Origin of the sequence: Enterobacter sp. BNK-13, assembly GCF_048685015.1 — a bacterium.
Taxonomy (GTDB): Bacteria; Pseudomonadota; Gammaproteobacteria; order Enterobacterales; family Enterobacteriaceae; genus Enterobacter; species Enterobacter quasiroggenkampii.
In genome coordinates this window covers 745,494-1,649,926 of sequence record NZ_JBLQTP010000001.1, presented here as the reverse complement: position 1 = coordinate 1,649,926, position 904,433 = coordinate 745,494, and the positions used below count along the sequence as shown (strand labels likewise).

The window sequence follows — 904,433 nt, the reverse complement described above, 5'->3', positions numbered from 1 at the left end:
GTCATACGCCACCTCCGAGAGGTAACGCAGAATGCAGAAAATCGCAGGTGCCGATAAGCATCTGTGACAAGGTGAGGAGTTCAGATTGTTGTCGCATTTAAGTCCCCTTAAATGCGAAGAAGTCACCGAAGTTGTTCAGGCTCCGATGACATGATTATGGCGGAGTGATTATGAAAAATCAAAGCACAGTAACTAAAGAGTTTTTGAGGTTTCAAGATCAAGATATTGCTTAAACTGCTCCACAGTCATAGGAAATTTTCTTGAAACATAGATAGTGTTCTCAGCCTCTTTCATCGGGCCTGACTTATTATTATCTTCAGTTAGTATGAAAGTGTTCCCAAATCCTCTTGACCCGATCAGCATGTCAGCTTCATTGCCATAATAAATACCACGCTTTGATGATTTTATTTGGCGGACTGTTTTCTGAAAGTAATCATCTTGATGAACAGATGCGAACCCGCCAACACCAAATCCACCAAACCGCTGTTCATCAGCAGGCACTGACTCATCGTAAAAACCAAAATAGCATAAGGGCTCTTCAAGCGACTGAGTCTCACTTACAAAGAATTCATAAAGAGCTTCCTTCCCTTCCTTGCCCTCTAACTCCTGCAATTCACGAGACACTTCTAATGTTATCTGAAAATTATAATCGCTAAGAAGCTCGTTGCTTAAGGAGATCCCACTCACATGTAAAAAATTCCAAGCATTGGAATCAACAATGATATTAATCACTTTAGAAAAACCTCCTGTTTAGGTCTGATAAGCTGATCAACATGTTAGGACTTATTTTTTATTAGCATCAGCCATTTCCATGTACCGCGGATCAGATGCCCTTGGTAAATCTATCGACTTCTCGCGATAAAACTTCAGGCGCTCAAGGAAGTAATCCCGCAAATGCTCGGGTTGCTCGCGCACCACCACCTCTGCGATAACAGGCATGTTCAGACGCTCTTTGTAGGCCACTCCGGAGGCAGCCAAGTCAACGTTAACCTTGTCGCGCTCTTCTTGGGATTTAGCCGCTATATTATGGTCTGACATCATCTCCCCTTCTTCGTCACCCGCGGGACAGAATATGCAGTTTTTGTTCCTGGATTGGCTACAACATACCCCGGTTGAATATAACGTGAGAAGATGTCCATATTGCCAGGAATTGAACTTTTAGGTATGTCTATTCTTTCTAAATCAATCTTCCAACGCTTAAGCAGTTCCTTTGCTTTTTTTGGCGTAAGCGGGATATTGCGCTCTTTTGCTACGGATAATATCTGCTCAACAGTTGGCAGCGTTGGAGTATTAGACTGTTTCATAGAGCCATCCGATTCGGAAAGGTTCGTGACGCTACTAATTCTCGCGCCAGATTAGTAAGTTGTACAACTCATTCCGCCATTTATCGTGGGGTTACAATTAGTTGTAATCGGTCTGTTAGCGGCATCGATTGCTGCTTGCTGAGCTTGCTGCTGTTGAATGGTCTGGTTTGCTTGATTAAGACCAACCTGCATTGCACCCATATCACGAGCTGCATAGCAAGCGTCCCGATCACCATCATCACACATTGCAGAGACTTGACCGACAGTCTTGAATGCATAACGGCTGTGCCACATTGAGCGGGTGTCACTCGTACAGCCAGCCAACACAGAAACTGCCACGATCACCATTAAAACTTTCATTATTGAATACTCTTTATTGTGAAAAAAATTTTGCTGACAAATTACCCGCCTCCAAGACAACTCATCATGATTCAGCTCATCATTTTTGCATTTTTGCTATTTCAATCACAGTAAATTTCTCCCCCAAACCATCAATACCCTCTTCATAACAGCGCTGTTGCGGCATTCCTAGCAGATCACGTTCGTGTCCGTCCGCTGAATTAATTTCGACTTACCGTGCTTCATGCCCGGTATCGTGTTCGGGGCGAAGCGCATGCCGTAGCTGGTCAGGCTGTAAAGGCGCTGACCGTATTTTCCTTCGCAGCTGATCAGCCCATCGGCCAGCAGCGTACTCACCGTCCCGGATATCTTTTTGGTATCCATGCCGATAAGCCCTGCCAGTTTGGCATTGTTCAGGCCAGGGTTATTGCGCAGGGCGGCCAGTACCTGCTCACGGATTGTTATGGTCATGTCACACCATCCCGTTCGACTTGTTGCGGTTGTACTTCGCCAGCAGCAGCTGGATCGGAGTTGGACCGTGTTCGGCAGCCGGTGCTGCAATCGCCCGGCGTACCGGCGGCACAGGCTTACCCGCGGTGACGCGCTTCTCCCACATGTCCAGCAGATCACCCGCCTCGCTCGCCAGCTCACCATGAGTCAACTGGCGCTCTGTGCTGCGGTGGCGCAGTTCGACGCAGATGTGGTACATAACCGGCTGAGACCAGGGGAATTGCTCGCTGGAGGTGAATTCGAACGAACGGTTACGCCAGTCCCAGTATTCGGCGATCACCTGGTCAACGGTGATACCCAGCGCCCCGCCACTCTGCTTACACCAGGCGACGAACTGGCCCGGCGACGGCAGGAATGGGCGCTCTTGGCGGCGGGCAATGCGCATACCGGCATCGACCTGTGTCATGGTGTGGATCCCGTTCTCCTGAAACGCCAGCAGCCACTGACGGCGGAATTCGTTCAGGTCGTCCTGGGTGCGGAAGTTTGCCATGCTGGCCGGGAACGCGGCGCGCAGCTCGTTAAACAGCTTGTTGAATACCTGAGCCACCTGCTCTACCGGCGCACGCTCCTGGTACTGCTCTGGAAGGTTATGGGCTATGCGGCTCATCTGCTCGCGATCGTGGTTACGCATCTGCTCTGCAAGAGATTTCATCGGATCACCCCATAGGCCCAGTCAGTGTTGTTGAAGTCCAGGTCTGGCTTAGCGGCGCGCTGCTCGCCACCAGCATTGCGCTGCATCGTCAGCTTGTCCCACTGCTTACGCAGGCTTTCCGGGCTCAGGATGTTGGTCTGCCAGAAGTGGTGTTTGCTGGCCCAGTCATACAGCGCGCAGATGTCCTGGTGAGACCGGTTGTCTATCTGGCGCATCAGGCGAACGGTGTTAGACCAGGAGGTCAAGTCCGGGGCTTTGCAGGTTGGGTTAATCAGCTTCACTCTGGTGGAAATCCACTGGGCGGTTTTTAGGTCTTCAGCCGATCCCCACTTCGCACCGGATGGGGTGTAAACCGCAGCTTCTGGATGAGCTGATAAAAATTTCTTCAGACGTGCGTCAGAGGATTCGTCAGAATTCTCGGACGAAGATCTTTTAATACTGTTCTTGTTCTTGTATTGGGTGACTACCGTTTTCGGGAAGGTTATTCCTGATTTCGGGAAGGATTTTCCCGTTTTCGGGAATTTTCTTCCCGTTTCCGGTTTGTCCAAAATCCAGGCAGTAAGGTCAGTATTTACACCGACGATTTTCATCATTCCCTGCTTCTGAGAGAAGATGATTTTGCGTTCTGCGAGAGACTTAAGCGCGTCGGAAACATGGGTATCACTCAGGCCCGTAAGCTCAGCAATGACCGTGTTTGTGACGCGGTCCTGTTTCTTATTCCAGCCGTAGGTAAGCCAGATCACCGCCTCAAAACATTGCCATTCCCGGCCTGACAGTCTCAGGCGAGGCTTAAGCTGTTGGATCTCGTTAGCGACCTTGGTATACCCGTTCGACAGGTCGGCCATACGACCTCCCGGTTGTTCGGTTTTGTTTGGGAAATTGATAATTTCAGCGGTGTTTGACATACTTACTCCTGCAAAGAGTCCAAACGATTTGCACCTGAAAGTCGGTTCTGTTCGCGCAGACCGGCTTTCGCCATTTCTGTAGTTCTCACATAACCCCCAGCATCGATGTAACCATCGTCATCAGCGGTCCTACCTGCTCCGGCATGAGGCGGAACAGCGACGCTATACCCTCGCTTACCTCTTTCAGCTTCTGATGCTCTGGAGCGTCCAGCAGCACGGCCTGCTTAGCTTCGGCACACTCTTTCATCGCAGAGGCGATCAACGACATCGTGTCGTTCTGCGGCGCCAGGCGGTTGCGGTACTCCAGCGGCAATACGGACATGATTGCCGGTGCCAGCTGGCGAATGTTGTTGGCGGCGTATTCCGTATCGCCATCGATCCACCGAAATACTTTTTGCATCTGGCGGTGCGAGTCAGTCGGGATATCCAGACCGGTGCCGCCGGACGCCCTCCACTCTTCCACGATCAGCGCTGCGACAAATTCACGACTGCGACAATCAGCTGCCCAGGCGCGAACAGCTGCGCGGATCCCATCGATGTTTAACGCCGCGGGATTAGGCTCCCGGCGATTCTGGTAAATCATCGCTGTTGGCGAAAATTTGTTACCTTGTTGATACGCAAGTGAATGCATTTGCTATTCCTGATGTTCCTGCTTCTTACTGTGAGGAAATTCGCGGTACTCGACCGCCTTAACCTCGCCAGTAGGAAGCTTGTTGATGAAAATCTGACGGCCGACCCTGATCGCTTTGCTAATTGCCGTTTGGTGGACACCAATGGCATCAGCTGCTTTTACCTGACCAACCTCGTCGACATATTCAGCGAGTGAAATTTTCATTTTTAACGTGACTCCTTACCGTTGATACAAAAACAATACCATAAGTATTAAAACATGCAATACCGGCGGTATTTTTAAATTAATAGCTCAGGTATTACTATCTGAAAATGGAAAAGAAAAAAGACATCACACCGACTCAGGCTGAGGACGCAAAGCGCCTTAAAGCCATCTATGAGGCGAAGAAGAAAGTACTCGGAGTTACCCAGCAGTCGATTGCTGACGAGCTGGATATTACTCAGGGAGCGGTAGGCCATTACCTTAACGGGAGGAATCCCCTTAACCTTCCTGTAGCTTCAGTTTTTGCTCGCCTTCTGAAAGTTAGCGTTGAGGAATTCAGTCCGACTCTGGCAAAAGAGCTTTCAGAAATGGGGCTAAACAGCGTTAATGAGCCATCAGTTCCGTATGTAATTGGATATACACCAGGTAAACGTTACCCGGTTATTAGCAGCGTACAGGCCGGATCATGGTGTGAGGCATTGGAGCCATACTCGATTAAGGATGTTGATCAGTGGCTGGAATCAGATGCTCACATTCAGGGAGATGCATTCTGGTTGCGTGTTGAAGGGGATTCAATGACTGCGCCCGCTGGCTTAAGCATACCAGAAGGCACGTTTGTTCTTTTCGATACCGGACGAGAACCAATCAATGGCAGCCTCGTTATCGCTAAATTGTCTGATTCAAACGAAGCTACATTTAAGAAACTGATCATTGATGGAGGCCAAAAATACCTTAAGGGCCTTAACCCGCAGTGGCCTCTCGTTCCCATCAATGGTAATTGCAGAATTATCGGTGTTGCTATTGAGACGAAACTAAAGCTCGTTTGATAAGTTTGCAAACAGGGGCGTTTGCGCCCTCTATTTGCACTGACCGGCGACCCTGCCCACCATTGCTTTCGTTGAATCCATCCCTCCAAAACCAGATAGCGTTTTGCTCATCAACACTACGCCATCAGGCTGTACAACCCAAGTCTCCATGGCGTGCTTTCCAGGTTCAGTGGTTAGCCCTACGACTACATTTTTACTCATAGCTCGATATACCATCCCTCCACCATCAAGACCGTCATACAGTACTGTCGCATTATTGCCATCAATAACGATTGTGAACGTTCCAGAAAACGCGTCGTCAATCCGAGAATACCCTTCCCTCTCACTGTAGCTTGACCCTTTAAGATCTTTCACAGTCCAGCACGATGCGTTAGCAACCATTGGTAAAGCTAACACCGCAGCTACAAGTAACCTCATTTTCCCTCTCCAATAAAGTTCGAAACCCCATCAATACTAGCCTCTCTGCTCGCTTACAAAAATATTTCTTCCTAGTTTTCATCAACATAATACCGTCACACCAATTATTAATACCGCTAGTATTGATTTATATTAATACCGCTAGTATTGTTTATGCATCGAAACGAAACATCGACAGCTGAGCGAAGTTAGCCAGCGGCGGACAGCAAGTCGCCTGCTTTTTAACAACATGCAAAGTCGGAACAGCACTCGGTAATCCTGTTTAGACCCCAACGCACAAAATGCGGCGTATCACCGGCAGCGAACCGGTCGGTGAGAAGGCTACCCCCTCGCGAGAGCGATAAAGGCGTGGGAACGGGCAACACTGGCGGGATGAGAGGTGCGAAGCGCAATGATTATCAAACAAAAATCAACTAGTGAGGTGGGTTATGTAGCAGTAAAGCGGATAGACCGCGGCAAGTAGTGCCAATTCAGCACCAGGTGCTGACCCGAATAGCCGAAGCATGGCTAGCCAGATCCACGTCAAAGGTGGAGTGCGCGCTGGTTAGGGTTAATAGAAAAAAGACGTGCCGGTAAAGCAGCGCGAACGCCAGACGTGCACCGGTTATTAGCGGCGATGAGCGACAGGTACTCAAGGGCATGAGCGCGGCCACTGCGAGAGTGTGGCGAAATTGAATGAGCCGCCTAACCAGCGGCTTTTTTCATACCTCAGTCGCTTCATCGAGGCGGCTTAGTTATGACAACCGGCGGCCATCCACCGCCCAATGAAACACTGAATAAATGCGTTGAAGTCTTGTATTAACCGTTCCGTTCGCCGCGATAAGGCCAAGAGGATTTATGAGTAAGAATCATGGCGGTCCGGCATTCCCGGTCGCAGGTAGTGAGCACAATTATCCTATCGAGGGCATGACGCTACGCGATTACTTCGCAGCTAAAGCCATGCAGTCCGCGCTCTTGGTATCAAAGCAGAGCCCTGAAAGTTCTTTTGAAACCTTCTCTATGGCAGTTGCAGAAGTTGCCTATGACGTTGCAGACGCAATGCTCCGCGCCCGGGAGGCATCATGAAAGTCACCCACAACGGCAAGCAGTACACCGCCAAAAAGCTCAACGATAACGAGTGGCAGTTGACGTCGGTATCGGCACCGCGCGACAAGCTGACGCTTAACCGCTGGCAGATGCATATCGCTGGCCTCCTGAAACAGGTTGAGGTGAAGGCATGATGCACCACTACGGCACCACCCCGCTCATTCGCCAGTGCGTCACGCCCGGAATGATGGCAATGCATGAAGGCCGCACCTATCGCGTCTCAGCAGTCATTCAGGAGCGCAAATGGGTGTACCTGCACACGGATGCAGAAATCATCCGCCTCAGTGACTGCGTGATTGACGTCCTTCTGGACGGTCACGGCAACCCAATCGTTCACTGAGGACGCTGATATGGAAATCAAAACGCCAGCCAACCCAAGCAAAAAGGCGACGGCCAGGGTAAAGAATCCTCTTCCCGCGCCAACCAGTTGCCACCTGTGCTCTGGTTCAGTGCGGATCGGCACTCATGGTGAAGTCTATGGCCGCGACTACAGTGATTGGCCGTATGTATATCTTTGTGAATGCTGCGGAGCATACGTCGGACTTCATCCTTTCACTGCGATCCCGCTTGGGACTCTGGCAGACAAGCCAACCCGCGACGCGCGCAAGAGCTGCAAGTTGCCATTTGAACGTATCTGGAAGTCGGGCGCCATGACTCGCGCTGAAGCTTACGAATGGCTGGCTGACAAGATGGGTATACCTGTTCACGAATGCCACTTCGGCTGGTTCACCGTAGAGCAGTGCCAGGCTGCAATGCATCACTGTAACGACTGGCTAAACAGCTAACCACCCTATCCAACCGATCGGCCTGGCTTTCTGCGGGCGGGATCTGCACATCCAAATTTCAGGAGAAACCATGAGCGAAGTAACGGATTTAGTCGTCATTGAGAAACAGAACGCAATGGCGGTATTCACCACCAAAGAGCAGCTCGACCCGATTATTGAGGCGATCGAGAAAGAAGCTCGCAGCCTGGTGCCGGACGTGTCGACCCGCAAAGGCCGCGACGCTATCGCATCCATGGCGCACAAGGTTGCCCGTTCCAAAACCTACATCGACAACGCCGGTAAAGATCTGGTTGCCGAGCTTAAAGCCCTGCCTAAGCAGATCGACGAAAGCCGCCGCATTGTGCGTGAGCGCCTGGAAGCGCTGAAAGATGAAGTGCGCCGCCCACTCACAGAATGGGAAGCCGAGCAGGAACGCATCAAGGCTGAAGAAGCCATGAACGCGATGCACGCCGAAGCGCTGGTGATGAACGAAGAGTTCGACCGTCAGCGCGCCGCGCAGATCGAGGCAGACCACGAAATGGCTCTGCTGATGAATGACAAGTTTGACCGTGACCGCGAAGAGCAGCGCCGCCTAGCGGAACAGGCTCAGCGTGAACGTGACGAGCGACTGAAGCAGGAAGCGGCTGAGAAAGCCAAGCGCGAAGCCGAAGAGAGACATAAAGCGGAACTTGATGCTGCAGCGCGTCGCGTAGCTGAAGAGAAAGCACGCGCTGATGCCGCAGAGCGTAAACGCAAAGAAGACGCTGACCGTGCAGAACGTGAGAAGCAGGACGCCATCGCAGAAGAAAAACGGAAAGCACAGGAAGAAGCAGATCGCATCAAGCGTGAAGCTGAAGCGAAAGAGAAAGCCCGTCTTGCCGAAGAGCAGCGCAAAGCTGAAGAAGAAGCGCGCCGAGCCGCAGACAAAGAGCACCGCCGCACCGTCAACCGTCGCGTCATCGCCGACCTGATTAATCAGGGCATCCCAGAAGAATTCGCGCAGAAAGCACTGCTGGCGATCGCTGGCGGCAAAGTGCAGGACGCGCACATCAAATATTGAGGCAACCATGAACGCATACCTCACTTACGACCGCATCGAAGATCGGCGCTGGGTTGAGCAGCAGCTCACCGACGAGAAAGAGAAGTGGATCGACGACCGGGCGAAAGAACTGATTGCCATGTTCCCTGCGAAACCTCTGGAAATGAGCAGCTTGTTCCTGCCCCAGGAAGCCCAGTTTGCGCTTATCGGAGAAAAGGCCGAAGAGGCATACAACGAATACATTTCGGCCTGCGCATATGCCCGCGCCGAAGAAGAATGGCAGCGCCAAGCGCCCTGCCCGTTCTAAGGAGTGATCATGAGCTTAACCCTTGTTGATTTCGTCAAACAACAGGAGCCGCTTTTCATTAAGGCGGCTACTGACGAGCGGATGGTGTGGGCGAAGGAAAGCCAGTTCGCCATCCAGCTATTTCAGAACAATGACTACCTCGCGAAAGTCGCATTCCAGAACCAGACCAGCACGCAGAACGCAATCATCAACGTAGCGGCTATCGGTATTTCGCTAAACCCAGCTCAGAAGCTGGCTTACCTGGTTCCGCGTAAAGGGGCAATTTGCCTCGACATTAGTTACATGGGGCTGATGCATATTGCGCAGCAGTCTGGCGCAATTAAGTGGTGTCAGTCGGCAATTGTTCGCAGAAACGACCAGTTCCGCCGGGAAGGGCTCGATAAGCCGCCGGTCCACGTCTACAACGACTTTGATACTGAAGAGCAGCGCGGGGATATCGTAGGCGCGTATGTAACGGTAAAAACTGACGATGGTGATTACCTCACCCATACGATGCGCATCGATGCCATCTACTCCATCCGTGACCGCTCAGAAGCGTGGAAGAAGTACAAATCCGACAATAGCAAGAAGTGTCCATGGGTCACCGATGAAGAGCAGATGATCCTCAAGACGGTCGTGAAGCAGGCAGCAAAATACTGGCCTCGCCGTGAGCGCCTGGACGCCGCCATAGACCACGTTAACACCGAGGGCGAAGAAGGTATCAACTTTACAGCAGAGCGTCAGCCTGAGCGCGATATAACGCCGCTTAGCGAAGCCACGCAGAAAGAGATAAACGACCTGCTTGTCTCTTTGGATAAGACATGGGATGCCGATCTTCTCCCTCTCTGTTCACGCATTTTCAAACGCCCTATCTCGCAGCCAGCCGACCTGACAGAACTGGAAGGTGTTAAGGCTCTCGGGTTCCTCAGGCAAAAGGCGGCAGCATGACACCAGAAATTATCCTGGCCCGGACCGGTATCGACGTAACTACTATCCAGCAAGGCGACGAGGCATGGCACCGGCTGCGCCTCGGCGTTATCACCGCCTCTGAAGTGCATAACGTCATAGCCAAGCCAAGATCGGGGAAGAAGTGGACAGATATGAAAATGTCCTACTTCCACACGCTGCTCGCCGAGGTATGCACCGGCGTCGCGCCAGAGGTTAACGCCAAGGCGCTGGCCTGGGGCAAGCAGTACGAAGAAGACGCCCGCACCCTCTTCGAGTTCACAACTGACGTGAAAGTCACGGAGTCTCCGATCTTGTTCCGTGACGAGAGCATGCGCACTGCGTGCTCCCCTGACGGCCTTTGCAGTAACGGGTTCGGACTTGAGCTTAAATGCCCTTTCACCTCTCGCGACTTCATGAAATTCCGCCTTGGCGGTTTCGAAGCCATCAAGTCTGCGTACATGGCCCAGGTGCAGTACAGCATGTGGGTGACCGGAAAAGACGCATGGTTCTTTGCCAACTACGACCCGCGCATGAAACGCGAAGGCATTCACCACGTCGTCGTTGAGCGGGATCCACAGTACATGACCAATTTCAACGAAATGGTGCCGGAGTTCATCGAGAAGATGGACGAGGCGCTGGCGGAGATCGGCTTCACGTTCGGGGAGCAGTGGAAATGAAACGCACACCATTTTACCGCAGGCCCGGGCGAACCGGGCAATTCTCTGGCCTCCGTGAGCGCGTTATCTGGATGATTCAGACGCGCGGCCGCCCGGTAACCGGAAGCGAAATTGCCGAGAAGTTTGGCGTAACGCTCATCGAGTTTAACCGGGTCGCCAACGGTATTACCCGCGGGTCCGGACAGATAGCGCAGATCGTAGAGTCGAAAAAGTGGATCAACGAGGACGGCATCTGCGACCGGAATTTTAGCCTGGCCAGCAAGCCAAAGGTCGTAACGCCGCAGGGCAAATCACGGCTATTCACCCGGCGCGCCATAGAACAATCGCAGGAAGGCAGACGGCAGGAATGCATAGCGCGTGCCGCCCGCCGTAGCCGCCTGATTGCTCAGGGCCTCTACATCGACGAAATGGAGTCAGTGCTATGAAAGCGTGGTCACTCGAAGAGCTTGCGCTGCTGTGGCGGCACTCAAACGCTGAAGTCGCGGAGATTACCGGCCGCAGCATTGAAGAGGTCGGAGATAAGAGGCTGCAAACCAATATTGAGCGTAATGGCTGGGATGTTAAGGATCCTGAGCGGGAGGATGCATGAGCAAAGTAGGCGATTATTTCTTTGAGTTCCCGGCGTCGCGCGGCATGCAGGGTGGCACGGCGACTTACATGATCACAGCCCCCGCCCGCGCGCTGACACGCATACTTGCCTCCGACAATCACGGCAGCACGCTTGAGCGCTCGCAACGCGAAATTAACCAGGTGCGAGTGAAGAAGTTTTACCAGTACCTCGTCAATGCATACCAAAATAAAGAGCCCTTCATCATCCCGCCGCTGGTCGGCAACTGCGATGCGGAGATTGAGTTTGAAGAGTTTGGCAATACGAATGTGGGCGTCGCGCGCTTCCCTATGGATGCAGTGATCAAACTGTTCGACGGCCAGCACCGCGCCGCCGGGTTAGCTGAGTTCTGTCGTACTTACGGAGAGCCAATCAGCATCCCGCTGATGCTGACCCATAATCTCCCACTGAAGGCACGCCAGCAGTTCTTCTCCGATATCAATAACAACGTCTCGAAACCTTCCGCTGCGATCAATATGGCCTATGACGGGCGTAATGATGTGGCCCAGGGGATGGTGACGTTCCTGTCTCAGCATGACACCTTCGCAGAGGTGACAGACTTTGAGCACAACGTCGTTCCGGCGAAAAGTAAGCTGTGGGTGAGCTTCAAGGCGCTTAGCGACGCGACGGCCAAGTTTGCCAACGCGGGCAGTAAGCAGCTGGAAATGGGCGACATCGAATCCATCTGGGAGGCCTGGTTGGCCCTGACGCAGATCGAAGCGATTCGCCACGGCACCAGCCAGGCAGACTACAAGCGTGACTACATTCAGTTCCACGCAGTGATGATCAATGCCTTCGGCTACGCCGTTCAGCGGTTGATGGCTGACCACTCAATAGTCGATATCGTCCAGATGATTGAGGTTCTGGCAAGTAATGCGGGCTCCTCCGAGATGGAAGACTTCTTCTTGATTTCCCGATGGGGTGGCGTCTGTGTGAATGCCGAAAAAGACCGTCCAACGATTATTGCCTCCGTTCCGGCTCAGAAATCGGCTGCTGAGCGGCTCGTCAAAGTTATCCTGGCGAAAAGCCTTGAGGAGTAGTTATGACAATGCAGATGCACTCAATGCCATGGCCTGAATCTCAGGCCATCTTTTTGTCAAAAACCTACCTTTACATGAACATGGATGAGCTGTGCAAAAAGTTACAACGCACCAAAGCATCTATCCAGATGAAGGCCAGCAGCATGGGCCTTTACCGCTGCGGGAAATTAACCATTGGCGATCTGCAGCTGATTGAAGCCCTGCTTGATGCTGGTCTTGAGCATGCGGTTATCGCCAGAAAGTTCGAACTCTCCGAGCCTCAGCTAATGAGGGTTCTGGAAACGGGAGCCTTTCATTGCGATATCTGTGCCACGTTCTCCGCGTCCATGCGTTCCTCTTTCTGGAAATTCGACGGAGAGCCGCAAAGGACTTATAGCTGCTGTCCGGCGTGCTGCCGGGCGATGGTTGAAAGCTTTAACGAAGGACACGACGGGCCGTTGCTGGCACGCAGACGGGAGGATGTATGACCTATCAACTTCACGTCGGGCGCTGCGAGGACATCCTGAAAACGTTGCCGGATAACTCAGTTGACTCAATCGTGACGGATCCGCCGTACGGGCTGAGCTTCATGAACCACAAATGGGATTACGACGTCCCGACTGTTGAGCAGTGGCAGGAATGCCTGCGCGTTCTCAAACCTGGCGGGCATCTTCTGGCGTTTGGCGGTTCCCGAACATATCACCGACTTGTCGTTAATGCAGAGGATGCCGGTTTCGAAATCCGAGACCAAATTCTCTGGATTTACGGCAGCGGCTTCCCCAAGTCGCATAACCTCGATGGTGATTTTGATGGCTGGGGAACGGCTCTGAAGCCTGCGCACGAACCGATCGTCATGGCTCGCAAGCCATTCAAAAAAACGGTGTCGGCGAACATGGCTGAGCACGGCACCGGGGCGATCAATATCAATGCCTGCCGCATCCCTACCGACGAGGCGCTAAATGGCGGTGCTGGCAGTCTGCTTTCACACCAGCGCGATGGTACCGAACCTGTTGCCGATTACGAGCAGGCACCAGAGGGTCGCTGGCCGGCAAACATCATTCACGACGGAAGTGATGTTGTCGTGTCAGCGTTCCCGGATGCGAAAGGCCAGCAAGGCGCGCTTACCGGCAATGAGCCCAGCGCGAAAATGGGAGCGGCGAATTGCTACGGGCAAATGGACCGGCGGCACGAATCAACTCCACGCATCGATAGCAGCAAGAGCGCCGCCCGATTCTTCTACTGCGCCAAGGTCAAACCGAAAGAACGAGACGAAGGCCTCGAGAGATTCATTGCGACGTCAGCCAGCGACATGACCGGAGGCCGCAAAGAAGGGAGCGTCGGCATTAACGATCCGCGCGCCGGTGCCGGGCGTACCAGTGGCGCGAAGAACAACCACCCTACCGTTAAGCCGATCGCTCTGATGAGTTATCTCTGCAGGCTGATTACTCCGCCTGGCGGTACCGTGCTTGATCCGTGGATGGGAAGCGGTAGCACAGGCCGGGCAGCCATCGAGGAAGGGTTTAACTTCATCGGCATCGACCTGAACCCGGATTACGTGACCATTGCTTCTGCGCGAATTGCTCACTCCTTCAAAAAAACGACGGAGGCCGCATGACGCCAGAAACTGACAACGCCAGTATCAAGGCGCTAATCGCCAGGTCGCTATCGCGGCCTTTTTTATTGCTGGCGTTCACCTTCAACCGAATTAACCGACTCTTCGAGGAATAACTATGGACGAAATGACACAGGAATTTAAAGATTGGTACGAAAAAGAAACTGGATGGTGTGTAGAAGATGCCCCCTCAGACGATGTAACCGCGCTTATCTGGCTAGCATGGAAAGCCGGAAAAAGGGCTGGTGAAGAATTGAAGGAGTGAATCATGGATATCATCGACACCGCAGCAGAGATTGAAGAGCTTCAGCGTAACGCTGCCCTTTCCGCCCACCGCATCAACCACAACGCCGTATCAGCTGAGTGTTGCGCCGAGTGCGGCGAAGAAATCCCGGAGCCGCGGCGGGCTGCCGTTCCCGGATGCCAGATGTGTGCGGAATGCCAGGAAAGAAAAGAACATGCGCTTAAACATATTCGATGATCAAGTTAAGATGATTACAGTTTAAATGATTTAAGGATATGAAATGACCGCCATGTCTGTTCAAACATCGCTTGATTTAACTGATGTTCTATCAAAATTTGTTGTTCCATTACTTGTAGCTGCGCTAGCCGCATATTTCTCTACCAAGTTTGCTTTGAATAAGTTCTACAAAGAGAAGTGGTGGGAAAAGAGATTGGAAGCGTTCACAGAAATCATCAATATTGCTTATCGGATTAAGATGAGCAATGACTACTTCCTCCGTTGCGAATATGCTCAAATGGAACCTGGTGAGTCTCGGTTCAAACCACATCCGAAAGAGATAGAAGAAAAGTTAAGAACTGAATATTGGCTTGATCTTCAAGAGCTTGAAAGAATAGCTCAGTTAGCTGATTTCACATTAACTACCAAAGTCAAAAGCTTGCTCGACGTCTATGTTAATGCCAGAAAGAAAATGATGGATGATTGGTATGAGGATGCTATTGAAAGCTATGAAGCGTCAGAAAAAGACCTCAAACTCTCTGAAAAACTGCTCAGTGATTTAGTCGCAGAAGCTAAGCGAGAATTAAAAATTAACTAAGCGCCAAATTAAAATCTCTCATCATTAAACCCGCCTCGGCGGGTTTATTTTTTCCTGATTTCGAATAATCAACACGACGCAACAGACGTGGGTATACTCACGCCGGTTGCCAGGAGTCATCTATGGCACAGGTCATTTTCAATGAAGAGTGGGTTGTTGAGGCCAGACTCACCGAAAGAACCGGTCTCACAGAAGGCCAAATCAAAAATTACCGACTGAAGCTGTGGGTTGAAGGGGTTCATTTCAAGCACCTTACAGCCCAGGGGCAAACCGACAATTCCAAAGGATTGCTCTGGTACAACCTACCTAAAATAAACCAGTTAGTGCAGGATATCTGATGAATTTCCCTACCGGCGTTGAGTTACATAACGGAAAGATCCGCATTACTTTTTACTATCGCGGTGTACGTTGTCGTGAGGTACTTCGCGGCTGGCTGGTGAACAACAGCAATATCAAGAAAGCTGGCAATCTGAGGGCAATGATTGTCAGTGAAATTCAGATGGGTACTTTCGATTACGCAACCCGCTTCCCTGAATCAAAGGCATTAAGCAAGTTCGGTACCACAAAGCGGATAAACACTTTCGCTGAATTATGCGAGCTCTTTACAGACTCAAAGGCTCTGGAGGTATCTCATGCCACCATGCTTACGATCCGATCAACGGTAAATACCCTCAGGCGCGTTGTTGGCGACATGACAGTCTTAACTGACATACAGAACGCCGATATACTTTCATATCGTCGCGAGCTGTTGTTTGGTGAGGTGGTGAATCCCGGTTTACCGAATTTTAAGAAGCAGGGCCGATCACCAGCACGCGTAAATACTCTAATGAGCGTACTCAAAGAGATGCTCAGAATAGCCCATCGCAGCCAGTTCATTTCTCATACGCCATACGAAGGTATATCGACTTTAAAGGTATCGAAACGAACTCCTGATCCTCTTACATTTGACGAATACCAGGCATTCATCGCTAACCTGTCTAAACAGCACTCTCTTTTATGGATTGTGGCTATTCATACCGGTCTGAGGCACGGTGAACTCTGCGCTCTCGCATGGGAAGATGTTGACCTGTTAAATGGAGAAATTCATGTCTCACGGAACCTGACCCGGAAAGGCTTATTCGTACCGCCTAAGACGGATGCCGGGATCAGGACAATTACCCTGCTCCAGCCAGCTCTGGATGCACTGAAAATACAGTTCGAAATGACAGGCCATCTGCCGCAGCACGACATCGTCTATCATCATCGTGAGCATGGTAAAACTGAAAAGCAGGTTATCAGGCCAGTATTCGTTCCATCGAGTCGTTCGACAAGAAAGGTCGGTTACTATTCGAAAAATTCTATATCCTATGGATGGAAGAATGGCTTACGTCGTGCGGGCGTTCGTAACCGGCATCCGTACCAGTCCAGACACACCTACGCATGCTGGTCGCTTTCTGCTGGGGCCAACCCTTCCTTTATTGCAACTCAGATGGGGCATGAGGATTCAAGGATGGTTTATGAGGTTTACGCGAAGTGGATCGGTGATATGGACAAGGACCAGGTTGCCATCATAAACAAGAGAATTCTTGCCAACATGCCCCCGTTACGCCCCCAAGGCGATTTGAAGTTGAAGAAAATCCTTTGAATTCAGAATGAAACAACATTAAGTAATAAATTTTCATGAATTATTGATCTGGCAAAACCTCCCCTCTGTTTCATTCAGGATATATAGGTTACTCTTTTAATTACAGACTGTGGTGACAGTAGTAAGGAGACCTGTATGGCCAAGTATCAAAACATGCTGGTAGCAATCGATCCGAATCAGGACGATCAGCCGGCATTACGACGTGCTGTGTATTTACATCAACGGATTGGTGGCAAAATCAAAGCGTTTTTGCCGATCTATGACTTCTCGTATGAGATGACCACCCTTCTGTCGCCTGACGAGCGCACCGCTATGCGTCAGGGCGTCATCAGCCAGCGTACCGCGTGGATCCGCGAACAGGCGAAGTATTACCTGGAAGCGGGTGTGCCCATTGATATTAAAGTGGTCTGGCACAACCGACCTTTCGAAGCCATCATTCAGGAAGTCGTTGCCGGTGGGCACGATCTGCTGCTGAAGATGGCGCACCAGCACGACAAGCTGGAATCCGTGATCTTCACCCCGACCGACTGGCATTTGCTGCGTAAATGCCCTTGCCCGGTCTGGATGGTGAAAGACCAGCCGTGGCCTGAAGGCGGGAAAGCCGTTGTGGCGGTAAACCTCGCCAGTGAAGAGGATTACCACAATTCGCTGAACGAGAAGCTGGTGAAGGAGACTATCCAGCTTGCCGACCAGGTCAATCATACCGAAGTGCATCTGGTTGGCGCCTATCCGGTCACCCCGATTAACATCGCCATTGAACTGCCGGAATTTGACCCGAGCGTGTACAACGACGCGATCCGCGGTCAGCATCTGCTGGCCATGAAAGCGCTGCGCCAGAAATTCAGCATCGATGAGAAAATGACCCACGTGGAAAAAGGGCTGCCTGAAGAGGTGATCCCGGACCTGGCTGAACACCTGCAGGCGGGGATTGTGGTGCTGGGTACCATTGGCCGTACCGGTATTTCTGCCGCCTTCCTCGGCAATACCGCCGAGCAGGTGATCGACCATCTGCGCTGCGACCTGCTGGTTATCAAGCCGGATGAGTACCAGACGCCGGTTGAGCTCGACGATCCGGAAGACGATTGACCCCTAACGCCCGGCGGCGCAAGCTTGCCGGGCCTACAAAACCGTAGGCCGGGTAAGCGTGAGCGCCACCCGGCAATAAAAAAACCGCCGGATTCGGCGGTTTTTTCGTTTCAACGCAACTTACAGCGCTTTCAGAATCGCATCCACGCTGGCTTTGGCATCGCCAAACAGCATGTGGGTGTTCTCTTTGAAGAACAGCGGGTTCTGCACCCCGGCATAGCCGGTATTCATTGAACGTTTAAACACGATCACGTTCTGCGCCTTCCACACTTCCAGAACCGGCATCCCGGCGATTGGGCTACGCGGATCGTCCTGCGCCGCCGGGTTAACGGTGTCGTTAGCGCCAATGACCAGCACGGTGTCGGTGTCGGCGAAATCATCGTTGATCTCGTCCATCTCCAGCACGATGTCGTAAGGCACTTTCGCCTCCGCCAGCAGCACGTTCATGTGGCCTGGCAGACGCCCCGCCACCGGGTGAATACCAAAGCGCACCTTGATACCGCGCGCGCGCAGCTTCTCGGTGATTTCCGCCACCGGATACTGCGCCTGTGCCACCGCCATGCCGTAGCCCGGGGTGATAATGACCGAGTGCGAGTTTTTGAGCATCTCGGCGGTATCTTCCGCGCTGATCTCACGGTGCTCACCCACTTCCTCATCGGAACCGGTAGACGAGCCGTCAGAACCAAAGCCACCGGCAATGACGCTGATGAACGAGCGGTTCATCGCCTTACACATGATGTAAGACAGGATCGCACCCGAAGAACCCACCAGCGCACCGGTAACGATCAGCAGGTCGTTGCTCAGCATAAAGCCCGCCGCCGCCGCCGCCCAACCGGAGTAGGAGTTCAGCATGGAGACCACCACTGGCATATCCGCACCACCGATGGACGCCACCAGATGCCAGCCGAAGGCCAGCGCGATGATGGTCATCACCAGCAACGCCAGCACCTGCAGACCGACGCTTTCGGTACGCACGAAAACCACCAGCAGCACAAACGACACCACCAGCGCCGCCAGGTTCAGCTTATGGCGGTTTGGCAGCATCAGCGGCTTAGAGGAAATCTTCCCGCGCAGCTTGCCGAACGCGACAATGGAGCCGGTGAAGGTGACCGCACCGATGAAGATACCGAGGAACACTTCCGTCAGGTGAATATTCACCAGAATCGGTTCCAGACCCGGCGTGTGGTAAAGGTAGCTGTTGAAGCCCACCAGCACCGCGGCCAGACCCACAAAGCTGTGCAGAATCGCCACCAGCTCCGGCATCTCGGTCATTTCAACGCGTTTCGCCAGGCGAATACCAATCGCACCGCCGATGATCATCGCCACCAGGATCCACGCTACGTTGCCAGTATCCGGCCCGAAGATGGTGGCAATCAGCGCAATCGCCATCCCGGCGATACCAAAGTTATTCCCCTGCTGAGACGTTTCGTGTTTGGAAAGCCCCGCCAGACTGAAAATAAACAGGATTGCAGCAACAATGTATGCGGCTGTCACTAATCCTCCAGACATATGCTACCCCTTAGCCTTTACGAAACATTTTCAGCATGCGCTGAGTCACGGTGAAACCACCGAAAATATTGATACTGGCGATCAGCACCGCGATAAAGCTCAGGAAGCTGATCCAGCCGCCGTGGCCAATCTGCAGTAACGCCCCCACTACGATGATCCCGGAGATGGCGTTGGTTACCGACATCAGCGGCGTATGCAGCGCATGGGAGACGTTCCACACCACGTAGTAGCCTACGACGCAGGAGAGCGCGAAGACGGTAAAGTGGCCGAGGAACTCTTTCGGCGCGACGTCAGCCAGCCAGCCGAACAGAATAATCACCAGCGCCATGATCGCGTATTTGCGCCACGGGGAAGCCGGTTTGGCAGGTTCTTTTGGCTCAGGCGCCGCTTTAGGCGCTGCCTGAGGCTGGGCCGAAACCTGAATCGGCGGCGCAGGCCAGGTAATTTCACCTTCACGCACCACGGTCACACCGCGCACCACCACGTCGTCAAAATCGACGGTGATGTTGCCGTCTTTCTCTTTGCAAAGCAGCTTCAGCAGGTTGACGAGGTTAGTGCCGTACAGCTGAGAAGACTGGGTCGGCAGGCGACCCGGCAGATCGGTATAGCCGATCACCTTCACGCCGTTCGCGGTCGTGGTCACCTGATTCGCTACGGTATATTCGCAGTTGCCGCCGTTTTGCGCAGCCAGGTCGACAATCACGCTGCCCGACTTCATTGAGTCAACCATCTCACGGGTAATCAGCTTCGGCGCCGGTTTACCCGGGATAAGCGCGGTGGTCACAATGATGTCGACATCTTTCGCCTGCGCGGCGAAGAGTTCCATTTCGGCTTTGATAAAGGCTTCGGACATCACCTTCGCGTAACCATCACCGCTGCCCGCTTCTTCCTTGAAGTCCAGCTCAAGGAATTCGGCGCCCATACTCTGGACCTGTTCCTTCACTTCAGGACGGGTATCGAAAGCGCGCACGATAGCGCCCAGGCTGTTTGCCGCACCGATGGCGGCAAGCCCCGCCACGCCCGCGCCAATCACCATCACCTTCGCCGGAGGGACTTTACCCGCCGCGGTGATCTGACCGGTAAAGAAGCGACCAAATTCGTGGGCCGCTTCAACGATGGCGCGGTAGCCCGCAATGTTTGCCATCGAACTTAAGGCGTCCAGCGACTGGGCGCGCGAAATACGCGGCACGGAGTCCATCGCCATGACGGTAACGCCGCGCGCGGCCAGTTTTTCCATCAGCTCAGGATTTTGCGCAGGCCAGATAAAGCTCACCAGCGTGGTGCCCGGATTCAGCAGCGCAATCTCACTCTCTTCCGGTGCGTTGACCTTCAGAATTACCGGCGACTGCCATACGTCGGCACCGTCCACCACTTCCGCGCCAGCCTGGATAAAGGCCTCGTCATCGAAACTCGCCAGTTTGCCTGCGCCGCTTTCAACCGCGACGGTAAAACCCAGCTTAAGCAGTTGCTCCACCGTTTTCGGTGTTGCCGCTACGCGGGTTTCATTGGCTAACCGTTCTTTTGGTACCCCAATACGCATAGTTTTCCCTTCCATCGGTTTTTGATGATGGTTTATCGATAAATGCCCGCGGTTTGTATCATTTTTCGCCATCACACAAGCAATGAGACACAATTCACCCCGGAAAATAAAACAGTAACAAACTGTCTATAACCTACTGAAAATACCGGCCGTGATCTACCGCCAGAAAACACTATTTCTTACTTTATCTGTGAAAAATAAGCGATCGGCGTCACTGACAGTGATATTTACCTTAAATTCATCGCCAGAACCGATAATTCGCGCAAGCGAAGCGGTAAAAACATGATATAGCGCCATAAGAGAACAACTTATTAACATTAAATTAACTTGTAAAAGTCATAAGCTTTATCAGTTTTACTTGTCAAACGCGTGTTTTTTCAACATATCACTAAATGTTATCGAATAAGGTGATTCAGTGAGCACTGGCTGTGAAAAATGGCGCAGACAGCGACGGGTTTTAAATGCCATAATCGGGACCGTCTCAAATTAACAACAATACCAGTACATGGTTTGCGCAAGGCGAAGGATCATTTTTATGAAGCTTAAGAACACACTCCTGGCGTCCGCACTTCTCTCCGCGACCGCCCTGTCTGCGAATGCCGCAACAGAGTTAACGCCGGAGCAAGCGGCAGCGTTAAAACCTTTTGACCATAAGGTCATTGTGGGTCGTTATAATTCTATTGGCGACGCCGTCGCCGCTGCATCAAAGGCCGCTGATAAAAACGGGGCAGCATCGTTTTATGTTGTTGACCAGTCTGATAACGGCAACAGCGGTAACCAGCGCGTGACTATTGCGCTGTATAAAGACAACGCGCCAAAAGCTGACGCACCGAAAAACCGCGTGATCAACGGTGTTGTTGAACTGCCGAAAGATCAGGCAATTGCGCTGGAACCGTACGACACCGTCACCGTTCAGGGCTTCTACCGCAGCCAGCCTGAAGTGAACGATGCCATCACCAAAGCCGCGAAAGAGAAAGGGGCCTACTCGTTCTACATCGTGCGTCAGGTCGATGCTAACCAGGGCGGCAACCAGCGTATTACCGCGTTCATCTATAAAGAAGATGCGAAGAAACGTGTTCTGCAGAGCCCGGATGCGATTCCGGCGAACTCAGAAGCCGGTCGCGCGGCGATAGCGAAAGGCGGCGAAGAAGCGAAGAAAGTGGAAATCCCAGGCGTCGCAACGACGGCTGCGCCAAGCGCTGAAGTGGGCCGTTTCTTTGAAACGCAGTCCACGAAAGGTGGCCGTTATTCGGTTACGCTGCCAGACGGTACCAAAATTGAAGAGCTGAACAACGCCACTGCCGCGCAGATGGTGCCGTTCGACAGCATCAAATTTACCGGCAACTACGGCAACATGACGGAAGTCTCTTACCAGGTCGCGAAGCGTGCGGCGAAGAAAGGGGCGAAGTTCTACCACATCACCCGCCAGTGGCAGGAACGTGGAAACAACGTGACCATCAGCGCCGACCTGTACAAGTAACAAAATCGTTTAAGAAAGGCGGCGCAATGCCGCCTTTTTTGTTACTTTTTTTGAATTTCTGCCACACGTCATTGCATGCTTTCGTTACACTCCGTAAAATCCCGCGCCTTAGTGTGATCCACCATTTTTATGCGCCTGAGCGAAATAATTATTCTGGATTTTGACCTTTCATAACAGGAAGCCAATGGAAAAGAAACTTGGCCTGAGTGCTCTGACTGCACTCGTTTTAAGCTCAATGCTGGGTGCGGGCGTATTCAGTTTGCCGCAAAATATGGCTGCCGTCGCCAGCCCGTCTGCGCTCATCATTGGCTGGGGCATTACGGGAGTCGGAATATTGCTGCTGGCCTTCGCCATGCTGCTGCTGACCCGCATTCGCCCGGACCTGGACGGCGGCATTTTCACCTATGCCCGTGAAGGCTTCGGCGAGCTGATTGGCTTCTGTTCCGCATGGGGATACTGGCTGTGTGCGGTTATCGCCAACGTCTCCTATCTGGTGATTGTCTTCTCGGCGCTCAGTTTCTTTACCGATACGCCTGAATTGCGCCTCTTTGGCGACGGGAATACCTGGCAGTCTATTGTGGGTGCCTCGGTGCTGCTGTGGTTCGTCCACTGGCTGGTGCTGCGTGGCGTACAAACGGCCGCCAGCATTAACCTGGTGGCGACGCTCGCGAAGCTGGTTCCGCTCGGCCTGTTTATCGTTCTGGCCTTCATTGCGTTCCGTCTCGACGTGTTTAAGCTCGATTTCAGCGGCGTTGCGCTGGGCGTCCCCGTCTGGGAGCAGGTGAAAAACACGATGCTGATTACCCTGTGGGTATTCATCGGAGTTGAGGGTGCGGTTGTGGTTTCTGCCCGGGCCCGAAATAAACGCGATGTAGGCCGCGCCACGCTGCTGGCCGTACTGGCTGCGCTCGGGGTCTATCTGCTGGTAACGCTGCTGTCGCTGGGCGTGGTAGCGCGTCCTGAACTGGCTGAAATGCGTAACCCGTCAATGGCGGGCCTGATGGTGAAAATGCTCGGCCCCTGGGGCGACGTGGTGATTGCGGCGGGTCTTATTATCTCCGTCTGCGGAGCCTACCTGAGCTGGACCATCATGGCGGCTGAAGTGCCCTTCCTGGCCTCTACGCACAAAGCGTTCCCACGGCTGTTTGCGCGTCAAAACAAAAACAGCGCGCCGTCTGCCTCACTCTGGCTGACCAACATCAGCGTTCAGATCTGCCTGGTGCTGATCTGGCTCACAGGTTCAGACTATAACACGCTGCTGACCATCGCCTCGGAGATGATTCTGGTACCCTATTTCTTAGTGGGTGCGTATTTGTTAAAAATTGCCACTCGCCCCGCGCATTATGTCGTGGGTGTCGGAGCCTGTATTTACGGCCTGTGGTTGTTGTATGCTTCCGGACCTATGCATCTGCTGCTGTCGGTGGTGCTGTACGCACCGGGCCTGCTGGTGTTTATCTACGCCCGCCGCACGCATCAGCTGGAGAACGCGCTGAAACGCCGCGAAATGGCATTAATTGGACTCTTACTGGTTGCTGCCGTGCCGGCAACCTGGATGTTAGTGGGATAGCATCGCCTTTCCCATTGTTGAACTGTAAAGGAGAATACGATGGGAAATGCACCGCTTCGCCCCATACTGATCACCGGTGGAGGCCGCCGTATCGGCCTCGCTCTCGCCCATCACTTTCTCAACCTTCGCCATCCGGTCATTGTGAGCTACCGTACGGAATACCCGTCGATTGAAGGGTTACGCAAAGCCGGGGCGGTCTGCATTCAGGCTGATTTTTCAACCGATGAAGGCATTCTGGCCTTTGCGGAAAAGGTGAAATCCACCACTGCGGGGCTGCGCGCCGTGATCCATAACGCCAGCGCATGGCAGGCCGAGAAATCCGGTACCTCACTCAGCGAAACGCTTGCCGCCATGTTGCAGATCCATGTTAATACCCCTTATCTGCTGAACCATGCTCTGCAGGATCTGCTTCGCGGCCACGGGCATGCTGCGGGCGACATCATTCACTTCACTGATTATGTGGTGGAGCGCGGCAGCGACAAGCACATCGCCTATGCGGCCAGTAAAGCCGCGCTGGATAACATGACCCGCTCGTTTGCCCGCAAGCTCGCCCCCGAGGTGAAGGTGAACGCCATCGCCCCGGCGATGATTTTATTCAACGAAAACGATGATGCGGAGTATCGCCAGCAGGCGCTGAATAAGTCGCTCATGAAAATTGCCCCGGGCGAGAAAGAGGTCATCGACCTCGTGGATTACCTGCTCACCAGTTGCTACGTCACCGGCAGAACCTTTGCCGTGGACGGCGGCCGACCGCTGCGTTAGTGAAAGCGGCTCCAGAAGAAAATTAACAGCCAGGCGCTGAGCCCCCAGCAGACCACCGCCCCGCTCAGCGCCAGTGGGAGACGCAGAAAACCGGTGAAATACCACAGCGAAAGCAGGTAGAGAAAATACGGGATGATTGACCACATGCCAAACACGATGGTCGTGCGTAACGCTTCCATACCGCGTTCAGACGCCACGATATAGTGGGCAATGAGTGCAAAGGTCGGGAAGAGAGGGATCAGCCCGGCAATATAGTAGTTTTTCGTTTTCGCCAGCATGCCAATCAGCAACACCACCAGCGCGCCCAGCCCGGCTTTGATCACCAGCCCCATCGTTTTCCCTATAATAATCAACTCACAATATCAGCCAGAATAACGGAACCGGCGTTAATTTTGAAAGATTAATGGAAGGTTAAGGTTTCGCGGTGTATGTTGGCTTTTTTCACGAAAACAGACGCTGTATGAATAAGATTGTTTATGTTGAAGACGAACCCGAAGTCGGGCAGCTGATCGCCGCCTATCTGGGTAAACATGATATGGACGTCATTGTTGAACCTCGCGGCGATCGTGCCGAAGAGGTGGTCGTCCGTGAAAACCCGGATCTGGTATTGCTGGATATTATGTTGCCTGGCAAAGACGGCATGACGCTCTGCCGGGACCTGCGCGCCCGTTGGGAGGGCCCTATCGTCCTGCTCACCTCACTGGACAGCGATATGAACCATATTTTGTCGCTGGAGATGGGTGCCAATGATTACATTCTGAAAACCACACCGCCTGCCGTCCTGCTCGCTCGCCTGCGCCTCCATTTACGCCAGCACGCCAGCATCGAACGCGAAGCACCGGCGCCGTCTCTGACGCCGCACAAAGCGATGCGCTTCGGTACGCTGTCTATTGATCCGATTAACCGTCAGGTGCTGCTCTCTGGCGAGCTTATCGCCCTTTCCACCGCAGATTTTGACCTGCTGTGGGAGCTGGCAACGCATGCCGGGCAGATCATGGACCGTGACGCGCTGCTGAAAAACCTGCGTGGCGTAAGCTACGACGGAATGGACCGCAGCGTTGACGTGGCGATTTCGCGTCTGCGCAAAAAACTGCAGGATAACGCCACCGAGCCCTACCGCATTAAAACCGTGCGTAACAAGGGCTATCTGTTTGCCCCACATGCGTGGGAAACCTGATCGCCGGATAAGATAACCTGCGCGAAATGAAGGCATTGCGCGACGATGCCTTCTTTTCGGGCGTTTATTTTTACGTTTGCGCAACAATTAACTTGCTAAGCACGCGAACTATTCCATAATTACCTTCTCGACTCTCCTTTCTTCAGCTCGCCCCGCTCTTGCGATTGTTTTACTCATTTTCGCCGTGAAGCTTTCACGACATCTCTCCCATAAATCTTGAAATGAGGATTTAAGCTTATGAATTATGTATAGCTACGGTCAGGTAGAAGCGATAAAAACCAATCTTGAGTGGATTGTTAATCAGGCAACCCTGAACCACGCCTCCCCCTCACGCACCGATCAAAAAGCGCTCTTTGACCTGCTGGAACTCATCCAGTCTTACGAAATACTGCTGGATCTCATCAGCGAATACGGAACGGATGTGATTGATACGCACATTGCAGAAGGCCTGGCCGTGACGGAAAAATTCATCGCCAAGGTAAAAAACAGCGCGAAAGCCATGTAACACGCTCGACAGACGTGAAAAACTCGAAGGGTTTTCATGTATATTCTGCATATAGTGTTTTTTCGGTGAGATCCAATGAAAAAGCTGTTCGTGCAGTTTTATCTTTTACTGTTTGTCTGCTTCCTGGTAATGACCATGCTGGTCGGCCTGGTCTATAAATTTACCGCCGAACGTGCGGGCAGGCAGTCTCTGGACGACCTGATGAAAAGCTCGCTGTATTTGATGCGCAGCGAGCTGAGAGAGATCCCGCCACACGACTGGGCGAAAACCCTGAAAGAGCTGGATCTCAACCTGTCATTCGATTTACGCATTGAGCCGTTGAAAGATTTCGATCTGGACCCGCCCGCCATGCAGCGTCTGCGCGACGGGGATATCGTCGCGCTGGATGAGAAATACACCTTTATTCAGCGTATTCCGCGCAGCCATTACGTGCTGGCCGTCGGGCCGGTGCCCTATCTCTATTATTTGCATCAGATGCGCCTGCTGGACATGGCGCTGATGGCCTTTATCGCCATTTCGCTGGCGTTTCCGGTTTTTATCTGGATGCGCCCGCACTGGCAGGACATGCTGAAGCTGGAATCCGCCGCGCAGCGTTTTGGTGAGGGACACTTTACCGAGCGCATTCACTTCGACAGCGGTTCCAGCTTTGAACGTCTGGGCGTGGCCTTTAACCAGATGGCCGATAACATCAATGCCCTTATCGCCAGTAAGAAACAGCTCATCGACGGGATTGCGCACGAGCTGCGCACGCCGCTGGTGCGCCTGCGCTATCGTCTGGAGATGAGTGAGAATCTGACGGAAGCAGAGTCTCAGGCGCTTAACCGCGACATTGGCCAGCTTGAGGCGCTGATTGAGGAGCTGCTGACCTACGCGCGCCTCGATCGCCCGCAAAACGAACTGAACCTCAGCACGCCGGATCTGCCCGCGTGGCTGCAAACCCACATTGACGACGTTCAGAGCGTGAACCCGCAGCGTACGCTGTTGACACGCGTTACGCCGGGTGACTACGGCGCACTCGATATGCGCCTGATGGAACGCGTGCTGGACAACCTGATGAACAACGCCATGCGCTACAGCGAAAGTACGCTACAGATTGGGCTGGATTTGCAGGGTAATCAGGCCAGCCTGACGGTAGAGGATGACGGGCCGGGGATTGCGCCGGAGGCGCGCGAAACGGTGTTTGAACCGTTTGTCCGCCTCGATCCCAGCCGCGATCGCGCCACCGGAGGCTGTGGTCTGGGGCTGGCCATTGTCTACTCTATCGCGCAGGCCATGGGCGGCACGGTACATTGCGAGGAGAGCGAGCTCGGCGGCGCGCGCTTCTGCTTTAGCTGGCCGGTGTACCATAACATCGCCCTTCCCGTTCCTGCCTGACCTCAACCGCACGCTGGCCTGACCCGGCGTGCTGTGCTATATGATAAGTATGTTGTAACTAATGAGAGGGGCTTATGGCGACCTACGATCTTATCGAACGGCTTAACAGCACGTTTCGGGAAATAGAACACGAGCTGCTGACCCTGACAGAACGTTTGCAGACCTGCCGCCTGCTGGCCGCGCGCGTCTTTACCCTGCCCGAGGTGGTCAAAGGGGCCGAGCACGATCCGCTGGACACCATCGACGTGAAGCAGCACATCGGCAAGGCCGCACTGGAGCTGGCGATGAAACACTATCGCCATCTTTTTATCCAGCAGCAGTCCGAACAGCGCAGCAGCAAGGCAGCCGTGCGGCTGCCGGGCGTGATCTGCCTGCAAACCGATGCCGCCGCGCGCGAGGCGCTGGAAAGCCAGATTGCCCATATCAACAGCCTGAAAGCGGCATTTGAGAAGATCGTTACCGAGGAGTCGGGCCTGGCCCCTGCCGCCCGGTTTGAATGGGTCCACCGTCAGCTTCCGGGGTTAATTACGCTGAATGCCTATCGTACGCTGACGGTACTGCGCCATCCCGCCACGCTGCGCTTCGGCTGGGCGAATAAGCACATCATTAAAAACTTTACCCGGGATGAGATCCTGGCGCAGCTGGAAAAAAGCCTCAAGGCGCCACGCACCGTCGCGCCGTGGTCGCGTGAGCAGTGGATTGAGCGCCTGGAGCAGGAGTACCACAGCATCGCCTCGCTACCGGCGGATACGCGCCTCAAAATTAAGCGCCCGGTGAAGGTTCAGCCTATCGCCCGCGTCTGGTATTCCGGCCAGCAAAAACAGGTGCAGTATGCCTGTCCAACGCCGCTGATTGCGCTCTATGATGCCGATCAGGGGGCTATCGTGCCGGATATTGGTGAGTTGCTGAATTACGATGCTGAAAATGTCCAGCACCGTTACCGACCCCAGGCGCAGCCGCTACAGCTGATTATTCCGCGGCTGCACCTGTACGTGGCGAGTTGATTATTTCAGACTGCCGACCATCGCCTCGGGGCGTACCCAGGCATCAAACTCCGCCTCCGTCAGATAGCCCAGCGCCAGGGCGGAGGCTTTCAGCGTCAGCCCCTCCTTATGCGCCTTTTTGGCGATCTCGGCGGCTTTGTCGTAGCCAATGTGGGTATTGAGCGCGGTGACCAGCATCAGCGACTCGTTCAGCAGTTGGCTGATGCGCTCGCGGTTTGGCTCGATCCCCACCGCGCAGTGTTCGTTAAAGCTCTCCATGCCGTCTGCCAGCAGACGAATCGATTGCAGAACGTTGTGGATCACCATCGGACGATAGACGTTCAGCTCGAAGTTGCCGGATGCACCGCCCAGGTTAACGGCCACGTCGTTGCCCAGTACCTGACAGCAGAGCATGGTCATGGCTTCGCACTGGGTCGGGTTGACTTTACCCGGCATGATGGAGCTGCCCGGCTCGTTTTCCGGAATGCTGATTTCACCGATGCCGCAGCGCGGGCCCGAGGCCAGCCAGCGCACGTCGTTGGCGATTTTCATCAGCGACGCCGCCAGCCCTTTCAGCGCGCCGTGAGTGTGGACCAGCGCATCGCAGGTCGCCAGCGCTTCGAACTTGTTGGGCGCCGTGACGAACGGCTGTCCGGTAATGGCCGCAAGCTCCTCCGCCACACGCACCGCATACTCCGGATGGGTGTTTAACCCGGTGCCCACCGCCGTGCCGCCGAGCGCCAGCTCCGCCAGGTGCGGCAGGCTGTTCTCAATGTGCTTCAGGTTGTGTTCCAGCATCGCCACCCAGCCAGAAATCTCCTGGCCGAGCGTCAGCGGCGTGGCGTCCTGCAGGTGCGTACGGCCAATTTTGACGATGTCGCGGAAGGCCTGCGCCTTCTCGTTGAGCGTAGATTTCAGGACGTTAAGCTGTGGGATTAGCTGTTCGCGAATCGCAATCACCGCCGCCACGTGCATGGCCGTAGGGAAGACGTCGTTAGAACTCTGGCTCTTGTTGACGTCATCGTTCGGATGAACCTTACGCTCCATGCCGCGCACGCCGCCCAGCAGTTCGCTTGCCCGGTTCGCCAGCACTTCGTTCATGTTCATGTTGCTTTGGGTGCCGGAACCGGTCTGCCAGATGGCGAGAGGGAATTCGTCGGGATGCTTGCCCGCCAGCACTTCGTCGGCGGCATTTATGATGGCGGTGGCCTTGTCTGCCGCCAGCAGGCCTAAATCCTGGTTCACTTTTGCGGCCGCACGTTTGGTGAGGGCCAGCGCCTGAATCAGCGAGACGGGCATTTTTTCAGTCGAGATACGGAAATGCTCCAGCGAACGCTGGGTTTGCGCGCCCCATAGCTTGTCGGCCGGGACGTCGATGGCGCCCATCGAGTCTTTCTCATGGCGTACCGTTGTCATTACTTTCTCCTTGATAACACTGTCGGGATTGCTCACATGCTTAAGGGATAAGTATTGATGACTTCTGAGAAACGTTATGGCGCTTTGTGCGCTCTTTTTGGTGTCGGGTGTCGGGTGGCGGCTGCGCCTTACCCGACCTACGAGAATCCAGGCCGGGTAAGCGTCAGCGCCACCCGGCAATTTACAGAATTACTTCACACACGCCGAACACTGGGAAGACTGGATCTGCTTGAAGAAGTCGTTGCCTTTGTCATCCACGAGGATAAACGCCGGGAAATCTTCCACTTCAATTTTCCAGATCGCTTCCATACCCAGTTCCGGGTATTCCACGCACTCCAGGCTCTTGATGCTGCCCTGCGCCAGAACCGCAGCCGGGCCGCCGATGCTGCCGAGGTAGAAGCCGCCGTGCTTGTGGCAGGCGTCCGTCACCTGCTGGCTACGGTTGCCTTTCGCGAGCATGATCATGCTGCCACCGTTGGCCTGCAACTGGTCGACGTACGAGTCCATACGGCCTGCCGTGGTCGGGCCTAACGAGCCAGAGGCGTAGCCTTCAGGCGTTTTCGCCGGGCCCGCGTAGTAGATCGGGTGATCTTTAATGTACTGCGGCAACCCTTCGCCGTTGTCCAGGCGCTCTTTCAGCTTCGCGTGCGCGATGTCGCGGCCCACGATAATGGTGCCGTTGAGGGAGAGACGGGTCGAAACCGGATACTGAGACAGCTGCGCCAGAATCTCTTTCATCGGACGGTTCAGGTCAACGCGAACCGCTTCCCCCTCGCCCGCTTTACGCAGCGCTTCCGGAATGTATTTACCCGGGTTGTTTTCCAGTTTTTCGATCCACACGCCTTCGCGGTTGATCTTCGCTTTGATGTTGCGATCCGCAGAGCAGGAGACGCCCATCCCGACCGGGCAGGAAGCGCCGTGACGCGGAAGACGGATCACGCGCACGTCGTGAGCGAAGTATTTGCCGCCAAACTGCGCGCCGAGGCCCAGGTTACGCGCTTCTTCCAGCAGCTCCTGCTCAAGCTGCACGTCGCGGAACGCCTGCCCGTGCTCGTTACCTTCGGTAGGCAGGCCGTCGTAGTATTTGGTTGAGGCCAGCTTCACGGTTTTCAGCGTGCTTTCCGCCGAGGTACCGCCAATCACAAACGCGATATGGTACGGCGGGCACGCCGCGGTGCCGAGGGTGCGCATCTTCTCAACCAGGTAGTTCTTCAGCTTGCCCGGGGTAAGCAGCGCTTTGGTTTCCTGATAGAGATAGGTTTTGTTGGCCGAACCGCCGCCTTTGGCGATACAGAGGAATTTGTACTCATCACCGTCGACGCTGTAGAGGTCAATCTGTGCTGGCAGGTTGGTGCCGGTGTTGACCTCATTGTACATGTCCAGCGCGGCGTTTTGCGAATAGCGCAGGTTGTCTTCGGTGTAGGTGTTATAAACGCCGTGCGCCAGCGCGGCTTCATCACCGCCGCCGGTCCAGACGCGCTGGCCTTTTTTACCGACGATGATCGCCGTACCGGTATCCTGACAGGTTGGCAGAATGCCTTTCGCCGCGATATCGGAGTTACGCAGGAACTGCAGGGCAACGTATTTATCGTTTTCGCTGGCTTCCGGGTCACTCAGAATATCGGCAACCTGCTGCTGATGGGCAGGACGGAGCATAAACGAGGCGTCGTGGAAAGCGTGCTGCGCCAGCAGCGTCAGCGCCTGCGGATCCACCTTGAGGATCTCTTGTCCTTCAAACTCAGAGACGGAGACGTGATCGCGGGTTAACAGGTAATACTCGGTCTGATCCTTACTGAGGGGAAAAGGATCCTGATAATGGAAGGGTTTATTCGACATTGTTCTCTCACTTACTGCTTCGGTCTGTTTATTCAGGGCAGATGTTCCGCTGCCCGGCTTAAAAGCGAGTCAGCTTATCCTACACAATTTTTTAACAAAAACTGAGACTAGTACGACTTTTTACATCCACAGGTTACTTCCATGTGGTTTATTGCTTTAATACCCGGAGTTAATTCCATCATTGAATCAGGGCTTGATAATGCAAAAACTCATTAACTCAGTGCAGAACTACGCCTGGGGAAGTAAAACTGCGTTAACGGATCTCTACGGTATCGCGAACCCGAACAACCTGCCGATGGCAGAACTGTGGATGGGGGCGCACCCGAAGAGCAGCTCAAAAATTGAAGACGCCAGCGGTCAGGTACGCAGCCTGCGTGACGTAATAGAGGCCGATAAAGCCGCGCTGCTGGGCGACAAGGTGGCTCAGCGCTTTGGCGAACTGCCGTTCCTGTTTAAAGTGCTGTGCGCAGACCAGCCGCTCTCCATCCAGGTTCACCCGAACAAGCAAGCGTCTGAAATCGGCTTTGCGAAAGAGAACGCGGCAGGTATTCCGTTAGACGCCGCCGAGCGTAACTACAAAGATCCTAACCACAAGCCGGAGCTGGTGTTCGCGCTGACGCCGTTCCTGGCGATGAACGCATTCCGCGAGTTTTCAGAAATTATCTCCCTGCTGCAGCCGGTCGCGGGTGCCCATAACGCTATCGCGCATTTCCTTGAAAACCCGAATGCCGACGCGCTGAGCCAGCTGTTTGCCAGCCTGCTGAATATGCAGGGTGAAGAGAAGTCCCACGCGCTGGCGGTACTGAAAGCCGCCCTGGACAGCCAGCAAGGTGAACCGTGGGAGACCATCCGTCTGATTTCCGAATTCTATCCGGACGACAGCGGCCTGTTCTCCCCTCTGCTGCTGAACGTGGTGAAGCTGAATCCGGGTGAAGCAATGTTCCTGTTCGCTGAAACCCCGCACGCCTACCTTCAGGGCGTGGCGCTGGAGGTGATGGCCAACTCCGATAACGTGCTGCGCGCGGGCCTGACGCCAAAATACATAGACATCCCCGAGCTGGTTGCCAACGTGAAGTTTGTGGCGAAACCTGCCGCAGAGCTGCTGACTCAGCCGGTGAAAAACGGCGCAGAGCTGGATTTCCCGATTCCGGTGGACGATTTTGCCTTCTCCCTGCACGACCTGAGCAGCGCCGAAACGTCTGTGGCTCAGGAGAGTGCGGCGATCCTGTTCTGCGTCGAGGGCGAAGCGACGCTGCGCAAAGGCGAACAGCGTCTGGTGCTTAAGCCCGGTGAGTCAGCATTCGTTGCTGCCAATGAGTCTCCGGTTAGCGTAAGCGGCACCGGTCGTCTGGCGCGCGTTTTCAATAAGCTTTAAGCACTTACTGAATTTTTTAACAACTCTTGCTAAGCTAGTTGCAGGCTTAATATCTCCAGGCGGTTTTTACCGCCTGGTTTCATTTTAGGGATAGTCGCAATGAAAAAATCGGTCGTAGCGGTAGGAGTGATTGTAGCGTTAGGCGTGGTCTGGACGGGTGCCTCCTGGTTTACCGGGAAACAGCTGGAAGGCCGTCTGGCTGAGATGGTGGCGCAGGCTAACGGAGAGATTAAGCGCAGCGCGCCGGAAGCGGGCCTTGAGCTGAGCTACCAGAACTATGAGCGCGGTGTGTTTACCAGCCGTATGCAGGTTGTGGTGAAGCCGGTTGCCGGTACGGAAAACGGCTGGCTGAAACCGGGCCAGAGCGTGGTGCTGGATGAAGTGGTAAGCCACGGTCCATTCCCGCTGGCGCAGCTGAAGTCCTTTAATCTGATCCCGTCGATGGCGTCCGTTCACACGGTCCTGGTGAATAACGACGTCACCAAACCGCTGTTCGATCTGGCAAAAAATACCTCACCTTTCGAGATCGACACCCGCATCAGCTATGCCGGTGACACGAGTTCTGATATTGCCCTGAAAGCGCTGAACTACGAGAAAGAGAATGAGAAAGTCGCTTTTAGCGGCGGTCACTTCAAACTTGACGCGGACCGCGACGGGAACGTGTTCTCCCTGACGGGTGAAGCGGAAAGCGGCCTGGTCAATGCCGTGAACGAATACAATCAAAAAGTTCAGCTCACCTTCAACAACCTGAAAGCCGACGGCAACAGCCGCATGACCGATTTCAAAGAGCGTATCGGCGATCAGAAACTGTCTCTCGATAAAGTTGCCATTGCGGTTGAAGGGAAAGAGATGGCCGTGCTGGAAGGCATGGACGTAAACGGAAAATCCGACGTGTCCAAAGACGGCAAGAGCATCAATACCCAGCTGGATTACACGCTGAAGAGCCTGAAAGTACAGAATCAGGATCTGGGCACCGGCAAACTGTCGCTGAAGATCGGCAATATCGACGGCCAGGCGTGGCACGAATTCAGCCAGAAATACAGCAAAGAGAGCCAGGCGCTGCTTACCGATACCGCACTGCAGCAGAATCCGGAAGTGTACCAGCAGCAGGCGATGGCGGTACTGTTCAACAACCTGCCGATCCTGCTGAAAGGCGAGCCGGTGATCACCGTTGCGCCGCTGAGCTGGAAAAACAGCAAAGGCGAAACCAGCTTCAACCTGTCTCTGTTCCTGAAAGATCCGGCCACTGCAACGGGTGAACCGCAGACGCTGGCGCAGGAAGTGGATCGCAGCGTGAAGTCGCTCGACAGCAAGCTGACCATCCCGATGGATATGGCGACCGAGTTTATGACCCAGATTGCGAAACTGGAAGGCTACGGCGATGAAGATGCCGGCAAGCTGGCGAACCAGCAGGTGAAAGGTCTGGCGGCAATGGGCCAGATGTTCCGCATCACGAAGGTGGACAACAACACGATTTCCACCAGCCTGCAGTACGCCAACGGCCAGGTCACGCTCAACGGCGACAAAATGCCGCTGGAAGACTTCGTAGGCATGTTTGGTATGCCTGCTCTGGGGATGCCGGAACCGGCTGAACCGGCAGCGCCAGCCGAACCGGCGGCACCGCAACAGTAAACGTCAAAACCCCTCGCATGAGGGGTTTTTTATTGCCGGGTGGCGCTGACGCTTACCCGGCCTACGATTCAGAGCCAGCGCAGCGCCGCCGGGCGATATTATTTCACCTTCACTAACCGCGCCGCCACAATCTGGTGCCCGGCCTGCACATCCGCATTGTCGATACGCTGCATGATTCTGTCCGCCAGGGTGTAACCCATCTCCCGCGCAGGGGTGGTGGCCCAGACGATCGGCAGGTCGTCGAGGGCGTTTTCCCCGACGTCGGCGAACGCCCCCAGCGCCACCTGGTGGCCGAAGAAGGTTTCCACCCCGCCCTCGCCGCTCTGGCGCCCGGCGCGGATCAGGCCAAACCAGGCGCCCATGGCGATCACATCGTTATAACAAATGACAGCGCTGATGGTCGGGCTGCTTCGCAGCAGCGCGCCTATCGCTTCCGCCGCCATCTTTTGGCTGGATTCACACTCCACGACCCACTCGCTGTGGAACGGCAGTCCGTATTTAATCAGCGTCGCACAATAGCCGCCGACCCGCTCGGCGCGGGTGAGGGACGAGCTTTTACCGCCCAGCCAGGCAATGCGCTGATGCCCACGACGAATAAGATGCTCGGTCAGCATTTGCGCGGCCTGCATGTTATCCGGGCGCAACGTATCGGCTTCGTCGAGGTAGCTGGCGCGCGAGGCAAACACCAGCGGCACGCCTTTTTCGGCGGCGCGCTCGCACAGTTCACTGCCCACGCCCGATGCTCCGGCGACGATCACCCCGTCCACCCCCTGGTTCAGCAGCATATCGAGCCGGGAAAGCAGCTGCCCGGCCTCGCGCCCGCCGTGCAGCAGAAAGACCATCCGCCCCTGCGCTTCAAGCGCTTCGGTTAAGCCGGCGGTTAACTCCGCATAGAACGGTGACGTCAGGTCACGAACAATCAGGCCAATCACCCCGCTTTGCCCACCACGCAGCGCCGACGCCTGGCGGTTACGCACAAAGCCCAACTGTTCAACCGCCTCGTTCACCCGCTGACCGGTCGCGGGAGAGATGCGCCCTTTTCCGCTCAGTACCAGAGAAACGGTGCTGACGGAAACCCCCGCCGCCAGCGCGACATCGTTGATGGTGACTTTTTTCGCTACAGCCATGTGTTGGCGTGACTCCCTGAAAAATGAGATCGGTAAAACGTTTTATCAATACGTTATCTTTATACTACCAGTCAAAGCCTGAGAATGTGATTTAGCGCGCACTAAACTTTGATAAAACGTTTTATCTTCTCGCAGCATTGAAGCAGACAAACTGATTTTAACAATAAAGGAGTCGTTTTATGACGGCGAAAGCAGCAGCACAAAAAATATCGCTGTGGGAATTTTTCCAGCAACTGGGTAAAACCTTTATGCTGCCCGTGGCACTCCTCTCGTTCTGCGGGATCATGCTGGGTATCGGCAGCTCCCTCAGTAGTAAAGACGTCATCACGCTGATCCCGTTCCTCGGCACCCCCGTGCTGCAGGCGATCTTTATCTGGATGAGTAAAGTCGGCTCCTTCGCGTTTAGTTTCCTGCCCGTGATGTTCTGTATTGCAATCCCGCTGGGCCTGGCCCGCGAGAACAAAGGCGTCGCGGCGTTTGCCGGTTTTGTGGGTTACGCGGTGATGAACCTCGCGGTTAACTTCTGGCTGACCGCGAAAGGCATTCTGCCGACCACCGATGCTGCCGTGCTGAAAGCTAACAACATTCAGAGCGTGATTGGTATCCAGTCTATTGATACAGGGATCCTCGGGGCGGTGATCGCTGGGGTGATTATCTGGATGCTGCACGAACGCTTCCACAATATCCGTCTGCCGGATGCCCTGGCCTTCTTCGGCGGTACCCGCTTTGTACCGATTATCACCCTGGTGGTGATGGGCCTGTTTGGTCTGATCATTCCGCTGATTTGGCCGGTCTTCGCGATGGGCATCAACGGCATTGGCCGCATCATCAACGGCGCGGGAGATTTCGGTCCGATGATCTTCGGTACCGGCGAGCGTCTGCTCCTGCCGTTTGGCCTGCAGCACATCCTGGTGGCCCTGATTCGCTTCACCGAAGCGGGCGGGACGATGGAGGTGTGCGGTCACGACGTGAGCGGTGCGCTGACCATCTTCCAGGCGCAGCTGAGCTGCCCGACTACCCACGGTTTCTCTGAAAGCGCCACCCGCTTCCTGTCTCAGGGTAAAATGCCTGCCTTCCTCGGCGGCCTGCCGGGTGCCGCGCTGGCGATGTACCACTGCGCACGTCCGGAAAACCGTCATAAAATTAAAGGCCTGCTGATTTCCGGCGTGATCGCCTGCGTCGTGGGCGGGACCACCGAGCCTATCGAGTTCCTGTTCCTGTTCGTTGCGCCGGTACTGTATCTGATTCACGCTGTGCTGACCGGTCTGGGCTTTACCGTGATGGCGGTGCTGGGCGTCACCATCGGTAACACCGACGGCAACGTGATTGACTTCGTGGTCTTCGGGATCCTGCACGGCCTCTCCACCAAGTGGTATCTGGTCCCGGTCGTGGCGGCAATCTGGTTCGTGGTGTACTACGGGATCTTCCGCTTCGCCATCACCCGCTTTAACCTGAAAACGCCAGGCCGCGATACCGATACGGCCACCAGCGTGGAACAGGCGGTTGCCGGTACCGTGGGTAAATCCGGCTACAACACCCCTGCCATTCTGGCGGCGCTGGGCGGTGCGGATAACATCACCTCGCTGGATAACTGCATTACCCGCCTGCGTTTGTCGGTGGCGGATATGTCAAAAGTCGATACCAACGCCCTGAAAGCCAACCGGGCCATCGGCGTGGTACAGTTAAATCAGCACAATTTGCAGGTGGTTATCGGCCCGCAGGTACAGTCAGTGAAAGATGAGCTGGCAACCCTGATGCGAACAGTAGAAGCCTGATGCCTCCGCCCCCTCATCATGAGGGGGTTTTACGTTAAGGATTAAAGCATGTTTGATTTCTCCACCGTCGTGGATCGACACGGCACCTGGTGTACGCAGTGGGACTACGTCGCCGACCGTTTTGGCGCGGACGATCTGCTGCCCTTCACCATCTCGGATATGGATTTCGCCACCGCCCCCTGCATAATCGACGCGCTGTATCAGCGCATTCATCACGGCGTGTTTGGCTATAGCCGCTGGAAAAACGACGAGTTTCTCGCCGCCGTCGCGCACTGGTTCCAGCAGCGTTTTAACAGCCGGATTGATACTGAAAGCGTGGTTTATGGTCCGTCAGTCATCTACATGGTCTCTGAACTGATACGCCTCTGGTCAACCCCCGGCGACGGCGTGGTGGTGCACACCCCGGCTTACGATGCGTTTTATAAAGCCATAGAGGGTAACGCGCGTCGTGTTGTGGCGGTTGAGATGGAAAAGCAGGCTGCAGGCTGGCAGGGCAATATGGCGGCCCTCGAAGCGGCGCTGGCGAAACCGGAAAACAAAATTTTGTTGCTGTGCAGCCCGCAGAACCCGACCGGCAAGGTCTGGACGCGGGATGAGCTGACGCACATGGCGGAACTGTGCGCACGCTATGACGTGGCGGTTATCAGCGATGAAATCCATATGGACATGGTGTGGGGAGAACATCGTCACACGCCGTGGAACGCCGTGGCGCGGGGCAAATGGGCGCTTCTGACCTCCGGCTCGAAAAGCTTTAACATTCCGGCGCTGACCGGGGCTTACGGCCTGATCGGCGATGAAGAGAGTCGTAACGGCTATCTCAGCGCGCTAAAAGGACGGGACGGGCTCTCTTCCCCTTCCGTGCTGGCGCTGACGGCGCATATCGCCGCCTACCAGCAGGGGGAGCCGTGGCTGGATGCCCTGCGGAGTTATCTCGAAGGGAATTTGTCGTATATTGCGCAGGAAGTAAACCGCGCTTTTCCGAAACTGAACTGGCAGCCACCGGAAGCGACCTATCTGGCCTGGATCGATCTGCGCCCGCTGAACATTGACGATCGGGCGCTGCAAAAAGTGCTGATCGAGCAGCAAAAAGTCGCCATCATGCCGGGATATACCTACGGGAAAGAGGGAAATGGCTTCGTGCGCTTAAATGCGGGCTGCCCGCGCAGCAAGCTGGAGCAAGGGGTTCAACGCCTCATCGCCGGGATTAACACGCTCCTGTAATTAACTTGCGCAACGGAATATTCCCTTGCGCAAATAGCTTTTTACCCCGTTTTGTTTTTATAATATGGCGCACTTTAACCAGAAAAGAGTGCGACCATGATTGATACACGCCTGCCTTTAACTGATATTCATCGTCACCTTGACGGTAACATTCGTGCCCAAACCATCCTCGATCTTGGCCGCCAGTTCAATTTAACGCTTCCTACTCAGACCCTTGAGTCCTTGATCCCTCACGTACAGGTGACCTCTAATGAACCGGACCTGGTGAGCTTCCTGAGCAAACTCGACTGGGGCGTGAAGATGCTGGCGTCGCTGGATGCCTGCCGCCGCGTGGCGTTTGAGAACATCGAAGATGCCGCCCGCAACGGCCTGCACTACGTCGAGCTGCGCTTCTCACCGGGCTATATGGCGATGACCCACAACCTGCCCATTGCAGGCGTGGTGGAAGCCGTTATTGAAGGCGTCCGCGAAGGGTGTAAAACCTTCGACGTTCAGGCCCGCCTGATCGGCATCATGAGCCGTACGTTCGGTGAAGCCGCCTGCCTGCAGGAGCTGGAGGCGCTGCTGGCCCATCGTGATGCCATCACCGCCGTCGACCTCGCCGGTGACGAGCTGGGCTTCCCGGGTAGCCTGTTCCTCTCCCACTTCAATCGCGCGCGCGATGCCGGCTGGCACATTACCGTACATGCGGGTGAAGCGGCTGGCCCGGAAAGCATCTGGCAAGCCATCCGCGAGCTGGGCGCAGAGCGTATTGGTCACGGCGTGAAGGCGGTCGAAGATCGCGCGCTGATGGATTTCCTGGCGGAGCAGCGTATCGGTATTGAGTCGTGCCTGACGTCTAACATTCAGACCAGCACCGTAGCATCGCTGTCGCAGCACCCGCTGAAAACGTTCCTTGAACACGGCGTGCTGGCCTCTCTGAATACGGACGATCCGGCGGTTCAGGGCGTGGATATCATCCACGAGTACAACATCGCAGCTCCGCAGGCGGGGTTGAGCCGCGAGCAGATCCGTCAGGCGCAGATTAACGGGCTGGAGATCGCCTTCCTGACGCCTGCGGAGAAGCAGGCGCTGCGGGATAAGGTGGCAACAGCGTAAACCCTTTTGCCGGGTGGCGGCTACGCCTTACCCGGCCTACAACAACGTCAAAAACTTATGCCAGACAGAGCGTGGCGCGATGTTTGGCAGATTCGATGCCCAGCTCAATCAGCTCCATAATTTGTATCGCCTGACTGGCCGGAACCGGGTTCTCCCCCGTGCCGTTTAGCGCATCGCGGATAGCGGCATAATACGCCGGATAGTTACCCGGTATCGTCAGCAAGGTCTCTTCGACCAGCTCCTCGCCTTCCACCCGCGTGACGACGCCGTCGCGCATATCATAGCCCCAGTCTTCCTGCGGCAGACGCTCACCGTTTTTCAGCCTGTCTTCCTGCGGGTCGAGACCAAACTTCACGTAGCTCCCGCGCGTGCCGTGAATAATATAGCGGGCAGATTCTGCAGCCGCGACCATCGTACCGTGCAGCACAATCCGCCGCTGCGGGTAACTGAGCACCGCGTGGAAGTAATCGGTTGTCTGCGCCCCGGGTCTGAGCTGGGCCAGATCGACCGTCATGCTCACCGGAAGGCCAAAAAGATTGACGGCCTGATCCAGCAGATGCGGGGCTAAATCATACCAGATGCCGCTGCCAGGGCCGGCCTGCTCGCGCCAGCGGTTTCGTACCTGCGGACGAAAACGGTCAAAGTGGGATTCAAAAAAGAGGATCTCCCCTAACGTGCCTTCACTGAGAAGCCGTTTTACCGTCAGAAAATCGCTGTCCCAGCGGCGGTTATGAAACACCGACAGCAGCCTGCCCAGACTCTTTGCCAGGGCATCCAGCTCGCGCGCCTGTGACAGTGTCACGGTGAAGGGTTTATCGACAACCACATGTTTCCCGGCTTCCAGCGCGGCCTTTGCCAGCGGAAAGTGGGTATCGTTCGGCGTGGGGATGACGATTAAATCAATATTGGGATCGTTGAAAAGATGTTTCGGCTCTGAGACAACCGGCACGGAAGGCCAGTCGGCATGGACTTTTGTAGCGTCGCTGCTGGATACCGCCGCCAGCGCCATGCCCGGCGTCCCGGCTATCAGAGGCGCATGAAACGTTTTGCTCGCGTACCCGTAACCGATAAGCCCAACGCGGATATTATCACTCATAGTGCCATCCTCTGTTATGACGTTCTTATTTCACACTGGCTAGCCTGGCATTACCACGGATTAATAATGTGCCCTATGACGTAAAATAGCAGGTTATACGGATTGTTTTTGTTACATAGTATTAACCTACTGATTTTGTTTAAGGGAACCGTTCCCAAAGCCCTTGCCGTCAGGGAAACGTCGCTGTAACATTTGCGCCCTGTCTTTATGGATAAAGTACAATTACGTATCATGACGTCAATTATTAATCGAATCATTGAATTAGCGGGATGGATTGTCCTTGGGGTTTCGGTCATTTTGCTGGGCGTTGCCAGCCATATCGATAACTACCAGCCGCCGGAGCCTGTCACCGTCGCTCAACCTAAGTAACCGGTTACTGCAATAAAGAGTGACATAATATGTCAGTTACTTATTGCCAGCCCTGGTGAACACGGTTAACCTTCTCTTCCAGGCATCGTCTGATGCCTGAATTTCAGCAAAGAAAACTCCTAATTTCGTCGCGTTACCTGAGTGGGCTGTTTACGTCTTTATTAATCCGTTTATTATTCGAACGAATTACCTTAACTGGTATTACTCACTTTTATATGGAAACTTATTAATATGACAGTTCAGGACTATTTATTAAAATTTCGCAAGATCAATTCGCTTGAGAGCCTGGAAAAACTGTTTGACCATCTGAACTACACCCTGTCGGATAATCAGGACATCATTAATATGTATCGCGCCGCTGACCATCGCCGTGCGGAGCTGGTCTCCGGTGGTCGTTTGTTCAACGTCGGCGAAGTGCCTAAGTCCGTATGGCGTTACGTTTTATAAGAAAGTAGCCATCCGCGCGAAATGTTATATACTCTCCGCCCTGCCAACTGGCTGTACAACATTTCGCGCAGATTATGGGAGAGTTCATGACCGCAACGCCTGGAGAACGCATTGGAGGCTGGTTAATCGCCCCACTGGCATGGCTGCTGGTTGCCTTATTAAGCGCATCACTTGCGCTGCTGCTTTATACCACCGCACTGATTACCCCCCACGCCATCCAGATCCTGATGTCGCAAAGCGTGCTTAATATTGCGTTGTGGTTCGTGTCGTTCGTTTTCGCGATCGGGATGTGGTACTACACGCTGTGGCTGACCATCGCCTTCTTTAAGCGCCGTAAGAATGTGCCTAAGCACTACATTATCTGGCTGCTGGTTTCGGTCCTGCTGGCGGTGAAGGCATTTGCTTTTTCGCCCGTTTCAGACGCGCTGGCCGTTCGTCAGCTGCTTTTCCCGTTGCTGGCCGCGGCGCTGCTGGTGCCCTACTTCAAGCGTTCGACACGGGTGAAAAACACCTTCGTGAACCCGTAATAACCCTACAGATAACCTGTTGTCGCCTGCGTGTGTTTGTCCGATAATAGGCGGCTTTTTTATTTCAGGCTAAATAATGACCGATTACTTACTGCTCTTTGTCGGCACCGTGCTGGTTAACAACTTCGTTCTGGTGAAGTTCCTTGGCCTGTGTCCGTTTATGGGCGTTTCCAAAAAACTGGAAACGGCAATGGGCATGGGGCTGGCGACGACCTTCGTCATGACGCTGGCGTCCATCTGCGCGTGGTGGATTGATACCTGGATCCTCATTCCGCTGGGGTTAACCTATCTCCGTACGCTGGCCTTTATCCTGGTTATCGCGGTGGTGGTGCAATTTACCGAAATGGTGGTGCGCAAAACCAGCCCGGCGCTCTATCGCCTGCTGGGTATCTTCCTGCCGCTGATCACCACCAACTGCGCCGTTCTCGGCGTGGCGCTGCTAAACATCAACCTTGGCCATAACTTTATGCAGTCGGCGCTGTATGGTTTTTCTGCGGCCGTCGGTTTCTCGCTGGTCATGGTGCTGTTTGCCTCTATTCGCGAGCGCCTGGCCGCAGCGGATATCCCTGCGCCCTTTCGTGGTAACGCGATTGCGCTGGTGACCGCCGGTTTAATGTCTCTGGCCTTTATGGGCTTTAGTGGTCTGGTGAAGTTGTAATGAATGCTATCTGGATTGCCATCGCCTCTATCAGCGTCCTGGGGCTGGTGTTTGGCCTTATCCTGGGTTACGCCTCCCGCCGTTTCGCGGTAGAGGACGATCCCGTTGTAGAGAAAATTGATGAGCTTCTGCCACAAAGCCAGTGCGGGCAGTGTGGCTACCCGGGCTGCCGCCCCTATGCCGAAGCGGTAGGGGTTCAGGGTGAGAAAATTAACCGCTGTGCGCCCGGTGGCGAAGCGGTGATGTTGAAAATTGCGGCCCTGCTTAACGTTGATCCGCAGCCTGTTGACGGCGATGCGGATGTGCAGGAGCCAGTCCGCGCGCTGGCCGTGATCGACGAAGCGAACTGCATCGGCTGCACCAAATGTATTCAGGCCTGCCCGGTCGACGCCATTGTTGGCGCAACGCGCGCCATGCACACCGTGGTGGCGGACCTGTGCACCGGCTGTAACCTCTGCGTAGCACCCTGCCCGACGCAATGTATCGAGCTGCGCCCGGTTGAAACGACTACCGAAAGCTGGAAGTGGGATCTTCAAACCATTCCGGTTCGCAATATTCCTGTGGAACAACATGCTAAAGTTATTTTCTGCTTTCAGAAAAGAGAAGATTTGGAACTTTGACGGGGGGATTCACCCACCGGAGATGAAAACCCAGTCTAACGGCACGCCGCTGCGTCAAATTCCGCTGGCGACCCGTTTCGTTATGCCGCTCAAGCAGCACATCGGCGCGGAGGGTGAGCTGTGCGTGAAAGAAGGCGATACCGTCCTTCGCGGTCAGCCGCTGACCTTTGGTCGCGGACGTATGCTGCCGGTGCACGCCCCCACTTCCGGTAAGGTGGTCGCCATCGCACCCCATACGGTGGCCCATCCGTCAGCGCTCTCAGAGCTGAGCGTGATGATTGAAGCCGACGGCGAAGACCGCTGGATCGACCGTGACGGCTGGAGCGACTACCGCTCCCATAGCCGCGAAGCGCTCATCGAGCGCATTCATCAGTTCGGCGTTGCCGGCCTCGGCGGCGCAGGTTTCCCGACCGGCGTCAAACTGCGCGGCGGTGGCGATAATATTCAGACGCTGATTATTAACGCCGCCGAATGCGAACCATACATCACCGCCGACGATCGTCTGATGCAGGACTGCGCCGCCCAGGTGGTGGAAGGCATCCGCATCCTCGCGCACATTCTGCAGCCGCGGGAAGTGCTGATCGGTATCGAAGACAATAAACCGCAGGCTATCTCAATGCTGCGCGCCGTGCTGGCGGGCAGTCACGATATTAGCCTGCGCGTTATCCCGACCAAGTACCCCTCTGGTGGTGCTAAACAGCTGACGCAAATTCTCACCGGTAAGCAGGTTCCGCACGGCGGACGCTCTTCGGATATTGGCGTGCTGATGCAGAACGTCGGGACCGCATACGCCGTGAAACGCGCGGTAATCGACGGCGAGCCGCTGACCGAGCGCGTGGTAACGCTGACCGGGGAAGCAGTCTCTCGTCCGGGCAACGTCTGGGCGCGTCTGGGTACGCCGGTGCGTCACCTGCTGGAGCAGGCTGAGTTTTGTCCGTCAAGCGACCAGATGGTGATCATGGGCGGCCCCTTGATGGGCTTTACCCTGCCGTGGCTTGATGTGCCGGTAGTCAAAATCACCAACTGCCTGCTCGCCCCTTCCCCGACCGAGATGGGTGAAGAGCAGGAAGAAAAAGGCTGTATTCGCTGCAGCGCCTGTGCCGACGCCTGCCCGGCGGATTTGCTTCCGCAGCAGCTGTACTGGTACAGCAAAGGCCAACTGCACGACAAGGCGAAAGCCCATAACCTGGCCGACTGTATCGAATGCGGCGCCTGCGCCTGGGTCTGCCCTAGCAACATTCCTCTGGTGCAGTATTTCCGCCAGGAGAAGGCGGAAATTTATGCCATTTCCATGGAAGAAAAACGCGCAGCAGAAGCCAAAGCGCGCTTTGAAGCACGTCAGGCACGACTGGAACGCGAAAAAATTGCCCGTCAGGAGCGCCATAAGCAGGCCGCCGTTCAGCCTGGCGAGAAAGATCAGGATGCGATTAACGCCGCACTGGCGCGCGTTCGCGAGAAAAAAGCCACTGCGGCGCAGCCCGTGGTGATCCCGGCCGGCGAGAAGCCGGACAACAGCAAAGCGATTGCTGCGCGTGAAGCGCGTAAAGCTCAGGCCCGCGCCCGTCAGGCAGAAAAAGCGCAAACGACCCAGACGGATGCTGAGGTTGATCCACGCAAAGCCGCCGTTGAAGCGGCAATAGCCCGCGCCAAAGCACGCAAAGCTGGTGAGCAGAATGTGGTGGTCGAGCAGGACGCTGTCGACCCTCGCAAAGCGGCCGTTGAGGCGGCGATTGCCCGTGCCAAAGCGCGCAAGGCGGCACAGCTGACGCAAACCGCAGAACCCGAAGCGCCGGTCGACCCGCGTAAAGCCGCCGTCGAAGCGGCGATTGCCCGCGCTAAAGCGCGCAAAGCGGCACAGCAGACGCAAACCGCAGAACCCGAAGCGCCGGTTGACCCGCGTAAAGCCGCCGTCGAAGCGGCGATTGCCCGCGCTAAAGCGCGCAAAGCGGCGCAGCAGGATGAACAACCGCAGGCCGCCAACGATGACCCGCGTAAAGCCGCCGTCGCCGCCGCCATTGCGCGCGTTCAGGCAAAGAAAGCCGCACAGCAAGCAGTTAACGAGGATTAAATGGTTTTCAGAATCGCAAGCTCCCCTTACACCCACAATCAGCGCCAGACATCGCGCATTATGATGCTGGTCTGCCTGGCGGCGCTGCCGGGCATTGCCGTTCAGTGCTGGTTTTTCGGCTGGGGAACCCTGTTCCAGATAATCCTGGGCTGTGCCAGCGCCTTAGCGGCGGAAGCGCTTGTCCTTAAGCTGCGCAAGGCAGCGGTCTCCCGCATTCTTGCCGACAACTCCGCGTTGCTGACCGGCCTGCTGCTGGCTATCAGTATCCCGCCGTTTGCCCCGTGGTGGATGGTGATCCTCGGCACCGTATTTGCGGTGATCATTGCCAAACAGCTGTATGGTGGACTGGGCCATAACCCGTTTAACCCGGCGATGATTGGCTACGTGGTGCTGCTGATCTCCTTCCCGGTACAGATGACCAGTTGGCTGCCACCGCACGAGATTGCGGCCACGGTTCCGGGCTTCATGGATGCTCTGCACGTGATCTTTACCGGCCATACGGCACTCGGTGCCGATATGAACGCGCTGCGTATGGGCGTGGACGGTATCAGCCAGGCAACGCCGCTTGATACCTTTAAAACGTCCCTGCATGCCGGGCACAGCGTAGAGCAGATCATGAAATCGGCGATCTACAGCGGCGTGCTGGCGGGTGCTGGCTGGCAGTGGGTCAACCTGGCGTATCTGCTGGGTGGCCTGTTCCTGCTGCAGCAGAAAGCCATCCGCTGGCATATTCCGGTCAGCTTCCTCGTGACGCTGGCGGTCTGCGCCACGCTGGGCTGGGTATTCTCTCCTGAATCACTGGCCAGCCCGCAGATGCACCTGCTCTCCGGCGCGACCATGTTGGGTGCCTTCTTTATCCTGACGGATCCGGTAACGGCCTCAACGACTAACCGCGGACGCCTGATCTTCGGCGCGCTGGCAGGCCTGCTGGTCTGGCTCATTCGCAGCTTTGGTGGCTACCCGGACGGCGTGGCTTTTGCCGTCCTGCTCGCCAACATTACCGTTCCGCTCATCGACTATTACACGCGTCCACGCGTGTACGGTCATCGCTAAGGGTTTCGCCATGTTAAAAACGATGCAAAAACACGGCGTCACGCTGGCTGTCTTCGCCGCGGTCCTGACAGGGCTGACGGCGCTGGTTAATGCGCTGACCAAAACGACCATCGAAGAGCAGGCCTCGAAGCAGCAAAAGGCGCTGTTCGATCAGGTGATCCCGTCCGACTTCTACGATAACGACCTGCAAAAAAGCTGCTTTGTGGTAGACGCGCCGCAGCTTGGGAAAGGCCTGCACCGCCTCTTTATTGCTCGCAAAGGGGATAAACCGGTCGGCGCAGTGATGGAAGCGACGGCGCCTGACGGCTATTCCGGTGCCATTCAGCTGCTTGTGGGCAGCGATTTCTCCGGCACCATACTGGGCACCCGCGTGACGGAACACCACGAAACGCCGGGTCTTGGCGATAAAATTGAAACCCGTCTGAGCGACTGGATTTTGCACTTTGCCGGTAAAGTGATCCATGGTGAAGATGACACCGCGTTTGCGGTGAAGAAAGATGGCGGCGAGTTTGACCAGTTCACCGGTGCGACCATCACCCCACGTGCGGTGGTGAATGCCGTAAAACGAGCCGGGCTGTATGCTGAAACGCTGCCCGCGCAAATCAACAATCTTCCGGCCTGTGAGGAGTAATCATGAGCCAGGTTAAAGAGGTTATTGTCCAGGGGTTGTGGAAAAACAACTCCGCGCTGGTTCAGCTTCTGGGCATGTGCCCACTGCTGGCGGTGACATCCACCGCCACCAACGCGCTCGGTCTGGGTCTGGCAACCACGCTGGTATTGACCCTGACCAACCTCTCCATCTCTGCCCTGCGCCGCTGGACGCCGTCGGAAATTCGTATTCCGATTTACGTCATGATCATTGCGTCGGTGGTCAGTATTGTTCAGATGCTGATTAACGCCTACGCGTTCGGTCTGTACCAGTCGCTCGGGATCTTCATTCCCCTTATCGTCACCAACTGTATCGTGGTCGGGCGTGCGGAAGCCTTCGCGGTGAAAAACAGTCCGGCCATGTCGGCGCTGGATGGATTTTCCATTGGCATGGGCGCCACGTGCGCCATGTTCGTGCTGGGATCCCTGCGCGAAATCCTCGGCAACGGTACGCTGTTTGACGGCGCAGATGCGCTGCTGGGCGGCTGGGCCAAAGCGCTGCGCATTGAAGTGTTCCACACCGATACGCCATTCCTGCTGGCGATGCTGCCGCCCGGTGCGTTTATTGGCCTTGGCATGATGCTGGCGATAAAATACCTGATTGATGAGAAACGTAAGCGCCGCGCGGCTGAGCGCAGCGTTCTGGAAGGGACACCCGAGAAGGCCTCATGAATAAAGAAAAGCGCATTGCGATCCTGACCCGTCTGCGGGACGAGAACCCGCACCCGACGACGGAGCTGAATTTTACCTCCCCGTTTGAGCTGCTGATCGCGGTGTTGCTCTCTGCACAGGCGACCGACGTGAGCGTCAATAAAGCCACCGCCCTGCTCTATCCGGTCGCCAATACGCCGAAGGCCATGCTGGAGCTGGGCGTGGAAGGCGTGAAGTCGTATATCAAAACCATCGGCCTGTTTAACAGCAAAGCCGAGAACGTCATTAAGACCTGCCGGATCCTGCTGGAACAGCACGGAGGAGAAGTGCCGGAAGACCGTGCTGCGCTGGAAGCTTTACCGGGCGTAGGTCGTAAAACCGCGAACGTGGTGCTCAATACCGCGTTTGGCTGGCCCACTATCGCCGTCGATACGCATATATTTCGCGTGTCTAACCGGACCAACTTTGCGCCGGGGAAAAATGTCGAGCAGGTCGAAGAGAAGCTGCTCAAAGTGGTTCCGGCTGAATTTAAGGTTGATTGCCATCACTGGCTGATTCTGCACGGTCGTTACACGTGTATTGCCCGTAAGCCTCGCTGCGGCTCCTGCATTATTGAAGATCTCTGCGAATACAAAGAAAAAGTATATCCCTGAACCACAAAACCCCACACCAAAAGAAGGGTGATGGTGCACGCTTCTTTTGGCCGTTATTTGTTCGCCTTTCGTCTCCCCCAGGCTGTCACTTGTTCGGTGCTTTAACGCTCAAACAGGTTAATACTTTTTTCATAGCCGAAAATTTCTATACATCTGTGATCGCGATCACCCTGATAACTTCATGTTGTTTTTTTGTTGTCAAAATCGAGCTAAAGCCTTTGTCTGACAAGACACTCTTCTTTTTTTACCGACGATAAGACCAGCTATTTTTCAGAATTTGGGCTATATCACTGCCAGAGACGGCAAATAGCAGGACATATCGCCAAACACCGGTCCTGACGGGTCTCTGCCAGTCGAAAAAACTACCTTTACACATCGTATAAAATTTAACGCTGAATAACATTTGTATGAACCGACGATTATACCACCCCAGATATATGTAACAGATTATTACAAACGTATTGCCAGATGGGGCAGGATAGTGAACATTACCCGCCGTTTCTCCTCCCAATATAACTATAAGGCGTATGGACTACGGCCATCACGCTATGAACACCCCCGTTAATATGGGATGTAAAAAAAGAGGTATATGTGTCTACTGCAAACAATAAACCAACAGATGAAAGCGTGAGTCTTAACGCTTTTAAACAACCAAAAGCGTTCTATCTCATCTTCTCTATCGAGTTATGGGAGCGTTTTGGTTATTACGGCCTGCAAGGGATCATGGCAGTTTACCTGGTGAAACAGCTGGGTATGTCCGAAGCCGATTCCATCACGCTGTTCTCCTCCTTCAGTGCTCTGGTGTACGGTCTGGTCGCGATTGGCGGCTGGCTGGGCGATAAAGTCCTCGGCACTAAACGTGTCATCATGCTGGGCGCCATTGTCCTGGCAATTGGCTATGGTCTGGTTGCATGGTCAGGGCACGATGCCGCTGTCGTGTATATGGGTATGGCGACGATTGCCGTCGGTAACGGTCTGTTTAAAGCGAACCCGTCCTCCCTGCTCTCTACCTGCTACAGCAAAGACGATCCGCGTCTGGACGGTGCATTTACCATGTACTACATGTCCATCAACATCGGTTCGTTCTTCTCAATGCTGGCCACCCCATGGCTTGCAGCAAAATTCGGCTGGAGCGTGGCGTTTGCGCTGAGCTTCGTCGGTATGCTGATCACCGTGGTGAACTTCCTGTTCTGCCGCAGCTGGGTTAAAAACTACGGTTCAAAACCGGACTTCGAGCCTGTGCATATGGGCAAACTGCTGGCGACCATTGTGGGCGTTGTTGCCCTGGCGGCGATCGCCACCTGGCTGCTGCACAACCAGGGCATCGCACGTGCCGTTCTGGGCGTGGTCGCGCTGGGTATCGTGGTCATCTTTGCGAAAGAAGCATTCGCCATGCAGGGTGCAGCCCGCCGTAAGATGATCGTGGCGTTCATTCTGATGCTGGAAGCGATTATCTTCTTCGTACTGTACAGCCAGATGCCAACCTCTCTGAACTTCTTCGCCATTCGTAACGTTGAGCACTCCATCCTGGGTATTGCGTTCGAACCGGAGCAGTATCAGGCGCTGAACCCGTTCTGGATCATGATTGGTAGCCCGATTCTGGCCGCGATCTACAACAAAATGGGCGACCGTCTGCCAATGCCGCACAAGTTCGCTATCGGTATGGTGCTGTGCTCCGGCGCGTTCCTGGTGCTGCCGCTGGGTACCAAATTTGCTACCGACGCCGGTATCGTATCCGTTAACTGGCTGATCCTGAGCTACGCGCTGCAGTCTATCGGCGAACTGATGATCTCCGGTCTGGGTCTGGCGATGGTTGCACAGCTGGTGCCACAGCGTCTGATGGGCTTCATTATGGGTAGCTGGTTCCTGACTACTGCGGGTGCAGCCATTATCGCAGGCAAGATTGCGAACCTGATGGCCGTACCGGAAAACGTCACTGATCCACTGGTTTCTCTGAACGTCTACGGTACCGTGTTCATGCAGATTGGTATCGCGACTGCCGTTATTGCCGCTCTGATGCTGCTGACTGCACCGAAACTGAATCGAATGACTCAGGACGACGACAAGACCGCTAAGGCGACCAAAACCGCTACCGCGTGATATCCGTGAGAAACGACTGACCAGAAGCCGCTAATCTATTAGCGGCTTTTTTTTTATCCGTTTGCGCACTAACATAGCTGAAACCTCAGCGAAAAGGAGTTACCGATGAAACTGTTCTACAAACCGGGCGCGTGCTCTCTTGCTTCCCATATCACCCTGCGCGAGAGCGGCAAAGATTTCACGCTGGATGGCGTTGATCTGATGAAAAAACGTCTGGAAAACGGCGATGATTTTCTTGCCATTAACCCGAAAGGACAAGTTCCGGCGCTCCTGCTGGATGACGGTACTCTGCTGACCGAAGGCGTGGCGATTATGCAGTTCCTGGCCGATAGCGTGCCCGATCGCCAGCTGCTGGCCCCGGTCAGTACCATTTCTCGCTATAAAACGCTGGAGTGGCTGAACTACATTGCCACCGAGCTGCACAAAGGCTTTACCCCCCTGTTCCGCCCGGATACGCCGGAAGAGTTTAAGCCTACCCTGCGCGCCCTGCTGGAGAAAAAGCTGCAGTACGTTAACGAATCGCTGAAAGACGAGCAGTGGATTGGCGGGTCGCGCTTCACGATCGCTGATGCGTACCTGTTCACCGTGCTGCGCTGGGCGCGTGCGGTTAAGCTGAATCTGGAAGGGTTAGACCACATTGCATCGTATATGAAGCGTGTGGCAGAGCGTCCTGCGGTGGCTGCGGCGCTGAAAGCGGAAGGGCTTAGCTAATATCGCCCGGCGGCGCTTCGCTTGCACGGGCCTACGGGTGTTGTAGGCCGGGTAAGCGCAGCGCCACCCGGCATCGTTTAAAGCTGGGTTGCGCTGAAATAGTGCTCCGGCTTCGCGATTCGATCCTGTGCTGCGACCACCTGCAGCTCATATTCCTGCATCTCTTTCGTCGCCGTCATAATTTCGTACACTGCCGCAGTAACATGCTCCAGCGCATCGCGCAGCGTTGCCCCTTGCAGTAATTTCACCAGCAGCAGGCCGCTGGTCACATCCCCCACGCCCACCGGCTGGCGCAGGCCAAAATCCACCAGCGGACGGCTGATGTGCCAGGCATCCTCTTTCGTCACCAGCAGCATCTCAAAGCGATCCTGACTTAGCCCTGCGCGCGCGAGGTGTTTTACCAGCACAACCTCAGGCCCCTGCGCGATCAGCTCGCGAGACGCGCTTACGGCCTCTTCTACGCTGTTAACCGGATGCTCGCAGAGAATTTCCAGTTCAACCAGGTTTGGCGCAATGATATCGCTGGCGGGCAGCGCGTGGCGGACGTGGAACTCCGCTACACCCGGCGCCACGATGCAGCCTTTCTCCGGATGGCCCATGACGGGGTCGCAAAAATATTTTGCCGACGGGTTAGCGGCCTTCACCTGGCGTACGATGCCGAGAATATGCTCCCCCTGCTCTGCGGAACCAAGATAACCGCTCAGTACGGCGTCACAGCGCTTGAGCTGGCCGATATCGGCAATGCCCTGCACCACCTCGGTGAGGTGTGAAGGCGGCATTACGCAGCCGGTCCATTTGCCGTACTGCGTGTGGTTGGAAAACTGAACGGTATTGAGGGGCCAGACGTTGGCGCCGAGGCGGCGCATCGGGAATTCCGCTGCGCTGTTGCCAGCATGTCCAAAAACAACATGGGACTGAATGGCGAGGATGTTCTTCATTTTATGCTTACCCAACCCTTAAAAAAACAAAAGGGGCGTGGTTTCCCACGCCCCTGAAGACTGTGACTTATTTCCAGCAGACAAGGCAGTAGTTTTTCTTACCGCGACGCAGCAGGGTGTAGCGGCCATACAGACGGTCGCCGTCAACAAAGGTGTATTCCGGGTCGGCCTGCTTTTCACCGTTGATGGTGATGGCGTTGGACGCGATGGTTTTACGCGCCTGACCGCGGGAAGGCTGGAGTTCAGAATCCACCAGCGCCTGCATCAGGTCAGCCCCTTTCTCCATCTCAACCATTGGCACGCCGTCCTGCGCCAGCTGTTCGAAGTCCGCTTCGCTCAGATCGCTCAGGGTGCCGTTAAACAGGCTAGCGGTAATGCGTTTTGCCGCGGCCAGACCTTCTTCACCGTGAACCAGTTTGGTCACTTCATCCGCCAGCACGTACTGCGCGCGCGGCGCTTTACCGCTGTTCTTGTCTTCTTCTTCAAGCGCGTTGATGTCTTCAATATCCATAAAGGTGAAGAACTTCAGGAAGCGGTAAACATCGGCGTCCGCCGTGTTGATCCAGAACTGGTAGAATTTGTACGGGCTGGTTTTCTTCGGATCGAGCCATACCGCACCGCCTTCCGTCTTACCGAATTTGGTGCCGTCTGCTTTAGTGATCAGCGGAACGGTCAGACCAAACACCTGATTCTGGTGCAGGCGACGGGTCAGGTCGATACCGGAGGTGATGTTACCCCACTGGTCAGAACCGCCAATCTGCAGGGAAACACCGTGCAGTTTGTTCAGGCAGGCAAAGTCATACCCCTGCAGCAGGTTGTAGGAGAACTCGGTAAAGGAGATACCCTGGTCGTCACGGTTCAGACGCTGCTTCACGGCCTCTTTGTTAATCATCTGGTTAACAGAGAAGTGCTTGCCGATGTCACGCAGGAAGGTCAGCACGTTCATGCTCCCAAACCAGTCGTAGTTGTTCGCGGCAATCGCGGCGTTATCGCCACAGTTGAAGTCGAGGAACGGTGCAACCTGTTTGCGGATCTTATCGACCCACTCCTGCACGGTATCTTCGGTGTTCAGTTTACGCTCAGCGGCTTTGAAGCTTGGGTCACCAATCAGACCGGTCGCACCGCCCACCAGGGCAACAGGCTTATGGCCCGCCATCTGGAAGCGTTTCAGGCATAACAATGGAACAAGATGCCCCAAATGCAAGCTGTCAGCGGTGGGATCGAAGCCGCAATAGAGCGCGATCGGGCCTTGCGCCAGTCGCTCTGCTAACGCTTCCTCGTCCGTCACCTGGGCCACGAGGCCCCGCTCTTGCAATTGTTTAATCAAGTTACTGCTTGCCATCAAATTCTCCATGTATAAACGACTGCACCTTTGCCGGTACACGACTTTTCGCCTGATGCGAAAGGACCATAGAATAAAGCGCAAGCGCGGTGTGCGCTAGCGCTTAAATCAACAAATTTCGGGGATTACGGCGCCAGTCTGTCGATTTTCCAACCGCCATTCTCGCGCTGGTATAAAAAGCGGTCGTGCAGGCGATGTTCGCCCCCCTGCCAGAACTCGATTTGCTCAATCGGGATGCGGAAACCACCCCAGAAGCTCGGCAGCGGGATTTCACCCTGCTGGAACTTCTGCTTCAGCTCGAGGAATTTACTTTCCAGCACCCCGCGGGCGGAAATGCGGCTGGACTGTTTTGATACCCAGGCGCCAATCTGGCTGTCACGCGGGCGGCTGTGGAAATACTTCACCACTTCCAGCGTCGAGAGACGTTCCGCTTTGCCGGTCACCATGACCTGACGTTCCAGCATGTGCCACGGGAACAGCAGGCTGATACGCGGATTGTTTTCCAGATGGTGCGCTTTGCGGCTGCCAAGGTTGGTGTAGAACACCAGTCCTTTCTCGTCATAATGCTTTAGCAATACGATGCGCTGATACGGTTGACCGTTTTCATCCACCGTCGCGACGACCATAGCCGTGGGGTCGGCCAGTTTCGCTTCGCAGGCCTGTTTCAGCCAGCGTTCAAAAAGCACGAGGGGTTCAGCGGGAAGATCCTGGCGACGCAGGCCGCCTTTGGTGTATTCACGGCGCAGATGCGCAATTTGCTGCAGTTCGTCGTTATCTGACATGGCGTTAGCTGACATTGAGAGTGGGTGGCGCTATTGTGCGCCGCCCCTGTAAAAATCTCAACGCTTCGGATTTTCGAGCTGGCAATTGTTCAGCACAATACGGTCACGTTTGTAGACCGTGGCGCTGTCGCCTTTCGACCAGAAGACATAGATACCGTCGGTGTAACGCGCGCCCGAGGCTGAAATGCCCTGCTTCAGCGTCAGCAGTTTATTGTCATAAACAAAACTGGCTTCCTGGCGTGGATTGTTCAGCTTCACGGTCAGCGGTTTTTCGTCGCAGCGATACTCAAGCGTATCGGTCTGCATGCGCTCAAGGAGCTGGTTGTAGACGCTGCATCCTGACAGCAACAAAGGGGCGGCAATAAGAAGAAGTTTTTTCATGGGCGTATTCCGAAGACTTTCCTGGTCCTGGAGGGCATGGCTGCCCCCCTGTTTCGTTCCATTTTAACGACGACGCGCCGCGCTGAATTTCAGTTAACTCTGATTATGACGCGGATTTGCCGGGAAAATCGCCCCAAGGACGCTCGCCTCGCGCGCGCCGGTTACCGACGGTAAATTGCCCGGCAGCCCGGCAATGGTGCGCCAGGCAAGCCAGGCGAAGGCCAGCGCCTCCATATCATCTCCGCTGATGCCGGCCTCATCGGTCGTCGACACTTCGGTGCCCGGCAGCAGCCCGGCAAGACGGGCCATCACCAGCGGGTTACGGCTTCCCCCGCCGCACACCAGCAGGCGCTCACATCCGCCGCTGAGGAGCACCTGTTCAGAAATCGACACGGCCGTGAGCTCGGCAAGCGTCGCCTGAACATCCTGCGGCGCGAGCGCCGGGAATGACGCCAGCTGGCGCTCAAGCCAGCCAAAGTTGAAGTATTCACGCCCCGTGCTTTTCGGTGCCGGTAAGGCAAAATAAGGATCGCTCAGCATGGACTGCAACAGCGGGATAATCACCTTACCCTCGCTCGCCCACTCCGCGTTTTTATCGTACGGTTGACCGCACTGACGCCAGATCCAGGCATCCATTAACATATTGCCCGGGCCGGTATCGTAGCCGCGGACCGGCTGCCCGGGGGTAAGCATCGACAGATTGGCGATCCCACCAATGTTGAGCACCATACGCCGTTCTGAAGGGTGCGCCAGCAGCGCCTGATGAAACGCGGGCACCAGCGGTGCGCCCTGTCCGCCAAGGGCAATATCGCGACGACGGAAATCGCCGACCACCGTGACGCCCGTCTTCGCTACAATCTGGTTGTTATCGCCGATTTGCAGAGTATGCGGGGCCTCTCCGATGGGTTCATGCCAGACCGTTTGTCCGTGACACCCGATGGCGACCACATCATGCGGGCGAAGATGTTCTTTTTGCATCAAAGCCTGCACCGCATCTGCAAACAGCGCCCCGAGGCGGACATCCAGCTGTCCAAGCTGGGAGAGGGTCAACTGCTGCCCCTGACAGATACTGAGAATATCCTCTTTCAGTGAAATGGGGATTGGCCAGGTCAGGCTCGCCTGCTGTGCCACCATGTTTTCATCAATGGCGGCCAGAACGACATCTACCCCATCCAGACTGGTGCCTGACATCACACCAATGTAGCGACCCGATTTCATGCGCTTTCCTTACGTTGCGTGGGCTAAGGATATCCACTCAACCATAAACGGCGCCGCTTTGCCATCCGGCAATAATATTTTTTAACAATGTCATACGGGTAGCGCGGGCGGATCCTGTTTATGTCTCGTTAAGTCAAATTCAAGTACAATTTTCCTATTGTTAGTGCAAAGATATGAACTATGGCTCCTTATGCCATATAATTTAGCCATAACGGATGCCCCCAATCGGGCGTTTTTGGTGAACAGGAGATTCAAATGATTTTACGTGTACTGGGCGTTTCGCTGATTGGTTTAACTCTGGCTGGCTGTGTGAATGACAGTTCACTTTCTGGCGACGTTTACAGCGCTTCTGAAGCGAAACAGGTTCAGAACGTGACTTACGGTACCGTTGTTAACGCACGCCCTGTACAGATTCAGGGTGGTGATGAAAACAACGTGATGGGCGCAATCGGCGGTGCCGTTCTGGGTGGTTTCCTGGGTAATACCGTCGGCGGTGGTACGGGACGCTCTCTGGCGACAGCCGCAGGTGCCGTTGCGGGTGGCGTAGCCGGCCAGGGCGTTCAGGGTGCGATGAACAAAACTCAGGGCGTAGAACTGGAAATTCGTAAAGACGACGGCAGCACGATCATGGTTGTTCAGAAACAGGGCAGCACCCGCTTCTCTGCAGGCCAGCGCGTTGTACTGGCGAGCAACGGAAGCCAGGTGACCGTTTCTCCACGTTAATTAAAAGTGGATGTGGTCTTCGGGCCACATCCATTTACAATATATATCACTTTCACAAATATAATTACAAAATACATTCACACCATCCATTATTAATCACCCCTTATATTGTTTCTGCGCAAAGTATTTATTGCACTAATTGATTAGACTCTTCGCAATCACTTTCTCTTTATTCATTATAATTTGTAAAAATTCTATGCTTGCGAATCGTCGTGCTCTAACGAGCCGTTATATCGCGTTCTGTCTCGGTTGCCTTGTTGTTATCGGGATATTGCACGCGCTGTTTTTAAAACTCGTTGAATGGGTTCCGTCCTTTTCACCGCTTTTATTCCCTACGCTCACCATTTTTCTTCTGGTGTTTCACCTGTTTATTGCCTGTTTTATGGCGATGAAATACGGGTGTGACAAAAGACGACTGTATCTGGTCGCAATCGCCTTTGCCTTTGCCGGGTCCGCATTGCTGATGGTCGGAACGCTGACCAGCTTCCCCGCCTGGCTGGATCTCTATCAGTTCAACGTCGTGAACTACAACGATGCGATGATCTACTATATGTTCCGCCACTTTTTAATGGCGGTGCTGTTCATCGTGGCGGCAATACTCTATCCCATGCGCAAATACCCTCTTTCACGGCTGGCGCATATCTCAATTGTGAGCGGGGCGTCTCTTTTTACCGCCTGTGCAGTGGGACTGGCCTGGATATATTCCAGCCACTCGCCCTTGTTATCGATTGACCTGGTTGATAATGAAACCCGGCAGTTTATGGTCCTCTGGAGCCATTGCATTAATATCTCTTTAATTGTTTTCTGGGTGATAACATTAGTAGCGCTGATGTTTGTCACGCGCGTGCGCAATTTATTCTGGGTAGGTGGAAATTTTCTGTGTGTTTGCTATATCGTCACGCTTTCAATGCTGTTAGCGGGTGGACATGCCGAAGATATCTCCTGGTATCGCGCCCGGTTATTTGAAACTGTCGCCACGCTGCTGATTATTTTTGTTCTGCTTTACGATGTCTTCAGACTGTATCGCGACTCGCACGTAAAATATCAGCAGTCCTATCAGAACTCGATTCGCGATCCGCTCACGCGCCTTTATAACCGCAGCTATTTTTATGAATCGTTAAACCAGGCGCTGGATATCGCCAGACCCAACCGCCCCGTTTCCGTCATTGTCAGCGATCTCGATCGCTTCAAGCGCATTAACGACACCTACGGGCATCTCCAGGGCGATAAAGTCCTGCAGTTTGTCGCCAACCTGCTGATGGATTCCGTGCGCCCGCAGGACATCGCGGCCCGTATCGGCGGCGAGGAGTTTGTGCTGATGCTGGCCAACACGTCGTCAGACTCCGCGTACCAGGTGGCCGAACGCATACGTCTGAAGCTAAGCAGCTTTGATAAAACCAGCAGCGGCGGTCAGTTGCCGGAGCCCATCACCATCAGTATGGGGGTGTTTACGGCAACGTCATCAACGATAACCGCAGAAGCGTGCGTGGAAAGTGCCGACAAGGCGATGTATGAAGCGAAGGAGACGGGTCGTAATCGTGTGGTCGTCTTTAAGTAAAAAAAGGCCTTGCTGGTGCAAGGCCTTCGTGTTTATCAGTCGCGAGACTGCAGCTCATGGATATTTTGCTCAAGGCGAGCAATGAGGCTGATGAGCATTTCCAGCTCCGCCGGTGAAACGCCTGAGAGGATTTCACCGCGCGTTTTGGTGATGACGGCTTCCATTTCGGTGATGATAGGCGCCGCTTTCTCAGTGAGTTTAATCCGCTTAGCACGACGATCGCTGGCGCAGGTTTGTCGGGAGATCAACCCCTTCTCTTCCAGCTGATCAAGCGTGCGCACCAGCGACGGTTGCTCAATGCCTATCGCTTTTGCCAGCTGAATTTGCGACTGATCGGGCGGAAGCTGATGAATGTTGTGCAGCGTGACCCAATGCGTCTGTGTTAATTCCAGAGGTTTCAGGCGATGGTCAATCAGAGCACGCCAGACGCGTACCAACCTTGCCAGATCAGAACCTAATGGCGATTCCAATTTCATCTCCTTATAATTAGCTTGCTAAGTTATTATACTGATTTTAGAATAGTGTGCAGCATTTGTATTGCCAAAACAAATGCAATACTGCATTCATCGAACTTAAAAGTATGACTTACACTGAATTGTGATGCTTCATCATACTAAGACAAGCCAACGCGGCATTCTGTTCACTGCAAAGGATTTCTGCCCGTGACGTTTTTTCATCGCTCAGAGGGGTTACCCCTTCAGGATCTGATCTTCGGTGCGTCAGTCTACTTTCCTCCCCTGTTTAAAGCCGTGCTGGTGGGCTTTATTCTCTGGCTCATCGCGCATCGTCTGCTTCGCGACTGGATGTACTCCGGCGAAATCTGGCATCCCATGCTGATGGATCTTTCCCTGTTTGCCCTCTCCGTATGTCTGGGCCTTGCTGTCTTGATGGTGTGGTGACTATGCCTCTGAAAACGCTGAAGTACTTTTCCACCCTCTTTGTTCTCGCCCTCGCGCTGGTTGCAGGCTGGTGGATGTGGAATTTTTATATGCAGTCCCCCTGGACCCGTGACGGCAAAATTCGCGCTGAACAGGTCAGCATCACCCCGCAGGTGTCGGGAAGCATCACGACGCTGCTCGTTAAGGATAACCAGTACGTTAAAAAGGGTGAGGTACTCTTCCGGATCGACGATACCCCGTACCACATCGCGATTCTGAACGCCGAGGCGCAGCTGGCGAAAGCCCAGTCAGACTTAGCGAAAGCGAATAACGAGGCCAACCGCCGCCGGCATCTATCGCAAAATTACATCTCAGCGGAAGATTTAGACACTGCCAACATCAACGTGAAGGCCATGCAGGCGAACGTCAACGTGGCCGAAGCCACGCTGAAGCAGGCCCAGTGGGAGCTGACCCAAACGGTGATTACCGCGCCGGTTGACGGGTGGGTCACCAACCTTTCCGCTCGCGTGGGGAATTATGCCACCACGGGACAACCCGTTTTTGCCCTCGTCGACAGCCACTCCTTCTACGTGGTGGGCTATTTTGAAGAGACCAAGCTTCGCCATATTCGCGAGGGATCGCCCGCCGCCATTACGCTTTACAGTGGCTCGCAGAAGTTACAGGGTCACGTATCCAGCATTGGCCGCGCCATTTACGATCAAAGCGTCGAAACGGATTCTGGCCTGGTGCCGGACATCAAGCCGAACGTGCCCTGGGTGCGTCTCGCTCAGCGCGTGCCGGTTCGCGTGGAGTTTGACCATTTACCGCAGGACATCATGCTGGTCTCCGGCACCACCTGTACTGTCTCCATCGGAAACCGGTGATGAAGCTGCCGGCACTCTCCTGGCAAAACACGCCGTGGATCAAAGCGACGCGCCCTCAGTGGCGCTACGCGCTGCGTAACGGCATTGCCATGTGTCTGGCGCTGACCGTCGCCTATTACCTGAACCTGGATGAACCCTACTGGGCGATGACCTCTGCCGCGGTGGTGAGTTTTCCTACGGTCGGCGGGGTGATCAGTAAGAGCCTTGGGCGCATCGCCGGCAGCCTGTTGGGGGCCACGGCGGCGTTAATTATTGCCGGCCATACGCTGAACGATCCGTGGATGTTCCTGCTGAGCATGGCGGCGTGGCTGGGGTGCTGTACCTGGGCCTGCGCCCATTTTACCAATAACGTCGCCTACGCTTTCCAGCTGGCGGGCTATACCGCCGCCATTATCGCCTTCCCGGTGGTGAACGTGCTCGACACCACCGAACTGTGGGATATCGCGCAGGCGCGCGTCTGTGAAGTCATTGTCGGGATCCTCAGCGGTGGCTTCATGATGATGATCCTCCCCAGCACCTCCGACGGCACCGCGCTTATCACCGCCCTCAAGACCATGCATACCCGGCTGCTTGAGCACGCGAGCCTGCTGTGGCAACCGGATACCAGCGATGAGATCCGCCTCGCGCATGAAAAGGTGATCGGACAGATCCTGACGATGAATCTGTTGCGTATTCAGGCGTTCTGGAGCCACTATCGCTTTCGGCGTCAGAACACCCTGCTTAATTATTTATTGCACCAGCAGCTGCGTATGACCAGCGCCATCTCCAGCCTGCGCAGAATGCTGCTCAACTGGCCGACGCCGCCGGAAAACACCCGTGCCGTCATCGAAACGCTGCTCGCGGCTCTTGCGCGCCCGGATGCGGACATCTACACCGTTGCGAAGATCATCGCCCCGCTCGCCCCGGTTGATGAGTACGACTATCGCCATCGCGCCTTCTGGCAGCGTCTGAATTACTTTTGCCGACTCTACCTGCGCAGCAGCCGCTGGATTAACGCGGTTGAGAATGCCACGCCGGTCACGGAGTTCAACGTGCCCGGGAGTCCGGCTCTCGCCCGCCATACCGACTACCTGGAAGCGCTGTGGAGCGGTTTTCGCACCTTCTGCGCGCTGATGCTGGTGGGGGCGTGGAGCATCACCACGCAGTGGGAGTCCGGTACGGCGGCCCTGACGCTTGCTGCCATCAGCTGCGTGCTTTACTCCGTCGCGGCCTCGCCGTTCAACTCGCTGACGCTCCTGCTACGCACCCTGGTGCTGCTGTCTTTGTTCAGTTTTGTGGTGAAGTTTGGCCTGATGGTGCAGATAAGCGATCTGTGGCAGTTCCTGCTGTTTCTGTTTCCGCTGTTGACCACCATGCAGCTACTCAAGCTGCAAATGCCAAAACAGGCGGGCCTGTGGGGGCAACTGATTGTCTTTATGGGCTCGTTTATCTCCGTGACCAATCCGCCGGTTTATGATTACGCCGATTTTCTTAATGACAATCTGGCGAAAATCCTTGGCGTGGGGCTGGCGTGGCTGGCTTTCGCGGTGTTGCGCCCCGGCTCCGATGCCCGCAAAAGCCGCAGGCATATCCGGGAGTTACGCCGGGGATTTGTGGACCAGCTCAGCCGTAAACCGCATCTTCGTGAAAACGAGTATGAATCGCTGGTTTATCATCACGTGAGCCAGCTCAATAACAGCCAGGACGCGCTTTCCCGGCGCTGGCTGCTGCGCTGGGGCGTGGTGCTGTTGAACTGTTCGCATGTGGTCTGGCAGCTTCGCGGGTGGGAAACACGTTCCGACCCGCTGTCGCAGGTTCGCGATGTGTGCATCTCTCTGCTTCGCGATGTGATGAGCGAACGCGGTGTCCAGCAGCGACCGCTGGCAACCACGCTGAATGAACTGCAGCGGATCTGCGATACGCTTGCACGACATCATCTCCCCGCCGCCCGTGATTTGGCCTCGATAATCTGGCGGCTGCACTGCTCGCTGTCACAGCTGGAGCAAGCACCACCGCCTGGTACCATTGGGGATCAGATCACGCCGCAGGCATAACGCGCCCCGCCGCCGCCAAGCGGTTTAGGCTGATCGGACATATTGTCGCCGCCGACATGAATCATTAGCGCTTTACCTTTTACCTCATCCAGCTTTTTCAGACGCGGCGCGACAACGGGATCGGTGGCTTTACCGTCGTTATTGACCACCAGCACGGGCAGATCGCCCAGGTGTCCCATTCCATCCGGGCCCTCATGCTTGCCGGTATGCTGGGGATCCAGATGCCCCCCTGCCGCTTCCGCCGCTGACGCTTTACCCTCTTTTAATGCGGGCTGACAGCTTCCTTTGGCGTGAACATGGAAACCATGCTCACCGGGAGGGAGTGCTTTGAGGTTGGGAGCGAACTCCAGCCCTTTGTCGGTTTCCGTGATTTTCACCGTACCGATGGACTGACCCACACCCTGAGAGGTGACGAGATTCATTTCCACTTCGTCGCTGGCTGCCTGCGCCCCTGCGCAAACAACCAGCGCGACCATTGCCAGAGCAAAACGCTTCATATGACCTCCGCTGGTTATTTTTTGCCCCTTAAGTGTATACCAGGGGCAAAGATTTCACCGGAAAGTCACCTTCTGGCGGTTTATGGCACGTCGTAACCCAGCGCGGCTTTGCGGATGCGGAACCACTGCTGGCGGGTCATCTGCAGCTCTTCAGCGGCCAGTGCAGAACGCACGCGTTCTATTTTGCCAGAACCAATAATGGGCAGCGGTTTTGACGGCAGACGCAGGATCCAGGCATAAACCACCTGTTCGATGCTCTCCGCGTTCAGCTCGCGGGCGATAGTGTCCAGCTCGTTGCGCAGCGGCTGGAATTCATCATCATTAAACAGGCGTCCGCCTCCCAGGCAGGACCAGGCCATCGGGCGAATACGCAGCTGTTGCAACTGGTCGAGGGTACCGTCCAGCAGCAGCGGCTGGTGTACCGGGGAGATCTCCACCTGATTGGTGGCCAGGGTAAACGGCAGGCGAGACTGAAGCAGTGCAAACTGCGCCGGGGTAAAGTTGGAAACGCCAAAGTGACGCACTTTGCCGCTCTGATGCAGGTTCAGGAAGGCTTCTGCCACCTCATCGGCATCCATGAGCGGATCCGGACGGTGGATTAACAGCAGGTCGATACGGTCGGTCGACAGATTGACCAGCGACTGCTCAGCGCTCTTGATGATATGCGCGCTGTCGGTGATGTAATGCCCAAGGGCGTGTTCCGGTTTTGCCGTGGTGGCAATCCCGCACTTCGTGACGATCTCCATGCGGTCGCGGAGTGCCGGAACCAGCTTGAGCGCCTCACCGAATGCGGCTTCACACTGATAACCACCGTAAATATCCGCATGGTCGACCGTGGTAACGCCCAGATCGATATGCTCTTCAATAAAGCTCGCCAGCTGGAGGGGGGACATATTCCAGTCCATCAGGCGCCAGTAGCCCATCACAAAACGGGAGAATTCTGGCCCCTGGGGGGCAAGGGTAATTCGCTGAACCATAACATTTTCCTCAAGGACGTGATGTCATGAGTATACGCAATTACCGTGTTAAAAAAGTGAAGGTTGCTGGGGTTCTTCGGTCTCACCGGCTTTGTTTGCGCGTATTTTGCGCAGAAGACGCTGTCGGCAGAGGCGTAGCACCTCCTGCTTTTGCGTGTCGCTAAAGTTTTGCCAGTTAAAACGCTCGTCACGGGTACGCATGCACCCGCGGCAATATCCGCGTTCATCCACCTGACAAATCCCCCGGCACGGGCTCTGGATGGGGAAAAACTCCAGCTGCTCTGCCACACTCACCTCCGGATAACTACTCTCACCTACAGTGAAGACGCTAAACGCGCCACGTGCAAGGCCTATACCACAGATTTGTGGCATTAAGGTTTCACTAATCTTCCCTCTTTATACTCGGCCCATCATGACAATGACAGGTTTACCGATCGATGTGGTTAATCAAAAAGTTACAATGTAACGACATTAAATTTACTCTGGGCTGTGCACTCTTCTTTACGCTAATCAACGGGCTGTTTATCCAGCGCAGCTGGGCCATTATTGCCCCTGCGCACCTGCACGACATCCTCTTTGCCGCGTCCGTACCGCTGGTGCTGTTTTGCGGCTGGGTGATTGTGTTTAGCCTGCTGAATATCCCCTATATCCGCAAGCCGCTGCTGATTGTATTGACGATCGGATGCGCCGCGGCAACCTACTTTATGTACACCTACGGCGCGGTGATCGATCAGAACATGATTGTGAACGTGTTCGAAACCAACTCTCAGGAAGCGACAGCCCTGGTGACGCCGCAGATGATTCTGTGGATTGTTATTGCTGGCCTCGTGCCTTCCGTGGTGCTGGCGCTGACCCGCATTCGTACCGGGAAATGGTGGTATGCCCTGCTGACGCGCGTTGCCGCGATGCTTGGCGCCCTGCTGGTGATTATCCTGATTGCGGCAGTGTTTTATAAAGATTACGCCTCGCTGTTTCGCAACAACAAAAGCATCGTCAAAATGGTGACCCCGGCCAACTATGTCAGCGCGGTGGTGAAGTACAGCAAAATGCGCTGGTTTGCCGGCGATCAAACGCTGGTACGGATTGGCGAAGATGCCCATAAAGGGCCGTTGATTTCAGGTCAACAAAAGAAAACCGTTCTGATACTGGTCGTTGGGGAAGCCTCTCGCGCGGCGAACTACTCCCTGAATGGTTACGATCGTGAAACGAACCCGGAGCTGAAAAAGCAGGATGTCATTAACTTCCCGCAGGCCTCCTCATGCGGCACTGAAACCGCCGTTTCCGTTCCGTGCATGTTCTCGGGCATGACGCGTAGCAAATACGATGCCGACCTGGCGCACCATCAGGAAGGTCTGCTCGATGTGCTGAAGCATGCGGGTATCAACCTGCTGTGGCGCGACAACGACGGCGGCTGTAAAGGCGCCTGCGATCGCGTGCCGCATACCGATATGACGCAGTGGAGTCTGGATCAGTTCTGCAAAGACAAATCCTGTATTGATGATGTGAATTTCTACCGTCTGGACAATGTGCTGGATGGTCTGAAGCAGGACACGGTGCTGGTTATCCACCTGATGGGGAGCCACGGTCCGGCGTACTATCGCCGTTACCCGGACACTTTCCGGAAATTCACCCCAACCTGCGACACCAACGAGATTCAGGATTGCGATCATCAGGCGCTGATGAATACCTATGACAACACCATCCTGTATACCGACAGCATGGTCAGCAAAACCATTGATGCCCTGAATGCACGCCAGGCAAGCATGAATACCGCGCTGATTTATCTCTCGGATCACGGTGAGTCACTGGGTGAAAGCGGCATTTATCTGCACGGGACGCCGTACATGCTGGCGCCGGAGCAGCAAACGCACATTCCGTTTATGTTCTGGCTGTCACCGGACTACGCGAAAAACTTTGGCATCAATGAACAGTGTTTACGCGACCATGCAGCAAAAAATGCGGTCTCCCAGGACAATTTATTCTCAACCGTATTGGGTATGATGGACGTTAAATCAATGGTTTATCAACAGCAGCTGGATATTCTGAACGCATGTCGTCAATAAACTCGCTTGCATTAGACCGAACGGTCTATTAGAGTGCGGCCATGAGCAGAAATACTGAACACGATACCCGCGAACATCTACTGGCAACCGGCGAGCGTCTTTGCATGCATCGCGGGTTTACCGGTATGGGGTTGAGCGAGTTATTAAAAACCGCTGAGGTACCGAAGGGGTCGTTTTATCACTACTTCCGGTCCAAAGAGGCCTTTGGTGTGGCAATGCTGGAGCGTCATTACGCGGGATACCACCAGCGTCTGGCCACCCACTTTGCGTCGGGTGAAGGAAACTATCGGGATCGTGTTCTGAACTACTATCAGGAAACGCTGAACCAGTTCTGTCAGCAGGGCATTATCAGCGGATGCCTGACGGTCAAACTGTCTGCCGAGGTGTGCGATCTTTCCGAAGATATGCGCTCGGCGATGGATAAGGGTGCCCGCGGCGTGATCGCCCTGCTGGCCCAGGCGCTGGAAAAAGGCCGCGACGAAAAAACGCTGGCCTTTTCCGGCGACCCCTTAATGCAGTCTCAGGTGCTCTATTCCCTGTGGTTAGGGGCCAACCTGCAGGCAAAAATTTCGCGCAGTGCCGTGCCGCTGGAAAGCGCGCTGGCACATGTGAAAAACAGCATTACTGCGCCTGGCGTATAACGGGCGCTTTTTATTTACCTTATTACTAGTCGACTGGTCTACTCAGGAGTCTTTATGTCATCTGAAAAACTGTTTACCCCATTGAAAGTGGGTGCCGTCACGGCGCCAAACCGCGTGTTCATGGCTCCGCTGACCCGTCTGCGCAGCATTGAGCCGGGTGACATCCCAACCCCGCTGATGGGCGAATACTATCGTCAACGCGCAAGCTCTGGCCTGATTATCACCGAAGCCACGCAGATCTCTGCGCAGGCGAAGGGTTACGCCGGTGCGCCGGGCCTTCACAGCCCGGAACAGATCGCGGCATGGCAGAAAATCACCGCGGGCGTTCACGCTGAAGAGGGTCGTATTGCGGTCCAGCTGTGGCATACCGGTCGTATCTCACACAGCAGCATCCAGCCTGGCGGTCAGGCACCGGTCTCCGCGTCGGCCCTGAGCGCCAATACCCGTACTTCCCTGCGCGATGAAAACGGCAACGCGATCCGCGTGGATACCTCTATGCCGCGTGCGCTGGAGCTGGACGAAATCCCGGGGATTGTTAACGACTTCCGTCAGGCCGTGGCCAACGCCCGTGAAGCCGGCTTTGACCTGATTGAGCTACACTCCGCGCATGGCTATCTGCTGCACCAGTTCCTGTCACCGTCGTCTAACCACCGCACCGATCAGTACGGCGGCAGCGTCGAAAACCGCGCCCGTCTGGTGCTGGAAGTGGTGGATGCGGTATGCAAGGAGTGGAGCCCGGACCGTATCGGGATCCGCGTCTCCCCAATCGGGTCTTTCCAGAACGTCGACAATGGCCCGAACGAGGAAGCGGACGCGCTTTATCTGATTGAAGAGCTGGCCAAACGCGGTATTGCCTATCTTCACATGTCCGAGCCTGACTGGGCTGGCGGTAAGCCTTACACTGAAGCCTTCCGCCAGAAAGTGCGCGAGCGCTTCCACGGGGTGATCATCGGTGCAGGTGCCTATACGCCTGAGAAAGCCGAAGATCTGATTAATAAAGGGCTGATCGATGCCGTCGCCTTTGGCCGCGACTACATCGCCAACCCGGATCTGGTTGCTCGCCTGCAGAAAAAAGCGGCGCTCAACCCGCAGCGTCCGGAAAGCTTCTACGGCGGCGGTGCGGAAGGCTACACCGACTACCCTTCACTGTAATCTCGCCATTGTTCATTGATAGCGGCGACAGTTCGCCGCTATACTAAAACATCGTTTCTGATCAAAAAGCTTTTTTATTCCATTGGTTAATGAGGAAATTATGCGCCTACTTCACACCATGCTGCGCGTTGGCGACCTGCAACGTTCTATCGATTTCTACACTAACGTCCTGGGCATGAAGCTGCTGCGCACCAGCGAAAACCCGGAATACAAATACTCACTGGCATTCGTGGGTTACGGCCCGGAAACGGATGAAGCGGTGATCGAGCTGACCTACAACTGGGGCGTTGACAGCTATGAGCTGGGCACGGCCTACGGCCATATCGCGCTGGAAGTGGATAACGCGGCCGACGCGTGCGAACGCATTCGCAAAAATGGCGGTAACGTCACGCGCGAAGCGGGCCCGGTAAAAGGCGGCACCACCGTGATTGCGTTTGTGGAAGATCCGGACGGTTACAAAATCGAGCTGATTGAAGCCAAAGACGCCGGTCGCGGTCTGGGCAACTGATCCCTCAGGGCGCAACGTGCGCCCGTAGTTTTACTGCATCACCCCGCAAAATTTGCCATAATGCGCTCTGCTTTTTCCCCATGTAAGAGACCCTGATGTCCGATAACGCTCAATTTAGCGGTCTGTGCGACCGTTTTCGTGGTTTTTATCCCGTTGTCATTGATGTAGAAACAGCCGGATTTAACGCTAAAACCGATGCGCTGCTTGAAATTGCCGCCATCACGCTGAAGATGGATGAACAGGGCTGGCTTACACCGGACACCACGCTGCATTTCCACGTTGAACCTTTCGAAGGGGCAAACTTACAGCCGGAAGCGCTGGCGTTTAACGGTATCGATCCGCATAACCCGCTGCGCGGTGCCGTCAGTGAATATGACGCGCTGCACGCCATTTTTAAAATGGTGCGTAAAGGCATGAAAGAGAGCAACTGCAGCCGCGCCATTATGGTGGCCCATAACGCCACCTTCGATCACAGCTTTACCATGGCTGCCGCGGAGCGCGCGTCGCTCAAACGCAACCCCTTCCACCCTTTTGTCACCTTCGACACCGCCGCGCTGAGCGGCCTGGCGTTGGGACAAACTGTATTATCAAAGGCCTGTATTACGGCTGGCATTCCGTTCGACGGCACGCAGGCGCACTCCGCGCTGTATGACACGGAGCGTACCGCAGAGCTGTTCTGTGAGATCGTCAACCGCTGGAAGCGTCTGGGCGGCTGGCCGCTGCCGATGGGTGATGAGGCCGAGCGCCAATCGTAGATCGGGTAAGCGCAGCGCCACCCGACAAAAAAAAGCGACCACATAGCAGGTCGCTTTTTTATTTCCGCAGAAAATTACTCTGCGTCAGGCTCTTCCGTTTTGTACTTCGCCGCGGTTTCCTTGATCAGCTGCTGCAGTTCACCGCGCTGATACATTTCAATCAGAATATCGCAACCGCCAACCAGTTCACCGTCTACCCACAGCTGTGGGAACGTCGGCCAGTTCGCGTACTTCGGCAGCTCAGCGCGGATGTCCGGGTTCTGCAGGATATCAACGTAAGCAAAACGCTCACCACAGGCAGACAGCGCCTGAACCGCTTGCGCGGAGAAGCCGCAGCTTGGCAGCTTTGGAGAACCTTTCATATACAGCAGAATCGGGTTTTCAGCGATCTGGCGCTGGATTTTTTCAATAGTGGTGCTCATGTCTTGCTTCCTTTAACTTCTGTTACGGCATTCGTCTGACATTGTAGCGGTTCAGACTGGCATCGGAAAATAACATTTTTGTCACGTATAGACATTTTACGCCGAGTCACGAAAAGTTGCATTGCAAATGGTGTTTACCCCTGCGGCGGCCAGGGTTTTGCTTAGGGAATGGGCAAATGTACGACAGAACGATGAATTTTTTTGCACTTGCTAACGAAACAGGATTAGAGATTGAAAAATGGTATTAACTTTCTGGCTTTTTATGGATTAGAATCGACGGGCTTTGTAAATCACACGCGGGTATTATTGATGACCTGCATTTATCAGGGGACTGCCCAGTGGCGCGGATAAATAAAATCTCGATCACGCTCTGTGCTTTACTGTTTACTTCACTCACTTTCACGCCAGTGGCAAACGCCTCTCAGCAGGCGCGGCATTCTGCTGTACAAAAAAACCATCTGGTGAAAGCCACAGAACGTAAGAAAAAAACCACCGCTAAGAACGACAAGAAAAAGACAAATACACAGACTAAAAAAACCGTTTCCAGCAAGACGAAAACCACTTCTTCCCGCACTGCCCACACCGCCAAAAGTAAAGCTTCGCAAACCGCCGCTAACCTCGTGACTGAAAAATGCATCGCGCGTAAAGGCCATAAGGCGAAATGCACGAAGGTCACCAAAATAGCGGAAGTGCATAAAGTGCGTGTCCAGAAAGCGCAAAAAACCGCAATGAACAAGCTGATGGGGCAGATTGGCAAACCTTATCACTGGGGCGGGACTTCGCCGCGTACCGGTTTTGACTGCAGCGGCCTCGTCTATTACGCCTATAAAGATCTGGTCAAGTTCCGCATTCCGCGCACCGCCAACGAAATGTACCACCTGCGCGACGCGTCCCCGGTCAACCGTGGAGAGCTGGAGAACGGCGATCTGGTCTTCTTCCGCACGCAGGGCCGCGGGACAGCTGACCACGTTGGCGTCTATGTCGGCAACGGAAAATTCATCCAGTCACCGCGTAGCGGCCAGGATATTCAGATCACCTCTCTCAGTGAAGACTACTGGGTACGCCATTACGTCGGCGCACGCCGCGTGATGACGCCGAAAACCATTCGCTAACCCCTGCCCTGCCACACCCGTGGCAGGGTAAGTTCCTCTTTTGCATACCCTTTCAATTTGCTATCCTGTCCTTGTTGTCTGTGTGGTTATTGACAACACAAAATACAATAAGGAGAGAAGCAATGTCGTTCGAATTACCTGCACTACCGTATGCAAAAGACGCCCTGGCCCCGCACATTTCTGCGGAAACCCTAGAATATCACTACGGCAAGCATCACCAGACGTACGTCACTAACCTGAACAACCTGATCAAGGGCACCGATTTTGAAGGCAAAACGCTGGAAGAGATCGTGCGCAGTTCTGAGGGTGGCGTATTCAACAACGCCGCTCAGGTGTGGAACCACACCTTCTACTGGCACTGCCTGGCGCCAAACGCCGGTGGCGAACCTGCCGGTGAACTGGCTACCGCCATCAATGCCGCCTTTGGCAGCTTCGCGGATTTCAAAGCGAAGTTCACCGATGCCGCCATCAAGAACTTCGGTTCGGGCTGGACGTGGCTGGTCAAAGAGGCGGATGGCAAACTGGCTATCGTGTCCACCTCTAACGCGGGCACCCCGCTGACCACCAGCGCTAAGCCGCTGATGACCGTGGACGTATGGGAACACGCTTACTACATCGATTACCGTAACGCGCGCCCTAACTACCTGGAGCACTTCTGGGCACTGGTTAACTGGGACTTTGTGGCGAAGAACTTCGCTGCGTAAGAGACACGCAGAAGGGTTCGCCCTTCTGCGTTTTTGGTTTATTCCGCAGCGCAGGCTGCTTCTGGCTGTTTACGACCCGACATCATCACCAGCAGCAGGCCGAGCGCGGCAATAATCGCCCCCATCACCGGCACAAAACTGTACCCCAGCCCCCCTGAAATCACGGCCCCACCGGCCGCCGCACCGAGCGCATTGCCCAGGTTGAAGGCACCAATATTGACCGAGGATGAGAGGCCCGGCGCTTCATGCGCGACGCGCATCACGCGCATCTGCAGCGGTGGCACCACAGCGAACGTTGCAGCCCCCCAGACGACCATCGCCACCGCGGCGCCAAACTCGTTACGCGCCAGCCACGGAATGGCGATCATGATAACAATCAGCAGGGTTAAGAAGCCCTTCAGCGTTCCGCTCACCGAACGGTCGGCAAATTTCCCGCCGAGATAGTTGCCAATCGAGAAGCCCACGCCAATCAGCACCAGCATCGCGGTCACAAAGAGAGGCGTTGCGTGGGTGATGTCATGCAGCACAGGTGAAATATAGGTGTAGAGGGTAAACATCGCCCCTGCCCCCAGCACGGTGGTAAGCAGCGCAGAGAGCACCTGCGGGCGCACCAGCACCGACAGCTCTCTGCGTACGTCAGGGCGTTCACCCGCGCTGCCTTTTGGCAGGGAGAAGAACAACGCCACCATCGCGACTACGCCCAGTCCGGCCGTCCCCAGGAAGGACATCCTCCAGCCAATGACCTCGCCCAGCCAGGTTGCCGCAGGAACGCCGCCGATGTTAGCAATGGTCAGGCCCATAAACATGGTGGCCACGGCGCTGGCCTGCTTATGTTTTGGCACCACGCTTGCCGCCACAACCGACCCCAGCCCAAAGAACGCGCCGTGGTTGAGGCTGGTCAGAATACGCGACAGCATCAGCGTGGTGTAGTCCGGCGAAATGGCCGAAAGCACGTTACCGAGGGTGAAAATCGCCATCAGGAAAATGAGCGCATTGCGGCGCGCGCGGTGCGAAAGGAGAAGCGTCATCAGCGGCGCCCCCACCATCACGCCGATAGCGTAGGCGCTGATTAACATGCCTGCCGCAGGAATCGAGACGTCCACGCCGCGGGCGATGACGGGCAGTAACCCCATCGGGGAGAATTCAGTGGTGCCAATCCCAAAAGCGCCAATCGCCAGGGCCAGCAGGGGAAAATTGATTTTCATGCGTCAACTCCGGATGCCGTGTCATGTGGTGACACAGAACAAAGAAGCGGAAAGCATGACATCAATCACAAAAAATGAGAAGTTAACAAAATGGCAAAAGATTTTTGCCTTAGGAGTAACAATCGGGGTGAGCGGGAGGGAGAAGGCTCTCCCTCCGCGTAAATCAGTGCAGCGCGGCCGTCAGACCCGCCGCGACAATCAGAGCCAGCACAACAACGGTGGTGAACAGCGAAAACTTCAGATCGGAACTCATCAATTTTTCTCCTTTTAATCCCCCCACGAAAAGTGAGCCTGCTCATTTTTGCATAATTTACGTCAAAAATCTTCCTGGATTTAGGCTGATAAACACTTTACCTCTTCCCCTTTTCATCAAGATAGGACAAAATTCCACGCTAAATTTATTAGCGTACCGGCCATTGATCCCCTCCTGACGTCCCGTGTCGTTTTCCCGGCGTGCCGCAATTCAAGATTGCGTGATAAGGGTGAGAGAAGGCAAACGTTTACCTTCAAGTTTTTCAGGAGCTTAGGATATGGTCTGGAGTGACATTTAATGGCAACAATTAAAGACGTAGCAAAACGCGCAAACGTTTCCACTACAACCGTATCACATGTAATTAACAAAACCCGCTTCGTGGCGGAAGAGACGCGCAACGCCGTCTGGGCAGCGATCAAAGAGCTGCACTATTCGCCAAGTGCGGTTGCGCGCAGCCTCAAGGTTAATCACACCAAATCCATTGGATTGCTGGCCACCAGCAGTGAAGCGGCCTATTTTGCCGAGATCATTGAAGCGGTAGAGAAGAACTGCTTCCAGAAAGGCTATACCCTGATTCTGGGCAACGCATGGAACAGCATAGAAAAACAGCGTGCCTACCTGTCGATGATGGCGCAGAAGCGCGTGGATGGCCTGCTGGTGATGTGTTCCGAGTACCCGGAATCCGTGCTGTCGATGCTCGAAGAATATCGCCATATCCCCATGGTGGTCATGGACTGGGGTGAAGCGCGCGCGGACTTCACCGACTCCGTTATCGACAACGCTTTTGAAGGCGGTTACATGGCGGGTCGTTACCTGATCGAACGCGGTCACCGCGAGATTGGCGTGATCCCGGGTCCGCTGGAGCGTAACACCGGCGCGGGCCGTCTGGCCGGTTTTATGAAAGCGATGGAAGAAGCGCTGATTACCGTGCCGGAAAACTGGATCGTGCAGGGCGACTTTGAGCCGGAATCAGGCTACCGCGCAATGCAGCAGATCGTTTCCCAGCCGCACCGCCCGACCGCCGTTTTCTGCGGGGGTGACATCATGGCCATGGGTGCGCTCTGCGCCGCCGATGAGCTGGGTCTGCGCGTACCGCAGGATATTTCCGTGATCGGGTATGACAACGTGCGTAACGCGCGCTTCTTCACCCCGGCGCTGACAACCATTCACCAGCCAAAAGATTCGCTGGGCGAAACGGCCTTCAATATGCTGTTGGACAGAATCGTCAACAAACGCGAAGAGTCGCAGTCCATTGAAGTTCACCCACGCCTGATTGAACGCCGTTCCGTTGCGGATGGTCCGTTCCGCGACTACCGTCGTTAATCCTTTTGACGGGGCCAGCTACGCTGGCTCCCGTAACCATTCCCGGTTTAGCGTTTCGCTGTCTCCCAGATAATCCAGCAGCCAGGCCATGGCGGGCGAGACATCATTTTGTTGCCAGGTCAGGCAGCAGGCCGCGTCCGGGAACGGATTCTCCAGCGTCAGTTCAACCCATTCTCCGGTATCGATGCGCGGACGCGCAAAATGAACGGGCACCATCGCGACGCACAGCCCGGCGCTGAGGCACGTCGCCGACGATTCCCAGTCAGGAGCCACCACCCGCCGCTGGTTGTCCAGAAGCCAGGTGATACGCTTGGGCAATGAGCGGGACGTATCCTCCAGCACCAGCGACGGCCAGTTACGCAGCGTATCGTCGCTCAGCGGCCCGTCCATCGCCGCCAGGGGATGATCGCGTGCCACCACGCATTTCCAGCTCAGCATCCCCATGTCGCGAAAGGCGTAACGTCCCCCGACCGGGATCGCCTGCGTAGCGCCAATCGCCATCTCCGCCCTGCCGTCCGCCAGCGCATCCCACACCCCGTTGAACACCTCCTGCGAGACCCGCAGCTCAACGTCAGAGAAATGACGATAGAAATCCACGATCATCTGCCGGGTGCGTTCCGGCTTCACGATGTTATCCACCGCGATGGCGAGATGTCCCCGCCAGCCGTTGGCGATCTGCTGGCACTGTTCGCGGGTGATCTGCATTTTTTTGATAACAGAACGCCCTTCCTTCAAAAACCACGCGCCTGCGGGCGTTAATTCCACGTCGCGATGCCGCCGTTCAAACAGCGGAACCGCCAGCCATTCCTCAAGCTGACGCACCGTGTAGCTAATGGCCGAAGGGACGCGGTGCAACTCCTGCGCTGCACCGCTAAAGCTGCCGTTACGCGCAACAGCATCGACCACTTCAAGAGAATAATCTGACCACATTTTCTGCCTGCAAAAAATTTGAATGCACCCGCCAAATATTAGCGTTTCACAAGCCGCTTTGCACTCCCTACACTCTGCGCCAACGTACACCTGCCTCATCAGGAGAATAAGAGAATGCAACCCAGGAAAGGATTTTTAGTCTGGCTCGGCGGCTTAAGCGTGCTGGGCTTTTTGGCCACCGACATGTACCTGCCCGCGTTTGCCGCGATGCAGGAAGACCTGCAAACCCCTGCGGCGGCCATCAGCGCCAGCCTGAGCCTGTTCCTTGCCGGTTTTGCTTTCGCGCAGCTCCTGTGGGGACCGCTCTCGGATCGCTTTGGCCGTAAACCGGTATTGCTGCTGGGTCTGGCCATTTTTGCCGTGGGCTGCCTGGGGATGCTGTGGGTGCGCGATGCTACCTGGCTGCTGGTGCTGCGCTTTATTCAGGCCGTGGGCGTCTGTGCTGCGGCGGTGACCTGGCAGGCGCTGGTGACCGACTACTATCCGGCTAACCGCACAAACCGTATTTTCGCCACTATTATGCCGCTGGTGGGTCTTTCCCCTGCCCTGGCTCCGCTGCTGGGCAGCTGGATCCTCGCGCACTTTGACTGGCAGGCCATTTTTGCCACGCTGTTTGCCATCACGCTGGTGCTGATGCTGCCGGCGTTTGCCCTTAAACCCGCGCATAAAAAAGAGGCGCATGTCGACGCGAAGCCGATTACCTTCACCTCCCTGCTGAGCGCCAAGGCGTATCGCGGGAATGTCCTGATTTATGCCGCCTGTTCGGCCAGCTTCTTCGCGTGGCTCACTGGCTCGCCGTTTATTCTGCACGATATGGGCTACAGCCCGGCGGCCATCGGTCTGAGCTATGTTCCGCAGACCATCGCGTTCCTGGTGGGCGGGTACGGCTGCCGCGCGGCGCTGCAAAAATGGGAAGGTCAGCAGATGCTGCCATGGCTGCTGGTGCTCTATGCGCTGAGCGTCATCGGTACCTGGGCCGTCGGGTTTATTCCGGGCGCGGGCCTGGCTGAAATTTTGATTCCCTTCTGCGTGATGGCCGTGGCGAACGGGGCGATTTACCCGATCGTGGTGGCACAGGCGTTACGTCCGTTCCCGCAGGCAACAGGCCGCGCCGCCGCGCTGCAAAATACCCTGCAGCTGGGTCTGTGCTTCCTGGCAAGCCTGGTGGTCTCGGCGCTGATTGCGACGCCGCTGTTAACCACCACCAGCGTGATGCTGGTCACCGTTGCGCTGGCGGTATTGGGTTACCGCATGCAGGCGTCCGCGCAGCGTGAGCAAGATAGCGGTGCGCAGGTGGAAACCTCGCATGCCTGATTGCGCCAGAAATCATGTTACATTTCAGTGATTAGGTTGCTAACAATTTTCTATTGAATCACCAAATTTTGAGGCCTATACTAAATTTGGTTCGATTAAATACGATAAATATTAAGTGTTAACGGGAGCCGGAGTGCTCCCGTTTTACCATGGAAGGCATTTCGGCAAGGGTTATCTCCCTTCCTCTGTTCTACGTCGGATACTAGCCTCGCGGTATTTACCGTGAGATTTCTCACAAACCAAAAAAAGCGTCTACGCTGTTTGAAGGTTCTGATCACATCAGGGTGATGGAGAAGCTATGAGTTCATCGTGTATAGAAGAAGTCAGCGTTCCGGACGACAACTGGTCCCGGATCGTCAGTGAACTGTTAGGTCGAGCAGGCATCACTATCAACGGATCTTCGCCATCCGATCCCCAGGTTAAACATCCCGACTTTTTTAAACGCGTGTTGCGGGAAGGGTCGCTAGGCCTGGGAGAAAGTTATATGGACGGCTGGTGGGAATGTGAACGGCTGGATATCTTTTTTGCCAGTGTGTTGCGTGCCGGTCTGGAAAATCAACTCCCCCGTAATCTGAAAGACACCCTGCGTGTCGCCTCTGCCCGACTGTTTAACTTGCAAAGTAAAAAACGCGCCTGGATCGTCGGCAAAGAGCATTACGATCTCGGCAATGACCTTTTCAGCCGCATGCTGGATCCTTTCATGCAATACTCCTGCGCCTACTGGAAAGATGCGTCGACGCTTGAGGAAGCACAGCAGGCTAAGCTGCGTCTGATCAGTGAAAAGCTGCAGCTACAGCCCGGCATGCGCGTGCTGGATATCGGCTGCGGCTGGGGCGGGCTGGCGTATTTTATGGCGAAGCACTATGGCGTCAGCGTGGTCGGCGTGACGATCTCAGCGGAACAGCAAAAAATGGCGCGAGAGCGCTGCCAGGGTCTCGATGTGGATATCCGGCTGCAGGACTACCGTGACCTGAACGAGCAGTTCGACCGGATCGTTTCCGTCGGCATGTTCGAGCACGTGGGGCCAAAAAACTACGATACCTACTTTGAGGTGGTGGATCGTAATCTGAAACCGGACGGGCTCTTCCTGCTGCACACCATCGGCTCTAAGCGGACCGACAATAACGTTGACCCGTGGATCAATAAATACATCTTTCCGAATGGCTGTTTACCGTCCGTTCGCCAGATCGCCAACGCCAGTGAATCCCATTTCGTGATGGAAGACTGGCATAACTTTGGCGCGGACTACGACACCACCTTAATGGCGTGGCATGAACGTTTCCAGAAAGCCTGGCCCGAGATTGCGGACAACTATTCAGAACGATTCAAACGGATGTTTAGCTATTATCTGAATGCCTGCGCGGGGGCGTTTCGCGCACGGGATATTCAGCTCTGGCAGGTGGTATTCAGCCGGGGGATTGAACACGGACTGCGTGTCGCACGCTAAAAAAATAACCCCGGATAGCCGGGGTTATTTTTTATTCTTCTTCTGCGGTCTTTATTATTGCGGCTTCTTTAGCTGCCAGCACGCGTTCAACCGTATCCACCACCGCCTGGGTTTGCGGATCGATTTCGATATTCACGCGATGCCCCAGTTTTTTGGCGCCCAGCGTAGTGCGCTGCAGCGTTTCAGGAATTAAATGCACGCAAAAACGCGTTGGCGTCACTTCTCCCACGGTCAGGCTAATCCCGTCAATGCCAATAAATCCTTTATAGAGGATGTATTTCATTAATGACGGGTCCTGCATTTTAAACCAGATTTGACGGTTATTTTCCGAGGTCACGATTTTCGCCACTTCGGCAGTGGTCATGATGTGCCCCGACATCAAATGGCCGCCAATCTCATCGCTGAACTTCGCCGCGCGCTCAACGTTGACGGTATCGCCTACCACCAGCTCGCCCAGGTTAGTGATCCGCAGCGTCTCTTTCATTAAATCAAAGCTAATCTGGTTGCCGTTAATTTCGGTCACGGTCAGGCAGCAGCCGTTATGGGCAATCGAGGCGCCGGTTTCGATGCCCTCAAGCATATATTCCGGCAGCTCAACAACATGAGTACGGAAATTAGGTTTTTCATCAATGGACACCACTTTGGCAGTGCCCTGCACAATACCAGTAAACATGCTTACAACTCCTGTTTTTTCCGAACGGTGATGACACCGTTTAATCCCTCCACAATAACAGTTGGAAAAACAGGTTGCCAGCGGAGCGCATTTTCTGGCGATTTTTTCACTAGATAAATAGCTAAAGCCCGCTACAATAGCTGGCACCCCCCTGCATTTTCTTCTTGCTGCCCGTTTCGGCGGCTTTTTTAGTCTCTCAAATAACTACAAAATAAAGGTGTTCACGTGCAGAAGTACATGAATGAAGCGCGCCAGTTATTGGCACTGGCTATACCAGTGATCGTCGCGCAAGTGGCCCAGACCGCAATGGGATTTGTGGATACGGTAATGGCAGGTGGCTACAGCGCCACCGACATGGCAGCCGTGGCTATCGGCACGTCAATCTGGCTTCCGGCCATCCTGTTCGGTCACGGTCTGCTGCTCGCGCTCACGCCTGTTATCGCTCAGCTCAATGGCTCAGGCCGTCGCGAGCGCATCGCCCATCAGGTTCGCCAGGGTTTCTGGCTGGCAGGGTTTGTCTCCGTGCTGATCATGGTGGTGCTCTGGAACGCGGGCCATATCATTCGCGCTATGCATAATATTGACCCGGCGCTGGCGGACAAAGCCGTGGGCTATCTGCGCGCGCTGCTCTGGGGCGCGCCGGGCTACCTCTTTTTCCAGGTGGCGCGTAACCAGTGTGAAGGCCTGGCGAAAACCAAGCCCGGCATGGTGATGGGTTTTATCGGGCTGCTGGTCAACATCCCGGTTAACTATGTCTTTATTTACGGTCATTTCGGGATGCCGGAGCTGGGTGGCGTCGGCTGCGGCGTGGCGACGGCAGCCGTTTACTGGGTCATGTTCTTCTCGATGCTTACCTTCGTCAAGCGCGCCCGCTCAATGCGCGATATTCGTAACGAGAACAAATTCAGCACGCCGGACTGGAGCATCATGACGCGTCTGGTGCAGCTAGGGTTGCCGATTGCCCTTGCGCTGTTCTTTGAGGTGACCCTGTTTGCCGTGGTCGCCCTGCTGGTCTCCCCGCTGGGCATTGTGAACGTCGCCGGGCACCAGATTGCGCTGAACTTCAGCTCCCTGATGTTCGTCCTGCCGATGTCGCTGGCTGCGGCAGTGACGATCCGCGTGGGCTTCCGCCTGGGACAAGGCTCGACGCTCGACGCGCAAACCGCCGCGCGCACCGGACTGGGCGTCGGCGTCTGCATGGCCATTTGCACGGCGCTTTTTACCGTCGCGCTGCGCGAGCAAATTGCCCTGCTCTATAACGACAATCCGGAAGTCGTCGCGCTGGCATCGCACCTGATGCTGCTGGCCGCGATTTACCAGATTTCGGACTCCATTCAGGTGATTGGCAGCGGCGTGCTGCGCGGCTATAAAGACACGCGCTCCATTTTCTTTATCACCTTCATCGCCTACTGGGTGCTGGGTCTGCCGTGTGGGTATATTCTGGCCCTGACCGACCTGGTGGTGGACCGCATGGGACCGGCGGGGTTCTGGATGGGCTTTATCATCGGCCTGACGTCGGCGGCGATTATGATGATGATGCGCATGCGCTTCCTGCAGCGCCAGCCATCCACGATCATTTTGCAACGCGCTGCACGTTAAATACGCAGTAGCCGCCACCCGGCGGCTACTTTCTCTTCACTTTGCGCGGTAATACAGCAATCGCGTGAAATCAGAGAGAAAATTGCATTTTCCCTCTTGCCACCTCGGTGCTGTGCCGCTAATATTCGTCCCCGTTGTCACCGACAACACGTTGCGTTCATAGCTCAGTTGGTTAGAGCACCACCTTGACATGGTGGGGGTCGTTGGTTCGAGTCCAATTGAACGCACCATTCTGCGTCCGTAGCTCAGTTGGTTAGAGCACCACCTTGACATGGTGGGGGTCGGTGGTTCGAGTCCACTCGGACGCACCATTTCAGTCCTGAAATGGTGCAAATTCTCCTCTGATAGCCTGAATTTTCTTAATCCTTTATTTTCATCATTATTCTCCTGCTACGCTTTTCCTATGGAAAAAAACACAGGAAACGTGTCGATGAAGAAGATCGCGATTATCGGCTCCGGCCCCACAGGGATTTACACCTTTTATCACCTGCTTCAAAACAGCACGCCGCTCTCTGTTTCCGTCTTTGAACAGGCCGATGAAGCCGGCGTGGGCATGCCCTATAACGACGACGATAATTCCCGACTGATGCTGGCGAACATTGCGAGCATTGAAATCCCGCCCATTTTTATGACCTACCTCGACTGGCTTAAGGAACAGAGCGACGCCCATCTGGCACGCTTTAAGGTGGATAAAGCCAGCCTGCATGACCGACAGTTCCTGCCCAGGCTTCTGTTGGGAGAGTACTTTCGCGACAGTTTTCGTTCAATCGTAAAAGAGGCGAAAAAGCTGGGGGTCGAGGTTAAGGTCCATGAATCCGCGAAGGTCACCGACATCATCCCTTCGACAACCGGCGTGACGATTTCGGTCAACGACCGCACCTTACCGGATCAATTCGACCTGGCGGTTATTGCCACCGGCCACGTCTGGCCAGAGGAGGATGAAGCCACGCGCACGTTCTTCCCAAGCCCGTGGTCCGGTCTGATGGACGCCCGCATTCCCCCTTGCCGCGTGGGCATTATGGGCACCTCGTTGAGCGGCCTGGACGCGGCTATGGCGGTGGTGATGCAGCACGGTGCGTTTCGTGACGGTAAATTCATCCTCGACAAAAGCAGCGAAGGGTTACACATTACACTGATGTCCCGGACGGGCATTCTGCCGGAAGCCGATTTTTACTGCCCTATTCCTTACGAGCCGCTGTCGGTATTGACCGAATTCGTGGTGGAAAGCGAGATCGCCAAAGGACCGGATGGCCTGCTTGACCGCATTTTTGCCCTGATGGTCAAAGAGCTTCAGCTTGCCGATCCGGCGTGGTGCGAGAAGATGTCTCTGCATACGCTGAATGCGGACACTGTTCGTGAGGCCTGGTTTGAGGATCGTCAACGCCACGGCCCCTTTACCTGGGCGGAAGAGAATCTCAACGAGGTTGAACGCAACAAACGGGAACGCCGTACCGTGGCGTGGCGCTACACCGTGCTGCGGCTGCATGAGGTCGTTCAGGAGATTGTCCCCCATCTCGACGAGCGAGACGCTGAACGCTTCAGGCAGGGGCTGGCTCGGGTATTTATCGACAACTATGCCGCCATTCCTCCGCAGTCTATCCGCAGGCTGCTCGCACTTCGCGAAGCCGGCATCATCAGCGTGGCCGCACTCGGTGACGACTACACGCTCGACGTTGGCAGCGATCGAACGGTAATAACCACACAAGAGACCGTCTATCGTTTCGACGTATTTATTGACGCGCGCGGACAAAAGCCGCTCAAAACGAAAGATCTGCCCTTCCCGACGCTGCGAAAACAGCTGGAAGCGACCGGCGATGAGATACCCGATATCGGCGAGGATTACACCTTAAAAGCGCCTGACACCGTTCGCGGGCGCATCGCCTTCGGTGCGATACCGTGGCTGATGCACGATCGTCCCTTCGTTCAGGGGCTGGTGGAGTGTGCAGAGATTGCAGAGGCGATGGCGAAAGCGGCGGAAAAACCCGCGTCACGCGTGCGGCGGAGATTACCCTATTTTGAATACTGACAGGGCATCCGTGCCCTGCTGTTGCGGGTTACTCGAAGAAGACTTCCGGGTTTTCCGACAGCGAGACGAAGCTTTTCGTCGCTTTATCCAGCGCGAGGATTTCGCCGCTTTCAATGTCGTACACCCAGCCGTGCAGTCGGATGGAGTTATTACGCAGGCCCACCGCGACGGACGGATGGGTCTTGATGTTGCTCAGCTGCGCAAACACGTTTTCCTGCACCATCGCATTGACCTTATCGATCGGCTTATCCCAGCTTTTCTTTTCCACCACCGCTTTCGCCGCATCGGAATAGCGCAGCCAGTGCGATACAGCAGGCATCGGCTCCAGGTTCGCGTTATCGGCAATCGCCTTCATCGCGCCGCAGTTGGAGTGACCGCAAATCACGATATCCGTGACGCCCAGCGCCACGACGGCGTATTCGATGGTAGCGGACACACCGCCAGGCTCCGGTCCGAACGGCGGCACAATGTTGCCAGCATTACGAATGACAAAGAGTTGTCCTGGCTCTTGCTGGGTGACCAGTTCCGGGACCAGACGGCTGTCGGAGCATGAGATGAACAGCGCTTTGGGATTCTGGCTGGACGCTAAACTGCGGAAGAGTTCTTTACGTTGCGGGAAAATCTCTTTTTGAAAGCTGAGAAAACCTTCAATGATATGTTGCATAGCAATGTCTCTTTTATCTGTTTTAGTTTAGGTATGATCGAGATCACACTCGTAAAGTTTACCCATCGTGGTTTACTTCAGACAAGCAATATATTTCTGGCCCGACCGCTGCACAATTTCGTCCGCGTTAGCGAGGATGTTCTGCCCTTCGAACGCGCCGTACAGACGTTCAAACGTTCTGCCTTCCAGATGACTCACGACAGACGCCACGGTGCGGGCAGGCAGCGGAAGATAGTTCGGGTAGCTCCACATAAACGAGACGGCGTCTTTACCCGGCGTGACCTGCAGAATATCGCCCACCAGCAGCACCCCGTCCCCCTCCTGCCAGTGCAGCACCGTTCCCCCGGCAAAATGCCCGCCCAGACGCAGCAGGGTAACAGACGGGAAAATCTCCAGCGCATCGCCTTCCCAGAAATGAATGGCCGGGCTGTCGCGCATTACCCACTCTCTGTCGCTGGCGTGCAGGTACACCGGCGCGTCAAACGCCGCAGCCCACTCCTGCATCGTGGTGTAATAATGCGGGTGTGAAATCGCAATCGCGCTGATGCCGCCAAGGGCGTTAATAAGCGTTTTGGTTGCCGGGTCAATGTTGGCGATGCAGTCCCAAAGGACATTGCCGTGCGGCGTTTGCAGAAGCAGCGCCCGCTGGTTGATAGCAAACGCCGGAACGGTTTTGATAGCGAACAATCGCGGCTCCAGCTGCTGCCATTTGTTGCTGTGCGTCGCGTTGACGGTATCGAGATCGGTCCACGCCTGTCCCGTGATGGGCACATACTGGCGTTCATCCTCACAAATTGGGCATCTATCCGGCTGCGTATCGTAGGCGGTTCCACAGGTTTTACAGAGTGTAATCATGTGCTCTCCTCAGCGATAAAGCACTGAGTATGGCAGGGATTATCCTTATGTGCTGCGAGGTACATTGCTGGCTTTTTTTGCCCTATACTGTGCCAGTATCGAAAACTGAACAGAGCAGGTGCAACATGGAAATTGATCTCGATAACTTAGTGTTTAACGGTCTGGATGAAGCAGAAGAGCGTAATGCAGAACGTCTGGACGACGCAGATAAAAAAGCGCAGGCGATTGTCGCCGACGATGACTGCGGCGACGCCTGCAAGATCTAAGTAAAAAGCACCGGCAAGCCGGTGCTTTTTTTATGACTTTTTCAGCCCGTCAATGGCTGCCTGCGCGCAGGCTTCATCAAAATGACCGCCCGGCGCACCGCCGATACCAATCGCCCCGATCACCTCATCGCCCTCTTTCACCGGCAGGCCACCCGCCAGCAGCAGGAAGCCCGGAATATCACGCATGTTTTGCGCACCCGCGTTGCTCTGCGCCGCTTCCATCACCTTGCCGGACGCATTCTTTGCGCTGAGCGCCGTCCAGGCTTTCATTTCGCTGGCTTCTACCGTATGTGGACCGGCATTGTCCGTGCGCTGTACCGCTTTCACGACGCCCGCGCGGTCAACCACGGTAACGGTCACCTGGTAATTTTTTGCCGTACAGGCCTGAATGGCGGACGTTGCCAGCGCATTAGCCTGCGCCAGCGAGAGATTCTTTTGATTCAGCGTATCGGCCTGCGCCGCCAGACTCAGGCTACCCGCGGCCAATACCGCAACCATCATTATTTTTTTCATCGCACTTCCTCGCGTGTTGAGAGACACCCAGAGGTTACTCAGCCGCACGATGAAACGGTATTCGGTTGATTACGCACTCATCCTGGTAGTTTTACGAATTGCAATTTATCGTATTCCCGGATTGCCTGGACTAAGCTATTGACGCCAAGCCGGGTAAATGCCGATGCGCGGTGCGCCTCTACCGTACGCGGCGAGAGGTTCAACCGGGCAGCCACCTCTTTGTTGCTGAGCCCTTTCATCAACTCACCCAGCACCTCATGCTCACGCGCGGTCAACTGAGCGAAACGCGACGCGATCCGGGTTGTTTCCTGCCAGTCGGCAAAGCGGCGCTGGCTCTCCTCGAAGGCCAGGCCCACGGTTTCGATAAGCTTGTCGGCATCCAGCGGCTTGGTGAAAAACTCAAAGACGCCGTTACGGAATGCCCGACGGCAGGCGTCAACGGTACCGTGGCCGGTCATGATAATCACCGGCAGCAGAGGCCAGGGCCATGTGCCCTCCTCAAGCCAGGTGAGACCGCCTTTACCGGGCATCCGCATATCCAACAGCATACAGCCCACCAGCGCTTTCTCCCGTGCATGAGCAGCGGTAAACGCATCGACGCTTTCATATGTCCTGACCGGCCAGCCCATGCCTGAAAGTAAAAACGTCATCGACTCCCTGATGGATTCATCGTCATCAATCAGCCAGATTGTATTATCCATCCATAGCCTCCTTTCCGTGCGCCAGTTGTAGTCGGATCTGCGCCCCGCCCTGCGGCGCATTACCTAGCGTAATCGATCCATTCATACGCGTCATCAATGATTCCGTCAGGGTCATCCCCAGCCCCATGCCCGCTTCTCTGCCGCTGTAAAACGGCATGAAGGCATGTTGTAACGCCTCCGGGCTAAAGCCCGGGCCGCCGTCAGTCACGGTAATCACAACGCCATGCTCGTTTTTCTGACTTTCAATCTTTACCCAGCCGGCTACCGACGCCTGCTGGGCCTGAATCGCATTGCTGAGCAAATTATGCAGGACCTGCTCAAGCCAGAGACGGTCTGCCAGCACCGTCGTGGCCCCGGGGGCAAACGCATGCGTGACCATGATATGTTCGGCCCTGCGCTCATGCTCAAGTAAATTCACCACCTGCTGCCAGCACTGCGCAAGGTCGGTTTCCCGCAGGGTGACTTTCTCCTGCACCACGTGCTCACGAAAACGCGTCAGCAAGGCGCTAATACGCTGCATTTGCGTCAGCGCAGCCGCCAGCGCCTGCGACACCGCTGGGCCGTTTTCCTGCTGCAGCTGACGCTGCGCTCCCTGGATCCACGTCTGCGCAGCGGTTAACGGCTGGTTAATTTCATGCACAATACCGGCGGTGATCTCCCCCAGGGTATTGAGCCTGGCGTGCTGGTAGTAGAGCGCCCTTTGCTCGGCCTCTTTGCGCGCTTTACGCTGCCAGAGCACCACGCTCGCCAGCGCAATCACTATCCCCCAACCGATAAACAAGATGAGATACATCAACCCGTTAACGGCGAGCCAGTCTGGCCGGGAATCGGCTTCCAGCGTAAAAGGTTGAGTGTGCTGCGGGAAGGTGCGCTGCCAGTGCCAGAAGGCATCAGACGCTGGCTCGTCGCCGTTTGGCATAAAACGGATCCCGAGATGAGTAAAGGGATGGTGCGCATTCAGGATCGGGCCGAGGTCCACCAGCACGCGGATCTGGCGCCAGGGATTGTAAAGCCAGTACCGTATCTCGTGGGCAGGTTCAACCCGTGGCGCATCAAGCGGGCGTCCGGAGGTCTTTTCCAGGGCAAGAAGCTGAGGGAATTTTTTGCGCAGGCTGGCAATATCTTCATCGCCATTCAGAAGTGGCAATACGGACTCATTTTGCGTCAGCACCGCGCTTAATTCAGAGAAGAGTGCCGCAAACTCGCGATCGCGCTCCCAGAACTGGCGGCGAATTTGTTCCGCATAGAGCAGGACACCGCTGATGAGGCAGACTATCGTCCAGATAATAATGCCGCGCTTGAAAAAGGGGTTCTTCATTCCATTAACTGAGCAGACTCAACCATCTGCCGACATTAACAGCTATCCGGCGTCAGAACAAAATTCAGCACACCTCGTTCCAGTACGTTTCGCGCGTGCGGCGCAGTTCAGCGTGGCGTTTTATCATGGAACCACTCCGGGTCAATGTTGGCAACGTCTACGCCATACAGGCTGGCGACAGGCAGTATCGACTCAAGAACACGTTGCGCGCTGTTCTCCGCATTAGCTGGTCGGGCCGCAAAAAACCGCCGTAACGTGCTGATCCATTTTTTCATCGTCTTACCCTCTCTCGCCGTATCTGCCTTCAGTTAAGCACCCCAATCCCGTGCAGGGGAAATACCAAAATCCACTGTCGATGTGCAGGATCTGCAAATAGCACCCTCGCCCTTTTCACTCTTCATTAACACCTTGTTCACTAATGCTTTTTTGCTCATAGCAAAGAACGATTTCTTATTTGGCGATAGCTTTCCCTTATGGGAACGTAACGGGGTAAAACAAAAACAACGGGATGGCGTATGACTATGGCAGCAAAAATGAAAGGGTTTAAAAAACGGACGCTGGCTCTGGGCGTAGTGGCAGCCTGGGGCCTGTTTTCAGCGCAGGCGCAGGCCGATCAGCTGGCGGATATCAAGGCAGCAGGGGTGGTTAAAGTGGCCACGTTTGATGCCAACCCGCCGTTTGGCTCGATTGATGCCAAAACGCATGAGATCGTGGGTTACGACGTGGACTTCGCCAAAGCGCTAGCAAAATCGCTCGGCGTGAAGCTTGAACTGGTTGCCACCAATCCGGCCAACCGCATTCCGCTGCTGCAGTCCGGCAAAGCCGACCTGATCGTGGCGGATATCACTATCACCCCGGAACGCGCACAGGTCATTGATTTCTCGACGCCTTATTTCGTCACTGGCCAGCAGTTCCTGGTTCCGGCGAAATCACCGGACAAGCTCGATGACTATAGCCGGGCGCGCATTGGCGCAGTCAAAGGCACAACAGGCGAGCAGGCGCTGCATCAGCGTTTCCCGCAGTCCCGCGTCCTCTCTTATGACGACATTCCCCTGGCGCTGACCGCACTGCGCAACGGCAACGTACAGGCCATCACTCAGGACAGCACCATTCTGGCCGGTCTGCTGGCGCAGGCGCCGGACAAAGCCAACTTCAAAATCCTGCCCGATCTGCTCAGTAAAGAAGAGATTGGCGTGGGGGTGAAGAAAGGTGAAACGGCACTGCTGAAAGCCGTCAACGACGAGTTGGTGAATCTCGAGAAGACCGGTCAGGCGGCAAAAATCTATGATGTCTGGTTTGGTCCTGGCACCCCTGCTCCACAGCCTCGCGGCTTTAAAATAGAAGCCAGGTAATTATGCTCTCAGGTTTATTTTCACACTCCGCGGCCGGTGCCGCGGATTTTTCACATCTGGAACAGGCCAGCGTCGAGTTTCGTCATGTGGACAAACGCTACGGTGACCATCAGGTTTTGAACGACATCAACCTCACCATCACGCCCGGTGAAGTGGTTGCTATCCTCGGCCCGTCGGGTTCCGGTAAATCCACCCTGATTCGTCTTATCAACCAGCTTGAACCCCTGAGCGGCGGAGAGATCCTGGTCGACAACAAGCCTACCGGAAAGCTCTCCGGTAGCGGGTTGCGCCAGCTGCGAAGCCGCGTGGGGTTTGTATTCCAGCAGTTCAATCTTTATGCCCATCTCACCGCCAGCCAGAACATCACCCTGGCACTGGAGCACGTTCACGGCTGGAAGCCACAGCCAGCCCAGGCGCGCGCGCTGGCCCTGCTGGAGAAAGTGGGGATGCTGGAAAAGGCCCACCATTTCCCGGCAGAGCTATCCGGCGGACAGCAGCAGCGCGTGGCGATAGCCCGCGCCCTCGCCTCTTCACCGCAGATCATTCTGTTCGATGAACCCACCTCCGCGCTGGATCCGGAGATGATTGGTGAAGTGCTGTTCGTGATGAAAGCCCTCGCCCACAGCGGGATCACGATGATCGTGGTGACCCATGAGATGCAGTTTGCCCGGGAAATCGCCGACCGGATTGTCTTTATCGACGGCGGGCAAATTCTGGAAACCGCGCCGCCAGCGCAGTTTTTCAGCCAGCCAGCGCATCCGCGCGCGCAGCGTTTCCTGCAAAAGGTGCTGGATCCGCTGCATCAGGAGCATCTGTAATGCCCGCGCTCGACTGGCAGGGGGTACTGACCGGACAGCCTCTGCAGTGGATACTTTCCGGATTTCTCACCACCTTGTGGGTAACGCTGGCGGGGATCGCACTGGCCAGCCTGCTCGCACTGCTCTTTATGCTCCTGCGCCTGTCCGGTGGACGCGTCGGGAAAGCGATCGTCAGCGGCTGGGTATCGCTGTTTCGCAATACGCCGCTGCTGGTGCAACTGCTGTTCTGGTATTTTGCCGCCTGGAACGGGCTGCCGCAGGCGTTTCGCGACGTGGTCAACGCCGATCACAGCTGGTCCATTCTGCCCGGCGACGTCTGGTGGTTTACGCCCGAATTTTTATGCTCTGCCTGGGGGTTGGGCGTTTTTACCTCGGCGTTTTTAATCGAAGAAGTGGAAGCCGGGTTGCGTTCTGTGCCAGTCGGGCAACGGGAGGCGGCGCTCGCCCAGGGATTCTCAGCATGGCGCGTGTTTCGCTACATCCTGCTGCCGCAGGGGCTGGCTAACGCCTGGCAGCCCGTTGTGGGCCAGTATCTCAACCTGATGAAGCTCTCCTCGCTCGCCAGCGGGATTGGCTTCGCCGAGCTCACCTACCAGGTCAGGCAGATCGAAAGCTTTAACGCACACGCGCTGGAGGCATTTACCCTCGGTACTGCACTCTATCTGCTGACCGGTCTGGTCATGGGAATGGTGCTGGTCCGCCTTGGGCCGCAGGCGAAACGTAAACGCCCGATCGTCGCCACCACAGAGAGTGAAAAACATGATTGCCGGACTTAATGTCATCACCGATAACCTCGATTATCTGCTGTGGGGACGCGCGGCAGCCGGTGAACCGGGAGGCGTGCTGCTTTCGTTAATGATGGCAGCAGGCGCTGCGGTTATCGCTCTGCCCGGAGGGATACTGCTCGCGTGCCTGGCCTGGCGCTTTACCGGGCTCGTGCGAAAAGTCCTCTTTTTATGGGCAGAGCTGATTCGCGGGATCCCGCTCATCTTCGTGATTTTCTGGATGTGGTATCTCCTGCCGCTCATGACCGGGGGCGACCTGCCCGGGGCGCTGACCGTCACGCTGGCGCTGGCCTGGTTTACAGCGGCCACCGTGATGCACTCGGTGCTGGCCGGGCTGAGCGCGCTGCCGACCGGGCAATTCGAAGCCGCGCTGTCACAGGGATTCAGCACGCAGCAAACCCTGTGGCGCGTGCTGCTGCCGCAGGCGCTGAGGAATATTCTGCCGTCGCTGGTGGGGATTTTTATCAGCCTGCTGAAGGATACGTCGCTGGCGTTTATCGTGAACGTCCCGGAGCTGACCACGGTGGCGGGACAGGTCAACAACCGGGTGCAAATCTACCCGGCGGCCATTTTTATCTTTACGGGCGTGGTCTATTACCTGCTCTGCTGCTCGCTCGAGCAGCTTGCGAAACGCTGGCGCCTTACCCGGCCAGCGCTTTAACCACCGTTTCCATTGCCTCAGTTGTCAATGCACTGCGTTTCACGCGCTGGTTCGCCAGCGCGGTACGCAGTACCCCGGCAATGACAATATGCTTTGGCTCCTGCCCTAAATCACGCATCTCAAGCACGACCTTCCCGACCACCCGGCACATCTCCTGATACAGCGCTTCATCTTTGGTCACGTTACCCATCGTCATCACTCCATTGCCTGTTAAACGTTGAGCTTAAATGATTCTCCTGCCGGATACAAAAAAGAAGCCCGGCGAGAAACTCGCCGGGCTTCATCTGTAAAATCAGCTAATTAGTTGTTTACTGGAATGACCGCGCCTTTGTACTTGGTGCGGATCCAGTCCTGAATCTCTTTCGAGTGCAGCACGTTCACCAGCGCGACGATGTCTTTCTTCTTCTCGTCACCGCGATGCACGGTGATGATGTTGGCATACGGGTTGTTTTCACCGCTCTCAACCGCAATCGGGTCGTGAACCGGATCCAGACCGGCGTCAATCGCGTAGTTGGCGTTAATCACCACCGCGTCGCCTTCGTTGTTGTTGTACATCTGCGGCAGCAGAGACGCTTCAACGTTAGGCGTGAACTTCAGCTTTTTCGGGTTCTCGACGATGTCGCTGATGCGCGCGGTCACTTTATCGATGCCCGGCTTCAGCTTGATCACGCCCTCTTTCTCGAAGATGGAAAGAATACGGCCCTCTTCAGAAACCGCGTCACGCATGATGATCTTGCCACCTTCCGGCAGGTCTTTCAGCGACTTGTATTTTTTGGAGTAGATGCCGATTGGCTCAATGTGGATCGCGCCCGCACTGACAAAATCGTAGTCCTTATCGCCCGCATGATCTTTCAGCACGCTGTTCAGGTAAGGAATGTGCTGGAAATAGTTCGCATCGATGTCATGGCCCGCCAGCGCGGTGTTCGGCAGAATGTAGTCCTGGAACGGTTTAATCTCCAGGTCGATACCCTGCTTCGCCAGAATCGGCTTTGCCTGCTCCAGAATTTCCGCATGCGGCGTGTTGGATGCCCCCACGGTCAGGGTGTCGGCCCAGGAGGCGAAGCTCAGGGCGCTCAGGGTTGCAGCGGCGATCAGTGTCAGTGTCTTTTTCATGATGTGGTTCCTGTGTGTATTTATTAGCGTTTATCTAACAGTGAAGTAATGACATCGCCGCAGAACTGGATAATGAAAACGATGATCAGAATGGTCACCGTTGCCACCAGCGTGACGTCACCATGGTTGCGCTGGAATCCTTCCAGATAAGCCAGATTTCCCAAACCACCGGCGCCAATCACCCCCGCCATTGCGCTGTAGCTCACCAGCGCAATCAGCGTTACCGTAATACCCGATACCAGTGCAGGTGATGATTCCGGCAGTAAAACCCGAAACACGAGCGTGCTCAGTCGTGCGCCCATCGAGCGCGTCGCTTCAATCACGCCTTTATCCACTTCACGCAGGGCGATTTCCACCAGGCGTGCGTAGAACGGTGCAGCCCCCACAATCAGGGCCGGCAGCGCCGCGTTGGCGCCAAGAATGGTGCCGACAACGGTCTTGGTGAACGGGATCAGCAGCACAATCAAAATGATGAACGGAATCGAGCGGAACACGTTCACCACAATCGAAATGACGCTATACACCGTGCGGTTGTGGAACAATCCGCCGCGCGCGGTTAAAAACAGCGCCAGACCCAGCACGATGCCTAATACAAAGGTCGCCACGCCGGAAAGCGCGGTCATGTACAGCGTCTCCAGCGTCGCCGCCCAGAGCTGATCCCACTTGAGATGCGGAAAGAGATTCTCAGCCATGTTTAATCACCTCGCCTTCAATATCGCTGTGCTGCAGGTCGGCGAGGATATTGTTCAGTTGTTCATCAGATGCCACGACGTGCACCCAGAGTTGACCAAACACGCCGTGAGCGGTTTGGGTCATTTTTCCGTGCAGGATATTAAACGGCAGGCCGTAGCGCAGCGTCAGTTCGCCCACAATCGGTTTGTGCGTGCTGTGCCCGGTAAAGGTCAGCCTGATGACCGTACCTTCCAGATCGTTTGCCAGTTCGGTATTGAAGGTTTCTTCTTCAGCGTACTGGCTCACCTGACGAACAAACTGCTGCGTAATCGGCTGCTGCGGATGGGTAAAGACGCTCAACACGTCGCCCTCTTCCACCACTTTACCGTTCTCCATCACCGCCACGCGGTCGCAGATTTTGCGCACCACGTGCATCTCGTGCGTGATCAGCACGATGGTCAGCTTGAACCGACGGTTAATATCCAGCAGCAGATCGAGGATCTGATCGGTGGTCTGCGGGTCAAGCGCGGAGGTGGCTTCATCGCAGAGCAGCACATCCGGGCGATTAGCCAGCGCACGCGCAATGCCCACGCGCTGCTTTTGCCCACCGCTCAGCTGTGACGGATAAGCATGCTCGCGACCTTTCAGGCCAACGAGTTCAATAAGCTCGGCCACGCGGGCCTTAATTTCGGCTTTCGGTACGCCAGCAATTTGCATCGAGAACGCAATATTCTCGCTGACCGTGCGCGACCACAGCAGGTTGAAGTGCTGAAACACCATGCTGATCTTCAGACGCGCCTGGCGCAGCGCTTCACCTTTTGCGGCAGAAATGTTCTGCCCGTTGATGGTTACGCTGCCGCTGCTCGGTTTTTCCAGACCATTCAGCAGGCGGATAAGCGTACTTTTACCTGCGCCGCTGTAACCAATGATCCCGTATATTTGTCCCTGTGCTATCGTCAAATTGACATTATCAACGGCTGTGAGTGCCACCTTTCCGTTGTCAAAAACCTTCGAAATATTGCTCAGTACAATCATTCTTATTCGTTATCCGTGCCGCCCGTGGCGGTTTAGCAGTATGGATGTCCAAACGATAGTAAACAGGCGTTATCAGCTTTTAAATGAACAAAAAAGAATGTGTTATAACTTTCGGCAATAAACAGCGGATTTACCGGGTGGGAAGCATTTAGACCAATTTCAGCAATGATTATCTGCCGGATGCATATCTGCTGGCGGACGGGCGCAAAAAACGCTCATTTTTGCAGCATTTTATCCCGATATAGCCATCCTCACATCCAGACAACTTTACGTCTTGCTGTCCTTCCATCCAGAAATGGCATTTATATTCCTTTCTGTTCTAAACGGCAGTGAATGGTTCTTTATTGAGAAAATTTCACCGCCCTATCATCCCGTCATGACATCCAGAAAGGAAAACATCATGACGATTTATCACTCCGTCACCGAACTGATTGGTCGTACCCCGCTGATCCAGCTGCATAAGCTTGATACCGGTCCCTGCTCGCTGTTCCTGAAGCTGGAAAACCAAAATCCGGGCGGGTCGATTAAGGATCGCGTTGCGCTGTCGATGATTAACGAAGCGGAACGTACCGGCCAGCTGCAGCCAGGCGGCACGATTATTGAGGCCACGGCGGGCAATACCGGTCTCGGCCTGGCCCTGATCGCCGCCCAGAAAGGCTACTCGCTGATCCTGGTGGTGCCGGACAAAATGAGCCGCGAGAAGATTTTCCACCTGCGCGCGCTGGGTGCCCAGGTGGTGCTGACCCGCTCCGACGTCAACAAAGGCCATCCTGCCTATTACCAGGATTACGCCCAGCGTCTGGCGAACGAACTGCCTGGCGCGTTTTACATCGACCAGTTCAACAACGAAGCCAACCCGCTGGCGCACCGCACCACCACGGCGCCGGAACTGTATGAGCAGCTTGACGGCAAAATCGACGCCATCGTGGTGGGCGTCGGCTCAGGCGGCACGCTGGGCGGCCTGCAGGCGTGGTTCGCCGAGCAATCTCCGCACACGGAGTTTGTCCTGGCTGACCCGGCTGGATCCGTTCTCGCCGACCAGGTGGAAACCGGACGCTACCACGACGCGGGCTCCTGGCTGGTTGAGGGAATTGGCGAAGACTTTATTCCTCCGCTGGCCCACATTGAAGGGGTGAATCGCGCCTGGCGCATCACCGACCGCGAGGCCTTCACCACCGCGCGCGAGCTGCTGAAAACGGAGGGCATTCTGGCGGGCTCCTCCAGCGGCACGCTGCTGGCGGCCGCGCTGAAGTATTGCCAGGCGCAAACCACGCCGAAGCGGGTGGTGACCTTCGCCTGCGACAGCGGCAATAAATATCTCTCGAAGATGTTCAACGACGACTGGATGCGACAGCAGGGGCTCATCACGCGTCCTCAGGCCGGCGATCTCTCCGACTACATCGCCCTGCGCCACGACGAAGGTGCGACCGTCACCGCCGCCCCGGACGACACGCTCTCCACCGTCCTGGCGCGCATGCGTCTGTATGACATCTCCCAGCTGCCGGTGCTGGAGAACGGCAAGGTGGTGGGCATTATCGACGAGTGGGATCTCCTGCGGCATATCGGCGGCGACGGCGATCGCTTCGCGCTGCCGGTGACGGCAGCCATGACGCGTCAGGTCGAGTTCCTTGATAAACACGCGCCGGAAAGCGCCCTGAACGCCATCTTCGACCGCGGCCTGGTGGCCGTCATTAATGACAACGACCGTTTTCTCGGTCTGATTACGCGCAGCGACGTTCTGACCGCCTGGCGCAACCGTCTACAGCAATAAAGGAATCAATGATGAAAAACCTGGCCACTCTCAGCGTACACAGCGGCGAATTTAACGACCAGCACGGCGCCGTCATGCCGCCGATTTACGCCACCTCGACGTTTGCGCAACCCGCGCCCGGGGAGCATACCGGCTATGAGTACTCCCGCAGCGGCAACCCTACCCGCCATGCGCTGGAAACGGCGATTGCCGAACTGGAAGGCGGCACGCGCGGCTACGCTTTTGCCTCCGGTCTGGCGGCTATCTCCACGGTGCTCGAACTGCTGGATAAAGACAGCCATATTGTCGCCATTGATGACGTTTACGGTGGGACGTACCGCCTGATCGAAAATGTGCGCAAGCGCAGCACCGGGCTGCAGGTCAGTTGGGTTAAACCGGACGACCTGGCCGGGCTCGAGGCCGCCATTCGCCCACAGACGCGTATGGTGTGGGTCGAGACGCCGACCAACCCGCTGCTGAAGCTGGCCGATCTGGCGGCTATCGCGGCCATTGCCCGTCGTCATAACGTCATCAGCGTGGCGGATAACACCTTCGCGTCGCCGGTGATCCACCGTCCGCTGGAGTCCGGTTTCGATATCGTGGTGCACTCTGCCACCAAATACCTTAACGGCCACTCTGACGTGGTGGCCGGGCTGGCGATTGTCGGGGACAACAAGGAACTGGCGGACAAGCTGGGCTATCTGCAAAACGCGGTGGGCGGCGTTCTGGATCCGTTCAGCAGTTTCCTGACGCTGCGCGGTATTCGCACGCTTGCGCTGAGGGTCGAAAAGCACAGCACCAACGCGCTGGCGATTGCGCAATGGCTCGATCAGCATCCTCTGGTCGAAAAGGTATTCTATCCTGGCCTGGAATCACATCCGCAATACCAGCTTGCCCGCACGCAGATGGCGCTCCCCGGTGGCATGATTTCCGTCGTGGTAAAAGGCGATGCGCAACGCGCCACCGAGGTGATTCGCAACCTGAAGTTGTTCACCCTTGCGGAGAGCCTGGGCGGCGTGGAGAGCCTGGTAAGCCAGCCTTACAGCATGACGCACGCCTCGATTCCGCTGGAACAACGGCTGGCAAACGGCATTGTGCCGCAGCTGATCCGCCTGTCGGTGGGAATTGAAGATCCTAAAGACCTGATTGCGGACCTCAGCCAGGCGCTGCAAAAATAAGCAAACGGCGGCAGGTTACTCACCTGCCGCCACAAGTTGTCATCATGGCTTAACGCCTTGATAACAATATTATGTGAAACCGCATTGATTATTTCTGAAACACCGTTTCCATTTTCCTTTTATCTTAAAATCAGCGTATAATGCGCGCCAAATCCCTGGTGAATGGTTTCAGCGCTTGGAATACAAAAAACAACGTACAACTTCTCCTCTTCTTCGTTGGGCTGTCACTCAGGCACACTTTCTTCTGCACGCTCATTTGATGTCTCCTATCCTTAGTGCGTGTCATATACTCTTTTGCAACACAGGTTTGACTCCGCGGCGGTGCGCCCCCGGAGCGAGATTTCCATATCCTTCCCAACTTAAAGACTAAGACTGTCATGAAAAAGACGAAAATTGTTTGTACTATCGGCCCGAAAACCGAATCTGAAGAGATGCTGAGCAAAATGCTGGACGCCGGCATGAACGTGATGCGTCTGAACTTCTCCCACGGTGACTACGCAGAGCACGGCCAGCGCATCCAGAACTTGCGCAACGTGATGAGCAAGACCGGTAAAAAAGCGGCCATCCTGCTGGATACCAAAGGTCCAGAAATCCGTACCATCAAACTGGAAGGCGGTAACGACGTCTCTCTGAAAGCGGGCCAGACCTTCACCTTCACCACCGACAAATCCGTCGTCGGCAACAGCGAAATCGTTGCAGTGACCTACGAAGGCTTCACCAGCGATCTGTCCGTCGGTAACACCGTGCTGGTCGACGATGGCCTGATCGGTATGGAAGTCACCGCTATCGAAGGCAACAAAGTTATCTGTAAAGTGCTGAACAACGGCGACCTGGGCGAAAACAAAGGCGTTAACCTGCCGGGCGTATCCATCGCGCTGCCAGCCCTGGCTGAAAAAGACAAACAGGACCTGATCTTCGGCTGCGAGCAAGGCGTTGACTTCGTCGCGGCCTCCTTCATCCGTAAGCGTTCCGACGTGGTTGAAATCCGTGAGCACCTGAAAGCGCACGGCGGCGAGAAGATCCAGATCATCTCCAAAATCGAAAACCAGGAAGGCCTGAACAACTTCGATGAAATCCTCGAAGCGTCTGACGGCATCATGGTTGCACGTGGCGACCTGGGCGTTGAAATCCCGGTTGAAGAAGTGATCTTCGCGCAGAAGATGATGATCGAGAAGTGTGTGCGCGCGCGTAAAGTGGTTATCACCGCAACGCAGATGCTGGACTCCATGATCAAAAACCCACGCCCAACCCGCGCTGAAGCTGGCGACGTGGCAAACGCCATCCTCGACGGTACTGATGCGGTTATGCTGTCCGGCGAATCCGCGAAAGGTAAATACCCGCTGGAAGCGGTCGGCATCATGGCGACCATCTGTGAACGTACTGACCGCGTGATGACCAGCCGTCTGGACTTCAATAACGACAGCCGCAAGCTGCGTATCACCGAAGCAGTATGCCGCGGTGCAGTAGAAACCGCTGAGAAACTGGAAGCCCCACTGATCGTGGTTGCCACTCAGGGCGGTAAATCTGCGCGCGCCGTGCGTAAATACTTCCCGGATGCGACCATCCTGGCCCTGACCACCAACGAAACCACCGCTCGTCAGTTGGTGCTGAGCAAAGGCGTCGTTGCGCATCTGGTTAAAGAGATCGCCTCTACTGACGATTTCTACATTCAGGGTAAAGCACTGGCTCTGGAAAGCGGTCTGGCACAGAAAGGTGACGTTGTGGTCATGGTTTCTGGCGCGCTGGTACCAAGCGGCACCACCAATACCGCATCTGTTCACGTGCTGTAATAATTCCCGAACGAATTAATTTGGATAAAAAGCGCCCGTCGGGCGCTTTTTTTATTCCTGGCATTAGCCAAAGTCATTCAAAATGCAAATCGGGTTTTTCTATTTAATTGCGAATTATCTAAGATGAATCCGATGATAAATGCCTTTTTTTCCTTAGATTTTTACCCGAAACCGGCTGATTCGATGCTTCTTTGAGCGAACGATCAAAAATAGGTGTATTCCCATCAAAAAAATATTCTCAACCCAAAAAACTTTGTGTAATACTTGTAACGCTACATGGAGATTAACTCAATCTAGAGGGTATTAATAATGAATCGTACTAAACTGGTACTGGGCGCGGTAATCCTGGGTTCTACTCTGCTGGCTGGTTGCTCCAGCAACGCTAAAATCGATCAGCTGTCTTCTGACGTTCAGACTCTGAACGCTAAAGTTGACCAGCTGAGCAACGACGTGAACGCAATCCGTTCCGACGTTCAGGCTGCTAAAGACGACGCAGCTCGCGCTAACCAGCGTCTGGACAACCAGGCTACTAAATACCGTAAGTAATAGTACCTGTTAATAAAATGGCGCACATTGTGCGCCATTTTTTTTGCCTGCGTCAAACGGCTACTGCGTCACCTTCTCCCCTTCATCTTCCGCTACCGCAGCAGATACCCGGCTGTTCTGCACCGACAACACGCTATTGCTGGCTGACGGGCCGCTACCGGCCGACACGATAACCGGGATCCCGGCGCGACGTGACAGCGCTTTATCAATTAGCGCCTTATCGCTTCCCGCCTGGGAAACAAAGGTCGCAAACTCGGCGGAATGGGTAATGGGCGAGACCTGTGGATTTTCCCCTTCTACCTGCGCCAGCGGACGGTGGACCTCAATATAGCGTTTACCATCCGGCTCAACGGAAAACTTCACGGGTTCATTAATAATCTGCACCCGCGTGCCCACCCGCACCTGTTCGAACAGGGCCTTAATGTCCGGGGCGTTCATCCGCATACAGCCAGAGCTGACCCGCAGGCCGACGCTGTCCGGCGCGCTGGTACCGTGGATAAGATATTCCCCATTCCCCACGCCTAAACGCAGCGCGAAGCGTCCCAGGGGGTTATTTGGCCCGGCAGGAACCACCGGAGGCAGTTTAATGCCCTGCTCCAGAGAGCGTGCTCTGATGCCCGGCGTGGGTGTCCAGGTCGGATTAGGGATTTTCTGGCTCACCCGCGTGGTCGTCACCGGCGTTTCCAGCCCCAGCTGACCAATGCCCAGGGGGAAAACCTGAACAATGTTTTGCCCCGGCGGGAAGTAGTAGAGCCGAAGCTCAGCGAGATTTACCACTATTCCCTCGCGGGGCGTATCCGGCAACAGCATTTGCGACGGAATGGTTATCACGGTTCCCGGCGCAGGGTTTACCGGCGCAATGGTATTGTTGGTTTCCAGGATCACCTGCGCCGCCGTATTAAACCGACGGGCAATGGTCTGCAGCTTATTATCCCCTTCCTGTATCGTGTAGGTTTGATTTTGCCCAATCAGACGACTGCCTGCGGGCGGCAACGGATAGTCCATCGCACGGGCCGAATTAAGGGCACCGAGCGAACTGAGGAGTAATAGAGTAATGAGAGACGCGCGCTTCATGCTGAGATTCCTTATTCACTGACAGAACGCCAGAAAGCTGAAAAACCAGCGAGGCGGGAAACCACCTCGCGAAACAGAATGAATGCAGTTCTGTAAGTCTAGCTAAGGATTGCAGCTTTGGCGCGGATGGCGCGAATCATCGCTTCCAGTCCCTGCGAACGGGACGGGGTGAGGTGTTGGGTTAAGGCCATTTTTTCAAACCACGGACGGACATCAAACGCCACAATATCCTGCGCCGACATCTGCTGGTAAAGGCTAAAGACGACGGCAATAAGCCCTTTTACAATGGCGGCATCGCTGTCGCCGCGCAATTCGATCGTGCCGTCATCAGACTGCGCCATCACAATCCACACCTGGCTCTGACAGCCCTGAATAGTGTTCTCTGCGCGGTGCGCCTCTTCACCGAGCGGCGGTAAGCGTTGTCCCAGCTCAATGATATAGAGATACTTCTCTTCCCAGTTTGCGCAACGCGAGAAGTTGCGCAGTAATTTATCTTTGTCCGGCAGCTCTGCCATCTTTCGCCTCTCCGTTAGCCCAGCAGCTGGTGAATGCGCTTAAGCCCTGCCACCAGCCTGTCGACCTCTTCCGTCGTGTTGTACATCACCAGCGATGCGCGGCACATTGCCGGCACCTGGTAAAACGCCATCAGCGGCATGGCGCAGTGGTGCCCTGTACGGACCGCAACGCCGTAGTTATCGAGAAAACTGCCCACGTCATAGGCATGGTGTTTCCCGAGATTAAACGCAATCACCCCTTGCCGATCGGCAGGCCCGTAAAGGGTCAAATCCGGCACGCTGGCAAGTTCCGCCAGCGCGTAGTGCATCAGCAGCTGTTCGTACTCCTGAATGGCGTCCAGGCCGATGGCAGAGACGTAAGAGACCGCCGCCCCCAGCCCGATAATCCCCCCGGTGTTGGGCGTGCCCGCCTCAAAACGCCACGGCGCGCGCGCGTAGGTCGTGCCTTCCGTCAGGCTGACGGTGGCGATCATCGACCCGCCCCCTTCCCACGGCGGCATCGCCTGCAGGATGTCTTCTTTCACATACAGCACGCCGATCCCGGTCGGCCCATAGAGCTTGTGGCCTGAAAAGACGTAGAAATCACAGTCCAGCGCCTGGACGTCAACCGCGTGGTGCATCACCGCCTGGGCACCGTCAATCAGGACCTTTGCGCCCGCCTGATGGGCCTTTTCGACGATCTCTGCCACCGGGTTTTCTGTCCCCAGCACATTGGAGACCTGGGTAACCGCCACCAGCCGCGTACGTTCATCCAGCAAGACGTCAAGCTGCTCAAGCTGAAGCGTCCCGTCCGCATTTAACGGGATCACCCGCAGCTGGGCGCCCACGCGCTCGCAGAGCATCTGCCACGGCACGATATTGGCGTGGTGCTCCATCTGAGTGATGATGATGTTATCGCCTGCGTGAACCTGCGCGTTGCCCCAGCTGTTAGCGACAAGGTTGATCCCTTCGGTGGTCCCGCGAACAAAGACCAGTTCTTCCGGCGAGCGGGCGTTAAGGAAGACGGCAAGCTGCGTGCGCACGTTTTCCATCCGCTGGGTCGCCTCGGCGCTCAGGGTATGAATACCGCGATGCACGGCAGCATAGCCGTGGCGATAGAACTCGGCTTCGGCATCCACCACCTGATTCGGCTTCTGCGCGCTGGCCGCGCTGTCCAGGTAGGCCAGCGGCAGACCGTTTACTTCACGGGTCAGAACCGGGAAATCTGCCCGTACTTTCTCGACGGGAAAACTCATGCTTCGCCTCCAGGCAGGCGCTGACCGATCCGATCCAGCACCTGCAGTTTTAACTGACCATCGTGCAGCGCTTCCGTCAGTTCGGCGGCAAACGCGTAGAGAATCATTTTCTGCGCCGCCTGCTTGTCGATGCCGCGGGAGCGCAGGTAGAACATCTGCTCGTCGTCGATTCGCCCGACCGTCGCACCGTGGCTGCATTTGACGTCATCCGCGTAGATTTCCAGCTGCGGTTTGGTGTCCACCTCCGCCAGTCGCCCTAACAGCAGATTGTTATTGGTCATCTGCCCGTCGGTTTTAATGGCGTGCTGCGCCACGTTAATCAGGCCGTTAAACACCGCGCGCCCTTTATCACTGACGATGGTTTTGTGCAGCTGGCGGCTGTTGCAGTAGCCTTTGTTGTGCTCCAGCCACGTGCGCGTGTCACACACTTCCGATTTAACCGGCATCGCCAGGCTGTTGATGCGCAGCGTGGTGTTTTCCCCGTTAAGCTGCGTGCTGGTGTTGTGGCGCAGCACCGCCCCGCCGAGCAGGAAACTGTGGCTGTACGCGGCGGCATCCTGGCCCAGGACAATGTCGTTATGGGCAAAATGGTGGCTCTGCGCATTCTCAAACGCCAGTTTGATGTGGTGTAGCTGGGCATTGGCCGCCACGTTCATCGTCAGACGCGACCCGGTAAAGTGACGCGTCTCATTGAGGCTGACGTAATGTTCGATGACCGTGGCCTCCGCGCCCTCCGCCAGCTCAAGATGGTGACGATAGTGCGCGGTATTGATTTCATCGCCGTCCAGACCCTGAGTGATATGCATCAGCAGCAGCGGCTTTGACGGACGCTGGTTACGCTTCACGGCGATATGCGTCACGCTGCGGGCCAGGCTCTCGGTCAGGTGCAGGAAAACCTCGGGCTGAACCGGGGCGCTCAGGCGCTGGCGATCGTCGTTTATCTCAATCTCAAAGCCGCTCTCCTGGAGCGTGTCGCTCAGTTCCGGACGGAACTGGCCATCGACAAACACCAGGCGTACGGCATCGACACGCAAGGCCAGCGCGTCGCGCTGCGCTGGGGTGAGATCCGCCAGACGGGTAACAAACTCGGCGTTCAGCAGGCCATCGAGCGGGGTATATTTCCAGTTCTCATGCTTACGCGTCGGCAGGCCAAGACGCAGCATCTGCTGCAGATGCTGCTGCGCCTGCTCGGAGCGCGTGCCCCCCTGGGCTTCAAACAGCCGGTGCCACTGCTGGAGCGCATTACTGCTGTTCGGTAAGCCAGCCATAACCCTGCTCCTCCAGTTGTTTAACCAGCGTAAAATCACCGGATTTCACAATCCGCCCCTGGTAAAGCACGTGGACGTAATCCGGCTTGATGTAGTCCAGAATGCGCTGGTAGTGGGTGACGATAATAAACGAGCGATTGCCGTCGCGCAGGGCGTTGACGCCGTCAGCGACAATCTTCAGGGCGTCGATATCCAGACCGGAATCGGTCTCATCCAGAATGCACAGCTCGGGCTCGAGTACCGCCATCTGCAGAATGTCGTTACGCTTTTTCTCGCCGCCGGAAAAACCGACGTTCACCGAGCGGGTCAGCAGATCTTCCGGCATTTTCAGCACCCTGATTTTCTCTTCCATCAGATCCTGGAAGTCGAAGCGGTCGAGCGCCTCCAGCCCACGGTATTTGCGCACCGCATTCAGCGCCGTCTGCAGGAAGAACTGGTTGCTGACGCCAGGAATTTCGACCGGGTACTGGAAGGCCATAAAAATGCCCTCTCCCGCACGATCTTCCGGCGACATCTCCAGCAGATCTTTGCCGTTAAACTCGACCGAGCCGTGGGTCACCTCATAATCTTCGCGCCCGGCCAGCGTTGCAGAAAGCGTACTTTTCCCGGAACCGTTCGGCCCCATGATGGCGTGGACTTCGCCCGGCTTAACGTCAAAATTGAGGCCACGCAGGATGGCTTTATCTTCTACGCTGACCTGTAAATCTTTAATGCTTAACATGTGCTTTCCTTAACCGACGCTGTGTTCAAGACTAATGGCGAGGAGTTTCTGGGCTTCAACGGCAAATTCCAGCGGCAGTTCAGAGAACACGTCCTTACAGAAGCCGTTGACAATCATCGAGATGGCGTCTTCTTCGCTAATCCCGCGCTGCAGGCAGTAGAAGAGCTGGTCTTCCCCAATCCGTGACGTGGTCGCCTCGTGCTCCAGCTGGGCTGTGTTATTACGGCATTCAACGTACGGGAAGGTATGTGCACCGCAGTCTGCGCCAATCAGCATCGAGTCACACTGGGTAAAGTTTCGCGCATTGGTGGCCGTCGGCATGATTTTCACCAGCCCGCGATAGCTGTTCTGGCTGTGTCCGGCGGAGATACCTTTCGAGATAATGGTCGATTTGGTGTTTTTACCAATGTGGATCATCTTGGTGCCGGTATCGGCCTGCTGATGGCCGCTGGTGAGCGCCACCGAGTAGAACTCGCCGATGGAGTTATCCCCCCGCAGGATGCAGCTCGGGTATTTCCAGGTGATGGCCGAACCGGTTTCGGACTGGGTCCACGACATTTTGCTGTTTTCCCCTTCGCACAGCGCACGCTTGGTTACGAAGTTCAGGATACCGCCAGTATTGCCGTCGCCCGGGAACCAGTTTTGCACCGTCGAGTATTTCACCTCGGCGTCTTTATGGATAATGACCTCCACCACCGCCGCGTGCAGCTGATAGCTGTCGCGGACCGGGGCGGAGCACCCTTCGATGTAGCTGACGTAGCTTCCCTCATCGGCCACCAGAATGGTACGTTCGAACTGGCCGGTTTTTTCGGCATTAATACGGAAATAGGTGGAAAGCTCCATCGGACAGCGCACGCCTTTCGGCACGTAAATAAAGGTACCGTCCGAGGCCACCGCCGCGTTAAGCGCCGCAAAGAAGTTATCGTTTGAAGGCACAACGGTCCCGATGTACTTTTTCACCAGTTCCGGATGATCGTGAATCGCTTCGCCGAAGGAGCAGAAAATGATCCCCTGTTCTGCTAGCTTCTCACGGTAGGTGGTCGCCACCGAGACCGAGTCAAAGATAGCGTCCACCGCCACCTCTTTCCCTTCGCGCACCGGTACGCCCAGCTGGTTAAAGGCTTCTTCCACCTCTTTGCTGAGGAAACTGTTCTCCGCGCCGGTTTGCTGCACCGCGCCGGGCTGCGAGGCGCAGGTTTCATCGCAGCTGCCGCAGGACGGCGCGGAGTAGTAGCTGTAATCCTGGTAGTTCAGCTTGTCATAATGCGCTTTCAGCCAGTGCGGCTCTTCCATCTCCAGCCAGGCGCGGTAGGCACTCAGGCGAAACTCCAGCATCCACTCGGGCTCGTTACGTTTCGCCGAAATCGCCCGCACGACATCCTCGTTGATGCCTTTTGCCAGCTCATCGGTCTGCAGCTGGGTGAAGAACCCCTCTTTATAGTTGAGGTGCCCGCCGCTCCAGGTATTTACTTCACTCGTTGCTTCAGTATTACGAGACATAGTTCCGCCTATACCCCAAAGCTTTCGCCGCAGCCGCATTCATTCTGGGCTTTCGGGTTATGAAATTTGAATAACTGGTTTAAGCCTTCACGGACGTAGTCCACTTCGGTGCCATCGATAAAGGGCATGGCCTGCAGCGCGACGTACAATCTTGCGCCGTCGGTCTCGAACACCAGGTCATCTTTCTCGGGTTCGGTGACGGTATCAAGCACGTAACCGAAACCTGCGCAGCCGGTCTGTTTGACACCTAAACGCACGCCAAGGATCTCGGGCTTTTTCGCCACCAGCTCGTGAATATGTGCCGCCGCCGCTGGCGTGAGCGTTAACCCGCGCCAGGCGAAATCGGCAGGATTAAAGGTTTCTGAATGCAGTTCCATAGGTCCACCTCATCTGATAAGCCATCAGGGCATAACACCATGTTAGTGATAACGATTATCACTTCAACCCTCTGTCAGCAGGGGCATTCGGCTAAACCGCCCTTTTTGCCTACTTTTATTAAGCATAGACCCTGTGACAAGATGCAGGCAGGATGGATTTAATTGTTCAATGCATTGATTAATAATGCATTTCGTCGTGGGGTTTGTGGCGGAGAGGTGAAAAGTAAAATATGCATCGGAAATGCCTATTTTTGAGATAGCCGCTTTGATTATCGTGAACTCAGTCTAACAGATGCGATTTGGCGCACTAAAAGAAGGCCAGGGCTTCAGGTGCCCGGCCAGCAAGCGCTCCTCAGCAGTAGACAACCTGTTGATGCGAGTCTTTTTCTGAAAATCATACACTCACTCTGGATCACATTATTAATCACTGTAGCATTAACCACACTCTTGCAAAGGAAGTAAGGTGGCATATGGCGTTACAGGGAAAGATGATTCTGAATGGCGCAGATTACGCGCCTTTCAATCTGTATGGTGTGGGCGTGTTCATGGCGCATTCCGGGTTGGGAGCCAACAGAAACAATGCCAGTTGCGGACATGTCGCCAATACTGGCCCTATTCCCCCGGGGAAATACTGGATTGTTGATCGCAGGGAGGGTAACTGGTTCTCCCAAAAAAAAGAGGAGATTCACGATGCAGCTAACAGATTTATTGGCCGAAATGCTTTTGGTAAATCTGACTGGTTTGCTTTGTGGCGTGATGACTGGGGTATAGATGATTACGCATGGATAGAAAATGTAAAACGTGGAAATTTCCGACTACATCCCGGCACGGTTTCAAAGGGATGCATAACTATCGCCAACATGTCTGATTTTGCGATGATTCATAACGCGCTAATGAGTACATCGCTTATTCAGGTTCCATGCATGCGGTCACTCATGGCGCGGGGATGGGTGGAGGTAGTAGCGGGTGGCTACATTAAAAATCCTTGCTCGTAGGGCAAGTAAAATTATTTATTTTCTCATTTTATTATTTGCGATAGGCCATATACTACCGGGTCCTGAGTCATATATTAACTATGATTTAGCCCGAACAACAGCAATCACTATCACCGGAAATGAAAATGCTGAATCTATGTATGATGCTTATTCATTCATTGACTGGCTTGCAATGCTAATCATCACTACCTCTTTCTATATTTTAACAATGAAGTTAACCAAAAAACTAAGGAAATAATAAAATGCCTATACCTCCCTATATGTGGCTTAAAGACGATGGCGGTGCAGATATCAAAGGATCTGTTGACGTACAAGATCGTGAAGGAAGCATTGAAATTATCGGCCTGAGCCATGGTATAAATTTGCCCGTTGACAGCGCTAACGGCAAAATCACCGGCACCCGCCAACATTCATCTATGATAATTGAAAAAGAAGTTGATAGCTCTACGCCATATCTTTACAAGGCTGCAGCAACCGGGCAAACGCTGAAAAGCGCAGAAATAAGGTTTTATCACATCAATGATGCAGGCCAGGAGGTCTGCTACTATACCGTTCTTATGGAGAATGTGAAATTAACTGGCGTCCACTGCAGCGTTCCAAATGTTAAGCTGGCGGGAAACGATAAAATGAATCACATAGAAAGCGTCAGCATTCAATATGAAAAAATCACCTGGAGAATTCTTGACGGTAATATTCAATTTTCAGATGCATGGAATGAGCGCCATACTCGCTGAGTATTAATAAGGGGACACAGTCCCCTATTGAACAAGTAGCCAACTGCAAAGCCCCAGAAAAAATTAGATGTTCTTTAAAATTAGCCGGGTAAATCTCATCTGCAGGAATAATGCCTATTCTTGAGATAGATTTTGCATGGAAAGAGACAAAAACAAAAAAAGGCCCTCAAGGCCTCTTACACTCAATGATGGAATGAGACAGCAAAACCCTGCTCACGCCAGTGGTCGAGCTGTTCCTGCTGTCGAGGCGTTGGCGATTTCCCCGTCCAGACGAAGATTTTCTGCCCCGGGAAAAGCTCGGGACGCGGCGAATCAATCGGTTCTGCCAGGACATCAATGTGCCAGCCCTTCTGCGATAAGCGCGCGGCTTCAAGCCACAGATGGGTGCGGTCATCACACTCCCAGCCAATCAGAAGCGCATCTTTACCGGCTTTTTTGCGGGACTCCGCCAGGCTTGCGATCGCGAATTCGATCAGGACCCCGTCAAACAGGCTCGCCATGTGACGCACGGTATTTTGGTCCTGGTTCATCCGCTGACGGACGGGAGAAATAATATTGTCAATCAGGGCGTCTATCGGGTGATCGCGGCGGAACTCACCGACTTTGGCACGCAGCTTTGCCGGGCTGGCATAGCGCAGAACGGTCATCATCTCTTCCTGGAACGAGACCCAGTTACCCTGAGTCAAAACTTCCTTGTTTTCCAGCAAGGCTTTTACTTTCCCGACCGAAACGCCACTCTTCATCAGGCGTTTGATCTCTTCGATACGCAGGATATCTTCATCGTCAAACTGACGATGACCCCCTTCGCTGCGCTGCGGCTTCAACAATCCATAACGGCGCTGCCAGGCACGCAGCGTAACGGGGTTGATACCGCATCGTTCGGCCACTTCGCCGATACTGTAATAGGCCATTAACTCCCTCACGCTCAGAACTTCCATACCTAACTGCACCAACCTTATCAGATTGTACACACCATTTGTATAACTAAGACCGCATTTTGAACGGGTGAATGGCTTACGACGCCATTCACCTGTTAATACATTGTTGTATAAAATTTACCGTTCGTACAGTTACGTCTGTCCGATTGTGTACAGCTTTATCACAATTCGAACTTTTTCTCCGGCCACGCAATGGCTGGAATCCCGCCGTGCCGGGGGCTGGCAAAAAGATGCCCCTGGAACTGGGAAATCCCCGCAGATTCCAGCCACATCCACTCTTCCGCCTTCTCTACTCCAACCGCGCAGAACTGGATTTCAAGCGAGGAACAGCATTTGATGATGGCCTGAATAATGGCCTGTCGGGGGCCACTTTTATGCACGTTCGCGACCAAATCACGATTAATCTTAATTCTGTCAGGCTGGAAGTGGGCCAGTAGCTGCAGCCCGGCAAAACCGGCACCAAAGTGATCGATCGTCACGCTGATACCCGCGCTTTTTAACTGCCTGACCGAATCCGTGAACTCATCAAAGCGGGAAATGGCTTCGCTCTCGGTGAACTCCACCACGATTTGTTCAGGTACAAAACCGTTTGCTTCGATCGCGGTAAGCAGAAAATCCACGGCGTTGGGAATGTTAACCAGCGTCATAGGCAGCAGGTTAAGGGATAACGTCTGGTCCTGTAACCCCAGCGCGCTGGCCATGGAGAGCGCCACCTGCTTGCTTTGCAAATCGGAAGCGTAGACTTCCTCATGCGGAAGGCTGGCGAAATAAGCCCCCGGCGAGTCGCCGGACGGGGTGCGGAGAAGCGCCTCCCAGGAGACAACCTGCTGCATAAATGGATCGACTATCGGCTGGAACGCGAAGCTGCAATCCGCCCCCTTCGCGACCACCTCAGGTTGCGCGGACAAGCGCGTTTCTTCGCGAACGAATTCCCATGAGTCCGCAGGCGGCAGTTCAAAATAGTTCGCTTTTTCCGTGGCCTCGACAAAGGTGCGGAAAAACTGCAGAGGGCGGTCGTTATACGTCAGCTGGTAGCGTGTCGTCCCCTTATTGAGCACCTGCTGCAGTACCTCGTCCCTGTCGAAGTGGCGCAAATCAAAAAGCTCCATACCTACGTTGCCAAAACGCCGGACAGGCCCGTGATCGCGCATTAACTCGACCACGTTATGGTGGCGCGGGTCGTTGCAGATCTGCTCATAGATAGCCGAAACGTGCTCAACCGGCCCTTCCAGCAGTTGAAAAAAATGTGTGCCGTTAAACAGCAAGATCCCCGTGACATTGGATTGCCGATTTTTACGATTTGCAGCAGCGACCATTGCTTCCAGCGCTTTCACTGGAACGTCCTCGCAGATATGACTGCGGTAAATGATGGTTGTGAGCATGCTATTCCTGGGGGTTAGGGTTTTGGCCACGAAAGACGTGGGTAATGTTCATTTATAGCACATTAATTGCCTGACAAATAATTTACATCTCAACCATTTACGGCAGTTAATGAGACCTTTTGACTCGGCTGTACAACTTACCAGCACATACGCTTTTTGTACAATATATCCTGCACTCCACCCCCATCACAACGCCAACCCAACGCAATGAAAAATAAATGATTTATAAGATATATCGTAAAAAATCTAAAAAATTGTACATTTTAGATGTACAGATTTGAAAATTATGTATACCTTAAATGTAACGTTACTGATTACAAAATTTTACAGGAGCGAAACATGCAGCAGAAAGGTTACGTCGCAGATTCCGCAGCAGCAATCGCACAGTACTTCGAAAAGGCCGCGCTTCCTACCCAGCAGGAAACGCTGGGGCAGGTGGTTGTTGAAATTCTCAGCGACGGGCGAAACCTTAATCGCAAATCGCTTTGTACAAAATTGCTGAGTCGCCTCGAAAAGGCCGACGGCCCGGAAGAGGAAGAGCATTACCACATGCTGCTTGGTCTGCTCTTCGAACGGTAAGGATATGAATAGCAGTAACGCAGACCGACTGATAGACCAGCTTATCGGTGAAGCCGTTCTCTCTCTTCTGAAAGAGCGGGGACCGGTGACAACTGAAGGCTTGCTACAGCGTCTGCGGGTCATGAAAGAACATGAAAAGGATCCCCAGCGGCGGGAGACACTTGCGGTGGTGATTGCCGAGATCGGCTCAAACAGCACCGCCTTTACACGTCGCAGAACCGCGCAAGGACGAACGAAAAGAGAGGGATCTCTCAACGATACCCGAGACAATGTTGTGCCGTTATTTGGTAGTGGAAAACCGTCCGATCCCAAAAAAATACATTGACTGCAATTTAACAGCTACGGTGAGAACAAATGAGACAAAATATTCAGCTTCAACCCGAATACCACTCTGCTTTTTTAGACAGTGCGCTGGCGGAGTATTTCCGCCATGCAGGCGATCGTTTTGCTGAAGAGTCCGCTATTTTTTCTACTGCAGTACGCTGTGTTCTGGCCTCCGAAGGGCATCTGTCCAATAAGGCGATCATCCTCTGGCTCATTCAGACGCTGGAAGCCACCAACGACGTGGTTCAGGCGGATGTGATTCGCAAGACGCTGGAAATCGTGGTGGGTTACACGATGGACGATCTCTGAGTTCCTGCTCGCCACGCCCCCTAACGTGTCATCGTCAAAACTGACGATCGGCCTGACGATGACACGCGCCCTCCCCGCATAACGCCCTGTAATCCACGCAAAATCAACCTGGCACGGTTCCTGCTTATTTACTCATACGGGACTGGGTTTCCAGTCAACTTTGCTTCATTTCTTAACAGGTCTGTTATTGATGAAAAAGATCGCCAGCGTCTGCCCGTACTGCGGTGCAGGCTGTAAATTGAACCTTGTCGTTGAAAATAACCGTATCATCCGTGCCGAAGCAGCGGCGGGAGTCACAAACCAGGGCACTTTATGTCTGAAAGGATTTTACGGCTGGGACTTCCTTAACGATACCCGTCTGCTCACCCCTCGCCTCACCCAGCCCATGATCCGCTACCGCAAAGGCGAAGCCTTCGCCCCTGTTACCTGGGAAGAGGCGATCCGCTACACCGCCCACAGGCTCAGCAGTATTAAAGCGCAGCACGGGCCGCGGTCGATCATGACCACCGGCTCCTCGCGCGGAACCGGCAATGAAACCAACTATGTGATGCAAAAGTTTGCCCGCGCGGTGCTGAACACCAACAACGTGGACTGCTGTGCGCGCGTCTGTCATGGCCCGTCCGTCGCCGGTTTACAGGAAACGCTCGGTAACGGCGCGATGAGCAACTCCATTAGCGATATTGAAAACTCAAAATGCCTGCTGGTCTTTGGCTATAACTGCGCGGACTCCCACCCAATCGTCGCCCGCCGCGTGCTGAAAGCGCGTGAAAACGGCGCAAAAATTATCGTCTGCGATCCGCGGCGTATTGAAACGGCGCGTATTGCCGACCAACATCTGCAGCTGAAAAATGGCAGCAACATGGCGCTGGTGAACGCCTTTGGCTATGTGCTGCTGGAAGAGGAGCTGTACGATAAAAGCTACGTGGCGCGCTTTACGGAGGGGCTTGAGGCCTACCGGCAAACGGTAAAAGATTATGCGCCGGAGCAGGTCGAACATCTTACCGGCATCCCCGCCCGTGACGTCCGCCAGGCAATGCGCACCTTCGCGGCGGCCCCTTCCGCCACCGTGATGTGGGGGATGGGCGTGACCCAGTTTGGTCAGGCTGTGGATGTGGTCAAAGGGCTGTCCAGCCTGGCGCTGCTGACCGGGAATCTCGGTCGCCCCGCCGTCGGCGTCGGGCCGGTGCGCGGTCAGAACAACGTCCAGGGTGCCTGCGATATGGGCGTTCTGCCGAATATGTTCCCCGGCTATCAGGATGTGACCGATCCGGCGGTCAGGCAGAAGTTCGCCAACGCCTGGGGAATTGACGTCAATGCGATGGACGATCGCGTCGGGACGCGCATTACCGAAGTGCCGCACCTTGCGCTGGAAGGCAAGGTTAAGGCCTATTACATCATGGGAGAAGATCCGCTTCAGACCGAAGCCGATCTTGGCCTGGTGCGCAGCGGTTTTGAGGCGCTCGATTTTGTCGTGGTTCAGGACATCTTTATGACCAAAACGGCAGAGGTGGCGGACGTTCTGCTCCCGGCCACGTCCTGGGGTGAACACGGCGGCGTCTTTACCTGTGCCGATCGCGGCTTCCAGCGTTTTGGCAAAGCCATCGACGCCAGCGGCAACGTGAAGCGCGACTGGGAGATCATCAGCCTGCTCGCCACCGAGATGGGCTACCCGATGCATTATGACTCCTACCAGCAAATCTGGGACGAGATGCGCGCGCTGTGCCCGCTCTTCTACGGCGTGACGTATGAAAAAATGGGCGAGATGGGCCACGTGCAGTGGCCCTGCCCGACGCTGGATCACCCCGGTACGCCGTACCTGTACAAAGACAATCAGTTCGACACGCCGAGCGGTAAAGGGCAACTCTTTGCCGCACCGTGGCGCGCGCCGGCGGAAACCCCGGATGCGGATTTCCCGCTGGTGCTGTGTACGGTACGCGAGGTGGGACACTACTCCTGCCGCTCCATGACCGGGAACTGCGCCGCGCTGCAAAGCCTGGCCGACGAGCCGGGTCGGGTGCAAATGAACCCTGCCGATGCAGAAAAGCTGGGCATTACTGACGGGCAGCTGGTCTGGGTACGTTCACGTCGCGGGAAAGTGATTACCCGCGCCAGCATCAGCGAGCGTATCAACGCCGGGGCCGTCTATATGACCTATCAGTGGTGGATTGGCGCCTGCAACGAGCTGACCCAGGACAACCTCGATCCCATCTCCAAAACCCCGGAAACGAAGTACTGCGCGGTGCAGCTGGAGGCGATTGAGGACCAGCGCTGGGCGGAGGACTATGCCGCGTCGGCGTATCAGTCCATGAAGTCGCGGCTGATTAACGCGGTGAATATCTAAGGGAAACACCCTGTAGCTTCTGGTCTACCCGGCCCAAGGATAAGTGTTTTTGGCGCCGGGTAAACACTAACGAAACTGCTCTAATGCTTCGCGAAACAAATTGGGGTTACAGCGTTTTTCCAGTAAGCGGTTCAGGAGCTCAAGCAACTCGTGTTCACTGCTCAGGTTGAACTTATGCATAACAGCATACTTATGGGCATAGATCGTCTTTGGCGTGAGCATCATCTCTCTGGCTATGTTTTTGACGGATTCCCCCTTGTAAAGACCGGCCATAATATTGAGTTCGCGCTGTGATAATGTTTTATGCTTACAGCTTTCACAGGCTTTTAAAAAGACAGGGATAGCTGACGCACTGTAGGCCACCCATGCCTGACGGAATACCCTTTTCAACAGATAGAGTGGTGCTGAGCGTGATACAAAATAAGTCTGCTGAATGCAGAACGGTAAAAATGATGATGACGGTTCTTCCGCTTCAGTAATACCAATGATGACGCATTTACGCGCACTTTTTAATTCTGGAAAGCAGGTATGGTGTTCACCCTTACTGAACGCATAAACGATAATTTCCGCCCGGGCAATATCCTCAGGCACATAGCCGTTGAGAAAATGGACATTTTTCGCATATTCATTTTTAAAAAAATCGCCAATAAATGACCTAAGGCTATGGTGATATAAAAAATCTTCTTCTTTAATTAAAACATTTATCATTTATCAGACCGGGACATAATCAATACTGAACCTTTTCTCAGGCCAAAGAAATCCTTGCATTAAATTGCATCCTGTACCCTGAGCCAATGCAAGTAGTTCGTTATCTTCGATGCCCTCTATAAGCACCTGCTCTACCATCAACGAGCAGTAGGCAATCATTGACTTTAATACCCATGGGGAACCTCTGTTTTCCCATAGGCTCATTTTATCTACCTTGACACCGTCAAATAAACAAATGCGTTCACCCAGCAGTGACAAATGCTCATGTTTAATATCATCCAGCCATATCTTTGCACCTGTATTTTTTATTTTTTGATGCATGGAGTAAAAAACCTCCTGTTCTTTTTTTGACAATGAAATAAAATTACAGGGATCTTGTATCTCAATAACAATGCCAGAGTGCAGGCTGGGCAATAGTTCATCAATCAAAACTGAACGGCAGAGTAATTTCGCAGGCACATTAATAAAATAGGCTTCACTATCTACACACAGAGAAGCTATACGCAACTGCCAGCGTAATAAACGAAAGCTAGCATTTAACGACATCTTTTCAAAAAAGGTTTCGCAGTCGATCCCCTGGCGTAAGGCACTTAGCATTTCCCATGCCTTTATCTTTTTTTCCTGTGAAGAATAGATAGGCTGGAACCGAACACCACATATAGCATGCTCAAGCAAGGAATTTATCAGCATGGAAGTCTCAAACTTATTTTTCTTGGAAAAGATATTTCAGCCGTTATTGATAGGTAAAATCAACGTTCATTACCGACAGGAACGTTCCGGCAGTGGAATTTCCTTGCGGCGTAAACATTCTCGCTGACAGCGGAAATGTTGAGCTGCGCGTGCTGCTATCGACATTCACCTGCATTGTGCTGTTTACGCTATATGTTGTCGCATGATCCCTGCTGGCGATACGTAATGCAACATTGTTGCTGGTCCCGCTGTTTTTCCATGCCGTGGGATCTTGCGTATCTGCATTACCGGTAAATTTGGCCGTTACGCTGCTGGTGCCAGCAGGACAGTTTTGCACCAGCAGATCAAAATCAGACCAGACGGCACCGTCACCGGCATTGATGAGATTCTGCTTGGTATCTTCCCCCAGATTGACCACTTTAGAAACGGTGCCCGTGTCAACGACACACGGGCTGGCAATGACCTGGCCGGAAATATTAATATTGGAGTCCGCTCTACCCATTAGCGGTAAGGTTAAAAAAACCAATACGATCGAATAATTTTTTATAAACATAGCACACCTCTGGCACCCGCTTATAAGCGGGCGTTCAGCTTTAATCATAATTAATCAGTTATATTGCATGGTGGCAACAATAACGGAATTAATGGTTCCCGGCATGACGCTACCCGATGCAGAATAAGCTTTTGCCTGCATAGCTAACGAGGCGGTACGATCGCCTTGAACGGTTTGGGTCACAGAACTCCCGTTCCCCAACAGATTGCCATTGCTGGCCTGATACAGCCCCACCGCTACGTTAGTCGCGGTCCCTGTGCTCTTATAATAGTTGGCACCTGCGACAGGGTCCGGCGTTCCGCTGAAGGTTACTTGCACACTACTCGTTCCTACAGGGCATGCTGTTATCGGAAGAGTAAATGCCACGGGGGTAGAGGTTGCTCCCGCACTGGCAAGTGTAGAGGCCTGAATAGTCGAACCTAAATCCACGTTCAGGTTGGCACTTCCTCCATTGATTACGCAAGGAGAAGCAACAATAGTACCCGTAACGTTAATATTTACCGTATCAGCCGCCATGGATGAAAAAGATACCATCGCCGCAATAGCCATAAGTTTAAAATTCATGATTTACCCTCCTATTGATAAGTAATATTTAATGTTGCGGTTGCATTCGCCGTACCTGGACTCACTGCCGTCTTAGTTTGATAATAACGGGCTACGATTGGGAATGACTCCAGCCCACCGCCAGATTGCTTAAGGAAAACGGTATTATTAAGATTGAGAGGTGTGCCACCATATAATATTTGCACCCCCACTCCCTGTGCCACCCCCGGACCACCCTGGCCCGATAAGGCTAAAACGCTGGTATTGGCCACATCAGGGTTTTGCTGTCCACTTAAAGAAATGTTGATATTTGCGCCAGGATTGCAGCTCAATCCGAGATTCTGGGCAACCTGAGCATTGGCTGGCGTTGTACCCACTGTTGAGCCAAAGCTTGTCGCAGGGATATTACCTATCGGAAAACTCAGCGAGCCCGAAGAAAGACTGCAGGCAAGTGTCGTAATGCTTCCGCCAGTAATGTTCCATGTCGCAATGAAAAATTGGTTTGAAATAGATATGTTAGCAATTTGTCCACTGCGAAGTGCACCTGATACAGCTGGAGCGGTAGTCCTGACCAACTCAACTTTATACATATAAGAAGCACTATAGCTGCCAATAGTAAATGACATCGGAAAGTAATGATGGAAACCGCCGCCTGAATCATTTTCTGACACACGAATGCCGTATCCACTTACGCCTATATCATAGAGACTATTCCCAAGGGAACTACCACTCATCGCTTCCTGATAATTATTCGTGGAATCAGTACATGAGAAATTCACATTGTAAATACCCGACTGTGCAGCGACAACCGTTCCCGGCGCCACATCGCGCTGCGCAGTAATTGTACTAAAATTCAAATTAAAGTTTTGCGCAGAGATATTGTTCGTACAGCCTGCAAAGCTTTCTACGGATATTAATGTCAAAAGCAACAGCAAAAAATATTTAAATGCATTCATTTTCTTTCCTATCGACAGACAGTACTGACAACCGCAATGTTATTTTTAACATCGGTAGGTTTTAAAATATATGAGGCTTTACACTGTTTATCACTACCCTCACCCCACTGAGCAATAAGGTCGACATTCTCGCCTAAGCCTGTGAGATAAACCTGTCCATTATCACCGACAATAAAGCCACTGTTTTTAATCCCATTGACGCTGACAATCGCCCCAAATGGAACAGGCTTTCCGTTACCACGCAATAACGTAAATAATGCACGTTGACCGACGTTGGCAGTGTATTCAGCGCGAACAACAGCCCCACGCGTTGGCACAACGGTTCGGGTCGTGAGATCCAGTTCTACATCATCGGACATACTTTCTGGATCGATTACAATATCGTTTTTACGGTAGACGTTGACGTTATTTACCGTTGTATATCCCCGATAGTCCGTTTTCGCGCCCGTTTGGTTTCGCACCGTCAGACCTTTCGCCCCCGGGACTTTTACCAGGACGTTCGTTTCTCCCAGCGGTTGCGATAACGTCACGCCGTCAGCATGCGCGATGACGCCGCCCTGAATACCATAGTTCAGACGCTCATTATTCTGGTCGTAGCTGTATCCGGCCGTCACCTCACCATAGGTACCCTTGTAATCACCGTTCACGTTGCCGCTGTATCCGACATTGTCACTGCCGTACCCCTGTTGAACGTTCCAGTTCAGGGCATTGTTATCCAGCGCGGTCCCGTTGATGCCAACCGTATGGGTCGTTCCGCTATTTTTACTGTTACTGACGCTATAGTTTGCCCACGTCTGCGGCAGGAATTTATCCAGCGGCACGCTAATGTTAAAGGCCACCATCCGGTCTTTGTCATAGCTTGTCGGGTTACCATAGGTGCCTGGCGTGCCGTTTCGCGTGGAGGTATACGTCAGGCCGTAGCTGATGCCGTTCCAGAAATTGTTATACCCCAGACTCCAGGACTCCATTGCTCGCCCGGAATTCCAGTAATCTTCGCGAACGGCGCTCACCATGATCGAACCTAATGAACCCCCCAGAGACTGGTTCATCGTCAGTTCCATACGGTTACGACGTCTGTTTTGCATCACACCGTTATCGCCATAGGAATCAAGCACTTCCTGCATTCCGTAAAAGCCTTTGGTCGAATAGCGGTAGCCTGCAATAGCAAAGTTAGTACCAGTTTCGACAAAGTTTTTACTGTAGCGCGCGCGCCAGGACTGGCCGCTATCGCTCGGCAGATTTTGTGGGGTGGACCATGCCTGAATGACGTCGACAGAAACTGCGCCGAGATCTCCCATGTTCTTACCCATACCGGCAGCGACCGACTGGTAGTGGCTGGACGTTTGACCACCGCCGTAAGCCGTTAAGCCATACGGTAAGCCATAGATGCCCGTAATTTGCGCAAACGGCGTCTTATCTACACTACTGTTGTAGGAACGATATTGCCCACCCGTGACGGCGTACTTGAATCGCCCTTCTCGCTGCAGTACAGGCAGTGACGCAAAGGGAACGGTAAACTGTTGAATGCTGCCGTCGGCCTCTTTTATCGTGACCTGCAGATCGCCAGCTCCCCCTGTCGGATACATATCCGTAATCTCGAAGGCGCCAGGCGCAACGTAGGTCTGATAAATCTCATACCCATTCTGACGGACAATAACCTGCGCATTGGTACGCGCGATACCGCGGACGACGGGTGCGTACCCTTTGAGTGAATCGGGTTGCATATCATCATCGGAGGCCAGCTGCGCACCGCGGAACGGCATGCTGTCGAAAACATCAGCAGGCGCAGTGCTGTCCCCGAGCGTCATCTGTGCTTTTAGCGGTACGATCGCGCGCTGGGCGTAGGTATAAACGCTATCCCATTTGTCCTTGCCATCTTCGTCTCGTGACCAGGTCGTGTAATTGCGCAGACGCCATGGCCCGATGTTGATTCCCGGACGCAAATTAGCGTACTGCGTGTTGCTGGTATCACTGCTCCCGTTGCGCGAGCGGTTATTGGCCCCACTCAGGCTGTAGTTGAGCAGTGCAGCCGTGATTCCGTCATCCCACTGTTCCGGTGGAACGTATCCGCGGGCCTGACGAGAAATTGCCGCCTGAGGGATACTGATAAGCAGACGCTGCGCGCCAAACTGAAATTCAGTGGATCCGGAAGGTATCGCGTGCAGGTTCGCACAACGCTCGTTGTCCACTGCCAGCGCCGGGAACAGCTCGGTTTTTACGCCCCATTCTTTAAGCTGCTCCACGGTCAGACAAGGTTCTAATTTCCCCTCATCATTGGGAGCACCTGAGGTTTTGAATTCGATATCTCGCGTATCAACGAGTTCGTTATCCAGCATCACATCGACGTGATAGGTTCCCGGCGCCTGCGAGCCCGCTTCAAACGCAGCGAGATCGGCTTTACCCCCATTTTGCGGATTATCGAGTTCAACCAGGTCCGGGTTGAAGTAATCACGCGCCATGGCATTCTGCATTGAGCCAGCAAGGGCAAATGCAATTAATAAAGCCAATCGCGCAGGTTTAAAATTATTATATTCCCTTACTATCATCATTCACGTCACCTTGGAAACGACATTCCAAAACCAATTATTTTCTCAAGCTTGCGCTTTGCACGTCACTCACCGCCCCATAATCATTAATGACTTTATAATTAATAGAGGTTGAGTTAGCGCCAGCAGGCAGCGTGAAATTCATTGATTCCCCAGGAAGTACATACGAAACATTTTCAATTTTTTTACCGCCCAGACTGATTTCATTGAAGTTAATGACATAGCTGGTTGGGTTGGTAACCTGAAGTTGGTTTCCATTGCGGCGCCAGGTTAACTGGTGACTCAGCTCCTGCGGCTGCTGAGATTTTAATCCTACCGGACGATAAATCAGCTTAATGCGCGTTTTGATCGCAATTTGCAGCGTATTATCTTTTTTGGGCGCTGACGGTATCGCTTTAATATTTAGCCAGTAAAGACTTTCCTTATCCTGTGGCAAGTTGCCGGTCACTACGACACGCTCAATATTTTGCTGGCCACCATCGAGTCGATACAACGGAGGGGTGATAATAAAAGGAGCTTTCTCAGCGCCACCATTTAATGTTTCAACCCACGACTGAATAAGGTACGGCGTCTTATCCGGGTTGTTAACATCAATGGAAGCTTCTTTTTTATTGCCATCATAGACGACACGCGTTCCGCCAATAATGACACCCGCATTGGCAAAGGACACGCTTGCTGAAATTACTGCGCAGGCAATTAAAGTTTTGCTAAGAAAATTCATTTTACACCTCGATAAAAAAGGGCCGTATACCGGCCCTCATATATGTTTCCGGTCAGGAAGATTACTGGTAGCTAACGGAGAAGTTAGCTACACCGTTTGCTGGACCTACGCCGACAGTTGCAGACGTTGCTTCGTACTGAGCAAAGAAGTCCAGTGTGTTTGGTACAGTTTCAGCCAGGCTGTATACGTGGCTGTTTACGCCCGCCAACGGCAGATCCTGGCTATCAGCCGTCATCAGGTTAATAGCAACACCCGTTGCGCCACCGGTTACAGCCAGCAGGTTGGAGTTTGCTGGGTCTGCAGAACCGTCAAACTTGATGGTTGCGCCAGTTACGGTTGCCGGGCAGTTGGTCAGAACGATTGAGAATTTAGTCGCAGCGGTTTTATCGCCAGCAGCGGTAAATTCAGATTTGCTGTAACGGCCCAGATCAACGGTCTGGTTTACAGAACCGGTGTCAACGGTGCACGCTGCGTCGATGATTTCGCCGGTAAAATTAACGGTACCAGCAGCAGCGAATGCGTTAGACATGGTCAGAGCAGCAGTCGCAGCGAAAGCAGCAGCAATAATATTCTTTTTCATGATTTAATTTCCTTAATAACTTTATAAATTACCGAAATTTAGGCGGCAACATCCAGATGGATTTAGACCATTTATTTTTTGCGCCAGATATCTCATTTCCAACGTGCAGTAAGCAGAACGCAAAGATATTTATTCGATAACTTTGTTTTCATCCTCTCACTTGCTGAGGCGAAATTTACAGAAGTTTAATTTTCCCGACAAATGCTTTTTAGCCCAACCGTAGACTTTAATGTTAACATTTCCTTAACGCAAAAAAATTCTTTTAAACGCCCCTCGCCAGATTATTAAATATTTGTTAATGGCCGGGTCCATTATGAAACCAACCTATTATTTATTTACACTCTTCGCGGTTAGATAATCCCTGACACATCTTTTTGACTGACTCAAAGAGCGTCTGGAGTGATTAATATGAATACTAAAATTTCAACGGGGGAATTTACTGAGGTTACACCTGCACATGCATTCAAGCCCGTGAGTGATATCGATAAAATGATTGAACAAATCGCTCCCTTTGCCACACGTTTTAATGCGAATAAAGGCGAAATCCTGCGCTATCATTCCGGTAAAAAAAGAACCTGCTATATACTTCATCAAGGCGGCGTCACGCTGAATCGTCGAGGCGATGGTATGGTGCTTAACTCTGAACAAGCGACTTTCATTATGGGGATCAGTAATCAGTTCTCTCAGACCGAAAACCTTTACGTCCGAGTGAATGAAAATGCTGTGATGAGTCGCCTTCCACTGGAACGATTCAATCTGCTTATCGAGAGTTTTGGACTGTGGGAAAGCTTATGCAAGTTAGTGATTTACACCGCTTCTCGCGTTTACGAGCATTGCACGTTGATATCGCAGATGTCCTCATATGAGATAATCCGGTTCCAGTTGCTTGAGCTGATGAACGAATCGGAGCGAATTCGCAGCAATATTACCGCAGCGAATTACATCCAAAGCAGAACCTACCTGTCTCGTAGCGGTATAATGCGGATTCTTGCAGATCTTCGGGATGCCGGATGCGTTGAGCTTAAACGCGGAATTTTGATTTCTATCAATCACTTACCGCTGAAATACTGAACAAAATTGGCGCCTCAGGAAGACTCAGCAGGATCCACGCTATACTGAATCCCATGACTACTGGAAGGTTTGACGGACAGGCGCACGTATGCTCGATGAGTTCTCCACAAAATGGGTATGTGATCCTTCATCAGCGACAAAATTGCTGATCGATTATCTTAAACACGGTTCAGATTTGAAAAAAGTGCTGCCACGCCGTCGATTAAATTTTGTGGTTGGCAATGAACGTCTCTGTTATGTATTACTCAAAGGACGCGTCATGATTCACCGCGGCAACGACGATTTAGCGATGGCAACGGTTCAAGGACCCGCGGTGATCGGCCTCAGTAATCTGCATCAGACCCAGATGCGCGGCTATATCAAAACGTTTAATAACTGTGACATCGTTACCCTCAAAACGGATTTTGTTAATGAGACAATTAAGAATCATAACCTTTGGGAGCCCCTGGCATATCATCTGATGGGCCTGGCAGGTAAGCTATTTCACAGTTATGAAGATTTAACGGGACCTTCCGCTTATGACATTGTAAGCGCACAACTTTATGCCCTCTCAAACGAAGAATCCTCATTCAGACTCAACGTTACTGCAGAAAGCTATATCAGAGATAAAACCCACCTCTCCCGTAGTGGCGTGATGCGCATACTGTCGGCATTAAAAGAAGGCGGCTATATCGAAATGCAAAGAGGAGTGTTACTCAATATTGTTAAGTTGCCTGATAGATTTTGATAGAAAGTTGCTTGGTCGTGCATCATTGTTTTCCAGCAATTCGCGAAGCAGGTTCGGCCGGCTCTTTTTCTCCATCAACCTTCTCAGCAATGCGATCATCTCGTAATCGTTTCGCAGATTAAATTTTTGCATCATCATATATTTGTGGGTAAAGACCGTTTTCTCGCTCATATCAAGCGCGTGAGCGGTCTGCATAACCGACAGCCCTCTGTAAAAATTCACCATAATACGAATTTGTTGCCGGGATAAACTTTTATGCTGGCAGTTGAAACAGTTCCTATTAGTCCACGTGTAACCCGGTAGTCGCGTCCTGAACCACGCGATAAACAGTTCGCCACTGATACGATCAATCGATGCACGGCGAGGAAGTAAAATGATGTCCTGAAAGCAGGAGGGCAACGCCGAAACCGACTGCTCATCGTCGACGAACCCTATCACAATCCCTTTTTGCCGGGCCAGTAACTCGGGAAAACAGGTCAGTGTCTCACCCTGACATAATGACAGGATAATAATATCGGCCTGACTGACATTTTCATGGGTTAAGCCAGGTTTAAATGTGATAGTGCGATGAAAGTTATGCTTAAAAAAACTCTCTAAAAAATCCTGCAGCCCTGCCTGAAAAAACAGATCCGTTTCCTGAATCAGAATATTTAACATAGTTCATACCAACATCTTTAATAAACAGGTATCACTGACATTCAGTTGTACTGCATCGTCATCACGACAACGGCACTGATGCTTCCGGGCGTAGTACCGCCTGAAGCGGATTTTACCCAGGCCTGCATAGGCATTGTTGCAGTGCTGTCTGCCGCAATGGTCTTTGTGATGCTGGAGCCCGTCCCTTTAAGCGAGCCGGTTGCGGCGTCACTCATGGCGACGGCAACGCCGGTGGCCGAGCCGCTGTTCATGTAGTAGTCCGCGCCTGCTGCGGGATCAGGGGTTCCTGCGAACGTCACCGTGACGCTACGGGTTCCCAGCGGACAGCTTGTAAAGAGCAGATCGAACGCAACCGGGTCTGACGTGGACCCTGGCGTCACCATATTGGAAGCCTGAATATTGCCGAGGTTGATATCCAGATTCGTATTCCCCCCGTTAAATACGCAGGGCGACGCAACGATATTTCCCGTTACGCCGATATTGACCGCATCGGCGGAAAACGCCTTCCAGCTCAACAGGGCAAGCAGGAGAGTTTTTTTGTGCGATATTTTCATCTTCTCACCGGCTACTGGTAGGTTAAATTAAGCGTGGCCGAGGCGTTTGCCGTTCCCGACTGAACGGTCCCCAGCGTTTGATAATAACGGGCCGTTAATGGGAGTGTTTCGACCCCACCCGCGGACTGTTTTAATAGCAGGCGGCTGTTCATGGCTAGCGGAGTACCGTTATAGAGGAGCTGAACGCCCACCCCTTTTGCCGTTCCGGTATTACCCTGCCCCGTAAGGGCCATCACGCTGGTATTGCTGATATCCGGGTTTTGGATGCCGCTTAACGTGACGTTGATATTGGTCCCGGCGCTGCAGTTTAATCCGAGATTCTGCGTATTTTGCGCCCCTGCCGGCGACGTTCCCACGCCTGCGTTAAAGGAAGAGGCAGGTATATTTCCAATGGCGAAGGTCAACTGTGGCGTATTGATCGTGCACGCCAGGGCATTGATCGTTCCGCTGCTCAACTGCGTTATCAGACCATCGCGATAAATAGCGTCGCTGCCCTGAAGGGTTACCACGCCGATTACGCCGGGGGTGAGCGCCCCTGAGGAAACCGGCCCGGTCACCACCAGTTCAATTTTTCCGCCATACCAGTCGACGTATGAGGTTTGTGCGTTATATGAGAAGGTATTGCTCGGGTTTTCGAAATAATTATTCGATGAAAATCGGATCCCAATCCCGCTGACGTTGGTGTTGTAAACATGATTCCCATAGGTACTGAGCGTGGCGCCGTTATAACGCATGCTAAAACCCAGCATTAATGGATTGCTGCAGCCGGTGAGATAGGATCCCGTGTTTGACGCTGCACCGGAAAATATCACCGTTCCCACAGGCGCATCGCGCTGCACGGTGAGGGTACCTACCGACAGCGTAGACGTCTGCGGTACGATCGTCGTGCACGTCCCGGCGTGGGCATAATTCCAGCCCGCAAAAAAACAGAGTGACAGCAAAAATTCCATCGTTTTCATCTTAATGTTCCTGACGGCAAAGGGCGTTAATGAGGGTGACGCCACCGTAGGTGGCCTGTTTCGGCAGGGTGAAATCCACGCGACACTGCTGGGCGGACTGATTTCCCCATGCCACGATCAGTGTCCCCTGCTCGCTCATGCCGGTTAAATAGACCTGTCCTCGATCGCCAACGATAAAGCCACCGCGACCGTCTTCGGCGAGCGTCACCACCGCCCCAAACGGAACGAAGCGGCCGTTGTCCATCAGGGTCATCAGCACCTTGCGCCCCACTTTGGAAAGGTAATCAGCCCTGACGACCGCCCCTCGCGTCGGCGTGACCGTACGCGTATTGATCTCCAGCTCAACGTCGTCAGGCATATTTTCTGGATCGAGCGTGAGGTCGTTTTTACGGTACACGGAGAGATTGCTGACTACCGTAAAGCCCCGGTAGTCCGTTCGCATGCCGGACTGGTTTCGAATATCCACCCCGTGGGCGCCGGGTGCCTTAATCAGGGCATTGGTTTCCCCCAGCGGCTGGGAAAAGGTGATACCGTCCGCGTGGGCCAGGATCCCCCCCTGCAGGCCGTAGTTCAGGCGCTCGCTGCTCCTGTCGTAGCCATAGCCCGCAGTCACTTCGCCGTAGGTACCTTTGTAGTCACCGTTCATGTTGCCGGTATAGTCGACGCCGTCCGTACCGTAGCCCTGCTGCACGTTCCAGTTCAGGGCATGGTTTTCCAGGGCCACGCCGTTCATACCCAGGTTGTGCGTGGTGCCATTATTCTTGCTGGCGTTCATGCCATAGTTTGCCCACGTCTGCGGGAGGAATTTATCCAACGGCACACTGACGTTAAATGCCAGAAGCTGATCGTGGTCATACGTTTTGCTGCTCCCGCTACCATAAGAGGCTGTGCTAGCGTTTCTGCTGTATGTCCAGGTCACACCATAACTGATGTTATGCCAGTAGTTGTTATACCCGACGCTCCACGACGCCATCGATTTACCCGAATTCCAGTAGTCTTCCCGCGCGGCGCTGAGGGTCAGGGAACCTAAATCCCCGCCCAGCGTCTGGCTCATGGTCAATTCGGCGCGGTTACGCCTCCTGTCCTGCAGCGCGGTACTGTCTCCCCAGGAATCCAGAACTTCCTGCATCCCGTAGTAGCCGCTGGTCGAATAGCGATACCCCGCAATCGAGAAGTTCGTTCCGGTATCGATAAAGTTCTTGCTATACCGCGCGCGCCAGGACTGCCCGCTGGTTTTTGCCGTGTTATCCGGTGTAGACCAGGCCTGGGTGACGTCGGTGGAGAGCGCACCAAAATCCCCCATGTTTGTCCCCCCCCCAACGGCGAACGACCGGTACTTGCCCGATCCCTGCACGCCACCGTATAGCGTCAGGCCATGCGGGAGACCATAAATACCTGTCAGTTGCCCGAAAGGCGTCTTTTCCACGCTGCTGTTGTAGGCGCGATACTGACCGCCCGTGATGGCATACTTCAGGCGCCCTTCGCGCTGCAGCACCGGAAGTGAGGCGTAAGGCAGTGTGAAATGCTGTTCGCTTCCATCCGCCTCTTTGATTGTCACGTCAAGATCCCCGGCACCGCCCGTCGGATACATGTCGGTTATCTCAAACGCCCCCGGGGCGACGTAGCTCTGATAGATCTGATAGCCATTCTGGCGCACCACCACCTGCGCATTCGTGCGCGCAATACCGCGAACCACGGGCGCGTAGCCCTTCAGAGAATCCGGCAGCATGTCATCGTCGGATGCCAACTGACCGCCGCGAAAAGGCATACTGTCAAACACGTCAGCCGGGGAAGAGCTGTCGCCGAGTGTCAACTGCGCCTTCAGGGGAATAACAGCCCGCTGCGCATAGGTGTATACGGTGTCCCATTTATCCTGACCCGACGCCTCCCGGGACCAGGTTGTGTAGTTGCGCAGGCGCCACGGCCCAATGTTGATCCCCGGACGCAGGTTGGCATACTGGCTGTCAGTTCTGGCAGCCTCACCGGTTTTCGCCCAGGTATTGGCCCCGCTCAGGCTGTAATTGAGCATGGCGGCATTGATACCCTCGTCCCACATTTCCGGCGGCACATAGCCACGCGCCGGTATATCGATAGCGGCCTGCGGAATACTGATAACCAGACGCTGCGCGTTGAACTGGAAATCCGTCGAGGACAGCGGAATGGCCATAAGATCGGCACAGGTGCTTTTCGCTGAGGCCAGCTGAGGAAACAGCGCTGTCTTCACGCCCCACTGTTTTAATTGTTCAATGCTCAGGCACGGCTGTAATACGTCATTTCCGTCGGGCGTTTTCGCTGCGTCAAAGGTAATATCCCGGGTCTCGATGAGCCGATCGTCAAGAATAATATCAACATGGTACGTACCCGGTGCCTGAGAGCCTGCTTCAAACGCAGATAAATCGGCTTTCCCCATGCCTGGGTTATCCAGCTCAACCAGTTCAGTATTAAACGTTTCGCTGGCATAAAGCGTGGGAGAAGACCCCGTCATCGCCAGAGCGATGAGTGTCGCCAGGCGTCGTACTTTATGATGTTGTATTTTCATTGCGGATGACCTGAGTAATGCGGGTATTACCGTTTGCCAAAATCACAAACTGGCTTGATGCAACGCGCCGGGGCTTCCATAATCGTTGATAACTTTAAACGTCAGCGTATTTCCGCGGGTTCCATGAGATAACGGAAATCGGGCCGACGCGCCGGGTAATACATACGAAACATCGTCCAGTTTTTTTCCGCCCACGGATATTTCATTAAAATTGATGACATAGGGAGTCGGATTCTTTACCTGAATTTCATTCCCGTTGCGTTGCCATGTTAATTTTCCGGCCTGATCTTCGGGCGTTGACGCGTGAAGACTTGCCGGGCGATAAATCAACTTGATACGCGTTTTAACTGCAATTTGCAGTGAATTAGCCTGTTTCGTTGCAGAAGGAATGGCTTTTATATTGAGCCAAAATAAACTTTCTTGTTCCTGAGGGAGTGACCCGGTCATGACAATGCGTTCGATATTTTTCTGGCCACCATCCAGTCGATAAAGCGGAGGCGTAATGATTAAAGGTGCTTTATCTGTTTTCCCCTCCGGCACGTCAATCCACGACTGAATTAAAAAGGGCACGCTATCGGCATTGTCCACGCTAATGGATGCTTCTTTTTTTGCACCGTCGAAAATAACGCGCGTGCCGCCAATAATGACACCAGCATGGGCCATTGAAAATGTCAGCGGTAACGCTGCCGCGGCCAGGCCGATTGTTGTGATAAAACGCATTGAATACCTCATAAAACAAAGGGGCCGGGTGGCCCCATAATGATTACTGCAAAAGACTTAGTTATAAACCACAGAGAAGTTAGCAACCGAGTTAGCCGGACCCGCGGTCACTGATGCCGCAGTTGAAATATACTGAGCATAGAAATTGAGCGTATTATCAGCGGTGCTGCTCAGCGCATAGGAATAGCTGTTGCTACCATGCAGCGGCAGATCGGCCTTATCGGCCGTCATCAGGTTGATGGCCACGCCCGTTGCTGCTCCCACAACGGAGGAATCAATCGCCAGCAGGTTTGCGTCGGTTAAATCTGGCGTGCCGTCAAAACGCACCTTCGCGGAGGTAACGGTCACCGGGCAATTTTTCAGTACGATATCGAACTGCGTCGCTGCGGTTCTGGAACCCGTTGTCGGAAATTCCGTTTTATAATAATCGCCGAGAACCACGACCTGATTCTGAGATGCCACATCTACATCGCAGGCATTATCCAAAATATTACCGTTAAAATTAACCGTACCTGCCGCCGCGAAAGCCTGAGTCATTGTCAATGCAGAGCCTGCCGTAAAGATGGCAACAATAATTTTCTTTTTCATAAAGCCATTTCCTGTATTACTTTATTTATTACTGATATTCAGGCAAAACAGACGTTCCTCATTCTGCCATTCTTTTTCAGAGGCCATCAGAAACAAAATACAGCTCTCATCGTGTCGAGCGTTTCAGATTTATGTTTCTGTCGACGAGTCAAAATTTATACAACACTTTTCTACGAAACAATCTTTTTTAAGGTCTAGCTGTAGACTGTGGTTTAACAAATAATAAACATTTTGATTGCTTGCTTTATCGCCAGTCTACTTTTAGACCTTCACCGTTTAACGATAAAATTCATAACGTTAAGATTCTCAACACCTCCGGTCTATTATTAGACTTTTGAGTGTTATTCCCTGCTTCGCAGCTTTTTAAGATAATTCTCCATGTCGATTGGAAAACGATCGCATCTGTTGACGTGAGGTATATTATGAACACGCGAATTGCAGCCGTATTAGACAATGAGAAATCGTTGGTGCTGGGATTAAAACCCTTAAGACACATAGAGCGTTTAATTGATAATGTCCTTCCTGGCGCAGAGAAGATCATTCTTTCGAAAAGTGAAGTCGTACAGTATTACCGAAATGACGAACGCCACTGTTTTATGCTGTTACACGGCAGCGTGGCGTTGCACCGCCGCGGTGACGGTATTGTGTTAAATTCGGAATCGGCTCCCTTTATACTGGGTGTCAGCAGTCAGTTTTCATCGGAACATCTTTACGTCAGGGCACTGGAGACATCAGAACTCGCTTGCGTGTCGCTGGATGCGTTTAATAAAGTGGTTGCACAGCACGATCTCTGGGAACACTTTTCTAAATTGCTGATTTATACTGCATCGCGGGTGTACGAGCACTGCGCGCAAATTTCACAGATGTCCGCATACGATATCATCCGCTTTCAGCTGGTTGAATTAATGCAGGAACCTGAGACAATTAGACAAAACATCACCGCAGCGGCCTATATTAAGAGCCGTACCTATCTTTCCCGCAGCGGGATTATGCGAATTCTGGCAGAACTGCGTACGGGGAAATACATCACCATGGAACGTGGCGTGCTGATTGAGATTAACCATTTACCTCGGAAGTACTGAAATCACAATAATATCTGGAGATAGCGCGAGAGAAGAGCGAAACTATAAGCATAAGATTATCTTCCAGGTTTACGGCTATGTCCTATACAGATAAATCGTCTCGCGGCTCCCCTTACGCCCAGGAACTGATCGCGCATCTGGAGCCCTATTGCACCGTGCGTCGAACAGGCCGCGGCGAACGACTTAACCTTGAGGTTGACGGTCAGGGGATCTGTTATTTAATCCTTGAGGGAACGATTGCCATCTACCGCAGCAGCGATAACATGATGCTCTCGACCTCCCGCAGTCCTACCCTGTTTGGTCTGGCTAACCTGACAGACATCTATTTTAATGATTACCTCATCACTGTGAGCCCTTGCCTGATTGGCAGTATCCCTACTGAACAGGTAGCTGACATTATTAAAGAAAAAGGGCTTTGGGGACTGCTCTCTCAACAGCTCATGTTTGTCTATAGCCGTCTTTATAACAACGTGATGCCGCAGGGCGCGCCCACGGCGTATGAGATGATTCGCCAGCAGCTCATAAAACTGATGGATGAAGATGAAAGCTATCGCGGCAGCGTGACGGCGGAAAGGTATATCAGGGAGAAAACCCAGCTCTCCCGCAGCGGCGTGATGCGCATTCTGGCGGATTTAAAAACCGGCGGATTTATCGAAATGGAAGAAGGCAGGCTTATTAAAATCAACAAGCTCCCCGCTAAATACTGAACGTCAGACACCAAAAAGGCCGCTCTTGCGGCCTTTTCAACATTACTCTCTCAATGGACGTGAACGCCCAACCGCCAGGCAAAGTAGATCTCTTCTTTAAGCTCATTCGAAGAGAGCGCCAGCAAATCTGTAAATTCCAGCTCAAGCTGTTTCAGCTTTTTCAGGTACTGCGCCGGGGACAGATTGCTCTTATCGCGACGTAAATATTCAATTGCCAGCTGTGTTGGGGTTATTTCAGTATCCATGATGTCCTCGCTTATGTACAAAACCTGACCAGTATATCACAACCCACTGACTAGTTTTTGACCAAAGGCAAAACATCTTAAAACTTTACACGACCGCCGTCGTCAGCCGCGATGAGCAGCACAGGCGATCCTGCTCGTCGATAATGTCAATCTGCCATACCTGATGGCGGCTACCGGCGTGCAGAGCGCGGCAAACTCCGCGCACGCGCCCGCTGCGTACCGAGCGGATATGGTTAGCATTCACCTCGAGTCCGACCACCTTCTGCTCCCCTTCGGTACAGAGATATCCCGCCACCGAGCCCAGGGTTTCGGCCAGCACGACGGACGCCCCGCCGTGCAATAAACCAAACGGCTGATGTGTGCGACGATCGACGGGCATGGTGGCCTCGATATCATCGTCGCCAATGCGGGTGAACTGGATATCCAGCAGCCCCACCATATTCCCCTCGCCCATGGCGTTCAGCGCCTGCAGCGTCACGGCACGTTTCCAGATCATCCAATTATCTCCAGTAAAGCCTGCAATGGGTGACGTACACCGTTACCTTCTACCCGTTTCACCTGGCTTCGACAGGAGTAGCCCGTCGCCAGACAGCGGTTTCGCGGCAAACGCTGCATCGCCTGATGCCAGGACAGCTCATAGATGCCGAGCGAGTTGGCGTGGTTTTTCACTTCGTGTCCGTACGTGCCGGCCATGCCGCAGCAGCCCACGCTGACGCTCTCCAGCTTCGCGCCGAAGCGGGCAAAGACGGAGGCCCACTGCGCGGGGGCGCCCGGCAGCGCGGTAACTTCCGTGCAGTGTCCGAACAGATACCACGGTTCGCCGCTGACGTCCTGTACAGCTTTGCCTTCCAGGGCCATCGGCAACCACTCGTGCACCAGCATGACGTGGAAATCACCGCGCTTGTCGCCCAGCGTCTGCTTGTATTCATCGCGGTAGCACAGCACCAGCGCCGGGTCGACGCCGACCATCGGTATCGCGAGTTGCGCCACGCGGTTTAAGAAGTCAGCGGTTTTCTGCGCGGTCTTCGCAAAGCGCGTCAGGAAGCCTTTAATGTGCTGCGCCTTACCGTTGGGTGAGAACGGCAGGACCACCGGCTGATACCCCAGCTTTTCGGTCAGGCGGATGAAATCCGCCACGACCTGGGCATCGTAGTAGCTGGTAAACGGATCCTGCACCACCAGCACCACCTTCGCTTTTTGCTCAGGCGTGAGTGTCTCCAGCTGCTCCAGGGTCATGTTCGCCGAGCGATGCCCGACGAGCTGGCGCTGCAGAGACGGCACCGACAGCAGCGGCAGATCGACCATGCCGATATGTTTTTCAGAGAGCTTGCGCACCAGCGGCTGGTTGATAAAGAAGTTGAAGGTCTTCGGCGCGCGCGCCATCAGCGGCGCGTAGCTTTCCACCGTTGCCACCAGATGGTCGCGCACCGGGCGGAGGTAGCGGGTGTGATACAGCTGCAGGAAGCGCGAGCGGAATTCCGGCACGTCGATTTTAATCGGGCATTGGGTTGAACAGGCTTTACAGGCCAGACAGCCGGACATCGCCTCTTTCACCTCATGGGAGAAATCATACTCGCCCTTGTTGGCATGCCAGCTGTTGCGGGTGCGTTCAATCAACGAGCGCAGGCTGGCCCGTTTTTCCGGAAGCTGCTGCTCCAGCCTGAGCGGGTCAACCCCGCGATCGGCCAGCAGACGCAGCCATTCACGCACCAGCGTCGCCCGCCCCTTTGGAGAGTGGATACGGTTGCTGGTGATTTTCATCGACGGACACATCGGGCTTTTCACATCAAAGTTAAAGCACAGGCCGTTGCCGTTACACTCCATCGCGCCGCGCCAGGAAGAGCGCACCGCAATCGGGATCTGTCTGTCATACGTGCCGCGCTTAACGGCATCCACCTGCATCATTGGCGCGTCCACGCCTTCAGGCGGGCAGATTTTGCCCGGGTTGAGGCGGTTATGCGGGTCGAAAGCCGCCTTCACCTTGCGCAGCTCCGCATAGAGCTGTTCGCCGAAGAATGCCGGGCTGTATTCCGCGCGAAATCCTTTCCCGTGCTCTCCCCAGAGCAGACCGCCATATTTGGCGGTTAAGGCCACCACATCGTCGGAGATCTGCTTCATCAGGATCTCCTGCTGCGGGTCGCACATATCCAGCGCCGGACGCACGTGCAGTACCCCGGCATCGACGTGGCCGAACATGCCGTAGCTCAGGCCGTGGCTGTCCAGCAGGGCGCGAAACTCGACGATATAATCCGCCAGATGCTCAGGCGGCACGCAGGTATCTTCGGCAAAGGGAATCGGCTTCGCCGCCCCTTTCGCATTGCCGAGCAGGCCCACGGCTTTTTTACGCATCGCATAGATACGCTCAATCCCGGCCAGATCGTTACAGAGTTGCCAGCCGATCACGCCGCCTTCGCCCTGCGCAATCAGCTCATCCAGCCGCTGGCAGAGCGTGGTGACCTGGCTCTCAATCAGCGCCGCATCGTCACCGGCAAATTCCACGATGTTAAGACCGAGCATCTCTTTATCCGGCACGTCGGTAATGAGATCGCTGACGGAGTGCCAGACAATATCTTCCCGGGCCAGGTTGAGCACTTTGGAGTCAACCGTTTCCACCGACAGCGCTTTCGCTTCCACCATAAACGGCGCATTGCGCAGCGCGGAATCGAAGGAGTCATATTTGACGTTTACCAGCCGACGCACCTTCGGCAAGCGGGTGATATCCAGCCGCGCCTCAGTGATAAACGCCAGCGTCCCTTCAGAGCCGGTGAGCACGCGGGTTAAATCAAACTGGGTCAGGTCGTCGTTAAAGACGTGACGCAGGTCGTACCCGGTCAGGAAGCGGTTCAGTTTGGGGAACTTATCGAGAATAAGCTGGCGGTTGTCGCGGCAGCGCTCCAGCACGGTACGATAGATGCGTCCGCTGGCCGTGTTATCTTTGCCCAGCGTTTCCGCCAGTTCGACCGGCATCGGCTGCGTATCGAGAATATCGCCGCCCAGCAGAACGGCACGCACGCCCAGCACGTGATCGGAGGTTTTGCCGTAGACCAGCGAGCCCTGACCGGAGGCATCCGTGTTGATCATCCCGCCGAGGGTCGCGCGGTTACTGGTGGAAAGCTCCGGGGCAAAAAAGTAACCGTAAGGCTTGAGGTACTGGTTAAGCTGATCTTTGATAACGCCCGCTTCGACCCGCACCCACCCCTCTTCCGGGTTGATCTCAATGATGCGGTTCATATAGCGCGACATATCAACAATGATGCCCTGGTTCAGCGCCTGACCATTGGTCCCGGTGCCGCCGCCGCGCGGCGTAAAGACCAGCGAGGCAAAGCGCTCCTGCGTGGCCAGACGGGCGATAAGCGCGACGTCGGCCGTTGAACGAGGGAAAACGACGGCATCGGGAAGAAGCTGGTAAATACTGTTATCGGTCGCCATCGTCAGCCTGTCGGCATAGTTCGTGGCGGTATCACCTGTAAAACCCTGTTGCTCCAGTGCTTGCAAAAAATTAAGCACCAGCTGAACGACGCCAGGTGCCTGAGAAATCTGTGGGATCATAACTGTCGACCCTAATTAGAGTTGTATATACACGTCATCCTTCGAGCTGCCTCTGCGTTGGCTGCGTCTGCTCACCCCAGTCACTTACTTCAGTAAGCTCCTGGGGATTCTCAGACTTGCCGCCTTGATGCAACTCGAATGATTTTGTGTATAAAATCGTTTGCGTTGTGTCTGGAAAGTTTTATCACATTTTTTTCTTATAATCTCTGCCGAATTACAGGCAAAATCCGCCTGTCAAAAACCGCTGAGATCATCAATGATTAGAGAGACGCGGTTTTCCGTTCCCGCCAGCCACGCTGGCGTTCTTTTAAGGAAAGTTTCATTTATGGTCAATCTTCGCCAGCCCAGGGATGTTGCGCAAATTTTGCTGTCGGTGCTGTTCCTGGCCCTCATGATTATTGCGTGTCTGTGGATTGTTCAACCCTTTATTCTCGGCTTCGCCTGGGCCGCGACCGTTGTCGTTGCCACGTGGCCTCTGCTGCTGCGTTTGCAGAAGCTGCTGTTCGGCCGCCGCGGGTTAGCGGTGCTGGTCATGACGCTCCTGCTGTTCCTGCTGTTTATTATTCCGATTGCCCTGCTGGTGAATAGCCTGGTGGATTCCAGTGGCCCAGTTATTCGCGCTATTAGCAGCGGTGACCTGACGCTGCCGGATCTCGCCTGGCTGAACAGCATTCCGGTGGTGGGCGCCAAGCTCTACAGCGGCTGGCATAGCCTGCTGGAGATGGGCGGCAGCGCGCTGATGGCAAAAGTCCGCCCGTATATAGGCACGACCACGACCTGGTTTGTGGGTCAGGCGGCGCATATCGGCCGGTTTATGATGCACTGTACCCTGATGCTGCTCTTCAGCGCCCTGCTCTACTGGCGCGGCGAGCAGGTGGCTTTAGGCGTTCGTCACTTTGCCACCCGCCTGGCGGGCAAACGGGGTGACGCGGCGGTTTTACTGGCTGCGCAGGCCGTGCGCGCGGTGGCGCTGGGCGTGGTGGTGACCGCGCTGGTGCAGGCGGTGCTGGGCGGTATCGGTCTGGCGATTTCCGGCGTACCGTACGCCACCGTGTTCACCGTGGTCATGCTGATGACCTGTCTTGCGCAACTGGGACCGCTGCTGGTGCTGGTCCCTAGTATTATCTGGCTGTACTGGACGGGTGATACCACGTGGGGAACGGTGCTGCTGGTCTGGAGCTGCGTGGTCGGCACCATGGATAACGTCATTCGTCCGATACTTATCCGCATGGGTGCAGACCTGCCGCTGATCCTGATCCTCTCCGGGGTCATTGGCGGACTGATTGCCTTTGGCATGATAGGCCTGTTTATTGGCCCGGTGCTGCTCGCCGTCACCTGGCGTCTGTTCTCCGCCTGGGTGCATGAAATTCCGCCTCCGGGAACAGACCCGGACGTGATTTTGAGCGAACTGGAAGAGCTGGAAGAGAAGAACACGCATTAAGTTTTTTTGCCGGGTGGCGCTAACGCTTACCCGGCCTACATTCCCCCTCACAATACTTTAACGCTGCTAAAGTATTTATTCGTTGCTCACTGGTCAGACCCGCCTTTTTTGCTCTAAGTCCGCTATTCACCTTAAAAAATCTTTACGTCTCTTTAACTATTGAGACGAATCCGATCGACGCTAAAAGATGACATGCCTACTATTAGGACACGGTTATAGATCAACACCTTGATTTATAAGCATGGAAATCCCCTGAGTGAAACAACGAATTGCTGTGTGTAGTCTTTGCCCATCTCCCACGATGGGCTTTTTTTTATCCTGACTACGCGCGCTTAACCTCACAGGTACTGAGCATCCGCCACTCAGCAGGCAGCACCCGCGTTTCCCCTGTCACATTAACCGTCACCGCCTCGCGAATATCCGCCGACGATGCGCCAACCTGCAGTTCAAACTCGCCCGGCTCAACGATGCGTTTCCCGTCCCGACGGGTAAAGTTGAACATCTCAACCGGTAGCGTAAAGCTGAGCGTGGCGGTTTCGCCCGGCGAGAGCGTGACGCGCTGGAAGGCTTTCAGCTCCTGAAGCGGTCGCACCTGGGTGGCGACCTTATCCCTGACGTAAACCTGCACCACCTCGCTGCCGCTGCGTTCCCCGGCATTGGTGATATCCACGCTCAGCGTCACCTCGCCGTCGACCGGCACGCTGCTTTCAGCTACGCGGGCAGCCCCCCAGCTAAACGTCGTCCAGCCAAGGCCGAAGCCAAACGGATAACGTGAACCGAAGTGGAACGCAAACGGCGTGCCGCCGCTTTTGAGCTTGTGATTGTAGTAATACGGCATTGCCCCGGCGCTTTTCGGCACGCTCACCACCAGACGCCCCTGCGGCTCTGCGCGTCCCGTTAGCACGTCCGCGATCGCCCAGCCCCCTTCCTGCCCGGGCGCCCACGCCACCAGCAGCGCCGCGATCTTATCCTCCAGCCCCTGCAGATTGTACGGGCGCCCGCCAGTCATCACGACAATCACCGGTTTGCCCGTCGCCACCAGCGCCTCCAGCAGCTGTTGCTGCACGCCCGGCAGATTCAGGGAGTCGGTGTCGGAACCTTCCCCCACGGTTCCGCTCTGGAACAGCCCGGCGAGATCGCCCACGCAGGCCACCACCACGTCACTCTCCTGCGCCGCGTTCACGGCCTCGGGGATCAGCGCGGTACTTTGCGAGACCGGCGACTGCTGCATCGGCTTACCGCCGCTGTCGCCCGGGAAGACCGGCGCACCCGCCATCCGTTTCTCGATGATGTGACACCCTTTGGCGTAACGGACCTGCGACGCGCCGAGGTAATGTTCCAGCGCCGCGCGCGGGGTCGTTACCTGCGAGGTCTCTTCCACCATATCGCTGATGATCAGATGTACCGGGAAGCTGTAGCCGCTGAGCAACGCCAGCGGATCGTCTGCCGTCGGCCCCACCACCGCCACGCGGGGCTTACCGCAGAGCGGTAAAATACCGTTGTTTTCCAGCAGTGTGACCGATTTTGTCGCCACCTCCCGCGCGGCCTGGCGGGTCAAATCATTTTGCAGATCGATACCGTTCTCATCCGCGTACGGGTTTTCAAACAGGCCCAGGCGGAATTTTTCGGTCAGCACGCGCGCCACGATCTCATCCACCCTGGTCATAGAAATCAGTCCGCGCTCAACGGCGTCCGCCAGATGGCGCGCACAGTCATCTTTCGGCAGCTCGACGTCCAGCCCGGCGTTAAAGGCCAGCGCGGCGGATTCGGCCGCATCGTGGGACACACCGTGATGCTGGTGCAGCAGGCTGACGCCGCCGTAATCCGCCACAATAATGCCGTCGAAGCCCCACTGTTCGCGCAGGACGGTGGTCAGCAGGAAGCTGTCGCTGTGCCCCGGCTGATTGTCGATATCGTGGTAGGCCGGCATCACCGACCCGGCATTGGCCAGCTTCACCGCCATTTCAAACGGCAGCAGGAAGGTGTCGTTCAGTTCGCTAAAGCCCAGATGTACCGGCGCATGGTTGCGCGCCCCTTCGCTGAACGAGTGGCCCACGTAGTGCTTGAGCGTCGCCAGCAGATCGCGCCTCTCGCCCTGCACCCCTTTCACGTAGGCGGTTGCCATCACCCCCACCAGCCAGGGATCTTCCCCGAAGGTCTCTTCGGTTCGCCCCCAGCGCACGTCGCGGGAAACGTCCAGCACCGGCGCCAGTCCCTGCTGGCAGCCGACGGACCGCGCCTCTTTACCGATCTGCTCTGCCGCGCGCTGTACCAGTTCAGGATCCCAGGTAGAGCCATAGTTCAGCGACGACGGGAACAGGGTGGCGTCTTTGCACAGCAGCCCCACCAGGCACTCTTCATGGAACAGGGCCGGAATGCCGAGGCGCGTCTCTTCCATCATCATGCGCTGCAGGCGGTTAGCGGCGCGCACCCCAGTTTTCGCGTCAACGATATGGGTACCCAGCGGACGGGTGATCTGCCCGACGCCCAGCTTTAGCCGTTCACTCAGCGCTGCCTGCTCGCTCACGCCGGCGAATTCATCGCTGAGATCGCTGCGTTCGCGGTGGTTGCCGTTTTCATCCAGGATCAGCCAGTACGCATGCATCTGGGCGAACTTCTCTTCCGGGATCATACGCGCCAGTAAATCGGCGACGCGCTCGTGCACGGGACGTCCCGCGTCCTTATAGATAGCTGTCATGTTTTACTCCTGTAGTGCGGAAGGGATTGTTTGGCTGAGCTGCCCCGCGTCGGGTCTCACCTCACGCTTGCTGGCCAACTCCCGGGCGATGGAATCCACCAGCCGACTGTTGAGCTTGTAGATAGCAAGCAGCGCGACCATGCAAAGGAACAGCGCGCAAGGGATAAGGGTGAACAGCGCGTTAATCGTAGAGAGTACGTGGGGTGCCTGAGTTGCCTGTCCCGGGGCGTAATCCACCATGCCCAGCACCCAGCCGACCACCGCGCCACCCAGCGCCAGGCCGAATTTGATGGCAAACAGTGCGGTGGAAAAGACCAGCCCGTCCAGGCGGCGGCCACTGCGATGCTCTTCGTAGTCGACCACATCGGAGAACATGGTCCACTGCAGCGGCGTGGTCAGGTTTTGCACAAAGCTAAAGACGATGTTGAGGCCAAAAATCAGCCACACCTGCGAAGGCGGCAGGAAGAAAATCAGCGCGCCGAAAATAACGAAGGAAATAATGGTCCACTGATAGGCGCGCACGCGGTCAAATTTCCCCAGCAGCCGTTCAGATAATAATGCGCCGCTTAAGGAGGCGACCATTCCGGAAACAATAAAGGCAAAAACCAGCTCTGGGCGCAACAGCACGTAGTTCACGTAATACATCGTGGCGGAACCGCGCGTTACCACCGCCGTTAACAGCAAAATATTAAACAGGAAAACAATGCGCCACTGGCTGTTTCCGGCCAGCAGTTTTAAATCGGTGAGCATCGAGCCGGAGGTATCATTGCGCGGCGAATAGCGCTCTCGGGTCATGAGGAAACAGCAGAAAAAGAGCACAATGCCCAGCAACCCCATCAGGCTCATGGCATAGAAATAGCCTTTCTGCACGTTGCCCTGGCCTAACAGTGAGACCAGCGGCAGGGCAATCACCGTCACAATCAACCCGCCGATAAACGACAGGCCAAAGCGCCACGACTGCAGGGAGTGACGCTCGCGCGGATCCAGCGTCAGCGCGCCGGGCATGGCGCAGTAAGGTACGTTAATGGCGGAGTAAATCAGGCTTAAGATCGCGTAGGTCACACAGGCATAAACGATTTTCGCCGTCGGCCCCACGTCCGGTACATAGAAAGTAATGAGGCAGCTTACGCCAAACGGAATGGCGAACCACAGCAGCCAGGGACGGAAACGACCGTGACGCGTCTGGGTGCGATCCACCAGGGCGCCAATGCACGGGTCGACAAACGCATCAACCACGCGCACCACTAAAAACATGGTGCCCATGATTGCGGCGGGTAGCCCAAAAACGTCCGTATAGAAATAAGCGAGAAATAAGGTTGCCGTTTGCCAGACCAGCGCGCTGGCCATATCACCTAAGCCATAACCTATTTTATCTTTGGTACGCAATACAGAGGAGAGTGTCATTGTTATTTGCCTTTTTATCAGGTTAAAACGTATTTCAACCAGTTGCGCATCACTGAAAGGGAAATGCGCAGTAAGGCTCAAGTATTAGCAACGCGTTGCGCGCTAACAATTGTCTAAATTGACAGACAAATTATGATATTTGGTTTTTTACTTTATTTGTGATGGGGAGCAAATAAGAGGAAAAATAAAAAAGGCGAGGAGATATCTCCTCGCCTTTATCCGTTTTTAAGCGGTTACTTGTTCAGTTCCGCCAGGCTCAGCCAGGTTTGCACCACCGTATCCGGGTTCAGGGACAGGCTATCAATCCCCTCTTCCATCAGCCAGGCAGCGAAGTCTTCATGGTCGGATGGACCCTGACCACAAATCCCGACGTATTTGCCCTGCTTCTTCGCCGCGCGGATGGACAGGGAGAGCAACGCCTTCACCGCCTCGTTACGTTCATCGAACAGCTCGGAGACCACGCCGGAGTCGCGGTCCAGACCCAGCGTCAGCTGCGTCATGTCGTTCGAACCGATAGAGAAGCCGTCGAAGTGCTCCAGGAACTGCTCGGCCAGCAGGGCGTTGGACGGAATTTCACACATCATGATGATCTTCAGCCCGTTCTCGCCGCGCTTCAGCCCCTGACGCGCCAGCTCGTCCACAACCGCTTTCGCCTGATCCACGGTACGTACGAACGGAATCATGATCTCCACGTTGGTCAGCCCCATGTCGTTGCGCACGCGCTTCACCGCCTCACACTCCAGCGCGAAGCAGTCGCGGAAGCTGTCGGACACGTAGCGTCCGGCCCCGCGGAAGCCCAGCATCGGGTTCTCTTCTTCCGGCTCGTAGCGCTCGCCGCCGACCAGGTTGGCGTATTCGTTAGACTTAAAGTCAGACAGACGCACAATCACGCGTTTCGGATAGAAAGCGGCACCCAGCGTCGCGATCCCTTCGGTCAGACGGCCAACGTAGAACTCTTTCGGCGAGTCGTAGCCTTTCATCATCTCGCGGATTTCGTTCTGCAGCTTCGGCTCCTGGTCGTCAAACTCCAGCAGCGCACGCGGGTGAACGCCGATCATACGGTTGATGATAAATTCCAGGCGCGCCAGGCCTACGCCTTCGTTCGGCAGGCAGGCGAAGTCGAATGCGCGGTCCGGGTTACCGACGTTCATCATGATCTTCAGCGGCAGGTCCGGCATGGTATCCACGCTGGAGCTCTTCACGCTGAAGTCGAGGATATCGGCATACACGTAGCCGGTATCGCCTTCGGCACAGGAGACGGTCACGTTCTGTCCGTCCTTCATGCGCTCGGTAGCATCACCGCAGCCGACAACCGCAGGAATACCCAGTTCGCGGGCAATGATCGCCGCGTGACAGGTACGGCCACCGCGGTTGGTGACGATAGCCGCCGCTTTCTTCATGATCGGTTCCCAGTCCGGGTCGGTCATGTCGGTCACCAGCACGTCGCCGGGCTCAATACGGTTCATCTCGCTGATGTCGTGGATCACTTTCACCGGACCAGCACCGATGCGGTGACCGATAGCACGGCCTTCCGCCACGATTTTGCCCTGGGCGTGCAGCGTGTAACGCTCCATCACCTGGCCGCGAGAGCGGACGGTTTCCGGGCGCGCCTGCACGATAAACAGCTTGCCGGTGTTCCCGTCTTTCGCCCATTCGATATCCATCGGACGGCCGTAGTGTTTTTCAATCTGCACCGCCTGCTTCGCCAGCTCCTGCACTTCGGCGTCGGTCAGGGAGAAGCGGTCGCGCTGCTCCTGCGGTACGTCTTCAATTTTAACCTGCTTGCCATGCTCCTGGGTCGGGGCATAGATCATGCGGATTTTTTTCGAGCCCATGGTGCGGCGCACCACCGCCGGACGGCCAGCGGCCAGCGTAGGCTTGTGAACGTAGAATTCGTCAGGGTTTACCGCCCCCTGTACAACCATCTCACCCAGACCCCACGCGGAGGTGATAAACACCACCTGGTCGAAGCCGGATTCGGTATCAATGGAGAACATCACGCCGGATGAGCCCACGTCCGAGCGCACCATGCGCTGCACGCCAGCGGAAAGTGCCACGCCGCGATGGTCGTAGCCCTGGTGCACGCGATAGGAGATGGCACGGTCGTTAAACAGGGAAGCAAACACGTGCTTCACGGCCACCAGCACCGCATCGTAACCCTGGACGTTCAGGAAGGTTTCCTGCTGCCCGGCAAACGAAGCGTCCGGCATGTCTTCCGCGGTCGCAGAGGAACGCACGGCAAAGGAGGCCTGAGCATCGTCAGCAGAGAGCTGGTTGTATGCGTCGTGAATGGCTTTTTCCAGTTCCGGCTGGAAAGGTGTGTCGATGATCCACTGGCGGATCTGCGCCCCGGCTTTGGCAAGCTCGGTGACGTCATCAATATCCGTTTTATCCAGCAGGTCGTAAATGCGCTGGTTAACACCGCTCTGGTCTAAAAACAGGTTAAAGGCATCGGCGGTGGTGGCAAACCCGTTCGGTACGGAGACACCCATACCCGACAGGTTTGTAATCATTTCACCCAGGGAGGCATTTTTGCCCCCAACTCTGTCTACATCATTCATGCCGAGTTGGTTATACCAAAGCACCAGCGGTGACGAGCCATTGTTGGACATCGAAACAATCCTTTTGTGATATTTGATCGGAGTAAGTAACACCTGACTACGTATTTATACTGGCATATTTATTTCCGCTAAAAAAACGGTGAATCGTGTAAGCAATTTAAAATTTCAACTTTTCGGATACTTTCCCATCAACGATTAACCCGATGATTCCTCTATATTCAGCCAGAAACCCCAAAAATAAAGTCGCTATTTGAAAAATGAAATCCACTTTTCAGGAAAATCAAAAACAGCGTTTCATTCATAATTAGGATAAGTTCTTTGCTGTGTAAATTACTTTTTTAATTTATGCTTTCAGACAATTACGTCTGATATTCAGGGTGGGTAAAATGGATAGTGCTGTCGATCGTCACGTTTTTTATATTTCTGATGGTACGGCGATCACCGCCGAGGTGCTGGGCCACGCGGTGATGTCGCAGTTTCCCGTATCGATCAACAGCATTACGCTGCCGTTTGTCGAAAATGAGAGCCGCGCCAAAGCGGTGAAGGACCAGATCGACGCCATTTACCAACAGACCGGCGTCCGCCCGCTGGTGTTCTACTCCATCGTGATCCCCGAGATTCGCGCCATCATTCTGCAGAGTGAAGGCTTCTGTCAGGATATCGTGCAGGCGCTGGTGGCTCCGCTGCAAAGTGAGCTGAAGCTCGACCCGACGCCTATCGCCCACCGTACCCACGGGCTGAACCCCGGCAACCTGACCAAGTACGACGCGCGTATCGCCGCCATCGATTACACCCTCGCGCACGACGACGGTATCTCTCTGCGTAATCTCGACCAGGCGCAGGTGATCCTGCTTGGCGTGTCGCGCTGCGGCAAAACGCCGACCAGCCTCTACCTGGCGATGCAGTTCGGCATTCGCGCCGCCAACTACCCGTTTATTGCTGACGATATGGATAACCTGGTGCTGCCCGCCGCCCTTAAGCCGCTGCAGCACAAACTGTTCGGGCTGACCATTAATCCGGAACGCCTTGCTGCCATCCGCGAAGAGCGCCGCGAGAACAGCCGTTACGCCTCCATGCGCCAGTGCCGGATGGAGGTCTCCGAAGTGGAAGCCCTGTACCGCAAAAATCAGATTCCGTGGCTGAACAGCACCAACTACTCTGTGGAAGAAATTGCCACCAAAATTCTCGACATCATGGGACTTAACCGTCGCATGTACTAATATGCTAGTACATTAGCTCAGATTCAGGTATCATCATCGGCAACCACGGGGCGGTGTCGCCCCGAACTTGAAATCAGCAGGGATTGGTTTAAGGTGATGCCCATCACTTCCCGGTAGTCTGCCGATGAAGCAAAAATTTTCTGAGACATTCCATGAATAAAACCGATGAACTCCGCACTGCGCGCATTGACAGCCTGGTTACGCCGGCTGAACTGGCCCAGCGGCATCCTGTTTCCGCTGCCGTTGCGGAACACGTGACGGCCTCCCGCCGCCGCATTGAAAAAATACTGAATGGTGAAGACAAGCGTCTTCTGGTGGTGATTGGTCCCTGCTCCATCCACGATCTGGATGCCGCGATGGATTATGCAAAACGGCTTCAGGGCCTGCGGGATAAGTATCAGCACCGCCTTGAGATTGTGATGCGAACCTACTTTGAAAAACCGCGGACCGTGGTGGGCTGGAAAGGGCTGATTTCCGACCCTGACCTGAACGGCAGCTATCGCGTGAACCACGGCATTGAGCTGGCACGTAAGCTGCTTTTGCAGGTCAACGAGCTGGGCGTGCCGACCGCCACCGAGTTTCTTGATATGGTGACCGGGCAGTTTATCGCCGATCTGATCAGCTGGGGCGCGATTGGCGCACGCACCACCGAAAGCCAAATCCACCGCGAGATGGCCTCCGCCCTCTCCTGTCCGGTCGGCTTTAAAAACGGGACCGATGGCAATACCCGTATTGCGGTTGATGCCATCCGCGCTGCCCGTGCCAGCCACATGTTCCTGTCGCCGGACAAGAGCGGTCATATGACCATCTACCAGACCAGCGGTAACCCGTACGGGCACATCATCATGCGCGGCGGCAAGAAACCCAATTACCATGCACAAGATATTGCGGCGGCCTGTGAAACCCTGGCCGAGTTCGACCTGCCGGAACATCTGGTGGTGGACTTCAGCCACGGCAACTGCCAGAAGCAGCATCGCCGCCAGCTGGACGTCTGCGATGAGATCTGCCAGCAGATCCGCAGCGGTTCAACCGCCGTAGCAGGGATTATGGCGGAGAGCTTTATCAAAGAAGGCACGCAGAAAATCGTTGCTGGCCAGCAGATGGTGTACGGACAGTCGATCACCGACCCGTGCCTGAGCTGGGAAGATAGCGAGCTGCTGCTGGAGAAACTCGCAGCAGCCGTGGACACACGCTTTTAACATCCTGCCGGGTGGCGCTGCGCTTACCCGGCCTACGATTCTTGCCGTTGTAGGCCCGGTAAGGCGAAGCCGCCACCGGGCTTTTCATTGCACAATATTGATCCTCTCGCCCTTTTTTCACAAAAACGCTTGCCGTGAATTTGCAGTTTATTGATAATGATTATCATTGTTACATTGATTGTTATTTATAAACATTATGTCACGTACGGATAACAGCGCGGCAACGCCAGCAAAAACAGACACAGCACCAGCCCCAACCGAGCGTCGGATTGACAGCAAAACCCTGCTCGGCGATGAGGGCCGGGTCATTATCGAGCATGACGGCCAGCGCTATCTGCTGCGCCAGACCCATGCCGGAAAACTGATCCTCACAAAATAAACAACACAAAAAACTACGCCAGCCACCCAGGTAAACCCCAGGCAGCCAGCGCTTTTCAATTCTAATGGAGAGTTGCTATGCCACACCTGCCTTCCGCGTCTTTACGCCCGTCACTTCTGACGCTGGCGATTGTCAGCGCCCTGCCGACCGCGGCGTTTGCTGCCACAGATGACATTACCGTCACCGCCACGGGCAACGCCCGCAGCGCCTTTGAAGCCCCCATGATGGTGAGCGTGATTGACGCCAGCGCGCCGGAGAAGCAAACCGCCAGCTCGGCGGCCGACCTGCTGCGTAACGTCCCCGGACTGACGCTGGACGGCACCGGGCGCACCAACGGGCAGGACGTGAACCTGCGCGGCTATGATCGTCGCGGCGTGCTGGTGCTGGTTGACGGCGTGCGTCAGGGCACCGACACCGGTCACCTGAACAGCACGTTCCTCGATCCGGCGCTGATTAAACGTATCGAAGTGGTTCGCGGCCCGTCGGCCCTGCTGTACGGCAGCGGCGCGCTGGGCGGCGTGATTTCCTATGATACCGCCGATGCGAAAGATCTGCTGGAGCCGGGTAAAAACAGCGGCTACCGCGTGTTTGGGACGGGCGCGACGGGCGATCACAGTCTTGGCATGGGGGCCAGCGCCTATGGCCGCACCGACACCCTGGACGGTCTGGTGGCCTGGTCCAGCCGGGATCGCGGTGATATTCGCCAGAGCGACGGAGCAACCGCCCCTAACGACGAATCCATCAATAACATGCTGGCGAAAGGCAGCTGGAAAATCGACCCGGCCCAGACCCTGAGCGGCTCCCTGCGCTACTACAATAACGACGCTCAGGAACCGAAAAACCCGCAAACCCCCGGAGCGGACAGCAGCAACCCGATGACCGATCGCTCCACCATTCAGCGTGACGCGCAGGTGGGCTATCACATTGCCCCGGAAGGTAACGACTGGCTGAACGCCGACGCGAAGGTCTACTGGTCCGAAGCGCGCATTAATGCCCAGAATATCGACAACAGCGGCGAGTTCCGCAAGCAGACCACCAAAGGCGGCAAGGTGGAAAACCGCACCCGCCTGTTCAGCGACACCTTAGCAGCACACCTTCTGACCTACGGCGGAGAATACTATCGTCAGGAGCAGCATCCGGGCGGGGCAACCACCGGCTTCCCGGAGGCGAAAATCGACTTCAGCTCCGGCTGGCTGCAGGACGAAATCACCCTGCGCGATCTGCCGGTCACCCTGCTGGGCGGCACGCGGTATGACAACTACCGCGGCAGCAGCAATGGCTACGACGATGTCGATGCCGACAAGTGGTCATCCCGCGCCGGGTTAACCGTCAGCCCGACCGACTGGCTGATGCTGTTTGGCTCTTACGCGCAGGCGTTCCGCGCGCCCACCATGGGCGAAATGTACAACGACGCCAAACACTTCTCTATTGGCCGCTTCTATACCAACTACTGGGTGCCGAACCCGAACCTGCGCCCGGAAACCAACGAAACGCAGGAGTTTGGTTTCGGTCTGCGCTTTGACGATCTGCTGCTTGCCAACGATGCGCTGGAGTTTAAAGCCAGCTATTTCGATACCAAAGCCAAAGACTACATCTCCACCACCGTCAATTTCGCGGCGGCAACCACCATGTCGTATAACGTCCCGCACGCCAAAATCTGGGGCTGGGACATGATGGCAAAATACTCTGCCGACCTCTTCAACCTCGACCTGGCCTACAACCGCACGCGCGGGAAAGATACCGATACGGGCGAGTACATCTCCAGCATCAACCCGGATACCGTCACCAGCAAGCTGGACATTCCGGTGGCGCAGAGCGGTTTTTCCGTCGGCTGGATTGGCACCTTTGTCGATCGCTCAACGCATATCAGCAGCAGCTACAGCGAGCAGCCGGGCTATGCGGTCAATGACTTCTATGTCAGCTATAAGGGCCAGGAACGGTTCAAAGGCGTGACCACGACGCTGGTACTCGGCAACGCCTTCGACAAAACGTACTGGTCACCTCAGGGCATTCCGCAGGACGGCCGTAACGGGAAGATTTTCGTCAGTTATCAATGGTAATCCCTTCGCCCCGGCTGACCGGGGCATTGCTTTGAAAGGAAGAGACAATGAATCACTACACACGCTGGCTTGAGCTAAAAGAAGAAAATCCGGGTAAGTACGCGCGCGACCTTGCAGGGCTAATGAACATCAGCGAAGCGGAGCTGACCTTTGCCCGCGTGGGCCACGACGCCTGGCGACTGCACGGTGAAGTCCGCGAGATCCTGGGCGCGCTGGAGGCGGTGGGCGAAACCAAATGTATCTGCCGCAACGACTACGCCGTTCACGAGCAGGTCGGGAACTTCACCAACCAGCACCTGAACGGCCATGCCGGGCTGGTACTGAACCCGCGCGCGCTGGATCTGCGCCTGTTCCTCAATCAGTGGGCAAGCGCGTTTCACATCAGTGAAGCCACCACCCGCGGCGAGCGGCAAAGCATCCAGTTCTTCGACCATCAGGGCGATGCCCTGCTGAAGGTCTACGCCACGGACAACACCGACCTTTCCGCCTGGGGCGACGTGCTGACCCGTTTTATCTTTGCCGATAATCCACCGCTGGCGTTAAAGGCGCCCGACGCGCCTGCTCACGCGGAAAGTCCGCAAGCCGCCCTCGTGGACAAAGAGTGGCGCGCCATGACCGACGTGCACCAGTTCTTCAGCCTGCTCAAACGTCATAACCTCAGCCGCCAGCAGGCGTTTCGCCTGGTGGGGGACGATCTGGCCTGTCGGGTAGAGAACAGCGCGCTGGCGCAGCTGCTGGAGACGGCGCGTCGGGACGGCAATGAAATCATGGTCTTCGTCGGCAACCGCGGCTGCGTGCAAATTTTCACCGGCGTGGTGGAAAAGCTGGCGCCGATGAAAGGCTGGCTGAACATCTTCAACCCAACCTTTACCCTGCACCTGCTTGAAGACGCGATTGCCGAGACGTGGGTCACGCGCAAACCGACCGCGGACGGGCATGTAACCAGCCTGGAGCTGTTTGCCGCCGATGGGACGCAAATCGCCCAGCTGTACGGCCAGCGTACGGAAGGCGAGCCGGAGCAGAGCCAGTGGCGCAGCCAGATTGACGCCTTAACGGCGAAAGGGCTGGCCGCATGAAACGGTGGCTTGCCCTGTTCAGCGCCCTGCCCCTGCTGGCGTTTGCTGCGCCGCAGGAGAAAATCATCACGCTCGGCGGCGACGTCACCGAGATTGTCTACGCCCTCGGCGCGGCTTCTTCCCTCGTGGCCCGCGACAGCACCAGCCAGTGGCCGCAGGCGGCAACCGCACTGCCGGACGTGGGCTATCTGCGCCAGCTCAACGCGGAAGGGATCTTATCCATGCGCCCTACGCTGGTGCTGGCCAGCGCCCAGGCGCAGCCGTCTCTGGCGCTCAAGCAGGTTGAGCAAAGCCACGTCAGGGTCATCGCAATTCCTGCCGGTAACGATCTGAGCGTCATTGACGAAAAGGTACGGATCGTCGCTGAAGCGACGCACCGCGAGGCCGAGGGGGAAGCCTTGCGCAACACGCTGCGTCAGGCGCTGTCGGCACTTCCCGCGTCACCGCTCAATAAGCGGGTGCTGTTTATTCTCAACCACGGCGGGATGACCGCTATGGCTGCCGGACAACAGACCGGCGCGGACGCGGCCATTCGTGCGGCGGGGCTGCAGAACGCGATGCAGGGGTTCACCCGCTATCAGCCGCTGTCTCAGGAAGGCACGATTGCCAGCCGACCCGATCTGGTGGTGATTTCGCAGGACGGCATCAACGCCCTGGGTGGGGAAGCGAATCTGTGGGCGCTGCCCGGCCTGGCGCAAACCCCGGCAGGACGGAACAGGCAGGTGCTGGCGATTGATGACATGGCGCTGCTGGGCTTCAGCGTGCGAACGCCGGAAGCCATCCGGGAGTTGCGTGCCAAAGCGGAGCAACTGCCCTGATGTCCCGGCGAGCCGCCCTGTCATTATGGATGCTGGCCGCGCTGCTGGTCGTCACGACGCTGACGGCCAGCGGTATTGGCGCGCTGCGCCTGCCGGTCAGCCTGCTGTGGAACGGCACCGACGAGGCCCTGCGTCAGATCTGGCTGACGATCCGCTTGCCTCGCGTGCTGCTGGCACTGGCGATCGGCGGTTCGCTGGCGCTGGCGGGCTGCGTGATGCAGGGGCTGTTTCGCAACCCGCTGGCGGATCCGGGCCTGCTCGGCATCAGCAGCGGCGCGGCGCTTGCCGTCGCCCTGTGGGTAGTGCTTCCGCTCTCGCTGCCAGCGCTGGTGATGCTGTATGCCCCGATGCTGGCGGCGTTTCTCGGCGCGCTGGCCGCCACCGTCGTGATTTTCCTGCTCAGCCGACAGCGTGACGCTTCCCTGTCGCGCCTGCTGCTGGTAGGGATTGCCATCAACGCCCTGTGCGGCGCCGCCGTCGGCGTGCTGTCATGGCTCAGCAATGATGCCCAGCTTCGCCAGCTTTCCCTCTGGGGAATGGGCAGCCTCGGCCAGGCGCAGTGGTCGACGCTGCTGGCCGTCGCGTCGCTGATGATCCCCACCCTGCTGGCGATCTGGCGTCTGGCTGGGCCCCTCAACCTGCTGCAGCTGGGCGATGAAGAGGCGCACTATCTCGGCGTGGAGGTTCCCGCCGTGCAGCGGATCCTGCTGTTGTGCAGTGCCCTGCTGGTGGCTGCCGCCGTTGCGGTCAGCGGCGTGATCGGTTTTGTCGGCCTGGTGGTGCCGCACCTGGTGCGCATGTGGCTGGGAGCCGACCACCGGGCCACGCTCCCCGGCTCGGTGCTGGCCGGTGCGCTGCTCCTGCTGGTGGCCGATACGCTGGCGCGTAGCCTGGTCGCCCCAGCGGAAATGCCGGTCGGCTTATTGACCAGCCTTCTCGGCGCGCCGTGGTTCCTGTGGCTTATCTTTCGTCGCGGAGGTGCGCATGGCTGAACGCTATTGTGCAGAAAACCTTGTTTTTCGCGCCGGGCAACGCACGCTGATTCACGACGTGACGCTGACCTTATCTCAGGGCGAGCTGGTGGCGCTGATTGGCCCCAACGGCGCCGGGAAATCGACGCTGTTGCGGCTGCTTACCGGCTACCTTAAACCTGCGGGCGGACGGTGCAGCCTGGCGGGCACACCGCTTGCGGCCTGGCAGCCGGACAAGCTCTCCCGCTACCGGGCGGTGATGCGCCAGAACACGCAGCTCGGATTTGACTGGCCGGTTGAGGCGGTCGTCGGTATGGGCCGAGCGCCCTGGACCCGCACGCCTGAAGCGGCGGTGATCGAGGAGGTCCTGGCCATCACCGGCTGTTTACCGCTGGCGGGCAGGCAGTTTGCCGCGCTCTCCGGCGGCGAGCAGCAGCGCATTCAGCTCGCCCGCGCGCTGGCTCAGCTCTGGTGCGACGGTGCGCCGCGCGGCTGGCTGTTTCTTGATGAACCCACGTCTGCGCTCGATCTCTATCACCAGCAGCATCTCCTGCGCCTGCTGAAATCCCTGACCAGCCGGGGACATCTGCACGTTTGCGCGGTGCTGCACGACCTCAACCTGGCAGCGCTGTGGGCGGATCGCCTCCTGCTCCTGCACAGCGGCAGGATCGTGTCTCAGGGAGAGCCGGAAACCGTTTTGCAGGCCGATGCGCTGGCGCACTGGTACGGCGCACAGGTTCATGTCGGCAGGCACCCGGCTCACGCCGCGCCGCAGGTGTTTCTTGTCCCTTAATCGGGCTGATAAAAATCCTTCAGCGTTTCCAGCAGGGCATGCGCCGCTTTTGAAAGCTGCGTATGCCCTGGATGGATCACTCCGATACACTTTTCAATAGGCGGACTGTCCAGCGGAATACAGACCGCGCCCAGCGACGCCATCTGCGTCTTGCAGAGCGCCGGTACGGCGCTGCCGCCCAGCCCGCTTGCGACCATCCGCCCGACCGTCACCAGCTGATGACTTTCAAGCGCGACGTCCAGCTTTCTGCCGCTTCGCGCCAGCTCCTCTTCCATCATCAGACGCACCGCCGACGGGCGCTGCAGAGTGATGAAATCCAGCGTCAGCAGCGCTTCCCATGTCAGGCGCTTTTTGCTCGCCAGCGGGGAATCTTTCGGCACAATGGCAACAAAGCGGTCGAGACCCAGCGGGGTAAACAGCAGGTTATGCGTGGGCGCGGGCTCAAAGGCGATGCCCATCTCGACCCGCCCTTCCCGCACCATCTCAATCACCTGCTCGTTAATCACGTCATGCACGGTGACGTTGATCCCGGCATGGCGATCGCGAAACGCTTTCAGCACCTCGGGCAGGACATTCGCGGCAAACGACGGCATCGCCGCGACCGAGATTTTACCGCGCTGCAGGGTAAAGCACTGGTGCATCGCCTCTTCGACATTATCCCAGTCGGCAAGCAGCTGCCGCGCCATCGGCAAAAACGTCTCGCCCTCCTGCGTCAGCGCGACCTTGCGCGTGCTCCGCTGCATCAGCGGCCCGCCGAGCGCGTCCTCCAGGGCTTTAATCGTCAGGCTCAGAGCTGGCTGGGAGAGATTCAGCCGTTCGCTGGCGTGGGCGAAATTCAGAGTGTGAGCTACCGCTAAAAACGCGCGTAACTGTTTGACACTCATTCTCATTTTTCATCCTGTTAACTAATTGAAAAAATTTAGTTAACAGGAAATTAATAAAAAAACCAAATGAGTGGGTCACAAATTCAAAATTAACAAATGAGTTGCCGCCCCTAATGATACCGCCACGGTTAAGAGGAGGAATGACGATGGCGGGACTGGATAAGCGCGTCGACAGCTATGCGCAGGCGCTGGATGGGCTGACGGACGGGATGACTTTGCTGGCGGGCGGCTTCGGCCTGTGCGGTATTCCGGAGAACCTGATTGCAGAGGTCAGACGCCGTCAGGTGAAAGATCTGACGGTGGTATCAAACAACTGCGGCGTGGACGGCTTCGGTCTCGGGCTCCTGCTTGAGACGCGGCAGGTTCGTAAGGTAGTGGCTTCTTACGTCGGCGAAAACGCGCTGTTCGAGCAGCAGGTACTGAGCGGTGAACTGGAGATTGAACTCACGCCTCAGGGCACGCTGGCGGAAAAGGTGCGCGCGGGCGGCGCGGGTATTCCGGCATTTTACACGGCCACCGGCTACGGCACGCCCGTGGCTGCGGGCAAAGACGTGCGCCAGTTTGCCGGTAAGCATTACATCCTCGAAGAGGCCATTACGGGGGATTTCGCGCTGATCAAGGGCTGGAAAGCGGACTGGTACGGCAACGTCGTCTACCGGCATACCGCGCAAAACTTTAATCCGCTGATGGCAACGGCGGGCCGGATAACGGTCGTCGAGGTGGAGGAGATTGTTGCGCCGGGTGAGCTGCCCCCGTCGGCCATTCATACCCCGGGCATTTACGTCGACAGGCTGATTGTTGGCCAGTTTGAAAAACGCATTGAACAGCGCACGCTGCGCGCGGAAGGAGTGTGACGATGTTAACCCGTGAACAGATGGCCATGCGCGTCGCCCGCGAGCTGCGCGACGGATATTACGTCAACCTGGGGATCGGCATTCCTACCCTGGTGGCGAACTACATTCCGGAAGGAATGGACGTGATGCTTCAGTCGGAAAACGGGCTGCTGGGGATGGGCGCGTTCCCTGACGAGCAGAGCCTCGACGCCGACATGATCAACGCCGGTAAACAGACCGTGACCGCACGGACGGGCGCGGCCATTTTCGACTCGGCCCAGTCGTTTGCCATGATCCGCGGCGGCCATGTTGACCTGACGGTGCTGGGCGCGTTTGAGGTGGACGTCGAAGGCAATATCGCCTCGTGGATGATCCCCGGAAAGATGGTCAAGGGGATGGGCGGCGCGATGGATCTCGTCGCCGGGGCGCAGAACATTATCGTGGTGATGACCCACGCGTCAAAAAGCGGTGAGTCAAAGCTGCTGTCGCGCTGCACGCTGCCGCTTACGGGCGCGGGCTGCATCCGCCGGGTCTTAACCGACCTCGCGCTGCTCGAGGTCGCGGACGGCGCGTTCATCCTGCGGGAATACGCCCCCGGCGTCAGTATCGACGAAATAGCAGCCAAGACGGCCGGAAAAATGATTGTGGCGGACGACGTTCGCGAGATGCGCTTTAGCTGAGGACTCAGGATGAAAGAGGTCATGATTGTCGGGGCAACGCGGACCCCCATTGGCAGTTTTCGCGGATCGCTCGCGCCCCTCTCTGCGGCTGAACTGGGGGCCGTCGCGGTTCATCGTCTGCTTGAAAACAGCGGTCTTCCTGCTGAGACGATAGATGAGGTGATTTTCGGCCAGGTGCTGACGGCGGGATGCGGACAAAACCCTGCGCGTCAGACGGCCATCGCCGCCGGATTACCCGTCAGCACGCCAGCGACAACGGTCAACCTGGTGTGCGGCGCGGGATTAAAAGCGGTGCAGCTCGCCGCGCAGGCGATCCGCTGCGGCGACGCTGAGGTAGTGATTGCCGGCGGACAAGAGAGCATGAGCAACGCCCCCTATCTGCTGGACGGCGCGCGTTCAGGGCTGCGTTTTGGCCATACGGGCCTGCAGGACTGCATGATCACGGACGGTCTGTGGGACGCGTTCAACGATTACCACATGGGGATCACCGCTGAAAACGTCGCCCGGCAGTACGGCATTTCCCGCGAGCAGCAGGACGCCTTCGCTGCCCGGTCGCAGCAAAAAGCGGCCTCCGCCGCCGAAGCGGGCCGGTTTGATGCCGAGATAGCCCCGGTGACGGTGAGGCAGGGTAAAAAGCTGCCACTTATTGTCAGCCGTGACGAGCAGCCCCGGCCAGGCACCACCGCCGAGCAGCTTGCGCAGCTGCGCCCCGCCTTTTTGCAGGAGGAAGGCACGGTCACGGCGGGAAATGCCTCCACGCTCAACGACGGCGCCGCGGCGGTGCTGCTGATGAGCGGCGAAAAGGCGCGGGAGAGCGGGCTGCCGATTCTGGGGCGCATCGTGAGCTATGCCGTAACGGGCGTTGACCCGTCGGTGATGGGCATCGGGCCGGTCAGCGCCTGCCAGACGGCGCTGGCGCGGGCGGGCTGGACGCTCGATGACGTGGACCTCATCGAAGCCAATGAAGCCTTTGCCGCCCAGGCGCTGGCGGTGGGCCTGCAGCTCGGCTGGGATGAACGCAGGGTGAACGTTAACGGCGGCGCGATCGCCCTCGGTCATCCGATTGGTGCCTCAGGCTGCCGCATCCTCGTGACGCTGCTTTACGAAATGCAGCGCCGTGACGTCAAAAAGGGGCTCGTCACCCTGTGCGTAGGCGGCGGGCAAGGCATTGCCCTCACCGTCGAGCGTTAAACATCTCGTTGGTACCTGAATAATAATGACAGTGAGGAGTCGTGATGAGTGTATTAATTGCCCTGGCGGCGCTGGCGCTGCTGATGCTGGCGGCCTATCGCGGATATAGCGTGATTTTGTTTGCGCCGATTGCGGCGCTCGGTGCGGTACTGCTGACCGATCCGGGCGCCGTTGGCCCGACGTTTACCGGTCTGTTCATGGAAAAAATGGTGGGCTTCGTCAAGCTCTACTTCCCGGTGTTCCTGCTGGGGGCGGTGTTTGGCAAACTGATTGAGCTTTCCGGCTTCTCGCGCTCCATCGTCGCCGCAGCGATTCAAATCCTCGGTCGTCGCCACGCCATCCCGGTGATTGTCCTGGTGTGTGCGCTGTTAACCTACGGCGGCGTGTCGCTGTTCGTGGTGGCGTTTGCGGTTTACCCGTTCGCCGCGGAACTGTTCCGCCAGAGCGGCATCCCTAAACGACTGATCCCGGCCACGGTAGCGCTGGGGGCATTCTCGTTTACCATGGATGCCCTGCCCGGCACGCCGCAGATCCAGAACATCATTCCCACCAGCTTCTTTGGTACCAACGCCTGGGCCGCGCCGTGGCTGGGGCTTATCGGCTCTCTGTTCATTATCGTCTTTGGCCTGCTCTGGCTGGAACGCCAGCGGCGTAAGGCGCTCAGCAACAACGAAGGTTACGGCACGGATCTGAAAAATGAACCGGAGACGCCGGACAACATTAACCTTCCGCATCCGCTGATTGCCATCGCCCCGCTGCTGGTGGTGGGCATACTCAACCTGCTGTTTACCCGCTGGATCCCCGGCTGGTACGGCACGAGCCACGAGCTGACCCTTCCCGGTCTGGCGAAACCGATCGTGACCGAGGTGAGCAAGATCACCGCCATCTGGGCCGTGGAGGCGGCGTTGATCGCCGGTATCGTGCTGGTGCTGATTTTTGGCTTCCGCAACATCCGGGGACGCCTGGCAGAAGGCAGCCGGACGGCGGTGAGCGGTGCCATTCTGGCGGCGATGAATACCGCCTCGGAGTACGGTTTCGGGGCGGTTATCGCCGCCCTGCCCGGTTTTCTGGTGTTATCCCACGCGCTGGCGGCCATTCCGAATCCGCTGCTGAATGAAGCCATCAGCGTGACCGTTCTCGCGGGGATCACCGGCTCGGCGTCCGGCGGGATGAGTATTGCGCTCGCCGCCATGTCCGACACGTTTGTCGCCGCCGCGCACGCCGCCAATATCCCGCTTGAGGTACTGCACCGCGTGGCGTCAATGGCGAGCGGGGGAATGGATACCCTACCCCATAACGGGGCGGTGATTACCCTGCTGGCTATCACTGGCCTGAGCCATCGCCAGGCCTACGGCGGCATTTTTGCTATCACGATTATTAAAAGTCTGGCAGTGCTTTTTGTCATTGCCGTGTTCTATCTGACCGGCATTGTGTAAGGAGAGAAAGATGAATCTGAACGGTAAAACCGCCCTGGTCACCGGCTCGACCAGCGGCATTGGCCTGGGGATCGCCCGCGTGCTGGCGAAGGCCGGGGCGCAGCTGATCCTCAACGGTTTCGGCGACAGTGAATCAGCAATTGTTGAGATTGCGCAACTGGGCAAAAAGCCGGGCTATCACGATGCGGACCTGCGTGACGTCCTGCAAATTGAAGCCCTGATGCGCTACGCCGAATCGCAGTTTGGCGGCGTGGACATTCTCGTCAACAATGCAGGCATACAGCACGTGGCGCCGGTTGACGCGTTTCCGGTGGAGAAATGGAACGACATTATCGCCATTAACCTCTCGTCGGTGTTTCACACCAGCCGGCTGGCACTCCCTGCCATGCGCGAGAAAAACTGGGGGCGCATCATTAATATCGCCTCCGTTCACGCGCTGGTCGCGTCAAAAGAGAAGTCGGCCTATGTGGCAGCCAAGCACGGCGTGGTGGGCTTTACGAAATCGCTGGCGCTGGAAACCGCGCGCACCGGCATTACCGCCAATACGATCTGTCCCGGCTGGGTGCTGACCCCGCTGGTGCAGCAGCAAATTGACAAACGGATCGCTGACGGCGTACCGCCGGAGCACGCTCGCGAACAGCTTCTGGCGGAGAAACAGCCTTCGGGCGAGTTTGTTACCCCGGAGCAGCTGGGTGAACTGGCGCTGTTTTTGTGCAGCGACAGCGCCGTTAACGTTCGCGGCGCCGCGTGGAATATGGACGGCGGCTGGGTCGCGCAGTGATGTTCAGACCGGGTAAAGCGAATCCGCCCCCCGGCCAAAAGACTAGCTTGAGCAGCTGACCTCCAGCCGCTTGCCCCAGTCAGGCGGGCGGCTGACGTAATCATCATCCCGGTCGGCAAACGGCGTGCGCAACGCCACGTGCAGACGGTGTAACTCGTCGTACTCGCCCTGCTCTGCCTGCTCAATCGCCCGCTGCGCCAGCCAGTTGCGCAACACCATCGCCGGGTTCGTGGCGTTCATCTGCGTCTGACGGGTCGCGTCATCCACCTGCTCCTGCTGCAGCCGCACGCGGTAGGATGCAAACCAGTCGTCAAACGCCTGTCTGTCAATAAACTCATCGCGCAGCGGCGAGGCGGTGCTGTGCTGCTCCGTCTGCCCCAGCATCCGGAAGGTGCGCGTGTAATCGCTGCCCTCGCGCGCCATCAGGGCAAACAGGCCATTGAGGATGTCGTTATCGCCCTTCTCCTGCGTGACCAGCCCCAGCTTATTGCGCATCAGCGTGCCATATTCCCGCAGTAAGATCTCCTGATAGCTGTCGAGCGCATCATTCAGGGCATCAACGTCGATAAACGGCGACAGGGTTTGCGCAAGCCGCTGCAGGTTCCACAGGCCCACCGCGGGCTGATTGTCAAAACTGTAGCGCCCCTGATAGTCGGAGTGGTTGCAGATATAGCCTGGCTGATAATCATCCAGGAAACCAAACGGGCCGTAGTCAAAGGTCAACCCGAGAAGCGACATGTTGTCGGTATTCATGACGCCATGGGCAAAGCCTACCGTTTGCCAGCGGGCAATCAGGGTGGCGGTACGGGCCACCACGTCCCGGAACCAGAGAACGTATTTATCCGCCTCGTCCTGCCAGTGCGCCCAGTGGTGACGAATGGCAAAGTCTGCCAGCTGGCGCACCTTTTCCGGCTCGCGACGATAGTAAAAGTGCTCAAAATGGCCGAAGCGCAGATGGCTTTGCGCGATACGCATCAGCATAGCGCCCTTTTCCACGGTTTCGCGCACAACCGGCGTGTCGCTGGTCACGATCGACAGCGCTCGGGTGGTGGGGATACCCAGGGCATGCATCGCTTCGGAGCCCAGGCACTCGCGGATCGTTGAACGCAGAACCGCGCGCCCGTCGCCCATCCGCGAATACGGCGTCAGGCCCGCGCCTTTGAGGTGCCAGTCAACCGTCTCCCCGTTGGGAAGCTGTTGTTCACCGAGCAGGATCCCCCTGCCGTCGCCCAGCTGTCCTGCCCAGACGCCAAACTGATGTCCGCTATAGACCTGAGCCAGGGGTTGCATACCGGCGAGAAGCGTTTCGCCTCCCCAGACGCCAGCGCTCTCTGAACGCTGAAACAGCTCAGGCGGAATGGCCAACTCTTCTGCCAGCCGATCGTTATGCCAGATAAGACGTGAATTTTGTAATGGTGTGGGTTTGAGTGCGGTATAAAATCCCGGCAACTCGTCATGCCAGCGAGCAGTAAAAGACAGGGTCATAAGTCCTCCTGCTTTTAGTGTAGAGGGTTTACCCGGACTTAAACACGGGCGAAAGCAAGGGTTATCGCTGCTGAACCAGCGTAGTGACGTGTTCCGCCGAGACGGCAGGCCAGAGTGTCCCCTGCATGGCGCCAAAATTAAAGGACAGCACGCGCTGTAAGAGGCCGTGGTCATCAATGCCTGAGACAATCACAGACTGGCAGTGTGGCGTGATTTGCCAGAGGATGGCGCGCATAAAGGGCTCAAAAGAGAGTTCCGCCGCACGCTGCTGAATGAAGCCTTTATCGAGAATGACCCGTTTAAATAATCCATCGTAGACCGCCTTGAGCGATGCCGCGCCTGCGCCAAAGTTTGCCAGCACCAACGGAAAATGGATCGCCATTCTCGCCAGCTGAAGATCGTCCTTTCCGTTATTTAAACCTGGATAATTCTCATTAACAGTAAACTCAAGAAACGGATAACGCTCAAGAATTGAAACAGCGTTTCCATTACTTAATAAAAATTCAACTATTGCAGGTGTAATATTGATCCACGCAATTAACTGATGCTGAATAAAAAACAGTTTACAGGTATCAAGCAATTGCAATTTTTCGTTAAACAGCGTTAACTCTTCAGCCGCTGAAAGTCGTGGGATAACAAGCTCAGTGGGGATCCGCACATCGCTGCCGACGCCAGTAAAGTTAACCAGAATTTCTAAACCTTTAAGCTCCCCTGCGCTATTACGGGCAGGCAGAAGCAGCAGTTCAGACTGGTAAGCATTATCTAGCGTAATTATCATTGCACTCGCCCCGCATTAAAGATGAGAGAGGACATCCTGGAGCAATTGCCGACACAATTCCACTGTCTTGATTTTAATAAGATTAATTTCATTAGTTCCGTATTAATTTTCAGATTTATCCCTGAATCTAAAATAATCTTATCCTGGTTGCAGAATAATAGCCAGTTTTAGATAAAACAGACACATGCGGGATTCGCTAATTTTAGATAAATTTAACTTTAATCATCTTATTTGAGAAAAAACGGCATGTTTTATTCGTTTCCATGCCGTCATAAGAGAGGTATACGACGAAGACTATATACGTCGTGCCTGCCAGAAATTTTTACGCCAGTAGACATTATCCAGGGAAGAGCGCATCACGCCGCGGCTGGTTGACGCGTGAATGAACTGGTTGTCAGTGTCATAAATGCCCACATGAAGACCGCTTTCCCCCGATCCGGTTTTGAAGAAAACCAGGTCCCCGGGCAGAAGATCGTCTTTATCAATTTCCGTGCCGATTTCTGCCTGTTTGCGCGTTTCGCGCGGCAGCTGTAAATCAAACTTGTCGCGGAAGGTCATCAGAACGAAGCCGGAGCAGTCCACACCGCCACGGCTCATACCGCCGTAGCGATAAGGCGTGCCGCGCCAGTTGCTCAGCTGATCGTTGAGGCTGGCGATGACGGTGATCGAATCTGAAAGCCGTGGGTTAGGCGGCGGTGCACGATGGCTACTGCATCCCGCAAGAAAAAGTGCGGCCATCAGGAGAAACCAGAATCGCATTTTCAGACGAATCCTCTGCTTTTTTTGTTCTTTTCGTAATTTAGCGTGCAATTGTGCTCACAGGCAAGAAACGCTTACTCCTGCCCGGTCGAAATCAGCATCTTATGGCCCTCGATATCCAGCCTGCGGAACGACATGTTGTATGCGCGGGCAAGATTGGGCGGCGTCAGAACCTGATCCCGCGTACCGCTGGCGATCATCTTCCCCTTCGCCAGCAGCCACACCCGGTGGGCATGTCGCAAGGTGTGGTTGAGGTCATGGCTGCTCATCACCACGGCGATGCCTTTTCGGCTCAGCGCGCTTAGCAGCGTATCCAGGGCCGCCTGCTGCGCCACATCCAGACCGCTCATCGGTTCATCGAGAAGCAGCATCCGACCATGCGGGTTACCAGCCGGGTGGATCTGGACGATGACAGCCGCCAGACGCACCCGCTGCCATTCACCGCCGGATAGCTGGCTGACATGCCGGGAGAGTTTATCTTCCAGCCCCAGCGCCGCGGCCACGTCCGCCAGCAGCGCCGTACGGTGTTTGTCGTGCAAATGCAGCATCAGATACTGCCAGACCGGCATCGCAAAGGGCGGCACCTGCTGCTGCACGAGATAGCTGCGCCGATGCGCCAGTGAGACCGGCGACCAGTCGGCCAGCGTATGCTCCAGCAACGTTATCTGCCCTTCTCCGGCAGTCATGCCCGCCATCCTTGCCAGCAGCGTGCTCTTTCCGGCGCCGTTTGGCCCGACAAGATGCAGGATTTCTCCCGCATTGACGGTGCCGGTTATCGGCTCCAGACGTCCCTTCTCGGCAACGTCCGTGAGCTGCATCAGCAGTGACATTATTTCGCCAGCGCCAGCTTGATAGATTCCATGACGATCGGATCTTCAGGGGTCATATCCGGTGAAAAACGCTGAACGACCTGGCCGTCGCGACCAATCAGGAATTTTTCGAAGTTCCAGAGTATATCGTCCGGGTAAAGCGGCGCGCGGCCTTTGCTGGCCATGCGTTCATAAAAACCGCTGCCTTCCGGCGCAACGGCTTTCGGTGCGGCAGCGATCAGCTTCGCATACAGCGGATGGCGGCCTTCCCCGTTGACATCGATTTTACTGAACAGCGGGAACGTCACGCCGTAAGTGGTGCTGCAGAAAGTTTTGATCTCCTCTTCGCTGCCCGGCTCCTGGCCCAGGAACTGGTTGCAGGGGAAGCCCAGCACGGTGAAACCGTCTTTTTCCCAGGCTTTCTGAATGTTTTCCAGCTGCTCGTACTGCGGCGTCAGGCCGCATTTGGATGCCACGTTGACGATCAGCAACACGTTGCCTTTGTAGCCTTCCAGCGTGGTTTTATCGCCATCAATGGTGGTCACTTCAGTATTCAGGATATCTGACTGCATAGCATTTCCTCAGGTTGTCGATTTAACGTCCAGCTTTTAATAGTAGCCAGATAAAGACCGGCGCGCCCAGCGTGGCGGTCACCACGCCGATGGGCAGCTCTGCAGCCGTCAGGGCAAGCCGGGCGATGATGTCAGCCACCAGCAGCGTGACGGCCCCGGCAACCGCCGAGGCCGGAAGCAAGGTTCGATGGTCCGTGAGGCCGCACAGACGGAGCATGTGCGGGATCACCAGGCCAATAAAGCCAATCGCGCCCGCTAGGGCCACGCTGACGCCGACCAGCCAGCCAATGGCGATCACCAGCGCATTACGCCAGAACCCAATCGGCATGCCCAGCTGGCGGGCTGAGGTTTCACCCAGCGCGAGCATATTCAGCGGCAGCGCCTGCAGGGCAGCCCACACGATGACCGGCACCAGCAGCGCCATCAGCCAGCCCTGCTGCCAGTCGACGCCGCCAAAGCCGCCCATCATCCAGTACATGAGCTGCCGCAGGTCAAAGGAGGTCGAGAAGTAGACCGCCCAGGTCATCAGCGCGCTGCAGATGATCCCCAGCGCCACGCCGGCAAGCAGCAGACGGCTGGTCGATAAATGCCGTCTGGCAAAACGAAGCAGGATGAGCGTTATCAGTAATGCGCCAAGGATCGCGCTCAGGCTAATACGCCATCCGGAGAGTTCGCCTCCGCCCAGCATTACCGCCGCAATCAGCCCCACGCCCGCACCGTTGGACACGCCGAGCAGCCCGGGCTCCGCCAGGGGATTCTCAAACAATGCCTGCATTATGGTGCCGCACAGCGCCAGCGCGGCGCCCACCAGCATCACCGCGACGGTACGCGGCAGACGAATTTGCCAGACGAAGAGCTGTCCGTCAGGCCCCCACCAGCTTTCGGGCCCTATCCATCGGTCACCGGCGCAGAGGCTAACGCCTGCGGCAATAATGAGCAGCAGCGCCAGCAAAAGCAGGCGACGCCGATCGGAACGGTGCTGGTGATGGGCATAATCAAGCATGTGTACGGTTTTAGTAGCGTGAGATGTAATTGATTTTACGGCGGGTTTACCAAAGAGCGCAAAGAAAAAAGGCCGCGTGGGCGGCCTTTTTAGTTAGTTCATATTACTCTGCTTTGGGCGTTGCGTTTTCGACACGGCTTTTTAACTTCTGGCCGGGTCTGAAGGTCACCACGCGGCGGGCTGTAATGGGAATATCTTCCCCCGTCTTCGGGTTGCGGCCCGGACGTTGGTTTTTGTCGCGCAAATCAAAATTGCCAAAACCGGAGAGTTTTACCTGCTCACCATTTTCCAGAGCACGACGGATCTCTTCGAAAAACAGCTCTACCAGCTCTTTGGCATCCCGTTTGCTAAGCCCAAGCTTATCAAACAGATATTCTGACATTTCAGCTTTTGTAAGCGCCATAGGTTCAATCCCTCAATGATGCCTGGAATCGCTCTTTTAATGCCTCTACACATTTGGCGACGGTAGCGGCAATCTCCTCTTCTTCGAGTGTACGGCTGGTATCCTGAAGGATCAGGCTGATAGCCAGGCTCTTAAAGCCCTCTGCTACGCCCTTGCCGCGGTACACGTCAAATAAGTTTACGCCAACTACCTGATTTACGCCAACTTTCTTACATTCGGCCAAAATATCTGCTGCGGGCACATTTTCCGCGACCACAACCGCGATATCACGGCGGTTTGCCGGGAAGCGGGAGACGTCCTGAGCCTGAGGAATCACGCGGTCTGCCACCAGGTTCCATTCCAGCTCGAACACGATGGTACGGCCGTTCAGGTCCAGTTTACGCTCCAGCTCAGGGTGAACAACCCCAATAAAACCAATGCGTTTGCCGTCTAAATAGAGGGCAGCGCTCTGGCCTGGATGCAGGGCCGGGATGGCTTCTGCGCGGAATTCAATTTCAGATAATTTACCGGTCAGATCCAGAATCGCTTCCAGATCGCCCTTCATATCGTAGAAATCAACCGTGCCTTTTGCCAGGTCCCAGTGTTCTTCATAGCGGTTACCGCTGATGGCGCCAGCCAGCATGAGATCCTGACGGATGCCTAAATTTGCCTGATTATCCGGTACAAAGCGCAAACCGCTTTCGAAAATTCGCACGCGGTTTTGCTGGCGATTCTGGTTATAAACGATAGTGCCCAGCAGGCCCGTCCACAGGGACAGACGCATCGCGGACATTTCGCTGGAGATTGGGCTTGGCAGGATCAGCGCTTCCTGACCCGGGTGGATCAGCTGCTGCAGTTTTGGATCAACAAAGCTGTAGGTGATCACTTCCTGGTAGCCTTTGTCGTTCAGCATGGTTTTCACACGCTTCAGGGACAGGTCGGCTTCACGGTGGGTGCCCATCACCAGACCGGCCTGGACAGGCTCGTCAGGGATGTTGTTGTAGCCATAAACACGGGCCACTTCTTCCACCAGATCTTCTTCAATTTCCATGTCGAAACGCCATGACGGCGCAACGGCTTTCCACTCGCCCTGACCTTCGGTCACGTCGCAGCCCAGACGCTTCAGGATATCGGTCACCTGCGCATCGGCAACGTGGTGCCCAATCAGACGATCCAGCTTGCTGCGGCGCAGGGTGATGGTCGCACGCTTCGGCAGCGTCGCTTCGTTGGTGACGTCGATCACCGGGCCCGCTTCGCCGCCGCAGATGTCGATCAGCAGGCGGGTGGCACGTTCCATTGCTTTGTACTGCAGCGCCGGGTCAACGCCACGCTCGTAGCGATGAGACGCATCGGTGTGCAGACCGTGACGGCGTGCGCGACCGGTGATAGAGAGCGGGCTGAAGAACGCGCACTCCAGCAGCACGTTTTGGGTTTCGTCGTTGACGCCCGAATGTTCGCCACCGAAGATACCGCCCATTGCCAGCGCTTTGCTGTGGTCAGCAATCACCAGGGTGTCAGCGTTCAGTTTCGCTTCGCTGCCGTCCAGCAGAACCAGGGTTTCACCCTCTTTCGCCATGCGCACCACAATGCCGCCTTCGATACGATCTTTATCGAACGCGTGCATTGGCTGGCCCAGCTCCAGCAGAACGTAGTTGGTCACGTCAACCACGGCGTCGATAGACCGGATACCGCAGCGGCGCAGCTTCTCTTTCATCCACAGCGGGGTTGGCGCCTTAACGTTGATGCCTTTCACCACGCGACCGAGGTAGCGCGGGCAAGCATCCGCAGCGTCAACCTGAATAGGCAGCACGTCACTGATGGTCGCTTCAACCGGCGCAATGTCCGGCGCGTTCAGTTCGGTCTGGTTCAGCACGGCAACGTCGCGCGCCACGCCGATGATTCCTAAGCAGTCGGCACGGTTTGGCGTGACGCTGATTTCGATGGTGTTGTCATCAAGCTTCAGGTACTCACGGATATCGGTGCCGATTGGCGCATCCAGCGGCAGCTCAATGATGCCGTTGTGATCGTCGGAAATACCCAGCTCGGAGAAGGAACACAGCATGCCTTCAGACGGCTCGCCGCGCAGCTTAGCCGCTTTGATTTTGAAATCGCCCGGCAGTACCGCACCGACTGTCGCCACGGCCACTTTCAGCCCCTGACGGCAGTTTGGCGCACCGCAGACGATATCCAGCAGACGGTCACCGCCTACGTTTACTTTTGTTACGCGCAGTTTGTCCGCGTTAGGATGCTGGCCGCACTCTACCACTTCGCCGACGACCACGCCGTTGAATGCGCCAGAAACCGGCTCAACGCCGTCCACTTCCAGACCAGCCATGGTGATCTGGTTAGAAAGCGCGTCGCTGTCCAGCGTGGTGTTCACCCACTCGCGTAACCACAGTTCACTGAATTTCATTGTTCTGTCCTGCCCTTATTTAAACTGTTTGAGGAAACGCAGATCGTTTTCGAAGAATGCACGTAAGTCGGTCACGCCGTAGCGCAGCATGGTCAGACGCTCCATGCCCATACCAAAGGCAAAGCCGGAGTAAACTTCCGGATCGATACCCACGTTACGCAGTACGTTTGGATGCACCATGCCGCAGCCCAGCACTTCCAGCCATTTGCCGTTTTTGCCCATCACGTCAACTTCCGCAGACGGTTCAGTGAACGGGAAGTAGGACGGACGGAAACGAACCTGCAGATCTTCCTCAAAGAAGTTGTTCAGGAAATCGTGCAGCGTGCCCTTCAGGTTGGTGAAGCTGATGTTTTTATCAACAATCAGGCCTTCCATCTGGTGGAACATTGGGGTGTGGGTCTGATCGTAGTCGTTACGATAGACGCGGCCCGGCGCGATAATACGGATTGGCGGTGCCTGATCCTTCATGGTGCGGATCTGAACGCCGGAGGTCTGGGTACGCAGCAGACGCGTCGCGTCGAACCAGAAAGTGTCGTGGTCAGCGCGTGCCGGATGATGGCCAGGAATGTTCAGGGCATCGAAGTTGTGGTAATCATCTTCGATTTCCGGGCCAGTCGCCACGGTAAAGCCGAGCTCACCGAAGAAACTTTCAATGCGATCGATGGTACGGGTAACCGGGTGCAGACCGCCGTTCTCGATGCGGCGACCCGGCAGAGAGACATCGATCGTCTCTGCGGCCAGACGCGCATTCAGCACCGCGCTTTCCAGCTCGGCTTTGCGTGCGTTCAGCGCCTGCTGTACCTGCTCTTTGGCTTCGTTAATCACCGCCCCCGCTGCCGGGCGCTCTTCTGGCGGCAGCTCACGCAGGGTTGTCATTTGAAGGGTCAAGTGCCCTTTCTTCCCAAGATATTCGACGCGAACATTGTCTAACGCGGCAACATCTGAGGCCTGATTAATGGCGGCTGTTGCACTGGCAACCAGCTCTGCGAGATGTGACATGATTTTCCTCATTATGTCGGTGCAGACACCGATTTGGTGGAGTTATTCTCTCAAATTCAGGCACAAAAAAAGCCTCCATCGGGAGGCTTATCTGGCGCTGTTTTTCGTTTCATCTTTCACGCGCTAGCCTCCTGAAGTCAGGTGCTAAAGTAAAAGAAGAAGCGGAAAATAGCAGCATTCATGCTTGCGTTACCTTGTTGGGTAAAAACCGTTGAGACCTTATTGAAAAGCCTGCACGGGTAAATGTCAATCTTCTTACAGGGTTATATGAAAAGAGGGAGCCAGGCCCCCTCTCTCAACTGGCTTATGCCAGTGCTGCTTTCGCTTTTTCGACCAGAGCGGTGAACGCTACTTTGTCGAATACTGCGATGTCAGCCAGGATCTTACGGTCGATTTCAACAGAGGCTTTTTTCAGGCCGTTGATGAATTTGCTGTAAGAAATACCGTTCTGACGTGCTGCTGCGTTGATACGCGCAATCCACAGTTGACGGAACTGACGCTTACGCTGACGACGGTCACGGTAAGCGTACTGACCTGCTTTGATAACAGCCTGGAAGGCAACGCGGTATACGCGTGAACGCGCACCGTAGTAGCCTTTAGCTTGTTTCAAAATTTTCTTGTGACGTGCACGTGCAATTACACCACGTTTTACGCGAGCCATGTGTGCTCTCCTGTATCTATTCTAAGTTAAAAAAGTTAAACGAAACGACTTATGCGTACGGCAGGCACGCGATGACCAGGCCCAGATCGCCTTTAGAAACCATGGCTTTTGGACGCAGGTGACGTTTACGCTTGGTAGCTTTCTTAGTCAGAATGTGACGCAGGTTAGCGTGCTTGTGCTTAAAACCACCTTTACCGGTTTTTTTGAAGCGCTTAGCAGCACCGCGTACGGTCTTAATTTTTGGCATTTTAATAACTTCCACTTCGCATTGTTAAATAAACGAAACATAGGCGAACAAAACCTATGAAACCCGAAGGCTCCACAGATTTTGCTGCTTGAAGGCCTTACTGTTTCTTCTTAGGAGCGAGCACCATGATCATCTGGCGGCCTTCGATCTTCGTAGGGAAGGATTCGACTACTGCCAGTTCACTCAGATCGTCACGGACGCGGTTAAGCACTTCCATACCAATCTGTTGGTGGGCCATCTCACGACCGCGGAAACGCAGTGTGATCTTGGCCTTATCGCCATCTTCCAGAAAGCGAATCAGGCTGCGGAGTTTTACCTGATAATCGCCATCGTCGGTACCAGGACGGAATTTGATTTCCTTAACCTGGATAACTTTTTGCTTCTTCTTCTGTTCCTTAGAAGACTTACTCTTTTCATAAAGGAACTTGCCGTAGTCCATGATACGACAAACTGGCGGTTCGGCGTTAGGGCTGATTTCAACTAAATCTACTCCAGCTTCTTCAGCCTTTTCGATTGCTTCTCTCAGACTCACAATCCCCAGCTGCTCGCCTTCCAGACCTGTTAAGCGAACTTCCTGGGCGCGAATCTCGCCATTGATACGATTCGGACGTGCCGTTTGAACTCGTTTTCCGCCTTTAATACCTTATTCCTCCAGTTGTTGAAGACTGCGGCTGCGAATCTCTTGTTGCAGCTTCTCAATCACTTCACTTACGTCCAGGCTGCCCAGGTCTTTACCACGGCGGGTGCGAACGGCAACTTTGCCTGCTTCCACCTCTTTATCACCACAGACCAACATATACGGGACACGACGTAAAGTGTGCTCGCGGATTTTAAAGCCAATCTTCTCATTTCTCAAGTCTGCTTTTACGCGAATGCCCGCATTTTGTAGTTTCTGCGTCAATTCTTTAACGTAATCTGCCTGAGAATCGGTAATGTTCATCACCACCACCTGCACCGGCGCAAGCCAGGTTGGGAAGAAGCCGGCGAACTCTTCGGTCAGGATGCCGATGAAGCGCTCCAGAGAACCGAGAATGGCACGGTGAATCATTACCGGTACCTGACGCTCGTTGTCTTCGCCAACATAAGAGGCGCTTAAACGCTGCGGCAGGGAGAAGTCCAGCTGTACAGTACCGCACTGCCATGCGCGATCGAGGCAGTCATACAGGGTAAATTCAATTTTCGGACCGTAGAATGCGCCCTCGCCCAGCTGGTATTCGAACGGAATGCCGTTCTCTTCCAGCGCCACGGCGAGATCCGCTTCTGCGCGATCCCAGGTCTCATCGCTACCGATACGTTTTTCCGGACGCGTTGAGAGTTTGACCACGATCTTCTCGAAGCCAAAGGTGCTGTACATATCGTAGACCATACGGATACAGGCGTTAACTTCGTCACGGACCTGATCTTCAGTACAGAAGATATGCGCATCATCCTGCGTAAAGCCACGCACGCGCATCAGACCGTGCAGCGCACCTGATGGCTCGTTACGGTGGCAGCTACCGAACTCCGCCATACGCAGCGGCAGGTCACGGTAGGATTTCAGACCCTGGTTGAAGATCTGAACGTGTCCCGGGCAGTTCATTGGCTTGATGCAGTATTCACGGTTCTCAGACGAGGTGGTGAACATCGCATCTTTGTAGTTGTCCCAGTGGCCGGTTTTTTCCCACAGCACACGGTCCATCATGAACGGGCCTTTCACTTCCTGATACTGGTACTCTTTCAGCTTGGAGCGTACGAAAGTTTCCAGTTCACGGAAGATGGTCCAGCCGTCGTTATGCCAGAACACCATACCCGGCGCTTCTTCCTGCATGTGGTACAGGTCAAGCTGCTTACCGATTTTACGGTGGTCACGCTTCGCCGCCTCTTCCAGGCGCAGCAGGTAGGCGTTCAGGGCTTTTTTATCGGCCCACGCGGTACCATAGATACGCTGCAACATCTTGTTGTTGCTGTCGCCACGCCAGTAGGCGCCGGCGATCTTCATCAGCTTAAAGTGATGACAGAAGCGCATGTTCGGCACGTGCGGTCCACGGCACATGTCGACGTATTCTTCGTGATGGTACAAGCCAGGCTTGTCATCATGCGAAATGTTTTCGTCAAGAATCGAGACCTTATAGCTCTCGCCACGCTTCACGAAGGTTTCACGCGCTTCGTGCCAGCTGACTTTCTTCTTGATGACGTCATAGTTTGTTTCGGCGAGCTCGTGCATACGTTTTTCGAGCGCGTCGATATCTTCCTGAGTCAGGGTGTGGTCAAGGTCAACGTCGTAGTAGAAACCATTATCGATAACCGGACCGATCGCCATTTTGGTGTTTGGCCACAGCTGTTTGATGGCATGGCCTAACAGGTGCGCGCAGGAGTGACGAATGATCTCCAGACCTTCTTCATCTTTTGCGGTGATGATCGCAAGCGTCGCATCGTTTTCGATAAGATCGGAGGCATCTACCAGCTCACCGTTAACGCGGCCGGCGATAGTCGCTTTCGCGAGACCAGGACCGATGTCCAGGGCAACATCCATTGGGCTAACAGCACGGTCGAAATGGCGTTGGCTGCCATCAGGAAGAGTAATTACAGGCATTTTATATCCTTATTTGCAGTGATGCCCCACACATAAGAGCATATACAAAGAAAATAATCGTGATTTGACAATAGATTACGACACCATCTGACCAACAATCGTCAAATTGGTTCGTCATCATTCACCTGCCGGAAAATCAGACAACGCCGGATATACGGCAAGCCTTGCAATGTTAACACTAACAAAAGGGAGATTGCACCCTCTGCTGGCAGATTGATGTGCTGGCACTTTCGCATGAATTTGCAGGTCGCATGATCCCGGTGCTCGCATTTCAAAGATGCTGGGCTAATCTTGAACAGGTCTTTAAACCCAAAGGTGCATACTATGAACGTATCCAGTAGAACGGTTGTGATTTTAAACATCCTTTCCGCCACCGGTTTATTGTTGATTCTCGCCGAACGATTCCACTGGTTCTGAGCCGAACCCTGCGCTGGCATAACCCAATCGTTCCTGAGTAGGGGCATATTTCGGCCCTGTTTGGTAGACTGTGGGTATCAACGAACAAGGATTAGGTTATGCCAACAAAACGATTTGCCGTAAAACACTGGAAAATGGTGCTGGTGCTGATCGCCATCTGCGGCGCAATGCTGTTACTCCGTTGGGCGGCAATGATTTGGGGTTAGGGGCGAATACAGCTCATCAGAAGGGACGTTACAAGACCAGACAGAATAAACGGGCCGACATGATCATCGGCCCGTCTTCATTACATTCTATAACCCAGTGAAACCGTGGTTCTGCGGTCGGTATGATCCGGTGCAGATTCGGGTGGTGAAGAGTTCCAGGTCACGTTGTAGGCGACTTTCAGACCAAAGTGTTCGTTAATGGCCACGTTCAGCGCCGTCTCAGAGTTCAGCGTCGTATCGTCGGCACCAAATACAGAAACACCCTGGGTAAATTTGGTGTTGTCAGTCATCTGCCAGGCATAGGTGCCGGAAGCGTAACCGAGCGGTTGGGTTTTGGTATCGCCATTGGTGTACTCGTCATAACGCACACCCGGACCGAATTCAAAACGGAGGCTGTGTACCGGACCGTTCAGGAACTGACGACCATAACCCGCGGTGAACACGTCACGCTGGCGATAACCATTGTAACGGTCGGTTAACCAGCTTGCCTGACCAAACAGGTAATCATAGTCGGTCATGTTGTAACGGCTACGTCCGCCTACCGCATATTTCTCGGAAGAACGTTCGTCATTAGCGGACGTATTGCTGGCATTACCCCACAGAGACCAGGCGGTGGTATTACCGTACCAGGTAAGCGTACTGTCCGCCGTCAGAGAAGAGCTTTTCGTGTTACCGGATTGTGCCAGGTACCCAGCGTTCAGGTTACCTTCAAACGGTTTTTTCGCGGTGGAGGGATCGTCCATGACAGTAAAAACGGAATCATCGGCGGTCGCGTTCATAGCCGCAAACACGCCACCCGCCAGCATCAGTGCAGCGGGAACTGTCTTTAAAAGCTTCATTTTATTAAGGAGTCCGTACAACAAAAAAAGAGACCACACGGTCCCGGAATCTTTCTTGAGGATCAATGACAAGGCGTCCAGAGAAAGGTAACAAATTATAAAAAGCCGCAAATAACATAGCAATGTTTTCTTATTTCATTTTTTGAATAAGAACGATCCCAAAAAGCGTTTTATTTTATATATCTCCGGTCTTACTTTTATTCAGTATTGATATTTAAAATCATACTGTTATTTACGTTGCCTTCCTTACAAATGGTGCCAGACTAAAAGGAACCCATGCTAAAAGGAGGTAATGATGGTTTCTATCTACACCCTGACGCTCTCCCCTTCCCTTGATTCCGCCACCCTGACGCCGCAGATTTACCCGGAAGGTAAATTGCGCTGTAGCGCCCCGGTCTTTGAGCCCGGCGGTGGCGGTATCAACGTGGCGCGCGCCATTACCCATCTCGGCGGCAAGGCCACGGCCATTTTTCCCGCAGGCGGTGCCACCGGCGAACACCTGGTCTCTCTGCTGGCAGATGAACAGGTGGCCGTAGAGACCGTCGAGGCGAAAGACTGGACGCGGCAAAACCTGCATGTCCACGTTGAATCCAGCGGCGAGCAGTATCGGTTTGTCATGCCGGGCGCGAAACTCACCGATGACGAGTTTCGTCAGCTTGAAGAGAAAGTGCTGACCATTGAAAGCGGCGCGCTGCTGGTGGTAAGCGGCAGCCTGCCACCCGGCGTCAGCACGGAAAAATTAACCGCGCTTATTCAGGCGGCGCAGCAACGCGGTATCCGCTGCATCGTTGACAGCAGCGGCGAGGCCCTGCAGGCGGCCTTAGTGCCGGGCAATCTTGAACTGGTCAAACCCAACCAGAAAGAGTTAAGCGCGCTGGTCAACCGCGACTTGACGCAGCCTGACGATGTGCGCACCGCCGCGCAGGAGCTGGTGCGCAGCGGCAAAGCGCGGCGCGTGGTGGTTTCCCTTGGTCCGCAGGGGGCACTGGCCGTCGATGAAACGTCGTCCGTTCAGGTTGTTCCACCGCCGATGAAGAGCCAGAGCACGGTTGGCGCGGGTGACAGCATGGTAGGCGCGATGACGCTTAAGCTGGCGCAGGGCGCGTCACTGCTGGAGATGACGCGCTACGGCGTGGCGGCGGGTAGCGCCGCTACCATCAACCAGGGCACGCGTCTCTGTTCGCTGGCCGATACGCAAAAAATTGTCGATTATCTGTCCCGAAATTAACCCCTGTTCCCCTTCATCCTTATGGAGGGGAATGTCATCACCGAGTCGCCAAACGCAAACTATCGACTATGCTAAGAAAACTTCCATGATAACAATGAGGTGAATTATGAGCAGTGGTGACATCACCCGCTACGTCGTAACCGTCAACCTTCATGAAGCATCGCTGACCGAGCTGAATGAGCTCAACAACGCCTTCACCCGGGCTAATTTTCTCCTCACGCTCACGGATGACGAGGGCAATATTCATGATTTAGGCACCCTGGCATTTGGTCTGATCGGTGCCCTTAATAAAGAAGAGGTTCATGCGCTGGCCGCCAGTCTGGTGGAAAGTGTGACCGACAAGCCAGCCGAAATTGACGTCGACACCTGGGAAAACTGGCAGAAAAAAGAACAATAAGTGCCCTGTATGAAATTAAACCGCTCAGGTGTGCGTTAGTTCGTATTTTTTTACCGCAATAATGCGCTAACTTTATGATCTGGCAGACAACATGGGAGAGTCAACATGTGGCAGGCTATCAGTCATCTTTTAAGTGAGCAGCTGGGTGAAGGTGAAATTGAACTGCGTAACGAACTGCCAGGCGGAGAGATCCACGCCGCGTGGCATTTACGCTACGCAGGGCGCGATCTCTTCGTAAAATGCGATGAACGTGAACTGCTTCCGATATTTACCGCCGAAGCCGATCAGCTTGAACTGTTGTCGCGCAGTAAAACGGTGACGGTCCCGCAGGTGCTGGCCGTCGGTAGCGACCGCGATTACAGTTTTCTGGTCATGGAATATCTCCCCGCCCGTCCGCTGGATGCCCATAACGCTTTCATTCTTGGCCAGCAGCTAGCACGCCTCCATCAGTGGAGCGACCAGCCGCAGTTTGGTCTCGATTTTGACAATGACCTCTCCACCACGCCACAGCCCAATGCCTGGCAGCGTCGCTGGTCGACCTTTTTTGCCGAGCAGCGTATTGGCTGGCAGCTTGAGCTTGCCGCCGAGAAAGGGCTGGAATTTGGCAATATAGACGCCATCGTCGAGCACGTGCAGCAGCGTCTGGCCTCCCACCAGCCTCAGGCGTCTCTGCTCCACGGTGATTTGTGGTCCGATAACTGCGCGCTGGGGCCCAACGGCCCCTATATCTTCGACCCGGCCTGCTACTGGGGTGACCGAGAGTGCGACCTTGCCATGCTGCCGCTGCACCCTGAACAACCGCCGCAGATATACGACGGGTATCAGTCGATTTCGCCCCTGCCGCCCGGCTTCCTCGACCGTCAACCGGTGTACCAGCTTTATACGCTGATGAACCGCGCCATACTTTTTGGTGGGGAACACCTGGTTAACGCACAGCGTGCGCTTGAGCGCATACTTGCCGCCTGAGACGCGAACGGGTGGCCTTGCCGCCACCCGTATCGGTTACAGAAAACCGAGCAGTGAGAAGAAGAAGTATCCTGCCACAATGATAATCACGGGAAGGATATAGAGCGGGAAGATCTGCAGGAAAATGGTGTGACGCGGCACAATAATGCGGGATTCAATCTGCTCCCGGCTCATGCCTTCCGGGCCTTTGGCCTGCTCCAGAATGAGCTGGTCCTCAACACCCTCGCGTAAAAAGCGCGTCTGACGGCTCATTCGCGCGCCAGAGGCCTGCAGCGCCAGCGCAACAAAGATCAGGGCGTATATCACCCAAAAGCCGATATTCAGCTGATGGTGAAAATCCGGGGTGGGTGAGTTAAACCAGAAGACATTCAAGAATGGCGTATTAAAACGCATCATTTCAATCATCACATGCGCAAAATCAAGCATAACCGCATTGATACCCGGCTGTTTTTCGCTGTGATCGTACATAAATTTGAGTACAGAAATCAGCGTAGAAATGACGGCAGGAATAAAAATCACCCAGCCAGCAATACGTTTTAAGACCGCAATGCGTCCAGCTTGTTGATACGTCATCAGTTCCTCTTCATAAAGACGCGTTATTTGTGCCTAAGTCTACCTGCTGGTCATCAATTTCGCCCGCTCTTTAAAAGCAATATGCTAAATTGCAGAGTGTGCTTAGCACTTATCGTCTGTCGAACACCCTGGATAAGGAGACGTTGTGATGTCGACACCGCGCCAAATTCTTGCCGCAATTTTTGACATGGATGGATTACTGATCGATTCCGAACCGTTGTGGGATCGCGCTGAACTGGACGTCATGGCCAGCCTGGGCGTGGATATCAGCCGCCGTAATGAACTTCCCGATACGCTGGGCCTGCGCATCGATATGGTGGTTGACCTGTGGTATGCCCAACAGCCGTGGGCTGGACCAGGTCGTGATGAAGTGACCGCGCGCATTATCAGCCGCGCCATTTCGCTGGTAGAAGAGAGCAAGCCGCTGCTGCCCGGCGTACGTGAGGCGGTCGCGCTGTGTAAAGCCCAGGGGCTGAAGGTCGGCCTGGCCTCGGCGTCACCGCTGCATATGCTGGAAAAAGTGCTCATCATGTTTGAACTGCGCGACAGTTTCGACGCGCTTGCCTCCGCTGAGAAATTGCCTTACAGCAAGCCGCACCCGCAGGTCTATCTGGACTGTGCCGCTAAGCTCGGTCTGGATCCCCTCAACTGCGTTGCGCTGGAAGATTCCGTTAACGGCATGGTGGCCTCTAAAGCCGCGCGGATGCGCTCCATTGTGGTGCCTGCGGAAGAAGGCCGCCACGATCCCCGGTTCGCGCTTGCCGATGTGAAGCTACATTCACTGGCAGAACTGACGGCGCGCCATCTGCATGGCGGTTAACGCCCTCCTCCGGTTTGTGACAAACAGTTACACCGTCACCTCTTCCGCCTACTGTATAAAAACCCTATACTGTATGAATTGACAGTTTTGTGGGTTTTATCATGACGGCGGAAGGCCACCTGCTTTTTTCTATCGCGTGCGCAGTATTTGCCAAAAACGCTGAACTCACCCCCGTGCTGGCACAGGGGGACTGGTGGCATATCGTCCCTTCCGCCGTATTGACCTGTCTGCTGCCCGACATCGACCACCCAAAGTCGTTCCTCGGACAGCGCCTGAAGTGGGTATCGAAACCCATCGCCCGCGCGTTCGGCCACCGGGGGTTTACGCACAGCCTGCTGGCCGTGTTTGGCCTGCTGACGCTTTTCTATTTAAAAGTGCCCGAAAGCTGGATCGTCCCCGGTGATGCCATTCAGGGGATGGTGCTGGGATATTTAAGCCATATTCTGGCCGATATGCTGACGCCCGCGGGCGTACCGCTGCTGTGGCCCTGCCGCTGGCGCTTCCGTTTTCCCATCCTCGCACCGCAGAAAGGGAACCAGCTGGAGCGCGTCTTGTGCATGGCGCTGTTTGCTTACGCCGTCTGGATGCCGCAAACGTTGCCCGAAAACAGTGCAGTCCGCTGGTCTTCCCAGATGATTAATTCGCTGCAATTTCAGTTCAATCGCTTTATTCATCACCAGATTGAACAGTAAACCAACAAAATTATCCCATTTGTCATAACCCATTCCATTTGGATATAAGCGCTACATCACACTTCTGCTAACCTTCCGCCAACAGGATCGGTAAAAACCGACCCGATAATAAATCAGGAGAACGGGGATGAATTTTCCACTCATCGCGAACGTCGTTGTGTTCGCTGTATTGCTATTGCTTCTCGCGCAGGCGCGCCACAAACAGTGGAGCCTGGCGAAAAAGGTGCTGGTTGGTCTGGCCATGGGTGTCGTATTTGGTCTGGCATTACAGGCAATTTATGGCTCCGATAATCCAGTTCTGAAAGATTCCATTCAGTGGTTCAACATTGTCGGTAACGGCTATGTCCAGCTGCTGCAGATGATCGTTATGCCACTGGTGTTCGCCTCTATTCTGAGCGCCGTTGCCCGCCTGCATAACGCGACCCAGTTGGGAAAAATCAGTTTCCTGACCATCGGCACGCTGCTGTTCACCACGCTGATTGCCGCGCTGGTGGGTGTGCTGGTCACTAACCTGTTTGGCCTGACTGCAGAAGGTCTGGTTCAGGGTACCGCTGAAACGGCGCGTCTGACCGCGATTCAGACCAACTACGTTGGGAAAGTGGCTGACCTGACCGTGCCGCAGATGGTGCTCTCCTTCATTCCGAAGAACCCGTTTGCTGACCTGACCGGTGCGAGCCCAACCTCGATCATCAGCGTGGTTATTTTCGCCGCGTTCCTGGGCGTAGCGGCGCTGAAGTTGCTGAAAGACGATGCGCCAAAAGGCGAACGCGTGCTGACCGCAATTGACACCCTGCAAAGCTGGGTGATGAAGCTGGTCCGTCTGGTCATGCAGCTCACCCCTTACGGCGTGCTGGCGCTGATGACCAAAGTGGTTGCCGGTTCTAACCTGCAGGACATCATTAAGCTGGGCAGCTTCGTTGTTGCCTCTTATCTGGGCCTGGGCATTATGTTCGTGGTGCACGGCATCCTGCTGGGCGTGAACGGCGTCAGCCCGCTGAAGTACTTCCGTAAGGTCTGGCCGGTGCTGACCTTTGCCTTCACCAGCCGTTCCAGCGCCGCATCTATTCCGCTGAACGTGGAAGCGCAAACCCGTCGTCTGGGCGTGCCTGAATCTATCGCCAGCTTCTCTGCCTCCTTTGGTGCCACCATTGGTCAGAACGGCTGTGCGGGTCTGTACCCGGCGATGCTGGCGGTAATGGTTGCTCCTACAGTCGGCATCAACCCGCTGGATCCGGTCTGGATCGCCACGCTGGTCGGGATTGTCACCGTAAGCTCCGCAGGCGTTGCGGGTGTTGGCGGCGGTGCAACCTTCGCCGCGCTGATTGTGCTGCCTGCGCTGGGTCTGCCCGTGACGCTGGTCGCCCTGCTGATCTCCGTTGAGCCGCTGATCGACATGGGTCGTACCGCACTGAACGTGAGCGGCTCCATGACCGCCGGTACGCTGACCAGCCAGTGGCTGAAGCAGACCGACAAAGCGATTCTGGAAAGTGAAGACGACGCCGAGCTGGCGCACCGCTAAACACGTTAGAAATAAAAAAACCGCCTGATGGCGGTTTTTTTATGGCTGTTATTCTTCAACCTCTTCATCCTGGCGGATTTGCATCGCCCACCGCTGTGCGGACTCCGGCACCGTAAAGGTGGGAGAGCGACGGAAATGCTCGCCGACCAGCACAAAGGCCACGTATTTCCCCCGTAACTGCCACACATCGCGAAAGCCCTCCACTTTCAGGGCATGGTCTGGCGGCGCGGGCTCAACGCGGGGCACATAGCTAATAACCTGGCGGTTTTGTTGACGAAGAGGTTTCATAAGCAACGGATTCACTAAAGCAAATTCTTGAAGCAGGAAAATTCTATGATAGCCGATCCTGCTGCCTTCCGTCGCGCTCCGAGTGGGTGAGATGGCTCCTTTCGCTAATCACGGCATATGAAAACTCTTAGTTCGCGAACCATGTCGCGACATTGTTCTATCCTTAATAGGGTTTTTAGCAATGGATAAAGGAGAAGCGTGCAATGTCGAACAAAGATAAAACACATCAATCACCCATTCATGGCACTGAAGAATCTCAACCGGGTATGGACTCTCTCGCTCCCGCTGACGGCTCTCACCGCCCCTCCCCTGGCCCCTCCGCACCGGGCGAACAGCCTACCGCACCGGGAAGCATGAAATCGCCGGACACGGGAAACGAGAAGCTGAAATCTCTTGAACCACACCGAAAAGGCGGTGAAGGTTTCGCGCTCACGACCAATCAGGGCGTACGCATTGCTGACGATCAAAACTCCCTTCGCGCAGGCGCGCGCGGGCCAACCCTGCTGGAAGACTTTATCCTGCGGGAAAAAATCACCCATTTTGACCACGAGCGGATACCAGAACGCATCGTCCACGCGCGCGGTTCCGCTGCGCACGGCTACTTTCAGCCCTACAAGAGCCTGAAAGCGATCACCAAAGCGGATTTCCTCTCCGACCCGGATAAAATCACCCCGGTGTTTGTGCGTTTCTCCACCGTGCAGGGCGGCGCGGGGTCAGCAGATACCGTCCGGGATATCCGCGGCTTTGCCACCAAGTTTTATACCGAAGAGGGTATTTTCGATCTGGTCGGCAATAACACGCCGGTGTTTTTCATTCAGGATGCGCATAAATTTCCTGACTTTGTCCATGCGGTAAAACCGGAGCCCCACTGGGCCATACCGCAGGGACAAAGTGCGCACGACACCTTCTGGGACTATGTTTCCCTGCAGCCTGAAACCTTACACAACGTGATGTGGGCGATGTCAGACCGCGGCATTCCGCGCAGCTACCGCACCATGGAAGGGTTTGGTATCCATACCTTCCGTCTGATCAATGCTGAGGGGAAAGCCACGTTTGTCCGCTTCCACTGGAAGCCTGTCGCGGGTAAAGCCTCGCTGGTGTGGGACGAGGCGCAGAAGCTGACCGGGCGCGATCCGGACTTCCATCGCCGCGAGCTGTGGGAATCCATTGAAGCGGGCGACTTCCCGGAATACGAGCTTGGCCTGCAGCTCATACCGGAAGAGGACGAATTTAAGTTCGATTTCGACCTTCTGGACCCGACGAAGCTGATCCCGGAAGAGCTGGTGCCGGTGCAGCTGGTGGGTAAAATGGTGCTTAACCGTAACCCGGATAACTTCTTTGCCGAAAACGAGCAGGCCGCGTTCCACCCGGGGCATATCGTGCCGGGGCTGGACTTCACCAACGATCCGCTCCTGCAGGGACGCCTGTTCTCCTATACCGATACGCAGATTAGCCGACTCGGCGGGCCGAACTTCCACGAAATTCCGATTAACCGCCCAACCTGCCCGTATCACAACTTCCAGCGCGACGGGATGCACCGTCAGGATATTGATACCAACCCGGCAAACTATGAGCCGAACTCCATCAACGATAACTGGCCGCGTGAAACGCCTCCCGGACCGAAACGCGGTGGATTCGAATCGTATCAGGAGCGTATCGATGGCAATAAAATTCGCGAGCGCAGCCCCTCGTTCGGTGAGTATTACGCCCACCCTCGCCTGTTCTGGAACAGCCAAACGCCGATTGAGCAACAGCACATCATCGGCGGCTTCAGCTTCGAGCTGAGCAAAGTGGTGCGCACCTACATCCGCGAGCGCGTGGTTGATCAGCTGGCGCATATTGATGTTCAGCTTGCCCAGAGTGTCGCGGACAACCTGGGCATTACGCTGACCGACGAGCAGCGTAACCTTGCTCCGCCGAAAGAGGTTAACGGCGTGAAGAAAGATCCGTCGCTGAGCCTGTATGCGGTGCCGGGCGGCTCGATTAAAGGCCGCGTGGTCGCCATTCTGCTGAACGACAAAACCCGCGCCAGCGACGTGCTGGGGATTATGCAGGCGCTGAAAACCCAGGGCGTGCATGCCAAACTGCTCTATTCCCGCATGGGTGAAGTGACGGCCGACGATGGTTCTGTGCTGCCGGTCGCGGCGACCTTTGCCGGTGCGCCATCACTGACCGTCGATGCGGTGATCGTGCCGTGCGGGGATATTGCCAGCCTGCTGACCAACGGCGACGCCGTCTATTATCTGCTGGAAGCCTATAAGCACCTGAAGCCGATCGCGCTGTCCGGCGACGCGCGACAGTTCAAAGCGCAGCTGAAGGTGGCCGATCAGGGTGAGGACGGGATTGTCGAGGGAGATAACGTTGACGATGCCTTTATGACGAAGCTGTTTGATTTGCTCGCCGCGCACCGTGTCTGGTCGCGAAGCAGCAAGATCGATCAGATTCCGGCGTAAAAAAAGCCGGGTGGCGCTTGCGCTTACCCGGCTTACATGTCGATTGCTTTTGTAGGCCCGGTAAGGCGAAGCAGCCACCGGGCTTTATCTCAAAGATCCCCAAACGTCCCCAACCGATACCCGCGCTCGGCAATGGCGTATTTCAACGACGGCGACGTCAGCACATCCAGCTCCGCCAGACGCGGCCAGCAGTAGGCGCTTTTACGCACGGTGTTATCGACAAAGGCAGGATGTGCCATGACCTCCAGCGACCGTTCACCCCGCGCGGCGGAATCATCCAGCACCTTCAGGAACAGCGCGTCGTCGATCTCGTCGCCGTAAAACGCGCTGCTGAACCCCTCAGTGGTGGTGACAGCACAGTCCGGCAATCCGTACACCTCGCGATCCACGCGCATCGCCACGCCTTTGCGCTGTGCAAACCCGGCAACAAGCGGGAAAATCGCCGGGATCATATGCACGTGGTGATGGCTGTCGATATGCGTCGGCGCCTGACCAAACACATCAACGAAGCGGTTGAACTGACAGTCCAGCTCGCGGGCAATCTCTTCGAGCGGCAGAGCCCCCTGCTCCGCCAGTTCCCAAATCCATTTACCCAGCTGGCCATCGCGCGTCAGGCCCGGCATTGGCGAAAGCGGCATCCCGAGCGTCAGCACAAAATGCATGCCGACGCCCAGCTCCGGCACTTCGCGGCTCAGCTGCGCCGCGTGTTCAACCGCCTCACCATTCACCAGTGCCGTTGTAGAGGTCACAACCCCCCGGCGACAGGCTTCAATAATGCCGTAGTTCTGACCTTTCGAGAGGCCAAAATCATCAGCATTAACGATCAGCAGGTTTTCCATTGTGCGTCCTCTTATTGCTGTTTGAACTTCAGCTTCTCGATCGTGGCGGCAAAGTTCGGCAACCATTTTTCATGCGCCAGGATCATCTCGCTGGCCAGCTGCTCCGCGTCGCGGTCAGAATGCACCAGCGGGCTGAGGTTCAGGGCCAGCAGCACGTCATTGAGCTCACCGCTCAGCGCCGCGTTGCTTGCCGCCACTTCAAAGCCTTTGATGGTGTGGATCAGCCCCATGACCTTGTCATCGAAGTGGGTGATGCGTGGATGCGGTTTAGCCCCCTCGCGTCCCAGGATGCAGGTCATTTCGACGGCCCAGTCAGCCGGAATATTGTCGATATGGCCGTGGTGCGGCACGTTTACATAGTGCTCCGCCTGCTTGTCGTTGTAGATGGCGTTGATCACTTCACACGCCGCATCGGAGTAGTAGGCCCCGCCGCGCTGCTCCAGCTCTTTCGGTTTGACGTTCAGGTTCGGGTCTTTATACAAATCGAACAGTTGCTTCTCAACCTTCTGAACGATCTGCGCACGCGCGCCGCCCTTATAATACTCGCCCATTTCGATGGCCAGCATCTCTTTCTGCTTGAAGTAGTAAAGCAGGTACGAGCAAGGCAGCAGATTCAGCGAGCGGATCAGCCCTTCGCTGAACGGCAGGTCAAAGATGTTTTTCACCGATGCCGCCGTCAGACGACCGGAGGCGACGCCGTCGAGGAGCTCGGCAAAGCGCGATTTTCCGTTCACGATGACATCTTTAATAAATACCATGTGGTTCAGGCCGAACAGATCGATGGAGAGATCGTCGCTGTCGGTCAGCGCCAGCACGTCGCGGATAAACATCTTCATGCCGATCGGAATGTTGCAGACGCCGATAAAACGTTTGAAGCCGGTATGACGATAGACCGCTTCAGTGACCATGCCGGCCGGGTTGGTGAAGTTAATGATCCACGCGTTCGGGCAGATCTCCTGCACATCTTTGACGATGTCGAAAATGACCGGGATAGTACGCAGGCCTTTAAACAGGCCGCCCGCGCCGTTAGTCTCCTGCCCCAGATACCCGTGGCTCAGCGGAATACGCTCGTCCAGCTCACGCGCCTTCAGCTGGCCGACGCGCAGCTGGGTGGTGACGAAATCCGCATCTTTCAGCGCCAGACGACGATCGAGGGTTTTATGCACGGTCAGAGGCACGCCCGCTTTTTCCACCATGCGCTTGCACAGATCGAAAATAATATTCAGCTTCTCCTGACCTTCCTCAACGTCCACCAGCCATAATTCGCTGACCGGTAATTCATGATAACGTTTCAGGAAACCTTCAAGTAATTCCGGGGTATAGCTGCTGCCGCCACCAATGGTTACGACTTTTAATTTCTTCTGCATAATATCTCCCTTAGCGTATCAGGTTAATCGCCTGCAAGGTATAGCGTGCTCTTCCCGCTATTTGGGCAAGCCATTAAAGCAATATTCGTGGCGGGTAATCCGCCGAAAGTTAATTAATTACCGTCAAATTTTTCCGGTAACTGTTCGGTGTGAATGACGTCAATTTCTTAAAGGTTTTAATAAATAGGCTGGGACTGCTGTATCCTGACTCGTAAGCAATATCGGTGACAGAATAGTTGGTAATTTCCAGCTGTTTTTTAGCAAAATTAATGCGGATTTCATTAATAATTTGCACGGGCGTTTTACGATAATAACGCTGCGTCGCACGGGTCAGATATTCCTGGGATTTGCCCGACAGGGAGACCATATTTTCCAGCGCATTTTCGCTGAACTGGCCTTTGTCGTGCATCAGCTCAACGGTGCTGCGTAGCCATTGCGGAATATCATCCGTCACCTGCTGCTCTTCACGATGATGACGCAGCCGGTTCATCACGTAGAAGGTCACCGTTTCAATAAACTCATCAAATTCATTGTCGCGGAAGTTAAGCGAGGCGATCACCGTTTCAATCCAGGTCATGAACTCGTTTTTGACCCGATAGACCTGAGAGGCCACAAAGCAGAACGGCACCAGCGGCAGATAGTGCTTCTCGAAGAAACGTCTGCTGACGCCCACATTCAGAATGCGGGTGGCACCAAATTCGTAAAAGCTCTGGTGATAAGACCCCATCGGCAGGAAGACGAAATCCCCTCGTTCAAGCAGGACGCGCTTACCGTTGATCTCCTGATAGTAGCGACCGGTCAGAACAATCGTGAATTCGTAGTAGTCATGCTGATGCAGACCACTGGCGCTCTCCGTCTTGTTGTAGATAACCACGTGAAAATTTTTGCCATTAAACAGCTGCTGTTCAAGTGCGGTTTTAATTTCCATCGTGCTGACCTCCTGCTACTCAGTCTGACTTACTGCATCTTCTCGTGAAGCTCAATGAGCTCCGCCACCAGCTCACGTGCCAGCATCGAGGTCATCAGGTGATCCTGCGCGTGAACCAGCACCAGGCTGACCTTCATCTTCCCTTCGCCCTGATCGCTTTCAATTAGCTTTGTCTGCACCAGGTGCGCTTCGTTCAGCGCCGTGCGGGACTGTTCCATCATGGTTTTTGCCGCGGCGAAATCCCCCTGCTTGGCCTGCTTCAGTGCGGCATAGGCCAGGCTGCGGGCCTGCCCGGAGTTGATGATAAGCCCCATCACCACTTCTTCCAGATCGTTCTCGGCGGCGGCGTCTGCGACAATACTATCCAAATCTAACATGTTTAAGCTCCTTGTGGCTGGCGCGGGTTTCCCCGCGCCGTCAATCTTAGAATTTCAGTGAGAGGGCAATATCCTCTTCGCTCTCTTCTTCATCAATGATGGTGGCGGCTTTGTTCGCAATCGCCACGAATGGCATGTACAGCAGGGTGGCAATCCCGAGGTTGAATATCGCCAGCAGGAAGGCCGCGACGCTGCCGTTGGTGTTGAAGAAGGCGCCCAGACCCGCCGGCATGGTCCACGGTGCAATGTTGGTAACCGGTGGAATGATGCCCATGTAGTACGCCGTCAGGGTGATAGCGGCCAGCAGCGGCTGAATCAGGATGAACGGAATGAACATGACCGGGTTCATGATGATTGGCAGACCGAACAGGATCGGTTCGTTAATCTGGAAGATGCCTGATGGCAGCGCCAGCTTCGCGACCTGACGGTAATCAGCACGACGAGAGACAATAAAGACCGCGATGATCAGACCCAAGGTCGCCCCGGTACCGCCCAGGAAGATATAGGAGTCAAGCATCGGCTTCGCCCACACATGGAAGGTTTTACCCGCTGCCAGCGCCGCGTCAACGGAGCCGTACTGCTGATAAAGTGCAACGTTTTCCAGTGCCCATGGGGTCATAATTCCGCTGTCCAGCGCAGCCAGTGCCAGTGAACCATGCACGCCAAAGAACCACAGCAGAGAGGTGAAAATCACATACGCCCAACCGACCACGCCACCCATCGACGCCAGCGGCGTAGAGATAGAGTCCATGATGATCTGGTGGAAGTTTGTGCCCCAGTGAGAGAGCGCCCAGGCAATAATCCCCATGATGGAGAGAATAATGAAGCCTGGAATCAACGCGGAAAATGAACGGGATACAGAAGCCGGTACGCTATCCGGCAGGCGAATCACCCAGTTTCGACGGATGATAAAGGTGAACATCTCTGCCACCACCAGGCCGATAACAATACCGGAGATGATGTTAGCCCCACCCAGCCAGTTGGCACCAACGGCATAGGCTTCACCCACGCTGTAAGGCGTGACGGTCATAAAGGCGGCGACGGATAATAACCCGGCGGCCAGCGGATCGACCTTACGCTCTTCCGCCAGCGCCATCCCAATAAAGAAAGGCGCCATCAGCGACATAATTCCCAACGTACCGTTATAGACGTTGCCGCCGATGGCTTTAAAACCATTAAGGGTTTCAATAGTGGAAGCGTCTAACCGAATTCCTAATGAATAAAAGAAGGAACCTTCACCAAAGCTCAGAAAAACGTTGTTAATTAAAACGAACATGGCCCCGGCCAACGTCAACGGCATTAATTTAATAAAGCCGTTTTTGATGGCATTAACGTGAGGCTGCTTTCCTATTTTAACAGCAAAAGGAAGGAGTACCTTTTCAAGTGAAGCGATGACTTTACTCATAGGAAAATACCCTTAAATGCCGTAACGCATGTTACGGCGTATTGTGTGTGAAATAACTCTTTGACGGGAAAAATAAAAATTAATTAGCAGCTTTTTTAATGGCTGCCACAGCAGCTTTAAGAACACCTAAACCATCAATCTTGCCGTACAGCCCCGAGTCGATCACTTCGACCGGTTTATTCGGTAACAGTCGTTGAATTTCGGGCAACATATAAGCAATTTGCGGTCCAAGTAAAACAACATCGGCTGTCTGACCTTTTTCGCCCGCCAGCGTCTCGGGGAACGCTTCGATCACCACAGGGACTTCATATTTTTCAGCCTGCGCACGCATCTTTGAGACCAGAAGCGAGGTTGACATGCCCGCTGAGCAGAACAGGTAGATATGTTTCTTTTCCATCGTGATTTCCCTCTTGTATGACTACCTGCCATCGCGCTATCACTCGACTCGCTGTCCCGGCAGACAGGTAGTTTGCGTACTGTTGTTTATCGTTGGAGTGAGTATACGCAATGGTACAGACAGGGGATAATTCTGGATAGACTAGAATTGTCTCTCATTGACCTGGCTTGTTGACTACCCTCACATTTCGGGCAAATAATTCGCGAAAAGAAATAAGATTTTCTGATGCATAAAAAAACCGGCCCCGGGGCCGGTTTGTTAACATCCTCAGGCAAGCAGGGTGACTACGCCTTAGGTGCCTGCGGATCGGTGTCGTATTCAGCACAGGTCTGATAGCCGGAGTTGATCACATGACCGGTATCATCCAGGGCGACGAAGTAGGTTTCTGCCTTACCATCACGTTGACCCAGGATATAGGTCTGGCAGGTCCCTTTCGCATGAATCATGGTGACTTCAGAAGAAGGTTTACCGGCAATCGCAGCCACCTGCGAACGGGTCATCCCCTTTTTAACGTCTTTTACTACGGGCTGCGTAAACTGATCCTTGGTGCGATCGTAAGCCGTACACCCTGCCAGCATAGTCAGTACCGCCGCTGCGCTAAGAATTCCTGCTACGTTCTTGTTCATATTCCGTCCTCTTGTTTATCAGCGTGTTATCTAAGCATGGGATAAAAAGTACTATTGTTCAACTTTGTACGTTACGCCAGACGAATTTCGGAAAATTCTAATAAAACAACGATAAGCTGCTAAATCGGCGCAAAATAGCGCACTCGAAACTGTGATCCTTGTCGTTTCTCGCCCAAAGGGTTAGTTTTAACAGTTAACACATTCTGTTTATGGAGAGCGTGATGACTCTGCAACAAGAGATTATCCAGGCGCTGGGTGCGAAGCCTGCGGTAGATGCAAATGAAGAGATCCGCCGCAGCGTGGATTTTTTAAAAGCGTATTTAAAGAAGAACTCTTTCCTGAAATCTCTGGTGCTGGGCATCAGCGGCGGCCAGGATTCAACGCTGACTGGCAAGCTCTGCCAGATGGCAATTTCAGAGCTTCGCGAAGAGACGGGCGATGAGACGCTGCAGTTTATCGCTGTGCGCCTTCCTTACGGCGTACAGGCAGACGAGCAGGATTGCCAGGATGCCATCGCCTTCATTCAGCCTGACCGCGTGCTGACCGTGAATATTAAAGGCTCGGTGCTGGCAAGCGAGCAGGCGTTACGCGAAGCGGGCATTGAGCTGAGCGATTTCGTTCGCGGCAATGAAAAGGCACGCGAGCGCATGAAAGCGCAGTACAGCATCGCCGGGATGACCAAAGGCGTCGTGGTCGGCACCGACCATGCGGCCGAAGCGATCACCGGGTTCTTCACCAAATATGGCGACGGCGGCACCGACATTAACCCGATCTTCCGCCTGAACAAGCGTCAGGGCAAGCAGCTGCTTGCCGCGCTGGGCTGCCCTGAGCATCTGTATAAGAAAGCACCGACAGCTGACCTTGAAGACGATCGCCCTTCCCTGCCGGATGAAGCGGCCCTTGGCGTCACCTACGACAACATTGATGATTATCTGGAAGGCAAAAAGCTGGATGAAGGCACTGCGAAGATCATCGAAGGCTGGTATCTGAAAACCGAGCACAAGCGTCGCCCACCGATTACGGTGTTTGACGACTTCTGGAAATAAAGGCAAAACGGTAACCCAGGTTACCGTTTTTTGTGTTTGCGCCCTCTCCCGTGGGAGAGGGTTGGGGTGAGGGCATCAGGCCGCACGTCCTGGCCGGGTAAGGCGTCGCCGCCACCCGGCTCTTTTTTAACCACCACACTCCTGCTACACTGTATACCTGAACAGTATATGGAGCAGTATGTGAGCAGGCGTCAATCCGCCCCGCGTCTTGAGTTTGAAGCGGCGGCTATCTACGAATATCCCGAGCACCTTCGCCCCTGGCTTGAAGCATTGCCTAAACAGCCGGGCGTGTACATCTTTCACGGCGAGAGCGACACCCTGCCGCTCTACATCGGCAAGAGCGTTAACATTCGCAGTCGGGTATTATCCCATCTGCGTACGCCGGACGAGGCCGCCATGCTGCGCCAGTCGCGACGCATTACCTGGTTCCAGACGGCGGGAGAAATGGGCGCGCTGTTGCTGGAGGCGCGGTTGATAAAAGAACAACAGCCGCTTTTCAACAAGCGCCTGCGCCGCAACCGTCAGCTCTGCTCCCTGCAGATCAACGAAGGCAAGCCACAGGTCGTCTACGCGCGCGACGTCGATTTTTCTCATGCCCCGAATCTCTACGGACTGTTCGCCAATAAACGTGCCGCACTTCAGGCGCTGCAGACGCTGGCGGACGAGCTCCAGCTTTGCTACAGCCTTTTGGGCCTGGAGGCGACCACGCGCGGACGCGCCTGTTTTCGATCCGCGCTGAAGCGCTGTGCCGGTGCCTGCTGTGGCAAAGAGAGCGTTGAGGCGCACCACGCACGGCTCCTCTCCGGTCTGGGGGCCATCAGCGTGAAGTGCTGGCCCTGGGAAAGCGCCGTTGCGCTCAAAGAAGTGGGTGACGCGATGACCCAGTACCACATCGTCAATAACTGGCTCTGGCTGGGCGCTGTAGACGATATCAACGACGCGGCAACCCTGCTGCGCACGCCCGCCGGATTTGACCACGATGGCTACAAAATTCTCTGTAAACCTGTGCTGGCCGGTAAGTTTGAGATCATTGAACTCAATGGCCTGGCAGCCACGTGATTTCGCTGAACAATAAGGTACCCTGAGCCTCCAGCAGACGCAGCGTATGGGTACCTTCCTCCCAGCTGGCGCCCTGATCGGCCGTCAGCAATTTATCACCCAGTTGCCACGCCCCGCTTAACACAAACACCACGCCCCCGCGTGTGCCAAAGGTGGTAAAGGTACGGTCAGCCACGCGCACCTTCGCCCGGCAGCAGTCGCGACGGGTCATGATGTTGAAGTCCATCGCCATCCGCCCATCGGACAGCAGCGCTTTCACCGGCAGGTCGCCGGCAAAACTATAGGGCTGATGGTACTTCAGGGTATGGAAGAACGCCTGACCGGCATCCAGCGTCACCTCCCCACCTTCCAGCAAGGTAATCACCCGATCGACGCCGGGGAAAGAGGAGAATTCGCCGTTGCTGGCGATAGTCGCGATACTGGCACGCCAGTGAAAATCACGCGTCGCGGGAGGGAAACAACAAATCTCACGCGTTTCACCCGCACCATTGCGCCACAGGCTGACCGGCATTTTACGGATATCAAAGAACTCCATCACCACTCCTGAATGGCACAACCCGTGCCAGGGCAAGGATATTGCTATCGTTGCTGTCTTGTTTGTTATCGTTAGGTATTCACAGACACAGTATCGGCAGCAGAGCGGGCAGGCCTTAGCGGAACGTTAATAAAAATGCTAACGCCATGACTCTACAAACATTCTCTGATGCGACTACAGGAGCATACCGCGCTGGCGGCGGCAGACAAGAGGGCAGGAAAGAAAAACCGCCGGTCCTGTCCACAGCGTTTTCGCTTTTGTGGACAGGATCCCGGCGGTCTTAAGAGAGTGAACCGATTATTCGGTTGGTGCTGGCATTTTACCTTCCATCGCCGGACGTTCTGTCAGACGCTTCTCAAAATTCGCATTAAATTGTTTTTTCTGTTCCGGGGTCAGAATGTTGTAGATCTTATTCTGGGTTTCCAGGTGAGCCAGCATGCGGGCTTTGTGCTGCTCGGCCATTTTGTCGATCTGCGCTTCGGCTTTCGCCTTGTCGAAGCTGTCGCTGGCGATGATGTCATGCATGGCACGACGCTCTTCCAGCGGCGGACGTTTCATCTGGTCGCGTTCGCTTTTCCGGATATCGCGGATCTGCTGTTTCTGCGCATCCGTCAGGTTGAGATCCTTAAACATCATCATCTCGTTGTGCATACCCGGGCCTTTATGATGCATCATCATTTTGCCTTCAGCAGGCGCGGCAGCGGTTGTGGTCGCAGTATCTGCGGCGAACGCCATGCTGGTAGCGCCCAGAGCCAGGGTAGAAGCAACAAACAGTGCAGTAAACTTACGCATAATTTATTTCCTTTCTTTCAGTTATTCTTCGGCGCTATGCCGTGTTGACGAGATTAACTTTACGGGGTTTATCGTCAATTAGTCAGAGCAACGGTAAAACAATGAAAGTGTAAAAAACAAATTTTCGCCAAATGTGGAGGAAATAAGGATAAAGCGTGGAGAGTTGCAACAAAAAATATTCAATGCGATGATTTTAAAGCGATTTGGAAAAAGTATAACGGAGTGAAGGTGAATAATAAAGCAATTCACCAGGAATATTCTGCAAAACACGTACAGGCGCTTTAATTGCTCAGAAAGGGTATTTTACTTCCCCTCCCGGATGAAGAGAGGGGAAAGGTTCAGGATATTTTTTCCAGCATCAGTCCGGCACGCAGGCCAAACGCCACGGTGGGATTAGGAAATAAAACATACTCGGTGGTTTTCTGCACCTCATAACGCTCCTCGCCATCCTCGGCCAGCAGCGCCCCTTTGCGGAACGGCGTGAAGTTCAGGGTATGCGCGGCCATATGGAGCAGGAAGGCATCGCTGCGGCGCGTGATCTGCTGTACGACCCGGTACCGCTCGACGGGCTGATGCGTAGGCTCGGGAGCCTTTCCTCCCAGCAGCGCCCGCAGGGCGAGATGCGTAGGCGCAAAGCGAGAGAGATCGTTTTGCCCAAACGGCAGCGCTTTCCCCAGCTCCAGCGTACAGGACAACGCACCAAAGTGTTCACAGGTGAAGTGCGTAAAGGTTCCGCCCGGCGACTGGTGAAACACCAGCGCCTCCAGCCCGGCGTCTCCCAGCCAGCTCAAAAAATCTTCCTCCCACGGCTGATTGCGCTGCGGCAACACCCCGAAGCGAACATGGTAGGACGCGCGGATGGCCGTATGCAGATCCAGATGCCAGCGCGCCGGTCCCGCAGCGGCAAAAAACGCGGTCACGACGTTCTCCAGCCACGCTGCCCGCGCCGTTTCGTCACTCTGCGGAAACTGCGACCAGCGGCCGCCGAACATGCGGTTAATGTCGCTCACCAGATACCGTTTGTTTTCCGCCAGCGCAGGCGGATTGCCGAGCACCACCAGCACGCGGCACGTCAGGGCAATCTCATTGCGATACAGCGCGCGCAGCAGCAGATCGACAATCTCAACCGGTGCCGTTTCATTCCCGTGAATGCCCGTTGAAAGCAGCAGCGACAGATCGCTTTTTGCTGTCGGTGTCAGCTCAAGCACCCCGCGCCCCAGCCATCGCCAGCGAAATGAGGGACCGTCCCCCTCTTTCTGTTCCGGCGTTTCATCGGCCAGGGTCAGCGCCAGTAAATTTTCCATATCCACTCCTTTAGCGCTGGAACGGATAAACCGATCCCAGTTGCAGGATTGTCGATAACGCGTCCAGCGCCTCGCGTCCTTCACGCAGAAGCTGCGGGTCAACCAGATCGGCCTGCGTTAGCCGGTCGCGATAGTAGCGATCGACCCAGTCATTCAGGCGCGCAAAGAGCGTATCGTTCATCATGACCGCCGGATTAACCGCCTGCATTTCGTCCTGAGTCAAGACCACGCGCAGACGTAAACAGGCTGGACCACCGCCGTTGGCCATACTTTCACGCAGGTCAAACACGCGCAGTTCGTCAATCGGGTTATCGGCCTTTACCAGCTCGGTCAGGTAGCGCCACACGCCCTGATGATCCCGGGACTCCTGCGGCAGAACCAGCATCATGCTGCCGTCATCGCGGCTCAGCAGCTGGCTATTGAACAGATACGTTTCGACCGCGTCCTGCACGCTTACCGCCGCCGTTGGCACCTGAATGGGCGTAAAGCCGCGTACGCGCTCATGCAGCGTGGCGAGCAGCTTTTCCTGATGGGCGAACGCCTGCTCGTGACAGAACAGCACCTGGCGGTTGGAAACGGCAATCACGTCGTTGTGGAACACGCCCTGGTCGATCACATGCGGGTTCTGCTGGGCGAAAATCACCTGGGAAGGATTGACCTGGTTCAGGCGGGCAACGGCCTGGCTCGCCGCCAGCGTCTGACGTGCAGGATAACGGGTTGGCGCGGCGTGGCCCCCCTCTTCGCGCCCGTAAATAAACAGCTGCAGACCCGGCTCGCCGTAATCGCCCCCCAGGCGGTTATGGTTGGCCGCGCCTTCGTCGCCAAACATCGCCACCTGCGGCAGGGCCTGATGCACCTCGAAATGGGCTGTCTGACTGAAAATGGCGCGCAGCACGCGCTCGGTGGTTTCCGCTTCGGTGGCGCGGTGGAACTTGTTATTCAGGTTAGCCACCGTCAGATGGACTTTGCCATCCAGCGTATCGGCGGACGGCGCGACAGTTGCCGCGTTGGCGACCCACATCGAAGAGGCCGAGCTTGCCGCCGAGAGCAGATGCGGTGTCTGCGTCCCCGCTTTTTCGACCACCTGCTCATCGGTACCGCTAAAGCCGAGCTGACGCAGCACCGCCACGTTCGGACGCTCCTGCGGCGGGATCACCGCCTGCGGGAAACCGGCATCCGCCAGCGCTTTCATCTTCAGCAGCCCCTGCTTCGCCGCCAGCTTCGGGTTGGAAACCTGAAAACGGTGCTTCGTGGAGGCTTCATTACCAAAAGAGAGACCGGCGTAGTGGTGGGTCAGCCCCACCAGCCCGTCAAAGTTGACTTCACGCGCTTTCATGACGATCCCCTCCGGTAAAGTCCAGCCCCGGATTAAGCGTCTCCGGCAGCGTCAGCGCCGGGGTTTCCAGGCTCGCCATCGGCCAGGCACAGTAATCGGCGGCATACCACGCGCTGGCGCGATGGTTGCCCGATGCGCCCACGCCGCCAAACGGCGCGGTGCTTGCGGCCCCGGTCAGCGGTTTATTCCAGTTAACAATCCCGGCGCGCGCTTCCAGCAGCAGTTGTTCAAACTTCTCGCGATGCGGCGAAATCAGACCGCTCGACAGGCCGTAGCGGGTGTTATTGGCCATCGCAATCGCCGCATCAAAATCGTCGTAGCGCCAGACGCACAGCAGCGGGCCAAAGACCTCTTCATCCGGCACGTTGCTCGCGCCGCTCATCTCAACGATGCCCGGCGTCAGCAGCGAGGTACCCGGCTGAGCCTGCTTCGGTTCGAGCAAGGTTTTCGCGCCGCGCGCGACGTGGTCCTGCCAGGCCTTCAGCACGTTCAGCGCGGCCTGTTCGGAAATCAGCCCGCCGATAAACGGCTGCGGATCGGCATCCCACGCGGCTGGCACCAGGCGCGCGCTTACCTCTATCAGACGCTTCAGGAAAGCATCACCCTGCGCGCCTCTTTTTACCAGCAGGCGGCGGGCGCAGGTGCAGCGCTGTCCGGCGGTAATAAAGGCGGACTGAATCGTCAGGTGCACCGCGGCGTCAATATCATCCGGGTCTTCCACAATCAGCGGGTTGTTGCCCCCCATCTCCAGCGCCAGAATTTTTTCCGGCTGCCCCGCCAGCTGGCGGTGCAGCTGATAGCCCGTCCCGGCGCTGCCGGTAAACAGCAGGCCGTCGATATCGCTCAGCGCGCTCAGCGCCTGGCCGGTTTCACGTCCGCCCTGCACCAGGTTCAGCACGCCCGGCGGCAGGCCAGCCTGTTCCCACAGCTTAACCACCGCCTCGCCGGTGAAGGGCGTGAGCTCGCTCGGTTTAAAGATGACGGTATTGCCCGCCAGCAGCGCGGGCACAATGTGGCCATTCGGCAGATGCCCCGGGAAGTTGTACGGCCCAAACACCGCCAGCACGCCGTGCGGACGGTGGCGCAGCGTGGCCGCGCCGTCCGGCATCTCGGTGTGCTGTTCGCCGGTACGGGTGTGGTAAGCCTTCACCGAAATGGCGATTTTGTTGATCATGGCCGTCACTTCGGTTGCCGCTTCCCAGCGCGGTTTACTGGTTTCAGACGCGATGATGCGCGTCAGCTCGGCCTTGTTTGCCTCCAGCAGCCCGGCAAACTTTTCAACAAGCGCCTGGCGCACGGCGAAAGGCTGTTTTGCCCACGCCGGGAACGCGCGGCGAGCGGCATGGCAGGCTTGTTCCACCTGTGCGGCGCTGGCGTCGTTCCCCTTCCAGAGCACCTCTTTTCCTACCGGATTGGTCTTTACGCGCTGTTCGCCTTCGCCCGTGACCCAGTCACCGTTAATCCATAATGTCATGCTGTTTTCTCCTCAGGGCAGAGACGCACCAGGCGAACCTTATCGCCGGCGTTACATTTCAGGGCATCCAGTTCTGCAGCCGTCAGCACCAGACGTTCACATTTCGGGTTGGTCCGCACCAGCATGGCGCGGAAGTTGGCATAATTTTCGTTCGCCACCAGGCACGCCGGCCAGTCGCCAGGCGCGGGCTGGCCTTCAGAAACCTCAACCAGCCGGCTCTTACGGATCGCGCGCACGCGGTCGATATCGCACTCAAGCGTAGGCCCACCGTCAAAGATGTCGACATAGTTGCGGTAGCGGAACCCCTCTTTCTCCAGCACCGCGCGGGCGGGTGCGGTTTGCGGATGCACTTCGCCGATCACCGCCTGCGCTTCCGGGCTGAGGAAATGGGTATAGATAGGATGCTTCGGCATCAGTTCGGCAATAAAGGCTTTCTGGCCGGTGCCGCAGAGATAGTCTGCCCGGCTGAACTCCATCGAGAAGAAGCGCTCGCCCAGGCTCTCCCAGAACGGCGAGTAGCCGGTGTCGTCGATCACTCCGCGCATCTCCGCGACCACTTTTTCGTTAAAGCGATCGCGGAAGGCGGCCATAAACATAAAGCGCGATTTGGAGAGCAGATAGCCGTTGCCCTCTTTGCGCCACGCCGGATCGAGGAACAGCGTGCAAAGCTCGCTGGCGCCCGTGTGGTCATTGCAGAGAAACAGCGTGGGCAGCGCGTTATAGACGTTCAGCTCTTTCGAGGCGTGAACCATGGTACCCACGCGGTAGTTGTACCACGGGTCGTTCAGCCCGACGGCCACTTCAATGGCGCAGATCCCAGCCACAGTTCCCGTGTCGGTGTCTTCCAGCACGAACACATACCCCTGTTCGCTTTTTGGCAACGTCCCCTGCCAGGTTTGCAGGGCGCGCTCAATGCGCGCCGACAGCGTTTTTTCATCGGCAGGAAGCGAGGTCAGCCCGCCTCCCGTCTTACCGGCAAGCTGCATGAGCCCGGCGAGATCGCCGCGCTCAACGGGACGGATGACCATCATGATGACACCCCGGATTTCACTTTTTCACACGCCAGCGCAAAGCGGTCCAGACCGGTTTGCACCTCTTCCTCGCTGACAATCAGCGCAGGAGCAAAACGCACGACATTAGCACCGGCAATCAGCACCATCACGCCTACTTTTGCCGCTTCCTGTGAAATAAGTTTAGCTTTTCCGGCAAACTCAGCGGTGAGCTCGCAGCCGATTAACAGCCCCAGACCACGGATCTCTTTAAACAGGCCAACCTTGCTGTTGATGGCATTCAGGCGCTCAACAAACCAGTCGTGGCGCTGCTTAACGCCCTTCAGCACCTCAGGGGTGTTAATGATGTCGAGTACCTGTCCGGCGACGGCGGTGGCCAGCGGGTTGCCGCCGTAGGTGGTGCCGTGGGTGCCGACGGTCATCACGCTGGCGAATTTATCGGTGGTCAGCGTCGCGCCAATCGGGAAGCCGCCGCCCAGCGCTTTGGCGGTCGACAGCACGTCCGGCGTCACGCCGTAGTGCATATAGGCATACAGCTCGCCGGTACGGCCCACGCCGGTCTGCACTTCGTCGAAAATCAGCACCGCGTTGTGACGATCGCACAGCTCGCGCAGCCCCTGCAGGAACGCTTTTTGCGCCGGAAGCACGCCGCCCTCGCCCTGCATCGGCTCGACGATCACCGCGCAGGTGGTGTCGTTAATCAGCTCGCTGGCGGACTGCAGATCGTTATAAATACCGTGACGAATATCCGGCGGCAGCGGCGCGAAATCCTGCGAGTAGGAGGGCTGCCCGCCTGCGCTGACGGTAAAGAGCGTGCGTCCGTGGAAGGCATTTTTGAACGCCACGATACCGCTCTTGTGGGTTCCAAATTTATCGTGAGCATATTTGCGTGCCAGCTTCAACGCTGCCTCGTTGGCTTCCGCCCCCGAGTTACAGAAAAAGACCTTCTCCGCAAACGTCGCGTCGATCAGTTTTTTGGCCAGGCGCAGCGCGGGCTCGTTGGTGAAGCCGTTGCCGGTATGCCAGAACTTCGCCGCCTGATCGTTCAGCGCCTGACGCAGCGCCGGGTGCGCATGACCCAGCGCGTTCACCGCAATCCCACCTGCAAAGTCGATATACTCTTTACCCTGCTGATCCCACAGGCGCGAGCCTTCCCCACGAACCGGAATAAAAGCCGCCGGAGCGTAAACCGGCATCATCCATTCATCGAAATTTTCACGCGTAATTGACAGAGACATAGCGACCTCATCCGGTAAATAAAAGGTTATTTGAATGTTAAATAATTGAGTGTTTGCACTGTGAATGTAGATTGCAGCCTTCGTGCCAGCCAGCGATAAAAATGCATAAACGGGTTGAGGTAACAGAATATCAATGAGTTACAATATGGAGTTATTCACTATTAGTGCATAAAAAGTGAATATTTTTACGACAAGCGGCGCTTTGCCGCATGAAAATCAGAAAGAGTATGCACAGGCCAAATATAATTCTGGAATTGTGATCGCTCGCGAAATTTATCGACCATTTACGCCCTGTTTGAGGGCGAAGCGCGTCAGAATGGTGCAAATATTGCACCACCGGCATTATCTGTTGCAGTTATTGGTCGAAGCCGGTAACAGTTGACGCAAATTCTGCTACCATCCTTGCACTATTCACCTTGCACTGGCAGCGACTATGAAATTTGTCTCTTTTAATATCAACGGCCTGCGTGCCCGCCCTCATCAGCTTGAAGCTATCGTTGAGCAACATCAGCCAGATGTGATCGGCCTGCAGGAGACAAAGGTTCACGACGACATGTTCCCCCTCGAAGAGGTGGCGAAACTCGGCTACAACGTCTTTTATCATGGCCAGAAAGGTCACTATGGCGTCGCGCTGCTCACCAAAGCGCCGCCGGTTTCCGTGCGTCGCGGCTTCCCGGGCGACGGTGAAGAAGCGCAGCGTCGTATTATCATGGCGGAAGTCCCTTCTGCGATCGGGAATATCACGGTCATCAACGGCTATTTCCCGCAGGGTGAGAGCCGTGACCATGAAACCAAATTCCCGGCGAAAGCGAAGTTTTATCAGGATCTGCAGGACTACCTGACCACCGAACTCAAAAAAGAGAATCCGGTGCTGATCATGGGCGACATGAATATCAGCCCGACGGATCTCGATATCGGCATTGGCGAAGAGAACCGCAAACGCTGGCTACGCACCGGCAAATGCTCCTTCCTGCCGGAAGAGCGTGAGTGGATGGAGCGCCTGCTGGGCTGGGGCCTGGTGGATACCTTCCGCAATGCCAACCCGGAAACGCAGGATCGCTTCTCCTGGTTTGACTATCGCTCTAAAGGCTTTGACGACAACCGCGGCCTGCGTATCGATCTTCTGCTCGCCAGTACACCGCTGGCCGAGCGCTGCATCGAAACCGGGATCGACTACGACATCCGCAGCATGGAAAAACCATCTGACCACGCGCCAGTGTGGGCTAAATTCAAGCTGTAATGACGCGTGAACATTCCAAAAACACTCTTCCTGTGCGCCCTTCTGGGCGCATTTATGTTGACGTTTGTCATGCTTCCCCCGGGCCCCCTCTCCCTGGAAGGGATTAAAACGCACCACCAGGCGTTACTCGCCTATGTCGACCACGCGCCGCTGCGCAGCGCGCTGATCTTCTTTGCGGTCTATGTGGCGGTCTCCGCCCTCTCGATACCCGGCGCGGCGGTCCTGACCCTGCTGGGCGGGGCATTGTTTAGCCTGTGGGAAGGCACCGTGCTGGTCTCCTTTGCCTCCACACTCGGGGCCACGCTGGCGATGCTCGCCAGCCGCTATTTTTTGCGCGACTGGGTGCAACGGCGGTTTGCCCGGCAGATGAGTACGGTGAATACCGGCATGGCACGCGACGGCGCGAACTTTCTTTTTGCCCTGCGCCTGATGCCGCTGTTCCCGTTTTTTCTGGTGAATTTGCTGATGGGGCTAACCCGGATTGGGGTATTTCGCTACTGGTGGGTGAGCCAGGTCGCCATGCTGCCCGCCACGATTATCTTTCTGAACGCCGGGCGCGCGCTGGGAAAAGTGACCTCGCTGCGCGATATTTTGTCGCCGGGCATGGTATTCGCCTTTACACTACTGGGGTTATTACCGCTGGTCACCCGCCGGCTGTTTTCCCGTTTTCTCCCGTCTGCTAAAAAGTGAGGCATTATGCGCCGTGTGCGTTTTTGCACGTTTCTGACCGGTCTGCTGCTGGCAGCCCCCCTATTTGCCGCCGACGGCTGGCAGGCCATTCAGTATCAGGCTAAAGGCCAGACCGTCTGGTTTAACGCCTGGGGCGGCGATCCGGCGGTCAACCGCTATCTGGAGTGGGTCAGCGGTGAGATGCAAACGCACTATGCCATTACCCTTAAAATTGTCCCGCTGGCGGATGCCGCCGACGCGGTAAAACGTATTCAGACCGAAGCCGCCGCGGGGCGTAAGACCAACGGCTCCGTCGACCTGCTGTGGGTTAACGGCGAGAACTTCCGCACGCTGAAAGAGGCAAACCTGCTGCAGACCGGATGGGCGCAGACGTTGCCCAACTGGCGCTATGTCGATACCCGCAAACCGGTTACGGAGGATTTTGCGATTCCCACAGACGGCGCGGAATCGCCGTGGGGAGGCGCGCAGCTGACCTTTATCGCCCGCAAGGCCAGCATGCCGACGCCGCCTGTGGATCCTCAGGCGCTGCTGGCTTACGCGCAGCAGCACCCCGGCAAGATCAGCTATCCTCGCCCGCCAGATTTTACCGGCACGGCATTTCTTGAGCAGCTGCTGCTGACGCTGACCGCTCACCCGGACGCGCTGCAAAAGGCCCCCGATAGCACCTTTGCCGAGGTGACGGCGCCGCTCTGGGATTATCTGGACAAACTCCACCCGCTGCTGTGGCGCGAAGGGAAAGATTTCCCCCCTTCTCCTGCACGGATGGATGCCCTGCTTGCCAGCGGCAGCCTGAACCTGTCCCTGACCTTTAACCCCGCACATGCGCAGCAAAAAGTGGCGAGCGGCGAACTTCCCGCCGACAGCTACAGCTTTGGTTTCCACGGCGGAACGATTGGCAACGTCCATTTTGTGGCGATTCCGGCCAATGCCAGCGCCAGCGCAGGGGCGAAAGTGGTCGCCAATTTCCTGCTTTCACCGCAGGCGCAGATCCGCAAAGCTGACCCGGCCATCTGGGGCGATCCGAGCGTGCTGGATGCCAAAACGCTGCCTGAAGGTGAAGCCAAACAGCTGCTGGCCCACACGCCGCAGGGGCTGCCGAAGGTGCTTGCAGAGCCCCAGTCCGACTGGGTGAATGCGCTGGAGCAGGAATGGCTGCGTCGTTACGGCACCCGCTGAGCGGGCTTGTCTGGCTGGCGATGGCGGTAATTTATCTGCCGCTCCTGCCCGCCGGCGCCATGCTGCTTGCCCCAGCGTTTTCGGTGACAAACTGGCAGCGGCTGCTGAACGATCCGCAGCTGCCTCAGGCAACCATTGCCACGCTGGTCTCAACGCTCATCGCCACGCTGGGGGCGTTGCTGATTGCCCTTCTCCTCGTCAGCCTTGTCTGGCCCGGGAAACGCTGGCGACGTCTCACAACCCGCCTGCCGTGGCTGCTGGCGATCCCCCATGTGGCGTTCGCCACCGGCGCATTACTGCTGTTTGCCGAGGGCGGTCTGTTTTATCAGGTCTGCACCGTCTGTTCCCCACCGTTTGACCGCTACGGCGCCGGGCTGGGGCTGACGCTCGCGGTCAAAGAGAGCGCCTTTGTCCTGTGGGCGATTTACGCCGTGCTGCCGGAAAAACGACTCGCGCAGCAGAAAATCGTCCTGCAGACATTCGGCTACGGCCGTTTTCAGACGCTCAGTTGGCTGATCCTTCCGGCTATCGCCCCTGTCCTCGGGGCAGTAATGCTGGCGGTGCTGGCGTGGTCGCTGTCGGTCGTCGATGTGGCGATCGTTCTCGGGCCGGGCAACCCGCCTACCCTGGCCGTGCTGGCCTGGCAGTGGTTAAGCCAGGGCGACGCGCAGCAGCAGGCAAAAGGGACGCTGCTGTGCCTGCTTCTCCTTCTGCTGCTGGCCGCGCTTGCCGCTCTGGGATACGGACTCTGGAAGGCATGGGTTCGCACGCTTGCGGACTTCAGCGGAACGCGTCCCCGGTCGCAGCTCGCCCTGCCTGAGCGGGCACTGAGCGGGTTCCTGCCCGCGTGCGGCGTGCTGTGCGCCGCGGTGCTGCTGATGCTGACGCAACGGGAAGACGTTGGCCCGGTGGGGACCAGCCTGTCCTTCGGTCTGCTGTCAGCCCTGATCGCCCTGGTCGTCGGCTTACTCTGGCTGGAATGGGGTCCGCAGCGCGGCGCGCTGTGGGTATGGTTACCGCTCGCCCTTCCGGCCCTCCCGCTCGTCACCGGCCAGTATGCGATTGCATTGCACCTGGGCGTCGACGGGCACTACGCCGCCGTGCTCTGGAGCCACCTCCTGTGGGTATTGCCGTGGACGCTGCTGGTGCTGCAACCCGCCTGGCGCAGGATCGATCCCCGTCTGCTCCTCACCGCCAGAACCCTCGGCTGGCGACGGGCCAAAGTCTTCTGCCTGGTGAAATGCCCCCTGCTGGTGCGCCCTGCGCTATTGGCCTTTGCCACCGGCTTTTCCGTCAGCATGGCGCAATACATGCCAACGCTGTGGCTGGGCGCGGGGCGTTTCGCCACGCTGACCACCGAAACCGTCGCGCTCAGCAGCGGGGGCAGCATCCCGATTCTCGCTAACCGGGCGCTGGGATTACTGCTGGTCACGGGCACGGTATTTGGTCTTGCCGCCCTGCTATCCCGGCTCGTGGGCCGCTACCGACAAGGGTTACGTTAATGCTGAAGGTAAAAAATCTCACCATCGAACCGCTTTTCCGCGAGGTCAGTTTTTGCGTGCCCCGCGGGGAGATCGTCACCCTGATGGGGCCGTCCGGCAGCGGAAAGTCGACCCTTTTTGCCTGGATGGTCGGCGCGCTGTCAGACGATTTCCAGGCGCGGGGCGAACTGTGGCTCGACGCGCGTCGCTGCGACGCGCTTCCCGTGGAGTCCCGCGGGCTGGGTATTCTCTTTCAGGACGCGCTGCTGTTCGATCAGTTTAGCGTCGGGCAAAATTTGCTGCTGGCGCTGCCTGAGCGCATCACCGGACGCGCGCGGCGGGAGGCGGTCGCGCAGGCGCTGGATTCCGCCGAGCTGAGCGGCCATTACGCCAGCGATCCAGCCACCCTCTCCGGCGGGGAGCGAGCCCGGGTCAGCCTGCTGCGGGCCCTGCTCGCGGAGCCGCAGGCGCTGCTGCTGGATGAGCCGTTCAGCCGCCTCGATAAAGCGTTACGGGCCTCATTTCGGGCATGGGTGTTTGACGCCGTCCGCGCGCGCAATATTCCGGTGGTGCTGGTCACGCACGATGAGGACGATATTCCACCCGGCGGCGAGCTGATTGAGATTTCTCGCTGGCAATAATGTGCTAACGCAATGTTTTCCGATTCGGGAGAGACGACAATGCCCCCCTCTTTTACTGACGTCAGGTTATACGATGAAACGTGTTTCTCAACTGACCGCGCTGGCCCTGCTCTGCGGCCTCGCTTCTTTTTCCTCGCTGGCGGCTGATATGCCCAACGCCATCACGCTGTCTCAGCTTCAGGCACAGCACGGCACGCCTGTCGACACACGCGCCAGCGCCTTCTATAACGGCTGGCCGCAGACGCTCAGCGGCCCCTCCGGGCATGAACCCGCCGCACTCAACCTTGCTGCCGCCTGGCTTAGCGCCATGAGCGACGAGCAGATTGCGCTGTGGGCCAAACAGCATCAGCTTACCCCTGCGACGGCCATCGCGCTGTACGGCGACGAAAACGATAACCAGGCGGTGAAAGCCCGCCTGGAGAAAGCCGGTTACCGCCACGTTTCGCTGCTCAGCGATGCACTGCAGACCCCAGATCGCCTTCAGCGTCTGCCCCACTTTGAACAGCTGGTTTACCCGCAGTGGATCCACCGGCTCCAGCAGGGTAAACCCGTGACTGCCGCACCGGCGGGCGACTGGAAAGTGATCGAAGCCGCCTGGGGTGCACCGAAGTTTTACCTGCTGAACCACATTCCCGGCGCGGGCTATATCGACACCAACGAGGTGGAAAGCGAACCGCTGTGGAATAAAGTCTCCGACGACAAGCTGAAAGCGATGCTGGCGAAGCACGGGATCCGTCACGACACCACCGTCATCTTGTATGGCCGCGACGTCTACGCCGCCGCGCGCGTGGCGCAGATTATGCTGTATGCGGGCGTGAAGGATGTGCGTATTCTCGACGGCGGCTGGAAGGCGTGGTCAGATGCAGGCCTGCCGGTTGAGCGCGGCACGCCAGGTAAAGTAACGCCAGCCCCCGATTTTGGCGCGCCGATACCCGGTCAGCCGCAGCTGATGGTGGATATGGAACAGGCGCGCGGCATGCTGCACCGTCAGGATGCCTCCCTGGTCAGCATTCGCTCGTGGCCGGAGTTCATCGGCGAAACCAGCGGCTACAGCTACATCAAGCCAAAAGGTGAAATTGCCGGTTCCCGCTGGGGTCACGCGGGCAGCGATGCTACCCACATGGAGGATTTCCATAACCCGGATGGCACCATGCGCAGCGCTGACGACATCGCCGCCCAGTGGAAGCGCTGGAATATTCTGCCGGAACAGCACGTCGCGTTTTACTGCGGCACCGGCTGGCGGGCGTCCGAAACCTTTATGTACGCCCGGGCGATGGGCTGGAAGAATATCGCCGTCTATGACGGCGGCTGGTACGAATGGAGCAGTCACCCGCAGAACCCGGTGACGACCGGTGAGCGCGGACCTGAAAGCGCGCTCTAAGGGTTAAGTGACTTCAGCGTCACGTAGCCGCTCCAGATGCGCGTTGTGGTGGTCAGCCAGCACAGCGCGCCAAATACCCACGCGAAAAGCGTAAAGTGCGCCGGAAAGAGGCAGCACAGCACAAACAGCGCGAGGGTCTCCGTCCCTTCCGTTAACCCGCCGATGTAATAAAACGACTTGTGCGCATAGCCGGGGTTGTCGATGTCGTGCTTCGCGGCCAGCGCCGCAAACGCCAGAAAACTGCTGCCGGTCCCGATAAACGCAAACAGCAGCCAGGCCGCGGCCAGCGCATTCTCAACGGGTGCTGCCAGCGCAAAGCCAAACGGCACCAGGGCGTAGAACAGAAAATCGAGCGCAATATCGAGAAATCCCCCCGCATCGGTCAGCCCTCTGCGGCGCGCCAGCGCCCCATCCAGACCGTCCAGCAGGCGGTTCAGCACGATGACGACCAGCGCCGCCGGATACCAGCCAAGGGCCAGAAACGGCAGCGCCAGCACGCCGATGGCAAACCCGGTCAGGGTTATTCCGTCGGGCGTTATTCCCGGTCGGTCCAGCACGGAGACCAGACGATTCAGAGCAGGTTTTATCCGCGGATGAAGGTGGCGATCAAGCATGAGGCGTCTCGTTAAAGGTGGCGCACAGCCCCTGCGCCGGAATATCCAGCGCGGCGTTAAAGCGGGCAGAGAGATTCTGAAAGGCAATGAGCGCCGTCATCTCGGTGATAGCGTCATCCGTAAAATGGCGCTTCAGCGCCGCTCTGATGGCCTCATCCGCCCGGGGCGGCGTGGCGGTCACCGCCTCGGCGTAGGCCAGCGCCGCGCGCTCCTGCTCCGTGAACAAGGCGGAACCCTGCCAGTCGCTCACGGCCTGCACCTTATCCAGCGCCCCGCAGCGCTCGGCCAGCCGCAGGCTGTTGGCATCAATACAGAAAGCGCAGTGGCAGAGTTGGGACACCCGCGTCATGAGCAGCGAACGAAGCACGGGCGTCAGGCGCGCGCGACGACGCTCCAGAAAACCGACGAACAGCGCCACCAGCCAGAACAGACGCGGCATGCGCCCCCACCAGCGCGTGGGATTCAGCACGGCGCCAAAATGCTTTTTCTGCATCACGGCAATGGGTTTAAGGCTGGCGGGAAGGGATTCGATAGGGGCAACCCAGGCGGTAGTCTCTTTCACCTGATTCTCCTGATAGCTGGACTCTGAGAAAGGGCACGATAATATGTCTTTTTTCGCTATCAATTATTGACGACCATGCTGAAAACACTCGATGTCGTTGCCGCCATCATCGAAAAAGACGACAAAATTTTACTGGCACAGCGCCCTGCCCACGCCGACCAGCCGGGCATGTGGGAATTTGCAGGCGGCAAAGTCGAGGCGGGTGAAACCCAGCCCGAGGCGCTTATCCGCGAGCTGCGTGAAGAGTTAGGTATTGAAGCACGCCCTGCGCAATACGTGGCCAGCCACCAGCGCGAAGTCTCGCAGCGGTTAATCAACCTGCACGCCTGGCACGTTCCTGCGTTTAGCGGCGAGCTCACGGCGCACTACCACAGCGCGCTGGCGTGGTGTACGCCGGAAGAGGCGTTCGGCTACGCCTTAGCTCCCGCGGATATTCCCCTTCTGGAAGCGTTTATTGTTTTACGCGACGCCAGACCAGCGGGTTCGTGCCAATAACGCGCTCGTCGCGCTGGCACTGCAACAGCACGCCCTCCGCTTTCACCACGGCCCCTTCCGAGTAGTTCTGGTTCTGATAGATGCAGCACTGATTACAGGGCTGCACCGTTTGATTCTGGCCGCTGGAGCTAAACACTTCCGGCGGCACATTCACTTCCACGTCCGGGCGAATGCGGTCAGCCTGCGCACCTGCGGTAAAGATCACACATAACGCGGTCAGTAGATAACGGTTCATAGACACATCTTCCTGTTTTTCCCTTGATAATGACTATAACGGTAAACCGGCGCGGAACCTTTAATATATCTCGTCATCGCTTTTGGTTATGACGCAGCTCATTTCATTAATTTCCCTTTCGCCCTGAATTTCTGCTTGCCAGACAAAGCAGTACGGGTGGTATAGTCAAAAAAACAACACAAAACGCATAAGTCATATACAAACATTATTATAAGAGGTTCTTATATCTATGGATCAGACACGCTCTCTGGAAAGTTTCCTTGCCCACGTTCAGCAGCGCGACCCGCACCAAAGCGAGTTCGCCCAGGCCGTGCGCGAAGTGATGACCACCCTGTGGCCCTTCCTTGAACAAAACCCGCGCTATCGCCAGATGTCTTTGCTTGAACGCCTTGTCGAGCCAGAGCGCGTGATCCAGTTCCGCGTGACGTGGGTGGACGATCGCAACCAGGTGCAGGTTAACCGCGCGTGGCGCGTACAGTTTAACTCGGCCATCGGTCCGTTTAAGGGCGGCATGCGTTTCCATCCGTCCGTGAACCTGTCGATTCTGAAATTCCTCGGCTTCGAGCAGACCTTTAAAAACGCGCTGACCACGCTGCCCATGGGCGGCGGGAAAGGCGGCAGCGATTTCGACCCGAAAGGCAAAAGCGAAGGCGAAGTGATGCGTTTCTGCCAGGCGCTGATGACCGAACTCTATCGCCATCTTGGTCCTGACACCGACGTGCCTGCCGGTGATATCGGCGTGGGCGGGCGTGAAGTAGGCTTTATGGCCGGGATGATGAAAAAGCTCTCCAACAATAGCGCCTGCGTCTTTACCGGCAAAGGGTTGTCGTTTGGCGGGAGCCTGATCCGCCCGGAAGCGACCGGGTACGGCCTGGTTTACTTCACCGAAGCCATGCTCAAGCGTCACGGCTTAGGCTTCGAAGGTATGCGCGTCGCGGTGTCCGGCTCCGGTAACGTGGCGCAGTACGCGATTGAGAAAGCGATGCAGTTTGGCGCTCGCGTAGTGACCGCCTCTGATTCCAGCGGAACGGTGGTGGATGAAGCGGGCTTCACGGCAGAGAAGCTGGCGCGCCTGTGTGAAATCAAAGCCAGCCGCGATGGACGCGTGGCGGATTACGCCCGGGAGTTTGGCCTGACCTACCTGGAAGGGAAACAGCCGTGGGGCGTGCCGGTGGATATCGCCCTGCCGTGCGCCACGCAGAACGAGCTGGATGCTGAAGCCGCGCGCACGTTGATTAGCAATGGCGTAAAAGCGGTGGCCGAGGGGGCGAACATGCCGACCACGATCGACGCGACGGACCTGTTCCTGGAGGCGGGTGTGCTGTTTGCACCGGGCAAGGCCGCTAACGCGGGCGGCGTAGCGACCTCCGGCCTCGAGATGGCGCAAAACGCCGCGCGTCTCGGCTGGAAGGCGGAAAAAGTGGACGCACGCCTGCACCATATCATGTTGGATATTCACCATGCGTGCGTGGAGTACGGCGGTGAAGCATCGCAAACCAATTACGTGCGCGGGGCGAATATCGCCGGGTTCGTGAAGGTAGCGGATGCGATGATTGGGCAGGGTGTGATTTAAGCTTTATATCGTGCGGCCGGGTGCCCTCACCCCGGCCCTCTCCCACAGGGAGAGGGAGAAAACCGGGCGTATCAGGCCGCGCTCTTCTTCTTTTTAAACGGTTTCTTCGCACCCGCGCCTGGTGCAACCATCCCTCTGAAGCGCTTCACCGGCGTGCTGCGCGCCTGATCGATCAGCTGGTAAAGCGTCCCCACCAGCGGCTGCATAAAGTCCTGATAGCGGCACTGCTTCTCGCTAATCTGCGTCAGCACCGACTCCCAGTGCGCGGTCATGTCAGGCCTGGCGGCCAGCTCCGGCAGGGAATGAATCAGCGCGCGGCCCGGCTCGGTCGAATGGATATAGCGCCCCTTTTTCTCAAGAAAACCGCGCTTAAAGAGCAGCTCGATGATACCCGCGCGGGTTGCCTCCGTACCCAGACCGTCGGTGGCGCGCAGGATCTTCTTCAGATCTTTATCCTGCACGAACCGGGCGATGCCGGTCATCGCGGACAGCAGCGTCGCATCGGTGAAATGGCGCGGCGGCTGGGTCTGACGTTCCACCACTTCCCCTTTTTCACACAGCAGCTCATCGTCTTTGGCAACAACGGGCAGCGGCGTGCCGTCGTTCTCCTCGTCACGCTCTTTATTCCCCAGCAGCGTGCGCCAGCCTGCTTCAGCAAGGAAACGGGCTTTCGCAATGAATTTCCCTTTCGCGATTTCCAGTTCGATCACGCATTTGCGGAACACCGCGTCCGGACAGAACTGCATCAGGTACTGGCGGGCGATCAGGTTATAGACCTTTGCTTCGTTGTCGGTCAGATTGACGTTGCTGGCGCGCGCCGTCGGGATAATCGCGTGGTGGGCGTCCACCTTTTTGTCGTCCCAGCAGCGGTTATGGGTGTCCGGGTTCACCACCGGCTGCGGCAGCAGATCCGGCGCATGCACGCTAATGGCGTTCATCACAGAATGACGACCGGCAAAATGCTCTTCCGGCAGATAGCGGCTATCCGAACGCGGATAGGTGATCAGCTTGTGGGTTTCGTAGAGCTTCTGGCAGATATCCAGCACATTCTGCGCGCTCAGGCCGAAGCGCTTCGCGGCCTCAATCTGCAGGGCCGACAGCGAGAACGGCAGCGGCGCGGGTTCTGATTCCCGTTTATCGTTATAGCTGGTAACGATAGCCGGCTGTCCGGTAATGCGGTTAACCACATGATCCGCCAGCGGGCGGTGCAGCAAACGCCCCTCTTCATCCTGATACGACTCGCAGGCATCGCTCGGCTGCCAGACGGCGGTGAAGCGCTCGTCTTTAGGCGTGACGATATGCGCTTTCACCTCAAAGAAATCTTTAGCGACGAAGTTCTCAATCTCTTCGTCACGACGCACGACCAGCCCCAGCACCGGCGTCTGCACGCGCCCCACGGAGAGCACGCCCTGATAGCCCGCGTTGCGCCCGAGGATGGTGTAGGCGCGGGTCATGTTGATACCGTACAGCCAGTCGGCGCGGGCACGCGCGAGCGCCGAGACGCACAGCGGAATAAACTCGCTGTTGGCGCGCAGGCGCGAAATGGCTCGCTCCACCGCCTGCGGGTTGAGGTCGTTGATCAGGCAGCGCTGCACCTGCTGGCGCTTTTCCGGCGCCAGCTCCAGATAGTCCAGCACCTCATCGACCAGCAGCTGTCCTTCCCTGTCCGGGTCACCCGCGTGCACGATTTCTTCGGCTTCATGCAGGAAGCGCTTGATCACGTTGAGCTGTTTGGTGACCGACGGTCGGGGCTGCAGGCGCCATTTTTCCGGCACGATGGGCAGATCGTTCAAATTCCAGCGGGCGTAGCGGCTGTCGTAGACATCCGGCTGCGCCTGCTCAAGCAGGTGACCGATACACCAGGTGACAACCTGCCCGTTACCGCATTCGATAAAGCCGTCGCCTTTGCGATGCGGCTTGGGCAGCACATCGGCAATGGCACGGGCCAGGCTCGGCTTTTCGGCAATAAACAACCGCATCGAATTAACGGATCTCAATCATCGGTCGGCCACCGCGCGCGGTCACCAGCTCGCCGATCGCCGTCAGGGTAATGCCAAACTCGGCGGCCGTGGCCTGGACCTCGGATTCGGATTCCGGCGTCACCGCCAGCAGCAGGCCGCCGGAGGTTTGCGGATCGCACAGCAGGTTGCGCCATTCTTCTGGCATTTCGCCCATCAGGTGACCGTAGCTGGCGAAGTTACGCTGGGTACCGCCAGGAACGGCACCCTGAGCAATGTACTCCTCCACGCCCGGCAGCTTCGGCACGTCCTGATACCAGACCTGCGCCTGCACGCCCGCGCCCTGACACACTTCGGAGAGGTGCCCCAGCAGACCAAAACCGGTCACGTCGGTCATCGCCTTCACGCCGTCGATATTGGCGAACGCCGCACCGGCGAGGTTCATCTGGCACATGACTTCGGTTGCCAGCCCTTTGTGCTCCGGTTTCAGCAGGGACTTTTTCTCGGCGGTGGTCAGCACGCCAATGCCCAGCGGCTTGGTGAGGAACAGCTTGCAGCCCGCCTGCGCGGTGCTGTTGCGCTTCACGCGTTCGGTCGGCACCACACCGGTGACGGCCAGGCCGAAGATAGGCTCCGGCGCATCGATAGAGTGACCACCGGCCAGCGCAATTCCTGCCTGCTGGCAGGCGAAACGGCCGCCATCAATCACTTCACGAGCCACTTCCGGCGGGATGGTGTTGATCGGCCAGCCCAGAATGGCGATCGCCATAATCGGCTTACCGCCCATGGCAAAGATATCGCTGATGGCGTTGGTGGCCGCAATGCGCCCGAAATCGAACGGATTGTCGACAATCGGCATAAAGAAGTCGGTGGTACTGATAATGCTGGTGCCGTTACCTAAGTCATAAACTGCAGCATCGTCGCGCGTTTCATTGCCGACAAGCAGGTTCGGGTCGACAAACTTCGCCTGTTCACTGTGCAGGATGGTCTCCAGCACTTTCGGGGAAATTTTACAACCGCAACCGGCTCCGTGGCTGTACTGCGTTAAACGAATGGTTTGCTCGCTCATGGACGTCTCCTGTCATCTCAATCGCGCTATGGTAGCGCTCATTCCATAAAGAGGTAAGTATGACTGTCTGAATTCTGCGACAGATGCTCAGAATCCAGACAGTTTAGCGTGCGCTATCAGAAGCGGCTGACGAAAGGCGTGGTGTCCGGCACGCTGATGGTGCTGGAGGCTTTAAGCTGCGGGGTACCGAGGTAGAGGAAACCGACAATTTTGTCATGCTCACCGCAGCCAAAACCGTCACGGACCGCCGGGCTTTCGGTCAGCGCACCGGTACGCCAGATACCGTTGAAGCCTTGCGCGACGGCGGCCATTTGCATCGCCATCACCGCACAGCCCGCGGACATTTCCTGCTCCCAGACCGGCACCTTATGGCCCGCCTGACATTTTGCCACGACGGCGATGATCATCGGGGCGCGGAACGGGGCATTGCGCGCCTTGTCGATCCCCTTCTCATCCTGCCCTGCGGCCACCGCCCCCTGCTCCAGCAGCTGGCTGAAACGATCGCGTCCTTCGCCTTCAATTACAAAGAAGTGCCACGGCTGCAGTGTGCCATGATCGGGGGCACGCATGCCGGCACGCAGAATGTTCTCCAGCTGCTCGCCTGCCGGGGCAGGTTCGGCCAGACGGGAAGCGCTACGGCGGTTAACAAGCAGTTCGAGTGCGTCCATTGGTTAACTCCTTTCTTGAAATTTACTCACAAAATTAACACGACGGCAGATTTTGTTACAGCCTGGCAGGCGATTCCTGCTGACAAGTGGCGGTTGGGTCATTACGATAACCCAACATTACCGTCCAGTGGCGACGGAAACAGTCATTTTCTGGTTAGGGAGAATACATGCGAACCCTTTGGCGAATTATTGCCGGTTTCTTTAAATGGACGTGGCGACTGCTCAACTTCGTCCGCAACCTGGTGATGAACATTTTCTTCATCCTGCTGGTTCTGGCTTGCGCGGGTATCTGGATGCACATCAGCAACGCGAATCAGGCGCAGCATTCGACTCGCGGGGCCCTGCTACTTGATATCACCGGCGTAATCGTTGATAAACCGTCAGCCAGCAACCGTCTGGGCGTAATCAGCCGTCAGCTGTTTGGCGCCACGTCAGACCGTCTGCAGGAAAATTCCCTGTTCGATATCGTCGATGCCATCCGTCAGGCCAAAGATGACCGCAACATCACCGGCATCGTGCTGGATCTGAAAGATTTTGCCGGCGGCGACCAGCCGTCTATGCAGTACATCGGTAAAGCGCTGCGCGAATTCCGCGACAGCGGCAAGCCGGTCATTGCCGTGGGCGACAGCTACAGCCAGGGACAATATTATCTGGCGAGCTTCGCCAATAAGATCTGGCTCTCCCCACAGGGTACGGTCGATCTGCACGGCTTTGCCACCAACGGCCTGTACTACAAATCGCTGCTCGATAAGCTGAAGGTCACCACCCACGTCTTCCGCGTCGGTACGTACAAATCTGCCGTGGAGCCGTTTATCCGTGACGATATGTCCCCTGCCGCCCGCGAAGCGGACAGCCGCTGGATTGGTGAGCTGTGGCAGAACTATCTGGGCACCGTTGCCGCGAACCGTCAGATTACGCCTGAGCAGGTGTTCCCTGGCGCGCAGGGCGTGCTGGCAGGCCTGCGTAAGGTTGACGGCGATACCGCAAAATATGCGCTCGATAACAAACTGGTTGATGCCCTGGGCACCAGCGCAGAGATTGAAAAATCCCTGAGCAAACAGTTTGGCTGGAGCAAAGAGGACAAAAATTACAGCGCCATCAGCATGTATGATTACTCGACGAAGAAACCGGATGAGAACGGTGACAGCGTCGCGGTGGTCTTTGCTAACGGTGCGATCATGGACGGTCAGGAGACCCCGGGGAACGTGGGTGGCGATACCACCGCGTCACAAATCCGCGATGCGCGCCTGGATCCGAAAGTGAAGGCGATTGTCCTGCGGGTCAACAGCCCTGGCGGTAGCGTCAGCGCCTCCGAAGTCATCCGCGCTGAACTGGCCGCGGCGCGCGCCGCCGGTAAGCCGGTCGTCGTCTCAATGGGCGGAATGGCCGCCTCCGGAGGTTACTGGATCTCCACGCCAGCCAACTACATCGTGGCTAACCCAAGCACGCTGACCGGCTCGATTGGTATCTTCGGAGTGATCAACACCGTAGAGAACAGCCTGGATTCTCTGGGCGTGCATACCGACGGCGTAGCGACTTCTCCGCTGGCGGATGTCTCGGTGACCAAATCCCTGCCGCCGGAAGTCTCTGAGATGATGCAGCTCAGCATTGAGAGCGGCTATAAACGCTTTATCACCCTGGTCGCAGACTCGCGTAAAAAGACGCCTGAGCAGATCGACCAGATTGCACAGGGCCACGTCTGGACCGGTCAGGATGCGAAGAGCAACGGACTGGTGGACAGCCTGGGTGACTTCGATGACGCGGTGAAGAAAGCCGCCGAACTGGCGAAGCTGAAGCAGTGGCATATCGAGTATTACCAGGACGAACCGTCGTTCTTCGATATGGTCATGGACAGCATGTCCGGCTCGGTACGCGCCATGCTGCCGGAGGCGCTGCAGGCTTACCTGCCTGCGCCGGTCGCCACGGCGGCAAAAGCGATGAAGGCGGAAAGCGATAAGCTTGCGGCCTTTAACGATCCACAGAGTCGTTACGCGTTTTGCCTGACCTGCGCGAACGTCCGTTAAAAACCGTCCCCTCTTCCCGCGAAGAGGGGATTTTTTTCTTTTGAAGAACAAGAACTCACTACCATGCAGAAGAAATCGATTTATGTAGCCTACACTGGCGGTACCATCGGTATGCAGCGCTCCGAAAACGGCTACATCCCCGTCTCCGGCCACCTTCAGCGTCAGCTTGCGCTGATGCCCGAATTCCACCGTCCGGAAATGCCTGACTTTACTATCCATGAATACGAGCCGCTGATGGACTCCTCCGACATGACGCCGGAAGACTGGCAGCACATCGCGGATGACATTAAAGCCCATTACGACCAGTACGACGGCTTCGTGATCCTGCACGGTACCGACACCATGGCGTTTACCGCCTCGGCGCTCTCCTTCATGCTGGAGAACCTGAGCAAGCCGGTTATCGTCACCGGGTCGCAAATTCCGCTGGCGGAACTGCGCTCCGACGGGCAGATCAACCTGCTGAACTCCCTGTACGTGGCGGCGAATTACCCGATTAACGAAGTGTCGTTGTTCTTTAACAATCGTCTTTATCGCGGTAACCGCACCACCAAAGCCCACGCCGACGGCTTTGACGCCTTTGCCTCACCTAACCTGCAGCCGCTGCTGGAGGCCGGTATTCATATCCGTCGTCTGGGAACCCCTCCTGCGCCGAACACCGCGGGCGAGCTGATTGTGCATCCGATTACTCCGCAACCGATTGGCGTGGTCACCATCTATCCGGGTATCTCTGCGGACGTGGTGCGTAACTTCCTGCGCCAGCCGGTGAAGGCGCTGATCCTGCGCTCCTACGGCGTGGGCAATGCGCCGCAGAACGGTGAATTCCTGAAAGAGCTTCAGGAAGCCAGCGAGCGTGGAATTGTGGTGGTGAACCTGACCCAGTGTATGTCCGGTAAAGTGAATATGGGCGGCTATGCCACCGGCAACGCGCTGGCGCATGCGGGGGTGATCAGCGGTTTCGATATGACCGTTGAGGCAACGCTGACTAAACTTCACTATTTACTGAGTCAGGATCTGGACATTCAGTCCATTCGCAGCGCGATGATGCAAAACCTGCGCGGCGAACTGACGCCTGACGAATAAGGAGGTCTCATGAAGCAACGCGCCCTGCTCCTGGTCGATTTGCAAAATGATTTCTGCGCGGGCGGTGCGCTGGCCGTCGCCGAAGGTGACAGCACCGTTGACGTGGCCAACGCGCTGATTGACTGGTGCAAAGCCCGCGGTGAAGCGGTTGTCGCAAGCCAGGACTGGCACCCGGCGAATCACGGCAGCTTTGCCAGCCAGCACAACGTCGAGCCGTTCACCCAGGGTGAACTCGACGGGCTGGCGCAAACCTTCTGGCCGGATCACTGCGTACAGCAGACGGAAGGCGCGGCGCTGCATCCGCTCCTGAATCAAAAGGCCATCGATGCGGTGTTCCACAAAGGCGAAAACCCGGCTATCGACAGCTATAGCGCGTTTTTTGATAACGGGCATCGTCAGAAAACCGCTCTCGATGCGTGGTTACGTCACCACGAAATCACCGAGTTGATTGTGCTGGGGCTGGCAACGGACTACTGCGTGAAGTTCACCGTGCTGGATGCGCTTCAGTTAGGCTACACCGTCAGCGTCATCACCGACGGCTGCCGCGGGGTGAACATTCACCCGCAGGACAGCGCCCAGGCGTTTATGGATATGGCTGCGGAAGGCGCGACGCTGTATACGCTCGAAGACTGGCTGGAAACGCAGGCTTAGGCCTTTTAAGCCGGGTGGCGGCTGCGCCTTACCCGGCCTACTTCTTTGGTTTTGTAGGCCGGGTAAGCGTCAGCGCCACCCGGCAAAACTCCCCCTCCGATCCCCATAAAGTGAACTCCCTCGCAACCTCAGCGAAGCGGCAATGCTATTCTCTTTAGGCTGTTTTTTCGCCACGCCTTTTCCGTGGCGTGGTTAATTTTATTAAGTCAAAGAGGAACTTGTATGAAACGTTTGCCCTTGCTGGCAGCATTACCCTTGCTTTGCGCGTCAGTTGCCTCCGCCAGTTCCCTGATGTCCGTGGGCTACTTTAACGGGGGTGGCGATGTCACCGCCGGACCGGGTGGCGATATCAATAAACTGGACGTTCGCCAGATCACCCACCTGAACTACTCGTTTGGTCTGGTCTATAACGACGAAAAAGACGAAACCAACGCCGCGCTGAAAGATCCGGCGAAGCTGCATCAAATCTGGCTATCGCCAAAAGTGGCGTCCGATCTGGCCTTAATCCCCACTCTGCGTAAGCAAAACCCAAATCTTAAGGTCCTGCTCTCCGTCGGCGGCTGGGGCGCGCGTGGCTTCTCTGGCGCAGCGGCAACCCAAGAGAGCCGCGCGGTGTTCATCCGCTCCGCACAGGAGATTGTCGAAAAATATGGTCTGGACGGGATCGATCTCGACTGGGAGTATCCGGTTAACGGCGCCTGGGGGCTGGTGGCAAGCCAGCCAGCTGACCGGGATAACTTTATCGCCCTGCTGAAGGAGATGCGCGACGCGTTCGGGCACAAAAAGCTGGTGACCATTGCGGTAGGCGCGAATGCGGAAAGTCCGAAAAGCTGGGTGGATGTGAAAGCCATTGCGCCCCTGCTCGACTACATCAACCTGATGACCTACGACATGGCGTACGGTACGCAGTATTTTAACGCCAACCTGTATGACTCCAGCACCTGGCCGACGGTGGCCGCCGCGGACAAATACAGCGTCGATTTTGTGGTGAACAACTATCTGGCCGCCGGGCTGAAGCCGCAGCAGATGAATCTCGGGATTGGTTTCTATGGCCGCGTACCGAAACGCGCCGTGGAGCCGGGCATTGACTGGACGAAACCCGATGCGCAAAAAAATCCGGCCACTCAGCCCTACTTCGGGCCGCAGGAAATTGGGTTGTTCAAGTCACTCGGCTATGACCTGACCAAAGATACCTACGTGAAGTACAACGATATTGTCAAAAAGCTGCTGAACGATCCGCAGAAACGCTTTACTGAACACTGGGACGACCAGGCAAAGGTGCCGTGGCTCTCGGTGAAAGGTGCCGATGGCAGCGCGCTGTTTGCGATTTCGTATGAGAACCCGCGATCCGTGGCGATCAAAGCGGACTACATCAAACAGAAAGGGCTCGCCGGAGAGATGTTCTGGGAGTACGGCGCGGATGACGAAAACCAGTTAGCGAAGCAGCTGGCGGCGTCGCTCGGGATCCCACACTAAGGTGTAGTGTGCCGGGTGGCGCTAGCGCTTACCCGGCCTACAGGGAGAGCCTTATTTGAAAGTCGCAATCGGCTTCGGCGTGATACCGAAGTCCTCTTTCAGCTCACGCTTGCTCTTCATCACCATCTGACCACGGGTGTCGATCGTCATGTGCTGCGCGTCGGTGTTATTGCGCGCCTGCCACAGCATCACCAGCTGCAGGCTGTTCTCTTTCTGCTCCGGGGTCAGCGCGACGCCATCGGGCCATTTTCCCAGCTCTACGGCGGTGACCAGACGCTGATAAATTTCCGGCGTCATACCGCTAATCATGTCTTCAATATTCACAATCCCGCCCTTTCGAAGGAATAATTTGCTGAATCGTTTTTTCAACCCTTGATCTGGTCGCCATTCTCATCATCGGTGAAGCTCATTGAGGCTGAATTCACGCAGAAACGCTCGCCCGTTGGCTGAGGGCCATCCGGGAAGACGTGGCCAAGGTGCGCATCGCAGTTGCCACAGCGAATTTCCGTGCGCACCATGCCGTGCGACGAGTCGGTCAGATAGCGGATAGCCTCATCGCTCACCGGCTCGTAAAAGCTCGGCCAGCCGCAGCCCGAATCAAATTTCGTTTGTGAATTAAACAGCGGGGCATCACAGACCAGGCAGTGGTAGACACCGTCCCGCTTGTTGTGCAGTAAACGCCCAGTGAACGGGGGTTCCGTTCCGTGGTTCTGCGTCACGTAAAACTGCATTTCTGTGAGGTTTTTTTTCAAATCGTCAGGGTTACGTTGGTTCGACATATGCTTACATCTCGCTGTAGAAACAGACATCTTTTACCCCGCATTCTAACAAAACATTAACACCCTTGCGTGCACTTTTGATCTAAACTTATGTGTCGCGAAAAGGCGGTCAGGCAATTGTGATCACATTCACATTTTTATCCTGCGAGGACTTTAAAATTCCGGGCGCAGCCCCCATGTGGTTGCAAGCTCAAAGGGAAAGTGAGGCGAGTCAGTCGCACAAACGTTAGTCACAGGATTGATTTGTCGCAATGATTGACACGATTCCGCTTGACGCTGCGTAAGGTTTTTGTAATTTTACAGGCAACCTTTTATTCACTAACAAATAGCTGGTGGAATATATGACTATCAAAGTAGGTATCAACGGTTTTGGCCGTATCGGCCGTATTGTTTTCCGTGCTGCTCAGAAACGTTCTGACATCGAAATCGTTGGTATCAACGATCTCCTGGACGCTGAATACATGGCGTACATGCTGAAGTACGACTCAACTCACGGTCGTTTCGACGGCACCGTTGAAGTGAAAGACGGCCACCTGGTTGTAAATGGCAAAACCATCCGCGTTACTGCTGAGAAAGACCCAGCTAACCTGAAATGGAACGAAATTGGTGTTGACGTTGTTGCTGAAGCAACCGGTATCTTCCTGACCGACGAAACTGCACGTAAACACATCACTGCTGGTGCGAAGAAAGTTGTTCTGACTGGTCCTTCCAAAGACAACACCCCAATGTTCGTTCGTGGTGCAAACTTCGAAACTTACGCTGGCCAGGATATCGTATCTAACGCATCCTGCACCACCAACTGCCTGGCACCGCTGGCTAAAGTTATCAACGACAACTTCGGCATCATCGAAGGTCTGATGACTACCGTTCACGCAACCACCGCTACTCAGAAAACCGTTGATGGCCCGTCTCACAAAGACTGGCGCGGCGGCCGTGGCGCGGCTCAGAACATCATCCCATCCTCTACCGGTGCGGCTAAAGCTGTAGGTAAAGTACTGCCAGAACTGAATGGCAAACTGACTGGTATGGCGTTCCGCGTTCCAACTCCTAACGTATCCGTTGTTGACCTGACCGTTCGTCTGGAAAAAGCTGCTTCTTATGAAGAAATTAAGAAAGCAATCAAAGCTGCTTCCGAAGGCCCAATGAAAGGCGTTCTGGGTTACACCGAAGACGACGTTGTTTCTACCGATTTCAACGGTGAAGTGTGCACTTCCGTGTTTGATGCTAAAGCAGGTATCGCGCTGAACGACAACTTCGTTAAACTGGTATCCTGGTACGACAACGAAACCGGCTACTCTAACAAAGTACTGGACCTGATCGCTCACATCTCCAAATAAGTTGAGATGAGTGTTTGATCCAAAAAGGCGACTTCGGTCGCCTTTTTTATTTATAAGACAGAGGATTGCTTAATGATTAATAAAATTTTTGCACTTCCGGTAGTCGAACAACTTACCCCTGTGCTCTCCCGCCGCCAGATTGACGGTGCTGACGTTATCGTCGTTGACCATCCACGCGTTAAGGCCTCCGTGGCGCTGAACGGCGCCCACCTGCTCTCCTGGAAACCCGAAGGTGAAGCAGAGGGATTGTGGCTGAGCGATGCGACCTCTTTCAAAAAAGGGGCGGCGATTCGCGGCGGCGTACCGATCTGCTGGCCGTGGTTCGGCCCGTCCGCACAGCCGGGTTTGCCTTCTCACGGTTTTGCCCGTAACCAGCAGTGGACCCTGAAAGCGCATAACGAAGACGACAACGGCGCCGTGCTGACCTTTGAACTGCAGGCTAACGATGAAACCCGCGCGCTCTGGCCGCACGATTTCACCCTGTACGCCCGCTTTAAGCTGGGTAAAACCTGTGAAATCGAACTGGAAGCCCATGGCGAGTTTGAAACCACCTCCGCCCTGCACACCTATTTCAACGTGGGTGACATCAGCGCAGTGAAGGTGAGCGGCCTTGGCGATACCTTTATCGACAAAGTCGATAACGCCAAAGAAGGGAAGCTGAGTGACGGCGTTCAGGCGTTTCCTGACCGTACCGACCGCGTCTATCTGCATCCGGAAGCATGCAGCATGATCCACGACGGTGCCCTGAACCGCGGCATCGAGGTGGTACATCACCACCATAGCAACGTGGTGGGCTGGAACCCGGGTCCGGCGCTGTCTGTCAGCATGGCCGACGTGCCTGACGACGGTTATAAAACGTTCGTCTGCGTGGAAACCGCCTGCGTGACCACCCCGCAGAAAGCGAGTGAAGAAAAGCCATCGCGTTTAGGGCAGACGATCCGCATTGTTAAGCGATAATCTCGCTGCACCACACTAAAGCAAACGGGGCGCATGCGCCCCGTTTTAATGCATCAATTGCACACTATGAGTGCACAATCAGAACTTGTAGGTCACACCGACAGAGAAGATGCCTGCCCAGGACTTGTCGACCATCGGGCTATCCTTCACTTCATCGCTCAGACGCTCATAACGGCCAGTACCGTACACGCTCCAGTCGCCGAGGAAGTTATAGCTCGCGGTCAGCTCCAGGTACGGATCCCAGCCGTCATCTGCGCTGTAACTCTTCAGACCGCTACGACGGGACTCGTTTTTAGAGACGCCATAATAGTAGTCGTTGTAGTTCTCGCTGTTGTACTGCACACCAATCCCCGGGGTCAGAGTCAAAGCACCGTTGGTATAGCGGTACAACCACGCCAGGTCCCAGATAAAACCGTTGCTGTTATCCAGCGTATCGCCTGCCAGGGCCGTACGCAGGAAGCCATACTGGGTGTTATGCACATAAGAGAGGCCAGCCATCATTGAGCTTTTACGCTTGTCGAGCTGGCGAAGCGCGTGGCTGTCGCTATCACCCGGCTTGAAGTGCGTCGGATCGTAGTAGGCCATGATGGAGAGCTTATCGGCCGTATCGTTCCACAGATAGTAGCCGCCGCCGAGCCCACGGAACCAGACGTTATCCCCTTCATAGGTGATAACGGGAACAGGGTAAACATCACGGTCATACTGTTTGTACGGGCTGTTAATGACGCCAACACCCGCGCCAACCGTCCACTGACTTTCCGCCTGTGCGGTGCTTACTGCGGTCGCGGCAAGGATGCCTAATGCCAGAAGTTTGAGTTTGGTCACAATCCATTCTTTCCTGTAGTCAAATAATCAGCGGGTGAAGTGTAACCGTCATTCCCGTACATCCCAAAATTTTTTGCCTGCTAATCAGTCCGATTAACCCATTATTTTTAACTTATCAGATGACAACCTGCTTTCATTTACATGAACGCTGAATGAAAAACGTGCTTTTGCTTTATTACCAGAGTGGAAATTTTTGGATGAGTTATTGATATGTCATTGAAAGTAGATTTTATGGGCATGCAAGTTTTGCAAATGCCATCTACGCTTTAATTTAAGAAGAGTTTTCCTGAACACCTGCGGTTCTTAGCGTCTGACCTGGCACACAGGTTGCTGCTCTGGCAGTGAGGTGCGAGAGATTCTCTTCCGGGAGCCTCCACTACTCATACGAACGGCTCTTATCCTGTGCTAAAAAACGAAAGGACGGCATGCCATGAATATATTCGATCACTATCGCCAGCGCTATGAAGCTGCCAAGGACGAAGAGTTCACACTGCAGGAGTTTCTTACCATCTGTCGGCAAGATCGCAGTGCCTATGCCAATGCGGCAGAACGGCTATTAATGGCTATTGGTGAGCCAAACATGGTTGACACTGCCCTGGAACCCCGGCTTTCCCGTCTCTTTTCGAATCGGGTGGTCGCCCGATACCCGGCGTTTGAAGAGTTCTATGGTATGGAAGATGCCATCGAACAGATTGTCTCCTACCTGAAGCATGCCGCTCAGGGTCTGGAAGAGAAGAAACAGATCCTCTATTTACTCGGCCCCGTGGGCGGCGGTAAATCCTCGCTGGCGGAACGCCTGAAGTCGCTGATGCAGCGCGTGCCTATCTATGTGCTGAGCGCCAACGGCGAGCGCAGCCCGGTGAATGACCATCCGCTGTGCTTGTTCAATCCGCAGGAAGATGCGCAGATTCTGGATAAAGAGTACGGCATCCCGCGTCGCTACCTCGGCACCATCATGTCGCCGTGGGCGGCCAAACGCCTGCACGAATTTGGTGGCGACATCACCAAATTCCGCGTGGTGAAAGTCTGGCCGTCGATCCTGGAACAGATCGCCATCGCCAAAACGGAACCCGGTGATGAGAACAACCAGGATATTTCGGCGCTGGTCGGTAAGGTCGACATCCGCAAGCTGGAAAACTTCGCGCAAAACGACCCGGATGCCTACGGTTACTCGGGTGCACTGTGCCGGGCTAACCAGGGGATTATGGAATTCGTCGAGATGTTTAAAGCGCCCATCAAGGTGCTGCATCCGCTGCTGACGGCGACTCAGGAAGGAAACTACAACGGGACGGAAGGTATCTCTGCCCTGCCGTTTAACGGGATCATTCTTGCCCACTCGAACGAATCTGAATGGGTGACTTTCCGTAATAACAAGAACAATGAGGCCTTCCTTGACCGCGTGTACATCGTCAAGGTGCCTTACTGCCTGCGGATCTCCGAAGAGATCAAAATTTACGAGAAACTGCTTAACCACAGTGAGCTGGTGCATGCGCCGTGCGCACCAGGCACCCTGGAAACGCTGTCACGCTTCTCCATCCTTTCGCGCCTGAAAGAGCCGGAAAACTCCAGCATCTACTCGAAAATGCGCGTGTATGACGGTGAGAGCCTGAAGGATACCGATCCGAAAGCGAAATCGTATCAGGAATACCGCGACTACGCCGGGGTCGATGAAGGAATGAACGGTCTGTCCACGCGCTTCGCGTTTAAGATCCTCTCCCGCGTCTTTAACTTCGACCATGCGGAAGTGGCGGCCAACCCGGTTCATCTGTTCTATGTGCTGGAGCAGCAAATTGAACGCGAACAATTCCCGCAGGAGCAGGCTGAACGCTACCTTGAGTTCCTGAAAGGTTACCTGATCCCGAAATACGCCGAGTTCATTGGCAAAGAGATCCAGACGGCCTACCTGGAATCCTATTCAGAGTACGGGCAGAACATTTTCGACCGTTATGTCACCTACGCTGACTTCTGGATTCAGGATCAGGAGTACCGCGACCCGGATACCGGCCAGCTGTTTGACCGTGAATCCCTGAACGCGGAGCTGGAAAAAATCGAGAAGCCTGCCGGGATCAGCAACCCGAAAGACTTCCGTAATGAGATTGTGAACTTCGTCCTGCGCGCCAGAGCGCATAACAACGGACGCAATCCGAACTGGACCAGCTACGAGAAACTGCGCACGGTCATTGAGAAGAAAATGTTCTCCAATACCGAAGAGCTGCTGCCGGTGATCTCGTTTAACGCCAAAACCTCAACCGATGAACAGAAAAAACACGACGATTTTGTCGACCGTATGATGGAAAAAGGCTACACCCGCAAACAGGTCCGCCTGCTCTGCGAATGGTACCTGCGCGTGCGTAAATCGTCTTAAAACAAGTGCCCGGCGGCGGTTAGCGCCTGCCGGGCCTACAAAATGCAAGTTGGCAAATGCAGTACGGGGGGTATATGACCTGGTTTATTGACCGGCGTCTTAACGGCAAAAACAAGAGCACGGTGAACCGCCAGCGCTTCTTGCGTCGTTATAAAGCGCAAATTAAACAGTCTATCTCCGAGGCCATCAACAAACGCTCGGTGACCGACGTCGACAGCGGCGAGTCTGTCTCCATCCCCACCGATGACATCAGCGAACCGATGTTTCATCAGGGGCGAGGCGGCCTGCGCCATCGCGTACACCCAGGTAATGACCACTTCGTTCAGAACGACAGAATTGAGCGCCCTCAGGGCGGCGGCGGTGGTTCAGGAAGCGGTCAGGGACAGGCCAGCCAGGACGGTGAAGGCCAGGACGAATTTGTCTTCCAGATTTCGAAAGATGAATATCTCGACCTGCTGTTCGAAGACCTGGCGCTGCCGAATCTGAAAAAGAATCAGCATCGTCAGCTTAATGAATATAAAACCCACCGCGCGGGTTATACCGCCAACGGCGTGCCCGCCAACATCAGCGTCGTGCGTTCGTTGCAGAATTCGCTGGCGCGACGCACGGCCATGACGGCAGGCAAACGTCGCGAACTGCGCGAGCTGGAGAGTAGCCTGAAGGTGGTGGAAAACACGGAACCGGCGCAACTGCTGGAAGAGGAGCGCCTGCGTAAAGAGATTGCAGAGCTGAGGGCGAAGATCGAACGGGTACCGTTTATCGACACCTTCGACCTGCGCTACAAGAACTACGAAAAACGCCCTGAGCCCTCCAGCCAGGCGGTGATGTTCTGTCTGATGGACGTGTCCGGCTCGATGGATCAGGCCACCAAAGATATGGCGAAGCGTTTTTATATCCTGCTCTATTTGTTCCTGAGCAGAACCTATAAGAACGTGGAGGTGGTCTATATCCGCCACCACACCCAGGCAAAAGAGGTGGATGAACATGAGTTCTTCTACTCGCAGGAGACCGGGGGCACCATCGTCTCGAGCGCGCTGAAGCTGATGGATGAAGTGGTCAAAGAGCGCTACGACCCGGCGCAGTGGAATATTTATGCCGCGCAGGCGTCGGATGGCGATAACTGGGCCGACGACTCGCCGCTGTGTCACGAGATCCTGGCGAAGAAAATTCTGCCGGTCGTGCGTTACTACAGCTATATCGAAATCACCCGTCGCGCGCACCAGACCCTGTGGCGGGAGTATGAGCATCTGCAGGCGATGTTCGATAATTTCGCCATGCAGCATATCCGTGACCAGGATGACATTTATCCGGTGTTCAGGGAGCTGTTCCACAAGCAGTCTGCTACCAGCAACGCATAAACCCACAGCCAGCGAACCCGCTGGCTGTTTTCTTTCGACCCTGTTCATCCCGTGCTAATGTAGAGAGCTGCATACTGGATTATCACCGGGAAAATCGTTATGACTGACGACCTTATTGGAACAGGAACCCACCAGCAGCTCATTACCTTACTTACCGAGCAGGGCGCGCGTTTTCGCGTCATGGAGCATGAGGCGGTCGGGAAATGTGAAGCGGTAAGTGAAATTCGCGGAACCGATCTGCGGCAAGGCGCCAAAGCCCTGGTCTGCAAGGTGAAGGGAAACGGCGTAAAAAAACACGTTCTGGCGATCCTGGCCGCCGACCTGCAGGCTGACCTGAGCCAGCTTGCCAGCCATTTTGGCGGGCTAAAGGCCTCCCTCGCCAGCCCGGCCGAAGTCGATGCTCTGACCGCCTGCGTTTTCGGCGCTATCCCGCCCTTTAGCTTTCATCCTGACCTGGCACTGGTTGCCGACCCGCTGCTGTTCGAGCGCTTTGACGAAATCGCGTTTAACGCCGGCCTGCTGGAAAAATCCGTGATTATGGATACCCAGGATTACCTGCGCATCGCCCGTCCTGAGCTGGTCACCTTCCATAAAGCGTAACTGCGATGGCTGACGCCCTGTCAGCCTTTTCGTTCCAGAAACAGCACGGAGGCAACGAGAATAACGGCAATAGCGAAAAACGATGAGGAGATAATCAGCGTTTCCACAAACATGTGATCGTTCATGATGGCGACCCCTTTTGTGATATCTGCTTTCGTTTTAATCCGTGTAAATGACAAGGTTATGACAACGACAAAATCTTTTTAACCCTGTTCTCTGCCGCGTTTGCGCGTACAGTAAACAGAACAATTTTTCTGGCAAGGATTCCCTATGTTTGACCCTACTCTGCTCATTCTTCTGGCACTCGCCGCGCTCGGCTTTATCAGCCATAATACTACCGTCGCCATCTCGATTCTGGTGCTGATCATTGTGCGCGTGACCCCGTTAAATACCTTTTTCCCGTGGATAGAAAAACAAGGCCTCACCATCGGGATTATCATCTTAACCATTGGGGTGATGGCGCCGATTGCCAGCGGCACCCTTCCCGCCTCAACGCTGCTGCACTCGTTTGTAAACTGGAAATCGCTGGTGGCGATCGCGGTGGGGATTTTTGTGTCGTGGCTGGGCGGTCGCGGCGTCACGCTGATGAGCAGCCAGCCCTCGCTGGTGGCGGGTCTGCTGGTGGGCACCGTGCTGGGCGTGGCGCTCTTTCGCGGCGTGCCGGTCGGCCCGCTGATTGCGGCAGGCCTTGTCTCGCTTTTTATAGGGAAGTCGTAGTCAGGCTGGCCATATAACGCGCCGGCGTCTGGCCCAGTCCCTTCCTGAACATGGTGATAAATGCGGTGGTCGAGTCATATCCCAGTGACTGGGCCACCTGCTGCACCGATTTCCCGCTTATTAAATGCTGTAACGCCACAATCAGCTGCAGCTGGTGACGCCAGCGGCGGAAGCTTAGACCGGTCTCTTTCACCACCAGCCGCGCCAGATTGCGCTCGCTCATGGCGAAGTGGCTCGCCCACTGCGTTAGCGTCTGCCAGGCGGCGGGCTCCTCCGCCATCTTCTCGCTCATCAGTCTGATTTTGGGATGGGGCGACACGGGCAGCTGCAGATGCTCCTGACGCTGGAGCGGCAGCTCGTCAAACAGCACGTCCACCAGGCGCGACGTGGTCGCAAGAGAGAGCTGCTCACGCGATTTTTCCGCCAGCGATAAAATCAGCTCCCGCACCAGAGGGGAGATTTTCAGGGTACAGCAGCGCTCGGGCAGGCTGACGGCCCCCGGCTCAATAAACAAAAAGCAGAGCTGCGCGCCCGGCGTGGCCCTGTTGCTGTGCGGCATCTGACCGGGGATCCAGACGGCATACTGAGGCGGCACCATCAGCATCGCATTTTCCACTTCACAGGTGATTGCGCCGCCGAGAGCCAGAATCAGCTGCCCCTTACGGTGATGATGCCGGGGAATGTACTGTTCCTCCGCCACCACCTGAATGCGAAATGCGACGGCCGCATCGTGCTGGCTATCTGGATCGTAGCCTTCCAGTCCCAGACCAATCATCAGTTTGTCCGATATTAGCGATAAACTGTCATTTTAGCCTGATTTCAACCGCTGAGAAAATCGGTATTGTGTGCGCTCGCTTGAACGTATGAGAACATAATGACTACTGCTATTCGCACCTCAGGAAAACACGGCGCGCTGTTGATTGCAGGCATCCTGATGATTGCCACTACGCTTCGCGTCACCTTTACCGGCGCAGCGCCGCTGCTTGATACCATTCGTCTTGATTATGGCTTAAGCACGGCGCAAACCGGTCTGCTGACCACCCTGCCCCTGCTGGCTTTCGCCCTCGTCTCGCCGCTCGCCGCAGGCGTTGCCCGGCGTATCGGCATGGAGCGCAGCCTGTTTATTGCCCTGCTGCTGATTTGCGCCGGGATTGCCGTTCGCTCGCTGCCCTCCGCCGCTTTGCTTTTCACCGGAACGGCGATCGTCGGCTGCGGTATTGCGCTCGGGAACGTGCTGTTACCCGGATTAATTAAGCGTGATTTTCCAGGCCAGGTGGCGAAGCTCACCGGCGCCTATTCCCTGACGATGGGCGTTTCGGCGGCGTTTGGCTCAGCGATGATCGTTCCCCTTTCACAGGGGAGTGCGGGCTGGCATGGCGCGCTGCTGATGCTGATGGCGTTTCCGCTGGTCGCATTGCTGCTCTGGCTGCCGCAGTGGCGTCAGAAACACGTTGCAACGGTAACGGGCGCAGGCGCGCTGCATAACCGCGCGATCTGGCGCTCGGCCCTCGCCTGGCAGGTCACGCTCTTTTTGGGGATAAACTCGCTGATTTACTACGTCATCATCGGCTGGCTGCCGGCAATACTGCTGAGCCACGGCTACAGCGAAGCGCAGGCTGGCTCGGTGCACGGTCTGTTGCAGCTGGCCACGGCCGTGCCGGGACTTGCCGTTCCGCTGATCCTCCACCGTCTGAAAGACCAGCGGGCGATCGCAGGCGCGGTGGCGCTGATGTGCGCGATAAGCGCGGCGGGATTATGGTTTATGCCGGGCATGGCGGTGATGTGGACGCTGGTGTTTGGCTTTGGCACAGGGGCAACGATGATCCTCGGCCTGACGTTTATCGGTCTGCGCGCCAGCACTGCACACCAGGCGGCGGCGTTGTCCGGCATGGCGCAGTCGATTGGCTATCTGCTCGCCGCCTGCGGCCCTCCGCTAATGGGGAAAATTCACGATAGCGCGGGAGACTGGCGGATCCCGCTCTTGGGCTGCGCGCTGGCCGCCGTGATAATGGCCCTCTGCGGCATCTTAGCCGGGCGAGACCGGGAGATCGCGCCCCGTTAAACAGTGTGGCAGACCCTCGGGTCTGCCTTTTTTACCCGCGCGCCGCGCGCAGCATCGCCTGTACCAGCACGACCGGACGTCCTTCCAGCGCAGCACGCTCGTGCTGGAATAAGGTGATGACGAAGAACGGGTGCGTGACCAGTTCCGCGGCACGGATTTCACCCTGATCGTCCCAGCCCGTCACATGCATATCTCCGTTTTCCAGCGCCTGCGCAAACGCTGGAGACACGCCATAGTTACAGTGATATCCCTCTTCAATTTCCGGCTTGCCGTATGCTTTGGCGATCAGCGTATTCCTGCGCAGTTCAATGGCATCGGTTTTTTCCACCAGCGAGCAGGTCAGCGGCGCAATCACCATGGTGCCTTCGGTATCCGTCTCAGCGTGTGCCGCATCAGCCCAGCCCAGCACGTTACGGGCATATTCAATCAGCGCATGCTGGAACCCGCCGCAGGTGCCCAGGAACGGGATGCTGTTTTCACGGGCGTAGCGCGCGGCGATAAAAGCGGCCTCGGTGTTTTTGTAGGGGCTGGCAGGAACCAGCCAGATGGCATCGTAGCCCACCAGATCTTCAGAGCTTGTCAGCTCCGTCGTGGCCAGCCAGTCGTAATCGGCGGTGAGGTCAAGCACTGCGGCGGCGTCGTCAATGGCCAGCGGGATCGCCTGATGCGCAATAACATTGGGATTGTAATCGCCAACCAGCGCAATGCGCAGCGTCGTTTTAACCGGGAGGTGTTCCATGAAAGGTTCCTTATGCCAGAGTATTATCAGATAACATAAGGAACCTCAGACTACCGATCTTTTGCAATTATCACAATACCTTAAATTGGGAGGGTGAAATCATGATTCAGTGCAAACGGGTCTACGAACAGGCAGGCTCTGACGACGGCTATCGGGTACTGGTGGACAGGCTGTGGCCACGCGGCGTTAAGAAAACGGACCTTGTGTATGACGAATGGTGTAAAGCGCTCGCGCCCTCAACGGAACTACGCAAGGCCTTTCATAGCGAAACGATTGATTTCACCGCCTTCAGCCAGGCCTATCGGGAAGAGCTGGCGCAGCAGGCTGACGAGGGCGCGCGTCTGGCGACGCTGGCGCGCAGGCAGACCGTCACCCTGCTCTTTGCTGCCAAAAACACGGAGCAAAATCACGCCCTGGTCTTAGCCGACTGGCTGCGCCATCTGTGATCAGCCGATCGTCAGTTCATCCAGAATTTGCGGCGCTTCATCCGGGGTGAGCGGCATCAGATGTTCGGCGCGGACAAACGCAAAGCCGTGCTGGTTATCGAAGGCGTAGACATCACCCGTCACCAGCCAAAGCGCGCGATCTGCGGTGGCCGGTAATTGCGTCATCACGCCGTTGACCGGGTTAACGAAACGCAGGCCTGGCTGGCAAAGGCCAAACAGCTCAACAGATTTACCAATATTGCGACGGCCTGACGCCGTGCGGGCACCCACGATCATCGCCATGCTGCCCGGTTTTAGCTGAAACATACTTCTCTCGCGGAAACGAACGCCAGAAACTGGCTAAGATTAATCCTAAAGAGAAGTGTATCGCAGGCGGTATCCGTCTGTCACCTGGTGGGTTGCGGATGATCGCGATGATAGAGCGTCCATTCATCGATCACTTCCCCGCCCGGTAATTTGCACTCGGTGCGAACGCCCTGCGGGCTTTGAACCGGGATCTGTTCCCCACCTTTCTCCAGGCAGTAGACGGAGGCCGGGTTCGCCATACCGATAACGTGCGGCGGTTTCGGCGCATCGGGTGGCGTGGTTTTTGCGGTGCAGGCGGCCAGGGGAAGCGCCAGCGTCAGAAGCAGAAATCTCATCTCATTGATCCTTTTGACGTCATTACACCCTAAGGGTAACGGGTCATCGCCGCGTTCTCCATGATTTCTCCATTTTAACTGCACTTTTCAGCACTATATTGTGGCATGTTCTCGATATGACCAGAGAACATCATTCCGTAATCAAGATGTCTTTGCCCCGGTCTCAACAACGGGGCTTTTTTTCTCGCCTGCTCCCCGCTTCCTGCATATATTAAATTTTCTGTATTCATGTTTTACTATGCCTGAAGCCTAAAAACTCAGCATAACATGCAGATGCAGACGTCTTCTGCCTGGGAGTCATTCTACGTCATGTCGGACCTTATCCTCGCTCGCGTTTCAGAAACCCTTGCCACCGAGCAATCCCTTGAAAGCCTCGTTCGCCAGCTGCTGGAGATGCTGGAAATTGTCACCGACATGGAGTCGACCTACCTGACGAAGGTGGATATCGAGGCGCGGCTGCAGCACATCCTCTACGCCCGCAACAGCAAACAGATGACGATCCCGGAGGGGCTGAGCGTCCCATGGGATGAGACGCTGTGCAAACGCGCGCTGGATAGTGACACGATGTTCAGCAATGACGTGCCTGAACGTTGGCCCGAGTGTGAAGCCGCAAAAGCACTTGGCATTACCACCTACATGAGTATTCCTGTCCATCTTGCCGATGGTTCACTTTACGGAACGCTCTGCGCCACCAGCACGGCCAGAAAGCCGCTGAGCGAGCGCGCTGAACAGGTGCTGAAGCTCTTCGCCGGGCTGATTGCCCAGTCCATTCAGAAAGAGTCGCTGGTGACCCAGCTTCGCGAAGCCAATGCGGCCCTCATCGCGCACTCTTATACGGATGCCCTTACCGGTTTACCCAACCGTCGCGCCATTTTTGAAGATCTGACTACCCTCTTTTCTCTGGCCCGGCACCTGAAGCGTAACGCCATCATCGCGTTTATCGATCTGGATGATTTCAAGCTGATTAACGATCGTTACGGCCACGAGGCTGGCGACCAGTTCCTGATAGAAGTGGGCAAGCGTTTGACCGAAGAGAAACAGCAGGACGATATTATTGGTCGTCTGGGCGGGGATGAATTTCTGGTCGCGTCGCTGAGTCAACCCCACCAGGACGGGGATAACGCGCAGCTTACGCTGCTCAAAACGCGCCTCAGCGCCTGCATCGCCGGCGAATACTGGCTCGGCAGCGTTCATATTATTTATCCGGGCGCCAGCTTCGGTGTGATCGAAGTGGACCCTGCCGCAACCGATCCTGACAGCGCGTTACGCGCTGCGGATGTAGCGATGTATCAGGATAAGAAAGGAAAAAGCAAAACACGCTTTCTCACTATGGATTAACCCCGTACACTCTACGGCGTTACAGAAACCGAAACAGGTGATGGTATGAGAATAGGGATCCTCTTCCCGGTCGTTATATTTATAACGGCGGTGGTTTTTTTAGCGTGGTTTTTTGTTGGCGGCTACGCGGCGCCGGGGGCATAAATGCGGAAGACAACCGTCATTATGCTGATCGTTGCCATTGCAGCGTTTGCCGGCACGCAGCTTGGCTGGTGGTAAACCCAATACGTAAAAAGGCCGCCATCTGGCAGCCTTTTTCAACGCTTTCAGAACTTAGCTTTTGATCTTTCTGTAGATAAACAGAACAACCAGCGCACCGATCACCGCGACGGCGAAACTGCCGAAGTTAAAGCCATCGACCTTGCCAAACCCGAACAGCGTACTGATCCAGCCGCCGACTACCGCGCCGACAATACCCAGTATTACGGTGACGATAAACCCACCGCCATCTTTGCCCGGCATGATCCACTTCGCCAGAATACCCGCAATAAGCCCAAAGATAATCCAGGATAAAATTCCCATAACTTTCCTCTCTGTATGGTTTTTGTCATTAAATCAACGACACAAAAAAGAATAGCACAGGATTCCAGAAAGGAAATTTGTGATAAGCATCACAGTGAGAGAGTGCGTCATTCTTCATCAACAAAAAGAACGGGCCACATGAACTGTGGGGTTGCATCTTTTATTGAGAAAGATTATCTTTCTCAATACTAAATAGTTGAGAGAAACACTCAGGTATTCAGTACGACATTGCTCACATTGCTTCCAGTATTTTTTGCCCACTCCTGAGTGGGCTTTTTTTTAGCTCATACCCCAACAAACGCGTACCGGTTACGTCCCGCGCGTTTCGCCTGATAGAGGGCCTGGTCTGCGGCAATAATGATATTTTGCTGGCTGCCCGCGATGTCGACGGCACGGGCGGTAGAAATTCCGACGCTTACCGTCACCCGGCCGAAGGGGCTAAAGGCATGGGCGATTTGCAGCGAGAACACATTGCGAATAATCGTCTGGGCCAGACGAAGCGCCTCCTGAATATCCGTATCCGGCAATATCAGCGCAAACTCCTCTCCGCCGTATCGCGCCACAAGCTGATTATCACGGGTAAGGCTCTCCCTGAGGCTGTTTCCAAGCATAGCCAGACACCGATCCCCTTCCGGATGGCCGTAGTTATCGTTGTATTTTTTGAAGTAGTCCACGTCCACGATCAGTATCGAAATCGGTGCGTCATGCGCGGCACACAGAGCGATGTCCGAGAGGATTTTTTCATCAAAGACGCGGCGATTGTACAGCCCGGTCAACGCATCTTCTGAGGCAATAATCTTCAGCGCTTTGTTATCCCGTGTTTTACGGGACAGGTCGGAATAGAGGAAGTATGACGCGACGATGAGTATCGCCGTGAACACGAAAATGAGTACCGCCAGCTGAATCGCCTGCTTGCGCCAGGGGGCAAGGGCTTCATCAATGCTAACCGCCACGGTGGTGACCAGTCCGTAGCGTCTGTTTTTCTCATAGGCATAAATGCGCTCGATTTTATCAAACCGTGAGATGGAGCTGGCTATCCCCGTATTTTGTACCTTGAGATATTTCCTGAAGAGCGGTGAATCAGAAACAATCGTGCCGATATAGGTATTTTTAAAGGGATACCGGACCAGCAACACGCCTGATTGCGTCGTTAAGCCGATGACGCCCGAGTGACCGATATTAATCTGCCCGTAGAGCGCCAGAAAATTTTCGATACCCAGCGTCACTACCACCACACCGTTAAATGCCCCGGTCTGGGTTTCAAGGCGCCGGCTGATGGTGATAACCCATTTGCCATTGGTTCTGCTTACCACCGGCTCCCCAATAAAAATCGCCTGATTTTTATTTTCTTTGTGATAGATAAAAAACTCTCTGTCCGAGCCTTTGCGTGGCCCCGTAAAAGTTTCATGCAGCGCGGTAAAGATATCGCCCTGAGCATTGTAAACAACCACATTATTAATCTGGGTAAGAAGGTTATCCTGATTATTGATCATGTGCTGAATATTGGTCGCCTGCTGCGGGGTCATGCCATAAATTTCGATTATGTCGGAAACGGTAGTAATTAACATTTCACTCTGGCGCATGATCCCTTCGGTATAGACATCAAGGGTATGGCTCAGGTTAGCGACGCTGGTATTAATTTGCTGGATTGACTGCTGTCTGGACGTGGCAATTTGGACAGCAAGCGCCAGCGAGATGATCAATGAGACAATGATGACGGTAATGGTTGTTGTGTAAAAAGTATTTTTCACATGCACGAGCTTTTCCACCTTATCACGCCTGATATCCCTGGCTGACAACTCTTGTCACTGTAACAAAGCTCAGGATAAGAGGAAAATGAATTGCACTTAAGCATACAACAGAAGCTCGTCTTTATTTTGTTTTTCACCGCCTGGTAACCAGCGCTATTCCTGACGCTCAGCAACGCCCGCGTTTTACACCATCACGGTCTCCCTGGGCTTAGATAAAATGACTTTAATAAAATCGATATAGGAGACGGGTTTACCAAAATAATAACCCTGCAGCAGGGTAATCTCATTACGGTTGAGATACTCCAGCTGCTCTTTCGTTTCTACGCCTTCGGCCACGATCCGCAATGAAAGTTTTTTCGCCAGGTCAATAACGCAGTCCAGCAGGATCGTTGAGTCCTTCTCCTCTGATACCCGGTTAACAAAGCTTTTATCAATTTTAATATAATCTATGGCAAGCGCATTGAGGCATGACAGCCCGGAATACCCGGTACCAAAATCATCCAGTGCTATGACAAAACCGGCGTTATGCAGCGCGTTGAGGTTTTCCACCAGATGAGGATTATCGATCAACGGTTCACGTTCGGTCACCTCAAGCACCAGCTTCACGGCTTTACCCTGAAATCCCTTGCCGAAGATTCGGCAGTCACCGATGAAAGAAGGGGCATTGATGTGTCTGGCGCTGATGTTCACCCCGATATGGAACCCGTCCGGCAGCTTAGGCAGGAGCGGCTTAAGCTGTGTGACCACTTTCGCCATCAAGCCTTTGGTCAGCGGAATAATCAACCCGCTACGTTCAGCTATCGGGATAAAGACGTCCGGCGGGATAAAGCCTGACTTAGGATGCTTCCACCTTGCCAGGACTTCAACACCGTATAACCCGCCGGTATCGCCGTTCACGATCGGCTGGTAATAAGGCACGATCTCTCCCTGCAAAATGGCCTTACGCAAATCGTCTTCAAAGGTGGTACTTTTCCCCTTGTAGCGGCGGATCAAAATGCCCACCGCCACGGATAGCGCGAGAATCAGCAGAATCAGGCTCCATCCCTGTTGCAGTAGCCGCGTCAGGCTAAAAAAGGCGGGCGGTTGCCAGGCCAGACTGAAGGGGAAGTGCGAAGAGGTCGTCAGTGACCCCGCCCACGAGGCCGCTTTCCAGCCGGTCACCTCACCGTTGCGCGTAAACATCCTGTCGCCGACAACCAACCCCAGGTCAACGCTGTTTGATGCGTTCGCGATGACGTCCTGCAAATGCGCATCACTGACGCTGACGATGACGCGCCCTCCCGCAATGGGCATCTGGAAGACAAGCACCGGGATGCCGTTCACCAGTCGGTTACCGGGTAGCAGCATTAATTTTTGTTCAGGTAACGTCTCCGGATGCACAATCAAAACGCCATTCCCGGGAAGGGAAGTACAGATGATTTTTCCCTGCTGCTGGATCATGATGGCGCGCAGATGCGGTTTTAGCGCGGCTTCTGTCCCCAGCGCCAGCTGCCCGCTGCTGGTACACCCCTGCTCCGCAACGCGCTTCGCCGTGCTGGCCGCACTGACGGCTTCCGACAGAATGTTTTCTATTTTCTGGGTGCTTACCGTGGCGGTATGAACGTTATTCATTTTCGCCATCTGCCATAACTGCCAGTTAATAATCAGTATGCCGATCAGAAAAAGAAACAAGGCACTGAGAACAGTGATCATCACGTTACGCACGATGTTTTCCTTAATAGAATAAACAAGCATGGAGGATCGGAAAGAAGAACCCGTGGTTTAACCGGCGTTACTTATCACAATGAAAATAGCTTAGCTGAGAATTGTCTTAAAAAACTGATGCTTTCGTATGAGTTCACCCGCTCAAATTTGCTCTCCCGACGTAACTATCAGGCTTGTGCCTTGCCCTGTCTGTGTTAAGCTTTGTGAAATCAGGGAGCGGACAGGATAACTGGAAAATGAAAAAGCGCATTGCCGTTGCGATCGTTTCAACGCTTCTGGTCATCCTGTCTCTTTATGCGGTCAACGTGGTTATCATCGGTCAGCAAAAAACCAAACAGCTTGAAATATCCCAAACCCTTTTACATTATTCAGAAGATCTGTCCCAAAGCGTGGCGCTGGGCCTCAAAAGCATAACGACGCAGGGATGTGATAAAGCCAGCCTTGATAGCTACAGGCAAATAAAGCTTAATAACCTCTATTTCAGCGATATCGGTTTTATCGAAAAGGGAAAAATTGTCTGTACCGCTTTTTGGGGTAAACTCGCGACGCCCGTTCCACTTCCTGCGGAACTGCATAAAACGCCGAGAGGTTTTCTCCTGGCGCAGTTTTCCAGAAAAGACTTTTTCACGGGCAATGCGGCTATTTATAATAATATAATTATCTTCACCTCCCGCTATGCTTACGATAAATTTACCCCGGTAACCGCAAGCTATTCTCTGAGCGCCACCACGAAGGACTTTGGCCGGATCTTTTTTTCAGCCGCCCCTGAGCTGAAGCCGCGGAGCTGGCTGCATTCGGTGTTGTTCACCCTGACCATTACACAGTGCAGCGCCTCGTGGGATTTATGCGTGATTGTAAAACACCACGATGCGGGACTGGCCTCGCTCCCCCCGTTTATCTTTACGTTTCTCGCGGTCATACTCTTTTTTATCTGGGTCGCGATAACGTTATTTATCTTCCGTCTCTATGAAGACCGTTTTTCGCTGGAACGCACGCTGATCAAAGCCGTGATAACGAATACCTTCAGCGTTAATTATCAGCCCATTATTCGTATTCGCGATCAAAAAATCGTGGGTGTCGAAGTTCTGTCGCGATGGCGCGATCAAAAGCACGGAGACGTCTCGCCGGAGCTGTTCATCCCATTAATTAAGAAAATCGGTCTGTATAAAAAATATTACAGCAATATTATCGGGAAGTCCCTTTCAGAAATTGCCCCGCTGGCGATTAAGCATCAGCTGATCGTTTCAATCAACGTTGGGCGAAAAGAAATTGAAGACGGACAGTTTATTAACATTTTGCGTCGCGAGTGCTTAGCCAATCGCCTCCCCCTTTCCCTGATGAAGGTCGAGCTTTCTGAGAAAGCCGTTTCCGCGGCGGGTATCCTCGAGGAGTTCTGTCAGGAACTGAAGTCGCTTGGCGTTAAAATTTCAATCGATGATTTTGGCGTGCAAAATTCAAATCTGGCCCGGCTGTCGCAGCTTGAATATGATGAAATTAAAATTGATAAGTCGCTGGTGGATGGCGTCAGCGAGCATTATAAGCAAAACATCTTTGTTATCTTCAGCGATGCCCTTGCGAAGTTGAATAAAACCCTTGTTTTCGAGGGCGTGGAAAATGAAATTCAATATCGCTTCATTGCGGACAGATATCCCGATGCCCTGATCCAGGGATGGTATTTTTCAAAAGCACTCACCCGGAGCGAACTGGCGAAGCGACTCACTGGCGTCGCCCTGTAATCAGAAGCCTGCCATGCACGTTTTTTTACGCTCAGGCGTTTCCATTTTTTCCGCCAAAACATATAGTCGTCATATTCAGACGGTAGATTACCCTGAAGCACACTCTTATTTTGGTTAAAAACGTGAAATTATCCTTACTTTTTCCAGTGGTACTGTTCTTTCTGATCGTTATTTTCGCGCTGTTTATCGATAAACCCGCTTCGCCTATTCTGCGGAAAAAATGCATGTGGTCCGATAGCGTGATGCTGAGCTGTATCGCAAAGCATCAGCATAACGGTTTCTAAGGCAGGCTATTCATTTCCCCACTGATTGAGGAAGTTCGCAACATCATCAATGCGACCCGCACGGATCCCGGCTTCAGCGGCCATCTCCTGCTGGGCTTCCTCGCTGATCTCCTCATTATTCGCTAAGCGGGTGAGCAGCAGCTGGAAATAGTGTGCCAGCGCGTCGCGCTCTGACTCAGCGACTTGCTCTGCGGCTTCCGTCGCGTACTCGTCGGCAATGTCATAATATTTCAGTGGGATGTCGTTGTGCATAACAGTCTCGTCTCAGGTCAATAAAGGTAACGTCACGAGTATATCGGAGGCGTTATCTCAACCAAAGCATTGCTTCAGAGGAGTAACGCAAGCAGCGCTGCGAGCGCGGGTATGGCCTGCACATACAAAATTTTACGGCTGGCGGTGGCTGCGCCAAAAATTCCGGCGATCAGTACACAGGTCAGGAAGAAGATGGCTACCTGAATCCCCTTTTCGCCGAGCCAGAGGCTCCAGAGCAGACCGGCTGCCAGAAAACCGTTATACAGCCCCTGATTCGCGGCCAGCACGCGGGTGTCGCGCGCAAAATCAGGACGCAGATTAAAAGCCTTGTGCCCTGTTTTGGTATTCCACAGAAACATTTCCAGCACAAGAATGTAGAGATGGATGAGTGCAACGACAGCGATAAGGACAGTGGCTAACATCGAGTTGTCTCCCGCAGGCAGAGGCAAAAAAAACGGGAACCCTCAGGCCCCCGCTCTTGTTTAACCCAGAATCTGGATTACATGTTCGCGATGATCGCGTCGCCAAACTCTGAGCATTTCAGCAGCTTAGCGCCGTCCATCAGACGTTCGAAATCGTAAGTTACGGTTTTCGCGTTGATCGCGCCTTCCATACCTTTAACGATCAGGTCTGCGGCTTCGAACCATTCCATATGACGCAGCATCATCTCTGCGGACAGGATGATAGAGCCTGGGTTCACTTTGTCCTGACCTGCGTATTTTGGTGCCGTACCGTGGGTCGCTTCGAACAGGGCGCACTCGTCACCGATGTTCGCGCCAGGGGCGATACCGATACCGCCAACCTGTGCAGCCAGGGCGTCAGAGATGTAGTCACCGTTCAGGTTCATACAGGCGATTACGTCGTATTCCGCAGGACGCAGCAGGATCTGCTGCAGGAACGCATCGGCGATCACATCTTTAATGATGATCTCTTTGCCGGTGTTCGGGTTCTTGATCTTCTGCCATGGGCCGCCGTCGATCAGCTCACCGCCGAACTCTTCTTTCGCCAACTGGTAGCCCCAGTCTTTGAACGCGCCTTCGGTGAACTTCATGATGTTGCCTTTGTGAACCAGGGTCACTGAGTCACGGTCGTTGGTGATCGCATATTCGATGGCCGCGCGCACCAGACGCTTGGTTCCTTCTTCGGAGCACGGCTTAATGCCGATACCGCAATGCTCAGGGAAGCGAATTTTCTTCACGCCCATCTCTTCGCGCAGGAATTTAATCACTTTTTCTGCGTCAGCAGAGTCCGCTTTCCATTCGATACCCGCGTAGATGTCTTCTGAGTTTTCGCGGAAGATAACCATGTCGGTCAGTTCCGGGTGCTTAACCGGGCTTGGGGTGCCCTGATAGTAACGAACCGGACGCAGACACACGTACAGGTCCAGCTCCTGACGCAGAGCTACGTTCAGAGAACGGATACCGCCGCCGACTGGGGTGGTCAGGGGGCCTTTAATAGCAACGCGGTAGTCGCGGATCAGGTCCAGCGTTTCTGCTGGCAGCCAGACGTCCTGGCCATAAACTTGCGTCGATTTCTCACCGGTGTAAATTTCCATCCAGGAAATTTTACGCTCGCCTTTGTAGGCTTTCTCAACAGCGGCATCAACCACTTTCAGCATTGCCGGGGTAACGTCTACACCGATACCGTCACCTTCGATGAACGGAATAATCGGATTGTGAGGAACGTTAATCTTGCCGTTTTGCAGGGTGATCTTTTTACCTTCCGCCGGAACAACTACTTTGCTTTCCATTAACCTCTCCTTCGAGCGCTTCTGGTTGTTACTGATCTTATGTTAATAAATTGTAATGAGCCCTTCGATAGTACCTGATTGTCCGACGCCATGAAAGGTCTTCGTTATTAGGCTATAATGCGGCAATTGATAACGCCTGAAAATACCATGAAGAAAACTTCTTTTACAAAACACCGGGTTGAGCGATTCAGCTCCCGACAAGCCGCCAGACGACCGCAAGAAACCCAGCCAAAGCGGGTGATTCTGTTCAATAAACCCTACGATGTTTTGCCGCAGTTCACCGACGAAGCCGGACGCAGCACGCTAAAGAACTACATTCCTGTTCAGGGGGTCTACGCGGCCGGGCGTCTGGACCGGGACAGCGAAGGCCTGCTGGTCTTGACCAACGACGGCGCGCTGCAGGCGAAGCTCACGCAGCCGGGAAAACGCACCGGCAAAATTTACTTCGTCCAGGTCGAAGGCGAGCCGGACGAAGAAACGCTGGATAAATTACGCAAAGGCGTCACGCTGAACGACGGTCCCACCCTGCCGGCAGGTATTGAACGCGTGAATGAACCGGAGTGGCTGTGGCCGCGCAATCCGCCGATCCGCGAACGCAAATCCATTCCGACCAGCTGGCTCAAAATCACCCTTTATGAAGGCCGCAACCGTCAGGTTCGGCGGATGACCGCGCACGTCGGCTTCCCTACCCTGCGTCTGATTCGCTACGCTATGGGTAACTACACCCTGGAAACGCTGGCAAACGGTGAATGGCGAGACGTTACCTTTTAAGGAGTCACTATGTTTAAACCTCATGTCACGGTTGCCTGCGTGGTCCACGCCCGGGGTAAATTCCTGGTTGTCGAAGAGAGCATTAACGGCAAAGCGCTGTGGAACCAGCCAGCCGGACACCTTGAAACCAATGAGACCCTTCTTCAGGCCGCAAAACGCGAGCTGTGGGAAGAGACCGGCATTCACGCTGAACCCCAGCACTTCATCCGTATGCACCAGTGGATTGCACCCGATAGCACCCCCTTCCTGCGTTTTTTATTTGCCGTTGAGCTTAGCGAAACGTGCGCCACTGAGCCGCAGGATGACGATATCGACCGCTGTCTGTGGGTCACCGCCGACGAGATCCTGAACGCGCGAAACCTGCGCTCGCCGCTGGTTGCGGAAAGCATTCGCTGCTGGCAGTCAGGCGCACGCCTGCCGCTGGATGTCATCGGCGCTTTTAACTGGCCGTTTACAGAGGGTGCCAATGGTGGGGGGGCGTGATAGAATACGCCGCCTTGAAGTTCAATGTCGTGAGTATTCCATGTCAGATAATAGCCAGAAAAAAGTGATCGTCGGCATGTCCGGCGGTGTCGATTCCTCCGTTTCCGCCTACCTGTTACAGCAACAGGGCTATAAGGTGGAGGGCCTGTTCATGAAGAACTGGGAGGAAGATGATGGCGAGGAATACTGCACTGCCGCTGCGGATCTCGCCGATGCGCAGGCCGTATGCGATAAGCTCGGCATTGAACTGCACACCGTTAACTTTGCCGCAGAATACTGGGACAACGTGTTTGAACTGTTCCTCGAAGAGTACAAAGCGGGCCGCACGCCGAACCCGGATATTCTGTGCAATAAAGAGATCAAATTTAAAGCCTTCCTGGAATTCGCCGCGGAAGATCTGGGCGCAGACTACATTGCGACCGGTCACTACGTGCGTCGCGCAGACGTGAATGGCAAAAGCCAGCTGCTGCGCGGTCTGGACGGCAACAAAGATCAAAGCTACTTCCTCTATACGCTGAGCCACGAGCAAATCGCCCAGAGCCTGTTCCCTGTCGGCGAGCTGGAAAAGCCGCAGGTGCGTAAAATCGCCGAAGAGCTGGACCTGATTACCGCGAAGAAAAAAGACTCTACCGGTATCTGCTTCATCGGCGAGCGCAAATTCCGCGATTTCCTCGGACGTTACCTGCCCGCACAGCCGGGTAAAATTGTCACCGTCGACGGGGAAGAGATTGGCCAGCATCAGGGGCTGATGTACCACACCTTAGGCCAGCGTAAAGGCCTGGGTATCGGCGGGACGAAAGAAGGTAGCGAAGATCCGTGGTACGTGGTCGACAAAGATGTCGAAAACAATATTCTGGTTGTTGCTCAGGGTCACGACCATCCGCGTCTGATGTCCGTTGGCCTGATTGCGCAACAGCTTCACTGGGTCGATCGTGAGCCGCTGAAAGGCACGCTGCGCTGCACGGTGAAAACACGCTACCGTCAGACCGATATTCCTTGCACCGTTACCGCGCTCGATGACGATCGCATTGACGTGCGCTTCGACGAGCCGGTCGCCGCCGTCACCCCGGGCCAGTCTGCTGTCTTCTACAGCGGAGAAATCTGCCTGGGCGGCGGGATCATTGAACAGCGCCTGCCGCTGCCCGCTGTTTAACAGCGATTGCACACATAAAGGAGACCGTGTGGCGAAGAACTACTATGACATCACCCTGGCGCTGGCGGGAATTTGCCAGTCAGCCCGTCTGGTGCAACAGCTGGCACATCAGGGTCATTGCGACGCTGACGCCCTGCACGTTTCACTCAACAGCGTTATCGACCTCAACCCCGGTTCAACCCTGGGCGTGTTCGGTGGCAGTGAAACCAATCTTCGTCTCGGTCTTGAAACCCTGCTTGGCGTGCTTAACGCCAGCAGCCGTCAGGGGTTAAACGCAGAGCTGACCCGTTACACGTTGAGCCTGATGGTGCTGGAGCGTAAGCTGAGCGCAGCAAAAGGCGCGCTTAATACCCTGGGCGATCGCATTGCCGGGCTACAGCGTCAGCTCGATCATTTTGACCTGCAGTCCGACACGCTGCTGAGCGCCATGGCCGGCATTTATGTTGACGTCATCAGCCCGCTGGGACCGCGTATACAGGTCACCGGCTCCCCTGCCGTGCTGCAAAGTCCGCAGGTACAGGCAAAAGTACGCGCGTCCCTGCTGGCTGGGATCCGCGCTGCCGTGCTGTGGCACCAGGTTGGCGGTGGCCGCCTGCAGCTAATGTTTTCTCGTAATCGCCTGACCACTCAGGCAAAACAAATTCTTGCTCATTGTTAACCTCCCGGAGTTGCGAATTATGGAATTATCCTCACTGACCGCCGTATCCCCTGTCGATGGACGCTACGGCGATAAAGTCAGCGCGCTGCGCGGGATCTTCAGCGAATATGGTTTGCTGAAGTTCCGTGTTCAGGTTGAAGTACGCTGGCTGCAAAAGCTGGCCGCCCAGGCAGCAATCAAGGAAGTTCCTGCTTTTGATGAAAAGGCAAACGATTACCTTGATAAAATCGTTGCCGACTTCAATGAAGAAGATGCCGCGCGCATTAAAACCATTGAGCGCACCACCAACCACGACGTGAAGGCGGTCGAGTACTTCCTGAAGGAGAAAGTGGAAAGCGTTCCTGCGCTGCACGCCGTGTCTGAGTTCATCCACTTCGCCTGTACGTCTGAAGACATCAACAACCTGTCGCACGCCCTGATGCTCTCTACCGCGCGCAAAGAGGTGGTGCTGCCTTACTGGCGTAAAATCATCGATGCGGTGAAAGCGCTGTCCGTGGAATACCGCGACATTCCGCTGCTCTCCCGTACCCACGGCCAGCCAGCCACCCCATCCACGATGGGTAAAGAGATGGCGAACGTCGCGTACCGTATGGAGCGCCAGTATCGTCAGCTGGAACAGGTTGAAATTCTGGGCAAAATCAACGGCGCGGTCGGTAACTATAACGCCCACATCGCCGCGTATCCGGAAGTGGACTGGCACCAGTTCAGCGAAGAGTTCGTGACCTCGCTGGGCATTCAGTGGAACCCGTACACTACCCAGATTGAGCCGCACGACTATATCGCCGAACTGTTTGACTGCATCGCGCGCTTCAACACCATCCTGATCGACTTCGATCGTGACGTGTGGGGCTACATCGCCCTGAACCACTTCAAACAGAAAACCATCGCGGGTGAAATTGGCTCTTCCACCATGCCGCACAAAGTGAACCCGATCGACTTCGAAAACTCCGAAGGCAACCTGGGTCTGGCGAATGCCGTGCTGCAGCATATGGCAAGCAAACTGCCGGTATCCCGCTGGCAGCGCGACCTGACCGACTCCACCGTGCTGCGTAACCTGGGCGTGGGCATCGGCTACGCGCTGATTGCGTACCAGTCCACACTGAAAGGCGTGAGCAAACTGGAAGTGAACCGCGATCGTCTGCTGGACGAACTGGATCACAACTGGGAAGTGCTGGCGGAGCCAATTCAGACCGTGATGCGTCGTTATGGCATCGAAAAACCGTACGAAAAACTGAAAGAGCTGACCCGCGGCAAACGCGTTGACGCCGAAGGTATGAAGCAGTTTATCGACGGCCTGGCGCTGCCGGAAGAAGAGAAAACCCGCCTGAAGGCGATGACTCCGGCGAACTACATTGGCCGCGCCATCACCATGGTTGACGAGCTGAAGTAATCTCCTCTCCCCCTTTCCGCCCGGAAAGGGGGTTGCTTTTCCCCGGTTTACTCAATGTTTATCCCCACAGCAACATAATCAGCGTTAAACTATTCATACTATTTATTCTGGGAGAAAAGATGATGCGCGTACTGGTTGTTGAGGATAACGCATTGCTACGTCATCACCTGAAGGTTCAGCTTCAGGAGATGGGACATCAGGTGGACGATGCTGAAGATGCAAAAGAAGCTGATTATTATCTCAATGAACACCTGCCGGATATCGCCATTGTCGATTTAGGGTTGCCTGATGAAGACGGTCTGTCATTGATTCGCCGCTGGCGCAGCCACGATGTTTCTCTGCCGGTTCTGGTGCTGACCGCCCGTGAAGGCTGGCAGGATAAGGTCGAAGTGCTCAGCGCGGGTGCAGATGATTACGTCACCAAGCCGTTCCATATAGAAGAGGTGGCGGCCCGCATGCAGGCGCTGCTTCGTCGCAACAGCGGGCTGGCATCTCAGGTTATCTCCATCCCGCCTTTCCAGGTCGACCTCTCCCGCCGGGAATTATCCATCAATGATGAAGTGATCAAGCTCACCGCTTTCGAATACACCATCATGGAGACGCTGATCCGTAACAACGGTAAGGTCGTGAGCAAAGACTCCTTGATGCTCCAGCTCTATCCTGATGCTGAACTGCGTGAGAGCCATACCATTGACGTGCTGATGGGACGTTTACGTAAGAAAATTCAGGCGCAATATCCACAGGATGTGATTACCACCGTCCGTGGCCAGGGCTACCTGTTCGAATTACGCTAAATGAGACGGATCTTGCGCCATATTTTGCCCCTCTCGCTGCGGGTGCGCTTTTTACTGGCAACGGCAGCCGTCGTACTGGTGCTGTCGCTCTCCTACGGCATGGTCGCCCTGGTGGGCTACAGCGTCAGCTTTGATAAAACCACCTTTCGCCTGCTGCGTGGCGAAAGCAATCTGTTTTATACCCTGGCGAAGTGGGAAGACAATAAAATCACCGTCGAAATGCCGGAAAACCTCAATCAGCAGAGCCCCACGCTGGCCCTGATTTATGACGAAAAGGGGAAGCTACTGTGGTCGCAGCGGGACATCCCGTGGCTGGTCAAAAGCATTCGTCCGGACTGGCTCAAAACCAACGGGTTTCATGAAATTGAAGCCGATCTCAACACCACCAGCTCGCTGATCCGTGAAGATCGCTCCCTGCAGCAAAAGCTGAACGAGATCCGCGCCGACGATGCCGAAACGGAGATGACGCACTCCGTCGCGATTAACCTCTATCCGGCGACGCTAAACATGCCGCAGTTGACCATCGTGGTGATCGACACCATTCCGGTCGAGCTAAAGCGTTCTTATATGGTCTGGAGCTGGTTCATCTACGTTCTGGCGGCAAATCTGCTGCTGGTGATCCCGCTGCTGTGGGTGGCGGCGTGGTGGAGCTTGCGCCCCATTGAATCACTGGCGAAAGAGGTTCGCGAGCTGGAAGAGCATCATCGCGAAAAGCTTAATCCGGAAACCACCCGCGAGCTCACCAGCCTGGTGCGAAACCTCAACCGCCTGCTGAAAAGTGAACGCGAACGCTATGATAAATACCGTACGACGCTTACCGACCTGACCCACAGCCTGAAAACCCCGCTCGCGGTCATGCAAAGCACCCTGCGTTCCATGCGCAGTTCGAAGCTGAGCGTTGACGATGCCGAGCCGGTGATGCTGGAGCAGATCAGCCGTATTTCCCAGCAAATTGGCTATTACCTCCACCGCGCCAGCATGCGTTCCGGCAGCGCGCTGCTGAGCCGCGAGCTGCATCCGGTCGCCCCGCTTCTGGATAACCTCACGTCTGCCCTCAACAAGGTGTATCAGCGTAAAGGGGTGAACATCAGCCTCGATATCTCGCCAGAGATAAGCTTTGTGGGTGAAAAAAATGACTTCATGGAAGTGATGGGTAACCTGCTGGATAACGCCTGCAAATACTGTCTGGAGTTCGTGGAAGTGTCGGCGCGCCAGACGGATAACGAACTGCATATCATCGTTGAGGATGATGGCCCGGGGATCCCGCGCAATAAACGTGATGTGGTGTTCGATCGCGGTCAACGCGCCGATACGCTACGTCCTGGCCAGGGCGTTGGATTAGCCGTCGCGCGTGAGATTGTCGATCAGTACGACGGGAAAATCGAAACCAGTGAAAGTTTGCTGGGCGGCGCGCGAATGGAGGTCATTTTTGGTCGCCAACAGCCCACATCGAACGATAGTTAACCCGTTATGTGAAAATTGCGAGGATCTCGCAGCCGGGGGGCTGAGCTTCCGTTATAATCCGAGTCAGTAAGAGCCTGCGGAATAAAAAAATATGGATTATCACTTAACGCTTAACTGGCCCGAGTTTATTGAACGTTACTGGCAAAAACGCCCGGTCGTTCTGAAGCGCGGGTTCAGCAATTTTGTCGACCCCATCTCGCCTGACGAGCTGGCCGGTCTGGCTATGGAAAACGAAGTCGACAGCCGTCTGGTCAGCCACCAGGACGGGAAATGGCAGGTTAGCCACGGTCCTTTCGAAAGCTACGATCACCTCGGTGAAAACAACTGGTCGCTGCTGGTGCAGGCGGTCAACCACTGGCACGAGCCAACGGCCGCCTTAATGCGTCCATTCCGCGCCCTGCCCGACTGGCGCATGGACGATCTGATGATCTCCTTCTCCGTTCCTGGCGGTGGCGTCGGTCCGCATCTGGACCAGTACGACGTGTTTATTATTCAGGGTACGGGCCGCCGCCGCTGGCGCGTGGGCGAAAAAGTCCCCATGAAGCAGCACTGCCCGCATCCGGACCTGCTTCAGGTTGACCCGTTTGACGGGATTATCGACGAAGAGCTGGAGCCGGGTGACATTCTCTACATTCCACCGGGATTCCCTCACGAAGGTTACTCCCTGGAGAATTCCCTCAACTACTCCGTCGGGTTCCGCGCGCCAAGCGGGCGCGAGATGATCAGCGGATTTGCCGACTATGTTCTGCAGCGCGAGCTGGGCAGCTATCGTTACAGCGACCCTGATGTGCCTGCACGCGATCATCCGGCCGATATCCTGCCCGCAGAGCTGGATAAGCTGCGCGGCATGATGCTGGATCTGATTAACGAGCCAGAGCACTTCAAACAGTGGTTTGGCGAGTTTATCAGCCAGTCCCGCCACGAGCTGGACGTTGCACCACCGGAGCCGCCGTATCAGGCTGACGAGATTTATGATGCGCTTCAGCAGGGCGATAAGCTGACGCGCCTGGGCGGACTACGCGTGCTGCGTATTGGTGAGGAGGTGTTCGTCAACGGCGAGAAGCTGGACTCTCCACACCGTCCGGCGCTGGAAGCGATTGCCAGCCATCTGGTGCTGACTGCCGATACCTTTGGCGATGCGCTGGAAGACCCGTCTTTCCTCGCGATGCTGGCCGCACTGGTCAACAGCGGGTACTGGTTCTTTGAGGACTGAGTCGTGATATTTGCCGGGTGGCGGCTACGCCTTACCCGGCCTACATTCGGATCGTAGGCCCGGTAAGCGTAGCGCCACCGGGCGTTTTTATCGACGCTCACCCGCCGCAAAATCCTCGATCTCGCCGGCCCAATCCACCGGATACAATCCTTCCTGCACGTCCCGATGAAACGTTGAAAACGGCCAGTCGCTGACTTTACCCACATAGCCGTGCTTCAGCGGATTGATGTAAATGTAATCCACATGCCGCCGGTAGTCCTCTTCGTTGCGGATAGTGTGTTCCCAGAATCGTGGTTGCCAGATATGACCCATGTCGACGTTGCGGCTGAACGTCTTTTTGATATCCCGCCAGCGAGCAGAAAAATCACTGTCTCCTTCCGGTAGGGTCCAGATACAGTGCATGTGTTCAGGCAGAATAACCCACGCGTTGATGGTGAAGGGCTTCGCACGCTTAACCGTTGAGACGGCGGAACGCAGGCTATCGATATGACGGGTAAGCAAATCGCTCTGACGATTTTGCAGGTTGACGGTGAAGAACCAGGTTCCACCGGGGACGTAATGGCGACGGTAGTTTGACATGGGCACTCCTTGCCTTTCTGCCCGGTGGCGCTGCGCTTACCGGGCCTACAATTTGAACGTAGGCCGGGTAAGGCGTAGCCGCCACCCGGCTTAAAGCGGCTACCGCTTCGCGGTCAACTCCGCAATCCGCACAATCACCTGCACCGCCTTTTCCATCCCTTCCAGCGTCACAAACTCATGTTTGCCATGGTAGTTATAGCCACCGGTAAACAGGTTCGGGCACGGTAGCCCCATGAATGACAGCTGAGAACCGTCGGTGCCGCCGCGAATCGGCTTCAGCTGCGGTTCAATATCGCAGTCGCGCATCGCCTGCTGGGCGATATCGAGAATATGCGGATGCGCCATCACCTTCTCGCGCATATTGTAATAGCTGTCTTCGATGATGAGCTCGATGTAGCAGTCAGGATGCAGGCCCTTGCCCACCTTCTTGGCGATCTCCATCATCTTACGCTTGCGCGCCTCAAAGGCTTTGCGGTCGAAATCGCGGATGATGTAGTGCATCTGCGCGCTGTCCACGGTGCCTTTGATGCTGGTCAGGTGATAGAACCCTTCATACCCCTCGGTCTGTTCGGGACTCTCTTCCGCCGGGACTTCCGCATGAATTCGCGATGCCAGCGACAGCGCGTTCACCATGACGCCTTTCGCCGAACCGGGGTGAACGTTGTTGCCGACAATTTTGATCGTCACCGAGGCAGCATTGAAGTTTTCATACTCCAGCTCACCGACGCCGCCACCGTCAACGGTGTAGGCCCACTGCGCGTTAAAGGCGTCCACGTCGAAGTGCTTCGCGCCCTTGCCGACCTCTTCATCCGGCGTAAAGGCCACGCGGATATCGCCGTGCGGGATATCTTTGCCCTTCAGCACCGCCAGCGCCGTCATGATTTCTGCGATCCCCGCTTTATCATCCGCCCCCAGCAGCGTTTTTCCGTCGGTGGTGATCAGCGTCTGGCCCAGGAGCTGGTGCAGCACCGGGAACATGACGGGCGAGAGCACTTCGTCGCCTATGCCCAGCGCAATGTCGCCGCCGCGGTAGTTTTCAACAATCTGCGGGTTCACATGTTTACCGCTAAAATCCGGAGAGGTGTCGACATGGGAGATAAAGCCAATCGCCGGAATGTCACCCGGGACATTCGCCGGCAGCGTTCCCATCACAGTGCCTTTCTCGCTTAACGTGACGTTGACCAGCCCCATGGCGTCAAGCTGCTCTTTAAGCAGGTTTAATAACTTCCACTGGCCTTCGGTGCTCGGCACCTGGCGAACACCCGGTTTAGATTGGGTATCCAGCGAAACGTACTGTAAAAAACGCTCAAGTAATTTATCCATGCAGTCACCCTCACTTTTTGTGACAACATTATCAATAAGCATCAAAACGCAAATATTGCGTCAGGTCACTTTTATCCCGCAAACGAGAATATTTTCCGTTTATATCGTTATGCGTTAGTAAATGTAGCTTATGAATCAGTGACAAGGATTGGCGATTGCAGGGGATTGCCGTAGAATGTCCGCCCTCATTACGAGTCACCAAGGTGGTTACACACAAACCCCGCTTCAGTCTGCTGCCTGAGGCGTCTATATGGGACAGCGCAAAAATTGAATACACAAACCCGTTCACCGCTGGTGAAACTGGAACGAATTCGTAAAAGTTTTGATGGCAAGGACGTCATTTCCGACCTCACTCTCACCATCAATGACGGTGAGTTTCTGACGCTGCTTGGCCCCTCCGGCTGCGGCAAAACAACCGTACTGCGCCTTATCGCCGGGCTGGAAAGCGTCGATAACGGCCATATCCATCTTGAAAACCAGGACATCACCCAGGTTCCCGCCGAAGACCGCCACGTCAATACTGTCTTTCAGAGCTATGCCCTCTTCCCGCACATGACCGTGTTTGAAAACGTGGCGTTTGGCCTGCGGATGCAAAAAACCCCGGCGAATGAAATCGAACCGCGCGTCACCGAAGCCCTGCGCATGGTGCAGCTTGAGACGTTCGCCCAGCGAAAACCGCATCAGCTTTCCGGCGGCCAGCAGCAGCGCGTGGCCATCGCCCGCGCCGTGGTCAACAAGCCGCGTCTGCTCCTGCTGGATGAATCCCTCTCCGCGCTGGATTACAAGCTGCGCAAGCAGATGCAGAACGAGCTCAAGGCTCTGCAGCGCAAGCTCGGCATTACCTTTGTCTTCGTCACCCATGACCAGGAAGAGGCCCTGACCATGTCCGACCGCATCGTGGTGATGCGTGACGGTAAAATCGAGCAGGACGGCACACCGCGTGAAATCTACGAAGAGCCGAAGAACCTGTTTGTCGCCAGCTTCATTGGTGAAATCAATATCTTTGACGCCACGGTGATCGAACGTCTGGACGACCAGCGCGTCCGGGCCCGCGTCGAAGGACGGGAGTGCGCCATCACGGTGAATTTCCCCGTCGAAAAGGGACAAAAGCTCAACGTTCTGCTGCGCCCGGAAGATCTGCGCGTCGATGAAATCCACGGCAATGCCGAGGCCGAAGGGTTAATCGGCTATATCCGCGAGCGCAACTACAAAGGGATGACGCTGGAGTCTGTCGTCGAGCTGGAGAACGGCAAAATGGTGATGGTCAGCGAGTTCTTTAACGAGGACGACCCTGACTTCGACCACTCTCTCGACCAGAAAATGGTTATCAACTGGGTAGAAAGCTGGGAGGTTGTACTGGCTGATGAAGAACACAAGTAAGTTCCAGAATGTGGTGATTGCCACGATCGTCGGTTGGCTTGTGTTGTTTGTCTTTCTCCCCAACCTGATGATTATCGCCACCAGCTTCCTGACCCGCGACGATACCCATTTCGTTTCGCTGGTCTTTACGCTGGACAACTACACGCGCCTGCTCGATCCGCTCTATTTTGACGTGCTGCTGCACTCACTGAATATGGCGCTGATTGCCACGATTGCCTGTCTGGTGCTGGGATATCCCTTCGCGTGGTTCCTCGCGGGCCTGCCGCAAAAGGTGCGGCCCCTGCTGCTATTTTTACTGATTGTGCCGTTCTGGACCAACTCGCTGATTCGCATCTACGGGCTGAAAATCTTCCTCAGCACCAAAGGCTACCTCAATGAATTTCTGCTGTGGCTGGGAGTGATTGATACGCCGATCCGCATCATGTTCACCCCGAGCGCGGTGATTGTCGGTCTGGTCTATATCCTGCTGCCGTTTATGGTGATGCCGCTCTACTCCAGCATTGAGAAGCTGGATAAACCGCTGCTGGAAGCGGCAAAAGATCTAGGTGCCAACAGGTTCCAGACCTTTATCCGCATTATCATCCCGCTGACCATGCCCGGTATTATCGCGGGCTGTCTGCTGGTGATGCTCCCGGCGATGGGCTTGTTCTACGTTTCTGACCTGATGGGCGGGGCGAAAAACCTGCTGATTGGGAATGTGATCAAGAGCCAGTTCCTCAACATCCGCGACTGGCCGTTCGGGTCCGCCACCAGCATTACGCTGACGGTGGTGATGGGTCTGATGCTGCTGGTCTACTGGCGCGCCTCACGGCTGCTGAATAAGAAGGTGGAACTCGAATGATCGGTCGACTGCTTCGCGGCGGTTTTATGACCGCCATTTACGCTTACCTGTATATCCCGATCATCATTTTGATCGTGAACTCGTTTAACAGCTCGCGCTTTGGGATTAACTGGCAGGGCTTTACCACCGACTGGTACAGCCTGCTGATGAACAATGACAGCCTGCTGCAGGCCGCTCAGCACTCGCTGACGATGGCGATCTTCTCCGCCACCTTCGCCACGCTGATTGGCTCCCTGACCGCCGTGGCGCTCTATCGCTATCGCTTTCGCGGTAAGCCGTTCGTCAGCGGCATGCTGTTTGTGGTGATGATGTCGCCGGACATCGTGATGGCGATTTCGCTGCTGGTGCTGTTTATGCTACTGGGCGTTCAGCTTGGCTTCTGGTCGCTGCTGTTTTCCCATATCACCTTCTGCCTGCCGTTTGTGGTGGTGACCGTCTTTGCGCGCCTGAAAGGGTTCGACGTGCGCATGCTAGAGGCGGCGAAAGACCTGGGCGCCAGCGAGATGACCATCCTGCGCAAAATCATCCTGCCGCTGGCGATGCCCGCCGTGGCGGCAGGATGGCTGCTGAGCTTTACCCTGTCGATGGATGACGTGGTGGTCTCCTCCTTCGTGACCGGGCCGAGCTATGAAATTCTGCCGTTGAAAATCTATTCGATGGTGAAAGTCGGCGTTTCACCTGAGGTGAACGCGCTGGCGACCATTCTGCTGGTGTTTTCGCTGGTTCTGGTGATCGCCAGCCAGGTTATTGCTCGTGATAAAACAAAATCTCAGGGGACAATGAAATGAAAAAAATGCTCGCCGCTGCGGCGCTGGTGCTTGGCATGGGTGCCGCGCACGCTGATGACAGCAAAACGCTCTACTTCTACAACTGGACCGAGTATGTGCCGCCGGGACTGCTGGAACAGTTCACCAAAGAGACGGGCATCAAGGTGATCTACTCGACCTACGAGTCGAATGAAACCATGTATGCCAAGCTCAAAACCTACAAAGACGGCGCATACGATCTGGTGGTTCCTTCCACCTACTTTGTCGACAAAATGCGCAAAGAGGGCATGATCCAGAAGATCGATAAAACGAAGCTAACCCATTTTTCAAACCTCGATCCGGAGATGCTCAACAAGCCGTTTGACCCGAATAACGACTACTCCATTCCGTATATCTGGGGGGCAACCGCGATTGGCGTTAACAGCGAGGCCGTCGATCCGAAATCGGTGACAAGCTGGGCCGACCTGTGGAAACCGGAGTACAAAGGCAGCCTGTTGTTGACCGACGACGCACGTGAAGTGTTCCAGATCGCGCTGCGCAAGCTGGGCTACTCGGGCAATACGACGGATCCAAAAGAGATTGAAGCGGCGTATACCGAGCTGAAAAAGCTGATGCCTAACGTGGCGGCATTCAACTCCGATAACCCGGCAAACCCGTATATGGAAGGCGAAGTGAACCTGGGGATGGTGTGGAACGGCTCCGCGTATGTCGCCCGCCAGGCCGGTACGCCGCTTGAGGTTGTCTGGCCAAAAGAGGGTGGGATTTTCTGGATGGACAGTCTTTCAATCCCGGCCAACGCGAAAAACGTGGACGGGGCGCATAAGCTGATTGACTTCCTGCTGCGCCCTGACGTGGCGAAACAGGTTGCCGAGACGATTGGCTACCCGACGCCCAACCTGGCCGCACGCAAGCTGCTGAAGCCTGACGTGGCTAACGATAAGTCGCTCTACCCGGACGCCGAAACCATCAGCAAAGGTGAATGGCAGAACGATGTCGGCGACGCCAGCCGCCTCTACGAAGAGTATTACCAGAAGTTAAAAGCGGGCCGCTAACCGGTATCGTGTTCTTCTTCACGCCGCCTGCGCGGCGTGAGGGGGAATTAACTGACCGCATTCTCTCCTGCCCAGATCGTCGCCTTTCGCATCGCCTCCACTACCTCCTCATCAGACAGACCCAGCGCCTGACGAACCCGGGTTGCCTCGTCCCAGCGCTGCTGTTCATAATAACGACAGAGGTTGATCATGTCGGCTAACTGTCCCTCCTGATGGCACAGCGCGTTGCTCACGCTCTGCGGTACCGCAATTTGCTTCATCAACTCGGCCATCGGCAACTCAAGAAGGGTATCGAGCAAAGAAAACAGGCCGCACATGAACGCATTTTCAGCCAGAATCGGGTCTTTCATCGTCTCTGCAATCAGTTCGCAGAACTTGCCGCGCATCATGCTTAGCGGGTAAAGCTCGCTGACGGTGTCATTACCCGCACTGGCGAGGACCACGACGGCAACAAACCGTCGGAGCTGATTTTCGCCAAGATACCTGAGCACCTCGCTCAGGGTTAACTTGCTGAAATTACAGGCGCCGACATGTTTAAACGCCGTATGCTTCATATAGCGCATGATTTTATAAGAGAGCGTCAGATCCGTTTTTATCAACGACTCGATGATTCGAAAATCAGGTTTATTGCGTCCGACCTCCATTTGCAGCCGGAAAATCGCCAGCTGATTTTGCGACAGCCGTTTATATTTAATGACCTCCGGACGGCAGAAAAAATAGCCCTGAAACAGAGAGAACCCCTCGTCCCTGTATTGGTTGAATTCCTCTTTAGTCTCAACTTTTTCAGCGAGATATTTAATATGACCGGTCAGATGTTTACGTGCTTTCAGATACGCTTTAATTTGCGCTAAAGTATAATTTCTGACGTCGAATTTCAGGATCGAAATATAGGGTAAAAAAGCATCCCATTCTGGCGCAAGGGTGAAATCATCAAGCGCAAACTGGTAGCCATGCGCATTCATCTCCCTGACGGCCTGCAGCAGTTCGGCCCCCGGCACAGCATCTTCAAGGATCTCAATTACCACGCTCTCTTTATCAAGCGCTTCGCCACTGCGGTCAATGACCATCCTTGAAGGGAAATTAATAAACGACGTATGTGCCCCGGCGATGCGCTGGGACGGCACACATAAAAACTGATCGGATATCATCCTGGACGTGGCATATTCCGCCGACACATCCGGAAAACGGTTTGTCATCCCGTCTCTGAAAAGCAGCTCATAGGCCACGGTATTCATCTCTGGGTTAAAAATGGGTTGTCGCGCGATAAATCCGTACATATCCCATCCTCCTCTACCACTTAATATTTATTAGCATCCTCTTTCTACACGATGATAACGAGCATTATCGAGCGCTATTTTGATTGAATGCACAAAATAAAAGCATCCACACTAATTAACGGGATTTAATATTCTGGAATTTAAATTAAATATATCCGGCGCTCTACAGAAAGAGAACGAAATATCCGATAAGTACTGTGTGCCTGCCCGACATGCACGACATTACGGGAGATGAGAATGAAAGACGCCATGGTCCAAAAACAAAAAATAAGAGTCAAGACGTTGATGCTATTGTCCATTTTCCTCACCGTGACGGTGGGCTTTACGGCAACGATCGGGTTTATGATGTGGCAGTGGATGGCGCAGCAAGAGGTGCTGGCCAAAAAACATATCCGCCAGATAGCCGAGGTACAGGCTTTACAGGTCAGCAAACAGCTGGATTCCGCTCTGACTGCCGCCCGGGATATGGGCAACAGCGCCCTGGCGCTGCGTGAGGCGGGCGTATCCGATCGCCAGAGCCTGAACCAGCTGCTCATCCACTACCTCTCGGCTCACCCGTCGTTTCTCTCCATGTCGATGGCCTTTGAGCCCAACGCGTTTGACGATAAAGATGCCGCCTTTGCCGGTCAGAGCGGTGAAGATCCTGCCGGGCGCTACGCCCGCTACGTCGACCGCGATGCCACCGGCAAACCGGCGTTGCACCTGCTGACGGACATCGAAACGCCCGGCAGCGGTGATTATTATCTGCTGCCGAAACAGCGGCATAAAGATGTGATCATCGAACCCTATATTTACCCCTACAACGGCGTGGACGTGATGCTCACCTCGATTGCCGCCCCCATCATGCGTGACGGTCAGTTTCTGGGCTCGGTCACCTCTGACTTCTCGCTCGCCACGCTGCAGTCCACGATCGGCGCAATTAAACCGTGGAACGGCACAGGCTACGCCCTCCTCCTGTCTGCGGGCAATAACGTGGTGTCCAGCCCGGACAAACGGGCTGCAGGCAAGCCTTACGCGGGTCAGATTGCCGGTCATGACGTCACCCGGGTAAACGATCCGCTGCTGAAGGAAGAGGTGTTTATCACCTGGCAGGACATCGCCGTCGGCAACAGCCAGACGCCGTGGAAACTGGCTATTATCACCCCGGTCAGCGAAGTGATGGCCGAAGCGCGCGCATTTTTACTGAAAGCCATCGTCCTGATGGTGTTAAGCATCGTTGCGGTCAGCCTGGTGATGGCCCAGATCTTTACCCGCAAGGTTGACCGTCCGGTGGGGGGAGAACCTTCCGAGGCCGCTGGTATTGCCCTTGCCGTCGCTCGGGGAGATCTGAACAACACTATCCCGGTGCGTTCCGGGGATACCCACAGCATTTTTTATGCCCTGCACACCATGCAGACGCAGCTCAAGCGCATCGTCGGCAACATCAGCGAAGCCAGCCATTCGGTGCACGGCGGGACCAGCGAAATTTCGGCGGGCAACCTTGACCTCGCCTCGCGTACCGAAGAACAGGCGGCGGCGATTGTTGAAACGGCTGCCAGCATGGAAGAGATTTCGGTCACGGTGAAGAATAACGCCGACAACGCCCACAAGGCCACCACGCTGACCGATCGCGCCGCGAGCCTCGCCGGGCATGGCGAAACGCTGGTAAACGACGTGGTCATGGTGATCGGGGAGATTGACGAGAGCGCACGTAAGATCGGTGAGATTAACAGCATCGTCGACGGCATCGCCTTCCAGACCAATATTCTGGCGCTGAATGCGGCCGTTGAAGCGGCGCGCGCAGGCGAACAGGGACGCGGTTTCGCAGTTGTCGCAGGTGAAGTGCGCAATCTTGCCCAGCGAAGCGCTAACGCGGCTAAAGAAATTTCCCAGCTAATTGCCGAGTCCTCAGGCCGCGTCAGCAAAGGCGTTGAGCTGGTCAATGAGACCGGCGTAATGATGAAACAGGTGATTGAGGCGGTGTCGCACGTGCATCTGGTCATCAACGACATTGTTCAGGCTTTGGACGAGCAGAATCGGGGAATTAGCCAGGTCAGTACCGCTGTTAACCAGATGGACAGCACCACCCAGCAGAACGCTTCTCTGGTTCAGCAGATCTCAGCGGCGGCGCTCTCCCTGGACGAGCAGGCTAAATCGCTGGAGAAGACGCTGGCGTTCTTTCATTCTTAAATAAAAAGGCACCCGTCCAGCGGGTGCCTTTTCACGCGATTCGCGTTACAGCCCTTTCAGCAGCTTGTCGACAAACTCCGGAACAACCGTACTTGCCAGACCGTAGTGTTTCTCTTCAAACTCGCTACCCACCTGGCTTGGCTCAAGATTGAGTTCTACCGTATGCGCGCCGTGCAGTCGCGCTTCGTGGACAAACCCCGCCGCCGGATAAACATGGCCAGATGTGCCGATGGCGATAAACACGTCGGCCATCGCCAGCGCGCTGTAGATCTCATCCATTCCCAGCGGCATTTCGCCGAACCAGACCACGTGCGGACGCAGGCGCGACGGGAACTGGCAGCAGTGGCACTTATCCTCTGGCAGCACGTCCTCTTTCCAGTCCAGCACCTGACCGCTCCAGGCGCAGCGAACCTTGAGCAGCTCGCCGTGCATATGGATGATGTTCTTGTTACCGGCCCGCTCGTGAAGGTTGTCGATATTCTGCGTTACCAGTAGAAAACGATCGCCCAGCGCCTCTTCCAGCTTCGCCAGCGCCAGATGCGCCGCATTCGGCGCGACGTCAGGTTGCTGAAGCTGACGACGGCGGGCGTTGTAAAACGCCTGCACGAGATCCGGGTCGCGGGCAAAGCCTTCCGGCGTGGCGACATCCTCCACGCGGTGCTCTTCCCACAACCCGTCCGCCGCGCGGAAGGTTCGAATTCCTGACTCGGCGGAGATCCCCGCCCCGGTCAGCACCACCACTCTGGGTTTATCCATCGCTTCTGGCATCATTCTGTCTCTGAAAAAGATCCGCTGGCGCAGACGCTCACGCAAGCGGCGTTTGTTTTTGCGAAAACGGCTGAGTCGACCCTGGCGACGCGACAGCATAGTAACCTCGTAAACTAATCGGTGAGATGAAGGAATGCGGCTCCGCGCATGCCTCCTGCGTCCCCGTGTCGCGCGCGTTCAATACGCGGCACGCGGGCAACCGGCAATAAGTGTCGGGGCAAACGCCCGGACAACCGTTCCGTAATCGCGGTAAAGTTTGAGAGCCCTCCCCCGATCACCAGCAGATCCGGGTCGACGATAGTGAGAATATTGCCCAGACATACCGCCAGCAGATCCAGATAGCGCTCGACGTGCTCACGCGCATGCGCATCCCCTTGCTCCCACAGGGTAATGATTTGAGGGGCCTCAAGTTTCTGATGATAGAAGTGTTCGTAAAGCCATGCAAACCCGCGGCCGGAAAGGTAGTTCTCAATACAGCCGTGCTGGCTACAGCCGCAGCGGGTTAGCGGAAAATCACGTCCCACCACCTCGAGGGCATCCACCGGCAGGCGAATATGACCAAACTCGCCGGTGATGTAGCTGCGGCCGGTGATGGGCTTACCGTTGATGACGATTCCGCCGCCGACGCCGGTACCGAGGATCAGCCCCATCACCAGCGGGTAGCGACGGAATTCATCATCCCAGGCTTCAGAGAGCGCGAAGCAGTTGGCATCGTTATCTAAACGCACGTCGCGTTCAAGAAGAGCAGAGAGATCGGCGCGCAGCGGTTTACCGCTGGCGGCAGGCACGTTGGCCGCGTAAAGCGTACCGTCGTCGGTTTCCGGCATGCCCGGAATACCAATGCCGACGCTGCCTTTCACGCCAAAGCGTTCATCGGCCTGCGCCACCAGCGCGGCAATGGCGTTTAAAAATTCGTCGTAGCTGTCGCGCGGCGTGGGAACGCGGGTTTCCCACTGCAGTTTGAGGTCTTTATCAAATACGCCGAGCGCAATCTTGGTGCCGCCAATATCAAATCCATAATACATAACGCATTCCTCTTTCGATCTGGCGACCCGAAAGCCGCTAGATCATGACGTAATTACTGGCCACTTAATACCCTCGCCGGATCAATTCGGCTTGCGCGACGCGCCGGATACCAGCTTGCCAGCAGACTCAGTAAAAGTGCTGTAAGCAGCACATAAAAAACATCCAGCCAGTGCAGTTCAGACGGCAGGAAGTCAATAAAATAGATATCACCCGACAGGAACTGGTGACCAATAAGCTTTTCAATCCCGTTGATAATCGGCGTCAGCTGCAGGGAAACCACCACGCCAATCACCACGCCGCACAGGCTGCCGAACAGACCCGCCAGCAAACCGTACCAGACGAAGATGGCGCGAATAAGACCGTCTTTTGCTCCGAGGGTACGCAGCACGGCGATGTCGCCGCTCTTGTCCTTGACCGCCATGACCAGCGTCGAGACGATATTAAAGCACGCGACGCCAATCACCAGCACCATCGCCAGATACATAATGGCGCGGATCATCTGGATATCACGGTACATATACCCGTAAGTGCCGATCCAGCTTTTGATGTAGACATAGTTATTGGTCACGCTGCCCGCGTCGCGCACCAGTTTGTTGGCGTTAAAGACGTCGTTCACCTTAATCGCAATGCCCGTCACGCTGTCGCCCATGTCGAGATACTGGCGCGCATCCTCCATCGGCACCATCGCAAAGCTGTGGTCAAGCTGGCCGCTCAGCTGAAGAATACCGGTAACGTGCAGGCGCACGCGTTTTGGCTGCTGTAGTTTGTGATCGGCGCTGGCGTTGGGGATCATGATTGACACCCAGTCGCCCTGCTTCACCTTCAGGGCATCAGCAACGCCTTTACCCATGATGATCTGCTGCTCGCCCGCCCTGAAGTTGGCCCACGCGCCGTTTTGCACATAGTTCGGCAGCGCGCTGAGACGCGCTTCCTGCGCCGGGTTCACCCCTTTCACCTGAATGGCGCGCAGGTTTACCCCGCTCTCCACCAGCCCGGTAAAGTTAATGTAGGGCGCGGCCGCGGCGATGCCCGGCACTTTTTCAACTTTGGTGAGCGCATCGCTCCAGTTCGTCCACGGCTGGTTAACCGGTTCGATCTCCCCGTGCGGCACCACCGCCAGAATGCGGTTATTCAGCTCGCGCTCGAAACCGTTCATGGCGCTCAGGCCGACAATCAGCACCGCCACACCCAGCGCAATACCGATGGTCGAGATGACGGAGATCAGCGACACCATGCCGCCGCGACGGCGGCCGCGGCTAAAACGTAAACCGATGAGTAACGATAACGGTGACGCCATTACTCTGCTCCCATCAGGGTCAGTTCCGCGTTCAGATGACCGTCGCGCATCTCAAGCTGGCGCCCCATGCGTTTTGCCAGCTGCAGATCGTGGGTCACCACCAGAAACGCGGTACCCTGTGAGGCGTTCAGCTCGCCCAGAAGCTGGAAAATACTGTCCGCATTGCGGGCGTCCAGGTTACCGGTGGGCTCATCCGCCAGCACCAGACGCGGGTTGTTGACCAGCGCACGGGCAATCGCCACGCGCTGGCGTTCGCCGCCGGACAGCTCCGACGGACGGTGGTTACCGCGATGGCCCAGCCCTACCGCTTTCAGCATGTCGCTGGCGCGGGCGTTAATTTCTGCGGGTTTCTTCTTGCCAATCAGCAGCGGCATCGCCACGTTTTCCAGCGCCGTGAAATCCGGCAGCAGGTGGTGGAACTGGTAGATAAAGCCCAGCTCGCGGTTGCGCAGCTCGGCCTTCGCCGCTGAGGACATTTTGCTCATCGGCTGGCCGGAGAAAATCACGTCGCCGTTGGTTGGGGTATCCAGCCCGCCCAGCAGATGTAATAAGGTACTTTTACCGGAGCCGGAGCTGCCGACAATCGCCATCATCTCACCTTCACCCACGCTAAAGCTCACATTGTGCAGCACGTCGGTTTGCACAGTGCCTTCCTGATAGCGTTTGGACAGGTTGTCGCATTGCAACAGGATCTTATTCATAACGTAAAGCCTCAGCGGGTTGAGTGGCGGCGGCGCGCCAGGAAGGATAAAGCGTTGAAAGCAGCGCAATGGCCATCGCGGCCAGCGCAATACCGACCACCTGCAGCGGCTCGATAGCCACCGGCAGCGCCGCGCCATCGAGCAGCGCGCCGATAATCGGCATTAAGTTGTTGAGCTGGCTGGCAAGCAGTGCCCCCAGCACGGCACCGAGCAACGCACCGATGATACCAGCGCTGGCGCCCTGCACCATAAACACGGCCATGATCTGGCGCGGCGTCAGCCCCTGGGTTTGCAGGATAGCGACCTCGCCCTGCTTCTCCATCACCATCAGCCCCAGCGAGGTGATGATGTTAAATGCCGCCACGGCGACGATCAGGCTCAGCAGCAGCCCCATCATGTTTTTCTCCATCCGCACGGCCTGGAACAGCTCGCCTTTGCGCTCGCGCCAGTCCTGCCATTTGGTGCCGTCCGGCAGTTTTTGCTGGCTGAGGGTATCCACCTTCAGCGGCGCGTCAAGCCACAGGCGCCAGCCGGTGATATTTCCGGCCGGGTAGCGCATCAGGCGTGACGCGTCCTGGATGTTAACCAGCATCTGGTAGCCATCGACTTCGCTGTTGGCGGCAAAGGTACCAATCACGTTGAACAGGCGCTGGCTTGGCAGGCGCCCCATCGGCGTAAACTGGCTGGCGGAAGGCACCATCACGCGCAGCTGGTCGCCACGGTTGACGCCAAGCTGGCCGGCAAGCTGCTCACCCAGAATCACGTTGTATTTCCCGGCTTCCAGGTCAGTCTGCTTCACGTTAACGAGATACGGCGTCAGCGGATCTTTTTGCGCCGGGTCGATACCCAGCATCACGCCGACCGCCACGCTGCGGGCGCTTTGCAGCACCACGTCACCGGTGGTCAACGGCGCAACGCGCGTGACGCCCTGTAACTTCGCCGCGCTTTCCGGCAGCTGCTGTGGGTTAACCGAACCGTTAGTCGATGAGAGAACGGCCTGCGGCATCAGCCCCAGGATATTGTTTTGCAGCTCGCGCTCAAAGCCATTCATGACGGAAAGCACCGTCACCAGAGCCATCACGCCAAGCGTAATGCCAATAGTCGAAAGCCAGGAGACAAAGCGACCGAAGCGGTCCGCGGCGCGCCCACGCATGTAGCGTAAGCCTATGAAGAGTGCGACAGGTTGATACATGAAGTCCGTCTGTTTGCTGATAGCAGACCCACGAGTATATAAGCGAATCCGTTAAGCGTAAATGACTGAAACCGTAAGCTTTGGTAATCATTTTTCCGAAAAATTCAGATAAATCAGGGTACTAATGTCTGAAACCGCCCCTCGCAACCTCCACCTTTTCCGAAAAACCTCCTGATACAGACTGTTACCCATTACAGCCCGGTTTCGTTTAACAACAATTGTTCGTTCGTCTATGGCAATAAGGTAGTTGCGAACAATGAAGCAAAAAGCATTATGGATTAACCAGATAAAAGGGCTGTGTATCTGCCTGGTGGTTATCTATCATTCGGTTATCACGTTTTATCCGCACCTGATCGGGCTGCAACACCCGCTCTCCGGCCTTCTCGCCAAATGCTGGGTCTATTTTAATCTCTACCTCGCCCCCTTCCGTATGCCGGTCTTTTTCTTTATCTCCGGCTATCTGATCCGTCGTTATATTGACGAGGTGGACTGGCGAACCAGTCTCGACAAGCGAATCTGGAGCATTGTCTGGGTCCTGGCGCTGTGGGGGATTCTGCAATGGCAGGCGCTGACCCACCTGAATGCCTGGCTGGCCCCCGATCGTGAGCTTGCCACCTCGTCGAACGCGGCCTATGCCGATTCCCTCCCGGGATTTGTGCGAGGCATGCTCACCGCCAGCACCAGCCTGTGGTATCTGTATGCCCTGGTTGTGTACTTCACGCTGTGTAAACTGCTGAGCCGCTGGAAGCTGCCGATGCTGGGGCTGCTGGCGCTGGCAAGCATCGCGATCAACTTCCTGCCGCTGCCGTGGTGGGGAATGAACAGCGTGGTACGCAACATGATCTACTACAGCCTCGGGGCGTGGTATGGCGCAGCGCTGATGACGTGGATGAAAAACCTCAGCCTGCGCCGCAGCTGGCTGACAACCGGCGCTTTCGCCGCCGTCTCCGTGGTGCTGTGGTTTGCTAACGTTCCGCTGCTGCTCTCATTGCTGTCTATTGTGCTGATCATGAAGCTGTTCTACAGCTTTGAGCAGCGCTATGCCGTTCACCCTGACAACCTGCTGAACGTGATTGGCTCCAATACCATTGCGATTTATACCACCCACCGCATCCTCATTGAGGCCTTCAGCCTGTTCCTGATTGGCGAGATGAATGCCGCTTACTGGCCGGTCTGGGCCGAGCTATCCCTAATTCTTGTCTATCCGTTTGCCAGCCTGCTGATCTGTACCCTTGCCGGACTCGGGGTGCGCAAGATCTCCACCGCGCTGTTTGGCGACGTTTTCTTCTCTCCGCCTTCACCGCTCACGCTGTCACCCACCACCCGTTAATGCCCTCACCGCCCCCCTTCCGGGGGCGTATAATCCCGCCGTGCGGTTACGATTTGCTTATGTAAAACGATCGAGGATAATAAAGACATTGCGTATCAGTGATATGCCCCAATACTGTTGGTATATCCATAAGAGACTCTGACATAGCCATGCCTGAACACTATCGTTATTCCTTGCCTGTCAAAGCGGGCGACCAGCGCCAGCTGGGTGAACTCACGGGCGCAGCGTGCGCCACGCTGGTAGCGGAAATCGCCGAGCGTCATCCTGGCCCGGTGATCCTGGTTGCCCCGGACATGCAAAATGCCCTGCGCCTGCACGATGAAATTCGCCAGTTCACCGATAATCTGGTGTTCAGCCTGGCCGACTGGGAAACGCTGCCCTATGACAGCTTCTCTCCACACCAGGAGATCATCTCCTCGCGCCTGTCGACGCTCTATCAACTCCCGACCATGCAGCGCGGCGTGCTGATTGTGCCGGTGAATACCCTGATGCAGCGCGTCTGTCCGCACAGCTACCTGCACGGCCACGCGCTGGTGATGAAAAAAGGCCAGCGCCTGTCCCGTGATGCCCTGCGCGCGCAGCTTGACGGTGCCGGCTATCGCCACGTCGACCAGGTGATGGAGCACGGGGAATACGCGACCCGCGGCGCGCTGCTCGACCTTTACCCGATGGGCAGCGACCAGCCGTATCGTCTGGACTTTTTCGATGATGAAATCGACAGCCTGCGCGTCTTTGACGCCGACACGCAGCGCACGCTGGAGGAAGTGGAGTCCATCAATTTACTGCCCGCACATGAGTTCCCGACGGACAAAACCGCTATCGAACTGTTCCGCAGCCAGTGGCGCGATAAGTTCGAGGTGAAGCGCGACGCGGAACATATTTATCAGCAGGTCAGCAAAGGCACGCTGCCTGCCGGGATCGAATACTGGCAGCCGCTGTTCTTCAGCGAGCCGCTCCCTGCCCTGTTCAGCTACTTCCCGGCGAATACCCTGATTGTTAACACCGGGGATATCGACGTCAGCGCCAGCCGCTTTGAAAGCGAAACCCGCGCTCGCTTCGAAAACCGGGGCGTTGACCCGATGCGTCCGCTGCTGCCGCCGGAAGCGCTGTGGCTGCGTACCGACGAGCTCAACGCCGAGCTGAAGCGCTGGCCGCGCATGCAGCTGAAAACCGATTCGCTTGCCGATAAGGCCGCCAACACCAACCTCGCCTTCCGGACGCTGCCGGACCTGGCCGTCCAGGCGCAGCAGAAATCCCCGCTGGATAATCTGCGCAAGTTCCTGGAGTCCTTTACCGGCCCGGTGGTGTTCTCCGTTGAGAGTGAAGGCCGCCGCGAAGCGTTAGGTGAGCTGCTGGGACGCATTAAGGTGGCGCCGAAGCGCATCCTGCGCCTGAGCGAAGCGACCGGAAACGGCCGTTACCTGATGATTGGCGCCGCCGAGCACGGTTTTATCGACACGCTCAACAACCTGGCGCTGATTTGCGAAAGCGACCTGCTGGGTGAGCGCGTCGCGCGCCGTCGTCAGGACAGCCGTCGAACCATCAACCCGGACACGCTGATCCGCAACCTGGCCGAGCTGCATCCGGGCCAGCCGATTGTTCACCTGGAGCATGGCGTTGGACGCTATCAGGGGATGACCACGCTGGAGGCGGGCGGCATCAAAGGTGAATACCTGATGCTGACCTACGCCAATGATGCCAAACTGTATGTCCCGGTGTCGTCCCTGCATCTGATCAGCCGCTACGCGGGCGGGGCCGAAGAGAACGCGCCGCTGCACAAGCTGGGCGGCGATGCCTGGGCGCGCGCGCGCCAGAAGGCCGCGGAAAAAGTGCGCGACGTGGCCGCCGAGCTGCTGGATATCTACGCCCAGCGCGCGGCCAAAGAGGGCTTCGCCTTTAAGCATGATAAGGAACAGTATCAGCTGTTCTGCGACAGCTTCCCGTTTGAAACCACGCCGGATCAGGCTCAGGCTATTAACGCCGTGCTGAGCGACATGTGCCAGCCGCTGGCAATGGACCGCTTAGTCTGCGGCGACGTTGGCTTCGGTAAAACCGAAGTGGCGATGCGCGCCGCCTTCCTTGCGGTGGAAAACAACAAGCAGGTGGCGGTGCTGGTGCCGACCACCCTGCTCGCTCAGCAGCACTTCGACAACTTCCGCGACCGCTTCGCCAACTGGCCGGTACGCATCGAGATGCTGTCACGTTTTCGCAGCACCAAAGAGCAGACGCAGATCCTGGAGCAGGCCAGCGAAGGCAAGATCGATATTCTGATCGGCACCCATAAGCTGCTGCAAAGCGACGTGAAGTGGAAAGATTTGGGGCTGCTGATTGTCGACGAAGAGCACCGCTTCGGGGTGCGTCATAAAGAGCGCATCAAAGCGATGCGCGCCGACGTCGATATCCTGACCCTGACCGCAACGCCGATCCCGAGAACCCTGAACATGGCGATGAGCGGCATGCGCGATCTGTCGATTATTGCCACGCCACCGGCGCGCCGTCTGGCGGTGAAAACCTTCGTCCGCGAGTACGATAATCTGGTGGTGCGTGAGGCCATTCTGCGTGAAGTGCTGCGCGGGGGTCAGGTCTATTACCTGTACAACGACGTGGAAAACATCCAGAAAGCGGCCGACAGGCTGGCGGAGCTGGTGCCGGAGGCGCGCATTGCTATCGGTCACGGGCAGATGCGCGAGCGCGAGCTGGAACGGGTGATGAACGACTTCCACCACCAGCGCTTTAACGTGCTGGTGTGCACCACCATCATCGAAACCGGGATCGACATTCCGACGGCGAACACCATCATCATTGAACGTGCGGATCACTTTGGCCTGGCGCAGCTTCACCAGTTGCGCGGCCGCGTCGGGCGTTCGCACCATCAGGCCTACGCCTGGCTGCTGACGCCGCATCCAAAAGCGATGACCACCGACGCGCAAAAGCGCCTGGAAGCCATCGCCTCTCTGGAAGACCTCGGTGCAGGCTTCGCACTGGCCACGCACGATCTCGAGATCCGCGGTGCCGGTGAACTGCTGGGTGAGGACCAGAGCGGCTCGATGGAGACCATCGGCTTCTCGCTCTATATGGAACTGCTGGAAAACGCGGTTGATGCCCTGAAGGCCGGGCGCGAGCCGTCGCTGGAAGATCTCACCAGCCAGCAGACCGAGGTCGAGTTGCGCATGCCTTCCCTGCTGCCGGACGATTTCATTCCGGACGTGAATACCCGACTGTCGTTCTACAAGCGCATCGCCAGTGCGAAAACGGAAAACGAGCTGGAAGAGATTAAGGTTGAGCTGATCGACCGCTTTGGTCTGCTGCCCGATGCGGCGCGAAATCTGCTGGATATCGCTCGCCTGCGCCAGCAGGCGCAGAAGCTGGGCATTCGCAAGCTTGAAGGCAACGAAAAAGGCGGCGTAATTGAATTCGCGGAGAAGAACCACGTCAACCCGATGTGGCTCATCGGTCTGCTGCAAAAACAGCCGCAGCATTTCCGTCTGGATGGCCCAACGCGTCTGAAATTCACCCAGGAACTGACGGAGCGCAAAACCCGTATGGACTGGGTGCGTAACTTTATGCGCCAGCTGGAAGAGAACGCGATCGCCTGACCTCCATTCCCCTCTTAACTAAGGAATTTCATGTAGTTTATTAACCGGAAGCGATGAAAGTTGCTTCCGGAAAATGAATAGCTTACAGCGACACCCTGGTCCGGCTGTAAATCGCTGAGGCGTTTCCTGACCGCGTAGCGGCGATTTACCGCCGGGAGCCCGGGTCGCCAGGGTGGTGGTGACTGAGCCACCCTGGCACGTTCACAGGTCATGTCGTTACAGAGTACTAAGGGACATAAAGTGAACGGAATGACCACCAGAGTCGTATGTTCCCCCTCACCCCAGCCCTCTCCCTCAAAGGAGAGGGGGTCGTCCGTGCAGGCATTATTTTATGGGGATCCCTTCCCCCGTTAGCCCAGCGCTACGGGGGGACAATTTACAAACTCTTTGCACTTCACCCGATCTTCCCGACACACCCATTCGCCATAATTATCATTAACGCCTTATAAAACAATAACCTTATCATTTGCATGGATTATGGTGATGATGACCTTTTCGCGTTTTACTCGCTGGTTAACCCTGTTTGCGCTGGCAGCCACCGTCGCGGTGGCGCTTCCTGCTCGCGCAAATACCTGGCCTCTTCCTCCGCCCGGCAGCAAAGTGGTGGGGGAAAACCGCTTTCATGTGGTTGAATATAATGGCGGTTCGCTGGAAGCCATTGCAAAAAAATATAACGTCGGTTTTCTGGCTCTGCTGCAGGCGAACCCCGGCGTCGACCCGTACGTTCCGCGCGCGGGCAGCGTGTTGACTATCCCGTTACAGACGATCCTGCCGGACGCCCCGCGCGAGGGGATCGTGATAAACCTGGCGGAGCTACGTCTGTACTATTACCCGCCGGGTAAAAATGAGGTGACCGTCTACCCGATTGGTATTGGTCAGCTGGGCGGCGACACCCTGACGCCGACGATGGTCACAACCGTCTCGGATAAACGCGCGAATCCAACCTGGACCCCGACGGCCAATATTCGTGCCCGTTATAAAGCTCAGGGCATCGATCTTCCGGCCGTGGTGCCGGCAGGCCCGGATAACCCGATGGGTCACCACGCGATCCGCCTGGCGGCCTACGGTGGCGTTTACCTGCTGCACGGAACGAACGCGGACTTTGGCATCGGCATGCGCGTCAGCTCCGGCTGTATTCGTCTGCGCGATGACGATATCAAAACGCTGTTTAACGTTGTTACGCCGGGTACCAAAGTGAATATCATCAATACGCCGATTAAGGTTTCTGAGGAGCCGGGCGGCGTGCGCCTGGTCGAAATTCACCAGCCGCTATCGAAAAACATTGACGATGACCCGCAGACGCTGCCCATTAACCTGAATGCCGCAATGGTGAGCTTCAAAACGAATGCGAATACCAACAGCGTGGTGATGGAGCGTGCAATGGAGGCCCGCTCAGGCATGCCGACCGATGTCACCCGGCACCATGATGTAATCCAGCAATCGATGTAAATCATAAATAAAAAAACGCCCTGCTCAGCAGGGCGTTTTTTATTGCAGTGGCATAAATGAGGGTTTATGCCCGGCTTATTTGTAGATGACGGCGGTGCCGTGCAGGGTGTTAGGACCGGTCACAGAGGTGATGCGGTAAGATTTAGCACCCATCTCTTCCGCTTTTTGTGCCAGCTGATCTTCCAGTGAACCCAGGTTAGTACCGGCAGACGCAGAGATCGTCCCGACTTTATGCTGATCGACCGGGGTGGACTGTACTTGTACAGCCGCAAAGCTTGCGAAAGAAAGTGAACTCAGAACAGCAGCAGCGATGAGGGTTTTTACGTTTTTCATGATGTTTACCTTTAGCAGATGAATTTGGAGGTCGTTATCTATTTAGTTAACGATCGATAGTTAAATCATAAATGTGATCCAGGTCACGCGTCAACATAATTTTATAACGACCATTAACTTAATTTTAAAGTCGTTATTTTTCATATAGATATGATTAATATATTTTTAAGCATTCAGCACTGGTGGTGGGTTGCGTTTATTTTTATAATGGTTATTCACCAAACCAACAGAGGACCAACGGCACATGACAACCGACGTCACGAGTTGTGCGAAGAAAAGCCGTGGCCGACCAAAAGTGTTTGACAGGGATGCAGCGCTTGATAAGGCCATGACTCTCTTCTGGCAACATGGGTATGAAGCAACCTCGCTTTCCGATCTGGTAGAAGCTACCGGAGCCAAAGCGCCGACGCTGTATGCCGAATTTACCAATAAAGAGGGGCTGTTCAGGGCGGTGCTGGACAGATACATTTCACGCTTTGCGGCGAAACATGAAGCCCAGCTATTTTGTGAAGAGAAAAGCGTCGAACAGGCGCTTCGGGATTACTTCACCGCCGTCGCGACCTGCTTCACCAGTAAAGATACGCCTGCGGGCTGCTTTATGATTAACACCTCTGCCACCCTGGCGGCGTCCTCGAAAGAGATTGCCAATACGGTGAAATCGCGTCATGCGATGCAGGAGGAGACGCTAAGCGCCTTTCTGGCACAGCGCCAGCAGCGCGGTGAAATCCCTGCGCAGTGCAACCCCCAACTGCTGGCACAATACCTGAGCTGTATTTTGCAGGGGATGTCGATCAGCGCCCGTGAAGGGGCAACGCTGGAAAAACTGCAGAATATTAGCGAAACCACGCTGCGGCTGTGGCCTGAGCTCCTCAAAATCTAAAACAAAAAAAAGCTCCTCAGCCTGAGCGCATGAGGAGCTAAATTCAGAGAACATCTTTTTTACACTTTGTTATTCAGAACCAGCTGACCATTTCCATCCAGTGGAATTTGCGTGCCAGGGTCTTTGTCCATGCGGATTTTGCCCTGCTGATCGCCAATTTTGTACGTCACGTCATAGCCCAGCATTTTTTCCGACTTGTCATAGACGGTTTTGCAGCGTTGCTGAGTCGTGGTGTAGGTATCGTTATCCTGCATCGCACCCTGCACCTGGTTACCGGCATAGCCGCCACCCAGCGCGCCGACCACGGTCGCCACATCTTTACCCCGGCCGCCGCCGAACTGGTGACCAATCACGCCACCCGCTACCGCGCCCAGAACAGAACCGGCGATACGGTTTTCATCCTGCACCGGACGACGATGCGTCACGGAGACGTTACGGCACTCCTGACGAGGCGTTTTTACCGTTTCTTTAATCGGTGTAGCAGAAACCACCTGCGCATACTGCGGGCCGCGATCTAATACGTTGAGACTGGCAACGGCAGCCACACCTAACGCAGCCGCGACGCCAATCCCTATACCCGCCAACATTGATTTATTCACGGGACTTCCTCCTTTGTTGCTATTGGTAACAATTTTGCAATGGAGGCACGGCTTCGCCAATCAGATAAAGGATCAAAAAAGGGACGTTCAGAGGAGATATATTGTATTTAGGAGAACTCTTAAGCACTCAATCTGTGATCTACAGCATGAAATGCTAAAAACTCCCTCCGGAGAGCCCGGAGGGAGTGAAAGATTAGTGCAGCTTCAGACGCGGACGGATCACGCGGTTGATTCTGCCCACCAGCATCATCAGCCCGGTTTTGAAGTAGCCGTGCAGCGCAATCTGGTGCATACGGTAGAGGGAGATATACACGAAACGGGCAATGCGCCCTTCTACCATCATCGAGCCGCGCATCAGGTTACCCATCAGGCTGCCGACAGTAGAGAAGTTTGACAGAGACACCAGAGAACCATGGTCTTTGTAGACATAGGCCTTCATTGGCTTGCCTTTGTACTGCGCCAGAATGTTGTGCAGGACCAGGCTTGCCATCTGGTGTGCGGCCTGCGCGCGCGGCGGCACAAATCCACCCTCAGGACGGGCGCAGGAGGCGCAGTCACCGATAGCAAAGATTTCAGGGTCACGCGTGGTTTGCAGCGTTGGCTCCGTGACCAGCTGGTTAATGCGGTTGGTTTCCAGGCCGCCGATATCTTTCATAAAGTCAGGCGCTTTGATACCGGCCGCCCAGACCATCAGATCCGCTTTGATATACTCGCCGTCTTTGGTGTGCAGGCCGCCTTCGTCGGCGCTGGTCACCATGGTCTGCGTCAGCACCCGCACGCCCAGCTTGGTGAGTTCATTGTGCGCCGCACCGGAAATACGCGGAGGCAGCGCAGGCAGAATGCGTTCACCGGCTTCGACAAGCGTGACGTTCAGCGCTTCATTCGTTAACCCTTTGTAACCGTAGCTGTGCAGCTGTTTCACCGCATTGTGCAGCTCCGCAGACAACTCAACGCCCGTCGCACCGCCGCCAACAATGGCGATATTTACCTTACCGTTCGCACCCATATTGCTGGTGTACTTCAGGAACAGGTTCAGCATTTCCTGATGGAAACGACGCGCCTGGTGCGGGTTATCGAGGAAGATACAGTGCTCTTTCACGCCCGGCGTGTTGAAGTCGTTGGAGGTACTGCCGAGCGCCATGACCAGCGTGTCATACGGCAGCTTGCGCTCAGGAACCAACAGCTCCCCTTTTTCATCACGCAGTTCTGCCAGAGTGATGGTTTTGCTTTCACGGTTGATGTCCACCACCGAGCCCAGCTGAAACTGGAAATGGTGGTTGCGCGCGTGTGCCAGATAGCTGAGCGCGTCCACGCCCTCGTCCAGAGAGCCGGTCGCCACTTCATGCAGCAGCGGTTTCCACAGGTGGCTGTGGTTACGATCCACCAGCGTGATTTTGGCTTTTTTACCGCGCCCCAGCTTCTTACCCAACTGTGTCGCCAGCTCCAGCCCGCCAGCACCACCGCCTACAATCACTATCTTTTTCAATGGCGTAGTCAACGTGACCCCCTCAAATTATTAACCAATTGTTAATTAAAAGTTATAAAAATAACCCTTAATTAACAACAGGTTACAGCACTGAAACCATTCAGGTGCATTGAGAATACCACGTCAGGCGCATTGGTCATACCAAAATTGATATGCATCAAGTTTTGATGGCTTAAAAGTAGACAATTCTGGTCAAAAAGAAAGCCCGGCACGCTTTCGCGGCCGGGCTTTGATGCCTGCAAACAGAGGATTAACCCAGCGTTTTAAACGCTTTGATACGCTGCAGGTGTGGGGAGATGTTTTTGAACTTGTGGGTCTGTTCTTCGTCCCAGACGATCTCATAGTAATGATGCAGAAGTTCTGCAGCCCGGTGGCTGTTGAGCGCCTCATCGTTACGCGACAGGATCACCAGACAGCGGTCACGGTTTTTCTCACGAAAATTGCTGACGCACTTGGTCGCAATATCGACATACTCTTCCGGGCGGTCGATTTTGCCTTCCATGTTTTCGTTCGGGAAAAGGTTGGGATTGAATACCACCTGACGGATGTCACACAGGAAGCCAATCCGCTCTGCCCAGTAGCCGCCCAGCCCCACGCCGCAAATCAACGGCCGATCGTCGACGTTGAGCTGCAACATCTTGTCCACCTCTTTGAGCAGATGCTGCATATCATGCTTCGGATGGCGCGTGCTATAGCTGATCAACCGTACATCCGGATCGATAAACTGCAGCTGCAGCACCTTCTCATGATTACCAGGACTGTTTGAGTCAAAACCGTGTAAATAGATGATCATCGTCTTCTCACCACGCTACGCCTTCCGGGAGGGTTTACAGGCTGGCTTTATGTGCCTGCCAGTGCTCATTCAGGTCTTCAAGCCGGGCGTTGACCGTCTTCCAGCGCGCCGAATCCATCAGCTCCTGACGGCTAAATGAACCTTTATGATACAATTGTGTAACACGCTCTGCATTGATCGGCGACAGGTTATCCAGCACGCTAACGGCACCTTTACGATTATTGCAGACCAGGATCATATCGCAACCTGCATCCAGCGACGCCTGACCGCGTTCAGCGTAGCTGCCCATAATCGCCGCCCCCTCCATAGACAGATCGTCAGAGAAGATCACGCCATTGAAGCCCAGTTCCTGACGCAGAACGGTTTTCAGCCAGTGCGGAGAGCCGCTGGCAGGGCGCGGGTCAACGTCGCTGTAAATCACGTGCGCAGGCATGATGGCATCCAGCTTGTTGTCAGTGATAAGCGACCTGAACACCGACATATCTTTGGCGCGAATTTCCGCTTCCGGGCGCGGATCGCGCGGGGTCTCTTTATGCGAGTCCGCCGTTACCGCCCCATGACCCGGGAAGTGTTTGCCGGTGGTTTTCATCCCGGCATCGTGCATGCCGTCAATGAACCGGGTCGCCATGGCCAGCGCAATGCGCGGATCGTCATGGTACGAGCGCTCGCCAATGGCGGCGCTGATATGCCCCACGTCCAGAACCGGGGCAAAACTGATGTCGATATCCATGGCAATCATTTCGCTGGCCATCAGCCAGCCGGCCTCCTGCGCCAGTTTCCCGCCCTCTTCCGTGCCGAGCAGCGCGGCAAAAGACTGGGCCGCCGGCAGGCGGGTAAACCCTTCGCGAAAACGCTGCACGCGGCCGCCTTCCTGATCGACGGCGACCACCAGATGATTGCGCGACGCGGCGCGGATCTGACGCACCAGCTCACGCAGCTGCGCCGGATCGTGATAGTTGCGGGTAAACAGGATCAGACCACCCACCAGCGGATGCGCCAGAATTTCACGCTCCTCCGCATCCAGTTCAAACCCTTCTACATCCAACATGACTGGACCCACATCCACCTCTCTTATCCTTTCGTTTGTAACTGACGCCAGGCATCGTCTGCCAGCGCAATAAAGTGTTTGTCTCTGGACTGCTGATAGCGCATTTCAAACCAGCCAGCCATTAACATGACGACCCAGGGCCGCCAGCGTTTGACCTGACGCCTCAGCGCGTCGGCGTTGATATGTGCCACCTCGGCGTAGTCCCTGATCAGCGCCTGCCGCGCAGCGTCACTCTCCGTCCAGACTGCCGCCAGCTCCAGCGCCACATCGCCATCTCCGGCATATTCCCAGTCGATGAGCCTGATGCCCGCTGACGTATGCACAATATTTCCGGCATGAACATCCATGTGCAGCGGCGAGAGCCGAATCGGCTGCGGCTCGCCCGTTTTACGCAACCGCTTGAGATGCGCCAGCCACACTGGGGTGCGTCTGTCAGGCGCGGCCTGCTGCCAGTAGCGTTCCAGCAGCGGGTATAACGTGATTCGCCATCCCAGACGTGGCTGCCGGTGCAGATGATACAGCATCGCCGCGAGCGCCGGCGTGTCCGGCAGCGCGCTTTTCACGTCACCGTCCAGATAGTCGACGGCCATCCAGCTCTCTCTGAAAAAACGGGGGGCAGGCACGAGATCTGACGGAAGACGCCTCAGGGCGCGAAACTGACGACGGAAATGGGAGGCAGGCGCATAGGGGTCGTGATGTTGCCGCAAGACCAGACGTCGTTCGCCCTGCGCTATAATGCAACTCGCGCCGCCAAGCCCAGAGTGGGCCTGCGGCGCGATAAGGCGGTACTGAGGAAAATAGCGCGTCAGAATCTCTTCTCGCGTGCTGTCATTGTTGCGTAACCGCACCTTTACCTGACCAGATAATCTCGCCTGTCTGAACCAGCATCAGCTGCATCTGCAGGGCCGGTGTATTCACGTTACCGGTGGCGTTAGAGTACAGCACATACTGTGCGCCAACGTTACGGGCAATGCCGATCGCCTTGCTGCGTGTGCCGAGACTATCCTGCGGTGACAGGCCCAGCTGCTGTTTGGCTACCGCGAGCTGCTGAGCCGAGACGAGCGTAAACTTACCGTTGTTTGCCAGGGCGTTGCGCAGCGTTTCAGTCGCTTCGCCCGCGTTCAGCGAACCGTTGGTACGGTTGTTCACGCTATCAACCAGCAACACGCTACCTGCCGTCACGCCCTGTGACTGCAGCATTTTGCCGACCATGGGCTGCATTGCGCCGTTCCAGTCGTAATGGCGCACGCGCGGCGTGGGCTGGGACGTCTGGTCCGGATGCTCGATCGGACCTGGCTGTGCCGGTATAGACGGTACGGACGGCACGGTTGGCTGCGGCTGCGTTGGCTGTGTCGGCTGTTCAGTGCCCGGTTTCGCCTCTTCCACAGGAGCTGGCTGTTCAGTTCGGGTCACACACCCCGCCAGGAACAGCGCGAAAGCTGTCACGAGCGCATAGCGGCTCAAGTTTTTAATCAAGGTTCACCCCTTAGAGATAAAGATAAAGTCTCACCTTATGCGCACCCAGATAGTTGGCGCTGCCATAGAGCGTTACCGACGATCTGGCCGGAATGGTGACGCTGCGCGGCGCCTCCAGCGGATGCATTTCGAGACCTCTTACGTCATACCAGAAAAAACGGTAGTGGACCGTCACGGGTTCGTGTCTTTCATTAAAGAGCGTAGAGGAGGCAGATGAATTAATTTCACTGATGGTCAGCGCGGGTTGTTGCGCCGTGATGCCCGCGGCAAGCACGGAGGATTCCATCACCAGTGTCTGTTCATCGTTCACGGGGATCGCCGGGCGCGAACTGCACCCCACAATCATCATCGTCATTACCAGCGCTGCAATACGCCCTTTACGCATGTCAAAGACCTTTATGTGCCAGCATCGGCCCCAGAGGACGTCCACCCAGCAGATGCATGTGAATATGATAAACTTCCTGGCCGCCATGACGGTTGCAGTTCATGATCAGACGGTAACCGTCTTCTGCAATCCCTTCCTGTTCGGCGATTTTCGCGGCCACCGTCAGCATACGACCTAATGCCACTTCATGCTCGGTTTTTACGTCGTTTACGGTCGGAATCAGAATATTGGGAATGATAAGGACGTGCGTCGGAGCCTGAGGTGAAATGTCCCGAAAAGCCGTTACCAGTTCATCCTGATAGACGATATCCGACGGAATTTCGCGACGGATAATTTTACTGAAAATCGTTTCTTCAGCCATGACCTATTCCTTTTTTGATTAATCAGGCGCGATGCGTCCGCTGTTAACACACGCTCTGGATGAGGGTGTGACACAATTCAAGAGTATGAGCGAGTTTCTCCTGTCCTTTCAACCTCCTCCCTCGATTTCTTTCCCGAATGTTCATCAGCTGAGTGAAGAGTGACCGCTCGCGGGCCTTAATGGGCTGAAACATTATTTCAGTTCCGGTCGACACATCTGTTTACAGCATTAATAGCAATGCGTATATTTCGCATTTGCATTTTCATGCGCATTTTTAACATAGAAAACGACGCCAGCCCGCGTCCGCGGGACTGACGCATACCCTCTTCATCGTTCATAAGGGTTTAATCATGTCTTTCATTCATCACACCAGGGATGGGCAACGTCAGCCTGTCGCAACGCCTTCGTTGCTGGCAGTCTGCATTGCTATGGCACTGACGCCAGCCACCGCTTTCGCTGCATCAACAGCCGAAGATACCGTTGTTGTTGACGGCGGTTTTGACCAAACGCAGGATTCTTCCGCAAGTCAGGAGCGGGATTACAGCGTCAAAACCACCACCACCGGCACGAAGCTGTTGCTGGTTCCCCGCGATATCCCGCAGTCCGTCAGCGTGATTAGCCAGCAGCGCATGGCCGATCAGAACCTGCAGTCCATTGGCCAGGTGTTAACCAACACCACGGGCGTAACGGCGCAGGTGCAGGACAGCGACCGTACCGTGTTTTACTCGCGCGGATTTTTCGTCAGTAATTACGCCTATGACGACCTGCCAACCTCCATCAGCGAAGTGTGGAACTTTGGCGATACTGCCGCCGATACGGCGATTTATGACCGCATCGAAGTGGTCCGCGGTGCAACCGGCCTGATGTCCGGTACGGGCAACCCGGCAGCGTACGTCAACATGGTGCGTAAGCATGCGGACAGCAATGAATTCAAAGGCAATGTTTCGGCGAGCTACGGCAGCTGGGATAAACAGCGCTACGTGCTGGATCTGCAGGCGCCGCTGGTGGAGTCAGGTAAGCTACGGGGCCGGATGATCGCAGGTTATCAGGACAACGACAGCTTCGTGGATAACTATCACTACCGAAAGAAATTCCTCTATGGCGTGATGGATGCGGACGTCACCGACAGCACCACCCTCTCGGTGGGATACGAATATCAGGAAAGCCATACCGCCGACCCAACCTGGGGCGGACTCCCGACCTGGTACAGTGACGGGAGTAAAACCCATTACGATCGCAGCCAGACCGTCGCGCCTGACTGGGCCTGGTCTGATAAAGACAGCACCCGCATCTTCGCTAATCTGACGCAGCGTTTCGATAATGGCTGGGAAGCACACATTAACGGCATGCATGCTGAAACCAACTTCGACTCTAAGCTGATGTATATGTCCGGCTATCCGGATAAAGAGACCGGTGCAGGCATGGTTGGCTACGGCGGCTGGAACCGTGGCGAACGGAAACAGGATGCCGTGGACGCTTTCTTGCGCGGCGATTTCGATCTCTTCGGCCGTCAGCACGAAATGATGTTCGGCGGCAGCTTCAGTCGTCAGCGTAACCATTACGACAACTCAATGCCTGACGCGGTTTACGGCATGGTTGATGTGGGTAACTTTAAGAACTGGAACGGTAACATTGCCGACCCGCAGTGGACGCCGTGGAAACTCTACAGCCAGGACGACATTCGCCAGTCCTCAGCGTATACCTCCGCCCGCTTCTCGCTGGCCGATCCGCTGCATCTGATCCTCGGCGCACGTTATACCCACTATAACATTCGCTATAACCCTGCGGGCTCCCCGGACACCCGTCTGGAAAGTACCAAAGATGACGTGACGCCCTACGCGGGCCTGGTCTACGACATCAATGAAGACTGGTCGACCTACGTCAGCTATACCTCTATCTTCCAGCCCCAGGACAAGCGGGACGCCAGCGGACGCTATCTCGACCCCACTACGGGCAAAAGCTACGAAGCCGGTGTGAAAGCAGACTGGTTCAATACCCGTCTTACCACCTCGCTGGCAATATTCCGCATTGAGCAGGATAACGTAGCAAGCAATACGTATACCTATATGCCGAGCGGTGAGTCGATTTACCAATCGCTGGACGGCGTAGTGAGCAAAGGGATTGAGTTCGAGCTCAACGGTGCCCTGACCGATAACTGGCAGCTGACCTTCGGTGCGACCCGCTACATTGCGGAAGATAAGAATGGCAACGCCGTCAGCTCCGATCAGCCGCGTACAACCATGAAGCTGTTCACCCGTTATCAACTGCCAATGCTGCCGGAACTGACCGTGGGCGGTGGCGTGAACTGGCAAAACAAGGTGTGGACGGATGTGGATGGCGCGCCGGCTGGCCGTACCCGCGCGGAGCAAGGCAGCTACGGGCTGGTTAACCTGTTCAGCCGTTATCAGGTCACCAAAGATTTTGCTGTTCAGGCGAACGTCAACAACCTGTTCGACAAAGAGTATTACGATTACGTCGGCTCTTATGTGGTTTATGGCGCGCCGCTGAACGTCTCGGTGAGCGCGAGCTACGACTTCTGAGTGTTAAGCCGGGTGGCGGCTACGCCTTACCCGGCCTACATTTGCATTTCGTAGGCCCGGTAAGCGCAGCGCCGCCGGGCATGACAAACAGCACAAATAAAAAAGGCAGCCATTCGGCTGCCTTAGTCTCCCCAGGGTCACAACTTAGTTGTTGCGGATGTACTCATCCATTTCGGTTTTCAGGTTATCGGATTTAGTACCGAAGATTGCCTGTACACCCGAACCTGCAACAACTACTCCAGCTGCACCCAGTTTTTTCAGACCCGGCTGGTCTACTTTCGCGACGTCAGCAACGCTCACACGCAGACGAGTGATACACGCGTCCAGGTTAGTGATGTTCTCTTTACCACCGAACGCGGCAACCAGTGCAGGAGCCATTTCGCTGGTCGCGCCCGCTTTGCTGTCTTCTGTCGCATCTTCACGGCCTGGGGTTTTCAGGTCCAGTGCTTTAATCAGCACGCGGAAGATGGTGTAGTAAACAACGGCATAGCACGCACCGACGATTGGGAACAGCCACAGTTTGCTGCTGTTACCGGACAGAACGATGAAGTCGATCAGGCCGTGAGAGAAGGACGTACCGTCACGCATACCCAGCAGAATACAGATTGGGAACGCCAGGCCCGCCAGAATCGCGTGGATAACGTACAGGATCGGCGCAACGAACATGAAGGAGAACTCGATCGGCTCGGTGATACCGGTCAGGAACGAGGTCAGCGCTGCGGAGATCATGATACCGCCCACTTTTGCACGGTTCTCTGGCTTCGCAGAGTGCCAGATAGCAATCGCCGCTGCTGGCAGACCGTACATTTTGAACAGGAAGCCACCAGACAGTTTACCTGCAGTTGGGTCGCCCGCCATGTAACGTGGGATATCGCCGTGGAATACCTGACCTGCTGCGTTGGTGAATTCACCAATCTGCATCTGGAATGGAACGTTCCAGATGTGGTGCAGACCAAATGGCACCAGGCAACGCTCGATGAAGCCGTAGATACCAAACGCCACAACCGGGTTCTGGTAAGCAGCCCACTGAGAGAAGGTCTGGATAGCGGAGCCGATTGGTGGCCAGATGAAGGACAGGATCACGCCAGTGAAAATCGCTGCCAGACCAGAGATGATCGGAACGAAACGCTTGCCCGCGAAGAAGCCCAGGTACTCAGGCAGCTTGATGCGATAGAAGCGGTTGAACATATACGCTGCAATCGCACCGGAGATGATACCGCCGAGAACACCGGTGTCTGCCAGGTGTTTCGCAGCGATCTCTTCTGCCGGTAAATGCAGAACCAGCGGCGCAACCACAGCCATGGTTTTTACCATGATGCCGTAAGCAACCACTGCAGCCAGCGCAGATACGCCGTCGTTATTGGTGAAGCCCAGAGCCACACCGATCGCGAAGATCAGTGGCATGTTAGCAAAGACAGAACCGCCTGCTTCGGCCATCACATGGGACACTACGGCTGGCAGCCAGCTGAAGTTAGCAGAACCGACACCCAGCAGGATACCTGCGATAGGCAGTACGGATACTGGCAGCATCAGCGATTTACCGACCTTTTGCAGGTTAGCAAATGCATTCTTAAACATAATTGAGAGTGCTCCTGAGTATTTGTGCTTTTTTTACGCTTTCACGCATTGGCCCGGGGGGAGTACCGTGCCGTGGACAGGACATCTAAGCGCCCTTTATTTATTACACAGAGTAAAATAATTCCCTCTGAGTTTGTTTGACGGCTATCACGTTTCAGCTTAAGACGGTCGAAAAACTTTCAGTTATTTACAAAAAGCATGTCCGGATGTGTCTAAAAACAGCATCACCGCCCCAAATGAGGCGGTGAACTTTACTCGGTTTATTTATTAATTACGAGCCTAAAAAAAACAGGTGTATCAGACAGATTGCAGGCGGGCAGGGTCAATATGGAACAGCGTGGAGAAGTTTTCTGTCGTCACGCGGGCCAGCTCTTCGATGCTGACGCCCTTCAGGACGGCCATGTACTCAGCCACATCTCGCGTCATCGCGGGCTGGTTCTCTTTACCGCGATGCGGAACCGGTGCCAGATAGGGAGAATCGGTCTCTACCAGAATGCGATCGAGCGGAACATAACGTGCAGCATCACGCAGCTGCTCAGCGTTACGGAACGTCACAATCCCGGAAAACGAGATATAAAACCCCAAATCAAGCAGTTTACCCGCCGTTTCTCTGTCTTCTGTGAAACAGTGTAGTACGCCACCGCAATCCGTCACGTTTTCTTCCCGGAGGATCGCCAGGGTATCCTCACGCGCATCGCGGGTGTGGACGATAACCGGCTTGTTCAGTTCGCGGCCAATGCGAATATGGTTGCGGAACGACGCCTGCTGGCGCGGTTTGGTTTCCGGCGTGTAGAAATAGTCCAGCCCGGTCTCGCCCATTGCCACAACGCCCTCTTCCGCCGCCAGACGACGCAAATCGTCAACGTCATATTCTTCATCCTGGTTCAGGGGGTGTACGCCGCAGGAAAACACCACGTTATCGCGAACGCCCACCAGCTCGCGCATCGTGCGATAGCCCGGCAGCGTCGTCGCTACCGCAAGGCAGAATTTCACATCGCGGGCGGCGGCTTTTTCCAGCACGTCATCCACGTTTTTATGCAGGGATTGATAATCCAGGCCATCAAGATGGCAGTGTGAGTCGACTAAAAACATAATGTCTCTCTCAGAGATGGGAAACCGGCGGTGTGGTGCCGGGTTGCAGGTAGTGTTCAATACGCAGTAACTGGTCGGTCAGTAAAAGCTCGCGATTAAGACCCGTCACGGTTAAAAGCTGTTCTCGGCTCTGGCAAATTTCATGAAGCATCGCATGAAGAATCGTCCCTGAGAGGCGGTTCGCCAGCGTATTCACCAGTGTCCACGCGTCCGGGTTGGTCAGCAGCGTTGCCCCTTGCTGAAGTTTGAGGGCATCCAGCAGTAACGAGGCCAGCCAGTGCAGACGCTCAACGGCCTGATCGCTGTTGAGCGCAGGCAATACGCTTAGCCAGTCGTGGTTATTAAGTGCCATTTCGACGGCCCGGCAAAGCGTTTCTCGCTGCGACCAGACGTCAGGTTGCAGCAATGCCAGCGCCGCTGCGGGCGCGCCGCTGCTCAGGCGCAAGGCGGACAGCGCACTCTCAGGTGACGTTGTCACCTCTCGCTCCAGCCAGCTCAGCGCCCACGATTCCTGAGGCACAGCAAGGTGATGGAGACGACAGCGGCTGCGCAGCGTCGCCAGCAAGCGTCCCGGGTCACGGCACGAGAGGAAAAACCACGTTTTTACCGGCGGCTCTTCCAGGGTTTTCAGCAGGGCGTTAGCTGCCGCCTCGGTCAGTTGCGTGGCGTCTTTAAGCCAGACCACTTTAGCGCCGCCCAGCCGCGCGTGTTCGTACAATTTTTCACTGACTTCCCGCACGGCATCGATACCGAGGGCGCTTTTCCCCTTCTCCGGCTCAAGCGTGTAGTAGTCAGGATGTGTGCCCGCCTGCATCAGCTGACAGCCACGGCATTTGCCGCAGCTTTTATGCCCTTCCGGCTGCTGGCACATCAGAAAACGGGTGATGGCATAAATCAATGCATCATCGCCCATTCCCGGCAATGCCTGAATCAGTAACGCATGATGCCCCCGCCCCGCCTGATAGCTGCCGATCAGCTGTTCAAAGTGCGGGCGCAACCATGGATACCATTTCATGCCTGCTGCTCCTGCACCCACTGCGTCACGGTTTGCTGAATGTCACGCGTCACCTCATCCAGGGATTGCGTTGCATCGATGGTACGAATGGAGCTGTCCTGTGCGGCCAGCTCAAGATAGCGCGCACGGGTGCGGTTAAAGAAATCAAACGACTCTTTTTCAATGCGGTCGAGCTCGCCGCGCGCGCGGGCGCGTTTAAGACCCACTTCCGGGGTCACATCCAGATAGAGCGTCAGGTCGGGGCGAAAATCCCCCAGTACGGCATTGCGCAGCGTTGCCAGCATGGTCTGGTCAATACCGCGTCCACCGCCCTGATAAGCCTGAGTCGACAGATCGTGACGATCGCCGATTACCCACTTGCCATCGGCCAGGGCGGGTTTGATCACCGTCTCAACCAGCTGTACGCGCGCCGCGTAGAACATTAACACTTCGGCTTTGTCAGTGATAACTTCGTCGCCAACGGATTTAATATCCAGCACCAGGCTGCGCAGTTTCTCCGCAAGTTGCGTACCGCCCGGCTCGCGGGTGAAGACCATGTCGGCGACGCCAAGCGATTTCAGCGTATCCACCACCACGTTGCGGGCGGTGGTTTTACCCGCCCCTTCGAGTCCCTCAATCACAATGTATTTACTGCGCATTTTTTTCCTTAAGTGCCTTCAGATAGTCCTGAACAGAGCGATTGTGGCTGGCAAGGTTGGTGTTAAAGGTGTGTCCCCCTTTTCCATCAGCCACAAAATAGAGATACGGTGTTTTCGCCGGATGCGCGGCGGCTTTGAGAGAAGCCTCGCTCGGCGTGGCAATCGGGCCAGGCGGTAAACCGCTAATCACGTAGGTATTATACGCCGTTGGCGTCTCCAGATCTTTTCTGGAGATCTTGCCCGTGTAGCTCTCGCCCATGCCGTAGATGACGGTAGGGTCGGTTTGCAGGCGCATGCCAATGCGCAGACGGTTGATAAATACTGACGCCACCCGATCGCGCTCGGCGGCAACGGCGGTCTCTTTCTCGATAATCGAGGCCATGGTGACAAACTGGTTTTGATCTTTATAGGGTAAACCCTCCATTCGCCCTTCCCAGGCCGCATCCACGGCGGCGACCATTTTTTTGTGCGCCCGCTTCAGGATCGCCACATCGGTCGTACCGGCGGTGTACATCCAGGTATCTGGCCAGAACCAGCCTTCCACCCATTCGGGATGCTCAAACTTGAGCACGTCGGCCACCGTCTGGTAGCTGTCATCCTTCAGGGTATGTTTGATATACGGCGCATCGCGCAGCTGTTTGAGGTAATCACTCAGGCGCATCCCTTCCACAAATCGCAGAGGGAACTGGGCTTCTTTGCCGCTTTCCAGCAGCTGCAGCATCTCTCTGACGGTCATTCCCGGCGTAAAGCGATAGGTACCGGCTTTGAAATGTGACAGTTCAGGCTCCACACGCAATAACCACTGGAACACCCGTGGACGATTGATAATTTTATCACCGTAGAGCTGTTCCCCAAGCGCCTGGCGGCCGGTTCCCGCTTTCAGGGTAAAGATCGTTTCGTCTTTAACCAGGATCTTGCTGTCCGCCAGCTGGCGAACTTTCCATACGCCTGCTCCGCCAGCAACGCCCAGCGCAACAATGAGGAGAAGGACAAAGCGCAACATTTTTTTCATGACTATCTGGTTTGCTCACATATCGGGGCTAAAAACTGAAACAGCTCGCGCGACGACCAGCGTAGCTGGCCGCAGGCGCGAACGGGCACAACAGGCATCAGCGCGTTACAAATAATGACTTCATCAGCAGTCTGTAGCACCTCTTCCTTTGCGTTAACTTCGACAACGTGAAAGTCAGAGTGTGCCAGCTGCTGCAAACAAAATTGGCGCATTATGCCGTTCACGCCAGCCTGATCCAGAGCGGGGGTGAACACGTTCCTGCCCTGTCGCCAGAACAAATTAGCCGCACAGCATTCCGTAATGAACCCTTCGCTGTCAAGGACAAGGGCCTCATCGTCGTCCGTCTGTTCAAGATGAGTACGAATGAGCACCTGTTCCAGGCGATTGAGATGCTTAATCCCGGCCAGCATCGGGTTTCGTCCCAGTCGTACCGGGCTTAGCGTCAGCGTGACGCCGTCTTCTCGCCAGCGAGAGTAATGCGCGCGATAAGCAGACACGGAAAGAATACGCGTTGGGGCGAGACAAGATGCAGCGCTGTAACCCCGGCCACCACTGCCGCGGCTGATGATAACCTTGAGTACGCCGCTGTGCTTCCCCGATGCGAGCTGGCACATTTCCTGACGTAAGGTGTCCCAGTGCGTAAAGGGGATCATGAGCTTTTCACAGCTATGCTGTAGGCGTCGTATGTGCGCTTCCAGAAGGCAAACATGGCCATCCAGAATGCGCGCCGTCGTAAAGCAACCATCCCCGAACTGTACCGCCCTGTCGCTGGCAGGCAGCGTGTCCTGCTCAAGGCCATTGATTAAAAACATGGTGGCTCCTTATGCGTGGACGTTTAGTCTGGCAGGATGTCATGCAGTCGACAAGAAGATTAGCCTTAATAAAAAAGGTCCGGCAAGCGGACCTTTTTTAGTGCGATCGGAACGTCAGGATCAGATCTTTTTGAAGATCAGAGAACCGTTGGTGCCGCCAAAGCCGAAGGAGTTACACAGGGTATACTCCATTCCGCTAACCTGGCGCGCTTCGTGAGGAACGAAGTCCAGATCGCAACCTTCATCCGGGTTATCCAGGTTGATGGTGGGTGGAACAGCCTGATCGCGCAGCGCAAGGATGGAGTAGATTGACTCTACTGCACCCGCCGCACCCAGCAGGTGACCGGTCATGGATTTCGTGGAGCTCACCAGTACGCGGCTGGCAGACTCGCCGAAGATAGACTTAACCGCCTGAGCTTCCGCTTTATCGCCTGCAGGTGTAGATGTGCCGTGGGCGTTGACGTAGCCAATCTGAGCCGGGGTAATACCCGCATCACGGATCGCGTTTTCCATCGCCAGCGCAGCACCTGCACCGTTCTCCGGAGGAGACGTCATGTGATACGCATCGCTGCTCATACCAAAGCCAACGACTTCAGCATAAATTTTCGCACCGCGTTTTTTCGCGTGTTCGTACTCTTCCAGTACGATCATGCCCGCACCGTCGCCCAGCACGAAGCCATCACGGTCTTTATCCCACGGACGGCTTGCCGCCTGTGGATTGTCGTTGCGGGTAGAGAGCGCACGGGCCGCGCCGAAACCGCCGACACCCAGTGGGGTACTGGCTTTTTCAGCACCGCCGGCAACCATAGCATCTGCATCGCCGTACGCAATAATGCGCGCGGCCTGGCCGATGTTATGTACGCCAGACGTACAGGCGGTGGCGATAGAAATGCTTGGCCCACGCAGGCCGAACATGATGGTCAGGTGACCTGCCACCATATTAACAATCGTGGACGGAACGAAGAACGGACTGATCTTACGCGGGCCGCCATTCATCAGGGATGTATGGTTTTCCTCGATCAGGCCAAGACCGCCAATCCCGGAGCCGATAGCGGCGCCGATACGGGTTGCGTTCTCTTCCGTAATCACAAGGCCAGAATCCTGCATGGCCTGAACGCCAGCGACAATTCCATATTGAATGAAGGCATCCATCTTGCGCTGCTCTTTGCGCGAGATGATCTCTTCACAGTTAAAATCCTTTACTAAGCCAGCAAATTTCGTTGCATAGGCGCTAGTATCGAAATGGTCGATTAGGCTGATGCCGCTCTGACCGGCAAGGAGAGCTTTCCAGGTGGACTCTACGGTATTGCCGACAGGAGACAACATGCCAAGTCCGGTCACAACTACACGACGCTTAGACACGTTTGTCCTCCAGGGAGGGATAAAAAAAGAGATTCGTGGGACTAAAAAAGATAAAACTCAGGCGGTCGAATGACCGCCTGGAGATGTTCACTTACGCCTGGTGACCGTTGATGTAATCAATGGCAGCCTGAACGGTGGTGATCTTCTCAGCTTCTTCGTCCGGAATCTCAGTATCAAACTCTTCTTCCAGAGCCATTACCAGCTCAACGGTGTCAAGAGAATCTGCGCCCAGGTCTTCAACGAAGGAAGCGGAGTTCACAACTTCTTCCTGCTTAACGCCCAGCTGTTCGCCGATAATTTTCTTAACGCGTTCTTCGATAGTGCTCATACTCTTAAATTTCCTATCAAAACTCGCTTTCGCGATGGTTTTCGTAGTGTATAAAATGTTGAAAAATTTGCAACTAAATCCCGGCAGTTCTTACCACGATTTTACGTTATTTTGAGGCCATTCGCCCTAATAACGCAAATATTTTTCATCGTGGTTAAACCATATACATCCCGCCGTTGACGTGGAGGGTCTCACCAGTGATGTAACCCGCTTCGTCAGAGGCTAAAAATGCAACCGCACTGGCGATTTCTTTAGGGTCGCCAAGACGACCCGCCGGAACTGCCGCCAGCGTACCCGCACGCTGCTCATCAGTCAGCGCACGCGTCATGTCCGTTTCAATAAAGCCCGGAGCAACAACGTTTACCGTAATACCGCGGGACGCGACTTCACGCGCCAGCGACTTACTGAAACCAATCAGACCGGCTTTCGCCGCAGCGTAGTTAGCCTGACCAGCATTTCCCATGGTACCAACCACAGAACCGACAGTGATAATACGACCATGACGCTTTTTCATCATAGCGCGCATTACCGCTTTTGACAGACGGAATACAGATGACAGGTTGGTTTCGATAATATCGTTCCACTCGTCGTCTTTCATTCGCATTAACAGGTTATCGCGAGTGATCCCGGCGTTGTTTACCAGAATATCCACTTCGCCAAACTCTGCGCGAATATTTTCCAGAACAGATTCGATAGATGCAGGTTCGGTCACATTCAGTACCAGACCTTTACCGTTTGCACCCAGATATTCACTGATAGCCTGAGCGCCATTCTCGCTGGTTGCTGTCCCAATCACCTTCGCGCCGCGCGCAACCAGTGTTTCAGCAATTGCACGCCCGATACCGCGGCTTGCGCCAGTGACCAGGGCAATTTTTCCTTCAAAACTCATGGTATTCCTCTTTTATTGCGAGAGTGCCGCTGACATCGCTTCCGGCTCGTTAATCGCCGAGGCTGTCAGGGTGTCAACAATACGTTTTGTCAGACCGGTGAGGACTTTCCCTGGGCCGACTTCATACAGATGCTCAACGCCCTGAGAGGCCATAAACTCAACGGTTTTGGTCCACTGTACCGGGCTGTAGAGCTGGCGAACCAGCGCGTCGCGGATAGCTTCCGGCGCGGTTTCGCATTTCACATCGACGTTGTTCACAACGGAAATTGTCGGTGCGTTAAACGTAATTTTTTCCAGCTCAACCGCCAGTTTCTCGGCAGCGGGCTTCATCAGCGCACAGTGAGACGGCACGCTGACCGGCAGCGGCAGCGCACGTTTGGCACCCGCCGCTTTACAGGCTGCACCGGCACGCTCAACCGCTTCTTTATGACCGGCGATAACCACCTGGCCCGGCGAGTTGAAGTTAACCGGAGAGACAACCTGACCTTCAGCAGACTCTTCACACGCTTTTGCAATCGCGGCATCATCCAGACCGATGATGGCTGACATGCCACCCGTGCCTTCTGGCACTGCTTCCTGCATGAATTTACCGCGCAGTTCCACCAGACGAACCGCGTCAGCAAACGCGATCACACCGGCACAAACCAGCGCTGAGTATTCACCCAGGCTATGTCCTGCGAGCAGTGCGGGCGCTTTACCGCCCTGCTGCTGCCAGACACGCCACAGCGCAACGGACGCGGTCAGCAGCGCGGGCTGGGTCTGCCAGGTTTTGTTCAGCTCTTCGGCAGGACCCTGCTGGGTCAGCGCCCATAAATCATAACCCAGTGCATCAGAAGCTTCACGGAAAGTCTCTTCAATGACCGGATAGGTTGCTGCCATTTCAGACAACATCCCAACGGTTTGAGAGCCCTGCCCCGGGAACACAAAAGCAAATTGCGTCATTTTTTATTCCTTATCCTAGAAACGAACCAGCGCGGAACCCCAGGTGAACCCGCCACCGAAGGCTTCAAGCAAGACCAACTGGCCCCGTTTGATTCGCCCGTCGCGTACCGCTTCATCAAATGCGCACGGTACTGACGCCGCAGAGGTGTTGCCGTGACGATCCAGCGTCACCACAACGTTATCCATCGACATGCCCAGCTTTTTCGCGGTTGCGCTGATGATACGCAGGTTCGCCTGATGCGGCACCAGCCAGTCGAGCGCGGAGCGTTCAAGGTTATTCGCTTCCAGCGTTTCATCAACGATGTGCGCAAGCTCAGTCACCGCCACCTTGAACACCTCGTTCCCTGCCATCGTCAGGTAAATCGAGTTGTCCGGATTTACGCGATCGGCGTTAGGCAGGGTCAACAGTTCGCCATAGCTGCCGTCAGCATGCAGATGCGTAGAGATGATACCCGGCTCTTCGGACTGCCCCAGCAGCACCGCACCCGCACCATCACCAAAAATAATGATCGTTCCACGATCGGTCGGATCGCAGGTACGCGCCAGCACGTCAGCACCGATCACCAGCGCATATTTAACGGCACCTGACTTCACGTACTGATCGGCTACGCTCAGCGCATAGGTAAAACCTGCGCATGCGGCAGCGACGTCAAACGCCGGGCAGCCCTTAATACCGAGCATGTTTTGCACCTGGCACGCCGCGCTTGGGAAAGCATGCGTGGCAGACGTCGTGGCCACCACGATCAAACCGATCTGTTCTTTATCAATGCCCGCCATTTCGATAGCACGCTGTGCGGCTTCGTAACCCATGGTCGACACGGTTTCGTCTGGCGCGGCAATACGACGTTCACGGATACCTGTGCGCGTGACAATCCACTCGTCAGACGTATCTACCATTTTTTCCAGATCGGCGTTGGTACGCACCTGTTTTGGCAGGTAGCTGCCGGTACCTAAAATCTTCGTATACATGTACGCTCAGTCACTTTTAGCTAATACAGATCCCAGGCGAGCGGCAATCCGCTGAGGGACTTGTCGCTGCACCGCCTGCACTGCCTGTTCAATCGCGACAGCAAATGCTCGCTGATTGGCGGCGCCATGACTCTTAATCACGATGCCGCGCAATCCTAACAGACAGGCGCCATTATACTGGTCGGGGTTGAGGTGACTGAATCGCCGCGTCAGGCTCTTTTGTAACCAACGCTTCAATAAAATCAGCCACCAGGCGCTTTTTTTGCCCTCTCCCTGTGATTTCAGCAGAGAAAGAAACATCCGCACGACCCCTTCCATGGTTTTCAACGTCACGTTCCCGGTGAAGCCATCGCACACCAGAACATCCGTTTTACCCGTCAACAACTCATTGGCTTCGAGATAACCAATATAGTTGATGGAGGGAACCTGTTTGAGCAATTCAGCTGCTTCGCGAATGCTGTCCAGGCCTTTGGTCTCTTCTTCACCAATGTTCAGTAACGCAACACGGGGAGTGTTGATCCCGACCACCTCTTCTGCCAGCACCGATCCCATGACGGCAAACTGAGCCAGCATTGTACTATCACAATCGACGTTCGCGCCCAAATCGAGCACTACCGTCTTGCCCTTCTGCTGATGCGGCAACACCGTCACCAGCGCCGGACGCTCAATACCGTCAATCGGTTTGAGCAATAATTTCGACAGCCCCATCAGCGCGCCGGTATTTCCCGCGCTAACGCAAGCCTGGGCTCGACCTTCTTTCACCAGCTCCAGCGCTATCCGCATCGAGCTGCCGCGGCTATTACGAATCGCCTGCGAGGGTCGGGCATCACTGGCAATAACTGACTGCGCAGGAATAATCTGCAGACGTGAACGTTGTTCAAAGTCAGCTTTTGCAAGTAATGGCGTGATTGTGTCGGGATTGCCGACTAAAAGAAGAGTGAGTTGCGAATTAGAATTCAGTGCCTGCAATGCTGCAGGCACTGTCACGGAAGGGCCAAAATCTCCCCCCATGACATCTAACGCCAGGGTTAGACGTGTCAAGGTATCGTCGCAGCCTGGTTCGGTAAGTTCCCCGTTTGCACGGGGAGCTCCTCACTAAGCCTAATCACGCTGACGCGTGATTACTTAGTGATAACCTTGCGGCCGCGGTAGAAACCGTCAGCGGTGATGTGGTGACGCAGGTGTTTCTCACCAGAAGTCTTGTCTACAGACAGGCTGGTAACTGCAGTCAGCGCGTCATGGGAACGACGCATGCCACGTTTGGAACGGGTTGGTTTATTCTGTTGTACGGCCATGGACCTTACTCCTCAATTACTTACGCTTTAAGCTGGCTAATACGGCAAATGGGTTTGGTTTTTGCGCTTCATCAGGCAGTTCCCCAAAGACCATGTCCGCCTCGGACACTTCACAGTGTTCAGAATCATGCACCGGAACCACTGGCAAGGTGAGGATGATTTCATCTTCAACCAGAGCCAGAAGATCGATTTCACCGAATTCGTTAACCTCAATCGGCTCATACGCTTCCGGGAGTGCTTCAGCCTGTTCGTCAGAACGAACCGGACTGAAACAATACGTTGTGTGAACATGCTGTACAAACGGTTTCCCGCAACGCTGACACTCGAGCGTTACCGTCACCTTTGCATCACCGGTTAAAACGGCGAGACGCTGGTTGTCGATAGCGAACGACATGGAGCATTCTACATCACTGTCCACACTGACTACGGATTCGGCAATACGTTCAGCCTGATCGGAAGTATAGATACCTTCGTAATCGAGGCGTTTTTGAGCCGTACGAACCGGATCAAGAGTCAGGGGTAATTTTACCTTTTGCATAGGGCGCGCATATTAACTTTGTAACGTCATAGAGTCAAAGAAAAAGGCAACCAGAGCTGCCTTTTGCCAATTATTCGCACACATTGCGGCCTGTAGTTTAAAATGGCTGGCATCGATACGCTATATCTGGTGATAAAAATATGCCAAATCTCGTCCTTGCTTCCACGTCTCCCTACCGCCGAATGCTGCTGGAAAAGCTCGGGATCCCGTTTGAATGCGCCGCGCCAGAGGTGGATGAGACGCCACAGCCGGGCGAGTCACCGCGCCATCTGGTGACGCGTCTTGCTAAGGAGAAGGCGCAATCGCTGGCCACACGCTATCCTTCGCATTTGATTATAGGCTCCGATCAGGTTTGCGTGCTGGACGGCGAAATCACCGGCAAGCCCCATACTGAGGAAAATGCCTGCCAGCAGCTTCTGCGTGCGCGCGGTACTATCGTGACCTTCTATACGGGCCTGGCCCTCTATAACTCCGCGTCAGGCCATCTGCAAACCGAGTGTGAGCCGTTCGACGTACACTTCCGTCATCTCAGCGAGCAAGAGATTATGGATTATGTGCGCCGTGAGCGACCGCTGAACTGCGCGGGGAGCTTTAAAAGTGAAGGATTGGGGATTGCGCTGTTCGACAAGCTGGACGGTCGCGATCCCAACACCCTGGTGGGGTTACCGCTGATTGCCTTGTGTCAGATGTTACGGCGAGAAGAGTGTAATCCGCTGACGATGTGACCTTCGCCGGGTGGCGCTGCGCTTACCCGGCCTACAAAACCGTAGGCCCGTGCAAGCGCAGCGCCGCCGGGCAAAATCAGCCGCGCAAAACCTTAAGACAGCGTTTCAACTGCTCATCCAGCGGCGCTTCAATACGGATCACTTCACCGGTATTCGGATGGGTAAACTTCAGCGCTGCCGCATGCAGGAACAGACGCGACAGTCCCGTCCCCGCCAACTGCTTATCAAACTCGCGGTCGCCATAGCGGTCATCAAAGGCGATGGGGTGCCCTGCAAACTGCGTATGCACGCGGATCTGGTGGGTACGACCGGTCACCGGACTGCAGCGCACCAGCGTGGCAAACTCATAGCGCTCTTCAACCTTAAAGCGCGTCTCAGACGGTTTCCCTTCCTGGCTCACGCGGACAATACGCTCACCGCTTTGCAGAATGTTCTTCAGCAGCGGCGCCTGCACCACTTTTACATGGGACTGCCACTGACCGCGCACCAGCGCCAGATAGTCTTTCTGCATCCCTTTTTCACGCAGCTGTTCATGCAGCGAACGCAGCGCGGAACGCTTTTTCGCCACCAGCAGGACGCCTGAAGTGTCGCGGTCAAGACGGTGCACCAGCTCAAGGAAGCGCGCTTCCGGACGCAGGGCACGCAGCCCTTCAATCACGCCGAAGCTCAGACCGCTACCGCCATGGACTGCCGTTCCTGACGGTTTATTCAACACCAGAATATGGTCGTCTTCGTAAAGGATGACATCGCTCAGGGCCGCCACTTTCTGCAGCTTTGGTGAAACGGTCTCTTCTTCACGCTCTGCCACGCGCACCGGCGGAATACGGACTTCGTCACCGGCTTCGAGCTTATACTCAGGCTTCACGCGTTTTTTGTTAACCCGCACCTCGCCCTTACGCAGGATGCGATAAATCATGCTCTTTGGCACCCCTTTCAGCTGGGTACGCAAAAAGTTATCGATACGTTGCCCCGCTTCATCTTCGGCGATGGCAACCATTTTTACGGCTGGAGTCTCTGTTTTCATGGTTGGCGATTCTAAATATCGACAGCCATTAGCGCCACTCATTTTTCTATGCTTATATTTACTTTTATCCGGCCTGTCCCCCGTTTCGCGCAACCGATTTGGTGGTTATTAAACCAATCGCCATTCTGAAGTGAAGAAACTGTGAGTAACCGGGTGATAATTGGTAAAAGTCATCTTGCTATAACCCGGCGAGCAGTGGAATAATGAGGCTGTTTTCCGTGTTAAATCCTGGTTAAGTAAGGATGTTGACGGAATGACCAATTTTGTCTGACCGATCATCCACGCAGCAATGGCGTAAGACGTATTGATCTTTCAGGCAGTTAGCGGGCTGCGGGTTGCAGTACTTCCCGGTATAAGGATTGTTCTCTGGAGAGTTCTACCCAGGCAATTCCCCTGATAATTGCGCTGTGTTTCCGTATGAAATACAGGCAACCGACACTCTGCGCCTCTTAAGCGAGCGACAACCGTGAGGTTGGCGACGTGAACAGACACGAGGCCATCGGTTCATACCCCGGAAAGCGTCACCTTGCCCGCAGCTTTGTCGTCAATGTAAGAATAACGAGTAAGTTACGATGAAAAGAATGTTAATCAACGCAACTCAGCAAGAAGAGTTGCGTGTCGCCCTTGTGGATGGGCAGCGCCTGTACGATCTGGATATCGAAAGTCCTGGACACGAACAGAAAAAAGCGAACATTTACAAAGGTAAAATCACCCGCATTGAACCAAGCCTTGAAGCTGCATTTGTCGATTACGGTGCTGAGCGTCATGGTTTCCTCCCTCTGAAAGAAATCGCCCGCGAATATTTCCCTGCAAACTACAACGCCCATGGCCGACCAAACATCAAAGATGTTCTGCGTGAAGGTCAGGAAGTTATCGTTCAGATTGATAAAGAAGAGCGTGGCAACAAAGGTGCCGCACTGACTACCTTTATCAGCCTGGCAGGGAGCTATCTGGTGCTGATGCCTAACAACCCGCGTGCGGGTGGCATCTCTCGCCGTATCGAAGGTGATGACCGTACCGAACTGAAAGAAGCGCTGGCAAGCCTTGAACTGCCTGATGGCATGGGGCTTATCGTGCGTACCGCGGGCGTCGGCAAATCCGCCGAAGCGCTGCAGTGGGACCTGAGCTTCCGTCTGAAGCACTGGGAAGCCATCCAGAAAGCAGCGGAAAGCCGCCCTGCTCCGTTCCTGATCCACCAGGAAAGCAACGTGATCGTGCGTGCCTTCCGTGACTACCTGCGTCAGGACATCGGTGAGATTCTGATCGATAACCCGAAAGTGCTTGAGCTGGCGCGCCAGCACATCGCCGCGCTGGGTCGTCCGGATTTCACCAGCAAAATTAAACTGTACACCGGTGAAATCCCGCTGTTCAGCCACTATCAGATCGAATCCCAGATTGAATCCGCCTTCCAGCGTGAAGTGCGCCTGCCATCCGGCGGTTCTATCGTTATCGATACCACTGAAGCGCTGACCGCTATCGACATCAACTCCGCTCGCGCAACGCGCGGTGGCGATATCGAAGAGACCGCCTTCAACACCAACCTTGAAGCCGCTGATGAAATCGCCCGCCAGCTCCGCCTGCGCGACCTGGGTGGTCTGATTGTTATCGACTTCATCGACATGACCCCTGTTCGCCACCAGCGTGCGGTAGAAAACCGTCTGCGCGAAGCGGTGCGTCAGGATCGTGCGCGTATCCAGATTAGCCATATCTCACGCTTTGGCCTGCTGGAAATGTCCCGCCAGCGTCTGAGCCCGTCGCTGGGTGAGTCCAGCCATCACGTCTGCCCACGCTGCTCCGGCACCGGTACCGTGCGTGATAACGAATCGCTGTCCCTCTCGATTCTGCGTCTGATTGAAGAAGAAGCGCTGAAAGAGAATACCAAAGAGGTTCACGCAATTGTTCCTGTGCCAATTGCCTCTTACCTGCTGAACGAAAAACGTGCAGCGGTCAGTGCGATTGAAGCGCGTCAGGGTGGCGTTCGCTGCATCATCGTGCCAAACGATCAGATGGAAACCCCGCACTATCACGTGCTGCGTGTCCGTAAAGGTGAAGAGACGTCAACGCTCAGCTACCTGCTGCCGAAGCTGCACGAAGAAGAGATGGCCCTGCCTTCAGATGAAGAGCCAGCAGAGCGTAAACTGCCAGAGCAGCCTGCGTTAGCCACCTTCATCATGCCAGAAGCCCCACCGGAAGCAGCCCTGGAAAAACCAGCGGCCAAACCTGCGGCGCAGAAACCAGAAGCAACGGCAGCGAAAGCCCAGCCGGTGCAGCCGGGTCTGCTGAGCCGCTTCTTCGGCGCGCTGAAGAAGATGTTTGCCGGTGAGGAAGTTCAGCCAGAGCAGCCGAAAGAAGAGCCAAAAGCGGCCAAGCCAGAACGTCAGCAGGACCGCCGTAAGCGTCAGAACAACCGCCGCGACCGTAATGACCGTAGCGATCGTAATGACCGCAGCGAGCGTCGTGACAACCGTGAAAACCGCTCTGAAAACAATGAAGGCCGTGAGCAACGCGAAGACAACCGCCGCAACCGTCGCGAGAAACAGCAGCAGAATGTTGAAGATCGTGAAATTCGCCAGCAGGCGGGCGATGAGTCTGAGAAGAGCAAACAGCGTGACGACCAGCAGCCGCGCCGTGAACGCAACCGTCGCCGTAACGACGAGAAGCGTCAGGCACAGCAGGAAGTCAAAAACCTGAACCGCGAAGAGCCTGTTGAACAGCAGGACGGCGAGCAGGAAGAACGTACTCAGGTCATGCCGCGTCGTAAGCAGCGCCAGCTTGCTCAGAAAGTCCGCTTCGCCTCCGAAGCAACCGAAGAGTCAGCAATCGTCGCGGTTGAAACCCGCGAGAGCGCAACCGGCACGCAGCTGGCAAAAGTTGACCTGCCAGCGGTCGTTGATAACAACGTTGAGCAGGATGAAAACGGTGAAAACCGTGATAACGCCGGCATGCCGCGCCGTTCACGTCGTTCCCCACGTCATCTGCGCGTCAGCGGTCAGCGCCGTCGCCGCTATCGTGACGAGCGTTACCCGACTCAGTCGCCAATGCCGCTGACCATTGCCTGTGCTTCGCCAGAAATGGCTTCCGGCAAAGTCTGGATCCGCTACCCGGTAGCACGTCAGGAGCAGGTTGTTGAAGAACAGCCAGTTGCGGAAGAGATCATTGCACCTGCGGCAGCGGTAGAAGACGTTGTGACTGAAGCGGCAACCGTGGTTGAACCTCAGGTTGTTGAAGCGGAAGCACCTCAGGCAGCTGAGGTCGAAACCACGCATCCAGAAGTGATTGCCGCGCCGGTTGATGCCGCACCGCAGCTTATTGCTGAAGAAGATGTCGTGGTGGCTGAGGAAATCGCTGAAGAAGCTGAACCTGTAGCCGCCGTGGAAGACACCGCTGAAGCCATCGTCGAAACGACCACTGAAGAAATCGTTCAGGATGTTGAGATTGAGGTTGAACCGGTTGTTGAAGAACCGAAAGCGCCTGAAGTGAAACCTGAGCCGGTTGTCTCTGCGCCAGCCGCTGCCCACGTGGCGACAGCACCGATGACCCGCGCTCCGGCGCCGGATTACGTGCCAGAAGCACCGCGTCACAGCGACTGGGTTCGCCCGGCATTCAGCTTCGACGGTAAAGGCGCTGCAGGCGGCCACAGTGCAACGCATCAGGCGACTGCACCCGCGACGCGTCCACAGTCTGTCGAATAACGACAAACAACGCTGAAAGTAAAAAGCCGACCTTAGGGTCGGCTTTTTTTATGGGTGCTGAACGGGCTTCCTCATTCCGGTCACCTCCGGCATGACCTGCCGCATCAGCTCAAGAAAACGCCGCAAGCGTGCCGGATAATAACGGGACCAGGGATAGACCAGATGCACCGGTAGCGCCGCTGGCTGCCACTCCGGCAACAAATGCACCAGCCGCCCTTCCCGAATATCATCCTGTACCGTCCAGCTTGATACGACCGCCACACCGAGCCCGGTCAGTGCCGTATTGCGTGCAACGTACAGGCTGTCGGTGCTGAGGCGTGGCGTAATAGCAATCCGCGCGGTGGCGGGCGAAGCATCGTGAAATAGCTCCACGTGGCGCTGGTAGAAAGAGCTGATGGCTATCCAGGGAAACTGCTGCAAATCCTCCGGCGTATTCACCGCCGGGAAGCGGGCCAGCAGCGCTGGTGCGGCCACCACCGAGCGAGGCACTTCCGCCAGCAGCACGGATACGGTCGCCGGATCGACCTCCACACCCACCCGAATAGCGCAGTCAAGATTGTCACCGAGAAAATCTGCCGACCGATCGTTGAGCATCCACTCAATCGAAAGCTGGGGATAGCGTTGCAAAAATTCGGTTACAGGTTTCAGAAGCTGGTCCTGACCAAACGCGTGGGGAGCGCGCACCCGCAGCACGCCTACCGGCTCATCTTCCGTCTGCCCCACCTCATCTTCCAGCGCCAGCCAGCTGTCGATCACCCGACGGGCGTGCTGATAGCAGCGCTCGCCGTCATCCGTTAGCCGCGTCGTGTGGGTGGTGCGCAACATCAGGCGCACACCCAGCATGGTTTCAAGCGACTGCAACCGTCGGCTTACCGTGGCCTGGGTTGTCGCCAGCTGCCGTGCCGCCGCAGAAAGCGAACCCGCCTCGACAATGCGCACAAACGTCCGCATTAGCTCTACCCTGTCTATACGCTCAGCTCTTTTCATCGCATTTTCAGTTATACGTTTAACGTATAAGCGTTTTACCACCGGGCCCGCTACCGTCGCAAGGCGTACTGATAAAAAATAGCCGCACACGACGAATGAGGAACAACTTATGAACACAACAACAACTCCCCATGCTGTAAGCCGCTGGGTGATTTTTATGCTGGCTCTGGGGGCTGGCTTCAGCGTGGCATCAATCTATTACGCGCAGCCCCTGCTGCCGCTGATGGGTGCTGACCTGCATCTGAGCATTGAAGGTATGGGCCTGGTGCCAACATTAACGCAGGCAGGCTACGCGCTCGGCATCCTGTTCCTGCTTCCTCTGGGCGATCGCCACGACCGCAGGACGTTAATTCTGATCAAAAGCGCGGCGCTGGCACTGTTTCTTCTCGGCTGTAGCCTGACCGGGCAGATCCATTCTCTTCTGCTGGCAAGCCTGCTCATCGGCATGGCCGCCACCATGGCGCAGGATATCGTCCCCGCCGCGGCCATTCTCGCACCGGAAGGTAAACAGGGGAAAACCGTGGGCACGGTAATGACCGGCCTGCTGATGGGTATCTTATTATCCAGAACCGTAAGCGGCGTGGTGGGCGAAGCGTTCGGCTGGCGCGTCATGTACCAGTTGGCGGCGGCGAGCATCGCGTTCATCGGGGTGATGATGTGGTTTGTGCTTCCCCGTTTTGCCATTCACTCCACGCTGAGCTACCCCGCGCTGATGCGTTCGATGGAGCACCTGTGGCGTCGCTATCCGGCGCTGCGCCGCGCGGCGCTGGCTCAGGGCTTCCTGTCGATTGCCTTTAGCGCCTTCTGGTCAACGCTTGCGGTCATGCTGCTGGAACGCTATCACCTGGGTAGTGCCGTCGCAGGTGGTTTTGGTATTGCCGGTGCCGCGGGTGCGTTAGCCGCCCCGCTGGCGGGGGGGCTGGCGGACAAACTGGGGGCCGGAAAAGTCACGCAGCTTGGTGCCGTCCTTGTGACCGTCTCTTTCGCCCTGATGTTCCTGATGCCCGCATTGGGCGTTCATGGACAGCTGATGCTGATCGCCATCTCTGCCGTCGGGTTCGACCTGGGCCTGCAGTCCAGCCTGGTCGCCCACCAGAACCTGGTGTACAGCCTTGAACCGCAGGCGCGTGGTCGTCTCAACGCCCTGCTCTTTACGGTGGTCTTTATCGGGATGGCGCTGGGGTCCGCGTTAGGCAGCAATATCTACTCGCTGGCTGGCTGGACGGGTGTGGTCGCACTGGCCACCGTCTGTGGCGTCATTGCGCTGGTCATCCGTCTGATAGAAAGCGCGCGTGTCGCCTCCGTACCGGCGGAAGCCGCATAAAAAAAATGCCCAATCCAGACGGATTGGGCAGTAAAACATGCCCAGTTTCAAGACATGTTCCAAGAGGTCAAGATGTTATTTGTTCAGCTGGAACAGAGACATGCCCTGCATATCGCTAAACGCTTTATAAGACGCCTGCAAGGCCGCCTGCTGCATGGTGTAAGAGGAAATCGCTTCGTTCCAGTCGACATCAACCAGGTCGCTCATCTGCTTGGTCTGACCCAGCGCGCGGTCATCGCCCAGCGTATCGAGTTTTTCCAGCTCGTTCATCTTGGTGCCCACATCCGCAACGACCGTCAGAATATTGTTCTGGGCGTTTTTGATGCCGATTTGCGCATTGGCAATCACCTGGCTTTGCGCCGTTGCGGCAGCCGGATCGTTCTCAATCGGCGTCTTCAGCGACGCAATCGCAGAATCCAGGATTTTGAACATGTTCGTCTCGCCATATCCACCGCCCGGCAGCTGTTCCGCATTACTGGTAATGCTTTCGAAAATTTGCTGTCCGGTATGGCTAATGGCCATATTACGCGCCGTATCAACCTGCTGCGTGATAGCCTCAGCGCCGCCGTTATAATCCCCGGTCGCAGCATCAAACGGTGCGCTCTCGGTTTTGTATCCCGCAAAGATAAAGCGACCATTACCATCCGTTGTGTTAGCCAGGTTCATAAGCTGATCGCGGATCCCCTGAATATCGGTCGCCAGAGAAAGACGGTCGTCATCGCTTAATGTGCCGTTGGATGCGTAAACGAGCTTCTCGCGCACGCTTGAGATCGCGGTGTTCACCTGAGTTAACACGTTATCTTCCAGCGAGACTTTTTGCGTGGCGAAGGTACGCGCAAGCGCGAACTGGCTGTTTTGCGACTGCGATTGTGACAGAACGATGGCCTGCGACGCGGCGATAGGATCGTCCGACGGACGGTTGACGCGCTTGCCGGTGGACATCTGCTCACCGTAGCTCAGCCATCTGCTCTGGGAATCGGTGATCCCACGCATGTTCTGCTCATACATCATCTGGGTGCTAATACGCATTGTTCACCTCAACCTTAACGAATGTTGATAATTGCATCGAAGAGCGTACTGGCAGTCTGGAGAACCTGGGCGTTCGCCAGGTAATACTGCTGATAACGCTGCAAATTGCCATACTCTTCGTCGAGGTTTACCCCAGAGATGGTCTGCTGCTGCTTGATTAACTGCGTCTCTACGTTAGCTTTCGTCTGGCTGCTCACCTTCAGTGACGCCGTTGAGCTACCCACGGTACTGACGAGAGAGGCATACGCATCGTTGAAGGTTTTGTTGCCCCCCACGACTTTCGCGTTTTGCAGATCGAGCAGTTTCTGGCCGTTACGGTTATCACTTTCGCCGCCGTTCTGCACTGACGCCATCGCCAGTTTGGACTCGTCGCTGATCGCCAGATCCATGTTCATGATGACGTCGGAAACCGGCTTCACGGTAAAGCTGTCTTTGGTATTTGCCGTGCCGCTCACGTTGACGTTAAGGCCATCAAACGACAGATTGCCGCTGGCATCCGGGCTCATCGTAAAGCTGGTTTTGTCTGATGTACGGGTGATCGTCCAGTCAGTACCGTTGAACTGCAGCTTATAGTCTGTCGCCTGGACCTGTTTGCTGTCCGTCACAGAGGCCGTAACAACCGCCGATCCGCCGTTCTTGCTGTTGGACAGCACCGCCGGAGAACCAAAGTTGAACAGCTTACCGCCCGCATCACCGTTAGCGTCAAAACCGGCTTCATGCTGCGTGTTCATCGAATCGGCAAAGGCCAGCGCCATCTGGTTCAGGGTATTACGGGCTTTATCCAGATCTTCCGTACGGAAAGTCAGTAAACCGCCTAATGAACCGGTGGTGATCATTTTTTCCGGGATCTCGACGTTCCCGGCCACATCATCGACATAGGCCACGGTAGTACGGGCCGGATCGGCACTCGACTTCACGGCAGCCAGCTGGTTGGCTTTGCTGCCCTGTACCAGGCTGTAACCGTTGCCGAAAGAGATGTTAAACGTGCCGCTATCCTGGACAGAGACTTCCACGCCGACGATTTTGTTCAGCTCATTGACGAGCTGATCGCGCTGATCAAGCAGATCGTTAGGCGATGCGCCCGCGCCGACGCCGGTCAGACGGGAAATCTGATCGTTCAGATTGGCAATCTGTTTGGCATAGTTGTTGATCTGAGAAACGCTGGTGCTAATCGCGGTATTCACCTGCGTATCCTGGTCGCGAAGATACTGATCGTTGGTTTTAAACTGATTGACCAGACCGCCCGCTTTACCCAGCACCGTCTGACGTGCCGCCGGGTCTTCCGCGTTGCTCACCAGCGTTTGCAGACTCTTGAAGAAGTCCTGCAGCGTGGTGGAGAGCGAGTTGGTGGTATCGGAGAGCACGTCGTCGATTTTTGACATCTGCTGGTAGCGCGTCGTCAGGCCGCTGCTCTGCGTCTGCGCGGCGCGCAGCTGGTTGGTGATGAAGGCGTCATACTCACGCTGGACACCGGAGACATACACCCCGTTACCCACCCAGCCACCGCCGGTCAGCGTGCTGTTAGATGCGCCCAGCACCGTGGTCTGGCGGGTATAGCCTGCCACGTTATAGCTTGAAATATTATTACTGACGGTATTGAGTGCCGACTGCGCAGCACTGAGGCCACTCATGGCGCTGTTAATCAAACTGGACATGGGGGTTCCTTTTATACGTTCAGACACGAGTCCTGATGAAGGTTATCGGCAACCTCCACCGGGACTTGAGAACTTTCAGAACAGATTTTCAATATCTGTGCTATAGGCTTTGCTGACCTTCTCGCCCATTGATTTCAGCTGCTGGATCATGCTGGTGAGCTTACGCGCATAGTTCGGGTCGGTCGCGTAGCCCGCGTTTTGCAGCGCCTGAGCGCCCTGCTCCGCCGTCGCCGCCTGCGTCACGGCGGTATAGCGCGGATTTCGGCTCAGCAGGCCAACATAATCGGACAAGGCTTCCAGATACGAGCTGTAGACGCGGAATTTGGCTTTCACCTTCACCGCCGCACCGTTCTCGTATTCGGTGGTCGTGATCTCCGTGGTTGGCCCCTTCCAGCTGGAGGTAGCTTTCACGCCGAAGATGTTGAAGCTCGGCTCGCCGTTTTCCTTGCGGATCTGGCGCTGACCCCAGCCCGACTCCAGCGCGGCCTGCGCCAGAATCAGGTGATGCGGCACGCCGCTCTGTTCGCTGGCAAGGCGCGCAGGCAGAGAAAGCTGCGCCAGGAAGTCTTTGCTGTCACCGGAGAGCGGCTCATCGCCGCTGCCCGTGGCTTTCGGCATGGCTTTACGCACCATTTGCGTCAGAGCCTGGTTCTGATAGCTGGTCACCGTTTCCAGGTCGAACTTCATCGGTACCTGCTGCGGCTGATCCTGAGGCTGAATGCCCTGCGCGGCTTCGGTCTGCTTGACAATCATGTCAGCCAGACCGAGGCCTTTCCCGGCGGTCATCTGCTGCGCAATCTGCTGGTCATACATGCTGGTGTAGAGACGCGTTGAATCACTGCTGAACATCCCGTCTTTCGGCAGGGTTTCGCGCATGCTTTTCAGCATCATCTGTACAAACATCCCTTCCACCTGGCGGGCGACCGGGCGGATATTCGCCGCCGGGTCTTTTCCTGCTTTGGTTTTCAGTTCGTTGAGCGACTGGGCATCCCAGGCTGCACTGGTCAACAGTTTGCTATCGGTCAGCATTAGATGATTTCCAGTTTGGCGCGCAGGCAGCCCGCACTTTGCATCGATTGCAGGATGGACATCAGATCCATCGGCGTTGCCCCCAGGGCATTCAGGGCACGCACCACGCTGTTCAGGTTGGCGCTGGAGCGCACGCTTTGCAGTGACCCGCCGCTCTGGCGCATATCAATCTGCGTTTGCGGCGTCACCACCGTCTGACCGCCACCAAATGGCGTATTCGGCTGGCTCACGTTCGCGGAGCGGTTTACCGTCACGGAGAGGTTCCCCTGCGCCACGGCGCAACTGTCGAGCGACACTTCCCGGTTCATGACCACCGAGCCGGTACGGGAGTTGATGATCACCTTCGCATCCTGGACCGGAACGTTCACTTCCATATTCTGGATATCGGCCAGCATGCGCACCTGGTTGCTGCTGCCGGTGGAGGTGCGGATCTGCACGGTGCGCGCATCGAGTGCCGTTGCATTACCGTAGCCGCGGCTGCGGTTGATGGTATCGGCAATCTGCTGCGCCATCGTGAAGTCTTCATTATTGAGCTGCAGGTTGATGGTGTTGCCCGCGCCAAACTGGGTCGGCAGTTCACGCTCAATGATCGCCCCGTTGGTTATCCGTCCACCGTTAAGCTGGTTCACCTGCACGCTGCTTCCGCCTGCGGATGCTCCCGCACCGCCGACCAGAATGTTCCCCTGCGCCAGCGCATAAACCTGGCTGTCGACGCCTTTCAGCGGGGTCATCAGCAGCGTACCGCCACGCAGGCTTTTGGCGTTACCCATTGAGGAGACCACCACGTCAATGGTTTGTCCCTGACGCGCAAACGCCGGGTAGGACGCGGTGACCATTACTGCCGCCACGTTTTTCAGCTGCATATTAGTTCCCGCTGGCACGGTAATGCCGAGCTGGGAAAGCATGTTGTTAAGGCTTTGGGTGGTAAAGGGAGTCTGGGTCGTCTGGTCACCGGTACCGTCCAGCCCCACCACCAGACCATAGCCAATCAGCGAGTTTTCACGCACGCCCTGGACGCTGGTGAGATCGCGAATACGGTCAGCCTGGGCAAAGGTAGCCACCAGCGCGAGCGCCACGGCGAAGATCGATTTAAACATGGGTCACCTCGCTTACATCGGCGATAAATTAAGGAAGAAGCGCTGCAGCCAACCCATATTTTGCGCTTCATTGATATAGCCGTTCCCGACGTACTCAATGCGTGCATCCGCCACCTGAGTGGACGGAACGGTGTTGGTGCCGCTGATGGTGCGAGGGTTAACCACGCCCGAGAAGCGAATGAATTCAGTGCCCTGGTTGATGGCGATCTGTTTTTCACCCACAACATGTAGGTTGCCGTTAACCAGTACCTGGTCAACCGTCACCGTCAGCGTACCGCTGAAGGTGTTGCTGGCATTCGCGCCGCCTTTACCGTTAAAGGTGTTGCCGCCAGAGGCATCGACATCAGCACGCGCGTTGCCGAACAGTCCCTGCAGGTAGCGTGGCACGGTGTCGAAGCCAAAATTCGTTTTGCCATCGCGGCTGGCGTTCGCCGACGAGCTCTTGCTCGCGCTGACGTTTTCCTGCAGCACAATGGTCAATGTATCGCCGACGTTACGCGGGCGGCGATCTTCAAACAGCGGCTGATAGCCGTAATTAATCGGCTGCGCGGTCTGGAAAATGGAGCCGTTTACCACTGGCGCAGGGCCAGGAACGGGTTGGGCAGTCGTCGCACCCTGGACCAAAGGTTTAGACGGGATCCAGGCACACCCGCTGAGGGTGACGGCCAGAACAGTCAGTATCGGATAACGAAACGCCGCGTTTTTTTGCATTGCCTTCATCTTCGAAAACAGGGAGCCGGCGCGGCGTTTACCGCACCGGGCTACACCTTAGAGTTGCGTCAGTTTCTGCAGCATCTGGTCGGTCGTCGACACTGCTTTACTGTTAATTTCATACGCGCGCTGGACCTGGATCATATTCACCAGCTCTTCCGCCACGTTCACGTTGGAGGTTTCAACATAGCCCTGATACAGCAGGCCCGCGCCGTTCAGGCCCGGGGTACTTTCATTTGGCGTACCGGAGGATTGCGTCTCGGTGTAGAGGTTCTCACCAATGCTTTCCAGACCGGTATCGTTCATGAAGGTGGTCAGGTTAAGCTGCCCAACCTGAACCGGCGCGGCCTGCCCCTGCTGGGTTACGCTGACCACACCGTCACGACCGATGGTGATGCTCAGGGCGTTCGCCGGGATGGTAATCGCAGGCTGTACCTGGAAACCGCCCGCCGTCACCAGCTGGCCGTTCTGATCGACCTGGAACGAGCCGTCGCGGGTGTAGGCAGAAGTCCCGTCAGGCAGTTGCACCTGGAAGAAGCCCTGGCCTTTGATCGCCACATCTTTGCTGTTATTGGTCTGAGACAGGTTGCCCTGACTGTGCAGACGCTCGGTGGCCACCGGACGAACACCGGTACCGATCTGCAGACCCGATGGCAGCGTCGTCTGTTCAGAAGACTGCGCCCCCGGCTGGCGGATGGTTTGATAAAGCAAATCTTCGAAAACGGCGCGCTGACGCTTGAAACCATTGGTGCTGACGTTTGCCAGGTTGTTGGCAATCACGTCCATATTGGTTTGCTGGGCGTCCAGGCCAGTTTTCGCGATCCATAAAGAACTGATCATAAGGAATCCTGTTAGCTCATAGCCAGAAGTTGGTTAGCCTTGCCCGCGTTTTCATCCACGCTGCTGATGATCTTCATCTGCATTTCAAAGCGGCGGGCGCTGGCGATCATGTCGGTCATGGCTTCGACCGGCTTGACGTTACTGCCTTCCAGGACGCCGGACATCACGCGGATGCTCGGGTCGGCCTGTAAGGTGGCACCCCGCGTCGCCTGTGCCGCCTGGGTCAGACGGAACATGCCGTCGTCGCCACGCTGCACCTCTTTGCCTTCCGCTTTGACCAGCTTCAGACGACCGACGGGCGCAACGGTATTGGCCGGGTCGCCCGGGTTGAGCGCCGAAATGGTGCCGTCCGCAGCGATAGTCAGCTCAGAGCCTTCCGGTACGGTCAGCGGACCCGCTTCCCCCATCACCGGATGCCCCTGAATCGTCAGCTGGCCCGTCGCGCTCACCTGGATGTTCCCGTTACGGGTATAGCCTTCACTGCCGTCCGCCGTTTGCACCGCCAGCCAGCCGTCCTGCTGCAGAGCCACGTCCAGCGGGCGTGAGGTGTAATCCATCTGCCCTGGCGTCATATCGGCGCCTGGGGTCGATGCGGTCACCAGCGTTCGGGTCGGCAGGGAAAGCCCTTCTACCGGCACCGCGCGCAGCGCATTAAGCTGCGCGCGAAAACCCGGCGTTGAGGCGTTTGCCAGGTTGCTGGCGGTAACGGCCTGCTGATTGAGCGTCTGACTTGCCGCGCCCATCGCGGTATATATTGCGTGATCCATTGCGCTTTCCTGTTAGCCGCTTAACGCAGGTTAACCAGCGTGTTGAGGATCTGGTCCTGGGTTTTGATGGTCTGCGCGTTCGACTGATAGTTACGCTGCGCGACGATCATGTTCACCAGTTCTTTACTCATATCCACGTTGGAAGCTTCCAGCGCGCCGTTGGTCAGCTTGCCAAAGTTACCGGTGCCTGCGGTACCCAGAAGCGCCACGCCAGAGGACTGGGTGGCAGACCAGACGTTGTCGCCTTCCGATTTCAGACCTTCGTTGTTGGCGAAGTTTGCCAGCACGATCTGACCCAGAACCTGAGACTGTTCGTTAGAGTAGCTTCCCACCACGGTGCCATCGTCGTTGATCTGGTAGCTCACCAGATCGCCTGGCTTGTAGCCGTTCTGATTGGTAGCCACCACGCTGTTCGCGCCGGTGTTCTGCTGCATGGAGTTCTGGAAGCTCAGGGAGAAAGTCGCCGCCGTTGCACCGCTGACGGAGCCCGTGGTGATGTTAATGGCCGGCGTGGCGTTTGGCGCTGCGCTCAGCACACCCGCCGCGTCGTAGTTATACACACCCGCCAGGTTACCGTTCGCATCAAAGTTCATCTGCGCCGCTTTCGTCGCAGCAGAACCCGCTACGCTGCCGTCCTGAGTGTAAAGATCCCATTTATTGTCAGCCGTCTTAACGTAGTAGACGTACATGTTATGGGCGTTACCCTGGCTGTCGAATACGGTCACGGTCCCTTTTTTGTTGTAGGTATCCGGGTTAGTCGCATCGAAAGGAGCGGTTTGAACAGGATCGGTTGAGTTCAGGTTGATCTGCTGCGTCGCGGTGGTGGTCGATTTCGCCGCCATCAGGGTATTCGGGATGGTAATTGCCTGAGGGTTCGCACCGGTCTGAACGGTAGGCGGCGTTCCCGCTACCGGGTAGCCCGTCAACTGCATGCCCTGCATGTTCACCAGCGTACGGTTTTCATCCAGCTTGAACTGGCCGTTACGGCTATAGAACACGGAACCGTTGGAGTCGACCATACGGAAGAAACCGTTCTGGCTGATGGCAACGTCCAGACCACGACCGGTGTTGGTGGTGGTGCCGTCGCTAAAGTCCTGAGTGATGCCCGCAACTTTCACGCCCAGGCCGACTTTGGAACCGGCAAACATGTCTGCAAAGGAAGCAGAACCGGATTTAAAACCATAGGTCGCGGAGTTGGCGATGTTGTTGCCAATGACGTCCAGGTTGGTGGCCGCAGCATTCAGGCCGCTGACCGCTTGAGAAAAGGCCATGACTTACTCCTGATAAGTGTTAAGGCTTAGATAATCTGCCGAACTTCGTCGAGTGTGGTGGAACCAGAGGTTCCCAAATCCAGTTTGTTGCCGTCGCTTCCTTTAATCACGCCCTGGACCAGCGCGAACTGCAGCGGCTGCGCTACCAGCTGGGTCGTCCCGTTGCTGGCGCTGATTGCCACTTTGTAGGATCCGTTTGGTGCTTTGGTGCCGTCGGTCAGGCTGCCATCCCAGGTAAAGGTGTGAACGCCCGCCTTCAGCTCGCCGATATCAATGGTGCGAACCACCACGTTATTGGCATCCGTGATCGTTGCCGTCACCTTCTCAGCTGGCTGCTGGAGCTCAACGCCAAACGGCGTGGTCGTCGTGGTGGTATTGCCGTCGGTGGTGCTGGTGCCTGCCAGAATCGTGGTTCCCGGGATCATCACCCCGTGGCCAATCAGGCTTGCCGCCTGCAGAGACTGGGCGCTGTTAATCTGCCCAGAGACGGAACCGAGGGTGGTGTTCAGTTTCTCAATGCCGCTCACGGTACTGATCTGCGCAAGCTGCGTGGTCAGTTCGTTGTTCTGCATTGGGTTGGTGGGATCCTGGTTCTTAAGCTGCGCCACCAGCAGCGTCAGAAAGCTGCCCTGAAGGTCGGCGGCGTTACTCCCCGTCAGGGAGTTAGAACCTGTCGTACTCTTTGTGTTGTTAACACCCGAGTTCGTAGGATCATTCACATTTACGGCGATGGACATGCATGTCTCCTTTATTGGCCGAGAGTGAGTGTTTTGAGCATCATGCTCTTCACGGTATTAAGCACTTCGACGTTGGCCTGGTAGCTACGGGAAGCCGACATGGAGTTCACCATCTCACCCACCACATCCACGTTTGGCATCTTCACATATCCGCTGGCATCCGCAAGCGGGTTACCCGGCTCATACACCAGCCTGTCCGGCGCCTGGCTCTCTACCACATCAGAGACCTTCACGCCGCCCGTCGCCGCGCCTGGCGCAGCATCGACCTGAAAGACAACCTGTTTGGCACGATAGGGCTGGCCGTCGGGTCCGGTGACGCTGTCGGCGTTCGCCAGGTTACTGGCGGCCACGTTCAGGCGTTTGGACTGTGCGGTTAACGCCGAACCGGCGATATCAAAAATATTCAGCAAGGCCATCTATCAGTTCCCCCCTGCAGGACGTTCATCATGCCTTTGATTTGTCCGCCGAGTACGGTCAGGCCCGTCTGGTATTTCAGGCTGTTGTCGGCAAACTGGGTACGCTCCCGGTCCATATCCACGGTGTTACCGTCGAGTGAGGGCTGATCGGGAATGCGATAAAGTAAATCAGTCGCTGGCGCGGTCATCGCCTGAGCAGGAATATGGCGAGAGGATGTCATGGCAAGTGCAACACCCGTTCCTTCGGCACGTCCACGCTCCATCACCTTTTTGAGTTCACTGGAAAAATCAATATCGCGCGCCTGATACCCCGGGGTATCGGCGTTAGCGATATTGGCGGCTAAAATCTCCTGCCGCTGGGCGCGTAAGTTGAGCGCTTCCTGCTGAAAACGTAACGCGGCGTCGAGTTTATCGAGCATGTCTCCTCCGCTGATGGCAAAATTTCAGTTCACAGCTTAAATCTCACCCGGTCTCCCCTATCGACGGAATAAGCGCAAAATGCGTCGCTATTTATTCCGTTGATGCAAAACCACTGCAGGTAGAATTCGTTCAACTCTGGAAACGGTGGAACTTGCGATGCAAACGTTAAAACGTGGTCTGGTGGCGGCTCTCTTGCTGTTAAGCCCTCTGGCGCAGGCTGAAGGGTTACAGGATCGGCTAACGGCTTTTTTTGCTGAAAAACTGGCAGGCTTTAGCGATGACGTGACCGTTACCGTGCGCACGCCACCGAATCTGTACCCGACGTGTGACCAGCCGTCCTTCAGCGTGGTAGGGTTCACAAAGCTTTGGGGGAATGTGAACGTGCTGGCACGCTGCGCCAACGAAAAACGCTATTTACAGGTTGCCGTTCAGGCGACGGGCAATTATGTTGTCGCTGCCGTACCCATTGCGCGCGGCAGCGTGCTGCAGACAAACAGCGTGACGCTGAAGCGCGGCCGTCTGGATCAGCTGCCGCCACGCACCATGCTGGATATTAACCAGGCACAGGACGCCGTCAGCCTGCGCGACGTCGCGCCAGGCCAGCCGATACAGATCTCCATGCTGCGTCAAGCATGGCGGGTAAAAGCAGGCCAACAGGTGATGGTGGTGGCCAACGGAGATGGCTTTAGCATCAACAGTGAAGGGAAAGCGTTGAACAATGCCGCGGTGGCGCAAAACGCCCGCGTCAGAATGTCCTCAGGCCAGGTGGTGAGCGGAACCGTCGATGCTGATGGGAATATTCTGATTAACCTATAATCTTTTTAAAGATTTCGCGGCGCGTGCCGATAAATATTCCACTAATGATGATGTCAGGCGCAAACGCCGCGAACCCTCGATGAGGACAACACTATGAGCATTGATCGTACATCAGCCCTGAAGCCGGTAAGCGCTGTACAACCTCGCGAAACGAATGACGCTACGGCGCAGAAAACGCGTCTGGAAAAACCGTCAACGTCCAACAGCACCAGCGTGACCCTGAGCGACGCGCAGGCAAAACTGATGCAGCCGGGCAGCAACGATATCAATATGGAACGTGTTGAAGCGCTGAAAACAGCTATTCGTAACGGTGAGCTGAAAATGGACACCAGCAAAATCGCTGACGCCCTGATTCAGGAAGCACAGAGTTTCTTACAGAGTAACTAACCGTATGAGTCGACTGTCAGAAATACTGGATCAAATGACGGTTGTCCTGAACGACCTGAAAACGGTAATGGACGCTGAACAGCAGCATCTCTCTTCCGGTCACATCAACGGCAGCGCGCTGCAGCGTATTACTGAAGACAAAAGTTCGCTTCTGGCAACGCTGGATTATCTGGAGCAGCAGCGACGCGCTGAGCAGGATCCTAAGCGCAGCGCCAATGACGATATTATTGAGCGCTGGCAGACCATTACCGAAAAAACCCAGCACCTGCGCGATCTTAACCAGCATAACGGCTGGCTACTGGAAGGTCAGATTGAGCGTAATCAGCAGGCGCTTGAGGTGTTGAAACCGCATAAAGAAACCGGACTGTATGGTGCGGATGGTCAGACAGCAACTGCACGTATTGCGGGTGTGAAAAAGATTTCGATTTGACGCTTAAGCGACAAATTATGCAGTGGGGAGCACCCTAAGGTGAACTCCCCTTTTGGCGTTTATGCCGTCCGGCGGGCAAACTCTTTGACTTTGAAACCCAGCACCGCGAGCGTGGCAAAGTACGCCACCACCCCGACGCCTACTACGGCCATCAGCCGCATCAGACGATAAGGCATGGTACCCAGGGACCATTCCGGCATCACGTACATCATGCCGAGCAGCGCGGCAGACATCACCAGTACCGCAACGATCAGGCGCGCCAGGAAACTCCCCCAGCCCGGCTGCGGCGTGAAAATATCCTGCTTGCGCAGCTGCCAGTACAGCAGCCCGGCATTCAGACAGGCCGCCAGACCAATCGATAATGACAGGCCTGCATGCTTCAGCGGACCAATAAACGCCAGGTTCATCAGCTGCGTCATAATCAGCGTCACGATGGCAATTTTTACCGGCGTTTTGATGTCCTGACGCGAATAAAAGCCCGGCGCCAGCACTTTCACCACGATCAGCCCCATCAGTCCCACGGAGTAGGCAATCAGCGCGCGCTGGGTCATGGCGGCATCGAAGGCGGTGAACTTCCCGTACTGGAAGAGCGACACCGTCAGCGGTTTGGCCAGAATACCCAGCGCCACAGCGCTTGGCAGGGCCAGCAGGAAGCAGAGACGCAGGCCCCAGTCCATCAGGCGGCAATACTCATCATGATTACCGCTGGCAAAGCTTTTCGACAGCGACGGCAGCAGGATGGTCCCCAGCGCCACGCCCAGCACCCCGGACGGGAACTCCATCAGGCGGTCGGCATAGTACATCCAGGAAACCGAGCCGGACACCAGGAACGAGGCAAAGATGGTGTTGATAATCAGCGAGATCTGGCTGACGGAGACGCCGAGAATGGCGGGCCCCATCTGCTTGATGACGCGCATCGCCCCGGCATCTTTGAGGTTGATGCGCGGCAGCACCAGCATGCCGATTTTTTTCAGATGCGGCAGCTGATACGCCAGCTGCAGCACGCCGCCCACGGTGACCGCCCAGGCCAGCGCCAGTACCGGCGGGTTGAAGTGCGGCGCAGCGAACAGGGCAAAGCCGATCATGCTAACGTTAAGGAACGTCGGCGCAAACGCAGGAACAGAAAAGCGGTTCCAGGTGTTGAGGATCGCCCCCACCAGCGAGGCCAGCGAGATCAGCAGAATATAAGGGAAGGTGATGCGCAAAAGCTGCGAGGTCAGGGCAAACTTGTCGGCCGTATCGGCAAAGCCGGGCGCGGTCACCATAATCACCCAGGGCGCGGCCAGCATCCCGAGGACGGTCACCACCGCCAGCGCCAGCGTCAGCAGGCCGGAGACATAAGACACAAAGACGCGCGTTGCGTCCTCGCCCTGCTTGCTTTTATATTCCGCCAAGATGGGGACGAATGCCTGAGAAAACGCCCCTTCCGCAAAAATACGACGCAGCAGGTTCGGTAATTTGAACGCGACGAAAAAGGCGTCCGTGGCCATCCCTGCACCAAATACCCTTGCCACAATGGCGTCGCGCGCAAAACCCAGCACGCGGGAAAACATGGTCATCGAGCTGACGGCCGCCAGCGATTTTAATAAGTTCATTAACGTGAATTTCCAGAACCATACGGATTTCCAGGACGGGCAAGCGTAAGCGCCACCCGGCAAAGCCTACAAGCGGCGCTTAGTCTACCCGGATTTCAACGAATTACTATCCGCAGATGTTACAGCGAGTTATTCACTCATGGCCTCGCGCCAGAGCCTTTCCACAACGCGCTGCGCCATGATGGCCTGCTCGCCGGACGTTTCAGGAACCGTCTGATTTTGCACGCAGGAGATGAAGTGACGGGCACAGCCGGCAAAACCGCGCTGTTCAAGCGTGCTCTGCCAGCCAGGGGCAGGTAGCGTCACCACGCCGCTGCCCTTCTCCTCCCGCCATTCACGCATGTCGGTTATGTCGTACAACGCGCCGTCGGTGACGGCCTGGACGCATTCTCGCTGGCTGCCCGCACGACGATGCATGCTGGTGGTTACCTGCAGATGGTCAATCGAGAAATGATGTTCGGCGTAGACCATTTCACCCTGCTCGTTCGTCAGTAGCGTGCCACTTTGCAGCTGCGCATTACCGCTGGCGAGCCACAGCGCCGTATCCACAACGTGCAGATAGTCATCCAGCAGCGTGAAGCGCAGATCGTTAGGCCCGATGCTGTCTGTGCGGTGTTTATCCATCCGCAGCGAGGAAAGCGTGCCCGACTGTGCCTTGAGCTTCTGGTAAAGCGGTGCGAAGCGGCGGTTGAAACCGACCATCAGCGTCAGTTTTTTACGCGCAGCCAGTTCAATCAGCCGCTCGGCATCCTGAACATTTTCAGCCAGCGGTTTGTCCACGCAGACGTGAACCCCCAAATTGAGCAGTTCGCTCACCACCTGATAATGGGTTGCCGTTGAGGTATGGACAAAGACCGCATCGCACTCGCGGGCCAGATCCTGCAATGAGGCAGCATACGGCATGCGCCAGGTTTCGCAGATACGTTCTGCCTTTTCTCGGGTGGGTGACCATGCCCCTTGCAGGGTCCAGTCCGTCGCCGCACCTAAAACAGGCAGCCAGGCTTTTTGTGCGATACCGCCCAGCCCCACCACGCCTACGCGTAATTTTTTCACCGTCAGTCTCCCAAATGTGCCAGCAAGGCATCCAGACGCTGTTTCAACCCGGCGACCTCGTCTTCCAGCGCCTCTACGCGGGCAACCAAATCGTCATCTCCAGCATTCATATCGGTTGCGCTGGATTTCACTGAAATATCAACGTCACCGCTGAACAGATGCATATAGCGGCTTTCACGCTTGCCCGGCTCGCGCGCCAGACGCACCACGTATGGGCCGTCTTCGCGAGAAGCCAGCCCTTCCAGGGTCTGCTCGACCTCCTGCATGTCGCTGAACTCGTGCATGCGGGAAGCGCGGGTGCGCAGTTCCCCCGGCGTCTGCGCCCCGCGCAGCAACAGCGTGGTGATGACCGCCACTTCCGCACTGCTCAGCTTCAGGTCGCCAAATTCGGAGTTACAAAAGCGCTGTTCGTATTTGGTCACACGGTTGCCGAATCCGCTGACGGTGCGCAGATAGTGGCGTTTTACCAGGGCGTCCAGCACCTCCTGAACGTCATGTTCGCTGAGGTTCATCACCGGCTCGCGGTTGGTTTTCTGGTTGCAGGCCATGGTCACGGCGTTGACGGAGAGCGGATACTGCTCCGGCGTGGTGACCTGTTTTTCGAGTAAGCACCCAATCACGCGCGCTTCTGTACCGTTTAGCTGATACTTCATCTTTTCTCCTTAACGACCTGCAGTCCAGTCCCGGGTGGTTAATGCCGTCAGAACGTGGTCGCGCCACTCTCCGTCTATCAGCAGATAATCTTTGGCGTAACCCTCTTTCTCGAACCCTAAACGCGCCAGCAGATTTCCGCTGCGCTGGTTATGCGGCATATAGTTCGCCATAATGCGATGGATGTGCTGCGTGCGTTGCATATAGCGGATCGCTACCGTCAGCGCCTCGTACATCAGCCCCTGTCCCTGCCACTTCTGGCCGATAGAGTAGCCAAGGTAGCAGGCGTGAAACGATCCCCGCACCACGTTTGAAAAATTGGCGATCCCGATAATCTCTTTCTCTTCAGGATCCAGCAGCGCGAAATAAAACGCGCTGCCCTGCTTGTGAAATTCCGTAATCATGCTGAGGCGCGCCTGCCAGCCGGAAGGGTAACAATGGCTCTCATCCCGAACGGGTTCCCAGGGTTTTAAAAACTGGCGATTCTCGGCGTAATAATCCGCCAGACGCCAGGCATCACGCTCATGCACCAGACGAACGACCAGCCTGTCCGTTGTCAGACGCACTTTTGGCACATTACTGCGATAGCCAAACATCGATACCACTCCTTCCCGTCACTTCAGCTTACCCATTAGCTTTACTATACCTGCGCCTGCGCCGTCTGTGAAAACAGTGACATACCATTTTCACCTCTTTTCACACTTTTCGATGAGAACTCTCTATCAAAGCACCCTTTTGATAAAAAAATATTGTCGCGTTCAGGGGTGGGAAAAAACGCGGCGACACCGCAGAATGTTAGCGTGCTCACCATCTTATTTTCCCTGGAGGGAAAATGTCCCGCGTATCACAGGCCAGGAGCCTGGGTAAATATTTCCTGCTCGTCGATAACATGCTGGTCGTGCTCGGCTTTTTTGTCGTTTTTCCGCTTATTTCGATCCGCTTTGTCGATCAAATGGGCTGGGCGGCACTCATGGTCGGCATTGCCCTGGGGCTACGCCAGTTTGTCCAGCAGGGCCTGGGCGTCTTTGGCGGGGCCATCGCCGACCGCTTTGGTGCTAAACCGATGATCGTAACCGGTATGCTGCTGCGCGCGGCAGGGTTTGCCACGATGGCGGTCGCTCAGGAGCCGTGGCTGCTCTGGTTCTCCTGTTTCCTCTCCGGTATCGGGGGCACGCTGTTCGATCCGCCCCGCACCGCGCTGGTGGTAAAGCTGATTCGCCCGCAGCACCGCGGCCGCTTCTTCTCGATTCTCATGATGCAGGACAGTGCCGGGGCGGTTGTCGGCGCCCTGCTGGGAAGCTGGCTGCTGCAGTATGACTTCCGTCTGGTCTGTGCGGCTGGCGCGGTACTCTTTATTCTGTGCGCGCTGTTTAATGGCCTGTTCCTGCCGGCGTGGAAACTGTCGACGGTGAAAGCGCCGGTCCGGGAAGGGCTTGGTCGCGTCCTGCATGACAAGCGCTTTGTCACCTATGTGTTGACCCTGACGGGATATTACATGCTGGCCGTGCAGGTCATGCTGATGCTGCCGATCATGGTTAACGACATTGCAGGTACCCCTGCGGCGGTGAAATGGATGTACGCCATCGAAGCCTGCCTGTCGTTAACGCTGCTCTATCCGATTGCCCGCTGGAGCGAGCGACGTTTTCGTCTGGAACATCGTCTGATGGCCGGACTGTTCCTGATGACGCTGAGCATGATGCCGATCGGCCTGGTGAACACGCTCCAGCAGCTGTTTACGCTGATTTGCACATTCTATATTGGCTCGATCATCGCCGAGCCTGCCCGCGAAACGCTGAGCGCCTCGCTTGCGGATGCGCGTGCGCGCGGCAGCTATATGGGGTTCAGCCGCCTGGGGCTGGCACTCGGCGGGGCATTAGGTTACGCCGGGGGCGGCTGGTTGTTTGATGCCGGCAAAGCGTTAAATCAACCTGAACTCCCGTGGATGATGCTTGGCGCGGTGGGCTTTATGACGCTACTCGCCCTGTGGTGGCAGTTCAGCCAGAAACGCAGCGCGAGCGGCATGCTCGAGCCGGGCGCGTAGCCTTTCCTGAGGTATCCCCACGGATTAATGTGGGCAGGGAACAATCCCCTCGCCCCTTTGGGGAGAGGGTTAGGGTGAGGGGAACATACGGCTGTGGTGGTCATTCCGTTCACTTTATATTTCTTGCTACTCTTTAACGACATGACCGGTGAACGTGCCAGGGCGGCTCCCGCCCCACTTCTCAGTTTTTTCTGCTGGTTTCTACCCATTCACGCTGACATACTGGCGTAACAGGACAGAAGCGCCGATTTTTCGTTGAGGAACACTATGAAGAAAATTGTTTTAGCCGCGGCATTGGTTGTCAGCGGTCTGCTGGTTGGCTGTAACCAGCTCACACAATATACCGTCAGTGAACAGGAAATTAATCAGGCGCTGGAAAAACATAACAATTTCTCGAAAGACATTGGCGTACCGGGTCTTGCCGATGCGCATATCGTGCTCACAAATCTCACCAGCCAGATCGGACGTGAAGAGCCAAACAAAGTCACCCTGGCCGGTGATGCGGACCTCGATATGTCCTCCCTCTTTGGTAACCAGAAAGCCAACATCAAGCTCAAGCTGAAGGCACTCCCTGTTTTCAATAAAGAGAAAGGGGCAATTTTCCTCCAGGAGATGGAAGTCGTCGATGCGCAGGTGTCTCCGGACAAAATGGCGCCGGTTCTGCAAACCCTGATGCCCTATCTGAATCAGTCGCTGCGGAATTACTTTAACCAGCAGCCCGCGTACGTCTTAAGTGAAGACAAAAGCAAGGGTGAAGCCCTGGCGAAAAAATACGCAAAAGGGATAGAGGTTAAGCCGGGTGAAATTATCATTCCTTTCACCGATTAACCCGAAGGGCGCTGCGGCGCCCTTTTTTTACGGAAAAGTGTGCAAACGAAAACGTTTCCGCTTATGATTTGTGTCCGGCAAAAACAGCCATCCTAATGACTGATTCCTGACAAGCCGGAGCTTCCATGACTGCACAACCCCAGGTTCTTAAAATCCGCCGCCCTGACGACTGGCATATTCATCTGCGTGATGGTGATATGCTGAAAACCGTCGTGCCTTATACCAGCGAAATTTATGGCCGCGCGATTGTCATGCCTAACCTGGTGCCACCAGTTACCACCGTCGATGCCGCGATAGCCTATCGCCAGCGCATCCTCGACGCCGTTCCTGCGGGACACGATTTTACCCCGTTGATGACCTGCTACCTGACCGATTCACTGGATCCGAACGAAGTAGAGCGCGGCTTTAACGAAGGCGTGTTTACGGCAGCGAAACTCTACCCGGCGAATGCCACCACCAACTCCAGCCACGGCGTCACCAGCATTGATGCCATCATGCCGGTTCTGGAACGCATGCAGAAACTGGGTATGCCGCTGCTGGTTCACGGTGAAGTGACGCATGCTGACATTGACATCTTCGACCGTGAAGCCCGTTTTATCGAGACCGTGATGGAGCCTCTGCGCCAGCGCCTGCCCGCGCTGAAGGTGGTCTTTGAGCATATCACCACCAAAGACGCGGCAGAGTACGTGCGTGACGGCAACGATCTCATCGCCGCCACCATTACGCCACAGCACCTGATGTTTAACCGTAACCACATGCTGGTGGGCGGGGTGCGCCCTCACCTCTACTGTCTGCCTATTCTCAAGCGCAACATCCACCAGCAGGCGCTGCGTGAGCTGGTCGCCAGCGGGTTCTCCCGCGCGTTCCTCGGTACCGATTCCGCGCCTCACGCCCGCCATCGTAAAGAGGCAAGCTGCGGCTGTGCAGGCTGCTTCAACGCCCCAACGGCGCTTGCCAGCTACGCAACTGTATTTGAAGAGATGAACGCGCTGGAACATTTCGAAGCGTTCTGCTCCCTTAACGGCCCACGCTTCTACGGCCTGCCGGTCAATGACACCTTCATCGAACTGGAGCGTAAAGCGAGCCACGTTGAGGAGTCCATTGCCCTGACGGATGACACGCTGATCCCATTCCTGGCGGGTGAAACCGTAAGCTGGACGGTAAAACGTTAAAAAATCAATGCCCCTTGTTGTCAAACTGATAATATACCTGTATAAATAAACAGTATATTACACAGGGGGCATTTATGCGTATTGAAGTCACCATAGCCAAAACTACCGTTCTGCCTGCCGGCGCGCTTGATGCACTGGCAGGCGAATTATCCCGTCGTATTAACAATACCTTTCCTGACAACGCAGGTGCCGTCACGGTGCGTTACGCCGCGGCAAACAACCTTTCCGTTATTGGTGCCGCAAAAGAAGATAAAGATCGCATCAGCGAAATCCTGCAGGAAACGTGGGAAAGCGCTGACGACTGGTTCATCACGGATTAACACTGCTCCCTCATTGTGTTTTTTTGCCGGGTCGCCCCGGCTTTTTTTTGCCTAAAATCCCGTAAGTTCAAATTAATTCGGCATCTTCTTTAAAAATCGTGAACGAGATGGTGTTTTATTGTTCGAACAATCCTAAAAAGCAGAAAAATGTGTTGCCACCTGTTTATTTTTCCCTTCGGAACCCTTATTACTTGGTATACTGAAGTTGCTTTCAGAAAAACATGCATTGAACCTCAAAGCCGTTGTCTTCTAACACGCATTAAGGGGGTTATAATGGAAAAGAATAGTGAAGTCATCCAGACCCACCCACTCGTTGGCTGGGATATCAGTACCGTAGATAGCTACGATGCGCTGATGCTGCGTTTGCACTACCAGACCCCAAATCAACTCAACCGTGAAGAAGCGGAAGTTGGACAGACGCTGTGGCTAACAACAGACGTCGCCCGTCAGTTTATTTCTATTTTAGAGGCAGGTATTGCAAAAATAGAATCTGGCGACTATCAGGAAAATGAGTATAAACGGCACTAAGCTTATGCCCACTTTTCACTCAACAGGCACCCTCGCGGTGCCTTATTTATTTCTCCCTTGTCTAACCCCGCGTTGTTAATTACTCTGCTAACAAAACATCAGTTTACGAGATGCATATGAGATACGACTTAATCATTATTGGCAGCGGATCCGTGGGTTCTGCCGCCGGTTATTACGCGACGCAGGCGGGCCTGAAGGTCCTGATGATCGATAGCCATCTTCCGCCTCATGCGGAGGGCAGCCATCATGGCGATACCCGCCTCATCCGCCATGCGTATGGCGAAGGCGAGCGCTATGTTCCGCTGGTGCTTCGCGCCCAGACGCTGTGGGACGAACTGGCGAAACAGACTGAAGACCGCATTTTCGAACGTACCGGCGTTATCAACCTGGGCCCGGCCCATTCTGAATTTCTCGCCGGCGTCGAACGCAGCGCGAAAGCGTTTAATCTGGACGTTGAGAAACTGGACGCGACGGGCATTAGCACGCGCTGGCCCGAAATTAGCGTCCCGGACGATTATATTGGCCTCTTTGAAGCCCACTCTGGTGTGCTGCATTGTGAAACGGCGATCAAGACCTGGATCGAGCTGGCAGAGAAGGCAGGCTGCGCGCAGCTGTTCAACTGTCCGGTGGACGCCATCACCCATGACGATAATGGCGTCACGGTAACGACCCTTGACGGTGAATATTCCGCGGATCGCCTGCTGGTCAGCGCGGGAACCTGGGTTACCCGCCTGCTGCCCGATCTGCCGATCCAGCCGGTGCGCAAGGTCTTCTCCTGGTTCCAGTCGGATGGTCGTTACAGCGTCCAGAATAAATTCCCGGCCTTCACCGGCGAATTACCCAACGGCGACCAGTTCTACGGCTTCCCGTCAGAAAAAGACGCGCTGAAAATCGGTAAACACAACGGGGGCCAGGCTATCACCTCCCCTGAAGAGCGTAAGCCTTTCGGCGCCTTTCCTCAGGATGGTTCGGAAGCCTTCTCGTTCCTGCGCACTATTCTTCCGGGCGTCGGCGGCTTGCTGTATGGCGCGGCCTGTACCTACGACAACACGCCGGATGAAGACTTTATCATTGATACGCTGCCGGGGCATGACAACACGCTGCTCATCACCGGACTGAGCGGCCACGGCTTTAAGTTTGCTTCCGTGCTGGGTGAAATCGCCGCGCAGTTTGCCCAGGGTATTGCACCGCAGTTTGATCTGACGCCCTTCTCCCTCTCGCGTTTTAACGGATAATTCGCCGCGGGCGCCGGACGTCCCGGGGCCCGTTTCATTCACACTGCATTACGGGGCGTTATGCGCAGGATCGTTAGCTTTCTGATGAATAATATTCGCGAGCATTTTATGCTCTATCTCTTATTGTGGGCGCTGTTGGCCATTATTGATTTTTTTTACATTGTATTTTACTGAAAAGCCTTACTGACAATAATTGACGTTAATTTATCTTTATTGAAACTCACCATTTCGCTTGCACGAAGAGATTGAATTAGCGCCAGCGATCCTTTTCAAAATTGCTGAAATAAATAAAATAAAAATCAATAGACAATTATTTCAGTTGCAATATCCCGCCTTCCCGTTCATTTTTACTTTCCGGTTAATTTGAAAATGGACATTCTGATGCAATTGCGTAACTCCTCCCGGCGCTACGGAATAATATCCATAGGTTTGCACTGGATATTTGCTCTTGCCGTCTACGGTATGTTTGGACTTGGACTCTGGATGGTCACGCTCAGCTATTACGATGGCTGGTATCACCAGGCGCCGGAGTTGCATAAAAGCATTGGTGTCCTGCTGATGCTGGGGCTGGTTTTCCGCGTGATCTGGCGACATATTTCCCCGCCGCCCGCAGCGCCAAAGACCCACAGTAAATTTACCCGCCTCAGTGCCGTCGCCGCGCATATTGCCCTCTATGCACTGCTGTTTGGCATCCTGATTAGCGGCTATCTCATTTCGACGGCTGACGGTAAGCCGATTAACGTCTTCGGCCTGTTCGACGTTCCGGCAACACTGAGCGATGCCGGGGCGCAGGCCGACACGGCGGGTGTCATTCACCTCTGGCTTGCCTGGAGCGTGGTGATCCTGTCCGTACTTCACGGGCTTGCCGCCCTCAAACACCATTTTATTGATAAAGACGACACGCTAAAGCGCATGCTTGGCCGCTCGTCAGTTGACTCTGGAGCATAAAATGAAAAAACACCTGCTGGGTATCGCACTGGGTTCTCTGTTATTCACCGCCGGTTCCGCCGTGGCGGCGGATTATAAAATTGATAAAGAGGGCCAGCACGCTTTCGTCAATTTCCGTATTCAGCACCTGGGATATAGCTGGCTGTACGGCACCTTTAAGGATTTTGACGGCACGTTCACCTTTGACGAAAAAAATCCCGCGGCCGATAAAGTCAATGTGACGATTAATACGAACAGCGTCGACACAAACCACGCAGAGCGCGATAAACACCTGCGCAGTGGGGAGTTCCTCAACGTCGCGAAATTCCCGCAGGCGACCTTCACTTCTACTGAGGTGAAGAAAGACGGCGATAAGCTGAATATTACCGGCAACCTGACGCTTAACGGCGTAACCAAACCGGTCACGCTTGATGCGAAATTACTGGGTCAGGGTGATGACCCGTGGGGAGGTAAACGCGCAGGTTTTGAAGCGGCAGGGAAAATTCACCTGAAAGATTTTAATATCACAACGGATTTAGGCCCGGCGTCTCAGGACGTGGAGCTGATTATTTCCGTTGAAGGTGTACAGCAGAAATCGTAATAACGTCGCCCGGCAGGCTTTCACCGTGCCGGGCGTTATTATCATTCCGGGTCAGGGATACCCAGTTTGGTATTCAGACGACCGCGTGATTTATTGAAAATCTTGTTGCCGTTTTCACGTCCTGCGCGACGGCGACGCTGCTCTTCTTCCGGCAGGATGCTCTCTTCGCTGCACAGCTCGCTACAACAGCCGTTAAACTTCTCGGCACAGGCCGGGCACTGAATGAACAGCAGATGGCAACCGTCATTTTTGCAGTTGGTGTGGGTATCGCACGGCGCGCCGCACTGGTGGCACTGGGCAATGACGTCGTCCGAAATACGTTCACCCATACGCTCGTCAAAGACAAAGTTTTTCCCGATAAAGCGTACCGGCAGCCCCTGCTCACGGGCGCGACGAGCGTACTCGATAATGCCGCCTTCAATGTGCCAGACCTTATTAAAGCCGTTGTGCTTCATCCACGCGCTGGCTTTCTCACAGCGGATACCGCCGGTGCAGTACATAACGATCTTTTTATCTTTATGCTCCTGCATCATCTCAACCGCTTTCGGCAGCTGCTCGCGGAAGGTATCGGCCGGGATTTCCATCGCGTTCTCGAAATGCCCCACCTCATACTCATAGTGGTTACGCATATCAATAAACACGGCATCCGGATCGTCCAGCATCGCATTCACTTCCGCCGCCTTCAGGTATTCACCGACGTCCGCCGGGTTAAACTCAGGATCGTCGATACCGTCCGCCACGATGCGCTCACGCACCTTCATGCGCAGCACCCAGAAGGATTTCCCGTCATCATCCAGGGCAATGTTCAGGCGTAAGCCGTTAAGGGCCGGGTCAAACTGATAAAGTACGTCACGGAAGGCGCTGACTTTGCTTTCCGGTACGCTAATCTGCGCGTTAATGCCTTCACGGGCAAGGTAGACGCGGCCGAAGACGTTCAGCGCCGTGAACGCCTGATAAAGCGCATCGCGTGTCGCCTGCGGATCGTCGATCGTGAAGTATTTATAGAATGAGATGGTGGTGCGCGGTTCGGTTTCAGCCAACATACGCGCTTTTAACATCTCATTCGACACGCGGTTGTGTAACACTGGCATGGTGTACAGTCCTGGAATCGTTAGAGAGAATGAAAATTCGGTCGGCATCATATAGCAAACAAAACCAATTTACATCCACACAATTTACGCTACATTTCACACACCCTGATTAATCAGGCTTAACAATTGCTGTATTCGTGCACGCTTCGAAAGCAGATATTTTGGCTACGCCTCAAAAAATGAGACACTAGCGAAACAGGACGTTTGAACACAGGAAAGACATGACCCAGTTACCAACATTTACTGCCGCCCTTTTGCATCCCCGCTATTGGTTGACCTGGCTTGGCATCGGCTTTTTATGGCTTCTGGTACAGCTTCCCTACCCTGTTATTTTTCGGTTGGGTAAATTTCTGGGCCGTTTCGCACAGCTGTTTATGAAGCGTCGCGCCAGAATCGCGTACCGCAACCTTGAGCTGTGTTTTCCGCAGATGAGCGAATCAGAGCGTCACGACATGGTCGCGAAGAATTTCGAATCCGTCGGGATGGGGCTTATGGAAACCGGCATGGCGTGGTTCTGGCCGGACAAACGCATGGCTCGCTGGAGTGAGGTGACGGGAACCGGCATGGATCCGGTGCATACGCTTCAGGCCAACCAGACGGGCGTTCTGCTGATCGGCGTCCATTTTCTGACACTGGAAATCGGGGCGCGTATGTTCGGCATGCAGGCGCCCGGCATTGGCGTTTATCGCCCTAACGATAACCCGGTCATCGATTTAATCCAGACCAACGGCCGCATGCGCTCTAACAAAAGCATGATCGACCGTAAAGATCTGAAGGGAATGATCCGCGCGCTGAAATCCGGTGAAGTGGTCTGGTATGCCCCCGACCACGACTATGGCCCACAGGCCAGCGTTTTTGTCCCCTTCTTCGCCGTTGAAGAGGCCGCGACAACCACCGGCACCTGGATGCTGGCGCGGATGTCCAAAGCCGCCATCGTGCCTTTTGTTCCCCGCCGTAAGCCAGACGGTTCGGGCTACGAGCTGATGATGCTGGAGCCGGAACTCGCACCGCCGCTTGACGATGCAGAAACCACCGCACGCTGGATGAACAGCGTGGTGGAGAAGTGCATCATGCTCGCCCCGGAACAGTATATGTGGCTGCACCGTCGCTTTAAAACCCGGCCAAAAGGCACGCCGTCCCGCTATTGATTTTCAACGTGCGGCCCTCAGGGCCGCATGCTGTTTTAGCTTTAAAAGCTCCCCCTCATTGCGGCAATCATAACCCAGGCGCATAATTAGCAGGCTTATTACTTCATGCTTCAGGTGCTAAGCACCTCATTATGCGGATTGTTATGTCACCCTCAGATGCCCCCATAAACTGGAAGCGTAACCTCACGGTTGCGTGGCTTGGCTGTTTTCTCACCGGTGCAGCGTTTAGCCTGGTCATGCCTTTCCTGCCGCTTTACGTCGAACAGCTGGGCGTGACGGGCCACAGCGCGCTCAATATGTGGTCCGGCCTGGTATTCAGCATTACGTTCCTGTTTTCCGCGATGGCCTCGCCCTTCTGGGGTGGCCTTGCCGACCGCAAGGGGCGAAAAATCATGCTGCTCCGCTCGGCGCTGGGGATGGCCATCATCATGGCGCTGATGGGCGTGGCGCAAAACGTCTGGCAGTTCCTGATTTTGCGCGCGCTGCTGGGCTTGCTGGGAGGCTTTATTCCCAATGCCAACGCCCTGATTGCCACACAAATTCCTCGCCATAAGAGCGGCTGGGCGCTGGGCACGCTCTCAACCGGCGGCGTGAGCGGTGCCCTGCTGGGGCCACTGGCCGGCGGACTCCTGGCCGACAGCTATGGCCTGCGCCCGGTGTTCTTCATCACCGCCAGCGTGCTGTTCCTGTGCTTTATCGTCACCCTGCTCTGTATTCGGGAAAACTTCACGCCCGTTGCGAAGAAAGAGATGCTCCACGCCAGGGAGGTGCTGACCTCGCTCAAAAATCCCAGACTGGTACTCAGCCTGTTCGTGACGACCCTGATTATTCAGGTTGCAACCGGATCGATTGCTCCTATCCTCACGCTGTACGTTCGCGATCTTGCGGGCAACGTCAGCAATATTGCATTTATTAGCGGGCTGATCGCCTCCGTGCCTGGCGTGGCGGCATTGCTCAGCGCCCCGAGGCTGGGGAAACTGGGAGACCGCGTCGGCCCGGAAAAAATTCTGATCTGTGCGCTGGTGATCTCCGTCCTGCTGCTGATCCCCATGTCGATGGTGCACTCGCCCTGGCAGCTTGGTGTTCTGCGCTTTTTACTGGGCGCGGCCGACGGCGCGTTACTGCCCGCCGTTCAGACCCTGCTGGTCTACAACTCCACAAACCAGATTGCCGGGCGTATTTTCAGCTATAACCAGTCGTTTCGCGACATCGGTAACGTCACCGGGCCGCTCCTCGGGGCTGGCATTTCCGCCAGCTTTGGTTTTCGCGCCGTCTTTATCGTGACGGCAGGCGTAGTGCTGTTTAATGCGATCTATTCGTGGTTCAGTTTATCCCGCGCGTTACGGCCGGTGGCGGAATAAGACGAACGCCTGAAGCTTATTTTCGTATTCATACTTGCAGAATCAGATATTCAGCTATTCTTTCCCTGAAACCTTCTGGAAAACAGGGAGACACCAATGACCATGTACGCCACGCTGGAAGAAGCTATTGATGCCGCTCGTGAAGAGTTCCTCGCCGACAACCCCGGCGTTGAAGAAGAAGATGCTGACGTGCAACAACTTAATATCCAAAAATACGTTCTGCAGGATGGGGATATTATGTGGCAGGCCGAATTCTTTGCCGATGAGGGTGAAGAAGGGGAATGCCTGCCGGTCCTGAGCGGTGAAGGTGCGCAGGCCGTCTTTGACGGTGACTATGATGAAATCGAACTGCGGCAGGAATGGCTGGAAGAGAACACCCTGCACGAGTGGGATGAGGGCGAATTTCAGCTCGAGCCACCGCTCGATACGGAAGAAGGTCAAACCGCAGCCGATGAGTGGGACGAGCGTTAATTTACGCTACTCGTAAGGGCCGTGGCTGGCATCGATCGGCAGCAGCAGCGTGTCGAAAATTAGCGAGAATGGCAGATCCAGCACGGTGAGGTAGCGCCATGCGGAGTCACGGAGATCCCATTTCACGCCCGGGTAATACTGATTCCCGTGGCCTTGCCCTGGAATGGTGCGGCTGATGATGCTGCCGCAGCCGCTGAGCAGGCATGCCATCAGAACGACGATGATTATTCTCATGAGTAACCTCTAAAAAAATACCGGCGATTAAGCCGGTATTTTATCTGGCGGGTGGCGCTTCGCTTACCCGCTCTACTTAACCACTTACTTCGCCTTCAACGCCAGCGGGTTCAGCTTCAGTTCTTTATAGTAGTTTACCCACGAAGAGTATCTCTCCGGAGCGGACCACACGCGGTAGTGAAGACGCGCCATCGTGACCGGGTCGCTCAACAGGACCAGACGACGGTCACGGTTGAGTTTTTCCGGGGTCTCGTTCAGCGCCTGCTCAACGTGACGATCGCGGGCAATCTCCAGCACCTGGCTGGCACGGTGGCGCGCGGTGGCCATCGCCGTTGCCAGGGCGTTGAATGACGGGTTAAACACGGCGTGCATAAAGCCGTCATCCAGCGTGCGATTGCGGTTCTGCTCGAGATAACGATCGGTGTCCACCAGCACCTGCGGCGGGGAATACTCTTCCGGGATCAGGAACAGCTTCCAGCGTTTGGTCCGCAGCCCCACCGTCGAACGGCTGGAGATCACGGAGACAAACGGCGACAGGATCAGCGAGAAGACAATCGGCGCCAGCCAGAACAGGAAGCGCAGATCCAGCCACGCCATCCCGGCCGCCCACACCAGACCCAGCAGCAGCTGAGAACCGTGGCGCATAAAGGCTTCGCTCCACGGCGTGGAGTCGTCATCACGCTGCGGTGAGTTCCAGACCACTTCCCAGCCCAGGAACGCACTGACCACGAACACGGTGTGGAACAGCATACGCACCGGTGCCAGCAGCACGGAGAACAGCACTTCCAGCAGCAGTGAAAGGGTCACGCGGAAGAAACCGCCGTACTCTTTCGAGCCTTTGCACCAGATCAGGATGATGCTGAGCAGCTTAGGCAGGAACAGCAGCACCATGGTGGAGGCAAACAGCGCAATCGCCAGTTCCGGGCGCCACTGTGGCCACACCGGGAACAGCTGCCGCGGTTGCAGGAAGTATTGCGGCTCCGTCAGGGCATGCACGACCTGCAGCGCAGTAGAGAGCGCAAGGAACATAAACCACAGCGGTGCGGAGAGATAAGACATCACGCCCGTCAGGAACACTGCACGGTGAACCGGGTGCATCCCTTTCACCAGGAACAGGCGGAAGTTCATCAGGTTACCGTGACACCAGCGGCGGTCACGTTTGAGCTCGTCCAGCAGGTTCGGCGGCAGCTCCTCGTACGATCCCGGCAGGTCGTAGGCAATCCAGACGCCCCAGCCAGCACGACGCATCAGCGCCGCTTCCACGAAGTCATGCGACAGAATAGAACCGGCAAACGAACCCTCGCCCGGCAGCGGCGCCAGCGCACAGTGTTCAATGAACGGCTTCACGCGGATAATCGCGTTGTGACCCCAGTAGTGCGATTCACCCAGTTGCCAGAAGTGCAGACCCGCCGTAAACAGCGGCCCGTAAACACGGGTGGCGAACTGCTGGCAGCGCGCATAGAGCGTGTCCATACCGGAGGCTTTTGGCGAAGACTGAATGATACCCGCGTTCGGGTTGGCTTCCATCAGACGCACCAGACCGCTCAGGCAGTCACCGCTCATGACGGAGTCCGCATCCAGCACGACCATATAGCTGTACTGATTACCCCAGCGACGGCAGAAGTCATCGATGTTACCGCTTTTACGCTTCACACGGCGGCGGCGGCGACGGTAGAAGATCTGCCCTTCGCCCTGCACTTCCGCAATCAGCTCCATCCACGCTTTTTGTTCCGCCACGCAGATATCCGGGTTGTAACTGTCGCTCAGGATGTAGACGTCGAAATGCTCCGCGTTGCCGGTCGCCTTTACGGATTCCCAGGTGGCACGCAGGCCCGCAAACACGCGATCAACGTCTTCGTTACAGATAGGCATAATCAGCGCGGTACGGTGCTCAGGATTGAGGGGTTCATCCCCGACCGTAGACGCCGAAATGCTGTATTTGTCACGCCCCATCAGCAGCTGCAGGAAGCCCATCAGCGCGGTCCAGAAACCAGCCGAGACCCAGCAGAAGAGAACCGCGAACAGCAGAAGGATGCCGCTCTGCAGGATGTACGGCAGCAGCTGCATGAAGGAGACCCAGAGATCCTGGCCCATCATGTCCGTCGGGTTGATAAACGCCCAGCCCTGATAAGGCAGGATGGTTTTCATATACCAGGTCGCGACGACCGTCTGCGCCAGCGTCAGCAGCAGCAGGATATAGCGACGGATGGTCCCCACGGTACGCCATTTCTGTTCGGAAGCCTGCTCTTCTTTCGTCAGGCGTGACAGATAGCGGGGCGTCACATCACGCCCGCGCAGGCGATCCCAGAAGCGGCCCACCGGGTTGGTGCGCCATGGGTCGGGGAACATAGAGGAACGCGTGGCCTTCGGCATCGCCTGAAGCTGATCGCGTCCTTCGTCGTCTTTAATCAACTGCCCTTCTGCCAGCGAGTCCGGCCAGGCCTGCTCCAGACGTGCCTTTACTGACCCCAGCGGCGTATCATCATCACGGGAATACTGACGATGTTCACCATCCAGCGCGGTGTGAACCGCGCGGATGTCGCTCTTAGGCAGTGCCGCTTTTTCGATATCCGTCAGCGGCATGGCATCAATATATTCAGATGTATTATTCATTGGCAGGTAGCTGATAGCTCCAGGTTTCACTCAGCGGCTGATCGTTACTGACCAGCGCAGCACGCATTTCAGTGGTCTGTTTCGGATCTTTCACTTTCACGCGCAGGGTCAGACGCCAGCCTTTGGTTACCGGGTTGTAACGCACGGTATTCTCAACGATTTCACCGTTATCACCAATGCTGGCCTGAGCGGCAACGGCAGTGTCCGGTGACAGTTTCTTCATATCCTGGCCTGTGAAGTCCACGACAAAGGCCACGGTACCGTCAGGCTGACGGATAAGATTAGACTGCTTCACATCACCCGTTGAGCGGCGAGTCTGCATGACATAGGCGTTATCCGGCGCATGCAGCTTATCTTCGTCGCGGCTGAAGGTGATGGTGTACTTGAAGTTCATCTCTTTACCGGCTTCCGGAAGCTGATCCGGCGTCCAGTAAGCGACGATGTTATCGTTGGTTTCGTCATTGGTCGGAATTTCTACCAGCTCGACCTTACCTTTACCCCAGTCACCGTTTGGCGTGACCCAGGCGCTTGGGCGCTGGTCATAGCGGTCGTCCAGATCTTCAAAGCGGGAGAACTGACGACCACGCTGCAGCAGGCCAAAACCTTGTGGGTTTTCCATTGCGAAGCTGCTCACCGCCAGATGTTTCGGGTTGTTCAGCGGACGCCAGATCCACTCGCCGTTACCGGCGTGAATAGACAGACCGTTGGAGTCATGCAGTTCCGGGCGGAAGTTGGTTGCTGGTGACGGCTGGTTCGGCCCAAACAGGAACATACTGGTCAGCGGCGCAACGCCCAGCTTGCCCACTTTATCACGCAGGTAAACCTTAGACTGCACGTCAACCACCGTGTCACGACCCGGCATGATCACAAAGCGATAGGCACCGGTCGCACGCGGAGAATCCAGCAGCGCATATATAGTCAGACGTTTGTCCGTTGGTTTTGGACGTTCAATCCAGAACTCACGGAAACGTGGGAATTCTTCACCTGATGGCAGCGCGGTATCAATAGCCAGTCCGCGCGCAGAAAGCCCGTATACCTGCCCCGCGCCAATCACGCGGAAATAGCTGGCACCAAGCATGCTGACGATTTCGTCGTTTTTATCTTTGCTGTTGATCGGGTAAAGCACCTTAAAGCCAGCGAAGCCCAGGTCTTTCACCGTATCTTTGTCGTGTTGCACATTGCCAAAATTGAAGTAATCCGGGCTGTATTTAATCTTACGTACCGCTGTGGCCGTCACTTCATTGATGGCAACAGGCGTGTCGAAATACATACCCTGATGATAAAACTCAAGCTTGAACGGGGTCTTGATGTTGCTCCAGTAGGCTTTGTCGTGATTGAACTGGATCTGCTGATAGTCCGCATATTTCATATCGCGGAAAACGGAGGGCAAGTTACTTTTCGGCGCTTCGTAGCTCTTGCCCGCCATCGATTTTGCCTGTTTTGCGACATCGTCGATGTTAAAGGCCAGTGCCGATGAGGTATACAGTGATAACACCACTGCAGCACCTAACCAACGCATTTTCATCATCTGTGGTTTATGTTTCATAATAAGTAAGCACTTCCCCCTTTGTGTGCTTATATCGATCCGATCCATTTTAATGGAAACTCAGGCAATCCGACAACATTATCACTGCTTTGTTCAGCTGCTGGCTCATGGATTAAGCAAATGAAAGAACCCATTATTCACTTTGCGTGCTTATCCTGGAGACAGGGTGTCGGTCTTGGTGTAGGGTTGCTTTCGAATGTAACCATTATGAGTCTTAGGGATAAGACGAAAAGTCTGAGAATGCACAACGTTATATGAGCACAACACCAACAGAACGTGAATATTTCCTCGACTCGATCCGGGCATGGCTGATGCTATTGGGGATCCCTTTTCACATATCACTGATTTACTCCAGCCACACCTGGCATGTGAATAGCCAGATGCCGTCCTGGTGGCTGACGCTGTTTAATGACTTTATTCACGCCTTCCGTATGCAGGTGTTTTTTGTCATCTCCGGCTATTTCTCTTACATGCTGTTTCTGCGATACCCGCTTAAACGCTGGTGGAAGGTGCGCGTCGAGCGCGTGGGGATCCCCATGCTGACCGCGATTCCGCTGCTGACGCTGCCCCAGTTCATTATGCTGCAGTACGTTAAAGGCAAAGCGGAAAACTGGCCGAATCTGTCACTGTATGAAAAGTACAATACGCTGGTCTGGGAGCTGGTGTCTCACCTGTGGTTCCTGCTGGTCCTGGTGGTGCTCACCACGGTGAGTCTGTTCATTTTTAGCCGCCTGCGCCACCACCTGAGTTCGACAGCCGACGCCTTTTTCGCCAACGTTACGATGGGCAAACTGTCAGTGCTCTTCTTGCTGTTGGGGATCGCTTATGCTGCCGTGCGACGGACCCTGCTTATCGTCTATTCGCCGATTTTAAGCGACGGGCTCTTTAATTTCGTGGTGATGCAGTCGCTGTTCTACATCCCGTTCTTTTTAATCGGCGCGCTGGCGTTTATTTATCCGAAGCTGAAAGCACTGTTTACCACTCCGTCACCGTGGTGCGCGATAGGTGCGGCCTTCGCGTTCGCAGCCTATCTGCTGAATCAGCGCTACGGCAGCGGCGACGCCTGGATGTACGAAACGGAAAGTGTGATCACCATGCTGCTGGGTTTGTGGATGGTGAACGTGGTATTCGCGCTCGGCCACCGCCTGCTGAACTTTAAGTCCAGCCGCGTGACCTACTTCGTCAATGCTTCGCTGTTTATTTATCTGGTGCATCACCCGTTAACGCTTTTCTTCGGGGCTTATATCACCCCGCATATCGCCTCCAACACGCTGGGGTTCTTTACCGGTCTGGTGTTTGTCGTGGGGATTGCGATCGTGCTCTATGAAATCCATCTGCGGATCCCGCTCCTGCGTTTCCTCTTTTCAGGAAAACCACAGGTAAAAGCCTCATAAACAACCGCGGCGCACTGAGTGCGCCGCGCTTTCTTCAGGTGTCCAGTTCCTGCCCGCGCTGGGTCAGCAACCGTTGATAAAGGTGGGTAGTTTCTTCGTCGAAACAGACAAAGATAACCTTCTCAGGCATCGGTTTTAGCGACAGGTAGCGGTAAACGGTTTCGACGGCGATCGTCGCGGCAGCCGCCTTAGGATAGCCATACACACCGGTACTGATGGCCGGAAACGCCATTGTTTTATAGCCGTTGTCGGCAGCCAGCCGCAGACAGTTCCGGTACGCCTCTTCCAGAATACTCGCCTCATGCCGATCGCCACCGTGCCAGACAGGCCCTACTGCGTGAATGACCGCTCTGGCGGGCAGATCCCCCGCAAGCGTAATCACCGCATGGCCGGGAGGACATTCACCCTGCTGTTGCCGCACGGTTTTGCAGGCTTCCAGCAGCTGCGGTCCGGCAGCCCGGTGGATAGCACCGTCCACACCGCCTCCCCCCATCAGGGAGGGATTGGCCGCATTGACGATGACGTCGACGTGCATGGTCGTAATATCGCCATGAATCACTTCAATTTGCGGTTTCATAAAGCCCCTCTGCAACCCGCCTTTTTCTTAAGTGTATCGCAGGGCTGCCCGGGAGAAAAAACTATCAGAAAAAATCCTCTTCCGCACAAAGCGGAAGAGAGAGCGTTATCGATACTGTATTTCGACAACCGCGAGCGTTTTTTCAGGGTTGAGGTATTTCATGCGCAGCGATGCCAGGTTCGAATCGGACACGTGGCCATTAAGCGCCTCTTCATAGCTGACCATGCGCGTTTGCATACGATTATTATCCGGGCAAGACATGGCAAACTGTCTCTGCTGCGGCGAAACTTCACAGGGGTCGGCAACAATGGCACCGCGAAAATGAATGACGCCACCGTTCACAATGGTAGCGGAATAAACCGGGAGGCTAAAAACAGAAACGATCAGGCCCAGACCCGTCACGAGTCGAGCGAAAGAGTGGTTCATTATAGGTACTCCTCAATGAAAATCGTCCTTGAGGGGTAAACGCACTTCATTATGACAAACGAAGTCTCACGTTAAGGAACATAATGACCTGGTCCCTGATATCAGCATAGCTCAACGGTACAGACCCGCCACATTCACAAGCCATTGATTCCATGAATGTTTAGATCGCACTTCCCGCTGGCGACCACTGTTGTGATAAATGAAGCGATTTTCCATCTGAGACGGTGACAACGATTTTTACCGTGTCTCCTGCGTTAATATTTAAACTCAGGCGCATTAAATCAATCGTCTGATTAGCGGGTATAAAAAGGGTATTTTGCTGTCGGGACGAACTTTGTCCCCCCTGCCCTTCCCGAACGGAAACAATCTGGACCTGACAATCACACGGCTGCGCCAGAGTGACCTGCGGAATAATGGTGGTCATATTTTCCTGCTGCGACGTTTTGAAGGTTATCTGGCTGGAAAGCGCGGCAAGGAGAATTAAGGTATTCATGATGAACTCCCGAAAAAAAACAGGGCATCAGCCCTGTTTTTTGTAGCACAGATTTCAGTATCAGTACTGATGAGCTGTCGCGTGGTTACCGAAGCCGATCTGGGTAACGTTGACAGTAGAGTTAGAAGCAGTCTGGTCTACGAGGGCACCGTTAAAGCCGCCGGACTGGCTAACGTTCATAACAGATTTTTTACTGTTCCACTGATCAAGTGTTGCACTGTTGCCAAATCCTTTCTGGGTCAGGTTGATTTTACTGTCATCAGAACCCTGACCAACGTCAGCGCCGTTACCGCCACCTTTCTGGGTAATATTCAGCACGGAATTTCTGGCGTCTGTCTGCAGAGCAACCGCGGAGTTACCGCCACCGTCCTGATAAATATTCAGGGTTGAATTTGGGCCACTGTATCCGCCATGACCATGTCCATGACCCCAGCCGCCCTGATTAATAGAACCCGCCATAGCACTACCAGAAACTACGATTGCTGCAAGCGCTGCCACTTTGAGAAATTTCATGGTAAACCCCCATCGGATTGATTAAAGTCGTCGCGAAGGCGCTAATGTTGAATAACGTTAATCGCCATTTGCGACTGTTTCTGCACTACAACTGCGGTTTTCTGCGTACCGTACTGCGTAATATTTGCTCTATTACCCGACCCTTTCTGGATAATTTTCGCGCTATTACCGTATCCATCTTGCGTAATACCTGCATCATTCGCGTTACCGCTCTGATCGATCCAGGCAATATTGTAACCCCCTGATTGATCAACTCTCGCTCTGTTACCTGCCCCATCCTGGGAAACAATGGACAAGAGTTTTGAACCCTCCTGGCGAACCTGAGCGTCATTGAAAACACCCTGTTGACCAATAATGGCTGCCTGATTGAGTGATGAAAGACTTAATTCGTTAACCGCAAAGTTATATTCAGGATTGGCTAAATCTGAATTCGCTGCGGTTACAAATCCAGGCGCACCCAGTAATGTAAACACCATAAATAACGATGTGTATTTCATGTTGTCACCCTGGACCTGGTTATTGAATCACACCATAACCGTATAACCGTGTTGCTTGTAAAAACGATTCGTATTGTGTTAACGCGTCGTTACGGTGAAGAGTATGTCCGCTGAAACATTTTAAATATCTCACCCGCGCGGCTTATTTTTATTTTTCAGATCACCACAAAGTCGTAATTTACATCAAAAAACACTTTATTCAGGCCAGCTTATATTTTTTATTACAGGTGTTTTGCGAAAGGGTTGTACAGCGAGGCGAAGGCTGTCCACGGGTCTTCCCGGGGTGTTTAAACGTAACGGCTGAAGAACATTTTTTCTCAGTGCGTGACACGACCCCTGTTTTCTTAAGCCAGACCACTGCTCATTCCTGGACTTAGAACCAACCTGTAACTCATACTTAATTATCGTTTCATCAAAATAACAAATAAATCTATAAATCAAATAATTATAAATATTTGTATGATTTTTAAAATCTGTGCACCTCTATTAATATGTACAACTTTCTCATCATTTCTCGCCATTCATTACAAGCTAATTTCACAAATTAATATTGATTTTTACATTCAGTTACATGTTTAACACTTGCTTTAAACTTCGTAAAAGCTAGATTGAAATTAGATGTACGAAATTGGTTTTATATTTACCTCCCTGTGGAGGTTATGGTCTGATTCTACACACAGCAGTGCAACATCTGTCAGTACTTCTGGTGTCCTCTAATAAACAGGAGGGCAGCTGCCAGGTGCCAAAAAAAGTGGGGTTTCATCATGTATAATGAAGTCCATAGTTTACATGGTCATACATTACTGTTGATCACAAAACCTTCTTTGCAAGCGACAGCGTTATTACAACATTTAAAGCAATCTTTATCACTGAACGGGAAATTGCATAATATTCAACGTTCTTTTGATGATATTGCCCCTGGCAGCATCATTCTGTTCGATATGATGGAAGCTGATAAAAAGCTTATCCATTACTGGCAGGATATTTTAAGCAGGAAAAACAATAATATCCGCGTGCTATTGTTGAATACACCTGACGAATATCCCTTCAGAGATATTGAAAGCTGGCCGCATATCAATGGCGTGTTCTACGTCACGGAAGAAGAAGACCGGGTGGTTGAGGGCCTGCAAGGTATATTGCGCGGTGAGTGTTATTTTTCGCAAAAGCTTGCAAGCTATCTCATTACGCACTCCGGAAATTATCGCTATAACAGCTCAGAGTCAGCACTGCTCACGCACCGTGAGAAAGAGATCCTGAATAAGTTACGCATTGGTGCTTCAAATATTGAAATCGCCCGTTCGTTATTTATCAGCGAAAATACGGTAAAGACGCACCTTTATAATCTTTTCAAGAAGATAGCTGTGAAAAACCGAACTCAGGCGGTTTCGTGGGCTAACGATAACCTCAGGCGTTAATCACATGAAACGCACGTTGAGTTGGATCGCCGCAGCGAGTTTCCTGCTCGCTGCAGGGAATCTGAAGGCCGTCGAGGTCGAAGTTCCCGGATTGTTAACAGACCACACTGTCTCATCGGTCGGGCACAGTTTTTACCGGGCCTTCAGTGACAAATGGGACAGTACCTATACCGGAAATATAACAATCAACGAGCGGCCCAGTGCACGATGGGGAAGTTGGATAACAATAACGGCCAATCAGTACGTTATTTATCAAACGTTTTTATTCCCCACAAAAATGGACTTCGATAAAAACGTAGCCTTAGCACTGGCACAATCAGAAGACGCTATTAATCGCCTGCAAATAGATAAAGCCCTATTAAGCACCAGCGATTTAGCAAAAGACGAGTTCTAGCGAACCGATATGCGGAGGCTGTCATGCGTATTGCATATGCAGTTGTTTCGATAATGCTGATCACCCCCATAAGCTGGGCCGGAAACATGACGTTTCAGTTCCGTAACCCAAACTTTGGCGGTAACCCTAACAACGGTGCGTTTCTGCTGAATGAGGCTCAGGCGCAAAACTCCTATAAGGATCCAAGCTTAAAGGATTTTAGCATTGATACCCCATCCGCCCTGGACAACTTCACTCAGGCTATCCAGTCGCAGATTTTAGGCGGATTATTGACCAACATTAATACCGGTAAACCCGGCCGGATGGTGACCAACGATTTTATCGTTGATATCGCCAACACTGATGGACAGCTTCAGCTGAACGTGACCGATCGTAAAACCGGAAGAATATCCACCATTCAGGTTTCCGGTCTTCAAAGTAATTCAACTGACTTTTAAACAATAGCTAAATAAGGACAACGATCATGCAGCGCTTCCTGATATTTGTTGCAGTGTGCTTATTGAGCGGTTGTTTAACTGCTCCACCTAAAGAAGCTGCAAAACCAACATTAATGCCTCGGGCCCAGAGTTATCGTGATTTAACGCATTTACCTGCTCCAACGGGGAAAATATTTGTCTCCGTATACAACATTCAGGACGAAACCGGGCAATTCAAACCTTACCCGGCAAGTAACTTCTCCACGGCCGTGCCGCAAAGCGCCACCGCGATGCTGGTTACCGCACTCAAGGATTCGCACTGGTTTATTCCGCTGGAACGTCAGGGTCTTCAGAACCTGTTGAATGAACGGAAAATCATTCGTGCCGCACAGGAGAATGGTACCGTCGCGGCCAATAACCGCACGCCTCTGGAATCTCTGGCGGCAGCAAACGTGATGATTGAAGGATCGATTATTGGTTACGAAAGTAACGTTAAATCGGGTGGTGCGGGCGCGCGGTACTTCGGTATCGGTGCGGATACCCAATACCAGCTCGACCAAATCGCCGTTAACCTGCGTGTGGTCAACGTCAGTACAGGCGAAGTGCTCTCTTCGGTGACCACCAGCAAAACCATACTGTCCTATGAAGTTCAGGCAGGGGTATTCCGCTTCATCGATTACCAGCGTTTGCTTGAGGGTGAAATTGGTTACACCTCTAACGAGCCGGTCATGATGTGTCTGATGTCAGCCATTGAAACCGGCGTGATCTTCTTAATCAACGACGGTATTGACCGCGGGCTGTGGGATCTGCAAAACAAAGCAGACGTGCAGAACCCGATACTGGTGAAATACCGCGATATGTCAGTCCCTCCGGAATCCTGACAGGAAGCGCATAAAAAAGGCGAGATGATTATCTCGCCTTTTTTTATTCGCTCACCGCCGTGATGTTGTGCGCTTTTTCCCGCCGCGACGCCAGCCAAAGACCGCTGTTTTTCATGGCATAGCCAAACAGCAACCCCAGCGCCAGGGAAGGCACCACCAGCTTCCAGTCACCCTGCCCTGCAAAGGTCGCGCACGCTCCCATGAAGGTTCCCGGCACAAACGAAAGCAGCAGATGCTTAGCCTGAACGCACATCAGGAAGGCAACCACGCCCGTCATGACGTACCCCAGTATCTCCAGATGCGGCGCCAGCGCGCTGCCTTTCATGATCACCAGCGCCCAGATAACACCGCTCATCAGCGTGCAGCCAGAGATAAAGAGCCCTTTGACGCCCCCCTGCGGGCAGGCGAAATAGGCCGTACAGCCAAGGAATCCGGCCCAGCTGAGCAATCCGAGAGACACGGCCACCCATCCCCAAAGTCCGGAGAGAATGCCCGTCGTTATTGCGATACAAAGTAATATGTTCATGGCGCGCATCTTAGCAGAAGCGCACCATAGAAATGCGATCAGAAGCACATTATGTGCAAATTGAAATGCGGAGTTGCAGGATTTATGTGATCTAAATCACTCTTCATTCTCTTCTTCCAGCTCATCCCACATCGCCGCGATCGCGTCGCGGGTCAGCGGTGCCAGCGTTCTCCAGAATGGCGAGGTGGCATGGGCTTCGACTTTACCCAGGAATGTGCCGACCCACGGCAGCAGGTACGTTTCGAACAAGGTTTCGATGGCTTCGTTCTCATCATCCCCGGCGTTGTCTTCGATCCAGGAGGCAGCAAGCAGCAGCGTACCGATATGATCGGCTGGCGTATCGCTTAGCGGCATACCGCGGGTGGAGAGGAAAGCTCGGACTTCCGCTTCCGTCGCCCCTTCCTGCCAGGCAGAACGGTATGGCGAAACGCGGCACTCTTCACCGACGAACAGCGCATTGTAATCGGTCGCAATCTGCTGCATGTCGCAGCTTTTTTGCAGACGCGCCAGTAAATCATCCTGTTCCAGCGGCCAGTTCTCCGCCAGTTTACCTTCACGAATTAACGTAAAAAGCGGAACCAACAGCGGGTCTTGCGGCTGGCGATAATAGAGCGTACCCAGCACGCGACAAAGGATGGAAAACTCGTTCATTTTTATTATTCCATTACACAATTAAAGATCGGCAAATTCGGCAATCGGCTCCATGCCGCGCGATTCGAGGAAATCGAGCATGCGGCGCGGGGTGACGTTCAGGATTTGCGCTTCCGGGAAGTTAACGTCATTCAGCACCTTCAGGCACTCGCTGAAATCGCCCAGCGTGAAGGCGGTATGGGAATCCGAACCCAGCGCCACCATGCCGCCCGCATCGCGGACGGCGGCCGCCACTTCGCGGCAGTTGGCTTCACTGCCCTTACGCGAGTGAACAAAGGAGGAGTTGTTAATCTCCAGCGCCACGCGGTGCTTCGCTGCCGCCTGCGCGACAGCCTGAATATCAATCGGGTACTTCGGGTTGCCGGGGTGGCTGATAATATGCACATTGCCGCTGGCAATGGTGGCAATCATCGCCGCGGTGTTGGTCTCTTTATCCTGAGGTGCAAAAACCGGCTCGTGGAAACCGGCGAGGATAAGGTCCAGAGACGTCAGCATCGGGCCGGTGCAGTCGATCTCACCGTCGGTATTTTTGATATTCGCCTCGATGCCTCGCAGTATCCCAATGCCGTCCACCAGACGTGGCCAGATCCGCATATTCACAAAATGCCAGTAGTGCGGCGCATCCGCCATGTCCGGGCCATGATCGGTGATCGCGAACAGCTTAATCCCCTTAAGCTTCGCCTGGGCGATATAATCATGGAGGTTGCTATACGCGTGGGTACTGGCGACGGTGTGCATATGCAGGTCAACGGGATACATCTCTCTCTCCTCTGCGGTTTTTCCAAAGGATAGCAGTTATCAGCGGCGAATATTAGCAAAAACCCGGCGAACGCCGGGTTTCTCTCAGTAGCCACGCTGTCTGTCGACCTGGCCGGTGACCGCGTTCCCCTTCTCCATTTCGCTGATGGTATGGGATATGTACGCCACCGCTTCTGCCGGACGCGTCACGGCGGCCACGTGCGGGGTCATCGCCACGCGCGGATGTGCCCACAGCGGGCTTTCCACCGGCAGCGGCTCACGGCTATAGACATCCAGCATGGCGCCTTTTAGCTTTCCGCTGTCCAGCGCCTTCAGCAGATCGGTCTCGACCAGATGCACCCCGCGCGCCAGGTTCATCAGGTAGCTCTCATCGGCTAACTGGTTGAGCAAGTCTTCATTGATGATGCCGACCGTTTCCGCCGTATTGGGCAGCAGGTTGATCAGCACGCGCGTGCCGTTCAGAAAGGCCGGGAGTTCATCCGTGCCGGCAAAGCTCTCGACGCCCGGATAATCTTTGCGGCTGCGGCTCCAGCAGCGCAGCGGAAAGCCCCACGGTGCGAGGGCTTCAGCCACCTTTGAGCCCAGCACGCCCGCACCGAGGATGCCGATGGTAAAGTCTTCACGACGGTAATCCGGCAGCGGCTCCCAGTGGGCCTGCTGTTTAAATGCCTGATAGTCATCGAAGCGGCGGAACCAGTGCAGCACCTGGCTGACGGCATATTCCTGCATCTGCTGCCCCATTCCGGTATCTTCCAGGCGGAACAGGGGAATCGCTTCCGGCAGCATGTCAGGGTGCGCCTTCAGCTTGCTCAGAATGGAATCCACGCCCGCCCCAAGGGCAAAAACGGCCTTCAGTTTACGGCCCTGGAGCATTTCTACCGGCGGATGCCAGACCAGCGCATAGTCAGCATGTTCGTTATCTCCACGCTTCCACTCGCGAACGCGTGCGCCGGGTAATGCCGCCGTGAGCGCCTCGATCCAGTAGGCCGTATCAAACGTGGGGTGATAGAAAAGTATATCCATAGTCATTCCTGCCTTTTATTGCGCTGATTTATTTTGTTTTTTAACGAGGTTGTCAGCATAACAAATTTATTGCACGGCTGTGTTGTTGATAAAAAAGACGCTTTCAGCACATTTAAGAATCATGTTGTCTGAAGTTTGTCTAAAAGCGCTAAATTACTGAAAAAGTGAGTTGACGGCAGTTCGGCTTTTCCTTACATTAGCGCCCGTCCCGTCAACAACGGGATGACAATATGGTGAGGTGTCCGAGTGGCTGAAGGAGCACGCCTGGAAAGTGTGTATACGGCAACGTATCGGGGGTTCGAATCCCCCCCTCACCGCCATATTTAAAGAAGAGCTCGCATGAAAATGCGGGCTTTTTTTTTCGCATATTGCACGCATGCAGGGGGATTCGAACCTTCAAACTCCCTGCGCTCTTTATGTCGGGTGGCGCTGCGCTTACCCGACCTACAAAAAGCTACTCCTCCACCATCTTCGCATACTCTTCAGTCAGAAAATCCACCAGCGTCCTGACCGACGGCAGCATGCCGCGCCGCGAAGGATAAACCGCGTGAATCACTTCCCGTCGGGGTTCCCACGCGTCCAGCACCCGTACCAGTTCCCCTGACGCAAGCTGATCCTTCACCATCAAAATCGGCAACTGTACAACGCCCACGCCCGCCATCGCTGCTTCCCGCAGTGCCAGCATGTCGGTGGTAATAAAGCGCGGTGCGTAGTGGATCTCCGCTTTCGCCCCTTCTGGACCACTGAGCTCCCATTTATGCACCTGTTTACCGGCCCCCATACTTAATCCAGGCCATTCACTGAGCTCGGAAGGCATTCGCGGTTTACCCATACGTTCAATCAACTGCGGGCTTGCCACCAGGCAATGCCCCCTGTCAGCCAGCACCCTTAACACCAGGTCGCTGTCATCAAACGGACGCGGACGCACGCGGATAGCCACATCAATACCTTCGCCAACAAGATCGACCCGACGATTGGTGGCCTCAAGCTGGAGATTAATCCCGGGGTAGCGCGCCATAAACCGCGCCAGCATCGGTCCCACGTGGACGTGCAGCAACGTGACGGGACAGGTGATCCTGACGACGCCGCGCGGCTCAGCCTGCAGCGCAGCAACGGCCTCCTCTGCCGCTTCTGCTTCTATCAGCATTGCCTTACAGTGCTGATAGAAAGTGTGCCCCACTTCCGTCACCGTAAACTGCCGCGTCGTGCGCTGTATCAACCGTACGCCAAGCCGCTCCTCCAGCTGCGCAATCCTGCGGCTCAGTTTGGACTTGGGTTGGTCAAGCGCCCTTCCCGCCGCCGCAAACCCCCCGTACTCCACAACCTTCACAAACCAGACGAAGTCATTGAGATCCTGCATAAATCCTCATCGTTCTATTTTCAGAACAGTGAATGCCATTTTCACTATCTACCGGGATATTAACCCTGAATATAAGCTAATTACATCAACAGAACATCAGGAGTTAATCATGAAAAACATCACTGGCGTTTATACCGCTCCTCGTCAGCACTGGGTTGGCGATGGTTTCCCGGTCCGTTCAATGTTCTCTTATCAAACCCACGGCGAGCCGCTCAGCCCGTTCCTGCTGCTGGACTATGCGGGTCCATACACCTTTCCGGCAGATGGTGCGAAACGCGGCGTAGGCCAGCATCCTCACCGGGGTTTTGAGACGGTCACTATCGTCTATGCCGGTGAAGTGGAGCATCGCGACTCCACGGGGAAAGGCGGTGTGATTGGGCCCGGCGACGTGCAGTGGATGACCGCAGGCGCAGGCATTTTGCACGAGGAGTTCCACTCCAGCGCGTTCTCGCAGAAAGGCGGGGAACTCAAAATGATGCAGCTTTGGGTCAACCTACCGGCGAAAGACAAGATGGCCGCACCGGGCTACCAGAGCATCACGAAAGCCGACATCCCGGTGGTGACGCTGCCTGACAATGGTGGAACGCTGCGGGTTATTGCCGGTCGCTACGACACGGTGACCGGCCCGGCGCACACCTTCTCGCCGCTCAACGTCTGGGACATCGCGCTGAACCAGGGAAGCCATCTGACGCTCGCTCAGCCGGAAGGCTGGAGCACGGCGCTGGTCGTGCTTGAAGGCAGCATCACGGTAAACGGTACCGCTCAGGCGGGTGAAGCCCAGCTGGTCGTGTTAAGTCAGGAAGGCGACAAACTGCATCTGGAAGCGAACAGCGACGCAAAAGTGCTGCTGATGGCCGGTGAGCCGCTGAATGAACCGATCGTGGGCTACGGCCCGTTTGTGATGAACAGTAAAACCGAAATCAACGAAGCCATTCGTGATTTCAATTCCGGCCGCTTTGGTCAGATCTGAACGTAATAAAGGAGAAGAAGATGTCTACACCTGCGAATTTTAACGGAACCCGTCCGGCCATCGATGTAAACGATGCGGTGATGTTGCTTATCGATCACCAGAGCGGTCTGTTCCAGACCGTTGGGGATATGCCAATGCCGGAACTGCGTGCCCGTGCGGCAGCGCTGGCAAAAATCGCAACCCTGGCGAAGATCCCGGTGATCACCACCGCGTCCGTCCCACAAGGACCAAACGGACCGCTTATCCCGGAGATCCACGCCAACGCGCCGCATGCGCAATATGTTGTCCGTAAAGGCGAAATCAACGCCTGGGATAACCCGGAGTTCGTGGCGGCGGTAAAAGCCACCGGGCGTAAGACGTTGATCATTGCGGGCACCATCACCAGCGTCTGCATGGCCTTCCCGTCAATCAGCGCGGTGGCGGACGGGTATAAAGTGTTTGCGGTGATTGATGCCTCCGGCACCTACAGCAAAATGGCGCAGGAGATCACGCTGGCGCGCGTTGTACAGGCGGGCGTGGTCCCGATGGATACGGCGGCGGTAGCCTCTGAGATCCAGCGTACATGGAACCGTGAAGATGCAGCGGAGTGGGCGGAAGTGTACACCCACATCTTCCCGGCTTATCAGCTACTGATCGAAAGCTACAGCAAAGCGCAGGAAGTGATTAAAAACAGCGAAGTGCTCGATTCACAGCGTTAATCCCCTGCTCCACGGCGTAAAAACCGTGGAGCTGATTATTGCTTAACCGAACAGGCACTAAAGCTGAAAATCTGCTTGACCGTGTCAGCGCAACTCCCTATAGTAGCGCCCCGTTGCCCCCCAAGCGGTCAGGCAGCAAAACAATATGGTGAGGTGTCCGAGTGGCTGAAGGAGCACGCCTGGAAAGTGTGTATACGGCAACGTATCGGGGGTTCGAATCCCCCCCTCACCGCCATATTTAAAGAAGAGCTCGCATGAAAATGCGGGCTTTTTTTTTCGCATATTGCAAGCACGCAGTATTGTAGGTCGGGTAAGCGCAGCGCCACCCGACGACATGCCCGCACAAAAAACAAAGCCCGGTTTCCCGGGCCTTGAACGCAACAGCAAACTCAGTAATACGCTTGCAGCGTGCGCTGGCAGAGCGCCGAGCGCACGCAGTCCTCTTTGGTGAAGCGTACCACCCCAATCATCTCATCTTCCTCAAAACGTGACATGGCGTCGCTCAGTCCGGATTTCACGCCGGACGGCAGGTCACACTGGGTAATATCGCCGTTAACGATAACCGTCACGTTCTCCCCGAGGCGTGTTAAAAACATCTTCATTTGCGCAGCGGTCACGTTCTGAGCCTCGTCAAGAATGACGACCGCATTTTCAAATGTACGTCCGCGCATATAGGCGAACGGCGCGATTTCCACCTTGCCAATCTCTGGCCGCAGGCAGTACTGCATAAAGGATGCACCCAGCCGCTTCACCAGCACGTCATAGACGGGCCTGAAGTACGGGGCAAACTTCTCCGAAATATCACCGGGCAAGAAGCCGAGATCTTCATCAGCCTGCAGTACCGGACGGGTAACAATGATTCTCTCCACGTCCTTATGGATCAGCGCTTCCGCCGCTTTGGCTGCACTGATCCAGGTTTTCCCGCATCCGGCTTCACCGGTTGCAAAGATGAGCTGTTTACTCTCGATAGCATTCAGGTAGTGCGCCTGAGCCTCATTGCGCGCCACAATTGGAGAATTATCACGGCTGTCACGGGCCATGCCAATTGCTTCTACGCCACTCATCTGCACAAGCGAGGTGACCGATTCTTCTTCACGCTGTTTATGGCTACGTGAATCCCGTCTCAGCACACGTTTTGCTTCGCGACGAGCTTTGATCACTGCTTTTTGTCTTCCCATGGATAGCACCTTGAGTTGTTGGTATTCATCACACGCGCCAGTGTCGGCACGATTATGCGCACGAACATCAGAGGGTTGGCTTCCTTGTAAGCCATTGCTTGCACTATCGGATGACGATACGGAACAGCTACGCGCACCGTTCTGCACGTCGGTCGAATCAGATTCTTGAGGGAGGGGGGAAAATTTAGTGGTGAGGAAATCGCTGCCGGAGTCTGAGCCTCCGCGCCGGATGCTGCGGTTGTTATGTTTACCTTGTCCAGTACAGGACGCAACCATTCGCGATCTCCATAGTGATTCAGCATCACTGCCGGGAACTACCGCTGTCTTATCTTAAGTACATCAGGAGTTATCATAAATGCAACATTTATTTTACCTGAATGCAACTTTTAAGACTGTCCCTACAGTTGAAATCAGTCTCATATAGAAATATTACAGAAATATAACAGCAGGATAGTCATATGAAAAAATAATGTCCCTGCGAATCGTCGCAGGGACAATTATCAGGCTTCAATAAGACCTTGAGCGAGATACGCGTTGCTGTCGCGCACGCCTGGCAGGGCAAAGAAATAGCCGCCGCCGATGGGTTTAATGTACTCTTCCAGCGCTTCGCCGTTGAGCCGCTTCTGCACGGTCAGGAAGCCCTTTTCCAGATCGTGCTGATAGCAGACGAACAGCAGCCCCATATCGAGCTGACCGGAATTGGTGACGCCGAGCGAATAGCTGTATCCCCGACGCATCATCAGGCTCGACTGCGTCTCTTTGGTGCGCGGATTGGCCAGACGAATATGGCTGTCCAGCGCAATTACATCGCCATTCGGATCGCTGGCGTAGTCAGGCACATCATGCTCGTTCTTCATGCCGAGCGGTGCCCCGCTTTGCTTATCGCGACCGAAGATCGTCTGCTGCTCTTTCAGCGGCGTGCGGTCCCAGAACTCCACGTGGAACTGAATAATCCGCACCGCCTGATAGCTGCCGCCCACCGCCCATGCCGGTTCATTCTGGTCGGCAGTGACCCACACCACCTCCTTCATGAGCGCGCTATCGTGGCTGTCCGGGTTGGCCGTGCCGTCCTTGAAGCCCAGCAGGTTCACCGGGGTCTCTTTACCCTTGCTGCGGGCGGCGTGGTCAGAGATAAACCCTTCCCGCTTCCAGCGCACGCTCAGCAGATCCGGCGTATGCTTGATGATGTCGCGCAGGGCGTGGATCACCGTGTCCTGGGTATTGGCGCAGATCTGCAGGAGCAGGTCGCCGTGACAAAGGGCGGCATCCAGGGAATCATTCGGGAAGCGCGTCATTTTTTGCAGCGCTTTCGGCTTCTGTTTTGCCAGCCCGTAACGCGCGTCAAACAGCGATTCTCCCAGCGAAACGGTTATGGTCAGGTTATCCGGGGCAATGAATGGCCCCAGAATGCCGGAGTCCATTGGCGGCAGACGCGGGTTCGGCGTATCGGGCGCCGGTCCACCGGCGGTAAGAAACGCGATGCGCGTCGTCAGCAGGCGGAACAAACGTTCCAGATCGGCTTTATCACTGGCCAGCGAATCAAAGGCCACCAGCATCATCGACGCCTGCTGCGGCGTCAGGATACCGGCCTGATGCTCGCCATAAAACGGCTGCGTCTCCATGCGGGCATTAGGTGACAGCGTGCCGGGCGCGCTTTGCGGTTTCGCCGCGTGCGCCACCGGACACCCGCCAGCCAGAGCAAGCGCGCCCCCCAGCGCCCCTACCCCTTTTAACAACCGGCGACGGGAAGGCTCAGCCACGTCGCTCTCGTTATGCTTATTCATCGTGCTTAGTCCAGACCCAGTACGCCACGCAGCAGGGAGAGATCTTCCGCCAGGGCGGTAATCGGGCCTTTCAGCGCATTACGGTCGGCATCGGTCAGCTTGTCGTAGGTCTCAAACCCGTCTTTGGTGCGGTACTTCGCCAGGATGGTGTCGACTTTTTTGAAGTTGGCATCCACTTTGGCCAGCAGCTCGCCGTTCTCTTTCTGCAGCTGAGGACGCAGCAGGTTAACAATTTTCTGCGCGCCGTCGACGTTAGCCTGGAAGTCCCACAGGTCGGTATGGCTGTAGCGATCTTCTTCGCCGCTGATTTTGCTCGCGGCCACTTCTTCAATCAGCCCGGCCGCACCGCCCACCACTTTTGATGGCGGGAAGGCCAGCTCGCTGATGCGCTTTTGCAGCTCCAGCACGTCGCTGTTCAACTGGTCGGCATACTTCTCCATCCCTTTGGCAGAATTATCGCCAAACAGGGCTTTCTCCAGACGGTGGAAACCGGTGAATTTCGGATCGGCCGCTTTCTGCTCGAAATCATCTTCACGGGCGTCAATGCTGCCATCAAGGTCAGAGAACAGCTCGGCGATCGGCTCAATGCGCTCGTAATGCTGACGGGTTGGCGCGTAGAGGGATTTCGCTTTTTCGATATCACCGGCCTTCACCGCATCGGTAAAGGCTTTGGTTGCCGCTGCCAGATCCGCCGTCTCTTTCGTGACGTACGCTTTATACGCGGTAATCGCATCGCCCAGGCTCAGTACCGCAGCGCCTTTCGCCGCATCGGCCGTCGCTTCACCTTTGACGATGAGCTTCCCTTTCGGATTGGTCAGCAGACCGCAGGTCATCTCATACTCGCCCGGCTGCAGGTTGGCGGTCATCTTCTGGCTGAAGCCAGGGGCGATATTTTCACGCTCTTCCACCACCAGAACGCCTTTCAGGATCTCCCACTCCAGCGCCTTCTGGCTGTGGTTCTGAATAATAAACTGGGTTTTTCCGCTGTTCACCGTGAGGGTCATCGGCTCACACTGCTTGTCGTTGACGGTGACCTTAACCTGTGGAACATCCGCGCCCCAGGCGGAAAATGCAGAAGCGAACAGCGCGGCAATGCCTGCGCATAACGCACTACGACGGAACTGAATTGCCATGACTCTTCCCTTTAAAAGTATGTTGTTACTCAATCAAAGATTACGGCGCAACGCGCGACGCCTGCGTGCCGGTACGCGGCGGCATTGCGAACAGCACCAGCGCCGGAACCAGATAGATAAAGTACATCGCCACTTCGCTGACGCTCGGCGTTTCCTGATAGCCGAAGATACCTTCGAGCAGGGTGCCGGTCAGAGAGTGCGTGGAGAGAACGTTGCTGAGGTCGAACGCCACGTCCTGGAAATGGTTCCACAGGCCCGCTTCATGGAAGGCGCGAATCGCCCCTGCCGCCAGACCCGCGGCTACCAGCAGAATAAACAGGCTGGTCCACTTGAAGAAGGCGCCCAGGTTCAGACGAATACCGCCCCAGTAGAGCAGGAAACCGAGCACCACGGCCGTGGCGAGGCCCAGCATGGCCCCCAGCGGCGGCCAAATCCCCACATCCTGCTGAAACGCCGCCAGCAGGAAGAAAACAGACTCCAGCCCTTCGCGCGCCACGGCGAAAAAGACCATCATAATGAGCGCCCAGCCGTGGTTGTTCCCCTTCTGTAGGGCGTTATCCACCGCCTGCTCCAGCTGCACCTTCACGTTACGGGAGACTTTACGCATCCAGAACACCATCCAGGTGAGGATCACCACCGCAATCACGGCGACGATACCTTCAAACAGCTCCTGCTCTTTCTGCGGAAACTCGCCGGTGGTTTCGTTGATGAGGACACCTAAGCCCAGGCAGAGCGCCGCGGCAAGGAAGACCCCGATCCACATGACGCCAATCCAGCGCCCGCGCTGGGTTCGCTTCAGATAACTGGCGATGAGGCTCACGATAAGGGCGGCTTCGAGCCCTTCACGTAACATAATGAGAAATGGAACAAACATGCCGACACCTTAAATGTTTATCGCGGTCAACTGATGCAAAGAAAGGTAAATTCTTGTGATAGTGATTATCATTACGGCAGAAAGAAACACAAGCGAAATGTGCGTTGTTTTGATGACGAGTTGTAAACGTAGAGCCTGATAATAGTTTCAGGTGTTATCGTTAAGTTTATAAGTTATAACGAAAATGCCCATTTACGCTGATTCAGGGCTGTGGCTAAATATCCGCCTCACAACCTAACTGAAAATAAACCATGTTTAAAATTGTCCATTTCCTGCTGGCGCTGGTGATTATTCTTGCGCTGGCCTGGCTTACGAGTTTTGACCGCCGGAAAATTCGGGTTCGTTTTGTTTTACAGCTGATTGTCATTGAAATTGCCCTGGCGTTCTTTTTCCTGCACGCCGAAAGCGGGTTATTCCTGATTAAATACGTCTCGGGATTTTTTGAGTCACTGCTCAAATTTGCTGGCGAAGGGACTAATTTCGTCTTTGGCGGTATGGGAGAAAAAGGGCTGGCGTTCATTTTCCTCGGCGTACTTTGCCCGATTATTTTTATTTCCGCGCTGATTGGTATTCTTCAGCACTGGCGGATCCTGCCGATTTTTATTCGGGTGATCGGTACGCTGCTGTCCAAACTGAACGGCATGGGCAAGCTGGAATCCTTTAATGCGGTGAGCTCGCTGATCCTCGGCCAGTCGGAAAACTTCATTGCCTACAAAGGCGTGCTGGGCGATCTCTCCTCGCGTCGTCTGTTCACCATGGCGGCCACGGCCATGTCGACGGTCTCCCTGTCGATTGTCGGGGCGTATATGACCATGCTCGATGCCAAATTTGTCGTCGCGGCGCTGATTCTGAACATGTTCAGCACCTTTATTATTCTCTCCGTCATCAACCCGGCGCGCCCGGAAGCGGAGCCGGATATCAAGCTTGAAAAGCTGCATGAATCGCAGAGCTTCTTCGAGATGCTCGGCGAGTATATTCTGGCCGGTTTTAAGGTGGCGATGATTATTCTGGCGATGCTGATTGGCTTTATCGCCCTTATTAGTGCCGTTAACGCCCTCTTCTCCAGCGTATTTGGCATGAGCTTCCAGCAGATCCTTGGCTATGTATTTTATCCCCTGGCATGGCTGGTAGGTATTCCGCTGAGCGATGCCTTAAACGCGGGCAGCATTATGGCGACCAAGCTGGTGGCGAATGAATTTGTGGCGATGATTGAGCTGCAGAAAATAGCGCACCAGATGTCCCCGCGCGGGCTGGGGATTTTATCCGTCTTCCTCGTCTCGTTCGCGAACTTCGCTTCCATCGGCATCGTGGCCGGGGCGATTAAGGGCCTGAACGAGCAGCAGGGTAACGTGGTATCGCGTTTCGGGCTGCGTCTGGTCTACGGCGCGACGCTGGTGAGTTTGCTGTCGGCGAGCTTTGCGGGGTTGGTGCTCTGATGCAATGCCGGGTGGCGCGCAGCGATCCCGGCCTGCAAAACAACAACGGCGGGAATTCCCGCCGTTTTCATTAAAACTGTACGCACACCGGCTGATCGACACGCATCACCGACTCCTGCGCGAAGCGTGACTTATAAATCCCGCGTAACGCTTCGATGTTCTTCTCACTCTGCGCATCTTTACCGTGGATCAGCATCAGCGCCTTGCTCGGTTCACGCGCCACTTTTCCGTCGTTCCCCAGCCACTGCCCGCGGGCATCAAATACCGTTAAGCCATCGCGAAAGCGCGGCGTCACGTCCTGGTCAACAAACTGCTGCCACTCGTTGGGGGTAATCTGCGCCCCGGCAGGACGGTTTAAGCCGAAATAGAGCGTGGTTTGCTGCATCTGGTTATCCGCTTTGCAGGTCTCTACCGCCGCGTGTTGCGATGGCGCGTTGCAGCCCGCCAGCATCAATAATGCCGTCGCCATTAACCCTGTTTTGATTGTCATGCTTCGCTATCCTCATTGTTATAAGCACAGGGATATCACAGGAAAAGACGGATTTTGGCAAGAAAAAAGCCGGGTGCGCTTGCGCTTACCCGGCCTACGGTACTGCGTGAGAAAATTATTCTGGCTGCAGCTTAGACGGCGGTGCAGAGTGGTAATGCGCGTCGGCTTCCGCAAAGCGTTTCTGCATGGAGGCAGACGGCGCTTTACCCAACAGGCTGAAGACCACGATACCGATGCTGCCGAAGATGAAGCCCGGAATGATTTCGTACAGGCCCAGCCAGGCGAACTGTTTCCAGACGATAACGGTCACCGCACCGATAATCATCCCCGCCAGCGCGCCGTTACGGGTCATACGGGACCACATGACGGAGAACAGGACTACCGGACCAAATGCCGCACCAAAGCCCGCCCACGCGTAGCTCACGAGACCCAGCACGCGGTTTTCCGGGTTGGCCGCCAGCGCAATCGCAATCAGCGCCACCAGCAGCACCATAAAGCGCCCTACCCATACCAGCTCTTTCTGGCTCGCGCCCTTGCGCAGGAAGGCCTTATAGAGGTCTTCGGTGATGGCACTGGAGCAGACCAGCAGCTGACAGCTCAGGGTGGACATCACCGCGGCCAGGATCGCGGAGAGCAGAATACCGGCAATCCACGGGTTAAACAGAATCTGCGCCAGCTCGATAAACACGCGTTCGGCGTTCTGGTTCACCGCGCCCGCCTGCGCCGGGTTATTGCTGAAGTAGGCGATCCCGAAGAAGCCGACCGCACACGCGCCCGCCAGACACAGAATCATCCACGTCATACTGATGCGGCGCGCATGGACGATGGTGTGGTGAGAATCCGCCGCCATAAAGCGCGCCAGAATGTGCGGCTGACCGAAGTAGCCCAGACCCCAGCCCATCAGGGAGACGATGGCGACAAAGTTGAGCCCTTTCAGCATGTCGACGTTTTCGATGCTCTTCTGCTTGATCACTTCCAGCGAATCGCCAAAGCCGCCAACGGTGAAAATCACAATCACCGGGGTCAGGATCAGCGCGAAGATCATCAGGCTCGCCTGCACGGTGTCGGTCCAGCTGACGGCCAGGAAGCCGCCCACGAAGGTATAGAGGATGGTTGCCGCCGCTCCGGCCCACAGGGCGGTTTCGTAGCTCATGCCGAAGGTGCTTTCGAACAGACGCGCACCGGCCACGATGCCGGAGGCACAGTAGATGGTGAAGAACACCAGGATCACCACCGCCGAGATAATACGCAGCACGCGGCTGTTATCCTCAAAGCGTCCGGTGAAGTAGTCCGGCAGCGTCAGGGCGTTATTGTTGGCCTCAGTGTGCACGCGCAGACGGCCTGCCACCAGCTTCCAGTTGATCCATGCGCCCACGGTCAGACCGATGGCAATCCAGCTTTCCGAAATACCAGAGATGAAAATCGCACCGGGCAGACCCATCAGCAGCCAGCCGCTCATGTCCGATGCGCCTGCAGAGAGTGCGGTCACCATCGGGCCTAAACTGCGTCCGCCCAGGATGTAGTCGTCAAAGTTTTTCGTTGAACGCCACGCCAAAAACCCTATCAGGATCATGCCAAAAATATAAACGAGAAATGTCACCAGCATCGGTGTGCTAATTGCCATTCAAATTCTCCAAAAGTGTCGAGCGACAACCGTCCGGGTTGCCTTGTTATATGATCACCGGAACGAGGTGACGGTATCTTGTGTTTCGGTGAGGCGCGCTATCCTGCCGTATGCGCCCTCCGCTGACAAACGATTTAACACTGCATTTACATCAATTTCATCCCCGGTTTGATACGAGTTTCCTATAGGTTGCACTCGCTCACGCTTTTACGGGTTGCACCTTTTAAAAGTGTTAACTCCCGCATAAAAACAGGCTTCCCGGGACAAAGGCAGCACGTTTTTCCAGCTAACCATCCGTTAACAATTCATTCATTTCCCGGGTTGCAAACCAGGTCACATTTAACACGGTTGCACAAAGTTGCAACATGGTGGATATTTCACGCTAACGACCAAACACGATGAAAGCACAACAGGAGCTTTGGCATGGGTATGACCACCATGGGGGTTAAGCTGGATGACGCAACCCGCGAACGGATTAAGACCGCAGCAACCCGCATTGACCGCACGCCGCACTGGTTAATTAAGCAGGCGATTTTTAACTATCTCGAAAGACTCGAGAGCGACGAGGGCCTGCCGGAGCTGCCTGCCCTGCTCGCCGGTGCCGCCAATGAAAGTGAAGAAGCGCCGACCGCTGGCGACGAGAGCCATCAGCCGTTCCTGGAATTCGCCGAGCAGATCCTGCCGCAGTCCGTCAGCCGCGCCGCCATTACCGGCGCGTACCGTCGCGCCGAAACCGACGCCGTACCGATGCTGCTGGAGCAGGCCCGTCTGCCGGAAGCTATTGCCGCACAGGCGCACAGCCTGGCGTACCAGCTGGCTGACAAACTGCGTAACCAGAAAACCGCCACCGGCCGCGCCGGGATGGTTCAGGGTCTGTTGCAGGAGTTTTCCCTCTCCTCACAGGAGGGCGTGGCGCTGATGTGCCTGGCGGAAGCGCTGCTGCGTATTCCGGATAAAGCCACCCGCGACGCGCTGATCCGCGACAAGATCAGCAACGGTAACTGGCATTCGCACATTGGCCGCAGCCCGTCGCTGTTCGTCAACGCCGCGACCTGGGGTCTGCTGTTTACCGGCAAGCTGGTCTCGACCCATAACGAAGCCAACCTGTCACGCTCTCTGAACCGCATTATCGGTAAGAGCGGCGAGCCGCTGATCCGCAAAGGTGTGGATATGGCGATGCGTCTGATGGGCGAACAGTTTGTGACCGGAGAAACCATTGCCGAAGCGCTGGCGAACGCCCGCAAGCTGGAAGATAAAGGTTTCCGCTATTCGTACGACATGCTCGGCGAAGCGGCGCTGACCGCCGCCGACGCGCAGGCCTACATGGTTTCTTACCAGCAGGCGATCCACGCCATCGGTAAAGCGTCCAACGGTCGCGGTATTTATGAAGGCCCGGGCATCTCGATTAAGCTCTCCGCCCTGCACCCGCGTTACAGCCGCGCGCAGTACGACCGGGTGATGGAAGAGCTCTACCCGCGCCTGAAGTCCCTGACCCTGCTGGCGCGCCAGTATGACATCGGCATCAACATCGACGCCGAAGAGGCCGACCGTCTGGAGATCTCCCTCGATCTGCTGGAAAAACTGTGCTTCGAGCCGGAGCTGGCGGGCTGGAACGGGATTGGTTTCGTTATCCAGGCCTACCAGAAGCGCTGCCCGTTCGTCATTGATTACCTGATTGACCTGGCCAGCCGTAGCCGCCGTCGTCTGATGATCCGCCTGGTGAAAGGGGCCTACTGGGACAGCGAAATCAAACGCGCCCAGATGGAAGGGCTGGAAGGCTATCCGGTCTATACCCGCAAGGTCTATACCGACGTCTCTTACCTCGCCTGCGCGAAAAAGCTGCTTGGCGTGCCGAACCTGATTTATCCGCAGTTCGCCACCCACAACGCCCATACCCTGGCGGCAATTTACAGCCTGGCCGGGCAGAACTACTATCCGGGCCAGTACGAATTCCAGTGCCTGCACGGCATGGGCGAACCGCTGTACGAGCAGGTGACCGGTAAAGTGGCCGACGGCAAGCTGAACCGTCCGTGCCGAATTTATGCCCCGGTAGGTACCCACGAAACCCTGCTGGCCTACCTGGTGCGTCGCCTGCTGGAAAACGGCGCGAATACCTCCTTCGTTAACCGCATCGCCGACACCACGCTGCCGCTCGACGAGCTGGTCGCCGATCCGGTGGAGGCCGTTGAGAAGATGGCGGCCCAGGAAGGCCAGATTGGCCTGCCGCATCCGAAGATTGCCCTGCCGCGCGAGCTGTACGGCAAGGGTCGCGTCAACTCGGCGGGGCTGGATCTCGCCAACGAACACCGTCTGGCGTCCCTCTCCTCTGCCCTGCTCAACAGCGCGCTGCAGAAGTGGCAGGCGAAACCGATGCTGGAGCAGCCCGTTGCTGACGGCGACATGCAGCCGGTCATCAACCCGGCTGAGCCAAAAGACATCGTCGGCTACGTGCGTGAAGCCACCGATGCGGAAGTGGATCAGGCGCTGGACAGCGCGGTGAATAACGCCCCTATCTGGTTCGCCACCCCGCCGCAGGAACGTGCCGCCATCCTGGAGCGCGCGGCGGTGCTGATGGAAGACCAGATGCAGTCGCTCATCGGCATTCTGGTGCGCGAAGCGGGTAAAACCTTCAGCAACGCCATCGCCGAAGTGCGCGAGGCGGTCGACTTCCTGCACTACTACGCCGGTCAGGTGCGCGATGATTTCGATAACGAAACCCACCGTCCGCTCGGCCCGGTCGTCTGTATCAGCCCGTGGAACTTCCCGCTGGCGATCTTCACCGGCCAGATTGCCGCCGCCCTGGCCGCTGGCAACAGCGTGCTGGCAAAACCGGCAGAGCAGACCCCGCTGATTGCCGCGCAGGGCATCAACATTCTTCTGGAAGCAGGCGTACCGGCAGGCGTGGTCCAGCTGCTGCCGGGCCGCGGTGAAACCGTGGGCGCCAAACTGACCTCCGATAACCGCGTGCGCGGCGTGATGTTTACCGGTTCGACCGAAGTGGCCTCGCTGCTGCAGCGCAATATTGCCACCCGTCTGGATGCGCAGGGTCGTCCTACTCCGCTTATCGCGGAAACCGGCGGCATGAACGCCATGATCGTTGACTCCTCTGCCCTTACCGAGCAGGTGGTGGTTGACGTGCTGGCCTCCGCCTTCGACAGCGCCGGTCAGCGCTGCTCCGCCCTGCGCGTGCTGTGCCTGCAGGATGACGTGGCGGACCACACGCTGAAGATGCTGCGCGGCGCGATGGCCGAATGTCGCATGGGCAACCCGGGCCGTCTCACCACCGACATCGGGCCGGTGATCGACGCGGAAGCCAAAGCCAATATTGAAAACCACATTCAGGCCATGCGCGCGAAAGGCCGTCCGGTGTTCCAGGCGGTGCGAGACAACAGCGAAGACGCCCGCGAGTGGCGTTCCGGCACCTTTGTGCCGCCTACGCTTATCGAGCTGGCAAGCTTCGACGAGCTGAAAAAAGAGGTCTTCGGTCCGGTGCTGCACGTGGTGCGCTACAACCGTAACAACCTCAACGAGCTGGTTGAGCAGATCAACGCCTCCGGCTATGGCCTGACGCTCGGCGTACATACCCGTATCGACGAGACCATCGCGCAGGTAACCGGCAGCGCCAAAGTGGGCAACCTGTACGTTAACCGCAACATGGTTGGCGCGGTCGTGGGCGTGCAGCCGTTCGGCGGTGAAGGCCTCTCCGGCACCGGCCCGAAAGCGGGCGGTCCGCTCTACCTGTACCGTCTGCTGGCGAACCGTCCGGAGAACGCGCTGGGCGTCACCCTGGCGCGTCAGGATGCGGAGTACCCGGTGGATGCGCAGCTGAAAACCGTGCTGACCCAGCCGCTGGAAGCGCTGATCGCCTGGGCGGAAAAACGTCCTGAACTGCGTGCCGTGGCGCAGCAGTATGGCGAGCTGGCACAGGCCGGTACGCAGCGTCTGCTGCCTGGGCCGACCGGCGAGCGCAATACCTGGACGCTGATGCCGCGCGAGCGCGTACTGTGCGTGGCGGATAACGAGCAGGACGCGCTGGTACAGCTGGCCGCCGCGATGGCCACCGGGTGTGAAGTGCTGTGGTCGGACGATGCGCTGCATCGCGACCTGGCCAAACAGCTGCCGAAAGCGGTCTTGGCCCGTATCCACTTCGCGAAAGCCGATGTGCTGCTGACGCAGGCGTTCGATGCCGTGATTTATCACGGTGATTCCGATCAGCTGCGCGAGCTATGCGAGCAGGTTGCGGCCCGCAGCGGGGCAATTGTTTCGGTGCAGGGCTTCGCGCGCGGGGAAACCAACCTGCTGCTGGAGCGTCTGTACGTGGAGCGCTCGCTCAGCGTCAACACCGCGGCAGCGGGCGGTAACGCCAGCCTGATGACCATCGGTTAATCGTGTAAACTCTCCCCGGTGGCGCTATGCTTACCGGGTCGACAAAACAACCGTAGGCCGGATAAGCGCAGCGCATCCGGCTTTTTTATACTGAGGGAAAGATGAAAAGAGTATTTCTCGCAGGCGCAGCACTGCTGCTGAGCGCCAGCGCGCTGGCCGACGAGTGCGACAAAGCGACCACTCAGCTTGAACTGAATACCTGTAGCGCGCAGCAGTACCAGGCTGCCGATAAAAAACTCAACCAGACCTATCAGGCCGCCGTCAAGCGCGCGGAAGCTCCCCAGCGCGAGCTGCTGAAAAAGGCGCAGCAGGCCTGGATTGCCCTGCGCGACGCGGACTGTGCGTTTATCGGTTCGGGGACGGAAGGCGGCAGCGTTCAGCCGATGATCGTGAATCAGTGCCTGGCGGAGAAAACCGTGGAGCGCGAAGCGTTTCTGGCCTCGCTGATGCAGTGTGAAGAGGGCGACTTAAGTTGCCCTCTCCCACCGGGGAACTAGCGCAAGCGGATCCCTTCGATAATCATCCGTTGCACGTTTTCCAGGGTGCTGTGGAAAAACGCTTCGTCCTGGAGCGTTTTTCCGGTCACCGCCTCGACCTGGGCCGCAAAGTCAGCGTAATGCTGCGTGGAGGCCCAAATCATAAAGATCAGATGATGCGGATCGACCGGGGCCAGTTTTCCGCTGGCCACCCATCCGGCGATAATGGCCGACTTATCGTCCACCAGCTGTTTCAAATCTCCGGTCAGCTCCGCCTGCAACAGCGGCGCCCCCTGCAGCATCTCAAGGCAGAACAGCCGTGATGCCTGCGGGTAATCGCGCGACACCTCCAGCTTCAGGCGTATGTACTCTTTGATCGCCACCAGCGGGGCCAACTCTTCGCGGAACGCTTTCAGCGGGGCCAGCCAGATATCGAGGATCTGCTGCATCACCGCAACATACAGCGCCTCTTTCGACGGGTAATAGTAGAGCAGATTGGTTTTGGATACCCCGGACTGCTCCGCCACCTGCTCCAGACGCGTGCCGTGAATGCCAAACTGCGAAAAGGTCTCCAGCGCCGCGCTGAGGATCGCCTGCTTCTTGGCGCTCACCGCCTGCGAACGTTTACCTGGTGTTTTCACTGCGCCTTGTGTCATTCCCGCTCTCCTTATTCTGCGTTGCCCTCAGCATAGCAAAACCCCCGTCTCGCCACGACATCCTGCACTCCGATCGCGCATGAATGCCTGTTTTCTGTGCAATGTTTTTGACCAGTTAGTCCACATTTAATCGCATCAAACCTCCAACCTCTGATTAACACATTAATAACACTGCCATTTTTAAAACTGGCACCGCCTTTGCAAAAACACCGTTACACCTGCGACGTAATGAAGAGAGGTTCGTGATGAAAATTGGCGTATTTGTACCCATCGGCAACAACGGCTGGCTTATCTCGACCACTGCACCGCAATACATGCCGACCTTTGAGCTCAATAAAGCCATCGTGCAGAAAGCGGAGCACTACCATTTCGACTTTGCGCTTTCGATGATCAAGCTGCGCGGCTTCGGCGGCAAAACCGAATTCTGGGATCACAACCTGGAGTCCTTCACCCTGATGGCCGGGCTGGCCGCGGTCACCTCGCGGATCCAGATCTACGCCACCGCTGCCACCCTCACCCTGCCCCCGGCGATCGTGGCGCGCATGGCCTCCACCATCGACTCCATCTCCGGCGGACGCTTTGGCGTCAACCTGGTGACCGGCTGGCAAAAACCCGAGTACGAGCAGATGGGGCTCTGGCCGGGTGACGATTACTTCTCGCGTCGCTACGACTACCTGACCGAGTACGTGCAGGTCCTGCGCGATCTGTGGGGTACCGGCAAAAGCGATTTCAAGGGTGACTTCTTCACCATGAACGACTGCCGCGTCAGCCCGCAGCCGTCGGTGCCGATGAAGGTGATTTGCGCCGGGCAGAGCGACGCGGGAATGGAGTTCTCGGCGAAATACGCCGACTTTAACTTCTGCTTCGGTAAAGGCGTTAACACGCCTGCCGCCTTCGCCCCGACCGCCGCGCGCATGAAAGAAGCCGCCGACAAAACCGGGCGCGACGTGGGCTCCTACGTGCTGTTTATGGTGATTGCCGACGAAACCGACGACGCCGCGCGCGCAAAATGGGAGCGCTATAAGGACGGCGCCGACGAGGAAGCCCTGAGCTGGCTCACCGAGCAGAGCCAGAAGGACACCCGCTCCGGGGCGGATACCAACGTTCGTCAGATGGCCGACCCGACCTCCGCCGTCAATATCAACATGGGCACGCTGGTCGGCTCGTACGCCAGCGTTGCCAGAATGCTCGATGAAGTGGCGGCCGTTCCCGGTGCGGAAGGCGTCTTGCTGACCTTCGATGACTTCCTCACCGGCGTGGAGACCTTCGGCGAGCGCATCCAGCCGCTGATGCAGTGCCGCGCCCACATCCCTGCCGTCACGAAGGAGGTGGCGTAATGACAACCCTTAACGCACGCCCGGAAGCCATTACCTTCACGCCACAGCAGAGCGCGCTGATCGTGGTGGACATGCAAAACGCCTACGCCAGCCCCGGTGGTTATCTTGATCTGGCGGGCTTCGACGTCTCCGCTACGCAGCCTGTGATAGCGAATATCAAAACCGCCGTCGCCGCCGCGCGCGCCGCGGGCATGCTTATCATATGGTTCCAGAACGGCTGGGATGACCAGTACGTTGAGGCCGGTGGCCCCGGTTCACCGAACTTCCACAAGTCGAACGCCCTGAAAACCATGCGCAAGCGGCCCGAACTGCAGGGCAAGCTGCTGGCAAAAGGCGGCTGGGATTATCAGCTGGTGGATGAGCTGGTTCCGCAGGCGGGTGATATTGTCCTGCCGAAACCGCGCTACAGCGGCTTTTTCAACACGCCACTCGACAGCCTGCTGCGCAGCCGGGGCATTCGCCACCTTGTCTTCACCGGCATTGCCACCAACGTCTGCGTGGAGTCGACCCTGCGCGACGGCTTTTTCCTCGAGTATTTCGGCGTGGTGCTGGAAGACGCGACCCATCAGGCCGGGCCGGATTTCGCCCAGAAGGCGGCCCTGTTCAATATCGAAACCTTTTTTGGCTGGGTCAGTAACGTTGCGGATTTCTGCGACGCCCTGAATCCCCCGCTCGCCCGTATCGCCTGAGGAGACGCACGATGCCGAAATCCGTAATCATCCCGCCGGGCACCAGCACGCCCATCGCCCCGTTTGTCCCCGGCACGCTTGCCGACGGCGTGGTGTATGTCTCCGGCACGCTGCCGTTTGATAAAGACAACAACGTGGTGTTTATCAACGACCCAAAGGCGCAAACCCGCCACGTGCTGGAGACGATCAAAACCGTGATCGAAACGGCGGGTGGCACGATGGAGGATGTGACCTTCAACAGCATCTTTATCACCGACTGGAAAAACTACGCCGCGATTAATGAGATTTACGCCGAGTTCTTCCCCGGCGATAAACCGGCCCGGTTCTGCATTCAGTGCGGGCTGGTGAAGCCAGACGCGCTGGTTGAGATCGCCACCGTTGCGCACATCGCGAAGTGAGGCGGCCATGAAACTCTCCGTCTCACCGCCCCCGTATGAGGGTGCGCCCGTGGTGGTCCTTATTGCCGGTCTCGGCGGCAGCGGCAGCTACTGGTTGCCCCAACTGGCCGCGCTGGAACCGGAGTATCAGGTGGTGTGCTATGACCAGCGTGGAACGGGCACTAACCCCGACGCCCTTCCGGAAGGCTACAGCCTGGCACAGATGGCGGACGAACTGGCCCTGGCGCTGGCTGAGGCCGGGGTCGCACGCTACAGCGTTGTCGGCCATGCGCTGGGGGCACTGGTCGGCCTGCAGCTGGCCCTCGACAGGCCCGACGCCCTCACCGCGCTGGTGTGCGTCAACGGCTGGTTGACCCTCAACGCGCATACCCGCCGCTGCTTTCAGATCCGCGAGCGCCTGCTGCATTACGGTGGCCCGCAGGCGTGGGTTGAGGCGCAGCCGCTGTTTCTCTACCCGGCAGACTGGATGGCCGCTCGCGCTCCCCGCCTGGAGGCCGAAGAAGCGCTGGCGCTGGCTCATTTCCAGGGCAAAGCCAACCTGCTGCACCGGCTCAGCGCCCTGAAAAAGGCTGACTTCAGCCGCCATGCGGCGCGCATTCGCTGCCCGGTACAGATCATCTGTTCCGCCGACGACATGCTGGTGCCCTCTGTCTGCTCGTCTGAGCTGCAGGCAGCGATCCCGCACAGCAACAGCGCGGTGATGCGTCAGGGCGGCCATGCCTGCAACGTCACCGATCCGGACACCTTTAACACCCTGCTGCTTAACGGGCTGGCCAGCCTGCTGCACAGTCATGAACCCGCTTTATAAGGAGCTGTAATGAGCGAAGCCATTAATCCCACCGCGCTGGAAACGCTGTTCACCGGCGCCCGCACCCATAACGGCTGGCAGGATATTGCCGTCAGCGACGAGACGCTGCGCGAAATCTACGACCTGATGAAATGGGGGCCAACCTCTGCCAACTGCTCCCCGGCGCGCATTGTGTTTGTGCGAAGCGCGGAGGGAAAAGAGAAGCTGCGCCCGGCGCTCTCCAGCGGCAACCTGGAGAAAACACTCACCACCCCGGTCACGGCGATTGTGGCCTGGGACAGTGAATTCTACGAGCGCCTGCCTGAACTGTTCCCGCACGGCGATGCCAGAAGCTGGTTTACCGCAAGCCCCGCGCTGGCGGAAGAGACCGCCTTTCGCAACAGCTCGCTGCAGGCCGCCTACATGATTTTCGCCTGTCGCGCGCTGGGACTGGACACCGGCCCGATGTCGGGCTTTGACCGCCAAAAGATCGACGAGGCCTTTTTCACCGGCACGACGCTTAAAAGCAATCTGCTGATCAACATCGGCTACGGCGACCCGGGCAAACTTTACGGCCGCCTGCCGCGCCTGACCTTCGACGATGCCTGCGGGCTGGCGTAAGGAGCGATGATGACGACACCGGATAAACAAACCTTTCGCGATGCCATGGCCTGCGTCGGCGCGGCGGTGAATATCATCACCACCGACGGTCCGGCGGGGATGGCAGGCTTCACCGCCAGCGCGGTGTGCAGCGTCACGGATTCACCGCCCACCCTGCTGGTGTGCCTGAACCGCGGCGCGTCCGTCTGGCCGACGTTCAGCGAGAACCGCACGCTGTGCGTCAATACCCTCAGCGCCGGACAGGAGCCGCTCTCAAACCTGTTTGGCGGCAAAACGCCGATGGAAGAACGCTTTGCCGCCGCCCGCTGGCAGACGGGCGACACCGGCTGCCCGCGTCTGGAGGATGCGCTGGCCTCGTTTGACTGCCGCATCAGCCAGGTGGTGAGCGTCGGTACCCATGACATTCTGTTTTGCGACATCGTTTCGATTATTCGCCACCCCGCGCCGCAGGGCCTGGTGTGGTTTGACCGCGGCTACCACGCGCTGATGCGACCCGCCTGTTAAGGCGCTCTAAGGAGACAGACCATGTTCGGATTTCCCCACTGGCAGTTGAAATCGACCTCCACAGACGCTGGCGTGGTCGCGCCGGATGAACGACTCCCGCTCGGGCAGACGATGGTGATGGGCGTCCAGCACGCGGTCGCCATGTTTGGCGCCACGGTGCTGATGCCGATGCTGATGGGACTGGATCCCAACCTCTCGATTCTGATGTCCGGTATCGGCACCCTGCTGTTCTTTTTTGTCACCGGCGGGCGCGTGCCCAGCTATCTGGGATCCAGCGCCGCCTTTGTCGGCGTGGTGATCGCCACCACCGGATTTAACGGCCAGGGAATCAACCCCAACCTGAGCGTGGCCCTCGGCGGCATCATCGCCTGCGGTCTGGTGTATACCCTGATTGGTCTGGTAGTGATGAAAATCGGCACGCGCTGGATAGAGCGAATGATGCCTCCGGTCGTGACGGGCGCCGTGGTGATGGCGATTGGCCTTAACCTTGCGCCGATCGCGGTCAGGAGCGTCTCCGCCTCGCCGTTTGAAAGCTGGATGGCCGTCGTGACCGTGCTGTGCATCGGCCTGGTAGCGGTGTTTACGCGAGGGATGATCCAGCGGCTGCTGATCCTGGTCGGGCTGATTGTTGCCTGTCTGGTGTATGCCCTGCTGGCGAACGTTTTTGGTCTCGGCAAGCCGGTTGATTTTACCCTGCTGCATCATGCCGCCTGGTTCGGCCTGCCGAAGGTGACCTCGCCCACCTTTAACACCCAGGCGATGATGCTCATCGCCCCCGTCGCCGTTATCCTGGTGGCGGAAAACCTGGGTCACCTGAAGGCGGTCGCGGGGATGACCGGACGCAGTATGGACCCCTACATGGGCCGCGCGTTCGTCGGCGACGGGCTGGCGACCATGCTTTCGGGCTCAGTCGGCGGCAGCGGCGTCACCACCTATGCCGAGAATATCGGCGTGATGGCGGTGACCAAAGTCTATTCGACGCTGGTCTTTGTCGCGGCGGCGGTGATGGCGATGCTGCTCGGCTTCTCGCCGAAATTCGGCGCGCTGATCCACACCATTCCGTCACCGGTGATCGGCGGGGCCTCAATCGTGGTGTTTGGGCTGATCGCCGTGGCCGGCGCGCGGATCTGGGTGCAGCATCGGGTCGATCTCAGCCAGAACGGCAACCTGATTATGGTGGCCGTTACGCTGGTGCTGGGCGCGGGCGATTTTGCCCTGACGCTGGGCGGGTTTACGATCGGCGGGATTGGCACGGCGACCTTCGGCGCGATCCTGCTTAACGCCCTGCTGAGCCGCCGGATGGCCGCTGCGCCGCAGGGCGAGGTGGTGCGTCAGGAGTCGTGAAATCTCAATGTCGGGTGACGGCGACGCCTTACCCGACCTTTATGTTCGCTAAGAACACCTTTATGTCAGGCAATCACACCTGCTCAAACAGTCGTTCGATAGATTTTGTAGGAAAGAAAAGAGAATGGCTGTTTTCATCCGTCAGCGGAATAAAGCCCTGCTTCAGATAAAATTGTTTTGCCTGGTCGTTGAGTGCATCAACAAATATTCCGTGTACGCCCACCGCCTGCGATGCCAGATAGACAACCCGCATGGCATGCGTGACGAGCGTCGTTCCCCACTCCTGTCCCTGCAGGTCTTTATGTATCGCCAGACGTCCCAGCGTTACGCTCGGTACATTGCTATAAGGGATCCGACGCTGCTGAGTCCTGGAAGGCAGCATCGCTTTTTCAAAGCAACTTCCCGATAACGTGTAATAGCCCAGGACTCGCGGACCATCGCGGTCTTTAAGCAGATAGCCTCGTAAAATACGCCCATTGTGCTGACGCACCAGATGTTCTGTGAGGAAGACATTTAGCGAGGGTTCACCACAATCGAAGTCCCTGAAATCATAATCTTTTCCCTCTGAAAACATTTCGATCGTGAGATTTTCCACGACGCTTCACTCCATGTTTCGAAGACGTTTTGCCGCTCGCTTCAGGCGTTCATTTGGCTCTGGCGGATTGTCGATGGCATCCATCACGGCATTCCATGATGCTTCGTTTAAGACGAGACGCCGATGCTGTTCAATGACCTCTGCAGCACGCTCTGACGCACTGTTCACCATAAACTGGGTGATCGTTTGATTCGTCATCGCTGCCGCTTCTTCAATCATTGTTTTGTCTTCGTCCGTTAAGCGAAGATCGATACGCTGTTTTTTCAGTGCTGGCATGGTTTACTTCACCGTGTACGGTATTTATCCGTACATATCGTAGATAAACCCGTCTGTTTTTTCAATCTAAACCTTCTTCAGCAGTCATGTCGCTCACCGGGTTCCGACGCTTTCTGAGCTTCAACTCGCTCACCAGCACCCCGGCGACAATAAACGCCGCGCCCACCAGGGCCAGCAGCGGCAGACGTTCCCCGGCCAGTCGCCCGAAAATGCCCGCCCAGACCGGTTCGCCGGTGTAAATGACCGTTGCCCGGGTCGGCGATACGCTACGCTGCGCCCAGTTCATGGTGACCTGAATAATGGCGCTGAAAATCCCCAGCCCCAGCGCCACCACGACCAGGCCGGTGGACATCGGCGGCACGGACTCCCCTGCCGGCACCATCGTCGCAAAGGCCACCAGCGATGCCGTGGCGAGCTGCACCACCGTCACCCGCTTAACGTCCACCTTGCCCGCCCAGGCGCTGATCAGGATAATCTCCGCCGCAATGGCAATCGCCCCAATCAGGGTGATGATTTCACCCTGTCCCAGCGCCAGAAGATTGTTTTCCGGCCCGGCCAGCAAAATCAGACCGATAAACGCCAGCACGATGCCAATACAGGACATCAGCCCCGGCAGCCGCCCCAGGCACAGCCACTGCAGCAGCGGCACCAGGGGCACATACATGGCGGTGATAAATGCGGATTTGCTGCTGGAGATGGTCTGCAATCCCCACGTCTGCAGGCTGTAGCCCATCGCGATCGCCACCCCAATCGCCACGCCCGCCTTAAGCTCTTTGAGCGTCAGACCCCGCAGCGTGTTAAGGGATATCAGCCCCACGGCTATCGCCGCCGTTGCAAAGCGCAGACCAACAAAAAAGAACGGATCGCTAAGGGTCACCGCGTACTGAACGGCCAGAAACGTCCCGCCCCAGAACATGGTGATGAGAATGAGGATGGCTTCCTGCGGTTTAACGGAGAATTTAAAGCGTGAGACAGACATGCGGCACCAGCAAGTGAGAACAATTCTGTAGTGTGCGTTGCCTTTGGTTACAGTTCAATGTTGCAGAAATAAAAAAACCGCCGGGATATCCCGGCGGCAGGGGTTCAACCCGGCGTGTTACTTACTGCTGCCGTGGCTGTTTTTCCCCCTTTCTTGCCAGCTTCAGATGCGCGTTGCGGGTCATTCTTGAAGTTACCCCCGCTATGCTGGCCACCTTTACGGCCTGCTTCTGATGCTCTTTCACGGTCTTCTGCGAAATTACCTGAACCACCACGATGGTTTGCCATCTCTAACCTCCAGAATGTGAAACATTAGACATCATATTGCATTCAGTAAAAGAGGATTCTTTCACCTCGCGGCTCAAGGACAACGCCTTTATCTGTGCCGCGTGAAACTAAGCTTAGTGGAATGAGGTTATCCGGCAAGCCGAAGGTAATATCCTGCAACATGATCTCAGTCTTTCGGGTGAGATGACGCGGCGGCAATCCATAAGCCTTTCTTATCATTTTAAAAATCCGCACCGGGAAAGTTGTATCATTTTGCTACAAAGCCATTTTTCTCCTCATGTTGTTATAAATCAAATAAATGGCGTTCATTTTTGCAGTCTGGCTGTGATGACATATCTTTAAAAGAGCGCAGCGATCCGCTGTCAGAGAAACCAACGAGGAGTGAAGCAAAATGGCAAAAGTTCTGGTGCTCTATTATTCCATGTATGGACACATTGAAACCATGGCTCACGCGGTAGCAGAAGGTGCAAACAGGGTTGATGGCGTAGAGGTTGTGGTGAAACGCGTACCGGAAACCATGCAGGCGGAAGCCTTCGCGAAAGCCGGGGGAAAAACGCAAAACGCCCCGGTCGCCACCCCGCAGGAGCTGGCGGATTATGATGCCATTATCTTCGGCACCCCGACCCGCTTCGGCAATATGTCAGGCCAGATGCGTACCTTCCTCGATCAAACCGGCGGACTTTGGGCATCCGGGGCGCTCTACGGCAAACTCGCCAGCGTATTCAGCTCTACCGGGACCGGCGGCGGTCAGGAGCAGACGATTACCTCAACCTGGACTACCCTTGCTCATCACGGGATGGTGATTGTGCCGATTGGCTACGGCGCGCAGGAGCTGTTTGACGTTTCCCAGGTGCGCGGCGGTACGCCGTACGGCGCAACCACCATTGCCGGTGGGGATGGCTCACGTCAGCCAAGCAATGAAGAACTGTCTATCGCCCGCTATCAGGGTGAATACGTCGCGGGTCTGGCCAAAAAACTGAACGGCTAACACCCAACAGGAGGACAAGCATGCCAACTCAAGAATCCAAAGCTCACCACGTGGGCGAATGGGCAAGTTTACGCAACACCTCTCCGGAGATTGCCGAAGCTATCTTTGAAGTCGCGAAATACGATGAAAAGCTGGCCGAGCAGATTTGGGAGGAAGGTAACGATGAGGTGCTGGTGCGCGCCTTCGAAAAAACGGACAAAGACTCGCTCTTCTGGGGTGAGCAAACCATCGAACGTAAAAACGTCTAAGCGTTTCCCCCCGCCGCAGCGGGGGGGTCTCTCTTACTTCGCCGCGTTATTCATCACCGCATTGAATTTATCAACAGGACAGAAGCCGTTCGCATCCACCGGGCAGCCCTTCAGCTCCAGCGTCACGCGCTGTGCCGGAGACTGCAGCGACAGCACGCTGGCATTGCGCAACTGCTCTGCGCTCTGGTAGACATACTCAATTTTCATCAGCTCCTGGTTGGCATTTTTGTCATGCCAGCGCTGGAAGACAATCTTGCCGCCGATCGGGGTACGTTCCTGCTGATCGTGCAGCTGATACGGTTTGAAATCGAGGGCGGTGAGCAGGGAAGCAATGTTCGAATCATGCCCCACCAGCAGGGTGATTTTCGGCGCTTTCGCCTGGTCGGTAACCAGCGTTTTATCGATATATTTCACCAGCGGTTTCGCCACGTTTTGCGCCACTTCGGTGGAGGTAAACAGCGAGTCCTGATAGCCGTTCTTCAGCTTCGACAGCACGCGCCACTGCTGGTCGGTTTTGATTTCTCCCCAGGCGACCTGGTCGGCCGGGAAGCCTTCGTAATACTGCAGCGTGAACGCATCCACCAGCGAGTTGCCCACCTTCAGCGGCCCGGATACGCCAGGCTCTTTTTCATAGTCGGCGCTGAAGGTATCTTTCGCGTCCGCCAGCGAGCAGACCTTTTTCTCTTTGCAGGACGGCGAGTCGGCGTAGTTCGTCATCTGCTCCAGCAGCTTATAGCTTTCGCCTAGCTGCATTTTCTGCCGTTCCGCCTCCATCGCCTTCAGCGCTTTTTCGCGGAATTCCGGCGAATTATCGGTGATCACCGGATTAAATGTCGGATCCATGGTGCCCATTTTTTCCTGATGGTGCACGGGCACATCGCAGCCCGGGAACGCGCCGGTGATAAAGAATTGCGCGGTGGCGACGGTGCGCTGCAGGCTGTTAGCATAGGCGTAAACGCTCTCCGCCGGTGGACATTCTCCCGTCTTCACCATCCCCTGCTGCGCCAGCCACTCGCGCATGTAATGGCCCATATAGACCTCCAGCACGCCCCCTTTGGTTGTGAGCTGGCCGCCCGGCACCTCCCACTCCGGCCACTGCTTCGGCGTGGACTGCTCCAGCACGCTGCCGTTGTTAGCCAGCGGCGCGCGCAGGTTATGGCGACTCATGATTAAAACTTGCTCCAGCTGATACCCTTCCGGCGTCTCTTGCGCCTGCACGCCAAACGTTGCTGAAATGGAACCGGCGACTGCCAGCGCGAGTAGTGCTTTTCTCATCCCTAATTCCTCACTCGTTTTAAAATGTCGCGCTCAGTGTGACAGATTCGTCACAATTTTCCGGGAAGCATTTCTCAAACTGATGATTAACGTGCTTACGGTGTGTACGGATTAGTTTTATAATAAAACCATACCCCACCGGAGAATTCGCTGTGAAACGTACCCGCCTTGAAGAGAGCACCTGCCCCGTCGCCCGTTCGCTGGATATCATCGGCGACTGGTGGTCGCTGCTGATCGTCCGCGACGCGCTCCGCGGGATTAAACGCTTCGGCGAGTTTCAGAAAAGCCTCGGTATCGCGAAAAACATGCTGACCACGCGGCTCAAGCTGCTGGTAGACGAAGGCATTCTCCGGCTTCAGCCCGCCTCCGACGGCAGCGCCTGGCAGGAATACGTCCTGACCGACAAGGGACGCGCCCTGCAAACCGTGCTGGTTGCCCTGTCCCAGTGGGGCAATGAATTTTTGTTCGCGGAAAACGAATGCGGCACCGTGCTGGTCGATAGCGAACAGCGCAAACCCCTGCGTAAACTGGCGCTTATCGCCGACGATGGCCGCGAACTGACGCCTGAAGAGATCGTGGCTAAACTCCCCTCCTGACCGTTCCCGACGGCAAAAGCACAAAATGATCGCCAATATGGTTGCATTATAAAACCAAATAGCCGAGAGTTAATTCAGTTTCATATTGAAACCAAATAACCCACTTTGCCTGAGGTAATGCACGATGACTACGCAAATCACCACCGCCCTGATTACGGGTGCCTCTTCCGGGATCGGTGCCGTCTATGCCGATCGCCTTGCCGCGCGCGGTGCTAACCTGGTCCTGGTCGCCCGCCGCGAGGATCGCCTGAAAGCCCTCGCCGCCGACCTGCGCGCACGCTATGGCGTGGCCGTCGATATTCTGGTGGCCGATCTCACCGATGAAGCCGGGATCCGGGCGGTGGAAGACGAACTGCGCAGCAATACCGCCATTGATACGCTGATTAACAACGCGGGCACCGCGCAGATGGCACCGTTCCTCGCGGGCGAGGTGGCGCAGCATCAGGCCATTAACACCCTGAACACCACGGCGCTGATGCGTCTGACCTACGCCATCCTGCCGCGCCTGGCACAGAACAATCGCGGCACGCTGATCAATATCGCGTCCGTGCTGGCGCTGCACGTCCGGGCGGGCAGCGCGCTCTACAGCGCCACGAAGGCGTGGGTATTGAGCTTTACCCGTGGGTTACAGGAAGAATTTGCCGACAGCAACGTGCGCATTCAGGCCGTGCTGCCCGCCGCTACCGCAACGGAGATCTGGAGCCATTCAGGCGTCACGGTGGACGATCTGCCGGAAGGATCGGTAATGACCACCGACGATATGGTGGATTCGTCGCTGGCGGGTCTGGATCAGGGCGAACCGATCACCATCCCGCCGATGCATGATGCAGGCCTGTGGGACCGCTACGAAGCGGCGCGCCTTGAGCTGTTTAGCAGCGCGCGCACCGGCATCCCGGCACCGCGCTACGTAAAACAGTAGCCTAACGCTGAAGCAGGTCGCCGTACTCGCTCATCCAGGCGGCCAGCGGCGAGAGCGCATCCTGCAGGGTTAACCCCAGCCCGGTAATCTGATACTCCACGCGCGGCGGGATCTCCGGATAAACCGTCCGCGTCACCAGCCCGCGCTGTTCAAACAGACGCAGCTGCTTCGTCAGCTCTTTCTGGGTGATGGGGGCAGCCGCCCGCAGCAGGTCGCCAAAGCGGACAGGCGTGTTAATCACAATAAGACGATAGAGGATCGGGATTGCCCATTTGCCGGAAATCAGGTTTACAAACTGCGTCATCGGGCAGGTATAGGCCTCAGATTTTTTTTCACAGCACTCCTCCAGCATTTCAGCCATAGCACACCTCTTGCCTCTTTAGTATCCATTTGGTACCTGGTTTCCTTTCGATACTAACGTTTCTATAGTGCTTTCTCCAGTGACATTTCAGGAGAAGAACATGGGTCGTTTAACCGATAAGTATACGTTGATTACCGGCGGCACCAGCGGTATCGGTCTCGCCACCGCGCAGACATTTATCGCCGAAGGGGCGCACGTCGCCGTGACCGGACGCAACCCGGACACCCTCGCCGAAGCAGAGCGCATTCTGGGCGATAAGGCCTGGGTGATCCCAACCGATGCGGGCGATATCGCGTCGCAAAAAGCGCTGGCGGCAACCCTCGCCGCCCGCTGGCCACGCCTGGACGCGGTCTTTCTCAACGCCGGCGACGTGACGCACGCGCCGCTGGAAGCCTGGCAGGAAGAGACCTGGGACCGTCTGATGAACATCAACCTGAAGGGACCGTTCTTTTTAATCCAGGCGCTGCTGCCGTTGCTGAATAACCCGTCGTCGGTGATCCTCTGCGGCTCCGTGAGCGCGCGCATCGGACTGCCCACCAGCAGCGTGTATGCCGCGAGCAAGGCCGCCCTGCTGTCGCTGGCGCGCACGCTGTCGGCGGAGCTGCTGCCGCGCGGGATCCGCGTCAACGGCCTGAGCCCCGGTCCGGTGGAAACCCCGGCCTTTACGAAAACGGGCTTAAGCGAAGAGGCGCTTAACGCAATGATGGCGGAGATCATCACGCTGGTGCCGCTGGGCAGAATGGGCTCGACGACGGAGCTGGCAAAAGCCGCGCTCTATCTCGCCTCCGACGAGTCGAGCTACACGGTAGGAACGGAACTGCTGGTGGACGGCGGAATGGGGAGCCTGTAACTCAAAAGGCGCTGATGCCGGTGACAATGCCGACATACAGCGCCGCCCATACGGCGGCAGAGGCCAGGCTCACGCCGTAAACTTTCACCACGTTCAGCCTGAGCATGCCTGCCGCCAGCGGCACGATGTAGCGCAGTACCGCCAGGAAGCGCGCGATAAACAGCACCAGCACCCCGTTTTTTTGTAGCTGATGCTGCACCCGCAGAAATTTACCGGCGTGTTTTGCCGTGAAGCGGGTCATCCAGCGCGTGTGCCCCATCCGCTGCCCTAAGTGGTAGTTCAGCGCCGAGCCCGCCGTTGCCCCCATCACCACGGCCAGCCACGCCAGGGCAGGATGCATGCTTGCCTGGCTGACGGTAATGCCCGCCAGCAACATGACCGAGGCGGGCGGCAACACGGAGGAGATCAGCACCGTCGACTTGCTCAGCGCCATCATAAATAACAGCGCGAACAGATGTGCCGGATACAGCGCAAAATGATTCAGCAGATTATCAAGCCACGCCATTTTCCCCTCCCCCGTTAATTATTTAATTCTCCATTTAAAATGAATAACCTTAAATAAACCCTCAACATTCCATTAATAATATTCTCCTAAACCGTTCTTAAACATTTTTTAAATTCCTGAGCGGCAACGTTAAATAAGCGTATTATTCCTCTCGTTTTACAACGATCTCGTTATGGCGAGGCTCCTGTACAAATACACGTTATCGCTCTGGTAGGTTCGAGAGAATCGACACAGGGTAAAACAGGCACTGTCGAATCAAGGCTTTGTCAGTATAACTTCCCTCGCGGGATACGGTGTACAGTGCTGAACCCAGGACGTGGGGATCTCCTCTTCGACATGCCCTGTCTTGCTCGCCCCTGAGAGATTTTATTATTCAAAGGGAATTCATTATGTCTTACGCTATTCACAACCAAAACCTGGCATTCAATGACAGCGCGATCGCGCAATATATGAATACCGATTTTATCGTCCTCGATATGGCATTATGCGTGGCGCTGGCGCGCGAGCAATTCTTCGAAAAATTAAAAGACGATGATATTCCGTCGCATATTTTTATCGAAGACCATGGCCGCCTGGCGGGGATGGTTGCCGTGCGCAAATTGCTGCAGACCACCGATACGGTGCAGCCGCTGAAATCGCTGATGATTTCGCAGTTTTTGCAGGTCAAACCGGAAGATGAACGTGCCGATGTTGCCGGACTGCTGGCGCACGGCGGCGCGGATGTGGTGCCCGTGGTCACCCACGGCAAGCTCGTCGGCTGCCTGACCGAGCGCGAAATAGCCCATCTGCTGGAAGATGACGTCACCGAAGATGCCCAGCTTCAGGGGGCGACGCTCCCCCTGGAGAAGCCCTATCTGGAGACCAGCCCGTATAGCCTGTGGAAAAAACGCTCCGTCTGGCTGCTGCTGCTGTTTGTCGCCGAAGCCTACACCAGCTCGGTTATTCAGCATTTTGAAGAGGCGCTGGAGTCCGCCATCGCGCTGGCGTTCTTCATTCCGCTGCTGATCGGCACGGGCGGCAACAGCGGGACGCAGATCACCTCCACCCTGGTGCGCGCCATGGCGCTGGGGGAAGTGCGTCTGCGCGACGTGGGCCGCGTGCTGCGTAAAGAGATGACCACCTCGCTGATGATTGCCGCCACGCTGGGTCTTGCCGGGTGCATCCGCGCCTGGATGATGGGAATAGGGCTGGAAATTACGCTCATCGTCAGCCTGACGCTGGTCTGCATTACGCTGTGGAGCGCCATTGTCTCGTCCGTCATTCCAATGGTGCTCAAGCGCTGCGGCATTGACCCGGCGGTCGTCTCCGCACCGTTTATCGCGACGCTTATCGACGGTACCGGGCTGATTATCTACTTTAAGATTGCGCAATATACGCTGGGGCTGGAGTGAACGATCGCGCGCCTCAACCTCCCACTGGAGGTTGAAAACACCTTACTGACGAACTGAGCGGTCAGTTCGTCTTTATAAATTCCGGAACGTATTGCTCTGCTTGCGAAAAGCATAAATAAAGCGAGATAGTAACCCTGTTTTCGTCGGACGAATGGATAGGGATATGTGGCAGACGCGAGCGGTAGAACTGAATACCCAGGCTTACTGGGACTGGAATAAAACCGGTGAACTGGTGGAGTGGGCTGTAGCCCATGGCTTCAATACCCTCATTGTCGGGCAGGCTGACCTCTTTAATCTGCTTGCCACACCGAAAGGGTATACGCCACATCACTACAATGACCGCTTATCCAGCCAGCAGCGGGCGCGCTGCGTTTATCTCAACCGCCTGGGCCAGCTGTGTCGACGTCAGGGGCTGCGATTTTACCTTCAGGCCAAAGAGCTCAACTTTCCAACCGATCTCTTGCTTTCCCATCCGCACCTGTTTGATCCCAACCAGGGTGTACGCTTCGACGTCGACTTCTGGTGCAGTTACCTTGCGGATAAAATTTCGCAGATCTGCCAGCGCATTCCGTCTCTCAGCGGCCTGATGATTGCGATTTCTAATACCGACGGATTGCTGCCAGTCTCACGCCCCAGTTGGGAGCAGCCATCAACGGAAAAACCCGCCCCGTTACAACGCGACGATCGCAGCTTCATGATTTATAGCTGCTGCTTCACTGCCCTCTCCCGGGTGATGCAGCAGGAAAATAAACATCTGGTGCTGCGTGTATTTCCGGCGGATAACCACGATCTTGGCAACGTGCTGGAGGCCATCCGTCCCTTACCGGCGAACGTCAGCGTCTCGATCAAGCTCACCCCCGAACGTTTCTGGCCATCCTTTCCTAATAACCCCGCACTGCTGGAGGTTCGGGAGCGCGAGGTCTGGACAGAGATCGACCTGGTCGGGGAAGAAGTTGGCTGGGGCATCTTTCCATTCCCACGTATTGATGAACTCCAGGGGCGGTTGCTCTGGTGTCGCAGTAACCCGGCCATCACTGGCGCAGTATGCAAAGTGAGCTGGGAAAGTCTGGATAACCACTGGATCATGGGGACGCTCAGCGAATGTAATCTGGTGGCCTGCAGCAGAATGCTGAGCAACGAGGGGACAACGCTGACGAAAGCGCAGCTGATGACCGACTGGCTACACGAAAGCTATGGCTGGCAACCCGACGAGCAGACCTTAGAGACATTTTGTTCCCTGCTTGAGCAAGCGGGACAGGTGTTATACAGCGCTATTTATGTCCGCAAGCACGTTTTCCATCGTCACAGCCAGGTACCCGAAAGCTATGGCCAGGCGGTGTGGAGCCTTTACGGCCAGCTAAACCGCAATTACTGGCTGCCTGGCTCAGAACGGACAATCACCTTCGATCGCAACGATCCAGAAACGTCCGCCGCTTGCCTGTCACGTATCGCAAGGGAGAAAGACGAGGCGGGCAACGCTGCCGCCGCGCTTCAGGAAGCGGCACTGCATTTCGTAAAACGCGCCGCGTTTCCCCGCTCGCTTGAACGTCGCTGGTATGAAGAGTGGCAGGGCTTTACCCTCTATTGTCGTCTCTTTTTACATGCGCAAAAGGCGTTCTTTACGCTGCGCTATGCCCGTGAGGTCGAGAACAGCTGGAGCATGCAGGAGATTAGCCATATCAATATTCAGGAGCTTTATCGATGCGCCTGTGAAATGGAGGATTACTGCCAGAAACACACTGACGCCTCACCCGGTCTGCATGTGTTATTTGATGCCTCGCGGGTACGTGCGCTGGCTGACAGTCTGAGCCATGAATTAACGTCGCTGAGAGGGCGTTCATAATCCCTCACCTGCGTCTCTGACAACCACGATTTCTCTTTTTTGCAACACCCTTTCGGTCTGAAAAAACGCGAAATGTGACAATTTTCAATAATTAATTGTCCTTCAGAAATCAAACGTGAAGTGCTTCACCGTTACGTCAAGAAGCACCGTTTCTGCGCACTCCGGCGACGGTAAAAACGCGTTAAATCCTGGTCATCATGTTGATGAACAGGAATGACGATGAAAATTTCTTTAGACAATGCGCCACTCGATCGCAGTGGCAATACGGTACTGACGGCGCAACTGCAACAGCTTATCGATGAGATAGCCTCCGCCGGGGGCGGAACGCTGGTCGTGACGCCCGGCATCTGGCTCACCGGTACGCTGGTTTTACCCTCTCATTTTACCCTGCATCTGGAAGCCGGTGCCTGCCTGCGCGCCAGCGCAAACCCTGCCGATTACCAGCATTCGGAGACGGTGACGCTCGCAGAAATGTCAAACATGGCGCTCCTTTACGCCCGTGGCGAGCAGCACATCACGCTGAGTGGAGAAGGAAAAATTGATGGAGACGCCGCAAGCTGGTTTTCATCAGAGGCGGATGACCAGGGCTATCGCCAGCCTAAATCACAGCGCCCGCGACTGGTGGTGTTTGAAGGCTGCGAACAGGTACGCCTGCAGGATATTACCCTGCATAACTCGCCGATGTGGACCGCTCACCTGGTGAGCTGCAACCACGTTTTTGTCCGGAACATCACCATTGATAATGACCTGGCGCTCGCCAACACCGATGCGCTCGATATCGACAGTTGCCAGCACGTCCATATCAGCGACAGCTACTTCAGCGCCGCCGACGACGGGATTTGCCTGAAAACCACCTGGAAACCCGCGCCGCTACAGCAGCCCATTCGTAACGTAACGGTGAACAACTGTATTGTGCGTTCCAAAAGCTGCGCCATCAAAATCGGTACGGAAACCTTTGCCGATATTGAGAACATCACCGTCAGCAACTGCACGATTTTTGAGTCCAACCGGGGTATTGGGCTGGTCTCACGCGATGGGGGGCGTTTTCAACGGCTGGTGTTCAGCAATATTCTGTTTGACTGCCGTCACGGCCATCCCTGTCACTGGGGAAAAGCCGATCCTATCTATATTTCGGTACGCCACCGTGCGCCAGAGGTTCAGCCTGGCACCATCGAAAACGTCATTTTCAGTAACCTTGCAGGCCACGCTGAAGGCGCGATTAACCTGCACAGCGACACGCCGGGCAACATTCGCGACGTCATGTTTAATGGCCTCTGCGTTGAACAATGCCTCAGCGACTCGCAGGAACAAGGCTTCTACGATATTCGTCCGCCGTGCAACCCCGCGCGTCCAACCGGAATGGGGCTGGACAACGCCTACAACATCAATCCGTCTACCGGCCGTGCGCATGGGGTAGAGCCCTACCCTGGCGGTATGCCCATTTTTTACGCCAACGGCGTAAGCGGGCTGCGGCTCTGCGCCACGCACCTCTGCCGACCGGTGCCCTTGCCTGCAGGCTGGAATGCGGAAAAAACCGTCCTGCTTAACGTTCAGAACCTCATCACCGACTCCGCCTGTGCATAAAGGTGGAACCTTTGGACGACTTCGTCACTGAGGATAAAAATGATAAAAAAAGTACATGAAATAAAGCTGCATAACTACGTTTGTTATGGTCTTGCTGATGTAATAGGCTCTGGCGCGTTCACGCTGGTGAGCGCATGGTTACTCTTCTTCCTGACCACCTTCTGCGGCTTAACGCCGATTGAAGCAGGCTCGCTGTTTGCCGTGGCGCGCATTGTCGACGTCATCATGTGTCCGCTGATGGGCTATGTCTCCGATAACTTCCATAAAACCCGGCTGGGCCGTCGTTTTGGTCGTCGCCGCTTCTTCTTGTTGGTCAGTATTCCACTGGTGTCGGTCTACAGCCTGCTGTGGGTAGAGGGGTTTAACTACTGGATCTATCTGCTGGTCTATATTCTGTTCGAAATCGTCTATTCGATGATTATTATCCCTTACGATACGCTCTCCGCAGAAATGACCTCCGATTTTAGCAAGCGTTCGAAGCTGACCAGCGCCCGTATGTATATCGCCCAACTGGCGGGATTTGCCGCCGCCTTTCTGCCGGGACGCCTGGTGGCTTATTTTGGTTCAGACTCCGCAGATTCGTTCTTTTATGCCGGCGCGATCTTCACGCTCTCATTTATGGTCGTCCTGTTCTTTGTCTACTTCGGTACCTGGGAACGCTCGCTTGATGAGATAGAGCAATGCGAGCGTCACGTTGACGAGGGGGAAAAGCAGCCGCTCCTCGCCCGCGTTCACGCCATCTGCTACGACTTCCTGTCCACGCTGAAAATAAAAACCTTCCGCTCGCATCTGGGGATGTATCTGGGCGGCTCCGTTGCCCAGGATATCTTTAATTCGGTATTCACCTACTTTGTCGTCTTCGCCCTGATGACCTCCCCGGTCATGGCCTCCAACCTCCTGGCGACCATCAACGGCATGCAGTTCTTTGGCGTCGGTGTAGCAACCTGGCTCACGCTGCGTTTCTCACCCTCACGCGCGTTCGCCACCCAGGCAACACTCGCCCTTCTGGCTTTTCTCCTTTTCGGCGCGGCATGGGTAAACGGTTCTACCAGTATGGCCCTGCTCTATCTGACGGCAGGGATTGCGGGTCTGGCGCGCGGGGGGATCTACGCGATCCCGTGGAACAACTACACCTTTGTGGCGGACGTGGATGAAATCCTCACCTGCAGCCGCCGCGAAGGGATCTTTGCTGGCTTTATGAGCCTGTTGCGTAAAGCCTCCCAGGCGCTGTCAATCTTCCTGGTCGGCGTTGCGTTGCAACTCTCCGGCTTCGTTTCAGGGCAGAGCCACCAGCCGGGAACGGCCATCACAATGATCGTGATTATCATGATTGCGCTCCCCGTTGTGCTCACGCTCTGGGGGATATGGTCGGCCTTCCAGTTCAAGGTGAACAGCCGTACTCATGCCATCCTTAACGACGAGGTTGCACGCCTCAAACGTGGCGAAAAGAAAGACGCTGTCAGCGCTGAAAACAGAGCCGTGATTGAAAGTCTTACCGGCTTACCTTACGAGCAGTGCTGGGGGCAGAACACGGTGGGCCACGTCAATCGTAGCCAGATGAAATCCCGTTCGACCGTACAACTGAAAAATGCCTGATGTTCCGGGCGGGTAACCGTGCCCGCCCGGCAGGAAGAAGAGAACAACATGACTGAACATAACCTGGTGATGCAACAAGGGATATGGGCGCGGATAGGATTACCCCGGGAGCTTAGCTGGGGATTCATCGGTGTTTTTTTATTTATAACCGGAGCGACCATCGAACAAAGCTGGCTGGCTTCACTTTTGCAGCAGCGGGGCTTTGATCCTGTTGAAATTAGCCTGCTCTCATCCATCTTCGGCCTGTGCGTTGCCGCTGTCTCCTGGTTTTCCGGTATCGGAGCAGGCGTGCTGGGGGTGCGCCGGCTGATGTGGATCGCGACGGTGGTCTATTTTATCGGCTCGGTGCCCTTTATTTTTGTTGCCCTCCCCCAGAATAACTATCCGCTCATGGTCGCAACCTACGCGCTACGCGGGGTGGCTTACCCGCTGTTTGCCTACTCGTTTCTGGTATGGATAAACCAGCGCTGCGAAAGCCGTATTTTAGGCCGTGCGGTCTCCTGGTTCTGGATAGCCTTCGGTGTCGGAATGACAATTGTTGGCCCGTGGTACTCCAGCATGATGCTGGCCCGCATGGGCGAAACGGGCACGCTGTTGAGCGGCTTCGCGTTTGTTCTTTGCGGCGGGTTTTGCGCACTGGTCCTCAACCAGGACCGGCCCGTTTTCAGGGACGGTTATCCGCTGAGAACAGCGCTTCTGGAGGGGATTATCGTCCTGGTGCGAGAGCCGAAAATGCGTCTGGCGGTCGTGGTGAAAACCATCAATGACATCGGTAAATTTTCGCTGGTGATCCTGATGCCGGTCTATTTACCGCAATTTGGCTTTAGCATTGCCGAGTGGCTAACAGTCTGGGGCCTGGTCAATATTGTGAATATTTTCGCCAGCTATCTGTTTGGCTGGCTGGGCGATTGCCTGGGCTGGCGAAAAACGGTGATGTGGTTTTCCGGTACGCTATGCGGCGTAGCCTCCATCGCGGTGTGTTATGCCCCCGTGCTGTTTGGCCACAGCACCCTCGCCCTGTTTCTGGCGCTCGCCCTTTACGCTATCGGCCTGGGGGCGTTTGGCCCGCTGAGCGCCCTGATCCCCTCGCTGCTGCCGGAAAACAAAGGGGCGGCGATCTCCTGTCTCAACCTTGGTTCGGGGCTAAGCAATTTCGCCGGCCCCTTCATCGTCACCGTGTGCGTCGCGCCATTGGGTGTGGAAGGGACATTGTGGGTGATAGCCGTACTCTATTTCGCCGCCAGCCTGATGACGGTACCGCTGCGCCTACCGGAAACGGCGGCACGGCCGAACGCTTAAGCCGTTTCATCGCCTGCCAGTTTTTTTACCGCTCGCCCAAACGCCTCAATTGCCAGAGCGACATCCTCAGCCATCACCGATTCTGCCGGATGGTGGCTGACCCCGCCCCTGCAGCGCACAAACAGCATCCCCACCGGCCAGCGTTCCGCCAGGGCGATGGTGTCATGCCCGGCGCCGCTGGGCAGGGATAACGAGCGCCCCTGCACCGATTCCACGGCGTCGCCCAGCAGGTGCTGCAAACGCGCATCGCACGGCGTGGCGGCGATACGGTAAAACTCCTCGGCGCTGAAGCTCAGCCCGCGACGAGCGGCAATCGCCTGCGCCTGCGCCAGCAGCTCAGCGAGCAGCGCGTCAAGCGGGGCATCCTGCGGGCCGCGAATATCCAGCGAGAGCGCAACCTCGCCGGGGATGACGTTGACCGCACCGGGCAGGCAGCGCAGTTCACCGACCGTCGCCACCCGGTTGCCGCCCTGCTGTCGGGTGGTGTTTTCAATCAGCACCATCCATTCGGCGGCGGCGGCCAGGGCATCCTTACGGTGATGCATTGGCACGGTACCCGCATGCCCGGCCTCGCCGGTGAAGCGGCAGTTGAGGCGGCGCGCGCCGTTAATGGCTTCCACCACGCCCAGCGCCAGCCCTTCCTGCTCCAGACACGGTCCCTGTTCGATATGCAGTTCCAGGCAGGCGCTAAAATCGTCCTGATGACGTGCCGCGAGCGCCACGCGGGCAGGATCGAGCCCCGCCTGCACCATCGCCTGCGCCACGCTGATGCCCTGAGCATCACACGTCTCCAGCCAGCCCTGCGGCCAGGTGCCCGTCAGCCCCCGGCTGCCTAGCAGGGTGATCCCAAAACGGGTTCCCTCTTCGTCACCAAAGCCGACAATCTCTATGGCCTGCGCCAGATGCACACCCTGCTGGTGTAGACTATCCACCACTTCGATGGCGGTAAGCACCCCGAGCATGCCGTCGTAGCGCCCGGCGTTGCGTACGGTGTCCAGATGCGAGCCAAGCAGCACCGCCTGGGCCCCCTCCTGCGCGCCTTCGTAGCGTCCACAGATATTGCCCACGCTGTCCTGCCAGACGGTCATGCCCGCCTGGCGCATCCACTCCCCGACCAGCTGGTTGGCCTGCAGATGCTGCGTGGAGAGATACACCCTTGTCAGCGCATCCGGAGTTTCGCTGATGGTGGCCAGCGCGTCGGCGCGCGCCATCACCCGTTCTGCCGCCGGGCTCATTGCGCCGTCTCGCGGCGATAGTGGTCCCACGCGGCCTGCATGGCGGCCCCCTGCGTGGTGGTAAATTTGAGGTAGTTCAGCACCGACTCAAGCGCGCTCAGGGTAGTCATCACGCAGTCCTTGCGCGCGTTATAGCCCATGGTACCAATGCGCCACACTTTGCCGTGCAGCGGGCCAAACGAGGTGCCGATTTCAATCCCGAAATCTTCCAGCATCAGCTTACGCACCTGGTCACCGTTGACGCCCTGCGGTATCACCACGCCCAGCACGTTGTTCATCTTGTGCTTCAGGTCGCCGAAGGTCTCCAGCCCCATCGCCTGAATCCCCTTAAGCAGCGCATCGCCGTGCAGCTTATGACGCGCGATGCCGTTATCCAGTCCTTCCTGCAGGATCAGCCGCGCGCATTCGCGGGCGCCAAACAGCGCGGTGGTGGCTTCGGTGTGGTGGTTCAGCCGCTCCGGCCCCCAGTAGTCCATCACCATGCCGAGATCGAAGTAGTTGGAGTAGATCATCTCCTCGTCGCCGTCGCGGTGGGCGTCGGTGCGAATGCCCTCCTCCACGCACTTGCGGCGGCGGATCGCCTCTTCCATCCGCGCGCTCAGGGTGATCGGCGACGTGCCCGACGGGCCGCCGAGGCATTTCTGCATCCCGGCCGAGACGGCATCCAGCCCCCAGGCGTCGGTCTCCAGCGCGTTACCGCCGAGCGACGCGGTGGCGTCGGTGTAAAACAGCACGTCGTAACGGCGGCAGATCGCGCCCAGCTCCGCGAGCGGCTGCAGCATGGTGGTGGAGGTGTCGCCCTGCACGGTCAGCAGCAGGCGCGGACGAATACGTTTTATCGCATCCTCGACCTGGTCCGGGGTAAACACCTCGCCCCACGGCACCTCGATGGTATGCACCTCTGCACGGCAGCGGCGGGCAATTTCGCACAGCAGGTGGCCAAAGCGGCCAAAGACCGGCACCAGCACCTTATCTCCCGGTCGAATGGCGGAAACCAGAATGGCTTCAATTCCCGCGCGGGAGGTGCCGTCCACCAGCATCGTCCAGCGGTTTTCGGTGCGGAATACGCCGCGATAGAGCGCCATCACCTCGTTCATGTAGTGGGTCATGGCCGGATCGTACTGGCCGATCAGCTGGCTCGACATGGCGCGCAGCACGCGCGGGTCGGCGTTGATCGGGCCCGGGCCCATCAGCAGGCGCTGCGGCGGGTTGATTTGCGGAAAGTGTGCGATATCCATTGTTGAGTCCTTATCAGTTGAGGCCGCGCACGGAGGAGATGAACTGCTTCAGTTCCGTGGTCTGCGGGTTGGCGAACAGCGTTTTGCTGTCGCCCTGCTCCCAGACTTTCCCCTGGTGCATAAACACCACGCGGTCGCCCACTTCGCGGGCAAAATTCATTTCATGGGTAACCAGTATGAGCGTCATCCCCTCGGCCGCCAGTTGCTCCAGCACTTTGAGCACTTCGCCCACCAGCTCCGGATCCAGCGCGGAGGTGATCTCGTCGCAGAGTAACACTTTCGGCGACATCGCCAGCGCGCGGGCAATCGCCACGCGCTGCTGCTGGCCGCCGGAGAGGCTCGACGGGTAGTAATCCAGACGATCGCCAAGGCCAACCTTCTCCAGCATCTGCTGCGCCAGCGCCCGGCATTCGGCGGCGCTTTTTTCAGCACCCGGCGCGGGGCGAGCATCACGTTCTCCAGCGCCGTCATGTGCGGGAACAGGTTGAAGCTCTGGAACACCATCCCGACCGAGCGGCTGATTTCACGCGCCTGGGAATCCCGGTCGGTAATGGTCATGCCGCCCAGCTTGATGCTGCCATCCTGATAGCCTTCCAGGCCGTTAATGCAGCGCAGCAGCGTGCTTTTGCCCGAACCGCTGCGCCCGATGATGGAGATTACCTGGCCCATGTCGATATCCAGATCGACGCCCTTGAGCACGTGGTTATCGCCGTAGTACTTCTGCACCTGATTAATGGTGATGAGAGGCATTGAATTTCGTCTCCAGATAGCGGCTGTAGCGCGACAGCGGATAACACAGAATAAAGTAGCCCAGCGCCACCAGCGCAAAGACCTTAAACGGCTGATAGGTCACGTTGGTCAGCATGGTCCCGGCCTTGGTCAGCTCGACAAAACCGATAATCGACGCCAGCGCGGTACCTTTGATCACCTGCACGGCAAAGCCGACCGTCGGCGCGATGCCGATGCGTAGCGCCTGCGGGGCGACCACGCGAAACAGGGTCTGGCCGAAGGTCAGCCCCAGGCAGCGCGAGGCTTCCCACTGCCCCTTCGGTAAAGCACGAATGCTGCCGTACCAGATATCGAGCAGAAATGCGCTGGTGTAGAACGTCAGCGCCAGCGAGGCGGCGGTCCACGGCGAAACGTCGATGCCGAACAGCGCCACGCCGAAGAAGGCCAGGAACAGCTGCATCAGCAGCGGCGTGCCCTGAAACAGCTCAATATAGCCGCGGATAATGCGCTTCACCGTGCGCCCGCCCGTCAGGCGCAGCAGCAGGAGCGGCAGCGTTACCACCGCCCCGCCGACGAACGCCACCAGCGACAGCAGCACCGTCCAGCGTCCGGCCAGCAGCAGATTGCGAATAATGTCCCAGTCGGTAAAGGTGGTCATCATGCCTGCACCCCCAGCCATTTCCGTCCTGCCGCCATCATCAGCTGGCGCAGGGTAATCGACAGCGCTAAGTAAATCCCGGTGGTCACCAGATAGACCTCAAAGCTTAAAAACGTTCTGGACTGGATCAGGTTGGCGGCGAAGGTTAGCTCTTCATACGAGACCTGCGACACCACCGACGAGCCGAGCATCACGATGATGCACTGGCTCACCAGCGCCGGATAAATGCGCTGCAGCGCAGGCGGCAGCACCACGCGGATAAAGGTCTGCAGGCGGGTCAGCCCCAGCACGCGACCGGCCTCCCACTGCCCTTTCGGCGTGACCTGAATGCCCGCGCGAATAATCTCGGTGCTGTAGGCGCCCAGGTTGACCACCATGGCCAGCAGCGCCGCTTCCCCCGCCGTCATCTTCAGCCCCAGGTTCGGCAGGCCGAAGACGATGAAAAACAGCTGCACCACAAACGGCGTGTTGCGGATGATCTCCACATACCCGCCCCAGATCCGGCTGTACCAGGTGGTGCGTCCGCTGCGGATCGCCGCGCCGATAATCCCTGTTGCCAGCCCGCCGACGGTGGCCATCACCGTCAGCTGAATAGTGACCCACAGCCCGGCCAGCAGCTCCGGCCAGTGCGGCCAGAGGGCGGAAAAATCAAGTTGCTCAGTCATCGGCTCAGGCGCCAAGGTTTGCCGGCAGCGGGGCCTTCAGCCATTGCTCAGACAGACCGTTCAGCGTGCCGTCCTTAATGCCCTGCTCGATCAGCGCGTCCACTTTTGCCTTCAGGGCCGGTTCGTTTTTCTTCAGGCCAATGAAGCACGGCGAGTCTTTCAGCATAAAGCTCGGCACCGGGGCTTTCGCCGCGTTCTGGCGCGAAATGGCCGCCACCACGAGATTGCCGGTCGCCACGTACTGCACCTGGCCGGACAGATATGCCGACAGCGTAGTGTTGTTGTCTTCGTAGCGCTTGACGTCCGCGTCTTTCGGCGCCAGGCCGGTCAGCACCATGTCCTCCACCGCCCCGCGCGTCACGCCGATGGTTTTTCCGCTGAGCGCGGCGGCATCCTTCAGTTCAGCCCCTTTCGGACCAAACACGCCGAGGAAGAACGGCGCGTAGGCGCGGCTGAAGTCGATTACCTTCTCGCGCTCCGGGTTTTTACCGAGGCTGGAAATGACCAGGTCCACCTTGTCGGTTTGCAGGTACGGCACGCGGTTGGCGCTGGTCACCGGCACCAACTGCAGCTTGAGCTTCATCTGTTTAGCCAGATAGCGCGCCATGTCGATGTCATAGCCCTGCGGCTGCAGATCGGTTCCCACCGAGCCAAACGGCGGGAAATCCTGCGGAACGGCGATGCGAATTGTGCCGCGTTTCTCAATATCCTGAAGCTGGTCAGCCTTTGCTGGCAGCTGTGTGAAGAGGCATGCTGCCCCGGCCAGTGCAATCAACAATTTTTTCATGGTGCTTCCCCGTAACGTTAACATGAAACAAAAGATTCTTTGAGTGTGATTTTGCAACTAATGTGCCAGGTCAGGCGAAACGGGGGATATTGTCATAAAGCCTGATAAAGCGGGGAATGGCGAAAAGGGGGCGCTCTTTTACGCCCCGTCTGATTGCACTGTTTTAATGCAAAGCACCAGCCTGATGCCCCATTATCGCTGTTCCAGCTCGTCCAGCTGCTGGTAGAGGGAGGCAATCTCGTGAATGCGCGGGCGGCCTTTATCGAGAATGTCATGCAGGAAGGCGTTCGCCAGCAGGTTGATCAGACTGTTGACCGACGAATAGCTGTCATAGGCGGAGACGCTGTCCAGCGGGGTGCAGAGCTGCCAGCTCGCCAGCGGGAACAGGCTGTGGGCCTGCGGCTCGCACATCAGCAGCACCGGAATACCGCTGCTCTGAAGCTGCTGCATCAGCGGGCGAATGATGCGCGGGCGACGGCGGAAGGCCATCATCACCACCAGATCGTCCGGCGTTAAGTCTACCAGCTCCTCGCTCAGGCTCTGCCCCGGCTGCGGCAGCACCAGCACCTGACCGCGCGCCTGCAGCAGCTGCTGGCGCAGGTGCAGCGCCGCCGGATAGGCGTTACGCATGCCGATAATGACGATGCGGCGCGCCCTGACCATGCAGGCCATGGCGTCGGCAAACTGCTGCGCGTCGAGGGCATTGACCCACTGGGTCAGGTTTGCCATCTCCTGCTTATAGTGGCGCGCCAGCAGCGTATTGCCCTGCACCGCATCGCGATTGTCGGTGAGCGGCATCCCGCTCTGGCGCAGGGTGCGCAGCTCTTCGCGCATGTCCTTATATTTCTCATAGCCCAGACGCTTAAACAGACGGCTCACCGTGGCTTTCGACACCCCGCTCAGCTGCGCCAGCTCGGCGCTGTTGTAGCTAATGAGGTCGTCAAAATGATCGAAAATAAAATCCGCCACCCGCTGCTCCTGCGGCGACAATGACGCGTATTGTGCTTTCAGTCGTTCATCAAGCTGTTCCATAACGCCTCTGTAACGTTTGTTTCATCTCATGCTCATTATTCATTAAGCATGCCAGCTTCTGCGGCAACTGGCATGAAACTTTTTATTCAGAACTGGAACAGCTTTTGCAGCACCTTGTGACTTTCAGGGTTACGAGGACTCTTCATGCAAAGTAATGTCTCCACACACGGTATGGCGGTTGCGCCCCACCACCTCGCCAGCCAGAGCGCGCTGGCGGTGCTGCGCGAAGGCGGCAGCGCCATCGAAGCGATGGTCGCGGCGGCGGCCACCATCGCCGTGGTCTATCCGCATATGAACGGGCTGGGCGGCGATGGCTTCTGGCTTATCGTGCCCCCGGAAGGCGATCCCATCGCCATCGATGCCAGCGGCGCGGCGGGATCGCGCGCGACGCTGGCCGCCTACGACGGGCTCACGCAGATCCCCCATCGCGGCCCCCGTGCGGCGCTGACCGTCGCCGGAACCGTCAGCGGCTGGGACGAAGCGCTGACGGTTTCGCGCGAGATGACCGGCAAGGCGCTGCCGCTGACCCGCCTGCTGGCCGATGCTATTGACTATGCGCAAAACGGCACGCCGGTCACGGCCTCTCAGGCCCACGCTACGGCCAGCAAGTTCGACGAGCTGAAGGACGTTCCCGGCTTCGCGGAAACCTGGCTGGTGGGCGGTAAGCCGCCGCAGGTCGGGAGCCGCTTTTACCAGCCCGCCATGGCCACGACCCTGACGCGCCTGGTGGAGGACGGTCTGGACAGCTTTTATCGCGGCCCGCTGGCGGAAGTCCTGGCGCAGGGCATGGAGACGCTGGGCCTGCCCGTGACGCTGGCCGATCTCAACGCCCACGCCGCCCGGCGCACAACGCCGCTGAAGCTCAAGCATCAGCAGGGAGAGATCTTTAACCACGCCCCGCCGACGCAGGGGCTGGTCTCGCTGGCGATACTCGGCATTACTGACCGCCTGAACATGGCGGAGGCCGACGACGCCGACACCCTGCACCGCATCGTGGAAGCCACCAAGCTGGCCTTTGGCCTGCGGGATGCCCACATCACCGACCCGCGCGCGCTGAACACCGATGTTCAGCAACTGGTGGATCCCGCCGCCCTGCAGGCGCTTGCCGACAGGATTGACGACAGTCGCGCGGCGCCGTGGGGAACCGGAAAAGGTCCCGGCGATACGGTGTGGATGGGGGTGATGGACAGCAGCGGGCTTGCCGTGTCGTTTATCCAGAGCCTTTATCACGAGTTCGGCAGCGGCGTGGTGCTGCCCGATACCGGCATCGTCTGGCAGAACCGCGGCGCATCCTTCAGCCTCGATCCCGCCCATCTTCTGGCCCTCGCGCCGGGCAAACAGCCGTTCCACACCCTGAACCCGGCGGCGGCACGTCTGAAGGACGGTCGCGTGATGGTCTACGGATCGATGGGTGGCGACGGACAGCCGCAAACCCAGGCAGCGCTCTTTACCCGCTACGTTGTTCAGGGCGTCCCCCTGCAGGAGAGCATTACCCGCCCGCGCTGGCTGCTGGGGCGCACCTGGGGACAAACCTCGGACACCCTAAAGCTTGAAGGGCGTTTTTCACCCGAGACGGTCGCGCGCCTGCAGGCACTCGGCCACGAGGTGGAGCTTTTCCCTGACTTTAGTGAAGCCATGGGTCACGCGGGCGCGATTGTCCGCCACCCCAACGGGCTGTTCGAAGGGGCATTTGACCCGCGCAGCAACGGCACAGCCGCCGGATTCTGAGGAGAAAATAATGACGACACACCAACCCGACTGGCAGGCGTACCTGGCGCAAATGGAAACCGTACTCGGCGTTGAGCTGGATGACGCCCGCCGCGCCGAGCTGCAGCTGCAGTTCAGCCGCATTGCCAGCATGGCCGCCCCGCTGATGGCGCTGCCGCTCGACGACCGTCTGGAGATTGCAGGAGTGTATAAAGCATGACGCTACACGAGATAAGTATCAGCGCGATCCAGCAGGCGCTGAGCGCGGGAGAGCTGAGCGCCCACGAGATCGCCCGACAGACGCTGGAGGCGATTGCGCGCGTTAACCCGCAGATCAACGCCTGGACCACCGTGACGGAAGCACGCATGCTCGCCGAAGCCGATAATATTGATACCCTGCGACGGGAAAAGCGTCCCCTGCCGCCGCTGGCGGGCGTGCCTTATGCGGTGAAAAACCTGTTCGACGTTGCCGGTCACACCACCCTCGCCGGGGCCGAGCTGTTCAGCCAGCGCCCTGCCGCCGCGGCTGACGGCTTTGCGGTACGCCAGCTGCGCAGCGCGGGCGGGCTGCTGACCGGGATGGTCAATATGGACGCCTACGCCTACGGCTTTACCACCGAGAACAGCCACTACGGCACGACGCGTAACCCGCACGACCTGGCGCGCATTGCGGGCGGGTCGTCCGGCGGGTCAGCGGCCGCGGTGGCTGCCGGGCTGGTGCACTTTTCACTCGGCACCGACACCAACGGGTCGATTCGCGTTCCGGCCTCCCTGTGCGGCATCTACGGCCTGAAGCCCACCTTTGGCCGCCTGTCGCGCGCAGGAAGCCATCCGTTTGTCCCGAGTCTGGATCATATCGGCCCCTTCGCCCGCCGCGTGTGTGACCTGGCGTCCGTATATGACGCCCTGCAGGGACGGGACACCAGCGACGGTTTTCAGGCCGAAAGCTCCCGGGAGCAGACGCGCCCTCTGCTCGATCGCGGGCTTGACGGCCTGCGCTGCGCGGTGCTAGGCGGCTACTTCACCACCTGGTGCGACGCGGACGCCAGAGACGCCGTGGCGCGGGTGGCGAAGGCGCTCGACGTGCAGGATGAGCTGCAGTTCCCGGACGCCGAGCTGGCGCGTTCGGCGGCGTTTATCATCAGCGCCGCCGAAGGGGGAAATCAGTACCTGCCCGCGCTTCGCCGGGAGCCGGCGCGTTTTGAGCCGCACTCCCGCGAACGCCTGCTGGCCGGGGCGATGCTCCCCTCCGCCTGGTACATTCAGGCCCAGCGGTTTCGCGCTCACGCCCGGCAGGCATTCAAAACCTTATTCGCGCAGGCCGACGTGCTGATCGCCCCGGCCACCCCGCGCAGCGCGACGCTGGCGGGCGAGCAAACCATGGAAATTAACGGTCAGCCGCTGCCCATTCGCGCAAGCATGGGGATGCTGACCCAGCCAATTTCGTTTTTGGGCCTGCCCGTGACCACCGTTCCGCTGCGCACCGCGCAGGGCGCGCCCATCGGCCTGCAGCTGATTGCCGCGCCGTTTAACGAGCAGGCCTGCCTGCGCGTCGCGCGGGTTCTGGAGGAGAGCGGCATCACCGATGCCCGTCCGGCGGAGATAGCAGCATGATGAATCACGATGACATTAACCTCCCGTGGGTGGTTGCCGAGGTGACGGCCGCGTTTTACCGCTATGAGGACGCGCTGGTGAGCAACAACGTTGCGGTGCTGGACGAGCTGTTCTGGCACGACAAAAACACGGTGCGGCTGGGGGCGGGGGAAAACCTGTACGGAATTGATGAAATCCGCGCCTTTCGCGCGGCACGCCCCGCCGCCGGGCTGCAGCGGACGCTGCGCCACACCGTCATCACCACCTTCGGGAAGGATTATGCCGTGTGCAGCACCGAGTTTACCCGGGAGAGCACAGAACGCATTGGCCGCCAGCAGCAGACGTGGGTGCGGTTTGCCTATGGGTGGCGCATCGTGGCGGCGCAGGTGAGTTTGATGGTGTAACGCTGAAAAACCTGCCCGGTGGCGCTGCGCTTACCGGGCCTACGATGTTCCGTATGTCCTGCGGGCCCTGTAGGCCGGGTAAGGCGCAGCCGCCACCCGGCAAAACATCGCACACTTACTGCTGAAACGGATGTACCTCCCGCCAGTGGTCAGCAATCTGCTGGCGGGTACAGACCCACACCCGCTCGTGCTGCTGCACATAATCGAGGAACCGCTGCAGCGCGCGAAAACGCCCCGGTCGCCCCAGCAGGCGGCAGTGCATGCCGATGGACATCATCTTCGGCGCGCTTTCCCCCTCTTCGTACAGCACGTCAAAACTGTCCTTCAGATAGGTATAAAACTGCTCGGCGGTGTTAAACCCCTGCGCGGTCGCGAAGCGCATGTCGTTCGCATCCAGCGTATACGGCACAATCAGGTGCGGTTTACGGGAGCCGTTGCTGCAGGCCACCTCCGTCCAGAAGGGCAAATCGTCGCCGTAGTAGTCGCTGTCGTAGTCAAAACCGCCGTGCTCCACCACCAGCTGGCGGGTGTTGGGGCTGTCGCGCCCGGTGTACCAGCCCGTTGGCGGCTTGCCAAACAGGTCGGTCAGAACATGCACCGCCTTGTGCAGGTGTTCGCGCTCCTGGCTGATGTCCATATTCTGATAGTGGATCCAACGCCAGCCGTGGCTGACCACGTCGTAATCCGCGGCTTTGATCGCCTCAACGATCTCCGGATGACGCGCCAGAGCCATCGCCACACCGAAGACCGTCAACGGCAGGCCGCGTTTCTGAAATTCACTGTGGATCCGCCAGAACCCGGCGCGACTGCCGTATTCGTAGAGAGAGTCCATCGACATGTGTTTGTCCGGGTAGCTGGCCGCGCCAATGATGTCCGACAGGAACTGCTCGGATCCGGCATCGCCGTGCAGAACGTGGTTTTCTGCCCCTTCTTCGTAATTGAGCACAAACTGCACGGCGATGCGCGCCTGATTCGGCCACCGCGCGTGCGGCGGGTTGCCCGCGTAGCCGCGCAGATCCCGCGGATAATCCTGTTCAAAAAGCCCCATTGCCACCCCCAAAAAATTAAAATGGATTCAATGCCTGAAAATGCCCGCTTAACGCTTTGTTCTCCGGGAACGCCAGATCCCCGTGCTTGCTGGTCGACAGCCCCAGCGCCACCAGCGATTCCACCATCTTCACCGCCGCGCTGACGCCGTCGATCACCGGCACGCGCAGTTCGCGGGTCAGCTCCTGCGCCAGCGTCGCCATGCCGCCGCAGCCCAGCACGATGGCGCCACAGCCATCCTCTTTCAGCGCCTGTATACAGCGCGCGCGCACTTTCTCCTGCGCCAGACCGCTGCCGTCTTCCAGCGCCAGCACCGGAAGGTCGATGGCGTGCAGCTCCGCACAATGGTCCTGAAAGCCATACTGGTGCAGCAGATGACGGGCAATGATCAGCGTGCGCGGAAGCGTGGTGACCACCGAAAAGCGCGTCGCGACCAGCGTCGCCATATGCATGGCGGCTTCGGCGATGCCGATTACCGGCCCCTGCGCCAGCTCGCGCGCCGCCAGCAGGCCCGGATCGCCAAAGCAGGCGATCACGTGACCGTCCACGCCCTGCTCCCTGCCTTTTTTGATCTGCTCCAGGACACCGACGGCGGCGATGGCCTCATCAAAGTGGCCTTCTATAGACGGCACGCCCGCGCCTGGGCAGACCGCGAGGATCTCCGTTCCCGGTGCCGCCACCGCGCGGGCCGCCGCGCCGATGGTTTCCGTCATGGCGAGGCTGGTGTTGGGGTTGATCACTTGTATACAGACAGACATTACGACTCCTTGTGGCCGGCAAACAGCCGGGCAAAATCAGGCAGGCACTCGCCCGCCCGCTCGAAGCAGAGGCTGGCGACGATATGTTCAAAATGGTGCATTAATGCATCGCTTAGCGGCTGGAGCGCCTTCTGGCGCAGCAGATCCACAAGCTGCTCGTGATCGTTGCAGCGGCAGCCCTGACGCCACGGCGCGCCCCAGGTGGCAATCACCAGCGAAGAACGCTGGCTCAGGCTGGTCACCATCTCAGTGAGCACCTGGTTGCCGGAGATGGCCTGCAGCTGAATATGGAAATTGGCGGAGTGGCGGATCGCCGCCGGGCCGTCATAGGCCTCGTGCGCCTGCTGCTCCTGACGAATAATGGCCTCCAGCGCGGCAAGATGCGGTGGCTGGCAGTGCGCCAGCACGTCCGGCAGGTTAGCGACCTCGAGCAGGGCGCGGGTGCGGAAGATGTGCCGCGCCTCTTCCACCGTCGGGCTGGCGACGTGTGCACCACGCTTGGGCGTCAGGGTGACCATTTGCACAGCGGCGAGTCGTTGAAGCACCTTGCGAATGCCCGTGCGGCTCACGCCAAAGACCTCGGCCAGCGCCTCTTCCGGCAATTTGCTCCCCGGCAGCAGCTGGTGTTCGACAATCGCGGTCATCAGCGCCTGGAAGATGGATTCGTCTTTATCATGCAGATCTGGCGCGGTCTGCAGGGCGTTTAGGTTGTTCATTCACCACTCCGAATTTTACTTTCCGTTATCGAATCGTATACATAAAAATAAAATATTGCATACAAGATTTATTATTTTGGCCTGGATCCTGCAACACCGTTTGCACTCCCACTCAACGGGTTTTCATTCACAGGAGCAGGTTTCATGCCAAACAGTCAAAACGCACAGCAAGGTACGGCCGCTGATTCCGGTGCGGTTTACAGCCCACGTCTTTGCAATGAGGATCTGGCACCGACGCGTGACCAGAACTGGAGCTGGTACAACATCTTTTCGTTCTGGATGTCGGACGTTCACAGCATGGGGGGTTATGTTGTCGCCGCGAGCTTCTTTACGCTCGGGCTGGCAAGCTGGCAGGTGCTGCTCTGCCTGCTGGTGGGGATTTGCATCGTGCAGCTGTGCGCCAATCTGGTGGCCAAACCTAGCCAGATGGCGGGCGTGCCCTATGCGGTGATCAGCCGTCAGGCGTTTGGCGTGTTCGGGGCCAATATTCCGGCGGTGATCCGCGGGCTGATTGCCTTCGCGTGGTACGGTATTCAGACCTATCTCGCCGCCAACGCGCTGATGCTGGTGGCGCTGAAGTTCTGGCCGTCGCTCTCTTCACTCACTACCGGCGCATTCCTGGGCCTGTCGCATCTGGGCTGGATCTGCTTTGCCATTATGTGGGTCCTGCAGGCGATGGTCTTCTGGCACGGGATGAGCGCCATCAAGCGCTTTATCGATATCGCCGGTCCGGCGGTCTATGTGGTGATGCTGGCCCTCGCCGGCTGGATTGTATACAAGACCGGTTTTGACGGGATCTCCTTTACCCTCGCCAGCAAATCCCTGAGCGCGGGCGAGCAGACCTGGCAGATGATCACCGCCACGGCGCTGGTGGTCTCCTACTTCTCCGGTCCGCTGCTCAACTTTGGCGATTTCTCCCGCTACGGCAAAAGCATGGGTGAGATCCGCCGCGGCAACCGCTGGGGGCTGCCGTTTAACTTCCTGCTGTTCTCCATCGTCACCGTAGTGATTGTCTCTGGCACCCAGTCGCTGTTTGGCCGCATGATCACCGACCCGATTGAGACCGTCAGCCGCGTGGGCAACGATCTGGCCGTGGCGATTGGCCTGCTGACGATGATCACCGCCACCATCGGGATCAACATCGTGGCGAACTTCGTCTCACCGGCGTTTGATTTCTCTAACTGCTCGCCGCAGAAAATCAGCTTCCGCACCGGAGGCATGATTGCCGCCGTCGGCTCGATCCTGCTTACCCCGTGGAACCTGTTCAACTCGCCGGAGCTCATCCACTACACCCTGGACGTGCTCGGGGCGTTTATCGGCCCGCTGTTCGGCATCCTGATCGCCGATTTCTACCTGATTAAACGCGGCAAGGTGTCGGTTGACGATCTGTTCGACGACACGCCAAAGGGCAAATACTGGTACCGCAACGGCTTTAACCCGAAAGCCATTGGCGCCCTGATCCCGTCCGTTGCCGTGGGCCTGGTCATTAGCTTTATCCCGGCCCTGCATGAGGTGGCAAACTTCAGCTGGTTTATTGGCGTCTTCCTCGGCGGCGTCACCTACCGCTGGCTGGCGCGGGAAGAGCGCGAGACGGCAGGTGCGACGTCGTTTGGCTCCCGCGTGGCGACGCAAAAAGAGTAACCTTTCCCTTCGGCCGCAGCATCTCTGCGGCCCGTTCATTCTGGCACCGTTCTTGCTGAGCCTTCTAACCCCCGCTACGCACACACGAAGGCAGGAACCATGATGGAATACCAGACTGCGATACGCGGTGCTTTTTTTGATATTGCCCGGGTCTGCGACAGCGCAGACGCCATTGCCCAGCACGCGCGCTACCTTGAGGACGGCCTGCTGTTTATCCAGCACGGAAAAATTCTGGCACAGATGCCGTGGCAGGAGGGCGAGCAGTATCTTGACCCGCACAAAGGCTATACCGACCTGCGCGGCAGGCTGCTGCTACCCGGTTTTGTGGACACCCACGTCCATTATCCGCAAACGGAGATGATTGGCGCCTTTGGCGAACAGCTGCTGGAGTGGCTGACTACCTACACCTTCCCGGTGGAAAGCCAGTTTGCCGATGAGGCCTACGCAAAAGAGATCGCCGAATTTTTCATTAACCAGTTGGTGAGCAACGGCACCACCACCGCGCTGGTGTTTTGCACGCTGCATCCGGAATCGGTCGAGGCACTGTTTACCGAGGCCCTGCGCCTGAACATGCGCCTTATCGCCGGAAAGGTGATGATGGACAGGCACGCGCCGGACTACCTGAGCGAAGACGCGAAGCAGAGTTACCGGCAGACCCGGACGCTGATCCAGCGCTGGCATCACCGTGGACGGCTGGGCTATGCGATTACGCCGCGCTTTGCACCGACGTCATCACCCGAGCTGCTTGCGGCGGTCAGCCTGCTCAGAGAGGAGTTTCCGGACACCTGGCTGCAGACCCACCTGAGCGAGAACCCCAACGAAGTGGCCTGGGTGAGCGATCTCTGGCCGGAGCATGAGCGCTATCTGGACGTGTATCACCACTACGGCCTGACCGGCGAGCGCAGCGTGTTTGCCCACGCGATCCATCTGCACCACAGCGAGTGGCAGTGCCTGCATGACACCGGCTCGGCGGTGGCGTTTTGCCCCACCTCGAACCTGTTTCTCGGCAGCGGGCTGTTTCGCCTGCCCGCCTGCTGGCAGCACAGGGTGCGGATGGGCATCGGCACCGACGTCGGGGCGGGTACCACCTTCAGCATGCTGCGCACGCTGGGGGAGGCCTACAAGGTGGGCCAGCTTCAGAGCTACCGCCTGCGCGCCAGCGAGGCGTTTTATCACGCCACGCTGGGCGGCGCGCACGCCCTCCGGCTGGACGATAAGATTGGCAACTTCGCGGCAGGCAAAGAGGCGGATTTCGTGGTTATCGACCCCGACTTGACGCCGCTGCAGCGCCTGCGCAATCGCCGCTGCCAGGATATCTACGAGCAGCTTTTCGTGCTGATGACCCTCGGCGACGAGCGCAACATCAGTGAGACCTGGGTCAACGGCGAGCGGGTGTGGTCAACTGCCCCGGTAGGTTGACCATCCGCCGGGGGCAATCACAAACGGCAGATGGAAATGCTCGTCTGCCGTTTCTCCCGTCACAAACTCAATGTGCGCGCAGGGGTAGATTGTCTCCCGGCCGGTATCGCTAAACCACGCCCCAATCTCCGCCACCAGCCGATAGCGGCCCGCGGGCAGAGAGGGAACGAACGCGGCGATGCGTCCCTGAACGTTGGTCACGCCCGTGGCCAGCGTCTTCCCGTCCTGTTGCAGATGAACCGTCACGCCCTCTGCGGGCTTGCCCGTCGAAATATCGAGGATATGGGTGCTGAGTGTGCTCATTCGTGAATGACTCCTTCCAGTCGCAACAGCGTAATTTCCCGCAGCTGTTCCAGCGCGGCACGGATTTCCTGCGCGTCGCTGTTCTCCAGCCGCGCGTGCAGGGCCTGTAATATCTCCTCGCCGCTGCGTCCCTTCGCGCGGATCAGAAAGACGCGCCCAAAGCGGGCTTCATAGCGGGCATTACCTTCACGCAGCGCCTTGGTAAGGGCGCTATCGCGATCGTTCACCGCGCCCTGTTCCTGGCGTGACAGTGCCGCCTCCGCCGCTGAGCCCGCAGGCTTTTCCCCGATGCGCGGATGGGCGCTCAGGGCTTGCGTTAAGGCCGCTTCATCCCAGCGTTGCGTCAGGGCCTGCGCCGCAATGAACAACGCGTCCCGGCTCGAATAAGGCCGCCCACTCACCAACGCGTCGGCCCAGCCGGGTATCGCCACACAGGGCTGAAGCAGCGTAAAAGCGTCTTTCTCAGGCAGCTGATTGAAGTCGTGCAGTGCGATCATAGGTTCTCCTTGATTATCCTCCTTCAGGTTAGTGCACAAACCACGCCACTCTTGAGACAAACGTGAAACAGTCGATTCCGGATGGCTGACCAGGAAATTTTTGATTCATAAAAAGGCACGCTCACCGCGTTTGCGCACCTTAGCAGTGCAAACATCTCCCTCACAACGCCGTTTTCACCACTCTGCAGCCTGGTACGCAAATTGCTGAATGTCTTTACACCCTGCAAAAGGAGAGAAGCATGAGAGCAATCGTTATTGGTGCGGGTATTGGCGGCCTGAGCGCCGCCGTCGCGCTGAAGAAAGCGGGCATCGACTGTACCGTGTTTGAAGCCGTAAAGGAGATCAGGCCCGTCGGGGCGGCCATCTCCATCTGGCCGAACGGCGTGAAATGCATGCAGCACCTCGGCATGGGCGACATCATCGAGACCTACGGCGGGCCGATGCGTTTTATGGCCTATAAGGATTACCGGCGCGGCGATACCCTGACCCGCTTTAGCCTTGCCCCGCTGGTTGAGCGTACGGGCGGACGTCCCTGCCCCGTCTCGCGCGCTGAGCTTCAGCGCGAAATGCTGGACTTCTGGGGGCGCGACAAGGTGCAGTTCGGCAAGCGCGTCGAACGCGTCCATGAAGACGAGGCTGGCGTGAGCGTCACCTTCACCGATGGCAGCACAGCTGCCGGGGATTTCCTGATTGCCGCCGACGGCAGCCACTCGGCGGTTCGCCCGTATGTGCTGGGGTATACCCCCGAGCGCCGCTACGCCGGCTACGTGAACTGGAACGGGCTGGTGAAGATTGACGAGGAGATCGCCCCGGCGCACCAGTGGACCACCTTCGTTGGCGAAGGCAAACGGGTGTCGCTGATGCCCGTCTCCGGTGGACGCTTCTACTTCTTCTTTGACGTGCCGCTCCCTGCGGGTCTGGCGGAGGATCGCACTACCCTGCGCGCCGATCTCACGGGCTACTTCCGCGGCTGGGCGCCGCCGGTGCAGACGCTTATCGCGGCGCTGGATCCTGAAACCACCAACCGGATTGAAATCCACGACATTGAGCCGTTCGACAGCCTGGTACGCGGCAACGTCGCGCTGCTGGGCGATGCCGGGCACAGCACCACGCCGGATATCGGCCAGGGCGGCTGCGCAGCGATGGAAGACGCCGTGGTGCTGGGGGAATGCCTGCGTGAAAACCACAACATCACGCTGGCGCTTCGGCAGTACGAGGCGCTGCGCTGCGACCGGGTGCGCGACCTGGTGCTGAAGGCGCGTAAGCGCTGCGACGTCACCCACGGCAAAGACATGGCATTGACGCAGGCGTGGTATCAGGAGCTTCGCGAGGAGACCGGAGAGCGCATCATCAACGGTCTGTGCGAGACCATTCAGGGCGGCCCGTTAGGCTGAACGTAAGAGGGATAATGATGAAAAGAGAACCGACTCCACCCGCCCACTGTACGTTTGAGCCAGAGGACTGGCTGCGTCTGGCGAAATGCTGGCATCCGGTCGCGCGTGCCTGCGACGTCGGTCCGGCGCCGGTCAAAGCGACGCTACTGGATGAACAGCTGGTGATTTACCGCATTAACGACCAGGTCGTGGTCGCCCGTGACGTTTGCCCGCACCGCGGCGTGCCGCTGACGCTCGGCTTTCACGACGAGCACGGGATTATCTGCCCCTATCATGGCTTACGCTTTGGGGAGGACGGGCGCTGCAACCGTATTCCCTCCAGCCCCGACCAGCCCGTTCCGGCGAAGCTGAACCTGATTAACTACGCCGTGAAGGAGCGGTTCGGGCTCATCTGGACCTGCCTGGCCTATGATCCGGAAAACCCCGCGCCGCTGCCCACCATGCCGCACTGGGATGACGACGGATTTCAGCAGATTAACTGCCCGGCGTTTGAGGTCAACGGCTTTGCCGGACGTCAGGTAGAGGGTTTTCTGGACGTGGCGCACTTTGCCTGGATCCACACTGATACTTTTGCGGACCCGAATAACCCGCTGGTGCCCCACTATCAGCCGCAGGAGACGCCGTTTGGCTTCGTGGCGGATTACTGGAGCTCCGTGAGCAACTATCCCGCCAGTTCCCCCGTGCAGGCTCCGGAAGGGTTCCAGTGGTTGCGCCATTTTGAAATGCACCTGCCGTTCACCGCCACCCTGACGATTCATTTTCCGGGTGAATCAAGACTGGTCATTATGAACGCCGCATCGCCGGTGTCATCGCGCGTGACCCGCATGTTCGCCCCTATCGCCCGCAATTTTGACCTGCATATTCCGGTGGAGGATGTGCATGCCTTCAATCTGCGGATTTTTGAAGAGGACCGTCTGATGGTGGAAACCCAGCGTCCGGAAAGCCTGCCGCTGGACCTGACCCTGGAAGCGCATATCCCCGCTGATAAAAGCTCGATTGCCTACCGTCGGGGACTGAAGAAGATGGGCTTTGGCGAGTTTTTCCTGGTATGACGGAGGCCGATATGCTGAGCGTAATTGTTGACGGGTTGTGGCGCGAGGGCGACAAAAGCCTCGCCGTCAGGCTGGTGGCGGAAGACGGCGAAGCGCTGCCACCGTGGCAGCCCGGCGCACACATTGATGTTCACCTGCCCTGCGGCGTGGTTCGCCAGTATTCCCTGACCGGAGCGTGTAGCGGTGAGAGCTACCTGATCTGCGTGGGGCGAGAAACCGCCTCGCGTGGCGGGTCGCGCTACGTTCACGAGACGCTGCGTCCCGGGCAGAAGCTGATGATATCGGCCCCGCGCAACCTGTTTCCGCTTCAGCAGGCAGAGCGGGTTTTGCTCCTGGCTGCGGGAATTGGCATAACGCCGCTGTATGCGATGGCTCTGCAGCTGAAGGCGACCGGAACGCCGTTCACGCTGCACTACTACGTCAGGAACCGGGAAAGCGCGGCGTTTATGCGCGAACTCTCGCTGTGCGATGAGTGCATCATTCATACCGCCAGCCCGCGCACAGTGCTGGCGGAACATCTCCCAGCGGCCGAATCGGGCCTTCACGCCTGGATCTGCGGACCTGCGGGGTTTATGGAAAAAGTGCGTGAGGTCGCCACGGCAAAGGGATGGGATGACGCCCATCTTCACAGCGAGGCGTTTCAGCCCGTTGCGCCCGCCGCAGGCGGTGAAACCGGGGAGATCTTTACGGTCAAGCTGGCCTCCACCGGGGAGCGCTGGCCGGTGCCTGCGGATAAAACCATCGCCCAGGTGCTGCAGGAAAATGGCGTGGCGGTCCCGCTTTCCTGTGAGATGGGGATCTGCGGAGCCTGCCTGACGCCGGTGATTGACGGCGTGGTGGATCACCGGGATAGCGTGCAGTCGGAGGCGGAAAAAAGCGCAACGGACCAGCAGGTGGCGCTGTGCTGCTCACGGAGCCATTCCGGGGAGCTGGTGATCGGGCTGTAAACCGTCTGCACACGCTTTTTTGCCGGGTGGCGCTGCGCTTATCCGGCCTACAATCCGTAACAATATCAATACATTGCACTATTCATTGTAGGCCCATGCAAGCGTAGCGCCGCCGGGCGAAACTTACAAATCGCGCTTTGCCAGCCCGTAAACGGGCTCGCTATCCTGCCACGCATAATCAATATGGCTGGCCTGCTCGCGCGCCAACGCGTCATCGCCCTGCAATCGTGCCGCCAGGGTAAAGGCGAAATCAAATACTTTACCCAGCCCACGGCCGCTCAGCAGATTGCCGTCTTCGACAACGTCGGCATCAACGTAGATGCCATCGCTGACTGTTTTCCACAGATCGCCGGAGCAGACATAGCGACGCCCCTTCAGCAGTCCATTGCCGCCTAGTACGCGGGCGGCGGCGGAACAAATTGGGCAGATATATTTGCCCGCTTCATCGTGGCGGCGGACGAAGGCAATGACCTCCGCGCTTTTCGCCAGGTTAATGCTGCCTTGCGGGCCGCCCGGTAACACCACGGCGTCAAAGGTCCGGTCGAGGCTGGCCTGCAGAGTACTGTCCGCCACCATAGGGATGGCGTGATAGCTCACCACTTCGCGACTCTCGCCGCAGGCAATCGTCTGCACCGAAATATTCAGGCGGCGCAGGATATCGATAGTGACAATCGCTTCCCCCTCTTCAAAACCAGGGGCTAATAGCACGGCTACGCTTTTCATTTTGCTCTCCATTGCTTAAGGGTTACCAGTACGGGTGCCAAATCTGTCGCAGCCGCGCCAGCAGTTCAAGATAGAAATAGTCTCCCCAGCTACAGCACTGATCGACGCCCTTACCGCTGCCCATATGATAAACCGAGTGCTGCAGCAGCCCTTCGGTCGGATCGTCGTCGTGAGCAAGGTAGTTATCGGTCAGCGACAGCGCAATACGCAGCGCCATCTCTTCATAATACGCACGGTTTGCGTCGAGCGTCGGCAGCGCCTTGACCAGCTCCAGCAGGCCACAGGCGGCAATCGCCGCCGCTGAACTGTCGCGCACGGCGTCGGTACCGAGCAGCGCCAGATCCCAGTGGCAAACATCATCTTCCGGCAGACGGTTGAGGAAGTAATGCGCCAGGCTGCGGGACAGCTCCACCATCTGCTTATCGCCGGTGTGCTGATAGCTAAGCAGGAAGCCGTAAATGCCCCATGCCTGGCCGCGCGACCAGCACGAGGTATCGCTGTAGCCCTGATGGGTGTTGCCAAAGCGCGGCTCACCCGTCTGCACATCCATATAGTAAGTGTGATAAGTCGAGGCATCTTCACGCACGATATAGTTCGCGGCCTGTCCGGCATGAGCCGTCGCCGCCTGCGCATAGCGCGGATCCCCGGTCTGTTCGCTGGCCCAGTACAGCAGCGGCAGGTTCATGTTGCAGTCGATGATCATTCTCCCCTGCTGCTCCGGGTCGTTTAAATCACCCCACGCCTGAATAATGTTGGCCGTCGGGTTAAAACGCTCCATCAGGCGCTCGGCTGCCAGCAGCGCCGACTGGCGAGCGGCTTCGTTACCGGTGAGGCGCCAGGCGCTGATGCAGGAGAGCGAATAGAGGAACCCGAGATCGTGCGTTGCGGTGTCGATGCGCTGCTCAATACGCCGGGCGAACGACGGTAAATAGCGTTCGGCGGCTTCGCGATAATGCGCTTTGCCGGTCATCTCCCACGCCAGCCACAGCTGGCCAGGCCAAAAGCTGGTGGTCCATTCCACGTTATCGGTGCGCGGCCAGACCCCCTTCTCACAGGCCTCACCGGGGAACTTATCGCCGAAGGCGACAATATTGTTGTCGAGCTTGCGCGTGACGCGGGCTAACGCCGCTTCCAGCTTCTGGCTCAGTGCCAGGCGATCGACCTGATGCAGTTCGATCGGCCGCAGCGCTTCGGTGATAACAGATTTGGTCATAACAACTCCTGAATTAATGTTTGGCCGGTTCAACCGGGGCGGTATCTAAAGCCGGAGCAAAGGATCGTGAGTCATCGCGCGTCGACTGGCAGCGCGACAGCGTAAAGGCGGAAATCAGCGTAAATACCAGGGCGCAGCTGCCCATCAGCAGATAGGTATGCTCAAAGCCAATCTTGTCGTACAGATAGCCGGCAGGTGGGGCGACCACAATCGAACCCACGTAAATCATCGCCTGGTAGCCCAGCAGGTACATCGTGGCGTTAATCCGACGATGGAAATGTTCGGCGATGTATTTGAAGACGGAGATGAGCAGCAGCGCGATCTCGACGCCATAAAACGGTTTGATGATGGAGATAACAATCGGGTCACTGGTCAGCCCGGAGGCGATCAGCCGTGCCCCGACCACGCAGCCGCAGAACAGCAGGCCGCGCTTAGCGCCGTAGTGGTTCACCAGCCACGGGATAAACATCATCATCACGAACTCCATCCCCGACTGGACGGTACTCAGGTAGCCGTACCAGGCATTCCCCTGCTCTTTGGTGGCGAAGAACGAGACGAAGTAGCGCGGGAACTGCTGTTCGGCGATAAACATCATCCACGCCACACCGGCGACATAGAGGCTGAACATCCAGAATTTGCGGTTTTTCAGGAGCATCAGCACATCGGCGAAGACGATCTTATTAGCGGAAATGACGCTGTTATTGCGCAGCTGCTCATCGCCGATTTTGAGGCTAATCAGCACCAGCAGCATCAGTACCGAGGTACCGCTGCTGAGGAGAAAGTTGGCCAGCGGGGTGACGTTAAACAGCAGCCCGGAGACCGACGCCGCCATCGCCCAGCCCAGTGAACCCCACATTCTGATGCGGCCAAACTCCAGCCCGTACAGGCGGCTAAAGCGGTCGGCGTAAGATTCAGATGCCGCCACACCGGCGTACCAACCCAGGCTGAGATACAGCGCGCCGATGATAATCCCCGCCATCGCATGGCTTTGCAGCAGCGGCTGGTAAACCAGCGCAAAAAACGGCGCCATCAGCGCAGAAATGGCGCAGACAAAATAGAGCAGCCACTTGCTCATGCCGATTTTGTCCATGATGTAGCCGTACACCGGCTTCAGGACCACCGCGAAGACGCCATTTATAGCGAACACGCTGCCGATGGTGACGCTATCGAGGCCCACTTTCTGGCTCAGCCACAGGGCGTACAGGCCAAAGCTGGATGACCACGTGAAGAAGTAAAGGAAAATAAAGGTACTCATTTTGTACTGCGCGGCGCGTACGGACGATGATGTGCTCATAGCGATGCCTCCGGAGCCAGAAGGAGCGTCGTTTCTTGTCGTGCCGTCACGAAGCGTACCGCGTCATCGCTAATGAAGGCCTGCGGGCAGCGTTGCGGATCGAAGTCGGCGGCATTTCCCGCCCACACCGCGCTGATTAACACATGCGTACCGGGGTCGAGCTCGCCGCGCAGCACCGGCACCGCCGCGCGCTCGGCGAACAGCAGATTACTGTTTGGCGGCGTCAACACCGTCTCGCCGCGGCGAGCGTGCGGATGTAAACAGAAAATGGCTGAGACATCCCGGGCATTGCGTAGCCAGCAGGCGCCATCACTTTCGTGTACCTGCGGCTGCGGGCGGTTTGCCAGGCTAAAGCCGCCTTCCGCGCAGTCCAGCGCGCGCCGGGTATTGATACGATGAACGCGCAGTTGCCAGTCGCCCAGCGCCAACAGCCAGCTATCAATCACCACGTCGTGCCACGGCAGCCAGCGGCTATAAATAGTGCCGTCAGCGGTGACCACGTGCTGACATTCGCGACGGCCACGCCAGTAGTTGTCCTTTTCGGCCAGCAGCAGCATCGAATCGGGCGCGGCATGGTTCAGGCCGTAGCGGCCGCGTTCGATGGTGAAGCCAAAGCGGGTGGAATAGGCAAATTTGCAGTATTTCGCTTCGGTGTTCACGAAGTTGTTCAGCTCCAGCTGGCCGGACGTCAGCATCCACAGGTGGTCGGCCTGATGTACCACCACCTGATCCGCGTGGGCTATCGTGTGCTGCGCGGGCAACGGCGGCAGCGGCAGCTCAGCCGCCTGCCAGAAGGCATCGCCCTCATCTAATGCCAGCACCAGCAGGGTTTTCAGGCCCCAGTACGGCGACCCCGGCGCGTTGTAGTCTTCCGCCATCGCCAGGTTCGGATAGCTGTAACCGACGCTCAGTACGCCGTCGCGGTCGAATATCGGCTGCTTCAGCCACCAGCGCAGATGACGCAGGACGATGCCCTTCATCACGCCGGACGAAAAGACTTCCAGCCCGGCGAAGGCCGCCGCACTCCAGAACGCCGCCTCGGCAAAGCGGTAGGTCAGGCTACGGCCAAACGGGATCGCCGCGCCGTCTTCAGCAAAGAAATGAATGAAGTCAGAGGAGAAACGCGCGGCCCGATCGCGCAGCGTTGCACAGCGCTTCGGATCGACCCCGGCCATGAGCTTCGCGTAAATCAGGCCATAGAAATGGAAGCCCATTGAGATGTAATAGTCGCGCGGCCGTCCCGGACCATCGGAATACCAGCCATCGCCGAGGTAGTAGTGCTCCATGGCAGCAAAATGATCTTCCAGCGCCTGCGGGTTGGTCGGCATGCCGCAATAATGGAAGCCGACCTGCACCAGAATCGGGAAGAAGTGCCAGTTGTTATCGGGGATTTCCTGGGTCTCGCACTGCTTTAGCCAGCGCCATAAATGCTCTTTCTCCGTCTCAGTGAAGTGTGCCAGTACGGTTTCACCCGCCAGCGCCAGCAGCAGCCCGTAGGCTGCCATCTCGACGATTCGCTGATCGTAAGGCCCGACATCGCCCCAGTAATCGGCATGCTGCGGATTGGTGCCGTTTTTTATCGCCTGTAAATAGAATGAGAAGTGCTGCGGCTCGCTGCCGCCAGCCAACAGCGGCGTAACGCCCCACAGCAGGCGGGAAAACGTTTCCATGCTCGCCACCTGCTGACCGTAGTGAGCGGTAAAGTTCGCTAAATCAATGCGGCTGGCGTCTTTTTTAAACCAGGGCGCCACCGCGTTCAGCATGTCGTTGACCAGCCGTAGCACCTCTTCCCGGCTTGTCAGTGGATTATCCAGATGAATATTTTCAGGTTGCACAGGGTCCTCCCGCATTACACGAGGGTAGAGATAAGTTATTGTTATTAGGCTTTTTTAAAGCCACGAGTGCGACGTCTGAATGAAGAGTAACTGCTTTTATTCCTGGCGCTGAGTGAGCAGACTCACAAAATTAAACCGCCATTTCATTTTTTCTGGATTTTGTCGAACGCGAGGGGGATAAATTACAAATGATGGCCTAAAAATTTAAATCTGTTGTTCTGGAGGTTATATGGGTGAAACGCAACTACTGGAACGCATTACGCTCGATCGGCAGGCCATTTCTTTTAACCGCATGTACACCACCAGTGCGATTTACTACCACTGGCATCAATGCGTTGAATTGCTCTATATCTCCAGCGGCTACGGCATCGTGGTGGTGGATAACCAGCACTACACCGCCCGTCCGGGGCGACTCTTTATCTTCCCGCCCTTCCGTTTGCACAAAGTGCAGGTCGATCATAGCGATAAGAACCCCTATCACCGCACGACCATGCACATTGAGCAATCGGTCGTCGAAAGTGCGCTCGGCGCCTTCCCGCGCCATCAGGCCCGGTTCGCCGCGCTGGCCGCCAGCAATCTGCCAGCACAGATTTACGATCTCAGCAATCACGCGGCGTTTATCGAGAGGATCCTTGAACAGTTTCAGCGCCTGGAGGGCAACGAGCAGACAGAGGCCTGCGAGGTGGCCTTTCTGATGATGCAGCTCATGACGTTTCTGCCCGAGCAGCCGCAGCCCTACCCGCCGCGCCAGCAGACCGTCGCCTCGCGGATTATGAGCTGGGTCGAAGCCCACTATGCCAGCAAGTTTTCGCTCGACCAGTTAGCCCACGACCTGGGGCTTTCACGCAGCTATACCTCACGAATTTTCCGCCAGCAGACCGGCGGTACCATCCACGAATATTTGCTGACCCGGCGAATAAAAAGCAGCTGCGAACTGTTACGGTACAGCGATGAGCCTGTTGACGCTATTGCCCTGGCAGTCGGGTTTAGCGAGGTGACCTATTTCATTACCTGCTTTAAAAAGATGATGCGTCAGACGCCACTGCAGTATCGGCGCAGTATCCGCTGCACCAGGATTCTCTCTCAGGGCGATTTTGGACAGGTTTGCTGAACCTCCAGCCTGGCCGGAGGTTTTATGCACAAAAAAACCCAGGTCGCATAACGACCTGGGTTTCGAATTTGGCGGAAGCGTAGAGATTCGAACTCTAGAACCCTTTCGGGTCGCCGGTTTTCAAGACCGGTGCCTTCAACCGCTCGGCCACGCTTCCAAAGTGAGGCGCACTATAAACATCTATTAGCGCCTTGTAAAGCAGGAATTTTTCTATTTTTCCCCACACGCGTTTGACTGCGCAAAAAGTCACCCACACGCTGACCCTACTTCACTCTCCACGACCTTGTACATACCGTAACATAGCAACGCTCATCCTTTTAAATCGCTCTGGTATAGAATGCCACAAAAATAGACGGTCATTTGTAGTGTAATTGTTATAAATCTGAATTCCCGCAGATTTTAGACATTACTGCCATGCAGTGTTACGGGTTGATGATGAAAATCAAGAATACGCTTTGCTTACATATCCTGATGGCAACCCTGGCCATTTTGTTCCTTTGTATTCACCCGCTGGTGACGAGCTTCGATCCGCCGCTCGCCTTCCAGCCGCTGATTAAATCAATGGCGGGCACGCCTAAAGAACAAGCGGAAAAAATTGCCACTATTTCTCATGCCTTAGAAGGGAATGCGATATTCTTCATTGGTGCGTCTGAGGTAGCGACCTCAGAAGATGAACATTACGCTGTCTATAATTATTTTAATAAGCAATTACACAAACCCGTCGTGGCGTATGGCGATGCGTTTGTCGATGACGAAACGCAGTTTTTACTGTTCTCACGTTTTAAAAATAGCCTTAACGCAAACAGTAAAGTTGTTTTGCTTCTGGCACCCGACAGCTTTTACTCAAAAGGTCTGCCACCTGCTATCTATGCCGATAATTTCCCGGGCTCTATTTTTAATCCTTTGATGAAGGATCCGCAGGCGCGCCCAATATTAGTCAATTATTTAAAACATATTGATAGTAAAGAAATAAGCCATTTAACCTTTGGTCAAATGCGTGTCTTTGGCTGGCACCCCGATCTGATATGGGACGAGGTGAGTTTCCAGTTTGCCAACGTCTGCACCATGATAAAAAACGACTGGCTGGCGCTGCTCAACGTCACGCCCCGGACGGTACAGCCGTGGCCGCCGCAGCCCACCCCCCATATTGCCCCAGACTGGGATAAAGAGCTGGCGAATGCCCGCGAGTTAAATAAAAAACGCCAGCAGAGCGCGGCCACCCTGTGGATGGACAAAACGATTTACGAGGAGGACGGTACGCGACAGCAGTGGGATGACACGCCGGTCGTACCTGCGCAAATCGCCGCGTTCAGAAAAACCGTCCAGCTGCTGAAAGACCGTCACGTGCAGGTGATTGCTATCGTCGACCCGGTTAACCCCTGGGCGCTTTACAATACCGATACCTTCCGCCCGGTTGATAAGCAAATTCAAACCATTCTGGAAGCGAACCAGATCCCCTATTTAGATATGTACGCCATGCCTTATCAGAATGGCTGGAACTGGGATCGTTTGCACCCTTCTGAGCTGGCCTGGGTTCCTATGATTCGCTTTATTGCACAGAGCTTTAAATAATGAAAATCGCGATCCGTCTTTTTTTCCTTTATCTCCTGCTGGCGATCACCATCGTCGCGTGGACCTCTGTCGATGACAGCATGAGTATGCAGCTGCATTTTGAATATCAAAAGTTCTGAGGCCGAATGATGTATAGCTCAGGCATGTTTTTTGTCTATTTATTTTCATCCGCCCTGGCGTTTGCGCTGGTCAATCGCGTATTACGTCATCGCCTGACGTATTTATCGGCGTTATCCGTCCTCGCTGCATTAGGCTGGGGCTATATTTTTCAGGGTGATTACCGTGTTCCCGCGGTCGTTTTTTTCAGTTTTTACCTTGTCGCCACGTTAAAAGAAAAAGGATGGTTAAAAACCTGGCAGGCGATTGTGTTAACGCTGCTGCCTTTATTTTTGGTGAAATTGCACCTTAATCATCATCTCGGCATGATCGGCCTCTCTTTTATGACGTTCCGCGCGGTGGACGTGCTGCTCTATCGCAGTAAAAAAGAAGGGCAGAATTTCCTGCATTATTTCTGCTATCTGTTTATGCCCTTTATTATTCTGGCGGGCCCAATGTATCGCTGGCGGACATGGATGAACGACGTCAGTAAGCCCGTCTTTGCCCTTAACCGCGAACAGTTTTTAGTGGCGCTGGAGCAAATCATTACCGGCATTATCCAGAAGTTCCTGTTTGCCATGCTGGTTGATTCACTAGTCGTGCAGCCCTGGAGCCATAAGCCGTTTACGCTGACCGTGGGCGTGGTGATGTCGATTGCCTATAGCGCCTACCTCTACTTTGATTTTGCGGGCTACAGCAATATGGCCATCGGTGCGGGCCGCCTGTTTGGGTTGAATATTCCGGCAAACTTCAATATGCCGCTTCTGGCAAAGAATCCGCAGGACTTCTGGCGCCGCTTCCACATTAGCCTGTCTGAATGGCTGCGCGATGTGGTCTTTATGCCCGTTTATATGAACCTGATGAAGTTCAACTTTTTCCGTCAGAACAAAACGCTGGCGCAAAATATCGGTATTTTTTGCACCCTGTTTTGTATGGGGGCATGGAATGGCCTGGAACGCCATTACGTCATCAGCGGCGCGCTGTTTGGCGCCATCTCTGTCGCTCACAACATGCTGCTGTGGTCAGCCAAACGCAGCCCGGCTTTACACCGCGGGTTGCAGTATCCGGCTGTTGCGTTTTTGGGACGCATTCTGACGCTGGGAAGCGCCGCGGGCTCCCTTTACATCTTTAGTGGAATGTCACCTCTATGAAAAATCACTCCGATCTTCAGGAACTGCAGGATTTCTTGCGTGCGGCATTATACGATCCCGCCTCCCCGCAGCAGCTGGCCATCAGCGGCAGCGACGAAGCCTTAAGCTGGCTGCAGCTTTCCGCTGCCGTGACGGACTGGGCACAGCGCTATCAGGATTGCCAGCCTGTTGCCGGTACGCCGGTCGTCTTGTACGGACATCAGCAGGCCGAGTTCGCCGTGGCGATTTATAGCTGCCTGCTACACAACATTCCGTACATTCCGGTGGACTGCATTTACCCGCAGGAGCGCCTGCGGGAGATCTGCCATCTGGCCAGCGCCCCTTACTATTACGACGTCGCGACCCGGCGGTTCATCGCCACGGGTGAACCGGGCAAGGTGCTGGAGGAGCAGGATCTGGCCTATATCATGTTTACCTCAGGCAGCACCGGCAAGCCTAAAGGGGTGCAGATTGGGCGTGAAAGCGTGTGGCACTTCATGAAATGGGTCAGCCAGGACTTTTCGCTGCCGGAAAAACCGGTGCTGATGAACCACGCGGTGTTCAGTTTTGACCTCTCCCTGATCCCTTTGCTGGCGAATCTGGCGATGGGTGGACACATCGTGCTGAACGCCAAAGACGATATTCAGAAAGAGAACTGGCTGGAGCGACTGAAAAGCAACGCCGTCTCTGCCTGGGTTTCCACCCCCTCTTTTGCGTATCAGCAGCTACTTTCCCCGCAGTTCAACAGCGAGTATTTGCCTGCGCTGAGCGTCTTTATCTTCATTGGTGAAGTGTTGAATAAAGCGCTGGTCAAACAGCTGCGCCGCCGTTTCCCGCAGGCCAAAATTATTAACTCCTATGGCCCAACAGAAGCGACCATCGCAACAACCGTCGTCGAGATCACGGATGCGATCCTGAACAGCGACAGCGCCGTGCTGCCGGTGGGGGTCATGATGCCTGAGAGCAGAATGGAAATTTCCGCTGAAGGCGAGCTGATCATCTGGGGGAAAAACGTCATGCGCGGCTACCTCGGCCTGCCGCAGGAGAACGCGGCGAAATTACTTCATCGGGAAAACGAGGCGTTTCGCGGCTACCGGACCGGCGATCTGGGTTATGAAGCGGGGCTCATCTACTGTCAGGGCCGCAACGACAGCCAGGTCAAACTGAATGGCTACCGTATTGAAATTAACGAGATCGAAAACCGCCTGCTGGCGATGTCCGGCATTAACGAAGCGGTGGTTCTGCCGCTGATGAAATCCTGCGGCAGCGTGCTGCGCATTGCCGCGTTCTGCGTGACGGAGCTGGCGCCGGATACCATTAAAACCTCGCTGTCGAAGGTGGTTCCCCACTATATGGTGCCTTCACAAATTATCGTAAAAGACGCTTTGCCGCTGAATCCTAACGGCAAAATTGACCGCAAGCTGCTGGACGCTTACGCCCGCACAAATTAATGACCCCAGGAAAAATTATGGAACAAGAAATTCTCGCCCTGTTCGAAAAAGTGTTATCCCGTAAGGTGGGCTTTCACGATGAACTGATTGAATCCGACATTCTCGACTCCATCCTGGCGGTCGATATGGTCCTGGAAGTACAGGACGTTTACGGCTGCATGATCCCGCCGACAGACGTGGCGACGGTGCTGAAAACCCCGGCGGACCTGGCCCGCTATATTGAAGAAAACCGCTAAACGCCTCTGCTGTTAATCCTGTCCTGAAGGCTCTGGCGCATCGCGCCAGAGCCCAGACGCAAAATGAATATCCTTCACCGGAATTAAACCAACCGCTTTTGAGATTTCTCCTACACTTTAGGGGTCGTGTTGTTCTTAACAGAGGAGTCTGCGGTATGGCATTCGTAACCACGAAAGACGGCGTCAATATTTACTACAAAGACTGGGGCCCAAAAGAGGCCCAGCCCATTGTCTTCCACCACGGCTGGCCGTTGAGTGCCGATGACTGGGATAACCAGATGCTCTTCTTCCTTGCAGAAGGCTATCGCGTTATCGCTATCGATCGCCGCGGACATGGACGATCGGACCAGGTGAGTGAAGGCCACGATATGGATCATTATGCGGCCGATGCATCAGCCGTGGTTGAAAGCCTGGATCTGCACAATGCCGTGCATGTCGGTCACTCCACCGGCGGCGGCCAGGTCGCCCGCTATGTTGCGCGGTATGGACAACCGCAGGGGCGCGTCGCGAAAGCGGTGCTCGTCAGCGCCGTCCCGCCTCTGATGGTCAAAACGGAGACGAATCCCGGCGGAACGCCCATCGAGGTCTTCGACGGCTTCCGCAAAGCGCTGGCGGATAACCGCGCCCAGTTTTATCTCGACGTTGCCAGCGGTCCTTTCTACGGTTTTAATCGCGATGGCGCCGAGGTTTCGCAGGGTACGATCCAGAACTGGTGGCGACAGGGTATGATCGGAAGCGCCAAAGCCCACTATGAGGGGATTAAGGCGTTTTCAGAGACCGACCAGACGGAAGATTTGAAAACCATCACGGTTCCCGTTCTGGTGTTGCAGGGCGATGACGATCAGGTTGTACCGTATAAAAATGCCGCCCTTCTCCAGGACAAGCTGCTGGCGAACAGCGTGCTGAAAATTTATCCGGGCTTCCCGCACGGGATGCATACCACCCATGCGGATACTATCAACGCGGACATTCTGGCTTTTATTCGCTCATAACGCCGCGTTTCTTGCCGGGTGGCGCTGCGCTTACCCGGCCTACATTCCGCTACGATATTCCATTAAATGCATGAACGCCACCCGAGGGTGGCGTTGTTTATTCTGCTTAGCGATTATCCAGCTGGGCGCGAACGTTGTTCAGCCCGGTGGTGTTGATCCGATAAGGTTGCCCGTTCACGGATCGGATCAGCTTTTTGGTGCGGAGTTTTTTGAAGACGCTGAGCGTGCAGTCGCTCAGCACCAGCCCTTCACGGGTATAGCACTCAACGGACGTGACGCGGCCAGAACTGTCGCGGACGTGCACAATACGTCCACCTTTGGCGAGAACGTGTAAGGTACGTTGTTCCTGACGGGATAAATTCATACTGGAAAACCTGTGTAATCATCATGCGTAAAAACGAGCCCACACCCGCAGGTGCGTGCGTAAGGTTTAAGCGCAGCGATAACCAGTCCGTCCTGAGATGGGCGGGAAGCTGATTATCTGATGAAAACATTCTCCAGCATCAAAGCCTCGGTAAGCGGTAAAAAGGTATTTACGGGGTGAATGATAACGCCTGTTTTTTACAGGGGAATAGCGGGAGGTTAAAAGTGTGAACGGGATCGGTCCGTAAAATCGTCTTTCGTCAATTTTACTGCCAGACTGAAGCCCTTTACTGAACACCGACTGGAGCTCTTCTTATGCCTGATAACTATACCGTGGTTGAAACCGTCCCCACTGCAGAAGCGTTTTGCCGGCTGCGCGAAATCTCGGGTCTTAGCCCTCGCCCACTGGAGGCGGCCCGAAAAGCGCTGCCCGGCAGCTGCTATGGCATGCATATAGTGTTTCAGGGAAAACCGGTCGGTATGGGGCGCATCGTAGGGGATGGTGCGTTGAATTTTGATATCGTCGACGTCGCGGTTGATCCGCTTCATCAGGGGAAAGGACTGGGCAGAGTCATTATGGAAACGCTTGTTGCCTGGCTGGATAACCACGCCTGTAAAGGAGCGTACGTTTGCTTAATGGCCGATGTGCCCGAGCTTTATACTAAATTTGGTTTTACGCTCGTTCGCCCGGCAAGCGAAGGAATGGCAAGAATCTGGTGAAGGACGAACCTGCGTTAAGGCAAAAGAAAAACCCCAGGTTAACGAGTAACCTGGGGTTTAGATCTGGCGGAAGCGCAGAGATTCGAACTCTGGAACCCTTTCGGGTCGCCGGTTTTCAAGACCGGTGCCTTCAACCGCTCGGCCACACTTCCTGAGTGAGGCGAACTATAAACACCTCACCGCCTGCTGTAAAGAGTGCCAGCAATCGTTCGCTGTAAAAATAGTCAAAACGTGTTTAATCGGTTGAACTGACAACACATCGACGATTTTATCAGCACAGACCTAGTGTTTTTTGATGTACATGTCTTTCGTGTAATAGTACCCCAGCTTATCCGGCGTAAATCCGCCCACCCACGGTTTAACCAGGTGCGTTCGGACGTAGTGATAAACCGGAATGGCGGGCACATCGCGTCCAAGCAGATCTTCCGCCTGCTGGTAGAACTTACCCCGCTCTTCCGTTGTTTTGGCTTTTGCGGCATTCACCAGCGCCTGGTCATATTCCGGATTGCTGTACTGGCTGGTGTTTTCGCTGTCGCCGGTGCGGAAGGTGTTCAGGAAGGTCGCCGCATCGTCGTAATCGGCAATCCACGCGTACCGCACCGCGTCAAAGTTGTGGGTGTGCATGGTATCCAGCATGGTTTTCCACTCCTGATTTTGCAGCTTCGCGTCCACGCCGAGGTTTTTCTTCCACATAGAGCTGGCCGCAATCGCGATACGCTGGTGCGATTCAGAAGTGTTATAGAGCAGGTTAAAGCTCAGAGGGTGGCTTTCGTTGTACCCGGCCTCGTTGAGCAGTTTTTTCGCCTCAGCGATGCGCTTGTCCTGCGGCCAACTGGCGTAGTCTGGATTCTGAAGCTTAACGCCGCCGATATCCGGCTGGCTGATGAGCCACGCCGGGCGCTGCCCCTGCCCTAAGACTTTCCCGGCAATGATGTCTTTATCGAGCGCCATGTTCAGCGCCTTGCGCACGCGGGCGTCGTTGAACGGCGGCCGGGTGGTATTGAATTCGTAGTAATAGGTCGCCAGTTGCGGAGAGACATCCAGCTGGCTGCCCAGGGTTTTCTTGAGCTGCGCGAACTGGTTGATCGGCACCGTGTAGACAATATCAATTTCACCCGCTTTATAGCGGTTCACATCCGCGGCCTCGGAGGTGATAGGCAGATAGGTCACCTTGTTAATCACGGTATGGTCATTATCCCAGTAGCGCGGGTTGCGCTCCGCCACGATGCGTTCGTTGACCACCCACTGGGATAGCTTATAGGCCCCACTGGTCACGATATGTTCAGGCTTGGTCCACTTGTCGCCAAAGCGGCCAATCAGCACTTTATCCACCGGCACCAGCGACGGGTGCGCCAGCATCGCGAGGAACGCCGCGTTAGGCTGCGTCAATGTCACTTCCAGCGTGGTGTCGTTAATGGCTTTCACGCCCAGCGTTTCGGGCGCTTTTTTCCCCTGGGCGATATCCGCACCATTTACGATGTGCATGTTGCCTGGATAGCTGGCATACGGTGAAGCGGTTTTAGGATCAACCAGACGCTGCCAGCTCCAGACCACATCTTCCGCGGTAATCGCAGTGCCGTCGCTCCAGGTGATGCCTGGACGCAAATGGAACGTCCAGACGGTGTTGTCCTTGTTCTCCCATTTTTCCGCCAGCCGTGGCTGAACTTCACCCGACGGGGAAACGCTGACCAGCCCGTCGAATAAATCACTGATAATATTGAATTCGACGTCGCTTTCGACTTTATGCGGGTCGAGCGAAGCGGGCTCATTACCGTTGTTCCTGACCAGTTCCTGCTTATCGGCCAGTTGCGTTCCTGCCGGCACGTTAGCCGCCCAGGCTGCCGTGCTGGCGCACAGGATCCCGGCGGTAAGTAAAGAGAGCGTAAAGCGCGTGCGTGTTTGTGGTTTCATTTCCTTCGCCTTATTGTCTGTTTTTGTGACGATCCGGAAATAACTCTTAGCGGCCTTATGGTAATAACGCAATAATTTTCAGTAACCTATAAGAGGTTGATCTGATTAATCGCGTCAAACCGCTGTTCATACTGGTGAAACGTATTTATGCAGAAGAAACAACCAGCTCCCGCGCTAACCTGCTGAGTAAAGATGGGTAAAACCACTTTGAGAGTGACGCGCCGTTTCCTATTCTTTCCGTTAATTACATCTGTCATAAGAGAGTGACTCATGGATCGTATAATTACTTCCTCACGCGACCGCACATCGCTACTCAGCACCCACAAGGTGCTGCGCAATACCTATTTCATGCTCAGCCTGACGCTGGCGTTTTCGGCGATCACCGCCACCGCCAGCACCGTGCTGATGCTGCCGTCTCCGGGGCTGATCCTGACCCTGGTGGGCATATATGGCCTGATGTTCCTGACCTACAAAACCGCTGACAAACCGGTCGGTATTCTGTCCGCGTTTGCCTTCACCGGCTTCCTGGGCTACATCCTGGGACCGATGCTGAACGCGTATCTGTCTGCCGGTATGGGTGACCTTATCGGCATGGCGCTGGGCGGTACCGCACTGGTGTTCTTCTGCTGCTCGGCCTACGTGCTGACCACCCGTAAGGACATGTCCTTCCTCGGCGGCATGCTGATGGCGGGTGTTGTGGTGGTGCTGGTGGGTATGGTGGCCAACATCTTCCTGCAGCTGCCTGCCCTGCATCTGGCGATCAGCGCCGTGTTTATTCTGATTTCTTCCGGCGCGATCCTGTTTGAAACCAGCAACATCATTCGCGGCGGTGAGACGAACTATATTCGCGCCACCGTCAGCCTGTATGTGTCGCTGTACAACATCTTCGTCAGCCTGTTGAGCATCCTGGGCTTCGCCAGCCGCGATTAAGCACAACCGATACGAAAAAGGAGAATGCCCCGGCATTCTCCTTTTTTATGCCCTACTCACCCCGGCAAATATAGGTCGGATAGCGCCGGTCCTGAATCAGCCACACGGAAGGCGAGAGTTCAGAGATGGTGAGATAGTAGCGTGCGGTCGGACTGGCAAAGCTCCCCCACTGGGCGTCGGGCGTATTGTCGTTGTGTCGACGCCAGGTTTCGGTGTAGCTCAACACAATGACGTTATCATCGTCCCGCTGCTGCCAGGTAAAATCCACGTCCCTGTCAACGATCAGATTTTGCCCGTCAGCCCTTGCCGCGCCTTTATAGGTGGTCACTCCGGTACCGTCCCGATGAAAATAGAACTGGGCAATGGTATTGACCTTCACTTCGCTGGCTTTTCCCTCATTGCGCGTAAAGTTAAATTCGGTGCTGCAGGCCAGCACATCCTTTTTAAACACACAGCCGGAATAGTAAAACAGCGCCAGGGCACTGCCGACCAATGCACCACCCAGCCCAAAAAGAAGTTTTATTTTCATTTTTGTGCCCCGCTTTTATAACGGATGGTTTTGCACAGGCTGGATTGACTGACCGGGCAGGCGCCAATGAACACCTCATCTGCGGCGGCAATAGAAAAACGGGCGCTGAAATAATAAATGTCGTACTCCTCACGTTCGCACGCCACGTTATTGGCCGCCAGCTGCGCCGCTAATTTCGATAACACCAGCGGTCTACCGTGATCGTTGATAATCCAGAGACGACAACGCGCGATTTTCTCCTTAACCGGCATGAGTTTCGCCGGAACGAATATCCCCTGCTGCCGGCTAAAGTAGAAACTCGCCCCCAATGCAGCAATAATCAATACGGCCGTCATCCCCCAGCGTTTCAGGGAAGCGCGTTGTGGCTTTTCCACTTTCGCTGCAGACGGAGGCTGCGGTTCGGCGGGTTGAATACGCTCTCCGGGCTGAAAAATCACATCGGCCTCAAAACGAAACCCATAACGGGGTACGGTTACGATAAATTCGTACCCCTCTCCCAGTGCCTGGAAGCTTTTACGTAATTCGCTCACCGCTTTATTGAGATTATTTCCCGATGGCGTAAAGCCAAACTCCTCCCACACGCGGGTAATCAATTCCTCCCGACTCAGGTCGTGCCCTTTGTGCTTAATAAATTCCTGTAAAAGGCGAACGGCGGGGGCCGAAAGCGTTAATACAGATTCCGGTTGCCCAACAAGACTTATTGCATGTGCTTCAGGATCAAATAACAACGAATTATTGCATATAAAAAACATCTTTTATTCTCGGCTGTTACCGCATGCTTTTTAATCCCTGGTACATCGACATGAAAACCCCCTCCTGACTTGCTTATTTTTTCATCAGAAGGAATTTTCTCTCCATCCCTGGTCGCGGTATTTTCGCTTAACTATACAACCTTAAAGCCAGAAAATCAGGATAAAAAACTGTATATAACGAGTTAATTAATACAAATTTTCACAAACCGCTGTTCTGGTTAAAGTTTCCCTGCCCTGAAGCGATACGAAAGCAGACGGTGTCCTGGTGTTAACGCGCCGCCTTTAAACTCAGAGCAGGCAGACTTGATCGTGAAACAGAAAAAAAGAGTGAGCGTCACAACCGCCTTTTATGTCGCCGCGCTGTCATTGCCATTTTTCCCGGAAATGGCACTGGCCAATATGAGCGTGTATCCCATGGAACTTAACGTGGATAAGTCCGGTGCGGCGCAAATTAAGGTGGCGTCAAAAACGGATGATATTCAGTTCATTCGGGTGAGGCAAAAGAAAATTCTTAATCCCGGCACGGCCCTGGAAAAAGAGATTGATGTGGCGTCGTGGAAAGAGGGTGGCGTTGTTGTCACGCCGGAAAAATTCGCCCTTGCGGCAGGCGCAATGCGCGTGGTTCGCCTGGTATCGCTTACGCCCCCGGAAAAAGAGACGACCTGGCGCGTCTATTTTGAAGGGGTCAAGCAGCCTGACAGCATTATTCCGGGCAAGGCAGAACGCCCTGCTGCGACGGCAAGACTGGGCGTCAATGTAATCTGGGGCGCCCTGATCCATCTCGCACCGGAAAAAAGCGTGGTTTCGCTGTCGATTGACCCTCAGAGGGGAACGTTAAAAAACAACGGCACGTTGCGCGTGCCGCTGAGAGAGATCGGTATTTGTGATGCGGATTCGTCGTGCAGATGGATTAAAGAAGACGCGACGATTTATCCGGATACCGAACGGAAATTAAAAACGCTCGCGAAGGCACAAGGCCAGAAATATAAATTCCGCTACTTCAACTGGCTGAATAAAACCGCTGAAGAAGCTGATTTACCCGTCGTGCAATAACACGACGTTACCGTAAAGACCCCAAAGGGTTTGTTTAAAGAGCCAGGGTGCTCATTTGTAAATATGGAGATATCAATGCGTAAGTATTTTAAACCTCTGATGATTGTTGCCGCGATGACCACGTCCGTTAACGCGCTGGCGATTCAAAAAGATATTACCGTCAACGCCAGCGTTGATTCACAGCTGGATATGACCCAGGCCGATAACACGCCACTGCCGGCAAGCATCGATATGCAGTACCTGCCTGGCCGTGGCCTGGAAAGCTACCGTCTGAATACCAAGGTGTGGTCTAACTCCGCGACCAGCAACGTAAAAGTCCGTCTGGTAAGCGCCGCGAAGCTGGCGAATGCCGACGGTGCTGAGACCATCCCAATGACGGTGATTCTGGGTGATAAAACCCTCTCTACCGCAGATGTGGAATATACAGGCGCCGAACTGTTCCCGGGGAGCATTGAAAATGGTTCAGCGGTACTGCCGCTGACCATTTCCCAGACCACCAAAGGCATTCTGAAAACCGGTCAGTACAGCGGCGTTGTCAGCCTGATGCTGACGCAGGCGACGACCACGGAAGGCGGTGCGTAACACCACAGCACCTAAGGAATAACGTCAGAGGGTGCTCACCCTCTGACGTCAGGATGATGTCGAGGCTCGTTCATGGCGTTTCACAGAAATACCCTCCTCTTTGTTGCTTTGTTACCCGCTTCCATCCAACTCGCCTGCGCAGGGATGGCCGTCCCGCCAGGTTTTGAAGACCTGGCGAAGACGCAGCGCCTGTGGACTGAGGTGAACCTCTACGGCGAGGCGCTTGGCCTTTTTGAAACGGATATCACGCTTGAAACGGTCAGCTTTGTCGCACCTGAAACCGTGGTAGCGGCCATCAAACGCCGGTTTAATGACGACCCATCCCTCGTTGCCACCGTGTCTGCCGCGCTGGCCGTTCCGCTTGCCCGTAACGGCAACCAGGCCTGCAGCAGCAACGGCTCCGCAACGGGCTGTGATTACATCAATACCGACCGCGCGGCCATTATTTATGACGAGAATAACGCCCGCATTAACCTGTTCCTGGACAAGAAATTTCTGCCTAAGCAGACGGCAGAGAATCAATGGTATCAGCCCACTCAGGGCACCGAAAATGCGCTGATCCATCAGCAGAACATTAACTTCGTTGCCGACAGGGATTATCAGTCGGCAACCGTGCAGGGCAACGGCGCGCTGGCGCTCACCCAGGACGGCTACGTGAATCTCGACTGGACCTGGCTGGGGCAGCGTTCACGGCACCAGCAGCAGCAGGAGGTCACCGTCAACAACGCCTGGTTCCGCCAGGATATCCTGCGTCAGTACTATGTCCAGTTAGGTGAGATGGATACCCGCGATCTGTTCAGTAACGCTGGCGGAAATATCAACCTCAGCCAGCTGCCGCTGGGCAAAATTCGCGGCCTGCGCACGGGTTCAACACGGGCATGGATGAACCCGGTTCAGCAGTCGAAGGGAACCCCTGTTACCGTGCTGCTTTCCCATGACGCGCGTATCGATGCCCGCCGGGGAAATCAGCTACTGGCGAGCTTCTATCTGAATGCCGGGGCGCAAACCCTGGACACGCGTTCTTTCCCGGACGGGAGCTACACCGTGACGCTCTCCATCTATGAAAATAACCGGCTGACGCGCACCGAGCAGGTGCCGTTTACCCGAACCGGCATTACGCCATTCGACCGCGTCGAGTGGTTCCTGCAGGCGGGCGAAACCGACAACAGCGATCAAAACGAAGAACGCCGCGCGGTTGCGCAGGCGGGCGTTCGTCTGCCCGTGACCCCGACGCTGGCGCTGACCAGCGGGGCAACGTTCAAGAAAAACCAGCGTTTCCTGGAGAACGCGCTCGACTGGAGCCGGGGCTTCAACGCGGGCCCGATCGATGGCGTGCTGAGTACCCGGTTTAGCTACCTCTACGGCAGCGAAGGCCAGCGCGGCAATATTCAGCAAATCAGCTACAACGACGGTTTTTCTTTGAGCGTCTATCGCAACGCGTTATCCGCTGAAAACTGCAACACCCAAAGCGCGGGATTTGACGCCGTGAATGGCTGTTATCGCACCCTCTCGGTGATGTTCTCCGTCCCGGTCGGCGCCTGGTATGCAAGCCTGGGGTATTCGGATAACCGCAACGAAGGCCGGTACGTTTCACGCCGGGAGCTGCCGGACAGTGACGATCGCCACGATGCGGGTCTGCCGTGGGAATCGGTCTATATGACCCGCTCGCGCACGCGGGCCTGGCAGGCTGGACTGAGCAATGCCTTTAGCACCCGAGGCCTGAACATTAACAGCAGCATTAACCTGTTTATGCGTAACGATGACGCCCGCGAAGGCAGGGATAAAGGCGGCTACCTGAGCGTGAGCCTGTCCATGGCGCATAACCGTCAGGGTGATGCCTCAAGCTACACCTCTCTGGGCGCGACATGGCAGCACCAGCAGCGTGAAAAAAACCAGCTGAGCTACAGCGTGGCGCATAACTGGTATGCCGATGCCCGCGGTGAAAATGAGTATGGCCTCAGCGCGTCGGGCATTAACAGCGACTCGCTGAATACCTCAGCCTATACGCGCCAGGGCGGACGATATGGCAACGGAAGCCTGACGGTCAGCGACGCCTGGGATCGTCAGGATCGTCGCCATACGCTGAGCAGCAGCGGCAACTACAGCTCAACGCTCGCGCTGTCCCGTTCTGGCCTGTGGCTGGGCCGCTGGAGCGACGGTCGCCCTGCTTCCGCCGTCGCGGTGAACGTGGCGACGCCGGAAGATGCTCAGGATCCGCGCGTCGCCGTGTCGCTGGATAACGGCGGGAGCGCAGACATTCCGGGCAACAGCCGCGCGCTTTTCGCGGTACCGGGCTATCAGCAGACGACGTTGACGATTAACGAATCGCTGGACGTCTCCCGGGGAGCCAGCAGTGAAATCACGCAAGGGTCAGGCAGCAGAACGCTGTTTATGGTGCCAGGCAAACTGCTGCGCCGGGACGTGCAAACCACCGCAAGCTACACCTGGCTTGGCCAGTTAACCGACGAGCACCATTCGCCGTTTATCGGCGGCGTGCCGCTGAACGTGAACGGCTGGAGCGACCTTGGCAACGGCGGGTTTAGCGCGCAAAGCGACGCCCTGCTGCATAACCTCTACCTGGTGCGTCAGCAGCAATTTTATCAGTGCGCGCTGAACGTGAAGAGCATGCGCGACGTCGTGCGTTACGTCGGTTCGATTCCCTGTAAGGAATTAACCTTCTCCGCCCTGCCGGATGCCGTCCAGCAGCAGGCACAGCTGATGCTGGCCGGACGGTCAGTCCCTGCTGGCCCGACGGCCATGAACACCGATAGCCTCACAAAAGGGAAATGATGTGATTAAGTGCCTCTTTATTTTACTGTTGTTAAGCCTGTGGGCTGGCCAGACGCTGGCGGGCGCCCCCGCGGGACGAAACTCCAGCGTTGGGATCAGCTTCGATCGTATGGCACCGCCTGCGCGTTTTGACATCTGGTCTCATGAATCGGGTGGTTATGACCCCGCCGATCCGCAAAAGTGGGGACGTAACACCCTGACCTGTGAGTCCCGGACCGACACCACCAACGGCGCCTGCATGAACGCCCCGGTCTGGTTCTCGGCGAACCCGGCCGCGCCTTATGCCATCAACTTGCGTTTTACGCATGCCCTCACCAGCAAAACGGTGGATATCAAGGTGTATGGCGACCACTACATGTTTATCAACAACAGAGTGTTTATTTTCGCCAGCTTCGTGACCGGAGGAACGGTCGACCTCCCGGCGTGGAACAGAGAGCCCTACTTCGATTTCTATATCGTGAAAAGCGAACTGGATAAGCTCGCCCTGCCGGGGATCTGGACCGCCACGCTGAAGCAGAACCTGCGCCAGTGGGGAAGCGCCGACTGCGGCGGGAACTTCAATGACGTGAATGTCGGCTGTCCTGGCTATCTCACCATCGCCAAATGGCAGGCCAATATTCGCATTGAGGTGGTCGACCCAGGAAACCAGCAGATCTATCTGCCGGCCTTTCCGCACTCCACGCCCATCGTTAACCTCAACCTGACCAACTTCCCGGGGCGCCCCGGGGGCAGCGAGATCCAGGGGGAAAACACGCTGGATATGTGCCTGTACGACGGCAAAAACAGCACCAGCACCCGCGCCTATCTGCGCTTTGAGGATGACGGGCTTCCCTCAGAGGGACGTGCCGAAGGGGCGTTTTCTATCAGGCGGCGCGGTGGAAGCCAGACCGACGCGCGGGATCGACTCGATTATCGGGTCTCCGTCACTAATCCCATCACAGGCGCAACCGAAACGGTCGCGAACGGTAAAACCCTGGTCTGGCAGGGCACTAACGATCCGCAGTATCTGCGTCAGGTCGTGCTGCCGGGCGGACGCGAAAGCGTACTGTGCATTCCTGCGCCGATTATCCTGAAAACGCCTGCGTTTGCTGCCAGCAGCAAAAACGCAGGCGACTATACCGGCACGCTGCGCGTTATCTATACGCCCAGCACGTTATAACGAGGTCACCGTGAGTTACGCCATTCTCGACAATAATCGATTTTACGCTGAAGGGTTGCGCTATGCGCTGCTGCGTCGGGGCGTCCAGCCAGAGGTCATAAGCGATACCGTACAATGGCAGCCAACGCTGCTTACCCGTCGCGTGGTGGTCGTCCGCTGCCGTTTTTCCGTGGCGGCGACGCATCAGGCGCTGATCAACATTTTGCTCAGGCTGGAAGCCGCCCGCTGGAAAGGCAGCCTTTATCTGGTCTGCAACGAAAAGGGGTGGGCGCTGGCGACGCATTTACGCAAGCGTTTCAGTACGCTAACGCTTTATATCATCGACGACAGGATCGCCGTTGCCGATGCGGCGTATTTGCTGGCAAAAGAGCCACGTCGCGTTCGAAGCCTGGACTGCTGCCTGACCGTTCCTGAATTCAACGTGCTCGATCTGATGCTGACCGGGTTGCCGGTCCGCCACATTGCCATCGTGACGCACATGTCGGAGAAACAGGTTTCAACCCATAAATGCAACGCGCTGAAGAAGCTCAATGCCAACAACCTGCTTCAGCTGCTCCTGTAGGTCACGGTTTATCCTGAGCCCGCTTTTTTGCTACACTGTCGCCGATTTTTCACCTACGACAGAAGATTATGTTCATTTTTGCAGGCCAGGAAATTGAGACCGATAGCGAAGGCTATCTGAAAGATACGACGCTCTGGAGCGAACCGCTGGCGGAGAAAATTGCGGAAAACGAAGGCATTACCCTCTCCCCCGAACACTGGGAAGTGGTGCGTTTTGTGCGCGAGTTTTATCTCGAGTTCAACACCTCTCCGGCCATCCGCATGCTGGTCAAGGCGATGGCCAATAAGTTCGGTGAAGAGAAAGGCAACAGCCGCTATCTCTATCGTCTGTTCCCGAAAGGCCCGGCAAAACAGGCCACCAAAATTGCCGGCCTGCCTAAACCGGTGAAGTGCATTTAGTAGCGAATACCGAAGTTAACGTACTCCCGGCCGGGTTGATGCGGTTCCGTTAGCACCTTATCAACCCGCGCGCTGCGCGGCCCGCCCGCTTTCAGCCACGCCACCAGCTTGTCGACCTGCTCCGCTTCGCCGCAGGCGACCACCTCAACGCTGCCGTCATCCATGTTGCGCGCGTATCCCGTTAGCCCAAGCTGAACAGCCTCGCGCTGGGTGCTGTAGCGGAATCCGACGCCCTGAACGAGGCCGTGAACCCAGGCAATAGTGCAGACTTTTGACATTATTCTTCTCCTTAACGTAGCGTTTTCGGCAAACAGCCGTAGTGTTGCCGAAAACGGGCGGTGAAACGAGAGCTGGACAGATACCCACATTGTAATGCGATTTCGCCGATCGGTAATCGGGTTGACTGTAACTGTGACAGCGCAACGCCCATCCTCACCTCCTCCACAATCTGGCGAAAACTCTGTGACTCCTCGCGTAACCGCCTGCGCAGCGTCGGCACGCTTAATGCGAGACGGCTGGCGACATCCTGCGCGGTCCAGGCTCTGGCGGGCGACAGCATGATGAACTGTCGCACCTGCTCGGTCAGATTATTGTTTCGCTCAATAAGCAGCGGACCTGCCACGCCGTCATGCAGCAATGCCAGCAACAGACCGAAGGCCTGATGTTTTTGCAACGCCTCCGGTAACTCCTGACGCACGGCGTGCAGCAGGTTATCCCACATAAACGCCAGCCCCTCGCTCAGCGGAGCACAGAGCGAATGTAACGTCATGCGCGGCCAGGATTTCAGGTAATGCGCTTTAAACTCGGCAACGATTTCCGGCGATAACATCAGCAAGTCCGAGTGAAACAGGCCGTTTGCAGGCTGATTAATGATTTCCATCGCCGTATTGGCAGGAATAATGATGAGCTCATCCCGGGTTGCCACCAGGCGGTTGTCGTCCTGCACAATCACCTTACTGCCGTGAGTGATATGGCAAATCGCCGGAAAAAAGAGCTTAACCTGGTGCAGGCGATGCATTTTGCTGGCACTCACTTCACCCGCCGTGAGATGTTTATGTCGAAAATGGAACTCCTGCACCACGCCATCCTTATCTGCTGTAGGTTGCTGTTAACTGAGCCTTTGCCAGAACGTGACTATTGAGCATAAAACCGACCAGCGCGCCGCTGGCATTTTTGTCGACGGGCAGTTTATCCACGTCCAGCGCCCAGACGGTAATCTGATAGCGGTGAGGCTTGTCCCCGGCAGGGGGGCATGCGCCGCCGAATCCCGAATAACCGAAATCATTACGCCCCTGCACAGCGCCAGCAGGTAATTTTTCGCCATTTGGGTTACCGGCACCAGCGGGCAGCGTCATTGTCTTCGCGGGAATGTTGGCTACGGTCCAGTGCCACCAGCCGCTGCCGGTAGGCGCATCCGGGTCATAGACCGTAATGGCAAAACTTTTCGTACCGGCTGGCGGATTTGTCCACGCTAGCTGCGGTGAGGTATTCCCACCGTGGCAGCCAAATCCCTCAAACACCTGCGGTGACGCTAACCGCCGGTCGCCGGAAATATCCCGGCTGGTCATGCTGAAAGACGTTGCTGCGAAAACCTGAAAACTCATTGCCGTCAGAGCGGCTATTGTGATGACACTGCGCTTTTTCATGGGTATTTCCTTTGCTGAACCGGAAACCCTAAGATAAAGCACGCAACAATGCCCCAATGTGCCTAAGCGATTTGATTTTGTGCCGAAACGCTCAACGGCATCCGCAGATGATTGCGCCTTGCTGAATGTGGTAATCTACGCGCCATTTCCCTGAAATCGACAGAACAGCAAATTATGAGTGTACGTTTAGTGTTAGCCAAAGGGCGCGAGAAATCATTACTGCGCCGTCATCCCTGGGTCTTTTCCGGCGCGGTTGCCCGTATGGAAGGCAAAGCCAGCCTCGGTGAAACCATTGATATCGTGGACCACCAGGGGAAATGGTTAGCGCGAGGCGCCTACTCGCCAGCGTCCCAGATCCGTGCCCGCGTCTGGACCTTCGATAAAGACGAAACCATCGACATCGACTTCTTCGTGCGTCGTCTGCAGCAGGCGCAGCAGTGGCGTGAGTGGCTGGCAAAACGCGACGGGCTGGACAGCTACCGCCTGATTGCCGGTGAGTCCGACGGTCTGCCGGGCGTGACCATCGATCGCTTCGGTAACTTCCTGGTGCTACAGCTCCTGAGCGCCGGGGCGGAATACCAGCGTGCCGCGCTGATTAGCGCCCTGCAGACGCTGTTCCCACAGTGCGCCATTTACGACCGCAGCGATGTGGCGGTGCGCAAAAAAGAGGGCATGGAGCTGACCCAGGGTCCGGTCACGGGTGAGCTGCCCCCTGCCCTGCTGCCGATTGAAGAGCACGGCATGAAGCTGCTGGTGGATATTCAGGGCGGGCATAAAACGGGTTACTACCTTGACCAGCGCGACAGCCGTCTGGCCACGCGTCAGTACGTTGCCGACAAACGCGTGCTTAACTGCTTCTCCTACACCGGTGGTTTCGCCGTTTCGGCGCTGATGGGCGGCTGTGCCCAGGTGGTTAGCGTGGATACCTCGCAGGAAGCGCTGGACGTGGCAAAACAAAACGTCGAGCTGAACAAGCTGGATCTGAGCAAAGCCGAATTTATACGCGACGACGTCTTCAAGCTGCTGCGTAAATATCGCGATCAGGGCGAGAAGTTCGACGTCATCGTGATGGATCCGCCAAAGTTTGTGGAGAACAAAAGCCAGCTGATGGGCGCCTGCCGTGGGTATAAAGATATCAACATGCTGGCCATCCAGCTGCTGAACCCGGGCGGAGTTCTGCTCACCTTCTCCTGCTCCGGCCTGATGACCACAGATTTATTTCAGAAAATCATCGCCGATGCCGCAATAGATGCTGGCCGTGATGTACAATTTATAGAGCAGTTCCGTCAGGCAGCCGATCACCCCGTGATTGCTACCTACCCGGAAGGACTGTATCTGAAAGGGTTTGCCTGTCGCGTCATGTAACTTGAAAAGAGAAATATTGCCCGCACATAACGTGTAAGTCGTATTTCCCGGGAGGTGACTATGATTGCCAGCAAATTCGGTATCGGCCAGCAGGTCCGCCACACTTTGCTCGGGTATTTGGGTGTGGTCGTGGATATCGACCCGGAGTATTCCCTTGATGAACCGTCAGCAGACGAACTGGCGGTGAACGCAGAGCTTCGCGCCGCGCCCTGGTACCATGTGGTGATGGAGGGGGATGATGGACAACCCGTTCACACCTATCTTGCTGAAGCGCAGTTAAGCAGCGAGCTGCAGGAAGAGCATCCGGAGCAACCCACTATGGATGAACTTGCTCAGACTATCCGCAAACAGTTACAGGCTCCGCGCCTGCGGAACTAAGCGTGTAAAAAAAGCCCGATGAACGGGCTTTTTTTTATTATTTCGCCAGCCCCAGACGGGGGATGTCGATCGCCGGACAGCGATCCATGACGACGTTTAACCCCGCATCCCGCGCCAGCACCGCAGCCTGCTCGTTAATCACGCCCAGCTGCATCCACAGCGTTTTCGCCCCGACGGCAATAGCGTCCTGCGCCACTTCCCACGCCGCCTCGGAGTTTCGGAAGACATCAACCATATCAATTTTTTCCGGCACGTCAGCGAGCGTGGCATAACCCTGCTGGCCCAGTAAGGTTTTCCCCGCCACTTTTGGCGAGACCGGGATGACGTGGTAGCCCTGATCGAGAAGGTATTTCATCACCCGATAGCTTGGACGATCGGGTTTATCGCTCGCGCCCACCAGCGCAATGGTACGCGTGGATGTCAGAATCTCGGCAATATCGTTCTCTTTCATGGTTTTTCTCCTGGCTTTTTTAAAAGTGTACGCCAAACCGCACATCTCAACCATCCATCCCATACCGATGCATGAGGGCAAAACGGCGAAATATGTCTATATGTTAGTAAACATGATTCTCGAAAAATTTAGATACATTAATGCGGCGACAGGATTTCTGACGGGAGCCTTCTATGAAAACCGGTATTGCCACTGCTCTGATTGCGTTAGTGATGCCGGTCTGCGTTTTTGCTACCACGCTCCGGCTCTCTACCGATATTGATCTCCTGGTACTGGACGGAAAAAAGGTCTCCAGTTCCTTATTGCGCGGTGCGGACAGCATCGAATTGGATAACGGGCCGCATCAGCTGGTATTCCGGGTGGAAAAATCGATCGGTCTGGCGAATCACGAGCAAAGGATGTATATCTCCCCGCCGCTGATTGTCAGCTTTAATACCCGGCAAATCAGTCAGGTCAACATTACCCTGCCTCGTCTTGAAACCGAGAAGGAATCGGCGGCTTTCGACGCTTCACCCCGCATTGAACTGCTGGACGGGGATGCGATGCCGATTCCGGTGAAGCTGGATATTCTGGCGCTGACGACCTCACCGAAAGGTCCGGACTACGAGGCCGCGACGCAGACCTATAACAAAGCGGGGAAACGCGCGTCGCTTCCTCAGTTTGCCACCACGATGGCTGACGACAGTACGCTGCTTTCCGGCGTCTCAGAACTGGACGTCATTCCTCCCCAGTCCCAGACCCTGACGGAACAACGCCTTAAATTCTGGTTCCAGCAGGCCGATGCCGACACGCGGGCCCGGTTTTTACAGTGGGCAAAACAACAACCTTCATCATAAGCCACATTTTTTACGCCTTTCTCTTGCAGCGTCAAACGGTTCCCGTCATCGTGTAGGCAGTTAACCTGATGGATATGATTATGGAACTGACAACACGCACGCTCCCGGAACGCAAACACATTGCTCTGGTGGCGCACGATCACTGTAAACAAATGCTGCTTAACTGGGTTCGCCGCCATCAGTCTTTGCTGGAAAAGCACGCCCTTTCGGCAACCGGCACCACCGGTAACCTGATCCAGCGCGAAACGGGTCTGGAGGTGAACGCCATGCTGAGCGGCCCGATGGGTGGCGATCAGCAGGTCGGCGCGCAGATCTCCGAAGGGAAGATTGATGTGCTGATCTTCTTCTGGGATCCGCTGAACGCGGTTCCGCACGACCCGGATGTCAAAGCCCTGCTGCGTCTGGCGACGGTGTGGAATATTCCGGTGGCGACAAACCTCTCGACGGCGGATTTCATTATCGAATCGCCGCAGTTTAACTCACCGGTAGATATCCTTATTCCGGACTATCAGCGTTATCTTTCAGAGAGATTGAAGTAGCTTTTTTTGCCGGGTGGCGGCTACGCCTTACCCGGCCTACCCATCCTTGCCCGTCTTCGTTAAGGCTTCCGCGCCACCGGCACATCAATACTCTTCAAAATATCGACAAACACGGATGGCTCCTCTTTATTGAACAGCAGCCACACGCGATGGCGCGCGCGGGTCATGGCCACATACAGCAAACGCCGCTCTTCGGCATCCGGGAAGTCTTCCGGCACCGGCAACAAGGCCTGCTCCATGACCGACTCGCGGGCCGGAGCCGGGAAACCGTCGCTGCCCTCTTTCAGCCCCATGACAATCACATAGTCGGCCTGCTGCCCTTTGCTGGCGTGAATCGTCATAAATTCAAGCTGCAGCTTCGGCCAGCGGGTGGCCGCCTTTTCCAGCGCCTCGGGTTTGAGGTGATGGTAGCGCGCCAGCACCAGGATACGCTCATCAGGCTTCGCATAGCCGCTGAGCTTGTCCAGCAGCGGTTCCAGCTGATCGTCCGCCAGCAGGGTCACGGCTTTTTTATCCCCTGCCCGCAGGCTATTGAGCGGCTTTGCCAGCTGATGCGGGTTCTGCTGGATAAAGCGGTTGGCGATTTCACCAATCCGTGAATTGAAGCGGTAGGTCGTGTCCAGATCGCTGCGATCGCCTTCGCCAAAATAGTGGTGGAATGCGGTCGTCAGCGAAAGCTGTGCCCCGCTGAAGCGATAGATGGCCTGCCAGTCATCCCCCACCGCAAACAGCGAGGTATGCTTATTTTGCGCCCGCAGCGCTGAGAGCAACGCTGCGCGCTGCGGAGAGATGTCCTGGAACTCATCCACCAGAATATGCTTCCACGGGCTGACAAAACGCCCCTTCTCAAGAATGATGATGGCCTGATGGATCAGGCCGGAAAAATCAACGGCATTTTCCGCTTTCAGCGCGGTTTTCCAGGCCTTCAGCAGCGGTGCCATCAGCTTGACCCGCTTCGAAAACAGATCGCGGATCGCCTCCGGCGCGCTTTCAATCATCTCTGCCTGCGTTCCACCGTGCATTCGCATCAGGCTGACCCAGCGGTCAAGCCGTGAACCCAGCCGACGCGCCAGTTTGTCATCCTGCCAGAAGCTGCCTTCCGGCACGTCCCAGTTGAGCTCCTCCTCGAGCCACTGACGCCATCCTTTCGCCTGCACCTTTTTCTCACTGCACTGCTGGCGCCACGTTTTGATAAACAGCGCCTGACGCGCCTGCGCGTCGTTTTCCAGCTTACTGATAGCAGGCACTTTTTTACTGCCCTGCTGAATAATATGCAGGGCAAGGGCATGGAAGGTTCTGGCCGTGATATCCCGGGTATGCAGACGTTCCTGGATCCGTTCGTCCATCTCCTGGGCCGCCTTGCGACCAAAGGCCAGAAGCAGAATTTGATCGGCGACCGCTTCCCCGGTGGTCAGCAGCCAGCCGGCACGGGCCACCAGCACCGACGTTTTACCGCTACCGGCCCCCGCCAGCACCAGCAGCGACTGCTCGCCGTTAACCACCGCGCGCGCCTGGGCCGGGTTGAGCGGAGAAGACTCCACCGTACTGAAAAAGTCGGCGTATTGGGTGAGCATGGCGTCCGTCCAGGCCTGATTATGGGCGAGCCGACTTTTATCCTTATCATTCAACCAGGCCTGGCACTGGCGCCAGGCGTCGCGACAGTTGTCAAACTCCTCGAGACGCGTCACGGAGATCGGCAGCGCCGAGAGTGCCTGCCGGATTTTTTGCTGTAGCCCGGCGGTCTGCTGACGGGTGAGCCAAGAATGCTGCGCGTTGCTTTGCGCGATATCGTCCAGCACCTTCTGAAGCACCCCGGCGGCAATCACGCTCATATCCTGACTCCACCGCTGCCAGAGCGCGTTCAGGTGATGATGAAAACGCTGGGTTTCTACCCACTCGGTGCCGTGAAGACGCACGACTTTATCGTCAGGCAGTACGAACTCCAGTTCGCCCCACACCAGCCCGCGTTTGCAGTGGATAGCCAGAAGCTGATTAAACGGAATAAGGTATTCGTGGCGTTCCCCGGAGACTTTTACCCCGGCATTGAGGAGAACCACCCTGTCGTATGGGTGTTGCGCCAGACGTTTGCCTAACGACGTTGCTTTCAGTTCCATGTTCCGCCAAATCCACGAAGAGATAATTTACCTGACAGTGTAACTGCCAGTTTTAAGGTGCTCCAGCCTAAAAAAACGTTACAATCATTGGGCGTTAATTTTATCGAAAGGAAGTGAGGGTTTATGCGTACCGTTCTGAATGTGTTGAATTTTGTGCTGGGCGGTTTTGCCACCACCCTTTCCTGGCTTTTTGCCACACTGGTGAGCATCGTCCTGATTTTTACGCTCCCCCTGACCCGCTCCTGCTGGGAAATCACAAAACTCTCCTTCGTCCCCTACGGGAATGAAGCCATCCACGTTGACGAGCTGAATCCGGAGAACAAAAACGCCCTGATGAATACGGGCGGAACCCTGCTGAACATTCTGTGGCTGATTTTCTTCGGCTGGTGGCTCTGCATCATGCATATTTTTGCGGGGATTGCGCAGTGCATCACGATTATTGGTATTCCGGTGGGGATCGCGAACTTTAAGATCGCCGCTATCGCCCTTTGGCCCGTCGGGCGCAGGGTTGTTCCGGTCGAAGTGGCCCAGGCGGCGCGTGAAGCCAATGCGCGTCGTCGTTTTCAGTAACTAAGGACTGGCCGCGTTTATGCTAAGCCCACTGCTTCGCCGTTATACCTGGAACAGCACCTGGCTTTATAACGTCAGGATATTTATCGCGCTTTGCGGCACGGTTGCCCTGCCCTGGTGGCTGAATGATGTCAAGCTCACCATCCCACTCACGCTGGGCGTCGTGGCCGGGGCGCTGGCGGACCTGGACGATCGTCTGGCCGGGCGTTTACGTAACCTGGTCATCACGCTCGTCTGCTTTTTTATTGCATCAGCATCCGTTGAGTTACTTTTCCCCTGGCCCTGGCTGTTTGCCCTGGGTCTGACGCTCTCAACCAGCGGGTTTATTTTGCTGGGCGGCCTTGGGCAGCGCTATGCCACTATCGCGTTTGGTGCATTGCTGATCGCCATCTACACCATGCTGGGCGCGTCCCTCTACGACCAGTGGTACCAGCAGCCGGTTCTGCTGTTGCTCGGTGCCATCTGGTATAACCTGCTGACCTTAACCGGTCATCTGCTCTTCCCGGTTCGCCCTCTGCAGGACAACCTTGCCCGCAGCTTTGAGCAGCTAGCCCACTATCTGGAACTGAAATCCCGGCTTTTCGACCCGGATATCGAGGAAGAAAGCCAGGCGCCGCTCTACGATCTGGCGCTGGCAAATGGCCAACTGGTCGCCACACTTAACCAGACAAAAGCCTCTCTGCTGACCCGTCTGCGCGGCGATCGCGGTCAGCGCGGAACGCGAAGAACCTTACACTACTATTTTGCCGCTCAGGACATTCATGAACGCGCCAGCTCCTCGCACGTGCAGTATGCCGCCCTGCGCGAGAAGTTCCGCTATAGCGACGTGATGTTCCGCTTCCAGCGCCTGCTGTCCATGCAGTCCCAGGCGTGCCAGCAGCTCTCGCGCTCCATTCTGCTGCGCACGCCCTATCAGCATGACCCACGTTTTGAACGCGTTTTCAGCCATCTTGACGCGGCGCTCGACCGCGTTCAGGCCAGCGGAACGTCACCGGAACACATCAAAGCGCTGGGCTTTCTGCTGAACAACCTGCGGGCGATTGACGCACAGCTGGCGACCATTGAGTCCGAGCAGGCGATGGCGCTTCCGGGCAGTGAAGTGGACAATCAGCTTGCTGATGACAGCGTGCACGGTTTTAGCGATATGTGGCTTCGCCTGAGCCGCAACTTTACCCCGGAGTCAGCTCTCTTCCGCCACGCGGTGAGAATGTCGCTGGTGCTGTGCGTGGGGTATGCCTTTATCCAGATAACCGGGCTGCATCATGGCTACTGGATCCTGCTGACCAGCCTGTTCGTCTGTCAGCCGAACTATAACGCCACCCGACACCGTCTTGCGCTGCGCATTATCGGCACGCTGGTCGGCGTCGCGATCGGCCTACCGGTGCTCTATTTCGTGCCTTCCGTCGAGGGGCAACTGATTCTGATCGTGATCACCGGCGTGCTGTTTTTCGCGTTTCGCAACGTGCAGTACGCCCATGCCACCATGTTCATCACGCTGCTGGTGCTGCTCTGCTTTAATCTGCTGGGTGAAGGGTTTGAAGTCGCCCTGCCCCGCGTGATTGATACGCTGATTGGCTGCGCGATCGCCTGGGCCGCGGTCAGCTTTATCTGGCCGGACTGGCGTTTTCGCAATTTGCCGCGCGTGGTAGACAGGGCGATGAATGCCAACTGTCGTTATCTTGACGCTATTCTGGAGCAGTATCACCAGGGCCGCGATAACCGTCTGGCTTACCGGATAGCACGTCGCGACGCGCATAACAGTGATGCTGAACTGGCTTCCGTTGTCTCTAATATGTCAACGGAGCCACGCGCCACGGCAGAGATTCGTGAAACCGCGTTTCGCCTGCTTTGCCTTAACCATACGTTCACCAGCTATATTTCGACGCTGGGGGCCCACCGTGAGAAGCTCACCAACCCGGGAATTCTCAACCTCCTTGATGACGCCGTCTGCTATGTCGATGATGCACTGCATCACCGCCCAGCCGATGAACCGCGTGTGCAACAGGCTCTGGATGAACTGGCTCAACGCATTGCGCACCTTGACCCGGGAAACGACAGCAAAGCGCCGCTGGTTCTTCAGCAGATAGGCCTGCTTATCGCTCTGCTGCCTGAAATTTGTCGGCTGCAACAGCACATCGCTACCTGGAGGAACGACTCTCCTGTGGCTCAGGCAGCGCATTAAACCACTCCGTCAGCTCCCGGCGGATGCCTGCCGGGAGTGCCGCCTCATGCAGCCCTTCGATAGCCCCTTCCAGCGCAAACAGAACTTTAATACTGAGCGCTTTATTCTTTGCCCGCATCTTCAACCAGCTCGCTCTGGCGCCCAACGCCCGCAGCGTTTCTTCATTGGTGATACCGGCTTCAAAGAGCAAGACTTCAAGCTGAAAGGTCAGGTTCGGCAGATCCTTAAGACGGTTTCGTTGATGACGCTGGTAGCGCTCTTTCCTTGCCGCACTGAGCGCAAACGAGGAGAGCTGAAGCAACCGCTCCCTGTCCTGCCATAATCCGTCATCCACACGATAATAGTTGAGCAGCACCGGGCGGCCTCGCTTCATCAACGTCAAAAAGGAGGAGGCGTTTTTTACACAGTATTTTGCACTCTCCTCACACGCACGAAGATAAAGTTCGCCATCGGACACCATGGCAAAGACCGCATCATCCACCGCCAGGGTGTAACCGCCAAACAGCGCGCGATGATGAATCTCGCCCAACGGGGACAGGTATTCCTGGGATTTATAAATCCGTTCATAAGATATCTTTTTCATGATATTTCCCTTCAGAATCATAAACTAACAACAAAATTTCTTACTAGCGGATCCGTTAGCAGGAAAATAGGCAACTTATCGTCGTTGAGCAAGATGATTTTTCGAGGGGCATCAAGATTGAATGAATTTTGCGAGTCGCTTTCCGAAAATGAGGTTGATCTTTGGGCATACAGGGGTTACTGTATATCCATACAGTAACTACAGGGCTGGAATGAATATGCACACTTCAGGCTATGCAAATCGCGCAATCTCTCTCTCTTCTGCCGCAGGCAATGTCGCGCAGAATTCCGTCGAGCGTGTTTCCACAGGGCTTATCAGTGAAGTGGTTTATCGTGAAGACCAGCCCTTGTTAACGCAACTTCTGCTACTGCCGTTATTACAACAGCTCGGTCAGCAATCGCGCTGGCAGCTTTGGCTCACGCCTCAGCAAAAGCTGAGCCGCGAGTGGGTTCAGTCCGCTGGCCTACCGCTGACCAAGGTCATGCAGATTAATCAGCTCTCGCCTTGCGATACCGTTGAGTCGATGATCCGCGCGTTACGCACAGGGAATTACAGCGTGGTGATTGGCTGGTTACCGGAAGAGTTGACGGAAGAGGAACATTTCCGCCTGACTGAAGCTGCTGAAGAAGGGAATGCGATCGGGTTCATTATGCGTCCGGTTCGATCGGATTCTTACCGCAGAGGACAACTTTCAGGGCTAAAAATTCACTCAAATTTGTATCATTGAGTGAAATTAAGATTTTTCCTGGAATTTTTTTTGACCGCAAGATGAGGTTTTAGTTCCCGACCTCAAAATTGCGGCAAGGCTTGTCTGGTGCGGTTCTCCTTCATTTTATTGCACAAAATTCGTTCGAAAAATGTTAAATAATCGGTATACGGAACTTTTTTTTTCATATGCCTGACGGACTTCACACTTGTAAGTTTTCAGCTACGTTGTAGACTTTACATCGCCAGGGGTGCTCGGCCTAAGCCGAAGATATCGGTAGATTTATATTTGACCACGCCCCCCGGTGAAGGATTTAACCGTGATTCTCTCTTGAGACTTTCATGGCGAATTTTGGATGATAACGAGGCGCAAAAAATGAAAAAGACAGCTATCGCGATTGCAGTGGCACTGGCTGGCTTCGCTACCGTAGCGCAGGCCGCTCCGAAAGATAATACCTGGTATGCAGGTGGTAAACTGGGCTGGTCTCAGTTCCACGACACTGGCTGGTACAACAGCAGCCTGAACAATGATGGCCCAACTCACGAGAGCCAGCTTGGTGCAGGTGCGTTCGGTGGCTATCAGGTTAACCCGTATGTTGGTTTTGAAATGGGTTACGACTGGTTAGGTCGTATGCCATACAAAGGCGACACCGTAAACGGCGCTTTCAAAGCACAGGGCGTTCAGCTGACCGCTAAACTGGGTTACCCAGTAACTGACGATCTGGACGTGTACACCCGTCTGGGCGGCATGGTATGGCGCGCTGACTCCAGCAACAGCATCGCTGGCGACGACCATGACACCGGTGTTTCCCCAGTATTCGCTGGTGGCGTTGAGTGGGCTATGACCCGTGACATCGCTACCCGTCTGGAATACCAGTGGGTTAACAACATCGGCGACGGCAACACCGTTGGTGTTCGTCCAGACAACGGCATGCTGAGCGTAGGTGTTTCCTACCGTTTCGGCCAGCAGGAAGAAGCAGCACCAGTTGTTGCTCCAGCGCCGGCTCCAGCTCCAGAAGTACAGACCAAGCACTTCACTCTGAAGTCTGACGTTCTGTTCAACTTCAACAAAGCGACTCTGAAACCAGAAGGCCAGCAGGCACTGGATCAGCTGTACACCCAGCTGAGCAACCTGGATCCTAAAGACGGTTCCGTAGTGGTTCTGGGCTTCACCGACCGCATCGGTTCTGACGCTTACAACCAGAAACTGTCTGAGAAACGTGCTCAGTCTGTTGTTGATTACCTGATCTCTAAAGGTATCCCAGCTAACAAGATCTCCCCACGTGGTATGGGCGAATCTAACCCAGTTACTGGCAACACCTGTGACAACGTGAAAGCTCGCGCTGCACTGATCGACTGCCTGGCTCCAGATCGTCGCGTAGAGATCGAAGTTAAAGGCATCAAAGACGTTGTAACTCAGCCAGCGGCATAAGTTATCGTCTTATAAAAAAACCCCGCAATGCGGGGTTTTTTATTGTCTGAAGAAAAGTAAAAAAATCTACTTTTTACCCAACAGCGCCTGAAGGTCGTTCTTCAGTGTCGACATCTGGTTGGCGTATTTCTCTTTATGTTCTGCATCCTCAATCAGCTGCACGATGGTTTCCGACAGCGTTTTGCCCCGTCGTTGTGCCAGCCCGGCCAGCCGCTGCCAGACAACAAATTCCAGGTCGATTGATTTTTTGCGCGTGTGCTGATGCTCAGCATTAAAATGCCGTTTGCGTCGCGCACGGATAGTTTGCTTCATCCGATTTAACAAAGCAGGATTGATGTGTTTCTCAATCCAGCCGTTAACCTGTACCGGTTCATTTTCGAGGGTCAGCAAAATATCCACGGCTTCTTGTGCAGCGCTGGCTTCGATGTAGCAGGTGATCAGTTCCCCTTCACGGTGCTTTTTGACCAGGTACTTCCATTTCCAGCCGCTTTCGAGATTTTCCAGTTGTTGATATTTCATTGCGATCTCAGTGTTACCACGTAACTCTGTTCAGAATATCAGTTTTTTAGCAATCTGCTGAAAAGAAATCATATCCTGTGAGTGAATGCAGCCAATCACCCTGTCGAAATCCCCAATCCTGCTTGGGTACAGCCCCCCGCTTACGGTATACTCCACGCTTTTACATCTGACTAAAAAACATCAACTTTGACCATTACGAAACTTGCATGGCGTGACCTTGTTCCGGATACCGAAAGTTATCAGGAACTGTTTGCACAGCCAGATCTCGCAAAAGAACACGAATTCATCCTTAGCGATACGCAGCCCCGTTTGCATTACGCGCTGGAGCAGGCATTAAGCCCATGGGCAACTGCGCCTTTCATGCTGCTCAAAGCCCCGGAAGAAGCGGAATACCTGACGTTGTTCGGGGATGCCGTGCGTCAGTTAAAGCCGGAAGCGAATGCCGTTTTTGGCGGCCAGTATCGTATTACGGGACATGATGTCACTTTCGAACCGGCGGCACAGGCCGACGGCCGTTTTGCCGCCAAGGGCGAGGTGATTACCGCGAACTGGGTCGAGGCAGAACAACTCTTTGGTTGTCTGCGCCAGTTTAACGGCGAGCTTTCGCTGCAGCCGGGGCTGGTACATCGCGCAAATGGCGGTGTTCTGATTATCTCACTGCGTACCCTACTCTCGCAGCCGCTGCTGTGGATGCGTCTGAAAACCATCGTGCACCAGCAGCGTTTCGACTGGGTCGGCTACGATGAGTCCCGTCCTCTGCCCGTCTCTGTTCCGTCTATGCCGCTGTCGTTAACCGTCGTGCTGACGGGCGATCGTGAATCGCTGGCGGATTTCCAGGAAATGGAGCCGGAACTGGCTGAGCAGGCGGTATATAGCGAATACGAAGATAATATCCAGATTGCCGATGCCGACGATATGGCGCAGTGGTGTCAGTGGGTGATGGCCGTTGCCGAACGTTTTGCGCTGCCAACGCCTGCGGCTGACGCGTGGCCAGGCCTGATCCGCGAAGCGGTGCGCTATACCGGTGACCAGGAAACGCTGCCACTCTGCCCGCTCTGGATCGGCAAGCAGCTGCGTGAAGTGGGTGTGATTAGCGGTAACGGTGCGTTCACCGGAGAACAACTCACCCAAATGCTGGCTCAACGAGAGTGGCGAGAAGGCTATCTTGCTGACCGTATGCAGGATGAAATTCTGCTGGAACAAATTCTGGTGGAAACCGAAGGCGAACGCGTCGGTCAGATTAACGCCCTGTCGGTGATTGAATTTCCTGGCCATCCGCGCGCGTTCGGGGAGCCGTCTCGTATCAGCTGCGTTGTGCATATTGGCGATGGCGAGTTTACCGATATCGAACGCAAAGCCGAGCTGGGCGGAAACATTCACGCTAAAGGCATGATGATCATGCAGGCGTTTTTGATGTCTGAACTGCAGCTTGAGCAACAGATCCCCTTCTCCGCCTCGCTGACGTTTGAGCAGTCCTACAGCGAAGTGGATGGCGATAGCGCCTCTATGGCTGAACTGTGCGCCTTAATCAGCGCCCTGGCGGAAGTGCCTATCAATCAGAATATTGCGATCACCGGTTCGGTGGATCAATTTGGTCGTGCGCAGCCTGTGGGTGGCCTCAACGAGAAAATTGAAGGCTTCTTCTCAATCTGTCAGCAGCGCGGTTTAAACGGCAAGCAGGGTGTGATTATTCCGGCTCCCAACGCACGCCATTTAAGCCTCAGTCAGGAGATCCTGGATGCGGTTGAACAAGAGCAGTTCGCTATCTGGGCCATCGAAGGGATTGAGGATGCACTACCCTTACTGACAAACCTGGTATGGGATGGCGAAGGGCAAACCACCCTGATGCAGACTATCCAGGAGCGTATTGCTCAGGCGACACAGCAGGATGCTCGTCATCGTTATCCATGGCCGTTACGCTGGCTGGGCTGGTTTAGTTCGAACTGATCGGACTTGTTCAGCGTACACGTGTTAGCTATCCTGCGTCCTTCACTAAAATAAGGCTTACTGAGAACATGGTAGATAAACGCGAATCCTATACAAAAGAAGATCTTCTTGCCTCTGGTCGCGGTGAACTGTTTGGCGCGAAAGGCCCACAGTTACCGGCCCCGAACATGCTGATGATGGACCGTGTCGTGAAAATGACCGAAACCGGCGGCAACTTCGATAAGGGTTACGTAGAAGCAGAACTCGATATCAACCCGGACCTGTGGTTCTTCGGTTGCCACTTTATCGGCGATCCGGTAATGCCTGGCTGTCTGGGTCTGGATGCGATGTGGCAGCTGGTTGGCTTCTATCTGGGCTGGCTGGGTGGTGAAGGTAAAGGCCGCGCGCTGGGCGTAGGCGAAGTAAAATTCACCGGCCAGGTTCTGCCTACAGCGAAGAAAGTGACCTATCGTATTCACTTCAAGCGCATCGTTAACCGCCGCCTGATTATGGGCCTGGCTGATGGCGAAGTGCTGGTCGACGGTCGTCTGATCTATAGCGCAAGCGACCTGAAGGTTGGCCTGTTCCAGGACACGTCCGCGTTCTGATCGTGCTTTTTGCACCCCCGGAAAGGCGAAACCTCCGCATTGCGGAGGTTTCTTTTTTAAAAGAGACGTTATCAGGCTATGAGTGCCCTGTCGCCGATGGCTTCTCGCCAGCCTCCAAGCCATTGTGACCTTTGATTTATCGTCTGATAAGGACACATTTCTTTAGAACGTCCAGCGATGCCGGCCTGATAACCACGTTGATGAGCCCGTTCCAGGCGATCTCGTTTCTGTCTCTTCATGCCTCGTTTCCCTCATTCTTTTGTCTGGTGGAAAGAAAACAGTGTCTGCACTATCTGCACAGGCACAGATAACGAATACCCCGAATTAGTCGCATCGTCAATGTTCAAAATTCATACGGGTGTCATATTTGTGAGCTACCTGGAAGATCATTTGTACAAAAATTGTGACGTGGCACAAGTAACAACCTGAAGTGAAAACGAAAAAAAACCGCAATCAGCGACAGACCGATTGCGGTTTTTGATGATGAATTTTACTTATGGCAGCCGAGAAATCTCTCTCGCGATACTGGCCGACTCCTGCGCCCAACCCTGAGCCAGGACTTTCACCATTTCGTCATAGCCATCCTTCTGCTGCTTCAGCTCCAGATGGAAAGGACGCTTAATCAGCTGCCCCTGATGATTCATCAACCACTCCCCGCTGATCACCACTGCACCGTCATAGCGGCCGTGGAAGCCCGTTACGGTGACGTTCAGCGTATCCTGATCGTTACCCAGCGGCTGCGACGCGACAACCCAGCCCGGAAGCTGGCTACCCAGATTGGCCACCAGCGTGTTGCGCAGCTGCTGATCCAGCGGGCTGGCCCACAGGTTGTTGGTTGCAATCACATATTTAACGTCGCTGGTCTGATAGACCACGCCGTTTCCTGCCAGATAATCCGGCACGGCAACCTGCTCAACCCACAGCTGGCGGTTTCCCTGACTCGCCGTGCTTTGCCCGCCGCTGTGGGTCGCCACAGGCAGCTGATAGTAGCTTTTATTCTCTACCCCTGAACTGCACGCCGTTAACAGCAGAGCGCCAACCATCAATAGCCACTTTTTCATTCTTTTGCCCTCTTCGGCTCAGGATCCTTTTTATCTTTCGCTTCGAACACCAGCGCGTTGCTCTTCTCGTTGAGCGTTTTCAGAACAGGCTGCAGTTCACGCAGGACCTGATCAAGACGCTGCATATCTGCCACCATCTTGTTATAGGCTGCTGAGCCCGGCTGGAAGCCCTGCATACTGCGGTTCAGCTCACGCAGCGTTTTCTGCATGTCCTGCGGCAGCTGCTGCATGCTCTGGCTCGCCGTGATCTTGTTGATGTTATCCAGCGTGGTTTGCAGGCGCTGCATTGTTTCCTGACTCTGATGTAACGACCCGGTCGCCGCTTCAATCATCGGATTCAGTGGCAGATTGTTGATCTTATCCAGCGTCTCCATCAGACGCTGCTGGATCTGCGCCAGGCCGCTGCTCACCGTTGGGATGATCTTATAGCCACCGAATTCACGGATACCGGTAATCGGCGGTGCTTTCGGGTAGAAGTCCATATCCACATACAGCGCACCGGTGACCAGGTTGCCGGTTTTCAGCGACCCGCGCAAACCGCGTTCCATCAACTGAGAGATATGGGCTGCAATATCCTGATTTTCGCCAATCTGGTTTAGCAGACGCTCCGGCTCAATGCGGATCAGCACCGGAATGCGATAGTCATCATCCAGCATCTGGCTCAGACCCGGGACGAAGAACGGCACTTGCCCAACCGTACCGAGGCGAATACCGCGGAACTCAACGGGCGCCCCCGGCTGCAGGCCGCGAACGGAGTCTTTAAAGAACATCAGGAAGTCAACGTGATCGGTATAGAGCGCATCCTGAATGCTTTTTTGATCGTCAAAGAGACGGAAAGCGGTGTTCTCTGCAACCGGCTGACCCAAATCCAGGCCCTCCGGCACATCAAAACTCACGCCGCCGCCAAACAGCGTGGTCAGCGAACCCATTTCAACGCGCATACCTGCCGAAGTCAGATCCACCGCGATCCCGCTGTCTTTCCAGAAACGGACATTGCTGGTGACCAGGCGATCGTTTGGCGCATTGATGAAGAGCTGATAGCTGATCGCGCGTTTCTGTGGATCAAACGTGCTTTTCTCAACCGACCCGACGCGGTAGCCGCGGAACAGAACCGGGTCGCCCGCCGTGAGCTGACCTGCTTTTTTACTGTCGAGGATCACGCGGATACCCTTGGCATCAGGCGGCGCAAGCGGCGGTGAGTCCAGGAGCTGGTATTTGGCTGGCTGGTTACCCTTAGCGCCGGGCTGCAGCTCAATGTAGGCGCCCGAAAGCAGCGTCCCTAAGCCGCTGATCCCTTCACGCCCCACCTGCGGCTTAACGACCCAGAAAACGGAATCGCCGTGCAGCAGTTTTTCCATGCCGGCATTAAGGCGCGCCTTAATCTCCACATGGGTTAAATCGTCCGTCAGGGTTGCGCTTTCGACCACGCCCACATCCACGCTACGGCTTTTGATGGTCGTTTTACCGCCCTCAATCCCCTCGGCATTGGTGGTTATCAGCGTCACTTCCGGTCCCTGATGACTGTAATGATAAAACAGGATCCAGGCACCGATCAGCGCAGTCACGATGGGAAAAATCCACACCGGAGACCAGTTTTTGACCTTCTGCACTTTCGCCTCTCCACTCTTATTTTCCATGCTCTTACTCTTCCTCATGGCTTGATTCAGGCTCACGATCCCACGATAAACGAGGGTCGAAGGTCATGGCCGCAAACATGGTCATGATCACGACCAGTGCAAACATTAAAGCCCCCATCGCAGGATAAATACTCATCAAACCGCCCATCCGCACCAGCGCAGAGAGAACGGCGATGACAAACACGTCAATCATTGACCAGCGTCCGACAAACTCGACCACTTCATAAATCAGGTGCATGCGTTCGCTATCGCGTTTCCCATGACCTTTCGCATCCCAACAGAGCCAGGCGATGGCGATCATTTTTAAGGTGGGCACCATAATACTGGCGATAAAGATGACGCCAGCGACCGGATAGGAACCTTCGCCCCAGAGCAGTATCACCCCGGCGAGGATCGTCGAGGGCATTTTGTCACCGAGCAAATCGGTGATCATGATTGGCAGAATATTGGCTGGCAGATACAGCATGACGGACGTGACCAGCAGCGCCATCGTCCACTGCAGGCTATTTTTACGGCGTACGTGCCCCTTTGTTTCGCAGCGCGGACAGACGTCGAGATCGGCGGGCAGCACGGCGGTACAGCACGGGCACGAGCGAAGCCCCTGGCGAATGCCGGGCACCCCGACCTTCACCGTCTGTGAAAGCGTCGGCGCTGGCGCGATATCGTCCCACGCCCAACGCCTGTCCACACACTGGAAGGCGCGCAGTTGAAGAACGCAGTACAGACACCAGGGAATAAAGCTGCTGCCAATCCCCACGTCGCCGTACGCCATCAGCTTCACGAAGCTGACCAGAATCCCCGCCAGAAAAATCTCGGCCATCCCCCAGCTTTTGAGCTGAAAAAGGATACGCGCCAGTCGGATTTTCAGCGATGCTGGCATCCTGACGCGGTTCACCAGCAAAAGGATGACGACCAGGCAAAAAGCCGGGACTATCTGGACAAACAGGAGAAAAAAGGTCCCCAGGCTGGCGTAATCTTCCGAGAACATCACGCCCGGAATTTCAAGCAAATCCACCTGGCTGGTGATCCCCCCCACCTTCATATAGATGAAGGGGAAGAGATTGGAGAGCAGCAGCATAAACAAGGCTGCCAGAGCGTAAGCAGTGGGACGCTGCCGCGGCGCGTCCCACTCGGTTGTCAACGTCGCACCGCAACGTGGACACAGGGCTTTATGTCCGTGACCAAGCTCTGGCAACGCCACGAGCATATCGCATTGCGAGCATAAAATATGCCTGTCGGCATGGTGCTGGTCACACATATGTTATCCCTGTTTATGCGCCGTTTTTCAGAGACTCAAGGTACTCCCAGCGCTCAAATGCTTCTTCCAGGGCTTTTTCAGCCGCGGACAGTTCTGACAGTACTTTCTGAGTATAGTCATGCGATTGAGTAAAGAATGACGCATCAGCAACCTGTGTTTGCAGATCCTCAAGCGCGGCCTCCAGCTCTTCAAGACGCTGCGGTAGCCCCTCCAGTTCGCGCTGCAGGTTATAGCTTAGTTTAGCCGAGGTTTTCTTGACAGTTTCTGCTTTTGTTACAGCAGGTTCAGAACTTATTTTGGACTTTGACTGCTTCGTCGCCAGCGACTGTGCCTGTTGCCCTTTTGCATCGTGATAACCGCCGACATATTGACCAATTCGCCCTTCACCTTCGAAGATCCAGCACTCGGTCACGGTGTTGTCAACGAACTGACGATCGTGGCTGACCAGCATCACGGTACCCTGATAGCCGTCAATCAGCTCTTCGAGTAATTCCAGCGTTTCGACATCCAGGTCGTTCGTCGGTTCATCGAGGATCAGCAGATTGCTTGGCTTCAGGAACAGGCGCGCCAGCAGAAGGCGGTTTCGCTCACCGCCGGACAGCGCGCGCACCGGCGTCATGGCGCGTTTCGGATGGAACAGGAAGTCCTGCAGGTAGCCCAGCACGTGGCGAGGCTTGCCGTTCACCATCACTTCCTGCTTACCTTCGGCGAGGTTGTCCATCACCGTACGGTCCGGATCCAGCTCCGCGCGGTGCTGGTCGAAGTAGGCGACCTCCAGCTTGGTTCCGCAGTGAATACGTCCGCTGTCGGCCTGCAGCTGGCCCAACATCAGCTTCAGCAGCGTGGTTTTACCGCAGCCGTTCGGGCCAATCAGGGCGATTTTGTCGCCGCGCTGGACCTGCGCGGAGAAATCATTCACCAGCACTTTACCGTCAACCTGATAGTTGACGTTTTCCATTTCAAAGACAATCTTGCCGGAACGGGACGCCTCTTCCACCTGCATTTTGGCGCTGCCCATCACTTCACGGCGTTCGCTGCGCTCGCGACGCATCGCCTTCAGGGCACGCACGCGGCCTTCGTTACGGGTACGGCGGGCTTTGATGCCCTGGCGGATCCAGACCTCTTCCTGCGCCAGCTTGCGGTCGAACTCGGCATTCTGCAGCTCTTCCACGCGCAGGTTTTCTTCTTTCTCCAGCAGATACGTATCGTAATCGCCGGGATAGGTCACCAGCTTGCCGCGGTCGAGGTCGACAATGCGCGTCGCCATATTGCGAATAAACGAACGGTCATGCGAGATAAAGATGATGGTGCCGCTGAAGGTTTTCAGGAAACCTTCCAGCCAGTCGATCGCTTCGATATCCAGGTGGTTGGTCGGTTCGTCCAGCAGCAGCACCTTCGGCCCGCTGACCAGCGCACGGCCCAGGGCCGCTTTACGCAGCCAGCCGCCGGAGAGCGCCGACAGCTCCATATCGGGTTCCAGGCCGAGCTGCGCCAGTACTTCATTAATGCGGTTTTCAAGCTGCCACAGACCGTGGTGATCGAGCATCTCCTGCACTTTCGCCAGTTCGTTGAGGTTTTTGTCGCTCGGATCGGTCATCACCAGATGCGAAATCTCGTGATAGCGCTTCAGGTATTCAGCCTGCTCGGAGATCCCTTCCGCCACGAAATCGTAAACGCTGCCGGTCACGTGACGCGGTGGATCCTGCTGCAGGCGGGAGACAATCAGATCCTGCTCGTAAACAATACGCCCGTCATCCAGCCCCTGTTCACGGTTAAGGATTTTCATCAGCGTGGATTTACCCGCGCCGTTACGGCCCACCAGACAGACGCGCTCGTTATCTTCGATGTGCAATTCTGCATTGTCGAGAAGCGGTGAGTCGCTGAAGGAGAGCCACGCGCCGTGCATACTAATTAAAGACATTTATTTTTCCTTTCAGACCGCGGTAATCAACCAGCAGTTATGAATTTGACGGTTACGGGCAAAGTCCTGAGACAGCGTTTTTTGGCTGATTTCTTGTGCTTTCAGTCCCAGGGCTGCTAAGCCGTCATGATCCATACGGAAGCCGCGTTTGTTGTTCGAGAACATAATGGTGCCGCCTTTGCGCAGCAGACGCTTCAGGTCGGTCATCAGGCGCAGGTGATCGCGTTGTACATCAAAGCTATCTTCCATACGCTTGGAGTTGGAGAAGGTCGGCGGATCGATAAAGATCAGATCAAACTGCTCGTCGGTATCGCGCAGCCAGCCCAGCACGTCAGCCTGCATCAGGCGATGCTGACGTCCGGTTAAGCCGTTAAGACGCAGGTTGCGCTCCGCCCATTCCAGATAGGTACGGGACATATCCACCGTGGTGGTGCTGCGCGCGCCGCCCAGACCGGCATGCACGCTGGCGCTGCCGGTATAGGAGAAGAGATTCAGGAAGTCCTTGCCTTTACTCATCTGGCCCAGCATGCGTCGAGCGATACGGTGGTCGAGGAACAGACCGGTATCCAGATAGTCGGTCAGGTTGACCCACAGGCGCGCGTTGTATTCGCCCACTTCGATAAAGTCGCCCTTCTCGCCCATCTTCTGGTACTGATTTTTGCCTTTCTGACATTCACGCGTTTTCAGCACCAGCTTGTTTGGCGCAATACCCAGCACGGCGATGGTGGCGGCAATGACGTCCAGCATGCGCTGACGCGCTTTTTGCGCATCAATAGTTTTCGGCGGCGCATATTCCTGAATCACCACCCAGTCCGCGTAGCGGTCAACCGCCACGTTGTACTCCGGCAGGTCGGCATCGTACAGGCGATAGCATTCAATGCCCTCCTGCTTCGCCCACTTCTCAAATTTCTTCAGGTTCTTGCGCAGGCGGTTGGCGTAATCTTCCGCCACGCCGGACGGCTTGCTGTCGGCCGCCTTCTCCGCCAGATGGTAGTTTTTCTGCACGCAGTCCAGCGGGCCGTTTTTCGCTTTAAACTGGCGATCGGCGCGCAGCTGCAGGCAGCTCAGCAGTTCCGGCGAGGCGCTGAACAGAGACAGGTTCCAGCCGCCGAAGTGGTCCTTCATATTGCGGCCCAGCAGGCTGTGCAGGGCAATCAGCGCCGGTTCGCTATCGAGACGTTCGCCGTATGGCGGGTTGCTGATGACGGTACCGTACGGGCCTTTTGGCAGCGGGTTGGTCAGGTTCGCCACGTCTTTCACTTCAAAGGTGACCAGCTCGCCGATACCGGCACGGCGGGCGTTGCTGCGCGCACGCTCAATGACGCGAGGGTCGCTATCGGAGCCGTAGAAATGAGAGGTATATTCCGCCAGCCCCTTCCGCGCGCGCGTCTGCGCGTCGTCTTTGACCTCTTTCCAGAGCGCTTCATCGTGCTGCGCCCAACCCTTGAAGCCCCACTGGCCGCGGTGCAGTCCCGGTGCGCGGTCGGTGGCCAGCATAGCCGCTTCAATCAGCAGGGTACCGGAACCACACATCGGGTCGAGCAGCGGCGTGCCCGGCTGCCAGCCGGAGCGCATCACAATCGCGGCCGCCAGGGTCTCTTTGATGGGTGCCATGCCGGTACGATCGCGGTAGCCGCGCAGGTGCAGGCCCGCGCCGCTCAGATCGAGGGAGATACTCGCCGTGTCGCCGTTCAGCCAGACGTTAATACGCAGATCGGGGTTTTCACGATCGACGTTGGGACGTTCCTTATTTTTACGCGTGAAGCAGTCCACAATGGCGTCTTTTACGCGCAGGGCACCGTACTGGCTGTTGCGGATCTCGTCGTTCACGCCGTTGAAATGCACCGCAAAGGTGGCATTCGGGGTGAAGATCTCTGTCCAGTCGATCATCTGTACGCCGGTATAGAGATCAAGGTCGCTATAGACCTTGCACTCCTTCATCGGCAGCATGATGCGCGACGCCAGGCGGCTCCACATCAGGCTCTGGTAAATAAGCCGCGTGTCGCCCTCAAAATGGACACCACCCTGAACCACCTGACACTCTTGCGCGCCCAGGCTTTCCAGTTCAGTTTTTAACAGCTCTTCCAGCCCACGGGCCGTACTGGCAAACAGAGAATTCATATCGTCACTTTTACTCTTAGAAAATTGTCGCGCATTATAGCTAATATGGCGTGTATGTCATAAAGTTGAAGGCTTATTTTCATTCGAGGGAGTGTGCAGTGGCGACGTTATCCAGGCTTTTTATTCATCCGGTGAAATCCATGCGCGGCATCGGCGTCTCTCACGCGCTGGCCGACATGAGCGGATTTGCCTTCGATCGTATTTTTATGGTCACCGAGCCTGATGGTACGTTCATTACCGCACGCCAGTTCCCTCAGATGGTTCGCTTTACCCCTTCCCCGCTTCACGACGGTTTGCACCTTACCGCGCCGGACGGTTCCAGCGCGGTGATTCGCTTTGCTGATTTTGCGCCCGTCGATGCGCCAACGGAAGTGTGGGGTAACCATTTTACCGCGCGCATCGCCCCGGATGAGGTTAACCGCTGGCTGAGCGGCTTCTTTTCCCGTGACGTGCAGCTGCGCTGGGTTGGGCCTGAACTGACGCGTCGCGTGAAGCGCCACGACGCCGTTCCTCTCTCCTTCGCCGATGGCTTCCCGTTCCTGCTGACCAACGAAGCCTCGCTGCGTGATTTACAAGGCCGCTGCAAAGCCAGCGTTCAGATGGAACAGTTCCGTCCGAACCTGGTGGTGACGGGTGCAGAGGCCTGGGACGAAGATACCTGGAAAGTGATCCGCATTGGCAGCGTCATTTTTGACGTGGTGAAGCCGTGCAGCCGCTGCATTTTCACGACGGTCAGCCCGGAGAAAGGCCAGAAGCACCCTTCCGGCGAACCGTTGAAGACGCTGCAGTCATTCCGCACCGCGCAGGATAACGGTGATGTCGATTTCGGCCAGAACCTGATCCCGCGCTCCAGCGGCGCGATCCGCGTTGGTGATGAGGTAGAAGTGCTCGCCCGTGGGCCAGCAAGGGTGTACGGCTCGGGTCAGGAAGAGGAGTTTGTCGACGTTGAGACAAACGTCGCCGCTGCGGTAGAGATTCACTGGCAGGGCAACGTGATCCGGGGTAATAACCAGCAGGTATTGCTTGAGCAGCTGGAACAAGCAGGGATCCGCATCCCCTATTCCTGTCGCGCGGGAATTTGCGGATGCTGCCGCATCAGGCTGGTGGATGGCGAAGTGAGTGCGTTGAAAAAATCGGCAATTGGAAATGACGGCACAATTCTGTGCTGTAGCTGCGTCCCGAAAACGTCCGTACAGCTGGAAGCTTAAACCGCCTGCTCGAGGCTGAAGGCATCCACGCGAAGCTGGGGCTTCAGCCTGTCGTTCATAACCTTAATGGCATCTCCAAGCTGCATTGTCCGCCCGGCAATCGTCACGCCGGGCTGGGCCAGCAAACAGAGCGCGGCATTTTCGCCGGGCTCCACCACCAGCAGGCTCACCTCTTCTGCGGTATCGCTCAGATTGACGCTGGCCGCATCACCCGTTGCTGGGGTCCAGTTCATGCCGTGAGGCAGGAAATGCCAGCTCTTTGGCATTTGCGGTTTCAGGAAACGGATAGCCACCAGCGCATTTAATACCAGCTCGGCACGCTGCTCTTTCGAGAGCACCAGATCGCGACATTTTTCCTCAAAGGAGAAATACAGCGCAGCGTCATCAACGCAAAAGCCTGACGGGGAAAAGGCGTCCGGAGTTAACATTCGGCGGGCAAAACGAGAGCGAAACAACATGCCATTGGCTAAGTCGAGCATCATTCGGTCATGCTCGTCGCAAAAATACCAGCGCCAGTTATCGTCAGGTTTAATTCGCATGTTTCTCTCCCGTCCCCGAAACGTCCTGTACTAAAAATGTCCTGATCGCCGCTTCGTTTATAACACCATTAATAAAAGACTATAATGTCTAAATAAGCAACAGTGACGGAATATAAAACAACCAGGGCTGGAAATAAAGCCCTGGTTGTCTGATTAAGAGAAAAGATTAGATATGCGTAACGATTTCTTTAATCAGCGGCGGCCCTTTAAAAATAAAGCCGGAATAGATTTGCACCAGTGACGCACCCGCTGCCATCTTCTCGCGCGCAGCAATCACCGAGTCAATGCCACCGACGCCAATAATCGGCAGACGGCCATTTAATTCCGCAGACAGAGCGCGAATAATTTCGGTGCTTTTTAATTGCACCGGACGCCCGCTTAACCCACCCGCTTCGTCACAGTTTTTCATTCCCTGCACGAGGGAGCGATCGAGGGTTGTATTGGTCGCAATCACACCATCAATATTATGACGAACTAAACTGTCGGCAACCTGGATCAATTCTTCGGCAGAAAGATCCGGCGCGATCTTAACCGCGACCGGAACATATTTATGGTGGATCGACTGGAGTTCATTTTGTTTATTTTTAATGGCACTCAGAAGATCGTCCAGCGCCTCACCATATTGTAAGGATCGCAGCCCCGGGGTATTGGGGGAAGAAATATTCACCGCAATATAACCGGCATAGGCGTAGACTTTTTCCATACAAATCAGATAGTCATCTTTACCCTGCTCGACCGGCGTGTCTTTATTTTTGCCGATATTGATGCCCAGAATTCCGTCAAAGTGGGCTTTTTTAACGTTCTCGACGAGGTGATCAACACCGTGGTTATTGAAGCCCATGCGGTTGATCAGCCCTTCGGCTTCCACCAGTCGGAACAGGCGCGGCTTGTCATTTCCCGGCTGCGGACGCGGGGTAACGGTGCCGATTTCAATGGAGCCAAAGCCCATCGCGCCCAGGGCATCAATGCACTCGCCGTTTTTGTCCAGACCGGCCGCCAGACCCAGCGGATTTTTAAAGGTCAGCCCCATGCATTGCACAGGTTTTACCGGCACATGCTGGCGCACCAGCGCGGCCAGAGGCGTTCCGGTAATACGACGTAATTGCTGGAATGTCAATTCATGAGCGCGCTCAGGGTCGAGCTGGAAAAGGGCTTTACGAACGAAGGGGTAGTACATGAACTCTCCTGGATTCCCGGTGTGCAAACCGGGAGGGGATTATGGGCGATCCCGGCGCGAAAGGGAATTGACCTGCGGCAAAAAATCAGCGCAAAACGCAATCGTTTACCTCCCCGCCTATTTCTTATGCACTTTTTCGCATTTTAATTGCAGATAAATCATTTAGTGGAATAAACGCGCGGTGTCACACTCCTTAAAATTGTTATGAATGTTAGATAAAAGCAAACAATTAGTTATAAGGAGGAAGTATGCGCGTCATTACCCTGGCCGGAAGTCCACGATTCCCGTCACGCTCCAGCGCCCTGCTGGAATATGCCCGTGAAAAACTGAATGCTCTGGATGTGGAAGTGTGCCACTGGAACCTGCATAACTTCGAACCTGAAGATTTGCTCTACGCCCGTTTCGACAGCCCCGCGCTGAAAACCCTCATTGAGCAACTTAACGGCGCGGACGGCCTGATCGTGGCAACGCCCATTTATAAAGCCTCTTTTTCCGGGGCGCTGAAAACCCTGCTCGATCTGCTTCCGGAACGCGCGCTGGACGGAAAGGTGGTGCTGCCGCTGGCAACGGGCGGTACGGTTGCCCATTTACTGGCCGTGGATTACGCCCTGAAGCCGGTGCTGAACGCGCTGAAAGCGCAGGAGATCCTCCACGGCGTTTTCGCCGATGACTCACAGGTTATCGACTATCAGCACAAACCCCACTTTACGCCCAACCTGCAAACCCGCCTCGATAACGCTCTGGAAACCTTCTGGCATGCCCTGCATCGCCGGGATATCCAGGCCCCGGCGTTTGGTCAGCCTCAAGGAGTCGCCCATGTTTAAAATCTTAACCCGCATCGGACTGGCCGGTTTGATGGCATTTACCTCGCTGGTCCATGCCGCAGAAACGGCTCCGGAAAGCTTACGTATCGGCTATCAGAAAGGCAGCGTCAGCATGGTGCTGGCAAAAAGCCACCAGCTTCTGGAAAAACGCTTCCCGGACACCAAATTCTCCTGGGTGGAGTTCCCTGCCGGCCCGCAGATGCTGGAGGCCCTTAACGTGGGCAGTATCGATCTCGGCAGCACGGGCGATATTCCGCCAATATTTGCCCAGGCGGCGGGAGCGGACCTCGTCTATGTAGGCGTTGAGCCGCCCAAGCCGAAGGCCGAGGTGATCCTGGTGCCTGAAAACAGCGATATTAAAACCGTCGCCGATCTCAAAGGCCATAAGGTCGCATTCCAGAAGGGTTCCAGTTCACACAACCTGTTGCTGCGTGCCCTGCAAGAGGCCGGCCTCAAGTTCACTGACATTCAGCCTGTTTATCTGACGCCTGCCGACGCGCGCGCCGCGTTCCAGCAGAAGAACGTTGATGCCTGGGCCATCTGGGATCCGTACTACTCCGCCGCATTGCTGCAGGGCGGCGTTCGCGTGCTGAAAGACGGTACCACGCTGAAGCAGACCGGCTCGTTCTATCTGGCCGCGCGCCCTTATGCGGAAAAGAACGGCGCATTTATTCAGGGCGTGCTGGATACCTTTACCCAGGCCGATGCCCTGACTCAGAGCCAACGTCAGGAGAGCATTGCCCTGCTGGCGAAAACCATGGGCTTACCTGAGCCGGTGATCGCGAGCTATCTCAACCACCGTCCGCCGACCACCATTACGCCCGTTGACGCGCACGTCGCCGCGCTTCAGCAGCAAACGGCCGACCTCTTCTATCAAAACCACCTGGTTCCAAAACAGGTCACTATTCGCGAACGCATCTGGCAACCCGCAGGCAAAGAAGGAGCTAAATCATGAGTCTGAATCTTTTCTGGTTTTTACCCACCCACGGTGATGGACACTATCTTGGCACAGAAGAGGGTTCACGCCCGGTTGACCATGGCTACCTGCAGCAGATTGCACAGGCAGCAGACCGAATCGGTTTCACCGGAGTGCTGATCCCGACCGGACGGTCATGTGAAGATGCGTGGCTGGTCGCCGCGTCGATGATCCCGGTCACCCAGCGTCTGAAGTTCCTGGTCGCGTTACGCCCGAGCGTGGTCTCTCCTACCGTGGCGGCACGTCAGGCGGCAACGCTGGACCGACTGTCCAACGGCCGCGCCTTGTTTAACCTGGTGACGGGCAGCGATCCGCAGGAGCTGGCGGGCGACGGCGTGTTCCTCGACCATACCGAACGCTACGAAGCCTCCGCCGAGTTCACCCGCGTCTGGCGACGCCTGCTGGAAGGGGAAACCGTTACCTTTGAAGGCAAGCATATTCACGTTCGCGACGCGAAGCTCTACTTCCCACCAGTTCAGCAACCGCGCCCGCCGCTCTATTTTGGCGGGTCGTCGGATGTGGCGCAGGATCTGGCCGCAGAGCAGGTCGATCTCTATCTGACCTGGGGCGAACCGCCTGAACTGGTAAAAGAAAAAATTGCCCAGGTTCGCGCAAAGGCGGCCGCCCATGGCCGCAAGGTGCGCTTCGGTATCCGTCTGCATGTGATTGTGCGCGAGACCAATGAAGAAGCCTGGCAGGCGGCGGACCGCCTGATCTCCCATCTGGATGATGAAACGATCGCCAGAGCCCAGGCCGCGTTTGCCAAAACCGACTCCGTCGGGCAGCACCGGATGGCGTCCCTGCACAATGGCAAGCGCGAGAACCTGGAGATCAGCCCGAACCTGTGGGCGGGCGTCGGTCTGGTGCGCGGCGGTGCGGGCACAGCGCTGGTCGGCGATGGCCCGACCGTGGCCGCGCGTATCAATGAATACGCCGAACTGGGCATCGACAGCTTTATTCTCTCCGGTTATCCGCATCTGGAAGAGGCGTACAAGGTGGGCGAACTGCTGTTCCCGCACCTGGATGTCGCCATTCCTGAGGTGCCACAGCCGCAGCGGCTTCAGCTTCAGGGCGAAGCCGTGGCGAACGAATTCATTCCACGCAAAGCCGCACAGAGCTAAGGAGTGACCATGTCTGCCACCTCACAAAAATGGCTGCTGCGCGCCGCGCCGTGGTTTTTACCCGTCGGCATTGTGGCGCTCTGGCAGCTCGCATCGTCTACCGGCTGGCTGTCGAGCCGCATTCTGCCCTCTCCGGAGGGCGTTGTAGAAGCGTTCTGGTCGCTGAGCGTTAGCGGAGAACTGTGGCAGCACCTGGCGATCAGCTCCTGGCGCGCCGTGATCGGGTTTTCCATCGGCGGCAGCATCGGGCTGGTCCTGGGCCTGATCAGCGGCCTTTCACGCTGGGGTGAACGGCTGCTGGATACCTCCATCCAGATGCTGCGTAATGTGCCGCATCTGGCGCTGATCCCGCTGGTCATTTTGTGGTTTGGAATTGATGAGAGTGCCAAGATCTTCCTTGTGGCGCTGGGCACGCTGTTCCCGATTTACATCAATACCTGGCACGGCATCCGCAATATCGATCGCGGTCTGGTGGAGATGGCGCGCAGCTACGGCTTATCGGGTTTTTCCCTCTTTATTCATGTGATTCTGCCGGGTGCCCTGCCCTCCATTATGGTCGGCGTGCGTTTTGCGCTCGGCCTGATGTGGCTGACGCTGATTGTGGCGGAAACCATCTCAGCTAACTCCGGGATTGGCTACCTGGCGATGAACGCCCGTGAATTCCTGCAAACGGACGTGGTGGTGGTTGCCATTATCCTTTATGCCCTGCTCGGCAAACTCGCTGACGTCAGCGCCCAGTGGCTGGAGCGCAGCTGGCTGCGCTGGAACCCGGCCTATACCCTTCAGGAGGCGAAAGCATGAATACGGCACGACTGAATCAGGGGACCCCGTTACTGCTGAACGGCGTCACCAAACGCTACGGCGAAAACACCATTCTTAACGGGCTGGATCTGCATATTCCCGCCGGACAGTTTGTGGCCGTTGTCGGACGCAGCGGCGGCGGCAAGAGTACGCTGCTACGGCTGCTGGCCGGACTGGAAGCCCCCAACGGCGGCGACATTCTGGCAGGGACAACGCCGCTTGCGAATATCCAGGACGATACCCGCATGATGTTCCAGGACGCGCGGCTGCTGCCGTGGAAAACGGTTATCGACAATGTCGGGCTTGGCCTTAAGGGCAGCTGGCGGGATGAAGCCCGCCAGGCGCTGGCCGCCGTTGGGCTGGAAAATCGCGCCGATGAGTGGCCTGCTGCCCTTTCGGGTGGACAGAAGCAGCGCGTGGCGCTGGCGCGGGCGTTAATTCACCGTCCGGGCCTGCTGTTGCTCGATGAACCGCTGGGCGCGCTCGACGCCCTGACGCGAATCGAAATGCAGGATTTGATTGGATCCCTTTGGCAGGCGCACGGCTTTACGGTACTGCTGGTGACGCATGACGTGAGTGAAGCCGTCGCAATGGCCGACCGGGTGCTGTTAATAGAGGAAGGGAAAATCGGTCTGGATCTGACGGTGGATCTTCCGCGGCCTCGTCGCGTGGGTTCGGCAAGACTGGCGGAGCTGGAGGCTGAGGTATTGGATCGGGTGATGAAGCGGGGGGAAACGGAGTTGCGGCGAGTTAAGGCTAATGTCTGATCCCCTCACTCCGGCCCTCTCCCACGGGGAGAGGGAGGAAACACTAAAAACGGCAACCGAGGTTGCCGTTTTGCTTTTACCTGCCCACCGGGCTTTTTTTCTACATCACGCTAAGGCTTTAGCAATCTTCTCGTACAGATCGCCAGACAGGTTTTCCAGCCCTTTCAGCTGCTCAAGCGCGGCACGCATCTTCGCCTGACGCTTCGCATCGTAGCGTTTCAGACGGATCAGCGGCTCAATCAGACGCGACGCCACCTGCGGGTTACGGCTGTTCAGCTCGGTCAGCATTTCCACCATGAACTGATAACCGCTGCCGTCTTCGGCGTGGAACGCGGCCGGGTTGCTGCTGGCAAACGCGCCAATCAGCGAACGCACGCGGTTTGGGTTGCTCAGGGTAAAGGAGCGATGCTTCAGCAGGCTGCGCACGTTGCTGAGCGCATCGGCCGACGGGCTGGTCGCCTGCAGGATGAACCACTTGTCCATCACCAGGCCATCCTGATGCCACTTGTCGTCGTACTCCTGCATCAGCGCATCGCGGCACGGCAGTTCGGCGGCAACGCTTGCGCCCAGCGCGGCCAGCGCGTCGGTCATGTTATCCGCTTCGTGATACTGCTTGCTCACCAGGGTGTTCGCCAGCTCGGTTTCACCAAACGCCAGATAGCGCAGGCAGGTGTTGCGCAGAGAACGTTTACCGATGTCCGCGTGCTCAACGCGATAAGCGTCGAGCTTGTTGGCGTTATAAATGGCGAGGAACTCGTCCGCCAGCTCAGCAGCCAGCGTACGGGTCAGCGCTTCACGCACCGCCACGATCGCGATCGGATCGATAATCTCGAACAACTCCGCGATTTCCGTTGCTGACGGCAGGGTCAGAATTTCAGCGGCGAGCGCCGGGTCAATTTTCTCATCCAGCAGGACCGCGCGGAACGCGTCAGCGACGTGAACGGGCAGCGACAGCGGCTGGCCCTGCTGATGACGGTTTACGTTGAGCTTGATGTAGGTCGCCAGCAGGCTTTGTGCGGCATCCCAGCGGGAGAAGTCGTTACGCGCGTGACGCATCAGGAACGTCAGTTGCTGATCGCTCCACTTGTACTCCAGCTTCACCGGCGCGGAGAATTCACACAGCAGCGCAGGCACCGGCTGGAAATAGACGTTATCGAAGATAAAGGTCTGCTCGGCCTGGGTCACGTTCAGCACGTGGTGTACCGGGTGGCCGCCCTTCTGCAGTGGAATGACTTTGCCTTCGTTATCGTACAGCTCAATGCTGAACGGAATATGCAGCGGGTATTTCTCTTCCTGCTCTGCCGTCGGCGGCGTGCGCTGGCTGATGGTCAGGGTGTACTGCTCGGTTTCTGGATTGTAATCGTCTTTGACGGTAACAATCGGCGTACCGGCCTGGCTGTACCAGCGGCGGAAGTGGGAAAGATCGACATTAGAGGCATCTTCCATTGCCTGCACAAAATCGTCGCAGGTGGCCGCGCTGCCGTCATGACGCTCGAAGTAGAGCTGCATCCCTTTCTGGAAGTTCTCTTCACCCAGCAGAGTGTGGATCATGCGGATAATTTCAGCGCCTTTCTCATACACCGTCAGGGTGTAGAAGTTGTTCATTTCGATGACTTTATCCGGGCGGATCGGATGCGCCATTGGGCTGGCATCTTCCGCAAACTGCAGGCCGCGCATGGTTCGCACGTTGTTGATGCGGTTCACCGCGCGTGACCCCAGATCGGAGCTGAACTCCTGGTCACGGAAGACGGTCAGGCCCTCTTTCAGGCTCAGCTGGAACCAGTCGCGGCAGGTGACGCGGTTACCGGTCCAGTTGTGGAAATATTCGTGGCCGATGACGCGTTCGATATCGAGATAATCTTTATCGGTGGCGGTATCGGTGCGCGCCAGCACGTATTTGGAGTTAAAGACGTTCAGGCCTTTGTTTTCCATTGCGCCCATGTTGAAGAAATCAACGGCGACGATCATATAGATGTCGAGGTCATATTCGAGGCCGAAGCGCTCTTCGTCCCACTTCATGGAGTTGATGAGCGAGGTCATCGCCCACGGCGCGCGGTCCAGGTTACCACGGTCAACAAACAGCTCCAGCGCCACCTCGCGGCCTGAGCGCGTTTTGAAGGTGTCGCGCAGCACGTCGAAATCGCCCGCCACCAGCGCAAACAGGTAGCACGGTTTTGGGAACGGATCCTGCCACTGAACCCAGTGACGGCCATTATCCAGCTCGCCTTCACCTACGCGGTTGCCGTTGGAGAGCAGGAAGGGATACAGGGTTTTATCGGCGATGATTTTAGTGGTGAAGCGCGCCAGGACATCTGGCCGATCGAGATACCAGGTAATGTGGCGGAACCCTTCCGCTTCACACTGGGTACACAGCGCCACGCCAGACTGGTACAGCCCTTCCAGCGCGGTATTGGCGGCCGGGCTGATTTCATTCACGATGCGCAGCGTAAACTGATCCGGCAGGTTGTCGATGACCAGCTGGTTGTTTTCTTCTTTATAGTCCGACCAGGCTTCATCATTAATATGCAGGGAGACCAGCGTCAGGTCTTCGCCATCCAGACGCAGCGGCACGGCAGTTGCGCTGTGGCGCGTCACCTGACTCACCGCCGTGACAACGGTTTTAGTGGCATCCAGGTCAAAAGTCAGATCGATTTCGCTAATCAGATAATCCGGCGCACGGTAGTCGTGGCGGTATTTGGCTTGTGGCTGTTGTGTCATAGAAAACCTTATGCATCGTTTGTCGAGTAACGTTTCAATATATTCCTGTTGCGCAAAACGCGCTATGCAGAATGTTCATCTTTTCAGGGTCAACACCTTTTTTTGCTACATTTGTATAACACGGGGCACAAAATGCCCTCGACCATAAAACGCGCTTATGTTGTGATCGGGGTTCAATAAATCACTAAACAAGGTATACTCCGGAGTTGTTTATTGTACTAAACGCTCCTGTGAGAGGATGCTACTGCGCACCTATGACTCAATTCGCTTCTCCAGTTCTGCATACGTTGCTGGATACCGACGCGTATAAACTGCACATGCAGCAAGCCGTTTTCCACCATTACTATGACGTTCATGTCGCGGCGGAATTCCGCTGCCGTGGCGACGACTTGCTCGGTATCTACGCAGACGCCATTCGTGAACAGGTCAATGCTATGCAGCATCTGACGCTGCAGGACGAGGAATATCAGTGGCTTTCTGGCCTGCCTTTCTTCAAAGCCGACTACCTGAACTGGCTGCGCGATTTCCGCTATAGACCGGAGCAGGTCACCGTGGTTAACGATAACGGCAAGCTGGATATTCGCCTTGAAGGTCCGTGGCGGGAAGTGATCATGTGGGAAGTGCCGCTTCTGGCGGTGATCAGTGAACTGGCTCACCGCTATCGCTCACCGGAAACGGGCGTAGCGCAGGCGGTTGCCTCGCTGGAAAATAAGCTCGCTGACTTCTCCACGCTGACCGCAGGGCTGGACATGTCCCGCTTCCGCCTGATGGACTTTGGCACCCGTCGCCGTTTTTCGCGCGACGTCCAGGAGGCCATCGTTAAACGTCTGCAACAGGAGCCATGGTTCGTGGGCACCAGTAACTACGATCTGGCCCGTCGCCTCAACCTGACGCCAATGGGTACCCAGGCACACGAGTGGTTCCAGGCGCATCAGCAGATCAGTCCTGACCTGGCAAACAGCCAGCGCGCGGCACTGGCTGCATGGCTTGAGGAGTACCCGAATCAACTCGGGATCGCCCTCACCGACTGTATTACGATGGATGCCTTCCTGCGCGACTTTGGACCTGAATTTGCGGAGCGTTATCAGGGACTACGCCACGATTCAGGGGATCCGATTGAGTGGGGCGAGAAGGCCATTGCCCATTACGAGAAACTGGGCATTGACCCGATGAGCAAGGTGCTGGTCTTCTCCGATAACCTCGATCTGGCGAAAGCCGTCGAACTCTATCGCCATTTCAACGCCAGAGTGAACCTGAGCTTCGGGATTGGTACCCGGTTAACCTGCGACATTCCTCAGGTAAAACCTCTGAATATCGTGATAAAGCTGGTGGAATGTAACGGCAAGCCGGTGGCGAAACTCTCCGACAGCCCGGGCAAAACCATCTGCCATGACAAGGCGTTTGTCCGCGCATTGCGCAAAGCCTTCGATCTTCCCCAGATCAAAAAAGCCAGTTAAGCGCTTAAGGGAGCCGTCATGGCTCCCCTCTTCTTATTTATTTCTCAATTCTTCTCTTTTGACTGCGAAATTTACTTGTCTGATAGCGGATGGCAGGTAACATAGATATCCCCCCATAAGGGTGGACAAGTGTTTATTTTTTCCGACTATTAACAGAGAGAATATTATGAGCGTTGTGCCTGTAGCCGACGTACTCCAGGGCCGTGTCGCCGTTGACCAGGAAGTCACCGTGCGCGGATGGGTGCGTACCCGCCGAGATTCTAAAGCTGGCATCTCCTTCCTTGCCGTCTATGACGGTTCCTGCTTTGATCCTGTACAGGCCGTCATTAATAATTCTCTGCCCAATTACAATGATGACGTTCTGCACCTGACGACGGGCTGTTCCGTTATTGTCACCGGCGTGGTCGTGGCATCCCCGGGTCAGGGTCAGAGTTTCGAAATTCAGGCTTCTGCCATTGAAGTCACCGGCTGGGTTGAAGATCCGGATACCTATCCGATGGCGGCTAAACGTCACAGCATTGAGTATCTGCGTGAAGTGGCGCACCTGCGTCCACGTACCAACCTGATTGGTGCGGTTGCTCGCGTACGTCATACGCTGGCGCAGGCGTTGCATCGTTTCTTCGATGAGCAGGGTTATTTCTGGGTGTCTACCCCGCTGATCACCGCGTCCGATACGGAAGGCGCCGGTGAGATGTTCCGCGTCTCAACGCTGGATCTCGAAAACCTGCCGCGCACCCCGGAAGGTAAAGTGGACTATGACAAAGACTTCTTTGGTAAAGAGGCCTTCCTGACCGTATCCGGTCAGCTCAACGGCGAAACGTACGCCTGCGCGCTGTCTAAAATCTATACCTTTGGCCCTACCTTCCGTGCCGAAAACTCCAACACCAGCCGTCACCTGGCGGAATTCTGGATGCTGGAGCCTGAAGTGGCGTTCGCCAACCTGGACGATGTTGCGGGTCTGGCGGAAGCAATGCTGAAGTATGTCTTCAAAGCGGTGCTGGAAGAGCGTCCGGACGACATGAAATTCTTCGCCGAGCGCGTAGACAGCGACGCAGTAGCCCGTCTGGAGCGCTTCGTCTCTGCCGATTTTGCGCAGGTGGACTACACCGACGCGGTGGCGATCCTCGAGAAATGCGGTGAGAAGTTCGAAAACCCGGTTTACTGGGGCGTAGACCTGGCGTCTGAGCACGAGCGCTATCTGGCCGAGAAGCATTTCAAAGCGCCGGTTGTCGTTAAAAACTATCCGAAAGACATTAAGGCCTTCTATATGCGCCTTAACGAAGACGGTAAAACCGTGGCGGCGATGGACGTCCTGGCGCCGGGCATCGGTGAAATCATCGGTGGTTCACAGCGTGAAGAGCGTCTTGACGTGCTGGACGCGCGTATGGAAGAGATGGGTCTCAACCCTGCGGACTACAGCTGGTACCGCGATCTGCGTCGTTACGGTACCGTACCGCACGCTGGTTTTGGTCTGGGCTTCGAGCGTCTGATCGCCTACGTGACCGGTGTGCAGAACGTTCGTGACGTGATTCCGTTCCCACGTACACCACGTAACGCCAGCTTCTAATCGGTAAAAGACTAAAATGGCCAGCTTGTGCTGGCCATTATTTTATTCTGCATTGTCAGTTTTCGTCAGCGCAAAGTCAGCTTCTTTAAACCATCACCCCGTCACAATCCCTGGTTGTTACGTTTTATTTCCACGAAATATCCAGCCACAAAAAATAAACCCCATTCTTATTGCGACTATTACATTCTCAAGCGATAGCACAAATTTCAACCAGTTTTAAAGCCATCCAGAAGGCTTTTCGGCGCCATAAGAAAAAACGAGTCGTTTAGCGTCTGTTTATATGAAATGCCTTTATCCAAATTAATCATAAGGAATTCATATATATAGGATATGTCCTGTCGCTTAATTCGCCAGGACGCTCTGAAGTTTGAGGTGGTTCACAAAGTTCCCAAAAATACACATTTAGTTACACATATTTTCTTTTGGTTACCTAATCTTGAGAATTGTAGCACTTTCAGGCTAGCGAAACGCTTCGGCGAATGGAAAGATGCCTGTCAGATACATAAAGACACCAAACTCTCATCAATAGTTCCGGAAATATTTATTGACAGAATTTATTGACGGCAGTGGCGAGTGTCATAAAAAAACCAATGAGGGTAATAAATAATGATGAAGCGCAATATTCTGGCAGTGGTAATCCCTGCCCTGCTGGTAGCCGGTGCAGCGAACGCTGCAGAAATCTATAACAAGAACGGCAACAAACTGGATCTGTACGGGAAAGTTAATGCTGAGCGTGACTTCGTTACCAATGGTGATAACACCAATAACTCAGATTCAACTTACGCTCAGATCGGTTTCAAAGGCGAAACTCAGATCAACGACCAACTGACCGGTTATGGTCAGTGGGAATACCGTGCACTGGCAAGCTCTGCGGAAGGTGAACAATCTGCAAACAACTCTACTCGTACTCGTCTGGCTTTCGCTGGCCTGAAAATGGCTGACGCTGGTAGCCTCGACTACGGCCGTAACTACGGCATCGTATACGATGTAGAATCCTACACCGACATGGCGCCAACCTGGTCCGGCGAAACCTGGGGTGGTGGTTATGTTGATAACTACATGACCAGCCGTTCTACTGGCCTGCTGACCTACCGTAACAACGATTTCTTCGGTCTGGTTGATGGTCTGAGCTTCGGTCTCCAGTACCAGGCTAAAAACGAACGCGCTGACCTGCGTCGTGCGAATGGCGACGGTGTTGGTTACTCTGTAGCTTATGACTTCGGCAGTGGCTTTGCTCTGACTGGTGCGTACAGCAATGCTAACCGTACTGTTGACCAGAAGGCCGATGGTAAGGGCGACAAAGCTGAAGCATGGGCAATTGGCGGTAAATACGATGCCAACAGCCTGTATCTGGCAGCTGTGTATGCAGAAACCCGCAACATGAGCATCCTGGGCAACAGCACCGGTTCTAATACTCCGAATGCTGATGGTGACGTGTTCAACGTAGCGAATAAAACCCAGAACTTCGAAGTCATTGCTCAGTACCAGTTCGACTTCGGCCTGCGTCCATCCCTCTCCTACGTCCAGAGTAAAGGTAAAAACCTGAACACCGTATCTGGCGGCGATGCAGATCTGGCTAAGTACGTTGAAGTTGGGGCTACTTACTACTTCAACAAAAACTTCAACGTATCTGCTGACTACCGTATCAACCTGATCGACGAAGATCAGGCCAAGCGCACTGGCGGCGGCTGGGTTGGTACCGACGACCAGGTTGGCCTGGCAGCTGTTTACCAGTTCTAATCAGTACACCACTTTGTTATATGCTTAATGAACAGGGCTTCGGCCCTGTTTTTTTATGCCTGACAGAAAATAATGGCGACTTTTGAAAAGCCGCACGCTTTTCGTCGCAAACGGTTGGCATTTTGTAAATCTACCGTTAACCTGATAGCGGATTTCACTTCTGTAATCACAATGGAACTTCGTCATGTTTGAGAACATTACCGCCGCTCCTGCCGACCCGATTCTGGGCCTGGCCGATCTGTTTCGTGCCGACGACCGCCCTGGCAAAATCAACCTGGGTATTGGTGTATATAAAGATGAAACCGGCAAAACTCCGGTACTGACCAGCGTAAAGAAAGCTGAGCAGTATCTGCTGGAAAACGAAACCACCAAAAACTACCTCGGTATTGATGGTATCCCTGAATTTGGTCGTTGCACCCAGGAGCTGCTGTTCGGTAAAGGCAGCGCAATTGTGAGTGACAAACGTGCCCGTACAGCTCAGACCCCGGGCGGTACCGGCGCGCTGCGCGTGGCGGCGGATTTCCTTGCGAAAAACACCTCTGTGAAGCGTGTCTGGGTAAGCAATCCAAGCTGGCCAAACCACAAGAGCGTATTTAACTCTGCGGGTCTGGAAGTGCGTGAATACGCCTACTACGACGCAGCAAACCACTCTCTGGACTTTGACGGCCTGCTGGCAAGCCTGAGCGAAGCGCAGGCGGGTGACGTGGTGCTGTTCCACGGCTGCTGCCACAACCCAACCGGTATCGATCCAACGCTTGAGCAGTGGGAACACCTGGCGAAGCTGTCCGTAGAGAAAGGCTGGCTGCCGCTGTTTGACTTTGCCTACCAGGGCTTCGCCCGTGGTCTGGAAGAAGATGCTGAAGGGCTGCGCGCGTTCGCCGCCGTGCATCAGGAGCTGATCGTTGCCAGTTCCTATTCCAAGAACTTTGGTCTGTACAATGAGCGTGTAGGTGCCTGTACGCTGGTTGCGGCTAACGATGAGACCGTCGATCGCGCGTTCAGTCAGATGAAATCCGTTATCCGCGCTAACTACTCTAACCCACCGGCACACGGTGCATCTGTTGTTGCGACTATCCTGAGCAACGATGCGCTGCGCGCCATCTGGGAACAAGAGCTGAACGATATGCGTCAGCGTATTCAGCGCATGCGCCTGCTGTTTGTGAACACCCTGGCGGAGAAAGGCGCGGATCGCGACTTCAGCTTTATCATCAAACAGAACGGCATGTTCTCTTTCAGCGGCCTGACCAAAGAGCAGGTTCTACGTCTGCGTGAAGAGTTCGGCGTGTACGCTGTGGCGTCTGGCCGCGTGAACGTTGCAGGCATGACGCCTGACAACATGGCGCCGCTGTGCGAAGCGATTGTCGCCGTACTGTAATTTGCGCCTATAAAAAAGCCTGCGTTATGCAGGCTTTTTTTATGCGGGTTACCAGACAGGCATTTCATCCTGAAGGAACGGATTATGGAGCCGTTCATAGCCTAGCGTCGACATCGGACCGTGCCCAGGGATAAACGTCACATCATCACCCAGCGGCAATAACTTCTGTTTAATCGACTGAATCAGCTGTCCGTGATCGCCGCGCGGAAAATCGCTGCGTCCTACGCCACCTTTGAAAATCACATCGCCGGAGATCAGCAGACGGGACTGGTCATCAAAGAAGACGATATGGCCTGGCGTATGCCCAGGACAATGCAACACCTGTAAAGTCACATTCCCTATGCTAACGCGCTCTCCTTCATCCAGCCAGCGATCGGGCGTCAGAGGCTGACACTCATCAAGGCCAAACATGCGGCTTTGGGCAGGTAACCCCTGCAGCCAGAACTCATCTTCTTTTTCCGGACCGACAATCGGCACGCCGTAGTGTTCAGCCAGTTCAGCCGCTGCGCCCACATGGTCGAGATGACCATGCGTCAGTAAAATCTGCATGAGCGTCACGCCGCTGTCGGCGACTTCCTGCTTGATCTTCTCAGCGTCACCGCCGGGATCGACAAGCGCGGCCAGTTTAGTCTGTTCGCACCAGATGAGTGAACAATTCTGGGAGAACGCGGTAACCGGAATAATACGATAGTTCATACTGCTCCTGTGTTTCGTTATTACCAGTGCCGAACCGGACCGGTATCAATATGCACAAAGTTGCTGCTGGGGTAATATCCTACACCACCTGCGCGCATAGATAACGCAGCTTTGCGAATATTGGCTAACGAAACGCCCTCAATATGGAAATCCATTGCCTGGCCCTTCGTGTGATAGCTTTTTTCGCTACCCCGCGACTGTGGGCGCGCAGTTCATTATTGGTATCAACCGAGCGATAACCAGAAATAAGCTGCACCGGCTTGCTGGTACCCAGCAGGCCCTGAAGGCGGAAAAGCTGATCAAACAGTCCTGGGTCGATGGCTTTAATTTTATTCGCGCGGAAATCACGGAAAAAATGGTTAAGTCTTGCTAATTCATCCTGAATATAGCCTCTGCCATCGAAGAACTCCGCTTTTAACGACTCACCGGTATGAAGATTGTTGAGCGTTAAAACTCGCGGACGAGGTGTCGAGAGGGTGGCAAATGCTGGCGTCGGCAAGATGGCCGCTGCGCCAAGCGCAACACCACCTAACGCCAGCAGTTTGCGGCGATTAGCGTCAAATTTGTCCATGATAATCAGGTCTACAGGTAAAAGAAATCGTAATATGCTTAGCGCACGAAGGGCACCTTAACTGGCAAAACCGGGTACGTCAAGGCGCCCAACCCCAGTGAATACGCGGCTTGCAGCGATATAGCCCCTTATTCACCCTAACTTACGACAATCATTTTTCCCGAACTGCTTCATTTACCTGATTAATTGTTCCGCTTTTGGCAAAATTTGTGCGCCGGATCGCGCGGTGAGATCATAATTGTAAATATCTGTACGGTACTGAGTCCGCCCGTCTTCGCCAACAAACGCCGTCAGATAGTAAAGATTGACCGGAATATTGTGTCGAATATTAACGTAGCGCGTATCCCCCTGCTTCAGGGCATCCGAAATGCGCGTATCGTTCCAGCCCGCATCCTGCAGCAGCATATTGGCCAGCTCCGAGGCTTTGTTCACGCGCACGCAGCCAGAACTCAGCGCGCGCGTATCTTTCTGGAACAGATTGTGGTTCGGTGTATCGTGCAGATAGATAGCGTCAGAACTCGGCATATTGAATTTGTAACGCCCTAAAGAGTTATGCGCCCCCGGTGCCTGCTGGAAACGGAACGGCAGGTTAGAAGCCGTGATTGTCGACCAGTCGACCATATAAGGATCGATGGCCTCTTTACTGTTCCAGCCACGCATCACCGTATAACCATGACGTTCCAGATAACCCGGATCGTTCCAGACCTTCGGCAGAATGTCTTTACGCGCCAGCGTCGGTGGCACGTTCCACGGCGGGTTAACCACCACATTATTCAGCGCGCTGCTCATCATCGGCGTTTTGCGATCCGGACGCCCGACAATCACGCGTGACGCCAGTTTTTCGCTACCGTCCTGATAATAGACCAGTGAATACGCCGGAATGTTAACCATAATCCCGGTAGAGAGGGTTCCAGGCAGCAGGCGCAAACGCTGGATATTGAGCGCCAGCACTCCAGCCCGCTGCGCAGGCGATACGTTCAGCCAGTCTCGTGTCGTCTGGCCAATGACGCCATCGGCTCCCAGTCCCTGAGCGGCCTGGAATTGCTTCACTGCCGCAACCAGCTCACGATCGTATGCCGCGGGTTTATTGCTGACGGCAATCGCTTTTTTCTCTTTCACGGGCGCTGACGGGCTGACCGCCGCGTTTTGTGGATCGTCACCAGGCAGAGCGATATGTGGCCCGCCATCAAGAAGACCGGAGCGCGTCAGGATCTCACGCAGAGCAGGCACATCGCTGCTCCACTGCCCCGGACGCAGCGTCGCGGTGCCGCGCATCTGCGGCCATGGACGCGAGTCGCCCACCAGCGCGAGAAGCGACTCGTGCAGAGTGGCATATTGTGGATGCGCCGGTGCGAGGCTGGCAATAAAGCGCGGCAGTTCGCCGTTATCCAGGGCTAACTGCCACTGGTTAATCACCGACAGCGCCGGCGTCGCCAGCTTATACGGCTTGTCGCTGTACAGCCAGCGGTTGCCATTAACCGGAATACCCGCCACGAACTGCAGATAGCCCATCATGGCATCGGAAAGCACGACGTCCCGTGCCTGACCGGACACGGCAGGATCGGTTAACAGCTCAACCCACTTTGTAAACTGTGGCTGAAACCCTGCAATCGCGACCTCCGCCAGCTGCTGCTGGAAGGCGCGCACGGCATCGCGGTTTTCCCACATCGGTTTCATATCGCGGGCAGCATAGAGGAGCGTGAGCTGATTGATATAGACCGGCGTGTAGCCTGACGGCAGCCCTGACTGCAGCTGCTGGCTGAGCGAATCGGCATCGATGCCTTCCGGCAGCGGCTTAATACCGGCCATGATAGCCGTCGCCGGAGACTGTTCCAGCGGCTGGGACAACGACGTAGGCTGCGTGCCTGTCGTTGCCGAGCTGTCAGCCGGCACAATTTCAGGCTCGTCGGCCTGGGCGGTTAACAGTGGAGCAAACATCACTGCCAGGCATAAACTAAGCGCCGACAGCTGACGACCACATTCTTTCTTAAGCAACATCCCTTGCCCCCTGTTTTCACGACATGCCCATCACGTTGGGGCTTTCTTTCATTATAGGTAGACGGCTAAGCTGTTGCCTTACCTTATGTAAAGAAGTTTAAAGATAACGCAGCCCTAAGCACAAGTTAAGTTTAAAAAAAAAGCGGCGCCAGGGCGCCGCTTCGGATCGGAAAACGCGTCAGGAAGCGTCCGCCGTGGTTTCTGGCAGTGACTCTGGCGGCTGCGGCGCAAAGCCACGCAGCCCCACAACGTGGACGTGTTCACTGTTCTGGAACACTTTACGCACCAGCTTGTAGGTTGTCCCTTTTTCAGGACTGATGTTCTCCGGTGCCGCAATGATGAGCTGCATATCGAGACGTTCGCAAAGCTCAAACAGCGTGGCAATGGAGCGCGCATCAAGACGCGCAGCCTCATCCAGGAACAGCAGTCGGCATGGGGAGATGTCTTTGCCGCGCAGGCGGCGCGCTTCGTCTTCCCAGCTCTGTACCACCATCACCAGAATTGACATACCGGTACCGATCGCTTCACCGGTTGAGAGTGCTCCGGACTCCGCACGCAACCAGCCGTCTGAACCACGGTTTACCTCTACCTCCATTTCCAGGTAGTTACGGTAATCCAGCAGCTCTTCACCGATGGTTTGCGGCGTACGCTGGCCCATATCAATCTGCGGGTTCAGGCGCTGATACAGTTTCGCCAGTGCTTCAGAGAAGGTCAGACGGTTACTGTTGAACAAATCCTGATGCTGTTCGTGCTGCTCAGACAGCACTTCCAGCAGGGTGGCATGCGCTTCACGCACGTTAACGTTGAGGCGCACGCTGTTCACCTGGCCAAACGACACGCTCTGCAGACCCTGGTTGAGCTGGCGGATACGGTTCTGCTCGCGCTGAATGGTTTTACGGATGATGTTCGCCACGCTGCGGGAGCTGATCGCCAGCTTCTGCTCGCGGGAGGTCAACTCTTCCGTCAGACGACCCAGCTCGATTTCCATCTGTTCGATAGCCTCGACCGGATCGTCAGTACGAATGATGTCCTGACGAATACGTTCGCGCAGGTGCTGGTAAACCGCCACAAAGAACTGGATTTTACGTTCAGGACGTTTCGGATCTTCGGACATGCGCAGAACATCGCGCAGGTGTTCGTTATCCGCCACCGCCAGACGCAGGGCACCCAACGCCTTATCCGACATGGAACGCAGCTCATCGGCAGAAAGATATGCCAGCTCGCGACGGTGCAGGCGACGCTCAACGTTATTGTCTTTCACCATGCGCATCACCGCGCACCAGCCCGCCTTCGCGGTCACGACCTGCTCGCGCATCTCAAAGTAGTCGCGCTCCAGCTTGCGCAGGCGACGGGTCAGGTTATCCATTTCTGCTTCGCAGAAGGTCAGCGCTTTTTCCAGCTGATTGCGACGCGCACGGTTGTTGCTCAGCTGAGCATGCAGCTCGTCACGACGAATGCGCGCGCGCTCCTCTGCCCCGCTGTCGGCACGAACGCCTATGTCCTGAAGTTCTTTCTGCAGGTCGTTTAACAGCTCCTTCTTGGTATCGAAGGAGCTTTTCAGCGAGGCCAGCACCTGGTTGTACTGGTTCAGCTGAGCGGAATGGCTGCGCATCGCCTCGCGGGCGCGGGTACGTTCCGCTTCCGCCTGCTCAAGGCGCTGACGCAGCTTTTCATTCAGATCGCTGTTGCCGCTCAGCATTTCCGCCGAGTCGGAGTAGCCGAAGTGGGCGCGACGCTGCACCACCTCCGTCAGGGCGAACGCCTGCTGACGCGCCTCGCGCTGCACCTGCTGCGACCAGGCATAGTCTTCTTTCAATTGCTCAAACTGTTCCGGGTCGCTCTGCAGGACAGAGACAACCGGCTCCAGCTTCGCCAGCTGATTGCCGTGCTGCTGCACGAAGCGCGCGGCTTCCTGCGCTTCATCCAGGCGCTCCTGGATCTCGTCCACGCGATCGGCCAGCGTGTCATCCGCCAGCAGATTCAGGCGCGGCAGAATACGGTTAAGGGCCGCGACGCCCTCTTTCGCCTGCTCAAACTGGACGCGGCTCTGCTGGTTGTCGCTTTCATGACTGGCAATCGCCCGCTCCAGCTCGCCGCGACGGGTATTCAGCTTGCGAATTTCCGCTTCCGGGTCAGCTTCAAAGGCTACGGCCAGATGGCTGCCGATAAAGCGGCTAAACGCCTGATGCAGGCGCTGGGTTTTCTGCACGTCAAACGACAGCGTCGCAAAACGTTCAGATAGCGTTTCACGCTCGGCGTGCAGGCTTTCGATGCGGCTTTCGCGCGCGGCGCGGCCAAACAGCGGCAGCTCAGGGAAGCGGGAATAGCGCCACTGACGGTCAGCGATTTTCACCACCACCGCTTTTTCCAGTTCGTCGACGCTGAATACGCTGTCATCGAACGACTGCGGATCCCCTTCGATCAGGTAGAGATCTTCCGGACAATCTTCCAGACCGGCAAGCTGCTCAGAAATCAGCGACAGATCCGGCACCACAATCGCATTACGGGATGGACCGTACAGCGCGGAGAAGTATGGCGCATCGTCCAGACCGACATCGTCGTAAATCTCGGACAGCAGCACGCCGCCAAAACGCTCCGCCAGGGCATTGAGACGCGGGTCTTCCGCACCGCCCGGCTGGCTCAAGCGTTCAATTTCTTCGTCGACTTCACGCTTGCGCGTGCCGACTTCATCACGCTCAACAATGGCTTCGCGCTCGCGCTCCAGCAGCTGCTGCAGGTATTCGGTCACTTCCTGACTGGATTCAAACTGCTCGCCGCACTGTTCGCTGAGCTGGTTAAGGCTGCTCTGGGCCGCCAGCCAGACCGGTGCACGCTGCAGAAGCGCTTGCGAACGGGACTGCAGCTGTTCCAGCTCCTGACGCAGGGTCATACGCTGTTCGCTGGCGCTGGAGACCGTGTCTGAAAGCGCAGCGATACGCGCCTCGAGTTCCTGATGCAGGACCTCAAGCTCGTCAAAATCGTAATTTTTGCCCTGACGTTTGCAGAATTCCGCCAGCAGACGCTCGGCTTCCTGCTGCTCGCGCAGGCGCTGTTCCAGCTCGTTCAGACGCATACGCAGCGGCTGAACCTGCTCGGCCAGATGGCGCTGGTTAACACCGTCGCGCAGCAGTTCACGGGCAACGTCCCAGGCTTCGTTACGCGCCAGCGGGCCGTTAATCGCCACAACCAGCTGATAAGCCTGCTCAAACTGGCTGTGTGCCGTTTGCGCAACGCTCATTTTCTGTTCGAGGGACAGCAGTTTCTCAGTGGCTTCCTGCTCTTTGGCCTGGAAGGTATCCAGCCACTCGTCGGCGCTTTCCGGCGTCAGGTCAGGCAGATGGCACAGCTCTTTCGCGCGCTGTAATGCCTGCAGTGCCTGGGTGTACTGGATCGCGCGCGTCTGCTGCACGTCCAGCGCCTGCTGGTAATCGGCAAGCTGGCTTTTCAGCTCATCCACTTCCAGCTCGGCCGCTTCGGCGCGGGCTTCGTTCTCTTCCTGCATCTCGGCGGCTTCGGCCACCACTTCATTTTGCTCTTCGAGACGGATCTGCAGCTCGTCGAGGTCCGCTTCATAGCGCTCGATTTTTTCCTGCTGACGGATCGCAGTTTGCACCAGGTTCAGGTGATCGCTGGCGGCCTGGTAATCGGCTTCCAGGTCGCCCTCGGCACCGTTGTGCTCACCGAGCTCGCGCGCCATTTCGACGTGCTTGTACTGCTCGGCCACCAGCTGTTTACGGGAGGTAAACAGCTCGCGGCGATATTCTAATGCCTGATCGAGGTGGACGCGGCGCTCGTTAGCGTGGCGCATGTAGTCCGCCGCCACGTAGTTGGTGGCTTCGCTGATCAGGTGTTTAAACAGGTCACGGTCAGACTGGGTCACGCGAATCGCTTCCAGCGTCATGCGGTTTTCACGCAGCGCCGCTTCCATATCCTGGAAGGCCTTACGCACGCCGCTGTTTTCCGGCAGCAGGTAATCGCGCAGGGAGCGGGTAATCGCGCTGGAGATACCGCCGTAAAGAGACGCTTCAATCAGGCGATAGTATTTGCTGCGGTCTGATGCCGTGCGCAGACGACGCGCCACCACGCCCAGATCGAACATTAACGAGTGGTAGTCGGTAATCGAGTTGAACTGCTTGAACTGCACGCCTTCGATCGCTTCGAGCTTATCTTTCAGCTCCTGGAGCGTCAGCACGCGCGCCTGGCGTTCGTTCAGGGTTTCCGTCAGCAGCGCCGTTGGCTGCATGGACGTTGGCAGCCCCTGGATGGCGAACGGTTTAATATCGACTTTACGATCGCGACCGGCAACCTGCTGCAGGCGTACGCCCACCACCACGCGCTGATGGCGGGAGTTGATGACGTCCAGAACCGAATAACAGACGCCGGCCTTCAGCTTCCCGTGCAGACCTTTATCACGGGAACCGCTTGTGGCACCCGCTTCGGTGGTGTTACGGAAGTGAAGCAGCGTCAGGTCAGGGATCAGCGCCGTGACAAAGGCCGCCATGGTGGTGGATTTACCCGCCCCGTTACCGCCGGAGAGCGTCGTGACCAGCTCATCCAGATCGAACGTTCGGGCAAAGAAGCCGTTCCAGTTAATCAGCGTCAGTGAGCGAAATTTACCGCGTTCAATCATTACTCTTCCTCCCCGCTATCCGGCAGATTCTCTTCATGCTCATCATTGAGCTGCAAATGGTTTTCCACCGGCATCGCTTCACCGTCGCGGATCATGCGAAGCTGCGCTTCACGCGCGTCATCGCCCGCACGCACGTCGGCGCCGAAGCGGAAGACAGATTCCGTAATGCGGAATTTGCTGCTGTCGTGACCCATAAACCAGACCATCCCCAGACGACGCAGACGGTTCAGGGAAGAGCGAACCTTTTCCTGTAATTTCTGACGGTCAAGATCCGACCCCGTGGAGCGGTTGTTCACCAGCTTGAGCAGCTTGCTCTCATCTGCCAGCGTCAACAGCTCGTCGTAAAGCTCCTGCTGGGTGAAGATCCCTTCATTCGCCAGACGTTCCGGGCTGAGATAGAGGTAGCAAAGAATTTTGCCGACCATCATATCCAGCTCGGAGAGCACGGAACGCGGAATCAGCGTCGTGGAGCGCGGGCGCAGGTAGAAAAATCCTTCCGGCGCGCGGATAAGCTCCACGTTGTAGCGTGCGTAAAACTCTTCCAGGTACTCCTGGAAGTCCATCAAAAAGGCGTGATTATCCAGCTCGTCTAAGCCAATGTGACGACCGGCACGCAGCTGGCTGTCCAGCGCCGGAAATAACGGATTCGCCAGCGCCTGTGCCAGCTTAACCGGCATCACTTGTTCAATATTTGTCAATGACATGCGCCTGTACCTTGGCTCCGTAATCGTTAATTGGCTGCCACTTCGGCGGCAGTCCGGTGAAGTCTGCTTGCGCGATACCCAGGCGAACCGCCTGGTCTACCACAATGCGGGCAACGTCGAAGTGGCGCGCGCGCGGATATTGCGCCAGATAGTCGCGCACCACGAGTCCAAGATCCAGCGGAGCTTGTCTGGTTTTATAGACCGCGAGCTGTTCTTCGATCATCGCCGCAAGCTGCTCGCGAATTTCGTTAAATTCTTCATATTCCAGATCCGGCGGCAGTTCACCGGTCACCTCTTCATCGCGCAGCGCCATTTCTTCGTCGCGCATATCCAGCAGACGATCGGCATTGGCGTAGGTCAGCGCCCACGGCGCATCGAAATAGGTCTGCACCGACTGGCGCAGACGCTGGGCAAAGACGCGGTTCTTATCCATATCGATCGCGGTACGGATAAATTTATGCACGTGTCGGTCGTAGCCGATCCACAGGTCGATCGACTGCTGGCCCCAGCTGATGATGCGGTCCAGTTTACTCTGCAGGTCGAACACCAGACGGTCGATAAAGTGCAGATCGTCGTGTGCCAGCGTCGCGTCCTGGATGCGCAGCAGGTTCGCCTGCAGCTTGTCCCCTGCGGCTTCCAGCGTATCCTGCAGCTCACGCAGCGTACCGGAGGTTTCTGACAGCAGAAGTTCACAGCTTGAGATGGCTGCACGCCAGTCTTTATTCAGCAGCTGTGCGATATCGTCTTTGACCTGCTGCTGCTGTTCGTCCATCAGGCGCTGGGTCAGATCGATACTGTCGAAGATTTCCGCCACCGAGTATTTCAGCGGTGCATAGACGTTTCGGTGCCAGTGGAATTCGTCACCGTCTTCATCTGCCGCATCGGCGGCGCGCTTAAGCTCACCGGCCACGATCGACAGCTGCATGGACAGACGCAGCGTGGAAAATTCGCGTTGGCGAATGTAGTAATCGGTGATGCCGATGCCCAGTGGCGTCAGGCGATAGATGGCGTTTCCTTCCGCCTGCTCGCTGGTAAAGCGGTTCAGCAGACGTTGACGCACCATATCGTTAATTGCGTTGTTGGCACGCACGCTAATGGTTTCGCTGGTTTGCTCAAACGCATCACTGACGTGGCGGAACGCATCCACCAGTTCACCCTCGCTCATTTCACCATCCAGCCGCTCGCCGTTCAGCGTGGCGACCGCCAGCAGGAAAGAGAGTCTGTCTACCGGCAGCGAGATGGAGAAATCGTTTTTCCTGGCCCAGGCAACCAGTTCGGGGACTGTCTGGGAAAATTCACTCATAGGTTATCCTTGCATCTGCGGCTTGTGCGCGGTGACGTGAATATAGCGGCCAAGGCTGACAAAAGGCTCCTGACGGCAATACCGCGTTTCCAATTCTGTTAAGGTGTCAAAACAGTCACGCTGTTTGTGTTTTTCACGCAGATAATCATGAAACACCCTGACGCCCGTCTTCCCGACAATCTGCCAGCCAATCGCTTCCAGCCAGCCATAAACCTGCTGTGGATCGCGCGGATAGTCCGGGGAAAGCGTGCGCTTTTTCTTTTTGGGCATCCCGACCTGAACATAGTCGAAGTTTCCCGCAACCATGTTGTGCATCAGGAAGCCGTTAGCATTGTAGAACATCAGCGACAGCGTGCCGCCCGGGCGCAACATCGACCACAGGGTTTGTAACACGCTTTGCGGATCGGCAACCCACTCCAGCACCGCATGAAACAATATCAGATCAACCTGGGTTTCCAAATGCTGTGCGATGTCCTGAGCGGCGCATTGTATAAAATGCATGTTGTCGCTCACACCTTTCTCTTCTGCCGCACGCGTCGCGCGGGCGACCATTTCAGCAGAAAGATCGCAAAGCGTGACGTGATGACCGCGTTCAGCCATTTTTATGGCCGTCTGCCCTTCACCACCACCGGCGTCCAGCACGCGCAACGTTTGGCCACCGAACGTAGCCAGAATGGTGTCCAGCTCCTGCCAGAGGATCGTCTGACGGAGCTGCCCCTTCGTGGTGCCATAAATGTTGCGCGAAAATTTTTCCGCGATGTCATCAAAATTGCGATCCCGCATTGGGAGAGTTCCACTCGCTAACTGCAAAACCGCTATTTTGTCACACCCGCGCGGAGAATGAACCTCTCTGGTGTAATATCACCGGCAATCACCTGCTATATGGTCAAAAAAGGAACCAAAAAGGATGCTTTTTACCCTTAAGAAATACATTGGAGGGATGATGCTTCCCCTTCCGCTGCTGCTCATCATCATCGCGCTGGGGCTGGCGCTGGTGTGGTTCAGCCGCTTTCAGAAGAGTGGCAAAACGCTTATCACGCTCGGCTGGCTGGTCTTGCTGCTGTTGAGCCTGCAACCGGTCGCGGATGGCCTGTTACGCCCCATCGAAAACAGTTACCCAACATGGCAGGGAAATCAGAAAGTGTCGTACATCGTGGTGCTGGGCGGTGGATATACCTGGGATCCTGACTGGGCTCCGAGCTCAAACCTGATCAACAACAGCCTGCCACGGCTGAACGAAGGTATTCGCCTGTGGCTGGCAAATCCGGGATCAAAAATGATCTTCACCGGCGCAGCGGCCAAAACGAACCCGGTGAGTACGGCGGAAGCAGGCGCCAGGGTCGCGGAATCTCTCGGCGTGCCGCGTTCCTCAATCATCACGCTGGACAGCCCGAAAGACACCGAAGAAGAGGCTGCTGCAGTGAAGCAGGCGATTGGCGATGCCCCGTTCTTGCTGGTGACTTCCGCCTCGCACCTGCCGCGCGCGATGGTTTTCTTTGAGAAGCAAGGCCTGCACCCGCTTCCCGCACCGGCAAACCAGATGGCCATCGACGCACCGCTCAATCCGTGGGAACGGGCGATCCCCTCCCCGGTATGGCTGATGAATAGCGACCGCGTCGGCTACGAGACGCTCGGACGCCTCTGGCAGTGGCTGAAAGGATCCTCAGGCGAGCCAGGGCAAGAGTGATTTTGTTGCCAGATCGAAGTTTGCGCGATTGAATCGTCCGGTGTTCACCAGCTGCGCGACTTCGTCCCAGAGCAGGTAGAGCCAGCGTCGCCAGAGAAACGCTTCCGCAACGGGGGCGCGTTGAAGGTAATGCCACAGTAAGCCTTCCGCCGCCCCGCTGTCGCTGAGCCTGAACAGCTCATATTCGCGCGGTGCCCAGAGCATGATGCCCGGCCCCACCATTGCCAGAAGCTGATCGCTGCGGGCGTCTTTGAGCATGCTGCGCAGGGTAAAATTGCCGTGGATCAGCACGCAGTTGTCATTAAAACCTTCGAACAAGGCCGGTAAGCACTCCCGGGTGCGAAACAGGATACGTTTGTCCTGCATGGTTAAACCGGTGTTGTTGAACTGGTTAAGCGTTCCCCACAGCACTTCAACCCGCTGGCGGTACCACAGCGGCCAGAGGTTTTCCTGGGTGCTGTCAACCGGTCCGACAAGTCCACGGCTATCCTGACGGTGCCAGGCCAGCAGCGCCTCGACAATCTGATCTTTCAGCTGCTCCCAGCGTTCCGGCGTTCGCGCGGGCGCTTCAACGGGCACACCGCGTAAACGTTCAATCAGCAGTACGTCCGGGCCGGGGTGTTCCTCATGGGTCATCACGCCATACACCGTCGGCATACGCACGGTTCCCTCCCGCGCCAGCATCGACATTTTCCATGCAAGCTGCCTGGCAACGCCGGGTGACGTGAAACTTCTTGCCATTAGCGGCATTGGGTTACCCTGACTGTCGTAAAGCGACCAGAGCGCGGTATCGGCTTTTTCACTCACGCATTCGACCCGGCTTAACTTTTCACCCAGCAGATGGCTAAGTTCGGCACGCAGCTGTTCCATATGAGATTACCCCCATTAAGACTACTGCTTTTATAATGAGCGTCCTTAATGAAGATGTCACCCGGAAGAGATCAATCAGGAAAAAGAAAGTGAAAAATAAAGCGGAGAGTGCATCCCTCCCTGCGGAGAGATGCCGGTAAGATTAACGCAATTCGGCGCGAACGCGCTCAAGATCTTCAGGGGTGTCTACGCCCGTGCCGGGGACTTCCTCAGCAACGGCAACGTGAATTTTCTCGCCGTACCAGAGCACGCGAAGCTGCTCCAGCATTTCGATATGCTCCAGCGGGCTCGGCGCCCAGGCCACATAGCGGCGAATAAAGCCCGCGCGATAGCCGTAGATCCCAATATGACGCAGGAAGGTATCACCGATGGTCTCTTTAGAGAGCGCAAAGCGATCGCGATCCCACGGGATCGTGGCGCGGGAGAAATAGAGCGCATAGCCTTCCGCATCCATGACGACCTTCACCGCATTCGGGTTGAAAGCTTCTTCTGCATGATGAATGGGTACCGCCAGCGTCGCCATTCCGACCTGACGCTGCGCCAGGTTTTCGGCCACCTGACGGATAATGACCGCGGGGATCATCGGCTCGTCACCCTGCACGTTTACGATGACCGTATCATCACTGAAACCGCATTTCTCAACCACTTCCGCCAGACGTTCGGTGCCGGACTGGTGATCGGCGCGTGTCATGCACACCTCTCCGCCTGCGGCCTCAACCGCACGAGCGACATCCGGATGGTCGGTGGCAACAATCACGCGGTCAGCACCCGATTCACGCGCGCGCTCGAGGACATGCACAATCATCGGCTTGCCGTTAATATCCACCAGCGGTTTACCCGGCAGACGCGTTGAGGCATAACGCGCAGGAATAATGACGACAAAACTCATGGCTTGCTCTCTTCTGCCACCAGGGAACGGGCTTCATTTTCCAGCAATACCGGAATACCGTCACGCAGCGGGAAAGCCAGACTGTCCAGCTTGCAAATGAGCTCTTGTTTGTCCTGGCTGTAGTACAGTTTGCCGTTGCATACCGGGCAGGCAATAATTTCAAGTAAACGGTGATCCATAGTTCCTCCGTATGGGTAATCGCTAAAGCTTAACACATTCCCTTTTCAGGGCGTGCCTGTTTCCCAGCCACTTCGACAGGATGTAAACAATCCGTCGGGTACCCTGCCCAGCGTCACGTCGTCGGCACCCTGCCAGCGCGCGAATTCGCTAATGGCGGACGTTAATCCTTTTTCCAGGCTCGCCGTCACCCTGACGCCCTCTTGCAGATAAAGCGCAATGATTTCAAGCGTGCCGGTCTTGCGGTGCATTTTTGCATCCATGCGCCCGACCAGCTGTCCCTTATGCAGCAGCGGTAAAACAAAGTAGCCATACTGGCGCTTTGGGGCCGGGGTATAACATTCCAGCCGGTAGCTGAAATCAAAGAGCTGCTCGGCGCGTTTTCTGTCCCAGACGACCGGGTCGAAAGGCGACAATACCGCGCTGTGGGTCGCCTGCAGTTTCCCCTCCAGGGCCTGCGGCAATAGCGGAAGGAGATCCGCATGAAGCCACATTTCGCCCAGCGTTTCCACGGTAACGGGAATAACGCGCTGCTCGTGTTGCCACATGTCCAGCAGAGGTTTCAGCACGGGCTGGCGCAGGCGATAATAATCTGCCAGCCACTGCGTGCGAAAAATCCCCAGACTACGGGCGCTGTTCTCCAGCATAATGGCCTCGGCCGCCTCCTGGGTAAGCAGGTCGCGCTCGTCGTCCCAGTGCGGCATCACGCGATGCGTCAGATCGTAGACGCGCTGAAAGTTACGCCGCTCAATCACCATGACTTTGCCTGACGTGAACAACCCTTCGAGATGACGTTTGTGAGGCTTCCACTCCCACCAGCCGCTTGTCCCCTTGCGCGGGTGTTCAAAATCGGCGGAGCGTACAGGACCGTTTTCCTGAATATGCGCGATGAGCTGCTCTATTTCAGCCGCATGTTCCTGCATCCACGCCTGTCGGTATTTCCAGCCCATCTTTTCCGGCGCAAGCATGCGGTGACGCACCAGGGCAAAATCGCTGCGGGGCAGGAAGCAGGCTTCATGCGCCCAGTACTCCATCAACTCCCCCTTGCTGAGCGCCTCATCCAGCCACTGGGAAGGATAACTCCCCAGGCGGCTAAATAGCACCAGGTAAGGGCTGCGGGCCACAATATTAATGGTGTCGATTTGGAGGAGCGACATGCGCTGTACGGTAGAGAGGATATCGGCAGGCTGCGCGCGGCGGCGGGGCTTTTTGAGCAGCCCCTGCGCGGCCAGGTGGAGATTACGTGCGGCTGAAAGCGAGAGTTGCGGTAGAGACATGCGTTTTCCTGTCAGTCAAAGCGTCACCAGAACCGCGTAAGCCTTTAGTGCACCAACGCAATCAGTTCCTTGAGCAAATGTTCCGGCTGCTCACCGCTGAGTTCGGCGTCAACCGGCAGATACCACCAGTTATCTTTCGCAAAGGCGCGGCATTTCACCGCATCTTTTTCGGTCATGATCAGCGACTGCCCGGGTGCGGTCAGGGCGTCTACCTGCCCTTCCACCAGCGCCTGATGGTCGGCCAGCGGAACGCGTTTTTCCAGCCGGGCACCACACTGTTCCAGCGTCGCGAAGAAGCGCGGCGGATGACCAATGCCCGCCATCGCTACCAGTGAGGGCAACTCTGAAACCGACCGGCGTTCCCCCGTCACCAGGTTGATCGCCAGACCCGGCTGCAGGTGCATCGGGATTTCACCCGTTTTCGCCTCACCCCCGTTCACAATCACCGCGTCAACGGATTTCAGACGTGAAGCGCGTTCGCGCATGGGCCCGGCAGGTAACCACCAGCCGTTACCAAAACGGCGAACGCCGTCGATGACCACAATCTCTTTATCACGCGCCAGGGCGTAATGCTGCAGACCATCGTCAGTGATGATGATTTGTACCGCGTGTTCGGCAAGCAGTGCCTGTACGGCATCGCTGCGCACCGGGGAAACCGCGACCGGTACGCCGGTACGCTGGAAAATCAATACCGGTTCATCACCCGCTTCAGTCGTCGTGGTTTCCGCCGTCAGCAACAGCGGGTAATGCGCCGCTTGACCACCATATCCGCGCGATACCACACCCGGGCGTATACCGCGTTTTTGTAACTGCTCCACCAGCCAGATCACCACCGGCGTTTTGCCGTTGCCGCCCGCCGTAAGATTACCGACAACCACAACCGGCACCGGCGCGCGCCAGGCCCGCTTCACCCCCAGACGATAAAGCAGGCGGATGATGCCGCTCACCAGGCCGTAGAGCCAGGAGAGCGGCAAAAGCAGCAGCCACAGCGGGGATTCACCGGACCAGATGCGTGCAATCATTCGCCGAACTGCATCTTATGAAGCTGAGCGTAAACGCCGCGGTGTTCCAGCAGGTCAGCATGGCTTCCACGCTCAACAATGATACCGTCCTCAACCACGACGATTTCATCAGCCTGCTCGATAGTTGACAGACGGTGCGCAATCACCAGCGAGGTACGGTTCTTTTGCAGCTCATCCAGCGCGGACTGAATCGCGCGTTCAGATTCCGTATCCAGCGCAGAGGTCGCTTCGTCCAGGATCAGGATCGGGCTGTCGCGCAACAGCGCACGGGCAATGGCGATACGCTGACGCTGCCCACCGGAGAGCAGTACGCCGTTCTCACCGATGATGGTATCCAGACCGTTATCCATCTTGTTGATAAAGTCCATCGCGTAAGCCATACGCGCGGCGTTCTCAATCTGCTCGCGGCTGTACTCTTCAGTACGCGCATAGGCAATATTATTTGCCACGGTATCGTTGAACAGGTGCACGTTCTGAGAGACCAGCGCTACCTGATTACGCAGCGACTGCAGGGTATACTCCCGCAGGTCGTGGCCGTCTAACAGAATTTCACCTTCGTCAATGTCGTAGAAACGGGTGATAAGGCTGGCAATGGTCGATTTACCCGAGCCAGAACGGCCTACCAGCGCAACGGTCTTCCCCGCTGGAATGGTCAGGTTGATATTGCGCAGAGCCGGTGTTTCGCGGCCAGGATAGGTAAAGGTCACATTGCGGAACTCAACGTCGCCGTTCGCGCGCTCAATGACGCGTTTGCCTTCATCTTTTTCCTGCTCGGAATCCAGAATGCTGAACAGGGTCTGGCAGGCGGCCATCCCACGCTGGAACTGGGCATTCACGTTCGTCAGTGACTTCAGCGGACGCATCAGGGCAATCATTGAGGAGAAGACCACGGTAATGGTACCCGCCGTCAGCGTCTCCATGACGCTCGGGAAGCTTGCTGCATACAGGACGAACGCCAGTGCCAGCGAGGCAATCAGCTGAATAATCGGGTCAGAGATGGAAGAGGCCGAGACCATTTTCATCCCCTGCAGACGCATTTTGTTGCTGACTTTATCAAAGCGTTTGGTTTCGACGTCCTGACCACCAAAAATCAGCACTTCTTTATGCCCTTTCAGCATCTGCTCTGCGCTGGTGGTCACCTGCCCCATCGTGTTCTGCATATTCTTACTGATATTGCGGAAGCGCTTTGACACGACGCGGATAGCAATGGAAACCACTGGTGCCAGAACGATAAGGATAAGCGACAGCTGCCAGCTGTAGTAGAACATCATCACGAACAGGCCGATAATCGACGCGCCCTCGCGCACAACGGTAATCAGCGCGCTGGAAGAGGAAGAAGCAACCTGCTCGGAGTCGTAGGTAATACGCGACAGCAGCGTCCCGGTTGACTGCTTGTCAAAGAACGCAACCGGCATGCCCATCATGTGACTGAACAGTCGACGGCGCATGGTCATCACCACTTTCCCGGATACCCAGGAAATGCAGTAGCTTGAGATATAGCTGGTGATACCGCGTAAGATCATCAGTCCGATAACCACCAGAGGCATCCATAGCAGCACTGAGCGATCCGTTTTACCAAAACCGTCATCCAGTAACGGTTTAAGAAGCGATAGCATAAAAGTATCGCTGGCTGCGTTGAGGATTAACGCTACACCCGCCACGATCAAGCCTGCTTTAAAAGGGGCAATCATCGGCCAGAGTCGGCGGAACGTTTGCCACGTGGAGAGATCTTTGTCGTTATGCATTCAAAAAACCAGCATTGTTGAAATAGCCGCATATTCTACCCGTTATCGACGGGCGCGCCAAACCACTGATGATACCAACGTGGTAAAATTTGCTCTCGCAAGCGCCGGATTTGCCAGTGATGTTGCGAGAATGTCACCGATATTTGTCCTGAATGAGGGGTATCGTGCCAGATATACCCCTCTTTTCGATAGCGTCGGACAACTTTTGCTGACGGGAAATGCCATGCGTTATAGCGGGCCGCGGAATCCAGGGCGATCTGTCCTCCCACCCGCTGTACCAGCGGCAGTGAGGACGAGGTATTGCTGCCATGATGAGGCACCTGTATCAACGTGGACGTCATATAGCGCCAGTAATGGCTAAGCATAGCCTGTTCCGCTTGCGCTTCAATATCTCCTGTTAACAGAACACTTTGCTCCCCGTCGTCCACCTTTACCACGCAGGAACGGTTATTCCCCTGGGCCGGGTAATTTTCAGGGGGCCAGTGGACGGTGAAAGTTAACCCCTGCCATTCCCATTTCTGCCCACGAAAACAGGGACGGTGTCCCGTCCTGCGCAACGGGCTTCTTATCCATATATCCGGCCATGCTTTTTGCAACGAAATGAGGCCTCCTGCATGGTCGAGGTGTTCATGACTGAGAATCACCCCGTCTGGCCGTAGGTGATGCCAGCGAAGCCAGGGAATAATTAACCGCTGCGCGCTGTCTCCGTCCGGCCAGGCGAGCCCGGTATCATAAAGAATGGCTTTTCCCTGCCTTTCAATGACCATGGCCAGCCCCTGCCCCACGTCCAGCATATGCAGCGTCCAGCTCTCGCTTTTTGACGCTCGCCAGAGGGGAAATGTCAGTAAGACACTGCCTGCAAGACAAACGGCAGGAACGGTTTTCCAGGCACGAAAACGCCAGGCAATGATGATCAACCACGGCAGTAATGCCATGGTTTGCCAGCGTTGATCGACACTCTGCCAGCCATCAGGCAGGCGCATCAGTAGCCAGAAGAGTCCCGCAAGCGACTTATCGGCAGCAAACCAGATGGCACTTTCAACCGCTGCCAGCGGTAGCAGATGGAGCAGCATACCGAGCAGGATCAGCGGGACGGAGACAAACGTTACCAGGGGCACGGCAAAGAGATTCGCGACCAGGGATGAGAGGCTGAAGCCATGGAAAATCAGAACCTGTAACGGCATGAGCAGAAGCAACATGCCGACCTGCAGATAAATCAGGTTCACTAGCGGCCGTATACGTCTTGTCCTCTGCCAGTCAGGAAGCGGCAGCCACTGAAACCAGAAAATCAGCGCGGCGACGGCAAAGGCTGACAAAGCCAGACTCTGCGAAAGTACGGCTAACGGATCGTTTAACAGTATCGCCGCGATACAGCACCCCCATACCTGCCAGGGAGACCATTGACGGCCAGCGATTCGCAACATAGCAAGCACAGCAAGTGCGATGACCGTCCGCAGCGCAGGCGGTTGCAGGCCGGTAAGCCAGGCGTAGAAAGCAGCAAAGATTAACCCGGCAAGGAGAGGCATTTGCCAGTGGACCCGATGGCTGGGTAATAAAAACTGGAGTCCACGTGCAAGTAACCAGACGAGAGAGGCTGCCAGCGCGATATGCAGACCCGAAATCGCCATCAAATGCAGCGTGCCGGTTTCCCGCATCAGATCTTTTATTTCCCGTGGTACATCCAGGCGTTCCCCCATCCCAAGGCCCAGGATAACCGCTCCCCATGGATAAGCTGAAAGTCGGTTTTGCAACGACAGCAGATATTGCGCTCGCAGGCTGCAGCGCCCGTCGACGAGTTCCGCACGGGTGAAGCGCCCGCTCAATGTTTGATGTCGGGCAAAAGCGCTGCACTGAGCATCATAACCGCCGTCGTTCAGTTCGCCGTGTGCAGGCCTGAGCCTGAGCGTCATGGTCCAGCGCTGACCGGCACAGGCTTTCTGCGGCAGATAATTGCCATACAGCGTTACGCCGGTGGAGGCCCACCAGCGCTCGCCATCGACGCTGCGAATGTTTCCCTGATGCAGAGTCGCGCCGTCGGTCGCGGTGAGCTCTACCTCAGCCTGCACGGCCCCCGTTGTTAAATGCTGCATCGGCCAGACGCTCTCTTGCGCGGCCAGAATGCCCCACGCACAAAATAACAGCGTGATACCAGCATACTTCACTCGACGGTTTTGCCATGCAGCAAGCACTATCCCGCCAGCCACCATGACCCACACGGTGTAAGTCGACGGCAATTCAGGTAACCAGAGTAACGGAACTATCGCCAGCATGGCGCAGACACTAAGCGCGGGAATTCCCATTGCTACCTCCCTGTTTCAGGGTGGCAGTATGCAAGCAGGTTGAGCGGGTCGTCAGGTGTGAAGGATGCGATTTACAGCAAGCGCAGCAAGGTATTTTACGGGTTGCAGAAAACGAAACGGAAAATGCGGGGCACCTTCAGAAAGAAAGCGACGGGTACAAAAAAAGCACCCGCAGGTGCTTTCTTTCGAACCCAGTTTAACCGGCTGGCTAAACTCAGTTGCCGTAAATATTGGCGCGATCGCGCAGTTCTTTACCCGGCTTAAAGTGTGGAACGTACTTACCTTCCAGCTCGACTTTATCGCCAGTTTTCGGGTTACGCCCGGTACGTGGAGCACGATAGTGCAGAGAAAAACTACCGAAACCGCGGATTTCAATGCGCTCGCCCTGGGCAAGAGTGGAGGCCATATGCTCCAGCATCTCTTTTACGGCATCTTCCACTGCTTTGGCAGGGATATGCGGTTGCTGACTGGCAAGTCTTTCAATCAATTCTGACTTGGTCATGATTCCTCCGGTTCCTTTCAAACCAATTAGCTGAACAGCTCATTAAACAAGGGCGGCCGTAGCCGCCCTTTGTTATTGATTACAGGACGAATCCTGTAATCTGTCAAGTTTGCTCCTCATCCTTCACGCTGTAAATGCATTACAGCGCACATGATGCTGAGAACCTGATATTACTCGCCTTTAGCTGCTTTGAAAGCTTCAGCCATTGCGTTGTTAGAGAAGTTTGCATCTTCCTGTTTGTTAACAGTTGCGATTGCATCTTTCTCATCAGCTTCGTCTTTAGCACGAACAGACAGGCTGATTGCACGGTTCTTACGGTCAACACCGGTGAACTTAGCTTCAACGTCGTCGCCTACGTTCAGAACCAGAGTGGCATCTTCAACGCGGTCACGGGAAGCTTCAGAAGCGCGCAGGTAACCTTCAACGCCGTCAGCCAGTTCTACGGTTGCGCCTTTAGCGTCAACTGCAGTCACTTTACCGTTTACGATTGCGCCTTTCTTGTTCAGTGCAACCCAGTTGTTGAACGGATCTTCTGCGAGCTGTTTAACGCCCAGGGAGATACGCTCACGCTCTGCGTCAACCTGCAGAACAACTGCAGCGATTTCGTCGCCTTTTTTGTATTCACGAACTGCTTCTTCGCCTGCAACGTTCCAGGAGATGTCAGACAGGTGAACCAGGCCATCGATGCCGCCGTCCAGGCCGATGAAGATACCGAAGTCAGTGATAGACTTGATTTTACCTTCAACACGGTCACCCTTGTTGTGGGTTTCCGCGAACTGCTGCCATGGGTTGTTTTTGCACTGCTTCAGGCCCAGGGAGATACGACGACGTTCTTCGTCGATATCCAGAACCATCACTTCCACTACATCACCAACGTTAACAACTTTGGATGGGTGGATGTTTTTGTTGGTCCAGTCCATTTCGGAAACGTGCACCAGACCTTCAACGCCTTCTTCGATTTCAACGAAGCAGCCGTAGTCAGTCAGGTTGGTTACGCGACCAGTCAGTTTAGTACCTTCTGGGTAACGCTTAGCGATAGCTACCCATGGATCTTCGCCCAGCTGTTTCAGGCCGAGGGATACACGAGTACGCTCACGGTCGAACTTCAGCACTTTAACAGTGATTTCGTCGCCCACGTTCACGATTTCGCTTGGGTGCTTAACGCGTTTCCACGCCATGTCGGTGATGTGCAGCAGGCCATCAACGCCGCCCAGGTCAACGAATGCGCCGTAGTCAGTGAGGTTCTTAACGATACCTTTGACTTCCATGCCTTCCTGCAGGTTTTCCAGCAGCTGATCGCGTTCTGCGCTGTTTTCGGATTCGATAACGGCACGACGGGAAACAACAACGTTGTTACGCTTCTGGTCCAGCTTGATTACTTTGAACTCAAGCTCTTTGCCTTCCAGGTGCAGAGTGTCACGAACTGGACGAACGTCTACCAGAGAACCTGGCAGGAACGCACGAATACCATTCAGCTCAACAGTGAAGCCACCTTTAACTTTGCCGTTGATAACACCGACCACAGTTTCAGCTTCTTCGTAAGCTTTTTCCAGCGTGATCCATGCTTCGTGACGTTTCGCTTTCTCACGAGAAAGCAGGGTTTCACCGAAGCCGTCTTCTACTGCGTCCAGAGCAACGTCAACTTCGTCGCCAACCTGGATTTCCAGCTCGCCCTGGGCGTTTTTGAACTGCTCTGCCGGAATGGCGGACTCAGATTTCAGACCGGCGTCAACCAGTACTACGTCTTTGTCGATAGCAACAACAACACCGCGAACGATGGAACCCGGGCGGGTTTCGATTTCTTTTAAGGATTCTTCAAACAGTTGAGCAAAAGATTCAGTCATGTTTAATCTTCAGGTTAATATTAACGTCCACCTGGCTCCGTGCCGGATGGGGTTGTTTCACATACCCGCCGTCAATCCCTTGCAGCGGGGGTACTGCTAAATCGGTCGCGATTACGCGAGTGCCAGTTTTTGGCGCGCATATTGTAGCGCTTTTTCAATCACTTGCTCAATAGTTAAACTGGTTGAATCCAGAACTAATGCATCTTCTGCTGGAACAAGTGGGGCGACGGCGCGGTTACGATCGCGGTCATCGCGCTCTTTTATCTCGGATAAAAGGCGATCAAAGTTAACACTAAACCCCTTTTCCTGCAACTGAAGCATGCGGCGTTGAGCACGTTCTTCCGAAGAGGCGTCAAGGAAAATTTTCACAGGTGCATCAGGGAATACCACGGTTCCCATATCGCGTCCGTCTGCGATCAAGCCCGGTGCTTCACGAAACGCGCGCTGACGACGTAACAGCGCCTCACGAACGCGCGGGAAGGCTGCTACCTGGGAGGCCGCATTCGCCACTTCCTGAGTACGAATTTCCCCGCTCACGTCTTCCCCTTCAAGGATGACTTCCAGGTTGCCATCGGTCGACACGAAACGCACATCAAGATGCGCAGCCAGCGGAACCAGCGCTTCTTCAGACGCCACGTCCACATGATGATGCAGCGCAGCCAGAGCCAGCACGCGATAGATTGCTCCCGAATCTAAAAGATGCCATTGCAACGCTTCCGCCATCGCTTTGCACAGAGTCCCTTTCCCTGCGCCACTCGGCCCATCAATGGTGATTACCGGGGCAATTGCCGTCATCTTTTTCTCCTTAAATAAGGCATACCGTTTACATGAACGCCGCGCATTATACGCGTCAACGTGCGCAACTGTTACCTTTGCGTGCAAATTACGGATTGATTGAAGCAGAGTGTAGAAGAAATGAACGGATGTGTTCGTCAGGAAGCGTAAGGAAATGCCGCATCGGGTGATGCGGCAGGCGTTATCAGGCCAGCGTGCTAATGCGTGCCAGCTGTTCGAAGTAGTCCGGGAACGTTTTCGCCGTACATTTTGGATCAAGAATGGTGACAGGCGTGTCTGACAACGCCACCAGCGAGAAGCACATCGCCATACGGTGATCGTTGTAGGTTCCGATCTCGGCAACCTGCAGTTTTGCAGGAGGCGTGACGCGAATGTAGTCTTCGCCCTCTTCCACCTCAGCGCCGACCTTACGCAGCTCAGTCGCCATCGCGAACAGTCGGTCGGTTTCTTTTACGCGCCAGTTGTAGATATTACGCAGCGTGGTGGTGCCTTTTGCAAACAGCGCCGCTGTGGCAATGGTCATCGCCGCATCCGGAATATGGTTCATGTCCATGTCGATGGCCTTCAGCTCGCCGCGGGTACAGGAGATGAAATCATCGCCCCAAGTCACAACCGCGCCCATTTTCTCCAGCACGTCCGCAAAACGGATATCGCCCTGCACGCTGTTGCGGCCAATACCGGTTACCTTCACGGTACCGCCTTTGATCGCGCCCGCCGCCAGGAAGTAAGAAGCCGACGAGGCGTCGCCTTCCACAAGATAGCTGCCCGGAGACTGGTACTGCTGCGCCCCACGTACCACGAAGCGCTGATAAGACTGGTTTTCCACCTCGACGCCGAAGGTTTTCATCAGGTGCAGCGTGATATCGATATACGGTTTGGAGACCAGCTCGCCTTTAATCGTAATTACCGTATCCTGCGGTGCCAGCGGCGCGGTCATCAGCAGCGCGGTCAGGAACTGGCTGGAAACGCTGCCGTCAACCTCGACGTGACCGCCGGTAAAGCCCCCGCGCAGACGCAGTGGCGGATAATTTTCCTGCTCCAGATACTCAATCTGCGCGCCGCCCTGACGCAGGGCATCCACCAGATGGCCAATCGGACGCTCTTTCATGCGCGGCTCACCGGTCAGCACAATGTTGTTGCGCCCAAGACACAGAGCCGCCGCCAGCGGACGCATCGCGGTACCCGCGTTGCCCAGAAACAGCTCAAGCTCTTCACCCGTCTGCAGCGCGCCGCCATTGCCGGTCACTTCGCAGCGGGTGCGATCGTCGGAGAGAGTGTAATGAACGCCCAACGCTTTCAGCGCATTGAGCATATGGCGCACGTCATCGCTGTCCAGCAGGTTTGTAAGGACGGTGGTGCCGTTTGCCAGTGCTGCCAGCAGCAGAGCGCGGTTCGAGACACTTTTTGAACCAGGCAGATTAATGGTGCCATCTACCCGCGCGATAGGTTGTAACGTCAGGGATTCCATGAAAACTTAACTCTCAACTCAACATAATAAAAACCCCGCAGCAGGGCTACGGGGGTGAAAACAGCGCAATTAACCGTGGCGACGTTCGAAGTCGATCATGAAATCGGTCAGAGCCTTAACGCCTTCCAGCGGCATCGCGTTATAGATGGAGGCACGCATGCCGCCCACGACACGGTGACCTTTGAGCGCGTGCAGGCCTGCCGCGAAGGATTCTTCCAGGAACACTTTATCCAGGTTGCTGTCCGCCAGCTGGAACGGCACGTTCATGCGGGAACGGTTAGCTTTCGCCACATCGTTGCGGTAGAAATCGCTCTTGTCGATCACGCCATACAGCAGTTCGGCTTTCTGCTGATTCACTTTGTCCATCTGCGCCACGCCGCCGTTTTGCTTCAGCCATTTGAAGACCAGGCCGGAAAGGTACCAGGCAAACGTCGGTGGGGTGTTGAACATAGAATCGTTGTCGTTCAGCACGGTGTAATCAAGAATCGACGGGCAGGATGTATGCGCTTTACCCAGCAGATCTTCACGCACGATAACAATCGTCAGGCCTGCAGGGCCGATATTTTTCTGTGCGCCCGCGTAGATCACGCCATAACGGCTGACGTCAATTGGCGCAGACAGAATGGTGGAGGAGAAGTCAGCGGCAACCACGACATCGCTGCCGAAGTTTGGCGTCTCGTCGATGGCAATGCCGTCAATGGTTTCGTTCGGGCAGTAGTGCAGATACGCGGCGTTATCAGAAAGCTCCCACTCGCTCATTGGCTTCACGGCGCGCAGGCCGTCAACGGTCACTTTGGCGTCGATCACATTCGGCGTGCAGTATTTGTGCGCTTCTTTCACCGCACTGGCCGCCCAGTAGCCTGCGTCAACGTAGTCTGCCGTCGTTTTATCGCCCAGGATGTTCAGCGGTACGCCCGCAAACTGGCCGCGCCCGCCGCCGTGACAGAACAATACTTTGTAGTTCGAGGGAATATTCAGCAGATCGCGAAAATCCTTTTCTGCCTCTTCCGCCACCTGAATAAACTCTTTACCCCGGTGGCTGATTTCCATCACCGACGTTCCCAGACCGTTCCAGTCACAAAGTTCCTGTTGAGCCTGTTTAAGCACGTCTGCCGGTAACATTGCCGGACCTGAACTGAAATTAAAGACTTGAGCCATTTCCCCTCACCACGCTAAAAGCCATAAGTTATAACTGTGGATATCGGTTTTATCATTCAGTGACACGCGCCGCAATGTCTAAAACTTATGACCCGTGAAATGTGCCCCACGTCACACAAAACAATCTGCCGCCTCGCCAGGACAAAACCGACAAAATGGCTGTCAGGTGATGCGTTTAGCCCGGCTAACCTTCGTCCATTCCGGATTTGCACAGCGGGGGCATAATTGACGATCCCCCGGCTGCATCGCGACGACATGGCTACATCTCACGCAGGCATACTCGCCTGACTCAGGTACGGTTCTGAAACGCTCGATCAGCATATCCGGCAGGATGCACAGTCCCGGCCTCACCTCATCGTCAGAATAGTAATAGACACTAATCTGCCCGTTGGTTTCCATGATCGCCAGACGCACCTGCCCGAGCTGTTCCACGCTGTTGAGGCGTAGCTCCATAAAGAACTCAAACTCGGTCATATTGGCGCTCTGAACGTTTTCCCAGGCCAGCTGACCGTCCTCGACGATAACGACCGGCTTCCCTTCAAGCAGATCTTCCAGCTTTTCACTTTTCGACATCAGCCACATGACAAGCCGGTAAAGCAGCGCCAGGGAGACAAAAACGATGAAGACCGGCACCATCGGCACATCATCATAGAAGGCGACATCCCCCGCCGCAGAACCCAGCGTCAGGATGATCAATACTTCAAAAAGCGACATCTGCCGCACGCCGCGACGGCCCGTAATTTTGAGAAACAGGAACACGAGGACGAAGGTATACAAGCTGCGAAGCGCGACTTCGCCTAAAAACTCTGGAGGGACTTTATCAAACGCCATCCGCTGGAGATCAAACGCTTTCATTTTTCTATGCCTTAACAGTAGGTTACTGAGTGTAAGCATAGCTCAGGCATTTATTTTCGCCGAAGATAGCACCCGTCACGCAAAACCCGTATCATTGCGCGCTTTACGTACGATAAAAGTGAACGCCATGACTCAAACGTTTATCCCCGGCAAAGACGCCGCTCTGGAAGATTCCATCGCTCGCTTCCAGCAGAAACTGACCGACCTGGGTTTTAACATCGAAGAAGCCTCCTGGCTCAATCCGGTGCCTCATGTCTGGTCCGTGCATATTCGCGATAAAGACTGTGCCCTGTGCTTTACCAACGGTAAAGGCGCGACGAAAAAAGCGGCACTGGCCTCCGCGCTGGGTGAGTATTTTGAGCGTCTGTCCACCAACTATTTCTTCGCTGACTTCTGGCTGGGCGAAACCATCGCCAACGGCCCGTTCGTTCACTATCCGAACGAAAAATGGTTCCCACTGACGGAAGACGACGAACTGCCGGAAGGTATTCTCGACGCGCGTCTGCGCGCTTTCTACGATCCGGAAAACGAACTGACCGCCAGCATGCTGATCGATCTGCAGTCCGGAAACGACGATCGCGGTATTTGCGCCCTGCCCTTTACCCGTCAGTCTGACGAGCAGACCGTCTATATCCCGATGAACATCGTCGGCAACCTGTATGTGTCTAACGGCATGTCCGCCGGTAACACCCGCAATGAAGCCCGCGTGCAGGGTCTGTCTGAAGTCTTCGAGCGTCACATCAAAAACCGCATTATTGCCGAATCCATCAGCCTGCCTGAAATTCCGGCAGACGTGCTGGCGCGCTACCCGGGCGTAGTGGAATCCATCGCCAAACTGGAAGCAGAAGGTTTCCCAATCTTCGCGTATGACGGCTCGCTGGGCGGCAAGTATCCGGTGATCTGCGTCGTGCTGTTTAACCCGACCAACGGTACCTGCTTCGCCTCCTTCGGCGCGCACCCGGACTTCGGCGTGGCGCTGGAGCGTACCGTCACTGAGCTGCTGCAGGGCCGTAGCCTGAAAGATCTCGACGTGTTTACGCCGCCAACGTTTGACGATGAAGAAGTGGCCGAGCATACCAACCTCGAAACCCACTTCATCGATTCCAGCGGCTTAATTTCCTGGGATATGTTCAAGCAGGACGCGGACTATCCGTTCGTGGACTGGAGCTTCGCCGGTACCACGGAAGAAGAGTTCGCCACGCTGATGGCGATCTTCAACGCGGAAGACCAGGAAGTGTACATTGCCGATTACGAGCACCTGGGCGTTTACGCGTGCCGCATCATCGTGCCTGGCATGTCTGATATCTATCCAGCGGAAGACCTGTGGCTGGCAAACAACAGCATGGGCGCCCATCTGCGAGAAACGCTGCTGGCTCTGCCGGGCAGTGAATGGGAGAAAGAAGATTACCTGAACCTGATCGCCCAACTGGACGAAGAAGGCCACGATGACTTCACCCGCGTACGCGAACTCCTGGGTCTGGCGACCGGTAAAGATAACGGCTGGTATACCCTGCGTATCGGTGAACTGAAAGCAATGCTGGCTCTGGCGGGTGGCGATCTGGATCAGGCCCTGGCCTGGACCGAGTGGACCATGGAGTTCAACCAGTCGGTCTTCTCTGCCGAGCGCACCAATTATTACCGTTGCCTGCAAACCCTGCTGCTGCTTGCACAGGAAGAGGATCGCGAACCGCTGCAATACCTGAATGCTTTCGTGCGTATGTACGGGGCTGAGGCCGTTGAAGCAGCCAGCGCGGCCCTGAGCGGCGAAGCGCCGTTCTATGGCCTGCAGGCTGTTGATAGCGATCTTAAAGCCTTCCCGGCGCATCAGTCACTGCTGAAGGCCTACGAAAAGCTGCAGAAAGCAAAAGCTGCTTACTGGTCAAAATAAGCGCACATAACATTACCAGCAGTAGGCGTATTCAATCGTCTGGGCTATATTACGGGGCAATTTCATTGCCCCGTTTTTTATTTTCTTCGGCAATGATTGTTGATTGTAATAATAAAGTTAAACACGGGTAAATATAATAATATTGATCTGGGCTTTACTGTTACTTTTTATGGTTAATACTCCATATTAATTAACTGATAAAGAGGTGGCTGAACGAAAAAATTCAACTCTTTTCATAACTTTTAAAATTTATTTTTATACGGATAATCAAACACTTACTCCGCATTTGCTGTAAATCCATACACACTGCGGGCCTATAAGCCAGGCGAGATATGATCTATATCAATTTCTCTTCTATAATGCTTTGTTAGTATCTCGTCGCCGACTTAATAAAGAGAGAGTTAGTGTGAAAGCTGACAACCCTTTTGATCTTTTACTCCCTGCTGCGATGGCCAAAGTTGCCGAAGAAGCAGGTGTCTATAAAGCAACGAAACACCCGATGAAGACGTTCTATCTGGCGATCACGGCTGGTGTGTTCATCTCTATCGCTTTCGTCTTCTACATCACCGCCACCACCGGTACTGCCGGAATGCCTTTCGGCATGGCCAAACTGATTGGCGGCATTTGTTTCTCACTGGGTCTGATTCTTTGCGTCATTTGCGGCGCCGACCTCTTCACCTCAACGGTGCTGATTGTCGTGGCAAAGGCCAGCGGAAGAATTACCTGGGGTCAGCTGGCACGTAACTGGCTTAATGTTTACGTGGGTAACCTGGTTGGCTGTCTGCTCTTTGTTTTGTTGATGTGGCTTTCTGGCGAGTACATGACCGCCAACGGTGGCTGGGGCCTTAACGTCCTGCAAACCGCCGACCACAAAATGCACCACACATTTATCGAAGCCGTTGCTCTCGGCATCCTCGCTAACCTGATGGTCTGCCTGGCTGTATGGATGAGCTACTCGGGTCGTAGCCTGATGGACAAAGCCTTAATTATGGTTCTGCCGGTTGCGATGTTTGTTGCCAGCGGCTTTGAGCACAGTATCGCGAATATGTTCATGATCCCAATGGGCATTGTTATCCGCGACTTTGCGAGCCCGGAGTTCTGGACCGCAGTTGGTTCATCCCCGGAAAGTTTCTCTCACCTGACTATTATGAATTTCATTACTGATAACCTGATCCCTGTCACTATCGGGAACATTATCGGTGGGGGTCTGTTAGTTGGGTTGACATACTGGGTCATTTACCTGCGTGGCGACGATCATCATTGATGGTTTTCTCAGGCAGTAAATAAAAAATCCACTTAAGAAGGTAGGTGTTACATGTCCGAGCTTAATGAAAAGTTAGCCACAGCCTGGGAAGGTTTTGCGAAAGGTGACTGGCAGAATGAAGTAAACGTACGTGACTTCATTCAGAAAAACTATACCCCGTATGAAGGTGACGAATCCTTCCTGGCTGGCGCAACTGACGCGACCACCAAGCTGTGGGACAGCGTAATGGAAGGCGTTAAACTGGAAAACCGCACTCACGCGCCAGTTGATTTTGACACCTCCGTTGCTTCCACCATCACTTCTCACGATGCTGGCTATATCAACAAAGCCCTTGAGAAAATCGTTGGTCTGCAGACTGAAGCACCACTGAAACGCGCAATCATCCCGTTCGGTGGTATTAAAATGGTTGAAGGTTCATGCAAAGCGTATAACCGCGAGCTGGACCCAATGCTGAAAAAAATCTTCACCGAATACCGCAAAACCCACAACCAGGGCGTATTCGATGTTTACACCAAAGACATTCTGAACTGCCGTAAATCTGGCGTTCTGACTGGTCTGCCAGATGCGTATGGCCGTGGCCGTATCATCGGTGACTACCGTCGCGTTGCGCTGTACGGTATCGACTTCCTGATGAAAGACAAGTACGCGCAGTTTGTTTCCCTGCAGTCCGATCTGGAAAACGGCGTAAACCTGGAAGCGACTATCCGTCTGCGTGAAGAGATCGCTGAACAGCACCGCGCGCTGGGTCAGATCAAAGAGATGGCGGCTAAATACGGCTGCGATATCTCTGGTCCTGCTACCAACGCTCAGGAAGCTATCCAGTGGACCTACTTCGGCTACCTGGCCGCAGTTAAGTCTCAGAACGGTGCAGCGATGTCCTTCGGTCGCGTATCCACCTTCCTGGATGCTTACATCGAACGTGACCTGAAAGCAGGCAAAATCACCGAGCAAGACGCTCAGGAAATGATTGACCACCTGGTCATGAAACTGCGTATGGTTCGCTTCCTGCGTACGCCTGAATACGATGAGCTGTTCTCCGGTGACCCAATCTGGGCAACTGAATCCATCGGCGGTATGGGCGTTGACGGCCGTACTCTGGTGACCAAAAACAGCTTCCGCTTCCTGAACACCCTGTACACCATGGGTCCTTCTCCGGAGCCGAACATCACCGTTCTGTGGTCTGAAAAACTGCCTCTGAACTTCAAGAAATTCGCCGCTAAAGTGTCCATCGACACCTCTTCTCTGCAGTACGAGAACGATGACCTGATGCGTCCGGACTTCAACAACGACGATTACGCTATCGCTTGCTGCGTAAGCCCAATGGTTGTTGGTAAACAAATGCAGTTCTTCGGTGCGCGTGCAAACCTGGCGAAAACCATGCTGTACGCTATCAACGGCGGCGTTGATGAAAAACTGAAAATGCAGGTTGGTCCTAAGTCTGAGCCGATCAAAGGCGACGTTCTGAACTTCGACGAAGTGATGGACCGCATGGATCACTTCATGGACTGGCTGGCGAAACAGTACGTCACTGCGCTGAACGTTATCCACTACATGCACGACAAGTACAGCTACGAAGCTTCTCTGATGGCGCTGCACGACCGTGACGTTATCCGCACCATGGCGTGTGGTATCGCAGGTCTGTCCGTTGCTGCTGACTCCCTGTCTGCAATCAAATATGCGAAAGTTAAACCAATTCGTGACGAAGACGGTCTGGCTATCGACTTCGAAATCGAAGGCGAATATCCGCAGTTTGGTAACAACGATTCTCGCGTTGATGACATGGCGGTTGACCTGGTAGAACGTTTCATGAAGAAAATTCAGAAACTGACTACCTACCGTAACGCTATCCCGACTCAGTCTGTTCTGACCATCACCTCTAACGTTGTGTATGGTAAGAAAACCGGTAACACCCCAGACGGTCGTCGTGCTGGCGCGCCATTCGGCCCAGGTGCGAACCCAATGCACGGTCGTGACCAGAAAGGTGCGGTTGCCTCTCTGACTTCCGTTGCTAAACTGCCGTTTGCTTACGCGAAAGATGGTATCTCTTACACCTTCTCTATCGTGCCAAACGCGCTGGGTAAAGACGACGAAGTGCGTAAAACTAACCTCGCGGGTCTGATGGATGGTTACTTCCACCACGAAGCGTCCATTGAAGGTGGTCAGCACCTGAACGTGAACGTCATGAACCGTGAAATGCTGCTCGACGCGATGGAACACCCTGAGAAATATCCTCAGCTGACCATCCGCGTATCTGGCTACGCAGTACGTTTTAACTCCCTGACTAAAGAACAGCAGCAGGACGTTATCACCCGTACTTTCACTCAGTCCATGTAAGTGGAGTTGACTGAAATCACGCGTTAACAAGCGTACAATAAAGGCTCCACGTCAGTGGGGCCTTTTTAGCACCCTCTCCACCTCAGTCTCTTTTGTCCGCTATCTATACTGAATGGATAACAGCCAAAACAGACTTAACACAGCCGGCTTTGAGCTGTGCATACACAGGCCCCGGACGGGCCGATGATGGAGATATCACCGCAATGTCAACTATTGGTCGTATTCACTCCTTTGAATCCTGTGGCACCGTCGATGGCCCGGGTATCCGCTTTATCACCTTTTTCCAGGGCTGCCTGATGCGCTGCCTGTACTGCCATAATCGCGACACCTGGGACACGCACGGCGGTAAAGAAGTCACCGTCGACGATCTGATGAAAGAGGTGGTGACCTATCGCCACTTTATGAACGCCTCCGGTGGCGGTGTGACCGCATCCGGCGGTGAAGCCATTCTTCAGGCTGAATTTGTCCGCGACTGGTTCCGCGCCTGCCACAAAGAAGGCATTCATACCTGCCTGGATACCAATGGCTTTGTACGTCGCTACGATCCGGTAATTGATGAACTGCTCGAGGTGACCGATCTGGTGATGCTCGATCTCAAACAGATGAACGATGAGATCCACCAGAACCTGGTGGGCGTCTCCAACCACCGCACGCTGGAGTTTGCCAAATACATTGCCGATAAAGGCATCAAAACCTGGATCCGCTACGTGGTGGTACCAGGCTGGTCAGATGACGACGACTCCGCGCACCGCCTGGGGGAATTCACCCGCGACATGGGCAACGTCGAGAAAATCGAGCTTCTGCCCTATCACGAGCTGGGTAAACATAAATGGGTGGCCATGGGTGAAGAGTACAAGCTCGATGGCGTGAAGCCGCCGAAAAAAGAGACGATGGAACGCGTCAAAGGTATTCTTGAACAGTACGGTCACAAAGTGATGTATTAAAGAAAAGGCCCGGTAAAAACCGGGCCTTTTTATATTCTATTTAAAGACGCCGTTAATAACGGACGTCACAATCGCAGTACTCAGCGCAATTAAGACCAGGTCGTCACCCACTACGCGCCATTCATAGCCGGGATAGGAAGGAAGCTGGTCCAGCATTGAGGCCGGCACGGCCTTCTTCGCAATACCCGGAGGCAGTGGTTTACCGCGCGCCAGGTTTTTTGCGATCCCCGGAGGCAGAGACTTATAGCCCGTTAAACCATAATTCACGGCCAGATGGCGGGCATGATCGAAGCTCACGCGAGCATCAACGTCATTACCGACATCTTTGCTGTTTTTAACGCCCTTATCCGATTTACCAGGGTTATCCTGACCGTTATTTTGTTTATTACCATGGTTACCGGCGTTACCAGAATTCCCGTTACCATGATTGCCGCTGTTACCCTGTCCGCCTCCGTTTCCGTGACCATTGCCATTCCCGTTGCCAGGATTAGCCATGACCGGAGCCGTTGCAAACGTTAAAGACAACACTACGGCCAGTGCGGTAGTGGAAAAACGACGAATAGACATGATTGCTGCCTTATTGTGGTAGGACTCACCTGAATTATCGTCCGGCGCAATAAACAAACAATAAGTAAAACTCTGAGTTGTGATGGGGACAAAAAAGCCTGTCATCGACAGGCTTTTAATTCATCAGGCATGTGCCACAGGCGTTGGATGTTCGCCCGCTTTACGCAGCAGCATTAACAGATAAATAAACGACACGCTGGCGATCATGATAAACAGCAAATTGTCGGAGTAATTCTGCATCAGCATCGCGGTAAACGTCGGTCCTAACAGGCTGCCGATGGTATAGCTCAGTAACAGCGCCTGGTTCATTGCCACCAGCTGGTGATGTTCAACTTTCTCACAGGCCCAGGCCATCGCGACGGGATAGAGCGTAAAGCCAGCAGCCCCGAGAATGAACAGCGCAGGCGCCATTGCGGCGTTGCTGAGCATAGCAAGACAGCCCATGATCACCACGAAGACCTGAACGCGCAGCACCAGCAGACGGCCAAAGCGATCAGCCAGACGGCCAATTGGCCACTGCCCCACAATACCCGCACTCACCATGACCGCCATCCAGAAACCAATCCCGGAGTCGCTGACGCCCTGATGGTTCAGATAGAGCGGCATCAGGCCATAGAGCGAGCCGAGGACAATCCCCGAGATAATGCAGCCGTTAACACCCAGACGCGCCTGACGCAGTCTCAGCATTGGCCAGACGTGGGTTGCTTCCTGGTGTTCGCTGTTCTGGTTCACAATGCGCGTAAAGAGCAGCGGCAGGATCGCGGCCAGCACCATGCCCGTTACCCACGGCAGAACGCTCATCAGGTCGGTTGGCAGCTTGCTTACCATCAGTTGTCCCAGCACGGTGCCGACGTAATAAACCATCATGTAGGCTGCCAGCAGGCGACCGCGGTTGCGGGAGGTGCCGCTGCACATCAGCGCACTTTCAACGACCACCCAAATCATCGCGCAGCCGACACCGGCGATAAAGCGCCATGCCATCCAGCTCCAGAAGCCGACCATCAGGCCCAACCCCGCACACCCGGCAGCGAAAATCAGCGAAGCCAGATAATAGCTACGGTTAAAGCCAAAGCGCTTGATCAGGCTCCCGGTCACCATCGTACCCAGCAGGTTCCCGGTAAAAAAGGATGAGCTGACCATACCCACCTGCCAGGTCGGTAAGTTTTCATGGGCGAGCCACAGCGGGACGAGCGTATTTAACACTGCGATCGCCAGGGTCAACAGAAGCAGGCCACAGAGCAACAGCAGCACTGGCCGGGTATAGGTGGTCATGGATTAAAAAGCCGTGAGGAAGTTCAGATTTCGTGCGCATCATGCCACTGGCAAAAACAAAGTCAATCCACTGATTTAGCCGCCTCGCACAATATGTTCCCTGTCGATTTAAAAAACTTATCCTGCTAATGCCACGCCTGCTATAGATATTAATTATGTCTATGTTTTCATTTATTAATGGGCAAAATTAAAACAAAACGACAGTCGAAAAATTTCATGATCGAAAAAAGAAAAAGCCGGGCACTCAGGCCCGGCTTGATATAACCAAATACAACATTAACTAGCGATAGCCATACCTACAGTCATATGCAACCCGTAGAACACGCCGCGACCAATCAGTTCACCCGCCAGTACCAGCACAAAAGCCAGTGACAACAACGGCAGCGCAGGCTGATAGCCTTTGAGCTGAGGAGCAATCCAGAATACCAGCGCAGCGACCAGCAGGACGATACGCCAGGCCATCAGCGCACCGTAGTCCGGCACCAGGGCAGAGGCCTGCTGGATAGAGCTGTGAATGGTTGCCAGTTCAGAACCCTGCATCAGAGCGACCATCGCACTCACTACCAGCGCCAGAAGCGAAACAGCGGGCAGCAAACGCATAGCCCATCCGTCGACACCCGCCACGCGCAGCAGCAGGTAGCCCAGCAGCGGCCCGCCGATAAACATCGTCAGGAAGAAGCTTATTGGCGTCCAGACGCTGTACCAGGTGGGGACGGTATCAATGGTGTTATAGACACGCACCATCATCCACACGAACACCACGCCCAGCACCATGGTCAGGATCAGCCACAGGCTGCGCAGACCCGCAGGCAACTTCTTCATAGCGGCCAGCAGCCAGCCTAGCCCACCGACGGCAAAGAAAATTGCGCCACTGGCAATCTCGTTACTCAGTGATGAGGCCCCCACGCGGTTCAGAGAGTTAAACGCGCGCATCGGCGAGCCCAGGTGCAGCGTTGAGGCGATAAAGCCAATCCCCATTAGCACCCACAGGCCAAACATGCTCAACACTAAACGCTGCTGCTGTTCAGCATTGAGCTGACCTTTCAACAACGCCAGCGCGAGCACAATAAAGCCGCCCGCCACGCACTGACCAAAGACCGTGAAGATCATCAGCGGCCATTCATGCCATCCACTTCCCATCTCACACCTCCTTCGGGTTTGCCAGGTAGCCGGTGGTGTCACCTGTAGGACGGCTGTTGGCGTTAGGTTTAATCACAATACTTGGCTTCGTGAAGTGCGCAGACGGCAGCGGTGCCACGGCGGCGAGCTGACCGTGTTTCTGACGCAGCTCTTCAATCGGGCCGAAGTCCAGCGCGCGCAGCGGACAGGACTCGACGCAAATCGGCTTTTTGCCATCCGCTACGCGGGTGTGGCAGCCATCGCATTTGGTCATGTGGCCTTTAGCGGCATTATACTGCGGTGCGCCGTACGGACAGGCCATATGGCAGTAGCGACAGCCAATGCAGACATCTTCATCCACCACCACAAAACCGTCTTCTCGCTTGTGCATCGCCCCGCTCGGACAAACCTTCGTGCAGGCAGGATCTTCACAGTGGTTACAGGCAATCGACAGGTAATACGCAAAGACGTTCTGATGCCAGACGCCGTTATCTTCCTGCCAGTCGCCCCCGGCGTATTCATAGATGCGACGGAAGCTCACGTCCGGCGTCAGGTCTTTGTAATCTTTGCAGGCCAGCTCGCAGGTTTTGCACCCGGTACAACGGCTGGAATCAATAAAAAATCCATACTGAGTTGTCATCGGTTACTCCTTAAACCTTTTCAACCTGGACAAGGTTTGTGTGGGATGGGTTACCCTTCGCCAGCGGCGACGGACGCTGTGTGGTCAGTACGTTAATACTGCCTGCCTGGTCGATGCGGTTGGCATCCGGGCTGTACCAGGCCCCTTCCCCTAACGCCACCACGCCGGGCATCATGCGTGGGGTGACTTTGGCTTCAATATGCACCTCGCCGCGACCGTTGAAGATACGCACGCGATCGCCATTGCTGATGCCGCGCGCTTTCGCGTCCATCGGGTTAATCCACATCTCCTGGCGGCAGGCGGCCTTCAGCACGTCGACGTTACCGTAGGTAGAGTGCACGCGAGCTTTGTAGTGGAAACCGGTCAGCTGCAGCGGGAATTTCGCCGTCAGCGGATCGTTATAGTTTTCAAAGCCCGGCGTGTAGATCGGCAGCGGATCGATGACGTCCCCTTCCGGCAGTTCCCAGGTTGACGCAATGTTTGCCAGCGCTTCGGAGTAGATTTCGATTTTGCCCGACGGCGTGGTCAGCGGGTTCGCCTGCGGATCTTCACGGAACGCTTTGTACGCCACGTGGTGCCCTTCCGGATCGCGCTGTTTGTACATCCCCTGCTTGCGGAAGGTATCAAAGTCAGGAAGGTCAGGGATCGCCTTGCGGGAGAGTTCATGCAGATGGCGCATCCACCCTTCCTGAGTACGTCCCTCGGTAAACTGCTGCTCAACGCCAAGACGTTTCGCCAGTTCAGAGGTCATCTCATAAATGGTTTTGCACTCAAAGCGCGGTTTAATCGCCTGGTCGGTAAAGATCACGTAGGACATGTTGCCGCAGGAGGCGTCCAGCGCGAAATCCATCTGCTCAGAGGCGGTGCAGTCCGGCAGCAGGATATCGGCATATTTTGCCGAGGAGGTCATGTGGCAGTCGATCACCACAATCATCTCGCACTTCTTGTCGTCCTGCAGGATTTCATGGGTGCGGTTGATTTCGGAGTGCTGGTTGATGAGACAGTTACCGGCATAGTTCCAGATCATCTTAATCGGCACGTCCAGCTTGTCCTTGCCGCGCACGCCGTCGCGCAAAGCGGTCATTTCCGGGCCGCGTTCAATCGCATCGGTCCACATAAACATGGAGATGCTGGTCTGAACCGGGTTATCCAGCGTCGGCATACGTTCGAACGGCACTTCATATGAACCTTCACGCGCCCCGGTGTTACCGCCGTGAATGCCGACGTTGCCGGTCAGAATGGAGAGCATGGAAATAGCACGGGTCGCGATTTCGCCGTTCGCATGACGCTGCGGACCCCAGCCCTGGCTGATATAGGCCGGTTTGGCTGAGCCAATCTCGCGCGCCAGCTGAACGATACGCTCTGCCGGGATGCCGGTGATGGTGGAGGCCCACTCCGGCGTTTTCGCCACACCGTCGCTGCCCTGTCCGAGAATATACGCCTTGTAGTGACCGTTAGCAGGTGCGCTGGCGGGCAGGGTTTTCTCGTCATAGCCGACGCAGTATTTATCCAGGAAAGGCTGATCAACAAGGTTCTCAGTGATCATCACCCACGCGAGCGCGGAGACCAGCGCGGCATCGGTTCCCGGACGGATTGGGATCCACTCGTCCTCACGTCCGGCACCGGTGTCGGTATAGCGCGGATCGATGATGATCATGCGGGCATTGGATTTGGCGCGTGCCTGTTCGAGGTAGTAGGTCACCCCGCCACCGCTCATGCGGGTTTCACCCGGGTTGTTACCGAACAGCACGACCAGCTTACTGTTTTCGATATCGGACGGGCTGTTGCCGTCAGCCCAGCCGCCGTAGGTGTAGTTCAGTCCTGCCGCGATCTGCGCAGAGGAGTAGTCGCCATAGTGATTGAGATAACCGCCGCAGCAGTTCATCAAGCGCGCCACCAGCGTTTTTCCCGGTGGCCAGGAGCGGGTCAGCGTGCCGCCAAGCGTCCCGGTACCGTAGTTCAGGTAGATAGATTCGTTACCGTACTCTTTAATCAAACGCTGCATGTTGGTGGCGATGATGTCGTAGGCTTCGTCCCAGCTAATCCGCTCGAATTTCCCTTCCCCACGCTTACCGACGCGCTTCATCGGGTATTTCAGGCGGTCCGGATTATAGACGCGACGACGCATGGAACGACCACGCAGGCAGGCACGGACCTGATGTAACCCTTCGTAGTTATCGTCGCCGGTATTGTCGGTTTCGACATATTTAATTTCACCGTCCACCACATGCATACGCAGCGGACAACGGCTACCGCAGTTGACGGTACAGGCACTCCACACCACTTTTTCCGGCGAAGTGGCCGGAGACAGAGCCTCTGCCGCCGACGCCAGTCGGGTAAAGGGGAGCGTGAAGGCACTGCTGGCTACGGCCAGGCCGCCTATGGCCGTGGTTTTCATCAACCCACGGCGAGTGACCTCGGCAGCCATTAATGCTTCAGGCGCGTTGATTTTCATAGAGACTCACTTTGGTTGCTCACAAAGAAAAGAGAGGCGGCGCAAACCGCTATGTAGTTTTATATATAACGATTTTTTTCGTTATCAGCGTTTTATGCTGACTTTCATTCGGAGGAGTATTACTACTTTAGAGGGAGGGGTTATTGCGTCGTATCAAATCAAAGGCATAAAAAAAGCGCCCTGAGGCGCTTTTTTGTTTTAAGGCAAATATTAACCGATGTACTGCTGGCCTTTCATGTATGGACGCAGCACTTCAGGGATCTCGATACGACCGTCTGCCTGCTGGTAGTTTTCCAGCACGGCAACCAGGGTACGGCCCACAGCCAGACCAGAACCGTTCAGGGTATGCACCAGACGGGTTTTCTTGTCAGATTTGCTGCGGCAGCGTGCCTGCATGCGGCGCGCCTGGAAATCCCAGACATTAGAGCAGGAGGAGATTTCACGGTAGGTGTTCTGCGCAGGCACCCACACTTCCAGATCGAAGGTTTTGCAGGCGCCAAAGCCCATATCACCGGTGCACAGCGCCATACGACGGTACGGCAGACCCAGCAGCTCCAGCACTTTCTCCGCGTGGCCGGTCATCTCTTCCAGCGCGTCCATGGACTCTTCAGGACGAACGATCTGCACCATCTCAACCTTGTCGAACTGGTGCATACGGATCAGACCGCGCGTGTCGCGACCGTAAGAACCGGCTTCAGAACGGAAGCACGGAGAGTGCGCCGTCAGTTTGATCGGCAGATCGTCTTCGTCGATGATCTCATCACGCACGAGGTTAGTCAGCGGCACTTCCGCGGTTGGGATCAGCGCGTAGTTGCTGCTGTCTGCTTCTTCGTCCAGCGGACGGGTATGGAACAGATCGCCGGCAAATTTCGGCAGCTGGCCCGTACCGTACAGCGTATCGTGGTTGACCAGATACGGCACGTAGGTTTCGCTGTAGCCATGCTGCTCGGTGTGCAGATCCAGCATGAACTGCGCCAGCGCGCGGTGCAGATGGGCAATCTGGCCTTTCATCACCACGAAGCGAGAACCGGTCAGCTTAACCGCTGCCGCAAAATCCAGGCCCGCGTGCATTTCGCCCAGCGTCACGTGATCGCGCACTTCAAAGTCAAACTCACGAGGCGTACCCCAGCGTTTCACTTCAACGTTGTCGTTTTCATCTTTGCCGACAGGCACGCTGTCGTCAGGAATATTCGGGATAGCCAGGGCAATATCACGAATTTCGGCCTGAAGAACATCCAGCTCCGCTTTCGCCTGATCCAGTTCTTCACCCAGCTTGTTCACTTCCAGGCGTAATGGCTCAATATCTTCCCCGCGCGCTTTCGCCTGGCCGATGGATTTCGATCGAGAGTTACGCTCTGCCTGCAGATTTTCAGTTTGTACCTGCAGAACTTTACGACGCTCTTCAAGAGCGCGCAGCTTATCTACATCCAGCTTAAAGCCCCGGCGTGCCAGTTTTTCAGCGACTGCGTCTGGCTCATTACGCAGCAGATTGGGATCGAGCATGCTTATCCTGTGCTTATCGAATTAAAATAGGAAATGTGACCACAGCCTGCGGTCACAAGGATACAATTGCCAACATTACCGCAACGACTGAACTAACGGTAGCGTTTTATAGGGCTATTTTGATCCTGTCCGGCGAGCCAGGTGAGCTTTTCACCAATCTTGCCTTCAAGACCTCTGTTTGTGGGGTGATAATAGCGCGTTTGTGCCATCTCCTGCGGGAAATATTCCTCCCCGGCGGCGTAGGCATTGGGTTCATCATGAGCGTAGCGGTACTCCTGCCCATACCCCATCTCTTTCATCAGTTTGGTCGGCGCATTACGCAGATGAACCGGTACATCGTAGTCCGGGCGTTCGCGTGCGTCAGACATCGCGGCCTTAAACGCGGTATAGACGGCATTGCTTTTTGGCGCACAGGCCAGATAGACAATCGCCTGCGCAATGGCACGCTCGCCTTCCGCAGGTCCAACCCGGGTGAAACAGTCCCAGGCCGACAGAGCGACCTGCATGGCGCGAGGATCGGCATTGCCGACATCTTCTGAGGCAATCGCCAGACAGCGGCGCGCGACGTATAACGGATCGCCACCCGCAGTAATAATACGCGCATACCAGTACAGTGCCGCATCCGGCGCGCTGCCGCGCACGGACTTATGCAGGGCCGAAATGAGATCGTAAAAACGGTCACCTTTATTATCGAACCGCGCGCTGCGTTCCCCGGCAATTTCGGTGAGCAGTTCCGGCTTCAGCACCCGCTTGCCGGCATCGTCGACTTCGGCCATATCGGCCATCATCTCCAGCGTGTTCAGCGCCCGACGCGCATCGCCGTTAACCAGTTCCGCAATCGCACGACGCGTCTCGTCAGGCAGAACGATATCCTGTCCCCCGTAGCCGCGCGATTTGTCGTCCATCGCCTGAGTAAGAACCTTTTCGATATCCTCGGTCGTCAGCGATTTGAGCAGGTAAACGCGCGCGCGGGAAAGCAGCGCCGAGTTCAGCTCAAACGACGGGTTTTCGGTGGTCGCGCCGATGAAGAAGATCGTGCCGTCTTCAATATGCGGCAGGAAGGCATCCTGCTGGCTCTTGTTGAAGCGGTGGACTTCGTCTACAAAGAGAATGGTGCGCCGCCCGGCATTGCGGTTCTGCCGCGCACGCTCGATCGCTTCGCGGATCTCTTTCACGCCGGACGTCACCGCCGAGATACGTTCGACGTCTGCGTTGGCATAGCGGGCAATCACTTCAGCGAGGGTCGTTTTACCGGTGCCGGGTGGCCCCCAGAGGATCATGGAGTGCAAATGCCCCGCCTCAATGGCGCGCGGCAAGGGCTTACCGGCAGCCAGCAGGTGCTGCTGGCCGATATACTGCGCTAAATTTTCTGGCCGCATACGTGCGGCCAGAGGTTGAAACGCGTTATCTGAAAAATCGAGCGACAGATTGCCCACTCACGCCTCTTACTTATTGCGTTGGTCGTCCACCGTTACGCCCTTCGGCGGGGTAAAGGTGAATTTCGATGCATCAACGGCGCCGTTCTGCTGAGACTTGAGCTGATAGCTGCTGCGCTGATCGTCCTGCTCAACCGCGCCGAACTGATTAATGGTACCGTTAGTGCTGACATTGATGGTGAACTGCTTCAGGTTGCCGTTGCTGCCTTTCGGCGTCAGGACAAATTCGTCACCTGTCTGTTTAATATTGTACTGCTGCCAGTCGCTGGCCTGGTTACGGGCAATCAGCATAAACGGCGTATTGCTGGTCGCATCCTTCAGCCAGGTCGCCGTGGCCTGCTCAACGAACGGGTTGAAGAACCATAGGGTTTTACCGTCAGAGACCAGGATGCTCTCATCCGGCTGGGTCATGTGCCAGTTAAACAGATTGGGGCGTTTAACCCACAAATCTCCCTGACCTTCCTGCACCGCGTTGCCGCTGCCGTCCGTCACTTTTTGCGTGAAGCTGGCGTGGAAGCTGCTTACTTTATCCAGTCGGCTTTTAAGGTCGCTGGCTGCATCAGCCCAGACGCTGCTGGCGACAAAACTGGTGAGTAATGCACAGGCGATGGCGATTTTTTTCATTGTTATTCCTTAAAATACGTCTTCCCGATAGGGGGTTTCCGTCTTCTATTCTGGACCTGCCCGAAGGCAGGCGACAGAAGAAAATGCTTAATTTTGGCTGATTTACCCTTCTTTGCAATTGCGGAAGGTTAATCAAACGGTGGCGGTGCAAGCACCTCGCGGTTACCGTTATGCCCCTGCTCGCTCACAATGCCCTGCGCTTCCATCTGCTCGATGATGCGCGCAGCGCGGTTATAGCCGATGCGGAACTGACGCTGTACGCCGGAGATAGATGCTTTGCGTTTTTCGGTAACGAAGTTAACCGCCTGATCGAATAACGGATCCAGCTCTTCACCGCCGTCAAAGCCACCGCCGCCGCCTTCGCTTTCCGTGTCGCTGGTGATGCCATCGACGTATTGCGGACGACCGCGCGCTTTCCAGTCCTGCACGACCGCGTGCACTTCCTGGTCGCGCACGAACGCGCCGTGAACACGTACCGGAGAGGTAGAGTTCGGACCGGAATAGAGCATGTCACCCATACCCAGCAGCGATTCTGCACCGCCCTGGTCAAGAATAGTACGCGAGTCAATTTTACTGGATACGGTAAAGGCGATACGCGTCGGAATGTTCGCTTTAATCAGACCGGTGATGACGTCCACGGAAGGACGCTGGGTCGCCAGCACAAGGTGAATACCGGCCGCACGCGCTTTCTGCGCCAGGCGGGCAATCAGCTCTTCCACTTTCTTACCGACGGTCATCATCAGGTCAGCGAATTCATCGACCAGCACCACGATATAAGGCAGTTTTTCCAGCACCGGATGCTGGGCATCCATGCTGTCACCCGGCTTCCAGTATGGATCCGGAATCGGACGTCCCATGCGCGCCGCTTCGGCGATTTTCTCGTTATAACCGGCCAGGTTACGTACGCCCAACGCAGACATCAGCTTGTAGCGACGCTCCATCTCATTCACGCTCCAGCGCAGAGCGTTGGCGGCGTCTTTCATGTCGGTGACCACTTCGGTCAGCAGATGAGGAATACCTTCATAGACCGACAGTTCGAGCATTTTCGGGTCAATCATGATGAAACGCACATCTTCCGGCTGCGCTTTATAGAGCATGCTGAGGATCATGGCGTTCACACCGACGGACTTACCGGAACCAGTAGTACCCGCGACCAGCAGGTGAGGCATTTTTGCGAGGTCTGCCACCACCGGATCGCCAGCGATATCTTTACCCAGCACCACGGTCAGCGGGGAGGGGTTATCGCGGAACTTGGTGTTATCCAGCACTTCACGCAGGTAGACGGTCTGACGTTTTTTGTTCGGCAGCTCAAGACCAACGTAAGGTTTACCCGGTATCACTTCCACCACGCGCACCGCCACGGTCGACAGCGAACGCGCCAGGTCGCGGGAGAGGTTGGAAATACGCGCGGCTTTTACGCCCGGCGCCAGGTTCAGTTCAAAACGGGTGATCACAGGACCCGGTGAGTAGTTCACCACGTCCGCCTTGATACGGAAGTCAGCCAGACGGGCCTCCACCAGACGCGCCATCTGCTCCAGCGCGAAGGTATCAACCGGTTCAACTTCTGACGGCGGCGGCGTTAACAGATCCAGAGAGGGCAGCGGCGTGCTTGGACGCTGCAGCGGACGGCTGTCACCGTTACGCATCAGCAGCGGGTGAATCAGGCTCTCCTGAGGCTGAGGCGCAGGCTGCTGGAACTGCGGCGGCTGTGGTGGCTGCTGCGGCTGTGTATACGGCTGCTGAACGGGCTGTTGCGGCTGAGCATAGGCCTGTGGTGCCGGTGGCTGGCGCACAGGCTCAGCTTCCGGCATCACGCTCGGGGTAAATAAAGGCTCGCTTGGGCCATCATCCACCAGATCTTTCATCGGCGAGAATTCAAAGTCCGACAGCGAGAACGGATTTGCACCAGCCGGTTGTTCACCGGAATAGCGCTGCTGCTGGGTGGCGGCAAACTGACGCGCCAGTTCCGCTTCCGCGGCGTCATCGTCGTCTTCCAGCGCCGGTTCATCGTGCTGATACTCTTCACCGTAGCGCTGATTCTGCTGCGCAGCGAACTGGCGGGCCAGCTCGTCCTGCTGCATTTCATCAGCATCATCGTCGTACTCAGACTCGCGCGCTTTTTCTTCAGCCATACGCTGGGAAGGCAGCTTGATGCCATAAGAAGCAAGCTCACGGCGGGTTGGCACGCGGACGCGGTTAGGACGAGGCAGCTGCGGACCAATCCCCTCTTTCACCTGAGGACGAGGTGCCCCCCCGGTTGCCAGGCTAAAGACAGGTGCAGCCACGGCCGCCGCTGCGGTAGCCTGCTTCACGCTTTCCGCTACGGGTGCAACAGCAGGCGTCGGGTCGACAGGTGGAACAGATACAGAAGGCGTTTTCGTAACCGGCTCCTGCACCGGTTCAGGCACAGGCTGATACCAGGCGGCCAGCTGTTCGCGCTCACGCGCGCGGCGCTCTTCGACTTCTTCAAAATAGTACAGCGGTGGACGGGCAGGCTTCACCTCTTCCACGATTTCAGGCTCAGGCTGCGGTGCGACATAAGACTTTACAGGCTCGACCGGTTCAGGCACATACTCCTGATACGGTTGAGGCACTGGCTGCTGATATTGCTGCGGGTCATACTCAGGCTGCGGCGGCTGATAAGGCTGCTGCCACTGTTCCTGCTGCACGGGGATGTAGCTTACAGGTTCAGGCGCAATGACGGGCTCTGGCGTGTGAACACCCGGCGCAGTCTGCCACTCAACCTGAGGCTGCTGAATAACGGATTCCGGTGGCGGGACCGGCGCGGATGGCATCACGGCGTCGACAGGCGCGGCATACGCCTGGGCTGCAGTCGTCGCGGCGGCCGCGGCTGCTACCGGTTCGGTGACCGAGTGGCCGTTTAACAGCGGGTCGTATTCGTCAAAGTCCCCGGGCGTGGCCCGGCTGCCGGAGAAGAGCACATCGTCAGGATCGACGGCGACACCCGCAGCGCGATACGCCACCTGCTCGTCTTCATCCATGCGTTTACCGGAGAAAAGCGCCGCATCGGTTTTACGGCCCAGTGGGTTGGCAAATTTCTCGGCCACACGCTGGCGACGCGCCAGCGCGCCGCGCAGAATTCGGGCACGACGAGACTCGCGACGCTGCGCAGGCGCGTCATCTTCCTCTTCATCTTCGTATTCGTCTTCATCCACCCACGTATCGTCACGGCGGGTACGATTGCTGGCAAAAGTCAGAATGGTGAGGATAAAGCTGCCAATTTTCTCGGCAATGCTCACCCAGGACCAGCCGGTAAACAGCGTCAGCCCGGCGGCCCAGATGCACAGCAGCGCCAGCGTGCCGCCGCTGCTGTGCAGCATCGGCTGGAGCGCAGAACTTAATAAGCTGCCGATCACCCCGCCAGAGGCGAAGTACCAGATATCATCGGCGTTAATCGCCGCCAGCCCGCAGGAGGTGAGGATCAGCGCCAGCGCGCCAATCAGGCGCAGCGAGACGGCGAAATAGTCGATGTAATCATCGTTCTGACGATGACGCCACGCAAACCAGCATCCGCCAATAATAATGACGGGAAGGGTATAGGCCATCACACCGAAAATGAAGAACAGCGTGTCCGCAAGCCAGGCACCGGGGACACCGCCTAAATTATGGATAGGCTCATGCCATGCAGTTTGTGACCAGCTGGGATCCGAGGGGTTGAAACTGAGTAAGGCTGCCATCAGCCAGACGGCAAAAAGGGCAATAACAATCAGCAAAGCCTCGAGGAGACGACGTCCGCTGCTTAGCTTCGATAGTGTGACTTCTTTGTCTTCAGTGTATTCCTGGCTCAAGAAAGGCTCTCCAGGTATCAGGCATATCCTGCCTGTTTGCTAAAACGGACAACAGCGCCGGGACTCCCCGGCACTGTTGCTGTATGGATTAACAGGAGTGTAATCAAACTACGCTGATTTTGCACCTGTTCCGTGTTAGCGCGTCTTAATAACCAGACGATTGCTCTGTTTGACCTCTTCCATCACCACGTACGTACGGGTGTCGTTCACGCCCGGCAGACGCAACAGGGTTTCCCCCAGCAGCTTACGGTAGGCGGACATATCAGGCACACGGGTTTTCAACAGGTAGTCGAAATCACCAGACACCAGATGACACTCTTGAATTTCTTCAAGTTTTTGTACAGCGGCGTTAAATTGCTCAAACACATCCGGCGCACCACGATTCAGAGTAATCTCAACAAATACCAGAAGTGAGGCATCCAGATAATGCGGGTTCAGCAGAGCCGTATAGCCCTGAATAAAACCCTGTCTTTCCAGTCGGCGCACACGCTCAAGGCACGGCGTCGGGGAAAGTCCCACACGTTTTGAAAGCTCGACGTTGGAAATACGCCCATCCTTTTGCAATTCATTAAGAATGTTACGATCGATACGGTCGAGATCTTTGCCAGGGCGCTTCTTGCTATCTACCATTATTATTGTCTCTCTGTATTCCTTCCCTACTCCTGCCTGGACCCTGTGCACATCACTGTTCAGAGCCTGTACCCGTTAGTCATCACATCGCCTGATTATGTAATAGACGCGATGCGGATTCGGGTTCTGTTGGTAAGAAGACCGTTGCCCGAAGGCAGTCACCGACATCACGTATGGCGTCTGTCCACGCCATGCGTAGATTTCACTGACCCGGTAAAAATGGCATTTACGTGCATGCCTATGCGGCATACGGTTAACGCGGTTTTTTTTCTTCCTTGAATGTTTTCGCAAAAGCGCAGGGGATTGTCAAAGCAAAACATCGTTTTTTAGTACAACATGCCGGATATTCATTGCGGCAGGGTATTAATCCTCATTTTATTGCCTTACAAACGACCGCTTTTCTGGAGAAAGCGTGATGTTATCGCGCGCGATTCATCGTCCATGGCTATTACACAGATTGATATCAAAATTGCTGCGCTCTTTTTTTACGGCAACAAATTCCCTACAATCCAGCCAAATGTCTGCCAACAACAATGGGGATCTCATGGGCACGGCCAAACACAGTAAGCTGCTAATCCTTGGTTCTGGACCTGCGGGATATACCGCGGCGGTCTATGCTGCACGCGCTAACCTGCACCCGGTATTAATCACCGGCATGGAAAAAGGCGGTCAGCTGACCACCACCACCGAAGTGGAAAACTGGCCAGGCGACCCGAACGACCTGACCGGGCCGCTGCTGATGGAGCGTATGCACGAGCATGCCGCTAAATTCGAAACCGAAATTCTGTTCGATCACATCAATAAGGTCGACCTGCAGAACCGTCCGTTCCGCCTGACGGGTGACAGCGGTGAATACACCTGTGACGCGCTGATCATTGCAACCGGTGCCTCTGCCCGTTACCTCGGCCTGCCATCCGAAGAAGCGTTTAAAGGCCGCGGGGTTTCTGCCTGCGCCACCTGCGACGGTTTCTTCTATCGCAATCAGAAGGTCGCGGTCATCGGCGGCGGCAACACTGCCGTGGAAGAAGCGCTGTACCTGGCGAACATTGCCTCTGAAGTACACCTGATCCACCGCCGCGAAACCTTCCGCGCGGAGAAGATCCTGATCAAACGTCTGATGGACAAAGTAGCAAGCGGCAACATCGTGCTGCACACCAACCGTACGCTGGAAGAGGTGACGGGCGACCAGATGGGCGTTGCCGGTCTGCGTATTCGTGATACCCAGAACACCGATAATGTCGAAACGCTGGAAGTGGCGGGTCTGTTTGTGGCCATCGGTCACAGTCCGAACACCGCAATCTTCGACGGTCAGCTTGAGCTGGAAAACGGCTACATCAAAGTGCAGTCCGGCATTCACGGTAATGCGACTCAAACCAGCATCCCGGGCGTATTCGCGGCTGGCGACGTGATGGACCATATTTATCGTCAGGCGATCACCTCTGCGGGCACCGGCTGTATGGCCGCGCTGGACGCTGAACGCTACCTCGATGGACTGGCTGAACAAGGTAAATAATCTTTACAAGTCAGTAACAAACGTAAATAAAGGCGGCGATAAGTCGCCTTTATTGTCTCCCCGTTGTAACATTGCGCTGCCCAACTTCTAATAACGTCACCTGCAAAGTACGCAATGGAAAAAACCCGTCAACAAGAGTTAACACGCTGGCTGAAACAGCAAAGCGTTCTTTCCCGCCGCTGGCTTACGATTTCCCGTCTTTTGGGTTTCGTCAGCGGTCTGTTGATTGTTGCCCAGGCATGGCTGCTGGCCCGCATTCTTAATCACATGATCATGGAGAACATTCCACGCGAAGCGCTCCTGCTGCCCTTTATTGTCCTGATCCTGATTTTTATCCTGCGCGCCTGGGTGGTGTGGCTGCGTGAGCGTGTCGGTTTTCACGCCGGACAGCACATCCGCTACGAGATCCGCCGTCAGGTGCTCGACAGGCTTCAGGAAGCCGGGCCCGCGTGGATCCAGGGTAAACCGGCCGGTAGCTGGGCGACGCTGATCCTTGAGCAGATTGACGATATGCATGACTACTACGCGCGCTATCTGCCGCAGATGGCCCTTGCCGTCTTCGTTCCGCTGCTGATCGTGATCGCCATCTTCCCGGTGAACTGGATGGCGGCGCTGATTCTGATGGGTACCGCCCCGCTGATCCCGCTGTTTATGGCGCTGGTCGGCATGGGAGCTGCGGATGCCAACCGCCGTAACTTCCTCGCACTGGGTCGCTTAAGCGGTCATTTCCTCGATCGTCTGCGTGGTATGGAGACATTGCGCATTTTTGGCCGCGGTGAAGCGGAAACCGAAAATATTCGCCTGGCGTCACAGGACTTCCGTCAGCGCACCATGGAAGTACTACGCCTCGCCTTCCTGTCTTCAGGCGTTTTGGAATTCTTCACCTCGCTGTCGATTGCCCTTGTGGCGGTCTACTTCGGCTTCTCCTACCTCGGTGCGCTGGATTTCGGCCACTACGGCACGGCGGTGACCCTTTCCGCCGGTTTCCTGGCGCTGATCCTGGCGCCGGAGTTTTTCCAGCCGCTTCGCGATCTGGGAACTTTCTATCACGCCAAAGCTCAGGCGGTTGGCGCCGCCGATAGCCTTAAAACGTTCCTGGAAACGCCGCTGGCCCACCCGGAGCGCGGTGACGTGACGCTGAATGCGAAAGATCCGGTAACCATTGAAGCGCAGGACTTTTCCATTCTGTCGCCCGAAGGCAAAGTGCTCGCCGGTCCGCTGAACTTTACCTTACCTGCCGGACAACGCGTGGTCCTTGTCGGCATCAGCGGTTCCGGGAAAAGTTCTCTGCTGAACGCGTTGTCGGGTTTTATGGCCTACACCGGTTCACTGCGGATCAACAAAACCGAACTGCGCAACCTCGACCCTGACGCCTGGCGTAAACAGCTCAGCTGGGTAGGCCAAAACCCACAGCTTCCCGCCGCTACGCTGCGCGAAAATGTGCTTCTGGCGCGACCGGACGCGCGTGAAGATGAACTGCAGTCGGTTCTCGACCGCGCCTGGGTCAGTGAGTTTCTGCCGCTGCTGCCGCAAGGGGTGGATACCGTTGTCGGCGACCAGTCCGCCGGGCTGTCGGTCGGGCAGGCGCAGCGTGTGGCCGTTGCCCGCGCGCTGCTCAACCCATGCCAGCTGATGCTGCTGGACGAGCCTGCAGCCAGCCTTGACGCACACAGCGAGCAGCGCGTCATGGAAGCGCTTAACGCCGCCTCCCGGCAGCAAACCACCCTGATGGTCACCCACCAGCTGGAAGGGATTGCCGACTGGGACCAGATCTGGGTCATGGAAAACGGCCGTATTGTTGATCAAGGCGATTACGCCTCTCTCGTTGCCGCCCAGGGGCCATTTGCTACCCTGCTGGCGAACCGTCAGGAGGATATCTGATGCGCGCTCTGCTACCTTACCTGGCGCTCTATAAACGCCACAAATGGATGCTGACGCTGGGTATTGTGCTGGCTATTGTCACGCTGCTCGCCAGCATCGGCCTGCTCACGCTTTCCGGCTGGTTCCTGTCGGCCTCGGCCGTCGCGGGGTTCGCCGGTTTATACAGCTTCAACTACATGCTTCCGGCTGCCGGGGTTCGCGGTACCGCCATCACCCGTACTGCCGGACGCTATTTCGAACGGCTGGTCAGCCACGACGCCACTTTCCGCGTGCTGCAGCACCTGCGTATCTATACCTTTAGCAAACTGCTGCCCCTCTCCCCTGCCGGGTTGGCGCGTTTTCGTCAGGGAGAATTGCTTAACCGCGTGGTGGCGGATGTCGACACGCTGGATCACCTTTACCTGCGGGTGATTTCCCCGATCGTGGGCGCGTTTGTGGTGATTGTGGTGGTCACGCTGGGGCTGTCTGTTCTGGATGTCCCCGTTGCGCTGACGCTGGGTGGGATCATGCTGCTGACGCTTATCATTCTGCCGCCGCTGTTTTACCGCGCCGGGAAATCCACCGGGGAGAACCTGACGCGCCTGCGCGGGGACTACCGCCAGCAGCTGACTGCCTGGCTTCAGGGGCAGGCGGAGCTGACCATTTTTGGTGCCAGCAAGCGCTACCGCGCCCGCATGGAAAGTACGGAGCTGAACTGGCATGAAGCCCAGCGCCGCCAGTCGGAACTGACGGCCTTCTCTCAGGCGCTGATGATGCTGATCGGCGGCGTGGCGGTGATAGCCATGCTGTGGTTGGCATCCGGCGATATCGGGGGAAATACACAGCCGGGTCCGCTTATTGCCCTTTTCGTCTTCTGTGCGCTGGCCGCGTTTGAAGCGCTGGCCCCGGTGACGGGCGCCTTCCAGCATCTGGGGCAGGTCATCGCTTCTGCCCTGCGCATCACCCAGATTGCCGAGCAGAAACCTGAAGTCACGTTCAGTGCCGGGCAGACCGTGGTACCAGAGCAGGTTGCACTGACGCTGGAAGATGTCACTTTCAGCTACGACAAACAGGCGCAGAACGCGCTTGACGGTATTACCCTTTCTGTTAATGCCGGTCAGCGGATTGCGATCCTCGGCCGTACCGGCTGCGGTAAGTCGACGCTGCTGCAGCTGCTGACCCGTGCCTGGGATCCGCAGCGCGGCCAGATTCGTTTTAATGACACGTCGCTGACTGATTTCAGCGAGCAGGCCCTGCGCAAAACGGTCAGCGTCGTTCCGCAGCGCGTGCATCTGTTTAGCGCCACCCTGCGCGATAACCTGCTGCTGGCAGCCCCAGAGGCCACGGATGATGCGCTTCGCGCCATGCTGGAACAGGTCGGTATGCATAAGCTGCTTGAGGACGAGGGATTGAACAGCTGGCTGGGCGAAGGCGGTCGTCAACTCTCCGGCGGTGAACTGCGCCGTCTGGCGATTGCGCGCGCGCTGCTGCACGATGCGCCGCTAATGCTGCTTGACGAGCCCACCGAAGGGCTGGATGCCACGACCGAGAGCCAAATCCTTGATTTGCTGGCCAATGTCATGACCGGTAAAACCGTCCTGATGGTCACGCACCGCCTGCGTGGACTGGCGAGTTTTGATCGGATAATTGTGATGGACAACGGACACATTATTGAGCAAGGTAGTCACGCAGAGCTGTTGGCGAAACAGGGTCGCTACTACCAGTTTAAACAGCGTCTGTAGACTATATTTGTAGCGTCCTCACTCGCGTACTGGAGTTTTGCTGTCATGCGCCTGGTCCAGCTTTCTCGTCATAACATCGCGTTCCCTTCTCCGGAAGGGGCGCTGCGTGAGCCCAATGGGCTGCTGGCCCTTGGCGGTGACCTCAGCCCTGCGCGGTTATTGATGGCGTACCAGCGCGGAATCTTCCCCTGGTTTTCTCCCGGCGACCCCATTTTATGGTGGTCTCCCGATCCGCGTGCCGTGCTGTGGCCAGAGCAGTTTCACCTGAGCCGCAGCATGAAGCGTTTCCATGCGAAATCCCCCTACCGCGTCACCCTGAACCACGCCTTTGGACAGGTCATTGAAGGCTGTGCCGAAGACCGCTTTGAGGGAACATGGATTACCCGCGATATCATTACCGCCTACCACCAGCTTCATGAGCTTGGCTACGCTCACTCCATCGAGGTATGGGACGGTGGAGCACTCGTCGGCGGCATGTATGGCGTGGCGCAGGGGACGCTGTTTTGCGGCGAGTCGATGTTCTCCCGCGCGGTGAATGCATCGAAAACGGCGCTGCTGGTCTTCAGCCAGGCATTTGCCCAGCGCGGTGGACGTCTGATCGATTGTCAGGTGCTCAATGAGCATACGGCTTCCCTCGGCGCCGTTGAGATCCCGCGCCGTCAGTACATCGAGCATCTGGATGCCAGCCGTCAGGAGAAGCTCCCCCGCGACTTCTGGATACCGAGAACGCTCTTTATGCCCAATGTCTAAATGTTTTCCGCATATTTTTTGTGAGGGTGTTATAATTATGCCGCAGAGTAGCTTCTGCCTGTTGCCCCGCCGCCGTTTGGGACCCTCGCTTCAGATAACGTCCTGACGTTTATCCTGTTGTCTCCCCTTTACGAATGCGCTTCCTGTTCGGTTGTACCGTGACGCTTGGGCAATGCGCCGAAACTGTTTTGCTGCGTTTTAATCGCGCAATTCTTTACTTAATTGATGAATTTCGGCATTATCTTGCCGGTTCAAAACTTGGTAGTGATACCCCAGAGGATTAGATGGCCAAAGAAGACAATATTGAAATGCAGGGTACCGTACTTGATACGTTGCCTAATACCATGTTTCGCGTAGAGCTGGAAAACGGTCACGTGGTAACTGCGCACATCTCCGGTAAAATGCGCAAAAACTACATCCGCATTTTGACGGGCGACAAAGTGACTGTTGAACTGACCCCGTACGACCTGAGCAAAGGCCGCATTGTCTTCCGTAGTCGCTAATTGTTTTCGCCTGTAATGGCAGATGAATATTTAAAAGGTCGGGTTAATCCCGGCTTTTTTTATTTGTGGCGTTAGTGTTGCTGCGTCGGAAGAAGTATTGTCATCCACGGTTGTGCAGGAGCGATTAAATCCCCCGCCATAGAATGAGCCATGTCATGGAGTAATCCCGTCAGGTGCGGCAGCATATCGCGGTCAAAATGCGATACCAGCAACACATGATTCAATGCCCGGCAGTAATCACACTTTGTTTCTGTATCTTCTAGCAGCCACTCCTTTTGTCGCGGTTGTTCCGATTCGTCCTCAAATTCCACTATCTGAAAATCACGCATGGATTCTGTGAGGCCGGATTTTACCTCTTCCAGATAAGACCCGAGGCAACGACATACGGGCTGCGTTTGTGGGAGTGATTTGCAATCCAGCAGGATTTCGGTGAGCAGGTTGCAGCGCTCGGCCAGGGTGGGGAGATCGGGGTTGAGGGAGAGTTCGCTGTAAAGTTGGGCGAAATTATTAATATCAGTCATATGTGATCCTTTATGCACGTAAGATTGTTTGTGCACACTTTCAGGACGCCAATCCCGGCACCTGATTTTGCAGGTGCGCCGCCATTTTATTACTGTGGATTTATCCAGCAATCAACGTCGTACGAAACTGGAAAGCGCCTCGCAAAATTCCTCTGCGGTCTGTTGCCCTCACCCCAACCCTCTCCCACAGGGAGAGGGAGAAAAGCAGGCATAAAAAAACCGGGCATTCGCCCGGTTTTTAACATTAACGTTCAACTCACTCAGTGAGCCGCTTCCGGCTTGTGCTTAGCTGCACTCTGGAAATCGTACGTCAGTTCGTTCTTCGCCTGGTCCAGCGCCACGGTCACCTGGCCGCCGTCCACCAGCGAGCCAAACAGCAGCTCGTTCGCCAGCGGTTTCTTCAGGTTGTCCTGAATCACACGCGCCATCGGACGGGCGCCCATCGCACGGTCGTAGCCTTTCTCAGCCAGCCAGTTGCGGGCCTCCTGGCTCACTTCCAGCGACACGCCTTTCTGATCCAGCTGAACCTGCAGCTCGACGATGAACTTGTCTACGACCTGGTGGATCACTTCGGTAGACAGGTGATCGAACCAGATAATGTTGTCCAGACGGTTACGGAACTCCGGCGTGAAGATCTTCTTGATCTCCTCCATCGCATCGGTGCTGTTATCCTGGTGGATCAGGCCGATAGATTTACGCTCGGTTTCACGTACCCCGGCGTTGGTGGTCATCACCAGCACCACGTTACGGAAGTCCGCTTTGCGCCCGTTGTTGTCGGTCAGCGTCCCGTTGTCCATCACCTGCAGCAGGATATTGAACACGTCCGGGTGCGCTTTCTCGATTTCATCGAGCAGCAGTACCGCGTGCGGATGCTTGATCACCGCGTCGGTGAGCAGGCCGCCCTGGTCAAAGCCCACGTAGCCCGGAGGCGCACCGATCAAACGGCTGACGGTGTGACGCTCCATATACTCGGACATATCAAAGCGCAGCAGCTCAATGCCCAGCGCTTTGGAGAGCTGAACCGTTACCTCGGTTTTCCCCACGCCGGTCGGGCCGGCAAACAGGAAGGAACCGACAGGCTTGTGCTCATGCCCCAGCCCGGCACGGGCCATCTTGATCGCTTCGGTTAAGGCCTCAATGGCTTTATCCTGACCAAAGACCAGCATTTTCAGGCGATTGCCGAGGGTGCGCAGCGTGTCGCGGTCGCTCTGAGAGACGCTTTTCTCAGGGATACGCGCGATGCGGGCTACCACGGACTCAATATCCGCCACGTTAACGGTTTTCTTACGCTTGCTGGCCGGCATCAGGCGCGCACGCGCCCCTGCCTCATCAATCACGTCAATCGCCTTATCCGGCAGATGACGGTCGTTGATGTATTTCACCGCCAGCTCCACCGCCGCACGTACCGCTTTCGCGGTGTAACGCACGTCGTGGTGCGCTTCGTACTTCGGCTTAAGGCCGTTGATGATCTGCACCGTTTCCTCGACGGACGGTTCGGTCACGTCGATTTTCTGGAAGCGGCGCGCCAGCGCACGGTCTTTCTCAAAGATGTTGCTGAACTCCTGGTAGGTGGTGGAGCCAATCACGCGGATCTTGCCGCTGGAGAGCAGCGGTTTGATCAGGTTAGCCGCATCCACCTGGCCGCCGGAGGCCGCACCCGCGCCGATGATGGTGTGGATCTCATCGATAAACAGGATGCTGTTGGTATCCTGCTCCAGCTGTTTTAACAGTGCCTTGAAGCGTTTTTCAAAATCACCGCGGTATTTCGTGCCCGCCAGCAGCGAGCCGATATCCAGCGAGTAGATGGTGCAGTCGGCAATCACTTCCGGCACGTCGCCCTGCACAATGCGCCAGGCAAGCCCTTCGGCAATTGCGGTTTTACCCACGCCAGATTCCCCCACCAGCAGCGGGTTGTTCTTGCGGCGACGGCACAGCACCTGGATCGCGCGCTCCAGCTCTTTATCGCGACCAATCAGCGGGTCGATACCGCCAACGCGAGCAAGCTGATTAAGGTTGGTGGTGAAGTTTTCCATACGATCCTCCCCGCCTGCTTGCTCTTCATTGTTATTGACCTGATTGCTGGAATCCGACGCCTGGTTAGGCTCGTCTTTGCGCGTTCCGTGAGAGATAAAGTTAACCACATCGAGGCGGCTGACTTCGTGTTTGCGCAGCAGATAGGCAGCCTGTGACTCCTGCTCGCTGAAGATGGCGACTAAGACGTTTGCGCCAGTCACTTCGCTACGTCCGGAAGACTGGACGTGGAATACCGCGCGCTGCAGCACACGCTGGAAGCTGAGCGTCGGCTGCGTGTCGCGCTCCTCTTCACTGGCTGGCAGCACCGGTGTGGTTTGTTCGATGAAGGCTTCGAGTTCCTGACGTAGCGCCACCAGATCCACGGAGCAGGCTTCCAGCGCTTCGCGGGCAGATGGGTTGCTAAGCAGTGCGAGCAGTAAATGCTCGACGGTCATAAACTCATGTCGGTGCTCACGCGCTCTGGCGAAAGCCATGTTTAAACTGAGTTCCAGTTCTTGATTGAGCATAGGCACCTCCCCCAATTTTATGCCTTATCAGGCCTTTTCCAGCGTACACAGCAACGGATGCTCGTTCTCCCTCGCATAGTCGTTCACCATCGCCACTTTGGTTTCCGCCACTTCGGCAGTGAAGATGCCGCAGATAGCTTTGCCACGATAATGAACGGTAAGCATCAGTTGCGTTGCACGTTCTACATCATAAGAAAAGAACTTTTGTAGCACGTCAATAACAAATTCCATCGGCGTGTAATCATCGTTCATTAACATAACTTTATACATAGATGGCGGTTTTAGCGCGTCACGCACTTTGTCTTCCGCCAGCTGGTCAAAATCCAGCCAGTCGTTGGTCTTACCCATTTTGCATAACCACTTTGAATCTACCTCAGATGTTAGATAACAATCATCTATTACTGTCATCCGCGATGTCTGTCACAAACTGTTGCAATAGCGTTAACTGCTTCAAACTTTGGTTGATTATTGTCCCATCTCCAGCGCCAAACGCTTGACGACTTCTTTCGTTTCTCTAAATTGTACAAGCGTGAGATGGCGAGGTTTTGAACAGCCCCCACTCCACCACCGGTTCATTCCATCTTAACTTATAAGATTTACGAAGGATGTCGAAGCATGGAAATGGGTACTGTTAAGTGGTTCAACAACGCCAAAGGGTTTGGCTTCATCTGCCCCGAAGGCGGCGGCGAGGATATCTTCGCTCACTATTCCACCATTCAGATGGATGGTTACAGAACGCTCAAAGCCGGGCAGTCCGTCCGGTTCGATGTACACCAGGGACCAAAAGGCAATCATGCAAGCCTTATCGTCCCCATTGAAGCAGAGACGGTTGCATAGCTCTCTGTTTTATTGTGTACATCCCGCAGTCAAAATGCCAGCCCGATCGGCTGGCATTTTTATTTTCGGGTTATTCCCGAGCCAGCGCATCCACCGGGTCCAGCCGCGCCGCGTTGCGGGCAGGCAACCAGCCAAACAAAATGCCGGTAAAGGTCGAACACAAGAATGCGGTAATAATGGCCACCGGCGAGAAGCCAATCTCCCAGCCGGGTAAAAAGAGCTGGAGCGCGAAGGCGATCATCATCGAGAGCGCAATCCCCATCGCACCGCCGACCAGACACACCAGCACGGCTTCAATCAAAAACTGCTGCAGCACGTCGCTGGCTCTGGCCCCGACCGCCATGCGGATGCCAATCTCCCGTGTACGTTCGGTTACCGACACCAGCATGATGTTCATCACCCCGATACCACCGACGACCAGCGAAATTACCGCCACCAGCGTGAGGAACAGCTGAAGAGTACGTGTGGTCTTTTCCGCCGTTTTCAAGAGGCCGTCCATATTCCAGGTGAAGAAATCCTTCTTCCCGTGGCGCAGGGTTAACAGCCGCTCCAGCTGCTGCTCGGCCAGCGCGCTGTCGTAGCCCTCCTTCACGCGCACGGTGATGGAGTTGAGCCAGGACTGCCCCATAATCCGCCCGGAGATGGTGGTATAGGGCAGCCAGACGCGCAGGATCTTGCTGCTGCCAAACATCGACTGTTTCTCTTCCGCCACGCCGATGACCGTGGCAGGCATGTTGCCGACCAGGATCACTTCGCCCACCACGTTGGCTTTATTGGGGAAGAGCTGTCTGCGCGAGTTCGCGTCCAGCACCACCACCTGCGCCCTGCCCGCCAGCTGTTCGGCGTTAAAGGTGGCGCCTTCGCTGAAGGTCATGCCGTAGACGTTGAAATAATCCCCGCTGACGCCGTTCGCGCTGGCTGCCACGTCAACATTGCCCACCCGCAGGCGCAGGTTCTGCGACACCGCAGGCGTGGCGGAGTTGACCCACGGCTGCTTCTGAATGGCCGCCAGATCGTCGTATTTCAGCGCCTGCTGATACTGCGGCTCGTCGTCCCCGAAGTCTTTGCCGGGATAGACGTCAATGGTATTGGTGCCGATTGCGCGGATATCGGCCAGCACCAGTTGCTTGGCCGCGTCGCCCACCACCACAATCGACACCACCGAGGCAATACCGATGATGATGCCGAGCATGGTCAGCAGGGTACGCATTTTATTGGCCGCCATCGCCAGCCAGGCCATGGTCAGCGCTTCACGGAAGCCGCTGGAAAATTGTCCCCAGCCGGTTGATGCCGGAAGCACTTCTTTCGGCGCCGCCGCCCTGGACTCACGCGGCGGCGGGTTGCTGACCAGCTCGCCGTCATGGATCTCAATGATTCGCTCCGCCTGCGCCGCCACCTGCGGATCGTGGGTCACGATAATAACCGTATGCCCCTGATCGCGTAGCTGGTGCAGGATCGCCATCACCTCTTCGCCGGAATGGCTGTCGAGTGCGCCGGTTGGCTCATCCGCGAGGATCACCTGCCCGCCGTTCATCAGGGCGCGGGCAATACTCACGCGCTGCTGCTGGCCGCCGGACAGCTGCGAAGGCTGGTACTCCACCCGCTCCGCCAGCCCCAGACGCGTCAGCAGCATCTGCGCGCGTTCGAGCCGTTTTTTCCGCTCGACGCCCGCATAGACCGCCGGAACTTCCACGTTCTGCGCGGCATTGAGGTGAGAAAGCAGATGGTAACGCTGGAAGATAAAGCCGAAGTGCTCCCGACGCAGCTTCGCCAGCGCGTCGCCGTCCAGCGTGGAGATGTCCGTCCCGGCCACGCGATAGGTCCCGCTGGTCGGCTTATCCAGACAGCCGAGAATGTTCATCAGCGTCGATTTACCGGAACCCGATGCCCCGACAATCGCCACCATCTCGCCCGCTTCCACGCGCAGGGAGATGCCCTTCAGCACCTCCACCGGGCCATCGCCCGACGGATAGCTGCGGCGAATGTCCTTCAGCTCAAGCAATGCCGTCATTTCGCGGCTCCGGGCAGGCTTTCACTGACAACAACCTCCTCGCCCTCTTCCAGCCCTTTCACCACCACCACATCGGTGTCATTGCGCGCGCCAATCACCACTTCACGCTCGCGCGTTTCGCCGTTGCGCAGCACTTTCACTTTATAGCGACTCTCCCCGGCGGATTCACCCAGCGCAGAGAGCGGAATGGTCAGCACGTTCTTCAGACCGGTCAGCTGGATATGCACCTGCGCGGTCATGTCGAGACGCAGCACGCCCTTCGGATTCGGCACTTCAAAACGGGCATAGTAAAAGATGGCGTCGTTCACTTTTTCCGGCGTCGGCAGAATGTCCTTCAGCACGCCTTCGTAGCGCGTCTGCGGGTCGCCCAGCACCGTAAACCAGGCGTTCTGCCCCGGCTTCAGATGGATCACATCCGCCTCGGAGACCTGGGCTTTGACCAGCATGGTGCTCATGTCCGCCAGCGTCAGAATATTTGGCGCCTGCTGCGCGGCAATCACCGTCTGCCCCTGCAGCGTGGTGATCTGAGTGACCTCACCGGCCATCGGCGCCACGATCTGGGTGTAGTCGAGGTTGGTTTTTGCCGTATCCAGCGAGGCCTGGTTGCGTTTGATTTGTGCGTCAATCGTGCCAATCTGCGCATGCTTCACCGCCAGTTCCGTGGTGGCCGTGTCTAAATCCTGCTTCGAGATCGCCTGGGTTTTGGCCAGCGCCTGCTGACGGGTCAGCGTCACCTGGGCCAGGTTACGCTCTGCCTGCGCCTGCGCACGCTGCGCGCGCAGCTCCATCAGGGTGGCTTCCACCTCGCGGATCTGGTTCTCAGCCTGTTCAGGATCGATCACGCCGAGCAGTTGGCCTTTTTTCACCTTATCGCCAATCTCAACCGACAGCGTTTTCAGCTGACCGCTGACCTGCGCGCCGACGTCAACCTTGCGCAGGGCATCAAGCTTACCCGTCGCGAGGACGTTTTGCTGCAGTTCGCCCGGGCGAACAATCAGCGTATGATACTGCGGCACCGGCGCATTCAGCACCTGCCATAGCCAGTATCCACCGGCTAACACCACGACCGCCAGCAGCAGAAACAGCGTTCTGCGTTTTCCCTTGAGGTTCATAAATATTCCAAATAAATGTTCTGGCAATGATAAATGCTGATTCTATCTAAACGATTCCTCAACGAAACCCCTGTTCTCCGAAATCGTCACAATTTGTTTACGAGACGTTGAACGTTCGCCTGCTGAAATGGAAATCTTCATCAAGAAGCAGGATCTAACATGTCTTCCATCGTCGATACACCTTTTTCAAACCTGCCACAGCCTGCATCGGGTTGGCAGCTCTTCAGTCATCTGGCTTCCGGTAAGCTCACGCCAGGGCTGGCGTGGCAAAACCCCGCCTATCGACGTAAATTCATGCTCCGTTCGCTGGCGACGCCTGTAAGTACCGCTCGCCTGTTGACGAGCCTTGCAAAACAGCCGAGCCTGATGCAAATGCTGCAGGTACAGCCAGGACTGCCGTGCCGTCTGCATCGCCCCTGGCTGACGGTGAATATGAATCGCCAGCAGGCCCTTGAGTCCCTTAACTGGCACTATCAAACGATGAGCCGCCATATGCCGGCATCGCTGCTCTCGGGCTATCTGTCGAAAAAGGGCTTCACGCTGCTCACCTTAACCGGTAAAGATGAAGAGCAATTTACCGTCCGCCTGTGCGCCGATGCGTTTCTGGATAAAGAAGGGGAAGCCACCCTCGCCTTCTGCGACCATCAGAATACGGTGCTGGCCGAGATGACCTTCACCCTGTGCAAGTTTGAGGGAAAATCGACGCTGTTTATCGGCGGCCTGCAGGGCGCAAAAGCCCACGTTCCCCATGAGCTGATCCAGGGCGCGACGAAGGCCTGCCATGGTCTGTTCCCGAAACGTCTGCTGGTCGAAGCCGCCATGACGCTCGGCACCGCCTTCCCGGTAGAACAGATTGTCGCCGTCAGTAACGACACCCATATTTATCGCAGCTGGCGCTACCGCAAGAAAAAAGAGGGGAAACTGTTGGCCGATTACGACAGTTTCTGGATCTCCATCGGCGGTGAAAAGCAGGATAGCGGCAACTTCATGCTGCCCCTCGTCATGCCGCGTAAACCGATGGAAGAGATCGCGAGCAAAAAGCGTTCCGAATATCGCCGCCGCTACGCGCTGCTGGATAGCCTGATTCAGCAGGTGAACCAGGCGACTCAACGTTAATCCGCTCTCCCGCGTGCCAGCCACAGCACGCGGGAGAACATCTTCCGCAGCAGGGTCGGCACCGCCTCCACACCCCGTCTCCCCGCTTCCGTTGCCACTTCAATGGCTAAATCCGGTTTTGAAGAACGATGAATAGCTTTGGCGATCACGCGCCGCATGTTCATCGGGACATCGACCGGCACCATGGCAATTCGGTGGAATACGTCGTCGAACCCCTGACGATACATAAAGTGCTCCATGTCCATGGCGGGCAGCATGGTTAAATGGTCGCGCTCTTCTTCTCGCTCGTTATTCAGCAGGCTGCGTACGGTGGAGGCATATTTTTTGCCCGCCTCATCACCGTCGACCAGAACGTGCCACTCGATCCCCATCCGGCGGGCAAATTTTATCAGCGGCTTTAATCCCGACTGGGCAAATTCAATCACCTTAATGCCTTCCGCATCAAAATGGTGGCCGCACTGGCGCGCCAGTTCGTTGATGACCCAGGTTTCCGTCTCGCCTTCCACCAGCAGCCAGCAGCGGGCAAAGAGCGACGACGCGCGGTTAAAGCGAATATGAAACGCGATGCGCCGCCCGTCTTCCGCGTTCAATCCCCCCGGACCTAAGCGGAAGGCGGAGACGCGGGAAGATTCACGCACCAGACGACAGACGTGCTCTACCGGCGTCAGCGATAATAATTCACCGGAATTGGTGGTCGTAATGCGCTGGAGCGGCAGCAGGTTCAGCAGATGCCATGCAACGGAGAGCATGATGGGATGCAGGCGCGTTTCCGGGTCTTCCACCAGCAGCAGCGGCCGGGCGTCCCGGTCAAGACGAACGGTGCCTTTGGCCTGCAGAAGCGTTGAAAACAGCCCCAGCAAAATCACCCGATGGGTACGACCGCCGGGCCGGTCGATCATCCGGTTAATGATATCGAGGTAGCGCCAGCTGCGCTGCTCGTCATGAGAGCGGCGGCGCATCAGGCGATGGCGCGACTCCGACGTCCCCTGCTCGGAAAAATAGTGCTCCAGAAGCTGTACCATCGCGGACAGCCCCTGACGAATCTGACCATCGGTCAGATTTTGCGGACGCGACACCAGCTCTCTTGCCAGAAAATCCAGCTCGCGGGCGGTGACTTCCACTTCCGGCATATTCGGGACGGTACCGTTACGTATACGCCGCATAAAACGCGCGTCGCGCAGGCGCAACACCGGCGTCAGGCGGATCAGGTGGCGGGCCAGATCGTCAATATTGTCCAGCGGGATCGGACTGGCTTTCTCATCAAGAAAATCACGCAGGGTCAACACGCCCTCGTTTTCCGCCATTTCACCCTCCAGCCGATAGAAAATCCGGTGGAAGCCGTCATCGCACGGCACCCAGCAGGGTGACAGCGGGCGGAAGCGACGCACCCGATGCCGTCCGGGCTCGGATTCGCGGAACGTCAGGATGATATGCAGGTGCTTCTCGCGCCCCGTCACGTCGCCGGGCGGGAACCAGAAGTCGTCGCGAACGAAGTGATACAGATCGTCTTCGGGCGAAAGCAGTAACGTCAGCGCATCCAGCAGGCTGGACTTACCCCACGCGTTCTCGCCGATCAGGACGTTGTTCTGTTCCAGCTGCAGCGACAGGCGGTTAATACCGCGAAACCCGACAATTTCCACACGTTCGAGAAGCATAAATCCCCCGCGCAATGATCACTTTTTCCTTTAAGTTATCAGCAGTATAGCGGGAGGCGCCCTGTCACGACAGCACAACATTCACCGTGGCGAGAATTGGTCTATGCTCTATTTACCGCTGATTTGAACAAGGATTGACATCACATTGCCTTAAATCAAATTAATCGAATTTATTTAAGTGGCGAAGGGGTGTTATTGGTTTCTAAAATACGGACTCTTTGAGTCGTCATCCCTTTATGGCGATATATCCCGCGCGCGGGAAAGCGTGCGGAAAATTATTTGAGGTGGTTATGTTTAGAAAATTGGCTGCAGAATGCTTTGGTACATTCTGGCTGGTATTTGGTGGCTGCGGTAGCGCCGTTCTGGCAGCAGCATTCCCGGAATTAGGTATCGGTTTTGTCGGCGTCGCGCTGGCATTTGGTTTGACCGTATTAACCATGGCCTTTGCCGTGGGGCATATTTCCGGCGGTCATTTTAACCCGGCAGTAACGTTAGGTTTATGGGCCGGCGGTCGTTTTCCGGCGAAAGAAGTGATTGGTTATATTGTCGCCCAGGTGGTTGGCGGTATTATCGCAGCGGGCGTTCTGTACGTGATTGCCAGCGGTAAAACCGGGTTCGACGCGGCGGCCAGCGGCTTCGCCTCTAACGGCTTCGGCGAGCATTCTCCGGGCGGTTATTCCATGCTGTCTGCCATCGTGATTGAAATTGTGCTGACCGCAGGCTTCCTGCTGGTGATCCACGGCGCAACCGACAAACACGCGCCAGCAGGCTTTGCCCCTATTGCGATTGGTCTGGCGCTGACCCTTATTCACCTGATTTCGATTCCGGTCACCAACACCTCCGTTAACCCGGCACGCAGTACCGCCGTCGCCATCTTCCAGGGCGGCTGGGCGCTTGAGCAACTTTGGCTGTTCTGGGTGATGCCGATTATCGGCGGTATCCTGGGTGGCGTGCTGTACCGCACCCTGCTGGAAAAACGCGATTAATTGCGCGCGGTGTCGGGCGGCGCTAACGCTTACCCGACCTACGTGAGAGTGCACTTGTAGGCCGGGTAAGGCGCAGCCGCCACCCGGCTTTTTTATTGCTCCTTTACCTGACAGCCTTTATTGGGTAGTGTCTCTGGCGCTCAACAGATACTCAAAAGGACCGGCTGTTCATGTTTTCAGGACTCCTCATTATTCTGCTGCCCCTGATTGTGGGCTACCTTATTCCGCTGCACAGAGAATCCGCATTACGGCTCATCAACCGTTTTCTCAGCTGGATTGTTTACGTCATTCTTTTCTTTATGGGGATAAGCCTGGCCTTCCTGGATAATCTGGCGACGAATTTGCTTTCCATCCTGCATTATTCGGTGGTCACCGTGGTGGTTATTTTGCTGTGTAATATCGCCGCATTATTCTGGCTTGAGCGCACCGTTCCGTGGAAAAACCATCATCATCAGGAAAAGCTGCCTTCCCGAATTGCGATGGCGCTGGAATCATTAAAACTGTGCGGCGTCGTGGTGCTCGGTTTTCTTCTTGGGCTGACCGGCTGGGCGTTTTTACAGCACGCAACAGAGGCCAGTGAATATACGCTGATCTTCCTGCTGTTCCTGATCGGTATCCAGCTGCGAAATAATGGCATGACGCTGAAGCAAATTGTTCTGAACCGTCGGGGAATGATGGTCGCGGTCATTGTTATCGCCAGTTCCATGGTGGCGGGCGTGATTAACGCTTTTATTCTCGACCTGCCGCTGAAAACCGGCCTCGCGATGGCGTCAGGTTTTGGCTGGTATTCCCTCTCCGGTATTTTGCTGACCGAATCATTCGGTCCGGTGATCGGCAGCGCCGCCTTCTTTAACGATCTGGCGCGCGAGCTGATCGCCATAATGCTGATCCCGGGACTGGTTCGCCGCAGCCGCTCTACCGCGCTGGGCCTGTGCGGCGCGACGTCGATGGACTTTACCCTGCCAGTGTTACAACGCTCTGGCGGGCTGGAGATGGTGCCCGCCGCCATCGTTCACGGCTTTATTTTAAGCCTGCTGGTTCCGGTTCTGATGGCCGTCTTCTCGGCCTGATACTTCTTTGGCGGTAGGGTTCCTGCCGCCAAAATTGCGCTAAATCAATCTCCCTCTATTTTGTAGCAAAAAGCCCTTTTCACCGTTCTGGCACAGGCATAACCTTAAACATGTATATTAAATATAACTTTAACAGGTGTGATTATGTTTTGTGTGCAATGTGAACAAACCATCCGTACCCCGGCAGGCAATGGCTGCTCTTACGCACAGGGTATGTGCGGCAAAACCGCAGAAACATCTGACCTTCAGGACCTGCTGATTGCGGCCCTGCAAGGCCTTTCCGCATGGGCGTTTAAAGCCCGCGAATATGGCATCATCGACCACTACGTCGACAGCTTCGCCCCGCGCGCCTTCTTCTCCACGCTAACCAACGTTAACTTCGACTCTCCGCGCATTGTTGGCTATGCCCGCGAAGCCATCGCCCTGCGTGAAGCGCTGAAGGCGCAGTGTCTGAAGGCGGACGCCAGCGCCCGCCTGGAAAACCCGATGTCAGACCTTCAGCTGGTGAGTGACGTTCTGGGCGAGCTGCAGCGTCAGGCGGCAGAATTCACGCCGAATAAAGACAAAGCGGCGATTGGCGAGAACATTCTCGGCCTTCGCCTGCTGTGCCTGTACGGCCTGAAAGGCGCGGCAGCCTATATGGAGCACGCGCATGTGCTCGGTCAATACGACAACGACATTTACGCGCAATACCATAAAATCATGGCGTGGCTGGGCACCTGGCCTGCCGATATGAACGCGCTGCTGGAATGCTCGATGGAAATCGGGCAGATGAACTTCAGGGTGATGAGTATTCTGGACGCCGGTGAAACCAGCACCTACGGCCATCCGACCCCAACGCAGGTCAACGTCAAAGCGACCGAGGGTAAATGTATCCTGATCTCCGGTCATGACCTGAAAGATCTCTACAACCTGCTGAAGCAGACCGAAGGCACCGGCGTTAACGTCTATACCCACGGTGAAATGCTGCCGGCGCACGGCTATCCGGAGCTGCGTAAGTTTAAGCACCTGATCGGTAACTACGGCAGCGGCTGGCAGAACCAGCAGGTGGAATTTGCCCGCTTCCCTGGCCCTATCGTGATGACCTCTAACTGCATCATCGACCCGACCGTGGGCGCGTATGACGACCGCATCTGGACCCGCAGCATCGTCGGCTGGCCGGGCGTGAGCCATCTGGAAGGTGACGATTTCGGTCCGGTGATAGCGCAAGCGCAGCAGATGGCAGGCTTCCCGTACAGCGAGATCCCGCATCTGATCACCGTCGGCTTCGGTCGTGAAACCCTGCTCGGTGCCGCTGACTCGCTGATCGATCTCGTCAGCCGTGAAAAGCTGCGCCACATCTTCCTCGTCGGCGGCTGCGACGGCGCGCGCGGCGAGCGTAACTACTTTACCGATTTCGCCACCCGCGTGCCGGAAGACTGCCTGATCCTGACCCTGGCGTGCGGCAAATACCGTTTCAACAAGCTGGAATTCGGCGACATCGAAGGTCTGCCGCGCTTGATCGATGCGGGCCAGTGTAACGATGCTTATTCGGCCATCATTCTGGCCGTTACCCTGGCGGAGAAACTGGGCTGCGGCGTGAACGACCTGCCGCTGTCGCTGGTGCTCTCGTGGTTTGAGCAGAAAGCGATTGTCATCCTGCTGACCCTGCTCTCTCTGGGCGTGACTAACATCGTGACTGGCCCGACCGCGCCAGGCTTCCTGACGCCGGACCTGCTGGCGGTGCTCAATGAAAAATTCGGTCTGCGCTCCGTGACCAACGTTGAAGACGATATGAAGCAGCTGCTGAGCGCGTAAGGAGTAACTCATGACCATGCCAACCTCACACTGCCCGTGGCGCATGCAGGTTCATCACATCCATCAGGAGACGCCGGATGTATGGACGCTGTCGCTGCTGTGCCACGACTACTATCCGTACCGTGCGGGTCAGTATGCGCTGGTTAGCGTTCGCCATTCGGCAGACACCCTGCGCGCCTACACCCTTTCCTCCACGCCGGGCGTGAGCGAGTACATCACGCTTACCGTCCGTCGCATTGAAGGCGGAGCCGGTTCAGAATGGCTGACTCGGGACGTGAAGCGCGGGGATTATATCTGGCTGTCCGATGCGCAGGGTGAGTTCACCTGTGACGACAAAGCGGAAGAGAAATTCCTGCTGCTGGCGGCAGGCTGTGGCGTAACGCCGATTATGTCAATGCGCCGCTGGCTGGCCAAACACCGCCCGCAGGCCGACGTGCAGGTGATCTTCAGCGTGCGCTCTCCGGACGATGTCATTTTTGCCGAAGAGTGGCGTGATTATCCGGTGACGCTGGTAGCGGAACATCACGCGACGCACGGTTTTATTCCCGGTCGCCTGAGCCGCGAGCTGCTGCAAAGCGTGCCGGATATCGCGAACCGCACCGTGATGACCTGCGGCCCGGCGCCATACATGGCTATCGTGGAAGAAGATGTGAAAGCGCTCGGCGTGACCCGCTTCTTCAAAGAGCAGTTTTTCACGCCGGTGGCGGAAGCAGCAACCAGCGGGATTACGTTTACCAAACTGCAGCCTGCGCAGACCTTCTTTGGCCGCGTGGGGAGCACGCTGCTGGAGGCGCTGGAAAGCAACCACGTGCCGGTGGCGGTGGCCTGCCGTGCCGGGGTCTGCGGCAGCTGTAAAACGAAGGTAGTGTCCGGGGAGTACACCGTGACCAGCACCATGACGTTGTCCGACGCGGAAATTGCCGAGGGTTACGTGCTGGCGTGCTCTTGCCATCCACAGGGTGATCTCGTCCTCGCATAATGGTTATGCTTTCGATCGTAGGCCCGGTAAGCGTCAGCGCCACCGGGCTTTTTTGCCGGGTGGCACTACGTTTACCCGGCCTACAACCGCCCTACCGCCACGCAGGCGCTTTCCCCAGCGCAAACCGCCCTGCGCCTAAAAACGCCACCGCCAGCGAGCCGATAAAGAAGTACACCAGGCTTTCAATCGCCCATGCCCCAACCTTATCAAGGGCGAGCGTTTCTCCCATTCCCACCATCAGCCATGCCACGATCATCGTAAACGCCAGCACCAGCGCGGCCGGGCGCGTAAAGAGCCCGACAATAATCAGGATCGGCGCCACCACTTCGCCAATCAACACGCCGTAGGCAATAAACCCCGGCAGCCCTTTCTCCACCAGCATGCCGCTGATAAAGCCCACCCCACCAAATAGCTTATGCAAACCGTGAAAGAGCATCAGCCCGCCGACGGCAAGTCGTAACAAGAGTTTGCCAAGATCGTCGCACGATAGCTTTTCATTAACAGCAATTAACAATGATTTAACCATTTGAAATTATTCCTGTTTTCACTGAAGTATCACCAGATTATGCCGAATAATTGCGCGTGAAAAGCACCTTTTAATTGGGGGGACTTGACGGGCAATACGGAGACTTTCTTCTAAGCTTGTAAGCGTTATCACAAAAAGGAGACGGACAACCATGAAACAAACCGTGGCTGCATATATAGCGAAAACGCTCGAACAGGCTGGCGTAAAACGTATCTGGGGCGTTACCGGCGATTCCCTGAACGGACTCAGCGACAGCCTTAACAAGATGAAGACCATCGAATGGATGCCGACCCGCCATGAAGAGGTTGCCGCGTTCGCCGCAGGCGCTGAAGCCCAGCTTACCGGGGAACTGGCCGTCTGCGCCGGATCCTGCGGCCCAGGTAACCTGCACCTGATCAACGGCCTCTTCGACTGCCACCGCAATCACGTGCCGGTGCTGGCGATTGCCGCCCACATCCCCTCGTCCGAAATCGGCAGCGGCTATTTTCAGGAGACGCATCCGCAGGAGCTGTTCCGTGAATGCAGCCACTATTGCGAACTGGTTTCATCCCCGGAGCAGATCCCGCAGGTTCTGGCGATCGCCATGCGCAAGGCCGTGCTGAATCGCGGCGTTTCGGTGGTCGTTATTCCGGGCGATGTAGCCCTCAAGGCCGCGCCAGAAGGGGCCAGCACCCACTGGTATCACGCGCCGCAGCCGGTGGTAACGCCAGCCGAGGAGGAGCTGAAAAAACTGGCGCAGCTGCTGCGTTACGCCAGCAATATCGCCCTGATGTGCGGCAGCGGCTGCGCGGGCGCGCACAAGGAGCTGCTGGAATTTGCCGGTAAGCTGAAAGCGCCAATCGTCCACGCCCTGCGCGGCAAAGAGCACGTCGAATACGATAACCCGTACGACGTGGGCATGACCGGACTGATCGGTTTTTCTTCCGGCTTCCACACCATGATGAACGCCGACACGCTGATCCTGCTCGGCACCCAGTTCCCGTACCGCGCGTTCTACCCGACGGACGCCAAAATCATTCAGATTGATATCAACCCGGCCAGCATCGGCGCGCACAGCAAGGTCGATATGGCGCTGGTGGGCGACATCAAATCCACCCTTGCCGCCCTGCTGCCGCTGCTGGAAGAGAAAACCGATCGCAAGTTCCTCGATAAAGCGCTAAGCGACTATCGCGATGCACGTAAGGGTCTGGACGATCTCGCCAAACCGAGCGACAAAGCCATTCACCCGCAGTATCTGGCGCAGCAGATCAGCCATTTCGCGGACGACGATGCCATTTTCACCTGCGACGTAGGCACGCCAACCGTCTGGGCGGCACGCTACCTGAAAATGAACGGCAAGCGCCGTCTGCTCGGCTCGTTCAACCACGGCTCGATGGCCAACGCCATGCCGCAGGCGCTGGGCGCAAAAGCGACAGCGCCGGAGCGCCAGGTGGTGGCGATGTGCGGCGACGGCGGGTTCAGCATGCTGATGGGCGATTTCCTGTCGGTGGTGCAGATGAAGCTCCCGCTGAAAATCGTGGTCTTCAACAACAGCGTGCTGGGCTTCGTGGCGATGGAGATGAAGGCTGGAGGCTATCTGACGGACGGCACCGAGCTGCACGACACCAACTTTGCCCGTATCGCCGAGGCCTGCGGCATCACCGGCATCCGCGTGGAGAAAGCGTCCGAGGTGGATGAAGCCCTGCAGCGCGCCTTCTCCATCGACGGCCCGGTACTGGTGGATGTGGTCGTCGCCAAAGAGGAGCTGGCCATCCCGCCACAGATCAAGCTGGAGCAGGCCAAAGGCTTTAGCCTGTACATGCTGCGCGCAATCATCAGCGGGCGCGGTGACGAGGTGATCGAACTGGCAAAAACCAACTGGCTCAGGTAAAACATCTGGCATCGCCTTTTTAAATATAAGGACATGCCATGATTGATTTACGCAGTGATACCGTTACCCGCCCGAGTCGCGCCATGCTCGAAGAGATGATGGCCGCCCCGGTCGGGGACGACGTCTACGGCGACGACCCGACGGTAAACGAACTGCAGCGCTATGCCGCAGAGCTGAGCGGAAAAGAGGCCGCCCTGTTCCTGCCCACCGGCACGCAGGCCAACCTGGTGGCGCTGCTCAGCCACTGCGAGCGCGGTGAAGAGTACATTGTCGGCCAGGGCGCGCATAACTACCTCTACGAAGCCGGCGGTGCTGCGGTGCTCGGCAGCATTCAGCCGCAGCCGATTGACGCCGCGCCGGACGGCACTCTGCCGCTCGACAAGGTCGCGGCGAAAATCAAAGCCGATGATATTCACTTTGCCCGCACCAGGCTGCTCAGCCTTGAAAACACCCACAACGGCAAAGTGCTGCCGCGCGAATACCTGAAAGCCGCATGGGAGTTTACCCGCGAACGCAGGCTGGGCCTGCACGTGGACGGCGCGCGCATCTTCAACGCCGTGGTGGCGTACGGCTGCGAGCTGAAAGAGATTACGCAATACTGCGACTCATTCACCATCTGCCTCTCTAAAGGGCTGGGCACCCCAGTGGGTTCCCTGCTCGTCGGCAATGCGGACTACATCAAGCGTGCCAACCGCTGGCGCAAAATGACCGGCGGCGGCATGCGTCAGGCGGGTATTCTGGCAGCTGCGGGGCTGTATGCCCTGAAAAACAACGTGGCGCGTCTGAAGGACGATCACGACAACGCCGCGTGGATGGCGGCGCAGCTGCGTGAAATTGGCGCCGACGTGATGCGCCACGACACTAACATGCTGTTCGTTCGCGTGGGCGATGACCACGCTGCTGCGCTTGGCGAGTTCATGAAAGCACGTGGCGTGCTGATCAACGCCTCGCCTGTCGTGCGTCTGGTCACGCATCTCGACGTCAGCCGCGAGCAGCTGACCGACGTGGTGAAACACTGGCAGGCGTTTTTACAGCGATAAGGAGCAGCACGTGCCGCAACGCATTCTGGTGCTCGGCGCCAGCGGGTATATCGGTCAGCATCTCACCGCGGCGTTAAGCCAGCAGGGGCACCAGGTGCTGGCTGCGGCACGCAACACCGAACGCCTGCAAAAACTCTGTTTAGCGGGCGTTACCTGTCACAACGTTGACCTCAACTGGCCGAAGTCACTTCCCACGCTACTGGACGGGGTCGACACCCTTTACTACCTGGTGCACAGCATGGGCGAAGGCGGGGATTTTATCGCCCACGAGCGTCAGGTGGCGATGAATGTCCGCGATGCCCTGCTGCAAACCCCGGTGAAGCAGGTGATTTTTCTCAGTTCACTCCAGGCACCTGAACACGAGCAGTCCGATCACCTGCGCGCCCGCCAGCTGACGGCGGACATCCTGCGGGGGGCAAATATCCCCGTCACCGAACTGCGCGCCGGGATCATCGTCGGCGCAGGCTCTGCCGCCTTCGAAGTGATGCGCGATATGGTCTACAACCTGCCGGTGCTCACGCCGCCGCGCTGGGTCCGTTCGCGCACCACGCCGATTGCGCTGGAGAACCTGCTGCATTATCTGGTGGCCCTGCTGGATCATCCGGCGGAGCAACACCGCGTGCTTGAGGCGGCAGGCCCGGACGTGCTGAGCTATCAGGAGCAGTTCGAACATTTCATGCGCGTCAGCGGACGCCGCCGCTGGCTGATCCCCATTCCCTTCCCGACCCGCTGGATTTCGGTGTGGTTTTTGAATGTCATCACCTCGGTGCCGCCGACGACCGCCAAAGCGCTTATTCAGGGGCTGAAGCATGATTTACTGGCCGACGATCGCGCGCTGCGCGCCTTAATTCCTCAGGACCTAATCCGCTTTGACGATGCCGTGCGCAACACGCTCAAGGAAGAAGAAAAGCTGGTGAACTCCAGCGACTGGGGCTACGACGCCCAAGCCTTTGCCCGCTGGCGGCCGGAGTATGGTTATTACCCGAAACAGGCGGGCTGTACGGTGAAAACCCGCGCCAGCCTGGCCGCGCTGTGGGAGGTGGTGAACCAGATTGGCGGCAGAGAACGGTATTTCTTCGGAAATATCCTCTGGCAAACGCGCGGGGCAATGGACCTGCTGGTGGGCCACCGGCTGGCAAAAGGCCGCCCGGCACGCCCGTATCTTGAGGTGGGTGACGCGGTTGACAGCTGGAAGGTGATTATTGTCGAGCCGGAAAAACAGCTGGCGCTGCTGTTCGGCATGAAAGCCCCGGGGCTGGGCCGACTCTGCTTTACCCTGAAAGACAAAGGCGATCATCGTGAACTGGACGTCCGCGCATGGTGGCATCCGCACGGAATGCCGGGTCTGTTCTACTGGCTGTTGATGATCCCTGCCCACCTGTTTATCTTCCGGGGCATGGCGAAACGCATTGCGCAACGGGCAGAACAAAAGACAGAAAAGATCTAAATAAAACTCTCTTTCTTTCACCTTTCCCATTGCATAGCGCCGTAATTCACGAAAGAATGCGCACGAAATTCTTTTCAACACAGTGGATAGCTATGAAGGTACTGGTTACCGGGGCGACCAGCGGCTTAGGCCGAAATGCGGTCGAATTTCTGCGCAATAAAGGCATCAGCGTCAGGGCTACCGGTCGCAACGAAGCGATGGGTAAACTGCTGCAAAAAATGGGCGCAGAGTTCGTCCATGCCGACCTGACGGAGCTCGTCTCCTCGCAGGCGAAAGTGATGCTCGCCGGTATCGACACGCTATGGCACTGTTCCAGTTTTACCTCCCCGTGGGGGACCCAGGAAGCCTTCGATCTCGCCAACGTGCGGGCCACCCGCCGTCTGGGTGAATGGGCCGTTGCCTGGGGCGTGCGTAACTTTATTCATATCTCGTCACCGTCACTCTATTTCGACTATCACCACCATCGTGACGTGCAGGAAGATTTCCGCCCTGCCCGCTTTGCCTGTGAATTTGCCCGCAGCAAGGCGGCCAGCGAAGAGGTCATTGACCTGCTGGCGCAGTCAAACCCGCATACCCGCTTTACGGTCCTGCGTCCGCAGAGCCTGTTCGGGCCGCACGACAAGGTATTTATTCCCCGTCTGGCGCAGATGATGCACCACTACGGCAGCGTGCTGCTGCCGCGCGGCGGCGATGCGCTGGTGGATATGACCTACTACGAAAATGCCGTTCACGCCATGTGGCTGGCCAGCCAGCCGGACTGCGATAAGCTGATCTCCGGTCGTGCCTATAACATCACTAATGGCGAACCCTGCACGCTGCGCAGCATTGTGCAGCGGCTGATCGACGAGCTGCAGATCGACTGCCGTATCCGTTCTGTTCCCTATCCCATGCTGGATATGATTGCCCGCAGCATGGAGCGCTTTGGCAGTAAAACAGCCAAAGAGCCTGCGCTGACGCATTACGGTGTCTCTAAACTCAACTTTGACTTCACGCTGGATATTTCGCGGGCGGAGAATGAGCTGGGGTATAAACCGGTTGTGACGCTGGATGAAGGGATTATGCGCACGGCGGCGTGGTTACGGGATCACGGGAAGCTTCATCGCTAGCCTTTTTGCCCGGTGGCGGCTTCGCCTGACCGGGCCTACAACTGCTCCGTACTGCCCCCTCGCCCCATTAGCCTCATGTACGAAAACGGCAACCCGAAGGTTGCCGTTTGCTTTTACAGAGCTGTCCAGGCATCTGCCCACGCCAGGCCAGCGCCGGGTTCGTAGTATGCCGGAGAGTTGTTACACCAGCCGCTGTACGGGAACGGTTTGCACTGGAACAGTTTACCGTGGTTGTTCACGATATCACCTGCGTTGTACTTGCTGTTCGCGCTCCACGCGGCGTAAGAGCCGGAAGTGCCTTCGTCCTTAGACGTGGCTTTCGCTTTCACGTTCAGCAGGTAGGACGTGGTGCTGGTCAGTTCGCCATCGCTGACGGTCAGGCCGATTTCGTACTGCTGAGCCGTTGCAGACTCTGGTGCCTTGAAGGTCACCACCGCTTTGTCCTGACCGGTCACGGTCTGGCCATCCTGGGAACGCCAGGTGTAGGTCAGCTTGTTACCGTCGGCGTCTGTGGAGCCTTCCGCGCTCAGGGAAACCTGCGCACCCGCTTCAACTGCCCCGATTGGGCCCGCAATCTGCGCCACAGGGGCGTGATTCACGGTTGCCGGTTCAACAGGGGTGGTATCTTCCGCTGGCGTGGTATCCGCTGGCGGCGTGGTGTCTGCCGGAGTTTTGTCTTCGCCTGGGGTCACTGCCGAGCCGTCATCGTTAATAATGTTCACGTTATAGAACTTCTTAACGCAGTTGGTGTAGTCACCCTCTTTGAACGCGCTGAACGGCGTCTGGTAACCCACCAGCTGGCAGGAGTAGGTCTTACCGTCCGGCGTATCCGGACTCCATCCCCAGTCCTGCTCCCAGTAGATCTTCAGCGCGCCGGAGCCGCCTTCATCGAACTGCTTCATGTTGGCGCAGCCCAGCACTTCATTCGCCGGAACTGGCACTTTCAGGTAGTTCGCGAACTCTTTGTAGTACTTGATGCGGTTTTCAGACTGGGCAATCTCGGTCGGACCGCCGCACTCTACGCCACCGTTGATGATCTGGGTGGTCACGCCGAAGCCAGGAACCAGGCCGTTGGCTTTATCGTGATCGTTTGGCTGCCAGGTGCCGTCGATAACCTGCAGCATGCTTGGTTTTGGCGGCTGCGGATAGGCGAAGAAGAAGATCGCACTCGCCAGGTTCAGCCAGGTATCCGCCACCAGCTCAGGTTTGTCGAGCAGGGTGCGGACGGTGCCAAACATCGCTTCAGAGAACGGACCGTAGTTGTAGTTGTAAGACAGCTGCTTCGCGCCGCGGCCAAAGTAGCTTACGAAGTCGCCGTCTTTGTCCTTACCGCATGGCCAGGTCTGTCCCTGCCAGATGTCAGGGTTACATTCGCCGTTATAGCCGCCTTTCTGGCCTTCAGTCCAGCCCATTTCACGAACGTGAACCAGGGCCTGACGCCATTCGGCTTCCGGACGCCAGCTTTCATGACCGCCGGTTTCCTGCGCAAAGTGGGCAAACATGGTCGCCAGCTCTTTGCGGCAGATGGCGTCGCTGTCGCGACCATCGTTATAGGTCTTACACAGTGCCGGGAATTTACCAACAGCCTTCAGGAAGTTACTGTAGGTGTAAGACTGAGCGCGCAGCGGGAAGAGATATTCCCAGTCGCTGGCCTTCACGATCCCTTCAACGCGCTTGACGTTGTCAGGGTTCGACGCACGACCTGGCTCAATTTGCTCAACGAGGCTGTTGTCCAGAGTCGCAATGGTGTCTTTCACCGAAACCATCAGCGGGAAATTGGTCAGCTCTTTTTCCTTTTTCGCCAGATCGCTGGCTTTCATGGTGTACGGCTCGCTGCTGGCCGCCTGCAGTGATGCAGCCTGCGCCATAAAGGGTGCAATGCATGCTCCCGCCACGAGAACGCTCAGTAATGTCCTTTTCGTCATTTCAAATAATCCTGTATTTAAGCAACTAGGGTGAGTACATTCCCGGCTTATGTATTACTCCCTTAATAAATAAGCCTGAGAGTGTGGTTCTTTTTCATTTTCTGAAGAACACCAAAAGGAATTCTTCAAAAAACAAAAATGACGCTATCGTTATTTACCCGACTTTATTTGCTGATACTTCGCCCACACTTTATGGGCATAACGCATGCGCTGCGGATAATTTTCTTTTTTCAACCCGGCGTTATAGGCGCCTACCGCTTCCCAGTTATAGCCATACACTTTTATCATCCCGGACAGGATGGACGCGCCGACCATAATGGAGGTACAGGGCTCAGTCATAAGCTGGTTCTCATCAATCCCCTGACGTTCTAACTCGCTGAAGTGCGAGCTGTTAATCTGCATCAACCCGACGTCACGCGTGCCGTCGTGGTTCCAGCCTACCGCGTAAGGATTCATTCCGGATTCCACTTTGGCAATCGCATATAACAGCCACGGATCGACGTGATAATAATGTCCGGCGTTATCCCAACAGTTCGCAAATACGCTTTGACTAAACAGCAGTAAAAATAAAATCACGCGTTTCATGAGCACCTGCTCTTAAATACTGAACCTCTTCCTGCTCATAATTAGCGATCATTCTGAAGTGTTGGTCACACCCGAAGTGGGGTGTGACCAACCATTGCGGGTTGATATCATTCCCGCAATTCACGGTTCAGAAGGTTATTTGCAATCGGTTGATGCGCCTTCTTTCACCCATACGTCGCTGTTGGCCGGGTTATCACCCTGCGTCCACCATTTCGCGCGGTAAACGTTACCCTGGTAGGTCGTGGTTTCGCCGCCGTTGTATGCCAGGTCAGAGCGCCAGTTCATCTTCACGTTGCTTACCATTTCCCATGCGTCCACGCCGAAGTCAGGCTGGTTGCCCTGCGTCCAGTATTTCGCTTTCCACACCAGATGGTCGAAGCTGACGGTATCGCCCGTGTTGTAGATTTTGCTGGATTCCCACGCCGGATATTTGCTGGCGTTGGCGTCAACAGGCTTATCGCAGCTGCCGGTCGCCGTACCTTCATCAGACGGCGGGGTCACCTCGTCTGACGGTGGCGTCACTTCATCCGCAGGCGGAGTGACGTCTTCTGCCGGAGGCGTCACTTCGTCAGCCGGTTTTGGCGTGACCACGACATGGACGTTGGACTGAACGCTGGTCTTGCCATCGCTCACCACCACGCTCAGGGTATAGGACGACTCAGAGCTCACCTCAGGCGCGGTGATGTTCACGTTCGCGCTATCGGTACCGGTCGCGTGCATATCAGCCGGTACGCTCCAGGCGTAGGTCAGCGCATCACCGTCTGGATCCGCCGCCTGCGCGTGCAGGGCATAGGTTTCGCCTGCCTGCAGGGTGACGTTCTGCATTGGGTTAATCACCGGCGCCTGGTTCGCTTTTGGCGCTTTGTTAACGACCTGAACATCAGCGGAGTTGCTCAGCCCCTTCGCGTCGGTCACGGTCAGTCGGAACGCCAGCGTCTGGTTGCTGGTGACGGCCGCCACATTGAAGGAAGCCTTCGCTTTGGTGCTGTTGGTGAGGGTCACCGATGGGCCAGAGATCTGGGTCCATTTGTAGGTAATGGCATCACCGTCTGGATCGGTTGAAGCCGAACCGTCCAGGGTCACGGTAGCCGGACCGGTTACCGTCTGGTCAACCGCGGTGGCAACCGGCGCATGGTTGGTCACGACCGGATCAACTGGCGCAGAGCCGCCCATCAGGCTTTCGTTCATCGCGTTCAGGATGTCGCCGGTATCGGAGTCGATAGACCAGGCGAAGAGGCCGCCCAGGTTTTTCGACAGCACGTACTTCCCTTTTGCCGTAGTAGAGCGTGCATCTTCATAGGAGATCAGATCCCCCGTTGCCTTATTGAAGACGTACGGCGCTTCGGCAGTCGCATCGTAGCCGGATTCCCAGCCTGGCTTGCCTTTGTACTCGTTCATAATCTGACGATAGTCCACTACGCCCGGTTCCCAGGTGCCTTTCACCATGCCGGTTGCAGTACCGGTGAACGGATTGTCGCCGGTGTAGCCATGCACGCCAGTCCAGCCGCGGCCATACATGCCCGCACCCACCACGATCTTGCCTGGCTGTACGCCCTGAGCAAGCAGCGCGTCCACGCCGTTCTCGGTGGTGTAGTTCGTGTCCGGACGCCATGACGGCGCGCGCAGCGCGGCCTGGTGGCCCAGCTCGGTGTTGCTCCAGCCGCCGTAGAAGTCGTAGCTCATCAGGAAGATATGGTCGAGATCGCGCTGAGCGGTGGTGTAATCCACGTCTTCGATCTTGTCGCGGCCTGCACCCACGGCGCTGGTCAGCTCATAGGTACGACCCGTCTGTGCGGAGAGCTCGTTCAGCATGCTACGCAGATCGTGAATCAGCGCCGTGTAGGTGGCTTTATCCTGCTGCGGGTTGCCTTTGGTTTCAGTCACGCCGCCGCCGCCCGGGAATTCCCAGTCGATGTCCACGCCGTCAAAGAATTTCCAGGTCTGCAGGAACTCCTTCACGGAGGCCACGAAGCGAGAGCGGATTGCCGGGTCGCCCATGTGGTAGAACGGGTCGGACAGGGTCCAGCCGCCGATGGATGGCAGCACTTTCAGGTCAGGATGCGCTTTTTTCAGCGCCATCAGCTGGCCAAAGTTCCCTTTGTACGGGTCGTCCCAATCGGCGACGCCCGCCTGCGGTTTTTGCAGAGCAGCCCACGGGTCATGGATGGCCACGGTAAAGTCCGGACGTCCGGCGCAGTCGCGCTGCAGCACGGAGAAGCTGTTGCCGCCCTCAACGGTTTTCAGGCCGTCGTTAATGCCGTCGCCGCCACAGATTGGAATGAAGCCATAGAGGATGTGGTTAAGGTTTGCTGCCGGGATTTTATCAACCGGGAAGTTACGATCGTAAACGCCCCATTCAGGGAAGTACGCCGCAACCACTTTATCAGGATGTTTGGCGAACGTTTTGTTGTTCTCCTGCAGCGGTGCGTTCAGCGGCAGCAGATGGCTGCCGTCGGTGTCCGCCACGATGATCAGCTTGCTGGCGCTTTTGGTACAGCCGCTGGCATTACAGGCTTCCACCTGTTCCTGATAACGTCCGCCTTTTTTCACCTTAAAAGTGGCTGAGCCGCTTGCACCGGCTGCACCGGTCCACACGGTTTGACCATCGAGCAGCACTTTTGCAGAGGTTGGCGCGTCGCCGCTCCACACGTTCCACTCGACTTTCACATCCACGCCGTCGTTATGCACCTTGACGAGGCTGTTGTAATCCTGCGCGGCCTGATCCACTTCCACCAGCGCAAATTTGTCATTGCCGTAGCCGATGGTCGGTGCACCTGGCGCAGCTGCGAATGCAGAACCGGTTGCCGCTGCAATAAAGAGCGCCAGATATTTAGGCTTAATAAATTTCATTTTTATTTCCTGATAAATTTATTCGTAAACGTAATTGCCCCATGTCTTCCTTTAAAACATGGAATATTATTCACATAGTGCGTTTTTAAATACGCAGACAGCCGTTACCCAAACCTTAAAGACGCGTTGTATTCCTCCATTAAAAGATACAAGCTAAAACTCCGTGTAGCTTATGCCTTTTACGATACACTGAGGATAAAAGATCGTCCTTCTCTTTCCCCGTCGAAAAAATTGATAAAAAAACTTGACCCGGTTATTTAATATGTGAGCGCAAATAACTGGCTGGTATAGAGTGCTATTCCAGCAAAAGCCAGATAAGGTCCGAAAGCGATGGTGAGGTTATTTTTATTTAATTTATTTAAAAGCAAATAACCCACGATGCCGCTTAATGCGGCAATTAACTCAATCTCAGGCAGCGCCTGCCAGCCGCACCAGGCGCCCAGCGCCGCCAGCAGCTTAAAATCGCCGTAGCCCAGCCCTTCCCGGCGGGTGAGCAGACGAAACGCCCAGTACACCAGCCAGAGCGAAAGATAGCCCGCCACCGCGCCCAGCAGCGCATCGCGCAGGGGCAGTCCGTGACTGAAGGCGTGGAACAGCAGCCCGGCCCACAGCAGCGGCTGCGTCAGGCAGTCGGGCAGCAGCTGGTGCTGTCTATCAATCATCGCCAGCGGCAGCAGAAAGGCCGCCAGCACCCACAGCGAGAAAAGGGATGCTAAGCCCGGTATCCACCAGGCGGTGACGCCAAAGAACAACGCCATCACCAGTTCGAGTAAAAATAACCGCAGCGGAATCGCCGACTGACAGCAGCGGCAGCGTCCCCGCAGCGCCAGCCAGCTCAGCAGCGGGATATTCTCCCAGGCGCGCAGCGCATGCTGGCAGACGGGACAGTGCGATGCCGGGAAAAGCAGGTTGCTGCGGCACGCCTCCTCCATCACCATCCCTGGCACGCGGTCCACCACGACGCCGAGAAAGCTCCCCAGGATCGCGCCGAGCACGCCGCTCATCGCGGCAAACCCGACGGGATAACTCTCCCGGACGAGCATCAGCCCGTTCATGCCACTTTTTTCCAGGTCAGCTGGATTTCGGCCTTCACGTCGCTCAGGTGATCCACCGGCGTGAGGTTTATTTTCTCCAGCCTGACGCCGGAGGCGAGGTTCATCTCACGCAGCCAGTTTTTTAATTCATAGACGTTGACCCGGTTCACCACAAAGGCCAGGGTCTGACCGTCCTGGCGAATATCGGTCAAGGTCAGGTTAATTTCATGCGCGCTATTCTCCACCACACTGCGTGGATTATCAGTTTTCACCTGTAGCACCGGCAGATGGTTTTTATCAATTTCTGTTTTCATCCAGTTTACCGTTTCAGTTTGTCGCGCCAGCGTCGCCTGGCTATTTTTTATCATGTTATCCAGGGGTATTACCCCCGCGTAATAGATGACGGCGCCGAATAAGGCTCCCGCCGCTATTTTTAAAATGCGTTGTTCTCTGACGCTGTATTGTTGATAACGAGATTTAAGCTGTGCAATTCGCCCTTTCATTTATATTTCCCTGTAATCATGGCCGTATACGGCGCGTCCTTTGAAATAGGCTGTAACGTAAAATCAAAATTCGCGCTGGCCTGATGAATGAAGTCCTGTAACGCCTGCTCGTTTTGCGCACTCACGCTTAACGTCAGGCCCCCCTGCGTGTCGTCATATTCAAGCAGCGTAATTTCCATTGACGGAACGGACTGACGGATTTTTTCCAGCTCGTCCATCTGCAAAAAAATGCCCTTAGGCTGCTTCTTGATGTTCTGCCCGAAGTGGTACTTGATGTTGGTCTGCTGGCGCATGCTAGGAAAATGGTGCTGATAGAGCTGGACCATCTCCTGCTGGACCTGATTTTCCTGATCGACCAGCATCCACGCCAGGGCGATGCGGGGGCCGAGCAGCAGGCCCAGAGAGAGAAGCCCCATCGCCGCGACGGCGGCCTTCATCCCTTTCGCCGCCCTCGCGCTGGTCGCCTTCGCGCTGAACGCACCGTGCAGCAGGTTGACGCGGCACGCCTGCCACTGGGGCTGGATCAGCACCAGCGGATGTTCGCCCGCCAGCTGGTCGTCAACCTCAACGCCTGGCGGGATCTCCCCGTAGCAACGCACCTCGCCGTCTCCGGCTTTTTGCATCAGCAGCGGCAAGAGACCCGCCTCAACGTTACAGGCGGTATGCGGGGATAAGCGCAGCCAGTAGTTCTCCTCCTGCGCGACCAGCGTGCTTCCGCCCGCCGTCACCGGCAGCAGCCAGGCGTCCGGCAGGGCCTGAATCACCTTCAGACCCGCCTCGTGAAAGCGGGTCAGCCACTGCTGCAGGCGGGCGGTATCTATCGCCACGGCGTCCACCTCGGCGCCTTTTTTGTTCAGCACCGTCCAGTGGAGATCGTCCACCTCGCCGATCAGGGTCTCCTCCGCCATCCACGAGAAGGCGGTCGCCTGCGACGCGACTTTCTTCGGCAGCGTAAAGTGGCGGAAGATCATCTCGCTGGCGGGCAGCAGCAGACAGATGCGCGCGGCCAGCGGATGATCGGCAAGGGTATGCAGCGCCTGCGGGGTGTCCAGGGTTGTAACCTGTTCGCTTCCCGACTCACACCACATGATTTTCCCGTCCTCACGGCTGTCGGGACGAACAAAAAGGACCTGTTTCATAGCGTTCTACTTTTCTTATTCAATCATTCGGTAACGACGTTGCCACGTCACAATTTCACCGGCTTCGTTATTCACCTGAAGCTGGCTCACCACGCGAAGCGTTAACTCATCGGTATTGCCGGTATAGTTGACGCGGAAATACCGGCTGTTGATGGAGAGAACCTCAGCCACCTGCGGGAGATCGTCCTTAAGCTGCGGGAAGGCCTGTTCCAGCGCTTTGCTGAAGACTTCCATGCTTTCCCAGCCGGTCTCCGGCCGCGACGCAATCAGACGAACGGCATCATCCGCGGTCAGTTTTCCCGGGAACAGGGCTGCCAGTAAGGGAGCCTGCTCCGGCGTCAGGGTATTGACATCCACCTTGCTGGCGGAGTCCGGCAGCGCGCATAACAGCTTGCTCACCTTCGGGTACGCCGCAGCAGGAAACGCCGGCAGCAGCTTTATCTCGGCAAGGGTGCGCATCATCTGATTCGCTGGCTGACGCGCCGGCACCACGCCAGCCCAGGCGTCCGTCTCCGCGCCCTCTTTCACCGTTGTGGTGTCGCCGTCGAGATAATCCACCAGTTGCTGATAGACCTCTTCCGCCGTCGTCTGGCTGACGCCGCCGTCCGTCAGGATCTGCTCGACAATCTTCTCTTTTCGCGGTTTTTCCGGCACGTCTGACGCAGTTTGATCCTGAGCCACTTTGTCTGCGGCCAGCAGGTTATTGACGTTGAAGCAGTCCTGCGCGTCCACGACCTGACTGACCACCGTATAGTCTTCGCCCTGCGTCTCCAGCGGCTGGTGCCAGTCGCCCTCCGGGTCGAGTGGTTTGCTCTCGCCGCTGGCGTCGCTCTGCAGGCGGTCTTTCACCACCTTTTCCTGCGCCTGCATTGCCCAGCGCAGCTGCTGCTGGCTCACCTGATAGTGGGTTTTCTGCAAATTACGGCAGAACTGCTGGCTGATTTTGGCCGCCAGGGCCGACATCATGACCAACAGGATCAGCACAACCAGCAGGGCAACGCCGCGTTGTTGATGTATCCGGCTCATGGCTTCACGTCCGGCGCAGGCGCACGTTGCGGGGCGGGCGTATTTTCCGCCGCCGGTGCCGCCGTTTCGGTGCCCGGCTGCGGTGCCGCCGCTTCCGGCATGTCTCCCGGCGTGGTAAACACCCAGCGCCAGGTCTCGCCATTTTCCATGGTCAGCGTGAGCTCCACGCCGTCTGGCAGATGGGCGGACTCACCCCAGCTTTTTTGCCAGCCCTTGCGATAAAACCGCCACTGCATCGATTTCACCTCGCTGACAATCGGCACTTCATCGGGTTTGACGTCTGCCGGGCTGTCAATGACCGGCCAGACGTCGCGATACAGGCGCCCCTCTTCCAGCAGCCAGCGCACGCGCTCCAGCTGGACCGTGCCGCTCACGCCGTTCAGCGTGGTGAATTCAACCGCATCGCCATCCTGCAAAAACAGATCCGGCTCGTTGCGCGGCGCCCGCGCCTGCAGCTGGAAAAAATCGCGCTCCATGAGGCTCCAGGCACGCTGAAGCTGGTTGAGCTTTGCCGCACTGGCATCCGTGGCTGAACTGGTGCGCATCGCGCCGTCCAGAATTTGCCAGGCCAGGGTGCTGATGACCGCGAAAATGGTCAGCGCAATCATGATCTCCAGCAGGGTAAAACCGCGCTGGCGTCGGATCGTCTTCACTTGCTCTCTTCTCCCGGCCCGATAATCTGAAGCGAAATGACCGGCTGGCTTTCATCACCTTCGGCGTAAACGCGGATGGCATTGGCCCAGCCGCTATTGGCGGTTTTCACCCGCTGCTTGTGCCAGTACCAACTGCGTCCCCCCATAATTTCCGTCCCCTGCTCCTCGGTATCGGGAAAATCGGCTTTAGCAAGCTGGGCTTCTGCCAGCTGATTTTCCGCAACCCAGCTGGCCTGCAGCGTTTCGGCCAGCCCGTGGGTGAAGCGTACGTTCAGGGAGACGGAATTCATCAGCGCCAGCGCGGCGGTGGAGAAAATGACCAGCGCCACCATCACCTCCAGGAGCGTCATCCCCTTTTGCTTAACCTTGCCTTTAGTCATCGTTTTCTACCGATACCGGGGCAGCGCCCTGCGACACCACACGGAAGTGATGCTGTTTGTCGTAACTTTGCAGCGTCAGCGTAAAACGGCCAATCTCGCCGTCCGGCAGAAAGAGGATCTGGGGATCGGCCTCGACGGTCGCCGCCAGACGCTGAGGCGAAAGCGATACGTGCATCTCTTCCGGGAAATTGCCCTTCGTGGTAATACGGCCTGCGGATAATGGCACCCAGCGACGTTCGCCGTTTTTATCGTCGAGCGTGACCAGCTGATAGTTATCGGTAGTGATGACCAGCCCGACAATATTTCCGTCCATTACCGCGCGGTCTGAACCATAATCAACGAGGGCTTTTAATTGCTGACCAAATATATCCGCACCGCTGCGTGAGGGTATTGTTGATACAACCATCATGGCGCAACTGGCAAATATCACCAGCGCCAGAATAATTTCCAGCAACGTAAAGCCGCGTTGACGTTTCATTATTTCTCTTTCTTATCCAGAGACCAGTTCGTAATATCGTCTGCGGTATTGGCTTCGCCATCAGGACCGGCAGAGAAGACGTCTACGGCGCCGTGTTCACCCGGGCTGACGAGCAGATAATCGTTGCCCCACGGGTCCTGCGGCAGGCGGCGAATATAGCCGTCGGCGCGGTAGCCGTTGGGAATAGGTGCGATCTCAGGTTTGGTCACCAGCGCCTGCAGGCCCTGCTCGGTGGTCGGGTAGCGGTGGTTATCGAGCTTATACATATCCAGCGAGCCTTCGAGCGCAACAATATCGCTGGTCGCCTTTTGCGCGTCCGCTTTTTCTTTATTACCCATTAAATTTGGCACCACCATACTCGCTAAAACGCCGAGAATAACGATCACCACCATTAATTCGAGCAGAGTGAACCCCGCCTGGCGAGCCAGACGTTTTGTTTTTATAGCCATGATTTAACCTACCATATTATTAAGTTGCAGAAGCGGCTGTAATATTGACAGCACGATGAATAAAACAATCGTCGCCATGGAGACCACCAGCGCCGGTTCAAATACCGACAGCGTTAACGTAATGCGATGCTGTAGCGCCGACTCCTGGTTTTCCGCCGCGCGGTCCATTAAGTTGCCTAATTCGCCGCTCTCTTCACCGGAGGCAATCATGTACAGCATGGTGGGCGGGAATAATTTCGCCTGCTCCAGCGCGGCATAGAGCGATGCCCCCTGGCGCACGGTATCCGCCGCCTGCTCCAGCACCTGCCGGGCGTAGAGATTTTCAATACCGTCCATCGCGATATACATCCCTTCGAGCAGCGGCACGCTGCTCGCCTGCAGGATGCTGAGCGTGCGGATATAGCGGGCGCTGTTGATGGCGCACACCAACTTTTTAATCGGCGAGCCGTTCACCAGCCAGCTGTGCCAGCGAAAGCGGTTTTTAGCGTTTCTGAGCCAGGTCTTAAAGCCGATAACCCCACCGGCCAGGATCCCGACAATATAGATGCCGTACGCCTGCAGGAAATCGCTCACCGCAATCAGCGTGCGGGTGGTGATCGGCAGCTGCTGCTTCATGTGGGTGAACTGTTCGATCACCTGCGGCACCACCGCCACCAGCAGAATGCTAATGACCGCGATGGCCACCACCGTCAGGGTGATCGGGTAGACCATCGCCTGCGTCAGTTTGCTCTTCATCTTCTGGCGCTGCTCGTTGTACTCCGCCAGCTTCTCCAGCACGTCGCCGAGGTGGCCGGTTTTTTCACCGGCCATCACCAGCGTGCAGTAAAGCTTGTCGAAGGTGCGCGGGAACTGGCTGAAGGCGTCGAACAGCGTATGCCCTTCCACCACCTTCTCGCGGATCTCCACCACCATCGCCGCCAGCTTTTTGTCCTCCGTTTGCTTCGAGATCGCCTTCAGCGCGCTCTCCAGCGGCAGTGCGGCGTTGACCAGCGTGGAGAGCTGACGGGTAAACATCGACAGCACCGGCGTGGAGAGCTTCGCCCCGGTTTTCGCTTTCCCGGACACCGCCGCCTCGCGCGTTTCGGAGATGCTGACGGGCATCAGCTTTTGCTCACGTAACGTCTGGCGAACCTGCTTTTGCCCTTCGGCCTGCAGCGTGCCGCGTCGGGTTTTGCCCGCCGCATCTGTTGCCGTCCATGCGTAGAGGGCCATTACTCATCCCCTCCACGCTCGGCGGTGACGCGCATTACCTCTTCCAGAGAGGTGACACCGCTGATCACCTTCAGCAGCCCGTTTTCGCGCAGGCTGTAGGCCTGCTTAAAGAGCTGCGTTTCGATGGACATTTCATCTTTATCTTCATGGATGGCGCGGCGCATGGCGGTGTCCACCACCAGGAATTCATGAATACCCGCACGTCCCTGATAGCCGCTCTGGCGGCAATGCTCGCAGCCCACCGCGCGATAGATCGCTTTCGGCGGCGTCTCCATGAAGCTGAACAGCGCTTTTTCATTGGCGTCCAGCGGACTGGTGGTGCGGCAGTGCGTGCACAGCCGACGCACCAGACGCTGGGCAATGACACCGAGCAACGATGAACCGATTAAAAACGACTCCAGCCCCATATCCCGCAGACGGGTGATGGCACCGGCGGCGCTGTTGGTGTGCAGCGTAGACATGACCAGGTGACCGGTGAGCGAGGCCTGCACCGCAATTTGCGCGGTTTCGCCGTCGCGAATCTCCCCGATCATCACCACGTCCGGGTCCTGACGCAGGATGGCGCGCAGCCCGCGGGCAAAGGTCATGTCCACGCGCGGGTTCACCTGGGTCTGCCCCACCCCTTCCAGCTCGTATTCGATCGGATCTTCGACGGTCAGGATATTGCGCTCATGACCGTTCAGCGCCGAGAGAATGGCGTACAGGGTGGTACTTTTCCCGGAGCCCGTGGGCCCGGTGACCAGGATGATGCCGTGCGGGCGGTCAATCAGCCCTTTTAACTTCTCCAGCTCTTCATCAATCAGGCCCAGCTTGTTGATGTCGGGCTTCAGATTGCTTTTATCGAGCAGGCGCATCACCACGCGCTCGCCGTACTGGGACGGAATAGTCGAGACGCGCACGTCGATCGCCTTGCGGCCAATGCGCAGGGAGATACGACCATCCTGCGGCAGACGTTTTTCGGCGATGTCGAGTTTTGACATGACCTTGATGCGCGACACCAGCAGCGGCGCGAGCTTGCGCGCAGGCTGGAGAACCGGGCGCAGGACGCCGTCAACGCGGAAGCGAATGCTCAGCGTGCGTTCGAACGTTTCAATGTGAATATCCGACGCGCCGTCCTTCACCGCCTCGCCGAGAATGGCGTTGATCAGGCGGATCACCGGCGAGTTTTCGTCGTTATCGAGCAGATCTTCGTTATCCGGGATCTCCTCGGTTAACGCCATCAGGTCGATATCCGCGTCCATATCGTCCACCAGCTGCTGGGAGACGCCGCTGCTCTGCTGCCAGATTTTGGCCAGCATCTCCTCAAAGGCCTCAGGGGCGAGGATCGTCGGCTCGAAGGGGCGTCCCAGTACCCGGCGCATCTCCAGCAGGGCAAACGCGGGAGCATCCTCGCGAATGTAGACGTCGTTGTTGTAAAACAGGACGCCGTTATCCTTTGCGTAACTGCTGCTGCAGAGCGTTTTACTCAGTTCATCCACGTTGCGCCCTCCGCCTTAGTTTTTAAACGGATTGCGCGACGTGCTGGCGCGGGTTGTGGCCGGCGCGGCGCTGGCCGACGGGAAGGCTGGCAGCACCGCGCTGTCGGACGGTTCAATAATACCGAGCTTCTTCTCCTCCACGCGCTGCTGCTGGCGGGCGCGGATCTGGTCATATTTCTCTTTCGACGCCGCGCTGAAGTTATCGTCGTCGCGCAGGACGGTGGTATGGATAAACACCATCAGATTGCGCTTCGAGGTATCCTGCGAGGTGTAGCGGAACAGCTGACCAACCAGCGGGATATCGCCGAGCAGGGGCACTTTGGAAACCGACTGCTTGGTGACGTTTTCCATCAGGCCGCCAAGCACCACCGTCTGGCCGCTGTGTACCATCACTTCGTTGTTGATGGTGCGGGTGTTGAAGGTTGGGCCAAGGCTGGCGTCCTCCGTCGCGCTGTTGTCGACGCTGGAGACTTCCTGCTCAATCTTCAGGTGGATCATGTCGCCATCGTTGATCTGCGGCACAATTTTCAGCTTGGTACCGACCGTCTTACGCTCAACGGAGTTAAAAACGTTGTCGCCACTGGTGGTCTGCGAGCCGGAGAGCACCGGCACATCCTGCCCGACGTTGAACGACGCTTCTTTGTTATCCAGCGTGACCACGCTTGGGGTGGAGAGAATGTCGTTCTTGCCGTCGGTGGAGAGCGCGGTCATCAGGGCACCGAAATCGCCGTTAAAGAAGCCGGTCGCCAGGCCAGTGAAGCTCGCCCCCTTCATGGTGCCGTTTTTAATCTGGCTGATAGGCAGACCGGTTGAGCCGAACTGTACGCCGCCGTGCTTGCTGGTCCACTGCACGCCGAGATCCAGGCCGTTACCGTCCTGCACTTCCGCGATGATGGCTTCCACCAGCACCTGTGGACGACGGATGTCGAGCTTGTCGATCACCTTCTCCAGAGAGTTCATCACGTTAGGCTGGGCGGTGATCACCAGCGAGTTGGTTGCCTCGTCGGCGGTAATGTTCAGATCGCTGGACGCAGGCGCGGCTTTCGACTTCGGCGCGCCCGCCTTATCCTTCAGCTGCTCGCCAATGCCGGTCAGGACCGGAACCACCTTGGTGGCGCTGGCATACTTGAGATAGAAGACGCGGGTATTCCCCTCGTTATTTTGCTCGCGATCCAGCTGATGGATCAGGGAGCGGGTACGCATGCGCGCGTCTTCCGAGCCGCTGATCACCAGGCTGTTGGTTTCGTCATCTGCCACCACTTTGGTGGCCAGCTGCGGCGCGTTCTGCCCCTTCTGCTCTTCATTGTTGAGGTTGTTCAACATGTCGGAGAGCTCTTTAGCGGACGCAAAGCGCAGCGGCACAATCTCGCGGCGCTGAATACCGTCTTTGTCCACGCGCTGAACCAGATCCACCAGGCGATTGACCACCGAGGCTTTACCGGTTAGCAGCAGCACGTTGGACGGCTCGAAGTGCACCACGTTCCCGATGCCGGTGGCATCGTTGAGCTGGCGCAGCAGCGGGGCCAGCTCGCGCACCGGCACGTTTTCCATGCGCACGACGCGGGTGATGATCTCATCACCTTTGCCCGGATTTTTACCGTCGGCCAGCGGCGCACCGGCGGTGCGGGCAATGCTTGAGCGCACCACCTTGACCATGCCGTTATCCATCGGGATCACCGACAGGCCGTACAGGTCCAGCACGCTCAGGAAGAACTGGTAATACTCATCTTCCGTCAGCACGTTATAGGTTCTGACCGACACCGTGCCCTGAACGGACGGATCGACCAGAATGGTTTTGTTCAGATTGCGGCCTACCGTATCAATAAACTCGCGGATATCGGTATTTTTAAAGCTGGCGCTAAAGTTAGCTGCGAGCAGCGAACTGGAATATAACGACAATGCGGTCAGCGCCACGCACGCCCAAGGAAATTTCTTCATGTCTGTACACTTGTTAATTGTTTAGAACATTGACCCGAATATTTTCAAGGTGAGCGTGACGTCTGACGACGACCTCCGCTTCTTTCATTTTCGACCAGTTGGCAATAATATTTTTTGCCTTTGCTGCATCGGTCATATCGACAGAATTGACTTTTACCGCCACATCGCCTTTTTCCAGCCCGGAATGGCTGTAGAAGGCAGAGGCATTCCTTGGATTAATGTTGTAGCCTTCCAGTTGGCCCTTTTCGATACGTGGTTTTAACACCAGATAATCATCCAGATGCACGCTTTCCGCACCTGCATCTTTCGTCGATTTGGTTACCGGACCGCTGTCTACGCCGCCCTTAAAATAATCAGGTTTATTTAACGCCAGTACCTGCGTAGCACCTTCGTAATTAACCACCACATTGTCTTTGTTAATTTCCTGAATAAAGGCATCGTTAAAACCGGTCAGCGCCTCGCCTTCGCGATAGCTCTTCTGTCCCCCCGGCGTTTTGATCACGGCGAAGGAGAGCCAGGCATCGTCGCTGCGGACGATCCCCTCAATTTCGGCGGCGAGCGGGGCTTTCGCGGCCGCAGGCAGGCTATCCTGACGCACGGCGGCGGTGAAAAGTGAAAAAGCCTTTTCTTCCTGACGTCTTTTTTGCGGTTTCGCCGCTGTGTTCGCCAGCTTATTCGTCACTTTTTTATAATCTTTAAAAATGACGTAGCCTTGCTGACCGCAAAAAATCAGCAATACAAACATAATACAGGGCGTTATCCACCGTGAAAGAAGTGAGAACCTCATTATTCATCTGGCCTTTAGCAAAGCGAAAATAAGCAGCGTCATGCTGCGCCAATATGTGGCATAAATAGTAATTAGCGGCCTGATAATCGACCACCTGCTTCGCCGTTAACTTTGATAAAGAAAAAGATTGACCGTCAAAAAGAGCGGTGTTAGAGGTAGCCAACAGGTTATTTTTACCCTGTCCGTAAATTGACCATGATGCAGCCTTGCCGTACTTTTCCGGACCATTGCTATTCATGTCCAGAGACGGTAAGTCGCTATGTATCAGAGTCATTTTAAATTTAATCACCCGCCTTTTCGAAAAATCACCCGCGCCTCGGGCGATTTCTTCGTGCCGTATCATCAGGATATTTTCAACCTGCTGAAAGAGAAAACCCAACAGGCGGGGATTATTGGGCTCTTTGCTGACGATGCCCCGCTGCTGGGCCAGTTCAGCGACGCCCTGAAATCCACTTCCCCTGCCGTTATTGCTATCAATGCGTTTCCAAAACTGAGTGCCAGTAGCCTGCTGTATAAGCTCAACCCGGGAACGAAAGAGAGCAAAAACCAGCTTCAGGCGGTGGATACCATCCTGCACCAGTGGCAGGGAGGGAAAAGCAGGACGAAAGTGCTGGTGATTAGCCATACCGATGCCATGAAAGAAACCTGTCGGGAGGTGCTGGCTCTGCTGCTGACGCGTGCGCAGGAGCTGGAGTTTCGCCTGTCCGTCGTGCTGATGGGGCCAGCGGATCGGGATGCCGCGCTGATGCAGCAGCCTGAACTGCGTGAATATGCGCATACCTGTCACACCCTGCGTCCCCTTACCTGCCGGGAGTTTCTCAGCTACGTTCAGGCGCAGTGTGAAGCGCACGGGGGTGAGCACGCGCCGTTAACCCCGGCGCGGGTGCGTAAAATGCATGCCCTGACTAAAGGGAATATCAGCAAGCTGAACGAGCTGGCGCACCTGTCGATGCTCGCCGCCTGGACCGAACGTGCAGCCCAGGTCAGCCCGCGTCATTTGCGCCTGGCGGCAGGTGAGATCCTGCCCGCGAAAAAACACGGTAAGCGCCTGGCTACCGTGGGCTTATTCGCCTCCGTGCTGTTCGCCGCCTGCGGCTGGTATTTGACCTCTTCGATCGGTGCAAGACTTCCGATTCAACTGCCGGTGCCTGCCAGCTGGAAACAGCAGACGCCAAAATTCCAGGCGCCGGTGGTGCCGGTTATCGATAACGAGGTGGTTAACCAGCCGGATGCGATGCATCAGCTCTATCTGATGTGGGGGTATGACGCCTCGGCGGAGGATGCCCTGTGCCAGAACGCCGCGAAGGTGAACCTGATGTGTAAGCAGGGGAATGCTTCCCCGGATGCGCTGGCACAGGAAGGGTATCCGTGGGTGAGTGAACTGAAAACCGGCAACCACCTTAACTATGCCGTGGTCGCCCGCGTCGGGGATAACTCGCTTGACCTGCTGATGAACAACCGTACCTGGCAGGTAAGCCGTCACTGGTTTAACCAGCATGCCACCGGCAACTATATCCAGCTCCACCGCCTGACGCCGGAAGGCAAAGACGCCATCAGCGCCGCCAGCGACGGTAAAGAGCTGGCCTGGCTTGATCAGCAGCTGAGCCAGGCCCTTGCCGAACCGGTAACCCACGCGCAAACCTGGACGGCGGAGATGATGAAACGCACCCGCGAGTTCCAGCAAAAAATGCATCTGCGCGTCGACGGCATTCCCGGGGAAGATACGCTGATGCAGTTAATGCGTGACACCAACACCACGCCGAGCGTACTGCTTCAGACCACCCACGCCACGCCGGACGCGAAAACGCAGGAGAAGCATTCCTAATGTCTACCATCTGTCTTGCGGCTCAGCGCAGCTACGTTTCCGGGGAAGCGGTCTGGTTTTCGTACCGCATGCCCAGCCTGAGAAAGATCGTTTCTAACGCCTTGTTAGGAATAGTAAGCCTCTGCGTCATGCTAATGGCGGGGCTGTACGCCCACGTTTACTGGCAACTGCGCCACCCTGCGCCGGAGCCGGTAAAAAAAGTGCACGTGGCGAAGCCTGAAACGCAGCTTTCCGACATGCACTACGTGTATGTGAGTAAGCCGTTCCCGCATCCGCACCCGAAACCCGCGCCGGTGCAGGCCGACGTCCCTGCCATGCAGGATCTGCCGATTAACAGCGACGACGCCGACTGGCAGCAGGCGCCGGACGGCACGGTGCCGCATGATACCTCGCGGGATACCCTCCCCGGCACGCAAGCGCACGACGATGCAGCCCCCGCCCGCACGGACGGTGATGAAGGTTCATTAACCGAGCTGTTTAAGCAGGCGTTAAAAGAACAGGAGCAGGATTATTCGCAAGGAAAAATACCCGCGCCGCCGGTTGACGAAACGCAGGATAATGCTCAGGCCAGCACATTACATAAAGAAAATTCCCGGTCTCCGTTAAGTGAAAAAGGAGACCGGCTGGAATAGTTAATATTTTTCAGGCAGGTTGGTGATGTTAAGGAGTCGACCCTTTTCCACCACAATATATTGACCTTTTTTCAGGTCGGAGAGAATTTTGATAATGGTGCTGCGTGCCAGGTTGGTGTATTCCTGAATATAATCATAAACGTTGATATCGCGTTGATGATGGACAATCAGTTCATTAATCTCCAGCAAAAACTCGCGCACAACAGAATAGGCGCTGCGGGCGACCAGCACGTCATCACGCTTGCTCAGCATGCAGATATACCAGGCCAGCACTTTGGTAAGCTCAGGCCATAAGCCTTTCTCCGTCATAAGCTGAGAAAAGGCGTCTTTTGGAATCGAACGCACCACGGTATTCGAGCGGACCAGGCCATACATATGGGATGAATGATAAAAAATGGAAGAGAGTCCAAACACGCACTGCCCCTGCAGGGTGAACATGCAGAGCTCGTCGGATTCGCGGCGAAATTCCACTTCACCGCTGACGATAACATGAATAAATTCATTGTCGACAGTGGTAATTTTTTGCCATTTCTTTAACGTTTTTTCTTCATATCCTTCTGTTGCGGAAATAATGTTTTCCATTTCATGATGCGGACGCAATTTTCTGCCGTAAATGCTTAACATTGTTATACCCGAATTAAGATGTTAATTTTAGATAAAAAGGGGCCACGGTGGAACCACCGAACTATTCGTATAATCCTGATAAAAACTTCTGGAAGAAGTGAAATAAGAGCAATAAGCAGGTGTTATTTTTTGTTATTACTTAGCAAGCTATACGTCTATCTTAAATGAGGGTATTTTTAAGTCAATTAACTAAAAATGAATTGAGAATGTACTTAAGATTAATCTCATAGAAAATAAGGTAATATGACCTGGTCAGGGGGCAGTCCTGAAGGACTACCCCTGCCCGTATTTCTCTAAAAGCGCCTCGGCGATGGCCAGGGTTTCTACGTCAGCCACGCCGTTCCACAGCGCGGGGCGGAAGTGCATCTGAAACGCGCAGATCACCCTCTTCTGCTGCTGTTCCGTGGCGTTGTCCGGCACCTCGTAGCCATAGCGCTTCAGCACATCGAGCAGCGCCCCTCGTTCGACCTCCTGATAGCGCGGCCGTCCATTGATATAGAACGCCACGCGGGCAGGATCGGGCCAGGCACCTATCCCCTGCTGAGCCAGTTGCTGCCATGGAAACAGCGGACCGGGATCGTCTTTACGCTGCGGGGCGATATCCGAATGGGCCACCACATTTTCAGGTCTGATGTTGTAGCGGGTAATAATGTCTTTGGCGAGCGGCACCAGCGCCGCAATCTGCGCAGGCGCAAACGGAGTAAACGTTTTCACGCCGTCGCGCATTTGCCAGCCGCGGTTCTCGAGCTCAATGCCGACAGAGGTATCGTTGATGCGGTTTGTACCGCGCCAGAAGCTGATGCCCGCATGCCAGGCCAGCTCGCTCTCGGGCACCAGCTGCCAGATGCGCGGCTTGCCGTCCGGCGCCGGGGGGCTGGCAGGGATCAAATAGTGAGAGCTGACGTTTTTATCCGTCAGCGTGGCCAGCGAGCTGTCAAAATCATCCGCGGTGTAGTGGATCACCAGCACCTTGATGCGCGGGTAAGCCGCCTGCGCCTGATGACGCGTATCCAGCTCGTAGGCGCCTTTATCAACAATCCCCTTTTCCGTGACGCATCCTGCCAGCAGCAGCGCCAGCAGGAGCGCGGCAAACGAACGCGTCATCGCAGGGTTTTCACCGCCGTACCGCTTACGCTCACCATCAGCATGCTGGCATCTTTACCGACCGTTTCGTAGTCGATGTCAATCCCCACGACCGCATCCGCGCCGAGGGCTTCCGCCTGCTCGCCGAGCTCTTTGAAGGCGATTTCGCGGGCTTTGCGCAGCTCTTTTTCGTAGGCACCCGAGCGGCCACCCACGATATCGCGGATACCGGCAAAAAAGTCACGGAAGATATTGGCGCCGAGAATCGCTTCGCCGGTGACCACGCCGCAGTACTCGGTAATTGTCTGCCCTTCCAGGGTTGGCGTTGTTGAAAACTGCATGGTTTCTCTCCTTCTTTAGCGTTCAATGCCTTAGGCACAGCATTATCGGTTCGTTACGCTATGATTGAAAGGATAGTTAATAAATAAGGAAATCAACATGCGCTATTCAGCTTTAACACTTTTGGTGCCCTGCGCGCTGGTGCTCAGCGCCTGTACCACCACGGTCACGCCTGCCTTTAAGGATATTGGTACCCGCAGCGGCCCCTGCATTGAGGGCGGCCCGGACACCGTGGCGCAGCAGTTCTATGATTATCGCCTCCAACACCGCAGCAACGATCTCACCGGCCTGCGCCCGTATCTGAGCGATGGCCTGGCAAAACTGCTTAATGATGCCACCCGCGATCCGCAGCATAACGCGCTGCTGAAATCCGATCCGTTCTCCAGCCGCACCACGCTACCGGACAGCGCCGAAGTGGCCAGCGCGTCAACCATCCCGAACACGGATGCCCGTAATATTCCACTGCGCGTGAAGCTGACGCAGGGCACCCAAACCTGGCAGGACGAAGTGCTGATGATCCGTGAAGGACAGTGCTGGGCGGTGGACGACGTACGCTACGTGGGCGGCAGCGTTCATGCCCCGGCAGGCACGCTTCGCCAGTCGATTGAGAACCGCTGATTCATCAATGATAAAAATGTTACCCCCGTAAAATGTCCGGCATTTCTTGCGGAATGCCGACATTTATACTCGCCGACCTTGCCGTTCGCTATTTTGTGCTATGTTTAAGAGGAAATACGGGTTATATTTAACTTTTAACGCAGAAATATTGCATAACTATTCTGTCAACGGTACTATCTGCGGCCTCAATTGCTATAGATTGCCTGGATGAGTAAAGACTGCCCCGATGAGTATTAAACTAAACGGCATTAACTGCTTCTACGGCGCACACCAGGCGCTGTTTGACATCACGCTAAACTGCCCGGAAGGCGAAACGCTGGTTTTGCTTGGCCCAAGCGGTGCAGGTAAAAGCTCCCTTCTGCGTGTTCTTAATCTGCTTGAGATGCCCCGTTCAGGTACGCTCGCGATTGCCGGTAACCATTTTGATTTCGCTAAGACGCCGTCTGATAAGGCGATTCGCGAACTGCGTCAAAACGTCGGCATGGTCTTCCAGCAATACAATCTCTGGCCGCACCTGACCGTGCTGCAGAACCTGATTGAAGCCCCGTGCCGCGTGCTGGGGTTAAGCAAGGATCAGGCGATTGCGCGTGCCGAAAAGCTGCTGGAGCGTCTGCGCCTTAAGCCCTACAGCGACCGCTACCCGCTGCACCTGTCCGGTGGTCAGCAGCAGCGCGTGGCCATTGCCCGTGCGCTGATGATGGAACCCGCGGTGCTGCTGTTTGATGAACCGACGGCGGCGCTGGATCCGGAAATCACCGCCCAGATCGTGAGCATCATTCGCGAGCTGGCGGAAACCAATATTACGCAGGTTATCGTCACCCACGAAGTGGAAGTGGCGCGCAAAACCGCCAGCCGTGTGGTCTACATGGAAAATGGGTATATCGTTGAGCAAGGTGATGCGAGCTGCTTCGCTAACCCGCAAACCGATGCCTTCAAAAACTATTTATCTCATTGATTGTGTCAGGGGAAATATAATGAAAAAAGTATTACTTGCCGTGCTGCTTGCTGGCGTTACCCTTTCTGCTACCGCAGCCCAGACCATTCGTTTCGCGACGGAAGCCTCTTACCCTCCGTTTGAGTCCATTGATGCGAACAACAAAATTGTGGGCTTCGACGTGGACCTGGCTAACGCCCTGTGTAAAGAGATCGATGCAACCTGTACCTTCAGCAACCAGGCGTTCGACAGCCTGATCCCAAGCCTGAAGTTCCGCCGTATCGACGCCGTGATGGCCGGTATGGACATCACCCCCGAGCGTGAAAAGCAGGTGCTGTTCACCACCCCTTACTACGACAACTCCGCCCTGTTCATTGGTCAGAAAGGTAAATTCACCTCTGTCGATCAGCTGAAAGGCAAAAAAGTGGGCGTGCAGAACGGCACCACGCACCAGAAATTCATCATGGATAAGCATCCGGAAATCACCACCGTTCCGTATGACAGCTACCAGAACGCGAAGCTGGATCTGCAAAATGGCCGTATCGACGGCGTATTTGGTGATACCGCGGTGGTGACCGAGTGGCTCAAAGCCAACGACAAGCTGGCGCCAGTGGGCGACAAAGTGACCGATAAGGATTACTTCGGTACCGGTCTGGGGATTGCCGTTCGTCAGGGCAACACTGAGCTGCAGCAGAAATTCAACGCTGCGCTGGAAAAAGTGAAGAAAGACGGCACCTACGAAACCATCTACAAAAAATGGTTCCAGAAGTAATTCCTGATGAATGAAATTTTTCCTTTAGCAAGCGCCGCCGGGATGACCGTCGGCCTTGCCGTTTGCGCACTGATTATCGGCCTCGTGCTGGCGATGTTCTTTGCGGTGTGGGAATCCGCGAAATGGTTCCCCGTCGCCTGGACAGGCTCCGCGCTGGTCACCGTGCTGCGTGGGCTACCGGAAATCCTGGTGGTCCTGTTTATCTATTTCGGCTCCTCACAGTTGCTGCTGACGCTGTCTGACGGCTTCACGATCAATCTCGGCTTTGCGCAGATCCCGGTGCAGATGCAGATCGAAAACTTCGACGTCAGCCCGTTCCTGTGCGGCGTGATTGCCCTCTCCCTGCTCTACTCCGCGTACGCGTCGCAAACCCTGCGCGGTGCGCTGAAAGCCGTGCCGCAGGGTCAGTGGGAGTCGGGTCAGGCATTAGGCCTGTCGAAATCCGCCATCTTTTTCCGTCTGGTAATGCCGCAGATGTGGCGCCATGCCCTGCCGGGGCTCGGCAACCAGTGGCTGGTGCTGCTGAAAGATACCGCGCTGGTGAGCCTGATAAGCGTTAACGATCTGATGCTGCAAACCAAAAGCATCGCCACCCGTACCCAGGAGCCGTTTACCTGGTACATTGTGGCGGCGGCGATCTACCTGGTGATCACGTTGCTCAGTCAGTACATCCTCAAGCGTATTGACCTGCGAGCGACGCGCTTTGAACGGAGACCAGGCTGATGCTTGAATACTTTCCCGAGTTGATGAAAGGGCTGCACACCAGCCTGACGCTGACCGTGGCGTCCATTATCGTGGCGCTGATCCTGGCGCTCATCTTCACCATCATCCTGACGCTGAAAACGCCGGTTCTGGTGTGGATTGTGCGCGGGTACATCACCCTGTTTACCGGTACGCCGCTGCTGGTGCAGATCTTCCTGATTTACTACGGCCCGGGCCAGTTCCCGTCGCTGCAGGCGTATCCGGTTATCTGGCATCTGCTCTCTGAGCCGTGGCTGTGTGCCCTGATTGCCCTTTCGCTGAACAGCGCGGCCTATACCACCCAACTGTTCTATGGGGCGATCCGCGCCATCCCGGAAGGCCAGTGGCAGTCCTGCGGGGCGCTGGGCATGAGCAAGAAAGACACGCTGGCAATCCTGCTGCCGTACGCCTTTAAGCGCGCCCTCTCCTCCTATTCCAACGAAGTGGTGCTGGTGTTCAAAAGTACCTCGCTGGCCTACACCATCACCCTGATGGAAGTGATGGGTCACGGACAGCTGCTGTATGGACGCACCTATGACGTGATGGTGTTCGGCGCAGCGGGCGTGGTGTATCTGGTGGTGAACGGTCTGCTGACGCTGATGATGCGCCTGATTGAGCGTAAAGCGCTGGCGTTTGAGCGCAGAAATTAACCACGCGAATGCATAAAACGGTATTCATAAAGCGGGTAACCTGATGGGTTATCCGCTTTTTTTTGCGATAAAAATAATACTTAATCATTTTTATTGCATATAAATTCATTAACTGGCATTGTACATCCAGGCCGCAGACACGGCGCATCAATAAGACAGACGGGAGCATTACAATGAAAAAGTTAGTTCTGGCCGCATTACTCGCCACCTTCGCCGCTGGCGCATCCGCTGCGGATAAAATCAGTTTCGGCGTGTCCGCCACCTATCCGCCGTTTGAGTCGCTGGATGCCAGCAACCAGATCGTCGGTTTCGATATCGATCTGGCGAAAGCGCTGTGCAAACAGATGCAGGCCGACTGCACCTTTACTAACCATGCTTTTGACAGCCTGATCCCGTCGCTGAAGTTCAAAAAATACGACGCGGTGATCTCCGGGATGGACATCACGCCTGAGCGCAGCAAGCAGGTGGCGTTCACCGACCCGTACTACGCCAACTCGGCGGTGGTGATTGCGAAGAAAGGCGCGTATACCTCTTTCGATCAGCTGAAAGGCAAACGCATCGGGATGGAAAACGGCACCACGCACCAGAAATACCTGCAGGACAAACATCCTGAAGTGAAAACCGTGGCCTATGACAGCTACCAGAACGCGATTATCGACCTGAAAAATGGCCGTATCGACGGCGTCTTCGGCGACACCGCCGTGGTGAACGAGTGGCTCAAAACCAACCCGCAACTGGGCACGGCTACCGAGAAAGTGACCGATCCACAGTACTTCGGCACGGGCCTCGGCATCGCGGTACGTCCGGATAACAAAGCGCTTCTGGAAAAACTGAACGGCGCGCTGAAAGCGATTAAAGCGGACGGTACGTACCAGAAAATCAGCGAGCAGTGGTTCCCGCAGTAATGTCTTTTGCCGGGTGACGGCTTCGCCTTACCCGGCCTACGGGGGGATTTGTAGGCCGGGCAAGCGCAGCGCCGCCCGGCACTCTCTCATAACGGCACAAAGAACCTGAACCGTGCCCCGCTCACCGACTCCATTAGCCTGATCCCGCCCCCGTGCAGCTCCAGCATCCGTTTCACGATTAATAGCCCCAACCCGCCGCGATTCTCCCGCGAGGCCTGGGTATTGAGCGCCGACGGCCGCTGGAAAAGATCGTCGCGCAGCGAGGCATCCACACCCGTTCCGCTGTCGGACACTTCGACCTGCAGCTGTTCATTTTCCTGCCACACCGCCAGACGAATTTCTCCGCCGCCAGGCGTATGGCGCATCGCGTTATCCAGCAGGTTGGTCACCACGCGTTCAATCATCGACACATCGGCGTTTACCATCGGCAGCGGCCCCGGCACGTCAATATGCAGATTGACCTCTCGCGTGCGGGCCGTGAGCTCAAACTTCTGCGCCACGTCGGAAATCAGCTCCGCCATTGCGAACCGCTCGCGCTGGGGTTTAATACCACCGTGTTCAAGGCGTGCCAGCTCAAACAGCTGCTGCGAAAGATGCCGGACTTTTTGCCCCTGACGCAGCGCGGTGGCGAGATACTGCTGGTGCTCCTGCGGCGTCAGGGTGGCGGATTTGAGCGACAGGGTTTCGAGATAGCCCAGCAGTGAGGTCAGCGGCGTGCGGAGATCGTGCGAAATATTGGCGATAAACTCCCGACGCTGGCGATCGCTGTCGGCCAGCCGATCCCACTGTTGGGTGATTTTGCGCGCCAGCTCGATAAAGCTGTTGCGCAGGATCGCCACTTCATCTTTTGCCGCCGCGTCCGGCGTCTGTGCCGCCAGCAGCCTGATTGCGCTCATGCTGTCCTGCTCCAGCCCGGCGACCTCCACCGTCAGCTGTTTGACCGGGCGCGTGACCCAGTACCAGACCAGCAGCCCTGCCAGCAGCCCAAACAGCGCGACCCACAGCATTGACCACAGGACGGTACTCCACAGCGCCTTGTGCCAGGCCATTTCCGCCAGGGCGTTTGACTCCTCGCCCTGCAAGATAATGTACAGATAGCCTTTCAGCTCGCCGTCCTGCCGCAGCGGCGTGGCACTGAAGACTTTTTGATTTTGACTGCGCGGATCGTCGCCCAGTACCGGCATGGCGGTGCCGCTCAGGAAGCTCTGCACCGGCGCCAGATCGATTTTTTGCCGCTGAACATGACCCGGCGGTGCGGCATCGGCGAGGATATCGCCGTCAGGAGAGATAACGTACAGCTCAACGCTCGGATTAAAGGTCATCAGCCGGCCAAACAGCGGTTTCAGCGCGCTGCGGTCGACCCGGCCCTGCGCGTCCAGAATCGGTTCGCGCTGGACGATCTGCTGCGCCAGCCCACCCGACAAACGCTGCACCATTGCGTTACCGTACTGCATGCTGCTGTAGAGCTGTACCGCGCAGGCGACGGCGGCACAGAGCATCATCAGCAGGATGAAGAGCAGCGTCAGGCGCTGGCTCAGGCTAAAGCGACGCATCATGCTGCGGCTCCGCAAATTTGTAGCCCTTGCCCCAGACGGTGCGAATGATCTCCGGCTCGGCGGCGTCCTTCTCTATCTTGATGCGCAGGCGGTTGATATGGGTGTTGACGGTGTGCTCGTAGCCTTCATGCTGGTAGCCCCAGACCTGCTCCAGCAGCGCCAGACGGGAGAACACCTCGCCGGGATGACGGGCAAAGAAGTAGAGCAGTTCGAACTCGCGCGGGGTGAGGTCCACCACCTGGCCGTGAAGCAGCACGCTGCGCGCCAGCGGATCGATGGTCAGTCCGTGCGCCTGAATGTGTCCGTCGGTTTGCGCCTGCCCCATCGCCTGCTGGCGACGAAACAGTGCTTTGATACGCGCAATCAGCTCCTGCACGGAGAACGGTTTTGCCAGATAGTCGTCGGCGCCGGTTTCCAGCCCGGTGATGCGGTCGGTTTCGCTGCTGCGGGCGCTGATGATGATCACCGGCAGGTAGCGCGTCATCTGACGGATGCGGCGGCAAATCTCCAGACCGTCCACGTTGGGCAGCATCAGGTCGAGGATCACCGCATCCCACGTCTGTGCTTCAAGACGCTGCAGGGCGTTGCCCCCGTCGGGCTCGTGGGTGATGGCGTAGCCTTCGTCTTCTAAATTGAGTCGCAGAAGCGCCGCGATATCGTGGTCGTCTTCCACCAGCAGGATCTGCTTCATGGGTAAGCCTTCATTCATTTCTTATGACGTAAGCTTACCTGATTTCGCCGGGATGAAGAGTTCACATTTTGTTGAAGATTTGGAAGGTAACAAACCAACATACTGAGGATGTTTATATGTCGATCGTCTCGTCTTTTTCAGACACACTTCTCACACTTCCTGTTAATCACAATACCGATTTCACCGATCTGGCCGACAACTGCCAGCGCTACTGCGAAGCGCTGGTTGAAGAAACCGATCCTGCCAGAAAAATCGCGCTCTGTGGCCGCCTCGCCACCTGTCTTGCCTTGCTCCGCCCGATGCTGCTGGAACCTGTGCCGGAGCATTTGTATGAACGATTAACGGTGGACGTTTTCCCAGAAAGAGAACCTGCATTCAACGCGGAGCCTGATCAACTGTGCCGTTATTGTGAGGAGATTACGCAACTCTTAATAGGGGGGTACTTGCGCCGGAGTCAGCCCGCGTGATGGGTGATCTGCTCTTTGAGCTGACAGGCTATTTTGCCGACCAGTTGAAAGCGCCACGCTGGCTTAAAACAGAGGCGGGAGTCGCATTCCTGGGTTGAGCAAACAAAGCCGGGTGGCGGCTACGCCTTACCCGGCCTACTCCGGATCGTAGGCCCGGTAAGCGCAGCGCCACCGGGCGATGTTGAGGATTAGTGCGTTTTCACCAGCAACGTCAACACTTCATAATGCGCGGTATGCGGGAACATATCGAAAAGCTGAACGCGTTCAACGCGATAGCCCGGTAGTTGCGCAATGTCTTTCGCCATGGTCTGCGCGTTGCAGCTGGAATAGATGATGTATTCCGGCGCCATCTGGCTCAGGTAGTCGCACAGCGCATTGCCGATGCCGCGGCGCGGCGGGTTGACCAGCACCAGCTCAGGTACGTTGCCCTGGCCGGTTGCGAACTGCGTGGAGTCGAGCGCCTGGAAGTGCAGATTCGTTAACCCCAGTTCGGCGGCGGACTGCTTCGCGCAGGCAATCGCTTCGGCAGAGATCTCAATGCCGGTGAGCTGCATCTCCGGCGTGGCGCAGTGCAGACCAAACCCGCCCACGCCGCAGAACAGATCCCACATGTGGTGAACGTTCAACGCACGCACCCAGTCGCGGGCGGTGGCGTACAGGCTGCTTGCCACGGTCGGGTTGGTCTGGAAGAAGCTTTGCGGGCGGATCCACAGCGGCACGCCGTTGAAGCTCTCAGCCAGCGCGTGCTGGTCGGTGAAGAAAATCTCTTTCTCCCCTTCCATGATCGCCATATGCACCGGCTGAATGTTCGCCGTAATGACCTTCAACTGCGGAAGCTGTTCCTGCAGCCACGGCAGCGCCGCGCGCAACTGCGACAGCTTAGTTTCAGAGCGCAGCACGAAGCGCAGCATCATGCCGCCGTCTTTCTGGCTTTCCGTCAGCAGAAGGTATTTCAGCTCGCCGCGCTTGCGGGCCACGTTATAGGGCGTTAACCCTGCCCGGGCAATAAACGGCTTGAGTGCGGCAAAGACCGGCGCAAAGGAAGCGGGATAGAGCGGGCAGTCGGTTAAGTCTTCCGGCGTGCCGTCGCGGTGCAGCATCCCCAGCAGCGGTTTTTCCACGCTGCCGCTGACCACCATTTTGGCTTTATTGCGAAAACCCTGCTCAGGGCCGCTGACGGGTGCGCACCACTCGCCCACCGCGTGTTCTGCCAGCAGCTGTTGCAGGTCGGCCATTTTGGCGGTGAGTTGTTGAGAGACCGGTTGTTCTATCCACTGACAGGAGCGGCAGCGTCCGGCGTCATAGAGTGCGCACTGCATATGAAAACCTTAAAAATCACGAGGGCTGCGATTATACACATTATTGCAGGCGGAAGAACCGCCGACTGGAGGCCGGAACGAAGAGAAGAAAGAGCACCAGCATGTCCGGCAGTTTTTGCATAAACAGCGCGCGCAGGATCTCGCGTTTGGACTCACCGGCAATACTGAACAGCTCCGGGTAGCCATACCCCAGCGAAGCGGCCCACAGATAGCTCGCCGCGGTAATCTGCGTCAGCATATAGACCCAGCGCGCCCAGTTGCGCCCTTTAACCAGCGAAAACGCGCAGTAGATCTCGATAAACACCAGCACCAGACTGCTCAAAAAGACCAGCGTCAGATTCCACGTCTGCACGCTGCGGTGAATGAATTCACCGATGCCGCGCACACCCAGGGTATTCAGAATCATCAGCACGTCCAGGCAGCGGATCATAATAATGGCGAGCGCCGCCACCTGAACCAGTGCAGGTACGTTAGGACGTGCGTGCGTAATACGTGATTTTTTTAATAATCCCAATGTTTTACTTCCCTGAAAAACAGTGCCGCGTCATGCGCGGCACATCACTGGAAATTTTAAATCCTTCAGCCGCGTCTTGCACGCTGGATATCGCGCACGCGCTGTTTTTCCGCGCGCGCCATCAAATACCAGGCGATAAATCCGACAATTCCGACCACACCGAGGATGATAGAGGCCAGGGCGTTGATCTCCGGGTTGACCCCCATGCGCACGCTGGAGAAGACCAGCATCGGCAGCGTCGTCGCCCCCGGGCCGGAGACAAAGCTGGCGATAACCAGATCGTCGAGCGACAGGGTAAACGCCAGCAGCCAGCCGGAGATCACCGCCGGCATAATCATCGGCAGCGTGATGATGAAAAAGACCTTCAGCGGCGTCGCGCCGAGATCCATCGCCGCCTCTTCAATGGAGCGATCCAGCTCGCGCAGGCGCGAGGCGATCACCACCGCGACATAGGCGGTACAGAAGGTGACGTGCGCCAGCCAGATGGTGAGCATCCCGCGGTCCGCCGGCCAGCCGATGGCGTGCGCCAGGGCCACGAACAGCAGCAACAGCGCGAGACCGGTGATCACGTCCGGCATCACCAGCGGAGCGGTGATCATAAAGGCGAAGCCGTTTGAACCGCGAAAACGCCCGAAGCGCACCATCACCAGCGCGGCGATCGTGCCCAGCACGGACGCCATGGTCGCCGCCAGCGCCGCAATGGTCAGGCTCAGCCCCACCGCGCTCATCATCGCATCATCGTGGAACAGCTCGCTGTACCAGCGCGTCGACCAGCCTGCCCAGACCGTCACCAGCTTGGAGCTGTTAAACGAGTAGATCACCAGCATCAGCATCGGCGCATACAGGAAGGTAAAGCCGATGACCAGGATCGCAATTCGCCACGGGGAGCGCACTACCGGTAAGTTGTTCATCCGTGATCTCCCATCTGTTTCTGCTGATGCTTGTGGAACCACATGATCGGCACGATCAGCAGCAGTAGCATCACGATCGCCACCGCCGAGGCCACCGGCCAGTCGCGGTTATTGAAGAACTCCTGCCACAGCACGCGGCCAATCATGATGCTGTCAGGCCCGCCGAGCAGTTCCGGGATCACAAACTCCCCCACCGCCGGGATAAAGACCAGCATCGACCCGGCGATAATGCCGCCTTTGGTCAGCGGGACAATGACGCTGAAGAAAGTTTTTAACGGACGGGCACCGAGATCGAGCGACGCTTCCACCAGCGAGTAGTCGATACGCGTCAGCGCCGTGTAGATCGGCAGCACCATAAACGGCAGATAGGCGTATACAATGCCGATATAGACCGCGAGATTGGTGTGCAGGATCGTCAGCGGCTGATCGATAACCCCGAGCCACATCAGGAAGTTATTTAGCACGCCGTTGTTTTTCAGGATCCCCATCCACGCGTAAACGCGGATCAGGAACGAGGTCCACGACGGTAAAATCACCAGCAGCAGCAGGATATTTCGCGTCGACGGCTTGCTGTGCGCCACCGCCCACGCCAGCGGGTAGCCCATCACCAGACAGCAGAGCGTCGAGATCGCCGCCACCTGCAGCGACTGCAGATAGGCTTCGAAATAGAGCGGATCGTCGGTGAGCTGCAGGAAGTTACCCAGGTTTAAGGTCAGCGTCAGCTGCCCGTCGGCCCAGTCCAGCAGGTTGGTGTAAGGCGGGATCGCCCGCGCCATTTCCGCCAGGCTTATCTTGAAAACAATCAGGAACGGCAGCAGGAACAGCAGGATCAGCCACACGTACGGCATGGCGATCACCAGCTTGCGGCCGTGCTTCATCTGCATGCGCGTCAGCCAGTGGGCAAAGCCGCCCGGCTTTTCGACGCGGGCTGGAGGTTCAAGTGTACTCATTGGCCGCTCCTTATACCGTCAGCACAACGCAACTGTCTGCATCCCAACACAGGCGCACTTCGTCGCCCCAGGTCGGCTGTCCCTTGCGATAGCGATGTTCGTTCTGTAACTGCGCGCTGAGCATCTGCCCGCTTTTCAGGCGCACGTGATAGATAGAGAGATCGCCCAGATAGGCAATGTGCACCACTTCCCCGACGGCAAAGTTATAGCCATCAGCAGGCGGGTCTTCACAGAGCATGATCTTCTCCGGACGTAGCGCGACGTAGACCGGCACGTTATCCACTACCGAGCTATCCGGATCAACCTTAAGCGGATGCTGCAGCCCCGGCGATTCGATGACCAGACCGTCTTCCTGACGATCTTTCAGCAGCCCTTCGAAAACGTTAACCGAGCCGATGAACTCCGCGCTGTAGCGGGTGGTCGGATGCTCATAAATCTCTTCCGGTTCGCCAATCTGCACGAACTTGCCGCGGTTCATGATGGCGATACGTCCGGCCATGGTCATGGCCTCTTCCTGGTCGTGGGTCACCATCACGCAGGTCACCCCCACGCGCTCGAGGATATCGACCACTTCGAGCTGCATACGGTCGCGCAGCTTTTTATCCAGCGCGCCCATCGGTTCGTCGAGCAGCAGCAGTTTCGGGCGTTTTGCCAGGCTGCGGGCCAGGGCCACGCGCTGGCGCTGGCCGCCGGAGAGCTGGTGCGGCTTACGCTTCGCGAACTCCTGCATGTGCACGAGGCTCAGCATCTCGGCCACGCGCGCGGTAATTTCGGCTTTCGGCAGCTTGTCCTGCTTCAGGCCGAAGGCGATGTTCTGCTCCACCGTCATGTGCGGAAACAGCGCGTAGGACTGGAACATCATGTTGATCGGGCGCTGATACGGCGGCACGCTGGAGAGATCCACGCCGTCGAGCACGATCTGCCCGGCGGTGGGCTGTTCAAAACCGGCCAGCATACGCAGCAGGGTCGATTTACCGCAGCCAGAGGCCCCCAGAAGGGCAAAAATTTCGCCTTTATAGATCGTCAGGCTGACGTCATCCACGGCATGCTGGCCATCAAAAGATTTGGTGAGGTTACGAATTTCAAGCAGCGGGGTCAGCGCTTTACGGACTTTCGCCTGCGGGCGGGGGATCGCGTCATTCACGGGGTGTTCTCCGGTAGAGATCAAAACTGGTGCAAACGCACCGTCAGGGTGCGCATCGCCGGGCGGCGCTAACGCTTGCCCGGCCTACGGGTTGTAGAGGCCCGGTAAGCGATAGCGCCACCGGGCAGCAATACCAAACGCCGTTATTTACCGCTTTTCACCTTGGTCCACGCGCGGGTACGCACGCGGTCAATTTTTGGATCCTGAACTTTCAGGGTGAAGAGCTTGGCGAACACATCCGCTGGCGGATAGATAGCCGGGTTATTACGGATCTCTTCGCTCACCAGCGGCACGGAGGCCTTGTTACCGTTCGCATAGTAAACGTGGTCGCTGATGTGGGCGATAACCTCAGGACGCATCAGGTAGTTAAGGAACTGATACGCTTCGTCTTTGTTTTTCGCGTCAGCCGGCATCGCGAAGACGTCAAAGAAGGCCAGCGCCCCCTCCTTCGGAATGAAGTAAGAGACGTTCACGCCGTTTTTCGCCTCTTTCGCGCGGTTAGCCGCCTGCCATACGTCCCCTGCCCAGCCAATCGCGACGCAGATGTCGCCGTTCGCCAGGTCGTTAATGTACTGGGAAGAGTGGAAGTAACGAATGTTTGGACGCAGCTTCAGCAGCAGATCGGTCGCCGGGCCGGTGTAATCATCCGCCTTATTGCTGTTCGGGTCTTTGCCCAGGTAGTTCAGCACGGTCGCGAAAATCTCTTCCGGCGCATCGAGGAAGGAGACGCCGCAGCTTTTCAGCTTCTCAAGGTTTTCCGGCTTCAGCACCACGTCCCAGCTGTCCAGCTTCACGTCCGGGCCCAGCGCCGCCTTCACTTTATCAACGTTAAAACCGATACCGGTGGTCGCCCAGAGATACGGCATCGCGTATTTGTTGTCCGGGTCGTGCTTGGCCACCAGCTTCAGCACTTCCGGATCGAGATTTTTCCAGTTCGGTAACTTGCTCTTATCCAGCGGCTGGAAAACGCCTGCCGTCAGCTGGCGCTCGAGGAAGCTTGCGGAAGGCACCACGAGGTCAAACCCGGTGCTGCCCGCCATCAGTTTTCCTTCCAGCACTTCGTTGGAATCGAACACGTCGTAGACCACTTTAATGCCGGTCTCTTTTTCAAAATTTGCCACCGTGTCCGGCGCAATATAGTCAGACCAGTTATAAACGTGCAGCGTTTTTTGTTCCGCAGCGAGCGTGCCGGCAGAGACGGCCATCAGAGCACCCGCAACCAGACCCGATAACCATTTTTTATTCAAGGCGATCATAGTGTTATTCCTTCTGAAAGCTCGTTAACAAACGAACTAAAACTGTGCAATCTGGATATATGCAAAAATCATGCATAGTTTGTCGCTCTGCTCAAAATAAAAAGAAACCTCTTTACCCGGCAGCTTCCGCTCGCTTTTTGAAGCATCGCAAGAATAACTGTAGCCCGTGTCTCCGGCTATAGCCCAGACGAAAAAACGCCTTTTATCAATTTTTTATGCAGGTTAAGTCTACGTGATAAGCCGAAACGGCCTTCAGGGAGGTGAATAATTCTTTAAAGGAAGGTTAAAAGCAGCAGAAAAAATGGCCTTCTGCAGCCGCCGTGGCAGCGACTGCGCAAAAGTCAGACAGGCTTAGTGAAGAAAATTGGGAGATGCATCATTATTCTCTGCATCATCTTCCGCGCTATACAGCAGATGATGTGCATTGGCTTCCATCATGACCATCGAAATTTGCTCTTCGCTCAGGCGCATAAACCAGGCGAACTGCTTGAACGACAGCCCTGCCCCGGAGAATAAAGACTGGCAAACGACCAGTTTTGGCAGATTATCATCCTGTATGTCGAGAAATGCCTTCACCGTCAAAGAACTGGCATTGATGGCCGACAGGTCGGAGGCCAGCGCCAGCAGCGCGGACGGCTTCACTTCGGCCAGCGCGGAGAAAAGGATCACGTCGTTAATCAGATCGATTTTGGCATCGAAAATGCCGTCGAAATTCTGCATATGAGGCAGATGCAGCGCCTGGCAGGAATCGCATTCGAAGAATGTAATTCCGGCATCATCAAGCCATTGACGTAACGTATCCAGTGTAGGTACGACCTGTAAATCCATCGCGATGCAGCCTCTTTAATAAAAACTTCGCATAGGGTACTCAAAAAGCGCGCGGTAATCCATTTAACCACCCGTTTTCAGACAGTAGCCCGGCGTCGCATGACGCTCGATCCATAAGATCATTTTACCCGCAATATCGACCCCTGTGGTTTTTTCCACGCCTTCCAGCCCCGGCGAGGCGTTCACCTCCATGACCAGCGGCCCGCGCGTTGCGCGCAGCAGGTCTACACCCGCCACGTCCAGCCCCAGGGTTTGCGCGGCTTTCACCGCAATTTCCCGCTCCCGGTCGCTGATATCGGCTACACGCGCGACGCCGCCGCGGTGAAGGTTAGAACGGAAATCCCCCTCTTTGGCCTGACGCTCAATGGCTGCCACCACCTCGTTTCCCACGACGAAGCAGCGGATGTCGCGCCCTTTGGCCTCTTCGATATACTCCTGCACCAGAATGTGGGCATTCAGCCCGCGGAAGGCGTCAATCACGCTCTCCGCTGCCTGACGCGTCTCCGCCAGCACCACGCCAATGCCCTGGGTGCCTTCCACCAGCTTGATCACCAAAGGGGCGCCGCCCACCATGTCGATCAGATCGCTGGTGTCGTCCGGTGAATGGGCAATCCCCGTGACGGGGAGATCGATCCCCTGACGGGCAAGGAGCTGCAGCGAGCGCAGCTTGTCGCGGGCGCGGGAAATGGCGACGGATTCGTTGAGCGGATAGCTGCCCAGCATCTCGAACTGGCGCAGCGCGGCGGTGCCGTAGTAGGTAATCTGGGAGCCGATGCGGGGGATGACCGCATCAAAATGCGGCAGCTTGCGACCTTTGTAGTGAATCGACGAGGCGGCCGGGTCGATGTTCATATAGCAGGACATCGGGTCGAGGATCTCAACCTGATGCCCGCGTTTCGCCGCCGCTTCTCTCAGGCGCTTACATGAATAGAGCGTTCCATCCCGGGACAATATGGCAATTTTCACCCTGCACCTCTCTGAAGACATGGAAAAAGCCTGCGTATCATATACGCAGGCAGGCGCAGGATAAATGGACTATCGCGTCGCCCAGCCCTGTTTGTGCAGATAATCAAGAATAAACGGGCGATTTTCTTTAATGATGGTGCGACGAATATGGTCAGTCCAGGTATCGCGACGGTTATTGCTGCCGCGCGTCAGGTAGTAGTTTGCCAGCTCTTCATCGTATTGATTCAGGACATCCTGATCGACCGGCTGATAGTGGTTTTCATGCACCAGCATCGCCGCAGGAATGCGCGGCTTCAGATCCGGGTTATCCGCCGGCCAGCCGAGGCACAGGCCAAACAGCGGCAGCACATGTTTTGGCAGCTTCAGCAGCTCGGTCACGCTTTCAATGTTATTACGCAGACCGCCGATGTAAACGCCGCCTAACCCCAGCGATTCCGCCGCCGTGAAGGCGTTTTGCGCCATCAGCGCGGTATCCACCACCCCCAGCAGCAGCTGTTCGGCCAAGCCGAGCTCGGCCTCAGGGCAGATCTGCAGATGACGGTTGAAGTCGGCGCAGAACACCCAGAACTCCGCCGCCTGGGCCACATGCTTCTGCCCGCCGGTCAGCGTCACCAACTGCTCGCGCATGGCCGGGTCGGTAATGCGGATAATGGAGCTGCACTGCAGAAAACTGGAGCTCGAAGTCGCCCTGGCGCTGTCAATAATCGCGGCACGCTGCGCCTCGGTAATCGGCTCATCGGTGAAGTGGCGAATGGAACGGTGGGAACGGAGCAGGTCAATCGTGGGTGTCATCTTGTCTCTCTTTGTCTTGCTTAATACGTATTGCAGCCAGTATAGGCAATGATTTGCACGATGTAATTGGCGAAACATAGCCTGACTGTATCAAAGCGACAGGCGAAACCTTCTTTAATGGCGGCAGGTTATCGGGCACTATATGTCTTATTCGCCGTCAGGCTTGTTTTTTGAGGAGAGAGAAATGTTTGCAGTAATTTTTGGTCGTCCAGGGTGCCCATACTGTGTACGCGCGAAAGAGCTGGCTGAGAAACTGACCGAAGAGCGCGATGACTTCAACTTCCGCTACGTGGATATCCACGCGGAAGGCATCACGAAGGCGGATCTCGAAAAAACCGTCGGCAAGCCGGTTGAAACCGTACCGCAGATCTTCCTCGATCAGAAACATATCGGCGGCTGCACCGACTTTGAAGCCTACGCCAAAGAGCATCTGGGCCTGTTTGCCGCCCAGTAATGTGAAGACGCCCTCACCGAGAGGGCGTTTTTATTTGTGGTGCCGCCGGTTCTGAAGCAGACTGCGCACAAATAAGTAGCAGAGCGCGCCAAGGGCGCACCAGAATACGGCGCTCATCAACCATGCCAGCTCCTGCCAGAAACTCCGCGTTGAGATATAGAGCAAGCGCATCAGCAGCAAACAGAGCGGCGCGGCCAGCATGGCACCCAACAGCGGCTTCACCACCTCCCCTTTTCGGGAGAGAAAACTGGCAGCAGCCCCCGGCAGCGTAAAAAAGAGCAGCCCCAGCTCCGGATGACCCGATGCCCTGAATGCCCCTTTCACGTTAAAAGCAAGCGACATGCATACGACCGTGAACAGCAAAAAGCAGCTGATCACCCCCGCCCAGTTTCGTTTAATGTTCAAACTATCCTCCTGACTTATCTCTATCAAATACACTTTCGTCGGGTAGACGCCCAGTCAGATAAAGCAATGCGGCAATCCTTGCCAAAGTACGCACAGGGTGATGCGATAATCAGTAGCTGTCAGTAGCTAATACGATTAAACTACACGCCAGCTAATGTTTTAGGGAATAAAGCAGGAAACAGGGAGCGTTAACGCCTTTCCCTGACCCAGAAAACAGTAGCCCAAAAAGTCCTTTCATTCAACAACTTACTGGTAAACAAGAAGTTAGCCTCCGTGAATATAAACGTCGCAGACTTGTTAAATGGGAATTACATCCTGTTATTATTTGTGGTACTGGCGCTGGGCCTTTGCCTGGGTAAATTGCGCCTGGGTTCAGTTCAACTTGGTAATTCCATTGGCGTTTTAGTCGTCTCCTTATTATTAGGCCAGCAGCACTTCAGCATTAACACGGACGCGCTGAACTTAGGTTTTATGCTGTTTATTTTTTGTGTTGGCGTGGAAGCAGGACCGAACTTTTTTTCAATTTTCTTCCGCGACGGCAAAAATTATCTGATGCTGGCGCTGGTAATGGTCGGCAGCGCGCTGCTGATCGCCTTAGGGCTGGGTAAACTGTTTGGCTGGGATATCGGGTTAACGGCCGGTATGCTGGCGGGCTCCATGACGTCCACCCCCGTGCTCGTGGGTGCCGGTGATACCCTGCGCCATTCCGGCATGGCCGGCGCGCAGCTTTCTACCGCACTCGACCACCTGAGCCTCGGCTATGCCCTGACCTATCTGATTGGTCTGGTGAGCCTGATTGTCGGCGCACGCTACCTGCCAAAACTGCAGCACCAGGATCTGCAGACCAGCGCCCAGCAAATCGCCCGCGAGCGCGGTCTGGATACCGACTCCAAACGTAAAGTCTATCTCCCGGTGATCCGCGCCTATCGCGTCGGGCCAGAGCTGGTTGCCTGGGCTGACGGCAAAAATCTGCGTGAGCTGGGGATTTATCGCCAGACGGGCTGCTACATCGAACGCATCCGCCGCAACGGCATTCTGGCGAACCCGGACGGCGACGCGGTGCTGCAGATGGGCGATGACATCGCGCTGGTGGGTTACCCGGACGCCCACGCTCGTCTCGATCCGAGCTTCCGTAACGGCAAAGAGGTGTTCGACCGCGACCTGCTCGACATGCGCATCGTCACCGAAGAGATCGTGGTGAAAAACCATAACGCCGTGGGCCGCCGCCTGGCGCAGCTGAAGCTGACCGACCACGGCTGCTTCCTCAACCGCGTGATCCGCAGCCAGATTGAGATGCCTATCGACGACAACGTCGTGCTCAACAAAGGCGACGTGCTGCAGGTCAGCGGCGACGCCCGCCGCGTGAAAACCGTGGCCGACCGCATCGGCTTTATCTCCATTCACAGCCAGGTCACCGACCTGCTGGCCTTCTGCGCCTTCTTTATCGTTGGCTTGATGATCGGGATGATCACCTTCCAGTTCAGCAACTTCAGCTTCGGCATCGGTAATGCCGCCGGTCTGCTGTTCGCCGGGATCATGCTGGGCTTCCTGCGAGCGAACCACCCGACCTTCGGCTACATTCCGCAGGGCGCGCTGAACATGGTGAAAGAGTTCGGTCTGATGGTCTTTATGGCGGGCGTGGGCTTAAGCGCGGGCAGCGGGATTGGTCACAGCCTCGGCGCCGTCGGCTGGCAGATGTTGGTTTCCGGACTTATCGTCAGCCTGGTACCTGTGGTGATCTGCTTCCTGTTCGGTGCCTACGTGCTGCGCATGAACCGCGCCCTGCTCTTCGGGGCGATGATGGGCGCGCGTACCTGTGCGCCTGCTATGGAAATCATCAGCGATACCGCGCGCAGCAACATCCCGGCGCTGGGGTATGCGGGCACGTATGCTATCGCTAACGTGCTGCTGACGCTGGCGGGTACGCTGATTATCATCATCTGGCCCGGACTCGGATAACTCCTAAGAATGCGCGTAGTGCAAAATATTTTTGTTACGCGCAGAACTTTTTTATCAGGGGGCAGTCATAACTAGTGCCACTGCTTTTCTTTGATGTCCCCAATTTGTGGAGCCCATCAACCCCGCCGTTTTGGTTCAAGGTTGATGGGTTTTTTGTTGTCTGAAGCTCGTGTCCTTGTGGCGAACAGCCATAGGCAAAGCCTTTCTACGCCGTTTCAATCGCATATAGCAGTTCAACCAGATCTACCGCACTCACATTATCCCAGCGCAGGTAACTCGACAGAGAGCTTGTTCCCGAATCTTGCCCTAAAACGCGCTGACATATTGCCTGGTGGTCAACGGATGCAGATACCCACACAGCACCGCTCTGCTGACAAAAATAGGTCGAACCTTTTAACCCATCCCTCTGAATACGTTTCTTCCAGGTGTCTACCTGCTGTGTCGTTACTCTTAAACTCATCATTCCCCCTGAGTAAATCAAGCATTCCCACATGATCATCTAATAAAATATCAGGATGAATCAGCGTGGAGAATATGCGTGTTTGATTTTTATCCTGAAAAAACATTCAGCAGAGCAGAAGTCATGTGTCATCCAACACCTGTTCCTGCTGTGAAAGGTATCTATTTTTGGTGGTTTAAAGAAATCCCCCCTGGTGTTCCAATTGAGGGATGCATTACTCAAGAGGGATACACGTTGCTCTATGTCGGTATTTCACCCGATAAAAAAAGCAAACCTAATAGCCGGGCTAATCTTCGGCAGCGCATCAAAACCCACTATAACGGTAACGCTGAAGGTTCAACACTCAGGCGCACACTGGGAGTTCTGCTTGCGACGAAAAGCAATTTCCCGCTCCGTCGGGTTGGTTCAGGCAAGAGAACGACATTTACTCATCCTGGCGAGCAATGGCTGGATCTCTGGATGGAGAAGAATGCTAAGGTTTCTTGGGTCGCAGATGAAGAACCCTGGGTGCTGGAAGAAATGATGATTACCAGCACTTCGTTACCATTAAACCTTCAGGGAAACAACCACGCCTTTAAACCCATGCTCTCAGCAATGCGCAGCAAAGCCATGGCTGAAGCCAAAGTAATGGAGATCGCAGATGAAACAGGATCTAGCAGGAGTGTAGTGGCAGAAATGATAAAGCAAGCTGTGGAAGTGGACTGAACCAAATATGAAATCCGCCGCTATCTAAGCTAGTTCGTCACGAGAATGTTATTACATCAGCGGTGGGTAAGACTCAGTAAGAACATTGTTCCTGCATACCTTTGGGATGAGTCGGTGATGCGCTGTTTTTATGCGGGCGGCAAACTGATCGGAATAAAGCCTCATGCGTCACGAAGGCATGCCCACATTCGATATTAATGCACTGGTTGTACCGCTCCCATTTGGTTTCAAGATCACCCGTTGTTCACCGGACATATCCAGTTGTCACGGTCCTCTTCGATCAAAATCCCGGTGCGGATCATGTTGGAGAGAAGGCGCATGATTTTTGCGAATGGTACATTCATAACGGAATAATGACAACCACTAACTGTTTTGTTATGTCTTGCAAATTGTGTCGTTGATGGTACAAATATACTGAAGGATAAAAACCAACAGGAGGATGAATGAGTGTTATAAATCCAATAAGTTCTAATATATTTAATGCTGAATTTTTAAACTCCCCAGCAGCGGCACTTGCAGCATGGTTGTCGATCTTTGGAGCTGTTATAACTTTGCTGACGATAGTTGCAAGAGCATTATTCAAATACCGGCGATCTCATGATGTTATACTGAAAAAATCCGGCATCCCTGCTTTTGTGCTAAATTTCTTCTTTATACGAATATCATTAAAGAGACTGCCTGCTATCACATGGGTTGAAAAAACCGTTACCATTCTTTTTTCGCTTCTTTTTTTGTATTCCATTTATCTTTTTGGACCAACACTCATCCAAGCCATTAAGACTCCGCCAAATAGTACGATACTTTACTGGAAGAGCTCTGGCGAGTCATTTTACATATCAAATAAACTCGCGACTGCGGCTACAATTTTTTCCGCTCCTGACTGGAAAATTTCAAAGGATGATTGCGCGCAACCATTCCCTGCTTATACAGAGGAGTACAAGTCATTAACAATTGAACAAAAAGAAGATCTTTGTAAATTGCTAAACACTGAAGAAGGAAAGAATTTCATTGATAAATCGGTTAAGAAATTCATTAAAGACAAAATTTTTATTTACTCCATTACTCCAATGGGCATGTTTATTTTATTATGGTTATCCATGGGCTTAATGCTAACTATTCACTATTCTAAAAAAGCCAGAAAATACATTCTAACGGAGCAAAAAAATGCAATTCTTTGGGCAAATGGTGAATTCAAGGCAGAAGGTATTTATGCAATATATCAAGAGTTAGAACGATAGATTCTTTTTTACACCCAACAATTGTCGTTGTGTATAAAGTACTTCCGACTTCTTACGGCTTAAACGATCACATAAGCCGTAATGTTGTTTCCGTTCAATACACCACCCCGGCAAACTCAACGCTGAAAGAGTTCGCACTAGCAGCTTTTTTCTGCGATTTGGTGGTGCGGAGTTTAGTGAAGTCCTGTCAATGAATGCGACCTTTTTTGTCAGAGCAGTTATGCAATGAATCTGCGAAAGAAATTCGTCAATTAGTGTTGGGATTTTAGAAAGGTCCGACAGCAAGAATATATCCGGTGCTTTGAACTGATGCGGCTGGCATTCTGCCATAATCGCCACCTTTCATTACAAAACTATATTATTGATTTCTCATTCAATTCTTTACTTTAACTAACCCTTTTTCATAAATTAATTTTTTACCCGCTTAATACAAACTAAATTTGAAAAAAAATTTATACAACACTTCCGCTTACATTACGACATCGTCGCAGCAGAATTTTCCATATGGCGGTAATAGATAATAAAAAACCTGCCAGCGGAGCGTCAGTATCAGTAAGAAACTTCTTCCTGCATTCCTTTCAGATTTTGGAACGAGTCATTCAATTTTCAACTCGAACTCATGACAGATTGTATTTAGGTTAAAAAATATCAGGTCATTATCCTAAAAATCTCCGGTTTTTCATAAATATGACCTACTTTGTACTTCCATATAAGCGACGAGAATAATCTGGCTTGGATAAAACACGCTATGGAGGGGACAGGAATGCAGTTTTCAAGTTCAGTAATGGCAATTCCGGTCTTAGGGAATGAAGCAAAAGATTGCACAATTGAACTGAAGTGCGAGGTCAGTAAGCATGTACCATTCTGAAGAGATCATCCGCCAGCTTCAGAGCCAAAAGATACTGGCCATGAAGCTGGACCAGGCGGTACGCGCGGTAGGTGAAGAAGTAAAGAGCCAGTTGAGTAATATAGGTGCCGGTGCCCAACGCCTGCTGTACTACACCTCCTGCTTTACTGATGAATATTACGATGTATGCACCCGACAAAACCTGGAGGACGCTCGCTTCCGAAAGGGCATATTCCATCTCGTTTCTCGCTGGAACATCGTCTTTGACCTAATCAACACATACGTTGAGGAGCTGGTTAAGAATTATTCCCCGGCAGAATTATCAGCGATACAGCATGCTCTAATGCGCGCTAACGTTTATATATCCACCAGCACGCTAACCTCATATTCATTCTCTGCAGGTGTCACATCGACTGTTTGCCTTTATGTAACCCTTCCACCTTCAGGGTTAAAGGTCGTTTCAGGATTAACGGGCGCGGCTATTGGCGGGCTGGGGATATATGGGATTGTGCAACAGGCCGCTGACAGCGCTCATCGCTTGCAAGTGATGCATCCTGCCTACTATCAAGCGTTGTACCTGCGAGAACTGGAAATGATGTATTTCCTGGTGGAACCTGCTTTTATGCGCGCGGGCGTGCTAACGCAGCAATGGACTGACAGTCAAAGCCCTTATGATGCTGCTGACACTATCCTGAAGCTCATGGGCAGGCACTAATGGGCTTTCTAAGACGCTGGCTCAAATCTCAGGCCCAGTTTTTCTTCTGGACTTATATACCCATCATCCTCGCGTTCATTTTTGGCTATGTCCTTGACGTTTACTTCCCTGAGGTTAGCCAGGGATTCATCCTCCTGTTTTACCTGGTCACACTGGGGCTGGCTTACTGGATATGGCATTGAGGACCATAAAAGCTTCACGTTTGCTAATAAGGAAATGACATGTCTACACCCGCACATCTCTGGCTTGAGGACGAGAACGGCTCGCCAATTGTTGGTAGCTGCATGATGCCCACCCGTCATGGTTCCATAGAACTGAAATCGTTCTCACATGGCGTAACCATTCCGGTTGACCCAAGTTGGGGCAAGCTCACCGGCACGCGCGTCCATCGCCCTATTACGATAATCAAAGAATTTGATCAGACTACCCCACTTCTTTACCGAGCCGTGTGCGAAGGGCGAGTGATGAAGAAGGGGATTATTAAGATGTACCGTATTCTGGAGTCTGGTATCGAGGCCGAATATTTCAATATCGTGATGGAAAACGTTAAGTTCACGACAGTGGCACCCTTCCTGACCCCTAACGGGATGAGCAGCACCCATCTTGAAACGCTCGAATTGCGTTATGAAGCCATCTCATGGAAGTACACGGAGGGGAATATCATTTACCGTGACACCTGGAACGATCGCTGTTGCGCCTGAGCGCAGAAGAGTGTTGAAAGTGAGCAGATAAAAAGAAACCGTTCCAGGGGACGGTTTCTTTCCCATGACTGTCAGGATTGCTCCGGGCAAGCCATAAAGACTATTTTGACCTTCTACAAGCCCTTCCTGAGTTTTTCTATCCTTGCTACTTTTTCCTCTTCTCTCGCCAGCCACAAACATATATGATTTAATGCATATGACAAAAGACATTCAGGATGACCGAATGCTCCACCCACTCCACCTCTTCAAAACCCTCTCCGACGAAACGCGGCTCGCCATCGTCATGCTGCTCCGCGAAGCGGGCGAGCTGTGCGTCTGCGATCTCTGCTCCGCGACCGCCGAGTCGCAGCCGAAGGTTTCCCGTCACATGGCCCTGCTCCGCGAGTCCGGGCTGGTGATCGACCGTCGCGAGGGTAAGTGGGTCCATTACCGTCTCTCTCCCAACATGCCTGCATGGGCGGCAGCCGTTATCGACACCAGCTGGAACTGCCTGCGGGAAGAGACGCGCATGAAGCTGAAAAACCGGCTTCCGGGTTCGTGCTAACCCAAACACATTCACAAAAACAGATATAACAGAGTAAACAATGTTTCTGGCAGGGGCTATTTTTCTGTTTACGCTGGTACTGGTCATCTGGCAGCCCAAAGGACTGAGTATAGGCTGGAGCGCGACCATCGGCGCCGTGCTGGCGCTGGCCAGCGGCGTGATTCACATTAACGATATACCGGTAGTCTGGAATATCGTCTGGAACGCTACGGCAACATTCATCGCCGTCATCATCATCAGCCTGCTGCTGGATGAGTCCGGCTTTTTCGAGTGGGCGGCGCTGCACGTCGCCCGCTGGGGGAACGGTGGCGGGCGATTGCTGTTTACCTGGATTATCCTTCTGGGCGCAGCCGTCGCGGCGCTGTTTGCCAATGACGGCGCAGCGCTGATCCTGACGCCTATCGTTATCGCCATGCTGCTGGCGCTGGGGTTCAGCAAGCAGGCTACGCTGGCATTTGTGATGGCGGCAGGTTTTATCGCCGATACCGCCAGCCTGCCGCTGATTGTGTCGAACCTGGTCAACATCGTCTCGGCCGACTTCTTCACGCTGGGATTCAGTGAATATGCTTCGGTGATGATTCCCGTTGATATCGCTGCGATTGCCGCAACGCTGGTCATGCTCCATCTGTTCTTCCGCAAGGAAATTCCGCCGGAATATGACCTGGCGAAACTGCGTGAGCCTGCACGCGCGATAAACGATCTTCCGACGTTCAGAACCGGCTGGATCGTGCTGCTCCTTCTTCTCGTCGGTTTCTTTGTGCTGGAGCCTCTGGGTATTCCGGTCAGCGCCATTGCGACTGCGGGCGCGCTGGTTTTGTTTGCCGTTGCAAAACGCGGACATGCGATAAATACCGGAAAAGTGCTGCGCGGCGCACCGTGGCAGATCGTGATCTTCTCACTGGGGATGTATCTGGTGGTGTATGGCCTGCGCAATGCCGGGCTGACGGACTCTCTCACAGGCGTACTGAACAGCCTGGCCGGGCACGGATTGTGGGCGACCACGCTGGGTACCGGGTTCATCACCGCGTTCCTGTCATCCATAATGAACAATATGCCCACGGTGCTGATTGGCGCGCTCTCCATTGAGGGCAGCACGGCAACGGGATTGATTAAGGAGGCGATGATTTACGCCAACGTGATTGGCTGCGATCTGGGCCCGAAAATCACGCCTATCGGCAGCCTCGCCACCCTGCTCTGGCTCCACGTGCTGGCGCAGAAAAACATGACGATTACCTGGGGCTACTATTTCCGGACGGGCATCATCATGACGCTGCCGGTCCTGTTTGTGACGCTCGCCGCGCTGGCGCTACGTCTCTCCTTCACACTGTAATGAGCCACTGATATGAGCCACATCACCATTTACCATAACCCCGCCTGCGGCACCTCACGCAACACGCTGGAGATGATCCGCAACAGCGGCACGGAGCCAGAGATTATCCTCTATCTGGAAACCCCGCCGTCGCGCGATACGCTGACCACCCTGATTGCCGATATGGGCATTTCGGTGCGGGATCTGCTGCGTAAAAACGTGGAGCCCTATGAACAGCTCGGCCTTGCCGAAGATAGCTTCACCGACGACCAGCTAATCGAGTTTATGTTGCAATACCCGATTCTGATTAACCGTCCGATCGTGGTCACGCCGCTGGGCACCCGCCTGTGCCGCCCGTCTGAAGTCGTCCTAGATATTCTGCCGGATGCGCAGAAAGGGGCATTTACGAAAGAAGATGGCGAAGCGGTGGTGGACGCCAGCGGGAAAAAAATCTCACAAAAGTAACCCATTGATAATGGCACGGTAAGATCTGCCAACCGCATACCCCGCCCAACGGCTGAGTTGCATCCGCCGAAACCCGGCACATACTTTTGAGGGTTAAGTCTGGTGAGGGTATGCAGGCATGGGTCTTAAAAACAAAACCGCCGTCATCTTCGGCGGCAGCGGCGCCATCGGCAGCGCTGCGGCACACGCTCTTGCGCGTGAAGGCTCGGAGGTGTATCTCGCCGCACGCACCCACGCCAGGCTGGAGCAGGCCGCCAGCAGCATTCGCGCCGCGGGCGGTTCTGCCAGCACGTTTGTTTTCGATGCGCTTGAGGAGTCCTCGCCGCTCCCCGACCTTGCCCGCATTGATATCGTCGTCAACGCCACGGGCTTTATGCACGATCAGGGCAAACGTCTTGAGGCATTAACGCTCGGCGAATTCCGTCAGGGCTTCGACCCTTTCCTGGCCGCGTACTTTAACATTGCGAAAGCCGTGTCATCCCGCATGGGCGGCGAGCATGGCGGGACCATAATTACCGTCGTCGCCCCCGCCGCAAACATGGCGATGGCGGGCCACCTCGGGCACATCGTCGGCTGCGCGGGAACGGAAGCCTTTACCCGGGCGCTTGCGGCGGAACTGGGGACTCAAAATATTCGTGTGCTGTGTCTGCGCTCGCACGCAATAGCCGACGCGGTGCAGGCGGGTTCGTATGTGGGGGCCATTTTCGCCGCCAAGGCGCAGGCGATGGGGATAACGGTCGGGCAGTTTCTCGGCGGCGCCGCGCAAAGCACCCTGACGCATCGCCTGCCGACGCTAGCGCAGGTAGCAGACACGATTGCGTTTCTGGCTTCAGATGCGGCCAGCGCCATCACGGGAACCACCGTCAACATGACCGCCGGCGCAACCTAGCTCTCGCCCGCAATCCTGCCCACCATGGCCCGGATCTCTTCGCGGGTTAAGGGCGTCCGGTCAGTGACATAGTGCAGCGTCATCCCTTCGATAAACGCATCCAGCGCGCGGGTGGTAACCGGGTCGAACCACTGCTCCAGCGTGGTCTGGCTCATCTTCATCCAGTCCTGCATCACCGTTTTGAGCGCCGCGCTGCGGTGCATAAAGGCGTAAAGCTGATACATCAGCGCCATGTTGTGCGGCGTGGTCACCTGCGAGCTGTGGATCAGGGTAGTGATGGATTCGCACGCCATTTCCGGCCCGGTGACGCCCGCAAAGAAATCCCGGTACTGCTGCGACATCTGGCGGGTAAACCACGTGAAGGCCTCCTCCAGCAGCGGCTCCATACCGTCGAAATAGTAGGTCATCGACCCCAGCGGCACGCCCGCGCAGGTGGCGATTTTACGGTGTGTGACGGCGTGAATACCGTGTTCAGCAATGGTGTCGAGCGTCGCCTGCAGGATTTTCTCCCGGCGATGCGGATCGTTGGGTGGTCTGCTCATCAATTCCTCACCTGGTTTGTGTACAAATGTACACAAACTTGCTAGTGTTGTCGCTATTGTTGTACTTCTGGTGCTACCCCAATGACGCTGACCTCTCCCCGCAAAGCCCTGCAGCTCCGCATGTGGGCGCTGTTTATGTTCTTCTTTATTCCCGGTCTGCTGATGGCCTCCTGGGCCACGCGCACTCCCGCCATTCGCGACATTTTGTCCGTTTCTACCGCGGAAATGGGCATCGTGCTGTTCGGCCTGTCGATAGGCTCCATGAGCGGCATCCTCTGCTCCGCATGGCTGGTGAAGCGCTTCGGTACGCGGGCGGTGATCCGCACCACCATGTGCTTCGCGGTGTTCGGGATGATGGTGCTGAGCGTGGCGCTGTGGTTTGCCTCACCGGTGCTGTTTGCGCTGGGGTTGACGGTGTTTGGCGGCAGCTTCGGCTCGGCGGAAGTGGCGATAAACGTTGAAGGGGCGGCGGTCGAGCGCGAGATGAACAAAACCGTGCTGCCGATGATGCACGGCTTTTACAGCCTCGGCACGCTGGCCGGTGCGGGCGTGGGGATGGCGCTGACGGCCTTCGGCATGACCGCGAATCTGCATATCCTGCTGGCGGCGCTGGTGTGCATTATTCCGATTCTGACCGGCATCCGGGCGATCCCGGACGGCACCGGCAAGAACGCCTCAGATGAACAGCATTCGGCTGAAAAAGGACTGCCCTTCTACCGTGATTATCAGCTGATGCTGATTGGCGTGGTGGTGCTGGCGATGGCGTTCGCGGAAGGGTCCGCCAACGACTGGCTGCCGCTGCTGATGGTGGACGGTCACGGCTTTAGCCCGACCTCCGGCTCGCTGATCTACGCCGGGTTTACGCTGGGAATGACCGTCGGGCGCTTCACCGGCGGCTGGTTTATCGACCGCTACAGCCGCGTGGCGGTGGTGCGCGCCAGCGCCCTGCTCGGCGGGCTGGGTATCGCGATGATTATCTTTGTGGATGTGGACTGGATTGCCGGCGTCTCGGTGATCCTCTGGGGGCTGGGCGCGTCCCTCGGCTTCCCGCTGACCATCTCCGCCGCCAGCGACACCGGCCCGGATGCCCCGACGCGCGTCAGCGTGGTGGCGACAACCGGCTATCTCGCCTTCCTGGTTGGGCCGCCGCTGCTCGGCTTCCTCGGGGAGCACTACGGGCTGCGCAGCGCCATGCTGGTGGTATTAGGGTTGGTGATCGTCGCGGCGCTGGTGGCGCGCGCGGTGGCAAAGCCGGAAACGAAACACACGACACTGGAGAAGGGATATGAGCGTTAAACTGATCGCCGTCGACATGGATGGCACATTCCTGAGTGATGCCAAGACCTACAATCGCCCGCGCTTTCTGGCGCAGTACGCGCGCATGAAGGCGCAAGGCATTCGCTTCGTGGTCGCCAGCGGTAACCAGTACTACCAGCTGATCTCCTTTTTCCCGGAGATTGCGCATGAAATTTCATTCGTCGCCGAAAACGGCGGCTGGGTCGTGAGTGAGGGTGAAGACGTCTTCAACGGTGAACTGTCGAAAGCCCATTTCGAGACCGTCGCGAACGTGTTAAACGACGTGCCGGGCATCGAGATCATCGCCTGCGGGAAGAGCAGCGCCTACACGCTCAAGTGCTATGACGAGGGCTTTAAGGCCATCGCGGCAAAGTACTATCACCGTCTTGAAATGGTCAGCGATTTCGACAACCTGAACGATATTTTCTTCAAGTTTGGGCTTAACGTGTCTGATGATGAAATTCCGCGTATTCAGGCGCTGCTGCATGAAAAACTCAGCGACATCATGGTGCCCGTCACCACTGGTCACGGCAGTATCGACCTGATTATCCCCGGCGTGCATAAAGCCAACGGCCTGAGGATCCTGCAACAGCGCTGGGGGATAGAGAACAGCGACGTGGTGGCCTTCGGCGACAGCGGCAACGACGTGGAGATGCTGCGCCAGTCAGGGTTCAGCTTTGCGATGGCGAATGCCAGACCACATATCAAAGCGGCGGCGCGTTTTGAAGCGCCGCATAATAACGAGGAAGGCGTGCTGGATGTGATTGAGAAGGTGCTGGATGGGGAAGATCCGTTTAATTGATCGCGTGCGGTCTGGTGCCCTCACCCTGACCCTCTCCCACAGGGAGAGGGAATAAAGATTAAGGTTGCAGGGCGTTTCCGACGCGCTTGTCTTTCAGGAACACCACCATCAGGCCAACCCATAACACACCGTTGGCGAGGTTAAACAGACTGAACAGCCCGTTGCCTCCCATCGCGTAGGCATGCTTGCTCACCTCGATACCGACGGTAAAAATCAGCATCTGCAGCATCCCCATCGCCGCGGAGACCGTGCCTTTACTCATCTCGCTGGCAAACAGCGTCAGGCGCACCAGCCCGGCGTTCGCCACGCCAATCCCGAAGGCGTAAATGCTGAGTCCTGCCGTCATCCACAGATAAGCGTGTGATGACGCAACGGTCGCCACCGCCGCCAGAATCAGCCCGGCTGCAATCGGCCAGCCGCCCATGATAATCAGTGAACGCACGGTGCGGCGTGAGGTCAGACGCGCCAGCACCAGGTTACCGATAATCAGCGCGCCAAAGATCGGTACCTGCAACAGGCCATACTCGTAGCTGCTCAGCTTTTCACCGCTGATGATAATGACCGGTGACTGGGCAATCCACGCCAGCAGCGGCAGGCTAACGAACCCGGTCGCCAGCGCGCCCGCCACAAAGCGGCCATTCTTCAGCACTTCTTTGTAATCCCGCCCCAGCTCTTTCAGCGAGAGTTTCTCGCCGATGCGGGTGGCGGTTTCCGGCATTGCCCGGTGCAGACCAAAGAACGCGATGGCGGCGAGAACCGCAAAGAGCACAAACATCCCTTCCCACGGTGCAACATGCACCCATGCGGCGCCTACCAGCGGCCCGAGCAAGGGAGCGATCAGCGCCACGTTCGCCATCAGCGCGGTAATTTTGATACACACCGCCTCTTCAAACGACTCCTGAATGGCGGCATACCCCACAGCGCCGATAAAGCACAGGCTCACCCCCTGCAGGAAACGCAGCAGGGTAAATTGTTCAATGTTTTGCGCCAGCAGCGTGGCAAGGCAGGTGACGATAAACCACACCACGCCCGTCAGCATCACCGGACGACGGCCAATACGATCCGACAGCGGGCCTAACAGCCACTGCAAAAACATGCCGCCGGCCAGATAGGCGGTCATGGAGGTCGGTACCCACTCGATTCCGGCGTTGTACTGCGCCACCACGGCCAGCATCCCGGGCTGGATCATATCGTTACCGATATAGGTAGAAAATTCGTAGAGCACCAGACACAGAGGGAAAAGCAACGCCTGACGACCCAGACGTGAACCTGAAGAAGAACGGTTTAACATGCAATCTCTTTATAATGACAAAATCGCGACGAGTGTAATGAAATGCCGCAGCCCGAGATAGTGATTTATCGAGGATAAACAGAAATAAAGCACATATCGTCTTCGTTTAAGGTTTCCTTAATTTGACAGATTTATGATAGCCCCATTACTCGTCAACGACCCCAAATTATGGCACTCACCTCCAGTCGTTCAGAATTGTCTAAGTTACAGACAAATAAGACAAAACGCCTTTACCGCTTACCGGCCCGCTTTTATGGTTATCAGCTTTTCATACTGATAGCCCTTGCCGTGGTGTTTACGTGGCTATCGCGCAATGAAGCGCTCGACAGATGGGTAACCGGCTTCTGGTATGACGCGGCGACGCAGAGCTTCCCGCTGCAGAAAGACCACCTGCTGGATCTGCTCAACCATCGTCTGGCGAAGTACATCGCCATCGCCTTAGGCGCCGTGGCGCTGTTTTACGGCGCTTACAAGCGTAACGCAAGGCTGGTGACGGCGGCGCTGCTGATGGGCGTTGGCGCGCTGGTGGTGGGCCTGCTGAAAAGCATGAGCCATCACAGCTGCCCGTGGGACCTGGTGGAATATGGCGGTAAGGCTGTCTCTTATCCCCTGTTCAGCGCCGTTCCTGCTGACAGCGGTCCGGGGCGCTGTTTCCCCGGCGGTCATGCCTCCAGCGGCTTTATGGTGATGGGGCTGTTTTTTGCCTTCTGGCGCGAGCGTCCGCGTCTCGCCTGGAGCTTCGTTGCGCTGGGCGTGGTGTTAGGTCTGGTGATGGGTTATGGCCAGATCATGCGCGGGGCACATTTTTTCTCTCACAACCTGTGGGCTGGGTGGTGGGTCTGGTTTTCTCAGGTGGTGGTCTACGGCCTTGTTTCCACCCGGTTTGCTAAAGAGTGATAACGCTATGCTAGAGAATCTGAATTATCAGCTGTTCTATCTGATCAATGCCACCCCGGCCTCGCCCGAGTGGATGATCGACTTTGCCACCTTTCTGGCAAAAGATCTGATCAGCATCGTGCCCGCGCTGGCCGCCATCCTCTGGCTGTGGGGACCTCGTAGCCAGGTGAAAGCGCAGCGCCAGCTGGTGATCAAAGTGGCGATGGCGCTGGGCGTGAGCGTTCTGGTGAGCTACATTCTGGGCCACGCATTCCCGCACGATCGTCCGTTTGTCGATCACGTGGGCTATACCTTCCTGCACCATGCGCCGGATGACTCTTTCCCGAGCGATCACGGGACGGTGATCTTCACCTTTGCGCTGGCCTTCCTGTTCTGGCATCGCCTGTGGTCAGGTGCGGTGCTGATGGTGGTCGCGGTGGCCATCGCCTGGTCTCGCGTTTATCTGGGCGTCCACTGGCCGCTGGATATGGTGGGCGGCTTCCTGGTGGGGCTGATTGGCTGCGTGAGCGCGGCTATCCTGTGGAGCCTTATCGGTGAGGCGCTCTATAGCGGGCTCTCTACCCTCTATCGCGCCATTTTCGCTATCCCGATCCGCAAAGGCTGGATACGTGACTAACCCCGACCTGACAGGTTACACTTGAACCCCCGCCCTGCGGGGGTTCACTTTTTTATCCCGAGGAACTATGGAAACACGTCGCGATGACCGCATTGCTCAGCTGCTTCAGGCGCTGAAGCGCAGCGATAAGCTGCATCTTAAGGAAGCCGCCAACCTCCTCGGCGTCTCAGAGATGACCATTCGTCGGGATCTGAACAGCGAGCGCGCGCCCGTCGTGCTGCTGGGCGGATACATTGTGCTTGAGCCACGCAGCGCCAGCCATTATCTGATCAGCGACCAGAAGACGCGCCTGGTGGAAGAGAAACGCAAAGCCGCGCGGCTTGCGGCCTCACTGGTACAGCCGCACCAGACGCTGTTTTTTGACTGCGGTACCACCACGCCGTGGATTATCGAAGCCATCGACAGCAGCATCCCTTTCACTGCCGTGTGCTACTCCCTGAACACCTTTCTGGCGCTTCAGGAGAAACCCGAGTGCCGGGTGATCCTCTGCGGCGGTGAGTTTCACGCCAGCAACGCGATCTTTAAGCCGCTCAACCTGCAGGACACGCTCAGCAATCTCTGCCCGGATATCGCGTTTTATTCCGCCGCCGGCGTTAATGTGCGCCAGGGCGCGACCTGCTTTAATCTGGAAGAGCTGCCGGTAAAGCACTGGGCGTTAAGCGCCGCGCAGTATCATGTGCTGGTGGTCGATCACAGCAAGTTTGGTAAGGTACGTTCGGCAAGAATGGGCGAGCTGGCGCAGTTCGATGCCATCGTCAGCGATTGCCGCCCGGACGACGAGATTGTGGCCCACGCGAAGGCGCAGCAGGTGAAGTTGATGTATTGAGGTTATGCCGGGTGGCGGCTTCGCCTTACCCGGCCTACAACGGCTCGAACGTAGGCCGGGTAAGCGCAGCGCCACCCGGCAAAAAAGTTAGCTAAACCAGCTGCCAAACCACCCGTGGAATTTCATCATCACGAAATCCCACATCCTGCTGAAGAAGCCGCCCTCTTCCACCGCTTCCATCACAATCAGCGGACGCTGTTCAATCGACTTACCGTTAAGCTGGAAATCAATCGTCCCGACCACCTGGCCCTTTTTCAGCGGAGCCGTAAGCTGCGGGTCAGTCAGGGTGTAGCTGGCCTTCAGGTTTTTCAGCTGGCCGCGCGGAATGGTCACCGAGCCCGCCTCACCTGCGCCCAGGTTCACTTCGCTCTTGTCACCAAACCAGACGCGCTGGCTGACGAACGTGGCATCCGGCTTAATCGGCGTCACGGTTTCATAGAAGCGGAAGCCCCAGGTCAGCAGTTTTTCGGATTCGTTAAAGCGAATGCGGTCGGTTTTGGTACCCAGCACCACCGAAATCAGGCGCATGTCGCCCTGCGTCGCGGAGGCCACCAGGTTGTAGCCTGCCCCCGCCGTGGTGCCGGTTTTCATCCCGTCCACATTGACGTTGCTGCTCCACAGCAGGCGGTTGCGGTTCGGCTGGCGAATTTTGTTGAAGGTAAACTCTTTCTCTTTGTGGATGGCGTATTCATCCGGCACGTCGTGGATCAGCGCTTTCCCCAGCAGCGCCATGTCGCGTGCGGTGCTGAACTGACCCGGCGCATCCAGACCGTGAACGGTTTTAAAGGTTGTATTGGTCAGGCCCAGCTTTTGCGCGTAGCCATTCATCAAACCAATGAAAGAATCCTGGCTGCCGGCAACGTAATCGGCCAGCGCGATGCACGCATCATTTCCCGACTGAATAATCACCCCTTTATTCAGATCGGAAACGGAAACCTGATCCCCTGGCTTCAGGAACATCACGGAAGAACCCCGCAGCGCCGGGTTGCCGGTCGCCCACGCGTCCTTCCCGATGGTCACCATATCGTCCAGCTTGATCTTGCCCGCTTTCAGCGCCTGCCCCACCACATAGCTGGTCATGATTTTAGTCAGGCTTGCCGGATCGAGTTTCTCATCCGCATTCCCTTCCGCCAGCACTTTACCGCTGGCGTAGTCCATCAGGATCCAGGCGCGCGCATCCACTGGCGGCGCTTCGGGCGCAGCCTGTTCAGCTGCGTAGAGCGTTGGTGCAAACAGGAAAAGAAGCGCAGAGCCTGCCGCCAGGCTGCGCAGAGAAGTCATTTTACGCGTCATAAATGCCACCCGAGTGTCCATTCAAAAATTACGTCACATCACCGTGTCGCAAGAAGCGATGAGTAATAGCGCACTAAAACCGTTAAAGAAACCCAACGAGGGTAAAGTTATTAAAGTTTATGCAATAACATTCAGATACGCTTTGATTAAGACGATTTTTTTGTCTTCTGTTGCGTAATTGTTAGGTTTATCTCACCATGGCGAAAGGCTGACTCGGATTCACATCTCATCGGGAGTAAATATGATTACGCTGTGGGGCAGGAATAATTCGACCAACGTTAAGAAAGTGCTCTGGACGCTGGAAGAGCTGGATTTACCGTTCAATCAAATCATGGCTGGCATGGCGTTCGGCGTGAACAAAGAGGCCGACTATCTGGCCATGAACCCGAACGGCCTGGTGCCGCTGCTGCGCGATGATGAAACAGACGCGACGCTTTGGGAGTCCAACACCATTGTCCGTTACCTCGCCGCGCAGTACGGTCAGGGCCGCCTGTGGGTTGAGAATCCCGCCCGGCGCGCTCAGGGCGAAAAGTGGATGGACTGGGCGAACCAGACGCTGTCCCCGACCCACCGCGTGATCCTGATGGGGCTTATCCGCACGCCGGAAGCTGAACGCGACTATCCCGCAATTCACGCCGCGCAGGATGCCTGCGAAAATCTGTTTGCGATGATGGATGACGAGCTGGCGAAGCACGCCTGGTTCTCCGGCGAGGCGTTCGGCACAGGCGATATCGCCGTGGCACCCTTCGTCTGGAACCTGACCAATATGGGTCTGAAGTGGACGCCGCGCCCTCACCTTGAGCGCTGGCTTAAACAGCTGAGCGATCGCCCGGCTTACCGTAACGTCGTGATGATCCCGGTCACCTGATTACGCGCCGGACGGGCTGACTTTCAACAGTTGCCCGTCCGTCTCGTCGGTCAGGACATACAGATACCCATCCGGCCCCACCCGCACGTCGCGAATACGCTGGTCCCGGTCGCCCAGAATGCGCCCGTCCTCCGTCACCTTGTTTCCCTCCACGCTCAGCACGATCACGTCCTTCTCCTTCAGCGCGCCGATAAACAGCTTGTTTTTCCACTGCGGGAAAGCGTCGCTGTTGTAGAACGCCATGCCGCTCACCGCGGGTGAGACTTTCCAGACGAACAGCGGCTTCTCGGTGCCCTCAACGTGCTCGCCTTCGGCTTCCGGGATTTTCAGGCCGCTGTAGTTAATGCCGTGCGTCGCCAGCGGCCAGCCGTAGTTCTTGCCTTTCTCCGGAATGTTGATCTCATCCCCGCCGCGCGGGCCGTGCTCGTTCAGCCACAGCGTGTCGCTCCAGGGGTTCATCGCCATCCCCTGCGGGTTGCGAATGCCGTAAGACCAGATTTCGGGTCGCGCACCGGGGGTGTTCACGAAGGGGTTATCCGACGGGACTTTCCCGTCTTCGGTGAGGCGCACCACTTTGCCCTGCAATTTATCCAGATCCTGCGCCGTCGGACGCTGATTGTTCTCGCCGAGTCCAATAAAGAGAGAGCCTTTGCCGTCGAACACCAGCCGCCCGCCAAAATGGTTACCGGTTGAGAGTTTCGGCATCTGACGGAACGCCACCTGGAATCCCTCGATGCGGGAATAGTCGTCGCTCAGGCGGCCATAGCCCACCGCCGTTCCGGCTTTGCCGTCATGTCCGGCCTCGGCGTAGCTCAGCCAGACGCGGCGCGACTTCTCAAAATCCGGCGCCAATACCACATCCAGCAATCCTCCCTGACCGTTTGCCCAGACCTTCGGTACGCCGACAATCGGATCGGAGAGCCCTTTTCCGGCCTGCCAGCGTTTGAGCTGACCGCCCTTCAGGGTCACCAGCAGCCCGTCATTATCCGGCAGGAACGCCAGGGACCAGGGGTGATCGAGTCTGTTTTGCAGCACCTCGACCTTCACCGTATCTGGCGCAGCAAGAAGTGAAAACGAAATAAATAACGCAGGCAGGGAAATCAGCGAGGATCGAGGCATAACGCGCTCCTTTATCGGCATATGGCATAAAGATTAGCCACTGCGTCCGGGCGCGTTATCACTTTTACAAAAGCTTAAGCTGAAGGGGGAGTTGCCTCCCCCGGGATCAGTGTTGTTCGAGCTGTTTGTGCTCGTTCAGACACATGATGCATAGAGAGAGCGTTGTCAGGCAGTTTTCAAGCTTCTCCGCGTTTACGGCGATAAAGTTCGGGCAGTCGTGGCGTCCGTTCATCAGACACACCCCTGCGATGGAGAGCACTTCGGCGGCGCGGCGCAGCGCGATTTCTTCGCTTTCACCGCCGTTCGCCTTCAGGGTCGGTGCTTTTTCACGCATGAAATTACACAGTTCAAACAGGTTATCACGCAGATGTTCGCTTTCGCTGACTGACATATACCCTTTTGCCTTCCTCAACTGCAGGTACGCGGCCAGGTCGATTCGGGCGTTGATCAGCTTGTTCAGCAGATCGCGTTTTAGTCTGTCAACGGTCATGCTCTTTCCTCCTCTGTCAGCCATGGTGCATAGTCAGGATAAGTACATTTTTTGTACAGTTTAATGCCTGGGATCAATTTTTATTAACTGATTAACATTATTTACAATGTTACAACCTCGGCCCGACGCATCCGCCTTGCAAAGAGTGTATAAATCCCCCGCGATACGCTGTAAAATCCCGCCCTGATAACTCCATAATTGATGAATTTTTAACCTATGAGCAATGTTACGCACCAGCCGAAAATCGGCTTCGTCTCCCTGGGCTGCCCGAAAAACCTGGTGGATTCAGAACGCATCCTGACCGAACTGCGCACCGAGGGCTATGACGTGGTGCCAAGCTACGACAACGCCGATATGGTGATTGTTAACACCTGCGGGTTTATCGACAGCGCGGTCCAGGAGTCACTGGAAGCCATCGGTGAAGCGCTGACCGAAAACGGCAAAGTGATCGTGACCGGCTGTCTGGGCGCGAAAGAAGACCAGATCCGCGAAGTGCACCCTAAGGTGCTGGAGATCACCGGCCCGCATAGCTACGAGCAGGTGCTGCAACATGTTCATCACTACGTGCCAAAACCAAAACACAACCCGTTCCTGAGCCTGGTGCCGGAACAGGGCGTGAAGCTGACGCCGCGCCACTACGCGTACCTGAAGATTTCCGAAGGCTGTAACCATCGCTGCACCTTCTGCATCATCCCGTCCATGCGTGGCGATCTGGTGAGCCGTCCCATTGGCGAAGTGCTGGCTGAAGCCAAACGTCTGGCCGACGCGGGCGTGAAGGAGCTGCTGGTCATCTCCCAGGATACCTCTGCCTACGGCGTGGACGTGAAGCACCGCTCCGGTTTCCACAATGGCGAGCCGGTGAAAACCAGCATGGTGGGCCTGTGCGAGCAGCTGTCTAAACTCGGTATCTGGACGCGTCTGCACTACGTCTATCCGTACCCGCACGTTGACGACGTCATCCCGCTGATGGCGGAAGGCAAGATTCTGCCGTACCTGGACATCCCGCTGCAGCACGCCAGCCCGCGTATCCTGAAGCTGATGAAGCGCCCTGGCTCCGTTGACCGCCAGCTGGCGCGCATCAAGCAGTGGCGTGAGATCTGCCCGGACCTGACCCTGCGCTCCACCTTTATCGTCGGCTTCCCGGGTGAAACCGAAGAAGACTTCCAGATGCTGCTCGACTTCCTGAAAGAAGCGCGTCTGGACCGTGTCGGTTGCTTCAAGTACAGCCCGGTGGAAGGCGCAACCGCCAACGAGCTGGCGGACCAGGTGCCGGAAGAGGTGAAAGAGGAGCGCTGGAACCGCTTCATGCAGCTGCAGCAGCAGATCTCTGCCGAGCGTTTGCAGGAGAAAGTGGGCCGCGAGATCATGGTTATCATCGACGAAGTGGACGAAGAAGGCGCGATTGGCCGCAGCATGGCGGACGCCCCTGAAATCGACGGTGCGGTGTACCTGAATGGCGAAACCAACGTTAAGCCGGGTGATATTATTCGCGTGAAGGTTGAAAACGCCGACGAATATGACCTGTGGGGTAGCCGGGTTTAATCACCCCACTCCGCTTTTGTAGGCCGGGTAAGGCGTAGCCGCCACCCGGCACATTTCACTGCACTACCCCTTTATCCTCGGATCCAGCGCGTCGCGCAGCCCGTCACCTAACAGGTTAAACGCCAGCACGGTCAGGAAAATCGCCAGGCTCGGGAAAATCGCCACATGCGGCGCAATCACCATATCGGCCCTCGCCTCGTTCAGCATCGCGCCCCACTCCGGCGTCGGAGGCTGTGCCCCTAACCCCAGAAACGACAGGCTGGCCGCCGAGATAATCGACACGCCGATACGCATGGTGAAATAGACCACGATGGACGACACCGTCCCCGGCAGAATATGGCTGAAGAGGATGGTCGCATCGCTGGCCCCCATACTGCGGGCCGACTCGATAAAGGTCTGCTGTTTCAGCACCAGCGTGTTGCCGCGTACCAGACGGGCAAAGGCCGGAATCGAAAACACCGCGACCGCGATGATGACGTTGGCCATACCGCTGCCCATGATCGCCACCACGGCAATTGCCAGCAAAATGCCGGGGAAGGCAAACAGCACGTCGCAGATGCGCATGATGATGCGGTCCCACCAGCCTTCGTAATACCCGGCAACCAACCCCAGCACGATCCCGATGGCCGCGCCGATCAGCACCGCAAACACCCCGGCGGCGAGCGAGATCTGCGCCCCTACCAGTACCCGGCTAAAGATATCCCGCCCGAGGGAATCCACGCCGAACCAGTGGAGCATCGAGGGCCCGTCGTTCAGGCGGTCGTAGTCAAAATAATTTTCCGCATCAAACGGCGCCACCCACGGCGCCACGATCGCCACCACAATCAGCAGCAGCACGAACAGCCCCGCGGTCATCGCGACCGGCTGGCGGCGGAAACGCCGCCAGAATTCAGACCACGGGGTGCGGATGTGGTCCGGTTTTAGCCCCGGCATGGCGTTTAAAACGGCCTGACGTCGCCAGTTCAACAATCGCATCTTACTTATACCTGATGGCCGGGTTAATGGCGGCGTAGAGCACGTCCACCACTAAGTTGATAAGAATAAACTCCAGCGAGAAAAGCAGCACTTCCGCCTGGATCACCGGGTAGTCGCGCATCTCGACGGAATCGACCAACAGACGTCCCAGCCCCGGCCAGTTGAAGACCTTTTCCACCACGATAGAGCCGCCCAGCAGGAAGCCAAACTGAAGCCCCATCATCGTCACGACCGGGATCATCGCATTGCGAAACCCGTGCTTGAGGATGACCCACTTCTCGCTGACCCCTTTCGCCCGCGCGGTGCGAATATAATCTTCGCTCAGCACGTCAACGAACGAGGCGCGGGTAAAGCGGGCCATCACCGCCGACACGGCAGCCCCCAGCGTCATCGAGGGCAGAATGTAATGCTTCCAGGTATCGGCCCCGACGGTGGGCAGCCAGCCCAGCTCAACGGAGAAGATCTGCATCAGCAGCATCCCCAGCGCGAACGCCGGGAAGGAGATGCCGGTCACCGCCAGCGCCATGCCGAGCTTGTCCGGCCAGCGGTTACGCCAGACGGACGCCACAATCCCGGCGCCAAGTCCGAACACCACGGCCCAGCTCATGCTGGCTATCGTTAACCAGAACGTGGGCATAAAGCGGGTGGCGATCTCCTCCGACACCGGACGACGCGAGACCATCGAGATGCCAAAGTCACCCTGCAGAACGTTGCCAATATAGTGCAGAAACTGCATATAAAGCGGCTGGTCAAGACCCAGCTGTTTACGCACCAGCTCAATGACCGTTGCATCCGCTTCGGGCCCGGCAACCAGACGCGCCGGATCGCCCGGCAGCATATGGACAAACAAAAACACCAGCACTGCCACAATCAGCAGCGTCGGGATAAGCCCCAGCAGGCGTTTACAAACATAGTTCAGCATGGGCGTTATTTTAAATCCGCATCGTCAAAGCTAAAGCCCGTATCCGGCATGATGTAGAACCCGGTCAACGCTTTGTTATGGGCTGACACGAGTTTCTCCACCACAAGCGGCACCCACGGCGACTCTTTCCAGATGATGTCCTGCGCGTCCTTGTAGAGGCGCGCTTTCTCCTCCGGTTTGGTGGTTTTCAGCGCGTCAGCAAGGTCTTTGTCCACCTGCGGGTTGCTGTAGAACGCGGTATTGAACAGGGTTGGCGGCCAGTTCTGCGAGGCAAACAGCGGCGACAGCGCCCAGTCGGCTTCACCGGTCGAGGCCGACCAGCCGGTGTAGAACATCCGCACGCCGCTCTCTTTCTGCCCTTTCCCCTCAACCTCGGCCGCACGCTGCCCGGCATCCATCGCGGTAACCTGCGCCTTGATACCCACCTGCGCCAGCTGCTGCTGGGTGAACTGCAGCACCTTCTGCGCGGTACTGTGGTTATGCGACGACCACAGCGTGGTGCTAAAGCCGTTCGGATAGCCCGCCTCTTTCAGCAGCTCGCGCGCTTTGGCCGGATCGTACGGCCACGGCTGATAGCTTTGCGCATACGCGATAGCCGGCGGCAGCACGCCGGTGGCCGGAGTGGCATAGCCCGCAAAAGCGACCTTCACCAGCGCCTGACGGTTAATGGCATAGTTAATAGCTTCGCGCACCTTCGGGTTATCGAACGGCTTTTGCGTAACGTTCATGCTGATGTAGCGCTGCATGATCGACGGGCTGGCGACCAGCTCCAGCTTGCTGTTTTTCTCCAGAATGGCGGCCTGCTCATACGGCACAGGGAAGGCAAACTGCGCCTCGCCGGTTTGCAGCATCGCCGCACGGGTGTTGTTATCCACTACCGGACGCCAGGTGATGGTGTCCAGCTTCGGCAGCCCTTTTTGCCAGTATCCCGCGTATTTCTTCACCTTCACAAAATCGGTCTGATTCCAGGTGACCAGCTCGTACGGGCCGGTACCGACCGGGTGGAAGCCGATCTCCTTGCCGTATTTCTTCAGCGCGGCAGGGGAAATCATCGCCGTCGCCGGATGCGCCAGAATATTGATAAACGCGGAGAACGGCTCTTTCAGGATGATTTTTACCGTCGCCGGGTCGACCACCTCAGTTTTGGCGATGTTTTTATAGAGGTTATAACGCTTGAGGCTGTTTTCAGGATTGCTGGCGCGATCGAGGTTAACCTTCACCGCGTCTGCATTAAAGTCGGTGCCGTCCTGGAACTTCACCCCGGTTTTGAGCTTAATGGTGTACACCAGCCCGTCATCCGAAACGGTGTACCCCTCCGCCAGCACGTTTTTAAGCTTCATCTCTTTATCCAGGCCAAACAGGCCCTGGTAGAACGATTTCGCCACCGCCTGGGAGAGCGTGTCGTTAGCGTCATACGGATCCAGCGTGGTGAAGTTAGAGCCGACGGCGACCACCACATCTTTGGCAGCGAACGCGGGGGCAGCGGCCAGGGCTGCCGTCACGCTCGCGGCTAACAACCATCTACGCGCTACAAATGTAACCATTATGTTCTCCTGCCTGTTGAAAGTTATAACCGCGAAAAAGCATTGTCCTGACGCGGGGGAGCCACAAAATGACCCGGCCCGACCTCACGCAACGCCACGCGCTCTACGGCCTCGCCGCGTTTACGAATATTGCTCGGCATTTCATCCTGCAGCAGCACGCGCTGGCCGTGACGATGCGCCGGGTCGGCGACCGGGACCGCCGCGATGAGCTTGCGGGTATACGGGTGCTGTGGGTTCTCGAACACCGCTCTTCGCGGACCGATTTCCACAATTTGCCCCATAAACATCACCGCCACGCGATGGCTGATGCGCTCAACCACCGCCATGTCGTGCGAGATAAACAGGAAGGCGATCCCCATATCCCGCTGTAAATCCAGCAGCAGATTGATGATTTGCGCCCGGATAGAGACATCCAGCGCCGAGACGGATTCATCCGCAATCACCACTTTCGGGTTCAGCGCCAGCGCGCGGGCGATGCAGATACGCTGCCGCTGCCCGCCGGAAAACTCGTGCGGATAACGCCAGGCGTGTTCCGGCTTCAGGCCAACGCGCTCCAGCAGCCAGGCCACGCGACGCTGCGCCGCCTCGCCGTCGAGCAGGTTATGCACCCGCAGCGGCTCCATGATCGAATACCCCACCGTATGGCGCGGATCGAGGGAGGCATACGGATCCTGGAAAATAAACTGAATATCCCGCCGCACCGCCTGCAGCCTGCTGTCCGGAAGGGTATCAATGCGCTCGCCGTTAAAGGTAATGCTGCCCTCCTGAGAGGCCACCAGACGGAGCAACGCGCGCCCGGTCGTGGATTTACCGCAGCCGGACTCCCCCACCAGCGCCAGCGTTTCGCCCGGCCACAGATCGAAGCTGACGTTTTCCACCGCGTGCACTTCGCGCTTCACCCGGTTCAGTACACCGCTGCGCAGCGGAAACCGGGTGACCAGATTGCGCACTTCCAGAATGGGCTTGCCCGGCACCACGGTGTCCTGCTCGCGTTCCTCCTCCTGCGGCTCAGACGCCGCCAGGGAAATCAGCGGAAAACGACGCGGCAGATCGCTGCCGTTCATCGCCCCAAGACGCGGGACCGCCGCCAGCAGCGCTTTGGTGTAGGGATGCGCGGGCGCGTGAAAAATCTGCTCAACCGTGCCGGTTTCGACCGCGCTGCCCTTGTGCATCACCAGTACGCGATCGGCGATATCGGCGACCACGCCCATATCGTGGGTGATAAAGATCACCCCCATCTCCATCTCCTGCTGCAGCACGTTGATGAGCTGCAGGATCTGCGCCTGAATCGTCACGTCCAGCGCCGTCGTCGGCTCATCGGCAATCAGCACCGCGGGACGGCACGAGAGCGCCATGGCGATCATCACCCGCTGGCGCATGCCGCCGGAAAGCTGATGCGGGTAGCGACCGAGAATGGCCTGCGCCTCCGGAATGCGTACCAGCTCCAGCATGCGTCTCGCTTCCCTGAGCGCCTCATCGCCGCTCAGCCCCTGATGCAGGCGAATGGACTCGGCAATTTGTTCCCCGACCGGGAACACCGGGTTCAGGGAGGTCATCGGCTCCTGGAAGATCATCGCAATATCCGCCCCACGCACGCCCTGCATCTGCGCGCCGCTCAGCTCGTTTAAATCAATGACCTGGCGGTTACGGCGGCGCAGCAGCATTTTCTCGCTGCTGATTTGACCGCCCGTCTGTTCCAGCAGGCGCATCAGCGCCAGCGCGGTGACCGATTTCCCGGAGCCGGACTCGCCAACAATCGCCAGCGTCTCGCCGCGCCTGAGCGTGAACGATAAATTCTGTACTGCGGGGATGAACTGCCGCTCTTCCTGAAACGCAATATTCAGCTGATGGACAGCCAGCACTTCGCGGTTGTCCAGCTCTTCACTGTGCGGCACGCGCTGCCCCCTTATTCACGATAAATCCCCGTGCTCGGCTCATCGCCGGCATAGCCCCAGGCGCGGTACATGCCTTCACTGTTGAACGGCAGGGCCACGTTGCCCTCACGATCCACCGCAATGAGGCCGCCGATGCCGCCCAGGGCAGGTAATTTTTCCATCACCACACGCTCGCACGCCTCGCTCAGGCTTAAGCCGCCGTAATCCATCAGCGCAGTAATGTCATAGGCCGCGAGAGCGCGGATAAACACTTCTCCGGTGCCGGTACACGACACCGCCGCCGTCGCGTTATTGGCATAGCAACCCGCGCCAGGCAGCGGGCTATCACCCACGCGTCCGGGCAGCTTGTTGGTCATCCCGCCCGTGGAGGTTGCCGCCGCGAGATTCCCGGCTTTATCCAGCGCCACCGCGCCCACCGTGCCCATTTTGCTGCGCTCATCCAGCGGCGCAGTATGATCAAGCTGCGTCATGCCCGCCGAACGGGCGTCCAGCAGCTGCTGATAGCGGGCTTCCGTGGAAAACAGGTCAGGCGAGACCGGCTCCATTCCGTGTTCGAAGGCAAACCTCTCCGCCCCCGCGCCCGTCAGCAGCACGTGCGGGCTCTCTTCCATCACCAGACGCGCGGCCAGCACCGGGTTACGCAGGTGGCTGACGCCTGCCACGGCCCCCGCTTTCAGGGTGATACCGTCCATGACGCAGGCATCCAGCTCGTGCGTTTCATCCCGGGTAAAGACCGAACCGATACCCGCATTAAATAACGGGCACTCTTCCAGCAGACGCACCGCCTCGGTGACCACATCCAGCGCGCTCTCGCCCGCTTCCAGCATTTTCTGGCCCGTTTCGACAATGGCGTACAGCGCGTCGATGTAGCGTTTTTCCTGCTCAGGAGTGAGCTGTGCACGGGTGATTGCCCCGGCCCCGCCATGAATTGCGATTACCGCCTTAACCATTCGCATCACCCGTTAGCCTGTTTTGCGGCTTTTTCTATAAATATCATTATCGTCGACGAAACTTCAGATGATTTTTGAATATAGAAAGACGTAACAGTGATGTAAAGCGTGCACCCTTCGGTCATACAGTTAGCCGCACTTTTCTGCCATAATGGACGTTTTCGTTGTTACTCCGCAGGAGCCCACCATGGATTTTACCGCCGGACTGATGCCGCTTGAGACGGCACTCACGCAGATGCTTGACCGAGTTTCCCCGCTGCATGACGTTGAGACGCTGCCCCTCGTGCGCTGTTTTGGCCGTATTGCCGCGCGCGATATCGTCTCTCCGCTTAACGTGCCGGGGTTTGATAACTCCGCGATGGACGGTTACGCGGTACGCCTGGCGGATCTCCAGACGGGTAACGCCCTGCCGGTGGCGGGTAAAGCCTTTGCGGGTCAGCCGTTTAGCGGCGAATGGCCTGCAGGCACCTGCGTGCGCATCATGACCGGCGCACCGGTTCCGCCAGGCTGCGACGCCGTGGTGATGCAGGAAGAGACCGAACAGACCGACGACGGCGTGCGTTTTACCGCGAGCGTCAAAGCGGGCCAGAACATCCGCCGTACCGGCGAGGACATTACCCTCGGCGCGACGGTCTTTGCCGCCGGGCAAAAGCTGACGGTGGCGGAGCTGCCGGTGCTGGCGTCGCTCGGCATCGCGGACATCGACGTGATCCGTAAAGTGCGCGTCGCCGTTTTCTCCACCGGCGACGAGCTGCAGCTTCCGGGCCAGCCGCTGCAGGACGGCCAGATTTACGACACCAACCGCCTGGCGGTACACCTGATGCTAGAGCAGCTGGGCTGCGAGGTGATTAACCTCGGGATTATTCCAGACGACCCGGAACAACTGCGCGCGGCGTTTATCGAGGCGGATAAATCCGCCGACGTGGTCATCAGCTCCGGCGGCGTCTCCGTGGGCGAAGCGGATTACACCAAAACCCTTCTTGAAGAGCTGGGTGAAATCGCCTTCTGGAAGCTGGCGATCAAGCCGGGCAAGCCGTTCGCGTTTGGCAAGCTTTCACACAGCTGGTTCTGCGGCCTGCCGGGTAACCCGGTCTCGGCGGCACTCACCTTCTACCAGCTGGCGATCCCGCTGCTGGCGAAGCTTTCCGGCAACAAGGCCAGCCCGCTGCCGGAACGCGTGCGCGTGCGTGCCGCCACGCGGTTGAAAAAATCACCGGGCCGTCTCGATTTCCAGCGCGGCATTCTGACCCGCGGTGCGGACGGCGAGCTTGAAGTACGCACTACCGGACATCAGGGCTCGCACATTTTCAGTTCCTTCAGTCTGGGCAACTGCTTCATCGTGCTGGAGCGCGAGCGCGGCAACGTGGAAGCCGGCGAATGGGTTGAGGTCGAGCGCTTTAACCACCTGTTCGGAGGCTGACATGACGGTGGAACTGAGCGACCAGGAGATGATGCGCTACAACCGCCAGATTGTGCTGCGCGGGTTTGACTTCGAGGGTCAGGAAGCGCTCAAGGCGGCCAGCGTGCTGGTCGTCGGGCTGGGCGGGCTGGGCTGCGCCGCCGCGCAGTACCTTGCCGCGGCGGGCGTGGGAAGCATGACGCTGCTGGATTTCGATACCGTGTCGGTCTCCAACCTGCAGCGCCAGACGCTACACAGCGACGCGACGGTGGGCCAGCCGAAAGTGGAATCCGCCAGGGCTGCGCTGGCGCGCATCAACCCCCACGTTCAGTTCACGCTGATTGACGCAATGCTGGATGACGACGCGCTGTTCGCACAGATTGCCCGGCACGACCTGGTGCTGGACTGCACCGATAACGTCGCCATCCGCAACCAGCTCAACGCGGGCTGTTTTGCTCACAAAACCCCGCTGGTCTCCGGCGCGGCGATCCGCATGGAGGGGCAAATCAGCGTCTTCACGTACGCCGAGGGTGAACCCTGCTACCGCTGCCTGAGCCGTCTGTTTGGCGAGAATGCGCTGACCTGCGTTGAGGCGGGCGTGATGGCGCCACTCGTCGGCGTGATTGGTTCATTGCAGGCAATGGAAGCGATCAAAGTGCTGGCGAATTACGGCACGCCCGCAGCGGGTAAAATCGTGATGTACGACGCGATGACCTGCCAGTTCCGCGAGATGAAGCTGATGCGTAACCCGGGGTGTGAGGTTTGCGGAGGGTAAACCCTGCTGCGGCCTGATGCCCTCACCCCGACCCTCTCCCACAGGGAGAGGGAGAAAATCGTAGGCCGGGTAAGCGTTAGCGCCACCCGGCAACCGCGTCAGATAGACGTCCGTCCAAACGCCCCCTGCCAGTCCTGCTCAAACTTCACAATCGCCGCATCCACAGCCGGAGAGGTAATAAACTGCTGCGCCACGTCCAGCGGCAGCGTGATGGACTCGCACCCAGCCAGCAGGCAGTCCAGCGCCTGACGCGGGGTTTTAAAGCTCGCGGCCAGCACTTTTGACTGCGGGGCATGCAGCGTCAGCAGCTGCTGTAATTCCACCACGGTCTGGATCCCGTCCCCGCCCTGCGCGTCCACGCGGTTAACGTACGGCGCCACATACTCCGCCCCCGCCAGCGCGGACAGCATCCCCTGCGCGGCACCGTATACCGCCGTACCCAGCGTCGGGATCCCTTCCGCTTTGAGCATCTTGATCGCCGCCAGCCCTTCTGCGGTTACCGGCACTTTCACCACCAGATCGTTAATGATGGCGCGCAGCTTACGCGCGTCCTCCACCATCCCTTCGGCGGTGGTCGCCATCACCTGCGCGAACAGACGGCCTTTACCCCCCAGCGCGTCGTACAGCGCGGGCAGCAGTTCGTCGAGCGGCGTTTTACCGGCCGCAACGATGCTTGGGTTGGTAGTCACGCCCGCCAGCGGGAAGATACGCGCCAGCTTTTTGACTGCCGCAACGTCAGATGTGTCGAGATAAAGTTCCATGATGTCACCCTCAAAATTAGCCTGCACTTACCCTATCACGACAAAACCTGCTCAAGAGTTGACCTGCATCAAGATAACTTTCATTCGAAAGTAATTTAATCTTCGTATGCAAGATGAGAGGCGAAAACATGATCTTCAATATTCAGCGTTACTCTACCCACGATGGCCCCGGTATCCGTACCGTGGTGTTCCTGAAAGGCTGCTCGCTGGGCTGTCGCTGGTGCCAGAACCCGGAAAGCCGCTCCCGCAGTCGGGACGTTCTGTTTGATGCGCGTCTGTGCCTGGACGGCTGCGACCTGTGTCAGCAGGCGGCACCGGGCTGTATCGAACGTGCGCTGAACGGGATGGTCATTCATCGTGAGAAATTAAGTGAAGAGACGCTTAATGCCCTGACCGACTGCTGCCCGACGCAGGCGCTGACCGTCTGCGGTGAAGAACGGCAGGTCGAGGAGATCATGGCGACCGTACTGCGCGACAAACCCTTCTACGACCGCAGCGGCGGCGGGATCACCCTCTCCGGCGGCGAACCGTTTATGAACCCCGAGCTGGCGCAGGCGCTGTTTAAAGCCAGCCATGACCTTGGGATCCACACCGCCGTCGAAACCTGCCTTCACGTGCCGTGGCACTATATCGAGCCGTCATTACCGTACGTCGATCTGTTCCTCGCCGACCTGAAGCACGTCGACGGTGACCTGTTCAAGCAGTGGACGGACGGTTCGGCTAAGCGCATCCTGGACAACCTGAAACGCCTGGCCGCCGCCGGGAAAACGATCACCATCCGCGTGCCGCTGATCCAGGGCTTCAACGCGGATGAAGCCTCCATCACCGCCATCACCAACTTCGCTGCCGATGAGCTCGGCGTCGACGATATTCATTTTCTGCCGTATCACACGCTGGGCATGAACAAATACACCCTGCTCGGCCAACCCTACTCTGCCCCTGACAAACCGCTGGATAACCCTGCCCTGCTGGACTTCGCGCAGCAGTACGCCTGCCAGAAAGGGTTAACCGCGACCTTACGAGGATAAACTTATGACAACCCTGAATCTCAATACCCTCAGCGAGCGCATTAAGGCCCACAAAACGGCGCTGGTGCATATCGTTAAGCCGCCGGTCTGTACCGAGCGCGCCCAGCATTACACCGAAATGTATCAGCAGCACATGGACAAGCCGATCCCGGTCCGTCGCGCCCTGGCGCTGGCGCATCACCTGGCCGAGCGTACCATCTGGATCAAACACGACGAGCTGATTATCGGTAACCAGGCCAGCGAAGTGCGCGCCGCGCCGATCTTCCCGGAATATACCGTCTCCTGGATTGAGAAAGAGATTGACGACCTGGCGGATCGCCCGGGCGCGGGCTTTGCGGTGAGCGAAGAGAACAAGCGCGTACTGCATGAGATCTGCCCTTGGTGGCGCGGCCAGACGGTGCAGGACCGCTGCTATGGCATGTTCACCGACGAGCAGAAAGGCCTGCTGGAAACCGGCATCATCAAAGCCGAAGGCAACATGACCTCCGGCGACGCGCACCTGGCGGTGAACTTCCCGCTGGTGCTGGAGAAAGGTCTCGACGGCCTGCGCGCCAAAGTGGCCGAGCGCCGCTCACGCATCAACCTGACTGTACTGGAAGACCTGCACGGCGATCAGTTCCTGAAGGCAATTGATATCGTGCTGGAAGCGGTGAGCCTGCACATCAAACGCTTCGCCGATCTGGCGCGCGAGATGGCCTCCACCGAAACCCGCGAAAGCCGCCGCGACGAGCTGCTGGCGATGGCAGAAAACTGCGACGTGATTGCTCACGAGCCGCCAAAAACCTTCTGGCAGGCGCTGCAGCTGTGCTACTTCATTCAGCTGATCCTGCAGATTGAGTCCAACGGCCACTCCGTCTCCTTCGCGCGTATGGACCAGTATCTCTATCCGTACTACCGCCGCGACGTGGAGCTGAACCAGAGCCTCGACCGCGAACACGCCATCGAGCTGCTGCACAGCTGCTGGCTGAAGCTGCTGGAAGTGAACAAGATCCGCTCCGGCTCGCACTCCAAAGCCTCCGCCGGCAGCCCGCTGTACCAGAACGTCACCATCGGCGGCCAGAAGCTGGTCAACGGTGAGCCAATGGACGCGGTGAACCCGCTCTCCTACGCGATTCTGGAATCCTGCGGCCGTCTGCGCTCCACCCAGCCGAACCTGAGCGTGCGCTATCACGCGGGCATGAGCAACGACTTCCTCGACGCCTGCGTGCAGGTGATCCGCTGCGGCTTCGGGATGCCCGCGTTCAACAACGATGAAATCGTGATCCCGGAATTCATCAAGCTCGGCGTTGAACGAGACGACGCCTACGACTACGCGGCGATTGGCTGTATCGAAACCGCGGTGGGCGGCAAGTGGGGCTATCGCTGCACCGGCATGAGCTTCATCAACTTCGCCCGCGTGATGCTGGCCGCGCTGGAAGGCGGCCGCGATGCCACCAGCGGCAAGGTGTTCCTGCCGCAGGAGAAAGCGCTCTCTGCCGGTAACTTCGACAATTTCGACGAGGTGATGGCGGCCTGGGATAGCCAGATCCGCTACTACACCCGCAAATCCATCGAGATTGAGTACGTGGTGGACACCATGCTGGAGGAGAACGTCCACGATATTCTCTGCTCGGCGCTGGTGGACGACTGCATCGAGCGCGCGAAAAGCATCAAGCAGGGCGGCGCGAAGTATGACTGGGTCTCCGGCCTGCAGGTGGGGATCGCCAACCTCGGCAACAGCCTGGCGGCGGTGAAGAAGCTGGTGTTCGAACAGGGCGTCATTGGCCAGCAGCAGCTGGCGGCGGCGCTGGCGGATGACTTCGATGGCCTGACCCACGAGCAGCTGCGTCAGCGCCTGATCAACGGCGCGCCGAAGTACGGCAACGACGACGACAGCGTGGATATGCTGCTGACCCGCGCCTATCAGACCTACATTGAAGAGCTGAAGCAGTACCACAACCCACGCCACGGCCGTGGCCCGATTGGCGGTAACTACTACGCGGGCACCTCCTCGATTTCCGCGAACGTGCCGTTTGGCGCGGCGACGATGGCGACACCGGACGGACGTAAGGCGCACACGCCGCTGGCGGAAGGGGCCAGCCCGGCTTCCGGTACCGACCACCTGGGTCCAACGGCGGTCATCGGTTCCGTGGGTAAACTGCCTACCGAGGCGATTCTCGGCGGTGTGCTGCTGAACCAGAAGCTGAACCCGTCAACGCTGGAAAACGACAGCGATCGCCAGAAGCTGATGGTGCTGCTGCGCACCTTCTTCGAGGTGCATAAGGGCTGGCATATTCAGTACAACATCGTCTCGCGCGACACGCTGCTGGAGGCGAAGAAACACCCTGACCAGTATCGTGACCTGGTGGTGCGCGTCGCAGGCTACTCGGCGTTCTTCACCGCCCTGTCGCCGGATGCGCAGGACGATATTATCGCCCGTACTGAACATACGCTGTAAAAAAACGCCCGGTGGCGCTGCGCTTACCGGGCCTACAGAGTCTCCCCGTAGGCCGGGTAAGGCGAAGCCGCCACCCGGCTTTCTGACTTTCATTCGAAATTAAATTTGTGCTCCCCGTCACCTTGTTATTAGAATGTTTCAAAACGCAGTGACCCAGGAGCACAGTATGACCGTTAAAGTTATCGTCACCGATATGGACGGAACTTTTCTTGATGATGCCAAGCAGTACGATCGTGACCGCTTCCAGGCACAGTTTGAACAGCTTAAAGCCCGCGACATTGAATTCGTTGTCGCCAGCGGCAACCAGTATTACCAGCTCATCTCCTTCTTTCCGGAGCTCAAAGATCGGATCTCCTTCGTGGCGGAAAACGGCGCGCTGGTGTTCGATCGCGGGGAGCAGATTTTTCACGGCGAGCTGACCCGCCATGAATCGCAGATCGTGATTAGCGAACTGTTGAAAGATAAAGGGCTGAACTTCGTGGCCTGCGGGCTGGAGAGCGCGTACGTCAGCGATAAAGCCCCGGACGCGTTCGTGGCGCTGATGTCAAAGCACTACCACCGCTTAAAGCGCATTAGCGATTACCGCGACATTGACGACGTGCTGTTTAAGTTCTCCCTGAACCTGCCGGACAGCGATATCCCCAATCTGGTGGATAAGCTGCACGTCTCGCTGGACGGCATCATGAAGCCGGTCACCAGCGGCTTTGGCTTTGTGGATTTGATTATCCCCGGGCTGCACAAAGCTAACGGCATCAGCCGTCTGCTGAAGCGCTGGAAAATCTCCCCGCAGGCGTGCGTGGCCATTGGCGACAGCGGCAACGATGCCGAGATGCTGAAACTGGTGAAATATTCCTTTGCGATGGGTAACGCGGCAGAGAGCATCAAAGAAATCAGCCGCTACAGCACCGATGACAACAACCATCAGGGCGCGCTGAACGTCATTCAGGCCGTGCTCGACAACCATTCCCCGTTCGACGCCTGATCCTTTCTTCGCCGGAGCCTGGCTCCGGCCTCTCACTCTTTTTCCGTCCTGTGGCACACGTCAAGTTTTTAAACTTGCATTAACTTATTTTTAACTTAAAGTATCACTTGTAGACACTTTTACTTTCGAATGAAAGATGCGAGGCAGTTATGACCTTTACCAGTGAAACCTTGCCGGCGGATCACAAAGCGGCAATCCGTCAGTTGAAACGTGAGTTACGCGCGCAGATCGGTGACGTGCAGGCGGTGTTCAACAAGCTCAGCGATAGCATTGCCACCCGCGTGGCGGAAATTAACGCGCTTAAAAATAAAGGTGAATCCGTCTGGCCGGTGATCCCGTTTGCCGATGTAAAAAACGGCACGATTACCGACGCGCAGCGCGACACCGTTAAACGCCGCGGCTGCGCGGTGATTAAAGGTCACTTCCCGCGCGAGCAGGCGCTGGCGTGGGATCAGTCGATGCTCGACTACCTCGATCTGAACAAGTTTGACGAGGTGTACAAAGGGCCAGGCGATAACTTCTTCGGCACCCTGACCGCCTCCCGTCCGGAGATTTACCCGATCTACTGGTCGCAGGCGCAGATGCAGGCGCGCCAGAGCGAAGAGATGGCGCAGGTGCAGTCGTTCCTGAACCGCTTATGGACGTTCGAGAGCAACGGCAAGCAGTGGTTTGACCCGGACGTGAGCGTGATTTATCCGGATCGTATCCGCCGCCGTCCGCCGGGAACCACCTCGAAAGGGCTCGGCGCGCATACCGACTCCGGCGCGCTGGAGCGCTGGCTGCTGCCGGCTTACCAGCAGGTCTTTGCCCGCGTGTTTGACGGCAATGTCGAGAAATACGATCCGTGGAACGCCGCGCACCGTACCGAAGTGGAAGAGTATACCGTCGATAACACCACCAAATGCTCGGTGTTCCGCACCTTCCAGGGCTGGACCGCGCTGTCGGATATGATCCCCGGACAGGGCTTGCTGCACGTCGTGCCGATCCCGGAAGCAATGGCGTATATTCTGCTGCGTCCGCTGCTGGACGACGTGCCGGAAGACGAGCTGTGCGGCGTGGCGCCGGGGCGCGTGCTGCCGATTTCCGAGAAGTGGCACCCGCTGCTTATCGAGGCGCTGACCAGCATTCCTGCGCTGGAGGCGGGTGATTCGGTGTGGTGGCACTGCGATGTGATCCACTCCGTCGCGCCGGTGGAAGATCAGCAGGGCTGGGGCAACGTGATGTATATCCCCGCCGCACCGATGTGCGAGAAAAACCTCGCCTATGCGAAGAAGGTCAAGGAAGCGCTGGAGACCGGCGCATCGCCGGGGGATTTCCCACGCGAAGATTATGAAAAGAGCTGGCAGGACCGCTTTACCGTGAACGATCTCAACATCCACGGCAAGCGCGCGCTGGGCATGGTCTAACTGTCGTACAGCCCTTCCCGCTCAACGGCGGTGCGTCGTTTTCCCTGACGTATCCGCCGTACCGATTCCCGCACGGTCAGCGTGCCGTTAAGCAGTAACATCCCCACCGGCGCGTCCGGGCGCATCAGCCGCTGCTGGAGCATGTGTACCGCTTCCGTCCCCAGCTCATCGCGGGGAACATGCACGGCCGTCAGCGGCACATCCTGGATCGCCGCCAGGTTAAACCCGTCAATGCTCATCACCGAGACGTCCTGCGGCACGCGCAGGCCGTGGTTTTGTAATGCGCTGATGGTCCCCGCCGCCATAAAATCGCCGCCGACCAGGAACGCGGTTGGCAAATCCTTGCCCTGCATTTCGCTGAGCCAGGCGCTGACCAACTGTTCCGTTTCGCGCGCGCTGAAGCTGGGCACCACCAGCAGATCGCGCCTGTCGTTGAACGCCAGGTTGTGAGACTGCCACGCGTCACGGATCCCTGACAGACGCAGCTCCATGGTGTAGCGACGCAGGCACAGCACGTTCATCACCTCACGGTGTCCCATCTCGAACAGGTATTCCGCCGCCCGCTCGCCAATGGCGCGGTGATCCGGCGCAACGGCAGGCAGACGCATGTGCCGGTCGCGGCAGTTAATCAGCATGCAGGGTTTGCCGACATCCACCGCCAGATCGTGGATATGCGGGTCGTCGATACCGAGAAGAATGGCGGCCTGGGTGTCCGACTCGTTCATCCGCGCCAGAAACAGCTGGGCATCGCTGTCGTTCTCTTCCAGCGCGCAGTAGCGCAGGCGCACATCGTGGGATGCCAGGCCTTTACTCACGCTCTGGATCACGCGGTAATAAAAGATGTCGGACCGCTCCTCGAAGGCGCGCTGAGGAGCAAAAACCACCAGGCTATTGAGCAGCAGCCGTCCCGCCGCCATGCCCTCCATCACGCCCAGCTCCCGCGCGCACGCCAGCACCTTTGCGCGCGCTTTTTCACTGGTATTCGCTTTCCCCGCCAGCACGCGTGACACGGTGCTGATCGAGAGCTGCGTGCGGGCAGCGATTTCGGTGATTTTTAGCCTTTTGTCCATTTTGTGATCTGGCTCCATTTGCGAAATGAAAAAATTTTCATAGCGTGTTTGTCAGGCAATAACTGACATCAATGCCATCTTGCCAGAGTGTTTACGTCAGTTATGAGAAATTTTGCACAAAATAGACTATTGCCCGCTCATTTTCTCCCTTAAGGTGAACCTCTCACACAACTTCCATACTAGTTGTATACCAACTTAAGCAGTTTAAACGGATAGAAATCAAAGGCATAAAAATCTGTGTGACACCTGAACCTCCGTCCCCTTACCGTCCGTCTTGTGGAGAGTAAAATGAGTCAGGACATCAATAACACCGTTGCGACAAGCAAAACCCGTCGCGTCATCAAGAACCTGCGCTGGTACGTGCTGGTGCTGTTCTTACTTGGCGTCACCGTTAATTACATCACCCGAAACTCGCTCGGGATCCTCGCCCCGGAACTGAAAGAGAGCCTTGGGATCACCACCGAGCAATACTCCTGGATCGTCGGTGCGTTCCAGATTGCCTACACCATTTTCCAGCCCCTGTGCGGCTGGCTGATTGACGTGATCGGCCTGAAGATTGGCTTCATGGTCTGCGCCGGGATCTGGGCGCTGATGTGTATTTTCCACGCGGGCGCCGGAAGCTGGCTGCACCTGGCGATCCTGCGCTTCTTTATGGGGGCTTCCGAAGCCGCCGCTACCCCGGCGAACGCCAAAACCATTGGCGAGTGGTTCCCGAAATCAGAGCGTCCCGTTGCTGCCGGCTGGGCGGGCGTGGGCTTCTCTATCGGCGCGATGCTGGCTCCGCCTATCATTTACTTCGCTCACGCCTCGTTCGGCTGGCAGGGGGCGTTCATGTTTACCGGCGTGCTGGCGCTGCTGTGGGTGATCCTGTGGTGGGCGTTCTACCACAACCCGGAGCAGCACCCGAACCTGAGCAAGGACGAGCTGGCGTTTATCAAGCAGGATAACGAACCGCCTGCCGTCAAACTGCCCTTCCTGACCGCGCTGAAAACCGTCTCGAAGAACAAACGCTTCTACGGTATCGCCATCCCGGCCTTTATGGCGGAACCGGCCTGGGCGGTGCTGAGCTTCTGGGTGCCGCTGTATCTTGCCAAAGAGCACGGCATGGACCTGAAGCAGATTGCGATGTTTGCCTGGCTGCCGTTCCTCGCCGCTGACCTCGGCAGCGTGGCGAGCGGCTACCTGACGCGTCTGTACACCCGCCTGTTCGGCTGCTCCCGCGTGAACTCGGTCGTCGCCAGCTCCGTGACGGGCGCGTTCCTGATGATCTCGCTGGCCATCGTGGCCATTACCCGCGACCCGTATATCACCATCGTGCTGATCTCCATCGGCGGCTTCGGGCACCAGATCATCTCCTGCATGCTCAGCGCCCTGGTCGTGGAGTCGTTCGACAAAGGCCAGATGGCGACCGTCAACGGCATGCGCGGCTCGGCGGCGTGGATCGCCAGCTTCCTGTTCTCGCTGTTAATCGGTGTGACCGCCGACAAAATCGGCTTTAACCCGCTCTTTATCGCCATGGGCTTCTTTGACCTGATTGGCGCTCTCTTCCTGGTAGCATTTATTGCTGAACGTCGCGCCAAGCGCGCCTGATAGTGGATGTATTGCATATGAAAACCCTGAAAAACTGGACCCTTGATACGCAGTCGGCAAACCATCTGGAACTGCTGGTCGATAACCAGCACCGCCTGTGCCTGTATGTGCTGGAAGAGAATCTGTTCCGCGTGCTGATCAAACGCAAAGGCGAGCTGGCGCTGGACCGCACCTGGAGCATCGCCCCGGAACAAGACGTGCCGTGGGAAGGTCGCCGTCGTGACGATGTCAGCGGCTTCACCTGCCCGGCCTGGACGCTGACGCAGCAGGACGACACGTTAACCGTGGCAACCGAACAGCTGCGCGTCACCGTGCACCAGCCGCTGTGGCTGGAGTGGCACTACCGCAATGAGGCGGGCGAGTGGCAGCCGCTGGTCAATGACCGTCCCACCAGCGCCTACCTGCTGAACGCCCACGGCGACGGCGGGGCGCACTACCTGAGCCGCCGCAAGGACGAGCGTTTCTACGGCCTGGGTGAGAAAGCGGGCGATCTGCAGCGCAACGGTAAACGCTACGAGATGCGCAACCTCGACGCCATGGGCTACAACGCCGCCAGCACCGACCCGCTATACAAGCACATTCCGTTCACCCTTACCCGCCGCGACGACGTGAGCTACGGCCTGTTCTACGACAACCTGAGCAGCTGCTGGCTGGATCTGGGTAACGAAATCGACAACTACCACACCGCCTATCGCCGCTGGCAGGCAGAAGCGGGCGATATCGACTACTACATCTTTACCGGCAGGCGCGTGCTGGACGTCACCAAAGCCTTCGTGCGCCTCACAGGTAAGACGCTGTTCGGACCGAAATGGAGCCTTGGCTACAGCGGCTCGACCATGCACTACACCGACGCACCGGACGCGCAGAATCAGTTGATGAACTTCATCCGCCTGTGCGAAGAACACGCCATTCCGTGCGACTCGTTCCAGCTTTCGTCTGGCTATACCTCCATCAACGGCAAGCGCTACGTCTTCAACTGGAACTATGACAAGGTGCCGCAGCCGAAGGTGATGAGCCAGGCATTCCACGACGCGGGATTGAAGTTGGCCGCAAACATCAAGCCGTGCCTGCTACAGGATCATCCGCGCTACAGCGAAGTGGCGGAGAGCGGCCTGTTCATTCGCGATTCAGAAACCGATGCACCCGAACGCTCCAGCTTCTGGGATGACGAAGGCTCGCACCTCGACTTTACCAACCCGCAGACGGTGCAGTGGTGGCAGAACGGCGTCACCACGCAGCTGCTGGAGATGGGCATCGACTCCACCTGGAACGACAACAACGAATATGAAGTGTGGGACGGGGAAGCCCGCTGCTTTGGCTTCGGCAAGGAGATCGCCATCAAGCATATTCGCCCGGTGATGCCGCTGCTGATGATGCGCGCCTCGCTGGAAGCGCAGCAGCGCTTTGCGCCGGAAAAACGCCCGTATCTCATCTCCCGCTCCGGCTGCGCCGGGATGCAGCGCTACGTTCAGACCTGGAGCGGTGACAACCGCACCAGCTGGGACACGCTGCGCTATAACATCCGCATGGGGCTGGGCATGAGCCTGTCCGGGCTGTTCAACGTCGGCCATGACGTGGGCGGTTTCTCCGGCGACAAGCCGGACGCCGAGCTGTTCGTGCGCTGGGTGCAGAACGGCGTGATGCACCCGCGCTTTACCATTCACTCGTGGAACGATGACCACACGGTAAACGAGCCGTGGATGTATCCGGGCGTCACGCCTGCCATTCGCGGCGCAATTGAGCTGCGATACCGCCTGCTGCCGTATCTCTATACCCTGCTCTGGCAGGCGCACGCCGACGACGAGCCGATGCTGCGCCCGACCTTCCTCGACCACGAGCACGATGCGCAGACCTTCGAAGAGTGCGACGACTTCCTGCTGGGCCGCGACCTGCTGGTCGCCAGCGTCGTCGAAGCCGGGCAGCGCGAGCGCCGGGTCTGGCTGCCGGATAACGAAACGGGCTGGTATGATTTTTACACCCACGCGTGGTATGCAGGCGGGCAATCCATCGTCCTCGATGCGCCGCTGGAAAAACTGCCGCTGCTGGTGCGCGCCGGAGCCGGTCTGCCGCTGAGCGAGCGCATCACGCATGTCAGTGCCGAAAAAGATACGACCCGCGAGCTGAAGCTGTTCCCGGTGAAAGGCGTCGGCACGACCTCGGGGCTGCTGTTTGAAGACGACGGCGAAAGCTGGGGTTATCAGAACGGCAATGCGCTGTGGGTGGAATGGGAAATGGTGTGCGACGGCGCAACCATTAACCTGAGAGTGAACGCGCGCGGGGATTATCGTCCGGCGTGGAAGGCGCTAAAGGTGTCATTACCGGCGGGTGAAAAACGTACGCTGCGGGTGAACGGGGTTGAAAGGAGTGAGTGGGTGCTCTGAACATTGCCGGGTGGCGGCTTCGCCTTACCTGGCCTACAAAGACACCCGTAGGCCCGGTAAGCGAAGCGCCACCGGGCTTTTTATTAGCCGTCGATACCTTTGCTGCGCAGGTAATCTTCGTAGTTACCGGTGAAGTCCACCACGCGCTCTGGCGTAATTTCGATCACGCGGGTCGCCAGCGAGCTGACGAACTCACGGTCGTGAGAGACGAAGATCAGGGTGCCCTGATACATCTCCAGCGCCATGTTCAGGGATTCGATCGATTCCATGTCCAGGTGGTTAGTCGGTTCATCCATCACCAGGATATTTGGTTTTTCCATCATCAGCTTGCCGAACAGCATGCGTCCCTTCTCACCACCGGAGAGCACTTTAGCTGGCTTTTTGATGTCGTCCTGGCTGAACAACAGACGACCCAGAATGCTGCGCACCGCCTGCTCGTCGTCGCCTTCCTGCTTCCACTGGCTCATCCAGTCAAAGACGGTCAGGTCATTTTCGAACTCGTACTCATGGTCCTGCGCGTAGTAACCAATTTGCGCGTTTTCGGACCATTTCACGGTGCCGTTGTCCGGCTGCAGTTCGCCGACCAGGGTTTTCAGCATGGTAGATTTACCCACGCCGTTGGCGCCCAGAATGGCAATCTTCTCGCCCACTTCCAGCAGCAGGTTGAAGTTTTTAAACAGCGGGCCTTCATCGAAGCCTTTGGTAAGGGCTTCCACTTCCAGCGCGTTACGGAACAGCTTCTTGTCCTGCTCGAAGCGGATGAACGGGTTCTGACGGCTGGAGGCTTTAACCTCTTCCAGCTTGATTTTATCAATCTGACGCGCACGCGAGGTTGCCTGACGCGATTTAGAGGCGTTAGCGCTGAAGCGGCTGACGAAGGACTGCAGGTCGGCAATCTGCGCTTTTTTCTTGGCGTTGTCCGCCAGCAGACGCTCGCGCGCCTGGGTGGCAGCCGTCATGTACTCGTCGTAGTTGCCCGGATAGACGCGCAGCTCGCCGTAGTCTAGATCCGCCATGTGCGTACAGACCATGTTCAGGAAGTGACGGTCGTGCGAAATGATGATCATGGTGCTGTCGCGATCGTTGAGCGTCTGCTCCAGCCAGCGGATGGTGTCGATGTCCAGGTTGTTCGTCGGTTCGTCGAGCAGCAGGATGTCCGGGTTAGAGAACAGCGCCTGAGCCAGCAGTACACGCAGCTTCCAGCCTGGCGCGACTTCGCTCATCGGGCCGTAATGCTGTTCAACCGGAATACCGACGCCCAGCAGCAGCTCGCCCGCGCGCGCTTCCGCAGAGTAACCGTCCATCTCGCCGTACTGCGTTTCCAGTTCGGCCACTTTATAGCCGTCTTCTTCGCTCATCTCGGCCAGCGCATAGATGCGATCGCGCTCCTGCTTCACTTCCCACAGCTCCGCGTGCCCCATGATCACGGTGTCGAGCACGGTGAACTCTTCGAAGGCGAACTGATCCTGACGCAGCTTACCGATGCGCTCGTTCGGATCGAGCGACACGTTGCCGAGGGTCGGCTCCAGATCGCCGCCGAGGATCTTCATAAAGGTGGATTTACCGCTACCGTTGGCACCAATCAGGCCGTAACGGTTGCCGCCGCCAAATTTGACGGAAATGTTTTCGAACAGCGGCTTACTGCCAAACTGCATAGTGACGTTGCTGGTAACTAACACGGGGAGATTCCTGCGAAAAGTGTGATAAACACGGCATTATGCCACAATTCCGAATTGAGATCCCGCGTTGCAACCATCCACTAAACTTTAACAAAATCGAAAAAAATGTGATTTCGTACACATCTGAATTCCCAGTGAGCGGGAATGCACATATAATGCGCTCCCATCACAGCTTCAGACTTATCAACTCATCGCCAGAATGGCTTAGATACCTCGCACAACATGAACATGAAATTAACAGCGCTTTTTGCGGCGGCGTTAGCCGTAGTAGGTTTTTGTAAGACCGCGTCTGCGGTGACGTATCCCCTGCCGACCGACGGAAGCCGTCTGGTGGGTCAAAACCAGGTGGTGACGGTTCCTGAAGGTAACTCTCAGCCGCTGGAGTATTTCGCGGCGCAGTACCAGCTGGGTCTGTCTAACATGCTGGAAGCGAACCCGGGCGTTGACCCGTACCTGCCGAAAGCAGGTACCGTGCTGAATATCCCTCAGCAGCTGATCCTGCCGGATACCGTTCATGAAGGTATCGTAATTAACAGCGCCGAAATGCGTCTGTATTACTACCCGAAAGGCACCAACACCGTGATCGTGCTGCCAATCGGTATCGGCCAGCTGGGTAAAGACACCCCGCTGAACTGGACCACCAAAGTTGAACGTAAGAAAGCGGGCCCAACCTGGACGCCAACGGCTAAAATGCACGCGGAATACATCGCTGCGGGCGAACCGCTGCCAGCCGTTGTGCCAGCAGGCCCGGATAACCCGATGGGTCTGTATGCCCTGTACATTGGTCGTCTGTATGCGATTCACGGCACCAACGCCAACTTCGGTATCGGCCTGCGCGTGAGCCACGGCTGCGTGCGCCTGCGTAACGACGACATCAAGTTCCTGTTCGAAAACGTGCCGGTCGGTACGCGCGTGCAGTTCATCAACGAACCGGTGAAAGCGACGTCTGAGCCAGACGGCAGCCGCTACATCGAAGTGCACAACCCGCTGTCCACCAGCGAAGACCAGATCAACAACAACGAAGTCGTTCCTGTTACGCTGAACAGCGCGGTACAGGCGGTAACGTCTCAGCCAGACGTTGAAACGGCGATTGTTGACCAGGCCGTTCAGAACCGTTCCGGTATGCCGGTGCGTTTGAACTAATCACGTCACGCGCATTAAAAAAGCGGGCTTCGAGGCCCGCTTTTTTTACCCGTTATTCACGATCACAATCCCGCCGTGGTCGTACCGATAGTGACAGTGGGCATACTCCAGCGGCGTGCCATCTTCCAGGTAAATGACCTGCTCCACCTCCAGCACCGGATCGGTTTCCTCGCAGACCAGATGCTCTCTGTCCAGCGCGCTGGGCTTAAGCGCCCGCACCACCCGATACGAGCCCATAATTTTCAGCCCCAGGGTCTCCTGAACGTACTGAAACACTGAACCTTCAAGATGGTTTTTCGTCAGGCCCGGCACCAGATTCATCGGCATCACCGTGGAATCCAGCGACATCGGTTCGCCGTTCAGCAAACGCAGGCGAATGAAGTCGTAGATCGGCGCATCGGCGTTAATCATCAGCGACGCCTGCTCTTTTTCGTTCGGGAAGCGCAGTTCGAAATGCACCACCTGGCTCGTAACCGTACCCAGATGCGCCCAGGTTTTGGTCGCGCCAAAGTAGTCGCTGCCGGAGAGATCCCACTGCGAAAGCTGGAGGAAATTTTTGCGGATGAACGTCCCCTGGCCCTGGCGGGTGTAGACCAGCCCTTCGACGATCAGCTGACGCATCGCCTGCTGGATGGTCATCCGGCTGGTGCTGAACTCCGCCGCCAGCGCAAACTGGTCCGGGAGCGGTTCATGGGCGGCGTACTGCTGGCTGATAATGCGTTTCTTGATTTCCCGCGCTATGGTGATGTACTTCGCCGCCATCGTCCTTCCTTTCTGTTAGTTTTCTATCCCGCTGTTTTTCAAGGCCACTCGCTCGGCAATTTTGAGGAAAGGCAGGTAGAAGAATACACCAAATACGATGATTGCCAACTGCACCACCACCGCCCGCCAGTCTCCCGCCGTGGCCAGCCAGGCGCTGAGAATCGGCGGCGTGGTCCACGGGATCATCACCACGCAGCGCGACATGAATCCCAGCGTGGTACAGAGCCAGGCAAAGTAAATACCTATCGCGGGCAGCAGCACGAATGGGATCATCAGCGGCAGGTTAAACACGATCGGCAGGCCAAAGATCACCGGCTCGTTGATATTAAACAACCCCGGCGCCAGCGACAGGCGCGCCACCTGCTTCGCCGACTGTTGTCGGGAGAAGATAAAGATGGCGATCAGCAGCGAGATGGTGCTGCCCGTCCCGCCCACCATGCCAAAGGTCGGCACGAAGATGTTATTGATGATGTGCGGAATGGGCTGGCCGTTGGCGAAGGCCAGCATGTTCTCGTTGGTATTGATCAGCAGGAACGGCTCCAGTACCACGCTGTTGACCACCGACTGATGAATACCGAGCGTGAACAGGAAGTTGCCGAAGCTGTAGATGAAAATCGTCCCCGGCAGGCTGGTGTTGATCAGCCGTAGCGGCTGCTGGATGAAGGTCGTAATGAGATGGATCAGGTCCGTATGCAGCACGTTTGCCAGTATCGCCGCGAGCACCGCGAACAGGGAAAGCGTGAGAATGGTTGGGATCAGCGCGGTAAAGGATTTGCTCACCGCCGGGGGCACGTTTTCCCCGAGCGAAATGTGCAGCGCCTTCAACCGCGAGATGGCGATGAATACCTCCGTTGAAAGCAGCCCAATCAGCACCCCGGCGAAAATCCCGGTGGAGCCGATATTGGCGAAGGTCAGCACCTGCGTCACGCTGACCGCAGCGTCGCTGCCGACGGGCGTAATCTGTAAGCGCATCGGCATCATAATGATAAAACTGCTGACGGCGATAACCACTGCCGAGACCGGATTGTCGAAATCTTTGTTGCGCGCCAGCGACCAGGCAATCATCGGGGCCAGCAGCAGCGCGGCGATGTTCAGCGTGCCGTTGATAATCGCCTCGCCCCACACTTTGAAGTGTGCCAGCGTATCGCCGTGAAAAATCCACGGAAACACCACGTTGTTCACCAGCACCGCCAGACCGGCGAGGATGAAAATGGGCATTACCGTGGCGAAGGCGTCGCGCAGGGAGCGCAGGTGCACCTGGTTTGCCAGGCGCGCCGAGAACTCGACAAACTTATCGACAAAGGACTGCATGTGCGGTGTGATTTTTGTTTCAGACATAGCGGCGTGTTCCCATCAATCAGTCACAAAAACGGCCCGGCAGCGTACGGCTTACATCTCGCGTCCGTTGGTATGGATAACCTGTTTTAACCACGCGTAGCTCTTCTTCGGCACACGCTTCAGGTCTTTCAGGTCGTGGTTTTCCCGGTTGACGTAGACCACGCCGTAGCGCTTACGCATGTCGCCCTGGGAGCTGAGAATGTCGATTAACCCCCAGCCGAGGTAGCCAATGACCTGTGCCCCGTCCTCGAACATCGCCGCTTTCATCGCCTCGATGTGCGCCCGGTGGTAGTCGATGCGGTAGGTGTCCTCAATCGGGTTCACCCCGTCCCAGGACTCAATTACCCCAATGCCGTTTTCAATCGGGAACACCGGCAGGCGCCAGTCGTTGTAATAGCGGGTAATGATGGTGCGAAAACCGAGCGGGTCGATCTGCCAGTTCCACTCGGTGGCTCTCAGGTAGGGGTTATTTTTCTCGCCGTGCAGCAGATAATAGTTGACCGGCGTGCCTTCCGGGATCGCATCGCTGTCCAGCGTTTTGCTGGCGTAGTAGCTGAAGGCCATATAGTCGTTTTGGGTGCGCGCCAGCAGCGCGAGATCGTCTGCGCGGTAGATATCGCCAAAGCCCTCCTGCTCCACCACCGCCATCACCGCCGGGCTGTAGCCCTGCCCGGCAAAGACGCGCAGCAAATTCTGGTTGAGGAATTCGTCATACTGCTGGGCGCAGAAGATATCGCGCGGTTTGCAGGTGGCCGGGTAGATCAGCTGGTGCGCCAGCATGCCGCCCATCAGCTGGCCCGGTTTCGTCTGGTGCAGGTATTCGGTCAGCGCCATGTGCGCCACCATCGTATGGTGCTGGAGCAGGTACAGCTCGCGCAGGGTTTTCTCGCCTTTCATATAGCCGGAAATGCGGAAGGCTTCCGGCATATGGAAAATATTCTGCTCGTTGAAGGTCAGCCAGTACTTCACGCGGTCGCCAAAGCAGTCGATCATCTTTTTGCCATAGCGGATAAAGGCGTCCATCACGCGGCGATCGATAAAGCCGTTGTACTCCTGCGCCAGCGCGAGCGGCATGTCGAAATGGTACAGGCAGATCATCGGCTCGATGCCGCGGGCGATCAGATCGTCAATAAAGCGGTCGTAAAATGCGATGCCTTCGTCGTTGAACGGGCCGTCGCCCTGCGGGCAGACGCGGCTCCAGGAGATCTGGAAGCGGTAGCAGTTCATGCCCAGATCCTGCATCAGGTCGAAATCTTCCCGGTAGCGGTGGTAGGAGTCGGTCGCGACTTTCCAGTCGGAGACGTTCTCCCCGGCTTCACGAATGTCATACACCGACATCCCCTTCCCGCCCTCGTTCCACGCCCCTTCCGTCTGCATGCTGGAGACCGAGTTGCCCCATAAAAAGTTGGCTGGCAGCTGATTGTTCATGTTCTCTCCCTATATGACTAGTCATTTAAAAATTCATGACTAGTCATATAGGCGAAGATGTAAAAACGATCAAAGAGGAGGATCGTTTTTTGTGAGGTATGTTGGAAAGAAGAAGCCGGGCAGGAAAATGGATCGCGCAAATCCTTTTCCTGAGGCCGGAGCGTTAGCCTATGCAAAATCACATTTCCCGATCGTGCCACTGGCTGGCCTCATAAAATCATTATTAACTTAATGAGCATGAACCCAGGCCCTGGCCGGAAAATAAAAATCTCAACCCTATCAAATGGAAAATGACGCACATGAAGATATCTACTAGCCGTATCGCATTCGCTCTTAGCTTAGCGTTGTCATGCTCAATGACTCACGCGGCAACGGTGTATACGGGTGATAAGGTGCAGGGAGTACCTGTTATCTCGACTCTGGATGTAGCTGACCTGACAGCAGGACAACATCGCTTCATGTTCGAGGGGGTTGAGACAGGAACGGGACAGCGATGGTATGTCCCCATCATGGTGGCAAAAGGGAAAACGGACGGGAAGAAAGTTCTGCTTCAGGCGGGCGTCCACGGGGATGAGCTAAACGGAGTGCGCATCGTCCAAAAAGTAATGGAACAACTGGACCCCGCCAAAATGAAAGGAAGCGTTATTGGTATTATTGGCCCAAACCGTTCTGGTCTTGAAAGGGTTTCCCGGACATGGTCTGTTTCAACCGATGGTGGTGAGACGATCGACTACAACCGCGTACATCCAGGAAAAGAAACGGGTAACTCTGCTGAGCGTCAGGCATGGATGATGTGGAATAAGGTTTACAAGGGAAATGTAGACCTGGCGATTGACTATCACACCCAGTCTACCGGAACGGCTTATCCGCTGTTCATTTATGCCGACTACCGCAATGCGGATGCCCGGACGATTGCAGAACTTTTTCCGGCCGATCAAATTAAGAAAGATCCCGGCGAAGCCGGCTCAATGGAGACAACCTTTATTCAAAATGGTATCCCGGCGATAACGGCCGAGACGGGAGAACCGAGGATTTACCAGCAGGATATGATTGCCCGAGGCTTAGAGGGTGCCCTCAATGTACTGATCCACTACAAGGTTATTGAAGGCAAAATCGGCGCAACCGCCAGCAGCAATAAAACGTATATTGGTAATGCTATCAGTTCAATACGTGCAACCACAGGTGGGTTTGCGGAAGTTTTCGTTAAACCCGGCGACACGGTAAAAGCAGGACAAGAGGTCGCCCTGCAGCGAAATGCGTTCGGTGATGTTGTCGCGAAGTATTCAGCAGAACGGGACGGCAAAGTACTGTCAATTGGAACAGATGTAGTCAGAGAGCCCCGAGCCCTGCTGGTAAGAGTCCTTGAGCAAAATCCAGCGGCAACCTGCAAAGACGGTTGCTGATTGCCGCCACAGCCCATCGTTGAATCGGCAAAAGCATGCTTAATGAAATAAACAGCTTTTGCCGACTGCTGCAACGAGGGGCAAACAAATTAAAAAATTACCTGATGCGGAGTGTTACTGCTGTGCGAGCTGATTGCGGCGATACTCCCCCTGCCGCTCCAGCATCCAGCCAGGATATTCCCGCGGCAGCGCGCTCACCGCATCCAGCTGTTTAAGCTCGTCTTCGCTGAGACGGATCCCGGTGGCGGCAATGTTGTCGTCCAGCTGTTCAACGCGTTTCGCGCCAATGATGACGCTGGTCACCGCTTTCTGATGCAGCAGCCACGCCAGCGCGATTTGCGCGACGGAGACACCCTTGCTTTCGGCGATCATGCGCATCACGTCCACGCAGTCGAAGGCGCGATCTTTGTTCACCGGCGGGAAGTCAAACTCCAGACGACGGCCACCGGCTTCGCTCTGTCCGTCGCGGCCATATTTTCCGCTCAGCAGGCCGCCTGCCAGCGGGCTCCAGACCATCAGCCCGACGCCTTCGCTCTGCATCATCGGCACCAGCTCGCGCTCAAGATCGCGTCCGGCGATGGTGTAATACGCCTGGAGGGATGCGAAACGCGCCAGCCCGAGACGCTCGGAAATGCCCAGCGCTTTGGCAATCTGCCACGCCGCCCAGTTCGAGACGCCGATATAGCGCACGTGGCCGTGCTGCACCAGGTTATCCAGCGCATACAGCGTCTCTTCAATCGGCGTGGCCGGGTCGAAGCCGTGCAGCTGATAAAGATCGATATGATCGAGCTGCAGGCGACGCAGGCTCTCCTTCACGCTGCTGATGATGTGATAGCGCGAGCTGCCGCGCGAGTTCACCCCTGCCGTTCCGGTTTCGCCGAACACTTTGGTCGCGACGACCACGTTCTCGCGGGGGATTTTCAGGTTTTTCAGCGCCTGGCCGGTGATCTCCTCCGAACGCCCTTCCGAGTAAACGTCCGCGGTATCGATAAAGTTGATCCCGGCATCCAGCGCGCGGCCCAGCAGCTGTTCTGCTTCGCTTTGCTGGAGCTGACCAATCTTGCCCCACATGCCGCCTTCACCGCCGAAGGTCATGGTGCCGAGGCACAGTTCAGAAACGAACAGACCGGTGTTGCCCAGTTTTTGATAACGCATAAGATAATCCTCGCATGTCGTTTAAGGGGTACCCGATAGTTATACCCGCCCCTCAGCCATCGCGAATGTGGCGTTCCTGTCCGTTTCTTGCCCAATCCTCTGAAAATTTATCCGCGCGGGGCGTCGCCAAAGACGCTGTAGTCCGGTAATTGCACCTGCTGATACGGCTCCCAGCCGCCGCCGAGCGCCTTGTAGAGCGCCACCAGATCGAGCGCGCTTTGCACCTGCGCCTGCGCGCGCTGCTGCTCGGCCTGGGCCAGCTGCCGCTGGGCGTCCAGCACGTCAATGAAGCTGGCGATCCCCTGACGATAGCTGTCGCTCGCCAGGTCAAAGGCGTTTTGCAGGGCGTCGATCGTTTTTGCGAGACCCGCTTCACGCTGCTGGTCTGTGCGATAGCTCACCAGCGCATTTTCGACATCGCCAAGCGCGGTGAGCACCGTCTGACGATAGTCCAGCACCGCCGCCCCCTGCTGTGCGCGCGCCACCTTCACGCTGGAGACCAGCCGACCGCCCTGGAAGATGGGAATGGAGACCTGCGGGCCAAAGCTGTAGAAGTGGCTGCTCCAGTCGGTCAGCCAGTTGGTTTCGCTGTTGCGCAGGCCAAACTGCCCGGAGAGGGTAAAGCTCGGGAACAACTCCGCCACCGAGACGCCGATTTGCGCCGTGGCGGCATGAAGATTCGCCTCCGCTTCACGCACGTCCGGACGGCGGCGCGCCAGCGTCGACGGAATGCCGGTCTGCACGATATCCGGCAGCGCGGGCATCGGCTGCACGCTTTGTAATTCCGCATCCAGCGCCCCCGGCGGCTTGCCCAGGAGGATTGCCAGGCCATTCATCGCCTGACGCGCCTGCGCCTGGTACTGCGGCAGCTGCGCCTCCAGGTTACCCAGCTGTGCACGCGCATTCTCCACGTCCATCTGCGGCGACAGCCCGCCGCGCTGGCGGCTCTCGGTCAGATCCAGCGTCTGCTGCGCGCTTTTAATCTGGGTGTTCAGCGTGGCGATAACGCTCTGCGCCCCGCGCAGCTGGAGCCACGCGCGCGCCACTTCCGCCTCCAGCGACACCAGCGCGTCGTTACGCTGCTCGATAGCCGCTTTCTGCTGCGCTTCGGCGGCTTCCACCTGTCGACGCACCTTACCCCACAGGTCAATTTCCCACTGGGCGTCGAAGCTGCCCTGGTAGAGGTTGATCGGCTGCGTTAGCGGTCCCAGCGCGCCCTTGAGAGCGGGATCGATGCTATCCACCTGGTCATACACGCCGTGGGATTTCAGCTCCCCTTCCAGCCCGAGCTGCTGGCGCGTCGCCTGCAGATTGCCGTTCACCGACGGATAAAATGCCCCGCCCGCCTGGTTAATCTGTTCGCGCGCGCCGGCGATGCGCAGCACCGTCTGCTGCAGCGTCAGGTTCCCGGCGATGGCGCGTTCCACCAGGCTGTCGAGCTGTGACGAGCCGAAGGTCTTCCACCAGCGCGGGTTGGTCGCGGCGGAGGTCGTCTGCGATTTTACCGCGCTGTCGCCCTTATCGTTCCAGTGCGTAACGGCAGGCGGCGCGGGCGGCTGATAGTCCGGCCCGACGGCGCAACCTGCCAGCAGCATCATTATCATCAGGGGGTGTAAACGTCTGTGTATCATCAATGTGCTCCTGCACTCCCCTCGCTCTTAACCGGCGAGAGCAACAAACAAAACGGAATCAATAGCAAGGCCACGGCGCTCAGGATGGTGAAGACGTCGATGTAGGCCAAAAAGCGCGACTGCTCGATCATGGTCTGATACAGGCGTCCGGTGGCGATGCCGGTGGGGTCTCCCACCTGGGTCGTGAAGTTCTGGATCGCCTGGGCGCTTTCGCGTATCGCCTGCTGGAACTGCTCGTTAAACGGCGAGGCGTGGTACGCCAGATGCGCGCTGTGCGCCTGGGATCGTTCGGTGATGGCCGCCGTCGACAGCGAGATCCCGACCGAGCCCGCGACGTTACGGAACATGGTGAACAGCGCAGCCGCATCGGCATTCAGCCGTCTTGGAATCGAAATAAAGGCAATGGTGGTCAGGGGCACAAACAGGAACCCCAGCCCCAGCGACTGGGCGCTTCGGAACAGCACCAGCGTCTCGAAGTCGATATCCGGGGTCAGCGTGCGCGACCAGAAGAACGACACCGCCAGACAGGTAAAGCCAAAGGCGATAATCCAGCGCGTCTGCACCACCGGCATCAGCTTCAGCACCAGCGGTATAGTCAGCACAATCAGCACCGCCCCGGGCGACAGCACCAGCCCGGACCAGGTGGCGGTATAGCCCAGGTCCTGCTGCGCCAGCTGCGGGATCACCACGGAACTGCCGTACAAAATCATCGCCATCCCCGCCATCAGCAGGCTGGAGATGGCAAAGTTGCGGTCCTTCATGCAGTGCAGATCCACCACCGGTTTTCTGGCATACACCAGCCAGTAAATGGCACCGATAATGCCGATAAGCGTTAACACCGCGAAGGTACGAATAAAGTTCGAGTAGAACCAGTCCTCATCTTCCCCCCGGTCAAGCATCACCTGCAGGCAGCCCAGCCCAAGGGCGATCAGGCCGATCCCCGTCCAGTCGATAGTCAGCTTCTCTTTTGACTTACTCTCCCACGGCGGATCTTCCAGCAGCTGGTAGATCGCCAGCACCGTGACAATCCCCACCGGGATGTTGATAAAGAACACCCAGCGCCAGGAGTAGTTGTCGGTGATCCAGCCCCCCAGCGTCGGGCCGAGGACCGGTGCAACGATAATCGCGATGGACGAGAGCCCAAAGGCTTTGCCCCTGTCCTCCGGCTTGAAGTAGTCGAGCAGTACCGACTGCTGCGTGGGCTGTAGCCCGCCGCCAAAAAAGCCCTGCATCACGCGGAACAGGATGATCTGCCACAGCTCGGTGGCGATGCCGCACAGGAACGAGCAGACGGTGAACATGACGATGCAGATCAGGAAGAACTGCTTGCGGCCGAAGACGCGGCTCAGAAACGCCGAGATGGGCAGCACGATGCCGTTCGCGACCAGGTAGCTGGTTAACACCCAGGTGGATTCGTCATAGCTGGACGAGAGCGAGCCTGCCACGTGCGGCAGCGCCACGTTCACGATGGTGGTGTCCAGAATTTCCATAAACACCGCCAGGGTGACGACAATCGCCACCGCCCACGGGTTGCTGGCGGGCTTCCAGCTGTCGTGGCTGTGATCCGTCATTCCACCGTCACCTTCGGCGCAACCGACAGCCCCAGCGGCAGCGGTTTGTTCGGATCGAGCCCCTTATCAATCACGATTTTGACCGGCACGCGCTGCACAATTTTGACGAAGTTACCGGTGGCATTTTCTGCCGGGAAGGCGGAGAAGCGCGAGCCGCTGCCCTGCTGGATGCTGTCAACGTGGCCCTCAAGCGCCATATCCGGCCACGCGTCGACGGACACGGTGACCTTATCGCCGGGCTTCATGCGCTCAAGCTGGGACTCTTTGAAGTTCGCCACCACCCACACGTTCGGCGAAACCAGGGAGAACAGCGCCGTACCCGCCTGCACCAGCGTGCCGGGCTGCACGTTGCGTTTGGTGACAAACCCGTCGAACGGGGCGCGGACTTCGGTGTAAGAGAGGTTCAGATTGGCCGTTTCCAGCTGCGCTTTCGCCTGATCGACCTGACGCTCGCGCGCTTCAACGTTGGTTTCCTGCTGGCGGATTTGCAGCTGGACCTGCTCTGCCACCTCCAGCTGCGCCTGGGCGCTGGCCAGCCCCGCCTGCGCGCTGCGCAGCTGAGCGTTCGCGGAATCAATGCTTTGCTGGGTGGTTGCCCGCGGGTCGACGCCGCGCTGGCGACGGTACTCCGCCTGCGCGTTCGCCAGATCGGCCTGTGCTTTCAGCACCTGCGCTTTGGCTTCGTCACGCTGGGCGGGATACTGCACTTTTGAGAGCGCCAGCTGCGCCTGAGCCTGATGCAGCTGCGCGATGGCCAGCCCAAGCTGGGCCTGAGCCTGATCGCGCTGCGCGGTGGTATCCCGCGGATCGATAACCACCAGCAGATCGCCCTTTTTCACGCGCTGGTTATCGCGCACCCGCAGCTCGGTGACGTAGCCTGCCGTTTTCGGGGCAATCGTCACCACGTCGCCGTCGGTAAAGGCGTCGTCAGTCGTCTCTTCGTTACGGGTTAAAAACCACCAGACCAGCGCCACGACAACCATCACCACCACGACAATGCCGAGGATAATTAACGGTTTTTTGCCCGGGCGCTTACGCTCATTATTATTTTTGTCCTGCTCGTCAGCAGGCTTATTTTGATCTTCAGCCATAGTTCAGCAACGGTCCTGTCAGTGAGCGGCATCACACTATGCCGTTCACTAAAGCTAGGACGTTGCTATACGTTTGCCAGGAAAAACTGACAAATTGCGCACTATATGAGAAGGAATATTCCGAAACCGATCGCCGCGGCCCAAACCAGCATCGGTATCGACCAGAGATGGAAGCGCCACCAGATACGACGGTCGTTGGCCATGCGCAGAGCAATCAGGTTGGCCAGCGAGCCGGGCAACAGCCCAAACCCGCCGATATTCACCGCCCAGGCCAGCAGCGTGTCCGGCGGAACATAGTTGAGTAGCAGAATGGTGGACGGCACGTTGCTGATAAACTGCGACAGGCCAATCGCCGTCAGCCACAGTCCCGGCTGAGACAGCGTACTGACGCTGTGGAGCACGTTTTGCAGCACCGGAAGCTGGATAAGCAGATGCACATCAATAAACATCACCATAAAGACCAGCAGCAGCGTCCAGTCCACGCTGACCAGCACGCGCCGCGCGAGGACGACAAAGCCTGCGGCGACCAGCAGGACACCCGCCAGCTCATACTTCAGCTCGAGCGCGAACAGAAAGACGATATATAACCCGAGACAGCTCCAGACCAGACGCGGCTGCCACTGCGGGCCCGTGGTGCCGCTGTGGTATTGCAGTTTTTTATCCGGAAACGCAAACCAGCACACCACCAGCAGCGACAGCATCATCACCAGCGCCAGCGGCGCCATCTGCCAGGTAAAGGCGGCGAACGACAGCCCGGAACGTCCCCAGAGGAGGATATTTTGCGGGTTGCCGATAGGCGTTAACAGAGAACCGGCGTTAACGGCGAGCGCTTCAAAGATGATCAGCCGGCTGACCGGTATCTCGCAAAGCTTACGCAGCGTGAGCGTGAGGGGCACGATGATAAACAGCGCCACGTCGTTGGTCAGAAACGTCGACAGCACCGCGGCGGAGAACACCATAAACAGGGACAGCCTGCGCTCGGTGGCAAAGCGGCGCACCATTTTACGGCCCAGCACGTCAAAATAGCCGCTCAGCTCGACCCCTTTGGTGAGCATCATCAGGCCGCTCAGGGTAATGATGGTGCGCCAGTCAATGGCAGCGGGCCAGGCCTGCGGCGCAAACGGCACAAAGAGGCTTAATCCTGCGCCAATGAGTAATAAGAGATGGAAGAAACGATCGCGTGCCAGGGCCTGCAGTCCAGGGATTTTCATTCAGCGGAGGGACCATATTTAAGCGTAAACTCACGAAACTTCACCAGCGTCTCTTCGCTGACGTGGTGTTCCATTCCTTCCGCATCCCGGCGGGCAATCTCCGGGCTAACGCCCAGCACCAGCAAAAAATTCTCGACAAGCTGATGGCGCTCGCGGCTCTCCTGCGCGAGTTTCTCCCCTTCTGGCGTCAGAAAGACCCCGCGCCAGGGGATCATTTCGATTAGGCCCACGGAGGCGAGACGTTTTAACATTTTTGCGACAGTTGGCTGCGATACCCCCAGCCTGGCGGCCATATCGACCTGACGCGCTTCCCCGACCTCACGAATCAGATCGGAAATGAGTTCAACATAATCATCAATCAGTTCACGCCGGTGCGCTTCACGGACCTGGCGAAAACCTTCGACATGCTCTTCAACATTCACCAGTTGCGTCGTTTTTTTAATGGTTGGCTTACCTGCGCGACGGTTCATTGTACTTCCTCAGTGGGGTGACGCTTCCAGCGCCCGGTATCGAGAGCGCACATTGTAAACCATCCCTCCACAAGCACAAAAAATTAACGAAATAGCCATAGCTATACAATATAGCCTGTGCTATATCTGTATGTAATGCAGTCACCCTTCACGGATCGAAGGGATCAAAAATCAGGAGGTCTTATGAACGAATTCAAGAGGTGCATGACCGTGTTTACCCACTCACCCTTTAAAGTGCGCTTAATGCTGCTGAACATGCTGTGCGATATGTTTAACGGCAAACCGCATCAGGATGACAAACCTTCCCACTAAGCGGCGTCGCGGTACGCCGCTTCATTTTCCCGTCACATTTTCGCTATAAACTGGCTTCCAGCCGCCCTATTCCCGATCTTTTTTACGGATTTGCAATCCCCTTCGCAAAACATCTGCTTAGCAACTGTTGATATTATTTAGCGCTCGCACTATCTTCTTGCAGCCCTGCACAATTTGCGGCTCGCTGAAGCGGACCCTCATTCCCTCTCCACGCACTGTCAGGCAGGTTATGACCCTTGACGCCAGGGTGAGCACATGGCGTTTTCATCCATGATAGTGACCTATGAATTTAACCCTGATAGATACCGTTGTGACCCGCAGCCGGGCCTTAAGCCCGTGGACGGGGTTTTACTTTTTGCAGTCATTACTGATTAACTTTGCGCTCGGTTATCCCTTTAGTCTGCTCTACGCGGTGGCCTTCACCTGCATTCTGCATGTGCTGTGGCGAGCCGCGCCGCGCGCGCAAAAAGCATTAATCGGCATCTGTTCGCTGGTTGCGGCACTCTATTTCCCGTTTGGTCAGGCCTACGGCTCGCCAAACTTTAATACCCTGCTGGCGCTGCACTCGACCAATATGGAAGAGTCGACGGAGATCCTGACGATCTTTCCGTGGTACAGCTACGTGGTCGGGCTCTTTATCTTCGCGTTGGGCGTTATCGCCATCCGTCGTCAGCCGGGCGAGAAAAAATCCTGGGGTAAGATCGACATACTCTGTCTGGTATTCAGCGTTGCCGTGGCGTTTGTCGCCCCCATCCAGAATATTCCCTGGGACGGTAAGCTAAGACTTATTAACATCGGCTATCCGGTTTTCCGCTTCGTGAAAGACGTCGTTGTAAATAATAAAGAGGTTCTCGACGAACAGGCCCGCATGGCTGAGCTTTCCAATATGAAAGACACCTGGAACGTGCTGGCCGTTAAGCCGAAATATCACACCTATGTGGTGGTGATTGGCGAAAGCGCACGTCGCGATGCAATGGGGGCGTTTGGCGGCCACTGGGACAACACCCCGTTCGCGAGTTCGGTCAAAGGCACCCTGTTTACCGATTATGTCGCGGCCAGCGGCTCAACGCAGAAATCGCTCGGCCTGACCCTTAACCGGGTGGTGGATGGCAAACCGCAGTATCAGGATAATTTCGTCACCCTGGCAAACCGCGCAGGTTTTCAGACGTGGTGGTTCTCGAATCAGGGGCAAATTGGCGAATACGATACGGCCATCGCCAGCATCGCCAAACGGGCTGACGAAGTGCAGTTCCTGAAAAATGGCGACTTTGAAGCCGACAAAAATACCAAAGACGAAGCGCTGCTGAAAATGACGGCGCAGGTCTTCGCCACCCCGCGCACCCAGCCTCAGCTGATCGTCCTGCATCTGATGGGATCGCACCCGCAGGCCTGCGATCGGACCGGCGGGAAGTACGCGGAGTTCGTGCAGTCCAAAGAGACCTCCTGCTATCTCTACACCATGACGCAAACCGACGACCTGCTGAGCAAGCTCTACGATCAGCTGCGCAATACGGGCGACAGCTTCTCCCTGGTCTATTTCTCGGATCACGGGCTGGCGTTTAAAGAGCGCGGGAAAGAGGTGCAGTACCTGGCGCACGATGACAAGTTCCAGCAGAACTTCCAGGTGCCGTTTATGGTGCTGTCGAGTGACGATAAAACGCATCGCGTCATTAAAGCGCGTCGTTCAGCGAATGATTTCCTGCAGTTTTTCTCGCAGTGGACGGGGATTACCGCCGGGCAGATAAAAAACGCTTACCCGTTTGCCTCTAACAAGAAAGCTCCCCAAGTGTACGTTACCAACTTCAAGTTACAGAAAGTTGACTACAACCATCTGGGTACGGATATTTTTGATATTAAGAGTAAGTAATTGCCGTCTCGTGCGGACCGATGCCCTCACCCTGGCCCTCTCCCACGGGGAGAGGGAACAAACACTAAAAACGGCAACCTTAGGTTGCCGTTTTGCTTTTATCTTCGACAAAAAAAATCCGCCACAGTGGGCGGATTTTTTATTTAATCACCGAAGTGATTAGAAGCGGTAACCTACGCCCGCGATCCAGGTGCCAACGTCAACGTTGCGGATACGGCTCTGCTCATAGGAGAAGTCCAGAGCAACGTCCTGGATTGGGTTGAACTGCAGGCCTGCGCCATAGGAGAAGCCGTAGTCGCTGTTGCTTGCAGTGCGGTTCAGACCTTCGTTTTCGGTCTGCTGGAATTTACCGTAGCCAACACCTACAACACCGTAGATGCTTGCCCAGTCGTTCAGACGGTAAGCTGGGCCCGCGGTGATACCGTAGTACTGGCCTTTGTTGTATGCGCCGTTTTCAGAACGATCTTTCTCGGTGTAGGTGAAAGAACCGATCACGCCCAGTGGGTTGTTATCCTGCTCGTAACGATACTTCAGGTTGAAACCGTTAGCTTTGTTCATCACGCCCTGATAGTCGCTCTGAGCATAACCACCAGTAACAGTAGAAGTAGCAGCTACAGCGGTACCTGCGGAAACAGCCAGTACAGCGGCCAGTGCTGAAAGACATGCAATTTTTTTCATAACCACCTCAAATGTGATCCAAGTAAGTCCGTAAGTTTTAAATATATCAAAAAAATTTGCGAAACTCTTTGTGATTCGTGATGTCTAATGAAACCTTTCCTGTAACAGAACGTTTCCAGCATCAGCTATCTCTTTCAAATCACATGCAATTTTCACTACTAAATGCGCATAGTGCGCGTCTGCGCAGTTACATTCATCCAGATTATTCCTAATCTGACAGGCGATAAATCCACCAGCGCTTAACCATTTTACGGATTTCACCTGCTTTTTTTTCAACAGTACCTCAACCGTAGCCGCGTATTTCCTTTACACTGCAACCTTTACCTCATTTGACATAAGCTGACAGGAGAAAGGATGCCTGGGTTATCCCGCACGTCGTCGGTCTGGTTGCCGGTAGCCGTCATACTCATTGCCATGTTGTCCATTCAAAGCGGTGCCTCGCTGGCAAAATCGCTTTTTCCGCTGGTTGGCGCCCCCGGGGTGACCGCCCTGCGTATTGTGCTAGGCACGGCGATACTGGTGGTCATTTTTAAACCGTGGCGTCTGCGCTTCAAAAAGGAGCAGCGTTTACCGCTGCTGTTTTATGGACTCTCCCTGGGGGCAATGAACTACCTGTTCTACCTCTCCATCCAGACGATACCGCTGGGTATTGCCGTCGCGCTGGAGTTTACCGGCCCGCTGGCGGTGGCGCTGTTCTCCTCCCGACGTCCGGTCGATTTTATCTGGGTCGTGTTAGCCGTACTGGGCTTATGGTTCCTGCTGCCGCTGGGCCAGAGCGTTTCTGAGATTGACCTGACGGGCGCAGCGCTGGCGCTGGGCGCAGGTGCCTGCTGGGCTATCTATATCCTCACCGGCCAGCGCGCTGGGGAAGAGCACGGTCCGGCGACCGTCGCGTTGGGCTCCCTGATTGCGGCCATCGTGTTTGTGCCCATCGGTATGGCGCAGGCGACAGAGTCTATCTGGCAATGGTCCGTCATGCCCATCGGTCTGGCGGTCGCGATTCTCTCTACCGCACTCCCCTATTCTCTGGAGATGATTGCGCTGACGCGTCTGCCGACACGCATATTTGGCACCCTGATGAGCATGGAGCCTGCACTTGCCGCGATTTCCGGGATGGTGTTTCTCGGCGAAACCCTGACATTGACCCAGACGCTGGCGCTCTGCTCGATTATCGCGGCATCAATGGGCTCGACGCTTACCATGCGCCCGGAGCCAAAAGTTGAGAAAGTGGATATCAACTAAGGCCATATATTCTGCATGGCTTCCACGCCATGCAGAATAAAGGCCAGAAACACAGGCGTTATAATTTCTTACACACTCACGCCTGCCAGCAAAATATTCCTCTGCGTTAACTTCCCCATTCAGCAATTAAGATTGATCTGTATTAATTTATAGATTATTCAATACTTTCAATAAATTAAATTCTCAACCTCCTTCTCGCTATTAAACCGATAGGCACAGCCAAACCGCAGAGAAAAAATCCGGTGCTATACTTAGTTCCGTAATTACCTGGGACATAAACATCAAGAGGATATGAGATTATGAGTACCGCTAAACTGGTGAAAACGAAAGCGTCTAATCTGCTTTATACCCGTAACGATGTATCGGACAGCGACAAAAAAGCGACCATTGAGTTGCTGAATCGCCAGGTGATCCAGTTCATCGATCTTTCGCTGATCACCAAACAGGCCCACTGGAATATGCGCGGTGCAAACTTTATTGCCGTTCATGAAATGCTGGATGGCTTCCGCACAGCACTGGTTACCCACCTCGATACGATGGCTGAACGTGCCGTTCAGTTAGGCGGCGTGGCACTGGGCACCACGCAGGTGATCAACAGTAAAACCCCGCTGAAAAGCTATCCGCTGGATATCCATACCGTTCAGGATCACCTGAAAGAGCTGGCGGACCGCTATGCGATTGTGGCGAACGATGTGCGCAAAGCGATTAGCGAAGCGAAAGACGAAGATACCGCAGACATCTTCACCGCCGCGTCCCGCGATCTGGATCAGTTCCTGTGGTTCATCGAATCTAACATCGAATAATTCATACGAATTTTCTATCAAACCCTCGCCCTTCGGTGAGGGTTTTGCACATCTATGGTGCACGTTTTTTGCCTGAGAACGTGCAAAAGTGAAGAAATTGTAATAATCACCTCACACAACCGTTAACGGAAGATTGTTTTTTCGTCAGAATTTACGCTAAATATCTCCCCGTCAGTTGAGCCAAACGAAGCGCACCAAAACAGTGCTCCACTTTGGTGCAATAAGACCTCATTGCCCCATTTATTGTGCAATGCATGACATCATCCCCTTTGCAAAACAATAGCTTGTAAAGTTGGCACGATTTTTTCATTGTGCCACCTGTTCTCGCAGGGGATCGCCCCGTGGATATAAAAGGAAATGCTATGAAGTCTGTATTAAAAGTTTCACTGGCTGCACTTACCCTGGCTTTTGCGGTGTCCTCTCAGGCTGCCGACAAACTGGTTGTGGCGACCGACACGGCGTTCGTTCCGTTTGAATTCAAACAGGGTGATAAATACGTTGGTTTCGATGTGGATCTGTGGGCCGCCGTCGCAAAAGAACTCAAACTGGATTACACCCTGAAGCCGATGGACTTCAGCGGCATCATCCCGGCACTGCAAACCAAGAACGTTGATCTGGCGCTGGCGGGTATCACCATTACCGACGAACGTAAAAAAGCGATCGACTTCTCTGATGGCTACTACAAAAGCGGCCTGCTGGTGATGGTCAAAGCCGATAATAACGACGTAAAAAGCGTGAAAGATCTCGACGGCAAAGTGGTGGCAGTGAAGAGCGGCACCGGTTCGGTTGATTACGCGAAAGCCAAAATCAAAACCAAAGACCTGCGTCAGTTCCCGAACATCGACAACGCGTACATGGAACTCGGCACCAACCGTGCTGACGCTGTTCTGCACGACACGCCGAACATCCTGTACTTCATCAAAACAGCCGGTAACGGCAAGTTCAAAGCCGTTGGCGAGTCTCTGGAAGCCCAGCAGTACGGTATCGCGTTCCCGAAAGGCAGCGACGACCTGCGCACGAAAGTTAACGGCGCGCTGAAAACGCTGAAAGAGAACGGCACCTATAACGAAATCTACAAAAAATGGTTCGGTACCGAGCCTAAATAATTTCACCTGAATTCAGGTTTGTAACGCCCGGTGGCGCTGCCGCTTACCGGGCCTACGTTTTTCGTTTTTCACCACGGTATACAGGAATACATCATGCAGTTTGACTGGAGCGCCATCTGGCCTGCCATTCCACTCTTGCTTGAAGGCGCTAAAATGACCCTGTGGATTTCGGTCCTGGGTCTGGTTGGCGGGTTGATTATCGGTCTTGTCGCCGGTTTCGCCCGTACCTACGGTGGCTGGATTGCAAACCACATCGCACTGGTTTTCATCGAAGTGATCCGCGGCACCCCTATTGTCGTGCAGGTCATGTTCATTTACTTCGCCCTGCCTATGGCGTTCACTGACCTGCGCATCGACCCGTTCAGCGCAGCCGTCGTCACCATTATGATCAACTCAGGCGCCTACATTGCGGAAATTACCCGCGGTGCGGTGCTGTCGATTCATAAAGGTTTCAGTGAAGCCGGTCTGGCATTAGGCCTTTCACGTCGCGAAACGATCCGCCACGTTATTCTGCCGCTGGCGCTGCGTCGCATGCTGCCACCGCTGGGTAACCAGTGGATCATCAGCATTAAAGATACGTCGCTGTTCATTGTTATCGGCGTGGCCGAACTGACCCGTCAGGGGCAGGAGATCATTGCTGGCAACTTCCGCGCGCTGGAAATCTGGAGTGCGGTGGCCGTGGTCTACCTGATCATTACTCTGGTTCTGAGCTTCGTTCTGCGTCGTCTTGAAAGAAGGATGAAAATCCTGTGATTGAATTTAAAAACGTTTCCAAGCACTTTGGCCCAACCCAGGTGCTGCACAATATCGATCTGAACATCCAGCAGGGTGAAGTGGTGGTCATTATCGGGCCATCCGGCTCCGGTAAGTCGACCCTGCTGCGCTGCATCAACAAGCTGGAAGAGATCACCAGCGGCGATCTGATCGTCGACGGTCTGAAGGTGAATGACCCGAAAGTGGATGACCGTCTGATTCGTCAGGAAGCGGGCATGGTGTTCCAGCAGTTCTATCTTTTCCCGCACCTGACGGCGCTGGAGAACGTGATGTTTGGCCCCCTGCGCGTGCGCGGTGCCAACAAAGCGGCGGCAGAAGCGCTGGCCAAAGATCTGCTGGCGAAAGTCGGCCTGGCTGAACGCGCGCACCACTACCCTTCTGAGCTGTCCGGTGGTCAACAGCAGCGCGTGGCAATTGCCCGTGCGCTGGCGGTCAAACCGAAACTGATGCTGTTTGATGAGCCTACGTCCGCACTCGACCCGGAGCTGCGCCACGAGGTGCTGAAGGTCATGCAGGATCTGGCGGAAGAAGGGATGACGATGGTTATCGTGACCCACGAAATCGGCTTCGCTGAGAAAGTGGCGTCCCGCCTGATCTTTATTGATAAAGGCCGTATCGCGGAAGACGGTAACCCGCAGGAATTGATTGCGAACCCGCCGAGCCCGCGTCTGCAGGAGTTCCTGCAGCACGTCTCCTGATCCCTCGCTTGACGCTAAAGCCGGGCTTGCCCGGCTTTTTTACGCCAGATTGTTCCCAAAAATCCCCCTCCGCGTCCCGACTTCTATACTTATCATTTTGTTCGACATTTTCACCGGAGGACGCCGTGCCGTGGATCCTGTTGCTGTTGATTAGCCTGTTTAGTGCGCCATCGTTCGCCGTCGCGATCCCCGGCGTGACCACCGGAACAACCGCCAGTCAGCAAAGTACGCCCCCTCCTGAACCCGATGTCGAACAGAAAAAAGCCGCCTACAGCGCCCTCGCCGACGTCCTTGAGAACGACACCTCCCGGCAGGAACTCATCAGCCAGCTGCGGAAAGTGGCCGCCACGCCGCCGCAGGAGCCGGTGCCTGTCATCACCCCTCCCCAGGTGGAGGAACAAAAAACGGTGCTGGAAAATGTCACCGACGTGAGCCGACACTATGGGGAAGCGCTCTCCTCGCGCTTTGCTCAGCTCTACCGCAACCTGATTGGCTCACCGCATAAGCCGTTTAACCCACAAACGTTTACCGCCGCCGCCACGCAGTTCCTGATGCTGGCCGGTGCAGTCTTCCTTTTTTACTGGCTGGTGCGCCTGTGCGCGTGGCCGCTGTACCGCAAAATGGGGCAATGGGGACGCAGAAAGAATCAGCAGAAAAGCAGCTGGCTGCACCTGCCGTTGATGATAGCCTCAGCGTTTATCATTGATTTACTGCTGCTGGCGCTGACGCTGTTCTTAGGCCAGATGCTGGCCGACAGGCTGAACGCGGGCAACAAAACCATCGCCTTCCAGCAGTCGCTTTTCCTGAATGCCTTTGCCCTGATTGAGTTCTTCAAGGCGCTGCTGCGGTTACTCTTTTGTCCCCACGTGCCGGCGCTGCGTCCTTTCGCCATCCGGGATGAAACGGCGAAGTACTGGGCGCTGCGCCTGAGCGTGCTCAGCGGGCTGATTGGCTACGGCCTGCTGGTTGCCGTGCCGATCATCTCCAACCAGGTGAACGTCCAGTTTGGCGCGCTGGCAAACGTCATTATCATGATCTGCATTACCGTCTGGTCGCTGTATCTGATCTTCCACAATAAAAAAACCATTACCCAAAGCCTGCTGAATCTGGCCGATCGCTCCCTCTCGTTCTTCAGCCTGTTTATCCGCGCTTTCGCCCTGGTGTGGCACTGGCTGGCAAGCGCCTACTTCATCGTATTGTGCTTCTTCTCGCTGTTCGACCCGGGCAATAGCCTGAAATTCATGATGGGGGCAACGTTCAAAAGCCTGGCCATTATCGGCATCGCGGCGTTTGTGTCGGGGCTGCTGTCACGCTGGATTTCGAAAACCATCACCCTGTCGCCGCAGGTACAGCGTAATTACCCGGAACTGCAAAAACGGGTAAACGGCTGGATGTCGGTATCGCTGAAGGTGGCGCGCATCCTCACCGTCTGCGTGGCGATTATGCTGCTCCTGAATGCGTGGAGCCTGTTTGATTTCTGGAACTGGCTGCACAACGGTGCGGGTGAAAAAACGGTCGACATCCTGATTCGCATCGCGTTGATTTTGTTCTTCTCTGCCGTCGGCTGGACGCTGCTGGCGAGCCTTATCGAGAACCGTCTGGTATCGGATATTCATGGCCGTCCCCTGCCCAGCGCGCGGGCAAGAACGCTGTTAACCCTGTTCCGCAACGCGCTGGCGGTCATTATCAGTACCATCACCATTATGATTGTGCTGTCGGAAATCGGGGTGAATATCGCCCCGCTGCTGGCCGGTGCCGGTGCCCTGGGGCTGGCGATCTCCTTCGGGTCGCAAACGCTGGTGAAGGATATTATTACCGGCATCTTTATCCAGTTTGAGAACGGGATGAACACGGGCGATCTGGTGACTATTGGGCCGTTAACCGGCACCGTTGAGAGGATGTCGATTCGCTCGGTGGGCGTGCGCCAGGACACCGGGGCGTACCACATCATTCCCTGGTCCTCGATAACCACCTTCGCCAACTTTGTGCGCGGCATTGGTTCCGTGGTGGCAAACTACGATGTGGATCGTCATGAGGATGCCGATAAAGCGAAGCAGGCGCTGCGCGATGCGGTAGAGGAGCTGATGCAGATGGAGGACATTCGCGGACTGGTGATTGGCGAGCCGTCATTTGCCGGCATTGTCGGGCTGACGAACACGGCCTTTACCCTGCGCGTGTCGTTCACCACCCAGCCGCTGAAGCAGTGGACGGTGCGCTTTGCGCTCGACAGCATGGTGAAAAAACACTTCGATCTGGCGAACGTGCGGATGCCGGTCCAGACCTATCAGGTACTGCCGCCGCCCGCAGCGCCGCTCCCACCGCAGGAGCCGACGCTGTAGCCTCGTTGCCGGGTGGCGGCTTCGCCATGCCCGGCCTACGACGGAGTGCTATTTGCGACGTTTGTTATTGTCCATAAACGTCCAGGCGATAAAGCGACTTTGCTTCTGGCCCTGCGCCATCTCTTTTTTCACCACTTTTACGGCACCCGCTTCGGTGAGCGCGCGGTAGAGTGGCGGCAGGTTATCTCCGCGGGAAACCAGCGTCGTGAACCACTTCACCTGACGACCAAACTGTTTGCTTTCCGCAATCATGCGCAGGATAAACGCCACTTCGCCGCCTTCACACCATAATTCCTGCTGATGACCGCCGAAGTTCAGCGCGGCATCTTCCGCCTGACCCAGGTTACGGCGCTTGCGCTCGCTGCCCGCACGGGCCGCTGCCGCCGAATCATGGAACGGCGGGTTGCACATCGTGGCGTCATAGCTTTCATTTTTGTGAATGATACCGTTGAAGATCGACGCCGCCTCTTTCTGACGACGCAGACGAATGGCGCGGCTTAACCCAGGGTTCGCGCTGATAATCGCCTGGGCGCTGGCAAAGGCCTCGGCACCGATTTCGCTTCCGGTAAAGCGCCAGTGGTATTCATGCGCGCCGATCAGCGGGTAAATCAGATTCGCCCCGGTGCCAATATCCAGAATGGTGGCCTGCTCTGGAACAATGCCCTCATTACCTTCGGCAAGAAGGTCGGCAAGATGATGCACGTAATCCGCGCGGCCCGGCACAGGTGGACAGAGAAAGCCTTCGGGAATATCCCAGTTCGCCACCCCGTAATAGTGTGCAAGCAGCGCTTTGTTCAACATTTTAACCGCCTGGGGGTCAGCAAAGTTGACCGAAGGTTCACCCGCGGGGGTCTGGACAATGTAGTCCTGCAGTGGCGGGCAGCTCAGGCATAACGCATTCATGTCGTAGCGGCTGCGGTGGCGATTTCGTGGGTGCAATCCCGGCTTTTGGGAAGTCATGGCGTTCTCCTTTAAACAGCGGCGTAAGATACCCTTTGCTGGTCCAACGGTAAATCTTTCTCTGCATCGATTAAAAATTCGACATAAATCAAACACCTTTATGTCTATGATCTGTCAGCTAAATGTCAAATGATGTTGTTCAAAAAATAAGCAGATCATCATCAAATATTTGCGCTAAGTCACACTCCTCCGGCTTCTAAACTTAAGGGGAATCACCTGTTGTTTCCTCATGAGGATGTGATTATGAAAAAGTATCTGACCCTTGCTGTTATCGCTGCCGCCCTGGCGACTGCGTCATTCTCTGCGATGGCCGTTCAGTCGCTGACCCCGAGTACCGACACCAGCCAGCTTCGGCCTGCAGGCACCGTCTCGGTAAGCCGTGCCAGCAACCTTGACGATCTCCAGTCTAAACTTGCCGAAAAAGCCCGTCAGGAAGGTGCAAAAGGCTTCGTGGTGAATTCCGCTGGCGGCGATAACCATATGTACGGCACAGCGACCATTTATAAATAATCAGCTTTTTTCCCCAGACTGCATCTGTCCACCGGATGCAGTTCTCTTCCCCCTCGCCTTGACTGTTCGTTTTTTAACCCCATATTAAAAGCAGGGCTGAACCAATCTCAGGAGGACATAATGGCTTCCGGCTGGGCAAATGATGATGCCGTTAACGACCAGATCAACAGTACAATTGAAGATGCGGTAGCGCGTGCCCGCGGTGAAATTCCGCGCGGCGAAAGCTTAACTGAATGCGAAGAGTGTGGAGACCCTATTCCCGAGGCGCGCCGAAAAGCCATCCCCGGTGTAAGGCTTTGCATTACCTGCCAACAGCATAAAGATTCGAAAAATTCATCACATTCGGGATATAATCGCAGGGGTTCGAAAGACAGCCAGTTACGTTGACTTTCCTTTACCTAAGTTAACCGCACAGGCCCTTACCTTTACGCTCACGATTTTTAGCGAACCGCGTAGCAAAATGTGCCCTTCATCTTTCTTCTGTAAAGCGCATCAACAAGAAGTGTAAATCGCCAGTTTGAATTTATTAATATTCAATAAGTTATTTGTCATTCAATTTTTTTGAGCAACCACGTCAATTCTCTTCGATTTTATCCCTCGAAACAAACCGTGATACTTATCACATCGACGGAACATCGTCCCCTTAACAGAAACACCTGCGAGAGATTAATTATGAAAACCATCAAATATGCTGTAGCTGCTGTTGCCCTGTCCGCCCTGTCCTTCGGCGCTTTCGCCGTAGAGCCAGTCTCTTCAACTCAGGCACAGAACATGAATAAAGTCGGTGTGGTAAGTGCTGATGGCGCGACCACGCTGGACGGTCTGGAAGCCAAACTGGCTGAGAAAGCGGCTGCTGCCGGTGCAAGCGGATACACCATTACCTCCGCTAACGGCAATAACAAGCTGAGCGGTACCGCGGTTATCTACAAATAATCGCCTGAACGAATGCTGTCCCCTCGCCAAACCCTCTGGTGAGCTGCTCCAACCCTCATTGACCCTGTTGTTTGTTACCCTTGCTTGCCCGTCCGCCACTGGACGGGCTTTTTTTTAGTTAAAAAGACTGCGCCACGCGCGCCAGACCGTCCTCTATCGAGTCCACCTCCCCCGTCGCCAGCAGACAGCAGGCCATCTGCTGCGTAATGGCGTGCGGAACAGGGACCTGGCCCGCCAGACACTGGGTGATCCAGTGGGCAGTGGTGTGCGGATCTTTGGCTTCGGGCAACGCCACATCTCGATTATCCGTCCCGCGCTCCAGAATGACGCGCGCACCGGCAGAATTAATGTGCACAATCTGCGGGCAGCGCTGCGGGTTGGCATACACCTCCCCTTCGGTGCCGTGCATCAATAAAGCGCGCCCGCCAACCTCTTCAAAGAACTTGCCGACTCGCGTCACGTACTCCGGATGAGAGACGCTGGAAAGCCGCAGCGCGGCATCTTCGCCAAACGGCGTTGCCAGTTTTGCCAGCGTGTGGGCGCTGTTACGCACCCCCATACGCCAGCGCATATCCAGCTGCTTTTCCAGCGGCGGGCAGAACGCACCAACCGGAATATAGACTGGCTGATGCCCGTCAAGCTTCGCCTGCGCCTGACCCGCATGAAGGGTCGGCTTGATGTCCAGCAGCTCAAAGATGGTTTGCGTCAATACGCGCGTGGGATCTTCACTTACGCCGTGTACGACAACCGGGAATCCAAGCTTGTGCAGTAAAATCGCCAGCAGCGGCGTCAGGTTTGCCTGTTTACGCGCCCCGTTATAGCTGGGGATGACAATCGGCATCGGCTTTGCGACTGGCGGCGTTAAGCGCATCGTTTGCGCCTGCATCGCCTCGTAAAAACCGCGCATCTCCGCTTCGCCTTCCCCTTTAATACGCAGCGCGATCAGGATGCCACCCATCTCCAGATCTGGCACATCGCCATTCAGCATGTGCGTATACAGTGCCTTAGCCGTTTCGTAATCCAGGTCGCGCGCATGATTTTTGCCCCGCCCTACCTCTTTGATAATTTTGCGATAATCCACGTCTTTTCTCCTGACTACGTCATCTTGTGAACACTATAGTCCTGAAGAAGCGCTGGCCGATAGTTTTTTATGAAGACAATCAACCCGCTGATTTTTTAGCAGTTAACGAAAGACAAGCTTTATTTCAATTATTTGTGATTTCTATAGAAGATTCTAAAGCATATCTTTTTTGATTAAATAGTCGCCGAAACACTATTGAGGGTCACGGTGAAAACGTCCAGGCAACGTTTTTACCCGAAACACACCAGGATTGACTATGAACAAGGTTGCTTTAGGTTTATTTATCGCTGCAACGATAGGGTGTTCTGCATCCGCCTTTGCGGCAACAAACGGTGAAGGACAGATTAACTTTACCGGCGAAATTATTGATTCTGCCTGTCAGGTAGTAAATGGATTAAGCGATCCACTCAACGTCCAGTTAGGCAAAGTTTCTAAAACGGTATTCACCGGTGCAGGCTCCACCAGCACACCAACAAAATTTGATATTCAGTTAAAAGATTGTCCGGAGACGGTCACCTCTGCAGCAATTAATTTTGGCGGTACGCCAGATGCGAATAACAGCACCACGCTGGCGTTAACGGCAGATGCGAATGCCGCAACCGGCGTCGCCATTCAATTGCTTGACTCATCTGAACAACCCGTCAGCTTATATACGCCTTCCCGCGCGTATCCACTCAACGCAGGAAGTACGGTTAACGATCTGGAATTTGCAGCGCGATATATTCAGACGCAGGCTGCCGTTACGGCTGGCCCTGCTAACTCCGTATCGACCTTCACCGTTATTTATAACTGATATTTTCAATCTGAAGATATTAGCTTTGTGTCAAAGCTAATATCTTTTCTTTATGTTGAGAAATATTTATGCGCCATGGTTATTTACTGAGCACTCTGTTACTGGTAGCCGCGACCGCTCATGCGGGAGTCATTATTAATGGCACCCGCCTGGTCTACCGGGGAGATAAAAAGGAGTCATCTCTTGGTATTTCAAATCCAGATACAACGGATTATCTGGTGCAGTCCTGGGTTGAAACCGACAGTAAAAATCATGCCGCTGCGCCATTCCTGATTACACCGCCCCTGTTTCGTCTTGATGCGAAAGAGGATAACGTACTGCGCGTCGTTCGCACCGGCGGAAATTTACCGGAAGATCGCGAATCGCTGTACTGGTTAAATATTAAAGCGATTCCCTCATCGAAGCACGTTGAGGGGGTGAATACGCTGCAAATTGCGATTAATACGCGCATCAAATTGCTTTACCGTCCATCGTCCGTTAAGGGCAAGCCGGAAGAGATGGCGGATAAGCTGGAATGGCATCGTGAAGGTAACGATCTGGTCGTTAATAATCCGACCCCCTTCTATATGAATTTCCAGAGCGTGGCGTTGAATGGTCATAAAATCACGAAAGCCACCTGGGCCGTGCCTGAAACCGGAACGCACATTACCCTGCCAGCCAATACGGGTGGCGATACTGTGACGTATTCCATTATTACGGATTACGGCAGCATCAGCAAAACCTGGACAAAATCCGTTCATTAATTTCATGTCTGATAACGCATTAAAATAATCATGTACAGCCATAAAAAGCCGTTCACCTGCCAATTATTCACGCTGCTGACCCTGCTATGTGGTCTGGTAGCCGTGTGTTTTGCGCAGCTCGCGTGGGCTGATGATTATTTTAACCCGGCACTGCTGGATATTGACAACCCTCAGCAGACCAAAACGGATCTCTCCGTATATGAAAAAGGGCCTGGACAGGCGCCGGGGAAATACCAGGTCGCGATCTATATTGATAATAATAAAATCGACACCCGTGACGTGACGTTTACATTGCAGCAGGATGGCCGGGGCAACAGTTCACTTCAGCCTTGTTTTAGCCTCGAAGAGTTAAAAAGTCTGGGCATCAAAACCCAAAAATATCCGCAATTAATGGCAAAGGGCTCGTGTGCCGACTGAAGCGCCATCCCTTCGGCATCAGCCTCGTTCCACGTTCGGAATCAACAGCTGCTCCTGAGCATACCGCAAACGGCACTGGGCCAGGTGCCACGCGGCTATATCGATCCCAAAGAGTTTGATGAAGGGATCACCGCAGGCTTATTAAACTACAGCGCCAACGCCAGCCAGAGCCACGCTCGCCAGCAGGGCGAAGAGGATAACAGCAGCCAGTATGTCAATTTGCGCCCGGGCTTTAATGTCGGGGCCTGGCGCGTACGCAACTATTCCACCTGGAATCGCAGCACGACGGGCAAGGAAGAACAGCAGAAGTTCTCCTCCGTCTATACCTATGCCCAGCGCGATATCGTGTCGATGAAAAGCGATCTCACCGTCGGGCAGAGCTCTTCGCCTGCCGATGTGTTCGACAGCGTGCCCTATACCGGGGTGCAGATTAACTCCGACAGCGACATGCTGCCGGACAGCGAAAAAGGCTATGCGCCGATTATTCGCGGAACGGCGCACAGTAACGCGCTGGTGATGGTTCGCCAGAACGGCTATGTCATTTACCAGAACACCGTTGCCCCCGGCGCGTTTGAAATTAACGATCTCTACCCTACCGGCAGCAGCGGCGATCTGCAGGTGACCGTAAAAGAGACCGACGGAAGCGAAAGCCACTTTGTGGTGCCCTACGCGTCGGTGCCGGTATTGCAGCGTGAAAAAAACCTGCGCTACAGCGTAACCGCAGGCCGCTACCGCTCGTATGACAGCGACGTCGAGAAAACACCGTTTGCCCAGGGGAGCGTAATTTACGGCTTACCTTACGGATTCACCGCCTACGGCGGCGTGCAGCAGAGCAGCCATTATCAGTCTCAGGTGGTGGGTGTCGGTAAAAACATGGGAGATTTAGGTGCCTTCTCGCTCGACGTCACCCGCGCAAAAGCGCTGTTGAAAAAACAGCAGTCCAGCAAAGGGCAGTCTGCGCGCCTCCGCTACAGCAAAGATTTTGCGGGATCGGGGACGAATTTTTCCGTGGCGGGCTATCGCTACAACAGCAAAGGGTTTTACACGCTGGAAGACACCATGGAATCCTATACCCGCTCGGATGACTGGTCGGCACCGCAGCAGCGCCGCGAGCGTGAAGAAGCCACCATCGACCAAACCCTGCCCGAAGGCTGGGGCTCAATGACGCTGAGCCTGGTCAAAGAGACCTACTGGAGCCAGAGCCAGAACATGACCTCAATGAGCGTCAGCTACAACAACAGCTGGCACGGCGTGAGCTACAGCCTGAGCTACAGCATGAACAAGAATACCGACGCCAGCGATGAAAACGGCAATTCCGTCTCCAACGACAACCAGTTTTCACTGAGCGTCTCCGTGCCGCTCGATCGCTGGATGCATAACACCTGGGCAACCTACAACCTGAACAATACCAAAGACGGCACGACGCAGAACATTGGCCTTAACGGCACGGCGCTGGCCGAAGATAACCTGAACTGGAACATCCAGGAGGGGCTTAGCCGCACCGGTAGCGGAAACTCGACCAGCATGAACGCTGACTACAAAGGCACCTACGGCGAGCTCAGCGGCGGCGTGAGTCAGGACAACTATCAGCAGAGCGTAAACGTCGGCGTGCAGGGTGGCGTTATCGCCCACGCCAACGGCATAACGCTGAGCCAGCCGCTCGGCGAAACAATTGCACTGGTCAAAGCGCCGGGCACCCATGGTACGCACATTGCCAACCAGACCGGCGTTGAAACCGACTTCCGCGGCTATACCGTGGTGCCGTTCGTCACGGCCTACCGCCATAACACGATTGCCCTGGACACCGAAACGCTGCCGGACGACGCCGACGTTACCCACGCCGCGCAGGTTGTTACCCCGACCCGCGGTGCGGTGGTGCGCGCCAGCTTTAACACCCGCGTGGGGAACCGGGTATTGATGGTGCTCACGCAAAACGGGAAACCGCTGCCCTTTGGCGCAACGGTGACCACCGACGATAAGGACAGCGAATTTATCGTGGGCAGCGGCGGCCAGACCTACCTCTCCGGCATGCCACAGCGCGGCACGCTCTCCGTTTCGTGGGGTGAAGGTGCCGGCGAACATTGCGTCGCTGAATACGCCCTCACGGATGAGAAAGACAAAAACAGCATCATTAACGCTGCCGCGCAGTGTCATTGATTCACCGTAAAGGTTGACCTTATGCAGATTGTAAAACAACTGGTGTTCTTATTCGTGCTCGGCCTGTCGGCGCTATTCATGCCCCATGCAAAGGCCGAATGTACGACGCCCGATATGCCAAAGTTGCTAAACGTGGCAACCATATCGGTACCCAGCACGTTGCCCGTGGGCGAAAGTATTCCCGGAACGGAACAAACCGTTCACGTTGCGGGAAGCTGCGACCACGCCTATGAAGCCGGTCAGGAAATTGTCTCCTGCTACTACGGCACCGGCACCGAAATTCCGGGCCTCGCCGGCGTGTACGGTACCGGCGTGGAGGGGATTGGCATTGCGCTGGTCAACGACAAAGGCCAGCGGATAACGGGCGCGGGTGGGGTCTATTGCGATTCGCGCAGTACACCCATTGGCTACATCTCAAATGATGATGCGCGAAACTTCAGCTTCGATGTCACCCTTGAACTGATAAAAACCAGCAATGCGGTAAGCTCGGGTACGCTTTCAATTGACCAGACAAAGTTTGGGATTGGCGTTTATGGCATGGACGGGATTGGTTCTCCGAACACCGTATCTTACGCTGGCGACGTCAATATTCAGGAGGTGACCTGTTCGGTTTCCCCTAAAAACCTCACCGTTGTACTAGGCGATTTTCCGGTCAGCGATTTTATCGGCATCGGCACGCTTTCCATGCCGGCACAGGAGTTTAACGTAACGGTCAACTGTAACGCCACGGTACAGCCTGAAGTGAAAATCACCAGCGCTAACGGCTATGAGACCGGCTACGCTGGGGTGATCAAACTCACTCAGCAGCCCGGAATGGCCACCGGGGTCGGGGTGCGAATGTTGTTCGACAACGATATCGCCACCTTCGATCAATACGTCACGACCTCCAGCGAGGCCGTTGCCAACCAGACGCTGGATATTCCTTTCCAGGTGCGCTACCAGCAAATCAGCGACGAGGTCACGCCCGGCCCGGCCAACACCGTAGCCACCATAACTCTGGCCTATAAGTGACGATGATGAAAAAAATAGTGCTTTTCGTTGGGATGGGCCTGATGACGCAGGCCTGGGCGGATGATATCCAGGTTCAGATGGTCGGGAATATCTATGCCAATACCTGCGTGATCGACAGCGCCAGCAAAAACTTAACCGTCGACCTCGGCCAGACAGCGTCCGGCAATTTTAAAGACGTGGGGGATACGGGCGAATGGAAAGAATTTTCGCTGAACGTCTCGCATTGTCCCAAAACGCTGACGCTGGCAACGGCCTTTTTCTATGGCCAGGCAGACAGCCTGCACCCGACAAAATTTGCCAACATCGGCAGCGCAAAAGGGCTGGCGCTTGAGCTGGCGGACCGGCAGGACAATATCCTCATCGCCCCGCAGGCGAGCTTTAACGCGCTGATTAATCAAAACGATCACACGGCCACCTTCCCTCTCGCCGCACGCTACTACGCCACCTCCATGCCGGTGAGCGCGGGGACGTTCAGCAGCGTGGTGCAGGTGACCTTCACTTACCAGTAGGACCGCGCCCCTTAGCACGGATGCTTTTCCTGCGCCCGGCGGTCAGTGTTGCCGGGCGTTTTTTTACCTCGGGCACCTCTGGCTGTTCAATCGGAAAGATCGGCAGCGCGTTCAGCAACCGTTGGCCGTAATTTTTGGTGAGCAGACGTTTGTCATAAATCACCACCTCCCCCCAGCAGCCGTGGCTACGGATCAGACGCCCGACCTGCTGAATGAGGTTAAACGACGCCGCAGGTAAACTTTGCACCTCAAACGGATAGCGATTGAGGCTTTTCAACCACTCGCCTTCGGTGATGACGACCGGGCTGTCGATGGGCGGGAAGGCAATTTTATGAATATGCACCTGCGTCAGGTAATCGCCCTTCAAATCCAGACCTTCCGCGAAGGACTGTAATCCCACCAGCACGCTGCGCTCGCCGTTATCGATACGTTTGCGGTGCGTTTCCACCAGCCGGTAGCGCGGCTGATCGCCCTGCACCAGCAGGAGTAAACGCAGATCGGTGACGTGCTCCAGGAAGCGCTGCATCGCGCGCCCGCTGGCAAACAGCACCAGCATGCCGGGGTATTTTCTGCTCTCAACCTGTTCGCGGAAGTAGGCCGCCATTTCCGCAATGTGCTGCTCTTCGTTGTCGATCAGCGGCTCGAATTTCATGCGCGGGATCACCAGCTTCCCCTGCTCGCAGTGGTTAAACGGCGAGTCCAGCGCGACAAAACGATCGCCCGCTTTCTCTTTAAGCCCGCTCATTTCCTGCAAACGCGAAAAACTGTTCAGGGAGCGCAGCGTGGCGGAGGTCACCACCACGTGCGGCACGCTGCGCCAGATGAGCTTTTCCAGCTGATCGGCCACGCGGATGCCCACGCAGTGGAAAAAGAGGTGCACCTGCCCGTCCCGCTCTTCGCGGGTGGCCCATTTGGTGACCGGCGCGCCGGACGCCTGCGCCATCGAGGCCAGCCGCCAGAGCTTGCTCTGCGCTTCGAACATGCCGAGCGCACGGTTCATCTGCAGCAGGATGCGGTGCAGACGCACCACGTCATGCGAGCCGGTTTTCTCGCTCAGATCGTTTAAGAACATCTCCGCCAGCCCGCGCAGCTTTTCGAGATGCTTCGCCAGCTGCTGGCAAATCTCCATCACCTCTTCAGGTAGCTCACCCATCGCAAAGCGGTGTTCAGCTTCCTGCGTTTGCGGAAGATAAAGATTCAAAATGTTGTTGAGCGAGGCAATCAGGCTGTAGACCTCTTCACAGTGGTCGCTCAGCCGCTCCGGCACCGCCAGCGGCGGCGTGGTTTTCGGGCGAAACTGCTCCATGCAGGTGGCGACAAGCTTGCAGAAGAGATCGAGCTGCAGGCGGAACCAGGGGGCGGTAATTTCTGCGCTCATCTCCAGCGCGTCGCGCGCCACGTCGGGCAGATGGTGGCCTTCGTCGAGCACCAGCAGCAGGTTTTTGGGTTCCGGCAGCACCGCTTCGCTCTCCAGCGCGGCCATCACCAGCGCGTGGTTAGCCACCACCACTTCCGCCTCCTGAATTTCGCGTCGGGCGACGAAGAACGGGCATTCGCGGTAGTAGTGGCAGTTGCGGTTCAGGCAGCTGGCTTTGTCCGTGCTGAGCCTGCGCCATAGATCGTCGCTGATGGCCTTATCGGTATGATCGCGCAGGCCGTCCCACTTATAGCCGTCAAGATCGACCTTGAGCGTGGCGCAGAGCTCCTGCTCGGCCTTGTTGTTCGGCGTGAGATCGTCGTCGAGGAAGGCCAGCAGATCCTGCTGCGTCGCTTCGCTGCTGGCCAGCCCCGCCAGGTTTCGCGGACACACGTAGCGCCCGCGTCCAAAGGCGGCGGTAAAGCGCAGGTCGGGGATGATTTTGCGCAGCAGCGGTAAATCTTTGCTGAAGATCTGATCCTGCAGCGCCACGTTGGCGGTGCTGACCACCAGCGTTTTGTCCTCTTCCCGCGCAATCGCGATGCCGGGAATGAGATACGACAAGGTTTTCCCGACGCCGGTTGGGGCTTCAATCGCCAGATGTCGCCCGTCGTCCCCGGCGAGCGTTTTGGCCACGTCAGCAATCATCTGCCGCTGCGGCGCTCGGGGGATAAAGTCGGGGATCTGCTGTTGTAGCGCCTTATACCATGCGCCAATTTGCGCCTTGAGCGCAGCGGTTAAAGCCATCGGAAAACCTGAAATACTGTATAAACAGCCACTATTGTGGCACTTTCTCTTCGCAGCCGCAAAAAGAAAAGCCCGGCTTTACGACCGGGCTTCCAGATTACTGCGGGTTAGCAGGCTTGCGCGGGCGGCGTCGGCGCAGCCCTTCTCCTGCCGGCTTGCCTTCGCCGCTGCGCCACGGATTGTCACCGGCCGGTTTGCTGTCGTTGCTACGACGCGGCGGTTTGCCCGCGGACTTCGGCGCGCCGCCTTCGGCACGGCGCGGCTGCTGACCGCGACCACCGCCGCCTTGACCGCGACCGCCCTGGCGACCGTTCTGAATCGGCTCGGCTTTGATCGACGGATCCACTTCATACCCCGGGGTTTCGATACGCGGGATCTCTTTCTTCAGCAGACGTTCGATATCGCGCAGCAGCTTGTGCTCGTCCACGCAAACCAGAGAGAGCGCTTCACCGGTTGCCGCCGCACGACCGGTACGGCCGATACGGTGCACGTAGTCTTCCGGCACGTTTGGCAGCTCGTAGTTCACCACGTGCGGCAGCTCTTCAATATCGAGGCCACGGGCAGCAATGTCGGTTGCCACCAGCACGCGGATGTCGCCAGATTTGAAGTCCGCCAGCGCACGGGTACGCGCGCCCTGGCTCTTGTTGCCGTGGATCGCCGCGCTGCGGATGCCGTCTTTATTCAGCTGTTCCGCCAGGTGGTTCGCGCCGTGCTTGGTGCGGGTAAAGACCAGCACCTGCTGCCAGTTACCCTGGCCGATCATCTGGGAGAGCAGTTCGCGCTTGCGCTTTTTATCCACAAAGTGAACGTGCTGCGTCACCTGCTCAGAAGCGGTGTTGCGGCGCGCCACTTCCACTTCCAGCGGGTTATGCAGCAGCTTTTCCGCCAGCGCCTTGATCTCGTCGGAGAAGGTCGCGGAGAAGAGCAGATTCTGACGACGCGGTGGCAGCTTGGCCAGCACGCGGCGAATATCGTGAATAAAGCCCATGTCGAGCATGCGGTCGGCTTCGTCCAGCACCAGAATTTCGATGTTATCCAGCTTCACCGCGTTCTGGTGTTCCAGATCCAGCAGACGGCCCGGCGTTGCCACCAGCACGTCCACGCCGCCGCGCAGCTTCATCATCTGCGGGTTGATGCTGACACCGCCGAACACCACCAGCGAGCGAATGTTGAGATAGCGGCTATAGTCACGCACGTTCTCGCCAATCTGCGCGGCCAGTTCGCGGGTTGGGGTGAGGATCAGCGCACGAACCGGACGACGGCCTTTGGCGTGCGGCTGGTTTTTTACCAGCAGCTCTAACAGCGGCAGCGTAAAGCCCGCGGTTTTACCGGTGCCGGTCTGGGCGCTGGCCATCAGGTCACGGCCCTGAAGAACGGCAGGAATAGCCTGCTGCTGGATTGGGGTTGGCTCAACGTAGCCCTGCTCTGCGATCGCGCGCAGAATTTCCGGGTTCAGGCCAAGGGAATCAAAAGACATAAAAACTCCGAACCGCCCCGACCATCACAGGTGTAGTTTTCAGGGAGATATAACAATTAGGAGGACAAAAACCACAATGTCGCGAAGGGGCGGAGTGTAGCAGCTTTTGTGACGTGGCGCATAAAATATCCCTCCGCGTTCCCTCGACGTAAGCGTGAATCAGGCATAATCTTAATCAATCGATTGATTAATTTTTAATGCCGCCATGAATACAACACCCACAACAACCAAAGGTGAACAGGCCAAAAACCAGCTTATTGCCGCCGCGCTGGCGCAGTTTGGTGAGTACGGGCTGCATGCGACCACGCGCGATATCGCCGCGCTGGCCGGGCAAAACATTGCGGCGATTACCTACTATTTTGGCTCAAAAGAGGATTTATATCTCGCCTGCGCCGAGTGGATTGCCGATTTTATCGGCACGCAGTTTCACCCTCACGTCGAGGAGGCCACCGCGCTGCTCAGCCAGCCGTCGCCCGATCGCGAGGCCATCCGCCAGCTGATCCTCAATGCCTGCCACAACATGATCCGCGTGCTGACCCACGACGATACGCTCAACCTGAGCAAGTTTATCTCCCGCGAGCAGCTCTCCCCCACTGCCGCCTATCAGCGGGTACACGATCGGGTCATTGCCCCGATGCATACCCACCTGACCCGGCTGATCGCCGCCTATACCGGGCGGGATGCCAACGATACCGCGACAATTTTGCATACCCACGCCCTGCTGGGTGAAATCCTTGCCTTCCGTCTGGGCCGGGAAACCATCCTGTTACGCACCGGCTGGACACAATTTGATGAGGATAAAGCCGCGCAGATCGGTGAGGTGATCGCCTGTCATCTCGATCTGATCCTGCAAGGCTTAACGCAAAGGAGCCTGAAGTCATGAAAAAACCTGTCGCCATCATTCTGGTGGTTGTTGTTTTGCTTGCCGCGGGCGTCGGTGGATGGCTGTGGTACCAGAGCCATCAGGATAAAGGCCTGACGCTGTACGGTAACGTGGATATTCGCACGGTGAACATGAGCTTCCGCGTCGGCGGCCGTCTCGCCGCGCTGAGCGTTGACGAAGGCGATGCCATTAAAACCGGGCAGACGCTGGGAATGCTGGACAAAGCGCCCTATGAAAATGCGTTGCTGCAGGCCAAAGCGGGCGTCTCCGTTGCGCAGGCGCAGTATGACCTGATGCTGGCCGGCTATCGCGACGAAGAGATCGCTCAGGCCGCGGCGGCCGTCAAACAGGCGCAGGCGGCCTATGACTACGCGCAGAACTTCTACGCTCGCCAGCAGGGGCTGTGGAAAAGCCGAACCATTTCCGCAAATGACCTGGAAAATGCGCGTTCCTCCCGCGACCAGGCGCAGGCAACGCTGAAATCCGCGCAGGATAAGTTAAGCCAGTACCACACCGGTAACCGCCCGCAGGATATCGCCCAGGCGAAAGCCAGCCTTGAACAGGCTCAGGCGCAACTGGCCCAGGCGGAGCTGGATCTGCACGACACCACGCTCATCGCACCGTCTGACGGCACGCTGATGACCCGCGCCGTGGAGCCGGGCAGCATGCTCAGCGCGGGCAGCACCGTGTTAACCCTCTCCCTGACCCGCCCGGTCTGGGTACGTGCCTACATTGATGAGCCTAATCTCGGCCAGATGCAGCCGGGCCGCGAGCTGCTGCTCTATACCGACGGTCGCCCGGACAAGCCGTATCACGGCAAGGTGGGCTTTGTCTCCCCTACCGCCGAATTCACGCCGAAAACAGTAGAAACGCCGGACCTGCGTACCGACCTGGTGTATCGCCTGCGCATCATCGTGACTGATGCGGATGACGCCCTGCGCCAGGGCATGCCCGTCACCGTAAAAGTGAACAGCGGGGAACGACATGAATGATGCGGTTATCCAGCTCAACAATCTGGTCAAACGCTTCGCAGGGATGGACAAACCGGCGGTCGCGCCGCTGAACTGCACCATCCAGAAAGGCTATGTCACCGGCCTGGTCGGCCCGGACGGTGCGGGAAAGACCACGCTGATGCGCATGCTGGCGGGGCTGCTGAAGCCGGATGAAGGATCGGCCAGCGTGCTGGGCCTTGACCCGATAAAAGATGACGGCGCGCTCCACGCCATGCTCGGCTATATGCCGCAGAAGTTTGGCCTGTATGAAGACCTGACGGTGATGGAAAACCTGAACCTGTACGCCGACCTGCGCAGCGTCACCGGCGAAGCCCGACAGAAGACCTTCGCCCGCCTGCTGGAATTTACCTCCCTTGGCCCGTTCACCGACCGGCTGGCGGGCAAGCTTTCCGGTGGGATGAAGCAGAAGCTGGGTCTGGCCTGCACGCTGGTGGGCGAGCCAAAAGTGCTGCTGCTGGACGAGCCCGGCGTGGGCGTCGACCCGATATCGCGCCGCGAGCTGTGGCAGATGGTACACGAGCTGGCGGGCGACGGGATGCTGATCCTCTGGAGCACCTCCTACCTCGACGAAGCGGAACAGTGCCGGGACGTGCTGCTGATGAACGAAGGTGAACTGCTTTATCAGGGCGAGCCGACGACGCTGACGCAGAGCATGGCCGGGCGCAGCTTCCTGCTGCACAGCTCGCAGGCGTCCAACCGCTCGCTGCTGCAGCGGGTGCTCAAGCTGCCGCAGGTCAGCGACGGAATGATTCAGGGCCGCTCGGTGCGGGTGATCCTCAAAAAAGAGGCCACCGTCGACGATATTCGCCATGCCCCCGGCATGCCTGAGATCGACATGGAAGAGACAGCGCCGCGTTTCGAAGATGCGTTTATCGACCTGCTGGGCGGCGCGGGGACGTCCGAGTCGCCGCTTGGCGCAATTCTGCACACGGTGGACGGCACGCCGGGCGAAACGGTGATCGAAGCCAAATCCCTCACCAAAAAGTTCGGGGATTTCGCCGCCACCGATAACGTCAATTTCGCGGTAAAACGCGGCGAGATTTTTGGCCTGCTTGGACCGAACGGCGCGGGAAAATCGACCACCTTTAAGATGATGTGTGGCCTGCTGGTGCCGACGTCCGGCAAAGCGCTGGTGCTGGATATGGATCTGAAGGTCAGCTCCGGCAAGGCGCGCCAGCATCTGGGCTATATGGCGCAGAAGTTCTCGCTGTATGGCAACCTGACGGTCGAGCAGAATCTGCGCTTTTTCTCTGGCGTGTATGGCCTGCGCGGACGGGCGCAGAACGAGAAGATCCGCCGCATGAGCGACGCCTTCGGGTTAACGACGATTGCTTCCCACGCCACCGACGAACTGCCGCTCGGCTTTAAGCAGCGGCTGGCGCTGGCCTGCTCGCTGATGCACGAGCCGGATATTCTGTTTCTGGATGAGCCGACCTCCGGCGTTGATCCCCTCACCCGCCGCGAGTTCTGGCTGCATATCAACAGCATGGTGGAAAAAGGGGTGACCGTGATGGTGACCACCCACTTCATGGACGAGGCGGAGTACTGCGACCGCATCGGGCTGGTGTATCGCGGCAAGCTGATTGCCCACGGTACCCCAGACGACCTGAAAAACCAGGCCGCCGACGATGAGGTCCCGGACCCGACCATGGAGCAGGCGTTTATCACCCTCATCCACGACTGGGATAAGGAGAATACCCATGCGCAGTAACGCCATTTCCTGGCGCCGGGTGCGCGCGTTGTGCATAAAAGAGACGCGGCAGATCGTGCGTGACCCCAGCAGTTGGCTGATTGCGGTGGTGATCCCCCTGCTGCTGCTGTTTATCTTTGGCTACGGCATTAACCTGGACTCCAGCAAGCTGCGGGTCGGGATTTTGCTGGAGCAGCAGAGCGAGGAGGCGCTGGACTTCACCCACGCCATGACCGGCTCGCCCTACATTGACGCCACCATCAGCGATAATCGTCAGGAACTGATCCAGAAGATGCAGGCCGGGAAAATTCGCGGTCTGATCGTCATTCCTGTGGATTTTGCCGCCAATATGGCGCGGGCGAATACCGATGCGCCGATCCAGGTGATCACCGACGGCAGCGAGCCAAACACCGCGAACTTCGTGCAGGGCTACGCGGAGGGGATCTGGCAGCTCTGGCAGATGCAGCGGGCGGAAGATCGGGGTGAAGAATTTAAACCGCTCATCGACGTGCAGACGCGCTACTGGTTTAACCCCGCCGCCATCAGCCAGCACTTTATTATTCCGGGCGCGGTGACGATTATCATGACGGTCATTGGCGCGATTCTGACCTCGCTGGTGATCGCCCGCGAGTGGGAGCGCGGCACCATGGAGGCGCTGCTTTCAACCGAAGTGACGCGCGTCGAGCTGCTGCTGTGCAAGCTTATTCCCTACTACTTCCTCGGCATGCTGGCGATGCTGCTCTGTATGCTGGTGTCCGTCTTTATCCTCGGCGTGCCGTATCGCGGCTCGCTGGTGGTGCTGTTCTTTATCACCAGCCTGTTTTTACTCAGCACGCTGGGGATGGGGCTGCTCATCTCCACCATCACCCGCAACCAGTTTAACGCGGCCCAGGTGGCCCTCAACGCCGCCTTTTTGCCGTCGATTATGCTGTCCGGCTTTATCTTCCAGATAGACAGCATGCCTGCCGTGATCCGCGCCGTGACCTACGTGATTCCGGCGCGCTACTTTGTGAGCACGCTGCAGAGCCTGTTCCTGGCAGGGAATATTCCGGTGGTGCTGATCGTCAACACGCTGTTTTTACTGGCGTCTGCGGCGATGTTTATCGGGTTAACGTGGATGAAAACCAAACGGCGGTTAGATTAAGGAGCGCGCATGTTTCACCGTTTATGGACGTTAATACGCAAAGAGCTGCAATCCCTGCTGCGCGAGCCGCAAACCCGCGCCATTCTGGTGTTGCCGGTGCTGATCCAGGTTTTACTGTTCCCGTTTGCCGCCACGCTGGAGGTGACCAACGCCACCATCGCCATTTACAACGAAGACAACGGCAAACACGCCGTCGAGCTAACGCAGCGCTTTGCGCGTGCGAAAGCCTTTACCCACATCCTGCTGCTGAAAAGCCCGCAGGAGATCCAGCCTACCATCGACACGCAAAAAGCGCTGCTGCTGGTGCGGTTCCCGGCGGATTTTTCCCGTAATCTGGATACCTTCCAGACCGCGCCGCTGCAGCTGATCCTCGACGGACGCAACTCCAACAGCGCCCAGATCGCGGCCAACTATCTGCAGCAGGTCGTGAAGGATTACCAGCAGGAGCTGATGGACGGCAAACCGAAGCCCAACAACAGCGAACTGGTGGTGCGCAACTGGTATAACCCGAATCTGGACTACAAGTGGTTTGTGGTGCCGTCGCTGATCGCCATGATCACCACCATCGGGGTGATGATTGTGACCTCTCTCTCCGTCGCCCGCGAGCGCGAACAGGGCACGCTGGATCAGCTGCTGGTCTCCCCGCTCGCCACCTGGCAAATTTTCGTCGGCAAAGCGGTGCCGGCGCTGATTGTCGCGACCTTCCAGGCCACCATCGTGCTGGGGGTGGGAATTTGGGCCTACCAGATCCCGTTCGCCGGATCGCTGGCGCTGTTTTACTTCACGATGGTGATTTACGGGCTGTCGCTGGTGGGGTTTGGGCTGCTGATTTCCGCACTCTGCTCGACGCAGCAGCAGGCGTTTATCGGGGTATTCGTCTTTATGATGCCCGCGATCCTGCTCTCGGGGTACGTCTCACCCGTCGAGAATATGCCGGTGTGGCTCCAGGATCTGACGTGGATAAACCCGATACGACACTTTACGGATATCACCAAGCAGATCTATCTGAAGGATGCGAGTCTGGATATTGTCTGGGGAAGTTTGTGGCCGCTACTGGTCATCGCGGCCACGACGGGCTCAGTGGCGTACGCGATGTTTAGACGCAACATCGCGTAGCTTTTTCTCTTTGGTCAGCAACGAGACCACCGCAGGCCCTGCGAGGATAGCCAGACCCGCCAGAGCCAGCAGCAGGTTGTTTTGCAGGACGCGTGACAGCAGCCACAGGACGATCATCGCTGCACCAAAGTACCAGGTGGTGGTGAGCTCTTCGAGCACATCACCCACCTCACGCCAGCGCGCTTCATGGTGGCGCTGTAAGAACAGCATCGACAGCACGGTGACGCCGTAAAGGACGCATAGCCCCAGGCCAACACGCACCAGCGTGCCGCTCATCCAGCCCATCACCAGTACGGCCACGACCAGTAAATGCAACATTATCTGCCAGCAACTCAGGCCAGTTGCGACACGAACACGTTGTTGCCACTTCATGGCTTCTCTCCTGAAGGATTTTTCTCTGCTTAATCAGACTACCGCACTTTACGGAAAATTCCGTAACGCCGCATCTTTTTGTGACGCCGACTACACTTTATTTTCATTGGGATAGTCACTCAGGAAGGAGCTTATGACGAAAAAAATGCAGCATTTCTCGCTTAAAGTGCTGACGATAAACATTCATAAAGGCTTCACAGCATTTAACCGCCGCTTCATTTTACCGGAGCTGCGCGACGCGGTGCGCACCGTCAGCGCGGATATTGTCTGCCTGCAGGAGGTGATGGGCGCACACGAAGTGCATCCGCTTCACTTTGAGAACTGGCCCGACACGCCGCACTATGAATTTCTGGCCGACACCATGTGGAGTGATTATGCCTACGGCCGCAACGCGGTCTATCCGGAAGGGCATCACGGCAACGCGGTGCTGTCCCGCTACCCCATTGAACATTACGAAAACCGCGACGTTTCCGTCGGGGAGAGCGAAAAACGCGGCCTGCTTTACTGCCGCATTACCCCGCCAGACCTTGAACTGCCCATCCACGTCGGCTGCGTTCACCTGGGCCTGCGCGAAGCCCATCGTCAGGCGCAGCTGAAAATGCTGGCCGAATGGGCCAACGCGCTGCCTGACGGTGAACCTGTTGTCGTGGCAGGCGATTTCAACGACTGGCGCCAGCGGGCAAACCACCCCCTGAAGGTGGAGGCCGGACTGGAGGAAATTTTCACCCGGGCGAACGGCAGGCCTGCGCGCACGTTCCCGGTCCGTTTCCCGCTGCTGCGGCTTGACCGCATCTACGTAAAAAATGCCCATGCCAGCAGCCCGACCGCCCTGGCGCTCCTTAACTGGCGGCATCTTTCCGACCATGCCCCGCTCAGCGCGGAGATCCACCTATGAAATGTTCCTGGCAGGAAGGCAACCGGATCACGCTGCTGGTCAACGGGGACGAGTATTACCCGGCCGTGTTTAAGGCGATTGATCACGCCCAGCAGAAGGTGATCCTCGAAACCTTTATCTGGTTCGAAGACAACGTCGGCAAGCAGCTGCACAGCGTGTTGCTGCGTGCCGCCCAGCGCGGCGTCAAAATTGAAGTGCTGCTGGATGGCTACGGCTCGCCGGACCTCAGCGATGCGTTCGTCAATGAACTGACCGCCGCGGGGGTGGTGTTCCGCTACTACGATCCCGGCCCTCGCCTGTTCGGCATGCGTACCAACCTTTTCCGCCGGATGCACCGCAAAATTGTGGTGGTGGATGAGACGGTGGCGTTTGTCGGCGGCATTAACTACTCCGCTGAGCATATGTCCGACTACGGCCCGGAAGCAAAGCAGGATTACGCCATTCGCATTGAAGGCCCGGTAGTGCAGGATATCTTGCTGTTTGAGCTGGAGAACCTGCCGGGGAAAGAGGCCGTTCGCCGCTGGTGGCGACGCCGCCATCGCCCGGAAGAGAACCGGAAGCCCGGTGAAGCGCAGGCGCTTTTCGTCTGGCGCGACAACGGCGAGCACCGGGATGACATTGAACGCCACTATCTTAAAATGCTGGCCAACGCCAAGCGCGAAGTGATCATCGCCAACGCCTACTTCTTCCCGGGCTATCGCCTGCTGCATGCCATGCGAAATGCTGCAAGACGCGGCGTGCGCGTGAAGCTGATCGTGCAGGGCGAGCCGGATATGCCGATCGTCAAAGTCGGGGCGCGGCTGCTGTATAACTACCTGGTGAAGGGCGGCGTCCAGATCTACGAATACCGCCGTCGGCCGCTGCACGGCAAAGTCGCGCTGATGGACGATCACTGGGCCACCGTGGGCTCCAGCAACCTCGATCCGCTGAGCCTGTCGCTTAACCTTGAAGCCAACCTGATCATTCACGACCGCCAGTTTAACCAGACCCTGCGGGATAACCTGCAGGCGTTGATCGTTAACGACTGCGTGCGCGTGGATGAGTCCATGGTTCCCAAACGCACCTGGTGGAACCTGGGCATCAGCGTGGTGGTGTTCCACTTCCTGCGGCATTTCCCGGCGATGGTCGGCTGGCTGCCGGCGCATACGCCGAAGCTGGCGCAGGTGGACCCGCCGGTACAACCCGAAATGGAAACCCAGGACCGCATAGAAGCGGAAGACGGAGGCAAACCCTGATGTCGAAATCGCATCCACGCTGGCGTCTGGCAAAAAAGATCCTCACCTGGGTATTCTTTATTGCCGTCGCGGTGTTGCTGGTAGTCTACGCGCAGAAAGTGGACTGGGAAGAGGTGTGGAAAGTCATCCGCAACTATAACCGGATGGTGCTGCTGGGCGCGACGGGGCTGGTTATCGTAAGCTACCTGATGTACGGCTGCTATGATCTGCTGGGTCGGGCCTACTGCGGCCACAAGCTGGCCAAACGTCAGGTAATGCTGGTGTCGTTTATCTGCTACGCCTTTAACCTGACGCTGAGCACCTGGGTCGGGGGGATTGGCATGCGCTATCGCCTCTACTCGCGGCTCGGCCTGCCGGGCGGGACCATCACGCGCATTTTTTCCCTGAGCATTACCACCAACTGGCTGGGCTATATTCTGCTCGGCGGGGTGATCTTCACCATCGGCGTGGTGCAGTTGCCCGCGCACTGGTATATCGATGAGGCCACGCTGCGGATTCTGGGCATCGTACTGCTGCTGATTATCGCCGTTTATCTGTGGGCCTGCGCATTTGCCAGACGCCGTCATATGACCATTAAAGGGCAAAAGCTGGTCCTGCCCTCGTGGAAGTTTGCGGTGCTGCAGATGGCGGTTTCCAGCGCCAACTGGATGGCGATGGGAGCCATCATCTGGCTGCTGATCGGCGAGGACGTAAACTACTTCTTCGTGCTGGGCGTGCTGCTGGTGAGCAGTATTGCCGGGGTGATTGTGCATATTCCGGCGGGGATCGGCGTGCTGGAGGCGGTGTTTATTGCCCTGCTGGCCGGGGAGCATGTTTCTCAGGGAACGATTATCGCCGCCCTGCTGGCGTACCGCATGCTGTATTACTTCCTGCCGCTGGCGCTGGCAACGATCTGCTATCTGGTGCTGGAAAGTCGGGCGAAAAAGCTGCGGGCGAAGAATGAGAGGATGCTAGCGAAGTGAATAAGTCGGGTGGCGGCTTCGCCTTACCCGACCTACGGTTCGCGCTTCGTAGGCCGGGTAAGGCGAAACCGCCACCCGGCAAAGCAATCTTAACGACGGTTGCCAAGAATTCGCAGCAGCATCAGGAACAGGTTGATGAAGTCCAGATAGAGCGTCAGCGCGCCCAGAATCGAATATTTGCGCAGGTTTGAACTGTCGCGCACGTCGATCTGCTCGCCGATGTTTTTCAGCTTCTGCGTGTCATAAGCCGTCAACCCGACAAAGAGCACCACCCCGATATAGGTCACGGCCCACATCAGCGCTTCGCTCTTCAGCCACAGGTTCACCAGTGACGCCAGCACAATCCCAATCAGCCCCATAAACAGCATGCTGCCGAAGCCGCTCAGATCGCGCTTCGTGGTGTAACCGTACAGGCTCATCGCACCAAACATCCCGCCGGTGACCACGAAGGTGCTGGCGATGGATGAGTAGGTGTAAACGATAAAGATGCTGGAAAGCGTCAGCCCCGTTAGCGCCGAATAGAGCATAAACAGGGTCGTTGCCATGCCGGCACTCAGCTTGTGCACCAGACCCGAAAGCACAAACACCAGCGCCAGCTGCGCGATGATCAGCCCAAAGAAGGTGATTTTGCTGGAGAAGATAAACATCATCAGCTCCGGCGTATTCGCCGCATACCACGCGATAAACGCGGTAAGCAGCAGGCCAACCGTCATCCAGCCGTACACCTGAGCCATATACGTCTGCAGGCCGCTACGGGTCTGCTGTACTATTGAATCGGAACGCGGAAATCGGTCCATGATTCACTCCTGATTAAGATTAAGTAGACACACTCGTTAAGAGTAACACATCCACGTAAACCGACTACCAACGGCTGGCGGCCTGTTTATCGCTATCGCGAGATTCTACCCAGCGATCGCCTTCCGGCGTGGCTTCGCGCTTCCAGAACGGCGCTTTGGTTTTGAGGAAATCCATAATGAACTCCCCTGCGGCAAACGCGCTGCCGCGGTGGGCGCTGGTCACCCCGACAAAGACAATCTCCTCGCCGGGCCACATCTCGCCGATGCGGTGAATCACCGTGACGCGCCCGAGCGGCCAGCGGTCCCGCGCCTCGTCCACAATCTCCGCCAGCGATTTTTCCGTCATGCCGGGATAATGCTCCAGCGTCAGCGCCTTCACGCTGTCACCAAGGTTGTGGTTGCGCACCTTGCCGGTAAAGGTCACGACCGCGCCGTCTTCATCGCGTTCCGCCAGCCAGCTGTATTCGGTCCCCACGTTAAATCGCTCGGGGCTCACCAGAATGCGGGTTTCAGACATCTTAGCCCCCTGTGACTGGCGGGAAGAAGGCCACTTCATCCCCGGCCTTCAGCGGATGGGTAAGCTCCACCAGCGTCTGGTTAACGGCGGCCAGCAGCTTGCCTTTGTCCAGCGCCAGCGCCCAGCGGTCGCTCTGTGCCGCCAGATGCGCGCGCAGGGCCGCAACGTTTTCAAAAGAGGCATCCAGCGTCAGGCTGTCGGTATTTACCAGCTCGCGCACCTGCGCAAAAAAGAGCACCTTAATCATGGCTGTCCACCTTAAAATCACCGGATTTGCCGCCGCTTTTTGCCAGCAGGCGAACCGGGCCAATCACCATATCTTTCTGCACCGCTTTGCACATGTCGTAGATGGTCAGCGCGGCAACGGAGGCCGCCGTCAGCGCCTCCATCTCCACGCCGGTTTTACCGGTTAAGCGGCACAGCGATTCAATCCGCACGCGATTGTGCTCCGGCTGGGCCTGCAGGTTCACCTCCACCTTGCTCAGCATCAGCGGGTGGCACAGCGGGATGAGATCCCAGGTGCGCTTGGCGGACTGAATACCCGCGATGCGCGCGGTCGCAAAGACATCACCCTTGTGATGGCTGCCGTCGATAATCATCGCCAGCGTTTCTGGCAGCATGGTGACGAACGCTTCGGCGCGCGCCTCGCGCACCGTTTCCGCTTTGGCGGAGACGTCAACCATATGCGCTTCGCCAGCGGCGTTAATGTGGGTCAGTTGTGACATAGCTTATTTCTTTAAATGGGGATGGAAATTACACGGACGGGTACGGGCATCCAGCTGCGGGGCGATGATGTTTTCCCACGCGGTGCGGCAGGCTTTCGTCGAGCCCGGCATGGCGAAAATCAGGGTTTTGTTCGCCACCCCGGCAACGGCGCGCGACTGCAGCGTGGAGGTGCCAATCTCTTCAAAGGAGAGCATGCGGAACACCTCGCCGAAGCCTTCCACCTCGCGGTCAAACAGCGGGAGCAGCGCTTCAGGCGCCTGATCGCCCGCGGTAAAGCCGGTGCCGCCGGTGATCAGCACCACCTGCACCTCATCACTGGCGATCCACTGCGAGACCTGCGCGCGAATGGCGTAGCGGTTCTCCTTCACGATCGCTTTATCAACAATGTTATGCCCCGCGTCATGGGCCGCCTCGCGCAGCCAGTGACCGGAGGTATCATCCTCTTCGCCACGACGGTCGGAAACGGTAAGGATCGCAATGCGTGTCGGGATAAATTCTGCGCTGACCTGACTCATCTTCTGATTCCTTCTTAAGACTGGTTACCCGCCGATGTAAGACAGGTTCTGAGTAATGCCGGTATTGCCCTGATGCAGGAAGTGGGTCTGTTTTTTATGCGTCAGTGCTTCAGAAATGCGCGCTTCAAGCGCGTCCTGCTGCGCATCGTCTTCCAGCAGATCGCGAAGGTCCACGCCGCCGTCGCCGAACAGGCAGAGATGGAGTTTGCCCACGGAAGAGACGCGCAGGCGGTTGCAGCTGGCACAGAAGTCTTTCTCGTAAGGCATGATAAGCCCGATCTCGCCTTCATAATCAGGATGGCAGAAGACCTGTGCCGGACCGTCGCTGCGCTGGCGGATCTGGTGGATCCAGCCGCGTTTTAGCAGCTCGTCGCGCAGCACCATGCCGGAGATGTGATGGCGGCGGAACAGCTCGCTGCCCTCGCCGGTTTCCATCAACTCAATAAAACGCAGCTGAATGGGACGGGATTTGATCCACGCCAGGAAGGTATCGAGCTGGTGATGGTTTACATCACGCATCAGCACCGTGTTGACTTTGACTTTTTCGAAGCCGGCCGCAAATGCTGCATCGATACCGTCCATGACCTGCTGGAATTTATCCTGGCCGGTAATGGCATGGAACTGGCGGGCGTCCAGACTGTCCACGCTGACGTTGATGGCGGTTAAGCCCGCATCGCGCCAGGTGGCCACGTCGCGGGCCATACGGTAGCCATTGGTCGTCACCGCAATCTGGCGGATACGTTCGTTTTCACGCACGGCGGCAATGATGTCGGGGAAATCGCGGCGCAGCGAGGGTTCACCGCCGGTAAGGCGCACTTTTTCGGTGCCGAGTTCAGAGAAGGCGCGCGTGACGCGGCGCACTTCATCCACGGAGAGAAAGCCGTTATTGGTGACGCTGCCCGGTTTGTAGCCGTCGGGCAGGCAGTAGGTGCAACGGAAATTGCACACATCGGTAATCGACAGACGTAAGTAATAAAACTTACGCGCGAAAGCATCAGTAAGTTGTGAAGCCATGTACACCTTTCCAGATCGGGAGGCACAGTCATTTCTTTCTGTACCCTGGTGGCAAATTCGCCACGGCCAGAGCGCCATATCTTTCGACACAGGCACAAGGGCTAGAGTGTATGTTTTCAATGTTGAAAACGTGGTTAGGGCGATAGTAGCGCGGAAATTCGGACAGCGCCATTGTCGCTTTTCGCTATATAATTACGTATATAGCGAATCATTCGCCCATTTTCGCTACAGAATACCTAAAAATCGCACTTTCACATTGATATACGTCATTTTGCATCGGGTGAGGCATCGTCTTTTAGGGGTAGTTAGGTTACTGTTACGCGATCGAACGTGATAAGGAATACGTATGCGCAATCGCACTTTTGCGGATCTTGACCGAGTGGTCGCTCTTGGCGGAGGCCACGGCCTGGGCCGCGTCATGTCCTCATTGTCGTCACTCGGCTCAAGGCTGACAGGGATAGTGACCACCACCGACAACGGCGGCTCAACCGGGCGGATCAGACGTGCCGAAGGCGGCATTGCCTGGGGCGATATGCGCAACTGCCTGAACCAGTTAATTACCGAGCCGAGCGTCGCGTCGGCGATGTTTGAGTACCGTTTTGGCGGCAATGGCGAACTTTCCGGACATAACCTCGGAAATCTGATGTTAAAGGCGCTGGATCACCTGAGCGTAAGGCCTCTCGAAGCCATCAATCTGATCCGTAATCTGCTCAAAGTGGACGCATTCCTGATCCCCATGTCTGAACAACCGGTTGACTTGATGGCTATCGACGCCGAAGGGCATGAAGTTTATGGCGAGGTGAATATTGACCAGCTTCTGCTGCCTCCCAAAGAGCTGATGACTTACCCGAGCGTGCCGGCGACGCGTGAAGCCGTAGAAGCAATTGGCGACGCGGATTTAATTCTGATCGGCCCGGGCAGCTTTTACACCAGCCTGATGCCTATCCTGCTGGTGAAAGAGCTGGCGCAGGCGCTGCGTCGCACCCCTGCGCCAATGGTTTACATCGGTAACCTCGGGCGTGAACTGAGCCCGGCAGCCGCAAGCCTGTCGCTGTCGGATAAACTCAATTTGATGGAGCATTACGTCGGTAAGAAGATCATTGACGGCGTGGTGGTGGGGCCGAAGGTGGATGTATCCGGTATCGGCGATCGTCTGGTGGTGCAGGAGCCGCTGGAGGCCTCAGACATCAAGTATCGCCACGACCGCCATCTGCTGCGCGAGGCGCTGGAGAAGGCGATTCAGGCGCTGGGTTAGATTCGTTTTGTGCGGCCTGATGCCCTCACCCCGGCCCTCTCCCACGGGGAGAGGGAGAAAACAACGCTTTACTCACGATGCCGCGATAAACAGATCCCGCAGCTGATGAAGCTGGTCGCGGATCTGCGCCGCCTCTTCGAACTCCAGGTTCTGCGCGTGCTGCATCATCTGCCCTTCCAGCTCGTGGATTTTCTGCTGCAGCGCTTTTGGCGTCAGCACGACGGTATCTTCTTCCACCACTGAACGCGCCTTGCCGCGGCCTTTCGCTTTGGTTTTGGCGATGTTCTGACCCAGCGCCAGAATATCCACCACCTTCTTGTTCAGCCCCTGCGGGGTAATGCCGTGTTCTTCGTTGTAGCGCTGCTGTTTCTCACGGCGGCGCTCCGTCTCACCAATCGCTTTCGCCATCGACGGGGTAATTTTGTCACCGTACAGAATCGCTTTACCGTTGACGTTACGCGCGGCGCGGCCAATGGTCTGAATCAGCGAACGCTCGGAACGCAGGAAGCCCTCTTTGTCCGCATCCAGAATCGCCACCAGCGAGACCTCCGGCATATCGAGACCTTCTCGCAGCAGGTTAATCCCTACCAGCACGTCAAACTCGCCCAGACGCAGGTCGCGGATAATCTCCATGCGCTCCACGGTATCGATATCCGAGTGCAGATAACGCACCTTCTCGCCGTGCTCTTCAAGATACTCGGTCAGGTCTTCCGCCATACGCTTGGTGAGCGTGGTCACCAGCACGCGCTCGTTGATGGCGGAACGGGCGCGGATCTCAGAGAGCAGGTCGTCCACCTGCGTGGCCACCGGACGCACCTCGATAACCGGATCCAGCAGCCCGGTCGGACGCACCACCTGGTCAACCACCTCATCGCCCGATTTTTCCAGCTCATAGTTGCCCGGCGTGGCCGAGACGTAGATGGTTTGCGGCGCCAGCGCCTCAAACTCTTCAAACTTCATCGGACGGTTATCCAGCGCTGACGGCAGGCGGAATCCGTACTCCACCAGCGTCTCCTTACGCGCCCGGTCGCCACGGTACATCCCGCCGATCTGCGGGATCGTGACGTGGGATTCGTCGATCACCAGCAAACCGTCGGCCGGAAGGTAATCAAACAGCGTCGGCGGCGGCTCGCCCGGCCCGCGCCCGGAGAGGAAGCGGGAGTAGTTTTCAATGCCGGAGCAGTAGCCCAGCTCGTTCATCATCTCCAGGTCGAACTGGGTACGCTGGCTGAGGCGCTGCTCTTCCAGCAGCTTATTGTTCGCCAGCAGCACCTTACGGCGCTCGGCCAGCTCCACTTTGATCTCTTCCATCGCCTGCACGATACGCTCGCGCGGCGTCACGTAGTGCGTTTTCGGGTAGATGGTGAAGCGCTGGATCACCGACTCAACGTGTCCGGTCAGCGGGTCGAAGAGTGACAGGCGTTCGACCTCCTCGTCAAACAACTCGACGCGCAGCGCCATATCGTCCGATTCTGCCGGGAAGATGTCGATCACTTCACCGCGCACGCGGAAGGTGCCGCGCTGGAAGGCCTGGTCGTTGCGGGTGTACTGCAGCTCCGCCAGGCGACGCAAAATCGCGCGCTGGTCAATGATCATCCCCTGCGTCAGGTGCAACATCATCTTGAGATAGAGATCCGGATCGCCCAGACCGTAGATCGCGGAAACCGAGGCGACGACGATCACATCGCGACGCTCCAGAAGCGCCTTTGTGGCCGACAGTCGCATCTGCTCGATGTGTTCGTTCACAGAGGCATCTTTCTCAATGAAGGTGTCAGAGCTCGGCACATAGGCTTCAGGCTGGTAGTAATCGTAGTAGGAGACGAAATACTCTACCGCGTTTTCCGGGAAGAACTCTTTCATCTCGCCGTAAAGCTGCGCCGCCAGGGTTTTATTGGGCGCCAGCACCATCGTTGGGCGCTGGAGATCCGCAATCACGTTGGCAATGGTAAATGTTTTACCCGAGCCGGTGACCCCCAGCAGCGTCTGGTGCGCCAGCCCATCCTCCAGTCCCTCTTCCAGACGACGGATCGCCTCAGGCTGATCGCCAGATGGACGGAAAGCAGAATTCAATTTGAACGGTTTACTCATGGGCGACAACCTGATGACGTTATAAGCGGCAGGTGAGTAATTTTACTCCTTGTTGCCAGGAATGCCAGTAAAAAACACTGGATGAAAAACCAGTAGCATGTCAGGATATTTAGAGTAGCGCCTGAATGATTAGCGCGATAGCGACCAAAATTTGGACTGTGACAACATAAAACACCAGTCAGGTCAGGTTATCCCCAGAACTTTTTCTTTTTTAACATTTGTCAAGCCAGGTAATGATAGTTTTGTGGCAACCGGTGACACTTTCATGACGGGAATTGCTTTTATCTAAGCAATTAAAAACTAAACGATATTTTCTAAAGCCGCGTTTCGCGTCAATTTGGGCGTAAGCCGCGTCTTCTCTCGCTTATCGCGTGTTTTCTAACTCTAATGCACATGGTTATCCACAGGAATAGTGGATAACTGCTTCCAGCCCATACAGACTGGCGCTCCGCAAATTCCCGGATTTTCCCACGAGACGGCGGCAAAAAATTTTTATAGCTATTTTTTGCTGATTAACAGTTGCGTCATTCATAACCAACCGATGCGATCTTGCTCACATTTTCACCTTTTCGGGCTCTGCACCACAACTCACCACCGCCAGCACCGTCGATGTGCAAGCCCGGTTTTTATCCGCCGCGCTTCTGTGACTTATTCCTAAAAAAGTCGCTTTTTTAACCACTTTCCGCTTTATGGCAGGGGTTTTGCAGATTCATCCACGAGCCACACCTACACATATTTTTAAGGAGAGAAAGATGTTGAGTCTGCGTGCAGTGAATCAGTTTTACGGAAGTCAACATACGCTATGGAATGTGGATTTAGATTTTCCGCAAGGGATGTGTACAGGCGTCGTTGGTCTGCCGGGCATGGGGAAAACCACCCTCATGAATTGCATCGCCGGGAAAGTGCCCGTCGAAAGCGGCAGCATCATCTGGTATGAGGCGGGCGCGCCCCCGCGTGATTTGCTCCACCCGCCGTCAGAACAGCGCTCCGGGCCGGGGATTGGCTATGTCTCGCAGGACAGGCGGATCTTCTCTCAGCTAACGATTGAGGAGAACCTGCATATCGCCATGCGGGCGACGGGGAAACCTAACCCGGAGGCGAAAAATGACGTTTACGACCTGTTTCCGGCGCTCTATGGGGTGCGGCAAACCCGCGCCAACACGCTCTCTCCGGACGACCAGTATCAGCTGGCGCTGGCTAATGCGCTGGTAAACCGCCCTCACCTGCTGATCCTGGATGAACCCCTGCACGGCGCGGGGCACAGCGTTGCCCAGAAGCTGGTGCAGCTGCTGGGGCGATTAAACCGGGAGCTGGGAATGACGGTGCTGTTAGCGGAGCAGCAGCTGTCGTTTATCCGCCGGGTGGCGGACCGTTTCTGTATGCTCTATCGCGGGCGTAACGTGGCGCAGGGCCACGTTAACGAACTGGATGATGAGCTTATCGCTCACTGGATGTCGCGTGAAGCAAAACGCTGAGATCGAGATAACGTCCGGTTTCGGCATTTTCCGCGCCGTCAGCCAGCCAGGGAATCTCCCCGAGGCACGGCGCGGGCAGGACGCGCCTGAGCGTCGCCAGATACTCCAGGTGTCGTTTACCCGGCGCAACCACGTCGTTGGCTATCCAGCCCGCCAGACGCAGCCCGGCCTGCTGTATGGCCTGCGCCGTCAACATGGCGTGATTGATGCAGCCCAGCTTGACGCCGACGACAAGAATGACCGGAAGCTGCTCGGCCTGCACCCAGTCAGCAAACGTCTGCGTGTCCGAAAGCGGCGTAAACCAGCCGCCAGCCCCTTCCACCAGCACCCAGTCGGCCTGATTTTCCAGCGTCCGCAGTCCGGCAGACAGCACGGCGAAATCAATCGGACGACCTTCATCGGCGCTGATAATGTGCGGCGAGGTCGGCTCGGCAAAGGTGTACGGATTCACCGCGGAATAGGCGAGTTCACGCGTGCTGTTACGCTGAAGCGCCAGCGCGTCGGTGTTGCGTAACCCTTCCGCCGTCATCTCGCTGCCGGACGCCACGGGCTTATACCCGGCGGTGTTTTTCCCGAGCAGCCGTGCCGCCTGCAGCAGCGCCGAGCTGGCCACCGTTTTGCCCACTTCTGTGTCCGTGCCGGTGACAAAATAACGTTCAGTCACGTTCGATAATCCCATGAAAAAGTTGATAGGAGAGCGGGAATTGACCCCGCTGCTGCGGCCAGGCCAGCTCAAGGCGCTGCAGCTGACCGCGGGTGAGCGGTTTTTTCTCGCGTCCGGTATGCAGGTGCGTGGCGCCTATGCCCTTCAGCGAACGCATGGCGCTGAACGCATCGCTAAAATTGAGCGTGATGGTCTGCACCACGCTGCGAGCGCGCCAGCCTGCCAGCGCCTGCGTCACCTGCTCATGCGATAAAAACCGGTTAGCGTGCGGCTGTTCATCCACCGCTTTCCAGGCCTGATTCAGCTCCGGCAGCGAACTTTCCAGCAGGGTGGTAAACGCCACCTTCCCGCCCGGTCGCGCCACGCGATAAAGCTCGCGCAAGGCCTGCGGCAGGCTGCTGCACCACTGAACCGCCAGATGGCTCCAGACCAGATCATACTGCGCATCTGCCAGCGGGATCGCCTCGATATCGGCCAGCAGATAACGATCTGCCGCCTGCCGCTGGCGCGCCTCTTCCAGCATCTGGGCTGAGAGATCGATAGCCGTCACCTGGCTTCCTGCCCCGCGCCAGTAGCGGCTGTTGCTGCCGGGACCACACCCGGCGTCCAGCACCTGTGGAAAACCGTTCTCGCCAAGGGCGGCCAGAAGCCCCTGCGCGCTCAGACGCTGCAGCTCATCATGCTGCGAATAGCTCTGCGCGGCGCGGCCAAATGCGGCAGCGATGGCCTGCTTATTCACCGGCATCATGGAGCGCCTCCAGCAACGTCTCAATGTCCTGTCGTTCATGCGCCGCCGTCAGGGTTAAGCGCAGCCGTGCCGTGCCCGGTGGTACTGTTGGCGGGCGAATGGCGGTCACCCACATGCCGCGCTGGCGCAGCGCCTGTGCCAGGGCCAGCGCGCGGGCATTTTCACCGACAATCACCGGCTGGATAGCGCTCTGCGAATCGGTGCTGCGGAAGGGCAGCGCCGCGAGTCCCTGACGGAAGCGGGCGATATGCTCTGCCAGCCGCTGGCGACGCTCATCCCCTTCCGCGCTGCGTATCACCGCCAGCGACGCTGACAGCGCCACGGCCTGCGCCGGAGGCATGCTGGTGCTGTAAATCAGGTGTCGGGCAAACTGCAGCAGATAGTCGGCGACGGATTCGCTGCACAGCACGGCGGCACCGCTAACGCCAAAGCCTTTGCCGAAGGTGACAATCAGCAGTTCCGGCTTCACGTTTTGCTGATACGCGCTCCCGCGCCCTTCGTCGCCCATCACGCCAGTGCCGTGGGCATCGTCGACCAGCAGCCAGGCATGCTGTCGCTTTGCGGCCTCGTGCAGCGCGGCAAGCGGCGCGCTGTCGCCGTCCATGCTGAACACCCCTTCAGTGACCGCCAGCTGTTGTCCGTCGCAGGGTTTATCCAGCAGCGCAGCAAGCTGTCCCGCATCGTTATGGGCAAAACGCCGCAGCTGCGCAGGGCTTAAATTTGCCGCCTCCAGCAGGGAGGCGTGGCTCAGGCGGTCGGCGATAATGCGGTCCGCCTTCCCCATCAAGGCCGTGATGACCGCCTGGTTGGCGGCAAAGCCGGAGATAAACAGCAGCGCGCGCGGGTAGCCGAGCCAGTCAGCCAGTTCCTCTTCCAGCGCCTGATGCGCCGTGGTGTATCCACTGACGTGTCCCGATCCGCCGCTGCCCACGCCAAACCGCTCCGCGCCCTGCTGCCAGGCGCGGATAATGGCCGGATGCTGGCTCAGCCCGAGATAGTCGTTGCTGGAGAAATTGCAGAACCGCTGGCCTTCACGGGTAAGAAAACGACCCGCACCGTTTTCCACCACCCTGCGAACGCGAAATGCCTCTGTCGCCCGACGGTCGTCGAGCGCAGAGTTGATACGTGCCTGCCAGGTCATACGGCTGCCGCGTTGTAGAACTGGTCGGTGTCGGCGTTGAAAATCTGCTGCTCCAGCTGCTGCTGTTGCTCGTTATCGCCCGTCAGCACTTCGGTTTGATGCGGGTTCAGCCCCAGCTTGCGGAACAGCTGAACGTCTTTGTCCTCTTCCGGGTTAGGCGTGGTCAGCAGCTTGCAGCCGTAGAAGATGGAGTTGGCACCGGCCATAAAGCACATCGCCTGGGTCTGCTCGTTCATCTGCTCGCGGCCCGCTGAGAGGCGAACGTAAGACGTTGGCATCATGATACGCGCCACCGCGATGGTGCGGATAAAATCAAACGCATCCACGTCCTCGTTATCCGCCAGCGGCGTGCCCTTGACCTTCACCAGCATGTTGATCGGCACGCTTTCCGGCGGGGTCGGCAGGTTCGCCAGTTGCAGCAGCAGGCCCGCGCGGTCTTTCACCGTTTCGCCTAAGCCCACGATGCCGCCGGAACAGACCTTGATCCCCGCGTCACGCACTTTATCCAGCGTATCCAGACGCTCCTGGTAGGTACGCGTGGTGATGATATTGCCGTAAAATTCCGGCGAGGTGTCGAGGTTGTGGTTGTAGTAATCCAGCCCCGCGGCCGAGAGGCGCTGCGCCTGCTCTTCGTTGAGCGTACCGAGGGTCATGCAGGCTTCGAGGCCCATCTCCTTCACGCCCTTCACCATCTGCTCCAGATACGGCATGTCGCGATCGTGCGGGTTCTTCCACGCCGCGCCCATGCAGAAGCGGGTTGAGCCAGCGTTTTTCGCCTTGCGCGCGGAGTCGAGGACCTGCTCCACTTCCATCAGGCGCTCTGACTCCAGACCGGTTTTGTAGCGCGCGCTCTGCGGGCAATATTTGCAGTCTTCAGGGCAGGCGCCGGTCTTGATCGACAGCAGCGTGCTGACCTGAACATGGCGGGGATCGAAGTGCTGACGATGCACCTGTTGGGCTTCGAACATCAGCTCAAGGAAAGGTTTGTTGAATAATTCAGTAACTTGCGACATCGTCCAGCGTGCGTGGTGAGCCATCGGGCTTCTCCAAAGGGTTTTGTTAATTTTCGGTTCGGTTTATACTCGTAAACCTAAAACTTTTCAAAATGGTTTACAAGTCGATTATGACCCAGGACGATCTCGCCTTCGACAAGCAGCATATCTGGCACCCTTACACCTCCACGACCCGCCCCCTTCCCGTTTATCCGGTGGCCTCCGCCCACGGCTGCGAGCTGCACCTCGCCAGCGGCGAGCGGCTCGTTGACGGGATGTCCTCCTGGTGGGCGGCGATTCATGGGTACAACCACCCGCGCCTGAATGCGGCGATGAAGGCCCAGATTGACCAGATGTCGCACGTGATGTTTGGCGGGATCACCCATCAGCCCGCGGTGGATTTATGCCGCCGTCTGGTGGCGATGACGCCTGCATCGCTGGAGTGCGTCTTCCTGGCGGATTCCGGCTCCGTGGCGGTGGAAGTGGCGATGAAAATGGCGCTGCAGTACTGGCACGCTAAAGGCGAAACGCGCCAGCGTTTCCTCACCTTCCGCAACGGCTATCACGGGGATACCTTCGGAGCGATGTCGGTGTGCGATCCGGATAACTCCATGCACAGCCTGTGGAAGGGGTATCTGCCGGAAAACCTGTTCGCCCCTGCGCCGCAGAGCCGCTTCGACGGCGAGTGGAACGAGATGGACATGGTCGGCTTCGCGCGGCTGATGGCAGCACATCGTCACGAGATTGCTGCCGTCATTCTTGAACCGATCGTGCAGGGCGCGGGCGGAATGCGGATGTACCATCCGGAATGGTTGAGGCGTATTCGCAGGATGTGCGACCGCGAGGGCATTCTGCTGATTGCCGATGAGATCGCCACCGGCTTTGGCCGCACCGGCAAGCTGTTTGCCTGCGAACATGCGGGTATCGCCCCGGATATTCTGTGCCTCGGCAAAGCGCTGACGGGCGGCACCATGACGCTCTCCGCCACGCTCACGACCCGCCAGGTGGCCGACACCATCAGCGACGGTGAAGCCGGCTGCTTTATGCACGGCCCGACGTTTATGGGTAACCCGCTGGCCTGCGCCGTGGCGAGTGAAAGCCTGGCGATTCTGGCGAGCGGCGAGTGGCAGACGCAGGTTGCGGCGATTGAAGCGCAGCTGAAAGCGGAGCTGAGCGCCGCCTCGGGGGCGAATTTCGTGGCGGATGTGCGCGTGCTGGGCGCCATCGGGGTGATTGAAACCACCCATCCGGTGAATATGGCGGCGTTGCAGCGTTTCTTCGTGGATCAAGGCGTGTGGGTACGGCCTTTCGGCAAGCTTATCTACCTGATGCCGCCGTACAGCATTACGCCGGAGCAGCTGCGTAAATTAACCGACGCGGTCGTAACAGCCGTTAACATTCCCGCGCATTTCACGATTTAACCCTATGCATTACACTTGCTGAACGAGCGATCAACGAGGGTAAACCGTATGAAAATCATCAGTAAAGATCTGTGCGACGGTGAAAAACTGCCGGAACGTCACGTTTTTAACGGCATGGGGTATCAGGGAGACAATATCTCCCCGCACCTGGCGTGGGACGAGGTTCCGGCAGGCACCAAAAGCTTTGTCGTGACCTGCTACGACCCGGATGCGCCAACTGGCTCCGGCTGGTGGCACTGGATTGTGGCGAACCTCCCTGCCGACACGCGCGTACTACCGCAGGGTTCCGGTTCAGACCTGGTTGCCCTGCCTGAAGGTGCCATTCAGACGCGTACTGACTTCGGTAAAGCGGGCTACGGCGGCGCGGCGCCACCAAAAGGGGAAACCCACCGCTATATCTTCACGGTGCACGCGCTGGATGTGGAGAAGATTGAGGTCGATGAAGGCGCGAGCGGCGCAATGGTCGGGTTTAACGTGCATTTCCATACGCTTGGCAGCGCGTCGATTACGGCGATGTATTCGTAAAAAAAGCCGGGTGGCGGCTACGCCTTACCCGGCCTACACTTCGCACTCGTAGGCCCGGTAAGCGCAGCGCCACCGGGCAAAAATCACAGCACTGAAGGCAGCAGTCCTACAAGGCGCCCTTCTTCCAGAAGCTGCATCGCCTTATCAATATCCGGGGCAAAGAAGCGGTCGTCGTCGTAATGGGTGACGTGCTCGCGCAGCACCTGACGCGCCTGCTCCAGCAGCGGGCTGGATTTGAGCCCCTCACGCAGATCGATACCCTGACTTGCCGCCAACCATTCCACCGCCAGCACACCGCGGGTGTTGGAGGCCATTTCCCAGAGACGACGCCCGGCAGCCGGTGCCATCGAAACGTGATCTTCCTGATTCGCCGAGGTTGGCAGGCTGTCCACGCTGTGCGGATGCGACAGCGCCTTGTTCTCGCTTGCCAGCGCTGCGGCCGTCACCTGAGCAATCATAAAGCCCGAGTTGACCCCGCCGTTACGCACCAGGAACGGTGGCAACTGGGACATGTGTTTATCCATCATCAGCGCGATGCGGCGCTCGGACAACGCGCCGACTTCGGCAATCGCCAGGGCGATATTATCCGCCGCCATTGCCACAGGCTCGGCGTGGAAGTTACCGCCGGAGACCACCTCGTTTTCCTGAGCGAACACCAGCGGGTTATCGGACACCGCGTTGGCCTCCACCAGCAGCACCTCCGCCGCCTGGCGCAGTTGCGTCAGGCACGCGCCCATCACCTGCGGCTGGCAGCGCAGGGAATACGGATCCTGCACCTTTTCACAGTTGTGGTGTGAATCCGCGATCTCGCTGGTGTCGGTAAGCACGTGACGGTACATCGCGGCAGCATCGATCTGCCCGCGCTGACCGCGCACCTCGTGGATGCGGGCATCGAACGGGCGACGCGAGCCCAGCACCGCTTCGGTGGTCAGCGCACCGCACACCACCGCCGAGGCAAACAGATCTTCCGCTTCAAACAGGCCGCGCAGCGCGAAGGCGGTCGACGCCTGGGTACCGTTCAGCAGCGCCAGCCCCTCTTTCGCCGCCAGCGTGATCGGCGTTAAGCCAGCCTTTTTCAGCGCCTCTTTCGCCGGAAGCCACTCGCCCTGCCAGCGCGCTTTGCCTTCACCCAGCAGCAGCAGCGACATGTGCGCCAGCGGCGCGAGATCGCCGGAGGCCCCGACGGAGCCCTTCGCCGGGATCCACGGATAGACCTCCGCATTAACCAGCGCCATCAGCGCCTGGATCACGCTCAGGCGGATGCCGGAGAAACCGCGCGCCAGGCTGTTGATTTTGAGCACCATCATCAGACGGACAATCTCATCGTCAAGCGGCTGGCCGACGCCCGCCGCGTGCGACAGCACCAGCGAACGCTGCAGGTTTTCCAGATCGTGCGTCGCGATGCGGGTCTGCGCCAGCAGGCCAAAGCCGGTATTAATCCCGTAAGCCGTGCGCCCTTCGGCAACGATGGCTTCAACGCAGGCCACGCTGTCGTTAATGGCGGCGTGGGCGCTTTCATCCAGCGAAAGGGTGACCGGCTGACGCCATACGTTACGCAGCTGTTTGAGCGTCAGTGAGCCGGGAGTGAGGGTTAATGCGTTCATTCATGCTTTCCTTTTGTGGCAGGGATCATCGGCAGGTTAAGGCCCTGCTCTTTGGCACAGTCAATGGCAATCTCGTAACCCGCATCCGCGTGACGCATCACGCCGGTTGCCGGGTCATTGTGGAGCACGCGAGCGATACGCGCGGCGGCTTCATCCGTTCCGTCACAGACAATAACCATCCCGGAATGCTGGGAGAAGCCCATCCCCACGCCGCCGCCGTGGTGCAGCGACACCCAGGTCGCGCCGCTGGCGGTATTCAGCAGGGCATTCAGCAACGGCCAGTCGGACACCGCATCCGAGCCGTCGCGCATGGCTTCCGTTTCTCGGTTCGGGCTGGCAACGGAGCCGGAGTCCAGGTGGTCGCGGCCAATGACGATCGGCGCGGAAACTTCACCGCTGCGCACCATTTCGTTAAAGGCTAGGCCGAGTTTTTGACGCCACTCCAGCCCTACCCAGCAGATACGCGCTGGCAGGCCCTGGAAGTTAATGCGCTCGCGGGCCATGTCCAGCCAGTGGTGCAGGTGTTCGTCGTCGGCGACGATCTCCTTCACTTTGGCGTCGGTTTTGTAGATATCTTCCGGGTCACCGGACAGGGCAACCCAGCGGAACGGACCGATGCCGCGGCAGAACAGCGGACGGATATAGGCCGGAACGAAGCCGGGGAAGTCGAAGGCGTTATTCACGCCCATCTCTTTCGCCATCTGGCGAATGTTGTTGCCGTAATCAAAGGTCGGAATACCCATCTGGCTGAAGGCCAGCATCGCGGAGACGTGCTCGGCCATGGAGCGTTTCGCGGCAAGCACCGTACCTTCCGGGTCGGTCTCCGCTTTTTGCTGATATTCTTCCCACGTCCAGCCTTTTGGCAGGTAACCGTGCAGCGGGTCATGGGCGCTGGTCTGGTCGGTGACCAGATCCGGGCGCACGCCGCGGGCGACGAGTTCAGGAAGAATATCTGCCGCGTTGCCGCACAGGGCAATCGACACCGCTTTGCCTTCAGACGTGTATTTTTTGATGCGCGCCAGCGCGTCATCGAGATTCTCGGCCTGTTCATCGACGTAACGGGTGCGCAGTCGGAAATCAATGCGGCTCTGCTGGCACTCAATGTTCAGCGAACACGCGCCGGCCAGCGTGGCAGCCAGCGGCTGCGCGCCGCCCATGCCGCCCAGACCGGCGGTCAATACCCAGCGGCCTTTCAGCGAGCCGTTGTAGTGCTGGCGACCGGCCTCCACGAAGGTCTCATAGGTGCCCTGCACGATCCCCTGGCTACCGATGTAGATCCAGCTCCCGGCGGTCATCTGGCCATACATCGCCAGCCCTTTCGCGTCCAGTTCGTTGAAGTGTTCCCACGTTGCCCAGTGCGGCACGAGGTTAGAGTTGGCGATCAGCACGCGCGGGGCGTTTTTGTGCGTTTTAAACACGCCCACCGGCTTGCCGGACTGCACCAGCAGGGTTTCGTCGTGTTCGAGTTCGGTCAGGGATTTTACAATTGCGTCATAGCATTCCCAGTTGCGCGCGGCGCGGCCTATGCCGCCGTAAACCACCAGCTCGTGGGGGTTTTCCGCCACCTCAGGATCGAGGTTGTTCATCAACATGCGCAGCGGGGCTTCGGTGAGCCAGCTTTTGGCGGTAAGGGTGGTGCCGCGCGCGGCGCGGACGTCCTGCTGGCGGTATTTACCTGACGACATTGTGTGCTCCTATACGGGACAGATGATGCATTTAGATATACTTGTATAGACAAGCACACACAAGGTCGGATTTAACAAAAAAGATACAATTTTGTTATATTGCGTTAGCGATCACGCTTATAAAACTTATGACATAAAGTGGCCCTGCAGCCGGTAACGGTTACCCGGGAAAAGCAGCCGGGCATGCGACACAATGTGCGATGAGGACCAGGTTCGACGGCGGATCAGCAGGCACGGGTCGTGCTCTTTAATGCGCAGCCGCTCGCACTCCTGCGGCGTGGCGCGCACGGCTTCCACAATGTGCTCCCCTTCCGTCAGCGGTGCGACAAGCGAAAGATAGGCATGCGGCGTGGTGTGGGTGTAATCCTGGTTCAGATAGTCCGGTATCCGTTCGGCGTTAACGCAGCGATCTTCAATCTGCACCGGAATGTCGTTTTCGAAATGCACCATCACGGAGTGGAAGATGCGGCTTCCCTCTTTGACATTCAGCTCTACCGCCTGCTCGGCGCTGGCCTGGGTCTCTTCGAGCACCAGCACCTCACAGCGGTGCTGATGATTACGCGCGGCAATTTCGTCCGCAATACTGCGGATTTCAAACAGGGCGGATTGCCCTTTCGGTTCCGCCACAAACGTCCCGACGCCCTGCAGACGCACCAGAAGCCCTTCGTCGGTCAGCTCGCGCAGCGCCCGGTTGATGGTCATCCGGCTAAAACCAAACTGCGCCACCAGTTCGGCCTCCGAGGGAATACGGTCGTGCGGCCGCCAGACGCCGGTGGCGATTTTTTCGCTGATCGCCTGCTTCACCTTTTCGTAGAAAGGTGCGGGAGAGCTCGACTGCGGCAGGGGTGAGCGTGAAAACATCGTGACTCCTTGAATAGTGTTATGCCCACCAGTGAGCAATTTGCCAGGCCAGGCGGGCGGCGAGCTTAGCGCCCTGCCCGTCCCGATCGTACTGTGGGTTAAACTCTACCAGATCGGCGGCCTGGAGCTTACCGCTACGGCAGATATGTTCGATGACGGGGAGGAGATCCAGTGCCGGAATGCCTAACGCAGCCGGAGCGGAAACGGCAGGCATCTCGCTGGCGGGCAGCACGTCCAGATCGATCGTCAGGTAAACGCGATCGGCCTGCGCCAGCACACTTTCCAGCGCGGACAGTGCATCGCGCCTGAAATGGAGATCCTCCACCAGCGTGACGTTCAGGCGTTCAGCCTCATCCCACAGCGCCTGCGTATTCGCCGCCCGGCTCACGCCAAAGCAGGCGTACTGAAATGCCCGCCCGCGCTCATCGCAGTAGTGCGCCAGCTGGCGAAACGGCGTGCCGGACGTCGCCCGGTCGGCCTTGCGCAGATCGAGATGGGCATCAAGGTTGATGATGACAACCCGCTCGTTCGGGAAGGCGTCCAGCACGCCGCGACCGTGCGCCCACGCGGTTTCGTGTCCGCCGCCAAAGACCAGCGTGCGCATCCCGGAGCGCTGGCAGGCTGTCACGGCATCGCTTAACGTCTGCTGTGCCGCCTCAAGCTCGTCACCTTCAACGTAAACCGAGCCCATATCCGCCAGCCGATCGTGTCCATGATGGCTGGCCATATTCGCCAGCGCCTTTCGCAGCATATCTGGCGCCTGCACGGCGCCGGGCCTGCCCTGATTGCGTTTTACCCCTGCATCACATTCAAAGCCTATCAGCGCAATGCCGGATGATAGCGGCGTGAACGCTCCCTGCTGCCGTATCGTCTGGAAAATGCGCGTTGCGTTGCTGGCCTCAGCGCTGTCGTCGCGCCCCTGCCAGACCGATTTGGCTACGGGCCGCCATAACCTCATACTGCCTCCCCACGGAAAATACGTTGATACAGCGGATTGCGTCCCGGCTCGTAGACCATCTCTACCGGATGGTGTGCATCCCAGACGATGAAATCAGCGACAAACCCGGCCCGCAGCTGTCCGTGGGTTTCCCCGCGGCCCAGCGCCTGCGCGGCATGCCGCGTGACGCCAGCCCAGGCCTCTTCAGGCGTCAGGCCAAACTGGACGCAGGCCATGTTCATCGCCAGGTGCAGGCTCGCAAACGGGCTGGTACCGGGGTTATAGTCGGTGGCGACCGCCATCGGCACGCCCTGTTTTCTGAGCAGTTCAACCGGCGGACGCTGGCGCTCCTGCAGAAAATAGAACGCGCCCGGCAACAGGACCGCCACCGTGCCGCTTTGCGCCATCGCCTGAACGCCTGCATCGTCAAGATATTCGATATGATCGGCGGAGAGTCCCTTATACCGGCTGACCAGCGCCGCACCGCCCTGATTCGACAGCTGCTCAACGTGCCCTTTCACCGGAATACCGAGCGCGGTCGCCGCCTTAAAGAGGCGCTCGGTTTGCGACGGGGTAAAGCCGACGTTTTCGCAGAACACGTCTACTGATTCGTATAACTCTTTTTGCCACAGCGTGGGCAATACCTGCTCACAGACCAGCGTGAGGTACGCATCCGGATCCTGTCGGTATTCCGGCGGAACCGCATGAGCCGCCAGCAGCGTTGGGCTGATATCAACCGGATTATTGAGGCTCAGCTGGCGTGCGACCTGCAGCATCTTCTCTTCGGCCTCGGCGTTGAGACCGTATCCGGATTTGATTTCAACCGTGGTGACACCTTCATTCATCAGACGCTGAAGTCGCTGCTGCGCCAGCTTAAGCAGGGTTTCGGGCGAGCTGCTGCGCGTCGCCGTCACGGTAGCGTTAATCCCGCCCCCCTGGGCGCTGATGGTTTGATAAGAGACACCGTTCAGACGCTGCTCCCATTCCGCCGCGCGATCGCCGCCAAACACCAGGTGGGTATGGCAGTCAATCAGGCCCGGCGTGACCAGACGTCCCTGAAGATCGACACAGTGACGGTGTCCGGCCGGAATGTCAGATTCAGGGATCACGGCCAGAAGGGTGTGGCCGCGTACGACCAGGGCGTGTTGCTCTTTCAGTCCATAGGGCGCACAGACGTCCGGCGCCATCGTAGCCAGTCGCGCATTTCGCCATATCACATCGTCGGGATGAATCTGCTGCATGGGCATTCCACTTGTCATAGGTTGTATAGACATTTATTTTCATCTGTTGTCTGCTGTCAACCGACTTTGCGGAAAATGTTATTTATTTGTGATCACTTACCCGCCGTCCCTGGGCTAAAAATGCAACTTTTACCCTTTTTATCTTCCCGTTTCGCTCAACTTAGTATAAAAAAGCAGGCTATTTCGTCTATCCCGTAAAGACTTGCATACCCAGGAGCTTCACCTTGAACATTTCCAGGATTTCCCGTCTGGCGTTAGCACTCGCCTTTGGCGTGACCTTATCCGCATGCAGTTCAACCCCACCGGATCAGCGGCCTTCTGAGCAGGTCGCGCCCGGTACGGCCTCCCGCCCGATTTTGTCTGCTGATGAAGCGAAGAACTTCGACCGTGCGCACTACTTCTCGTCGATGGATCCTAACGCTGCGCCGTGGACCCCGTCCTCGATTAACCTGCCGAAACAGCCTGACTTCGTGGTTGGCCCGGCGGGAGCGCAGGGCGTAACGCATACCTCGATTCAGGCTGCGGTAGATGCTGCCATCACGAAACACAGCGCATCTCGCCAGTTCATCGCGATCCTGCCAGGTGAATATGAAGGCACCGTGTATGTTCCGGCGGCACCGGGCAGCATTACGCTTTACGGTCTGGGCGAAAAAGCGATCGACGTAAAAATTGGCCTGGCGATTGATTCCGAAATCGACAGCAACACCTGGCGTCACCTGGTGAACCCGGCCGGTAAATATATGCCGGGCAAACCGGCGTGGTATATGTTTGATAACTGCCAGAGCAAGCGTGCCGCCACCATTGGCGTGATGTGCTCTGCGGTGTTCTGGTCCCAGAATAACGGTCTGCAGCTGCAGAACCTGACCATCCAGAATACCCTGGGTGACAGCGTTGACGCCGGTAACCACCAGGCCGTTGCGCTGCGCAGCGATGGCGATAAGGTACAGATTAACAACGTCAACATTCTGGGCCGTCAGAACACCTTCTTCGTGACCAACAGCGGCGTGCAGAACACCCTGCAGAATAACCGTCTGACCCGTACGCTGGTAACCAACAGCTACGTTGAAGGTGATGTGGATCTGGTGTCCGGCCGCGGCGCGGTGGTATTTGATAACACCGATTTCCGCGTGGTGAACTCACGCACTCAGCAGGAAGGTTACGTGTTTGCTCCGGCAACCCAGTCGAACCTCTTCTTCGGCTTCCTGGCCGTGAACAGCCGCTTTAACGCTGCCGGTGACGGCGTGGCGCAGCTGGGACGCTCCCTGGACGTGGACGCTGCGACCAACGGTCAGGTTGTGATCCGCGACAGCGTGATCAACGAAGGCTTCAACATGGCGAAGCCGTGGGCGGATGCGGCAATCTCCAAACGTCCGTTCTCCGGCAATACCGGTGCGGTGGACGATAAAGGGAACGTGCAGCGTAACCTGAACGACGCTAACTTCAACCGCATGTGGGAGTACAACAACCGCGGTCTGGGTAGCAAAGTGGTTGCTGAGCCGAAGCAGTAATAAGATGAGAGTAAAAGGGGGAGTTTAATCCCCCTTTTTACTGCGACTGAATGCGTCAGGCTCCAAACTTAAGATACGCATCCAATAGTTGCATAATCGCAACCATGAGTTGCAGGAACAGAATTGCCCATTCCACACCGCTCATACGCCACTCCTTTGGTATAGAGCACTTCTCCCCTGATTTACCTTTCCGCTGCCTGTCATCAGAGGTGTGTTGGTTATGTTTTGATGTGCTCCGCAGTTTAGGCACTATCGGCACCACCCGACAGCCAGGACTGAATACGGATCCTGAATTGCGGAACTGCAACACATCAAGCCAACGGACAGAATGATATCAAATCACTACTGTACATAAAAACAGATAAATTCAGTTTAGGAATTTATAAAGAAAAATCATCTAACCAACTGATTATTTTAAAAATAAAAACCGCTAATCATTCTATGTTCTTTGTCCTTCGTTGACGATGAATTTACTTCGCCTTGAGTCGACATTATGATGACCATGTTGGTTACGTTTTGATGTGCTCACCCGGCTACCACCGGGCATAAAAAAACCTCGCATTCGCGAGGTTTTTTGTTTTAAGCCGCTTAGTGAGCGTTAACCACCACCCACATCGGCCCCTGGCCTACGGCGTAGCGCCCTTTCTCTTCGAGCAGACCCTGCTCGCCTTTAATTTCATACAGCGCGATATGGTGGGATTTCTGCCCCGCCGCAATCAGGTATTTGCCGCTGTGATCGATATTAAAGCCGCGCGGCTGAGTTTCCGTCGGCTGGAAACCTTCAACCGCCAGCACGCTGCCGTCTTCGGAAACGCTAAACACGGTAATCAGGCTGGAGGTACGGTCACAGGCGTACAGATGACGGCCATCTGGCGTAATGTGGATATCTGCCGCCCAGCGGGTGTCGGAGAAATCAGACGGCATCATGTCCAGCGTCTGCACGCACTCAATCTGACCGTTTGGATCTTTCAGTTCCCATACGTCCACAGAGCTGTTCAGTTCGTTAACCACGTAGGCGTACTGCTGGTTCGGATGGAAGACCATATGACGCGGACCTGCACCTTCTACCGTCGTGACTTCAGCTGGATTCTGCGCCACCAGGTGACCATCGTCGCTCAGGGTGAACAGGCAGATACGATCCTGCTTCAGCGCAGGCACCCAAAGCGTGCGGTTATCCGGAGAGATATTCGCCGAGTGGCAGCCTTCAAGCCCTTCCACCACATCCACGGTTTCGACCGGAATGCCATCTTCAAGACGGGTGACGCTGACGCAACCCGCGTTATAAGAGCCGCTGAAGACAAAGTTGCCTTTACGATCGGTTGAAATATGGGTTGGGCTGCCCGGCAACGGGGCTTCGGCAGTGTAAGTCAACGCGCCGTCGTCCGGAGAGATGCGATAGGCCAGCACGCGAAACTCCGGGCGCACACCCACGTACAAGAAACGTTTATCCGGGCTGATAACCATCGGTTGCACCTGACCTGGCACATCAACAACCTGAACCAGCGTGAGTGTCCCTTCGGTATTTAAACGCCAGACGTGGATCTGCTGGCTTTCAGGACTGGCGGTATAAACGGTTTGTTTCATGAATATTCACTCCTCACTGCGCATGAAAGTAGTTAACTTTTGACGGTGAATGCTGAATTGTCGACAGGAGTTTTGAAGCGTTCGCCTCTCGGTGTACCATCCCATCAAAACGTAAATTCAATATTAACCCGGAAAAACAAATGACCTCGCGTGTGATTGCTCTGGATTTAGACGGTACCTTACTGACGCCGCAAAAAACCCTTCTCCCCTCTTCTCTGGAAGCGCTTAAACGCGCACAGGAAGCGGGATATCAACTCCTTATCGTAACGGGTCGACATCACGTTGCCATTCACCCTTTTTATCAGGCACTGGCGTTAGATACACCTGCAATTTGTTGTAATGGCACTTATTTGTATGATTATCAGGCAAAAAAGGTTTTAGCCTCCGACCCGCTGCCGGTTCCCCAGGCGCTGCAACTGATTGATCTGCTGGATGAGCATGCCATTCACGGCCTGATGTACGTGGATAACGCGATGGTGTACGAGCGCCCAACCGGCCATGTGGTGCGCACCAGCAACTGGGCGTTGTCCCTGCCTGAAGCGCAGCGTCCGGTCTTTACTCAGGTATCTTCCCTGCGTCAGGCAGCCCAGGACGTTGAGGCTATCTGGAAATTTGCCCTGACGGATGAAGACACCACCAAACTGAATGCCTTCGCGAAACACGTGGAACAGACGCTGGGTCTGGAGTGCGAATGGTCCTGGCACGATCAGGTGGATATTGCCCGCAAAGGCAACAGCAAAGGCAAGCGTCTGACGCAGTATGTAGAATCGCAGGGCTGGTCAATGCAGGACGCGATCGCCTTCGGCGACAACTACAACGACATCAGCATGCTGGAAGCCGTCGGTACGGGCGTGGCGATGGGCAATGCCGACGACGCGGTAAAAGCGCGCGCTAACGTGGTGATTGGCGACAACACCACCGACAGCATCGCGCAGTACATTTATACCCACCTGCTGTAATCAGGCGGTGATCGAGACGCTCTTGATTTGCGCGTAGAGCCACAGGCCAGGTTTGATCCCTAACTCATCCCTGGCCCACGGGCTGATGCGTGCCCAGAGCGTTCTGCTTCCCACCTCGAGCTTCACTTCCACCTGGCCGTTATCATCAAAACACTCCGCGACTTTGGCGCGCAGGATATTTCGAATACTGGTTTGCAGCGGCGGCTGCAGCACCAGCGAAACGTCAGATGCCTGAATACGAATACGCAGCGCGGACTGCAACGGCTTGTCGATCTTATTGACCCACAGGTGCTGATCGCCCAGCGCCAGCGCCGTCATCGCGTAGTGCGGATGGTGTTCCAGCACGCTCACCTTCAGAATGCTGCTCTGCTGTTCCCGGGGCAACCAGGGGTGCATCACGCTGCTGCCCCAGACCTCTTCAAGGTTGCCGAAGGCCTTGACGCTGCCCTCTTCCAGCACCAGCACTTTGTCGGCCAGATGCAGGATCTCATCCAGCGAATGGCTGACGTAGAGCATTGGAATATTAATTTCCCGCGTCAGGCGCTGCAGGTAGGGCAGGAGCTCACGTTTGCGCGGAATATCCAGCGAGGCCAGCGGTTCGTCGAGCAGCAGCAGTTCGGGCGCGGTCAGCAACGCGCGGCCAATGGCGACGCGCTGTTTTTCTCCGCCGGAAAGCGAGGATGGCAGCCTGTCGAGCAGTGGCTCAATGCCTAAAAGCGTCACCAGCTTATCAAACTGTCCGGCCATGCTTTTCGCCATGCCGTAACGCAGGTTGCCGCGCACGCTGTAGTGCGGGAATAAGCGCGCGTCCTGGAAAACATAGCCAATGCGGCGTTTATCCGGCGAGAGATAAACCTTATTTTCCACGTCATTCAGAACGCGGTTATTCAATACAATCCGTCCTGACTGCGGGCGCGTCAGGCCGCTGATGGCATTTATCAGCGATGTTTTTCCCGCCCCCGACACGCCGAAAATGGCGGTGATACCGCTTGCAGGCAGCGTCTCGTTAAGCGTCAGGGTATGGTTTCCCAGCGTCTGGGAGAAATTTAGTTCCAGCATGCTTATTTCCCCATCCGCTCACGGCTGAGCCGCGCCAGCCATTCCGACACCAGCAGCGATACAAGGGCTAATACGATTGAGATAATACAGAGCCGCGCCGCCGCGCCCTCTCCGCCCGGCGTTTGAATCAGGGTATACATGGCCGATGGAATGGTTCGCGTCTCGCCGGGAATGTTCGAGACAAAGGTGATTGTCGCGCCAAACTCGCCCAGCGAGCGGGCGAAGGCCAGTACCGTCCCGACAATAATGCCGGGTAACGTCAGGGGAAGCGTGATGGTGAAAAAGACGCGCCAGCGCCCGGCACCCAGCGTACGCGCCGCCTGTTCGAGCTTCATGTCCACGCCTTCCAGCGCGAGGCGGATCGCCCTCACCATCAGCGGGAATGACATTACCGCTGCCGCCAGTACCGCACCGCGCCAGCTAAAAGCGAACGTCAGCCCAAACCAGTCGTAGAGCTTCTCGCCGATAAAACCGCGCCGCCCCATCGAAACCAGCAGCAGATAACCGACCACCACGGGCGGCAACACGAGCGGAAGATGAAGCACGCTGTCGAGCAGCGCTTTACCGGGAAACTGGCAGCGAACCAGTAGCCAGGCAAAGAAGATCCCAAAGGGCAAACTCAGCGCAACCGCCAGGGAAGAGACTTTAAGGCTCAGCAGAACAGCCTGCCATTCAGGATCGGTCAATATCATCAGTGAGTCGTAAATCCGTAACGTTTAAAGATTGCGGACGCTTCCGGCCCCTTCAGATAATCGCGGAAAGCCGTCACGGTCGCATTTTTATGTCCATCAACAATCGCAACAGGATATTCCACTTTCTTGTGGGAGTCTTCCGGGAACGTAGCCACCACTTTCACACCCTTACTGGCGACGGCATCAGAGCCATACACAATGCCCAGCGGGGCTTCGTTGCGTTCCACCAGCGCCAGCGCGCCGCGGACATCTTCCGCCGGAGCCAGCTTCGGTGACAATGTCTCCCAGGCGCCCAGCTTTTGCAGCGCTTCTTTGGCGTAGATCCCGGCCGGAACGTGCTCCGGATCGCCCACCGCCAGACGCCCGCCGTTCAGCAGACTTATCCAGTCGGTCTCTTTGTTGATGGTGAAGTCAGCCTGAGCGCTGGCTTTTGGTGCCACGACAACCAGGCTATTCCCCAGCAGCGTTTCGCGGGTTGCCGCATCAATCGCTTTCTTCTCCACCGCGTAATCCATCCACTTCTGGTCAGCCGAGATGAACAGATCCGCCGGTGCGCCCGCTTCTATCTGGCGCGCCAGCGTCGAGGAAGAGGCAAACGAGGAGACAACCTCGACGTTTTTCTCTTTTTTATACGCCGCCGCGATATCCTGCAGCGCGTTGGTCAGCGACGCCGCCGCAAAGACCGTGATTTTACCGTCGTCCGCCAGCGCGTGGCCGGTAAGTGAAAGCGTCAGCGTTGCCCCTGCGAAAAGGCGTACCCAGGTACGTGCCATTTTTAACTCCTGTGAGTAGCGTTATATACACATTAATATAACGGTAACGTCAGGGAGATCCCAGCGTTAAATCGTACCGCTGAAGAGGTAAACCGGTGTGATACGTTAAATATTATCGGCGAAAACGGGAAAATCTTGAGAGCAAAACGCCCGGGCAAGCCGGGCGTTTTGGGGGGAATCAATGCTGCTTTTTAGCCTGGTCTCTGTGACCAATGTTCGAAAAGACGTTGAACACTTCACCCAGGCCGTAGATGGCACCGAGGATGATGGCCATCACTACTGGTACCATGATCACGGCGAATACCAGACTTTTCAACAACTCTAACATGGTTTTCTCCAGATATTGTGAATAGCGTATTCTACCCTTTCAACTGAGAAAAACATCCCCTTTTGTGCGGTACCCTTTGCGCCCTGCACCATTTGGGTCACAATACCCTTTTTGCCAGGACACTGTTATGCAGGCCGAAATTCTCCTCACACTCCGACTTCAGCAAAAGCTTTTCGCCGATCCGCGACGTATCACCCTGCTTAAACAAATAGAACAAACGGGCTCGATTAGCCAGGGGGCGAAAAACGCGGGCATCAGCTATAAAAGCGCCTGGGACGCCATCAACGAAATGAACACCCTGAGCGAACAGCCGCTGGTGGACAGAGCCACGGGCGGCAAAGGTGGCGGCGGTGCGATCGTGACGCGTTATGGACAGCGCCTTATTCAGCTTTACGATCTGCTGGCCCAGATTCAGCAAAAAGCGTTCGATGTGTTAAGCGATGACGATAACGTGCCACTGGACAGTCTGCTGGCCGCCATTTCCCGCTTCTCGCTACAAACCAGCGCCCGCAACCAGTGGTTTGGAACGGTGACGGCGCGCGATAATCTGCAGATACAGCAGCATATTGAGATCCTGCTTGCCGATGGCACCACCCGGCTAAAAGCCGCCATAACGGCGCAAAGCGCGGAACGTCTTGAACTGGATGAAGGTAAAGAGGTGCTGGTGCTGCTGAAAGCGCCGTGGGTCACTATCACGCGCGATCCCGACGCGGCAAAGGCAGCAGATAACCAGCTGCAGGGAACAATCAGCCACATCGAACGCGGCCAGGCGCAGTGCGAAGTGCTCATGACCCTGGCAGACGGGCAACCGCTTTGCGCGACCCTACCGCTCAGCGAGTCGGACGGCTTAGAAGAAGGTGCTGTCGTCACCGCGTATTTCAACGCGGACCGGGTGATTATCGCCACTTTGTGCTGAGCGCATTGACAATCGTACCGACAGTGCGTATCCCTGATATCTATTGCTGCAAAAACAGGGATAAATCATGTCATCATTGCATATTTCGCAAGGCACGTTTCGTCTTAGCGATACCCGAACGCTGACGATTGCTGATTTGACACTACGCGCGGGTGAAAGCTGGGCGTTTGTCGGCACCAACGGCAGCGGTAAATCTGCGCTGGCCCGTGCGCTGGCGGGAGAACTCAACCTCCTCAAGGGCGAGTACCAGAGCGACTTTACGCGTCTGACGCGCCTGTCGTTTGAACAACTGCAAAAGCTGGTCAGCGACGAGTGGCAGCGCAACAACACCGATTTGCTCAGCCCTGGCGAAGACGATACCGGCCGTACGACCGCAGAAATTATACAGGATGAGGTGAAAGACCCTGCCCGCTGTGAGCGCCTGGCAGAACAGTTCGGTATCACCCCTCTGCTGAACCGGCGCTTTAAATACCTTTCGACCGGCGAGACGCGAAAAACGCTGCTTTGTCAGGCGCTGATGAGCCAACCTGAACTGCTTATTCTGGACGAACCGTTCGACGGTCTTGACGTGCAGTCCCGGGCGCAGCTGGCGTCCCTGCTGGCATCGCTTAATCAGCAGGGATATACCCTCGTGCTGGTGCTTAACCGCTTCGATGAAATTCCGGACTTTATCCAGCACGCGGGCGTCCTGGCCGACTGTAACCTGACCGAGACCGGCGAAAAAACCGCGCTGCTTAAGCAGGCGCTGATTGCCCAGCTCGCCCACAGCGAACAGCTCGACGGTATTACCCTTCCGGAACCCGACGCCCCGTCGGCGCGCCACGCGCTTGATCCCCACCAGCCGCGCATCGTGCTGCGTGACGGGATGGTTGCTTATGACGATCGCCCGATCCTTAACCGCCTCAGCTGGACGGTCAATCCGGGCGAGCACTGGCAGATTGTTGGCCCCAACGGCGCGGGGAAATCCACGCTGCTGAGCCTGATCACCGGCGATCACCCGCAGGGCTATAGCAACGATCTGATGCTGTTCGGTCGGCGTCGCGGCAGCGGCGAAACCATCTGGGATATTAAAAAACATATCGGCTATGTCAGCAGCAGCCTGCATCTGGATTACCGGGTCAGTACCACGGTACGCAACGTGATCCTCTCCGGCTATTTTGATTCCATCGGTATTTATCAGGCGGTGTCGGACAAACAGCACAAGCTGGCCCAGCAGTGGCTGGATATCCTGGGCATGGACAACCGGGTCGCTGACGCGCCGTTTCATAGCCTGTCGTGGGGGCAACAGCGTCTGGCACTGATCGTTCGCGCGCTGGTGAAACACCCTACGCTGCTGATCCTCGACGAACCGCTGCAGGGACTCGACCCGTTGAACCGACAGCTTATCCGCCGCTTTGTGGACGTGCTGATTAGCGAAGGTGAAACACAGCTGCTGTTTGTTTCACATCATGCCGAAGATGCCCCCTCCTGCATCACGCATCGCCTGGAGTTTGTTCCGGATGGCGAGCACTATCGTTATCTGCAAAGCAAAATCGATTGATCCCCGGAGGGCACTGCCCTCCGTTTTTCAGATAACCTGCACTAATACATTGCTATCCCGTTGATCTACAATGCCTCATGGCAGCTGAAAATCGGATTTTAAAAACAGTGTAAACGATTCCACTATTTTATCCCATGTCACACTTTTTGCGTCTCTGTTATGCTATGGTTATTACATACCATAAGCCCAATGGAGCGAAATATGCGAGTTCTGGTAACAGGTGGTAGCGGTTACATTGGTAGTCATACCTGCGTGCAGCTGCTGCAAAACGGCCATGACGTCATCATTCTCGACAACCTGTGCAACAGTAAGCGCAGCGTGCTGCCTGTGATTGAACGTCTTGGCGGTAAACAACCGACTTTCGTGGAAGGCGACATCCGCAACGAAGCGTTGATGACCGAGATCCTTCACGACCACGCCATTGAAGCGGTGATCCACTTCGCGGGTCTGAAAGCCGTCGGGGAGTCCGTTATAAAACCGCTCGAGTATTACGACAACAACGTCAACGGTACCCTGCGTCTCATCTCCGCCATGCGTGCGGCTAACGTCAAAAACTTCATCTTTAGTTCTTCCGCCACCGTCTATGGCGATCAGCCCAAAATTCCTTACGTTGAAAGCTTCCCGACTGGGACGCCGCAGAGCCCGTACGGCAAAAGCAAGCTGATGGTGGAGCAGATCCTGACCGACCTGCAAAAAGCCCAGCCGGAGTGGAGCATCGCGCTGCTGCGCTACTTCAATCCGGTCGGTGCCCATCCGTCTGGCGATATGGGTGAAGATCCGCAGGGCATTCCGAACAACCTGATGCCGTATATCGCGCAGGTTGCCGTCGGTCGTCGCGATTCGCTGGCGATTTTTGGCAATGACTACCCCACCGAAGATGGCACTGGCGTGCGCGACTATATCCACGTGATGGATCTGGCAGATGGCCACGTTGCCGCCATGCAGCAGCTGGCGGATAAACCTGGCGTGCATATTTACAACCTCGGCGCCGGGGTCGGCAGCAGCGTGCTGGACGTGGTCAATGCCTTCAGCAAAGCCTGCGGCAAGCCGGTGAACTACCACTTCGCACCGCGTCGTGAGGGCGATCTGCCTGCTTACTGGGCCGACGCCACCAAAGCCGACAAAGAGCTTAACTGGCGTGTTACGCGCACGCTTGATGAAATGGCACAGGATACCTGGCACTGGCAGTCACGCCACCCGCAAGGCTATCCGGACTAAGGATCCGTCATGACGCAATTTAATCCCGTCGATCATCCGCATCGTCGCTTTAACCCGTTAAGCGGGCAATGGATTTTAGTTTCTCCGCATCGCGCCAAGCGCCCCTGGCAGGGGGCGCAGGAGACGCCTGCAAAACAGACCTTGCCGCAGCACGACCCGGACTGCTTCCTCTGTCCGGGCAATACGCGCGTGACCGGGGATAAAAACCCGGACTACCAAGGCACCTTCGTGTTTACCAACGATTTTGCCGCCCTGATGACCGACACGCCGGACGCGCCGGAAAGCCACGATCCGCTGATGCGCTGTGAAAGCGCGCGCGGTACCAGCCGCGTGATCTGCTTCTCTCCCGATCACAGCAAAACGCTGCCGGAGCTGAGCGTTGAGGCACTGAAAGAGGTGGTCAGCACCTGGCAGGCGCAAACTGCCGAGCTGGGTCAAACTTACCCATGGGTGCAGGTGTTTGAAAATAAAGGTGCGGCAATGGGCTGCTCCAACCCGCATCCGCATGGCCAGGTCTGGGCGAACAGCTTCCTGCCTAACGAAGCCGAGCGTGAAGACCGTCTGCAAAAAGCGTATTACGCGGAAAACGGCTCGCCGATGCTGGTGGATTACGCACAGCGTGAGCAGGCAGACGGCAGCCGTACCGTGGTGGAAACCGAACACTGGCTGGCCGTCGTGCCTTACTGGGCCGCCTGGCCGTTTGAGACGCTGCTGCTGCCGAAAGCACACGTGCTGCGCATCACCGAACTCAGCGACGCGCAGCGCGACGACCTTGCCCTGGCGCTGAAAAAACTGACCAGCCGTTATGACAACCTGTTCCAGTGCTCCTTCCCGTACTCCATGGGCTGGCACGGCGCACCGTTTAACGGGGAAGAGAATCCGTACTGGCAGCTGCATGCCCATTTCTATCCGCCGCTGCTGCGCTCTGCGACGGTGCGTAAATTTATGGTGGGCTACGAAATGCTGGCGGAAACCCAGCGTGATCTGACGGCGGAACAGGCGGCAGAACGTCTGCGTGCCGTTAGCGACGTCCACTATCGCGAATCAGGAGTCTAAAAAATGAGTCTGAAAGATAAAACACAATCCCTGTTTGCTGAGAAATTTGGCTACCCTGCCACCCACGTAATTCAGGCGCCTGGCCGCGTTAACCTGATCGGTGAACACACCGACTATAACGACGGTTTTGTGCTGCCGTGCGCCATCGATTACCAGACGGTCATCAGCTGCGCGAAGCGCGACGACCGCCAGGTTCGCGTGATTGCGGCGGATTACGGCAATGAGACGGACGCGTTTTCCCTCGATGCCCCGATTGTGACGCACGACAGCCAGCAGTGGTCTAACTACGTGCGCGGCGTGGTGAAGCATCTGCAGAAGCGTAACAAAAACTTCGGCGGCGCCGATTTGGTTATCAGCGGCAACGTGCCGCAGGGGGCGGGCTTAAGCTCCTCTGCGTCTCTGGAGGTCGCCGTGGGCACCGTGTTCCAGCAGCTCTATCATTTACCGCTGGATGGCGCACAAATCGCCCTGAATGGTCAGGAAGCGGAAAACCAATTCGTGGGCTGCAACTGCGGCATCATGGACCAGCTGATCTCCGCGCTGGGCAAAAAAGAACACGCGCTGCTGATCGACTGCCGCTCGCTTGGCACCAAAGCCGTTCCCCTGCCAAAAGGCGCGGCTGTCGTGATCATCAACAGCAACTTTAAGCGCACGCTGGTGGGCAGCGAGTACAACACCCGCCGCGAGCAGTGCGAAACTGGCGCCCGCTTCTTCCAGCAGCCCGCCCTGCGCGACGTGACGCTCAATGAATTTAACAAAGTGGCGCACGAGCTGGATCCGATTGTCGCCAAACGCGTTCGTCACGTGCTGACGGAAAATGCCCGTACCGTTGAAGCCGCCTCCGCGCTGGCGAAAGGTGACCTGAAATGCATGGGTGAGCTGATGGCAGAATCTCACGCCTCCATGCGCGATGATTTCGAGATCACCGTTCCGCAAATCGACACCCTGGTGGAGATTGTCAAAGCGGTCATTGGCGACAAAGGCGGCGTACGCATGACGGGCGGCGGTTTTGGCGGCTGCATCGTTGCGCTGGTGCCTGAGGAGCTGGTCCCTGCCGTACAGGACGCCGTGGCGAAGCAGTACGAAGCGAAAACAGGTATTAAAGAAACCTTCTATGTTTGCAAAGCATCACAAGGAGCCGGACAGTGCTAAACGAAACACCTACCCTCGCACCGGATGGTCTGCCGTATCGCCTGTTAACCCTGCGCAACCGCGCGGGGATGGTGGTTACGCTTATGGACTGGGGTGCAACCCTGCTTTCAGCCCGCGTACCGATGCCGGACGGCAGCGTGCGCGAAACCCTGCTCGGCTGCGCATCGCCCGAGCAGTATGTTAATCAGTCCGCCTATCTGGGCGCATCCGTAGGACGCTATGCTAACCGCATCGCGAAGAGCCGCTTTGAGCTCGACGGCGTACAGTACACCCTGCTTCCAAGCCAGGGTGAAAACCAGCTGCACGGCGGCCCGGAAGGCTTTGATAAACGCCGCTGGAAAATTGTTCGGCAAAACGACGGCGAAGTGCTGTTCTCGCTGGATTCGCAGGATGGCGATCAGGGCTTCCCGGGTAACCTTATTGCCTCCGCGCGCTTTACGCTGACCGACGACAACCGTATCGCCATCGAATACCGTGCGACGGTCGACAAGCCGTGTCCGGTCAACCTGACCAATCACGCGTACTTTAATCTGGACGGCAACCAGTGCGACGTGCGTGAGCACAAGCTGCAGATCCTGGCGGATGCGTATCTGCCGGTTGACGAAATGGGCATTCCGGATCAGGGGCTCAAATACGTGAGCGGGACCAGCTTTGATTTCCGCCGCGCGAAAACGATCGCCCAGGATTTCCTGAGCGATGACGACCAGCGCAAGGTGAAAGGATACGACCACGCGTTCCTGCTGCAGGCCAAAGGTGATGTGAAACAACCTGCCGCACAGGTCTGGTCTGCGGATGAGAAGCTGCAGATGACGGTTTATACCACTGCCCCTGCCCTGCAGTTTTACTCAGGTAACTATCTCGGCGGCACAACGGCGCGCGAACACGAAGAGTACAGCGACTGGCAAGGCCTGGCGCTGGAGAGCGAGTTCCTGCCGGACAGCCCGAATCATCCGGAATGGCCGCAGCCGGACTGCGTGCTGCGCCCGGGTGAAGAGTACGTTAGCGTGACGGAATATCATTTTATTCCACATTAATATTCAGCCCTCCCTCTGGAGGGCTTTTTTCTGCGCGCCTTGCTGAAAATAGCGCCGATCGCAGACAAAATCATAACCCTGGATTCACAAGCATCTTACACTCAGAGACTATTTTCGCTATGGTTAGGGTTAAGCGTTGCTGCTGGCACGGCCACAGCAATATAATGAGAATTGTTATCATTCTAAAAATGCTTGAGGAGTAAGAGATGGCTATTACTAAGCTGGTTCTGGTGCGTCACGGCGAAAGCCAGTGGAACAACGAAAACCGCTTTACCGGTTGGTACGACGTTGATCTGTCTGAGAAAGGCGTAAGCGAAGCAAAAGCAGCAGGTAAACTGCTGAAGGAAGAAGGCTTCAGCTTTGATTTTGCTTACACCTCTGTGCTGAAACGTGCCATCCACACCCTGTGGAACGTGCTGGACGAACTGGACCAGGCCTGGCTGCCGGTTGAGAAATCCTGGAAACTGAACGAGCGTCACTACGGTGCGCTGCAGGGCCTGAACAAAGCGGAAACCGCTGAGAAATACGGTGACGAGCAGGTTAAACAGTGGCGTCGCGGCTTCGCGGTCACCCCACCAGAGCTGACCAAAGATGACGAGCGCTACCCGGGCCACGACCCGCGTTACGCGAAACTGACCGACGCTGAGCTGCCAACCACCGAGAGCCTGGCGCTGACCATCGACCGCGTTGTGCCTTACTGGAACGAAACCATTCTGCCACGTCTGAAAAGCGGCGAGCGCGTGATTATCGCGGCTCACGGTAACTCCCTGCGTGCGCTGGTGAAATACCTGGACAACATGGGTGAAGACGAAATTCTCGAACTGAACATCCCAACTGGCGTACCGCTGGTGTATGAGTTCGACGAAAACTTCAAGCCAATCAAACACTACTACCTGGGTAACGCGGACGAAATCGCAGCGAAAGCGGCGGCCGTTGCGAACCAGGGTAAAGCGAAGTAATTTTCGCTGACCATAAAAAAAGCGCGGAACCGTCCGCGCTTTTTTATTTGAGCCGTCAGAATTAACCGCGACGCGCTTTCACTGCGTTAGCCAGCTGGCGCAGGATGGCGTCGGTATCGTCCCAGCCGATGCAGGCATCGGTCACGCTCTTGCCATACACCAGCGGCTCGCTGCCTTCCAGGTTCTGGTTACCTTCAACCAGATGGCTTTCGATCATCACCCCAATCACCGCCTTCTCACCGCCGGCAATCTGCTGACAGACGTCTGCGCCCACTTCCATCTGCTTTTTAAACTGCTTGCTGGAGTTGGCGTGGCTGAAATCGATCATCACCTGCGGTGGCAGCCCGGCTTTTTCCAGCCCGACTTTGACTTCGGCCACATGTTTTGCGCTGTAGTTCGGCTCTTTGCCGCCGCGCAGAATGATATGGCAGTCACCGTTACCGCTGGTGTTAACGATGGCAGAGTGACCCCACTTGGTCACGGACAGGAAGCAGTGCGGTGCGCCCGCTGCGTTGATGGCGTCGATAGCCACCTTAATGGTGCCGTCAGTGCCATTTTTGAAGCCCACCGGACAAGAGAGACCGGACGCCAGCTCGCGGTGAACCTGAGATTCAGTAGTGCGGGCACCAATTGCCCCCCAGCTCATCAGGTCTGCCAGGTACTGCGGCGTAATCATATCCAGGAATTCACCGGCCGCAGGCAGACCGCTGTCGTTGATCTCCAGCAGCAGCTTGCGCGCAATGCGCAGACCGTCGTTGATCTGGAAGCTGTTATCCATGTGCGGATCGTTAATCAGCCCTTTCCAGCCAACGGTGGTGCGCGGTTTTTCAAAATAGACGCGCATGACGATTTCCAGCTCGTCCTTCAGCTCTTCACGCAGGGTGAGCAGACGGGCTGCGTATTCTTTCGCGGCAGCAGGATCGTGAATCGAGCACGGGCCAATCACCACCAGAAGACGATCGTCATTACCTTTCAGGATCTTATGGATCGCTTTACGAGCATGAGAAACCGTGTTTGCGGCATTTTCAGTGGCGGGGAATTTCTCAAGGAGTGCTACAGGAGGTAATAACTCATTGATCTCTTTAATGCGTAAATCGTCGTTCTGATAATTCATTTTCTTTCCAGCTCTGCCATATCTTTAGTAATGAAAGCAATCCTTTCAATCTATCTTGTCGACCAGGAAGTGTAAACACGGTTTTACACTTCACGCAGATAATTCCTGGAATTCGCCTAAAAATCGCCACAAAATAGCGAAAAATGAGATCTAACCTAAGCTTTTTAACTGTAACAACCAATTTTAAACGCTTAAACGCGATTCCCTACTGACGTAAGTCCGTAAGGCGGAATCTTTCGCCTCAAAAAAGATGCACTGTTGGAGAATGTTATCCAGCGTAACGACAAGAACAGGAGCACCATGATGAAAATGACAAAACTGGCAACCCTCTTCCTGACCGCCACCCTTACCCTTGCCAGCGGCAGCGTCCTGGCCGCCGAAACGGGCACCTCAGAGAGCAACGGTGACGCGAATGCGGCTGCGGCGGCAGGTCAGCCTGCGCCTGATGCAAAACAGAATATTGCCCCGAATAACGTCGACAACGGCCAGATCAATACCGGCAATACCAACACGGGCGGCACCATGCTGCATCCAGACGGTAGCAATTCCGGCACCATGAACCATGACAATATGAGTTCAGACGAGGTCCACAAGAACTCCATGTGTAAGGACGGAAAATGCCCGGACCCTAACGACAAAGTGGGTAACGACGCCAATACCAAAACGGATGGTACCACACAGTAATTTGTATGCACCGTCAGAAAAAGGAGAGCCCAGGCTCTCCTTTCTTTTTGGAGTAACCTATTAAAAACGCTACACTAAAAACAATAACACTTCAGGAAAGCAGACATGGCGCACTCCCATTCCCACTCGCATGCACCCGGCAACGACAACGCTAAACGACTGATGCTGGCCTTTGGCGTCACGGCAACGTTTATGATTATCGAGGTCATTGGCGGCCTGGTTTCCGGCTCTCTGGCGCTTTTGGCCGATGCCGGACATATGCTGACCGATGCCGCCGCCCTGCTCTTCGCCCTGCTGGCCGTGCAGTTTGCGCGCCGCCCACCGAATGCGCGCCACACCTTCGGCTGGCTGAGGCTGACCACCCTGGCCGCGTTTGTTAACGCCATAGCGCTGGTGGTCATTACCGTGCTTATCGTCTGGGAGGCCATACAGCGCTTTCGGCATCCACAGCCGATCGCCGGGGCGACAATGATGGTCATTGCCGTGGCAGGGTTGCTGGCGAATATTCTGGCCTTCTGGATCCTGCACCGCGGGAGCGGGGAAAAGAACCTCAACGTGCGCGCGGCGGCACTGCATGTGCTGGGTGATTTGCTCGGTTCTGTCGGGGCGATTGTCGCCGCGCTGGTGATCCTCTATACCGGCTGGACGCCTGTCGATCCGATTCTGTCCGTACTGGTGTCGTGTCTGGTCTTGCGTAGCGCCTGGCGGCTGCTGAAGGAGAGCGTGAACGAACTGCTTGAAGGGGCGCCAGCATCCCTGGACATCGACGAGCTGAAGCGTAACCTGCGCCGTACTGTCCCGGAAGTCCGTAATGTCCATCACGTGCACGTCTGGCTGGTGGGAGAGAAACCGGTCATGACGCTGCACGTCCAGGTGATCCCACCTCACGACCACGATGCGCTGCTCGATCGCATTCAGCACTTCCTGGAGCACCACTACGACATTAGCCACGCTACCGTCCAGATGGAGTATCAGCCCTGTAGCGGACCGGACTGCCACCTTAACGAGGCGCAGTCCGGTCATTCACATCATCATGACCACTAGCTGGAAAGCGCGTGAGAGCCTCGCTCACGCGCGCTGTTAATCCACATTCGGCTGCCGTTCAGTGCGATGAAGGTCAGCAGCAGATATTCCAGCGACATGGCATACACGCCCTGCAGGGCGAAGATCGCCACGCTGATCACGTTGATGATGACCCACAGCAGCCAGTTCTCAACGTATTTACGGGTCATCAGAATCATTGCCGCAATCGACAGCACCATCATGCAGGAATCCCAGAACGGGAAAGCATCCGGCTGGAGTTCTGGCATCGTCACGTTCAGGCCGATGCCGGACATGACTGAAACGGCAACGCGGGTCAGGAAGGCAAAAACCGGGTTGATGTAAACGGTCATTAAGCCAATGGCCACCACGCAGGCGACGAACCAGGCGATGGCTTTCGGCAGGGGCAGCCAACGGATCTGCAGCTCGGCCTCCTGCTGGCTGTTCTGACGCGACCAGGCATACCAGCCGTAAATATTGGCGGCAAAGAAGAACAGCTGCAAAAGCAGGCTGGCGTACAGCTGGATCTGGAAGAAGATAATCGCAAACAGCGTGACGTTAATCAGCCCGAACGCGTAGTTACTGATCTTCTCAAGGCTTGCCAACCAGATACACAATAAGCCCGCCAGCGTACCTACGGCCTCAATCCATGACAGGTCATAGCCACCTGCACCAATCGGTATATGAACCAGAATGTTATGTGTGCTAAAAAAATCCATCTTTTCCCCGGGGCGAGTTGAATTAAGTACGTAGTGTAGCCGCAAAATCCAGCATGCGGTTAAGCGGAATTAACGCGCCTTCACGCAGGGCGGCATCCACATGGATTTCATGCGCCGCACCACCGGTTTCTAACCCTTCGGCAATCGCTTTCAGGCCATTCATCGCCATCCAGGGACAATGCGCGCAGCTGCGGCACGTTGCGCCCTCGCCCGCCGTTGGTGCTTCAAGAAGCTCTTTCTCCGGCACGGCCTGCTGCATCTTATAGAAGATACCGCGATCGGTCGCGACAATGAGCTGCTTGTGAGGCAACGTCCTGGCCGCGTTGATAAGCTGGCTGGTTGAGCCCACGGCATCCGCCATGTCGACAATTGACTGCGGTGACTCGGGGTGAACAAGAATGGCGGCGTCAGGATAAAGCGCCTTCATGCGCGCCAGCGCCTGAGTTTTGAATTCATCGTGCACAATGCAGGCACCCTGCCAGCAAAGGACATCAGCCCCCGTCTGCTTCTGAACATAATTGCCGAGATGACGATCAGGCGCCCAGATAATTTTTTCCCCCAGGCTGTCCAGATGTTCAATCAGCTCAACGGCGATGCTCGACGTGACCACCCAGTCAGCCCGCGCTTTTACCGCCGCAGAGGTGTTAGCGTAGACCACCACGGTCCGGTCAGGATGAGCGTCACAGAAGGCCGTGAATTCGTCAATCGGACAGCCCAGATCCAGGGAACACTCCGCGTTAAGCGTGGGCATCAGAATGGTTTTTTCCGGGCTCAGAATCTTTGCCGTCTCGCCCATAAAACGCACGCCGGCAACCAGCAGCGTGGAAGCGGGATGTCGTGCACCGAAGCGCGCCATCTCCAGTGAGTCAGAAATGCAGCCGCCGGTCTCTTCCGCCAGCTGCTGAATTTCCGGGTCGGTGTAGTAATGGGCCACCATTACCGCATCGCGCTCTTTAAGAAGACGTTTGATCTTCTCGCGGTAGAATTGCTTTTCATCCTGGCTCAGCGGGACAGGCTTTGGCGGAAACGGATAGATTGCGGCTTCAGGATCAAACATCACACTCATTATGGCTTCTCGTTTTACGGGCTTAACAATATTGCCTTTCATTTGCCTGACATAGCAAAACGCGTGGCAATTGTGTTTTGTATACTAAACAAGATAGCGAATCTGGCGTGAAAAGTCACCGGGAATAGATGGGCGGAGCATTTGTTGTACCGCAGATAGCAAAAAGGCGCCTTTAGGGCGCCTTTCTACACTGGTGGGTCGTGCAGGATTCGAACCTGCGACCAATTGATTAAAAGTCAACTGCTCTACCAACTGAGCTAACGACCCCTTGCGGGATTTTTTTCTTCGAAGTGGTGGGTCGTGCAGGATTCGAACCTGCGACCAATTGATTAAAAGTCAACTGCTCTACCAACTGAGCTAACGACCCATTCGGGTGCTGACTTCGAAGATTTTTACTCGGTACCACTTTAAAGTGGTGGGTCGTGCAGGATTCGAACCTGCGACCAATTGATTAAAAGTCAACTGCTCTACCAACTGAGCTAACGACCCGAGTGGTGGGTGATGACGGGCTCGAACCGCCGACCCCCTCCGTGTAAAGGAGATGCTCTACCAACTGAGCTAATCACCCACTCTGTACTGCCGAAACTGCGTTAAGTGGTGGGTCGTGCAGGATGACTCGGCTTCGCCTCGCCCTACGGGCCGTTGCTGACGCAACGTTATCCTTCACGTTTTACTACTACTTCCACCTGACTTAGTGGTGGGTCGTGCAGGATTCGAACCTGCGACCAATTGATTAAAAGTCAACTGCTCTACCAACTGAGCTAACGACCCACTTTTATGCTGCTTTCACGTTGTTTGATATCCCGTGGCAACGGCGGCATATATTACTGATTTAAGAATTCTGCGCAACAAAAATTTCGATGAAGATCACTTAACTGCTTAGTAATCATGCTGCACGACCAGAAATAACGCGATTTCTGGTCATGCGATAATCATCCCATCGAATTCAGACGTTTTTGCGCCTGCTTAGCACCTTCGGTACCCGGGAATTTTGCAACCACCTGCTGATAAACCGCTTTGGCTTTCGCGGTGTCGCCTTTGTCCTGCATGATCACGCCAACCTTATACATCGCATCTGGCGCTTTCGGCGATTTTGGGTAATTTTTCACCACTGAGGCAAAATAAAACGCCGCATCGTCCTTTTTACCCTTGTTGTAATTCAACTGACCGAGCCAGTAATTGGCATTTGGCTGATAAGTGGAATCAGGGTATTTCTTAACAAAGCTCTGAAACGCAGCAATCGCGTCATCCTGACGAGATTGATCCTGCACCAGGGCAATGGCCGCATTGTAGTCCGTATTCGCGTCACCGCTCTGTACAGGCGCACCTGTTGAAGCTGACGTATCAGCAGATGGCGCTGGCGTAGACGTCGCCGCACCGCTCTGATCGCCTGCGGCTGGCTGTGCTGCTGCACCACCACCACTGCTCAGGCTATCGATCTGCAACAAGATTTGCTTCTGACGTTCCACAACCTGGTTAAGCTGATACTGGCTTTCCTGAATCTGACCGCGGAGAGAGTCAATATCATTCTGGTTATCGGAAAGTTGTTGCTGGAGTTGGGTTAAAAGCTGGCTGTGAGCGTTAGAAATACGCTCGAGTTGAGTGACCCGGTCTTCTACCGAGCCTGAGCCGACACTACTGATTGGTGCCTGAGCAAAAGCGGCCCAGGGGGCCGCTATTCCAACCAGTAACGACAGACTCAACAGATGATGTCTGAAGTTACTGCTCATGCAATTCTCTTAGTAAACCAGTACGGCACGACGGTTTTTGGAGTAAGCCGCTTCGTCGTGACCCAGTACTGCAGGTTTTTCTTTACCGTAAGAAACGATGGAGATCTGGTCAGCAGAAACGCCTTTACCCTGCAGGTACATTTTAACAGCGTTAGCACGACGTTCACCCAGGGAGATGTTGTACTCTGGAGTACCACGTTCGTCCGCGTGACCTTCTACGGTGACTTTGTAAGATGGGTTGCTACGCAGGAAGTTAGCGTGCGCATCCAGCATCGCAGCGAAGTCAGAACGGATGTCGTATTTATCCAGATCGAAGTAAACGATGTTGTTCTGCTGCAGCTGCTGCATCTGAAGACGCGCCTGCTCTTCAGAAGACATGTTGCCATTGCCGTTCGCGTCCATACCGGTGCCGGCACCCATCATGCCTTCGCCGCTCTGGTCATTGCTGGCGTTCTTGTTAGAAGAACACGCTGCGATTGCCATTACAGGCAGAGCGATCATCAGCCCCTTCAGCACTTTGTTCAGTTGCATTTCTATGATTCCTTTAGTAATCAATTAATTATTATTTACAGATACGGCGACCAGGCAGGTGATTTTACCTGTCCATCAGTAGCCGGAATACGCGCTTTGAAACGCCCATCTGTAGAAACCAGATTCAGCACAGATCCCATCCCCTGAGAAGAGCTGTAGATTACCATCGTGCCGTTAGGTGCCAGACTTGGCGTTTCATCCAGGAACGTTGACGACAGAACTTGAACGCCACCCGCTACCAGATCTTGTTTGGCAATGTGCTGCTGCCCACCGTTAGAGCTGACCATTACCATAAATTTACCGTCGCTGCTCACGTCTGAGTTCTGGTTCTGTGAACCTTCCCAGGTAATACGCTGCGGAGCACCGCCGTTGATGTTGACTTTATAGATTTGTGGACGGCCGGCCTGGTCAGAGGTAAACGCCAGGTTTTGACTGTCCGGGAACCATGAAGGTTCGGTGTTGTTGCTACGACCATCGGTCACCTGACGGATCTGGCCAGAGCCAATGTCCATCACGTACAGGTTCAGGCTACCGGTTTTAGACAACGCAAACGCCAGTTTAGAGCCGTCTGGAGAGAACGAAGGCGCACCGTTGTGACGTGGGAAAGACGCCACCTGACGAACCGCACCGTTTGCCAGCGTCTGGATAACCAGCGCAGAACGGCCGCTTTCGAAGGTGACATACGCCAGCTTAGAACCGTCCGGAGACCAGGCTGGAGACATCAGTGGCTGTGAAGAGCGTTTCACCAGGAACTGGTTGTAGCCATCGTAATCAGATACGCGCAGCTCATACGGGAATTGACCACCGTTGGTCTGCACCACGTACGCGATACGGGTACGGAACGCACCTTTAATGCCGGTCAGTTTTTCAAATACCGCATCGCTGGCAGCGTGTGCCGCGTAGCGCAGGTACTGCTTAGTGACCTTGTAAGAATTCTGGGCCAGAACGGTACCTGGTGCACCGCCGGTATCCACCAGCTGCCAGGCCACGTTGTATGAACCGTCTGGATTAGGGGTAACCTGACCCACAACCACGGCATCAATACCCAGTGCAGACCATGCTGCAGGCTGTACTTCCTGCGCGCTACCCGGCTGCTGAGGCAGACGAGAACGATCTAACGGGTTGAATTTACCGCTGTTACGCAGGTCAGCCGCCACGATGCCACCGGCATCTTCAGGTGCAGCGCCAGGACCGGCCCACTGGAACGGAACAACACCGATTGGGCGTGCCGAGTCCACCCCCTGGGTGATCTCGATACGTACTTCTGCGTGCAGTACTGCTGCCCACAGCATTAAAAAACTAAATGCTACACGTAATGCCTGCTTCATCATATCTCCCTTATCCGGGTAACCTTACCCACGATAATTTAGCAGAATGTTAACAAACTCAAATAGACAAAACTACCCGAACCCTGTGACTAAACCTGGTCTATTTTTCCCCGTTTGCACGGGAAAATGTAACTTAAGGTTTGAAGTCCAGCGGCGCATTTTTGAAGACTTCGTAGACTGCCTGCGAAGGCGGTTTAGGCATCTTCGCCTGACGCGCTGCAGCCAGGGCCGCAGTACATAAAGCCGGGTCGCCACCTTCAGACTTAATATCCAGCAGCATGCCATCCGGAGCCAGTTTTATACGTAACGTACACGTTTTACCGGTATAGGAAGACGCATCATAGAATCGGCTTTCAATAGCGGATTTAATCTGCGCGGCATAACCGTTGATTTCAGCCCCTGTCGCACCGTTACTCTTAGTGTTACCACTTCCGGTCGGCGCTGCGTTGTTTCCTTTCGCCCCACCGCCCGTTTTCGGCGCATTCTTACCGGAGCTCAAATCGCCCAGCAGATCGTCAACCCCTGCGGCAGCAGCGGCTTTTTCAGCGGCGGCAGCCTTTTTAGCAGCCGCTTTTTCAGCTGCTGCTTTCTTATCGGCAGCGGCCTTCTCAGCTGCAGCTTTTTTGTCAGCAGCGGCTTTTTCGGCGGCTGCCGCTTTTTCTGCCGCGGCTTTTTCTGCTGCTGCTTTCTCGGCAGCAGCCGCTTTCTTCGCTGCCTCGGCAGCAGCTTTCTTCTCTGCTTCCTGAGCGGCCTTCTTCGCGGCTTCCGCTTCTGCTTTCTTCTGAGCATCAGCTGCGGCTTTCTTAGCGGCTTCGGCTTCCGCTTTCTTCTGAGCATCAGCGGCGGCTTTCTTCGCGGCTTCGGCTTCCGCTTTCTTCTGGGCATCAGCAGCCGCTTTCTTCGCCGCTTCTGCCGCTAATTTCGCCTGGGCATCAGCCTGTGCTTTCGCGTCCGCTGCGGCTTTTGCTGCCGCCTCTTCCGCCTGCTTTTGCTGTTCCTGTGCTTTTTTCGCGGCCTCTTCGGCTTGTTTCTGCTGTTCTGCCTGCGCTTTCGCGGCTTCCTGCGCCTGCAAACGTTCTTTCTCAAGCTGCTTCAGACGCTCCTGCTCTGCGGCCTGCTTTTCACGCAGTTCTTCCGCTTGCTGTTGCGCCTGTTTTTCACGCTGCTCTTCAGCCCGTTTTGCACTCGCCTTCTGTTGTTGTTGGCGATTATAGTTCTGTACTACCGCACCGGGATCCACCATCACGGCGTCAATGGAAGACCCTCCACCGCCGCCGGCTGATGCATCAATATGCTCGTCGAACGAACTCCAGATCAGCGCTGCAAAAAGAATAACGTGCAGCACTGCGGAGACGATTATCGCTCGCTTAAGCTTGTCGTTCTGTTCGGTTGCCTTTGACACTATCGGTTCCCAAAAACTACGCGGATGATCAAATAGGTTGGGTCATTAAGCCAACTGACTTAACACCCGCACTATGTAGCAAGTTCAGCGCTTTAATAATTTCATCGTAGGGTACGTCTTTCGCGCCACCGATTAAGAAGACCGTTTTCGGATTTGACTCCAGGCGACGCTGCGCTTCGGCAATAACCTGCTCAGGTGGCAGCTGATCCATACGATCCTTCTCTACCACGACGCTGTATTGCCCTACGCCGGAAACCTCAATGATAACCGGAGGATCGTCATTGGTGCTCACCGCCTGTGATTCTGTCGCATCCGGCAGATCCACTTCCACGCTCTGGGTAATGATTGGCGCTGTTGCCATGAAGATCAGCAGCAGTACCAGCAGGACGTCCAGCAGTGGAACGATATTGATTTCGGACTTGAGCTCGCGACGACCTCGTCCACGCGATCTGGCCATGGTTTACCCCTTGTTGCTCTCGGTGCTGGTAAACGCCTGACGGTGCAGAATCGCAGTGAACTCTTCCATAAAGTTGTCGTAGTTCAGTTCCAGTTTGTTCACGCGCTGGTTCAGACGGTTATAGGCCATAACTGCCGGAATTGCCGCAAACAGACCGATAGCGGTCGCAATCAGTGCTTCAGCGATACCCGGTGCAACCATCTGCAACGTCGCCTGCTTCACCGCGCCCAGCGCGATAAAGGCGTGCATGATCCCCCACACGGTACCAAACAGACCGATATACGGGCTGATGGAACCGACAGTACCGAGGAAAGGAATATGCGTTTCAAGGTTTTCCAGCTCGCGGTTCATCGAGATGCGCATCGCACGCGAGGCACCTTCCACCACCGCTTCCGGCGCATGATTGTTTGCACGATGCAGACGGGCGAACTCTTTGAAACCGCTATAGAAAATTTGCTCGGAGCCGGTCAGGTTTTCACGGCGCCCCTGGCTCTCCTGGTACAGACGAGAAAGCTCAATGCCCGACCAGAACTTATCTTCAAACGCTTCAGCTTCACGGCCGGCGGCATTGAGGATACGCGTTCTCTGGATGATGATGGCCCAGGATGCGATTGAAAAACCAATCAAAATCAACATGATAAGTTTAACCAGAAGGCTTGCCTTCAGGAACAAATCAAGGATATTCATGTCAGTCACTGCTTAAACTCCGCGACAATAGACTTAGGAAGCGCACGAGGCTTCATTATGGTTGGATCAACACAAACAATCAGTACTTCAGCTGAGTTCAGTACGGTGTTCTCTGCGTTGACTATCCGCTGCGTGAAAACCAGTGAGGTTCCGCGCATTGATGTAATTTCAGTTTGGACTTCGAGCATATCGTCGAGTCTGGCAGGCGCAAAATACTCAAGCGTCATCTTGCGTACCACGAAGGCAACTCGCTCAGCCAACAGCACCTGTTGACTAAAGTGATGATGGCGCAGCATCTCTGTGCGTGCCCGTTCATAAAAAGCAACGTAGCTGGCGTGGTAAACCACACCACCGGCATCGGTATCTTCGTAATAGACACGAACCGGCCATCGAAACAGCGTTGTATTCACTTTACATCCCAGTAATGCAACAAAAGTTAGAGCTTTTAAACTTCGCTACTATACGCGCGGGAAAGATGGTTTGGAATGGGGGAAAGTAAACGGAGAGTAAATTTTTATGGGCTCGGGTAAGCCCATAACGTTAACGGACATTTCTTATTCAGAAGAAGAAGAAAATCAAACCGGCGAGAAGCACCAGATCGGCAATCAGCGGGCAGAAAATTCCCTGCCAGTGAACGGCTTTCGGACGAAAGCCCACGCCGTGGATCACGCCTGCGCACACCGCCCACATGATGAGGAAGCCGTGCCAGATTTCAAGCTCGCTGGTTTTCGCTGCAAAGCGCGAAGGGTCCCAGAAGATACAACCTGCCAGCAGTAATGCCATCACTAAAGAAAGCGCCCGTAACGGGCGCTTGTCCATTACCGCGTAAAGTTTCGCGATAATATTCATCAGTGTTTTTCTTCACCCGCTTTGGTCGCTTCTACGTGCTCAAGCGCCAGGGCAGTGATGACACCAAATGCACAGGCAAGAAGCGTCCCTAAAATCCATGCGAAATACCACATATTCAGCTCCTTACTTAGTACATAGAGTGGGTGTTGCTTTCGATATGTTCTTTCGTGATACGACCGAACATTTTCCAGTAACACCAGATGGTGTAGGCCAGAACGATCGGAACGAACACGCATGCAACATACGTCATCAGGTTCAGCGTCATATGGCTGGACGTTGCATCCCACATAGTCAGGCTAGCATTCAGCATGGTGCTGGATGGCATGACGAATGGGAACATCGCAATACCCGCCGTCAGGATAATGCATGCCAGGGTCAGTGAAGAGAACACGAACGCCAGCGCGCCTTTTTCCAGACGAGACGTCAGCACGGTCAGCAGCGGCAGCAGCACGCCCAGCGCCGGGATCGCCCACAGCACAGGGGTATTGTTGAAGTTCACCAGCCATGCCCCCGCCTGACGCGCCACTTCTTTGGTCAGCGGGTTAGACGGTGCGGTGTGGTTGATCGCAGACGTCACCACGTAGCCATCAATACCGTACACCACCCACACACCAGCCAGCGCGAAGCAGACCAGCGTAACCAGCGCAGCAACCTGAGCCGTCGCGCGAGAACGCAGATGCAGCTCACCCACGGTACGCATCTGCAGATAGGTTGCGCCCTGAGTGATGATCATCGCCACGCTCACGACGCCGGCCAGCAGACCAAACGGATTCAGCAGCTGGAAGAAGTTACCGGTGTAGTAAAGACGCATGTATTCGTCCAGGTGGAACGGCACGCCCTGCAGCAGGTTACCGAACGCCACGCCAATCACCAGCGGTGGAACGAAGCTACCGATGAAGATGCCCCAGTCCCACATGTTACGCCAGCGGGTATCTTCAATCTTGGAACGGTAGTCGAAACCGACCGGACGGAAGAATAAAGAGGCCAGCACCAGAATCATCGCCACATAGAAACCGGAGAACGCAGCCGCGTAGACCATCGGCCAGGCAGCGAACAGCGCGCCGCCTGCGGTGATCAGCCACACCTGGTTACCGTCCCAGTGCGGGGCGATGGAGTTGATCATGATTCGACGCTCGGTGTCATTACGACCGAGGAAACGGGTGAGCATCCCCACCCCCATGTCGAAACCATCCGTGACGGCGAAACCGATCAGCAGAACGCCAACCAGCAGCCACCAGATAAAACGCAATACTTCATAATCGATCATTTGATGACTCCTGTCTTAGCGTGCCGGCTGAGTAGTCGCAGTGGACTGCTCGTAGTGATAGCGACCGGTTTTCAGGCTGCTTGGGCCAAGGCGCGCGAACTTGAACATCAGGAACAGTTCAGCCACCAGGAACAGGGTGTACAGACCACAAATCAGCAGCATGGAGAAGATCAGGTCGCCTGCGGTCAGGGACGAGTTCGCTACCGCCGTTGGCAGCACCTCACCGATCGCCCATGGCTGACGGCCATACTCCGCCACAAACCAGCCGGATTCAATTGCGATCCACGGCAGTGGAATACCGTACAGCGCAGTGCGCAGCAGCCATTTTTTCTCGCCGATACGGTTGCGAATCACGGACCAGAAGGACGCCGCAATGATCAGCAGCATGATGATGCCGCAGCCCACCATGATACGGAATGCGAAGTACAGTGGCGCAACGCGTGGAATCGAGTCTTTGGTTGCCATCTGGATCTGGGCTTCCGTCGCATCAGACACGTTCGGGGTATAACGCTTCAGCAGCAGACCGTAACCCAGATCTTTCTTCACATCGTTAAACTGGTCGCGAACGGCCTGGTCGGTAGAACCGGCACGCAGCTGTTCCAGCAGCGAGTAGGCTTTCATACCGTTACGGATACGCTCTTCGTGCTGCACCATCAGCTCTTTCAGACCCGTCACCTGCTTATCAACAGAACGGGTGGCGATAATACCCAGCGCGTAAGGGATCTGAATGGCGAAGCGGTTTTCCTGCGCGTCCTGATCGGGAATACCGAACAGCGTAAAGGCAGCAGGCGCCGGCTGGGTTTCCCATTCGGCTTCGATGGCGGCCAGTTTGGTTTTCTGCACGTCACCCATTTCGTAACCGGATTCATCACCCAGAACGATAACGGAGAGGATAGCAGCCATACCGAAGCTTGCAGCGATAGCAAAGGAGCGCTTAGCAAACGCGAAGTCACGACCGCGCAGCATATAGTAAGAACTGATGCCCAGTACAAACATAGCGCCGCACACATAGCCAGAAGCGACGGTGTGAACGAATTTAACCTGAGCAACCGGGTTCAGGACCAGCTCGGCAAAGCTGACCATCTCCATACGCATGGTTTCGAAGTTAAAATCAGACGCGATAGGGTTCTGCATCCAGCCGTTCGCGACCAGGATCCACAGCGCGGACAGGTTCGAACCTAATGCCACCAGCCAGGTCACCGCCATATGCTGGACTTTACCCAGACGGTCCCAACCGAAGAAGAACAGACCTACAAAGGTGGATTCGAGGAAGAATGCCATCAGACCTTCAATGGCCAGCGGCGCACCGAAGATATCCCCGACATAGTGGGAATAGTAAGACCAGTTAGTCCCGAACTGGAACTCCATGGTCAGACCGGTGGCCACGCCCAGTGCGAAGTTGATACCAAACAACTTGCCCCAGAACTTGGTCATATCTTTATAAATCTGTTTGCCGGAGAGAACGTATACCGTTTCCATGATGGCCAGCAGGAACGCCATACCGAGCGTCAGTGGCACAAACAGGAAGTGGTACATCGCGGTCAAGGCAAACTGTAAGCGCGACAGTTCGACTATATCTAACATTATGACTCCTTGCTCATCGCATGAAGACTCCGAGAGTGAACCCCGTCAAAGCGATCCACACGCATGCCCCAATACAAATTATTCGCATCCTTGTCGTCGTTATTACCCTGAAGGAGGATAAAAACGATGACGTGAGGTTACAAATACGTTAATAAAAAACTCAAATTGATCCCGCAAATATAATACGCTGCAAAACCCTTACAATAAACAGGTTTTTATAGAGTCACATTTACGTTTTTCGACGGTGATCAATTTATAGCAAAATTACCACTTTTCGGCCATTTTGATCGGGGACAATTTAGCGCTTTTCAGCACCTTTTTCCAAGGATTAAACATTGATTTAAATCAAAAAACAATCCGTTATGTTAATTGTGTTTTGATGTGGTGAACATGGTAAAAACCATGTTAAAGATATGTATATGAAATACAATTAAGGTTATCGAATCGAATGATGAATATAAACAGAAGTGATTTTTATTAACTCAGTAGCGCTTAATGACTGATTTATTCAGGACATAAATTTTAGTGCGTTTTTCATTTTTTTCCATCTGCCCTCTTAAAGGCAAATAAATAACAATTATTTTACTTTTGCATCCTCTGTAATTAACACCACTTTGTGACTATTGCATGACACCCGGCAGGCAATAAAAAAGGCCGCTTTACAGCGGCCAACCATGTCGAAACGGACATTTTTATACTGCAACGCCCCCCTTTCGGGGAGCAGAGAGGACTTACTTAATGATGGATTTCAGTGCTTCGCCGATATCCGCCAGGCTGCGAACGGTTTTCACGCCTGCGGCTTCCAGCGCTGCGAATTTCTCATCAGCCGTACCTTTACCACCGGCGATGATCGCGCCTGCGTGACCCATACGCTTGCCTTTCGGCGCAGTCACACCCGCGATGTAACCCACTACTGGCTTGGTCACGTGTTCTTTGATGTAAGCAGCCGCTTCTTCTTCCGCGCTACCACCGATCTCACCGATCATCACGATCGCTTCGGTCTGTGGATCTTCCTGGAACAGCTTCAGGATGTCGATGAAGTTAGAACCCGGGATTGGGTCACCGCCGATGCCCACGCAGGTGGACTGGCCGAAGCCGTAGTCGGTGGTCTGCTTAACCGCTTCATAGGTCAGGGTACCGGAACGGGACACGATGCCCACTTTACCCGGCTTGTGAATGTGGCCCGGCATGATGCCGATTTTGCATTCGCCCGGGGTGATAACGCCTGGGCAGTTCGGGCCGATCATACGCACGCCAGCTTCATCCAGCTTCACCTTCACGGTCAGCATATCCAGCGTCGGGATGCCTTCAGTGATGGTGATGATCAGTTTGATGCCTGCGTCGATCGCTTCCAGAATAGAGTCTTTGCAGAACGGCGCCGGAACGTAGATCACGGTCGCGGTTGCGCCCGTCGCTTCTACGGCTTCATGCACGGTGTTGAACACCGGCAGGCCCAGGTGGGTAGTGCCACCTTTACCTGGCGTTACGCCGCCAACCATCTGCGTGCCGTAGGCAATCGCCTGTTCGGAGTGGAAAGTCCCCTGGCTACCGGTGAAGCCCTGGCAGATAACCTTGGTATCTTTATTAATTAAAACTGACATTATTTCCCCTCCACTGCGGCAACAACCTGCTGAGCTGCATCCGTCAGACTTTTCGCTGCAATAATATTCAGGCCGCTGTCAGCCAGTTTTTTCGCGCCGAGTTCAGCGTTGTTACCTTCCAGACGCACAACCACCGGAACGTTAACACCTACTTCTTCTACCGCGCCGATGATACCGTCGGCGATCAGGTCACAACGGACAATACCGCCGAAGATGTTAACCAGAACGGCCTTCACGTTGTCGTCGGAGAGAATGATTTTGAACGCTTCGGTTACGCGCTCTTTGGTAGCGCCACCGCCCACGTCGAGGAAGTTTGCTGGCTCACCGCCGTGCAGCTTAACGATGTCCATGGTGCCCATTGCCAGGCCCGCACCGTTAACCATGCAGCCGATGTTACCGTCCAGCGCCACATAGTTCAGTTCCCACTGTGCCGCCTGCGCTTCACGCGGGTCTTCCTGAGACTGGTCGCGCATTTCGCGCAGATCCGGCTGGCGGAACAGCGCGTTGCCGTCAGCGCCCAGCTTGCCGTCGAGGCAGATCAGATCGCCCTGGGTCGTGATCACCAGCGGGTTGATCTCGATCAGCGCCAGATCGCGCTCCAGGAAGATGGTCGCCAGACCCATGAAGATCTTGGTGAACTGCTGAACCAGTTTACCTTCCAGACCCAGCTTGAACGCCAGCTCGCGACCCTGGTAAGGCATTGGGCCTGCCAGCGGATCGATAGCCACTTTGTGGATCAGGTGTGGGGTTTCTTCCGCCACTTTTTCGATTTCCACGCCGCCTTCGGTAGACGCCATGAACACCACGCGACGGGAGCTACGGTCAACCACCGCGCCCAGATAAAGTTCTTTCGCGATATCGGTCGCCGCTTCCACCAGGATCTGGTTAACCGGCTGGCCGTTCGCATCTGTCTGGTACGTTACCAGACGCTTGCCGAGCCAATGTTCAGCAAACGCACGAATCTCTTCTTTGCTCTTAACAACCTTCACACCGCCCGCTTTACCACGGCCACCAGCGTGAACCTGACACTTAACTACCCACGGGCCGGAACCGATTTTAGATGCGGCTTCTTCTGCTTCACGCGGGGTAGTACAGGCATAACCCACCGGAGCCGGTAAGCCATACCGGGCAAACAGCTGTTTGGCCTGATATTCATGTAAGTTCATGTGTTCTATCCATCCTTCAGGGTAATCGTTATCTTCAAACCTGTAGACCGGCGCAGCGTGTGCCGGTCCACGGGGCAGGTGATGCTAAATCGTGACTAGACGTCCAGCAGCAGACGCGTTGGATCTTCCAGCAGCTCTTTAATGGCAACCAGGAAGCCCACGGACTCGCGGCCGTCGATCAGGCGGTGGTCGTAAGAGAGCGCCAGGTACATCATCGGCAGGATCTCAACTTTACCGTCTACCGCCATCGGGCGATCTTTAATGGCATGCATACCCAGGATCGCGCTCTGCGGCGGGTTAATGATCGGGGTAGACATCAGCGAGCCGAATACGCCGCCGTTGGTAATGGTGAAGTTACCGCCGGTCAGATCGTCTACGGTCAGCTTGCCGTCGCGGCCTTTCACAGCCAGCTCTTTAATGTTTTTCTCGATGTCAGCCATACCCAGGGTATCCACATCACGCAGAACCGGGGTCACCAGGCCACGTGGGGTCGAAACCGCCATGCTGACGTCGAAGTAGTTGTGGTAAACCACGTCATCGCCATCGATGGACGCGTTCACTTCCGGGTAGCGTTTCAGCGCTTCAACCACCGCCTTCACGTAGAAGGACATAAAGCCCAGACGGATACCGTGACGTTTTTCAAACGCGTCACCGTACTGCTTACGCAGGTCCATGATTGGCTTCATGTTTACTTCGTTGAAGGTGGTCAGCATCGCGGTAGAGTTTTTCGCTTCCAGCAGACGCTCGGCCACGCGCTTACGCAGGCGGGTCATTGGCACGCGTTTTTCGCTGCGTGCGCCCAGCGCAGGCTGTGCAGCCGGTGCTGCCGCAGGGGCTTTCGCTTCTGCCTGAGCAGGCGCTTTCGCCAGGTGCTTGTCGATGTCTTCGCGGGTCAGACGACCGCCCACACCGGTACCTTTAATGGCTGCCGGGTCAAGGCTGTGTTCCGCCAGCAGGCGACGGATCGCCGGGCTGAGGGCGTCGTTAGACTGCTCTTCCAGAGAGGCCTGCTGGCGCTGCGCTGGCGTGGACGCTTTCTCTTCAGATTTCGCGCTGGACTCTTTGCCCGCGCTGTTGCCTTCACGCAGGCGACCCAGGATCTGACGAGAAGTCACGGTGGTACCTTCATCTTCCAGCACCGCGTCCAGAACGCCATCCGCCGAAGCCGGTACTTCCAGTACCACTTTGTCAGTTTCGATTTCTACCAGCACTTCATCGCGCTTAACGGCATCGCCTGGTTTTTTGTGCCAGGTAGCGACGGTCGCATCTGCTACAGATTCAGGCAGGTCGGGAACAAGAATATCTACGCTACTCATTATGTATCCTTTAATTAATCGACGTTCAGCGCGTCATTGACCAGATCTTGTTGCTGCTTCTGGTGAACGGACATATACCCTACCGCCGGAGAGGCGGAGGCCGGGCGACCTGCATAGCGCAGGGCTGACCCAAATGGAATCACTTCACGGAAATGATGCTGGCTGCAGTACCATGCGCCCTGGTTGAGCGGCTCTTCCTGGCACCAGACAAAATCATGAACGTGAGCGTACGGTTTCAGCGCTTCCTGCACCGCCTGGTGCGGGAACGGATAAAGCTGTTCGATACGCACGATGGCGACATCTTTCTGATCGTTCTTACGGCGCTGTTCCAGCAGGTCGTAATAAACCTTACCAGAACACATAACCACACGCTTCACGGCCTGCGGATCCAGCTCGTCAATTTCACCGATGGCTGGCAGGAAGGTACCGTTGGCCAGCTCTTCCAGGCTGGACACCGCCAGCGGGTGACGCAGCAGGGATTTCGGTGACATGACCACCAGCGGACGACGCATACCGCGCAGCGCCTGACGACGCAGCATGTGGTAGACCTGCGCCGGGGTCGACGGCACGCAAACCTGCATGTTCTGCTCGGCGCAGAGCTGCAGATAACGTTCCAGACGCGCGGAGGAGTGCTCCGGACCCTGGCCTTCATAGCCGTGCGGCAGCAGCATCACCAGACCACACATACGGCCCCACTTCTGCTCGCCGGAGGAGATGAACTGGTCGATAACCACCTGCGCACCGTTGGCGAAGTCGCCGAACTGCGCTTCCCAGATGGTCAGGGTGCGCGGTTCTGCCGTTGCGTAACCGTACTCGAAAGCCAGTACCGCTTCTTCAGACAGCACGGAGTCCCAGACCTTGAACTGGCCCTGACCGTTGTGCACGTGCTGCAGCGGGGTGTAGGTTGAACCGTTAGACTGGTTGTGAACGACCGCGTGACGGTGGAAGAAGGTCCCACGGCCCGCATCTTCACCGGACAGACGAACAGGAATGCCTTCGTCAACCAGCGTCGCGTAAGCCAGCGTTTCCGCACCGCCCCAGTCGAACAGCTTCTCACCTGCCGCCATGGCCTGACGGTCAGCATAAATTTTCGCTACGCGAGACTGCATCTCGATAGCGTCCGGCACGGTGCTGATGCGTTTAGCCAGCTCCTGCAGGCGCTTCATCTCCACCTTGTTCGGGTAGCTCTCATCCCACTCGTGGTTGAGGTACGGCGACCAGGTAAAGGAGTGCATGTTCATCGGGCGCAGCTCTTTCACTACACACTCACCCGCATCCAGTGCGTCGCGGTAAAGGTTGACCATTTCGGTCGCATCTTCCAGCGTCGCCACTTTGTCGCTCTCCAGCTTGTCAGCATAGATTTTGCGCGGGGTCGGGTGTTTTTTGATTTTCTGGTACATCAGCGGCTGGGTTGCACTTGGCTCATCCGCTTCGTTGTGGCCGTGACGGCGGTAGCAGAAGAGGTCAATGAACACATCGCGTTTGAAGGTGTTACGGAAGTCCAGCGCCAGACGGGTAACGAAAGCCACGGCTTCCGGGTCATCCGCGTTAACGTGGAAGATCGGCGCCTGCACCATCTTACCGATGTCGGTGCAGTACGGGGTAGAACGCGCGTCCAGCGGGTTAGAGGTGGTGAAGCCCACCTGGTTGTTGATTACGATGCGAACGGTACCGCCCACTTCATAACCACGCGCTTTCGACATGTTCAGGGTTTCCTGCACCACGCCCTGCCCTGTGACCGCCGCATCACCGTGGATGGTGATTGGCAGAACTTTATTGCTGCTCGGCTCGTCCAGACGATCCAGACGCGCGCGCACGGAACCGATAACCACCGGGCTGACGATTTCCAGGTGTGACGGGTTAAACGCCAGCGCCAGGTGAACCAGACCGCCTTCGGTTTCGATATCAGACGAGAAGCCCATGTGGTACTTCACGTCGCCGGTGCCGAGGTGTTCTTTATGTTTGCCCGCGAATTCGTCGAACAGGTCCTGCGGTTTTTTACCCAGCACGTTGACCAGTACGTTCAGACGACCACGGTGTGCCATGCCCAGCACCACTTCACGGGTGCCGCTCTTGCCAGCGTGACGAATCAGCTCTTTCAGCATCGGCACCAGGGCGTCACCGCCTTCCAGCGAGAAGCGTTTTGCGCCCGGGAACTTCGCGCCCAGATAGCGCTCAAGGCCTTCCGCTGCGGTCAGTTCGCTGAGGAAGCGTTTTTTCTCGTCAGCCGAGAAGGTCGCGTGGCCCGCCACGGATTCGATGCGCTGCTGGATCCAGCGCTTCTCTTCGGTAGAGGTAATGTGCATGTATTCCGCGCCGATGGAGCCGCAGTAGGTTTGCTTGAGCGCGTCAATCAGATCGCCCAGCTTCATCGTGTCTTTGCCGATGGCAAAGGAACCTACGTTAAAGCTTTCCTGGAAATCGGCCTCGGTCAGATCGTGATACGCCGGATCGAGATCGGCCACACGGTCTTGTTTCCACAGTCCCAGCGGATCGAGATTCGCATGCTGGTGACCACGGAAGCGATAAGCGTTGATAAGCTGCAGGACTTTAACCTGCTTCGCATTGGTGTCAGGGTCGGAAATCGCAGAAGAGTAACGTGAGGCATCCTTCGCCAGACGACGGAAATAATCACGTGTTTTGGAATGGAATTGATCCGGTTTGACCCCTGTACCAGGCAACTGCTGGAACATGGAACGCCAGTTTGCGTCCACTGAGTCAGGATCGGTTAAGAAGTCTTCATAGAGCTGTTCTATCCAGCTCTGGTTGGCACCAGAGAGGTAAGAAGAGTCCAGCCAGGCTTTCATTGCGCCGTTCTGCATCGTGATCCCTTAAGCATTTTTATGCTTACTTTCGCCGTAGAAACTACCACGCACACCACGTGTACGTGCCGGGGTTCACCTGCGAGCTCTTTGTGGCCCGCGAAGGAACCTTTAGAAACTGTCTAGACTTCAGGGCAGTTTTTAAAGGTTTCTGCATTTTGCCCGGTGGCGCTACGCTTACCGGGCCTACAGTTTCGTAGGCCGGATAAGCGCAGCGCCATCCGGCAAATTTACTTACGCACTGCGCTGCAGCAGCATCGACTTAATATGGCCGATGGCACGCGTCGGGTTCAGCCCCTTCGGACACACACTGACGCAGTTCATGATGCTATGGCAGCGGAATACGCTGAAAGCGTCACTCAGTCCTTCCAGACGGCTGTCGGTTTCGGTGTCGCGGCTATCGATCAGGAAGCGATAGGCAGCCAGCAGACCGGCCGGGCCGATAAACTTGTCCGGGTTCCACCAGAACGACGGGCAGGACGTAGAACAGCATGCGCAGAGAATACACTCGTACAGACCATCGAGTTTTTCACGCTGCTCAGGAGACTGTAAGTGCTCGCGAGCGGGTGGATTTTGCCCATTATTCAATAAGTAAGGCTTAATCTTCTCATATTGTGCATAGAATTGCCCCATGTCTACCACCAAATCACGCACGACCGGCAGGCCTGGCAGAGGACGGATAACAATTTTCTGACCAGGACGCTGCAACGCTGAAATTGGCGTGATGCAGGCCAGGCCATTTTTGCCGTTCATGTTCACACCGTCAGAGCCACACACCCCTTCACGGCAGGAGCGGCGGAACGACAGGGTTGGATCTTTTTCTTTCAGCTGGATTAAGGCATCCAGCAGCATCATGTCACGACCTTCTTCCGCTTCCAGCGTGTAATCCTGCATGCGCGGAGCGTCGTCTACATCCGGGTTATAACGATAAACTGAGAATTCGAGTTTCATTATCCTGTCTCCGCATTAGTAAGTACGAATCTTCGGCGGGAACGCCGGACGCAGTTTCGGTTCCATATTGACGCTACGACGCGTCATGGTTTCCGACTCTGGCAGATACAGGGAATGGCACAGCCAGTTTTCGTCATCACGCTCCGGGAAGTCGAAGCGGCTATGCGCGCCACGGCTTTCGGTACGGAAGTTTGCCGACATCGCGGTCGCGAACGCGGTTTCCATCAGGTTATCCAGCTCCAGGCACTCAACGCGCTGGGTGTTGAACTCGCTGGAGGTATCGTCCAGACGGGCATTTTTCAGACGCTCGCGGATCGCTTTCAGCTGCTCAAGACCTTTGGCCATCGCGTCGCCTTCGCGGAATACCGAGAAGTTGTGCTGCATGCACTCCTGCAGCGCTTTGCGGATTTCCACCGGATCTTCGCCGTTACGGTTGCCGTTCCAGCGGTTGAGGCGCTCAAGAGAGGCATCAATTTCGTCGTCGGTTGCGTCACGCAGCGCGCCCTGCTCGGCAATGGATTCCTGCAGATGCAGACCCACCGCACGACCAAACACCACCAGATCCAGCAGCGAGTTGCCGCCCAGACGGTTTGCGCCGTGTACGGATACGCAGGCAATTTCGCCTACCGCGAACAGGCCAGGAATGACCACGTCTTCGCCCTGCTCGTTCACGGTCAGCGCCTGACCGGTCACTTTGGTCGGAATACCGCCCATCATGTAGTGGCAGGTTGGGATAACCGGAATCGGCTCTTTCACCGGATCGACGTGCGCGAAGGTGCGGGAGAGTTCCAGGATGCCCGGCAGACGGGACTCCAGCACTTCTTTACCCAGATGGTCGAGCTTCAGCTTGGCGTGTGGACCCCATGGACCGTCACAGCCGCGGCCTTCACGGATTTCGATCATGATGGAGCGCGCCACCACGTCACGACCCGCAAGGTCTTTCGCATTCGGGGCATAACGCTCCATGAAGCGCTCGCCGTGTTTGTTCAGCAGGTAGCCACCTTCACCACGGCAGCCTTCCGTCACCAGAACGCCCGCACCGGCGATACCGGTTGGGTGGAACTGCCACATCTCCATATCCTGCACCGGCACGCCCGCGCGGATAGCCATACCGACACCGTCACCGGTGTTGATGTGGGCGTTGGTGGTGGACTGGTAAATACGGCCTGCACCGCCGGTCGCCAGCACGGTAGCACGGGCTTTGAAGTAAACCACTTCACCGGTTTCGATACACAGCGCGGTACAACCAACAATGGCGCCATCGGCGTTTTTCACCAGATCCAGCGCATACCACTCGGAGAAGATGGTGGTGTGGTTTTTCAGGTTCTGCTGATACAGGGTGTGCAGCAGTGCGTGACCGGTACGGTCAGCCGCCGCCGCGGTGCGTGCCGCCTGCTCGCCGCCGAAGTTTTTCGACTGGCCGCCAAACGGACGCTGATAGATGGTGCCATTTTCCAGACGGGAGAACGGCAGACCCATATGGTCCAGCTCCAGAATCGCTTCCGGGCCGGTTTTACACATATATTCGATGGCATCCTGGTCGCCGATGTAATCGGAACCTTTTACCGTGTCATACATGTGCCATTCCCAGTTATCTTCATGGGAGTTACCCAGCGCAACGGTGATACCGCCCTGCGCGGACACAGTGTGGGAACGGGTCGGGAAAACTTTAGAGAGCAGCGCGCAGCTCTGGCCGCTCTGGGAAATTTGCAGTGCGGCACGCATACCTGCGCCACCGGCACCAATCACAACAGCATCAAATTCTCTGACTGGCAGTTTCATTACACACCCCACACCACAACGAATCCATAAATAACGTAAACCACCAGTGCAACGACAATGGCCAGCTGCAGTGGGAGGCGAATCGCCAGCGGTTTAACGTAATCGGTCAACACCTGCCACATGCCAATCCAGGCATGAATAAGGATGGAGAACAGGGCCAGCAGGGTGAACACTTTGGTGAAGGCGGATCCGAAGAACCCACTCCAGATTTCCCACGTCAGCGTGCCGCTGGTCGCGAAGAAACCGATCATATAGATGATGTAGAGAGTGAGAACGATGGCGGTAGCACGGACCAGAATGAAGTCATGTACGCCGTTGCGTCCTAATGCGGAGGCGTTGCTTACCATACGAGAACTCCTGCGAGAAGTGAAAGCACGACTGTAATCACAAATGAAATGTTAGCGGAGCGCTTCCCGGCTTCGAAGGTCTCTTCCAGGTAGCCAAAGTCCATCAGCATATGACGAACACCCACCACAACGTGGTACGCCAGTGCGGTCAGAATGCCCCACATGATGAATTTCACGAAGAAGCTGTTCATGATGGCTGAGGCCTGGAGGAATCCTTCAGGGGAAGAGAGGCTGGTGCCCAGTAACCACAGCAGAATACCGACCGCCACAAACGTAATCACACCAGAAACACGGTGCAGAATGGACGCTATTGCTGTTACGGGGAACCGGATCGTTTTGAGATCCAGATTGACAGGTCTTTGTTTTTTCACATTTCTTATCATGAATAACGCCCACATGCTGTTCTTATTGTTTCCTTCCTCCGGACTGCGATGCGGGTCAGACAGCGTTCCTTTTCTATAACTGCGCGTCATGCAAAACAGTGCTTCCAGATGCTTAAACGACACATTACAACGCTGGGTGGCTCGGGATTGCAGGGTGTTCCGGAGACCTGGCGGCAGTATAGGCCGTTCACAAAATCATTACAATTAACCTACATACAGTTTGTCGGGTTTTCTCTGGAACAGTGATCAGGGTCACGATAACAACATCTTTTTAATTTTTAATCATCTGATTTGACAAATGTTAAACAATATTGTTACAAACGTCATCAGAAAAGGCATATAATGCGCAAAAGTTATGAGGTCTCTCTTTCACCTGACAAATAGTTATGTAACAGTGTGATGGTATTGACCGAAGTTATCAGGACAGTTATTAGTGATATACAGGTTTGAATAATTCGGACTGCAAAAACGCTGATTTGCTGTTGTTTCACTGATATTTCATTCGTTTACCTGCAAGGCGCCATAGCTCTGTACCCTGGTTTGTCCTCGTGAGCTGAGCGGTAAGCCAAATAACAATCTGGTAACGGTGATTAACAGCTGAAAGCAAATCCGGTAAAGCGCAGTCTTAAGCATAAGGCGCTAAGGAGACCGTAAATGGCTGATACAAAGGCAACGCTCACCCTAAATGGTGACACTGCTATTGAACTGGATGTGCTAAAAGGCACGCTCGGTCAGGATGTTATTGATATCCGTACGCTGGGTTCCAAAGGGATGTTTACCTTTGACCCTGGATTTACCTCTACCGCATCTTGCGAATCCAAAATCACCTTTATCGACGGTGACGAAGGTATCCTGCTCCATCGCGGCTTCCCTATCGATCAGTTAGCCACCGAATCCAACTACCTGGAAGTGTGCTACATCCTGCTGAACGGCGAAAAACCGACGCAGGCCCAGTTCGATGAATTTAAAACCACCGTGACCCGTCACACCATGATCCATGAGCAGATTACCCGTCTGTTCCATGCGTTCCGTCGTGACTCTCACCCAATGGCGGTGATGTGCGGGATTACCGGTGCACTGGCAGCGTTCTACCACGATTCCCTTGACGTGAATAATCCGCGTCACCGTGAAATCGCCGCTTACCGTCTGCTGTCCAAAATGCCGACCATGGCGGCGATGTGTTACAAATACTCCATCGGTCAGCCGTTTGTGTATCCGCGCAACGACCTCTCCTACGCGGGTAACTTCCTGCGCATGATGTTCTCCACGCCGTGCGAAGAGTATGAAGTGAACCCGGTTCTGGAACGCGCGATGGACCGTATTCTGATCCTGCACGCTGACCACGAACAGAACGCCTCTACCTCAACCGTTCGTACCGCAGGTTCTTCAGGCGCGAACCCGTTCGCCTGTATCGCTGCGGGCATCGCCTCCCTGTGGGGACCGGCGCACGGCGGCGCGAACGAAGCGGCACTGAAGATGCTGGAAGAGATCAGCACCGTTGAGCATATTCCTGAGTTCGTGCGTCGCGCGAAAGACAAGAATGACTCCTTCCGCCTGATGGGCTTCGGTCACCGTGTTTACAAAAACTACGACCCACGCGCCACCGTGATGCGTGAGACCTGCCACGAAGTGCTGAAAGAGCTGGGTACCAAAGATGACCTGCTGGAAGTGGCGATGGAGCTGGAACACATCGCGCTGAACGACCCGTACTTCATCGAGAAGAAACTCTACCCGAACGTCGATTTCTACTCTGGCATTATTCTGAAAGCGATGGGCATTCCGTCTTCCATGTTCACCGTCATCTTCGCGATGGCCCGTACCGTAGGCTGGATTGCGCACTGGAACGAAATGCACAGCGAAGGCATGAAGATCGCCCGTCCTCGTCAGCTGTATACCGGCTACGAGCAGCGTGATTTTAAGTCTGACCTGAAGCGCTAAAAGTTAAGCCCGGTGGCGCTACCGCTTACCGGGCCTACAAATAAATGCGAAACGTAGGCCGGGTAAGGCGTAGCCGCCACCCGGCTTTTTTACATCTGGCACCCTGGACACCAGTAAAACGGTCTGGAAGAGATCGTAGCCTTCTCAATCACGCCGCCGCACCGCTCGCACTTTTTCCCCGCCCGATGAAACACTTTGAACCGGAACAGCGCCCCGTGGTGCTTGTTTTCATCTACGATGCCGCGCGTGTTGTACGATAGCCGCGGGATGTCCAGCAGCGCGTGAGACAGCGCCTCCAGCTGTTCATCGCTCAGCTGGGAGGCTTTGTGCTGCGGCGCCAGTCCGACTTGCCAGAGGATCTCCACCCGCAGGTAGTTGCCAAGCCCGGCCAGAAACGCCTGGTCAAGAAACAGGCCGGAAAACTGTCGGTTGCGGAATGTGGGCGATAGCAGTCGGGCCTTCACATCGCTCGCCGTCAGACGCATATCCAGCACGTCCGGCCCCACTCGCTGTAGAAACGGGTGCGTGAGAAGTTGCTCCGGCGTTAACATTTCGATATCAGAGGCGCTATAGAGCAGGATCGCCTTATCGGCCGTTTGCAGCCTGACGCGCAGCACGCGGGTAGTCTGCGGCTGTTCACCCGCCTCCACCACTCGCCAGACGCCGTAAAGCTGGTTATGGCTATATAACGTCAGGTTATGGGAAAAATGCGTGAGCAGCGCTTTGCCGCGCGTTTCAATATGCGTTACCGACTGCCCCACCAGCTGTGATTCAAACGGTTTCAGTTGAGGAAAAGCAAACCAGACCTCCGTCAGGGGTTTGCCCTTTATCGCCGCCTCGAGGCTATCCGCCGCGCGGCGGATCTCCGGGCCTTCTGGCATTTTTCTGTCCTTTCATGATTAGTCTGCGCTGACAAGAATGCCCTCTTCAGAGAACGCTGCCCGCAAGCGGCGCGCGAACTGGAGCGCATGCTCGCCATCACCATGTAAACATACCGTATCAGCCTGAACGTGCGCCGATGTGCCATCCACGGCGGTCACTCGCCCGGCGCGCACCATCTCCAGCGTCTGCGCCAGCGCTTGACCTTCGTCCGTTATCAACGCACCGGCTTGCGTACGCGGTACAAGACTGCCATCGGGTTGATAACCCCGGTCGGCAAAGACCTCCTGCCGCGTGGTTAACCCCAGACGCTCGCCGGCGCGAATAAGCTCGCTGCCTGCCAGCCCCACAAGGATCAGCTGCGGGTTGCAATCGCGTACCGCACGAGCAATCGCTTCCGCCAGCGCCGGATCTTTTGCCGCCTGGTTATAGAGCATGCCGTGCGGCTTCACGTGGCGCAGCACGCCCTTCCCGGCGCGAACCATCGCCTCCAGCGCACCAATCTGGTAGAGCACCTGAGCGTAGACCGTCTCAGGCGGCAGATCCATCGCGGTGCGGCCAAAGTTTTCCCGGTCAGGGAAGCTCGGGTGAGCACCAATCGCCACGCCATTTTTGATAGCATGACGCACGCTCTCTAGCATGGTTTGCGCATCGCCTGCGTGAAAGCCGCAGGCGATATTGACCGAGGAGACCAGCGTCATCAGCGCCGCATCGGCGCTGCCGCCCTCGCCCAGATCGGCATTCAAATCAATCTTTACCATCGAGCCTCCACGCCAGCTGTTCGAGATAGCGCTGCTGATCCTGCCGCGCCTTTAGCGCCTCCTCCAGCGAACACTGCACAAAGTGAATCGGCTGTCCGAGGGGAATTTGCGCCAGATGGTAGCGATCGGCTTCAATGATGCAGGCAATTCGCGGATAACCGCCCGTCGTCTGCGCGTCGTTCATTAACACGATCGGTTGCCCGTTGCCCGGCACCTGAATAACCCCAGGCAGTAAACCGTGGGAAAGCAGTTCCCTGTCGGTCGTCCGGATCAGCGGCTGCCCCTGCAGGCGATAGCCCATACGGTTACTCTGCGGACTGAGCTTCCACGGCGAGCGCCAGAAGGACTCTTTTGAGGCCTCGTCGAACTCATGATATTCCGGCCCCGGTAAGGCGCGGATCTGGTTTCCCCAGAGAAGTTGTTTCACCCCCTGCGCCGTCGAGAAGTGACGCGAGGAGGGCTTAATCGCCAGGCGATCGCCATCGCGCAACAAACGTCCTTCGTGACCGCCAATTCCGGCTTTCTGATCGGTACTGGATGAGCCCAGCACCTCAGGCACATCAATGCCGCCAGCCACCGCGAGATAGCTACGCACGCCGTGCAAAGGACGCTTTAAGGTCAGACGCTGTCCGGCTTTCGCCCGCAGACGCCAGCCGGTCCACACCGCTTTGCCGTCCAGCGTGGCATCACAGCCGGCGCCGGTGAGCGCGAACCAGGTCTCCTGACCAAACTCAATGATACACTGGCCGAGCGTAATTTCGAGCGCCGCCGTGCTACCGGGGTTGCCCACCAGCACGTTAGCGATTTCCAGCGCAGGACGGTCCAGCGCGCCACAATAGCTCACGCCCGACTGGCGCATGCCAAAGCGGCCGGCATCCTGTACGGAGGTATAAAGCCCGGCGCGAATAAGCGTTAACATACCCCCTCCTTCTGCGGGATAAAGCGAAGGGTATCGCCCGGGCGCAGGAGTATTGGCGACGCCAGCCCGGGGTCAAATAACGGGGTGGCGGTATGCCCAATAAGCTGCCAACCACCGGGCGAAGTCAGCGGATATACGCCGGTCTGCTCGCCACCAATCGCGACCGTCCCCGCCGGTACGCTCAGGCGCGGTTCAGCGCGGCGCGGCGTATGCAGCCGGGGAGATAATCCCCCCAGATACGGGAATCCGGGCTGGAATCCCAGGAACCAGACGACGTAATCCACCGAACTGTGCAGCTCAACAACCTGCTTTTCGGTGAGCCCGCAGTGGTCTGCGACCACACCAAGATCCGGTCCCCCCGTACCGCCATAAACGACCGGGATCTCAATGGCACGCGATTCCGGCTCCAGCGCCTCGCTCTCTTCCCACCAGCGCTGTAAACGTTCAATGGCATCCAGTGCCAGCGTATGCGGACTACGCAGCACCACCGTGATGTTATTCATCCCCGGAATGGCTTCAACCACGTCCGGCAGTTCGACCAGACGCTGGGTTAGCCGCCAGATACGCTTTTGCGTGGCAAGGGTCACCGGCGGCTCGAGCTCCAGAACCACTGCCGTTTCTCCCAGAAGATAACAACGCGCTCGCTGCACTCAGGCACCTCTCATCAGGCCGGATTAGGAATATCAATAAAGGTTACATCCAGATCGGTATTTTCCGTCAGCCACTCGCTGAGGGCACGAATACCGCCGCGCTCGGTGGCATGATGCCCGGCCGCGTAGAAATGCAGCCCCTGTTCACGTGCCGAATGAATGGTCTGCTCGGAAACCTCGCCGGTGATAAAGGCATCGACACCGAAGCGCGCGGCGCTGTCGATAAAGCCCTGCCCGCCCCCGGAGCACCAGGCAACACGCTTCACCGTATCCGGACCGGTATCGCCGCTCCACAGCGGACGACGCCCCAGGCGCGCTTCAATCCACGAGGCCAGCTCCAGTCCGGGAACCGGCATCGCCAGCTCGCCCCACGGCACCAGTGGCTCGATTTCGCCCATTACGGTGATCCCCAACAGTCGGGCAAGCTGAACGTTGTTGCCAAGCTCCGGGTGCGCGTCCAGCGGCAGGTGGTAACCGTACAGGTTGATGTCATTTGCCAGCAACGTTTTCAGGCGGTTGCGCTTCATGCCGCGAATAATCGGTGATTCGTTTTTCCAGAAATAACCGTGATGGACAATCACCGCATCGGCTTCCTGACGGACAGCCTCGTCCAGCAGCGCCTGGCTTGCCGTGACGCCGGTGATAATTTTCTGCACCGTTTCGCGCCCTTCTACCTGCAGGCCATTTGGACCGTAGTCGCTAAAGGAGGCGGTATTGAGTTTTTCGTTAATCAGGCGTTCCAGTTCGCTGTTTTTCATCATCACTCTCTTATGCTTTGCGGGCCGCTTCGTACGCTGCCAGCGTGGCGACACGCGCCTGTTTATGGTCAACGATCGGACGGGGATAATTCAGTTTTACACGCTGTTTATCCGCCCATGCCCACGGTTCGTGGATCGCTTTAGCCGGTATCTCTTTTAGTTCAGGGAGCCAGCGGCGGATAAACTCGCCGTTCTCATCAAATTTTTGTCCCTGAGTGGTTGGATTAAATATCCGAAAATAGGGAGCCGCATCGGTGCCCGTAGAGGCCGCCCACTGCCAGCCGCCGTTATTCGCGGCGAGATCGCCGTCGATCAGCTGAGAAATAAAATAGCGCTCTCCGATACGCCAGTCGATAAGCAGATCCTTCACCAGAAAGCTCGCGGTAATCATTCGCAGGCGGTTGTGCATCCACCCCGTCTCATTGAGCTGACGCATCGCGGCATCAACAATCGGATAGCCCGTCTCCCCTTTTTTCCAGGCCTGTAAAAGTGCCTCATCATGCTGCCATTTTACGTTGTCGGTCCAGGGAATGAACGGACGATGCTTACAGAGATCGGGATGATACGTCATCAGATGGCGGTAGAACTCACGCCAGATAAGCTCGTTCAGCCAGACAGAACCGGTGCCTCCATCCAGCGCCTGCGGCTGCTCGGCCAGAAGACGGTGTAAACACTGGCGAGGAGAGATCGCGCCCAGCGCCAGACAGGCCGACAGGCGGCTGGTGCCCTCGATGGCCGGAAAATCCCGCCGCGCGTCGTAGTTGGCCGCGTCCTGTTTGCAGAACTGGCGGAGCTGCGCGATGGCCGCTTTTTCATCGGCGGGGAACAGCGTTTTGTCAAACGGCTCCTGAGGGTAGTCAAACGTCAGTTCAGACAGGTCCTTCAGGGGTTCGCCCCTCGCGGCAGGCGCGGCAACGCACTCCGGCAGCGACTCTTTCAGACGCTTGATAAAGGCATTTTTAAACGGAGTGAAAACTTTATACATCTCACGGTTGCCGGTCATCACGCTGCCCGGCGCCAGCATCACGCTGTCATCAAATCCTTCACAGACCACATCCTCCAGCATCTTCTCCAGCTGACGGTCGCGCTGCTGCTCGTTGAATTCGTACTGATAGTTGTAAAAAAGATGCGTGACGTTGTGCTGCTTACAGGTCTCCTGCACCGTCTGCAGCTGTGCGGCAAAATCACTTACCTCTTTATAAATCAGCGGTATGCCTTTTCCGGCAAGCGAATGCTGCAGATCGGTCAGATACGCACGCAGCAAGGCCGCCTGGCGTGGCGCCATATCATGCTGCCGCCACTGCTCGGGCGTAGCCACAAACAGAGCCAGTACGTTAGCGTCTTTGGCGCGGCAGGCCGCCGCCAGGGCGATGTTGTCATGTACGCGCAGGTCCGCGCGAAACCAAACCAGATGGGTGGGCATAAAACTCCAGGCAAATATCCATTATGTCCGTAAGGGCATGCCGTAAAAGGAAAAAGCATGCATTGAACTACTTTGCCATGAAGTGTAGACGGGATGAAATAAAAAAGGCCGCCCAAGGCGGCCTTAACGCTACTTGTCCTGCGCTATCGTGGTAAATGCAACAAACCCGATCGGTTCATCACTTTTGACAACGAGTACGCTGGCGACAATGAACGCGATGCAAAAATAGCGTTTCATTATGCGGTCCCTGCTGCTAACCGCTCCACCGTTCACCACCGGTGATAAGTCGGTGGACACAAGCCCGGGTAGGCGGGCTGCTTTACGGCTGTAAAAATACCTTTCCCAGGACCGATGCCCATTTGCGAGATGGCGGAAAGGGACGCCGCATCATAATGAACATCCGCTGCAAAGGTAAGATACTCGAAGAAAATTAGGATTTTATAAAGGCCTGGAGGGATTGCCATCTGCTTACAGGAGGGTATGATAAAAATCCCGGGTAGGGGCTGCAAGACCACCCAACGGACCGCGAATCCCGAGGGACAAAAAAACCGCCACATTGCTGTTGGCGGTTTTTTTATTGCTGTGTGTAATCTTAGTAGAAGTCGCAGGTCGCTTTCTCGGCCTGATCCATCCATACCGGCTTCTCGCTGGTTTTCGCCCAGACGCGGTGCAGATAGCTATAAAAACGTGCACGATCTTTCCAGAACAGCATCACCGGCAGAGCCAGCACGCCAGCCACTACGGCGAAAGCGCGGCGCATGAACACGATATGAGCCGGAAACTCTTTATAAAGATCCATATTTTCTCCCCTATAGTTGGCCGGAAACGTCATCCGGAAAATTCAAAATCTGTGACCTGGCTAAAATAATATCGCTTTGTTTGTAATTTTACTACTCATCCGACCACTTATTTTCGTCCGTTTAGCAAAAATTTACACTCACGCCGTAATTAAGTTACAAAAAAGTTAACGATTTACTTATCAATAGTTAAATTGTGGGCTTTGCCATTTTTATATTTTTTTTACACCCGCCCTTCTCATTTTTGCGAAATCTTTGCGCCATAAATCCTACCGTTAACACAACAACAAAAGTCACCCGGAGGTGGATTGTGAGTGCAGGTCTTATTGCCGGCATCGTGCTGGTGTTCCTGTTATTGGGTTATCTGGTTTATGCCCTGATTAATGCGGAGGCATTCTGATGGCTGCTCAGGCGTTTTTGCTTATTGCCAGTTTCTTAGTGGTGTTGTTCGTCCTGGCAAGGCCACTGGGCTCGGGGCTGGCACGGCTGATCAATAACGTTCCCCTGCCCGGCACGGGAAGCGTTGAAAAAGGGATCTGGCGCGTACTGGGTGTAGACGATCGGGAGATGAACTGGCGTGACTATCTGATCGCCATTCTGCTGCTGAACATTGTCGGACTCATTGCGCTTTTTGCCATGCTGATGTTGCAGGGTATCCTGCCGCTGAATCCGCAACAATTACCGGGCCTGTCCTGGCATCTTGCGCTGAACACGGCAGTCAGTTTTGTCACCAACACCAACTGGCAGTCCTATTCCGGTGAAACCACGCTCAGCTACTTCAGCCAGATGGTCGGATTAACCGTGCAGAACTTCCTCTCTGCCGCCAGCGGTATTGCGGTGATCTTCGCGCTGACGCGTGCGTTTGCACGTCAGAAAGTGAGTACGTTAGGTAACGCATGGGTAGACCTGACGCGCATTACGCTGTGGATCCTGCTGCCGATTGCGCTGCTGATCGCGCTGTTCTTCATTCAGCAGGGCAGCCTGCAAAACCTGCTGCCTTACGCACCTTATACCTCGCTGGAAGGCGCAAAACAGCTCCTGCCGATGGGGCCAGTGGCGTCGCAGGAAGCCATCAAAATGCTCGGGACGAACGGTGGCGGCTTCTTCAACGCCAACTCCTCGCACCCGTTTGAAAACCCTACCGCCCTGACCAATTTTGTGCAGATGCTGGCGATTTTCCTGATCCCCGCCGCGCTCTGCTTTGCCTTTGGCGACGTGGTTAACGATCGCCGTCAGGGGCGTACCCTGCTCTGGACCATGTCGCTTATCTTCGTGGTCTGTGTTGCGCTGGTGATGTGGGCCGAATGGCAGGGTAATCCGCACTTCCTCTCACTCGGGGCCGATAGTGCAATCAATATGGAAGGTAAAGAGAGCCGCTTTGGCATTCTCGCCAGCAGCCTGTATGCGGTGGTCACCACGGCTGCGTCGTGCGGGGCCGTCAATGCCATGCATGATTCCTTTACGGCGCTGGGCGGCATGATCCCGATGTGGCTGATGCAGATTGGCGAGGTGGTGTTTGGCGGCGTGGGCTCCGGTCTTTACGGCATGCTGCTGTTCGTGCTGCTGGCGGTGTTTATTGCCGGTCTGATGATTGGCCGCACCCCGGAATATCTGGGTAAAAAAATCGACGTCCGCGAGATGAAATTAACCGCGCTGGCAATCCTGGTCACCCCGGCTCTCGTGCTGCTCGGCACCGCGCTGGCGCTGATGACCGAGGCCGGACGCAGCGGCATCTTTAACCCTGGCATTCACGGTTTTAGTGAAGTGCTGTATGCCGTCTCCTCTGCCGCCAACAACAACGGCAGCGCTTTTGCAGGCTTAAGCGCCAACTCTCCGTTCTGGAACTGTCTGCTGGCGTTCTGCATGTTCGTGGGCCGCTTCGGGATCATTGTGCCGGTTATGGCAATAGCCGGATCGCTGGTGAACAAAAAAATCCAACCGACCACCACCGGGACATTACCGACCCACGGCGCGCTGTTTATCGGCCTGCTGACGGGCACCGTGTTGCTGGTCGGCGCCCTGACCTTTATCCCCGCCCTCGCGTTAGGCCCGGTCGCGGAATACCTCTCTTTACGCTGATTTTGCGGAGAAATTGTCATGAGTCGTAAACAACTGGCCCTGTTCGAACCGTCATTAGTTCGCCAGGCGCTCATGGATGCGGTGAAAAAGCTGAGCCCGCGCGTGCAGTGGCACAACCCGGTGATGTTTATCGTCTGGGCGGGAAGCGTCCTGACCACCGCCCTGGCGATTGCCATGGGAACGGGCCATATGCCGGGAAATGCGATGTTTACCGGCGCCATCAGCCTGTGGCTGTGGTTTACCGTGGTGTTTGCCAACTTTGCAGAAGCGCTGGCGGAAGGCCGGAGCAAAGCCCAGGCCAACAGCCTGAAAGGGGTGAAAAAAACCGCCTTCGCGCGCAAGTTACGTGAGCCGAAATACGGTGCCCAGATGGACCACGTTCCGGCGGATGAACTGCGTAAAGGCGATGTGGTGCTGGTGGAAGCCGGTGACATCATCCCTTGCGACGGCGAAGTCATTGAAGGGGGCGCATCGGTGGATGAAAGCGCCATCACCGGCGAATCCGCGCCGGTGATCCGTGAGTCCGGCGGCGATTTCGCCTCCGTGACGGGCGGGACGCGCATTCTCTCCGACTGGCTGGTGATCCAGTGCAGCGTTAACCCGGGTGAAACCTTCCTCGACCGGATGATCGCCATGGTGGAAGGCGCACAGCGCCGTAAAACGCCAAACGAGATTGCCCTGACCATCCTGCTGGTGGCCCTGACCATTGTCTTCCTGCTGGCAACCGCCACGCTGTGGCCGTTCTCCGCCTATGGCGGCACCGCGGTCACCGTCACGGTGCTGGTGGCGCTGCTGGTTTGTCTGATCCCTACCACCATCGGCGGCCTGCTGTCGGCCATCGGCGTGGCCGGCATGAGCCGTATGCTCGGTGCCAACGTCATCGCCACCAGCGGGCGTGCCGTAGAAGCCGCCGGTGACGTGGATGTCTTGCTGCTGGATAAAACTGGCACCATTACCCTCGGTAACCGCCAGGCGTCGGATTTCTTACCCGCCCCGGGCGTGGATGAAAAAACGCTGGCGGATGCCGCCCAGCTCTCATCTCTTGCCGATGAAACCCCGGAAGGCCGCAGTATTGTGATCCTCGCCAAGCAGCGCTTTAACCTGCGCCAGCGCGACGTTCAGAGCCTGCACGCCACGTTCGTGCCCTTCACGGCGCAAACCCGCATGAGCGGAATTAACATTCAGGATCGCATGATCCGTAAAGGCTCGGTTGACGCGATTCGCCGCCACATTGAGGCCAACAACGGTCATTTCCCACCGGAAGTGGACAGCCTGGTTGAAAGCGTGGCCCGTCAGGGGGCGACGCCGCTGGTGGTGGCCGAAGGCGCGCGCGTGCTCGGGGTGATTGCACTGAAGGATATCGTCAAAGGCGGCATCAAGGAGCGCTTTGCCCAGCTGCGTAAGATGGGGATCAAAACGGTAATGATCACCGGGGATAACCGTCTTACCGCCGCGGCGATTGCCGCCGAAGCGGGCGTGGATGATTTCCTTTCTGAAGCCACCCCGGAAGCCAAGCTGGCACTGATTCGTCAGTATCAGGCGGAAGGCCGTCTGGTGGCGATGACCGGCGACGGGACCAACGATGCCCCTGCCCTGGCACAGGCCGACGTGGCGGTGGCGATGAACTCCGGAACCCAGGCGGCAAAAGAGGCGGGCAATATGGTCGACCTCGACTCTAACCCGACCAAGCTGATTGAGGTGGTGCACATCGGCAAGCAGATGCTGATGACGCGCGGGTCGCTGACCACGTTCAGCATCGCCAACGACGTGGCGAAGTATTTCGCCATCATTCCGGCCGCGTTTGCCGCGACCTATCCGCAATTAAATGCGTTGAACGTGATGCACCTGCACTCTCCGGCCTCGGCCATTCTGAGCGCAGTCATCTTTAACGCCCTGATTATTGTCTTCCTGATCCCGCTGGCGCTGAAGGGCGTGAGCTATAAGCCGCTCACGGCGGCCGCCATGCTGCGCCGTAACCTGTGGATTTATGGCCTGGGCGGGCTGGTGGTGCCCTTCGTCGGTATCAAGGTTATCGACCTGCTGTTGACGCTGTTCGGCCTGGTTTAAAAGGTGAATCAAATGACCATGTTACGCCCCGCTATACTTCTGTTTATTCTGCTGTCTCTCATTACCGGCGGGCTGTACCCGCTGGTGACCACCGCGCTGGGCCAGTGGTGGTTTAAGGATCAGGCTAACGGCTCGCTGATATTGCAAAATGGTGAAAACCGCGGCTCTCGCCTGATTGGTCAGAACTTTACGGATGCCCGCTACTTCCAGGGACGCCCTTCCGCCACTGCCGAAAGCCCGTATAATCCGATGGCATCCGGCGGCAGCAACCTGGCGGGCAGTAACCCTGAACTGGACAAAGCCGTCGCGGAGCGCGTAGCAGCCCTGCGCGCCGCGAATCCGCAGGCCAGCCGTGACGTGCCCGTGGAGCTGGTGACCGCCTCGGCCAGCGGGCTGGACTACAGCCTGACGCCGGCAGCGGTGGCATGGCAGATCCCGCGCGTTGCCGCTGCCCGTCAGCTGACCGTCGAACAGGTGAGCCAGTTGGTGGCAGAGCACACGCAAAAGCCGCTGGTCAGCTTCATCGGCATGCCTGTGGTAAATATTGTTGAGCTGAATCTGGCGCTGGACGCGCTAAGGAAAAACTAAATGACCGACGAGCCCATGCGCCCGGATCCGGACAGGCTGCTCGAACAAACAGCTGAAGCCCATCGCGGCAAACTGAAAATTTTCTTCGGCGCCTGCGCGGGCGTCGGGAAAACCTTCGCCATGCTGACGGAAGCCCAGCGGCTTCGGGCGCAGGGGCTCGATATTCTGATCGGCGTGGTTGAAACCCACGGACGTAAAGAGACAGCATCACTGCTGAAGGGGCTGGCTACCCAGCCGCCCCGCCGCATCAGCCATCGCGGTCGGTTAGTCACTGAATTCGATCTCGATGCCGCCCTCGCCCGCCGTCCCGCGCTTATCCTGATGGACGAGCTGGCGCACAGCAATGCGCCTGGCTCACGTCATCCAAAACGCTGGCAGGATGTTGAAGAATTACTTGAAGCCGGTATCGATGTGTTCACCACGGTAAACGTTCAGCATCTCGAAAGCCTGAACGACGTGGTCAGCGGCGTGACCGGCATTCAGGTGCGCGAGACGGTACCCGACCCCTTCTTTGATTCCGCGGACGAGGTGGTGCTGGTCGACCTGCCGCCCGATGATTTGCGCCAGCGCCTGCACGAAGGCAAAGTGTATATCGCCGGCCAGGCCGAGCGCGCCATCGAACATTTCTTCCGTAAAGGCAACCTGATAGCCCTGCGCGAGCTGGCCCTGCGCCGAACCGCCGACCGGGTGGACGATCAGATGCGCGCCTGGCGCGACCTGCAGGGCCAGGAACGCGTCTGGCACACGCGGGATGCCATCCTGCTGTGTGTCGGTCACGGCAGCGGCAACGAAAAACTTGTCCGCACCGCCGCGCGTCTGGCGGCCAAATTTGGCAGCGTCTGGCATGCGGTGTATGTCGAAACGCCGCAGTTGCACGCGCTGCCCGAAAACCAGCGTCGCGCGATCCTGAGTTCGCTGCGCCTGGCGCAGGAGCTGGGCGCGGAAACCGCCACCCTTTCCGATCCGCAGGAAGATAAAGCCATTCTGCGCTACGCGCGCGAGCACAATCTGGGGAAAATCGTCATCGGCCGTCGCCAGCATCGCCGCTGGTTTAGCCGCGAATCCTTTGCCGACAAACTGGCCCGTCGTGCGCCGGATCTGGATCTGGTGATCGTGGCGCTGGACGACAAACCTACCCCTTTACCCAATCGCGCGCCGGACGGCCGCACCTTCAGCGATAAATGGCGCATTCAGCTCCGCGGCTGTCTTGTCGCCGTCGTGCTCTGCGCCCTGATTACCGTGATTGCCAGCCAGTGGCTGATTGCGTTTGATGCCGCCAACCTGGTGATGATCTACCTCCTGGGCGTGGTGGTGGTGGCGCTCTTTTACGGGCGCTGGCCGTCGGTCCTGGCGACGGTTGTTAACGTCATCAGCTTCGATCTGTTCTTCATTGCCCCCCGCGGGACGCTGGCCGTCTCGGACGTACAGTACATCCTCACCTTCGCGGTGATGCTCACCGTCGGGCTGGTGATCGGGAATCTGACGGCGGGCGTGCGTTATCAGGCGCGTATCGCCCGCTATCGCGAACAGCGCACGCGCCATCTCTATGAGATGTCGAAATCGCTGGCGGTGGGCCGCACGCCGCTGGATATCGTGCAAACCAGCGAGCAGTTTATCCGCTCGACCTTTCATGCCAGCAACCTGATTTTGCTCCCGGACGAACACGGCAAGTTGCGCCCGCTGACCTCGGCCACCGGCATGACGCCCTGGGACGAGGCCATCGCGCGCTGGAGCTTTGACAAAGGCTTACCGGCGGGCGCGGGGACCGACACCCTCCCCGGCGTGCCCTATCAAATTCTGCCGCTGCGCAGTGCCGATAAAAATCAGGGGCTGGTCATCGTGGAGCCTTCCAACCTGCGCCAGCTGATGATCCCCGAACAGCAGCGTTTACTGGAGACATTTACCCTACTGGTGGCCAGCGCGCTGGAACGACTGGCCCTCACCGCCAGCGAGGAACAGGCCCGGCTGGCGAGCGAGCGGGAAAGCATTCGTAACTCGCTGCTGGCGGCGCTGTCTCACGATCTGCGTACCCCGCTCACCGTCCTGTTTGGTCAGTCAGAAATTCTGACGCTGGACCTGGCGGCGGAAGGCTCTAAACATGCCCTTCAGGCCAGCGAGATCCGCCAGCACGTGCTGAATACCACGCGCCTGGTGAATAACCTGCTCGACATGGCGCGTATCCAGTCAGGCGGATTTAACCTCAAAAAAGAGTGGCTCACGCTGGAAGAGGTGGTGGGCAGCGCGCTGAAAATGCTCGAGCCGGGCCTGGGCGGGCGGCATATTGCGCTGAACATGCCCGAGCCCCTGACCTTAATTCACGTTGATGGGCCCTTGTTCGAGCGGGTGCTGATCAACCTGCTGGAAAATGCCGCCAAATATGCGGGTGCCAGTGCTCAGATTGGGGTGGATGCGACGGTGGAAGATGGCACGCTTCGCCTTAATGTCTGGGATACCGGCCCCGGCATTCCAGCCGGGCAGGAGTTGGCTATTTTCGAGAAATTTGCACGCGGCAATAAGGAGTCGGCCATTCCGGGCGTGGGGCTGGGGCTGGCAATATGCCAGGCAATCATTGACGTCCACGGCGGGTCCATTTCCGCAGAAAATCGTCCCGAAGGCGGCGCGCGTTTTTGTGTTACACTTCCTCTGGAAACCCCGCCAGAACTTAATGAATTACCAGAGGATTTGTGATCAACGTTCTGATTGTTGAAGATGAGATCGCCATTAGCCGTTTTCTGCGCGCTGCGCTGGAAGGAGACGGTCTGCGCGTCCATGATGCGGGTACGCTTCAGCGGGGTTTAATTGAAGCCGCCACCCGCAAGCCGGACCTGGTGATCCTCGATCTTGGACTCCCGGACGGCGACGGCATCGATTTTATTCGTGAAGTCCGGCAGTGGAGCCAGATGCCGATCCTCGTGCTCTCCGCCCGTACTGAAGAGACGGATAAAATCGCCGCGCTGGATGCCGGGGCGGATGACTATCTGATTAAACCGTTTGGTATCGGCGAGCTACAGGCTCGCCTTCGCGTGGCGCTGCGTCGCCACAGCGCCACCACGCCTGCCGATCCAACCTACACGTTTGGGGATATCCGGGTTGACCTGGCCGCGCGGCGCATAGTGCGCGGCGAAGAGGAAATTCACCTCACGCCCATTGAATTTCGCCTGCTCGCCGTGCTGCTTAACAATCACGGCAAGGTTCTCACCCAGCGCCAGCTGTTAAGTCAGGTGTGGGGACCCAACGCCGTGGAACATAGTCACTATTTACGCATATATATGGGACACCTTCGTCAGAAACTCGAAGTCGACCCCGCTCGCCCTCGCCATTTATTAACTGAAACCGGTATCGGTTATCGGTTTATGCTCTGAATAACTATTCATTTTATTTTTAATTAAAATAAAAACCTCTCAGAAAATATGTCATAAATAATCCACTCGATATTTTTTGGGTTATTTATGTCCATTTAAAACATTTGCAATACATCCTGTTAACCCGATACCAACAAATCAGAATTTTGATCTGCGATATTCATCAAAAACGACTATTTATTTCTAAAATGATCGGTTAACGGTGATCTCCTTCACAGTTAATCGCCTTTTCCTGGATAAAATGACCGTGCTTTCAATTACTGAAAGGAAAATAAATCATGGAAAACAACAATCGTTTAATGCCCCATATAAGGCGGACAACACATATCATGATGTTTGCCCACCGAAACTGCTTTGACTTTCATCTCTTTAATGCCCGGTAGTCCTTCGACTTCTGGCGCACTCGCTTACAGGTTACCCTGAAACATCTTATTTTACAGGCTATTGCCTGTGAACTCGTGCGCTCATTCATTTTGATTCAGACTCATCCGCACCGGGCGGACTGAATTTCAATCATCAAAAAAGCAATGTACTGATTTTAATCAGCGGCCACCCTTTGCTTTTTTTCCGGAAAATTATCGATTTCTTTCTTGCAAGAAATCGAGGGACGCATATTACCTAAAATAAAGAGAGAAAGATGAAAAGTTTAAAAATCGCAGCCAGCCGTGCATGCCCGGATTGCTTTACCACCCAGCGTGAACTGGTGGATGTAAGAACCTCTGATTATATCGACGTTGCCGCTATTGTGCTGGCGGTCAGTGATATTACCGACGGGATACTGGAGGAAATAGAAGCCACCGGATTTGGCATTCCTGTTTTTGTTGCGACGCATAAAGAAGAGATCATTCCGGCAGACTATTTATCGCGCATTCATGGCGTATTTGAGTATTCAGACACCAGCAACGACTTTTATGGACGCCAGCTGGAAGCGGCTGCCCTGCGGTATGAAACCCAGCTGCGCCCGCCGTTTTTCCGCGCCCTGGTCGACTATGTGAAGCAGGGCAACAGCGCGTTTGACTGCCCGGGGCATCAGGGCGGCCAGTTCTTCCGCCGCCATCCAGCCGGTAACCAGTTCGTTGATTTCTTTGGCGAAACGCTTTTCCGCGCCGATCTGTGTAACGCCGACGTCGCAATGGGCGATCTGCTGATTCACGAGGGCGCGCCGTGCATTGCGCAGCAACATGCGGCGAAGGTCTTTAATGCCGATAAGACCTATTTCGTGCTGAACGGCACCTCGTCATCTAACAAAGTGGTGCTTAACGCCCTACTCACCCCGGGCGACCTGGTACTGTTCGACCGTAATAACCACAAATCCAACCATCACGGTGCCCTCCTCCAGGCAGGCGCAACGCCGGTCTATCTGGAAACGGCGCGCAACCCGTACGGCTTTATCGGCGGCATTGACGCCCACTGTTTTGAAGAAAGCTATCTACGCGAGCTGGTGGCCGAAGTTGCACCGGGCCGTGCGCGCGATGCGCGTCCGTTCCGTCTGGCGGTGATCCAGCTGGGCACCTACGATGGCACCATCTACAACGCCCGTCAGGTGGTGGATAAGATTGGGCATCTGTGTGATTACATCCTGTTTGACTCCGCCTGGGTGGGTTACGAGCAGTTTATTCCGATGATGGCCGACTGCTCTCCGCTGCTGCTGGAGCTGAACGAAAACGACCCGGGGATTTTGGTTACCCAGTCCGTGCATAAACAGCAGGCAGGCTTCTCCCAGACCTCGCAAATCCATAAGAAAGACAGCCACATCAAAGGCCAGCAGCGCTATGTCCCGCATAAGCGGCTGAATAATGCCTTTATGATGCACGCCTCCACCAGCCCGTTCTATCCGCTGTTTGCCGCGCTGGACATCAACGCCCGTATGCATGAAGGCCAGAGCGGCCGCAACATGTGGATGGACTGCGTGGTGAACGGTATTGAAGCGCGTAAGCTAATCCTGGAGAACTGCCGGTATCTGCGCCCCTTCGTGCCGGAGACAGTGGAGGGCCGTCCGTGGGAAAGCTGGGACACGGCGGAGATTGCGACCAATCTGCGCTTCTTCCACTTCGTGCCGGGTGAAAACTGGCACGCTTTTGAAGGTTACGCTGAGCATCAGTATTTTATCGACCCGTGCAAGCTGCTGCTAACCACGCCGGGCATTAACGCCCGCACCGGCGAGTATGACGATTTCGGCGTGCCCGCCACCATCCTCGCCAACTTCCTGCGTGAAAACGGCATCGTGCCGGAGAAATGCGATCTCAACTCGATCCTGTTCCTGCTCACGCCTGCGGAAGATATGGGCAAACTGCAGCAGTTGGTGGCGCAGCTGGTGCGTTTCGAAAAACTGCTCGAGAGCGATGCTCCGCTGAAAGACGTCCTGCCTTCTCTCTACAAACAACATCCGGAACGTTACGCGGATTACACCCTGCGCCAGATCTGCCAGGAGATGCATGACCTGTACGCCCGTCACAATGTGAAACAGCTGCAGAAAGAGATGTTCCGCAAGTCCCATTTCCCACGCGTGATGATGAACCCGCAGGACGCGAACTACGCCTATCTGCGCGGTGAGGTTGAACTGGTCTCCCTTCGCGACGCGGAAGGCCGAATCGCCGCGGAAGGCGCCCTGCCTTATCCGCCGGGGGTGCTGTGCGTTGTCCCTGGGGAGGTCTGGGGCGGCTCCGTGCTGCGATACTTCATCGCGCTGGAAGAAGGCATCAACCTGCTGCCGGGCTTTGCACCGGAGCTGCAGGGTGTGTACGTCGAGGAGTGTGAGGGCCGTAAACAGGTTCGCTGTAACGTCATCAAACAACCCGCCGCTCAGCCCGCGCTGCTGAAAGGAGAGAAATTATGAGTAAGTCCAATAAGATGGGCGTGGTGCAGCTGACCATCCTCACCATGGTGAACATGATGGGCTCCGGCATCATCATGCTGCCCACCAAGCTCGCCGAAGTAGGAACTATTTCAATCATCTCCTGGCTGGTGACCGCCGTCGGCTCGATGGCGCTGGCGTGGGCATTTGCCAAGTGCGGGATGTTCAGCCGCAAGTCAGGCGGCATGGGAGGCTACGCCGAGTATGCCTTTGGCAAGTCGGGCAACTTTATGGCCAACTATACCTATGGAGTATCACTGCTGATCGCCAACGTGGCGATTGCCATCTCCGCCGTGGGCTACGGTACGGAGCTGTTTGGCGCGACGCTCAGCCCGGTACAGATTGGTTTAGCCACCATCGGCGTGCTGTGGATCTGCACCGTGGCTAACTTTGGCGGCGCGCGTATCACCGGACAGCTCAGCAGCATCACTGTCTGGGGCGTGATTATTCCGGTTGTCGGCCTGTGCATCATCGGCTGGTTCTGGTTCAGCCCGACCCTGTACGCCAACTCCTGGAACCCGCACCATGTGCCGTTCTTCAGCGCAGTCGGCTCTTCTATCGCCATGACGCTCTGGGCCTTCCTCGGTCTGGAATCCGCCTGCGCGAACGCAGAAGTCGTTGATAATCCGGAAAAGAACGTCCCGATTGCAGTCCTCGGCGGTACGCTGGGCGCGGCGGTGATCTATATCGTCTCGACGAACGTCATTGCGGGCATCGTTCCGAACATGGATCTGGCCAACTCCACTGCGCCGTTCGGGCTGGCCTTCGCGCAGATGTTCACGCCGGAAGTCGGGAAAGTGATTATGGGTCTGATGGTCATGTCGTGCTGCGGTTCACTCCTTGGCTGGCAGTTCACCATCGCGCAGGTGTTTAAATCCTCGGCTGATGAAGGTTACTTCCCAAAAATCTTCTCCCGCGTCACCAAAGCCGATGCGCCGGTGCAGGGCATGCTGGCGATTGTCATCTTCCAGAGCGGATTGTCGCTAATGACCATTAGCCCGTCGCTGAACAGCCAGTTCAACGTGCTGGTCAACCTGGCGGTTGTGACGAATATCATTCCGTATATCCTGTCGATGGCGGCGCTGGTGATTATTCAGAAAGTCGCGAAGGTTGATCCACGCAAGGCGCGTGCGGCAAATATCGTGGCGCTGATTGGGGCAATCTACAGCTTCTATGCACTCTATTCCTCCGGCCAGGAAGCGATGCTGTATGGCGCGATGGTGACCTTTATGGGCTGGACGCTGTACGGTCTGGTGTCACCGCGGTTTGAATTGAAGAATAAGCACAGTTAGGTAAAAGCAAAACGGCAACCCATGGGTTGCCGTTTTTAGTGTTTTCTCCCTCTCCCTGTGGGAGAGGGCCGGGGGTGAGGGCATCAGCCCGCACCCGAACACCACTTACGCGTTTTTCAGCACTTCGCTGACAATCTCTACCGCTTCTTTCTCAATCTGCTGACGATGCTCAGCGCCGAGGAAGCTTTCGCAATAGATTTTATACGCATCTTCCGTACCGGATGGACGCGCGGCAAACCAGCCGTTTTCGGTCATTACTTTCAGCCCACCAATGGAGGCGCCGTTACCCGGTGCCGCCGTCAGACGCGCAGTAATCGGGTCGCCGGCCAGGGTGCTTGCGCTGACCATCTCAGGAGAGAGTTTGGACAGGGCTGCTTTCTGGGCTGACGTTGCGCTGGCCTGAATACGGTTATAGCTTGGCGCACCAAAGCGTGCCGCCAGGTCGTTGTAATGTTCCTGCGGGTTTTTACCGGTGACCGCGGTGATTTCCGCCGCCAGCAGGCACATGATGATGCCGTCTTTATCGGTTGACCATGGCGTGCCGTCGAAGCGCAGGAAAGAGGCCCCCGCGCTCTCTTCACCACCGAAGCCAAAGCTGCCGTCGTGCAGACCGTCAACAAACCATTTGAAGCCCACCGGCACTTCCACCAGCTTGCGGCCCAGCGCGTCCACCACGCGGTCGATCATCGCGGAGGAAACCAGCGTTTTACCGACGGCCACCTCTTTGCCCCACTGCGGACGATGCTGGAACAGGTAGTTAATCGCGACTGCCAGATAGTGGTTCGGGTTCATCAGTCCGGCAGGGGTGACGATACCGTGGCGGTCGTAATCCGGGTCGTTAGCAAACGCCAGATCAAATTTATCACGCAGCGCCAGCAGGCCCGCCATTGCGCACTCGGAGGAGCAGTCCATGCGGATCGCGCCGTCTTTGTCCAGGTGCATAAAACGGAAGGTCTGATCGACGTGATCGTTCACGATGGTCAGATCCAGCTTGTAGTGCTCGGCAATACGTTTCCAGTATTCAATACCGGAGCCGCCCAGCGGATCCACACCCAGCTTCAGGCCGGCTTTCTGGATGGCCGCCATATCGACGATATCCGCCAGACCTTCCACGAACGGCTGAACCAGATCCTGCTCTTTTACGTGGCCGGACGCCATGGCCGCATCCAGAGAGATGCGCTTCACGCCTTTCAGACCGTCGGCCAGCAAGGCGTTCGCACGATCTTCAACCACTTTGGTGACGTTGGTGTCTGCCGGGCCACCGTTAGGCGGGTTGTATTTGATGCCGCCGTCTTCCGGCGGGTTGTGGGATGGCGTGATAACGATACCGTCAGCCAGCGCGCCACCTTTTTTGTTGTGTACCAGGATGGCGTTAGACACCGCTGGCGTTGGGGTGAAGCCGTTGTTCTCCTGAACAATCACATCGACGCCGTTCGCTGTCAGAACTTCCAGCACGGAAATAAAGGCCGGTTCAGACAGGGCATGGGTATCTTTCCCCACGTAGCACGGACCGGTAACGCCGTTTTTAGCGCGCTCTTCCGCAATGGCCTGAGCAATGGCCAGAATGTGCGGTTCGTTAAAGCTGTGGCGCGCCGCGCTGCCGCGGTGACCAGATGTACCAAACTTCACTGCGTGTTCTGCGTTGCCCACGACCGGCTTCAGCACGTAATACTGCGCGGTCAGCTGAGCGACGTTAATCAAATCGCTTTGTTGTGCAGGTTGGCCTGCACGGCTGTGATTTGCCATTACCGGGTCCTTCTGATGCAAGGGTTAAATTGTACCGCAAACCTTTTCAATCAATTCCGCCGGGAACTGCATGGACTGCATGATGTGTTCAATCATGCTGCACTTGCGGCCCGTATTGGTATTGGTGATCACCCAGTACGGGGTGCCAGGAACATGTTTGGGTTTGGTTTGATTGCCATTTTGCAGCAGCGTCTGCTCGTCGCCCGCGAAGTAGACGCGAGTACGACCGTGCAGCGACTCGGTCGCTTCAGCAAACGCTTTGTTATCCAGTGAATAAAGTGTAGACAGCACCAGCATAAAGCGGTTGACCGCCTTTTTCTGCTCCGCGTATTCATCGGAGAGCAGCAGCTCGCGCATCGCGCGCACTTTATCTTTTGCCGGCGTCACGGCAGGTTTTGCTTGTGCAACAACGCTTGGCTGAGACACGACATCTTTGGTGACTGGGGTAGCAGGCTGTGAAGCGGCGGAAATTTTAAGCATGCGCCGTAAAATGTCGGACGCGCTCTCCCCGATATGCCGCGTCTGGCTGGCAATATACTGATAGAGTTCGTCATCAACTTCGATTGTTTTCATCTTAATCCAGTGCGATATCTTATCTGAATACAAGTCATTGGGATTATAAGGTCAAATCCCAACAGCGGATAGCGTCAAACCAGGTTGGCGGCAAAAGTCAGATTAAACTGGAACCTTGCAGCCGGGCGGCAGAATGGTCAACATGATACCCTAACCTGACATACGTAAAAAAAGAACTTTGCCATGAAATTGAATACCCGAGCGCAAACTGCACAATCGCCGAACAATAATTCTCCCATCGTACTGGTTCACGGGCTTTTTGGCAGCCTGGATAACCTGGGCGTGCTGGCGCGCGATCTGGTTACCGATCACGATATCTTACAGGTCGATATGCGCAATCACGGTCTTTCCGGCCGTTCCGACGAGATGACCTACGCCGCGATGGCGCAGGATCTGCTGGATACGCTGGATGCCAACGATCTGCAAAAGGTCACCCTCATCGGGCATTCAATGGGCGGCAAAGCGGTGATGGCCCTGACGGCGCTGGCCCCGGAGCGTATTAACGGCCTGGTGGTGATTGATGTTGCGCCCGTGGATTACGACGTGCGCCGTCACGACGAGATTTTTGCCGCCATCAATGCGGTCACCGAAGCGGGTGTCGCGACCCGCCAGCAGGCAGCTACCGTCATGCGTGAGCATCTTGATGAAGAAGGCGTCGTGCAGTTCCTGCTGAAGTCGTTTGTTGACGGCCAGTGGCGTTTTAACGTGCCGGTGCTCTGGAACCAGTACAACAATATTGTGGGCTGGCAAACCGTGCCCGCCTGGCCGCACCCTACCCTCTTTATTCGCGGCGGTAACTCCCCTTACGTTACCGACGCGTACCGCGACGCCATACTGACGCAATTCCCGCAGGCTCGCGCCCACGTCATTGCCGGAGCCGGGCACTGGGTGCATGCGGAAAAACCTGACGCCGTGCTGCGCGCCATTCGCCGCTATCTTGCTGATACTGCAAATTGATTAAAAAGAGAGCGACTGGAAGGCTGCGGGCTTCCAGTCGTTGGCGCGCCGTTTTTGGTGATGTATGATGGCGCGCTTATCGCCCGGGCATTAGCAGGGCGGCGTGTTTCCCCCGAAGTCTCAGAATCATGGCCAAAGAACAAACGGACCGTACGACACTAGATCTGTTCGCGAATGAGCGTCGCCCGGGACGACCGAAGACGAATCCGCTTTCGCGCGATGAACAGCTGCGTATCAATAAACGCAATCAGCTTAAACGCGATAAAAATCGTGGGCTTAAGCGTGTCGAACTGAAGCTCAACGCCGACGCGGTCGATGCACTTAACGAGCTGGCCGAGGCGCGAAATATCAGCCGCAGCGAGCTCATTGAAGAGATGCTGATCGCCCAGCTTGAGACATTGCGCGGCCAGGCATAAGTCTGAAAATTCCCTTAATTACCCTTTTCATGTAGCACAGAGTGCAGTCCTGCGCGATAGCTGTTTCCGCAGGGTTGCCAGTTCTGCTATTATTGCCCTTATCCGTGGCCGAATTGCGCCACCATACTATTAAGTTTCAAGAGGTTATTTTACTCATGGCAATCATCGGCATTTTCTTTGGCAGTGATACCGGCAATACCGAAAATATCGCGAAAAACATTCAAAAACAGCTCGGTAAAGACGTTGCTGATGTGCATGACATCGCCAAGAGCAGCAAAGAAGATCTCGAAGGCTATGACATTCTGCTGCTGGGTATTCCGACCTGGTACTACGGTGAAGCCCAGTGTGACTGGGATGATTTCTTCCCGACGCTGGAAGAAGTGGACTTCAACGGTAAGCTGGTCGCCCTGTTTGGCTGCGGCGATCAGGAAGACTACGCCGAGTACTTCTGTGACGCGCTGGGTACCATCCGCGACATCATTGAGCCGAATGGCGCAGTGATCGTCGGCCACTGGCCGACCGCCGGTTACCACTTCGAAGCATCTAAAGGCCTGGCCGATGACGATCACTTCGTGGGCCTGGCCATCGACGAAGACCGTCAGCCAGAACTGACCGCAGAGCGCGTTGAGAAATGGGTTAAGCAGATCCGTGAAGAACTGCACCTGGACGATATTCTTAACGCCTGATTTTTCTCGCGGCGCAACGGCGGTTGCGCCCGTGCACCAGGTCAAACCGATTAAATTAATTGCTACAATCTTTTAACTTTTTCGCCCAGACCTGTACAATGTCTCCCTGATAAATGTGGTTTTCCATCGAGCAAGTTTGTTGGTGATACCCCATTTTTATAAGCATATTTTGCCTGAGACTTGCAGTTTTCATTTAGCCATGGCAGTTCTATAATGAGACGCATTATCCCAGGTGCATTTTCTGTCACTTCCTACAGAAGTGAATCGTTTAGCAACAGGACAGATTCCGCATGACTGACAACAATACCGCATTAAAGAAGGCTGGCCTGAAAGTTACGCTTCCTCGGTTAAAAATCCTCGAAGTGCTTCAGGGTCCAGACAATCACCATGTCAGTGCGGAAGACCTTTATAAACGTCTTATCGACATGGGTGAAGAGATTGGGCTGGCTACCGTCTATCGCGTGCTGAACCAGTTTGATGACGCGGGCATTGTCACCCGTCATAATTTCGAAGGCGGTAAATCTGTATTCGAACTGACCCAGCAGCAGCACCACGATCACCTGATCTGCCTCGACTGTGGCAAGGTCATTGAATTTAGCGATGATTCCATCGAAGCGCGTCAGCGTGAAATCGCCGCGCGTCACGGTATCCGCCTCACCAACCACAGCCTGTACCTTTACGGTCACTGCGCTGAAGGCGACTGCCGTGAAGATGACCACGCGCACGACGCAAAATAAGCGAGTATTCATACTCTGAGCCAGCCGCAAGGTTGGCTTTTTTTTGCCTGAAAAAAAGCCCGGTGACGCTGCGCTTACCGGACCTACGGGCTATGACACCTTAGTAGGCCCGGTAAGCGCAGCGCCACCGGGCGTAAAGCAACTTATTTATTGTTATTGCGTATATCGTTCCAGATCTTGTCGCAACGCTTCGCCACTTCCTGATCGTTACCGGTTTTACGCGCCTGGATACAGGCCTGATAATCCATCACCCGGACATTTTCCTGCGTCGCAAACTGCTCGTGCGCTTTTTCTTTCTTCAGCACATTCAGCACGCTCTGGCAGGCTTCAATTTTCTCCGGCGAGCCTTCCGCAGTATTAATACAGGCGCTGTAGGCCTCCCTGAGACGGGAGTCCTCTTTCGGTGCCTGAGTCTGGGCGCACGCCACCAGCCCCGATGCCAACAGCGCGACGATTACGATTTTTTTCATCATATGCAGTCTCCGGTCCGGCGGGAGCTGACCCGCCGGACGATTCATCAGAAGATGGTGAACGGTGCGATAACCATGAATTTCACGTCACGTTCATCCTGGAAGATGTTGCCGTAACCGCCCGCGTAGCTCGGGATATCGGAGTGGTTGTCGTACTGGGTGAAGTGCAGTTTGAACATCGTGCCTTTCGCGCGGCCATCCTGCAGGGTATAGATTGCATCCAGGCTGTAGGAAGACTCTTTCAGGCGATAGTTTGGATCGTAGTAAGCATCCGGTGTTGCCATGTCGGCAGGTTTTGCATCCCAGGCGTAAGCGTAAGACGCGCCCACCGCCCAGCCAGGCAGGTTCCAGTTTTTCAGATCGTACATTGCGCCGAAGAAGACCGCTTTCTCACCGTCGGCGTTGAAGTCGGAGCGGTTATCCCACCAGATATCAAGACGACCGTTGGAGGAGGCGTAGGTCGGGGTCATACGCTGCAGGAAGTAGCCCTGCTGCCCTTCTGCTTTCACCCATGTGCCTTCAAGACGCAAATCAACCTGACCGACCTTGTAGCCAAAGGTGAGCGCCTGCAGCCACGCGGTGCCGTCGTAGATGTCGTTGACACCACCGTTACTGACTTTGTCGCGCGTACCGTAGAACTGGTAGCTGGTACTCAATGGGCTACCCGCGATATCGAACTTATAGCTGGCCTTGGCAAAGTATTGATCGATATACCCTTGCGCCTGGCCAAATGCCGCTTCGAGAACCAGATCGTTTTTGAAGTCGTATTTCGCCCCCAGCGAGTGGAGGTAATCGACCTTGGTTTTCTTATCGTTCTGGTAGAACTTGTCCATCTCAATGTGCCACGGTGCTTTGTACTCGTTGGTCCACATATAGGAGAAACTCAGCGCACCCGCATCGCCGTAGTCAAAGTTAGCCCCTGCTTCCGCACCCTGATAGGTACCCGGCATAAAGCTCCAGTGTGGGGCTAACAGCGTCTGGCCAGTTGGCTGAATATACCCCCCACGCGCCCAGACCGGGCCGTATTTGAATTTCGCTGCGGCTTTGTAAAGGCTGATACCGCTCTTATCCCCGGACCAGTCTTCATCATAGGCTTTGTTGCTGGAGGAGAAGGCGATTTCGTTCGGGTGGCCGCTGTCGCCGTTTTCCGCCATTTCGATCGCGGTGAACGCGGCAATATCCAGACCGAACATATCCGCGGCGTAGCCTGACTGGAAGTCCAGGTTGGCGTTCCAGGTGGAGTGCGAGAGGTTGGTTTTGTATTTATCTTCAGTGACGTCTTTACGGTCACGCTCACGCTGCCAGTAATAAATACCGCCCGTGAGGGTAGAATCTTCGATGAAACCCGCTGCTTTTGCCTCTGGCGCAATCACCAGGCCCGACATTGCTGTCACACCGGCAATAGCCAGCGCCAGCGCACTACGTTTGCCACTGAACGTACGCATAGATTATTCCTCTTTGACGAATTAAAACGCCTGAAACGGCGTAAATAAAAAAGACCAAATGGTCAGGGGTAGTTTTAAATACCCTCGAATTAACTACCGTCTTTAGGTTATTTTTCGCGACGCGAATTATCAATGCTTTTCAGCGGGCAAAAGTCAGGATTATGACGAAGTGCACATAATTGGTAGTGCTTTGTAACATTTACAGGAAGGCGAGGAATGACGGGTAATTCTCAGGTTTTTCAGTGGCCAGGCGCGGGATCGCTTTCCTTTTTTATCACCTTTTTAATTTTGGCAATGATACAAACTTTTTTTTAAAAAATAAGTAGCACCTCATTGACCTGTTATTTTCAGAACGCCTCTTTAGTCCCTGGCTTAATACTCTGATCGTTAAATAAAAAAACGCCGCATAATGCGGCGTTTGTCTCTCATTGACCAGAACAGGAATATTATTCGCCGATCTTCGTCCAGGTATCACGCAGGCCTACGGTACGGTTAAATACCGGTTTTTCCGCCGTGCTGTAACGGCTGTCCAGGCAGAAGTAACCTTCACGTTCGAACTGGAACGCTTTGCCCGCTTCAGCCGCTTTCAGGGACGGCTCCGCATAACCCTGCTTAATCACCAGCGATTCCGGGTTGATGGTCGCCAGGAAGTCTTCCGCCGCACCTGGGTTAGGCACGCTGAACAGACGATCGTAAAGACGGATCTCGACCGGCAGCGCGTGGGTTGCGCTCACCCAGTGGATAACGCCCTTCACCTTGCGGCCATCCGCCGGATCTTTACTCAGCGTCTCAGCGTCATAAGAACAGAAGATGGTGGTGATATTCCCTTCCGCATCTTTTTCAACGCGCTCGGCTTTGATGACGTAAGCATTACGCAGACGTACTTCTTTACCCAGCACCAGACGCTTGTACTGCTTGTTGGCTTCTTCACGGAAGTCAGCGCGGTCAATCCAGATCTCGCCGCTGAACGGCACGTCACGGCTTCCCATTTCCGGTTTGTTCGGATGGTTAGGCATGGAGACCAGTTCGCTCTCGCCCTGCGGATAGTTCTCGATGACCAGTTTCACCGGATCGATAACGGCCATCGCGCGCGGGGCGTTTTCGTTGAGATCTTCGCGAATGCAGGATTCCAGAGAGGCCATCTCAATGGTGTTGTCCTGCTTGGTCACGCCGATACGCTTGCAGAATTCACGGATTGACGCCGCGGTGTAACCACGACGGCGCAGACCGGAGATGGTCGGCATACGCGGGTCATCCCAGCCTTCAACGTGCTTGTCGGTCACCAGCAGGTTCAGCTTACGCTTGGACATCACGGTGTATTCCAGATTCAGACGAGAGAACTCGTACTGGCGCGGATGCACCGGAATGGTGATGTTATCCAGCACCCAGTCGTACAGACGACGGTTGTCCTGGAACTCCAGTGTACACAGCGAGTGGGTGATGCCTTCCAGCGCATCGCTGATGCAGTGGGTGAAGTCGTACATCGGGTAGATGCACCACTTGTTGCCAGTCTGGTGGTGTTCAGCGAACTTAATACGATACAGCACCGGATCGCGCATTACGATGAACGGCGATGCCATGTCAATTTTGGCACGCAGGCAGGCTTTGCCTTCTTCGAAACCACCGGCGCGCATTTTTTCAAACAGCGCCAGGTTCTCTTCCACGCTGCGATCGCGGAACGGGCTGTTTTTGCCCGGCGCGGTCAGCGTACCGCGGTACTCACGGATCTCATCTGCAGACAGTTCGTCAACATACGCCAGACCTTTGTTGATAAGCTCTACCGCGTAGGCATACAGCTGATCAAAGTAGTCAGAGGAGTAGCAGATATCGCCAGACCAGTTGAAGCCCAGCCATTGCACGTCATTTTTGATGGACTCAACGTATTCGATGTCTTCTTTTACTGGGTTGGTGTCATCGAAACGCAGGTTGCACTGTCCCTGGTAGTCTTGCGCAATGCCAAAGTTCAGGCAGATGGACTTCGCATGCCCGATATGCAGGTAGCCGTTCGGCTCCGGCGGAAAACGGGTATGAATTGTGGTGTGCTTACCACTGGCCAGATCTTCATCGATGATCTGACGAATAAAGTTACTCGGGCGGGCTTCAGCCTCACTCATCGTGGATTCCTCAAAGCGTAAACAACGTATAACGGCATATGATCTTATAAGCCGGACGTAGTGACAACCCTTAGTTACGGAAAATACGTATCAGATGAAAATAATGGGGGCTTTTGCTGCAAAAAAAAGCGGCGGAGGATATCCCCCGCCGCTTAAGGCATGACTCTACTCAGGAGCGATTACTTGCCTTTAATCTCGTACAGCGGGGTTTGACCCGCAACAACCTGACCTTTCGCCTGGATGACCAGACCGCTGAAGTCGTCGATGTTGCTGCAAACCACCGGGCTAATCATGGAACGCGCGTTGGCATTCAGGAAGTCCAGATCCATTTCCAGAATCGGCTGCCCGGCCACCACTTCAGCGCCCTCTTCCACCAGGCGAGTAAAGCCCTGACCATTCAGCGCAACGGTATCGATACCCATGTGGACAACGATCTCCGCGCCCTTTTCGGTTTCGAGGCAGAACGCGTGGTTGGTGTTGAAGATTTTCACGATGGTACCGGCCGCCGGAGACACCACGGTTTTATCCGTTGGTTTCACCGCCACACCGTCACCGACCGCTTTGCTGGCGAACGCTTCATCAGGTACCTGCTCAAGGTCAACCACGTCACCCGTTACCGGAGAGACCAGCGCGGCCACCGTCACGGCGTTAGGCACGGCCTGTGGCTTCGCTACCGGGGCAGCCGTCGACGCAGGTGCGCTGTCGGTTGACGCCGCCGCGACCGGTCCACGGGCAACCACTTTTTTCATTTCGTCACCGATGGATTCCGCTTTGGCACCCACGATAACCTGGATAGTTTGTTTGTTCAGTTTAACCACGCCCGATGCACCAAGGCGTTTACACATTGCGTCGCTGACGCGCGCAGAGTCACCCACCGTCAGACGCAGACGGGTGATGCAGGCATCAATGGCTTTCAGGTTGTCAGTCCCCCCGACGGCAGCGATATAGCTGGTCGCCAGCTGAGTCAGACCCTCTTCGGTATTGCTGTTGGCTTCGTTGGTGACCACTTCGTCTTTGGTGTCTTCGCGGCCCGGCGTTTTGAGGTTAAACATACGAATAACCGCAGTGAACAGCACGAAGTAGATGACGAAGAAGACCAGACCCATTACCACCAGCATCCAGACGTTCTTGCTTGCCGCCGGCAGGTTGTACATCAACACGTAGTCGATCGCGCCTGCAGAGAAGGAGAAGCCAGCATGGATACCCAGCAGGGTCGCCACAAACAGGCTGATACCGGTAAGCACCGCATGCATGAGGTACAGCACCGGCGCCAGGAACATGAACAGGAATTCCAGCGGCTCGGTTACGCCGGTCAGGAACGCGGTAATCGCAACGGACAGCAGCATGCCGCCAACCATTGGGCGACGCGCTTTTGGCGCAGCCAGGTACATTGCCAGCGCAGCGCCCGGCAGACCAAACATCATGATTGGGAAGAAGCCAGACATGAACATGCCTGCGGTGCCGTCACCCGCGTAGAAGCGGTTGATGTCGCCGTGGAATACGGTGCCCGCAGCATTGGTGAACTCACCAATCTGGAACCATGCGATAGTGTTCAGCACCTGATGCAGACCGGTTGGGATCAGCAGACGGTTGATAAAACCAAAGATACCTGAGCCCACTGCACCCGCTGAAACAATCCACTCACCGCCCGCATGGATCGCATGCTGTACCGGTGGCCAGACGTAGCCAAAGATAGCGGCCAGAACCAGACAGAAGAAGCCCGTCGCGATTGGCACGAAACGTTTGCCGCCAAAGAAACTCAGGAAGTCTGGCAGCTTAATGTTTGCCCAGCGGTTGTACACAGCACCACCGACCAGACCGGTAATGATACCTGCCAGCACGCCCATGTTGATTTCTGGGTTAATCGTTACCATCGCTTTCGTCAGGATGAAATAACCGACTGCCCCTGCCAGCGCTGCAGCACCCGCGCTGTCTTTTGACCAGCTTGAGGCAACACCGATGGCGAAAATCAGCGCCAGGTTGTCAAAAATAGCACCGCCAGCCTGAGCAATAAACGGTACGTTAAGAAGATCGGGTTGCCCGAATCGCAGCAGCAACGCTGCAACCGGTAGCACGGCGATAGGGAGCTGCAAAGCCCTACCGAGGCGCTGGAAAAAACCTAAAATATTCATCCTATTCCCCCTACGAGACCCGTTTTTCAGGCTCGCGCATAAACTATGTTTTTATTGTGTCACGAACGATAGATACCGTTGATAATTCACTGGCAGTCTGAGTGTGTGAAAAATTAATTCGTATCGCAAATTAAACACCTATTTTTTGTGATTTTTGTCACCAAATATCGTATTCAGCCCTCCCTTACACTGGCTAACAGCGAAAACTTATTTTATCATTCAAAAAATCAAGGCGGATTGATCCGGCCTGAAAGTTTCCAGGTTACGCTTTAGTATCAGGTTCCGAAGCCATCCGCCCACTCTTCTACTTAAACTTTGAGGTGAACAATGAGACTGATTCCCCTGGCAACTGCTGAACAAGTCGGTAAATGGGCCGCTCGCCATATCGTAAACCGCATTAACGCGTTCAAGCCGACCGCCGATCGTCCTTTCGTTCTTGGCCTTCCGACCGGCGGCACGCCGCTGACCGCCTACAAGGCGCTGGTTGAGATGCATAAAGCAGGCCAGGTTAGCTTCAAACATGTTGTGACCTTCAATATGGATGAATACGTTGGCTTACCGAAAGACCATCCGGAAAGCTACCATAGCTTTATGCACCGCAATTTCTTTGATCACGTTGATATCCCTGCTGAAAATATTAACCTGCTGAATGGAAACGCGCCGGATATTGACGCAGAATGCCGTCAGTATGAAGAAAAAATCCGTTCCTACGGTAAAATCCACCTGTTCATGGGTGGCGTAGGTAATGATGGTCATATCGCGTTTAACGAACCGGCGTCCTCTCTGGCTTCTCGTACCCGTATTAAAACGCTGACCCATGACACGCGCGTGGCAAACTCCCGCTTCTTTGACGGTGACGTTAACCAGGTTCCAAAATACGCCCTGACCGTAGGCGTAGGCACCCTGCTGGATGCCGAAGAAGTGATGATTCTGGTGCTGGGCGGCGTGAAAGCGCAGGCGCTCCAGGCTGCTGTTGAAGGCAACGTTAACCATATGTGGACCATCAGCTGTCTGCAGCTGCATCCTAAATCAGTCATCGTCTGCGACGAGCCGTCCACGATGGAGCTGAAGGTTAAAACGCTGAAATACTTCAACGAGTTAGAAGCCGAGAACATCAAAGGTCTGTAATTGAATAACCGCCTCTTTCTCAAGAGGCGGCCGCTTTTTTTAACCGGGGGTCGTTATGTACGCTTTAACCCACGGTCGGATTTATACCGGCCATGAAATTCTGGATGACCACGCGATTGTTATCGCGAATGGCCTGATTGAACGTGTTTGCCCGCTGGCAGAACTGCCGCCGGAGATTGAACAGCGCTCACTCAATGGAGCAGTAATCTCCCCCGGTTTCATCGACGTACAGCTCAACGGCTGCGGCGGTGTGCAATTCAATGATACCGCCGATGCGGTAACGGTAGAAACGCTGGAGATCATGCAGAAAGCCAACGAGAAATCGGGCTGCACCAGCTATCTGCCGACGCTCATCACCAGCAGTGATGACCTGATGAAGCAGGGTATCCGCGTGATGCGCGAATATCTGGCCAAACACCCAAATCAGGCGCTCGGTCTGCACCTTGAAGGGCCATGGCTGAACATGGTCAAGAAAGGAACGCATAACCCGGATTACGTGCGTAAGCCCGATGCGGAGCTGGTTGACTATATGTGTGCCAACGCCGATGTGATCACCAAAGTGACGCTGGCACCGGAAATGACCGGCACGGACGTCATCAGCAAGCTGGCCGCCGCCGGAATTGTGGTTTCAGCAGGCCACTCAAACGCCACGCTGAAAGAAGCGAAAGCCGGTTTCCGCGCGGGCATTACCTTCGCGACGCACCTGTATAACGCCATGCCGTATATCACGGGGCGTGAACCGGGTCTGGTCGGGGCGATTCTGGATGAGCCAGACGTCTACTGCGGCATTATTGCTGACGGCTTACACGTCGATTACACCAACATTCGCAATGCCAAGCGGCTGAAAGGTGACAAGCTTTGCCTGGTGACGGACGCTACCGCGCCGGCAGGTGCAAATATTGAGCAGTTCATTTTTGCCGGTAAAACAATATACTACCGCAATGGACTGTGTGTGGATGAAAACGGTACGCTGAGCGGTTCCTCTTTGACCATGATTGAAGGGGTACGTAACCTGGTTGAGCACTGCGGGATTGCGCTTGAGGAAGTCCTGCGCATGGCAACCCTTTATCCGGCGCGCGCAATCGGCGTGGATAAACAGCTCGGCGGAATTGCACCAGGTATGGTTGCAAACCTGACGGCATTCACACACGATTATAAAATTATTAAGACCATCGTTAATGGTAACGAGGTCGTCACTGAGTAAGTAAAAGTATGACACCTGGCGGACAAGCTCAAATCGGTAATGTCGATCTCGTTAAACAACTTAACAGTGCGGCGGTGTATCGCCTGATTGACCAACACGGACCCATCTCGCGGATTCAGATAGCCGAACAAAGCCAGCTTGCTCCCGCCAGCGTGACAAAAATTACCCGCCAGCTCATTGAGCGCGGTCTGATCAAAGAAGTCGATCAGCAGGCCTCCACCGGGGGCCGCCGCGCCATCTCTATTATTACCGAAACCCGCAATTTCCAGGCGATTGGTGTCCGGCTCGGCCGTCATGACACCACGCTCACGCTGTACGATCTGAGCAGCAAAGCCATTGCGGAAGAGCATTATCCCCTTCCGGAACGCACCCAGGAGACGCTGGAGCATGCGCTGCTGAATACTATCGCGCAGTTTATTGAAAGCTGTCAGCGTAAGATCCGCGAACTCATCGCCATCTCGGTGATACTGCCCGGTCTGGTCGACCCGGAAAGCGGCGTGATCCGCTATATGCCGCACATTCAGGTTGAAAACTGGGGGCTGGTCGACGCGCTGGAAAAGCGCTTCAAAGTGACCTGCTTTGTGGGCCATGACATCCGCTCTCTGGCGCTGGCAGAGCACTACTTTGGTGCGAGCCAGGACTGCGAAGACTCTATTCTGGTGCGTGTCCACCGCGGTACGGGCGCAGGCATTATCTCTAATGGCCGAATCTTTATTGGTCGCAACGGTAACGTCGGTGAGATCGGCCACATTCAGGTTGAGCCCCTCGGGGAACGGTGCCACTGCGGCAACTTTGGCTGCCTTGAAACCATCGCCGCCAACACGGCCATCGAGCAGCGCGTTCGCCATCTGCTTGAACAGGGTTATCAAAGCCGCGTCACGCTGGACGACTGCAAGATAGGCACCATCTGCAAAGCCGCTAATAAAGGCGACGCGCTGGCCTGTGAAGTGATCGAGCAGGTGGGGCGCCATCTGGGGAAAACCATCGCCATCGCCATTAACCTGTTTAACCCACAAAAAGTGGTGATCGCCGGTGAAATTGTGGAAGCGGAAAAGGTGCTGCTCCCCGCGATTGAAGGCTGTATTAACACCCAGGCGCTGAAAGCATTCCGCCAGAATCTTCCGGTGGTTCGTTCAAAGCTTGACCATCGTTCGGCGATTGGCGCGTTCGCGCTGGTCAAACGCGCCATGCTCAACGGAATTCTGCTCCAGCATTTGCTGGAAAGTTGATCGGACCTTATAGTAACGCCTTCTTTTTTTAATGTCGGACTGTCCATGACCATTAAGAATGTAATTTGTGATATCGACGGCGTGCTGATGCACGACAACGTTGCCGTGCCGGGTGCTGCGGAGTTTCTTCACCGCATCATCGACAAAGGAATGCCTCTGGTTCTTCTCACGAACTACCCTTCTCAGACCGGTCAGGATCTGGCAAACCGCTTTGCCACGGCAGGGGTCGACGTCCCGGACAGCGTGTTTTATACCTCGGCGATGGCCACGGCGGATTTTCTGAAGCGTCAGGAAGGGAAAAAAGCCTACGTGGTGGGTGAAGGTGCGCTGATCCATGAACTATACAAAGCGGGCTTTACCATCACCGACGTCAACCCGGACTTTGTGATTGTGGGTGAAACGCGCTCCTACAACTGGGAGATGATGCATAAGGCATCCTTCTTTGTGGCTAACGGCGCGCGCTTTATTGCGACCAACCCGGATACCCACGGTCGTGGTTTTTATCCGGCCTGCGGTGCGCTGTGTGCCGGTATCGAGAAGATCTCCGGGCGCAAGCCGTTCTACGTCGGCAAGCCCAGCCCGTGGATCATCCGTGCCGCACTCAACAAGATGCAGGCCCACTCAGAAGAGACCGTGATTGTCGGCGACAACCTGCGCACCGATATTCTTGCCGGTTTCCAGGCTGGCCTGGAGACGATTCTGGTCCTGTCAGGCGTCTCTCAGCTTGATGACATTGACTCAATGCCATTCCGTCCAAGCTGGATTTACCCCTCCGTCGATGAGATTGACATCATCTGATACCGAACCACGCCTCAGGGCGTGGTTTTTTATTTTCTCGCCTGCAAAACATGGTCACATCTAAAGAAAAAGCGTTTTCATTGCATAATCATCAATAAAAGCACTCATGACATAAGCATTTTTCACCGATCCGCAACCACCATTGCACTATTTCCGTTTTCACCCGTAAAACGCTTGCGCGCCCTGCCCCTTTGCGGCATTTTCATAAGCAAGCAACATTACAAAGCAACAGGGTTAACGGAGAAGGTTATGTGTTCAATTTTTGGCGTACTGGATATTAAAACTGACGCAGGCGAACTGCGTAAAAAGGCACTCGAACTGTCCCGCCTGATGCGCCATCGCGGACCGGACTGGTCAGGCGTTTACGCCAGTGACAAAGCGATTCTGGCTCACGAACGTCTGTCTATTGTTGACGTCAACGCCGGTGCACAGCCGCTGTATAACGAGAAAAAAACGCACGCGCTGGCTGTCAACGGTGAGATCTACAACCATCAGGCGCTGCGCGCCGAGTACGGCGACCGCTACGCGTTCCAGACCGGGTCCGACTGTGAAGTGATCCTGGCGCTGTATCAGGAGAAAGGTCCTGAGTTCCTGGACGACCTGCAGGGTATGTTTGCCTTTGCCCTGTACGACAGCGAAAAAGACGCTTACCTGATTGGCCGTGACCACATCGGTATTATCCCGCTGTACATGGGCCACGATGAACACGGCAACTTCTACGTTGCCTCTGAAATGAAAGCCCTGGTGCCGGTCTGCCGCACCATCAAAGAGTTCCCGGCGGGCAGCTACCTGTGGAGCAAAGACGGCGAGATCCGTCCATACTACCAGCGTGACTGGTTCGATTACGACGCGGTAAAAGACAACGTCACGGACAAAGCCGAGCTGCGTCAGGCGCTGGAAGATTCCGTGAAAAGCCACCTGATGTCAGACGTACCTTACGGCGTGCTGCTCTCTGGCGGTCTGGACTCCTCCGTGATCTCCGCAATCACCAAGAAATTTGCGGCTCGTCGCGTGGAAGATCAGGAGCGCTCAGAAGCCTGGTGGCCACAGCTGCACTCCTTTGCCGTGGGCCTGGAAGGCGCGCCGGATCTGAAAGCCGCGCAGGAAGTCGCAAACCACCTCGGCACCGTGCACCATGAAATTCACTTCACCGTGCAGGAAGGCCTGGATGCGATCCGCGATGTGATCTACCACATCGAAACCTATGACGTGACCACCATCCGCGCTTCAACGCCGATGTACCTGATGTCGCGTAAGATCAAGGCGATGGGCATCAAAATGGTGCTCTCCGGTGAAGGTTCTGACGAAGTGTTTGGTGGCTACCTGTACTTCCATAAAGCGCCAAACGCCAAAGAGCTGCACGAAGAGACCGTGCGTAAACTCCAGGCGCTGCATATGTTTGACTGCGCGCGTGCCAACAAAGCGATGTCGGCATGGGGTGTCGAAGCGCGCGTGCCGTTCCTGGATAAGAAATTCCTCGACGTGGCGATGCGCATCAACCCGCAGGACAAGATGTGCGGCAACGGAAAAATGGAAAAACATATCCTGCGTGAATGTTTTGAATCCTACCTGCCAGCGAGCGTGGCATGGCGTCAGAAAGAGCAGTTCTCCGATGGCGTAGGCTACAGCTGGATCGACACCCTGAAAGAGGTGGCGGCGAAACAGGTTTCTGACCAACAGCTGGAAACCGCAAGCTTCCGCTTCCCGTACAACACGCCGGGATCGAAAGAAGCGTATCTCTACCGTGAAATCTTTGAAGAATTGTTCCCGGTACCGAGCGCTGCGGAGTGCGTACCGGGTGGCCCGTCCGTCGCCTGCTCGTCTGCCAAAGCGATCGAATGGGATGAATCGTTCAAATCCATGAACGATCCGTCAGGACGTGCGGTAGGCGTTCACCAGTCAGCCTACAAATAATCGTGCATTTCATCATCAGGCCCTGCGGGGCCTGATTTTTTTTGCCCCGCTTTTGCACAGCTAAAACCGATTAATAACCAATAATTGCCGAATATTCGGTCACGCTGTTCGCAACCTAACCAAACAGTCACATTCCGGCTATTTTCGTTGAAAAAGGTGTTGACGCTGCAAGGGTCTATACGCATAATGCGCCCCGCAACGCCGATAAGGTAACGCGAAAAAAGATGGCTACGTAGCTCAGTTGGTTAGAGCACATCACTCATAATGATGGGGTCACAGGTTCGAATCCCGTCGTAGCCACCATCTTTTTTGCGGGAGTGGCGAAATTGGTAGACGCACCAGATTTAGGTTCTGGCGCCGCAAGGTGTGCGAGTTCAAGTCTCGCCTCCCGCACCATTCCCGGGTAAGCGTTGCACGGATGGGGTATCGCCAAGCGGTAAGGCACCGGTTTTTGATACCGGCATTCCCTGGTTCGAATCCAGGTACCCCAGCCATATTTCTTCGATTTTGCGGTTCTCCGCGGTATTGGGGTATCGCCAAGCGGTAAGGCACCGGTTTTTGATACCGGCATTCCCTGGTTCGAATCCAGGTACCCCAGCCATCGAAGATTGCAGTACTGGCTACGTAGCTCAGTTGGTTAGAGCACATCACTCATAATGATGGGGTCACAGGTTCGAATCCCGTCGTAGCCACCAAATTTAGATTATCGATGTTGTTCGGTAATGAAAAAAAATTGTTGGGGTATCGCCAAGCGGTAAGGCACCGGATTCTGATTCCGGCATTCCGAGGTTCGAATCCTCGTACCCCAGCCAATTTAAAAAAGTCGTTAAGCAGCTTGTTTAACGCAATTGGGGTGTCGCCAAGCGGTAAGGCTCTGGTTTCTGATACCAGCATTCCGGGGTTCGAATCCCTGCACCCCAGCCACTTAGTAACAAAAAAGCCCGCTCTGCGGGCTTTTTTGTTTTTGTACAAAATTGTGCGGCCTGATCCCCCCTCACCCTAACCCTCTCCCCAAAGGGGCGAGGGAAAAGTCGGAGCAAAGATTAAAGTCCGAGGGCGTACTTCAGGGCCTGACGCTTCAGGCCACCGGCGCGTTCCGCTGCCATCAGGCCTATGTTACGCAGAATACGCACCGGGGCTACGTCATTGCTAAACCCGGCATAGAACAGATCCATTCCCGACTGCATGAGGAAGTTATCTGCCATACGCCGCGTCTGATAACGCTTCAGCACCTGATGACTGGCCCAGTTTTCCGCGTGTCCGCGGGCGCTGCCCAGCACATCCAGTAAGGCATCGACGTCACGATACCCCAGGTTCACGCCCTGCCCGGCCAGCGGATGAATGGTGTGTGCCGCATCCCCCACCAGCGCTAAGCCTTCGCGGGCATACTGCAACGCATGACGGCGCGTAAGCGGGAACGCCCCGGCGGCGACCGGCGTGACGTGTCCCAGACGGCTCGGGAAGTGCAGCAGAATTTCGCGCTGCAGCTGTTCCATGTTCATTCCCTGCAGCTGGCGAATGCGCGCCGGTTTGTCGTACCACACCAGCGACGCCCAGTTATCGAAGAGCGGTAAAAAGGCGTGCGGGCCGTTCGGCGTAAAGTGCTGCCAGGTGCTTTCACCCGGCGCATTCTCGCACCTGGCGGTAATCAGCATACAGGACTGTTCATACTGCCAGGCATGAACCCCGATCCCCGCCATCTGTCTGACCTGCGAGTTAGCGCCATCCGCCCCGATGACCAGCTTCACGGACAGCTCATCGCCGCTGTCGAGCGTCAGTAGATAGCCGCTCTCGTGAGGATGCAGCGCCTTAAGCGACGCAGGAACGCGCAGCGTCACCTTCGGGTGCGCCTCCAGCGCCTGCCAGAGCGCCAGCTGGAGCACATTGTTTTCCACCATATAGCCCAGGCGCGGCAGCTTCAGCTCAGCTGCATCAAACGCGACGTGGGCATTTTCCCATTCCCAGGTTTCAAGACGGCTGTAAGGATGAGCGCGCATCGCCAGCACCGTCTCCCAGACGCCCAGCCCGCGCAGCAGATCGACGGACGACGCGCTGATAGCGGAAATGCGCACATCCGGTTTACTGGCGGGATCGTAGGCTGGCGGAGCCGCCTGTTCGATTACCGTTACCTCAAATCCCTGCTGCGCCAGCCCCAGCGCCAGCGCGCCGCCGACCATACCGCCGCCGACAACGGCAACTTCGGTGTGTTGGAGTGTCATGGTCAATTTTCCTTATTGGAGAATCCCTTAAGTTTACCGGATTTTTGCGGTCCTGAGACACACAACCTTCATACTGGTCACAACCCCACCAAAGCATTACAATACGCGGCTTGCAATCCTGAGCTGAGCAAGTCGATGACTAAAAAACTCCATATAAAAACCTGGGGCTGTCAGATGAACGAATACGATTCATCCAAGATGGCCGATCTGCTGGATACCACCCACGGATACCAGCTGACTGAAAATGCGAAAGAAGCCGATGTGCTGCTGCTGAACACCTGTTCAATTCGTGAAAAAGCGCAGGAAAAAGTCTTTCATGTGTTAGGCCGCTGGAAACTTCTTAAACGAAAAAATCCGGACCTGATCATCGGCGTGGGCGGCTGCGTCGCGTCGCAGGAAGGCAAGCTGATCCGCCAGAGAGCCCCGTATGTGGACATTGTCTTTGGCCCTCAGACCCTGCACCGTCTGCCTGAGATGATCAATCAGGTTCGCGGTAACCGTAGCCCGGTCGTGGACGTCAGCTTCCCGGAAATCGAAAAATTTGACCGTCTGCCTGAGCCACGTGCCGATGGCCCGACCGCCTTCGTCTCCATCATGGAAGGCTGCAACAAATACTGCACGTACTGCGTGGTGCCGTACACTCGTGGTGAAGAGGTCAGCCGCCCGGCAGATGACATTCTGTTTGAAATCGCGCAGCTTGCCGCGCAGGGTGTGCGCGAAGTGAACCTGCTGGGCCAGAACGTTAACGCCTGGCGCGGTGAGAACTACGACGGCACGACCGGCAGCTTTGCCGAGCTGCTGCGTCTGGTGGCCGCGATTGACGGCATCGACCGCATTCGCTTTACCACCAGCCATCCGATGGAATTTACCGACGACATTATTGACGTCTATCGCGATACGCCAGAGCTGGTGAGCTTCCTGCACCTGCCGATCCAGTGCGGCTCGGACCGCGTGCTGAACCTGATGGGCCGCCCGCATACGGTGCTGGAGTATAAATCCACCATCCGCAAGCTGCGTGAAGCGCGTCCGGATATCCAGATTAGCTCTGACTTTATCGTCGGCTTCCCTGGCGAAACCGCTGATGACTTCGAGCGCACCATGAAGCTCATCGGCGAAGTGAACTTTGACGTCAGCTACAGCTTCATCTTCTCCGCGCGTCCTGGAACACCGGCGGCCGATATGGTTGACGATGTGCCGGAAGAAGAGAAAAAGCAGCGTCTGTATATTCTGCAGGAGCGTATCAACCAGCAGGCCAACGCCTGGAGTCGCCGCATGCTCGGCACCGTTCAGCGCATTCTGGTGGAAGGCACTTCCCGCAAGAGCATTATGGAGCTCTCTGGCCGTACGGAAAATAACCGCGTGGTGAACTTTGAAGGCACCCCGGATATGATCGGTAAGTTTGTGGACGTCGAGATTGTCGAAGTGCTGACCAACTCGCTGCGCGCGAAGGTCGTCCGCACCGAAGACGAAATGGGCCTGCGTATCGCAGAGTCACCGCAATCCGTGATCTCGCGTACCCGCAAAGAAAACGATTCTGGCGTTGGGATTTACCAGCCCTAATCCTTCAGGCCTGCCTCTTTTGGCAGGCCTTGTATTTCCTCTCATCGCCCCCAATATCTTCCGCAACGCTTGCGCCTTTATTCTGTGGCGTGAATAATTTCGGTAATGACCGTTTTATTGCGCCGTGTGGCAGCGGGTCAGTTAATCAATCAAAGAGGAACAGTTTGAACATAGATACGCGTGAAATTAGCCTTGAGCCAGCAGACAACGCTCGCCTGCTGAGCCTGTGCGGGCCGTTTGATGACAACATCAAACAACTGGAGCGACGTCTGGGTATCGAAATCAATCGTCGCGATAATCATTTCAAACTCACCGGACGCCCTATCTGCGTCAACGCCGCTGCGGACATTCTGCGTAGCCTGTATGTCGACACCTCCCCCATGCGCGGCGAAATTCAGGATATCGAACCGGAGCAGATTCACCTCGCCATTAAAGAGGCGCGCGTGCTTGAGCAGAGCGCGGAGAGCGTGCCGGACTATGGCAAGGCGATCAACATTAAGACCAAGCGTGGCGTCATCAAGCCGCGTACGCCAAACCAGGCGCAGTACATCGCCAATATTCTCGACCACGACATCACCTTCGGCGTGGGGCCGGCGGGTACGGGTAAAACCTATCTTGCCGTTGCCGCTGCGGTCGATGCGCTGGAGCGTCAGGAGATCCGACGTATCCTGTTGACCCGCCCTGCCGTTGAAGCCGGTGAAAAACTGGGCTTCCTGCCAGGCGATCTAAGCCAGAAGGTCGATCCGTATCTGCGTCCTTTATACGATGCGCTGTTCGAAATGCTGGGCTTTGAGAAGGTCGAGAAGCTCATTGAGCGTAACGTGATCGAAGTGGCCCCGCTCGCCTACATGCGCGGCCGCACGCTGAACGATGCGTTCATCATTCTCGATGAGAGCCAGAACACCACCATCGAACAGATGAAAATGTTCCTGACGCGTATTGGCTTTAACTCGAAAGCGGTGATTACCGGCGACGTCACGCAGATCGATCTGCCGCGCAGCACCAAATCGGGCCTGCGCCACGCCATCGAAGTGCTGGCCGAGGTCGATGAAATCAGCTTTAACTTCTTCCACAGTGAAGACGTGGTACGCCACCCGGTGGTCGCGCGTATCGTTAACGCTTATGAAGCCTGGGAAGAGGCGGATCAGAAGCGTAAGGCCGAACTGGCCGCAGAACGTAAGCGCGAAGCGCAGGAGCAAGAACAGAAATGAGTCAGGTGATCCTCGATTTACAGCTGGCCTGTGAAGACAATTCCGGCATGCCAGATGAGGCACAGTTTCAGAAATGGCTGGATGCCGTTATCCCGCAGTTTCAGGAAGAATCAGAAGTCACGATTCGCCTGGTGGATGAAGCAGAAAGCCATGAGCTTAACCTGACCTATCGCGGGAAAGATAAGCCGACCAACGTGCTCTCTTTCCCGTTCGAAGCCCCACCGGGCATCGAGATGCCGCTGTTGGGCGATCTGATCATCTGCCGTCAGGTGGTTGAACAGGAAGCCAAAGAGCAGCAGAAACCCCTTGAAGCCCACTGGGCGCACATGGTGGTACACGGCAGCCTGCATCTGCTCGGCTACGATCATATCGAAGACGACGAAGCGGAAGAGATGGAGTCCCTCGAGACAGAGATAATGCTTGCTCTGGGCTATGAGGATCCGTACATTGCCGAGAAAGAATAGTCCGTCACCTGACTGACTCCCCTGCCGCCACGAAAGGACATCGCGTGGCGGTAAACGTTGAACTAACAAGAGAACCCTTAACAAACGCCATGAGCGACGACAATTCACACAGTAGCGACACGACAACCAGTAAAAAGGGATTTTTCTCCCTCATTCTGAACCAGCTTTTCCACGGCGAACCCAAAAACCGTGATGAACTGCTGGAGCTGATTCGTGATTCCGGGCAGAACGACCTTATCGACGAAGATACGCGCGAAATGCTCGAAGGGGTTATGGACATCGCCGACCAGCGCGTTCGCGATATCATGATCCCCCGCTCGCAGATGATCACCCTGAAACGTAACCAGACCCTGGACGAGTGCCTCGATGTGATCATCGAATCCGCCCACTCGCGTTTCCCGGTCATCAGCGAAGACAAAGATCACATCGAAGGGATTTTGATGGCGAAAGATCTGCTGCCGTTTATGCGCAGCGATGCCGAAGCCTTCAGCATGGAAAAAGTGTTACGCCAGGCCGTGGTTGTGCCGGAAAGTAAACGTGTGGATCGGATGCTGAAAGAGTTTCGCTCTCAGCGTTACCACATGGCGATTGTTATTGATGAATTTGGTGGCGTCTCCGGTCTGGTCACGATCGAGGATATCCTTGAGCTGATCGTGGGCGAAATCGAAGATGAGTATGACGAAGAAGAGGATATCGACTTCCGTCAGCTCAGCCGCCACACCTGGACCGTGCGCGCGCTGGCCTCCATCGAGGACTTCAACGACGCCTTCGGGACCCACTTCAGCGACGAAGAGGTCGATACCATTGGCGGTCTGGTGATGCAGGCCTTTGGCCATCTCCCGGCGCGCGGTGAGACCGTTGACATCGACGGTTACCAGTTCAAAGTAGCCATGGCCGACAGCCGACGTATTATACAGGTTCATGTCAGAACGCCGGACGACTCACCGGTGCCAAAACTGGAAGATTAATGTAAATGGCATTTGCCCCATTGCTTGAACGCCAGCGCGTCCGTTTGCTGCTGGCGCTGTTACTCGGAGCCAGCGGTACGCTGGCTTTTTCTCCTTACGACATCTGGCCTGCGGCCATTCTCTCCCTAATGGGGCTTCAGGGTCTGACCCTGAATCGTCGTCCGGTACAGGCTGCTGCTATCGGCTACTTCTGGGGACTGGGGCTGTTTGGCTCAGGTATTAACTGGGTCTACGTCAGCATCGCCCAGTTTGGCGGTATGCCGGGCCCGGTTAACGTCTTCCTGGTGGTACTGCTCGCCGCCTATCTCTCGCTTTATACCGGCCTGTTCGCCGGCATCCTTTCTCGCCTGTGGCCCAAAACCAGCTGGCTGCGCGTCGCCATTGCCGCACCGGTGGTCTGGCAAATCACGGAATTCCTGCGCGGCTGGGTGCTGACCGGCTTCCCGTGGCTGCAGTTCGGCTACAGTCAGATTGACGGCCCGCTCAAAGGCCTGGCGCCGGTCATGGGCGTTGAGGCCATTAACTTCCTGCTCATGGTGGTCAGCGGCCTGTTGGTCCTGGCGCTGGTCACGCGCGGCTGGAAGCCGCTGGTTGTGGCGCTGGTGCTGTTCGCTCTTCCCTTCCCGCTGCGCTATATCCAGTGGTTCACGCCTGAGCCCGCGCGCGCTATGCAGGTTTCCATGGTTCAGGGGAACATCCCGCAGTCCATGAAGTGGGACGAGAAAGAGCTGTTGAATACGCTGAAGATCTACGCCAACGCCACCGAAGAGGTGATGGGTAAATCGCAGCTGATTATCTGGCCGGAGTCTGCCATTCCCGATCTGGAGATCAACCAGCAGCCGTTCCTCAACATGATGAACGACCTGCTGCTCTCGCGTGGCAGCACGCTGATCACCGGGATTGTCGATGCGCGTCTGAATCAGCAGAACCGCTACGACACTTACAACACCATCATTACGCTCGGCAAAGACAGCGAATACAGCTACCACTCCACTGACCGGTACAACAAGAACCACCTGGTGCCGTTTGGTGAATTTGTGCCGCTGGAGTCGATTCTGCGCCCGCTGGCCCCCTTCTTCGATCTGCCGATGTCCTCCTTCAGCCGCGGACCGTACGTTCAGCCTCAGCTGCACGCGCACGGCGTTGCCCTGACGGCGGCCATCTGCTACGAAATCATCCTCGGCGAGCAGGTGCGCGATAACTTCCGCCCGGATACGGACTATCTGCTGACCATCTCTAACGATGCCTGGTTTGGTAAGTCAATCGGCCCGTGGCAGCACTTCCAGATGGCACGCATGCGCTCCCTGGAGCTGGCGCGTCCGTTACTGCGCAGCACCAACAACGGTATCACAGCCGTGATTGGTCCGCAGGGTGAAATCCAGGCCATGATCCCACAGTTCACCCGTGAGGTACTGACCACTCACGTCACCCCGACCACGGGGCTGACGCCATACGCCCGTACCGGCAACTGGCCGCTGTGGATCCTGACCGCGCTGTTCGGCTTTGGCGCGGTGCTGATGAGCCTGCGCCAGCGTCGTAAATAACCTTCCCTTCTGTTGCCGGGTGGCGGCTGCGCCTTACCCGGCCTACCTTCAACATTTCCGTTCCCGTAGGTCGGGTAAGGCGCAGCCGCCACCTGACAATTCCTTCCAGACTCCAATTCTGGCACGCCTATTGCTTTGTTTATTCAGGTAAACGCAGTTTGGCTTAACGTGCAACTTTGTCGCACCAGCGTAGATCATCGGTAGCACCGAAACGGTGCAACGGGAGATATTTGCCTCTGAATGGTGCGGCGCGCTTCGCAAAAATAAACAATAACGCAGCAAAATCTTTACATTAAGCCAGACTAAATGTTAACAAGCTTGCATAACACTGCACTCGCATTGCGCGAGATATAACAACATCACAATGGGTATCAATGCGTCTCTGGCGCTGATAAGAAAGGAGTTGGGTATGCAATTACGTAAACTGGCCACAGCAATGCTGGTTATGGGGATGTCTGCAGGCGTGGTTCACGCTGAAGATGCGCCAGCAGCAGGCAGCACTCTCGACAAGATTGCCAAAAACGGCGTCATCGTGGTCGGCCACCGTGAATCTTCTGTCCCGTTCTCTTACTACGACAACACGCAAAAAGTCGTGGGCTATTCACAGGATTACTCCAACGCTATCGTTGAAGCCGTGAAGAAAAAGCTGAACAAACCTGACCTGCAGGTGAAGCTGATCCCAATCACTTCACAGAACCGTATTCCACTGCTGCAAAACGGCACCTTTGATTTCGAGTGTGGCTCCACCACCAACAACCTCGAGCGTCAGAAGCAGGCTGCCTTCTCTGACACCATCTTTGTTGTAGGCACCCGCCTGCTGACGAAGAAAGGCGGTGAGATTAAAGACTTCGCTGACCTGAAAGGCAAAGCGGTCGTTGTCACCTCCGGTACCACGTCTGAAGTGCTGCTGCACAAGCTGAACGACGAGAAGAAAATGGATATGCGCATCATCAGCGCGAAAGACCATGGCGACTCCTTCCGTACCCTGGAAAGCGGTCGTGCCGTCGCGTTTATGATGGATGATGCCCTGCTGGCGGGCGAGCGTGCGAAAGCGAAGAAACCTGACAACTGGGATATCGTCGGCACCGCGCAGTCGAAAGAAGCCTACGGCTGTATGCTGCGTAAAGACGATCCGCAGTTCAAAAAGCTGATCGATGACACCATCGCTCAGGTGCAGACCTCCGGCGAAGCGGAAAAATGGTTCGACAAATGGTTCAAAAACCCGATTCCACCTAAAAACCTGAACATGAATTTTGAACTGTCTGACGACATGAAAGCGCTGTTCAAATCTCCAAATGACAAGGCTCTTAACTAATTAGAACAACAGGGGCGGGATCTCCTGCCCTCTCGATTGTCGGGAAGCATGGACAGACTATACGTTGAGTGGTCGTTCCCCACTCAGCGCGAAAAATGAGCTTCTCACCAATCTTCGAGGGTAGCGCTGCTACCCTTTTTTTTCTGGAGTTTATTATGTCAATCGACTGGAACTGGGGCATATTTCTGCAACAAGCCCCGTTCGGCAACACCACCTATCTTGGCTGGCTGTGGAGCGGCTTTCAGGTCACCGTGGCATTATCGATAACGGCGTGGATCATCGCGTTTCTTGTCGGTTCTCTGTTCGGTATTCTGCGCACCGTCCCTAACCGTTTTCTTTCAACGCTTGGCACCCTCTATGTGGAACTGTTCCGTAACGTTCCGCTGATCGTGCAATTCTTTACCTGGTATCTGGTTATCCCGGAACTGCTGCCGGAAAATATTGGCATGTGGTTCAAGTCGGAACTGGATCCGAATGTGCAGTTCTTTGTCTCCTCCATGATGTGTCTGGGGCTGTTTACCGCTGCGCGCGTTTGCGAGCAGGTGCGTGCCGCCATTCAGTCATTACCCCGTGGACAAAAAAATGCGGGTCTGGCGATGGGATTAACCCTGCCACAAACCTACCGCTACGTGCTGCTGCCTAACGCCTACCGCGTCATCGTTCCACCGATGACCTCCGAGATGATGAACCTGGTGAAAAACTCGGCCATCGCCTCAACCATCGGCCTGGTCGATATGGCTGCACAGGCGGGCAAGCTGCTGGATTACTCCGCTCACGCGTGGGAATCCTTTACCGCGATCACGCTCGCTTATGTTCTGATTAACGCTTTCATCATGCTGGTGATGAACCTGGTTGAACGCAAAATTCGCCTGCCGGGCAACATGGGGGGCAAATAATGTACGAATTTGACTGGAGTTCTATCGTTCCATCCATGCCTTATCTGCTTGATGGACTGATGATTACCTTAAAAATCACCGTCATTGCCATCATCGTCGGTATCGTCTGGGGCACCCTGCTGGCCGTCATGCGCCTGTCGAGCTTTAAGCCGCTCGCCTGGTTCGCGACCGCCTACGTTAACGTGTTCCGCTCCATCCCGCTGGTAATGGTGCTGCTGTGGTTTTACCTGATCGTGCCCGGCTTCCTGCAAAACGTACTGGGGCTGTCGCCGAAAACCGATATCCGTCTGATCTCGGCGATGGTGGCGTTCTCGATGTTTGAGGCCGCTTACTACTCGGAGATTATCCGTGCGGGCATTCAGAGTATCTCCCGCGGGCAATCCAGCGCCGCGCTGGCGCTGGGGATGACGCACTGGCAGTCCATGCAGCTCATTATTCTGCCGCAGGCGTTTCGCGCCATGGTTCCGCTCCTGCTGACCCAGGGTATCGTGCTGTTCCAGGATACCTCTCTGGTCTACGTGCTGAGCCTGGCAGACTTCTTCCGTACCGCGTCAACCATCGGTGAGCGTGATGGTACGCAGGTTGAGATGGTGCTCTTTGCGGGTGCGGTCTATTTTGTGATTAGTTTAAGCGCGTCGCTGTTGGTCAGCTGGCTGAAGAAAAGGACGGTACAATGATTTCCCTGAAAAATGTTTCTAAATGGTATGGGCACTTTCAGGTGCTGACCGACTGCTCCACCGAAGTGAAAAAAGGCGACGTGGTAGTGGTGTGCGGACCGTCCGGTTCCGGTAAATCGACGCTGATCAAAACCGTCAATGGTCTGGAGCCGGTCCAGCAGGGCGAGATCGTCGTCAACGGTACTAAAGTCAACGACAAGAAAACCAATCTTGCCCAGCTTCGTTCTCACGTTGGCATGGTGTTCCAGCATTTTGAGCTGTTCCCTCACCTCTCCATTATTGAGAACCTGACCCTGGCCCAGGTGAAAGTGCTCAAGCGTGATAAAAAAGCGTCGCGCGAGAAAGGCCTGAAGCTCCTGGAACGCGTTGGCCTCTCTGCGCATGCCGATAAGTTCCCGGCGCAGCTTTCCGGCGGCCAACAGCAGCGTGTGGCGATCGCCCGCGCGCTGTGTATGGATCCGGTTGCCATGCTGTTTGATGAGCCAACGTCGGCGCTCGATCCGGAGATGATCAACGAAGTGCTGGACGTGATGGTCGAACTGGCGCACGAAGGGATGACCATGATGGTGGTGACCCACGAAATGGGCTTCGCCCGTAAGGTGGCCAACCGCGTAATCTTTATGGACGAAGGGAAAATTGTCGAAGATTCCCCGAAAGAGGAGTTCTTCGCCAACCCGAAATCCGAACGTGCGAAAGATTTCCTCGCCAAAATCCTGCACTAATCTTCTCGGTGCGCAATCTGCGGATTGCGCACTGCTTCACGCTTTAGCTCTCTTTATCTATTCGGCGTCACATTGCAGCGTTAACCTTGTCACAAAATAACGCTATGAATGGAGAACGCTATGGCACAACCCATCATTTTCGATTGCGATCCGGGTCATGATGACGCGATCGCGCTCGTTCTTGCACTTGCCTCCCCAGAACTCGACGTCAAAGCCGTCACCTCTTCCGCCGGAAACCAGACGCCGGATAAAACCCTGCGTAACGTTTTGCGCATGCTGACGCTGCTCGGGCGCACCGATATTCCCGTCGCCGGTGGCGCCCTCAAGCCCCTGATGCGTGAATTAATTATCGCGGATAACGTGCATGGTGAAAGCGGTCTGGACGGTCCGGCGCTGCCTGAACCGGGCTTCACGCCGCAAAACTGCACCGCCGTGGAGCTGATGGCGAAGGTGCTGCGCGAGAGCGCGGAACCCGTGACGCTGGTGGCTACCGGGCCGCAAACCAACGTCGCGCTGCTGCTGAACAGCCACCCTGAACTGCACAGCAAAATCGCCCGTATCGTCATCATGGGCGGGGCCATGGGTCTGGGAAACTGGACGCCGTCCGCAGAATTCAACATTTTTGTCGACCCGGAAGCGGCGGAGATCGTCTTCCAGTCCGGTTTGCCCGTCGTGATGGCGGGGCTGGACGTGACCCATCGCGCGCAGATTATGGCTGACGACATTGAGCGCTTCCGTGCCGTGGGTAATCCGGTCGCGACAACCGTGGCTGAGCTGCTCGACTTCTTTATGGAGTATCACAAAGCCGAGAAATGGGGATTCCACGGCGCGCCGCTGCACGATCCATGCACCATTGCCTGGCTATTAAAGCCGGAGATGTTTACCACCGTCCACAGGTGGGTTGGCGTCGAAACTCAGGGGAAATACACCCAGGGGATGACGGTGGTGGACTACTACTCGCTGACGGGAAATAAGCCGAATACCACGGTGATGGTGGATATTGACCGTGAGGCGTTTGTGGATTTGCTGGCGGAGAGGCTGGCTTACTATAGTGCGTAGTGCGGCCTGATGCCCTCACCCCGGCCCTCTCCCACGGGGAGAGGGCGCAAAGCTGCGCTTTTACCTAGGGCTCAAACGGACGACGCTGGAACTGATCGTGGCCGCATTTCGGACACAGCGACAAGACCTCCGGCGTATACACCGCAATATGATGGTGGCAATTCTCGCACACCAGATTTCCCAGCCCGACCACCTCACCGCTGTGGTACACACCGTGGTGGTTCAAATCCTGAAAGACTTCACGCCACTCCAGCTGCGTTTTATCCGTGATATCGGCCAGCTCCTGCCACAGGCTCTCTTTGATCACCCGCATGAAAACGCTGTCCGTGACCTCCTCCTGGCTCTCCTGGTAGCTGCGCGCGAACTCTTCCAGATCGCGACGCACGGCACGCGTCACCTCTTCCACTTCGGTTCGCGTTAACTCACCCGTTTGCGACACGCGGGCACGCGCCTGCTCCACCAGCGCATCGATATCGCGCTCGCCGTTACGCAGCCGTTCCGTCAGTGTCGCCACCAGTTCGCGGTAAAATTGAGCAACCTTGTTCATCATTTTGCCTCCCGGGTAAGTAACTATTTCTAATAATAGACCTTATTTCATCGCCGCTTTGTCAGGTGAAGCACAGACCCGGTAAATTCCTGCAAAGCGCATTTGTGCGAAAGGCTGTTTTGACGCGGGCGTTTGGGCTATGCTATGCGGATCTGAATTACCACATCCATTGGCTACATTTGTAGCTGTATTGAAAACAGGACCACTGGCTGCCATGCAAGAGCAATACCGCCCGGAAGAGATAGAATCAAAAGTCCAGCAACACTGGGACGAGAAGCGCACCTTTGAAGTAACCGAAGACGAGAGCAAAGAGAAGTATTACTGCCTGTCGATGCTTCCCTATCCTTCTGGTCGACTACACATGGGCCACGTGCGTAACTACACCATCGGTGATGTGATTGCGCGTTACCAGCGCATGCTGGGTAAAAACGTTCTGCAACCCATCGGTTGGGATGCGTTCGGTCTGCCTGCGGAAGGCGCGGCGGTAAAAAATAATACGGCGCCGGCACCGTGGACGTATGACAACATCGCGTACATGAAAAACCAGCTCAAAATGCTGGGCTTCGGCTATGACTGGAGCCGCGAGCTGGCAACCTGTACCCCGGAATACTACCGCTGGGAACAGAAGTTCTTCACCGAGCTGTACAAAAAAGGCCTGGTGTACAAGAAGACCTCTGCCGTTAACTGGTGCCCGAATGACCAGACCGTTCTCGCGAACGAACAGGTTATCGATGGCTGCTGCTGGCGCTGTGACACCAAAGTAGAGCGTAAAGAGATCCCGCAGTGGTTTATCAAAATCACCGCTTATGCTGATGAGCTGCTGAACGATCTGGATAATCTGGACCACTGGCCAGATACCGTTAAGACCATGCAGCGCAACTGGATCGGCCGTTCCGAAGGCGTGGAAATCACCTTCAACGTTGAGAACTACGACCAGACTCTGACCGTCTACACCACCCGTCCGGACACCTTCATGGGCGCGACCTACCTGGCCGTGGCCGCAGGTCACCCGCTGGCGCAGAAAGCGGCAGAAAACAATCCGGAACTGGCTACCTTCATCGACGAATGCCGCAACACCAAAGTGGCCGAAGCCGATATGGCAACGATGGAGAAAAAAGGCGTTGATACCGGCTTTAAAGCCATTCACCCGCTGACGGGCGAAGCGATCCCTGTCTGGGCCGCCAACTTTGTACTGATGGAATACGGCACGGGCGCCGTGATGGCCGTTCCGGGTCACGACCAGCGCGACTACGAATTTGCCACCAAATATGGCCTGACCATCAAGCCAGTTATCCTGGCGGCTGACGGTTCTGAACCAGACCTGTCCGAACACGCGCTGACCGAAAAAGGGACCTTGTTCAACTCCGGCGAGTTCAGCGGTCTGAGCTTCGAAGAGGGCTTCAACGCCATCGCCGACAAGCTGGCCTCCCTTGGCGTGGGCGAGCGTAAAGTTAACTTCCGTCTGCGCGACTGGGGTGTTTCCCGTCAGCGTTACTGGGGTGCGCCAATTCCAATGGTGACGCTGGAAGATGGCACCGTGATGCCAACGCCAGAAGATCAGCTGCCGGTGATCCTGCCGGAAGACGTCGTCATGGACGGCATCACCAGCCCGATCAAAGCCGATCCTGAGTGGGCTAAAACCACCGTCAACGGCCAGCCTGCGCTGCGCGAAACCGACACCTTTGACACCTTTATGGAGTCATCCTGGTACTATGCTCGCTACACCTGCCCGCAGTATCAGGATGGCATGCTGGATTCCAACGCGGCGAACTACTGGCTGCCGGTAGATATCTACATCGGTGGTATCGAACACGCCATCATGCACCTGCTCTACTTCCGCTTCTTCCACAAGCTGATGCGCGATGCGGGCATGGTGAACTCTGACGAACCTGCAAAACAGCTGCTGTGCCAGGGCATGGTGCTGGCGGATGCCTTCTATTACGTCGGTGCAAACGGCGAGCGTAACTGGGTGTCTCCGGTTGACGCGATCGTTGAACGCGACGAGAAGGGCCGTATTGTGAAGGCCAAAGACGCCGAAGGTCATGAGCTGGTCTACACCGGCATGAGCAAGATGTCTAAGTCGAAAAACAACGGTATCGACCCGCAGGTGATGGTTGAGCGTTACGGTGCGGATACCGTGCGTCTGTTCATGATGTTTGCTTCTCCGGCGGACATGACGCTGGAGTGGCAGGAGTCTGGCGTAGAAGGCGCAAACCGCTTCCTGAAACGCGTCTGGAAGCTGGTTTACGAGCACACCTCACTGGGCAATGCCCCGGCGCTGAACACCGCCGCACTGACTGAAGATCAGCAGGCGCTGCGTCGTGATGTTCATAAAACGATTGCGAAAGTGACCGATGATATTGGTCGTCGTCAGACCTTCAATACCGCAATTGCGGCTATTATGGAACTGATGAACAAGCTGGCGAAAGCCCCGCAGGACGGCGAGCAGGATCGTGCCTTAATGCGTGAAGCACTGCTGGCCGTCGTTCGCATGCTGAACCCGTTCACGCCGCACGTTAGCTTTACCCTGTGGCAGGAGCTGAAAGGCGGAGGCGATATCGACAACGCGCCGTGGCCGCAGGCTGACGAAGCCGCGATGGTGGAAAACACCACGCTGGTCGTGGTCCAGGTGAACGGCAAAGTCCGCGGTAAAATTACCGTGGCGGTCGATGCAACCGAAGAACAGGTTCGCGAGCGCGCGGGCCAGGAACCACTGGTCGCTAAATATCTTGAGGGCGTTACCGTACGTAAAGTGATCTACGTACCGGGTAAACTGCTGAATCTGGTCGTTGGCTAAGCGCGGGAGGAAACGTGCGACAACTGGCAACAATACTCTTATCTCTGGCGGTGCTTGTCACCGCTGGCTGTGGCTGGCACCTGCGCAATACCACGGCGGTGCCTGCTCAGATGAAAACCATGATCTTTGATTCCGGGGATCCGAATGGTCCACTCAGCCGGGCAATTCGCAATCAGCTGCGCCTCAACGGCGTTGAGCTTGTTGAGAAACAGACGCTGCGTCAGGATGTACCGTCTCTGCGTGTGACAGGAAGTGGTCTGTCGAGAGATACCGCGTCTATCTTCCAGGATGGCCGTACCGCAGAGTATCAAATGGTGTTGACGGTCAACGCGGCAGTTCTGATCCCGGGTAAAGACATCTATCCGATCAGCACGAAAGTGTACCGTTCGTTCTTCGATAACCCGCAGACGGCGCTGGCAAAAGATGCCGAACAGCAGATTATCATCAACGAAATGTACGACAAGGCGGCGGAACAGCTGATCCGTAAACTGCCAAGTATTGCAGCGTCAACCAAACAAGGATCTGACATTGTTGATAAACCGGTTGATGGCACGCTTCCTGCTGCTAACTCTCTGGGTAAATGATGATCAGGCTGTATCCTGAACAACTCCGCGCGCAGCTCAATGAAGGGCTGCGCGCGGCGTATCTGCTTCTTGGAAACGATCCGTTATTGCTTCAGGAAAGCCTGGATGCCGTGCGGCATGCCGCCGCCACGCAGGGTTTTGATGAACATCACACCGTCCAGTTGGATAACAACACCGACTGGAACGCCCTCTTCTCGCGCTGTCAGGCGATGAGCCTGTTCGCATCGCGCCAGACAATTCAGATCCTGCTGCCGGAGAACGGCCCTAACGCGGCGATAAACGAGCAGCTCGCAACGCTGGTCAGCCTCTTACACAGCGATCTGCTCCTTATTGTGCGTGGCAACAAGCTGACCAAAGCGCAGGAAAACGCGGCCTGGTTTACCCAACTCGCGACCCACGCGGTGCTGGTCACCTGTCAGACGCCTGAGCAGGCACATCTGCCTAAATGGGTCGCCGCGAGAGCGAAACAGCACAACCTTCAGCTGGATGACGCGGCGAATCAGTTGCTCTGCTACTGCTATGAAGGTAACCTGCTGGCCCTGGCGCAGGCGCTTGACAGACTCTCCCTGCTCTGGCCAGACGGCAAGCTAACCTTGCCGCGCGTCGAGCAGGCCGTTAACGACGCGGCGCACTTCACGCCGTTCCACTGGGTGGACGCGCTGCTGTCCGCAAAAAGTAAACGCGCCCTGCATATTCTGCAGCAGCTGCGCCTCGAAGGCAGCGAACCGGTTATTCTGCTGCGAACCCTGCAGCGCGAATTACTGCTGCTGATTACGCTCAAGCGTCAGTCTGCCCATACGCCTTTGCGTTCGCTGTTTGATAAACACCGGGTGTGGCAAAATCGCCGGGCTTTGACCACCGAGGCCATCAACCGCCTGAGTCATGAACAGCTTCGCCAGGCGGTACAGCTTCTGATGCGCGCTGAGCTTACGCTCAAGCAAGATTACGGCCAGTCGGTCTGGGCGGAGCTGGAAAGCCTTTCTCTGCTGCTCTGCCACAAGGCGCTGGCAGACGTTTTTATTGATGGATAGTATGCATTCTTTACAGGCCCTGTATGGCGGCACCTTCGACCCGGTACACTACGGGCATCTGAAGCCGGTTGAAATTCTGGCGAATCTGATCGGCCTTCAGCGCGTTACCATCATGCCCAATAATGTCCCGCCCCACCGTCCACAGCCCGAGGCGACCAGCGAGCAGCGAAAAGAGATGCTTGCCCTGGCCATCGCAGATAAGCCACTCTTCCGGCTTGACGAGCGTGAGTTGCGTCGCGACACACCCTCATGGACCTCGCAGACGCTTCAGGAGTGGCGCGCAGAACAGGGGCCAGACCAGCCGCTGGCTTTTATCATCGGTCAGGATTCCCTGCTGAACTTCCCCACATGGCATAAATATGAAACCATTCTGGAGAACAGCCATCTTCTCGTCTGCCGCCGTCCTGGCTATCCGCTGACCATGCGCGAAGCACAGTACCAGCAGTGGCTGGAAGATCATCTCACCGCCAATGTTGAAGATCTCCACAATCAGCCTGCCGGGAAGATTTATCTGGCGGAAACGCCGTGGTTCGATATCTCTGCGACCCTCATTCGCGAGCGTTTACAGCAGGGTTTAGCATGTGACGATCTGCTCCCCGCACCGGTGCTGGCCTATATCCATACGCACGGTTTGTATCAGAAAAGCGCAGATGAATAGCGGGAAGGCATAAAAAGCGGCTTATTGTTTATCCTGCCTTGACAGGGTAAGCCATACTGTTATTCTCCGCTGCCAGACTTTCCCGCCAGCCATTGCTTTACAGAAATTGTTTTACAAAAATGGCGATGCAATCTCAGGCGGAGGGTGGGATGATACCCGCCTTCAAAAGCCCGGCCGGAGACATTTGTCCCGACACAGGCATGAGTTCAGGTATACTGCCTGGCTACGAATTCAAAGTTTTACAATCTCATTCACCCCAGGGGGAAAACTTGCAGGGTAAAGCACTCCAGGATTTTGTTATTGACAAAATTGATGACCTGAAAGGTCAGGACATCATCGCGATTGACGTGAAGGGTAAATCCAGTATTACCGACTGCATGATTATCTGCACCGGTACGTCCACGCGTCATGTTGTTTCGATTGCCGATCACGTGGTTCAGGAATCGCGTGCAGCAGGGCTGTTACCGCTGGGTGTTGAAGGCGAAGCGACGGCTGACTGGGTGGTTGTCGATCTCGGCGATGTGATTGTCCACGTCATGCAGGACGAGAGCCGTCGCCTGTATGAACTGGAAAAACTCTGGGGTTAATGCGTGAAGTTGCAGCTGGTCGCCGTCGGCACCAAAATGCCGGACTGGGTACAAACCGGTTTTACTGAATATCTGCGTCGTTTTCCAAAAGACATGCCGTTCGAACTGGTGGAAATCCCCGCCGGTAAGCGCGGCAAGAATGCCGATATCAAACGTATTATCGATAAAGAGGGCGAACTGATGCTGGCTGCCGCAAGCAAGAACCGCATCGTCACCCTCGATATTCCAGGAAAACCCTGGGATACGCCGCAGCTGGCGCACGAACTGGAGCGCTGGAAGCAGGACGGTCGTGACGTCAGTCTGTTGATTGGCGGCCCCGAAGGGTTGTCCCCTGCCTGCAAAGCGGCAGCAGAACAAAGTTGGTCCCTCTCCGCGCTGACGCTTCCCCACCCGCTCGTTCGGGTACTGGTGGCAGAAAGCCTGTATCGCGCGTGGAGCATTACTACCAACCACCCCTATCACCGCGAGTAATGACTGACCAGGGTAGATTAAGCAGCGGATGAAACTACAGAATTCTTTTCGCGACTATACGGCTGAGTCCGCGCTGTTTGTGCGCCGGGCGCTGGTCGCCTTCACCGGGATTTTGCTGCTTACCGGCGTGCTGATCGCCAACCTTTATAATCTGCAAATTGTCCGCTTTACCGATTACCAGACGCGTTCCAACGAAAACCGTATCAAGCTGGTACCTATCGCACCCAGCCGCGGCATTATTTACGATCGTAACGGCACCCCGCTGGCGTTAAACCGCACCATCTATCAAATCGAGATGATGCCGGAAAAAGTCGATAATGTTCAGGATACGCTGGAAGCGCTGAAAAGCGTTGTTGACCTTAACGACGACGATATCGCCGCCTTTAAAAAAGAACGCGCCCGCTCACACCGATTCACCTCCATTCCGGTTAAAACCAACCTGACGGAAGTCCAGGTGGCCCGCTTTGCGGTGAACCAGTACCGTTTCCCTGGCGTGGAAGTAAAAGGTTACAAGCGTCGCTACTACCCCTACGGCTCCGCGCTGACGCATGTGATTGGCTACGTCTCCAAGATTAACGACAAAGACGTCGACCGCCTCGATAAAGACGGCAAGCTGGCGAACTACGCCGCAACGCATGATATCGGTAAGCTGGGCATTGAACGCTACTACGAAGATGTCCTGCACGGGCAAACCGGCTATGAAGAGGTTGAGGTTAATAACCGTGGCCGCGTGATTCGCCAGCTTAAAGAGGTACCGCCGCAGGCGGGGCATGACGTCTATCTGACTCTCGACCTTAAGCTGCAGCAGTATATTGAAACCCTGCTAGCGGGCAGTCGTGCAGCCGTTGTGGTCACAGATCCTCGAACCGGCGGCATCCTGGCGATGGTGTCAATGCCAAGCTATGACCCGAACCTGTTTGTTGACGGCATTTCCAGTAAAGACTACTCCGGTCTGCTGAATGACCCCAACACGCCGCTGGTGAACCGCGCGACGCAAGGGGTTTACCCACCGGCATCAACGGTTAAACCGTACGTGGCGGTCTCTGCACTGAGTGCTGGCGTCATCAACCGCAATACCAGCCTGTTTGACCCGGGCTGGTGGCAGCTGCCGGGTTCGGATAAGCGCTATCGCGACTGGAAAAAATGGGGCCACGGTCATCTGAACGTCACCAAATCGCTGGAGGAGTCTGCGGATACCTTCTTCTATCAGGTGGCCTATGACATGGGGATCGACCGCCTGTCAGAGTGGATGAGCAAATTCGGCTACGGACACTACACCGGCGTTGACCTTGCGGAAGAACGCTCCGGCAACATGCCGACGCGCGAATGGAAGCTGAAGCGCTTTAAAAAGCCGTGGTATCAGGGCGATACCATTCCGGTGGGTATCGGTCAGGGCTACTGGACGGCAACGCCGCTTCAGATGAACAAAGCCATGATGATCCTCATCAATGACGGCGTGGTGAAAGTGCCGCATCTGCTGCAGAGTACGGTTGAAGACGGCAAAAAAGTGCCGTGGAACCAGCCGCACGAAGCCCCGGTGGGTGACATTCATTCCGGCTTCTGGGAAATCGCGAAAGACGGTATGTACGGCGTGGCAAACCGCCCGAACGGTACCGCACACAAGTATTTCGCCGGGACGCCGTACAAAGTGGCGGCGAAGTCCGGTACTGCGCAGGTATTTGGCCTAAAAGCCAACGAAACCTATAACGCGCACCGCATTGCCGAACGTCTGCGTGACCATAAGCTGATGACGGCGTTTGCCCCTTATGACAACCCGCAGGTCGCGGTGGCAATGATTCTGGAGAACGGCGGTGCCGGGCCTGCAGTAGGGACCATCATGCGCCAGATCCTTGACCACATCATGCTGGGTGATAACAACACCGAACTGCCGGCTGAAAACCCGGCCGCCGCTGCGGCGGAGGACCAATAATCATGACGGATAATCCAAATAAAAAATCGCTGTGGGACAAAATCCACATCGACCCAGCCATGCTGCTGATCCTGCTGGCTCTGCTGGTTTACAGTGCGCTGGTTATCTGGAGCGCCAGCGGCCAGGACATCGGGATGATGGAGCGCAAAATCGGCCAGATCGCCATGGGCCTGATCATTATGGTGGTGATGGCGCAGATCCCGCCGCGCGTTTACGAAGGCTGGGCGCCCTATCTCTACATCTTCTGTATTATTTTGCTGGTTGCGGTCGATGCGTTTGGTGCCATTTCAAAAGGGGCGCAGCGCTGGCTGGATTTGGGTATTGTCCGCTTCCAGCCCTCGGAGATTGCCAAAATCGCCGTGCCACTGATGGTGGCACGCTTTATCAACCGCGACGTCTGTCCGCCGTCTCTGAAGAATACCGCCATCGCGCTGGTGCTGATTTTCCTGCCAACGCTGCTGGTTGCGGCACAGCCTGACCTTGGCACCTCAATCCTTATCGCGCTCTCCGGTCTGTTTGTCCTCTTCCTGTCGGGCCTGAGCTGGCGCCTGATTGGTATCGCGGTGGTGCTGATAGCGGCGTTCATCCCTATTCTCTGGTTCTTCCTGATGCACGATTACCAGCGCCAGCGCGTCATGATGCTGCTCGATCCGGAAACCGATCCGCTGGGCGCGGGCTATCATATTATTCAGTCCAAGATTGCGATTGGCTCCGGCGGCCTGCGCGGGAAAGGCTGGCTGCACGGTACGCAGTCGCAGCTGGAATTTTTACCGGAACGCCACACCGACTTTATCTTTGCCGTACTGGCGGAAGAGCTGGGGCTGGTGGGTATCTTAATACTCCTGGCGCTATACGTTCTGCTGATCATGCGGGGATTGTGGATTGCAGCACGCGCGCAAACGACCTTTGGTCGCGTCATGGCTGGCGGGTTGATGCTGATTTTATTCGTTTATGTCTTCGTAAATATTGGTATGGTGAGTGGTATTCTGCCGGTGGTAGGCGTACCGCTGCCGCTGGTGAGTTACGGGGGCTCGGCACTGATCGTGTTGATGGCCGGGTTTGGTATCGTGATGTCGATCCATACCCACAGAAAAATGTTGTCAAAAAGCGTATAAAAATAAGGGGATCGGAATGCGTAAGCAGTGGCTGGGGATCTGCATTGCGGCAAGTTTACTTGCGGCCTGCACAAGTGATGATGGTCAGCAACAGGCAACCGTCGCGCCGCCGCAGCCTGCGGTGTGTAATGGCCCAATCGTTGAAATCAGCGGTGCCGATCCCGTTTATGAACCGCTGAATGCCAGTGCCAATCAGGATTACGAGCGCGACGGCAAAAGCTATAAAATTGTTCAGGATCCTTCCCGTTTCAGTCAGGCGGGCTTTGCCGCCATTTACGATGCCGAGCCAGGCAGTAACCTGACGGCCTCCGGGGAGACGTTCGACCCGATGCAGCTGACGGCGGCACACCCAACGCTGCCGATCCCGAGCTACGCCCGCATCACCAACCTGGCAAACGGCCGTATGATTGTCGTGCGTATCAACGACCGCGGCCCGTACGGAAATGACCGGGTGATCTCCCTGTCTCGCGCGTCAGCCGATCGTCTGAATACCTCAAACAACACCAAAGTCCGTATTGACCCGATTATCGTGGCACAGGATGGTTCGCTGTCCGGGCCAGGTACCGCGTGTACGACGGTGGCGAAACAGACCTATGCCCTGCCCGACCGCCCAAATCTTGACGGCGGAATGGGCAGCGTCTCTTCTCCGGCCGAGCCTGCTCAGCCGGGGGAGAAATACGCCCAATCAGCAATGACACGCTGCAAAGCGACGATTCAACGGGCGCACCGGTAAAGAGTAGCGGCTTTCTTGGCGCACCGACGACCTTAGCCTCGGGCGTGCTGGAAGGCAGTGAGCCTACCCCAGCCCCCGCTCCCGTTGCTACGCCAGCGACCCAGTCGGCTCCCGTAACGGCGCCCGCGGCCACGCAAAGTGCAGCGGTGACGGCTCCAACAGCGGCCAGCGGCAGCTATGTGGTTCAGGTCGGCGCAGTGAGCGATCAGGCCCGGGCCAAACAGTATCAACAGCGTCTGAGCCAGCAGTTTGGCGTACCAGGACGCGTTGAGCAGAACGGTGCGGTCTGGCGCATTCAGATGGGGCCGTTTGCCAGCAAATCGCAGGCAGCCTCCCTGCAGCAGCGTCTGCAGAATGAAGCTCAGCTTCAGTCATTTATCGCTGTTGCGAAATAATTAACCGGCGGTATCCGAATTGTCAGTTTGTGTAAAACACATTCACAAACTCATGCTTAAAGTCGGATGCCTGCCTGAATAGCATTTGCTATAGTAAGGCACTTTTTTTAATTCCATCACGGATGTCGTAGTTCTGACCATGAAGACCACTTTTTCTGCTCGTTTTGTGCAGCGCATGGCGCTGACCACGGCCCTTTGCGCGGCTGCGCTCTCTGCAGCTCACGCCGATGACCTGAATATCAAGACCATGATCCCTGGCGTTCCGCAAATCGACGCGGAATCCTACATCCTGATCGATTACAACTCTGGCAAAGTGCTGGCAGAACAGAATGCCGATGCCCGCCGTGACCCGGCCAGCCTGACCAAAATGATGACCAGCTACGTTATCGGCCAGGCGATGAAGGCAGGTAAATTCAAAGAAACGGATCTGGTCACCATCGGTAACGATGCGTGGGCGACCGGGAACCCGGTCTTTAAAGGTTCCTCTCTGATGTTCCTGAAACCGGGTATGCAGGTTCCTGTTTCCCAGCTGATTCGCGGTATCAACCTGCAGTCGGGTAACGATGCCTGCGTGGCGATGGCCGATTTTGCCGCCGGTAGCCAGGATGCTTTCGTGGGCCTGATGAACAGCTACGTGAACGCGCTGGGTCTGAAAAACAGCCATTTCCAGACCGTACACGGCCTGGACGCAGACGGTCAGTACAGCTCCGCACGTGATATGGCGCTGATTGGTCAGGCGCTGATCCGCGATGTCCCTAATGAGTACTCTATCTATAAAGAGAAAGAGTTCACCTTCAACGGTATCCGTCAGACCAACCGTAACGGCCTGCTGTGGGATAACAGTCTGAACGTTGACGGCATCAAAACCGGTCACACCGACAAAGCGGGCTACAACCTGGTCGCCTCCGCCACTGAAGGCCAGATGCGTCTGATCTCTGCCGTGATGGGGGGTCGCACCTTTAAAGGCCGCGAAACAGAGAGCAAGAAGCTGCTGACCTGGGGCTTCCGTTTCTTCGAAACCGTGAATCCACTGAAAGCAGGCAAAGAGTTTGCGTCTGAACCCGTCTGGTTCGGTGACAACGACCGTGCTTCTCTCGGCGTTGATAAAGACCTGTACCTGACCATTCCGCGCGGTCGTATGAAGGATCTGAAAGCCAGCTACGTACTGAACAGCACCGAACTGCACGCCCCGCTGCAGAAAAACCAGGTTGTGGGTACCATCAACTTCCAGCTGGATGGTAAAACGATCGATCAGCGTCCGCTGGTGGTCCTGCAAGAAATTCCTGAAGGCAATTTCTTCGGCAAAATCATTGATTACATTAAATTGATGTTCCACCACTGGTTTGGTTAAAAATTGAACACTTGAAAGTGTGATTTTGATCCCCATATACTAAGTATCCTGATAACTCCCACCTGACGTGGGAGTTATTATTTTTTGACGTTACGCCGGAGCTGACATGAAAACCAAACTTAACGAACTGCTTGAATTCCCTACCCCATTTACCTACAAAGTAATGGGTCTGGCGAAACCTGAGCTGGTTGATCAGGTGGTTGAAGTGGTACAGCGCCATGCGCCGGGTGACTACTCTCCGTCAGTAAAACCAAGCAGCAAGGGCAACTACCACTCGGTTTCTATTACCATCACTGCGACACACATTGAGCAGGTTGAGACGCTGTACGAAGAGCTCGGCAATATCGAAATCGTTCGTATGGTGCTGTAGTCCCTTTGCGGTTACCCGGTTTGCCGGGTAACCCCTCTCCCCGCTGTGATATACTCCCGCATACCTTTTGTCCCTCGTCTTCGGAGACGCAGTTTTGTATCAGGATAAAATTCTGGTCCGTCACCTCGGGCTGCAACCTTACGAGCCTGTCTCCCAGGCTATGCATGACTTCACCGACTCACGCGATGATACAACCCCCGATGAGATCTGGCTGGTCGAACACCTGCCGGTCTTTACGCAGGGTCAGGCGGGAAAAGCAGAACATTTATTAATGACGGGCGATATCCCGGTTATCCAGAGCGATCGCGGCGGCCAGGTCACGTACCATGGGCCCGGGCAGCAGGTGATGTACGTCCTGCTCAATCTGAAGCGCAGAAAGCTGGGCGTCCGTGAGCTGGTTACCCTACTGGAACAAACCGTCGTCAACACGCTGGCGGAATATAGTATTGATGCGCATCCGCGTGCCGATGCGCCTGGGGTTTACGTTGGGGAAATGAAGATCTGCTCTCTGGGGCTGCGTATTCGTAAAGGCTGCTCATTCCACGGCCTGGCATTGAATATTAATATGGATCTTGCCCCTTTCCAGCGCATAAACCCCTGCGGCTACGCCGGTATGGAAATGACGCAAGTGCGCCAGTGGGTTGAAACCGCTACGCCAGACACTATTCGTCCCGTGCTTTTGAAGAACGTGTTAGCACTACTTAACAATCCCCCGCACGAATATATCCCTGCTTAATATATCCTACAACAGGGCTCGCTAATTTGGCGGGCCACCGTTTATTTACCGTTTTTGCACTTTACAATAATCAACAGATTCTATATTTTCGAAGCGCCCGAATATTACCGCTACATATTATTTAGCCTCCAGCAAGCACGGCAAACACGGCATAAGTAACGTGAGCAATTATCACACAAGTGTTTGCTTTTGATAAACAAGTGAAACAAAACCAACACTTTACGAATCTCTACAAGCATAATAAATAAATTCAACTATCATTCATATTGTGAATGTATACGGAGTGAAAGCGTGGAGTATAATAATTTACCAGCCAAACGACTGAATGAACCTGGTGGCGAAGACAAGCCGCAAATTTTTCGGACTTTACGTAATATTGATCTCAATTTACTGACTATTTTTGAGGCAGTATATGTCCATAAGGGTATCGTTAACGCTGCGAAAATTCTTAATCTCACGCCATCAGCAATTAGCCAGTCCATCCAAAAGCTACGCGCTATATTTCCTGACCCGTTATTTATCCGTAAGGGCCAGGGGGTAACGCCGACGGCCTACGCCACGCATCTCCATGAGTACATCAGCCAGGGGCTGGAGTCGATTCTGGGCGCACTGGATTTAACCGGGAGCTACGATAAGCAGAGAACCATCACCATCGGCTGTTCCCCTTCTGTGGGTGTGCTGGTCATGCCTGCGATCTTCCAGGCCGTGAAAGAGCATGCTCCGCAGCTCCTGCTTCGCAATGTGCCTCTCCATGAACCTGACGTTCAGCTTGCCCAGTTCCAGACGGACCTGATTATTGAAAGCGGCAGCTTCAGCGCCAGAGCGCTGGGGCAAAATGTGCTTTATACGGACAACCTGGTACTGGTTTGCCGGCAGCAGCATCCGGTTCTCAGCGAACCGCTGACCCTCGAAAACCTGCGCAACTACGACCACTCGTCTTTTATGACCGAAGGGCAGTCTAACCATGCCCTTCGTCAGCGTATTGATGAAATTTTCCCGGAACGTCAGATCAGCTTCAGCAGTTACAATATGTTCACCACTGCCTCTCTGATTGGCAGCAGCGATATGCTGTGCGTGATGCCATCACGCCTGTATAACCTGCTCCGGAAGTGCTGGCCGCTGGACAGCATTCCCCTCAGTCAGCTTAATGCGGAATCAGTTGAGATTTCACTGCATTACAACAAGCTGAGTTTGCGCGATCCGGTCCTGGAAAACGTCATCCGCATTATCCGTCAGGCCTTCTGACAGGTTGAGCCAGCATAAGCCCCTGTGACAGGCAGGGCAAAAGGCACAAAACAACAACTATTTTACAAATTGGCGATCTGGCAGGCTGCTTTAACGACCGTTTCAATGATATACTGCCTGTCGTTCGTTCAAAAATAGTTGATAAATACAACATTCCCTTGAATTGAAACGCTTTCCTTCGATATTCGCAACTGGAACACGCACGCTATGAGTAAACCCATTGTGATGGAACGCGGTGTTAAATACCGCGATGCCGATAAAATGGCCCTTATCCCGGTTAAAAACGTGGCTACAGAGCGCGAGGCGCTGTTAAGAAAACCGGAATGGATGAAAATCAAACTTCCGGCCGACTCTTCGCGTATTCAGGGGATCAAAGCGGCGATGCGCAAGAATGGCCTTCACTCCGTTTGTGAAGAAGCCTCTTGTCCGAACCTTGCTGAATGTTTCAATCACGGTACCGCGACGTTTATGATTCTGGGTGCGATCTGTACCCGCCGCTGCCCATTCTGCGATGTTGCTCATGGCCGTCCGGTCGCACCTGATGCTAACGAACCTCAGAAGCTGGCGCAGACTATCGCCGACATGGCGCTGCGCTATGTGGTTATCACGTCCGTTGACCGTGACGATCTACGCGACGGCGGAGCGCAGCACTTCGCTGACTGTATTACGGCCATTCGCGAGAAAAGCCCAAACATCAAAATCGAGACGCTGGTGCCTGACTTCCGCGGCCGTATGGACCGCGCGCTGGATATCCTGACCGCGACGCCACCGGATGTGTTTAACCACAACCTGGAGAACGTGCCGCGTCTCTATCGTCAGGTGCGCCCGGGCGCTGACTATAACTGGTCTCTGAAACTGCTGGAGCGTTTCAAAGAAGCGCATCCGCATATTCCGACCAAGTCAGGCCTGATGGTGGGTCTGGGTGAAACTAACGATGAAATCATCGAGGTGATGCGCGATCTTCGCCGCCACGGTGTGACCATGCTGACCCTGGGCCAGTATCTGCAGCCAAGCCGTCACCACCTGCCTGTACAGCGCTACGTGAGCCCGGACGAGTTTGATGAAATGAAAGCCGAAGCGATGGCGATGGGCTTCACCCACGCAGCCTGCGGCCCATTCGTTCGCTCCTCATACCATGCCGATATGCAGGCTAAAGGCGAAGAAGTTAAATAAAGCTGTAATATTCATTTACAGTAATACAAAAAAACCGGCCTCATGAGCCGGTTTTTTTTCGCATGCCCTCAGGCGTTGCTGTCACTCTTTGTGAGAAAGCTTATCTGCCGGGACGTCATCCTCAGCGCTTTTCTTCGCGGCTGCATCATCGTCGTTCATCGCTTTCTTAAAGCCTTTGATGGCAGCCCCCAGGTCACCACCCAGCGTGCGTAACTTCTTGGTACCAAACAGCAGGACGACCAGTGCGGCAACCACCAGCAGTTTGGTAATACTAATCTCACCCATAGATACCTTCTTTACTTAAAACAGGCTGCATTCAGCGCCAAAACCTGATTGTATTAACGGTCATTTAGCGCGTGCACACAATAGCAATCTGTAACAAGGTGAATCAAGCATTGTTGAAAAAAACATCACAATAATTGCGGTGGCGCAAACCGACGATTGCGAAGAACAGGTAATTGCTGACGTGCAAGCGCAATTCTGTCTATGTTTATCTCCGCCACCAGCAAATCCGGCGCTTCCGCAGCGGCGGCAATCGTCACACCCAGCGGATCGACCACCCTGCTTTGCCCGATGTTTTTCGTGCCGCACTCTCCTGCAGCAACAACATAGCAGGTGGTATCCAGCGCGCGTGCCGCCAGCAGCGTTGCCCAGTGGTGCTCTTTTAACGGTCCTTTGACCCACGCGGCAGGCAATACCAGTACGTCCGCGCCTTGCAGCGCCAGATGGAGCGCCAGCTCCGGAAAACGCAGGTCATAGCACGTCATCAGCCCGATCTTGAATCCGTCAATCTCCAGAAGCGGTGGGATACTGTCTCCGGGGTCAACGCGCCGCGACTCCTGAATGCTGAACGCATCATAGAGATGCAGCTTGGCGTACCGTGCAACAATGGCTCCGCCGCGAATCGCCACCAGCGTATTCACTGCACGGCCCGGCGTGGAGGGAACATGGATCGTTAAGATCGTCGTCATCGTATTGCCCATGCTCTGGGCGAGCAGTTGCTGCAAGAACTCGCCGTCCAGCGGTTGCGCAGACTTCACCGATAAATCCGGGTCGTTATCATCCCTGGCCAGCAGCGCCTCAGGAAGCACCAGCAGCGACGCGCCTTTCTGCCGGGCCTGCATCATCAGGTTGACGCATGTTATCGCGTTCGCCTGCCAGTCTGGCGTGACCGCAAATTGCCCTACCGCAACATACATATTTGTCCCCTCATCATAAACGGCGTTAAACTCGCTTCTCTTACACATCAAATAGCAGGTATTTAGCGTGTTACAACTACTTTTAGCCGTTTTTATTGGTGGGGGGACGGGTAGCGTTGCGCGATGGTTTCTGAGTATGCGGTTTAACCCGCTGCATCAGGCGATTCCCATGGGGACACTGGCTGCAAACCTGATTGGTGCCTTTATCATTGGCATGGGGCTGGCCTGGTTTAACCGAATGACGCACATTGACCCAATGTGGAAAGTCCTGATTACCACCGGATTCTGCGGCGGATTAACCACCTTTTCGACGTTCTCTGCGGAAGTGGTGTTTCTCTTTCAGGAAGGCCGTATCGGCTGGGCGCTGGCGAATATCGCAATTAACATGCTCGGCTCGTTTGCGATGACGGGGATCGCATTTTGGCTCTTTTCCTCCGCAAGCACGCATTAACAGACGGACCGTTAATGTTGGCTTAATTTTTCTCTGTCACTCTGAGTGCAGTACTGAACGAGGGTGACAGAATGAAACAGAGTCTGATGAGCGCAGGCATGGTGTTGTTGAGCGTGCTGATCGTTGCAAGCTTCCTGAAAATGTATCTGCTTGGCTGATTCAAAACGAAAAAAACCCGCTCAGTGAGCGGGTTTTGAAATTCTTGCTGACGCGTCTGAATTACAGAGCGATTACGTTAGCAGCAGAAGGGCCTTTGGCACCGTTAGTGATTTCGAACTCTACACGCTGACCTTCAGCCAGAGTTTTGAAACCATTAGACTGGATTGCAGAGAAGTGTACGAACACGTCTTTGCTGCCATCTTCAGGAGTAATGAAACCGAATCCTTTGGACTCATTAAACCACTTAACGTTACCTTTAATCTTAGACATCAAAATTACCTTTACATTAAAAAACGACACAAATGCTGTGTCGGTTACCAGTACATCAATTGTGAGACCTTTTGTCCAGCGGATCTTTGATAAAAAGTGACTAAAGTCGCGTTAATTTTCACTGGCCGATTTTTATCGTTTGTGAATCAACGCCTGCACGTTTTTTCACCAGACTATGACGTTTTTTCAGTTAAAACTGAAAACGCATCCAGGCGAAGTAAACGTTACCGTTGTTATACGTGCCCGGAATGTAGGTCATCTGGAACGTTGCGGGACCGTAGCCGATAGAAGCCAAAGGCAGCAGCACCGGGATCGGAATGTAGTTCCAGTTGTCACGCGCGGTGACCCCCGCGGTGTAGCCTAACCCAACATGAAAGTTCTCGTCGGCTAGCGGGCGCCAGGTTTTCTCCCAGCCGTAGCCTCCGATCGGCTCCCATTTATTAAAGGAGTCTTTAAAGGCCATCAGATAGATGCCATGCCAGTTTCCCTTTTCATCCCAGCGCGACTGACCAAAACCCGCGCCCCACGGACGCTCGTTGTATTTATCGGTCTTCTCTTTGTCATATGCAAAACGCGCATGCCACGTTATTGCCGGAACATAGAGATCATAATGTTCCGGCGACGTCCAGGTCTGGGAGACATTATCCGTAAAGGTTGAGAACCATCCTTTATCCGTCGCGTTGTCCTCTGCCTGTGCAACAGAAGAAAACGTTAACTGCCCAAAAATAAACAATAAAATTGAGAAAAATGTATTACGTACGATCACAATGCAATTACCATTCTTAGTATTCGAGGCAAAGTTTACCATAAAATAGTTGAATCAAAGCTTAACGGCATCAGCGTTATTCCTAATTATTCGGCCTTTTTCCGGGAATATTCTTAATAAAACCGGACAGTAAGGTCGAATAAGCACATACAGGGTGGGTCTTTAGCCTGTTTCACCTTCTTTATCAGCAACATGCCGCATTATACAAAATATTAACAATCTGTTATCATTGTAAGGACATATTGCGCTATTTCTGACGGTCAAGACCCGCATGGCATAAATGTATGAGCCATGGCAAAAACACGGTTGTTCTGCTCTCTAGTCGTCTGTTTATTGATTTTAATCAGCAAGAACAGGCCATTTATTCGGCACATTTTCATCCTTCTTTTTTTTATTGATTTTTTGTGCTCCATAGCAGCAGAGATACAGGGGAAATCATGCTTACGTTATTCGAGCTCCTTATTGGAGTCGTCGTCATTGTCGGTGTCGCACGCTACATCATTAAAGGCTACTCGGCCACGGGCGTATTATTTGTTGGCGGTTTAACGCTGCTGATTATCAGCGCACTGATGGGGCATCAGGTGTTGCCTGCCAGCACAACCAGCACCGGCTACACCGCCACCGATATTGTGGAATATATTAAAATACTGCTCATGAGCCGCGGCGGTGACCTGGGTATGATGATCATGATGCTGTGCGGTTTTGCGGCCTACATGACTCATATCGGCGCCAACGACATGGTCGTTAAGCTTGCCTCCAAACCCCTGCAATACATCAACTCGCCGTATCTGCTGATGGTCGCCGCCTATTTCCTCGCCTGCCTGATGTCACTGGCCGTTTCGTCGGCTACCGGACTTGGCGTACTGCTGATGGCCACGCTGTTCCCGGTCATGGTGAACGTTGGTATCAGCCGCGGCGCGGCAGCAGCCATTTGCGCGTCTCCGGCTGCGATTATTCTCTCTCCGACCTCCGGCGACGTCGTGCTGGCGGCAAAGGCTGCGGAGATGTCGCTCATCGACTTCGCCTTTAAAACCACGCTGCCGATCTCCATTGTTACCATTGTCGGCATGGGTATCGCGCATTTCTTCTGGCAGCGCTATCTCGATAAGAAAGAAAACATCAGCCATGAAATGATGGACGTGAGTGAAATCACCACCACCGCTCCCGCGTTTTATGCCATTCTGCCCTTCACGCCGATTATTGGGGTGCTGATTTTTGACGGCAAATGGGGCCCGCAGCTGCACATTATCACCATTCTGGTGATCTGCATGCTGCTGGCTGCCGTGCTGGAATTTGTGCGTGGTTTTAACACGCAAAAGGTGTTCTCGGGTCTGGAAGTGGCCTATCGCGGCATGGCGGATGCCTTCGCTGGCGTGGTGATGCTGCTGGTGGCAGCGGGCGTTTTTGCTCAGGGTCTGAGCACCATCGGCTTTATCCAGAGCCTGATCTCTATCGCCACCTCGTTCGGATCGGCCAGTATTATCCTGATGCTGGTCCTGGTGGTACTCACCATGCTGGCGGCGATGACCACCGGTTCCGGTAATGCGCCTTTCTACGCTTTCGTTGAGATGATCCCGAAACTGGCTCACTCCTCCGGTATTAACCCGGCCTATCTCTCCATTCCCATGCTGCAGGCGTCAAACCTGGGCCGTACCATCTCCCCGGTATCAGGCGTGGTGGTTGCCGTTGCCGGGATGGCAAAAATCTCCCCATTCGAAGTGGTAAAACGCACCTCCGTACCCGTTCTGGTTGGGCTAATTATCGTAATTATCGCCACGGAGGTGCTGGTTCCCGGCGCAGCCTAACCTAAATTAGGGATATCCAGAAAGCGCCTGCGGGCGCTTTTTGTGCTTTAATAACCCCCAGAAATTAATCACGCTCATTCGATCAGGAAATCATATGTTCAGGAAGGATATTGTTATCCCGTCCGGCGCAATCGCGCTTGCACTCTGTGTCTTCTCCACACAGGCAGAACCGCTCAAGGCAACCCAGTATGGCGATTTCGATCGCTATGTGCTGGCTCTGTCCTGGCAAACCGGGTTTTGCCAGAGCATGGTCGAGCGCAACCGCAATGAACCTGACGAATGTCGCCTGCAAAAAGAGCGCGAAAATAAAGCCGATTTTCTGACCGTTCACGGGTTATGGCCCGGCCTGCCGAAATCCATTGCCGCACGCGGGGTAGATGAGCGTCGCTGGATGCGTTTTGGTTGCGCCACGCGCCCCATTCCGAACATGCCGGAAGTGAAGGCCAGCCGCAAATGCGAAGCCGCCGAAACCGGGCTGTCGCTTTCCGCTGCCGCAAAGCTCAACGACGTGATGCCGGGCGCGGGCGGTAACTCCTGCCTGGAGCGTTACGAATACGCTAAACACGGCGTCTGCTTTGGTTTCGATCCCGATGCCTATTTCGGCACGATGGTGCGGATGAATCAGGAAATTAAAAACAGTGCGGTCGGTAAATTCCTTGCCGGTCACTACGGGAAAACCGTCACTCGCAGCGATTTTGACAGTGCCGTGGCCAGGAGCTGGGGCAACGAGAACGTCAAAGCGTTCAAGCTGACCTGCAGCGGCAACCCGGCTTATCTGACTGAGATGCAGATTTCGCTGAAGGCAGACACCATTAACAACCCGCTTTCTGCGACCTCATTTGCCCCGCAGCCACATCCGGGTAACTGCGGTAAACAATTTGTGATTGATAAAGCCGGCTACTGATCCACCGTTGGGCGCACCATATCAAACCGGTTTTCATCGCTGATGCCATAGTACGCCGTCGGCCCACCCGCACGCAGGATGGGCTGCGCTTTCGCCGTCTGGTATATCCCCTCTTCCAGCAGCGTTTCGTCAATATGGATACCGACCACTTCCCCCAGCACCAGCCACGTGTCCACCGGCGTACCGTCAGCCCCCGTCAACTGAATGCACTGCGACAGGCGACACTCAAAATTCACCGGGCTTTCTGCAACGCGAGGGGCGTTCACCAGCTGGCTGGCCGCTGGCGTGAGCCCGGCAAAGCTAAATTCATCCCGGTCGTGGGGAAGCATCGCGGAGGTTTGATTCATCGCCTGGGCAAGATCGCGCGTTGCCAGATTCCAGACAAACTCTTTTGTCTCAGTAATATTACGCACGCTGTCCTTCCAGCCGTTGCTGGAAAAGCCGATGATCGGCGGGCGATAGTTAAAGCAGTTAAAGAAGCTGTACGGTGCGAGATTCAGCTGACCGGCCTTATCGCATGAGGAGATCCAGCCTATCGGACGCGGACCAATAATGGCGTTCAGCGGGTCATGCGGCAGGCCGTGCCCCTGAGACGGTTGATAGAAGTACATAATTCTCTCTCGTTGGCGGGCAACGCCCGGATTCAGGACACTCAGCGTAACGTATTCCGCCAGGAATGAAGACTGAATAATTTCAGCAAAATTCATATGGCCCATGAATGTGACTTTCATCACTTCAAACTTGCGCGCTCAGCCAGTATCATCGGGAGAGTTAAACCCTCGCTGCCAGACGGCGAGGGTTTTCTTTTGGATCAGTTTCTGCGTAAGACGCAGCATTAACGACATGGAGTAAAAAATGTCCAGACCTACCATTATCATCAATGAGCTCGACGCAGAACGTATCGACAGGCTGCTGGAAAAAGCGGAGTTCGCCTCGCTCCCCGTGGCCGACGCCCTGAATGAGGAGCTCGACCGGGCACAGATGTGCACGCCTGAGACGATGCCGCATAACGTGGTCACCATGAACAGCCAGGTGAAATTCCGTAACCTGACCACCGGTGAAGAGTTGACCCGTACGCTGGTTTACCCCGCTCAGATGACCGACAGCAGCGCACAGCTTTCTGTTCTGGCCCCTGTGGGTGCCGCACTGCTGGGGCTGCGTACGGGGGATACGATCCACTGGGAATTGCCGGGCGGTGCCTCGACCCATCTGGAAGTGCTGGAGCTGCTCTACCAGCCAGAAGCCGCGGGCGATTACCTGCGTTAATCTCTTCTGAATAAGCACCTACCCGCTTTGCACAGAGGATGCAGCCGCATCCTCTTTCCGCAAATTCACCCGATTTTCCTATACCGCGCAAAATGGCCTTAATCCACGCTTAATCTGTTTTGGTGCCGCGGGGACGGTCATGAGTGAGATAGGCGTTATCACACTTATCTTTCTGATTTTTGTGGCGATTATCGTCACGGCTGTGCTCTATCTTGAACGTCACTGGTAAGCGAACATTCTCAGGCCACCCCACCCGGGAAGGCATTCACCAGTCCCTTAACGGTCTGCTCTGCGGCTTCGGGCGTGTCTGCCCCCGGGACCAGAATCACCTTCCGGCACTCCTCCTCCCGTTTTTCGAAAATCTTATAGGCACGCTCCGCATCGGCAAGGGGGAGATAATGGGTCACGATCTCTTCCGGCGTAAGCAGCCCTTTTTCGATCAGCGGTAGCAGTTCCCCCAGCCAGGCATGGACGTGCGTCTGGCCCATCTTAAACGTCAGCCCCTTATCAAAGGCATCGCCAAACAGGAAGCCATGGATAAACCCTGCGTATACGCCGGGTACGCTGACCACCCCGCCGCGCCGCACGGCAGCAATGCACTGACGCAACGCTTTGCCGCTGCTGCCTTCAATTTTAAGATTGCTGAGGATCGTTTCCGTGGTGCTGCCTTTCGCTTCAAACCCTACCGCATCAATCACAGCGTCAACGCCGCGCTGGCCCGCGGTCTGCTCGATGATTTTTTCCGCGGCGTCGTTATCATCATCAAAGTTGATGGGAATTGCGCCGTATCGTGCCTCGGCAAATCGCAACCGGTACGGATGGTGATCGATGACAAAGATCTGCTCAGCCCCCAGCAGCCGCGCGCAGGCAATGGTCAGTAGCCCCACCGGCCCGGCGCCGAAAACGGCTACGCTTGAGCCTTTTTCAATCTGTGCATTTTTTGCCGCCTGCCAGGCCGTGGGTAAAATGTCGGACAGGAACAGTGCTTTATCATCAGAAAGAAGCTGCGGGACTTTAAACGGCCCGACGTTCCCCTTTGGCACGCGAACGTATTCCGCCTGTCCCCCCGGCACACCGCCGTAGAGGTGGCTATAGCCAAACAGCGCGGCCGGCGCGGGGATTTGCTTTTTGTTCAGTGCAGCACCCTGCCCGGCGTTGGTATTCTCACAGGCCGCGTATTGCTGCAGACGACAGAAGAAACAGTCTCCGCAGGCGATGACAAAAGGGATCACCACGCGATCCCCTTTTTGCAAATTCTTTACCTCTGCACCGCACTCGACGATTTCCCCCATAAACTCATGGCCAAAAATATCGCCGTGATGCACCTTCGGGATCTTTCCGCGGTAGAGATGCAAATCGGAGCCGCAGATAGCCGTGGCCGTCACGCGCAGAATGATATCGTCGGGCTGTTCGATGATGGGGTCGGGGACATTCTCGACGCGAACATGGTGTGGACCGTGATACGTAAGTGCTTTCATGCGACCTCCGAAAGGTTCCAGGTAAGTGTATAAGGGTAGCTACCCCTGAAGGTCTGCCCGTGAATACGGTTCTTTTGAGATTTATCCTGGCAAGATAAGAAAACTGACGGGGCGCTTACAGAAACCATGACTATTTTGTGGTTGAATGAGTACAGCGTTTATAAACAAGGAGAAACGGGTATGTATCAGAGAATCATTATGCCGGTTGATGTTTTTGAGATGGAGTTGAGCGACAAGGCCGTACGCCACGCGGAGTTCCTGGCGCAGCAGGACGGGGTCATCCATCTGTTGCACGTGCTCCCGGGCTCCGCCAGCCTGAGCCTGCACCGCTTTGCTGCCGATGTGCGCCGCTTCGAAGAGCATCTGCAGCACGAGGCGGAAACGCGCCTGCAAACCATGGTCAGCCACTTCAGCATCGACCCTTCACGGATCAAAACGCACGTCAGATTCGGCAGCGTACGTGATGCGGTAAATGAACTGGCGAACGAGCTGAAAGCAGACGTGGTGGTCATCGGTTCGCGCAACCCTTCCATTACTACGCATCTGCTGGGATCTAACGCCTCCAGCGTGATCCGCCACACGCATATACCGGTGATGGTCGTCAGATAAAAAAAGAGGCCACCTTTCGGTGGCCTCTCGCTATTGCAGGTGTAGCCTTACTTTCTTTTCTTATGCGGTTTTGGTGCGGATCAGGTAGTCAAACGCGCTGAGAGACGCCTTCGCCCCTTCACCCGTGGCGATAATGATCTGTTTGTACGGCACGGTGGTGCAGTCGCCCGCCGCAAACACGCCCTTCACGCTGGTTTCACACTTCGCATCAATGATGATTTCGCCCATGCGGTTGCGCTCAATCGCGCCTTCCAGCCAGGTGGTGTTTGGCAGCAGACCAATCTGCACGAAGATCCCTGAAAGCTGCACGCTGTGCACGTCGCCACTCACGCGGTCGCGGTATTCCAGACCTGTCACCTTGCTGCCGTCACCCTTCACTTCCGTGGTCTGTGCGTTCAGTATGATGTCGACGTTTTTCAGGCTGCGAACTTTGTCCTGCAGCACCTGGTCGGCTTTCATTTCTGGCGCGAACTCCAGCAGGGTGACGTGTTCAACAATCCCCGCCAGGTCGATAGCCGCTTCCACGCCGGAGTTTCCGCCGCCGATCACCGCCACGCGCTTGCCTTTGAACAGCGGGCCGTCGCAGTGCGGGCAGTAGGTCACGCCTTTGGTGCGATACTGATCTTCACCCGGGACGTTCATGTTGCGCCATTTCGCACCGGTGGCAATGATGATGCTGCGTGCTTTCAGCACCGCGCCGGAGGCGGTTTCAATCTGGTGTAACCCCCCCTCAACCGCAGCAGGTACCAGCTTGCTGGCGCTCTGGCTGTCGATCACGTCTACGTCGTAATCGCTGACGTGCGCCTTCAGCGCGCCGGCCAGTTTCTGGCCTTCGGTTTTCGGCACGGAGATATAGTTTTCAATGTCCACGGTATCCAGTACCTGGCCACCGAAGCGCTCGCCCATCAGGCCGGTACGGATCCCTTTACGTGCAGAGTACACCGCTGCCGCCGCGCCCGCAGGGCCGGAACCGACGATCAGCACGTCATAGGCATCACGTTTGTTCAGCGCTTCTGCGGCACGTTTTTCAGCACCGGTATCCACTTTGGCGACGATTTCCGTCAGCGTCATACGACCCTGACCGAATTCCTGACCGTTCAGATACACCGCCGGAACGCCCATCACGTTGCGATCGGTGATTTCATTCTGGAAGGTACCGCCGTCAATTGCCGTGTGCTTGATGCGCGGGTTGAGGACCGACATCAGGTTCAGCGCCTGCACCACGTCCGGACAGTTGTGGCAGGAGAGCGAGTAATAGGTTTCAAACTCAAAATCACCGTCGATATCGCGGATCTGCTCCAGCAGCGCCTGCGCCTCTTTCGACGGATGACCGCCGGTCCACAGCAGCGCCAGCACCAGCGAGGTAAATTCATGCCCCAGTGGTGAGCCGGCAAAACGCGGCCCCAGCTCAGAGCCTGGGTTAGTAATCAGGAAAGAAGGCTTACGGACGTTAAGCGAGTTATCTTCTTTGAAGGTCACTTTTGGCGACAGTTCGGCGATCTCAGCCAGCAGTTCTTTGATCTCTGCCGATTTCGCGCTGTCGTCCAGCGTGGCAATCAGCTCAACGGGTTTAGTCAGTTTCTCAAGGTAGGCCTTGAGCTGGGTTTTCATATTAGTGTCGAGCATTATTCTTCCCTCTCTTAAAACGTCATCATGCAAGCTGCCTTACACAGGCGGCCTGAATGCAACTTGCATCATGGTGCTGGAATGAAATGGGCGCGGGGGGCGCCCATTGATTGCCGGGTGGCACTTCGTTTACCCGGCCTACGATACTGTAGGCCTGTGCAAGCGCAGCGCCGCCAGGCTTTACAGACTTAGATCTTGCCGACCAGGTCTAAAGATGGCGCCAGCGTTGCTTCGCCTTCTTTCCATTTAGCCGGGCACACTTCGCCTGGGTGAGAAGCGACATACTGCGCTGCTTTCACTTTACGCAGCAGGTCAGACGCATCACGGCCGATACCTTCAGCGGTAACTTCGATAGCCTGGATAATGCCCTGCGGGTCAACGACGAAGGTCGCGCGGTCCGCCAGGCCTTCATCTTCACGCATGTTGTCGAAGTTACGGGTCAGGGCGCCAGTCGGGTCACCGATCATCGCGTATTTGATTTTGGCGATGGTTTCAGAGCTGCTGTGCCACGCTTTGTGGGTGAAGTGGGTATCGGTAGACACAGAGTAAACGTCTACGCCCAGCTTCTGCAGTTCGTCGTAATGGTCAGCCACGTCGCCCAGTTCGGTCGGGCAAACGAAGGTGAAGTCAGCCGGATAGAAGAAGAAGACGCTCCAGCGACCTTCGGTATCTTTCTCGGTTACTTCGATGAACTCACCGTTTTTGAACGCCTGGTTTTTGAAAGGTTTAATTTTAGTGTTAATCAAAGACATCTGTACTTCCTCCGTGTTTTCGTTGAGATGTAAGGTAACCAACTTTATCCATCGGGGCTAATGCGTATGCTTTATCAAATCAATCAGCCAAACCTTACAACACCAACAAGACAACGTTGTGAACTGAATTAACGGAAAGCCTGAACGTAAAAAGGCCGCCCTGGTGGGCGGCCCTGATACCTGAACTTTCCACAGGAACTTTCAGTGCCAGCCTGGACTGGCGTTGCGTTGCGCTCTACATACCTTATATCAGGCCGTAACAGCGGTTTGATTACAGCACCGGTTTTCAGTTTGGGCAATCCGTCACGCCGGCATTCCGCCCTATGGCTGCGATAGGTTTTACCGAATAACGCCCGCGTCTGCCCGACATAACGAGAGAATTAATAATGAGAATGGATTGCAATAAGTGGTCAGACTGGTAGCCGGCGCTAAAGTGGCAATAATGCGTCACAGCAAATGTATAACCGGTAGTGCTTATTTGAGAACAACGCTGCACGTTTTAAAGATAAAAATATCTTAATAACGGCTGAAGTTCTATTTCAATAATCCAGCCTCGTGATATATTAAGCTTGAATTCAAAATATAATAAGCAGGTTAATCACAAGGATTGTAAATGATTAACTTCGAACTATAGTTATCAGTTATGAGATGACAACAACACACTCAGGATGATCCATGGCAAATCTTTATGACCTTAAAAAATTCGATCTCAATCTGTTAGTCATTTTTGAGTGCATTTATCAGCACCTCAGCATTAGCAAGGCAGCGGAAACACTCTATATCACGCCCTCTGCGGTGAGCCAGTCTCTGCAACGCCTGCGTACGCAGCTGAATGACCCGCTTTTTATTCGTTCGGGTAAAGGCATCACCCCGACGACCGTGGGGATCAACCTGCATCATCATCTGGAAGAAAACCTTAATCATATTGAGCAGACCATCAATATCCTGAATAACGCGCAGATCAAAAAGAGCTTTGTCATCTACTGCCCGCAGATTCTGGTCCAGGGGCGATTGGGCGACCTGCTAAGGTCTCTGCTTGCGGACGGAAATTACGAGATAGAACATAATGATGTGGTCTTATCGCCTGAGTCGGCCGAGGATCTGCTCGCCTACCGCAAGGCCGATCTGGTGTTTAGTTTTGCGCCGGTTAACAGCCGCTCTATCGTCTGTACCCGCTTTATCCAGTTTTCGGCACAGCTGGTCTGCTGCAAAGAGCACCCCCGCCTTGGCGATAGCGCAACGCTTGAGGAGCTCTGCCAGGAAAAATTCACGCTGATGCGCAGCCAGGAGAACGGCATAAAGGACTTCCAGCAGCAGTCGAACGTACTCCTTCCGGAACGGAATTTCTGCTTCCGCAGCGACTCGCTGATTTCGATTATGAATATTATTGGCATGAGTGATTTAGTCGGTTTTGTTCCAACCGCAATGTTTGAGCGATATAAAGACATTCTCAACCTGAAGCGCGTCGCCTTGCCTTTCACGGTTCCGAAATTAGATATTTTTATGCTATATAATCGTTCAGCGTTAAACAGCAGCGTGTTTTCGCAATTCATTGAAAAAATCGAAGCGGAATAATTTCCGATATTGCCCGAATACTTTTTAATTACATTTGGGCAACAATCCAGGCATGGATAAATCGCATTGTTCCGGTTTCGCTTTAATATCTTTACTATTCATGTTTAATTAGCGTAAATAAAAGCCCCGACAGTCATCCTCAGGAAGAGATTGCACATGTCACTGTATAAACATCCCCTGCAGCTTAACGTGCTGGAGGCCGCACAGGCGCGCATCGACTGGACGTTCGCTACTTTTTCCCGCATCTGCGTCTCCTTTTCCGGCGGCAAAGACTCCACCGTCATGCTGCATCTCACCGCGCAAATGGCCCGGGCGCAAAAGCGAAAAATCAGCGTGCTGTTTATTGACTGGGAGGCTCAGTTCTCCTGCACCATTGAACACGTTAATGCGCTACGCGAATGCTACCGGGACGTCATCGAGCACTTTTACTGGGTGGCGCTTCCGCTGACCACGCAGAATTCGCTCTCACAGTATCAGCCGGAATGGCAGTGCTGGGCGCCGGGCGTACGCTGGGTGCGCCAGCCGCCGGAAGACGCCATCACCGCTGCCGATTATTTTGATTTTTACCAGGCGGGAATGACCTTTGAAGCATTTGTCCGCTCGTTTTCCGACTGGTTTGCCCTGCACCGGCCGGCAGCCATGCTGGTGGGCATCCGCGCCGATGAATCCTACAACCGGTTTTTGACCATCGCCAACAACCGCAAGCAGCGCTTCGCGGACGATAAGCCCTGGACAACCACCGCCCCCGGCGGGCACGCGTGGTACGTCTATCCTCTCTACGACTGGAAAACCGCAGACATCTGGACATGGTTTGCAAAATCCGGGTGCAGCTATAACCCGCTCTACAACCTCATGTTTCAGGCGGGCGTCCCGCCGCGCTATATGCGCATCTGCGAACCCTTCGGCCCGGAACAGCGCCAGGGGCTCTGGCTCTATCACGTTCTCGAGCCCGAGCGTTGGGCCGTGATGTGCGAGCGCGTCAGCGGCGTGCGCAGCGGCGGCATCTACGCCGGGCAGGACAACCATTTTTACGGCCACCGCAAAATCCTCAAACCCGGGCACCTCGGCTGGCGCGACTACGCCATGCTCCTGCTGGACAGCATGCCGCAAAACACGGCTGAGCATTACCGCAATAAAATCGCGATCTATCTGCACTGGTATCAGAAGAGAGGCATGCCGGATATTCCCGAGACGCAGGAGGGCGATATCGGCGCCAAAGACATCCCCTCATGGCGCCGTATTTGTAAGGTTTTACTTAATAATGACTACTGGTGCAGGGCGCTGTCGTTCAGCCCAAATAAACCCAAACATTATCAGCGCTACAGCGACAGAGTGAAGGCGAAACGCAAGGAGTGGGGCATTTTATGCGACAAAGAATAATTACTGAGATCGAAACGTACCTGCAGTCACTTTCCGAAGAGGATCGGATTAACGCCATCAATGCCTTTCGTGAAGCGATCCATCGACACAGTCCTTTTCGTGAGCAACCGATAGACTGCGTGCTCTGGATCAAACAGGACGCGATTATCGCTAACGACTACAACCCCAATAACGTTGCCCCTCCAGAAAAACGGCTGCTCACCAGGTCGCTGGAACTCGATGGATTCACCCAACCTCTTGTCGTAACGGAAAGTGAACCGCAACATTACGAAATTGTGGATGGTTTCCACCGCCATGAAATCGGCAAAAATCGGGCGGCACTGAAGCGTCAGCTCAAGGGATATCTCCCCGTCACCTGCCTGCGCAAGGACCGACAGGAAAAGCATGACCGTATGGCCGCCACGATCCGTCACAACCGGGCGCGGGGTCGGCACCAGATTAACGCCATGTCAGAGATCGTGCGCGAACTGGCACAGCTCGGCTGGAATGATGAGCGAATAGGCAAAGAGCTCGGAATGGACAGCGACGAGGTGCTGCGCCTCAAGCAAATCAACGGTCTGCTGGCGCTGTTTGCAGACCGTCGCTATTCCGAAGCCTGGACGGTGAAATAATCAGAGCGTGTTCAAACGCTCTGCCGCCGCCAGCAACGTCGATTCCTGCTTGGCAAAGCAAAGACGGATCAGCTTGTGTGGGAAGGGATCGGCGCAGAATACCGACAGCGGAATGGCGGCCACTCCCACCTCTTTTGTCAACCACTGGCAAAAGCTGACGTCATCCAGATCGGAAATCGCACTGTAGTCCGCGAGCAGGAAATAGGTTCCTTCAGACGGCAAAATTTCCAGGCGGCTTTTACTCAGCGCCGTCACGAACAGATCCCGACGTTCACGGTAGAAACGCGGCAGCGCGCGATAATGCTCGGGCTCCGCGCGCAGCATATCCGCCAGCGCCAGCTGAGCTGGCGTGTTCACGGCAAAGGTCAGGTACTGATGCACCTTGCGCAGCTCAGCGCTAATGGCGGCCGGTGCGACGCAGTAGCCCACTTTCCAGCCGGTCATATGGTAGGTCTTACCGAACGACGAGACGGCGATAGCGCGCTCGCGAAGCTGCGGATGGGCCAGCACGCTGGCGTGTCCCTCTTCTGCAAAGCAGATGTGCTCGTAAACTTCATCGCTCAGCACGTAAATTTCACGTTCAGCAATGGCCTGCCACAGCGCGGCGAAGTCCGTTTTCTGCCACACCGTCGCGGACGGGTTATGCGGGGTATTCAGGATCACCAGACGGGTTTTATCACTCAGCAGCGCAGCAAATGCCTGCCAGTCAGGGCGGAAATGCGGTGGCTGTAACGCCACGCGTTTCACCACGCCGCCGGAAAGTTCAACCGCAGGCGCATAGCTGTCGTAGCTCGGGTCAAAGCAGATCACTTCATCGCCCGCGCGCACCAGCGCGGTGATGGCCGCATACAGCGCTTCGGTCGCCCCTGCCGTCACCGTGATGTCGCTGTTCGCATCGGGCTTATGGCCATACAGCTCAGCCGTTTTGTCGGCAATGGCTTCCCGCAGCGCCTGTACGCCCGTCATTGGCGCATACTGATTTGCCCCCTGCGCAACGTGATACGCTAAACGCGCCTGCAGATAAGCCGGGCCGTCGAAATCCGGGAACCCCTGAGAAAGGTTAATGGCGTTGTGTTGCTGCGCCAGAGCGCTCATCTGCGTAAAGATGGTGGTACCGAGATTGGGAAGTTTACTTTGCGGAATCAAGGCGTTAATGCTCATTGTGTTGTGCCTGCTTGTAATACTTATGTTGCTGCCACTATAACACGATGTTAGTCTTTGGCAATCAAGACGCTTAGACGTCTAAACAATATGAATATTCCTGTCCGAGAGGGTAAAAGGAAAATGACAGACAACCTGCAACTCACGCATCTGGTCGACGCCTGCCGCTGGATCGGTGCCAAAGGCTGGGCCCCCGCCACCGGCGGCAACATGTCGGTGCGTCAGGACGAACATCTCTGCTGGCTCAGCGAATCCGGCAAAGACAAAGGTAGCCTCACAACCGATGACTTTCTGCAGGTGGAGATCGCCACCAACCGCGCGCCGTCCGGTCGTAAACCGTCGGCGGAGACCGGGCTGCACACGCTGATTTATCGTCTGTTCCCTGAGGCCAACGCCGTCCTGCACGTTCATACGGTCAACGCCACGGTGCTCTCGCGTCTGGTCAAAGAAGCCGAGCTCAACATCAGCGGCTTTGAGATGCAAAAATCCCTCACCGGACAGACCACGCATCTGGACACGGTGGCTATCCCGGTCTTCGATAACGACCAGGATATTGACGCCCTCGCCTCACGAATCGCCCATTACGCGCAGGAACGTCCGCTTAATTATGGTTTTCTTCTGCGTGGCCATGGCTTAACCTGCTGGGGACGCGATGTGGCCGAAGCCCGCCGTCATCTGGAAGGACTGGAGTTCCTGTTTGAATGTGAAATGCGTTTACGACAACTGGAGAGAGTATGATTCGCGCGATTGTGACGGATATTGAAGGAACCACCAGCGATATTCGTTTTGTCCATGATGTTTTGTTCCCCTACGCGCGTGAGCGGCTGGCGGCCTTCGTGACCGCTCAGCAGTACGCCGAGCCGGTGAAATCCATTCTGGACAACCTGCGTGATGAAATCGCTAACCCACACGCCAGCGTCAGCGAACTTATCGACGCCCTGTTTGCCTTTATGGATGAAGACCGTAAATCCACTGCGCTTAAAGCGCTGCAGGGGATCATCTGGCACGACGGCTACGTCAACGGCGACTTTACCGGCCATCTCTACCCGGACGTGCTGCCCGCGCTGGAAAAATGGAAAGCGCAAGGGATTGATCTCTATGTTTATTCCTCTGGCTCCGTCGCTGCGCAGAAACTGTTATTTGGCTACAGCGACGAAGGTGATATTACTCATCTGTTCAGCGGCTATTTCGACACCCACATCGGCGCCAAGCGCGAGGTGCAGTCTTATCAGAACATTGCGGCGCAAACGGGCATAGCCCCGTCGCAGATCCTCTTCCTCTCCGATATTCATCAGGAGCTGGACGCGGCTGAACAGGCAGGTTTTCGTACCCTGCAGCTGATTCGCGGTGATGATGACGGCGCAAGCCACCACCATCAGGTCCACCAGTTTGACGAGATTAACCCGGAGCAGATCCCTTCATGAGCGCATTGACCATTTATTCCGACAAAGACGCCAGTCAACACCAGTGGCACAGCACTGACGCCGCCGAGATTGCCCAACAGCTCAACGCGAAAGGCGTGCGGTTTGAACGCTGGGCGGCGGATCGCGATTTAGGACACGATCCCGCCCCTGAAGCCGTGATCGCGGCGTATCAACATGCGATCGACAAACTGGTCACAGAGAAGGGTTACCAGAGCTGGGACGTGATCAGCCTGCGCGCCGACAATCCACAGAAAGACGCGCTGCGTGCGAAGTTCCTGAACGAACACACCCACGGCGAGGACGAAGTACGCTTTTTCGTGGAAGGCGCGGGCTTGTTCTGCCTGCACATTGGCGATGAGGTGTATCAGGTGCTGTGCGAGAAAAACGACCTGATCTCCGTGCCCGCGGGCACGCCGCACTGGTTTGATATGGGCTCAGAGCCGAACTTTACGGCGATTCGTATTTTCGATAATCCGGAAGGCTGGGTGGCCCAGTTTACCGGTAACGCCATTGCGGATGCGTATCCGCGCCTCGCTTGATTTTTTCTCCCTCTCCCTGTGGGAGAGGGCCGGGGTGAGGGCACCAGCGCGCACTACGCGTTTAGCCCCTTCACATACTCCACCAGCTGATCCAGCACTATCCCCCACCCTTCGTGGAAGCCCATCTGTTCGTGCTGCTCGCGGATTTCCTTCGTGGGGTGGCGCGCAATCGCCGTATAGCGGGTTTTGCCCTCGCCCACCTCTTCCAGCAGCAGGATCGCCGTCATAAAGGGCTTCTCGGTTGGTTTCCAGCCTTCGGTATAGCCGTCGGTAAAGACCAGCTTTTTTCCCGGGTCGATTTCAAGGAACACACCCCGGTTATCCATCCGCTGACCGTCCACCTCAAACACGGTGTTGAACCGTCCGCCCACGCGGAGGTCAAGGTCGCATTCGGTCACCTTATGGGGAGCAGGAATGAAGAAGTTTTTGATATGCTCGGGCGTAGTCCAGCAGAGCCACAGCAGGTCGCGCGGGGCATCCACCACGCGCTCCAGTTTTAAGTCTGTTTCAGGATCGAGCGTCACGATATTGTCCTCTTAAGGGAACCCCTTAAAGGATAGCCGGACTCAGGCGAATTTGCCGTTTGCCACCGCTTCCGGCGTGACCACACCCGTATCCAGCACCCAGCCGCTAATCAGCGAGGCGGGGGTTACGTCAAACGCCGGGTTATAGACCTGCGCGTTTTCCGGCGCCCACTGCACCGCGCCAAAGCTTCCGGCGACGCCCGTCACCTCGCTGGCGGCGCGCTGCTCAATCGGGATCGCGTCGCCGTTCGGGCAGTCCGGGTCGAGGGTCGTTTGCGGCGCGGCCACGTAGAGCGGAATGCCGTGGAATTTTGCCAGCACCGCCAGGGAATAGGTGCCAATCTTGTTCGCCACGTCGCCGTTGGCAGCAATGCGGTCTGCACCCACCCACACGGCGTCCACCTGCCCTTTCGCCATCAGGCTGGCGGCCATAGAATCGGTAATCAGCTGATACGGCACGCCCAGCTCGCCAAGTTCCCAGGCGGTTAACCTTCCCCCCTGCAGCAGCGGACGGGTTTCATCGACCCAGACGTTGCTGACCTTGCCTTCCTGATGCGCGCGAGCAATCACGCCCAGCGCGGTGCCGACGCCCGCCGTTGCCAGCCCGCCGGTGTTGCAGTGGGTCAGCAGGCGGCTGCCAGGCTTCACCAGCGCGCTGCCCGCTTTTGCAATGGCGTCACAGAGCCGTTTGTCTTCGTCGATCAGGCGCAGCGCCTCCGCCACCAGCGCCGGAACATACTCTTCCTGCCACAGCGCCAGCTTCATGCGGTCAAGGTTGTTCATCAGGTTCACCGCCGTCGGGCGGGATGCGCGCAGGGTTTCCAGCGCAACCGCCAGCTCGTCACGGCTTTTGCCGTTTTCCGCCAGCAGCGCCAGCAGCAGACTTGCAGAGAGACCGATCAGCGGCGCGCCGCGCACCCGCAGGGCGTGAATATGCCCCACCAGCGCCTCTACCGTTGAGGCATCCAGCCAGCGTTTCTCCTGCGGAAGGGCCTGCTGGTCGAGAATAAAGAGCTGATTATCCGCTACCCGCAGGCTGGTCGTCTGTAATGTCTGCATGTCGTTAATTCCCTGTTGCGTTGTTGTAGCACATTGTGTCAGGATGAAATCCAGATGTATAGACGTCTACATGTCTTTATTAGCAAACCCGTGAGGAGCAGGCCATGTCGCAATACCGTACCTTTACCGCTCAGGACGCCGTGGAATATGCCAGGCAGTTTGGCGGCCTTGACGATCCTTCATCGCTGGTGGAGGCGCAGGAGGTAGGCGACGGCAACCTCAATCTGGTGTTCAAAATCTTCGACAGCGCGGGCGTGAGCCGCATCATCGTTAAGCAGGCGCTGCCCTACGTGCGCTGCGTCGGCGAGTCCTGGCCGCTGACGCTGGACCGCGCCCGTCTGGAGGCGCAAACCCTGGTCGAGCACTATCGGCACAGCCCGCAGCACACCGTAAAAATCCACCACTTTGACCCGGAACTGGCGGTGATGGTGATGGAAGATCTCTCCAGCCATCGCATCTGGCGCGGCGAGCTGATCAAAAATAATTATTACCCGCAGGCGGCGCGTCAGCTGGGTGAATACCTCGCGCACGCGCTGTTCCACACCAGCGATTTCTACCTGCACCCGCACGAGAAAAAAGCGCAGGTGGCGAAATTCATCAACCCGGAGATGTGCGAGATCACCGAAGATCTGTTCTTCAACGATCCGTACCAGATCCACGAACGCAACAGCTACCCGGCCGAGCTGGAAAATGACGTCGCCGCGCTGCGCGACGACGCCCAGCTGAAAATTGCCGTGGCCTCCCTGAAGCACCGCTTCTTTTCTCAGGCTGAAGCCCTGCTGCACGGAGACATTCACAGCGGCTCGATTTTTGTGGCCGACGGCAGCCTGAAGGCCATCGACGCCGAGTTCGGCTATTTCGGGCCGATGGGCTTTGATGTCGGCACCGCTATCGGCAACCTGCTGCTGAACTTCTGCGGCCTGCCGGGGCACCTGGGCATTCGCGATGCCGCCGCCGCCCGCGAACAGCGACTGACCGATATTCAGGAACTGTGGAACACCTTCGCGGAGCGCTTCCAGGCGCTGGCACACGAGAAAACACGTGACGCCGCGCTCAGCGCGCCGGGCTATGCCTCCGCGTTCCTGAAAAAGGTCTGGCATGACGCCATTGGATTCTGCGGCACCGAGCTGATTCGCCGCAGCGTCGGGCTTTCCCACGTCGCGGATATCGACACCATTCAGGACGAGGCGATGCGCCACGAATGCCTTCGCCACGCGATAACGCTCGGCAAGGCGCTGATTGTTATTGCCGACCGTATCGACAGCGCGGAAGATCTGGTGGCGCGAGTGCGGCAGTACAGCTGAGTGCCGGCTTTGTGCCCGGTGGTGCTGCGCTTACCGGGCCTACGATTCTGATTTTCTCCCTCTCCCTGTGGGAGAGGGCCGGGGTGAGGGCATCAAACCGCTCTCATCCCAAATACTCAATCACCGACAACCCACCGTTATAGTCCGTGCTGTAGATAATTCCCTGCGCATCCACGAACACGTCACATGACTGGATCACCTGCGGGCGATTCGGGCGGGTATCCATAATTTTCGCCGGCGCGGCAGGCACCAGCGCCCCCGTTTCAACCGGACGATACGGATTGGAAATGTCATACGCGCGCACGCCCGCATTCTGATACGTGGCAAAAATCAGCGTGGAGCTGACAAAGCTCCCCGGCCGGTTCTCGTGCAGGTTATGCGGGCCGAAATGCGCCCCTTTCGCCACGTAGTCAGTTTCGTCCGGCTGCGGGAAAGTAGAGATGCTTACCGGGTTCGACGGCTCGCGGATATCAAACAGCCAGATCAGCTTCTCCCCGTCCTCCTGGTTGTCGAGCACCGCTTCATCCAGCACCACCAGCAGATCGCGGTCCGGCAGCGGCAGCGCGGTGTGCGTGCCGCCGCCAAACGGCGGACTCCAGTTACGGTGGCTAATGAGCTTAGGCCGGGTACGATCCTTCACGTCCAGCAGCGTCAGGCCGCCGTCGCGCCAGCTGCCGTACGCAGTATCGCCGGCAATAATCGCATGGTGGAGCGCGTAGCGTTTCCCTTCCGGCCAGTCCGGCTGTTCACCTTCGGCCTGGTTCATCCCCGGCAGCCACCAGCGCCCTGCCACCTCAGGCTTACGCGGGTCGGCCAGATCGATCGTCAGAAAGATGTAGTCGGTAAAACCGTCGATCAGCGCCGACACGTACGCCCAGCGGCCACCGACGTACCAGATGCGGTGAATGCCAATCCCGCTTAGCGACAGAAAGCCGATTTCGCGCGGCCTGTCCGGCGTGGAGATATCAAACACGCGCAGCCCGGCGCTCCAGCCTTTGTCCTGCACGTCGCGGACAGTCTCGCCCACCTGGCGGGTGTAGTAGACCTTCTCGTCGGCAAAGCGGGCATCGGCAAACAGATCCCGGGCGTTGATGACCAGCAGCAGGTCATCATGCGCCTGCAGATGTACGTTCCAGGTGCCGGGCGGCGCGGGCACGTAGCCCGCCGCTTTCGGGTTTTTCGGATCGCGCACGTCGACAATCGAAAAGCCCTGCGACACCATATGGCCGATATAAGCGAAACCGCGGTGCACCATCAGTTGCACGCCGTCCGGGCGACCACCCTGATCGCTATGGCCAATCAGCCGCATGTTGCGGCTGTATTCGGGTTGAGGTAATGCAGACATAGTTGAGTCCTTTCGCCGGATGGCGGCTTCGCCTTATCCGGCCTACAACACCGTAGGCCCGGTAAGCGAAGCGCCACCGGGCATTATTTTGACCTGGCTTCCAGCGTCGCAAACCACGGCGCGATAAAATCTTCCGTCTGGCCCCAGCCCGGAATGATTTTCCCCAGCGACGCCACGTTCACCGCGCCCGGCTGGGCGGTCAGCAGCGCCTGTGGAATAGCGGCCGCCTTAAAATCGTAGGTCGCAGGCGTGGCTTCCCCGGCAATCTTGTTCGCCACCAGACGCACGTTGGTCGCGCCAATCAGCTTCGGATCCACCGCCACACTCACCTTCCATGGGCTGCCCGGCTCGCGCATCAGCTGCAGATCCTGGTTGGAGATGTCGATGCTGTAGAGCTTGATCTCGGTACGGCCGTTCTCTTTCAGCGCTTTGTAGGCGCCCTGGCTGAAGGCGTCCCAGGTTCCCCAGATGGCGTCGATTTTACCTTTCGGGTATTTCGCCAGAATCGCACCCACCTTGTTGGCGGTGTCGCCCTGCACGTCAGAGGAGACCGCGCCGATAGACTCCAGCTCTTTGATGTCCGGGTACTGTTTTTGCAACTCTTTATACGCCGCCTGACGACGCTCCATCGGCGGGAAGCCCGCCACCCACAGCTTGACGATATTGGCCTTGCCGTTGAAATCTTTCGCCAGCTGGCCGAAGGAGAGGTTCGTCAGGGAGGCATCGTCCTGCTGGGTGACGGTCACGCCCGGGATCTCGCCATTGACGGCGGTATCAAATACCGCGACCTTAATCCCGGCGTCCACCGCCTTTTTCACCAGCGCGGTGGAGTACGGATCGCGGCCCTGAGAAAGGATAATCCCGTCGTACTTCTGGCTGATGGCCTGGTTCACGAAGTCCTGGAATTTGGCGTCGTCCCCGTTGCTTAAAAAGGTGCTGACCTTAAAGCCAAGCTTTTTCCCTTCCTGAATGGCCCCCGCAATGAACTGCGTGGTGTTGTCGTCTGAGCCGAGGTTACGGATCACCGCGATGCGGATCGGGCCGTCATGGTTGGCAATGGCCGCCGGAAGCGGTGCGGGCGTGGCCGCGAAGCCAGGCAGAGCGGTGAATAACCCTAATGCCACCAAAGAGAGTGCAATCTTCTTCATTTTTTATCCCGTTGTGTTGTCAGCGTTTTTGTATATAGGTAATCGCCAGCGCTACCGCGAGCACCAGCCCTTTTATAATGTCCATGGCGTAATACGGCACGGAGAGCATCACCAGCCCGTTCGACAGCACGCCGAGAATAACCGCCCCGACCAGGGTCCCCAGCGCATTCGGCTTCCCGGATCCGGCCAGCGAGAAACCAATCCACGCCGCCGCCACCGCATCCATCAGGTAACCGCCGCCCGCGTTTACCTGCGACGAGCCAATGCGCGAGGCCAGCAAAATCCCGCCCAGGCCCGCCAGCAGGGAGGCAATCACGTAGGCCGCCACCTTGTAGCGGGTGGTGCGAATCCCTGAGAGGCGCGCCGCTTCCGGGTTACCGCCAATGGCGTACATCCGACGACCGTGAGTGGTGAGCGACAGCCCCAGCTGCGCCAGAACTGTCACCACCAGCATGATGATCACAATCGTCGGCACCTGCCCCAGCAGGCTGAACGTCGCCGGAATGGTGCCTTCCGCCATGTCACCGCTCGGCAGCACCATGTTCTCGGTAATCGACCCGCCGTAGCTGTAGGTCATCGCCACGCCCTGGATCACAAACAGGCTGGCCAGCGTCGCGAGCATGTCCGGAATGCGCAGGATGACGATCAGAAAGGCGTTAAACAGACCCACCAGCGTGCAGAGCACGAGGGTGATCAGAATCGACTCGGTGGTGCCGAAACCGTGCCAGACGAAAAGGGAAATCACCAGCGCGTTCGCCAGCGACGCGGTCGATCCTACGGAGAGATCGAACCCGCCGATGGTCAGCGATATCGACACGCCGATGGCTATCACCGTCACGATGGCAATCGAACGCAGAATATTGATGATGTTGTTTGGATCGAGGAAGCTGTCCGACGCCAGGCCAAAGACGGCCACCAGCGCGACGACGGTTAACAGCATGCCCCACTTGTAGAGAAAATCGAAAATCTGCTGACGGCCAGACGCCGTCGCGTTTACTGAAAGGGCCTTGCTCACGACGCCGTTCCTCCGGTTGAATAATAAAGTAGTGTCTCTTCACGGGCCTCGGCCCCGGCGATTTCCGCCACGATGCGCCCGTCCCACAGCACGCAGATGCGGTCGCACAGCCCGACCAGCTCGGCAAACTCGCCGGAGGCGTAAATCACCCCTTTGCCCTCGCGCGCCAGGCCGTCGATCAACTGGAACAGATCGGTTTTGGCCTTCACGTCCACGCCTTTGGTCGGCTCGTCGAAGATCAGCACACTCGCGTCATTGCGCAGCCACTTGCCGATGGCGACCTTCTGCTGGTTGCCGCCGGACAAACGTCGCAAAACCTGTCCGGGACCGCGGGCGCGCACGCCGACGCGGGCGATCACCTCCTCCGCCCAGCGCCACGCCTGACGATGGCCGAACAGGCTCCAGCGCGAGAAGCTGTTATCGGCGCACACGGCAAGGTTCATGCTCACCGGCTCGTCGATAAAAATGCCCTCTTTGCGCCGCTCTTCCGGCACCAGCGCCAGGCCGCGCAGTACCGAGTCCGCCGGATCGCGCGGCTGCCAGGGCTGTTGATTCAACTCACCGCGCGACACGCGGCTTTTGCTGGCGCCAAACAGCGCCTTACAGAGTTCTGTTTTGCCCGCGCCCGCCAGCCCGGCAATACCGAGAATTTCGCCCTTACGCAGGTGCAAGGAGATATCTTTCAGCAGCGCGTCGTCGTGCAGCCCTTCTACCCGCAGCAACGTTTCGGCGCCGTGCGGCGGCCGCGCGGGCGGGTAGATATCGCTCAGCACGTGGCCGAGCATCTTCTCGACGATCGCTTCGCCACTGAGATCGGCCATCGGGCCGGACTCAATCAGCTTGCCGTCGCGCAGCACCGTCAGGGTGTCGCAGATGGCCTTCAGCTCGTGAATGCGGTGGGAGATAAACACCACGCCGATGCCCTGCTGCTTTAACCGTCTCACCACCGCAAACAGGCGCTCGCTCTCGTGCGCGTCCAGCGGCGCAGTGGGCTCATCAAGAATGAGAAAACGGCAGTGGTGTGACAGGGCGCGCGCCAGCAAAATCTGCTGCTTTTCGGCAAGCGTGCAGCTGTCGATGGAACGGCGTACGTCCAGAGCAACGTCCAGCTGCGCCAGCGCCTGTCTCGCCTGCTGGCGGACGGCGCGCCAGCGGAAGCGATGCCCCGGCTGCGCCAACTGGTCGAGCATGATGTTCTCGGCGATGCTTAACCCCGGGATCAGCGCCACGTCCACTTCCTGCTGCACGAGGTGGATCCCCAGCCGTTTGGCATCGAGCGGCTCGCGGATGCTTACCGGCTGGTTATTGATGGAGATTTCGCCCTCATAGTGGTCGTGCGTCCCGCACAGCACCGCCATCAGCGTCGATTTCCCCGCACCGTTGGCGCCGGTCAGCGCATGTACCGATCCGCCGGTTAAGGTGAAGTTCACGCGCGACAGCGCCTGAAAGCCGGAAAAGGCCAGGCTGATACCGCGCATCTCAAGGCGACTGGAAACCATCCGCGTAAATCCTTCATAACTCTTCTGATTTATCGAATTTTTCACAGCTCCGGTTGACTGACAACGACGGAAAAGGCATAAGTTAAAGCGAAATATTATTAGCCATCCGGATGTCCAGACATAACATCGGGTTAGCGCTTGCTAAAAAAGGACAACACCATGAGCAACACCGATATCCGCGTCGTGCCTGGCCCGGCGAACTACTTCTCCCATCCCGGAAGCCTTGCGCATCTGAATGACTTCTTTACCCAGGAGCAGCTTTCCCGCGCAGTGTGGATTTACGGCGAGCGCGCTATCGACGGCGCGCGCCCGTTCCTGCCGGAGAGCTTTCACGCGCCGGGGGCGAAACACCTGCTGTTTAAAGGCCACTGCAGCGAGCGCGACGTCATCCATCTGGTGAACGAATCCGGCAGTGACGCCAGCGTGGTGATTGGCGTCGGCGGCGGTGCGGTGCTGGATACCGTCAAGGCCGTGGCGCGTCGTCTGGGTGTGCCGTTCGTGGGTATCCCCACCATTGCCGCTACCTGCGCGGCATGGACCCCGCTCTCCGTCTGGTACAACGATGCCGGGCAGGCGCTGCATTTTGAGATCTTCGATGACGCCAACTTCCTGGTGCTGGTAGAGCCACAGATCATTCTCAACGCACCCGCGGAATACCTGCTGGCGGGTATCGGCGATACGCTGGCGAAGTGGTACGAAGCGGTAGTGCTTGCTCCGCAGCCTGAAAACCTGCCGCTGACCGTGCGGCTGGGCATCAACGGCGCGCTGGCGATCCGCGACGTGCTGCTGGAGCACAGTGAGGAAGCGCTGGCCGACCAGCAGCGCGGCGAACAGACGCAGGTCTTTCGGGACGTGGTGGATGCGATAATCGCCGGCGGCGGGATGGTCGGCGGTCTGGGCGAACGCTATACCCGCGTGGCGGCGGCGCATGCGGTGCACAACGGTTTAACCGTGCTGCCGCAGACGGAAAAATACCTTCACGGCACCAAGGTGGCCTACGGCATTCTGGTGCAGAGCGCCCTGCTCGGCCAGGACGACGTGCTGGCACAGCTGGTGGCGGCGTACCGGCGCTTTAACCTGCCGACCACGCTTCGCGCGCTGGAGGTCGATATTCACAACCGAGACGAGCTGGATAAGGTGATTGCCCACACCCTGCGTCCGGTGGAGTCAATTCATTATCTGCCGGTGACGTTAACGCCTGAGGTTCTGCGCGCGGCGTTTGAGAAGGTGGAATACTTCAGCCGTTAATCTCCCTGACCGTCTATACCTAATGATGATTCTTACCACTCTCGTCACGAGGTCATCATGCAGATCGATTTAACAGGTAAAAAGGCGCTGGTTACCGGTGCCAGCCGCGGGTTGGGTCGGGCTATCGCGCTGTCACTGGCACGCGCCGGTGCCGATGTGGTTATTACGTATGAAAAATCCGCCGATAAAGCCCAGGCGGTCGCCGATGAAATTAAGGCGCTTGGGCGGCACGGCGAAGCGATTCAGGCCGACAGCGCCAGCGCACAGGCGATTCAGGATGCTGTTACCCATGCGGCGCGTTCCCTTGGCGGGCTGGACATTCTGGTCAACAACGCGGGTATCGCGCGCGGCGGCCCGCTGGAATCCATGACGCTGGCGGACATTGACGCGCTCATCAACGTCAATATTCGCGGCGTGGTGATCGCCATTCAGGAAGCGCTGGTGCACATGTCCGACGGCGGGCGCATCATCAACATCGGCAGCTGTCTGGCAAACCGCGTGGCGATGCCGGGTATTGTCGTTTACTCGATGACCAAGTCTGCCCTTAACTCCCTCACCCGCGGCCTGGCGCGCGATCTGGGCCCGCGCGGCATTACCGTTAACCTTGTCCACCCCGGCCCCACCAACAGCGATATGAACCCGGAAGACGGCGAACAGGCGGAAGCCCAGCGCCAGATGATCGCGGTCGGCCACTACGGCCAGCCGGAAGACATCGCGGCGGCGGTCACCTTCCTCGCCAGCCCGGCTGCGGGGCAGATCTCCGGCACAGGGCTGGATGTCGACGGCGGGTTGAACGCCTGATCGCATATTTCCTGCAAGCCTCTGTCACCAGGCAGAGGCCTTCTCGAGCCACCTCGACGGTTTGCGTTTTGCCTCTTACCTGTATTTTTTCTCCGCTCTACAGTACCCCATAAGAAATTCGGAATTTATCTAATAGTCTTATTATTTCCTTATATTTTGTGTGGGCGTACAGTGGAGGTACGGATGAAGATTGTCTGGTCAAAAACAGCAGAGAAGCAATTTTCTAAAATCGATACGCGATATCAGAACCGCATTAAATTCAGGCTGGAGAAGATGGATGATAAAACATCACCTGTCGCGGATATCAAGAAATTATCTTCTCCCGAAAACCACTACAGGTTGCGATTAGGTGATTACAGGGTCATTTACACCTTCGGAGACCCGCCGGGTGATACCTGTTACGTAGTGGCGGTAAAACGCCGGACAACCACCACCTACCTTCATGAGGAGCATACGGAATATGACTATTCAGTTCATCAAGGATGAAGAAGGAAAAAAACAGTATGTTGTCATTCCCTACGATGAATATTTTCGCATGCGTTTAGCCATGCTTGAGTATGATGACGATGATGAAAACGACTGGGAAGACATCCCTTACGAATCAGATATCTACGATAACGTAGGTTTACCGGGTGAAGTGTGCGACATCATGCATAGCGAGAATGTCAGCCTGCAGGCCGCGTGGCGTATCCTGCGCGGGCTATCCCAGCAGGAGGTGGCGGAGAAACTCGGCATCAGCCAGTCCGCCGTGTCACAGCTGGAAGCGCTGGACTCCCGTCCGCAAAAGCGCACCCGTGAAAAGCTGGCAGCGATCTACGGCTGTAAGCAGGAGCAGATCAGCCTCTATCTTCCGAAAGAGGGTTAACAGCACTTCGCCCCGCCCTTGCCGCCGTAACGGGCGTCCTGGCGGTCACGGAAAAATTCTTCGTAGGTCATTGGCGTCTGGTCCGGATGGTTGACGCGCATATGCTCGACGTAGTTGTCGTAGTCCGGCACGCCAATCATCATTTTGGCGGCCTGGCCCAGGTACTTACCGGCTTTGGAAAGGGTGTCGAACATAGTTTTGATCTCACAGGGAATGTCGGCCGGGTAAGGCGAAGCCGCTACCCGGCACAAAGGTTAGTGCGCCCCTTTCGCCTGGGTCACAATCTCTTCCAGGTTTTCAGGCATTGGCTCATACGGCGTCTCTTTCGCCGTTGGCGTGTCGACTTTCAATGCCGCCAGCGCGGTCTTGAGAGAATACAACGCCAGCACCACGACCACCACCATAAAGAAGATGGTCAGCCCGGCGTCCAGACGGTTGTTAAACACCAGCTGCGACAGCTGTGATTCGGTGTACTGTGCCGGGATCTTGCCGCTGTCGATCATCGCCTGGAACTTGTTGGCGATTGCCAGGAAGCCCACCTTGTTATCCGGACTGAAGGCCTTCTGCCAGCCCGCCGTCAGGGTACAGATCAGCAGCCACGCGGTAGGCACCAGCGCCACCCACGCATAGCGCTGGCGCTTCATCTTGAACAGCACCACCGCGCAGAGCATCAGCGCCATGCCCGCCAGCATCTGGTTGGCGATACCGAACAGCGGCCACAGGGTGTTAATCCCGCCCAGCGGATCGACCACGCCCTGATGCAGGAAATAGCCCCACGCCAGCACGCACAGCGCCGTCGCCAGCAGGTTAGCCGGGAGCGAGTCGGTCCGCTTCAGGTTCGGGGAGATGACGCCCAGCAGATCCTGCAGCATAAAGCGCGCCGCACGGGTTCCCGCATCCACCGCCGTCAGGATAAACAGCGCTTCAAACAGAATGGCGAAGTGATACCAGAACGACACGTCCATCAGCCCGCCCAGCGCGCCGTGGAGAATATACGCCATGCCCACCGCCAGCGTCGGCGCCCCGCCCGCGCGGGAGATAATGGACTGCTCGCCCACTTCGCTGGCGATGCTCGTCAACGTATCAGGGGTAATCGCGAAGCCCCAGCCGCTCACCACCTGCGCGGCAGATGCCACCACGTCAACGGTACCGGCCGGAGCCAGGACCGCCATCGGGCTGTTCATCGCGAAGTAGACGCCCGGGTCGATAATGCAGGCGGAGACCAGCGCCATGATGGCCACGAAGGACTCCATCAGCATGCCGCCGTAGCCAATCAGGCAGGCCTGATTTTCATTCGCCAGCATCTTCGGCGTCGTCCCGGAGGCGATCAGCGCGTGGAAGCCCGACACCGCACCGCAGGCAATGGTAATAAACAGGAACGGGAAGAGGTTGCCGGTCCAGACCGGGCCGGTGCCGTCGATGAATTTGGTCAGCGCAGGCATGGTCAGGGTCGGGCGCATAATCAGAATGCCGATCGCCAGCCCAACGATGGTGCCGATTTTGAGGAACGTTGAAAGGTAGTCGCGCGGGGCCAGCAGCAGCCACACCGGCAGCACCGCCGCCACAAAGCCGTAGCCCACCAGCATCCAGGTCAGCTGTACGCCGGTAAAGTCGAAGAACGGTGCCCAGGTCGGGCTTTCCGCCACCCAGCCGCCGGAGATAATGGCGAACACGAGCAACACCAGACCAATCACCGACACTTCACCAATGCGGCCCGGACGCAGGTAGCGGATGTAGATCCCCATGAACAGCGCCAGCGGAATGGTAAAGGCTACGGTATACGTTCCCCACGGGCTGTGGGTCAACGCTTTCACTACGATCATCGCCAGCACCGCGAGGATGATCACCATGATCATAAAGGTCGCCACCAGCGCAATCACCCCGGCAGTGGCCCCCATCTCCTCTTTCACCAGCTCACCCAGCGAACGTCCGTCGCGGCGGGTGGAGACGAACAGCACCATAAAGTCCTGCACCGCCCCCGCCAGCACCACCCCGGCGAGGATCCAGATCATCCCCGGCAGGTAGCCCATCTGCGCCGCCAGCACGGGGCCCACCAGCGGGCCTGCCCCGGCGATCGCCGCAAAATGGTGACCGAACAGCACTTTCTTGTCGGTCGGCACGTAGTCCAGACCGTCGTTATGGCGGACGGCAGGCGTCATGCGGGTGCTATCGACCGCCAGAACATTTTTAGCGATATAGCGACCATAAAAACGATAGGCGATCAGGTAAACGCAGACCGAGGCAACGACGATCCAGAGCGCGTTGATCTGCTCCCCCCGGTTGAGGGCGATGTAGCCCAGGGCAAAGGCTCCCACAACGGAGAGCCCTGCCCATGTAAGGTATTTCCCTGAGTTGTTCATAGTTGTTGTCCGTTGTTGTGAAACAGTGAGATGTTACATTTTGTTTCTAGAACAACCGGAAAAATTTAACAACTTTGAAACGCAATAATGCGTGGTCAAACCAGAGATTTACACCACAGTGTTAAGCCGATCACTTTGATCTGCCTGGGCTAGCCCAGCACCATCGTACTCAACCGGCAGGTACAGCACCGCCGCCCCTGCTCGTCGAAAACCACAATCTCCCAACTCTGGCTCGAACGCCCAAGATGCAGCGGCTGACACACGCCACGAACCGTGCCGTGGGATACCGCCCGATGATGCGTGGCGTTCAGCTCCGTTCCCACCACGCTCTGCCCGTCGCGGGTCATCAGAAACCCGGCCATTGAGCCGAGCGTTTCCGCCAGCGCCGCCGAGGCCCCGCCGTGGAGCAGGCCAAACGGCTGATGGGTACGCGCATCCACCGGCATCTCCGCTTCCAGCGTGTCGTCCCCGAGGCGGGTATAGACGATGCCCAGGTTCGCCACCAGGGTATTCACGCTGGTGGCGTTCAGTTCCTCAAGCGATAAATGACGTTTCCAGATCATTTACGCCCCCAGCGTGGAGCCGCCGTCCACCACGATATCCTGCAGGGTGATATGGCTGGCGGCATCGGAGGCAAGGAACAGCACGGTCGCAGCTATCTCCTGAGGACGGGCAATTTTGCCCAGCGGAATACCGAGTTTAAACTGCTCGCCGAAGCCGCGAATGCGCTGCTGCTCCGCATCGTCGCCTTTCCACAGGGTGCGCTGCATATCGGTGTCCGTTGAGCCCGGCGACACCAGATTGCAGCGCACGCCGCTGCCTGCCAGCTCCAGCCCGACGGTCAGGGCCAGGCTTTTCAGCGCCGCTTTCGATGCGCCATAGGCGCTCATGCCGATGCGCGGCGCGTGCGCCGCATCGGACGCCACGGTAACAATCGCTCCGCCCTGCTGACGGCGAAACTGCCCCATGGTCTGCTGGAACAGATTGAATGCGCCGCCAACGTTGACCGCAAAGGTGTCCTGCCAGTCCTTCTGCGAGAGCTGGTCCGTCGCCCCCATGCGCAGAATGCCCGCCGCGTTGACCAGCACGTCCAGCCGTTCGAGCGAAGCCAGCACGCGCCCGCACACCTCATGCACCTGCGCGGCATCCGCCACGTCCAGCGTTTCGGTGGCAAACGGATAGTGATCCTGCGGGAAGGCCAAATCGAACCCGGTCACCTGCGCACCGGCTTCGGCAAACGCCAGTGCGGTCGCGTAGCCAATCCCCTTCCCCGCGCCCGTCACCCAGACGGTTTTGCCGGTAAAATCAAAACGCATCACTTCACCTCGCGGGAAAGCAGCGCCCACCAGGCGTCGAGGGTCGGATTTTTCGCCAGCATCACGAAGTCGATATCGCCGTGTACTTTGCGCCAGCGGGCGGCCAGCGCCATCATGCGCACTGAATCCAGGCCGTAGTCGATCAGGTTTTCGTCATCCATCGGCTCGTCAGACTCATCCAGCAGCGGCAGAATAAGCTCGCGCAGCGCGGCCTTCGAGGCCGGAACGGACGGCAGCAGTTCGTCAGTCATCACTACGCGGCCCGAGCGTCCGGCCACATAGTTCAGCGACATCAGGTGCTCGTCGCGGGTGAAATCCGCCAGCGCGTCGGCAATGAAGAACGGCTTAATGTCGCGCATAAAGGCGTCGGTGGCGGTGGTCATGCAGCCGATGTGGGCGTACACGCCGGTAATCAGCAACTGGTTGCGGCCCGTCTCTTTCAGCATCTGCTCCAGCGGCGAGCGGTGGAACGCGCTGTAGCGCCACTTCACCAGCACCGTGTCCGCTTCGTCCGGCGCCAGCTCGGCGACGATGCGCTGCTGCTCCGGCGAACGGGTCAGGCCCGGGCCCCACATGTCGTTCAGCAGGGCGCGATCGTCATCGCTCTGCTCTTTTGGCTGCGCGGTGTAGTACACCGGGATATTGTGTTCTTTGCACCAGGCGCGCAGTCTGGCGATGTTCGCCACCACCTGCTGCATCATCTCGCTGTTTTCGCCCCAGAAGTTCAGGAAATACTCCTGCATATCGTGGATCAGCAGCGCTGCGCGCTCGGGCTCAAACGCCCAGTTCACCTTGCTGGTCGGCAGCTCTGCGGCGGTCGGCAGCGCGTAAGCGGTTAATTTTGGAATGGCCATACTCTGTTCCTCAGCCCCGGGCGCGTTCAGCAAGCCACAGGCGCAACTGTTTCTTATCGACTTTGCCGACCGGCGTCAGCGGGAGCGCATCCACGCTCTCCACGCGGTCCGGCAGCTTGAATTCGGCGACGCCCTGCTCGCGCAGGAAGCGACGCACCTCCACCGCACGCAGGGGCTGTTTCACCACCAGATACGCGCAGCTCTTCTCACCCAGCAGGCTATCCTCCATGCTTACCAGCGCGGCGTGGATCACCGACTCATGGCGCAGCAGCAGGTTCTCGATCTCTTCGGCAGCAATCTTCTCGCCGCCGCGGTTGATCTGATCTTTCTCGCGCCCCTGCACGGTGATGTAGCCCTGCTCGTCAATGGCGATCAGATCCCCGGAGCAGTAAAAGCCGTCGGCGTCGAAGGCGCTGGCGTTGTGTTCCGGGCTGTTGAAATAGCCTCGGAAGGTATACGGACCGCGCGTCATCAGGCGCCCGACTTCCCCGCGCGGCAGCGGGTTGCCGTGCTCGTCCGCCACCCACACTTCGTCGTCCGGGCACATCGGTCGGCCCTGGGTGTTGATGATGCGTTCCGGCGCGTCGTCGAGCGCGGTGTAGTTCACCAGCCCTTCTGCCATGCCGAACACTTGCTGCAGCTGGCAGCCGATTTCTGCCGGAATGCGCGCCGCAAGCGTGGCGGAAAGGCGTGCGCCGCCCACCTGCAGCAGCTTCAGGGAGTTAAGCTGCGCGTTCCCCGCACCGTCGGCAATCGCCTGCAGCCAGAGGCTGACCGCCGGCGGGACCAGCGAGGTGACGTTAATCTGATGCTGTTCGATCAGCGGGAAGCAGAGCGTGGCGCTCGGATCGTTCGCCAGCACCACGCAGCCGCCCGCGGTAAAGACGCCCAGTGAGCCCGGCGAGCTCATGGCGTAGTTGTGCGCCGCGGGCAGCGCGTTCAGATACCGGGTGTGCGCAGTGATACCGCAGATCTCGTTGCTGCGGCGAATGCTGTAGTCGTAGTCGTTATGCGTCCGCGGGATCAGCTTCGGCGTGCCGGTGCTGCCGCCGGAGAGCTGGAAGAACGCCACTTCGTCGGCGGGCGTCGGGTTAGGGATAAAATTGTCCGCCGGGCGCGCAATCGCCGCGTCCAGGGCATATTCACCCTTATCGCCGCGCAGGAGCACGACGCGCACCGAGCGATGTTCATCCACAAAGGCATGAAGAAAATCATCGTCCGCAAACAGCGCATGGTCGCGATCGGCAATCAGCACGGCAGGGTTGATCTGCGCCGCGTAGGCGTTCAGCTCGCTGCGCTGGTGGCTAAAGAGCGCGTTGACCGGCGCGACGCCGATTTGCAGCAGCGCGAAGAAGGTCATGTAGAACTCGGCCACGTTGCCAAGCTGCACCAGCGCCGTCTCGCCACGCTGCAGCCCACGCGCCTGAAGGGCTGAGGCCAGGTTGTTTACGGCCTGATTCAGCGCGCGGTAGGTAATGTGGCGATCGCCATCGATAATCGCCACCGCATCGCTGTCCGCCCGATCGGTCAGGATGTGGGTCAACGGCAGATCCTGCCAGTAGCCTTTTTCACGGTAGCGGCGGGCAAATGCCTCAGGCCAGCGGGTAAAGGGAATGGTCATGAGTCTTCCTTAGTGCAAACCAAACACGTTGAGCATGGTGGAGAGCTTCACGCCCGTCTCGCGCCACTCGCCCACCGGGGAGGAGGCAGGCACAATGCCCGCACCGGCAAACAGGCGAACGGTATTTTCACGAAGACGCGCGCAGCGGATGGTCACCACCCACTCACCGTTGCCTTCGCTGTCGCACCAGCCAACGATGCCGCCAAACAGCTCGCGGTCGAACGGCTCCAGCTCGGCAATCAGCTCTTTCGCCGCCTGATGCGGGAAGCCGCTCAGCGCCGGGGTCGGGTGCAGCAGGCAGGCCAGGGTCAGGGCGTTCTCGTTTTCACGCGCCTCGCCTTCCACCGGCGTCGCCAGATGCCACAGCGTCGGCGTGGTAATCAACTGAGGAGAATCAGGCATGCTGAGATGGTGGCTGCGTGGTGCCAGAATGGCCTTCATCGCCTGGGTGACCAGGTCGTGCTCGTGACGGTCCTTTTCGGAGGCCAGCAGCTTGTTGCCCGCTTCGCGATCCAGCACGTCGTCCGGCTGACGGCGCGCGGAGCCTGCCAGCGGCAGCGAGCTAAAGTGCGCCCCCTCTTTGCGCAGCAGCAGCTCCGGGCTGGCGCCAAGCAGCACGCCGCCGTCTTCCAGCGGCACGTGGAAGTTGAAGCTCGCCGGGTTCTGGGCGATCAGGCGCTCCATCAGGGCGCCGCTGTCCATGCGTTTGTCGGTCGCGATATCAATCAGGCGCGACAGCACCACCTTGTTCACCTGCGGCGTGGCGGTCAGCGACGCGGCGCGAGCGACCATCTCTTCGAAGACGGGCTGCGGCGGGACCTCGGTGCGTTGTGCCACCTTCAGCGCCTGCGCGCCGGAAAAATAACGTGCGGACTGCTGACGTGCGGGACGGGAAAAGGTCTCCCAGCGTTGCGGAATAAACAGCGACGAGGGCTTGCGGGTGTCGAACGGGATCGCCCCCACCATCACCGGGTGAGCAATACCGCTGGCTTTTGCCGTGCGGAAGGCCTGGGCTAATTTTTGCTGGAAGCGACCCGCCGGATCGTCACCGCCGACGGCGGGTTCACTGAAGCGGGCAAAGCAGCCGGAAGTGGTAAAGCTGCGGTAAGGCGACATAAAGAAAAAACGGTCTGATTCCAGCGTGGTTGCGGCGTGCTGAACTTCCTCAGCCAGGGACGTATCCATATCATCCTCCTCAAAATGATAAAAGAAGCAATAATGATTATCATTTATATTTTCGTCGGCTAACCTAATCCCACATCGCTTCGCTGTCAACCGTCGGGCAAATAACTTGTGCGACAAAAGCTTGCATCCCGGTGCGGTAACTATGAAAATGAGAAGCATTATCCTCAACGAAAACAGGATCCCGCGCTGTGAAATTCCCTGCCGTTTTCCGTAATCCCCTGCTTTTATTCGTGCTTTTTGTTTTAGGACTTACCTCAGCCGCTGCCGCCGACTGGCCGCGTCAGGTGACCGACAGCCGCGGCGTTCACACGCTTGAGAGCAAACCGACGCGCATTGTCTCCACCAGCGTGACCTTAACCGGCTCCCTGCTGGCCATTGACGCACCGGTCGTCGCCAGCGGCGCGACCACGCCAAACAACCGCGTGGCGGATGGACAGGGCTTCCTGCGCCAGTGGGGCGATATCGCGAAGCAGCGCAAGGTAGCGCGGCTGTACATTGGCGAGCCGAGCGCCGAAGCGGTGGCCGCGCAAATGCCGGACCTGATTTTGATCAGCGCTACCGGCGGGGATTCCGCACTGGCGCTGTACGATCAGCTTTCCGCCATTGCGCCGACGCTTATCATCAACTACGACGACAAGAGCTGGCAGGCGCTGCTGACCCAGCTGGGCACGATCACCGGACACGAAAAGCAGGCCGCCGGGCGCATAGCCGCGTTTGATACGCAGCTCGCGCAGGTGAAACAGCAAATGACGCTGCCGCCGCAGCCGGTGAACGCCATCGTCTACACCGCCGCCGCGCATTCTGCCAACCTGTGGACCGCGGAATCGGCGCAAGGCAAGCTGCTGCACCAGCTGGGCTTTACGCTGGCGGAGCTGCCTGCCGGGTTGCAGACCTCAACAAGCCAGGGCAAGCGCCACGACATTATCCAGCTGGGCGGTGAAAACCTGGCGACGGGACTGAACGGCGAAGGGCTGTTTGTGTTTGCCGGTGACGAGAAAGACGTGGCGGCGATTTACGCTAACCCGCTGCTGGCGCACCTACCGTCGGTGAAAAACAAGCGCGTGTGGGCGTTAGGAACCGAGACGTTCCGCCTGGATTATTACAGCGCGATGTTGGTGTTGCAGCGTTTAGAGGCAATTTTCGGGTAATGCATGCGCCCGGTGGCGCTTCGCTTACCGGGCCTACGGGTGCAAAATGTAGGCCGGGTAAGGCGCAGCCGCCACCCGGCAAATCACACAGGGGCACTCTCCTGCCTGAACCGCCGCAATTCCACCAGCGCCACTAACAAAATCACGCCAACCATCGCTAACACAAACCCGCTGCTGCTCGCCGACGCCACCGGGCTCATTATCGCCCCCAGCCCGCCGAGGATCGCCGCACCGATGGCATCGCCCGTGACGTTCTGCGCGGTCCACAGGCCGTTGATGCGCCCGAGCATCCCTTCCGGCGTCTGGGTCTGGATCAGGGTGTACTGCAAGAGCGAGCTGATGGCGCTCAACCAGCCAAAGATCACCAGACACATCACCCCGAGCGCCCAGACCGGCATCAGGCTGAAGAAGCCAATGGCGATAAACGAGGCCAGCGTGGCAAGCAGCATAATCAACCCCGGTCGCGCGCTCTGCGCCAGGTTACCGCTGGTCAGCGCCCCGCAGGCCGCGCCGAGCGGAATCGCGGCGTACAGCAGGCCAATCTCCGAGGCGCTCATCCGCCACTCTCCCGCTAACGCCGGATACAGCACGCGCACGGCGCTCGCCATGGTCAGCAGGCCACCAAGCAGCGCAATGCCACCAATCAGCGGGTTACTGAACAGAAAACGAATAGCGGCCATCAGTGATGTCAGCGGATGCTCGCGCGGCTGCGGCGGAGGTGGCAGCAGCGGCAGGCGCAGCAGCGTCAGCGTGGTGATAAACGTCCCCGCCGCCGCCAGGCCGTAGTTCCACGCTACGTTGCCGGTCGCCAGCAGCAGGCCGCCGACCATCGGCGAAATCACCGAGCCGAGGCGCACGGTGAGCATGGTGATCGCCCCCGCCTGCATTAGGTTCTCGCGCCCGACCAGCGCGGGCGTCGCCGCCAGCAGCGCCGTCACGCCTAAGGAGGCAAAGAAACCGTCCCACAGCCCGAGGGCATATATGGCCATCAGCGACGGCTCCGGCAGCATGGCGTTCAGACACAGCCCGATAAAGCCCACGCCGCAGGTGCCGCGTGCCAGCAGGATCAGCTTTTTACGCTCGTAGCGGTCCGCCAGCACGCCGCCGACCATCAGACCGATAAACATCGCCCCGCCGGTTAACGTCACCGATAACCCCACCAGCCAGCTGGAGTGCGTCATAGCCTGGATCTGGACCGGCACGGCCACGCCGAGCAGGCCGAGGGATAAAATGGAGATAAAACGAGCGATAAAGACGGCGCGATACGCCGGGTGCGTTTTGAGCAGGCTGAGGTTGAGCAGCCAGGATTTTTGATTCATGACAAAGCCTTGAGTGTAATTCTACCCATTCCATGGGCGCACATGCTAACATAGCCAAATAAGATAGATAACGATAATCACTATCATTATCAAATCATGGATGTTGCTATGTCGTTTTCCTCTTCTTCGGTGCGCGCCATTGCCGTGCCCGTTTTATTGCTGCTATTGAGCCTGGCGATTGCGCTCAGCCTGCTGGTCGGCGCGAAGCCGCTGACCGCCTCCGTTATCATTGATGCGCTCTCCGGCACCTGTCAGAGCGCCGACTGCGTCATCGTGCTCGACGCCCGCCTGCCCCGCACCCTTGCCGGACTGCTGGCCGGCGGCGCGCTCGGCCTTGCCGGTGCGTTGATGCAAACCCTTACCCGTAACCCGCTGGCGGACCCCGGCATTCTCGGCGTGAACTCCGGTGCCAGCTTTGCCATCGTGCTCGGCGCGGCGCTGTTCGGCTTCATCTCTCCGTCTGAGCAACTGGTAATGGCCTTCTGCGGCGCGCTGGTCGCCTCGCTGGTGGTGGCGTTTACCGGCAGCCAGGGCGGCGGACAGCTGAGCCCGGTACGCCTGACGCTGGCGGGCGTGGCGCTTGCCGCGGTGCTGGAAGGCTTGTCCAACGGCATCGCCCTGCTCAACCCGGACGTTTACGACCAGCTGCGCTTCTGGCAGGCCGGCTCGCTGGATATCCGCACCCTTGAAACCCTGAAAGTGGTGGCGATCCCGGTGATGATTGCCGCCGCCGTAGCGCTGTCGTTAAGCCGGGCGCTGAACAGCCTGAGCCTCGGCAGCGATACCGCCACCGCCCTCGGCAACCGCGTGGCGCGCACGCAGCTGACGGGCCTGCTGGCCATCACCGTACTGTGCGGCAGCGCGACCGCCGTGGTTGGCCCGATTGCCTTTATCGGCCTGATGATGCCCCATATGGCGCGCTGGCTGGTGGGGGCGGATCACCGCTGGTCCCTGCCCGTCACGCTGCTGGCGACCCCTGCCCTGCTGCTGTTTGCCGACGTGCTGGGCCGCCTGCTGGTTCCCGGCGAGCTGCGCGTCTCGGTGGTCAGCGCCTTTATCGGTGCGCCGGTGCTGATCTTCCTGGTACGACGCAGACGAGGAGGTGGCGCATGATGGCTCCCTCCCGGCGTTTAGTCGCCTGCGTCTCCCTGCTGGTTATCGCCATTCTGCTGCTGGCAACGTTGAGCCTGCGCAGCGGCGCGGTGACGCTTGATTTCACTCAGGTGCTTAACGCCCTGCTCGGCAGCGCGCCGCGTAATATCACCCTGGTTGTCACCGAATGGCGACTGCCGCGCGTGGCGATAGCGATCCTGGTGGGCGCGGCGCTCGGCGTCAGCGGCGCGATCTTCCAGTCGCTGATGCGCAACCCGCTCGGCAGCCCGGACGTGATGGGCCTCAATACCGGGGCCTGGAGCGGCGTGCTGGTGGCGATGGTGCTGTTCGGCCAGCACCTGACGGCCATCACCTTTACGGCGATGGCGGGCGGCATTCTGACGTCGCTGGTTATCTGGCTGTTGGCCTGGCGCAACGGCATCGACACCTTCCGGCTGATCATTATCGGTATTGGCATCCGTGCGATGCTGATGGCCTTTAACACCTGGCTGCTGCTGCAGGCCTCGCTGGAAACGGCGCTTTCCGCCGGGCTGTGGTACGCGGGCTCCCTCAACGGCCTGACGTGGGGCAAAACCTGGCCCGCGGCACCGCTGATTGTGCTGATGTTTATCGGCGCGCTGCTGCTGGTACGGCGCATGCGGCTGCTGGAGATGGGCGACGACAGCGCCTGCGCGCTGGGCGTGGGCGTTGAGCGCTCGCGCCTGATGCTGATGCTGGTCGCCGTACTGCTGACCGCCGCCTCCACCGCCATCGCCGGGCCGATCTCATTTATCGCCCTTGTCGCGCCGCATATCGCACGACGTCTTAGCGGAACGGCGCGCTGGGGCTTGACCCAGGCGGCGCTGTGCGGCGCGCTGCTGCTGCTGGCCGCCGATCTCTGCGCCCAGCGGCTGTTTATGCCTTACCAGCTTCCGGTGGGCGTGGTGACCGTCAGCCTCGGCGGCATTTACCTTATCGTCTTGCTCGTTCAGGAGTCTCGCAAGAAATGACAGATTCAACCACCCGCTTGCGCGGCGAAAATCTCACCCTCGCTTACGGCAAAAAAATTATTGCCCGTGATTTATCCGTCGCCATTCCGGACGGCCACTTCACGGCGATTATCGGCCCGAACGGCTGCGGGAAATCGACCCTGCTGCGCACCCTGAGCCGCCTGATGACGCCGGTTGCGGGGAGCGTGCTTCTCGACGGCGAGCAGATCCAGCGCTTCGCCAGCAAAGAGGTGGCCAGGCGCATCGGGCTGCTGGCGCAAAACGCCACCACGCCGGGGGACATCACGGTTCAGGAGCTGGTCTCGCGCGGGCGCTATCCGCACCAGCCGCTGTTTACCCGCTGGCGTAAAGAGGACGACGAGGCGGTGAACCGCGCGATGCAGGCGACGGGCATTACCGATCTCGCTCAGCAAAGCGTGGATACCCTTTCCGGCGGACAGCGTCAGCGCGCGTGGATCGCGATGGTGCTGGCGCAGGAAACTTCCATCATGCTGCTGGACGAGCCGACAACGTGGCTGGATATCAGCCACCAGATTGACCTGCTGGAGCTGCTGAGCGAGCTGAACCGCACGCAGGGGTACACCCTGGCGGCGGTACTGCACGATTTAAACCAGGCGTGCCGCTATGCCACGCACCTGATTGCCTTGCGAGACGGGGAGATTGTGGCCCAGGGCGCGCCGAAAGAGATTGTCACGCCGGAGCTGATCGCACGGATCTACGGCCTGCGCTGCATGATAATCGACGATCCGGTGGCGGGAACGCCGCTGGTGGTGCCGTTAGGTCGACGGTAATTGCCGGGTGGCGGCTACGCCTTACCCGGCCTACACTCGGCTCCCGTAGGCCGGGTAAGGCGTAGCCGCCACCCGGCGCTTTTGACGTTACCCCAAAATATTCTTCAACACCGGCCCTATCTTCTCAAACGCCTGCGGTGAAATGATATCCACGTGGGCGCAATCCTGGCTGTACACCTCAAGCTCCGACACCCACGGCGCCCAGGCCGCCTGCGGATCCATGGTTCGCGTGCGCTCGGCGACAAACAGCGTCGCTTTGCCGTCAAAGCGCGCGCTGTGTGCCGTGGTGAGCAACCGCACCGCGTCGGCGTAGTTGCCTTCAATCGCGTTAAACAGCTCGCTGGAGCCCTGCCCCTGCTGGGCGGCGATAAACGCCTGACGTTCCCGCTCGATCTCTGCCAGCACCGCCGGGTCGAGGCCATTAGCCTCTTTTTCCGCCCAGTTCTGGGTTTCCGGCGGCCAGGTATCCAGCAGGCCGAGGAATGAAACCGCTTCACCCTGCTCGCGCAGGCGGGCCGCAATCCCCTGCGCCAGCGTGCCGCCGAGGGAATAACCGAACAGGTAATACGGCCCCTGCGGCTGCTGCTTACGTAACGTAAACAGGTGGCGCTCAATCACCCCATTCAGATCCGCACACTGCTGCATCGGCCCGTCCGCGCGCGGCGACTGAATGCCGACGATAGACCAGCGCGGGCTGAGGTAGCGCGCCAGCACGCTAAACTGCCAGGCGAAGCCGGATGCCGGATGGAAGCAGAACAGCGTCGGGCCGTCGCCCTCACGCAGCGGCAGAAGCGTTTCATACCCCAGACGCTGCGCCTGCTCGTCGCTCATCTGCGAGTCCAGCAGGGCGCTAAGCTTGCTGACCGTCGAGGCGACCATAATCTGCCCCGGCGTGACCTTGCGGTTGAACGCACGGCTAAGCTGTGCCGCCAGACGCATAGCCAGCAGCGAGTGGCCGCCGAGGGCAAAGAAATCCGCCTCAATGTCGTTGATCTCGCAGCCCAGCAGCGCGGCAAACGCCTGCGCGACGGCGATTTCGGTTTCGCTTTCCGGGGCCCGTCCGGACGTTTTACCGGTCAGTTCCGGCAGCGGCAGCGCCTTGCGATCCAGCTTGCCGTTGGCGCTCAGCGGCAGCGCGCTGATTTGCAGCAGCACCACCGGCACCATATGCGGCGGCAGCTGAGCTTTGAGCGATTCCAGCAGCGCGTCGCGGTCCAACGGTAAGCCGGATTCAGAAACCACGTACCCCACCAGCTGGCGGGCATCGCCGCCCGTTGCCGCCGCCTGGTTGAAGACGCAGGCGTGCGCCACGGCCTGGGCCACGTCCGGCAGCGAGAGCATCGCCCGGTCGATTTCACCCAGCTCGATGCGCTGGCCGCGAATTTTAAGCTGGTCGTCGCTGCGGCCCAGATATTCCACCGCGCCGTTATCCAGCCAGCGGGCAACGTCTCCGGTGCGGTACATCCGCTCGCCCGGCGCAAACGGGTCGGCGATAAAGCGGCTGGCGGTGAGGCCCGGACGGCCCAGATACCCCTGCGCCAGCTGAATGCCGGTGAGGTAGAGATCGCCCGCCACGCCGAACGGCACCGGGCGCATCATCGCATCCAGAATGCGCAGCCCCGTGTTCCACACCGGGAAGCCGATCGGCACGCTGTTGCCTGCAACTGCCGCCAGCTCAGGCCCAAACGCCGGATACCAGCTGACGTCTACTGCCGCTTCCGTCGGGCCATAAAGATTGTGCAGCGGCACGCGGGTCAGCTGTTCCCACTCGCGGCACAGCGCCGTCGGCAGCGCTTCGCCGCTGCAGAACACCTGCTTAAGCGTTTTGCAGCAGTCGACGTTTTCCGGCGTCAGCGAGGTAACAAACGCCGCCAGCATCGACGGCACGAAGTGGGTAGTGGTCACGCCATAGTGGGCGAAGAAGCTTTGCATCGCCTGCGGATCGCGGTGCGCGTCTGGCTCGGCCATCACCAGCTTCGCCCCGGCGATAAACGGCCACCAGAACTCCCACACCGACACGTCAAAGCTGCACGGCGTTTTCTGCGCCACCACATCGTCCGCGCCCAGCGGATAATGGTCCTGCATCCACTTCAGGCGGTTAACGATGGCGGTATGGCCGACCATGACCCCTTTTGGACGCCCGGTCGAGCCGGAGGTAAAGATGATGTACGCCGTCTGCTCCGGCTTCGCCAGACGCAGCGGTTCAGCATCCGCGATCGGTAATAGTGTGTTGTAACTAAACGTCTCAACGGAGAGATCGCTAAAGCGCGGAAGCTGTTCGTCAGTGGTAATGAGCAGGGACGGCTTCGCATCCTCCAGCATCATCCGCAGGCGATCGTCCGGGTAGCCGGTGTCGAGCGGCAGCCACGCGGCGCCCGCCTCCACAATGCCGTGCAAGGCTAACGTCAGGAATACCGAGCGCGGCAGGGCCACCGCCACGCTGTCGCCCGGCTTCACGCCGCGCGCGCGCAGCAGGTTTGCCAGCGCGACGACCTGCTCGCGCATCTGGCGATAGTTCAGCTCAACGTGCGCATCCGCCAGCGCCGGGGCGTCCGGCGTTCTGCTCGTCTGTTCCGCCACCAGATCCGCGAGCGTGCTGGACGGCAGCGCCAGTCCGGTATCGTTGATGCGCGCGAGCTTAGCGTATTCCTGTTCTGAAACGGTTTCCACCTCGCTGCAGCGCAGGTCCGGATTGACCGCAAATTGCCTCAGCATCGCGTTCAGGCGCGCGACGTGACGCACCAGCGTCGCCTCGTCGTAGCGCTGTTTGTTGGCGAGGATCTCAATGCTCAACCCGCCCTGCTCGTCCGGGAACAGCGCCAGTTCCAGATCGTTCACCGGGCCGGTCGCCAGCGTGTGGGTGATGGCCTCCACGCCGTCGATATCCAGCTGGTAGTCGAACACTTTCACGTTCAGCACCGGGCCGAAAAGCGCTTCATCGCCCGCCGCTTTCCCACTGTCGCGCACGATCTGCTCGGCGTCGTAGCGCTGGTGGCGGCGCATTTTTTTCAGCTGGTTCGCCAGGCGCAGCGCCAGCGAGGGCAGGCTCTCCTGCGGATCGATATTGATCGCCAGCGGCAGGACGTTAAGCACCGGCCCGGTCGCGGTCAGGGCTGCGGACCCCATCCTTCGCATAAAGATAAACCCGGCGGCGAAGTCCAGCCGTCCGGTGAGGCGCCCCAGCCACAGCGCCACCAGCGCAAGCGCCAGGTCGGTGCGCTGTACCTTTTCTGCCGCCTGCGCAAGCTGGCTAAAAGCACGACCGTCGGCGGCGATTTTCAGGCGCAGGATATCCGTTGTCACGGCACGACCCGGCAGCGGCGCGGAGGAGAGCGAGACCGGAGAAGGCAGCTGTTTGCGCTGCTCGGCCCAGAACGCGCCGTCGCGCGGGTACGCCTCGCTGTCGCGATAGCGCTGGTACTCGTCCACCACCTCTGCAAATGGGGTAAACGGGGATTCAGGCGTGGGGTCGCCCTTTTTCCACACGGCATAAATTGCGGCGATCTGGCGGGTAATGGCCGGGAAGCTGAAGCCATCCACTACCAGATGATGATAGCGCTGATACCAGTACCAGTGGTTGTCACCGACCTGAATCAGCTGGTGAAACGCCAGCGGCTGACCGCTGTCGACGCGCAGGTTCTGGTTAAGATCGGATTCCATCAGCGCCACGGCGGCGGCGTGGGAATCAACGCGAACAACGGACGGTTCCGGCAGAATGAAGGTCTCATCCACCCACTGCCACACCTCACCGTTTTCTTCTGCAAAACGCATGCGCAGGGTATCGGCCTGCAGCATGCCTTCCGCAATGGCTTTAACCAGCAGTGGCGCATCGATATCGCCTTTCAGCTCGGTGTAGTGCGCCACGCTCCAGGCGTTTGGCAGCGTGGACAGCTGTTCCGCCATCCAAATCCCCGGCTGGGCGGCGACGAGAGGAAGACGGTTCATGCGTTCTCCCCCACAAAGTAAGACGGCTCAAGCGTTTGCCAGTGCCCGGCAAGCCACTGCTGGCACGCCTCCTGCGACTGTGCTTCACACACTACGCGCCACCCTGCCGGCAGTTCGCACTGCTGCGGCCACAGGCTGTACTGCCCCTGGTCGTTTTGCAAAATGGCGAACTGTCCCTGCGGATTATCGAAAGGATTGCTGAATTCCATACAGACTCCGTTAGTGAATAAGCGGCTGCCAGAGGGTCATCAGCCCCTGCGTCAGCCCACCGCGCCAGCAAAGCGCATCGTGTCCGCCGTCAACCTGACGCCAGATAACCGGTTGGTGTATGTGCAGTTCGGCGTAAATCGCCTGATTCGCGCGGAAGATGAGCGGCTCGTTGCGCCCGGCTTCAAGAATGATGCGTAGCCCGCGAGGAGATATTTCACCGGCTTTAAGTTGTTCGATTAACAGCCCGTCCTGCTGGCCGCCGCGGTGTGGCCACCAGTAGGAGCCGGACTGGCTAAGCACGCAGCCAAAACGCTGCGGCCAGTGGAGGCCAGCATAAAGCGACGCGAGACCGCCAAAGCTCTGGCCAGCCACCACCGTACGGTCGGCGCGGTCGCTAAACGGCGCGCATTGTTGGACAAGGGGGAGAAGTTCTTCCTGCACCGCCAGCCAGAAATCGGGATTGCACGGCAGCTCGCGGTTGCGATGCTCCATATCGATAACATCGATTAAGACGTAGACCGCAGGCGGTAATTTGCGTTCGGCGGTGAGCGACGCCAGCGCAGGCCAGACCGGCATGCTTTCGGCCCAGAACTGCCCGTCGAGCAGCACCGCCAGCGGGCGTTCCGGGCTATGATCCCCGGTAGTGAAAATCCAGACGCGACGGCGATTTTTCAGGCGCGCGCTTTCCCACTCAATGCAGACTGGCGGCTGATACGGCGTATCGGGATGATTCCACCCCGGCTGAACCGGCGCGCCCGGCATCTCCAGCGCGGAGACGGCATGGCCGCGCCCGCCGCGCCAGCTTTGCGGATTCAGCGGGTCGGAAACCGCGTGCGGCAGCAGCTTGCGCCACCCTTCGCGCAGCGCCATGCGCTCCGGCTGCTCGCCTTCAAACACGACACTGGCAAAATCGTTTTCATTCACGGAAGGGATAAAACAGTAGCTTCCGCGCCACTCGGGGCTGAACTTGCCCTGCCACTGCCAGACGTCGGTATCGGGAATGCGTTCGAGAGACTGCGGGCGGGCATTTTGGTGGTGATCGGTCACGCCGGTGACGTAGAGCCAGACGCGTTTGATCGGTGACGTTCTTTGCGTTCCTGCCGGGTCACGCCACCAGAACGTGACGCGATAGCTTCCCTTTTCCGGCGTCCATTCAGGCCCGTTTTTCGACTGCCACCACGCTTCACTTCCCGTTGTTAACGCCGTCACCCTTATAACCTCATGTTTAACAGTCTTTTTTGTTTGAGAGCAAATTTTATTGATAATATTATTGATAACTATTTGCATTTGCAATAGCGTAGTGCCCGCGCTGTGGGAAGCGCTCATAAAACAACCACAAAAGCAGGACGTACAATGAATAAGAAGATTCACTCTCTGGCCTTGCTGGTCAATTTAGGGATTTACGGCGTCGCGCTGCCCGCTCTGGCAGACGACAACACCGCCTCTGCGCAGCACGAAGACACGATGGTGATCACCGCCGCCGAGCAGAATCTGCAGGCGCCGGGGGTATCGACCATCACCGCCGATGAGATACGTAAAAACCCGCCCGCGCGGGACGTGGCGGAAATCATCCGCACCATGCCGGGCGTTAACCTGACCGGTAACTCCACCAGCGGCCAGCGCGGGAATAACCGTCAGATTGATATCCGCGGTATGGGGCCAGAAAACACCCTGATCCTGATCGACGGCAAGCCGGTGACCAGCCGAAACTCCATCCGTCTGGGCTGGCGCGGCGAGCGCGACACCCGCGGCGATACCGGCTGGGTGCCGCCGGAGATGATCGAGCGCATCGAAGTGATCCGCGGTCCGGCCGCCGCGCGCTACGGCAATGGTGCGGCAGGCGGTGTGGTGAACATCATCACCAAAAAATTCGACGACCAGTGGCACGGCTCCTGGAATACCTACCTGAATGCGCCTGAGCACAAGGATGAAGGTTCCACCAAACGCACTAACTTCAGCCTGAGCGGCCCGCTGGGCGGCGACTTCAGCTTCCGCATGTTCGGCAATCTGGACAAAACCCAGGCCGACGCGTGGGACATCAACCAGGGTCATCAGTCTGACCGAACCGGTGCCTACGCCGACACGCTGCCCGCGGGCCGTGAAGGGGTGGAAAATAAAGACATTAACGGCGTGGTGCGCTGGGACTTTGCGCCGATGCAGTCTCTGGAATTTGAGGCGGGCTACAGCCGTCAGAATAACCTCTACGCCGGTGATACCCAGAACACCAACAACGACAACAGCTCCAGCGGTCTGGTGAAAAAGAACTACGGCAAAGAGACCAACCGTATCTATCGCCAGAACTTCGCGGTGACCTGGAACGGCGGCTGGGATAACGGCATTACCACCAGCAACTGGGCGCAGTACGAGCACACCCGCAATTCCCGTCTGGGCGAAGGGCTGGCGGGCGGTCTGGAAGGCCTGTTCAACAGTAATAAATTCACCGACACCGATCTGGCCGACGTGATGCTGCACAGTGAAATCAACCTGCCGATTGATTTCCTCGTTAACCAGAACCTGACGCTCGGCACCGAGTGGAACCAGCAGCGCATGAAGGACTCGACCTCCTTCACCCAAACCCAGCAGGGCGGCACCATTCCGGGCATGAGCAATGACCGCAGCCCGTACACGTCGGCAGAGATTTTCTCTCTGTTCGCCGAAAACAACATGGAGCTGACCGACAGCACCATGCTGACCCCTGCCCTGCGCTTCGACCATCACACCATCGTCGGCAACAACTGGAGCCCGTCACTTAACCTGTCGCAGGGTCTGGGGGATGACTTCACGCTGAAGATGGGGATCGCCCGCGCCTATAAGGCGCCGAGCCTGTACCAGACCAACCCGAACTACCTGCTCTACAGCAAAGGCCAGGGCTGCTACGCCAGCTCCGACGGCGTGGGCTGCTACATGATGGGTAACGACGACCTGAAGGCCGAAACCAGCATCAACAAAGAGATTGGCCTGGAGTGGAAACACGACGGCTGGCTGGTGGGCGTCACCTGGTTCCGCAACGACTACCGCGACAAGATTGAAGCGGGCTACGCGCCGATTGGTCACACCTCTTCCGGTAAAGTGCAGACGGATATCTACCAGTGGGAAAACGTGCCGAAGGCGGTGGTTGAAGGTCTGGAAGGCTCCCTGAACGTGCCGGTCAGCGACACGATTAACTGGACCAACAACATCACCTACATGCTGCAGAGCAAGAACAAGGAGACCGGCGACCGTCTGTCGATCATTCCGGAGTACACGCTGAACTCAACCCTGAGCTGGCAGGTGCATCAGGACGTGTCGCTCCAGTCGACCTTTACCTGGTACGGCAAGCAGCAGCCGAAGAAGTACAATTACAAAGGTCAGCCGGTGACCGGGTCTGAGAAAGACGAAGTCAGTCCGTACAGCATCGTGGGCCTGAGCGCAACCTGGGACATGACCAAAAACGTCAGCCTGACCGGCGGCGTGGATAACGTCTTCGACAAGCGCCAGTGGCGCGCGGGTAATGCCCAGACCACGGGCAACGCCACCACCGGTGCGTATATGTACGGCGCGGGGGCTTATACCTATAATGAGCCAGGCCGCACGTGGTATATGAGCGTGAATACGCGTTTCTGATAAAGGCAACAACGCCTCCCTCTCCCTGTGGGAGAGGGCTGGGGTGAGGACATCAGGCCGCACTATTTGCTGATAGAGGAAAAACCATGCACACAACCCACACCACGTTCATTCTCGCCGGCCACACCGTTCACCACGTCACCTTCGACCCAACCACCTTCACCGACGCCGATCTCCTCTGGCTCCCCCACCACGCCGAGCTTGCAAACGCCGGGCGCAAACGCAAAGCCGAGCATCTGGCAGGCCGCATCGCCGCCGCGCATGCCTTACCTGACCACACCGTGCCCGGCATCGGCCCCAGCGGTGAGCCGCTCTGGCCGGAAGGCGTTTCAGGGAGCATCACCCACAGCGGCACGCAGGCGATGGCGGTTGCCGTCCGTCATCGAGATGCGCTTGTGGGTATTGATTGCGAAGCCATTCTTCCTGACCGTGAAGCCCGCGAAATCCAGGACGGCATCATTGATGCACAGGAAGCGATGTGCCTGACGCGCTCGGGCTACCCCTTTGCGCTGGTATTGACGCTTGCATTCAGCGCCAAAGAAAGTTTGTTTAAAGCACTGTTCCCTACGGCAAGGCGCTACATGGGATTCGATTGTGCACGGGTCACGGCGTTGAATCAGCAAACTATCGCGTTGACGCTCAGCCATCCGGCGGGCCGTTATCAGCAGGGAAAATGCTTTAGCCTCGCCTGGCAACGTGTTAATGGAGAGGTATATACAATGATTGTCGTTCAGGAATAATGCTGCCCTGTTTATTGCTCCAGCAATTTAGTTTTAATTAATACCAGATGAATAATAACAAAACCATCCTCCCCTATAGCCACCAATCAAATAAACGTACACCCACCGGGAAAAAATGTTAAGCCCCTCCCTACCATTTATAATAGCCACCAAAATTTTCCTTGAGCATTTAAAAGTATGCGAGCAGGTTTTTTTCATAACAGAACTCAGCCATAAAACCTCGAGCCAGATCAAAAATACCAAGATAAAAAAATCAATAAACACAAAATAAATCATTTCAATTTTATAATTTTAGGAACATTATGCTTTCGCTGTTTTACATTAACTCAATATCACTAAGGAAAGTATAATGCGTGAATTAAACCAAAATGAAATGAGCAGTGTCGCTGGTGGAATTGGTGCTGGTAACGGGAACGGTAATCACAGTGGTAACGGCAATGGTAACAGTGGCGGTAACGGTGGTACCTGTAACGGCGGCAATGGTGGTAATGGTGGCCGTGGGGGTAATGGCGGCAACGGCGGTAATGGCGGAAACTGTGGTGGTGGTAATAATGGCGGACGCCGTTAATCACCCTTAACAGCGAATACGACGGCTCACGATAGATTTTTATTGTGGGCCATCGTGAAGGATGTACTTATTTCATCAGGAGATGAAAATGCGAAAATTACTGAATTCTGAGATGCAGCTTATTTCCGGAGGATCACAATGTGACGGCGGTAATGGCGGCAATGGGGGCGCCGGTGGGAACGGAGGTCGTGGAGGAAACGGTGGCACGTGTGGGTCAGGCAATGGCGGCAACGGCGGCAATGGTGGACGTGGAGGTAACGGAGGAGATGGCGGTAACGGTGGCCCAGGGGGGAAAGGGGGCAAAGGCGGAAAAGGAGGTCCCGGAGGACATGACGGACGCAATGGAAAAGATGGCTGAATCTTTACCGGGTCAACATTACTGACTGAGAGCTAATGGCCAGGACAGTCAGTGAACGTTTTGGAACAGGTGGAATAACCAGGCGCCATTCAGCTAAAAATGATCGCCTGGAATCAGGCTAAATCTAAAGACTTGCTTTACAAAAGGAATAGCATGCGTGTATCGCCAACAAGCGGTTGAATACAAAAAAATGCGATGGCAGGGAAAGGCCTTATTACTACCTGGTATTCCAATTTGGCTTGTTGCCGGATTATCTGCTTTTTTTATTGTTGCCTTTATCGTTTTCATTTTGACATTCAGCTATACAAGAAGGATCACAGTGATGGGTGAGATATCCACGTATCCCCGCTCATCAAATGTGTATGCCAGTGTCCAGGGCGTTGTAGTTAAACAGTTTGTCACTGAAGGTCAACTGCTCAAAACAGGCGATGCTATCTACATGATAGATGTTAGTAAAAGCACGCGTAGCGGTGTTGTGAGTGATAACCAGCGAATGGATGTCGATAACCAACTTACACGTATTGCTCAAATCACGGATCTTCTTCAGGAGAATAAAAGAAACACTCTGGAAATGCTAAAAAAACAAAAAGAGCAATACAGTGCGGCCCTCAAAAGATCCTCAGACATTATCGCACAAGCCCAGGAAGGCATTCGCGTCATGAAAACGAACATGGAAAACTATCGGCATTATCAAGCGCGCGGACTTATCACGCAGGATCAGTTGATAAACCAGATAGCCTTATACTACGAGCGACAAAATAATATGCTTAATTTGTCTGCTCAAAGCGATCAGAACGCGTTGCAGGTGACCACTCTCGAAAGCCAGATTCAAACTCAGGCTGCCGAATTTGATAACCAGATCCACCAGATGGAGCTTCAGCGCTACGAGCTTCAAAAAGAGCGTCTAAATATTGATGCCGGGGGCGCAATTATCATCCGGGCAATGTCTGACGGGCGGGTAGACTCCCTGAGCGTTACTGTTGGGCAGATGATCAAACCTGGCGACAGCCTCCTGCAAATTATCCCTCTGACTATCGATCATTTTTCTCTTGTCACATGGGTGCCTAATGATGCCGTCCCCTACCTTTCTCCTGGCGACCGGGTGAACATTCGCTATGAGGCGTTTCCGGCACAAAAATTTGGCATGTTTGGGGGCTCCATTTCGGTTATCTCGCGTTCCCCTGCCTCCCCTCAGGAGATGCAAACCTATCAGGGGGCACTTAAAGCGACCTCACCCGGGGCCGCCCCTTACTACAAAATTATTATCAGGCCTGACAGACAAAACATTGCCTATGCGGGCAAACGTCTGAGTTTAGGCAATGGTATGCAGGCTCAAAGCACCTTATTTCTGGAAAAAAGAAAAATCTACCAGTGGATGCTTTCACCCTTCTACGATATGAAAAATAGCGCCGGGGGTCCGGTAAATGAGTAAACGCTCTCTTAAAACCCTCATCGAACAGCTGGATCTCCAGTTGCGCTCCCGGGTTCCGCTGGTCCACCAGACGGAATCGTCAGAGTGCGGCCTGGCCTGCCTCGCGATGATCTGTAGCCACTATGGCAAACAGAGCAACCTCATCGCCCTGCGTCAACAATTTAACCTGTCGGCACGGGGCACCACACTGGCAGGCATGACGCAAATTGCTGAACAGCTTGGACTCGCAACACGCTGTTTATCCCTCGATCTCAATGAACTCAGCGCGCTTAAGACTCCTTGCATCCTGCACTGGGATTTTAACCATTTTGTGGTACTCGTCAGCGTGAAGCAGAATCGAGCCATACTTCACGACCCCGCTCGGGGGCGAAGAAAAGTTGGTATGGAGGAGATGTCGAAATACTTTACCGGCATAGCGCTCGAAGTATGGCCCGGAAGTACATTTGCCGCACAGCCAACAAGCCATCAGTTCAGCCTAAGGTCCCTGGCCGCGAAGGTGCACGGCCTTAAGGGAATGTTAGGCAAAATATTTTTCTATTCGCTCATTATTGAAACCATCAACCTGCTTATACCGATAGGCACTCAACTCGCCCTGGATCATGCTATTCCCGCCGCAGATATGGGCTTGTTAACGGTGATTTGTATCGGCCTGTTTCTCTTTACTTTACTGCGCGTGGCGTTGAGTGCTTTACGTTCATGGTCCTCGCTGATAATGACGACGCTTATCAATGTGCAGTGGCAGTCCGGGCTTTTTACCCATCTCGTGCGGCTGCCTCTAAGCTATTTTGAGCGGCGCAAGCTGGGCGATATTCAGTCGCGCTTTGGATCACTGAACACGCTTCGGGAAACTTTTACCAGCAGCATCATTGGGGCACTTATCGATGGAACCATGATGATGGGTGTCATCGTGATGATGATACTTTATGGCGGCTGGCTGACTGGCGTAGTCATAGGCTTTACTGCGCTGTATGTTCTGACCAGACTAATGACCTACAGTACCTATCGCGAGTTATCGGAAGAAACCCTCATCAGAGATGCCCGCACCCGGTCCTATTTCATGGAAACGTTGTACGGTATCGCGACCGTAAAAATGCAGGGTTTGAGTGAGAGACGCGGCACTCACTGGTTAAATCTGGAAATTGACACGATCAATACAGAGATAAAAATCACCAAAATGGATCTGCTTTTTGGTGGGGTAAACGCTTTTATTATTGCCTGCGAACAAATAACAATGTTATGGCTGGGTTCAAAACTCATCATAGAAAACGCGATGACAATTGGGATGTTCATCGCTTTTGGCGTGTTCAGAGAACAATTCGCCGACAGAATCTGGTCACTGACAAATTTTCTGATGAAGTTGCGCATGATGCATCTTCATAACGAACGCGTATCCGATATTGCGCTTAACGTAAGAGAAATGAAAAAGCCTGACAGAGAAATCATAAATACCATGCAACCTGTTACTCTTGAAACCCATGCGCTGAGCTATCGCTATGACGAGCATTCCGCCGATGTTTTTCGCAATCTCTCATTCAAGGTTTCAGCAGGTGAAAGCGTGGCGATTACAGGACCGTCAGGAGCGGGGAAAACCACGCTTATGAGAGTACTTTGTGGGTTATTTGAACCACTTTCGGGCTCCGTCACAATCGACGGTTATGACATTCAACAGCTGGGTTTAAACAACTATCGTAAAATTATCGGCTGCGTTATGCAGGATGATAAGTTGTTCTCTGGATCAATCAGGGAAAATATTTGTGGCTTTGATGACAAAGGCGATAAGGAGTGGATGGAAGCCTGCGCCCGCGCCAGCTATATCCATGACGTGATTATAAAAATGCCTATGGGATACGAGACCCTAATTGGTGAACTCGGTGAAGGATTATCAGGTGGACAAAAACAACGACTCTTTATTGCGCGCGCGCTATATCGCAAACCCGGAATATTATTTATGGATGAAGCGACCAGCGCACTGGATGAAGAGAGTGAGTGCTATGTCAATGCAGCCATCAAAAAGTTAAACATCACACGCATTATCATCGCGCACAGAAAATCAACTATCGCATCCGCTGAACGTGTGATTCAACTAACGCCACTAACAGAACAACATGAGCCCAGCCAGAAATGAAACATTGCCTGATACCGAGAATAAAACCTATCAGCAAGCAGATAATTATTACGATCCTCGCATTTTTCGGCTGTCTCTTTTTCGCTCATGCTAACGCAAATCCCTATGAGGATGGCATGGATCCTTATCATTGGATGGAAACTCACCCCCAACAGACTGCTCGCTGGTTAAATCAACGCTCAAACCAGACGGTTAAGACACTCCACGCCCTTCCATGGAGAAACACGCTGGCGAAAAGGTTAAGCGAGCTGGAGAATACGGCCCCCACTATTTCTGATATTTATGATGCGGGACAAAATCGTTTTTATCTACGCTCAACGGTCGAACACCCATACCTGCGGCTGTTTGTAAGACAGAAGAGCAAACCGGAACGGGTGCTCATCGATCCGCCTGTTGGCTATGGGATTAATTTTTTTAGCCCTTCACATGATGGTCGCTACGTGGCTTTTGGGCTCTCAAGAAACGGGACTGAAAGCACGAGAATTACCGTTATCCGGGTTGTGGATAATGTCGTATTAGATACGCATATACCCGACGTTCGCTATCCCAGCGTTGTCTGGGCCGCGGATAATCAGTCCTTTTATTATAGTCTCAACACCATCACTCAGGATTCAGGACGACAAACCTGCGGCAAGGTCTACCTCCATCGTATAGGGCACGACAGAGACGTTATGACGTTTGACTGGCGCACGCTCCCTGAACTCGCACAAAAAGCCTGCGAAAACGTTAATCTGTACACCTCTCCTGATTCTGAATATCTGATTGTTAACGTTTCAAAATCCATCAGTGGTTATGGAGGCTACCTTTTTGCCGCTAAAAAAGACGCGGATGACAACAGCACACTCACCTGGAACAAAATTGTTGATACCGATAAAAATGTTTCTGCCTTTGTTTATTCCGGGAAGTGGATTTATCTGGCGAGCTATAACGCCTCCTCAGGCTATGATATTTCACGCATCAATCTGGCGGCTCCTGCCTCCACCAAAGAACACGTGATGAGCTGGTCGAACGGAGAGTTAACACAATTAAGCCTGAGTAGGGATTCACTTTATGTGGCTTATCATAACGCCGGAAGCAGTAAATTCATGCGTATTCCGTTTGCTGATATCAGTCACCACCAGGCAATTCCGGTCCCTGCAGATGAAGACGTGAGTGCGATATTTGCCAGCAGCGATAGTCAGGACATTCTCTTCACCCGTCAGGGCTGGCTTAATCCCCCCGTCATTTATCATTATCAACCTGCGGATAACATTCTCCAGAAAACAGAGTTAATACCGCCATTAAGCCAGCCCCTGACAGACTATGTGACGGAAGAAAAATGGGTCACTACAGCAGAGAATGTTCGCGTCCCACTGACTCTCATATACCGTAAAGGCATTGCGCGCGATGGTTCGGTCCCTACCTGGTTGACGGCTTATGGCGCGTACGGCGTGAGTACGTTTCCTTCATTCGATCTGACCCGTCTGCTCTGGCTGGAACAAGGCGGTATTCTCGCTATCGCGCATGTACGCGGAGGCGGTGAAATGGGCCCTGAATGGCACGAAGCAGGAAGAGCGGATAAGAAAGAAAATTCCATTACCGATTTTATCCGTTGCGCGGAATATCTTATCGACAGTCGCTACACCTCACCGTCAAAACTGGCAATCGGGGGTGAAAGCGCGGGGGGAATTATCGTGGGTATGGCGATGACCCGTCGCCCGGAACTGTTTTCCGCAGTGGCCATAGACGCCGGGATGCTGAATACCAGCCGACTGGATAACATTCCGATAGGCGTGATGAACTATGACGAACTGGGATCGCCGCTGACGCCGTCAGGCAGGCTAAACTTATTGAAAATAGATGCTTACCGGCATCTGGTACCTGAAAAACGTTATCCTCCCGTGCTGTTAACCGTGGGCCTGCATGATCAGCGCGTTTCCCCGTGGCAAACAGCAAAATTCGCCGCCCGTTTAGAGGAGATCGGCTCGCCGCGCAGCGTGCTGGTTCTGGCTTACCGTCAGGGAGGACACAGTGCGGCAACCTATGCCGAGGCCGATTCAAAATTAGTCGACACGGTAAGTTTCTTCATCTGGAAAACCGGTCTTCACGTTCAGGACAGGTGAAAGCGGCACCCGTTACGGGTGCCCTGTCATTCATACACGAAATGGTTCAAACATCCGGGAACATCACGCTATTCCCCGGCGCTTCCCTGTGCAGGTGGATAAAGTTCAGGTGCCGTTCATACTGGTCCAGAATATCCGTAATCACCTGCTCCTTGCTGTAGTCCATCAAATCATTGCCCTGACTTCCTTCCAGCAGGAAGGTCTCAAGCCGGTAGTAGGTCGACTTCCCGCTGCGCGCCCGGTAGGTAAAGCCGGGGACCGAGTACTGCTGTGGCCAGATCTGGTAGACAAAATTCTGCTCGTCGCCCATGTGCACCAGCAGGTCCAGGTGCCCCAGGGTCTCGCCCTCCTCCGGCGGCAGGTTTTTCAGCTCCACGTAGGCGCCGCGCAGCTTCAGCTCCTGCGCCACCTCTTCCATTGCCGGGAAGCAGACCGTCTCCATCATCTGTTTGGTGTAGCGCGTGCCCGGGTAGTTCATCAGGCGCGACAGGCGTTTCTTCCAGCTCAGCCTGTCCTGGGCCCCCATCGGACGCGGTGCGGTGTCGCGGCTGGCGCTGACACGGCGGTAATCTTCCACCTTGAGCGATTTATACAGCCCGGCCATCACGAAGAAGATAACGAAGCTGAACGGGAGCCCCATGATCACCGTGGTGTTCTGCAACGCCGAGATGCCGTTGGTCATCAGCATGCCGAGCGTCAGCAGGCCGATGGCGACGGACCAGAAGATACGCAGCCAGTTCGGCGCATCGCTGTTGATGTCTTTGAGCTTCGAGGTGAAGTTGCCCAGCACCAGCGCGCCGGAATCCGCCGAAGTGACGTAAAACAACAGGCCGGTAATGGTCGCCACGGAGGCGCTAAAGGTGAACGCCGGGTACTGCGCCAGCAGGCTGTAGAAACCGCGCTCCGGGTGCGCCATCGCTTCCTTTGCAAAGGTTGCGTTGCCGTGGATGATCTCATGGAGCGCGCTGTTGCCGAACACCGACAGCCACAGCAGGGTAAAGGTGAACGGGATAATCAGCGTGCCCATCACAAACTGACGGATGGTGCGGCCACGTGAAATACGCGCCAGGAACAGGCCGACAAACGGCGACCACGCGACCCACCACGCCCAGAAGAAAAGCGTCCAGTTGTTCATCCACTCCACCGGGCGGTCGAAGGCGAAGCTGTTCAGCGTCATGCCCATAAAGCGGTTCACGTAGTCGCCCACGTTCAGCACTAAGGCATTGAGCAGGAATGAGGTGTCGCCCATAAACAGCACGAACAGGATCAGGCCCAGCGCCAGCGCCACGTTCAGCTCGGAGAGCACGCGGATGCCCTTATCGACGCCCGACGTCACCGAAATGGTGGCGATAATGACGGAGAGCGCAATCAGCGCCGCTTTCGCCGCCATCGAATCCGGAATATCAAACAGCACGCTCAGCCCGTAGTTGAGCTGCACCACGCCAATCCCGAGCGTTGTCGCGATGCCGAAGATGGTGCCGATCACCGCCGCAATGTCGACGCTGTGGCCAATCGGGCCGTTGATCTTTTTACCGAAAATCGGGTACAGCGCGGAGCGGATGGTGAGGGGCAAATTATAACGATAGCTAAAGTATCCCAGCGCCATCCCCATGAGGGCGTACATTGACCAGCCGGTCAGGCCGTAGTGGAACAGCGTCCAGACCATCGCCTGGCGCGCGGCCTCCATCGTCTGCCCTGCCCCTTCCGGGGGCTGCATATACTGCGTGACCGGTTCCGCCACGGAGAAGAACATCAGGTCGATGCCGATGCCTGCCGCAAATAGCATCGCGGCCCAGCTCAGCAGGCTGAACTCGGGCTTGGACTGCTCGGGACCGAGCTTAACGGAGCCGAAGCGCGAGCAGGCAATGCAGACCACAAAGACGATATAGAGCGTCGCCGCCAGCAGGTAGTACCAGCCGAAGGTCTTTGACACCCAGTTCAGGGTGCGTCCAATCCACTCGGCAGAAAAATCGCGAAAGAAGATCGTTGTCAGGGAAAACAACAAAATCAGCCCGGCGGACGTATAAAAAACGACCGGGTTGATTTTGTCTTTTTCTCTGTCCTGTGAAAGGTCTGTCATCCAGTATCCTCACTATTTTTGTAACTATTAAAATCCAAATCCGCAACAATTAAGACACATTTTATATTGAACGTCCAATCAAAAACCGCTTTAATGGTTAACCAACGCTGATGAATGGAGTGGCAAAAATGCCCAAAGTGGGGATGCAGCCGATCCGGCGCAGGCAGCTTATCGACGCCACGCTGGAAGCAATAAATGAAGTGGGAATGCATGACGCGACGATCGCGCAGATCGCCCGTCGGGCGGGCGTTTCCACGGGGATCATCAGTCACTATTTCAAAGACAAAAACGGCCTGCTGGAAGCGACCATGCGCGACATCACCGGCCAGCTGCGCGATGCGGTATTAAGCCGCCTGCACGCCCTGCCGAACGGCAGCGCGGAGCAGCGTCTGCAGGCGATTGTTGGCGGTAACTTTGATGAAACCCAGGTGAGCAGCGCGGCGATGAAGGCCTGGCTGGCCTTCTGGGCAAGCAGCATGCACCAGCCGATGCTCTACCGCCTGCAGCAGGTGAGCAGCCGCCGCCTGCTGTCGAACCTGGTGTACGAGTTCCGCCGCGAGCTTCCGCGCGAGCAGGCCCAGGAGGCGGGCTACGGGCTGGCGGCACTGATCGACGGGCTGTGGCTGCGCGCCGCGCTGAGCGGCAAGCCGCTGGATAAGACCCTGGCGCAGTCACTGACCAGCCACTTTATCAGCCAGCATTTACCGACCGAATAACCGAGGAGAATTTATGTCCCGAATGGCAGAACAGCAGCTTTATATCAATGGTGGTTATACATCGGCCACCAGCGGTCGCACCTTCGAGACCATCAACCCGGCCAACGGTGAAGTCCTGGCGACCGTTCAGGCCGCCGGGCGCAAAGACGTCGATCGCGCCGTAGAAAGCGCAACGCGCGGGCAAAAAGTCTGGGCGGCGATGACCGCCATGGAGCGCTCTCGCATCCTGCGTCGCGCCGTCGACATCCTGCGCGAGCGCAACGACGATCTGGCAAAGCTGGAAACCCTCGACACCGGTAAAGCGTATTCCGAAACCTCAACCGTGGATATCGTCACCGGTGCGGACGTGCTGGAGTACTACGCGGGTCTGATCCCGGCGCTGGAAGGCAGCCAGATCCCCTTGCGCGAGACCTCATTTGTCTATACCCGCCGCGAGCCGCTGGGCGTGGTGGCGGGCATCGGCGCATGGAACTACCCGATCCAGATTGCCCTGTGGAAATCGGCCCCGGCGCTGGCGGCGGGCAACGCAATGATCTTCAAGCCGAGCGAAGTGACACCGCTTACCGCCCTGAAGCTTGCCGAGATCTACACCGAAGCGGGCCTGCCGGACGGCGTGTTTAACGTCCTGCCGGGCGTGGGCGCGGAGACCGGCCAGTACCTGACCGAGCATCCGGGCATCGCCAAAGTCTCCTTTACCGGCGGCGTCGCCAGCGGCAAAAAGGTGATGGCGAACGCCGCGGCCTCCTCCCTGAAAGAGGTGACAATGGAGCTGGGCGGCAAATCGCCGCTGATTATTTTTGACGATGCGGATCTGGATCTCGCTGCGGACATCGCCATGATGGCCAACTTCTTCAGCTCCGGCCAGGTGTGCACCAACGGCACCCGCGTGTTTGTTCCGGCTAAGTTCAAAGCTGCGTTTGAGCAGAAAATCGTTGAGCGCGTGGGCCGCATCCGCGCGGGCGATCTGTTCGATGAAGCTACCAACTTTGGTCCGATGGTCAGCTTCCCGCACCGCGACAGCGTGATGCGCTACATCGCCAAAGGCAAAGAGGAAGGCGCGCGCGTGCTGTGCGGCGGCGACGTGCTGAAGGGCGAAGGCTTTGACAACGGCGCGTGGGTGGCCCCGACCGTGTTCACCGACTGCACCGACGAGATGACCATCGTGCGCGAAGAGATCTTCGGCCCGGTGATGTCCATCCTCACCTATGAGTCCATTGAGGAAGCGATTCACCGCGCCAACGACACCGACTACGGGCTGGCGGCAGGCATCGTCACGGCCGACCTGAACCGCGCCCACGGCGCCATTCATCAGCTCGAGGCGGGCATCTGCTGGATCAACACCTGGGGTGAATCCGCCGCAGAGATGCCGGTCGGCGGCTACAAGCACTCCGGCATTGGCCGCGAGAATGGCGTGATGACGCTGCAGAGCTATACCCAGGTGAAGTCCATCCAGGTTGAGATGGGTAAATTCCAGTCCATATTTTAACCGGGAGGTTTATTTGCAATTTGACTACATCATTATCGGGGCCGGCTCTGCCGGCAACGTACTGGCTACACGACTGACTGAAGATCCGAACACCACCGTCCTGCTGCTTGAAGCAGGCGGACCGGATTACCGCTTTGACTTCCGCACCCAGATGCCCGCCGCGCTGGCGTTCCCGCTGCAGGGCAAGCGCTACAACTGGGCGTACGAAACCGAGCCAGAGCCGTACATGAACAACCGCCGCATGGAGTGCGGGCGCGGCAAAGGGCTGGGCGGCTCGTCGCTGATCAACGGCATGTGCTACATCCGCGGTAACGCGATGGACCTCGACCACTGGGCGAAAGAGCCGGGCCTGGAGCACTGGAGCTACCTCAACTGCCTGCCCTACTACCGCAAGGCAGAGGCGCGCGACGTGGGGCCGAACGACTATCACGGCGGCGACGGTCCGGTGAGCGTCACCACTTCGAAACCGGGCGTGAACCCGCTGTTTGAGGCAATGGTGGAGGCGGGCGTGCAGGCGGGTTATCCGCGCACCGACGATCTCAACGGCTATCAGCAGGAAGGCTTCGGCCCGATGGACCGCACGGTCACGCCGCAGGGCCGACGCGCCAGCACCGCGCGCGGCTATCTGGATCAGGCGAAACCGCGCCCAAACCTGACCATCCGCACCCACGCCATGACCGATCGCATCCTCTTTGAGGGCAAGCGCGCGGTGGGCGTCGAGTGGCTGGAGGGTGAAAGCACCATCCCATCCAAAGCGACGGCAAAAAAAGAAGTGCTGCTGAGTGCCGGGGCGATTGCCTCTCCGCAGATCCTCCAGCGCTCCGGCGTGGGCAACGCTGACCTGCTGAAACAGTTCGATATCCCGCTGGTACACGATCTGCCCGGCGTGGGGGAAAACCTGCAGGATCACCTGGAGATGTACCTCCAGTACGAATGCAAAGAGCCGGTCTCCCTCTACCCTGCCCTGCAGTGGTGGAACCAGCCGAAGATTGGCGCCGAGTGGCTGTTTGGCGGCACCGGCGTGGGCGCGAGCAACCACTTCGAAGCGGGTGGTTTTATCCGCAGCCGTGAAGAGTTTGAATGGCCGAACATTCAGTACCACTTCCTGCCGGTGGCGATTAACTACAACGGCTCGAACGCGGTAAAAGAGCACGGCTTCCAGTGCCACGTCGGCTCCATGCGCTCGCCGAGCCGTGGACACGTGCGCATCCAGTCGCGCGATCCGCACCAGCATCCGGCGATCCTGTTCAACTACATGTCCCACGAGCAGGACTGGCAGGAGTTTCGCGACGCGATCCGCATCACCCGCGAGATCATGCACCAGCCCGCGCTGGACAAGTACCGCGGCCGTGAAATCAGTCCGGGTATTGACTGCCAGACCGACGAGCAGCTGGACGAGTTCGTGCGCAACCACGCGGAAACGGCGTTCCACCCGTGCGGCACCTGCAAGATGGGTTACGACGAGATGGCGGTGGTCGACGGCGAAGGCCGCGTTCACGGGCTGGAAAGGCTGCGCGTGGTGGATGCGTCGATCATGCCGCAAATTATCACCGGCAACCTGAACGCCACCACCATTATGATCGGCGAAAAGATTGCCGACGTCATTCGCGGACGCGAGCCGCTGGCGAAGAGCACGGCCGCGTATTATGTGGCGAACGGGGCGCCGGTTCGTCGCTGAGGATATTTCTCCTCACCCTGGCCCTCTTCCCATAGGCTGAGGGATCCCCAGTAATTTTAAGCAGCATCAATAACGTTGTTTAAGAACGACTGAAGCCTTTCAGCGATGCCCTGGTCCAGCTGTAAATCGCTGAGGCGTTTCCTGCAGGCCGGGGCGAGGCGCATGGATGCGCCGAGAGGGCGGGCTTTACAGGGACGTTACCTCCGCCCGTCCCCGATAAGCCGGAAGGAATAAGCCGAGGGCACCGCGTAGCGGCGATTTACCGCCGGGAGCCCGGGTCGCCAGGGTGGTGGCGACTGCACTGAACCCCATATCCAGGACACCAGATCATAGAATCTGGAGGTCCTTATGAGATATCCCTTCCACATCCGTCTTGAGGCTGTTCAGCATTACATGACTGGCCAGTCGAGCATTAAAGAAACAGCCCGTCTGTTCAGTGTTGGCCGAACACCTCTTACCCGCTGGATACGGTCTTACAGGCGTCAGGGGAAGGCCGGGCTGGAGGACCGTCCTGCACGGACCTATACTTCAGCTTTCAGGCTCCGCGTAATCCGTTATGTTGCTGAACACGGGTGCAGCTATGCGGAAGCTTCAGCGCGCTTTGCCATTCCAAATGAGTCGCTCATTCTCGACTGGACAAGACGTTACCGGAAAGGCGGCGCACAGGCGCTTAATACAGCCAAATCCGGGCCCGCTATGTCACAGAAAAAGTTTATACCTGACTCCAGACCGCTCAGTGAGATGACTCCCTCAGAACTTCTGAGAGAGCTGGAATATCTGCGGGCGGAAAACGCATATCTAAAAAAGCTCAAAGCCCTGAGGGAAGAAAAGACTCTCAGGGAACAGCAGAAAAAGCGCGAGTGATACAGAGTCTGCTTGCAGACCACCGACTTGTTTACCTGCTCTGTGCCGCAGGGCTGGCGCGCAGCACGTATTATTACCAGATATCCAGACCCGCAGGTGAGCCGGTTCGGTATGCGGCTGCTGTCAGTGCTATGTTCACGATCAGTCAGAGAAACGCCCAATGCTATGGTTACCGAAGAATGACGGCGGCACTGCGTAATGAGGCCTTCACGCTGAACCATAAAACGGTTCGTATATTGATGAAAAAGTATGATCTGACATGCCAGTTGCGCCGAAGAAAATACCGTTCCTGTATGGCCGGTGGTGGCCCGGCTTCCGATAATCTTCTTGCTCGCAACTTCAGAGCCGAACGCAGTGGGATAAAGTGGTGCACAGACGTGACGGAGTTCCGTGCCGGTGGTCAAAAACTGTTCCTTTCGGCCCTTCAGGATCTGTTCAATAATGAAATTGTGGCCTGGCAAACATCAACCAGTCAGTCGCAACCTCTGGTCTGCAGGATGCTAAAAAAAGCGCTTAATGCATGCAGAAACAAAGAAGGTGCGATGTTGCACAGTGATCAGGGCTGGGCTTACAGAACGCCTGTCTGGCGCAGAATGCTGGCTGATGCAGGCATAACACAAAGTATGTCGCGTAAGGGCAACTGTCTGGATAATGCAGTGATGGAAAACTTCTTCAGTCACCTGAAAGTAGAGATGTATTACAGGAAAAAGTACAGTTCAGTGAAAGAGCTTGAAAGCGATATTGGCAGGTATATTCGCTATTACAATACCGAACGAATCAGTTTAAAAACGGGCGGGATGAGTCCGGTTGAATACCGGACTCTGACAGAACAACAATGAAAGCATGGTGTCCAGGTTTAGGGGTTCAGTGCAGACTGAGCCACCCTGGCACGTTCACAGGTTATGGGGTTACAGAGTAGCAAGGAACATAAAGTGAACGGAATGACCACAACAGCTGTATGTTCCCCTCACCCTAACCCTCTCCCCGGAGGGGCGAGGGGACTGTTCCGTGCTGGCATTAGTTTGTGGGGCCCCTCAGCTCCATAGGGGAGAGGGGATTAACCTCCCCCTTCAAAAATTTATTTTTATTTTCCTGCATCCAGTTTCCACCCTCCCCTCGTATATGCATATGTGAGCAACCCCTTTGCTCCCCAATCCGAGGAAAGATGATGAAAAAGCTAACCCGCGTTGCATTCGTAACCAGCGCTTTACTCTTCTGTGCAGGCGCATCAGCCGCCATGACGTCAGGCTCCGTGATGGTGGGCGGAGCGGAAATGTTCCCGAGCAAAAATATTGTTGAAAACGCCATAAACTCGAAAGATCACACCACGCTGGTAGCCGCCGTCAAAGCGGCAGGACTGGTGGATACGCTTCAGAGCAAAGGGCCGTTCACCGTGTTTGCGCCGACCAATGCGGCGTTTGCGAAATTGCCTGCCGGCACGGTCGAGAACCTGGTCAAACCCGAAAACAAAGCCACGCTCACCAGCATCCTGACCTATCACGTGGTCGCCGGTAATTACGATATGAAAGCGCTGGAGCAGAAAATTAAACAAGGCGGCGGCCACGCGGAGCTGAAGACCGTTAACGGTCAGCCACTGTGGATCATGAGCAACGGCCCGCACAATATTCAGCTTAAGGACGGTAAAGGCAATGTGGCGAACATTAGCACCTATGACGTTCATCAAAAAAACGGCGTGATTGATGTGATTGATACCGTCCTGATGCCTAAGTAGTTGTCTATACTTCGGAAGTGTGACGTTGCCTTCCGGGAAAAACATGGATAACGCGCTGGCTGAACAGCAACTGAAATTAATGCAGGCGGTCGCAAACGGCGATCGCCGTGCATTTGAACAACTTTATCGACTCACGTCGCCACACCTGTTTGCCGTCGCGCTGCGCATGCTGCGTGACCGCGCGTGGGCAGAAGAGATCCTTCACGACTGTTTTATCACCGTCTGGAGTAAAGCCGAAACCTACAACGCTACACTGAGCTCCCCGATGACCTGGCTTACGCACATTGTGCGCAACCGCTGTATTGACTGGCTGCGCAGCGGGCAAACCCGCGCTGCCGACCGCGAGACGGCGTATAACGACGCGATTCTGCCTTGCGAGAACGATGAGCAGAATAACTGGCACGACGATGTGCAGGCAGAACGGCTCAGGCAGTGTCTCGAACATTTGAGCAGCGAGCAGCGCCAGAGCATTACGCTCGCCTACTATCAGGGAATGTCTCACAGCGACATTGCCGACTGGCTCCAGCAGCCTCTGGGCTCGGTGAAAAGCTGGATACGTCGGGCAATGGACCATCTTCGGGAGTGTGTCGGGCTATGAATGACGCAGAAAAACGCGACGACATGCTGGCAGCAGAGTATGCCCTCGGCACGCTGCGGGGAGGAGCGCGGCTTCAGTTCCAGAAAAGGGTCCTCCATGAACCCGCTCTGGCCGCCCGCGTGGCGTACTGGCAGGAGATGTTCAGCACGCTGGATAGTCATCTTGTGCCCGTCCCGCCACCCGAGACGGTGTGGAAGAGAATCGCCCTCGATCTGCCGCCCAAAAAACCTTTACGCAAAAGTCGGCCTTATGTCGGCTGGATGGCTGCGGCCTCCCTCGCCGCCCTGTCGGTCGTTGCCTGGTATGCCATCCGTACCCCGGAACTCGCTCCGCTGATGGTACTCAACGATACCCAACAGCACGGACAGTGGGTCGTCAGCGCGGACGCCAGCCGTCAGCACCTGAGCATTGCCCCTCTTCGACCAACGGTCGTCGCGGCGCAACACAGCCTGCAGCTTTGGCTGATCCCAGGCGGGCAGGCGCCGGTATCCATGGGGCTGCTGCATAACGACATCCCCACACGCGTCACTCTCAGGAACACAACGCTCCCTCCTGACGCCACGATAGCCATAAGCCTTGAACCAGAGGGCGGCTCGCCCACTGGACTCCCCACAGGCCCGGTGCTTTACAGTGGCAAATTATAATCCTCAGGCCCTGTTCGCAGGGCCGCTATCGTGACCTGATTTCATTTATATACTATTCTCGGTTACCTATAAGAATTAAATATTAGGCCTGCAATTAATTTAATTATTAAAAAACGACATTGACAGACTCTTCCGTACTCCATTAAGTTTTAAACGAACATCATTTTATTCCCGATACACAATATATCCAAAACCGCGTTAATGAATTTGTCATTATTCATTAACGCTTCGCTGCCTTTTATTTTTTGCATCACTCAATAGCGAGATAAGATCATGAATAATAGTGCAAACAAGGTTGTTGTCATTACTGGTGCCAGCAGCGGTATTGGTCAGGCGATTGCCCTCCATTTAGCAAATAACGCGTTTTCGCTGGTGCTGGTGGCGCGCCGTCTGGACAGAATTAATGCCCTGGTGGATCAGATTATTCAGCAAGGCGGCAAGGCTATTGCCGTCAAGGCCGATGTCACCCGTCAGGAAGAGGTTCAGCGCGCCATTGACGCTGCCGTTGCCGCCTACCAGCGCGTGGATGTGCTGATCAACAACGCGGGCTTTATGGCTATCGCCCCGCTTAGCGAGCTGAAAACCGACGAATGGGACAAGATGATTGATACCAATCTGAAAGGGGTACTGTACGGCATCGCTGCCGCTTTTCCGGTGTTCCAGCGTCAGGGCAGCGGGCATTTTATTAACGTTGCCTCCGTCGCGGGCATCAAGGTGCTGGCGCCTGGCGGCGTGGTGTACAGCGCCACGAAATTCGCCGTCCGCGCGCTGAGTGAAGGCTTACGTCAGGAGGCGGGTAAAACCCTCCGCACGACGCTTATTTCGCCCGGTGCCGTCGAGAGCGAACTGCAATTCGGCAGTTCTGACGAAGAGAGCAAAAAATTTCTCCATGAGTTTTATAAGCAGGCTATTCCGGCTGAAGCAATTGCCCGCGCGGTTTTATTTGCTATTGAACAGCCTGGCGACGTTGATATTAATGAAATTGTTGTTCGTCCAACGCAGGAAGAATTTTAGCCTGGGTTAAATAATACTGAATGAGGTGCCAGTATGATTAAATCATTAACGTCCTTATCAGAACTCAATATGCGAACGGGTGCCGATATTCTCCTTGAAGTGCTGGAGAGTGAAGGAGTGGAATATATTTTTGGCAACCCCGGAACCACCGAGCTTCCGCTCATTGATGCCCTGCTTCGCCATGAAAATATTCACTATATTCTGGCGCTTCAGGAGAGCACAGTAGTGGCGATTGCTGACGGCTATGCGAAAGCCTCCGGTAAAACGGGCTTTATCAATTTGCATACCGCCAGCGGTCTGGGGCACGGCATGGGGAATCTGATTAATTCGCGGATCATGAAAACCCCGCTGGTGGTCACCGTTGGACAGCAGGATACGCGGCACTACGTCCGCGACCCGCTGCTGTATGATGATATTGTTTCCATTGGCTCCCCGGTCATGAAATGGGCGCAGGAGGTCACTAGCGCCGACCAGCTCCCGGTGCTGGTGCGCCGCGCGTTTCACGCTGCCAGCTATCCTCCGGCTGGTCCGGTGCTGCTCTCTCTGCCAATGAACGTGATGGAAGAGCTCAGCGACGCCGGGATACAAACGGCCTCGAAAGTGAACTACCACACCGTGGCGGGCTCGCTGGACGAACTGGCCGAAGAACTGAGCCAGGTTACGCCCGGCAGGATCATGATTGTGGCAGGCGATGAGGTGCACTCCAGCGGCTCGACGCAGGAGATTGTCCAGCTGGCGGAAGCGCTCAGCGCCCACGTCTACGGCTCCTCCTGGCCGCTGAATTTACCTTTTCCCACTCAGCACGCCCTCTGGCGGGGCAATATGCCCACCACCGCCAGCGAAATCGCCAGCATCATCAACGCCTACGATGCCGTATTCATCATCGGCGGCAGAAGCCTGATCACTATTTTGTACAGCGAGGGGGAGGCCATTCCGGCGACCTGCGCGGTGTATCAGCTCTCGGCGGATATGCACGAACTTGGCCGCACCTATGCCACTCGCCTTTCGGTGATGGGAGATATCAAATTGTCCCTGCACGAACTGTTGCCAAAGCTTAAGCAGCGCCTGATCGCCAGCAGGCTGGCCCACCAGCGGCTGCTGGTTGCGGCCCACGACGAACGGGAGAAGGAGTGGCAGCAGCAGGAGGAACGTCTGGCCGCCGAGCGGCTACGCCCGGCGATCTCCCCGATGGTCGCAGCCTGGGAAGTCATCCGATCCATTCCGGCGGGTACCACCATCGTTGATGAGGCGATAGCGACCGCCAGGCATGTCCGCCGGTTCATCTCTGACCAGCAGCACCAGCGCTACTACTTTATGCGCGGCGGCGGACTGGGCTGGGGGATGCCTGCCTCAGTAGGGCACTCGCTGGGACGCGGACGGGAGCCGGTGGTCTGCCTGATAGGTGACGGAGCCTCCCTGTACTCGCCGCAGGCGCTCTGGACGGCGGCACACGAAAATCTGCCGGTCACCTTTATCGTCATGAATAACAGGGAGTACAACATCCTGAAAAACTTTATGAAGAGCCAGGCTGACTACAGCTCAACGCGGCTGGGGCGTTTTATCGGGATGGACCTGGTGAACCCGCATATCGATTTTCAGTCGCTGGCCACCGCCATGGGCGTCCACTGCTGCCGGGTAACCGAGGCTGCCGATATCGCCGAAGCGGTAGCGCGCGGGCTACAGTCAGGAAAAACCAACCTGATTGAAATCGCGATTTCCGCGGATTAGCCGCGCGTTTACGCTGTACCCTACATAAAAAACTTATAACCGAAACGCCTCAAGACGCTTTATCTGACGCCCGTCGTCGTCAAAATTCTCCGCCGCCAGCCAGGCGCGCAGCTCCGCGTCTCTTTGCGGCCATTCGCCGTCAATAATAGAAAGCATATCGCTGTCGCGGTTGCGCCCTTTGCGCACCAGCTTCTGGCGCAGGCGCCCTTCCCAGACAAACCCCAGCCGCTCCGCCGCCCTGCGTGAGGCAACGTTCATCGAATCGCACTTCCACTCCAGCCGCCGGTAGCCGTGCTCAAACGCATTTTTCAGCAGCAGCCACACCGTTTCAGTGCCGATGCGGGAACCTTTCATCTTACGCGACCAGGTGACATGTCCTATCTCCACCGACCCCAGCAGCCGCTCGTTAGCCATATAGCTCACCAGCCCCACCGCCCGTTCGGTGCGTAAGTCAATGACGGCAAACGGCACCAGCTCATCATCCATGACCTTCGCCATGATCCAGTGCGCGGTGGCTTCCACGCTCGTTGGCTGCATGCTGGCAAGCCACGTCCAGTCGCTGTCGTCGCCCAGCGCGTAGGCCTCATAGAGATCGGCCGCGTGGCGATCGGCGTCCAGCGGCTCCAGGCGGCAATACTGGCCGAACAGCGGCGTGCGGGTTAACGCGCGCGCGCCTTTCCAGTCGGGAACGATATCGTTAACGGTTTGACCATGTTGATTGATTTCGGGCACGGCGGTGACTCCCTGAAAGGTAAGGCATTGGTTATAGCAGGTTAAAAAGCAGGCGAAAAGCAGCGTGTTTTAATAGCCCCAGCGCATGCGATATTCCCGGAAGGCATAAGTAAAGCTGAATTTCGACTTTGTGGAATGTCACAGTCGCCCTAACGTAGCGGAGCATAAAACAATCACAATATATTCTTCTCAGGGATCGCTATGACAAAAAAACTGTTGCCGTTACTGGTGCTGGCTGCGCTCTCAGGCGCAGCCCACGCCGCTACTCCGCCCAACACGCTGGTGGTTGCCCAGGGGCTTGATGATATCGTGAGCCTCGACCCGGCCGAAGCCAACGAGCTCTCCAGCATCCAGACCGTGCCGAGCCTGTACCAGCGTCTGGTACAGCCGGACCGCGATAATCCGGAAAAAATCACGCCGATTCTGGCAGAAAGCTGGGAAGCGGACGCGGCAGCAAAAACCCTGACCATCAAGCTTAAACCCGATGCGAAATTCGCCTCCGGCAATCCGCTGCGCCCGGAAGACGTGATCTTCTCTTATACCCGCGCCGTGACGCTGAACAAATCCCCGGCCTTTATCCTCAACGTGCTGGGCTGGGAGGCGAGCAACATCGCCAGCCAGCTAAAAAAGGTGGACGATCATACCCTCCAGCTTCACTGGACGGCGGACGTCAGCCCGTCGGTGGCGCTGAATATCCTCTCCACGCCGATTGCCTCTATCGTCGATGAAAAAGAGGTCGCCGCGAACGTGAAGGGTAATGACTTCGGTAACGCGTGGCTGAAAATGCACTCGGCGGGCAGCGGCGCCTTCAAAATGCGCGTCTATCAGCCGCATCAGGCCATCGTGCTGGAAGCTAACGACGCCGCGCCCGGCGGCGCGCCGAAGCTCAAAAGCATCATCATTAAAAACGTCCCCGATCCGGCTTCACGCCGCCTGCTGATCCAGCAGGGGGATGCGGACGTGGCGCGCGATCTGGGGGCAGACCAGATTAGCGCCCTGAACGGCAAGCCGGGCGTGAAGGTGCTGAGCATTCCGTCCGCCGAGCAGAATTACCTGGTGTTTAACACCGGCAACAGCGCTAACCCGCTGCTGAACAACCCGGCCTTCTGGGAAGCCTCACGCTGGCTGGTCGACTATGACGGCATCACGAAGAACCTGCTGAAAGGCCAGTATTTTGTTCACCAGAGCTTCCTGCCGGTCGGCCTGCCGGGCGCGCTGGAAGATAATCCGTTTAAATTTGACCCGGCAAAAGCGAAAGCCATTCTCGCCAAAGCGGGCATTAAGGACGCGCACTTCACGCTGGACGTGGAGAACAAGCCGCCGTTTATCACCATCGCCCAGTCGATGCAGGCGAGCTTCGCTCAGGGTGGCGTGAAGGTGGATCTGCTGCCTGCCGCCGGGAGCCAGGTCTATGCCCGCGTGCGCGCGAAGCAGCATCAGGCGGCGATTCGTCTGTGGATCCCGGACTACTTCGATGCGCACTCTAACGCCAGCGCCTTCGCGTGGAACGACGGGAAGTCCAGCACCGTGGCTGGCCTGAACGGCTGGAAAATTCCGGAGCTGAACAAGGCCACGCTGGCGGCGGTTGCCGAACCGGATCCGGCGAAGCGTCTGGATCTGTACAAGAAAATGCAGGAACAGCTGCAGCAGAGCTCGCCGTACGTGTTCGTCGATCAGGGCAAAACCCAGATCGTGGTGCGCGATAACGTGAAGGGGTATCAGCAGGGGCTGAACGCGGATATGGTCTGGTACGATCGCGTCACGAAGTAGCCCTTGTTGCCGGGTGGCGCTGCGCTGACCCGGCCTGTGTTCTCGGTTTTTGTAGGCCGGGTAAGGCGAAGCCGCACCCGGCATGAAGAGATTTCCCATGCCACATCTTTCCACCCGCGTGCTTCAGGGCCTGCTGACCCTGCTGCTCACGCTCTTCGGGCTGCTGCTCGTCACGTTTGCGCTCTCGGCGTTTTCACCGGTCGATCGCGTGCTGCAGATCGTCGGGGATCACGCCAGCCAGTCGACGTACGATCAGGTTCGCCACCAGCTTGGGCTGGATCGTCCCCTGCCCGTGCAGTTCTGGCACTACCTGCAAAACCTTGCCCACGGTGATTTGGGCACCGCCAGCGCCACCGGGCAGCCGGTGCTGCAGGATCTGCTGCACGCCTTCCCCGCCACGCTGGAGCTGGCAACGCTGGCGCTAATTATCGGCACGGTACTCGGCGTGATTGCGGGTGTGCTGTGCGCCCGCTACGCCGGTTCGCCACTGGACTTAGCGATCAGAACGCTCACCCTGCTCGGCAACTCGGTGCCGATTTTCTGGCTTGGCCTGCTGATGCTGGCCCTGTTCTACGCGAAGCTGCAGTGGAGCGCGGGCCCCGGCAGGCTGGACGATATCTGGCAGTTCACCGTCGAGCCACGCACCGGCTTTGCGCTGATAGATACCTGGCTTTCCGGCGATCGCGAGGCATTCCGCAACGCCCTCAGCCACCTGGTGCTGCCGGTGCTGCTGCTGGCCTATTACTCGCTGGCGAGCATTACCCGCCTGACCCGCTCCGCCTGCCTCGGCGAAATGAACAAGGAGTACATCCTCCTTGCCCGCGCCAAGGGCGCCGGGGAGATGACCATTCTGCTGCGCCACGTGCTGCCGAACATTCGCAGTACCCTGCTGACGGTGATTGCCCTGGCCTACACCAGCATGCTGGAAGGTGCGGTATTAACAGAGACCGTGTTCTCGTGGCCGGGCATCGGACGCTATCTCACCACCGCCCTGTTCGCCGGAGACACCACCGCGGTCATGGGCGGCACGCTGCTGATTGGCGTCTGCTTTGTCCTGATCAATAACCTTACCGACCTGCTTGTGCGGGCGACCGATCCCAGGGTGCGCTGATGCCGTTTTATCTCTTCTTACGCCGCCTGCGCCGCTCCCCTGCCGCCGTTTGCGGACTGATTGCCATCGCACTGATGGTGTTTATTGCCCTGTTCGCCCCCTGGCTGGCACCGGTTGACCCAAACTGGCAGGATGCCGCCGCGCGCCTGCAGGCACCGACCGGCCAGCACTGGCTGGGCACCGACGGCTACGGGCGGGATCTGCTCTCGCGCCTGATTTACGGCACGCGTCCGGCGCTCGGGCTGGTGGCCCTGGTGACGGTTATTACCCTGCCCGCCGGGCTGCTGGTGGGCATTTTGTCCGGCTACTACGGCGGCTGGATGGAGCGTATCCTGATGCGCTTCACCGACGTGGTGATGTCAATGCCGCGCCTGATCCTTGCCTTCGCATTTGTGGCGATGCTCGGTCCGGGGCTGGTCAACGGCGCGCTGGCGCTGGCCTTAACCACCTGGCCTGCCTACGCGCGGCAGGCGCGGAGCGAGATCCAGCGTCTGCGCCACAGCGATTATCTGGCCGCCGCCGAGATGATGGGGATCCGCGGCCTGCGCCTGCTGGTCGGCCATATTCTGCCCCTGTGCCTGCCCTCCGCGATTGTGCGGCTGGCGCTGGATCTGGCGGGGATTATTCTGGCCGCCGCCGGTCTCGGCTTCCTCGGCCTTGGCGCACGTCCGCCCATGGCCGAATGGGGGGCGATGATTGCGGACGGCATGCAGGTCATTTTCGATCAGTGGTGGATTGCCGCCATTCCGGGCGGAGCCATCCTGTTTGCCAGCCTGGCGTTTAACCTGTTAGGCGATGGCCTGCGCGACGTACTGGAGCCACAGCATGACTGAACACCGCGTCATCGTCGATGCGCTGAATATCGACTACCCCACCGCACGCGTGGTCAACAACCTGAGCTTTACGCTTGGCAACGAGCGGCTGGCGCTGGTGGGGGAATCCGGCTCCGGCAAGTCCATGTCCGCCCGCGCCCTGATGGGTCTGGTGCGCAAACCCGGTATCGTAAGCGCCAACCGGCTTAACGTACTGGGCAACGACCTGCTGACCCTGAGCGCCCGCCGCTGGCAGGCGCTGCGCGGCAACGGCATTGCGATGGTCTTGCAGGATCCGCGTTACGCCCTTAATCCCGTCAAAAGCGTCGCCGCCCAGCTTGATGAGGCGCTCACGCTGCATCAGCGCCTGTCGCGCCCGGAGCGTGCGGCGCGCATTCACGACATCCTTCGCGCCGTCGGGCTGAGCGAGAACGTGCTGTCACGCTACCCCGGTGAGCTTTCCGGGGGCATGGGCCAGCGGGTGATGATTGCGATGGCGCTGATCAACAACCCGCAGGTGCTGATTGCCGACGAACCGACCTCCGCGCTGGACGCGCGCCTGCGCAACCAGATCCTCGAGCTGCTGGTGCAGCAGTGCGAAGAACGCCAGATGGCGATGCTGTTAATCAGCCACGATCTGCCGCTGGTGGCGGAGCACTGCGACCGCGTGCTGGTGATGTATCAGGGCGAAAAGGTGGATGAGATGACAGCGAGCCAGCTCCCGCAGGCGACGCATCCGTACACGCGAACCCTCTGGACCTGTCGTCCAGACGCCCATACTTATGGACAGATGCTGCCGACGCTCGACCGTTCACAGCCGTGGAAGGAGGCCAACGATGGCGCTCGTTGAGGTTAACCAGGTGCAGGTCACCTTCGGGGAAAAAACGGCGGTCTCTGCCGCCAGCTTTAGCATTGAGAGAGGCGAGACGTTCAGCCTGATTGGTGAATCCGGCTGCGGCAAATCGACCCTTCTGCGCGTGCTGGCTGGGCTGCAGCGCGAGTGGCGCGGCAGTATTGCACTGCTGGGAGAAGCGTTAACGCCAGGGCGACGTTTTGAAGGCGAGCTTCGCCGCAACGTGCAGATGGTGTTTCAGGATCCGTGGGCGTCGCTGCACCCGAATCACACCATAGCGCGCACGCTGTCGGAGCCGTTAAGCATCCACGGCGAGACGCAGATCGCGGAAAAGGTGGCCAATGCGCTGCATGAGGTGGGGCTTTCCGCCGACGCGGGCAGGCGCTACCCGCACCAGCTTTCCGGCGGCCAGCGTCAGCGCGTTGCCATTGCCCGCGCGCTGCTGCTGCGCCCGCAGCTTCTGCTGCTGGATGAACCGACCTCGGCGCTGGATATGTCGGTACAGGCGGAAATCCTGAACCTGCTTAACCGCCTGAAGGCCGAGCATGAGATGACCTATCTGCTGGTCAGTCACGACGCGGATGTGATTGCCCATATGTCCGACCGGGCGGCATTGATGGCGCACGGGAAGATCCAGAAGGTGTTTGACCGTGAGACGATGTTACGGGGCGAGCACAGGATGGGTTAAGTGCGTGCGGCGGTGCCCGGTGGCGCGTTGAGGTTTTTTTGTAGGCCGGGTAAGGCATCGCCGCCACCCGGCAAATAATTACTTCAGCAGCTTCACCGTGGCATCAATATCGATCTCATCTTCGGTGAAGATCAGCGTCGTGTTCTGGAAGGTGGTGATCGCCAGCTTCTTCACCGTGCGCATTTCGCCCGGTTTTTTATCAGATTTCGGCTTGATGCTGTTCATCAGCAGCCCCACCGACAGCACCGCATTTTCTTTGTCGATTTTGGTATCCGCGGGCTCTTCTTCGTTGAACACCACGAAGGATTTGATCGAGGTGAGCTTCACGCGCTCGCCTGCGATATAGAGATGTTTGCTTTCGGGGATCACCTTCACCGCGTAGGCGGAAAGGCCTTTGTTGTTGGTGGTTGGCTCGAAGGTCACCGCGGCATCTTTCTTAATCAGATCGGGGTTCGCGACCTTAATCACATGAAAATAGCGGTTGTCGCCGTTTTCATCTTTGATAAATCCAAAGCCTTTATCTTTAAACCACGTTGTGATTGTACCGTTCATCGCTGTTACCGCCTGTCAGATCGTAATGACTAAAGTTTTGCAGCGCGCAGTGTAATGCACAATGGCGGAGGAGACAAAAAAAAGCCCCTGCACGGGTGCAGGGGAAAACTCATGTCAGAGCTTATTAGAATTTAGTTGAACACCATCCCACCATCGATGAGCAGAGACTGGCCGGTCATGTAGTCGGAATCCGGTCCCGCCAGGTATGAAACGCAGGCAGCGACATCTTCCGGTTCGGACAGGCGGCCAAGCGTGATGCGTTTGGCAAAGGTTTCGGTCCCGTAGCCCAGCGGTTTACCCGCCGCCTCGGAGACCTGACGGTCGATCTCTGCCCACATCGGCGTTTTCACGATGCCCGGGCAGTAGGCGTTAACGGTGATCCCCAGCGGCGCAAGATCCCGTGCGGCGGTCTGGGTTAAGCCGCGTACCGCAAATTTACTGGAACTGTAGACGGCCAGCTCCGGGTTACCGGTGTGACCCGCCTGGGAGCAGGCGTTGATGATTTTGCCCCCGTGCCCCTCTTTGCGGAACGCGTCAATCGCGGCCTGGATCCCCCAGATCACCCCTTTCACGTTAATGTTGTAGACCTTGTCGACAATCTCCGGCGTGATGGACTCGATCGGCGTGGACGGCGCAACCCCGGCGTTGTTAACGATCACGTCGAAGCCACCCAGCGCGGTGCGGGCTTTCTCCACAGCCGCAAATACCTGCTCGCGGTCAGAGACGTCCACCTTCACGGCGACGGCGTTACCGCCGTTACGGATAATTTCATCGGCCACGGCTCTGGCCGTTTCCGCGTTATAGTCGGCAATGGCGACGGCAAACCCATCCTTCACCAGGCGAAGCGCAATCGCTTTACCAATCCCCTGGCCTGAGCCTGTTACGAGAGCAACTTTTTGCATTTCTCTGTCCTTATGTTGAGTCACAAAATCTGGCTGAGATGGAGCTGGCCCATCAGCAGCGGGTTATCGCTGTAGTCGACGGGAATGGCCACCACGGCCGGGCCATCCACATCCATCGCCGCACGCAGCGTAGGTTCGAGCGCGTCGGCGCTCTCCACGGCAAAGCCTTTCGCGCCAAAGGCGTCGGCATAGACTTTGAAATCGACCGGGCCGAACTCGACGCCGGAAAGACGCTGGTATTTTTTCTCTTCCTGAATGGCAACCATGTTGTAGCCGTTATCCACCCAGATGATGTGCAGCACGTTAGCGTTGAGGCGCACCGCGGTTTCCAGCTCCATGCTCGACTGCAGGAAGCCGCCGTCACCGGAGACCGACACCACCTTGCGGCTCGGGTTGACCAGCCACGCGCCAATGGCCCACGGCAGCGCGACGCCCATGGTCTGCTGGCCGTTGGAGATCATCACCTGACGCGCCCGGAAGCTGTAGAGGTAGCGGGCGATCCAGATGTGGAAGCTGCCCATATCCACGGTGAGCGTCACGTCGTTATTGACGATGTCTTGCATGGCCCGCACGATGCGCAGCGGATGCAGGGCAAACTGATTAAGCGAGGCGCCGCGACGATCGAGCAGATCGCGCTGATGCTGGCGATCGACCAGAATTTCGGAGGCCCGCTGGCTCAGCTCAAGCTTGTGGTCGATACGGTTAGCGAGCTGATTCAGCGTTTCGGCGATGTCCCCCACCAGCTCCAGATCCGGCACGTAGTTACGTTCTTCATAGGCTGGCAGCACATCAATGTGCACCAGCGTGGCGTCGCCGCTGTTCCACATGGACGGCTCGTACTCCACCGGGCTGTAGCCGATGCAGATAATCAGATCCGCCAGATGGAGTAGCCGGTCACCCGCCTGGTTATTGAACAGACCGACGCGTCCGGCGAAGCGGGTGAAGTGCTCCTGGTTCACCGCCCCGGCGGCCTGATAGGTGCTGGTGACCGGAATTCGGCTTTTCTCCAGCAGCTTGCGCAGCGCGGCGCTGTTGGCGGGCTGGCTCGCCATCAGCCCCAGCAGGATGACCGGGTTTGTGGCCTTTTCGATAAGCTTCGCCACGTCGTTGATGGCGGATTCCGGTGCCGGCCCCATCAGCGCGGGACCGCTGGCGGGTAAAATCGCCCCCGTGGCGGGCTGATCGACAATATCCTGCGGCAGGCTGACGAAGGCGCCCCCCGGCCTGCCGTGCTCGGCGGCGCGAAACGCGTTGGAAACCACCTCAGCAATTGCGTCCGGCGCACTCACCTCCACGGCGTATTTGGTGACCGGGCTAAACATGGCGACGGTGTCCATGCTCTGGTGCACCAGCTTCGCTTTATCCGCCCGCTTCACCGCCCCGCCCAGCGCCACCACCGGGTCGCCTTCGCTGTTGGCGGTAGCAATGCCGGTGATCAGGTTCGAGCAGCCGGGCCCGGAGGTCACCAGCGCCACCCCGGCCTTGCCGGTCAGACGCCCTACCGCCGCCGCCATAAACGCCGCGTTGGCTTCGTGACGCACCGGAATAATCTCGATGGAGGAGTCCAGCAGGGAGTCAAAGACTTTGTCGATTTTCGCCCCCGGGATCCCGAACACCTGCTTCACGCCCTGCGCTTCCAGCTGGCCGACAACCAAATCGGCGCCGTGCGCCCACTGACGTGACTGTTTCTCACTGTTCACGGTAGTTCTCCTGTTAGTTTTCGACGGCACGGATCGCCGCATCCAGATTGCTGGGGTGAAGGTTGGCCTGTAAAAACGCGCTGTCGGCGGGCAGGTCGATCATCAGCTTGTGAATTTCACCGAAGGTGAGCACGCCGCTCTCCAGCTGGTAGTCGAGCAGATGCCCCCCGCCCTGACGGTCGTCGGTAATGAAATGTTCGTGGTAGCCCGCCACGTTGATGCCCTGCATATGCTGCGGCGTGCGGAACCCGACCAGCACCCCTTCACGCTGGTTAAAGCGGAACACCGGCTGGTCGTCCAGCACGTCGGTCATCGCGCGGTAAGGCGGCTTCTGGCGCGGTACCGTGCGGGTGTGGGCATGGCGGAAGTTGCCGTCAATACGCAACGCGCAGAACAGGTTATCGGAGGGGATCTGCTGGTCGATCGCATCGTGGATCTGCTGACGGCTGACCGGCGCATTGAAGGTGATCCGATACTGCGGCTGGAACCAGGTCATCACCGCAAACGGTGTTTTTTGCTCCGGCTTCGCGGCCCGGGCGCTGCCGTCGGCGCGCAGCTGGTACACCTGGCTGCTGAAGGCGATCATTTCGCCGTCCAGCTCGTTGAAGGTGCCCAGACCAAAGTCACCGTGTGCCAGCAGATCGGCGATGGTGGTCTCTCCTTCATACACGCCGCTTAGCAGGGCGCTCATTAGCGATGTCTGGTAGATCACGCTGTCAGGATGCTGAGCAGAGAACCCGCGCAGGGTCTCGCACAGACTGGCTTCACAGTCGCAGGCAGATGAATGCACCATCATGCTCGTCCTCTTCAACTTTATTTAGAAAGGTTAAATAAATGTTGACCCGATTCAGCAGAGAGTTCCAATATAGAAACCATGCTGGTTTGAGACGTTTTAGATATGGAACTTCGTTATCTGCGGTATTTTGTCGCGGTAGCACGCGAGCGACACTTCACCAGGGCGGCCGAAGCGCTGGGTATTTCGCAGCCTCCTCTGAGTCAGCAGATCAAACGGCTCGAAGAGGAAGTGGGCACGCCGCTGTTCAGGCGCCTGACGCGGGGCGTGGAGCTGACCGAAGCGGGAGAAGCCTTCTACGAGGACGCCTGCAAGATCCTGGCGCTGAGCGATGCCGCGCTGGAGAAAGCCCGCGGCATCGCGCGCGGGCTGAACGGCAACCTGTCGATTGGCATCACCAGCTCCGACGCTTTTCATCCCAAAATCTTTACCCTGATTCGCCAGTTTCAGGTGCAGAACATGGCGGTGCAGGTTCATCAGGTGGAAGCCAATATGTCGTCGCTGACGACGATGCTGGCGGAGGGTGAACTGGATATCGCCTTCGTGCGCCTGCCGTGCGAGAGCAGCAAGGCGTTCGAGTTAAAAATCCTCGACCGGGAGCCGATGGTGGTGGCGCTGCATCGCGATCATCCGCTGGCGGCGTGCGATTCGCTGGCGTTAGAGCAGCTTCGGGATACGCCGGTGGTGCTGTTCCCGCAGGAGGTCGCGCCGGGCCTGTACGACCGGGTTCACGGCTGCTGCGAGCGGGCCGGGATTGACGTGCAGCACGCGCTGCAGTCGTCGCAGCTTTCCTCCTCCCTGAGCATGGTTTCCGCAGGCGGCGGGTTTGCGCTGGTGCCGAAATCCATGGCGGCCATATCTCCGCCGAACGTCACCTATCACACGCTGAGCTCGCCGGAGCTTTACACCGATATCGCACTTTGCTGGCGGCGGTTTGAGCGCTCGCGGACGGTGAAGCGGTTTTTGACGATGCTGAGCGAAGGGTGACGGCAGCGCGGCTGTGCCCGGCGGCGCTGCGCTTGCGCGGGCCTACGGTTCGTGTCGCTTTTCTTTTGTAGGCCGGGTAAGGCGTAGCCGCCACCCGGCAATGCCAGTCTCCGGCGTTAAATCCAGACATCGTTCTCTGCTATGGCTTAAGAGAACAATTCTGGCGTTCAGGATGGTTTCGCACGTCTGATACCCCTGTTCAGTTCCCCGTTGACTTATTTACGCTGTGTTTTCATCATCCGTTTCCGGGACAACGCGAGTCCGTTCAGTCTGCGAAGATCGAACGTCACTTGACAACTGCAGCGCTAACCTTAAACAGCGGGACTATTTGCTATGAATCCAAGGGAAAATATTGTCAGTACATTCAGTGAGTTGTCTGCGGAATTACAGCGTGCTGCCGAGTTCTCGCTACAGAATACCAATCAACTGGTCGTGCTATCGATGCGTGCCTTTGCCAGTGAAGCCGGTGTAAAACCCGCTACGCTGCTGCGGCTAGCGCAACGATTAGGCTACAACGGCTGGGGTGAACTCAAGGACGCATTCATCGATGAACTCGGGCTACGCAATGATACATATGTATCCAAAGCCGAGAAGCTGATCGCCAAAGGCACTCAGCCGCAGCTGTATGAAGAGGTGTTTCAGGCGCATCAGGCCAATTTGGCTTTCACACAGCATGAGAACCATCAGGCCATGGAGCAAGCTGTAACGCTGCTGGACGCGGCTGAGAATGTCTATATTTGCGGCTTCCGGGCCAGCTTTCCTATCGCCTGGTCGCTGTTTTATGTCTATCGACTGTTCAATCGGCAGGCGTCGTTAATTGATGGTCTGGCAAGCAACATCGAGGTGTTCACCCGCGAATTAACAGCACAAGATTGCCTGTTACTCACCAGTTTTGCCCCCTATTCCCGTGAGTCGCTCGATGTCCTGCGCGCGGCCCAGCAGGCAGGCGCGACGATCGTTGCCATCACGGATTCTCCCGTCTCGCCATTAGCCCAGGCTGCCGATTGCACGCTGCTGTTCTCCATAGACAGCCCGTCGTTTTTCCCTTCCGTGGTGTCCGGCATGGGGCTGGCCGAGTGTTTACTGGCGATGCTGGTCGCGCGCCATGGTCGAGATGCAGTGAATAAAATCGAAAATGCTGAACGCTATCTTATTAACTCTGGTGCCTATGTGGTGCCCGGGAAACCCTGAAAAATAATTCATTTGCATCCGGCATAAGAAAACAGAATACATTTGAATCAAAATGAAATTGACGTGATACAAATGAATCCTGCATGATGCGCTTCATTAGCACAGCGCATTCAGGAGCAGGACCAGCATGACCCATATCATTCACCGCAGTCTACGCAGCACGCCCGCCGTGGCGGTACGCGCCCAGGGGGCGTACATTTTTGATGCACAGGGAAAACAGTATCTGGATGCCTGCGGTGGCGCCGCCGTTTCCTGTTTAGGCCACGCGCACCCTGACGTGCTGGCTGCGATGCATCGCCAGATCGATCAACTGGCCTATGCCCACACCAGTTTTTTTACCAGCGACACCGTTGAGCAGCTTGCTGAACAGCTGACGCGCACGGCGCCTGGCGATCTTAACTATGCCTATTTCGTTTCGGGCGGTTCGGAAGCGGTCGAAACCGCGCTCAAGCTGGCGCGCCAGTATTTTGTTGAGATCGGCCAACCGTCGCGCACCAAGTTTATCGCCCGTAGGCAGAGCTACCATGGCAATACCCTTGGGGCGCTCGCGGTGGGAGGCAACGAATGGCGCCGCCGCCAGTTTGCTCCCTTGCTGATCGACGTGATCCGCGTTTCGGCCTGCAATGAATATCGCGACCGCCGCGCTGACGAAACCCAGCAGCAATACACCACGCGTCTGCTCAACGAGCTGGAGCACGCCATTATTGAGGCCGGTCCCGACACCATTATTGGTTTCTGTGCAGAAACCGTGGTGGGGGCCACCACCGGCGCCACCCCGCCAACCCCGGGCTATCTAAAAGGTGTACGCAACCTGTGTGATAAATACGGCATCCTCTACATCGCGGATGAAGTCATGTGCGGCATGGGACGCACCGGCACATTGCATGCGTTTGAACAGGATGATGTGGTGCCGGATTTGGTGACCATCGCGAAAGGGCTGGGGGGCGGCTATCAGCCGATTGGCGCAGTATTAGCGAGCGAGAAAATTGTCTCAGCGCTCCAGGCCGGTAGCGGTCTGTTTCAGCACGGGCACACCTACATTTGCCACGCGACCGCCGCGTCCGCAGCCCTGGCCGTGCAGCAGGTGATTGCACGTGACAATTTGCTGCAGGCGGTCAGGCAACAGGGGGCTTACCTGCACAGCGCATTGCGTGAAGTGCTGGGGGAATTACCGCACGTTGGTGATACGCGTGGACGCGGCTTGTTTGCGGGCGTTGAGCTGGTACGCGATAAAGAGAGCAAAACCCCCTTTGATCCTGCCCTGAAGCTGCATGCAGCCATCAAAGCAAACTGTATGTCACGTGGGCTGATGGTCTATCCAATGGGTGGAACCATTGACGGCCAGTATGGCGACCATATCCTGATCGCACCACCATTTATCGTCACGCCCGGCCAGCTCGACTTTGTGGTAGACACGCTGAACACCGTGATTCGCGAAGAGACCAGCAAATTATGATCAATCGTTTACCGCCGCTGGCGGAGCATGAGTGGGACGACCAGCAGCGCGCGTTGGCCGAAGAGATAATCAACGGGCCCCGCGGTGCGCTACTGCCACCTTTCGAGCCGCTGCTGCGCAGCCCAGAGCTTATGGCGCATGCACAACGCATGGGGGAATACCTGCGTTATCGCAGCGCGCTGGGGCAGCGCCTGTCTGAACTGGCGATTTTGATGACCGCGCGTCACTGGTCACAGCCTGTGGAGTGGGCGATTCATGCGCCGATAGCGCGCGAGAAAGGTATATCTGCCGCGGCGGTGCAGGCGATTAATGAAAAGCGTCTTCCAGAGGATCTGCTGCCGGATGAGTGGGCGATCTATCACTTTTGCAAGGAGTTGCAGGAGCAGCAGAAGGTCAGCGATGCCACCTGGCAGCACGCTATCGCGCTGTGGGGCGAGAAAGGCGTGGTGGATCTGATCGGCATCAATGGCTATTACAGTTTTCTCTCAATGGTAATGAACGGCGCGCAGACGCCGGTACCCGACACCCGGGATGAGATTATTCCCGCATAAGCTTTCGCTTTAAATTTGGCGCATGAAAGTGCGCCCTGCATATCAACATTTTATTTCCCCACCCCGCAGATGTATTTCGCCGGGTGACATTCATGCACGCTACTTCACTGACGCCGAGGGTTATCATGTCTGGATTATTAACTAAATTAAAAGTTACGTTAGCGCTGGTCGCTTGCTCCGCCAGTTTTGTGGCACAAGCGCAGGATAAATTAACGGTTGGCGTTGATACCGCCTTTGTCCCCTTTGAATTTAAACAAGGCGATAAATACGTCGGCTTTGATATTGATTTGTGGGATGCCATCGCCAAAAAAATGGATGTCAGCTACGAATTACGCCCGATGGACTTCGGGGGACTGATTCCGGGTTTGCAATCACGTAATCTGGATGTCGCCATGGCGGGCATTACGATTACCGACGCGCGTAAACAGGTCGTCGATTTCAGCGACGGTTATTATGATGCTGATTTATTAATGGCGGTGAAAAGCAGCGATAATACCATTACTAAATTCAGCGATTTAGCAGGAAAAAAAGTGGGATTAAAGCAGGGAACGGCGGCGGCCAGCTTTATGAAAAGCAAATATAAGGCGAACTATGTTGAATTCCCGAATATCGACAACGCCTATCTTGATTTGCAGGCAGGCAACCTTGATGCCGTGGTACATGATTCCCCCAACGTGCTCTATTACGTAAAAACGGCAGGTGATGGAAAAGTGAAATCAACCGGCGAAACTGACAGCATTCTGCCGCAGCACTACGGCTTTGCGATGCAGAAAAACAGCAATCTGACGCCGAAGATCAACGCAGCGCTGCAGGCGTTACGTGCAGACGGAACGTACAGCAAGATTTACGTGAAGTGGTTTGCTAAACAGCCAAAATAATCCCGCCAGGTCGGAGCGATCCGACCTCGTTGCATCTTAACGGGTAACATGATGAATTTCGACAGTAAATATATTTGGGAGTCCCTGCCGCTGTTGTTGCAAGGACTACAGCTGACGCTGGTTATTTCGCTATCAGGTTTATTGGGTGGTTTTGTTATTGGCCTGCTGGCGGGAACCTGCCGGGCGCTCGGAGGGAAAATATCAAAAACCGTCTCGTTAGTCTTTGTCGAGTTAATCCGCGGCACGCCGATTATGGTGCAAGTGATGTTTATTTACTTCGCACTCCCCATGGTGTTACCGATTCATATTGATCCGGTGACGGCAGCCATTACGACTATTGTGATTAACTCGGGTGCTTATATTGCAGAGATCACCCGAGGAGCGATTCTCTCTATCAATAAAGGATTCAGAGAGGCCAGCCTGGCAATGGGATTATCACAACGCAGCACGCTATGGCATGTCATTATGCCGCTGGCATTGCGCCGTATGATCCCTGCGTTGGGTAATCAGTGGATTATCAGTATTAAAGACACCTCGCTGTTTATTGTGATTGGTGTGGCGGAATTGACTCGTCAGGGGCAAGAAATTATTGCCGGTAATTTCCGCGCGCTGGAAGTCTGGACTGCAGTGGCAATGATCTACCTGCTGGTGACGCTGTGCCTGAGTTTCCTGCTGAAGCAACTGGAGAAGAGGATCCATATTTTATGAGCATGGTTGAATTTAGCGCAGTGTCGAAAAATTTCGGCGCCACTCAGGTACTGCACGACATCAATTTAAAAATTGATGCTGGCGAAGTCGTGGTGATCATCGGCCCTTCCGGTTCGGGCAAATCGACGCTGCTGCGCTGCATTAACAAGCTGGAGGAAATTTCCTCCGGCACGCTGCTGGTAGCGGGAATGCATATTACCGATCCTCACGCTAACGAATGTGATATCCGCCGTGAAGCCGGGATGGTGTTTCAGCAGTTTCATCTGTTCCCCCATCTGACGGCGCTGGAGAATGTGATGTTTGGTCCGGTTCGCGTACGTAAACAGAGCAAAGCCGCCGCGCGGGAACAGGCGCTGGCGCTGCTGGACCGCGTTGGCTTACGCGAACGCGCCAGTCACTACCCCTCTGAGCTCTCGGGCGGTCAGCAGCAACGCGTGGCCATTGCCAGAGCCCTGGCGGTGAAACCGAAAATGATGCTGTTCGATGAGCCGACCTCAGCGCTGGACCCCGAATTACGGCATGAGGTGCTGAAAGTCATGCGCTCGCTGGCCGAAGAAGGCATGACCATGGTGATTGTGACCCATGAAATCGGCTTCGCCCGCGATGTGGCATCCCGGCTCATCTTTATTGATGGCGGTACCATTGCCGAAGATGGTCCACCTGATATGCTGCTGAATAACAGTCGCAATCCCCGCCTGAAAGAATTTTTGCAACACGTATCCTGAACAGAAGTGAATGATAACACTATGAAAAAAATCGACATTCGTGGTTCCGCTTTTGCAGTAGGTCAGGCGCTTGGCGCGTTCGGACGCGAGGCCTGGCATGCAAAACTGACGCAAACGGCGTTGTGGCAAACCGTTACCGCCATGAAAGACGCAGAACAGACCCGGAGCATGCGTTCGCGGGTCCAGTCTCAGTATCCCCTGATCTGGCAGGAGCTGGAGGGATTGGCCGCGGGTCTGGATGCACCGTTTGATGAGGTGTTTGCCTGGAACTGCCGCGGCGATCTGGTGCGCTCAACCTCTGATGGCTGCACCACGGTAGCGGGAAGCACCGCTGAGGGAGAGCTGATTATCGCGCATAATGAAGACGGTTTCCCGCAGCTTCGCAATGACTGCGCCATCGTCAGCATCACCCCGGATGACGGCCTGGCGTTCACCAGTTTCGCTTACCCGGGATCGATTTGCGGACACACCTTCGCCGTAAACGAAAAGGGTGTGGTGAACACGGTGAATAACATACGCGCTTTGCACCGTCCGGACGGCATGCCGCGCCAGATACTTGCCCGCGCTGCGCTGAATGCCGCCAGCCTGGATGAAGCTATCACTATACTGACTTCATCGCCACGCGCCGGAGCCTTTCATCATACGCTGGGACAAATGGGAGACAGCCGGCTGTTTAGCGTGGAGGCGACGGGAACAGGCTGTTCCGTCACGCCGCTGCGGGACGTTTTCGCCCATGCTAATCACCTTATCCACCCTCAGCTTGATGCGGTTGAGCAGGTGATCACTGACAGCTCCCGGTCACGCCAGCAGCGGCTAAACGCCTGGGTGGAGACGCAATCTCACCTTGATGCTGCAGCAGCACTGGGAATTCTTTCAGACCAGCATGTTCCTGCGCTCCCGATTTATCGTCTCTCGCCACACGACCCGGATGAAGAGAACACGCTGGCCACGGCCATTTTTACCCTGAGTACGTCGCAGATAAAATGGCAGATATTCACACACGATCGGCAAAAACCCGTTTTACAGCAGGACTGCCCGGCGGCGCTGCGCTAGCGCGGGCCTACAGGGCTGTGATTTTTGTAGGCCGGGTCAGGCGTAGCCGCCACCCGGCAATGCCCTTCTGGAAGCCGCCTCGCAAACCTGCAAGCAACCTTATGTAATTCAGGGGCATCCCCTTTCCTTCCTTTTTTCACCGCCGTAAAGTGCCTGCGTTGCGGCACATCCGTAACCGGGCGTAGGAACCCGTTAGCATAACATGACATTTTTTGGACAAAGAGGATGCTAAATGGCGACTACCCCTGAATTTTCCTACGCGCTTTCTGAGGAAAGCGCTGTTCATCAGCTCATCACCCACCCCATTTCCGATTGTGCGGATCTCTTCGAACTGGCCGATGCCTGCGCCGCTTACGTAAGCGTACTGGTGGAAACTGACGATGCGGTGACGTTTGCCGCGCTTTGTAAGCATTTGCTGGCTGCGCTCAAACGGCTGCGCGAGTGCTGTGACTCGGAACTTCCGCCGTATCTGGTTGAACAGCTTATTGCGGGGGAAAAGATTGCTTCCTGCGTGCCGGACTGCTGGCAAGAGACGACGTTGCAGGTGGATTATGCCGTAGCGTTAACGCTGGCGGTGATGGGCGGGACGCTCCCTGTAAACGTGGCGAAAGAACTGACCGGGCTGCTGCATGACATGGTCTGGCTGCTGGCGGAGTTTGTGAAGGAGCCTTATATCGCAGCGCACTGAGGTGGATGATGGAAGGCCGGAGTTCTGCAGGATAAAAAGCAGGGCTTTGGCCTTACTAAAAGAATAGCGTTGTTTGTTGAATGTCCGTTAGGAGCGAAAAGCAGAAGCTCGCAAGACATTACTTACATTGCAGTATCTTGATCTACGGGGAGCAGGTCAAGGCTGTACTATTGTTTTTTGGAAAGTATATTTGAAACCTGTTCAAATAAATATGCTACGTTCACAGTACCTCTGCCTGCTCTATCTTGTCCCTGCCCCTGCGTTACTTCAAGACAATCAAGAACAAGTTCAGCAGCCTTTTTGGGTACTGCCGCTGGTTCAACACTTCTGATTGCTGAGAGAATCAATCCAATCAGTCCCGCTATATGTGGTGTGGCCATGGAGCTTCCGGATGCGCTTTCATAGCGATCAATTGTGATTGGCTGAACGATGTCCACTCCTGGGGCCAACAAATCGGGCGTCATAAAAGGAGGTCTGTTACTAAATACAGTGGGTTGCGCTTGACCGTCAGGTTGCATATTGGTGACTTTACTCCAGTCAACAAGGCCTCCACCACTGAAGTCTGCAACTATTTTTTCTGCATCATGAGCACCTACAGATATTAACATTCCTGGATAATCGTCCTTGGCTATGAAGTAATTCGCTGGTGATCGTGTGTTTTCAATGCCGGGAATACCATTTTCATTACCGATAGCAGCAACCACTACAGCTCCATTTTTCAGCATCCTTTCGATTGGTTCACGCCAGACATCATGCTTCCCAGGCCATCCTAAAGAAAGAGAAATCACATCACATTGTTGTTCTGCCAGCCAGGTTAATCCTGAAAAAATACTAGCTGTGGTGCCAATGTTCCCTTGTTGTAACACTTTAGCTATAACTAAACTGGCATCGGGTGCCACGCCTCTCTTTTTACCGTCGTTGTGTCCAGCGATAATAGACGCACAAAATGTACCATGCCAGTGACTAGCAGTAGGTTTTGCGAGACTGTCTGGAATTACTTGCCCTTTAGGGTCGGTTTGGACTATTTTTAAACCATTTTTGTCAAATTCAGCAAAGGCAAACTTTTTCTCTTGATCTCGTATCTTCATAAATGTAGGAAGGGTTATGTCCAAACCTGAATCCGCAATGCCTAATAATATTCCTTTGCCGGTTATGTCTTGCCCCCAGAATTGTTCCACATCTAAACCTTTCTCACCGATTCCCCAGTTATCTTCCTGTTCAGCTAACGAAGCACCATTACTTGGATCCAACGGGAATTCAATTTCAAAGTTTTGAAATACATTTTCTGAAAGAGGTATAAGATCAAGGACTTCCTCGTGACTGGCTAACATCATCTGATCTGAAATGAGTTTTCTAGCCTCCATGCTAGGGATAGTATCTTCCGATAATTTTACGAGATAACTGTCGAGTGGGCGAATGATTAGTTTTTTCATGATATCACCGTTTGTTATTCAAAAACCAACTTGCTGCCAATAATGTCCACGTAATTGTTAATCTGGAATTTGATTGATTCACATGGAGGGAAAGTAGACTCCATTGTTACTCTAGGGTGCGAGCATCCACCATTGCACAATGGTAAAACTTTGCAAGAAGAACAATGCGTATACAGAAATGGTGTAATGGTATTCCATTTATTTTGGTTTTCTTTCTGATATTCCATCTGTTGATATTTAACATGACCTATTGCTTCAGATTTAGCACCGGCACTGTGCCAACACCGGCTAACATAGCCATCGGAATCAATTACAAATAAATTACCCAAGGTAGCACCACAAAACTTAGATTTAGGCGTGAGATCACGCATAATTTTATTCAATATGGTAGGGGATATGGTTGTATTATCAGACTTTAGGGTAGAGAATTGTTTTCTGGACAAGGTTGGGTAGCTTTCGTTTTTCGTGGGTATAATTTTACCAAATTTCGAAATATTATTGCGCATGTTAGTTCGGAGCCCTTCTGAATCAATATTAGCACCGGCTTCATACTCTAAATCAGTAATACGTTCGAGCGTAATAAAATCCCCAAGACCTTTAGATTTCAGAATATGCACAATGTCCCCGATCTGATTTTTATTTGAGACGGATACATTTACCCTGACGGATAATTTCACTTTATTTGAGGCTAACATATTTATGATATTCACCAAAATGACTGACATTGTGCCATCACGATTCAGTACACCTCGTTTGTTTATATCATGATAAAGGGAATCAAATGAAACTTGTACGTTGCGTATACCTTCTTGTATAAGAATTTCTGCTGTATGTGTATCCAAGAGTATTCCATTGGTTACCAGATTCATCGGGAGGATTTCGCAGTCGTATTTTTTTGCTAATTCTTTTATTTCTTTTGTTAAGAATGTAATGATATTCATTTCAAGCAATGGCTCCCCCCCGTACCAAGTACAACTTAAAGATTTCCAACCCTCCGAAAGTTTTGATTTTATATAATTTAGCAATAACCGCTGAGTTTCTTCACTCATCTTTCTTTCATTTTTATATTTTGACTGGTAACAATAGTCACACTCGGTGTTACAGGATAATGTTGGTGCAATGGCTATGGAAAGCACATCATAATTATGTTCTTTGCTCAAGTAATTCCTGACGACTTTATGGTATTCATTGCCTAAATGAAGTATTCCTGATGCAAGCAAAGTTTCATATGGTAAATATGGTAAAAGCGGTTCGTCTGATTCAATGTTTTTTGCTATATCGGCATTGACAAGCGTGAAGGAACCAAGTCTGGCGTTATATATAACAACTCCATCATCTCTGTGCACAAAATAGTTGTAATGCGAACGTTGATATCTCATATAACATACTCACAAGGACAGTTATGATAGTATGTGATAAGGCTAAAATGCGCAGAGAAAAAATCACTCTGCGCACAGTTTGTCTATGCTTCTACACCAAAACGGATGACACAACCGAGGCCGGCCCCTGTAGGTCCAGTAGGGTTTCCTTTGATAATTTGAATTTTATATTCACCCTCGGGTGCATCGTTTTCTATTTCAACAACTAGCATCTTTTGAGAGCCTAACTGTATAACCTTAGCCTCTCCAATCACATTCACATTTTCATCACCCATATATGCTCCAATAATATTATTGCGGGAATAATCTAGGGCAAGCCTCTTAATGATAGAACATTCGATTCAGTTGTAAAGTCACTCAATAGTCGTAGATAAAAGCTAACCTACCCTCGATTGATTTACACATTGGTGTCGCAACGCCTGCTTGTGGCACAGGGCTGCTGTTGCAGCCCTGACAACCTTAGACTTCAATCGATTCAGAAATCTCTAACGCATCATCGACTTCAATGCCCAGATAACGGACTGTGCTTTCCAGTTTCTTATGACCCAACAGAAGTTGGATCACCCGGAGATTCTTGGTTTTCTTGTAGATCAGGTAAGGTTTTGTTCTTCTCATGGAATGTGTGCTGTAGAGCGAATCTTCGAGACCAAGCTTTTCTACCCACCCATGAAAGATTCGGTTGTATTGCCGGGTTGAAATGTGCTGGTTAGTTCCGATCCTAGACCGAAACAAGAAGTCTTTACTGTGCAAATTGCTAAGCTGTATCAATGCAGCAACAGCTTCTCTTGTCCCTTTGGTTATCTCAAATTGCACAGGGCTACCGGTTTTCTGTTGCAACACCGTTGCTCTGCTTGAAACAGAGCTACCATATGCAACATCAGATACTTTGAGTTTGACTAGATCACAGCCTCGAAGCTTACTGTCCAGGGCCATGTTGAACAGAGCTAAATCGCGAGTTTTACCTTCCAGTTCAAGTCGGATTCGGATACCCCAGATATGAGATATCTGAAGTGGTCTTTTTTGGCCTATGATACGGTCTTTGTTCCACGGTGACGTGTTCATACTCAAATCTCCTGCAATGTGGGAGATTTGAGTATGGTTGTCCCTTATGAGCGAGTAACTGACCTCGATTTAAATGAATTATGAGGCTTCAAATGTTACTGGCACGAATTTCTAAGATGCATACAGTCATACTAAGTGTTTAAATAAGGTTCTGGACTATGGCTAACCCATCAGTTAAGTTTGTTTCCGATCCGTCGTTTTCCCTTATCAGGCGCCACTTTTTTCAGTATTATGTTTTAAGGATAATTCATGAGTAATGGAGCACAATCATTTCTTAGTCAATTACTAATTGCCATAATCTCTATATCTTTAGGGTCGTTTCTTTTTGCTGGGATTCTAGAGAGTTACAAAAAAGATCAAGGTCTTCAGGAGGAGCTTATAAAGGATTACTTCAGGCCAATGATGGAATTACAAAGTTCTTGTTCATCTTCACATAATGAACTATTCCTAAAGTATGGAGAGTTATCTGGTTCTTATCAGCTCATGTCTAATGAAATAGTACATATGACAATGACTCCTGATTCAAAATTAGGCCAACATTATGAAGCTCTCCCAATGTCTATTATTAAAGCAAATGCAGAGTTAAAAAAAGGAGTTGAAGAGCTTGAAATGACAGTAAAAAAATGCAAGGCCGATTTATTCCTCAAGTACGAAGAACTTGCATTAGTTACTGGTTCATATCCAGAGTTTAGGAGCTTAGCGAAAAATTATACAAATGCGATTAACACTATCTATTCAGAAAGACAAAAAAAAGCCAAGGAAAATACAAAAAACATAGACCCTAATCAACTAATGCCATTGATGCGGAAATTTATTGCTATGGATCTATCCACCAATGCAAACAAATCCATGCTTGCCAGTGAAATGGATAACATATCTAAACTAACAACGCAGCATAGTTTGATAATGACAGAGTATGAGGAGTTAATTTTTAAAGAAGATAATGATTTATTTCTAAGTCTTCATGATCTTTTTGCAATCCAAATTAGTGAGAAGTATTCGGGTGGATTTATCAGTTGGATATTTTAAAACATTATAACTCATCAGATGCGACGCTAACTTTGTAGAACGTGTTAATCTGAGAAGGTTACCAATGTATTAGGTAATATCCGCTTCTGGCACGAAGCGAACGATCTGACTGAGCTGAAGATCCGCTATGAGCGAGGAGCAGACGTTCACAACTATCATCGCCATTGATAATGCTCTACTCACCTTCCCGTGTGTTAACCGACAGGGAGCAGGTCACGAGGTTAATGATGTCCGCGTTGAGCGAAGAGCAGACGTCAGCAGTTGTTCTCACCACTGTTGCAGAATTACTTAAATCGCGTGAGTTAACCAACGGGGGCAAGTACATTTCACTTGAACTCCCCCATCAAGTTTGCGTTGTCGTAGCCTTCCTCGTAATATAAATTCACAGAAGAACATTCCAGTCAATTTTTCTTAAAAAGGATTTAAAATGTCCCCAGCAGTCATGACCCTTTCAGATCTGAGTTATCAATTAGGCATTATCGGATTGATCGAATATCAGGAACGTCTTGAAATATACAGATGGCTTAAAGACAACAGCAACAGTGTTGCTGACCCACGCAACGCTCCCGGGGAAGATTATGCATCTTCTGAAGAAGAGAGAATGGATCATGGGGATGACTGGGATGGAAGTAACAGAATGGAAGATCCACAGTTAAGTCATACTGGTACAAGAGGAGGTCAAAAAATCGAGGATGAAGATGATTCGATGCATTTCCTAGCCTTTAACAAATGGCTCTTTACAGTTGGTGACAAAGACTGCTTCCCTTCAGTTCCTCACGCCCATTACCAACGTAAAACCACCCCGTGGCCAAAGTTAAATCCCTATACCGGAGTGGTATATAACAGCATGAATGCTGAAGATGTTTCTTCCAGGCTCACCAAAAGAGAGATGAAATTACTGTGGAATGATTCTAAGTTTATTGAAGAGTGCAGGAAGCAGATTATTTGGTATAGTGCTTTTGCACCTCATTACTCTTTTCCTAATGCACGATTTGGCAGGCATATTCTTCCACGGTGGTAATTACATGAAAAGAAGCCATAAAGAGGAATAAGTATTATCCGTGCTTACAGTGCTAACCGGCTCCCGTAAACTAACATACCATGATGCAAGCAACTTCCGCTCTTGGCACAAAGCGGACTCATCTTTCGCACACTTCCATAAGATATTGTTAGTAAAACTAACCTCCATCAGACTCCTTTTCATCAAACAATTTCTGAATACGCTACGCAAATCAAACAAATACCCAAAACCGAGCCATACCATCCACTTTAATCTCTCACCACCACCTCTTAAAGTATTCGCACTCATTAAATGAGCGCCGTAATCACGGGCATGTAGAAACTGCACTCCCATCGTTGTTTCCACATTGTCAACTCACCAACCACTACCTATAATGTTTCCAATCTGGAAACAAAGGGCAAGGATGCACGTAGTCTCAAGAACGCCTTTCGATACGGCGGCCAGACATTTTCCCACTCAATCACTCGCCCCGGACGACCTTTACCAGGTACTAAAAAAGGAACACTACCCCTAACCAGGCGACATGCGAAAGCGCTTTCCCAGCCTGGACCGGATGAAATACCGGGAAAAATGGTGGGTCATTGATGTAGGTGGCGGACATTTAAGAATAATATTTTTTGCTGATTTTGAGCGGGGAAAGATCTTCATTAAACACATCAGCACGCACGCAGAGTATGACAAGCTCACGGACCTCTACCGGAGAACGAAAGAATGAATTATGCAGCAGCCATCAAAGCGGCAAACGAGCTGACTAACGAGCTTCCCTTCCTGGGCTCAAGCCCGTCGCGACAAGATTACGAGGATGCTCTGGCGATGGTGGAACACCTTATTGAGCACGACCCCGATAGCCCGCTGGTAGAGATGCTTACCGCGAAAATCGATAAATACGAAAACGAGTCTCCGGAGTTTGCAGAATTTAACGCGCGTGTTGCCCGCATTCCGTCAGGCGTTGCGTTATTACGAACGTTGATGGATCAGCACCAACTCACTCAGAGCGATTTCGAGAATGAGATTGGTAAGAAGTCTCTGGTGAGTCGGATCCTTAATGGACAGCGCACATTGACCCTGGATCATATGCGGGCGCTGGCGAAGCGTTTCGGTTTGCCTGTGAGTGCGTTTGTGGGGAAGTGATCGCGAGCAGACTCTGTGCACCCATTCTGCGATAATGAGTGGTTCACATAAAAGAACAAAGGAATGCTGATGAAAACGATTGAAGAACTACGAAACGAGCTTCTAAAAATAGGTGAGCAACTTGGGGGAGGCACAAGACCAAATCATTATTTTTTTATTCCTGACCAACCTGATGGGGTTGCAACTCCCTATCTGGAAATTCATGGTAAAGAATATCATTTTATCATCAGTGAAAGGGGTCTTGAAATACAGCGAAAAGTAACGCTCAGTGACGATGAAATTCTTTATTGGTTTGTGGAGAGTGCCGTGGCGGGGCTGGCCTCAGCCTATGCAGCAAAACATTCATCTGAACGGGAATTCAGAGAGGTTTATTTCAGAAAGGAATACAGTTTAATGCTCTCAGTCAAGCCCGAATGGGCAACAAGAAAGCGCAAAGAAATCACTCAGCTTCTCCATTCGCAAAGAAGCGAACATCGTTAACCCAACCGGCTCGTTACATTTACTGCCCTATCCCCCTCTCTTTTCCTGGTGATTGCCTGCAGCACGCCATCTGATACTCTGGCTGCACTCAAGGGATGACAAGGAAGAGAAATGCTGAATCCTGGATTCGTAACCCGCAAAGCGCTTGCTCAGTGGCAGGATGTCCCCGCTTTTTTACCTCAGTTCCAGTTTCATGAAAAACACCGAACGGTCATTCATACTGCGCACCCTGAACATATTCTGCCGTTGATTGCCAACTTTGACGTCCGGCAAGATGCTGTGATTCGTCGGTTGATGGCTTTGCGGCAATTACCGCAAAAACTTCTGCGCGATCAGCAGGCTGACTCAATCAGCAACTTTGGTCTGCACAGTTTTACCCTTTTGAAAGATTCAGCATCGGAGCTTTGCTATGGCTTAAGAGGGCAATTCTGGCGTGAAGATTTCGGTCTGGAAAACGTGCCGGATGCCAGCGCGTTTCAGACGCCTGCCGTGCCGGGCAGCGCGACACTGTTGCTGCGCTACCAGGTAAAGGAACTGGCACCAGACCAGCATGAACTCAGTACGGAAACGTTCGTCTTTTGCCCGGACAGAAGCACCCGGCTCAGGATGGCTGCTTACTGGCTGGTAATACGGGCGGGCAGCGGCTGGATCCGCAGGAGAACGCTGAAAGCGGTTAGGATGAATATTGAGAAGCTGGACTGAAGTGCAACAGAGAACCTTATGGTGTTCAGCGTTAGCACTTTACTTTAAATATTCGTTTCCGGTCGGGAACTGTCGGGAAGAAATGTTTGAGGAACCGTTATTAGCAAAGCGCGGTCCCGGGTAGGGACTTAGAATGAATATCTGTGCTGCGGGAATCTCCCCTTAACACAAATTTACTCGAAAAAGTTACCTGCACAGCATACTTATTTATCAGTCAGTTGCGTTTGTAATAGACTTCGTTTAATCTATTGTAAATTATAAAATACTTCAAAGGTCCATATATGGAATGGGGATGCATAAAGTGTGGGGTCGAAATACCTCAGGACAGAGAGTTTTGCGACAGTTGTGAAGATAAAAACTTCAGGAAAATTGGAGGTTTTCTTTTTTTACCTCTTATAGGATTAGTGGTTACTGCTGCTTCCTATCTTTTTGCAATGACAGATGCATTTAAATTTATGATAGAAAATTATTCGCACCTGAATGCAAATGCAAAAATTTTCTTCATAGTTTCCCTGGTTATTTATATTGGCGAATTTCTTTTTACAGTCACTGTTTTTTCATTTTTCCTAAGAAAGAAGAAATTGCTACCAAAGCTTTACATTTTGTTTTTAATATCAATCGTGACGACAATGTCATTTAATACTTACCTGCTTTACATATTAATTCCTGGCGCTGAGATTGGCTATAATGAACTTGTGCCTATTTTTAGAAACGTAATTACGGCTTTAATTTGGATTCCCTATTTCATAACCTCTGTTCGTGTAAAAAGAACGTTTATCCGTTAAAAAGCACGAGTGGTTTCATCATTTTGATGACAGATGATGCATGGCTATACTAATGCACATACAGTCATCAACACTGAGCGGACGCTATCACCGTCCGCTCATTATACGGAAAGGGCAGAAAAGTGGGTAAGGTCCGCACTGAGTTAAGAACGGACACTCTTGTATAAAGCATGGCGTCGGATTACAGTGAGAGCTTTGATTGATAAGTGAGTACAATCAGAACAGTAGCCAATGAAACAAAAACTTCGCAAACGTAACCAGGACTGGATATCAAGGCAATTACAACGTGCGCGCAAAGAGAAAATGCCGTTAAGTTTCTTTATTAATTTTCCTTCAATACGAGCAACTGCGTGTAATGGTCAGCGCCTTAAACGGCGTGGTCGTCTCAAGCCTGACTGGAGTCGCGCATTGTTTTATCCGGGGTGGGGAGAAGTGCCGATTATTGGACCGCAAGGCTCTGTGTATTGGTTTGAGGGGTTTGATAAGGAACAATTACCAGGAGAATTGATGCCGCTATGGGAAGATGTCTGATTATATTGACTTTGAATTAATAAACTTTCAGTGTAACGCTTAGACAGTGAGGAGTAGAGGCCAATTCTACGCAAAGACTAACGTATTCCTGTTAGCCATTAAACGATTTTATCTAGTTAAATATAATCTACATAGCTGACCGAATCTGCGTATCCCCAAATTCTATAACCGGTTGACACCTCGATTCCAGGGAGATGAATAGCGCGAAGAATAGTACCTACCATGGTATGTTGTTCAACTGAGTTTGTCATAATATCAAGATACTTGATATCTAAATAGCCACCTTCACAGAAATGGTAAAACCACTCGCCATCAACTGCAGATTCATAGCCATTGAGAAAAGTGATTTTCCATAAGGGGGGAGATTCCATGCTAACCATTGCAATGCGGACCTCATTCCATTTTGTATTATTCATGCAGCTATAAAGCATTTGAACCTCCCGGGTTCTGCTCCCGACAGATCAACACGCTACCAGGATAACCACGTAAAATTATGGCACAAAGCTGAAATTCATATTCACTTATCTTCCCCCCTCTCTATCGCCCCACCGCCACTCTCAGGTACGAATCCGTGAACGCGTTTATCACCATGTTCAGAAAAGTGATGGGCAGCACGCCCGCCCATTACTTTGCCGAACGGAAAAACAGCGGCCGTTAACCCGGCCCCTCGCTCCCCGCCGCCAGCAGCGGTACCACCACGTCGCTGATGGGCACCGCAATGCCGTGTTTGCGGCCGTAGCGCTGGATGACGCCGTTGCGGATATCCCACTCCATCGGGCGATCCGCCTGACGGTCAGCGAGAATCGACGTACCCAAATCCACTGGCGCGCGCTGGAAGTTCGCCAGAATCTCCTGCGCCACGTCATCGTTCAGCTTCGCCCCTTCGGCGCGGGCGACGGACAGCCCTTCGCGCAGATAGGCCAGCGAAAGTTCGCTGATATCCTCGCGCCTGAACATCCCGGCGCGGCGGTTGGCGAGCACCATCAGCCCGGCGACCGCGTTTTGCAGCAGCTTGCGCCAGGCGACGGTGGGGAAATCAGCCGAGAGTTCAACTTCACAGCGCGTACCGCGAAGCGCATCGACCACCCGCAGCGCCTGAGGCACGTCCGGCAGCGTCAGGCGCGGTTTGGCGCGCAGCCAGACGGAGGCATCCGGCTCGCGTTGCGCCGGGAACCAGACCACCGACGGCAGCACAGTCGCGCCACTGACCAAAGGCTCAAGCTGAGCCTTCTGCTCTACGCCATTTTGCAGGGCACACACCAACGTATTTTCATCGCACAGCGCGCGCAGCCACCCGGCGCTGTCGGCATTTTGCGTCGTTTTCACCGCGATAAACACGAGGTCAACGGGGCGCGTGATGGCCGCCGGATCGGTTAATACCGGACCGGGCACCACCGTTTCACCCTCATCGTGACGCAGGCGTAATTCCGGTTGCGCGGTGCGTCCGCAGAGTAGCGGCGTGCGGCCAGCGTCATGCAGTACCGCGGCAACGGTGGTGCCAATCGCACCGGGACCAATCAGCGCAATGGTTGGATAGTCAGACATGAGTCACTCCCCTTTTGCTAAGCCTGCTATCAGTTATACCACCCTGAGACGAGTGCGCCACACCCGTTGTCTATACTCAACATTCACAGACAACGGAGTGCGCCATGCCTTTACCCGATTTTAAATCCTCTGAACCGTTCACCCTTGGCATCGAGCTCGAACTGCAGGTGGTTAACCCGCCGGGGTACGATCTCAGCCAGGACTCCTCCGCGCTTATCGCCGCCGTCAAAGACGACATCAAAGGCGGTGAAGTCAAACACGACATCACCGAAAGCATGCTCGAAATCGCCACCGGCGTGTGTCAGACCATCGATCAGGCGGCGGCGCAGTTCTCAGTGATGCAGCAGAGTATCCTGCGCGCGGCGGCAGAGCAGCACATTCAGATCTGCGGCGGCGGGACGCATCCGTTCCAGAAATGGCAGCGCCAGGAGGTGTGCGACGACGAGCGCTATAACGTCACGCTGGAGCGCTTTGGCTATCTGATTTTGCAGGCGACGGTGTTCGGCCAGCACGTTCACGTCGGCTGCCGGACCGGGGATGATGCCATTTACCTCCTGCACGGCCTGTCGCGCTTTGTGCCGCACTTTATTGCCCTGGCGGCCGCCTCGCCGTACATGCAGGGCACCGACACAAAGTTCTCCTCGTCGCGGCTCAATATCTTCTCCGGGTTCCCGGATAACGGACAGATGCCGTGGGTCAACAGCTGGCAGGAGTTTGAAGGGCTGTTCCGCCGCCTGAGCGCCACCAGCATGATCGACAGCATCAAGGATCTGCACTGGGATATTCGCCCCAGCCCGCATTTTGGCACCGTGGAGGTGCGGGTGATGGATACGCCGCTGACGCTCGGCCACGCGATTAACATCGCCGGGCTGATTCAGGCCACGTCACACTGGCTGCTGACCACGCGACCGTATAAGCATCAGGAACGGGATTTTCTGCTCTACCGTTTTAACCGTTTTCAGGCGTGTCGCTACGGACTGGAAGGGATCCTGACGGATGTGCATACCGGCGAGCAACGAACCGTGGCGGAGGACATCGCCTGGCTGCTGGAGCAGGTGGCGCCGTCGGCCGATAAGCTCGGTGCGACAAGCGCAATCAATGAAATTGCCCTGCTGTTAAAGCAGGGCAAGAGTGAGGCGCAGCGCATGCGGGACTTTATCGCCGACGGCGGCTCGCTGATTTCTCTGGTCCAGAAGCACTGCGAGCTGTGGGCGACGAGTCCGTAAGGCCGTGGCCCCACTCCCGCAGGCGCTGGAACAGCACGAACAGCGCGGGGATGAACAGAATCCCCACCACGGTCGCCACCAGCATGCCGCTGAAGACCGTGGTGCCGATGATGCGGCGGCTCTGGGCGCCTGCGCCGGTCGCCAGCATCATCGGCAGAACGCCGATAATGAACGACACGGCGGTCATCATCACCGCCCGGAAGCGGCGCGAGGCCCCTTCCCGCGCGGCATCGACAATCGCCATTCCGTCCATACGCCGCGCGCGGGCGAACTCGACGATAAGAATCGCGTTCTTGGCCGCTAACGCGATCAGCAATACCAGACCAATCTGCACGTACACGTCGTTGGCGTATCCGGCCATCCACAGCCAGACCAGCGCCCCGCCGATGGCAAACAGCACCGAGAGCATCACGCTTGCGGGGAGCGTCCAGCTCTCGTACTGGGCGACGAGGAACAGCCATGCCATCACCACCGCAGCCAGCACGATCCAGATCGCCTGATTGCCGGTCTGCTGCTCCAGGTACGACATGCCGCTCCAGGCGTAGTCGTAGCCAGCCGGCAGGCTTTCCGCGAGGATCTCGCCCATCGCCGCCATCGCGGTGCTGCTGCTCACCCCAGCCGCTGCCGAGCCGCTCACCGACACGGACGGGAACTGGTTGTACTGCTGCAGGAACGGCGCGCCGACGGTCGGCGTGATGGTGACGAGGTTGCTCAGGCGCACCCGCTCGCCGCTGTTGCTGCGCACGAACAGCTCGCTGATCTGCTCTGCGCGCTCGCGCCACTGCATCTCGTTCTGCATCACCACGTGGTAGACACGGTTGTTGATGCTGAAATCCCCGGCGCGCGTGCCGCCAAAGGCGGTTTGCAGGCTGCTGAAGATGCGCGACACCGGCACGTCGAGACGGGCGGCGCGCTCGCGGTCAACGGTCAGCGTCAGCTGCGGCACATTGCTGCTCCAGGTGGTGAACACGCGGCTCAGCTGCGGATGCTGGTTGGCTTTCGCCAGCACCTCGCGGGTGACGCGCTCCAGCTCCGCCGGGCTCTGCCCCGCCTGGGCCTGGATGCGCAGATCAAAGCCGGAGGCGTTGCCCAGCCCCGGCAGCGTCGGCGGCGCGAAGGTCATGATGGTCGCTTCCGGCAGGGCCAGAAGCTGGCGCTGCAGGGTGCCCATCACCTCCTCCAGCGGCGGACGCTCACTCCAGTCCTTCAGCATGATGGAGATAAACCCGCCGTTGGAGGCGCTGGTGCCGTTGAGGATGTTAAATCCGGAGACCTGAATGACGTCCTCCACCGCCGGATTTTGGGCGATCAGCTCCCGCGCGGTGGTCATCACCGCTTCGGTGCGCTCCAGCGAAGCCGCTTCCGGCAGCTGAACGCTGGCGAAGAAGTAGCCCTGGTCCTCCTGCGGCAGGAAGCCTTTTGGCATCGACATAAAGCTGAACAGCACGACTGCCGCCGCGCCAGCGGTGGCCAGCAGCGCCAGCCACGGACGCAGGTTTAAGACATGCACGAGGCGGGTGTAGAAACCGCGCGTGGCATCCAGCCCGCGGTTGAAGGCGCGATAAATGGCCGCAGGTTTCTCCGGGCGCGGACGCAGCAGCATCGCGCACAGCGCGGGCGTCAGGGTCAGCGCCACCAGGCTTGAGAGCGTCACGGCGGTGGAGAGCGTCACCGCGAACTGGCGGTAGAGTTCGCCGACAATGCCCGGCAGCAGCGCCACCGGCACAAATACCGCCAGCAGCACCAGCGTCGTCGCGATCACCGGCCCGGCAATCTGGCGCAGCGCCAGCGCGGTCGCCGCCGTGCGGCTCTGCCCTTCCGCCATCAGCGTTTCAACGCTCTCCACCACCACGATGGCGTCATCCACCACCATGGTCAGCGCCAGAATAATGGCAAACAGGCTGAGCGTGTTGGCGGAGTAGCCGAGCGTGTAGAGCACCGCAAAGGTGCCCACCAGCGACACCGGAATGGCGAGGGCGACAATCAGCGTCGCGCGCCAGCTCTGCAGGAACAGGGAAACGACCACCACCACCGCCAGCATCGTCAGCGCCAGCGAGACGCCGATCTCTTTAATGGTCGCGGCGACAAAAGAGGTGGTGTCGAATTTCACCTCATAAACCAGGTCGTCCGGGAAGCGCGTTGAGAGGCGTTCCAGCTCCGCGCGTACCGCATCGGCCACGCGCAGGGCGTTGGCGGACGGCGTCGGGTAGATACCCAAATAGGCGGAGTCGTGCCCGTTCAGCTGCGCGCCGGAGCTGTAGCTGCGCGAGCCGAGCTCGATGGTGGCGATGTCCTTCAGGCGCACCAGTTGGCCCATATCCCCGGCGCGGATGATGATGTCGGCAAACTCTTCGGCCTGGCTTAAGCGCCCCAGCCCGTTGATGGTCAGGGTCTGCTGCTGGCCGTTAAACACCGGCGGCGTGCCCACCTGACCCGCCGCGCCCTGTACGTTCTGCTCGCGCAGCGCCTGCGCCACGTCATCGGTGGTGACGTTCAGGGCGTTCATGCGGTCCGGGCGCAGCCAGATGCGCATGCTGTAGTCGCGCGCGCCGAACATCTGCACCTGCCCTACGCCGGGCAGACGCGACAGCGCCTCGCGCACCTGGGTGCTGGCGTAATTGCTGACGAACAACGGCGTGTGGGTGTTATTCGGTGAGTAAAGACTTACCCCCATCATCAGGTTGGTGGCCCGCTTGCGCACCTGCACGCCGTTTTGCTGCGCCTCGGTCGGCAGCTGCGCCACGGCCTGCGCCACGCGGTTTTGCACGTCGATGGCCGCGAGATCCGGATCGGTGCCCGCCGCAAAGGTAATGTTCAGGCTGTAAGTGCCTTCGTCCGAACTGGTGGACTCCATGTAGAGCATATGGTCCACGCCGTTCAGCTGCGTCTCCAGCGGCGTGGCGATGGCCTCCGCCACGTCAGCGGAGCTGGCACCCGGCCAGCTGGCAGAGACGTTCACCACCGGCGGCGTAATCTGCGGGTACTGCTCCACCGGGATAATCCTCAGCGCAATGGCCCCCAGCAGGGTGATGACCAGCGCAATCACCATCGCGAAGCGCGGGCGTTTGATGAAAAACGTCAGCATGATGGCTCCTTAATTCAGTATCTGGACAGCAGCGCCGGGCTGCACGCGCTGCGCGCCGTCAGTAATCGCTCGCTCACCGGGCTTCACGCCAGAGGTGATCTGGAACTGCTGGCTAATCTGACCAGCCACGTTCAGCAGGCGCATTTCGGCGTTGCCGTCGGCATTAACGACCCAGGCAAAGTAGCCGTCGCCGTTCTGCTGGACCGCGGCGGCGGGCAGGGTCAGCACCGGCTGTTCGCTTGCCGGGCGCAAAAACACGTTCACATTGCCGCCGGGCAGCAGCTGATGGCGCGGATTGGCAAACTCGGCGCGCAGCATCACGCTGGCGGTACGCGGGTCAACGCGGTTATCCACTGACGTCAGCTCGCCGCTGACGCGCTGGCCGTTGCTGTCGATCAGCGCCTGCCAGGCACGCTTCATGGCATTGATATCCGCATGCTGTCCGGCTTTGGCGGCAAACACCCCCTCTTCCAGCGCAAAGGCGATGCGGATCGGGTCAAGCTGCACCACCTCCACCAAAACGCCGCTCGCAGGGTTGACCAGGCTACCCACGTGGAAGCTGCTGTGTCCCACGCGGCCATCAATCGGCGAGGTGATACGGGTGTAGCTCAGGGTGACGTTGCGGGCTTCGAGCCGGGCCTTCGCCTGCTCGAGAGCGGCGCTGGCGACGTCGCGCTGCATGCGGGCGTTGTCCACGTCGTGACGGCTGATGGCGTTGCTGCTGCCGAGACTTTCAAAGCGGGAAAGCTGCTGCTGCGCCTGGCGCAGCGTGGCTTCGGCGCTTTTCACTTCGGCCTGCGCCAGGCGCAGGGCGGCGCGCGGCTCGGCGTCGTCCAGCTCAAACAGCACGTCGCCTTTTTTCACGTACTGCCCGTCGCGGAAGTGGATTTTGGCGATCGCGCCTTCCGTGCGCGCCCGTAGCTCAACGGTGTGAATGGCTTCGATGCGGCCCGGGATCTGGCGCTCGGCGGCGTGGGCGGTTTGCTCCACGGTGGCGACGCGAACGGGAATGGCGGCGAATACGGGTTGCAGGGTACTGACAAGAAGTGCTAACAGGACCGGGAATTTCATGGGAGTACCTCAGCGTTGTTTCTCCCCTCACCCCGGCCCTCTCCCCAAAGGGGCGAGGGAGAAAACCGGGCGGTCCCCTCTCCCCTGTGGGGAGAGGGTTAGGGTGAGGGGTAAGGTTTTCGTTATGCAGCCTTACGGAACCTGCGGGTCAGTCGCTTCTCGATTTCGACGACGAAGAACATCACGCCTGCAACGGCCAGGGTCACAAACCAGTAGCGCAGCGGCAGGGCTTCGGTGCCGAACAGCATCTGCATAAACGGCAGGTAGATAATCGCCGCCTGGAGCAGGAACAGAACGCCCGTCACCAGCCAGATCCCTTTGTTCGCCAGCAGGCCACGGTTCAGGGAGAACCCTTCGGTGTTGCGGCAGTTAATCATGTACACCCACTGGGCGCAGACCAGCATCTGCAGCAGCACGGTGCGGATGAACTCCGCGCTGTGGCCGCGCGGGGCCAGCCAGGCTTCCAGCGCAAAGGCGGCGATGGCAATCATGGTGCCGACGAAGGCCACGCGCCAGACGGCGTAGGCGTCCATCACGTGCTGCCCGGTCTGGCGCGGCGGACGGCGCATGATGTTGCGCTCGGCGGCCTCAAAGGCCAGGCCGAAGGAGAGCGTGGCGGAGGTCGCCATGTTCATCCACAGAATCAGCACCGGCGTCAGCGGAATGATGTTCCCCGCCAGCAGCGCAATCACAATCAGCAGACCCTGCGCCAGGTTAGTCGGCATAATGAACAGGATGGTCTTCTTCAGGTTGTCGTAAACGCGACGCCCCTCTTTTACCGCGCTGGCGATGGTGGCGAAGTTATCGTCCGTCAGGACCATATCCGCCGCCTCTTTGGTCACTTCCGTGCCCTTAATGCCCATCGCAATGCCCACGTCCGCCTGACGCAGCGCCGGGGCATCGTTCACGCCGTCGCCGGTCATGCCGACGATTTCGCCTTTGTCCTGCAGCGCTTTCACCAGGCGCAGCTTATGCTCCGGGCTGGTACGGGCGAAGATGTCATACTTCACCGCGGCTTCCGCCAGTGCGGCGTCGTCCATCTTCTCCAGCTCGTAGCCGGTGACCGCCTGCTCGCTGTTGGTGATCCCCAGCATCTGGCCGATGCTCATCGCCGTCTGCGGGTGATCGCCGGTGATCATCTTCACGCGGATCCCCGCCTGCTGGCAGGCGTTAATCGCGTCAATCGCTTCCGGGCGCGGCGGATCCATCATCCCGGCGATGCCGAGGAAGATCAGGCCGTGGCTCAGGTCGCCGTGCGTCAGCTCCTGCTCGCCGTTCGCCGGCTTGAACGCCGCGGCAACCATGCGCAGCCCCTGACGCGCATAGCGCTCCATTTCGGTTTCCCAGTACGCGCGGTTGAAGGCTTCCGCACCGTTGCGGGTCTGCTGCTGCGCACAGAGGGCGAAAATGACGTCCGGCGCGCCGGTGATCAAAATCTGCTCCTCACCGCCAATCTGGTAGTGGGTGCTCATGTACTTGTACTGCGAGTCGAACGGGATCTTATTCACCAGCGTGGTCATCACCGGCTCAAGGCTGGCCTTCGCCGCCAGCACCTTCAGCGCGCCCTCGGTCGGCCCACCGGTAATGCCCCACAGGCCGCGCTCGTCCTGAATCAGCTGACTGTCGTTACACAGGTCGATGGTGCGCAGGTACTGCTCCAGCACGGTGCCCAGCTGGATCTGCACCGGCTCGTCGCTGCCTTCCAGGTAGATGTTGCCTACCGGCTCGTAGCTGTTGCCATCCACGCGGTAGCAGGCGTCGGCGGTGATGATGGCTTTGACCGTCATCTCGTTCATGGTCAGGGTACCGGTTTTATCCGAGCAGACCACGGTCATCGCGCCGAGCGTTTCAACCGTCGGCAGCTTGCGGATAATCGCCCGCTTGCGCGCCATCGCCTGCACGCCCAGGGAGAGGATGATGGAGATAATGGCCGGCAGACCTTCCGGTACGGAGGCCACCGCCAGGCTAATCAGGGAGAGCAGCAGCTCGCCCATCGGGATCTCGCGGAACGCCAGGCTGAAGACAAACAGCGCGGCCATCATCGCCAGAATAATCGCGAAGATCGCTTTACCCAGCTTGTCCATCTGCACCAGCAGCGGCGTACGGTGCTTTTCGATACCCGCCATCATCTGGTTGATGTGGCCGAGTTCCGTATCCTGACCGGTCGCGGTGACCACACCGATGCCGCCGCCCGCGCTGACGGTCGTCCCGGAGAAGACCATATTCGTGCGATCGCCCAGCGGTAATTCGCCGCTCAGCGGATTAACGTGTTTATCCACCACGGTGGATTCACCGGTCAGAATCGCCTCTTCCACACGTAAATTATGCGCTTCAATTAAACGCATATCCGCCGGAATACGATCCCCCGCGCGTAATACAATAATATCGCCCGGGACTATTTCAGTTGTGGGGATTGTTTCATGGTTGCCGTTACGAATAACGCGCGCCTCGCTGGCGAGCATATTACGAATACTCTTCAGGGATTTTTCCGCGTTGCTTTCCTGAATATGACCAATTAAGGCATTGATTACCGCCACGCCCAAAATAACCAGCGTATCAACCCAGTGGCCCATTACTGCCGTTAATACGGCGGCGGCCAGCAGGACATAAATCAGCACATCATTAAAATGGGCCAGGAAACGCAGCCAGGCGGGTTTGCCTTTTTTCTCCGGCAGCGCGTTCGGCCCTGTTGTTTGCAGACGCGCCTGCGCCTCTGCACGGTCCAGACCGCTGGCCTGGCTCTGCGCGTGTGCAAGCACCTGCTCTACGGTCTGCTGGTATGCCAGCCCGCCGGAAGGCGGCACGTTCGGAATCACTTTTTTTTCAGTCATCGTATTTTTCCTTCAATTTCCGGTGAACAGAAGCCTGAATTCCTTTCGGGCTTAAATAAATTCATTTTAAAGTCTTGCGGGTAAAATTGATCTACCGCAATATAATGACTTCTCGGTTATTCAAAACTGATTAAAACTATTTCGATGATCTGATTTTTACAAAATATTTCTAAACCAAAACTAAACGAGGGGGAACCATGTGGGGTATTTATCGCGGGCGCAGACTGGTGTTATACGTTATCGCGGCCATTGTTATTGCCACGTTAATTGGTTATAGCACCTATACATTTGTAAAATTATTTTCCTGATGCGGACGTTTATTTACATAACGCGATATTAATATAAACGCCGGGTCGTATGTTGTTATTTGTGCGCAGTAATAATGTCTTTGTTTTATTCAAAAAGGTCAGCGGGGCTGATATTGCTTTACGTTACAGAATGCCGGACAATGACATTTTTAACTGACGATTAACATTACGATGAAACACCCGCTAGAATCGCTGCTCACCGCAGGCGGCATTTTATTACTGGCCCTGCTTTCGTGCCTGCTGCTCCCGGCGCCTTCGCTTGGGCTGGTGCTGGCGCAGAAGCTGGTTCAGACCTTTCACATGGTCGATCTTAACCAGCTCTATACCATTCTGTTCTGCGTGTGGTTTTTACTGCTCGGGGCGATTGAATTCTTCGCGCTGCGTTTCGTCTGGCGACGCTGGTTTTCACTCGCGTCCTGAGCCCATAAAAAAGCCGGGTGGCGGCTACGCCTTACCCGGCCTACACGCGACAGGTTAATGTGTCTGGCTATGGTTCTCTTTACGGTACGCACCCGGCGGCTGGTTGAACGTACGGGTGAAGATACGGGTAAACGTCTGCTGCGAGTCAAACCCGTAACGAAGGCAGATGTCGTACACCCGGGCGTCGGATTCTCGCAGATCGCGCGCCGCCAGCAGCAGCTTACGTTCACGAATGTAACGTCCCAGACTCTCCCCTTTGTACTGCATAAACAGCCGCTGCAGGTGCCATTTCGAGTAACCCGCATGGCGGGCAATCTCTTCTATTCGTAATGGCTGGTGCAGATTGTCGTCGATCCATTCGACGATAGTGTCGATGACTTGAGCGGAAATGGTCATACTGCTGTCCCCCTCTGCTTCTCGCTTAAACATTATTCCCACCACGCACGAAAGGTTTGTGCGCTGTCGCTTACCCGGACGGGCTCGCCCAGTTCCGGCGTCAGCAACCGATAATTTTTATCCTTGCTGGCTTTTGCCAGCTGGATCAGCGGATCGTTCCAGGCGTGTTTCGCCAGCACGAAGCGTCCGTTATGCCCAGGCACCACGGCTTTCGCGTTCAGATCCGCCGAGGCCTGCGCCGTTTCCTCCGGCAGCATGTGGATGTACTTCCAGTCCTGGTCATACTGGCCGTTTTCCATGATGGCGACGTCCACTTCGCCAAACTGTTCACCGATGGCCCTGAAGTGCGGGCCGTAACCGGAATCCCCGCTGTAGTAAACCTTCTGCTCTGGCGTGACGAACATGAAGCTGCCCCACAGGGTGCGATCGCGTTTGATGCCGCGACCGGAGAAGTGACGCGCAGGCAGAACGTGCACCGTCAGCGCATCGCTGATGCGTACCGACTGGTTCCAGTCGCGCTCGTCAATAATCTCGGGTTTCATCCCCCAGTAACGCAGGTGGGACCCCACGCCCAGCGGCGTCACTACGCGCTTCACCTTCGACAGTAGCGCCTTGATAGTGGCGTAATCCAGATGATCGTAGTGATCGTGTGAGATAATCAGCAGGTCGATCGCCGGCATGCGTTCCGCGCGCCACGGATACTCCCCGGCAAAGGCCTTATTGAGGAACGAGAACGGCGCGGCATAGTTGCCAAGAACCGGGTCAATCAGGATGCGTTTGCCTGCGAGCTGCAGATACCACGAAGAGTGACCGAGCCACACCAGGGTGTCCTGCTCCAGCGGCAGGCTCGCAAGATCGGTTTTCACCAGCGGCAGCGGCTGGGCCGGGCGGGCGTTTTCAGTTTTTTTAGTCAGAAACTCCCACATCGCGACCAGCATATTTTTGTCACCGTTATAACCCGGCGTCGGCAGCGTATTGTGGAATTTCCCCTCGCGATACTGTGGGGAAGCCTCCACTTCAGTGAGCCGTTCACCCTGCGGCGGCTGGCCGAATCCGGCATTCAGAACAAACGGTAAACTCGCGGCTGAAGCAATAATCATGATTAACACCACGCAGATGAAGAGAGGTTTTTTCATATCCTGACCCGAAAACGCGCCCCATCCGATAGCGTGCGCAGGGTAAACTTGATTATGAGTGAGTAAGCACTCATTATAGATATGATGATAAAGTCGTCAAGACGTTTTCGATCTTTGACATTCCGCGTTGCAGCGTGTCAAAGCACGTGTTTCAATCAGGGTTTTTATAATTGACAGGAGGAAAAATTTAGTGGCACGTCCGAAGAGTGAAGATAAAAAACAGGCCTTACTGGACGCCGCAACGGCGGCGTTTGCACAGTCAGGTATTGCCGCCTCAACGGCGCTTATTGCCCGTAAGGCGGGCGTCGCCGAAGGCACCCTGTTCCGCTACTTTGCTACGAAAGACGATCTGCTGAATGCCCTCTATCTGCATCTGAAGCAGGATCTCTGCCAGACCATGCTGGCAAACCTCGATCGCACCATCACGCTGCCTAAAGAACATACCCGCAATATCTGGAACAGCTATGTGGACTGGGGTATTCGTAACCCCGTTGCACATGCGGCGATCCGCCAGATTGGCGTCAGTGAAAAGCTGAGCGTCGAAACGGAACAGGCGGTGAAAGAGATGTTTCCGGAGCTGCATGAACTCTGCCGCCGTTCGGTGCGTCAGGTGTTTATGTCTGATGAATTTAAAACATTTGGCGATGCGCTTTTCTTATCGCTGGCCGAAAGTACGATGGAATTTGCTACCCGCGATCCGTCCCGCGCCGTTGAGTTTAAAGCGCTCGGCTTTGAGGTAATGTGGCGCGGGCTTGCCCAGGAAGAGAGCGATGGACAGTAAAACGTTGCAGGAGCACGCAAAACGCGTGGCGCTGGAACTGCCATTCACCGAACACTGCTGGCCGTTTGGACCGGAGTTTGACGTGTTTAAAGTGGGTGGAAAAATTTTCATGATTGTGGCCGTCGCACACGGGCGGCCGCACGTCAGCCTGAAGTCAGACCCGGAGAAATCGCTGTTAAATCAGCAGATTTATCGCGGCGTTGAACCGGGCTATCACCTCAACAAAAAGCACTGGATCTCTCTTTACGGTACGGACGACGTGACGCCGGAACTGGTTACCGATCTCATCAATGATTCCTGGCATCTGGTGGTGGATAAACTGCCGAAAAAAGACCAGAAGTGGATCCGGCCGGTCTGATTGTTCGTCTGAGACGAACAGATTAAACGCTCGAATTGCCCTTATCTTTTTCCCCGTCCCGCTGTAATCTGCTCATCTTTCGCGCCCGCACGCGGGCGAATTTCATCATCAGGAGTTGTTATGGATATCATTTCTGTTGCGCTGAAACGCCACTCCACCAAGGCGTTCGACGCAAGCAAAAAACTGACCGCTGAAGAAGCGGAAAAAATCAAAACCCTGCTGCAGTACAGCCCGTCCAGCACCAACTCCCAACCGTGGCACTTCATTGTGGCCAGCACCGAGGAAGGAAAAGCGCGCGTGGCGAAATCCGCGGCAGGCACCTATGTGTTCAACGAACGCAAAATGCTGGATGCCTCCCACGTGGTGGTGTTCTGCGCGAAAACCGCGATGGACGATGCCTGGCTGGAGCGCGTTGTCGATCAGGAAGAAGCCGATGGTCGCTTTAATACCCCGAAAGCGAAAGCCGCGAACCATAAGGGCCGCACCTATTTCGCCGACATGCACCGCGTGGATCTGAAAGATGACGACCAGTGGATGGCGAAGCAGGTTTACCTGAACGTCGGCAACTTCCTGCTGGGCGTGGGCGCTATGGGTCTGGACGCGGTACCGATCGAAGGTTTCGACGCCGCGATCCTCGACGAAGAGTTTGGCCTGAAAGAGAAAGGCTTCACCAGCCTGGTAGTGGTGCCGGTTGGGCATCACAGTGTGGAAGATTTCAACGCCACGCTGCCGAAATCTCGCCTGCCGCTGAGCACGATTGTGACCGAGTGCTAATCCCTCCTGGCACGCTGGGTTCCGGCGTGCCTGTTTCAATAAAGCGTAATCTGCGGGTGTTTAATCCCACACACCAGCGCATAACGCGTTAACGTATCAAGGCTTGCCCGGGTAATATTCGCTTCCATTCTGGATACCGTGGGTGCGCTGACGCCCATCCGCTCAGCCACCTGCGCGCGCGTCAGGCCAGCATGGTCTCGCCATTGCGCCAGCATCTCTCGCAGGCGTTCCTTGCGCTCTTCTGCATCAAAAGAAGCCTGCACTTCTGAATTGCTTAACAGTTCCGCTCTGAGCTCATCCCAGTCAATAATCTTTTTGCTCATCCAACATCTCCTGTTGTCGTTTCAATGCCAGACGGAGTTCAGCAGAGGGTGTTTTTTGCGTTTTCTTGATAAATACCCGCAGCAGAAAAATTGTCTTTTCCCGCTGATAAACGTAGATCCCACGAGTGTGGATCAGCCCGACGGTTCTAATTTCAAACAAACCATAGGGTAAGGGTTTGCTGTCAGGTTCTCTCAGTACTGTCGGATTGGTGCGCAATTTATCAAGCTGTCGAATCAGCTTCGCCTGCACCCCAGCAGGCAGTGAGAGAATCTCTTCCCTTACCGCCTCATGAACGATAAGTCTGAACACGATATTTCATCCCTGAGAATATTAGCATATAAGGCAATTTGCATTAAAGGCTAATTTAGCTTTTCGTGTCCCACCTTACCCGTTTTTAACAGACAGAACCGGATCCGCTTTGATTACATGAAAGCCCCTCGCAAAAAACTTACTTTCCCTGCGCCGCCAGCCACTCCATCGCCCGCTCTCCCGCCTCATCCACCGGCAGATACACCAGCAGCCGCGATCCGTTTCGCGGCGCGGAATACCAGTACATCTGCTGCAGCGTAAAATCCCCCAGCTCGGGATGGGTAAACAGCTTGAGCTGGTTCTCCACGCCGCGCACGTCGTTGCGCTGGTGCCACAGGGTTTTGAACTCTTCGGACACCGCGAAGAAACGCGCCAGTTTGGCCTCCCACAGTGGGTCACCCCGGTGTTCGGCCATCGCCGCCCGGAAATAGGAGACAAAAATGGGCAGCACGTCGTCGCGTCTACCGAGGCGCGCGCGCCACGCCGGATGCGTGAGGAACAGATAAATACAGTTGCGATCTTCGGGAGGGATGTCATTGAAATCGACGCCCATCAGATGCCCGAAGCTGTCGTTCCAGGCCACAATATCGAAGTTCGGTTTTTGAATGCTCGCGGGTTTCGGCATCAGCGTATCCAGCAGGCGTCGGGTGCCTTCGCTGATGCCTTCACAGCAGACCGCCTGTGGTGCTTCACCCGGCGGCAAACCCGCTAACACAAACAGGTGCCGGGCCTCGGTAGGGGTGCATTGCAGCGCTTTTGCCACGGCCGCCATCACCGCGCTGGACGGATTGACGTCCCTGCCCTGCTCAAGCCAGGTGTACCAGGTCACGCCCACGTCAGCGAGCATCGCCACCTCTTCCCGGCGCAGACCCGGCGTGCGGCGACGACCGCTGCGCGGCAAGCCGAGACGCTGCGGATCGAGGCTTTCACGCCGGGCGCGTAAAAATGCCCCGAGCTGTTTTCGGGTGTCATCCTGAAGTGAGACGACAGGTTCAGACATCAGCGCCATAAATCCCCCTGCATGGTAGTGCCAGTACCAGTATAAGCAAGAACTGGTACCCGTTTATCTGATGGTAGATGCTACGACCATCTGTTGAATGACGCAATGGAGTTACCATGAATACGTCAGTTGTTTCACCGGGTCGCGCTGGCCTGATATTGCTGTTAACCGGCCAGATGCTGCCGATGATTGATACCTCAATCACCAACGTGGCGCTGGACGCCATTACCCATTCACTGCACGCTACCGCCACCGAACTGGAGCTCATCGTCGCGCTCTACGGCGTGGCCTTTGCCGTCTGCCTCGCGCTCGGCAGCAAGCTGGGGGATAATTTTGGCCGTCGCCGTCTGTTCATGTGGGGTGTGGCGAGCTTTGGCCTGGCTTCGCTGCTGTGCGGAATAGCGGGGAACATTGAACAGCTGCTCGCCGCGCGCATCGTTCAGGGCGCGGGTGCCGCACTGATCATGCCGCAAATTCTTGCCACGCTGCACGTGACGCTCAAAGGTACGGCGCATGCTAAAGCCATCAGCCTGTTCGGCGGCATCGGCGGGATTGCGTTTATCGTCGGGCAAATGGGCGGCGGCTGGCTGGTATCGGCGGATATCGCCGGACTGGGCTGGCGTAACGCCTTCTTTATCAACGTGCCGATTTGTCTGGTGGTGCTGGCACTGAGCCGCCGCTTCGTACCGGAAACCCGTCGCGAGACGCCGTCACGCATCGACTGGCCGGGTACCGTGTTGCTGGCCATCATGCTTTGCTGCCTGCTGTTCCCGATGGCGCTCGGCCCGCAGTGGCACTGGTCCTGGCCGCTGAAGGCGATGCTGCTCGCCCTTGTCCCGCTGGCATGGCTGATGGCGCTGAATGCGCGCAAAAAAGAGCGTGAGAATGCCCACCCGTTGATCCCGCCGCGCCTGCTTGCGCTTCGCAGCGTGCGCTTTGGCATTCTGATTGCGATGCTTTTTTTCAGCGTCTGGTCCGGGTTTATGTTCTGTATGGCGCTGACCATGCAAACCGGTCTGGGGATGGCGCCGTGGCAGTCCGGGAACAGTTTTATCGCCCTGGGCGTGACCTACTTTGTTTCGGCGTGGTTCGCACCTCGCCTGATTGCCCGCTACAGCACCAGCACCATCCTGCTGACGGGTCTGGCGATCCAGATTACCGGCCTGCTGGCGCTGATCGCCACGTTCCGCGTTTGGGGCATGGAGAATACCACCCTGACGCTGGCACCCGCGACTGGACTGGTGGGCTACGGGCAGGCGCTGATCGTGAACAGTTTCTACCGCATCGGGATGCGCGACATTCAGCCTGACGACGCGGGGGCCGCGAGCGCTATTTTAAGCACCCTGCAGCAGGCCGCGCTGGGTCTTGGCCCGGCTATTTTTGGCGCCATTTTGCTGCATGCGCTTCAAAACCATCACGGGGATTACACCCAGGCGGTTAACGTCTTCCTCATGGTGGAAACAGCCATGATGGTGGTGCTGGCTCTGGCGACGCTGCGCATCCGCCATCGCCTGTGCCTGCCGGTGGTAAAGGTCTGCCAGACCGCCAAATAAGTTCGTGAATTTGCATAATAGATCCGCAGCCGCCATTATGGGGCTGCAAAAATACAGGAGACGTTATGCAGGAATTGATTGCTCAGGTTGAAGAGTTAGGCATTGAAATTAATCACACCACCTCTTTAGTGATTATCTTTGGTATTATTTTTCTTACCGCCATCATCGTTCATTTTATTCTGCACAAAGGGGTACTTCGCGCATTCGAAAAACGCGCGCAGGCCAGCAGCCATTTATGGCTGCAGATCATCACCCAGAATAAATTATTTCACCGTCTGGCCTTTACCCTGCAGGGGATAATTGTCAACGTCCAGGCGGTACTGTGGCTGCAAAAAGGCAGCGAAGCAGCGGAAATACTCACCACCTGCGCGAAGCTGTGGGTGATGGTGTATGCCCTGCTCTCCTTCTTCTCGCTGCTGGACGTGATTTTCAATCTGTCGCAGAAAATGGCTACCGCGTCACAGCTGCCGCTGAAAGGGATCTTCCAGGGCATCAAGCTGGTGAGCGCCATCCTGGTGGGGATACTGATTATCTCCCTGCTGATTGGCCAGTCCCCGGCGATTCTGATCAGCGGTCTGGGTGCCATGGCCGCCGTCCTGATGCTGGTGTTTAAAGACCCGATACTCGGACTTGTAGCGGGTATTCAGCTTTCTGCCAACGACATGCTCAAGCTCGGCGACTGGCTGGAGATGCCGAAATACGGTGCCAACGGTACGGTGACGGACATCGGCCTGACCACCGTGAAAGTGCGCAATTTCGATAATACGATTACAACCATTCCTACGTGGGCGCTGGTCTCCGACGCCTTTATCAACTGGAGCGGCATGTCGGCCTCCGGCGGGCGACGCATTAAGCGCAGCCTGAACATTGATACCACCAGCATTCATTTCCTCGACGAGCAGGAACAGCAGAAGCTCATTCAGGCGAAACTGCTGAAGCCTTATCTGGCCGCACGTCATGAGGAAATTAACCTGTGGAATCAGCAGAACGGTGAAGGGGAATCGGTATTAAACCTGCGCAAGATGACCAATATCGGCACCTTCCGCGCCTACCTGAACGAATATCTGCGCAACCACCCGCGTATTCGTAAAGATATGACGCTGATGGTGCGCCAGCTAGCGCCTGATGCGAATGGTTTGCCGATTGAAATATATGCCTTCACCAATACCGTGGTCTGGGCAGAATATGAGGAGATTCAGGCCGACATCTTCGACCATATTTTCGCGGTGGTGGATGAATTTGGTCTGCGTATTCACCAGTCACCCACCGGGAATGATATTCGCGCCCTATCGGGTGTTGTCGCCAGATAATCTTTTTGTAGGCCCGGTAAGCGAAGCGCCACCGGGCGAAAAGGCAGGTGCGGTCTGGTGCCCTCAACCCGACCCTCTCCCACAGGGAGAGGGAGAAAACTGCGCTACTTTTTGCGCGAGAGCTTAAAAGCAATAAACAGGAACACCACCCACACCGGCAGCAGCATCGCCGAGAGGCGCATCTCATCCATGGTACACATCAGTACCAGAATCAGCCCCAGGAAAGCGATACAGAGGTAGTTCCCCGCCGGGTAAAGCAGCGCTTTGAACTGCGTTTCGCGCCCCTTGCGGCGCATCGCGGCGCGGAATCGCAGGTGCGCCAGGCAGATCATGATCCAGTTCAGCAACAGCGTAGCGACTACCAGCGCCATCAGCAGGCCAAAGGCCTCTTTCGGCAGCAGGTAGTTGATCAGCACCACCAGCGACGTGATGGCACCTGACAGTAACAAGGAGTTCACCGGCACGCCGCGACGGCTGACGCGGGTTAAGAAGCGCGGTGCGTTGCCCTGAACGGAGAGGCCAAACAGCATACGGCTGTTGGAGTATACGCCGCTGTTATAGACCGACAGCGATGCCACCAGAATGACGAAGTTCAGCGCAGAGGCGACCACGTTGCTATTCAGATCGTGGAAAATCATCACGAACGGGCTGCTGTCGGACTTCACTTCTACCCAAGGATAGAGCGCCAGCAGCACCACCAGCGAGCCGATGTAGAACAGCAGAATCCTGTACACCACCTGGTTAACCGCTTTTGGAATGCTTTTATGCGGGTCGCGCGCTTCAGCAGCGGTAATGCCAATCAGTTCCAGTCCGCCGAAGGAGAACATGATCACCGCCAGGGAGAGGATCAGCCCTTTCCAGCCGGTGGCGAGGAAGCCGCCGTGCTGCCACAGGTTGTCGATCGTGGCGCGCTCGCCGCCGTGGCCTGAGAAAAGCAGCCACAGGCCAAAGCCGATCATGCCGATAATCGCCAGCACCTTGATCAGCGCAAACCAGAACTCGGTTTCGCCATACAGGCGGACGTTGACGAGGTTAACGGCGTTAATAATGATGAAGAAGGCCGCCGCCCAGATCCACGTCGGGACATCCGGCAGCCAGTACTGCATATAGATGCCTGCGGCGGTCAGCTCCGCCATCCCCACCAGCACGAACATCACCCAGTAGTTCCAGCCGGAGAGGAAGCCGGCAAACGGGCCCCAGTATTTATAAGCAAAGTGCGCGAAGGAGCCTGAAACTGGCTCTTCGACAACCATCTCGCCAAGCTGGCGCATGATCAGGAAGGCAATAATCCCGGCGATACCGTAACCCAGCAGCACTGCCGGGCCCGCCATCTGAATAGCGGGGCCGATGCCGAGAAAGAGCCCGGTACCGATTGCGCCGCCAAGGGCAATTAACTGAATATGTCGATTTTGCAAACCACGTTGCAGCGTCGGATTCTGATCCGACGAGGCTTCGGCGCTACCATGGCCTGAAGCGGATGACGCGTCTTTCACGTCCTACCCCTGTCTCTTTTTTAGAAGGGGCACGTTTTAACACTTCATGCTGGAGGTAGCAAGGGATTGGGGCATCCCTGCCCCGGATAACGAGATGGAACGCTTAGAATTCGTAGCCAACCGCGATCTTAAAGGTACGCGGTTCGCCCTGCGTGATGTAGGTACCGGAATCGTCCACGCTGGCCCAGTAGTTTTCATTGGTCACGTTGTCGATGCCCGCGCGCACCGTCATCTGGTTTGCATTGTGGTTTACCGCGAAGCGATAGCGCATCCCCAGATCCAGCGTGGTGTAGCTGTCCAGCTTTTTGGTGTTTGCCAGGTCAGCGTACTGCGCACCGGAGTGGTTGACGCGGGCGGTCGCCGTCAGGCCATCAATCGGCTTGATGTCATACTCTGCACCCAATACAGCGTAAAAGTTCGGAATACCGATCGCATCGTTACCCTGATTGACACCATTTTTGGTTTTGGTCAGCTCGGCCTGCAGCCAGGTGGCGCTGGCGTTGAGGCGCATCCCGAGCATGGGTTCGCCGAAAATGTTCAGTTCCACGCCGCGGTTACGCTGTTCAGCATCCAGGCCATAGTGGCCGCTGTCATCGAGGATCGCCGACGGCATCTTGATTTCAAACAGCGCAAGCGATCCGCCTACGCGGCCAAAGTCCGCCTTTACGCCCACTTCGTTCTGCTTAGAGTGAACGATACCGGTGCTCTGGCCGTAGTTGGTGGCGGTATTAGGCGCGGTTTTGCCCGGCTGCAGCGCTTCGGTATGGTTAGCATAGAGGGAGATTTCCTCCCACGGCTTGTAGACCACGCCGTAGGTTGGCATCCAGCGGCTGCCGTCGAAGCCGTCTGCCGCGTTTTCCGCACCGGTAATTTTGTTATACCCGCGAATGACCACTTTCTGGTGGCGTGCGCCAGCGGTGAACAGCAGTTTGTCGTCCAGCACGCCCAGGGTATCGCTCAACAGCCAGCCCTGGGTACGGGTGCGTCCGCTGGTCAGCGGATCGCTGTACTTTCCGCCAGATCCGTTGAAGTTGCTGCTGTCCGGCATATCCACGCCGGTGTTGTGGTAGATGTTGGTCGTCGGGTTATCCTTCGTCGCCGACATTTTCCACGCGATTTTTTCGTTTTTGGTCATCGCCGAATAGCCAACGTTGACCTTGTGCGAGATAAAACCGGTATCAAAGTTACCGCGAATGCCCGCCATGCCGCTGACGGAATCGCTGATGCGGTTGGTATCAAGGCGGCTGACCGTTGCCTTACCGCTTTTATCCACCAGCTTCGGCGCGCTGTAGATCCCTTCCTCGTGCGCGTGCTGCGCGCCCAGGCCGGTATAGGCGGTCCAACCGTCGGTGATGTCGTACTCGCTGCGCCACATCCCGAACTCGTTTTCGATATTGCTGTAGGCCCACTTCTGCGAGAAGTTGCGATCGTTTTTCGGCGGCTCGGGCACGAAATCCACCGCCGAAATGTTGACGCTGGTTGGGCTGCCGTGGAAGGTTTTCTTCTGATAGCCCAGATCCAGCGAGGTGCGGAAGCGGTCACCGTTGTAATCCAGGCCGGTAGAGAGCAGCGTGGTGCGGCGGCGATCGTTCGGTATGCCGGTTTCCCCTTCGCGGTGCACCAGGTTCACCCGCGCGCCAAACTGGTCGTTGTCGCCGTAGCGACGGCCCGCATCCAGCGTGGTGCCAATTTGAGAATCGGAAGTGTAGTCGACGCCCACTTTCGCCTGCGGGAGTTCGCCCGCGTGTTTTGGCTCAAGGTTGATCATCCCGCCCACGCCGGAACTCGCCGCGCCGTTCATCAGGGCGTTTGCCCCTTTGAAGATCTCAATGCGCTCAACCATCTGCGTATCCACCACCTGCCGCGGCAGCACGCCGGACAGACCGCCAAAGGTCATGTCGTCACCGTCGAACTTCAGACCACGGATACGGTAGGTTTCCGCGCTGTTGCCGAAACCCTGGACGAACTGCACGCCCGCATCGTTGGCGACTACGTCAGCAATAGTTTTCGCCTGCTGATCTTCCACCAGCTTTGAGGTGTAGCTGATGATGTTGAACGGTACGTCCATGGCGTTCTGCTGGCCCAGCATCCCCATCCGTCCGCCGTTTGCCACCTGTCCGTCGAGGAAGGCCGGTACCAGCCGATCGCCACCGGGTTTGAACTCGCTGGCAGGCTTAGCCTGCACGACGAGGGTATCTTCTTTTTGATCGTCCGCCGCGAAGGCGGAATGTGTTACCGCGCCAACGGCGAGCGCCAGCAGCGTTTTGTGTATGTTGGTGTTGTTCATCGTTAACTCATTTGAAAGTGCGCGCAAAAATGACCCGTTGTCGGGCCTTAGAATGTATTGATAGCAATGCAAATGAGAACTATACGCATTATCCATGCGTTAGCAAGCGTAACTGCGAACAACAAGAAGAGATGGGGAGACAGGGTGAGGAACAACCACCCCGTTTCGGGGTGGCTGCAGTGACGTTATTTTTTCTTGTAGATATTGGCCGTACCGTGAATTTTATTGTTGGTGTTCCCTGAGGTGAGCACCAGAACATCCGCGCCTTTCTTATCGGCTTTCTCAATCAGTTCTTTTTTTGCATCATCAACCGATACTTCATTTGAAGTGCTTACCGTACCGATTTTTTTATACTGAGACTCGACTTTCTTGAACTCATTTTTAGTCAGCAGTTGGGCAGCAAAAGCATTGGTCGTAAACAGTAACGCCGTTCCCAACAAAATAGCAGTCGTCTTTTTCATAACCTTTTTCCTTGAGATTAATCAGCAACTACGAAAAACCTCACGCTTTATGGTGAGGTTTTATGAGCATGGTAGAGAATCTCAGGAAATGCCATTCTTTCGGGAAAATTCTTTTATAACAACCCGTTGCATGAAATTACTAACGAATATTAAGAATAGTCGAATACACGCGCGGCGCCAGCAATATCAATGCGTACCGCCGTGCCCGGGTTCCATCCTGGCTGGCTGACGGTCTTCAGGGTCACGGGCTCGTGCTGCCCGGCGAGCCCAAGGGTGAGCGTCGACAGGTGGCCGGTAAAATCCACATCAAGAATGGAGATTGGGCTTTCATGTGAGGCACATGCCGTCACGCTCAACTGCTCCGGGCGCAGCATCACTCTGCCCTGCCCTGTCGCATGTGCGTTGTCCGTGGGCACCTCACCCAGGGCGCACAGGGCGTAGCCCGCGGTGAGCTGCGCAGGCAGGATTAGCGCATCACCAAGAAACAGTGCCGTCTCTTCGTCAACGGGACGGGTATAAACCTCATAGGGCGTCCCGACCTGCGTGAAACGTCCGGAACGCATGACGGCAACCTGCGTGGCAAAAGACAACGCTTCGTTCTGGTCGTGGGTGACCAGAATCGAGGCCACGCCCGCTTCGGCCAGCAGATCGGCCGTTGCCTTACGCGTCATCGCGCGCAGGCCGGTATCCAGCGCCGAGAACGGCTCATCCAGCAGCATCAGTGAAGGACGCTGGGCCAGAGCACGAGCAAGCGCCACGCGCTGCTGCTGTCCGCCGGAAATCTCGTGGGGCCAGTGCGTGGCGAGTTGCCTGTCCAGCGAGACCATCTCCATCAGCGCCTCAACGCGCTGGCGCTTCTCGTGGCGGGTCCCGTCCAGCCCCCAGGCAATGTTGTCTGCCACGTTGAGGTGCGGGAACAACGCGCCCTCCTGCGGCACAAAACCGATCCCGCGCTGGTGGGCTGGGACAAAACGGTTTTCATCAAACAGCGTTCTCCCCTGCATGACAATACGTCCGGTGTTGGGCGTCTCAAACCCGGCAAGAATACGCAGCAGCGTGGTTTTACCCGACCCCGATGGCCCGACAATGGCCGTTCTGCTCCCCGGCGCAACGCTCAGGTTTAAGCTGTCGAGCACCTGCACATCAGCAAACGATTTAGAAATGGCGGTTAATTCAAGCATGTCATAGCCCTGCAATTTTCTTCGACTGCATATAGAGAATGGCGGTCAGCGGGAGGGAAATCAGGATCATCAGCATCGCGTAAGGTGCCGCTGCCACATAATCAATCTCGCTGGTCAGCGCCCAGAATCCGGTGGAGAGCGTGCGCGTGCCCAGGGGAGAGAGCAACAGCGTGGCGGTCAACTCGTTGCTGACGCCGAGGAAAACCAGCGCGGCTCCCGCCGCCGCACCCGGCGCGGCCAGCCGCATCGTGACGCTCCAGAGCGCCTTCGCGGGCGTGCTGCCAAGGCTTCGCGCCACGTTTTCCAGCTCAACCGGTGCCTGCGCAATTCCCGCCCGCAGATTGATGAGCGCACGGGGCATAAACATCAGCAGATAGGCAAGGAACAGGGTTATTTCCGTCTGGTAAATGGGACGGGCGTAGTGAATGGTGACGGTGACCAGGGCCAGCGCCGTGACAATGCCCGGCAGCGAACTGGTGATATAGATGCACCCTTCAAGCATCCGGAAGATACGATGCGGATAGCGGATACCGAGCCACGCAATGGGGATCACGCACGTCGTCGTCAGCAGCGCGCCGCCCACGCCGAGCATCAGCGTCTGGCGCAGCGAATGCCAGAGATCGGCGCTCATCCAGTTTTCCACACCGCCGAGCCAAATCCAGCGACACAGGACAACTAACGGCACGCCCAGCGCCAGCACGATCAGCACGATGAAAAACAGTTGCCCCAGCGCGGCAACCGCAGGCTTCAGCGGCCAGCGTTTCTGTTCGCGCGCGGCACCGGCGCCAATGCGCGCGTAGCGTGCCTTTCCACGCTTCACGCCTTCCAGCACTAAGATAG

General features: G+C 56.2%; 873 protein-coding genes, 18 tRNA genes, 1 other RNA gene, 10 pseudogenes, 2 riboswitches and 1 other annotated feature (2 of these 905 cut by a window edge). Of the genes and pseudogenes, 453 read left to right on the top strand and 449 right to left on the bottom strand.

Features of this window, described 5'->3' with window-relative positions; genetic code table 11:
- The 10 genes from ACMGGQ_RS07985 to ACMGGQ_RS07940 all read right to left on the bottom strand — a co-directional run.
- Positions 1–5: the 5' end (the start) of a YbcN family protein gene (locus ACMGGQ_RS07985; protein WP_420289812.1), read on the bottom strand. Its footprint begins 451 nt before the window's first position; 5 of the gene's 456 nt are visible here — the first part of the coding sequence; the start codon lies at positions 3–5; its stop codon lies beyond the left edge, outside the window.
- 187 nt (positions 6–192) lie between these two features.
- Entirely contained in the window at positions 193–732 is a 540-nt protein-coding gene (locus tag ACMGGQ_RS07980; RefSeq protein ID WP_213729834.1) for a hypothetical protein, read from the bottom strand.
- Positions 733–783: 51 nt separating this feature from the next.
- Entirely contained in the window at positions 784–1,038 is a 255-nt protein-coding gene (locus ACMGGQ_RS07975; protein WP_286088113.1) for a DNA polymerase III subunit theta, read from the bottom strand.
- A complete protein-coding gene (locus ACMGGQ_RS07970) occupies positions 1,038–1,304 on the bottom strand; it encodes a hypothetical protein (RefSeq protein ID WP_252073435.1) in 267 nt (88 codons plus the stop codon). The genes ACMGGQ_RS07975 and ACMGGQ_RS07970 overlap by 1 nt, the downstream gene beginning before the upstream one ends.
- Positions 1,305–1,355: 51 nt before the next feature.
- Positions 1,356–1,664, bottom strand: coding sequence for a hypothetical protein (locus tag ACMGGQ_RS07965; protein ID WP_044865812.1), 309 nt, complete (start codon positions 1,662–1,664; stop codon positions 1,356–1,358).
- 168 nt (positions 1,665–1,832) lie between these two features.
- A complete protein-coding gene (locus ACMGGQ_RS07960; RefSeq protein WP_420289811.1) occupies positions 1,833–2,114 on the bottom strand; it encodes a winged helix-turn-helix transcriptional regulator in 282 nt (93 codons plus the stop codon).
- A gap of 1 nt (position 2,115) precedes the next feature.
- Positions 2,116–2,805, bottom strand: coding sequence for a replication protein P (locus tag ACMGGQ_RS07955; protein WP_420289810.1), 690 nt, complete (start codon positions 2,803–2,805; stop codon positions 2,116–2,118).
- On the bottom strand, positions 2,802–3,710 hold the full coding sequence (locus tag ACMGGQ_RS07950; protein ID WP_420289809.1) for a replication protein: 909 nt from the start codon (positions 3,708–3,710) through the stop codon (positions 2,802–2,804). The genes ACMGGQ_RS07955 and ACMGGQ_RS07950 overlap by 4 nt, the downstream gene beginning before the upstream one ends.
- Positions 3,711–3,795: 85 nt before the next feature.
- The gene (locus ACMGGQ_RS07945) at positions 3,796–4,341 is read right to left on the bottom strand and encodes a toxin YdaT family protein (RefSeq protein ID WP_219283985.1); all 546 of its coding nucleotides are present in this window, start codon (positions 4,339–4,341) and stop codon (positions 3,796–3,798) included.
- A 3-nt stretch (positions 4,342–4,344) separates the two neighbouring features.
- Positions 4,345–4,545, bottom strand: coding sequence for a Cro/CI family transcriptional regulator (locus ACMGGQ_RS07940; RefSeq protein ID WP_006176184.1), 201 nt, complete (start codon positions 4,543–4,545; stop codon positions 4,345–4,347).
- A gap of 107 nt (positions 4,546–4,652) precedes the next feature.
- Here ACMGGQ_RS07940 and ACMGGQ_RS07935 point away from each other — a divergent pair, with 107 nt between their 5' ends.
- The 20 genes from ACMGGQ_RS07935 to uspE all read left to right on the top strand — a co-directional run bounded on the left by ACMGGQ_RS07935 (position 4,653) and on the right by uspE (position 17,592).
- The gene (locus tag ACMGGQ_RS07935) at positions 4,653–5,369 is read left to right on the top strand and encodes a LexA family protein (protein WP_045908944.1); all 717 of its coding nucleotides are present in this window, start codon (positions 4,653–4,655) and stop codon (positions 5,367–5,369) included.
- A 1,254-nt stretch (positions 5,370–6,623) separates the two neighbouring features.
- A complete protein-coding gene (locus ACMGGQ_RS07930; protein ID WP_325835245.1) occupies positions 6,624–6,851 on the top strand; it encodes a hypothetical protein in 228 nt (75 codons plus the stop codon).
- Positions 6,848–7,006 carry a hypothetical protein gene (locus tag ACMGGQ_RS07925; RefSeq protein ID WP_045332446.1) on the top strand — a complete coding sequence of 53 codons (159 nt, stop codon included), beginning with the start codon at positions 6,848–6,850 and terminating at the stop codon, positions 7,004–7,006. Before ACMGGQ_RS07930 ends, ACMGGQ_RS07925 begins: the two co-directional genes overlap by 4 nt.
- Positions 7,003–7,212 carry a cell division protein FtsZ gene (locus ACMGGQ_RS07920; protein WP_049110426.1) on the top strand — a complete coding sequence of 70 codons (210 nt, stop codon included), beginning with the start codon at positions 7,003–7,005 and terminating at the stop codon, positions 7,210–7,212. Before ACMGGQ_RS07925 ends, ACMGGQ_RS07920 begins: the two co-directional genes overlap by 4 nt.
- A gap of 10 nt (positions 7,213–7,222) precedes the next feature.
- Positions 7,223–7,657 carry a zinc-finger-containing protein gene (locus ACMGGQ_RS07915; protein WP_420289808.1) on the top strand — a complete coding sequence of 145 codons (435 nt, stop codon included), beginning with the start codon at positions 7,223–7,225 and terminating at the stop codon, positions 7,655–7,657.
- Between the two features lie 70 nt (positions 7,658–7,727).
- Entirely contained in the window at positions 7,728–8,696 is a 969-nt protein-coding gene (locus ACMGGQ_RS07910; protein ID WP_420289807.1) for a hypothetical protein, read from the top strand.
- 7 nt (positions 8,697–8,703) lie between these two features.
- Positions 8,704–8,982, top strand: coding sequence for a host nuclease inhibitor GamL (gamL, locus tag ACMGGQ_RS07905; RefSeq protein ID WP_047400417.1), 279 nt, complete (start codon positions 8,704–8,706; stop codon positions 8,980–8,982).
- A 9-nt stretch (positions 8,983–8,991) separates the two neighbouring features.
- Entirely contained in the window at positions 8,992–9,909 is a 918-nt protein-coding gene (locus ACMGGQ_RS07900; protein ID WP_420289806.1) for a recombinase RecT, read from the top strand.
- Entirely contained in the window at positions 9,906–10,586 is a 681-nt protein-coding gene (locus ACMGGQ_RS07895; protein WP_100151203.1) for a lambda exonuclease family protein, read from the top strand. The genes ACMGGQ_RS07900 and ACMGGQ_RS07895 overlap by 4 nt, the downstream gene beginning before the upstream one ends.
- Positions 10,583–11,011, top strand: a complete 429-nt coding sequence (locus ACMGGQ_RS07890; protein ID WP_420289805.1) for a regulator — start codon at positions 10,583–10,585, stop codon at positions 11,009–11,011. Before ACMGGQ_RS07895 ends, ACMGGQ_RS07890 begins: the two co-directional genes overlap by 4 nt.
- Positions 11,008–11,175: a hypothetical protein gene (locus ACMGGQ_RS07885; protein WP_176690211.1), complete on the top strand. Its 168-nt coding sequence runs from the start codon at positions 11,008–11,010 to the stop codon at positions 11,173–11,175. Before ACMGGQ_RS07890 ends, ACMGGQ_RS07885 begins: the two co-directional genes overlap by 4 nt.
- A complete protein-coding gene (locus tag ACMGGQ_RS07880) occupies positions 11,172–12,233 on the top strand; it encodes a DGQHR domain-containing protein (protein ID WP_248221209.1) in 1,062 nt (353 codons plus the stop codon). The genes ACMGGQ_RS07885 and ACMGGQ_RS07880 overlap by 4 nt, the downstream gene beginning before the upstream one ends.
- Positions 12,234–12,235: 2 nt before the next feature.
- Positions 12,236–12,700: a hypothetical protein gene (locus ACMGGQ_RS07875; protein WP_248221208.1), complete on the top strand. Its 465-nt coding sequence runs from the start codon at positions 12,236–12,238 to the stop codon at positions 12,698–12,700.
- Positions 12,697–13,827, top strand: a complete 1,131-nt coding sequence (locus tag ACMGGQ_RS07870; protein ID WP_248221207.1) for a DNA-methyltransferase — start codon at positions 12,697–12,699, stop codon at positions 13,825–13,827. Before ACMGGQ_RS07875 ends, ACMGGQ_RS07870 begins: the two co-directional genes overlap by 4 nt.
- Positions 13,828–13,942: 115 nt before the next feature.
- Complete coding sequence (locus ACMGGQ_RS07865; protein ID WP_199159936.1) at positions 13,943–14,089, top strand: hypothetical protein; 147 nt, start codon at positions 13,943–13,945, stop codon at positions 14,087–14,089.
- 3 nt (positions 14,090–14,092) lie between these two features.
- Positions 14,093–14,305, top strand: a complete 213-nt coding sequence (locus ACMGGQ_RS07860) for a TraR/DksA family transcriptional regulator (protein WP_248221206.1) — start codon at positions 14,093–14,095, stop codon at positions 14,303–14,305.
- Positions 14,306–14,348: 43 nt separating this feature from the next.
- Positions 14,349–14,882 carry a hypothetical protein gene (locus tag ACMGGQ_RS07855; RefSeq protein ID WP_248239631.1) on the top strand — a complete coding sequence of 178 codons (534 nt, stop codon included), beginning with the start codon at positions 14,349–14,351 and terminating at the stop codon, positions 14,880–14,882.
- Positions 14,883–15,004: 122 nt separating this feature from the next.
- On the top strand, positions 15,005–15,220 hold the full coding sequence (gene xisR / locus ACMGGQ_RS07850; RefSeq protein ID WP_045406214.1) for an excisionase family protein: 216 nt from the start codon (positions 15,005–15,007) through the stop codon (positions 15,218–15,220).
- A complete protein-coding gene (locus ACMGGQ_RS07845) occupies positions 15,220–16,506 on the top strand; it encodes an Arm DNA-binding domain-containing protein (protein WP_248221204.1) in 1,287 nt (428 codons plus the stop codon). The genes xisR and ACMGGQ_RS07845 overlap by 1 nt, the downstream gene beginning before the upstream one ends.
- A gap of 135 nt (positions 16,507–16,641) precedes the next feature.
- On the top strand, positions 16,642–17,592 hold the full coding sequence (gene uspE, locus ACMGGQ_RS07840) for a universal stress protein UspE (protein WP_032640084.1): 951 nt from the start codon (positions 16,642–16,644) through the stop codon (positions 17,590–17,592).
- A gap of 120 nt (positions 17,593–17,712) precedes the next feature.
- On the opposite strand, the gene pntB is transcribed toward uspE, so the two are convergent.
- Positions 17,713–19,101: a Re/Si-specific NAD(P)(+) transhydrogenase subunit beta gene (gene pntB, locus ACMGGQ_RS07835; RefSeq protein ID WP_021241158.1), complete on the bottom strand. Its 1,389-nt coding sequence runs from the start codon at positions 19,099–19,101 to the stop codon at positions 17,713–17,715.
- Between the two features lie 10 nt (positions 19,102–19,111).
- Positions 19,112–20,641: a Re/Si-specific NAD(P)(+) transhydrogenase subunit alpha gene (pntA, locus tag ACMGGQ_RS07830; protein WP_229225750.1), complete on the bottom strand. Its 1,530-nt coding sequence runs from the start codon at positions 20,639–20,641 to the stop codon at positions 19,112–19,114.
- A gap of 535 nt (positions 20,642–21,176) precedes the next feature.
- On the opposite strand from pntA, the gene ydgH reads away from it, so the two are divergent.
- The 3 genes from ydgH (at position 21,177) to folM (ending at position 24,450) form a co-directional block, all read left to right on the top strand.
- Positions 21,177–22,121 (top strand): DUF1471 family protein YdgH, encoded by a 945-nt coding sequence (gene ydgH, locus ACMGGQ_RS07825; RefSeq protein ID WP_045910349.1) that lies wholly within the window; start codon positions 21,177–21,179, stop codon positions 22,119–22,121.
- 184 nt (positions 22,122–22,305) lie between these two features.
- Positions 22,306–23,688 (top strand): amino acid permease, encoded by a 1,383-nt coding sequence (locus tag ACMGGQ_RS07820; protein WP_045910348.1) that lies wholly within the window; start codon positions 22,306–22,308, stop codon positions 23,686–23,688.
- 39 nt (positions 23,689–23,727) lie between these two features.
- Positions 23,728–24,450 carry a dihydromonapterin reductase gene (folM, locus tag ACMGGQ_RS07815; protein ID WP_045910347.1) on the top strand — a complete coding sequence of 241 codons (723 nt, stop codon included), beginning with the start codon at positions 23,728–23,730 and terminating at the stop codon, positions 24,448–24,450.
- Here the strand turns inward: folM and ACMGGQ_RS07810 are convergent.
- A complete protein-coding gene (locus ACMGGQ_RS07810; RefSeq protein ID WP_420289804.1) occupies positions 24,447–24,782 on the bottom strand; it encodes a GlpM family protein in 336 nt (111 codons plus the stop codon). The two genes, folM and ACMGGQ_RS07810, sit on opposite strands and share 4 nt — an antisense overlap.
- Positions 24,783–24,910: 128 nt before the next feature.
- Between ACMGGQ_RS07810 and rstA the strand changes: the two genes are divergently transcribed.
- The 4 genes from rstA to tus all read left to right on the top strand — a co-directional run bounded on the left by rstA (position 24,911) and on the right by tus (position 28,510).
- Positions 24,911–25,627, top strand: a complete 717-nt coding sequence (gene rstA / locus ACMGGQ_RS07805) for a two-component system response regulator RstA (RefSeq protein WP_021241154.1) — start codon at positions 24,911–24,913, stop codon at positions 25,625–25,627.
- A 244-nt stretch (positions 25,628–25,871) separates the two neighbouring features.
- Complete coding sequence (locus ACMGGQ_RS07800) at positions 25,872–26,132, top strand: hypothetical protein (protein ID WP_045910345.1); 261 nt, start codon at positions 25,872–25,874, stop codon at positions 26,130–26,132.
- 75 nt (positions 26,133–26,207) lie between these two features.
- Positions 26,208–27,506 carry a two-component system sensor histidine kinase RstB gene (rstB, locus tag ACMGGQ_RS07795; RefSeq protein ID WP_045910344.1) on the top strand — a complete coding sequence of 433 codons (1,299 nt, stop codon included), beginning with the start codon at positions 26,208–26,210 and terminating at the stop codon, positions 27,504–27,506.
- A 74-nt stretch (positions 27,507–27,580) separates the two neighbouring features.
- Positions 27,581–28,510, top strand: a complete 930-nt coding sequence (tus, locus tag ACMGGQ_RS07790; RefSeq protein ID WP_126534401.1) for a DNA replication terminus site-binding protein — start codon at positions 27,581–27,583, stop codon at positions 28,508–28,510.
- Here the strand turns inward: tus and fumC are convergent, their stop codons facing one another.
- Together fumC and fumA are read right to left on the bottom strand one after the other, a co-directional pair.
- Entirely contained in the window at positions 28,511–29,905 is a 1,395-nt protein-coding gene (gene fumC, locus ACMGGQ_RS07785) for a class II fumarate hydratase (RefSeq protein ID WP_025911542.1), read from the bottom strand.
- Positions 29,906–30,094: 189 nt separating this feature from the next.
- Positions 30,095–31,741: a class I fumarate hydratase FumA gene (fumA, locus tag ACMGGQ_RS07780; protein WP_420289803.1), complete on the bottom strand. Its 1,647-nt coding sequence runs from the start codon at positions 31,739–31,741 to the stop codon at positions 30,095–30,097.
- A 199-nt stretch (positions 31,742–31,940) separates the two neighbouring features.
- Here fumA and manA point away from each other — a divergent pair, with 199 nt between their 5' ends.
- Together manA and ACMGGQ_RS07770 are read left to right on the top strand one after the other, a co-directional pair.
- The gene (gene manA, locus ACMGGQ_RS07775; protein WP_262808097.1) at positions 31,941–33,116 is read left to right on the top strand and encodes a mannose-6-phosphate isomerase; all 1,176 of its coding nucleotides are present in this window, start codon (positions 31,941–31,943) and stop codon (positions 33,114–33,116) included.
- Between the two features lie 99 nt (positions 33,117–33,215).
- Positions 33,216–34,748, top strand: coding sequence for a YdgA family protein (locus ACMGGQ_RS07770; RefSeq protein WP_045910341.1), 1,533 nt, complete (start codon positions 33,216–33,218; stop codon positions 34,746–34,748).
- A 98-nt stretch (positions 34,749–34,846) separates the two neighbouring features.
- Here the strand turns inward: ACMGGQ_RS07770 and ACMGGQ_RS07765 are convergent, their stop codons facing one another.
- On the bottom strand, positions 34,847–35,875 hold the full coding sequence (locus tag ACMGGQ_RS07765; protein WP_234082359.1) for a Mal regulon transcriptional regulator MalI: 1,029 nt from the start codon (positions 35,873–35,875) through the stop codon (positions 34,847–34,849).
- A 179-nt stretch (positions 35,876–36,054) separates the two neighbouring features.
- On the opposite strand from ACMGGQ_RS07765, the gene malX reads away from it, so the two are divergent.
- The 3 genes from malX (at position 36,055) to add (ending at position 39,969) form a co-directional block, all read left to right on the top strand.
- Positions 36,055–37,650, top strand: a complete 1,596-nt coding sequence (gene malX / locus ACMGGQ_RS07760) for a maltose/glucose-specific PTS transporter subunit IIBC (RefSeq protein WP_420289802.1) — start codon at positions 36,055–36,057, stop codon at positions 37,648–37,650.
- 48 nt (positions 37,651–37,698) lie between these two features.
- On the top strand, positions 37,699–38,871 hold the full coding sequence (locus ACMGGQ_RS07755) for a MalY/PatB family protein (protein WP_196346198.1): 1,173 nt from the start codon (positions 37,699–37,701) through the stop codon (positions 38,869–38,871).
- 96 nt (positions 38,872–38,967) lie between these two features.
- A complete protein-coding gene (gene add / locus ACMGGQ_RS07750; RefSeq protein ID WP_420289801.1) occupies positions 38,968–39,969 on the top strand; it encodes an adenosine deaminase in 1,002 nt (333 codons plus the stop codon).
- Positions 39,970–40,024: 55 nt separating this feature from the next.
- Here add and ACMGGQ_RS07745 read toward each other — a convergent pair whose 3' ends face one another.
- On the bottom strand, positions 40,025–41,065 hold the full coding sequence (locus tag ACMGGQ_RS07745; protein ID WP_045910337.1) for an oxidoreductase: 1,041 nt from the start codon (positions 41,063–41,065) through the stop codon (positions 40,025–40,027).
- 243 nt (positions 41,066–41,308) lie between these two features.
- Here ACMGGQ_RS07745 and blr point away from each other — a divergent pair, with 243 nt between their 5' ends.
- From blr to gstA, 12 genes are all read left to right on the top strand, one after another.
- The gene (blr, locus tag ACMGGQ_RS07740; RefSeq protein WP_168112406.1) at positions 41,309–41,434 is read left to right on the top strand and encodes a division septum protein Blr; all 126 of its coding nucleotides are present in this window, start codon (positions 41,309–41,311) and stop codon (positions 41,432–41,434) included.
- A gap of 231 nt (positions 41,435–41,665) precedes the next feature.
- On the top strand, positions 41,666–41,881 hold the full coding sequence (gene ydgT / locus ACMGGQ_RS07735) for a transcription modulator YdgT (protein WP_013096896.1): 216 nt from the start codon (positions 41,666–41,668) through the stop codon (positions 41,879–41,881).
- Positions 41,882–41,967: 86 nt separating this feature from the next.
- Positions 41,968–42,408: a DUF2569 domain-containing protein gene (locus ACMGGQ_RS07730; RefSeq protein WP_420289800.1), complete on the top strand. Its 441-nt coding sequence runs from the start codon at positions 41,968–41,970 to the stop codon at positions 42,406–42,408.
- A gap of 76 nt (positions 42,409–42,484) precedes the next feature.
- The gene (gene rsxA / locus ACMGGQ_RS07725; RefSeq protein ID WP_008500564.1) at positions 42,485–43,066 is read left to right on the top strand and encodes an electron transport complex subunit RsxA; all 582 of its coding nucleotides are present in this window, start codon (positions 42,485–42,487) and stop codon (positions 43,064–43,066) included.
- Complete coding sequence (gene rsxB / locus ACMGGQ_RS07720) at positions 43,066–43,686, top strand: electron transport complex subunit RsxB (RefSeq protein ID WP_420289799.1); 621 nt, start codon at positions 43,066–43,068, stop codon at positions 43,684–43,686. The genes rsxA and rsxB overlap by 1 nt, the downstream gene beginning before the upstream one ends.
- Positions 43,637–45,754: an electron transport complex subunit RsxC gene (gene rsxC, locus ACMGGQ_RS07715; RefSeq protein WP_420289798.1), complete on the top strand. Its 2,118-nt coding sequence runs from the start codon at positions 43,637–43,639 to the stop codon at positions 45,752–45,754. Before rsxB ends, rsxC begins: the two co-directional genes overlap by 50 nt.
- Positions 45,755–46,807 carry an electron transport complex subunit RsxD gene (gene rsxD, locus ACMGGQ_RS07710; RefSeq protein ID WP_024909350.1) on the top strand — a complete coding sequence of 351 codons (1,053 nt, stop codon included), beginning with the start codon at positions 45,755–45,757 and terminating at the stop codon, positions 46,805–46,807.
- A gap of 10 nt (positions 46,808–46,817) precedes the next feature.
- Positions 46,818–47,438, top strand: a complete 621-nt coding sequence (gene rsxG / locus ACMGGQ_RS07705; protein WP_420289797.1) for an electron transport complex subunit RsxG — start codon at positions 46,818–46,820, stop codon at positions 47,436–47,438.
- 2 nt (positions 47,439–47,440) lie between these two features.
- On the top strand, positions 47,441–48,127 hold the full coding sequence (locus ACMGGQ_RS07700; RefSeq protein ID WP_008500569.1) for an electron transport complex subunit E: 687 nt from the start codon (positions 47,441–47,443) through the stop codon (positions 48,125–48,127).
- Positions 48,124–48,759: an endonuclease III gene (nth, locus tag ACMGGQ_RS07695; RefSeq protein WP_008500570.1), complete on the top strand. Its 636-nt coding sequence runs from the start codon at positions 48,124–48,126 to the stop codon at positions 48,757–48,759. The genes ACMGGQ_RS07700 and nth overlap by 4 nt, the downstream gene beginning before the upstream one ends.
- A gap of 591 nt (positions 48,760–49,350) precedes the next feature.
- Positions 49,351–50,859: a dipeptide/tripeptide permease DtpA gene (gene dtpA, locus ACMGGQ_RS07690; protein WP_045910333.1), complete on the top strand. Its 1,509-nt coding sequence runs from the start codon at positions 49,351–49,353 to the stop codon at positions 50,857–50,859.
- Between the two features lie 105 nt (positions 50,860–50,964).
- Complete coding sequence (gene gstA, locus ACMGGQ_RS07685; RefSeq protein ID WP_025758353.1) at positions 50,965–51,570, top strand: glutathione transferase GstA; 606 nt, start codon at positions 50,965–50,967, stop codon at positions 51,568–51,570.
- A 77-nt stretch (positions 51,571–51,647) separates the two neighbouring features.
- Here the strand turns inward: gstA and pdxY are convergent, their stop codons facing one another.
- The 5 genes from pdxY to anmK all read right to left on the bottom strand — a co-directional run bounded on the left by pdxY (position 51,648) and on the right by anmK (position 56,231).
- A complete protein-coding gene (gene pdxY, locus ACMGGQ_RS07680) occupies positions 51,648–52,508 on the bottom strand; it encodes a pyridoxal kinase PdxY (protein ID WP_063621462.1) in 861 nt (286 codons plus the stop codon).
- A gap of 67 nt (positions 52,509–52,575) precedes the next feature.
- Positions 52,576–53,850: a tyrosine--tRNA ligase gene (tyrS, locus tag ACMGGQ_RS07675; RefSeq protein WP_008500574.1), complete on the bottom strand. Its 1,275-nt coding sequence runs from the start codon at positions 53,848–53,850 to the stop codon at positions 52,576–52,578.
- 125 nt (positions 53,851–53,975) lie between these two features.
- Entirely contained in the window at positions 53,976–54,632 is a 657-nt protein-coding gene (gene pdxH, locus ACMGGQ_RS07670; RefSeq protein WP_008500575.1) for a pyridoxamine 5'-phosphate oxidase, read from the bottom strand.
- A 57-nt stretch (positions 54,633–54,689) separates the two neighbouring features.
- The gene (gene mliC, locus ACMGGQ_RS07665) at positions 54,690–55,013 is read right to left on the bottom strand and encodes a C-type lysozyme inhibitor (RefSeq protein WP_025758348.1); all 324 of its coding nucleotides are present in this window, start codon (positions 55,011–55,013) and stop codon (positions 54,690–54,692) included.
- A gap of 93 nt (positions 55,014–55,106) precedes the next feature.
- The gene (gene anmK, locus ACMGGQ_RS07660; protein WP_420289796.1) at positions 55,107–56,231 is read right to left on the bottom strand and encodes an anhydro-N-acetylmuramic acid kinase; all 1,125 of its coding nucleotides are present in this window, start codon (positions 56,229–56,231) and stop codon (positions 55,107–55,109) included.
- Positions 56,232–56,486: 255 nt separating this feature from the next.
- Here anmK and slyB point away from each other — a divergent pair, with 255 nt between their 5' ends.
- Positions 56,487–56,954 carry an outer membrane lipoprotein SlyB gene (slyB, locus tag ACMGGQ_RS07655; RefSeq protein WP_008500578.1) on the top strand — a complete coding sequence of 156 codons (468 nt, stop codon included), beginning with the start codon at positions 56,487–56,489 and terminating at the stop codon, positions 56,952–56,954.
- A gap of 196 nt (positions 56,955–57,150) precedes the next feature.
- Complete coding sequence (locus ACMGGQ_RS07650) at positions 57,151–58,512, top strand: GGDEF domain-containing protein (protein WP_063621460.1); 1,362 nt, start codon at positions 57,151–57,153, stop codon at positions 58,510–58,512.
- Positions 58,513–58,547: 35 nt separating this feature from the next.
- Here the strand turns inward: ACMGGQ_RS07650 and slyA are convergent, their stop codons facing one another.
- Complete coding sequence (slyA, locus tag ACMGGQ_RS07645; protein WP_021241135.1) at positions 58,548–58,988, bottom strand: transcriptional regulator SlyA; 441 nt, start codon at positions 58,986–58,988, stop codon at positions 58,548–58,550.
- A gap of 186 nt (positions 58,989–59,174) precedes the next feature.
- Here slyA and ACMGGQ_RS07640 point away from each other — a divergent pair, with 186 nt between their 5' ends.
- From ACMGGQ_RS07640 to ACMGGQ_RS07630, 3 genes are read left to right on the top strand one after another with little or no spacing between them, the layout of a single operon-like run.
- The gene (locus tag ACMGGQ_RS07640; protein WP_024909360.1) at positions 59,175–59,411 is read left to right on the top strand and encodes a DUF1656 domain-containing protein; all 237 of its coding nucleotides are present in this window, start codon (positions 59,175–59,177) and stop codon (positions 59,409–59,411) included.
- 2 nt (positions 59,412–59,413) lie between these two features.
- On the top strand, positions 59,414–60,274 hold the full coding sequence (locus ACMGGQ_RS07635) for an efflux RND transporter periplasmic adaptor subunit (protein ID WP_420289795.1): 861 nt from the start codon (positions 59,414–59,416) through the stop codon (positions 60,272–60,274).
- Positions 60,274–62,307: an FUSC family protein gene (locus ACMGGQ_RS07630; RefSeq protein WP_048222777.1), complete on the top strand. Its 2,034-nt coding sequence runs from the start codon at positions 60,274–60,276 to the stop codon at positions 62,305–62,307. Before ACMGGQ_RS07635 ends, ACMGGQ_RS07630 begins: the two co-directional genes overlap by 1 nt.
- On the opposite strand, the gene sodC is transcribed toward ACMGGQ_RS07630, so the two are convergent.
- From sodC to ACMGGQ_RS07615, 3 genes are all read right to left on the bottom strand, one after another.
- Positions 62,286–62,804, bottom strand: a complete 519-nt coding sequence (gene sodC / locus ACMGGQ_RS07625; RefSeq protein WP_048030739.1) for a superoxide dismutase [Cu-Zn] SodC — start codon at positions 62,802–62,804, stop codon at positions 62,286–62,288. The two genes, ACMGGQ_RS07630 and sodC, sit on opposite strands and share 22 nt — an antisense overlap.
- 80 nt (positions 62,805–62,884) lie before the next feature.
- On the bottom strand, positions 62,885–63,781 hold the full coding sequence (locus tag ACMGGQ_RS07620) for an aldo/keto reductase (RefSeq protein ID WP_353145281.1): 897 nt from the start codon (positions 63,779–63,781) through the stop codon (positions 62,885–62,887).
- A gap of 48 nt (positions 63,782–63,829) precedes the next feature.
- Entirely contained in the window at positions 63,830–64,069 is a 240-nt protein-coding gene (locus ACMGGQ_RS07615) for a DUF1289 domain-containing protein (RefSeq protein WP_008500587.1), read from the bottom strand.
- Positions 64,070–64,218: 149 nt separating this feature from the next.
- Between ACMGGQ_RS07615 and eptA the strand changes: the two genes are divergently transcribed.
- The 5 genes from eptA (at position 64,219) to rnt (ending at position 68,900) form a co-directional block, all read left to right on the top strand.
- On the top strand, positions 64,219–65,844 hold the full coding sequence (gene eptA / locus ACMGGQ_RS07610; protein WP_420289794.1) for a phosphoethanolamine transferase EptA: 1,626 nt from the start codon (positions 64,219–64,221) through the stop codon (positions 65,842–65,844).
- Positions 65,845–65,885: 41 nt separating this feature from the next.
- Positions 65,886–66,485 carry a TetR/AcrR family transcriptional regulator gene (locus ACMGGQ_RS07605; RefSeq protein ID WP_045910326.1) on the top strand — a complete coding sequence of 200 codons (600 nt, stop codon included), beginning with the start codon at positions 65,886–65,888 and terminating at the stop codon, positions 66,483–66,485.
- 54 nt (positions 66,486–66,539) lie between these two features.
- Positions 66,540–67,637, top strand: coding sequence for an alkene reductase (locus ACMGGQ_RS07600; RefSeq protein ID WP_420289793.1), 1,098 nt, complete (start codon positions 66,540–66,542; stop codon positions 67,635–67,637).
- A gap of 100 nt (positions 67,638–67,737) precedes the next feature.
- Positions 67,738–68,145 (top strand): lactoylglutathione lyase, encoded by a 408-nt coding sequence (gene gloA / locus ACMGGQ_RS07595; RefSeq protein ID WP_008500591.1) that lies wholly within the window; start codon positions 67,738–67,740, stop codon positions 68,143–68,145.
- A 95-nt stretch (positions 68,146–68,240) separates the two neighbouring features.
- Complete coding sequence (gene rnt / locus ACMGGQ_RS07590; protein WP_023618191.1) at positions 68,241–68,900, top strand: ribonuclease T; 660 nt, start codon at positions 68,241–68,243, stop codon at positions 68,898–68,900.
- A gap of 74 nt (positions 68,901–68,974) precedes the next feature.
- Here the strand turns inward: rnt and grxD are convergent, their stop codons facing one another.
- Positions 68,975–69,322, bottom strand: a complete 348-nt coding sequence (gene grxD / locus ACMGGQ_RS07585) for a monothiol glutaredoxin 4 (RefSeq protein ID WP_003832760.1) — start codon at positions 69,320–69,322, stop codon at positions 68,975–68,977.
- Between the two features lie 338 nt (positions 69,323–69,660).
- On the opposite strand from grxD, the gene ACMGGQ_RS07580 reads away from it, so the two are divergent.
- A complete protein-coding gene (locus ACMGGQ_RS07580; protein WP_048222760.1) occupies positions 69,661–70,434 on the top strand; it encodes a C40 family peptidase in 774 nt (257 codons plus the stop codon).
- A 122-nt stretch (positions 70,435–70,556) separates the two neighbouring features.
- On the top strand, positions 70,557–71,138 hold the full coding sequence (sodB, locus tag ACMGGQ_RS07575) for a superoxide dismutase [Fe] (RefSeq protein WP_023311353.1): 582 nt from the start codon (positions 70,557–70,559) through the stop codon (positions 71,136–71,138).
- A 38-nt stretch (positions 71,139–71,176) separates the two neighbouring features.
- Here the strand turns inward: sodB and ACMGGQ_RS07570 are convergent, their stop codons facing one another.
- Both ACMGGQ_RS07570 and ACMGGQ_RS07565 read right to left on the bottom strand, forming a co-directional pair.
- On the bottom strand, positions 71,177–72,343 hold the full coding sequence (locus ACMGGQ_RS07570) for an MFS transporter (protein WP_420289792.1): 1,167 nt from the start codon (positions 72,341–72,343) through the stop codon (positions 71,177–71,179).
- A gap of 163 nt (positions 72,344–72,506) precedes the next feature.
- Positions 72,507–72,596, bottom strand: coding sequence for a YnhF family membrane protein (locus ACMGGQ_RS07565; RefSeq protein ID WP_008500596.1), 90 nt, complete (start codon positions 72,594–72,596; stop codon positions 72,507–72,509).
- Between the two features lie 297 nt (positions 72,597–72,893).
- Between ACMGGQ_RS07565 and purR the strand changes: the two genes are divergently transcribed.
- Positions 72,894–73,919, top strand: a complete 1,026-nt coding sequence (gene purR, locus ACMGGQ_RS07560; RefSeq protein WP_008500597.1) for an HTH-type transcriptional repressor PurR — start codon at positions 72,894–72,896, stop codon at positions 73,917–73,919.
- Positions 73,920–73,937: 18 nt separating this feature from the next.
- On the opposite strand, the gene punR is transcribed toward purR, so the two are convergent.
- Entirely contained in the window at positions 73,938–74,849 is a 912-nt protein-coding gene (gene punR, locus ACMGGQ_RS07555; protein ID WP_039266192.1) for a DNA-binding transcriptional activator PunR, read from the bottom strand.
- Between the two features lie 114 nt (positions 74,850–74,963).
- Between punR and punC the strand changes: the two genes are divergently transcribed.
- Both punC and cfa read left to right on the top strand, forming a co-directional pair.
- Positions 74,964–76,163: a purine nucleoside transporter PunC gene (punC, locus tag ACMGGQ_RS07550; protein WP_420289791.1), complete on the top strand. Its 1,200-nt coding sequence runs from the start codon at positions 74,964–74,966 to the stop codon at positions 76,161–76,163.
- 298 nt (positions 76,164–76,461) lie between these two features.
- Positions 76,462–77,610 (top strand): cyclopropane fatty acyl phospholipid synthase, encoded by a 1,149-nt coding sequence (gene cfa / locus ACMGGQ_RS07545; protein WP_008500601.1) that lies wholly within the window; start codon positions 76,462–76,464, stop codon positions 77,608–77,610.
- A gap of 31 nt (positions 77,611–77,641) precedes the next feature.
- Here cfa and ACMGGQ_RS07540 read toward each other — a convergent pair whose 3' ends face one another.
- Entirely contained in the window at positions 77,642–78,283 is a 642-nt protein-coding gene (locus ACMGGQ_RS07540; protein WP_008500602.1) for a riboflavin synthase, read from the bottom strand.
- 225 nt (positions 78,284–78,508) lie between these two features.
- Here ACMGGQ_RS07540 and mdtK point away from each other — a divergent pair, with 225 nt between their 5' ends.
- From mdtK to ACMGGQ_RS07520, 4 genes are all read left to right on the top strand, one after another.
- Complete coding sequence (mdtK, locus tag ACMGGQ_RS07535) at positions 78,509–79,882, top strand: MdtK family multidrug efflux MATE transporter (protein ID WP_262764196.1); 1,374 nt, start codon at positions 78,509–78,511, stop codon at positions 79,880–79,882.
- Between the two features lie 153 nt (positions 79,883–80,035).
- Positions 80,036–80,112 (top strand) — tRNA-Val (locus ACMGGQ_RS07530).
- Positions 80,113–80,116: 4 nt separating this feature from the next.
- Positions 80,117–80,193: transfer RNA gene (locus tag ACMGGQ_RS07525), tRNA-Val, on the top strand.
- 119 nt (positions 80,194–80,312) lie between these two features.
- Positions 80,313–81,908 (top strand): FAD-NAD(P)-binding protein, encoded by a 1,596-nt coding sequence (locus ACMGGQ_RS07520; RefSeq protein WP_420289790.1) that lies wholly within the window; start codon positions 80,313–80,315, stop codon positions 81,906–81,908.
- Between the two features lie 28 nt (positions 81,909–81,936).
- On the opposite strand, the gene ACMGGQ_RS07515 is transcribed toward ACMGGQ_RS07520, so the two are convergent.
- Together ACMGGQ_RS07515 and ACMGGQ_RS07510 are read right to left on the bottom strand one after the other, a co-directional pair.
- Positions 81,937–82,572: a carbonic anhydrase gene (locus tag ACMGGQ_RS07515; protein ID WP_047075163.1), complete on the bottom strand. Its 636-nt coding sequence runs from the start codon at positions 82,570–82,572 to the stop codon at positions 81,937–81,939.
- A gap of 72 nt (positions 82,573–82,644) precedes the next feature.
- Complete coding sequence (locus ACMGGQ_RS07510; RefSeq protein ID WP_420289789.1) at positions 82,645–83,427, bottom strand: MBL fold metallo-hydrolase; 783 nt, start codon at positions 83,425–83,427, stop codon at positions 82,645–82,647.
- 125 nt (positions 83,428–83,552) lie between these two features.
- Between ACMGGQ_RS07510 and ACMGGQ_RS07505 the strand changes: the two genes are divergently transcribed.
- A complete protein-coding gene (locus ACMGGQ_RS07505) occupies positions 83,553–83,693 on the top strand; it encodes a hypothetical protein (protein WP_003857665.1) in 141 nt (46 codons plus the stop codon).
- Between the two features lie 30 nt (positions 83,694–83,723).
- On the opposite strand, the gene ACMGGQ_RS07500 is transcribed toward ACMGGQ_RS07505, so the two are convergent.
- From ACMGGQ_RS07500 to ACMGGQ_RS07485, 4 genes are all read right to left on the bottom strand, one after another.
- On the bottom strand, positions 83,724–84,206 hold the full coding sequence (locus ACMGGQ_RS07500; RefSeq protein WP_420289788.1) for a GlcG/HbpS family heme-binding protein: 483 nt from the start codon (positions 84,204–84,206) through the stop codon (positions 83,724–83,726).
- A gap of 77 nt (positions 84,207–84,283) precedes the next feature.
- Positions 84,284–84,907, bottom strand: a complete 624-nt coding sequence (locus ACMGGQ_RS07495; protein WP_420289787.1) for a response regulator transcription factor — start codon at positions 84,905–84,907, stop codon at positions 84,284–84,286.
- Positions 84,900–86,225, bottom strand: coding sequence for a sensor histidine kinase (locus tag ACMGGQ_RS07490; RefSeq protein ID WP_420289786.1), 1,326 nt, complete (start codon positions 86,223–86,225; stop codon positions 84,900–84,902). Before ACMGGQ_RS07490 ends, ACMGGQ_RS07495 begins: the two co-directional genes overlap by 8 nt.
- Positions 86,226–86,332: 107 nt before the next feature.
- Positions 86,333–86,500: a hypothetical protein gene (locus ACMGGQ_RS07485; RefSeq protein ID WP_032666818.1), complete on the bottom strand. Its 168-nt coding sequence runs from the start codon at positions 86,498–86,500 to the stop codon at positions 86,333–86,335.
- A gap of 246 nt (positions 86,501–86,746) precedes the next feature.
- Here ACMGGQ_RS07485 and ACMGGQ_RS07480 point away from each other — a divergent pair, with 246 nt between their 5' ends.
- Genes ACMGGQ_RS07480 through ACMGGQ_RS07465 form a run of 4 tightly spaced genes read left to right on the top strand, consistent with a single transcriptional unit; the run spans position 86,747 to position 89,841 of the window.
- Positions 86,747–87,577, top strand: a complete 831-nt coding sequence (locus ACMGGQ_RS07480) for an ABC transporter substrate-binding protein (protein ID WP_080347292.1) — start codon at positions 86,747–86,749, stop codon at positions 87,575–87,577.
- 2 nt (positions 87,578–87,579) lie between these two features.
- Positions 87,580–88,395, top strand: coding sequence for an amino acid ABC transporter ATP-binding protein (locus ACMGGQ_RS07475; protein ID WP_048222746.1), 816 nt, complete (start codon positions 87,580–87,582; stop codon positions 88,393–88,395).
- Positions 88,395–89,171, top strand: a complete 777-nt coding sequence (locus ACMGGQ_RS07470; RefSeq protein WP_420289785.1) for an amino acid ABC transporter permease — start codon at positions 88,395–88,397, stop codon at positions 89,169–89,171. Before ACMGGQ_RS07475 ends, ACMGGQ_RS07470 begins: the two co-directional genes overlap by 1 nt.
- Positions 89,155–89,841 carry an amino acid ABC transporter permease gene (locus ACMGGQ_RS07465; RefSeq protein ID WP_048030750.1) on the top strand — a complete coding sequence of 229 codons (687 nt, stop codon included), beginning with the start codon at positions 89,155–89,157 and terminating at the stop codon, positions 89,839–89,841. Before ACMGGQ_RS07470 ends, ACMGGQ_RS07465 begins: the two co-directional genes overlap by 17 nt.
- Here ACMGGQ_RS07465 and fumD read toward each other — a convergent pair.
- From fumD to ACMGGQ_RS07445, 4 genes are all read right to left on the bottom strand, one after another.
- Positions 89,822–90,031 (bottom strand): fumarate hydratase FumD, encoded by a 210-nt coding sequence (gene fumD, locus ACMGGQ_RS07460; protein WP_023343959.1) that lies wholly within the window; start codon positions 90,029–90,031, stop codon positions 89,822–89,824. The two genes, ACMGGQ_RS07465 and fumD, sit on opposite strands and share 20 nt — an antisense overlap.
- Before the next feature lie 110 nt (positions 90,032–90,141).
- Entirely contained in the window at positions 90,142–90,954 is an 813-nt protein-coding gene (locus ACMGGQ_RS07455; RefSeq protein WP_008500616.1) for a MetQ/NlpA family ABC transporter substrate-binding protein, read from the bottom strand.
- 23 nt (positions 90,955–90,977) lie between these two features.
- Complete coding sequence (locus tag ACMGGQ_RS07450; protein ID WP_008500617.1) at positions 90,978–91,646, bottom strand: methionine ABC transporter permease; 669 nt, start codon at positions 91,644–91,646, stop codon at positions 90,978–90,980.
- Positions 91,639–92,661: a methionine ABC transporter ATP-binding protein gene (locus tag ACMGGQ_RS07445; protein WP_045910313.1), complete on the bottom strand. Its 1,023-nt coding sequence runs from the start codon at positions 92,659–92,661 to the stop codon at positions 91,639–91,641. Before ACMGGQ_RS07445 ends, ACMGGQ_RS07450 begins: the two co-directional genes overlap by 8 nt.
- A 400-nt stretch (positions 92,662–93,061) precedes the next feature.
- On the opposite strand from ACMGGQ_RS07445, the gene ACMGGQ_RS07440 reads away from it, so the two are divergent.
- The 5 genes from ACMGGQ_RS07440 (at position 93,062) to lpp (ending at position 97,925) form a co-directional block, all read left to right on the top strand.
- Positions 93,062–94,432: a pyridoxal-phosphate dependent enzyme gene (locus tag ACMGGQ_RS07440; protein ID WP_420289784.1), complete on the top strand. Its 1,371-nt coding sequence runs from the start codon at positions 93,062–93,064 to the stop codon at positions 94,430–94,432.
- An 11-nt stretch (positions 94,433–94,443) separates the two neighbouring features.
- Positions 94,444–95,589: a trans-sulfuration enzyme family protein gene (locus ACMGGQ_RS07435; RefSeq protein ID WP_045910312.1), complete on the top strand. Its 1,146-nt coding sequence runs from the start codon at positions 94,444–94,446 to the stop codon at positions 95,587–95,589.
- A gap of 175 nt (positions 95,590–95,764) precedes the next feature.
- A complete protein-coding gene (locus tag ACMGGQ_RS07430; protein WP_418721936.1) occupies positions 95,765–95,959 on the top strand; it encodes a hypothetical protein in 195 nt (64 codons plus the stop codon).
- A 7-nt stretch (positions 95,960–95,966) separates the two neighbouring features.
- Positions 95,967–97,379 carry a pyruvate kinase PykF gene (gene pykF / locus ACMGGQ_RS07425; RefSeq protein ID WP_045284943.1) on the top strand — a complete coding sequence of 471 codons (1,413 nt, stop codon included), beginning with the start codon at positions 95,967–95,969 and terminating at the stop codon, positions 97,377–97,379.
- A gap of 309 nt (positions 97,380–97,688) precedes the next feature.
- A complete protein-coding gene (lpp, locus tag ACMGGQ_RS07420; RefSeq protein WP_010430241.1) occupies positions 97,689–97,925 on the top strand; it encodes a murein lipoprotein Lpp in 237 nt (78 codons plus the stop codon).
- Between the two features lie 60 nt (positions 97,926–97,985).
- On the opposite strand, the gene ldtE is transcribed toward lpp, so the two are convergent.
- From ldtE to sufA, 7 genes are all read right to left on the bottom strand, one after another.
- Positions 97,986–98,999, bottom strand: coding sequence for a L,D-transpeptidase LdtE (gene ldtE / locus ACMGGQ_RS07415; protein WP_048027587.1), 1,014 nt, complete (start codon positions 98,997–98,999; stop codon positions 97,986–97,988).
- A gap of 98 nt (positions 99,000–99,097) precedes the next feature.
- Positions 99,098–99,514, bottom strand: coding sequence for a cysteine desulfuration protein SufE (gene sufE, locus ACMGGQ_RS07410; protein ID WP_223540348.1), 417 nt, complete (start codon positions 99,512–99,514; stop codon positions 99,098–99,100).
- 14 nt (positions 99,515–99,528) lie between these two features.
- Positions 99,529–100,749 carry a cysteine desulfurase SufS gene (sufS, locus tag ACMGGQ_RS07405; protein WP_420289783.1) on the bottom strand — a complete coding sequence of 407 codons (1,221 nt, stop codon included), beginning with the start codon at positions 100,747–100,749 and terminating at the stop codon, positions 99,529–99,531.
- Positions 100,746–102,017, bottom strand: coding sequence for a Fe-S cluster assembly protein SufD (gene sufD / locus ACMGGQ_RS07400; RefSeq protein ID WP_420289782.1), 1,272 nt, complete (start codon positions 102,015–102,017; stop codon positions 100,746–100,748). The genes sufS and sufD overlap by 4 nt, the downstream gene beginning before the upstream one ends.
- Entirely contained in the window at positions 101,992–102,738 is a 747-nt protein-coding gene (gene sufC, locus ACMGGQ_RS07395) for a Fe-S cluster assembly ATPase SufC (protein ID WP_420289781.1), read from the bottom strand. Before sufC ends, sufD begins: the two co-directional genes overlap by 26 nt.
- A gap of 9 nt (positions 102,739–102,747) precedes the next feature.
- On the bottom strand, positions 102,748–104,238 hold the full coding sequence (sufB, locus tag ACMGGQ_RS07390; protein WP_420289780.1) for a Fe-S cluster assembly protein SufB: 1,491 nt from the start codon (positions 104,236–104,238) through the stop codon (positions 102,748–102,750).
- A gap of 8 nt (positions 104,239–104,246) precedes the next feature.
- On the bottom strand, positions 104,247–104,615 hold the full coding sequence (gene sufA, locus ACMGGQ_RS07385) for a Fe-S cluster assembly scaffold SufA (RefSeq protein WP_045910307.1): 369 nt from the start codon (positions 104,613–104,615) through the stop codon (positions 104,247–104,249).
- A gap of 470 nt (positions 104,616–105,085) precedes the next feature.
- On the opposite strand from sufA, the gene ACMGGQ_RS07380 reads away from it, so the two are divergent.
- The 3 genes from ACMGGQ_RS07380 to ACMGGQ_RS07370 are packed head-to-tail and all read left to right on the top strand — an operon-like array spanning position 105,086 to position 106,344.
- Positions 105,086–105,610 (top strand): DUF2778 domain-containing protein, encoded by a 525-nt coding sequence (locus ACMGGQ_RS07380; protein WP_045910306.1) that lies wholly within the window; start codon positions 105,086–105,088, stop codon positions 105,608–105,610.
- Positions 105,582–105,848, top strand: a complete 267-nt coding sequence (locus ACMGGQ_RS07375) for a hypothetical protein (RefSeq protein WP_072052292.1) — start codon at positions 105,582–105,584, stop codon at positions 105,846–105,848. Before ACMGGQ_RS07380 ends, ACMGGQ_RS07375 begins: the two co-directional genes overlap by 29 nt.
- 4 nt (positions 105,849–105,852) lie before the next feature.
- Positions 105,853–106,344, top strand: coding sequence for an Hcp family type VI secretion system effector (locus ACMGGQ_RS07370; RefSeq protein WP_420289779.1), 492 nt, complete (start codon positions 105,853–105,855; stop codon positions 106,342–106,344).
- Positions 106,345–106,526: 182 nt separating this feature from the next.
- On the opposite strand, the gene ACMGGQ_RS07365 is transcribed toward ACMGGQ_RS07370, so the two are convergent.
- Positions 106,527–107,255, bottom strand: coding sequence for a MerR family transcriptional regulator (locus ACMGGQ_RS07365; protein WP_039266180.1), 729 nt, complete (start codon positions 107,253–107,255; stop codon positions 106,527–106,529).
- A gap of 188 nt (positions 107,256–107,443) precedes the next feature.
- The gene (locus tag ACMGGQ_RS07360; RefSeq protein WP_045910304.1) at positions 107,444–108,664 is read right to left on the bottom strand and encodes a diguanylate phosphodiesterase; all 1,221 of its coding nucleotides are present in this window, start codon (positions 108,662–108,664) and stop codon (positions 107,444–107,446) included.
- A gap of 339 nt (positions 108,665–109,003) precedes the next feature.
- Here ACMGGQ_RS07360 and ycgZ point away from each other — a divergent pair, with 339 nt between their 5' ends.
- From ycgZ to fdhF, 4 genes are all read left to right on the top strand, one after another.
- A complete protein-coding gene (ycgZ, locus tag ACMGGQ_RS07355; RefSeq protein WP_008500634.1) occupies positions 109,004–109,243 on the top strand; it encodes a regulatory protein YcgZ in 240 nt (79 codons plus the stop codon).
- A gap of 4 nt (positions 109,244–109,247) precedes the next feature.
- Entirely contained in the window at positions 109,248–109,568 is a 321-nt protein-coding gene (locus ACMGGQ_RS07350; protein ID WP_045910303.1) for a hypothetical protein, read from the top strand.
- 29 nt (positions 109,569–109,597) lie between these two features.
- Positions 109,598–109,876: a biofilm development regulator YmgB/AriR family protein gene (locus ACMGGQ_RS07345; protein WP_023327185.1), complete on the top strand. Its 279-nt coding sequence runs from the start codon at positions 109,598–109,600 to the stop codon at positions 109,874–109,876.
- A 190-nt stretch (positions 109,877–110,066) separates the two neighbouring features.
- Positions 110,067–112,217 (top strand): formate dehydrogenase subunit alpha, encoded by a 2,151-nt coding sequence (fdhF, locus tag ACMGGQ_RS07340; RefSeq protein ID WP_420289778.1) that lies wholly within the window; start codon positions 110,067–110,069, stop codon positions 112,215–112,217.
- A 66-nt stretch (positions 112,218–112,283) separates the two neighbouring features.
- On the opposite strand, the gene ACMGGQ_RS07335 is transcribed toward fdhF, so the two are convergent.
- From ACMGGQ_RS07335 to ACMGGQ_RS07300, 8 genes are all read right to left on the bottom strand, one after another.
- Positions 112,284–112,925, bottom strand: coding sequence for a LuxR C-terminal-related transcriptional regulator (locus tag ACMGGQ_RS07335; protein ID WP_069719389.1), 642 nt, complete (start codon positions 112,923–112,925; stop codon positions 112,284–112,286).
- 3 nt (positions 112,926–112,928) lie between these two features.
- Entirely contained in the window at positions 112,929–113,615 is a 687-nt protein-coding gene (locus ACMGGQ_RS07330; RefSeq protein ID WP_072052291.1) for an EAL domain-containing protein, read from the bottom strand.
- Positions 113,616–113,658: 43 nt separating this feature from the next.
- Entirely contained in the window at positions 113,659–114,168 is a 510-nt protein-coding gene (locus ACMGGQ_RS07325) for a fimbrial protein (RefSeq protein WP_420289777.1), read from the bottom strand.
- A gap of 54 nt (positions 114,169–114,222) precedes the next feature.
- Complete coding sequence (locus ACMGGQ_RS07320) at positions 114,223–114,732, bottom strand: fimbrial protein (protein ID WP_045910298.1); 510 nt, start codon at positions 114,730–114,732, stop codon at positions 114,223–114,225.
- Positions 114,733–114,743: 11 nt separating this feature from the next.
- The gene (locus ACMGGQ_RS07315; RefSeq protein ID WP_072052290.1) at positions 114,744–115,667 is read right to left on the bottom strand and encodes a fimbrial protein; all 924 of its coding nucleotides are present in this window, start codon (positions 115,665–115,667) and stop codon (positions 114,744–114,746) included.
- 8 nt (positions 115,668–115,675) lie between these two features.
- Positions 115,676–118,216, bottom strand: coding sequence for a fimbria/pilus outer membrane usher protein (locus ACMGGQ_RS07310; RefSeq protein WP_252073476.1), 2,541 nt, complete (start codon positions 118,214–118,216; stop codon positions 115,676–115,678).
- A 34-nt stretch (positions 118,217–118,250) separates the two neighbouring features.
- Positions 118,251–118,934, bottom strand: a complete 684-nt coding sequence (locus ACMGGQ_RS07305; RefSeq protein ID WP_420289776.1) for a molecular chaperone — start codon at positions 118,932–118,934, stop codon at positions 118,251–118,253.
- A gap of 61 nt (positions 118,935–118,995) precedes the next feature.
- A complete protein-coding gene (locus ACMGGQ_RS07300; RefSeq protein WP_420289775.1) occupies positions 118,996–119,514 on the bottom strand; it encodes a fimbrial protein in 519 nt (172 codons plus the stop codon).
- A gap of 408 nt (positions 119,515–119,922) precedes the next feature.
- Here ACMGGQ_RS07300 and ACMGGQ_RS07295 point away from each other — a divergent pair, with 408 nt between their 5' ends.
- Positions 119,923–120,585, top strand: coding sequence for a winged helix-turn-helix transcriptional regulator (locus ACMGGQ_RS07295; protein WP_048027568.1), 663 nt, complete (start codon positions 119,923–119,925; stop codon positions 120,583–120,585).
- Positions 120,586–120,673: 88 nt separating this feature from the next.
- Positions 120,674–121,312 carry a winged helix-turn-helix transcriptional regulator gene (locus tag ACMGGQ_RS07290; protein ID WP_072061296.1) on the top strand — a complete coding sequence of 213 codons (639 nt, stop codon included), beginning with the start codon at positions 120,674–120,676 and terminating at the stop codon, positions 121,310–121,312.
- Here the strand turns inward: ACMGGQ_RS07290 and ACMGGQ_RS07285 are convergent.
- Genes ACMGGQ_RS07285 through ACMGGQ_RS07260 form a run of 6 tightly spaced genes read right to left on the bottom strand, consistent with a single transcriptional unit; the run spans position 121,277 to position 127,329 of the window.
- Positions 121,277–121,969, bottom strand: coding sequence for a helix-turn-helix transcriptional regulator (locus ACMGGQ_RS07285; RefSeq protein ID WP_048222708.1), 693 nt, complete (start codon positions 121,967–121,969; stop codon positions 121,277–121,279). The genes ACMGGQ_RS07290 and ACMGGQ_RS07285 overlap by 36 nt on opposite strands.
- Before the next feature lie 41 nt (positions 121,970–122,010).
- A complete protein-coding gene (locus tag ACMGGQ_RS07280; RefSeq protein WP_069719394.1) occupies positions 122,011–122,523 on the bottom strand; it encodes a fimbrial protein in 513 nt (170 codons plus the stop codon).
- 11 nt (positions 122,524–122,534) lie between these two features.
- Positions 122,535–123,482 (bottom strand): fimbrial protein, encoded by a 948-nt coding sequence (locus ACMGGQ_RS07275; RefSeq protein WP_126534371.1) that lies wholly within the window; start codon positions 123,480–123,482, stop codon positions 122,535–122,537.
- 1 nt (position 123,483) lies between these two features.
- Positions 123,484–126,021 carry a fimbria/pilus outer membrane usher protein gene (locus ACMGGQ_RS07270; RefSeq protein WP_420289774.1) on the bottom strand — a complete coding sequence of 846 codons (2,538 nt, stop codon included), beginning with the start codon at positions 126,019–126,021 and terminating at the stop codon, positions 123,484–123,486.
- Positions 126,022–126,063: 42 nt separating this feature from the next.
- Positions 126,064–126,741 carry a molecular chaperone gene (locus ACMGGQ_RS07265; protein WP_420289773.1) on the bottom strand — a complete coding sequence of 226 codons (678 nt, stop codon included), beginning with the start codon at positions 126,739–126,741 and terminating at the stop codon, positions 126,064–126,066.
- A 57-nt stretch (positions 126,742–126,798) separates the two neighbouring features.
- Positions 126,799–127,329, bottom strand: coding sequence for a fimbrial protein (locus ACMGGQ_RS07260; protein WP_420289772.1), 531 nt, complete (start codon positions 127,327–127,329; stop codon positions 126,799–126,801).
- Positions 127,330–127,751: 422 nt separating this feature from the next.
- Here ACMGGQ_RS07260 and ACMGGQ_RS07255 point away from each other — a divergent pair, with 422 nt between their 5' ends.
- Together ACMGGQ_RS07255 and ACMGGQ_RS07250 are read left to right on the top strand one after the other, a co-directional pair.
- Positions 127,752–128,411, top strand: a complete 660-nt coding sequence (locus ACMGGQ_RS07255; protein ID WP_048027559.1) for a winged helix-turn-helix transcriptional regulator — start codon at positions 127,752–127,754, stop codon at positions 128,409–128,411.
- A gap of 77 nt (positions 128,412–128,488) precedes the next feature.
- Positions 128,489–129,118 carry a helix-turn-helix domain-containing protein gene (locus ACMGGQ_RS07250; protein ID WP_045910285.1) on the top strand — a complete coding sequence of 210 codons (630 nt, stop codon included), beginning with the start codon at positions 128,489–128,491 and terminating at the stop codon, positions 129,116–129,118.
- 50 nt (positions 129,119–129,168) lie between these two features.
- Here the strand turns inward: ACMGGQ_RS07250 and ACMGGQ_RS07245 are convergent, their stop codons facing one another.
- The 3 genes from ACMGGQ_RS07245 to ACMGGQ_RS07235 form a co-directional block, all read right to left on the bottom strand.
- The gene (locus tag ACMGGQ_RS07245; protein WP_003857766.1) at positions 129,169–129,363 is read right to left on the bottom strand and encodes a YdiH family protein; all 195 of its coding nucleotides are present in this window, start codon (positions 129,361–129,363) and stop codon (positions 129,169–129,171) included.
- A gap of 85 nt (positions 129,364–129,448) precedes the next feature.
- A complete protein-coding gene (menI, locus tag ACMGGQ_RS07240; RefSeq protein WP_126534370.1) occupies positions 129,449–129,859 on the bottom strand; it encodes a 1,4-dihydroxy-2-naphthoyl-CoA hydrolase in 411 nt (136 codons plus the stop codon).
- On the bottom strand, positions 129,856–132,912 hold the full coding sequence (locus ACMGGQ_RS07235) for an FAD-binding and (Fe-S)-binding domain-containing protein (protein ID WP_420289771.1): 3,057 nt from the start codon (positions 132,910–132,912) through the stop codon (positions 129,856–129,858). The genes menI and ACMGGQ_RS07235 overlap by 4 nt, the downstream gene beginning before the upstream one ends.
- Positions 132,913–133,237: 325 nt before the next feature.
- On the opposite strand from ACMGGQ_RS07235, the gene ydiK reads away from it, so the two are divergent.
- A complete protein-coding gene (gene ydiK, locus ACMGGQ_RS07230; RefSeq protein WP_045910283.1) occupies positions 133,238–134,353 on the top strand; it encodes an AI-2E family transporter YdiK in 1,116 nt (371 codons plus the stop codon).
- A 209-nt stretch (positions 134,354–134,562) separates the two neighbouring features.
- Positions 134,563–134,670, top strand: an RNA gene (gene rprA, locus ACMGGQ_RS07225) — antisense sRNA RprA.
- A gap of 5 nt (positions 134,671–134,675) precedes the next feature.
- Here rprA and ACMGGQ_RS07220 read toward each other — a convergent pair.
- The 3 genes from ACMGGQ_RS07220 to ppsA all read right to left on the bottom strand — a co-directional run bounded on the left by ACMGGQ_RS07220 (position 134,676) and on the right by ppsA (position 141,067).
- Positions 134,676–137,051, bottom strand: a complete 2,376-nt coding sequence (locus ACMGGQ_RS07220; protein WP_420289770.1) for a glycoside hydrolase family 3 N-terminal domain-containing protein — start codon at positions 137,049–137,051, stop codon at positions 134,676–134,678.
- Positions 137,052–137,054: 3 nt separating this feature from the next.
- On the bottom strand, positions 137,055–138,455 hold the full coding sequence (locus ACMGGQ_RS07215; RefSeq protein ID WP_420289769.1) for an MFS transporter: 1,401 nt from the start codon (positions 138,453–138,455) through the stop codon (positions 137,055–137,057).
- 233 nt (positions 138,456–138,688) lie between these two features.
- Complete coding sequence (gene ppsA, locus ACMGGQ_RS07210; protein WP_008500643.1) at positions 138,689–141,067, bottom strand: phosphoenolpyruvate synthase; 2,379 nt, start codon at positions 141,065–141,067, stop codon at positions 138,689–138,691.
- Between the two features lie 335 nt (positions 141,068–141,402).
- Here ppsA and ppsR point away from each other — a divergent pair, with 335 nt between their 5' ends.
- From ppsR to ACMGGQ_RS07170, 8 genes are all read left to right on the top strand, one after another.
- Positions 141,403–142,236, top strand: coding sequence for a posphoenolpyruvate synthetase regulatory kinase/phosphorylase PpsR (gene ppsR, locus ACMGGQ_RS07205; RefSeq protein ID WP_008500644.1), 834 nt, complete (start codon positions 141,403–141,405; stop codon positions 142,234–142,236).
- Positions 142,237–142,388: 152 nt separating this feature from the next.
- Complete coding sequence (aroH, locus tag ACMGGQ_RS07200) at positions 142,389–143,435, top strand: 3-deoxy-7-phosphoheptulonate synthase AroH (RefSeq protein ID WP_008500645.1); 1,047 nt, start codon at positions 142,389–142,391, stop codon at positions 143,433–143,435.
- 196 nt (positions 143,436–143,631) lie between these two features.
- Positions 143,632–143,814, top strand: coding sequence for a hemin uptake protein HemP (gene hemP / locus ACMGGQ_RS07195; protein ID WP_024909414.1), 183 nt, complete (start codon positions 143,632–143,634; stop codon positions 143,812–143,814).
- A 77-nt stretch (positions 143,815–143,891) separates the two neighbouring features.
- Positions 143,892–145,874: a TonB-dependent hemoglobin/transferrin/lactoferrin family receptor gene (locus tag ACMGGQ_RS07190; protein ID WP_420289768.1), complete on the top strand. Its 1,983-nt coding sequence runs from the start codon at positions 143,892–143,894 to the stop codon at positions 145,872–145,874.
- Between the two features lie 47 nt (positions 145,875–145,921).
- Entirely contained in the window at positions 145,922–146,950 is a 1,029-nt protein-coding gene (gene chuS, locus ACMGGQ_RS07185) for a hematinate-forming heme oxygenase ChuS (RefSeq protein ID WP_353143842.1), read from the top strand.
- Positions 146,947–147,768, top strand: a complete 822-nt coding sequence (locus tag ACMGGQ_RS07180; RefSeq protein WP_045910276.1) for a heme/hemin ABC transporter substrate-binding protein — start codon at positions 146,947–146,949, stop codon at positions 147,766–147,768. Before chuS ends, ACMGGQ_RS07180 begins: the two co-directional genes overlap by 4 nt.
- Positions 147,768–148,760, top strand: coding sequence for a FecCD family ABC transporter permease (locus ACMGGQ_RS07175; protein ID WP_048222666.1), 993 nt, complete (start codon positions 147,768–147,770; stop codon positions 148,758–148,760). The genes ACMGGQ_RS07180 and ACMGGQ_RS07175 overlap by 1 nt, the downstream gene beginning before the upstream one ends.
- The gene (locus ACMGGQ_RS07170; protein WP_420289767.1) at positions 148,753–149,532 is read left to right on the top strand and encodes a heme ABC transporter ATP-binding protein; all 780 of its coding nucleotides are present in this window, start codon (positions 148,753–148,755) and stop codon (positions 149,530–149,532) included. Before ACMGGQ_RS07175 ends, ACMGGQ_RS07170 begins: the two co-directional genes overlap by 8 nt.
- Here ACMGGQ_RS07170 and ACMGGQ_RS07165 read toward each other — a convergent pair.
- Positions 149,529–150,422: a LysR family transcriptional regulator gene (locus ACMGGQ_RS07165; RefSeq protein WP_420289766.1), complete on the bottom strand. Its 894-nt coding sequence runs from the start codon at positions 150,420–150,422 to the stop codon at positions 149,529–149,531. The genes ACMGGQ_RS07170 and ACMGGQ_RS07165 overlap by 4 nt on opposite strands.
- A 140-nt stretch (positions 150,423–150,562) precedes the next feature.
- Here ACMGGQ_RS07165 and ACMGGQ_RS07160 point away from each other — a divergent pair, with 140 nt between their 5' ends.
- The 5 genes from ACMGGQ_RS07160 to ACMGGQ_RS07140 are packed head-to-tail and all read left to right on the top strand — an operon-like array spanning position 150,563 to position 155,337.
- The gene (locus ACMGGQ_RS07160; protein WP_045910273.1) at positions 150,563–151,270 is read left to right on the top strand and encodes a CoA transferase subunit A; all 708 of its coding nucleotides are present in this window, start codon (positions 150,563–150,565) and stop codon (positions 151,268–151,270) included.
- 2 nt (positions 151,271–151,272) lie between these two features.
- Entirely contained in the window at positions 151,273–151,929 is a 657-nt protein-coding gene (locus ACMGGQ_RS07155) for a CoA transferase subunit B (RefSeq protein WP_420289765.1), read from the top strand.
- Positions 151,930–151,938: 9 nt separating this feature from the next.
- Positions 151,939–153,120, top strand: coding sequence for an acetyl-CoA C-acetyltransferase (locus tag ACMGGQ_RS07150; RefSeq protein WP_420289764.1), 1,182 nt, complete (start codon positions 151,939–151,941; stop codon positions 153,118–153,120).
- Between the two features lie 41 nt (positions 153,121–153,161).
- Positions 153,162–154,556 (top strand): GntP family permease, encoded by a 1,395-nt coding sequence (locus ACMGGQ_RS07145; RefSeq protein WP_176252831.1) that lies wholly within the window; start codon positions 153,162–153,164, stop codon positions 154,554–154,556.
- Positions 154,557–154,566: 10 nt separating this feature from the next.
- The gene (locus ACMGGQ_RS07140) at positions 154,567–155,337 is read left to right on the top strand and encodes a 3-hydroxybutyrate dehydrogenase (RefSeq protein ID WP_420289763.1); all 771 of its coding nucleotides are present in this window, start codon (positions 154,567–154,569) and stop codon (positions 155,335–155,337) included.
- 42 nt (positions 155,338–155,379) lie between these two features.
- Here the strand turns inward: ACMGGQ_RS07140 and selO are convergent, their stop codons facing one another.
- The 14 genes from selO to thrS form a co-directional block, all read right to left on the bottom strand.
- On the bottom strand, positions 155,380–156,822 hold the full coding sequence (selO, locus tag ACMGGQ_RS07135) for a protein adenylyltransferase SelO (RefSeq protein WP_420289762.1): 1,443 nt from the start codon (positions 156,820–156,822) through the stop codon (positions 155,380–155,382).
- A 61-nt stretch (positions 156,823–156,883) separates the two neighbouring features.
- Positions 156,884–157,600: an EAL domain-containing protein gene (locus tag ACMGGQ_RS07130; RefSeq protein WP_048027544.1), complete on the bottom strand. Its 717-nt coding sequence runs from the start codon at positions 157,598–157,600 to the stop codon at positions 156,884–156,886.
- A gap of 294 nt (positions 157,601–157,894) precedes the next feature.
- Positions 157,895–158,359: an NlpC/P60 family protein gene (locus ACMGGQ_RS07125; RefSeq protein ID WP_008500650.1), complete on the bottom strand. Its 465-nt coding sequence runs from the start codon at positions 158,357–158,359 to the stop codon at positions 157,895–157,897.
- A 74-nt stretch (positions 158,360–158,433) separates the two neighbouring features.
- Positions 158,434–159,189, bottom strand: a complete 756-nt coding sequence (gene btuD / locus ACMGGQ_RS07120) for a vitamin B12 ABC transporter ATP-binding protein BtuD (RefSeq protein WP_045910266.1) — start codon at positions 159,187–159,189, stop codon at positions 158,434–158,436.
- A complete protein-coding gene (locus tag ACMGGQ_RS07115) occupies positions 159,189–159,740 on the bottom strand; it encodes a glutathione peroxidase (protein WP_048027541.1) in 552 nt (183 codons plus the stop codon). The genes btuD and ACMGGQ_RS07115 overlap by 1 nt, the downstream gene beginning before the upstream one ends.
- A 22-nt stretch (positions 159,741–159,762) precedes the next feature.
- Positions 159,763–160,743 (bottom strand): vitamin B12 ABC transporter permease BtuC, encoded by a 981-nt coding sequence (gene btuC, locus ACMGGQ_RS07110; RefSeq protein WP_420289761.1) that lies wholly within the window; start codon positions 160,741–160,743, stop codon positions 159,763–159,765.
- Between the two features lie 103 nt (positions 160,744–160,846).
- Entirely contained in the window at positions 160,847–161,146 is a 300-nt protein-coding gene (gene ihfA / locus ACMGGQ_RS07105; RefSeq protein WP_003857805.1) for an integration host factor subunit alpha, read from the bottom strand.
- A 4-nt stretch (positions 161,147–161,150) separates the two neighbouring features.
- Entirely contained in the window at positions 161,151–163,538 is a 2,388-nt protein-coding gene (pheT, locus tag ACMGGQ_RS07100) for a phenylalanine--tRNA ligase subunit beta (protein ID WP_063621416.1), read from the bottom strand.
- Between the two features lie 15 nt (positions 163,539–163,553).
- Positions 163,554–164,537, bottom strand: coding sequence for a phenylalanine--tRNA ligase subunit alpha (gene pheS / locus ACMGGQ_RS07095; protein WP_021241084.1), 984 nt, complete (start codon positions 164,535–164,537; stop codon positions 163,554–163,556).
- Positions 164,538–164,599: 62 nt separating this feature from the next.
- Positions 164,600–164,724, bottom strand: a sequence feature (Phe leader region).
- On the bottom strand, positions 164,675–164,719 hold the full coding sequence (gene pheM, locus ACMGGQ_RS07090) for a pheST operon leader peptide PheM (RefSeq protein ID WP_001386830.1): 45 nt from the start codon (positions 164,717–164,719) through the stop codon (positions 164,675–164,677). It overlaps the preceding feature by 45 nt.
- Positions 164,725–164,841: 117 nt before the next feature.
- Positions 164,842–165,198 carry a 50S ribosomal protein L20 gene (rplT, locus tag ACMGGQ_RS07085; protein ID WP_000124850.1) on the bottom strand — a complete coding sequence of 119 codons (357 nt, stop codon included), beginning with the start codon at positions 165,196–165,198 and terminating at the stop codon, positions 164,842–164,844.
- A 49-nt stretch (positions 165,199–165,247) separates the two neighbouring features.
- The gene (gene rpmI, locus ACMGGQ_RS07080; protein WP_001124225.1) at positions 165,248–165,445 is read right to left on the bottom strand and encodes a 50S ribosomal protein L35; all 198 of its coding nucleotides are present in this window, start codon (positions 165,443–165,445) and stop codon (positions 165,248–165,250) included.
- Between the two features lie 97 nt (positions 165,446–165,542).
- Entirely contained in the window at positions 165,543–166,085 is a 543-nt protein-coding gene (gene infC / locus ACMGGQ_RS07075; RefSeq protein WP_023616141.1) for a translation initiation factor IF-3, read from the bottom strand.
- Positions 166,086–166,088: 3 nt separating this feature from the next.
- Positions 166,089–168,017 (bottom strand): threonine--tRNA ligase, encoded by a 1,929-nt coding sequence (thrS, locus tag ACMGGQ_RS07070; protein ID WP_008500657.1) that lies wholly within the window; start codon positions 168,015–168,017, stop codon positions 166,089–166,091.
- 324 nt (positions 168,018–168,341) lie between these two features.
- Here thrS and yncL point away from each other — a divergent pair, with 324 nt between their 5' ends.
- Both yncL and yniD read left to right on the top strand, forming a co-directional pair.
- Complete coding sequence (gene yncL / locus ACMGGQ_RS07065) at positions 168,342–168,434, top strand: stress response membrane protein YncL (RefSeq protein ID WP_021241082.1); 93 nt, start codon at positions 168,342–168,344, stop codon at positions 168,432–168,434.
- A gap of 98 nt (positions 168,435–168,532) precedes the next feature.
- On the top strand, positions 168,533–168,640 hold the full coding sequence (gene yniD, locus ACMGGQ_RS07060; protein WP_008500658.1) for a small membrane protein YniD: 108 nt from the start codon (positions 168,533–168,535) through the stop codon (positions 168,638–168,640).
- 80 nt (positions 168,641–168,720) lie between these two features.
- Here the strand turns inward: yniD and ACMGGQ_RS07055 are convergent, their stop codons facing one another.
- Complete coding sequence (locus ACMGGQ_RS07055) at positions 168,721–169,479, bottom strand: DUF481 domain-containing protein (RefSeq protein ID WP_021241081.1); 759 nt, start codon at positions 169,477–169,479, stop codon at positions 168,721–168,723.
- A 295-nt stretch (positions 169,480–169,774) separates the two neighbouring features.
- Between ACMGGQ_RS07055 and pfkB the strand changes: the two genes are divergently transcribed.
- The 3 genes from pfkB to ACMGGQ_RS07040 all read left to right on the top strand — a co-directional run bounded on the left by pfkB (position 169,775) and on the right by ACMGGQ_RS07040 (position 172,070).
- Positions 169,775–170,707: a 6-phosphofructokinase II gene (pfkB, locus tag ACMGGQ_RS07050; RefSeq protein ID WP_045336121.1), complete on the top strand. Its 933-nt coding sequence runs from the start codon at positions 169,775–169,777 to the stop codon at positions 170,705–170,707.
- Between the two features lie 106 nt (positions 170,708–170,813).
- On the top strand, positions 170,814–171,104 hold the full coding sequence (ghoS, locus tag ACMGGQ_RS07045) for a type V toxin-antitoxin system endoribonuclease antitoxin GhoS (protein ID WP_048027535.1): 291 nt from the start codon (positions 170,814–170,816) through the stop codon (positions 171,102–171,104).
- A gap of 105 nt (positions 171,105–171,209) precedes the next feature.
- Entirely contained in the window at positions 171,210–172,070 is an 861-nt protein-coding gene (locus ACMGGQ_RS07040; protein ID WP_420289760.1) for a fructosamine kinase family protein, read from the top strand.
- 36 nt (positions 172,071–172,106) lie between these two features.
- Here the strand turns inward: ACMGGQ_RS07040 and ACMGGQ_RS07035 are convergent, their stop codons facing one another.
- Positions 172,107–172,643, bottom strand: coding sequence for a YniB family protein (locus tag ACMGGQ_RS07035; RefSeq protein ID WP_420289759.1), 537 nt, complete (start codon positions 172,641–172,643; stop codon positions 172,107–172,109).
- Positions 172,644–172,791: 148 nt separating this feature from the next.
- Between ACMGGQ_RS07035 and hxpB the strand changes: the two genes are divergently transcribed.
- The 3 genes from hxpB (at position 172,792) to ACMGGQ_RS07020 (ending at position 175,674) form a co-directional block, all read left to right on the top strand.
- The gene (gene hxpB, locus ACMGGQ_RS07030; RefSeq protein WP_420289758.1) at positions 172,792–173,463 is read left to right on the top strand and encodes a hexitol phosphatase HxpB; all 672 of its coding nucleotides are present in this window, start codon (positions 172,792–172,794) and stop codon (positions 173,461–173,463) included.
- A 101-nt stretch (positions 173,464–173,564) separates the two neighbouring features.
- Complete coding sequence (locus ACMGGQ_RS07025) at positions 173,565–174,155, top strand: metal-dependent hydrolase (protein ID WP_032644865.1); 591 nt, start codon at positions 173,565–173,567, stop codon at positions 174,153–174,155.
- A 127-nt stretch (positions 174,156–174,282) separates the two neighbouring features.
- The gene (locus tag ACMGGQ_RS07020) at positions 174,283–175,674 is read left to right on the top strand and encodes an L-cystine transporter (RefSeq protein WP_045336125.1); all 1,392 of its coding nucleotides are present in this window, start codon (positions 174,283–174,285) and stop codon (positions 175,672–175,674) included.
- Positions 175,675–175,722: 48 nt separating this feature from the next.
- Here the strand turns inward: ACMGGQ_RS07020 and cedA are convergent, their stop codons facing one another.
- The gene (gene cedA, locus ACMGGQ_RS07015) at positions 175,723–175,998 is read right to left on the bottom strand and encodes a cell division activator CedA (RefSeq protein WP_258526576.1); all 276 of its coding nucleotides are present in this window, start codon (positions 175,996–175,998) and stop codon (positions 175,723–175,725) included.
- A gap of 167 nt (positions 175,999–176,165) precedes the next feature.
- On the opposite strand from cedA, the gene katE reads away from it, so the two are divergent.
- Positions 176,166–178,415: a catalase HPII gene (katE, locus tag ACMGGQ_RS07010; RefSeq protein WP_420289757.1), complete on the top strand. Its 2,250-nt coding sequence runs from the start codon at positions 176,166–176,168 to the stop codon at positions 178,413–178,415.
- An 89-nt stretch (positions 178,416–178,504) separates the two neighbouring features.
- Here katE and chbG read toward each other — a convergent pair whose 3' ends face one another.
- The 7 genes from chbG to osmE form a co-directional block, all read right to left on the bottom strand.
- Positions 178,505–179,254, bottom strand: coding sequence for a chitin disaccharide deacetylase (gene chbG / locus ACMGGQ_RS07005; RefSeq protein WP_196352567.1), 750 nt, complete (start codon positions 179,252–179,254; stop codon positions 178,505–178,507).
- 11 nt (positions 179,255–179,265) lie between these two features.
- On the bottom strand, positions 179,266–180,621 hold the full coding sequence (locus ACMGGQ_RS07000; protein WP_414746516.1) for a 6-phospho-beta-glucosidase: 1,356 nt from the start codon (positions 180,619–180,621) through the stop codon (positions 179,266–179,268).
- A 109-nt stretch (positions 180,622–180,730) separates the two neighbouring features.
- Complete coding sequence (chbR, locus tag ACMGGQ_RS06995) at positions 180,731–181,549, bottom strand: transcriptional regulator ChbR (RefSeq protein ID WP_029740446.1); 819 nt, start codon at positions 181,547–181,549, stop codon at positions 180,731–180,733.
- Between the two features lie 29 nt (positions 181,550–181,578).
- Positions 181,579–181,926 (bottom strand): PTS N,N'-diacetylchitobiose transporter subunit IIA, encoded by a 348-nt coding sequence (gene chbA, locus ACMGGQ_RS06990; RefSeq protein ID WP_420289756.1) that lies wholly within the window; start codon positions 181,924–181,926, stop codon positions 181,579–181,581.
- 46 nt (positions 181,927–181,972) lie between these two features.
- Positions 181,973–183,331 (bottom strand): PTS N,N'-diacetylchitobiose transporter subunit IIC, encoded by a 1,359-nt coding sequence (gene chbC, locus ACMGGQ_RS06985; protein ID WP_023311283.1) that lies wholly within the window; start codon positions 183,329–183,331, stop codon positions 181,973–181,975.
- 79 nt (positions 183,332–183,410) lie between these two features.
- Entirely contained in the window at positions 183,411–183,728 is a 318-nt protein-coding gene (gene chbB / locus ACMGGQ_RS06980; protein WP_008500676.1) for a PTS N,N'-diacetylchitobiose transporter subunit IIB, read from the bottom strand.
- A 284-nt stretch (positions 183,729–184,012) separates the two neighbouring features.
- On the bottom strand, positions 184,013–184,354 hold the full coding sequence (gene osmE, locus ACMGGQ_RS06975) for an osmotically-inducible lipoprotein OsmE (protein ID WP_008500677.1): 342 nt from the start codon (positions 184,352–184,354) through the stop codon (positions 184,013–184,015).
- A 221-nt stretch (positions 184,355–184,575) separates the two neighbouring features.
- Between osmE and nadE the strand changes: the two genes are divergently transcribed.
- Positions 184,576–185,400: an ammonia-dependent NAD(+) synthetase gene (gene nadE / locus ACMGGQ_RS06970; RefSeq protein ID WP_023292679.1), complete on the top strand. Its 825-nt coding sequence runs from the start codon at positions 184,576–184,578 to the stop codon at positions 185,398–185,400.
- 180 nt (positions 185,401–185,580) lie between these two features.
- Positions 185,581–186,459, top strand: coding sequence for an excinuclease Cho (gene cho, locus ACMGGQ_RS06965; RefSeq protein WP_045910612.1), 879 nt, complete (start codon positions 185,581–185,583; stop codon positions 186,457–186,459).
- Here the strand turns inward: cho and ves are convergent.
- The 7 genes from ves to astC form a co-directional block, all read right to left on the bottom strand.
- Complete coding sequence (gene ves / locus ACMGGQ_RS06960) at positions 186,437–186,994, bottom strand: environmental stress-induced protein Ves (protein ID WP_420289755.1); 558 nt, start codon at positions 186,992–186,994, stop codon at positions 186,437–186,439. The two genes, cho and ves, sit on opposite strands and share 23 nt — an antisense overlap.
- A 297-nt stretch (positions 186,995–187,291) precedes the next feature.
- Entirely contained in the window at positions 187,292–187,786 is a 495-nt protein-coding gene (spy, locus tag ACMGGQ_RS06955) for an ATP-independent periplasmic protein-refolding chaperone Spy (protein ID WP_008500682.1), read from the bottom strand.
- Positions 187,787–188,124: 338 nt separating this feature from the next.
- Positions 188,125–189,090 (bottom strand): succinylglutamate desuccinylase, encoded by a 966-nt coding sequence (gene astE, locus ACMGGQ_RS06950; protein WP_045910254.1) that lies wholly within the window; start codon positions 189,088–189,090, stop codon positions 188,125–188,127.
- A 10-nt stretch (positions 189,091–189,100) separates the two neighbouring features.
- On the bottom strand, positions 189,101–190,426 hold the full coding sequence (gene astB / locus ACMGGQ_RS06945) for an N-succinylarginine dihydrolase (protein ID WP_420289754.1): 1,326 nt from the start codon (positions 190,424–190,426) through the stop codon (positions 189,101–189,103).
- Positions 190,413–191,900, bottom strand: coding sequence for a succinylglutamate-semialdehyde dehydrogenase (gene astD, locus ACMGGQ_RS06940; RefSeq protein ID WP_417929026.1), 1,488 nt, complete (start codon positions 191,898–191,900; stop codon positions 190,413–190,415). Before astD ends, astB begins: the two co-directional genes overlap by 14 nt.
- Positions 191,897–192,931, bottom strand: coding sequence for an arginine N-succinyltransferase (astA, locus tag ACMGGQ_RS06935; RefSeq protein WP_008500686.1), 1,035 nt, complete (start codon positions 192,929–192,931; stop codon positions 191,897–191,899). The genes astD and astA overlap by 4 nt, the downstream gene beginning before the upstream one ends.
- Positions 192,928–194,148 carry an aspartate aminotransferase family protein gene (astC, locus tag ACMGGQ_RS06930; RefSeq protein WP_045910251.1) on the bottom strand — a complete coding sequence of 407 codons (1,221 nt, stop codon included), beginning with the start codon at positions 194,146–194,148 and terminating at the stop codon, positions 192,928–192,930. Before astC ends, astA begins: the two co-directional genes overlap by 4 nt.
- Before the next feature lie 433 nt (positions 194,149–194,581).
- Between astC and xthA the strand changes: the two genes are divergently transcribed.
- From xthA to ACMGGQ_RS06900, 6 genes are all read left to right on the top strand, one after another.
- Positions 194,582–195,388, top strand: coding sequence for an exodeoxyribonuclease III (gene xthA, locus ACMGGQ_RS06925; RefSeq protein ID WP_032667291.1), 807 nt, complete (start codon positions 194,582–194,584; stop codon positions 195,386–195,388).
- A 6-nt stretch (positions 195,389–195,394) separates the two neighbouring features.
- Positions 195,395–196,078, top strand: a complete 684-nt coding sequence (locus tag ACMGGQ_RS06920) for a TVP38/TMEM64 family protein (protein ID WP_234082257.1) — start codon at positions 195,395–195,397, stop codon at positions 196,076–196,078.
- Between the two features lie 15 nt (positions 196,079–196,093).
- A complete protein-coding gene (locus tag ACMGGQ_RS06915; RefSeq protein WP_420290559.1) occupies positions 196,094–197,254 on the top strand; it encodes an ABC transporter substrate-binding protein in 1,161 nt (386 codons plus the stop codon).
- Positions 197,227–198,756 carry a thiamine ABC transporter permease gene (locus tag ACMGGQ_RS06910; protein ID WP_420289753.1) on the top strand — a complete coding sequence of 510 codons (1,530 nt, stop codon included), beginning with the start codon at positions 197,227–197,229 and terminating at the stop codon, positions 198,754–198,756. The genes ACMGGQ_RS06915 and ACMGGQ_RS06910 overlap by 28 nt, the downstream gene beginning before the upstream one ends.
- A complete protein-coding gene (locus tag ACMGGQ_RS06905; protein ID WP_234082251.1) occupies positions 198,756–199,376 on the top strand; it encodes an ATP-binding cassette domain-containing protein in 621 nt (206 codons plus the stop codon). The genes ACMGGQ_RS06910 and ACMGGQ_RS06905 overlap by 1 nt, the downstream gene beginning before the upstream one ends.
- A 73-nt stretch (positions 199,377–199,449) precedes the next feature.
- Complete coding sequence (locus ACMGGQ_RS06900) at positions 199,450–200,757, top strand: sulfurtransferase (protein WP_234082249.1); 1,308 nt, start codon at positions 199,450–199,452, stop codon at positions 200,755–200,757.
- Here the strand turns inward: ACMGGQ_RS06900 and ACMGGQ_RS06895 are convergent.
- Positions 200,754–201,371, bottom strand: coding sequence for a CDP-alcohol phosphatidyltransferase family protein (locus ACMGGQ_RS06895; protein ID WP_420289752.1), 618 nt, complete (start codon positions 201,369–201,371; stop codon positions 200,754–200,756). The genes ACMGGQ_RS06900 and ACMGGQ_RS06895 overlap by 4 nt on opposite strands.
- Complete coding sequence (locus tag ACMGGQ_RS06890) at positions 201,364–201,933, bottom strand: carboxymuconolactone decarboxylase family protein (protein WP_024908562.1); 570 nt, start codon at positions 201,931–201,933, stop codon at positions 201,364–201,366. The genes ACMGGQ_RS06895 and ACMGGQ_RS06890 overlap by 8 nt, the downstream gene beginning before the upstream one ends.
- A 75-nt stretch (positions 201,934–202,008) precedes the next feature.
- Here ACMGGQ_RS06890 and ACMGGQ_RS06885 point away from each other — a divergent pair, with 75 nt between their 5' ends.
- Entirely contained in the window at positions 202,009–202,428 is a 420-nt protein-coding gene (locus ACMGGQ_RS06885) for a pyrimidine (deoxy)nucleoside triphosphate diphosphatase (RefSeq protein WP_048222605.1), read from the top strand.
- Here ACMGGQ_RS06885 and ACMGGQ_RS06880 read toward each other — a convergent pair.
- Positions 202,385–202,663, bottom strand: a complete 279-nt coding sequence (locus ACMGGQ_RS06880) for a DUF1496 domain-containing protein (protein WP_045910243.1) — start codon at positions 202,661–202,663, stop codon at positions 202,385–202,387. The two genes, ACMGGQ_RS06885 and ACMGGQ_RS06880, sit on opposite strands and share 44 nt — an antisense overlap.
- A 229-nt stretch (positions 202,664–202,892) precedes the next feature.
- On the opposite strand from ACMGGQ_RS06880, the gene gdhA reads away from it, so the two are divergent.
- Complete coding sequence (gene gdhA, locus ACMGGQ_RS06875; RefSeq protein ID WP_008500700.1) at positions 202,893–204,236, top strand: NADP-specific glutamate dehydrogenase; 1,344 nt, start codon at positions 202,893–202,895, stop codon at positions 204,234–204,236.
- 71 nt (positions 204,237–204,307) lie between these two features.
- Here the strand turns inward: gdhA and ACMGGQ_RS06870 are convergent, their stop codons facing one another.
- From ACMGGQ_RS06870 to ACMGGQ_RS06860, 3 genes are all read right to left on the bottom strand, one after another.
- The gene (locus ACMGGQ_RS06870; protein WP_262779487.1) at positions 204,308–206,215 is read right to left on the bottom strand and encodes a DNA topoisomerase III; all 1,908 of its coding nucleotides are present in this window, start codon (positions 206,213–206,215) and stop codon (positions 204,308–204,310) included.
- 4 nt (positions 206,216–206,219) lie between these two features.
- Positions 206,220–207,263 carry a selenide, water dikinase SelD gene (gene selD / locus ACMGGQ_RS06865; RefSeq protein WP_420289751.1) on the bottom strand — a complete coding sequence of 348 codons (1,044 nt, stop codon included), beginning with the start codon at positions 207,261–207,263 and terminating at the stop codon, positions 206,220–206,222.
- A 116-nt stretch (positions 207,264–207,379) separates the two neighbouring features.
- Positions 207,380–207,931: an NAD(P)H nitroreductase gene (locus ACMGGQ_RS06860; protein ID WP_023327148.1), complete on the bottom strand. Its 552-nt coding sequence runs from the start codon at positions 207,929–207,931 to the stop codon at positions 207,380–207,382.
- Between the two features lie 167 nt (positions 207,932–208,098).
- Here ACMGGQ_RS06860 and sppA point away from each other — a divergent pair, with 167 nt between their 5' ends.
- From sppA to ACMGGQ_RS06840, 4 genes are all read left to right on the top strand, one after another.
- Positions 208,099–209,955, top strand: coding sequence for a signal peptide peptidase SppA (gene sppA / locus ACMGGQ_RS06855; RefSeq protein WP_420289750.1), 1,857 nt, complete (start codon positions 208,099–208,101; stop codon positions 209,953–209,955).
- A gap of 63 nt (positions 209,956–210,018) precedes the next feature.
- Entirely contained in the window at positions 210,019–211,035 is a 1,017-nt protein-coding gene (gene ansA / locus ACMGGQ_RS06850) for an asparaginase (protein WP_008500705.1), read from the top strand.
- A gap of 9 nt (positions 211,036–211,044) precedes the next feature.
- Positions 211,045–211,686 (top strand): bifunctional nicotinamidase/pyrazinamidase, encoded by a 642-nt coding sequence (gene pncA, locus ACMGGQ_RS06845; RefSeq protein WP_126534342.1) that lies wholly within the window; start codon positions 211,045–211,047, stop codon positions 211,684–211,686.
- Positions 211,687–211,908: 222 nt separating this feature from the next.
- Entirely contained in the window at positions 211,909–213,162 is a 1,254-nt protein-coding gene (locus ACMGGQ_RS06840) for a glycoside hydrolase family 18 protein (RefSeq protein ID WP_420289749.1), read from the top strand.
- 51 nt (positions 213,163–213,213) lie between these two features.
- On the opposite strand, the gene ACMGGQ_RS06835 is transcribed toward ACMGGQ_RS06840, so the two are convergent.
- Positions 213,214–213,486 (bottom strand): YeaC family protein, encoded by a 273-nt coding sequence (locus tag ACMGGQ_RS06835; RefSeq protein WP_023327144.1) that lies wholly within the window; start codon positions 213,484–213,486, stop codon positions 213,214–213,216.
- Positions 213,487–213,527: 41 nt separating this feature from the next.
- On the bottom strand, positions 213,528–213,941 hold the full coding sequence (gene msrB / locus ACMGGQ_RS06830) for a peptide-methionine (R)-S-oxide reductase MsrB (protein WP_008500710.1): 414 nt from the start codon (positions 213,939–213,941) through the stop codon (positions 213,528–213,530).
- Positions 213,942–214,282: 341 nt separating this feature from the next.
- Here msrB and gapA point away from each other — a divergent pair, with 341 nt between their 5' ends.
- Together gapA and ACMGGQ_RS06820 are read left to right on the top strand one after the other, a co-directional pair.
- Positions 214,283–215,278, top strand: coding sequence for a glyceraldehyde-3-phosphate dehydrogenase (gene gapA / locus ACMGGQ_RS06825; protein WP_006809136.1), 996 nt, complete (start codon positions 214,283–214,285; stop codon positions 215,276–215,278).
- Positions 215,279–215,350: 72 nt separating this feature from the next.
- The gene (locus tag ACMGGQ_RS06820; RefSeq protein WP_048027505.1) at positions 215,351–216,235 is read left to right on the top strand and encodes a D-hexose-6-phosphate mutarotase; all 885 of its coding nucleotides are present in this window, start codon (positions 215,351–215,353) and stop codon (positions 216,233–216,235) included.
- A 78-nt stretch (positions 216,236–216,313) separates the two neighbouring features.
- Here ACMGGQ_RS06820 and ACMGGQ_RS06815 read toward each other — a convergent pair whose 3' ends face one another.
- Positions 216,314–217,060, bottom strand: a complete 747-nt coding sequence (locus tag ACMGGQ_RS06815) for a MipA/OmpV family protein (RefSeq protein ID WP_045910236.1) — start codon at positions 217,058–217,060, stop codon at positions 216,314–216,316.
- A gap of 430 nt (positions 217,061–217,490) precedes the next feature.
- On the opposite strand from ACMGGQ_RS06815, the gene yeaG reads away from it, so the two are divergent.
- The 3 genes from yeaG (at position 217,491) to ACMGGQ_RS06800 (ending at position 221,383) form a co-directional block, all read left to right on the top strand.
- Positions 217,491–219,425: a protein kinase YeaG gene (yeaG, locus tag ACMGGQ_RS06810; RefSeq protein ID WP_008500713.1), complete on the top strand. Its 1,935-nt coding sequence runs from the start codon at positions 217,491–217,493 to the stop codon at positions 219,423–219,425.
- Positions 219,426–219,499: 74 nt separating this feature from the next.
- Positions 219,500–220,783, top strand: a complete 1,284-nt coding sequence (locus ACMGGQ_RS06805; protein ID WP_032651499.1) for a YeaH/YhbH family protein — start codon at positions 219,500–219,502, stop codon at positions 220,781–220,783.
- 99 nt (positions 220,784–220,882) lie between these two features.
- Complete coding sequence (locus ACMGGQ_RS06800) at positions 220,883–221,383, top strand: YbaK/prolyl-tRNA synthetase associated domain-containing protein (protein WP_420289748.1); 501 nt, start codon at positions 220,883–220,885, stop codon at positions 221,381–221,383.
- Between the two features lie 20 nt (positions 221,384–221,403).
- Here the strand turns inward: ACMGGQ_RS06800 and yoaI are convergent, their stop codons facing one another.
- Entirely contained in the window at positions 221,404–221,508 is a 105-nt protein-coding gene (yoaI, locus tag ACMGGQ_RS06795; protein WP_010430055.1) for a small membrane protein YoaI, read from the bottom strand.
- Between the two features lie 145 nt (positions 221,509–221,653).
- Between yoaI and ACMGGQ_RS06790 the strand changes: the two genes are divergently transcribed.
- Positions 221,654–222,100: a DUF441 domain-containing protein gene (locus ACMGGQ_RS06790; protein WP_008500737.1), complete on the top strand. Its 447-nt coding sequence runs from the start codon at positions 221,654–221,656 to the stop codon at positions 222,098–222,100.
- On the opposite strand, the gene ACMGGQ_RS06785 is transcribed toward ACMGGQ_RS06790, so the two are convergent.
- Positions 222,084–222,875, bottom strand: coding sequence for an AraC family transcriptional regulator (locus ACMGGQ_RS06785; RefSeq protein WP_275990994.1), 792 nt, complete (start codon positions 222,873–222,875; stop codon positions 222,084–222,086). The two genes, ACMGGQ_RS06790 and ACMGGQ_RS06785, sit on opposite strands and share 17 nt — an antisense overlap.
- 99 nt (positions 222,876–222,974) lie before the next feature.
- Between ACMGGQ_RS06785 and ACMGGQ_RS06780 the strand changes: the two genes are divergently transcribed.
- The gene (locus ACMGGQ_RS06780) at positions 222,975–224,162 is read left to right on the top strand and encodes a CynX/NimT family MFS transporter (protein ID WP_420289747.1); all 1,188 of its coding nucleotides are present in this window, start codon (positions 222,975–222,977) and stop codon (positions 224,160–224,162) included.
- 31 nt (positions 224,163–224,193) lie between these two features.
- Here the strand turns inward: ACMGGQ_RS06780 and ACMGGQ_RS06775 are convergent, their stop codons facing one another.
- Complete coding sequence (locus tag ACMGGQ_RS06775) at positions 224,194–224,901, bottom strand: CTP synthase (RefSeq protein WP_048222585.1); 708 nt, start codon at positions 224,899–224,901, stop codon at positions 224,194–224,196.
- 101 nt (positions 224,902–225,002) lie between these two features.
- Here ACMGGQ_RS06775 and ACMGGQ_RS06770 point away from each other — a divergent pair, with 101 nt between their 5' ends.
- A complete protein-coding gene (locus ACMGGQ_RS06770) occupies positions 225,003–225,347 on the top strand; it encodes a DUF488 domain-containing protein (protein WP_048027500.1) in 345 nt (114 codons plus the stop codon).
- Here ACMGGQ_RS06770 and ACMGGQ_RS06765 read toward each other — a convergent pair whose 3' ends face one another.
- Positions 225,348–225,653, bottom strand: a complete 306-nt coding sequence (locus ACMGGQ_RS06765; protein WP_045401563.1) for a periplasmic protein — start codon at positions 225,651–225,653, stop codon at positions 225,348–225,350.
- Positions 225,654–225,733: 80 nt separating this feature from the next.
- Positions 225,734–225,988, bottom strand: coding sequence for a DUF333 domain-containing protein (locus tag ACMGGQ_RS06760; RefSeq protein WP_420289746.1), 255 nt, complete (start codon positions 225,986–225,988; stop codon positions 225,734–225,736).
- Between the two features lie 309 nt (positions 225,989–226,297).
- Here ACMGGQ_RS06760 and ACMGGQ_RS06755 point away from each other — a divergent pair, with 309 nt between their 5' ends.
- The gene (locus ACMGGQ_RS06755) at positions 226,298–227,326 is read left to right on the top strand and encodes a sensor domain-containing diguanylate cyclase (RefSeq protein ID WP_032664129.1); all 1,029 of its coding nucleotides are present in this window, start codon (positions 226,298–226,300) and stop codon (positions 227,324–227,326) included.
- Positions 227,327–227,371: 45 nt separating this feature from the next.
- Entirely contained in the window at positions 227,372–227,470 is a 99-nt protein-coding gene (locus ACMGGQ_RS06750; RefSeq protein WP_014883431.1) for a YoaK family small membrane protein, read from the top strand.
- Between the two features lie 129 nt (positions 227,471–227,599).
- On the opposite strand, the gene ACMGGQ_RS06745 is transcribed toward ACMGGQ_RS06750, so the two are convergent.
- The 3 genes from ACMGGQ_RS06745 to ACMGGQ_RS06735 form a co-directional block, all read right to left on the bottom strand.
- Positions 227,600–227,848 (bottom strand): GlsB/YeaQ/YmgE family stress response membrane protein, encoded by a 249-nt coding sequence (locus ACMGGQ_RS06745; protein ID WP_008500746.1) that lies wholly within the window; start codon positions 227,846–227,848, stop codon positions 227,600–227,602.
- Positions 227,849–228,132: 284 nt separating this feature from the next.
- A complete protein-coding gene (locus tag ACMGGQ_RS06740) occupies positions 228,133–229,617 on the bottom strand; it encodes a sensor domain-containing diguanylate cyclase (protein WP_409337795.1) in 1,485 nt (494 codons plus the stop codon).
- Between the two features lie 165 nt (positions 229,618–229,782).
- Positions 229,783–231,303, bottom strand: coding sequence for an EAL domain-containing protein (locus ACMGGQ_RS06735; RefSeq protein WP_420289745.1), 1,521 nt, complete (start codon positions 231,301–231,303; stop codon positions 229,783–229,785).
- Positions 231,304–231,539: 236 nt separating this feature from the next.
- Here ACMGGQ_RS06735 and ACMGGQ_RS06730 point away from each other — a divergent pair, with 236 nt between their 5' ends.
- A complete protein-coding gene (locus ACMGGQ_RS06730; protein ID WP_420289744.1) occupies positions 231,540–233,039 on the top strand; it encodes an EAL domain-containing protein in 1,500 nt (499 codons plus the stop codon).
- Positions 233,040–233,329: 290 nt separating this feature from the next.
- On the opposite strand, the gene ACMGGQ_RS06725 is transcribed toward ACMGGQ_RS06730, so the two are convergent.
- The 3 genes from ACMGGQ_RS06725 to icd form a co-directional block, all read right to left on the bottom strand.
- Positions 233,330–233,575: a DUF2543 family protein gene (locus tag ACMGGQ_RS06725; RefSeq protein WP_032639754.1), complete on the bottom strand. Its 246-nt coding sequence runs from the start codon at positions 233,573–233,575 to the stop codon at positions 233,330–233,332.
- Between the two features lie 74 nt (positions 233,576–233,649).
- Complete coding sequence (locus ACMGGQ_RS06720; protein ID WP_420289743.1) at positions 233,650–233,997, bottom strand: DUF1304 domain-containing protein; 348 nt, start codon at positions 233,995–233,997, stop codon at positions 233,650–233,652.
- A gap of 77 nt (positions 233,998–234,074) precedes the next feature.
- Positions 234,075–235,325 (bottom strand): NADP-dependent isocitrate dehydrogenase, encoded by a 1,251-nt coding sequence (gene icd / locus ACMGGQ_RS06715; RefSeq protein ID WP_369399265.1) that lies wholly within the window; start codon positions 235,323–235,325, stop codon positions 234,075–234,077.
- 117 nt (positions 235,326–235,442) lie between these two features.
- Here icd and rluE point away from each other — a divergent pair, with 117 nt between their 5' ends.
- The 8 genes from rluE (at position 235,443) to ACMGGQ_RS06675 (ending at position 243,251) form a co-directional block, all read left to right on the top strand.
- Positions 235,443–236,096, top strand: coding sequence for a 23S rRNA pseudouridine(2457) synthase RluE (rluE, locus tag ACMGGQ_RS06710; protein WP_111966898.1), 654 nt, complete (start codon positions 235,443–235,445; stop codon positions 236,094–236,096).
- A gap of 9 nt (positions 236,097–236,105) precedes the next feature.
- A complete protein-coding gene (locus ACMGGQ_RS06705; protein WP_196346146.1) occupies positions 236,106–236,579 on the top strand; it encodes an NUDIX hydrolase in 474 nt (157 codons plus the stop codon).
- A 40-nt stretch (positions 236,580–236,619) separates the two neighbouring features.
- Positions 236,620–237,732 carry a tRNA 2-thiouridine(34) synthase MnmA gene (gene mnmA, locus ACMGGQ_RS06700; RefSeq protein WP_021241033.1) on the top strand — a complete coding sequence of 371 codons (1,113 nt, stop codon included), beginning with the start codon at positions 236,620–236,622 and terminating at the stop codon, positions 237,730–237,732.
- 28 nt (positions 237,733–237,760) lie between these two features.
- On the top strand, positions 237,761–238,390 hold the full coding sequence (gene hflD, locus ACMGGQ_RS06695) for a high frequency lysogenization protein HflD (protein WP_008500756.1): 630 nt from the start codon (positions 237,761–237,763) through the stop codon (positions 238,388–238,390).
- 19 nt (positions 238,391–238,409) lie between these two features.
- A complete protein-coding gene (gene purB, locus ACMGGQ_RS06690; RefSeq protein WP_045910223.1) occupies positions 238,410–239,780 on the top strand; it encodes an adenylosuccinate lyase in 1,371 nt (456 codons plus the stop codon).
- A 122-nt stretch (positions 239,781–239,902) separates the two neighbouring features.
- A complete protein-coding gene (gene phoP / locus ACMGGQ_RS06685) occupies positions 239,903–240,574 on the top strand; it encodes a two-component system response regulator PhoP (RefSeq protein ID WP_024908594.1) in 672 nt (223 codons plus the stop codon).
- Positions 240,575–242,038, top strand: a complete 1,464-nt coding sequence (phoQ, locus tag ACMGGQ_RS06680) for a two-component system sensor histidine kinase PhoQ (RefSeq protein WP_262750292.1) — start codon at positions 240,575–240,577, stop codon at positions 242,036–242,038.
- A 91-nt stretch (positions 242,039–242,129) separates the two neighbouring features.
- Positions 242,130–243,251, top strand: a complete 1,122-nt coding sequence (locus tag ACMGGQ_RS06675; protein ID WP_420289742.1) for a JmjC domain-containing protein — start codon at positions 242,130–242,132, stop codon at positions 243,249–243,251.
- An 87-nt stretch (positions 243,252–243,338) separates the two neighbouring features.
- Here ACMGGQ_RS06675 and ACMGGQ_RS06670 read toward each other — a convergent pair whose 3' ends face one another.
- Together ACMGGQ_RS06670 and pepT are read right to left on the bottom strand one after the other, a co-directional pair.
- Positions 243,339–243,830 carry an REP-associated tyrosine transposase gene (locus ACMGGQ_RS06670; protein WP_420289741.1) on the bottom strand — a complete coding sequence of 164 codons (492 nt, stop codon included), beginning with the start codon at positions 243,828–243,830 and terminating at the stop codon, positions 243,339–243,341.
- 99 nt (positions 243,831–243,929) lie between these two features.
- Entirely contained in the window at positions 243,930–245,153 is a 1,224-nt protein-coding gene (gene pepT / locus ACMGGQ_RS06665; RefSeq protein ID WP_044596805.1) for a peptidase T, read from the bottom strand.
- 237 nt (positions 245,154–245,390) lie between these two features.
- Between pepT and potA the strand changes: the two genes are divergently transcribed.
- Genes potA through potD form a run of 4 tightly spaced genes read left to right on the top strand, consistent with a single transcriptional unit; the run spans position 245,391 to position 249,193 of the window.
- Positions 245,391–246,533: a spermidine/putrescine ABC transporter ATP-binding protein PotA gene (gene potA, locus ACMGGQ_RS06660; RefSeq protein WP_167213168.1), complete on the top strand. Its 1,143-nt coding sequence runs from the start codon at positions 245,391–245,393 to the stop codon at positions 246,531–246,533.
- A complete protein-coding gene (gene potB, locus ACMGGQ_RS06655) occupies positions 246,517–247,374 on the top strand; it encodes a spermidine/putrescine ABC transporter permease PotB (protein WP_167212748.1) in 858 nt (285 codons plus the stop codon). The genes potA and potB overlap by 17 nt, the downstream gene beginning before the upstream one ends.
- Positions 247,371–248,162 carry a spermidine/putrescine ABC transporter permease PotC gene (gene potC, locus ACMGGQ_RS06650; protein WP_008500765.1) on the top strand — a complete coding sequence of 264 codons (792 nt, stop codon included), beginning with the start codon at positions 247,371–247,373 and terminating at the stop codon, positions 248,160–248,162. Before potB ends, potC begins: the two co-directional genes overlap by 4 nt.
- Entirely contained in the window at positions 248,159–249,193 is a 1,035-nt protein-coding gene (gene potD / locus ACMGGQ_RS06645; protein WP_045910216.1) for a spermidine/putrescine ABC transporter substrate-binding protein PotD, read from the top strand. The genes potC and potD overlap by 4 nt, the downstream gene beginning before the upstream one ends.
- 47 nt (positions 249,194–249,240) lie before the next feature.
- Here potD and ACMGGQ_RS06640 read toward each other — a convergent pair whose 3' ends face one another.
- On the bottom strand, positions 249,241–250,470 hold the full coding sequence (locus ACMGGQ_RS06640) for an EAL and HDOD domain-containing protein (RefSeq protein WP_045910215.1): 1,230 nt from the start codon (positions 250,468–250,470) through the stop codon (positions 249,241–249,243).
- 237 nt (positions 250,471–250,707) lie between these two features.
- Between ACMGGQ_RS06640 and ACMGGQ_RS06635 the strand changes: the two genes are divergently transcribed.
- On the top strand, positions 250,708–252,639 hold the full coding sequence (locus ACMGGQ_RS06635) for a methyl-accepting chemotaxis protein (protein ID WP_420289740.1): 1,932 nt from the start codon (positions 250,708–250,710) through the stop codon (positions 252,637–252,639).
- Positions 252,640–252,684: 45 nt separating this feature from the next.
- Here ACMGGQ_RS06635 and cobB read toward each other — a convergent pair whose 3' ends face one another.
- The 5 genes from cobB to lolC are packed head-to-tail and all read right to left on the bottom strand — an operon-like array spanning position 252,685 to position 257,623.
- Positions 252,685–253,506, bottom strand: coding sequence for a Sir2 family NAD+-dependent deacetylase (cobB, locus tag ACMGGQ_RS06630; protein ID WP_021240739.1), 822 nt, complete (start codon positions 253,504–253,506; stop codon positions 252,685–252,687).
- Between the two features lie 14 nt (positions 253,507–253,520).
- Entirely contained in the window at positions 253,521–254,432 is a 912-nt protein-coding gene (gene nagK / locus ACMGGQ_RS06625; protein WP_420289739.1) for an N-acetylglucosamine kinase, read from the bottom strand.
- Positions 254,433–254,485: 53 nt separating this feature from the next.
- A complete protein-coding gene (gene lolE, locus ACMGGQ_RS06620) occupies positions 254,486–255,730 on the bottom strand; it encodes a lipoprotein-releasing ABC transporter permease subunit LolE (RefSeq protein ID WP_045352893.1) in 1,245 nt (414 codons plus the stop codon).
- Positions 255,730–256,431: a lipoprotein-releasing ABC transporter ATP-binding protein LolD gene (lolD, locus tag ACMGGQ_RS06615; protein ID WP_008500772.1), complete on the bottom strand. Its 702-nt coding sequence runs from the start codon at positions 256,429–256,431 to the stop codon at positions 255,730–255,732. Before lolD ends, lolE begins: the two co-directional genes overlap by 1 nt.
- Positions 256,424–257,623 (bottom strand): lipoprotein-releasing ABC transporter permease subunit LolC, encoded by a 1,200-nt coding sequence (gene lolC / locus ACMGGQ_RS06610; RefSeq protein ID WP_045372942.1) that lies wholly within the window; start codon positions 257,621–257,623, stop codon positions 256,424–256,426. The genes lolD and lolC overlap by 8 nt, the downstream gene beginning before the upstream one ends.
- Positions 257,624–257,879: 256 nt before the next feature.
- Between lolC and ACMGGQ_RS06605 the strand changes: the two genes are divergently transcribed.
- The 3 genes from ACMGGQ_RS06605 to ldtC all read left to right on the top strand — a co-directional run bounded on the left by ACMGGQ_RS06605 (position 257,880) and on the right by ldtC (position 263,998).
- The gene (locus tag ACMGGQ_RS06605) at positions 257,880–258,953 is read left to right on the top strand and encodes an acyltransferase family protein (RefSeq protein ID WP_420289738.1); all 1,074 of its coding nucleotides are present in this window, start codon (positions 257,880–257,882) and stop codon (positions 258,951–258,953) included.
- Between the two features lie 149 nt (positions 258,954–259,102).
- Positions 259,103–262,549 carry a transcription-repair coupling factor gene (gene mfd / locus ACMGGQ_RS06600; RefSeq protein WP_095442446.1) on the top strand — a complete coding sequence of 1,149 codons (3,447 nt, stop codon included), beginning with the start codon at positions 259,103–259,105 and terminating at the stop codon, positions 262,547–262,549.
- Positions 262,550–263,032: 483 nt separating this feature from the next.
- Positions 263,033–263,998, top strand: coding sequence for a L,D-transpeptidase LdtC (gene ldtC, locus ACMGGQ_RS06595; protein ID WP_420289737.1), 966 nt, complete (start codon positions 263,033–263,035; stop codon positions 263,996–263,998).
- A 75-nt stretch (positions 263,999–264,073) separates the two neighbouring features.
- Here the strand turns inward: ldtC and bhsA are convergent, their stop codons facing one another.
- Positions 264,074–264,331: a multiple stress resistance protein BhsA gene (bhsA, locus tag ACMGGQ_RS06590; protein WP_045910210.1), complete on the bottom strand. Its 258-nt coding sequence runs from the start codon at positions 264,329–264,331 to the stop codon at positions 264,074–264,076.
- A 244-nt stretch (positions 264,332–264,575) separates the two neighbouring features.
- On the opposite strand from bhsA, the gene comR reads away from it, so the two are divergent.
- Positions 264,576–265,211 (top strand): TetR family copper-responsive transcriptional repressor ComR, encoded by a 636-nt coding sequence (comR, locus tag ACMGGQ_RS06585; protein WP_028015740.1) that lies wholly within the window; start codon positions 264,576–264,578, stop codon positions 265,209–265,211.
- Between the two features lie 59 nt (positions 265,212–265,270).
- Here the strand turns inward: comR and ACMGGQ_RS06580 are convergent, their stop codons facing one another.
- From ACMGGQ_RS06580 to hinT, 8 genes are all read right to left on the bottom strand, one after another.
- Complete coding sequence (locus tag ACMGGQ_RS06580) at positions 265,271–265,810, bottom strand: glycine zipper 2TM domain-containing protein (protein ID WP_008500779.1); 540 nt, start codon at positions 265,808–265,810, stop codon at positions 265,271–265,273.
- 193 nt (positions 265,811–266,003) lie between these two features.
- Positions 266,004–267,308 (bottom strand): NAD(P)/FAD-dependent oxidoreductase, encoded by a 1,305-nt coding sequence (locus tag ACMGGQ_RS06575; protein WP_008500780.1) that lies wholly within the window; start codon positions 267,306–267,308, stop codon positions 266,004–266,006.
- Positions 267,309–267,546: 238 nt separating this feature from the next.
- Positions 267,547–268,089, bottom strand: a complete 543-nt coding sequence (gene ycfP / locus ACMGGQ_RS06570; protein ID WP_008500781.1) for an alpha/beta hydrolase YcfP — start codon at positions 268,087–268,089, stop codon at positions 267,547–267,549.
- 34 nt (positions 268,090–268,123) lie between these two features.
- Positions 268,124–269,149 carry a beta-N-acetylhexosaminidase gene (gene nagZ, locus ACMGGQ_RS06565; RefSeq protein WP_420290558.1) on the bottom strand — a complete coding sequence of 342 codons (1,026 nt, stop codon included), beginning with the start codon at positions 269,147–269,149 and terminating at the stop codon, positions 268,124–268,126.
- 11 nt (positions 269,150–269,160) lie between these two features.
- Positions 269,161–269,985: a thiamine kinase gene (thiK, locus tag ACMGGQ_RS06560; protein WP_420289736.1), complete on the bottom strand. Its 825-nt coding sequence runs from the start codon at positions 269,983–269,985 to the stop codon at positions 269,161–269,163.
- Positions 269,966–270,613: a penicillin-binding protein activator LpoB gene (lpoB, locus tag ACMGGQ_RS06555; protein ID WP_420289735.1), complete on the bottom strand. Its 648-nt coding sequence runs from the start codon at positions 270,611–270,613 to the stop codon at positions 269,966–269,968. The genes thiK and lpoB overlap by 20 nt, the downstream gene beginning before the upstream one ends.
- 10 nt (positions 270,614–270,623) lie before the next feature.
- On the bottom strand, positions 270,624–270,998 hold the full coding sequence (locus tag ACMGGQ_RS06550) for a YcfL family protein (RefSeq protein ID WP_045910208.1): 375 nt from the start codon (positions 270,996–270,998) through the stop codon (positions 270,624–270,626).
- 1 nt (position 270,999) lies between these two features.
- On the bottom strand, positions 271,000–271,359 hold the full coding sequence (gene hinT / locus ACMGGQ_RS06545) for a purine nucleoside phosphoramidase (protein ID WP_008500786.1): 360 nt from the start codon (positions 271,357–271,359) through the stop codon (positions 271,000–271,002).
- A 350-nt stretch (positions 271,360–271,709) separates the two neighbouring features.
- Between hinT and fhuE the strand changes: the two genes are divergently transcribed.
- Positions 271,710–273,899, top strand: coding sequence for a ferric-rhodotorulic acid/ferric-coprogen receptor FhuE (fhuE, locus tag ACMGGQ_RS06540; RefSeq protein WP_420289734.1), 2,190 nt, complete (start codon positions 271,710–271,712; stop codon positions 273,897–273,899).
- 144 nt (positions 273,900–274,043) lie between these two features.
- Here the strand turns inward: fhuE and ptsG are convergent, their stop codons facing one another.
- The 14 genes from ptsG to yceD all read right to left on the bottom strand — a co-directional run bounded on the left by ptsG (position 274,044) and on the right by yceD (position 286,369).
- On the bottom strand, positions 274,044–275,477 hold the full coding sequence (gene ptsG, locus ACMGGQ_RS06535; protein ID WP_008500788.1) for a PTS glucose transporter subunit IIBC: 1,434 nt from the start codon (positions 275,475–275,477) through the stop codon (positions 274,044–274,046).
- Between the two features lie 297 nt (positions 275,478–275,774).
- The gene (locus ACMGGQ_RS06530) at positions 275,775–276,569 is read right to left on the bottom strand and encodes a metal-dependent hydrolase (protein ID WP_420289733.1); all 795 of its coding nucleotides are present in this window, start codon (positions 276,567–276,569) and stop codon (positions 275,775–275,777) included.
- 10 nt (positions 276,570–276,579) lie between these two features.
- Entirely contained in the window at positions 276,580–277,584 is a 1,005-nt protein-coding gene (gene holB / locus ACMGGQ_RS06525) for a DNA polymerase III subunit delta' (RefSeq protein WP_048027447.1), read from the bottom strand.
- Positions 277,581–278,222, bottom strand: coding sequence for a dTMP kinase (gene tmk, locus ACMGGQ_RS06520; RefSeq protein ID WP_420289732.1), 642 nt, complete (start codon positions 278,220–278,222; stop codon positions 277,581–277,583). Before tmk ends, holB begins: the two co-directional genes overlap by 4 nt.
- Complete coding sequence (gene yceG / locus ACMGGQ_RS06515) at positions 278,212–279,234, bottom strand: cell division protein YceG (RefSeq protein ID WP_104948866.1); 1,023 nt, start codon at positions 279,232–279,234, stop codon at positions 278,212–278,214. Before yceG ends, tmk begins: the two co-directional genes overlap by 11 nt.
- A 2-nt stretch (positions 279,235–279,236) precedes the next feature.
- Entirely contained in the window at positions 279,237–280,046 is an 810-nt protein-coding gene (gene pabC / locus ACMGGQ_RS06510) for an aminodeoxychorismate lyase (RefSeq protein ID WP_420289731.1), read from the bottom strand.
- A gap of 120 nt (positions 280,047–280,166) precedes the next feature.
- Positions 280,167–281,408, bottom strand: coding sequence for a beta-ketoacyl-ACP synthase II (gene fabF, locus ACMGGQ_RS06505; RefSeq protein WP_045910201.1), 1,242 nt, complete (start codon positions 281,406–281,408; stop codon positions 280,167–280,169).
- A 91-nt stretch (positions 281,409–281,499) separates the two neighbouring features.
- The gene (gene acpP / locus ACMGGQ_RS06500) at positions 281,500–281,736 is read right to left on the bottom strand and encodes an acyl carrier protein (RefSeq protein ID WP_003857954.1); all 237 of its coding nucleotides are present in this window, start codon (positions 281,734–281,736) and stop codon (positions 281,500–281,502) included.
- 154 nt (positions 281,737–281,890) lie between these two features.
- Positions 281,891–282,625, bottom strand: a complete 735-nt coding sequence (fabG, locus tag ACMGGQ_RS06495; RefSeq protein WP_008500795.1) for a 3-oxoacyl-ACP reductase FabG — start codon at positions 282,623–282,625, stop codon at positions 281,891–281,893.
- A gap of 12 nt (positions 282,626–282,637) precedes the next feature.
- A complete protein-coding gene (fabD, locus tag ACMGGQ_RS06490; protein WP_045910200.1) occupies positions 282,638–283,567 on the bottom strand; it encodes an ACP S-malonyltransferase in 930 nt (309 codons plus the stop codon).
- A gap of 15 nt (positions 283,568–283,582) precedes the next feature.
- Positions 283,583–284,536: a beta-ketoacyl-ACP synthase III gene (locus ACMGGQ_RS06485; protein WP_008500797.1), complete on the bottom strand. Its 954-nt coding sequence runs from the start codon at positions 284,534–284,536 to the stop codon at positions 283,583–283,585.
- Positions 284,537–284,542: 6 nt separating this feature from the next.
- On the bottom strand, positions 284,543–285,577 hold the full coding sequence (plsX, locus tag ACMGGQ_RS06480) for a phosphate acyltransferase PlsX (protein WP_063621375.1): 1,035 nt from the start codon (positions 285,575–285,577) through the stop codon (positions 284,543–284,545).
- Positions 285,578–285,657: 80 nt separating this feature from the next.
- A complete protein-coding gene (gene rpmF / locus ACMGGQ_RS06475) occupies positions 285,658–285,831 on the bottom strand; it encodes a 50S ribosomal protein L32 (RefSeq protein ID WP_003857964.1) in 174 nt (57 codons plus the stop codon).
- 16 nt (positions 285,832–285,847) lie between these two features.
- Positions 285,848–286,369, bottom strand: coding sequence for a 23S rRNA accumulation protein YceD (gene yceD / locus ACMGGQ_RS06470; RefSeq protein WP_014883375.1), 522 nt, complete (start codon positions 286,367–286,369; stop codon positions 285,848–285,850).
- Between the two features lie 140 nt (positions 286,370–286,509).
- Here yceD and ACMGGQ_RS06465 point away from each other — a divergent pair, with 140 nt between their 5' ends.
- The gene (locus ACMGGQ_RS06465) at positions 286,510–287,094 is read left to right on the top strand and encodes a Maf family protein (protein WP_196364753.1); all 585 of its coding nucleotides are present in this window, start codon (positions 286,510–286,512) and stop codon (positions 287,092–287,094) included.
- A gap of 76 nt (positions 287,095–287,170) precedes the next feature.
- Here ACMGGQ_RS06465 and rluC read toward each other — a convergent pair whose 3' ends face one another.
- Entirely contained in the window at positions 287,171–288,118 is a 948-nt protein-coding gene (gene rluC, locus ACMGGQ_RS06460; RefSeq protein WP_021240761.1) for a 23S rRNA pseudouridine(955/2504/2580) synthase RluC, read from the bottom strand.
- A gap of 572 nt (positions 288,119–288,690) precedes the next feature.
- Between rluC and rne the strand changes: the two genes are divergently transcribed.
- Positions 288,691–291,810, top strand: coding sequence for a ribonuclease E (gene rne, locus ACMGGQ_RS06455; protein ID WP_420289730.1), 3,120 nt, complete (start codon positions 288,691–288,693; stop codon positions 291,808–291,810).
- 48 nt (positions 291,811–291,858) lie between these two features.
- Here the strand turns inward: rne and ACMGGQ_RS06450 are convergent, their stop codons facing one another.
- Positions 291,859–292,761, bottom strand: a complete 903-nt coding sequence (locus tag ACMGGQ_RS06450) for a LysR family transcriptional regulator (RefSeq protein WP_420289729.1) — start codon at positions 292,759–292,761, stop codon at positions 291,859–291,861.
- Positions 292,762–292,906: 145 nt separating this feature from the next.
- On the opposite strand from ACMGGQ_RS06450, the gene ACMGGQ_RS06445 reads away from it, so the two are divergent.
- Positions 292,907–294,121: an MFS transporter gene (locus ACMGGQ_RS06445; protein ID WP_048027422.1), complete on the top strand. Its 1,215-nt coding sequence runs from the start codon at positions 292,907–292,909 to the stop codon at positions 294,119–294,121.
- A 75-nt stretch (positions 294,122–294,196) separates the two neighbouring features.
- Here ACMGGQ_RS06445 and flgL read toward each other — a convergent pair whose 3' ends face one another.
- The 11 genes from flgL to flgB all read right to left on the bottom strand — a co-directional run bounded on the left by flgL (position 294,197) and on the right by flgB (position 304,092).
- Positions 294,197–295,150: a flagellar hook-associated protein FlgL gene (flgL, locus tag ACMGGQ_RS06440; RefSeq protein WP_048027417.1), complete on the bottom strand. Its 954-nt coding sequence runs from the start codon at positions 295,148–295,150 to the stop codon at positions 294,197–294,199.
- 14 nt (positions 295,151–295,164) lie between these two features.
- The gene (gene flgK / locus ACMGGQ_RS06435) at positions 295,165–296,805 is read right to left on the bottom strand and encodes a flagellar hook-associated protein FlgK (protein WP_045910192.1); all 1,641 of its coding nucleotides are present in this window, start codon (positions 296,803–296,805) and stop codon (positions 295,165–295,167) included.
- 75 nt (positions 296,806–296,880) lie between these two features.
- Complete coding sequence (gene flgJ, locus ACMGGQ_RS06430) at positions 296,881–297,834, bottom strand: flagellar assembly peptidoglycan hydrolase FlgJ (protein ID WP_021240767.1); 954 nt, start codon at positions 297,832–297,834, stop codon at positions 296,881–296,883.
- Complete coding sequence (locus tag ACMGGQ_RS06425) at positions 297,834–298,931, bottom strand: flagellar basal body P-ring protein FlgI (RefSeq protein WP_029740346.1); 1,098 nt, start codon at positions 298,929–298,931, stop codon at positions 297,834–297,836. Before ACMGGQ_RS06425 ends, flgJ begins: the two co-directional genes overlap by 1 nt.
- A 12-nt stretch (positions 298,932–298,943) precedes the next feature.
- Positions 298,944–299,642 carry a flagellar basal body L-ring protein FlgH gene (flgH, locus tag ACMGGQ_RS06420; protein ID WP_008500809.1) on the bottom strand — a complete coding sequence of 233 codons (699 nt, stop codon included), beginning with the start codon at positions 299,640–299,642 and terminating at the stop codon, positions 298,944–298,946.
- A gap of 57 nt (positions 299,643–299,699) precedes the next feature.
- Positions 299,700–300,482, bottom strand: coding sequence for a flagellar basal-body rod protein FlgG (gene flgG, locus ACMGGQ_RS06415; protein ID WP_008500810.1), 783 nt, complete (start codon positions 300,480–300,482; stop codon positions 299,700–299,702).
- An 11-nt stretch (positions 300,483–300,493) separates the two neighbouring features.
- Positions 300,494–301,249, bottom strand: coding sequence for a flagellar basal body rod protein FlgF (locus tag ACMGGQ_RS06410; protein ID WP_008500811.1), 756 nt, complete (start codon positions 301,247–301,249; stop codon positions 300,494–300,496).
- 20 nt (positions 301,250–301,269) lie between these two features.
- Positions 301,270–302,520 carry a flagellar hook protein FlgE gene (gene flgE, locus ACMGGQ_RS06405; RefSeq protein WP_032650841.1) on the bottom strand — a complete coding sequence of 417 codons (1,251 nt, stop codon included), beginning with the start codon at positions 302,518–302,520 and terminating at the stop codon, positions 301,270–301,272.
- A gap of 26 nt (positions 302,521–302,546) precedes the next feature.
- A complete protein-coding gene (flgD, locus tag ACMGGQ_RS06400) occupies positions 302,547–303,257 on the bottom strand; it encodes a flagellar hook assembly protein FlgD (RefSeq protein WP_032650840.1) in 711 nt (236 codons plus the stop codon).
- 11 nt (positions 303,258–303,268) lie between these two features.
- Positions 303,269–303,673, bottom strand: coding sequence for a flagellar basal body rod protein FlgC (gene flgC, locus ACMGGQ_RS06395; RefSeq protein WP_008500814.1), 405 nt, complete (start codon positions 303,671–303,673; stop codon positions 303,269–303,271).
- Positions 303,661–304,092 (bottom strand): flagellar basal body rod protein FlgB, encoded by a 432-nt coding sequence (flgB, locus tag ACMGGQ_RS06390; protein ID WP_088728400.1) that lies wholly within the window; start codon positions 304,090–304,092, stop codon positions 303,661–303,663. Before flgB ends, flgC begins: the two co-directional genes overlap by 13 nt.
- Before the next feature lie 157 nt (positions 304,093–304,249).
- Between flgB and flgA the strand changes: the two genes are divergently transcribed.
- The 3 genes from flgA (at position 304,250) to flgN (ending at position 305,726) form a co-directional block, all read left to right on the top strand.
- A complete protein-coding gene (gene flgA, locus ACMGGQ_RS06385) occupies positions 304,250–304,909 on the top strand; it encodes a flagellar basal body P-ring formation chaperone FlgA (protein ID WP_023327100.1) in 660 nt (219 codons plus the stop codon).
- 93 nt (positions 304,910–305,002) lie between these two features.
- A complete protein-coding gene (flgM, locus tag ACMGGQ_RS06380) occupies positions 305,003–305,296 on the top strand; it encodes a flagellar biosynthesis anti-sigma factor FlgM (protein ID WP_008500817.1) in 294 nt (97 codons plus the stop codon).
- Between the two features lie 4 nt (positions 305,297–305,300).
- Complete coding sequence (gene flgN, locus ACMGGQ_RS06375) at positions 305,301–305,726, top strand: flagella biosynthesis chaperone FlgN (RefSeq protein WP_008500818.1); 426 nt, start codon at positions 305,301–305,303, stop codon at positions 305,724–305,726.
- Positions 305,727–305,785: 59 nt separating this feature from the next.
- Here flgN and murJ read toward each other — a convergent pair whose 3' ends face one another.
- The 4 genes from murJ to rimJ all read right to left on the bottom strand — a co-directional run bounded on the left by murJ (position 305,786) and on the right by rimJ (position 309,621).
- A complete protein-coding gene (gene murJ / locus ACMGGQ_RS06370; protein ID WP_048975864.1) occupies positions 305,786–307,321 on the bottom strand; it encodes a murein biosynthesis integral membrane protein MurJ in 1,536 nt (511 codons plus the stop codon).
- Positions 307,322–307,450: 129 nt separating this feature from the next.
- On the bottom strand, positions 307,451–308,374 hold the full coding sequence (locus ACMGGQ_RS06365) for a Gfo/Idh/MocA family protein (protein WP_104948877.1): 924 nt from the start codon (positions 308,372–308,374) through the stop codon (positions 307,451–307,453).
- 2 nt (positions 308,375–308,376) lie between these two features.
- Positions 308,377–309,027: a YceH family protein gene (locus tag ACMGGQ_RS06360; protein ID WP_343665775.1), complete on the bottom strand. Its 651-nt coding sequence runs from the start codon at positions 309,025–309,027 to the stop codon at positions 308,377–308,379.
- Positions 309,028–309,036: 9 nt separating this feature from the next.
- Positions 309,037–309,621, bottom strand: a complete 585-nt coding sequence (rimJ, locus tag ACMGGQ_RS06355) for a ribosomal protein S5-alanine N-acetyltransferase (RefSeq protein WP_008500822.1) — start codon at positions 309,619–309,621, stop codon at positions 309,037–309,039.
- Positions 309,622–309,857: 236 nt separating this feature from the next.
- Here rimJ and mdtH point away from each other — a divergent pair, with 236 nt between their 5' ends.
- From mdtH to ACMGGQ_RS06310, 9 genes are all read left to right on the top strand, one after another.
- Positions 309,858–311,066 (top strand): multidrug efflux MFS transporter MdtH, encoded by a 1,209-nt coding sequence (mdtH, locus tag ACMGGQ_RS06350; RefSeq protein ID WP_063621367.1) that lies wholly within the window; start codon positions 309,858–309,860, stop codon positions 311,064–311,066.
- Positions 311,067–311,333: 267 nt separating this feature from the next.
- Positions 311,334–311,894: a lipoprotein gene (locus ACMGGQ_RS06345; RefSeq protein WP_045910186.1), complete on the top strand. Its 561-nt coding sequence runs from the start codon at positions 311,334–311,336 to the stop codon at positions 311,892–311,894.
- 125 nt (positions 311,895–312,019) lie between these two features.
- A complete protein-coding gene (pyrC, locus tag ACMGGQ_RS06340; protein ID WP_045334677.1) occupies positions 312,020–313,066 on the top strand; it encodes a dihydroorotase in 1,047 nt (348 codons plus the stop codon).
- Between the two features lie 74 nt (positions 313,067–313,140).
- Positions 313,141–313,386 carry a DNA damage-inducible protein I gene (dinI, locus tag ACMGGQ_RS06335; protein WP_008500826.1) on the top strand — a complete coding sequence of 82 codons (246 nt, stop codon included), beginning with the start codon at positions 313,141–313,143 and terminating at the stop codon, positions 313,384–313,386.
- 273 nt (positions 313,387–313,659) lie between these two features.
- Positions 313,660–313,914, top strand: a complete 255-nt coding sequence (bssS, locus tag ACMGGQ_RS06330; RefSeq protein ID WP_008500827.1) for a biofilm formation regulator BssS — start codon at positions 313,660–313,662, stop codon at positions 313,912–313,914.
- A gap of 116 nt (positions 313,915–314,030) precedes the next feature.
- Positions 314,031–315,149 carry an N-methyl-L-tryptophan oxidase gene (gene solA / locus ACMGGQ_RS06325; protein ID WP_229225673.1) on the top strand — a complete coding sequence of 373 codons (1,119 nt, stop codon included), beginning with the start codon at positions 314,031–314,033 and terminating at the stop codon, positions 315,147–315,149.
- Between the two features lie 60 nt (positions 315,150–315,209).
- Entirely contained in the window at positions 315,210–315,323 is a 114-nt protein-coding gene (locus ACMGGQ_RS06320) for a DUF2770 family protein (RefSeq protein WP_420289728.1), read from the top strand.
- 207 nt (positions 315,324–315,530) lie between these two features.
- On the top strand, positions 315,531–316,097 hold the full coding sequence (locus ACMGGQ_RS06315; protein WP_104950887.1) for a cytochrome b: 567 nt from the start codon (positions 315,531–315,533) through the stop codon (positions 316,095–316,097).
- Position 316,098: 1 nt separating this feature from the next.
- Positions 316,099–316,677, top strand: a complete 579-nt coding sequence (locus tag ACMGGQ_RS06310; RefSeq protein ID WP_045401851.1) for a YceI family protein — start codon at positions 316,099–316,101, stop codon at positions 316,675–316,677.
- Between the two features lie 41 nt (positions 316,678–316,718).
- Here ACMGGQ_RS06310 and ACMGGQ_RS06305 read toward each other — a convergent pair whose 3' ends face one another.
- On the bottom strand, positions 316,719–317,768 hold the full coding sequence (locus ACMGGQ_RS06305) for a rhodanese-related sulfurtransferase (RefSeq protein ID WP_008500831.1): 1,050 nt from the start codon (positions 317,766–317,768) through the stop codon (positions 316,719–316,721).
- 221 nt (positions 317,769–317,989) lie between these two features.
- Between ACMGGQ_RS06305 and ACMGGQ_RS06300 the strand changes: the two genes are divergently transcribed.
- The 3 genes from ACMGGQ_RS06300 (at position 317,990) to ACMGGQ_RS06290 (ending at position 320,748) form a co-directional block, all read left to right on the top strand.
- A complete protein-coding gene (locus tag ACMGGQ_RS06300) occupies positions 317,990–318,916 on the top strand; it encodes a Kdo(2)-lipid IV(A) acyltransferase (protein ID WP_045910183.1) in 927 nt (308 codons plus the stop codon).
- A gap of 143 nt (positions 318,917–319,059) precedes the next feature.
- Complete coding sequence (gene mdtG / locus ACMGGQ_RS06295; protein ID WP_048222502.1) at positions 319,060–320,277, top strand: multidrug efflux MFS transporter MdtG; 1,218 nt, start codon at positions 319,060–319,062, stop codon at positions 320,275–320,277.
- 96 nt (positions 320,278–320,373) lie between these two features.
- On the top strand, positions 320,374–320,748 hold the full coding sequence (locus tag ACMGGQ_RS06290) for a MysB family protein (RefSeq protein WP_008500834.1): 375 nt from the start codon (positions 320,374–320,376) through the stop codon (positions 320,746–320,748).
- A gap of 6 nt (positions 320,749–320,754) precedes the next feature.
- Here ACMGGQ_RS06290 and ACMGGQ_RS06285 read toward each other — a convergent pair whose 3' ends face one another.
- From ACMGGQ_RS06285 to mdoG, 3 genes are all read right to left on the bottom strand, one after another.
- A complete protein-coding gene (locus ACMGGQ_RS06285; protein ID WP_008500835.1) occupies positions 320,755–320,982 on the bottom strand; it encodes a YceK/YidQ family lipoprotein in 228 nt (75 codons plus the stop codon).
- Between the two features lie 84 nt (positions 320,983–321,066).
- Positions 321,067–323,595 carry a glucans biosynthesis glucosyltransferase MdoH gene (mdoH, locus tag ACMGGQ_RS06280; protein ID WP_262805321.1) on the bottom strand — a complete coding sequence of 843 codons (2,529 nt, stop codon included), beginning with the start codon at positions 323,593–323,595 and terminating at the stop codon, positions 321,067–321,069.
- Positions 323,588–325,141 (bottom strand): glucans biosynthesis protein MdoG, encoded by a 1,554-nt coding sequence (mdoG, locus tag ACMGGQ_RS06275; RefSeq protein ID WP_021240787.1) that lies wholly within the window; start codon positions 325,139–325,141, stop codon positions 323,588–323,590. The genes mdoH and mdoG overlap by 8 nt, the downstream gene beginning before the upstream one ends.
- Positions 325,142–325,395: 254 nt before the next feature.
- Here mdoG and mdoC point away from each other — a divergent pair, with 254 nt between their 5' ends.
- Positions 325,396–326,535, top strand: coding sequence for a glucans biosynthesis protein MdoC (gene mdoC, locus ACMGGQ_RS06270; protein WP_048027372.1), 1,140 nt, complete (start codon positions 325,396–325,398; stop codon positions 326,533–326,535).
- 34 nt (positions 326,536–326,569) lie between these two features.
- Here the strand turns inward: mdoC and ymdB are convergent, their stop codons facing one another.
- From ymdB to csgB, 5 genes are all read right to left on the bottom strand, one after another.
- Positions 326,570–327,112 (bottom strand): O-acetyl-ADP-ribose deacetylase, encoded by a 543-nt coding sequence (gene ymdB, locus ACMGGQ_RS06265; RefSeq protein WP_045908290.1) that lies wholly within the window; start codon positions 327,110–327,112, stop codon positions 326,570–326,572.
- A 105-nt stretch (positions 327,113–327,217) separates the two neighbouring features.
- Complete coding sequence (locus tag ACMGGQ_RS06260) at positions 327,218–327,538, bottom strand: type 1 fimbrial protein (RefSeq protein WP_196346121.1); 321 nt, start codon at positions 327,536–327,538, stop codon at positions 327,218–327,220.
- Positions 327,539–327,698: 160 nt separating this feature from the next.
- On the bottom strand, positions 327,699–328,031 hold the full coding sequence (gene csgC, locus ACMGGQ_RS06255) for a curli assembly chaperone CsgC (RefSeq protein WP_048222497.1): 333 nt from the start codon (positions 328,029–328,031) through the stop codon (positions 327,699–327,701).
- A 60-nt stretch (positions 328,032–328,091) separates the two neighbouring features.
- On the bottom strand, positions 328,092–328,544 hold the full coding sequence (gene csgA / locus ACMGGQ_RS06250; protein ID WP_008500842.1) for a curli major subunit CsgA: 453 nt from the start codon (positions 328,542–328,544) through the stop codon (positions 328,092–328,094).
- Between the two features lie 41 nt (positions 328,545–328,585).
- A complete protein-coding gene (csgB, locus tag ACMGGQ_RS06245; RefSeq protein ID WP_048027369.1) occupies positions 328,586–329,041 on the bottom strand; it encodes a curli minor subunit CsgB in 456 nt (151 codons plus the stop codon).
- Positions 329,042–329,805: 764 nt separating this feature from the next.
- Here csgB and csgD point away from each other — a divergent pair.
- Genes csgD through csgG form a run of 4 tightly spaced genes read left to right on the top strand, consistent with a single transcriptional unit; the run spans position 329,806 to position 332,147 of the window.
- Entirely contained in the window at positions 329,806–330,456 is a 651-nt protein-coding gene (csgD, locus tag ACMGGQ_RS06240; protein WP_021240790.1) for a biofilm master transcriptional regulator CsgD, read from the top strand.
- Between the two features lie 4 nt (positions 330,457–330,460).
- Positions 330,461–330,850, top strand: coding sequence for a curli production assembly/transport protein CsgE (gene csgE, locus ACMGGQ_RS06235; RefSeq protein WP_008500845.1), 390 nt, complete (start codon positions 330,461–330,463; stop codon positions 330,848–330,850).
- 23 nt (positions 330,851–330,873) lie between these two features.
- A complete protein-coding gene (gene csgF, locus ACMGGQ_RS06230; RefSeq protein WP_023311106.1) occupies positions 330,874–331,287 on the top strand; it encodes a curli production assembly/transport protein CsgF in 414 nt (137 codons plus the stop codon).
- 26 nt (positions 331,288–331,313) lie between these two features.
- Positions 331,314–332,147, top strand: coding sequence for a curli production assembly/transport protein CsgG (gene csgG / locus ACMGGQ_RS06225; protein ID WP_045357119.1), 834 nt, complete (start codon positions 331,314–331,316; stop codon positions 332,145–332,147).
- 43 nt (positions 332,148–332,190) lie between these two features.
- Here csgG and ACMGGQ_RS06220 read toward each other — a convergent pair whose 3' ends face one another.
- The 4 genes from ACMGGQ_RS06220 to ghrA form a co-directional block, all read right to left on the bottom strand.
- Positions 332,191–332,673, bottom strand: a complete 483-nt coding sequence (locus ACMGGQ_RS06220) for a DUF1097 domain-containing protein (RefSeq protein ID WP_343665761.1) — start codon at positions 332,671–332,673, stop codon at positions 332,191–332,193.
- A gap of 96 nt (positions 332,674–332,769) precedes the next feature.
- Positions 332,770–333,324 carry a TorD/DmsD family molecular chaperone gene (locus ACMGGQ_RS06215; RefSeq protein WP_045908295.1) on the bottom strand — a complete coding sequence of 185 codons (555 nt, stop codon included), beginning with the start codon at positions 333,322–333,324 and terminating at the stop codon, positions 332,770–332,772.
- A 21-nt stretch (positions 333,325–333,345) separates the two neighbouring features.
- Entirely contained in the window at positions 333,346–334,083 is a 738-nt protein-coding gene (locus ACMGGQ_RS06210) for a phosphatase (RefSeq protein WP_008500850.1), read from the bottom strand.
- Positions 334,084–334,167: 84 nt separating this feature from the next.
- Positions 334,168–335,106: a glyoxylate/hydroxypyruvate reductase GhrA gene (gene ghrA, locus ACMGGQ_RS06205; protein WP_048027362.1), complete on the bottom strand. Its 939-nt coding sequence runs from the start codon at positions 335,104–335,106 to the stop codon at positions 334,168–334,170.
- A 232-nt stretch (positions 335,107–335,338) separates the two neighbouring features.
- On the opposite strand from ghrA, the gene ACMGGQ_RS06200 reads away from it, so the two are divergent.
- Positions 335,339–335,426, top strand: a tRNA-Ser gene (locus ACMGGQ_RS06200).
- A gap of 134 nt (positions 335,427–335,560) precedes the next feature.
- On the opposite strand, the gene ACMGGQ_RS06195 is transcribed toward ACMGGQ_RS06200, so the two are convergent.
- Complete coding sequence (locus ACMGGQ_RS06195) at positions 335,561–336,466, bottom strand: LysR family transcriptional regulator (RefSeq protein WP_025912992.1); 906 nt, start codon at positions 336,464–336,466, stop codon at positions 335,561–335,563.
- A 109-nt stretch (positions 336,467–336,575) separates the two neighbouring features.
- Here ACMGGQ_RS06195 and ACMGGQ_RS06190 point away from each other — a divergent pair, with 109 nt between their 5' ends.
- The 3 genes from ACMGGQ_RS06190 to ACMGGQ_RS06180 all read left to right on the top strand — a co-directional run bounded on the left by ACMGGQ_RS06190 (position 336,576) and on the right by ACMGGQ_RS06180 (position 338,369).
- Complete coding sequence (locus ACMGGQ_RS06190) at positions 336,576–337,436, top strand: pirin family protein (protein WP_069719459.1); 861 nt, start codon at positions 336,576–336,578, stop codon at positions 337,434–337,436.
- Positions 337,437–337,456: 20 nt separating this feature from the next.
- The gene (locus ACMGGQ_RS06185; protein WP_420289727.1) at positions 337,457–338,134 is read left to right on the top strand and encodes an isochorismatase family protein; all 678 of its coding nucleotides are present in this window, start codon (positions 337,457–337,459) and stop codon (positions 338,132–338,134) included.
- A gap of 147 nt (positions 338,135–338,281) precedes the next feature.
- A tRNA-Ser gene (locus tag ACMGGQ_RS06180) sits at positions 338,282–338,369 on the top strand.
- 154 nt (positions 338,370–338,523) lie between these two features.
- On the opposite strand, the gene phoH is transcribed toward ACMGGQ_RS06180, so the two are convergent.
- From phoH to efeU, 4 genes are all read right to left on the bottom strand, one after another.
- Positions 338,524–339,312, bottom strand: a complete 789-nt coding sequence (phoH, locus tag ACMGGQ_RS06175) for a phosphate starvation-inducible protein PhoH (RefSeq protein WP_024908976.1) — start codon at positions 339,310–339,312, stop codon at positions 338,524–338,526.
- A 500-nt stretch (positions 339,313–339,812) separates the two neighbouring features.
- Positions 339,813–341,096, bottom strand: coding sequence for an iron uptake transporter deferrochelatase/peroxidase subunit (efeB, locus tag ACMGGQ_RS06170; RefSeq protein WP_047747495.1), 1,284 nt, complete (start codon positions 341,094–341,096; stop codon positions 339,813–339,815).
- Positions 341,097–341,101: 5 nt separating this feature from the next.
- A complete protein-coding gene (gene efeO, locus ACMGGQ_RS06165; protein ID WP_045908300.1) occupies positions 341,102–342,229 on the bottom strand; it encodes an iron uptake system protein EfeO in 1,128 nt (375 codons plus the stop codon).
- Positions 342,230–342,269: 40 nt separating this feature from the next.
- The gene (gene efeU / locus ACMGGQ_RS06160) at positions 342,270–343,103 is read right to left on the bottom strand and encodes an iron uptake transporter permease EfeU (protein WP_045908301.1); all 834 of its coding nucleotides are present in this window, start codon (positions 343,101–343,103) and stop codon (positions 342,270–342,272) included.
- Positions 343,104–343,354: 251 nt separating this feature from the next.
- Between efeU and ACMGGQ_RS06155 the strand changes: the two genes are divergently transcribed.
- Positions 343,355–344,539 carry a NupC/NupG family nucleoside CNT transporter gene (locus tag ACMGGQ_RS06155; protein WP_277718590.1) on the top strand — a complete coding sequence of 395 codons (1,185 nt, stop codon included), beginning with the start codon at positions 343,355–343,357 and terminating at the stop codon, positions 344,537–344,539.
- 70 nt (positions 344,540–344,609) lie between these two features.
- Here ACMGGQ_RS06155 and ACMGGQ_RS06150 read toward each other — a convergent pair whose 3' ends face one another.
- Both ACMGGQ_RS06150 and putP read right to left on the bottom strand, forming a co-directional pair.
- Positions 344,610–345,029: a DUF3574 domain-containing protein gene (locus tag ACMGGQ_RS06150; protein ID WP_235404215.1), complete on the bottom strand. Its 420-nt coding sequence runs from the start codon at positions 345,027–345,029 to the stop codon at positions 344,610–344,612.
- 115 nt (positions 345,030–345,144) lie between these two features.
- Positions 345,145–346,653, bottom strand: a complete 1,509-nt coding sequence (gene putP / locus ACMGGQ_RS06145) for a sodium/proline symporter PutP (protein ID WP_045908304.1) — start codon at positions 346,651–346,653, stop codon at positions 345,145–345,147.
- 423 nt (positions 346,654–347,076) lie between these two features.
- Between putP and putA the strand changes: the two genes are divergently transcribed.
- Positions 347,077–351,039, top strand: coding sequence for a trifunctional transcriptional regulator/proline dehydrogenase/L-glutamate gamma-semialdehyde dehydrogenase (gene putA / locus ACMGGQ_RS06140; RefSeq protein ID WP_420289726.1), 3,963 nt, complete (start codon positions 347,077–347,079; stop codon positions 351,037–351,039).
- 101 nt (positions 351,040–351,140) lie between these two features.
- Complete coding sequence (locus ACMGGQ_RS06135; RefSeq protein ID WP_021240804.1) at positions 351,141–351,536, top strand: lysozyme inhibitor LprI family protein; 396 nt, start codon at positions 351,141–351,143, stop codon at positions 351,534–351,536.
- Here the strand turns inward: ACMGGQ_RS06135 and rutR are convergent.
- Positions 351,533–352,171, bottom strand: a complete 639-nt coding sequence (rutR, locus tag ACMGGQ_RS06130; protein WP_008499819.1) for an HTH-type transcriptional regulator RutR — start codon at positions 352,169–352,171, stop codon at positions 351,533–351,535. The genes ACMGGQ_RS06135 and rutR overlap by 4 nt on opposite strands.
- Positions 352,172–352,416: 245 nt before the next feature.
- Here rutR and rutA point away from each other — a divergent pair, with 245 nt between their 5' ends.
- Genes rutA through rutG form a run of 7 tightly spaced genes read left to right on the top strand, consistent with a single transcriptional unit; the run spans position 352,417 to position 357,851 of the window.
- On the top strand, positions 352,417–353,508 hold the full coding sequence (gene rutA, locus ACMGGQ_RS06125; protein WP_023617762.1) for a pyrimidine utilization protein A: 1,092 nt from the start codon (positions 352,417–352,419) through the stop codon (positions 353,506–353,508).
- Positions 353,508–354,197 (top strand): pyrimidine utilization protein B, encoded by a 690-nt coding sequence (rutB, locus tag ACMGGQ_RS06120; protein WP_045908308.1) that lies wholly within the window; start codon positions 353,508–353,510, stop codon positions 354,195–354,197. The genes rutA and rutB overlap by 1 nt, the downstream gene beginning before the upstream one ends.
- Before the next feature lie 11 nt (positions 354,198–354,208).
- Positions 354,209–354,595, top strand: coding sequence for a pyrimidine utilization protein C (gene rutC / locus ACMGGQ_RS06115; protein WP_008499822.1), 387 nt, complete (start codon positions 354,209–354,211; stop codon positions 354,593–354,595).
- 7 nt (positions 354,596–354,602) lie between these two features.
- Positions 354,603–355,403: a pyrimidine utilization protein D gene (rutD, locus tag ACMGGQ_RS06110; RefSeq protein WP_420289725.1), complete on the top strand. Its 801-nt coding sequence runs from the start codon at positions 354,603–354,605 to the stop codon at positions 355,401–355,403.
- A gap of 9 nt (positions 355,404–355,412) precedes the next feature.
- Positions 355,413–356,003, top strand: coding sequence for a malonic semialdehyde reductase (locus tag ACMGGQ_RS06105; protein WP_420289724.1), 591 nt, complete (start codon positions 355,413–355,415; stop codon positions 356,001–356,003).
- Positions 356,004–356,012: 9 nt separating this feature from the next.
- Positions 356,013–356,507: an NADH-dependent FMN reductase RutF gene (gene rutF / locus ACMGGQ_RS06100; RefSeq protein WP_023327078.1), complete on the top strand. Its 495-nt coding sequence runs from the start codon at positions 356,013–356,015 to the stop codon at positions 356,505–356,507.
- A gap of 21 nt (positions 356,508–356,528) precedes the next feature.
- Positions 356,529–357,851, top strand: a complete 1,323-nt coding sequence (rutG, locus tag ACMGGQ_RS06095) for a pyrimidine utilization transport protein G (RefSeq protein ID WP_420289723.1) — start codon at positions 356,529–356,531, stop codon at positions 357,849–357,851.
- Between the two features lie 73 nt (positions 357,852–357,924).
- Here rutG and ACMGGQ_RS06090 read toward each other — a convergent pair whose 3' ends face one another.
- The 4 genes from ACMGGQ_RS06090 to ACMGGQ_RS06075 form a co-directional block, all read right to left on the bottom strand.
- The gene (locus tag ACMGGQ_RS06090; protein ID WP_045908313.1) at positions 357,925–358,446 is read right to left on the bottom strand and encodes a GNAT family N-acetyltransferase; all 522 of its coding nucleotides are present in this window, start codon (positions 358,444–358,446) and stop codon (positions 357,925–357,927) included.
- 6 nt (positions 358,447–358,452) lie between these two features.
- Positions 358,453–358,722: a DUF1778 domain-containing protein gene (locus ACMGGQ_RS06085; RefSeq protein ID WP_008499829.1), complete on the bottom strand. Its 270-nt coding sequence runs from the start codon at positions 358,720–358,722 to the stop codon at positions 358,453–358,455.
- A 61-nt stretch (positions 358,723–358,783) separates the two neighbouring features.
- Positions 358,784–359,701, bottom strand: coding sequence for a DMT family transporter (locus ACMGGQ_RS06080; protein WP_069719465.1), 918 nt, complete (start codon positions 359,699–359,701; stop codon positions 358,784–358,786).
- Between the two features lie 104 nt (positions 359,702–359,805).
- Positions 359,806–359,988, bottom strand: coding sequence for a general stress protein (locus tag ACMGGQ_RS06075; protein ID WP_420289722.1), 183 nt, complete (start codon positions 359,986–359,988; stop codon positions 359,806–359,808).
- Between the two features lie 391 nt (positions 359,989–360,379).
- On the opposite strand from ACMGGQ_RS06075, the gene wrbA reads away from it, so the two are divergent.
- Together wrbA and ACMGGQ_RS06065 are read left to right on the top strand one after the other, a co-directional pair.
- The gene (gene wrbA, locus ACMGGQ_RS06070; RefSeq protein WP_006809323.1) at positions 360,380–360,976 is read left to right on the top strand and encodes an NAD(P)H:quinone oxidoreductase; all 597 of its coding nucleotides are present in this window, start codon (positions 360,380–360,382) and stop codon (positions 360,974–360,976) included.
- A 20-nt stretch (positions 360,977–360,996) separates the two neighbouring features.
- A complete protein-coding gene (locus ACMGGQ_RS06065; RefSeq protein ID WP_008499832.1) occupies positions 360,997–361,224 on the top strand; it encodes a YccJ family protein in 228 nt (75 codons plus the stop codon).
- A 33-nt stretch (positions 361,225–361,257) separates the two neighbouring features.
- Here ACMGGQ_RS06065 and agp read toward each other — a convergent pair whose 3' ends face one another.
- Positions 361,258–362,499 carry a bifunctional glucose-1-phosphatase/inositol phosphatase gene (gene agp / locus ACMGGQ_RS06060; RefSeq protein WP_045908315.1) on the bottom strand — a complete coding sequence of 414 codons (1,242 nt, stop codon included), beginning with the start codon at positions 362,497–362,499 and terminating at the stop codon, positions 361,258–361,260.
- 152 nt (positions 362,500–362,651) lie between these two features.
- On the opposite strand from agp, the gene ACMGGQ_RS06055 reads away from it, so the two are divergent.
- Both ACMGGQ_RS06055 and ACMGGQ_RS06050 read left to right on the top strand, forming a co-directional pair.
- Positions 362,652–363,095, top strand: coding sequence for a winged helix-turn-helix transcriptional regulator (locus tag ACMGGQ_RS06055; RefSeq protein ID WP_045908316.1), 444 nt, complete (start codon positions 362,652–362,654; stop codon positions 363,093–363,095).
- Between the two features lie 124 nt (positions 363,096–363,219).
- Complete coding sequence (locus ACMGGQ_RS06050) at positions 363,220–364,014, top strand: SDR family NAD(P)-dependent oxidoreductase (protein WP_420289721.1); 795 nt, start codon at positions 363,220–363,222, stop codon at positions 364,012–364,014.
- Between the two features lies 1 nt (position 364,015).
- Here the strand turns inward: ACMGGQ_RS06050 and ACMGGQ_RS06045 are convergent, their stop codons facing one another.
- Positions 364,016–364,375 carry a winged helix-turn-helix transcriptional regulator gene (locus ACMGGQ_RS06045; protein ID WP_420289720.1) on the bottom strand — a complete coding sequence of 120 codons (360 nt, stop codon included), beginning with the start codon at positions 364,373–364,375 and terminating at the stop codon, positions 364,016–364,018.
- 100 nt (positions 364,376–364,475) lie between these two features.
- Between ACMGGQ_RS06045 and ACMGGQ_RS06040 the strand changes: the two genes are divergently transcribed.
- Positions 364,476–365,225 (top strand): SDR family oxidoreductase, encoded by a 750-nt coding sequence (locus tag ACMGGQ_RS06040; RefSeq protein WP_420289719.1) that lies wholly within the window; start codon positions 364,476–364,478, stop codon positions 365,223–365,225.
- Position 365,226: 1 nt separating this feature from the next.
- On the opposite strand, the gene ACMGGQ_RS06035 is transcribed toward ACMGGQ_RS06040, so the two are convergent.
- Positions 365,227–365,730, bottom strand: coding sequence for a DedA family protein (locus tag ACMGGQ_RS06035; RefSeq protein WP_234082021.1), 504 nt, complete (start codon positions 365,728–365,730; stop codon positions 365,227–365,229).
- A 159-nt stretch (positions 365,731–365,889) separates the two neighbouring features.
- Positions 365,890–366,059, top strand: a riboswitch (M-box (ykoK) riboswitch).
- Between the two features lie 60 nt (positions 366,060–366,119).
- Here ACMGGQ_RS06035 and ACMGGQ_RS06030 point away from each other — a divergent pair.
- From ACMGGQ_RS06030 to ACMGGQ_RS06010, 5 genes are all read left to right on the top strand, one after another.
- A complete protein-coding gene (locus tag ACMGGQ_RS06030) occupies positions 366,120–367,121 on the top strand; it encodes a magnesium transporter (RefSeq protein WP_048222446.1) in 1,002 nt (333 codons plus the stop codon).
- 163 nt (positions 367,122–367,284) lie between these two features.
- Positions 367,285–368,964 (top strand): hypothetical protein, encoded by a 1,680-nt coding sequence (locus ACMGGQ_RS06025; RefSeq protein ID WP_420289718.1) that lies wholly within the window; start codon positions 367,285–367,287, stop codon positions 368,962–368,964.
- Positions 368,965–369,183: 219 nt separating this feature from the next.
- Positions 369,184–370,548, top strand: a complete 1,365-nt coding sequence (locus ACMGGQ_RS06020; RefSeq protein ID WP_420289717.1) for a glycoside hydrolase family 28 protein — start codon at positions 369,184–369,186, stop codon at positions 370,546–370,548.
- A 39-nt stretch (positions 370,549–370,587) separates the two neighbouring features.
- Complete coding sequence (locus ACMGGQ_RS06015; protein WP_420289716.1) at positions 370,588–372,144, top strand: MFS transporter; 1,557 nt, start codon at positions 370,588–370,590, stop codon at positions 372,142–372,144.
- A 48-nt stretch (positions 372,145–372,192) separates the two neighbouring features.
- Positions 372,193–373,443, top strand: coding sequence for an MFS transporter (locus ACMGGQ_RS06010; protein WP_414454982.1), 1,251 nt, complete (start codon positions 372,193–372,195; stop codon positions 373,441–373,443).
- Here the strand turns inward: ACMGGQ_RS06010 and hpxK are convergent.
- The 7 genes and pseudogenes from hpxK to hpxU all read right to left on the bottom strand — a co-directional run bounded on the left by hpxK (position 373,440) and on the right by hpxU (position 379,787).
- A complete protein-coding gene (hpxK, locus tag ACMGGQ_RS06005) occupies positions 373,440–374,678 on the bottom strand; it encodes an allantoate amidohydrolase (RefSeq protein ID WP_196346108.1) in 1,239 nt (412 codons plus the stop codon). The two genes, ACMGGQ_RS06010 and hpxK, sit on opposite strands and share 4 nt — an antisense overlap.
- Positions 374,675–375,916, bottom strand: coding sequence for a pyridoxal-phosphate-dependent aminotransferase family protein (locus ACMGGQ_RS06000; RefSeq protein WP_048222430.1), 1,242 nt, complete (start codon positions 375,914–375,916; stop codon positions 374,675–374,677). The genes hpxK and ACMGGQ_RS06000 overlap by 4 nt, the downstream gene beginning before the upstream one ends.
- Positions 375,917–375,929: 13 nt before the next feature.
- Positions 375,930–376,666: pseudogene (locus ACMGGQ_RS05995) on the bottom strand (amino acid ABC transporter ATP-binding protein).
- On the bottom strand, positions 376,647–377,303 hold the full coding sequence (locus ACMGGQ_RS05990; protein ID WP_071882588.1) for an amino acid ABC transporter permease: 657 nt from the start codon (positions 377,301–377,303) through the stop codon (positions 376,647–376,649). Before ACMGGQ_RS05990 ends, ACMGGQ_RS05995 begins: the two are co-directional and overlap by 20 nt.
- Positions 377,303–377,968 (bottom strand): amino acid ABC transporter permease, encoded by a 666-nt coding sequence (locus ACMGGQ_RS05985; protein WP_045908453.1) that lies wholly within the window; start codon positions 377,966–377,968, stop codon positions 377,303–377,305. Before ACMGGQ_RS05985 ends, ACMGGQ_RS05990 begins: the two co-directional genes overlap by 1 nt.
- Positions 377,969–377,972: 4 nt before the next feature.
- The gene (locus ACMGGQ_RS05980) at positions 377,973–378,755 is read right to left on the bottom strand and encodes a transporter substrate-binding domain-containing protein (protein ID WP_008499846.1); all 783 of its coding nucleotides are present in this window, start codon (positions 378,753–378,755) and stop codon (positions 377,973–377,975) included.
- 192 nt (positions 378,756–378,947) lie between these two features.
- A complete protein-coding gene (gene hpxU, locus ACMGGQ_RS05975; protein ID WP_048027314.1) occupies positions 378,948–379,787 on the bottom strand; it encodes a MurR/RpiR family transcriptional regulator HpxU in 840 nt (279 codons plus the stop codon).
- A 144-nt stretch (positions 379,788–379,931) separates the two neighbouring features.
- On the opposite strand from hpxU, the gene hpxW reads away from it, so the two are divergent.
- Genes hpxW through hpxZ form a run of 4 tightly spaced genes read left to right on the top strand, consistent with a single transcriptional unit; the run spans position 379,932 to position 383,491 of the window.
- A complete protein-coding gene (hpxW, locus tag ACMGGQ_RS05970) occupies positions 379,932–381,515 on the top strand; it encodes an oxamate amidohydrolase (RefSeq protein ID WP_420289715.1) in 1,584 nt (527 codons plus the stop codon).
- A 10-nt stretch (positions 381,516–381,525) separates the two neighbouring features.
- The gene (gene hpxX, locus ACMGGQ_RS05965; RefSeq protein ID WP_024909607.1) at positions 381,526–381,714 is read left to right on the top strand and encodes an oxalurate catabolism protein HpxX; all 189 of its coding nucleotides are present in this window, start codon (positions 381,526–381,528) and stop codon (positions 381,712–381,714) included.
- A complete protein-coding gene (locus tag ACMGGQ_RS05960) occupies positions 381,711–383,108 on the top strand; it encodes an AtzE family amidohydrolase (protein ID WP_420289714.1) in 1,398 nt (465 codons plus the stop codon). Before hpxX ends, ACMGGQ_RS05960 begins: the two co-directional genes overlap by 4 nt.
- On the top strand, positions 383,105–383,491 hold the full coding sequence (hpxZ, locus tag ACMGGQ_RS05955; protein ID WP_277718579.1) for an oxalurate catabolism protein HpxZ: 387 nt from the start codon (positions 383,105–383,107) through the stop codon (positions 383,489–383,491). Before ACMGGQ_RS05960 ends, hpxZ begins: the two co-directional genes overlap by 4 nt.
- A gap of 115 nt (positions 383,492–383,606) precedes the next feature.
- Here hpxZ and puuE read toward each other — a convergent pair whose 3' ends face one another.
- The 3 genes and pseudogenes from puuE to ACMGGQ_RS05940 all read right to left on the bottom strand — a co-directional run bounded on the left by puuE (position 383,607) and on the right by ACMGGQ_RS05940 (position 386,012).
- Complete coding sequence (gene puuE / locus ACMGGQ_RS05950; RefSeq protein ID WP_235830433.1) at positions 383,607–384,506, bottom strand: allantoinase PuuE; 900 nt, start codon at positions 384,504–384,506, stop codon at positions 383,607–383,609.
- Positions 384,427–385,296, bottom strand: a pseudogene (locus tag ACMGGQ_RS05945) (aspartate/glutamate racemase family protein); the annotation flags it as partial. The pseudogene ACMGGQ_RS05945 and the gene puuE, both read right to left, overlap by 80 nt.
- Positions 385,296–386,012, bottom strand: a complete 717-nt coding sequence (locus ACMGGQ_RS05940; protein WP_048222414.1) for a GntR family transcriptional regulator — start codon at positions 386,010–386,012, stop codon at positions 385,296–385,298. The pseudogene ACMGGQ_RS05945 and the gene ACMGGQ_RS05940, both read right to left, overlap by 1 nt.
- A gap of 144 nt (positions 386,013–386,156) precedes the next feature.
- On the opposite strand from ACMGGQ_RS05940, the gene ACMGGQ_RS05935 reads away from it, so the two are divergent.
- Positions 386,157–387,653, top strand: a complete 1,497-nt coding sequence (locus tag ACMGGQ_RS05935) for an NCS1 family nucleobase:cation symporter-1 (RefSeq protein ID WP_008499855.1) — start codon at positions 386,157–386,159, stop codon at positions 387,651–387,653.
- A gap of 99 nt (positions 387,654–387,752) precedes the next feature.
- Entirely contained in the window at positions 387,753–389,072 is a 1,320-nt protein-coding gene (gene guaD, locus ACMGGQ_RS05930) for a guanine deaminase (protein WP_420289713.1), read from the top strand.
- Here the strand turns inward: guaD and uraH are convergent.
- The gene (gene uraH, locus ACMGGQ_RS05925; RefSeq protein WP_063621334.1) at positions 389,052–389,375 is read right to left on the bottom strand and encodes a hydroxyisourate hydrolase; all 324 of its coding nucleotides are present in this window, start codon (positions 389,373–389,375) and stop codon (positions 389,052–389,054) included. The genes guaD and uraH overlap by 21 nt on opposite strands.
- Complete coding sequence (gene uraD / locus ACMGGQ_RS05920; protein WP_420289712.1) at positions 389,372–389,872, bottom strand: 2-oxo-4-hydroxy-4-carboxy-5-ureidoimidazoline decarboxylase; 501 nt, start codon at positions 389,870–389,872, stop codon at positions 389,372–389,374. The genes uraH and uraD overlap by 4 nt, the downstream gene beginning before the upstream one ends.
- 239 nt (positions 389,873–390,111) lie before the next feature.
- On the opposite strand from uraD, the gene hpxO reads away from it, so the two are divergent.
- Genes hpxO through ACMGGQ_RS05905 form a run of 3 tightly spaced genes read left to right on the top strand, consistent with a single transcriptional unit; the run spans position 390,112 to position 393,265 of the window.
- A complete protein-coding gene (hpxO, locus tag ACMGGQ_RS05915) occupies positions 390,112–391,266 on the top strand; it encodes an FAD-dependent urate hydroxylase HpxO (protein WP_069719480.1) in 1,155 nt (384 codons plus the stop codon).
- A 14-nt stretch (positions 391,267–391,280) separates the two neighbouring features.
- Positions 391,281–392,318, top strand: a complete 1,038-nt coding sequence (gene hpxD / locus ACMGGQ_RS05910; RefSeq protein WP_420289711.1) for a molybdenum cofactor-independent xanthine hydroxylase subunit HpxD — start codon at positions 391,281–391,283, stop codon at positions 392,316–392,318.
- 11 nt (positions 392,319–392,329) lie between these two features.
- Complete coding sequence (locus ACMGGQ_RS05905) at positions 392,330–393,265, top strand: PDR/VanB family oxidoreductase (RefSeq protein ID WP_420289710.1); 936 nt, start codon at positions 392,330–392,332, stop codon at positions 393,263–393,265.
- A gap of 123 nt (positions 393,266–393,388) precedes the next feature.
- On the opposite strand, the gene ACMGGQ_RS05900 is transcribed toward ACMGGQ_RS05905, so the two are convergent.
- From ACMGGQ_RS05900 to ACMGGQ_RS05885, 4 genes are read right to left on the bottom strand one after another with little or no spacing between them, the layout of a single operon-like run.
- Positions 393,389–393,988 (bottom strand): DJ-1/PfpI family protein, encoded by a 600-nt coding sequence (locus tag ACMGGQ_RS05900; protein ID WP_167212539.1) that lies wholly within the window; start codon positions 393,986–393,988, stop codon positions 393,389–393,391.
- 22 nt (positions 393,989–394,010) lie between these two features.
- Positions 394,011–395,201 carry a glycoside hydrolase family 88 protein gene (locus tag ACMGGQ_RS05895; protein WP_045908342.1) on the bottom strand — a complete coding sequence of 397 codons (1,191 nt, stop codon included), beginning with the start codon at positions 395,199–395,201 and terminating at the stop codon, positions 394,011–394,013.
- A gap of 13 nt (positions 395,202–395,214) precedes the next feature.
- Positions 395,215–396,495 (bottom strand): oligosaccharide MFS transporter, encoded by a 1,281-nt coding sequence (locus ACMGGQ_RS05890; protein WP_262801879.1) that lies wholly within the window; start codon positions 396,493–396,495, stop codon positions 395,215–395,217.
- Positions 396,492–398,330 (bottom strand): DUF2264 domain-containing protein, encoded by a 1,839-nt coding sequence (locus tag ACMGGQ_RS05885; protein ID WP_420289709.1) that lies wholly within the window; start codon positions 398,328–398,330, stop codon positions 396,492–396,494. The genes ACMGGQ_RS05890 and ACMGGQ_RS05885 overlap by 4 nt, the downstream gene beginning before the upstream one ends.
- Positions 398,331–398,559: 229 nt before the next feature.
- Between ACMGGQ_RS05885 and ACMGGQ_RS05880 the strand changes: the two genes are divergently transcribed.
- Entirely contained in the window at positions 398,560–399,441 is an 882-nt protein-coding gene (locus tag ACMGGQ_RS05880) for an AraC family transcriptional regulator (protein ID WP_048222395.1), read from the top strand.
- 69 nt (positions 399,442–399,510) lie between these two features.
- Here the strand turns inward: ACMGGQ_RS05880 and ACMGGQ_RS05875 are convergent.
- A tRNA-Ser gene (locus ACMGGQ_RS05875) sits at positions 399,511–399,598 on the bottom strand.
- Positions 399,599–399,876: 278 nt separating this feature from the next.
- On the opposite strand from ACMGGQ_RS05875, the gene ACMGGQ_RS05870 reads away from it, so the two are divergent.
- The 5 genes from ACMGGQ_RS05870 to ACMGGQ_RS05850 all read left to right on the top strand — a co-directional run bounded on the left by ACMGGQ_RS05870 (position 399,877) and on the right by ACMGGQ_RS05850 (position 404,918).
- Positions 399,877–401,013 (top strand): D-alanyl-lipoteichoic acid biosynthesis protein DltD, encoded by a 1,137-nt coding sequence (locus ACMGGQ_RS05870; protein ID WP_420289708.1) that lies wholly within the window; start codon positions 399,877–399,879, stop codon positions 401,011–401,013.
- Positions 401,014–401,141: 128 nt separating this feature from the next.
- Positions 401,142–402,260 (top strand): MBOAT family O-acyltransferase, encoded by a 1,119-nt coding sequence (locus ACMGGQ_RS05865; protein WP_196352654.1) that lies wholly within the window; start codon positions 401,142–401,144, stop codon positions 402,258–402,260.
- Complete coding sequence (locus ACMGGQ_RS05860; protein WP_262820496.1) at positions 402,257–403,690, top strand: AMP-binding protein; 1,434 nt, start codon at positions 402,257–402,259, stop codon at positions 403,688–403,690. Before ACMGGQ_RS05865 ends, ACMGGQ_RS05860 begins: the two co-directional genes overlap by 4 nt.
- A 17-nt stretch (positions 403,691–403,707) precedes the next feature.
- Positions 403,708–403,926: an acyl carrier protein gene (locus ACMGGQ_RS05855; protein WP_008499867.1), complete on the top strand. Its 219-nt coding sequence runs from the start codon at positions 403,708–403,710 to the stop codon at positions 403,924–403,926.
- Positions 403,927–404,081: 155 nt separating this feature from the next.
- On the top strand, positions 404,082–404,918 hold the full coding sequence (locus ACMGGQ_RS05850) for an alpha/beta fold hydrolase (RefSeq protein WP_420289707.1): 837 nt from the start codon (positions 404,082–404,084) through the stop codon (positions 404,916–404,918).
- A gap of 106 nt (positions 404,919–405,024) precedes the next feature.
- Here ACMGGQ_RS05850 and ACMGGQ_RS05845 read toward each other — a convergent pair whose 3' ends face one another.
- Entirely contained in the window at positions 405,025–405,282 is a 258-nt protein-coding gene (locus ACMGGQ_RS05845) for a YjhX family toxin (RefSeq protein WP_021240841.1), read from the bottom strand.
- A 314-nt stretch (positions 405,283–405,596) separates the two neighbouring features.
- Between ACMGGQ_RS05845 and ACMGGQ_RS05840 the strand changes: the two genes are divergently transcribed.
- Positions 405,597–406,001: a GNAT family N-acetyltransferase gene (locus tag ACMGGQ_RS05840; RefSeq protein WP_048027271.1), complete on the top strand. Its 405-nt coding sequence runs from the start codon at positions 405,597–405,599 to the stop codon at positions 405,999–406,001.
- 64 nt (positions 406,002–406,065) lie between these two features.
- On the opposite strand, the gene ACMGGQ_RS05835 is transcribed toward ACMGGQ_RS05840, so the two are convergent.
- Positions 406,066–406,153 (bottom strand) — tRNA-Ser (locus ACMGGQ_RS05835).
- Between the two features lie 130 nt (positions 406,154–406,283).
- Positions 406,284–407,912 (bottom strand): ABC transporter substrate-binding protein, encoded by a 1,629-nt coding sequence (locus tag ACMGGQ_RS05830; protein ID WP_420289706.1) that lies wholly within the window; start codon positions 407,910–407,912, stop codon positions 406,284–406,286.
- 270 nt (positions 407,913–408,182) lie between these two features.
- On the opposite strand from ACMGGQ_RS05830, the gene yccA reads away from it, so the two are divergent.
- Positions 408,183–408,842: an FtsH protease modulator YccA gene (gene yccA / locus ACMGGQ_RS05825; protein WP_420289705.1), complete on the top strand. Its 660-nt coding sequence runs from the start codon at positions 408,183–408,185 to the stop codon at positions 408,840–408,842.
- Between the two features lie 52 nt (positions 408,843–408,894).
- On the opposite strand, the gene ACMGGQ_RS05820 is transcribed toward yccA, so the two are convergent.
- Both ACMGGQ_RS05820 and ACMGGQ_RS05815 read right to left on the bottom strand, forming a co-directional pair.
- On the bottom strand, positions 408,895–409,371 hold the full coding sequence (locus ACMGGQ_RS05820; protein WP_420289704.1) for a hypothetical protein: 477 nt from the start codon (positions 409,369–409,371) through the stop codon (positions 408,895–408,897).
- Complete coding sequence (locus tag ACMGGQ_RS05815) at positions 409,368–410,123, bottom strand: winged helix-turn-helix domain-containing protein (RefSeq protein ID WP_048222379.1); 756 nt, start codon at positions 410,121–410,123, stop codon at positions 409,368–409,370. The genes ACMGGQ_RS05820 and ACMGGQ_RS05815 overlap by 4 nt, the downstream gene beginning before the upstream one ends.
- Before the next feature lie 309 nt (positions 410,124–410,432).
- Here ACMGGQ_RS05815 and ACMGGQ_RS05810 point away from each other — a divergent pair, with 309 nt between their 5' ends.
- The 6 genes from ACMGGQ_RS05810 (at position 410,433) to tusE (ending at position 416,667) form a co-directional block, all read left to right on the top strand.
- Complete coding sequence (locus ACMGGQ_RS05810; protein WP_420289703.1) at positions 410,433–411,176, top strand: fimbrial protein; 744 nt, start codon at positions 410,433–410,435, stop codon at positions 411,174–411,176.
- A gap of 75 nt (positions 411,177–411,251) precedes the next feature.
- A complete protein-coding gene (locus ACMGGQ_RS05805) occupies positions 411,252–411,758 on the top strand; it encodes a CS1 type fimbrial major subunit (protein WP_045908356.1) in 507 nt (168 codons plus the stop codon).
- A gap of 72 nt (positions 411,759–411,830) precedes the next feature.
- Positions 411,831–414,548: a TcfC E-set like domain-containing protein gene (locus ACMGGQ_RS05800; protein WP_420289702.1), complete on the top strand. Its 2,718-nt coding sequence runs from the start codon at positions 411,831–411,833 to the stop codon at positions 414,546–414,548.
- A 1-nt stretch (position 414,549) separates the two neighbouring features.
- Positions 414,550–415,707 (top strand): CfaE/CblD family pilus tip adhesin, encoded by a 1,158-nt coding sequence (locus tag ACMGGQ_RS05795; protein WP_252077340.1) that lies wholly within the window; start codon positions 414,550–414,552, stop codon positions 415,705–415,707.
- 10 nt (positions 415,708–415,717) lie between these two features.
- On the top strand, positions 415,718–416,269 hold the full coding sequence (locus tag ACMGGQ_RS05790) for a LuxR C-terminal-related transcriptional regulator (RefSeq protein ID WP_047071952.1): 552 nt from the start codon (positions 415,718–415,720) through the stop codon (positions 416,267–416,269).
- A gap of 68 nt (positions 416,270–416,337) precedes the next feature.
- The gene (tusE, locus tag ACMGGQ_RS05785) at positions 416,338–416,667 is read left to right on the top strand and encodes a sulfurtransferase TusE (RefSeq protein WP_008499913.1); all 330 of its coding nucleotides are present in this window, start codon (positions 416,338–416,340) and stop codon (positions 416,665–416,667) included.
- On the opposite strand, the gene yccX is transcribed toward tusE, so the two are convergent.
- From yccX to ACMGGQ_RS05770, 3 genes are read right to left on the bottom strand one after another with little or no spacing between them, the layout of a single operon-like run.
- Complete coding sequence (gene yccX / locus ACMGGQ_RS05780) at positions 416,664–416,945, bottom strand: acylphosphatase (RefSeq protein WP_196346086.1); 282 nt, start codon at positions 416,943–416,945, stop codon at positions 416,664–416,666. The genes tusE and yccX overlap by 4 nt on opposite strands.
- An 11-nt stretch (positions 416,946–416,956) precedes the next feature.
- On the bottom strand, positions 416,957–417,745 hold the full coding sequence (locus ACMGGQ_RS05775) for an AraC family transcriptional regulator (RefSeq protein WP_262801897.1): 789 nt from the start codon (positions 417,743–417,745) through the stop codon (positions 416,957–416,959).
- 10 nt (positions 417,746–417,755) lie between these two features.
- On the bottom strand, positions 417,756–418,313 hold the full coding sequence (locus ACMGGQ_RS05770) for a kinase inhibitor (RefSeq protein ID WP_420289701.1): 558 nt from the start codon (positions 418,311–418,313) through the stop codon (positions 417,756–417,758).
- Positions 418,314–418,487: 174 nt separating this feature from the next.
- On the opposite strand from ACMGGQ_RS05770, the gene rlmI reads away from it, so the two are divergent.
- Both rlmI and hspQ read left to right on the top strand, forming a co-directional pair.
- Complete coding sequence (gene rlmI / locus ACMGGQ_RS05765; protein WP_045908360.1) at positions 418,488–419,678, top strand: 23S rRNA (cytosine(1962)-C(5))-methyltransferase RlmI; 1,191 nt, start codon at positions 418,488–418,490, stop codon at positions 419,676–419,678.
- 60 nt (positions 419,679–419,738) lie between these two features.
- Entirely contained in the window at positions 419,739–420,056 is a 318-nt protein-coding gene (gene hspQ / locus ACMGGQ_RS05760; RefSeq protein WP_008499919.1) for a heat shock protein HspQ, read from the top strand.
- A 37-nt stretch (positions 420,057–420,093) separates the two neighbouring features.
- On the opposite strand, the gene ACMGGQ_RS05755 is transcribed toward hspQ, so the two are convergent.
- Positions 420,094–420,507 (bottom strand): CoA-binding protein, encoded by a 414-nt coding sequence (locus ACMGGQ_RS05755; protein ID WP_008499920.1) that lies wholly within the window; start codon positions 420,505–420,507, stop codon positions 420,094–420,096.
- A gap of 173 nt (positions 420,508–420,680) precedes the next feature.
- On the opposite strand from ACMGGQ_RS05755, the gene csgI reads away from it, so the two are divergent.
- Positions 420,681–421,343, top strand: a complete 663-nt coding sequence (csgI, locus tag ACMGGQ_RS05750; protein WP_420289700.1) for a curli synthesis inhibitor — start codon at positions 420,681–420,683, stop codon at positions 421,341–421,343.
- An 80-nt stretch (positions 421,344–421,423) separates the two neighbouring features.
- Positions 421,424–421,882: a methylglyoxal synthase gene (gene mgsA / locus ACMGGQ_RS05745; RefSeq protein WP_008499922.1), complete on the top strand. Its 459-nt coding sequence runs from the start codon at positions 421,424–421,426 to the stop codon at positions 421,880–421,882.
- 59 nt (positions 421,883–421,941) lie between these two features.
- Here mgsA and helD read toward each other — a convergent pair whose 3' ends face one another.
- A complete protein-coding gene (gene helD / locus ACMGGQ_RS05740) occupies positions 421,942–423,996 on the bottom strand; it encodes a DNA helicase IV (protein ID WP_420289699.1) in 2,055 nt (684 codons plus the stop codon).
- A 123-nt stretch (positions 423,997–424,119) separates the two neighbouring features.
- Here helD and ACMGGQ_RS05735 point away from each other — a divergent pair, with 123 nt between their 5' ends.
- The gene (locus ACMGGQ_RS05735) at positions 424,120–424,566 is read left to right on the top strand and encodes a YccF domain-containing protein (RefSeq protein WP_023343701.1); all 447 of its coding nucleotides are present in this window, start codon (positions 424,120–424,122) and stop codon (positions 424,564–424,566) included.
- Positions 424,567–424,585: 19 nt separating this feature from the next.
- Positions 424,586–426,748, top strand: coding sequence for a YccS family putative transporter (gene yccS / locus ACMGGQ_RS05730; RefSeq protein WP_111966972.1), 2,163 nt, complete (start codon positions 424,586–424,588; stop codon positions 426,746–426,748).
- Here the strand turns inward: yccS and ACMGGQ_RS05725 are convergent.
- Positions 426,705–427,331, bottom strand: a complete 627-nt coding sequence (locus tag ACMGGQ_RS05725) for a TfoX/Sxy family DNA transformation protein (RefSeq protein ID WP_023618860.1) — start codon at positions 427,329–427,331, stop codon at positions 426,705–426,707. The genes yccS and ACMGGQ_RS05725 overlap by 44 nt on opposite strands.
- A gap of 217 nt (positions 427,332–427,548) precedes the next feature.
- On the opposite strand from ACMGGQ_RS05725, the gene sulA reads away from it, so the two are divergent.
- Together sulA and ompA are read left to right on the top strand one after the other, a co-directional pair.
- Positions 427,549–428,058: an SOS-induced cell division inhibitor SulA gene (gene sulA, locus ACMGGQ_RS05720; RefSeq protein WP_032637628.1), complete on the top strand. Its 510-nt coding sequence runs from the start codon at positions 427,549–427,551 to the stop codon at positions 428,056–428,058.
- A gap of 354 nt (positions 428,059–428,412) precedes the next feature.
- Positions 428,413–429,468 carry a porin OmpA gene (gene ompA, locus ACMGGQ_RS05715; protein ID WP_008499928.1) on the top strand — a complete coding sequence of 352 codons (1,056 nt, stop codon included), beginning with the start codon at positions 428,413–428,415 and terminating at the stop codon, positions 429,466–429,468.
- Positions 429,469–429,534: 66 nt separating this feature from the next.
- Here ompA and matP read toward each other — a convergent pair whose 3' ends face one another.
- On the bottom strand, positions 429,535–429,987 hold the full coding sequence (gene matP, locus ACMGGQ_RS05710; protein ID WP_008499929.1) for a macrodomain Ter protein MatP: 453 nt from the start codon (positions 429,985–429,987) through the stop codon (positions 429,535–429,537).
- A 186-nt stretch (positions 429,988–430,173) separates the two neighbouring features.
- On the opposite strand from matP, the gene ACMGGQ_RS05705 reads away from it, so the two are divergent.
- Positions 430,174–431,934 (top strand): AAA family ATPase, encoded by a 1,761-nt coding sequence (locus ACMGGQ_RS05705; protein ID WP_069719498.1) that lies wholly within the window; start codon positions 430,174–430,176, stop codon positions 431,932–431,934.
- 68 nt (positions 431,935–432,002) lie between these two features.
- On the top strand, positions 432,003–432,521 hold the full coding sequence (gene fabA / locus ACMGGQ_RS05700) for a 3-hydroxyacyl-[acyl-carrier-protein] dehydratase FabA (RefSeq protein ID WP_008499931.1): 519 nt from the start codon (positions 432,003–432,005) through the stop codon (positions 432,519–432,521).
- 71 nt (positions 432,522–432,592) lie between these two features.
- Here fabA and rmf read toward each other — a convergent pair whose 3' ends face one another.
- The 6 genes from rmf to rlmKL all read right to left on the bottom strand — a co-directional run bounded on the left by rmf (position 432,593) and on the right by rlmKL (position 440,519).
- Positions 432,593–432,760 carry a ribosome modulation factor gene (gene rmf, locus ACMGGQ_RS05695; RefSeq protein ID WP_013097261.1) on the bottom strand — a complete coding sequence of 56 codons (168 nt, stop codon included), beginning with the start codon at positions 432,758–432,760 and terminating at the stop codon, positions 432,593–432,595.
- Between the two features lie 255 nt (positions 432,761–433,015).
- Entirely contained in the window at positions 433,016–433,582 is a 567-nt protein-coding gene (pqiC, locus tag ACMGGQ_RS05690) for a membrane integrity-associated transporter subunit PqiC (RefSeq protein WP_420289698.1), read from the bottom strand.
- Entirely contained in the window at positions 433,579–435,219 is a 1,641-nt protein-coding gene (gene pqiB / locus ACMGGQ_RS05685) for an intermembrane transport protein PqiB (protein ID WP_024907768.1), read from the bottom strand. The genes pqiC and pqiB overlap by 4 nt, the downstream gene beginning before the upstream one ends.
- Positions 435,220–435,223: 4 nt before the next feature.
- Entirely contained in the window at positions 435,224–436,477 is a 1,254-nt protein-coding gene (gene pqiA, locus ACMGGQ_RS05680) for a membrane integrity-associated transporter subunit PqiA (protein WP_262777093.1), read from the bottom strand.
- A gap of 13 nt (positions 436,478–436,490) precedes the next feature.
- Complete coding sequence (locus ACMGGQ_RS05675) at positions 436,491–438,398, bottom strand: ABC transporter ATP-binding protein (protein WP_032639317.1); 1,908 nt, start codon at positions 438,396–438,398, stop codon at positions 436,491–436,493.
- A 12-nt stretch (positions 438,399–438,410) separates the two neighbouring features.
- Positions 438,411–440,519 carry a bifunctional 23S rRNA (guanine(2069)-N(7))-methyltransferase RlmK/23S rRNA (guanine(2445)-N(2))-methyltransferase RlmL gene (rlmKL, locus tag ACMGGQ_RS05670; RefSeq protein ID WP_420289697.1) on the bottom strand — a complete coding sequence of 703 codons (2,109 nt, stop codon included), beginning with the start codon at positions 440,517–440,519 and terminating at the stop codon, positions 438,411–438,413.
- A gap of 98 nt (positions 440,520–440,617) precedes the next feature.
- On the opposite strand from rlmKL, the gene ACMGGQ_RS05665 reads away from it, so the two are divergent.
- Complete coding sequence (locus tag ACMGGQ_RS05665) at positions 440,618–441,727, top strand: YcbX family protein (RefSeq protein ID WP_262790433.1); 1,110 nt, start codon at positions 440,618–440,620, stop codon at positions 441,725–441,727.
- Here the strand turns inward: ACMGGQ_RS05665 and zapC are convergent.
- Both zapC and pyrD read right to left on the bottom strand, forming a co-directional pair.
- Positions 441,724–442,266 (bottom strand): cell division protein ZapC, encoded by a 543-nt coding sequence (zapC, locus tag ACMGGQ_RS05660; RefSeq protein WP_032651189.1) that lies wholly within the window; start codon positions 442,264–442,266, stop codon positions 441,724–441,726. The two genes, ACMGGQ_RS05665 and zapC, sit on opposite strands and share 4 nt — an antisense overlap.
- A 166-nt stretch (positions 442,267–442,432) precedes the next feature.
- Complete coding sequence (gene pyrD, locus ACMGGQ_RS05655; protein ID WP_023618346.1) at positions 442,433–443,443, bottom strand: quinone-dependent dihydroorotate dehydrogenase; 1,011 nt, start codon at positions 443,441–443,443, stop codon at positions 442,433–442,435.
- A 248-nt stretch (positions 443,444–443,691) separates the two neighbouring features.
- On the opposite strand from pyrD, the gene ssuE reads away from it, so the two are divergent.
- The 5 genes from ssuE to ssuB are packed head-to-tail and all read left to right on the top strand — an operon-like array spanning position 443,692 to position 447,932.
- Positions 443,692–444,267 (top strand): NADPH-dependent FMN reductase, encoded by a 576-nt coding sequence (gene ssuE, locus ACMGGQ_RS05650; RefSeq protein WP_008499940.1) that lies wholly within the window; start codon positions 443,692–443,694, stop codon positions 444,265–444,267.
- Positions 444,260–445,222, top strand: coding sequence for a sulfonate ABC transporter substrate-binding protein (locus ACMGGQ_RS05645; protein WP_048222340.1), 963 nt, complete (start codon positions 444,260–444,262; stop codon positions 445,220–445,222). The genes ssuE and ACMGGQ_RS05645 overlap by 8 nt, the downstream gene beginning before the upstream one ends.
- A complete protein-coding gene (gene ssuD / locus ACMGGQ_RS05640; RefSeq protein ID WP_045908372.1) occupies positions 445,219–446,364 on the top strand; it encodes an FMNH2-dependent alkanesulfonate monooxygenase in 1,146 nt (381 codons plus the stop codon). Before ACMGGQ_RS05645 ends, ssuD begins: the two co-directional genes overlap by 4 nt.
- A 9-nt stretch (positions 446,365–446,373) precedes the next feature.
- Positions 446,374–447,165, top strand: coding sequence for an aliphatic sulfonate ABC transporter permease SsuC (gene ssuC / locus ACMGGQ_RS05635; RefSeq protein WP_023311016.1), 792 nt, complete (start codon positions 446,374–446,376; stop codon positions 447,163–447,165).
- Positions 447,162–447,932, top strand: a complete 771-nt coding sequence (gene ssuB, locus ACMGGQ_RS05630; RefSeq protein ID WP_048027219.1) for an aliphatic sulfonates ABC transporter ATP-binding protein — start codon at positions 447,162–447,164, stop codon at positions 447,930–447,932. Before ssuC ends, ssuB begins: the two co-directional genes overlap by 4 nt.
- A 105-nt stretch (positions 447,933–448,037) precedes the next feature.
- On the opposite strand, the gene pepN is transcribed toward ssuB, so the two are convergent.
- Positions 448,038–450,650 (bottom strand): aminopeptidase N, encoded by a 2,613-nt coding sequence (gene pepN / locus ACMGGQ_RS05625; protein WP_420289696.1) that lies wholly within the window; start codon positions 450,648–450,650, stop codon positions 448,038–448,040.
- 254 nt (positions 450,651–450,904) lie between these two features.
- Between pepN and pncB the strand changes: the two genes are divergently transcribed.
- The 4 genes from pncB to aspC all read left to right on the top strand — a co-directional run bounded on the left by pncB (position 450,905) and on the right by aspC (position 456,789).
- A complete protein-coding gene (gene pncB / locus ACMGGQ_RS05620) occupies positions 450,905–452,107 on the top strand; it encodes a nicotinate phosphoribosyltransferase (RefSeq protein ID WP_048027215.1) in 1,203 nt (400 codons plus the stop codon).
- 166 nt (positions 452,108–452,273) lie between these two features.
- Positions 452,274–453,674, top strand: coding sequence for an asparagine--tRNA ligase (asnS, locus tag ACMGGQ_RS05615; RefSeq protein WP_023615887.1), 1,401 nt, complete (start codon positions 452,274–452,276; stop codon positions 453,672–453,674).
- Between the two features lie 606 nt (positions 453,675–454,280).
- A complete protein-coding gene (locus ACMGGQ_RS05610) occupies positions 454,281–455,414 on the top strand; it encodes a porin (protein WP_048222328.1) in 1,134 nt (377 codons plus the stop codon).
- Between the two features lie 184 nt (positions 455,415–455,598).
- On the top strand, positions 455,599–456,789 hold the full coding sequence (aspC, locus tag ACMGGQ_RS05605; protein ID WP_008499949.1) for an aspartate transaminase: 1,191 nt from the start codon (positions 455,599–455,601) through the stop codon (positions 456,787–456,789).
- Positions 456,790–456,837: 48 nt separating this feature from the next.
- Here aspC and ACMGGQ_RS05600 read toward each other — a convergent pair whose 3' ends face one another.
- From ACMGGQ_RS05600 to cmoM, 7 genes and pseudogenes are all read right to left on the bottom strand, one after another.
- Positions 456,838–457,485 (bottom strand): MBL fold metallo-hydrolase, encoded by a 648-nt coding sequence (locus ACMGGQ_RS05600; RefSeq protein ID WP_063621313.1) that lies wholly within the window; start codon positions 457,483–457,485, stop codon positions 456,838–456,840.
- A gap of 20 nt (positions 457,486–457,505) precedes the next feature.
- Positions 457,506–458,056 (bottom strand): annotated as a pseudogene (locus ACMGGQ_RS05595) (DUF882 domain-containing protein).
- Between the two features lie 174 nt (positions 458,057–458,230).
- Complete coding sequence (gene ldtD, locus ACMGGQ_RS05590) at positions 458,231–460,054, bottom strand: L,D-transpeptidase (RefSeq protein WP_420289695.1); 1,824 nt, start codon at positions 460,052–460,054, stop codon at positions 458,231–458,233.
- Between the two features lie 178 nt (positions 460,055–460,232).
- Positions 460,233–464,684 (bottom strand): chromosome partition protein MukB, encoded by a 4,452-nt coding sequence (gene mukB, locus ACMGGQ_RS05585; protein ID WP_420289694.1) that lies wholly within the window; start codon positions 464,682–464,684, stop codon positions 460,233–460,235.
- The gene (mukE, locus tag ACMGGQ_RS05580; protein ID WP_008499954.1) at positions 464,684–465,388 is read right to left on the bottom strand and encodes a chromosome partition protein MukE; all 705 of its coding nucleotides are present in this window, start codon (positions 465,386–465,388) and stop codon (positions 464,684–464,686) included. The genes mukB and mukE overlap by 1 nt, the downstream gene beginning before the upstream one ends.
- Positions 465,369–466,691 carry a chromosome partition protein MukF gene (mukF, locus tag ACMGGQ_RS05575; RefSeq protein ID WP_008499955.1) on the bottom strand — a complete coding sequence of 441 codons (1,323 nt, stop codon included), beginning with the start codon at positions 466,689–466,691 and terminating at the stop codon, positions 465,369–465,371. Before mukF ends, mukE begins: the two co-directional genes overlap by 20 nt.
- Positions 466,692–466,694: 3 nt before the next feature.
- On the bottom strand, positions 466,695–467,474 hold the full coding sequence (gene cmoM / locus ACMGGQ_RS05570; protein WP_420289693.1) for a tRNA uridine 5-oxyacetic acid(34) methyltransferase CmoM: 780 nt from the start codon (positions 467,472–467,474) through the stop codon (positions 466,695–466,697).
- Between the two features lie 124 nt (positions 467,475–467,598).
- Between cmoM and elyC the strand changes: the two genes are divergently transcribed.
- Entirely contained in the window at positions 467,599–468,378 is a 780-nt protein-coding gene (gene elyC, locus ACMGGQ_RS05565; RefSeq protein WP_420289692.1) for an envelope biogenesis factor ElyC, read from the top strand.
- Here elyC and ACMGGQ_RS05560 read toward each other — a convergent pair.
- The 13 genes from ACMGGQ_RS05560 to ACMGGQ_RS05500 form a co-directional block, all read right to left on the bottom strand.
- On the bottom strand, positions 468,355–469,248 hold the full coding sequence (locus ACMGGQ_RS05560; protein ID WP_048027209.1) for a YcbJ family phosphotransferase: 894 nt from the start codon (positions 469,246–469,248) through the stop codon (positions 468,355–468,357). The two genes, elyC and ACMGGQ_RS05560, sit on opposite strands and share 24 nt — an antisense overlap.
- A gap of 142 nt (positions 469,249–469,390) precedes the next feature.
- Complete coding sequence (gene kdsB, locus ACMGGQ_RS05555) at positions 469,391–470,137, bottom strand: 3-deoxy-manno-octulosonate cytidylyltransferase (protein WP_008499959.1); 747 nt, start codon at positions 470,135–470,137, stop codon at positions 469,391–469,393.
- Entirely contained in the window at positions 470,134–470,316 is a 183-nt protein-coding gene (gene ycaR / locus ACMGGQ_RS05550) for a protein YcaR (RefSeq protein ID WP_006174474.1), read from the bottom strand. The genes kdsB and ycaR overlap by 4 nt, the downstream gene beginning before the upstream one ends.
- Positions 470,317–470,361: 45 nt before the next feature.
- Positions 470,362–471,591, bottom strand: a complete 1,230-nt coding sequence (locus ACMGGQ_RS05545) for a winged helix-turn-helix domain-containing protein (protein WP_126534805.1) — start codon at positions 471,589–471,591, stop codon at positions 470,362–470,364.
- 44 nt (positions 471,592–471,635) lie between these two features.
- On the bottom strand, positions 471,636–472,613 hold the full coding sequence (gene lpxK / locus ACMGGQ_RS05540) for a tetraacyldisaccharide 4'-kinase (RefSeq protein ID WP_262805352.1): 978 nt from the start codon (positions 472,611–472,613) through the stop codon (positions 471,636–471,638).
- A complete protein-coding gene (msbA, locus tag ACMGGQ_RS05535; protein WP_045908385.1) occupies positions 472,610–474,358 on the bottom strand; it encodes a lipid A ABC transporter ATP-binding protein/permease MsbA in 1,749 nt (582 codons plus the stop codon). Before msbA ends, lpxK begins: the two co-directional genes overlap by 4 nt.
- A 35-nt stretch (positions 474,359–474,393) precedes the next feature.
- Positions 474,394–476,658: a ComEC family protein gene (locus ACMGGQ_RS05530; RefSeq protein WP_420289691.1), complete on the bottom strand. Its 2,265-nt coding sequence runs from the start codon at positions 476,656–476,658 to the stop codon at positions 474,394–474,396.
- A gap of 214 nt (positions 476,659–476,872) precedes the next feature.
- Positions 476,873–477,160 carry an integration host factor subunit beta gene (gene ihfB, locus ACMGGQ_RS05525; protein ID WP_008499965.1) on the bottom strand — a complete coding sequence of 96 codons (288 nt, stop codon included), beginning with the start codon at positions 477,158–477,160 and terminating at the stop codon, positions 476,873–476,875.
- Between the two features lie 170 nt (positions 477,161–477,330).
- Entirely contained in the window at positions 477,331–479,004 is a 1,674-nt protein-coding gene (rpsA, locus tag ACMGGQ_RS05520) for a 30S ribosomal protein S1 (RefSeq protein ID WP_008499966.1), read from the bottom strand.
- Between the two features lie 111 nt (positions 479,005–479,115).
- Positions 479,116–479,799 (bottom strand): (d)CMP kinase, encoded by a 684-nt coding sequence (gene cmk, locus ACMGGQ_RS05515; protein ID WP_024907794.1) that lies wholly within the window; start codon positions 479,797–479,799, stop codon positions 479,116–479,118.
- Positions 479,800–479,983: 184 nt separating this feature from the next.
- Positions 479,984–481,267, bottom strand: a complete 1,284-nt coding sequence (gene aroA / locus ACMGGQ_RS05510) for a 3-phosphoshikimate 1-carboxyvinyltransferase (protein ID WP_045908387.1) — start codon at positions 481,265–481,267, stop codon at positions 479,984–479,986.
- Positions 481,268–481,336: 69 nt separating this feature from the next.
- On the bottom strand, positions 481,337–482,425 hold the full coding sequence (gene serC / locus ACMGGQ_RS05505) for a 3-phosphoserine/phosphohydroxythreonine transaminase (protein ID WP_420289690.1): 1,089 nt from the start codon (positions 482,423–482,425) through the stop codon (positions 481,337–481,339).
- A 162-nt stretch (positions 482,426–482,587) separates the two neighbouring features.
- Complete coding sequence (locus ACMGGQ_RS05500) at positions 482,588–483,280, bottom strand: DUF421 domain-containing protein (protein WP_045908389.1); 693 nt, start codon at positions 483,278–483,280, stop codon at positions 482,588–482,590.
- 127 nt (positions 483,281–483,407) lie between these two features.
- Between ACMGGQ_RS05500 and ycaO the strand changes: the two genes are divergently transcribed.
- The 4 genes from ycaO to pflA all read left to right on the top strand — a co-directional run bounded on the left by ycaO (position 483,408) and on the right by pflA (position 489,710).
- The gene (ycaO, locus tag ACMGGQ_RS05495; RefSeq protein WP_045417297.1) at positions 483,408–485,168 is read left to right on the top strand and encodes a 30S ribosomal protein S12 methylthiotransferase accessory factor YcaO; all 1,761 of its coding nucleotides are present in this window, start codon (positions 483,408–483,410) and stop codon (positions 485,166–485,168) included.
- 406 nt (positions 485,169–485,574) lie between these two features.
- A complete protein-coding gene (gene focA, locus ACMGGQ_RS05490; protein WP_008499974.1) occupies positions 485,575–486,432 on the top strand; it encodes a formate transporter FocA in 858 nt (285 codons plus the stop codon).
- Positions 486,433–486,483: 51 nt separating this feature from the next.
- Positions 486,484–488,766 (top strand): formate C-acetyltransferase, encoded by a 2,283-nt coding sequence (pflB, locus tag ACMGGQ_RS05485; protein ID WP_023310992.1) that lies wholly within the window; start codon positions 486,484–486,486, stop codon positions 488,764–488,766.
- A gap of 203 nt (positions 488,767–488,969) precedes the next feature.
- Positions 488,970–489,710, top strand: a complete 741-nt coding sequence (pflA, locus tag ACMGGQ_RS05480) for a pyruvate formate lyase 1-activating protein (RefSeq protein WP_008499976.1) — start codon at positions 488,970–488,972, stop codon at positions 489,708–489,710.
- A 36-nt stretch (positions 489,711–489,746) separates the two neighbouring features.
- On the opposite strand, the gene ACMGGQ_RS05475 is transcribed toward pflA, so the two are convergent.
- From ACMGGQ_RS05475 to lrp, 10 genes are all read right to left on the bottom strand, one after another.
- Positions 489,747–490,277: an anti-virulence regulator CigR family protein gene (locus ACMGGQ_RS05475; RefSeq protein ID WP_024907800.1), complete on the bottom strand. Its 531-nt coding sequence runs from the start codon at positions 490,275–490,277 to the stop codon at positions 489,747–489,749.
- 123 nt (positions 490,278–490,400) lie between these two features.
- Complete coding sequence (locus ACMGGQ_RS05470; RefSeq protein WP_420289689.1) at positions 490,401–491,549, bottom strand: MFS transporter; 1,149 nt, start codon at positions 491,547–491,549, stop codon at positions 490,401–490,403.
- A 276-nt stretch (positions 491,550–491,825) separates the two neighbouring features.
- A complete protein-coding gene (locus ACMGGQ_RS05465; protein WP_262822029.1) occupies positions 491,826–492,689 on the bottom strand; it encodes a dimethyl sulfoxide reductase anchor subunit family protein in 864 nt (287 codons plus the stop codon).
- 1 nt (position 492,690) lies between these two features.
- Entirely contained in the window at positions 492,691–493,308 is a 618-nt protein-coding gene (locus tag ACMGGQ_RS05460; protein WP_021240882.1) for a DMSO/selenate family reductase complex B subunit, read from the bottom strand.
- Positions 493,309–493,318: 10 nt separating this feature from the next.
- Positions 493,319–495,763 carry a dimethylsulfoxide reductase subunit A gene (gene dmsA / locus ACMGGQ_RS05455; RefSeq protein ID WP_069719509.1) on the bottom strand — a complete coding sequence of 815 codons (2,445 nt, stop codon included), beginning with the start codon at positions 495,761–495,763 and terminating at the stop codon, positions 493,319–493,321.
- A 210-nt stretch (positions 495,764–495,973) separates the two neighbouring features.
- On the bottom strand, positions 495,974–497,266 hold the full coding sequence (gene serS, locus ACMGGQ_RS05450) for a serine--tRNA ligase (RefSeq protein WP_008499983.1): 1,293 nt from the start codon (positions 497,264–497,266) through the stop codon (positions 495,974–495,976).
- A gap of 92 nt (positions 497,267–497,358) precedes the next feature.
- On the bottom strand, positions 497,359–498,702 hold the full coding sequence (rarA, locus tag ACMGGQ_RS05445) for a replication-associated recombination protein RarA (RefSeq protein ID WP_008499984.1): 1,344 nt from the start codon (positions 498,700–498,702) through the stop codon (positions 497,359–497,361).
- A 9-nt stretch (positions 498,703–498,711) separates the two neighbouring features.
- Entirely contained in the window at positions 498,712–499,326 is a 615-nt protein-coding gene (lolA, locus tag ACMGGQ_RS05440) for an outer membrane lipoprotein chaperone LolA (RefSeq protein WP_024907806.1), read from the bottom strand.
- Between the two features lie 128 nt (positions 499,327–499,454).
- Entirely contained in the window at positions 499,455–503,135 is a 3,681-nt protein-coding gene (locus ACMGGQ_RS05435) for a DNA translocase FtsK 4TM domain-containing protein (protein ID WP_420289688.1), read from the bottom strand.
- Between the two features lie 135 nt (positions 503,136–503,270).
- Positions 503,271–503,765 carry a leucine-responsive transcriptional regulator Lrp gene (lrp, locus tag ACMGGQ_RS05430; protein ID WP_000228469.1) on the bottom strand — a complete coding sequence of 165 codons (495 nt, stop codon included), beginning with the start codon at positions 503,763–503,765 and terminating at the stop codon, positions 503,271–503,273.
- 544 nt (positions 503,766–504,309) lie between these two features.
- On the opposite strand from lrp, the gene trxB reads away from it, so the two are divergent.
- The 5 genes from trxB (at position 504,310) to infA (ending at position 510,133) form a co-directional block, all read left to right on the top strand.
- Positions 504,310–505,278, top strand: a complete 969-nt coding sequence (gene trxB / locus ACMGGQ_RS05425) for a thioredoxin-disulfide reductase (RefSeq protein ID WP_032638969.1) — start codon at positions 504,310–504,312, stop codon at positions 505,276–505,278.
- Between the two features lie 114 nt (positions 505,279–505,392).
- On the top strand, positions 505,393–507,159 hold the full coding sequence (gene cydD, locus ACMGGQ_RS05420) for a heme ABC transporter permease/ATP-binding protein CydD (RefSeq protein WP_420289687.1): 1,767 nt from the start codon (positions 505,393–505,395) through the stop codon (positions 507,157–507,159).
- Entirely contained in the window at positions 507,159–508,880 is a 1,722-nt protein-coding gene (gene cydC, locus ACMGGQ_RS05415; protein WP_420289686.1) for a heme ABC transporter ATP-binding protein/permease CydC, read from the top strand. The genes cydD and cydC overlap by 1 nt, the downstream gene beginning before the upstream one ends.
- A 45-nt stretch (positions 508,881–508,925) precedes the next feature.
- Complete coding sequence (aat, locus tag ACMGGQ_RS05410) at positions 508,926–509,630, top strand: leucyl/phenylalanyl-tRNA--protein transferase (protein ID WP_126534815.1); 705 nt, start codon at positions 508,926–508,928, stop codon at positions 509,628–509,630.
- A gap of 284 nt (positions 509,631–509,914) precedes the next feature.
- Positions 509,915–510,133 carry a translation initiation factor IF-1 gene (gene infA, locus ACMGGQ_RS05405; protein ID WP_002211347.1) on the top strand — a complete coding sequence of 73 codons (219 nt, stop codon included), beginning with the start codon at positions 509,915–509,917 and terminating at the stop codon, positions 510,131–510,133.
- 71 nt (positions 510,134–510,204) lie between these two features.
- Here the strand turns inward: infA and ACMGGQ_RS05400 are convergent, their stop codons facing one another.
- The 3 genes from ACMGGQ_RS05400 to clpS all read right to left on the bottom strand — a co-directional run bounded on the left by ACMGGQ_RS05400 (position 510,205) and on the right by clpS (position 513,542).
- The gene (locus ACMGGQ_RS05400) at positions 510,205–510,654 is read right to left on the bottom strand and encodes a hypothetical protein (protein WP_420289685.1); all 450 of its coding nucleotides are present in this window, start codon (positions 510,652–510,654) and stop codon (positions 510,205–510,207) included.
- A 260-nt stretch (positions 510,655–510,914) separates the two neighbouring features.
- Positions 510,915–513,194: an ATP-dependent Clp protease ATP-binding subunit ClpA gene (clpA, locus tag ACMGGQ_RS05395; protein ID WP_014831269.1), complete on the bottom strand. Its 2,280-nt coding sequence runs from the start codon at positions 513,192–513,194 to the stop codon at positions 510,915–510,917.
- 27 nt (positions 513,195–513,221) lie between these two features.
- Positions 513,222–513,542 (bottom strand): ATP-dependent Clp protease adapter ClpS, encoded by a 321-nt coding sequence (clpS, locus tag ACMGGQ_RS05390; RefSeq protein ID WP_006174393.1) that lies wholly within the window; start codon positions 513,540–513,542, stop codon positions 513,222–513,224.
- Between the two features lie 267 nt (positions 513,543–513,809).
- Here clpS and cspD point away from each other — a divergent pair, with 267 nt between their 5' ends.
- A complete protein-coding gene (gene cspD / locus ACMGGQ_RS05385; RefSeq protein ID WP_008499993.1) occupies positions 513,810–514,031 on the top strand; it encodes a cold shock-like protein CspD in 222 nt (73 codons plus the stop codon).
- A gap of 70 nt (positions 514,032–514,101) precedes the next feature.
- Here cspD and macB read toward each other — a convergent pair whose 3' ends face one another.
- Together macB and macA are read right to left on the bottom strand one after the other, a co-directional pair.
- Positions 514,102–516,042, bottom strand: a complete 1,941-nt coding sequence (gene macB, locus ACMGGQ_RS05380; protein WP_045908399.1) for a macrolide ABC transporter ATP-binding protein/permease MacB — start codon at positions 516,040–516,042, stop codon at positions 514,102–514,104.
- Positions 516,039–517,154: a macrolide transporter subunit MacA gene (macA, locus tag ACMGGQ_RS05375; protein WP_420289684.1), complete on the bottom strand. Its 1,116-nt coding sequence runs from the start codon at positions 517,152–517,154 to the stop codon at positions 516,039–516,041. Before macA ends, macB begins: the two co-directional genes overlap by 4 nt.
- Positions 517,155–517,313: 159 nt before the next feature.
- Between macA and ACMGGQ_RS05370 the strand changes: the two genes are divergently transcribed.
- Positions 517,314–518,270, top strand: coding sequence for a VirK/YbjX family protein (locus ACMGGQ_RS05370; RefSeq protein WP_420289683.1), 957 nt, complete (start codon positions 517,314–517,316; stop codon positions 518,268–518,270).
- Here ACMGGQ_RS05370 and ACMGGQ_RS05365 read toward each other — a convergent pair.
- On the bottom strand, positions 518,267–519,925 hold the full coding sequence (locus ACMGGQ_RS05365; RefSeq protein ID WP_048222285.1) for an ATP-dependent endonuclease: 1,659 nt from the start codon (positions 519,923–519,925) through the stop codon (positions 518,267–518,269). The two genes, ACMGGQ_RS05370 and ACMGGQ_RS05365, sit on opposite strands and share 4 nt — an antisense overlap.
- 290 nt (positions 519,926–520,215) lie before the next feature.
- Here ACMGGQ_RS05365 and aqpZ point away from each other — a divergent pair, with 290 nt between their 5' ends.
- From aqpZ to hcr, 4 genes are all read left to right on the top strand, one after another.
- Positions 520,216–520,911: an aquaporin Z gene (gene aqpZ / locus ACMGGQ_RS05360; RefSeq protein WP_048027621.1), complete on the top strand. Its 696-nt coding sequence runs from the start codon at positions 520,216–520,218 to the stop codon at positions 520,909–520,911.
- 170 nt (positions 520,912–521,081) lie between these two features.
- Positions 521,082–521,981: a lysine exporter LysO family protein gene (locus tag ACMGGQ_RS05355; RefSeq protein ID WP_048027153.1), complete on the top strand. Its 900-nt coding sequence runs from the start codon at positions 521,082–521,084 to the stop codon at positions 521,979–521,981.
- A gap of 144 nt (positions 521,982–522,125) precedes the next feature.
- Positions 522,126–523,778, top strand: coding sequence for a hydroxylamine reductase (gene hcp, locus ACMGGQ_RS05350; protein ID WP_420289682.1), 1,653 nt, complete (start codon positions 522,126–522,128; stop codon positions 523,776–523,778).
- A 10-nt stretch (positions 523,779–523,788) separates the two neighbouring features.
- A complete protein-coding gene (gene hcr / locus ACMGGQ_RS05345) occupies positions 523,789–524,757 on the top strand; it encodes an NADH oxidoreductase (protein ID WP_420289681.1) in 969 nt (322 codons plus the stop codon).
- Positions 524,758–524,848: 91 nt separating this feature from the next.
- Here hcr and ACMGGQ_RS05340 read toward each other — a convergent pair whose 3' ends face one another.
- On the bottom strand, positions 524,849–525,283 hold the full coding sequence (locus ACMGGQ_RS05340) for a DoxX family protein (RefSeq protein ID WP_045908406.1): 435 nt from the start codon (positions 525,281–525,283) through the stop codon (positions 524,849–524,851).
- Between the two features lie 151 nt (positions 525,284–525,434).
- Between ACMGGQ_RS05340 and poxB the strand changes: the two genes are divergently transcribed.
- The 4 genes from poxB (at position 525,435) to ACMGGQ_RS05320 (ending at position 530,746) form a co-directional block, all read left to right on the top strand.
- The gene (gene poxB / locus ACMGGQ_RS05335; RefSeq protein WP_023343670.1) at positions 525,435–527,153 is read left to right on the top strand and encodes a ubiquinone-dependent pyruvate dehydrogenase; all 1,719 of its coding nucleotides are present in this window, start codon (positions 525,435–525,437) and stop codon (positions 527,151–527,153) included.
- A 38-nt stretch (positions 527,154–527,191) separates the two neighbouring features.
- Positions 527,192–528,193 carry a low-specificity L-threonine aldolase gene (ltaE, locus tag ACMGGQ_RS05330; RefSeq protein ID WP_045908408.1) on the top strand — a complete coding sequence of 334 codons (1,002 nt, stop codon included), beginning with the start codon at positions 527,192–527,194 and terminating at the stop codon, positions 528,191–528,193.
- A gap of 10 nt (positions 528,194–528,203) precedes the next feature.
- Complete coding sequence (locus tag ACMGGQ_RS05325; RefSeq protein WP_420289680.1) at positions 528,204–529,640, top strand: DUF2867 domain-containing protein; 1,437 nt, start codon at positions 528,204–528,206, stop codon at positions 529,638–529,640.
- Positions 529,641–529,732: 92 nt separating this feature from the next.
- The gene (locus ACMGGQ_RS05320; RefSeq protein ID WP_032649241.1) at positions 529,733–530,746 is read left to right on the top strand and encodes an NAD-dependent epimerase/dehydratase family protein; all 1,014 of its coding nucleotides are present in this window, start codon (positions 529,733–529,735) and stop codon (positions 530,744–530,746) included.
- A gap of 113 nt (positions 530,747–530,859) precedes the next feature.
- Here ACMGGQ_RS05320 and ACMGGQ_RS05315 read toward each other — a convergent pair whose 3' ends face one another.
- From ACMGGQ_RS05315 to ACMGGQ_RS05240, 16 genes are all read right to left on the bottom strand, one after another.
- Complete coding sequence (locus ACMGGQ_RS05315) at positions 530,860–532,671, bottom strand: chitinase (protein WP_045908411.1); 1,812 nt, start codon at positions 532,669–532,671, stop codon at positions 530,860–530,862.
- Positions 532,672–532,821: 150 nt separating this feature from the next.
- Positions 532,822–533,256, bottom strand: a complete 435-nt coding sequence (gene iagB / locus ACMGGQ_RS05310; protein WP_048027141.1) for a type III secretion system invasion protein IagB — start codon at positions 533,254–533,256, stop codon at positions 532,822–532,824.
- A gap of 135 nt (positions 533,257–533,391) precedes the next feature.
- Positions 533,392–536,106, bottom strand: a complete 2,715-nt coding sequence (locus tag ACMGGQ_RS05305) for a glycosyl hydrolase family 18 protein (RefSeq protein ID WP_420289679.1) — start codon at positions 536,104–536,106, stop codon at positions 533,392–533,394.
- Positions 536,107–536,363: 257 nt separating this feature from the next.
- Positions 536,364–537,161, bottom strand: coding sequence for a prepilin peptidase (locus ACMGGQ_RS05300; RefSeq protein ID WP_353144077.1), 798 nt, complete (start codon positions 537,159–537,161; stop codon positions 536,364–536,366).
- Positions 537,158–537,643 (bottom strand): type II secretion system protein GspM, encoded by a 486-nt coding sequence (gene gspM, locus ACMGGQ_RS05295; protein ID WP_045908415.1) that lies wholly within the window; start codon positions 537,641–537,643, stop codon positions 537,158–537,160. The genes ACMGGQ_RS05300 and gspM overlap by 4 nt, the downstream gene beginning before the upstream one ends.
- Positions 537,640–538,782 (bottom strand): type II secretion system protein GspL, encoded by a 1,143-nt coding sequence (gene gspL, locus ACMGGQ_RS05290; protein WP_420289678.1) that lies wholly within the window; start codon positions 538,780–538,782, stop codon positions 537,640–537,642. The genes gspM and gspL overlap by 4 nt, the downstream gene beginning before the upstream one ends.
- A gap of 15 nt (positions 538,783–538,797) precedes the next feature.
- A complete protein-coding gene (gene gspK, locus ACMGGQ_RS05285) occupies positions 538,798–539,808 on the bottom strand; it encodes a type II secretion system minor pseudopilin GspK (protein ID WP_420289677.1) in 1,011 nt (336 codons plus the stop codon).
- Positions 539,805–540,461: a type II secretion system minor pseudopilin GspJ gene (gene gspJ, locus ACMGGQ_RS05280; protein WP_420289676.1), complete on the bottom strand. Its 657-nt coding sequence runs from the start codon at positions 540,459–540,461 to the stop codon at positions 539,805–539,807. Before gspJ ends, gspK begins: the two co-directional genes overlap by 4 nt.
- Positions 540,458–540,841: a type II secretion system minor pseudopilin GspI gene (gspI, locus tag ACMGGQ_RS05275; protein WP_045908419.1), complete on the bottom strand. Its 384-nt coding sequence runs from the start codon at positions 540,839–540,841 to the stop codon at positions 540,458–540,460. The genes gspJ and gspI overlap by 4 nt, the downstream gene beginning before the upstream one ends.
- Positions 540,834–541,319, bottom strand: coding sequence for a type II secretion system minor pseudopilin GspH (gene gspH, locus ACMGGQ_RS05270; protein ID WP_126534828.1), 486 nt, complete (start codon positions 541,317–541,319; stop codon positions 540,834–540,836). Before gspH ends, gspI begins: the two co-directional genes overlap by 8 nt.
- The gene (gene gspG / locus ACMGGQ_RS05265; protein ID WP_008500018.1) at positions 541,319–541,768 is read right to left on the bottom strand and encodes a type II secretion system major pseudopilin GspG; all 450 of its coding nucleotides are present in this window, start codon (positions 541,766–541,768) and stop codon (positions 541,319–541,321) included. Before gspG ends, gspH begins: the two co-directional genes overlap by 1 nt.
- A gap of 3 nt (positions 541,769–541,771) precedes the next feature.
- Positions 541,772–542,980 carry a type II secretion system inner membrane protein GspF gene (gene gspF, locus ACMGGQ_RS05260; RefSeq protein ID WP_252073612.1) on the bottom strand — a complete coding sequence of 403 codons (1,209 nt, stop codon included), beginning with the start codon at positions 542,978–542,980 and terminating at the stop codon, positions 541,772–541,774.
- Positions 542,980–544,458, bottom strand: coding sequence for a type II secretion system ATPase GspE (gene gspE / locus ACMGGQ_RS05255; RefSeq protein ID WP_048027124.1), 1,479 nt, complete (start codon positions 544,456–544,458; stop codon positions 542,980–542,982). Before gspE ends, gspF begins: the two co-directional genes overlap by 1 nt.
- 15 nt (positions 544,459–544,473) lie before the next feature.
- Complete coding sequence (gene gspD, locus ACMGGQ_RS05250) at positions 544,474–546,396, bottom strand: type II secretion system secretin GspD (protein WP_045908423.1); 1,923 nt, start codon at positions 546,394–546,396, stop codon at positions 544,474–544,476.
- Between the two features lie 13 nt (positions 546,397–546,409).
- Positions 546,410–547,141, bottom strand: a complete 732-nt coding sequence (gene gspC, locus ACMGGQ_RS05245) for a type II secretion system protein GspC (RefSeq protein ID WP_420289675.1) — start codon at positions 547,139–547,141, stop codon at positions 546,410–546,412.
- Positions 547,092–547,421, bottom strand: a complete 330-nt coding sequence (locus ACMGGQ_RS05240) for a hypothetical protein (protein ID WP_139843655.1) — start codon at positions 547,419–547,421, stop codon at positions 547,092–547,094. The genes gspC and ACMGGQ_RS05240 overlap by 50 nt, the downstream gene beginning before the upstream one ends.
- Positions 547,422–547,442: 21 nt before the next feature.
- Here ACMGGQ_RS05240 and ACMGGQ_RS05235 point away from each other — a divergent pair, with 21 nt between their 5' ends.
- Both ACMGGQ_RS05235 and ACMGGQ_RS05230 read left to right on the top strand, forming a co-directional pair.
- Positions 547,443–549,008, top strand: a complete 1,566-nt coding sequence (locus ACMGGQ_RS05235) for a peptidoglycan-binding protein (RefSeq protein ID WP_420289674.1) — start codon at positions 547,443–547,445, stop codon at positions 549,006–549,008.
- Positions 549,008–549,640 carry a hypothetical protein gene (locus ACMGGQ_RS05230; protein WP_420289673.1) on the top strand — a complete coding sequence of 211 codons (633 nt, stop codon included), beginning with the start codon at positions 549,008–549,010 and terminating at the stop codon, positions 549,638–549,640. Before ACMGGQ_RS05235 ends, ACMGGQ_RS05230 begins: the two co-directional genes overlap by 1 nt.
- Here the strand turns inward: ACMGGQ_RS05230 and ACMGGQ_RS05225 are convergent, their stop codons facing one another.
- From ACMGGQ_RS05225 to ACMGGQ_RS05215, 3 genes are all read right to left on the bottom strand, one after another.
- On the bottom strand, positions 549,641–550,264 hold the full coding sequence (locus ACMGGQ_RS05225; RefSeq protein WP_045908427.1) for a helix-turn-helix domain-containing protein: 624 nt from the start codon (positions 550,262–550,264) through the stop codon (positions 549,641–549,643).
- Between the two features lie 273 nt (positions 550,265–550,537).
- On the bottom strand, positions 550,538–551,368 hold the full coding sequence (locus ACMGGQ_RS05220; RefSeq protein WP_262801928.1) for an N-acetylmuramoyl-L-alanine amidase: 831 nt from the start codon (positions 551,366–551,368) through the stop codon (positions 550,538–550,540).
- Complete coding sequence (locus tag ACMGGQ_RS05215; protein WP_023310944.1) at positions 551,365–551,688, bottom strand: heavy metal-binding domain-containing protein; 324 nt, start codon at positions 551,686–551,688, stop codon at positions 551,365–551,367. The genes ACMGGQ_RS05220 and ACMGGQ_RS05215 overlap by 4 nt, the downstream gene beginning before the upstream one ends.
- A 97-nt stretch (positions 551,689–551,785) precedes the next feature.
- Here ACMGGQ_RS05215 and ACMGGQ_RS05210 point away from each other — a divergent pair, with 97 nt between their 5' ends.
- The 6 genes from ACMGGQ_RS05210 to artJ all read left to right on the top strand — a co-directional run bounded on the left by ACMGGQ_RS05210 (position 551,786) and on the right by artJ (position 556,306).
- Complete coding sequence (locus tag ACMGGQ_RS05210; RefSeq protein WP_167212378.1) at positions 551,786–552,304, top strand: lipoprotein; 519 nt, start codon at positions 551,786–551,788, stop codon at positions 552,302–552,304.
- Positions 552,305–552,530: 226 nt separating this feature from the next.
- Complete coding sequence (gene artP / locus ACMGGQ_RS05205) at positions 552,531–553,259, top strand: arginine ABC transporter ATP-binding protein ArtP (RefSeq protein ID WP_008500030.1); 729 nt, start codon at positions 552,531–552,533, stop codon at positions 553,257–553,259.
- A gap of 19 nt (positions 553,260–553,278) precedes the next feature.
- On the top strand, positions 553,279–554,010 hold the full coding sequence (artI, locus tag ACMGGQ_RS05200) for an arginine ABC transporter substrate-binding protein ArtI (RefSeq protein WP_008500032.1): 732 nt from the start codon (positions 553,279–553,281) through the stop codon (positions 554,008–554,010).
- A 6-nt stretch (positions 554,011–554,016) separates the two neighbouring features.
- Complete coding sequence (gene artQ / locus ACMGGQ_RS05195) at positions 554,017–554,733, top strand: arginine ABC transporter permease ArtQ (protein ID WP_023310941.1); 717 nt, start codon at positions 554,017–554,019, stop codon at positions 554,731–554,733.
- Positions 554,733–555,401 (top strand): arginine ABC transporter permease ArtM, encoded by a 669-nt coding sequence (artM, locus tag ACMGGQ_RS05190; RefSeq protein WP_028012513.1) that lies wholly within the window; start codon positions 554,733–554,735, stop codon positions 555,399–555,401. The genes artQ and artM overlap by 1 nt, the downstream gene beginning before the upstream one ends.
- 173 nt (positions 555,402–555,574) lie before the next feature.
- On the top strand, positions 555,575–556,306 hold the full coding sequence (artJ, locus tag ACMGGQ_RS05185) for an arginine ABC transporter substrate-binding protein ArtJ (RefSeq protein WP_032673560.1): 732 nt from the start codon (positions 555,575–555,577) through the stop codon (positions 556,304–556,306).
- 86 nt (positions 556,307–556,392) lie between these two features.
- Here artJ and ACMGGQ_RS05180 read toward each other — a convergent pair whose 3' ends face one another.
- Entirely contained in the window at positions 556,393–557,862 is a 1,470-nt protein-coding gene (locus ACMGGQ_RS05180; RefSeq protein ID WP_325841617.1) for a sensor histidine kinase, read from the bottom strand.
- Positions 557,846–558,553, bottom strand: coding sequence for a response regulator transcription factor (locus ACMGGQ_RS05175; RefSeq protein WP_025912904.1), 708 nt, complete (start codon positions 558,551–558,553; stop codon positions 557,846–557,848). The genes ACMGGQ_RS05180 and ACMGGQ_RS05175 overlap by 17 nt, the downstream gene beginning before the upstream one ends.
- A gap of 116 nt (positions 558,554–558,669) precedes the next feature.
- Here ACMGGQ_RS05175 and ACMGGQ_RS05170 point away from each other — a divergent pair.
- Positions 558,670–559,118 (top strand): annotated as a pseudogene (locus ACMGGQ_RS05170) (hypothetical protein).
- Between the two features lie 90 nt (positions 559,119–559,208).
- Here ACMGGQ_RS05170 and rlmC read toward each other — a convergent pair.
- The 9 genes from rlmC to nfsA form a co-directional block, all read right to left on the bottom strand.
- The gene (gene rlmC / locus ACMGGQ_RS05165) at positions 559,209–560,339 is read right to left on the bottom strand and encodes a 23S rRNA (uracil(747)-C(5))-methyltransferase RlmC (protein ID WP_420289672.1); all 1,131 of its coding nucleotides are present in this window, start codon (positions 560,337–560,339) and stop codon (positions 559,209–559,211) included.
- 40 nt (positions 560,340–560,379) lie between these two features.
- On the bottom strand, positions 560,380–560,853 hold the full coding sequence (locus tag ACMGGQ_RS05160; protein ID WP_045908434.1) for a YbjO family protein: 474 nt from the start codon (positions 560,851–560,853) through the stop codon (positions 560,380–560,382).
- A 65-nt stretch (positions 560,854–560,918) separates the two neighbouring features.
- Entirely contained in the window at positions 560,919–561,764 is an 846-nt protein-coding gene (gene potI, locus ACMGGQ_RS05155) for a putrescine ABC transporter permease PotI (RefSeq protein ID WP_008503447.1), read from the bottom strand.
- On the bottom strand, positions 561,761–562,714 hold the full coding sequence (potH, locus tag ACMGGQ_RS05150; RefSeq protein WP_024907854.1) for a putrescine ABC transporter permease PotH: 954 nt from the start codon (positions 562,712–562,714) through the stop codon (positions 561,761–561,763). The genes potI and potH overlap by 4 nt, the downstream gene beginning before the upstream one ends.
- A 10-nt stretch (positions 562,715–562,724) precedes the next feature.
- Complete coding sequence (potG, locus tag ACMGGQ_RS05145) at positions 562,725–563,858, bottom strand: putrescine ABC transporter ATP-binding subunit PotG (RefSeq protein ID WP_045327359.1); 1,134 nt, start codon at positions 563,856–563,858, stop codon at positions 562,725–562,727.
- A gap of 143 nt (positions 563,859–564,001) precedes the next feature.
- Positions 564,002–565,114, bottom strand: coding sequence for a spermidine/putrescine ABC transporter substrate-binding protein PotF (gene potF, locus ACMGGQ_RS05140; protein ID WP_045908435.1), 1,113 nt, complete (start codon positions 565,112–565,114; stop codon positions 564,002–564,004).
- A 351-nt stretch (positions 565,115–565,465) separates the two neighbouring features.
- Positions 565,466–565,942, bottom strand: a complete 477-nt coding sequence (locus tag ACMGGQ_RS05135) for a YbjN domain-containing protein (RefSeq protein ID WP_003858385.1) — start codon at positions 565,940–565,942, stop codon at positions 565,466–565,468.
- 63 nt (positions 565,943–566,005) lie between these two features.
- Entirely contained in the window at positions 566,006–566,908 is a 903-nt protein-coding gene (gene rimK / locus ACMGGQ_RS05130; RefSeq protein ID WP_045908436.1) for a 30S ribosomal protein S6--L-glutamate ligase, read from the bottom strand.
- 69 nt (positions 566,909–566,977) lie between these two features.
- Positions 566,978–567,700 (bottom strand): nitroreductase NfsA, encoded by a 723-nt coding sequence (gene nfsA / locus ACMGGQ_RS05125; RefSeq protein WP_045908437.1) that lies wholly within the window; start codon positions 567,698–567,700, stop codon positions 566,978–566,980.
- A gap of 184 nt (positions 567,701–567,884) precedes the next feature.
- On the opposite strand from nfsA, the gene ACMGGQ_RS05120 reads away from it, so the two are divergent.
- On the top strand, positions 567,885–568,154 hold the full coding sequence (locus ACMGGQ_RS05120; protein ID WP_006809455.1) for a GrxA family glutaredoxin: 270 nt from the start codon (positions 567,885–567,887) through the stop codon (positions 568,152–568,154).
- Positions 568,155–568,184: 30 nt separating this feature from the next.
- Here the strand turns inward: ACMGGQ_RS05120 and ACMGGQ_RS05115 are convergent, their stop codons facing one another.
- Positions 568,185–568,559, bottom strand: coding sequence for an inner membrane protein YbjM (locus ACMGGQ_RS05115; RefSeq protein ID WP_420289671.1), 375 nt, complete (start codon positions 568,557–568,559; stop codon positions 568,185–568,187).
- Positions 568,560–568,832: 273 nt separating this feature from the next.
- On the opposite strand from ACMGGQ_RS05115, the gene ACMGGQ_RS05110 reads away from it, so the two are divergent.
- Together ACMGGQ_RS05110 and ACMGGQ_RS05105 are read left to right on the top strand one after the other, a co-directional pair.
- Positions 568,833–570,518, top strand: coding sequence for an aspartate:alanine antiporter (locus ACMGGQ_RS05110; RefSeq protein ID WP_014169303.1), 1,686 nt, complete (start codon positions 568,833–568,835; stop codon positions 570,516–570,518).
- 538 nt (positions 570,519–571,056) lie between these two features.
- Complete coding sequence (locus tag ACMGGQ_RS05105; protein ID WP_420289670.1) at positions 571,057–571,683, top strand: GIY-YIG nuclease family protein; 627 nt, start codon at positions 571,057–571,059, stop codon at positions 571,681–571,683.
- A 73-nt stretch (positions 571,684–571,756) separates the two neighbouring features.
- On the opposite strand, the pseudogene ACMGGQ_RS05100 reads toward ACMGGQ_RS05105, so the two are convergent.
- A pseudogene (locus tag ACMGGQ_RS05100) lies at positions 571,757–571,912 on the bottom strand (ogr/Delta-like zinc finger family protein); the annotation flags it as partial.
- Positions 571,901–572,027: pseudogene (locus ACMGGQ_RS05095) on the bottom strand (phage baseplate protein); the annotation flags it as partial. The pseudogenes ACMGGQ_RS05095 and ACMGGQ_RS05100, both read right to left, overlap by 12 nt.
- A 99-nt stretch (positions 572,028–572,126) precedes the next feature.
- Here ACMGGQ_RS05095 and ACMGGQ_RS05090 point away from each other — a divergent pair.
- The 7 genes from ACMGGQ_RS05090 (at position 572,127) to ACMGGQ_RS05060 (ending at position 578,391) form a co-directional block, all read left to right on the top strand.
- Positions 572,127–572,921: a DUF6216 family protein gene (locus tag ACMGGQ_RS05090; protein WP_334763171.1), complete on the top strand. Its 795-nt coding sequence runs from the start codon at positions 572,127–572,129 to the stop codon at positions 572,919–572,921.
- Positions 572,922–573,775: 854 nt separating this feature from the next.
- Complete coding sequence (locus ACMGGQ_RS05085; RefSeq protein WP_196353137.1) at positions 573,776–574,483, top strand: hypothetical protein; 708 nt, start codon at positions 573,776–573,778, stop codon at positions 574,481–574,483.
- 221 nt (positions 574,484–574,704) lie between these two features.
- Positions 574,705–575,184, top strand: a complete 480-nt coding sequence (locus tag ACMGGQ_RS05080; protein WP_021240935.1) for an Hcp family type VI secretion system effector — start codon at positions 574,705–574,707, stop codon at positions 575,182–575,184.
- A 223-nt stretch (positions 575,185–575,407) separates the two neighbouring features.
- Complete coding sequence (locus ACMGGQ_RS05075; protein ID WP_111967013.1) at positions 575,408–575,728, top strand: metalloregulator ArsR/SmtB family transcription factor; 321 nt, start codon at positions 575,408–575,410, stop codon at positions 575,726–575,728.
- A gap of 40 nt (positions 575,729–575,768) precedes the next feature.
- Positions 575,769–577,058: an arsenic transporter gene (locus tag ACMGGQ_RS05070; protein ID WP_420289669.1), complete on the top strand. Its 1,290-nt coding sequence runs from the start codon at positions 575,769–575,771 to the stop codon at positions 577,056–577,058.
- A gap of 12 nt (positions 577,059–577,070) precedes the next feature.
- Positions 577,071–577,502 carry a glutaredoxin-dependent arsenate reductase gene (gene arsC, locus ACMGGQ_RS05065; protein ID WP_048222202.1) on the top strand — a complete coding sequence of 144 codons (432 nt, stop codon included), beginning with the start codon at positions 577,071–577,073 and terminating at the stop codon, positions 577,500–577,502.
- Between the two features lie 118 nt (positions 577,503–577,620).
- Positions 577,621–578,391, top strand: a complete 771-nt coding sequence (locus ACMGGQ_RS05060; RefSeq protein ID WP_420289668.1) for an SDR family NAD(P)-dependent oxidoreductase — start codon at positions 577,621–577,623, stop codon at positions 578,389–578,391.
- Here the strand turns inward: ACMGGQ_RS05060 and ACMGGQ_RS05055 are convergent.
- Positions 578,388–578,933, bottom strand: coding sequence for a TetR/AcrR family transcriptional regulator (locus ACMGGQ_RS05055; RefSeq protein WP_045908446.1), 546 nt, complete (start codon positions 578,931–578,933; stop codon positions 578,388–578,390). The two genes, ACMGGQ_RS05060 and ACMGGQ_RS05055, sit on opposite strands and share 4 nt — an antisense overlap.
- Before the next feature lie 81 nt (positions 578,934–579,014).
- Here ACMGGQ_RS05055 and ACMGGQ_RS05050 point away from each other — a divergent pair, with 81 nt between their 5' ends.
- Both ACMGGQ_RS05050 and ACMGGQ_RS05045 read left to right on the top strand, forming a co-directional pair.
- Positions 579,015–580,229, top strand: a complete 1,215-nt coding sequence (locus tag ACMGGQ_RS05050; RefSeq protein WP_048222198.1) for an MFS transporter — start codon at positions 579,015–579,017, stop codon at positions 580,227–580,229.
- A complete protein-coding gene (locus ACMGGQ_RS05045) occupies positions 580,219–581,031 on the top strand; it encodes a Cof-type HAD-IIB family hydrolase (protein ID WP_048027076.1) in 813 nt (270 codons plus the stop codon). The genes ACMGGQ_RS05050 and ACMGGQ_RS05045 overlap by 11 nt, the downstream gene beginning before the upstream one ends.
- Before the next feature lie 58 nt (positions 581,032–581,089).
- On the opposite strand, the gene ACMGGQ_RS05040 is transcribed toward ACMGGQ_RS05045, so the two are convergent.
- Positions 581,090–582,322 (bottom strand): MFS transporter, encoded by a 1,233-nt coding sequence (locus tag ACMGGQ_RS05040; RefSeq protein WP_008503430.1) that lies wholly within the window; start codon positions 582,320–582,322, stop codon positions 581,090–581,092.
- Positions 582,323–582,490: 168 nt separating this feature from the next.
- On the opposite strand from ACMGGQ_RS05040, the gene ACMGGQ_RS05035 reads away from it, so the two are divergent.
- From ACMGGQ_RS05035 to deoR, 3 genes are all read left to right on the top strand, one after another.
- Positions 582,491–583,219 carry a phosphatase PAP2 family protein gene (locus ACMGGQ_RS05035; RefSeq protein ID WP_045908450.1) on the top strand — a complete coding sequence of 243 codons (729 nt, stop codon included), beginning with the start codon at positions 582,491–582,493 and terminating at the stop codon, positions 583,217–583,219.
- 7 nt (positions 583,220–583,226) lie between these two features.
- Positions 583,227–583,835 (top strand): undecaprenyl-diphosphate phosphatase, encoded by a 609-nt coding sequence (gene ybjG, locus ACMGGQ_RS05030; protein ID WP_045908451.1) that lies wholly within the window; start codon positions 583,227–583,229, stop codon positions 583,833–583,835.
- Between the two features lie 67 nt (positions 583,836–583,902).
- The gene (gene deoR, locus ACMGGQ_RS05025; protein WP_045908452.1) at positions 583,903–584,661 is read left to right on the top strand and encodes a DNA-binding transcriptional repressor DeoR; all 759 of its coding nucleotides are present in this window, start codon (positions 583,903–583,905) and stop codon (positions 584,659–584,661) included.
- An 87-nt stretch (positions 584,662–584,748) separates the two neighbouring features.
- On the opposite strand, the gene dacC is transcribed toward deoR, so the two are convergent.
- Complete coding sequence (gene dacC, locus ACMGGQ_RS05020; RefSeq protein WP_008501207.1) at positions 584,749–585,954, bottom strand: serine-type D-Ala-D-Ala carboxypeptidase; 1,206 nt, start codon at positions 585,952–585,954, stop codon at positions 584,749–584,751.
- A gap of 241 nt (positions 585,955–586,195) precedes the next feature.
- On the opposite strand from dacC, the gene ACMGGQ_RS05015 reads away from it, so the two are divergent.
- The gene (locus ACMGGQ_RS05015; RefSeq protein WP_023326978.1) at positions 586,196–586,822 is read left to right on the top strand and encodes a glutathione S-transferase family protein; all 627 of its coding nucleotides are present in this window, start codon (positions 586,196–586,198) and stop codon (positions 586,820–586,822) included.
- Here the strand turns inward: ACMGGQ_RS05015 and ACMGGQ_RS05010 are convergent, their stop codons facing one another.
- Together ACMGGQ_RS05010 and bssR are read right to left on the bottom strand one after the other, a co-directional pair.
- Positions 586,823–587,941, bottom strand: a complete 1,119-nt coding sequence (locus ACMGGQ_RS05010; RefSeq protein WP_420289667.1) for a PQQ-dependent sugar dehydrogenase — start codon at positions 587,939–587,941, stop codon at positions 586,823–586,825. It abuts the gene before it with no gap.
- Positions 587,942–588,047: 106 nt separating this feature from the next.
- Positions 588,048–588,431: a biofilm formation regulator BssR gene (bssR, locus tag ACMGGQ_RS05005; protein ID WP_024908680.1), complete on the bottom strand. Its 384-nt coding sequence runs from the start codon at positions 588,429–588,431 to the stop codon at positions 588,048–588,050.
- 216 nt (positions 588,432–588,647) lie between these two features.
- On the opposite strand from bssR, the gene rimO reads away from it, so the two are divergent.
- On the top strand, positions 588,648–589,973 hold the full coding sequence (gene rimO, locus ACMGGQ_RS05000; protein ID WP_008501203.1) for a 30S ribosomal protein S12 methylthiotransferase RimO: 1,326 nt from the start codon (positions 588,648–588,650) through the stop codon (positions 589,971–589,973).
- Positions 589,974–590,036: 63 nt separating this feature from the next.
- Here the strand turns inward: rimO and gsiD are convergent, their stop codons facing one another.
- The 5 genes from gsiD to iaaA are packed head-to-tail and all read right to left on the bottom strand — an operon-like array spanning position 590,037 to position 596,259.
- Complete coding sequence (gene gsiD / locus ACMGGQ_RS04995; RefSeq protein ID WP_021240948.1) at positions 590,037–590,948, bottom strand: glutathione ABC transporter permease GsiD; 912 nt, start codon at positions 590,946–590,948, stop codon at positions 590,037–590,039.
- Position 590,949: 1 nt separating this feature from the next.
- The gene (gene gsiC, locus ACMGGQ_RS04990; protein ID WP_008501201.1) at positions 590,950–591,870 is read right to left on the bottom strand and encodes a glutathione ABC transporter permease GsiC; all 921 of its coding nucleotides are present in this window, start codon (positions 591,868–591,870) and stop codon (positions 590,950–590,952) included.
- 5 nt (positions 591,871–591,875) lie between these two features.
- Positions 591,876–593,414: a glutathione ABC transporter substrate-binding protein GsiB gene (gsiB, locus tag ACMGGQ_RS04985; RefSeq protein ID WP_325818689.1), complete on the bottom strand. Its 1,539-nt coding sequence runs from the start codon at positions 593,412–593,414 to the stop codon at positions 591,876–591,878.
- A gap of 23 nt (positions 593,415–593,437) precedes the next feature.
- On the bottom strand, positions 593,438–595,309 hold the full coding sequence (gene gsiA / locus ACMGGQ_RS04980) for a glutathione ABC transporter ATP-binding protein GsiA (protein ID WP_048027063.1): 1,872 nt from the start codon (positions 595,307–595,309) through the stop codon (positions 593,438–593,440).
- Positions 595,310–595,320: 11 nt separating this feature from the next.
- Positions 595,321–596,259, bottom strand: a complete 939-nt coding sequence (gene iaaA, locus ACMGGQ_RS04975) for a beta-aspartyl-peptidase (RefSeq protein ID WP_045909425.1) — start codon at positions 596,257–596,259, stop codon at positions 595,321–595,323.
- Between the two features lie 187 nt (positions 596,260–596,446).
- Between iaaA and moeA the strand changes: the two genes are divergently transcribed.
- Both moeA and moeB read left to right on the top strand, forming a co-directional pair.
- The gene (moeA, locus tag ACMGGQ_RS04970; RefSeq protein ID WP_252073963.1) at positions 596,447–597,679 is read left to right on the top strand and encodes a molybdopterin molybdotransferase MoeA; all 1,233 of its coding nucleotides are present in this window, start codon (positions 596,447–596,449) and stop codon (positions 597,677–597,679) included.
- A 1-nt stretch (position 597,680) separates the two neighbouring features.
- The gene (moeB, locus tag ACMGGQ_RS04965) at positions 597,681–598,433 is read left to right on the top strand and encodes a molybdopterin-synthase adenylyltransferase MoeB (RefSeq protein ID WP_420289666.1); all 753 of its coding nucleotides are present in this window, start codon (positions 597,681–597,683) and stop codon (positions 598,431–598,433) included.
- Positions 598,434–598,531: 98 nt separating this feature from the next.
- Here moeB and fsa read toward each other — a convergent pair whose 3' ends face one another.
- On the bottom strand, positions 598,532–599,194 hold the full coding sequence (gene fsa / locus ACMGGQ_RS04960) for a fructose-6-phosphate aldolase (RefSeq protein ID WP_048222179.1): 663 nt from the start codon (positions 599,192–599,194) through the stop codon (positions 598,532–598,534).
- A 128-nt stretch (positions 599,195–599,322) separates the two neighbouring features.
- On the opposite strand from fsa, the gene ACMGGQ_RS04955 reads away from it, so the two are divergent.
- The 4 genes from ACMGGQ_RS04955 to ACMGGQ_RS04940 all read left to right on the top strand — a co-directional run bounded on the left by ACMGGQ_RS04955 (position 599,323) and on the right by ACMGGQ_RS04940 (position 605,047).
- Positions 599,323–600,222: a glycyl-radical enzyme activating protein gene (locus ACMGGQ_RS04955; RefSeq protein WP_111967022.1), complete on the top strand. Its 900-nt coding sequence runs from the start codon at positions 599,323–599,325 to the stop codon at positions 600,220–600,222.
- A 4-nt stretch (positions 600,223–600,226) separates the two neighbouring features.
- Positions 600,227–602,659, top strand: coding sequence for a formate C-acetyltransferase/glycerol dehydratase family glycyl radical enzyme (locus ACMGGQ_RS04950; protein ID WP_048027055.1), 2,433 nt, complete (start codon positions 600,227–600,229; stop codon positions 602,657–602,659).
- A 166-nt stretch (positions 602,660–602,825) separates the two neighbouring features.
- Positions 602,826–603,641 (top strand): Cof-type HAD-IIB family hydrolase, encoded by an 816-nt coding sequence (locus tag ACMGGQ_RS04945; protein WP_420289665.1) that lies wholly within the window; start codon positions 602,826–602,828, stop codon positions 603,639–603,641.
- 149 nt (positions 603,642–603,790) lie between these two features.
- The gene (locus ACMGGQ_RS04940; RefSeq protein ID WP_420289664.1) at positions 603,791–605,047 is read left to right on the top strand and encodes a DUF1479 domain-containing protein; all 1,257 of its coding nucleotides are present in this window, start codon (positions 603,791–603,793) and stop codon (positions 605,045–605,047) included.
- Here ACMGGQ_RS04940 and ACMGGQ_RS04935 read toward each other — a convergent pair.
- Complete coding sequence (locus ACMGGQ_RS04935; RefSeq protein ID WP_420289663.1) at positions 605,044–606,117, bottom strand: LacI family DNA-binding transcriptional regulator; 1,074 nt, start codon at positions 606,115–606,117, stop codon at positions 605,044–605,046. The genes ACMGGQ_RS04940 and ACMGGQ_RS04935 overlap by 4 nt on opposite strands.
- Before the next feature lie 288 nt (positions 606,118–606,405).
- On the opposite strand from ACMGGQ_RS04935, the gene ACMGGQ_RS04930 reads away from it, so the two are divergent.
- Together ACMGGQ_RS04930 and ACMGGQ_RS04925 are read left to right on the top strand one after the other, a co-directional pair.
- Positions 606,406–607,707 carry an MFS transporter gene (locus ACMGGQ_RS04930; protein WP_045909413.1) on the top strand — a complete coding sequence of 434 codons (1,302 nt, stop codon included), beginning with the start codon at positions 606,406–606,408 and terminating at the stop codon, positions 607,705–607,707.
- Positions 607,708–607,724: 17 nt separating this feature from the next.
- Positions 607,725–610,088 (top strand): TIM-barrel domain-containing protein, encoded by a 2,364-nt coding sequence (locus tag ACMGGQ_RS04925; protein WP_420289662.1) that lies wholly within the window; start codon positions 607,725–607,727, stop codon positions 610,086–610,088.
- 83 nt (positions 610,089–610,171) lie between these two features.
- Here the strand turns inward: ACMGGQ_RS04925 and ACMGGQ_RS04920 are convergent, their stop codons facing one another.
- Positions 610,172–611,767, bottom strand: coding sequence for an ABC-F family ATPase (locus tag ACMGGQ_RS04920; RefSeq protein ID WP_032656351.1), 1,596 nt, complete (start codon positions 611,765–611,767; stop codon positions 610,172–610,174).
- A 222-nt stretch (positions 611,768–611,989) separates the two neighbouring features.
- Between ACMGGQ_RS04920 and ldtB the strand changes: the two genes are divergently transcribed.
- Positions 611,990–612,910, top strand: a complete 921-nt coding sequence (gene ldtB, locus ACMGGQ_RS04915; protein ID WP_032649383.1) for a L,D-transpeptidase — start codon at positions 611,990–611,992, stop codon at positions 612,908–612,910.
- A gap of 45 nt (positions 612,911–612,955) precedes the next feature.
- Here the strand turns inward: ldtB and ACMGGQ_RS04910 are convergent, their stop codons facing one another.
- Genes ACMGGQ_RS04910 through ACMGGQ_RS04900 form a run of 3 tightly spaced genes read right to left on the bottom strand, consistent with a single transcriptional unit; the run spans position 612,956 to position 616,438 of the window.
- Positions 612,956–613,672: a GntR family transcriptional regulator gene (locus ACMGGQ_RS04910; protein WP_045909415.1), complete on the bottom strand. Its 717-nt coding sequence runs from the start codon at positions 613,670–613,672 to the stop codon at positions 612,956–612,958.
- Positions 613,673–613,687: 15 nt separating this feature from the next.
- The gene (locus ACMGGQ_RS04905; protein WP_063621239.1) at positions 613,688–615,010 is read right to left on the bottom strand and encodes a PTS sugar transporter subunit IIC; all 1,323 of its coding nucleotides are present in this window, start codon (positions 615,008–615,010) and stop codon (positions 613,688–613,690) included.
- Between the two features lie 51 nt (positions 615,011–615,061).
- Positions 615,062–616,438, bottom strand: a complete 1,377-nt coding sequence (locus ACMGGQ_RS04900; protein WP_420289661.1) for a glycoside hydrolase family 1 protein — start codon at positions 616,436–616,438, stop codon at positions 615,062–615,064.
- A gap of 299 nt (positions 616,439–616,737) precedes the next feature.
- Between ACMGGQ_RS04900 and ACMGGQ_RS04895 the strand changes: the two genes are divergently transcribed.
- On the top strand, positions 616,738–617,841 hold the full coding sequence (locus ACMGGQ_RS04895) for a succinylglutamate desuccinylase/aspartoacylase family protein (RefSeq protein ID WP_229225553.1): 1,104 nt from the start codon (positions 616,738–616,740) through the stop codon (positions 617,839–617,841).
- A gap of 114 nt (positions 617,842–617,955) precedes the next feature.
- Here the strand turns inward: ACMGGQ_RS04895 and ACMGGQ_RS04890 are convergent, their stop codons facing one another.
- The 6 genes from ACMGGQ_RS04890 to mntR form a co-directional block, all read right to left on the bottom strand.
- Positions 617,956–618,996, bottom strand: coding sequence for an aldo/keto reductase (locus ACMGGQ_RS04890; RefSeq protein ID WP_262820434.1), 1,041 nt, complete (start codon positions 618,994–618,996; stop codon positions 617,956–617,958).
- Between the two features lie 107 nt (positions 618,997–619,103).
- Complete coding sequence (locus tag ACMGGQ_RS04885; protein ID WP_069719563.1) at positions 619,104–620,627, bottom strand: efflux transporter outer membrane subunit; 1,524 nt, start codon at positions 620,625–620,627, stop codon at positions 619,104–619,106.
- A complete protein-coding gene (locus ACMGGQ_RS04880) occupies positions 620,627–622,198 on the bottom strand; it encodes a DHA2 family efflux MFS transporter permease subunit (protein ID WP_048027030.1) in 1,572 nt (523 codons plus the stop codon). Before ACMGGQ_RS04880 ends, ACMGGQ_RS04885 begins: the two co-directional genes overlap by 1 nt.
- A complete protein-coding gene (locus tag ACMGGQ_RS04875; RefSeq protein ID WP_048222160.1) occupies positions 622,195–623,289 on the bottom strand; it encodes an HlyD family secretion protein in 1,095 nt (364 codons plus the stop codon). Before ACMGGQ_RS04875 ends, ACMGGQ_RS04880 begins: the two co-directional genes overlap by 4 nt.
- A gap of 101 nt (positions 623,290–623,390) precedes the next feature.
- Entirely contained in the window at positions 623,391–624,500 is a 1,110-nt protein-coding gene (locus ACMGGQ_RS04870) for an anion transporter (RefSeq protein ID WP_048222158.1), read from the bottom strand.
- Positions 624,497–624,970 carry a manganese-binding transcriptional regulator MntR gene (gene mntR / locus ACMGGQ_RS04865; protein ID WP_008501176.1) on the bottom strand — a complete coding sequence of 158 codons (474 nt, stop codon included), beginning with the start codon at positions 624,968–624,970 and terminating at the stop codon, positions 624,497–624,499. Before mntR ends, ACMGGQ_RS04870 begins: the two co-directional genes overlap by 4 nt.
- 183 nt (positions 624,971–625,153) lie before the next feature.
- On the opposite strand from mntR, the gene mntS reads away from it, so the two are divergent.
- Positions 625,154–625,282 (top strand): manganase accumulation protein MntS, encoded by a 129-nt coding sequence (mntS, locus tag ACMGGQ_RS04860; protein WP_008501175.1) that lies wholly within the window; start codon positions 625,154–625,156, stop codon positions 625,280–625,282.
- Positions 625,283–625,565: 283 nt separating this feature from the next.
- Positions 625,566–627,149, top strand: coding sequence for a phosphoethanolamine transferase (locus tag ACMGGQ_RS04855; RefSeq protein WP_420289660.1), 1,584 nt, complete (start codon positions 625,566–625,568; stop codon positions 627,147–627,149).
- Positions 627,150–627,308: 159 nt separating this feature from the next.
- On the opposite strand, the gene ompX is transcribed toward ACMGGQ_RS04855, so the two are convergent.
- Positions 627,309–627,827, bottom strand: a complete 519-nt coding sequence (gene ompX, locus ACMGGQ_RS04850) for an outer membrane protein OmpX (RefSeq protein WP_008501173.1) — start codon at positions 627,825–627,827, stop codon at positions 627,309–627,311.
- 354 nt (positions 627,828–628,181) lie between these two features.
- On the opposite strand from ompX, the gene rhtA reads away from it, so the two are divergent.
- The 6 genes from rhtA to ybiO all read left to right on the top strand — a co-directional run bounded on the left by rhtA (position 628,182) and on the right by ybiO (position 634,789).
- A complete protein-coding gene (rhtA, locus tag ACMGGQ_RS04845) occupies positions 628,182–629,069 on the top strand; it encodes a threonine/homoserine exporter RhtA (protein ID WP_262779171.1) in 888 nt (295 codons plus the stop codon).
- Positions 629,070–629,368: 299 nt separating this feature from the next.
- The gene (dps, locus tag ACMGGQ_RS04840; protein WP_008501171.1) at positions 629,369–629,872 is read left to right on the top strand and encodes a DNA starvation/stationary phase protection protein Dps; all 504 of its coding nucleotides are present in this window, start codon (positions 629,369–629,371) and stop codon (positions 629,870–629,872) included.
- A 362-nt stretch (positions 629,873–630,234) separates the two neighbouring features.
- Complete coding sequence (gene glnH, locus ACMGGQ_RS04835) at positions 630,235–630,978, top strand: glutamine ABC transporter substrate-binding protein GlnH (protein WP_420289659.1); 744 nt, start codon at positions 630,235–630,237, stop codon at positions 630,976–630,978.
- Positions 630,979–631,071: 93 nt separating this feature from the next.
- Positions 631,072–631,731 (top strand): glutamine ABC transporter permease GlnP, encoded by a 660-nt coding sequence (gene glnP / locus ACMGGQ_RS04830; RefSeq protein ID WP_003858462.1) that lies wholly within the window; start codon positions 631,072–631,074, stop codon positions 631,729–631,731.
- Positions 631,728–632,450: a glutamine ABC transporter ATP-binding protein GlnQ gene (gene glnQ / locus ACMGGQ_RS04825; protein WP_023292945.1), complete on the top strand. Its 723-nt coding sequence runs from the start codon at positions 631,728–631,730 to the stop codon at positions 632,448–632,450. Before glnP (ACMGGQ_RS04830) ends, glnQ (ACMGGQ_RS04825) begins: the two co-directional genes overlap by 4 nt.
- A gap of 125 nt (positions 632,451–632,575) precedes the next feature.
- Complete coding sequence (gene ybiO / locus ACMGGQ_RS04820) at positions 632,576–634,789, top strand: mechanosensitive channel protein (RefSeq protein WP_048027019.1); 2,214 nt, start codon at positions 632,576–632,578, stop codon at positions 634,787–634,789.
- Positions 634,790–634,837: 48 nt separating this feature from the next.
- Here the strand turns inward: ybiO and rlmF are convergent, their stop codons facing one another.
- Complete coding sequence (gene rlmF, locus ACMGGQ_RS04815) at positions 634,838–635,749, bottom strand: 23S rRNA (adenine(1618)-N(6))-methyltransferase RlmF (RefSeq protein WP_417928894.1); 912 nt, start codon at positions 635,747–635,749, stop codon at positions 634,838–634,840.
- A 243-nt stretch (positions 635,750–635,992) separates the two neighbouring features.
- Between rlmF and mcbA the strand changes: the two genes are divergently transcribed.
- The 3 genes from mcbA (at position 635,993) to ybiJ (ending at position 637,192) form a co-directional block, all read left to right on the top strand.
- Positions 635,993–636,259 carry a DUF1471 family periplasmic protein McbA gene (gene mcbA / locus ACMGGQ_RS04810; protein WP_045909506.1) on the top strand — a complete coding sequence of 89 codons (267 nt, stop codon included), beginning with the start codon at positions 635,993–635,995 and terminating at the stop codon, positions 636,257–636,259.
- Positions 636,260–636,379: 120 nt separating this feature from the next.
- The gene (locus ACMGGQ_RS04805; RefSeq protein ID WP_048027017.1) at positions 636,380–636,646 is read left to right on the top strand and encodes a DksA/TraR family C4-type zinc finger protein; all 267 of its coding nucleotides are present in this window, start codon (positions 636,380–636,382) and stop codon (positions 636,644–636,646) included.
- Between the two features lie 285 nt (positions 636,647–636,931).
- Positions 636,932–637,192, top strand: coding sequence for a DUF1471 family protein YbiJ (ybiJ, locus tag ACMGGQ_RS04800; protein WP_023310874.1), 261 nt, complete (start codon positions 636,932–636,934; stop codon positions 637,190–637,192).
- A gap of 118 nt (positions 637,193–637,310) precedes the next feature.
- Here ybiJ and ybiB read toward each other — a convergent pair whose 3' ends face one another.
- Complete coding sequence (gene ybiB, locus ACMGGQ_RS04795) at positions 637,311–638,273, bottom strand: DNA-binding protein YbiB (RefSeq protein ID WP_325818700.1); 963 nt, start codon at positions 638,271–638,273, stop codon at positions 637,311–637,313.
- Positions 638,274–638,529: 256 nt separating this feature from the next.
- Between ybiB and ACMGGQ_RS04790 the strand changes: the two genes are divergently transcribed.
- The 5 genes and pseudogenes from ACMGGQ_RS04790 to ACMGGQ_RS04770 all read left to right on the top strand — a co-directional run bounded on the left by ACMGGQ_RS04790 (position 638,530) and on the right by ACMGGQ_RS04770 (position 643,903).
- On the top strand, positions 638,530–639,066 hold the full coding sequence (locus tag ACMGGQ_RS04790) for a fimbrial protein (RefSeq protein WP_045909503.1): 537 nt from the start codon (positions 638,530–638,532) through the stop codon (positions 639,064–639,066).
- 68 nt (positions 639,067–639,134) lie between these two features.
- On the top strand, positions 639,135–639,809 hold the full coding sequence (locus ACMGGQ_RS04785) for a molecular chaperone (RefSeq protein WP_252073969.1): 675 nt from the start codon (positions 639,135–639,137) through the stop codon (positions 639,807–639,809).
- Positions 639,810–639,839: 30 nt separating this feature from the next.
- Positions 639,840–642,383, top strand: a pseudogene (locus ACMGGQ_RS04780) (fimbria/pilus outer membrane usher protein).
- A 21-nt stretch (positions 642,384–642,404) separates the two neighbouring features.
- Positions 642,405–643,394 carry a fimbrial protein gene (locus tag ACMGGQ_RS04775; protein WP_045909501.1) on the top strand — a complete coding sequence of 330 codons (990 nt, stop codon included), beginning with the start codon at positions 642,405–642,407 and terminating at the stop codon, positions 643,392–643,394.
- 5 nt (positions 643,395–643,399) lie between these two features.
- Complete coding sequence (locus tag ACMGGQ_RS04770) at positions 643,400–643,903, top strand: fimbrial protein (protein WP_262779662.1); 504 nt, start codon at positions 643,400–643,402, stop codon at positions 643,901–643,903.
- Here the strand turns inward: ACMGGQ_RS04770 and dinG are convergent.
- Positions 643,890–646,067 carry an ATP-dependent DNA helicase DinG gene (dinG, locus tag ACMGGQ_RS04765; RefSeq protein WP_420289658.1) on the bottom strand — a complete coding sequence of 726 codons (2,178 nt, stop codon included), beginning with the start codon at positions 646,065–646,067 and terminating at the stop codon, positions 643,890–643,892. The two genes, ACMGGQ_RS04770 and dinG, sit on opposite strands and share 14 nt — an antisense overlap.
- 97 nt (positions 646,068–646,164) lie before the next feature.
- Positions 646,165–647,544 carry an ATP-dependent RNA helicase RhlE gene (gene rhlE / locus ACMGGQ_RS04760; RefSeq protein ID WP_420289657.1) on the bottom strand — a complete coding sequence of 460 codons (1,380 nt, stop codon included), beginning with the start codon at positions 647,542–647,544 and terminating at the stop codon, positions 646,165–646,167.
- Between the two features lie 205 nt (positions 647,545–647,749).
- On the opposite strand from rhlE, the gene cecR reads away from it, so the two are divergent.
- Genes cecR through ACMGGQ_RS04735 form a run of 5 tightly spaced genes read left to right on the top strand, consistent with a single transcriptional unit; the run spans position 647,750 to position 653,390 of the window.
- A complete protein-coding gene (cecR, locus tag ACMGGQ_RS04755) occupies positions 647,750–648,427 on the top strand; it encodes a transcriptional regulator CecR (RefSeq protein WP_045909498.1) in 678 nt (225 codons plus the stop codon).
- Positions 648,424–649,419, top strand: coding sequence for a secretion protein HlyD (gene hlyD / locus ACMGGQ_RS04750; RefSeq protein WP_024908726.1), 996 nt, complete (start codon positions 648,424–648,426; stop codon positions 649,417–649,419). Before cecR ends, hlyD begins: the two co-directional genes overlap by 4 nt.
- The gene (locus ACMGGQ_RS04745) at positions 649,412–651,151 is read left to right on the top strand and encodes an ATP-binding cassette domain-containing protein (RefSeq protein ID WP_420289656.1); all 1,740 of its coding nucleotides are present in this window, start codon (positions 649,412–649,414) and stop codon (positions 651,149–651,151) included. The genes hlyD and ACMGGQ_RS04745 overlap by 8 nt, the downstream gene beginning before the upstream one ends.
- Complete coding sequence (locus ACMGGQ_RS04740; protein ID WP_045909495.1) at positions 651,141–652,274, top strand: ABC transporter permease; 1,134 nt, start codon at positions 651,141–651,143, stop codon at positions 652,272–652,274. The genes ACMGGQ_RS04745 and ACMGGQ_RS04740 overlap by 11 nt, the downstream gene beginning before the upstream one ends.
- A 9-nt stretch (positions 652,275–652,283) precedes the next feature.
- A complete protein-coding gene (locus ACMGGQ_RS04735) occupies positions 652,284–653,390 on the top strand; it encodes an ABC transporter permease (RefSeq protein ID WP_045909494.1) in 1,107 nt (368 codons plus the stop codon).
- On the opposite strand, the gene ACMGGQ_RS04730 is transcribed toward ACMGGQ_RS04735, so the two are convergent.
- Complete coding sequence (locus ACMGGQ_RS04730; protein ID WP_023334980.1) at positions 653,352–653,762, bottom strand: YbhQ family protein; 411 nt, start codon at positions 653,760–653,762, stop codon at positions 653,352–653,354. The two genes, ACMGGQ_RS04735 and ACMGGQ_RS04730, sit on opposite strands and share 39 nt — an antisense overlap.
- 133 nt (positions 653,763–653,895) lie before the next feature.
- On the opposite strand from ACMGGQ_RS04730, the gene ACMGGQ_RS04725 reads away from it, so the two are divergent.
- From ACMGGQ_RS04725 to ACMGGQ_RS04715, 3 genes are read left to right on the top strand one after another with little or no spacing between them, the layout of a single operon-like run.
- On the top strand, positions 653,896–654,657 hold the full coding sequence (locus tag ACMGGQ_RS04725) for an endonuclease/exonuclease/phosphatase family protein (protein WP_048222143.1): 762 nt from the start codon (positions 653,896–653,898) through the stop codon (positions 654,655–654,657).
- Positions 654,654–655,892 carry a cardiolipin synthase ClsB gene (gene clsB, locus ACMGGQ_RS04720; protein ID WP_045909491.1) on the top strand — a complete coding sequence of 413 codons (1,239 nt, stop codon included), beginning with the start codon at positions 654,654–654,656 and terminating at the stop codon, positions 655,890–655,892. Before ACMGGQ_RS04725 ends, clsB begins: the two co-directional genes overlap by 4 nt.
- Positions 655,892–656,854, top strand: a complete 963-nt coding sequence (locus ACMGGQ_RS04715) for a lysylphosphatidylglycerol synthase domain-containing protein (protein WP_063621219.1) — start codon at positions 655,892–655,894, stop codon at positions 656,852–656,854. Before clsB ends, ACMGGQ_RS04715 begins: the two co-directional genes overlap by 1 nt.
- Positions 656,855–656,943: 89 nt before the next feature.
- Here ACMGGQ_RS04715 and ACMGGQ_RS04710 read toward each other — a convergent pair whose 3' ends face one another.
- From ACMGGQ_RS04710 to moaA, 6 genes are all read right to left on the bottom strand, one after another.
- The gene (locus ACMGGQ_RS04710; protein WP_069719576.1) at positions 656,944–657,651 is read right to left on the bottom strand and encodes a Bax inhibitor-1 family protein; all 708 of its coding nucleotides are present in this window, start codon (positions 657,649–657,651) and stop codon (positions 656,944–656,946) included.
- A 64-nt stretch (positions 657,652–657,715) separates the two neighbouring features.
- A complete protein-coding gene (moaE, locus tag ACMGGQ_RS04705; RefSeq protein ID WP_420289655.1) occupies positions 657,716–658,168 on the bottom strand; it encodes a molybdopterin synthase catalytic subunit MoaE in 453 nt (150 codons plus the stop codon).
- A 1-nt stretch (position 658,169) separates the two neighbouring features.
- Entirely contained in the window at positions 658,170–658,415 is a 246-nt protein-coding gene (gene moaD, locus ACMGGQ_RS04700) for a molybdopterin synthase sulfur carrier subunit (protein ID WP_420289654.1), read from the bottom strand.
- Positions 658,408–658,893 carry a cyclic pyranopterin monophosphate synthase MoaC gene (gene moaC / locus ACMGGQ_RS04695; protein ID WP_420289653.1) on the bottom strand — a complete coding sequence of 162 codons (486 nt, stop codon included), beginning with the start codon at positions 658,891–658,893 and terminating at the stop codon, positions 658,408–658,410. Before moaC ends, moaD begins: the two co-directional genes overlap by 8 nt.
- 3 nt (positions 658,894–658,896) lie before the next feature.
- A complete protein-coding gene (moaB, locus tag ACMGGQ_RS04690; protein ID WP_045403780.1) occupies positions 658,897–659,409 on the bottom strand; it encodes a molybdenum cofactor biosynthesis protein B in 513 nt (170 codons plus the stop codon).
- A gap of 24 nt (positions 659,410–659,433) precedes the next feature.
- Positions 659,434–660,423 carry a GTP 3',8-cyclase MoaA gene (moaA, locus tag ACMGGQ_RS04685; RefSeq protein WP_104949073.1) on the bottom strand — a complete coding sequence of 330 codons (990 nt, stop codon included), beginning with the start codon at positions 660,421–660,423 and terminating at the stop codon, positions 659,434–659,436.
- Positions 660,411–660,544, bottom strand: a riboswitch (molybdenum cofactor riboswitch). It overlaps the preceding gene by 13 nt.
- A gap of 225 nt (positions 660,545–660,769) precedes the next feature.
- On the opposite strand from moaA, the gene yvcK reads away from it, so the two are divergent.
- Complete coding sequence (gene yvcK / locus ACMGGQ_RS04680; protein ID WP_045909485.1) at positions 660,770–661,678, top strand: uridine diphosphate-N-acetylglucosamine-binding protein YvcK; 909 nt, start codon at positions 660,770–660,772, stop codon at positions 661,676–661,678.
- A 72-nt stretch (positions 661,679–661,750) separates the two neighbouring features.
- Here the strand turns inward: yvcK and uvrB are convergent, their stop codons facing one another.
- Positions 661,751–663,766, bottom strand: a complete 2,016-nt coding sequence (uvrB, locus tag ACMGGQ_RS04675; RefSeq protein ID WP_045909484.1) for an excinuclease ABC subunit UvrB — start codon at positions 663,764–663,766, stop codon at positions 661,751–661,753.
- A gap of 752 nt (positions 663,767–664,518) precedes the next feature.
- Between uvrB and ACMGGQ_RS04670 the strand changes: the two genes are divergently transcribed.
- Entirely contained in the window at positions 664,519–665,241 is a 723-nt protein-coding gene (locus ACMGGQ_RS04670) for an ABC transporter ATP-binding protein (RefSeq protein ID WP_104949075.1), read from the top strand.
- On the opposite strand, the gene bioD is transcribed toward ACMGGQ_RS04670, so the two are convergent.
- Genes bioD through bioB form a run of 4 tightly spaced genes read right to left on the bottom strand, consistent with a single transcriptional unit; the run spans position 665,204 to position 668,831 of the window.
- The gene (gene bioD / locus ACMGGQ_RS04665) at positions 665,204–665,905 is read right to left on the bottom strand and encodes a dethiobiotin synthase (protein ID WP_420289652.1); all 702 of its coding nucleotides are present in this window, start codon (positions 665,903–665,905) and stop codon (positions 665,204–665,206) included. The two genes, ACMGGQ_RS04670 and bioD, sit on opposite strands and share 38 nt — an antisense overlap.
- Positions 665,898–666,653, bottom strand: a complete 756-nt coding sequence (gene bioC, locus ACMGGQ_RS04660; protein WP_420289651.1) for a malonyl-ACP O-methyltransferase BioC — start codon at positions 666,651–666,653, stop codon at positions 665,898–665,900. The genes bioD and bioC overlap by 8 nt, the downstream gene beginning before the upstream one ends.
- On the bottom strand, positions 666,637–667,794 hold the full coding sequence (gene bioF, locus ACMGGQ_RS04655) for an 8-amino-7-oxononanoate synthase (protein ID WP_420289650.1): 1,158 nt from the start codon (positions 667,792–667,794) through the stop codon (positions 666,637–666,639). The genes bioC and bioF overlap by 17 nt, the downstream gene beginning before the upstream one ends.
- On the bottom strand, positions 667,791–668,831 hold the full coding sequence (gene bioB, locus ACMGGQ_RS04650; RefSeq protein WP_008501133.1) for a biotin synthase BioB: 1,041 nt from the start codon (positions 668,829–668,831) through the stop codon (positions 667,791–667,793). Before bioB ends, bioF begins: the two co-directional genes overlap by 4 nt.
- An 86-nt stretch (positions 668,832–668,917) precedes the next feature.
- Here bioB and bioA point away from each other — a divergent pair, with 86 nt between their 5' ends.
- Positions 668,918–670,207 carry an adenosylmethionine--8-amino-7-oxononanoate transaminase gene (gene bioA, locus ACMGGQ_RS04645; RefSeq protein ID WP_420289649.1) on the top strand — a complete coding sequence of 430 codons (1,290 nt, stop codon included), beginning with the start codon at positions 668,918–668,920 and terminating at the stop codon, positions 670,205–670,207.
- Between the two features lie 48 nt (positions 670,208–670,255).
- The gene (locus tag ACMGGQ_RS04640) at positions 670,256–670,732 is read left to right on the top strand and encodes a kinase inhibitor (RefSeq protein ID WP_420289648.1); all 477 of its coding nucleotides are present in this window, start codon (positions 670,256–670,258) and stop codon (positions 670,730–670,732) included.
- 83 nt (positions 670,733–670,815) lie between these two features.
- On the opposite strand, the gene hutH is transcribed toward ACMGGQ_RS04640, so the two are convergent.
- The 5 genes from hutH to hutI form a co-directional block, all read right to left on the bottom strand.
- Entirely contained in the window at positions 670,816–672,336 is a 1,521-nt protein-coding gene (hutH, locus tag ACMGGQ_RS04635) for a histidine ammonia-lyase (RefSeq protein ID WP_032656312.1), read from the bottom strand.
- On the bottom strand, positions 672,333–674,021 hold the full coding sequence (gene hutU / locus ACMGGQ_RS04630; protein ID WP_420289647.1) for a urocanate hydratase: 1,689 nt from the start codon (positions 674,019–674,021) through the stop codon (positions 672,333–672,335). The genes hutH and hutU overlap by 4 nt, the downstream gene beginning before the upstream one ends.
- Before the next feature lie 126 nt (positions 674,022–674,147).
- Complete coding sequence (locus tag ACMGGQ_RS04625) at positions 674,148–674,882, bottom strand: histidine utilization repressor (protein WP_048222114.1); 735 nt, start codon at positions 674,880–674,882, stop codon at positions 674,148–674,150.
- A 19-nt stretch (positions 674,883–674,901) separates the two neighbouring features.
- Positions 674,902–675,840 carry a formimidoylglutamase gene (gene hutG, locus ACMGGQ_RS04620; protein ID WP_420289646.1) on the bottom strand — a complete coding sequence of 313 codons (939 nt, stop codon included), beginning with the start codon at positions 675,838–675,840 and terminating at the stop codon, positions 674,902–674,904.
- On the bottom strand, positions 675,837–677,060 hold the full coding sequence (hutI, locus tag ACMGGQ_RS04615) for an imidazolonepropionase (RefSeq protein ID WP_420289645.1): 1,224 nt from the start codon (positions 677,058–677,060) through the stop codon (positions 675,837–675,839). Before hutI ends, hutG begins: the two co-directional genes overlap by 4 nt.
- Positions 677,061–677,284: 224 nt before the next feature.
- On the opposite strand from hutI, the gene ACMGGQ_RS04610 reads away from it, so the two are divergent.
- The gene (locus ACMGGQ_RS04610; protein ID WP_196346004.1) at positions 677,285–678,568 is read left to right on the top strand and encodes a putative acyl-CoA thioester hydrolase; all 1,284 of its coding nucleotides are present in this window, start codon (positions 677,285–677,287) and stop codon (positions 678,566–678,568) included.
- 55 nt (positions 678,569–678,623) lie between these two features.
- On the opposite strand, the gene tisB is transcribed toward ACMGGQ_RS04610, so the two are convergent.
- Together tisB and pgl are read right to left on the bottom strand one after the other, a co-directional pair.
- Positions 678,624–678,713, bottom strand: a complete 90-nt coding sequence (tisB, locus tag ACMGGQ_RS04605; RefSeq protein ID WP_023332440.1) for a type I toxin-antitoxin system toxin TisB — start codon at positions 678,711–678,713, stop codon at positions 678,624–678,626.
- A gap of 443 nt (positions 678,714–679,156) precedes the next feature.
- A complete protein-coding gene (pgl, locus tag ACMGGQ_RS04600; RefSeq protein WP_045909472.1) occupies positions 679,157–680,152 on the bottom strand; it encodes a 6-phosphogluconolactonase in 996 nt (331 codons plus the stop codon).
- A gap of 140 nt (positions 680,153–680,292) precedes the next feature.
- On the opposite strand from pgl, the gene ACMGGQ_RS04595 reads away from it, so the two are divergent.
- A complete protein-coding gene (locus ACMGGQ_RS04595) occupies positions 680,293–681,111 on the top strand; it encodes a pyridoxal phosphatase (RefSeq protein ID WP_047073877.1) in 819 nt (272 codons plus the stop codon).
- Here the strand turns inward: ACMGGQ_RS04595 and modC are convergent, their stop codons facing one another.
- The 4 genes from modC to ACMGGQ_RS04575 form a co-directional block, all read right to left on the bottom strand.
- Entirely contained in the window at positions 681,112–682,170 is a 1,059-nt protein-coding gene (gene modC / locus ACMGGQ_RS04590) for a molybdenum ABC transporter ATP-binding protein ModC (protein WP_048026984.1), read from the bottom strand.
- Positions 682,171–682,172: 2 nt separating this feature from the next.
- Entirely contained in the window at positions 682,173–682,862 is a 690-nt protein-coding gene (modB, locus tag ACMGGQ_RS04585) for a molybdate ABC transporter permease subunit (RefSeq protein ID WP_045909470.1), read from the bottom strand.
- Complete coding sequence (modA, locus tag ACMGGQ_RS04580) at positions 682,862–683,635, bottom strand: molybdate ABC transporter substrate-binding protein (RefSeq protein WP_262805399.1); 774 nt, start codon at positions 683,633–683,635, stop codon at positions 682,862–682,864. The genes modB and modA overlap by 1 nt, the downstream gene beginning before the upstream one ends.
- A gap of 178 nt (positions 683,636–683,813) precedes the next feature.
- On the bottom strand, positions 683,814–683,963 hold the full coding sequence (locus ACMGGQ_RS04575) for an AcrZ family multidrug efflux pump-associated protein (protein WP_008501118.1): 150 nt from the start codon (positions 683,961–683,963) through the stop codon (positions 683,814–683,816).
- Between the two features lie 127 nt (positions 683,964–684,090).
- On the opposite strand from ACMGGQ_RS04575, the gene modE reads away from it, so the two are divergent.
- The 7 genes from modE (at position 684,091) to gpmA (ending at position 691,838) form a co-directional block, all read left to right on the top strand.
- Positions 684,091–684,879 (top strand): molybdenum-dependent transcriptional regulator, encoded by a 789-nt coding sequence (gene modE / locus ACMGGQ_RS04570; RefSeq protein WP_252077411.1) that lies wholly within the window; start codon positions 684,091–684,093, stop codon positions 684,877–684,879.
- Positions 684,880–684,946: 67 nt separating this feature from the next.
- Positions 684,947–686,419: a molybdate ABC transporter ATP-binding protein ModF gene (gene modF, locus ACMGGQ_RS04565; protein ID WP_262805400.1), complete on the top strand. Its 1,473-nt coding sequence runs from the start codon at positions 684,947–684,949 to the stop codon at positions 686,417–686,419.
- A 201-nt stretch (positions 686,420–686,620) separates the two neighbouring features.
- Positions 686,621–687,637, top strand: coding sequence for a UDP-glucose 4-epimerase GalE (gene galE / locus ACMGGQ_RS04560; RefSeq protein ID WP_262805401.1), 1,017 nt, complete (start codon positions 686,621–686,623; stop codon positions 687,635–687,637).
- A gap of 9 nt (positions 687,638–687,646) precedes the next feature.
- Positions 687,647–688,693 (top strand): galactose-1-phosphate uridylyltransferase, encoded by a 1,047-nt coding sequence (galT, locus tag ACMGGQ_RS04555; protein ID WP_420289644.1) that lies wholly within the window; start codon positions 687,647–687,649, stop codon positions 688,691–688,693.
- Positions 688,694–688,696: 3 nt separating this feature from the next.
- Entirely contained in the window at positions 688,697–689,845 is a 1,149-nt protein-coding gene (gene galK, locus ACMGGQ_RS04550; RefSeq protein WP_420289643.1) for a galactokinase, read from the top strand.
- Positions 689,839–690,879 (top strand): galactose-1-epimerase, encoded by a 1,041-nt coding sequence (galM, locus tag ACMGGQ_RS04545; RefSeq protein WP_420289642.1) that lies wholly within the window; start codon positions 689,839–689,841, stop codon positions 690,877–690,879. Before galK ends, galM begins: the two co-directional genes overlap by 7 nt.
- A 206-nt stretch (positions 690,880–691,085) precedes the next feature.
- Positions 691,086–691,838: a 2,3-diphosphoglycerate-dependent phosphoglycerate mutase gene (gene gpmA / locus ACMGGQ_RS04540; protein ID WP_008501111.1), complete on the top strand. Its 753-nt coding sequence runs from the start codon at positions 691,086–691,088 to the stop codon at positions 691,836–691,838.
- A 61-nt stretch (positions 691,839–691,899) separates the two neighbouring features.
- On the opposite strand, the gene aroG is transcribed toward gpmA, so the two are convergent.
- On the bottom strand, positions 691,900–692,952 hold the full coding sequence (gene aroG, locus ACMGGQ_RS04535) for a 3-deoxy-7-phosphoheptulonate synthase AroG (RefSeq protein ID WP_008501110.1): 1,053 nt from the start codon (positions 692,950–692,952) through the stop codon (positions 691,900–691,902).
- 303 nt (positions 692,953–693,255) lie between these two features.
- On the opposite strand from aroG, the gene ACMGGQ_RS04530 reads away from it, so the two are divergent.
- Together ACMGGQ_RS04530 and zitB are read left to right on the top strand one after the other, a co-directional pair.
- Positions 693,256–693,636: a protein YbgS gene (locus ACMGGQ_RS04530; RefSeq protein WP_420290557.1), complete on the top strand. Its 381-nt coding sequence runs from the start codon at positions 693,256–693,258 to the stop codon at positions 693,634–693,636.
- A gap of 105 nt (positions 693,637–693,741) precedes the next feature.
- Positions 693,742–694,680 carry a CDF family zinc transporter ZitB gene (gene zitB / locus ACMGGQ_RS04525; RefSeq protein WP_229225504.1) on the top strand — a complete coding sequence of 313 codons (939 nt, stop codon included), beginning with the start codon at positions 693,742–693,744 and terminating at the stop codon, positions 694,678–694,680.
- Here zitB and pnuC read toward each other — a convergent pair.
- From pnuC to sdhC, 26 genes are all read right to left on the bottom strand, one after another.
- Entirely contained in the window at positions 694,677–695,396 is a 720-nt protein-coding gene (gene pnuC, locus ACMGGQ_RS04520; protein WP_024908791.1) for a nicotinamide riboside transporter PnuC, read from the bottom strand. The genes zitB and pnuC overlap by 4 nt on opposite strands.
- Positions 695,397–695,418: 22 nt before the next feature.
- Positions 695,419–696,462, bottom strand: a complete 1,044-nt coding sequence (gene nadA / locus ACMGGQ_RS04515; protein ID WP_008501105.1) for a quinolinate synthase NadA — start codon at positions 696,460–696,462, stop codon at positions 695,419–695,421.
- Positions 696,463–696,653: 191 nt separating this feature from the next.
- Positions 696,654–696,729, bottom strand: a tRNA-Lys gene (locus tag ACMGGQ_RS04510).
- A 24-nt stretch (positions 696,730–696,753) separates the two neighbouring features.
- A tRNA-Lys gene (locus ACMGGQ_RS04505) sits at positions 696,754–696,829 on the bottom strand.
- 46 nt (positions 696,830–696,875) lie between these two features.
- Positions 696,876–696,951 (bottom strand) — tRNA-Lys (locus tag ACMGGQ_RS04500).
- Between the two features lie 3 nt (positions 696,952–696,954).
- A tRNA-Val gene (locus tag ACMGGQ_RS04495) sits at positions 696,955–697,030 on the bottom strand.
- 127 nt (positions 697,031–697,157) lie between these two features.
- Positions 697,158–697,233 (bottom strand) — tRNA-Lys (locus ACMGGQ_RS04490).
- Positions 697,234–697,394: 161 nt separating this feature from the next.
- Complete coding sequence (gene cpoB, locus ACMGGQ_RS04485) at positions 697,395–698,192, bottom strand: cell division protein CpoB (RefSeq protein WP_021241013.1); 798 nt, start codon at positions 698,190–698,192, stop codon at positions 697,395–697,397.
- Between the two features lie 9 nt (positions 698,193–698,201).
- Entirely contained in the window at positions 698,202–698,723 is a 522-nt protein-coding gene (pal, locus tag ACMGGQ_RS04480) for a peptidoglycan-associated lipoprotein Pal (protein ID WP_003858578.1), read from the bottom strand.
- Between the two features lie 35 nt (positions 698,724–698,758).
- Positions 698,759–700,051, bottom strand: a complete 1,293-nt coding sequence (tolB, locus tag ACMGGQ_RS04475) for a Tol-Pal system beta propeller repeat protein TolB (protein ID WP_008501103.1) — start codon at positions 700,049–700,051, stop codon at positions 698,759–698,761.
- Positions 700,052–700,184: 133 nt separating this feature from the next.
- Positions 700,185–701,453 (bottom strand): cell envelope integrity protein TolA, encoded by a 1,269-nt coding sequence (tolA, locus tag ACMGGQ_RS04470; RefSeq protein ID WP_008501102.1) that lies wholly within the window; start codon positions 701,451–701,453, stop codon positions 700,185–700,187.
- Between the two features lie 28 nt (positions 701,454–701,481).
- Entirely contained in the window at positions 701,482–701,910 is a 429-nt protein-coding gene (gene tolR, locus ACMGGQ_RS04465) for a colicin uptake protein TolR (protein WP_003858589.1), read from the bottom strand.
- A gap of 3 nt (positions 701,911–701,913) precedes the next feature.
- On the bottom strand, positions 701,914–702,606 hold the full coding sequence (gene tolQ, locus ACMGGQ_RS04460; RefSeq protein ID WP_008501101.1) for a Tol-Pal system protein TolQ: 693 nt from the start codon (positions 702,604–702,606) through the stop codon (positions 701,914–701,916).
- A complete protein-coding gene (gene ybgC / locus ACMGGQ_RS04455) occupies positions 702,603–703,007 on the bottom strand; it encodes a tol-pal system-associated acyl-CoA thioesterase (protein WP_003858593.1) in 405 nt (134 codons plus the stop codon). Before ybgC ends, tolQ begins: the two co-directional genes overlap by 4 nt.
- 148 nt (positions 703,008–703,155) lie before the next feature.
- Positions 703,156–703,446 (bottom strand): cyd operon protein YbgE, encoded by a 291-nt coding sequence (gene ybgE, locus ACMGGQ_RS04450; protein WP_008501100.1) that lies wholly within the window; start codon positions 703,444–703,446, stop codon positions 703,156–703,158.
- Positions 703,446–703,559: a cytochrome bd-I oxidase subunit CydX gene (cydX, locus tag ACMGGQ_RS04445; protein WP_003858598.1), complete on the bottom strand. Its 114-nt coding sequence runs from the start codon at positions 703,557–703,559 to the stop codon at positions 703,446–703,448. Before cydX ends, ybgE begins: the two co-directional genes overlap by 1 nt.
- Before the next feature lie 14 nt (positions 703,560–703,573).
- Entirely contained in the window at positions 703,574–704,713 is a 1,140-nt protein-coding gene (gene cydB, locus ACMGGQ_RS04440; RefSeq protein ID WP_048226125.1) for a cytochrome d ubiquinol oxidase subunit II, read from the bottom strand.
- Positions 704,714–704,728: 15 nt separating this feature from the next.
- Complete coding sequence (gene cydA / locus ACMGGQ_RS04435; protein ID WP_008501098.1) at positions 704,729–706,297, bottom strand: cytochrome ubiquinol oxidase subunit I; 1,569 nt, start codon at positions 706,295–706,297, stop codon at positions 704,729–704,731.
- A 731-nt stretch (positions 706,298–707,028) separates the two neighbouring features.
- Positions 707,029–707,898 (bottom strand): succinate--CoA ligase subunit alpha, encoded by an 870-nt coding sequence (sucD, locus tag ACMGGQ_RS04430; protein ID WP_420289641.1) that lies wholly within the window; start codon positions 707,896–707,898, stop codon positions 707,029–707,031.
- Positions 707,898–709,064, bottom strand: a complete 1,167-nt coding sequence (gene sucC / locus ACMGGQ_RS04425; protein WP_006809579.1) for an ADP-forming succinate--CoA ligase subunit beta — start codon at positions 709,062–709,064, stop codon at positions 707,898–707,900. The genes sucD and sucC overlap by 1 nt, the downstream gene beginning before the upstream one ends.
- A 95-nt stretch (positions 709,065–709,159) precedes the next feature.
- Positions 709,160–710,380, bottom strand: coding sequence for a 2-oxoglutarate dehydrogenase complex dihydrolipoyllysine-residue succinyltransferase (gene odhB / locus ACMGGQ_RS04420; protein WP_008501093.1), 1,221 nt, complete (start codon positions 710,378–710,380; stop codon positions 709,160–709,162).
- 14 nt (positions 710,381–710,394) lie between these two features.
- Positions 710,395–713,202: a 2-oxoglutarate dehydrogenase E1 component gene (gene sucA, locus ACMGGQ_RS04415; protein ID WP_008501092.1), complete on the bottom strand. Its 2,808-nt coding sequence runs from the start codon at positions 713,200–713,202 to the stop codon at positions 710,395–710,397.
- A gap of 234 nt (positions 713,203–713,436) precedes the next feature.
- Positions 713,437–714,153, bottom strand: coding sequence for a succinate dehydrogenase iron-sulfur subunit SdhB (gene sdhB / locus ACMGGQ_RS04410; protein WP_008501090.1), 717 nt, complete (start codon positions 714,151–714,153; stop codon positions 713,437–713,439).
- 15 nt (positions 714,154–714,168) lie between these two features.
- On the bottom strand, positions 714,169–715,935 hold the full coding sequence (sdhA, locus tag ACMGGQ_RS04405; protein ID WP_008501089.1) for a succinate dehydrogenase flavoprotein subunit: 1,767 nt from the start codon (positions 715,933–715,935) through the stop codon (positions 714,169–714,171).
- Positions 715,935–716,282 carry a succinate dehydrogenase membrane anchor subunit gene (gene sdhD, locus ACMGGQ_RS04400; RefSeq protein WP_008501088.1) on the bottom strand — a complete coding sequence of 116 codons (348 nt, stop codon included), beginning with the start codon at positions 716,280–716,282 and terminating at the stop codon, positions 715,935–715,937. The genes sdhA and sdhD overlap by 1 nt, the downstream gene beginning before the upstream one ends.
- Positions 716,276–716,680 carry a succinate dehydrogenase cytochrome b556 subunit gene (gene sdhC / locus ACMGGQ_RS04395; RefSeq protein ID WP_020684965.1) on the bottom strand — a complete coding sequence of 135 codons (405 nt, stop codon included), beginning with the start codon at positions 716,678–716,680 and terminating at the stop codon, positions 716,276–716,278. The genes sdhD and sdhC overlap by 7 nt, the downstream gene beginning before the upstream one ends.
- A 639-nt stretch (positions 716,681–717,319) precedes the next feature.
- Here sdhC and ACMGGQ_RS04390 point away from each other — a divergent pair.
- Positions 717,320–718,603 carry a citrate synthase gene (locus ACMGGQ_RS04390; RefSeq protein WP_045909567.1) on the top strand — a complete coding sequence of 428 codons (1,284 nt, stop codon included), beginning with the start codon at positions 717,320–717,322 and terminating at the stop codon, positions 718,601–718,603.
- A gap of 89 nt (positions 718,604–718,692) precedes the next feature.
- Here ACMGGQ_RS04390 and nei read toward each other — a convergent pair whose 3' ends face one another.
- From nei to ACMGGQ_RS04355, 7 genes are all read right to left on the bottom strand, one after another.
- Positions 718,693–719,484 (bottom strand): endonuclease VIII, encoded by a 792-nt coding sequence (gene nei, locus ACMGGQ_RS04385; RefSeq protein WP_420289640.1) that lies wholly within the window; start codon positions 719,482–719,484, stop codon positions 718,693–718,695.
- An 18-nt stretch (positions 719,485–719,502) separates the two neighbouring features.
- Positions 719,503–720,243 (bottom strand): 5-oxoprolinase subunit PxpA, encoded by a 741-nt coding sequence (pxpA, locus tag ACMGGQ_RS04380; RefSeq protein WP_167212211.1) that lies wholly within the window; start codon positions 720,241–720,243, stop codon positions 719,503–719,505.
- Positions 720,230–721,162, bottom strand: a complete 933-nt coding sequence (gene pxpC, locus ACMGGQ_RS04375; RefSeq protein WP_196364871.1) for a 5-oxoprolinase subunit PxpC — start codon at positions 721,160–721,162, stop codon at positions 720,230–720,232. Before pxpC ends, pxpA begins: the two co-directional genes overlap by 14 nt.
- Positions 721,156–721,812 carry a 5-oxoprolinase subunit PxpB gene (pxpB, locus tag ACMGGQ_RS04370; protein WP_045909571.1) on the bottom strand — a complete coding sequence of 219 codons (657 nt, stop codon included), beginning with the start codon at positions 721,810–721,812 and terminating at the stop codon, positions 721,156–721,158. The genes pxpC and pxpB overlap by 7 nt, the downstream gene beginning before the upstream one ends.
- A 14-nt stretch (positions 721,813–721,826) precedes the next feature.
- Positions 721,827–722,570, bottom strand: a complete 744-nt coding sequence (locus ACMGGQ_RS04365) for a type 2 GTP cyclohydrolase I (protein WP_420290556.1) — start codon at positions 722,568–722,570, stop codon at positions 721,827–721,829.
- Positions 722,571–722,580: 10 nt separating this feature from the next.
- Positions 722,581–723,993: a deoxyribodipyrimidine photo-lyase gene (phrB, locus tag ACMGGQ_RS04360; RefSeq protein ID WP_262778737.1), complete on the bottom strand. Its 1,413-nt coding sequence runs from the start codon at positions 723,991–723,993 to the stop codon at positions 722,581–722,583.
- 592 nt (positions 723,994–724,585) lie between these two features.
- Positions 724,586–724,792 (bottom strand): YbfA family protein, encoded by a 207-nt coding sequence (locus ACMGGQ_RS04355; RefSeq protein ID WP_008501079.1) that lies wholly within the window; start codon positions 724,790–724,792, stop codon positions 724,586–724,588.
- 308 nt (positions 724,793–725,100) lie between these two features.
- Between ACMGGQ_RS04355 and kdpF the strand changes: the two genes are divergently transcribed.
- The 9 genes from kdpF (at position 725,101) to potE (ending at position 737,032) form a co-directional block, all read left to right on the top strand.
- A complete protein-coding gene (gene kdpF, locus ACMGGQ_RS04350; protein WP_014069365.1) occupies positions 725,101–725,190 on the top strand; it encodes a K(+)-transporting ATPase subunit F in 90 nt (29 codons plus the stop codon).
- Positions 725,190–726,869 carry a potassium-transporting ATPase subunit KdpA gene (gene kdpA, locus ACMGGQ_RS04345; protein ID WP_045909575.1) on the top strand — a complete coding sequence of 560 codons (1,680 nt, stop codon included), beginning with the start codon at positions 725,190–725,192 and terminating at the stop codon, positions 726,867–726,869. Before kdpF ends, kdpA begins: the two co-directional genes overlap by 1 nt.
- Before the next feature lie 18 nt (positions 726,870–726,887).
- Positions 726,888–728,936, top strand: a complete 2,049-nt coding sequence (kdpB, locus tag ACMGGQ_RS04340) for a potassium-transporting ATPase subunit KdpB (protein WP_262778736.1) — start codon at positions 726,888–726,890, stop codon at positions 728,934–728,936.
- A 12-nt stretch (positions 728,937–728,948) separates the two neighbouring features.
- A complete protein-coding gene (kdpC, locus tag ACMGGQ_RS04335; protein WP_021241023.1) occupies positions 728,949–729,524 on the top strand; it encodes a potassium-transporting ATPase subunit KdpC in 576 nt (191 codons plus the stop codon).
- Entirely contained in the window at positions 729,525–732,212 is a 2,688-nt protein-coding gene (gene kdpD, locus ACMGGQ_RS04330; RefSeq protein WP_262778735.1) for a two-component system sensor histidine kinase KdpD, read from the top strand. It abuts the gene before it with no gap.
- On the top strand, positions 732,209–732,886 hold the full coding sequence (gene kdpE, locus ACMGGQ_RS04325) for a two-component system response regulator KdpE (protein ID WP_008501074.1): 678 nt from the start codon (positions 732,209–732,211) through the stop codon (positions 732,884–732,886). The genes kdpD and kdpE overlap by 4 nt, the downstream gene beginning before the upstream one ends.
- 278 nt (positions 732,887–733,164) lie before the next feature.
- Entirely contained in the window at positions 733,165–733,269 is a 105-nt protein-coding gene (gene speFL / locus ACMGGQ_RS04320) for a leader peptide SpeFL (protein ID WP_003858645.1), read from the top strand.
- Between the two features lie 254 nt (positions 733,270–733,523).
- Positions 733,524–735,722, top strand: coding sequence for an ornithine decarboxylase SpeF (gene speF, locus ACMGGQ_RS04315; RefSeq protein ID WP_420289639.1), 2,199 nt, complete (start codon positions 733,524–733,526; stop codon positions 735,720–735,722).
- Positions 735,719–737,032, top strand: coding sequence for a putrescine-ornithine antiporter (potE, locus tag ACMGGQ_RS04310; protein ID WP_008501072.1), 1,314 nt, complete (start codon positions 735,719–735,721; stop codon positions 737,030–737,032). The genes speF and potE overlap by 4 nt, the downstream gene beginning before the upstream one ends.
- Positions 737,033–737,137: 105 nt before the next feature.
- Here potE and pgm read toward each other — a convergent pair whose 3' ends face one another.
- Entirely contained in the window at positions 737,138–738,778 is a 1,641-nt protein-coding gene (gene pgm / locus ACMGGQ_RS04305) for a phosphoglucomutase (alpha-D-glucose-1,6-bisphosphate-dependent) (protein ID WP_048026964.1), read from the bottom strand.
- Between the two features lie 24 nt (positions 738,779–738,802).
- On the bottom strand, positions 738,803–739,351 hold the full coding sequence (gene seqA, locus ACMGGQ_RS04300) for a replication initiation negative regulator SeqA (protein WP_008501070.1): 549 nt from the start codon (positions 739,349–739,351) through the stop codon (positions 738,803–738,805).
- Between the two features lie 183 nt (positions 739,352–739,534).
- Between seqA and ybfF the strand changes: the two genes are divergently transcribed.
- The 4 genes from ybfF to fur all read left to right on the top strand — a co-directional run bounded on the left by ybfF (position 739,535) and on the right by fur (position 742,147).
- Positions 739,535–740,308, top strand: a complete 774-nt coding sequence (gene ybfF, locus ACMGGQ_RS04295) for an esterase (protein WP_420289638.1) — start codon at positions 739,535–739,537, stop codon at positions 740,306–740,308.
- 128 nt (positions 740,309–740,436) lie between these two features.
- A complete protein-coding gene (gene ybfE, locus ACMGGQ_RS04290) occupies positions 740,437–740,724 on the top strand; it encodes a LexA regulated protein (protein ID WP_023310772.1) in 288 nt (95 codons plus the stop codon).
- A gap of 155 nt (positions 740,725–740,879) precedes the next feature.
- On the top strand, positions 740,880–741,410 hold the full coding sequence (gene fldA, locus ACMGGQ_RS04285; protein ID WP_008501067.1) for a flavodoxin FldA: 531 nt from the start codon (positions 740,880–740,882) through the stop codon (positions 741,408–741,410).
- A gap of 290 nt (positions 741,411–741,700) precedes the next feature.
- Positions 741,701–742,147 carry a ferric iron uptake transcriptional regulator gene (gene fur, locus ACMGGQ_RS04280; RefSeq protein WP_014169146.1) on the top strand — a complete coding sequence of 149 codons (447 nt, stop codon included), beginning with the start codon at positions 741,701–741,703 and terminating at the stop codon, positions 742,145–742,147.
- Positions 742,148–742,290: 143 nt separating this feature from the next.
- Here fur and chiQ read toward each other — a convergent pair whose 3' ends face one another.
- The 4 genes from chiQ to nagE all read right to left on the bottom strand — a co-directional run bounded on the left by chiQ (position 742,291) and on the right by nagE (position 748,308).
- The gene (gene chiQ, locus ACMGGQ_RS04275; RefSeq protein ID WP_420290555.1) at positions 742,291–742,617 is read right to left on the bottom strand and encodes a ChiQ/YbfN family lipoprotein; all 327 of its coding nucleotides are present in this window, start codon (positions 742,615–742,617) and stop codon (positions 742,291–742,293) included.
- Positions 742,618–742,664: 47 nt separating this feature from the next.
- On the bottom strand, positions 742,665–744,062 hold the full coding sequence (chiP, locus tag ACMGGQ_RS04270) for a chitoporin ChiP (protein ID WP_023293022.1): 1,398 nt from the start codon (positions 744,060–744,062) through the stop codon (positions 742,665–742,667).
- Between the two features lie 446 nt (positions 744,063–744,508).
- Positions 744,509–746,176, bottom strand: coding sequence for a glutamine--tRNA ligase (glnS, locus tag ACMGGQ_RS04265; RefSeq protein ID WP_045909581.1), 1,668 nt, complete (start codon positions 746,174–746,176; stop codon positions 744,509–744,511).
- 179 nt (positions 746,177–746,355) lie between these two features.
- Entirely contained in the window at positions 746,356–748,308 is a 1,953-nt protein-coding gene (gene nagE, locus ACMGGQ_RS04260; RefSeq protein ID WP_048226098.1) for a PTS N-acetyl glucosamine transporter subunit IIABC, read from the bottom strand.
- 327 nt (positions 748,309–748,635) lie between these two features.
- Between nagE and nagB the strand changes: the two genes are divergently transcribed.
- The 12 genes from nagB to ACMGGQ_RS04200 all read left to right on the top strand — a co-directional run bounded on the left by nagB (position 748,636) and on the right by ACMGGQ_RS04200 (position 755,505).
- Positions 748,636–749,436, top strand: a complete 801-nt coding sequence (nagB, locus tag ACMGGQ_RS04255; protein WP_008501061.1) for a glucosamine-6-phosphate deaminase — start codon at positions 748,636–748,638, stop codon at positions 749,434–749,436.
- Between the two features lie 55 nt (positions 749,437–749,491).
- A complete protein-coding gene (gene nagA / locus ACMGGQ_RS04250; RefSeq protein ID WP_023343588.1) occupies positions 749,492–750,640 on the top strand; it encodes an N-acetylglucosamine-6-phosphate deacetylase in 1,149 nt (382 codons plus the stop codon).
- Positions 750,641–750,648: 8 nt separating this feature from the next.
- Complete coding sequence (nagC, locus tag ACMGGQ_RS04245) at positions 750,649–751,869, top strand: DNA-binding transcriptional regulator NagC (RefSeq protein ID WP_021242995.1); 1,221 nt, start codon at positions 750,649–750,651, stop codon at positions 751,867–751,869.
- Between the two features lie 45 nt (positions 751,870–751,914).
- Complete coding sequence (nagD, locus tag ACMGGQ_RS04240; protein WP_008501057.1) at positions 751,915–752,667, top strand: ribonucleotide monophosphatase NagD; 753 nt, start codon at positions 751,915–751,917, stop codon at positions 752,665–752,667.
- Between the two features lie 249 nt (positions 752,668–752,916).
- Positions 752,917–754,581, top strand: coding sequence for an asparagine synthase B (gene asnB / locus ACMGGQ_RS04235; protein WP_021242994.1), 1,665 nt, complete (start codon positions 752,917–752,919; stop codon positions 754,579–754,581).
- 226 nt (positions 754,582–754,807) lie between these two features.
- Positions 754,808–754,884: transfer RNA gene (locus ACMGGQ_RS04230), tRNA-Met, on the top strand.
- 8 nt (positions 754,885–754,892) lie between these two features.
- Positions 754,893–754,977: transfer RNA gene (locus ACMGGQ_RS04225), tRNA-Leu, on the top strand.
- Between the two features lie 23 nt (positions 754,978–755,000).
- Positions 755,001–755,075, top strand: a tRNA-Gln gene (locus ACMGGQ_RS04220).
- Positions 755,076–755,107: 32 nt separating this feature from the next.
- Positions 755,108–755,182: transfer RNA gene (locus tag ACMGGQ_RS04215), tRNA-Gln, on the top strand.
- Positions 755,183–755,199: 17 nt separating this feature from the next.
- A tRNA-Met gene (locus ACMGGQ_RS04210) sits at positions 755,200–755,276 on the top strand.
- A gap of 42 nt (positions 755,277–755,318) precedes the next feature.
- Positions 755,319–755,393, top strand: a tRNA-Gln gene (locus tag ACMGGQ_RS04205).
- Positions 755,394–755,430: 37 nt separating this feature from the next.
- A tRNA-Gln gene (locus ACMGGQ_RS04200) sits at positions 755,431–755,505 on the top strand.
- Between the two features lie 119 nt (positions 755,506–755,624).
- On the opposite strand, the gene ubiF is transcribed toward ACMGGQ_RS04200, so the two are convergent.
- Entirely contained in the window at positions 755,625–756,800 is a 1,176-nt protein-coding gene (gene ubiF, locus ACMGGQ_RS04195) for a 3-demethoxyubiquinol 3-hydroxylase (RefSeq protein WP_045909584.1), read from the bottom strand.
- A 135-nt stretch (positions 756,801–756,935) separates the two neighbouring features.
- On the opposite strand from ubiF, the gene miaB reads away from it, so the two are divergent.
- The 10 genes from miaB (at position 756,936) to rihA (ending at position 767,216) form a co-directional block, all read left to right on the top strand.
- Positions 756,936–758,360: a tRNA (N6-isopentenyl adenosine(37)-C2)-methylthiotransferase MiaB gene (gene miaB, locus ACMGGQ_RS04190; protein ID WP_045909585.1), complete on the top strand. Its 1,425-nt coding sequence runs from the start codon at positions 756,936–756,938 to the stop codon at positions 758,358–758,360.
- Between the two features lie 164 nt (positions 758,361–758,524).
- Positions 758,525–759,571: a PhoH family protein gene (locus ACMGGQ_RS04185; RefSeq protein WP_008501053.1), complete on the top strand. Its 1,047-nt coding sequence runs from the start codon at positions 758,525–758,527 to the stop codon at positions 759,569–759,571.
- Positions 759,568–760,035, top strand: coding sequence for an rRNA maturation RNase YbeY (gene ybeY, locus ACMGGQ_RS04180; RefSeq protein WP_008501052.1), 468 nt, complete (start codon positions 759,568–759,570; stop codon positions 760,033–760,035). The genes ACMGGQ_RS04185 and ybeY overlap by 4 nt, the downstream gene beginning before the upstream one ends.
- 89 nt (positions 760,036–760,124) lie before the next feature.
- Positions 760,125–761,003 carry a CNNM family magnesium/cobalt transport protein CorC gene (gene corC, locus ACMGGQ_RS04175; protein WP_021242574.1) on the top strand — a complete coding sequence of 293 codons (879 nt, stop codon included), beginning with the start codon at positions 760,125–760,127 and terminating at the stop codon, positions 761,001–761,003.
- A 5-nt stretch (positions 761,004–761,008) separates the two neighbouring features.
- Positions 761,009–762,547, top strand: a complete 1,539-nt coding sequence (gene lnt / locus ACMGGQ_RS04170) for an apolipoprotein N-acyltransferase (protein WP_420289637.1) — start codon at positions 761,009–761,011, stop codon at positions 762,545–762,547.
- A 409-nt stretch (positions 762,548–762,956) separates the two neighbouring features.
- Positions 762,957–763,862 (top strand): amino acid ABC transporter substrate-binding protein, encoded by a 906-nt coding sequence (locus ACMGGQ_RS04165; RefSeq protein WP_008501049.1) that lies wholly within the window; start codon positions 762,957–762,959, stop codon positions 763,860–763,862.
- Between the two features lie 155 nt (positions 763,863–764,017).
- Complete coding sequence (gltJ, locus tag ACMGGQ_RS04160; RefSeq protein ID WP_008501048.1) at positions 764,018–764,758, top strand: glutamate/aspartate ABC transporter permease GltJ; 741 nt, start codon at positions 764,018–764,020, stop codon at positions 764,756–764,758.
- Positions 764,758–765,435, top strand: coding sequence for a glutamate/aspartate ABC transporter permease GltK (gene gltK / locus ACMGGQ_RS04155; protein ID WP_008501047.1), 678 nt, complete (start codon positions 764,758–764,760; stop codon positions 765,433–765,435). Before gltJ ends, gltK begins: the two co-directional genes overlap by 1 nt.
- On the top strand, positions 765,432–766,157 hold the full coding sequence (locus ACMGGQ_RS04150; protein WP_014883001.1) for an amino acid ABC transporter ATP-binding protein: 726 nt from the start codon (positions 765,432–765,434) through the stop codon (positions 766,155–766,157). Before gltK ends, ACMGGQ_RS04150 begins: the two co-directional genes overlap by 4 nt.
- Positions 766,158–766,277: 120 nt before the next feature.
- Positions 766,278–767,216, top strand: coding sequence for a pyrimidine-specific ribonucleoside hydrolase RihA (gene rihA, locus ACMGGQ_RS04145; protein WP_048026958.1), 939 nt, complete (start codon positions 766,278–766,280; stop codon positions 767,214–767,216).
- 64 nt (positions 767,217–767,280) lie between these two features.
- On the opposite strand, the gene ACMGGQ_RS04140 is transcribed toward rihA, so the two are convergent.
- The gene (locus tag ACMGGQ_RS04140; RefSeq protein ID WP_023617134.1) at positions 767,281–767,763 is read right to left on the bottom strand and encodes a zinc ribbon-containing protein; all 483 of its coding nucleotides are present in this window, start codon (positions 767,761–767,763) and stop codon (positions 767,281–767,283) included.
- Positions 767,764–767,977: 214 nt separating this feature from the next.
- Between ACMGGQ_RS04140 and leuS the strand changes: the two genes are divergently transcribed.
- The 14 genes and pseudogenes from leuS (at position 767,978) to lipA (ending at position 782,939) form a co-directional block, all read left to right on the top strand.
- Positions 767,978–770,560 (top strand): leucine--tRNA ligase, encoded by a 2,583-nt coding sequence (gene leuS, locus ACMGGQ_RS04135; RefSeq protein ID WP_420289636.1) that lies wholly within the window; start codon positions 767,978–767,980, stop codon positions 770,558–770,560.
- 14 nt (positions 770,561–770,574) lie between these two features.
- Positions 770,575–771,144, top strand: a complete 570-nt coding sequence (gene lptE, locus ACMGGQ_RS04130) for an LPS assembly lipoprotein LptE (protein WP_008501042.1) — start codon at positions 770,575–770,577, stop codon at positions 771,142–771,144.
- Positions 771,144–772,175 (top strand): DNA polymerase III subunit delta, encoded by a 1,032-nt coding sequence (holA, locus tag ACMGGQ_RS04125; protein WP_420290554.1) that lies wholly within the window; start codon positions 771,144–771,146, stop codon positions 772,173–772,175. The genes lptE and holA overlap by 1 nt, the downstream gene beginning before the upstream one ends.
- Entirely contained in the window at positions 772,168–772,833 is a 666-nt protein-coding gene (gene nadD / locus ACMGGQ_RS04120; RefSeq protein ID WP_025912714.1) for a nicotinate-nucleotide adenylyltransferase, read from the top strand. Before holA ends, nadD begins: the two co-directional genes overlap by 8 nt.
- Positions 772,834–773,102: 269 nt before the next feature.
- Complete coding sequence (gene rsfS, locus ACMGGQ_RS04115; RefSeq protein WP_023334893.1) at positions 773,103–773,420, top strand: ribosome silencing factor; 318 nt, start codon at positions 773,103–773,105, stop codon at positions 773,418–773,420.
- 3 nt (positions 773,421–773,423) lie between these two features.
- On the top strand, positions 773,424–773,891 hold the full coding sequence (gene rlmH / locus ACMGGQ_RS04110) for a 23S rRNA (pseudouridine(1915)-N(3))-methyltransferase RlmH (protein ID WP_420289635.1): 468 nt from the start codon (positions 773,424–773,426) through the stop codon (positions 773,889–773,891).
- 28 nt (positions 773,892–773,919) lie between these two features.
- On the top strand, positions 773,920–775,821 hold the full coding sequence (gene mrdA / locus ACMGGQ_RS04105) for a peptidoglycan DD-transpeptidase MrdA (protein WP_008501038.1): 1,902 nt from the start codon (positions 773,920–773,922) through the stop codon (positions 775,819–775,821).
- A gap of 2 nt (positions 775,822–775,823) precedes the next feature.
- Entirely contained in the window at positions 775,824–776,936 is a 1,113-nt protein-coding gene (mrdB, locus tag ACMGGQ_RS04100; RefSeq protein WP_008501037.1) for a peptidoglycan glycosyltransferase MrdB, read from the top strand.
- 16 nt (positions 776,937–776,952) lie between these two features.
- Positions 776,953–778,064, top strand: a pseudogene (gene rlpA, locus ACMGGQ_RS04095) (endolytic peptidoglycan transglycosylase RlpA).
- 139 nt (positions 778,065–778,203) lie between these two features.
- Entirely contained in the window at positions 778,204–779,415 is a 1,212-nt protein-coding gene (gene dacA / locus ACMGGQ_RS04090) for a D-alanyl-D-alanine carboxypeptidase DacA (RefSeq protein WP_008501035.1), read from the top strand.
- Positions 779,416–779,521: 106 nt separating this feature from the next.
- Entirely contained in the window at positions 779,522–779,785 is a 264-nt protein-coding gene (gene ybeD / locus ACMGGQ_RS04085; protein ID WP_003858718.1) for a DUF493 family protein YbeD, read from the top strand.
- A 94-nt stretch (positions 779,786–779,879) separates the two neighbouring features.
- Positions 779,880–780,521 (top strand): lipoyl(octanoyl) transferase LipB, encoded by a 642-nt coding sequence (lipB, locus tag ACMGGQ_RS04080; RefSeq protein ID WP_126534596.1) that lies wholly within the window; start codon positions 779,880–779,882, stop codon positions 780,519–780,521.
- A gap of 291 nt (positions 780,522–780,812) precedes the next feature.
- Entirely contained in the window at positions 780,813–781,766 is a 954-nt protein-coding gene (locus ACMGGQ_RS04075) for a YbeF family transcriptional regulator (protein ID WP_045909593.1), read from the top strand.
- A gap of 207 nt (positions 781,767–781,973) precedes the next feature.
- A complete protein-coding gene (gene lipA / locus ACMGGQ_RS04070) occupies positions 781,974–782,939 on the top strand; it encodes a lipoyl synthase (RefSeq protein ID WP_013097595.1) in 966 nt (321 codons plus the stop codon).
- A gap of 81 nt (positions 782,940–783,020) precedes the next feature.
- On the opposite strand, the gene tatE is transcribed toward lipA, so the two are convergent.
- Both tatE and ACMGGQ_RS04060 read right to left on the bottom strand, forming a co-directional pair.
- Positions 783,021–783,224, bottom strand: a complete 204-nt coding sequence (gene tatE, locus ACMGGQ_RS04065; protein ID WP_023310742.1) for a twin-arginine translocase subunit TatE — start codon at positions 783,222–783,224, stop codon at positions 783,021–783,023.
- A gap of 125 nt (positions 783,225–783,349) precedes the next feature.
- Complete coding sequence (locus ACMGGQ_RS04060) at positions 783,350–784,138, bottom strand: deaminated glutathione amidase (RefSeq protein ID WP_045909594.1); 789 nt, start codon at positions 784,136–784,138, stop codon at positions 783,350–783,352.
- A gap of 67 nt (positions 784,139–784,205) precedes the next feature.
- Between ACMGGQ_RS04060 and crcB the strand changes: the two genes are divergently transcribed.
- Positions 784,206–784,589 carry a fluoride efflux transporter CrcB gene (crcB, locus tag ACMGGQ_RS04055; RefSeq protein WP_024907010.1) on the top strand — a complete coding sequence of 128 codons (384 nt, stop codon included), beginning with the start codon at positions 784,206–784,208 and terminating at the stop codon, positions 784,587–784,589.
- A gap of 219 nt (positions 784,590–784,808) precedes the next feature.
- Here the strand turns inward: crcB and cspE are convergent, their stop codons facing one another.
- Positions 784,809–785,018 carry a transcription antiterminator/RNA stability regulator CspE gene (cspE, locus tag ACMGGQ_RS04050; RefSeq protein ID WP_002439184.1) on the bottom strand — a complete coding sequence of 70 codons (210 nt, stop codon included), beginning with the start codon at positions 785,016–785,018 and terminating at the stop codon, positions 784,809–784,811.
- A 190-nt stretch (positions 785,019–785,208) separates the two neighbouring features.
- The gene (pagP, locus tag ACMGGQ_RS04045) at positions 785,209–785,826 is read right to left on the bottom strand and encodes a lipid IV(A) palmitoyltransferase PagP (RefSeq protein ID WP_080474221.1); all 618 of its coding nucleotides are present in this window, start codon (positions 785,824–785,826) and stop codon (positions 785,209–785,211) included.
- A gap of 395 nt (positions 785,827–786,221) precedes the next feature.
- Here pagP and dcuC point away from each other — a divergent pair, with 395 nt between their 5' ends.
- Together dcuC and rna are read left to right on the top strand one after the other, a co-directional pair.
- Complete coding sequence (gene dcuC, locus ACMGGQ_RS04040) at positions 786,222–787,589, top strand: anaerobic C4-dicarboxylate transporter DcuC (RefSeq protein ID WP_420289634.1); 1,368 nt, start codon at positions 786,222–786,224, stop codon at positions 787,587–787,589.
- Between the two features lie 94 nt (positions 787,590–787,683).
- The gene (rna, locus tag ACMGGQ_RS04035) at positions 787,684–788,493 is read left to right on the top strand and encodes a ribonuclease I (RefSeq protein WP_048226076.1); all 810 of its coding nucleotides are present in this window, start codon (positions 787,684–787,686) and stop codon (positions 788,491–788,493) included.
- Here the strand turns inward: rna and ACMGGQ_RS04030 are convergent.
- Positions 788,487–789,104 (bottom strand): flavin reductase family protein, encoded by a 618-nt coding sequence (locus tag ACMGGQ_RS04030; RefSeq protein ID WP_045909598.1) that lies wholly within the window; start codon positions 789,102–789,104, stop codon positions 788,487–788,489. The genes rna and ACMGGQ_RS04030 overlap by 7 nt on opposite strands.
- A 244-nt stretch (positions 789,105–789,348) precedes the next feature.
- On the opposite strand from ACMGGQ_RS04030, the gene rnk reads away from it, so the two are divergent.
- Together rnk and yldA are read left to right on the top strand one after the other, a co-directional pair.
- The gene (gene rnk / locus ACMGGQ_RS04025; protein WP_045261020.1) at positions 789,349–789,759 is read left to right on the top strand and encodes a nucleoside diphosphate kinase regulator; all 411 of its coding nucleotides are present in this window, start codon (positions 789,349–789,351) and stop codon (positions 789,757–789,759) included.
- 139 nt (positions 789,760–789,898) lie between these two features.
- Positions 789,899–789,988, top strand: a complete 90-nt coding sequence (yldA, locus tag ACMGGQ_RS04020; protein ID WP_008501020.1) for a small membrane protein YldA — start codon at positions 789,899–789,901, stop codon at positions 789,986–789,988.
- Positions 789,989–789,998: 10 nt separating this feature from the next.
- Here yldA and ACMGGQ_RS04015 read toward each other — a convergent pair whose 3' ends face one another.
- The gene (locus ACMGGQ_RS04015) at positions 789,999–791,237 is read right to left on the bottom strand and encodes a zinc-dependent alcohol dehydrogenase (RefSeq protein ID WP_277718497.1); all 1,239 of its coding nucleotides are present in this window, start codon (positions 791,235–791,237) and stop codon (positions 789,999–790,001) included.
- A gap of 180 nt (positions 791,238–791,417) precedes the next feature.
- On the opposite strand from ACMGGQ_RS04015, the gene uspG reads away from it, so the two are divergent.
- Entirely contained in the window at positions 791,418–791,846 is a 429-nt protein-coding gene (gene uspG / locus ACMGGQ_RS04010) for a universal stress protein UspG (protein ID WP_023310731.1), read from the top strand.
- A 60-nt stretch (positions 791,847–791,906) separates the two neighbouring features.
- Here the strand turns inward: uspG and ahpF are convergent, their stop codons facing one another.
- Both ahpF and ahpC read right to left on the bottom strand, forming a co-directional pair.
- Entirely contained in the window at positions 791,907–793,472 is a 1,566-nt protein-coding gene (gene ahpF, locus ACMGGQ_RS04005) for an alkyl hydroperoxide reductase subunit F (RefSeq protein ID WP_045909600.1), read from the bottom strand.
- 188 nt (positions 793,473–793,660) lie between these two features.
- A complete protein-coding gene (gene ahpC / locus ACMGGQ_RS04000; RefSeq protein WP_008501015.1) occupies positions 793,661–794,224 on the bottom strand; it encodes an alkyl hydroperoxide reductase subunit C in 564 nt (187 codons plus the stop codon).
- A gap of 675 nt (positions 794,225–794,899) precedes the next feature.
- On the opposite strand from ahpC, the gene citR reads away from it, so the two are divergent.
- The 3 genes from citR to ACMGGQ_RS03985 all read left to right on the top strand — a co-directional run bounded on the left by citR (position 794,900) and on the right by ACMGGQ_RS03985 (position 797,790).
- The gene (gene citR, locus ACMGGQ_RS03995) at positions 794,900–795,799 is read left to right on the top strand and encodes a DNA-binding transcriptional repressor CitR (protein WP_045909601.1); all 900 of its coding nucleotides are present in this window, start codon (positions 794,900–794,902) and stop codon (positions 795,797–795,799) included.
- A 156-nt stretch (positions 795,800–795,955) separates the two neighbouring features.
- Positions 795,956–797,179 carry a phosphoadenosine phosphosulfate reductase gene (locus ACMGGQ_RS03990; RefSeq protein WP_420289633.1) on the top strand — a complete coding sequence of 408 codons (1,224 nt, stop codon included), beginning with the start codon at positions 795,956–795,958 and terminating at the stop codon, positions 797,177–797,179.
- On the top strand, positions 797,164–797,790 hold the full coding sequence (locus ACMGGQ_RS03985; protein ID WP_420289632.1) for an IbrB-like domain-containing protein: 627 nt from the start codon (positions 797,164–797,166) through the stop codon (positions 797,788–797,790). Before ACMGGQ_RS03990 ends, ACMGGQ_RS03985 begins: the two co-directional genes overlap by 16 nt.
- Here ACMGGQ_RS03985 and ACMGGQ_RS03980 read toward each other — a convergent pair whose 3' ends face one another.
- Complete coding sequence (locus tag ACMGGQ_RS03980) at positions 797,791–798,951, bottom strand: pyridoxal phosphate-dependent aminotransferase (RefSeq protein ID WP_045909604.1); 1,161 nt, start codon at positions 798,949–798,951, stop codon at positions 797,791–797,793.
- A gap of 123 nt (positions 798,952–799,074) precedes the next feature.
- Here ACMGGQ_RS03980 and ACMGGQ_RS03975 point away from each other — a divergent pair, with 123 nt between their 5' ends.
- The 3 genes from ACMGGQ_RS03975 to ACMGGQ_RS03965 are packed head-to-tail and all read left to right on the top strand — an operon-like array spanning position 799,075 to position 800,914.
- A complete protein-coding gene (locus ACMGGQ_RS03975; RefSeq protein ID WP_023618408.1) occupies positions 799,075–799,689 on the top strand; it encodes a methylthioribulose 1-phosphate dehydratase in 615 nt (204 codons plus the stop codon).
- Positions 799,686–800,375 carry an acireductone synthase gene (gene mtnC, locus ACMGGQ_RS03970; RefSeq protein WP_008501009.1) on the top strand — a complete coding sequence of 230 codons (690 nt, stop codon included), beginning with the start codon at positions 799,686–799,688 and terminating at the stop codon, positions 800,373–800,375. The genes ACMGGQ_RS03975 and mtnC overlap by 4 nt, the downstream gene beginning before the upstream one ends.
- Entirely contained in the window at positions 800,372–800,914 is a 543-nt protein-coding gene (locus ACMGGQ_RS03965) for a 1,2-dihydroxy-3-keto-5-methylthiopentene dioxygenase (protein ID WP_420289631.1), read from the top strand. The genes mtnC and ACMGGQ_RS03965 overlap by 4 nt, the downstream gene beginning before the upstream one ends.
- A 53-nt stretch (positions 800,915–800,967) precedes the next feature.
- On the opposite strand, the gene ACMGGQ_RS03960 is transcribed toward ACMGGQ_RS03965, so the two are convergent.
- Together ACMGGQ_RS03960 and mtnA are read right to left on the bottom strand one after the other, a co-directional pair.
- Positions 800,968–801,438, bottom strand: coding sequence for an SRPBCC family protein (locus tag ACMGGQ_RS03960; RefSeq protein ID WP_048026947.1), 471 nt, complete (start codon positions 801,436–801,438; stop codon positions 800,968–800,970).
- A 42-nt stretch (positions 801,439–801,480) separates the two neighbouring features.
- Positions 801,481–802,497 (bottom strand): S-methyl-5-thioribose-1-phosphate isomerase, encoded by a 1,017-nt coding sequence (mtnA, locus tag ACMGGQ_RS03955; protein WP_420289630.1) that lies wholly within the window; start codon positions 802,495–802,497, stop codon positions 801,481–801,483.
- Between the two features lie 104 nt (positions 802,498–802,601).
- Between mtnA and mtnK the strand changes: the two genes are divergently transcribed.
- Positions 802,602–803,801 (top strand): S-methyl-5-thioribose kinase, encoded by a 1,200-nt coding sequence (mtnK, locus tag ACMGGQ_RS03950; protein WP_045909608.1) that lies wholly within the window; start codon positions 802,602–802,604, stop codon positions 803,799–803,801.
- A 103-nt stretch (positions 803,802–803,904) separates the two neighbouring features.
- On the opposite strand, the gene ACMGGQ_RS03945 is transcribed toward mtnK, so the two are convergent.
- The 4 genes from ACMGGQ_RS03945 to ACMGGQ_RS03930 form a co-directional block, all read right to left on the bottom strand.
- Positions 803,905–805,146, bottom strand: a complete 1,242-nt coding sequence (locus ACMGGQ_RS03945) for an LVIVD repeat-containing protein (RefSeq protein WP_420289629.1) — start codon at positions 805,144–805,146, stop codon at positions 803,905–803,907.
- Positions 805,147–805,229: 83 nt separating this feature from the next.
- The gene (locus ACMGGQ_RS03940) at positions 805,230–806,294 is read right to left on the bottom strand and encodes a sugar ABC transporter substrate-binding protein (protein WP_039265942.1); all 1,065 of its coding nucleotides are present in this window, start codon (positions 806,292–806,294) and stop codon (positions 805,230–805,232) included.
- 19 nt (positions 806,295–806,313) lie between these two features.
- Positions 806,314–807,309, bottom strand: coding sequence for an ABC transporter permease (locus ACMGGQ_RS03935; RefSeq protein ID WP_420289628.1), 996 nt, complete (start codon positions 807,307–807,309; stop codon positions 806,314–806,316).
- Positions 807,306–808,808, bottom strand: a complete 1,503-nt coding sequence (locus tag ACMGGQ_RS03930; protein WP_420289627.1) for a sugar ABC transporter ATP-binding protein — start codon at positions 808,806–808,808, stop codon at positions 807,306–807,308. Before ACMGGQ_RS03930 ends, ACMGGQ_RS03935 begins: the two co-directional genes overlap by 4 nt.
- 159 nt (positions 808,809–808,967) lie before the next feature.
- On the opposite strand from ACMGGQ_RS03930, the gene ACMGGQ_RS03925 reads away from it, so the two are divergent.
- The 4 genes from ACMGGQ_RS03925 to ACMGGQ_RS03910 all read left to right on the top strand — a co-directional run bounded on the left by ACMGGQ_RS03925 (position 808,968) and on the right by ACMGGQ_RS03910 (position 811,722).
- Positions 808,968–810,056, top strand: coding sequence for an oxidoreductase (locus ACMGGQ_RS03925; RefSeq protein ID WP_325841677.1), 1,089 nt, complete (start codon positions 808,968–808,970; stop codon positions 810,054–810,056).
- 57 nt (positions 810,057–810,113) lie between these two features.
- Entirely contained in the window at positions 810,114–810,857 is a 744-nt protein-coding gene (locus ACMGGQ_RS03920) for an SDR family NAD(P)-dependent oxidoreductase (RefSeq protein WP_420289626.1), read from the top strand.
- Between the two features lie 183 nt (positions 810,858–811,040).
- Positions 811,041–811,343 carry a type II toxin-antitoxin system RelE family toxin gene (locus ACMGGQ_RS03915; protein WP_017899060.1) on the top strand — a complete coding sequence of 101 codons (303 nt, stop codon included), beginning with the start codon at positions 811,041–811,043 and terminating at the stop codon, positions 811,341–811,343.
- Positions 811,318–811,722: a helix-turn-helix domain-containing protein gene (locus tag ACMGGQ_RS03910; RefSeq protein WP_069733600.1), complete on the top strand. Its 405-nt coding sequence runs from the start codon at positions 811,318–811,320 to the stop codon at positions 811,720–811,722. Before ACMGGQ_RS03915 ends, ACMGGQ_RS03910 begins: the two co-directional genes overlap by 26 nt.
- Here ACMGGQ_RS03910 and ACMGGQ_RS03905 read toward each other — a convergent pair.
- From ACMGGQ_RS03905 to entC, 7 genes are all read right to left on the bottom strand, one after another.
- Positions 811,719–811,916 carry a YbdD/YjiX family protein gene (locus tag ACMGGQ_RS03905; protein ID WP_006809671.1) on the bottom strand — a complete coding sequence of 66 codons (198 nt, stop codon included), beginning with the start codon at positions 811,914–811,916 and terminating at the stop codon, positions 811,719–811,721. The genes ACMGGQ_RS03910 and ACMGGQ_RS03905 overlap by 4 nt on opposite strands.
- Positions 811,917–811,976: 60 nt before the next feature.
- The gene (cstA, locus tag ACMGGQ_RS03900) at positions 811,977–814,082 is read right to left on the bottom strand and encodes a pyruvate/proton symporter CstA (RefSeq protein ID WP_045909616.1); all 2,106 of its coding nucleotides are present in this window, start codon (positions 814,080–814,082) and stop codon (positions 811,977–811,979) included.
- 149 nt (positions 814,083–814,231) lie between these two features.
- The gene (gene entH / locus ACMGGQ_RS03895) at positions 814,232–814,645 is read right to left on the bottom strand and encodes a proofreading thioesterase EntH (protein WP_048226051.1); all 414 of its coding nucleotides are present in this window, start codon (positions 814,643–814,645) and stop codon (positions 814,232–814,234) included.
- The gene (entA, locus tag ACMGGQ_RS03890; RefSeq protein ID WP_420289625.1) at positions 814,646–815,398 is read right to left on the bottom strand and encodes a 2,3-dihydro-2,3-dihydroxybenzoate dehydrogenase EntA; all 753 of its coding nucleotides are present in this window, start codon (positions 815,396–815,398) and stop codon (positions 814,646–814,648) included.
- A complete protein-coding gene (locus tag ACMGGQ_RS03885) occupies positions 815,398–816,252 on the bottom strand; it encodes an isochorismatase (RefSeq protein WP_045909619.1) in 855 nt (284 codons plus the stop codon). Before ACMGGQ_RS03885 ends, entA begins: the two co-directional genes overlap by 1 nt.
- 10 nt (positions 816,253–816,262) lie before the next feature.
- The gene (entE, locus tag ACMGGQ_RS03880) at positions 816,263–817,873 is read right to left on the bottom strand and encodes a (2,3-dihydroxybenzoyl)adenylate synthase EntE (RefSeq protein ID WP_420289624.1); all 1,611 of its coding nucleotides are present in this window, start codon (positions 817,871–817,873) and stop codon (positions 816,263–816,265) included.
- A gap of 9 nt (positions 817,874–817,882) precedes the next feature.
- Positions 817,883–819,058: an isochorismate synthase EntC gene (entC, locus tag ACMGGQ_RS03875; RefSeq protein WP_348958809.1), complete on the bottom strand. Its 1,176-nt coding sequence runs from the start codon at positions 819,056–819,058 to the stop codon at positions 817,883–817,885.
- A gap of 188 nt (positions 819,059–819,246) precedes the next feature.
- Between entC and fepB the strand changes: the two genes are divergently transcribed.
- On the top strand, positions 819,247–820,206 hold the full coding sequence (gene fepB, locus ACMGGQ_RS03870; RefSeq protein WP_420289623.1) for a Fe2+-enterobactin ABC transporter substrate-binding protein: 960 nt from the start codon (positions 819,247–819,249) through the stop codon (positions 820,204–820,206).
- Positions 820,207–820,289: 83 nt separating this feature from the next.
- On the opposite strand, the gene entS is transcribed toward fepB, so the two are convergent.
- Entirely contained in the window at positions 820,290–821,525 is a 1,236-nt protein-coding gene (gene entS / locus ACMGGQ_RS03865) for an enterobactin transporter EntS (protein WP_420289622.1), read from the bottom strand.
- 108 nt (positions 821,526–821,633) lie between these two features.
- Between entS and fepD the strand changes: the two genes are divergently transcribed.
- Genes fepD through fepC form a run of 3 tightly spaced genes read left to right on the top strand, consistent with a single transcriptional unit; the run spans position 821,634 to position 824,418 of the window.
- The gene (gene fepD / locus ACMGGQ_RS03860) at positions 821,634–822,638 is read left to right on the top strand and encodes a Fe(3+)-siderophore ABC transporter permease (protein ID WP_420289621.1); all 1,005 of its coding nucleotides are present in this window, start codon (positions 821,634–821,636) and stop codon (positions 822,636–822,638) included.
- Positions 822,638–823,627, top strand: coding sequence for an iron-enterobactin ABC transporter permease (gene fepG, locus ACMGGQ_RS03855; protein WP_420290553.1), 990 nt, complete (start codon positions 822,638–822,640; stop codon positions 823,625–823,627). Before fepD ends, fepG begins: the two co-directional genes overlap by 1 nt.
- Complete coding sequence (gene fepC / locus ACMGGQ_RS03850; RefSeq protein ID WP_420289620.1) at positions 823,624–824,418, top strand: iron-enterobactin ABC transporter ATP-binding protein; 795 nt, start codon at positions 823,624–823,626, stop codon at positions 824,416–824,418. The genes fepG and fepC overlap by 4 nt, the downstream gene beginning before the upstream one ends.
- 87 nt (positions 824,419–824,505) lie before the next feature.
- Here fepC and entF read toward each other — a convergent pair whose 3' ends face one another.
- The 3 genes from entF to fes are packed head-to-tail and all read right to left on the bottom strand — an operon-like array spanning position 824,506 to position 829,788.
- Complete coding sequence (entF, locus tag ACMGGQ_RS03845) at positions 824,506–828,363, bottom strand: enterobactin non-ribosomal peptide synthetase EntF (RefSeq protein ID WP_420289619.1); 3,858 nt, start codon at positions 828,361–828,363, stop codon at positions 824,506–824,508.
- Positions 828,360–828,572 (bottom strand): MbtH family protein, encoded by a 213-nt coding sequence (locus tag ACMGGQ_RS03840; protein ID WP_048026930.1) that lies wholly within the window; start codon positions 828,570–828,572, stop codon positions 828,360–828,362. Before ACMGGQ_RS03840 ends, entF begins: the two co-directional genes overlap by 4 nt.
- A gap of 10 nt (positions 828,573–828,582) precedes the next feature.
- Positions 828,583–829,788, bottom strand: a complete 1,206-nt coding sequence (gene fes, locus ACMGGQ_RS03835; protein WP_420290552.1) for an enterochelin esterase — start codon at positions 829,786–829,788, stop codon at positions 828,583–828,585.
- A 138-nt stretch (positions 829,789–829,926) separates the two neighbouring features.
- Here fes and ACMGGQ_RS03830 point away from each other — a divergent pair, with 138 nt between their 5' ends.
- The 7 genes from ACMGGQ_RS03830 to ACMGGQ_RS03800 all read left to right on the top strand — a co-directional run bounded on the left by ACMGGQ_RS03830 (position 829,927) and on the right by ACMGGQ_RS03800 (position 839,501).
- Positions 829,927–832,176 carry a TonB-dependent siderophore receptor gene (locus ACMGGQ_RS03830; RefSeq protein ID WP_420289618.1) on the top strand — a complete coding sequence of 750 codons (2,250 nt, stop codon included), beginning with the start codon at positions 829,927–829,929 and terminating at the stop codon, positions 832,174–832,176.
- Between the two features lie 86 nt (positions 832,177–832,262).
- Positions 832,263–832,916, top strand: coding sequence for an enterobactin synthase subunit EntD (gene entD / locus ACMGGQ_RS03825; protein ID WP_420289617.1), 654 nt, complete (start codon positions 832,263–832,265; stop codon positions 832,914–832,916).
- Positions 832,917–833,265: 349 nt separating this feature from the next.
- On the top strand, positions 833,266–833,484 hold the full coding sequence (locus ACMGGQ_RS03820; protein WP_045909632.1) for a hypothetical protein: 219 nt from the start codon (positions 833,266–833,268) through the stop codon (positions 833,482–833,484).
- A gap of 140 nt (positions 833,485–833,624) precedes the next feature.
- A complete protein-coding gene (locus ACMGGQ_RS03815; protein WP_420289616.1) occupies positions 833,625–833,867 on the top strand; it encodes a hypothetical protein in 243 nt (80 codons plus the stop codon).
- A gap of 132 nt (positions 833,868–833,999) precedes the next feature.
- On the top strand, positions 834,000–835,274 hold the full coding sequence (locus tag ACMGGQ_RS03810; RefSeq protein WP_167212087.1) for an HlyD family secretion protein: 1,275 nt from the start codon (positions 834,000–834,002) through the stop codon (positions 835,272–835,274).
- The gene (locus ACMGGQ_RS03805) at positions 835,267–837,399 is read left to right on the top strand and encodes a peptidase domain-containing ABC transporter (protein WP_420289615.1); all 2,133 of its coding nucleotides are present in this window, start codon (positions 835,267–835,269) and stop codon (positions 837,397–837,399) included. Before ACMGGQ_RS03810 ends, ACMGGQ_RS03805 begins: the two co-directional genes overlap by 8 nt.
- A complete protein-coding gene (locus ACMGGQ_RS03800; protein ID WP_420289614.1) occupies positions 837,396–839,501 on the top strand; it encodes a prolyl oligopeptidase family serine peptidase in 2,106 nt (701 codons plus the stop codon). Before ACMGGQ_RS03805 ends, ACMGGQ_RS03800 begins: the two co-directional genes overlap by 4 nt.
- A gap of 46 nt (positions 839,502–839,547) precedes the next feature.
- Here the strand turns inward: ACMGGQ_RS03800 and betT are convergent, their stop codons facing one another.
- Positions 839,548–841,581 carry a choline BCCT transporter BetT gene (betT, locus tag ACMGGQ_RS03795; protein ID WP_420289613.1) on the bottom strand — a complete coding sequence of 678 codons (2,034 nt, stop codon included), beginning with the start codon at positions 841,579–841,581 and terminating at the stop codon, positions 839,548–839,550.
- 128 nt (positions 841,582–841,709) lie between these two features.
- Between betT and betI the strand changes: the two genes are divergently transcribed.
- The 9 genes from betI (at position 841,710) to ACMGGQ_RS03750 (ending at position 852,041) form a co-directional block, all read left to right on the top strand.
- The gene (betI, locus tag ACMGGQ_RS03790) at positions 841,710–842,297 is read left to right on the top strand and encodes a transcriptional regulator BetI (protein WP_023343550.1); all 588 of its coding nucleotides are present in this window, start codon (positions 841,710–841,712) and stop codon (positions 842,295–842,297) included.
- 13 nt (positions 842,298–842,310) lie between these two features.
- Complete coding sequence (gene betB / locus ACMGGQ_RS03785; RefSeq protein ID WP_420289612.1) at positions 842,311–843,783, top strand: betaine-aldehyde dehydrogenase; 1,473 nt, start codon at positions 842,311–842,313, stop codon at positions 843,781–843,783.
- 13 nt (positions 843,784–843,796) lie between these two features.
- Positions 843,797–845,461 carry a choline dehydrogenase gene (gene betA, locus ACMGGQ_RS03780; RefSeq protein ID WP_420289611.1) on the top strand — a complete coding sequence of 555 codons (1,665 nt, stop codon included), beginning with the start codon at positions 843,797–843,799 and terminating at the stop codon, positions 845,459–845,461.
- A gap of 348 nt (positions 845,462–845,809) precedes the next feature.
- Positions 845,810–847,164, top strand: a protein-coding gene (locus ACMGGQ_RS03775) for an IS3 family transposase (RefSeq protein ID WP_348957715.1) whose coding sequence is annotated in 2 segments (ribosomal slippage) — positions 845,810–846,260 and positions 846,260–847,164 — 1,356 coding nt in all. Because the reading frame shifts where the segments join, the coding sequence is not laid out codon by codon here.
- A 329-nt stretch (positions 847,165–847,493) separates the two neighbouring features.
- Positions 847,494–848,057, top strand: coding sequence for a fasciclin domain-containing protein (locus ACMGGQ_RS03770; protein ID WP_024906966.1), 564 nt, complete (start codon positions 847,494–847,496; stop codon positions 848,055–848,057).
- A 43-nt stretch (positions 848,058–848,100) separates the two neighbouring features.
- Entirely contained in the window at positions 848,101–848,655 is a 555-nt protein-coding gene (locus ACMGGQ_RS03765) for an RNA polymerase sigma factor (RefSeq protein WP_048026924.1), read from the top strand.
- Positions 848,652–849,299, top strand: a complete 648-nt coding sequence (locus tag ACMGGQ_RS03760; protein ID WP_069719628.1) for an anti-sigma factor — start codon at positions 848,652–848,654, stop codon at positions 849,297–849,299. Before ACMGGQ_RS03765 ends, ACMGGQ_RS03760 begins: the two co-directional genes overlap by 4 nt.
- 273 nt (positions 849,300–849,572) lie before the next feature.
- Positions 849,573–850,313: an SDR family oxidoreductase gene (locus ACMGGQ_RS03755; protein WP_061715795.1), complete on the top strand. Its 741-nt coding sequence runs from the start codon at positions 849,573–849,575 to the stop codon at positions 850,311–850,313.
- Between the two features lie 33 nt (positions 850,314–850,346).
- Positions 850,347–852,041 carry a thiamine pyrophosphate-binding protein gene (locus ACMGGQ_RS03750; protein ID WP_343665574.1) on the top strand — a complete coding sequence of 565 codons (1,695 nt, stop codon included), beginning with the start codon at positions 850,347–850,349 and terminating at the stop codon, positions 852,039–852,041.
- A gap of 33 nt (positions 852,042–852,074) precedes the next feature.
- Here the strand turns inward: ACMGGQ_RS03750 and ACMGGQ_RS03745 are convergent, their stop codons facing one another.
- A complete protein-coding gene (locus ACMGGQ_RS03745) occupies positions 852,075–852,773 on the bottom strand; it encodes a GNAT family N-acetyltransferase (protein WP_048226016.1) in 699 nt (232 codons plus the stop codon).
- A 201-nt stretch (positions 852,774–852,974) separates the two neighbouring features.
- On the opposite strand from ACMGGQ_RS03745, the gene ACMGGQ_RS03740 reads away from it, so the two are divergent.
- From ACMGGQ_RS03740 to ACMGGQ_RS03720, 5 genes are all read left to right on the top strand, one after another.
- On the top strand, positions 852,975–854,543 hold the full coding sequence (locus ACMGGQ_RS03740; protein WP_420289610.1) for an ABC transporter substrate-binding protein: 1,569 nt from the start codon (positions 852,975–852,977) through the stop codon (positions 854,541–854,543).
- A gap of 97 nt (positions 854,544–854,640) precedes the next feature.
- Positions 854,641–855,654, top strand: coding sequence for an ABC transporter permease (locus ACMGGQ_RS03735; protein ID WP_126534570.1), 1,014 nt, complete (start codon positions 854,641–854,643; stop codon positions 855,652–855,654).
- Positions 855,654–856,487, top strand: coding sequence for an ABC transporter permease (locus tag ACMGGQ_RS03730; RefSeq protein WP_234081385.1), 834 nt, complete (start codon positions 855,654–855,656; stop codon positions 856,485–856,487). The genes ACMGGQ_RS03735 and ACMGGQ_RS03730 overlap by 1 nt, the downstream gene beginning before the upstream one ends.
- Positions 856,480–857,316 (top strand): ABC transporter ATP-binding protein, encoded by an 837-nt coding sequence (locus tag ACMGGQ_RS03725; RefSeq protein ID WP_420289609.1) that lies wholly within the window; start codon positions 856,480–856,482, stop codon positions 857,314–857,316. The genes ACMGGQ_RS03730 and ACMGGQ_RS03725 overlap by 8 nt, the downstream gene beginning before the upstream one ends.
- Entirely contained in the window at positions 857,303–858,007 is a 705-nt protein-coding gene (locus ACMGGQ_RS03720) for an ABC transporter ATP-binding protein (protein WP_420289608.1), read from the top strand. The genes ACMGGQ_RS03725 and ACMGGQ_RS03720 overlap by 14 nt, the downstream gene beginning before the upstream one ends.
- A 78-nt stretch (positions 858,008–858,085) precedes the next feature.
- Here the strand turns inward: ACMGGQ_RS03720 and ACMGGQ_RS03715 are convergent, their stop codons facing one another.
- The 4 genes from ACMGGQ_RS03715 to budA form a co-directional block, all read right to left on the bottom strand.
- Positions 858,086–858,559 (bottom strand): cold-shock protein, encoded by a 474-nt coding sequence (locus ACMGGQ_RS03715; RefSeq protein WP_045909648.1) that lies wholly within the window; start codon positions 858,557–858,559, stop codon positions 858,086–858,088.
- A gap of 131 nt (positions 858,560–858,690) precedes the next feature.
- A complete protein-coding gene (locus ACMGGQ_RS03710; protein WP_111967350.1) occupies positions 858,691–859,461 on the bottom strand; it encodes a (S)-acetoin forming diacetyl reductase in 771 nt (256 codons plus the stop codon).
- Between the two features lie 20 nt (positions 859,462–859,481).
- Positions 859,482–861,203 (bottom strand): acetolactate synthase AlsS, encoded by a 1,722-nt coding sequence (gene alsS, locus ACMGGQ_RS03705; RefSeq protein ID WP_420289607.1) that lies wholly within the window; start codon positions 861,201–861,203, stop codon positions 859,482–859,484.
- Entirely contained in the window at positions 861,175–861,954 is a 780-nt protein-coding gene (gene budA, locus ACMGGQ_RS03700; protein ID WP_086374961.1) for an acetolactate decarboxylase, read from the bottom strand. The genes alsS and budA overlap by 29 nt, the downstream gene beginning before the upstream one ends.
- Positions 861,955–862,059: 105 nt before the next feature.
- Between budA and ACMGGQ_RS03695 the strand changes: the two genes are divergently transcribed.
- The 9 genes from ACMGGQ_RS03695 to ACMGGQ_RS03655 all read left to right on the top strand — a co-directional run bounded on the left by ACMGGQ_RS03695 (position 862,060) and on the right by ACMGGQ_RS03655 (position 870,191).
- Positions 862,060–862,941 (top strand): LysR family transcriptional regulator, encoded by an 882-nt coding sequence (locus tag ACMGGQ_RS03695; protein WP_045909651.1) that lies wholly within the window; start codon positions 862,060–862,062, stop codon positions 862,939–862,941.
- Positions 862,942–863,274: 333 nt separating this feature from the next.
- Positions 863,275–864,132 carry a MurR/RpiR family transcriptional regulator gene (locus ACMGGQ_RS03690; RefSeq protein ID WP_045909652.1) on the top strand — a complete coding sequence of 286 codons (858 nt, stop codon included), beginning with the start codon at positions 863,275–863,277 and terminating at the stop codon, positions 864,130–864,132.
- Positions 864,133–864,259: 127 nt separating this feature from the next.
- Positions 864,260–865,588 (top strand): aspartate aminotransferase family protein, encoded by a 1,329-nt coding sequence (locus ACMGGQ_RS03685; RefSeq protein WP_090392643.1) that lies wholly within the window; start codon positions 864,260–864,262, stop codon positions 865,586–865,588.
- The gene (locus ACMGGQ_RS03680) at positions 865,585–866,139 is read left to right on the top strand and encodes a carboxymuconolactone decarboxylase family protein (protein WP_181575564.1); all 555 of its coding nucleotides are present in this window, start codon (positions 865,585–865,587) and stop codon (positions 866,137–866,139) included. Before ACMGGQ_RS03685 ends, ACMGGQ_RS03680 begins: the two co-directional genes overlap by 4 nt.
- 125 nt (positions 866,140–866,264) lie before the next feature.
- A complete protein-coding gene (gene glnH, locus ACMGGQ_RS03675; RefSeq protein ID WP_420289606.1) occupies positions 866,265–867,017 on the top strand; it encodes a glutamine ABC transporter substrate-binding protein GlnH in 753 nt (250 codons plus the stop codon).
- Positions 867,018–867,068: 51 nt separating this feature from the next.
- Complete coding sequence (gene glnP / locus ACMGGQ_RS03670) at positions 867,069–867,725, top strand: glutamine ABC transporter permease GlnP (protein WP_116341329.1); 657 nt, start codon at positions 867,069–867,071, stop codon at positions 867,723–867,725.
- A 2-nt stretch (positions 867,726–867,727) separates the two neighbouring features.
- Complete coding sequence (gene glnQ / locus ACMGGQ_RS03665; RefSeq protein ID WP_069719677.1) at positions 867,728–868,450, top strand: glutamine ABC transporter ATP-binding protein GlnQ; 723 nt, start codon at positions 867,728–867,730, stop codon at positions 868,448–868,450.
- Between the two features lie 21 nt (positions 868,451–868,471).
- Complete coding sequence (locus ACMGGQ_RS03660; RefSeq protein WP_420289605.1) at positions 868,472–869,503, top strand: C45 family autoproteolytic acyltransferase/hydolase; 1,032 nt, start codon at positions 868,472–868,474, stop codon at positions 869,501–869,503.
- Positions 869,504–869,735: 232 nt separating this feature from the next.
- Complete coding sequence (locus ACMGGQ_RS03655; protein ID WP_420289604.1) at positions 869,736–870,191, top strand: hypothetical protein; 456 nt, start codon at positions 869,736–869,738, stop codon at positions 870,189–870,191.
- Between the two features lie 167 nt (positions 870,192–870,358).
- On the opposite strand, the gene ACMGGQ_RS03650 is transcribed toward ACMGGQ_RS03655, so the two are convergent.
- The 4 genes from ACMGGQ_RS03650 to ACMGGQ_RS03635 form a co-directional block, all read right to left on the bottom strand.
- Positions 870,359–871,624, bottom strand: a complete 1,266-nt coding sequence (locus tag ACMGGQ_RS03650) for a S8 family peptidase (protein ID WP_420289603.1) — start codon at positions 871,622–871,624, stop codon at positions 870,359–870,361.
- Positions 871,625–871,638: 14 nt separating this feature from the next.
- Positions 871,639–873,003, bottom strand: a complete 1,365-nt coding sequence (locus ACMGGQ_RS03645; RefSeq protein ID WP_420289602.1) for a radical SAM protein — start codon at positions 873,001–873,003, stop codon at positions 871,639–871,641.
- An 83-nt stretch (positions 873,004–873,086) separates the two neighbouring features.
- On the bottom strand, positions 873,087–873,278 hold the full coding sequence (locus ACMGGQ_RS03640; RefSeq protein ID WP_420289601.1) for a hypothetical protein: 192 nt from the start codon (positions 873,276–873,278) through the stop codon (positions 873,087–873,089).
- Between the two features lie 184 nt (positions 873,279–873,462).
- Positions 873,463–874,065, bottom strand: coding sequence for a site-specific integrase (locus ACMGGQ_RS03635; RefSeq protein ID WP_420289600.1), 603 nt, complete (start codon positions 874,063–874,065; stop codon positions 873,463–873,465).
- 249 nt (positions 874,066–874,314) lie between these two features.
- Here ACMGGQ_RS03635 and ACMGGQ_RS03630 point away from each other — a divergent pair, with 249 nt between their 5' ends.
- The 8 genes and pseudogenes from ACMGGQ_RS03630 (at position 874,315) to ACMGGQ_RS03595 (ending at position 879,744) form a co-directional block, all read left to right on the top strand.
- The gene (locus tag ACMGGQ_RS03630) at positions 874,315–875,094 is read left to right on the top strand and encodes a hypothetical protein (protein ID WP_420289599.1); all 780 of its coding nucleotides are present in this window, start codon (positions 874,315–874,317) and stop codon (positions 875,092–875,094) included.
- A gap of 427 nt (positions 875,095–875,521) precedes the next feature.
- Complete coding sequence (locus tag ACMGGQ_RS03625) at positions 875,522–876,115, top strand: hypothetical protein (protein WP_255377475.1); 594 nt, start codon at positions 875,522–875,524, stop codon at positions 876,113–876,115.
- 403 nt (positions 876,116–876,518) lie between these two features.
- Positions 876,519–876,830: pseudogene (locus tag ACMGGQ_RS03620) on the top strand (type II toxin-antitoxin system HigB family toxin).
- Positions 876,827–877,246: a helix-turn-helix domain-containing protein gene (locus tag ACMGGQ_RS03615; RefSeq protein WP_420289598.1), complete on the top strand. Its 420-nt coding sequence runs from the start codon at positions 876,827–876,829 to the stop codon at positions 877,244–877,246. Before ACMGGQ_RS03620 ends, ACMGGQ_RS03615 begins: the two are co-directional and overlap by 4 nt.
- Before the next feature lie 69 nt (positions 877,247–877,315).
- Complete coding sequence (locus tag ACMGGQ_RS03610) at positions 877,316–877,726, top strand: Imm63 family immunity protein (protein ID WP_325819281.1); 411 nt, start codon at positions 877,316–877,318, stop codon at positions 877,724–877,726.
- A gap of 111 nt (positions 877,727–877,837) precedes the next feature.
- The gene (locus ACMGGQ_RS03605; RefSeq protein ID WP_420289597.1) at positions 877,838–878,428 is read left to right on the top strand and encodes a hypothetical protein; all 591 of its coding nucleotides are present in this window, start codon (positions 877,838–877,840) and stop codon (positions 878,426–878,428) included.
- Between the two features lie 281 nt (positions 878,429–878,709).
- Positions 878,710–879,213 carry a DUF2569 family protein gene (locus ACMGGQ_RS03600; RefSeq protein WP_420289596.1) on the top strand — a complete coding sequence of 168 codons (504 nt, stop codon included), beginning with the start codon at positions 878,710–878,712 and terminating at the stop codon, positions 879,211–879,213.
- A 231-nt stretch (positions 879,214–879,444) separates the two neighbouring features.
- Entirely contained in the window at positions 879,445–879,744 is a 300-nt protein-coding gene (locus tag ACMGGQ_RS03595; protein WP_252073937.1) for a hypothetical protein, read from the top strand.
- A 116-nt stretch (positions 879,745–879,860) separates the two neighbouring features.
- Here the strand turns inward: ACMGGQ_RS03595 and ACMGGQ_RS03590 are convergent, their stop codons facing one another.
- A complete protein-coding gene (locus tag ACMGGQ_RS03590; protein ID WP_420289595.1) occupies positions 879,861–880,175 on the bottom strand; it encodes a DUF6678 family protein in 315 nt (104 codons plus the stop codon).
- Between the two features lie 119 nt (positions 880,176–880,294).
- On the opposite strand from ACMGGQ_RS03590, the pseudogene ACMGGQ_RS03585 reads away from it, so the two are divergent.
- Positions 880,295–880,402: pseudogene (locus ACMGGQ_RS03585) on the top strand (AraC family transcriptional regulator); the annotation flags it as partial.
- Here ACMGGQ_RS03585 and ACMGGQ_RS03580 read toward each other — a convergent pair.
- On the bottom strand, positions 880,399–881,289 hold the full coding sequence (locus ACMGGQ_RS03580; RefSeq protein WP_420289594.1) for an oxidoreductase: 891 nt from the start codon (positions 881,287–881,289) through the stop codon (positions 880,399–880,401). The pseudogene ACMGGQ_RS03585 and the gene ACMGGQ_RS03580 overlap by 4 nt on opposite strands.
- 104 nt (positions 881,290–881,393) lie before the next feature.
- Between ACMGGQ_RS03580 and ACMGGQ_RS03575 the strand changes: the two genes are divergently transcribed.
- A complete protein-coding gene (locus ACMGGQ_RS03575) occupies positions 881,394–882,515 on the top strand; it encodes a YbdK family carboxylate-amine ligase (protein ID WP_048226000.1) in 1,122 nt (373 codons plus the stop codon).
- Here ACMGGQ_RS03575 and ACMGGQ_RS03570 read toward each other — a convergent pair.
- The 3 genes from ACMGGQ_RS03570 to ACMGGQ_RS03560 all read right to left on the bottom strand — a co-directional run bounded on the left by ACMGGQ_RS03570 (position 882,445) and on the right by ACMGGQ_RS03560 (position 889,502).
- Entirely contained in the window at positions 882,445–885,600 is a 3,156-nt protein-coding gene (locus ACMGGQ_RS03570) for an efflux RND transporter permease subunit (protein ID WP_420289593.1), read from the bottom strand. The two genes, ACMGGQ_RS03575 and ACMGGQ_RS03570, sit on opposite strands and share 71 nt — an antisense overlap.
- Positions 885,601–885,609: 9 nt before the next feature.
- Positions 885,610–886,671, bottom strand: coding sequence for an efflux RND transporter periplasmic adaptor subunit (locus ACMGGQ_RS03565; protein ID WP_420289592.1), 1,062 nt, complete (start codon positions 886,669–886,671; stop codon positions 885,610–885,612).
- 122 nt (positions 886,672–886,793) lie between these two features.
- Positions 886,794–889,502 (bottom strand): cation-transporting P-type ATPase, encoded by a 2,709-nt coding sequence (locus ACMGGQ_RS03560; protein WP_420289591.1) that lies wholly within the window; start codon positions 889,500–889,502, stop codon positions 886,794–886,796.
- Between the two features lie 479 nt (positions 889,503–889,981).
- On the opposite strand from ACMGGQ_RS03560, the gene ACMGGQ_RS03555 reads away from it, so the two are divergent.
- On the top strand, positions 889,982–890,230 hold the full coding sequence (locus tag ACMGGQ_RS03555; RefSeq protein ID WP_196352065.1) for a DUF1158 domain-containing protein: 249 nt from the start codon (positions 889,982–889,984) through the stop codon (positions 890,228–890,230).
- Between the two features lie 54 nt (positions 890,231–890,284).
- On the opposite strand, the gene ACMGGQ_RS03550 is transcribed toward ACMGGQ_RS03555, so the two are convergent.
- Together ACMGGQ_RS03550 and ACMGGQ_RS03545 are read right to left on the bottom strand one after the other, a co-directional pair.
- Positions 890,285–890,626: a RamA family antibiotic efflux transcriptional regulator gene (locus ACMGGQ_RS03550; protein ID WP_010428317.1), complete on the bottom strand. Its 342-nt coding sequence runs from the start codon at positions 890,624–890,626 to the stop codon at positions 890,285–890,287.
- A 32-nt stretch (positions 890,627–890,658) separates the two neighbouring features.
- Positions 890,659–891,762 carry an MBL fold metallo-hydrolase gene (locus ACMGGQ_RS03545; RefSeq protein ID WP_420289590.1) on the bottom strand — a complete coding sequence of 368 codons (1,104 nt, stop codon included), beginning with the start codon at positions 891,760–891,762 and terminating at the stop codon, positions 890,659–890,661.
- 190 nt (positions 891,763–891,952) lie between these two features.
- Here ACMGGQ_RS03545 and ACMGGQ_RS03540 point away from each other — a divergent pair, with 190 nt between their 5' ends.
- The 3 genes from ACMGGQ_RS03540 (at position 891,953) to nfsB (ending at position 893,675) form a co-directional block, all read left to right on the top strand.
- Positions 891,953–892,543, top strand: a complete 591-nt coding sequence (locus tag ACMGGQ_RS03540; RefSeq protein ID WP_048026898.1) for a TetR/AcrR family transcriptional regulator — start codon at positions 891,953–891,955, stop codon at positions 892,541–892,543.
- Complete coding sequence (locus ACMGGQ_RS03535; protein ID WP_023293103.1) at positions 892,533–892,901, top strand: MmcQ/YjbR family DNA-binding protein; 369 nt, start codon at positions 892,533–892,535, stop codon at positions 892,899–892,901. The genes ACMGGQ_RS03540 and ACMGGQ_RS03535 overlap by 11 nt, the downstream gene beginning before the upstream one ends.
- Before the next feature lie 120 nt (positions 892,902–893,021).
- Positions 893,022–893,675 carry an oxygen-insensitive NAD(P)H nitroreductase gene (gene nfsB, locus ACMGGQ_RS03530; protein ID WP_420289589.1) on the top strand — a complete coding sequence of 218 codons (654 nt, stop codon included), beginning with the start codon at positions 893,022–893,024 and terminating at the stop codon, positions 893,673–893,675.
- Between the two features lie 35 nt (positions 893,676–893,710).
- Here nfsB and ACMGGQ_RS03525 read toward each other — a convergent pair whose 3' ends face one another.
- The 3 genes from ACMGGQ_RS03525 to ACMGGQ_RS03515 all read right to left on the bottom strand — a co-directional run bounded on the left by ACMGGQ_RS03525 (position 893,711) and on the right by ACMGGQ_RS03515 (position 895,317).
- A complete protein-coding gene (locus tag ACMGGQ_RS03525; protein ID WP_045909670.1) occupies positions 893,711–893,998 on the bottom strand; it encodes a helix-turn-helix domain-containing protein in 288 nt (95 codons plus the stop codon).
- A complete protein-coding gene (locus tag ACMGGQ_RS03520; protein ID WP_048026897.1) occupies positions 893,979–894,308 on the bottom strand; it encodes a type II toxin-antitoxin system RelE/ParE family toxin in 330 nt (109 codons plus the stop codon). Before ACMGGQ_RS03520 ends, ACMGGQ_RS03525 begins: the two co-directional genes overlap by 20 nt.
- A 139-nt stretch (positions 894,309–894,447) precedes the next feature.
- Complete coding sequence (locus tag ACMGGQ_RS03515) at positions 894,448–895,317, bottom strand: helix-turn-helix transcriptional regulator (RefSeq protein ID WP_045909671.1); 870 nt, start codon at positions 895,315–895,317, stop codon at positions 894,448–894,450.
- A gap of 107 nt (positions 895,318–895,424) precedes the next feature.
- On the opposite strand from ACMGGQ_RS03515, the gene ACMGGQ_RS03510 reads away from it, so the two are divergent.
- A complete protein-coding gene (locus ACMGGQ_RS03510) occupies positions 895,425–896,861 on the top strand; it encodes an MFS transporter (protein WP_048026896.1) in 1,437 nt (478 codons plus the stop codon).
- A 65-nt stretch (positions 896,862–896,926) separates the two neighbouring features.
- A complete protein-coding gene (locus ACMGGQ_RS03505; RefSeq protein WP_048225987.1) occupies positions 896,927–898,171 on the top strand; it encodes a mechanosensitive ion channel family protein in 1,245 nt (414 codons plus the stop codon).
- Positions 898,172–898,275: 104 nt separating this feature from the next.
- Here ACMGGQ_RS03505 and pheP read toward each other — a convergent pair whose 3' ends face one another.
- The 5 genes from pheP to ACMGGQ_RS03480 all read right to left on the bottom strand — a co-directional run.
- Positions 898,276–899,664 (bottom strand): phenylalanine transporter, encoded by a 1,389-nt coding sequence (pheP, locus tag ACMGGQ_RS03500; protein ID WP_045909674.1) that lies wholly within the window; start codon positions 899,662–899,664, stop codon positions 898,276–898,278.
- Positions 899,665–899,767: 103 nt separating this feature from the next.
- Positions 899,768–901,951, bottom strand: coding sequence for a TonB-dependent receptor (locus ACMGGQ_RS03495; RefSeq protein ID WP_420289588.1), 2,184 nt, complete (start codon positions 901,949–901,951; stop codon positions 899,768–899,770).
- A 185-nt stretch (positions 901,952–902,136) separates the two neighbouring features.
- Positions 902,137–902,412 carry a DUF1471 family periplasmic protein YahO gene (yahO, locus tag ACMGGQ_RS03490; protein WP_048225977.1) on the bottom strand — a complete coding sequence of 92 codons (276 nt, stop codon included), beginning with the start codon at positions 902,410–902,412 and terminating at the stop codon, positions 902,137–902,139.
- Positions 902,413–902,561: 149 nt separating this feature from the next.
- Positions 902,562–903,593, bottom strand: coding sequence for an ABC transporter ATP-binding protein (locus ACMGGQ_RS03485; RefSeq protein WP_235400992.1), 1,032 nt, complete (start codon positions 903,591–903,593; stop codon positions 902,562–902,564).
- A 1-nt stretch (position 903,594) separates the two neighbouring features.
- A protein-coding gene (locus ACMGGQ_RS03480) for an ABC transporter permease (RefSeq protein WP_420289587.1) crosses the window boundary here: on the bottom strand, positions 903,595–904,433 show its 3' portion. It continues 736 nt past the right edge of the window; 839 of the gene's 1,575 nt are visible here — the last part of the coding sequence; the start codon falls outside the window, past its right edge — the gene reads right to left on this strand; it ends in the stop codon at positions 903,595–903,597.

Excerpts from the sequence above, each read along its gene's own strand:
- ACMGGQ_RS05305 (WP_420289679.1), bottom strand. The coding sequence starts at position 536,106 with ATGAAATTTATTAAGCCTAAATATCTGGCGCTCTTTATTGCAGCGGCA.
- ACMGGQ_RS07000 (WP_414746516.1), bottom strand. The coding sequence starts at position 180,621 with ATGCAGAAGAAATTAAAAGTCGTAACCATTGGTGGCGGCAGCAGCTAT.
- ACMGGQ_RS06010 (WP_414454982.1), top strand. The coding sequence starts at position 372,193 with ATGACTGAACATAACCTGGTGATGCAACAAGGGATATGGGCGCGGATA.
- ACMGGQ_RS07855 (WP_248239631.1), top strand. The coding sequence starts at position 14,349 with ATGACCGCCATGTCTGTTCAAACATCGCTTGATTTAACTGATGTTCTA.
- ppsA (WP_008500643.1), bottom strand. The coding sequence starts at position 141,067 with ATGTCCAACAATGGCTCGTCACCGCTGGTGCTTTGGTATAACCAACTC.
- arsC (WP_048222202.1), top strand. The coding sequence starts at position 577,071 with ATGAGCCACATCACCATTTACCATAACCCCGCCTGCGGCACCTCACGC.
- ACMGGQ_RS07165 (WP_420289766.1), bottom strand. The coding sequence starts at position 150,422 with ATGAGAATGAGTGTCAAACAGTTACGCGCGTTTTTAGCGGTAGCTCAC.
- ACMGGQ_RS05365 (WP_048222285.1), bottom strand. The coding sequence starts at position 519,925 with ATGCTTCTCGAACGTGTGGAAATTGTCGGGTTTCGCGGTATTAACCGC.
- rimO (WP_008501203.1), top strand. The coding sequence starts at position 588,648 with ATGAGCAATGTTACGCACCAGCCGAAAATCGGCTTCGTCTCCCTGGGC.
- gspK (WP_420289677.1), bottom strand. The coding sequence starts at position 539,808 with ATGAGCCGGATACATCAACAACGCGGCGTTGCCCTGCTGGTTGTGCTG.
- gpmA (WP_008501111.1), top strand. The coding sequence starts at position 691,086 with ATGGCTATTACTAAGCTGGTTCTGGTGCGTCACGGCGAAAGCCAGTGG.
- ACMGGQ_RS06840 (WP_420289749.1), top strand. The coding sequence starts at position 211,909 with ATGAAACGTTTGCCCTTGCTGGCAGCATTACCCTTGCTTTGCGCGTCA.
- aat (WP_126534815.1), top strand. The coding sequence starts at position 508,926 with ATGCGCCTGGTCCAGCTTTCTCGTCATAACATCGCGTTCCCTTCTCCG.
- ACMGGQ_RS07310 (WP_252073476.1), bottom strand. The coding sequence starts at position 118,216 with ATGATGATAGTAAGGGAATATAATAATTTTAAACCTGCGCGATTGGCT.
- ACMGGQ_RS05905 (WP_420289710.1), top strand. The coding sequence starts at position 392,330 with ATGCTGAGCGTAATTGTTGACGGGTTGTGGCGCGAGGGCGACAAAAGC.
- ACMGGQ_RS05460 (WP_021240882.1), bottom strand. The coding sequence starts at position 493,308 with ATGACAACTCAGTATGGATTTTTTATTGATTCCAGCCGTTGTACCGGG.
- ACMGGQ_RS05135 (WP_003858385.1), bottom strand. The coding sequence starts at position 565,942 with ATGGATTTACAGGTCGTACCTACACTGGATACGTTACGTCAATGGCTT.
- dmsA (WP_069719509.1), bottom strand. The coding sequence starts at position 495,763 with ATGAAAATCAACGCGCCTGAAGCATTAATGGCTGCCGAGGTCACTCGC.
- pxpA (WP_167212211.1), bottom strand. The coding sequence starts at position 720,243 with ATGGTAAAGATTGATTTGAATGCCGATCTGGGCGAGGGCGGCAGCGCC.
- moeB (WP_420289666.1), top strand. The coding sequence starts at position 597,681 with ATGACGGTGGAACTGAGCGACCAGGAGATGATGCGCTACAACCGCCAG.
- ACMGGQ_RS05060 (WP_420289668.1), top strand. The coding sequence starts at position 577,621 with ATGGGTCTTAAAAACAAAACCGCCGTCATCTTCGGCGGCAGCGGCGCC.
- aspC (WP_008499949.1), top strand. The coding sequence starts at position 455,599 with ATGTTTGAGAACATTACCGCCGCTCCTGCCGACCCGATTCTGGGCCTG.
- ACMGGQ_RS04740 (WP_045909495.1), top strand. The coding sequence starts at position 651,141 with ATGCGCAGTAACGCCATTTCCTGGCGCCGGGTGCGCGCGTTGTGCATA.
- sodC (WP_048030739.1), bottom strand. The coding sequence starts at position 62,804 with ATGAAGCGTTTTGCTCTGGCAATGGTCGCGCTGGTTGTTTGCGCAGGG.
- bssS (WP_008500827.1), top strand. The coding sequence starts at position 313,660 with ATGGAAAAGAATAGTGAAGTCATCCAGACCCACCCACTCGTTGGCTGG.
- macA (WP_420289684.1), bottom strand. The coding sequence starts at position 517,154 with ATGAACCTCAAGGGAAAACGCAGAACGCTGTTTCTGCTGCTGGCGGTC.
- ACMGGQ_RS06745 (WP_008500746.1), bottom strand. The coding sequence starts at position 227,848 with ATGGGAATTTTATCCTGGATTATCTTTGGGCTTATTGCGGGTATTCTG.
- ACMGGQ_RS05560 (WP_048027209.1), bottom strand. The coding sequence starts at position 469,248 with ATGGAACAGCTGCGTGCCGAACTTAGCCATCTGCTGGGTGAAAAGTTA.
- clpA (WP_014831269.1), bottom strand. The coding sequence starts at position 513,194 with ATGCTCAATCAAGAACTGGAACTCAGTTTAAACATGGCTTTCGCCAGA.
- selO (WP_420289762.1), bottom strand. The coding sequence starts at position 156,822 with ATGACCCTGTCTTTTACTGCTCGCTGGCATGACGAGTTGCCGGGATTT.
- nfsA (WP_045908437.1), bottom strand. The coding sequence starts at position 567,700 with ATGACACCCACGATTGACCTGCTCCGTTCCCACCGTTCCATTCGCCAC.
- hpxX (WP_024909607.1), top strand. The coding sequence starts at position 381,526 with ATGACGACACACCAACCCGACTGGCAGGCGTACCTGGCGCAAATGGAA.
- ACMGGQ_RS07250 (WP_045910285.1), top strand. The coding sequence starts at position 128,489 with ATGTCCTATACAGATAAATCGTCTCGCGGCTCCCCTTACGCCCAGGAA.
- ACMGGQ_RS07330 (WP_072052291.1), bottom strand. The coding sequence starts at position 113,615 with ATGCTGATAAATTCCTTGCTTGAGCATGCTATATGTGGTGTTCGGTTC.
- cfa (WP_008500601.1), top strand. The coding sequence starts at position 76,462 with ATGAGTTCATCGTGTATAGAAGAAGTCAGCGTTCCGGACGACAACTGG.
- ACMGGQ_RS06345 (WP_045910186.1), top strand. The coding sequence starts at position 311,334 with ATGAAGAAAATTGTTTTAGCCGCGGCATTGGTTGTCAGCGGTCTGCTG.
- flgL (WP_048027417.1), bottom strand. The coding sequence starts at position 295,150 with ATGCGTATTAGCACCCAGATGATGTATGAGCAGAACATGCGTGGGATC.
- ACMGGQ_RS05120 (WP_006809455.1), top strand. The coding sequence starts at position 567,885 with ATGTTTGCAGTAATTTTTGGTCGTCCAGGGTGCCCATACTGTGTACGC.
- rihA (WP_048026958.1), top strand. The coding sequence starts at position 766,278 with ATGGCACAACCCATCATTTTCGATTGCGATCCGGGTCATGATGACGCG.
- ACMGGQ_RS06220 (WP_343665761.1), bottom strand. The coding sequence starts at position 332,673 with ATGAACATATTACTTTGTATCGCAATAACGACGGGCATTCTCTCCGGA.
- cydC (WP_420289686.1), top strand. The coding sequence starts at position 507,159 with ATGCGCGCTCTGCTACCTTACCTGGCGCTCTATAAACGCCACAAATGG.
- tus (WP_126534401.1), top strand. The coding sequence starts at position 27,581 with ATGGCGACCTACGATCTTATCGAACGGCTTAACAGCACGTTTCGGGAA.
- ACMGGQ_RS07510 (WP_420289789.1), bottom strand. The coding sequence starts at position 83,427 with ATGATTACACTCTGTAAAACCTGTGGAACCGCCTACGATACGCAGCCG.
- chuS (WP_353143842.1), top strand. The coding sequence starts at position 145,922 with ATGAATCACTACACACGCTGGCTTGAGCTAAAAGAAGAAAATCCGGGT.
- ACMGGQ_RS04875 (WP_048222160.1), bottom strand. The coding sequence starts at position 623,289 with ATGGCTGAAGATCAAAATAAGCCTGCTGACGAGCAGGACAAAAATAAT.
- nagE (WP_048226098.1), bottom strand. The coding sequence starts at position 748,308 with ATGAATATTTTAGGTTTTTTCCAGCGCCTCGGTAGGGCTTTGCAGCTC.
- entD (WP_420289617.1), top strand. The coding sequence starts at position 832,263 with ATGCACACAACCCACACCACGTTCATTCTCGCCGGCCACACCGTTCAC.
- ACMGGQ_RS03735 (WP_126534570.1), top strand. The coding sequence starts at position 854,641 with ATGCCACATCTTTCCACCCGCGTGCTTCAGGGCCTGCTGACCCTGCTG.
- ACMGGQ_RS03760 (WP_069719628.1), top strand. The coding sequence starts at position 848,652 with ATGAATGACGCAGAAAAACGCGACGACATGCTGGCAGCAGAGTATGCC.
- ACMGGQ_RS04725 (WP_048222143.1), top strand. The coding sequence starts at position 653,896 with ATGACGAAAAAAATGCAGCATTTCTCGCTTAAAGTGCTGACGATAAAC.
- btuD (WP_045910266.1), bottom strand. The coding sequence starts at position 159,189 with ATGTCACTGCTGATGCAGCTCACGGACGTTGCCGAGAAGGGACGTCTG.
- ACMGGQ_RS05990 (WP_071882588.1), bottom strand. The coding sequence starts at position 377,303 with ATGACCACCTTTACCGACTGGGACATTATTCGCAATCTGCTGCTGGCC.
- rnt (WP_023618191.1), top strand. The coding sequence starts at position 68,241 with ATGTCCGATAACGCTCAATTTAGCGGTCTGTGCGACCGTTTTCGTGGT.
- ACMGGQ_RS03765 (WP_048026924.1), top strand. The coding sequence starts at position 848,101 with ATGGATAACGCGCTGGCTGAACAGCAACTGAAATTAATGCAGGCGGTC.
- ACMGGQ_RS06605 (WP_420289738.1), top strand. The coding sequence starts at position 257,880 with ATGAAGCAAAAAGCATTATGGATTAACCAGATAAAAGGGCTGTGTATC.
- hpxK (WP_196346108.1), bottom strand. The coding sequence starts at position 374,678 with ATGAGCCCGGCGGCAGAACGGGTGATGGCGCGCGCCGACGCGCTGGCC.
- uspG (WP_023310731.1), top strand. The coding sequence starts at position 791,418 with ATGTATCAGAGAATCATTATGCCGGTTGATGTTTTTGAGATGGAGTTG.
- btuC (WP_420289761.1), bottom strand. The coding sequence starts at position 160,743 with ATGCTTGATTATGCCCATCACCAGCACCGTTCCGATCGGCGTCGCCTG.
- ACMGGQ_RS04715 (WP_063621219.1), top strand. The coding sequence starts at position 655,892 with ATGTCGAAATCGCATCCACGCTGGCGTCTGGCAAAAAAGATCCTCACC.
- cobB (WP_021240739.1), bottom strand. The coding sequence starts at position 253,506 with ATGCTGTCGCGTCGCCAGGGTCGACTCAGCCGTTTTCGCAAAAACAAA.
- chbB (WP_008500676.1), bottom strand. The coding sequence starts at position 183,728 with ATGGAAAAGAAACATATCTACCTGTTCTGCTCAGCGGGCATGTCAACC.
- pflA (WP_008499976.1), top strand. The coding sequence starts at position 488,970 with ATGTCAACTATTGGTCGTATTCACTCCTTTGAATCCTGTGGCACCGTC.
- ybeY (WP_008501052.1), top strand. The coding sequence starts at position 759,568 with ATGAGTCAGGTGATCCTCGATTTACAGCTGGCCTGTGAAGACAATTCC.
- mdtG (WP_048222502.1), top strand. The coding sequence starts at position 319,060 with ATGTCACCCTCAGATGCCCCCATAAACTGGAAGCGTAACCTCACGGTT.
- gsiD (WP_021240948.1), bottom strand. The coding sequence starts at position 590,948 with ATGCGATTGTTGAACTGGCGACGTCAGGCCGTTTTAAACGCCATGCCG.
- ACMGGQ_RS04745 (WP_420289656.1), top strand. The coding sequence starts at position 649,412 with ATGAATGATGCGGTTATCCAGCTCAACAATCTGGTCAAACGCTTCGCA.
- ACMGGQ_RS07540 (WP_008500602.1), bottom strand. The coding sequence starts at position 78,283 with ATGTTTACTGGTATTGTGCAGGGCACTGCCAAAGTGGTGTCCATTGAT.
- matP (WP_008499929.1), bottom strand. The coding sequence starts at position 429,987 with ATGAAATATCAACAACTGGAAAATCTCGAAAGCGGCTGGAAATGGAAG.
- ACMGGQ_RS05040 (WP_008503430.1), bottom strand. The coding sequence starts at position 582,322 with ATGTTAAACCGTTCTTCTTCAGGTTCACGTCTGGGTCGTCAGGCGTTG.
- ACMGGQ_RS06310 (WP_045401851.1), top strand. The coding sequence starts at position 316,099 with ATGAAAAAACACCTGCTGGGTATCGCACTGGGTTCTCTGTTATTCACC.
- ACMGGQ_RS03980 (WP_045909604.1), bottom strand. The coding sequence starts at position 798,951 with ATGAGCATTAACGCCTTGATTCCGCAAAGTAAACTTCCCAATCTCGGT.
- hinT (WP_008500786.1), bottom strand. The coding sequence starts at position 271,359 with ATGGCTGAAGAAACGATTTTCAGTAAAATTATCCGTCGCGAAATTCCG.
- modF (WP_262805400.1), top strand. The coding sequence starts at position 684,947 with ATGTCATCATTGCATATTTCGCAAGGCACGTTTCGTCTTAGCGATACC.
- hcr (WP_420289681.1), top strand. The coding sequence starts at position 523,789 with ATGACCATGCCAACCTCACACTGCCCGTGGCGCATGCAGGTTCATCAC.
- mrdA (WP_008501038.1), top strand. The coding sequence starts at position 773,920 with ATGAAACTACAGAATTCTTTTCGCGACTATACGGCTGAGTCCGCGCTG.
- bhsA (WP_045910210.1), bottom strand. The coding sequence starts at position 264,331 with ATGAAAAACGTAAAAACCCTCATCGCTGCTGCTGTTCTGAGTTCACTT.
- ACMGGQ_RS04950 (WP_048027055.1), top strand. The coding sequence starts at position 600,227 with ATGACAACCCTGAATCTCAATACCCTCAGCGAGCGCATTAAGGCCCAC.
- ACMGGQ_RS07635 (WP_420289795.1), top strand. The coding sequence starts at position 59,414 with ATGCCTCTGAAAACGCTGAAGTACTTTTCCACCCTCTTTGTTCTCGCC.
- ACMGGQ_RS04060 (WP_045909594.1), bottom strand. The coding sequence starts at position 784,138 with ATGTATGTTGCGGTAGGGCAATTTGCGGTCACGCCAGACTGGCAGGCG.
- ACMGGQ_RS07315 (WP_072052290.1), bottom strand. The coding sequence starts at position 115,667 with ATGAATGCATTTAAATATTTTTTGCTGTTGCTTTTGACATTAATATCC.
- ACMGGQ_RS05220 (WP_262801928.1), bottom strand. The coding sequence starts at position 551,368 with ATGACGCGTTCGTTTGCCGCGCTCCTGCTGGCGCTGCTGCTGGCAGGA.
- tyrS (WP_008500574.1), bottom strand. The coding sequence starts at position 53,850 with ATGGCAAGCAGTAACTTGATTAAACAATTGCAAGAGCGGGGCCTCGTG.
- ACMGGQ_RS07500 (WP_420289788.1), bottom strand. The coding sequence starts at position 84,206 with ATGAAAAAAATAATGATGGTTGCGGTATTGGCCGCGGGTAGCCTGAGT.
- wrbA (WP_006809323.1), top strand. The coding sequence starts at position 360,380 with ATGGCAAAAGTTCTGGTGCTCTATTATTCCATGTATGGACACATTGAA.
- eptA (WP_420289794.1), top strand. The coding sequence starts at position 64,219 with ATGTGGTTAATCAAAAAGTTACAATGTAACGACATTAAATTTACTCTG.
- cydA (WP_008501098.1), bottom strand. The coding sequence starts at position 706,297 with ATGTTAGATATAGTCGAACTGTCGCGCTTACAGTTTGCCTTGACCGCG.
- ACMGGQ_RS07320 (WP_045910298.1), bottom strand. The coding sequence starts at position 114,732 with ATGAATTTTAAACTTATGGCTATTGCGGCGATGGTATCTTTTTCATCC.
- holB (WP_048027447.1), bottom strand. The coding sequence starts at position 277,584 with ATGAAATGGTATCCATGGTTGCGCCCGCACTTTGAACAGCTGATCGGC.
- efeB (WP_047747495.1), bottom strand. The coding sequence starts at position 341,096 with ATGAATAAGCATAACGAGAGCGACGTGGCTGAGCCTTCCCGTCGCCGG.
- ACMGGQ_RS03510 (WP_048026896.1), top strand. The coding sequence starts at position 895,425 with ATGAATACGTCAGTTGTTTCACCGGGTCGCGCTGGCCTGATATTGCTG.
- ACMGGQ_RS06730 (WP_420289744.1), top strand. The coding sequence starts at position 231,540 with ATGAAAAAGCGCATTGCCGTTGCGATCGTTTCAACGCTTCTGGTCATC.
- kdsB (WP_008499959.1), bottom strand. The coding sequence starts at position 470,137 with ATGAGTTTTGTCGTCATTATTCCTGCGCGTTATGCCTCAACGCGTCTG.
- rpsA (WP_008499966.1), bottom strand. The coding sequence starts at position 479,004 with ATGACTGAATCTTTTGCTCAACTGTTTGAAGAATCCTTAAAAGAAATC.
- ACMGGQ_RS07380 (WP_045910306.1), top strand. The coding sequence starts at position 105,086 with ATGGCGTTACAGGGAAAGATGATTCTGAATGGCGCAGATTACGCGCCT.
- glnH (WP_420289606.1), top strand. The coding sequence starts at position 866,265 with ATGTCTGGATTATTAACTAAATTAAAAGTTACGTTAGCGCTGGTCGCT.
- uspE (WP_032640084.1), top strand. The coding sequence starts at position 16,642 with ATGGCCAAGTATCAAAACATGCTGGTAGCAATCGATCCGAATCAGGAC.
- glnS (WP_045909581.1), bottom strand. The coding sequence starts at position 746,176 with ATGAGTGAGGCTGAAGCCCGCCCGAGTAACTTTATTCGTCAGATCATC.
- chiQ (WP_420290555.1), bottom strand. The coding sequence starts at position 742,617 with ATGAAAAAAATCGTAATCGTCGCGCTGTTGGCATCGGGGCTGGTGGCG.
- ACMGGQ_RS03985 (WP_420289632.1), top strand. The coding sequence starts at position 797,164 with ATGCGACAAAGAATAATTACTGAGATCGAAACGTACCTGCAGTCACTT.
- ACMGGQ_RS06465 (WP_196364753.1), top strand. The coding sequence starts at position 286,510 with ATGCCAAATCTCGTCCTTGCTTCCACGTCTCCCTACCGCCGAATGCTG.
- bioB (WP_008501133.1), bottom strand. The coding sequence starts at position 668,831 with ATGGCTCACCACGCACGCTGGACGATGTCGCAAGTTACTGAATTATTC.
- ACMGGQ_RS05050 (WP_048222198.1), top strand. The coding sequence starts at position 579,015 with ATGACGCTGACCTCTCCCCGCAAAGCCCTGCAGCTCCGCATGTGGGCG.
- ACMGGQ_RS03680 (WP_181575564.1), top strand. The coding sequence starts at position 865,585 with ATGATCAATCGTTTACCGCCGCTGGCGGAGCATGAGTGGGACGACCAG.
- ssuD (WP_045908372.1), top strand. The coding sequence starts at position 445,219 with ATGAGTCTGAATCTTTTCTGGTTTTTACCCACCCACGGTGATGGACAC.
- galE (WP_262805401.1), top strand. The coding sequence starts at position 686,621 with ATGCGAGTTCTGGTAACAGGTGGTAGCGGTTACATTGGTAGTCATACC.
- ACMGGQ_RS04735 (WP_045909494.1), top strand. The coding sequence starts at position 652,284 with ATGTTTCACCGTTTATGGACGTTAATACGCAAAGAGCTGCAATCCCTG.
- ACMGGQ_RS05805 (WP_045908356.1), top strand. The coding sequence starts at position 411,252 with ATGCGTAAGTATTTTAAACCTCTGATGATTGTTGCCGCGATGACCACG.
- ACMGGQ_RS07295 (WP_048027568.1), top strand. The coding sequence starts at position 119,923 with ATGAATACTAAAATTTCAACGGGGGAATTTACTGAGGTTACACCTGCA.
- zapC (WP_032651189.1), bottom strand. The coding sequence starts at position 442,266 with ATGCGAATTAAACCTGACGATAACTGGCGCTGGTATTTTTGCGACGAG.
- ACMGGQ_RS05600 (WP_063621313.1), bottom strand. The coding sequence starts at position 457,485 with ATGAACTATCGTATTATTCCGGTTACCGCGTTCTCCCAGAATTGTTCA.
- ACMGGQ_RS03710 (WP_111967350.1), bottom strand. The coding sequence starts at position 859,461 with ATGCAAAAAGTTGCTCTCGTAACAGGCTCAGGCCAGGGGATTGGTAAA.
- ACMGGQ_RS07445 (WP_045910313.1), bottom strand. The coding sequence starts at position 92,661 with ATGATTGTACTGAGCAATATTTCGAAGGTTTTTGACAACGGAAAGGTG.
- ACMGGQ_RS06750 (WP_014883431.1), top strand. The coding sequence starts at position 227,372 with ATGAGAATAGGGATCCTCTTCCCGGTCGTTATATTTATAACGGCGGTG.
- ACMGGQ_RS07435 (WP_045910312.1), top strand. The coding sequence starts at position 94,444 with ATGAAAAACCTGGCCACTCTCAGCGTACACAGCGGCGAATTTAACGAC.
- cecR (WP_045909498.1), top strand. The coding sequence starts at position 647,750 with ATGAATACAACACCCACAACAACCAAAGGTGAACAGGCCAAAAACCAG.
- guaD (WP_420289713.1), top strand. The coding sequence starts at position 387,753 with ATGATGGAATACCAGACTGCGATACGCGGTGCTTTTTTTGATATTGCC.
- csgA (WP_008500842.1), bottom strand. The coding sequence starts at position 328,544 with ATGAAATTTCTCAAAGTGGCAGCGCTTGCAGCAATCGTAGTTTCTGGT.
- rhlE (WP_420289657.1), bottom strand. The coding sequence starts at position 647,544 with ATGTCTTTTGATTCCCTTGGCCTGAACCCGGAAATTCTGCGCGCGATC.
- rutB (WP_045908308.1), top strand. The coding sequence starts at position 353,508 with ATGACAACCCTTAACGCACGCCCGGAAGCCATTACCTTCACGCCACAG.
- ACMGGQ_RS07020 (WP_045336125.1), top strand. The coding sequence starts at position 174,283 with ATGAATTTTCCACTCATCGCGAACGTCGTTGTGTTCGCTGTATTGCTA.
- ACMGGQ_RS06065 (WP_008499832.1), top strand. The coding sequence starts at position 360,997 with ATGCCAACTCAAGAATCCAAAGCTCACCACGTGGGCGAATGGGCAAGT.
- rsxG (WP_420289797.1), top strand. The coding sequence starts at position 46,818 with ATGTTAAAAACGATGCAAAAACACGGCGTCACGCTGGCTGTCTTCGCC.
- ACMGGQ_RS05300 (WP_353144077.1), bottom strand. The coding sequence starts at position 537,161 with ATGAACGGGCTGATGCTCGTCCGGGAGAGTTATCCCGTCGGGTTTGCC.
- ACMGGQ_RS07300 (WP_420289775.1), bottom strand. The coding sequence starts at position 119,514 with ATGAAAAAGAATATTATTGCTGCTGCTTTCGCTGCGACTGCTGCTCTG.
- aqpZ (WP_048027621.1), top strand. The coding sequence starts at position 520,216 with ATGTTTAGAAAATTGGCTGCAGAATGCTTTGGTACATTCTGGCTGGTA.
- pflB (WP_023310992.1), top strand. The coding sequence starts at position 486,484 with ATGTCCGAGCTTAATGAAAAGTTAGCCACAGCCTGGGAAGGTTTTGCG.
- yccS (WP_111966972.1), top strand. The coding sequence starts at position 424,586 with ATGCTAAGCCCACTGCTTCGCCGTTATACCTGGAACAGCACCTGGCTT.
- ACMGGQ_RS07870 (WP_248221207.1), top strand. The coding sequence starts at position 12,697 with ATGACCTATCAACTTCACGTCGGGCGCTGCGAGGACATCCTGAAAACG.
- cmk (WP_024907794.1), bottom strand. The coding sequence starts at position 479,799 with ATGACGGCAATTGCCCCGGTAATCACCATTGATGGGCCGAGTGGCGCA.
- cydD (WP_420289687.1), top strand. The coding sequence starts at position 505,393 with ATGGAAAAAACCCGTCAACAAGAGTTAACACGCTGGCTGAAACAGCAA.
- ACMGGQ_RS06210 (WP_008500850.1), bottom strand. The coding sequence starts at position 334,083 with ATGTATCCCGTTGACCTGCATATGCACACCGTCGCCAGTACCCACGCG.
- aroH (WP_008500645.1), top strand. The coding sequence starts at position 142,389 with ATGAATAAAACCGATGAACTCCGCACTGCGCGCATTGACAGCCTGGTT.
- kdpD (WP_262778735.1), top strand. The coding sequence starts at position 729,525 with ATGACCGACGAGCCCATGCGCCCGGATCCGGACAGGCTGCTCGAACAA.
- potD (WP_045910216.1), top strand. The coding sequence starts at position 248,159 with ATGAAAAAAATGCTCGCCGCTGCGGCGCTGGTGCTTGGCATGGGTGCC.
- ACMGGQ_RS07455 (WP_008500616.1), bottom strand. The coding sequence starts at position 90,954 with ATGAAAAAGACACTGACACTGATCGCCGCTGCAACCCTGAGCGCCCTG.
- miaB (WP_045909585.1), top strand. The coding sequence starts at position 756,936 with ATGACTAAAAAACTCCATATAAAAACCTGGGGCTGTCAGATGAACGAA.
- ACMGGQ_RS05090 (WP_334763171.1), top strand. The coding sequence starts at position 572,127 with ATGAGTGTTATAAATCCAATAAGTTCTAATATATTTAATGCTGAATTT.
- ACMGGQ_RS03910 (WP_069733600.1), top strand. The coding sequence starts at position 811,318 with ATGACTATTCAGTTCATCAAGGATGAAGAAGGAAAAAAACAGTATGTT.
- ACMGGQ_RS03515 (WP_045909671.1), bottom strand. The coding sequence starts at position 895,317 with ATGGCGCTGATGTCTGAACCTGTCGTCTCACTTCAGGATGACACCCGA.
- ACMGGQ_RS06050 (WP_420289721.1), top strand. The coding sequence starts at position 363,220 with ATGACTACGCAAATCACCACCGCCCTGATTACGGGTGCCTCTTCCGGG.
- sufC (WP_420289781.1), bottom strand. The coding sequence starts at position 102,738 with ATGTTAAGCATTAAAGATTTACAGGTCAGCGTAGAAGATAAAGCCATC.
- rsxD (WP_024909350.1), top strand. The coding sequence starts at position 45,755 with ATGGTTTTCAGAATCGCAAGCTCCCCTTACACCCACAATCAGCGCCAG.
- artI (WP_008500032.1), top strand. The coding sequence starts at position 553,279 with ATGAAAAAAGTATTACTTGCCGTGCTGCTTGCTGGCGTTACCCTTTCT.
- ycaO (WP_045417297.1), top strand. The coding sequence starts at position 483,408 with ATGACTCAAACGTTTATCCCCGGCAAAGACGCCGCTCTGGAAGATTCC.
- fhuE (WP_420289734.1), top strand. The coding sequence starts at position 271,710 with ATGTCTTTCATTCATCACACCAGGGATGGGCAACGTCAGCCTGTCGCA.
- rutD (WP_420289725.1), top strand. The coding sequence starts at position 354,603 with ATGAAACTCTCCGTCTCACCGCCCCCGTATGAGGGTGCGCCCGTGGTG.
- modA (WP_262805399.1), bottom strand. The coding sequence starts at position 683,635 with ATGGCACGTACCTGGGTACGCCTTTTCGCAGGGGCAACGCTGACGCTT.
- seqA (WP_008501070.1), bottom strand. The coding sequence starts at position 739,351 with ATGAAAACAATCGAAGTTGATGACGAACTCTATCAGTATATTGCCAGC.
- ACMGGQ_RS05860 (WP_262820496.1), top strand. The coding sequence starts at position 402,257 with ATGAAAAATCACTCCGATCTTCAGGAACTGCAGGATTTCTTGCGTGCG.
- pntA (WP_229225750.1), bottom strand. The coding sequence starts at position 20,641 with ATGCGTATTGGGGTACCAAAAGAACGGTTAGCCAATGAAACCCGCGTA.
- pyrD (WP_023618346.1), bottom strand. The coding sequence starts at position 443,443 with ATGTACTACCCCTTCGTTCGTAAAGCCCTTTTCCAGCTCGACCCTGAG.
- betB (WP_420289612.1), top strand. The coding sequence starts at position 842,311 with ATGTCCCGAATGGCAGAACAGCAGCTTTATATCAATGGTGGTTATACA.
- solA (WP_229225673.1), top strand. The coding sequence starts at position 314,031 with ATGAGATACGACTTAATCATTATTGGCAGCGGATCCGTGGGTTCTGCC.
- ACMGGQ_RS06880 (WP_045910243.1), bottom strand. The coding sequence starts at position 202,663 with ATGAACCGTTATCTACTGACCGCGTTATGTGTGATCTTTACCGCAGGT.
- ACMGGQ_RS07175 (WP_048222666.1), top strand. The coding sequence starts at position 147,768 with ATGTCCCGGCGAGCCGCCCTGTCATTATGGATGCTGGCCGCGCTGCTG.
- zitB (WP_229225504.1), top strand. The coding sequence starts at position 693,742 with ATGGCGCACTCCCATTCCCACTCGCATGCACCCGGCAACGACAACGCT.
- ACMGGQ_RS04885 (WP_069719563.1), bottom strand. The coding sequence starts at position 620,627 with ATGATACACAGACGTTTACACCCCCTGATGATAATGATGCTGCTGGCA.
- ACMGGQ_RS06900 (WP_234082249.1), top strand. The coding sequence starts at position 199,450 with ATGAAACGTGTTTCTCAACTGACCGCGCTGGCCCTGCTCTGCGGCCTC.
- ACMGGQ_RS04030 (WP_045909598.1), bottom strand. The coding sequence starts at position 789,104 with ATGTACTTCTATCAACCGTCTCAGGGGCACGGCCTGCCGCATGACCCG.
- modC (WP_048026984.1), bottom strand. The coding sequence starts at position 682,170 with ATGCTGGAACTAAATTTCTCCCAGACGCTGGGAAACCATACCCTGACG.
- sucD (WP_420289641.1), bottom strand. The coding sequence starts at position 707,898 with ATGTCAGTTTTAATTAATAAAGATACCAAGGTTATCTGCCAGGGCTTC.
- ACMGGQ_RS03990 (WP_420289633.1), top strand. The coding sequence starts at position 795,956 with ATGTCACTGTATAAACATCCCCTGCAGCTTAACGTGCTGGAGGCCGCA.
- ACMGGQ_RS04625 (WP_048222114.1), bottom strand. The coding sequence starts at position 674,882 with ATGTTTTCACGCTCACCCCTGCCGCAGTCGAGCTCTCCCGCACCTTTC.
- sucA (WP_008501092.1), bottom strand. The coding sequence starts at position 713,202 with ATGCAGAACGGCGCAATGAAAGCCTGGCTGGACTCTTCTTACCTCTCT.
- dps (WP_008501171.1), top strand. The coding sequence starts at position 629,369 with ATGAGTACCGCTAAACTGGTGAAAACGAAAGCGTCTAATCTGCTTTAT.
- efeU (WP_045908301.1), bottom strand. The coding sequence starts at position 343,103 with ATGTTTGTTCCATTTCTCATTATGTTACGTGAAGGGCTCGAAGCCGCC.
- ACMGGQ_RS06035 (WP_234082021.1), bottom strand. The coding sequence starts at position 365,730 with ATGGCGTGGCTTGATAATCTGCTGAATCATTTTGCGCTGTATCCGGCA.
- lolC (WP_045372942.1), bottom strand. The coding sequence starts at position 257,623 with ATGTATCAACCTGTCGCACTCTTCATAGGCTTACGCTACATGCGTGGG.
- ACMGGQ_RS05045 (WP_048027076.1), top strand. The coding sequence starts at position 580,219 with ATGAGCGTTAAACTGATCGCCGTCGACATGGATGGCACATTCCTGAGT.
- ACMGGQ_RS05175 (WP_025912904.1), bottom strand. The coding sequence starts at position 558,553 with ATGAAGCAGATCCTGCTGGTGGAAGACGACCACGATATCGCGGCGCTT.
- ompX (WP_008501173.1), bottom strand. The coding sequence starts at position 627,827 with ATGAAAAAAATTGCATGTCTTTCAGCACTGGCCGCTGTACTGGCTGTT.
- entA (WP_420289625.1), bottom strand. The coding sequence starts at position 815,398 with ATGCGTTTTGATTTTACCGGCAAAACCGTCTGGGTGACGGGCGCGGGG.
- bioC (WP_420289651.1), bottom strand. The coding sequence starts at position 666,653 with ATGATGCCGGTGAATAAGCAGGCCATCGCTGCCGCATTTGGCCGCGCC.
- ACMGGQ_RS03630 (WP_420289599.1), top strand. The coding sequence starts at position 874,315 with ATGAGTAATGGAGCACAATCATTTCTTAGTCAATTACTAATTGCCATA.
- ACMGGQ_RS04670 (WP_104949075.1), top strand. The coding sequence starts at position 664,519 with ATGTTGAGTCTGCGTGCAGTGAATCAGTTTTACGGAAGTCAACATACG.
- ACMGGQ_RS05225 (WP_045908427.1), bottom strand. The coding sequence starts at position 550,264 with ATGTTAAGCATTTACGGCAGAAAATTGCGTCCGCATCATGAAATGGAA.
- ACMGGQ_RS05890 (WP_262801879.1), bottom strand. The coding sequence starts at position 396,495 with ATGAGCACATCATCGTCCGTACGCGCCGCGCAGTACAAAATGAGTACC.
- mliC (WP_025758348.1), bottom strand. The coding sequence starts at position 55,013 with ATGAAAAAACTTCTTCTTATTGCCGCCCCTTTGTTGCTGTCAGGATGC.
- ACMGGQ_RS07485 (WP_032666818.1), bottom strand. The coding sequence starts at position 86,500 with ATGAAAAAATGGATCAGCACGTTACGGCGGTTTTTTGCGGCCCGACCA.
- potC (WP_008500765.1), top strand. The coding sequence starts at position 247,371 with ATGATCGGTCGACTGCTTCGCGGCGGTTTTATGACCGCCATTTACGCT.
- ACMGGQ_RS03580 (WP_420289594.1), bottom strand. The coding sequence starts at position 881,289 with ATGTCTGACTATCCAACCATTGCGCTGATTGGTCCCGGTGCGATTGGC.
- yceG (WP_104948866.1), bottom strand. The coding sequence starts at position 279,234 with ATGAAAAAAATGTTGCGCTTTGTCCTTCTCCTCATTGTTGCGCTGGGC.
- bssR (WP_024908680.1), bottom strand. The coding sequence starts at position 588,431 with ATGACCGTTGACAGACTAAAACGCGATCTGCTGAACAAGCTGATCAAC.
- ACMGGQ_RS03555 (WP_196352065.1), top strand. The coding sequence starts at position 889,982 with ATGAAACACCCGCTAGAATCGCTGCTCACCGCAGGCGGCATTTTATTA.
- murJ (WP_048975864.1), bottom strand. The coding sequence starts at position 307,321 with ATGAACTTATTAAAATCGCTGGCGGCCGTCAGCTCGATGACCATGTTT.
- mdoG (WP_021240787.1), bottom strand. The coding sequence starts at position 325,141 with ATGAAACATAAACCACAGATGATGAAAATGCGTTGGTTAGGTGCTGCA.
- ACMGGQ_RS03660 (WP_420289605.1), top strand. The coding sequence starts at position 868,472 with ATGAAAAAAATCGACATTCGTGGTTCCGCTTTTGCAGTAGGTCAGGCG.
- ACMGGQ_RS07950 (WP_420289809.1), bottom strand. The coding sequence starts at position 3,710 with ATGTCAAACACCGCTGAAATTATCAATTTCCCAAACAAAACCGAACAA.
- ACMGGQ_RS03575 (WP_048226000.1), top strand. The coding sequence starts at position 881,394 with ATGCCTTTACCCGATTTTAAATCCTCTGAACCGTTCACCCTTGGCATC.
- ACMGGQ_RS07440 (WP_420289784.1), top strand. The coding sequence starts at position 93,062 with ATGACGATTTATCACTCCGTCACCGAACTGATTGGTCGTACCCCGCTG.
- rlmF (WP_417928894.1), bottom strand. The coding sequence starts at position 635,749 with ATGACTTCCCAAAAGCCGGGATTGCACCCACGAAATCGCCACCGCAGC.
- fldA (WP_008501067.1), top strand. The coding sequence starts at position 740,880 with ATGGCAATCATCGGCATTTTCTTTGGCAGTGATACCGGCAATACCGAA.
- clsB (WP_045909491.1), top strand. The coding sequence starts at position 654,654 with ATGAAATGTTCCTGGCAGGAAGGCAACCGGATCACGCTGCTGGTCAAC.
- ACMGGQ_RS07160 (WP_045910273.1), top strand. The coding sequence starts at position 150,563 with ATGGCGGGACTGGATAAGCGCGTCGACAGCTATGCGCAGGCGCTGGAT.
- tusE (WP_008499913.1), top strand. The coding sequence starts at position 416,338 with ATGTTCATTTTTGCAGGCCAGGAAATTGAGACCGATAGCGAAGGCTAT.
- entC (WP_348958809.1), bottom strand. The coding sequence starts at position 819,058 with ATGGATACGTCCCTGGCTGAGGAAGTTCAGCACGCCGCAACCACGCTG.
- uraH (WP_063621334.1), bottom strand. The coding sequence starts at position 389,375 with ATGAGCACACTCAGCACCCATATCCTCGATATTTCGACGGGCAAGCCC.
- ACMGGQ_RS06530 (WP_420289733.1), bottom strand. The coding sequence starts at position 276,569 with ATGTTTTTAGTCGACTCACACTGCCATCTTGATGGCCTGGATTATCAA.
- uraD (WP_420289712.1), bottom strand. The coding sequence starts at position 389,872 with ATGATCGCACTGCACGACTTCAATCAGCTGCCTGAGAAAGACGCTTTT.
- ompA (WP_008499928.1), top strand. The coding sequence starts at position 428,413 with ATGAAAAAGACAGCTATCGCGATTGCAGTGGCACTGGCTGGCTTCGCT.
- ACMGGQ_RS06450 (WP_420289729.1), bottom strand. The coding sequence starts at position 292,761 with ATGCGGACGTTTGTGCGCATTGTCGAGGCGGGTTCGCTTTCTGCGGCG.
- corC (WP_021242574.1), top strand. The coding sequence starts at position 760,125 with ATGAGCGACGACAATTCACACAGTAGCGACACGACAACCAGTAAAAAG.
- sufE (WP_223540348.1), bottom strand. The coding sequence starts at position 99,514 with ATGGCAGAGCTGCCGGACAAAGATAAATTACTGCGCAACTTCTCGCGT.
- ACMGGQ_RS04900 (WP_420289661.1), bottom strand. The coding sequence starts at position 616,438 with ATGAACAATCAGCTGCCAGCCAACTTTTTATGGGGCAACTCGGTCTCC.
- ACMGGQ_RS07190 (WP_420289768.1), top strand. The coding sequence starts at position 143,892 with ATGCCACACCTGCCTTCCGCGTCTTTACGCCCGTCACTTCTGACGCTG.
- yeaG (WP_008500713.1), top strand. The coding sequence starts at position 217,491 with ATGAATATATTCGATCACTATCGCCAGCGCTATGAAGCTGCCAAGGAC.
- rmf (WP_013097261.1), bottom strand. The coding sequence starts at position 432,760 with ATGAAGAGACAGAAACGAGATCGCCTGGAACGGGCTCATCAACGTGGT.
- nfsB (WP_420289589.1), top strand. The coding sequence starts at position 893,022 with ATGGATATCATTTCTGTTGCGCTGAAACGCCACTCCACCAAGGCGTTC.
- ACMGGQ_RS06105 (WP_420289724.1), top strand. The coding sequence starts at position 355,413 with ATGAGCGAAGCCATTAATCCCACCGCGCTGGAAACGCTGTTCACCGGC.
- ACMGGQ_RS06425 (WP_029740346.1), bottom strand. The coding sequence starts at position 298,931 with ATGTTTAAATCGATCTTCGCCGTGGCGCTCGCGCTGGTGGCTACCTTT.
- pqiA (WP_262777093.1), bottom strand. The coding sequence starts at position 436,477 with ATGTGTGACCAGCACCATGCCGACAGGCATATTTTATGCTCGCAATGC.
- ACMGGQ_RS05865 (WP_196352654.1), top strand. The coding sequence starts at position 401,142 with ATGTATAGCTCAGGCATGTTTTTTGTCTATTTATTTTCATCCGCCCTG.
- ACMGGQ_RS03595 (WP_252073937.1), top strand. The coding sequence starts at position 879,445 with ATGAAACAAAAACTTCGCAAACGTAACCAGGACTGGATATCAAGGCAA.
- nagC (WP_021242995.1), top strand. The coding sequence starts at position 750,649 with ATGACACCTGGCGGACAAGCTCAAATCGGTAATGTCGATCTCGTTAAA.
- cydX (WP_003858598.1), bottom strand. The coding sequence starts at position 703,559 with ATGTGGTATTTCGCATGGATTTTAGGGACGCTTCTTGCCTGTGCATTT.
- lolA (WP_024907806.1), bottom strand. The coding sequence starts at position 499,326 with ATGAAAAAAATCGCCATCGCCTGTGCATTACTCACCAGTTTTGTCGCC.
- ACMGGQ_RS04930 (WP_045909413.1), top strand. The coding sequence starts at position 606,406 with ATGAGTCAGGACATCAATAACACCGTTGCGACAAGCAAAACCCGTCGC.
- astD (WP_417929026.1), bottom strand. The coding sequence starts at position 191,900 with ATGACATTATGGATTAACGGTGACTGGGTCACGGGCGAAGGCGAACAG.
- csgG (WP_045357119.1), top strand. The coding sequence starts at position 331,314 with ATGCAGCGCTTCCTGATATTTGTTGCAGTGTGCTTATTGAGCGGTTGT.
- ACMGGQ_RS03570 (WP_420289593.1), bottom strand. The coding sequence starts at position 885,600 with ATGCTGACGTTTTTCATCAAACGCCCGCGCTTCGCGATGGTGATTGCG.
- sppA (WP_420289750.1), top strand. The coding sequence starts at position 208,099 with ATGCGAACCCTTTGGCGAATTATTGCCGGTTTCTTTAAATGGACGTGG.
- flgK (WP_045910192.1), bottom strand. The coding sequence starts at position 296,805 with ATGTCCAGTTTGATTAACAGCGCCATGAGTGGCCTCAGTGCTGCGCAG.
- kdpC (WP_021241023.1), top strand. The coding sequence starts at position 728,949 with ATGACCATGTTACGCCCCGCTATACTTCTGTTTATTCTGCTGTCTCTC.
- ACMGGQ_RS07265 (WP_420289773.1), bottom strand. The coding sequence starts at position 126,741 with ATGCGTTTTATCACAACAATCGGCCTGGCCGCGGCAGCGTTACCGCTG.
- ybgE (WP_008501100.1), bottom strand. The coding sequence starts at position 703,446 with ATGAATATTATCGCGAAACTTTACGCGGTAATGGACAAGCGCCCGTTA.
- ACMGGQ_RS06870 (WP_262779487.1), bottom strand. The coding sequence starts at position 206,215 with ATGCGGTTGTTTATTGCCGAAAAGCCGAGCCTGGCCCGTGCCATTGCC.
- ybjG (WP_045908451.1), top strand. The coding sequence starts at position 583,227 with ATGCTAGAGAATCTGAATTATCAGCTGTTCTATCTGATCAATGCCACC.
- msbA (WP_045908385.1), bottom strand. The coding sequence starts at position 474,358 with ATGCATAACGACAAAGATCTCTCCACGTGGCAAACGTTCCGCCGACTC.
- tolB (WP_008501103.1), bottom strand. The coding sequence starts at position 700,051 with ATGAAGCAGGCATTACGTGTAGCATTTAGTTTTTTAATGCTGTGGGCA.
- moeA (WP_252073963.1), top strand. The coding sequence starts at position 596,447 with ATGGATTTTACCGCCGGACTGATGCCGCTTGAGACGGCACTCACGCAG.
- ACMGGQ_RS06185 (WP_420289727.1), top strand. The coding sequence starts at position 337,457 with ATGTCTACACCTGCGAATTTTAACGGAACCCGTCCGGCCATCGATGTA.
- ybfF (WP_420289638.1), top strand. The coding sequence starts at position 739,535 with ATGAAATTGAATACCCGAGCGCAAACTGCACAATCGCCGAACAATAAT.
- glnQ (WP_069719677.1), top strand. The coding sequence starts at position 867,728 with ATGGTTGAATTTAGCGCAGTGTCGAAAAATTTCGGCGCCACTCAGGTA.
- flgC (WP_008500814.1), bottom strand. The coding sequence starts at position 303,673 with ATGGCCTTGCTGAATATTTTTGATATCGCCGGTTCGGCGTTAACCGCA.
- ACMGGQ_RS03800 (WP_420289614.1), top strand. The coding sequence starts at position 837,396 with ATGAAACATTGCCTGATACCGAGAATAAAACCTATCAGCAAGCAGATA.
- ACMGGQ_RS07350 (WP_045910303.1), top strand. The coding sequence starts at position 109,248 with ATGAATAGCAGTAACGCAGACCGACTGATAGACCAGCTTATCGGTGAA.
- ACMGGQ_RS07765 (WP_234082359.1), bottom strand. The coding sequence starts at position 35,875 with ATGGCTGTAGCGAAAAAAGTCACCATCAACGATGTCGCGCTGGCGGCG.
- ACMGGQ_RS04730 (WP_023334980.1), bottom strand. The coding sequence starts at position 653,762 with ATGAAGTGGCAACAACGTGTTCGTGTCGCAACTGGCCTGAGTTGCTGG.
- ACMGGQ_RS07915 (WP_420289808.1), top strand. The coding sequence starts at position 7,223 with ATGGAAATCAAAACGCCAGCCAACCCAAGCAAAAAGGCGACGGCCAGG.
- ACMGGQ_RS05735 (WP_023343701.1), top strand. The coding sequence starts at position 424,120 with ATGCGTACCGTTCTGAATGTGTTGAATTTTGTGCTGGGCGGTTTTGCC.
- ACMGGQ_RS07800 (WP_045910345.1), top strand. The coding sequence starts at position 25,872 with ATGTATAGCTACGGTCAGGTAGAAGCGATAAAAACCAATCTTGAGTGG.
- ACMGGQ_RS04365 (WP_420290556.1), bottom strand. The coding sequence starts at position 722,570 with ATGAAAAACAGCGAACTGGAACGCCTGATTAACGAAAAACTCAATACC.
- sdhA (WP_008501089.1), bottom strand. The coding sequence starts at position 715,935 with ATGAAACTGCCAGTCAGAGAATTTGATGCTGTTGTGATTGGTGCCGGT.
- ACMGGQ_RS06885 (WP_048222605.1), top strand. The coding sequence starts at position 202,009 with ATGCTGAAAACACTCGATGTCGTTGCCGCCATCATCGAAAAAGACGAC.
- ACMGGQ_RS07305 (WP_420289776.1), bottom strand. The coding sequence starts at position 118,934 with ATGAATTTTCTTAGCAAAACTTTAATTGCCTGCGCAGTAATTTCAGCA.
- ACMGGQ_RS03600 (WP_420289596.1), top strand. The coding sequence starts at position 878,710 with ATGGAATGGGGATGCATAAAGTGTGGGGTCGAAATACCTCAGGACAGA.
- rhtA (WP_262779171.1), top strand. The coding sequence starts at position 628,182 with ATGCCTGGGTTATCCCGCACGTCGTCGGTCTGGTTGCCGGTAGCCGTC.
- leuS (WP_420289636.1), top strand. The coding sequence starts at position 767,978 with ATGCAAGAGCAATACCGCCCGGAAGAGATAGAATCAAAAGTCCAGCAA.
- ACMGGQ_RS06800 (WP_420289748.1), top strand. The coding sequence starts at position 220,883 with ATGACTGACGACCTTATTGGAACAGGAACCCACCAGCAGCTCATTACC.
- gdhA (WP_008500700.1), top strand. The coding sequence starts at position 202,893 with ATGGATCAGACACGCTCTCTGGAAAGTTTCCTTGCCCACGTTCAGCAG.
- deoR (WP_045908452.1), top strand. The coding sequence starts at position 583,903 with ATGGAAACACGTCGCGATGACCGCATTGCTCAGCTGCTTCAGGCGCTG.
- ACMGGQ_RS03545 (WP_420289590.1), bottom strand. The coding sequence starts at position 891,762 with ATGAAAAAACCTCTCTTCATCTGCGTGGTGTTAATCATGATTATTGCT.
- sdhB (WP_008501090.1), bottom strand. The coding sequence starts at position 714,153 with ATGAAACTCGAATTCTCAGTTTATCGTTATAACCCGGATGTAGACGAC.
- ACMGGQ_RS04940 (WP_420289664.1), top strand. The coding sequence starts at position 603,791 with ATGACCTTTACCAGTGAAACCTTGCCGGCGGATCACAAAGCGGCAATC.
- ACMGGQ_RS07730 (WP_420289800.1), top strand. The coding sequence starts at position 41,968 with ATGACCGCAACGCCTGGAGAACGCATTGGAGGCTGGTTAATCGCCCCA.
- astA (WP_008500686.1), bottom strand. The coding sequence starts at position 192,931 with ATGATGGTCATCCGTCCCGTTGAGCGCGGCGATCTCGCCGGGCTCATG.
- ACMGGQ_RS06860 (WP_023327148.1), bottom strand. The coding sequence starts at position 207,931 with ATGGACGCACTCGAACTGCTTGTTAACCGCCGTAGCGCTTCCCGTCTG.
- ACMGGQ_RS07910 (WP_420289807.1), top strand. The coding sequence starts at position 7,728 with ATGAGCGAAGTAACGGATTTAGTCGTCATTGAGAAACAGAACGCAATG.
- ACMGGQ_RS07465 (WP_048030750.1), top strand. The coding sequence starts at position 89,155 with ATGATTGCCGGACTTAATGTCATCACCGATAACCTCGATTATCTGCTG.
- pdxY (WP_063621462.1), bottom strand. The coding sequence starts at position 52,508 with ATGAAGAACATCCTCGCCATTCAGTCCCATGTTGTTTTTGGACATGCT.
- ACMGGQ_RS03495 (WP_420289588.1), bottom strand. The coding sequence starts at position 901,951 with ATGAACAACACCAACATACACAAAACGCTGCTGGCGCTCGCCGTTGGC.
- pagP (WP_080474221.1), bottom strand. The coding sequence starts at position 785,826 with ATGGTAAACTTTGCCTCGAATACTAAGAATGGTAATTGCATTGTGATC.
- potH (WP_024907854.1), bottom strand. The coding sequence starts at position 562,714 with ATGAGTACACTTGAACCTCCAGCCCGCGTCGAAAAGCCGGGCGGCTTT.
- ACMGGQ_RS06410 (WP_008500811.1), bottom strand. The coding sequence starts at position 301,249 with ATGGATCACGCAATATATACCGCGATGGGCGCGGCAAGTCAGACGCTC.
- modB (WP_045909470.1), bottom strand. The coding sequence starts at position 682,862 with ATGATATTGACCGATCCTGAATGGCAGGCTGTTCTGCTGAGCCTTAAA.
- gamL (WP_047400417.1), top strand. The coding sequence starts at position 8,704 with ATGAACGCATACCTCACTTACGACCGCATCGAAGATCGGCGCTGGGTT.
- lnt (WP_420289637.1), top strand. The coding sequence starts at position 761,009 with ATGGCATTTGCCCCATTGCTTGAACGCCAGCGCGTCCGTTTGCTGCTG.
- ACMGGQ_RS06720 (WP_420289743.1), bottom strand. The coding sequence starts at position 233,997 with ATGTTAGCCACTGTCCTTATCGCTGTCGTTGCACTCATCCATCTCTAC.
- ppsR (WP_008500644.1), top strand. The coding sequence starts at position 141,403 with ATGGATAGTGCTGTCGATCGTCACGTTTTTTATATTTCTGATGGTACG.
- ldtC (WP_420289737.1), top strand. The coding sequence starts at position 263,033 with ATGATGACCTTTTCGCGTTTTACTCGCTGGTTAACCCTGTTTGCGCTG.
- ACMGGQ_RS05940 (WP_048222414.1), bottom strand. The coding sequence starts at position 386,012 with ATGAACAACCTAAACGCCCTGCAGACCGCGCCAGATCTGCATGATAAA.
- nadE (WP_023292679.1), top strand. The coding sequence starts at position 184,576 with ATGACTCTGCAACAAGAGATTATCCAGGCGCTGGGTGCGAAGCCTGCG.
- ACMGGQ_RS07970 (WP_252073435.1), bottom strand. The coding sequence starts at position 1,304 with ATGAAACAGTCTAATACTCCAACGCTGCCAACTGTTGAGCAGATATTA.
- efeO (WP_045908300.1), bottom strand. The coding sequence starts at position 342,229 with ATGGCAATTCAGTTCCGTCGTAGTGCGTTATGCGCAGGCATTGCCGCG.
- poxB (WP_023343670.1), top strand. The coding sequence starts at position 525,435 with ATGAAACAAACCGTGGCTGCATATATAGCGAAAACGCTCGAACAGGCT.
- ACMGGQ_RS06075 (WP_420289722.1), bottom strand. The coding sequence starts at position 359,988 with ATGGCAAACCATCGTGGTGGTTCAGGTAATTTCGCAGAAGACCGTGAA.
- rpmF (WP_003857964.1), bottom strand. The coding sequence starts at position 285,831 with ATGGCCGTACAACAGAATAAACCAACCCGTTCCAAACGTGGCATGCGT.
- artQ (WP_023310941.1), top strand. The coding sequence starts at position 554,017 with ATGAATGAAATTTTTCCTTTAGCAAGCGCCGCCGGGATGACCGTCGGC.
- ybeD (WP_003858718.1), top strand. The coding sequence starts at position 779,522 with ATGAAAACCAAACTTAACGAACTGCTTGAATTCCCTACCCCATTTACC.
- rsxB (WP_420289799.1), top strand. The coding sequence starts at position 43,066 with ATGAATGCTATCTGGATTGCCATCGCCTCTATCAGCGTCCTGGGGCTG.
- ACMGGQ_RS06305 (WP_008500831.1), bottom strand. The coding sequence starts at position 317,768 with ATGCCAGTGTTACACAACCGCGTGTCGAATGAGATGTTAAAAGCGCGT.
- putP (WP_045908304.1), bottom strand. The coding sequence starts at position 346,653 with ATGGCAATTAGCACACCGATGCTGGTGACATTTCTCGTTTATATTTTT.
- ACMGGQ_RS07220 (WP_420289770.1), bottom strand. The coding sequence starts at position 137,051 with ATGACAGCTATCTATAAGGACGCGGGACGTCCCGTGCACGAGCGCGTC.
- ACMGGQ_RS05470 (WP_420289689.1), bottom strand. The coding sequence starts at position 491,549 with ATGACCACCTATACCCGGCCAGTGCTGCTGTTGCTCTGTGGCCTGCTT.
- ACMGGQ_RS03805 (WP_420289615.1), top strand. The coding sequence starts at position 835,267 with ATGAGTAAACGCTCTCTTAAAACCCTCATCGAACAGCTGGATCTCCAG.
- mdoH (WP_262805321.1), bottom strand. The coding sequence starts at position 323,595 with ATGAATAATACATCTGAATATATTGATGCCATGCCGCTGACGGATATC.
- ACMGGQ_RS06045 (WP_420289720.1), bottom strand. The coding sequence starts at position 364,375 with ATGGCTGAAATGCTGGAGGAGTGCTGTGAAAAAAAATCTGAGGCCTAT.
- ACMGGQ_RS03720 (WP_420289608.1), top strand. The coding sequence starts at position 857,303 with ATGGCGCTCGTTGAGGTTAACCAGGTGCAGGTCACCTTCGGGGAAAAA.
- ACMGGQ_RS07515 (WP_047075163.1), bottom strand. The coding sequence starts at position 82,572 with ATGCAACATATCATTGAAGGTTTTCTCAGCTTTCAAAAAGAGATTTTC.
- ACMGGQ_RS07480 (WP_080347292.1), top strand. The coding sequence starts at position 86,747 with ATGGCAGCAAAAATGAAAGGGTTTAAAAAACGGACGCTGGCTCTGGGC.
- mcbA (WP_045909506.1), top strand. The coding sequence starts at position 635,993 with ATGAAAAAGTATCTGACCCTTGCTGTTATCGCTGCCGCCCTGGCGACT.
- ACMGGQ_RS07605 (WP_045910326.1), top strand. The coding sequence starts at position 65,886 with ATGAGCAGAAATACTGAACACGATACCCGCGAACATCTACTGGCAACC.
- ACMGGQ_RS06155 (WP_277718590.1), top strand. The coding sequence starts at position 343,355 with ATGTTTAAAATTGTCCATTTCCTGCTGGCGCTGGTGATTATTCTTGCG.
- ACMGGQ_RS05645 (WP_048222340.1), top strand. The coding sequence starts at position 444,260 with ATGTTTAAAATCTTAACCCGCATCGGACTGGCCGGTTTGATGGCATTT.
- ACMGGQ_RS03830 (WP_420289618.1), top strand. The coding sequence starts at position 829,927 with ATGAATAAGAAGATTCACTCTCTGGCCTTGCTGGTCAATTTAGGGATT.
- iaaA (WP_045909425.1), bottom strand. The coding sequence starts at position 596,259 with ATGGTTAAGGCGGTAATCGCAATTCATGGCGGGGCCGGGGCAATCACC.
- gstA (WP_025758353.1), top strand. The coding sequence starts at position 50,965 with ATGAAACTGTTCTACAAACCGGGCGCGTGCTCTCTTGCTTCCCATATC.
- ACMGGQ_RS03905 (WP_006809671.1), bottom strand. The coding sequence starts at position 811,916 with ATGTTCGACACCCTTTCCAAAGCCGGTAAGTACCTGGGCCAGGCCGCC.
- ACMGGQ_RS06215 (WP_045908295.1), bottom strand. The coding sequence starts at position 333,324 with ATGAACGAGTTTTCCATCCTTTGTCGCGTGCTGGGTACGCTCTATTAT.
- citR (WP_045909601.1), top strand. The coding sequence starts at position 794,900 with ATGGCAAATCTTTATGACCTTAAAAAATTCGATCTCAATCTGTTAGTC.
- icd (WP_369399265.1), bottom strand. The coding sequence starts at position 235,325 with ATGGAAAGCAAAGTAGTTGTTCCGGCGGAAGGTAAAAAGATCACCCTG.
- ACMGGQ_RS07920 (WP_049110426.1), top strand. The coding sequence starts at position 7,003 with ATGATGCACCACTACGGCACCACCCCGCTCATTCGCCAGTGCGTCACG.
- serC (WP_420289690.1), bottom strand. The coding sequence starts at position 482,425 with ATGGCTCAAGTCTTTAATTTCAGTTCAGGTCCGGCAATGTTACCGGCA.
- hemP (WP_024909414.1), top strand. The coding sequence starts at position 143,632 with ATGTCACGTACGGATAACAGCGCGGCAACGCCAGCAAAAACAGACACA.
- ahpC (WP_008501015.1), bottom strand. The coding sequence starts at position 794,224 with ATGTCTTTGATTAACACTAAAATTAAACCTTTCAAAAACCAGGCGTTC.
- ACMGGQ_RS03930 (WP_420289627.1), bottom strand. The coding sequence starts at position 808,808 with ATGGTTTCCAGTCGCCTTGAGATGCGCGGTATCAGCCTGGCCTTTTCC.
- ACMGGQ_RS07860 (WP_248221206.1), top strand. The coding sequence starts at position 14,093 with ATGGATATCATCGACACCGCAGCAGAGATTGAAGAGCTTCAGCGTAAC.
- fsa (WP_048222179.1), bottom strand. The coding sequence starts at position 599,194 with ATGGAACTTTATCTCGACACATCTGACGTTGCGGCAGTCAAAAAGCTG.
- moaB (WP_045403780.1), bottom strand. The coding sequence starts at position 659,409 with ATGAGTCAGGTCAGCGCAGAATTTATCCCGACACGCATTGCGATCCTT.
- sdhD (WP_008501088.1), bottom strand. The coding sequence starts at position 716,282 with ATGGTAAGCAACGCCTCCGCATTAGGACGCAACGGCGTACATGACTTC.
- yccX (WP_196346086.1), bottom strand. The coding sequence starts at position 416,945 with ATGTCAAAAGTCTGCACTATTGCCTGGGTTCACGGCCTCGTTCAGGGC.
- purB (WP_045910223.1), top strand. The coding sequence starts at position 238,410 with ATGGAATTATCCTCACTGACCGCCGTATCCCCTGTCGATGGACGCTAC.
- kdpB (WP_262778736.1), top strand. The coding sequence starts at position 726,888 with ATGAGTCGTAAACAACTGGCCCTGTTCGAACCGTCATTAGTTCGCCAG.
- alsS (WP_420289607.1), bottom strand. The coding sequence starts at position 861,203 with ATGCGGCGATCCGTGCCGTCGAAAACTAACAGGAGAACTACCGTGAAC.
- ACMGGQ_RS07475 (WP_048222746.1), top strand. The coding sequence starts at position 87,580 with ATGCTCTCAGGTTTATTTTCACACTCCGCGGCCGGTGCCGCGGATTTT.
- ACMGGQ_RS03755 (WP_061715795.1), top strand. The coding sequence starts at position 849,573 with ATGAATAATAGTGCAAACAAGGTTGTTGTCATTACTGGTGCCAGCAGC.
- ACMGGQ_RS04880 (WP_048027030.1), bottom strand. The coding sequence starts at position 622,198 with ATGACGGATCACAGCCACGACAGCTGGAAGCCCGCCAGCAACCCGTGG.
- chbC (WP_023311283.1), bottom strand. The coding sequence starts at position 183,331 with ATGAGTAAAGTCATCGCTTCACTTGAAAAGGTACTCCTTCCTTTTGCT.
- ACMGGQ_RS03975 (WP_023618408.1), top strand. The coding sequence starts at position 799,075 with ATGACAGACAACCTGCAACTCACGCATCTGGTCGACGCCTGCCGCTGG.
- ssuE (WP_008499940.1), top strand. The coding sequence starts at position 443,692 with ATGCGCGTCATTACCCTGGCCGGAAGTCCACGATTCCCGTCACGCTCC.
- ldtB (WP_032649383.1), top strand. The coding sequence starts at position 611,990 with ATGAACATGAAATTAACAGCGCTTTTTGCGGCGGCGTTAGCCGTAGTA.
- spy (WP_008500682.1), bottom strand. The coding sequence starts at position 187,786 with ATGCGTAAGTTTACTGCACTGTTTGTTGCTTCTACCCTGGCTCTGGGC.
- ACMGGQ_RS05080 (WP_021240935.1), top strand. The coding sequence starts at position 574,705 with ATGTCTACACCCGCACATCTCTGGCTTGAGGACGAGAACGGCTCGCCA.
- ydgH (WP_045910349.1), top strand. The coding sequence starts at position 21,177 with ATGAAGCTTAAGAACACACTCCTGGCGTCCGCACTTCTCTCCGCGACC.
- ACMGGQ_RS06025 (WP_420289718.1), top strand. The coding sequence starts at position 367,285 with ATGTGGCAGACGCGAGCGGTAGAACTGAATACCCAGGCTTACTGGGAC.
- fepG (WP_420290553.1), top strand. The coding sequence starts at position 822,638 with ATGGCTCCCTCCCGGCGTTTAGTCGCCTGCGTCTCCCTGCTGGTTATC.
- flgN (WP_008500818.1), top strand. The coding sequence starts at position 305,301 with ATGAGTCGACTGTCAGAAATACTGGATCAAATGACGGTTGTCCTGAAC.
- ACMGGQ_RS04595 (WP_047073877.1), top strand. The coding sequence starts at position 680,293 with ATGACCTCGCGTGTGATTGCTCTGGATTTAGACGGTACCTTACTGACG.
- ybfE (WP_023310772.1), top strand. The coding sequence starts at position 740,437 with ATGGCCAAAGAACAAACGGACCGTACGACACTAGATCTGTTCGCGAAT.
- glnH (WP_420289659.1), top strand. The coding sequence starts at position 630,235 with ATGAAGTCTGTATTAAAAGTTTCACTGGCTGCACTTACCCTGGCTTTT.
- ACMGGQ_RS07155 (WP_420289765.1), top strand. The coding sequence starts at position 151,273 with ATGTTAACCCGTGAACAGATGGCCATGCGCGTCGCCCGCGAGCTGCGC.
- ACMGGQ_RS07630 (WP_048222777.1), top strand. The coding sequence starts at position 60,274 with ATGAAGCTGCCGGCACTCTCCTGGCAAAACACGCCGTGGATCAAAGCG.
- ACMGGQ_RS03650 (WP_420289603.1), bottom strand. The coding sequence starts at position 871,624 with ATGAAAAAACTAATCATTCGCCCACTCGACAGTTATCTCGTAAAATTA.
- ACMGGQ_RS03945 (WP_420289629.1), bottom strand. The coding sequence starts at position 805,146 with ATGTCTGCATTACCTCAACCCGAATACAGCCGCAACATGCGGCTGATT.
- ACMGGQ_RS07565 (WP_008500596.1), bottom strand. The coding sequence starts at position 72,596 with ATGAGTTCCGATCTGAAGTTTTCGCTGTTCACCACCGTTGTTGTGCTG.
- ACMGGQ_RS05465 (WP_262822029.1), bottom strand. The coding sequence starts at position 492,689 with ATGGGAAGTGGATGGCATGAATGGCCGCTGATGATCTTCACGGTCTTT.
- cstA (WP_045909616.1), bottom strand. The coding sequence starts at position 814,082 with ATGAACAACTCAGGGAAATACCTTACATGGGCAGGGCTCTCCGTTGTG.
- pheT (WP_063621416.1), bottom strand. The coding sequence starts at position 163,538 with ATGAAATTCAGTGAACTGTGGTTACGCGAGTGGGTGAACACCACGCTG.
- ACMGGQ_RS06485 (WP_008500797.1), bottom strand. The coding sequence starts at position 284,536 with ATGTATACGAAGATTTTAGGTACCGGCAGCTACCTGCCAAAACAGGTG.
- yncL (WP_021241082.1), top strand. The coding sequence starts at position 168,342 with ATGAACGTATCCAGTAGAACGGTTGTGATTTTAAACATCCTTTCCGCC.
- ACMGGQ_RS03750 (WP_343665574.1), top strand. The coding sequence starts at position 850,347 with ATGATTAAATCATTAACGTCCTTATCAGAACTCAATATGCGAACGGGT.
- ACMGGQ_RS07895 (WP_100151203.1), top strand. The coding sequence starts at position 9,906 with ATGACACCAGAAATTATCCTGGCCCGGACCGGTATCGACGTAACTACT.
- ACMGGQ_RS03560 (WP_420289591.1), bottom strand. The coding sequence starts at position 889,502 with ATGACTGAAAAAAAAGTGATTCCGAACGTGCCGCCTTCCGGCGGGCTG.
- fepC (WP_420289620.1), top strand. The coding sequence starts at position 823,624 with ATGACAGATTCAACCACCCGCTTGCGCGGCGAAAATCTCACCCTCGCT.
- gltJ (WP_008501048.1), top strand. The coding sequence starts at position 764,018 with ATGTCAATCGACTGGAACTGGGGCATATTTCTGCAACAAGCCCCGTTC.
- punR (WP_039266192.1), bottom strand. The coding sequence starts at position 74,849 with ATGTGGTCAGATTATTCTCTTGAAGTGGTCGATGCTGTTGCGCGTAAC.
- yoaI (WP_010430055.1), bottom strand. The coding sequence starts at position 221,508 with ATGAACGATCACATGTTTGTGGAAACGCTGATTATCTCCTCATCGTTT.
- ssuB (WP_048027219.1), top strand. The coding sequence starts at position 447,162 with ATGAATACGGCACGACTGAATCAGGGGACCCCGTTACTGCTGAACGGC.
- rlmI (WP_045908360.1), top strand. The coding sequence starts at position 418,488 with ATGAGTGTACGTTTAGTGTTAGCCAAAGGGCGCGAGAAATCATTACTG.
- ACMGGQ_RS05180 (WP_325841617.1), bottom strand. The coding sequence starts at position 557,862 with ATGATGCGTCGCTTTAGCCTGAGCCAGCGCCTGACGCTGCTCTTCATC.
- mukF (WP_008499955.1), bottom strand. The coding sequence starts at position 466,691 with ATGAGTGAATTTTCCCAGACAGTCCCCGAACTGGTTGCCTGGGCCAGG.
- csgF (WP_023311106.1), top strand. The coding sequence starts at position 330,874 with ATGCGTATTGCATATGCAGTTGTTTCGATAATGCTGATCACCCCCATA.
- grxD (WP_003832760.1), bottom strand. The coding sequence starts at position 69,322 with ATGAGCACCACTATTGAAAAAATCCAGCGCCAGATCGCTGAAAACCCG.
- pal (WP_003858578.1), bottom strand. The coding sequence starts at position 698,723 with ATGCAACTGAACAAAGTGCTGAAGGGGCTGATGATCGCTCTGCCTGTA.
- glnP (WP_116341329.1), top strand. The coding sequence starts at position 867,069 with ATGAATTTCGACAGTAAATATATTTGGGAGTCCCTGCCGCTGTTGTTG.
- ACMGGQ_RS06770 (WP_048027500.1), top strand. The coding sequence starts at position 225,003 with ATGATTCAGTGCAAACGGGTCTACGAACAGGCAGGCTCTGACGACGGC.
- ACMGGQ_RS04575 (WP_008501118.1), bottom strand. The coding sequence starts at position 683,963 with ATGTTAGAGTTGTTGAAAAGTCTGGTATTCGCCGTGATCATGGTACCA.
- ACMGGQ_RS04785 (WP_252073969.1), top strand. The coding sequence starts at position 639,135 with ATGCGCCATGGTTATTTACTGAGCACTCTGTTACTGGTAGCCGCGACC.
- phoP (WP_024908594.1), top strand. The coding sequence starts at position 239,903 with ATGCGCGTACTGGTTGTTGAGGATAACGCATTGCTACGTCATCACCTG.
- selD (WP_420289751.1), bottom strand. The coding sequence starts at position 207,263 with ATGAGCGAGCAAACCATTCGTTTAACGCAGTACAGCCACGGAGCCGGT.
- ACMGGQ_RS06030 (WP_048222446.1), top strand. The coding sequence starts at position 366,120 with ATGTCTTACGCTATTCACAACCAAAACCTGGCATTCAATGACAGCGCG.
- ACMGGQ_RS07450 (WP_008500617.1), bottom strand. The coding sequence starts at position 91,646 with ATGGCTGAGAATCTCTTTCCGCATCTCAAGTGGGATCAGCTCTGGGCG.
- acpP (WP_003857954.1), bottom strand. The coding sequence starts at position 281,736 with ATGAGCACTATCGAAGAACGCGTTAAGAAAATTATCGGCGAACAGCTG.
- ACMGGQ_RS05070 (WP_420289669.1), top strand. The coding sequence starts at position 575,769 with ATGTTTCTGGCAGGGGCTATTTTTCTGTTTACGCTGGTACTGGTCATC.
- nagB (WP_008501061.1), top strand. The coding sequence starts at position 748,636 with ATGAGACTGATTCCCCTGGCAACTGCTGAACAAGTCGGTAAATGGGCC.
- moaA (WP_104949073.1), bottom strand. The coding sequence starts at position 660,423 with ATGGCTTCACAACTTACTGATGCTTTCGCGCGTAAGTTTTATTACTTA.
- tatE (WP_023310742.1), bottom strand. The coding sequence starts at position 783,224 with ATGGGTGAGATTAGTATTACCAAACTGCTGGTGGTTGCCGCACTGGTC.
- yccA (WP_420289705.1), top strand. The coding sequence starts at position 408,183 with ATGGATCGTATAATTACTTCCTCACGCGACCGCACATCGCTACTCAGC.
- ACMGGQ_RS07875 (WP_248221208.1), top strand. The coding sequence starts at position 12,236 with ATGACAATGCAGATGCACTCAATGCCATGGCCTGAATCTCAGGCCATC.
- pykF (WP_045284943.1), top strand. The coding sequence starts at position 95,967 with ATGAAAAAGACGAAAATTGTTTGTACTATCGGCCCGAAAACCGAATCT.
- ACMGGQ_RS07260 (WP_420289772.1), bottom strand. The coding sequence starts at position 127,329 with ATGAAAAAGAAAATTATTGTTGCCATCTTTACGGCAGGCTCTGCATTG.
- galT (WP_420289644.1), top strand. The coding sequence starts at position 687,647 with ATGACGCAATTTAATCCCGTCGATCATCCGCATCGTCGCTTTAACCCG.
- rutG (WP_420289723.1), top strand. The coding sequence starts at position 356,529 with ATGTTCGGATTTCCCCACTGGCAGTTGAAATCGACCTCCACAGACGCT.
- ACMGGQ_RS06910 (WP_420289753.1), top strand. The coding sequence starts at position 197,227 with ATGGCTGCGTCGTTACGGCACCCGCTGAGCGGGCTTGTCTGGCTGGCG.
- ACMGGQ_RS07940 (WP_006176184.1), bottom strand. The coding sequence starts at position 4,545 with ATGAAAATTTCACTCGCTGAATATGTCGACGAGGTTGGTCAGGTAAAA.
- ACMGGQ_RS04530 (WP_420290557.1), top strand. The coding sequence starts at position 693,256 with ATGAAAATGACAAAACTGGCAACCCTCTTCCTGACCGCCACCCTTACC.
- ACMGGQ_RS04935 (WP_420289663.1), bottom strand. The coding sequence starts at position 606,117 with ATGGACAAAAGGCTAAAAATCACCGAAATCGCTGCCCGCACGCAGCTC.
- ACMGGQ_RS06445 (WP_048027422.1), top strand. The coding sequence starts at position 292,907 with ATGAACACAACAACAACTCCCCATGCTGTAAGCCGCTGGGTGATTTTT.
- ACMGGQ_RS04770 (WP_262779662.1), top strand. The coding sequence starts at position 643,400 with ATGAAAAAAATAGTGCTTTTCGTTGGGATGGGCCTGATGACGCAGGCC.
- ACMGGQ_RS04945 (WP_420289665.1), top strand. The coding sequence starts at position 602,826 with ATGACCGTTAAAGTTATCGTCACCGATATGGACGGAACTTTTCTTGAT.
- ACMGGQ_RS06675 (WP_420289742.1), top strand. The coding sequence starts at position 242,130 with ATGGATTATCACTTAACGCTTAACTGGCCCGAGTTTATTGAACGTTAC.
- ACMGGQ_RS07035 (WP_420289759.1), bottom strand. The coding sequence starts at position 172,643 with ATGACGTATCAACAAGCTGGACGCATTGCGGTCTTAAAACGTATTGCT.
- rstB (WP_045910344.1), top strand. The coding sequence starts at position 26,208 with ATGAAAAAGCTGTTCGTGCAGTTTTATCTTTTACTGTTTGTCTGCTTC.
- ACMGGQ_RS06080 (WP_069719465.1), bottom strand. The coding sequence starts at position 359,701 with ATGTCTGTCTCACGCTTTAAATTCTCCGTTAAACCGCAGGAAGCCATC.
- clpS (WP_006174393.1), bottom strand. The coding sequence starts at position 513,542 with ATGGGTAAGACCAACGACTGGCTGGATTTTGACCAGCTGGCGGAAGAC.
- hutI (WP_420289645.1), bottom strand. The coding sequence starts at position 677,060 with ATGCAGCAGATTCATCCCGACGATGTGATATGGCGAAATGCGCGACTG.
- pepT (WP_044596805.1), bottom strand. The coding sequence starts at position 245,153 with ATGGATAAATTACTTGAGCGTTTTTTACAGTACGTTTCGCTGGATACC.
- agp (WP_045908315.1), bottom strand. The coding sequence starts at position 362,499 with ATGAGAAAAGCACTACTCGCGCTGGCAGTCGCCGGTTCCATTTCAGCA.
- pdxH (WP_008500575.1), bottom strand. The coding sequence starts at position 54,632 with ATGTCAGATAACGACGAACTGCAGCAAATTGCGCATCTGCGCCGTGAA.
- ACMGGQ_RS03740 (WP_420289610.1), top strand. The coding sequence starts at position 852,975 with ATGACAAAAAAACTGTTGCCGTTACTGGTGCTGGCTGCGCTCTCAGGC.
- ACMGGQ_RS03730 (WP_234081385.1), top strand. The coding sequence starts at position 855,654 with ATGCCGTTTTATCTCTTCTTACGCCGCCTGCGCCGCTCCCCTGCCGCC.
- lpxK (WP_262805352.1), bottom strand. The coding sequence starts at position 472,613 with ATGATTGCACGCATCTGGTCCGGTGAATCCCCGCTGTGGCTGCTGCTT.
- rne (WP_420289730.1), top strand. The coding sequence starts at position 288,691 with ATGAAAAGAATGTTAATCAACGCAACTCAGCAAGAAGAGTTGCGTGTC.
- ACMGGQ_RS07270 (WP_420289774.1), bottom strand. The coding sequence starts at position 126,021 with ATGAAAATACAACATCATAAAGTACGACGCCTGGCGACACTCATCGCT.
- flgE (WP_032650841.1), bottom strand. The coding sequence starts at position 302,520 with ATGGCCTTTTCTCAAGCGGTCAGCGGCCTGAATGCTGCGGCCACCAAC.
- ACMGGQ_RS03635 (WP_420289600.1), bottom strand. The coding sequence starts at position 874,065 with ATGAACACGTCACCGTGGAACAAAGACCGTATCATAGGCCAAAAAAGA.
- ACMGGQ_RS07880 (WP_248221209.1), top strand. The coding sequence starts at position 11,172 with ATGAGCAAAGTAGGCGATTATTTCTTTGAGTTCCCGGCGTCGCGCGGC.
- ACMGGQ_RS07170 (WP_420289767.1), top strand. The coding sequence starts at position 148,753 with ATGGCTGAACGCTATTGTGCAGAAAACCTTGTTTTTCGCGCCGGGCAA.
- rpmI (WP_001124225.1), bottom strand. The coding sequence starts at position 165,445 with ATGCCAAAAATTAAGACCGTACGCGGTGCTGCTAAGCGCTTCAAAAAA.
- mtnK (WP_045909608.1), top strand. The coding sequence starts at position 802,602 with ATGTCGCAATACCGTACCTTTACCGCTCAGGACGCCGTGGAATATGCC.
- ydiK (WP_045910283.1), top strand. The coding sequence starts at position 133,238 with ATGGTCAATCTTCGCCAGCCCAGGGATGTTGCGCAAATTTTGCTGTCG.
- ycaR (WP_006174474.1), bottom strand. The coding sequence starts at position 470,316 with ATGGATCACCGTTTACTTGAAATTATTGCCTGCCCGGTATGCAACGGC.
- sulA (WP_032637628.1), top strand. The coding sequence starts at position 427,549 with ATGCACACTTCAGGCTATGCAAATCGCGCAATCTCTCTCTCTTCTGCC.
- ACMGGQ_RS05850 (WP_420289707.1), top strand. The coding sequence starts at position 404,082 with ATGGCATTCGTAACCACGAAAGACGGCGTCAATATTTACTACAAAGAC.
- mnmA (WP_021241033.1), top strand. The coding sequence starts at position 236,620 with ATGTCAGATAATAGCCAGAAAAAAGTGATCGTCGGCATGTCCGGCGGT.
- hutU (WP_420289647.1), bottom strand. The coding sequence starts at position 674,021 with ATGTCGTCAGGTAAATACCGCCAGCAGGACGTCCGCGCCGCGCGCGGC.
- menI (WP_126534370.1), bottom strand. The coding sequence starts at position 129,859 with ATGATCTGGAAACGTGCCGTGACGCTGCAGGCGCTGAACGCCATGGGC.
- ACMGGQ_RS03550 (WP_010428317.1), bottom strand. The coding sequence starts at position 890,626 with ATGACCATTTCCGCTCAAGTCATCGACACTATCGTCGAATGGATCGAC.
- hcp (WP_420289682.1), top strand. The coding sequence starts at position 522,126 with ATGTTTTGTGTGCAATGTGAACAAACCATCCGTACCCCGGCAGGCAAT.
- entE (WP_420289624.1), bottom strand. The coding sequence starts at position 817,873 with ATGACCATTCCCTTTACCCGCTGGCCTGAGGCATTTGCCCGCCGCTAC.
- macB (WP_045908399.1), bottom strand. The coding sequence starts at position 516,042 with ATGACGGCATTGCTTGAGCTGAAGGACATTCGCCGCAGCTATCCGTCG.
- lpp (WP_010430241.1), top strand. The coding sequence starts at position 97,689 with ATGAATCGTACTAAACTGGTACTGGGCGCGGTAATCCTGGGTTCTACT.
- fumC (WP_025911542.1), bottom strand. The coding sequence starts at position 29,905 with ATGACAACGGTACGCCATGAGAAAGACTCGATGGGCGCCATCGACGTC.
- tolR (WP_003858589.1), bottom strand. The coding sequence starts at position 701,910 with ATGGCCAGATCGCGTGGACGAGGTCGTCGCGAGCTCAAGTCCGAAATC.
- putA (WP_420289726.1), top strand. The coding sequence starts at position 347,077 with ATGGGTATGACCACCATGGGGGTTAAGCTGGATGACGCAACCCGCGAA.
- sufS (WP_420289783.1), bottom strand. The coding sequence starts at position 100,749 with ATGAGTTTTCCCGTCGAGAAAGTACGGGCAGATTTCCCGGTTCTGACC.
- ACMGGQ_RS03690 (WP_045909652.1), top strand. The coding sequence starts at position 863,275 with ATGAATCCAAGGGAAAATATTGTCAGTACATTCAGTGAGTTGTCTGCG.
- comR (WP_028015740.1), top strand. The coding sequence starts at position 264,576 with ATGACAACCGACGTCACGAGTTGTGCGAAGAAAAGCCGTGGCCGACCA.
- ACMGGQ_RS04890 (WP_262820434.1), bottom strand. The coding sequence starts at position 618,996 with ATGCGTTATCAAAAACTGGGCAACACCGGTCTGTTCGTTTCTGAACTG.
- rnk (WP_045261020.1), top strand. The coding sequence starts at position 789,349 with ATGTCCAGACCTACCATTATCATCAATGAGCTCGACGCAGAACGTATC.
- ACMGGQ_RS04390 (WP_045909567.1), top strand. The coding sequence starts at position 717,320 with ATGGCTGATACAAAGGCAACGCTCACCCTAAATGGTGACACTGCTATT.
- ACMGGQ_RS03840 (WP_048026930.1), bottom strand. The coding sequence starts at position 828,572 with ATGGAATTCAGCAATCCTTTCGATAATCCGCAGGGACAGTTCGCCATT.
- ACMGGQ_RS07505 (WP_003857665.1), top strand. The coding sequence starts at position 83,553 with ATGGAAATTGATCTCGATAACTTAGTGTTTAACGGTCTGGATGAAGCA.
- ACMGGQ_RS05215 (WP_023310944.1), bottom strand. The coding sequence starts at position 551,688 with ATGCAGTTTTCAACAACGCCAACCCTGGAAGGGCAGACAATTACCGAG.
- phrB (WP_262778737.1), bottom strand. The coding sequence starts at position 723,993 with ATGCCCACCCATCTGGTTTGGTTTCGCGCGGACCTGCGCGTACATGAC.
- ACMGGQ_RS05855 (WP_008499867.1), top strand. The coding sequence starts at position 403,708 with ATGGAACAAGAAATTCTCGCCCTGTTCGAAAAAGTGTTATCCCGTAAG.
- mtnC (WP_008501009.1), top strand. The coding sequence starts at position 799,686 with ATGATTCGCGCGATTGTGACGGATATTGAAGGAACCACCAGCGATATT.
- ACMGGQ_RS07370 (WP_420289779.1), top strand. The coding sequence starts at position 105,853 with ATGCCTATACCTCCCTATATGTGGCTTAAAGACGATGGCGGTGCAGAT.
- betI (WP_023343550.1), top strand. The coding sequence starts at position 841,710 with ATGCCCAAAGTGGGGATGCAGCCGATCCGGCGCAGGCAGCTTATCGAC.
- rutF (WP_023327078.1), top strand. The coding sequence starts at position 356,013 with ATGACGACACCGGATAAACAAACCTTTCGCGATGCCATGGCCTGCGTC.
- ACMGGQ_RS05530 (WP_420289691.1), bottom strand. The coding sequence starts at position 476,658 with ATGGGAATTCCCGCGCTTAGTGTCTGCGCCATGCTGGCGATAGTTCCG.
- ycgZ (WP_008500634.1), top strand. The coding sequence starts at position 109,004 with ATGCAGCAGAAAGGTTACGTCGCAGATTCCGCAGCAGCAATCGCACAG.
- galK (WP_420289643.1), top strand. The coding sequence starts at position 688,697 with ATGAGTCTGAAAGATAAAACACAATCCCTGTTTGCTGAGAAATTTGGC.
- rsxC (WP_420289798.1), top strand. The coding sequence starts at position 43,637 with ATGCTAAAGTTATTTTCTGCTTTCAGAAAAGAGAAGATTTGGAACTTT.
- ACMGGQ_RS07650 (WP_063621460.1), top strand. The coding sequence starts at position 57,151 with ATGCTTGCGAATCGTCGTGCTCTAACGAGCCGTTATATCGCGTTCTGT.
- ACMGGQ_RS04165 (WP_008501049.1), top strand. The coding sequence starts at position 762,957 with ATGCAATTACGTAAACTGGCCACAGCAATGCTGGTTATGGGGATGTCT.
- ACMGGQ_RS03655 (WP_420289604.1), top strand. The coding sequence starts at position 869,736 with ATGGCGACTACCCCTGAATTTTCCTACGCGCTTTCTGAGGAAAGCGCT.
- ACMGGQ_RS05015 (WP_023326978.1), top strand. The coding sequence starts at position 586,196 with ATGATTACGCTGTGGGGCAGGAATAATTCGACCAACGTTAAGAAAGTG.
- ACMGGQ_RS05545 (WP_126534805.1), bottom strand. The coding sequence starts at position 471,591 with ATGTCTCTACCGCAACTCTCGCTTTCAGCCGCACGTAATCTCCACCTG.
- ACMGGQ_RS03685 (WP_090392643.1), top strand. The coding sequence starts at position 864,260 with ATGACCCATATCATTCACCGCAGTCTACGCAGCACGCCCGCCGTGGCG.
- cydB (WP_048226125.1), bottom strand. The coding sequence starts at position 704,713 with ATGATCGATTATGAAGTATTGCGTTTTATCTGGTGGCTGCTGGTTGGC.
- ACMGGQ_RS07040 (WP_420289760.1), top strand. The coding sequence starts at position 171,210 with ATGTGGCAGGCTATCAGTCATCTTTTAAGTGAGCAGCTGGGTGAAGGT.
- ACMGGQ_RS06085 (WP_008499829.1), bottom strand. The coding sequence starts at position 358,722 with ATGCCAGCACTGAAAAAACAGCGTATCGATCTTCGCTTAACGGACGAA.
- gspM (WP_045908415.1), bottom strand. The coding sequence starts at position 537,643 with ATGAAAGGGCGAATTGCACAGCTTAAATCTCGTTATCAACAATACAGC.
- ybiJ (WP_023310874.1), top strand. The coding sequence starts at position 636,932 with ATGAAAACCATCAAATATGCTGTAGCTGCTGTTGCCCTGTCCGCCCTG.
- ACMGGQ_RS07930 (WP_325835245.1), top strand. The coding sequence starts at position 6,624 with ATGAGTAAGAATCATGGCGGTCCGGCATTCCCGGTCGCAGGTAGTGAG.
- pqiC (WP_420289698.1), bottom strand. The coding sequence starts at position 433,582 with ATGAAAAAGTGGCTATTGATGGTTGGCGCTCTGCTGTTAACGGCGTGC.
- kdpA (WP_045909575.1), top strand. The coding sequence starts at position 725,190 with ATGGCTGCTCAGGCGTTTTTGCTTATTGCCAGTTTCTTAGTGGTGTTG.
- pncB (WP_048027215.1), top strand. The coding sequence starts at position 450,905 with ATGACTCAATTCGCTTCTCCAGTTCTGCATACGTTGCTGGATACCGAC.
- ACMGGQ_RS05960 (WP_420289714.1), top strand. The coding sequence starts at position 381,711 with ATGACGCTACACGAGATAAGTATCAGCGCGATCCAGCAGGCGCTGAGC.
- ACMGGQ_RS03590 (WP_420289595.1), bottom strand. The coding sequence starts at position 880,175 with ATGCTTTATAGCTGCATGAATAATACAAAATGGAATGAGGTCCGCATT.
- ACMGGQ_RS07115 (WP_048027541.1), bottom strand. The coding sequence starts at position 159,740 with ATGCAGTCAGATATCCTGAATACTGAAGTGACCACCATTGATGGCGAT.
- flgG (WP_008500810.1), bottom strand. The coding sequence starts at position 300,482 with ATGATCAGTTCTTTATGGATCGCGAAAACTGGCCTGGACGCCCAGCAA.
- ACMGGQ_RS03925 (WP_325841677.1), top strand. The coding sequence starts at position 808,968 with ATGAGCAACACCGATATCCGCGTCGTGCCTGGCCCGGCGAACTACTTC.
- ACMGGQ_RS04925 (WP_420289662.1), top strand. The coding sequence starts at position 607,725 with ATGAAAACCCTGAAAAACTGGACCCTTGATACGCAGTCGGCAAACCAT.
- ACMGGQ_RS07490 (WP_420289786.1), bottom strand. The coding sequence starts at position 86,225 with ATGAAGAACCCCTTTTTCAAGCGCGGCATTATTATCTGGACGATAGTC.
- ltaE (WP_045908408.1), top strand. The coding sequence starts at position 527,192 with ATGATTGATTTACGCAGTGATACCGTTACCCGCCCGAGTCGCGCCATG.
- nagK (WP_420289739.1), bottom strand. The coding sequence starts at position 254,432 with ATGTATTATGGATTTGATATTGGCGGCACCAAGATTGCGCTCGGCGTA.
- ACMGGQ_RS05315 (WP_045908411.1), bottom strand. The coding sequence starts at position 532,671 with ATGACGAAAAGGACATTACTGAGCGTTCTCGTGGCGGGAGCATGCATT.
- add (WP_420289801.1), top strand. The coding sequence starts at position 38,968 with ATGATTGATACACGCCTGCCTTTAACTGATATTCATCGTCACCTTGAC.
- ACMGGQ_RS07335 (WP_069719389.1), bottom strand. The coding sequence starts at position 112,925 with ATGATAAATGTTTTAATTAAAGAAGAAGATTTTTTATATCACCATAGC.
- ACMGGQ_RS03725 (WP_420289609.1), top strand. The coding sequence starts at position 856,480 with ATGACTGAACACCGCGTCATCGTCGATGCGCTGAATATCGACTACCCC.
- ACMGGQ_RS06040 (WP_420289719.1), top strand. The coding sequence starts at position 364,476 with ATGGGTCGTTTAACCGATAAGTATACGTTGATTACCGGCGGCACCAGC.
- ACMGGQ_RS03940 (WP_039265942.1), bottom strand. The coding sequence starts at position 806,294 with ATGAAGAAGATTGCACTCTCTTTGGTGGCATTAGGGTTATTCACCGCT.
- rna (WP_048226076.1), top strand. The coding sequence starts at position 787,684 with ATGTTCAGGAAGGATATTGTTATCCCGTCCGGCGCAATCGCGCTTGCA.
- yniD (WP_008500658.1), top strand. The coding sequence starts at position 168,533 with ATGCCAACAAAACGATTTGCCGTAAAACACTGGAAAATGGTGCTGGTG.
- cmoM (WP_420289693.1), bottom strand. The coding sequence starts at position 467,474 with ATGCGGGATCGCAATTTTGATGACATCGCGGAAAAATTTTCGCGCAAC.
- gspF (WP_252073612.1), bottom strand. The coding sequence starts at position 542,980 with ATGGCCCTCTACGCATGGACGGCAACAGATGCGGCGGGCAAAACCCGA.
- hpxW (WP_420289715.1), top strand. The coding sequence starts at position 379,932 with ATGCAAAGTAATGTCTCCACACACGGTATGGCGGTTGCGCCCCACCAC.
- flgM (WP_008500817.1), top strand. The coding sequence starts at position 305,003 with ATGAGCATTGATCGTACATCAGCCCTGAAGCCGGTAAGCGCTGTACAA.
- ACMGGQ_RS06780 (WP_420289747.1), top strand. The coding sequence starts at position 222,975 with ATGACTACTGCTATTCGCACCTCAGGAAAACACGGCGCGCTGTTGATT.
- gspL (WP_420289678.1), bottom strand. The coding sequence starts at position 538,782 with ATGAAACAGGTCCTTTTTGTTCGTCCCGACAGCCGTGAGGACGGGAAA.
- malX (WP_420289802.1), top strand. The coding sequence starts at position 36,055 with ATGACGGCGAAAGCAGCAGCACAAAAAATATCGCTGTGGGAATTTTTC.
- katE (WP_420289757.1), top strand. The coding sequence starts at position 176,166 with ATGTCGAACAAAGATAAAACACATCAATCACCCATTCATGGCACTGAA.
- ACMGGQ_RS03885 (WP_045909619.1), bottom strand. The coding sequence starts at position 816,252 with ATGGCCATTCCAAAATTAACCGCTTACGCGCTGCCGACCGCCGCAGAG.
- pxpC (WP_196364871.1), bottom strand. The coding sequence starts at position 721,162 with ATGTTAACGCTTATTCGCGCCGGGCTTTATACCTCCGTACAGGATGCC.
- rstA (WP_021241154.1), top strand. The coding sequence starts at position 24,911 with ATGAATAAGATTGTTTATGTTGAAGACGAACCCGAAGTCGGGCAGCTG.
- csgB (WP_048027369.1), bottom strand. The coding sequence starts at position 329,041 with ATGAAATACACATCGTTATTTATGGTGTTTACATTACTGGGTGCGCCT.
- pnuC (WP_024908791.1), bottom strand. The coding sequence starts at position 695,396 with ATGGATTTTTTTAGCACACATAACATTCTGGTTCATATACCGATTGGT.
- budA (WP_086374961.1), bottom strand. The coding sequence starts at position 861,954 with ATGGTGCATTCATCTGCCTGCGACTGTGAAGCCAGTCTGTGCGAGACC.
- ACMGGQ_RS04710 (WP_069719576.1), bottom strand. The coding sequence starts at position 657,651 with ATGGACCGATTTCCGCGTTCCGATTCAATAGTACAGCAGACCCGTAGC.
- mdtH (WP_063621367.1), top strand. The coding sequence starts at position 309,858 with ATGTCCCGCGTATCACAGGCCAGGAGCCTGGGTAAATATTTCCTGCTC.
- rlmC (WP_420289672.1), bottom strand. The coding sequence starts at position 560,339 with ATGCAGTGCGCACTCTATGACGCCGGACGCTGCCGCTCCTGTCAGTGG.
- osmE (WP_008500677.1), bottom strand. The coding sequence starts at position 184,354 with ATGAACAAGAACGTAGCAGGAATTCTTAGCGCAGCGGCGGTACTGACT.
- ACMGGQ_RS06640 (WP_045910215.1), bottom strand. The coding sequence starts at position 250,470 with ATGTACGGATTTATCGCGCGACAACCCATTTTTAACCCAGAGATGAAT.
- ACMGGQ_RS06360 (WP_343665775.1), bottom strand. The coding sequence starts at position 309,027 with ATGAAGTATCAGCTAAACGGTACAGAAGCGCGCGTGATTGGGTGCTTA.
- csgD (WP_021240790.1), top strand. The coding sequence starts at position 329,806 with ATGTATAATGAAGTCCATAGTTTACATGGTCATACATTACTGTTGATC.
- ACMGGQ_RS06150 (WP_235404215.1), bottom strand. The coding sequence starts at position 345,029 with ATGACAATCAAAACAGGGTTAATGGCGACGGCATTATTGATGCTGGCG.
- rsxA (WP_008500564.1), top strand. The coding sequence starts at position 42,485 with ATGACCGATTACTTACTGCTCTTTGTCGGCACCGTGCTGGTTAACAAC.
- lolD (WP_008500772.1), bottom strand. The coding sequence starts at position 256,431 with ATGAATAAGATCCTGTTGCAATGCGACAACCTGTCCAAACGCTATCAG.
- ptsG (WP_008500788.1), bottom strand. The coding sequence starts at position 275,477 with ATGTTTAAGAATGCATTTGCTAACCTGCAAAAGGTCGGTAAATCGCTG.
- hpxO (WP_069719480.1), top strand. The coding sequence starts at position 390,112 with ATGAGAGCAATCGTTATTGGTGCGGGTATTGGCGGCCTGAGCGCCGCC.
- pyrC (WP_045334677.1), top strand. The coding sequence starts at position 312,020 with ATGACTGCACAACCCCAGGTTCTTAAAATCCGCCGCCCTGACGACTGG.
- ACMGGQ_RS06290 (WP_008500834.1), top strand. The coding sequence starts at position 320,374 with ATGACCATGTACGCCACGCTGGAAGAAGCTATTGATGCCGCTCGTGAA.
- ACMGGQ_RS05675 (WP_032639317.1), bottom strand. The coding sequence starts at position 438,398 with ATGTCTTTAATTAGTATGCACGGCGCGTGGCTCTCCTTCAGCGACTCA.
- punC (WP_420289791.1), top strand. The coding sequence starts at position 74,964 with ATGCAACCCAGGAAAGGATTTTTAGTCTGGCTCGGCGGCTTAAGCGTG.
- ACMGGQ_RS03615 (WP_420289598.1), top strand. The coding sequence starts at position 876,827 with ATGAATTATGCAGCAGCCATCAAAGCGGCAAACGAGCTGACTAACGAG.
- pheS (WP_021241084.1), bottom strand. The coding sequence starts at position 164,537 with ATGTCACATCTCGCAGAGCTGGTTGCCAGTGCAACAGCCGCCATTAAT.
- potF (WP_045908435.1), bottom strand. The coding sequence starts at position 565,114 with ATGATCGCCTTGAATAAAAAATGGTTATCGGGTCTGGTTGCGGGTGCT.
- fabA (WP_008499931.1), top strand. The coding sequence starts at position 432,003 with ATGGTAGATAAACGCGAATCCTATACAAAAGAAGATCTTCTTGCCTCT.
- rluE (WP_111966898.1), top strand. The coding sequence starts at position 235,443 with ATGCGGCAATTGATAACGCCTGAAAATACCATGAAGAAAACTTCTTTT.
- ymdB (WP_045908290.1), bottom strand. The coding sequence starts at position 327,112 with ATGAAACCGCAAATTGAAGTGATTCATGGCGATATTACGACCATGCAC.
- ACMGGQ_RS05010 (WP_420289667.1), bottom strand. The coding sequence starts at position 587,941 with ATGCCTCGATCCTCGCTGATTTCCCTGCCTGCGTTATTTATTTCGTTT.
- aroG (WP_008501110.1), bottom strand. The coding sequence starts at position 692,952 with ATGAATTATCAGAACGACGATTTACGCATTAAAGAGATCAATGAGTTA.
- yldA (WP_008501020.1), top strand. The coding sequence starts at position 789,899 with ATGAGTGAGATAGGCGTTATCACACTTATCTTTCTGATTTTTGTGGCG.
- ACMGGQ_RS03770 (WP_024906966.1), top strand. The coding sequence starts at position 847,494 with ATGAAAAAGCTAACCCGCGTTGCATTCGTAACCAGCGCTTTACTCTTC.
- ACMGGQ_RS07965 (WP_044865812.1), bottom strand. The coding sequence starts at position 1,664 with ATGAAAGTTTTAATGGTGATCGTGGCAGTTTCTGTGTTGGCTGGCTGT.
- dinI (WP_008500826.1), top strand. The coding sequence starts at position 313,141 with ATGCGTATTGAAGTCACCATAGCCAAAACTACCGTTCTGCCTGCCGGC.
- fabG (WP_008500795.1), bottom strand. The coding sequence starts at position 282,625 with ATGAGTTTTGAAGGAAAAATTGCCCTGGTCACTGGCGCAAGCCGCGGT.
- hspQ (WP_008499919.1), top strand. The coding sequence starts at position 419,739 with ATGATTGCCAGCAAATTCGGTATCGGCCAGCAGGTCCGCCACACTTTG.
- fumD (WP_023343959.1), bottom strand. The coding sequence starts at position 90,031 with ATGGGTAACGTGACCAAAGATGAAGCGCTGTATCAGGAGATGTGCCGG.
- ACMGGQ_RS06190 (WP_069719459.1), top strand. The coding sequence starts at position 336,576 with ATGAAAAACATCACTGGCGTTTATACCGCTCCTCGTCAGCACTGGGTT.
- ACMGGQ_RS07925 (WP_045332446.1), top strand. The coding sequence starts at position 6,848 with ATGAAAGTCACCCACAACGGCAAGCAGTACACCGCCAAAAAGCTCAAC.
- rutA (WP_023617762.1), top strand. The coding sequence starts at position 352,417 with ATGAAAATTGGCGTATTTGTACCCATCGGCAACAACGGCTGGCTTATC.
- ACMGGQ_RS06820 (WP_048027505.1), top strand. The coding sequence starts at position 215,351 with ATGATTAATAAAATTTTTGCACTTCCGGTAGTCGAACAACTTACCCCT.
- csgE (WP_008500845.1), top strand. The coding sequence starts at position 330,461 with ATGAAACGCACGTTGAGTTGGATCGCCGCAGCGAGTTTCCTGCTCGCT.
- mgsA (WP_008499922.1), top strand. The coding sequence starts at position 421,424 with ATGGAACTGACAACACGCACGCTCCCGGAACGCAAACACATTGCTCTG.
- ACMGGQ_RS03625 (WP_255377475.1), top strand. The coding sequence starts at position 875,522 with ATGTCCCCAGCAGTCATGACCCTTTCAGATCTGAGTTATCAATTAGGC.
- ACMGGQ_RS07025 (WP_032644865.1), top strand. The coding sequence starts at position 173,565 with ATGACGGCGGAAGGCCACCTGCTTTTTTCTATCGCGTGCGCAGTATTT.
- pfkB (WP_045336121.1), top strand. The coding sequence starts at position 169,775 with ATGGTTTCTATCTACACCCTGACGCTCTCCCCTTCCCTTGATTCCGCC.
- yahO (WP_048225977.1), bottom strand. The coding sequence starts at position 902,412 with ATGAAAAAGACGACTGCTATTTTGTTGGGAACGGCGTTACTGTTTACG.
- moaD (WP_420289654.1), bottom strand. The coding sequence starts at position 658,415 with ATGATTAAGGTGCTCTTTTTTGCGCAGGTGCGCGAGCTGGTAAATACC.
- ACMGGQ_RS07745 (WP_045910337.1), bottom strand. The coding sequence starts at position 41,065 with ATGAGTGATAATATCCGCGTTGGGCTTATCGGTTACGGGTACGCGAGC.
- pntB (WP_021241158.1), bottom strand. The coding sequence starts at position 19,101 with ATGTCTGGAGGATTAGTGACAGCCGCATACATTGTTGCTGCAATCCTG.
- serS (WP_008499983.1), bottom strand. The coding sequence starts at position 497,266 with ATGCTCGATCCCAATCTGCTGCGTAATGAGCCAGACGCAGTCGCTGAA.
- ACMGGQ_RS07755 (WP_196346198.1), top strand. The coding sequence starts at position 37,699 with ATGTTTGATTTCTCCACCGTCGTGGATCGACACGGCACCTGGTGTACG.
- ACMGGQ_RS07125 (WP_008500650.1), bottom strand. The coding sequence starts at position 158,359 with ATGCGATTCTGGTTTCTCCTGATGGCCGCACTTTTTCTTGCGGGATGC.
- ACMGGQ_RS05820 (WP_420289704.1), bottom strand. The coding sequence starts at position 409,371 with ATGAAAATAAAACTTCTTTTTGGGCTGGGTGGTGCATTGGTCGGCAGT.
- potB (WP_167212748.1), top strand. The coding sequence starts at position 246,517 with ATGAAGAACACAAGTAAGTTCCAGAATGTGGTGATTGCCACGATCGTC.
- ACMGGQ_RS05240 (WP_139843655.1), bottom strand. The coding sequence starts at position 547,421 with ATGAATAGCAATGGTCCGGAAAAGTACGGCAAGGCTGCATCATGGTCA.
- hpxU (WP_048027314.1), bottom strand. The coding sequence starts at position 379,787 with ATGGAACAGCTTGATGAACGACTGAAAGCACAATACGCGTCATTGTCG.
- rlmKL (WP_420289697.1), bottom strand. The coding sequence starts at position 440,519 with ATGAATTCTCTGTTTGCCAGTACGGCCCGTGGGCTGGAAGAGCTGTTA.
- ACMGGQ_RS05895 (WP_045908342.1), bottom strand. The coding sequence starts at position 395,201 with ATGACCAAATCTGTTATCACCGAAGCGCTGCGGCCGATCGAACTGCAT.
- ACMGGQ_RS06760 (WP_420289746.1), bottom strand. The coding sequence starts at position 225,988 with ATGAGATTTCTGCTTCTGACGCTGGCGCTTCCCCTGGCCGCCTGCACC.
- ACMGGQ_RS03565 (WP_420289592.1), bottom strand. The coding sequence starts at position 886,671 with ATGAAATTCCCGGTCCTGTTAGCACTTCTTGTCAGTACCCTGCAACCC.
- ACMGGQ_RS07900 (WP_420289806.1), top strand. The coding sequence starts at position 8,992 with ATGAGCTTAACCCTTGTTGATTTCGTCAAACAACAGGAGCCGCTTTTC.
- ACMGGQ_RS07180 (WP_045910276.1), top strand. The coding sequence starts at position 146,947 with ATGAAACGGTGGCTTGCCCTGTTCAGCGCCCTGCCCCTGCTGGCGTTT.
- hutH (WP_032656312.1), bottom strand. The coding sequence starts at position 672,336 with ATGAACGCATTAACCCTCACTCCCGGCTCACTGACGCTCAAACAGCTG.
- artP (WP_008500030.1), top strand. The coding sequence starts at position 552,531 with ATGAGTATTAAACTAAACGGCATTAACTGCTTCTACGGCGCACACCAG.
- ldtE (WP_048027587.1), bottom strand. The coding sequence starts at position 98,999 with ATGAAGCGCGCGTCTCTCATTACTCTATTACTCCTCAGTTCGCTCGGT.
- asnB (WP_021242994.1), top strand. The coding sequence starts at position 752,917 with ATGTGTTCAATTTTTGGCGTACTGGATATTAAAACTGACGCAGGCGAA.
- ACMGGQ_RS04015 (WP_277718497.1), bottom strand. The coding sequence starts at position 791,237 with ATGAAAGCACTTACGTATCACGGTCCACACCATGTTCGCGTCGAGAAT.
- odhB (WP_008501093.1), bottom strand. The coding sequence starts at position 710,380 with ATGAGTAGCGTAGATATTCTTGTTCCCGACCTGCCTGAATCTGTAGCA.
- flgB (WP_088728400.1), bottom strand. The coding sequence starts at position 304,092 with ATGCTCGATAAACTCGACGCCGCGTTACGTTTTCAGCAGGAAGCGCTC.
- ACMGGQ_RS04910 (WP_045909415.1), bottom strand. The coding sequence starts at position 613,672 with ATGGCGGCGAAGTACATCACCATAGCGCGGGAAATCAAGAAACGCATT.
- ACMGGQ_RS05610 (WP_048222328.1), top strand. The coding sequence starts at position 454,281 with ATGATGAAGCGCAATATTCTGGCAGTGGTAATCCCTGCCCTGCTGGTA.
- pgm (WP_048026964.1), bottom strand. The coding sequence starts at position 738,778 with ATGGCAAATCACAGCCGTGCAGGCCAACCTGCACAACAAAGCGATTTG.
- entF (WP_420289619.1), bottom strand. The coding sequence starts at position 828,363 with ATGAACCGTCTTCCTCTCGTCGCCGCCCAGCCGGGGATTTGGATGGCG.
- ACMGGQ_RS05500 (WP_045908389.1), bottom strand. The coding sequence starts at position 483,280 with ATGAAAGCGTTTGATCTCCAGCGGATGGCGTTTGATAAAGTCCCTCCA.
- ACMGGQ_RS05085 (WP_196353137.1), top strand. The coding sequence starts at position 573,776 with ATGTACCATTCTGAAGAGATCATCCGCCAGCTTCAGAGCCAAAAGATA.
- hlyD (WP_024908726.1), top strand. The coding sequence starts at position 648,424 with ATGAAAAAACCTGTCGCCATCATTCTGGTGGTTGTTGTTTTGCTTGCC.
- ACMGGQ_RS06550 (WP_045910208.1), bottom strand. The coding sequence starts at position 270,998 with ATGCGTAAAGGGCGTATTGCAGCGCTGGTAATGACGATGATGATTGTG.
- ACMGGQ_RS06895 (WP_420289752.1), bottom strand. The coding sequence starts at position 201,371 with ATGCTTGATCGCCACCTTCATCCGCGGATAAAACCTGCTCTGAATCGT.
- ACMGGQ_RS07975 (WP_286088113.1), bottom strand. The coding sequence starts at position 1,038 with ATGTCAGACCATAATATAGCGGCTAAATCCCAAGAAGAGCGCGACAAG.
- nagA (WP_023343588.1), top strand. The coding sequence starts at position 749,492 with ATGTACGCTTTAACCCACGGTCGGATTTATACCGGCCATGAAATTCTG.
- iagB (WP_048027141.1), bottom strand. The coding sequence starts at position 533,256 with ATGAAACGCGTGATTTTATTTTTACTGCTGTTTAGTCAAAGCGTATTT.
- ACMGGQ_RS07130 (WP_048027544.1), bottom strand. The coding sequence starts at position 157,600 with ATGATAATTACGCTAGATAATGCTTACCAGTCTGAACTGCTGCTTCTG.
- speF (WP_420289639.1), top strand. The coding sequence starts at position 733,524 with ATGAAAAGTTTAAAAATCGCAGCCAGCCGTGCATGCCCGGATTGCTTT.
- ACMGGQ_RS06775 (WP_048222585.1), bottom strand. The coding sequence starts at position 224,901 with ATGGAACACCTCCCGGTTAAAACGACGCTGCGCATTGCGCTGGTTGGC.
- potE (WP_008501072.1), top strand. The coding sequence starts at position 735,719 with ATGAGTAAGTCCAATAAGATGGGCGTGGTGCAGCTGACCATCCTCACC.
- flgJ (WP_021240767.1), bottom strand. The coding sequence starts at position 297,834 with ATGCTGACCGATAGCAAACTGTTGACCAGTGCAGCCTGGGATGCCCAG.
- ACMGGQ_RS07290 (WP_072061296.1), top strand. The coding sequence starts at position 120,674 with ATGCTCGATGAGTTCTCCACAAAATGGGTATGTGATCCTTCATCAGCG.
- ihfA (WP_003857805.1), bottom strand. The coding sequence starts at position 161,146 with ATGGCGCTTACAAAAGCTGAAATGTCAGAATATCTGTTTGATAAGCTT.
- ACMGGQ_RS05210 (WP_167212378.1), top strand. The coding sequence starts at position 551,786 with ATGCGCTATTCAGCTTTAACACTTTTGGTGCCCTGCGCGCTGGTGCTC.
- ACMGGQ_RS06315 (WP_104950887.1), top strand. The coding sequence starts at position 315,531 with ATGCAATTGCGTAACTCCTCCCGGCGCTACGGAATAATATCCATAGGT.
- ACMGGQ_RS07865 (WP_199159936.1), top strand. The coding sequence starts at position 13,943 with ATGGACGAAATGACACAGGAATTTAAAGATTGGTACGAAAAAGAAACT.
- ACMGGQ_RS05815 (WP_048222379.1), bottom strand. The coding sequence starts at position 410,123 with ATGTTTTTTATATGCAATAATTCGTTGTTATTTGATCCTGAAGCACAT.
- sucC (WP_006809579.1), bottom strand. The coding sequence starts at position 709,064 with ATGAACTTACATGAATATCAGGCCAAACAGCTGTTTGCCCGGTATGGC.
- gsiB (WP_325818689.1), bottom strand. The coding sequence starts at position 593,414 with ATGGTTACATTTGTAGCGCGTAGATGGTTGTTAGCCGCGAGCGTGACG.
- nagD (WP_008501057.1), top strand. The coding sequence starts at position 751,915 with ATGACCATTAAGAATGTAATTTGTGATATCGACGGCGTGCTGATGCAC.
- ACMGGQ_RS05475 (WP_024907800.1), bottom strand. The coding sequence starts at position 490,277 with ATGTCTATTCGTCGTTTTTCCACTACCGCACTGGCCGTAGTGTTGTCT.
- ACMGGQ_RS03525 (WP_045909670.1), bottom strand. The coding sequence starts at position 893,998 with ATGAGCAAAAAGATTATTGACTGGGATGAGCTCAGAGCGGAACTGTTA.
- ihfB (WP_008499965.1), bottom strand. The coding sequence starts at position 477,160 with ATGACCAAGTCAGAATTGATTGAAAGACTTGCCAGTCAGCAACCGCAT.
- ACMGGQ_RS03915 (WP_017899060.1), top strand. The coding sequence starts at position 811,041 with ATGAAGATTGTCTGGTCAAAAACAGCAGAGAAGCAATTTTCTAAAATC.
- betT (WP_420289613.1), bottom strand. The coding sequence starts at position 841,581 with ATGACAGACCTTTCACAGGACAGAGAAAAAGACAAAATCAACCCGGTC.
- ACMGGQ_RS07215 (WP_420289769.1), bottom strand. The coding sequence starts at position 138,455 with ATGACACTCTCCTCTGTATTGCGTACCAAAGATAAAATAGGTTATGGC.
- cspE (WP_002439184.1), bottom strand. The coding sequence starts at position 785,018 with ATGTCTAAGATTAAAGGTAACGTTAAGTGGTTTAATGAGTCCAAAGGA.
- moaC (WP_420289653.1), bottom strand. The coding sequence starts at position 658,893 with ATGTCACAACTGACCCACATTAACGCCGCTGGCGAAGCGCATATGGTT.
- ACMGGQ_RS05340 (WP_045908406.1), bottom strand. The coding sequence starts at position 525,283 with ATGGTTAAATCATTGTTAATTGCTGTTAATGAAAAGCTATCGTGCGAC.
- ACMGGQ_RS05355 (WP_048027153.1), top strand. The coding sequence starts at position 521,082 with ATGTTTTCAGGACTCCTCATTATTCTGCTGCCCCTGATTGTGGGCTAC.
- ACMGGQ_RS07360 (WP_045910304.1), bottom strand. The coding sequence starts at position 108,664 with ATGCTCACAACCATCATTTACCGCAGTCATATCTGCGAGGACGTTCCA.
- astC (WP_045910251.1), bottom strand. The coding sequence starts at position 194,148 with ATGTCTCTGTCAATTACGCGTGAAAATTTCGATGAATGGATGATGCCG.
- ACMGGQ_RS04870 (WP_048222158.1), bottom strand. The coding sequence starts at position 624,500 with ATGAAAATCCCTGGACTGCAGGCCCTGGCACGCGATCGTTTCTTCCAT.
- yvcK (WP_045909485.1), top strand. The coding sequence starts at position 660,770 with ATGCGCAATCGCACTTTTGCGGATCTTGACCGAGTGGTCGCTCTTGGC.
- nadA (WP_008501105.1), bottom strand. The coding sequence starts at position 696,462 with ATGAGTGTGATGTTTGATCCTGAAGCCGCAATCTATCCGTTTCCGCCA.
- gspC (WP_420289675.1), bottom strand. The coding sequence starts at position 547,141 with ATGTTTGTATTGCTGATTTTTTGCGGTCAGCAAGGCTACGTCATTTTT.
- ACMGGQ_RS06755 (WP_032664129.1), top strand. The coding sequence starts at position 226,298 with ATGTCGGACCTTATCCTCGCTCGCGTTTCAGAAACCCTTGCCACCGAG.
- bioF (WP_420289650.1), bottom strand. The coding sequence starts at position 667,794 with ATGACCTGGCAGGCACGTATCAACTCTGCGCTCGACGACCGTCGGGCG.
- artM (WP_028012513.1), top strand. The coding sequence starts at position 554,733 with ATGCTTGAATACTTTCCCGAGTTGATGAAAGGGCTGCACACCAGCCTG.
- ACMGGQ_RS05370 (WP_420289683.1), top strand. The coding sequence starts at position 517,314 with ATGTCTTCCATCGTCGATACACCTTTTTCAAACCTGCCACAGCCTGCA.
- ACMGGQ_RS04150 (WP_014883001.1), top strand. The coding sequence starts at position 765,432 with ATGATTTCCCTGAAAAATGTTTCTAAATGGTATGGGCACTTTCAGGTG.
- ACMGGQ_RS07700 (WP_008500569.1), top strand. The coding sequence starts at position 47,441 with ATGAGCCAGGTTAAAGAGGTTATTGTCCAGGGGTTGTGGAAAAACAAC.
- ACMGGQ_RS06015 (WP_420289716.1), top strand. The coding sequence starts at position 370,588 with ATGATAAAAAAAGTACATGAAATAAAGCTGCATAACTACGTTTGTTAT.
- gspH (WP_126534828.1), bottom strand. The coding sequence starts at position 541,319 with ATGAAACGTCAACGCGGCTTTACGTTGCTGGAAATTATTCTGGCGCTG.
- potI (WP_008503447.1), bottom strand. The coding sequence starts at position 561,764 with ATGAACAACTTACCGGTAGTGCGCTCCCCGTGGCGAATTGCGATCCTG.
- ACMGGQ_RS06320 (WP_420289728.1), top strand. The coding sequence starts at position 315,210 with ATGCGCAGGATCGTTAGCTTTCTGATGAATAATATTCGCGAGCATTTT.
- fur (WP_014169146.1), top strand. The coding sequence starts at position 741,701 with ATGACTGACAACAATACCGCATTAAAGAAGGCTGGCCTGAAAGTTACG.
- ACMGGQ_RS06285 (WP_008500835.1), bottom strand. The coding sequence starts at position 320,982 with ATGAGAATAATCATCGTCGTTCTGATGGCATGCCTGCTCAGCGGCTGC.
- ACMGGQ_RS07955 (WP_420289810.1), bottom strand. The coding sequence starts at position 2,805 with ATGAAATCTCTTGCAGAGCAGATGCGTAACCACGATCGCGAGCAGATG.
- dacC (WP_008501207.1), bottom strand. The coding sequence starts at position 585,954 with ATGACGCGTAAAATGACTTCTCTGCGCAGCCTGGCGGCAGGCTCTGCG.
- ACMGGQ_RS07280 (WP_069719394.1), bottom strand. The coding sequence starts at position 122,523 with ATGAAAATATCGCACAAAAAAACTCTCCTGCTTGCCCTGTTGAGCTGG.
- glnP (WP_003858462.1), top strand. The coding sequence starts at position 631,072 with ATGCAGTTTGACTGGAGCGCCATCTGGCCTGCCATTCCACTCTTGCTT.
- ACMGGQ_RS05755 (WP_008499920.1), bottom strand. The coding sequence starts at position 420,507 with ATGAAAGAGAACGATATTGCCGAGATTCTGACATCCACGCGTACCATT.
- chbG (WP_196352567.1), bottom strand. The coding sequence starts at position 179,254 with ATGGAAAACCTGCTGATCGTTAATGCTGATGATTTTGGCCTCTCGAAA.
- ACMGGQ_RS05935 (WP_008499855.1), top strand. The coding sequence starts at position 386,157 with ATGCCAAACAGTCAAAACGCACAGCAAGGTACGGCCGCTGATTCCGGT.
- ACMGGQ_RS04955 (WP_111967022.1), top strand. The coding sequence starts at position 599,323 with ATGATCTTCAATATTCAGCGTTACTCTACCCACGATGGCCCCGGTATC.
- ACMGGQ_RS07945 (WP_219283985.1), bottom strand. The coding sequence starts at position 4,341 with ATGCATTCACTTGCGTATCAACAAGGTAACAAATTTTCGCCAACAGCG.
- asnS (WP_023615887.1), top strand. The coding sequence starts at position 452,274 with ATGAGCGTTGTGCCTGTAGCCGACGTACTCCAGGGCCGTGTCGCCGTT.
- chbA (WP_420289756.1), bottom strand. The coding sequence starts at position 181,926 with ATGTTAGATTTGGATAGTATTGTCGCAGACGCCGCCGCCGAGAACGAT.
- ACMGGQ_RS03485 (WP_235400992.1), bottom strand. The coding sequence starts at position 903,593 with ATGCTTGAATTAACCGCCATTTCTAAATCGTTTGCTGATGTGCAGGTG.
- csgC (WP_048222497.1), bottom strand. The coding sequence starts at position 328,031 with ATGAATACCTTAATTCTCCTTGCCGCGCTTTCCAGCCAGATAACCTTC.
- ACMGGQ_RS05845 (WP_021240841.1), bottom strand. The coding sequence starts at position 405,282 with ATGAATTTATCCCGTCAGGAACAACGTACCTTACACGTTCTCGCCAAA.
- ACMGGQ_RS05900 (WP_167212539.1), bottom strand. The coding sequence starts at position 393,988 with ATGAAAAGCGTAGCCGTGCTATTAGCCCCTGGTTTTGAAGAGGGGGAA.
- cpoB (WP_021241013.1), bottom strand. The coding sequence starts at position 698,192 with ATGAGCAGTAACTTCAGACATCATCTGTTGAGTCTGTCGTTACTGGTT.
- ACMGGQ_RS07845 (WP_248221204.1), top strand. The coding sequence starts at position 15,220 with ATGAATTTCCCTACCGGCGTTGAGTTACATAACGGAAAGATCCGCATT.
- infA (WP_002211347.1), top strand. The coding sequence starts at position 509,915 with ATGGCCAAAGAAGACAATATTGAAATGCAGGGTACCGTACTTGATACG.
- ACMGGQ_RS06790 (WP_008500737.1), top strand. The coding sequence starts at position 221,654 with ATGTTTGACCCTACTCTGCTCATTCTTCTGGCACTCGCCGCGCTCGGC.
- elyC (WP_420289692.1), top strand. The coding sequence starts at position 467,599 with ATGCTTTTTACCCTTAAGAAATACATTGGAGGGATGATGCTTCCCCTT.
- ACMGGQ_RS06260 (WP_196346121.1), bottom strand. The coding sequence starts at position 327,538 with ATGAACCACTCTTTCGCTCGACTCGTGACGGGTCTGGGCCTGATCGTT.
- mntS (WP_008501175.1), top strand. The coding sequence starts at position 625,154 with ATGAACGAATTCAAGAGGTGCATGACCGTGTTTACCCACTCACCCTTT.
- ACMGGQ_RS07600 (WP_420289793.1), top strand. The coding sequence starts at position 66,540 with ATGTCATCTGAAAAACTGTTTACCCCATTGAAAGTGGGTGCCGTCACG.
- ACMGGQ_RS07885 (WP_176690211.1), top strand. The coding sequence starts at position 11,008 with ATGAAAGCGTGGTCACTCGAAGAGCTTGCGCTGCTGTGGCGGCACTCA.
- mukB (WP_420289694.1), bottom strand. The coding sequence starts at position 464,684 with ATGATTGAACGCGGTAAATTTCGCTCACTGACGCTGATTAACTGGAAC.
- ACMGGQ_RS07470 (WP_420289785.1), top strand. The coding sequence starts at position 88,395 with ATGCCCGCGCTCGACTGGCAGGGGGTACTGACCGGACAGCCTCTGCAG.
- msrB (WP_008500710.1), bottom strand. The coding sequence starts at position 213,941 with ATGTCGAACCAACGTAACCCTGACGATTTGAAAAAAAACCTCACAGAA.
- rluC (WP_021240761.1), bottom strand. The coding sequence starts at position 288,118 with ATGAAAACAGAGACTCCAGCCGTAAAAATGGTTGCCATCGCCGAAGAT.
- ACMGGQ_RS07150 (WP_420289764.1), top strand. The coding sequence starts at position 151,939 with ATGAAAGAGGTCATGATTGTCGGGGCAACGCGGACCCCCATTGGCAGT.
- fabD (WP_045910200.1), bottom strand. The coding sequence starts at position 283,567 with ATGACGCAATTTGCTTTTGTGTTCCCGGGGCAGGGCTCTCAAACCGTT.
- lipA (WP_013097595.1), top strand. The coding sequence starts at position 781,974 with ATGAGTAAACCCATTGTGATGGAACGCGGTGTTAAATACCGCGATGCC.
- helD (WP_420289699.1), bottom strand. The coding sequence starts at position 423,996 with ATGGAACTGAAAGCAACGTCGTTAGGCAAACGTCTGGCGCAACACCCA.
- tmk (WP_420289732.1), bottom strand. The coding sequence starts at position 278,222 with ATGCGCAGTAAATACATTGTGATTGAGGGACTCGAAGGGGCGGGTAAA.
- entH (WP_048226051.1), bottom strand. The coding sequence starts at position 814,645 with ATGATCTGGAAACGTCATTTATCGCTTGAGGAACTGAACGCCACCAGC.
- ACMGGQ_RS06670 (WP_420289741.1), bottom strand. The coding sequence starts at position 243,830 with ATGTCAAACTACCGTCGCCATTACGTCCCCGGTGGAACCTGGTTCTTC.
- ACMGGQ_RS07245 (WP_003857766.1), bottom strand. The coding sequence starts at position 129,363 with ATGGATACTGAAATAACCCCAACACAGCTGGCAATTGAATATTTACGT.
- ACMGGQ_RS05320 (WP_032649241.1), top strand. The coding sequence starts at position 529,733 with ATGAAGGTACTGGTTACCGGGGCGACCAGCGGCTTAGGCCGAAATGCG.
- thrS (WP_008500657.1), bottom strand. The coding sequence starts at position 168,017 with ATGCCTGTAATTACTCTTCCTGATGGCAGCCAACGCCATTTCGACCGT.
- ACMGGQ_RS03965 (WP_420289631.1), top strand. The coding sequence starts at position 800,372 with ATGAGCGCATTGACCATTTATTCCGACAAAGACGCCAGTCAACACCAG.
- ACMGGQ_RS06135 (WP_021240804.1), top strand. The coding sequence starts at position 351,141 with ATGAAAAGAGTATTTCTCGCAGGCGCAGCACTGCTGCTGAGCGCCAGC.
- rutC (WP_008499822.1), top strand. The coding sequence starts at position 354,209 with ATGCCGAAATCCGTAATCATCCCGCCGGGCACCAGCACGCCCATCGCC.
- sufD (WP_420289782.1), bottom strand. The coding sequence starts at position 102,017 with ATGGCTGGCTTACCGAACAGCAGTAATGCGCTCCAGCAGTGGCACCGG.
- ACMGGQ_RS05230 (WP_420289673.1), top strand. The coding sequence starts at position 549,008 with ATGTCTACCATCTGTCTTGCGGCTCAGCGCAGCTACGTTTCCGGGGAA.
- hpxZ (WP_277718579.1), top strand. The coding sequence starts at position 383,105 with ATGATGAATCACGATGACATTAACCTCCCGTGGGTGGTTGCCGAGGTG.
- ACMGGQ_RS06635 (WP_420289740.1), top strand. The coding sequence starts at position 250,708 with ATGAAAGACGCCATGGTCCAAAAACAAAAAATAAGAGTCAAGACGTTG.
- lolE (WP_045352893.1), bottom strand. The coding sequence starts at position 255,730 with ATGGCGTCACCGTTATCGTTACTCATCGGTTTACGTTTTAGCCGCGGC.
- mfd (WP_095442446.1), top strand. The coding sequence starts at position 259,103 with ATGCCTGAACACTATCGTTATTCCTTGCCTGTCAAAGCGGGCGACCAG.
- gspG (WP_008500018.1), bottom strand. The coding sequence starts at position 541,768 with ATGGCTATAAAAACAAAACGTCTGGCTCGCCAGGCGGGGTTCACTCTG.
- manA (WP_262808097.1), top strand. The coding sequence starts at position 31,941 with ATGCAAAAACTCATTAACTCAGTGCAGAACTACGCCTGGGGAAGTAAA.
- nadD (WP_025912714.1), top strand. The coding sequence starts at position 772,168 with ATGGATAGTATGCATTCTTTACAGGCCCTGTATGGCGGCACCTTCGAC.
- csgI (WP_420289700.1), top strand. The coding sequence starts at position 420,681 with ATGAAAACCGGTATTGCCACTGCTCTGATTGCGTTAGTGATGCCGGTC.
- gspD (WP_045908423.1), bottom strand. The coding sequence starts at position 546,396 with ATGAAGAAATTTCCTTGGGCGTGCGTGGCGCTGACCGCATTGTCGTTA.
- ACMGGQ_RS06020 (WP_420289717.1), top strand. The coding sequence starts at position 369,184 with ATGAAAATTTCTTTAGACAATGCGCCACTCGATCGCAGTGGCAATACG.
- pgl (WP_045909472.1), bottom strand. The coding sequence starts at position 680,152 with ATGAAACAAACCGTTTATACCGCCAGTCCTGAAAGCCAGCAGATCCAC.
- entS (WP_420289622.1), bottom strand. The coding sequence starts at position 821,525 with ATGAATCAAAAATCCTGGCTGCTCAACCTCAGCCTGCTCAAAACGCAC.
- modE (WP_252077411.1), top strand. The coding sequence starts at position 684,091 with ATGCAGGCCGAAATTCTCCTCACACTCCGACTTCAGCAAAAGCTTTTC.
- ACMGGQ_RS06000 (WP_048222430.1), bottom strand. The coding sequence starts at position 375,916 with ATGGATATCGCACACTTTCCGCAAATCAACCCGCCGCAGCGCCTGCTG.
- trxB (WP_032638969.1), top strand. The coding sequence starts at position 504,310 with ATGGGCACGGCCAAACACAGTAAGCTGCTAATCCTTGGTTCTGGACCT.
- ACMGGQ_RS03640 (WP_420289601.1), bottom strand. The coding sequence starts at position 873,278 with ATGGGTGATGAAAATGTGAATGTGATTGGAGAGGCTAAGGTTATACAG.
- ACMGGQ_RS07140 (WP_420289763.1), top strand. The coding sequence starts at position 154,567 with ATGAATCTGAACGGTAAAACCGCCCTGGTCACCGGCTCGACCAGCGGC.
- ACMGGQ_RS03695 (WP_045909651.1), top strand. The coding sequence starts at position 862,060 with ATGGAACTTCGTTATCTGCGGTATTTTGTCGCGGTAGCACGCGAGCGA.
- sodB (WP_023311353.1), top strand. The coding sequence starts at position 70,557 with ATGTCGTTCGAATTACCTGCACTACCGTATGCAAAAGACGCCCTGGCC.
- slyB (WP_008500578.1), top strand. The coding sequence starts at position 56,487 with ATGATTTTACGTGTACTGGGCGTTTCGCTGATTGGTTTAACTCTGGCT.
- ACMGGQ_RS04355 (WP_008501079.1), bottom strand. The coding sequence starts at position 724,792 with ATGGATCTTTATAAAGAGTTTCCGGCTCATATCGTGTTCATGCGCCGC.
- dcuC (WP_420289634.1), top strand. The coding sequence starts at position 786,222 with ATGCTTACGTTATTCGAGCTCCTTATTGGAGTCGTCGTCATTGTCGGT.
- ssuC (WP_023311016.1), top strand. The coding sequence starts at position 446,374 with ATGTCTGCCACCTCACAAAAATGGCTGCTGCGCGCCGCGCCGTGGTTT.
- cspD (WP_008499993.1), top strand. The coding sequence starts at position 513,810 with ATGGAAATGGGTACTGTTAAGTGGTTCAACAACGCCAAAGGGTTTGGC.
- ACMGGQ_RS05830 (WP_420289706.1), bottom strand. The coding sequence starts at position 407,912 with ATGAAACCACAAACACGCACGCGCTTTACGCTCTCTTTACTTACCGCC.
- ACMGGQ_RS07345 (WP_023327185.1), top strand. The coding sequence starts at position 109,598 with ATGAGACAAAATATTCAGCTTCAACCCGAATACCACTCTGCTTTTTTA.
- ACMGGQ_RS07935 (WP_045908944.1), top strand. The coding sequence starts at position 4,653 with ATGGAAAAGAAAAAAGACATCACACCGACTCAGGCTGAGGACGCAAAG.
- nth (WP_008500570.1), top strand. The coding sequence starts at position 48,124 with ATGAATAAAGAAAAGCGCATTGCGATCCTGACCCGTCTGCGGGACGAG.
- nei (WP_420289640.1), bottom strand. The coding sequence starts at position 719,484 with ATGCCAGAAGGCCCGGAGATCCGCCGCGCGGCGGATAGCCTCGAGGCG.
- ACMGGQ_RS05035 (WP_045908450.1), top strand. The coding sequence starts at position 582,491 with ATGGCACTCACCTCCAGTCGTTCAGAATTGTCTAAGTTACAGACAAAT.
- flgD (WP_032650840.1), bottom strand. The coding sequence starts at position 303,257 with ATGTCCATCGCCGTAAATGTGAATGATCCTACGAACTCGGGTGTTAAC.
- ACMGGQ_RS05880 (WP_048222395.1), top strand. The coding sequence starts at position 398,560 with ATGGGTGAAACGCAACTACTGGAACGCATTACGCTCGATCGGCAGGCC.
- ACMGGQ_RS07285 (WP_048222708.1), bottom strand. The coding sequence starts at position 121,969 with ATGTTAAATATTCTGATTCAGGAAACGGATCTGTTTTTTCAGGCAGGG.
- sufA (WP_045910307.1), bottom strand. The coding sequence starts at position 104,615 with ATGGAACTGCATTCAGAAACCTTTAATCCTGCCGATTTCGCCTGGCGC.
- sufB (WP_420289780.1), bottom strand. The coding sequence starts at position 104,238 with ATGTCTCGTAATACTGAAGCAACGAGTGAAGTAAATACCTGGAGCGGC.
- ACMGGQ_RS05400 (WP_420289685.1), bottom strand. The coding sequence starts at position 510,654 with ATGACTGATATTAATAATTTCGCCCAACTTTACAGCGAACTCTCCCTC.
- hpxD (WP_420289711.1), top strand. The coding sequence starts at position 391,281 with ATGATGAAAAGAGAACCGACTCCACCCGCCCACTGTACGTTTGAGCCA.
- ACMGGQ_RS06785 (WP_275990994.1), bottom strand. The coding sequence starts at position 222,875 with ATGATTGGTCTGGGACTGGAAGGCTACGATCCAGATAGCCAGCACGAT.
- ACMGGQ_RS07810 (WP_420289804.1), bottom strand. The coding sequence starts at position 24,782 with ATGGGGCTGGTGATCAAAGCCGGGCTGGGCGCGCTGGTGGTGTTGCTG.
- fepD (WP_420289621.1), top strand. The coding sequence starts at position 821,634 with ATGTCGTTTTCCTCTTCTTCGGTGCGCGCCATTGCCGTGCCCGTTTTA.
- ACMGGQ_RS07365 (WP_039266180.1), bottom strand. The coding sequence starts at position 107,255 with ATGGCCTATTACAGTATCGGCGAAGTGGCCGAACGATGCGGTATCAAC.
- ACMGGQ_RS04855 (WP_420289660.1), top strand. The coding sequence starts at position 625,566 with ATGAATTTAACCCTGATAGATACCGTTGTGACCCGCAGCCGGGCCTTA.
- phoQ (WP_262750292.1), top strand. The coding sequence starts at position 240,575 with ATGAGACGGATCTTGCGCCATATTTTGCCCCTCTCGCTGCGGGTGCGC.
- ACMGGQ_RS05800 (WP_420289702.1), top strand. The coding sequence starts at position 411,831 with ATGGCGTTTCACAGAAATACCCTCCTCTTTGTTGCTTTGTTACCCGCT.
- ACMGGQ_RS07570 (WP_420289792.1), bottom strand. The coding sequence starts at position 72,343 with ATGAAAATCAATTTTCCCCTGCTGGCCCTGGCGATTGGCGCTTTTGGG.
- ACMGGQ_RS03535 (WP_023293103.1), top strand. The coding sequence starts at position 892,533 with ATGGACAGTAAAACGTTGCAGGAGCACGCAAAACGCGTGGCGCTGGAA.
- ACMGGQ_RS06765 (WP_045401563.1), bottom strand. The coding sequence starts at position 225,653 with ATGTTTCAGCTAAAACCGGGCAGCATGGCGATGATCGTGGGTGCCCGC.
- ACMGGQ_RS07890 (WP_420289805.1), top strand. The coding sequence starts at position 10,583 with ATGAAACGCACACCATTTTACCGCAGGCCCGGGCGAACCGGGCAATTC.
- ACMGGQ_RS04790 (WP_045909503.1), top strand. The coding sequence starts at position 638,530 with ATGAACAAGGTTGCTTTAGGTTTATTTATCGCTGCAACGATAGGGTGT.
- ACMGGQ_RS07055 (WP_021241081.1), bottom strand. The coding sequence starts at position 169,479 with ATGAAGCTTTTAAAGACAGTTCCCGCTGCACTGATGCTGGCGGGTGGC.
- ACMGGQ_RS05235 (WP_420289674.1), top strand. The coding sequence starts at position 547,443 with ATGTATCAGAGTCATTTTAAATTTAATCACCCGCCTTTTCGAAAAATC.
- pabC (WP_420289731.1), bottom strand. The coding sequence starts at position 280,046 with ATGTTTTTAATCAATGGCCTTGAGCAGGACACGCTGCCTGCCAGCGAC.
- ycfP (WP_008500781.1), bottom strand. The coding sequence starts at position 268,089 with ATGATCATCTATTTACACGGTTTTGACTCAAACAGTCCTGGTAATCAT.
- astE (WP_045910254.1), bottom strand. The coding sequence starts at position 189,090 with ATGGAAAATTTACTGGCGCTGACCCTGGCCGATGAAACGCCGGAACAG.
- aroA (WP_045908387.1), bottom strand. The coding sequence starts at position 481,267 with ATGGAATCCCTGACGTTACAACCTATCGCGCGGGTAGATGGCACCATT.
- yceD (WP_014883375.1), bottom strand. The coding sequence starts at position 286,369 with ATGCAAAAGGTAAAATTACCCCTGACTCTTGATCCGGTTCGTACGGCT.
- gapA (WP_006809136.1), top strand. The coding sequence starts at position 214,283 with ATGACTATCAAAGTAGGTATCAACGGTTTTGGCCGTATCGGCCGTATT.
- uvrB (WP_045909484.1), bottom strand. The coding sequence starts at position 663,766 with ATGAGTAAACCGTTCAAATTGAATTCTGCTTTCCGTCCATCTGGCGAT.
- ACMGGQ_RS04805 (WP_048027017.1), top strand. The coding sequence starts at position 636,380 with ATGGCTTCCGGCTGGGCAAATGATGATGCCGTTAACGACCAGATCAAC.
- mukE (WP_008499954.1), bottom strand. The coding sequence starts at position 465,388 with ATGTCATTGACAAATATTGAACAAGTGATGCCGGTTAAGCTGGCACAG.
- ACMGGQ_RS07235 (WP_420289771.1), bottom strand. The coding sequence starts at position 132,912 with ATGATCCCACAGATTTCTCAGGCACCTGGCGTCGTTCAGCTGGTGCTT.
- ACMGGQ_RS06195 (WP_025912992.1), bottom strand. The coding sequence starts at position 336,466 with ATGCAGGATCTCAATGACTTCGTCTGGTTTGTGAAGGTTGTGGAGTAC.
- ansA (WP_008500705.1), top strand. The coding sequence starts at position 210,019 with ATGCAGAAGAAATCGATTTATGTAGCCTACACTGGCGGTACCATCGGT.
- ldtD (WP_420289695.1), bottom strand. The coding sequence starts at position 460,054 with ATGTTGCTTAAGAAAGAATGTGGTCGTCAGCTGTCGGCGCTTAGTTTA.
- ghoS (WP_048027535.1), top strand. The coding sequence starts at position 170,814 with ATGAGCAGTGGTGACATCACCCGCTACGTCGTAACCGTCAACCTTCAT.
- ACMGGQ_RS05980 (WP_008499846.1), bottom strand. The coding sequence starts at position 378,755 with ATGAAAAAATTGTTGATTGCACTGGCCGGGGCAGCATGCCTCTTCACA.
- fumA (WP_420289803.1), bottom strand. The coding sequence starts at position 31,741 with ATGTCGAATAAACCCTTCCATTATCAGGATCCTTTTCCCCTCAGTAAG.
- ACMGGQ_RS07770 (WP_045910341.1), top strand. The coding sequence starts at position 33,216 with ATGAAAAAATCGGTCGTAGCGGTAGGAGTGATTGTAGCGTTAGGCGTG.
- gltK (WP_008501047.1), top strand. The coding sequence starts at position 764,758 with ATGTACGAATTTGACTGGAGTTCTATCGTTCCATCCATGCCTTATCTG.
- ACMGGQ_RS06905 (WP_234082251.1), top strand. The coding sequence starts at position 198,756 with ATGCTGAAGGTAAAAAATCTCACCATCGAACCGCTTTTCCGCGAGGTC.
- ACMGGQ_RS03820 (WP_045909632.1), top strand. The coding sequence starts at position 833,266 with ATGCGTGAATTAAACCAAAATGAAATGAGCAGTGTCGCTGGTGGAATT.
- dacA (WP_008501035.1), top strand. The coding sequence starts at position 778,204 with ATGAAGACCACTTTTTCTGCTCGTTTTGTGCAGCGCATGGCGCTGACC.
- ACMGGQ_RS04140 (WP_023617134.1), bottom strand. The coding sequence starts at position 767,763 with ATGAACAAGGTTGCTCAATTTTACCGCGAACTGGTGGCGACACTGACG.
- astB (WP_420289754.1), bottom strand. The coding sequence starts at position 190,426 with ATGAAAGCGCGTGAAGTCAACTTTGACGGGCTGGTGGGGCTGACCCAC.
- bioA (WP_420289649.1), top strand. The coding sequence starts at position 668,918 with ATGACCCAGGACGATCTCGCCTTCGACAAGCAGCATATCTGGCACCCT.
- tisB (WP_023332440.1), bottom strand. The coding sequence starts at position 678,713 with ATGAGCGGTGTGGAATGGGCAATTCTGTTCCTGCAACTCATGGTTGCG.
- ACMGGQ_RS07325 (WP_420289777.1), bottom strand. The coding sequence starts at position 114,168 with ATGTTTATAAAAAATTATTCGATCGTATTGGTTTTTTTAACCTTACCG.
- ACMGGQ_RS07275 (WP_126534371.1), bottom strand. The coding sequence starts at position 123,482 with ATGAAAACGATGGAATTTTTGCTGTCACTCTGTTTTTTTGCGGGCTGG.
- mntR (WP_008501176.1), bottom strand. The coding sequence starts at position 624,970 with ATGAACCGTCGCGCAGGTAAGCCAACCATTAAAAAAACGACGCAACTG.
- gsiC (WP_008501201.1), bottom strand. The coding sequence starts at position 591,870 with ATGCTGAACTATGTTTGTAAACGCCTGCTGGGGCTTATCCCGACGCTG.
- ACMGGQ_RS05055 (WP_045908446.1), bottom strand. The coding sequence starts at position 578,933 with ATGAGCAGACCACCCAACGATCCGCATCGCCGGGAGAAAATCCTGCAG.
- ACMGGQ_RS03920 (WP_420289626.1), top strand. The coding sequence starts at position 810,114 with ATGCAGATCGATTTAACAGGTAAAAAGGCGCTGGTTACCGGTGCCAGC.
- gloA (WP_008500591.1), top strand. The coding sequence starts at position 67,738 with ATGCGCCTACTTCACACCATGCTGCGCGTTGGCGACCTGCAACGTTCT.
- chiP (WP_023293022.1), bottom strand. The coding sequence starts at position 744,062 with ATGCGTACGTTCAGTGGCAAACGTAGTGCGCTGGCGCTGGCTATTGCC.
- ves (WP_420289755.1), bottom strand. The coding sequence starts at position 186,994 with ATGGAGTTCTTTGATATCCGTAAAATGCCGGTCAGCCTGTGGCGCAAT.
- ACMGGQ_RS07960 (WP_420289811.1), bottom strand. The coding sequence starts at position 2,114 with ATGACCATAACAATCCGTGAGCAGGTACTGGCCGCCCTGCGCAATAAC.
- ACMGGQ_RS07820 (WP_045910348.1), top strand. The coding sequence starts at position 22,306 with ATGGAAAAGAAACTTGGCCTGAGTGCTCTGACTGCACTCGTTTTAAGC.
- ACMGGQ_RS04905 (WP_063621239.1), bottom strand. The coding sequence starts at position 615,010 with ATGTCTGAAACAAAAATCACACCGCACATGCAGTCCTTTGTCGATAAG.
- chbR (WP_029740446.1), bottom strand. The coding sequence starts at position 181,549 with ATGGAAATTAAAACCGCACTTGAACAGCAGCTGTTTAATGGCAAAAAT.
- ACMGGQ_RS04640 (WP_420289648.1), top strand. The coding sequence starts at position 670,256 with ATGAAAATCATCAGTAAAGATCTGTGCGACGGTGAAAAACTGCCGGAA.
- phoH (WP_024908976.1), bottom strand. The coding sequence starts at position 339,312 with ATGGGAAGACAAAAAGCAGTGATCAAAGCTCGTCGCGAAGCAAAACGT.
- pqiB (WP_024907768.1), bottom strand. The coding sequence starts at position 435,219 with ATGGAAAATAAGAGTGGAGAGGCGAAAGTGCAGAAGGTCAAAAACTGG.
- ahpF (WP_045909600.1), bottom strand. The coding sequence starts at position 793,472 with ATGCTCGACACTAATATGAAAACCCAGCTCAAGGCCTACCTTGAGAAA.
- speFL (WP_003858645.1), top strand. The coding sequence starts at position 733,165 with ATGGAAAACAACAATCGTTTAATGCCCCATATAAGGCGGACAACACAT.
- mrdB (WP_008501037.1), top strand. The coding sequence starts at position 775,824 with ATGACGGATAATCCAAATAAAAAATCGCTGTGGGACAAAATCCACATC.
- ACMGGQ_RS06725 (WP_032639754.1), bottom strand. The coding sequence starts at position 233,575 with ATGCACAACGACATCCCACTGAAATATTATGACATTGCCGACGAGTAC.
- ACMGGQ_RS07255 (WP_048027559.1), top strand. The coding sequence starts at position 127,752 with ATGAACACGCGAATTGCAGCCGTATTAGACAATGAGAAATCGTTGGTG.
- ACMGGQ_RS05840 (WP_048027271.1), top strand. The coding sequence starts at position 405,597 with ATGCCTGATAACTATACCGTGGTTGAAACCGTCCCCACTGCAGAAGCG.
- ACMGGQ_RS05725 (WP_023618860.1), bottom strand. The coding sequence starts at position 427,331 with ATGAAAAAGATATCTTATGAACGGATTTATAAATCCCAGGAATACCTG.
- sdhC (WP_020684965.1), bottom strand. The coding sequence starts at position 716,680 with ATGTGGGCGTTATTCATGATAAGAAATGTGAAAAAACAAAGACCTGTC.
- pepN (WP_420289696.1), bottom strand. The coding sequence starts at position 450,650 with ATGACACAACAGCCACAAGCCAAATACCGCCACGACTACCGTGCGCCG.
- holA (WP_420290554.1), top strand. The coding sequence starts at position 771,144 with ATGATCAGGCTGTATCCTGAACAACTCCGCGCGCAGCTCAATGAAGGG.
- ACMGGQ_RS04895 (WP_229225553.1), top strand. The coding sequence starts at position 616,738 with ATGAAGATATCTACTAGCCGTATCGCATTCGCTCTTAGCTTAGCGTTG.
- ACMGGQ_RS04775 (WP_045909501.1), top strand. The coding sequence starts at position 642,405 with ATGCAGATTGTAAAACAACTGGTGTTCTTATTCGTGCTCGGCCTGTCG.
- moaE (WP_420289655.1), bottom strand. The coding sequence starts at position 658,168 with ATGTCTGAAACCCGCATTCTGGTGAGCCCCGAGCGATTTAACGTGGGG.
- ACMGGQ_RS06300 (WP_045910183.1), top strand. The coding sequence starts at position 317,990 with ATGACCCAGTTACCAACATTTACTGCCGCCCTTTTGCATCCCCGCTAT.
- flgH (WP_008500809.1), bottom strand. The coding sequence starts at position 299,642 with ATGCAAAAAAACGCGGCGTTTCGTTATCCGATACTGACTGTTCTGGCC.
- gspI (WP_045908419.1), bottom strand. The coding sequence starts at position 540,841 with ATGACTAAAGGCAAGGTTAAGCAAAAGGGGATGACGCTCCTGGAGGTG.
- ACMGGQ_RS03505 (WP_048225987.1), top strand. The coding sequence starts at position 896,927 with ATGCAGGAATTGATTGCTCAGGTTGAAGAGTTAGGCATTGAAATTAAT.
- ACMGGQ_RS06805 (WP_032651499.1), top strand. The coding sequence starts at position 219,500 with ATGACCTGGTTTATTGACCGGCGTCTTAACGGCAAAAACAAGAGCACG.
- ubiF (WP_045909584.1), bottom strand. The coding sequence starts at position 756,800 with ATGACACTCCAACACACCGAAGTTGCCGTTGTCGGCGGCGGTATGGTC.
- ACMGGQ_RS05985 (WP_045908453.1), bottom strand. The coding sequence starts at position 377,968 with ATGACTGAGCAACTTGATTTTTCCGCCCTCTGGCCGCACTGGCCGGAG.
- ACMGGQ_RS07620 (WP_353145281.1), bottom strand. The coding sequence starts at position 63,781 with ATGGTTCAGCGAATTACCCTTGCCCCCCAGGGGCCAGAATTCTCCCGT.
- ACMGGQ_RS05870 (WP_420289708.1), top strand. The coding sequence starts at position 399,877 with ATGAAAATCAAGAATACGCTTTGCTTACATATCCTGATGGCAACCCTG.
- ACMGGQ_RS03605 (WP_420289597.1), top strand. The coding sequence starts at position 877,838 with ATGCTGAATCCTGGATTCGTAACCCGCAAAGCGCTTGCTCAGTGGCAG.
- slyA (WP_021241135.1), bottom strand. The coding sequence starts at position 58,988 with ATGAAATTGGAATCGCCATTAGGTTCTGATCTGGCAAGGTTGGTACGC.
- ACMGGQ_RS07520 (WP_420289790.1), top strand. The coding sequence starts at position 80,313 with ATGAAGAAGATCGCGATTATCGGCTCCGGCCCCACAGGGATTTACACC.
- xthA (WP_032667291.1), top strand. The coding sequence starts at position 194,582 with ATGAAATTTGTCTCTTTTAATATCAACGGCCTGCGTGCCCGCCCTCAT.
- purR (WP_008500597.1), top strand. The coding sequence starts at position 72,894 with ATGGCAACAATTAAAGACGTAGCAAAACGCGCAAACGTTTCCACTACA.
- flgA (WP_023327100.1), top strand. The coding sequence starts at position 304,250 with ATGCAAACGTTAAAACGTGGTCTGGTGGCGGCTCTCTTGCTGTTAAGC.
- dinG (WP_420289658.1), bottom strand. The coding sequence starts at position 646,067 with ATGGCTTTAACCGCTGCGCTCAAGGCGCAAATTGGCGCATGGTATAAG.
- ACMGGQ_RS05770 (WP_420289701.1), bottom strand. The coding sequence starts at position 418,313 with ATGAAAAAGCGCAGTGTCATCACAATAGCCGCTCTGACGGCAATGAGT.
- rutR (WP_008499819.1), bottom strand. The coding sequence starts at position 352,171 with ATGACACAAGGCGCAGTGAAAACACCAGGTAAACGTTCGCAGGCGGTG.
- ACMGGQ_RS03645 (WP_420289602.1), bottom strand. The coding sequence starts at position 873,003 with ATGAGATATCAACGTTCGCATTACAACTATTTTGTGCACAGAGATGAT.
- ACMGGQ_RS07495 (WP_420289787.1), bottom strand. The coding sequence starts at position 84,907 with ATGGATAATACAATCTGGCTGATTGATGACGATGAATCCATCAGGGAG.
- mdoC (WP_048027372.1), top strand. The coding sequence starts at position 325,396 with ATGAGCACAACACCAACAGAACGTGAATATTTCCTCGACTCGATCCGG.
- rimJ (WP_008500822.1), bottom strand. The coding sequence starts at position 309,621 with ATGTTTGGCTATCGCAGTAATGTGCCAAAAGTGCGTCTGACAACGGAC.
- hxpB (WP_420289758.1), top strand. The coding sequence starts at position 172,792 with ATGTCGACACCGCGCCAAATTCTTGCCGCAATTTTTGACATGGATGGA.
- mtnA (WP_420289630.1), bottom strand. The coding sequence starts at position 802,497 with ATGCAGACATTACAGACGACCAGCCTGCGGGTAGCGGATAATCAGCTC.
- ydgT (WP_013096896.1), top strand. The coding sequence starts at position 41,666 with ATGACAGTTCAGGACTATTTATTAAAATTTCGCAAGATCAATTCGCTT.
- ACMGGQ_RS03610 (WP_325819281.1), top strand. The coding sequence starts at position 877,316 with ATGAAAACGATTGAAGAACTACGAAACGAGCTTCTAAAAATAGGTGAG.
- xisR (WP_045406214.1), top strand. The coding sequence starts at position 15,005 with ATGGCACAGGTCATTTTCAATGAAGAGTGGGTTGTTGAGGCCAGACTC.
- hutG (WP_420289646.1), bottom strand. The coding sequence starts at position 675,840 with ATGAGGTTATGGCGGCCCGTAGCCAAATCGGTCTGGCAGGGGCGCGAC.
- pncA (WP_126534342.1), top strand. The coding sequence starts at position 211,045 with ATGAAGCAACGCGCCCTGCTCCTGGTCGATTTGCAAAATGATTTCTGC.
- ACMGGQ_RS05075 (WP_111967013.1), top strand. The coding sequence starts at position 575,408 with ATGCTCCACCCACTCCACCTCTTCAAAACCCTCTCCGACGAAACGCGG.
- ghrA (WP_048027362.1), bottom strand. The coding sequence starts at position 335,106 with ATGGATATACTTTTCTATCACCCCACGTTTGATACGGCCTACTGGATC.
- fdhF (WP_420289778.1), top strand. The coding sequence starts at position 110,067 with ATGAAAAAGATCGCCAGCGTCTGCCCGTACTGCGGTGCAGGCTGTAAA.
- rplT (WP_000124850.1), bottom strand. The coding sequence starts at position 165,198 with ATGGCTCGCGTAAAACGTGGTGTAATTGCACGTGCACGTCACAAGAAA.
- folM (WP_045910347.1), top strand. The coding sequence starts at position 23,728 with ATGGGAAATGCACCGCTTCGCCCCATACTGATCACCGGTGGAGGCCGC.
- anmK (WP_420289796.1), bottom strand. The coding sequence starts at position 56,231 with ATGAAATCGGGTCGCTACATTGGTGTGATGTCAGGCACCAGTCTGGAT.
- ACMGGQ_RS06705 (WP_196346146.1), top strand. The coding sequence starts at position 236,106 with ATGTTTAAACCTCATGTCACGGTTGCCTGCGTGGTCCACGCCCGGGGT.
- artJ (WP_032673560.1), top strand. The coding sequence starts at position 555,575 with ATGAAAAAGTTAGTTCTGGCCGCATTACTCGCCACCTTCGCCGCTGGC.
- ACMGGQ_RS03715 (WP_045909648.1), bottom strand. The coding sequence starts at position 858,559 with ATGAACGGTACAATCACAACGTGGTTTAAAGATAAAGGCTTTGGATTT.
- lrp (WP_000228469.1), bottom strand. The coding sequence starts at position 503,765 with ATGGTAGATAGCAAGAAGCGCCCTGGCAAAGATCTCGACCGTATCGAT.